Source organism: Rhodococcus sp. SG20037 (assembly GCF_031763325.1).
In the GTDB taxonomy this organism is placed as follows: domain Bacteria; phylum Actinomycetota; class Actinomycetes; order Mycobacteriales; family Mycobacteriaceae; genus Rhodococcus_F; species Rhodococcus_F qingshengii.
Genome location: NZ_CP134497.1, coordinates 2054406 through 2971684 on the forward strand (window position 1 = coordinate 2054406; position 917279 = coordinate 2971684).

Genomic DNA, 917279 nt, shown 5'->3' on the forward strand with positions numbered 1-917279 from the left:
TGTGCGTCCAAGTAATCGAAGAATGGAACTCGAATGTGCTCGTCGGACAAGCCTTTTCGGCTGACAGTCAGTACCTCGGCTTGCACGTCGTACGTGATGAACTCGGCCAGCGGCCCCGACGAATCGCCGAGAATCGAAAAGCGCGCACTCGGCTCTGCGGTTGCCGCGCGGTCCAGCCAGAACGCGTTCGGGCCGTCGGCGAACAGTGCTGCATAGGCCGCCGACGGGTCCACTGCAAAATCGAGAGTCACGTCGTCGACGTCGTAGTTGATCGCCGGCCGCAGGTCGGGTGTTTGCGGAACAGGTTCGGGTCGGATCACCGAATCCAGAGTGCGTCCGACGGACAGATCGCGGAAGTTCGCGAGCAAATCTATGCCGAACTCGGTGCTGATGGACTCCGGATGGAACTGAACTCCCCACATCGGCTTGGTCCGGTGCCGGACACCCATGAGCAGACCGTCGGACGTCCACGCGGTACGAACGAAGGCGTTCGGCAGATTCTCGACGGTCAACGAGTGGTAGCGAACAGCTCGGAACGGCGACGGAAGTCCGGCAAAGATGCCCGAGCCGTCGTGATCGATCAGCGAAATTCGGCCGTGCATCGGTACGGGCGCAACCACCACGTCCGCGCCGAACAACTCGCACAGGCCCTGGTGGCCGAGACAGACACCGAGAAGTGGGAGAGGCGCTTCTTCGATGAAACGGCGGCTGATTCCGAAATCACGGTCGCGATCCGGCCGGCCGGGACCTGGGGAGATGACCACGTTGTCGTATGACGCGAGATCGAGGGAATCCCAATCCGCGTCGTTGCGGACCACGGTCGGCACAACCCCGTTGACCTCGGTCAACAGGGTGAACAGGTTGTAGGTGAACGAGTCGTAATTGTCCACCAGAAGGGTGCGGGAACTCATGTCGATGATCCTGATCTCGGTCCGACGGATTCCCGAACAGTGTCCTCCTCCTCAACAGGTGCGTTGATCACCAGGTCTTCGAGTCGACAGGTCTCGGCAATCATCAGCTCGTACAGGGCGTTGAAGAAGTCTGGGGAGAGGTCGTGTCTACGAGCGAATTCACGCGCCCGCTCCTGCACGAGGCGGACGCGGCCGGGTTGCATCATCGGAACCTCGCGGGAGCGCTTCCACTCGCCGATGCGCAGGCAGAGTTCCAGCCGCTGCCGCACCGTCTCGAGAAGTAGAGCGTCGATGGCGTCGAGGTCGCGCCGGAAGCTGTTCAATCCCTCGGCCTCGTCCGGATACGACGAGGTCTGCGTGCCTGCTTCGGAACTCGTTGTGGTCAAGAACTCTTCCACGAGGCCTCCCGGTGCTCGGCGTGACGCGAGGTCGACAATGTGGTGCCCGGAACGCAACCCACCTCCGGACACCGGCACCCCGACCGACCATCGCCGTTCGGGGAGGTGTTCCACGATCGTCATTCGCCGAAACCTGCGGTGGTGCCTAATTCTGCGAAACCTGTTTGGCGGGCGAATCAGGTTGCGATGCAGGCGGGTTCGTGAGTGCCTACTTGGGGGAGACCCAGGTGGTGATTTCGGCGTGGACTACTTCCTTGCCGCCCCGGTCGAAGATCGAGATGGGAACGAGAAGTTCCGTGCCACTCTCGATCGCCGCGAAGTCCGGCAAAGTCTCGAGTCGGGCGACCGCCCGCAGGCCGGTCTCGGCCTTGGCGAGGTAGTCGACCTTCATCGACTTGGGGATCCAGCGGTGCGAGTTCGGAACCGTCGCTTCGCTCAGCATGCCCATCGCGACCTCCGCGAGGTTGCAGGCAGCGATCGCGTGAAAAGTGCCGAGATGGTTGTGGACGCCCCACCATTTGGGGGAGCGGACCTCGCAGAGCCCTGGTTCCAACTTGGTCACCCGGGGGAGAACAGAGGCGAAATAGGGCACGCGAATGGACATCGCCGCCGAGAAAACTGCATGTCCGAGGGCGTTGTCCGGCAATTTCTGCCATCCGCGATAGGTAGGGCTGGAGGTAGTCATAGGCGTATCTTACTTCTGAGTAAGGTTGTTGTCGCGCAGCTCACTCGGAAAAGGCAGTTTGGGGGAGTTGAGGATTTGGGCCAGGTACGGCATACTGGTCGGGTTGCCTTGTCCGGGACGCGGTCGATTGCGGCCGTGATCGGGTAAGGGTAAGACGTCACAGACGATAGATCGCAGATCCCGTCAGGGTAATCGGGTCAACGACTGTGACCATGCAAGACGAGAAGTAATGCAGGACGGAAGCAGTACCTACTTTGTGTTCGACATCGAACACGTCCGGTACGCATCACGCGCCAGATAATCGAAAGATTGTCCGGCGCAGGATGAGTGAGAAGGCGACACGCCCGACCGCGTGTACCGGAGAACAATGACAAACGAACAGCGGCAGCAGATCCTGATCTCGATCCGAATCTCGGTACTCCCGAGAACTTGGACTTGGTCCCGATCGCTTCAGTGTTCGTCGTGTCATCGTCCAGGCAAGGACTGTGCAGACGAGGTAGCTCGAGCCTGACCAGGCGGGCTACGAAACGCGGCAAGAAAAGGACACTAAGCGTGGCGGGACAAAAGATCCGCATCAGGCTCAAGGCCTACGACCACGAGGCGATCGACGCGTCAGCGCGCAAGATCGTCGAGACGGTAACCCGTACGGGTGCCCGCGTCGTTGGACCTGTGCCGTTGCCGACCGAGAAGAACGTATATTGCGTCATCCGCTCGCCGCACAAGTACAAGGACTCGCGCGAGCACTTCGAGATGCGTACTCACAAGCGGCTGATCGACATTCTCGACCCGACGCCGAAGACGGTTGACGCGCTCATGCGCATCGACCTTCCGGCCAGTGTCGACGTGAACATTCAGTGACGGCGGAGACAAAAACAATGACTGATACCAAGATCAAGGGAATCCTGGGCACCAAGCTCGGCATGACCCAGGTCTTCGACGAGAACAACCGGGTTGTCCCGGTCACCGTCGTGAAGGCTGGGCCGAACGTCGTAACCCAGATCCGTACCGAAGAGCGTGACGGCTACAGCGCCGTTCAGCTCGCGTTCGGCGCCATCGACCCGCGCAAGGTGAACAAGCCGACTTCCGGTCAGTTCACCAAGGCTGGTGTGACCCCGCGTCGCCACGTAGTGGAGCTCCGCGTTGCGGACACCTCCGACTACGAGGTCGGCCAGGAGCTCACCGCCGAGGTCTTCGAGGACGGCGCATACGTCGACGTCACCGGAACCAGCAAGGGCAAGGGCTTCGCCGGAACCATGAAGCGTCACGGCTTCAAGGGACAGGGCGCGTCGCACGGTACCCAGGCTGTTCACCGCCGCCCGGGCTCCATCGGTGGCTGTGCAACTCCCGGCCGCGTGTTCAAGGGCATGCGCATGTCCGGACGCATGGGTAGCGACCGCATCACGACGCAGAACCTCTCGGTCCACAAGGTGGATGCAGAGAACGGCCTGCTGCTGATCAAGGGTGCGATCCCCGGCCGCAAGGGCGGCCTCGTGATCGTCAAGAGTGCAGTGAAGGGTGGTGCACGGGCATGACCAGCACCGAGACCAAGTTGACCCTGGACGTCAAGGTCGCCGGCGGCAAGACCAACGGCACCGTCGATCTCCCCGCTGAGATCTTCGACGCTCCGGCCAACATCGCGCTTCTCCATCAGGTTGTCGTCGCGCAGCTCGCAGCTGCTCGTCAGGGAACCCACTCCACCAAGACCCGCGGCGACGTCCGCGGCGGTGGCAAGAAGCCGTACCGCCAGAAGGGCACCGGCCGCGCACGCCAGGGCTCGACTCGCGCACCGCAGTTCGTCGGCGGCGGAACCGTTCACGGCCCGCAGCCGCGTGACTACAGCCAGCGCACCCCCAAGAAGATGAAGGCAGCCGCTCTTCGCGGAGCCCTCTCTGACCGCGCACGCAACGAGCGCATCCACGTCATCACCGAACTGGTTGCAGGGCAGACGCCTTCGACCAAGGGCGCAATCGCGTTCCTCGGCGAGATTTCGGATCGCAAGAAGCTGCTGCTCGTCGTGGGTCGCCAGGATGTAGCCGCTTGGAAGAGCGTGCAGAACCTGGAAGGCGTGCATCCCATTGCACCCGACCAGCTCAACACCTACGACGTGCTCAATGCAGACGATGTCGTGTTCAGCGTCGAGGCACTCAACGCGTTCATCCACGGGCCCGCAGAGAGCGCTCAGAACAAGGAGGACGCCAAGTGAGCACCATCGCTGACCCCCGCGACATCCTGCTCGCTCCGGTCATCTCCGAGAAGTCCTACGGACTGATCGAGGAAGGCACCTACACCTTCCTGGTGCACCCGGACTCGAACAAGACGCAGATCAAGATTGCCGTCGAGAAGGTCTTCGGCGTCAAGGTGACCAGCGTCAACACCGCCAACCGTCAGGGCAAGCGTAAGCGGACCCGATTCGGTTACGGCAAGCGCAAGGACACCAAGCGCGCGCTCGTGACCCTGTCCGCTGACAGCAAGCCCATCGAGATCTTCGGAGGACCGGTCGCGTAAGCGCCGGGACTTGACGAGACATAGAGGACGAGAAGACTCATGGCAATCCGTAAGTACAAGCCGACAACACCGGGCCGTCGTGGCTCGAGCGTCTCGGACTTCGCCGAGATCACTCGGTCGACCCCCGAGAAGTCGCTGGTTCGCCCGCTGCACGGTCGCGGTGGACGTAACGCACACGGTCGTATCACCACCCGTCACAAGGGTGGCGGACACAAGCGTGCATACCGACTGATCGATTTCCGTCGCAACGACAAGGACGGCATCCCGGCAAAGGTCGCTCACATCGAGTACGACCCCAACCGCACAGCAAACATCGCACTCCTGCATTACGCAGACGGTGAGAAGCGCTACATCATCGCCCCCAAGGGCCTGGTGCAGGGTTCACCGGTCGAGTCCGGTGCAGGCGCCGACATCAAGCCGGGCAACAACCTGCCGCTGCGCAACATCCCGACTGGTACCACCATCCACGGTGTGGAACTGCGTCCCGGCGGCGGAGCCAAGATGGCTCGTTCCGCAGGCGCCAGTATCCAGCTCCTCGGTAAGGAAGGCAGCTACGCCACGCTGCGTATGCCTTCCGGTGAAATCCGTCGCGTCGACGTGCGCTGCCGCGCATCCGTCGGCGAGGTCGGCAACGCCGAGCAGTCGAACATCAACTGGGGCAAGGCCGGCCGTATGCGTTGGAAGGGCAAGCGCCCGACCGTTCGTGGTGTCGTGATGAACCCGGTCGACCACCCGCACGGTGGCGGCGAGGGCAAGACCTCAGGTGGACGCCACCCGGTCAGCCCGTGGGGTAAGCCTGAAGGCCGTACCCGCAAGAACAAGGCAAGCGACAAGATGATCGTCCGTCGCCGCCGCACCGGCAAGAACAAGCGCTAGGAGGGAGTGAAGGATGCCACGCAGCCTTAAGAAGGGCCCGTTCGTCGATGACCACCTCCTCGCGAAGGTGGATGTACAGAACGAAAAGGGAACCAAGCAGGTCATCAAGACCTGGTCCCGTCGTTCGACAATCATCCCGGACTTCATCGGCCACACGTTTGCAGTTCACGACGGCCGCAAGCACGTCCCCGTGTTCGTTTCCGACTCCATGGTCGGACACAAGCTCGGAGAGTTTGCACCGACCCGCACGTTCAAGGGTCACATCAAGGATGATCGGAAGGCGAAGAGGCGATGAGCAACACCGAAACCGCCAACCCGACTGCCAAGGCTGTAGCGAAGCACGTTCGCGTTACGCCGATGAAGGCACGTCGAGTTGTGGACCTGGTCCGCGGGCGCTCGGTTGAAGACGCCCTGAACATCCTGAAGTTCGCGCCGCAGGCAGCGAGCGAGCCGGTCGCCAAGGTGATCGCCTCCGCAGCAGCCAACGCCGAGAACAACCTCGACCTCGACCCCAGCACGCTTGTCGTTGCTACGGCGTTCGTGGACGAGGGCGCGACCCTCAAGCGGTTCCAGCCGCGTGCACAGGGACGTGCGTTCCGTATTCGCAAGCGCACCAGTCACATCACCGTGATCGTGGAGAGCCTGCCGAAGACCGGAACATCGACCCGTAATCGCCGGAAGGGAAGTGCTCAGTAGTGGGCCAGAAAATCAACCCGCACGGCTTCCGTCTCGGCATCACCACCGACTGGAAGTCTCGCTGGTACGCAGACAAGCAGTACGCGGAGTACGTCAAGGAAGACGTCGCGATCCGTAAGCTCCTCGCCACCGGCATGGAGCGCGCAGGAATCGCGAAGGTCGAAATCGAGCGCACCCGTGACCGTGTTCGCGTGGACATCCACACTGCACGTCCGGGCATCGTCATCGGCCGCCGCGGCGCCGAAGCCGATCGCATCCGCTCCGAGCTCGAGAAGCTGACCGGCAAGCAGGTTCAGCTGAACATCCTCGAGGTCAAGAACGCAGAAGCTGAAGCACAGCTCGTCGCACAGGGTGTGGCCGAGCAGCTCTCGAACCGCGTTGCCTTCCGTCGTGCAATGCGCAAGGCCATCCAGTCGGCCATGCGTCAGCCCAACGTCAAGGGAATCCGCGTTCAGTGCTCCGGTCGTCTCGGCGGCGCCGAGATGTCCCGGTCGGAGTTCTACCGCGAAGGCCGTGTGCCGCTGCACACGCTTCGTGCGGACATCGACTACGGCCTCTACGAGGCCAAGACCACCTTCGGTCGCATCGGCGTCAAGGTCTGGATCTACAAGGGCGACATCGTCGGTGGCAAGCGTGAGCTCGCCGCCAACACGGCCGCACCGGCCGGGGATCGCCCGCGTCGTGAGCGTCCGAGCCGTCCGCGTCGTTCCGGTGCCACCGGTACCACTGCGACCAGCACCGAGGCCGGCCGCGCAGCGACCGCAACCGCCGATGCTCCCGCAACTGAACAGAATCAGGAGGGCTGACGCATGTTGATCCCACGGCGGGTCAAGCACCGCAAGCAGCACCACCCGAGCCGTTCGGGTGCCGCCAAGGGCGGTACCCAGGTGACCTTCGGTGACTACGGCATCCAGGCTCTCGAGCCTGCCTACATCACCAACCGGCAGATCGAGTCCGCTCGTATCGCCATGACTCGGCACATCAAGCGTGGCGGCAAGATCTGGATCAACATCTTCCCGGATCGCCCCCTCACGAAGAAGCCGGCCGAAACCCGAATGGGTTCCGGTAAGGGTTCGCCCGAGTGGTGGATTGCCAACGTCAAGCCCGGACGCGTTCTGTTCGAGATGACATACCCCAACGAGGAGATTGCTCGTGAGGCCCTGCGCCGCGCGATGCACAAGCTCCCGTGCAAGTGCCGGATCGTGACCAGAGAGGAGCAGTTCTGATGGCTACTGGAACCCCAGCAGCAGAGCTCCGCGAGCTCAGTGAAGACGAGCTGGTCACCCGGCTCCGTGAGTCGAAGGAAGAGCTTTTCAACCTTCGTTTCCAGATGGCTACCGGCCAGATGGACAACAACCGACGACTGCGCACCGTTCGTCACGAGATCGCGCGCATCTACACCGTCCTGCGTGAGCGTGAGCTCGGACTCGCTGTGGGTCCGGATGCAGGTGACGCGGCATGAGTGAGGAAAAAGCAGTGAGCACAGAAGAGCGCGCGAGCCGTAAGGTCCGTGTCGGATACGTCGTGTCCGACAAGATGGAAAAGACGATCGTGGTCGAGCTCGAAGACCGCGTCAAGCACAAGCTCTACGGCAAGATCATCCGCCGTACGACCAAGGTGAAGGCGCACGACGAGAACGGCGTTGCCGGCGTCGGCGACCGCGTTCAGCTGATGGAAACCCGTCCGCTGTCCGCGACTAAGCACTGGCGTCTGGTCGAGGTCCTCGAAAAGGCCAAGTAAGCCTGATCGAATCCTCGAGCTGATCGAGTATCACCGAATGGCCCGCTTCCCCTTGGGGGAGTGGGCCATTCGGCTTTCCGGGGGCTTTCGGGGCTTTCCGGGCGAAGGGTTCGAGTTGCGTCGAGTACGGCTGATTTGGTATTCGGTGAACCCTTCCCTACAATAGAACGGTTGCCTGTGGCAGAGGTGTGTCTTCACGTGCGCAGCTCGAACGGTGCTTGCAGTGATCGTCTCCCGACGTCAGTCGGTGGGACTGCAGCTCAGACACGACGCAGGTGGCAACAATGACCGCGCGCACCGGGTCGGTAATCCGTTGCGCACGAAATTCCAGGTCTAGGGAGATCAAGTGATTCAGCAGGAGTCGCGAGTTCGCGTCGCTGATAACACGGGTGCCAAGGAAATCCTTTGCATCCGCGTTCTCGGCGGTTCGTCACGTCGCTACGCCGGGATCGGTGACGTCATCGTCGCCACCGTCAAGGACGCAATCCCCGGTGGAAACATCAAGAAGGGTGAGGTCGTCAAGGCCGTCATCGTTCGCACGACCAAGGAGCGCCGTCGTCCGGACGGTTCCTACATCAAGTTCGACGAGAACGCTGCAGTGCTCATCAAGGCTGACAGTGATCCCCGTGGAACCCGCATCTTCGGACCCGTCGGCCGTGAGCTGCGCGAGAAGAAGTTCATGAAGATCGTTTCGCTTGCCCCGGAGGTGCTGTGATGAAGGTGCACAAGGGTGACACCGTTCTGGTCATCGCCGGCAAGGACAAGGGCGCGAAGGGCAAGGTCATTCAGGCCTACCCCGCGACCGACAAGGTCCTCGTCGAAGGCGTGAACCGAATCAAGAAGCACACCGCGGTTTCCGCGAACGAGCGCGGAGCATCCTCCGGCGGCATCGTCACGCAGGAAGCCCCGATCCACGTTTCCAACGTTGCAGTCGTCGACTCGGACGGAAACCCCACCCGCGTGGGCTACCGCACCGACGAAGAGTCCGGCAAGCGCGTTCGGATTTCCCGGAAGAACGGGAAGGACATCTGACATGACCTCCACCGAAAACAAGGTCCAGCCGCGCCTCAAGGCACGCTACCGCGCTGAGATCAAGGACGCGCTCAACAGCGAGTTCGACTACTCGAACGTCATGCAGATCCCCGGCGTCGTCAAGGTTGTCGTCAACATGGGCGTCGGCGACGCCGCCCGTGACGCCAAGCTGATCAACGGCGCTGTCCATGACCTGTCGCTGATCACGGGCCAGAAGCCCGAGATCCGCAAGGCACGTAAGTCCATCGCGCAGTTCAAGCTCCGCGAAGGTATGCCCATCGGTGCACGCGTCACCCTCCGTGGTGACCGCATGTGGGAGTTCCTGGACCGCCTCGTGTCTGTCGCTCTGCCCCGTATCCGCGACTTCCGTGGTCTCTCGGGCAACCAGTTCGACGGCAACGGCAACTACACGTTCGGCCTCAACGAGCAGTCGATGTTCCACGAGATCGACGTGGACAAGATCGATCGCCCCCGCGGCATGGACATCACCGTCGTGACCACCGCAACCAACAACGAAGAAGGCCGTGCACTGCTCAAGCACCTCGGCTTCCCGTTCAAGGAGAACTGAGCGCATGGCTAAGAAGGCATTGGTCAACAAGGCCAACAAGAAGCCCAAGTTCGCGGTTCGCGCCTACACCCGCTGCCAGCGGTGCGGTCGCCCGCACTCGGTGTTCCGCAAGTTCGGCTTGTGCCGTATCTGCGTTCGCGAGATGGCTCACGCCGGCGAGCTTCCCGGAGTTCGCAAGAGCTCTTGGTGATCTGAGGCCCTCGGGCTTCGTCATACCACGCATGTGAATGGGCGTGGGTTCCTTTGGAACCCACGCCCATTCGTGGTTTCCATCAAGATGTGTGTCGAGTCGATCCTGAAAAGAACTGTCCCGCTGCGACTCTGGTTGAAAGCGATCATCGTTCGTCGGTGTCGTTCTTCGGTGCCGAACGAGCAGTTCAGATTTCGGGGTGCGTCGATACCGTCTCGATCAGCGACCTTCGGGTGGCGGTGGGGGAGGCGACATGGGATCCCGGTGGACACCCGCGCCAAAGTTCCCTACACTAGAGCGGTTGCCGTGGCTGACGCATGCGTTCAGCTCGGTGCGGTAACTTACGCCGTCTGACACAAGTCGGACGGCCCAGCCGAATTGCTGGAGGCCCACGATCGGATTCGTCCGGTGTTGCATGGGAACCACAGCGAGAAAGGTGTCGAGGTCGACCTATGACCATGACTGACCCCATCGCAGACTTCTTGACGCGTCTGCGCAACGCCAACACGGCGTACCACGATGAGGTGAAGCTTCCCCACTCGAAGATCAAGGCGAACATCGCCGAGATCCTCAAGCGCGAGGGCTACATCTCCGATTTCCGTACCGAAGACGCAGAGGTCGGCAAGACCCTCATCGTCGATCTGAAGTACGGTCCCAGCCGCGAGCGTAGCCTCGCCGGCGTGCGTCGCGTTTCCAAGCCCGGTCTCCGGGTTTACGCGAAGTCCACCAACCTGCCCAAGGTCCTCGGAGGCCTCGGCGTGGCCATCATCTCCACGTCGTCCGGTCTGCTCACCGATCGCCAGGCGGCCAATCAAGGAGTAGGCGGGGAAGTCCTCGCCTACGTCTGGTAAGGGAGGCCACCACAATGTCGCGTATTGGAAAGATTCCGGTCACCGTCCCCGCGGGCGTTGACGTCACGATCAGCGGCCAGGATGTCACCGTCAAGGGTCCCAAGGGCACCCTCGCGCTGACCATCTCCGAGCCCATCGCAATCGAAAAGGCAGAGGACGGCTCGCTGAGCGTCACGCGCCCCGACGACGAGCGTCGTAGCCGCGCGCTGCACGGTCTGTCGCGGACCCTGGTTGCGAACATCATCACCGGTGTCACCGAGGGTTACACGAAGAAGATGGAGATCCACGGTGTTGGTTACCGTGTGGCACTGAAGGGCAAGGACCTCGAGTTCGCGCTCGGCTTCAGCCACCCGGTGCCGATCGAGGCTCCTGAAGGCATCACCTTCGTCGTCGAGTCGCCCACCCGGTTCTCGGTGTCCGGCATCGACAAGCAGAAGGTCGGGCAGATCTCGGCCAACATCCGTCGTCTCCGTCGTCCGGACCCGTACAAGGGTAAGGGCGTGCGTTACGAGGGTGAGCAGATCCGCCGCAAGGTCGGAAAGACGGGTAAGTGATATGAGCCAGACTGCAAACCAGAAAGCCAAGCGGATTCCGCTGGGCAAGGATGCGTCCACCAAGCGTCGTCTCTCGAAGACGCGTCGTCACTTCCGTCTCCGCAAGAAGGTCTCCGGCACGCCCGAGCGTCCCCGCTTGGTCGTCAACCGGTCCTCGCGCCACATCCACGTCCAGCTCGTGGACGACCTGGCCGGCCACACCCTGGCCTCCGCGTCGACCATCGAAGCAGACGTGCGCGTGGCAGAAGGCGACAAGAAGGCTGCGAGCGCGAAGGTCGGTCAGCTGATCGCCGAGCGCGCCAAGGCTGCCGGCGTGGAAGCAGTTGTCTTCGACCACGGCGGACACGGCTACCACGGTCGCATCGCGGCCCTGGCAGACGCGGCTCGCGAAGGCGGGTTGAAGTTCTGATGACCAACATTTTCAACGGAAGGACAGCCTGATGCCGGGACGTCAAAGGCGTGACGGCGGAAGCGGACCCGCCGGACAGAATGGCCCCAACAGCGGTGACAACAGCAACGCTCGTGGGGACAACCGTGGTGGCGGCCGTGACCGTCGCGACGGTGGCCGTGGCGGAAACGCTGCGGAGAAGTCACAGTTCATCGAGCGCGTTGTCACGATCAACCGCGTTTCCAAGGTCGTCAAGGGTGGTCGTCGCTTCAGCTTCACCGCTCTGGTGATCGTCGGAGACGGCAACGGACTGGTCGGCGTCGGCTACGGAAAGGCCAAGGAAGTTCCCGCGGCCATCCAGAAGGGTGTCGAGGAGGCTCGCAAGAGCTTCTTCCGCGTCCCGATGATCGCCAACACCATCACTCACCCCGTTCAGGGTGAGGCTGCTGCCGGCATCGTCATGCTTCGCCCGGCAAGCCCCGGTACCGGTGTTATCGCCGGTGGCGCTGTGCGCGCCGTGCTGGAGTGCGCTGGTATCGCGGACATCCTGTCGAAGTCGCTCGGTAGCGACAACGCCATCAACGTCGTGCATGCGACCGTTGCTGCGCTCAAGGGTCTGCAGCGTCCCGAGGAAGTTGCGGCTCGCCGCGGCCTCACCCTCGAAGAGGTTGCACCCGCCGGCATGCTTCGCGCTCGCGCACAGGCTGCTGGGAGTGTGAAGTAATGGCAGATCTCAAGGTCACTCAGATCAAGAGCATCATCGGGACCAAGCAGAACCAGAAGGATTCTCTGCGCACGCTGGGTCTCAAGGGCATCCGTCAGACCGTTGTTCGTGAGGACAACGCACAGAACCGCGGTCTGATCAACGTGGTGCGCCACCTCGTAACAGTTGAGGAGGTCTAACCATGACCATCAAACTGCACCACCTGCGCCCCGCTCCGGGATCCAAGTCCAACAAGATTCGTGTTGGACGCGGTGAGGGCGGCAAGCGTGGTAAGACCGCAGGTCGCGGTACCAAGGGCACCAAGGCACGTAACACCGTGCGCGTGGGCTTCGAGGGTGGACAGATGCCGCTTCACATGCGTCTGCCCAAGCTCAAGGGCTTCACGAACCCGTTCCGCGTCGAGTACCAGGTCGTCAATGTCGGCGACATCGCCCGTCTGTTCCCCGAAGGTGGAGCAATCACGGTCGAGGATCTCGTCGCCAAGGGCGCAGTCCGCAAGAACCAGCTCGTCAAGGTTCTGGGCGACGGCGAACTGACAGTTGCCGTTCAGGTGACCGTCGACAAGTTCACCGGCTCCGCCAAGGAAAAGATTGCTGCTGCCGGTGGTTCCGCCACCGAGCTGTGAGTGATCACGCGTAGCTAGTCCGATGGCCGCAGCGCAGCGTTTGCTGCGGTGCGGCCATCGGCGTCTACGAGGTCGTGTCACAGGTACGAGGTCGTGTCACAGATTGGTCGTGCATGCTCGGACGGGCCAGTATTCTGGTCACCGAGTGGCAAATGTATCTTCGGCTTACCCGGTTTTCGTGGTCTGCCCGCCTAGTTCCCAAATGCTCACTGTTAGAGTTCAAAAGTTCGACAGGTCAAAACGATCTGTCTCCCTACCGTCGTGCCAGGAGGATCTTTGCTTTCCGCCTTCGTCTCGGCCCTCAGGACCCCAGACCTGAGGCGGAAGATCCTCTTCACCCTCGGCTTGGTGGCTCTGTATCGGGTCGGCGCTCTCATCCCGTCCCCAGGTGTCGACTACGGCCGTGTGCGTCAGTGCATCGATATCGCCAACTCCGGTGACTCAGCAGGTATCTACTCGCTGATCAACCTGTTCTCCGGCGGCGCTCTGCTGCAGATGTCGATCTTTGCGATCGGCATCATGCCGTACATCACGGCGAGCATCATCGTGCAGCTCCTGACCGTGGTGATTCCGAAGTTCGAGGAACTTCGGAAAGAAGGCCAGTCCGGCCAGGCCAAGATGACGCAGTACACGCGTTACCTGTCCATTGCTCTGGCAATCCTGCAGTCGACCGGCATCGTCGCTCTTGCGGCACGCGGACAGTTGCTCCAGGGCTGTGACGACATCATCGCCGACAAGTCGATCTTCGGACTTGTCATCATCGTGCTGGTCATGACTGCCGGTGCTGCCATGGTCATGTGGTTCGGCGAGGTCATCACCGAACGTGGCGTCGGCAACGGTATGTCCCTCCTCATCTTCGCCGGTATCGCATCGCGTATCCCGAGCGAGGGCAAGGCAATCCTCGACAGCCGTGGTCCGCTGGTCTTCGCCTTCGTCTGCCTCGCAGCGCTGCTGATCATCGCCGGTGTCGTCTTCGTCGAGCAGGGTCAGCGTCGTATCCCGGTGCAGTACGCGAAGCGGATGGTCGGACGCAAGATGTACGGCGGATCCTCGACGTACCTGCCTCTGAAGGTGAACCAGGCCGGCGTCATCCCGGTGATCTTCGCGTCTTCACTGCTGTACCTCCCGAACTTGATTGCACAGCTGACTTCGGCCAGTACAGCGGTCGACCCCAGTTGGTGGCAGCGCCTCATCAACACCTACCTGGTGAATCCGGCCAACCCGGTGTACATCGCGATCTACTTCGGCCTGATCGTCTTCTTCACGTACTTCTACGTCGCCATCACCTTCAATCCCGAAGAGCGCGCCGACGAGATGAAGAAGTTCGGCGGCTTCATCCCCGGTATCCGACCCGGTCAGCCGACCGCGGACTACCTCAACTACGTGCTGAGTCGCATCACCCTTCCGGGTGCGATTTACCTCGGCACCATTGCTGTTCTGCCCAACCTGTTCCTCGACATCGGGAATGGCGGCGGCGCGCAGAACCTGCCGTTCGGTGGCACCGCGGTGCTGATCATGGTCAGCGTCGGCCTGGACACCGTGAAGCAGATCGAGAGTCAGCTAATGCAGCGTAACTATGAAGGGTTCCTCAAGTGAGACTTGTCCTCCTTGGTCCTCCCGGTGCCGGCAAGGGCACCCAGGCCGCTATCTTGTCCGAGAAGTTCGGCGTTCCCCATATCTCCACGGGTGATCTCTTCCGCGCGAACATCGGTCAGGCCACCGCTCTCGGTGTGGAAGCAAAGAAGTACATCGACGCCGGCGAACTCGTACCGAGCTCGATCACCAACGACATGGTGAAGGCTCGCGTCGCAGAACCGGACGCAGCAAACGGTTTCCTTCTCGACGGATTTCCGCGCTCGGTCGAACAGGCTCAGGCACTCGAGGGAATCTTGAAGGATCTCGACACCAAGCTCGACGGTGTCCTCTCCTTCGTCGTCGACGAGGACATCGTGGTCGAGCGTATGCTCGCCCGCGGTCGTGCAGACGACACCGAGGACGTCATTCGCAACCGACTCCGGGTCTACCGCGACGAGACGTCACCGCTGTTCGATTACTACAAGGACAGCATCGTCTCCGTCGACGCGATCGGCGAGGTCGAAGAGGTCAACGCTCGCGCACTGGCAGCGTTGGGTAAGTAATGGTCTTCGGGCGCAAACGCAAGGTTGTTCCGTTCCGCTCCGCGGGCGAACTCGACGCGATGGCTGCTGCCGGGGCGATCGTGGGTTCGGCTCTGGTGGCGGTTCGCGCTGCGGCGAAGCCCGGTGTCAGCACTTTGGAATTGAACGCGGTCGCTGAATCCGTCATTCGTGACGCCGGCGCCGTGCCCTCGTTCCTCGGGTACCACGGCTTCACCGGCTCGATCTGCTCTTCGGTCAACGATCGCGTCGTTCACGGAATCCCTTCAGCTCAGGACATCCTGGCTGAAGGCGACCTGGTTTCCATCGACTGTGGCGCGATCCTCGACGGATGGCACGGTGACTCCGCTTGGACGTTCGGTGTCGGTGAGATCAGCGTCGCCGATCAGGAGCTCAGCGAAGCCACTCGGCTTTCTATGGAAGCCGGGATCGCGGCAATGATCGCCGGCAACCGTCTGACGGATGTTTCGCACGCGATCGAGGTCGGTACTCATGCCGCCGAGAAGTTGCACGGTCGTTCCTACGGCATCGTCGACGGATACGGCGGACACGGAATCGGCCGGGAAATGCACATGGATCCGTTCCTCGCCAATGAAGGTGCCCCGGGTAAGGGTCCTGAACTGGTTGTCGGATCGTGCCTGGCGATTGAGCCGATGCTCACGCTCGGCACCACCGACACGGTGATTCTCGACGACGACTGGACCGTTGTGACGACCGACGGGTCCCGTGCGGCGCACTGGGAACACACTGTCGCAGTGACCGAAGACGGTCCGCGGATTCTGACACTCCGGCCGGAGTAGTCGACACAGTCGCTGACAAGTGTTGGCAGCGAGCATGATTCACGTTCGAGAAGTCCCAGCCTCATTTCGAGGCTGGGACTTTTTCGATGGGGGAGCGGTGTGCGTCGTCACCCTGACCGGAGGCGCATTTGGCCTGGTCGTTTACATCGCGTAACATGGCTAGGCGGTGCGCTATGCGCGTCGATAGTTCGTGTGCCTACGCCCGGATCGCTCCGGGATAGGCCTTTCGAACTGCCGACGATCTTTCCATTGCGTGCCAATGTAACGGAAGCCGATGCACGAAGCATGCCAAACCAAACGGATCGCGGAGGATATGGCTAAGAAAGACGGGGCCATCGAGGTCGAAGGACGAGTAGTCGAGCCGCTGCCCAATGCGATGTTCCGCATTGAGCTCGAGAATGGCCACAAGGTCCTCGCCCACATCAGCGGAAAGATGCGTCAGCACTACATTCGCATCCTCCCGGAAGATCGCGTTGTCGTAGAGCTCTCGCCCTACGATTTGTCGCGCGGACGCATCGTTTACCGCTACAAGTAACGAACTTCCCGGACCTGACCTGGGTCAGGGAGAAGTATGTCTGCCGCGGTTCATCGCGGCGGGCTGCGACAAAACAGGAGATCAGAAGACGTGAAGGTTCAGCCGAGCGTCAAGAAGATCTGCGAGAAGTGCAAAGTGATTCGCCGTAACGGTCGAGTCATGGTGATCTGCGAGAACCTGCGTCACAAGCAGCGTCAGGGCTAGATCTAGCTTTTCGAAGATCTGCTTGGCAACAAGCAAAGAAGACCTCCCAGTACCAGCCATTGTTGACGAGACCCCACGCGATCGTTCACCGATCGCCAAGGTCGGACAATGGTTCACCCCCGGCACGGAGGCCGGGGCCCCACTGAGTTAGTTGATGAGATCATCTGCGCCTTCGGGCGTCGGTACTCGGCAAGAGGCACAGGGGAAGGGCTGGGAGCAGACCTCCGCACACCGATAAGGAAATGCCAACATGGCACGTCTCTCTGGTGTTGATCTTCCTCGCGAAAAGCGCATGGAGATCGCACTGACATACATCTACGGCATCGGCCGTACCCGCTCCAAGGAAATCCTTGACGCCACCGGCGTCAGCCCGGATCTCCGGAGCAAGGACCTCTCGGACGAGGACCTGGCAAAGCTCCGCGAGTACATCGAGGAGTCGCTCAAGGTCGAGGGTGACCTTCGCCGCGAGGTTCAGGCCGACATCCGTCGCAAGATCGAGATCGGCTGCTACCAGGGCCTGCGCCACCGTCGTGGTCTGCCCGTGCGTGGTCAGCGCACCAAGACCAACGCCCGTACCCGTAAGGGTCCGAAGCGCACCATTGCCGGCAAGAAGAAGGCGAAGTAATGCCCCCGAAGTCACGTAGCACCGGTCCGAAGAAGACCCAGAAGACGCGTCGCAGGGATAAGAAGAACATCCCGCACGGCGCCGCTCACATCAAGAGCACCTTCAACAACACCATCGTGTCCATCACGGACCCCGCCGGAAATGTCATTTCCTGGGCGTCTTCGGGACACGTCGGCTTCAAGGGTTCGCGTAAGTCGACTCCCTTCGCCGCTCAGCTTGCTGCTGAGAGCGCTGCCCGTAAGGCGCAGGAGCACGGTGTCAAGAAGGTTGACGTCTTCGTCAAGGGACCGGGATCCGGTCGCGAGACCGCAATCCGTTCCCTCCAGGCCGCTGGCCTCGAGGTCGGCACCATTTCCGATGTAACCCCCCAGCCGCACAACGGCTGCCGTCCGCCCAAGCGGCGTCGGGTATAGCGGGAAGGATAGGTAGAAGAAAATGGCACGTTATACCGGACCCATCACCCGCAAGTCGCGTCGTCTGCGCGTCGACCTCGTTGGAGGCGACCAGGCATTCGAGCGTCGCCCGTACCCGCCCGGACAGCACGGCCGCGCGCGTATCAAGGAGAGCGAGTACCTGCTCCAGCTGCAGGAGAAGCAGAAGGCTCGCTTCACCTACGGCGTCATGGAGAAGCAGTTCCGCCTGTACTACAAGGAGGCGAACAACCGCCCCGGCAAGACCGGCGAGAACCTGCTTCGCATCCTCGAGTCGCGTCTCGACAACGTCGTGTACCGCGCAGGCCTCGCTCGCACGCGCCGTCAGGCACGTCAGCTGGTCACGCACGGTCACCTTCTCGTGAACAACAAGAAGGTCGACATCCCGAGCTACCGCGTCTCGCAGTACGACATCATCGATGTCAAGGAGAAGTCGCTCTCCACGCTTCCGTTCCAGGTTGCGCGTGAGACCGTCGGCGATCGCCCGGTTCCCGGGTGGCTGCAGGTTGTCGGCTCGCGTCTGCGGATCCTGGTTCACCAGCTTCCCGAGCGCGCGCAGATCGACATCGCTCTGCAGGAACAGCTCATCGTCGAGTACTACTCGAAGTAAGGCGCTTCGCACCCCGTGAGTGGTTGAGGAGTCTCCGGACTCCTCAACCACTCACAGGGCCGCAGGCCCTTTCCCATCGTGGGCGTCAAATAGTGGACGTCCGTACAGGAGGAAATACCAATGCTCATTTCTCAGCGACCCACGCTGACCGAAGAGGTCATCGCTGATAACCGCTCGAAGTTCGTCATCGAGCCCCTGGAGCCAGGTTTCGGGTACACGCTCGGCAATTCGCTGCGCCGCACGCTGCTCTCGTCGATCCCCGGCGCTGCTGTCACCAGCATCCGTATCGACGGCGTTCTCCACGAGTTCACCACCGTCCCGGGCGTGAAGGAAGATGTCACCGACATCATCCTGAACCTCAAGGGCCTCGTCGTGAACTCCGAAGAGGACGAGCCGGTCACCATGTACGTCCGCAAGCAGGGCCCCGGCGCTGTTACTGCAGGCGACATCGTGCCCCCGGCAGGCGTCACCGTGAACAACCCTGATCTGCACATCGCCACCCTGAACGACAAGGGAAAGCTGGAGATCGAGCTCGTAGTCGAGCGCGGTCGCGGCTATGTCCCCGCCGTTCAGAACAAGGCGTCCGGCGCAGAGATCGGCCGTATCCCGGTCGACTCGATCTACTCGCCGGTGCTCAAGGTCACCTACAAGGTGGAGGCCACTCGCGTCGAACAGCGCACCGACTTCGATCGGCTCGTTCTCGACGTGGAAACGAAGAACTCCATCACCGCACGGGACGCGCTCGCTTCGGCGGGCAAGACCCTGGTTGAGCTCTTCGGCCTGGCCCGTGAGCTGAACGTCGAAGCAGAAGGAATCGAGATCGGACCCTCGCCTGCCGAGGCCGATCACATCGCTTCCTTCGGACTCCCCATCGAGGATCTGGACCTCACGGTCCGCTCCTACAACTGCCTCAAGCGCGAAGGTGTTCACACCGTCGGTGAGCTTGTCGGCCGTACCGAGTCCGATCTGCTCGACATCCGCAACTTCGGACAGAAGTCCATCGACGAGGTCAAGGTCAAGCTGCATTCGCTCGGCCTGTCCCTCAAGGACAGCCCCGCATCCTTCGATCCCACCACCGTTGCCGGCTACGACGCCGCCACCGGAACGTGGAGTGACACTGATGCCGGTTCCTTCGGCGATGCCGAAGGTACCGAGGACTACGCCGAGACCGAACAGCTGTAGCAGCTCAGGTCCTTTACTAGGAGATCATCATGCCCAAGCCCAAGAAGGGTGCCCGCTTCGGCGGGTCGGCTTCCCACCAGAAGGCGATTTTCGCCAATCTGGCTACCGCGCTCTTCGAGCACGGTCGCATCACCACCACCGAGTCCAAGGCCAAGGCATTGCGCCCCTACGCCGAGAAGCTCGTCACGCACGCAAAGGCCGGCACGCTGGCTCACCGTCGTGAGGTGCTGAAGGTCATCCGCAACAAGGATGTCGTTCACACCCTGTTCGCCGAGATCGGCCCGTTCTACGCGGACCGTAACGGTGGATACACCCGCATCATCAAGACGATCCCCCGCAAGGGTGATAACGCTCCGATGGCAATCATCGAGCTCGTCAAGGAAAAGACCGTCACCTCCGAGGCTGACCGCGCTCGTCGCGTCAAGTCCTCGCAGGAAGCTCCCGCCGCAGAGAACGTCGTCGAGGCCGTAGAGGCCGACGCGACCGACGCTGAGGTCGAAAACGCTGACGCAGTCGTCGAGGCCATCGAGAACGAGACCGCAACTGCGGCCGACGCTCCCGAGGCCGAAGAGGCCAAGAAGGACTAGTCTCCCTTGGTTTCGGCACACGCTGAATCGAACGAGCCCGCCGCCCCCATCGGGGACGGCGGGCTCGCTCGATTGCGGCTCGACATCTCCTACGACGGCACCGACTTCTCGGGTTGGGCCCGCCAGACCGATCTGCGCACCGTGTGCGGTGAGATCGAAGACAAGTTGGGAACGGTGCTTCGACGCCCGGTTCAGTTGACCGTTGCCGGTCGAACCGACGCCGGTGTCCACGCCACCGGTCAGGTAGCGCACGTCGACGTTCCGGGAGAGTTGCTCCCGGACGATCCGTCGCGACTCGTGCGCAGACTTGCACGATTTCTGCCCAAGGACGTTCGGGTCAAACAGATATCGGTGGTTCCGGGTGACTTCGATGCGCGCTTCTCCGCGATGCGACGCTATTACGAGTACCGGGTGACCAACGCGGCGTTCGGAGTGGAACCACTACGCGCACGCGACACCGTCTCGTATCCCAAACCACTCGATCTCGGAGCGATGCAGGAAGCGTCGAATCGGCTGCTGGGTCTGCACAACTTCGCGGCATTCTGCAAGCGTCGAGAAGGCGCTACGACGGTGCGGGAGCTGCAGCGTTTCGACTGGACCCAAGAGGGCACGGTGTTCACGGCGTACGTGAATGCCGATGCGTTCTGCTGGTCGATGGTTCGCAGTCTTGTCGGCGCAGTCCTCTCCGTCGGTGAGGGACGGCGCACCGCCGACTGGGTGGCAGGGTTGCTCGACGAAACGTCGCGATCCAGTTCCATCCTCGTTGCTCCGGCGCACGGACTTTCGTTGGTCCGCGTGGACTACCCCGACTACTCGGAACTGGCTGCCCGCAACGCGATTACCCGTGAGACCCGCGAGATTCCGTCTTCGGGTGGATGCTGCGGCGACTGAACATCACCATGCAAAATGCCCTCCCACTCTGTGTGGGAGGGCATTCGTATCCGGGGGGCTATCCCGCCAGTTGGCGCGCGATGACCAATCGCTGAATCTGGTTGGTGCCCTCGAAGATCTGCGTGATCTTGGCCTCGCGCATGTAGCGCTCGACGGGGAAGTCCTGGGTGTATCCGTACCCGCCGAATACCTGAACGGCGTCGGTGGTGACCTTCATTGCCGCGTCGGTGGCCACCAGCTTGGCGACGCTCGCGTTGCGTGAATACGGAACTCCGGCGTCGCGGCGGCGGGCTGCATCGAGGTAGGTGGCTCGCGCGGAGTCGACTGCGGCAGCCATGTCCGCGAGCACGAAACCGAGTCCCTGGTGATCGATGATCCGCTTGCCGAATGCCTTGCGCTCCTTCGCGTAAGCGACCGCGTCGTCGAGCGCGCCTTGAGCGATTCCGACGGCAACGGCGGCGATTCCGAGTCGGCCGGAGTCGAGAGCGCTGAAGGCGATCGGCAGCCCCTGGCCGCGCTGACCGATCAATCGCTCCTCAGGAATGAAGGCGTCGTCGTAATTCGCGGAGGCAGTGGGGACCGCGCGTAGCCCCATCTTCTCTTCGGGTTTTCCGAAGCTGAGGCCTTCGGTGTCCTTGTCCACCAGGAGGCAGGAGACGCCGCGTGAACCGTCGTCACTGGTGCGTGCGAAGAGATTGTAGAAGTCCGCCTTGCCGCCGTTGGTGATCCAGGCTTTCGAGCCGTTGACGCGGTAGCCGCCGTCGGTGGGCGTCGCCTTGCACGACAACGCGGCGGCGTCGGATCCGGCCTGCGCTTCGGAAAGGCTGTACGCGCCGATGGTGTTGCCGCCCAGCATGTCCGGTAGCCAGCGGTTTTTCTGTTCGTCGGTGCCGAAGGTGAACAGCGGGAAGCACGACAGGCTGTGCACGCTCACCGCCACTGCAACCGCTGCCCAGCGTGAGGCGATCTCTTCGAGCACTTGGAGGTACACCTCATACGGCTGATCGCCGCCGCCGAACTCCTCGGGATACGGAAGGCTCAGCAGACCCGCCTGTCCGAGTGCGGGGAACACTCCGTCTGGATACTTCTCGGCCTTCTCGTATTCGTTGACCTTGGGCGCGAGTACCTTGTCCGCGACATCACGCGTCAGTTCGATGAGATCGCGAGCTTCTTGGCTGGGCATCAGGCGTTCGACGGGCACGGTCGGCTCCTAGCTAGGTAATAGTACTGAGAACGATACTGCAGTACTGTTGTAGGTATGGCAAGGCTGGTTCACAAGACGACTGCGCGCAGGGTAGAGTTGTTCGATCAATTGGTCGAACTGTTCTTGAGCGAGGGTTTCGCCCACCTCACGCTCGACGAGATCTCAGCTCGTCTGCACTGCTCCAAGAGCACCTTGTACACCGTGGCGGCCGGCAAAGAGGATCTGGTGCGGGCGGTGACAGTGCACTTCTTCCGGGCGGCGACCGATGCAGTGGAGAGTGCAGTCGCCGCCGAAACGGCCCCGACTCGTCGAGTCGCGGTGTATCTCGAAGCAGTGGGTGATCGGCTGTCCGCGGCGTCCAGTCAGTTCATGGAAGACCTGGCCGAATCGGTGTCGGCGAGCCAGGTCTACGAGAAGAACACGTCGATCGCTGCTGATCGTGTGCGATCGCTCATCGTCGAGGGGGTCGATTCGGGCGCATTCCGGCAGGTACACGCATCATTTGTCGCCGATGCCGCTGCGGCGACGATGGTTCGGATCCAGCAACGCGCGGTCTACCGGGCAACTGGTCTGGACGATGCCAGCGCTTATCGGGAACTGGCAGCACTCATCACGGACGGGATCACTGCGTGATCAGTCGCTAGCATCGACGTTCATGGCACCTTTGAACGTCGAAGTCATCGTAGGTTCGGTCCGCGAGGGGCGAATGGGACGAGCAGTGGCGGACTGGTTTGTCGAGCGCGCAACCGCGAACCCGTCGTGGAACGTATCGGTGATCGACCTCAGAGAGCTGTCGTTGCCCCAGGATTTCTCGGATTCACCTGCCACGGAGGTTTTCCGCCGGCGAATCGGGCGCGCCGACGCTGTTGTCGCCGTGACCTCCGAATACAACCACGGGTATCCGGCTGCTCTCAAGACCGCATTCGATTCGGTGAAACACGAGTGGCGTGCCAAGCCGATCGGATTCGTGTCCTACGGCGGGATTTCAGGTGGTGTTCGGGCCGTCGAGCAACTGAGGCAAGTGGTGGCGGAGTTGCACATGGTCTCGGTGCGTCAAAGCGTGACCATCCACCGGGTGCGTAAGCAATTCGGACACGAGCCGTACGGCGTCGATTCGATTGCGATCGATGCAAGCGAGAAGATGATTCGTGAATTGGATTGGTGGGGAAGCGGATTGCGGATGCAACGTGCAAGTGATCCCTATCCCGGCTGATCTTGGACATACGTGATCACGCCATCTGGTGAGCGTCGCCGGCTCGTGGACGGCCGATGAACGATGTCTCGGAAGCGATGGTCACCAGAGTCAGGTCGACGCGTGTACGGCCGGTTTCGACCGTGATCTTGTCACCGAGTGCGAATGGCTGGACTATCGAGATTTCAGGGTCGATCCGAGGCCATTGGCGTGGATGTCCGTACACATAGATTGCGGTCACGCCGGCACGCGGAGATAACCCCTCGACGCCGTCGAATACGACAGTGTTGAAGGCGCCCTCAGGCCCACCGCCCTGCCCGGACACGCGGAGTCGGTCAGGCACTCCCATCGAGTCGGTGAGCGCGGTCCACGCTTGAGGTCGATCGGTGTGGACGAGTACCAGTGCGCCGGTCGCGATGGCTCGAAAGATCAACTGCTGAGCCAGATAGAGTTCGCCGGCGACAAGAACGGTGTTGACGCCCGGCCCCGAAATTCTGGCCGCGACACCGTGCCCGTTTCCGTCCGAGCCGATGAGTTGGCCGCACCCGGCAAGGGGTAGAGCGAGTGAGTCGAGTGTGCCCCCGTCCATGCGAACGCCCGGCGTGATGCCGTCCAGCGCGGCCAATGCGGTTGGCAAGTTGGTCAGCAATCCGTCGCGCTGGCGCCCACGTAGCGAGACCAAACCGGCCAGCGGTGCGTTCTCAGGTGGATTGCGCGTGGTGAAGCGACATGTCGCACTGACCTTCGCCTCTCCGCGTTGTCCGGTGGGTCGTAACCGAACTGTCACGGACGTCCCGACCGTTGCCACTGCCCACACTCGGGTCAGGGTCGCAGTGGTGATGAAACGGGGTTCGATCCCAAATCCGACGTTGGACACGCCAGGCAAGGGGGTACTTCGCCACGTTTCGGTGACCTCGTGGCCGGCCACTCCTCTTGTCACCTGGGCAGTGGACGACGCGATCTCCGGTGCGGTCAGGATCCGCGCCTTGCACCCCGCTGAATCGAGCACCCGGATGACACGATTGGCGGCAACAGCTATCGCGCGGCCGGCGCCCTGTTCGCCCCCGCCCCGGCGTTCGACTGCTGCACCACCCTCCAGCGCGTCGAAACGTAGTGCAAGCCAAACACTTCTGGTGGCGGTGGCTGGTAGTGGTCCGATGAGACGTTCGTAGACTTCGGTGGCAGGCGTTCCCGACGCGGCGCGGTATCCGTGACTGACGATGTCGATGCCGGTGAGTGAGATGTCGTGCTGATAGAGACAATTGGCGAGGGCTGCCGTGGGCAGAAGGTGGGAAGCGTCGAACGAATGTCGGCCGATCCTGGTCAGGTAGTCGCGTGGGGGAGCGATCTCGACGACAGCGACGAGCGAAGATCCGTCCACTCGGAGCCCGATGGACTGCTCGGAGGGAGTGTGAAAACTGACGATCGTGCTGCGGTCGACGTCCTTGCGGTGCAGATAGCGAAAGTACCTGACAATCCAGGACATTACCGACCAACCGCCCACATGAAGCAGCATTGATCCGGCAACCACACAACCGATTGCCAGCGCCCAGAACCAATCGAGCCCACTGGCCATCGCGATTCCGCCCGCACCGATTCCGAAAATCTGTGCCGGCACGAACTCGCGCGTCGAAATCCTGTGTGACGACGGCCAATGCTTCAACCGCGATCGGTCCACGGTTCCTCCCCGATACCTGACCTGCGAACTACCCGAAAATTTCCGCCCCAGCGGAACTGTACTGTGTCTTCGCAAGGGGATGTAAGGCACGGGGGGAATGATGGCTGCGACACCTACCACGCGCTGGCAGGTCAACGGGTACCGATTCTTGGTCAGGCGGATGGAACATGCGCTGGTCAGACGAGACGTGCGGATGCTTCACGATCCGATGCGATCACAGTCGCGCGCGTTCACCGTCGGAATAGTCCTCGCTGCACTGGGATTGGCGGGTTGCGCTGTACTCGCTCTGTTTCGGCCACAGGACAGAATCGGCGATGCAGAGATCGTCGTTGCAAAGGAATCGGGCGCGATGTTCGTCGCCATGGAGGGTACGTTTCGCCCTGTGCTGAACTTGGCCTCCGCACGACTGATTCTGGGTTCGCCAGGAAAACCGGCAGTAGTCAAGGCATCCGAGGTCGAGGCGAAACCCCGGGGCGCGCTCGTCGGCATTCCCGGCGCACCGTCCGCGCTGCCGGAATCGGCCGACCCTACCAACGCCGCGTGGACGGTGTGCGATTCCGTCGGATCGGACGGGAGAAAATCGTTGACGACTTCGGTCCTGGTCGGCTCGTCCAATGTCGGCGAAAACTCGACATATCTGACGAATGACCGTGCATTCCTGGTGAAGTCGGGTTCCGATCACTTTCTCGTGTACGACGGGAAGCGAGCGGAAATCGATGTGGACGATCCGGCGATCATGCGGGCTTTGGGCCTGGAAGGAGCACAGGCGCGACCGATCAGTATCGGATTCCTCAATTCGATTCCCGAAGTTCCGCGCATCGAGGCTCCGCGAATCCGCCAACTGGGATCGGCGCCCCGGTTTCCTCTGCAGAACAAGACTGTCGGCTCCGTCGTCCAGGTTTCGGTGGGTGCGGACCCGCAGTACTACGTGGTACTCGAGAACGGGATCCAGAAGATCGGTGCGGCGCTCGCCCAACTGATCTACTTCTCGGATTCGCAGGGCGCCACCGGGATCGCGAGCGTCACCCCTGATGCCATCAGTCGTATTCCCTCGGTGAGTGAGCTGGCCGTCGACTTGTTGCCGCGGGTGGTTCCGGAGATCGTCGATGATCACGGCGCACCTGTCGGCTGTCTGGAATGGGCTCCCTCACCTGCAGTCGAGGGCGCCGAAAGTAGTTCTGCAACGCTGAAACTTGTCGCTGGATTGCGGGTTCCGATCCCGGAGGGTGGCAAGTTGGTGTCCTTGGCGCAGGCGGACGGATCGGGTGACAATCTCGACAACGTCCATGTCGAACAGGGATTCGGCGGATTTGTTCAAGCGACCGGAATCGAGACGAACAGCACCAGGCACGACGGAGTGTTCTACGTAGCCGATACCGGTGTGAAGTACGGTGTACCGGACGAAATCTCCGCTCGCGCGCTCGGATTGACGCGAACGCCTGATCGCGCGCCTTGGCAGATGCTCGACCTACTTGCATCAGGTCCCGCGCTCGAGAAGAGCAATGCACTGATAGCTCACGACGGAATCGCCCCCGATACAGCGCCGGCCGCTCCGGTGAACTGAACACTGCTGACGGTTCAGGGATCGATGTTCTGGCGTTCGGGAAGATGCCGACGAATTACTCGACGAAGAGGCATCGATGCCAACAGCGTCAGTAGGGCGAGGGTGCCGACCGTTCCGGCTCCGACGAGTGCCGTGTCGCGAGATCGGTTGTCGGGGGTCGGCGGCGTGGGTAGGGGATCGATCGACACCGACTGATGGTTGACCTTGACGCGTTCTCCTGGGGCCAATTCGCCCGTCACTGCCGCAAGTGGATCGATGACGCCGTGACCGACGTAGGGATTCCAACCCTGCGCCGGAGCGTGGGCGGTGGCTTCGATACGTTGCATGACCTGAAGCGCAGTCAGTTCCGGGTGAACCGACCGGACCAGTGCGGCGGTCGCCGCGACAAAGGGCGCAGCGAAACTGGTCCCGTTGAACGACTGTACGGCGCCGTCGGAGCCGTACACCCCGTTGGTCAGACCGGGCGACGTCGGGTGAAGTGAGGTGATTCCGGTGCCGGGCGCCGCCACGTCGACCCACGGACCGCCGAGGCTGAAGGAACTGGCGGCGCCATTGGGGTCTACCGACCCGACCGTGAGGACATAGTCGTCGTACCAAGCCGGACTGGCAATCGTCGCAACCGAGTTCCATGGATCGGCTAGGGGATCGACGGGATCCGGCGGCGGATTCTGGTTCTTGCAACCTCCGGATCCGACGTTACCTGCAGCTGCGACGACTACGACGTTCTTCGCGATCGTGGCGTATTCGATTGCAGCGCCGAGTCGTTGGTCGTTGATCCCGTCCCCGGCAGGCTTGCAGGCGACTTCGGAGATGTTGATGACGCTTGCACCCATGTCCGCAGCGTGACGGACGGCCGATGCCATGGTGTCGACGTTTCCGTACCCGGATGAGTTCTCGGCTACAGCAGGGTCTTCGCGTTGGCCGGCCACCGAGAAGGCGGCACTGGACTGCCTGATCGAAATTATCTGTGCGTCCGGCGCAGCTCCGGAGAATCCGGAACCCTCGACTTGCTGGGCGGCGATGAGACCGGCCACGACAGTTCCGTGTGCGTCACAATCGTCGGTGCCGTCGGAGGTACCGACGTAATCACCGCCGCCGTCGAGCGACGGCAGCCGGGGATGTCTGCTGACACCGGTGTCGATGACAGCAATTCGCTGTCCTGCCCCTCTGGTGATCGGCCACACAGAATCGAATCCCAGATCTCGTTGAGAACGTGGAATGTCCGCACTGTCACCACCTGCCACGGCTGGGACGCACAGGGTTCGTTGTTCGGTGGGTTGTGGAGGTGCGGGCGGACCGTCCTCCGGCAGCATTGCAGGATCGATGGGGGAGGGAACCGCGCTCGATGCGCCACCTGCCCCGGCGAGAACGCTGAAGGCGACGATCACGAGACTGGCGCAGATGTTTGTTGCACGTCGAATCACCATCGATCAGCGATCGCTCAGAGGCTACGCATGAGCGCGAAGAGGCCACTGACCCAGCAGATCAGCGGAACGATTGCTGCAATCGCAGCGAGGTCCAACAGCTCGGCAGCGCGTCGCATAACGGGGCTGAATGTGTTCTGGGGGGCGAGGATTCCCAGAATCAGTGCCAGGAGGAGAACGGTCATCGTGATGGCGAAGACGACCAATGCATGGTCGCGATGGGTCCATGCCATGTCGCCCAGGAGAACGAGAATCACCGAGATGCCTGCCGCGATGAGTGGCACAGCCTGCTGTGCGCCCGCGTAGGTGCGCCCGCGAAACATCAGCACGACGGCCGTCGCGAATGCGAGAGCAAGATTCGGCCAGACGATCCCCTGACCAGGCCAGGACCACGCGAGTGCGACGGCAGCGACGAGCGCGACCACTGACGTGGCCACGATCAGCCCGGTCAGATAGCTACGCGCCCGCCCTGCCCTTTCCGCCAACTCGGTCAGCCCGGGTAGTTCGGGTTCGGGCAGTCCGTCGCGGTCGTCGTCGAGGGGATTACTCGGCGTCGGAACAGGGGGAAGCGGTAGTCGCGCGAACAACATCGACAGTCGAGCGGTGAACGTGAGAACCATCAATGCGGCGGCAATCACCGCGCCGCTGACGGTCGCGGTGCGCGCCTCGGGAAGCGTGGTAGTGACGGCAAAGGTACCCACCGCCGCGAGAAGGACGACGAGAAGTGCGGTGAAGACAGCTAATCCGGCGCCGCACAAGCGGAAGCAGATCAGAGTTACCGCAGCGGCAAATGCTGAACCGAGAAGCAGATGAGCCGAAAGAACAGTGCCGGGCACGCAGAGTGCGCCGGAGACGAACGCCAGTGGCACCGAAGCGCATCCGAGCGTGACGGAACTTGCAGAGTCTCCGTACACCCGCGCCGCCACGACGGCGGCGACGGTGAGCACCAAAGACGTCACTCCGCCGCAGACGGCGCCGATCAGTCCCGTGTCGCCGAGGACCAGGGCGAGGGCCGCGACGAGCGCAGCGACGAGGGCGGCGGTCGAGCCGACAATGCGCGCGGTGACCGGAGTCCAGCGTCGGTAGACGTCCGCATCCGTGGCCGCGACGGTGTACATGATGTCGTCGAAGAGTGGAGGCGGGGCAGCGGTGTCCGAGGCCTCGAGTACGAGCAATTCTCCATCGCGGATTCCGTGCTCGTGCAGCGACAGCGTCGGTGCCAGCGGTGCCCTGCCGACTTTCGACAGAGTCCAGTCGACGGGCTCGAATTGTTCGGTGGTGTGGTCGAACTCGTTGAAATTGCTGTGGTTGACAATTGTGTCCACAATGCCCGGAATGACCACGGTGAGTGGAACACGAAGCGGCACCGCAAGATCCACCTGCGAATGGGCTGAAAGTACCGTCAACCTGCACAGTTCGGCAGAATGACTCGCGCCTCGTCCGTTTCCGGTGTTCGCAGCGCTGGTTGTAGTGGTGCTGGTCAAGATCTGTCCCCTCCCATGACGCGATTCCCCCTTCGCGTCACCCCAGTTCACCCGAACAATACGACATGAACTGCGCGCCTGTATCGGAGACAGCGCCGACAACAGGTGGCACCGACCCGAGTGTCGGTGTTGTGATCTACTCTCTTGCAATTGCGCGAGTACGCCTTGGGGGGCCGGCGGTAGTCGGACGAGGCGCCTGGCGGCAACAGCTGCAGCACCGATGGGGGTGGGTGAATTGAGCACTGTCAGATTTGCGCGTCGAGCACGACGTGAATCGCCGCGCACACCGGGCGGCGAGGTGACGCTTCAGGCCCCACCGGAGATACCTCGCGTCACGCCGGGAAACCTACTGACCAAACTACTTCCGGTGATCATGGTGGTTGCCATGATCGGCATGGTGGCGCTGATGTTCTCTTCCGGCATGGCGCGCAATCCGATGTCCCTGCTGTTTCCGGTCATGATGATGGTGTCGATGCTCGGAATGCTCGCCGGGGGCGGTCGTAGCGGTGGAGCAAGAGCGTCCGAAGCGAACGAGGACCGCAAGGACTACCTCCGGTACCTGGATCAGATGCGTAGTGATGTTGCTGCGACGTCTGGTGCGCAGCGTGCTGCTCTCGAGTGGAGCAATCCCGAGCCGGCGCTGCTCTGGACACTGGCCGGGACTGTGCGGATGTGGGAGCGTCAGATCACCGACTCGGACTACTGCCACGTTCGGGTAGGTCTGGGTACACAGCGATTGGCCACCAGACTCGTGTCTCCGGAGACCGGGCCGGTCGAGGATCTCGAACCCGTCGCTGCTGTCTCACTTCGGCGATTCGTCCGTGCACATTCGGTTGTGCAGGACCTGCCGACCGCCGTCTCGCTTCGCGGATTTGCTGCGATGTCCATCGAGGGGCAGAGAGATTCCGCTCGTGCGCTTGTCCGCTCGATGTTGATGCAGCTGTGCACATTCCACGGTCCGGACACGCTCCAAGTTGCGGTGGTGTGCGGTCCCGATACCGAATCCGAGTGGGAGTGGGTCAAGTGGCTCCCACACGTGCAACACCCGCAGTCTCAGGACGGCACCGGCACTGCACGCATGGTGTTCGGTTCGTATTTCGAATTCGAAAGTTCCCTCGGGGAACCGCTTTCGATGCGTGCTCGATTCGCTCGCAACACTCCAGCCAGTGCGGGCGTTCCGCATCTCGTGCTGGTCGTGGACGGTGGCTTACTCGAAGGTGACACCGGCCTGTTGTCCGAATCCGGGCTCGACTCGGTGACAGTCCTCGACCTGTGCGGGTTCTGCCCGCGGCTCGTGGCGACGCGTGGGTTGCGACTGGTCGTCGGTAGCGATCAGATCGGCGCGGTGAGCAGCGCAGGAGTTGAGAACTTTGCGAGGCCCGACGCTGCGACGACGAGCCTGGCGCAGGCGTTCGGGCGTCGCATCGCACCGTTCCGTGCGGCATCGCAGAATGCCGTCGACGCAGCTGACGACGACCGATCCCTTCGGACGTGGAGCCAGATGTTGGGGATAGGAAACGTTGCGAGGTTCAATCCTGAGCATGGCTGGCTTCCACGTCAGGGGCGCGACCGACTCCGCGTGCCGATCGGTGTCGGACAAGACGGAAACCCCGTCGAACTGGATCTGAAGGAGTCGGCCGAGAACGGTATGGGTCCGCACGGGCTGTGTATCGGAGCCACCGGTTCTGGCAAGTCGGAGTTCCTGCGAACCTTGGTGCTCGGCCTGATCGCGACCCACTCTCCCGACGCACTGAACCTCGTCCTGATCGACTTCAAAGGTGGTGCAACCTTTCTCGGCCTCGAGGAGGCGCCGCACGTTGCTGCGATCATCACCAACCTTGCCGAGGAATTGGCGATGGTCGATCGTATGAAGGACGCGCTCGCCGGCGAAATGAATCGTCGACAAGAACTGTTGCGTGCGGCAGGAAACTTCGCAAACGTGTCCGATTACGAGAAGGCGAGGCTGGCCGGCGCTGCACTAGATCCCTTGCCGGCACTCTTCGTGGTTGTCGACGAGTTTTCCGAACTGCTCAGTCAGCAGCCGGAATTTGCCGAATTGTTCGTGGCCATCGGGCGATTGGGCAGGTCACTTCACATTCACCTGCTGCTGGCCAGTCAGCGACTCGACGAAGGAAAGCTTCGGGGTCTCGACAGCCATCTTTCGTATCGCGTCGGGTTGAAAACGTTCTCGGCGAACGAGTCTCGTTCCGTCCTCGGCGTTCCCGATGCTTATCACCTTCCGGGTACACCCGGTGCGGGATACCTGAAGTCCGATTCTGCTGAGATCGTTCGCTTCCAAGGTGCTTACGTGTCAGGCCCGTACGAGGGCGAGCGGATCGTGCCCACTCGATTCTCGGTCGATTCCCCCGTCGAACTGGCGCCGCTGCCGTTTACCGCGAAGCCCGTGATCGGACCAGAGGCCGTTGTCGTTCCCGTCGAGCCCGACGTCGTCGACATGGGTGAAATCGGTGACGATGCACGTACTCTCATGGGAGTCCTCGTAGACCGCATGCGCGGTCACGGTCCACGTGCGCATGAAGTGTGGCTCCCGCCGCTCGAGTCATCTCCGACGCTTGACCAGTTGTTGCCGCGGTGGGCGACCGGTGATCAACCTCGCGGAAATCTGAGCGCACCCTTCGGCATAGTCGACAGGCCGTTCGATCAGCGCCGCGATCTACTCGTCGCCGATCTCAACGGATCGACTGGCAACCTCGCGATTGTCGGCGGCCCGCAGTCGGGAAAGTCGACGGCGTTGCGCACGTTGATCTTGTCTCTGAGCATGACGCACACGCCGGAACAGATTCAGTTCTACTGCCTCGACTTCGGCGGTGGAACGCTCCTCGGATTGAAAGATCTGCCGCACGTCGGATCGGTGGCAAACCGCTTGGATTCCGACCGCGTCCGGCGCACAGTTGCCGAGGTACTCGGTGTGGTCGCCAAACGGGAGCGACTGTTTCGTGACCTCGGCATCGAATCGATGGCCGATTTCCGTAGATTGCGAACAGTTGATCCCGCCGGGGAAGGTGAGGCTGCGGGACTCCGAGAGGATCCGTACGGTGACGTCTTCCTCGTCGTCGACGGTTGGCCAAGCGTTCGTTCGGATTTCGAATCACTCGAGCCCCAGATCAACATGCTCGCCGGTCAAGGTTTGTCCTTCGGTGTACACGTGATCGTCACGACGTCGAGGTGGGCCGAGATCCGGCCGGCACTCAAGGATCAACTGGGTACTCGCATCGAACTTCGTTTGGGTGATCCGGGAGATTCGGATGCGGGTCGCCGGAAAGCCGGCCTGGTGCCGGAAGGTCGACCGGGTCGTGGCATCACTCGCGACGGACTCCACCTTCTCACCGGACTACCTCGAATCGACGGCCTACCGGGTAGTGAGAACTCGAGTACGGCTGTGGTGGCGACGGTCGAACGTATTGCAGCCATGTCGAATTCGCGTCCGGCACCCACCGTGCGGATGCTCCCGGATTCCTACTCGGCCGCAGAACTTCTCGAAGCTGTCGGGACCCGGTGGCCCTCACCGAGTGCGGCCGACGGTCGGTGCCTCACCGTGCCGATCGGGCTCGGTGAGACCGACCTCGCCCCGGTGTACATGGACTTCCGGGAACACCCGCACCTGTTGATATTCGGCGACACTGCGTGTGGGAAGACATCTCTCTTGCGTGGAATAGCCGAAGGGATCATCGCGTCGAACACACCGGCCCAGGCCAAGCTGATCATCGGTGACTATAGGCATTCCCTGCTGGGCGTGGTCGAAGGGAATCACCTCGGGGGGTACTCGGCGTCGTCGACGACCTTCGGTGAGTTGATGGTCGACTTGGCTCGGATCGTCGCTGCCAGAATGCCGAACGCCGAAACAACGCAGCAGCAATTGCGGGAACGGTCGTGGTGGAGTGGGCCGGAGATTTACGTACTGATCGACGACTACGACCTTGTGGCCACACCGAGTGGAAATCCGGTGGCGCCGTTGCTCGAGTACATTCCGCACTCCAAGGACATCGGTTTGCACCTGGTTATTGCCCGTCGTTCCGGTGGTGCGGCCAGAGCACTGTACGAGCCGGTCATTGCGAGAATTCGCGACATGGCGCCGGCCGGATTGATCATGAGCGGAAGCCGTGACGAGGGAAATCTCGTCGGCACTGTCCGCGCGTCGGCGATGCCGGCAGGCCGTGGGGTCTACGTTTCCCGCTCGCAAACCCAACTTGTCCAAGTTCCGTGGATACCACCGCTGTGACCGCTCCGTCCGCAGTGTCGGTCTCGTTACATTGGGGTGCATCGAATATCTGGGTCGTGTCGGGTCAACGCGAATTCTGTTGCAGTGCAGACCTCCGACGCGAACCGGCGTCGGGCCCCGGTGCGGCCGGCGAGAATGCGATCGATTACATCGACGACGATTATGTCGACGTGGATGGTCGGGTTGTCCCGACAGTCTTGGAGGTGGCCAGGCTGATCTCCAGTGCGATGGACGGGTGCGGAATCGTCGACGCAGACATTCTTCATCTCAGTCATCCCTCGGATTGGGGTGCCCCACGCAGGCGGCGATTGCTCGATGCCGCACGTCGAGTGGCGCACGACGTCGTACTCGTTCCGACGTCGATCGCGGCGGCGAGGTCGGCTCATACGGCTTGGCGATCGCGGTGTGTCGTCCTCGAACTGCGAGGCGGAACGGTGGTCGCTTCTGTTGTCGCTGAGGTCGACGGTGAACTCCGAATCGACGGAACACAAAGTTCGGAGATCGCAGACGTTGCGGGGTTGTTTTCCGCAATCGGGGATCTATCGGTTCGGGACGCTGTGGTGTTGGTCGGGCCGAGCTCTCATGCTGTTGCGGCTTCGCTCGAACGGGGGTCGACGAATGTTCACGGCCACGCGAGCATCCGAATTCTGGACGAGAGCCGGGTGGCTGCGTCTCTGGTGGATCCTCAGACGCTCGTTCGCCAGACAACCGCGCGGGACAGTTCGGGACGAATCGTCGACAATTCGGCTTTTGGCGCCGGGTGGGTAGGCGATACGGATGGCGCGAAGTCGATTCCTTCCTTGGACTCGAATGCCTCTTCGCCGCGTCGCGTCGGCGGGCGGCGCGGAGGCCGTCGATGGTTCGCGGCGGCGCTTGCGGTGGTCGCCGTCGCCGGTGCGGTCGCAGGAACGGTCGTGGTGTCCACTCGCGATCGAAACGATTCTCGGTTGACGAGGTCGGTCGCAGCCACGGCGGAAGACGAAGTAGAGATCGTGGAGGCGTCGAAAGAGCAGGAAACGCCTGCACCGAAGACTTCGATCTCGTCGATCGAGTCCGGGGCCACGCCGGAACTTACTCGTGTGGACGTGGGAAGCGTTGCGGCAGAAGTGCCTTCCGATTGGAAGCTTCTGTCGCGAGGGACCTCGAGCGGGCGTACCGATTTGGTACCCGGTTCGGGTGCGGATCGCAAGATCGTGGTCATCGAGAAACGTCTTGCGGAAGGTGTGGGATTCGATTCCGTCGAAGCTGTTTTGCGTCAGCAGTTTTCGACGTTCGAGGACCCATTGCGGTTCGCAGAGTTTGCTGTGCTCGACGATGCCGCAGGAAAACGGGCAGTGGTGTACGTCGAGTTTCCGGACGATTTCTCCGAGGTGCGTTGGCACGTGTACGTCGACAACGGACGGCAAGTGAGTATCGGCTGCCAGTATCTGATCGGTGAGTGGGGCAGTCTCGAAGCGGACTGCCTGCGGATGTGGCAGTCGGTCGAATTCACACCGTGACCGGATCGGTCGGTTCTGAAAATATTCTTCGGTCGGGCCGGAACCGTTGGTACGGAGGTCGCGTCAAAGTATGTGTAGCGCACATCAGGGAGTTCCGCTCGACCCCGGTGCACATCCGACGGACCAAGCCCGTTGTGTGTGATCGCCGATACCGAACGGTACTCACCGAATCCAGGGGGACGACATGGGCTTTACCGCAACTACCGCTGAATTGATCGATTCGGCGGGGACCATCGACGGACATCTCGGTGACATCAGGGGGCTGGTCAACGCTGTTCGGTCGGAGGCCGACGCTTCGCACAATTCGTGGAACGGTGCGGCGCAGGTCGAATACGCAGGAATCATGGAGCGATACAACAGCGCGGCCCTGAAGTTGGACACAGCTCTGACCGACATCTGCGAGCAGATCAAACAGGCCGCGGGAACCTTCGACTCGACCGAAGACGACAACGTCAGCTCGCTTCGCGGCGCGACGGTGAACATGTCCTGACCGCCAGCTCTTCATCGTCCGATCAAGCAATCCTCAGCCAGTAGTTCTCGCAAGTTAGTTCTCACAATTTCTCTCCAGTCACACCGAACCGGGAGCAGTTATGTCCGACAGGATCAAGTACGACTTCGGCGGCCTCGCAATGCTGTCCGATCAGATGAAACAGCAGGCCAAAGCGATCAACGACAAACAGGGCGACATCAAGGTTGTCGTGGACAAGCTGCAAGCAGGCTGGGAAGGGGCAGGTTCCGAAGCGTGGAACGACGCACAGCGTCGCTGGGCCCAGGCTTCCGAAGAACTGAACATGGTTCTCGCGCAGATCGCCGGAGCGACGGCGAGCGGCTCGGAGAAGATGCAGGAAGCTGATCGGATCGCGGCAAACGGGTTCGGTCGCTGACAGCATCCCATGCCGTGATGACACCCCGCCTGCCCCGGTACCGTCAGGTTGCCGGGGCAGGCGCATGTCGATCGCTCGCATCGCTGTGCTGGACGATGATGCTGTTGGCAAGAATGGCTGCGCTTTGACCTGGCAGCGGGTAGACCGGTATCGTCTATCGGTGGCGTGCCGTAGGGCTCCGGCAGAAATGCGTGGAGACCGGCGGTTCTCGGGTCTCAACTGGCCGCCGAGGATCGTTTACGCGATACGCACATGGTCAGCAGTGGAATGAATTAAGACGAGGAAGATCTGTGTCTACGTACACCCCGAAGGCCGGAGATGTGACCCACACGTGGCACGTCATCGACGCCACTGACGTGGTGCTCGGCCGTCTTGCCGTTCAGGCAGCGAACTTGCTGCGTGGCAAGCACAAGCCCACCTACGCGCCGCACATCGACGGTGGTGACTTCGTTGTCATCATCAACGCAGAGAAGGTTGCCATCAGCGGCAACAAGCTGCAGGGCAAGAACGTTTACCACCACTCCGGATTCCCGGGTGGCCTGAAGTCCCGCACTGTCGGTGAGGTCCTCGACAGGACTCCCGATCGTCTCGTCGAGAAGGCCATCGTCGGCATGCTCCCCAAGACGAAGCTCGGCCGCGCAATGAGCAGCAAGCTCAAGGTTTACGCGGGCCCGAATCACCCCCACACCGCGCAGCAGCCGGTGCCGTTCGAGATCAAGCAGGTCGCACAGTGACATCGCCGGAAGAGCAGAACGTGTCCGAAGAGAACATCGAAGCAGTGGAAGAGCTTGTCTCTGACGCAGTCGAGGTCGTCGAAGAGGTTGCTGCAGCTACGCTCGCACCGATCGTCCTCGATCGCCCGGTCCAGACCGTCGGTCGCCGCAAGGAGGCTGTCGTTCGCGTCCGGATGGCTCCCGGTACCGGTCAGTTCAAGCTCAACGGTCGTACGTTGGAGGACTACTTCCCCAACAAGGTTCACCAGCAGCTGATCAAGGCTCCGCTGGTGCTCGTCGAGCGTCCCGAGTCTTTCGACATCATTGCACTGCTGCACGGTGGCGGCCCGTCCGGTCAGGCAGGCGCACTGCGTCTGGCTATCGCGCGCGCACTCATCGAGGTAACCCCTGATGATCGTCCGGCCCTCAAGCGTGCAGGCTTCCTGACGCGTGACGCCCGCGCGGTCGAGCGTAAGAAGTACGGCCTGAAGAAGGCCCGTAAGGCATCGCAGTACTCCAAGCGCTGATGCTTTGCCGAGGTTGACCCGGCGGGTCTGCTTCGGCACCTGTTCACCACAAGAGCGGGCGTCCATCGTTACCGGACGCTCGCTCTTGTGTTTCTCGGAGAAATTCCCTTCTCGAGTTCCCTTCTCGAGGTTCACAGGATTCAGGAGTCGTTCTATGGGTCGGTTGTTCGGTACTGACGGTGTTCGTGGACTTGCCAATTCGGATCTGACTGCAGATCTTGCATTGAGATTGGCAGTTGCCGCGGCGAGCGTACTGACAGCCGACACCTCGGACGCACGTCCGACCGCCGTGATCGGCCGCGATCCTCGCGCCAGCGGTGAGATGCTTCAAGCCGCGGTGACCGCAGGATTGAGTTCCGCGGGTGTCGACGTGCTCGACGTGGGTATTCTTCCGACTCCGGCAGTTGCATACTTGACGGCAAAGCTCGACGCCAGTCTCGGTGTCATGATCTCTGCATCGCATAATCCCATGCCGGACAACGGAATCAAGATTTTCGCAGCCGGTGGACACAAGCTGGATGATGCTGTCGAGGTGGCGATCGAGGATGCACTCGAGGGCACTGCACCGCCCGTCCTACCGACAGGTGCCGGGATCGGCCGCGTCCGTACGGTCGACGACGCCGCTCAGCTGTACCTTGCGCATCTGGCGAGCGCGGCGAGCGAGCCACTCGCTGGACTCACCGTTGTGGTCGACTGCGCCAACGGCGCTGCTTCCGCGCTCGCACCGGTTGCCTACGCGGCAGCGGGCGCTCGCGTCATCGCGATCAGCGCCGATCCCGACGGCCTCAACATCAACGACGGCTGCGGATCGACGCACCTGGAGAATCTTCAGAAAGCCGTAGTCGATCACGGGGCGGACCTAGGCCTCGCGCACGACGGCGACGCCGACCGCTGCCTGGCCGTCGACGAGACCGGAGCGGTGGTCGACGGTGACGCGATCATGGCAGTTCTGGCGATCGCGATGAACGACGCCGGTGAGTTGGTCGAGAACACTCTCGTCGCGACTGTCATGAGCAATCTCGGTTTGCACATCGCGATGCGCGAGGCCGGTATCAACATCGTGACTGCTGCCGTAGGCGACCGCTACGTCTTGGAGGAACTGCGCGCGGGCGGATACAGCCTCGGTGGCGAGCAGTCAGGCCATGTCGTGTTGCCGGCGTTCGGCACCACGGGCGATGGGATTCTCACCGGCCTCCGGCTGCTCGGACGCATGGCTCGCACGGGTAAGTCGGCATCCGCGCTGGCCGCAACGATGACAACCCTCCCGCAAGTTCTGATCAACGTGAAGGTTGGGGACAAGGCGACAGTCGCAGCATCGCCGTCGGTACTCGCAGCAGTCGCGGACGCAGAGCGCGTCCTCGGTGACGGTGGTCGCGTGCTCCTGCGCCCGTCCGGGACAGAGCAACTGGTCCGCGTCATGGTCGAGGCCACCGAACTTCCGCTCGCGCAGAAGCTGGCCGACGAGTTGGCCGAGATCGTCGGTTCGGTTTAGCCCCTCATTACGCGTTCGCGTTTTGAGGGAACGTAATTGCGCCCTGCTGCGTCCAAGGAGTCAAAGGCCGCTCGACGTTCGAGTGGTTCCGTTGAAACTTGGGAGCGCTCGTGGATGTCGACCGCGCTGGAACAGATGAATTGGCACGCCATGCGGTGTCGGTGGCCCAGGCTCTGCGCGATTCTGCCGAGCCGATCAGGCGTTTGCGATTCAGCGGTGCCGTTTCGGGCCGTGATTACGCCGAGCATGGAGCCGCGTTGGCGTCGGCATTGGCGGTCCTGAATTCTCGCTTGACTGGCCGTGCGGATCTTCTCGATGCGTTGGCGCGTCGGCTTTCCTCTTCGGCTGAGGTGATCGCTGAGGTGGACGGTCAGGGTGCGCAGCGATTGCGAGACTCCAGCGGGTCGGTCTCATGATACCGACGAGCGGTACCGCACAGGCAGTACCAAAAGGCTCCTTGTGCGTCGAAGATATTCTTGCACTGCGTGATTCACGCGTGCATCCCGACGAAATCCTGGATGCTGGTGCGAGGGGATTGCAGTTCTTCGATCGATTTCACAACCTGGCCTCTCGGTTGGGCTTCGAAGAACGGATGCTTACGTCCTACGAGGATGCGTATCGCGCAGAGGCTGGTATCGATTTCGAGACACTAATGCGAGATGCGTCGGACATGGCCGCAGCGGTGGACGGTTCGGTCGCCGAGATCGCGATGCTGACGCACCTGGCGGAGAATCTTCCTGCAGTGTGGAATGTTTCCGGCGTGGGTGCGGTCGTAGATCAGGCCTTCGCGGCGCGGCGTGAAGCTCGGTCCGATGCGGATTCGGCGCCACTGTTGATCACGCTGGCCGACGAATTCGCGCGGACGGTTCGAACGGCTTTGGCAGACAAGGCTTTCAAGGTGGCCGGCCTCGACCGGGCGACGATCGGCGGTCTGGGTGCGGGGGAGATCGACCAGCTGACTCACGTCGCTTCCGCCGGTCGTGGTGCGGCGCCATGGCTGGACACGGTTTTTCGTTCGGCGTATCTGGATACTCGCGACGAATTCGACAGGGCGTGTGCGGAGTGCGCGAGTGCGGTTGGTCATGCTTTTGACGCCGCGACCCAGTGGGTGACAGACGCGTTCACGTCAACCTTTCCGATCGCCGAGCCGAGTGCATCCGGTGTCGCCGCCGCTCCTGTCTCTTTCTCGATCGGCGGCAACACTTGGGGTTTCTCGATTGCGTCCGACGGTCGTGGGGTGAGTCTGGATGTTGCAGGTGCTGACGGGAACTCTGTGTCGGCCACCCTGGAGTTGAGCGAAAATGGTTGGCCGAGAATAGTGCTCGATGCCGATCCGGAGATGTCGCTGCACGAGGCGCGCCCGCAAGAAGCGTCCCAGCCTGCGACACTCCAGCCCGAAACTCCCGACCCTGAGATTCGCGAGCACGAGGTGCCGGTTGAATCCAACGCCGAGTTCTCGCCCGCGCCGGACCCGGAGCCGCCTTCCACAGTCCCCGACGAGTCGATCGTGGCTCCCGACGGAGAGACGGGCGCTGAGTTGGCCGGAGCTGGTCCGCTGTGAAGTCCGTTCACGCGCCGTTCGAAGCGATCCGTCGAACCCTCGATTCTCAACTCGACGACTTCCGTGAGCGCAGAGTGGCCGCAGCGAGCGCGGAATCGCACCAGGAGCCGCCGTCCGAAACGACATCCGCCGAGAATGACACGGATGGGCCGGTCAGGTCCGGCCCGTATCTGCGATCCGCGTCAGAGCCGACGCCGACGCCGCCGTGCTCGCCGCCGGAGTCGGTGGCGAGTACGGACTCCTACTTACGCAACAGCTGGCTGGCCCGCGCGTCGGAGTGAGGTTCGACCGGCAGCAACGGCGCCGTGTGCGGAATCTCGACGTCAGGATCAGCAAAATCCTTGTACTTCTTGTCGCCGGTCAGATGGAACAACAGGAAGCCCGTGAGCAGGCACCGTGTGGCGGCCTGTGTCTTGCGCTCGGATCCACCGAGGCCCAGGGCGCCGAGGAGTCGGCGGCCTTCGATCAGTCCGGCGTCTTGGGCGTCGTTCACGGTACGTGCGATGACAGGACCGCCCCACTCCACGCTCAGCGGCCGGGCATTGCTGGTCAAGGAATCGACGTCGTCTTCGCCGGCGAGGATCAATCCGGGCGCTGTGATCTTCGACGCGTAGTTCTCCGCCTTGGGTGCTGTCGGGGCCGGGAACAGTGCGGCTACCGCACCGACATCCCCGCGCTGCGCTGCGGCCAGTACCGCAGCGCCCGCGCCCATGCCGTGACCGGCAAAGGCGACCCGATCGGGTTGGACGCTGATCTGTCCGGGGCCGAGTCGCACGCCGACGCAGATGTCGAGCGTCGCTCGAAGATCTGCAGCCAATCCGAGATGTGACGGGACCGGACCGCGTTCGCTGTCGGGCGCCGCTGCGACAATTCCCCAGGAAGCGAGGTGCTGGAGTGTCTGCTCGTACTTGTGGGACCCGACCATCCACCCGTGCGCGAAGGCAACGGCGGGGAGATTGAAACCGGTTTCCGGCGTGTACACGACACCCGGCTGTCCGGCCAGGGCGAGGTTGCCGCGGAGAACTCGGTGCGGGCCGCGCTTGGACAGCTCACGGGTCAGTGTCTTCAGTTTCGGTGCCACGGTTGAAGACGTTATCCGATGAGCCGCCTCGTGTATGCGGAGCGGACGCCGCAACCAGGTGCGGGAACCGCAAAATGCGCCCACCGCCGATGTCCAAGTACCCTGAGTCACCATGTGCGGAATCGTGGGATACGTCGGCCACCGCCCAGCTCTGGGCGTTGTGGTGGAGGCTTTGCGACGAATGGAGTATCGCGGGTACGACTCGTCGGGAATCGCGATTCTCGACGGAACCGGTGGGGTCGAGATCGAGCGTAAGGCCGGTAAGTTGGCCAACCTCGAGGCGGAGCTCGGCGAGTACGGTGCGGATCACTTCGTCGGTACGTCCGGTATGGGCCATACCCGTTGGGCGACGCATGGGCGTCCGACGGACCGCAATGCGCACCCGCATCGTGATGCCTCGGGCAAGCTGGCTGTCGTTCACAACGGAATCATCGAGAATTTTGCCCCGCTGCGTGCGGAGCTCGAGGCTGCAGGCGTCGAACTGCAGAGCGACACGGATTCCGAGGTCGCGGTTCACCTCGTCGCCCGGGCGTACGCCCAGGGGCCGACGGCAGGTGATTTCATCGAGAGTGCGCTGTCGGTGGTTCGTCGGTTGGAAGGTGCGTTCACGCTCGTCTTCACGCACGCTGATCATGCGGACACGATTGTCGCCGCGCGCCGCTCGACACCGCTCGTAGTCGGTGTCGGTGAGGGCGAGATGTTCCTCGGCTCCGACGTCGCTGCATTCATCGAGCACACACGCGATGCGGTTGAACTCGGACAGGATCAGGCAGTGGTGATCACTGCCGACAGCTACCGGATCTCCGACTTCGCGGGTAACGAGGCAGAAGGACGCCCGTTCCGCATCGACTGGGATCTCGCGGCCGCCGAAAAGGGTGGTCACGATTACTTCATGCTCAAGGAGATCGAAGAGCAGCCGACCGCTGTCGCCGACACGCTCCTCGGCCACTTCGAGAACGGGAAGATCGTCCTCGACGAGCAGCGGTTGTCCGATCAGGAACTGCGCGACGTCGACAAGGTGTTCGTTGTCGCTTGCGGTAGCGCTTACCACTCCGGTCTGTTGGCGAAGTACGCGATCGAGCATTGGACGCGTCTACCTGTCGAGGTCGAACTCGCCAGCGAATTCCGTTACCGCGACCCGGTTCTCGATCGCTCGACGCTTGTTGTCGCAATCTCGCAGTCGGGGGAAACGGCCGATACGCTCGAGGCTGTCAAGCACGCCAAGGACCAGAAGGCACGCGTCCTGGCGATCTGCAACACCAACGGTGCACAGATCCCGCGTGAAGCCGACGCAGTCCTCTACACCCGGGCAGGACCGGAAATCGCGGTCGCGTCCACCAAGGCGTTCCTGGCGCAGGTGACCGCGAACTACCTCGTCGGTTTGGCTTTGGCGCAGGCTCGCGGAACCAAGTATCCGGACGAGGTCGCCCGCGAGTACGCCGACCTCGAAGCGATGCCCGCATTGGTCAGCAAGGTACTCGAGACGGCAGAACCGGTGCGCGCGTTGGCGCGCCAGTTCGCGCACGCGTCGACCGTGCTGTTCCTGGGGCGTCACGTCGGCTACCCGGTGGCGCTCGAGGGTGCGCTCAAGCTCAAGGAGCTCGCGTACATGCACGCCGAGGGCTTTGCCGCCGGTGAGCTCAAGCACGGCCCGATCGCCTTGATCGAGGAGGACCTTCCGGTCATCATCGTCATGCCGTCGCCGCAGGGCCGCGCTGTCCTGCACTCGAAGTTGGTGTCCAACATTCAGGAGATCAAGGCGCGCGGGGCGACGACTATCGTCATCGCTGAGGAAGGCGACACCGTCGCCGCGGCGCACGCGGATCACCTGATCGAGATTCCGGCGTCACCGACTCTGCTGCAGCCGTTGCTGTCCACGGTTCCGTTGCAGATCTTTGCGGCCGAGGTTGCCGCGGCGCGTGGCTACGACGTCGACAAGCCGCGTAACCTGGCGAAATCGGTTACGGTCGAGTAGCTTTCGCTAGAAAATCGGGCCCCGCAGTCGCAAGACTGTGGGGCCCGAGCGCGTTACGGCGTCTCGACGACGACGGTTCCGCGCATCTCGGGATGCGGTGTGCAGGTGTAGTCGTAGGTTCCGGGTTCGGTGAACGTGTAGGTGTAGGTTCCCGATTTCTTGAGCGGACTGCGGAGTTTGCCCTTGGCGTCCCCGAGGCCGTTGACGTCGTGGGCCATTCCGTTGTCGTCGAACACCCACGTGACCGTCTCGCCGACATTCACGGTGATGGACGCGGGGGAGTACGCCATCCCGGAGATGGTCACCACGGGTCCGCTGGCCGTCGTTTCCGGAGCCGGTGGTGTGGAGTCGGTGCCGGAACTGCACCCGACCAGACCGAGAGCGAGCACGAGACCCGCGATTGCCGGGCGAAGACGTGATTTCATGGTTTCGAGGGTAGCGACGGCAACTGAAGGGTTCCGACATGCGTGGGTACTACACAGCCGATCAGGTGCGAGCAGCTGAGGCGCCGCTGCTCGACAAGCTGCCCGACGGGGTGCTGATGCGTCGAGCGGCGTACGGTCTTGCGCGAGTAGTCGCGGACGAATTGCGTTCCCGTACAGGGTCGGTCGCGCATCGGTCGGTGACGCTTCTGGTCGGTACGGGCGACAACGGCGGTGATGCCCTGTGGGCCGGTGCGTTGCTCCGCAAACGAGGTGTGAGCGTGCGGGCCGTGTTGCTCGATCCGGCGCGCGCTCATCGGGCGGGCCTCGATGCTCTCTTGACGGCCGGCGGCCGAGTCGCCGCCGAAGTCGGGTCGCCGGATCTGGTGATCGACGGCATCGTCGGGATTTCCGGGCACGGCGGTCTACGGCCTGACGCGGCCGATCTCGTCGGCCAGGTGGATGCACCGATCGTGGCGGTCGATCTTCCGAGCGGCGTCGACGCGAACACCGGCGCAGTGGACGGCCCGTCGGTGACCGCTGATGTGACGGTCACATTCGGTGCGCTCAAGCCGGTACACGTACTCGCGGCTCCGCTGTGTGGTCGTGTCGAACTCGTGGACATCGGATTGAGCGTCGGCGAACCCGAATTCGGTTCGCTCGATCCGGCGGAGGTCGGTGCGCTGTGGCCGGTGCCCGGTCCGGAGGACGACAAGTATTCGCAGGGTGTGGTGGGCATCGTTGCGGGAAGTGAGCAGTATCCCGGCGCGGGCGTGCTCTGTACCGGTGCCGCGGTGACCGCGACCGCCGGCCTGGTCCGCTACGCCGGGCACGGCGCCACCGAGGTGCTCGCCCGGTTCCCGGAGGTGATTGCGAGTGAGACCTTCCAAGCCGCCGGGCGAGTTCAGGCGTGGGTGGTCGGCCCCGGTATGGGTACCGACGACGACGCCGCGCGACTTCTGGCGTCGGTGCTGGCTACTGATGTACCCGTTGTTGTCGATGCGGACGGACTTACCCTCCTCGCTCAGCGTCCCGAACTTGTCGCAGCCCGGACCGCGCCGACACTGTTGACGCCCCACGCCGGCGAGTTCGCTCGATTCACAACTCTTGGCGACGACAGGATCGCGGCCACGCGTGCTCTTGCCGCACGCCTCGGAGTCACGGTCCTGTTGAAGGGCCATACGACGGTGATCTCGGATCCCGGCGGTGAGGTGCTGGTCAACGACGCCGGCGGCTCCTGGGCATCGACGGCAGGCTCGGGTGACATCCTCTCCGGTGTGATCGGTGCGTTGCTGGCGTCGGGTCTTAGCCCTCTCGAAGCCGGGGCCGTCGGGGCGCGGGCTCACGCGTTGGCTGCGAACATCGCCGCTGCCGGCGGTCAGAGGGATGTCGCCGGAGCACCGATTTCGGCTTCACCCCTGCTGGGAGGTCTGCGGGAATCGGTGCGTGTGCTTCGCTCTTTTGCCCTCGATTGAGGGTGTTCAAACCCGAACACGTGTCCGATTCTGCGTGGGTGGCAGGATTGTCGCCATGACGCTTGCCCAGGGAAGAGCACCGAAGGAGCCTGCGGAGGGGAAGGCGAGCCGACTCGACGACGCAGTAGGGCCGCAGACGGAGGCAGTCGTCGATCTGGACGCGATCGCGCACAACGTGCGTGTTCTGCGTGAATTTGCCGGGGATGCAGCGTTGATGGCGGTCATCAAGGCGGACGGATACAACCACGGCGCAGTTGCGGTGGCGCGGACGGCGCTCTCGGCGGGAGCCCGGGAACTCGGCGTCACCACCATCGCGGAGGCACTGGTCCTTCGCGAGGCAGGCATCACCGCTCCCGTCCTTGCCTGGCTGCACGGCGTCGACGCCGATTTCGGCTCGGCGATCCGATCTGACGTCGAGATCGGCGTGTCCTCCCCGCGACACCTGGCCGCTGTCGTCGGCGCGGCACGGGTTCTGGGACAACAGGCGACGGTGACGCTCAAGGTGGACACCGGTCTCAATCGCAACGGCGTCTCGAGAACCGAGTGGCCGCAGATGCTCGACGACCTCGCCACTGCGCGGGACGAGGGCACGATCAGGCTGCGCGGAGTGTTCTCTCACCTCGCGCACTCGGACGAACCGCATCACGACGTCATCGACATGCAGAAGCAGCGTTTGATCGACGCGGTTGCCGACGTCCGCGCTCGCGGATTCGACCCCGAAGTCGTTCATCTTTCCAACTCCGCTGCTATAGTCACCCGTCCTGACCTGCGGTTTGACATGGTTCGGCCGGGAATCGCGATATATGGATTGTCTCCGGTGCCCGAACTCGGAGATTTCGGTTTACGACCGGCGATGACGCTGCGAGCGAAGGTGATTCTGGTGAAGAAGGTAGCCGCCGGAGAGGGCGTCTCCTACGGGCATCAGTGGGTCGCACCGTACGACACCACTCTTGCGCTGCTTCCCGTCGGCTACGCCGACGGTTTGTCTCGCTCACTGAGTGGCAAGTTCGAAGTGCAGTTGGGCGGTAAGCGTCGCCAGGCTGTCGGGCGAATCTGCATGGACCAGGTATTGGTGGACCTGGGTCCGGACGGTGACGGAGTTCGCGAAGGCGACACCGCGATCTTCTTCGGCAACGGCGATCACGGCGAACCCAACGCGCAGGCCTGGGCCGACGTACTCGACACCATTCACTACGAGGTCGTGACCGGGATACGTGGACGCACTGTGCGTACGTACATCGGGGGAGAGACGTCATGAAGACTGCAGGAAAGATGAGCATTCTCGGTGGCCTGCTCAGCGCCGTGGCGCTCGGCTCGATGGCCGGTGTGAACGCATTCAAGAGCGCGACGCGTCCGGGCCGGGAAATCTACGCGGACGAGGACTTCGACCTCATGACGCGCGACCGCAAGAGCACGGTGCGCACCGAGGACGGTGTCGAGCTGGCAGTTCGCGAAGTGGGACCGGACGACGCTCCGCTGACGGTCGTTTTCGTGCACGGATACTGCCTGAGTGCGCTGTCCTGGCATTTCCAGCGCCGCCAGCTCGAAGAGCGATGGGGCAACAAGGTTCGCATGGTGTTCTACGACCAGCGCGGACACGGAGACTCGGGCATGCCGCGTTCGAAGAGTTGTACGGTTTCTCAGCTCGGCCGCGACCTCGCGACCGTCGTCGAGGCCAAGGTACCCAAGGGACCGATAGTTCTGGTCGGTCACTCGATGGGCGGCATGACGGTACTCGCGCTCGCCGGTCAGCGACCCGAATGGTTCGAGGGCCGAGTCATCGGCGTGGGGCTGGTCGCGACGACGGCGGCAGGCCTGGCCGAAACCGGCCTGACCCGCAATCTGCAGAATCCGATCATCGACGGATTCCGGTTGGCAGTGCGCACCTCACCAGGAGTGGTTCAGCATGCCCGGGGCGCTGCGCGAGTATTGATCACGCCGATCCTGCGTGCGGCCTCGTACGGCACCGATGTCAGCCCACGGCTGCATGAACTCTCGGACGGCATGCTCGACCGGACCTCGGTTGTGACCATCGTCAATTTCCTGCGGACGTTGGAACTGCACGACGAGTCCGCTTCTCTCGAGGTCCTCGCACACACACCGGCAGTCGTGATCTGCGGCGATCAAGACATGATGATTCCGTTCATCAGCTCCAAGCGTCTCGCTGCCGATCTCCCCGAGTCCGAACTCGTGCGAGTTCACGGGGCCGGCCATCTGGTGCAGCTCGAGTTCCCGGCGATCGTGACGGACGCAATCGACAAGTTGGTGCAGCGAGCGCAGGTAGAAGAGCGGTCCGATGTCGGCTGAGAACTCCACGGGACTTCCCGTGTCCGGACAGATCACGTTGGAAACGGCCGAGGATACCGAGGCTTTCGGCCGACGCTTGGCGGCGGGACTTGTTGCCGGCGACCTGGTGGTGCTGGACGGTCCACTCGGGGCAGGCAAGACCGCGTTGACGCGCGGAATCGGCGCCGGGCTCGGGGTGCAGGGCCGGGTGACGTCCCCGACGTTCGTCATCGCTCGTGAGCATCGTCCGGGCACCCGCCCTGGCGGCGGAGTTCCCGTCGGCATGATCCACGTCGACGCATACCGGCTGGGAGACAGCGGACCGCATGCGCTCGACGAACTCGATGCCCTCGACCTCGACACCGACCTCACCGATGCAGTGGTGGTGGTCGAATGGGGTGGTGACGTCGTGGAAAGGCTCGTCGAACGGCACCTGCGAGTGCAGCTTCATCGGGAACCCGAATCGGATGTGCGGACTGCGAGTTGGTCCTGGACGTCGTGAAAGGGAGTTTGGTGTCACAGACGTCGGAAACGGCGTTTCGTGTCACAGACGTCGTGACCCTCCCGGGCCGGAAGTAGTTCTTCACGTGCGGGTACCCTGAGAAATCGTGCTTGTTCTCGCAATTGACACCTCCACTCCGGCAGTCACTGCCGGAGTCGTCTCCCTGTCGGCTTCGTCACCGGACCCAGTGTCACCGGACGCAGAGTCACCGGACACAGTGGAGACGCTTGCCGTGCGTGTCACGGTCAATCCTCGTGCGCACGCCGAGGTCTTGACCCCTCACGTCCTCGAATGCCTCGCCGAGGCAGGGCTCACACCGGCCGACTTGAACGCCGTCGTCGTGGGTGTCGGGCCAGGGCCGTACACCGGACTGCGTGTCGGCATGGCGACGGGCGCTGCCTTCGGTGACGCACTCGGTGTTCCCGTGTACGGCGTGTGCAGCCTCGATGCGATCGCGGCTGCGGTACCGACCACACCGAGCCTGCTCGTCGTGACTGACGCGAGGCGTCGCGAGATCTACTGGGCGCGCTATGACGGCGGAGTGCGCGTCGAAGGACCGGCTGTGAATTCCGCCGGCGACGTCGATCCTTCGCCTTCGACGCTGATTGCCGGATCCGCTTCGCACGTGGACTTCTTCGATCTACCCGTCGACCCGGCGGAGACACCTTCACCGGCCGGGTTGGTGACAGTCGCTGCTCGCGAGATCCTGGCCGGCTCGGTTCCGGCCCCGCTGGAGCCGCTGTACCTCCGACGCCCGGACGCGAAGACCCTTGCAGAACGTGGCAAGTGAGACAGAGCAGATGAAGTACAGCATCGAGCCGATGAACGTCGATGACGCCGAACGGTGCGCGGAGTTGGAGCGCGCGTTGTTCGCAGGCGACGGACCCTGGAGCGCACAAGCGTTCGTCTCGGAACTTGCAGGCGCACATAATCATTACTTCGTTGCCCGGGAGCCTGACGGTCACGTCCTCGGCTACGCCGGAGTCGCATTGTTGGGGGCGTCGCCGAACATGGAGGCCGAGGTTCACACCATCGGTACAGATCCCTCGGCTCAGCGACTCGGAATCGGCGGCGCGTTGCTCGATGCGCTTCTGACTCTGGCGGATTCACGGCAGTGCCCGGTGTTCCTGGAAGTGCGCACCGACAACGAACCTGCCATCGCGCTGTACCGGCGCGAAGGATTCGAGATCGTCGGAACACGAAAGAAGTACTACCAGCCCAGTGGGGCAGATGCGTACACGATGAGACGGCCTGCCGTGCTCGGTGTCCGCGAAATTGAGGAGCAGCAAGCATGATCGTCATGGGTGTCGAAAGTTCTTGCGACGAAACAGGTGTCGGTATCGTCCGCTGGAACGGTGACGGAACCTGCGAGCTGTTGGCCGACGAGGTGGCATCGAGCGTGGATCAGCACGCCAGGTACGGGGGAGTGGTTCCCGAAGTGGCCTCGCGGGCTCACCTCGAGGCGATCGTGCCGACGATGCGCCGTGCCCTTGCTGCCGCCGGTATCGAGAAGCCCGACGCGCTGGCCGTCACCATCGGACCCGGACTGGCCGGCGCGCTGCTGGTCGGTGTAGCCGCAGCGAAAGCCTATGCGGCAGCATGGAACATCCCGTTCTATGCGGTCAATCATCTCGGCGGTCACGTCTCGGTGGACACTCTCGAGCACGGTCCGTTGCCCTCGTGCGTCGCATTGTTGGTCTCCGGCGGTCACACACACCTGCTTCACGTCGAAGATCTGGGCAAGCCCATTGTCGAACTGGGCACGACTGTCGACGACGCCGCCGGCGAGGCCTTCGACAAGGTGGCCAGACTGCTCGGACTCGGCTTTCCCGGTGGACCGGCACTCGATGCTGCTGCGCAAGAGGGAGATCCGAACGCAATCGCCTTCCCTCGCGGCATGACGGGGCCGCGCGATTCGCGGCACGACTTCTCGTTCTCGGGACTCAAGACGTCCGTCGCGCGCTATGTCGAATCGAAAGAGCGCGCAGGCGAGACCTTTTCGATCCCGGACATCGCTGCCTCGTTCCAGGAAGCGGTTGCAGACGTCCTGACGATGAAGGCAGTGCGTGCAGCCAAGGACGTCGGGGTCGACACGTTGGTTCTCGGCGGCGGCGCCACGGCCAATTCGCGCATCCGCTCACTCGCCGAGCAGCGCTGCGCCGAAGCGGGCATCACGTTGCGCATTCCGAAACCTCGACTGTGCACGGACAACGGCGTGATGATCGCATCGTTGGCCGCTCACCTGATCGGAAACGGCGCAGGCCCTTCGGAATTGAGTGTTGCGACGGACCCGGGGCTGTCGGTCTCCGTCAGCCAGCTGATGCACTGAAAATCGGCCGACTGAGAATCAGCCGACCGGGGCCGGTTCCCGATCCGGTGTGGTCGCGGGACCGTTTTCGGGCATCGAGGTATTCGGTTCACCGGGCTTCGTCGTCGGATCACCACCACCAGGGGTAGTGATTTCGGTTTCGGTGGAACCGGATCCAGGAGTCTCCGGCGTCGTCGGGTTCTCGCCGCCGCTCTCACCCGGGCCGAGACCGCCGCCGGGGTTTGCCTCGGTCGGATCGACCGGGGGCGTCGCCTCGGTGTCCGGCATCGTCGGCCACCACGCCGGTGGATCGGGCAGCGTGATTCCGGGAATGGTCGGCCAATTCGGAGTGGTCGTTGTCGTGGTCGGCGGCGTGGTTGTCGTCGAGGTGTCCGGGATCGGCGCAGGCGGAAGTGTGTACTGATGCGTTGTGTACGAGTGCGTGTCGTAAGGCTGCGAGTCGAACGGGGTGGTGGGATACCCGTACCGAGGATACGTGCTGCCGGCTACCGAAGGCAGAGGATCATGAGACGGAATGATCGTCGATCCGGTGCTCGGTGTCGCTTCGGGGCTCACCGTCGTCGTGGTCGACCCGGTTCCGACGGGCGAGACCGCGGTGTCGTCGGTCGGCACCAATTCCTTTGCGCCGTAACCGAGTACCAGTCCGCCGACCACGAGCGCACCGATCAACGCTCCCGATACCTTGGCGGTGGATCCGGAGCGCTGGTCACTTCCGGAGCCCAGCAGCGGGAAACGAATTGCGGTGATCGAATCTGCAAGGAGTGCAGCACCTTTGGTTGCCGCAGTCTCGGGCTCGACGATCTCGACCATGGGGACGTCGACGGCAGCGGCGACGGCGGACCGCACGGCCGGAATGTGTGCGCCACCGCCGATGAGTACAACGGCACCGACGGGCCGCGGTGAGCCCTTCACGACTTCACGGATGAAGGTGACGGCGCGCTCTATATCCGGGGCGATGATGGCCTCGAACTCGTCGCGCGTGATCGCCATCGCGTCGATCGGAAGGTCGATGGTCACCTTGGTGGACGTGGACAGTTGCTCTTTGGCGACATGGCACCGGGCCGCAAGAAGTTCCGCGTCGGTGTACCGGCGCAAGTGCCCTGGCGCCTTCTCCGTCACGAAGTCGACCAATGCCCGGTCGATTCCGGCCCCTGCGAGGGCGTCGATACGGTCGGAGTGCAGAACTTCACCGGTGTGGTCGACGACGGACACCGTCAGACCTTGATCACCGACGTCCACCTGAGCTGTCGTGTCGTACTGCTCGGTTTTCCCTGTCTCGGCGAGATACGCGTGTACGGCGGCAGGCTCGGGGATTGCACGGACCTGCTTCGGCGAGCGCGAAAGAGATGACCTGATGCTCGCGAGTTGATCGTCCGTGCGATAGCTGACACCGATCGAGCGCGGCGCTTCAGATCCGTCCGTTACCTGCGTCGTCATCAGCTTGATGGATGCTCTGACAAGGTCACCGACGTTGGAATTGGCCTGATCCGCCGAGACGAAGCGAGTCTCGGCAGGCACGGCGCCTGGCGCGTTTGTGCTGGTATCGGTGTCGACGAGTGCTGAATAGACACCGGAAGATCCAGTGGAAATTCCCAGTGAACAACTCATCGCACACCTCCTCACAGTCAATACCGGTCAATGTTCAATCGACCGCCGTTATATGAACGTTACAGAAGGTTCGTGAGGATTGCTCAGTGCTTTTCGTCTCCGTGACGTCCTTTTCGGACCGAAAGGGTGGTTTTACCTGCGAAATTGTCGATCATTGATTCATGCGGAAAAAAGGCGATTCTCCCCACATCGACCGGGAACGACGACGCGCGCTGATCCGTGGTGCAGTGCTTCGACCCACGCTGACGGTGATCGCCTTCGGATGCGCGTATTTCTTTCTGCCGTGGATCGATGTACATACCGCCAGTGCAATCTTCCTCTTGATCGGTGGAGGCGCCGCGGTACTTGCCGTGACCACCTGGCAGGTGTGGCGAATTCTGCGTTCCGATGTGCCATCTCTGCAGGCGGTCGAAGCTGTGGCGGTGGTGATGCCGACGTACTTGTTGTTGGTGTCCATCACCTATTTTTCGGTCGAGCATGCAAGCCCTGGCAGTTTCACCGAACCGCTGTCGCGTATGGCGGCGCTGTACTTTTCGTTGTCCGTCTTCTCGACAGTCGGATTCGGTGACATCGCCGCGCAGACGGACCTTGCCCGGGGGCTCGTGAGCCTTCAGATCGTCTGCAATCTGGTGTTGATCGGATTCGGCGTTCGATTCGTCGTTGCCGCAGTGTCGTGGGCGAAAGCGCACCGCTCGCCTTCGAGCGGACCTGAAATCACCTAGGACACTGCGGCAATCGGAGTCATCGTCCGGTGTGGACCAACAATTCGACGTTCTGGTCGACGCCGGTACCCGTCAGCTTCGGGTCGCGGTGGATGTCGTTGAACGACAGTTCGCGGTACAGCGAGGCGAGCCCGGCTGCCGACTTGTCGCTGTAGTCGACGGAGTTGGGACTCTCCGCCTCGAAGAGCGTCGCAAGCAACGACACCGTTCCGTCATGGTTGTCCGCGATCTCGATGATGCGTCCGAGTTGCGGGTAGTCGATGTGCGAGGCGGTGTTGATCTCCCAGAAGCCCTGCTCGGGGGTCGCGCCGGGCCACGGGGTGATCTTGTTCTCGTGGGTGTGTCCGTTGACCCAGGCAAGTACGTTCGGGAAACGATGCAGCAAGTCGAGAAGCTGTGAACCGCGCAGGCGTGGCTCGAGGACGTTCTCGGGGTCGGGAATGAGATTGTCCATCGTGTCGCTCGTGTGGTGACTGAACAGCACGAAATACGTGTCACCTCGCGACTCGGTGACGCGAGAGCCCGCGGCGTCGTAGTAGGTGCTGCTGCCGGCGCGCAGGGTGTTCTCGATCCACTGGAACTGAGCGGCGCCCAGCGAACCGTCGACGAGGCCCGCGCGGTTGGTGGAGTCCATGCTGATGCCGACGACGCCCGGTGCGATCTCGAACGAGTAGTAACCGATACCGGTGTCGCCGGCGTCGGGGGCGAAACCGTGTCCGACGGGTCCGGGACCGGTGTGCGCGGGATCAAGATGTGCGGCGATGAACTGTCGCGGTGTGAACGGCGCGCGCGACGGGTCGGGGGTGACCTGGCGCGGCGGCGTCGTGAAGGCGGACAGGATTCCGGGTATCGCACTGGGATCGAACTTGGTGGCGACGTCGATCTGCTTGGCCTGCTCCGGTGAACCAGGCACCTCGAACTTGAGAGATCCCGTGTACATCGCTTCGAGCGGCGGGATGCCGCTGGGCGCCGTGCCGGACACCGAATCGTCGTGGTTGCCGAACACGCAGTACCAAGGGGTGTTCAGGCCGGGGCTCGACACGGGCGTGAAAGCGGCACCGAAGAAATCGGGGATCTCCGGGAATCCGGCCTTCTTGTACATGTCGAGCATCGGTGACTCGGGGTTCCAGTAGAGATCGGCACCCGAGTTCTGTACACCCTCGTAGCGGTCCTTGGCACCGGTGTTGGCGACGACGGTTCCGCCGTTGAGTGAGGTGAGGAACCAGTCGAGTTCGGCGAATTCCTTGTTGTCCGTGTTGTCGCCGGTGGTGACGACGGCATCGAAGGGTCGCGACGTGTGCGGGCCACTGCCGATCGAATTGACCCGGCGGACAAGTGAAATCAGCCCGTGCGCCGTCAGGGTCTCCTGGGGGCGGAACGCCGAGCCGGTGATCTGGTGGACGTACTCGAATCGCATGGGGGACTGGGCGTCGACGATGTGGACGTCGGTCAACTGCACGAGTGAGGCGAGCGCGGTGCGTCGGTCCTCGCGTCCCGACTTCGGCTCGGCCAACTCGCTGCGCACGATGTTCGCCCAACCGGGTCCGGCGGTGAGCTTGGTGTAGCCGCTGCTGCTGACGGGGGTGGACACGGACTCGAGAGTGGTGCCAGGACCTGACGTCGGAATGGTCGACGCGCCTGCATATTGCAGGCCCCACGGCTTGCCAAGGCTGACCGCGCCGACGGCGCCGAGTCCGGCGAAGGTCAGAAAACTACGGCGATTGATGTTCGTCACGAAGTGAACAATAGGTGAACGTGGTGGACGGCTGTCCTGTTTCGCTCTGGACGAAGAGAAAAATGCGCCCAGTCCTTGAGGGTTGGCACTCTCACGTATAGAGTGCCAATTGGCGCTGATCGAGTTCCGGCACCCGCGACGACGGGACTGCAGTGACGCGCCGTAAACGGCATACCCAAACAGCTGTCCGAGGATCGCCTCGGACGCACATACCCCAAAGTGGAGGGCTCATCGTGGCGAGCGTCAACATCAAGCCGCTCGAGGACAAGATCCTCGTCCAGGCCAACGAGGCTGAAACGACGACGGCTTCCGGCCTGGTCATTCCTGACACAGCCAAGGAAAAGCCCCAGGAGGGCACCGTCGTTGCAGTCGGCGAAGGCCGCGTCAACGAGCAGGGCAACCGCATCCCGGTCGACGTCAAGGAGGGTGACACGGTCATCTACTCCAAGTACGGCGGAACCGAGATCAAGTACGCCGGCCAGGAATACCTGATCCTGTCGGCACGCGACGTGCTGGCTGTCGTCTCCAAGTAAGACACACGTGATCCGCCCCGGAGTCCACCCAGGATCCCGGGGCGGAATGCGTTCACGCCCCGAAGATTCAGGAGCTGACAGAACAGATGTCCAAGCAAATTGCGTTCAACGAGACCGCACGCCGCGCTCTCGAAGCCGGAGTCGACAAGCTTGCCGACGCCGTCAAGGTGACCTTGGGCCCGCGTGGACGCCACGTCGTGCTCGCCAAGGCATTCGGCGGCCCCACCGTCACCAACGACGGTGTGAGCATCGCCCGTGAGATCGAGCTCGAAGATCCCTTCGAGAACCTCGGCGCACAGCTCGTCAAGAGCGTCGCCACCAAGACCAACGATGTTGCCGGCGACGGCACCACCACCGCGACCGTTCTGGCCCAGGCCATCGTCCGCGGCGGACTCAAGAACATCGCAGCGGGCGCGAACCCGATGGCTCTCGGCGTCGGCATCAACGCCGCAGCTGACAAGGTCGTCGAGGAACTGCTCGCCGCAGCCACCCCCGTCGAGGGCGAGAAGTCGATCGCTCAGGTCGCCACCGTCTCCTCGCGTGACGAAGAGATCGGCAAGCTCGTCGGCGAGGCACTCACCCGTGTCGGAACCGACGGCGTCGTGACGGTCGAGGAATCCTCCACCGTTGCAACCGAACTCGTTGTCACCGAAGGTGTTCAGTTCGACAAGGGCTACCTCTCGCCCTACTTCGTCACCGACATCGATGCGCAGAAGGCCGTCTACGAAGACGCGCTGATCCTGCTCTTCCGCGAGAAGATCAGCTCACTTCCCGACTTCCTTCCGCTGCTCGAGAAGGTTGCCGAATCCGGCAAGCCGCTCTTGATCATCGCCGAGGACGTCGAGGGTGAAGTTCTCTCCACCCTCGTGGTCAACTCCATCCGCAAGACCATCAAGGCCGTCGCCGTCAAGGCGCCGTTCTTCGGTGATCGTCGCAAGGCATTCCTCGACGACCTCGCAGTCGTCACGGCAGGCACCGTCATCAACACCGACGTCGGCCTCTCGCTCAAGGAAGCCGGCCTCGAGCTGCTCGGCAGCGCTCGCCGCGTTGTCGTCACCAAGGACGAGACGGTCATCGTCGACGGTGCAGGCACCGCTGACGACATCGCGACCCGCGTTGCGCAGCTGCGTCGCGAGATCGAGAACACCGATTCGGATTGGGACCGCGAGAAGCTCGAAGAGCGTCTGGCGAAGCTGTCCGGCGGCGTGGCCGTCATCAAGGTCGGCGCAGCCACCGAAACCGATCTGAAGGAACGCAAGTTCCGCGTCGAGGATGCGGTCAACGCAGCCAAGGCAGCAGTTTCCGAGGGCATCGTCCCCGGTGGCGGATCGGCTCTCGTTCAAGCCGGTACGGCTCTGATCGGGAACCTCGGCTTGACGGGTGACGAGGCCACCGGCGTTGCCGTGGTCCGCGAAGCCCTCAACGCCCCGTTGTTCTGGATCTCCAGCAACGCAGGCATCGACGGTTCCGTCGTTGTCAGCAAGGTCGCCGAGATGACCAAGGGCGAAGGCTTCAACGCTGCCACCCTCACCTACGGCAACCTGCTTGCCGACGGCGTCGTCGACCCGGTCAAGGTCACTCGCTCGGCAGTGGTCAACGCCGCTTCCGTCGCGCGCATGATCCTCACGACCGAGAGCGCCGTCGTCGAGAAGCCGACCGAGGAAGTTGCCGACACCGGACACGGTCACAGCCACTGACTCGCTGCTCGTAGTTTCGACAAAGAAGAGATCCCCCACCGGATTCCGGTGGGGGATCTTTTTTCGTCTGGCGATCAGATGAGCGGGATCGTTGCGAACGGCTCGCTCGTCGGCTGCTGCGATCCGCCGGGCGGTTCGACAGTGAACGCCAACTTCGTATTCGGACCGATGCCGTCGAGCACCACCTGAGTAGTGGGTTTGACGTCACCCGGAGCCATCGTCCCCATCGGGATCATCGTGGTGTCGTCGGTGTCGCCCGGCACCAGCCACATCTGGTAGACGGTATCCGGACTCGGGGGAGTCACATCGTTCATCACGAGGACTGCGGCGTCTTCGGAGGGCGAGAACAGCGTCGTGGCACTACCGCCGCCCGGGATGTCACGCGTCGTGGCATGAACGTCGGGTGCTGCCATGATTTCGGACGCGGCGTTCTGCGGCGGCGTGTTGTCGGACAGCGTGCGTCCGATTCCGATGCCGCCGACCAGGATTGCGACTGCGGCGGCCGCCGCAAGAGCCATGGTCCACGGGCGTCGACGGTTACGACGCTCGGCCAGCGAAACCGGGGCGTTGGGAGCCGCGGTCTGTTCTGCGATCGAGGCGAGGACGCTGCTGCGCAGCGACGGCGGGGGCTCGACGGCGTCGACGACGGTCATCGCGGCCATGGTTTCGGCGGTGAGCCGGACCTGGGCGTCGAATTCGGCGTGGGTCGCGGAGTCCGAAGCGGCAAGTCGTTTGTCGACCTCACGGCGCTCGTCGAGGTCCAACGCATCGATCGCGTAGGCGTACGCGTAGTCGATCAGCTCTTCGTCCATCTCACATCACCCCCAAACATCCACGTAGGCGCAGTAGTCCGTCGCGAATTCGCGACTTGATCGTGGGAATCGCCACGCCGAGATCTTCGGCCACCTCGCGGTACGTTCGGCCGCCGTAATAGGCGAGAGTCACCGATTGGCGCTGAGTGTCCGTCAGCGTTTCGAGACAGTCGGTGACAGCACGATGCTCGTCTCTTCGTGTCACTTCGTCGCTGACGACGTCGAATTCGGGAGTGGCATTGGTGGTGTCGTAGAGAGCCTGTCGATCCGAACTCGACTGTTCGGAGCGCACGCGATCCACTGCGCGCCGGTGTGCAAGTGTCAGGAGCCAGGAAAGCGCGGACCCCTTGGCCGGGTCGAAGCTGTCGGCTGATTTCCAGGCCTGGAGGTAGACCTCTTGGACCGCTTCCTCGGAGAAACCTGGATCACGGAGTACACGAAGAACCATGCCGTACACACGGGAGCTGGTTCGGTCGTAGAACTCGGCGAAGGCGCTCTGGTCGCCACCGGCGACGTTCGCGAGGATCACTGCCAGCTCGCGTGATTCCGCGATTCGCGCGGTGCGGGCCGCAGAATTGTCCGTCGGGCATGCGTCGGCCGCATCCGACGCATGGTCTGGCTCGCTCACGAAGAGTTGTCTCGCTTCATCGCGTACAACCGTAGCGTGCATGTCCGGTTCTTTTCTCTTGGCCCGCCGTTGGCCGCTGTGCGCCTTTATTAACCGCGGGGGGTTGATAAAGGCGCACAGCAGGTGGGGACTACTGCGGCATCAGCACCGAATCGATGAGGTAGACGGTGGCGTTTGCGGTCTTGACTCCACCGCAGACGACAGTTGCGTCGTTGACCTTGATGTTGTCACCGGATCCGGTGACGGTGACCGTTCCGCCCTCGGCGGTGGGGTGAGTTCCGTCGATCGCGTCAGGGGCGATCTGGCCGGGAACCACGTGGTAGGTGAGGATCTTGGTCAGCGTGGCGCTGTCCGTCTTGAGGCTGTCGATCGTGGCGGGGTCGATCTTGGCGAATGCCGAGTCGATCGGTGCGAAGACGGTGAACTCGCCGCCGTTGAGGGTGTCGACCAGGTTGACGTCCGGGTTGAGCTGGCCGGAGACTGCCGCGGTCAAGGTGGTGAGCAACGGATTGTTGGATGCCGCTGTGGCAACCGGATCCTGGGCCATTCCGCTGACCGATCCGGCGCCGCTCGGCACTGCAGCTGCGTAGTCGGCACAACCTGCACCGACCAGATCAGAAGCGGGCTCTGCCATCGCGCTGCTGGGAGACATGCTCGATCCCATGGCAGAAGACGTCATGGCGGCGCTGGACGTGTCGGTCGACGAATCGTTGTCGTCCGAGGAGCAACCGACCACGCCGAAGACGGCGAAAGAGGCTGCTGCGGTGACTGCCAGAACTCGAGTAGAGGTGTTCATGGGTCTGCCTTCCTGAAGGGATGTGCTGAGGTGCACTGTCAGAAGGCATTCGGAGGCGGGCGTCGGTCGGATGGGTCGTGTCGGAAATTCTTTTCGACAGTGTCCCGTCCACACGCATTTTCGACAGTGTCCCGTCCACACGCATTTTCGACGGTGTCCCGTCCACACGCAAAAGCCCCCGAAAACTCTCGGGGGCCTAGTGCGCTCTACCTACGTGTATCAGGAAGCTATGCGGGTGGTGCGACGGTGGCGCGCGTGTAGTTCACGTTCGGTTTCCGACATTCCTCCCCAGATGCCGTACGGCTCGGCGACGGTCAGCGCGTGGCTGCGGCACTGCATCAGGACCGGGCACTGACGGCACATCTCTTTTGCGCGGGTTTCGCGCTGGGCACGTGCTCTACCGCGTTCGCCATCGGGATGGAAGAACATGGAGGAGTCGACTCCGCGGCACAGACCGTGCATCTGCCAGTCCCAGATGTCTGCGTTGGGGCCTGGAAGGTGATTCGGTGCAGGCATGTTGACTCCTTACTGCAAGCTCGCGTTGATCAACGAGCGGACCAAGTTGCCCGGAGGTTATCCGGGCCTTCTGAATCGTTCACGCTTGCTAACCGTAAGGGTGCTGAGTAAATCGCGTCAATAGGCTCGTTCAGTGGCGATCGGCATATATCGAAATGCGAGAGTTAACGAAGTATATATTTACATTTCGGGCCCCTCGTGCGTTGTTCTGCGCCGATGTCGAAATTGGGTCGATCGAGGTGGCGGCCGGCAAGCCTGGCTGCTCGAGATGCGAAACCCACAGATCAGGGATATGTTCGAGGCTGATCGCCCGGCGAAATCACTCGGTCATTCGGCTCGGTTTGCGTCATTTGTCCGATATTGCGTGGGCGGGGTTGCACTCCATTTCGGGACTTAGTGCCCAAGTTTCAACTAGGACATCCGTCCAATAAGTAATGCGCAGTTAACGTCACGGATATATGCCCGTTAAATATCATTACGAGTACATTTGGCAAATCTCAGTTGAATATCTGATTAACTCCGACAAACTTGCCTTTTCGTGTTTCGTGCGACTTTTGGCATCGTTGGTGTGACGCCGGTCGTGCGAATGTCTGCTCGTGCTGCTGCGATGATCAACCTGTGTCGACACCTGCGCGCCCTCAATCACCTGTGCCCAACGAAACAACTGCACTTCCAGGGCCCCTCGAGTCTGCCGCGTTCGGTGCGGATCCGGATCTCGACCGCCTCCCGGCGCCTTGCTCTACCCGAGATTGGTGGACAACGGCAGTAGTGCTGGGTGGTCAGGGCCACTACGCAAGAGCGCGGGCTGCATTGGATGTCCTCGATCGGCTCACGGCCGGGTTCTCGACGCACTCGGATCGAGTTCTTGCCTCTCTGTCTGCCAGCACGAGGGCGTCGTTTCTTCGCCAGAGCGGACGCCATGCACTCGCGTCCACGTGGGACGGGCGCGCACTGGCGATCGTCGGCGGCCTGCCAGGTGATCCAGAGGCTGCCTGTGACGCTCTGACCGGTCTGGCCGCAGACGCCCTCGGCTGTGGCAGGCTCCCGCTCGGCTGGCGCCTGCTGGCGCAATGTCGGGCGCGTCTGGATGCCGAGGGCGGGCTGTGGCGGCAGGAAATTCGGATCGAATGGGTCTCCGCAGAATTGGCGTTGGCGGGAGGCGACTTCGCTCGTGCCCGCAGACACGCAGAACGCGCCGTCGAATTGTCAGCGGAATCGGAGTCTGTGCGGCACCGCGTGAAGTCGGATCTGCTGCGTAGCGCCGCGCTGACCGGAACCGACGCGAGCGCAGCCGTGAAGATGGCAGCAGATGTGTTCGCGCGGTGCCGGCAATACGGCCTGCTGCCCCTGGCCTGGGCGTCGTCTCTGTTGATCGAAGGTGTCAGCGGTGAGAGAACCTCACCGAGTGCCCGGGAGATCGGCGATCTGATTGCGATGCGTGGTGGATCACTCCTACCTTTGTCGTAACCACGCCACCGAAGTCTCCGGAGAACATTCCAGAAGGAGCTGTATCGATATCGCGACTGCTGGGCAGGTATGCGGAGACCAGTCGGTCCGGATGGTTACTCTTAGAGGGTTCCGCTGAGAGCGGGAGCACACCCGCTCGGGAGGTGCCACTGTAACGCCAGGATTTTCGCTGACGATGACAAATACGAGCGATGAGTTGGACACCGCGGTCGCCGCTGCTGCGCAGGGCGACCGTACAGCTCTAGCTTTGGTTCTGGAGAACATCCGACCGATGGTGGTGCGCTACTGCCGCGGTCGAGTGGGTGCGGCCGAGAGAGGACACCTGTCCGCTGACGACGTCGCACAGGAAGTCTGTCTGGCCGTGATGACCGCGCTGCCGCGTTATCAGGACCAGGGACGCCCGTTCATGGCCTTTGTGTACGGAATTGCCGCGCACAAGGTTGCGGACGCACATCGAAGCTCCGCCCGTAACAAGTCGGAGCCCGTTTCCGAAGTACCGGATGTAATAGCACTGGATGATGGTCCCGAACAGCGAGCTCTCGATTCGGAGTCCAGCAGACAGATGCACGAACTTCTCGGCACACTTCCGGAGAAGCATCGAGAAATCTTGATACTTCGCCTGGTGGTCGGGATGTCGGCCGAGGAAACGGCCGTCGCCGTCGGTAGTACCGCCGGAGCTGTACGAGTCGCTCAGCACAGAGCGATCGCGAAACTGAAAAAAGAAGTGACGAAAGCAGGTGAGAGCTTTGGCTAGAGACGAGGGGCATGACGCTTCGAATCTCGGTGATCTCGCCGACGACGGTACGCCAGTGGATTTGGCTGCGGTTCGGCGTGACGATGCGCTGATCGAATCCATTTCGAATGGTGGGCCGGTAGCAACCGATAGCACCGAACAGTACGAACTTGCGTTGATCCTCTCGCAATGGCGTGACGATGTCGTTGCGACTCCGATGCCCGAGGGTCCGTTATTGGACGATGTCATCGCTGCAATCACAGCGACGCCGTCCGGCTTCTCCGATCGTCAGCGTTCACGTTCCCGTTCTCGATTGCGTGTGGTTCGTCCGATCGCCGCCGCTGCAGCTGTTGCAGCAGTGGTCTTCGGTGGCGCGACGGCGATGGCGTACGACGCCCAGCCCGGCGATGCCCTGTGGGGCGTCAAGCAGGTCGTTTTCGCCGACGAGGCCAACTCGACAGTTGCGAAGATCGACACGACTTCCGAGCTGGAAAAGGCCGAGCGGCTGTTGGCTGCCGGAGACATTCCTGCGGCAAAGATGGTGCTGGACAACGCAGCTCACCGTGCCGATGCGGTCAAGGACTCGCAGGACAAGACCGACCTCGTCGAGCGTTGGGGCAAGTTGATGACGCAGGTCCAGGAGACCACGTCACCCGCAGTGCCGCCGTCGACGACCGACCAACAGTCCTCGATTGCCACGTCTCCCACGGCGATTCCGGGGATCTCCGTCAATCCGGCGAACCCTCAGCTGCCTGGGGGTGTGACCACGACGACAACGCCCAATCCTGGAATCATGCAGGCGCCTGGTCCAAGCGCGGCGTCGTCGACACCGTCATCGTCGCCCACGGCAACGACCACGACAACAACGACGACAACCACGACAACGACGCCTCTGGCGCCGGCCTCGTCTCCGTCGGGTGATTCTTCTTCACCCCCGCCCTGATCGCACCGTTCCGATCTGAATTCAAACGAAAGTGGCCGACAAGCAATTGCTTGTCGGCCACTTTCGTATGAGCTTGGGTGAGGTTTCGCTCAGCTGTCGAAACCGTCGCCGTGCATCGCCTCGTTCATCGACGCGTCGGCGTATCCACGGCAGTAGTCCCACGTGACATATGCCTCAGGCATCGGGTCGTAGGCAGGCTCGTGGGGGCGGACGGTTCCGTCCACGAGCAGCTGCAGCAGGTTTGCGCGCAGCATGTCCCAGTCGTGGTAGTGATCCTGTTGGCAGTCCTCGCAGCAGACTACGAGACCGCGGATACCGCGGTGAGCGAGGAGTGCCTCGTAAACAGCGAGGTCAGCGAGATCCTCCTCGACCGCTTGGCGTTCGTGGGGGTCGAGTGGTTGGCCCGGCTCGATGGCATCGAGAGCCGCGGAGGGGTCAGCTGGGTCGCCGGCGAAGGGATCTGGCGGCAGACCGGGGGGCAGTTGATCACGCACAGCACCACGGTACGCAGGTCAGGGGGGTCAGCGCCACTTGTTACGCGTACCCGCAGCGTGGGTGGGATGGTTCGGACCTTTGAGTGAGCCGATACCATGGTGTGCAACGCCGGGAAAAGGTGCCAGGAATTTCTTTCCGTGCAGGCGCCTTCTATCCGATATCCAGCTTTCGTAATCCGTTTCGAGGCGGCTGCTACAGCGGTCGCCCTGGGCGAATCTAGGTCCATGGAGGGTCCTGACCGCATGAGTAGTTCTGCAGGACATGTACACACCGGAGGAGACGACCCCAACAAGGTCGCGATGCTGGGACTGACATACGACGACGTGCTGCTGTTGCCTGCTGCGTCCGACGTCATCCCGAGCCAGGTCGACACGTCCAGTCAACTGACCCGCGACATCCGTCTGCGGATTCCGTTGGTCAGTTCTGCGATGGACACCGTCACCGAGTCGCGCATGGCAATTGCGATGGCACGCGCCGGCGGCATGGGTGTTCTGCACCGCAACTCGTCGGTTGAGGTCCAGGCAGGACAGGTCGAGACGGTCAAGCGTTCCGAGGCCGGCATGGTGACCGATCCCGTCACATGTAAGCCGACCGACACGATGGGTGAGGTCGATGCGAAGTGCGCTCGTTTCCGCATCTCGGGTCTGCCTGTCACCGACGACGCCGGCCAGCTGGTTGGCATCGTCACCAACCGGGACATGCGTTTCGAGGTCGACCAGAACCGCCCGGTCGCGGAGATCATGACCAAGATGCCCCTGATCACCGCTCAGGAAGGCGTCACCGCTGACGTGGCACTGGGTCTTCTTCGTCGGCACAAGATCGAGAAGCTGCCGATCGTCGACGGCAACGGCAAGCTCACCGGTCTGATCACGGTCAAGGACTTCGTCAAGACCGAGCAGCATCCCGACGCCACCAAGGACCGTGACGGTCGACTGCTCGTCGGCGCTGCAGTCGGTGCCGGCGATGACGCCTTCCAGCGCGCGATGGCGCTCACCGATGCCGGTGTGGACGTACTCGTGGTGGACAGTGCGCACGGGCATTCGTCCAATGTTCTCGACATGATCGCCAAGCTCAAGCGTGAACTGGGCGAGCGGGTTCAGATCATCGGTGGCAACGTCGCTACGCGCGCGGGTGCTCTGGCACTGGTCGAAGCCGGCGTCGATGCCGTGAAGGTCGGAGTCGGCCCTGGTTCCATCTGCACCACCCGCGTCATCGCCGGTGTCGGTGCCCCTCAGGTCACGGCCATCCTGGAAGCGGTTGCCGCGTGCAAGCCTCTCGGTGTGCCCGTCATCGCCGACGGTGGACTCCAGTTCTCCGGAGACATCGCGAAGGCTCTTGCCGCAGGTGCGTCGACGGCCATGCTGGGTTCACTCCTGGCCGGTACCGCTGAATCGCCCGGCGAACTGATTCTGGTCGGTGGCAAGCAGTTCAAGAGCTACCGCGGAATGGGTTCGCTCGGCGCGATGCAGTCGCGTGGCGAGGCCAAGTCGTACTCCAAGGATCGGTACTTCCAGGACGACGTGCTGTCCGAGGACAAGTTGGTTCCGGAAGGCATCGAAGGACGTGTTCCGTTCCGTGGCCCGCTCTCGCAGGTGACGCACCAGCTCACCGGTGGTCTGCGCGCTGCCATGGGATACACGGGGTCGGCGACGATCGAGCACCTGCAGAACGCTCAGTTCGTCCAGATCACGGCGGCCGGTTTGAAGGAAAGCCATCCGCACGACATCACGATGACTGTCGAAGCACCCAACTACACCGCTCGTTAGCAACCAGTACACGAGAAAGGGGCGCGCGTGCGCGACCTCGTTGAGATCGGCATGGGTCGAACGGCCCGACGTACCTACGAGTTGGACGATGTGAACATCGTTCCCTCCCGGCGAACTCGTTCGTCGAAGGAGGTGTCGACTGCTTGGCAGCTCGACGCTTACAGGTTCGACATTCCTGTCCTCGCACATCCCACCGACGCGTTGGTCTCGCCGACTTTCGCGATCGAGTTGGGTAAGCGCGGCGGCCTCGGTGTCATCAACGGTGAAGGCCTGTGGGGCCGTCACCCCGATGTCGAGGAGAAGCTCCGGCGTCTCGTCGAGATCGCCGAGAAGGACGGTGGCGTCGACGCGGCCATCCGCTACCTGCAGGAGCTGCATGCGGCTCCGCTGCAGGCCGGTCTTCTGGCAGCTGCGGTGGCGCAGGTCCGTGATTCGGGGGTCACCACTGCCGTTCGCGTCAGCCCGCAGAATGCGCGCGCACTGACGCCGGAGCTGATCAAGGCGGGCATCGACCTCCTGGTCGTCCACGGCACGATCATCTCGGCCGAGCACGTCGTGCACACCGAGCAGGAACCGCTCAACCTCAAGACGTTCATCTCGGAACTCGACGTTCCGGTTGTCGCGGGTGGGGTCAGTGACCACCGCACCGCGCTGCACCTGATGCGTACCGGCGCTGCCGGTGTCATCGTCGGGTACGGGTCTACCGAGGGCGCAACCACCACCGGTGAGGTCCTGGGCATCGGCGTTCCGATGGCCACGGCCATTGCCGATGCTGCAGCAGCCAGGCGCGACTACCTCGACGAGACGGGTGGACGCTACGTCCACGTCATCGCCGACGGTGACATCGCAACTTCGGGTGATCTGGCGAAGGCCATCGCCTGCGGTGCCGACGCTGCCGTTCTGGGCACGCCGCTGGCCGTGTCCGCCGAGGCGCCGGGTGGTGGCTGGTACTGGCCGTCCGCTGCGGCTCATCCTTCGGTTCCGCGTGGAGCACTTCTTCCGGTTTCCTATGGTGAGCGTCCGAGTCTGGACCAGGTTCTGAGCGGCCCTTCGGACGATCCGTACGGTTCGCTGAACTTCGTCGGTGGTCTCCGTCGGTCGATGGCGAAGGCCGGATACTCCGATCTCAAGGAGTTCCAGAAGGTCGGGCTGACAGTCCGCGCGTAGTTTGTACCTTTCTGTGGCCCCGGTTCTTCGTGAACCGGGGCCACAGTTCGTTGTGCAGGACTTTCTTCCGTTCCTGATACTTGCGGTTACGCTTATGGGGCCCCTTGTGGTGGTAGTCACAAGGGATAGGTGCATACTGGCGGGTAACTACGGTTCACGGTGGAGGTGTCCTGATGGGCAAGCAACGGGCAACGGACTACGACGTACTGATCGTCGGATCCGGGTTCGGCGGAAGCGTGAGCGCGCTTCGTCTCGTGGAGAAGGGCTACAAGGTCGGCGTCATCGAAGCCGGCCGACGGTATGCCGACGAAGATTTCGCGAAGACCAGTTGGGATCTCAAGAAGTTCCTCTGGGCTCCGAAGCTGGGGTGCTTCGGCATTCAGCGCGTGCACCTGTTGCGCGACTGCCTCATTCTCGCGGGCGCAGGCGTCGGCGGCGGGTCGTTGAACTACGCCAACACGCTGTACCAGCCGCCGGAGCCGTTCTTCCAGGACAAGCAGTGGGCGCACATCACCGACTGGCGAAGCGAGCTCACCCCGTACTACGAGCAGGCTCAGAAGATGCTCGGCGTCGTGCAGAATCCGCACATGACGCCCGCTGACGAGATCATGAAGTCCGTCGCCGACGACATGGGCGTCGGCGACACGTTCATCCAGACCCCTGTCGGCGTCTACTTCGGTGAGCCGGGCAAGAAAGCGAAGGACCCGTACTTCGGCGGCGTCGGACCCGAGCGCACCGGTTGCATCGAGTGTGGCGAGTGCATGACGGGCTGCCGTCACGGAGCGAAGAACACGCTCCTCAAGAACTATCTGGGCCTTGCCGAGACAGCCGGCGCCGAGATCATTCCGATGACCACCGTGTCCGGGCTTCGTGAGGCTCGCGACGGTTCGTGGGACGTGTTCACCGAGCGAACCGGTGCATTCGGACGAAAGAACCGCCGCACCTACACGGCTGCGAACGTCATTCTCGCGGCCGGAACGTGGGGCACTCAGCATCTGCTCTTCGACATGAAGGACACCGGAGCGCTGCCCAAGCTCTCCGACAAGCTCGGCGAGCTGACTCGAACGAACTCCGAATCCATTGTCGGCGCAGGCAAGTACAAGGTCGATCCCGCACTCGACCTGACCCGCGGAGTGGCGATCACCTCGTCGTTCCACCCGAGCAGCGACACCCACATCGAGCCGGTCCGCTACGGCAAGGGATCGAACGCGATGGGCCTGTTGCAGACCTTGATGACGGACGGCGGCGGCAAGACGCCCCGATGGATCAAGTTCCTCGGTGTGGTTGCGAAGAATCCGTACCAGATGTTGCGCATGTTGACGGTCAAGGACTGGAGTGAGCGCACGATCATCGCGTTGGTCATGCAGAACCTCGACAACTCCATCACCACGTACACGAAGAAGGGCCTGTTCGGTCGACGCAAGGTCACCAGCAAGCAGGGCCACGGTCAGCCGAACCCGACGTGGATCCCGGAGGGCAACGAGGCGACGCGTCGAGTTGCCGAGAAGATCGACGGCGTCGCGGGCGGCACGTGGGGCGAGATCTTCAACGTTCCACTGACGGCGCACTTCCTCGGCGGTTGCGCTATCGCGTCGGATTCCGATCACGGCGTCATCGATCCGTACCACCGCGTGTACGGCTACCCGACGCTCAGCGTCGTCGACGGCGCAGCGGTCTCGGCCAACCTCGGTGTGAATCCATCGCTGACCATTGCCGCTCAGGCCGAGCGCTCGGCCTCGCTGTGGCCGAACAAGGGGGAGACCGACCTGCGTCCCGCCCAGGGCAGCGGCTACGAGCGTTTGGCTCCGATTGCACCCAAGTCGCCTGTGGTGCCGGCGTCGGCTCCGGCCGCGCTGGTCCTGCCGATCGTGAAGATCACCGGCGGCAAGACAGCTACCGCTGTTCCGGCGGAGCCGGCAGCCGGATAGTTCGCCGCGAACGAAGATGGGGCGTGTCGTCGAGGATTCGACGACACGCCCCATCTCTGTTTCAGAGTGTCAGCCTCCTAGCGACCCGAACAGAGTGCCGAGGTCGAGGCTGCCGGTCCCGCCTCCGGTCCCGCCTCCGGGCCCGCCGTCCGTATCGCCGGGGACGGTCAGGGTCTGCGGCGCGGATGCGGAGGCCGTGTAGCCCGAAGCGCCCACGAATTCGGCGGTGACACTGTAGGTCCCGGAGTTGTAGAACGTCGCCGGTACCGTTGCGACACCGTTGACCACGTCGACCGGTCCACCGATGAGGGTGTCACCGACCTTGAACTGGACCTTGCCCGTGGCGCCGGACGGATCGACCGTTGCCTTGAGCGTCACCGGGGTGTTCTTCTGAACAGTTCCGACGGCGTCGAGAATCGTGGTCGTCTCGACGTCAGCCGGAGCCGGCGTCGTCACACTGACCGGGAATGCCGGGGCAGCGGACGGCGCGAATCCTGGTGAGCCCGTGAACTTCGCGACAACCTTGTGCGTTCCGGTCGAGGTGAAGGTGTACGGAGCGACGGCAACTCCGTCGGTTCCGACCGGAGCACTGACCGTTTCGGTGCCGTCGACGATGAAATCGACGGTGCCGCCGGTACCCTGCGGATCGACCTTGGCAGTCAGGTTGACGTCCTGTCCGACCTTCGCGGTCGACGGCGACACCGTGGCGGTAGTGGTCACGGCGTCCGGCGGTGCATCGGTCGTGACGGTCACGATCTTGGCCGACGCCGACGTCGACGCCAGGAACCCAGGGGCTCCGCTGTAGCTCGCGGTGATGGAGTGCGGTCCGTCCTCGGTGAAGGTCGGGGAGATGCTGGCCGACCCTCCGGTTACCGGCACGGCGTCCTCGAGTGGGTTGTCGCCGTCGAAGAACTGGACGGTTCCACCGTTTGCGCCGCCGCTCACGTTGGCTGACAGGGTGACGGGAGTTCCGTTCTTGGCGTTGGCCGGTCCGACGACTGTGGTGGTGGTTGCCTTGTCCGCCTCGATGATCCGCGTCGTGGCGAGGGGGCCTGCGCCGCTGTTGAGCGGACCGTTCTCGGCGTCACGCGGGGTGCATCGCGTGGGTGCCCAGGCGGTGATGACCAGGGTGGCCTTGGGGAGGAACGTGAGGAAGTTGCGATCGTTGTTCCACGCTCCCGCGCTGCCGCCGGTGCGTACCTTCATCGCGACGTCCCCTGAATCGCCGGCCTTGAGAACTGCCTTGACCTGGGGGAGCTGGAACTGCGTGTAGCCGTCGGCATTGTTGGAACCATCGACGTTCTTGCCGGTCGCCTTGACGACGATGCCGCCCTCGGAGTTGATGCTCGAGCTGGGGCTGTTTCCGATGACCTGGTTGTTTCCGGAGAGGCGCAGAATCGTTCCGTTGGGATCGACGTTGCCGTTCTCGTTGACGCGCAGGATGTTCGGCGCTACACCGCTGAGCCCCGCCGAAGTGCCGGGGACGATGGTGGCTTCCACCAGGGTGGCGTTCGCAGGAACGTCGACGTCGACCTTGATGCGGGAGACGTTCTGGACGGTCGCCCCCGAAGCGGAGCCGGGAAAGGCGATGGGGCCGGGTTGGATGGTGACCTCGAAGGTTTCACCGGCGCCGATGGATTCCGGTGCGTCGACGATGACCGAGCCGGACTGTGACTGCGTGGTCGGACCGGCGACAGCGGACGGGGTTGCCAGGCAACTCGTGCCGAAGGTTGTTGTCACGGGGGCCGCTGATGCGGGGATTCCCGCGAGGATGACGACACTGGCGAGTGCCGTGGCGGCGATCGGCGCCGCGATGCGACGTCTGGAGTACACGAACATGGATTCTCCTGAGCTGGGTACGGGAGTGGTGTCCAAAGCTGATGTGGGGGACTAGCTTCCGAAGAGCGGGATGAGGCCGCTGAGCGAACCGGTGTCCACGCTTCCGGTGCCGCCGCCGTCGGTCGGTGCGGTGCCGACCTGCACGACCGTCGGGCCGGAGACGGAGTTCTTCCAACCGGCGTCGCCGACGAAGTTGGCAGTGAGGCCGAACGTTCCCTCGTCGTCGAAGGTGTGCGTGAGTGTCGCGACGCCGTTGACGACGGCAACGGGTGCGCCGATGGGCGTCGTGCCGGACTTGAACTGGATCATTCCGTTTGCTGTTCCGGGTGCGACGGTGGCCTTGAGCTGCAATGCCTTTCCGACCTGAGCCGAGCCGCTGACGGTCAGAGACGTCGTGGTGTCGGCGCGGGCGGGTTCGGGATCGGTGACGTTCACAGTGAACGACGTGGACGTGGAGCCGATGAATCCGGTTCCGCCGGAGAACTCTGCCGTCACGGCTGCAGTGCCCGCTGATGCGAAGGTGTGCGGGAGGATCGCGACGCCGTCACCCGTGCCGACCGGTGCGGTACCGACCTCGGCGCCGTCGACCTTGAACGTCACGGTTCCGCTGCTCGGGATGGGGGAGACGGTGGCCGAGAGGTTGGTCGGTTCACCGACAACAGCGGTGAGTGGTTCGACAACTGTGGTCGTGGTTCCCCAGTCGGGATCGCTGACGTCGAGTTGGGTTGCGGTGGAGACGGAATCGCCGTAACCGGCCTCGCCGGTGAACACTGCGGTGAAGCTGTGGGTGCCCGAAGCGTCGTAGCTGCGGGTCAGGGAAGCCGTCCCGTTGACTACAGCCACCGGTGCGCCGAGGTTGGTCTCGCCGTCTTTGAACTGCACCGTGCCCACGGCGTTTGCCGGTGTGACGACAGCGCTCACGGTGATGCTGTCACCTACCAGCGCGGCGTTCGGGGCCGAGATCGTGGTGGTGGTGTCCGCGGAGACGTCGACGGTCTGGACTCCGGAGGTCGAGCTGTGGAATCCCGGACCGGCGTTGTACGCGGCGGTGATGTCGTGGGCGCCGACGCTGTCGAAAGTGTGGGAGAGGGTGGCGCTACCGACCGAAACCGGGACCGGTGAGCCGATGTCGTTGCCGCCGTCCTTGAACTGGACGGTGCCGCTCGCGTCGGACGGCGCAACTGTCGCGGTCAGGTCGACCGGCGTGCCGACCTTCGCCGTTGCCGGTGCAACCAGTGTGGTTCCGGTGGCGACAGACGGGTCGACTACCTGGACGTTGACGTTGATCGGGTTGAGGCCCTGCTGTGTGCTGAAGGCGTTGACGTCGAAGAGCATGCCGCTGTCGTACGTCCCGAATGCTGTGCCGACGGGGACCGTGTAGGTCGCTTCCAGTGTGACGGGTTGGTTCTTCTTGACGACGAATCCACCGACCAGGAAGGTGCAGCCGCTCGAGCACTTCGCGGAGACTCCGCCGTCTGATTCGTTGCTGATCGTGGCCCGGTTGGTCACACCCAGGTAGGTGGCCTTGGCGCTGCCCGGCACGAGGACGAATCCTGCGGGCGGGATGTCACGGATCTTTGCGATCGACCGTTCGATGCCGCTTTCGTTGTGCTTGATCTCGGTCTTGTACGTGACGGTGTCGCCTGGGTGAACTGCCGCGTTCCCGATGACACTCTTCGTGAAGATCAGGTTGTCGGTCGTGCCGGTGAAAGTGGTCGGCGGGGCTTCGTCAGCAGTGGCCGGCGTGCCGAGGACTAGAAGTCCGGCGGCAGCCGTCACAGCTGCGACAGGTATGGCGAGTCGTCGTATGAATCGACGCACAGGTCCTCCTCGAGGTGAGCGCCGTTCGGCGGCGCCGGCCGTTTGCGATCGTGATCCTGATCACTTGACGGGCGAGATTACCTTTACTGGACGTTTGGTTCAGGCGAATCGGTCAAACGTCCAGAAAATTCATCCTTCGTCCATTTCGGGCTCTGGCCTGCAATGATGCTGCCGAATTGATTGCCGAAGCTAAGGTGCGGGTGATTGGGGCGCCGTTGACCTGGACAGTGGTCTAGATCCGCGTGAGGTCGCCGCGCAGTTCTGAGGGGCGGCCTTTGTAGTGACGTACCTCGCGCTCGCTCGGCCGAGTAGCGGGCTGAGTCCATGCATGCGCAGAAGCGCTGGCTGCGGCGATTAGACTGCACCTGTGGCAGATATCGAGCAGCAGAGACCAGTTCTTGTCGTCGACTTCGGGGCGCAGTACGCGCAGTTGATCGCACGGCGAGTTCGCGAAGCCAAGGTCTACTCGGAGGTGATTCCGCACACCACGACCGTCGAGGAGATCGTGGCCAAGAACCCCTTGGCTGTTGTGCTCTCGGGTGGGCCCTCGAGTGTCTACGCAGACGGTGCTCCCAAGCTTGATCCCGCACTGTTCGATCACGACATTCCGGTTTTCGGAATCTGCTACGGATTCCAGGCAATGGCAGGCGCCCTGGGCGGCACCGTCGCCGAGACCGGTACCCGCGAATACGGCCGTACCGACATCGCGGTATCCGGCGGATTGCTCCACGACGGTCTTCCCTCGACGCAGCCGGTATGGATGAGCCACGGTGACGCCGTCACCGAAGCGCCTTCCGGCTTCGAGGTGACCGCGACGAGCGACGGTGCTCCCGTCGCGGCGTTCGAGGACCGCGCCCGCAAGCTCGCCGGTGTGCAGTACCACCCTGAGGTTCTGCATTCCCCGCACGGTCAGCAGGTCCTGAGCCGCTTCCTGCACGAGATTGCCGGTATTCCGGCAGCGTGGACGGCGTCGAACATCGCCGATGCGCTGATCGAGCAGGTTCGCGAGCAGGTCGGAGACGGACACGCCATCTGCGGTCTGTCCGGTGGCGTCGACTCCGCTGTCGCTGCGGCTTTGGTTCAGCGCGCAATCGGCGACCGATTGACATGCGTCTTCGTCGATCACGGTTTGATGCGAGCCGGTGAGCGCACGCAGGTCGAGCAGGATTTTGTCGCGGCAACCGGCGCTCGTCTGATCACCGTGGATGCCGCGGACACCTTCATCGGTGAGCTGGCAGGCGTCACCGATCCCGAGACCAAGCGCAAGATCATCGGCCGCGAGTTCATCCGCAGCTTCGAAGGCGCAGTCAGTGATGTTCTGGGCGAGAACGCATCTCATGGTGCGACCGTCGACTTCCTCGTCCAGGGCACGCTCTACCCGGACGTCGTGGAGTCGGGCGGCGGCACGGGAACTGCAAACATCAAGAGCCACCACAATGTCGGCGGGCTGCCGGAAGACCTGCAGTTCAAGTTGGTTGAACCGTTGCGTCTGCTGTTCAAGGACGAGGTCCGTGCAGTGGGCCGCGAACTCGGCCTGCCCGAAGAGATCGTCGGACGCCAGCCGTTCCCCGGTCCCGGACTCGGTATCCGCATCATCGGTGAGGTCACCCGCGATCGCCTCGAGATCCTGCGTCAGGCAGATTCCATTGCGCGCGAAGAGCTTACGTCTGCAGGCTTGGACGGAACCATCTGGCAGTGCCCGGTCGTTCTCCTCGCCGACGTCCGAAGCGTGGGCGTGCAGGGTGACGGCCGGACGTACGGTCATCCGATCGTGCTGCGTCCGGTCTCGAGTGAAGACGCGATGACCGCGGACTGGACGCGTCTGCCGTACGAGACCCTCGAGCGCATCTCGACTCGAATCACCAACGAGGTTGTGGACGTGAACCGCGTAGTCCTCGACGTGACGAGCAAGCCGCCGGGAACTATCGAGTGGGAGTAAAAACAACTGTGCGCCTTTATTAACCCCCCGCGGTTAATAAAGGCGCACAGCAGTTTTACTTCCGGTTGCGCCGATTCGGCAGAATCACCAGCAGTAGTCCTGCCACGACGGCGGCACCGACGAACAGCCAACGGAATTGAATGTTCGCTGCCGGCGCCAGAGAGAACGGCCCGACCAACGCCCACATGCTGACCAGTAGTGCGGCCAGTCCGGCGATCAGCAGAAGTGCCGAGGGGCGCTTGGATTCTCGGGTCTCGTCGTGCTCTGTGGTCTCGTCGTAGTCGCTCATGATTGCGTCACCTTCAGACTGCCGAACGTGGCTTTGGCGTTGATGGTCAGTGTGGGCGAATCCGGTGTCGCCTCGCGGCCCGGGTGTATTCCGCCGTCGAGGCAACCGGATCCGTCACCCATGACGACGGTGCAGCTGTTCTTGACGTTGACGGTTGGTGGCACCATGACGACGAACTCACCGAACGACGCCGCGACGTCGATGGTCTTGTCCTCGGTGAACTTGACCCCGTTGAGGTCGAGAGTGAAGCTTCCGAAGGCTCCCGAGTACGACGGCTCCAACTCGGAAGCGGTTGCCGGAGTCCATCTTTGCTCACCCGAGGCGTCGAAATCGATCGGGTAGACCAACGAGGCGAGAAGCACGAAACCCACGAGCGGTCCGGTGACGACCAGCAGGCCGTACCCCTTGCGGAAGAATGCCCCGAGGATCAGGCCGAGCGCGATGACGGCGAGTCCGACAGCACCGACTCGGCCGGGAGTGAACCACTCGTTGCCGGTTGCCGCGCCCGCTGCCCCGGTGACGGCGGCGACGATGATCGCGAGTCCGAGCACTGTCAGCGTCCATCGCGAGCGACGCTTACGTGGTGGCAAAGGCAGCAGCGGCGTGGCTTTGACTGCCGGGTCCGGGAGATCCCAGGCGAACGGAGCGACGCCGAGCGGATCCCAGGAGGGCGGTGTGATGGCGGCCTCGCCGATCACCTCGGTCGGATTGGCGGCGGCTGAAGCGCTCGGGTCCTTCGACAGGTTGATCGTCGGATGATCGGCCTGAGATTGCGGTGACTGTTCGGCCGGCCGTTCCTCGGGCACGTAGCTGTCGGGGAGTTTTGTGTACGGCGTGTACACGGGCGGCTGATTGGGTGCGAAGTATCCGGGAGTGAACGGCCCGGGCGTGAATCCCGTGCCTGGATACGCGGTACCCGCGCCGACGTACGGTGACGTGCTCTGTGGCAGTGCAGGCGGGACCGGCGCTCGTTGGTAGAGCAGCCACAGGCCTCCGACCATCAGAATCAGCCCGATCAGACCGGAACCACCCAGGCCGACGCCGACAGGCCCGACGGTCGTAGCCGCGATGGCGAGAGCCACCAACAAGACGATGGTCTTGGTACTGGAATCGGAGCTGTGTCCGCGGCCCATCAACGACTGTGCGTGGGACGATCCGTCACCGGCGCGGGCGAGCACCAACCACCCGGCGAGGTAGAGAAGGATGCCTGAACCGCCGAAAATAGTGGAGGCCACAAACGCGACACGTACCAGAATGGGGTCGATGCCGTACCGGTATCCGATTCCGGCGCATACCCCGGCCACGTGACCTTGTGCCGGCAGACGCACGGGGCGGGTCCGCCACAGATCCTGGATCTGTTCTTGGAAAGTCGGATTGTTCATGAATCAATCCTGGCTTCCGGGGCGGCCTCCGCGCATCAGGGCCAACCCTGATCTTTGTGACGATCGGGGCCAGGGGCGCCGCCCTGATTCAGGGTTGGACCCTGATGTGACTGCGAGTGGTTCGTGCCAGTATCGACTATGTGCAATATCTGTCAGATCCGCCGTTCGTGAGCGGTCCCGCTCCCGGGTTCAAGGGAGGCCCGCCCGTCAACGGGGTACCGGTGCATGCCGTACCCATGAAGAAGGGTGTGCCCATTCCGGGCGGTGTTCCATTGCGAAAGCTGGAGCGGCGCTCCGGCGGTCGCATCGTCGCCGGTGTTGCAGGCGGTATCGCCGATCATCTCGGGATCGACGTTCTGAAGGTTCGAGTCGCCTTCGCGATTCTGGCGGCGATGGCCGGATCCGGCATCGTGATTTACGGCGCCCTCTGGATCTTCACCTCCGCCGGCACGGACACCCAGAAGCCGTCCGCGGCCGAGCGGCAGCGGGCGTACGGCTTGATCGCACTCGGATTGGGCGGCGCAGCCGCGTTGTCCTGGCTGTTCAGCGGCACGGCGGGTTCGGTGCTCGCACCGTTCTTCGTCGTCGCGATCGGTGCCGCTTTGGTGTGGCGCGAGTTCGACTCCGACGGTCCCCGGACCGTCATCGGCTTGCCGCAGCGGCCTACCGTTCTCACGTGGGCGCGGGTGGTCGGGGGAGCGACCTTGATCATCTTGGGTCTCGGCGTCGTCGTCCTCGCTCAGGTCGACCTCGAAGCACTGCGCTCGTCCCTGCTGGCCGTGGTTGTGACGCTGATCGGTGTCGGTTTGTTGACGGTGCCGCTGTGGCTGCGGATGTGGCGGGCTCTCGGCGCCGAGCGTGCGGCCCGAATTCGCAACGACGAACGTGAAGAGATCGCCTCGCATCTGCACGACTCCGTACTTCAGACGTTGGCGCTGATTCAGAAGCAGTCCGACAATCCGCAAGAGGTGGCGCGCCTGGCCCGTGGTCAGGAACGTGAGCTGCGCAAGTGGTTGTTCAGCGGCGGGGATATCGACCACACGAGCCTGACGGAAGGTCTGAAGATCATCGCCGGTGAAGTGGAGGACCAGCATGGCGTCACGGTCCGCCCCGTCACGGTCGGCGACGTACAACTCGAAGGCGAAGGCGTCGAGAACGGTCTGCCCAAGGAAGCGTTCACCGCGCTCCTCGGTGCGACGCGTGAAGCTCTCGTGAACTCGGCAAAGCACTCGGGGGAGAAGGAAATCAATCTTTTCGCCGAGGTCGAGGGCGACCAGGTCAGTGTGTTCGTTCGTGATCGCGGAGTCGGATTCGACGTCAATGCGGTGCCGGAGGACCGTCAGGGTTTGGCCAAGTCGATTCGTGGTCGCATCGAGCGACGGGGTGGCCGCGTCGTGGTTCGATCCGACATCGGAAAGGGCACCGAGATCCGCGTGCACATGCCGCTCGGTGACTCTGCTCTAAAGTGGGACCAGACTGCTGACCGTGTCGACAACCCCGAGGAACAGCCCCAGTGACTTCGCTTGCGCCGCCCCCGTACCGCGTATTTCTTGTCGACGATCATGCAGTGTTCCGCTCCGGGGTGAGGGCGGAACTCTCGCGCGAGGCAGACATGGACGTAGTCGGTGAAGCCGGTGGCGTCGCTGAGGCGATCGCGGGTATCAACTCGACGAAACCGCATGTCGTTCTGCTCGATGTCCACATGCCTGACGGTGGTGGAGTGGCAGTTCTGCGCGGAATCGATTCCGGCCCGGTGTGCTTGGCGCTCAGCGTTTCCGATGCGGCCGAGGATGTGATCGCGGTGATCCGCGGCGGCGCGCGCGGGTACGTGACCAAGACGATCTCGGGATCCGAACTGGCCGAGGGTGTACGACGCGTTGCCGGTGGTGACGCAGTGTTCGGGCCTCGCCTGGCAGGCTTCGTACTGGACTCCTTCACCGGGCGTTCCAATGCACCCGAACCGCAACTCGATCCGGAACTCGACTCGCTGACTCCGCGAGAACTCGAAGTGCTCAGATTGCTGGCACGTGGGTACACCTACCGTGAAATCGCCGAGGACCTGGTGATTTCCGTGAAGACGGTCGAGACTCACGCATCGAACGTCCTGCGAAAGACTCAGCAGTCCAATCGCAATGCGTTGACGCGTTGGGCACATCGTCGCCAGATCGACTGAATTCCCGCGCGCTCTTTCGCGATTGCGTGTGAAGGCGCACCATGGACCGATGACGGAACCACTGGCGCTCGCGTCGAAGCGTGGGCGTTGGGTTGTCGCCGCCACCGTTCTCGGCTCGAGCATGGCTCTCCTCGACGGCACCGTCGTCAACATTGCTCTTCCTCACATCGGTGAAGAACTGGGTTCCGGTGTCGCCGGACTGCAGTGGACGCTCAGCGGTTACACCTTGGCCTTGGCGTCGCTGATTCTGCTCGGGGGAGCGCTCGGTGATCGTTGGGGTCGGCGACGGGTATTCGTGTGGGGGACGGTCTGGTTCGCGGTCGCGTCGTTGCTCTGCGGAATTGCACCGGACATCACGTTTCTGGTGATTGCACGAATCCTGCAGGGTGTGGGAGCTGCGCTCTTGACGCCTGGCAGCCTTGCCATCATCTCCGCGTCACTTCGTGAGGAGGACCGCGGCGCGGCCATCGGATTGTGGTCGGGTTTAGGTGGTGTTGCCGGCGCCATCGGACCGCTTTTCGGTGGTTGGCTGGTGGAAGTGGCGGGATGGCGATCGGTATTCCTTCTCAATATCCCGCTGGCGATCGTCGTGGTGTGGGCAGCGGTGCGCCATGTACCGGAGAGCCGCGACCCGCATCCGCCCGAGCACCTGGACGTGGTCGGATCTGCCTGCGCAGTAGTCGGTCTCGGCGCACTGACGTACGGGCTGATCGAGGTCAACCCGATAGTCGGGCTGATCGGAGTGATCGTGCTCTGCCTGTTCGTTGTGGTGGAACGACGCTCACCGAGTGCCCTTGTGCCGCCGTCCCTGTTCCGCTCGCGGATGTTCGTCGCGGCCAATCTGGTGACCCTTGCGGTCTATGCGGCGCTGGGCGGTGTGTTCTTCCTGCTCGTGCTGCAACTGCAATTGGTTGCCGGGTACTCGCCGGTGGCTGCCGGCGTCGCAACGGTACCGATCACCTTGGCATTGCTGCTGTTGTCTTCGCGCGCGGGCAGTTACGCGCAGACGCACGGACCGCGGTTGCCGATGACGGTCGGGCCCGCCGTTGCCGCGGTGGGGTTGGTGTTGATGACGCGGATCGGCCCGGATGCGTCGTACCTGACCGTCGTGCTGCCGGGAGTTCTGGTGTTCGGGCTCGGCCTGGCGGTGATGGTCGCGCCGTTGACCGCCGCGGTGCTTGGTTCGGTACCGGTGGAGCAGTCCGGAATCGCATCCGGTGTGAACAATGCCGTTGCTCGCACGAGCCAACTTCTTGCCGTCGCGGCCTTGCCTGCCCTCGTGGGTATCGACGCCGAAAGTCTGGTCGATCCGACGAGTTTCTCCGACGGGTTCCGGTACGCGATGTACATCTGTGTGGCACTGCTGTTGGTCGGTGCAGCGATCGCCGCGACGCTGATCCGAACTCCGACAGTAGAGCCTGTTCAGGAAGCGGATTCGGTTGCCTGCAAGCCGCATTGTGATCTGACGGGACCCGCAGTGCAACCGAATCCGATGAGGGACTAGACGCTGATGTCGCGATCGCGGCTGGGCACCAAGGGAATTGCTGCGGCGGGAAATGCCGCGACTATCGCGAAGGCGAGCGGGTAGCCGACCGCGCCGATCAGCGCACCGACCACCGGGCCCACTGCTGACGCGGCAATGAACTGCCCGGTGTTCTGTGCGCCCAATGCTTTTCCTTGCCATTTCGGCCCGGCAGCTTCGGCCACGGAAGTGAATGCCAAACCGTTGTCGGCGACGCTGATAGTGGTTGCCAGCAGCAGGATCAAGGCGGGAACGCCCCAAGGCGCTGCGCCGGCTGCCGCCATTGCCAACATGACCGCAGACGCGGAGACGGCAACCAACCGCAGCGGGCCTACTCTGCTTCCGGCGCGATCACTCCAGATGCCGACAACGATGCGTCCGAGTGCACCCACGAACTGGGAGATCCCGATCAGGAGCCCAGCGGGCGCAGCGTCCCATCCTTGCTCGCTGATCAGCCAGACCAGACCGAATGTCGAGAGGGTGAACTGCGGAAACACCAGCAGTGCCGAGACGACGTGAATGCGCCACAGGAACCAGTTCGAGCGATAAGGATTTACCGTTTCGACCGGGATGTCTGTGGGCCGCGCCGCCGGCCGCGGGGGATTGATCAATGCGACGGCGCAGATCAGGGCGAGAACGCCGTTGAGAGCTACCGACAGTCCGACAGCCGAACCGATTCCTACGTTCGCAGCGAGAGTCGGGATGGTCAGCGACGCGATGGTCACGCCCAGGGGCTGTGACATCTGCCGGATTCCCATCGCGAGGCCGCGCCGATCCTTGGGAAACCAGCCGACCACAACACGTCCACTGGCAGCGTTGGTGCTCGCCGCAGCCATTCCGCCCAGCAGAAATGCGATCCCGAGGAGGGTGTAGTTGTCGGTGGTGGTCGCGGCCAGCGCGGCGATCGCCGTCAGGCCGAGCCCGATTGAGATGACCCATTTCTCGCCGAATCTGTCAGCCATCGCTCCCCACGCCACCAGCGTGAGAACCATGCCGAAAGTGGGTGCAGCGGCCAGAGTTCCGGCCTGCGTCAACGAGAGGCCGTGCTCGGAATGCAGCAGCGGGATCAAAAAGGCGGGGGTGCTGACGAAGACGGTGCCTGCGGCCTGGGCTGCGACGCCGATTCCGAGCATCGTCCACGCCTTCGGGGAGACGGCCGTCTTTTCCAGCCGCGACGCCTGCGTCATGGTGCCCTCCGATCTCTACGCTGTTCGACGATGCCGACGCTACTCCCGTGGTTTCACATGTTGAAACCAGAATCCCATTATTTGGTCAAACGCGGACGGTTCAGGGTGCGAAGTGCCCACCCCTTTTCGAGCGAACGGTACGACGATCGCCTTGGGTGCGCCGAAAGGTACGTTCGCTCGGGAAGGGGTCAGCGACGGGGCAGGCGAACCGTGAAGACCGTGCGACCATCCACCTGGTCGACGCCGATGGTGCCGCCGTGCAGGTGCACGTTCTCGACAGCGAGCGAGAGTCCGAGTCCGCTGCCCTCGCTGCGTCCGCGCGCGGTGTCGACCTTGTAGAACCGCCGAAAGATCGCCTGCCGGTCTTCGGGTGAGATGCCGGGGCCGTGGTCGACGACGGTGATGACGGAGAAACCGGATTCGACGCTCAACTCGACGCGAACCGGGGGCGCTCCGTGGCGCAGTGCATTGCCGACGAGGTTGGCGACGACAATGTCGATCCGACGCGAATCGACTCTGGCGCTGACACTTTCGGGTGCGCGCAGTTCGACGGTGTCTGTCCATCCGCGGCTCTCGAGTGTGCGCTCGGTCAATTCGACGAGGTCGACGTCGTCGAGGACGAGGTGCGCTTGCTGAGAGTCGTGGCGAGACATTTCGATGAGGTCTTCGACAAGTCGAGTGAGCTTGCCGATCTCACTGCTCACGATGCGCGCGGCAGCGGCGGCGTCGGGCGGAAGATTGGGGATCTCTTCACGGAGGATCTCACTGACCGGCACCAGTGCTGCGAGCGGCGTCCGGAGCTCGTGGGAGACGTCTGCGACAAACCTTCTCGACTGCTCTTCCGATTCTTCCAGACCTCGGATGACCGCTTCGTTGCGAGCGACCATGTTGTTGAACGTTGTTGTGACCTGGGCGAGTTCGGCTACTCCGTCTTCGGGGAGTCGGACGCTGAGGTCGCCGTCGGCAGCGCGGGCGGCCGCCTTGTCCAGGCGTTTGAGCGGACGGACAAGCGTCGACGCGATCCACAGCCCGAGTAGTCCGCTCACCAACACACCGGCGGCGAGGGTGAGGCCGACAGCTCGAAGCAGGTCGTCGAACTTGTCCTGCACTCCTACCAGCGGCCGGATGGTGACGGCTTTGACCAATGTCTCGTTGTCGTAGCTGTCGTCCGTGCTCATGTCCACGACATTGACGGACATTCCCAACATGATGCGCTGGGAGTCGAGCCTCTCGAAACGGATCAGCTTCGGACTGTCCAAACCTTCGTCGAAGCTGGGCGGAATGGTCGCCGCATCCACGGATCCTTGACGGATGACTTCGCCGTCGACGATCAGCGTCATGTCGGACTGGAAGATCTGTTGGAGGTTGGCAGGCGTCAACTCGTCTACCGGTGTTCCGTTGACGTATTGCAGTTCGTCGCGAAATTGTGCGGTCGCGACATCCTGAGCGTTGGAATAGATCCACGACCGTGCCATGAACGAGACGACACCCGCGGTTGCCCCGGCGATGATCACGACGATTGCGATGAACACGAGCACGAGCCTGGTTCGCAGACCGTCGACCTGAAGCCAGGTCGGTTTCATCGGGCTGGGCTGGTGTTGAAGCGATACCCGAACCCGCGCACCGTTTCGATGACGGTCGGTGCGGCCGGGTCGTCCTCGATCTTTCCGCGCAGCCGCTGCACTGCTGCATCGACGATTCTGGAATCACCCAGATACTCCTGGTCCCAGGCTGCGGACAACAACTGTCGGCGGCTCAGGACCTGTCCGGGGTTCTCGGTCAGCGCCAGGATCAGTCGGAGTTCGGTCGGGGTGAGGGTCAGCAGCATCCCGGCCTTGCGGACCTGCAGCGACGACCGATCCAATTCCAGGTCGCCGAACGTCTCTGCACCCGGCGTCGCATCCGGGCGCGTCGTTGCGGGTGCCGAGCGCCGCACGACGGCTTTGATACGAGCGTCGAGGACGCGCGGACTGGCCGGTTTGACGACGTAGTCGTCGGCACCGGCTTCCAGGCCGGCGACGGTGTCGATGTCGTCGGATCGAGCGGTCAGAATGATGATCGGGATCGAACTTCGGGTGCGGATACGTCGGCAGATCTCGTAACCGTCGGCACCCGGCAGCCCGAGGTCGAGTAGGACGAGGTCCGTGGCACCCAGGGCGTCGTCGAAATCACCGTTACCGTCGGGGCGATGGCTGACGTCGTGCCCGAGTCGGTTCAGTCCCAACGTGATTGCCTCGGCCACTGCTGGATCGTCTTCTATGAAAAGAATGCTCACCATGAGCTCACCTTGGACTCGCCATGATCAGGGGCCTTCTGCGGTCGGAGAAATCTCGGTCAGCCAAGGGTACAGGGGTCACACTCGCGAGAGTCGCTCGTTGCCTGAGTCTGCCAGCACCGCATGCCGGGCGACGCTGGTGTTCAACGGAAATGCCGACACAGCGAGGGTGTAGCAGCCGACGAGCAGTAGTGCACCGATCACGTCGCTCGGGCGGTGCCATTGCAGCACGACTACCGAGATCGCGGTTCCGATGGTGATCAGCGCACCGTTGACCGCAACGACCGCCCGCCACCTCGAGGGCGTGACGATCACGATCGCGCAGACCAGAGCAGCTATGGCCGTCAAAGTGCCGCTGGGGAAGGAATTGTGCATCACCAGACCGTTCAGGTCCGGTCGATTCAGCGATTGTTTGAGAACCCAGGCTGTCGTGATGGGGCCGAGGGTCACGACGACGACGCGTAAAGCTAGCGCAATCGGGTTGTTGCGCAATGTGATCATGAGCGCCACGAGCACTCCTCCCACTATCAGTATCGGGGTGACGAGGCCGATGAACTCGGCGGAGAACACGCTGAGGCGTTCGGAGGTGGCCGCGCCCACCATGAGTTGTTGATCGACGATCTGACCACCGGTCGTGTTGACCGCCAATTCGAATTCGACGACTCCGAGGATCAAGAGTGCCAGTGCGGCAATCAGTCTCGCTGGTTTGACTCGTGTCATGATCAGCCTTCCGCTCTCTCGTCCGAGGGGTTGCTCAGTTGTGGCGGGCATTCCCCGCCAGGAGTGGTTGCCAATTCGAAATGCCACATCTCGTTGGCGTAGGTCTGGCAGAGGCCGTAATCGCTGCCGTGCTGAATGAGCCAGTCGTCGGCGTCGGTCGGTCCGATGTCGACGGCCTGTCCACTGACATGCTTGGACAGGCTCGGCGAGTGCACCCACTTGGACGCTTCGTCCACGCTGCCGTACTTGACGACGGCTTCGTCGAACAGTCGCTGTTGGTATGCCGCGGACCGCCAACCCGACGTGACGTGCATGTCCACGCCGGATGCCTGTGCGTCGGCCGCTGCCGACTGGAGCGCCGCGAGCAGTGCGGAATCGAGACGGGCAAGCGCGGGCACATGAGTGTCCTGCAAGCTGATGCCGTCCTCGATCTCGCCGCCTGAGGGTCCTGAATCAGGCTGAGTGGCAAGGTAGTTACCGCTCTTCGGTTGTGCTTCTTCTGTGTACGAGCAGGAGCTGAGCGCGACCGCACCGAGCACGACTGCACCGAGTGCGACGAAGCGGATGATTCCGCGGTGGCTGGGCATACAACAGAGACTTCTCGGTCAGTGTCACCGGCAGGTGGTCACCGTTCGTCGACGGTGTCACGGTCTGCAACAGCTCTGTAACAGGACGGAACGGGGCTGGTGAGCGCGCGCTACGCGGGGCGCGGGATCGACGCGAAAGTCGACAGCTCGAACCACGAAGGCAGGCTACGACGCAACGCAGTAGGCCCAGAAATGGTGACGTCACCAGACCGTATGGCGTCCGACCAGGTCAGGTTACCTCGCCAGATCTCGGTCATCTGTCGCAAGCCCGCAGAGACCGACACTGCAACGTCGAAACCCGGATCGATATCGCACATGTCCACCTCACCGGAATTGATGACGAGCCACCAGTTCCGCGAATGTCCACGTACTCCGGAGAATGCGAAGTGCACCACGGTCTTGCCTTCAGGCACCACGGAATGATCCACGCGGCGATGCATGTCCCACAGCAGCAGCTTCGGATCCAGATCTTCGTCGCCCAGTTCACCGATCCACCTGGTACCCCAGATGCCGAGAGCTTCGACCACAGGGCGCAGTTCGCGGCCGGCGTCGGTCAGACGATAGCTGACGACACAGTCGGTTTCTTCTCGCTCCACGATGCCGGCGACCGCGAGTTGGTGAAGCCGGGTCGAGAGCAGAGTCGGTGACATTCGCGGGAGCCCGCGGCGGAGATCGTTGAAATGTTCGCTTCCCATGATCAGTTCGCGGAGGAGAAGCAGTGTCCACCGCTCGTCGAGTAGCTCCATCGCCTTGGCGACGGGGCAGAACTGGTGGTACGAGGACCCCATCTCTCGATCGTAGGCCTCCGGGGTGCTCCGGTACAGATTTCGTACTGGAGAGGAGCGAACCGTCGTCGTAGCGTCGGAGTAACGGCATGAACGCTGTCGGGCTCCGAGTACGAAAATTATTGAAGGAGAACGGTAATGAGTGAATCAACGGGGACTCTCGGGTTGGACCGGGAGCTGAAGGCCAAGCACCGGGCAATGTGGGGGCTCGGTAACTATCCGGCGGTGGCGACGCAGGTCATCGCGGAACTCGGACCTGTATTGGTGCGTGAATGCGGCGTGCAGAAAGGAGATCGGGTGCTCGACGTCGCGGCGGGGTCCGGCAACGCCGCCATTCCGGCGGCTGCGCTGGGTGCGCAGGTGATCGCCACCGACCTGGCTCCCGAACTGTTCGTGGCAGGACGGGAGGCCGCGGCACTCGCGGGTGTCGAACTCGATTGGCAGGAGGCCGACGCCGAGGCTCTTCCGTTCGGCGACAACGAGTTCGACGTAGTGCTCTCGTGCGTCGGTGTGATGTTTGCCCCGCATCATCGGCGCGCCGCGGACGAACTTTTGCGAGTATGCCGACCCGGCGGAAAGATCGGAGTGCTGAGTTGGACTCCGACGGGGTTCATCGGCGAGATGTTCAAAACGATGAAGCCGTATGCACCGCCCCCGCCTCCTGGTTCGCAGCCGGCGCCTTTGTGGGGCGACGAGAACCATGTTCGTGATCTGCTCGGCGATGTTGCCGCAAGGAAAGACGTACTTCGTGTGGACACATTCAGCGGGCCGGAAGATTTCCGCGATTTCTTCAAGAAGAATTACGGCCCGACCATCGCGGTGTACCGGAACATCGCCGGCGATCCTGACCGCACGCAGGCGCTCGATCGCGATCTGCTCGAGTTGGCAAAGAAGTACGGCAGCGGAAGCGAGCCGTTCGTGATGGAGTGGGAGTACCTGCTTCTCACCGCGACACCCGATGAGGGCGGTGCATGATGACGACGGTCGAGTTCGCGCCACTGAAATCGGCGATCACGGGTTCTGTGTTCAGCCCCCGAGATCCGGAGTACGACGACGCCAGGTCGATCTGGAACGGGCAGATCGATCATCGTCCGGCGGTGATCGCCAGGTGCCGGTCGGCGTCGGATGTGTCTGTGGCACTTGCATTTGCCAGAGCCCATTCGTTGGAGGTTTCGGTCAGAGGCGGTGGGCATTCCTACCGAGGTACATCGGTGTGTGAAGGCGGTGTGATGATCGATCTCAGTGCGATCAGCGTAGTCAGTGTCGCCCCGTCCGCGAAGCGAGCCAGGGTCGGTGGTGGTGCGACGATTGCCGACCTCGACGCCGCGACGCAGGAACACGGATTGGCAGTGACCGGTGGAGTGATCAGTGATACCGGCGTCGGTGGCCTGACCCTCGGCGGCGGCATGGGGTGGTTGACGCGCACGCTCGGACTGGCGATCGACAATCTGGTGTCGGCAGAGGTGGTGCTCGCCGACGGTTCGATCGTGCGGGCCTCCGAGAACGATCACGGCGACTTGTTCTGGGCGCTGCGCGGCGGCGGCGGAAACTTCGGAGTGGTCACCGAGTTCGAGTACCGTCTGAGCGAGATCGGTCCGGAAGTGCATCTGGGACTGTTCTTCTGGGGGATGGAGGACGGACCCGCAGCGCTTCGTCTGTGCCGCGAAGTGGTGCCTGCCCTGCCGAGAAATGCCGGAGCGATGGTTGCCGTCGGTTTGTCCGCGCCTCCGGCACCGTTTGTTCCGGATCAGTTTCACCTGCTGCCCGGATACGCGTTGCTGGTAGCCGGTTTCGGATCGGAAGAGGAACACTCGAACGCGATTGCGCCGATTCGAGAGGGCGTGCCGACGCTGTTCGAGTTCGTCACCCCGCTCCCGTACATCGGTTTACAGTCGATGCTCGACGAATCGGAACCATGGGGTGCATACGCCTATGAGAAGGCCTTGGACCTGGTGGATTTCTCCGACGACGTGATCGATGTTCTGACCGAGCAAGCGGGCAAGAAATCGTCGCCGATGTCCTTCATGCCGATCTTTCCGCTGCAGGGAGCTTTCACCTCCGTCGGCGAGGAGGACACTGCGTTCGGTGGTTCTCGCACACCACATTACGTGTGCAACATGACGGCTACGGCCACCGATGCCGGGACACTGGAATTGGATCGATCGTGGGTGCGTGAGACCTGGGAAGCCTTGCGTCCGTTCTCGTCCAATCAAGGCGGGTACGTCAACTTCATGACCGATGTCGACGAGGACCGAGTGCGAGCGTCCTACGGTGCGGCGAAGTACGCGCGATTGTCCGCCGTCAAGGCGAAGTACGACCCGGACAACGTGTTTCACCTCAACGCAAACATTCTGCCCGCGTAGAGCGTCCGGTCAGGCCGTGAACACCAGGATGACGACGATCAGTGCGGCCAAGATGATGACGGCAACCATGCCTGTCATGGCGAGGGGAGCCCAGGCCACTACCTTGTCGCGGGTGCTGGCATCGGCGGGGCCGGTCGGTATCCGCGGCGGCCAGGAGAACATGTCCATGGGGCTGGGGACGTTCCGCAGTGGCGTGTTCTGTTGCACTGCAGGCAGTCCGGTGATCGTGGAGCCGGTCAGGCGATTGCGGCGGTGTGGGTCGGCGAGTTGTGTGGTGCGGTGAGCCCACGCCGGCACGGCGCCTTCGGACGAGTAGACGGGAGCGTCGATCAACTGCTCGATCGTGCCACCGCCCGTCGCGGCTGCAGCGAGCGCGTCGCGTGCCTGAGCCATCGTCGGCCGACGGGTGGGGTCCGGCTCGAGGAGCTGAAGGAGAACGTCGGTGAGCGGTCCGGACTTGGTGGGTCGGTAGATCTCGGCCTTGGCGACACGATGCAGTAGAGCGATGGCGTCCGAGTCGATGCCGAAGGGCGGTTGACCCTCGATCACCGTGTAGAGCGTCGACCCGAGTGAGAAGACGTCACTGGCCTCGGTGGGATCGTCGCCGCGGGCAACTTCGGGTGCAAAGTACGCGGGAGTGCCGGTGATGACCTCGTCCTGGGTGTCGGATACGTCGCTCTTTGCGCGGGCGATGCCGAAGTCACTGATCTTGACGGTGCCGAGAGACTTGCCTCGGTCGGCGATCAGGATGTTGCCGGGCTTGATGTCGCGGTGGACGATGCCGGCGGCGTGCGCCTCGGTGAGTGCCGCAGCGATCTGCGCGCCGATCTGCGCGACCTCCAGCGGTGGCAACGTGTCGGCCAGGTTCATCGCCTGGGCGAGGCTGCGGGCGGGGAAGTACTCCATGACCAACCACGGTTCACCGGACTCGATCGCGACGTCGTACATGGCGATGGAGTGGGGGTGGGTGAGCTTTGCGGCGTTCCTGCCTTCGCGCAATGTACGTTCACGGACCTCTTCGGCCGTTTCGGTGTCGAGGCCTTCCGTGCTTGTGACCTGTTTCACCGCGACGTCACGGCTGAGGAGGGTGTCGCGGGCCAGCCAGACGGCGCCCATGCCTCCGTCGCCGATCTTGGAGCGGAGTCGGTACCGCCCCGCCAGCAGGTATTCGGGCCCGATGCCCCTCCCGGTCTGCTCCTGAGCTGTCACATCTCAAGGTTAATGGATTGATGCCACTGTGACGCTCGAGGCTCCTGTGAACTGGGTTTTTTGCTCTGCTTGACGTGTCGGGGGTGACACGGTTTACTGAAAACAGTTCGAAAATATGTTCGAAATTGCTGTTCGTTGGATGCATGTCAGACCCGACTTCCCCGCGGTTTGCCGGCTGGTTATGGATTGCTGCCGAGTGAGTTTTTCCGGTGTTCCGGAGGATGGGGATGACCGAGGTGACCGAGTTGGTGGAGCTGTCGGCAGATGCGGCGGGGTTGTCCCGTCAGGATCGGCTGGCACAGCTCCGCCGACAGATCGCGTCCATTCCCTCTCGCGGCGATACGTCGTTTTCGGGACCGAGTGTTTCCGTGGCTGGTGTTTCCGGGACAAGTGCAGCAGCCTTCGAGAGTGTTGCCGACCGGGACATACCGGTCGTGGACCGCGCGCACAAGGCTGGTGTTCTCCCAGTGCCGGAAGGTATCGGGGCATTGCTACCGCAGGGCGGTTTGGTGCGCGGAACCGTGGTGTCCGTCGAGGGCGCTGCTTCCTTGCTCTTGGGATTGGTCGCGTCCGTGACGGCGTCCGGGGGGCATGTGGCAGTCATCGGGCAACCTCGACTGGGATTGCTGGCGGCGTACGAGATGGGTGCGCAACTGGAACGTCTGGCGCTCATTCCGGCGCCTGGGCCGGATCCGGTCGAGATCGCTGCTGTGCTGCTCGACGGTATGGATCTGGTGATTCTGGGATTGGCGGGTGCGTCGGTATCCCCGTCGCGTGCGCGAGCGGTGGTGGCGCGCGCCCGGAGCAAGGGCTCGACTCTTGTTGTCACCGAAGGTCACTGGGACGGGGCCGAAGTTCGGTTGGACGCTCGGGTTCATGGTTACGGTGGGTTCGGTCAGGGCCGTGAGTTGGGGCGTGGTCGGCTCAGTTCCCTGAGCCTCGCGGTTCGTGCTCGGGGGCGCTCGTTCCAGCCCCGGACCACGCGTCTGGACATCTGTAGTGCAGCCGGGCGGGTCGAGTGGGTACCTTCCCGGCCGGTCGAGGCCGTGTCGGAGCAGGTGGTGTCGGAGCAGGTGGTGTCGTCGCGGGTGGTGTCGTCGCGGGTGGTGTCACTGTGAGCAGAGTTCTGGCGTTGTGGTGCCCGGACTGGCCGGCGGTGGCAGCGGCAGCGCTTGCCGATCTTCCTGCCACGCATCCTGTCGCAGTCACCTCGGGTAATCGGGTGATCGCATGTTCGGCGACGGCCCGCGCGGAGGGAGTGCGACGAGGCCTGCGCCGACGCGAGTCGCAGGCCCGCTGCCCGGAACTGTATGTGGCGATGGCAGATCCGGAACGCGACGCCAGATTGTTCGAGCCGGTCGCCGCGGCCATCGATGCGGTGGCACCGGGCGTCGAGGTACTTCGTCCTGGTTTGTTGGTGCTCAGTGCGCGAGGTGTCAGTCGGTACTTCGGTTCGGAGGAAGCCGCGGCGGAACGATTGGTGGATCAGGCATCTGCTGCGGGCGTCGAGAGTCAGGTGGGTGTGGCGGATCAACTGTCCACAGCGGTCATTGCCGCGCGCCGGGCAGCGCTGGTGCCGCCGGGGGAGGGGGCACGGTTTCTGGCGCCGCTACCCATGCCGGAGTTGGCGGCCGAGCCCAGTCTGTCTGCGCCGCATCGCGGGGAGTTGGTGGATCTGCTGCGCAGGCTCGGGATCAGAACCATCGGTGCTTTCGCGGATTTACCGGCAGTGGACGTCGCTTCGCGTTTCGGGGCCGATGCGGTGCTCGCGCATCGTGCGGCGCGCGGTGAACCCGAGCGGCCACCGTCGGCGCGGACGCTTCCGCCGGATCTGGAAGTGGAGCAGCATTACGATCCGTCGATCGAGCGGGTGGATGCCGCAGCGTTTGCCGGGCGCGCCTTGGCGAGTCTCCTGCACGACAAATTGTCGGCTGCCGCAGTGGCGTGTACCCGCCTGTCGATTTCGGCCAGCACGGGCAACGGTGAAAATCTTTCTCGGACTTGGCGTTGCGCCGAACCTCTGACACCGGAGGGAACGGCCGATCGAGTGCGATGGCAACTGGACGGCTGGCTCACCGGGCGCAGTGGGACCCGGCCGACCGCAGGCATAGCGGTGTTGCGTCTGGAACCGGTGGAGGTGGTCAGTGCCGGCGCTTTGCAGTTGGGGCTGTGGGGCGGTGTCGGCGACGAGGAGGAGCGGGCCAGGCGAGCATTGGTGCGCGTGCAAGGTCTTCTGGGCGGCGAATCGGTTCAGGTCGGTGTCCTGAGCGGTGGTCGAGGGCCCTCGGAGCGAATTACCCTGTTGCCCTTGGGTGACGAGCGGGTAGCTGCTCATGATCCGACAGCCCCGTGGCCTGGTCGTCTGCCGCAGCCGTCTCCGGGGTCGATCTTCGTCGACAATCCCAAGGTATGGCTGGAGGATGTGGCCGGCAACGCCGTGTACGTCACTGAGCGCGGTGTCTTCAGCTCGCAGCCGGGAAGGCTGAAGTGGGGGAGCAAGGAATGGGCAGTGCAGGGATGGGCCGGGCCCTGGCCGGTGGACGAGCGATGGTGGGACGCAGCCTCGGCGCGCACGGCCGCGCGGGCTCAGGTGCTGTTGGAGGAATCGCGGGCGTTGCTGATGATCTGTGAAGGCGGTGGATGGTCGGTGGAGGGTGTGTACGAATGAGCTCGTAGGTACAGCCAGCTGTACCGGACATGGTCGAGTCGACTGTACGAACAGTAGGGGCGCTGGCGCCATCGCACTGACGCCATCGGGCGCCTAGCGTTGATGACATTCAAAAACTCACTGTTGCAATGATTCTCGTCGTTGCAGCTCTTCGCGAGGAGTGTCATGAAAACGGCGGGTCGAGCTGACGTTTCCGGAACCGATCGACTTCACTACGAGCCGATGGAGCTACGCGACGCACAACTTCTGGCGTACGACGAGACCGGCGAAGGCCGGATCGTGGAGGTGTTCGGCGATGTCGCCACAGCCGAGCACATCATGATCTTCGTGCCGGGCAACGACAACGGACTGGGAAACTACTTCGACGAGAACCGTCCGACAGGACCACGCGCGAGCGGATGGACACTGGGAAGGATGCTCCGAACGCTCGGGCCGAACGACCGCGTCGCGGTGATCGTGTGGGTCGGTTATCGGACGCCGTGGGGATTTCTCGAGTCGTTCTCCCGGACACTTGCAGAACTTGGTGCGATAGATCTGGCGCGGTTGACTCGTATCCTGCCGCGATCGGCGCATGTGACGCTCGTCGGACACAGCTACGGGGCCGTGGTGTGCGGACTCGCTCTCCCGTCGGCGCGAGTGGACGATTGCGTGGTGCTGGGTAGTCCGGGGATGGGGACCAGTTCGCGCGAAGACCTGTGCTTTGCCGGAAATCTCTGGGCTGCGCTTGGTCCGTCGGACTGGATCCGCTACTTCCCACGCGTGAAGATCGGCCGCATCGGGCACGGCCCGTCTCCAGTTCGGGCGCAGCACGGAGCCATTGTTTTCTGTACCGGTGCCGTTCGAGGGCATTGCGGCTACTTCGCCGATGCAAGCGAGTCGCTGCGAAACATCGCGAGGATCGGACTCGGTCGCTACGACGAGGTCACGCGACCAGGGGAGTTGCAGCCTCGGCTGACCGCGTCAGCAATCCGTGAGGACGGGTCTATCCTGGGAACTCGTGAGTGTCGCTAACGTACGAAGTGCCGGCGGGGTCCAGATCAGCTACCGCGATTCCGGCTCGCATCCCAGTGTGGCCGATCTGCCTCCGGTAGTCCTCGTGCACGGGATGGGCGGCGACAGCGGTACCTGGGACAAGTTCGCGCGGACCTTGCGATCACGCAACCGGCGAGTTGTCTCGGTCGACCTTCGCGGCCACGGCCGGAGCGCTCGTGCGTCGTCGTATCTGTTCGAGGAGTTCGCGGACGACGTCATGGACGTGTGTGATCATCTCGAACTCGAGCAGGTGGACCTGGTCGGCCACTCGCTCGGCGGGCACGCGGCGTCGTTGATCGCGCAGAAACGTCCCACTGCGGTGCGGAAGTTGGTCATCGAGGAAGCGCCGTTACCACTACGTGCGGGTGACCCGGAACAGGTGTTCGCGAGGAAATTGCCGAGTGTCCCAGAACTGTGGCACGCCACAACAAGTTTGGTGCGGCATCCGCGAGCCGCGTTGACGTTCGATCGCTCGATGACGCGGTCCGCGCTCGAGCAGTTCCGCCGACCGGATCCGCAGTGGTGGGATCGGTTGCCGCTCATCGAGGCTGACATGTTGTTCCTGCGTGGAGGTCTGGGCGGGATGGTGGATCCTGTTCGCCTCGACGCTGTTGCAGCCACCGTCGCACGCTGCGAATTGGTCTCTTTCCGTACCGGCCACAGTGTCCACCGCGACGGTCATCGCCAATTCGAATCCGTTGTGTTGCCGTTCATTTCCTGAAAGCGCAATACTCGATCGGTGATGCCACGAACCCATCCGAAACGTGTGTGGCACCGAATGTACTTCCATGCATACCAACGGCAACGACTGGTCCGCACACGAATACGTCGACGCGGTAGCACGGTCCGTTCACGGTGAGACCGTCCGATGGCCGCAGGGGCCGAGCATGGATGCGGTGATCGTCCTTCCCGTTCATGCCAGGCACCATCCGGGGAAGAACGCAGTTCTGCTCTGGAATCACGACTTCGGTTGGTCGTGGGGTGTCGAGGAGGCTGATGTGCGAAGGACGATTTCGATAGTCGACACCCTCGGTATCGGCCGGACACCGGATCCGCTGCGCTGTGCGGATCGGGTTATCGAACTGATCAGCGCACGGGCAGTTTGCTCGCGCATGTGTAGCGAAGAGTGATTCGGTCAACTCTGGGGCGACAACGCCTCCGAGAGGACGACGCCCGTGAACCCAGAGAACGTTCCAGCCCCGCATTGTCATTCATTGCCGCGCCGGACGTTCCTCGGTGGCGTCGGTGCCCTTGTCCTCGCGGGAGTGGCAGACGTCGCGGCCGGCGCGGTGAGCGCGGTGCCGGTACAAGCAGCACCCGCCGATCGGTTTCCGCAGAAACCCAACATCGTTGTCATCATCACCGATCAGGAACGCCGGCCGATGTACTGGCCCCAAGGCTGGGCTGAACAGAATCTGCCCAACCGCAAGAGGATTGCCGATCACGGGCTGAGTTTCGACCAGGCAGTGTGCAACACCGCGATGTGCTCGCCCAGTCGCAGTACGTTCTTCACCGGCCTCTACCCCGCGCAGCACGGGGTCACCAGAACGCTCACCGAAGGTGGCACTGTCTCACCCACCGAGCCACAGTTGCAGGTCTCCGAACAGAACATGGCAAAGCTGCTGGCGTCGGCCGGCTACAACGTCCAGTACCGGGGGAAATGGCATCTGAGCAAAGGCGTCGAGGGTGGTGATCCGACAAGCGAGGACGTGGCAGGATTCGGCTTCGAGGGGTGGATTCCGCCGGACGCGGGCCAGGACACCAATCCGGATCATTTCGGTGGCGGGTGCGCAGACCATGATCGCCGTGTCGCCGAGGAAGCTGTCGAGTTTCTCTCCGGACCCGCAGTCGCATCCGGACAGCCTTGGGCGCTGATCGTCTCGTTCGTGAACCCGCACGATGTCCTCGCGTACCCCCAGACGTGGAACGCGATGAACGGCACGTGCGACAACTACGGATCGGACGCGCCAGGCGCCTTCGAGCAGGGTATCGACTTGCCGCCCACCTTCGACGAGATCCTGGCGCTCAATCACAAACCGACAGCCCAGGTTCAGTCGGAACTGCTGTTGGCAGCCGGGCTCGGGCCGCTGCTCGGACCCGATCAGGCGCGTAACTACATCAACTTCTACGCCTATATGCACAAGGTGGTCGACGAACACATCGGCAGCGTGCTCGACGCGATCGAAGCCACTCCACAGATGCTCGACGACACGGTGATCGTTCGGATGTCCGATCACGGGGAGATGGGGATGAGCCACGGAGGTTTGCGGCAGAAAGTGTTCAACGCCTACGAGGAAACACTGCGCGTTCCACTGGTCATCAGCAACCCCTTGCTGTTTCCCGAACCCGTTCGCACCGACGCCCTGGCGTCGTTGATCGACGTGATGCCCACTCTCGCCACGCTCGCCCAAGCGCCTGCGCGTCAATCGTGGAACTTCCTGGGTACCGATCTGACACCGGTCATCGTCGACGCTGCCGCTTATCCGCAAAGTCCCAGCACGCAGGTTCAGGACACGATTCTGTTCACCTACGACGATCAGAACTGTGCGACGCCCGACGGTCAGAACATCGTCACGCAGCCCAACCACATTCGGTGCATACGCGAGAGCCGCTGGAAGTACACGATGTACTTCGATCCTGCGGGAGTTGCTGCGCCGCAATACGAACTGTACGACTTACAAGCCGACCCCTTGGAACTGAACAATCTCGCCAATCCGCTCAACATCGGCTCGTATCGGCCGGATCTGGCAGCTCAGATGAACGCCAAGCTCTTCGCAGTGATGGAGACCAAGGGGGTTTCCCTGAAGGAATAGATCGAATTTCGTCAAAACTGATTCACGTTTCAGTTCTGCGGGCATGCTGGTGGGGCATCTGTCTTCGGTTCGGGAAGAAGGAATGTCATGACTGTCACCTCGCCGGGGCGAGAAGGTTTCAGTTCTCTTCGGTCGGGAGGGTTGAACTGGGATTCGTTCCCACTCCGATTGTTCACCAAGGGAAATGCCAAATTCTGGAACCCAACCGACCTCGATTTTTCGCAGGATGCCCGTGACTGGCAGGAGCTGACCAGCGAACAACAGCGCAGCGCCACCTTCCTGTGTGCACAGTTCATCGCCGGTGAAGAAGCCGTCACCGAAGACATTCAACCGTTCATGAAAGCAATGTCGACCGAGGGACGATTCGGCGACGAGATGTACTTGACGCAGTTCTGTTTCGAGGAAGCCAAGCACACCCAGGTGTTTCGGCTGTGGATGGACGAAGTGGGATTGACCAGTGACCTGCATTCCTACGTCGCTGACAATCCGTACTACCGGCAACTGTTCTACGAGGAGCTGCCGTCGTCGCTACGCATTCTCGAGACAGACCCCAGCCCGGTCAACCAGGTGCGTGCCAGCGTCACGTACAACCACGTCATCGAGGGCAGTCTGGCGCTGACGGGTTACTACGCCTGGCAGAAAGTTTGTGCGACGCGCGGAATCCTCCCTGGCATGCAGCAATTGGTGCGAAAGATCGGTGACGACGAACGACGGCACATGGCTTGGGGAACATTCACCTGCCGAAGACACGTCGCCGCCGACGATCACAACTGGGACGTCGTCCAGCAGCGGATGGGTGAACTCATGCCCATGGCCCTCGGAATGATCAACTGGGTCAACGATCAATTCGAGGTGCAGCCGTTCGGTTTGGACAATCAGGAGTTCCTCGAGTATGCCGCAGACCGTGCGCAGCGCCGACTTTCGGCGATCGAGTCTGCACGTGGGCGGGATGTCGCCGAGATCGACCTCGACTATTCGCCGGAGACCCTCGAGGAAAAGTTCGGGGCAGAAGATGCCGCTGCGATGAGTGAGGCGGCCAAATGACTGCGAATTCTATTGGGGCCAAGCCGAGTTCTGGATGACCTCGACAAAATCGATGTGCCGAAATCCCGGCACAAAATGTTCGAGTACGTCAGCGTTCACCGTCCCGAACGTGCTTTCGGGACGGTGCTTGAAGCCGTCGGTGAAGGCCTTCAAGATCTGATTCTTGAAATCCGGACGGGGGTGGGCCGCGGTGACGGCGTCGATGTCGGCCTGGTCGAGTTCGCTGTATCCGATTCCGAGTACATCGGTCTCCACACCCGCTGTCACCAAGGCGATTTCGGGCTCCAGCCGCGAGGGGACCTCGGGCGTCGTATGTAGAGCGATGCCTTCCCACACTTTGCGGATGTCGGTTTGGTCGACTTCGTAGCCGGTGAGGAATCGCCGCGCTTCGTCCGCGCTGTCCAATTCGAATCGCGCCGTACTGTCCCGGAATTTCTCGGTGAGCCCCAGGTCGTGAAACATGGCGCCGACGTAGAGCAATTCGGGGTCGGCGTGCAGTCCCAAACGCGCGCCTTGCAGCGATCCGAAGAGGAAGACGCGTCGCGAGTGGTGAAACAGTAACTCGGACGCCGTATCTCGGACGAGTTCGGTGGCGTCGGCAGCCATCTTCGAATCGGGGATTTTCACACCGGCAATGATCGTGTTCATCGGTACCTGCTCTGCTCGTCGCTGCTGCGAATTTCTCGGTCTGTCCCAGTGTCGGTCGAGCACGCACGCGGGCGCACCCTGATCTCGGCCATACTGTCCACAGATCAGGACGAAGGGGAGCGATCGTGACCGCAGTGCATCGAGTTGCCGTCCTGGTGTTCGACGGCGTCAAACTGCTCGACGTCGCAGGTCCGAGTGAGGTGTTCGCAGAGGCCAATCGCGGCGGAGCGAACTACGAGTTGGTGATCTGCTCGGTAGGTGGACACGATGTCGACTCGTCGACCGGCATGCGCATTCCGGTCGACTGTGACGTCGCAGATTCCGGTTCCTTCGACACGTTGCTGGTCATGGGTGGCGACGTGTTCCCGTCGATGCCGGTGAGTCCGGAATTGCGTGAGGCAGCGAGCGATCTGGCGAGACGTTCGGGTCGGGTTGCCTCGATCTGTACCGGGACATTCATCCTGGCGGCGAGTGGACTGCTCGATGGACGCCGCGCAACGACGCATTGGCAACACACGGCAACGCTGGCGCGCGCCTATCCGCAGATCACGGTAGTTCCCGACGCCATTTTCATCCAGGACGGCACGGTGTTCTCGTCTGCGGGTGTGACCGCCGGGATCGACCTCGCGCTCGCATTGCTCGAGCGAGATCATGGTGCAGAAATGGCCCGACGTGTCGCACAGCTTCTGGTGGTATTTCTCCAACGTCCAGGTGGGCAGTCACAGTTCTCGCCGTCGTTGAGCGGGCCGCGGCCCCGGGTGCCCGCGCTTCGCGCAGTGGTCGAGGCGGTGGCCGCCGATCCGGCGGGGGAGTACTCGGTCGACGAACTGGCTGCCCTGGCGCACCTGAGCCCACGGCATCTGACGAGGCTCTTTCGGGAAGAACTCGGTACGACGCCGGCCAAATACGTCGAGTTGATCCGTTTCGACTCCGCGAAAGCGCTCCTCGATGCCGGCCACTCGGTGACCGAAGCCGCGCAATTGGCGGGATTCGGCAGTTCGGAATCCCTACGACGAGCATTTTCGACGCATCTCGGAATCTCGCCGCAGGTGTACCGCCGTCGTTTTCAAGCTTTCGGCTGAGACTGACTTTCGTGCTTGCCTTGCGGCGGGCTCATGCCCTGCTTGTCGAGCCAGGCAAGGCTGTAGTCCGCGATCTCACGCCAGCCGTGGTCGATGGTCAGCGAGTGACCTCGATCGCCGAAGACCTTGTATTCGTTGATCGTCGGGGCCTTGGCGTACTTCTTGAACGAGCTGTCCGAACTGGCCTTCGGGACTGTGCGATCCTTGCCGCCGCCGATCATCAGGAGTGGCCCGCGGCGGGCGTTGAAATCTACTGCAGCGGGGCTGTGGGGCGCGAAGTTGGCGAGTGCTGCCTCGAACAACGGCCGACCAGGGGCGGGAATCGCATACTGCTCGAACAATGCGTCGGACTCGTCCTTGGACACGGCACTGGCGAAGGACTTGTGGAACGACTCTCTGTTGTGTGAGTACGCCTTCCGGTAGTTCCCGGGGTTGGACAGGACCGGGAAAACACTGCCCAGTTGAACGAGGGGAAGTTTCAACACCCCTTTGGGCTGAGCCGGGTCGATGGCAATTGCCGCGGTCGCCAACTTCTGGCCCAGCAGTTTCTGCGCGATCAAACCTCCGAACGAATGCCCCACCACGATCGGTGGCTCGTCGAGATCGGCTATCACCTTGGCGTAGTGATCCGTCACGTCCTCGATGCCGTGTCCCGCGATGTCTTCCGGGTGTTCACGCGTCTCACCCACGGTCGACGCGTCCCCTGGCCACCCCGGCGCCATCGTGGGGTATCCCTGCGCGTTGAAAACCTGCGCCCAGGGGTCCCAGGTGGTCGGGTGCATCCAGAGTCCGTGGATGAACAGAACAGTCGGGTTGGACTTGGGCGACATGCGCGCTCCCCGCTATCGGACCGATGATCGATACGGGATGCCCGCTTTTTACAACCTCATTCACATTTTCGGCGAGCTCTTCCGTCGGGCCGTTCCGTTCTGTTGTGCGAAGATGGCACGATCGTGGCATGGCACCAACTGGATCTGCGAAGGCGATGGCACTGTGGACCACCGCTTTTGTTGTCTCACAAGCGAATATTGCTCGCCTACTCGGGCCGGTGGCTCCCAAAGTATTGGAAGTGCAGACGGCGTTCTCCGCTCGCCGGTACGTCGAGATCTTGGACTCCATGGACGACGAGGCCACGGCACGTTTTCGTAGTCACTACTACCCCGACTTCGTACATCCCGCGATCTACGCGATGGCTTTGCGGTCAGCGGGCACGAGGCTCGGGGAGCGGGTTCCCCTTTCCCCGGCAACTCGGCGCGCCCTTGCCGTAGTGCCCGTACTGTCGGCGGCCGGCGACTACGTCGAGAACGTGGTCGGACTCCATTTCCTCGATCATCGCGACAGGATCACCGACTCGAGGGTTCGCGCCGCTTCGACCGTCAGTATTGCCAAATGGGTGCTCGCACTCGGAACTCTCGGATATTTGTCGCAGGGTTTTGTCAGGGTATGGGTATCGCGAAAATGAGGAGCACTGATGGCAGTCGAACTCGGCACCGAATACTTCGCTGACGGAGCAGAGTTCCGTCGATGGCTGTCCGAGAACCACGAGGTGGTCCCCGGCCTTTGGCTGAAAATGGCCAAGAAGACCTCGTCGCACAGTTCGATCGACTACGACCAAGCGTTGGACGTTGCCCTGTGCTTCGGCTGGATCGACAGCCTCGCAAGGCGAATCGACGACGATTTCTTCGTACAGAAGTTTTCGCGACGCACCGCGCGGAGTCCGTGGTCCAAACGCAACGTCGAGATAGTCGCCCGCCTCGACGCTGCGGGACTTCTCGAGCCTTCCGGCATCGCCGAGATCGAGAAGGCCAAGGCCGACGGTCGATGGGATCGCGCGTACGAGGGATCAGCCAAGGCCGAGGTCCCCAAAGACTTTCTCGATGCGCTCGCGGAAAACCCGAAGGCTCGTGAGTTCTACGCGACGCTCAATTCCACCAACCGATTCACCATCGCGTACCGACTGCAGGAGGCAAAGCGTCCGGAGACGCGAGCCAGGCGGATCGAGAAGTTCGTGAACCAGCTTGCGGAGGGCAAGAAGTTCTACTGAGCTGCCGCGTCACTGGGCCACAGGGACTTGCGAATCGACACCCAGCGAGGCTGACACAATGGGCCTCGTGATCGAAGCCGAAACCTGTTCCGCGCTGTCTGCTGTCGATGAACCGCTGGCAGGCAGCGCTGCCGTCGTGCAGGGCTGGGTATGCCTCGAATTCAATGCCGCGTGGGGTCGTGACGTGTTGGACGGTACGGCCTTGGGGGAGGACCTTGCCGCCGAGCTGAGCCGCCGAGCCGATGCAGCGAACGTGCGAATCATGTTCGTTCGGCGACCCGGGCGTACCGATCCGATGACTGATGGACACACCGTCCTGCTTGCGCGCTCCGATCCGAGCGACTCATGGTGTGAAAGGTTGCACATCGATTCGCCGATGGAATTACTCGACGTCGATTTCTTCTTGTTGGATGGGCCGCCACCAGGACTGGGCGAGCAAGTGACCGAGCCAGTCGTATTGGTTTGCGCACACGGCAAGCGCGACCAGTGCTGCGCTGTATTCGGCAGGCCGATCGCCGCAGCGCTGATGTCGTCCTTCGGACCCCAGGTGTGGGAGTGTTCGCATACCGGCGGGCACCGATTCGCGCCGTCGATGATCCTGTTGCCGAGCGGCAATACGTACGGCCGTCTGTCGGCAAGTGAGAGTGTCACGGCCGTGGAGGTGGCTTCCCGAGATCAGGTCCATTTGCCAGGCCTGCGTGGACGGAGTTGTTGGTCTCCTGCGGGGCAGGCTTCGGAAATTGCTGTGCGACAGCAAATAACCTGCGGAATCGACGACTTGGCTGTCATCGAGCAGGCGAGTGACGGGACATGCGTCGTCGCACATGTGGACGGCCGGCGATGGGCGGTGGAGACGGCACTCTCCGAACTCGCGCCACGTCCACCGAGTTGCGGCGCGGCGCCCAAGCCGGTCAGGCCAGTTGTGGTCACGTCGATTCGAGACCTGTGATTTCATCGTCGGTTTTCTACGATCAGTCTCGATGAACTCGGGTGTGGGTCATCGCTACTGCAACAGGAGCGCAATGACTGCGGGCGGTAATTGACGTTGTCCGAGGAGGTTTACGCGTTGGCATCCGTCGAGTTCGACTGCCATCCGCGTGCCGCCCGATCCGTCGGGACGAAGTACGTCGATCGAAGCGATGTGATGGGCGACGAGATCGCATGGGCCTGCAGGTGGCGCGGTGGATGCAACCTCCATCAGATCAGTACTCTGCTGGCGTGACAAGCGGATTCGGGACTCGGGCAGCGGCGGTTCGGTGGAATAGCGGCACACCCGTAGTCTGCCGACGTCGGAAATCGGTGTAGCCAAAGCTGTTTCCGTCAGTGGGCGCGCGTGAATGTCTTCGTGTTCTGCCATGCGACTCATGTCAGCTTCAGTGGTCGTCGCGAACGGTTGTCCGATCGACTCCGCGCAGGTTCCGGCGTCATCGGAGGAGATGCCGTCGACCGGATGCTGCGCGCGGCTGATCTCATGTAGTTGGCTCAGGGCTGCGTGTGGTTTCTCTTGCAGTCCACAGGGCGCGGTCGGCCAGGTAGGGCGTATGGCTGCTCCTGCTTCGTCTACCAGCCACAAACCGGCTGGCGGGACGAGACGGTACGCGCAGTCGGCCCGGACGTTGGCAGGAAATCGACGAGACTGTTCGCGGAATGCATCGTCCACCGCGTGGATGTCCCCCTCGAGGCGTACGGAGTCGATGGTCAACCCACCGTCGGACGTTTCTCCGCGTTCGCATCGAACAACGGCAACGGGGCTGAAATCAGGAGGCGGGTAACCACTTCCCTCGGGGCGAAGTGCGATGCTGCTGTCGCGTGCCTCGGGGGCTACGAGCGCGGCGGTGATATCAGGGGCGAGGCAGTCTGCCCGATCGACCGCCGTCGCGACCGGTGGAGTGAAAGATTCATAGTCTCGAACGCCGGTCCAAACCAACGCAACGGCGACGACACTGACGACGACGATAAAGACCCCAGCTGTGAATCGTCCACTCATACATCGACACTATGTGCTTTTGCGATGGATTGAGGCGAAGTCTCGACCATTGCGGGTGCGACGTAGCATCGCTGCTATGACTGTCGATTTGGTTGCGCCTGACGAGGCCTTGTGGGTGTCCTGGTTGGAGTCGCGTGACGAGTGGGGTGGACCGCAGGCGGATCAGCCCGGTTCGGCGTTGGGAGTTGCGCAACGTCTGGATCTCGACCTTGCGTCACGCGATGGATTCGGGCAGTGGGTTCAGGAGTTGTTGGCGCAGCCCGAGGCGTTGCCGGGGCCCGACATTGTCCCGGCAACCAACTGGTGGATCGTTCGAGACGGCAGGTATCTCGGTGCTATCCAGTTGCGACACAGCTTGAATGAGTTCTTGGCTGATCTTGGTGGTCATATCGGCTACGGGATTCGGCCGTCGGAACGGCGGAAAGGGATAGCGTCGGCTGCTCTGCGGGAAGTGCTCACGTATGCCGGCGACCCGGTGGGGCTCAGTGGCGTCCTGATTACGTGCGACGAGACCAACGCGGGTTCGCGTAGGGCAATCGAAGCGTGCGGGGGACTTCTCGATAGCGTGCGCCCAGCTGATCAGTTGTCGCGCAACCTCGGCCATTCGGGAGACACGCTTCGCTACTGGGCGGCCACGGGCCGGTCAAGCGCCAGTTGACCGTTTTTGACCGTCAACGGGAAGTCGCGGTCGCAGGGTAGGCGACACGGGACGCGATGCTTTCGCTGAGGTCGTGGATTTCTGCGGCGAGGACGTCTCGGCTCTTCGTGTCCGACTCGTGAACGAAGGTTGTCGATCCCAGTGTGGCACCGCAATATTCGATGATTCCGCGTTCGATCTGTGTCTGGAAGGCCTCGTACACGCCGTGTCGGTCGAAACTCTCGGCGTCGTCACCTGCGACTGGAATCAGGTGGACGGTGAGTCGGTCCAGTTTCTTGACGAATTCGCTTCCCGGGGTGAATTCGTACGCCCATCCGCTGACGAAGACTCGATCGATCCAACCTTTGAGTAGTGCGGGCATCGACCACCAGTACATCGGAAACACGAGAATCAGATCGTCTGCACGATCGATTCGGTCCTGCTCGGCTACAACGTCGGCCGGGGGAGTCCCTTTGCCGCGGAACAGGTTCACATCGGCTTCGGCAAATCGGGGATCGAAATTCTCGGCATGTAGGTCCGCGAAGTCGACGTCGCCGCCCAGGTCGCGGATCGCGTCGGCGGTAGAACGGGCGACATGCTGGGTAAGTGACTGGGGATCGGGGTGGGAGACTACGACGAGTGTGGTCATGAGCGTCCTTCGGTAGATGGTGCGCTTATGTACTAAGAGTAGGTTACTATTGGTATATAGCGCAAGGAGGTGTCCGATGGCACGTACGAGACTGTCGCGAGCCGGCAGGTACGAACAACTCGTGGAGGTGTCGTGGGCATTGGTGCGAGAGGAGGGTGCGGACGCGCTGACCCTTGGTCGGTTGGCTGAACGTGCCGGCGTTGCAAAGCCAGTTGTATACAGCCATTTCGCCTCTCGCGCCGCGTTGTTGGCAGCGCTCTTCAAGGAATTCGACGATCGTCAGACGGTGATGCTCGAGGAGTATCTCGATGCCGCGGATGAGTCTCTGAACGGACGCGCGAATGCCATCGCCGACTCCTACGTCGGATGTTCGCTGGCGCAGGGGCGTGAACTGACGGGTGTGCTTGCAGCGCTGGAGGGTTCGCCCGAGCTGGAGCGGGTCAAGCGTGAATCGGAACACGCCTATTCCGAACGATGTCGGGAGGTGCTGACTCCCTTTGGTGCGGGCGGAGGACTTGCGCAACCTTCGATGACCGCAATATTCGGTGCTGCAGAGGCACTCTCGCATGCGGCGGTTGCGGGAGCGCTCTCGCCCGACGATGCTCGAAGCGAACTTGCCGCACTGATAGTCGCGGTGGTCGGCCGGACCTGAGGTCACCGGTTATCTTGGTGCCCATCCAATTCGACGCGCTCACGCATGGATTCGGATATCGCTGTCAGAGTTCTGACGAACGCGTCGATCGCGGGAGCAAGTGGAGGTTTGCCGTAGGTTGCGACGGAGACAGTGCGTCGCTCGCCGGGAATGCGGTGTGCGCGGATACTCGGGTTCTGATGTGCCTGGAGGGCGAGGGCCGGAAGGGTGCTTACCCCGCTTCCGGAGGCGACCAGGGCTTGGACGGCGACGTAGTCGTCGGTCTCGAACTCGATCCGCGGAATGAATCCAGCTCGATTGCAAGCGGTGAGGAGGTGGGCTCGGCAGCTCGGGCAACCGGCAATCCAGGTCTCACCGGCGTAGTCCGTGATCTCGTTGGCGGCATCTGCATTCCGCGTAGATGTGATCAGGTACAACGGATCTTCCAGCAAAGTCGTCTGCGCGACCTGCTTGAGCCCGACTTCAGGGGTGTCCTCGTGCGCGAAGACAACAGCTACGTCGACATCGTTGTTACGAAGCAGTGCAAGTGCTTTGGGTGGTTCTGCATCAACGAGGCTGATGGACACATCGGGGTACTGGGACGTGAACGCTGCCATCGCCTGCGGAATCAAACTCGCCAGGGCTGACGGGAATGCGGCCAGTCGTACCCGCCCGGCCCTCAGTCCTGCGTACGTCTGGACTTCGGCTACCGCTGCGTCGACGTGGCCGAGGATCTCGGTGGCTCGCCGAACCAGCACTGCGCCGGCGTCCGTCAGGCGGAGTCCACGACCCGCTCGCTGGAACAGTGGAACCCCGACTTCTGATTCGAGCTGTCGAAGGTGGTGACTGATGGAGGGCTGCGCGTAACCGAGAGAATCGGCGGCGGCTGTCACCGATCCTTCCTGTGCAACAGCTACCAGGACCCTCAGCCGAATTAGATCGAGCATGCCAAAATCATAGAAGATTTCGATGCTTTGGACGAAAACACGTATTGGATCTATGAATCGGTGTTTGGCAGGGTGAATCACATGGCACCGGCATCTGATCTCACGGCATCAAACCAGCTACATCCACCCGTATGGGCAGACATCGAGCGTGCCAGTCAGGTCGTCCGACGGCATCTACCGGTCACGGCCCTGATATCGCACCCGACCTTGGGTGCGGGCTCGTGCAGCCAATTGTTCGTCAAACACGAGAACGTGCACCCCACGGGTGCGTTCAAGGTTCGCGGCGGACTGAACCTGGTGGCAGGACTGGATGAGGCGACGCGGGCGCGGGGGATTGTCGGCTACTCGACCGGAAACCATGCTCAGTCCTTGGCGTATGCCGCAGCGGGTGCGGGCGTGCGGTGTGTGATCGTCATGCCGGTTGGGGCGAATCCAGTCAAGGCTCACGCTGTCCGCATGCTCGGAGCCGAGCTCATCGAGCACGGTGTGAACTTCGACGAAGCACGTGCTCACGCCGATTTCATCAGCGAACGTGACGGCCTGCGTCTCGTGAGCGCCGCCAATGAGCCGGCAATCCTCGCCGGTGTTGCAACGGCCTACGTCGAACTCCTCGAACAACAACCTGATCTGGACGCGGTGGTGGTCCCAGTCGGTGGCGGCAGCGGTGCGGCGGCGGCGTGTCTCGTCGCCAGTGCGCTTGCACCGCACCTCGAGGTGTTCGCAGTGCAGTCTGAGGCCGCACGAGCCGCACATGACTCGTGGAGTTCCGGCACGTGCGTCGAGCGCCCGAACACCACCCGTGTCGAGGGGCTTGCGACCGGTGCCGGGTTCGCACTGACACAACGTGTTTTGCGTGAACGGCTAGGAGGCTTCCTGCTCGTCACGGATGACGACATCACCCTCGCGCAGCGGGCGTTGCTCTACGACGCTCACACTTTGAGCGAAGGTGCTGGTGCGGCCGCACTTGCTGCGGTCTATTCGCATCCGAACACCTTCGCTGGCAAGCGCGTTGCTGTTGTCTGCACGGGCGCCAATGCCTCCGAGAATGAGATCCGCAGGGTCGTCGGCTGACCGATGGCATGATCGGAACCATGGGCCAGTTTGGTAGGGCGGCACCAATTTTGCATCGCGTATGTGTGTCTGGAACAAGATTTCGCTTCCACGATTCAGCAAAGTGAACAGGGTCGCATCTCGCGACAGCAAGGCCACCGTGGAGGAGACGTGATGCTGCCGACAATCGTCGTTCGGGACGGGACTGTGCTCGATGGTAGAGGGAGCCCGCCCAGGAAAGCGGATGTTGCGATCTCCGGTGACACGATCGTGGAAGTCGGAACGATCGGTGCTGTGCCGGGGGCGATCGACATCGATGCTCGCGGTTGCATGGTGGCTCCCGGTTTTGTGAATGTGCTCAGCCATAGTTACCTCACGCTGCAGCAAGACCCACGAGGATTGTCGGACTTGTATCAGGGGGTCACAACCCAGGTCTTCGGTGAAGGCGTGTCTCTCGGACCGGTCACGGGTTCGATGACTCCGGCGATGCTCGGATTGGGCGCGATTCCAACTGGGGTGCAATCACATTGGCCGAGGTTGCATGATTTTCTCGAATCCTTGGAGACGAACGGCGTCGGTTTCAACGTGGCGAGCTTCGTCGGCGCGGCGAATCTGCGCATGGTGGTTGCGGGTGTGGACAATCGCCTGTTGAGTGAACAAGAGCTGGCCGAAGCGTGTGCCCTGCTCGACGAGGAGCTTGAAAATGGAGCTCTCGGAGTGGGTTCGGCTCTGATCTATCCACCCGGAAGCTATGCGGATTCCGGCGAGTTGCGAGCATTTTCGCAGGTGCTCGCCAGACACGATGCCGTCCATATCTGCCATCTCCGAAGCGAAGGGCAGAGGTTTCTCGAAAGCATCGAGGAACTGGTCGATATCGCTCGAACGACAGGAGCGCGCGGGGAGATCTACCACCTCAAGGTTGCTGGTAAGTCGCACTGGCACAAAATGTCCGAGGCCTTGCAATTGGTTGAGTCGGCTCGCGAGGACGGTGTGTGAATCACCGCGGACGTATATCCGTACGAGGCGGGGAACACGCTGCTCAGTGCCGCGTTGCCACCGGAGTTTCGGTGTCGTGACACGACGGCCGGGCGCACGCACCTGAACTCGACCGGTGTCCGAGAGCAGATCCGCGAGAGGATCCATCGTGAGGACGAGGACTGGGAGAATCTCTACGCTGCGTCCGGAGGCGCCGATGGGGTGACGATCTTGTCCGAGGTACCGGCACTCGGGATCCGAGCGGGGGAAGCTCTGGGATCTATTGCTCGGAGGATGGGGCATCACGACCCGGTAGACACCATACTGGCTGTTCTCGACGCTCTCCCCACAGCCGAGGCTGCCTATTTCATTGCGTCGGAGGACAACACGCGAACTGCCTTCGAGCGTCCCTGGGTTTCGGTTGGTTCCGATGCCGATGCTCAAAGCACGGAGACCCTTTTCGCGGGGCAACCCGTCCACCCCCGTTCATTCGGAACTTTCGCCCGTATTCTGAGCCGCTACACCCGCGGCATTGGCGGGCAATCAGTCGAGGAATGCGTTCGCCGAATGACCAGCCTTCCTGCTGAAAACTTCGGTTTGGCGAAGCGGGGCTACATTGCGCCAGGGGGATACGCCGATCTGGCGATCTTTGACCCCTCGCAGGTAGAGGATCTCGCGACATACGACAACCCAAGAGTGTATGCGACCGGAATGCGGCACGTTGTGGTCAATGGGCAACCGGCACTGTCGGACGGGGTGCCGACGGGGATGCTTGCAGGGCGCGCACTTCGGCGCTCGCGCAACGGGTTCGATGCAGTGAGGTGACGAGCTGGCACCGGGGTCAGCTCCGGATCGGCGAAGCGGCCACTGCCGGGAACGACCCTTCAGCGGCCACTTCGCCGGACCACGTGAGAGCCCTCAGAATTTCGCCGGGGTTTGCGGAACGATCATGGCCACCAAAGCCGCCGCAGCCGTCGCGCCGACCAGGACTCCGAACGCGGCCATGTACGAGAACTGGTCCACCATCCATCCCATCACGAGGGGGGTGATGAAACCGGCGAGCTGTCCACAACCGTTGATCAAACCCATTCCGGAACCGAGGAATTCGGCAGGCAATGCCCGCAACGGGAGGGCGAAGATCGACATCGAGCACAGTCCGCTGACGCCCATCGCGAGGGTTTGATAGAACGTGAACATCGCGACGGTATCGGTGGTAGTCATCAAGAACAGCAGAATGGCGGAGGTGGCCATGCACGGAACGAGCAGAATGCGCGCGCTGTCGTGAAAGTACTTGTCCACCAGACGTCCACCGACGACGATGGCCAATGCCGTGACGATGAACGGGATCGCCGCGAAGATTCCCGTATCGATCAGCGAGAGCCCCTTTTCGTTGAGGAGGTAGCTCGGCACCCAGGTCAACAGCCCATATCCGGCCATGTTGGCCAGGCAGAACAGAAGTGCGAACTTCCAGACCGAAACGGACTTGAATACCGCGGCGCGTGAGTGTTCACTGGCGAGCGGTTGCAGTGCGGCCTCCGGATCTTCCGTGATCTCTGTGTCCAACGGCGCCGGGAGCACCAACCAGACGACTGTGCCGATCACGGCGCCGACTATGGCCACCAGCCAAAATGCGTCCCGCCAACCGACGGCCATGAGAACTGGGGCGATGATCAATGGTGCGATGCCGGGGCCCAGGTTGTTTGCACCGATCATGAAGCCCATGGCCGTGGCGCGAGTTTTCGGACGGGTTCGCTCAGCCAGAGCTTTGAACGACGCTGCTGGGAAGAGACCCTGGCTGAGACCGAACATCGCACGCATGACCATCAGCGAGACGAGTCCCCAGGCGAATCCTGTCAGTGCGGTGAACACCGACCACAGGATCAACGCAACGATCAACAGTGGCCGGGGTCCGAATCGGTCGGCCAGCATGCCGCCGGGGACCTGCCCGAGCATGTAAAAGATGGCGAAGATCGACACGACTCCGCCCAATTGCGTATTACTGAGGGAGAATTCGTCTCCGATCATCGGCAGTGCAAGCCCGATCATCACGCGATCTATCATGTCGATCATCCAGATCGTACTGAGCAGCCCAACAGTCATAGTCGTTGTTCGACGAATTGACTTGTTGTCCAATATGTTTTGTATCGACTTGCCGCCGCTATGCGAGGGTTCCTCAACTGTGGCGCGTTCCGACTTCATCATGCCTCCTGAATTGCGTTGTGCCGCATGGACTGATGAAGTGTGGCAGCGGACACGTAGGCCGCATTGGTCCGTTCGGCCAATAACCGACCGAATGTTTCGTCGGGCGGTACAGCGTCACTCGGGTGAGATTCCGGGTGACGCTGTCACCAGAGCTTTAACTGCACAAAGCTCTGTCCACGGTGTCTACGACGTGTTGCGTGGCGGACGCAGTCGTGGGAAGAGCAGTCACCGCAAGGTTTACGGCGCGCCCGTTGTCGGTGATGCCGCCGCGGGTCTCGTAACCGACTATGTCGCCGCCATGGCCCCAGTAGACCCCGCCGCACGAGAGAGTCCTGCTGGTGAGGCCGAGGCCGTACTCGAGTCCGGTGGGCCCGCCGACGTGGACGGTGGTACGCATCTGGTCGAGTTCGGCTGCGGGGAGCAGTCGTCCGTCGAGTAGCGCGTAGAGGAACTGGTTGAGGTCCGAGGTGGTGGAGATCAGCTGCCCTGCGGCCCATCCCCACGACGGGTCCATCTCTGTGACGTCACTCAGTGGGCTGTCTGGTGCGGTGCGGTGGTATCCCTTGGGATGGGGACCCCGGATGGTCATGTCTCCCGGGGGTGGGAAGTAGGTGTCGCGCAGGCCGATCGGCGCGAAGATACGTCGATTCATCTCCTCGGCGAGGGGGCGGCCGGTAACCTTCTGTACGAGTAGGCCGGCCAGAATGTAGTTGGTGTTGCTGTACCCCCAACTCGTTCCGGGCGGTGCGTCGGCGGGGTGTTGGAACGCGACGTCGAGCAAATCGTGGGGGTCGGCGTAGCGGTATCTGATCTCTTCGTCATTGACGTGTATTCCGTAATCGGGGAGTCCGCTGGTGTGTTGGAGGAGTTGGCGGATGGTGATGTTGTGGCCGTCGATCCCGTCTCCGCGGACGAGTCCGGGTAGGTAGGTCTCGATGGGGGTGTCGAGTTCGATCTTTCCTTCGGCGACCAGTTGCAGGACCACTACTGCGGTGAAGGTTTTGGTGTTGCTGCCGATTCGTATCTGGCCGTTGGGGGGTACCTCTGATCCGGTGGTCAGGTCACCGACTCCTGCGGTGTAGTTGTGGGAGTTGCCGTTTCGGTCTTGGATGCTTGCGAGGGCGGCGGGTAGTCCGTCCTCGCTCACCAGCGCGTCGAGGGAGCGTTGAACCGCGTCGGACTCGGTGGAGGAAGAACCGACGGTATCGGGACTGAGGGCGGATGACGGCGAGCAGGACGCCAGCGTCATGGCACCGAGGGCCGCCGCGGCAACGACCGAAAAGGTCCGGTGCCGTTTGCGGTCCTGCCGGCGATCTGAGGAAGGGAAGCCCTTTCGAATATTGTTACGCATCAGTAGAACTCCTGAGGATTGGTAGGGTTCGGGACATCGTTCGCTCGGGAAGAATTGTTGTTCGATGTTGCGTGCGAAGTCGTGCACGAACATGTTTCCTTCACTTCTCGCACATCGCTGCGTCGACAACTCGCTGTGCTGCTACGAAGGCGTCCTCGCTCATCGGGATGTGATTGAGCGTGAGAGTCACAGCGCGTCCTGTGGTATCGACTCCGCCCGAGGTGCCGAAGCCGGGAATTCCGCCGCCGTGACCCCAGATCTCCTTCCCGCAGGAGCTGTTCACGCGTACTAGTCCGAGTCCGTAGCTGTCCTGCGGGCTCCTGTCGAACGGCACGGTGTGTTTCATCTCGGCGAGCCTGTCATTCGAGACGAGATCGCCGCGTAGCAAAGCCGTGAAGAAAGTGTTGAGGTCGGCGCCCGTTGCGACCATCGCACCTGCGGTGTCGGCCCACGACACGTCGCCATCGGTGACATCGACCTGAATGCCGTCAATCGGGTGATAGCCCTGTGCATGAGAACCGCGGATCTGTGTCTCGCGGGAGGCGGGAAAATAGGTGTCCATCAGTCCGAGCGGATCGATTATGCGGGTGGTGATCTCCTGCGCGGCAGGGCGTCCTGTGACCTTCTCGATGAGCATCCCGAGCAGAATGTAGTTCGTGTTCGAATAGACAGCCTTGTCTTTGGCTGCCGGGCCGGGTGGAAGAGACATTGCGATATCGACCAGTTCAGTGGGGGAGAAGTGCTCCGATGGTTGTGCGCTTGTCCCCACCAGCAGCTGGCCGGGCTTGATGTCTTCCGGCCGTGCTCCGCCGGCGGCGAGGTAGTCCGTCAGTCCACTGGTGTGCTGCAAGAGATCTCGAATGGTGACTCGGTTGCCGTCGTTCCCGTTGCCTACGATCGTTCCGGGCAGGTAATGCTCGATGCTCATATCGAGGTCGAGCAGTCCGTCGTCGACGAGTTGCATGACGACGGTCGAGACGAAGGCCTTTGTGTTGCTGCCGATTCGGACCCGCGCATCATCGGGGATGGGCTCGCCGGTGGCGGTGTTTCCCATTCCTGCACGAATGATGCGAGTGCCCCGCGACGGGTCGGAGATCACGAGTTGTGCGCCGGGGATCCCCTGCTCGATGGCGCCGTCGAGCGCCTGTTGCACGGCAGCGTCGCTTTGCCGAGTGGAATCAGTGGAGTCAGTGGTGTCACCACATCCGCTCACGCCCAATATGAGGGCTGCAGCGGTGACTGCCGGAAGCACGGTGAGCAGGGGGCGACGTCGAAGGGTGGTCATTGGTTGTGGTCTCCTGTTCGTCGAATCTCGTGGTGAGTTCCACATGCAGAGAACAGTATTGACGTGCATACGCGTCCTCCATGGTGCGAAGTGCAGTCTCTCGGTGGTGCGTGCCGGAGCGTACGGGGTGTAACTGGCTGCACCTCGGAGTCCCGCGTCTCGCGGCCGATACTGTCGGTTTGACGAGCTATTTCGGAGTAAGCGCCCTTTGGTGATTGACAGGAGGCCTCAGCGACAAAGGGCGATATCCACCGCGTGTTCGAGTTTTCTCCGGGTGGCGTCGTCGACTACTTGCATGCTGACCGCGATGTTCGCTTCGCGTCCGTCGTCGGTAGCGCCCCCGCGTGTCTCGTATCCAGGGAAACTGCCGCCGTGGCTCCAGGACAGGCCGCCACACGGTAGCGGACGGCTGACCAATCCAAGTCCGTAGCGGGCATCGGGTCCGAAGGTTTCCTCCGCGGGGACGGTTGTGCGCATCTGGTCGAGTTGGGCTGCGGGGAGCAGTCGTCCGTCGAGGAGTGCGTGGAGAAACTGGTTGAGGTCCGAGGTGGTGGAGATCAATTGCCCTGCGGCCCATCCCCACGAGGGGTCTATCTCTGTGATGTCGACGGGAGGCGCGTCCGATGACTCCCGGTAGTAGCCGCGGGGGTGAAGTTCCGAGATCTTCTCGTCGTATGGTTCAGGAAAGTATGTGTGCTGCAGATCGATCGGCGCGAAGATTCGCCGGTTCATCTCCTCGGCGAGGGGTTTTTCAGTGATCTTCTGTACGAGTAGGCCGGCGAGGACGTAGTTGGTGTTGCTGTACTTCCAACTCGTTCCGGGGGCGAAGTCGGCAGGATGTTCGAGCGCGATGTCGAGAAGTTCGCGTGGGTCGTAATATCGGACTTCGTCTTCCAGGTAGTTGCTGTAGTTGGGGAGTCCGCTGGTGTGTTGGAGGAGTTGGCGGATGGTGATGTTGTGGCCGTCGATCCCGTCTCCGCGGACGAGTCCGGGTAGGTAGGTCTCGATGGGGGTGTCGAGTTCGATCTTTCCTTCGGCGACCAGTTGCAGGACCACTACTGCGGTGAAGGTTTTGGTGTTGCTGCCGATCCGTATCTGGCCGTTGTGCGGTACCTCTGATCCGGTGGTCAGGTCATCGACTCCTGCGGTGTAGTTGTGGGAGTTGCCGTTTCGGTCTTGGATGCTTGCGAGGGCGGCGGGTAGTCCGTCCTCGCTCACCAGTGCGTCGAGTGAGTGTTGAACCGCATCGTGCCGCGCAGCGACGGTATCGGCGGACGACGAGCACGCACCGAGGGTGACCACGCTGAGAGTCATTGCGACGGAACAGAGGGCGCGGTGCCGTTTCCGGCTTTGTCTTTGGGGTGAGGGAGGTTGGCCCTGTCGACTGTGGCGGCGCATCAGTAGAACTCCTTGGAGAGATTGATCGGTCTGGACACGATCCTGTCTGCTGGAGGATTGGTCGCGCATCGCTCCGACGCGGGAAAACCATCTCCCTCGATCGGGGGAGGCCATCGCCGAGCGGCCCAGTCATACTTGTCGAATCATGATCACCGGACTACGACCGCTGATGCGGGGCTCTACATACTCAGCTGTACTTTTCGCCTTTTGTGGTGTGTTGGCAAGCCTGCCACTTCTGGTGGTTGCGATGTTGCCTGCTCTCGCGTGGCAATCCGCACCCGAGTTCGTCCGGGTGCTTTCGGTCCTGCTCATATGGGTGACTTTGGTAGGAGCACTCGGCCTGGTGCATCCTGTGCGACGCGCGCTCATCGTTTCTGCCCGCCGACTGCTGCAGGTGTCGCTGCCGAGTCCAGCGCTCGGACACCGTACTCCTAACCTCTCGGACATTGATCGCTGGCGGGCCCCGCTCTGGATTGTCCTGCATGTCATGGTGGGTTGGCTGGCGGCGCTCGCGACCAGCGTCCTTTTCATCATGGGGATTTCGCTCCCGGGGAACTGGCTCGGCGGCACGGCGCGAATCAGTCTGTTCGATACGTCGGTTGACGTGACGGGTGGATGGACCTGGGTCGTGGCGGCCGGCTGCCTCCTGCTTGCGGTAGGAATTTGTGTCCTGGTGGCAACACTGCTGAGATGGCTGGCGCCACGACTGTTGGGGCCGTCCACGGCTGAACGGCTCGCGCTGGCGGAAGAACGTGAACTGCAACTGGCCGAACGTAATCGGGTCGCTCACGAGTTGCACGACTCGATCGGACACACGCTCACCGCCGCCACGATCCAGGCGGCGGTGGCCGGCGAGGTGCTTGCCTCCGATCCTGCCGCAGCGAGGGCCGCCATGCGTAGCATCGAGGAGTCGACACGGGCAGCGCTCGAGGACCTGGACTACGTACTGGGTGTACTTCGCGAGGAGAGGCCTGGGGCTGTACCTTCTCGGACGCTGTCGGACTTGCCTGCGTTAATTGATCGGTTGCGGCATGCGGGGGCGGTTGTGGAGGTGAACCTGTCGGGTGACCTTTCACAGATCCAGGGGACACTCTCTCGCGCGGCGTACCGGATCCTGCAAGAGGGGACGACCAATGCTCTGCGGCACGGGGACAGCGGGCCGATCGAAATCACGGTGGCAGTCGGCTCGGAGAGCGTCGAGCTCAGAGTGGTCAACAGCATCGGGGCAGTGACCGGGGGAAAGGCAGACGTAGTTCGAAGATCAGGGCGCGGCCTGGCAGGTTTGGCCGAGCGCGTGCGACTCTTGAACGGTGAGTTCAAGGCTGGACCGGACGGAGCCCAGGGCTGGCGATTGAGTGTTCAGTTGCCGGTCCGGGTGGCACGATGACCGAAGCCAATTGGAGTGAGGACGCCGCCAAACCTGCAAGCATGCCAGTCACCCTGCTGATTGCGGATGACGACGACGTTACCCGCAGCGGCCTGCGTATGCTGCTCGCAGCTCAGCCCGGGATTGTGGTCGTCGGCGAGGCTTCCGACGGTATCGAAGCAGTGGAGCTTTCGCGGCAACTTCGTCCGGATGTGGTGCTGATGGACGTGCGGATGCCGCTGCGCAACGGAATAGAGGCAACTCGGCACCTCCAGGCCGAGTGCACCGAACCGCCGAAAGTCTTGGTAATCACCACTTTCGAAAACGATGGCTACGTCACGGCCGCACTCAGTGCGGGCGCGAGTGGCTTCGTGCTGAAGCGGCTCCCAGTCCCGCAGATCGCAGCGGCAGTACGTGTGGTGGCGGCGGGCGAAGTGATCCTGTTCCCTGCCGCGCTACGCCGGATGGTTACGCCCCGCCCGTTGGTCTCCGCTGAGGCGTTCCCGAATGCAGCGCTGACAGCAAAGGAGGAAGAGGTATTGCGGTTGATGGCCACCGGGCTGTGCAACTCGGATATTGCTCAGGTTCTGGTTGTGAGCCTGGAGACAGTGAAAACGCATGTCGGGAACGTGCTGGCAAAGCTCGGTGCTCAGAATCGGACGCACGCTGTCGTCATCGCCTACGAGTCTGGTTTGGTGGTCCCGGGGTCAGGCACCGATACGGAACCCTGTGCAACTGGCGGTTGATTGATTTTGTCAGCGTGACCCGGTGAGGATTCGCCGACTGAACCTACAGATCCGTTCCTCTTGCCGAAACGCTCCGAGACGAAGTCACACCACCGGTCACCAGTGCGTACCGGGCACGAGTCGGGCGGCACGACGGCCGAGTTTGCGGATGCGCGAGCGCGAGTGGTGCTGTCGCGTCGGTGTTGCCGGAGCGTCTGCCGGAGTTTCCTTGTCTACCTGACCCTTTGCCGCCGGAGAATCGGGGAAGGCCTGGTACATCTGGTTGAGAATTCGGTCCTTGGTGTGCGGTGCGAACAGGGTTCCCAGATCACCCAGGGTTCCCAGTGGTACGTCGATGCGTTTGGGGCGGTCGATCAGCGCGCGGATCACCATTGCCGCAGCCTTTTCCGGGCTGGTGATCGGGCCGTTGTTGTATTCGCCGGTCGGAGCGATCATCGGTGTTTCGACCAGCGGCATGTGGATGGTCGTGAAAGTGATTCCGTCCGCCAGGGTTTCAGAGGCGGCTACGTCCGAGAAACCGTCGAGGGCGGCCTTGCTCGCCACGTAGGCCGAGAATCTAGGCGTTGCCGCCTGGACTCCCGCGCTGCTGATGTTCACGATGTGGCCGAAGCGGCGAGAACGCATGGTCGGTAACAAGGCGAGCACCAATCGGACAGCGCCGAAGTAGTTCACGGCCATCGTTCGTTCGTAGTCGTGGAAACGATCAGTGGAGTGGTAAATGCCGCGCCGGATGGATCGGCCGGCGTTGTTTACCAACATATCTACGTGATCGTGTTCTGTCAGAATGCTTTTGATCGTGTGCTGGACCGATTCGTCGTCCGTGATGTCGCAGGGATAACCGAATGCCTTGCCCCCGGCTGATCGAATCTCCTGTACTGCGGCATCGAGTTCGTCGGTGCGGCGTGCGATCAGGAGAACGGTGGCGCCCTTCTGAGCGGCGGCAATGGCCGATGCCTTGCCGATTCCGGAAGAGCCTCCGGTGATCAGAACGATCCGACCCACGAGTGGTCCTTCGGGACTGTTACGTCGTGCGCGATTGGGATCGAGGTTTGCGCGCCAGTACTTCCACAACACAGTGGAGTACGACCCGAACTCGGGGACCGCCAGTCCTGATCCGGCCAGGGCGGCAACGGTTCTCGCGGAGGTGAATGTCGGCGCCATCGTCATGTTGTCGAGTAATGCTGCAGGCATGCCGATGCGATCGAGGAAGACCTTCCGCGCCGATTCTGCCGAATCCATCGGCAATGGCGAGACAAAGGGTTTGGCGATCACGCCCGGCAGGCTGAGTGCGGGCCGGGGCGCTCCGGCGGCCTTGGCGAGTCCGGCATAGATTTCGCGTACCGGTTGAGGTTTCGGATTCACGAGATGGAATGCTTCGCCGTCGTGGCCGGGCGCGTGCATCAATTCGACGAGGGCGGCGGCTACGTAATCGACGGGCACCACATTGGTTGCACCGAGGTTGGGGATCGGGACGGGGAGTGCTGCAGGTAGTTTCGCGAGTAGCGCCAGTCCTGGAAACAAGTAGTACGGACCGTCGATCTTGTCCATCTCCCCGGTGACGGAGTTGCCGACCACGGCAGACGGTCGATAAACACGCCAGGTGAGGCCTTCTCGTTCTCGAACGAGCTTCTCGGCCTCGAACTTGGTTCGGTGGTACGGAGTGGGAAAGCCTTGACCGCAATCGAAATCGGTTTCGCTGAAGGTTCCCGGGTAGTCGCCCGCAACTGCGACTGATGACACGTGATGAAGGGTGGCTCCCAGCTGTGCGGCAAGGTCGGCCACGGAGCGTGTGCCCTCGACATTCGTCGAAGCCTGCTCGTCTCCGGCGGTGATGTCGTAGATCGCGCCGAGGTGAAGGACGTGGTCGGCAGGCGGGGGAGAGTCGATGCCCAGCCCCGGCTCGGTCAGATCTCCAATGAGTGGATGCACGCGATCGCCGCCGGGAATTGCCGACACCTGTTCTTCGAGTTTGGCTACAGAACCGGCTCTGACCAGCACATGGATCTGAGCAGTTTGATCACGCTCGAGCAGGAGTGGCAGTGCAGCTCGTCCGAGGAATCCGGTACCGCCAGTGACGATGTAAGTGGCCATAGTCGGTAACTTACTCCAAAGTAAGATCAGCGGCTAGAGGGAAACGAACATCAGTGCGTCATGACACCGTCCTCGGCGTCGAAGTCGATGCCCGCGGAGATGATTCCGGAGAACAAGAACGCGACGGCAAGCGCAAGAGCGGGGATTGCAAGGATCCATTCGAAAATTGTCATGCTCCAAGTCTGACGAAATCAGCTTCGGAGAACATCGCCCTGCGGAGCGATTTAGACGATCGGGCAGTCATCCTCGAGGACGACTGCCCGATCAGGGAAATCCACTAGGTCTGTTGCTGAAGAGTTTCGGGCGCAGTGGGGTGCGCGCTCGTCCTTGCGTCGCGTGACGTGATTTCGGATGAGATGTGGGCGGCCGTTGTTCCGAGGGTGTGAAGGCCATGCGCCGTCCGCCAGTAGACCGGCGCACCATCGTCGAGGCGATGGCGTGGACAGGCCGGCAAACCCTAGGCCGGTTCAGCGCCCGACAAGTCCTCGACCGCATACGGAGTCGTTCCTTCGAACAGAACACCGATCCCGAAAGGATCGGCCATCTCGAGCTTTGACTCAGCGAACCGCAGCAGCCAGGTTCCGTCAGCCCAGATCACCGCCTCAGGTTCGCCGAACAGTGACTCCGTGGCGTCCAACTCCACGAGTTCGGAGTGGCGGAGGCCGAACTGTGGCCCACGCAGCTGTTGACGCAGGTAATCGGCGGCGACTTCGGCAAACTCACCGAACCGGGCCATCACGGTCGCAGCGAGCTCACACACCGCAGACTCCGGCACGGTGGCCGGCTCGATAACCAGACTCACCGGCCTGGAGTCACCGACCCCCTGGACATCGATGCTCGATGTCCAGCACGCCAACGAATCGTCCGAGTCGACACGCGAAAACACTGCTGAGCCGACCACAACACTCTCAGGTAAGTCATCCACGACCCCTAGTCAAACACGGCTCTCCGCAGGATCCCAGGGACTCTTCAGCGACATGATCCAGTCGCGATCAGTGGCCGATGCCGACCTTCGCGTGAACCTTTTTCATCCACACAGGAGCCCACCAGTTCGCTTCGCCCATCAACTTCACGAGCGAGGGCACGAGCAACATGCGGATGATGGTCGCGTCGACGATCAGCGCGACGATCATGCCGACGCCCAGGAACTTCATCACTGACAGCCCTGACATTGCGAAGGCCCCCGTCACCACTATCAGGAGTAAGGCGGCAGCCGTCACGATGCGGCCGGTGCGCTCGGTTCCGAACTTGACCGCTTCCTCTGTCGTCGCTCCCGCGTTCTTGGCCTCGACCATCCGTGACATCAGGAAAACCTCGTAGTCCGTGGACAATCCGAACACCACCGCCAGGATGAGCACGACAAACGTCGCCTCCAGCGGAGTTTGACTGACCCCGAGGAGTTCGACGCCGTGTCCGTCCTGGAAGACGAAGGTGAGGACACCGAAGGTGGTCGCGAGACTCAGGGCTGCCATCAGCACCGCCTTGATCGGCAGCACCACCGAACCGAACGCGAGGAACAACAGGATCAGGGTGGATCCGACCATGATGAGGATCATCACCGGTAGCCAGTGCAGGACGGCGTTGTTGCCGTCGTCGACCATGGCTTGACCGCCGCCGACAAGCAGCACCGTTCCGTCGGGAGCGGAGATTGCACGCAGATCTGTCACTGCGGCGCTCTGTGATTGGGGTGTAGAGCCCTCGCTGTAGAGAGCCTGAACCGCGACGAGTTGATTGGTGCTCGCGACGACGGTCGCCTGACCGATGCCCTCGACTTGACCGGCGGACTCGGCGATCGCTGCACCTTCGGCCGGGGTGAGAGTGTTCCCGTCCTCGGCCTGAAGGATCATCGTTGCGCCGCTTCCGGTTTGCGGGAAGTCGTTGACCAACGTGTCCATTGCGACGCGAGCGGGGTCGTTGTCCGGTAGTGCGGTGTACGAGAGCTCTCCCAGCCGGGCGCCGAGCAGCGGCGAGGCCATCACGAGCAGCACAGCCACGATTGTCACCGAGACTGCGACCGGACGCTTCATCACCCACGTGACGACGCGGCCCCAGAACTTGCGCGAGCGCTCCTCGCCGCGTTGCGCCGCATCCTTGCGCCATGTCAGGGCGTTGATGCGATGCCCCAGAATGGCAAGTAGCGCAGGCACAGCGGTCAGCGACAGGACGGCCGCGCTCAATACCGCAGCGATCGCGCCGAAGCCCAGAGACCGGATGACGGCCTGGGGGAAAACGAGCATGCCGCTGAACGCACAGATCAGCAGTAGACCCGAGAACATGACGGTGCGACCCGCCGTCAGAACTGTCCGCTGAGCAGCCGCTCCCGGGTTCGAGCCCGAATTCAGTTCTTCACGGAACCGACCGACCACGAACAGTCCGTAGTCGATGGCCAGTCCCAACCCGAGAAGAGAAGCGACGTTGATCGAGAACGAGGACACATCGGTGATCAGCGTGAGGATTCGCAGAACCGCCAAAGCACTCAGGACACTGAGTACACCCACGAACACGGGCACGGCAGCAGCGACGATGCCGCCGAAGATGAAGACCAACAGCACCAGAGTGATCGGAATGGCGATGGCTTCGGCGACCACCAGGTCCTTCTCGAGCTTGGTGTTGAATGCGACGCCGACGACGGTGTTACCCGCGAATTGTGCCTCGGCACCTTCGACTTCGAGCTTCGGCAGGAGATCGGCGAAAGTGGCGGGCGTGACGCCCGAGTCCGGTGCCAACGTGATCGCAACGGCCGCCATGGATCCGTCGTTCGAGAGCAGGCTGGCCTTCGCTGCGGCGTCTGTTCCCCAATACGATTTCACCGAAGCGGTCGGCACTTCGGTTTTGAACTGGTCGACGGCGGCTGTCACTGCCGGCCCGATGTCGTCCAGAGTCTTGCCGTCCGTGGGCGAGTAGATCGCGATGATGTCCGGGGTCTGCGGTCCGAGATTGTCTTCGATGATGTCGGCGACCTTCGCGGAGTCGCTGCCCGGATCGATGAAGCCGCCCTGGCTGAGCTTGCCGAACACTCCGAGTCCCCACACCCCACTGATGAGAACTATCAGAACCGCGAGGCTCAGTACCCACCATTTCCGGGCGACGACGGTTTGGGCCCAGCGTGTCATGTATCAACTCCGGTGTGTGGGGGCGTCTGGCCAGATCGACTGTAGTGGGCGTTTGGTCTTGAATCGGAAACGTCATGCATACTGCTCGAAGCACTTGCAAGCCACGCGTGTGGGGGAAGCCGGTCCGAATCCGGCGCTGACCCGCAACGGTAGGTCGATTCTCGGTAGTCACCGAGTGTCGGCAAGCCCGATTACCCGCCGCGCGGTGTGCGACATCCATTCGTCGTGGTCTACGAAAAGGAAGTCCAGCAGGAGCTCTGGCCGAGGATCAGCGTGCGGGCGGAGTTGTCTGTCGGATTCTCATTCGTGGCTCAGAGCCCTTACGAGGTCCCCGTGTCACTTCAGTTCTCCCCGTCCCGCGCCGCCGCTGTTCTCATCGCGGTCGCCTTGGTTTCGGCAGGTTGTTCCAAAGGCGAAGCGGCTGGTGGTTCTTCAACCACCGAATCCTTTACGCAGCCGGTTTCCATCACGAACTGCGATCGAGAAGTAACATTCGATTCGCCACCCCAGCGGATCATCACCATGAACGATCACGTCACCGAAGTACTCATCGAGATGGGCGTCGGTGACCGGATCGTCGGGATGGGATACGGCGACAGCACACCCACCCCCGAGACCGCCGAGCAGTTCGCGAAGATCACCAACCTCGCCAAGGAATACCCGACCACCGAGCAGATTCTCGATCTCGATCCCGATTTTGTCGTCGGAGGTATGAGCAGCGCCTTTCAAGAGAAGGAAGGCCGTTCGCGGGACCTGTTCGCCGAACGCGGAATCAACACGTTCCTGTTCTCCGAGTACTGCGGCCAGGGATTCCCCGACATCTCGATGCTGGAAAACGACTACGAGCAGTTGGGGAGAATCCTCGGCGTCGAAGGTGAAGCAGCCGAGGTCACCGATCAGGTAACGCAAGGGCTCGATGCGGTGAAGGCGGCAGTCGGAGATGCACCGCCGGTGCCGACATTCTTCTATGACGGCGGCAAGGACGTTCCGACGACGATCGGTTGCGCGGCATCACTTTCGCAGTCAAGTCCGGTGAAATATTGGGCTTGGTCGGGCCGAACGGCAGTGGCAAGACGACGGCGCTGCGCTGCTGCTACAACGCTTTGACGCCGACAGGTGGCGCAGTTCTGATCGATCAAGTCGACTCGACGACGCTCTCGCGTAAGGACATCGCCCGAACTGTCTCGGCAAGTGTTCAGGAACCTACTGTCTCGGCAGGACTTTCGGTTCGTGAATCGATCGCGCTCGGACGAACTCCGCACCGCAGCTGGTTGGACCGAAGCACGGAGCGCGATACCGCCATCGTGGACCGGTGCATCGAGCAGGTCGGTTTGGTCGAGCTTGCCGGACGAGACGTATCGACCCTGTCGGGTGGTGAGCGGCAACGTGTCTCGATAGCTCGCGCATTGGCTCAGGAGCCCAAGGTTCTGTTGTTGGACGAGCCGACCAATCATCTCGATCTTCGTCACCAGTTGATCGTAATGGAACTGCTTACCGAACTTGCGTCGGCGGGGCTCGCAGTTGTGGTCACGATGCACGATCTACGGTTGGCGGTCGAGTACTGCGACAACCTTGCCGTGCTCACCGAAGGTGAACTCCGCGCGTGTGGGTCTACGGTCGAGGTGTTGGACGAGCCGTTGTTGGCCGAGGTTTTCGGCATCAGGGCGCGAGTCGAACGCGGAGTACGTCCGCGGATGGAGATATTGGGGCTGGCATGACGGAATCGGTGGCCGGGATCTACGCCCGTATGGCAGTAGCTGTGCCGTTCTTCGACAACCTGAGCGCGTATCCGGATACGGTGCCCGCGGTGTTGATGACCGACCCCCAGTGGTTGGCAGCACGTGTCGCCGATACGGCAGAGCGATGGGGGAGTGCGGACAGTCGAGTGAACGGCACGTTGTGGTGGTACTCGGCCAGCTCGACGCTGACCGGCATTCCGATCGGAACCGGGATGGTCACCGGGTTCGCGGCCGATCCATCGTTGGACGGTGGGCGGATCTTCTTGCGTGACAACGGCTATCTGGGCGGTTTTGCTGCCGGATCGGTCATTCCGATCTCGCGGAGTGTGGCGGAGTTGGGCCACGCGATGTTCCGCTCGCTCAATCCCGTGATCGAGGTACTCGCCGAGGTGTCCGGCGTTCGGCAGCAGGCGCTGTGGGCGATCACAACGGACTCCATCGCCAATCGCAGCCTCGATGCCGCCGGTAATGCGCGGGAGCGCGGAAGTGCATTTGCGGCCGGTCTGATCGAAGTTCTCCGCGGTGAGAACCCGGGCATTCCCGTCCCGCGTTTCGTGGACGTGGATCGCAGAGAATCTGCTGTGCGCGTAAGTAATCCATTGACGCCGGTGGCGTTCGGGCGACGCAGATTCACGCAGCGGGCGTCGTGCTGCCTGATCTACGAGGTACCCGGTGAAGGCAAATGCACCAGTTGCCCGAAGCGCGCACCCGAAGATCGGGTGCGCGCCTTGGCCGCTCTGGTGTGACTGTGGGTGGGCGGATTCAGGTGTTATCGGATCAGTGAGCTGCGACCTTGGAACGGTCGAGTCCCAGCGCGTCGGTCATCGTGAAGAACAGGTCGGTCTGGTCCGTGAGACCGCTGACGTTGGCCGCATGCGGGCCGAAAGCTGCTACGCGCAACTGAGTTCCGGTGTGTCCTTCGGACTCGACGGCCGGATCCTCGGACGTTCCGTAGCTGATCGTCATCTCCGAGCCGTCCTTGGTGGTCAGCTTGCGGGTCAGGCCGGGGTAGACGATTTCCTGGGCGCGCTCGACCGGGATGTTCTGGTCCTTGGCGATGGTGGCGATGTCGTCGGCGCTGACATTGGTGACGATCTGGCTGGTGTGAGCGTGGTCGGCTGTGACGATGACCAGGGTTTCTCCGTCGGTCTTCGCGAATTCGAGTGCCTTCTGCACAGCTTCGTCGAGGTCGACGGTTTCACCGATCTGACCGCATGCGTTGGCTGCGTGATCCTGCTTGTCGATCGAGGCACCTTCGACCTGGAGGAAGAATCCGTTGTCGTTGACCTTCAGTAGGTCGATGGCCTTCTGAGTCATGTCCGCGAGCTTGGGCACGTCGGAGGTTCGCTTGGGGTTGTCGACGCAGGTTTCGGCGGGTTGCAGGTAACCGTCACGGGTGGCGACTGAGCCTTCCCAGCGGACGGGCATGTTGCCGTCGGCGAACAAGCCGAGCACGGGTGCATCCTGATCGGCCTTGCCGACCTCGTTCATCTCGGCGGCGTTCTTCACCAGCTGGTAGCCACGGGCGGCGGCCTGCTCATTGAGTGTCTTGCCCTGCCAGTCACCGGCTTTCGCAGTCTCGGCGAAGGACTTGGCGCCGCCGGCAAAGGTGACGTCGGCGCGGGTGTCGAGGAGCTGTTCGCTGATCGATCCCTTGCCGCCGTTCTCGAGGGCGTTCTCCGGGCAGGACTTGGACGTCGCCTCCGGTCCGTAGCACTTGCGGCCACTGACGTGCGCGACCTGCACTGCGGGGGTGGCGTCCTGCACCTCGGCGGTGGAGACGTTGCCGGTGGCCTTGCCGTTCGCCTTGGCGATCTCGAGGACGGTCGACTGGGCCTGCCCCTTGATGTCGACCGAAATCGCGCCGTTGTAGGTCTTGGTGCCGGTGGACCATGCCGATCCGCTGGCTGCGGAGTCGGTGACGTAGTCGGGCTTGCCGTCCTTGGTCAGTGCGTAGTGCGTGTACTGGCCGGTGATCGGCAGGGCGTCGAGGCCGGGGAAGCTGCCCGCAGCGCCTTCGGCGTAGTTGCGTGCGGCGGTGATCTCCGAGTCGCCCATGCCGTCCCCGATCAGGAGGATGACGTTCTTCGCGCCGGAGGCATTGACGGCGTCGCGCACTGCGGCCGACTGATCACCGTCGATGCGACGAGCGCCACCGTTCGAGGACAGTTCGCCGGTCGCGGCGCGATCGACGGTCGCGCCGTTCGAGCCGGTGGCCTCGTCGGCGCTGCTGCTGCAGCCGGCAGCGGCCAGAACGGCGACGGCGCCGGCGACGGCCGTCAACCTACGTGTGTTGCGCGAGAACGACATACGAGTAGTACTCCTGGAAACAGTATGGATGGAGATTATGAACGCCGCTAATGATCTGGGGCGAAAGTGAACGGAGTGCAGACATGCGTACATCTGAATGTGACGAGACGGTGAGGGTTGAGATTCGCTCTGTTGACTGTGGGTGAGTGACCTGTCAGACTGAATCTGCATCGAACATCAGTTCGATGCATGTGGTGCGTCTTCCCTTTCGGCATCCTCGAGCAGTCGGTCGTCCCTGACGGCCGACTCGATCAGGTGCGAGGTCAGTGTGGGTTGGGGAAATGGGCCGCCGACGTGGTCCGAGATGGAACGGGTGCTTTCCGGACGACCCGGCCGTGTGGAACATGAGGATTTGTTTCCGGGCGATGGAAGCGACAGCCCCGCCTGGTCAAGAAAGCGCGGCGAGTACCACGCGGGCGAGCTCACCCGTGGTGCCGGTGTAATTCCTTACGCAGAACTGCACGCTCACTCGGCCTTCAGTTTCCTCGACGGTGCATCACCGCCGGAAGAGCTGGTCGAGGAAGCAGTGCGTCTCGGGCTCGAAGCTATCGCCGTCACCGATCACGACGGCTTCTACGGCGTGGTGAGGTTTGCGGAAGCCGCACGTGAATGGGGAATGCGCACCGTGTTCGGGGCCGAGTTGTCTCTGGATTCGGTACCCAGAACCGGCACGGCAGATCCCGGTGGAACGCACCTCCTGGTACTTGCCCGTGGGCAGGAAGGGTATCGCCGGCTCTCGCGGGAGATCGCTGCCGCGCATCTGGCGGGCGGCGAGAAGGGCAAACTGCAGTACGACTACGACGTATTGACCGAAGCGGCCGGTGGCCACTGGCAGATCCTGACCGGGTGCCGGAAAGGTCATGTGCGGCAAGCCTTGACGTCGGGTGGTCGCGAAGCAGCGGCGGATGCCTTGGGGGATCTGGTCGAGCGTTTCGGGGCGGAGCGAGTGTCGGTGGAACTCACTCATCATGGGTTGGCGGAGGACGACGAGCGCAATGCCGTTCTGGCCGAATTGGCGAGAGAGCATGGACTACGTACGGTGGCGACCACCGCCGCGCACTTCGCCGCTCCTCCGCGTCGACGCCTCGCCATGGCAATGGCGGCTGTGCGGTCGCGTCAAAGCTTGGACGAGGCAGCAGGATGGTTGGCCCCTACCGGCGGAGCGCACCTGCGGTCCGGCGCGGAGATGGCGGCACTGTTCTCGCTCTATCCCGAGGCTGTCAGTGGTGCCGCCGATCTTGGTCGTGAGTGCGCTTTCGATCTCAAGCTCATCGCGCCCAAATTGCCACCGTTCGACGTGCCAGCCGGGCATACCGAGGCGTCGTGGTTGCGTGAGCTCACCATGGTGGGGGCGCTGGAACGCTACGGACCGCCGGAAGGTGCACCGAAGGCATACGAACAGCTCGAACATGAACTTGCCATCATCGAGGGATTGAACTTTCCCGGATATTTCCTGGTGGTGCATGACATCGTGTCGTTCTGCAAGAACAACGACATCCTCTGTCAGGGAAGAGGTTCCGCTGCGAACTCGGCGGTGTGTTACGCGATCGGCATCACCAATGTCGATCCGGTTCGCAACAAACTGCTGTTCGAGAGGTTTCTTGCGCCTGAACGTGACGGCCCGCCGGACATCGACGTTGACATCGAGTCCGACCGCCGGGAAGAGGCGATCCAGCACGTGTACGCGAAGTACGGGCGTACGTATGCCGCGCAGGTAGCCAATGTCATCACCTATCGAGGAAAGTCGTCGGTGCGGGACATGGCTCGGGCGCTGGGCTTTTCGCAGGGCCAGCAAGATGCGTGGAGTAAGCAGGTCGGCCGGTGGGGTGGTATCGACAAGAATGCCGATACCGATATTCCGCGTCCGGTACTCGAACTGGCGGCGCAGATCGAAGGCTATCCGCGGCACCTCGGTATCCACTCCGGCGGCATGGTCATCTGCGATCGTCCCATCGCCGACGTCTGCCCGGTGGAGTGGGCGCGGATGGCCAATCGCAGTGTCCTGCAATGGGACAAGGACGATTGCGCTGCCGCTGGGCTGGTCAAATTCGATCTGCTCGGCCTCGGCATGCTCTCCGCTTTGCACTACATGATGGATCTGGTGGCCGAACACAAAGGCATCACGGTCGATCTGGCGCAACTCGATCTGTCGGAAACAGCGGTGTACGAGATGCTGCAGCGGGCAGATTCGGTGGGGGTGTTCCAAGTGGAATCACGTGCGCAGATGGCGACACTGCCGCGTCTGAAGCCTCGAAACTTCTACGACCTGGTAGTCGAGGTCGCGCTCATCCGTCCGGGGCCGATTCAAGGCGGATCAGTGCATCCGTACATTCGTCGGCGCAACAAACTCGAACCTGTGTCCTACGACCATCCGTCGCTCGAGAAGGCACTCGAACGCACGTTGGGGGTTCCGCTGTTCCAGGAACAGTTGATGCAGATGGCCGTCGACGTTGCGGGCTTCACGCCGTCCGAGGCCGATCAATTGCGTCGGGCAATGGGATCGAAACGCTCCACCGAGAAGATGGAACAACTGCGCGCGAGGTTCTATCAGGGCATGCGAGACCTACACGGCATCGGTGACGAGGTTGCCGACCGGATCTACGAAAAGCTGTATGCATTCGCTAATTTCGGTTTCCCGGAAAGCCATTCACAGAGTTTTGCCGCGCTGGTCTTCTACTCCTCGTGGTTCAAACTTCATCATCCCGCTGCGTTCTGCGCCGGACTTCTGCGCGCGCAGCCCATGGGTTTCTACTCGCCGCAGTCCTTGGTTGCCGATGCGCGCCGGCACGGAGTGCAGGTACACGGTGCAGACATCAATGTCAGCCTCGCGCATGCCACCGTCGAGGCAGGTGGATTCGAGGTTCGGCTGGGGCTGGGGGAAGTGCGCAACATCGGCGATGCACTCGCCGAGAAAATTGTCGAACAGCGCGACCTCGGTGGACCGTTCACGTCGTTTCTCGATCTGACCGGGCGGGTGGAACTGACTACCGCACAAGCTGAATCGCTGGCGACCGCCGGTGCGCTAGCCAGCTTCGGTATCTCGCGTAGAGAAGCGCTGTGGGCAGCGGGCGCTGCGGCGGGGGAGCGCCCCGACCGCTTGCCCGGTATCGGTGCGTCGGTCACAGCTCCCACCTTGCCCGGCATGAGCGACGTCGAATTGGCGGCGGCGGATGTCTGGGCGACAGGAGTATCTCCCGACACGTACCCGACACAATTCCTCCGCCCACAGCTCGACGCGCTCGGCGTGGTGCCGGCGTCGAGACTTCTCGACATCCCGGACGGTGACCGTGTGCTGGTGGGGGGAGCAGTCACACACCGGCAGCGTCCGGCCACAGCTGCGGGCGTCACGTTCATCAACCTCGAGGACGAAACCGGCATGGTCAACGTCGTGTGTTCGGTGGGGTTGTGGGCAAAGTACCGAAAATTGGCAAATACGGCGCCGGCGTTGCTTATTCGAGGGAAGGTGCAGAATGCAGAAGGCGCTGTCACCGTCGTGGCAGACCGGATGCAGCTGATGGATCTGCGAGTCACGGCCAAATCGCGAGACTTCCGTTAACGCCTGATTCTGGCCACCGTGTTAGTGCCGAGAGACAGTTTTGTGCCGAGAGGACAAATGTGGAGCTCAACTCTGACCTCCGAGCATATGGTGCGGGTCACATTTGCTCCCTAGGGTTGTCGCTTGAGCGCGATCGATTCACCACACGCAGCCGCGGTCAGTTGCCTTGCGCGTGAATATCGTCGCCTTCCAAACGCGCTGAACCAAAAGCACTTCGAGTCGAAGAGGAACTTCATGAGCACAGCGATTCTCGTCGCACACGTACACCCCGCCGATCCGTCTTCGGAGGATGCGTTCAACCGCTGGTACGACGACGTGCATATTCCGCAGGTCGTCGAACGAGTGCCCGGAGTTGTCTCCGCCTCCAGATTCTTCCTGGCGGATGTGCAGTTGCTGCCCGAGGATGCATTGCCCGCGCGCCGCTACCTGAGCATCTATCAACTCGACACGGAAGATCTCGCGGGCACCGCGCAGGCGTTGGGAAGTGCTTTGGGCGACGGAACTCTCGACATGTCCGAGGCCATCGCGACCACCGGCGACACCGGACCCGAATTGCTTTTCTACGTCCCGACCGAGAATTGAAGGGGAACGCTGACATGTCCGATCTTCTCGCGAACAAAGTTGCAATTGTCACCGGCGCAGGTGCCGGAATCGGCGCCGCCATTGCCCGGGCGTTCGGGGCGGAGGGCGCGAGGGTCGTGGTCTCCGACATCAACGGTGGCGCAGCACAGGCAGTGGCGGACTCGATCGACGGAGCTATCGCTGTCACAACTGATGTCACCGACGAACAGCAGGTCAAGGATCTCGTCGCCAGAGCGGTCGAAGAGTTCGGCGGACTGAACGTCGTAGTACCCAACGCCGGTATCGCCACCACGACCCCGCTGATCGAGACCTCGTTCGAGGACTGGCGGAAAGTGATGTCGGTCAACCTCGATGGAGTGTTCTTGACAGTGCGTCATTCGCTGCCCGCTCTCGTCGCATCCGGTGGCGGTTCGATCGTGAACATCTCGTCGATCTCGTCGACCACCGGCTCGCCTTTGATCGGCAGCTATGCCGCAGCCAAAGCAGCAGTTCGCAATCTCACCGAAACCCTGTCAGCCGAACTTCGCTTCCACGGAATCCGCGCGAATGCATTGCTGCCCGGATTCATCGATACCGACCTGGTCAAGAGTCACCAGCAGGATTTCGAGAATGCCCTCGGCCTCGAGTCCGGGGGATTCGACGACTTGATGGTCACGAAGCAGACGCGCTATGGCCGGACCGAGGAAGTTGCCGCCGCCGCAGTGTTCTTTGCGAGCGACCAGTCGTCGTGGTGCAACGGCAGCAGCCTGGTTCTCGACGGAGGGTTCACCGCTTCTCTCCTCTGAGCAGCAGAACCCTTTCCGAACGTCACCCGATCACCATTCGTGCGAGGATCCACACCATGACCAACCGCGCCGTGTACGTACTCCCGCCTGGAGGATTGAACAACCTCGAATCGAGGACGATCGAGACCCCGGGCCCGGGTGCGGGTGAGGTGACGATCGCGATCCACGCGAATTCGCTCAACCACCATGACTACCTCGTGGCGACCGGAGAGATAGCAACCGACGGTCCGCGGATCCTGTTGTCCGATGCTGCCGGGGAGGTCGTTGCGGTCGGAGACGGCGTAACGCAGTTCAGCGTCGGAGATCGCGTGATGAGCACCTATTTGCCGCATTGGCGGAGCGGCACACCGGATTTCGACGGATTCGGAAATTCGCCGGGTGACGGTGTCGACGGGTTCGCCCGCGACACCGTCACCGTGCCGGTATCTGCTGTGACAGTGATGCCGCGAAACTACACCTACGAGGAAGCCGCTACCTTGCCCACCGCAGGTTTGTCAGCGTGGCGCGCACTATTTGCCGGAGTCCCGATCATCCCAGGGTCGTCGGTGTTGATCCCTGGGACCAGCACGGTGGCGCTGTTTGCCGTCCAGCTGGCCAAAGCTGTTGGAGCTCAGGTGATCGCAACGTCGTCGGCCCCCGACAAGATGGCACGATTGGTCGAGCTCGGTGCCGATCACGTGGTCAACTACCGTGAGCGCCCGGACTGGGGTTCGGAAGCGATGCGGCTCAGCGGCGGGATCGACCTCGTCCTCGACGTCGGCGGGCCGTCCACCCTCGGCCAATCTCTGGCGGCAGTCCGACCAGGCGGGCGAATCTGCGCGCTTGGCATCATGAACGGCCCCTCGTCGTCGATCGACCTGACTTCGCTACTGACCAAACAGGTCACCATCGAAGGTGTTCTGGTGGGCAGTCGTGCACATCAGGAGGAGATGGTCGCTGGGCTGGAGAGCCTGGCGCTTCGTCCCGTCATAGATTCTTCCTTCAGCCTCGACCGCCTCGCTGACGCTTTCGAGCAGCAGAAATCCGTGCAGGCCTACGGCAAGATCGTCATCACAAACCCTTGATCGCTTGCCGGTCCCAACGGGGATCGGTGAGGATTTCCGCCGAGTCGCCGACAAATGCACGTGCGGCAGTCTGGTCGCCGCTCAGGGTGAATCTCAGCCACGCGGTGAGGTAGCCCCGGAATCCTTCGCCATCTGCGGCCCAATTGTGGCCGACGCCAAGCAGTCTGCCGCGGACCGCCGGTCCGGCGGTTTTGTCGAAGTACTCAGCTTGCGGATCGGCGGTGGAGACCGGGTCGTCGGCGCCGGTCATGAAGAACGTCGGTCCGGTCAACTGGGCCACGTCGATCACGTCGACAGGTCGCGAGGCCCACCACGGGTCAGGCAAATCGAGTACCGCCGTGGCGGTGATCAGATTCGCGGACTGGGTTGCCGCGTTGATCGCGCCACCGGCGCCCTGGGAGTGTCCGACCGAGGCAATGTTGTCGGTGTCGATCCGCTGGTGAAAAATGCTCTCAGCGTTGGTGTTCTGATCGACGACGTACTGGGCAGCCCCCAAGATCTCCGTCCCGTCGCCGGTGACGCTGCTGTCGGCCACCACAACGACAAAACCCCAAGAAGCGAGATGCTGCAGGAGCGCTTCGTACTCTTCGTAAGTCGCATAGCTGCCGTTGCCGAAGGTGACGACGGGATGCCGATTGCCATCAGACGACAAGCCGGCTGGGTAGAACAGTTGGTACCCGGGAACTGAATCGGCAGCCACTTCATGCGCACCCTTGGCTGCATACAGATCGCTGATCGATTCCGACGCGATGGATTCGGTGGTCGCGACTTCGGGAGTTGTCGGAACCCCCGCGGTGGCATGAGTGACGGCACCGGAGAGTGCCAGCAGACACGATGCAGTCACGACGGCGAACGAGTACGTGGTTCGAGAAGGCATGGGCACAAGTATGTCTTGTACGGTCGCGGTCGGTCAGGCCGAGACGGGTGTGTGCCGATCTTCGCCGATTCGATCTCGAATGAGGAAGACGGCGATCACCCCGAAGACGACCAAGAGGACCGTCAGTAGAGAGGTGATGGCGGCGGCGCCGCTCACTTCCGTGGTCACCGAAGTGTCCAGCCCGCCGGTCGAGAGAATTGTGGTGGGGTCGGTGAGGCCGTGTAACACGATTGCGGCCCAGATCGTGCCCGTCACACGCATTGTCAGGTACATGCACATACCGAAACCGAAGGTGTAGACCACGGTGACCAGAACGGTTGACGCCTTCATCCCGGCGATGAGGTTGACGGTGTGCATGAGTGCAAACACCAGTGAAGACACGACGGCGACAAAGCGTTCCCGGTGGCCGGCGTCGCGCAACATCTTCACTGCCAGGCCACGGGTGGCCAATTCCTCGGTCAGGCCGACGCACGCACCGAGCACCAGCAGGGCGATTACCTCGCCGGTGGTCCAGGCGCTCCAATCGGTTCCCGCCAGATGCGCAACAATGGCGGCGACCACGATGATCGGACCGATCCACATCCAACCCCGCCCACGAATGGGTTGTGGGCCGAAGACGCCGCGCAGCCAGCCGACCTTTGTCGTGAAAACCAGCAGGGCGATCCCGCCGATCGCGATGGGCAATGCGACGCCGAGGAGGATGCTGGAGGCGCTTGCCACGACATTGTCCGTGTCGATCTGGTCTGCAAAAACCCTGGAGGTAACCTGCCCGACAGCAAGATAGAACGCCAGGTAGACGACGATCAGCAGGAGCACTTTCCATACGGTGGGGCGACTCCAAAAACTGGACTTTTCGGGAACCGTATTGGTCATTGTCAGATCGTAAAGGGAGCTGCACGAAAACGCGCGGGTACCGTCTATTCGGACAGCAGCGAACACGAAGGCAGGCGCAGAAGAAATGTTGGAAGTCGATTTGAATGCACTGGACACGGCTTTGGCAGCGGGTGAGCCGTTGATCGACGTCCGTGAGGCCGACGAGTTCGCTCAGGTCCGAGTTCCCGGTGCGACGCTCATTCCGCTCAGCGAATTCGTCTCTCGCGTGGGTGAAATTCCGGACGCGGAAACGGTGTACATCATCTGCGCCGTCGGTGGTCGGAGCTTGCAAGCCGCTGAGTATCTGCAGGCTCGCGGCATCAATGCCGTTTCGGTGGCCGGTGGAACGATGGCGTGGTACCAGTCGGGGCGCCAGGTCGAGACCGGCGAATAGTGCGTAACTGTTGGGGCAGCTCCCGTTTACGGAGCTGCCCCAACACGTCACTTCCGCCAGAACAGGTGGTGCGTCACGCCGCTCGGGCTCGGCACAACGTCGAGGTTGAAGCGGTCGAGTAACTCGTCAGGTGTCTCCCACAGTCGTAGACCGGATCCGAATTCGATCGGGGAGACAGCGATGTGCATCGTGTCGACCAGATCGGCGTCGAGGAATTCACGGATAGTGCTGACTCCGCCGCCGAGTCGAACGTCCTTGCCCTGCGCTGCCTCACGTGCCTGCGCGAGGGCCGTCGCGGGGTCGGCGTCGACGAAGTGGAATGTCGTGTCCGATAGCGTGAACGACGGCCGCACGTGGTGGGTCAAGACAAAAACCGGGGTGTGGAACGGTGGCTCGTCGCCCCACCAGCCCTGCCACTCGAGATTCTCCCAAGGGCCGCGGTAGGGTGAGAATTTGTTGCGGCCCATGATTTCGGCGCCGATGTTGTTGGAGAAGTCCCGCGTGAAATAGTCGTCGAGGCCTCGGCTGCCGCCGGGATCGGTGCGATTGGGCCAGCTGGCCGTAGCTCCTGCCCACGCAAACATTTCACCGTGGTCCAGGCCGAACGGGCTCTCGAAGCTCTGGTCCGGACCGCAGGCTATTCCGTCACTGGAAACGCCGAAATTCTGCACTCGCAATAACTGACTCACCGTGTACTCCTGCTCTCGACAATGGTCTACGTGAGTACAGACCGTACGGCGAGCCAAAACTCATCGGTGCGAATTCATGCAGCCGCCGGTAGAACTCCACTGCGGATCGACCGGACGGTCCTGACCGCGACGGTTGCCCAGATGGGGATCAGTACGGTCAGCAGGGCAAGTGCGATTCCCAGGATCAGGGTGGAACCGGTGGCGACTCCGAAGGCATTCGCTCCGACGGCACATGCTCCGATGGGGAAGGTGAAGCTCCACCAGCCGAGCGAGAAGTCCAAGCCGCGGCGCAGTGCGTGGATGGTGACGACGGTGACGGTGACAAACGCGATCACGCCGATGATTCCGACGACGGTTCCGTAGGCGATCCCGAATTCGTGCAGGGTGTCGGCATGCTCGGGGCTGAGTGCATGCCGTGAGGCGGCGGCCAACAGGTTGGATGCCGCGATCGACTGTCCGATCACGCCCAACGGAATCCACAGTGAGGGAATGGCATTGAACGGGATCACGTCGACGCCGGCCGAACGGTTGCGTGCGAACTGCCTGGCGACGGCTACCAGAATGCCGATGGCGGCGGTCAGCGCCAGAGCGAACAGGATGTAGCAGAAAACCAGTACCGCGATGCGTGGAGCGCCTTCGGGCATGTGGGTGCTGACCGCTGCGCCGGTGGTGGCCGAGACCATCGGAGGTACGACGGGCATGAGCCAGAACGGCATTGCCGTCGCCATCCCGGCATCTCGAACGAGTCGAATCATCATCACGACGTAGGTGACCAGGCCGAGTGCCGTGCCGAGTGTCCACAGTGTCAGCGACACGGTGATCGCCACGTCGTGGCCGAGGAAGTCCGGGCCGGTGATGCCGGTTGCGGATCCCACGGTCAGCAGTGCCATTGCGACGGCGCCGTAGAAGGGGAACATCGCGGGGCTGTGCAGGTAGGCGAGGGCCTGACATCGATGTTGTGACCAATGGGTGGCAAATGCTCCGATCAAGGCGCACAGTACGAGAACCGCCAGAACCCAGAAGATCTCGGAGACCAGTTTCAAGCCCTCGATCTCCGGTTCGAGCGAAGCGGCGGCCACCGACACGATTCCCGTTCCCATCGCTGCCGCGAACCAGTTCGGAGTGATGTGGGCGAAGGTGGAACTCGTTGTGGTGGTCATGTATTTCACTGTCGTCTCATCCGGTCCGTACCGGTAGACCGGTTGTTCTTGAATGCCCACAAACTCGCCTTGTGGGTCTAATCTTGGGACTATGTCGTTGTCTCCTCGGGTGCCGGAACTCAGTGCCCTCGACGTCCTCCTTTCCGTAGGGCGTCTGGGCAGCATGGGTGCTGCCGGCCGGGAGCACGGACTCAGTCAGCAGGCGGTCAGCGCCCGGGTGCGTTCGGTCGAACGCCAACTCGGAATCAAGGTGTTCGATCGAGCGGCGACCGGTGTTCGTCCCACCGCCGAGGGCGGTCTGATTCTCGAGTGGGCAAGTCACATCCTCGTCAGTGCCGAGGAAATGGCATCGGGAGTTGCCGCACTTCGCGGTGAACGTGATGCTGCCGTCACGGTTGCCGCCAGCATGACCATCGCCGAGTATCTGGTTCCCGGATGGACGGTCGCGATGCGGCACAAGTTCCCCAACGTCGTGGCGTCGGTGAGCTTGCACAATTCCTCGGACGTCTCTGCTCAAGTTCAGGCCGGCCAGGCCGATATCGGATTTGTCGAAGGGCCGGATGTGCCGTCGGCGCTCGCGTCGTGCGAAGTAGCGCGTGATCACCTCGTCGTGGTTGTGCCGCCGGGACACGACTGGGCGAATGGTGTGCCCGTTCCGGTCGAGGAACTCGCACGCACACCGCTGATTCAGCGAGAATCAGGGTCCGGTACGCGCCTGACGCTCGAGAATGCTGTTCCCGATTGTGTGCCGCCGCTGCTCGAGCTCACCTCGTGTACCGCTGTCAAGGCTGCGGTGGTGGCAGGCAACGCCCCGGCTGTTCTGTCGTCGCTGGCAGTTGCCGCCGACCTGACGGACGGCCGACTGGTCGCGGTCAACGTCGACGGCTTGCGGATGCCGCGTCGACTCCAAGCCGTCTGGGATCCCGATCGCGGATTGCGCGGTGCGGCAAGAGATTTCCTCGATATAGCGCTCGGATCCAACACCGCTGTTCATTCACGCTGACGGCTACGGCCGCTATCGGACGGTGTCGATCCCCGCGAGGATGAGCTCGATGCCTGCCAGAAACTGTTCTCGGTCGTCGTGGTCGCGCAACTGCGCCGTCACCTGATTGAGGAACGGGTACTTCGCAGAGTCGAGTTCTTCCCATCGCGTGGCGACGCCCGCGAGGAAAGCGGACCGATCTGTCTCACGGGGGAGCAGACGGGCGCCCGCGGCGTACTGTCCGGCGAGACCGAGCACGTAGTTCAGGAGCGCGGACGCGCAGTCGAACTGTGCCGATTCGGGAACGCCGAGCGCCTGGAGTTGCTCGCCGAGACTTTCGAAGATCTGCATCACCGCTGATTGCCACGGTTCACGTGAGAGTTGGGTGCCGACCCAGGGGTGGGCGTCGATCGCGTCGAACACGCCGAGGGTGATGGTCCGGATCGCCTCCCGTGGGGCTGCGCCTTCGGTTGCACCGGTTGTCACGCGGGCGATGACGTCGTCGGTCGCCGCGGCGAGCAGTTCGCTCTTGTTGGCAACGTGCCAGTAAATCGCCCCGCTACCTGTTGCCAGGCGTGCGGAGAGCGCGCGAAATGTCAGCGCGGCTTCGCCCTCGTCGTCGAGGATCTCGATCGCAGCCTCGACGATTCGCTCCTTCGAGAGCGCATCCGTACGTCGTTCGGTCCGCTGATTCCTGGTCGCCATGCGAACCATCTTGACATATCTGGAACGCCGTTCCAAGATGTCATTGGAACGACGTTCCAATCGAAGCCTGAAAGGAAACAACATGAGCAACTCGATAACGATCATCGGGGCGGGCCTCGGCGGTCTGACCCTCGCGCGTGTCCTCCACGTTCATGGAATTCCGTCGAAGATCTACGAGGCGGAACTGTCGGCAGAAGCTCGCACGCAGGGCGGCCAACTCGACATCCACGAACACAACGGTCAGGCCGCGCTCGACGCTGCCGGCCTCACCGACGAGTTCCGCGCGATCATCCACGCGGGCGGCGCCGCGTCGCGCGTACTCGATCAACACGCCGCCGTGCTCCTCGACGAACCCGACGACGGCACGGGAGCACGTCCCGAGGTGCTGCGCGGCCACCTCCGTCGAATCCTGATTGATTCCCTTCCGGACTACACGATCGAATGGGGACGCAAAGTCGACACTGTGCGCTCGCTCGGAGATGATCGCCACGAGTTGACCTTCGTCGACGGTTCGACAGTGACCACCGACCTTCTCGTCGGTGCAGACGGTGCCTGGTCGAAGATCCGGCCGCTGCTCTCCGATGCGAAGCCGGAATACGTCGGCACCACGTTCGTCGAGACCTACCTCTACGACGTCGACGAGAAGCATTCGGCTGTAGCCGAAGCCGTCGGGGACGGGGCGATGTACGCGCCCGCACCAGGAAAAGCGATCGCCGCGCATCGAGAGGCGGGAGACATCGTGCACACCTACGTTCAGCTGAACCGTCCGGCGGAGTGGTTTGCCGGTATCGATTTCACCGACGCCGCCGCTGCGACAGCGCGGGTCGCGGCCGAGTTCGACGGTTGGGCAACGGAACTCACGGCGCTGATCACCGATGGCGAAACCGCTCCGATTCCGCGCGCGATCCATGCACTTCCCGACGAGCACCGATGGGATCGAGTGCCTGGGGTGACGCTCCTCGGTGACGCGGCGCACCTGATGGCCCCGTCCGGTGAGGGTGCGAACTTGGCCATGTTCGACGGCGCCGAACTGGGAAAGGCGATCGCCGCGCACCCCGACGACATCGAAGGGGCACTCGCCGAGTACGAAGAAGCGATGTTCGTGCGCAGCGCATCCGAGGCCGCGGACTCGCACGTGATCCTTGATCTCTGCCTCGGTGAAGGCGCACCGTATTCACTGGTCGATTTCTTCACCGGCGCTGCTTCCATATCCGGATAATGGGCGAATGCCTGTTGATTCCACTCCTTGGTCTGCCGCGATTGCGCACGTGAGCGGTCTCTCGAAGGGCGGCCCGTTGGATCGAAATCACCGGGTGACGTTGCACTTTCATCCGGACCTCCCGTCTGAACGTGGTCTGACACTGGCCTCGATCGCACGTCAAGGCACCTATGTGACCCAGTTCGAGTCTCGAACGAGCAACGGCGGACTGACGGCGCATCACGGCGGCGATCGTTGGCGTTGGGAGAGTCGGATATTCGGCGGAGCTTACGACGAGCGAGAGCCCTCGGAACGGCCGAAGTACGGATCGTTGAACTATCGCTCCGATCCCTACGGGGCATCCCCTCGGTTCGGCTCGTCCTACTTCCGGCTTGCCGAGCACACGCTCGACCGCACCACTTTCTGCTTTCCCGACAGCGTCTTCGAGCCTGATCATTTCGGAACGGCCGAAGCGATGAGCTTGGTCGGCGCCGCACGGGCTGCCGAGCTCGACGATCCGCTCGACCACTACATCGAGGCGCACGTTCACGGCGTCGTCGACATCGGGACGGACGTCGAGGCGCTCGTTCTGGATCCGAGTTACCGGGGCACACGGATCGAAGAGATCGCCCACTCGCTCACGTGCCCGGTGCTGTGGCACGAGGGATACGCGGTCGATGTCGACGAGATAGCCGAACATCCCGAATACCGGGGAGCGGCCGTGATCGACCTTGCCCGAGAAATTGCGCACGGCAGGCGGCTGACGCCTGCCGTCCTGGGGCTCGCACGGGGTGCATCCTTCGATCCGCAGGACGTCAAGAAGGTTTGGCACTACATCGCTCGATTCGGCGGCAGAGCGTAGAACTGGGCATTCGCGTACAGCTGCACGTCGACGACCGCTGGTCCCGGGACCGCACATCGGTCCGAAGGTCGCGGTGAGGAAAGAGTGATTGATACGCAACATCGGGCATGAACTCCCGAAACAACTGCATCCGAAGATAGAAGTCGACCTTGATCCTCGGTCGAAGGGATGCATGAATCGATGGGCGCTCAACTCACCACCACCAGTGTCGACACACTCTGCGCATACTGCGGGGTGGGCTGTGGTCTTGTCCTCGACATCATCACCGATCCCGAGACGGGGCGTCGGAAGGCTGCGAAGTCTTCCGGTCTGAAGACACATCCCACCAACTTCGGGCGTCTGTGCACCAAAGGCACCACGACCGCAGACATGCTCGCCGGCCCGGGGCGCATGGAATCTGCATATCGCCGTCCGCGCCGAGGTGATGCGATCGAAGCGGCGGACATGGCCGCAGTCATCACTGACACCGCCCAGCGCCTGCGGGCAATAATCGACGAGCACGGTCCCGACGCGTTTGCGTTGTACGTGTCCGGGCAGATGTCACTCGAAGCTCAGTACCTGTCGAACAAACTGGCCAAGGGCTTCATCGGGACCAATCAGATCGAATCGAATTCCCGTTTGTGCATGGCAAGTGCCGGCACCGGATACAAGCAATCGCTCGGGGCCGACGGACCGCCCGGTTCCTATCAGGACTTCGAACATGCCGACGTGTTCTTCGTGACCGGCGCGAACATGGCGGACTGCCATCCGATCCTCTTCCTCCGAATGCAGGAGCGGGTCAAGGCAGGCGCGAAGCTGATCGTCGTCGATCCTCGACGCACCGCCACCGCCGACAAGGCGAACTTGTTCCTGCAGATCGCTCCCGGCACCGATCTCGCGCTACTCAACGGACTACTCCACCTGCTCGTCGTAAACGGCCACACAGATCCGGACTTCATCGCCGACTTCACCGAAGGCTGGGAGGTCATGCCCAGTTTCCTCGCGGAGTACACGCCTGCGAAGGTCAGCGAGATCACCGGTATCTCCGAAGCCGACATCCACACGGCAGCGCAGTGGATCGGTGAGGCCGTCAACTGGATGAGCTGTTGGACAATGGGTTTGAACCAGAGCACCCACGGCACGTGGAACACCAACGCCATCTGCAACCTTCACCTTGCGACCGGTGCGATCTGCAAGCCCGGCAGCGGTCCGTTCTCGTTGACCGGTCAGCCGAACGCCATGGGTGGGCGTGAAATGGGCTACATGGGGCCAGGTTTGCCAGGTCAGCGCGCCGTGATGGTCGACGCCGATCGCGACTTCGTCGAGGACCGATGGGGGATCCCGCAGGGCTCGCTGCGCACCGACATCGGCGGTGGCACCATCGACATGTTCTCCCGAATGGCGGCGGGCGACATCAAAGCGTGCTGGATCATCTGCACCAATCCCGTTGCGACGGTAGCCAACCGCAAGACCGTCATCGACGGCTTGGAGAAGGCCGACCTCGTCATCACCCAGGATGCTTTCCTGGGCACCGAGACCAACGAATACGCCGATGTTCTGCTGCCTGCTTCGCTGTGGACAGAGTCCGACGGAGTGATGATCAATTCCGAACGCAACCTGACGCTCTTTCAGCAGGCACTGGATCCGGTTGGGCAGGCGCTGCCTGATTGGCAGATCATCGCCCGGATCGCCTGCGAGATGGGGTACGCCGAAGCGTTCACCTACACCTGTGCCGAAGAGGTGTTCGAAGAGATCAAGCAGTTCTGGAATCCGAAGACCGGCTACGACTTACGCGGCGTCACCTACGAGCGCCTCCGCAAGACATCGATTCAGTGGCCATGCCCGCCAGACAGTGATCAGGACCGTCATCCCATCCGATACGTCAATGACGGTGTCAGTCAAAGGCTCCTGATCCGCGAGGACGGCAGCACTCCGCGGCTCGCATTTCCCACCGCCACTGGCCGTGCGATGTTCTTCGCACGGCCGCACATGCTTCCCGCCGAAATGCCCGACGACGACTACCCCTTCCTGCTCAACACCGGTCGTCTCGCGCACCAGTGGCACACCATGACCAAGACCGGCAAGGTGGCCAAGTTGAACAAGCTCAACCCAGGTCCCTTCGTCGAGATCCATCCCGACGACGCCGCCAGGCTCGGTATCGTCGACCAGGATGCGATCGAGGTTGCCTCACGCCGCGGTCGCGCTGTGCTTCCGGCTGTTGTCACCGACCGAGTGCGTCCGGGGAACTGCTTTGCCCCATTTCACTGGAACGACGCCTTCGGTGAATATCTGTCCATCAACGCCGTCACCAACGACGCCATCGACCCTGCCTCGCAGCAACCGGAGTTCAAAGCCTGCGCTGTCACTATGACGAAGGTCGCCGTGAACACACCTGAAACAGTGCTCGCCGAGGCGGCGCTGGTGGCTCCCGCGCCAGCTGATCGGGCGTTGTCGCGAACCGATGTCCTCGCGGATGTCCTCGGTCAAACAGGAACACCTGCAGTGGTATTCGATGCGCTCCAGCAGAGCTACCTGGCCGGCCTTCTCGCTGCGTTGCGTGCGGACGCCGATCGCACTGCCGGGGTACCTACCTTGCCGTCGACGGCACCCTTCGATGCCGAAAAGCGGATGTGGGTCGACGGTGTTCTGGCCGGCCTGTACTCGCGGATCTCACTTCCTGACACCGACGGGCCTGCGTTGTCATCGAGTCCGAGTATTGGATCCGAGCGCGCGCCGATCGTGGTGCTCTGGGCATCGCAGACCGGAAACGCGGAAGAATTCGCTGCTGAGTGCGCCACTCGTCTCGGGGGAATCGGCTTGCCCGTCGTGATGCACGCGATGGACGAATTCCCGGCCGCCGACCTGGCAGCTACCAGAGAGGTCCTGCTGATCACCAGTACCTCCGGTGACGGCGAATCCCCGGACAACGGCAGCGGTTTCTGGGATGCGTTGTCTGCTGACACGGCGCCCCGCATGTCCGAGACACGTTATGCAGTCATCGCTTTCGGCGACTCGAACTATGCCGACTTCTGTGGACACGGACGAAAGCTCGACGCCCGCCTTGCCGAACTGGGAGCCAGTCGTATCGTCGATCGCGCCGACTGCGAGCCCGATTTCGAGGACACCGCTGCTGGATGGCTGGAGGCGGTCACGGCTGAGCTTCGGAGCTCGGTGGCCGGCGAGACGACCGACGTCCTCGTTGCAAAGAAGAATTCTGGGACAACCTTTGCAGCCGCGCCGATTTCACCGGCGATGTCGCCGCCGCTGCGATACAACAAGAAGGCGCCGCTGACCACAGCCTTGACGCGCAATGTCGTGCTCAACCGTCCGGGTTCTTCCAAAGACGTGCGGCAGTTGGGCTTTCACCTTCCAGGTGACACGGTCAGTTACGAAGCCGGCGACGCTCTCGGAGTCTGGCCCCGAAACAGCTCTCCGTTTGTCGACGAGTGGCTCACCCTTACCGGCCTCGACGGTGACGAGACCGTCGAACTGGGGCAGTACGGGGAAATGACGCTGCGTACCGCGCTCACCGAGCGCCTGGAGATCACTCGAATCTCGACCGACATGATTCGATTCGTGCATCAACGAACCCGCGATTCGGACCTGGCCGAGTTGTTGAAGCCGGAGAATGTCTCCACGTTCAAAGACTGGTCGTGGGGACGACAGTCCGTCGACATTCTCGCGCAGTCGCAAGTTCGTGCCTCGACAGACGAATGGCTCTCGCTGCTCAAACCGATTCAGCCGCGGCTGTATTCGATATCTTCCAGTCCGAAGGAGAACCCACGCGAAGTGCAGTTGACGGTGTCCGCGGTGCGATACAACGTTGCGGGTGTCCCACGGCGTGGAGTGTGCTCGACTTACCTCGCCGACCACGCTCACGATGACGACATCGGTATCTACGTGCAGAAGTCGACCCACTTCCGGCCACCTTCCGATCCCGAGACCCCGATGATCATGGTCGGTCCGGGGACCGGCATTGCACCGTTCCGTGCCTTCCTGCATGAGCGGCGGGCATTGGGGCACACGGGCCCGAACTGGCTGTTCTTCGGAGAACAGCACGCCGCGACCGACTTCTACTACCGCGAAGAAATCGAAGAATTGCGGAAGGACGGATTCCTCACCGAACTCGACCTCGCGTTTTCCCGGGATCAAGCCGACAAGGTCTACGTGCAGGACCGGATGCGTGAGCGGGGTGCACTGCTGTGGGAGTGGTTGCAGAAGGGAGCGCACTTCTACGTCTGCGGCGATGCCAACCGGATGGCCAAGGACGTCGACAGTGCCCTCAACGGGGTGGTCGCTCAGCACGGAAAACTGGCACCTCGCAGTGCCGAGGCGTACGTGAAGGCTCTTTCGGCGGAGAAGCGCTATGTCCGGGACGTCTACTGACGTCGATCAGACAGCGCCCTTGAACCCGTGCTGACGCCAGGCCTCGTACGTCACGAGGGCGGCAGCGTTGGACAGGTTGAGGGACCGGCGTCCGGGCAGCATCGGGATACGCAGGCGCTCGGTGACGTGTTCGTCCGCCAATACTTCTTCGGACAGTCCGGTGGGTTCGGGCCCGAACAGCAGGACGTCGCCGGGTTGGTAGGCGATATCGGCATACGACGTGGTCGCGTGCGCGGTGAAGGCGAATACGCGAGCGGGGGTGACGGCTTCCCAGGCAGCGGTCAGGTTTTCGTGGACCGTGACAGTCGCCAGGTCGTGGTAGTCCAAGCCTGCGCGCTTGAGCTTCGGCTCCGACAAGTCGAACCCGAGAGGGCCGACCAGGTGGAGTTCGCAACCGGTGCCCGCGACCATGCGGATCGCGTTTCCGGTGTTGGGTGGGATGCGGGGCTCGTGGAACATCACTCGGAACACTCGAGGAACTGTACCGGGCGACGTATCGGTGCCCACGTCCGTGAGAAGACCCGGTCGGGAAGTGTGGGCGAATTGGTAACAAACCGGCCAGTCCGTGCGAATCTATTTCCGGCACTCTTCGCAGAACGGACATTTTGATGAACCCTCCCGCCGGTTGGAACCCCGACCCCTTCGACCCCACGATCGACCGTTACTGGGACGGTCAGCAGTGGACCGCGCAGACACGGCCCAAGGGCGTCGACGCACCCACTCAGGCTTTCGGCACTCCCACGCAGGTCTTCGGCGCACCCGGATCGGCGGTGCCGGACACTAGCGCCGAGGAAGGCAAGACGCGGCGTAAGTGGCCGTGGATCGCCGGGGCGGCAGTCGTGGGGCTGGTTGCCATCGCCGCGGCGACGGGAGCGGGCAAGTCGGAAGAATCGACGACGCCTGCTGCGACCTCTTCGACGACAGCTGCAGCGACGACAACCAAAAGCACGGTCCCGTCGACGACGAAGACCACGACTTCGTCCCTCTTGCCGACGACGACAACCACCGTGGCAATAGTGCCGCTGGTTCCGCAGGTCCCGGAGACCACGACTACGCCGTATGTTCCGCCCGCTCCGGCGTACACACCGCCGAAGACAACGGAACCGGCGTACGTTCCGCCGCCGGCCAAGGTGCCTGACGCGGGGGTGTATTACGCCAACTGTGCAGCCGTGCGAGCGGCCGGTGCTGCCCCGATCTACCGCGGCGATCCCGGCTATTCGTCCAAGCTTGATCGTGACGGTGACGGCGTGGCCTGCGAGACCTAGGCGATCGAACCGGTGTCGGTGCGGCGGGGCAGTATGGACGGCATGCTCCCCGAAGAATCCGACGATGTCGTCGGCGAAGACTATTCAGACGCGCGGCTGGCCGGGCAGAAGTGGCGTCAGCGCACTTTCACCAACTGCAATTTCCGAGACGCCGACCTCACCGGACTCACGACGGAGTCGGTGGTGTTCACGGATTGCGATTTCACCGGCACCGATCTGGGGGAGTCCGTGCACACGGGAACTGCGTTCCGCTCGTGCAATTTTGCCCGGACCAGCCTGTGGCACAGCACGTTCCGAAACTGCAGTCTGCTCGGGTCGACGTTCGACGGTTGCCGCATCCGGCCGTTGACGCTCGACGAAGTCGACTTCTCGTTGACCTCACTCGGCGGGGCGGACCTGAGAAAGATCGACTTCACCTCGTGCCGCTTCCGTGAAGCGAACCTGGTTCGGGCCGACATGCGGGGCGCGGTGCTGGCGTCCGCGGATCTGTCCGGTGCTCGCACGGGTGGACTCAAACTCGAAGGTGCAGACCTGCGCGGTGCGCGGATCGATCCGAGCCTGTGGACGTCCGCGTCGGTCGGAAACGCGCAGATCGAGTTGATGCAGGCGGTGGCGTACGCGTCGGCGCACGGTCTTGTCGTCGACGTGAAGTAGCAGCGCCTAGCTCTCCAAGCGCTCCTCGAGGCGCACCGTCACCAGCTCGCCGGTCTCCTTGCCGATGGCTTTGCGAAGATCGGCTTTGACCGGCAGCTTGTGGTTACCGTCTCCCAACGCCATGAACGAACTCTGGAACGGATGTCCGTCGATCGTCCCGCGTACCTTGACCAGGCCGCGGGTGCCGAAGAACTCGGCGGACTCCGGCCAGATCACATAAGTCCACCCGCCCTTGGCGTCGCTCTTCTGCAGGGTGGCCGTGAATTCCTTGTCCAGCAACATGATGTCGGTCCTTTCGAACTCGTCCCAGTCGATCAGCGGATGAATTCCCGTGCGAGCAGATCCATCAGCAGTCCGTCCTTCCACACACCATGGCGATCTCGCGAATACTCGCGCATCACCCCGACGTCTTTGAACCCCACCGATCGGTAGCACGCGATGGCGACGGAGTTGTCGACCTCCGGGTCGATGACCAGACGGTGGAATGCGAGGTCGTCGATCAGGTGGGCACACAGCACGCGAATCGATTCGCGACCGAACCCTCGGCCGTGGAAGTCGGGATCGAGGAACAAGTCGAGCCCGGCGTGGCGGAAGTCGGGGTTGTCCTCCGCCTCATACCACTGGATGAAGCCGATCAGGTGGTCGCCGTGGAAGATGCTGTAGCGCGTGGTGCCAGCCTCCGGCGCTGCAGGCCAGTCGTCGTCGGGATTTTGCCACCAGTGCACGACGTCCGGGTGCAGGTGAATTGCTCGCAGACGGGCGTGATGATCGGGCGCGACGGGGGAGAGGAGCACCCTCGGGCCGCGTAGTTCCGGAGCCGTTGTCACTCATCGACCCTAACCTGGAACAATGGTCGCCGTGACTGCAACGATCCTCGACGGCAAAGCTACCCGCGACGAAATCTTCGAAGACCTGAAGGTGCGGGTGAGCGCTCTGAAGGCAGAGGGCATCACACCCGGCTTGGGCACCATCCTGGTGGGCGACGACCCCGGATCCGCGGCTTACGTGCGCGGCAAGCACAACGACTGCGCCAAGGTCGGTATCAATTCTTTGCGACGCGACCTGCCTGCTGACATCACGCAGGAGCAGCTCAACGCGACGATCGACGAGCTCAATGCCAATCCCGAGTGCACCGGCTACATCGTGCAGTTGCCGCTTCCCAAGCACCTTGACGAGAACGCAGCCCTCGAGCGCATCGACCCCGGCAAGGACGCCGACGGCTTGCACCCGGTCAACCTCGGTCGACTGGTGTTGGGCAAGGAAGCCCCGCTGCCGTGCACCCCGCGTGGAATCCTGCATCTCCTGCGCCGCTACGAGGTCCCTATTGCAGGCGCACACGTGGTGGTAGTCGGACGAGGCGTCACAGTCGGTCGCCCGATCGGATTGCTGCTGACGCGTCGTAGCGAGAACGCGACGGTCACGCTCTGCCACACCGGTACCCGCGATCTCGCGGCCGAGGTTCGCCGCGCCGACATCATCGTCGCTGCCGCAGGCGTTCCCGGCCTCATCACCGCAGACATGGTCAAGCCCGGGGCAGCGGTCCTCGACGTCGGCGTCAGTCGCACCGACGACGGCCTGCGCGGCGACGTCGCAGCCGACGTCAGCGAGGTCGCCGGCTTCGTCTCACCCAACCCCGGTGGTGTCGGACCGCTGACCCGCGCGTTCCTGATCACCAACGTGGTCGAACGCGCCGAGCGGGTTCTGGCCGAGGCCTGAGTCCGATGTCCTCACTGGTCGGCCTCGCGAAGAAGAATCTGCCCATGCTCGCGGTCCTCGCCGTGATCGCGGCAGCGGTTGTTCTCGTGCTGGCCGACCGGTGGCGCCGCGGCGCCCTCGTCTTCGGTGTTGCCGTCATCATCGGAGCTGCCGCTCGGTGGTTCGTTCCCGAGAACCGTGTGGGGTTGCTCGCGGTGCGTGGAAGGGTCTTCGACACTGCGGCGATGGGCGTTATGGGTGTGCTGATCGCGACGCTCGCCCTGACCATCGATCCGCTCGGTACCGACTGAGAAGATCAGTCCCCGTAGAACGAGCGAATATCGATATCACTCAAAGGGATCCACTCCGGTGAATGTGCGGATGTCGACTTCTTTCCAGCCTTGACCGGTGCACTCCGTAACGTCACCGCAAGTGCAGGTTCCTCGTCGATTCGCCCGGCGAGGGCGTAGATCGCGGCGAGATGGTGAACGCACGGCGAGCGTCTACCTGAGCAGTCGCAGCTGGCAGTGCACTCCGAAAGATCAACGGCTACTGCGATATTTCGAGCCTGCAGTTCGGTGACGATGCTGTCCGGCAGTTCGCCGGTGGAGACGGATCTGTTCGCCTTTCCAGCCGAACGGAGAAGGCTCTTCACTGCAGCGATCTCGGATTTGGTCCAGAGCGGGACACCAATCGTCACTGACGAAGTTTTTGCCTTGGTGCTCACCTCGGCGACGACGGTCCCCGACGAGACGGCGGTGAACTCCACGGAACCGTTGCGTGCCAGGGCGCGAGCCGTCGGCAGGGACGGGTTCGGACCGGACGCCGCGGTCCGCTCCACCGTGCGCAGCCACGCTCGACCCCAAGCGGTGACGCCGAATTCGTTGGCCATCAGATGATCACCGCGCCGTCGAGTTCGAGAAGTTCACGCAGTTCGGTGTCGGGGAGATCGGCCAGCGCGGCCTCGACGTTCCCGGAGACAGCATCGGCCACAGCTCGTTTGGACTCGTGCATCGCTGCTATGTGATCCTCCACGGTACCGCCCGTCACCAAGGTATGGACGTTGACGGTGCGTTTCTGGCCGATGCGGTGTGCCCGGTCGGTTGCTTGATCCTCGACGGCTGGGTTCCACCACCGGTCGTAGTGCACGACATGACTTGCGCGCGTGAGGTTGAGGCCGAAGCCGGCGGCGCGCAAGCTCAGAATCAGAACCGGTGGTGAATCCGTCTCGTTCTGGAACGCGTCGACCATCGCGTCTCGTTTGTCGGTGTTCAGGCCGCCGTGGAGGAAAGGCACGGCACCGATACCCAGTTCGGCTCCCAGGTGTCGCGAGAGCATCTCGCCCATCGTCCGGTACTGCGTGAATATCAGCGCGCGATCGCCGTCGTCGACGATCTCGGCGATCATTTCCGTTGCGCGGTCGAGCTTTCCGGATCTTCCGTAGAGGTCGTCCGTATCGCCGGTGACCTGCGCCGGGTGATTGCATACCTGCTTGAGGGTGGTCAGAAGGGCAAGAATGTTGCCGCGCCGGGCAATTCCCGTGCCCAATCCGGAGTCGAACGCATCGGCAACTGCCGACCGGTAGATGCGCGCCTGTTCCGACGTCAGAGTGCACGAGACCGTGGAGAACTGTTTGGGCGGAAGATCCTTGGCCACTGTGTCTTTGGTTCTGCGCAGAATGAAAGGATCGATCACCGCGGCAAGTCTGGTCGCCGCGGTGGCCGATCGACCGGATTCGATCGGGACGGCAAAGCGTTGACGAAACCGTGCGCGAGTTCCGAGGACGTCGGGATTTGCGACGCGAAAGAGTGACCACAATTCTTCGAGGCGGTTCTCCACCGGCGTGCCGGTCATCGCTACCTTGACGTCCGCCGACAACTGCATTGCTGCTTTCGCGGCGAGGGAAGCGGGGTTCTTGATCTGTTGCGCCTCGTCGAAGACCACTGAACTCCAATGGACCGGGGCCAATTGGTCTGCGTCGGAACGCAAGACGCTGTAGCTGGTCAGAACCGTAGTGCCGGCGGGGATACGAGTGGGAAGTGCACGGGCGGCCCCGTGATGAACGTGCAGTGGCAGATGCGGAGCGAATCGCTCGATCTCGCGGCGCCAGTTTCCGATGACCGAGGTGGGACACACAACCAGATGCGGACCGTCGCCGGCGCGGATCGCGATCATCGAAACCGCTTGCAGTGTCTTACCCAAACCCATCTCGTCGGCCAAGATCCCACCACCCGAACCCGACAGAGCCGTCAGCCAGGCAACTCCCTGCATTTGATACGGGCGCAGAGTCGCCTGAATCTTTGCTCGGCGAAGGCTGTCCACGGCTGTACGCGCATCCGTGAACAACCGCACCGTGGACTCGGCGCTTCGGATCTTCGTGTCGTCGCGCTCGATCGCGGCATGCGCTGCGGTCGGAATGTCATGTGCGCCGGTGTCGATGACGCGCTTCCATGCGAGCAGCGACGATCCGAGGTCGCCGCGACCAGCATCGAGGTTGTGGAAGGCGTCGATCGCGGTGGTGAGGTCGAGCAGTTGCGCTTCGACGTCGGTTGCTGTGATCGACTCGTCGACCGGGATCGCAAGCCTGCACACGCCCGGCGACCCGGTCGGCATCCCCAGTGCCGACAGCCGCGCTGCCGGGTCTGCGTCACCCCAGAACGCGAAGGACATGTGCTCGGGAATGTACGTAGCCTGCAGGCGCGTCGAGCATGGCTGATTCACGTTCGCCGATGCTAGCCGCGCCGGCTCACGTTCGCCAATGAGAATGTCGGGAAAACCCGCAGATCAGCTGTGGTTTTCCCGACATTGACGAATCCTGAAAACGTGGCTCTGTGCCGAATTAGCGAGCCGTACGTGCGAACTCCATCGTTCGGCGAAGCAGTCCGGCGACGGCGTCCGCCTCCGTCAGGAAGCCGTCGTGTCCGTCCTTGGACTTGAGAATCTCGAGGCCGCTGCACGTGGAAATTCCGTCGGCGATCTCCTCCTGCAAGCGAAGGGGATACAGCCGATCCGAGTCGACGCCGCCCACCACGACCGGTGCCGTGATCGATGCCAACGCCGCCGCAACACCGCCGCGTCCACGACCGATGTCGTGCCGGTTCATGGCCTCGGTCAGGAGGACGTACGTGCTCGGGTCGAAGCGGTCGACCAGCTTGTCTGCCTGATGTTCCAGGTAACTCTGTACGGCGTATCGTCCACCGTTCCAAGGATTTTCGTCGTTCTGAGCGGAGTTCTCGAAGCGTGCGTCCAGTTCGGACTCGGTGCGGTACGTCAGGTGCGCGATGCGACGGGCGATGCCGAGTCCGGTGCGAGGTGCCCGCCCCGTTCCGTGGTAGTCACCGCCCTGCCAATCCGGATCGGAGACGATGGCAGCGATCTGCGTCGTCTGGGTGCCGATCTGATCTGCAGTGGCCCGTGAACCGGTTGCGAGAACCAACGCGGAGCGAATGCTGTCCGGGTAGGTAACTGCCCATTCGAGGGTGCGCATGCCCCCCATGGATCCGCCGACTACCGAGGCCAACTGGTCGATCCCGAGGAGATCGACGAGCTTCTTCTCCGCCGCGATCTGATCCCGGATGGAGATCTCCGGGAACCTGCTGCCCCACGGCTTGCCGTCGTCGGCCGGCGAACTGGGACCGGTCGTGCCGCGACAACCACCGAGGACATTGGTTGCGATGACGCACCATTCGCCGGTGTCGATCGGTTCGCCGGGGCCGACCATCCCGTTCCACCAGCCGGGCGAGGGCTGATTCGCGGAGATCGGTCCGGTGACGTGTGAGTCTCCGGTCAGTGCGTGCTCGACGAGTACGACGTTGTCGCGGTTCGGGGAAAGCTCACCCCACCGCTGAACGGCGAGCGAAACCGATGGGAGTGCCGCGCCGCTCTCGAGTTCCAAGGCGCCGATGTCGACGAACCCCACCTGGCCGTCGGGTGGGGGCAGGAGGTCGATCCTGGGCTCCAATTCGTTCACGGTCACGAGTTTGCCACCGCTGCCAGGCCGACGGAGAGATCGGCGAGGATGTCGTCGATTCCTTCGATGCCGACCGCGAGGCGGACGAGCCCGGGCGTGACGCCCGAAGCGAGCTGCTCTTCGGGGGTGAGCTGCGAGTGCGTCGTCGACGCGGGGTGGATGACGAGTGAGCGAACGTCACCGATGTTGGCGACGTGGCTGTGCAGCGTCAGGGCGTTGACGAACGTCTTGCCCGCATCGATACCGCCGGGCAGCTCGAAGGTGACGATTGCGCCGGTTCCCTTGGGCGTCAGCTGCTTTCCACGTTCGAACCATGGCGAGGAGGGAAGTCCCGCGTAGGAAACGGAGGCGACCTCGACGTGACCGTCGAGGAATTCGGCGACCTTCTGTGCATTGGATACGTGGCGCTCGATGCGCAGGCTCAAGGTTTCGATACCCTGCGCGATGAGGAACGCGTTGAACGGCGCCACGGCGGAACCGAGATCGCGCAGCAGTTGGACGCGGGCCTTGAGTGCGAACGCCGGCGCGCCGAGGTCCGCGAAGGTGACGCCGTGGTAGCTGGGATCAGGCGTCGTGAAGTTCGTGTGGCGACCCTGCGTCCAGTCGAAAGTGCCACCGTCGACGATGACGCCGGCGATCGCGGTGCCGTGTCCACCAAGGTATTTGGTGGCGGAGTGAACGACGATGTCGGCGCCGTGTTCGAGTGGGCGAAGCAGGTACGGCGTCGCGACTGTGTTGTCCACGATCAACGGAAGACCGTTCTCGTGGGCCAGTGACGAGATACCGGGTAGGTCGAGGATGTGGTTCTTCGGATTGGCGATCGTTTCGCCGTAGAACGCCTTCGTATTCGGGCGAATGGCTTCGCGCCACTGCTCGAGATTGTCGGGATCCTCGACGAACGTGACTTCGATACCCAGCTTGCGAAGGGTGTAGTGCAGGAGGTTGTACGTGCCGCCGTACAGGTACGGGCTGGAGACGATGTGGTCGCCGGCCTCGGCGATGTTGAGGATCGCGATGGTCTCGGCGGCCTGACCCGAGGAGAGGAGGAGTGCGGCGACTCCGCCTTCGAGGGCAGCGATGCGCTGCTCGACGGCGTCCTGTGTGGGATTCATGATCCGCGTGTAGATGTTGCCCGGCTCGGCGAGGCCGAACAGTGCAGCAGCGTGATCGGTGCTGTCGAAGACGTAGCTGGTGGTCTGGTAGATCGGCAGAGCGCGCGCATTTGTGGCGGTGTCCGCTGTTTGTCCGGCGTGCACCTGCTTGGTCTCGAACGACCAGTTCGCGGTCGGATCCGAAGTTGCTGCGGCGTCGGCTGTGTTGTCGGTCATGATTTGTTCACTCCAGTGGTCTGACGGATAGATGTCGGACGGGGGCGAATGATCGCCGCCCCGTGCTGGGGTCTATCTACAAGTGCGACACATACTGAAATACCTCCGTGGGGCTCGGCCCGGTCTGGGGTCCGTCCCTGTCGGACCCGCGCTTGTCACCCGAATTGCGGTGGAACTGCGCGAGCAGATCCACGTCGGGAAACCTGGTCATCACCCGGGGCACCCCACCGCGGTTGGAGGGTTGCCGTCCAGCGAGCCGGGGCTTGACGCTGGCACTCATGACCAAGTCGGATTCTACCGGGAAGTGAGCGCAGTCCTGACACGGGGCGAAATGTGAGCCGCAACCGCACGCGAGGCAGAGCGACGCAGCCCACTAGCAGGCAAAAGTTACTCGCGAGTAGAGACCGATGAGTGGACCTGCCGGTTGCGGCCTCACGGGTTAGCAGTACGCTTGTCTTGTTTGGGACTCATCTCCCGAGATCAGTCCACACCGTCTAGGTTTGATAATCGAACCGTTCGCGGACCCACTCACAAAGTGTGACCGCAACCGTGTAACCAGGGAAACTTCCTAGGAGGACGCGAAGCACCCATGTCCAAAATCAAGGTTGAGGGCACCGTCGTCGAACTCGACGGCGATGAGATGACGCGCATTATCTGGCAGTTCATCAAAGACAAGTTGATCCATCCGTATCTCGATGTGAACCTCGAGTACTACGACCTCGGTATCGAGTACCGCGACGAGACCGACGACCAGGTCACCATCGACGCAGCGCACGCGATCCAGAAGCACGGCGTCGGCGTCAAATGCGCCACGATCACGCCGGACGAGGCACGTGTCGAGGAATTCGGTCTCAAGAAGATGTGGCGTTCCCCGAACGGAACGATCCGCAACATTCTCGGCGGCACGATCTTCCGCGCACCGATCATCATCTCCAACGTTCCGCGACTCGTTCCGGGCTGGACCAAGCCGATCATCATCGGCCGTCACGCATTCGGCGACCAGTACCGCGCCACAGACTTCAAGGTCCCCGGCCCCGGCAAGGTGATGATCACCTACACGCCTGAGGACGGCAGCGCACCGATCGAGCACGAACTGGTCAACTTCCCCGAAGAGGGCGGCGTCGTCCAGGGGCAGTACAACTTCACCACGTCCATCCGTGACTTCGCTCGCGCGTCGCTCACCTACGGACTGCAGCAGAACTACCCGGTGTACCTGTCCACCAAGAACACCATTCTCAAGGCGTACGACGGTGCCTTCAAGGACATCTTCCAGCACGTCTACGAGACCGAGTTCAAGGCTGAGTTCGATGCTGCAGGTCTGACCTACGAGCACCGCCTCATCGACGACATGGTCGCTTCCGCACTCAAGTGGGAGGGCGGATACGTCTGGGCATGCAAGAACTACGACGGCGACGTCCAGTCCGACACCGTGGCCCAGGGCTTCGGCTCGCTCGGCCTCATGACGTCGGTTCTGCTGACACCGGACGGAAAGACCTGTGAGGCAGAGGCTGCTCACGGCACCGTGACGCGTCACTACCGTCAGCACCAGCAGGGCAAGCCCACCTCGACCAACCCGATCGCGTCCATCTTCGCGTGGACCCGCGGGCTCGAGCATCGTGGCAAGCTCGACAGCACCCCTGAGGTCATCGGCTTCGCGCAGGCGCTCGAAGACGTTGTCATCAAGACCGTCGAAAGCGGCCAGATGACCAAGGACCTCTCGATGCTGGTCGGCGGCGATCAGGGCTACCTGACCACCGAGGAGTTCCTCGGCGCGCTCGACGTGAACCTGCAGAAGGCCATGGCCGCGAAGTAGATTCACCGCTTCACCTGTCAAATGGGACGTCTGGGAAACCGGGCGTCCCATTTGTGTTCGCGGTCTCACGTGAGTGAACTCACCCGCTCTCACTTGGAAGTTCAACCAGGTGTGAGACCACAATTGATCAGTGACTTCGTCTACCCTCTCCCGTTCTGACACCTCGACACCCGGGGTTCGTTCCGCCAGAGGTCCGGCGATGCTCGCTCTCGCTCTCGGTGGTTTCGGTATCGGCACAACCGAGTTCGTCGCCATGGGGTTGCTCCCGGAAATGGCATCCGGACTCGGCGTCTCGGAACCCGTCGCGGGTCACGTGATCTCCGCATACGCGCTCGGAGTTGTCGTCGGCGCTCCGCTGATCGCTGCACTCACCGCACGAGTACCGCGCCGCACCCTGTTGATCGCACTCATGGTCGCGTTCACCGTCGGCAATGCCGCCTCGGTTTTCGCGCCCTCGTACACGACGCTGATGATGGCCCGCTTCGTCGCCGGATTGCCGCACGGCGCGTATTTCGGAGTCGCCGCACTGGTCGCAGCTCACCTGGCCGAACCGGGAAAACGCGCGAAGGCCGTCGCCATGGTGATGATGGGTCTTTCCGTGGCCAACGTGATCGGGGTACCGGTCGCGGCCTGGATCGGCCAGGCACTCGGCTGGCGCAGCGCCTTCGCCTTGGTTGCGGTGATCGGAGTGGCAACGGTTGCTTCGCTTTTCGTCTGGATTCCGCGGTTGGACGGCATGCCGGTGACGAATCCGATCACCGAACTCGGGGCACTGGGCCGCGTTCAGGTGTGGATGACCCTGATCGTGGGCATGGTCGGATTCGGCGGGATGTTTGCCGTCTACACCTACATCAGTACGACTCTCACCGACGTGTCCGGGCTTGGCGCTTCGTTCATTCCCCTCGCACTCATGCTGTACGGACTGGGCATGGTGGCCGGCAACTTCGTCGGTGGATACCTCGCGGATCGCGCACTGATGAAGGGCTTGTTCCTGTCGATGGGATCCCTCGTTGTGATCCTCGCGGTCTTCGTTATCGCCGTGCGCAATCCGTACACGGCGCTCGTCTTCGTCTTCCTCATCGGGCTCGCCGGGTCGTCGATGGTGCCTGGCCTCCAGACACGGTTGATGGATGTCGCCGAGGATGCTCAGACCTTGGCCGCGTCTCTCAATCACGCCGCACTCAACATCGCCAACGCCTTCGGAGCGTGGATCGGCGGCGTCGTCATCGCAGCCGGTTACGGGTACACCGCGCCGGCAGCGGTGGGGTCGTTGCTGGCCGTCGCGGGTCTCGTCGTGCTGGCGGTGGCGGTGATTCTGCAGCGTAGGGCCGCGCGCTGACCTGGGCGCCCATCCGCGTCGGTGGAATCGGCTACGGTGCTTGCCGTGCCACAAACTGCTGACTCCCACATTCTTGCGCCCCACACCATCACGTCCGTGAACGTCAACGGCGTTCGAGCAGCTGCCCGTAAGGGCATGCTCGCCTGGCTGGAGAAGACGTCGGCGGATTTCATCTGCCTTCAGGAAACGCGTGCGTCGGACGACCAGCTTCGCGAGACCCTCGAGCCGGCACTCGGCAACGGATGGTTCCTGGTCTCCGCCGAGCCGTCCGCGAAGGGACGCAACGGAGTCGCGGTGCTCTCACGCACGGAACCTGACGCGGTGCGGATCGGTCACGGGGACGACGAGTTTCTCGACGCCGGTCGATACATCGAAGCCGACTTCGCGGATCTGACCGTCGCGAGCCTGTACCTGCCCTCCGGTGAGGCGCTCACGCCGAAGCAAGAGGAGAAGGAGCGGTTCATGGCATCCTTCGCAGTTCACCTCGCCTCCACCGCTGCAGCGGCCGAGGCTGCCGATCGTCACGTGGTGGTCAGCGGCGATTGGAACATCGCGCACACCGAACTCGACCTCAAGAACTGGAAGACCAACAAGAAGTCTTCGGGATTCCTCCCCGAGGAGCGCGCCTGGATGGATCTGCTGTTCGCCGAAGATTCCGCGTGGGTGGACGTCTTCCGCACCCTCCATCCGGGTGTCGACGGCCCGTACTCGTGGTGGTCGTACCGCGGAAAGGCATTCGACAACGATTCGGGTTGGCGTATCGATTACCAGGTTGCCACTCGCGGATACGCCGAGCGGGCCAAGGTCGCGCTCGTGGAACGCGCTGAGTCCTACGACCTCCGTTGGTCGGATCATGCGCCTGTCACCGTCTCGTACCGATAGAGACGCGTATGTCTGAAGGTCTGAAAATGCCGAGCGCAAAGACGCGCAACGCCATCATCACCGTCGTGGTGGCGGTGGTTGCGCTCGTACTGGCGGTCACCCTTTCTTCGCGTGACTCCGACAGTTCGGCGTCGTCGGTGACGAAGTCCTCGAGTGCCCAGTCCTCGACTGTTCAAGCCAAGCCGGGTGCTACCACCAAGGCTGCGCCGTCGAGTTCCGTGCCCTCGAGCTCCGCTGTCAAGACAACGCAGCAGACGAACAGCGATGTGCCGGCGCGGGTTCTCGCCACGCTGGTGGAGATCGACGCCGGGCGGTGGCCGGATTCCGCCAATGCGCCGGGCACCAAGGGCGGCATCACCTTCCGCAACAGCGAAGGCCGTCTGCCCGCTGTCGGTGCCGGTGGCGGACGTGTCGTCTATCAGGAATGGGACGTCAACGCGAAGAAGAACGGCCAAGGACGCGACGCCGAGCGAATCGTCACCGGCAACGACGGTTCGGCGTGGTACACCCTCGATCACTACGACACGTTTGTGAGGATTCGCTGATGTCCGATTCGTCTACGGTCAGCGTGGCGCAGTGGCTGGATCCGTCTTCGGATGTGGTTTCGGTGGCGCTGCAGAGCGACCCGGCCGTTGCAGATGATCTTGCACGTCAACTCCGTGCCGAGAATTTTATCGTTCGGGTGGTTCGCGGAGAGAACATGCGGACAACGGCGCAGGTCTTCGACGAGTTTGCGGCAGCCTTCCAGTTTCCGTCCCACTTCGGGCGAAACAAAGACGCTTTCGACGATGTCATGCGCGATCTCGACGACGTCCTCGGACTCGGCGCCGGATATGTAGTTGTGGTCCGAGGTGCGGGTTCTCTACTGTCCGAGCAACAGGATCAGTTGGAGTGGTTCCGCGAAACGATGGACTTCTACGCCGAAGAATGGGAACCCGTCGTTTTCCGGACCGTCTACCAGTTCGGTGCGGAGGACCTCACCGCCCACGGTGAAGACCTCGTCGAACTCGACTACCCGGGCACCACGCCACTGCACTGATTTCCACTCGTGAAAAGATCGGAACCATGTCGACCCCTGCAGAACAGAAGCCCACCGCAAAGCCTCGCGTGCTTTCCGGAATCCAGCCGACGTCGGATTCTTTCCACCTCGGCAACTACCTGGGTGCGCTGCAGCAGTGGGTTCCGTTGCAGGACGATTTCGACGCTTTCTACTTCATTCCGGATCTTCACGCCATCACGGTGACGCAGGACCCGAAGGAATTGCGTCGTCGCACCAAGGTTGCGGTGGCTCAGCTCCTTGCGGTGGGGATCGATCCGGATCGGGCGACGCTGTTCGTACAGAGTCAGGTTCCCGAGCACGCACAGTTGGCGTGGGTCCTGAACTGCATCACCGGTTTCGGTGAAGCCAGCCGTATGACGCAGTTCAAGGACAAGTCCGCCAAGCAAGGCAGCGACAACGCCAGTGTCGGCTTGTTCACGTATCCGGTTCTGATGGCCGCGGACATCCTTCTGTACCGCCCGCAGCGAGTTCCGGTGGGTGAGGATCAGCGTCAGCACCTCGAACTCGCACGCGATCTGGCCGGACGGTTCAACACCCGCTACGGCAAGGCGTTCGTCGTTCCCGAGCCGCAGATCATCAAGGGCACGGCAAAGATCTACGACCTGCAGGATCCGACCGCGAAGATGAGCAAGTCCGCTGCCAGTGCGGCCGGACTGATCAATCTGCTCGACGATCCGAAGGTGTCGGCGAAGAAGATCAAGTCGGCCGTCACCGACAACGAGCGCGAGATTCGTTTCGACCCGCAGGCCAAGCCGGGCGTCAGCAACCTGCTCACCATTCAGTCGGCTCTCTCGGGAGTACCGATCGAGACTCTGGTGGCCGGTTACGAGGGCAAGGGGTACGGCGACCTCAAGACCGATACCGCTGACGTGCTGACCGAGTTCGTCACCCCACTCAAGGCGAAGGTCGACGGTTACCTCGCCGACGAGGCAGAGCTGGATCGCATCATCGCGGCCGGAGCGCACCGCGCCCGTGAGGTGTCTTCACGCACTCTCGCCGCTGTCTATGACAAGGTCGGATTCCTGGCACCGAAGGGCTGACTTACGCGAGTTCGGACTCACGACGCCTGACCGAACATGAGGGGGACGGCAATGGCTGACACGGACGACGACGCACCGAGCTTTCTCGAGAAGCAACGGGCAGCGCGACCCTGGCTCGATCATCTGGTTCGCGCGGCCGGACGGTTTCAAGAGCAAAAAGGCGACTATTACGCTGCTGGTATCACGTACTTCAGCGTTCTCGCGTTGATTCCGATCATGATGGTCGCGTTTGCAGTGGCCGGTTTCGTATTGGCCGGGCATCCCGAGTACCTGGAGTCGATTCAGGAGCAGATCACCAAGAGCATTCCGGGCAGCTTGGGTGACACCATCAACACGCTGATCGATTCGGCCATCGACTCGCGCGCGAGCGTGGGAATCTTCGGCCTCCTGGGTGCTGCGTACGCGGGTCTCGGTTGGATGGCAAATGTTCGCGACGCGCTGACGGCGATGTGGGAGAGCAAGCGCGAGCCCAAGGGGTTCGTACGTACCAAACTTGGTGACGCAGGGGCCCTCGTCGGTCTGGCTCTCGCCATGGTCGTCTCACTGGGAATGTCGGCGCTGAGCAGTGGGCCGGTTGCGACTCAGATCGTGAAATGGCTCAACCTCGAGAACATCACCGGTGTCGGCGTGGGGCTCAGAGTTGTTTCACTGTTGCTCTCACTCCTGGCGACGTGGGCGGTGTTCCTGTGGGTGATCGCCCGGCTGCCGCGCGAGCCTGTCACGCTGCGTAGCGCTGCGCAGGCAGCGGTTATCGCCGCGATTGTGTTCGAGATCTTCAAGCAGGTGGGTGCGATCTACCTCGCTGCCGTCACCAACGGACCAGCGGGCGTGGCATTCGGTCCGATCATCGGTTTGCTCGTGTTCGTGTTCACGGCGTCACGGATGCTGCTGTTCTGCACGGCGTGGGCGGCGACGACCAAGGAAAGTATGGCCCTGGCGTTCGTTCCGCCGCCGGATCCCGCAGTGATCTCGCCGCGAATCGTTGTCAGTGACGGTGCTTCACCGTCTCGCGTGGCTGCGCTGATCGCCACGGGTGCGGTTGCCGGCCTGGGTCTTTCGGGCTTCATGCGTCGTCGGCCGCGCTAGCGCCTCCGACGGTTGAGGGCAACGGCTCCCGCCACCAGCGCGATCACCACTACTCCGCCGACCGCACCGATGAGTATGCGGTCAGTGGTGTCGGATTCGGCGTCGGTAGCGGTGGGTGCAGCCGAGATCGAGCCTGGTGCAGCGGCAGACGGTGTGCGAGTGACCTCGGGCGAGGCATCGTCGGTGGATCGGTCCGTCAACGAGCCGACGGTTGTGCTCGCGGGGAGTGCATATCCGTAGTCGAGTAGACGGGCAGCTTGTTCCCACGGACGGATCGGCTTGGCTTCGCCGCCCATCAATGTCACCAGTAGTTTCCGGCCGTTACGCTCCGCGCCACCCACATACGTGTGGCGGGCGTCGTCGGTGAAGCCGGTCTTGCCGCCCAATGCGCCGTCGTAGTTGTAGAGCAGCTGATTGTCGTTGGCGAGAGTGAATCCGGGGCGGTCCTGATCGTCGGGAATCGTCGGATCCTTGGGGAAGCCGGGAAATTCGACGGTCTCGGTATGGATCAGACCGGCAAACGTCGGATTCTGCAGGGCGGTATGGAAAATCACGGCCAGGTCGTACGGCGAGCTGCTCATCCCCGGGCCGTCGAGTCCGGATGGAGTTGCCGTGCGAGTGTCGAGGGCGTCGAGTTCGGCCGCGAGCGCGTTCATTTTCGACACGGCTGCAGCGTCACCGCCGAGTTGGCGGGCGAGAGCATGCGCGGCATCGTTTCCCGACGCCATGACCAGACCCTGCATCAGTTGCCGGTTGGTGTACTTGCCGCCCTTTCCGATGCCGACAGCGCTACCTTCAGCGTCCGCGTCTTCGGCCGTTGCGGTGATTTCGGTGTCGAGATCGAGTTCGTCGAGCGCGACGAGAGCCAACAGCATCTTGATGGTGCTGGCCGGGCGGTAGCGACCGTGCGGATCTTTGGCGGCGAGGACCTCGCCGGTTTCGGCGTCCGCGAGTACCCATCCGGATGCCGCGATATCCGCCGGGAGCGGGGGAGCGCCGTCAGGGAGCACAACACCGCACTCGCCGAGCTTGTCTCCACCGACGGGGCTTTCCGGAATCGGGACAGCAGTCGGGGCTGTGGATCCGGGCGCGGGTGCTTCGGAGAGATCGATCGCCGGTGCCGGGCTACTCGTGAACGGGCAGCTGTCGGTGTTGGGTGTTGTGAACGGCGCTTCGGTGGTGGTGGTGGGCGGCGGCGGGGCCGGTTGGGCGCCGGCCACTCCCGAGGTCCCGACGACACCGGTAAACGCAATGCTCCCTGAGAGCACTGTTCCGGCAACTGCCACTGCACACTTTCGACGCCACATCATCGATATACGAGGGTATGCGAACGTGAGGGAACGTCCGAATCGCCACGCAAGCAGAGGGATCGAAAACAGGCGATTCGGTTTGTACATCGGTCATAGTGGACGATCGCCGCCGATGAGTTCCACCACCACGCAGAGTCTGTAACAGTGGGGTAGTCGGCTACTCGAATGGCGCACACGCACTGACGACAGGGGATCGGTATGGGCAAGATCGTGGTGACAGAATTCGTGTCCTTGGACATGGTGATGGAAGCTCCCGGTGGCGAACCGGGTTATGCGCACACTGGATGGGTCTTTCCGTACCAGGAGGGCGATCAGATGAAGTTCAAACTCGACGAAACCCTCGCCGCGGACGTCCTTCTGCTCGGGCGGCGGACCTACGAGAGCTTCGCCGGTGCCTGGCCCGAGCGCGAGGACGACCAAGGCTTTGCGGACAAGATGAACGAGATGCCCAAGTACGTCGTCACGAGTTCGACCGAACCGCTCGAATGGAACAACTCGACGGCGCTCGACGGTCCCATCGAGGAATCTGTCCCGAAGCTCAAGGAGCAGATCGACGGCGAGATCCTGGTCGCGGGAAGTCGGACGCTCGTCCACGCGTTGTTGCTGGCCGGTCTGGTCGACGAGCTTCGTCTGATGGTCTTCCCGGTCATTCTCGGGTCCGGCGGGAGAGTGTTCCCCGAATCGGCCGACAAGATCGTCCTCGAGTTGAAGGACGATCGTCGGTACGAATCCGGAGTTCAAGTACTGACGTACCACCCCACGGTCACGTAGACCTCTCGAAAACATCTGTGGCCGAGACTCTTCGAGAGTCTCGGCCACAGATGTCTTGCCGGCTAACTGTTCTCGGGGAAGCCGAGGTTGATTCCGCCGTGGCTGGGGTCGAGCCAGCGACTGGTGACGGCTTTACCTCGCGTGAAGAAATGAACACCTTCTGTCCCGTGAGCGTGGGTGTCACCGAAGAGGCTGTTCTTCCAGCCGCCGAAGCTGTAGTAGGCCATGGGAACCGGGATGGGGACGTTGATGCCGATCATTCCGACCTCCACCTCGTTCTGGAAGCGTCGGGCAGCGCCGCCGTCGTTGGTGAAGATGGCGGTGCCGTTTCCGTACGGGTTGTTGTTGATCAGTTCGAGGGCTTGGTCGTAGGTATCGACACGCACGACGGACAGGACAGGTCCGAAGATTTCGTCGGTGTAGATCGACATGTCGGTGGTGACGTGGTCGATGAGGGTGGGCCCGAGCCAGAAGCCGTCCGGTCCACCATCGGCCTGAACTGTGCGTCCGTCGACCACGATCGTGGCACCGTCCTTCTCGCCGGCATCGACATAGGACGCGACCTTGTCGCGATGGGCCTTGGTGACGAGCGGACCCATGTCGGAGTTCTTGGTGCCGTCACCGGTGACGAGGGGAGTGGTGCGTTCGACGATCTTGGCAACCAGTTCGTCGGCGATGTCGCCGACTGCGACCAGGGCGGAGATCGCCATGCATCGTTCGCCCGCGGAGCCGAATCCCGCGTTGACCATTGCGTCGGCGGCGAGGTCGAGGTCGGCGTCCGGCAGAACGATGGCGTGGTTCTTGGCGCCGCCGAGTGCTTGCACGCGTTTGCCGTTGGCGGTGCCGGTGGCATAGACGTACTGGGCGATGGGGGTGGATCCGACAAACGAAATCGCTTTGACTGCTTTGTTTTCCAGAAGTTCGTCGACGGCGAGCTTGTCACCTTGGAGGACGTTGAAGACGCCGGGGGGCAGACCGGCTTCGGCCCAGAGTTCGGCGAGCCAGATCGCCGCGGTGGGGTCCTTCTCCGAGGGCTTGAGAATCACGGTGTTCCCGGCGGCGATGGCGACCGGGAAGAACCACATGGGGACCATCGCGGGAAAGTTGAAGGGCGAGATGATGCCGACGGGGCCGAGGGGTTGGCGGATGGAGTAGACGTCGACCTTGGTCGATGCATTCTCGGTGTATCCGCCCTTGAGGAGATGCGGTATTCCGCAAGCGAATTCGACAACTTCCTGCCCGCGGCTGATTTCGCCGAGGGCGTCGGAGAGAACCTTGCCGTGCTCGGCTGTGATGATCTCGGCGAGTTCACCTTTGCGAGCATTGAGGAGTTCGCGGAAGCTGAACAGTACCTGTGTGCGCCGGGCCAGTGAGGTGTCACGCCAGGCGGGGAAGGCCGCCGCAGCCGCGTCGATGACAGCGCGGGCGTCCTCGAGGTTCGCCAGGGCCAGTCGGCCGGTGATCTGTCCGGTGGCGGGGTTGGTGACGGGGGCGGTGTCCTCGGACGTTCCGGCGAACGGCTTGCCGTCCAACCAGTGCGCGATGACACGAGTATCAGTGCTGGTCATGGTATTTCCTAGTGGTCTGGTGACTCAGGAGTTCGGGGAGGTGTACTTGGCGACGTAGTCGTTCATCGTCTCGCGCTGGTACCGGGAAACCTCGTGCGCGTTTTCGTTCTCGGCGAAGACGCTCGACACCATCACGGTGTTCTCACGTTCGTAGAAGCCGAGTTTGCCGAGACCGCCGAAGAATTCGTCCCAGTTGACGTCTCCGTCACCGATTTTGAGATGCTGATGCACTCGAACGGCATTGCCTGGCGGGTTGGTGATGTAGCGCAGTCCGTGGGAACGGTGATGATCCATGGTGTCCGCCACGTGAACGAGTCGGACCATGTCGCCGGCGGCCTCCATGATGGCGGGAAGGTCCCCACCCATGTGGAATTGGTGGCACGCCACGATCACCATGCCGAGGTTCTTGGAGTTCACACCACGGATCGTGCGGATCGCGGCTAGTCCGTCTTCGACAAAATCGTCCGGGTGGGGGTCGATCAGGACGTCGATTCCCTCGCGTTCGATGATCGGAACCAGTTCCTCCATCGAACGATAGAACGCACGCTCGGACTCTTCGGCCTTTTCGGGGCGGCCGGAGAATTCGGTGTTCATGACGTTGACACCGAGATCGACCGTGATCTGGATGGCCCGCTTCCAGTAGCGCACGGCTGCTTCGCGAGCGTCCTCGTCCGGGCCGGACCACCGAAGGACCGGGAGCACCGACGCGATGCCGACTCCCGCACTCGCGCAGGCCTTCCGGAACTCGGTGACGAGCGCGTCGTCGGCTTTCGGGTGATTGAAGAACGGGATCATGTCGACGTGCGGTGTGAGCTGCAGGTACTCGTACCCGAGATCGGCAACAACTCGGGGTAGCTCGAGTAGTGAGTAATCGTGATGGAAAGGTGTGGGGTCGAGTGCGACCTTCATCGCTAAGCTCCGGCCACAGAGTCGCGCGCAACCATGTCCACGGCGACGCGCTGACCCGTCTCCAGAGACTTCACACCGGCGGCGCAGACAGCGGCCGCGGCGTACCCGTCCCAAGCACCTGGTCCGTCGATGTAGTTGCCGGTGCCGGCGCCCGTCTTCACTGCCTTGATCCACCGGGCGAACTCGGTGTCGTAGGCCTGCCCGAAGCGTTCGCGGAATCCTGGGGTGATCTGCCCACCCCAGTTGCCGGGCTTGGTCTTTCGGATCAGTCCCACGTCGAGTCCGATCATCGCGCTTCCGAGTTCGCCGACAACTTCGGTGCGCACCTCGTAGGCAACTCCGGTGGTGACAAACACCTCGGCGTCGACGTGTCTACCGGACTCGGTCTCGAATATCGCGATCTGTGGGTCTTGAATGCCCTCGGGAGCAAACGAATTCGCGGCCGGTCGGATGATCTGCACCGAGGTGATCTCTTCGTCGAGCAGGAATCGTGTCACGTCGACCTCATGGACGAGTGAGTCCTTGACGATCATCGCGCTGTCGAAGCCGTTCGGAACCGCAGGATTGCGGTGCGCGCAGTGCACAACGAGAGGGCGACCGAGATCGCCGCTGTCGATCAAATCCTTGAGCTGGGTGTATTCGTGGTCGAACCGGCGCATGAAACCAACCTGGATCAGTCTTTTTCCCAGCGCTGCTTCGGCTTTGACGATCGTGAGCGAACTGTCCGCGTCGGTGGTCAGCGGCTTTTCGCAGAGAACAGGCTTGCCCGCTTCGAGGCAGGCAAGAACCTGCTTCTCATGGGTCGGGCCCGGGGTTGCGAGAACAACGGCGTCGACGTCCTCGGCTGCGATGGCATCGAACGGATCGACGACGACGCGCGCCCCTGGCGTCAGTGCTGCGATTTCCTCGGCGCGGGCGAGAGAGTAGTCGTTGACGACGGTGACGCGGGCACCGCCGATTTTGTTGGTGATGCGGTCGACGTGATCGGCCCCCATGATGCCGACGCCGAGCACTGCGATCCGGAGATCCTGGTTGTCAGACATGCGGTGGTACTCCTCGATTGTGTTGCTCAGTTGAAACGGACGGCGGGGACGCCACAGGTGGACAGGTATTTCTGAGTGCGCGCTGCGATGGGCAGCGGTGTGTCGGGATGGCAGGGATACATGTCCTGCTCGACGATCGCGAACACGTCGATGCCGAGCTTCTCGATGGCCTCCAGAAGCGGCGGCATGTCGGGGATTCCGCGCGGCGGTTCGATCATGGCACCGAGTTTGACGGCCTCACCGAACGGCAGGTCCTCCGCCTCAACCTTGGCGACTATCGCCGGATCCACCTGTTTGAGGTGTAGGTACCCGATGCGCTCCGGATGTTTGTTGATAATTGCGAGATTGTCGCCGCCGCAGTAGCTGATGTGGCCGGTGTCGAGACACAGATTCACGAAACGCTCGTCGGTCCCTTCGAGGAACTTGTAGACGTTGTCTTCGATGTCGACGTGACTGTCGGCATGAGGATGGTACTGCGCCATGACGCCGTACTCCTCGAGCATTGCCTTCCCGAGAGCGTTCATGCCGTCGGTTTTCTTACGCCACTGCTCGGGCGTCAGATTGCGGTCTTCGAGTACCGCTCCGGTGGAAGGGTCGCGCCACATCTCAGGGATGACCACCACGTGCTTGCCGCCGACGGCTGCGGTCAACTTGGCGACGTCCTTGATCTGATTCCAGACGGCATCCCAGGAATCGTCCTGGTGCAGGTGTTCGAAAACGGTACCGGCCGAAAGCTTCAGGCCGCGGGCGCCGAGTTCGTCCGTCAACTTGGCTGGATCGGTCGGAAGGTATCCGAACGGGCCGAGTTCGATCCATTCGTATCCCGACGCGGATACCTCGTCGAGGAATCGTGTGTAAGGGGTCTGCTGTGGATCGTCCGGAAACCACACGCCCCAGGAGTCGGGGGCTGATCCGACGCGAATCGCGCTCATGTCTAGATTCCTTTCGCGGGCAAGCTTTATGGGGTGTGGTTGTGCGGAATTTTCATTCGGATGGACGGAGGTACGGTCGCTGGATCTTCTTCCAGGACTCGTAAGTTGTCCGTGCTTTCTTGGTGGACTCCAGTTCGGAGGTGGCCGATACCGGTACATCCCACCAGGATTCGCTGTCCGGGGCGCCGATCAGCGGATCGGTTTCGACGTGGATGACGGTGCTGGTGTCGCTTGCTTTGGCAACCTTGATCGCGTCGGCGAACTCTGCAGCGGTGTTGGCGCGGATGACGTCGACACCGAGGCTGGCGGCGTTCGCGGCCAGATCGACCGGGAGAACCCCTCCGTCGAGACGTCCGTCATTCGAGCGGTAGCGGTACTGCGTGCCGAAGCGCTGGGAACCCAGCGACTCGGACAGTGAACCGATGGAGGCAAATCCGTGATTCTGCACCAGGACGACGATGACCTTGAGGCGTTCCTGTACGGCGGTGACCAATTCGGTGGCCATCATCAGATAGGAACCGTCGCCGACCATCACGAACACGTCGCGATCGGGGCACGCCATGCGGACGCCTAGACCGCCGGCAACTTCGTATCCCATGCACGAGTACCCGTATTCGACGTGATACCCCTTGGAATCACGGGTTCGCCACAGCTTGTGGAGGTCACCCGGCATGGACCCGGCAGCGCACACCACGACGTCACGTGGATCGGACAGCGTGTTGACCAGGCCGATCACCTGATTCTGATTCAGTGACCCGTCGGCAGCGGGTTCGGCCGGGTTGTAGACCGATTCGACGACAGCATCCCAATCGCGAGCGAGTTCACCGATCCTGGACGCGTACTCGTCGTCCACCCGGTAGTCGCTCAGTGCGAGCGCCAGGGCGTCGAGAGCCTCACGCGCATCGGCCACCACACTGACACCGCCCTGCTTCACGGAATCCAGTGAAGCGACGTTGATGTTGACGAAGCGAACGTCTGGATTGGTGAAGGCGGTGCGGGATGCGCTCGTGAAATCGCTGTACCGCGTGCCGATTCCGATGACGACGTCCGACTCGGTGGCCAGTGCGTTTGCAGCAGTGGTGCCGGTGGACCCCACCGCCCCGACGGATTGTGGATGGTCGTAGACCAATGAACCCTTGCCGGCCTGGCTCTGCCCCACGGGGATTCCGGTCTGCGCGCAGAACGCTGCCAGAGAGTCGGTGGCCTGGCTGTAGATCACTCCGCCGCCGGCGACGATCAGTGGCTTGCGAGCCGAGCGGATGATCGCGGCGGCGCGTTCGATCACCGATCGTTCGGGGAGCGGGCGAGCCACGTGCCACACCCGTTCGACGAAGAAGGACTCGGGCCAGTCGAAGGCCTCGGCCTGCACGTCCTGCGGGATGGCGATGGTGACTGCGCCGGTTTCGACGGGATCAGTGAGAACGCGCATCCCGGCGAGCAGAGCGCTCGGCAACTGCTCCGGGCGCCATACCCGATCGAAGTATCGTGAGACCGGCTTGAAAGCGTCGTTGACCGTGACGTCGCCGCTCGACGGGAGTTCGAGTTCCTGCAAGACGGGGGCACTGGCGCGGGTCGCGAAAGTGTCTGCGGGAAGGAGTAATACAGGTAGACGGTTGATGGTGGCCAGTGCCGCGCCGGTGATCATATTGGTGGCACCGGGGCCGACGCTGGACGAGACTGCCCAAGTCTGCAGGCGGTCCTTCATGCGGGCGTGCGCGACAGCCGAGTGCACCATCGCCTGTTCATTGCGGCCGAGCACGTAGGGGAGTGTCGGCTCACGGCCGGCGTCGAGATCCTGGATCTCGGCCTGCAAGAGTGCCTGCCCCAGTCCGGCGACGTTGCCGTGCCCGAAGATTCCGAAGCAGCCGGCGAACAGCTTGGTGCGCTGGCCGTCGCGTTCGGTGTACTGGTTGGCGAGGAAGCGGACGACAGCTTGAGAAACGGTGAGGTATACGGTCGGCTCGTCGCGAGGTGGACGATTGCCGGTTGCGTTGTTGGTGGGTGCCACAGCTTTCACTTCCGTCAGTTTGTGGGACTGCAACGGCAGTCGAGGGTCGATGTCCTGGTGATCCCAGCTTCCACGTAGCCAGGTGTGTTGCGGATCGTCACAGATGTTCCACGCCCGGATCTCGCCCGAACCTGCCATGACATTGAGGTAGTACATGTGGTGGCCCGGCGCTGCGATGGACGGGCCGTGATAGCCGTGCGGCACGAGGACGACGTCGCCCGAGCGGACTTCCTCGAGCACCTCGATAGGTCTCTCGGCGGTTCCGTACACGCGGTGGTAGCCGAAACCTTCGGTCCCGGTGGGGCTTCTGTCGATCTCGAAGTAGTAGATCTCTTCCAGGGCCGATTCGACGTCGCTGTTCTCGTCGTGTTTGTGGCTGGGGTACGACGACCAGTTTCCACCGGGCGTGATGACTTCACACGCGATGATGGAGTCTGCCTCGAAGGTGTCGGCGGTGGCGAAGTTGTGAACCTGCCGGCTGCAATTTCCGGCACCGCGGAGTTCGACGGCAACTCCGGACGCGGGACCGTAGCGATGGGAGAGCTTTGCGCCGGCGCGTGCTCCGCACAGTGCAAAGCGGCCTCCGCCGGTGCTGCTGACCGAGTAGTCGGCGTCGCGTCCTACGTACGCGAAATCGCTGGGACCGTCGAAAACCGATGCGCGGCCGGTCAGGGGAATCTCCGTCCCCTCGGCAACAACGACGGCCGAACCCGCCAGTGGAACGACGATGATCTCGTTCTCGCCGGACTGCAGGTGGACGTTCGCACCCGGGGCGAGTTCGAGTGTCCACAAGCTGGATTCGGTCCACCCGGCGGACTCCGGCGTGACGACTGTCGTGAAATCACCGTCGGCGGACGATCCGGCGGGGACGTAGTACTTGCTGAACATCTTGCTCCTGCCAGGTCGGTTCTAGTGGACGAGCTTGACTGCGGTGTCGACGGCCGCGGTCACGTCGCCGTCGGGTGGGTATAGCAGCGCGCGTCCGACGATCAGTCCGCGCACGGACGGCAGCTGAAGTGCAGCGTCCCACTTTGCGTACGTTTCTTCCGGCGCGATCTGCGGATCTCCCCCCAGGAGGAGCGTCGGGAGGGTGGTCGCATCCATGACGCGTTCCATCTCGTCGACGACCGGCAGTTTCATCCACGTGTACGCCGAGGTGGAGCCGAGACCTTGGGAGATGTGGATGGATTTGATGACGGCGTCAGGGCTGAGATCGTTGACGACCTTGCCGTTCACGCGGCTGGAGAGAAACGGCTCGAGCATCGCGATCAGTCCGGCCGCGGCCAGTTCGTCCACGGCTTCGGCACATGCCGTCATGGTGGGCAGTGTGCCCGCGTCGTCGAGTGCGATGCGTAGCAGCATCTTTCCGCCGTTCATTCCGAACTTCGCGGTGCCCGCCGCGGTGTATCCCGTCATGCGGTCGTCGAGTTCGAAGCTCGCGCCTGCCAGGCCGCCGCGGTTCATCGACGAGAAGACGACCTTGTCGTCGAGGGCGCCGAGGAGGAGCAGATCGTCGAGAATGTCCGCGGTGCCGAGAACGCCGTCGACTCCGGGATTGTCGAGCGCAGTGCGTAATCTGTCGAGCAGATCTGTACGACTGTTCATCGCTGTCGGCTTGCCACCGACAGACAGTGCCCCACGGGCCGGGTGATCGGCAGCGACGATCATCAGTCGACCATTGCCTCGAACAGTGGCGCGAGGAGTTCGCGCTGCCCAGGCCTTTTCGATGATCTGCGGATCGCTCGCACGCAGTTCCGTCACTTCGGCGTAGGTGGTGGCGAGGGGGCGGGCGGCGAGCTTGTCAGACATTGACTGCCTCCGTGGCTGTGGCTTCGGCGAGATCGTGGACTTCTTCGGCGGTCGGCATCGCAGTGGAGCATTCGAGCCGAGATGCGACTATCGCGCCGGCCGCGTTGGCGTACCGCAGTACCTTCTCCAGCGGCCACCCGGCCAACAGTCCGTGGCACAGTGATCCGCCGAAGCTGTCGCCTGCTCCCAGCCCGTTGACCACGTCGACGGCGTTGGGCGGCACGGTGATCGACTGCTTTCGCGTTTTGCCGAGTACGCCCTTCGGGCCCTGCTTCACGATGGCCAGTTCGACGCCGAGGTCGAGAAGCGCGTCGGCGGCCTTGTTCGGATTGGTCTCACCGACCGCGATCTCGCACTCTTCGCGGTTTCCGACGGCTACTGTCACGTGCGCCAGAGCGCGCTGCACCTGATTGGTTGCTTCTTGGGGCGTCGACCAGAACATCGGGCGGTAGTCCAGATCGAGGACCGTCAGCGGGCGTCGTTCGCGGGCTTCCCAGGCAGCGAAGTGTGCACTGCGACTCGGTTCTTCGGACAGCCCTGTCACAGTCGACCAGTAGAGGGACGATGCTCGAACGGCGTCGAGGTCGATGTCTTGCGGGGTGATCCGAAGATCAGGCGCATGCGGCTTGCGGTAGAAGTACAGCGGAAAGTCGTCAGGAGGGAAGATCTCGCAGAACGTCACCGGTGTCGGGTACTCGGAATTGGTGACGACAAACCTGTTGTCGACGCCCAGACGTGCCAACTCGCGTGTGACGAACTTCCCGAAAGGATCGCTGCCTACGCCGGAGATCAGTGCTGCTCGCCGGCCGAGGCGCGCGGCCGCCACCGAGACATTGGCTGCGCTGCCGCCGAGGAACTTGCCGAACGTCTCGACGTCCTCGAGTCCGACACCGGTCTGAAGTGGGTAGATGTCCACCCCCGATCGGCCGATGGCAAGCACGTCGAAGGGTGCGTCAGGGATGTGTGACCCGCTCTGGTGAGTGTTGATGCTTGTCAAAACTGACTCCCGAGAGTTCGTGGTGGGTTGCCCACGCAGGGCACCGATGTATGACTGAAACTGTGCGCCGCGACACAGCGATTGTCAATAGTTTGTCTGGACATTATGACTTGCGGTCAAGTGAATGTTAGTGTTCGCATACACTGCCGAGAGAAGTAGCGTCGATACGGCGCCTTCCCAAGACAGATCGGAGTTGGCCGTGGTCGCAGCACTCGCCGTCGAGTTGGACCGCTCGAGCCCGGTGCCGCTGTATTTTCAGCTGGCACAGGCAATCGAGGGCGCTATTCTCGGTGGCGAACTTGCCCCAGGTGATCGCTTCGAGAATGAACTGGCGTTGGCCAAACGGCTCAATCTCTCACGTCCGACCACTCGACGCGCGATCCAGGAGCTGGTGGACAAGGGACTACTTGTTCGTAAGCGGGGAGTCGGAACTCAGGTGGTGCAAAGTCCGGTGCACCGCCCGGTCGAGCTCACCAGCCTGTTCGACGACCTTGCGAGGGCCGGCCAGGCGCCGACGACCAAGCTGCTCGAGTTCACGGTGGGAGTTCCCGCCGAGGACGTTGCCGCGGAACTCAACCTCGAACCTGACGCCGAAGTGGCCACCATCAGGCGTCTGCGAAGCACCAACGGCGAACCGCTTGCCGTGATGACCAACTACATTCCGGTGGACATCGCACCCGATCCCGAGGAGTTGGAGACACAGGGGCTGTACCAAACCTTGCGAACTCGCGGCGTTCACATCCGTGTGGCGCGGCAGCGAATCGGCGCTCGGGCGGCGACTCGCGAAGAAGCAGGATTGCTCGACGAGAAAGTGGGTGCTGCCCTCTTGACCATGAGCCGCACTGCATTTGACGATTCAGGTAGCGCCGTCGAGTACGGCAGCCACTGCTACCGAGCGTCGCGTTACTACTTCGACACCACCGTGGTCGACCGCTAGATCTCGATCCCGGTGACACGAGTACCCGCCTGACCGAGTCAGTGGGGGTGATTTGTGATCCCAGCATTTCTGCGATCCTTCGATCATTTGACCCGAACGGAGCCTCATGACAGGCATTTCAGTAGCAGTTGCCGGATTCGGATGGATGGGCCGCGTCCACACGCAGGCGTATCTGCGTCTGCGGCAACACTATCCCCAGCTTCCCGTGATCCGCATGGCCGCCGTCGCCGACGAGGTGCCTGGCCGAGGGGAGGAAGCAGCGGACCAATTCGGTTTCGAAGCTTTCACCCAGGATTGGCGCGATATCGCAGCCGATCCGGCCATCGACGCGGTGAGCATCACGGCCCCGAACTTCTTGCACCGTGAAATCGGCGTCGCAATGGCAGAAGCCGGCAAACACATCTGGATCGAGAAGCCCGTCGGCTTGTCCACGGAAGACGCCAAAGCTGTTGCCGCAGCAGTCTCGAAGGCCGGTGTGCAGTCGACCGTCGGCTTCAACTACCGAAACGCGCCGGCTGTGGCCCTGGCAAAAAGCCTGATCGACTCAGGGGAGTTGGGCACGATCACGCACTCGCGTTTTCGTTTCCTCAGCGACTATGCGGCCCACCCTGAAGGTGCTTTGAGTTGGCGATACGAGCGTGAACGCGGCGGCGCCGGCGTCCTGGGCGACTTGGCCTCGCACGGCATCGATCTGATTCGTCATCTTCTCGGTGACGTCGACGCTCTCGTTGCGGATACTGCGATCTTCATCCCGGAGCGTGCGCGTCCGTCCGCCGCTACCAGTGGACATGCGCGGGCCAGCGGTGGGGAGATGGGGGCTGTCGAGAACGAAGACTTCGTCAGCGCACTGCTGCGCCTCGGCTCGGGTGGCCGGTGCACCCTCGAAGCATGCCGCGTCGCCGTGGGAGAGCAGAACAATTACGGATTCGAGGTTCACGGCACGAAGGGTGCCGTGTTCTGGGACTACCGCCGGATGGGTGAACTGGGCACCAGCCTCGGCTCGAAGTATCAGGACCAATCCGTCACGACGGTTCTGGTCGGCCCCGAGTCCGGTGAGTTCGGCCGCTTCCAGCCTGGCGCGGCCAACGCGATGGGCTACGACGACCTGAAAGTGATCGAGGCTCGCAATTTCATCGCCTCGATCGTGGACGGAGCGCCGCAGGGCGCGACCATCGCTGATGCAGTCGCGTCCGCACAGGCCCTGGACGCGATGGTCGCCTCGGTGACCTCCGGCAGCTGGATTTCTCTCGGCTGATCCACAGCTCCTCCGAAAGGCTCTGGTGCAGTGACATTTCCCCGCGGACTGGCGCTGCTCGTGGCAGCAGCGCTGTTCATGGAGATGCTGGACGCGACGATTCTCGCAACGGCACTGCCGTCGATCGCCCAATCTTTCGGAGTTGATGCCGTCGACGTCAATGTCGCCGTTTCTTCGTACCTCCTGGTGTTGGCCGTCCTGATCCCGGCGAGCGGATGGATGGCCGACAGGTTCGGAACGCGACGTGTCTTCATCTCTGCCATAGCTGTTTTCGCGGTGGCATCGGTGGGATGTGCACTGAGCACCTCCCTCCCGATGCTGGTGGGAATGCGTGCTTTACAAGGGGTAGGCGGCGCCATGATGGTGCCGGTAGGGCGGCTCGCAGTATTGCGGGTGACGTCGAAGGCGGAACTCGTACGGGCTATCGCCTACTTGACGTGGCCGGCGCTCACAGCGCCGGTTCTTGCGCCCGCTGTGGGTGGAGCCATCGTGTCGATCGCTTCGTGGCGCTGGATCTTTCTGATCAACGTTCCGATCGGGATCGTCGGGTTTCTGCTGGCATTGCGCATGGTGCCCGACATTCGGGAGGCGCAGAAACGGAGCCTCGACTGGCTGGGATTGGTGGTGATCGGAGCAGGCGTCGCAGTGCTTGTCGTGGCGCTCGACAGCGTGCACAGTGCCGGAACCGACTGGCTACGAGTGGGCCTCGGGATCGTTGCGGCTCTGATCTTGTTGAGCTTGGCCGTCATTCACCTCGTCCGGTCGGATCATCCGCTCATCGCGCTCGGCGTCCTCCGACTTCGATCGTTTCGGCTCGTCGCGTCGAGCGGCTCGCTGTACCGGCTCGTGATCATGGGCGTGCCGTTTGTGCTGCCGTTGTTGTTCCAAGTGGGATTCGAAATGTCGGCGTTCAAGGCCGGTCTGCTGGTGATGGCTCTGTTCGCGGGGAATATCGCGATCAAACCGCTCACCACTCCGCTCATGCGCAGGTTCGGGATCAGACTAGTTCTGGTGGGAAACGGAGTTCTGTCGGTGGTGTGCTTCGGTGCGCTGGTACTGATCTCGTCGACGACACCGGACGTCGTAATCGCTGTCGCACTGTTTGTCAGTGGCGCGTTGCGATCCATCGGGTTCACCGCGTACAACAGCTTGGCGTTCGCCGACGTCGACTCGGGTGAGCTGACCGATGCCAATACTCTGCATGCAACGCTGCAAGAGTTGGCGTCCGGTCTGGGTATTGCACTGTCCGCTTTGGTGATCACGCTCTGTACACCGTTGGCGGAGTCGGAGGATCTGAGCGGCGGAGTGCCGTTTTCTCTGACGCTGGGTGTTCTCGGGGCCATGCTGGTGCCGACGGTGATCGAGAGTTGGCGGCTCCCACGCGATACGGGTGCTGTGGTGTTGGTGCGCTGATGAAGCGTCTTCCGCCACCTTCATCATAACGCGGGACCCGGGGCTTGCGGCAAGGCCCCGGTGATGGTGCACACTCGTCTGCTGCGAGCAAGCAAAAGCCTTGCCCGAAGGAGGGGATCGCATGAGTGACGTCATCATTGTCGGTGCTGGACCAACTGGATTGATGCTGGCAGGTGAGCTCCGGCTGCAGGGCGTCGATGTCGTCGTCGTGGACAAGGACGAGGAGCCGACTCAGTTCGTCCGTGCCCTCGGCATCCATGTGCGCAGCATCGAAATCATGGAGCAGCGCGGGTTGCTGGACAAGTTCCTCGCGCACGGCCGCAAGTATCCGCTCGGTGGATTCTTCGCGGGGATCAGCAAACCGGCACCGGCGCACCTCGATACTGCGCACGGGTACGTACTGGGCATTCCTCAGCCCGAGATCGACAGGATTCTTGCCGAACATGCCACCGAAGTCGGTGCGGACATTCAGCGAGGGAAGCGCGTCGTCGCGATCCGTCAAGATACCGATAGCGTCACAGCGGAATTATCCGACGGCACAACACTTCACGCGCGTTATCTCGTGGGCTGCGACGGCGGCCGCAGCACTGTTCGGAAGCTGATCGACGTCGGGTTTCCCGGCGAGCCGTCTAGCGCCGACACGTTGATCGGCGAAATGGACGTGACCATGCCGGCTGATGAACTGGCCGCCGTTGTCGCCGAAATCCGGGAAACGCACAAACGATTCGGAGTCGGTCCCGCCGGTAACGGCGCTTTTCGTGTCGTGGTCCCTGCGGCCGAAGTTGCCGACGGTCGCGCAACACCGACCACCCTCGACGACATCAAACAACAGCTACTGGCCATTGCGGGTACCGACTTCGGTGTGCACTCGCCGCGGTGGCTCTCGCGCTTCGGTGACGCCACCCGTCTGGCGGAGCACTACCGGCGCGACCGGGTGTTCCTCGCCGGCGATGCCGCACACATCCACCCACCGATGGGCGGTCAAGGCCTCAATCTCGGTGTGCAAGATGCCTTCAACCTCGGCTGGAAGCTCGCCGCAGGGATTAACGGTTGGGCGCCGGAGAGCCTGCTCGACACGTACGAATCGGAACGGCGTCCGGTGGCTGCCGACGTCCTCGACAACACGCGCGCGCAGGCGGAGCTGATCTCCACCGCAGCCGGTCCACAAGCTGTGCGACGCTTGATCTCCGAGTTGATGGAATTCGAAGACGTCAAGCGTTATCTGACCGAGAAGATCACTGCGATCTCGATTCGCTACGACTTCGGCGAAGGTGACGACCTACTCGGTCGGCGGCTGCGGAACATCGCGTTGACGCGCGGCAACCTGTACGACCTGATGCGATCCGGCCGCGGACTTCTTCTCGACCAGGGTGGCCAACTGTCCGTCGATGGTTGGAGCGATCGCGCCGACCACATCGTTGACACAAGCACTGAATTGGACGCTCCGGCTGTCCTGCTTCGGCCGGACGGTCATGTGGCATGGGTCGGGGATTCGCAGGCGGAGTTGGATACTCAGCTGTCCACGTGGTTCGGCCGGCCGGCGACGGGCCCCGTGTGACTCTTCGGATTCGGCAACCGAGCACCGTGGCGACTCGGACGCACTACCGTTGACGACTATGAGGCGAAGGTCAGCACAGGTTGCGGCTGCGGCAGCGGGCTCTGTGGGAGCGCTGATGCTGACAAGCTGCACGACCAATGTCGATGTGCCGAAAACCTTTGCCGCCACGATAACGGTGACCGGTCAGGCAGAGCAGGCCGAGACGGTCTCTGGAGAGTGCGTGATTGACATGATTCGTGTTGCTCCGAACGACCAGATTCAGATTTTCGGGGGCAGCGGCGCTGCATCCACAAGGTCGGCACTCGAGGTCGAGGCAATCGATCAACTTCCCGACGGAATGAGCACCTGCTCCTACACCGCACATTTTGATGCCGTCCCCGCAAACCAGAGAAACTATGAGGTGAGCTTGGGCCACTTCTCTCCGGAGTCCTTCAGCTCAGATGAGTTGGAGAACGGTGTCACCTATCAACTTCGCCGGCCCTGACTGAACCAGTTCTCCCTCGCGTTGTATCCGGTCCGACTTTCACTGAGCTCGCTTGGTGGTCCCGTCGCCTCCGCGCTGTCGAGCCTTACCGGGGTTGATGTGGAGCCGAACACCCTCGTAGGCGACTGTGTACGGCACATCGTCGTCGTTGTCCGGGTCGCCGGAGTCCGCAGGATCCGGAAGTTCCGCGATCTGTTCGATGACAGTCTGTGCTCGCGCCGCACCGGGATCGAACATCTCCTGAAACGGCCCGACGAACGACCCCCCAAGCCCGCGGCGCCTTGCCCGAACAGCCGCCCACCCGAACACCGCCAACGGGCCGGTCATGGCGAACAGCACTAACAAGTCCCACCCCATGCCACGAGCATACCGACTGACCGGCATTGGGCGGTCCGAGTCTCGTCAGCGCTGTCGTCCCTCAGGCCATTCGTCTCTCGGACTGTGCCTTCAGCAACTCGGCCAGATGGTCAGGCGAGATCCGCTCGCGAACCGCCTCCATCACTAGTTCGGCCTGCGTCTGAGGCGCGAGGCCGTCGATCGGTTGGTCTCGGTCCAGATTGGTCGGGAAGGCGTAGCCCTCAGCGGAAGCGGCGACGGCACAGCGAACGGACTCGTCGGAACCTGCTTCGCTGAGGGCGAGCAGTGCCGGATAGATCGCGTTGACGAGCGCGTCCCGGTCAATGGTTCCGAGGGCGCGACCGAAGGCTGACGACACCTGAAGAAGATTTGCCATGCGCAGGACGTCGGCGGATTTGTTGTGGCCGGCGGCGTGGAACAGTGCAGGGTTGAAGAAGACGGCATCTCCCTTCTCCAAAGGTAATTGGACGTAATTGGCCTCGAAGAACTCCTTGAACTCGGGACGCTCGAACGCGAGGTATCCGGATTCGAATTGTTGGGAGTACGGCAGATATTTCGTCGGGCCCGTCTCGGCCGGCATGTCCACATGGGCGACTGCACCTTGCAAGGTGAGGGCGGGGGTCAAGCGATGAACGTGCGCTCGGAACTTCGCAGCGACGTCGCTCGACATGAAACCGAGGTGGTAGTCGCGATGTGGATTCTGTGCGGCGCCACCGGGATTGACGACGTTGACGTCCGACGTCACCTGATACATGGGGCCGAGCCAGGCTTCCGAAGCCAAAGCGACAATGCTGTTTGCGTAGTAGTCGACGTAAGCCTTGGGATCTTCGAGCGCCAACTTCAGTTGTGCTCCCCAGATCCGGTCATTGGCTCCGGGTTTGGCGAAGTGATCTCCGGACACCGCGCCGGCTTCGTGTTGGCGCGCAATGAGTTCACGGAAGACCGCACTGGCGCGATCCAATACCTCCGCGTCGAACGCGCCTTGGAAGACCGTGATGCCTGGACCGGTGAGTAACGCGCGGGCGATCTCGTCCTGAATCTCCGCCCGGATTTCAGGATTCGACAATTTGTCGACCAGAGCATCCGAGCGGTAGAGAAGAACGCCGTCGGCCACCGAATGGGCGTACGGGTAATCGACGGGGTCTGTCTCGTGTGCGACCAGAGCGGCGAAGTCTTCGATGTTGCAATCTTCTCGGTGCAATCTACCCGCGAACGGCACGGTGTGGTCGGTCAGTGCTGGAGTCATTCGGGGGCCTTCCTGCGGAGTTCACGATGTGCTGTGACTCAAAGACTGCCAAGGAAAAGCCATCGAAACTACCCCTGAAATCCATCAAAAAGACCTCAGGAAGCGCTCCCCTTGGACTCGACCGGTGACGGAAGATCTGCGCGCTACGACGGGATCACGTTCCTGGGTGAGAGTTAGAGAGTGAAGGCGTTCCGGAAAGCAGTGAGTGCGGTGTCACTGTCTCCGGATGCCCAGCCCTCCAATCCGATCGTGCCGGTGTAACCCTGCTCGGCGAGAACGCGTGCGATGGCTGGGTAGTTGATCTCGCCGGTTCCGGGTTCGCATCGGCCGGGTACGTCGGCCACCTGAATCTCGCCGATGTTGTCACCGCAACGCCGCACGAGTTCGATGAGGTTTCCTTCGCCGATCTGTGCGTGGTAGAGGTCGAGCATCATCTTGAGGTTGGGGTGTGAGACGGATTCCACCAGTGCCAGAGTGTCTTTGGCGCGGGCCATCGGTACGCCAGGGTGATCGACGATCGTATTGAGATTCTCGAGGCAGAAGACGACTCCGGCGTCTTCACCCAGTCGCGCGATCTTCTCGAGAGCGCGTTGGGCCGTCAGCCACATCGCTCCCGTAGTTCGATACTGCGGGCGCGCGGCCTGTCCGTCGATCAGCTCGCCGGTATGGAAGTTCAGCCGAGGAACGCCGAGTTTCGCTGCCGGCGTGAGGCATAGCGCCGCTGTACGTACGAGTTCGGCGCTGCCCGCTTCATCGAACAAATCGCCGTGAAGATAGCCGGTCATCGAGGAGAACCGAGCCCCGGTGGCGACCAGAGCATCGAGGTCCTTGTCTTGCCAACTCCAGATCTCGGCTGCGAACCCCGCCTCCGAGATCCGCCGAATGCGTTCGACGACAGGGAGTTCGGTGAACGTCATCTCGGCAGAGACCGCCAAATCGAAGGGGCTCACTGCGGCACCGACAGCAGCGATACGGGCAGTCCGGTTTCCACGGATTCTTTTGCAGCCAGTGCGATTTCCAGGGCGTTGCGAGCATCGAGACCGTCGACCGACGGCGCGCTGCCGGAGAGGATGCAGTCTGCGAAGTGCGCCAGCTGGGCAACATAGGCGTCGTGAAACAGTTCGATGTTCACCCGAGGTGTGTCGGCCAGAACGCCCGGTGAGCTGTAATGACGCATCGCGGTCCGCGTGACCTCGCCTGCACTCACCATTCCACCGGAACCGAAAACCTCGCCGCGAACGTCGTAACCGTAGGTGGCCTGGAAGTTGGCCTCGGCCGACGCGAGGGCGCCGTTGTCGAACCGCAACTGAACCATCGACGTATCGAGGTACCCCTGCTCCTTGTACTGCGGATGGACGAGAGCATCGGCCTGCGCGAACACCTCGACGACGCGTGCCCCCGGGTTGAGCCAGAGCAGGGCGTCGAAGTCGTGAATCAGTGTCTCGTTGAAGATCGTCCACGGCTTGACTCGAGAGGCGACGTCGGCGGTGATTCCCGGATCGCGAGTCAGAGAGCGAAGTAGCTGCGGTGTCCCGATCCCACCGGAGGTGATCACGTCGTGTGCCGCGGCGAAGTCGGCGGCGAAGCGCCGGTTGAAACCGACCTGCAGCGCAACATTGTTCGCGGCGCATGCGCCGATTGCGCGATCGGCGTCCTCGAGTGTCAAAGCCATCGGCTTTTCGCAGAAGACATGCTTGCCGGCCTCCGCTGCTGCTACCACGAGATCGGTGTGAGTTGATGCGGGCGTACTGATGAGCACCGCTTCGACGGTCGGATCGGCAATCAGCTCAAGGGCGTCGGTGTACGCGCGGGCGTCGGGACTGACACGTTCGATCAACGACGCCGCAGCGCCGGGCGCAGGATCGGCGACGGCGACGAGACGGGTGCCGGGGATACGCAGCGCGACGGACTCGCCGTGGAAACGGCCGATCCATCCAGCGCCGATCAGACCGACTGCAACAGAGGCAGACATGGGGGCTCCGTTCGGAGTGAGGATGAGGAACTAGATCGTTCTAGTCGTGTCAGTAAAGCGCTGGTTGCCTCGTGCGTCAACGTTTCGGCGTGTATTCGCTGGAACGATCTAGTCTGTGGAGGTGAACAGTCGACGCCCCACCTTGCAAGACGTAGCAGACCTGGCCGGTGTGTCACGCGCACTGGTGTCCATAGTCATTCGCGATGTCCCGGGTGCCAGCGATGCGACGCGGGTACGGGTCAAGGCGGCCGCGGACGAACTCGGCTATCGACCCGACAACGCGGCGCGACTGCTGCGCCAGCATCGCAGCCGCCTGATCGGTGTCAGTTATGTTGCCGCGCAAACCTTTCACGCGGAACTGCTCGACGAGATCTACGACGCAGCCGAACGCTTGCGCTACGACGTCGTTCTCAGTGCCGTCTCGGACCGCAGGCCTGGCTCGCGCGCCGTGCGCACCCTGCTCGACGACCGATGCGAGGCGATCTTGCTGTTGGGTTCGCAGGCGCCGGAATCGGAGATCGTCGACCTGGCGGCCAAGGTTCCCGTCGTCGTGCTCGCCCGGAAGATGCCCTCAGCACATGTGGACGTTGTCCGCACGGACGACGAGGCGGGCGCCGTGATGGCCGTGAATCATCTCGTCGGACTCGGGCACCGCTCGATTGTCCATGTCGACGGCGGACGCGGTCCGGGCGCCCAGGAGAGGCGTCAGGGCTACCGGAAGGCCATGCGGGCGGCCGGACTGGAATCGCGGATACTTCCCGGCGGCCTCACGGAGGAGTTCGGCGCGGACGCCGCGCGGTCGATGGTCGAACAAGGGATTCCCGGTGCGGTCTTCGCTTTCAACGATCGTTGCGCGCTAGGAGTCCTGGACGTCTTCTTGCGTGCGGGAGTCTCGGTGCCCGGCGACGTCTCCGTGATCGGATTCGACAACAGTGCATTGGCAGGTTTGGCGCACATCGATCTGACCAGTGTCGGGCAGGACACGGCGTTTCTGGGTGGCGCCGCGGTGGAGCGAATCTCCGAACGTCTCGACGCCGGAAGTGGACTCTTGGGCAGGGACATAGTCGCGCAACCACAACTTGTAGTTCGAGGTTCAACTGGACTCGTAGGGCGTTGACCTGGCGTTTCGACCTAAACTAGGTTGTCCGGTCTTTGATAAGCAGTCCTAATGTCAGAACAAACTATTGACATTCGACTGTGACGGGTATTACATCTTTCACATACAACCGAGCACCATCCGTTCGCGGGCCGTTGGTTGATGTCGAGAGGGAGTTCACATGTCGTTTCTCACGGGACGCAAGAGCGTTGCCGTACTGGCCGGAGCCTCAGTCGTGGTCTTGGGTCTGGCCGCCTGTTCCAGCACCGGCGGTAAGCCGGATTCTTCCGGATCCGGAATGGGCGCGGGTACGGCGGACACGCCCCGCGCCACCATTGCGATGATCACCCACGAAGTTCCCGGTGACACGTTCTGGGATCTGGTGCGCAAGGGCGCCGAAACCGCAGCGGCCAAGGACAACATCGAACTTCGGTACTCCGCCGATCCCGAGGCACCGAACCAGGCCAACTTGGTTCAGAGTGCGATCGACAGCAAGGTCGACGGGATCGCCGTCACGCTCGCGAAGCCCGACGCCATGGTTGCAGCGGTCCAAAGTGCCACCGCCGCGGGCATTCCGGTGGTCGCCCTCAACTCGGGCCTCGAAACCTGGAAGGACATGGGCGTCAAGGAGTACTTCGGTCAGGACGAGTCGATTGCCGGTGAAGCTGCCGGCGAGCGACTCAACACCGAAGGTGCCACCAAGGTGCTGTGCGTGATTCAGGAGCAGGGCAACGTGAGCCTCGAATCACGGTGCGCCGGTGTGAAGAAGTCGTTCAAGGGAACGACGGAGATTCTCAACGTCAACGGCAAGGACATGCCGTCGGTGGAGTCGACCATCACCGCGAAACTTCAACAGGACCCGGCAATCGATCGAGTTCTCGCGCTCGGTGCGCCGTTCGCATTGACGTCCGTGACGTCGGTCGGCAATGCGGGCAGCAAGGCTAAGGTCGTCACCTTCGACACCAACGCGGCGCTCGTCGACGCCATCAAATCCGGTGACGTGCAGTGGGCAGTGGACCAGCAACCCTTCCTGCAGGGCTACCTCGCCATCGATTCGCTGTGGCTTTACCTCAACAACGGCAACGTGATCGGTGGTGGCTTGCCCACCCTGACCGGACCCGCGTTCATCGACAACACCAACATCGACTCGGTCGCCGAGTACGCCAAGAACGGAACTCGCTGATCCGGGCGCACGGAGGGCTGAGAGTCCGCCCTCCGTGCGCCTGTCCAGCACGGAAGGGAAATCATGTCCACTCAGGCAGATCTCGACCTTGCCGCCCATAAAGTCGTGACCGATGAACGGGTGAAGGAGCAAAAGCGCATTCAGCGTCTGCTGCTCCGCCCGGAGATGGGTTCACTTGTCGGCGCCATCGCCATCTTCATCTTCTTCTGTATCGTCGCGGCACCGTTCCGTACGCCGGAAGCGCTTGCGACAGTGCTCTACTCCAGCTCCACGATCGGCATCATGGCTTGCGCGGTCGCCCTGCTCATGATCGGCGGCGAGTTCGACCTCTCCGCCGGCGTCGCAGTCACCACGTCCTCGCTCGCCGCGTCGATGATCGCCTACAACCTGCACCTCAACCTGTGGGTGGGCGCGATTCTGGCGCTGGTCGTCTCGCTCGCCGTCGGATTCTTCAACGGCTACCTCGTCATGAAGACGAAGATTCCCAGCTTTCTCATCACCTTGAGTTCTTTCCTGATGTTGACCGGTATCAACCTGGCCGTCACCAAGCTCGTGAGTGGTCAGGTGGCCACACCCAGCGTCTCCGACATGGCTGGATTCGATTCCGCCAAAAAGGTATTCGCGTCGTCGTTCTCGGTCTTCGGGGTGTCCGTCAAGATCACGGTCGTGTGGTGGCTGCTGTTCACCGCGATTGCAACATTTGTTTTGTTCAAGACCAAGATCGGCAACTGGATCTTCGCGGTCGGCGGCAATCAGGACAGTGCCCGCGCGATCGGTGTGCCGGTGACCGCAGTCAAGATCGGCTTGTTCATGACCGTCGGCTTTGCTGCCTGGTTCGTGGGCATGCATCTGCTGTTCTCGTTCAACACCGTTCAGTCCGGTCAGGGTGTCGGTAACGAGTTCCTGTACATCATCGCCGCAGTCATCGGCGGTTGCCTGCTCACCGGTGGTTACGGAACCGCGATCGGCGCTGCGATCGGTGCATTCATCTTCGGTATGACCAACCAGGGCATCGTCTACGCAGGCTGGAACCCGGACTGGTTCAAGTTCTTCCTCGGCGCCATGCTGCTCTTCGCGGTCATCGCCAACAACGCATTCCGCAACTACGCTGCGAAAAGGTGACACATGAGTACCACAGCTGAAGTTCCCGCTCTCTCGAACTCGGGCGGCAACGTGCCACTGATCGAGCTCAAGGACGTCGGTAAGCAATACGGAAACATCATCGCGCTCAAGGGAATCAACCTGCGCGTCGGTGCGGGTGAAGTAACAGGCGTGCTCGGTGACAACGGCGCAGGCAAGTCCACGCTGATCAAGATCATCGCCGGTCTGCACCAGCAGAGCGAAGGTGAACTACTCGTCGACGGTGAACCGACAACGTTCCACTCGCCGAAAGAAGCTCTCGGCAAAGGCATCGCGACGGTCTATCAGGACCTCGCCGTCGTTGCGTTGATGCCGGTGTGGCGCAACTTCTTCCTCGGGCAGGAACTGCGCAAGGGCGGTCTGATCAAGTCGCTCGACGCCAACGCCATGCGCGCGACGACTCTTTCGGAACTGTCGAAGATGGGCATCGAACTACCTGACGTCGACGCACCGATCGGTAGTCTCTCGGGCGGTCAGCGTCAGTGTGTTGCCATCGCCCGCGCCATCTTCTTCGGCGCGCGCGTGCTGATTCTCGACGAGCCGACAGCAGCGCTCGGCGTCAAGCAGTCGGGAATGGTGTTGCGCTACATCACCGCTGCCAAGGAACAGGGATTCGGCGTCATCTTCATCACGCACAATCCGCACCACGCGTACATGGTCGGCGATCACTTCGTGCTCCTCAACCGAGGCAGGCAGAAGCTCGACGCCAAGTACGACGACATCTCACTCGAAGAACTGACCAAGGAGATGGCGGGCGGTGACGAGCTCGAGACGCTGACCCACGAGCTTCGCCGCTAGATCAAAACCTCGCGACTACAGCCTCGGTTCGAATCGAACCGAGGCTGTAGTCGTTTCGTCAGAGGATGGTCGTCGGCCGAACCTCGAGGCCGGAATGCATGTACGCCTCGTCGATCATCGTCATGTTGGCTACCGCGTCGCCCGGCCCGATCGGCAGCGCCGAGACCCCGGACAGATGATCGGCGAACGCTTCGAGTTGATAGGTGTACGACGACTTCGTGCCCAGATGCTCGACGCTCGTGCGCCCACCGGCCGTGACGGAGACACGGTCGTCGATGTCTGGCTGCAGGAAGTTGTGTACCAGGACGTCTCCTTCAGTGCCGAATACTCGGAAGGTGAAGTGATACCGCTCGTCCAACATCGTGGTCACCACGGATGCCGTGGCGCCGCTGGGGTATTCGAGTTCGATGTCGAACCACGAATCAACCCTCGGAGCATATTCCTCGTGGCGGGTCCCGGTCACCACTGGCGCACCACCACAGACGTCACTCAGCGTCCGGGAAGCATGTAACCCGTAGCAGCCCAGGTCCATCAGTGACCCGCCTGCCAAGGCGAGCTCCCACCGCGGGTCGTTCTCGGATGGTGTGGGCATCCGCAGTACGGTTTCCACCCGAGTGACCGCGCCGACGGCGCCGCTTCGAACCAGATCCAGCAGGCGCCGGTTCACCGGATGAAAGAGGTAGTGGAACCCCTCGAGCAGCGTCACGCCGCTCACGCGTGCTGCCTCGGCTACAGCACGCGCTTCCACCGCGTTGCTCGAAAACGGTTTCTCCGTCAGCACGTGCTTGCCGGCCTGAACGGCGGCGAGATTCCACGGTCCGTGCAGGCTGTTGGGTAGCGCGTTGTAGACGACGTCCACCTCCGGATCCGAGATCAGCTCGGCGTACGAACCGACCACCCGTTCGATCCCATGCTGGGCCGCATAGGCTCTGGCCCGCTCGGGGTCGCGTGCGGCAACGGCCACCAGGCGGTGCCCGGTGGCCGTTGCAGGTTTGATCATCGCGTTCTCGGCGATGCGTGAGGCTCCCAGAATGCCTATCCGCAGCGGGGTAGGTGTCACAGAACCGACCGCAGATACTCGACGCTCGCTCGCACATCGCGCACCGGTCCCTCGTCCGACGGCGCTTCGGCCAGAATGGTGTCCTGCTCGAGCACGTACCACCCGTCGAAACCGTGGCGCTGCAATATGGCTGTGACACCGGCGATGTCGACGTCGCCGCCACCGAGTGGACGGTACATTCCCGCCTTCACGCCGTCGGTGTAGGTGAGCTCACCTCTGCGAACGCGTGATGCGAGGGCATCGTCGACGTCCTTGAGATGCACGTGGGTGATGCGCTCGGGAGCTTGACGCGCCAGGTCGACCGGATCGGTGCCGCCGATCAACAGGTGGCCGGTGTCCAGGCACAGGGGGATGGCCGAGCCGTCGAGCACTCGCAGGACCTCGTCGCGCTGCTCGATCATCGTTCCGACGTGAGGGTGGACAACTGCCCTGATTCCGCGCTCGGCCGCGGCGTCGGTGAGGCGATCGAGATTGTGCAGCAGGGTTTTCCAACTCTGCTCGTCCAGTTCCGGGCGTGAATCGTAGCCGTCGGAACCCGTCGCGGCGGCCAGGACCAAAACTTCGGCACCCGAGGCGACGAAACCATCGAGGATGGGGGAGATGCCGGGAACCGGATCATGATCGCGATCATGCAGCAGTACCGGTGCGAACCCGCCGACTGCGCTCAGATCGTGATCCGCGAGCACCTTGGCCATTTCGGCGGGTGCAGTCGGCAGAAAGCCCTCCGGTCCGATTTCCGTTGCCGCCAGACCGACTTCGCGCATTTCCCGGAGGACTTGCGCAGGGTCGAGCTGGTAGCCCCAGCCCGGGACTTCGCACACGCCCCAGGAGATCGGTGCGCCGGCGATGCGAGGAGTGCTCATGTGTGTGCCTCATTCTTGTCGTGAAGGAACAGATCTTTGACTTCGGTGATCGTGACGGGCCGACCCTCGCGCAGAGAGTGCGTTGCAGCTTCGGAGATCCAGGCCGACTCGACCGCATCTGCGGGCGTGCACGGTGATTCCCGACGCCCGGCGACAACGCCGAGGAATGCTTCGAGTTCCGCACGGTAGGCGGACGTGAAGCGGTCCATGAAGAACGTGTACGGCTCCTTCGAGGGGAACGATGTTTCGGGGTCGAGAGAGCGGAGTGGCAAGCGGTCGTCCAGCCCGGCAACGACGGAGTCCGCCGAGCCGAGTACCTCGAGTCGGCAGTCGTAGCCGCGGCCGTTGTAGCGGGTATTCGACACGACCGCGATGGTTCCGCCTTCGAAAGTGAGAACCGTTGCGGCGGTGTCGACGTCACCGGCATCGGCGATCCCGCGATCACCCTGATTCGAGCCGGTGGCAAAAACCGTGGTGACTTCGCGGCCGCTGATCCACCGGACGATGTCGAAGTCGTGGATCGAGCAGTCGCGGAAGATGCCGCCGGAGTGTTCGATGTACGAGATCGGCGGGGGAGCGGGGTCGAGGGTGGTCGATCGGAGAGTGTGGATCCAACCGAGTTCTCCAGATCGAACCGCGTCGTACGCCGCCACAAATGACGGGTCGAATCGGCGCTGAAATCCGATCTGGACTGGTACCGACGTCTGTTCGGCAGTCGCGAGTACACGAACGGAGGATTCGATGGAGTCGGCTACCGGCTTTTCGCAGAACGTCGGGATGTCTAGGCGGACAGCGGCTTCGATCAATTCGGCATGTGAACTCGACGACGCGGCGATCAGAACGCCGTCGATGCCCGACGCGAGAAGAGCCGCCGGGTCAGTAGCGGACTGCACATCGAGTTCGGTTGCCACGTCCGAGGTTCGACGTGCGTCGACATCGGTGACAACCAGTGCGTCGACGCCGTTTAGCGTCAGTAGATTTCGGGCGTGGTAGCTGCCGATTCGTCCGAGGCCGACGACTCCGATACGAGCGCCCATCAGTCCAGCCCTCCGAAGACGTTCTGGTCCCAGTCGATGATCGAACCCGTCACGACTCCGCTGCGATCGGAGAGCAGGAAGACGACGAAGTCGGCGATTTCGTCGACCTGTCCGAGCTTGCCCATGGGGAGGGTGCTGCCCGCGCGTTCCTGCCAGTCGTCACCAGCGTCGTGAAAAGCTCTCTGCGTGAGGTCTTCACCCTCGGTCTGTGTCCACCCGATGTCGAGACCGTTGATCCGGATACGATCCCAGCGATGCGCATGGGCCGCGTTGCGGGTCAGCCCCGCCAGCCCGGCCTTCGCTGCCACGTACGGCGCGAGATACGGCTGCCCGCCGAGTTCGGACGTGGAGATGATGTTGACGATGGACCCGGGGACCGCACGCTCGCGCATGTCTTTGACTGCTGCCTGCATCGTGAAGAACGGACCGCGAAGGTTCACCGCGATGTGCTGGTCGAAGAGTTCTTCGGTGGTGTCGAGCAGCGTTCCGCGTGAAGTGAGCCCGGCGGAATTGACCAGAGCATCCACGCGGCCGAAGTGAGAGATCGTCTCGGCCACGCTGTCGAGCGCGGAATCCGTTTGTGCCACATCGGCTTCGATGAAGTGAGTTCCCGGAAGTTCTGCCTCGAGAGTCTTTCCGACGTCAGGGCGTCGGCCGGTGAAAGCCACCTGCGCGCCCTCACGGACAGCGGCACGTACGACGCCGGCGCCGACGCCTTGCGAGCCACCACTGACCAGTACGACAGTGTCGGCCAGGAGTGCGGGCCTGATTACGCCCGGCGGAGAAGTCATGGGTTTAGTCTGGCTGTGACGAAGACCTCGAGCAACAGCAAAAAACCATCAAATATCCATCATCGTGAGGTAGTTGTGGCGCATCGATTCAAAGTACGGGAGATCGCTCAGCAGTCGGGCCTGAGTGAGGCCACCGTCGACCGGGTGCTCAACGACCGTCCTGGAGTTCGCGACGGCACACGATCGGAGGTTCGCCAGGCGATCACGGACCTGGAACGTCAACGCTCGCAACTGAAACTAGTCGGTCGCACGTTCATCGTCGACGTCGTGTTGCAAACTCCTGCAAGGTTTTCCGACGCCGTCCGTGACGCGCTCGAGGCCGAACTGCCCACCCTTGCACCCGCTGTAGTTCGTTCCAGGTTTCACTTTCGTGAGACCGGTTCGGTAGAAGCGATGACGTCGACGCTCGACAAGATTCGCCGGCGTGGCTCCCACGGAGTCATCGTCAAGGCTCCCGACACTCCGGAAGTCGTGGCGGCGATCGACCGGTTGGTGGCGGCAAGGATTCCGGTCGTCACGTTGGTGACCGACGTTGCCGGCAGCAGGCGAGCCGCCTACATCGGCATCGACAACCGAGCCGCTGGAGCCACCGCCGCGTACTTGATAGATCAGTGGCTGGGGGATCGGGAAGGCAACGTGCTGGTCAGCATGAGCAGTGGGTTCTTCCGCGGGGAGGAAGAACGGGAGATGGGATTTCGCTCCGCTATGCGCGTCTCGGCTCCGCATCGCCGTTTGATCGACATTCCGAACAGTGACGGTCTGGATCAGACGAGTAGGAAATTGGTGCGAGCGGCACTCGAATCCGATCCGCAGATCCGTGCCGTGTATTCGATCGGTGGTGGCAACCTGGCCACTGTCGACGCGTTCGAAGAACTGAACCGGGAGTGCAGTGTCTTCATCGCTCACGATCTCGACGGTGACAATCGAAAGTTGCTGGGGGAGAGGCGAATATCAGCGGTGCTCCACCACGATCTGCGGGCGGATGTTCGCACTGCCTGTCAGGTGGTCATGAAAGAACACGGCGCCATGGGCGCTCACTTCGGCGCTACGACGTCACCGGTTCAAGTCGTGACACCGCTCAACATGCCCCCGACATAGCTGTGCGCGGTCAAGGAGTCCGGAGACTCCCTAACCGCGCACAGGGCCGAAGGCCTGACTATCGAGCGAAGAGCAGTGCTCGCTTGACTTCCTGAATTGCCTTTGTCACCTGGATGCCGCGGGGGCATGCGTCGGTGCAGTTGAACGTGGTGCGGCAACGCCACACGCCGTCCTTGTCGTTCAGGATGTCGAGACGCTCGGAAGCGGCCTCGTCACGGCTGTCGAAGATGAACCGGTGTGCGTTGACGATGGCTGCGGGACCGAAGTAGCTGCCGTCGCTCCAGTACACGGGGCACGACGTGGTGCAGCATGCGCAGAGGATGCACTTCGTCGTGTCGTCGAAACGAGCACGGTCGTGCTGGCTCTGGATGCGCTCACGAGTGGGCTCGTTGCCACTGGTGATGAGGAACGGCTTCACGGCGCGGAATGCGTCGAAGAAGGGTTCCATGTCGACAACCAGGTCCTTCTCGACGGGCAGGCCCTTGATGGGCTCGACCGTGATGGTGACCGGCTTGCCGTCCTTGGGCAGCATGTCCTTCATCAGCAGCTTGCAGGCCAGACGGTTCACACCGTTGATCCGCATGGCGTCCGATCCACAGACACCGTGTGCGCAACTGCGACGGAACGTGAGGGTGCCGTCGAGGTAACCCTTTACGTACAGCAGCAGGTTGAGCAGACGGTCGGTGGGCAGTGCCGGGACCTGGAAACTGTCCCAGTGCTGGCCCTCGCCCGATTCGGGGTTCATCCGCGCGATCTTGAGAGTGACCATGACGGCCCCCTCGGGAACAGCGGGGAGTTTGGGTGCATCTACAGCAGGCGCAGACATCAGTACTTACGCTCCATCGGCTCGTAGCGGGTCTGGATCACCGGCTTGTAGTCCAGACGGATGTCGGAGAGCAGGCCGTCACCCTCCTTGTACGCCATCGTGTGCTTCATGTACTCGGCGTCGTTGCGATCCGGGAAGTCCTCGCGAGCGTGGCCGCCGCGCGATTCCTTGCGGTTGAGGGCGCCGACGACGGTGACCTCTGCCATTTCGAGGAGGAAGCCCAGCTCGATGGCCTCGAGCAGGTCGCTGTTGTAGCGCTTGCCCTTGTCTTGGACCGTGATGTGGTTGTAGCGCTCCTTGAGAGCACGCACATCCTTGAGAGCCTGGGTGAGGCGCTCTTCGGTGCGGAAGACGGAGGCGTTGTTGTCCATCGACTGCTGCAGCTCGGTGCGGATGTCCGCAACGCGCTCGTGGCCGTGATCGGACAGGATGACGCCGACCCAGTCTTCGACCATCGCGGCCGGGGTTTCCGGCATGTCGACGAACTCGGTGGAGTTCGCGTACTCGGCGGCAGCGATGCCGGCGCGACGGCCGAACACGTTGATGTCGAGGAGCGAGTTGGTACCGAGACGGTTTGCACCGTGTACGGAGACACAGGCGCATTCGCCGGCCGCGTACAGACCCTTGACGATCTCGTCGTTGTTGCGCAGCACCTCACCGTTGATCTTGGTGGGGATACCGCCCATGACGTAGTGGCACGTCGGGTAGACGGGCACGGGCTCCTTGACGGGGTCCACGCCGAGGTAGGTGCGCGAGAACTCCATGATGTCGGGGAGCTTCTCGTCGAGAACTTCCTCGGGGATGTGCGTCACGTCGATGTAGACGTAGTCCTTGTTCGGGCCGGCGCCGCGGCCTTCGAGAACCTCGAGGACCATCGAACGAGCCACGATGTCACGCGGAGCGAGGTCCTTGATGGTGGGTGCGTAACGCTCCATGAAGCGTTCACCGTCGGCATTACGGAGAATGCCACCTTCACCGCGGACGGCTTCCGAGATCAGGATGCCGAGACCGGCGAGTCCTGTCGGGTGGAACTGGTGGAACTCCATGTCCTCGAGGGGCAGGCCCTTGCGGAAGATGATGCCCATGCCGTCACCGGTGAGGGTGTGCGCGTTGGACGTCGTCTTGTACATGCGTCCCGAGCCGCCGGTCGCGAAGACGATCGACTTGGCGTGGAAGATGTGCAGCTCGCCGGTCGAGAGCTCGTAGCAGATGACACCGGTGGCAACCGGGCCGTCCTCGGTCTCGGTGATGGCGATGTCGAGCGCGTAGAACTCGTTGAAGAACTCGACGTCGTGCTTGACGCAGTTCTGGTAGAGCGTCTGCAGGATCATGTGACCGGTGCGGTCGGCGGCGTAACACGCACGGCGGACGGGTGCCTTGCCGTGGTCGCGTGTGTGGCCACCGAATCGACGCTGGTCGATCTTGCCTTCGGGCGTGCGGTTGAACGGCAGACCCATCTTCTCGAGGTCGAGCACCGCATCGATGGCCTCCTTGGCCATGATCTCGACGGCGTCCTGGTCGGCGAGGTAGTCGCCGCCCTTGACGGTGTCGAAGGTGTGCCACTCCCAGTTGTCTTCCTCCACGTTCGCCAGTGCGGCACACATGCCGCCCTGGGCCGCGCCGGTGTGGCTGCGGGTGGGGTAGAGCTTGGTCAGTACGGCCGTGCGGGCACGGGGGCCAGCTTCGATTGCCGCACGCATGCCTGCGCCACCGGCGCCGACGATGACCACGTCATAACGATGTTCCTGCATGAAGTCTGTGCTCCCCTAGCTCGCCGAGATATTGGGGTCGAAGGTGAAGATGACGTACGTGCCCAGGCCCATGATCAGGATCATCGAGAGAACGAGGATCGTGGTCAGCCAGAAGCGCGTGGAGTCCTTGCGGGAGTAGTCCGCGATGACCGTGCGCAGACCGTTACCGCCGTGCAGCTGTGCCAGCCACAACATCGTCAGATCCCAGAACTGCCAGAATGGGCTGGACCAGCGACCTGCGACGAACGCGAAGTTCAAACGGTGAACGCCACCGTCGAGCATCAGCATGATGAACATGTGGCCCAGGACCAGAACGATCAGGGCGACGCCGGAGAAGCGCATGAAGAGCCATGCGTACAACTCGAAGTTGTTCCGAGCCTTCGCGCGCGGGGACCGCGGGTTGTCCAGGCTTGCGGGACGGTCGTATGAGGTGCCCAGGCTCTTGGCTTCGGGTCCGTGAGTAGTCGCCATGTCAGTGCTCCGCAAACATGTTGATGAGGATGCGTCCGGCGCCTGGGATCATCACCAGGAACCAGATCGTCAGAATGGTCCAGAGCATGACGCGCTGGTACTTCGGGCCCTTCGACCAGAAGTCCACCAACATCACGCGCACGCCGTTGAGGGCGTGGTAGAGGACTACGCCGACGAGGCCGATCTCCATGAGGCCGACGAGGGGGTTCTTGTACGTGTCGATGACGGCGTCGTACGTATCGGGATTGACCCGAACGAGTGCCGTATCGAGAACGTGTACGAATAGGAAGAAGAAAGTAGCGACGCCTGTGATCCGGTGTAGAACCCAGGACCACATTCCGGGGTCGCCCCGGTAAAGCGACCTCGTGCGCTCCTTCTGAGGAGCGGCTTCAGTCGTAGTACTCATCGAGTGCTGTGCCTCCAACGTCATTGGTGGACGCGTCGAGCCTGCAGAGAGCTTCGATGTACCTCAGCCCGGGCTCGACGGGATCCTGAACCGACTTGACTCAGACTCTAAACCTATGTGAAACCGGGAACTAATCAGATGCGGGATTCGTACGCGTACCAAACTCTTTGTAAGGTTTGCCTTTCCAATCTCGCCGAGACGGTTTCGGCGTGGTTTCTGCATCCATTCAGTCGGCGTGATTGGATAACGAACCATGGGTGACATCGACTGGAAGTTGTTGCGGCACAACGCGCAAGTGGTCATGCGGCAGGCTTATGCACCGTACTCGGGCTATGCAGTGGGTGCAGCTGCCCTGGTAGACGATGGTCGGATCGTCTCAGGATGCAATGTGGAAAATGTCTCATACGGTTTGAGCCTGTGTGCCGAATGTGGACTCGTCGGTAACTTGGCCGCCACCGGGGGCGGGCGGCTGATTGCCTTCACGTGCTGCGACGCGAAGGGCTCGATTCTGATGCCATGCGGCAGGTGCAGACAGCTTCTTCTCGAGCACGGCGGGGGTGAGATGCTTGTCGACACGAGCAGTGGGTTCAAGCCGCTGAGCGAGCTGTTGCCTGATGCTTTCGGGCCGGAACAAGCAGAGGGGCTCCGCCATGTTTGACGCAGTTTCCATCATCGGCGCCAAGCGTGACGGCCGCGAGCTGTCGGGAACCGAGATCGACTGGATAGTTCAGGCGTTCACACAGGGGATCGTCGGTGACGAGCAGATGTCGGCGCTCGCGATGGCGATCTACTTCCGCGGAATGTCGCGAGCAGAGACCGGTCGATGGACCGAGGCGATGATCGAATCCGGCGGGAGGATGGACTTTTCGGACTTGCCGCTGCCCACCGTCGACAAGCATTCGACCGGTGGAGTGGGGGACAAGATCACCCTTCCGCTTGCACCCCTCGTCGCTGCCTGTGGTCTTGCAGTCCCGCAGTTGTCGGGCCGCGGACTCGGCCACACCGGTGGAACTCTCGACAAGCTCGAGGCCATTCCAGGTTGGCGAGCCGAGCTCACGGCGACGGAGATGGTCGACATTCTCTCGGACCCGAAAATCGGCGCGGTGATCTGCGCTGCCGGAGCGAATCTGGCCCCCGCGGACAAGAAGCTCTACGCGCTGCGCGACGTGACCGGAACGGTGGAATCCATTCCGCTGATCGCAAGTTCGATCATGAGCAAGAAGATTGCCGAGGGAACCGGCGCCCTGGTGCTCGACGTCAAGGTCGGTTCCGGAGCGTTCATGAAGGACCTCGGCGACGCGCGAGAGTTGGCACGCACGATGGTCGAGCTTGGCAACGACGCCGGCGTGCGTACAAGCGCTCTCATCACCGGGATGGACACCCCGCTCGGATTGACGGCGGGCAACGCCCTCGAGGTACGTGAATCCGTCGAGGTGCTGGCAGGCGGCGGGCCGTCGGACGTCGTCGAGCTGACCCTGGTCCTGGCTCGGGAGATGCTGTCAGCGGCTGGGATCGACGGTATCGACCCCGCCGACAAACTGGCCGACGGCACGGCAATGGACCGGTGGCGCGCGATGATCGCCGCCCAAGGTGGGGACCCACACGCGACGCTGCCGGTGGCCCGGCACAGCGACGTCGTCACCGCGGACCGAGACGGCGTACTGACCCGACTCGACGCCATGGCGGTGGGCATCGCGGCCTGGAAACTGGGAGCCGGACGCGAACGGCAGGGCGAAGCCGTTCAGGCCGGTGCCGGCATCGAGATGCATGCAAAGCCTGGCGACGTGGTCCGTGCCGGGCAGAAGCTGATGACACTGCACACCGACACTCCCGAGAGATTTGATGCAGCGCGACGAAGCCTCGGCGGTGGATGGTCGATCGGGACCGATTCCGACACCGTTTCGCGACCGTTGCTCATCGAGCGAATTGTGGGTGATTCGCGTTAGCGTTGGCGAATGAACGCACCGGAGTTGACCACGATCCGCAGCGCACCCAAAGTTCTTCTCCACGATCATCTCGACGGAGGACTCCGACCCGAGACCGTTCTCGAACTGGCCGAGCAATGTGGCTACGACGAGCTGCCGGCGAATACGGCATCCGAACTGGCGCAATGGTTCCGAACTGCCGCTGACAGTGGATCGCTCGAGCTCTACCTCGAAACGTTCGCGCACACAGTCGCCGTGATGCAGACCCCCGAAGGGCTTGCTCGGGTGGCACGTGAGTGTGCCGAGGATCTGGCCGACGACAACGTCGTCTATGCCGAGGTCCGTTTTGCGCCCGAGCAGCACCTGGAACAAGGCCTGAGTTTGGACGAGGTCGTCGAGCACGTTCTCGAAGGTTTCCGGGCCGGCGAATCCGCTGCCAGGGTCGCGGGACGGGAGATCCGCATCGGCTGTCTTCTCACGGCGATGAGGCATGCCGCGCGGTCGCGGGAGATCGCCGAACTCGCGGTGCGATTCCGGGACCGCGGGGTTGTCGGGTTCGACATCGCCGGTGCCGAGGCCGGTAACCCACCGAGCCGGCACCTCGATGCTTTCGAGTACATGCGTGATGCGAACGCTCACTTCACGATTCACGCGGGTGAGGCTTTCGGGTTGCCGTCGATCCACGAAGCCATCGCCTTCTGCGGAGCGGATCGGTTGGGCCACGGCGTGCGGATCGTGGACGACATCGACGTAGGAGTGCAAGGTGGGGCAGAGTTGGGTCGGCTCGCGAACTACGTCCGTGACATGCGCATTCCCCTGGAACTGTGCCCGAGTTCGAACGTGCAGACGGGAGCCGTAGCCGCCCTGGCGGACCATCCGTTCGGACTCTTGGCGGACTTGCGCTTCCGAGTGACCGTCAACACCGACAACAGGCTGATGAGCGACACCACCATGAGCCGGGAAATGGCCGCGTTGGTCGAGACCTTCGGTTACGGATGGACCGATCTCGAACGCTTCACTATCAACGCGATGAAGTCGGCCTTCATCCCGTTCGACGAGCGCCTCGCGCTGATCGACGACGTCATCAAGCCGGGCTACGCCGTGCTCATCGGCTAGATGACGTGCGCCCGACTACTCAGATCGAAGCCGGGCCTCGAACTCGCGCTCGAGTTCGCGCCAGGCCTCGGATTCCTTGGTGAACGGCGCACTCGGAGCCATCCGCGACGGATCGGGGTTGAGGAGGTACGAGACGTACCAACCCAGCTCGTTCGACGCGGACAGAGCCTCCTCGGTGGAGTCGTCGTCGGCGAAATCTGCTGCATCGGTGAACAATTCGACGGCGAGTTCCAGCTGCTCGGCATCTACGACGTCCGGGCCCTGGGCGAGGTCGTCGGCGATACCGGGCAGAACGTAGACGTTCTCGTCCGTGACCTCGATTTCGAGTGAACCGTCGACGGCCGCATTCTGAATTTCGCCGTACGTACTGACCTGCGAGAGATCGTGTTCGTGGTTGTCGGCGAGGTAGCGAGCGAGTGCGCGCTCGCTACGGAAGACGGTGATCAGTCCGTCCTTGCCGAGGAAGATCGCCTGATCTCCCATGTAGCAGCGCAGAGTGTAGAACGTCTCGGCCGAGGTGATGATGCGGATCGGGTCGACACCGACCTCACCCCAGAAGGTCTCGACTTCGTCTTCGTCCTCTTCGAGGTCGTCTTCGTCGAATTCCTCGTCCTCGCCCTCCTCGGCGACATCGTCGGCGTCGACGGTGTTCTCGGCGGCAGCGAGCAGTTCAGCTTCGGCGACCGCCACAGCAGCTGCATCGACCTTCGGGGAGGTGACCACCTTGTCGATGGCGTCGAGAACGGCGTCCCAGTCCTTGACGATCGCAGCGCCGACCTGGTCCCACAGCTCCAGGCCTTCGCGGCCTTCGAAGGTGCCGGCGCCGGTGGCAAGCGCGCCGAGTACCGGATGGCCGCTGAAGAAGCGGATGACCGCGTCGAGTTCGCACACCTCACCGATGTTGCGAGCCATGTTCAGGGTGTCTTCGAGTTCCGAGACCACCAGTGCCTCAGGGTCACCTGCGGCCAGTTCCGGCACGCCGACGAAGTCGAACGTGAAGTTCTCTTCCGGTTCCAACTCGGCTGCCGACAGTCCGGAGACGACGGCCCACGCCGGATGCTCGACCAGGTCGTTGTCGGAGTCCGTTCGGATGAAGGCCGCGAGTTCCGCGACGGAGGAGAACCCGTAGAGGTCTTCCTCATGGCCGAGAAACGCTTCCCACTCGTCGTCGCCCTCGCGCCAGCGAGGTGCCCACAAAGTGACGAGGTCTCCGTCGGTGAGTCCGATTTCGATAGGGACGATGTCTCCAGCCATGGGCGGAAGCCTATCCACCGCAGCGCGAAAGGCATAGCGGGGGTTCGTCACGTTTGTTTCAGGGCTACTCGGAGCTCACTGACCAGTCGCTCGCGTTCGTCGTTGGACTGTTGAACTGCCTGGTGAATCGTGGCCACCGTCAATGCGGCCACCGTCTGAGAATTCATCGCGGTGATTGCGTCGGTGATCCGTAGGTCGACCAGAGCGCCCAGCCCGTCGACAGTCGCCGTGACTATCCCACCCTCGCTCGAGACGACTACCCGCAGAGCGCCGACCCCGTCGACGGCGTCCTGCAAGAGTCCCGTCCGGTGTTTCGCCAGCTCCATGATTCGATCAATCTCGCTCATATCGAACGCATCCAGCTCGACGGAAGGTTCTGGCCCTCGGCGGCGTCGACATCGGCCAGTTCGTCTCGGGTCGGGAGACCGAGCCGATCGAGGATCGCTGCCGGGACTCCGGTCTCCTCGAGCTCCACACGATGGCGGGCGCCGGCTTCGATTGCTGCATGTGAGCACAGCGTGAGTATCTGCTGCGCCAACCGCTGCCCGCCGTACCGCAGTTCGTCCTGGCTGATCCTCAGGTCCACGGGCACGGCGTGCTCCGTGGCGCGGACCGCGATGGTTCCGTTGCGGTTGACGGCTACGGCTGTGATGATCGGCGGTGATTCGCGCTTGTTCTCGGGCATGATTCCCTGTCATTCCGTCGGACGGTAGAAGCCGTGAAAGCCCATGCCGCTGTTCGTGGTTCGGATGGCGCTGATTTCGACAGGATCGCCGGCTTCGACCATCTGACCGTTGCCGATCACCATGGCGACGTGTCCGTCCCAGACCGCGAGGTCGCCCGGCATCAGATTGTTCTGATCGACCTGGTTCCCGATTCCCTGTTCCTGAGCCAACCTCGGAATATCGACTCCGGCCTGGCCGTACGCCCATTGCGTCAGACCACTGCAGTCCAGACCGACTCCGGGTGTCGTGCCTCCCCAGGCGTACGGGACACCCTGTTGAGTGAGCGCGTTGCGTACGGCAGCAGCGGCCTCGGCGTTCGGTGCGGTGGCAATCGAGCCGTCGGGAAGTTCGACCTCAACGCCACCGACGGAACCGGAACCACTTGCGGAACCGGAACCACCGACGGAACCGGAACCACCCGCCGACTCGGAGACCCCAGGTGCGGGATTGGGTATCGGGACGGACGGGACGAGTGCGGACATCTTGTCGGTCGACCCGGCCAGCTCACCGCGTACCCGCTCGATAACCGATACCGCGCGTCCGAGGTGCTCCAACGCGGCCGACAACAACATCAATTCGCCCGTCGGTGTCATCAGCGTCGGCCCGGCCTTGATCGCGAGTGTCAGAAACGACTGGAGAATCTCACCGAGTTCGGTCATTCCCGCGTACACGGACGTTGTCGCTTCGTCCACGACGCCGGCGATGTCGTTTCCGCGATCGGCGAGGTTTCGCGTCGACGTCTGCGTCTGCTCGGTTTTGGTCACCGCAGCAGTGAGAGCAGTCGACGAACTCTGAGAGGACGCCAGTTCGCTCAGTGCCGCGCTTCCCAGTTGGTAGGCGATCTCGAGGGCGTCCGTGGCGATTCGGATGCCGACGTCGGGTCCACTTGCGCTGGGGACACCAGTCCCGACAGTGTCGACCAGGTCGATGATCGGTCGTGCGAGTGCGTCGACGTCGATCATGAGCGTGCGGCTTCAGCGAGAGTCCTTCGTACCGATTCCTCGGAGTCGAGATAGACGGCGTGAGCGTCGCGGGTGGCTGACTGGACGCTGGAGATCACAGCGGACAGTCGATCGATGTCGTCGATGTGCGCTTGCTGTGCTCGGCTCGCGACATCGACGAAGTCGCCGCCGATCAGCCCCAGCACAGTGGACAGAGCCAAGTGATCGCCACCCGCCGCGTCCTGTCGAGCTTGCGCGACGTTGTCGGCAACAGTGCCCAACCGCGTGGCGAACTCCGCGATGCTTTCAGTGTCCAGATCCAGATTTGTCAACTCGTCTTCCCCCCGTTGCGCTTACTCCCTCTTGGACGCCGCGCGGGGTGCTCCGGTTCCCGAGGAACTATTCTGATGGTCATGCAAACGCACGTAGTCGACCATCCGCTCGCGGCGGCCCTCTTGACGACAATGCGTGATGCACGCAGTGAGAACGCGACTTTTCGTTCCGCACTTCGCAGGCTCACGCACATGCTGGTCTACGAGGCCATGCGTGACGCGGAGGTCGAGGAATTTCCGGTCGACACCCCGGTAGCAGCGACGACGGGCATCCGGCTCGCGAAGCCGCCGTTGTTGGTACCGGTGCTGCGGGCCGGTCTGGGCATGGTCGAACAGGCGAGTGCGCTGATTCCGTCGGCCGGCGTCGGCTTTGTCGGAATGGCACGTGACGAAGAGACTCATCAGCCGGTTCCGTACCTCGAATCCCTGCCGGCGGATCTGTCCGGGATCCCGGTGTTCGTGCTCGATCCGATGCTCGCCACCGGCGGTTCGATGGTGCACACCATCGACTTGCTGGTTGCGCGTGGCGCGACGGATGTCACGGCAGTGTGCGTCGTGGCCGCTCCGGCCGGCGTCGACGCGCTGGCAGCGTCCGGCCACCCGGTTCGTCTGGTCATCGCGAGCATCGACGACGGACTCGACGAGAACGCTTTCATCGTCCCCGGTCTCGGTGACGCCGGCGATCGGCAGTTCGGACCCCGCTAGAGCGAAAGGGCGAAGGTTCGGAGTTCGGCCAGCCGGGCCTTCGCCTGCTCTACTGCGTTCGCGAGGTCGGCGCGGTTCGCCACCGGGACGACAACTTCGAGATAGCACTTGAGCTTGGGCTCGGTTCCGGACGGTCGAACAACCACGCGGATCGACGGCCCGTCGAATATCACTGCGTCGGTGCGCATACCACCGCGAACCAGGGACAAGTCCTCGGTCGTGACCGGCTCGCCCGCGAGTTGGCTTGGCGGATCGGCGCGTAGCCGTTTCATCATTTCCGCGATGTCACTCGAGTCCTCGACGCGGCGGGATACTTGGTCCCCGCAATGCAGTCCGAATTCGACGGCATAGTCGCCTAGAACGTCCAACAGGGTTCTGTTGCTGCCCGCGAGGGTGGCAGCCAAGTCAGCCACCAGAACGGCAGCTGAGATTCCGTCCTTGTCCCGCACCACATCCGGATCGACGCAGTGCCCGATCGCTTCCTCGTAGGCGTAGACGAGTCCGTCGCCGGCGCGCGTGAGCCACTTGAATCCGGTGAGTGTCTGCGCAAACCTGGCTCCGCGGGCTTTCGCCAACTTCGAGAGCAGGGTCGAGGAGACTATCGTCGTCGCCACCAACGAATCTTCGGGCGCCGTGCTCAGTACGTGGTCGGCCAGGAGCACCCCGGTTTCGTCGCCGCGCAACATGCGCCACTGATCACCGTCGCGAACTCCGACGGCGCAGCGGTCGGCATCCGGGTCGAGTGCGATCGCCAGATCCGCGTCGACACTTCGGGCAAGGGCGAGCAGGCGGTCTGCGGCGCCGGGCTCTTCGGGATTGGGGAACTCGACGGTCGGAAACGTGGGGTCGGGATCGAACTGCTCCGCCACGACGTGCAGGTCCTCGAATCCTGCTGCTCGCAGAGCCGCGGTCGCAGTCTCACCCCCGACGCCGTGCATTGCCGTGAGCGCAATCCGGATCGAGCGGGCGTCGCCGTGCGGGAGGGTCGCGATGCGGGCGATGTACTGCTCGACCAGAGAATCGTCGGCCGGAATCACCGATGCTCGCGCGACGTCGGCGGCACTACCGATGCGAGCGATCTCGCTCTCGATTTCACGATCGGCGGGGGAGACGAGTTGCGCTCCGCCCGAGAGATACACCTTGTAACCGTTGTCGGCGGCAGGATTGTGGGAGGCGGTGATCTGGATACCTGCCGCTGCCCCGAGCCTGCGCACCGCGAACGCCACCAGCGGTGTCGGCAGTGGGCGGGGGAGCAGGGTCACTTCGAACCCGGCGGCTGCCATGACCTCGGCGGCGGCCAGAGCAAATGCCTCTGAACCGAGCCGGGCGTCGCGGCCGACCACAACGCGGGACCCGCCCTGGCAGCGAGCTGTCAGCCAGGCCGCCAGACCGGCCGTGGTCCGGATGACGACCGCGAGGTTCATTCCGTTGGGTCCGCCGCGCACCGGCCCGCGAAGCCCAGCAGTGCCGAACGTCAGTGGTGCGGAAAAGCGTTCGGTCAGTTCATGTTCCGAAAGGGCTGCTAATTCTGCGCGGGTAACCGGGTCCGGATCGGCGTCGATCCACTCTGTGACGTTCAGTGGTGTCACAGCTGCTCGACCAGTTGACGCAGCAGCACTCCCATCCGGGCCGCCGAGGCTTTGCCTGCCGCCAGCACCTCCTGATGGTCCAGTGGGGCGCCCGTGATTCCGGCGGCCAGATTGGTGACCATGGAGATGCCGAGAACGCGGGCGCCGAGCGCGCGGGCCGCGATGGTCTCGTGAACCGTCGACATGCCGACCAGATCGGCGCCGAGTGTACGAAGCATTCGAATCTCGGCCGGAGTCTCGTAATGCGGACCGGGAAGCCCGGCGTAAACACCCTCGGCAAGGTCCGGGTCGATCGAGCGAGCCAGCGCCCGCAGTTCCGGCGAGTAGGCGTCGACCAGGTCGACGAACTCTGCGCCGACGAGGGGAGAGCGGGCCGTCAGGTTCAGGTGGTCACTGATCAGCACTGGTTGTCCCACTGCGTAGTCCTCGCGGATACCGCCGGCCGCATTGGTGAGGATGACGGTGTCGGCGCCGGCAGCAATGGCTGTCCGGACCGGGTGGACGACGGTACCGAGATCGTGGCCCTCGTATGCGTGCGCGCGCCCGAGCAGCAGCAGGACTTCGGTGTTTCCGACGCGCACCGAACGAATGGTGCCCGCATGGCCGAGGGCGGACGGTGGGGCGAAGCCAGGAAGATCCGCCATCGAGACTTCGGCTGTCACGTCCGCACCGGCGTCGCCGAACACGTCTGCGGCATCGGTCCACCCCGACCCGAGCACGATGGCGACTGACGGTGACGAAGAGCCAGTCATGGCGGACAGAGCAGCGGCGGCGGCCTCGGCGATCGTTCCCATGTGAGCAACCCTACTGAGGAGTCGGGTCGGTTCGCCGGGTGAGTTGGCGGGCGTTACTCTCCCATCCATGCCTTATCTCGAACGCGACGGCGACGTATTCATCCTGTACCTCGGCAACGAGGGCGAAACGGACAACGAGAACCGCTTCGGCCCCGAGTGGATCGACGCTGTTCACAGCAAGTTGGACGAGGTCGAAGCGCACGAGGGTCCCGCAGCCCTGGTGACCACCGCGACGGGCAAGTTCTACACGAACGGCCTGGACACGACGTGGATCTTCGGCAATCTCGACGGTCTCCCCGGCTACCTGGACAAGGTCCACACCATCTACAGCCGTTTGCTGACCTTCCCGATGGCCACGGTCGCGGCCGTGCAGGGGCACGCGTTCGGCGCCGGCGCCATGCTCGCGTCCTCGCACGATTTCCAGATCATGCGCGCGGACCGCGGCTTCTACTGCCTGCCCGAGGTGGGACTGAACATGCCGTTCACTGTCGGGATGTCTGCACTGCTGAACAGTCGTCTGCCCAAGCAGACGGCAGTCGATGCCATGACGACGGGGCGTCGCTTCGGCGGCGCCGACGCACTCGCTGCCGGCATCGTGCAGGAAACGGTCGACGGCGACGGAGTACTCGCCGCTGCTGTGGCCAAGGCGTCGGCACTGACGTCGACTCACGGCAAGAACTTGGCGGGAATCAAGGCAGGCATCCACCGCGATGCTCTTGCAGACCTCGCTCAGGTGACTGACAAGAGCAACTTCTCCTTCGGGTGAGACAATGATCGCGTGAACCAGAATGTCGACTGCGCAGTCAGGTCCGTAGAGGCCGATCTGATCGCGCTGTCGCATTCGATTCACAGCGACCCGGAACTCGCCTTCGAGGAGTTCCGCAGCGCTGCCAAAGTGTCGGACCTGCTGGCGCAGCACGGTTTCGCGGTCACTCGCGGGATCGTCGATCTGCCGACAGCTTTCGATGCCACCTACGGCAGCGGAGAGTTGGTCATCGCGATCTGCGCCGAGTACGACGCGCTGCCCGAGATCGGTCATGCCTGTGGGCACAACATCATTGCCGCCGCCGCGGTCGGGGCCGGCATCGCGTTGGCTACCGTGGCCGACGAACTGGGGATCACCGTCCGAGTGATCGGTACTCCCGCGGAGGAAACCGGTGGCGGCAAAGTTCTGATGCTCGAGCGTGGTGCATTCGACGGCGTCGGCGCGGCCATGATGGTTCATCCAGGGCCGATCGACATCATCGGTGCGACCTCGCTGGCCTTGGCGGACATCGCCGTGAGTTATCACGGTCGCGAGGCGCATGCGTCTGCTGCGCCGGAGTTCGGTCGTAACGCCGCCGACGCAGCGACGCTCGCTCAGGTGGCGGTCGGACTGTTGCGTCAGCACCTGCAGCCAGGTCAACAGATTCACGGAATCGTCAGTGACGGCGGCACGGCTCCCAACATCGTTCCGGCTCGGTCCGAATTGCTCTACTACCTGCGTGCCGAAACGGCCGCGTCGTTGGCCAATCTGTCCGAGCGTGCCGAGGCCTGCTTCGCCTCGGGTGCACTCGGCACCGGGTGCACCCACGAAATCCGCACGGTATCGCCTACTTACACCGAGCTGACCCCCGATCCGTGGCTGGCGGCGGCGTACCGTGAACAGATCGTCGATCTCGGGCGGGTGCCACTGGCAGCGGAATGGGAGCGCTCCCGTCCACTGGGTAGTACGGATATGGGTAATGTGACCAATGTGATTCCGGGAATTCACCCGGTCGTAGGCTTGGATTCATCGGGGGCAGTGACACATCAGCCGGAGTTCGCGGCTGCGTGTATCACCACCTCCGCAGATCGAGCGGTAGTCGACGGTGCAATTGCGTTGGCCCGCACTGCTGTCCGGGTAGCGTCCGATCCAGAACAACGCGCCCGTCTGTTGGAAGGGGTAGATCGCCGGTGAACGCGGCAATCGACACGTGGATTCACGCGCACACCGACGACCTCGTCGCGTGGCGTCGACACATCCATGCCAACCCGGAGTTGGCTCGCCGCGAATACGCGACCACCGAATTCGTCGCCACCCGCCTCACTGCCGCTGGATTGTCGCCGAAGATCCTTCCCGGTGGCACCGGTCTCACGTGCGATATCGGACCGGAGGGTCCACGAATCGCACTGCGCGCCGACATGGACGCTTTGCCGATGCAGGAAGCGACCGGGGCGACGTACTCGTCCACGGTCCCCGGTGTGTCCCATGCATGCGGGCACGACGCCCACACCACCATCTTGCTCGGCGCCGGACTGGCTCTGGCCACGCTGCCCGAACTTCCCGTCGGGGTTCGGCTGATATTCCAGCCCGCCGAGGAAGTCATGCCTGGCGGAGCACTCGACGTCATCGCCGCGGGCGCGCTCGACGGTGTGTCCAGAATCTTTGCTCTGCACTGCGATCCGCGACTCGAGGCAGGCCAGGTCGGAATGCGCCTGGGCGCGATCACCTCTGCTGCCGACACGATCGAGGTCGTCCTCGACTCTCCGGGTGGGCACACGTCGCGGCCGCATTTGACCACGGATCTGATCTACGCGCTCGGCACCGTCGTGACCGGGCTGCCGGGAATGCTCAGCCGTCGTATCGATCCGCGTACCGGAACCGTCATGGTGTGGGGCGCGGTCAGCGCAGGTCAGGCGCCCAACGCGATTCCGCAGACCGGCATGATGACGGGCACGGTACGTACCGGCGATCACGACACCTGGGAGTTGCTCGAACCGCTCGTGGAAGAAATCGTCCACGGACTGCTCGCACCCACCGGAGTTCGCTACCAACTCAACTATCGTCGCGGAGTGCCTCCGGTCGTCAACGACGAGGTGTCCACTCGGATGTTCGAGGACGCCATCGCGACCGTCGGACAAGATGCTTTGGCGGACACCCCGCAATCCGGTGGTGGCGAAGACTTTTCGTGGTACCTCGAAACCGTGCCGGGTGCCATGGCGCGGCTCGGCGTGTGGTCGGGTGAGGGCGATCAGCTCGACATCCACCAACCCACTTTCGATCTCGACGAGCGAGCACTCGGCGTCGGTGTGAAGGTTCTGACGAGCCTGGTTCTGGGATAGTTCCGGTTCCCGTCGGGGGTACCGTTTTTCGTGTCGTTCGAGTGAAGGTACGGGCATGTCCATAGGTGTGGGAGTGCGAATCGGCACATTGGTGTCGACGGCTGTCGTTGCGTCGAACGATCCGGGTTCGGCCGATCCGGTGGTATTGGTTCGGGACACGATCCTCAATCAACGCAAGGACGGAACGACGGTGCTCGGTGGCACCGAGCAACTGGGTGCCGGCCGTGAGTTCGCCGAGAGCTGGTCGGGCTTTGTCGGTCGCGTCGGGGACCCGAGTGGCGTCGCGGGAACTGCCGATACTCGTTACCGCGCCGAGGATTTGGTGGCGACCTCGATTCGCTGTCTGTTGCAGGAATGCGAGCCGCTGCCCGATCGTGGTGGTCGAAGCGGGGGAGCGCCCGACATCGTCGCGACCTACCCGTCACGCTGGGACTCGTCGACAGCGGCCCTCATGCAGGATTCGCTGGTCTACGCGGGCCTCGAACGGGTCACACTCGTCTCGGATGCCGAGGCCGTGTCGGCGTGGTTCGAGTCGGAAATCGCGGCACTCGCCGGCACGCTCATCGGCATCTATCACGTGGACGACACCGGGGCAGCGGTCACCCTCGTGCGTTCTGGTGTCGCGGCCGGCCGTGCATTCGGCTTTGCCGGCGACGGGAGTTCGCCGAGTTCACGCCTCGCGACGGCTCTGGGTGCGTTCGGTTGGATGCCGGAGAACCTGGACGCCGTAGTCGTCACCGGTGACGGCGAACCGGCGACAGACAAAGCGGCCATGATGTCCATAGCGGCCGGGATTGCCGAAAAGCTCGGTGTCAGATGTGAACTCGGTCCCGGACCTGAGCAGTCGGCTGCGCTGGGAGCCGCAATTCTGGCTGCCGGATTCACCTCGACGTCGCACACTATCGTGCCGATCGGATTGCCGCCTTCACACGACGTGACCGAGGTGTTCGACACCCTGGGACGCGAGAAGGTGGCGGCAGAAACCGCTGCCGGGGTGGCGACCGCCGAGCCGGAAACTGCAGTTGTCGCAGGCGAATCGGAGTCGCGCGGTTCCAAGCGTGTGCTCATCGGCGTGACGGTTGTGGTGGTGCTCGCAGCACTGGCAGTGCTCGCGTATTTCCTGCTGCTTTGAGCAGGACAGCTATCTAATCGGTAACACCGTTACCCGGACCGACATTGCGGCTGTTTCTCGTCCGCAACTCTCGTACGTACTCGGCCGGCGCTCCGGCAATCTCGGCAGCGTCGGCCATCACACCGATGTAGCGGGCCGACGGCAGCCCGCCTTCGTACGCATCCATGACGTAGAGCCACGCAAGTACCGCGTCGCCGGCGGTGTCGACCCGCACGCGGATCTTGCGGTGCAGACCCAGTTCGGCACCTTCCCAGCGGTCCAGACTCACTTCGTCCTCTTCCGGGACGTCGTAGAGCACCACGAAAACACTGGAATCGGGATCTTCGACCACGGTGGCGAGAGCACCCTCCCAGCCGAGGTCCTCGCCGCTGAAGGTCAGGCGCCAGCCTCGCAGCCACCCTGTCCCGGACATGGGGGAGTGTGGGCAGCGCAACAACATCTGCTCGGGATGCATGTTGGAACCGTAGGCGGCATAAATCGACACGGGCGCAAGCCTAAACCGTGGTCCGAGGGTGTGGCGAAGCGGACCACCGGACGCAAGTAATCTGGTACAAGCACTGCGCGACACGTGGTGCTCGAATAGCGTGACACTGGTCGACGGGAGACCCCTGCCGGCCACGCGAGGACTTGGAGGACACATGACCCGGATCGTGATCATCGGTGGCGGACCCGCCGGCTACGAGGCGGCACTGGTAGCCGCGCAGCACGGGGCCACGGTCACCCTGGTCGATTCGGACGGCGTCGGCGGTGCGTGTGTGCTGTTCGACTGTGTCCCGTCGAAGACGTTCATCGCGTCCACCGGGATCCGCACCGACATGCGTCGTGCATCCGACCTCGGCATCACTCTGGATCCGGAGCAGGCTTCGGTGTCACTGCCGAAGATCCACTCCCGAGTCAAGAGTCTCGCGTTGTCCCAGTCCTCGGACATTCGCGCACGGTTGCAGACGGTAGGCGTCGAGGTTCTCTCCGGCACCGCCGAACTGACCGATCCACTCCTCGGCATGGCAGCACACCAGGTTCGCGCGACGCTCGGAAGCGGCGAGCAGAAGACCATCGACGCAGACGTCGTGTTGATCGCCACCGGCGCCAGCCCCCGCATCATCCCGGGAGCCGAGCCCGACGGTGAGCGAATCATGACGTGGCGCCAGCTCTACGACTTGGACGAGCTTCCCGAGCACCTGGTCGTGGTCGGTTCCGGTGTCACCGGTGCCGAGTTCGTCTCCGCGTACACCGAGATGGGCGTCAAGGTCACGCTCGTGTCCAGTCGCGACCGTGTTCTGCCCGGCGAGGATGCCGATGCGGCGCTCGTGCTCGAGGACGCCCTCGCCGAGCGCGGTGTCACCCTCGTCAAGCACGCCCGCGCGGACGCCGTCGAGCGCACCGAGAAGGGCATCGTCGTCAAGCTCTCCGACGGCCGCACGGTCGAAGGAAGCCACGCTCTGATGACCGTCGGTTCCGTCCCCAACACCAACGGTCTCGGCCTGGAGCGGGTCGGCATCGAGTTGGACAAGGGTGGATACCTGCGTGTCGACCGGGTCTCGCGCACCACGGTTTCCGGTATCTACGCTGCCGGTGACTGCACCGGACTGCTCCCGCTCGCGTCGGTGGCTGCGATGCAGGGACGTATCGCGATGTACCACGCACTGGGTGAAGGCGTCAGCCCGATCAAGTTGAAGACCGTCGCGTCGGCCGTCTTCACACGCCCCGAAATTGCAACGGTGGGTGTTTCGCAGGCAGCGATCGACAACGGAGAGGTGCCTGCGCGCACCGTCATGTTGCCGCTCAACACCAACCCGCGCGCCAAGATGTCCGGTTTGCGTCGCGGATTCGTGAAGATTTTCTGCCGCCCGGCTACCGGCGTGGTCATCGGCGGTGTTGTGGTCGCACCCACTGCTTCGGAATTGATCCTGCCGATCGCGATCGCCGTACAGAACAACCTGACGGTCAACGACCTGGCGCAGACGTTCTCGGTGTACCCGTCGCTGACCGGATCGATCACCGAGGCTGCTCGTCAGCTCATGCGTCACGACGACCTGGACTGACAACCGACCAGACTCTTCTTACAATGTGGGAACTCTGTTTCATATACTGAAGTATTGGTGGGATAGTCGAGATACCGACCGAATCAAGGGTCGGTATCTCGGCGCTCTCCCGCCCCGTTGACCCAGGACGGCTCAGGGTGTTTTTCCTCTGACCTTCATTCTGCGTGCCTGGGAGCTTCATATGACACACGCCGCGCTGTCCGCTCGCATGGACGGACTCCGTAGTTCTGCAATTCGCGATCTGCTCACCCTGACTGCCCGGCCCGACGTCATCAGCTTGGCCGGCGGACTGCCCGATCCCGATTTCATTCCGCGGGAGCGAATCTCGAAGGCAGCCCACGACGCACTCGGTGACCCCTCGTCCGTCCAGTACGGCGAGACCTCCGGCCTGCGGCGCCTCCGTGAGGTGATCGCCGAGCGCGAATCATCCAAGATCGGGCGGACACTCGACGTGTCCGAAGTCGTGATCACCCACGGTTCTCAGCAAGGTTTGAGCTTGCTCGCGCAGGTCCTCCTCGACGCCGGTGACGTCGTGGTCGTGGAGGAACCGGCATATACCGGTGCGCTGCAGGTCTTTCGAACGGCGCAGGCCCGTCTCGTTCCCGTCCAGCTCGACGAGGACGGAATGGACACCGACGCGCTCGAAGCGAAACTCGACGCCGGTCTTCGGCCCAAAGTTGTTCACACCGTGAGCAATTTCCACAACCCGCGCGGCGCGGTGCTTTCGGCGCAGCGGCGAGCGCACTTGGCGGCACTGGCGGACCGATACGGGTTCTGGGTTCTCGAGGACGACCCGTACGGCGAACTGTACTTCGGCGAGAAACCGCCCGCACCGCTGGCGGCGTTGTCGGACAGGGTGATTCGGCTGTCCAGTGCTTCCAAAGTGTTGGCACCGGCGCTGCGCGTCGGCTGGCTGCACGGCGACCGAAAGGTCTGCGAGGCGGTCGAACTGATCAAGCAAGGCGCTGACCTGTGCGGGTCTTCGCTCACACAGCAGATCGCCGCAGACCTCTTCTCCGACGTCGAATGGTTCGACGCGCATCTCGACGTGCTTCGAGCGGGGTACGGCGCGAGGGCGAAGGCGTTGGTCACGGCCGCCGAGACGGAATTGAGTGGGCGTGCACGCTTTTCCGAGGTCCGCGGCGGGATGTTCTGTTGGATGGATTTCCTCGACGACGTCGACACCACCGAACTCCTGGGTGCCGCGCTCGCGCATGGCGTGGCATTTGTCCCAGGTTCGGCCTTCGCGGTCGAAGCGGACCTTGGTCGAAGCGCTCGACTGTGTTTCGCGACGTATCCCGAAGCCGTGCTGGTCGACGCCGTCGGCAGGCTCCGGGACAGTGTCACCGCAGGTACAGCCTGACTTTGTCGATTGTGTTGCGGAGCAGATCGATCTCCGTACCGGACGGCGGGGTGGTGACGGTGACGTGGTCGGCGACGGCCAGATCCCATCCCGTCGCCTCTCGCACCTGATCGACCGAGATGCCTTCGTGGACACTGGTCAGCTCCAACTCGCCGCCGGGGCCCTGGTGTGTCAGGACACCGAGGTTGGTGAACACCTTTGTCACCCCTGCACCTGCCGGCATGATGCCCTTTCCGCTGGCGTGGGCGCGGGCGGGGCTGGGTGAGGTGCAGAAGTCGAGCGCGGCCGGAAAGGAACTGAGGTCGTGGCGACGCATCACGACGAAGATCTCGGCGGCGTTCGCGATGATCTCGACGGCCCCGCCTGCGCCGGGCAGTCTGACCGTCGGGTTCTTCCAGTCACCGATGAAACTTGTGTTCAGGCTTCCCGTTCGATCGATTTGAGCGGCCCCGAGAAATCCGACGTCGACGTTGCCACCTTGCAGGACATAACCGAAGAGCGCGGCCATACTGAGCACGGATTCGGCACCGGAGACCACGACGGAGTCGGCGATACCTTCGGCCATGGCCGACGGATGCGCGCCGCACACTCCGGATTCGTAGATCAGTTCTACGTCCGGATTCGACGTGTGGCGCGCGAGATCGACTGCGAGCGTGGGGAGCCCGACTCCGGCGAAAACACGGCGCTTACCCGCCAACTCGCGTGCCGCGACGGCGACGATCGTTTCGGTGGAGGTGGTGTTACCGCTGACAATCGTGGTGGTCACAGTCTGCTCCCGTAGTCGACAGGTGTGGAGAGTTTTGATTCGACCTCGAGATCCGACCAGTAGTCAGCTCCGAGCTTGGCGAGATATTCGTCGTGATCGCCGAGTGTGTACACCCATTCGTCGAGCCAATTTCTCAGCAACGAAGGGTCTTTGGAAATCTCGGTCCAGCGTCGGTAGAAGCCGCAATCGCGGTCGTAGTATCCCTGTGCGTACGACGGGTGCGCGCCGCGCGGGCAGACGACAACCGCGTCGACGGCATGCGAGGGAATCAGAGTTCGGCTCGGATCTGACCTGATGACCTCGTCGTCGACCAGCTCTTCCACAACGACGATCGCCTTCTTCGCGGCGTAAACGGCTTCTTGCTGCACCCCGGCGATGCCCCAGATCTGTGCGTTCCCGGACGTGTCCGCTCGCTGTGCGCCGATGATCGTCACATCCGGATTCAACGGCGGCACAACGTAGACGCTCCCGCCGCCGTACGGATCCTCGACGAGTCTCAGTTGTGGGTTGAGTGCGGGTAGATCACTACCGGCGTACGACCGCAGCGGGAAGAAGGGAAGCCTGGCCGCTCCCGCCTGATACCGGCACACCATGCCGTAATGACTGTATTCCTCGACTTCGAGGGGGAGCGGGTCCTGGTTCTCGATGCGTCTGCGTAACTCGTACAGAGAACCTGCGGAGCCGCTGGCGAAGAACGAGGCAACCAGCTTTCGGACGCAGCCGGCGGCGACGAGTTGATCGGAAACGATGTCCGGCGTCATCCGGCAGAGCGTGAGGTCCTTTCTGCCCTGCCGGATGATCTCGTGTGCCGCGGCAAAAGGAATGAGATGCGAAAATCCCTCCAGCGCAACGGTCATCCCGTCTTCGACGTATCGGCCGACGGCCTCTTTCATCGAGAGGGTCTTGTCCACGTGTGTACCTCTTCTTGTTCTTTCGCGCACTCGGTCGGTTTCGGAACTTGACATGTTCGGCCGGTGTGGCGCAACAATGTCGGGTGGAAATTCATCAGATCAACGCATTTCTCGCGGTGGCTGAGGAGCTACATTTCGGCCGTGCGGCGCAGCGGCTTCGGATTGCGCAACCGCCGCTGAGTCGAACGATCAGGCAATTCGAGAAACAGCTCGGTTCGCCGTTGTTCGATCGGAGCACTCGAACTGTGCGGCTCACTGCTGCCGGTGAAGCGCTGCTGCTTCCGGCGCGCGAGATTCTGGACGCGTGCCGGATGGCCGAGATCGCGGTGTCTGCGGCAGGCAAGGGAACGACAGGTCGCGTTCGCCTGGGTTTCGCGGGGACTTCTTCGCATCTGCTCGTCGGGCGGTGGGCGAAATTGGTGAGAAAGACCAATCCCGGTATCGAATTCGTGCTCGACAGTTCTGCTTTCGCGAACGAGGCGTTGTTGATGCTGCTCGATCGACGACTCGACATCGGGATGGTGCGGTGGACCGTACCGCCGCTCGGGATCACGTCGAGATTGATCGCCGAGGAGAACTTTCTGGTGGCCATGTCCAAAGACCACCCGTTGGCGTCGAGGGACTCGGTTCGGTTGATCGAATTGGAGTCCGAGAATTGGGTGACGCTTCCGGCGGAGCCAGGTTCGATTCTGCGGGAGTCTCTGCTCACTGCCTCGAAGAACGCAGGGTTCCTGGCTCGCATCGTGCAGACGGCACCGGATTCGATGTCGTTGATCGCGCTGGTGTCCGCGGAAATCGGATGCTCGTTGACCATTTCCTCGGTGGCCCAGAGCATCGTGAATCCTGATGTTGTCTTTGTTCCGGTCATGGACCCACCTCCTCCTCTTCAACTGCGTATCGCCTGGCGAGAGGGAGACGACAGACCTGCTCTTCTCGAAGTGTTGAAATTGTCCGAGCAGGCGCTGCCGTCCCTGGCCTAGACGGTTGCCCGACCGGTAGGAATCTCACCCGCTTCGGACTTCGGCGAGTTCGCAATATCGACAAGAGTGTTTTCGAGTTCGAGTTCGAGTTCGTCGTAGTCCGCTTGTTCGGCCGTCGAGAGTTCGCCCGCGTTGTAGCCGGTACGTCGGAGCAGGAGCAGGGTGCAGATCAGCGAGACAAGGGCGTACAGCCCGGATACGATCGCGACCCCGACGATATTGCCTGACGTGTTGAGCATCCACTGCGCCAGTACGGGAGTTCCGCCGCCGACGACAAGGGAACACAATTGGTACGCCGTCGACAGACCGGTGTAACGGATGTTGGCGGGGAAGGCCCGAGCGAGAACGCCGGCGATGGCGCCGTAGAACATCGAGTGCGGGATCGTGGCCAGACACATCGCGACGACTGCGATGGTGAAGTTCCCGGTTCGGATCGCGAAGAACATGGCGGGCATGAGGACGAACTCCGGTATCACCATCAGGCACATGGCTTTTCGCATGTCGATCTTGGAGACCAGGACGGCACCGAAAGGTTGGACGATGAACTGCACGACGAGCGCGATCGCGATGGCGGCCAGGAAGGTTCCTCGATCGTATCCGAGTTCTTTTGTAGCCCAGGACAATGCGAAGGTGTTCTTGAAATAGGTGACCTGGGCGAGGGGGAGTGCGCCGGCGCCGAGGAGAACCAGTACCCAGTGCTTGCGCAAGACTTCGGCGAGCGGAAGCTTGACGACCTTCTTGCGTGCGAGAACGGCCTTCATCTCGTCCGACTCTTCGAGTTTGAGGCGAATGATCATCCCGAGAATGACCAGCACCGCCGAGATGATGAACGGGATGCGCCATCCGTACAGGAGGAACGACGGCGTCGGCATCGAGGACAGAAGGAAGAACGCGATGGTGGCCAACAGATTTCCGGCGGGTGAGCCCTGTTGGGCGAACGCGGAGTAGAGGATGCTCTTGCCCTTCGGGGCATTTTCGCTGGCAATGAGCACTGCGCCGCCCCACTCGCCACCGACCGCGACTCCTTGGATGACGCGAAGGGTGACCAGACCGATCGGCGCCCAGATCCCGACCTGTGCGTAGGTGGGGAGGAGTCCGATGCCGACCGTGGCGACACCCATCATCATCAAGGTGATGACGAGAGTGTTCTTGCGTCCGATCCGGTCGCCGAGGTGTCCGAAGATGATCCCGCCGATCGGCCTGGCGAGGAAGCCTGCCCAGAGCGTGATGAAGGCGAGGAGAGTTCCGACTCCGTTCGGGAGAGTGTCGGAGAAGAAGATGTCGCCGAATACCAGGGCGGCGGCAGTGCCGTAGATGTAGAAGTCGTACCACTCGATAGTGGTTCCGATGAACGAAGCGATACCGGCTCTTCGCGCCTTGGCGTTGATCTCCTCGGAACTGCGAGTGGGTGAACTCATGCGTGGCGACCTTTCTCTGCAACATTCGCGGCGCCGAAACGTGGCGTGCCTGAATGAGATTCGCAGAGTGGTGTAGGTCACGTCCAATACCAACTTGGTCGCCTATTGATACCTCAGGAGTATCAATAGGCGACCATGATCAGCTCTTCCGGTATGGAAGGATCGGGGTGATTACTCGGACCAGTTGTACGTCCGCTCGACGGCCTTGTTCCACTCCGCGTACAGCCGTGACCTTTCGGACTCGTCCATCGCCGGTTCCCACGTCTTGCCGACGGCCCAGTTGTTGCGGATGTCTTCGGTATCGGCCCAATAACCGATGGCGAGGCCCGCTGCGTATGCAGCACCGAGAGCTGTCGTTTCGTTGACCACCGGACGGATGACGGGAACTCCGAGGATGTCCGACTGGAACTGCATCAGGGTTTCGTTGACCACCATGCCGCCGTCGACCTTCAGTGCGGACAGTTCGACTCCCGAATCCGCTCGCATGGCGTCGATGACCTCGCGGGTCTGGTATGCCGTCGCCTCGAGCGCTGCGCGGGCCAGGTGTCCCTTGTTGACGAAGCGCGTCAGGCCGACGATGACACCCCGGGCATCCGGTCGCCACCGAGGTGCGAACAGCCCGGAGAACGCGGGCACGAAGTAGGCGCCGCCGTTGTCATCGACACTTGCGGCGAGCGGCTCGATGTCCTTGGCGTTCTGAATGATTCCGAGATTGTCTCGAAGCCACTGGACCAAGGAACCCGTCACGGCGACGGAACCTTCGAGTGCGTACACGGCAGGGGCTTCGCCGAGTTTGTAGCAGACGGTCGTCAGTAGTCCGTGCTTGCTGTGCACCGGCTTCGTGCCCGTATTGAGAAGCATGAAATTGCCGGTGCCGTAGGTGTTCTTGGCTTCACCCTCGGAGAGGCAGGCCTGGCCGAATGTGGCTGCCTGCTGGTCACCGAGGATTCCGGCGACCGGCACACCGGCGAGATTGCCGCGTGGACGTCCTGTGCCGTAGACCTCTGAGGAACTACGGATTTCCGGGAGCATCGACATCGGGATTCCGAAATCCGCACAGATCGATTCGTCCCACTGGAGGGTCTCGAGATCCATCAGCATCGTGCGTGACGCATTGGTGACATCTGTCACGTGGACGCCCTCGGTCAGGTTCCACACGATCCACGTGTCGACAGTGCCGAAGCACAATTCGCCGGCCTCCGCTTTTGCTTTCGCACCGTCGACGTTGTCGAGAATCCAGCGGATCTTCGGCCCGGCGAAGTAGGTCGAGAGTGGTAGTCCGGTCTTGTCTCGATACTTGTCCGGACCCTCGTCGCCGCCCAGTTCGACACACAGTTGATCCGTGCGCGTGTCCTGCCACACGATCGCGTTGTAGATCGGCTTACCCGTCGAACGTTCCCAAACGACGGTCGTCTCACGCTGATTCGTGATTCCGACGGCAGCGATGTCGGCCCGCGTGAGATCGACCTTCGCGAGAGCGCCGGCCACCACCTCCCGAGTGTTGATCCACAGCGCCACCGGATCGTGCTCGACCCAACCTGCTCGCGGGAAAATCTGCTCGTGTTCTTTCTGCGCAACGCTCACCACGGCGCCGTCGTGATCGAAGATCATGCAGCGGCTCGACGTCGTGCCTTGGTCGATGGCGGCGATGTATTGATTCACTGTGCTCCTAGGTTCGGGCGTGTTCGCAGTAATCCGTGCGCTGTCGCAGTATGTGGATCAAGCTACTAGCCTGTAAACGGATTCGTCGTCGACTTACAGGAGACCGGGTTGAGTAAGCAGCAAGGTGCGCAGTTTCTCGGCCCGCAGCAGCGCGAAGCTGCTTGGGAACAACTTCAGACCGAGCAATTCGACGTCGTCGTGGTGGGCGGTGGTGTCGTCGGTGTCGGAGCGGCCCTCGATGCGGCCACCCGCGGGCTGAAGGTTGCGTTGGTCGAGGCCCGTGACTACGCATCCGGTACGTCCAGTCGCTCGTCGAAGATGTTCCACGGCGGTCTCCGCTATCTCGAGCAACTCGAATTCGGCCTCGTTCGTGAAGCATTGCGTGAGCGCGAGCTCTCGCTGACCACGCTCGCTCCGCACCTGGTCAAGCCGCTGAAGTTCCTGTTCCCTCTGGCTCACCGCGTGTGGGAGCGCCCGTACATGGCCGCGGGAATCTTCCTCTACGACCGAATGGGCGGCGCCAAGTCGGTCCCCTCCCAGAAGCACTTGACGCGGGCGGGCGCACTGCGCATGTCGCCGAGCCTCAAGCGCAGTTCACTGACCGGTGGCATCCAGTACTACGACACCGTCGTCGACGACGCTCGGCACACCATGACCGTTGCACGGACCGCCGCCCACTACGGCGCGGTCGTCCGAACGTCGACGCAGGTCGTGGGATTTCTGCGTGAAGCGGACCGGGTCTCGGGAGTTCGTGTTCGCGACTGCGAAGACGGCCGTACCGCGGAGGTCAAGGGTCACGTCGTCATCAATGCAACCGGTGTCTGGACGGACGAAATCCAGGCCCTCTCACGTCAGCGCGGACGGTTCCGGGTGCGAGCGTCGAAGGGCGTACACATCGTCGTCCCGCGCGATCGCATCGTCAGTGAAGCCGCCATCATCCTGCGTACCGAGAAATCGGTGCTGTTCGTCATTCCGTGGGGCAGTCACTGGATCATCGGCACCACGGACACCGACTGGAACTTGGATCTCGCTCACCCAGCGGCAACCAAAGCAGATATCGACTACATCCTCGGCCACGTGAACTCCGTTCTGGTCACGCCGCTGACGCACGCCGACATCGACGGTGTCTACGCAGGCCTGCGTCCGCTGCTTGCCGGTGAGAGCGACGAGACGTCGAAGCTCTCGCGCGAGCACGCCGTTGCCCGTGTGGCTCCAGGCCTGGTCGCCATCGCCGGTGGAAAGTACACGACGTATCGGGTCATGGCGGAAGACGCCGTCGACGTCGCAGCAGAAGACATTCCGGCGCGAGTGGCATCGTCGATCACGGAGAAGGTGCCGCTCGTCGGCGCCGACGGATACTTCGCGTTGATCAATCAGACTGTGCAACTGGGCGAGCAGTACGGCTTGCATCCGTATCGCGTCAAGCACTTGCTCGACCGCTACGGTTCACTCATCACGGAGGTCCTCGAACTCGGCCGACAGACGCCGGAGTTGTTGCAGCCCATCACAGATGCCCCCGATTACCTTCAGGTCGAGGCTGTGTACGCCGCCGCGGCCGAGGGTGCATTGCACCTCGACGACATCCTGGCTCGCCGCATGCGCATCGCAATCGAGTACCCGCATCGTGGTGTCAACTGTGCGCAACAGGTTGCCGGATTGGTTGCCCCGATTCTCGGTTGGGATGCCGCCACCGTCGAGCGCGAGGTCGACACGTACCGAGCGCGCGTCGAAGCGGAGATCGAGTCGCAGACCCAGCCGGACGACGAGTCGGCCGACGCCTTGCGCGCCGCAGCGCCGGAGTCTCGGGCCGAGATCCTCGAACCCGTCGTCGTGGTGCCGGATCGGGTCTGAGTCGCCCGTCGTTTGTTCTCGGTCTGTCGCGGGTAGGCGGATGTCGAATCACCACCCGTGTCAGCACAGACCGGTCGAGCGTCGCCCAGGAGGATCCCAATGTTCGGTAGTCGGTCGAGATCTGCTGAGGAACACATAGCCACTGCTTATCTGGTCACTCACCTGTGCGGAGCGATGGTAGGGCTGCAACTCTCGCGGTCACTCTCGGACTCGTACGGCGCGTGGGCCGACGGTGAGCTGGACTCGTTGCCGGGTGAGCTCGAGTACGAGATCGAGCAGCTGCTGCAACTGATCGAGGACACCCAGGGCATATCTCTGCCGCGGTACTCCAAGATCGACGCGACGGTCAATCGGATCAGGCGCCTCGTCCATGTCGACGCCATCTGGCGCAACCGTCTCGTGAAGCTGGCAACTCTCGAGATCATGCGGACCGCTCTGTGTGGCAAGAGTGCGATGTGGGAGGTCCTGAGAGACATTCCGGCCGGGGAGACGGAGGAGCAGTACCGCGAGCTCAACGACCTGGTGTCCAAGCAGATCACCACCGTCACGGCTCTGCATCACCGCGCGGCCACGGAAGCTTTTCAGGGGACGGACGGGCGGGAATCGGCGAGCGGCGGCGACCCCATCCGCTCGAGTAAGTAAGGTTTGTACCGTTCGGTGAAGAATTCGATGAACGGTAGACCCCGAGGTGTATGGAGATGGCTGAGCGCGACCAAGCACTGACAGAACCCACGGCAGTGTTCGCGGCGTTGGCGGAGATCCTCTACTCCGCCGCAGACAGCGCCGAGGTGTACTCCGCGATCTGTTCGGCGGCTGTCGAGTTGATTCCCGGTTGCGATCACGCAAGCCTGATGCTGCGACGGGGAAACACCAACGTCACGGTAGCGGCAAGCGACGAGATCGCCGAGCATGCAGACGATCTCGAACGTGCGACTGGCGAGGGGCCGTGCATCGACGCCCTCGACACGGAGGCGCCGCAGCTCGAGTCAGATCTTCGCACTCCGAATCAGTGGCCCGAGTTCGCTCGGAAAGTAGTGGCAGAGACACCCATTCGTGGCTCGATGGGGTTCCGACTGATGGTCGATCGTCAGAAGTTCGGTGCCCTCAACCTCTTCTCCGACACTCCGGGAGCATTCACGGAAACTGTTGCCGACCACGCGATCATGTTGGCATCGTTTGCATCCGTGGCCGTCACCGCGCTGAACCGAGGAGAGGATGCCGACTCGCTGCGGCGAGGTCTGGCGAGCAGTCGCGAAATCGGTCAGGCCGTCGGTCTGCTGATGGCATTGCATCGGGTGTCCGACGACGAGGCCTTCGACATTCTGGTGCGAACCTCGCAGAACATGAACGTCAAGATCGCCGAGTTGGCGCGCAAGGTCATCGTCCAGCATCGTTCGACTCTGGACTGAGCGCTTCGTTCGCCCCGGGAGAGCCGAGGAGTTGAGATCGCTTGCGATCCACCGTCTCTCGAAGTGCCGTCACCACCGCTGCGACTTCCGGTCGGCGCAAGGATTCAGAACGAGCCACCAACCAGTACGAAAGTCTGACTTCGATGTGAGCCGGCAGCACGCGAATCAGATCGTCGTGCTGCTCGGCCATGAAGCAGGGGAGCAGGCCGATGCCGGCACCCGCGCGCGTTGCCTCGATGTGGACGAACACGTTGGTGGACGTGACGGCCTCGCGCATGGAAACCGTGAGCTTGCGGGCCAGATCGAGTTCGTCGACCTGCAGCATCGAGTCGATGAAATACACGAGCGAGTGTTCGGCCAGCTCTTCGGCACTTTCGGGCACTGCATTCTGACGTAGATACTCTCGGGAGGCGTACAAACCCAGCGCGTAGTCGGCCAGATGGACGGCCTCGGCGCGGTGAACTTGAGGTTTGCCGACAACAACCTCGATGTCGAGCCCCGAGCGTATCTGCGACGCCTTTCTGGTCGCGACGACTATCTCCACGCTCACGCGAGGATGGCGTCTGCGAACCGCTGCGCCGGCGGGGGCCGCGATGTATGCGCTGAAGCCGTCGGTGGCCGAGACCCGCACGACGCCGTCGAGTTGCTGCTGACCGGTGGAGTCGAGTGCCAGTTCGTTCACCGCGGCCTCGATGCGCTCGGCCGCGCTGAGGGCTTGTCTGCCCAGGTCGGTCAACTCCCAGCCGCCGGACGAGCGGACCAGTACACGGCCGCCGAGGCTCTTCTCGAGCGAGGCGATGCGGCGCGAAATGGTGGTGTGGTTGAGGCCCAGGTCGTCGGCGGCGGTGTTGAAGCGGCCGGTGCGACCGACCGCGAGAAGCACCAGTAGGTCGTCCGGGCTCAGTCCGAGTGTCATATCTGCATTTTTGCACCTGTATGGTGCGAGATTTGTCATTGTCGTGCCAAGAATCTGCACCGATACTCATCGAGTCACAAAAAATGTGCGAGCGGTCACATTCCTGATCGTGAAGAGCAGGCGAATCGCGAACTGAAGACGAGGGAGTCCACGATGAGCGTCGACAACATGCCGAAACCCGAGAGCCAAGCCCCACCATCGGGGCTGAAGAAGGTGGTCGGCGCCTCGATGGCGGGCACCGTGGTCGAGTGGTACGAGTTCTTTCTGTACGGCACGGCGGCCACTCTGGTCTTCAGCAAAGTCTTCTTTCCTGGCGGCGGCAACGAGCTGGATGCGATCATCGCGGCTTTCATCACCTACGCCGTCGGATTCGCCGCCCGGCCACTCGGCGGAATCGTCTTCGGATATTTCGGAGACAAGTTCGGCCGGAAGCAGTTGTTGCAGTTCAGTTTGCTGCTGGTCGGCGCCGCAACGTTCTTGATGGGCTGCCTACCGACCTACGGTCAGATCGGCTACTGGGCGCCGGCACTGCTGGTCACGCTGCGCTTCATCCAAGGATTTGCTGTCGGCGGCGAATGGGGAGGGGCGGTACTCCTTGTCGCCGAGCACAGCCCGAATCGATCTCGCGGGTTCTGGTCGTCCTGGCCTCAGGCCGGCGTACCGATGGGCAACCTGGTGGCCACTGTCGTGCTGTTGATCCTGACGTCGACGCTCTCGGACGAATCCTTCATGAGTTGGGGCTGGCGCGTTGCCTTCTGGCTCTCCGCGGTGATCGTTCTGGTCGGGTACTACGTTCGGACCAAGGTCACCGACGCTCCCATTTTCATTGCGGCGCAGAAGGAAGCAGAACTGGTCAAGGCAACCTCGTACAGCGTTTTCGAGGTGGTCAAGCGTTACCCGCGCGGAGTGTTGACCGCGATGGGCCTGCGTTTCGCCGAAAACGTCATGTACTACCTCGTGGTGACATTCTCGATCACCTACCTCAAGGTCGTCGTTCATGCGGACACGGCGCACATCCTCTGGTGGATGCTGATGGCACATGCCGTGCACTTCGCAGTGATTCCGTTGGTGGGCAAACTGTCCGACACGATCGGTCGACGCCCGGTGTACATGATCGGCGCCGTCACCGCTGGAACATGGGGATTCTTCGCCTTTCCGATGATGAACAGCGGGCACAATGCAATCATCTTGTCGGCAATCATCATCGGGCTTGTGTTCCACGCGTTCATGTACGCCGGCCAACCCGCGATCATGGCCGAGATGTTCCCGACCCGGATGCGCTATTCGGGTGTCTCCCTGGGATATCAGGTCACGTCGATCGTGGCAGGTTCACTGGCTCCGATCATCGCGACCGGACTGCTGAGCAAGTTCGACTCCTCGGTCCCCATCGCGATCTATCTCCTGCTGGCATCCCTGGTCACTATTGTCGCAGTCGTTTTCGCGCGGGAGACCAAGGGAATCTCGCTCGAGTCCGTCGATGCTGCCGACGCACGAGTGCTCGCCGACGAGCGGGCCGGTGTTTCCGCATGACGCTCTCCGGCAAAACGGCACTGGTCACCGGTGGTGCCAGCGGTATCGGCGAGGCGTGTGCTCGACTCCTTGCCGCCCGCGGCGCCCACGTCACCGTCGCTGATCTCGACGACGTCGCCGCGAAGGCGCTGGCCGACGAGATCGACGGCACTGCGTGGGCCGTCGATCTCCTCGACACCGACCAACTCGTGGATCTGGCACTCGAGACGGACATACTTGTCAACAACGCCGGCATTCAACGGGTCAGTTCCATCGAGGATTTCGACGTCGAGGACTTCCGGAAGATTCAACGCCTCATGGTCGAAGCGCCGTTCCTCCTGGTCAGAGCGGCCCTGCCGTACATGTACCGCAAAGGATTCGGGCGCATCGTGAACATTTCCTCGGTCCACGGGCTCCGCGCTTCGGCATTCAAGAGTGCGTACGTCACGGCAAAGCACGGACTCGAAGGGCTGTCGAAAGTTGTTGCGCTCGAAGGTGCCCCACACGGTGTCACCAGTAACTGCGTCAATCCGGGCTACGTCCTGACACCACTCGTGCGATCCCAGATCTCCGACCAGGCAAAGGTTCACGGAATCAGTGAATCCGAGGTTGTCGAGAAGGTGATGCTCACCGAGAGCGCGATCAAACGGATGGTCGAGCCCGCAGAAGTGGCATCGCTGGTGGGGTGGCTGGCATCGACCGAGGCGTCGATGGTGACGGGGGCTTCGTACACCATCGACGGCGGGTGGAGCGCCAGCTAGATCACTGGGGCTGCTGTGTTGTTCAAGCTGCCGGGTTCAGGCTTCGGGAATCTCGATTCCGAACTTCTCGCGGGTGATGACCTCGGGTTCGGGACCGCCGCGAACTCCGGTGTCGAGTGCGTCGATTGCGGAGAGTTCTTCGGCGGTGAGTTCGAAGTCGAACACGTCGAAGTTCTCCGCGATCCGCGAGGGAGTCACCGACTTGGGGATCACCTGGCGGCCCTGCTGGAGGTGCCAGCGCAGCATCACCTGTGCAGGCGACTTGCCGTGAGCGGTCGCGATGGCGCCGATGGTGGCGTCCTCGAGGGTCGAGCCGTGGGAGCCGTCGCGGTAGAACGTGATTCCGCCGATCGGTGACCATGCCTGAGACAGAATCCCGTGATCGGCGTCGGCCTCGAGCAAAGTCGACTGCCTGAAGTACGGATGAACCTCGATCTGGTTGACCGCCGGCACCACGGACGTTGCGTCCAGGAGTCGGGTGAGGTGATCCGGCATGAAGTTACTGACTCCGATGGCGCGGACCTTGCCGTCGGCCAGAAGCGTTTCCAACGCCCTGTACGCGTCGATCGTGCGCTCGAACTCGCTCGGCAACGCCTGATGGAGGATCAGGAGGTCGAGTTGTTCGACACCGAGTTTGCCTGCGCTCTTGTCGAAGGCATGCAGAGTCTCGTCGTATCCGTAGTCGGTGATCCAGACCTTCGTCTCGACGAAGATGTCCGCGCGATCGAGTCCGGATCGCCGGATCGCCTCACCGACTCCCTTCTCGTTGCCGTAGGCCGCGGCAGTGTCGATATGGCGATAACCCGTCGACAGCGCGGACTCGACGGCGGCGAGTGTTTCGTCCGGCGGCGTCTGGTACACGCCGAAACCGAGCGCGGGGATGTCGACGCCGTTGTTCAGTTTCAGACTCGGGATGCTCATGTCGTCCACGGTAGCGGCGGCCGGGGGTTCGGCGGGAGTGACTGCTCAGCCGGGTAACGGCAGTACCTCCCTCGACCGGCAGTACTTCAGCTCGGTTGGCAGGTGCCGCCGATGGGTAAAGCCTGCGCTCGTTCGCCTACCCAGCGGCCGATGTCGCTGAGCATCGCAGTACCGTCGGCGAAAGTGCCCGAGTCCGGCTTGGCTGCGATGGCGACAGCGAGTTGTCCGGTGCCGCTGCTGATGATCCCGAATTGGCGGACCAGATAGCCGCCGTCGTCGTCCGGCCCCCACCCACCTTTGAATCGAGCGGCTGGGATCACTCCCAGGCCCCACTGTTGGTCGGGGCTGATGCTGCCCATGAGCCCGAAGACTTCGGTGGCGTCGCTCCGGCATGGCAGGGTGGCGGCGAATTGCGCTTGGACGGCAAGTGGCCATTGTGTTTGACCGAACGAGCTGAATTCTGGTCTTAGCGTGCGTGATTCCACGGTGGTGGACATATCGCCGGAGGCCACGAGGACTGACTCGACCTTCGCTGCGGCAGTGGTCGGATCGCCGAGGCCTCGCCACAGTTCTTCGGCTGATTCGTTGTCGGAGGTGGTGATCGCCTGCTTGACCGTTGTGAGTTCTGTGTTGTCGGGTTCGTGGAGGGCTGCGATGGACAGTGGGACTTTGATGGTGGACCAGGCGACTCCGTTCTGCCACTCGCCGGCAACGAGTGACTGACCTCCGCCGACGGGCACGAGTGCGATACCCACGGCGCCGCCGAGGGTGTTGCCCAGGGCCTCGAATCCGGCGAGCGGGCCGACACCGTTGCCCGGGGCGGCAGGAGTCTCTGTCGGCTCCGGTGGAACGACGACGATTTCGGTGATCGTCTCGACCTTCTCCGACGACTCGTCTCGCGTCGGAATCGTGCAGCCCGCGAGGGCTGCTGCAGAAGCAGTGGCGAGTGCAACCGCCAGGAGTCGTCGGCGCGTCCCGCTACGAGCCTCGACGCACTGCTCAATAGACATAGACCACCGCGTTGTTTCCGCCGGTACACGTGACGACTTTGTTGCCGGCGCAGTTCATCGAGTACCGAGTTCCCGTGACCGGACTGACCGCGCTGATGGAGACCGGGCCGCCGCGTCGACCCTGGCTCACGTACTGGTAGCGCACTTCTTCGGCGAACTCACAGGACGTCACGCTGGTGCCGACGGCGGACGTCGTGAATTCGTTGTTCGAGAACACCGATCCACAACGCGCTGCGCTGCCAGGGACCGACTCGTTGGGCGCGGGTGTGACGACGCCGTTCTGCGGCGCGGCCGCAGGTGAGGTGATCACCACGGTTTCCGTGCGTGCGGTGTTCTCGTCGGAATTGTCGTTCAAGACGAGAGGGAGAACCCATACGTAGACCACGACGGCGACGAGTGCGACTGTGACAACTCCCAGTAGGACCCACAGCCATGCATACGATTTCGGCGGGCGGGGAGGCATCGGCGAATATCCAGTGCCTTGACCGTATGGGGGCCGGGGCGGGGTGTAAGCAGGCTGATGTCCCGAGTACGGAGCCTGACCGGGTGTGATGCCCGGCGGCGGAGGAGGGGGCGGAGGGAGAGGTGTCGTGTGGTTGGGGTCGTTGTTCCAGGGATACGGCGACTGTGGTGTTGTCATTGCGGGCTGCTCCTCTGCCTACTTGATAGAAGTGGGCCGAGTTAGTCGTCGATCACCGCACATCGAAATTGCCGATTGTTAGGTTTCTGCGAATTGCCCGTCTTAGTTATATACGACCGGTCTGACTTCTTTTGCACTTGTGGCTCGTCAATGAGTGAGCACTATCTTCAACCCGACTATGAGGGTGGCGACGGCAGCGAGGCCGAAGGCTGCCAGATGTGTGTTCGTACTGACTTTCTCGCCGTGCAGTCGGCTGATCACGTAACTGGTGGAACCGATCCGCAGGATCAAGACGATTTCCGCGATCAACTGCGCCGTCCGTGGTTCCAGGAAGTTGAACCACGCCGTCGCGAGAATGACGACAGGAACAACCGCAGAGGTGAGGATCGGGACGGAATCGCGAAGCGAGTCGATTCTCTCCGCGGTCGTCAGTCGGCGATCGTTGCGAATGCTCTCGCCGACGCCCTCGGCAAATGTGTGGGCGATGTATGTCGACAATGCCGTGCCGACCACAATCGCGGCGCCGAGCGATTCCTGAGATTTCGTCACCGGTATGAGTGCGGCGAGGACAAGAATGTTGCCGTAGATGTACGCGGTGGTCCTCGCGGCCACACGTTCTTGTCCCAGCGGCGCACCGTGAGACGTGATCGGACGGTTCAGCAGGGTTCGCAGGTCCCACTCCATGTTCAGAGCATGGCAGATCAGACCCTGGGGCTGTAGTGCATCGGGTTATCTCGCTGCTCGAGCGGGGGCAGGTTGCGCGCCGGTGTGTGGACCAGTGGTGCATTGGCGGGGATTCGGCCGTCAGCTCGATCCCATCCCGCGCGAGCACGTGGCTGATACCGGTATCGCCACGGCACCAGACGGAAGACGGCGTTGACGGTGCGGCCGACAGCGTTGTGAATTTTCTGATCGCGACTGGTCCACGAGTAGCCGAGTAGGTCTCGAACCGGTTGGTCGTACATTCCGACCGTCAGCCACACGAATCCGCGGGCGAGGGGGATTCGGGCGAGCCTCCACAACGGATCGGGTAGCCACGTCATGTACGGGGGCTTGCCGAGTCCCGACAGGTCGAGGACGTCGCGGGTCGCCTTGTTGTCTTCGAGTACGTTGCGGCACATGTGGTCCCAGTACTCCTGAAATGCTTCCCAGGTCTCGGGAACAGGGCGCATGCTCATCTCGTACAGGCGGTACCACTGAATGTGCTCGGTGAAGAGCTGACGTTTCTGGGCCTCGGTCAAGCCACCGGAGAAGTTCTCGGCAGTGACGATGGTGCCCATGAAGAATGTTGCGTGCGCCCAGTAGAAAGTGTCGGGATCAAGTGCGTGATACCGACGCCCCAACTTGTCGACGCCCTTGATTCGTGTGTGATAGCCGCGGACTTCTTCGGCTGTCTGCTGCGCGCGATCGCCGTCGAAGACCACGCCTGCAATGGGATACAGCGAGCGGTACAGTCGTTCCCACCGCTCGTCGAAGAATTGCGAATGCTCCTCGACTCCGGCGCCGAGGCCGGGGTGCATGTTCTGCATCGAACCGGCCCAGACGCCTTGCAGCATCCCGCGCCAGTCGCCGAAATACTTCCACGTCAGGGAATCCGGACCGAGGGGAACCGGGGTGCTGCTGTCGTCAAGTTGACTACGCATGTTGTCAGATTAGGATCGACAACAGCGGTAGTCAAGGATCGGATACCGGGTGCATTGAAGATCAAGTGTCGGCGAAGTGGGGAAGTTGTGAGCATCGAAGAACGCAGGGCCACTCGAAAGGCGACGTTGTTCGACGTCGGAGTGACACTGCTCGGTGCGGTCGACGGTCCGGCCGTCAACGTGCGTGCGGTCTGCAAGGCTGCCGGTCTGACCGAGCGGTACTTCTACGAAAGCTTCACCGATCGCGATCAGTACGTTGTCGCGGTCCACACGTTTGTCGCCGAGCGCGCGCAGTCGGCGCTTGCGTCGGCAGTGGAGTCGGAGACGACATCCGAGGCCGTCGCCACCGCTGCGGTCGACGCTTTCGTCAAGCTCATGGTCGACGATCCGGCGATGGGGAGAGTGCTCCTGATCGCCCCGCTCTCGGAACCCGTCCTGAGCGGCCGCGGTATCGAATCGATGCCGGCGTTCGTCGACCTGGTGTACGACCAGTTGTCCGAGATCGCTGATCCCGTGGACAAGCAACTGGTGGCAGTCGGACTGGTCGGGGCGTTGTTCACACTGTTCATCGGTTATCTGGACGGCACGATCGTCGTGGACCGTGATCGATTTGTCCGCCACTGCGTCAGGCTGCTGATCAACGCTAACCAGGCGTGAAGGGCTGGCAGGCCGGGCAGAAGAAGATATTTCGCTCGGTGAGCTGATCCGGTCCGAGGATGTCTTCTCTGATGCGAGTTCCGCAACGGCGGCATGGTTTTCCGCGTCTGCCGTACACCCATGTCTGCCTACCGGGGCGGGTGTCGCCGGTGGTGACCCGGATGCGACGCGACTTGTTGACGTTGATGGTGCGAAAAGACAGATCCACTATCGCGTCGAGATTCCCCGCGAGATGTGTCGGCGTTTTCGGGTGAATACCTCGTAGGAAGCAGATCTCGTTTCGGTACACGTTGCCCAGTCCGGCCATCACCCGCTGATCCAGGAGCGCGATTCCGATCGGTACGGAGTCGGCGGCCCGAAGATTTCGGGCGGCCACGGAACTGTCCCAATCGGTCCCGAGCAGATCCGGTCCGAGATGTCCGACGGCCTCCTGTTCCTGCCCGAGTTCGAGGATCTCGGTGATTCCCAGTGAAAAGCCAACTGCTACAGAGTCTTCGGTGGCCAAGATGATGCGCGCTTGATGGGCGGGTCGGCGCCAGCGCTCGCCGGGGCGATAAATCTGCCACTGACCTTCCATCTTCAGATGCGTGTGAATGGACGCTTCGCCCACTCGGATCAGGAGATGTTTTCCGCGGCTGGCGACGGAATCCACGCGGTGGCCCGAGAGATCAACCGTGGCGTAACGAGGAACGCGGACGTCGCAGGTGGTGAGTACCTTCTCGGCCAGGGCAGCGCGCAGTTCATTGGCGGCCCGCCACACGGTATCGCCCTCAGGCATGGTCGCCGCACCCACACTTCAGGATCTCAACTTCCACGATCTCAATCATCATGACCCCAATCCTCATGACCGCAACCGGAATCCGCGAGGGGTGGCCGCGAAGCCGGCTTCGACCAGGACCGGAGCAAAATCGTTGCCGTGGATGGTCTCTCCGTCGACCTTCTCCACTACCAACTTGTCGATGGCGCGAGAAGTCACCTTCTGAGCAAGTGACAGTGCTGCCAGGCGCAACGTTCCGCCGTCGTCGGTGAATGTCAGGATCGTGCGACCGCCGCGCTCTACGAACAGAACCAACTCACCCTCCACCAGAACTACCAGTGCGCCGGCTTTTCGTCCGGGTCGGTGTCCTGGTGACTCTTCGCCCCCCGACGCCGGCCACGGCAGCGCCGCGCCGTACGGGTTTGCCGGGTCGCACGCCGCGAGAGTGACTGCAGCCGAGGAGGTGTGGCGCCCCTCGATGGAATCACCGAACGTCCGCAAGCGGTCCACCACGGGAGGCGTCGAGAATTGAGCGCCGCCCAGGGTGTCCACGAAGTATCCGCGTCGAGCGCGCCCGTTGTCCTCGAACGTGCTCAGTACCTTGTAGATCAACGCGAAACCGCCCGGCACGTTCTCGCTCATCACCGAACCGCGGGTGACGACGCCGTATCGTTCGAGCAGCAGATCAGCCGTGGCGTGCGCCCGGATAGTGGGGTCAGGTTCGATACCTGGCAGCTGGAACCACCGACCGGAGGCGGTTGCCGGTCCCGTGCGCGCGGGCGTGGAAGCGCGGGCCATTCCGCGGTACGGACGGGCCCGCGGAACACGGCGAGGCGATCGGTGACTGGTTGTTGTTCTGGTGGTGTCGGAGAGAAGTGCGCGCAGCGGTGCAACGGTGTCGTTACCGATGTGTCCGAGCCACACCAACTCCCACAGTGCCGTCGTCACCGCACTGTCGACCGTGTCCGCAGCCGACTCCGTAGTTCGCAACGCGTCGACCAACTGGCGGAAGAAGTAGGCACCGCCGCCGGACAGCAGGTCGAGGATGCGCTTCTGCAATTCCGAGACGTCGGTGTCGGCGGGTGAATTGAGCGTGATCGGTGCCAGATCGGCGGGGTGCAGCACTACCCACCCGTCTTTGCCCGAGATAGCTCCCGATCCGGACCACAGGACTTCACCCGTCGACGTGAGTTCGTCCAACATCGCGGGAGAGTAGTCGGCAACTCGGCTCGGCAGGATCAACGATTCGAGAGCGGACGCCGGAATCGGAACGCCGGCAAGTTGATCGACCACCGTTGCAACACCGTCGATTCCTCGCAGCGTGCCGCCCACGTGCTGCCAACTGGGAAGGAATCGTCCGAGCGTCGCGGTGCTGACCGGCTCGACCTCCTGCCGTGCCGCGGCGAGCGAGCGACGCCGCAAGCGACGCAGGACCTCGGCGTCGCACCATTCGCTCCCGGTTGCAGACGGGCGGAATTCACCTTCCAGCACCCGCTTTTCGAGCGCGAGCCGACCGAGAACGTCACGCGCGACTGATACTCCGAGACCGAAGCGTGCAGCCGCGTCGGCGAGAGTGAAGGGACCGTGGGTGCGGGCGTACCGGCTCAGGAGGTCGTCGAGTGGTTGATCGACCGGCTCGATGAACGCGGCCGGAACGCCGATGGGTAGGGGAACGCCGAGTCCATCGCGAAGCCGCGCTGCATCTTCGACGACGGTCCACCAGCTCTCGCCCGCATACGAGACGTGGAGGGCGCGTTTGTCCGTAACCAACTTCTCGAGCCATGAGACCGGGTCCTCGAGACAGCGTTCGGTGACTTCTTCGGTGGTCAGCGGGCCGAGCATGCGGAGGAGGTCGGCAACACCCTCGAGGTCCTTGGCCTTTCGGTCAGGGACGAGCCGTTGCAGTTCACGTTCGGCCTGCTCGATCACTCCGGCGTCGAGGAGCTCGCGTAGTTCGACGCGGCCGAGGAGTTCGGCCAACAGCGTGGAGTCCAAGGACAAAGCGGCGGCGCGTCGCTCGGCGAGGGGGCTGTCGCCCTCGTACATGAACGCACCCACGTAGTTGAACAGGAGCGCACTGGCGAACGGAGACGGAGAGGCCGTCTCCACCTCGACGATTCGAATCTGCCTTTTCTCGATCTTGCCGAACAATTCCTTCAGTGCAGGCAGGTCGTAAACGTCCTGCAAGCACTCGCGTACGGTCTCGAGCAGGATCGGGAAGGTCGGGAACTTGCGGGCGACGTCCAGCAGTTGCGCCGACCGCTGACGCTGCTGCCACAGTGGTGCACGTTTTCCGGGATTGCGGCGGGGGAGAAGCAGTGCGCGGGCGGCACATTCGCGGAATCGGGAAGCGAAGAGCGCGGAGCCGCCCACCTCCTGGGTGACCAGATCTTCGATGTCCTCGACGTCGAAGGTGAACAGTTCGGCGCCGGGAGGTTCGTTCTCGGTGTCGGGGAGTCGGATGATGATGCCGTCGTCGGAGGCCGTCGGGCTGGAATCGACGCCGTATCGTTCCTGCAGGCGCGCCCCGATGGCGAGGGCCCACGGTGCGTGAACCCGTTGGCCGTACGGGGAATGCAGCACCAGACGCCAGTCACCGAGTTCGTCGCGGAAGCGTTCGACCACCAGGGTTCGATCCGACGGCACCTGCCCGGTGGCATTCTTCTGCTCACCGACGAGTTGGATCAGGTTGGTAGTCGCGTTGTGATCGAGCCCGCCCACGCGGCAACGCTCGACGACGTCGGCTTCGTTACCCAGCGCGGTCTCTCGAACGAATTGTCCCAACGCCTGTCCGAGTTCGGCGGGGCGACCGAGTCCGTCGCCGTGCCAGAAGGGCAAACGACCCGGCATGCCGTAGGCGGGGCTGACCAGAACCCGATCGAAGGTGATCTCCTCGATCCGCCAACTGGTGGCGCCGAGCGCAAAGACGTCGCCGACCCGGGATTCGTAGACCATTTCCTCGTCGAGTTCGCCGACGCGGGACGCTTTCTCGCCAACCATGTAGACGGTGAAGAGGCCGCGGTCGGGGATTGCGCCGCCGGAAGTGACGGCCAAACGCTGCGAACCCGGGCGGCCCGTGAGCGTGTTGGACTCACGATCCCAGACAAGGCGAGGACGTAACTCGGCGAACTCGTCCGAGGGGTACCGCCCCGCCAGCAAGTCCAGAGTCGATTCGTACGCCGAACGGGGAAGCGTTGCAAAGGAACCGCTTCGGCGCACCGTCTCGAACCAGTCGTCGACGTCGATCGGTTCGAGAGCGGTGGCCGCAACAGTTTGCTGAGCGAGGATGTCGAGGGGATTGGCCGGAACGGCCATCGCTTCGATCTTGCCTTCGACCATGCGCTCGACGGTCACCGCGCAATGAATCAGGTCGGTGCGATGCTTGGGGAAGACGACGCCTCGCGATATCTCGCCGACCTGGTGGCCGGCGCGACCGACACGTTGCAGGCCGCTGGCAACAGAAGGCGGTGCCTCCACCTGGATGACCAAGTCGACGGCGCCCATGTCGATTCCGAGTTCGAGACTGCTGGTGGCGACGACGCATCGCAATCGACCCGATTTGAGGTCGTCTTCGATGAGGGCTCGCTGGTCTTTGCTGACCGATCCGTGGTGGGCGCGAGCAAGGAGGGGTTCTGCGCCGTAGTTGACCTCGGTGGGAGCCCCGATCTGCGCGGGCGGGCGAGATGTTTTCTCGACGGCCAGACCGATGCGTTCTGCATGAATCTCGTTGAGCCTGGCTGTCAATCGTTCGGCGAGGCGGCGAGAGTTGGCGAACACGATGGACGATCGGTGGTCGAGAACGAGGTCGACGATCTGTTCCTCGACGTGGGGCCAGATCGAACCGGCTTGCGGGGTGGGAGATTCGGAACCGTCGTCCGGCGTCGCGATCCCCAGTTCGGTCATGTCCTCGACGGGAACACGGACCGTGAGGTCGAATGTCTTGGCGGCAGGCGGTGCCACGATTCGGATCGGTGCCGAACCGGCGAGGAACCGCCCGATCTCCTCGTGCGGACGGACAGTGGCCGACAATCCGATGCGTTGCGCCGGACGCTCGAGCAAGCCGTCCAGGCGTTCCAGTGAGAGCGCAAGGTGCGAGCCACGCTTGGTACCCGCCACCGCGTGAACCTCGTCGACGATCACGGTGTCGACACCGACCAGTGTTTCCCGGGCAGCGGAGGTGAGCATCAGGAACAACGACTCAGGCGTGGTGATCAGGATGTCCGGAGGACGTTTGATCAACGAGCGTCGATCGGCCTGGGACGTATCGCCGGAACGGACACCGACGGTGATCTCGGGCGGGGTGAGGCCTAGACGCTTCGCCGTCTGCGTGATGCCGACCAGCGGCGCGCGAAGGTTCCGCTCGACGTCCACACCCAGCGCTTTGAGCGGCGAAATGTAGAGGACTTTGGTGGCGCGTTCGCCTTCGTCCTTGGCGGCGAGTTGATCGAGCGCCCACAGGAACGCCGACAATGTCTTGCCGGAGCCGGTGGGTGCGACGACAAGAGTGTGAGAGCCACTCGCGATGGATTCCCAGGCACCGAGCTGCGCAGCAGTCGGCGCGCTGAAAGCCCCGCCGAACCACTCGCGTGTGGCGGGCGAGAACCTACCGAGGACGTTGGTCACGACCACCATATTGCCCCTTCCCACCGACAGCGTGTTCGTGCCTGCAGCCGAAGCGCAGAGCATACTATTTGCCCTGTTATAGCGATTCTCTTGTTATCGAGAAGGCGAGTGCCTGATGGAAGCAGTCAAGATTGTCCTCGAGCTGGCGGTAGTGCTCGGGGCGATTGTCATGGGTACCAGATCGAGCGGTGTCGCTCTCGGTCTGTGGGGCGGCGCAGGTGTTGCCGTCCTCGTGTTCGTCTTCGGAGAGGACGTCGGCAGTCCGCCGGTCGACGCTCTCCTCATCGTCCTGTCCGTCGTCCTCGCGTCGTCGATGATGCAGGCGGCCGGTGGTATCGACTGGATGGTCACCATCGCGGCCAAGTTGATCGAATCTCGCCCGAAACAGATCACGCTGATCGCGCCGTTGGTGTCATTCCTGTTCTCGGTCGGTGCCGGCACGTCCAACATCCTCTACCCACTGCTCCCCGTCATCTACGACGTCTCGTACAAGAACGGTGTGCGGCCGTCACGACCGCTGTCGCTGTCAGTTGTCTCGACCGGTGTGGCGCTGGCGTGTAGTCCGGTGTCCGCGGCAATGGCGGCAATGGTCACGCTGACCGACGTGCCGCCTTACGATTTCGAACTCATCGACATCATCAAGATCACCTTCCCGGCTGCTGTTGTCGGCATCGTCCTTTCCTCCATCGCGGTCAACCGACTCGGCAAAGATCTCGACGACGACCCGGAGATACAGGCGAAGATGAAGTCGGGCGAATTGGCCGGACCTGGTGCAGCCTCCAAGACCGAACTCGTCTCGACGAAGACCGGACGAAACGCGGCACTGATCTTCCTCGCCGGCGTCCTGGCTATCGTGATCTTCGGCCTGTTCAAGGGGATTCGTCCCGAAGCTGCCGACGGTACTCCGATGGGGATGACACCGATCATCGAAATGCTGATGTTCGTCGTGGGTACGTTGATCCTGCTGGTGTGCCGCCCGAATGTCGCCGACGTGCCGTCGTCGACGGTGTTCCGTGCCGGTATGGTCTCGGCCATCGCGCTGTTCGGTCTGGCATGGCTGACGGACACGTTCATCAGCGCCCATTCCGAGCTGATCACGAGCACCGTCGGCGACTGGGTCAACGCCGCGCCGTGGATCTTCGCGCTCGGTGTCTTCCTGGTCTGTGTACTGACGACCAGTCAGTCGACCGCTACGAGGACCATCGTGCCGATCGGTCTCGCTGCCGGGATTGCACCCGGTCTGGTGAGCGGAATGTGGGCCGGAGCGTTTGCCGGCGTCTATCTGTTGCCGACAAACGGTTCGCAGATCGCGGCTGCGAACTTCGACCTCTCGGGCAGCACGAAGCTCGGTTCCAAGCTCGTCGACCACTCGTTCTTCCTGCCGACCATCATCTTGGCCGTCACGACGATTGCGGCCGGCGCGTTGTTCGGAGTGGTGCTCGGTTGAGTATTGCGGCTGAGTCAGCCCTGAGTGACAGCGCTGAGTCAGCTGTTGCGGTAGTGGTCCCAGCTCGCCTTGCACGCGTGGGCGAGCTGGTCCACCCGTTCGGCGTCGGGTGTAGGCCAGTCGACGCCGGGTTCCATGATGTAGGCGGCCAGTTCGTCTCCCAGTAGGAATTCTCGTTTGAATTCGGCCTGAACCGCGCTCAACGTGATCCCGGCTTCGGCGGCGCGGGCGCTCAATTCGGCGAATCTGGCTCCGGCTCGAATGATTTCGAAACTGCCGAGGTACGGCTGATTGAGAGCGACGGCATCCGGATCGTCGACCTGAAATCCCTTGCGATGTGAGACCGCCAGTGTGCGAATGAGCTCCGGATCCATCGTCACGGGATTGTCGCCGCGTCGATTACCGTCGTGATCGCCACGATTGGAGAGTGAGACGACGTCGGGGAGCCGATCTGCTTCCGGCCGTTCGACATTGACGGCGCCGTCCTGCCGGGTGGTGTGGTTCATCGTGTCGTGGAACGACAAGGTCGTGAACGATCGACCGAGTTCGAAGCTCTTCGCCACCATGGCTTCGATCAGTGCGTCGCGAGTTCTCTCGTAGACGCCCAAACCGTGTTCAGCTGTCTCGGTGAAGGTCTCGGCGAGGTCCTTCCAACCCGCGTCGTCGGTCGGCTCGAGCAGCAGGGGGTAGAACGAGAAGGTGACAGGGCGAACTGCGTCGACGCCGGTGAGGTCCGCTTTGTTGCCGGCACCGGCCTCGTGGACGCGGGCGAATGCTTCGCGCAGTGACGCTTCCAGGTTTTCGGGCTTCGCACGGTTGGGATCGCGAATCATGCGAGGGTGCGGATTCTCCACGTACACGATGCGCGAATCGATTTCGGCCCAACGGCGCACGATGGGACTGGTGGACATGTCGGTGAAGTCGAACTGCAGCCGCTGTGTGAACTCGGGTGCGAGAAAACGTGAGAGTTCTGCTGGAATCGCGGAACCCGAGTGTGGGCAACTGACAAGAAGGTCGGCGTCGGCGATGGCGTCGTCGAGACTGCGGGAGTCGCGATCGGCATAGAACGTCAGGTCCTCCGGCGTGAACACGGTTCCGGCCGGGATGAGTACTGGTTCTCCACTGGTCATGAGCCCCAGCGTAATCGAGTACAACCGTGCGTACTCAGTATCCGCTGAGTCGTTCCACGAGAGCTGTTTTGATCTCCGGGCGACCAGCCGCGACAAGAGTGAAGGTGGCTTCACGCATGAGCCGCTCGGGGGTGTTGCTGCCGACCAGAGCGCGGCTTCCGGTCGCAGTCACGAGTGCGGCCGACGCGCGTATCGCAAGTTCCGACGCTCGGGCGCGGGCGGCCGACATGTCGCCGCCGTCGCGCAGTGCTGCATCGAGATCGGCGCGCGCCCGGGTGGCTTGTTCCTCGAACGCGTCGGTGTCGACTCCCAGATCCGCAAGTTCGGTGACAGCGCGGCGGGTGATGCCCATGGCCATCGCGCCGTTGAGCCACAAGCCGGGGAGCTGGGTGCTCTGGAATTGTTCGTCGCTGACGACAGCACAGACGTCGGTATCGGGAATTTCGAAAGCGTCGAACACGATTCGGACGGTGTTGCTCCCGCGCGCCGCGATCAGTGGAAGCTCCTCGATCGTCAGACCCGGAGCCTCGCCCACCGGTACGACGGAATGAACGATGGAATTGTCGAACTCGTCGCGCGCCGACACCAAGAGAACATCGACGATGCCCCAACCGGTGACGAAGGGGGCGATCCCGTCGAGGACGTAGCCGTCGTTCACCCGCTTCGCCCACAGGAGCGGTGGGCGGGGGATGGCGCCGGCATAGGCAACCCCACCGCGAATCGTGCCGGAAACCAGACCGTCCCAGTATTGTTCGCGCAGAGGTGCATTGGGACTCGCCGCCAGGGCTCCGACGACGCCGTGATGCTGCATCCAGGTGAACGTCGTCGCGAGGCAACCGCCGCACAAGGTTTCGAGGACCTCGACCAGTTCTTCGCTGCTGGGGCCACCCTCACCGAGGGCGGCGATGCCGTAGAAGCCGTCGGCGGCGAGCGCGTCGAAATGGCTGCTGGGGATTTCTCCGTCGGCGTCGACGCTGTCGGCGACGGGAAACAGAACGGTATCGGCGATTTCGCGCGCAAGTTCCGGCCACATGGTCACGCTGTCAGGGTAAGCCGTGAGCCGGGGGTTGTGGTGTGGAACTACAGCCGCGCATCTAGAACGAGGGCGGCGAACTCACGATGAGGAACCTCGCGACCGCATCGGTGCGATTGAACCACCGGTGCGGGATGGTCGAGGTGTAGAGGAGGGTGTCGCCTACGTGAAGAACGTGATGCTCGTCCAGTCCCACCTCGACCTCGACAGATCCTTCGAGAACATGAATGAACTCTTCGCCGGCGTGCTCGGTGTGCTCACCTGCCTCGGAATGAGGTGCTGCCGTGATCTCGTTGGGTTCCATGGTCCGTGAGCCGGTGGAGCAGAATCGAATCACCGAATCGTGTGCCAGTTCGAAGGTTCGCCCCTCGCCGGCGCGGACGAGGCTGGACGGAGTTCGCTCACCCTGTGCCAAGAGTGCGTGCGCCGTGGTGCCGAGCGATTGCGCGAGGCGATGAAGGTTCATGACACTGGGTACTGCGTGGCCGTTTTCGGTCTGGCTCAGGAAGGGCTGGGACAAGCCCGACTTCACGGCAACCTCGCGCAACGTCAGTCCGGCTTCTTTTCGCGCCGTCCGCACGGCAGCCCCGATTGCGGTCGCTATCGCCTTCTGGTCGTCGTCCATGTGCCGAAGATAGCAGTGCTCTGGTGAAAGTTTTGATTACACAGACGAAACAAATTCGACCACGGTAAGAAATTATCGACGTGCTGAATAGTCCCGTACACGAAACACTTCCAGCTTCGGACGGAGATCGGCGCATGGCCATCCATCCTGTCGACCAGCGGCTCCCATTTGCCCGCCAGTCTGCTTTTGCTCTTCAGCACGTCCTCATCATGTACACCGGCTGCATCACGGTTCCGCTGGTTTTCGGTGCCGCCGTAGGGCTGGACCGCAGCACAGTCGCGATGCTGATCAGCGCGGACTTGCTCGTTGCAGGCATCATCACGATCATTCAGAGCCTGGGCGTCGGGAAGGTCGCCGGTGTCCGGCTGCCGATCGTCTGCGGGGCGACCTTCGCCGGGCTGACGCCGATGATTCTGATCGCCAAGGAGTACGGCCTGCAGGCGGTGTACGGGTCCATGCTGGTCGGTGGCGTAGTCGGCATTGCGTTGGCCGTGCCGTTCGCCAAGATCGTCCGATACTTCCCACCCCTGGTTACCGGCGTCGTCCTCACAGTGATCGGCATCTCGTTGATCGGTGTCGCAGGAGGACTGATCGTCGGAAACGACCCCACCTCCCCGTCGTTCGCCGACCCGAAGAATCTGGCGCTGGCTGCCGCAGTCGTTGTGGTCGCGGTGGCCTTCATCTGCCTCGGCCGCGGGATGTGGACGCAGCTCGGTGTACTGATGGCGCTGGTGATCGGCACCGTGATCGCCATCCCGATGGGCCTGATCGATCTGAGTGGCGTCGGCGGCTCGGCCTGGGTGGGCTTCCCGATGCCGTTCCACTTCGGCGCTCCGGAGTTTCCCGTCACCGCCGTGGTGGCGATGAGTATCGTCATGGCAGTCGTCTTCGCAGAGTCGACGGCGAGCATGCTGGCGGTCAGCGAGATCACCGGAAAGCCTTTGAAGAAAGCAGATCTCGCACGAGGGCTGGTGGCCGACGGGATGTCGGGAGTTCTGGGCGGAATCTTCAATGCCTTTGTCGACACCGTTTTCTCGCAGAATGTCGGCGCCGTTGCCACGACCCGGGTGTACAGCCGGTACGTGACCGCTACCAGCGGTGCCATTCTGATCGTCCTCGGCCTCATCCCGCGAATGGGTGAAGTGGTTGCAGCCCTGCCTGATCCGGTGGTCGGCGGTGTCGGAATCATCTTGTTCTCCACTGTCGCCGTGGTCGGAATCAACACGCTGCGCAAGGTCGATCTCAGCGACCCGATCAACACCACGATCGCCGCTGTATCGGTGGGGATCGGTATTCTTCCGGAATTTGCGGAGGGGATGTTCGAGCGATTCCCCTCCTCGGCTCAGATCCTCCTCGGTAGCGGCATCACCTTGGCTGCGGCCTCGGCCTTTTCGCTCAATCTGCTGTTCAATCACACCCGACTCGGTGAACTCGCGAGGCGATCGCGAGAGAGCCTCCATGCCACTGCAAAATCTGAACCCGCCACCAGCTCTGCAGGAGACGCCAGTGTCACAGTCCCAGTCTGATCCCTTCGAAGTGCCCGTCGTCGACATCTCGCCTTACGTGCTCGGTGGTGCCGACCAGGACAAGGCGCGAGTGGCTGCCGAAGTCGACCATGCTTGTCGGACTGTAGGTTTCATGCAGATTCGGGGCCACGGTGTTCCGGCCGCTGTTTCTTCCGGCCTCGCCGAAGCGATGGACGACTTCTTCGGGCTGCCGATGGAGACGAAGTCGGGCTACCGAATCGAGGGCGCGAATCGTGGGTACAGCCCGCCCAAGAGTGAGTCGCTGAGCCTGAGCCTCGGCGTCGAATCCGCGACCAGAATGAACGACTTTTTCGAGGCCTTCAACGTCGGAACCGAAGCCCGATCATTCACCGAACTCGAACTGTCGGAGGACGATTACGGAATCAACCTGTGGCCCGCAGTGTCTGGTTTCACGGAGCGGGTGGAGAATTACTACGCCCATGGCGAGCGGGTGGCACGCACACTGACCACCATTTTCGAAGACGCGCTCGGGCTGACCCCAGGATTCTTCGAGTCGATCACCGACCACTCCATCGACGTACTGCGGATGAACAACTACGCGTTACCCGAAGGGACGGTGACGTTGGACGGTGAGTTGAAGGGGATGGGCGAACATACCGATTTCGGGCTGGTCACCGTGCTGTGGGCGGATCAGGTCGAAGGTTTGCAAGTGCTCGGGACCGACCGACGCTGGCACGATGTCTGGCCGCACGACGGCGCGCTACTGGTCAACCTCGGGGATCTCACCGCGCGACTGACCAACGACAGGTGGATGTCCACGCCGCACCGAGTTGCGCCTCCGGTGGTGAACGGCACCATCAAGCGCCGGCGATCGGCGGCCTTCTTCCATGACGGAAACGTCGACGCGGTGATTGCGACCTTGCCGAGTTTTCAGGACGACTCCGGCTTGGAGTACGAACCCATTACCGTTCGCGATCACATCAAGGCCAAATTGGCCGGGTCGAGGCAGGGGAAGTCCAACGCCGCCGCAGGTCGTGAGGCGGCTCGGGTACTTTCGGCTGCAGAGCTCGAGGTCAAGCAGTGAGTGCACGGAACATCGTCCTGATCCACGGAGCATGGGCCGGCGGTTGGGTCTGGGATCGTGTGTGTGGCCCACTGAAATCGGCCGGCTTCAATCCTGTTGTGGTGGAGCTTCCCGGCTCGGGAAGTTGGAACTCAGACGACGTGATCGATCTCGATGTCGTTGCCGAACATGTTGTGGCAGTTGTCGAGTCCTTGGACGGGCAGTGCGCCCTCGTCGGTCACTCCGGCGGTGGCATCGTGGCCTCACAGGTGGCTGAGTTGCTGCCTTCGCGGGTAACGGGTCTTGTGTACGTCGCAGGGATGATGCTTCCATCGCAGACGGACTTCGGGATGCTCTGCATCGAACTCGGTCTGGAAAGTCCGGTCGGGATCTCACGTTGGTTGGTCCCCGCCGACGACGGGGATGCGACGGTGGTACCGCCCGAAGCCGGTGCCGCTGTGTTCTTCCACGAAGCGCCGGTGGCTGATGCGATCTTCGCCGCGCGCATGCTCGTTCCACAACTGGAGTCAGCCCGCCTGATGGCACCGGTCTGGACGGAAGAGCGATTCGGAACCGTGCCGAGGTTGTATGTCGAATGCACGCTGGATCGAACCGTGCCAATCGAGGCTCAACGCGCCATGCAGAGACTTGTCCCCGGTGCCCAGGTGGTCAGCCTGGGCACCGACCATGCACCGCAGTTGTCGGCGCTCCCGGAGTTGATCGACGCGATCACCGATTTCGCCCGGCAGGTGTTCAGCCGAACTCGACCCCTTGAGCCAGCGGAAGCTGGTCCGAGTAATTGACGGTATTGGTGGCTCGGCGCATGTATGCCTTCCACGAATCCGAACCCGACTCGCGTCCGCCGCCAGTCTCCTTCTCCCCGCCGAATGCGCCGCCGATCTCCGCACCGGACGTTCCGATGTTCACGTTCGCGATGCCGCAATCGGAGCCGTCGGCGGCGAGGAAGCGCTCTGCTTCTCGCTGATCGAGTGTGAAGATCGAGGACGAAAGTCCTTGAGGCACGCCGTTGTGCAGCGCAATGGCGTCGTCGAAGTCGGTGTAGGTCAAGACGTAGAGGATGGGTGCAAAAGTCTCCGCCCGCACCACCTCGGTCTGTGCGGGCATACGAACGAGGGCAGGTGTCACGTAGAACCCGGAATCGCCGACGCGGTCCCCGCCACACACCACAGTTCCGCCGTCCGCGCGTGCGGCCGAGAGCGATTTCTGCATCGTCTCGAACGCGGCTTCGTTGATCAGCGGCCCGACCAGAACACCGGAATCGAAGGGACTGCCGACCTCGAGCTGTGCGTACGCGGCCGCAACGCGCTCGACGACGTGATCGGCGATCGACTCGTGCACGATGAGCCGACGAAGTGAGGTGCACCGCTGCCCCGCAGTTCCGGCGGCGGAGAACACGATTCCGCGTACGGCAAGCTCGAGATCTGCCGACGGTGTGACGACTGCGGCGTTGTTGCCACCCAACTCGAGGAGGCTTCGCCCGAAGCGTTCGGCGACCCGCGGAGCCACCGCGCGGCCCATTCGCACGGAACCGGTGGCGCTGACCAAGGCCACCAGTGGGTTGACCACCAAGGCCTCACCGACATCGCGTCCGCCGATGATCAACTGGTGCACGTCGATCGGTGCATCACAGTCGGCGAGGGCGCGTCGGAGGAGGGCGTCACATGCCAGCGCAGTCAGCGGCGTGGTCTCCGAAGGCTTCCAGACGACGGCGTCACCGCACACGAGAGCGATGGCGGTATTCCACGACCACACCGCGACGGGAAAGTTGAACGCGGAGATGACCCCGACAACGCCGAGAGGGTGCCACGTTTCCGTCAACCGGTGTCCGGGACGCTCGGACGGCATGGTGCGTCCGTAGAGCTGCCGGGAGAGACCGACGGCGAACTCGCAGATGTCGATCATCTCCTGTACCTCGCCGAGAGCCTCCGAGGTGACCTTGCCTGCTTCGAGGGTCACGATCTCCGCGAGGTCCTCCTTGTGCTCGGTCAGTAGGCTGCCCAGCCGGCGCACGACCGCGCCGCGCGCCGGAGCGGGGACGGTGCGCCAGGTGAGGAACGCGCGATGCGCCGCGTCGACGGCGTCGTCGACCTCTCGGCCGGAGTGCTGCCGAACGGTACGCAGTTGCGTACCGGTGATGGGGGTTCGTGCGCTCAGGTCGCCGGCGGGCCACTCGACACCGCACGCGGCAAGGGCGCTTTCGGCGCGATCGGCGAGGCTCGAAGAATCAGGCAGGTTCACTGGGGAGTCCTCTGTTGTTGTGGGCGGGAGGCAGCACGGCACGTGACGCCTCTTGTTGTGCGCGGTACAGCTCGAACGGATCTTCGATGGTGCGGTCGATGGCGCCCTCCAATCGATCCTGCCCGTATTCGGCGCCGGGCGCATCGGAAACGAATCCGGTCACGGAATCGAGATTGGATGCGAAGATCCCGGCCGCGGAGGCAGGTAGGAAGTCCTCGTAGACGATCGGGTCGCGGACGACAACAGTTCCTTCGTTTCGGTACGTGAAGTACGCCAACCCCGCGGCATCGAGTTCGCTTTCGGAGTGCGGAAATTCGCTGTCCCAATCGGCGTCCTCGGGCGTGGCGATCAGTCGGTCGTAGATCGCTCGCCCGCTGCGGGTCAACGCGATTCCGCGTGCCTCCACCTCGCCGAATCTGACGCGGACGGGCTCAGTGGTGACCGATCCGTCGTGCTGACGGAAGAGTCTGTCTTCGGCCAATGCACGAAACGACGTCTGCCGCAGAAGTAGCGGTGGTCCGCTCCATCTCGGCGGGCCTTGGATGCGGTCGATCATGGTGATACCGCGCTCGGTCATGCGGCGGTACAACTCGTCGATGTCGAGCACTCGCGGGGTGAGGTGATTGACGTGGGTCGAGCCCTGCCCCGCAATGTCTGCAGCGACAGGCGAGATTGCGGCGAGTTCGCGGTACCAGCCCGCGTCGATGGGATCGGTGCCGAGCCGAAACGCCGAGGTCGCTGCATCGACGAACTGTGTCGCCTCGGGCTCCGTCAGGCCGCCCTCGCGACTCGATTGACGTGCCCACTGCAGAAGTTCGGGAGAGAACAGGGTCCGGCGACGCAGAAACCCGGTGATCCGACGCTCGAGGTCGGTGTCGAAGAACCTGGAATCGGAACTGGTCAGCACCGAGGTGAAAACGCGGAACGGGTTCCGGGCGAGTTCGGCGGGATCGGTGGGGCGAAATGCCGTCGAGACAACGGGAATGGGGGAGTCGGTGAGCCGGAGGTCGTAATAGCCGACCGGAAACATACCGAATCCGCCGAAGACGGTGGCTACGTCACGTAGTTCGTCGAGAGTCCCCAGTCTGATGGCGCCGTGACGCTCGGCGCTGACTCTCGCCAGGCTGCCCAGGCGCTCCGCAGAATCCGGATGTTCGGCGGCAAAATCACGGTTCACCTGCATCGTTACATCTACCAAGGTGTTGTAAGCGGGGACCTCGTCGCCATACATCTTGGCGAGGGCCGCTGCGAACCGTGCACGTAGCTCCCAGGTTTCAACCATACGAATGTCCGATTGCGTTAGCCTGCGCAGGTGCGAGAAACAGAAACCAGTGACGTTGCCGGTGTTCCGGTCGACGAAACCGATCGACTTTTGATGCGTGAATTGGTCTTGGACGGCCGTGCCACTCTCGCGAGTCTTGCTGAGAAGGCTGGACTCTCGATCTCCGCAGTCCAATCGCGAGTGCGTCGTTTGGAATCTCGCAAGGTGATCCGTGGGTACTCCGCGAAGATCGATCCGGAGGCACTCGGTCACAATCTGTCCGCATTTGTCGCCATCACTCCTCTCGATCCCTCGCAGCCCGACGATGCGCCTGCCCGCTTGCGTCATCTGCCGGCGGTCGTCTCGTGTCACTCGGTAGCCGGGAGCGAAAGCTACGTCCTCCTGGTCCGGGTGGCGTCACCTCGGGCGTTGGAGCGATTGCTGCAGGAGATCCGTACGGCAGCCAACGTCAACACACGAAGCACCATCATCCTACAAACTTTTTACGACGAATGACGCTTGTTCAATAACTTTTACGGTCCTCTATCGACACTCCCGGAAAATTGACATAGCCTTCGCGTATGAGTACTGCGATGCGAGACTTCGGTGACAGTGCGCTCTTTCCGGTCTACGACGTGTTGAAGGCCAGCATCCTCGTCGACGGATTCGATCTGATTCTCGACGTCGAAGGGTCGCGGGGTTCCTATCTCCGTGACCTGCGAGACGGAACCGAGTATCTGGACATGTTCGGTTTCTTCGGCTCTTCGGCCCTGGGTATGAATCACCCTGCGATCGCAGGCGACGAGGAGTTTCAACAGGAGTTGGCTGTCGTGGCCTCCAACAAGCCGAGTAACTCCGACATCTACACCGAACCCATGGCGCGCTTCGTTGCGGCTTTCGCTCGGGTACTGGGGGATTCGGCACTCCCACACTTGTTCTTCGTCGACGGCGGAGCCCTGGCGGTGGAAAATGCACTCAAGGTTGCCTTCGACTGGAAGAGTCGGTGGAACGAAAGCCGCGGGTTGTCAGCAGATCTGGGGACAAAGGTCCTGCACCTGACCGAGGCTTTTCACGGCCGCAGTGGCTACACGATGTCGCTCACCAACACCGAACCGGGCAAGGTCGCGCGATTCCCCAAGTTCGACTGGCCACGTATCGACTCGCCGTACCTGGCAGACGGCCGCGATGTCGAAGCTGCGGAGAGGCAAGCTCTCGATCAAGCGCGCCGAGCTTTTGCCGACAACCCCGACGACATTGCCTGTTTCATCGCCGAGCCGATCCAGGGCGAGGGCGGCGACCATCACCTCAGGCCGGAATTTCTGCAGGCGATGCAGGAGTTGTGCCACGAAAACGACGCCCTCTTCATTCTCGACGAAGTACAGACCGGTTGCGGAATCACCGGAACTGCCTGGGCCTACCAACAATTGGGTCTGAGTCCGGATGTGGTGGCGTTCGGCAAGAAAACGCAGGTGTGCGGAATCATGGCCGGCGGGCGCGTGGATGAAGTGCATGACAACGTGTTTCACGTCAGTTCTCGGATCAATTCGACGTGGGGTGGCAACCTCACCGACATGGTTCGTGCCCGGCGGATACTCGAAGTCGTCGAGCAGGACCGACTGATCGACCGCGTGCGATTCACGGGTGCGCATCTCCTTGCCCGGTTGACCGAAGTCTGCGGGCGGTACGCGGCGGCAACCGAGCCGCGAGGTCGTGGCCTCATGTGCGCGATCACTCTGGAAGACAGTGACCTTCGCGATCGCGTCGTACAGCGACTGCGTGAAGACGAGCACGTGATGATACTGCCCACCGGGAAGAGGGGAATCAGATTCCGGCCCGCGCTGACGGTGACCACCAGTGAGCTGGACGACGCGGTCGACGCGGTCGAGCGCGTGCTCGCACGCGAGACCTAGGGCCTCTGTAGCTGTTCCCACACTCGATCCGGTGTCATCGGTGTGGAGTACATACGCACTCCACACGCGTTGGCAATCGCGTTTGCCAACGCCGGTGCTACAGGATTGAAGGGGGCCTCACTCATCGATTTCGCGCCGAAAGGCCCGAGCTTGTCGTACGTGTCGGCAAACAGTACTTCGGTGATCGGCAGATCCCCGATCTGGGGAACGTGATAATTGCGCAACTGCGGATTGATCACCCGACCTTCTTCGATGACGATCTCCTCCGACAGCGCAGCGCCGAGCGCTTGTCCCACACCGCCTTCCACCTGCCCTCGCAGTTGTGCCGGGTTCATGACGGTGCCGGCATCGGCGGCCTGAACCGACTGCAGGATCTTCACCCGGCCGGTGTTCGTGTCGACGGCAACGCGAAAACCGTGAACGTTGAACGAGACCGAGCGCGGTGTACCGTCGTGGCGACCGTCAGCGGCGAGCGGGCCACCTTCGAGTAGCGTCGCGAAATCGAGGCAACCGTGGGATGTTTCGACACCGTCCGGCGAAAGGTCGTCGATCTGCGCGCCGCGACCGCTCGATCGCACCGCACGGGTCAGTATCCGCTCGCGAAGGCGCTCGCAGGCGATCAGGAGCGCCTTTCCGGCGACCACCGTTCCCGTCGACCCGAACGCTCCGGTGTCGTATCCGCCGGCATCGGTGTCGGATTGAACAATCGTGATGCGATCGACTGTCGTCCGCAATTCGGTGGCCGCGATCTGTTGGTGAATCGTAGTGGTTCCGTTGCCGAACTCAGCGGTGCCGATGTTCACGACGTACCGACCGTCGGCCTCGAGCGCGACGGTGGTGTCGGAGAAGTGACCACGCGGCGGGATCGTCGCGATCATGGCAATTGCCATGCCCCGACCGATCCGCCAACGCGACCCAGTCGGTGCAGCCTCTCCGCGTCCGCTTGACAGTGCACTGTCGACGAGGTCGATGCACTGGTCCAGCCCGTAGCTGCCGAACTCGAGATCACCGTCCTCGACGTGCCAGTCGACAAAATCGTCTCCGGGAACGACGACGTTGCGCCGCCGAAACTCGAAGGGGTCCATGCCGAGACGATCCGCGAGCTGATCCATGGCCGACTCGACGGCGAAGATGATCTGACCGAGCCCGTAACCACGAAAGGCCCCGGAGGGAACATTGTTCGTGTAGACCGCTTCGGCGTCGACGCGTTTGGTCGCAGCGCGATAGACCGCCATGGATTCGGCGCACCCATGGAACATGACTCCGATCGAATGGTTCCCGTACGCCCCCGCGTCGGAAAGCACGTCGATAGCGAGCGCAGTGAGAGTTCCGTCGGCGTCGGCTCCCGCACGCACCGATACTCGCATCGGATGCCGTGACGGTGCGATGGTGAACTGATCGCTTCGGCTGAACTCGTAGGCTACGGGCTTGCCGGTCTTCAAGACGGCCAGTGCGACCAGATCCTCGGTGAGTAATTCCTGCTTCCCGCCGAAACCCCCGCCTACCCGTTTTGCGAACACCCGGATTCGGCTGCGATCGAGATCGAAGATGTGGGCCAATTCGTCCCGAACCAGAAACGGCACCTGTGTGCTGCTTCTGATGACGAGACGGCCCTCCTCGTCGAGCCACCCCACTGCGCCGTGAGTTTCCAAGGCCACGTGCTGGACTCGCGCAGTTTTCCACGTACCTTCGACGACTGCAGTCGCATCCGCGAGCGCACGGTCCAGATCGCCGACGCCATCGTGAAGCGCGGCAACCACGTTGCGGGGGGCCTCGGCGATCCGCGAGCTCTCGTCCTTGTCGCCGTGCAGGAGTGGAGCGCCGGGGGAACGCGCCAGATCTGGTTCGAATACCGCGTCGCGTACCTCATAGTCGACTTCGATCAGCGAGAGTGCACGTTCCGCCTGCGTCGGGGTTTCGGCGATGACCGCGGCTACGCGCTGGCCGCGGAAACGGAGGGTGCTGTCGAACACGCGCGTGTCGTCCGGATCGTCGTTGCGGTCCTCGTGCCGGGCGGTCGAGAACAGCACGTCCGGACTGTCATGAAAAGTGAGGACCGCGGTGACGCCCGGCGCCGCTTCGGCAGCTGCCGTGTCTATCCGGCTTATGTGTGCGTGTGCGTGCGGACTGCCGAGTACTGCGACGTGAAGCAGGTCGACCGGCTTCTCACCCGGGGAGAAGTCCATGGTGTACTGCTCGGTTCCCGTGACGATGCGCGCGGACGCCGGGGCTGCGATCGAACGCCCTTGTGCCCCGCCTATTTTGGCAGTCTCCGTATTGGATGTACCGGCGAGAGCGTCACGAATGGACCGATAACCGGTGCAGCGGCACAGGTTACCTTTCATCGAGCACGCGAGATCGGATTTTTGCTCGACCGACAACGCTGATGCGGTGACTACCATTCCCGCTGTACAGAAACCGCATTGGAATCCGCCCGCGTCCACGAATGCCTGTTGAATGGGGTGAAGTTTCTCCGGTGTTCCGAGACCGGAGGCGGTGACGACGTCGCGGCCGTCGATGCGATGGGCGGGAAATATGCACGAATGGGTGGGGTGTCCGTCGACCAGCACCGAGCAGGCGCCGCAGTCTCCGGCATCGCACCCCTTCTTGACGGAGTTCGCTCCGTGCTCGCGGAGGAAAGTTCGCAGGCACTGTCCTGGGCGGGGCTGGTCGTCGCGCGGAACTCCGTCCACCGAGTACTTCATTCCAGTTCACCTCGGATTTCTTCGGCAAGAAGCTCGGTCATCGCCTTCCGCCACGGCGCAGTTCCATGGACATCGGTGAAGTAGGCGTCTTCCGGAATCCTGCTGCGCAACGCATCCGCAAGTGCTGTGGCGTCGGGGAGTTCGTCGAATTTCAGAGCGTACGGACGGCGGGTCGCGGCGGTGATCGCCAGCGTGAAACCGTCGGCGCCGCAGCGTCCGGCCACGGCTACGGCCGATCGCCCGAGTGACGTCTGAGCCAGCTTTCGCATCGCGGTACGTGCAGTCAATGCATGCACGGGAATCCGGACACTGCGGATGATCTCACCGGACCTGAGTACGTTTCGAGAATCGTCGATGACGAAATCGACTACGGGGAACGAGTATTCGGTACCGTCCGGACGCCAGATCGTCAGTTCGGCGTCGAGAGCGGTGCACAGAGTCGTCATCGCTCCGGCCGGGAAGGAGAGCGCGATGTTGCCGCCGACTGTCGCGTATCGCAACACCTTCCACGATGCGAGCAGTGCGTCAGCGCAGTGTTGGAACAGCGCTGCGGCGCGCCAGGATGCGGGAAGTTCGGCGCGGCACAGTTCCTCGATGGTGCAGGTGGCCGCGATCTCGAGACCGAGATCGCCGACCGCCACAGCTTCCCAGTCGAAGCCCGCAAGGTCGACAAGGGTGGTCAGGTGCGGCTGCGGTTCCGAGTACAGCCAGGTGCCGCCACCGATGAACCCGATGCCGGGTGACGCACAGGGGAGTTCGGCGCGGGTCCGCGGCACCAGAACTTCGTCGACGCTGTGCAGGTCCATCGCGACCTCAAGCCTTTCCGAGTAGGTCGCGGTGTGCGCGTGCGACATCCGAGGCCACGACGTCCTCGTCGACGGTGGTGACTCGTCCGTCGGCAACTACGATTCGCCCGTTGACGAGCAGTAACTTCAGCGGGGGAGTCGAGCCGAGTACGAGCGCCGCCACTGGATCGGTGATGCCGGTATGCGCGACGGTGTCGAGTTTCCACACCGCCAGGTCGGCAAGTTTTCCGACCTCGATCGATCCGATCTCGCTCTCTCGGCCCAGAACTCGTGCGCCGCCGATGGTTCCCAATTCCAAGGCTTTTCGCACCGTCATCGTCTGCGGTCCGCCCTTGGAGCGGGCAAACAGAAGTGCATGACGAGACTCCTCGATCAGGCTGCAAGCTTCATTGCTCGCCGCGCCGTCCACGCCGAGCCCCACGGTGACCCCGCCGTTCACCAGATCGGCGGCACGGGCGATACCGGCTCCCAGGCGTGCATTGGAGGTCGGGCAGTGCGCCGCCGCAGTTCCGGTTCGCGCCATCGTCTCGATACCGGCGTCGTCGAGATGGACTGCGTGGGCGTACCAGACGTCCGGGCCCACCCAGCCGACTCGTTCCATGTATTCGACCGGCGTGCAACCGAAATGCTCGCGGCAGAAGCTCTCCTCGTCCAGTGTCTCGGCCAGATGCGTGTGCATACGCACGCCGTTTTCGCGGGCCAGCGTCGCGGACTCGCGGAGCAATGCCTCCGTCACCGAGAAGGGTGAGCAGGGAGCTACCGCGATCTGCAGCATCGATCCGGGATTCGGGTCGTGCCAACGGTCGATCACCGACTGCGTGCCGGTCAGGATGTCATCGAGTTTTTCAACGACGTGATCCGGTGGCAGGCCGCCGGAACTCTGGCCGAGATCCATCGACCCACGGCACGGGTGGAATCGAAGGCCGACCTGCGCAGCCGCGGTGATCTCGGCCTCGAAAACGTCCTCGGCGTCGCGGGGAACGACGTAGTGGTGGTCGGTGGTGGTCGTACATCCGGTTTTCGCCAACCACGTGAGGCCGCCGGTGGCCGCCACGTGGACGGCGTCGGCGTCGATACCCGCCCAGACGGGGTACAGGGTGGTCAGCCACTCGAAAAGCGTCGAGTCCGCGGCCAGGCCTCGGGTGATCCATTGGTAGAGATGATGATGTGTGTTGACCAGACCCGGCGTGATCAGGCAACCACTCCCGTCGATCACTTGCGCACCCGGGTATTCGGGTAGCGTTCCGGCGCCGACGTCGACGATCTTGTTGCCCGAGATCACCACATAGCCGTCGGAGTACTCGGAGCGGTCGCCGTCCATCGTGACCACATGAGCGCCCGCCACGACGAGTGTTGCCCCGAGAGCTGATTCGGTCACGACAACCAACCGGCGTAGGTGGTCCACGACGGTCCCGCGTCTGGTGCGTCGGATCGGCTGACCGCAGCTTGGATCAGGCCGTACGGACGATCCGCAGCGTGGAACACCTCGTTGTCGTTCTCCACTCCGAAGCGGCCGAGTGCATATTCGAAATGATGCTTGTTGGGTGAGGACAGTCGAACCTCCGCGATGATCGGGAATTCCTCGAGGATTGCCTTGCCGATGTGGAAGAGCGTCTGCTGCAGGGCAAGTGAATGTACCTGTGCGAACTGCTTGACGATCTGTGCCTTGATGCCCGCGTAGACCGATTCCCAGTCGACGTCGGTGGTGACGAATCGCCACTGGGCGACCAACGTCGTCGCCATGACGCGGTCGTCGGTCGGCTCGAGAACGGTGTACGGATCTTCGAGAAAACCCGAGAACTCACTACCGGTCGATTTGAGGATCACCAGGTCCTTCAGGCCGCCGATCACCCATGTCCCGGTATCGGCGATGGTGATCGACGCCGTCCGAACTTCCTGACCCTTCCGAATCCAGGTGTAGTCGTGCTCGCTGCCGTCGATAATCGCACGCTCCCAGGCGTATTCCTCGATCTCGATCCGCGCGCCACTGACCGGTTCGATGTCGTCGACGAAATGACGGGCGAGTTCGAGTCCGTACGTCTCGATCGAGATCAGACCCTTTTCCTTGGCGTAGGAGTAGGCCGTTTGTTTCTGCGTGTCGGTCGGCAGAACCTTCGATTGATCACCGGTGAGGTACGCGTCGGCGAAATCTCCACGCAGGCAGGTGGAGACGTTGATGTCGTGAATTTCGTGACGGGGGGTGTCTCGATAGATTCGGACTACTCGATTTTCCGCTTTGCCGTACTGGTGACCCGATAGTTCGATCGATCCGCTCAACCGTTCGGTGTTCGTACTGCCGGTTGTGATGTTGCCGGTCGTGATGTTTTCGGTAGTCACGTGTTCAGCTCCCGCGATAGGTGGAATAAGCAAAGGGAGACAGCAACAGTGGGACGTGATAGCCCCGTGCCGTGTCGTCCACCCGGAAGGTCACTGTCACTTCCGGGTAGAAGTTTTCTTGTCCGTTGGTCTCGAAATACGTTCCGGTGTCGAAAGTCAGGGTGTAGTGACCGGCGGTCAGGCCACCGGGAGCAAGTTCGGGGATGCGGCCGTCGGAGTCGGTCTCCGCAGTGGTGACGGAGGCGCCGTCTCGATCACGAAGTTCGACGCGAATCCCCGCCGCGGGGTTGCCCGTCGTCGCGTCGAGAACGTGCGTGCTGAGGGTCTTGCTCATGCTGTGCCTCCGGCGAGTGCATCGATCAGACGGGCGAGTCTGATCCGATTGATGGCGGCCAATTCGGTTCGAAGCAAGGAACGCTCGGTCGCCGGGTCGTTTCGGAGACGACCTCGAAGGATGTCGAGGAGCTCCGTTCCAGATTTCCCCGACGCGCAGACCAGGTAAACATGGCCGAATGTCTCTTCGTACTCGGCGTTCTTCCGTCGAAGTTCCGCGAGTACGTCTTCTGTCGCCGACGAGACTCCCGACTGTTCACGGGTAGAGGCCGCGCTCTCGCTTCGCTCACCGATTCGTGGGTGGCCGGAGAGAGCGTCGTCGATCTCGGACTCGGGAAGCTCGGCCAGCACCGCATCTGCTTTGTCGAACAGAGCTTCCAGATCGGCGAACGGGCGAGACGAGGCGATTTCCTGTGCCCACACGGCGGAACGGCAACACTCGAGCAGCGCCGCGACTGCCTGGTGGTCACCGAGCGCATCGAAGGCTCCGAGACCACTGGAATTCGTTGTAGGCATGTCCACAGGATTACTTGAGCATGTTACGGATCTGTAGCGCAGCAATTACGGGAGATGATGTGTCTCGATCTTATTTCTCCGGCTGCTCTTCCCCGATCACGGTTTCTCGGCGACCGATACATTCTCAGGTATGACCGATACTCCGAAGCTGTCTTCCGTCGTACCGTCCCTGGCGAACCTCCGAGACATCGGTGGCCCCGAATCGAGCTTCGGTGGCACCGTCCGCACCGGGAGCGTGTTTCGTTCCACCGATCTGGCATCGCTCAGTGCGGACGGCGCACAGACCCTCGCCGATCTGGGCATCGTCACGATCTACGATCTGCGCACCGAATCCGAACGCGAGACGGCACCGGATCTGACGCCGGACGGTATCCGAGAAATCGGCCTGGACGTATTGGCGGACAAGCAGTATCGCGCCATTCCGGCTCAGATGCAGCAGATGATCGCCGACCCGGCGTTTGCTGCCGAAGCGTTGGGCAGCGGCCAGGCGCTCGAGTACTTTCAGGGAAGTTACCGCGATTTCGTGACCTTGCCGAGTGCGGTCGCGTCGTACCGGCAACTGTTCGTCGACTTGGCGCAGCCGCCCAGCTCGCCGGCACTCATTCACTGCACCACGGGCAAGGATCGCACGGGTTGGGCAGCGGCCGCGTTACTGCTGTTCCTGGGTGCCTCCGAGGACGCGGTCTTCGCGGACTACCTCGAAACCAACAAGATTTTGTTGCCGATGTTCGCGCCGCTCCTCGAGCGATTCGAGGCCAAGGGGATCGACCCGACCCTGCTCGAGGGTGTCCTCGGTGTCAGGCGCGAGTACCTGGAGGCGTCGATGGCAGAGCTCGCGCAGGTACACGGATCCATCGAGGCCTACTTCACCGACGGCTTGAAGATCGACGCGTCGACCCAGGACCAATTGCGGAGCAACCTGCTCAGCTGATCAGGACCTGCTCGGCTCGTCTCGGCGGGAAGTTCGTCGCCTCGTCACGAGGCTGACGATACCGATCCCGATGGCGATGCCGAGCAGGTCGGCGCTGCCGTCCCAGATCGAACCGGAACGCGAAATGGGCAGCGCTGCTTGAAGAACCTCGGACGTCGCAGCAAAAATCACGAGCCACACCGCGGTGAGCCACGCAGGGATCCGGGCGTGCAACGAGGTGATCGCCAATACCGCGAACATCAATGTGTGAGTGATCTTGTCGGTGTTCTCCGGGCTCGACGGGACGGTGGAACCCGGGGAGAAGAGCATGATCAGGGCAATGACCACGGCGATCGCCAACGGCCAGTATCGGTTGTTCTTCAATTCGTCTGCCCCTCGACGACGACGAGTCCGAGTGCACCTTCGGCGAACCTGGTGACGGCGTCGGCGGCCGTCGTGAGCGCCTCGGTGTGCCCGTCGCGGGCCCAGCCGGTGAGCAGGGCGGTGGAGTCGAGAGGCGTCAGAACGACCTCGGCGAGAAGCTCACCGGTGTTGGGTTGGCACACTGCCCAGGAGTAGACGCTGTTTTCGTGCCACTGAGCGCTTCGCTGACTCACGTAATCGGGGTCGGTGATACCACCATCGGCAAGGGCGGGGCGGTCGTCCACACGCTCGTCTGCGCGCAGTGCGCGTAGATACCAGCCGCCTGCGTTGATCTCGATCGGCTCCATCAGTCGGAGTCCCGCTCGCGGCGGCGCTTGGCTTTGCGTTCCCGGTCGGTACCGAACAGCAGCGCACCGGCCAGGGGAATCGCGAGGAACCACAACCAGGTACCGGTGACGAAGAACAGGATCACCGCGAGAATCGGGACGACGGCCATGACGCGACCGGACCAGTCGGGGTTGAAGCCTCGCTCCGCCGGTGCGTCGGGAGGCGTCACCATCGACAGGGGAGCGGTACCGGGGGCTTGGTAGTTGCCCGGAAGATCGGCGAACACCGGAACGAGTTCACTGCGAGTTGTTGCGGCACTGACGATTCCGCTTCTCTCGTCGAACTCGGTGACGGTGAGGCGGCCTGCGGCGAAGTGCTCGCTCAGGAGATCGAGTGCCTGCTCGCGTTCTGCAGTGCCGATGCGAATGTCGGGGACGTCAGCCATCGTCACAGCCTACTCAAACGACTGTGCGCCTTTCCGGTAGTGGGGACTACCGGAAAGGCGCACGGGGCCGGAGGCCCTACTTCAGTTCTGCGAGAACCGTTCCCTGCGTGATTGCTGCACCCGGCTCGACGGACAGTCCGGTGACGACACCGGCCTTGTGCGCGTTGACGGGGTTTTCCATCTTCATGGCTTCGAGAACGGCGATCAGATCGCCTTCTGCGACTTCCTGGCCTTCGGTCACTGCAACCTTGACGACGGTGCCCTGCATCGGAGCCGTGACAGCGTCACCCGATGCTGCACCTCCGCCGGCGCCGCCGCGCTTGCGCGCCTTCGGCTTCTTGCGGATCGCACCGGAGGCAGCGCCGCCGCCGTTGCCGAGCGAGAACTGGCCCGGGAGGGAAACCTCGACGCGACGTCCACCGACCTCGACGACGACGTTCTGACGCGGCAGAGCCTCGTCCTCGTCGTCTACGGGAGCAGCGGCGCCTGCGTACGGCTCGATGGGGTTGACCCAGTCGGTTTCGATCCACTTGGTGTAGATGTCGAACTTCTCGCCGTCACCGATGAACGCCGGGTTCTCGACGATGTGGCGGTGGAACGGGAGAACGGTCGCGAGGCCGTCGATCTCGAACTCGGCCAGAGCGCGCGATGCCCGCTGGAGGGCTTCTTCGCGGGTGGCGCCGGTGACGATGAGCTTGGCGAGCATGGAGTCGAACTGTCCGCCGATGACGTCGCCGGCAACGACGCCGGAATCGACGCGAACGCCGGGGCCCGTGGGCTCACGGTAGACGGAGACCGGGCCGGGGGCAGGCATGAAGCCGCGGCCGGCGTCTTCGCCGTTGATGCGGAACTCGAAGGAGTGTCCACGCGGGGTGGGATCTTCCTTGATGGAGAGTTCTTCGCCGTTGGCGATGAGGAACTGCTGACGCACGAGGTCGATGCCCGCGGTCTCTTCCGTGACGGGGTGCTCGACCTGCAGGCGGGTGTTGACCTCGAGGAAGGAGATGGTGTCGCCCTGAACCAGGTACTCGACCGTTCCGGCGCCGTAGTAGCCGGCTTCCTTGCAGATGGCCTTGGCGGATGCGTGGATGCGTGCGCGCTGGTCGTCCGTCAGGAAGGGAGCGGGAGCCTCTTCGACGAGCTTCTGGAAGCGACGCTGCAGCGAGCAGTCGCGGGTACCGGCGACGACGACGTTGCCGTGCTGGTCGGCGATGACCTGAGCCTCGACGTGGCGGGCCTTGTCCAGGTACTGCTCGACGAAGCACTCACCGCGACCGAAGGCTGCGATGGCCTCACGGGTGGCCGACTCGAACAGCTCGGGGATTTCCTCGATGGTCTGGGCGACCTTCATGCCGCGTCCACCGCCACCGAAGGCAGCCTTGATCGCAACCGGGACGCCGTATTCCTTGGCGAATGCGACGACCTCGTCGGCGCCCTTGACGGGATCCTTGGTGCCTGCTGCCATCGGCGCCTTCGCGCGTTCTGCGATATGGCGTGCCGTGACCTTGTCGCCGAGGTCGCGGATGGACTGCGGTGACGGACCGATCCAGATGAGGTTCGCGTCGATGACGGCCTGGGCGAAGTCGGCGTTCTCGGAGAGGAAACCGTAGCCGGGGTGGATGGCGTCGGCGCCGGACTTCTTGGCTGCGTCGAGGATCTTGTCGAACACGAGGTAGGACTCGGCGGACGTCTGTCCACCGAGGGCAAATGCCTCGTCTGCGAGCTTCACGAACTGCGCGTCTGCATCGGGCTCGGCGTAAACGGCAACGCTGCCGTAGCCGGCATCCTTGGCCGCCCGGATGACCCGTACCGCGATTTCACCGCGGTTCGCGACAAGCACCTTCGTAATGTGCGCGCTGGCATGACTGGGCACTGAGCCTCCTGTGGTTCGCATAGTCTGTCTCCGCGGTGTATTCCTCTGGGATTTCACCATCGGGGGATTGGCATCACTTCGGAGTGTATGCATCGCTTCGGCGCTGGTTGTAACCGGATCGCTAAAGCCCACTCCGGCTTAGGAAACGGTTTCGAAAACTACCGATGAGTAGCTGTCGGAGGTGGCGGCGTCCGGTTCGGTGACGATTTCTTCGATGGTCCGGCGCAGTGCGGCCACGTAGGCGTGAACCGCGGCGTTCGCCGTCTCGTTGCCCGGGTACCTGACCGCGAGGTTGAGTCCCTGGGGTGTGCGGTTGATCCAGATGTAGACGTCGTGCGTATAGGCCTTGCTTCGAAGTGCTCTGGCGTTCCATTCGGGCCACTGTGCGGCTTCGGGCACGAAGCGAACGTCCATGTAGGACACGACGAATCGCGGTCGGATCGGGGTTTCGAGGTGCTCACCGATCCGATCGAACGGGACAGCTGCGGCAGGCTTGACCGAAGCGATGGATTCGGCGGCGCGTGTCGCGAGGTCGCCGAACGAACAGTCCGATCCAACGGCGAACTCGACCGGGCACAGTCCGACGAACCAGCCGAGCGCGCCCGCCCACTCCTGAGCGCTGCGGGTGTGAACCGGCGTCACGACCTCGAATCGATCGGATCCCGCGACTTCGCGACCTACAGCGGCAAGTCCGCCGAGAAGTCCGGCGAAGTACCCCACGCCGGTGGCTGCACACGACGAACTGAAGGCCTTGGACTGGTCGGCGTCGAGCAGCCAGGTCGACAGGCCGTTCTGAGAATCGGTTCCACGGTCACCGATCGGTAGCGGGAACTGGGGTAGACCGTCCGTGCCGAGAGCCTTTCGCCAGATCTCGACCGCAGCCTTCTCGGCTTCCATGTCGGCCATCTGCTCGCGTTCGACGGCACCGAAATCGACGTAGCTGCCCACCGGAAACAGATTTGCAGCACTACCGGTCGAGGCCTCGCGGTACAGAGCTGCGATCTCGTGAGCGACCAGCACGATCGAGAACCCGTCGATGATCGAGTGGTCCGCCGCGAAGAACACGGTGAACGGACCGTCGCCACCGCGGGGCGTCAACGTCGCGAAGACGTACGACGGCCAACTGTGCGGGGACGCGTAATCGTCGAACAGGCGGTGAAGGTGGTCGAAGTTGTCCTGGCTGGACGCGTCGTAGCCGTGGCTGACGACCCCGATGTCGATTCCGCCGAGCGGGACCGTGTGCCGGGTGATCTCGCCGCTCGAGGGCTCGAGGACGGTATGCGAGCGCAGAACTTCGTGACGGTCGATCCACCGGCCGAGAGCGACTCGGAACGCATCGACGTCGAGCGGGCCGGAAATCTCGAAAGCTGTTCCCAGCCAAGACTTGTCGCCTGCGCCTGCAGCGGAACGGTTGAGATGTGCCTCGTGAATGTAGGAGACGGGCCGCGGATCCGGAACCCAGGGCCCGGTTGCGCACGGCAACCATTCGACGAGTGCGCCGGCCGGAATCGCATAGTCGGCCAGTTCGGTGAACTCCATGTTTTCAGCCCCGCAAGTGCCGCTTGATGCGCGCGAGCATGGCCGACATTCCGCGCAGACGGAGCGGGCTCACGGCTTCTGCGAGACCGAGCGCCGAATAGAAGTCGTCGGGTACACCGAGGATCTCGTCGGCGCTGTGGCCGTCGAGCCCCTGCGCGAGGATCGATGCGAAACCACGCGTCGTGGGAGCCTCGGGGGGAGCGCTGAAGTACAGACGGACGTTGTCGCGATCCGAATCGTCGACCGAGAGGAAGAGCGGCGACTGACATTCGGGGACCGGCTCCATCGCGCTCTGCTCGAGCTCCGCCGGCAACGGCGGCAGCTCTCGGCTGAACTCGAGAAGAAGGGTGAGCTTGTCCGAGGCGCCGACGGCCGCGAAGTCGTCGACGATCTCGGCCAGAGCCGAAGGAAGAGCGCTCATGACGCCGATACAGAGGACGGAACGGCGCCGGGCTCTTCGCCCTGGACGATCGGGACGCGCACGGCATTGCCCCACTCGGTCCATGAACCGTCGTAGTTACGAACGTTCGGGTAGCCGAGAAGATGAGTCAACACGAACCAGGTGTGACTGGAACGCTCACCGATGCGGCAGTACGCGACGATGTTGTCGTCGGCCGACAGGTCGCCGTAGATCTCGCCGAGTTCGGTACGGGTGCGGAAGCGGCTGTCCGGTGCCGCTGCCTTCGCCCACGGGATGCTGAGCGCGCTGGGAATGTGTCCACCACGCAACGCACCCTCTTCGGGGTAGTCGGGCATGTGGGTGCGCTCGCCGGTGTACTCCTGCGGAGATCGCACGTCGATGAGCGGCCCGTCGCCCAAGTGCGCGAGAACGTCGTCCTTGAATGCGCGAATGGGAGCGTCGTTGCGCTCGACGACCGGGTAATCCGTTGACGTGATGTCGGGAACGTCGAAAGCGGTGTCGCGGTTCTCGGCGATCCACGCATCGCGGCCACCGTCGAGAAGACGGACGTCCTCGTGGCCGAAAAGAGTGAAGACCCACAGTGCGTAGGCCGCCCACCAGTTGCTCTTGTCGCCGTAGATGACCACGGTGTCGTCGCGGCCGATGCCCTTGCGGTTCATCAACTCTGCGAACTTCGCACCGTCGATGTAGTCGCGGGTGACCGGATCGTTGAGGTCGAGATGCCAGTCGATCTTCACGGCTCCGGGGATGTGGCCGACGTCGTACAACAACACGTCTTCGTCGGATTCGACAACCTTGAGGCCCGGCGCACCGAGATTCGCCGAGAGCCATTCCGTCGAGACCAACCGGTCGGGATGCGCGAACTCGGCAAACGCGGTTGAGGGATCGGGGGCAACGGGCACGGGCGTACTCCTGAAGAAGAATCGTTCGGTTCGAACACGGACTTGATCGATTCTATGCGCTGTGCGCAAGGTGAGACGCCCGGAAGCAGGTTCTGCCTGCTCGTGCCCGTTGCCGACCCTAAATCCTCGGTGTTCCTGCTCCGACGCTCGAATCTCTCAATTGTTCGGTGACACTTCCGATCGGCGTCACGCCCCGGGCGCAGACTTCTCTCAGAATCCGGTCGAGTTCGGTGAGGAAATTCACCATGGTTTCGTTTGCCGTCTCGGTATCGGGAAAGCGTGAACGCAGCGAGAGACCACGGTTCGTTCGCGAAATCCAGAACTGGGCATCGTCGGCGACCGTCACATTGCTGATGTGATGGGCGTTGAGGAGATCATGATCGTCTGTGCCGGGTAGTTTGCGGTAATCGATGTACGACACCATGAAGACGTCGGTGCGCGTGCGTCGAATCTTGTCGCCCAAAGCATCTCGAACCTGGGCCATGGTGACGCCCTCGAGCGTCAACGCAACTCGGAACGACGCGTGCGTATGTGCAAGGGATGCACCGAAATCCGCGTCGGGAGTGATCTGGACCGTGATCGGCGCGCTGGTGGTGAGCCAGCCGATCGCGTCGGCCCACCGCGGATCTTTGCGAATGTGAAGCGGAAATTGCAGCGGAAGCGTCGACTGGCCGGTGTACGAGTGGACGGAAAGTCCCATCGCAGTGAGGATTCCGGTGAACACGCTACCGCCGGCGGATAGGCAGATCTCGTCGAACGTCGCAGTCAATTCCTCGTCGAGCAGCACGCGCACATCGGCGCCCTGCGGCGCGGGCTTTCCGCCCTCGACGCCGAGATCCAAGGGGAAACTCGGTGATGTGCCACCGCAGATCTCGTAGAACCTTGCCCACTCTCGGATTCGAGGGTCGTTGTCGACGGGAAGCAGAGCGTCTGCCTCCAGTTCGCAGTACCGCACGAAACTTCCCGGGTCACCCAGTCGGCTCATCACTGCGTCGACGGCCTCGTGGTCGGTCAGGTCGGGTAGGGCGATCAGTCCCTCGTAGATCTGTCGCAGTTCCCCGAGAGCGATGACCAACGAGTAGCCGTCGACGAGTGTGTGATCGAACGCGCTCAGGACCGTGTAGTGCTCTTCGCGTTCGACCGTGGCAAACGTGTATGCAGGGAAGGTCAGTGGATCGCATACCGTCGTGAATCGCTTCTTGAGATGCGCTCGGAGGTCTTCGGTCGAATCGAATTTCAGAGGTTCCGAAGTCTCGATGTGTGTGCCGTCGGGATCGAGTCCCATTCGGGTGGTGGTGAACTCGCCCACCTCGAATCCTGTGTGCAGAGTGTCATGGCGACTGATGAACAGGCGCAGCGCGAGATCGAGTGCAGGCCGATTCAGTTCTCCGGGAAGGTCGAATGCGGCTGCCATCCACACACTCCGGCCCATGCCGTGTGTTCGCGCAGTCTCGAGGTGAAAATGCTGGTTGTACGACGGTGGTACTTCCGACTCGGTGACGGCGCCGTCCGCGGGCTGGAGCGACCATTCGGTGACGATTCCGGGCTCGAGTCCGTATCGATCGATCGAGGTGACATGCATCAGGCCACTCCCTCTGGTGCCACGAACGAGTAGTCGCCTTGAGCTGCAACAGTTTTGATGATCTTCGAGACATGCTCGGCGAAGCGGGTGGCCGATTCGTGGGCAATGGGGGTGTCGGGGTGAGACACGGCGATCCAGGTTCCGGTGTGCATCCGGTTGATCCACATCGACGCGATCTGAGTCTCTTTGCCGCCGACGATTCCCGTTGCCTTCGTCTCGGCGTAACTGTATGGATCCGGCATGCGTCGGCCGTCGATGTACGAGACGATCGGCGGCGGGGTGAGCGTCTTCGACAGTCCGCCGGGTGCGGAATCCGACTCGGCCAAGCTCGACAGAACCAGATCGATGACCTGCTGCACAGAGACATCGAGGAGTGCCTTGCCGTCGTGGTACCCCTGCTGCCCGAGCTTTGCCAACTCGGTGAAGCGTCGCTTGTCGTCGACGTCGATGCCGACCGGGATCAGGTTGATGTACCAGCCCTGCGCAAACGAGTCGGCCTCGGTTCGTGTGCTGACCGGCGAGAGGGCGATGTACTTGTCGCGTCCGGCGAGTTCGAATTCCGCAATCGCGAGCGCGGTGAACATTCCGCCGATGAAGTTGGCGCCGTTGGCTTTACAAACCGCACCGAACTTCTCGCACTCGATGTCGTCGGCCAGGTCGAAGCGTGAACCGATAGCCGGTTTGGGCGCGTCTTCGGCCCCGAGCGGGAGCGGAAATCCGGGGAACGAGCCGCCGCTGCGCATGAGGTAACCGAGCCACTGGTGCACTTCGGGTGACTGCATCGTCAGTTCGGTTGTTCGCTCGCGTTCGACGCGACCGAACTGTGCGTAACTTCCGGCCGGCCCGAGCTCGGGATGCGATCCGGTCGTTTCCGCGGCGTAGAGCTGACGCAATTCTGCGTACATCAGCACCATCGAGTTCATGTCCGAATGGGCGTGGTCGACTGCATGGAACAGGGTGAAGCTCGGATCGGCTTCGAGGTCGGCATGGTGGTGCTCGACGGCACCGAACACGAAGGCCGGCCACTGCAGCGCGCTGGTTTCGGTGGCGAACTTGGTCGCGACGAGCGCGCGGATCGCCTCGGATTCGGAGACGTCGTCGCCGACGCGGTACTCGAGTTCGATGCTTTCGACCGGCACCACGTGTCGACGGACCTCGAACGAGGTGTCCGCAGCGTCGGTGGTTGCTTCGTCGAACGAGAACCAGCTGTGCAGCGTGTCGTGGCGACGGATGTAGCGCTGAAGTGCTCGCGTCATGGCGTCGCGGTCCAGTGTTCCTGCGAAATCGAAGGCGATACCGATCCACGGAGACTGCGGATCGCCCTTCTCCGCGGTGACGCGGGCGCGTCGCAGGTGGCGATCCTGCATCGTGGTCGGGGGTAGTTCTCGGTCGATCTCGGCTTCGGCGGCTCGTTGAGCGGAAGCATGCGTGACGCCCCATTCGATTACCCGCCCAGGAAGCGGGTGCCAATGGGTGATCAAGTTCAGATCCATCGAGTAGAACTCCTGCGTGTGTCGTCGAGAAGCCTGCTCTGAAAATGGGCAGACGACGAACTATCCCATCTGGGGGACTGAATTGTCCGAAATACTACAATCTAAACAAGAACAGGTTCTAGAAGCGTTGTGTTCGATTAGGATCATTCGGTGCTTCCGGACCCTTTAGGTGACGCTGTCGGCGCCGACCACAAGGGCGGGCGGCGAGCTGGTTCTCTGACGCCCTGGCTCGGGTTGGCGACGAGTCTGGCGGCGGCATTCATGCAATTGCTCGACGCGACCATCGTCAACGTCGCGCTTCCGAGTATCGCCGTCGATCTTCAAGCAGGCGTATCGGCGCAGTTGCTCATGGTCAGCGTGTACATCCTGGCTTTCGCGTGTTCGTTGATCACTGCAGCGCGGCTGGGGGACCTGTTCGGCCGTAGAGTTGTTTTTCTGACCGCCTTGTCCGTATTCGTGGTTGCCTCGTTGCTGTGCGGGCTCGCGCAGAGCGCGACGATGTTGATCGTCTTCCGGGGTCTGCAAGGATTGGCGGCCGGTTCGATGTCCGCCCAGACGTTCGCCATCATCTCGGGTCTGTTTCCGAAGGCCAGGCATCCGCGAGTCTTCGGGATCTACGGTGCGACCATCGGGCTCGCAACGGTCAGCGGGCCTCTGATCGGTGGGCTGCTGATCGAGTGGAATCTGTTCGACTGGGGCTGGCGCCTGATCTTCTTCGTCAACATCCCGATCGGCATCGCCGCCTTGATTCTCGGATATTTCCATCTCGTCGATGCTCGCGCTGAGCATGTGCGCTCACTGGACCTCATCGGCGCCGCACTGTCATCACTGGCGCTGTTCCTGCTGATCCTTCCCCTGGCCGAGGGAAGGGCGCGCGGATGGCCCACAGGTCTTGTCGTAATGCTCGCGATGTCGGCGCCGGTGGCAGTGGCGTTTGTGCTCTACGAATCGCGTTTGGCGAAACGAGGCGGCGATCCGGTCCTTCGTCTCGAGCTTTTCCGCGACCGAGCCTTCACAATCGGCGCGGTTCTTGCGTTCGTTTTCTTCGGAACCCTGACTTCCTTGATCTTCACCATCAGTCTCACCCTTCAGTTCGGCTTCGGGTTCTCCGCATTGCGAGCGGGCGTCATGACGCTGCCGTGGGCCGTCGGAATGGGCGTGGCGGCGGTTCTCTCATCGGCGGTGTACCGGATGCTCGGAAACCGTGTTCTGATCCTGGGGATGGTCGTCTTTGCCGGCTCGCTGATCGCGCTGTCGATCATCCTCGAACGCGAAGGAACCGATCCACGCTGGCTCGCGCTCGCCGGTCCGCTGCTTCTCGGTGGCGCAGGTCTCGGACTGTTCGTGGCACCACTGCAAACCGCGATCCTTGCGACGGTCGAACCCGCGCACGCGGGTTCGGTGTCGGGACTGCTTCCTACCGTTCAGCAGGTTGGCAGCTCCATCGGACTGGCCTTGATCGGAGTGGTGTTCTTTTCGCTCGTCGCGGGGCAAGCTCCGCAAGCAGTGCAGGGAGAGCGGCCCGAGTACGTTGCGAACCTTGAAGCTGCCGGCGTTGGTCCCGGTCTGATCGACTTCGCCGAAAAGGCCTTTGTCGATTGCGCAACAAGCCAATTGGCATCCGGAACACCGATGGAGGTGGCGCCGGAATGTCGCCGGGACGGCTCCGCCGGTGCTGGGGGTCAATCCGTTCAGGTGGCAGTTGATGCCGCGTACGCATCGACTCGCGCGGCGGCCGGCGAAGCATTTCTCCAAGCGCAGCGCCGTGTGCTCGCGATCATCGCAGCAATTGCGCTCGGTATCGGATTGGCGTCGACTGCTCTGCCGCGGGTCAATTCGCCGGTCTGAAAATTGCCCTTGACTCGAACGGGTGTTCGAGTACCCTGTATGCAGGGGATCGGGGGATTCAATGAGTGTCTTGTTGTCGGATGTGGTGTCTGGTTCTGCGGTGGGGTTACGTGGACGTCTGTGGCAGTTGTCTGCTGCTGAGTTACGTGCGGCTGCGGTGTCGGCGAGCGCGGAGATTCTTCGTCTCGAGGCTGTGCGGGTGGCAGTGGTCGACGAACTCTCGATGCGCCCGGATGATCAGGTGATCGCCAGTCGCGGGGTGGGTGCGTGGTTGGCGGCTAACACGATGTTGCAGGTTCGGGACGGGAAGAAGATCGCCGCGTTGGGTGCGGCTTTGCGGCCGTTTCCGGCGGTGGCGGCTCGGTTCGATGGCGGGGATTGCTCCTTCGATCATGCCGTGTTGATCGTGGCGTTCTGTGAATCACCACCGAAGGGGATGCCGGAGGAGGCGCTCCCGAAGTGCATCGATTTGTTGCTCGCTGCTGCGTCGGGTGTGGAGGCGACGACGACGAAGGTGCGGAACGTGATCGCGACCTTGGAGCGGTTGTTCGAGTCGGATGAGATTCCGCCTGCCGAGGATGTCGATCTCAATGAGTTGCGGATCGCGTCGACGCTCAATGGTCGGGTGGTGGTGCGTGGTGATTTCGATGCCCTCACCGGGGAAATGTTGTTGTCGGCGTTGTCGAATCTGACGATGCCGACCCCGGCACCGGACGGGACTCCCGATGCCCGGTCGGCGGCGAAGCGGACTGCGGATGGGTTCACCGAACTGATCCGGCGTTATCTCGATTGCGCCAAGACTGGTACCGATGGTGGTCAGCGTCCGCATGTGAATGTTCACATCAATGCTCGTGATTTGGCTGAGCATCGGGATTGTGCCGCACAGTCTTCGGATTCGGGTGATGACGGCTCACTGGAGCTGTCCGATCTTGATGTCGGGCACATGCCCTGGCTGGGACCGCTGTCGGTGTCGCAGACCAGGCTTCTCGGGTGTGATTGTTTCCTGTCGACCGTTCTGCTCGACGATCACGGCGCGCCGCTCGATGCGAAACCAGGGAAGAGGTTGGTGACCGCCGAACAGCGAGTGGCGTTGATTGCCCGAGACAGAGGCTGTGCGTTCCCGGGTTGCACATGTGTACCGGCGTGGACCGATGCGCACCATATCCGGCACTGGGCCAACGGCGGCCCGACGGTGATGAACAATCTGGTCCTGCTGTGCCGTTCGCACCACCGGTTGATGCACCGGAAATCAGGGTTCGTCGGGAAGTGGGCGATTCGGATCGGTGTCGACAACAAACCCTGGTTCATTCCGCCGCCCTCGATCGACCCCGGACAGCAACCGAGGCCGGCGAACACCACCTTCAAAACCTGAAGGGTCAAACCTTTTCGGTGACAACAAAAACGACCAGCTTCGCATCGGCATGGACCCGATGCGGGGCTGGTCAGTGGTGCTTGGAGAAAACGTGCTTGGAGAAAACGCGTCAGAAGATGCTCTGCGTGCGCCAGAGATCCGAGACGGAAACCCCGACACGCTCGAGAAGTGTTCGTACCAAAGGTAATCCGATACCGATGACACTCGAGGGATCACCCTCGATCCTCTCCACGAACCAGCCGCCGAGACTGTCGAGCGTGAATGCTCCGGCGACTTGGAGCGGCTCGCCCGTTGCCAGGTATGCCTCGAGATCCTCGGTGGACGGTTGCGCGAAATGAACCACTGTTGCGCTGTGATCCGAGGCCATGCGGACGATGCGGCCGTCGGCGACGCGTAGGACACAGTGCCCGGTCAAGAGAGTGGCGCTGCGTCCGGCCATTGCGGCCCATCTCTTTCGGGCGATATCGACGCTGCCCGGCTTGCCTTGAAGTTGCCCGTCGATCAGGAGCATCGAATCGCACCCGACAACGACTACGTCGGTGAGATTGTCGGCGGCGAGGCCGGGGACGATTTCGGCGGCCTTGGCCTCCGCCAGCACCGTCACGACTTTTTCGGGGGCGGCGTCGGGTCCGAGGTTGTCGGCGATCTTGTCCTCGTCGACGCCGGAGACACGCACAAGCGGCGAAACCCCGGCCGCCCGCAGAACTGCGAGGCGAGCCGGGGACGCTGAAGCTAGAACCAGTTGAGTCACGTCAGCAGAGTGATCGTCAGCTGCGACGGATCGCGGGGTTCAGGTACGCGTACGGCGAGAACGGCGCACGCGTGCGGTGGAACTGAGTCGGATCGCCCCAGGTCTCCGCGGGAACGTTCGACTCGGGAGCTTGACCGCTGCCGGCAGCCGCAGCAAGCACGCTGACCAGTGCCGCGATCTCGACGTCCGTGGGCGAACCCTTGACGATCTTGATGACCGACGCGTCGGAGGTCGACGTCTCGGTCAGCTCCGTGAGCGAAGCATCCGTCGCGGTTCCCTCGACGACCGCACCGTTGGTCGGTGCGGTCTCCGCCAGTGCGACATCTTCGCTGAGAATGTCCTCGGTGGTTGCGGTCATAGGGGAATGTTCCCATGCTTCTTGGGCGGAAGGGAAACGGCCTTGCGCTCTAGCAGTCGCAATGCGGAAACGATTTGTCCGCGGGTGTGCGACGGAGGAATGACAGCGTCGACGTATCCGCGCTCAGCGGCGACGTACGGGTTGACGAGTGTGTCCTCGTACTCGTTCTGCAGCTTGAGGCGCAGTGCATCGACGTCTTCGCCGTTCTTCGCGGCTTCGAGAAGCTGCTTGCGGTAGACGAATCCGACAGCTCCGGATGCACCCATGACGGCGATCTGAGCGGTCGGCCATGCCAGGTTCACATCGGCGCCCATGTGCTTGGAGCCCATGACGTCGTACGCTCCGCCGTAAGCCTTGCGGGTGATGACCGTGATCTTGCCGACCGTTGCCTCGCCGTACGCGTAGAGGAGCTTCGCGCCGCGACGGATGATGCCGTTGTATTCCTGCTCGGTTCCGGGGAGGAAACCGGGAACGTCGACGAGGGTGATGATCGGGACGTTGAACGCGTCGCAGGTACGCACGAAGCGAGCGGCCTTCTCCGAGGCGTCGATGTCGAGGCAGCCCGCGAACTGGGTGGGCTGGTTGGCGACGATGCCGACCGAGCGTCCGTCGACGCGACCGAAACCGACGATGATGTTCATCGCGCGCTCGGCCTGGACCTCGAGGAACTCGTCGTCGTCGAGGATGCGACGGATGACCTCGTGCATGTCGTACGGCTGGTTGGCCGAGTCCGGGATGAGGGTGTCGAGTTCGATGTCCTCGGCGGTCAGGCTGTCTTCGATCGAACCGACGATGGGGTCGGTGATCTCGCCGCGGGGAGCCGCTGCCTGGTTGTTGGACGGCAGGTAGCTGAGCAGGTCCTTGACGTAGTCGAGTGCGTCCTGCTCGCCGGAAGCGACGTAGTGGGCGACGCCGGACTTGACCATGTGGGTGCGAGCACCGCCGAGGTCTTCCATCGTGACGTCTTCACCGGTGACCGTCTTGATGACGTCGGGGCCGGTGACGAACATCTGGGAGGTCTCGTCGACCATCACGACGAAGTCGGTCAGTGCGGGGGAGTACACGTGGCCGCCGGCGGCGGGTCCCATGATCAGTGAGATCTGGGGGATGACACCCGAGGCCTGGACGTTGCGGTGGAAGATCTCGCCGTAGAGGCCGAGCGAGACGACGCCTTCCTGAATGCGCGCGCCTGCACCTTCGTTGATGCCGACGAGGGGCCGTCCGGTGCGGATCGCGAGGTCCATGACCTTGACGATCTTCTCACCGTAGATTTCGCCGAGCGATCCGCCGAAAACGGTGGCGTCCTGTGAGAAGACACAGACGTCGCGGCCGTCGATGGTGCCGTAACCGGTGACGACGCCGTCGCCGACCGGGCGGTTGTCAGCGAGACCGAAGTTCACACTTCGGTGCCGTGCCAGTGCGTCGAGTTCGACGAATGAGCCCTCGTCGAGGAGGGCGGTGATGCGCTCGCGGGCGGTCAGCTTGCCTTTGGCGTGCACCTTGTCGATGGCGGCTTCGCCGCTCGGTGCCTGCGCCTGGGCTTGGCGATTCCGCAGGTCCGCGAGCTTTCCCGCGGTCGTGTGGATATCGGGTGCGGCCGCCGCCTCCGGCGCGTTCGGCTCTTGGACAGTGGTCATGGACGTGAGCTTAACGAGAGTGCGTGGGGGGCTTCGAAGGCAGGTCCGATTGTCGCTGTCTTGCAGGCTCAAGCTACTGACCAGTACATTCTCGCCGTCGTCATAGGCTGGGGCTATGTGGACCGACTTGAACCGACCGCCCCTCGACGGCAATGCCCTACGACGCGCACTCGTGCGCAGTGACAACGACGACGCGCGCGTTTTCTGGAACCGCCTCGACGTTGTCGAGGAGACCGGTTCGACGAACGCGGATCTCCTTGCGCGAGCGGCAGATCCGGATGCCGACCGTCACGTTCTGATCGCCGAATATCAGGCGAGTGCCCGTGGCCGTCATTCGCGCACGTGGGTGAGTCCGCCGCAAGCGCAGATCTCGATGTCGGTTCTGCTGTCGATGCCCGGAATGAATCTCGCGGACATGGGTTGGCTCCCGCTACTGTCGGGAATCGCGGTCGTCGACGCGCTGCGCAACGTGGCCGAAGTGCCCGCAGAACTCAAGTGGCCGAACGACGTTCTCATCGGTGACAAGAAGGTCGCCGGCATTCTGGCCGAGGTGGCGAGGACGGCGCCCGATCCCGCGGTGGTGGTGGGGATCGGGCTGAACGTGAGCCTCGGCGTCGAGGAGCTGCCCGTCCCGACCGCTACGTCACTGCTGATCGAAGAAGCATCGACTGTCGACCGCGACACTCTCGTTCGCGCAATCGCCCGTGAATTGGCGACGCAATTCCGTGCTTGGGAATCGTCGAAATGGGATACATCTGTGTTGGCTGCCGAATACCGGCAGCGCTGCGGGACGCTGGGCAAACGAGTCCGCGCGGTTTTGCCGGGCGACAAGGAGGTGTTCGGTATCGCGACCGACGTCGACACTTCCGGACGCGTCGTCATCGAAATCGAGGGAACAAATGGGGAGACCTTTGCGGTCGCAGCGGGTGATATCACGCACCTTCGCGCCGCCCCGGTCACCGAATCGTGAACGTTGCCGGATTTTCTGGCACCAAAGTGCTAATTTTTGGCCCGGACCGATTTTGAACCAACCGTCCGTCCTTCATTTCACTCAACTGCGGGATTTACCGAGCTGCCTAGGGGCGTCATGACCACACCGATCGTTGTTCCGACCGAAGCCGAGACGGCCGAGAGCGCTCGCCGCGTACTCACCGGCGTGACGGTGCTGCTCGGTGTCCTCACATTGGGCCTGGGTATCGCCGTACTCGCGTGGCCGGATGCGACCCTGTTCGTGGTCGCGGTTGTCATTGCGATCCAGCTGTTCGGATTCGGAATCGTCCAGATCATCCGTTCGTTCGCGGACGTGACGGCTTCGGGTGGAACTCGCACGCTCGTCGCGATCTCCGGCGCGTTGGCAGTGCTCCTCGGATTCCTGGTTCTCCGTAGCCCTTTGCAGACGGTGGTTCTGATCGCGTTGGTGATCGGTGCCTGGTGGGTATTCCGTGGCGTTCTCGATCTGGTCGACGCGGCGTCCGGGCACACCGTCGATCGCGGTCTGTCGATCGTGCTCGGAGTCATCAGCATCGTCGCGGGTGCAATCGTCCTTCTGCAGCCCGAACTCTCGCTCGACGTCTTCCGCATCGTGGTCGGCGTGTGGATGGTGCTGTACGGCATCATCATCGTCGTGACCCCGTTGGTGCTGCGAAAGCTCGCGCAGCCCTGAGCGTTGCCCTGAAGGCGGGTGTGCCTGAAAGTCGGTGCGGGGTGGCAGACTTCCCGTCATGGGATATCCCGAAGACGCCCTCGCTCAGGACGAGGAACTGATACTGCATCGCCATCCTCATTGGAAGATGTTGGTGCTTCCGGCGCTGACGTTCGTACTTGCGACGGCCGTCGCCGGGTTCTTGCTGGGCCTCGCACAGACGAGATTGGACGGCACGGCTCGCACCGTGTCGTCCATTGCCGTCGGAATCATCTGGCTCGGTGTCGTGGCCTGGCGGTCGGTTGCGCCCTTCACGGTTTGGAAGTTCACGCATTTCATCGTCACCGATCGGCGAGTGCTCATCCGCCACGGAGTGCTCACGCACACGGGTATCGACATTCCCATGGGGCGGATCAGCAATGTTCAGTTCCGTCACGGCCTGATCGATCGAATGCTCAAGACCGGAACTCTGGTCATCGCATCTGCCAGTGACGATCCGCTCGAGTTCGACGACATTCCTGACGTCGAGCACGTTCACGCCCTGCTGTATCACCAGGTTTTCGATTCCATGCAGCAGCCACCATCGCAGGCACCGCAGTGGCCGTCAGGTGAAAACGACGACCCGAACGATCGAAATGGCTGGTAATCAACGTGCAAAGGCGTGTTGTCCGTAGTCTGTTCGTGTGACTGCCGTATTGCTAGCCGAAGACGACGAGGCCATTGCTGCACCCCTTTCCCGCGCCTTGGGGCGTGAAGGGTATTCGGTGACGGTCGAACCGACCGGACCCGCTGCGTTGCAGCAGGCGCTCGAAGGTGATTTCGACCTGTTGATTCTCGATCTCGGCCTTCCGGGCATGGACGGCCTCGAGGTCTGCCGACAGATTCGTGCGCATCGCACCTCGCTCGCCGTGCTGATGTTGACCGCCAGGACCGACGAAGTCGACTTCGTGGTCGGGTTGGACGCGGGCGCCGACGACTACGTCAGCAAGCCGTTTCGTCTCGCCGAGTTGATGGCACGTGTGCGAGCACTCCTGCGTCGCCACGGTGGCCGCGAGGACACGATCGTCGAGGTCGGTGGCATCAGGCTCGAGCCCGCGGCACGACGCGTACTCGTCAACGGCTCCGAAATCGCCTTGGCCAACAAGGAATACGAGCTTCTGCGGGTCCTCCTCGAGCACGCCGGGGAAGTGGTCTCGCGCGATACGATCCTTCGTGAGGTGTGGGGCGACGTCGAGCTTCGTGGATCGAAGACGCTCGACATGCACATGTCGTGGCTGCGCCGCAAGATCGGCGACGAGGGCCCCGCCGTGGAACGCAGGATTGCCACCGTCCGCGGTGTCGGTTTCCGAATCAACACCGACTAACTTCTCGAGAATCAGGAACTGCCGGCATGCGGCGTCGCATATTGCAGTCGATTCTCGCTGTCGTGATCATGACGGCGTTGCTGCTGGGGGTTCCGCTGATCTACACGGCGTGGCTCTGGGTGGAGGACGTGACGCGAAGTGATCTCCGGGTGCGCCTCGACCGGATGGCCGCTGAGGTCATCGCGCAAGAGGGGACGAACGGACTCGTCGAAGGTGCGTTGAACACCGATTCGCTCAAGGTTCTCACCCCGAACGACGGGCGCCTCGTCGTCGTGTATCCGACCGTCGTCGACGGCGCCGCACGCGTCGACGTCGGTGAGGCGACGGTCAAGAACGCACTCGTCGAATCGCTCGCGATGGGAACGTCCGGCTCGTTGCGTCTCGAGGTGCCGTCGGAGAACCTGCGCACCCAGCAGAAGCAGGCGGTGATGGCTGTCGGCGTGCTCGTGCTTCTGTCCATCACGGCAGGCACCGTGGTTGCTGTGGTCACTGCGCGTCGGCTGGCCGATCCGCTGCAGGATGTGGCCGACCGGGCGGCGCGCCTCGCCGAAGGCGACTTCCGGCCGGATCCTCGTCGGCACGACATCCCCGAACTCGACCGCGTGTCCGACGTCCTCGATGCGGCAACCGTGGAGATTTCGGTGCGGCTGCAACGAGAGCGCGCGCTGGTTGCGGACGTCTCGCATCAACTGCGCAGTCGACTGACTGCAGTGCGGCTGCGCCTGGACGAGTTGTCCGTTCACGAAGATCCTGACGTCGTGAACGAGGCCGAGGAAGCCATGGCGCAAGTGGACAGGCTCACCGACGGCATCGACGACCTGATTCGCTCGTCGCGCACCAGTGGGTCATCGGCGAGTCTGGTGTCGGTAGTCGGCGAGCTGGAACAGGTGACTCGCGACTGGCAGGCTCAGTTCGACGGAGAGGGACGCAGGCTGCGCCTACGCGGCGATCGCACGGTGATGGCTGCGACCACAGGTTCGCGTCTGCGTGAAGCTGTTTCCGTTCTGGTCGACAATTCGTTCGAACACGGTGAAGGCACGTGCACGGTGTCTGTGCGATTGATCGACGGTACGGGTCGCAGTTCGTCTCGCCGTGACTCGATGGTGTGCGTCGAGGTCACCGACGAAGGCTCCGGTGTGGAGAACGATCTGGCGCCGCACATCTTCGACAGAGGATTTTCGGGGGCGGGGTCCACCGGCGTCGGGTTGGCGCTCGCACGTGCACTGATCGAAGCCGACGGGGGCCGCCTGGAACTGCAGAGGCGTAAGCCTGCCTTGTTCGCCGTCTTCCTGCCGGTGGCCAACACGGCGCCGACCGCGGACGTCGTTCCGCACCGCGAACCGCGCTGACCGAAAGGCCGCGCAGACGGAAAACTCAGGAGTGCCCGAGCTCCTCTTCGGCGTCAGGAATTACCGGCTCAGGCGCTGTGGTTCCGGATAACGCCGTGGTTTCGGGCAACCCTGTGGTGTCGGACAGTTCGAGCGGTTCCGGATTCTCGTCGGGAAACACGAACTTGCGGAAGGCCCAGAATCGGAACGCCATCTGCAGCAGGTTGCCGATGACATATGCACTGATGAAGTCGGCGATGTTCTCCGTCGCCAGGCTGACTTCGGGTGCGCGCAGGTTGAAGACGTAACTGGAGATGTACAGCGGGATGAAGCTGATGACGACACCGATGGCGCTGATGATGAAGAACAGCGCAGCTTCGTGCGCTGGTTCACGGCCACCACGGTTCTTGAACGACCACTCGCGGTTGAGAATGTACGACGCGATCACCGCGACGACGCCGGCGATGATCTTGGCCGTGATCGGCTTGGATTCGAGGATCGACAGCTTGAGTGTGTAGAAGATGCCCGAGTCGATGAGGAAGGTCGTTCCGCCGACGATCGCGAATTTGATCAGCTCGCTGTGACGCAGAGCGATGTCACGAAACGGTTGGGGTATGCGGGCAATGACCCCGTCGACAAATGGCACAACAGACGAGTTTACGAAACGAAACCGCGTTACCACCAATTTGCCGCGGATTCATCAGCAGAATCACAGATTGGGAACGCTGAATGAACGGGCGAACGCGGCACATGACAACATAGAGAGCCGTGACCGGCAACAACGATCCCGCGCAGATCCCCGCCCGCCCGACCACCCCTCGACCGGCAAAAGCATCCATGCCCGTCGTCACCATGATCGGTGGCGGACAGTTGGCCAGGATGACTCACCAGGCGGCGGTGGCCCTGGGCCAGACGCTCCGAGTGCTCTCCGGGACTTCGGACGAGCCGGCAGCTCAGGTCAGCCCCGACGTCGTGCTCGGCAGCCACACCGACCTCGACGCTCTTCGACGCGCAGCGGTCGGTTCCAACGCGTTGACGTTCGACCACGAGCACGTGCCCACGGAGCATCTCGAGGTTCTTGTCGCCGAAGGCGTGAACGTTCAGCCGCCGCCGCAGGCTCTGATCTTCGCTCAGGACAAACTGCTGATGCGTCGCAAACTTGCTGAACTGGGCGCGCCCGTACCTGCGTACGCCGAAGTGACGTGGGCAGAAGACGTCGTGCGTTTCGGTGCGCAACACGGTTGGCCGCTTGTCATCAAGGCAACTCGCGGAGGCTACGACGGCCGCGGAGTCTGGATCACCGACGATCAGGACGAAGCAGAGGCCATCGTCACCGAGCAGCTGGACAAGGGTGTTCCGCTGATCGTCGAGGAAATGGTCTCGATGCGTCGGGAACTGTCCGCCATGGTCGCGCGGTCGCCGTTCGGCCAGGGCGCTACGTGGCCGGTCGTAGAGACCGTTCAGCGCAACGGCCAGTGCGCCGTCGTGATCGCACCTGCTCCCGCCCTTTCGAGCGCCGTTGCCGAGGAAGCCGAACAATTGGCGTTGCGCATCGCGTCCGAGCTCGGTGTTGTCGGCTCGATGGCCGTCGAACTCTTCGAGACGACTGACGGCACTCTCGTGGTCAACGAGCTGGCCATGCGCCCGCACAACTCCGGTCACTGGACGATGGACGGCGCACGCACCTCTCAGTTCGAACAGCATCTGCGTGCAGTTCTCGACTACCCGCTCGGCGAGACCTCGCCGATCGCACCGGTCACGGTGATGGCAAACGTTCTCGGTGCACCGGAAGCGCCCGAGATGACGATGGACGAGCGTGTCCATCACCTGTTCGCTCGGATGCCCGACGCGAAGATCCACCTGTACGGCAAGGGTGAGCGCAAGGATCGCAAGATCGGTCACGTCAACATCGTGGGCGGCGCCGGATCCATCGACGATCCGAATTACGTTGCCGCAGTTCGGGAACGCGCCGAGCGCGCAGCACATTGGCTTTCGTACGCAGTTTGGACCGACGGATGGGATGTACACGGTGAGTGAGAGCGCGCAGGTCGGCCTGATCATGGGCAGCGATTCGGATTGGCCGACCATGGAAGCTGCAGCCGAAGCTTTGGCCGAGTTCGGTATCCGCTTCGAGGTCGGTGTCGTCTCGGCGCACCGCACGCCTCAGCGGATGCTCGACTACGCCAAGGAAGCTTCCGGCCGCGGAATCAAGGTCATCATCGCCGGTGCCGGTGGCGCCGCGCATCTTCCGGGCATGGTTGCCTCGGCCACGCCGTTGCCCGTCATCGGTGTTCCGGTGCCGCTCAAGTACCTCGACGGTATGGATTCGCTGCTTTCGATCGTCCAGATGCCGGCCGGCGTCCCGGTGGCGACAGTGTCGATCGGCGGCGCTCGCAACGCCGGTCTGCTGGCTGCTCGGATTCTCGGTGCTTCGGATCCCGCACTGCAGCAGCGGATGGTGGCGTTCCAGGAGAGCCTCGAGTCGATGGTGCTCGATAAGGACAAGGCGCTCCGCGAAAAACTGCTGGGCTGATCTTCTCGTGTGTGCACGACGCGGGCTGCCGCTGATCCGAGCGAGTCGGGGCAGCGCGCAGTCCGCGTTCGTCACCCGCGTCGCCCTGCTGTACGCCAGGATTCTCGGCGCGGACATCCGCTTCGACGACGAGTTCGGAATCTTTGTCGCCTCCGGACTGCGCTGCGGGTTCGCCAGAGGCGGAACAACTCTCGGTGGTGTATATCTCACGCGGCGGAACACGACTCGATCCGTCCTTCGTCACGAGGCCGTTCATGCAGACCAATGGGCCAGGTACGGAATCATATTCGGGTTGTTGTACCTGCGTGAGGAACTGCGTCATCGCGGGCCGCGCAACCGCTTCGAAATCGAGGCCGGTCTCGAAGACGGCGGTTACCGCACCTGAGTGAAAGCTCGTCAGTAAAAGCTACTCTTGGCGGCATGGCTCGTTTTCCGACTAGTGAACGCTTCGTCCGCTGGAGCGCGGAACATGCTCGCGGTGTGGACATCTGCATTGCGACGGTTGCCGCACTGTTCAGCGTTGTCGTTGCGGTCGAGGCGAGTCCGCTGGCGGTGTTCATCTCGCTGGGTATGACCGTTCCGTTGGCGTGGCGACGCTCGCGCCCCGAACTCTCCGGCATGGTGATCGCAGGGTTCGCAGTTCTACACGTGATCTTCATCGGCAACACACTGCTCGCATCGGCCGTTGTCGTCCCCATCTCGCTGTACGCGCTGGCCGCCTATGGTGCTCGGTGGAGTTCACTCACCGGGCTGGTGCTCGCGTTGCTCGGCTCGATTGCCGGGACTGTTCGATACTTCGGCTACGACGGAATCCCGGTGTCCTCGCAGGTCATGCAGTCCGTGGCCGTCATGATCTTCATGCTCGCGGTCTGGGCGTTCGGTGATTTGCGTCGAGTTCGTACCAAACAATTGGAAGGTCTGACCGAGCGCGCACGGTTGCTCGAACTCGAGCGTGCGCAGGAAGCGGAAATCGCGACGATCAGCGAACGCTCGAGGATTGCGCGCGAGATGCACGACATCGTCGCGCATTCGTTGACCGTTGTCATCGCTCAGGCCGACGGTGGACGCTACAGCGCGGCCAAGGATCCTCAGGCTGCAATTCAGGCACTCGAAACAATTGCCTCCACCGGCCGCCAAGCGTTGACCGACATGCGATCGCTGCTGTCCGTCCTGCGTGAGGACACGCCCCGTGATTTCTCGGTGATCCCGGGCGCCGGCGACATCGACAGTCTCTTCCACGAGTTACGCAGCAGCGGACTCGACGTCGCCGTCAGCGTGACCGGGGAACCACGCGAACTCTCTGCGGGTGCGGGGTTGACGGCGTATCGCATCGTGCAGGAATCGCTGACGAACGTTCTCAAACATGCGGGGCCTGGAGCACAGGCGAGCGTCGAGATGACATGGGCTGAAACCGAACTCGTTCTCGGTATCACCGACGACGGACGAGGCGGCAGCGCCGCGCTGGTCGAATCGTCACCAGGCGGACAGGGACTGATCGGAATGGCCGAGCGAGCCAAGCTGCACGGAGGCAAAGTGACCGCCGGACCGAAATCAGGCGGCGGATACAGCGTCCGGGCCGTCTTGCCGTACGAACGAACGTCTGGGTAGGTCTTGAAACGTCCGAAGGTCTTAAGGTGAGTGGCATGGACGAACACGTGGCTCCGATCGCAGTGGCACTGATCGACGATCAGCAGCTGGTCCGCGCAGGTTTTCGAATGGTCATCGACTCACAGCCGGATCTGTCGGTGGTTGTCGAGGCTTCGGACGGTCAGCAGGCGTTGACCGAGTTGGCCGCCCGTCATGTCGACGTCGTTCTGATGGATGTCCAGATGCCGAAGATGGACGGCATCGAGGCGACTCGTCGGCTCCTGGCCGACCCCGATGCGCCGAAGGTCGTGGTGCTCACCACCTTCGACAACGACGAGTACGTGATGTCGGCTATCCGGGCGGGCGCCAGTGGTTTCCTGCTCAAGGACGTGCCACCGGAGCAGTTGCTCGACGCCATCCGCACCGTGCACCGCGGGGACGCGGTGATCGAAGCCCGGGCCACTCGGCGACTGCTTCAGCACGTCGGGCCACTCCTGGAAGGCTCGGCGCCCGAAGCGCAGTTGCCCGAAGAGTTGACGCCGCGCGAGGTCGAGGTGCTCGAAGCCATGGCGTACGGGCTGTCGAATTCGGAGATCGCTGCAAAATTCCACGTCTCCGAGACGACAGTGAAAACCCATGTCGGACGGGTTCTTTCGAAGACTCATTCTCGTGATCGTGTACAGGCAGTCGTCTTCGCCTTCCAGATCGGACTTGTCCGGCGCGCAGATCTCCTCGGCACCGAGGGCTGACACGCCGCCCTGTCCAGTCCTACCCCGGGATGACACCGGGCTCTCCAAGATCGCCCCGCACTCCGACGCGGAGACCACTTGCGCTGCAATAACGTCGATTCCGTCATAGCGAGAAGCTTTACGGAGGGCAAAAAATGCATGCGCACACCACGACGGAACCAGCCGCAGTGCCGGCGATCACTGCCCGCGGTGTCACCAAGGTGTACGGCACCGGTGAGACCACGGTTCACGCGCTCGGCGGAGTCGACGTGGACTTCGGTCGCGAGCGGTTCACCGCGATCATGGGCCCGTCCGGCTCCGGAAAGTCGACGCTCATGCACTGCCTGGCCGGACTCGACACGGTCTCGGGTGGGCAGGTTTTCCTGGGCGACACCGAAGTCACGAAACTCGGCGACACGGAGCTCACCGAACTGCGACGCGAGCGAATCGGATTCGTCTTCCAAGCGTTCAACCTGCTACCGGTGCTCACTGCTCGGGAGAACATGCTGCTGCCGATGAAGCTGGCAGGTAGTGAACCCTCGCCCGAGTGGATGGACGAGGTGATCGGAAAGCTGGGCCTGTCGCAGCGCCTCGGCCACCTGCCGCACGAGTTGTCCGGCGGTCAGCAGCAACGTGTAGCTGTCGCCCGTGCATTACTGCCCCAGCCCGACGTGATCTTTGCCGACGAGCCTACCGGCAACCTGGATTCCCGTTCCGGGACAGAGGTTCTGGGACTCTTGCGCACCAGTGTCCGGGAGACCGGTCAGACGGTCGTGATGGTGACACACGATCCGGTGGCGGCGTCGTACGCGGATCGAGTCGTGTTGATCGCGGACGGGCGTATAGCCGGAGAGATCGACCATCCCACCGTCGACTCGGTGATCGGTGCCATGCGAGCTCTCGGTGCCGACGACCTGGCCGATGTTCCTGCAGTTTCGGGTGCATTGCGATGAGAGGTCTGGCTTTTGCGCAGGCGCGGGCACACGCCGGGCGCTATGTGGCGTCGATACTCGCGGTGGTGATCGCCGTCGGATACATCGTCGCGACGTTGACTTTGAGCTCGACGGTCGACGCGAGTGTGAGCAAATCACTTGCGACGCAATACGAAACCACAGATGTCGTCGCGTCCGGTCCAGGCGTGACGGAAGCTCTGCTGAGCGCGGTGCCGGGCGTCTCGGCGGTGGCCGACGACGTGTCGACGTATGTTCGTGTCGACTCCGAGGCAAAGGACGCGTCCTACGGGGATGCGCTCTCGATTGCCGACAATCCCGAATTGCGTTGGGAGAAGGTGTCGGAGGGATCGATTCCGGCCGGTCTGGGGCAGGTGTTGGTGAGCGCGGACTCCGGGATACCGATCGGTGCCCGAATCACAGTCACGGCACGGGATTCGACGGTCGGTGCCGCTGCACCCACCGCGGAGGTAGTCGGACTGGTCGACCTCTCCGGTTCGGCGCAACGACTAGGCGGGATCAAGATATTCACCACCGCCGAGCAGGTGAGCGCGTGGGCCGGTGACAGTGCCGAACGTGAGTTCCGTGTCGCCGGTGACGGTTCACGCTCTCAGCAAGAACTCGTGGATTCGATCTCGAGCGCGTTGCCCGCGGACTCCACCGTGCTGACCGGCGACGAAGCCACAGACAACGCCGCAGCCGAATACATGGGCGGCACCAAGATCCTCAGCACGGTGTTGCTCGCCTTCGGCGCCATCGCCGTTGTTGTTGCCGCGCTGGTGATCGCCAATACATTTGCCGTGCTGCTCGCGGCGCGCACTCAGGAACTTGCGTTGCTGCGATGCGTCGGCGCCACGGCCAAACAGGTTCGCCGGAGCATTCGCAGTGAAGCCGCGGCGGTCGGCGTGATCGCCTCGGTGATCGGCGTCGGAGTCGGTGTCGGACTCGCCTGGGCGATCGGTCGGGTAGCAACGGCCGCCGATGTGCCGGTTCCTCTTTCGTCACTGAGCGTCACCCCGGTGACCGTGCTCGTCGGTCTTGCCGTCGGCATCGTGATGACGATGCTCGCTGCATCTGCGCCCGGGCGGGCGGCAACGAGGCTCTCCCCGCTGGCAGCACTGCAGCCGATGGAGTCCAAGCCCGAGAGCGTTCAGGTATCGCTGGTGCGGCGGGTTCTCGGCGTCGTGATCCTGCTCGCGGGCATCGCGATGACCGTCCTGGGAGTGACGAATCAGCAGGTGCCGGCCGCAACCGCCGGTGGACTGTTCTCGTTCCTGGGGATCGCGGCACTGTCCGGTCGAATCGTGCCTGCACTGATCAATGCGGCCGGCGGAGTGTTGGCGAGACTGATCGGTCCGGTGGGAAGCCTGGCAGCAGGCAACGCCGGTCGGAACCCACGCCGCACCTCGGCGACAGCCACCGCATTGTTGATCGGTGTGGCCTTGACGAGCACGCTCGTCGTGGGAATCGCGACGGTCAAGGAAGCCGCACCCGCGGCGATGGACAGTCAATTCCCCGTCGACGTCATGGTGAGCAGTTCAGGTTCGGCACCGCTTCCCGCAGGGTTGGGCACAGACATCGCCGCGGTCAACGGTGTCGGCGCGGTGAGCGGTCTGGACAAGGCCGAACTGACGATCGACGGGCGCGGTTCGTTGGCCGGATTCGGCGTCGACGCTGCGCGGGTGAAAGATGTTCTGCGTACCGAGATCTCGGTACCCGCGGCCGGTCAGTTGGTGCTCTCGCCCGCTGACCTGACCGAATACAAGCTTTCGGCGGGCGATACGGCGACGGTGCGTGGGGATCGCGGCGTCGTGAACGTCAGCGTGGTCGAGGGCGTGAAAGGTCAACCAGCACTACTGGATCGAGGCGATCTCGGTGCAGCGGCCACCGCGCCGACCACCGATTCGTACTGGGTAAGGCTGGGGACGGATACTGACGAACAGGCTTTGGCCGCCACCGACCGCATCACGGAACTGGCACGCCAGGAAGCGCCGGGCAGCGATGTTCAGGGCATGACCGAGATGCGTTCAGCTCTCGATTCGATCCTCGACACCATGCTCATGGTGGTTGCCGGATTGCTGTCGGTAGCGGTGTTGATTGCTTTGATCGGCGTCGGAAACACCATGGCACTGTCCGTTCTCGAACGGCGCCGCGAATCCGGACTGCTTCGCGCACTCGGACTGACCAAGAAGGGAATTCGAGCCATGTTGATCTGGGAAGCGCTGCTCGTGGCAGGAGTCGCATCGGTGATCGGAGTGCTGTTCGGGATGGTGTTCGGTGTAGCCGGTACCGCATCGGTATTCGGGATCGAGGACGTCGCCCTCAGCGCAGTGCCGTGGGTGCAGTTGGTAGCCATCGTGTTGATCGGCGGAATCTGCGGTGTGATCGCGTCACTGCTCCCCGCTAGGCGGGCGGGGCTGGTGTCACCGGTGACAGCTCTCGCGAGCTAGCGTTCAGAACTGTTTCGTGACCTTCTCGGTGCCCACTCGGCGCGCGGTAGCTTCCGCGTCCGGGTGGGCCACCTGCACGAGTGAGGCGCCCGCGGCGAGAACTGCCAGAAGCCCGTCGATCAATTCGTCTGCCGTGTCCCACGTGCGACTGGAGAGGACACGATCCGTCGACACCAATTCGACGTTCTTCGCCGATGCCCGTGCCGCGTCGATCGTGTCCGCTACGGACCGGCCTTCGAGCGCCGAACCGGCTCCGGCGCTACGGAACTGGTCGCCGTGCACACGGATGGAGGTTGCGTAGTCGGCGACGCCGAGCGGAAGATCGCTCAAACCTTTGCCGAACGCGTCGAGGGAGAGTGCGGCTACCTCCGGTACGTCCGCAACATCGTCCAGTCGGTCGGCAGTGACAAAAGCCAGTTCGGCGTCGGCGTCGGGGGAGAGGACCACCTCACCGCCTGCCCACCACACACCCAGCAAGACGGCGACGCTCTGCCAGTGCGCGGGAAGCAGCACGGCAACTTTGCCGCCGGGCTCGAGAGCGTACTCGTCGCGGACCATATTCGCTGTCTTTGCCGCCCAGTTGGCCAGAGTGCTCGCAGACAATTCGATGCGCTCGCCGGTGGCGTCGTCGTAGTAGGTCACGCGAGGGCCGGCCGGGTCGGCAGCCAGGATCGGTCCTAGGAGGGCGTCGGTCAGGTTGTCTACAGGCGAAGGCACCTAATCAGCTTACGCAGCGGTTCAGTTGACGCAGCGCGGGCCGTTGGAGGCCGCGTCGATCGGCGGGCCGGGAGGGGCGGGAGTGGGGCTGGTCTCGGTGGTGCTCGACGATTCAGTCGTGCTTGTCGCTCCTTCGGACGGGGATACCGCATCCGCGGACTGCGGGCCGCTGTAGTCCTCGGCAATGACAACCCGAACCTTGCCCGAGGACAATGACGAATCCGCCTTGACCGTCAGACCGCCGAGTGCCTCGGCCACCGCGAGTGCTGCGTCGTCGTCCGCGGACTTTGCGAACACCGTCGATTCGGTGACGTCGGAGCCGGTGTTGTTGCCGACCTGACCCTGCTTGTACCCGAGGGCACTCAACGCTTCGGAAATCCCGCTGGCCAACCCTGGGATGTCACTGGCGTTTGCGACGTCGACCGTGATCGAGGACGCATTCACCGTGGTCGGTGCTTCGGAGGTCTCCTCCGAGTCCTCGCTGTCGGCGCCGACCAATCCCGCGATGTACTTCTTGACGGCCTTGGGATCGACCTTGACGATGGACTCGCCGTAGTCGGTCATGCCGTTGATGTCGAGAACGGGAATTGTCTCGAATTGCACCTTGCCGCCGGCCAGATTCTGCAACTGCTTGGCGAACTCGATGATGTCCCAGTCGTCGTCGATCACGACGGAACGCTGGACAGCCGAGGTCAGCTGACTGAGCTTGCCGGGGTCACTGAGGGTTTTTGCGCTGAGCACCTTGCTGACGAGAGAAGCCATGAACACCTGCTGTCGCACGATCCGGTCCAGGTCGCCGCGAGGAAGATCGTGTCGTTGTCGCACGAAGCTCAGCGCGTCGGCGCCGTCGAGTGTCTGTTTCCCGGCCGCGAAATTGGCTCCGGACATCGGTTCGTCGACCGGCGCGTTGAGGCACACGTCGACTCCGCCCACTGCGTTGGTCAGCAGGACGAATCCGAGTAGTCCGACTTCGGCGTAGTGATCGACGGTGATGCCGGTCAGATTCGCCACCGCTCCGATGAGCGCGGTCCGGCCGGCTTCCGTCGACTTCTTGTCTGCGTCGCTGTCGGACGACCCGTTGTTGACCAACTTCAGCCGCTCGGTTTCCTTGGTGGCACCGAACGCGGCGTTGATCTTCGACATACCGATACCCGGGACGTTGACGTACGCGTCGCGGGGAATCGAGATCGCGGTCGCGGAACTCCCGTCGTTGGGGACGCGGATCAAGATGATGGTGTCGGTATTGGACGCAACTTCCTCACCTGCGCGCAACGAGTCGAGCTCGCTTTGTGAGAGCGGGTTGCCGTGCGCGTCCGTTCGACTGTCCGTTCCCACCATCAGAATGTCGATGGCGCCGTCCTTGCCGCCACCGAGGCCGAGTCCGCTGGCAGTGGCAAGGCTGTTTCTCAACGAGTCCACACCCCGCCACGCGAACCCGGTGACCAGCAGTACGAGCACGGACAGCACCGCGACCGCTATGCGAGCCGGGCTCGTCTTGGTCCGAATCGGCGCAGGTCGTGGACGCGCGCGGCGCTGCGGTTGCTGGTGGGACACCCCTTCAGGTTACTGGTCCGATGCTCGGCCGCGGGTACCTCGACGCGGCGTGCCAGACTCAACCGTGTGACGAATATCCTGCTCACCGGCGCCCGAGGGCAGCTCGGAACACGTATCGATGCTCTCGCAACGTCGGCGGGTCACACTGTGACGGCCGTCGGTTCCCGCGAGCTCGACATCACCGACAGCCGCGCGGTCGACGACTTCGTCTCGCCTGATTCGGTGCTGATCAACTGCGCTGCGTACACGGCCGTCGATGCTGCCGAGACCGACCAGGAGGCGGCGAGGGCGGTCAACGAGATCGGACCGCGGAATCTCGCGCAAGCCTGTGCGCGGGCGGGTTCGCGGTTGATCCACGTTTCGACGGACTACGTCTTTCCGGGCGATGCAAGCTCGCCATACGACGTCGATGCACCGACCGGTCCCGCGACGGTCTACGGCCGAACCAAACTGGACGGCGAGATCGCTGTTCGAGAGTCGGGGGCTGACGCGGCCGTTGTCCGCACCGCGTGGGTGTATTCCGGTGTCGGCACGGATTTTGTCGCCACGATGAGAAGGCTCGAAGCCGAACGCGAATTCGTGAACGTCGTGGACGACCAGATCGGGTCACCCACGTACAGCGTCGATCTGGCCGGCGGCATCGTCGAACTCGCGCTGCTGGACTTCACGGGTGCGTCGACATTCCACGTGACGAACGGCGGGCAAGCAAGTTGGTACGAGTTGGCGCGAGCTGTTTTCGAGGAGATCGGAGCAGACCCTGCTCGGGTGCGCCCGTGCAGTAGTGCGGAGTTCGTACGCCCTGCCCCGCGCCCGGCATATTCGGTCTTGTCCGAGCGCGCGTGGGTTACCGCGGGAATGACGCCGCTGCGTCCGTGGCGAGAGGCTCTGCACGCCGCTCTGGCGTGAGCATTGTTCGGGACAGTGGCCGCGGACGGCTAGGCTGACCGGCGTGAGTCCCAAGCTGGCCGTGGTAACGGTGACCTACTCGCCAGGCGAGCATCTCGAGAATTTCTTGAGCACGCTCGCTGTGGCGACGACAGAAAAACCCCAGGTCATCATGGCCGACAATGGGTCGACCGATGGTGCCCCCGAGGCCGCCGATGCCAAGTACGAGCATGTCCGTCTGCTTCGAACCGGCGGAAACATCGGGTACGGGGGAGCGATAAATCGGGCTGTAGCGGAGATCGATTCGTCGATCGAATTCGTCGTGATTTCCAACCCGGACGTCCAATGGGCACCCGGTTCACTCGACGAATTGGTGGCTGCGGCAAATCGGTGGCCAAGGGCCGGTGCACTGGGGCCGAAGGTCCTCGAACCGGACGGCAGTGTCTATCCGTCGGCGCGAACGGTGCCCGACATCACCTCGGGCGTCGGGCACGCGTTGCTCGGTACCGTATGGCCGAAGAACCCGTGGACTGCTCGTTACCGTCAGGAGAACGAGGCCGTCACCGAGCGTGCAGTGGGGTGGCTTTCCGGGTCGTGCCTGCTGGTGCGACGCGACGCCTTCGACACCATCTCAGGTTTCGACTCTCGTTACTTCATGTACATGGAGGACGTGGACTTCGGTGACCGCCTCGGAAAAGCCGGGTGGCTCAACGTATTCGTCCCCTCGGCCGTCGTCACCCATGCCAAAGGCCATGCGGCAGGACGTCATCCGGAACTGATGTTGCCTGCCCATCATCGCAGTGCGTACCAGTTCCAGGCTGATCGCCATCCGCACTGGTGGCAGGCTCCGCTACGACTTGCCTTGCGCGGTGGCCTCGCGGTGCGATCCAAGATCGCCGTAGCTTCTGCAGTTCGCGAGCGCGCTCGCACCGACAACTCGACCGACAACCCATCAGTTTCGAACCACGGGGGAAAATGATGTCCGATCCGAATCCGACCGACGCCGTAATCCTGGTAGGCGGCAAGGGCACTCGGCTGCGTCCGCTGACGCTGTCGGCACCCAAGCCGATGCTTCCGACCGCCGGCCTGCCGTTCCTGACGCACCTGCTCGCCCGCATCGAGGCAGCCGGAATCAAGCACGTCGTGCTCGGAACGTCCTTCAAGGCAGAGGTATTCGAGGACTACTTCGGCGACGGCTCCAAGATGGGCCTCGAGATCGACTACGTCTTCGAGACCGAACCGCTGGGCACCGGTGGCGGAATCCGCAACGTGCTGCCGAAGTTGCGCGGTGACAACGTCATGGTGTTCAACGGCGACGTGCTCGGTGGCACCGATCTGAACGGCATTCTCGAGACCCACGAGAAGACGGACGCCGACGTGACCCTGCATCTGGTTCGTGTGGGAGACCCGCGAGCATTCGGTTGTGTTCCGACCGACGAGGACGGACGAGTCTCGGCATTCCTGGAGAAGACCCAGGATCCGCCGACGGATCAGATCAACGCCGGCTGCTACGTCTTCAAGCGCGAGATCATCGAACAGATCCCCGAAGGACGACCGGTATCGGTCGAGCGCGAGGTGTTCCCGAATCTCCTGGCCGAGGGCAAGCGGGTGTTCGGCCACGTCGACTCGTCGTACTGGCGTGACATGGGAACCCCCGAGGACTTCGTTCGCGGTTCCGCCGACCTGGTGCGAGGTATCGCACCTTCGCCGGCTCTCGAAGGTCCGCGCGGCGAGTCGCTGGTTCACCCCGGAGCCGGAATCGCGCCGGGCGCTGTCCTGATCGGCGGCACGGTTGTCGGTCGAGGCGCAGAAGTTGGTGCAGGCGCTCGCCTCGACGGTGCAATTCTCTTCGACGGCGCCGTTGTGGAAGCCGGGGCGGTGGTCGAACGATCGATCCTCGGATTCGGCGTCCGTATCGGACCCCGAGCGCTGGTCCGCGACGCTGTCATCGGAGACGGCGCGGACATCGGTGCGCGGTGTGAATTGTTGCGCGGCGCACGCGTGTGGCCGGGGGTGACGCTGCCGGACGGTGGCGTGCGCTTCAGCACAGATGTGTGATCGTTAGCTGACCTACTGGAATACTGGCGGGTATGACTTCTCTTCCGAGCCGTTACGTTGCCCTCGGTGACTCGTTCACCGAGGGCGTCGGCGACGCCGACGAACGATTCCCCAATGGTCTGCGCGGGTGGGCAGACCGAGTGGCCGAGCAGCTGGCGGTGAACAATCCCGACTTCCGCTACGCCAACCTGGCGATTCGTGGTCGCCTACTCGGACCGATCATCGACGAGCAGTTGGAACCCGCTCTGGCGTTGAAGCCCGATCTGGTGACCATCTACGCCGGCGGAAACGACATGATGCGTCCGAAGCTCGACATCGATGCGATGGTCGCCCGCTACGATTCGGCAATCGGTCAGCTCACTGCATCCGGCGCTCGGGTTCTGATGTTCACCGCGTACGACACCGGATGGTCCGCCTTCTTCGGCAAGCTCCGCGGACGTCTGGCGATCTACAACGAGCTTGTTCGCGAGGTGGCCGACCGCCACGACGCGACCCTCGTCGACTTCTGGCGATTCTCCGAATATCAGGACCTTCGGATGTGGGACTGGGATCGCCTCCACATGTCGCCCTCCGGGCACGAGAACATGGCGACGCGTGTGCTCGACGTGCTCGGCGTCGAACACGGATTGACCCCACCCGATCTCGGGCCTGCGCCGGTCCTCACGAAAGCCGAAACTCGTCGCGAGGATCGTCAATGGGCGCGAGAGTTCTTGGTGCCGTGGGTAGCTCGGCGCGTGAAGGGAACATCGTCGGGCGACGGAGTGAGCGCCAAGCAGCCCCAGCTTTCTCCGATTCAGTCCTGATTCTTGCGCTGACGGGCGAGCGCGACCAGGTGGTCGATGGTCTCGCGTTCCGCTGTAGGTGGGAGCGCGTCCACCGGCCACCATCTGAGGTCGGTGGACTCTGCGCTGCGGACGATATGTGAATTGTCCGGCGCCACAACAAGAAACCGTAGATCGAGATGGCGAGTCGGTACTCCGAGTGAGCACGTGATCGGATGCGTGTGGGCGGAGAGTAGGTCCGCGTCTATCCGAACGTCGTGAATTCCGGACTCCTCGCGAGCTTCCCGCAATGCCGCATCTACCACCGTCTCGTCGTCGGGCTCGCAGTGGCCGCCGAGCTGAATCCACCTGCCCACCTTGGGATGCAGGGTCAGCAAGACGTGGCAGCCACTCTCGTCGAGAACGAGAGACGACGCGGTGATGTGTCCCGGTGCGTGGCGACGAAGGCAGCCGTCCGGAGCCGAATCGAGGAACGCGAGCATCGTGTGCCGCAATGATTCGTCCGCTTCGGAGGACGTCTCCCAGCCCTCCAGGACGCCCTTGGCGGAGGCGTGCAGCGATTCGGCTGACATGGACCTACAGCTCCACCAACGCGTCCCCGGGGGCGGAGACAGAGCGCGGAGTCAGTGGTTCGAGGGGGTGCCCGATTGCGATGGCACCGAGTGGCTGCCAATCCGCCGGGAGATCGAGTTGTTCGCGTACGAGATCGGCGGCGAAGATCGTCGATCCGATCCAGCAGCTTCCCACGCCGCGCGTAGCCAACGAGACCAGCAGTCCCTGCACTGCCGCGCCGGCGGCGACCGTGAACATCGTCGACTCCGCCGCGGTTCGTCCGGCATCCGGATAACTGTGTGCGCCATCGGGCACGCAGAAGGGAATGACGACCTCGGGGGCGTCGAACAGGATGTTTCCGCGGGCAACCCGGGCCTCGACGGATTCGTCACTGCGACCGTCGGCGCGAAGATCGGCGGCCCACTTCTCGCGCATCTGCTCGAGAAGAGCCGTGCGGACCGACTCCGTGCGTAGCCACACGAATCGAACCGGTCTCGTGTGGTGCGGTGCGGGAGCGGTGAGTGCCTCGGCGATCGAGCTGCGAATGATCTCCGCGTCGACGGGATCACTTGCGAACTGTCGAACCGATCGACGCAACAGCAGCGCCTGGCCACGGCCCATCGCCGTAGCTTCCTCGGTGCCCAGCCAGAACAGATCGTCCGGGCCGCGGCGAATCAGATCCTGGCCACTCGAACCGTCGTCCTCGAACCGAAGCCCACGAACGACGGCGACGGGAACGCCGCCCAGCTTGCCCTTGACCAAGTCGCCCGCAGCGGCGATTTCGTCCGCGATCGCGATCTCGGTGACGATCAGATCGTTGCCCTGACTGTCCTGTGCTCCGAGGTAGCCGTGCAGGACCGGAATGCCGGAGGAACCGATTGCGGCGTCGGTCTGCCCGTTGCGCCACGCACGACCCATCGTGTCGGTGACGACGACGGCGACGGACTTGCCCGTGCTCTCGAGAATTCGGGCGCGCAGACCCGCAGCGCTCGCATCCGGATCCACGGGGAGTAGCGCCAATTCGGCACCGTCGACGTTGGAGCCGTCGATGCCCGATGCGGCCTGCACGATTCCGAGTTTGTTCTCGGTGATCAGAGTGCGGCCCTTGCGTGCCACGACGCGGACGGCTTCCTGATCCACCAGGAGGCGTCGTGCCGCGTCGCGCTCTTCCGGATCGGTCGGTGAGGAAACGACGCGACCCTCGACTTTGGAGAACACCTTGCTCGTGACGACAACGACGTCGCCGCTTTCGAGCCACGGCGTCGCGTCGACGACAGCTGTGGCCAAGTCGTCTCCGGGCCGGAACTCGGGAAGCCCGAGCACGGGAATGACTTCGATTGCGGCGCCGGGGGAGTGATCACCGGGAGAGTGATTTCTGTCGCGGCTTGCTTCGGTTCCGGGCTCGGTCACAGTTCGACTCCGGCGATCTCGAAAGCCGTGCGAACCATTTTGGCGGTCTCTTCGGGGGACGTCATCAAAAGTGGGATGCTTCGCACGTCCACCCCGTCGATGTCGGCCGTGTCACCTTCGTCGACGAGCCAGCCGTCGAGAATACCGTTGATCGAACGAGCTCCGTAGTGGCGACCGATCGCCTCCGAAGTCGTCTCGACCCCGATCACCTCGAGGCACTCGTCAGCCATGCCGCGCAACGGTTTTCCGCCGATGACGGGGGAGAGGCCGACAACCTTGGCCGCGGTTGTTCGCAGGGCACCGCGAATGCCGGGCACCGCGAGGATCGCGCCGACGCTCACGACGGGATTGGACGGTGCGATCAGCACGATGTCGGCACCGTCGATCGCCTCGACTACCCCTGGCGCAGGCTTGGCCTGCTCGGCGCCGACGTGAGCGAAGCTGTGCGTTTCCACCTGTGCCCGATGGCGTACCCACCACTCCTGGAAATGAATCGCCTTCTGCTCACCGTCTTCCGGATCGGTGATCACGACGTGTGTTTCGCTGCGGTCGTCGCTCACGGGAAGCAGTGCGACACCGGGATTCCAGCGATTGCACAACGCTTCGGTGATCGCGGACAACGGATATCCCGTGCGGAGCATCTGGCTGCGAATCAAATGCGTTGCGATATCGCGATCTCCGAGGCCGAACCAGTCCGGCTTCGCGCCGTACGCGGCGAGTTCTTCTTTCGCATTCCAGGTTTCGCCGGCGTGCCCCCACCCGCGTTCGGTGTCGATGCCGCCGCCGAGTGTGTACATACAAGTGTCCAGATCGGGGCAGATGCGCAGACCGTGCATCCACACGTCGTCCCCGACGTTGACGACGGCCGTGATGCGATGTGGGCCTTCGTATTTCTCGAGGGATTCACCACCGGCGATTCCGAGCGCGTTTTGAACACCTTGAAGGAAACGGGCCCCGCCGACGCCGCCAACCAATACAGTCACGTTCACGACAACAGAGCCTAGGCGGTCGGCGCGTCGTCGTGTCTGGCGGGCAGAAGGTCCCGTCAATTGAGGGCCGGAATACTAATGGATTCATCTCGTTTAGCTTGACCGCGACACGCTGGACGTGTGTAATCTCAAATGTGTCATTCCAACCGCTACTTGTGAGTTCACTTGCAGCGGGGCCGGTTTCGAACACAGTTTCGAACGGTCGACGGGGTGGGGTTGAAGATGGAGTGAAAATTCTGCGCTATTACAGGTGAGGAGGCGGAACGATGCCCAATGAAAATGTCGAGATCAGTTCTCTCGCAATGACAGTAAGCGACGAACCGCAGACCGATTCCCGAGCAGGCGCAGCAGAAGGTGCCTGCAGCAGTGAGTTCGACGGTATGAGTACTCGGCCAGTGCTGAGTCTCGTCACCGGCTTCGAAGAATTGTTCGACACCATCGAGGATCAGTGGCAGGAGCGTGCTCTCTGCGCGCAGACCGATCCCGAAGCGTTCTTTCCTGAAAAGGGAGGATCGACGAGGGAAGCAAAACGGATCTGCCTCGGTTGTGAAGTTCGTGACGAGTGCCTCGAGTACGCGCTCGCGAACGACGAACGGTTCGGAATCTGGGGAGGGTTGTCCGAGCGCGAGCGTCGGCGACTCAAGCGGGGGATCATCTGATCTGCTGCTGAATCGGTTCTGTCAGCGTCGGGGCTGACGGGCGGTCTTCGAAAGTCTGACCTGCAACGGGGAATTGCAGGTCAAGCAACGACTGTTTTGTTCTTCGTGTGGATTTACTTCTTCGTGTGACATCAGTTTTTTCGTCTGACAGTGCGTCAGTCCTCGTCGGGCAGTATCAGTCCTCGTCGGGCAGCGTGGGGTCGATGACCTGTGGGTCGACGCCCAGATACGTCCCGACTTGATGGACCAACACGTCGTGCACCAGATCCGTGAGTTCTTCCGGATCCTTCGCTCGCTGCTCCAATGGGCGGCGAAACAGCACAATTCTTGCGCGAGTCGTATTTCCGTGACGGTCGATTCCGGCCGGAATCAGTCGTGACAGTGGAACCGGGCCGTCTGCGATGACCTCCGGCGGCCATGTGACGGACTCCGGATCGTGCGCGTGAATCTTCGGAACTTCGTCCACTGCGATGTCGAGTTTCGTCAGCCGGTCGTGCCATGCGAGGTCGACGGGAGAGAAGGCGTCGAGCACCAGGAGATCGAACTTCTCCGCGCGGGTACGCCTGGCGGGCACCTCCGGGGGAAGTAGCGGTCCGCGCAGGCCACGGCCGTGTCGCTCGATGGAACGAGTAGTGACCGAGCGTCGGCGGCGGGCTTGTGGCATGGCGCCAGATTACGACAGGAGAAACTGCTCGGTGTGTCCGAGTAGGTTCCGGACGTGGGGAGGGCTAGGCTCCGTACCTGTGAGATCTCTGCGTCGCTGCTGCCGCCCCGGGTGCAAGAACCCCGCCGTCGCGACGCTTACGTATGTCTACTCGGACTCCACTGCGGTTGTCGGGCCGCTGGCAACCGTCGCCGAGCCCCATTCATGGGATTTGTGTGACACTCACGGCTCTCGAATCACCGCCCCCAAGGGGTGGGAACTCGTCCGCCACGAAGGCGGATTCGCGTCGAGTACTCCCGACGAAGACGATCTGACCGCTTTGGCCGAAGCTGTACGTGAGGCCGGTCTCGGAGATCGCAGCAAGTCCAACGTCGATGCAGATGAGGACATACGTCCCGCAGCTCCGAGTACTGCCCGTACAGGGCGTCGTGGACACCTACGCGTTCTGCCCGACCCGTCCAACTGACGCGAGATTCGTCGCCGTAGACGCTAGGCTCGACCGAGTACTTCCACACCCGAGTACTGCGAATCTCCGGACGCCATGCGCCCGGACGTTCCCGTCTGTGAGGGTGCATGCACAAGGAGAGTTTTCAGTGGGGCGAACAGCCGAGTCGGTTGCTGCAATCATCAAGGCGTACGACGTACGCGGTGTGGTCGGTGAGCAGATCGACGAAGATTTTGTCCGCGACGTCGGTGCGTCGTTCGCCCGCCTGGTCCGCGACGAGGCCGGCGCCGCCACGACGGTTGTGATCGGCTACGACATGCGCGCATCGTCGCCCACACTGTCTTCGGCTTTCGGTGACGGCGTGCTTGCTCAAGGGCTCGACGTCGTCTACATCGGCTTGGCGTCGACCGACGAGCTCTACTTTGCATCCGGTTTGCTGAACTGCCCGGGCGCGATGTTCACGGCGAGCCACAATCCCGCCAAGTACAACGGCATCAAGATGTGTCGGGCCGGCGCCAAGCCGGTCGGTCAGGACACCGGCCTCGCAGTCATCTCCGCCGAGGTCGTCTCGGGTGTTCCCGCGTACGACGGACCGGCAGGCACCGCCAGCACCAAGGACGTCCTCGAGGAATACGCGAGCTACCTCCGCGGATTGGTCGACCTGGCTGCGTTGCGCCCGCTGAAGGTCGCAGTCGATGCAGGCAACGGTATGGGCGGCCATACCGCGCCGGCCGTATTCGGGCCGATGCCCCTCGACGTCCTGCCGCTCTACTTCGAGCTCGACGGCACGTTCCCCAACCACGAAGCCAATCCGCTCGATCCGGCCAACCTCGTCGACCTGCAGGCCTACGTGCGCGAAACCGGAGCGGACATCGGCTTGGCGTTCGACGGTGACGCGGACCGTTGCTTCGTCGTAGACGAGAAGGGCGACCCGGTCTCGCCGTCCGCGGTGACGGCACTTGTCGCCAAGCGCGAACTCGCGAAGGAACCGGGCGCGTCGATCATCCACAACCTGATCACGTCACGGGCAGTGCCCGAACTGGTCGAAGAACTCGGCGGCGTCGCTATTCGTACCCGAGTCGGCCACTCGTTCATCAAGCAGGAGATGGCCGAGACCGGTGCGGTGTTCGGCGGCGAGCACTCCGCTCACTACTACTTCCGCGACTTCTGGGGCGCCGACTCCGGCATGCTCGCGGCGCTGCACGTACTCGCCGCACTGGGCGAGCAGGATCGTCCGCTCTCCGAGTTGATGGCGGAGTACACCCGCTACGCGGCCTCGGGCGAGATCAACTCCACCGTGGCTGACGCGGCAGATCGTACGGCCGCTGTACTGGCGGCATTTGCCGACCGCACCGAGTCGGTGGATCGCCTCGACGGTGTCACGGTCAGCCTCGAGGGAAATGCCTGGTTCAACTTGCGCGCGTCCAACACCGAACCACTGCTGCGACTCAACGTCGAAGCACCCACGTCCGCCGATGTCGACGCATTGGTGAACGAAATTCTGGCGATCGTCCGGGCTTGAATCCGAGTCTGATCGGTTTGTCGGTGAGCCGAAGCCCTGGGATAGTTGGGGGACTATCTCAGGAACGACGGCCTCGGGAACGAGGGCTTTGCCACCACGGACCGCGTGGAGCTGGAATGCTGGATGGTGCGGGAACTGCTAACGGAGAAGGGGGTGCGGTGAGATGACAGCGCCGATGCCGCTTCTCGACCTCGACGACAGCGAGGGTTTGTCAGCTGCCGATTCGGAAGGGCTACTGCGGTCTGTAGCCATGGGCGGCGCACAGATTCGGGCCACCGCGTCGGCCGTCGGTGAGGGTGTGATCTCCCGATTGGCCGGTCTGCGTCCGCGCAGCGTCGTACTCATCGCCGGCGCGGGTGGCGCCCGGCACGGAGCCAGGATCGCGCTTGCTCTCGTCGGAGATTCGGTCGGTTGCCCGCTCCTCGTTCTCGACCGGACGCCGTCGTGGGCCGGGCCATTGGACGTGATCGTCGTCGCCGGTGACGATGCCGGTGATCCACGCCTCGTCGAATCCGTTGACAGTGCCGTACGCCGCGGCGCCGAGGTTGTTGTCGCCGTTCCCGACGAGGGGCCCATGCGAGCCGTGGCGGCCGGGCGCACCATGCCCTTGCCACCGCGGCTCTACGCCTCGCCCCGGCACACTATGACGCGGTTCCTCGCCGTCTTCCTCGCGGTTGCCGCCGAAATCGAGGGCAAGGGATCGATCGAGGACCGTTCGGCGGTGCTCGGTCGAATCGCCGACGCAGTTGATGCGGAGGCGCTGCGGGACGGACCTGCCAACGAGGTATTCCACAACCCGGCCAAGTCGTTGGCCACCAGGATGAGCGGCCGGCGAGTCGTTCTGTGTGGAAGTGGTTCCGTGACAACAGCACTCGCAGAGTTCTCGAGCGTTGCGTTGATGAGCTCCGGCCTGAACGCCGCTGCCGCCGAGATCTCCGAGGTGATTCGTTCGGCGCGGGCACTGTTCGCGCCGGACGCAGCTTCACGTGATTCGGTGTTCCACGACCCCTTCTTTCACGATCCGCAACTCGACGGCGCGCTGCCGACCCCGCCGGCGCGGGCGTTCGTCTTCGCGACCGAATCCACGCGCGGGGAGGCGAGGCGCCGGATGGACGCACTGGCTGACGCCGACCTGGTGGTTGCGGCAGACGAAGACCAGACCAACGTGGTCATATCGGAGATGGAGCAGGTATTCGTGTTGGCGTCTCGAATAGACATGGCCGCGGCGTACGTGCAGTTGACGGGCGGTGCGAAGTAAGTGCGTGAACTCGAAGGTGCACTTCGTTCTTACGCGTGGGGCTCGCGAACGGCAATTGCCGAACTACGCGGTCTTTCGACTCCGTCGAATCATCCCGAAGCGGAATTGTGGTTGGGCGCGCACCCGGGTGACCCGGCGCGCGTGATCACCGAATCCGGAAGCGAGTCGTTGCTCGAGGTCCTGCACCGCGAACCCGAACGCGAACTCGGCCGTGAGAACCTCGAGGCATTCGGTGAGCGACTCCCATTCCTGCTCAAGCTGCTTGCGGCGGAAGAACCGCTGTCGCTTCAAGCGCACCCCAGCGCCGTTCAAGCCGACGAGGGTTTTCGTCGTGAGAACGCACTCGGCGTTCCCATGGAATCGCCGATTCGCAACTACAAGGACGGCAGCCACAAGCCCGAACTCGTTGTCGCGCTCAGCAGATTCGAAGCGCTTGCCGGATTCCGCGAGCCGACGCGGACTGTCAAACTGCTGCGCGCTCTGGCCGTCGACGAGTTGGAGCCGTACATCGGTCTGCTCGAAGGCCAACCCGATTCCGACGGACTGCGGGCGTTGTTCACGACATGGATCACGCTGCCGTCCACGGTGCTCGGGACCTTGCTCCCTGCCGTACTTGCCGGGTGCATCACCTACGTCGCGCACCACGACGCCGAATTCGTGACCGAGATCCGCACCGCGCTGGAATTGAGCGAGGCGTACCCCGGCGACGCCGGTGTTCTGGCGGCACTGCTGCTCAACCGCGTCACCCTCGAGCCCGGCCAAGGACTGTTTCTCGCTGCCGGCAATCTCCACGCGTATCTCCATGGACTCGCGGTCGAGATCATGGCCAACTCCGACAACGTTCTGCGTGGTGGGCTGACACCGAAGCACGTCGACGTGCCCGAATTGCTGAGGGTTCTGGACTTTGTCGGGGCCGATATCGAAGTGCTCGATCCGGCCCCGTCATCTGGATCAGGTCAGTCAGGATCAGGTAGATACGAGTACGTCACGCCGGCGCCCGAATTTCGTTTGACGCGTCTGGAGTTCGACGCGAATTCCACGGACATCGTCGTCGACGCTTCAGGCCCGCGGATTCTGATCTGCACCGACGGCGCGGTCACTGCGACGTGCGGCACTGACACTCTCTACCTCGATCGAGGCCGAGCGGCGTGGATCGCTGCCGACGAGCCTGCGATACACCTGAGCACACGGACCCCGACTGCGCAGGTTTTCAGTGCCGTAGTCGGAAACTAGGAGACATTGTGTCGGCTCATGGTGGCAAGAAGGCAATTCTGGCGGCCCTCGGAGCCAATGCCGGAATCGCCGTAGCCAAGTTCGCCGGATTCTTGATCACCGGATCGTCGTCGATGCTCGCCGAATCGGTGCACTCGGTGGCCGACACGTCCAATCAGGGTTTGCTGCTCCTGGGGCAGAAGAAGGCAGAACGTGACGCGGATCAACTGCACCCGTTCGGCTACGGGCGCAACCGATATTTCTATTCGTTCGTCGTTGCACTGGTGCTCTTCACCCTCGGTTCGCTGTTCGCGATCTACGAAGGCATTCACAAGATTCAGCATCCGGAAGAACTCAATTCGGCTTTCGTGGCAATCGCGATCCTGTTCATCGCGATCTGCCTGGAGGGCTACAGCTTCCGGACCGCAGCGAAGGAATCACGACCGCTCAAGGGAAATGCGTCGTGGTGGAACTTCATCCGAACCTCTCGTAGCCCGGAACTCCCGGTTGTGCTGCTCGAGGACACCGGCGCATTGATCGGTCTCGTCCTTGCACTCGGCGGCGTCGGCCTCACGATGGTGACCGGAAATCCGGTCTTCGACGGCATCGGAACTCTGTGCATCGGTGTCCTGCTCGGCATCATCGCGATCATTCTGATCATCGAAATGCAGTCGCTGCTGATCGGTGAGGGCGCAACGGCGGTGGAGACCGAACTGATCCTCAACGCCCTGGTCGACGGAACTCGTATCGAACGCGTCATTCATTGCAAGACGCAGTACCTCGGTCCCGAGGAGATCCTTGTTGCTGCCAAGGTTGCGGTGCCGATCGGATCGACGATCTCGGACGTGGCGACGGCGATCGACGAGGCCGAGTCTCGCGTGCGCGCTGCAGTGCCTGCGGCGCGGGTGATCTACCTCGAGCCGGACCTGGATCGTCTCAGCGCAGGAGATCGCCCTGAAACAGATCTACAGGCTCCCGACAAACCCTGAACAAAGCTGCGCCTGCGGGCTTAGGCTGATGCCATCTCTCTACTTGCCCATGGTGGGACCTGCTGGTCCCCAGCAAGGAGGCGGCAATGGCTGTCAAGGACGAGCAGGCCGGATCTGGACGGTCGAAGCTGTTTCGAACCAAATCGATCGAGCAGTCCATCAAGGACACCGACGAGCCGGAAACCAAACTCCGGAAAGAACTGAACTCGTGGGATCTCACGGTGTTCGGTGTCGCAGTCGTCATCGGTGCGGGCATCTTCACACTCACGGCTCGGACGGCGGGAAATGTCGCCGGGCCGTCGGTCTCGCTCGCGTTCGTCATTGCCGCCATCGCCTGCGGACTGGCAGCGCTGTGTTACGCCGAATTCGCGTCGACGGTCCCGGTTGCCGGTAGCGCGTACACGTTCTCGTACGCGACATTCGGCGAATTCGTCGCCTGGATCATCGGCTGGGATCTCATCCTCGAATTCGCCTTGGCGTCTTCGGTGGTCGCCAAGGGCTGGTCGCTGTACCTCGGCGAAGTGATGGGCTCACGCAGCCCGATCGTCGAATTGGGGCCGATCTCATTCGACTGGGGTGCGGTGCTGGTGATCGCTGTCATCACGATCCTGCTCGCGACCGGCACAAAACTCTCGTCGAGGGTGTCGCTGGTGATCACGGCGATCAAGGTCGCGGTGGTGTTGCTGGTGATCGTCGTCGGCCTCTTCTACATCGACACCGACAACTACTCGCCGTACATTCCGCCGTCGGAGCCGGGCTCGACGGGAGAGGGCATCCACCAGTCGTTGTTCTCGTACGTGACCGGGGCCGGTGGCAGCACGTTCGGGTGGTACGGATTGCTCGCGGCAGCCAGTCTGGTGTTCTTCGCGTTCATCGGCTTCGACGTCGTCGCCACGACGGCGGAGGAGGCGAAGGAGCCGCAGAAGGCGCTGCCACGCGGCATCCTGGGTTCTCTCCTGATCGTCACGGTTCTGTACGTGGCGGTGACACTGGTGCTGACGGGGATGGTGAAATACACCGAGCTCGAGGGCGATACCTCCAACCTGGCAACGGCATTCGCTTTCCACGACATCACGTGGGCGAAAAACGTCATCTCGTTCGGCGCTTTGGCCGGTCTCACGACAGTGGTGATGGTGCTGATGCTCGGGCAGACCAGGGTGCTCTTCGCGATGGCACGCGACGGTCTGATGCCACGACGCCTGGCACCGACCGGCAAGCACGGAACCCCTGTGCGGATCACGATCTTGGTCGGCGTCGTGGTCGCGGTGCTCGCCGGCGTTTTTCCGATCGGCACCCTCGAGGAAATGGTCAACATCGGCACACTGTTCGCTTTTGTTCTCGTCTCGATCGGGGTTCTCGTGCTCCGTCGGACGCGTCCCGACCTACCTCGCGGATTCAGGGTGCCGCTGGTCCCGCTGGTCCCGATTCTGGCCGTCCTCGCGTGTCTGTGGCTGATGTTCAACCTGTCGGTGGAGACCTGGATGAGGTTCGTGGTCTGGATGGCCCTCGGCGTTGTCATCTATTTTGCCTACAGCAGACAGCATTCGATGATCGGGAAGCGTGAACGCGGCGAAATCGAGTAGATGTACAAAGTTTATGATTTGTCTATCACTTGTACAAAATCAGTAGTACTGTCTACTTCATAGTGAACTGACTCACAGTTTTCGGGTCGGTCCGAATCGAGGAGGTAGACCGTGTCGACGCACGTGGACTCGCAATCCGGCCAGACGCTCCCGCCCGAGCAGTGGCGTGACAAGAAGAGATACCTCTGGCTGCTCGGCCTCGTGCCGCCGACGGCGGTCTTCATCGCCGTCGGATTGGTCGCGTTGTTCAACAGTCTCGGATGGAATGCGGTCTCGCCGGTGTGGTGGTGGATCGGGCCGCTTCTCGTCTACATCCTGCTCCCGATCCTCGACGTCTTCTTCGGCCCGGACGGCGAGAATCCGCCGGACGAAGTGATGGAGCGCCTCGAGAACGACAAGTACTACCGGTATTGCACCTACATCTACATACCGTTCCAGTTGGTCAGCCTGGTCCTGGCCTGCTACCTCTGGTCGGCGACCGATCTGTCCTGGCTCGGAATCGACGGGGGACTTGGGCTGATCTCCAAGATCGGTCTGGCGATCAGTATCGGTTGTGTCGCAGGAATCGGGATCAACACCGCACACGAGCTCGGTCACAAGAAGGACGATCTCGAACGCTGGTTGTCGAAGATCACTCTGGCGCAGTCGTTTTACGGCCACTTCTACATCGAGCACAATCGTGGACACCACGTGCGCGTCGCCACGCCCGAGGATCCGGCGTCGTCTCGCTTCGGTGAGAGCTTCTGGACCTTCCTGCCGCGCAGTGTGTGGGGATCTTTGCGCTCGTCGTGGTCCCTGGAAAAGGCCAGACTCGATCGACTGGGTAAGAAGCCGTGGACAATTCGCAACGACGTCCTGCATTCGTGGTTGATGTCCGTCGTACTGTTCGGTGTCCTCGTCGCCGTCTTCGGCCTCTCGGTACTGCCGTTCCTGGTGCTGCAGGCCGTGTTCGGATTCTGTCTGCTCGAAACCGTCAACTACCTCGAACATTACGGACTGAAGCGTCGTCGTCTGGACAGCGGGCGGTACGAGCGTGCAGCACCGGAGCACAGTTGGAACAGTGATCACATCTGCACCAACATCTTCCTGTATCACCTCCAGCGTCACAGCGATCATCACGCGAACCCGACGCGTCGTTATCAGACGCTTCGAAGCATGGACGGTGCGCCCAACCTGCCCAGTGGGTACGCGAGCATGATCATCCTCGCCTACGTTCCACCGCTGTGGCGAAAAGTGATGGATCCCAAAGTCCTTGCGCACTACGGCGGCGACATCACCCGCGTCAACGTTCAGCCGTCCAAGCGTGATCGCATCCTTGCTCGGTACGGAGCAGCGTGATGAGCAGCTATCGATGCCCGGTCTGTGAATACGTCTACGACGAATCGAAGGGTGCACCACGAGAAGGGTTTCCGGCGGGCACGCCGTGGGATGCCGTGCCGGACGACTGGTGCTGTCCGGACTGCGGCGTGAGGGAAAAGCTGGACTTCGAGCCGATGCCGGCAAATGCGGGGAGTGAATCATGAACGACTACAAGCTGTATCAGTGCGCGCAATGCGGCTTCGAGTACGACGAGGCAGTCGGCTGGCCGGAGGACGGTATCGAACCGGGCACTCGCTGGGACGACATTCCCGAAGACTGGAGTTGCCCGGACTGCGGGGCGGCGAAGAGCGACTTCTTCATGGTTGAGGTCGAACGACGGTGAGATGCGTCGGCGACGAACGGACCTAGGTGCGGCGGTAGTGTCGTCACCATGACTTCGACGCCCACTCGTCTGCCGCAGAAAGAAGCGTCGCGCCTGCTGCTGCGTACGTCGGTGCTCGATTCGATGCGTGAGTTGTTGACCGAGCGCGACTGGTCCGAAGTGACGCTGACGGTTCTGGCCAAGCATGCCGGTGTGAGTCGTCAGACGCTCTACAACGAGTTCGGCTCGAGGCAAGGGCTTGCCGAGGCGTACGCGCTTCGCCTTGCTGACGGCTTCGTCGACGCGGTGGACGAGGCCATGGTGGCGAACGACGGACGTGCAGTCGAGGCGTTGACGGCGGGTTTCGGATCGTTTTTCGCCTCCAGTGCAACCGACCCGTTGGTGATCTCTCTGCTCACCGGTGAGGCCAAGCCGGACCTGCTTCGCCTGATCACCACCGACAGTGCGGTCATCATCGAGCGCGCGTCGTCGCGGCTTGCGGAGAGTTTCCAGCGAGGGTGGATTCAGGCGTCACCCGCCGACGCCGGAATTCTGGCCAGGGCGATTGCGCGTCTCGGGCTGAGCTACATTTCGATGCCGCCGGAGTCCGAGGCTTCGGTGGCGGAGGATCTGGGCATACTGCTCGGGCCGTTCATCGACGTGGCGCGCGAGGGCCGCGCAGTAGAGGGGCGGGCGGGAGAGGGCGTCTAACCGATAGCCTGGTACACCGATAGGCTTGTGCAGAGTATGCACGTCAACCAGGAGAGGCAGATGACGACCTCAGTTTCAACAACGCCCGTGGCCGAGAGCCGTAACGGCATCGACTTCAAAGTTGCAGATCTTTCGCTCGCGGAGTTCGGTCGCAAGGAAATCCGTCTGGCAGAGCACGAGATGCCCGGCCTCATGGCGCTTCGTCGCGAATACGCAGAGGTGTTGCCGCTCAAGGGCGCTCGCGTTTCCGGCTCGCTGCACATGACCATTCAGACCGCGGTGCTGATCGAGACGCTGACCGCGCTCGGCGCCGAGGTCCGCTGGGCTTCATGCAACATCTTCTCCACGCAGGATCACGCTGCCGCCGCCATCGTCGTCGGTCCGCACGGCACCCCGGAAGAGCCCAAGGGCGTTCCGGTTTTCGCCTGGAAGGGTGAAACCCTCGAAGAGTACTGGTGGGCAGCCGAGCAGATGCTGACCTGGCCGGGTGAGCCTGCCAACATGATTCTCGACGATGGCGGCGACGCCACCATGCTGGTGCTCAAGGGCGCACAGTTCGAGAAGGCCGGCGTCGTCCCGCCGACGGACGACGACCAGGATTCCGACGAGTACAAGGTCTTCCTTGCACTTCTGCGTCAGTCCCTCGAGTCCGACAAGGGCAAGTGGACGGCAATCGCCGAGTCCGTCCAGGGCGTCACCGAGGAGACCACCACGGGCGTTCTGCGCCTGTACCAGGTTGCCGCTGCCGGTGAACTCACGTTCCCCGCTATCAACGTCAACGACTCGGTCACCAAGAGCAAGTTCGACAACAAGTACGGCACGCGCCACTCGCTGCTCGACGGCATCAACCGCGGCACCGACGTTCTGATCGGCGGCAAGGCTGCGCTGGTCTGCGGTTACGGAGACGTCGGCAAGGGTTGTGCCGAGGCACTTCGCGGCCAGGGCGCTCGCGTCGCGGTCACCGAGGTCGACCCCATCAACGCCCTGCAGGCGCTCATGGACGGCTTCGAGGTCAAGACAGTCGAGCAGGCCATCGGCTGGGCCGACATCGTGATCACGTCCACCGGTAACAAGGACATCATCACGTTCGAGCACATGAAGGCCATGAAGCATCAGGCCATCCTGGGCAACATCGGTCACTTCGACAACGAGATCGACATGGCCGGCCTCGAGAAGTCCGGCGACGTCACGCGGATCAACATCAAGCCGCAGGTCGACGAGTTCACGTTCGCCGACGGCCACTCGATCATCGTGCTGTCCGAAGGCCGCCTGCTCAACCTCGGCAACGCGACGGGCCACCCGTCGTTCGTGATGAGCAACAGCTTCTCCAACCAGGTCATCGCGCAGATCGAACTGTGGACGAAGCCGGACGAGTACGACAACGAGGTCTACCGCCTCCCGAAGCACCTCGACGAGAAGGTCGCCAAGATCCACGTCGAGGCACTCGGTGGCACGCTGACCAAGCTCACGAAGGATCAGGCAGAGTACATCGGCGTCGACGTCGAAGGCCCGTACAAGCCCGAGCACTACCGCTACTGACCCGGTGATTCGTCGCTGAGGATGTAGCGTCCGCCGTCCCCCGGTCTGCGCAAGCAGGCCGGGGGATAGGCTTGTCCGCCGTGGGAACACTGGTGGCATTGGAAGGCCTCGACGGCGCTGGAAAGCGAACGTTGATCGGCAAAGTGGAGAGCGAACTCCGCCGCGGCGGCACGTCGATCGCGACTCTGGATTTTCCGCGGTACGGGAAGTCGATCCACGCAGATCTTGCTGCCGAGGCACTCAAAGGATCGCACGGAGACCTGGCTGAATCCGTGAACGCGATGGCAGTCCTGTTCGCCCTGGACCGCGCGGGTGCGGCGGATCGGATCTCGGACCTGTTGTCCGCCAACGACATTGTTCTCCTCGACCGCTACGTGGCGTCCAACGCCGCCTACAACGCGGCGCGCGCGCATCAGGGCGTGGACGGCGAGATGGTCGCCTGGGTCCGTGAATTGGAGTTGGGTCGACTCGCTCTTCCCGCTCCCGATCTGCAGTTGTACCTCGACGTGCCGGTAGCTCTGGCCGAGCAGCGTGCCCGCTCGCGTGAGGCCGAGGACGCGTCGCGTCAGCTCGACGCCTACGAGCGCGACGGCGGCCTGCAGGCCAGAACCGGTGAGCTTTACAAGCAGTTGGCAGCGACGGACTGGGTCTCGCCCTGGTGGATCGTGGGGCCGGAGACGGACCCGGGCGAACTGGCGCGCAGGCTCGCGGATTTCGCGTGATCGGTCACCCTTGCGGCCGGGATTCGAACTTTCCGGCACAGTAGAGGGAAAGACGCGGCACGCCGCACGGCCTCGTAACGGTCTGATTCATCGCTCCGAGATGCAACGATAGGGATATGAAACCAAGGATTCTGGTTGTCGACGACGACACGGCACTCGCCGAGATGCTCACGATCGTGCTGCGTGGTGAGGGTTTCGATCCCTACGTGGTAGGCGACGGAACCCTGGCGCTCGCGGCAGTGCGTGAGACCCGGCCCGACCTCGTCCTGCTCGATCTCATGCTTCCCGGAATGAACGGGATCGACGTATGCCGAGTTCTGCGTGCGGATTCCGGCGTGCCCATCGTGATGTTGACGGCCAAGACCGACACCGTCGACGTCGTACTCGGCCTCGAATCCGGCGCGGACGACTACATCATGAAGCCGTTCAAGCCGAAGGAGCTGGTGGCGCGGGTGCGTGCTCGCCTGCGCCGTACGGAAGAGGAGCCGGCCGAACTGCTGAGCATCGCCGACATCGTGATCGACGTTCCGGCACACAAGGTCAGCCGCGGCAGCGAGCAGATCTCGCTCACACCACTCGAATTCGACCTGCTGGTCGCATTGGCGCGCAAGCCGCGCCAGGTGTTCACCCGTGAAGTCCTCCTCGAGCAGGTGTGGGGATACCGCCACGCCGCCGACACCCGCCTAGTGAACGTGCACGTTCAGCGTTTGCGCGCCAAGGTCGAAACTGATCCCGAGAATCCCGAAGTGGTTTTGACGGTCAGGGGGGTCGGCTACAAGGCCGGACCGCCGTGAGCGGAGTTTCCAGGTGGCGTCGTCGTCTCAACCGACGGCTGACGCCATTTCTGCGGTGGTGTCACTCGATGAGCAACACCCTCGCGCACACGTGGCGACGCTCGCTCCAATTGCGAGTGGTCGTCTCGACTTTGACGTTGTCCTTGATCGTCATCGTCATTCTCGGTGTCGTGCTGACCAGCCAGATCACCGATCGGCTGTTGGAAACGAAGATCACCGCGGCGACCGAGGAAATGGACCGAGCCCGCGGCATCGTCGAAGACCAACTGGCGGGCGTCGACGATTCGACGGCGCTCAACGTTCAATTGGAAAGCGCTGCATCCGGACTGACGAGCCGTCGAAACCAGACCTCGGGCCAGGCCTCCGGGTCGGCCGGCACCTTCGACCCGGTGCTCATCGTGCCAGGGGACGGGCCGCGCCAGCCGACGAGTTCGGGACCGGTCGATCAGATCCCCGACAACCTTCGCGAGTTCGTCAAACGCGGCCAGATCAGTTACCAATTCGCGACGGTGTCCAACCCGAACGGTTACTCCGGACCGGCGCTGATCATCGGTAGCCCCACCGCGTCGTCGATATCGGGACTCGAGCTGTATCTGATCTTCCCGCTCGCCAGCGAAGACCGAAGTCTGTCGCTTGTTCGAAGCACCCTGCTGATCGGTGGAGCCGTGTTGCTGGTGCTCTTGGCGGCGATTTCGCTGTTGGTTGCCAGACAGGTCGTGCTTCCCATCCGATCGGCCTCGCGAATCGCGGTGCGTTTCGCAGACGGCCGACTCAAGGAACGAATGCCGGTCCGCGGCGAGGACGACATGGCGCGCCTGGCCATGTCCTTCAACGAGATGGCCGAGAGTCTGTCCAAACAGATCACCCAGCTGGAGGAGTTCGGCAGCCTCCAGAAACGCTTCACCTCCGATGTCAGCCATGAACTCCGCACACCTCTGACCACGGTCCGGATGGCCGCCGACCTGATCTACGACGGCAGCGAGAACCTCGACCCGATGCTGCGTCGGTCGTCGGAACTGCTTGTCGCCGAACTGGACAGGTTCGAGGGGCTTCTGGCGGACCTCCTCGAGATCTCCCGTCACGACGCCGGTGTCGCGGAACTTGCGTCCGAACAACTCGACGTCCGTATGTGTGCGCGAGCGGCCGTTTCCACGGTTCGCCATCTCGCCCGCGAATCCGGCACCGAACTGATCGTGGACATGCCCGACGAGCCGGTCATGGCAGATGTCGATCCGCGCCGCGTCGAACGCATCCTGCGAAATCTCCTTGCCAACGCCATCGACCACGGTGAGGGGAAGCCGATTCTGCTTCGCCTTCGCGCCGACGACAATGCCCTCGCCTTCATCGTCCGCGACAGTGGCGTCGGGTTGCGTCCGGGCGAGGAGAAGTTGGTCTTCAACCGGTTCTGGCGATCGGACCCGTCCCGTGTGCGCCGCAGTGGTGGCACCGGACTCGGCCTCGCAATCAGTGTCGAGGACGCGAATCTGCACGACGGCAAGCTCGAGGCCTGGGGCGAACCGGGAGTCGGAGCCTGCTTCCGGCTGACGCTCTCGCGCACCCGTGGCAAGAAAGTCGTGTCGAGCCCACTGCCTCTCAAGCCGACGACCACAAAGTTCGTCCGCACGCCGAGCGAAGCCGACATCGTCGCCGATACCGTCGGCGAGGTCACGTCGTCCCTGCCGACTCCGCGCGAATCGGACTCGCGGAACGAGTCCAACGGTGGGGATCGATCATGATCGGAACCCGCCGCCGTCTGGCACTTCTCGCAACAACGCTCAGCGTGCTGTTGCTGACCGGCGCGTGCGCGAGTTTGCCGGAATCCTCTTCGCCGCAGGCAATCGGAACTCTGGCAACCGCTGTGCCCGGAACCTCCGTCGAATCACCGGCCTCGGGGCGAGAGCCGGACCTGCTGGTACGTGACTTCGTCAAGGCGAGTACCGATCCGTCCAACCGGCACGCCGCAGCCCGTCAGTACCTGACCAAGGACGCTTCGGCGCGTTGGGACGACGCGGCAAGTGCTGTCATCGTCGACAAGGTCGATGTGCTCTCGGTTTCTCGAACCAGCACCGAAGCCGTCTACACGATTCGTGTGAACAAGGTCGGTCGCCTCGACCCGGGAGGACTGTACGTTCCCGAAGAGGGCAGCTTCGAAGCGAGGATGACCCTGGCGTTGACCGACGGCGAATGGCGGATCAGTGATCTGCCTCCCGGCGTGATCATGGAGCGTCCGCAGTTCCTCGGCGCTTACCAGCGGAAGTCGTTGTTTTTCCTCGACCCCACCAGCCAGACGGTCGTCCCCGATCTTCGCTGGATCTCCGGCGGGCAGGACCAGGTGGCGGCTCAGCTGATCGGTCTGATGATCGACGGACCGAAGGCAGCGCTGGCGCCGGCTGTGCGAAACGAACTGGGCAATGGCGTGTCGGTGATCGGTCCGATCACCAAGGCCGACGGTAAGCCGGGACAGGTCGGAGTCGGTCTCGGTGGTGTGCGCATCAACTTCCGCCTTGACAACCCGATGGATGCTGCTACTCGCGGTTTGTTTGCAGCACAGGTCATTTGGACGCTCGCCAACGCCGATGTGGCAGGGCCGTACGTTCTGGAGATCGACGGCGAACCGCTGGACGCGGCTCATGCCGACGGCTGGACCACCGCCGACGTCGCATCCACGAACCCACTGGCCACCACGAGTGCAACCGTCGGACTGCATGCACTGCGCAACGGTTCACTGGTGAGTGTCACCGAGCAAGAGGCGACTCCGGTGCCCGGTTTCGCGGGCAATGCGGGCAACCTCACGGCGGCTGCTCTCTCACGGGACGGCAAGTTGGTGGCAGCCGTCGCGGACACCGCTCGGCCGGATCCCGGCACAAGATTCGACTTGTCGCTCGGGACATACGGCGAAGGGTCCGTTCCGGTACTCGAAGGCAGCGCCATCACCAGACCTTCGTGGGAGTTGGACAACAACGCGGTCTGGACGGCTGTGAACGGCAATACCGTCGTTCGGGTCGTCCGTGAACCAGGCACCGGCCGGGTGTCGGTCACCAACGTCGACGTCGGGGCCCTGACGTCGGTCGGTTCCACGATCTCGGAACTGCGTCTGTCGCGGGACGGCGTGCGAGCGGCGATGATCATCGACGGCAAGGTCTACCTGGCTGTGGTCGTGCGCACCGCCAGCGGGGTCTACGCCCTGACGAGTCCACGCGCAGTGGCCTCCGGCTTGGGCAGTACCGCGCTCTCACTCGACTGGAGCAACAGCGACACCATCGTGATCGCGCGCAGTGGAGCCGACATACCGGTTGTCCAGGTCGCGATCGACGGCTCACGGATGGACGCGCTGCCGAGTGGAAACCTGACCGCTCCCGTCACCTCCGTGGATGCATCGCCGACCACCGAGTACGTCGCCGACGCGCGTGCGGTGTTCCAACTGAACAACAACGACCCCGCCGGGGATCGCCGCTGGCGTGAGGTGACCGTGCTGACCGGACAGAAGGCGATTCCGGTTCTGCCTGGCTGACGCCTCTGCGCTCTGGTGAATGTCTGCGCTCTGATGCATGTCGGTGCTCAGGTTCATGATTAGGCCATGGGGGACAAGAAATTCGGTGCCGGTCTGCTCGACCTGCTGTTGCCACGCGAGTGTGGTGGGTGTGGCCGCTCGGGGACTCTGTGGTGCGGTGAGTGCGCGGAACTGCTGCGCGATCATCCGCTTCAACTGAGTCCGCGCGTGGATCCGGGCGTGCCCGTCTGGGCACTCGGCCGCTACGACGGCCCCAGGCGACGCAGTGTGATCGAGATGAAGGAACGGGGTCGTCGGGACCTCGCGATGCCTCTGGGGATCGCTGTGGCCGACGCGTTGGCCACTCTGGAACGGTGGGGCGAGCTCGGCAGCGGGGGGCGTCCGCCGATCGTGCTGGTGCCGGCTCCCACGCGCGCCCGAGCGGCGCGATCTCGCGGGGGTGATCCGGTTCGCCGGATAGCCGAAAGTATGCGCGGAAAGCGGGAAATTGGTTCTGTCGCGGGTCGTCCGGTACGTGTCTGTCCGATTCTCCGGATGACGCGAGGTGTACGTGACTCGGTGGGACTGTCCGCGGCCGACCGGGTGACCAACGTGAACGGTCATGTGTCTCTCGACACCACTGCGATCTCTTCGATTGCCGGGGACAGTGACATCGTCCTGCTCGACGACGTCCTCACCACGGGAGCGACTGCGGCAGAGTCGGTTCGGGCCCTCTCGCTCAGCGGGATTCGTACAACTCTCGTGCTTGTCCTTGCAGGGGCTTAGATGAATTTCGTTGGAACAGTGGCACTCGCGCGCGTTACGTACTAGCGTCGGCGGCACACCCGAAAATACTGGTAGGAGGTGGTACTTCGATACTGGTGCCGGGCGGATCCCCTCTCGGTACTTGCAGAATTTGCCGCCGCCCACCGTGGGGCGGGGCCGTAATTGGGAGGTACGAGTGACGACCCCTTCGCAAGCCTCGTTTTTCATCGAGGACGCCACCATCGAGCGTTCCGAGAATGCCGCAGCTCCGAGATCCGACGTCGTAGTCAAGGGACGAAATGTCGAGATCCCCGATCACTTCCGAATCTACGTTTCGGAAAAGCTGGCGCGACTCGAACACTTCGACCCCTCCATATTCCACTTCGACGTGGAACTGCAACATGAACGCAACCGACGACAGGCCAAGAGTTGCCAGCGCGTCGAGATCACCGCTCGAGGTAAAGGCCCGGTGGCCCGAGCCGAAGCGTCCGCAGACAGCTTCTACGCCGCCTTCGAATCGGTGATCGACAAGCTCGAGAGTCGCCTCCGTCGAACCAAGGACCGCAAGAAGGTCCATTACGGCGACAAGCGACCGGTGTCCGTCGCGGAGGCAACCGCCTCCCTCGTCGACGCAGACTCACTCGGAGTCACACCGGACATTTCGCTGAACGGTCAAGAGCCGGACGAGTACGACGGCCCGGGACGCGTGGTCCGCACGAAGGATCACCCGGCCGAGCCGATGACCATCGACGACGCTCTCTACGAGATGGAACTGGTCGGACACGACTTCTTTCTCTTCCATGACAAGGAGTCGGACAAGCCGTCCGTCGTCTACCGTCGTCACGCTTTCGACTACGGATTGATCCGCCTGACATGACCCAATCGGTGGTGGGTTTGCTCGCTCGCCGCCGGTAGCGCCTACCATGGAATCCGGCCGGAGTTTTCGGACCCCGGCCGGATTTTCAGTGTGTGACCCCCTGTCGCCGAAGATTGAGGACGAAGAAGACTGTGCCGTCGCTGTCGCTATCGAAGCTGCTCCGTGTTGGTGAAGGTCGCATGGTCAAGCGGCTCAAGCACATCGCCGAGCATGTGGAATCTCTGTCGCCCGATGTCGAAGGCCTGACAGACGAGCAACTCAAAGCCAAGACCACCGAGTTCCGTGAGCGCTATGCCGCCGGGGAAACTCTCGACGAGTTGCTGCCCGAGGCTTTCTCCGTGGCCCGTGAGACGTCGTGGCGCGTGATCAATCAGAAGCACTTCCACGTGCAGATCATGGGTGGCGCGGCCCTGCACTTCGGCAACGTCGCCGAGATGAAGACCGGTGAGGGCAAGACTCTGACGTCGGTTCTTCCGGCTTATCTCAACGCGATCGCGGGTGACGGCGTCCACGTGGTCACCACCAACGACTACCTTGCCAAGCGCGACTCCGAGTGGATGGGCCGCGTTCACCGCGCCCTCGGCCTCGAGACCAGTGTGATTCTCTCGGGCATGACGCCGGCCGAGCGCCGCGTCGCCTACGCAGCCGACATCACGTACGGCACCAACAACGAGTTCGGCTTCGACTACCTGCGCGACAACATGACGCACTCGCTGGACGACCTGGTCCAGCGTGGCCATGCGTTTGCCATCGTGGACGAGGTCGACTCGATCCTCATCGACGAAGCCCGAACCCCGCTCATCATCTCGGGCCCGGCCGACGGCTCCAGCAAGTGGTACAGCGAGTTCGCGCGCATCGCGCCGCTGCTGAAGAAGGACGTTCACTACGAGGTCGACATCCGCAAGCGCACCATCGGTGTGCACGAGGCGGGCGTCGAACTGGTCGAGGACCAGCTCGGTATCGACAACCTGTACGAAGCCGCGAATTCGCCGCTGGTGAGCTACTTGAACAACGCGATCAAGGCCAAGGAGCTCTACACCAAGGACAAGGACTACATCGTCCGCGACGGTGAGGTCATCATCGTCGACGAGTTCACCGGCCGCGTGCTGGTCGGCCGCCGCTACAACGAGGGCATGCACCAGGCGATCGAGGCCAAGGAGAAGGTGGAGATCAAGGCGGAGAACCAGACCCTTGCCACCATCACCCTGCAGAACTACTTCCGTCTGTACGACAAGTTGTCGGGCATGACGGGTACCGCCGAGACGGAAGCTGCCGAGCTTCACCAGACTTACACGCTCGGTGTGATCCCGATCCCGACCAACCGTCCGATGGTCCGAGTCGACAACGGCGACCTCATCTACAAGACCGAGGAAGCCAAGTTCGACGCGGTGGTCGACGACGTCGTCGAGCGCCACGAGAACGGCCAGCCCGTCCTGATCGGTACCACCAGCGTCGAGCGCTCGGAGTACTTGTCCAAGCAGTTCACCAAGCGCGGCGTTGCCCACAACGTCCTCAACGCCAAGTTCCACGAGAAGGAAGCGACCATCATCGCCGAGGCCGGTCGCTCCGGCGCGGTCACCGTCGCGACCAACATGGCCGGCCGCGGTACCGACGTCGTGCTCGGTGGTAACCCGGACATCATCGCGGACATCGCGCTGCGCAAGAAGGGCCTCGACCCGGTCACGACGCCGGACGAGTACGAGGCAGCCTGGGACGCAGTCCTGGACGAGGTCAAGGCTGAGGTCAAGGCAGACGCCGAGAAGGTCCGCGATGCCGGCGGCCTGTACGTCCTGGGCACCGAGCGTCACGAATCGCGCCGAATCGACAATCAGTTGCGTGGTCGTTCCGGACGTCAGGGTGATCCCGGCGAATCGCGGTTCTACCTTTCGCTCGGTGACGAGCTCATGCGCCGCTTCAACGGTTCGGCACTCGAGTCGATCATGACGCGCCTGAACCTGCCCGACGACGTCCCGATCGAAGCCAAAATGGTCTCGAAGGCCATCAAGAGCGCTCAGACCCAGGTGGAGCAGCAGAACTTCGAAATTCGCAAGAATGTCCTCAAGTACGACGAGGTCATGAACCAGCAGCGAACGGTCATCTACAAGGAGCGCCGCCAGATCCTCGAGGGTGAGGACATGGAAGGCCAGGTCGAGCAGATGATCACTGACGTGGTCACCGCCTACGTCGACGGTGCCACCGCTGAGGGATACGTCGAGGACTGGGATCTCGAGCAGCTGTGGACGGCGCTGAAGACGCTGTACCCGGTCGGCATCGATCACAAGACGTTGGCAGGGGAGGACGGCGCAGGCATCAACAGTGACCTGAGCCGTGACGACCTGCGAACCGCTTTGCTCGAAGACGCCCACGCGGCGTACAAGAAGCGCGAAGCCGAGATCGATGCGATCGCCGGCGAAAACGGTATGCGTGAACTCGAGCGTCGTGTCTTCCTCTCGGTCCTGGACCGTAAGTGGCGTGAGCATCTCTACGAGATGGATTACCTCAAGGAGGGAATCGGTCTGCGTGCGATGGCCCAGCGCGATCCGCTGGTCGAGTACCAGCGCGAGGGTTACGACATGTTCATCGGCATGCTCGACGGATTGAAGGAAGAGTCCGTCGGATTCCTCTTCAACCTGCAGGTCGAGGCAGCTCCGGCGCAGCCCGCAAGTGGAATTTCCGTCACCGCGGGCTCTGCCGCCGCGGCGTCCGCCACGGCGCCCAAGCCGCTCCCCACGCAGGAGGCTGCGGCCAGGACAGCCGGAACTGCCGCCCCGACGGCGTTGCGCGCCAAGGGACTTGACGACGAAGGTCCGTCGCGTCTGACGTACACCGGCCCGGACGAGGACGGCAAGGCAAAGGCAACACGTGACTCGGCTGCCGACACCGGCGACGGTGCCGCCTCTCGTCGCGAACGTCGTGAAGCCGCACGGACGCAGTCGAAGAGCAATCGAGCTCCGAAGTCCAAGCGCAAGCGCTGAGGTATTAGCGCAGTCAGTACTCGGCAGGCTGGACGGTCACACCACGTGTAGTGCGGTGACCGTCCAGCCTGTTTCGTCTGTGTGGTCGATCCGGCCTGCGACGGCAAAAGTCTGCGTGCCTCGTGTGTACGTCGCACAGACTTCGGCGGTACTCTCCGACACTGCTTGAACGTGGGTGCGGTGAACGGCCGCGCCGCCCAGCTTCCGGGCCGAGAAATCCGAAGTGTAAAGTCTCGCAACAACTTCCAGGACGGACGGCGTCAACACGCCCTTGAGTTGCCGTGGATTTCGTCGTCGGTCGACGGTTTCGAGAACCAGACGTAGTGATCGGTTCCAGAAGATGTCGGCACCTACCAGCCGCGGTTCCGGAGCGTGAGTGAACCCGGTACTGGGCGACGTTCCGTTGTGTGGCGTCTTTCGCTGGCGACGCAGCATCCGGTCTGTTCGGCACTGCGTTCGGTCTGGCCGGCACTGTGGCCGCGACAGCACGACGGTATGCGGGTGAGGCTCGAATTGCGGCGCCGGCTCGAGAACGATCTTGCAGTCCTGCTCCATGACATCCCCCCCGGATGATCCTGCGTCCGAGACAGCTGTCTCGGACTTCGCTCCCCCGAGCGATGGTGAGAAGCATGACACGAATCGCTCGAGATGTCGCCGTGATCACCATCGCGACTTAGGGTGATGGCGTGCGGGGACTTCTGTTGGATGTCGGTGGCGTGCTGTTCGGTCCGGGATCGGATCTCGACGGCTTGAGCGCGGTCGTGCGCGCGGTGAAGGCCCGCGGAATAGTGACGGGAATCGTCAGCAACGATCCCGGCGGCGCCAGTGCTCAGTGGTTGCGGGATCTCGGCGACGGGGTCTTGGTCGACGACGTGATCGTGTCCGGTGATGTCGAGATGGCAAAGCCCGACGCCGAGATCTATCTGTTGGCAGCGAGTCGTTTGGGCGTCGAGCCGGAGGATTTCGTTTTCGTGGATGATCTCGAAATCAACGTCCGGGCGGCTGTGGCCGTCGGGATGGTCGGGGTCCATCACGTCGGCTCGGAATCGACCATCGAGGAGTTGTCGATTCTGTTCGATCTCGGCGAAGGAGGGGACACGAAGCCATGGTGAACAGACTGACGACTCAGGATGCCGCTTTCTACTTCCTCGAAGCCGGGACGACGCCGATGCATGTCGGCTCGTTGGGGATCTTCAGGCAACTGCGAAACGGGATCGATCACGAGGAGTTGCTTCGACTTGTCGAAGAGCGGCTCGGATCGGTTCCGCGGTACCGACAGAGAGTTCGCGAGGTGGCGTTCGGTCTGGCCCGCCCGGTATGGGTGGACGACTCGGATTTCGACATCACTTATCACGTACGCCGATCTGCTCTGCCCAAACCAGGTTCCGACGAACAGCTGATGGATCTGATCGCGCGGCTGACGTCGAGACCACTCGACAGCACGAGGCCGTTGTGGGAGATGTACCTGGTCGAGGGGCTGACCAGAAACAGATTTGCCATCTTCACGAAGTCTCATTCGTCGTTGGTGGACGGCGAGGCGGCTCCAGAGATCAGTCAGGTGATCTTCGATCCGGAGAAGAATCGAGCGCCAGGCCCCGAAGAATTGTGGATGCCCGCCAGGCCGCCGAGCGATACCAGCTTGTTGGTCAGTGCACTGGCGGATCTCGTGACGAGCCCGGGGGAGGGGATCGCACGGGCGCGTGCAGCGTTCAACGACGTGACCACATCCGTCACCGAGGCTGTGAGTGCACTCGGGAAACTCGCGGAAGTGGTTCGAACGGCGACGCAGGTAGCCCCGTCGAGCCCGCTCAACGCCACCATTTCGCGCAATCGACGCCTTGCGGTGGCCAAGACGTCTCTGGAGGACTATCGACGTATTCGCGCGCGGTACGGGTGCGAGATCAACGACGTGATTCTGACCGTCATCGCAGGTGCGATGCGGAACTGGTTGCTCTCGCGCGGTGAACCGGTGACCGAGGCGACCATCGTGCGAGCGATGGTGCCCATGTCGGTCTACACCGACGGCCCGGAGAGTCCTGACGTCGACGATCCGCAAGCGCCCGGACATGTTTCCTCGTTCCTCATCGACCTGCCTGTCGGTGAACCCAACGCGGTGGTTCGGCTCTCGCACGTGGCCCATGCGACGGAGGCATTCGCGCGTCAGGGTCGGCGGGTCACCGCGCAGACGATGGTGCGAATGTCCGGGTTTGCGCCGGCGACGCTGCATGCGATGAGCTCCCGCGCGGCCAGTAGTCTGTCGCAGCGAATGTTCAACTTGATGATCACCAATGCGCCAGGGCCGCAATTTCCGCTTTACCTCGGTGGTGCTCGGATGCTCGAGATGTATCCCGTGTCGCCACTGCTCAAGAATCAGACACTCAGCATCGCCCTGACGTCGTACGACGGAAATGTCTACTACGGTTTGAATGCCGACCGTGACGCGATGTCGGACGTCGACGTCGTTCGTTCGCTGATCTTCGAGTCACTCGAGGAATTGACGGATGCGAGTCGGTGACGAACGAGCATGAAGGTGGTCTCATGAGGGTGTACGTACCGGCGACGGTCGAGATTTTGCAGCAGTTGGTCGCAGATCAGGAGTTCGACCCTATGAGCCGGACGGCTTTTGCGGTCACCCCGACTCTGCGTGAGTCGTACGCGGCGGGGGACGACGACGAGTTGGCCGAGGTCGCCATGGGTGAGGCTGCGCGTGCGTCGCTGCGACTGATCGCCGGAACCGAGGGTGACGTCACCTTCCGGCGTGCTGTCGTTGCCGCCGACGTCGACGATGCCGATGTGAAGTTACGGCCCGATCTCGACGATTCGGTAGTCCGATTGGCGGGTCCTGTCACGATGGCTCAGGTTGCATCTGTGCATGTCGACCTCGAACAGGCAGAATCGGACATCGAGCGCGCTGCTGGCATAGTCGACGCGGCGGATCTCGGTGACGCCGATGCCGAGTTCACGCTCGGTGACGCGGAGGACCACGAGTTGGCGTGGTACGCCGCGCAGGAGTTGCCGTTCTTGCTCGACCTGCTGTGAATGTGCTTACCGTGAAGTAACCTACGGTACCGTAACCTGATAACCTACGGTACCGTAGGCAGTGGGTTCGGAAGGTGAGAGGTGGAGGTCTGATGGGTCTGAAGGACTGGATCGAGGCACCGGCAGCGTCGGTAGTTCCGGCAGCGCGGTCGAAGCTCAATCTGCTTCGCGGTGCGGCGGCTCGGCTGACCACACCATTGCTTCCCGACGACTATCTTCACCTCGCGAATCCGTTGTGGTCCGCGCGCGAGCTGCGTGGTCAGATCGTCGAAGTCCGGCCCGAGACCACGGACTCGGCGACCATCGTCATCAAGCCGGGTTGGGGATTCGACTTCAACTACCAGCCGGGGCAGTACATCGGCATCGGTCTGCATATCGACGGCCGCTGGCATTGGCGGTCGTACTCACTTACCTCGCCTCCCAACTGGGAGAACAAGCGCATTTCCATCGCGGTCAAGGCCATGCCCGAGGGCTTTCTCTCGAGCCACCTCGTCAGCGGGGCCGTGCCGTCGGGAACCATCGTTCGACTGGCCACGCCTTCGGGCAACTTCGCGTTGCCGGATCCGCCACCGGAGAAGATCCTGTTCATCACCGCCGGCAGTGGCATCACTCCGGTCATGGGCATGTTGCGGACGATGAACCGGCGCGGTCAATTGCCCGACGTCATGCACATCCACTCGGCTCCGACGGAATCCGACGTGATGTTCGCCGACGAACTCACAGCACTGCACGCCGAGCACGAGGACTTCGTGAGCCACGTTCAACTCACGCGCCGTGACGGAAAGTTCAAACTCAGTTCTCTCGACACGGTCTGCCCCGACTGGCGCGAGCGCCACACCTGGGCGTGCGGGCCCCTCCCGTTGCTCGACGAGCTCGAAGACGTCTGGAAGGCGGAAGGCATCGAGGATCGACTCCACATGGAGCGGTTCGCCGTATCGCGCATCGACGCTTCGGCCGACGGTGGCACGGTCACGTTCGAGAAGTCGGGTAAGACGATCACCGTCGACGGTGCGACAACGCTTCTGGAGGCAGGCGAGCAGTCCGGTGCCTTGATGCCGTTCGGTTGCCGCATGGGCATCTGCCAGACATGTGTCGTACCTCTCGTTGCCGGCCACGCGATCGATCTACGCTCGGGGAAACAGCACGCGGAGGGCGAGCGCATCCAGACGTGCATCTCCGCCGCCGCCGGCGACTGTACGCTGGACGCATAGCTTCTAGGCACACGGAGGACCACGGTGGCCATCACCGATATCAAAGAGTTTTCGCACCTCACCGAGGCCGATGTCGAAGCTCTCGGACGTGAACTCGATCAGATTCGACTCGACATCGAAGACTCTCGTGGGATCCGGGACGCCCGCTACATTCGTCGCGTCATTCGCGTCCAGCGGGCGTTGGAGCTCGGCGGGCGTATCGCACTGTTCGGCAGTCGGTACCGACCGGCATGGTTGGTCGGCACGACCCTGCTGAGCCTGTCGAAGATCATCGAGAACATGGAGCTCGGGCATAACGTCATGCACGGGCAATGGGACTGGATGAACGATCCCGAGATTCACTCCGTCTCGTGGGAGTGGGATCAAACCGGTCCTTCCGAGCATTGGAAGCGCGCCCACAACTACCAGCACCACACGTACACCAACGTCGTCGGTATGGACGAGGATCTCGGTTTCGGGATTCTGCGTATGACTCGTGACGAGCCGTGGAAGCCGATCAACCTCTTCCAGCCGATCGCCAACGTGATCTTGGCGGCCACGTTCGAGTGGGGCATCGCGCTGCACGACCTCACGGCGGCAGCCGAGTTGGAGGGCGCGGAAAAGGGGCAGCTGAACTCGCAGGCGAACAAAGACTTCGCGCGCAAGATCTTTCGTCAGGTGGGCAAGGACTTCATCTTGTTCCCGGCGCTGACGGGGCCGGCGTGGAAGTCGACCATGTCGGCCAATGCGACCGCGAACCTCGTGCGCAACCTGTGGGCGTACGTCGTCATCTTCTGTGGCCACTTCCCGGACGGTGCCGAGAAGTTCACGGTTGCCGAATTCGAGCAGGAGACTCGTCACGAGTGGTACCTGCGCCAGATGCTCGGTAGCGCGAACTTCAATTCCGGCAAGCTCATGGGACTCATGAGCGGCAATCTGAGCTACCAGATCGAGCATCACGTGTTTCCCGATCTGCCGAGCAACCGCTATCCCGAAATCGCTGTGAAGATGCGTGCATTGTGCGAGAAGTTCGATCTCCCGTACACCACCGGTTCGCTCTTCAAGCAGTATCTTCTGGCTCTGCGCACCATCCACAAGTTGGCTTTGCCGGACAAGTGGCTGACCGCAACCTCGGACAATGCTCCGGAAACGTCTTCGGAACTGCGGTTCCGCGACTCGGGATTCCGGGACGCAGCCATGGCGATGGTCGAGGACCTTCGTACCGATCCGATCACCGGTAAGCGTCTCGGTTTGTTGACCGCACTCAAGTCACAGGCCCGTTCCCGCATGCCGAAGCGTCGGAAGTGATATAGGTTACATCGGGAAAAACCTAACCTACGGTGCCGTAAGTTACGCTACAGTAGGTGCAGTTGATCTGAACGATTCGAATCGATGATCGTTCTGCACTTACTACTTTGCGCCTAACTCACTGCTAGGAGGCTTTCCATGGCGATTGCAGATGTCAAGGAATACGCACATCTCACGGACGCCGACATCGAAGCGCTCGGCCGCGAACTCGACGCGATTCGTCGCGACATCGAGGAGTCGCGCGGCGAGAAAGATGCGCGATACGTGCGCAACGTCATTCGTCTGCAGCGTTCGCTCGAAATCGGCGGCCGCGCAGTGCTTTTCGCCAGCCGTCGTCGTCCGGCGTGGCTCGCCGGAGTTGGCCTGCTGACGCTCTCGAAGATCATCGAGAACATGGAACTCGGGCACAACGTGATGCACGGGCAGTGGGACTGGATGAACGACCCGGAGATTCACTCCACCTCGTGGGAGTGGGACGTCACCGGCCCGTCTGCGCATTGGAAGCAGACCCACAACTACCTGCATCACAAGTACACCAACGTCCTCGGAATGGACGACGACGTCGGATACGGACTCCTCCGCGTCACCCGCGATCAGCGCTGGAAGCCCTTCAACGCCGGCAACCTGGTCTACAACACGCTGCTCGCGCTGTTCTTCGAGTACGGCATCGCCGCTCAGCACCTCGAGCTCGGCAAGGTGGCCAAGGGCCGCGCCGACAAGGAAGAGACGCAGCGCAAGCTCCGTGAGGTCGGCGAGAAGATCGGCAAGCAGGTCCTGCGCGACTACGTCATCTACCCGGCCATCACCGGCCCGGCGTGGAAGAGCACTTTGTCGGCCAACTTCACCGCCAACACTCTGCGGAACGTGTGGACCAACGCGGTCATCTTCTGCGGCCACTTCCCGGACGGTGCCGAGAAGTTCACCAAGGAAGACATCGACAAGGAAACGCAGGCTCAGTGGTACCTGCGTCAGATGCTCGGCAGCGCCAACATCGAGGGCAGCGCGCTCATGGACTTCATGACGGGCAACCTGAGCTACCAGATCGAGCACCACCTGTTCCCCGATCTGCCCAGCAACCGCTACAAGGACATCGCGGTCACGGTGCGTCAGCTCGCGGACAAGTACGACTTGCCGTACACGACGGGCCCGCTTGCCGTGCAGTACGCCAAGTCCTGGCGCACCATCGCCAAGCTGTCGCTGCCCAACAAGTACCTCAAGGACACCGTCGACAATGCGCCCGAGACGGCGTCGGAGCGGATGTTCGACGGCGAACTGACCTCGACTGTCGATCCCGTGACCGGGCGTCGCAGTGGCCTCAAGAGCGCCATCGCACGTAAGCGCAAGAGCGGAAAGCTGCGCAGCCTCCTCGGCCTGCGCTGATCGTCGACTGCGCTGACCGTGGACAGCAAGCGGTCCGACACCATTCGATGGTGTCGGGCCGCTTTGCTGTTCTCGCCCGGAACGTCGCTCGGGGGCGCTCAGTACTGATCGTTGGACTTGATCGCTTCCAGCAGTTGTCGCACAGCGACGACGCGTCGAGCTGATTTGCCCTCCAGTAGGTCGAGCTTGCATTCGGGATCTGCCGGCGGTCCGAGGTGCGTGCATCCGCGCGGGCAATCCTCGATCGCCGCAGCGAGATCCGAGAACGCCGCCACCACGTTCTCGGGCGAGATGTGCGCCAGACCGAACGAACGGATGCCCGGGGTGTCGATCACCCAGCCGCCACCGGCGAGCGGGAGTGCCACCGATTGCGTCGACGTGTGCCGGCCCTTGCCGACGCCGGATACGATGCCGACCGCTCGATTGGCATCGGGGACAAGGCGATTGACCAATGTCGACTTTCCGACGCCGGAATGTCCGATCAGGGCGGTCAACTTGTGCTCGAGGATCTGCGTCAGTTCGTCCAGGGGATCGTCGCGACCGGCGACGACCACTTGGATGTCGAGGTCGGCGAACGTGCTCGCGAATTCCTCCGGCGGTTCGAGGTCGCTCTTGGTCAGGCAGACGATCGGCGTCAGGCCACCCACGTAGGCGGCGACCAGTGCGCGCTCGACGAAGCCGGTGCGCGGTGGGGGATCGGCGAGTGCCACGACGATGAGAAGCTGCTCCGCGTTCGCGACGACGATGCGTTCGAAGGGATCGGTGTCGTCGGCGGTCCGTCGCAGAACCGTCGAACGCTCGGAGACCCGGACAATGCGCGCCAGGGTGTCGGTTTTGCCCGACAGATCGCCGACTATGTCCACCTGATCGCCGACGACGATGGGGGTTCGGCCAAGTTCGCGGGCGCGCATCGTGACGATCAGCCGGTCGGGATCGCCGCCGAGGACGCAACCCCAACGGCCACGATCCTTCGACACCACCATCCCCGATTCGGCCGAGAGATGTTCGGGCCGAGTCTTCGTACGGGGGCGGGATCCGCGCCCGGGGCGTACCCGGACGTCGGACTCGTCGTACTGCCGCGGACTCAGAAGCTTGCCTTCGGTGTCGCCGGCGAACTCTCGAGCATGTCGATCCACATGTTCTCGAAGCCCGGCAGTGTCTTGGCTGTGGTTCCGACATCGTCGACCTCGACACCGTCGACGACCAGGCCGATGATGGCGCCGGCTGTTGCCATGCGGTGGTCGGCATACGAGAGCCATTGTCCGCCATGGAGTTCCGCGGGAACGATCGTCAGGCCGTCATCGGTTTCGGTGACGGAGCCGCCGAGTTTGTTGATCTCGTCGGCGAGGGCGGCGAGACGGTCTGTCTCGTGCCCGCGCAGGTGCGCGATTCCTCGTAGATGCGAGGTGCCCTCGGCGAGAGCGGCCAGGGCCGCCACGGTGGGGGTCAGCTCTCCCACGTCGTGGAGGTCGATGTCGATGCCGCGCAGTTTCTCCGGGCCGCGGACAGTCAGGACACCATCGGCGAGAGTGACGTCGGCCCCCATCGAGGCGAGGATCCCGCGGATCGCGTCGCCGGGTTGCGTCGTCGACGACGGCCACATCGGGACGCTGACGGTTCCGCCGGTCACTGCGGCAGCGGCCAGGAACGGTGTGGCGTTGGAGAGATCGGGTTCGATCGCCCAGTCCACGGCGCGCACCGGCCCCGGTGCCACACGCCAGGTGTCCGCGTCACCGCCCGTGGCTGGCGTCGTCACGGAAACTCCGGCCTCGCGGAGCATCTCGACGGTCATGTCGATGTGTGGCATGGACGGGACGGGCTTGCCGTCGTGGTGAACGGTGACACCCTCTTCGAACGCAGCAGCCGAGAGCAGGAGACCGGAGACGAACTGCGACGAACCGGATGCATCGATGGTGACCGTCCCGCCGCGTAGGGATCCGGTTCCGGTGACGGTGAACGGGAGTGCGTCACCCTCGATCCGAGCGCCGAGACCGCGCAGTGCTTCCAAGATGGTGCCGAGCGGTCGTGTGCGTGCTTGCTCGTCGCCGTCGAAGTGGACGATGCCGTCGGCCATCGCGGCGAGTGGCGGCAGGAAGCGCATCACGGTGCCGGCCAGGCCGCAGTCGACCTCGCCGCCGCGCAGGGGTCCAGGGGTGATGCGAAGCGTGGTCGCATCACCGGCTTCCGCGACGCCGATGCCGAGGTCACGCAGAGCTGCGATCATCAGGTCGGCGTCACGGCTGCGGAGTGCACCGGTGATCGTGGACGGGCCATCCGCAAGTGCGGCCAGAATCAGAGCTCGATTGGTGATGGACTTGGATCCGGGCAGCGTCACCACTGCATCGACGGGTGCTTGGGCCCTCGGGGCGCTCCACAGACTCAGACTCACATGGTCCATCTTCTCTCATCGGTGGGGGAATGGTCGAAACCGTGCCACCCTGGGTGTCATGTGCGGAAGGTATGCGACCACAGCGGACCCGGCCACCCTGGCGGTGGAACTCGATGCGCTCGACGAGACCGACCACTCGGCGCCCGTCGAAGCCGATTACAACGTGGCCCCCACGACCGAGGTGTTGACCGTCGTCGAACGCCACGATCGGGAGAACCCCGACAGCGATCCGACCAAGAGGATTCGGCGGATGCGGTGGGGATTGGTGCCGTCGTGGACCAAGGAACTGGGCAAAGGTCCGGTCCTGTTCAACGCCCGCGCCGACTCGCTGGCGGAGAAGCCGGCATTTCGGACCGCCTTCAAGTTCAAGCGTTGCCTGGTCCCCATGGACGGGTGGTACGAGTGGCAGACCGAGGCCACCGGCGGGAAAAAGGCAGCGAAGATTCCTTACTACATGCACCCCGACGACGGATCACGGCTGTTCATGGCGGGCGTGTGGTCTGCCTGGCGGGACCCGAGGGTCGAGAACGCGAGCCCCGTCCTGAGCTGCTCGATCGTCACGGTCGACTCTCTCGGTCACCTCGAGCAGGTTCACGACCGCATGCCCCTCGCCCTGCCTCGTGACCGCTGGGAGGCGTGGCTCGATCCCGACAACACCGTCGATTCGGCTCTGCTCGAGCCGGTACCGGACCTCTTCGAGCGGATCGACGTCGATCGAGTCCGGCCGCTGGTCAACAGTGTCAAGAACAACGGGCACGAGTTGATCGAGCCGGACGTCGACCGTGCCGGCGAGCAGATCAGCCTGCTCTAGCAGTCAGCCGAGAGCCCAGGTGACGGTCACTTCGAACGAGACCTGCTGGGTTCCCGGGGCGAGAACCATGTCGGACATCGAGGCGTCGGGAGCGCGCATGGTCTGACCGCCACTCGTGTCGTGTGCCTCGGTGATGGTCACGACGTTTTCGAGCGACGTCCCGGACAGATCCGCGTACTGCTCGGCACGGTTCTTCGCGTCCTCGAAGGCACGGGTGCGAGCGTCGGCCAGAAGCTGAGAGTCGTCGTCGATGGCGAAGGCGACGTTACCGAGCCGTGCCGCGTTTCCGCCCGCCGCGATGCCGGCGTCCAGGACAGAAGAGGCCTTGTCGAGATCGCGGACGACGATTCGTACCGAGTTGGTCGCCCGGTAGCCGGTCACGTTGCCGCCGACGAACGGTCCGCCGCTGGCGTCGTACTGCGGCTGGACGGACAGATCGCTTGTCTGCACGTCCTCGGGGGCAACCCCGGCGGCGACTATCGCGTCGATCATCTGACGGGCCTTGTCATTCGCCTCCGAGACCGCTCCCGATACATCCGGGGCAACCACCTCGATGCCGATGTCGGCATTGAGGATGTCCGGCGCCCCGCGGACCTGCCCTGATCCGACTACCGTGACTTCCTTGGCGGCATTGTCCGAACTCCCGCAGGCCGTCAGCGAGACGGTGAGGGCTGCCGCTGCAGCGGTCAGTGCAAGAGTTTTCAGGTGTGGTCGCATGGTGAGACCGTAGCGACCGGATACTCAGCCCGCCGTGATTTGCGCCGTGACCGCGCCACTGAGCTGCGTGAGGTCCGTCGGAGCCAGCTCGATTTCGAGCCCGCGTCGGCCGGCGCTGCAGAGAATGCGGTCCCAGTCGAGCGCCGACGCATCGATCACTGTCGGCAGTTTCTTGCGCTGGCCGAGCGGTGAGATACCGCCGAAGACGTAGCCGCTCGAGCGCTCGGCTTCGGCGCGATCGGCCATGACGGCTTTGCTCGCACCGAGGGCAGCGGCTGCAGCTTTGAGCGAGAGCTTGTCCGGGACCGGCAGGACCGCGACGGCGAGCTTGCCGGTGTCGAGTTTGACGACCAAGGTCTTGAAGATCTGGGCGGCCTCGACGCCTGTCGACTCTGCCAGTGCAGTGACCGCCTCGTCGCCGAAAGATTCGGCGCGAGGATCGTGGTCGTAGCTGTGGACGCGGTGCGGTGTCTTCGACTTGTCGAGAAGTACGGTCGCAGGGGTCGCTGTTCCGGCCATGTGGAACACCCTATGTGGATCGCCGACAGGTGCATTCGACCAGGCCGGGAACAGAGTCGCTGACTCCCGTGTTGGTACCAGTTGATGAAACTTGTCCCGAGAAGCGAAGGAGCGACCGTGCTGGCTGTGTGTGAGCCACCACCGGCCCGTGGGTCGGATCTTCAGTTGGCGGTAACCTTGATCCCTACGGCTAGTGAAGGGATCAGAGTGCTGGAACACGACCGGCCCAAGGACGAACCGTCAGGGGTAGCTGAACCTATCGACGGCGCAGTGTCCGAAACGCCCGAAACTGCGGATGAGTTGATTGCCCGGTTCGAGCGCGACGCGCTCCCGCTGCTCGACCAGTTGTACGGCGCTGCCCTGCGCATGACGCGGAATCCGGCTGATGCCGAGGATCTCGTGCAGGAGACGTACGTCAAGGCGTACACCGCTTTCCGTTCGTTCCGTGCCGGTACCAACCTGAAAGCCTGGCTGTACCGGATTCTCACGAACACCTACATCAACTCGTACCGCAAGAAGCAGCGCCAACCCGCGCAGTATCCGACGGACGAGATCACCGACTGGCAGTTGGCCGCCACCGCCGAGCACACTTCGACGGGGCTGCGATCGGCCGAGGTGGAGGCGCTCGACGCGTTGCCTGACGACGACATCAAGGCGGCGCTGCAGTCGCTTCCCGAGGAATTCCGTATGGCCGTGTACTACGCCGATGTCGAAGGATTCCCGTACAAGGAGATCGCGGAGATCATGGGCACACCCATCGGAACGGTGATGTCGCGACTGCACCGTGGTCGCAAGCAATTGCGTGGTCTTTTGGCCGATGTCGCAAAAGACCGTGGATTCAATCGGGACGGCGCGGTCGACACAGCCACAGTCGCAGCCACCGAGACGGAAGGTGTCACACGATGAGTGAGCAGGACGAATTCGAAAGGCTCGACTGCTCGGCAGTCATCGCCGACGTCTGGTTGATGCTCGACGGTGAATGCGACGATTCAAGTCGTGCTCGCCTGCAGCGTCATATCGACGATTGTGGATCGTGCCTCGAGGCCTACGGGATCGAAGAGAAGGTCAAGAGCCTGATCAACCGTAAGTGCGGCGGAGACCATGCGCCGGAAAGCCTGCGTCAGAGGCTCACCGTCGAGTTGCGTCGGACCATCGTCATAACGACTACCGAAACCGACAGCTAGCCCGTCAGCGAAGATCTGAGCGGCAGCAGTCGGAAGGCAGTAACGCCGAGGGGCGGGGAAGCAATGCTTCCCCGCCCCTCGGACGTTTTGTTGCGCTACATGTCAGGCGTTTGGACGCTTGCCATGGTTAGCGGCGTTGCCCTTACGGCTGCGCTTCTTACGACCACGCTTACCCATGATTGGTCTCCCTTCTGTTTCTTTCGCGTCATTGTTTCACGCCGATGCCGGTGTGGTTCCATTGGCAGGTCGATCGAGTGATCCGTCGACGTATTTTCGTGGTCAGAGTGCAGTTCCGACAGAAGTGAGGTTCACGATGGCAGAAGACGTGCGCGCCGAGATGGTTTCGACGGTCTACCAGGTCGTCGTGAGCGAGGGAGACGTCGTTGCGGACGGCGACACCCTGGTCATCCTCGAATCCATGAAGATGGAGATTCCCGTCCTGGCCGAGGTTCCGGGAACGGTGACGACGGTGGGCGTCAAGGTCGGCGACGTGATTCAGCAAGGCGATCTGATCGCCGTGATCTCCTAAGCCGGACGATGTCCACTCTCAGCGACCTCCTCGCCGAACACACCGACCTTCCCGGTGCGGCGGTCGACCATCTCCAGCGCGTCGTGGGGGAGTGGCAACTGCTCGCCGACCTCTCCTTTGCCGACGTTCTCTTGTGGGTGGGCACCGAATCGGAGAAGAACCGATCCGAGGGGACGGTCATCTGCGTAGCGCATTGCCGGCCGACAACGGCATCGACGGCTTTTCCGGAGGACGCGGTCGGAACGGTCGTTTCCGAGTCCGAGCACCCGCAGGTTCTTCGCGCTCTCGTGGAGGGCCGCGTCGTGCGCGGGGAAGACGAGACGTGGCGTGAAGGAATGCCGCCGCGTCGGGAAGCCGTTCCGGTGCGTCTGGACGGGCGTGTCATCGCTGTTCTGAGCCGCGACACCAACCTGTCGCACCAGCGAGCGCAGAGTCCGCTCGAACTCGCGTATCTCGATTGCGCCGAAGACCTGTGTCAGATGATCAGCGACGGAACCTTCCCGATCCGAGAATCGCGCTCCGACACGAACTCGAGCCCACGTGCGGGCGACGGCTTCATCCGTCTCGATACCGAAGGCACAGTCGTCTATGCCAGCCCGAATGCGCTCTCGGCCTATCACCGGATGGGTCTGAGTTCGGATCTGGTGGGCCAAGACCTCGCAGCGCTGACCCGTTCGTTGGTCACCGACCCGTTCGAGTCTCAGGAAGCTGCGGGATACATCCGAGATACGTTGGCGGACAAGCCCGGTCGCCGTATGGAGATCGAGGCGCGCGGGGCGACCGTTCTGCTGCGGGCCCTGGTTCTCAAGCCTGGCGGCCGGCATGTCGGTGCTGCGGTCGTCGTCCGCGACGTCACCGAGGTCAAGCGTCGTGATCGCGCTCTCCTGAGCAAGGACGCAACCATCCGCGAGATTCACCATCGAGTGAAGAACAATCTGCAAACCGTCGCGGCGCTTCTGCGTCTACAGGCCAGGCGAACCGGCAACGACGAAGCGCGACAAGCGTTGACAGAGTCGGTGAGGCGCGTGACGTCCATCGCCCTCGTTCACGACACCTTGTCGATGTCGGTGGACGAAGAGGTGGATCTCGACGAGGTGATCGACCGGTTGGTTCCCATGCTCTCCGATGTCGCGGGAGTAGGTGTGCCGGTGACGATTCGGCGTGAGGGCAGTTTCGGAGTGTTCTCCGCCGAGCGCGCCACCCCGCTGGTCATGGTGCTGACGGAGTTGGTGCAGAACGCGATCGAGCACGCTTTCGATCCGGGTGTGACCGGCACGGTCACACTCAGTGCCGAGCGTTCTGCACGCTGGTTGGACGTGATCATCCACGACAACGGGCGCGGCCTGCCGGAGAACTTCGACCTCGAGAAATCCGATCGCCTCGGACTCCAGATCGTGCGGACTTTGCTGGGCGCCGAACTCGGTGGCTCGCTCGGACTGCACCCGGGAAGCGGAGGCGGTACCGACGCGGTTCTGCGTGTGCCGCTCGGTAGACGTTCTGCGCGTTACTGATTCGAGCCGCGTTAGCGATTCGAGCAGACAAAAAGCCCGGCACCATGTGGTGCCGGGCTGTCGTCTTCGACTGTGCAGAGGGGCTGTTCTCCGCCGCGAGTCGAACGTCTCGGTTCTACCTAGACGGAAGTGCGTGCACGGGTACGTGCGTTACGACGCTTGAGTGCGCGACGCTCGTCTTCGCTCATTCCGCCCCAGACGCCTGCATCCTGGCCGGACTCGAGAGCCCACGACAGGCACTCGGCGGTGACGGGGCAGCGGTTGCAGACAACCTTGGCATCAGCGATCTGAGCGAGGGCCGGTCCGCTGTTTCCCACAGGGAAGAACAGTTCGGGATCCTCGTCGCGACAGATTGCGTTGTGGCGCCAGTCCATCTTTTTTCGCTCCTTAATTGGGTGTGTATTCACACCATTTGGTACCAATGAGTTTGTGTGTGCGTCATCAATGTTTCCGCACTGTTACTTGTGAATGCTTTCACGAACTCGCGGTATGTCAATAGGTTTGAACGGGTTCGTGGGCCAACTCACTAATTTGTGACACACCTGACGGCCACCTGGGCGTCACCGGCATTTTACCCGATTTCGACCTTTTGGCACCAGAGTTTTTGCAGGTCAAACGTGTTGCCTGACTCACGTCGTAATCGGTGCGAACACTTCCAGTGCATCCGGGACCGAGGTGAATTCGACCTTTTCACGAAGTCCGATGTAGTCGCCGTCCATCTGGAGTCCGATCGGTCGCGACGATTCGATGGTGATTGTCGGGACGTCGTCGGTGCGTAAGAGGACCTTCGATTTCGGCTCCGCGCCGCGTGCGAGTAGTTGCCGCACAACCCGCAGGGACGGCAGAACTTTGGTGCTCGTCATGGCGAAGATGCCGAGTCCACTGTCGAAGGTCGTTCCCGGATTGGTGTGGACGGGACGCTCTTCCAGATATGTCCACGGGCTCGAGTTCGAGACGAATGCGTAGTGGACTCCGGAGACGGGATCCTGATCGGGAAGGTGGACGGTCAGCGCTGGTTCGGCTCGCTTGGCACGGAAGAACGCCGCGATCGCGGTTCGGACATACCGGGCGGGTGTGGCGGCGTCACCGTTCTTACGGCTGGCGTCGACGGCCTCGCACACATCGGCGTCGAGGCCCATTCCGGCGTTGAACGTGAACCAACGGTTGTCGCAGTGTGCGAGCCCGATTCGGCGCCTGGTCCGTTCGGAGAGGAGGTCGACGAGTTGGTTCGTGGCGTCGATCGGGTCGGCGGCAATACCGAGTGAGCGCGCGAAAACGTTTGCCGAGCCTCCCGGGACGACAGCGATCGTCGGGATCGGACCGACCGGAACCGATTTCATCGACGCGGGATGCGGTGACCCGAGCAGTCCGTTGACCACTTCGTTGACCGTTCCGTCGCCACCGTGGACGATCACCGAGCCGAAGCCGTCTTCGTGGGCTTCGCGCGCCAGTTCGGCAGCATGACCCCGATGTGTGGTGTGCGCCACAGTAAGTCGCACCCGACTCTCGAGGGCGTGTGCCAACAGGTCACGACCGGCAGCGGTGGTGGAGGTGGCATTGGGGTTGACGATCAGCAGTGCGCGCACGGGGCATGAGCCTATCCGGTGTCGTGTTCTAGGCTGGCCTCGTGCCGAATACCGCCAGTCCGAACGCCCTGCCCAAGACAGTCACATGGGCGGGTGCCCTCGTGACGCTTCAAGGGCTGGTTGCCGCCGGGTTCGCGATCGTCGCAGTGATTCGCGGTGCAACCGGCCACGATCAGAGCGTCACCAACGGATACGGATTTGCCGCCTGGGTCGCGATCCTCGGCGGCGCGGTGTTGGCTGCCGGTATCGCTTTGCTGACGGGCCGCCGGTGGGGCCGGGCAATCGCCGTCGTCGCGCAGTTGCTGCTCCTGCCGGTCGCCTGGTCGCTCCTGACCGATTCGCATCAGGTGCCGCTCGGCATCGTTCTGGGTGTCGTCGTTCTCGGCGCTCTGGGCTGCCTGTTCTCGGCTCCGACGTCTCGATGGATGGCAGCGGAGTACGGAGCGTACGCAGACGAGGTGTCGCCGGAAGTGGGACGCCCGGACGAGACCGAAGAGCCGCGGGACAAGTAGGACGGAACGCCTACCCTGCTTCGGTCCTACTCAGCTTCGGCGGCGAGAGCTCCGAGGTGGGTGCCGGTCAGGCGATACGTGGTCCACTCCGTCTTCGCGTCGGCACCGAGTGACTCGTAGAACTTGATCGAGGGGGTGTTCCAGTTGAGCACCGACCAGGACAGCCGGGTGTAGTCGTTGTCGGTGCACTCCTTGGCGAGTGCGGCCAGAAGAGCCTTCCCGTGGCCTGATCCGCGCTGACTGGGCTTGACGTACAGGTCTTCGAGGTAGATGCCGTGAGCGCCGTCCCACGTCGAGAAATTGCGAAACCACAACGCCATGCCGACGACGTCGTCGGCCGAATTCACAGCGACGTGCGCGAAGGCCGTCGCGGCCGGCCCGAACAACGCCTCGCCGATCTGTTCCGCCTTCACGGTGCACTCGTCGAGGGCCTTCTGGTAGTCGGCCAACTCGTAGATCATGTCGGTGATCGGCTGGACGTCTGCGGGCGTGGCGCGTCGGATCATAGGGAGAATCTTAGGCCTCAAGCCTCGACGAGCGGCGGCACGTTGTGATGGACGAGGTGGGTGGCGCCGTGCTCGTAACCGAGAACCGAGTATGCGCCGGGGGACAAGGCGAAACGCTTTCCTTCCGTCACCGGGAGCTCGAGCCAGCGGGCGATGAGTGCGCGTGAGAAGTGGCCGTGCCCGATCAGGATCACGTCGCGTTCGGGTAGTTGCGAACGCACCATCGACAGCACCATGTCGGTCCGGGCGTGGATCTGATCGGCCTGCTCGCCGCCGGGGCACGGGTGGGTCCAGACGGTCCAATCGGGCACCGTTGCGCGGATCTCGGGCGTCGTGAGGCCTTCGTAATCGCCGTAGTCCCATTCGGACAGTGCATCCCAGGTTCGCTCTTCCGGCAGGCCGGCGAGATCACCCGTCAACTGTGCGCGCAGCCGCGGACTCGTCAGAATCATGGGGTTCCGGAGGTCGAGGGTTCGCAAGCGATTTCCGGTCGCGGTTGCCTGCATCTCGCCGAGCGGAGTCAGCGGAACCTCGGTCCGGCCCGTGTGTTTCCCGGTGCGTGCCCACTCGGTTTCACCGTGTCGCATGAGTACGACGCGAGCACCGAGGGGGATCGACGAGGGGGCGGACTGGGACGTCATGTCGACCATCATTGCAGGCTGCCTCGCGTGTGTAGCTCGCCTCCTGGCGCGAAGTGCGCAAGGATCTACGTGTGACGACGGTTCTCGCAGTGGCGAATCAAAAGGGCGGCGTGGCTAAAACCACCACCGTCGCTTCTCTCGGTGCGGCTTTGTCCGCGCTCGGACAACGAGTTCTGGTGGTGGATCTCGACCCGCAGGGCTGCCTGACGTTCTCGCTCGGACACAACCCGGATCGCCTCGAGCGTTCGGTCAACGAGGTCCTGGCGGGTGATCTCGACGCGGTCGACGCCGTGCTGAAGACGGACGACGGTATGGATCTCCTGCCGGCCACGATCGATCTCGCGGGCGCCGAAGCGCTGCTCCTGATGCGACCCGGTCGAGAGTTCGCGCTCAAGCGGGCGCTGTCTCCGCTCCTGGGCTCTTACGACGTCATCATCATCGACTGCCCACCGTCGTTGGGTGTGCTCACACTCAACGGATTGACTGCGGCGCAGTCGGTTCTGGTTCCACTGCAATGCGAAACCCTCGCACACCGCGGCGTCGGACAGCTGCTGCGTACGGTTCGTGAAGTCCAAGCCATCACCAACCCGGATCTTGTTCTGCTCGGCGCACTTCCGACTCTGTACGACGCTCGAACCACGCACAGTCGCGACGTGCTCGCCGATGTCAGCGACCGCTACTCCCTGGCCGTTCTGGCGCCTCCGATCCCACGCACCGTCAAGTTCGCCGAGGCGTCCGCGTCGGGCGCGACGGTCCTCGCCGGACGAAAGAACAAGGGTGCGGATGCCTATCGTGAACTCGCGGACAATCTCGTAAAGCATTGGGCTGGAAACGAAGTCGTGACTTTCGCGCCGGAGCTGGCGATCTGAGGAAGGTGAGCTTCTAGCGCAGCGCGAACAAGGTATCGCCGCGCTGTTCCAGAATCGTCTCGCCCGCACTGGCGAGCACGATCGGTGTCGCCGTCTCACCGCGGTCGACTGCGATCATGCGCTGCACCGCTCCGTCCGACGGACTGACGGCTGCAATGCCGCCCGGAACGGGGATGAGCATCTGACCGGCAACCATGCTTCCGGGTCCGGACGTTCCGTTGACGATCCACGTCGGAGCCAGATCGCTCAGGCGCAGGTTGACGGTCTGCGAGCCGGTCCACCACGTGATCGAAGCCTTGTCGGCCCGGGTGCGGGCGCCTTCGGTCACCGTTCCCTCGATCGGATAGTCGACGATCGGATTGCCGGATCCGTCGAAAATGGTGATGCGAGAAACGGTTCCGTTGGCGGCAGGGAGGTAGACGGCCGTCTTTTCGCCGGCCACGGCAAGCAGGCGGGCGCCCTCGGAGTCGAGGAGAATCGCGGATCCGTACTCTTCGGGTTCCTGGGCGTCCTTGGGTGCGGGATTCATCACCGTCAACCTGTTGGAGGCTTCACCGGGGCAGCGCTCGAGTACCGAGACTCGGTTGGCGCTCGACGCAGCGTCGAGCAGCGTGCATCCGGTGCGGGGTTGCTTGTTGGGGTTGACCTTCGCGTCGACCCGGCCGTACTCGAGGGTTCGGACGAGGTCCGAGCGCCACAGCTCCATTCGCTCACTGCCGCGCGAAATCAGGTAGGTGCCGTCCGCTGAAAGGCTGACCGCGGAATCGGCGTCGCTGTTGCGCTGGTCCTTTCGGGCGCCGGTGTCGGCGACCAGCGACGTGACCTGAGAGCAACCGCGATCGTCCTGATAGACGCTGACGACGCGATCCCACGAACCGATCGCGCCGCACAGCGGAATGTTGCGCGCGTATCGCCACACTTCTTCGCCCGTTGCCGGATCGCGGCCGATCACCTCGGAGCCGTCGGCGGTGACGACGGCATTTCCGACGGTGATCGGTGCCGTCGAGTCGGCACTGGGAGATTCCCACGTCTGCTTCAGGATGTCGGGTAACAACACCGACGTCGACAGAGGTGGGAGTGGAGATTCAGCGGTGACCGAGGTGGTTCCGCGCGCATCACTGCGCAACCACACAACGGTCACCGCCACGATTACGGCCAGCGCGATTGCCAGCGCACCGATCACATCTGAGCGAGTACGCCTTTCGGGAGCCAGCACATCGGCAGCTTACTCTGCGGCGCCTGCCGTCGCGGAAGCCGCGGGGCGACGACGCCGACGGCGACGCGGCTTGGCCGCTCCGTCTTCGTCCGAGTTCTCGGCAGCGGTTGCCGCGGGTGCCGAAGGGGGAGCTGTGGTGGCGCCGGCGGTGGTGGACGTCGCGGCGTCGGTCGAAGCGCCGGCGCGGGTGCGGCGACGGGTCCGGTTGCGGCGGGGAGCGGCCTTCTCTTCGTTGCCGTCCGAGTCGGTCGACTTCGGCGCGTCTGCTTTGTCCGTTGCTGCTTTGTCCGTTGCTGCCTTCTCAGGGGCGGCCTTGGCCTTGCGAACAGTGCCCTTGGCATCGGCCGGAATGGACAACTCTTCGTAGAGGTGCGGCGAGCTGGAGTAGGTCTCGACCGGGTCGGGGATTCCGAGGCTCAGTGCCTTGTCGATGAGCTGCCAGCGAGGGATGTCGTCCCAGTCGACCAGCGTGACGGCGATGCCGGTGCGTCCGGCGCGGCCGGTACGACCGATGCGGTGGACGTAGGTCTTCTCGTCCTCGGGGCACTGGTAGTTGATGACGTGGGTGACGTCGTCGATGTCGATACCGCGGGCAGCGACGTCGGTGGCGACCAGAACGTCGACCTTGCCGTTACGGAAGCCCTTCAGCGCCTTTTCACGGGCGATCTGGCCGAGGTCACCGTGGACGGCACCGACGGAGAAGCCGCGCTCGGCGAGATCGTCGGCCACCTTCTGGGCTGTGCGCTTGGTGCGGGTGAAGATCATCGTCGCGCCGCGGCCTTCGGCCTGCAGGACGCGGGCGACCATCTCGGCTTTGTCGAGCGCGTGTGCACGGTAGATGTGCTGGCTGGTGCGATCGTGCACCGCGGAGGATTCGGCCTCTTCGGCGCGGATGTGCGTCGGCTGCGTCAGGAAGGTGCGAGCCAGGGTGATGATCGGGCCGGGCATCGTCGCGGAGAAGAGCATCGTCTGACGCTTGTCGGGGACCATGCCCATGAGGCGTTCGATGTCGGGGAGGAATCCCAGGTCGAGCATTTCGTCGGCCTCGTCGAGGACGAGAACGCCCACCTTGCCCAGGATCAGGTGCGACTGGTTGGCGAGGTCGAGCAGGCGACCCGGGGTGCCGACGACAACGTCGACGCCCTTCTGGAGTGCCGAGATCTGCGCCTCGTACGGACGGCCGCCGTAGATGGGCAGAACCTGGAGACCGCGGTCGCCGACCCGGAGGTACTTGCTGGCGTTCTCGAGGTCGCGGGCAACCTGGATGCACAGCTCGCGGGTGGGAACGATGATCAGAGCGCGGGGCGTGCCGTCGAGAACAGCTGTGCCGTTCTCGGCGGTGACGATGCGATGCAGGAGCGGGACGCCGAAACCGAAGGTCTTGCCCATTCCGGTGCGGGCCTGACCGATGAGGTCGTCACCGGCGAGAGCCAACGGAAGGGTGAGTTCCTGGATGGCGAAGGTGCGCTCGATGCCGATCTCGTTCAGTGCGCGGACGATTTCGTCGCGGACACCGAGTTCGGCGAAGCTCGGGGGTACATGGGTGTCGTCGAGCTGGACGGAAACGGTGTTCTCGGTTGCTTCGTCTTCGTGGTCGACAGTGATCTTGCTCAGGGGACTAGCCTTTCCTCGTGGCGGTACGCACGCACAAGGTAAGGGGCCAGGCCGTAAGTCGGCCGATGTCGATGCCCTCTTTTTCTTCGGTCATGCCTACGCCTCAGCACTGAATTCCACTCGGACGAATTCGAACCGTCCGGAGATCTCGGCGAAGCGGGCGACAACCGTCGATGCAGGTGCGCGCACATTATCGGTGGGGTTCGTGTGAATACAGCCGTCCCGGCTAACCAATTGGCCCGGGGGAACTGGCGAACTCCCAAGACCATTGTAGCTGCACGTTGTCCGTCCCTCGCGGTGACATGTCGAAGATCACCGAATCGGACATGCGGTCCTTGCCGGTCGCGTCGGCCGTCGAAGCACTACAGTTCGTAGTCATGGGCGCACACGATCTTGATGCTTCGACGGACGCTGGAACCGGAGGCCGAGTCGCTTCCGATCACCCTGGCGTGATCGATTTGTTTGCCGTTCTCGCGTATGGCGAGATTTCGGCGTTCTACCGCTTGGCGGAGGACGCACAAATGGCACCGGACCTGCGAGGCAAGGTGGCGTTCGCCAGCATGGCCGCCGCCGAGATGGACCACTTCGAGACTCTGGAAACGGCGTTGACGGAACGTGGCCACGAGATCTTCGCCGTCATGGACCCGTTCGTTCGAGCTCTCGACAACTACCACGCGTCGACGACACCGTCGACGTGGCTGGAATCGCTCGTGAAGGCGTACGTCGGCGACGGAATCGCTGCCGACTTCTATCGCGAGATCGGGCACTCCCTCCCGGCGGATGTCGCGGAAATCGTCGAGGACGTGCTGTCCCAGACGGGCCACTCGGAGTTCGTGGTGCTCGAGGTGAAGGCAGCAGTGGAGGCCAGTACTCGCGCCAAGGACCGGTTGATGCTGTGGGGACGCCGTCTTCTGGGCGAAGCAATCACGCAGGCACAGTTCGTGCTGGCGCAGCGTGAAGATCTCACCGATCTGGTGATCTCCGCCTCCGGCGACCTCAACGGAGTTGTCGCGTTGTTCGACGGCATGCAGGCGAAGCATGCTGAGCGGATGGCGATTCTCGGACTCGTCTAGGTGCCTGTTCGCTCTGGGCACAGCGTGCAGAGGAGCGTGGGCGGTCGTTGCTGCATTAGCCTTGCGTCGACAACGGATGTAATTCACGAACAGTTCGGAGGTTGACCGTGGAGGTCAAGATCGGTGTAATCGACAGCCCGCGTGAGCTCATCGTCAACAGCGAACAGACCCCTGACGAGGTCGAGACACTGGTCGCGGCTGTCCTCGGTGGCCGCGAGCCGGTTCTGGCTCTCGTCGACGACAAGGGCCGCAAGTTCCTGGTGCAGGCTTCTCGTGTGGCGTACGTGGAGATCGGTCCGTCCGATATCCGCAAGGTCGGATTCGCGCCTACCGTCTGACGCGTAGCTGTAACAGCAGAATGGGCGGGCAGTCGTGAGACTGCCCGCCCATTCTCGTTCGGGTTCCGGTTACTTCGTTTCGGCTTGCAGCGGCACGTGTGAGAGACCGCCCCACGCGAGGGTCACGGTGATTTCCACGGCTTCTTCCTTCGGGATCGGCCGCGCGGCCTCGAGCCAGTACCGCGCAGTGAACTGGCTGGCACCGACAAGACCGACCGCAAGGATGCGCGCGCGGTACGGATCGAGTCCGGAATCCTGACTCACCAGGTCGAACACGGCGTCGACGCAGGCTTCGGTGGCTTGTTCGACGCGTGTCTGGACCTGAGGTTCGCCCATGATGTCGGACTCGAACACCAGGCGGAAGCCCTGGGAGTCGTTGTCGACGAAGTCGAAGAACGCCTGGACCGCGGCGCGGACACGCTGTTTGTTGTCCGTCGTCGATCGCAGGGCCTGGCGTACACCCGAGATGAGGCTGTCGACGTAACTCTGCAGGACTGCGACGTACAGTTCGAGTTTGCCTGGGAAATGTTGGTACAGAACTGGCTTGCTGACACCGGCACATTCGGCGATCTCGTCCATGCCGGCCGAGTGGTACCCGTTCGCAACGAATACCTCACTTGCAGCTGCGAGGAGCTGGAGGCGGCGCGCATCGCGCGGGAGGCGGGTGCTGCGACGTGTTCCGGCAGGCTTGCCAGCCGTTGTACCGCGATCGGAGTCAGTCCGATCCGCGAGTTCTGTCATGTCGCTTCCAATCTGAGCAAAAGTAATTCGGTCGGCGCGCGGATCCGCGAGTCGCGTGTGCGTACCCGCCAGTATCCTCCGTCACACCGGTCGTAGCCGAATGAACGATACCGTGTGTCGCCCGGGCGAGTCGCGCGTGCCTCGGTGAGCGAGACCAGCGGTCTTTCTCGTTACAGGAAGGGCTGCCATGACACGCCAGGACCAGCAAGTTTCGGTCAGCCCGGGCGAGCGACTTGCCGTGTGTGAGATTCTGGACGACGTGACTGACCCAGGGGGACCGCGCATGCGTGGACGAACTACGCAGAACCCTGAACGTGAGGAACGTCGAATGCGTAGCGGAACTGGAGCGCCTCGCGACGAACGTCGGCCGGAGGTGCCGGATGATCGTGCCTACGGCGAACGCGACTATCGCGGCATTTCCTCCCATCAGCCTTTGCGCGCCCAATGGGATCCGACCAAACGAGAAGTGGGCCGAACCCCGCGTAATCCGCGACCGGACCGGGCAGCGCGAAAGCAGAGCAAGCTCGGGCGCTTCGTCTCGACCTACGGTTGGCGGGCCTACGCGATTCCGGTTCTCGTGGTGCTCACCATTCTTGTGATCGTCGATGCGGTGCGGCCGGACGCCACAGACTCCGCGAGCAAGACGTCGGCCACCGCCGACCTCGCGCACAGCACCGACGGAACCGATGTCATCGGTGCCCCACCGGCCGGAGACGGAACTTTTGCCTCGTCGATACCGTCCGGTGCCCTTCCCGACGGTGGTCCGTTCACCGTCGCGGGGGGTGGAACGTGGCACGTCGTACCAGGTACGACGGGCAAGGTCGGACAGGGAACCGAACGCGAGTTCACGTACACGGTCGAGATCGAGGACGGCGTCGACACGACCGGCTTCGGCGGAGACGAATCGTACGGACGCATGGTCGACCAGACACTGGCCAATCCGAAGAGTTGGACCAACGATCCCAAGGTCGCGTTCCGGCGCGTCGACGCCGGCGAGCCGGACTTCCGGATCTCCTTGACCTCACAGATGACGATCCGCGAAGGCTGTGGATACGAAATCGAACTCGAAGGATCCTGCTACAACCCGAGCATGGACCGAGTCCTGCTCAACGAACCGCGATGGGTGCGAGGCGCCATTTCGTTCCAGGGCGACATCGGCTCGTATCGGCAGTATCAGATCAATCACGAGGTCGGCCATGCCATCGGATACGCCGCTCATCAGCCGTGCGAGACCGAAGGCGGACTCGCACCGATCATGATGCAGCAGACCTTCGGAACCGCGAACAACGACATCGCTAGGCTTGATCCCGAGGGCGTCGTTCCGATGAACGGACTCACGTGCCGCTTCAATCCGTGGCCGTACCCCCGAGCGTGACCGGATCGAGAATCCCTGATCTCGTCTTGAACTAGGAGTGTTTCGCGGTGTCTGCAACACCCGTCGTATTGCCACCACTGGTGGAGCCGGCAGCCGAGTTGAGCCGGGAGGAAGTTGCCCGATACAGCCGGCACCTGATCATCCCGAACATAGGCATGACCGGTCAGAAGCGGCTCAAGAATGCACGAGTCCTGTTCATCGGCGCCGGTGGATTGGGTTCACCGGCACTGCTCTACCTCGCGGCCGCAGGAGTGGGCACCATCGGGATCGTCGAGTTCGACGAGGTCGACATGTCGAACCTGCAGCGTCAGGTGATTCACGGACGCTCCGACGTCGGACGCCCGAAGGCGCTCAGCGCGAAGGAGTCGATTCTCGAAATCAACGAGCACGTCGACGTCCGGTTGCACGAGTTCCGCCTGGACAACTCCAACGCGGTCGAACTGTTCTCCGAGTACGACCTGATCCTGGACGGTACGGACAACTTCGCGACGCGGTACCTCGTCAACGATGCTGCCGTCATCGCGGGAAAGCCGTACGTGTGGGGCTCGATCTACCGCTTCGAAGGGCAGGTCTCGGTCTTCTGGGAAGACGCCCCGGACGGCGCGGGACTGAACTATCGCGATCTTTACCCGGAGGCGCCGCCGCCAGGCATGGTCCCCTCGTGCGCCGAGGGTGGTGTGCTCGGAGTCCTGCCCGCGACCGTCGGTTCGATCATGGCGACCGAGGCGGTCAAGCTCATCACGGGGATCGGCGAACCGCTTCTCGGACGCCTGATGATCTACGACGCACTTGCGATGACGTTCCGGACGATCCGCCTTCAGCGTGATCCGACCCGCGTGCCGGTCACCGCCTTGATCGACTACGACGCGTTCTGCGGTGTCGTGTCCGAAGAGGCGAGTGCCGCTGCTGTCGGTTCGACGATCACGGCGCCCGAACTGGAGGCCATGATCGGCGAGGGACGGTCGATCGAGCTGGTCGACGTACGAGAACCGGTTGAATGGGACATCATGCATCTGCCGGGGGCCGTGCTGATCCCGAAGGACCGCATCCTGTCCGGTGAAGCTCTGGCGACGTTGCCGCAGAACAAGCAGATAGTGCTGTACTGCAAAACCGGCATTCGTTCCGCCGAGGCATTGGCATTTCTCAAGAACGCCGGTTTCTCCGACGCGGTCCACGTTCAAGGCGGCGCGATCGCCTGGGCGAACCAGGTGGATGCGAGTCTGCCGGTCTACTAGGCGCGCCTCGCGGGAGGCGGCGCCGCGCACCGGTAGCGTTGGGGTGTGAGCACAGGCCAACCTCCCCAGCACGTGTGCTCCACCTTCGGCCTCCGTGAAGTCGATCCCATCCCACTCGGTGCGGATTGGGACGGCGGGTGGCTGTGTGGAGACGTCGTCCTTTCAGCAGTCGCGGATCATGCCCGCGCAGCGTGGTCGGCGAAGGTGCGAGAGAACCTCGAAGTCGACGGCGTTCGGCTGGCTCGACCGGTGCGTTCGACCGACGGTCGTTACGTCGTCTCGGGCTGGCGTGCCGACACCTTCATCGTCGGATCGCCGGAACCACGTCACGACGAAGTGGTCTCGATGTCCTGCCGACTGCATGCGGCGACGGCCTCGCTCGAGCGCCCGCGCTTCCTTGCGCAACCGCCCGTGCCGCCGTGGGCCGAGGTCGACGTATTCGTCGCCGCTGATCGCGCGGCCTGGGAAACGGTTCCGCTGAGGATCGCGAAGGGCGTCGAGCAACTCGAGACGCCCACTCCTGACGGTCGCAAGAGTCTGGAACTGATCGCCGGGCTCGCTACTTTGCGTAAGCCGGTGCAGAGCCCGGACCAGCTCGTGCACGGCGATCTGTTCGGGACAGTGCTGTTCTCGGGCAGTATGGCGCCCGGAATCACCGACATCACGCCGTATTGGCGGCCGGCTGCGTGGGCCGCCGCCGTCGCTGTGGTCGACGCGATCTCGTGGGGCGGTGCCGACGAGGCACTGGTCGGCCGGTGGGAAGATCTCCCCGAGTGGCCGCAGATGCTTCTACGTGCGGTGATGTTCCGCTTGGCGGTTCATGTTCTGCATCCTCGCTCGACGGCGGACGCGTTCCCGGGGTTGGCCCGTACGTCCGACATCGTGCGCTTGCTGCTCTAGATCGGGGCGCCGGTACCGAAGTCCGAGACCAGGCCCTCGAACAACTCGCGTGCGGCGTTCGAGGCGGCCACGGTGTTCCCGTCGACGACAGCGTTGACGAGGTTCGCGTGCTGCGAGTGGAATCCCTCGCCGGTCGCGTCGATGTGTTGTTGGATCGTGGTCTCGATGACCGGGAGCAGGGAGTCGTAGAACTCCAGGTAGACCTCGTTGTGGCTGGCCGCGACGATTGCTCGGTGCAGGGCGACGTCCGCGGTGGTGGCGGCGTCGACGTCCTGACCCTCCCATGACGCGGTGCGAAGCTCGAGTAGCCGCGTCAGTTCGGCGATGTCGTCTTCGGTTCGCCGTGCGGCGGCCAGGGTGGCCGCGGTGATGTCGAGTGCGCGCCGTAGTTCGAGTACATCCCGCTGGTGGGCGCCGGCAAAGTAGTTGCCCAGAGTGCCACCGAGGTCGGAGACGGCAACGACGTAGGTGCCAGATCCTTGACGACGTTCCAGCATTCCGGCGTGAACGAGCGCCTGGACCGCCTCGCGCACGGTATTGCGACCGGTGCCGGTCAACTCCGACAGTTCCGGTTCGGTGGGGATTTTGGAACCGATCGGCCAGGTTCCGCTCCGGATCTCGTTGCGGAGTTGTTCGGTGACCTGCGAGATGAGACTTGCGCGTCGAACGGGTTGCACGTGGTTGTTTCCTCGGGTCCGGGTAAGTGGTGTGAATGTGACGTTAGATTACCGCGCTTGTGCGAGTTCGTCCGGTCATCCTATGATTTACCGGTGACTGCTCAACTGGAGAGAACCGAAACCCGCTCGTTGGTACAAGGCCGTGTGCTCGTCTTCGCAGCGATTGCGATGTCTGCGCTCGTACTTCGACTTGCGGTGACCTCGTTCTCGCCCTTGGCGGCCGAGATTCGCGACGAGATCGGCTTCTCCGCCTCGATCGTCGGTGTCTTCGGCATGGTTCCGACCGCAATGTTCGCCATCTTCGGTCTCATCACTCCCGCCATCGCGAAACGTATCGGGCTCGAGCGAACGGCCCTCGTTGCGATGCTCATGGCCGGCGTCGGAATGCTGTTGCGCGCCATGATGTCTCAGACATGGTCGTTGCTGGCCCTCTCGGCTCTGGCACTGGCAGGCATGGGAATCGGCAATGTCGTGATCCCACCGTTGGTCAAGCGGTACTTCTCGGATCGCCTCGCCACCATGAGTTCGGTCTACATCGTGGCCGTGCAGATCGGCACCATCGTTCCGGCGTTCGTCGCAGTCCCGGTTGCCGACGCCTTCGGGTGGCGGTTCTCGATCGGCTGGTGGTCCGCCTTCGGCTTCGCCGCAGCAGTGCCGTGGTTGATCACCCTCGCTCGCTCGCGCAAGGCTCGCGCGAACGAAGCCGGGTCCGTCGAGAATGCATCGGATTCGGTTGCGGCAGTGGCAGAACAGCCACGCGGTCAGGTCTGGCGTTCTCCCGTGGCCTGGGGGATGGCCGGCATGTTCGGCATGACCTCACTGATCACGTATTCGATGTTCACGTGGATTCCCTCGATCCTTCGTGACGCCGGAGCCAGTGACGCCTTCGGCGGAACGATGGTCGGAATGTTCTCGGTGATCGGGCTCGTCGCAGCTTTCGGTGCACCGACGCTGTGCGCCCGCATGGCCAATCCCTTCCCTGTCGTGATCGCGTGTGCCGTCTGCTACCTGGTCGGCATGGGCGGGTTGTACTTTGCCCCGATGGCGGCGCCGGTCGTGTGGGTTGTCGTCCTGGGCCTCGGTCCGAGCACGTTCCCGATGTCGCTCACGCTGATCAACCTGCGTACTCGTTCGCACATCGGTTCCTCGGCACTGTCCGGCTTCACCCAGGGCATCGGCTACTCCGTTGCCTGCCTCGGTCCGCTCCTGTTCGGCGTTTTCCACGACGTGTCCGGTGGATACGCTGCGCCGTTCGGCCTGCTCGTCGTCGCTGTGATCGTGGTGCTCCTGGGCGCCTACCAGGCATGCAAGCCTCGGATGCTCGAGGATTCCTGGCACGCACCTGCGAAAAACTAGCTCACACCCGGTCTTGTTACCGGGTGAGGATCAATTGACTTCGCGGTCATCGCACGCAGCACCGGCGCAATAACCATTTTCTACCTTTGGGTCTCCAACATATTCAGGAGGCCCTGGTGAGTCATTACATCGAGCATTGGGATGCAGAGGACGTCGACGCCTGGGAATCCGGCGGCAAGGACATCGCGAAGCGGAACCTGATCTGGTCAGTGGTAGCCGAACACGTCGGCTTCTCGATCTGGTCGATCTGGTCCGTGATGGTGTTGTTCATGCCGACGGATATCTACGGCATCGACGCGGCCGGAAAGTTCTTCCTCGTCGCAGTGCCCACACTTGTCGGGTCGGTCCTCCGCATTCCCTACACGGTTGCCACCGCACGGTTCGGCGGTCGTAACTGGACCGTCATGAGTGCGCTGTTCCTCTTCGTGCCAACACTTCTCACGCTCTACCTGATGATGAACCCGGGTGCGTCGTACACCACGTTCATGTTGGTAGCGGCCACTGCAGGTATCGGCGGCGGCAACTTCGCGTCGTCGATGACCAACATCAATGCCTTCTACCCGCAACGCCTCAAGGGGTGGGCGCTCGGTCTCAATGCCGGCGGCGGCAACATCGGTGTGCCGATGATTCAGCTGATCGGTCTGCTGGTGATCGCCACCGTCGGTAACCGCGCTCCGTGGATCGTCTGCGCCGTCTATCTCGTGTTCATTGCGGCCGCCGCCGTCGGTGCCGCGCTGTTCATGGACAACCTGGGCAACCAGAAGTCGGACCTGCGCTCGATGGCCAAGGCACTCAAGTTCTCCGAGTCGTGGGTGATCAGCTTCCTGTACATCGGTACGTTCGGTTCCTTCATCGGATTCAGCTTCGCCTTCGGTCAGGTTCTGCAGATCAACTTCCTCGCCGGCGGTGCCACTCCGGCCGCGGCCGCGCTGCATGCAGCACAGATCGCCTTCATCGGCCCTCTCCTCGGTTCGATCGCTCGCCCCCTCGGCGGCAAACTGGCCGACCGGATCGGCGGCGGCAAGATCACGATGTGGACGTTTGTCGCCATGGCATTCGCGGCATCGATACTCGTGACGGCCGGAACGATGGACGACAACACCGCCGGCGTCGCCAGCGCCGGAATCATGGTGACATTCGTTCTCGGATTCATCGCTCTGTTCCTGCTCTCCGGCATCGGAAACGGATCCGTTTACAAGATGATCCCGGCGATCTTCGAGGCGAAGGCTCAGAGCTTCGACCACATGGATCGAAGCGAGAAGGCGACGTGGTCGCGCAGTATCTCCGGCGCTCTCATCGGATTTGCCGGTGCGGTAGGCGGTTTGGGCGGCGTCGGCATCAACCTGGTGCTGCGCGCGTCGTACAGCAGCCCCGCGAAGTCGGCGACCATGGCCTTCTGGGTGTTCCTGGCCTTCTACATCGCCTGCATCGCAGTCACCTGGTTCGTCTTCCTGCGCAAGCCGTCGACGCTGACCACAGACGTCGACGAGGCGAAGGTCGCAGTCACGGCGTGAGCGGTCCGCAGAATCTCAGAACTATCTCGTACCTCAGGAAGTAGGCGTCATGAGCAAGTCGGTTGTTGTCATCGGACACGGAATGGTCGGACACCGATTCGTCGAGGCACTGCGTTCGCGCGACGAAGCGAACAACTGGTCGGTGACCGTACTCTGCGACGAGCAGTACGCAGCGTACGACCGAGTCGGGCTGTCCTCGTACGTCGGAGCGTGGGACCCCAAGGAACTGGCACTGGCCGGCAACGATTACGTCGGCGACAGCCTGGTCGACCTCCGTGTGGGGGAGGGCGCGCTCGCGATCGACAAAGATGCTCGCACGGTCACGACGACAACCGGCGAGACGATCTCCTACGACGCTCTGGTGATGGCGACCGGTTCGTATCCGTTCGTGCCTCCCGTACCGGGGCACGACGGCGACGGATGTTTTGTCTACCGCACCCTCGACGACCTCGACGGTATCCGGGCCGCCGCCGAGAAGGCTGGTCCTGGCGCTGTCGGCGTCGTGGTGGGCGGAGGTTTGCTTGGACTCGAGGCCGCAAATGCTCTCTCGCTCATGGGGATGACGGCACACGTCGTCGAGCACAATGCGCGATTGATGCCGATGCAGGTCGACGAGGGTGGCGGCGCACTGCTCGCTCGCCTCGTCACCGAACTCGGGCTCACTGTCCACACCGGTGTCGGGACGGCGGGAATTTCGCAGGCCGACAACGGAATCGTGGTCGAACTCTCCGACGGCTCCACCATCGATGCCGCGCTGCTCGTCTTCTCCGCCGGAGTACGTCCGCGTGATCAGCTGGCCCGCGACGCCGGGATCGCAGTGGGGGAGCGCGGTGGCATTCTGACCGACCTCGGCTGCGTGACTTCGGACGAGAACGTCTACGCAGTCGGCGAATGTGCTGCGGTGGAAGGCCGTTGCTACGGTCTGGTCGCTCCCGGTTACACGACGGCCGAGATCGTGGCCGATCGTCTGCTCGGCGGCGCTGCGGATTTCCCGGGCGCGGACATGTCCACCAAGCTCAAGCTCATGGGCGTCGACGTCGCCAGTTTCGGTGACGCGATGGCGACCTCACCGGGCGCCCTCGAAGTCGTCCTCAGCGACGCGTCCAAGGGGACGTACGCAAAGCTCGTGGTCTCCGACGACGCGAAGATCCTGCTCGGCGGCATTCTTGTCGGTGACGCATCGGCCTACGCGTCGCTGCGCCCGCTGGTCGGTCGCGAACTACCCGGTGACCCGGCGACATTGATCTCGCCTGCGGGGGAGAAGCCGGGTGCAGGCTCGCTGCCCGACGACGCCGAGGTGTGCTCGTGCAACGCCGTGACGAAGGGAGCCATCTGCGGTGCAATCGCAGCCGGCGCATGCGACATCGCTTCGGTGAAGGCGTGCACCAGCGCCGGAACCACCTGTGGCGGTTGCCTTCCCACCGTGAAGCAGCTGCTGGCCGATTCCGGCGTCGTGATGTCGAAGGCACTGTGCGAACATTTCGCGCAGTCGCGGGCCGAGTTGTTCCAGATCGTCCAGTCGACGCAGACCAGAACTTTCTCGGCGCTGATCGCCAAGTACGGCAAGGGCGCCGGTTGCGACATCTGCAAGCCCGTAGTCGCTTCGATTCTGGCCTCGACGGACTCCGATCACATCCTGCACCGCCAGCAGGCGTCGTTGCAGGACACCAACGATCACTTCCTCGCAAACATCCAGAAGAACGGTACGTACTCCGTGGTACCTCGGATGCCGGGCGGCGAGGTCACGGGTGAGCAGCTCATCGTCATCGGAGAAGTGGCGCGAGACTTCGGCTTGTACACGAAGGTGACCGGCGGTCAGCGCATCGACTTGTTCGGTGCCCGCGTCGAACAGTTGCCCGCGATCTGGAAGCGCCTCGTCGACGCCGGGATGGAATCGGGTCAGGCGTACGGCAAGTCCCTCCGGACGGTCAAGAGTTGCGTCGGTTCGAGTTGGTGCCGCTACGGTGTCCAGGATTCGGTGGGTATGGCCGTCGACCTCGAGAATCGCTACCGCGGTCTGCGTTCGCCGCACAAGATCAAGTTCGGCGTCTCGGGTTGCGCCCGTGAATGTGCCGAAGCGCGAGGCAAGGACGTCGGCGTCATCGCGACGGAGAACGGTTGGAATCTGTATGTGGGCGGTAACGGCGGACAGTCGCCCAAACACGCTCAGTTGCTTGCCGGAGGCCTCGACGACGCGACCTTGGTCAAGTACATCGACCGCTACCTCATGTTCTACATCCGTACTGCCGATCGCCTCCAGCGCACGGCGCCGTGGGTCGAATCACTCGAAGGCGGACTCGATCACCTCAAGGCCGTGATTTGTGAAGACAGCCTGGGTATCGGCGAGGAACTCGAGGCACTGATGGCCAAGCACGTCGAGGGTTACCAGGACGAATGGGCCGGTGTGCTGGGTGATCCGGAGAAATTGTCGAGGTTCGTCTCGTTCGTCAACGCACCGGAAGAAGCCGACCCGACGGTTGTGTTCGACGAGACCGGAGTGCGCAAGGTTCCGGTCCTGATGGGCATGCCGAGCATCCCCACGCGCCGGTAATAGTCGCGTAACCCGTGGGAAACACGGGATCCGTAGAAACGTAGACAAGAACCCGCGCGACGTTGTCGCCGGATCGACAGGAGGACTTCGATGAGTGTCATCGATGCGCAGATCGCCAAGCTGGATTCGGATCGACTCGAATGGACGTCGGCCTGCCCGCTGAGCCATCTGATCCCTGGACGCGGAGTTGCCGTGCTTCTTCGCGGCGGCGAGCAGGTGGCACTGTTCCTACTCGAGGACGGCACACTCCGGGCTGTCAGCAACTTCGATCCGTACGGCCGCGCCGCGGTGATGTCTCGCGGACTCGTCGGCGACCGGGACGGTGAACCGATCGTGGTCTCGCCACTGCTCAAGCAGGCGTTCTCGCTGGTCGACGGCCGGGCGCTGGACGACTCGTCGGTTGCGCTGCCGGTGTACGGCGTTCGCGTGTGGGCTGGAGTCGTTCAGGTACACAGCTTGCAGATGCAGGGTGTTCGCTCGACTGTCGCCGATGCAGTCTCGTGAGTGACGACATGCCGTTGGCTGGATTCACGGTAGGTATCACTGCTTCGCGCCGCGCCGAGGAGTTCGCGACCTTGCTGACTCGTCGGGGAGCGGATGTCGTTCACGCTCCGGCGATTCGAATCATTCCGTTGGCCGACGACCGTGAGCTCGAAAGGGTGACACAGCAGATCATCTCGGATCCTCCCGAGGTGGTTGTCGCCACCACCGGGATCGGATTCCGGGGTTGGCTGGAAGCAGCCGACGGATGGGGCGAAGCGGAAAATCTCGGATCCGCGTTGGGCTCGGCTCGTCTGCTCGCGCGCGGACCGAAGGCCAAGGGAGCAATCCGCGCGGCCGACCTTCGTGAGGAATGGTCACCGGCATCCGAGTCTTCCGCCGAGGTGCTCGAACATCTTCTGGCAGAAGGTGTCTCGGGAAAGCGGATCGCTGTACAACTGCATGGTGCGACCACCGAGTGGGAGCCGATTCCCGACTTCTGTCAGGTGTTGCGCGAGGCCGGCGCCGAGGTCATCGCGGTGCCCGTCTATCGATGGGAACCGCCGGAGGATCCGACGCTGCTCGACCGGATGATCGACGCCATAGCGTCAGCCGGAATCGACGCCGTCAGTTTCACCAGTGCACCGGCCGTAGCCTCGATGTTGATGCGAGCCGACAAGACCGGGGATCTCGGAGACATTCTCGACGCGATGCGGGGTCCGGTGGCGGCCATGTGCGTCGGCCCGGTCACCTCCGCGCCGCTCGAAGCGTTGAATGTACCGACCACGGCCCCGGCGCGGGCACGTCTGGGCGCGCTCGCGCGACACATCGTCGACGAACTCCCGCAGCGAGCCAACAAGATTCAAGCCGGCGAACACGAAATCAGCATTCGCGGCGGTTGCGTAGTCGTGGACGGTGAAGTGAAGCAATTGCCGCCGGCTGCGATGTCGTTGATCCGCACTCTCGGTGCGAGTCCCGGTCGAGTCGTCTCCCGCGACGAACTTCTGGCTTCTCTTCCCGGCGGCGGCGGCGACACCCACGCCGTCGAGACCGCCGTCGCCCGATTGCGCGCGTGCCTCGGTGCGCCCAAAGCCGTTCAGACGGTGGTCAAGCGGGGCTATCGACTTGCCCTCGACCCCGGCGACTACGTACAGAATCCCGGTGACTATGCAACGCGATGACGATGTACTCGTACTGGTAGCTCACGGCACGCGTAGTGCACGTGGCGTGGAAATGGTTGCCGCGCTTGCCGACGCCGTCGGCACGCGCGTCGGACGCACGCGCGTTGCCTTTGTCGATGTGCTCGGTCCGTCACCTTCGGAAGTCCTCCGGGACACTCCGGGGCGAGCGATTCTCGTACCGGCCTTCTTGGCGTCCGGCTACCACGTTCACACCGATGTTCGACGCGAAGTGGCGATCAGTGAGCACTCGGCTGTGAGTGTGACGCCGGCACTCGGACCCGATCCGGCGCTTGCACGCGTGTTGCTTCGGCGCTTGACCGAAGCGGGGTGGAATCCGGGTGACGCGACAGTGCTTGCTGCCGCCGGGTCGTCCGATGCGCGGGCGCTGCGAGACGTCGAGCGTGCTGCGCTGATGCTTGCCGAAGCGGCGGGGACTCGTGTCGACATCGGGTACATCGCGACCGGGGAGCCGAAGGTAGCCGATGTTGTTGCAGCAGCACGCGTTCGCGGCGCGAAGCGAGTTTTTGTCGCCTCGTACCTCCTCGCGCACGGGCTGTTCCACGAAAGGTTGCACGCTGCAGGAGCCGATGGTGTGACCGAACCGCTCGGCGTCGATCCGGGAGTGGTGGACCTTGTCGTGAATCGGTATGAGAGTGCGCGAAGGGAACTAGTATCGCTGCATGACGTCTCACTCCGTAACGCCGACGTATGCCGACCTGGTCGCAGCAGTTCGTGAATCCGACGTCAAGGCACAGGCTCTCATCGGTGCACTGACCGAAGCGCAGGCGCGGGAGCCCTCCGGGCTCCCCGGGTGGAGTCGGGGACACGTCGTGACGCACATGTCGCGCAACGCCGACGCGCTGGGCAGATTTGTTGCTGGCGTGCAGGGCGGCGAATCGGGGGAGATGTATCCAGGGGGGCCGGATGCGCGCAATGCTGCAATCGAAGAGGGCGCAGATCGCCCGGCTGAATTGTTGGCCCTCGACTACCGCTTCTCGGGAACGAGGCTGGTCGACGCGTTGTGCGAGATCCCGACAGATCGACTGGACACACCGGTGCCGTGGCGCAAACCTGTGACGGCATTCGATCTACCGATCCTGCGCTGGAACGAGATCGAGATTCACCTGATGGACCTCGACATCGGTTACACCTGCCACGACTGGCCTGCCGAGTTCGTGGAATTCACTCTCGCCAGTCAGTTGGGCGCACTGGAGACGGCGGTCCCGGGTGTACGAGTGCCGTCACTGTCCGACGCGGAGACCTTGGCCTGGTTGGTTGGGAGGCCGACGAGGGTGGGGCTGCCGACTCTCCCTGCCTGGCCGTTCTGAGATGCAGCCGTTCTGAGATGCAGCCGTTCTGAGAGTTAGAACAGGGTGGGGGCGCTCACGTCGTTGCGTGCTTGGGCCAACCGCGCACTCCACCTTTTCACCAACCACATCTCGACGATCTCGGGTTGGGTGCCGGCGGCATAGGCCCAGCTGTCGAGAAGTTCGCAGTACCGGCGGTAGCGACGCGTCGTGAAGCCGGTGACGGAAGGATCCTCGAGCCAGCCCTCGTGGATGAGCGTCGAGACTCCGTACTGGTCGATCATCTGAGCGCGTCGGCCTTCGGCCTGTACGCCCACTGCCCACATGAAAGCGGCCATCAGCGATACCCCGACACCGGGGGTGAGTGGCCACCCGGACCAGGTGTCGCGCCGGACGACGGGCATCGACTTGTTTTTCGAGCAGTGATCGAGAATGGCTGTGATCTGGGTCAGCGGATCCTCGTCCTCGCGGTGATGGGGATTGAAGACGTTGGGGAACCGCCGTGTGAACCGTCGGCTCTCGTGCGAGCCCTGCCAGGCCGCGCAGAGAAACAGTAGTCCGAGGCCGTCGTGCTGGGCGACAACGAGATCGCTCGACGGGCGAAGGTCGTTGCGTTGAACGATGGCTCGGCCTTCGGTGATCACTTTGCCGTCGAGATCACGCCCGCGCAGGCTGATGGTGTGGCCGGCGTCCTTCAGGTGGGCGTTCCACCAATCCAGGTCGACGGTGGCTTCGTCGTCGAGGACGTGCAGTGGAAAGGTGCGGGAGCGGCACCACTCGACCAATGCGTCCGGCGGTTCGAATCCTTCGTCGACACGATTCATGGCGCGATGATCCCACGAGTCGCCGACAGTAATTCGTGCGACGCGCAGTCCACCGGGATGGAACCGGACACTCGCGGTACGCTCCGCTCATGAAATTCGCGTCCTCGCAGGTGCGGTCGGCGCTGTGGACGGTAGCCATCGCTTTGGCGGCCACGAGTCTGAGCGGATGTATCGGTGCCGTCGATCGGATGGATTTCGACAATCAGATGCGCGAACGTGGCGGTGGGATGACGTCGGAGTTGGTGCGAGGCGGGTTCGACAGCCTCGCACATAGATACGGCGTCGACGCGGTATCGGTGACCAGCATCGACATCAGCCCGATCGAGACGCTCGGAGTCACCGTTCGAGACCCCGGGAAGCCGACCCAGCTCGACAGATTCTCTTTCGACGGAGTCATTCTCGGCGAGCCGAGCCCCGTGCAAGTCAGTGTCACCGACGATCTCGATGCACGATCGTTCACGCTGGATCAAGTGCCGGCATTGACGAACCTCGAGAAGTTGGTCGACGACGCGCTGGAGAACAGCGGTGTCGACGACGGCGAAGTCACCGGGATCTCGGTCAGTCGCACCGAGGCGATTCGCGCATCCGTGATGGTGGAATCTCCACGCTCGCGGGCGCTGGTGGTCTTCGAGCCTGACGGAACTCCCTTCCTGGTGCACCCGCTGTGAGCCGCCGTATCGCTCCGTCGCTGATCTCCGTAGCGGTGATCGTGGTCGTGGGAATCTTTGCTGCACTACTGTCTTCGGTGATCTGGCCAGGACAGGTCGCTCATTTGGCGCCGATTTTCTGTGAAGCTCCCACATCGAGCGCGATGGTCGTCTCGGATACCTTTTCCGACGGCGACGGTACGTCCACCAATTTCACGCTGTATTGCGTCGGACCGCGCGGTCAGACCGTTGATGCCGGGTGGCTGCTGCCGTTCTTGGTGCTGTGGGGCGTGTATTCGCTGGTGCTTGCGACAGTGGTCGGCGTGGTCGGGGTCAACCGGCGTAGGCGCCCAAACGACTGACCCGATCAGCGTGGGAGGACAACCACTTCGGCGACGGCATCGTCTTCCGCGTGTGGCGGAACGAGTGCAAACGCGGAGCGCCCGATCAACCCCGCCAGGTGTGCGGTACGTACAGACGGTTCGGCGCGCCAGCGACCGTCGGCGGATTGTGTGACCGGCAGTAGGCGTACCGCATCGGAAGTCACCGCAGCGGCGTTCTCGATGATGCCGAGCAGTCGCGGTGGTGTGTCGCTTCCCGTCAAGGCGGCCACGACGGTGGGCAGCATCGTCAACAGGGTGGTCACTGCGGCGTACGGGTTGCCGGGGAGGCCGAGAACCACCCGACCACTGGGCAGGACAGCCGTTATCTGAGATCCGCCCGGGCGCGAGGCGACTCGCCCGACAATCGTGCGAGCGCCGAGTCGATCGAGCGCACTGCGCATTTCGTCGGCAGCGCCGCCGCCCGTCGCACCAATGACAACAAGCAGGTCCTGTTCAGTCGCATCCGCCAGTACACGCTCGAAACTGTCGGCAGTGTCTCGCAGGTGCGAATTCGCCACGCACCGTACGCCGTTGCTTTCCAATAGGTAGGGGAGAATCCTACCGACGGAGTCGCGGGTCTGACCTTCACGCAGTGGACCGGTCCGCCGGATCTCGTCGCCGGTGACTGTCACGCGTGCCCGTACCGGACCACGGACGAGGGCGTCGAACACTTCACCGCTGGCAGCTGCGGAGACCACCGCCGGAGTCACCGCGGTACCAGTCGGGGCGATCGTGAATCCGGTGGTCCAATCTTCCCCTCGTGGTCGAGCGTCGTTGCGGTGCGGCGCATCCGGCAGTCTCCGTACCATCCGAGATGGCTCGTCGACGGACAGATACTCGTCACGAATCACCGAGGTGGCGCCGAGGGGCAGGTGTGCTCCCGTGGCAATGCGAATCGCTTCGCCTTCACCGAGTTCGAGTTGCCCGTCGGCGCCCGCGATACGGATCTCGGTGCGGATTCGCCAGGGACCCTCGCCGGAGACGGCGTACCCGTCCATCGCCGAGACATCGGATCGAGGAAGATCACCCAGGGCGACGAGAGGCTGCGCGAGCGTTGCTCCGAGACTGTCGGCGAGGGCGGCCCGATGTGGTGACAATGCTGTCAGCGAGTTCCTGACGGCGGCGCGGGCTTGCTCGATCGTCAGGCGCGGATGGTTTCGCGCGCGGTCGATGTCCGCCGGTGTGTCGCAGTCAGTGGTGCCAGTGACACGCAGCGTCGAGAACGGTTCGGTGACAATCGCTTTCATAGGTTGATTCTCCAACCCCGAACTCTCCCGCAATGTGGACAGGCGTTGCCGGAGCTCGCGAAATGTCCACGCGGAGAGCAGGAATTGGGTTCGGTTGTTCTCGTCCACGGCACACGTCACCGGACTGTCCGTCGACGTGGCAGCTATCAAAGCGTCGACTGATACGGCCTCGATGTGCGGCAGATCGGACGCCAGGACCACCACCACGGCGTCGTCGGGTAACAGGGTCGCAGACAATCCGGCCCAGATCGCCTCGACAGGGCCGGCTCCGGCCGGAGTTTCCTGAGTTTGAGTGATGCCAGGATCAAGTTCAGGGCGATGTGGACCGACCACGACGACGGCGTCCAGATGCGCCGTCGCTGAAAGCGCGATGTCGAGGAGCCTGCGGCCGTGAACGAGCAGGCCGGGTTTGTCGACACCACCCATTCGGGTCCCGCGACCACCCGCCAGAATGAGGGCGGCGGTCGGCGGCGTGACGGTCATACCTCCATGCTGCCCCATCGCCCGCGTCACGACGACCGGTGACACGTGAATCAGAAGTGATACCGAGCTTTCTTCAGGTCGATCCGACCGTCCTTGATCGGCACGCCTTCGAGTTCGAGCTTGGCGATCTGACGATGAGCCAGGTGCGCCGACGGTTTGCCGGAGGCGCCGAGAACCCGATGCCACGGCAGGTCGGCAGAGTCCGTTCGCATGATCCAACCGACCGTGCGAGCACTGGAAAGTCCTGCAGCATCAGCGATATCGCCGTACGTCGCCACGAAACCGGCCGGAATCGACGCGATGAGGCGCCGTACCTCTTCGATCTGCTCTTCGGTGGTGGCTGCCATGTCGGTTCCTTCAGAGCATGCTGCGAACGAGGGCGGCGACTTCGTCGGCCCGCACGTGCGGGACCATGTGGTCACAGTCGAATTCGACACCGGTCAGATTTTCACCGAGGTGCTCGGTGAGCGCTGCCCGGAACTCGTCGGTGACGTACGGCGGTTGGACCTTCATCGCCTGAACCAGCACGGTGGGCATCGACGACGGAGGCAGCACGATCGGACGAGCGAGTTCGCCCCACCCGGTCACGATCGCGGGCGTGGACAGGCGCCAGTTGACGCGTCCATTGCCCAGTTCGATCAGGTGTTCAGCCATCTCGACGTCGAGGTCCTGGGTGGGAACCTCACCCCACGAGCCGTGAATCTTCTCGGAGTAGGCCTCTGCCGCATCGGTGTAATCCGGTGAGCCGATTGTGAGTTCGGCCACTTCCTGCATGAAAGTCGGATCCAACCCGATCGCCGGGTCGAGCAGGACGAGCCCACGAATGCGTTCCGGTGCGGTGGCCGCGAGGTGCAGCGCCAGCATTCCGCCGAAAGAATGCGCGACGATCACCACCGGTCCGGTGGCATGTTCGTCGAGCGTCTCCAGCAGGCTCGCCACGTGGGATTCGATGTTCCACGGAGGAGCCCAGGTGGAACGCCCGTGACCGCGTAGATCCGGCGAGATCCAGCGCGCTTCGGGCAGTTGGTTCTCGGCCATCGACTGCCAACGTCGGCCGTGACCGGTCAGACCGTGCAGCGAAAGGATCTCCGGTGCCCCGACGGGTCCGTAGAGATACGTATGGAGTGCAGACACGAGGTCAATCATGCCGGAAGCAGGCGATGTGTGAGTTGTCGGTGCGCTCTGGTGGAATGCCTGGGTGAGTGAGACGGCAACACGCAGCAAGGTCACCATCCCGCGGGCGCGGTTGGTGCACCGAACTGCGCCGTCTCCGATACCCCGAACATGGGACGGAGGGACGGCCCGGCTGTTCGCGCCGCCGTCCGAGGATCCTTTCCAACTCGCGTTCGGCCCTGTTTCATTCGGCTCGGGGGCCGCCTGGAGTCCCTGGCAGGTACTCGGCAGCCCCGGAACGGGCAAGACGTCCCTTCTCGTGGATCTGGCAGTGCAGAAGATCTCCGGTGGCGAAGATCCTGAATCGGTCCTGGTGCTCACCCAGTCGCGCCGGGCAGCGACGCAGGTCCGCGAGCAGATCACGGCCGGGTTGCTCGGGTACGAACAAGAACGCGGACCGCAGGCAACTCGTGAGCCGTTGGTCCGCACCGTTCACTCGTACGCCTTTGCCGTACTCCGGCTTCAAGCCGCAGCGCACGGCAACGCGCCGCCACGCCTGATCACCGGCGCCGAGCAGGACTCGGTGCTCCGAGAGATGTTGCGCGGCGACATCGAAGACGGTGCGCTCCGGTGGCCGGAGCGCCTGCGACCCGCATTGGGTTTGAACGGCTTTGCCGTCGAACTTCGAGATCTGATGCTGCGAGCGAACGAACGCGGACTCGGTCCCGAAGATCTGGTCAAGCTCGGCAAGAAGCGTGGCCGTCCGGAGTGGGTGGCGGCCGGGCGGTTCGCCGAGGCCTACGAGCAAGGCGTGCTGCTACGCGGCAGTGTCGGTGTCGAGGCTCCGGAGGCGACGGCGCCGGCACTCGACGCGGCCGAGTTGATCGGTGCGGCATTGACCGCGTTCGCCACCGATCCCGAATTGCTTCGCTCCGAGCGCGCTCGGATCCGGCACCTACTCGTCGACGACGCACAACATCTGGATCCGCAGGCGGCGCAGCTGGTTCGGCTGATCGGAACCGCAACTGCGGGCACGGTCATCGCCGGTGATCCCGATCAGTCGGTCTTCGGGTTCCGCGGTGCGGATTCGGCGTTCCTACTCGGACTCGCCGAGCGCGGAGACGAGCGCCAGATCGTCCTGCCCACCACGTTTCGCAACAACGCCGACGTCGCGTCGATCGCGGCCAAGATCGCTGCGCGGCTGCCCGGCAACCTTGCTCATCGCATCGCGGTTCCATCCGATCTCGCCGATGAGGACCCGGGGCGGGCGTCGGTGCGGGTTCTCGGTACGACGGCCAAAGAAGCGGCAGTCGTCGCAGATACCTTGCGCCGGGCGCATCTGCTGGACGGGATTGCGTGGTCCGACATGGCCGTCATCGTTCGGTCGGTCCCGCGCACTCTCGCCCCTCTCCGGCGAGCGCTGCTCGCGGCCGGGGTACCCGTCACGACCGCTGCCACCGAATTGCCGCTGGCCAGGCAACACGGAGTGTCCGGCCTGCTGCTGGTCCTTCGGGCGCTCGGCGGCGATCAGTTCACCGGCGACGACGCGCTTGCCCTGATGGCCGGTCCCATCGGCGGCGCCGAGCCGGTCACCCTGCGCCGGTTGCGTCGTGGCCTGCGCCGGGTCGAGTTGGCATCGGGAAGTGATCGGGACTCCTCGGAGTTGTTGCGGCTCATTCTGATCGACGAGGATCGTGCGCAGTCCAAGCGCCTCATGGGCAAGTTGACAGACGTCGAAGCTGCGGCACTCAATCGCGTGCTGTCGGTCCTTCGCAAGGCCCGAGTGCCTCTCGAGCGAGGTCTCGGGGTCGAAGAAGTTCTGTGGGCAGCATGGCAGGCGACGGGGCTGGAACGACGCTGGGCGGCTGCGTCGGCGCGCGGCGGACCTATCGGCTCACAGGCCGATCGAGACCTCGACGCAGTCGTCGCACTTTTCGACGCGGCCGCCAACTACGTCGACCGGTTGCCGCGTTCGCAACTCGCCGGTTTCGTCGACTACTTGACCAGCCAGGAGATACCGACCGACTCGCGGAGCCGGTCGGTCATCACTCCCGACGCCGTCACCGTGGTCAGCGCTCACGCCGCGGCGGGTCGCGAATGGGCGGTCGTGGCGGTGGCGGGTGTGCAGGAGGGGCTCTGGCCGAGTTTGCGGGCACGCGGATCGCTACTGCGTACCGAAGCGCTGATCGACCTGGTCAACGGAGTCTCCGACGGCAGTGACTCGGCTGCCGAACGACTCTCGCGAACCGCACCGCTTCTGGCCGAAGAACGCAGGTTGTTCCTGGTTGCCTGTAGCCGTGCTCGTCGCCGTCTGCTGATCACCGCAGTCGAATCGGCTTCGGGGGACACCGACTTGGTGCCTTCGCGGTTCGTGGACGAATTGATCCGTGGTGACGCGTACTCGGACGATCCGTCCTCCGATCTCGACGTCGTTGCACCCGAGACCGGGGATACCCGGGTTCTGTCGCTGCCTGCACTGGTCGCACAGCTTCGCAGCGTCGTGTGTGATCCCGACATCGCGCATTTCGACCCCGAGAAGCATTCCCGGGCCGCTCGCCAGTTGGCACGTCTGGCTGCTGCCGGGGTACGGGGCGCGCACCCGGATCAGTGGTACGGCACAGCCGAGCCGAGTACCGCTGCTCCCATGTGGCAGCCCGAGGACGGACCGGTTTCACTATCGCCGTCCACCATCGAGCTTCTCGAAACATGCCCTCTCCGATGGGTGTTCGAGCGTCATGGCGGCAGCGACGGAGACAACACTCATGCGATCGCCGGTACGCTGGTCCATACCTTGGTGCAGGCATTGGCCGGCCGGATTCCACCGGATCAGGTCGAGAAGGCACTCGAAAATGCCTGGGAATCCATCGATCTGGGATCGCAGTGGTACTCGCGCCGCGAACTCAATCGAACTCGGGAGATGCTGGCGACGTTCAACGCCTGGATGAACGCAACTCGCGGTGAACTGACCGAAGTCGGCGTCGAGGTCGCGGTCGAGGGGGTCCTCGAACCACGTGAGGAGGGAGCGCCTGCGGTCAAGCTTCGTGGCCGGATCGACCGGCTCGAGCGCGACACCGAAGGCCGTCCGGTGGTTGTCGACGTCAAGACTGCGCGAAACCCTGTCAGCAACGAGGCCGCGCAATCTCACGCGCAGTTGGCGGCGTACCAGGTCGCAGCGGCCGAAGGTGCGATTGCCGGCGAACCGGCCACACAACCCGGCGGTGCACGCCTGGTATTCGTGGCCAAGTCCAACAAGAAAGACGGTGCGGCGCAGCGAGTTCAGCCGCCGCTGACGGCCGAAGCCGTCGAGATGTGGCGAGACGTCATCCACAACGCAGCGGCAGCGACCCAAGGGCCGCAGTATCTGGCCAGGGTCAACGACGGATGTAGACATTGCCCGGTGCGCTCGAGTTGCCCGGCACACGACGAGGGACGACAGGTGAGTAACTAAGTGGCTGCCGCGACGCAGAAGGCACGCCGACCGAAGATCGATCCTGTCGACCTGGCGGTCGCGCTCGGTCAACACCCGCCGACGCCGGAACAGGCGGCAGTCATCGCCGCACCGCTCGGTCCGACATTGGTCGTCGCCGGTGCCGGTGCCGGTAAGACCGAGACGATGGCTGCTCGCGTCGTGTGGCTGGTGGCCAACGGCTTCGTCGATCCCGAGGCCGTTCTCGGATTGACCTTCACGCGCAAAGCGGCACAACAGCTCACGTCGCGAATCCGCAAGCGCTTGGCGCGACTGGCGGGTTCGGACGTTCTGCGGGCACTCGACCCGACCGGCGGAGTGCGTTCCCGGATTCTGGCCGGGGAACCCGAAGTCAGTACCTACCATGCTTACGCGGGACGGTTGCTGTCCGAGCATGGACTGCTGTTGCCGATCGAACCCTCGGCGACGCTGTTGTCCGAGACCGAACTGTGGCAGGTTGCGCACCGCGTCGTGAGCGGCTGGGACAGTGATCTGGACACCGACAAGAATCCGGGGTCCATCACCGAAACCGTTCTGGCCCTTGCCGGTCAGTTGGCGGAGCACCTGGTCGACCCCGAGCAGTTGCTCGAGGCTCACACCGAGTTGGACAAGCTGATTCACACTCTGCCCGCCGGTCCGAAACAGCGGGGTGGGCCGAGCAAAGAGCTGTTGAATTACCTTGATGTGCAACACAAACGCATCGAGCTACTGCCCCTCGTTGCCCGGCTGGGTGAGACGCTGCGGCGTGAAGGCGCATTGGATTTCGGCAGCCAGATGTCGCTGTCGGCCCGTGTCGCCTCCGAACATCCCGAGGTCGGGCAAACCGAGCGTGAGCGCTTTCGGGTAGTTCTTCTCGACGAGTACCAGGACACCGGTCACGCTCAGCGAGTGTTGTTGTCCTCGTTGTTCGGCGGGGGAGCCGACGGCCGGTTGGCGCTGACAGCCGTCGGCGATCCGATGCAGTCGATCTACGGTTGGCGAGGCGCGTCGGCGGCCAACCTGCCACGGTTTGCAACCGACTTCCCGCTTGCCAACGGAAAGCCGGCTCCGACGCTCGAACTGCTCACCAGTTGGCGTAACCCGCCGGAGGCTCTCGAACTGGCAAACCTGTCGTCGGCACCGTTGCGCCGACGCGGTGTGGCCGTCAGCACACTTCGTGCGCGGCCGGGAGCCGTCGCCGGAGACGTTCGACTGGCGCTGCTCGGAGACGTCGAACAGGAACGTCAGTGGGTTGCGGAGAAGATCGCCGAAGAATACGAGGCGGCACGTGCCGAAGACCGCCCGACGCCCACGGCAGCGGTGTTGATCCGCCGCAACGCCGATGCTGCCCCGCTGGCCGAGGCTTTGCGGTCCAAAGGTCTGCCAGTCGAAGTGGTCGGACTCGGTGGGCTCCTGCACACACCCGAGGTGGCGGACGTGATCGCCATGCTCCGAGTGGTCGCCGATCCGCTGGCGGGCAGCGCCGCCGTTCGGCTGCTCACCGGAGCGAGATGGCAGATCGGCGCGAAGGACCTCGCCGCACTCTCGCAACGCTCCCGCGAACTTGCCATCTCCGCCGGATACGGAACAGCGGGTGCGGTCACCGACGCCGAGGCGCTCACCTCGGCAGTTCAGGACGCGCTGCCGGGGGAGAACGCCGAGCAAGCAGGATTGGTCGATTCGATCTCCGATCCAGGACCGGCAGAACGTTATTCAGCTCTCGGGTACACACGCATCAACGCGATAGCGGCAGAGTTGGCGTCGTTGCGCGAACGTATCGGCCAGCCGCTCACCGAACTGGTGGCGGAGGTCGAGCGGGTGCTCGGTATCGGAATCGAGGCAGGCGCGCGAACCCGAGTCGGTGTCGTCGGGACCGCGGGCCGCGAGCATCTCGACGCATTTGCCGACGTCGTCGCCAATTACGCGACGCGTCCAACAGCCAATCTGCCCGGGATGCTCGCATTCTTCGCGGCCGCCGAACAGATCGAAAAGGGCCTCACTCCGGGCGAAGTGGAGGTGGCGCCGGATCGCGTGCAGATCTTGACCGTGCACTCGGCGAAGGGGCTCGAATGGGAAGTAGTGGCGATCCCGCATGTCAGCGACGGGGTGTTCCCCTCGTCCACCGCGTCCGGATCGTGGCTCGGGGCGCTCGCCGAACTGCCACCGTCGTTGCGTGGTGACCGGGCCGTCGACGCGGATTCGGCCGACGGAGTTCCGGTGCTCGACCTCGAGGAGCTGTACAACCGCAAGGACCTCGAGAACGCGATCACGGCGCACAAGAAGGCCTTGTCCAACCGTCGACTGGACGAGGACCGGCGACTGTTCTACGTCGCGCTGACCAGAACCGAACGGGCGCTGTTCATCTCGGCGCATCACTGGGCGGAATCCGGTTCGGAACCGAAGGGGCCTTCGGAGTTCCTGGACGAGCTGCATCAGATGGTCACGGCCGAAAACGATGCCGGTGAAGAAGACTCACGCGGTGCGATCGGCGTCGTGGAGGAATGGGCGCCTGCACCGGAACCCGACACCGAGAACCCGTTGGCCTCCACACCCCGTACTGCGCAGTGGCCGCCCGACCCGCTGGGTGCGCGTCGCGGCGCGGTCGAGGCCGGAGCCGCGAGCGTCCTGTCCGCACTTGCATCGCTGCCGCAAGACAGCGAAGAGACGGAAGAACCGGAGGACGATCCGGAGAACTGGGCCTCGGACGTCGACGTTCTACTGGCCGAGCGCGAAGCCCGGGCAAACGCGCGTGCCGAAGTGATTCTCCCGGCGCAGCTTTCGGTGACTCAGCTCGTCGACCTCAAGGCAGATCCGGATGAACTCGCGGCACGGCTGCGTAGACCACTGCCGTACCCACCTAACCCGCTCGCGCGGCGCGGCACGGCTTTTCACGCCTGGATCGAGCGAAGGTTCGGTGCGACCCGACTGTTGGATCTCGACGAACTACCCGGCGCCGCGGATACCGGCGCGGGTCCCGAGACCGATCTGGTGAAACTTCAGGATGCGTTCCTGCGGTCCCCGTGGGCCAATCGCAGCCCGATCGAAGTGGAAGTTCCTTTCGAAACATCCATTGCCGGAACGGTTTTACGCGGTCGGATCGACGCTGTGTTCGCCGATCCCGACGGCGGATGGACGGTGATCGACTGGAAGACCGGTGCCGAACCGTCGGCCGCCAACGAGGACGCTGTTGTGATGCAGTTGGCCGCGTATCGGGTGGCCTGGGCCGAATTGATGTCGGCCAGAGCCCGTTCGGCGGGGCGCAACGAACAGTTTCCGGCCGACAAGGTGCGGGCGGCGTTTCACTACGTTCGATCGGGTCGCACCATCGCACCCGAGAACCTGCCGGACGGTGAGGCTCTCGCTCGCCTCATCCGAACGGCAGGCGCGCAAGATTAGCTTGCGTTTCGACGAGCCTTGAGTGCTTCGGTCACCAGCGGAACCTGCAGGGGAAGACGTGCGATCGAACCGATCTTCTGCGGTGTGGACGTCTTCGGGCTTCGGCACCAGTCGATCGCCATCTGGATGTTGGCGGGGAACACGGCGACAAAGAGCGCGGCGGCAAGGCCCGCGCCGAGCTTGCGGGTCTTCGGCACGGCCAAGGCAGCGCCGATCGCCAGTTCCGCGACGCCGGACACCTGGGTGTAGGTGCGGGCCTGTCCGGGAAGCTGGCGGGGAACGGTGCTGTCGAAGAAGGAAGGCGCCACGAAATGCATGGTGCCGGCGCCGAGAAGGAGGGCCGACAAACGAAGAGCGGCCGCTTGGCTGGGAGTGGACGTCGAACCGGTGAAAGGCATTTGCCCAGCCTGCCTCACGGTGGACCTTCTTGCCACTACCGGCGCCACGACCCGCGCGCTATTCGGCGCCCGAGTTCCGAAGTCGATCTTCGAGGGTTACGCTGCCTGCCGATGTCCGTGTAGGTATTTCGTAAGTTCGAGTGAGAGAGTCGATGTATGGCCGGTAAGCTCCGGGCGCGTTTGACCAGGTCGGAAGCATTGACCGATCAGCCTGACTTCGCCCTTGTCGGGGTGCTGCGCATTCCCCAGCTACAGACAAGTCCGGCGCGGGCCATCTACAAGCGAGTTCTCATCGCGTTGGGTGCTCTCGGCGCCGCCGTGTTGATCGTGTACATCGATCGCGCGGGATACCGGGACGCACAGGACAACGAGCTGTCGCTGCTCGACTGCATTTACTATGCGACGGTTTCGCTCTCGACCACCGGTTACGGCGATATCACTCCGTTCACGCCGTCGGCGCGCCTGGTCAACGTCCTGTTGATCACGCCACTTCGGATCTTCTTCTTGATCGTGTTGGTCGGAACCACACTTTCAGCTCTGACCGAGAGTTCGCGTCAGGCGTTCAAAATTCAGCGTTGGAGGCAGCACGTGCGTAATCACACCGTCGTCGTCGGATACGGGACCAAGGGGCGGACGGCAATCGAAGCAATGCTCGGTGACGGTGTACCGGCGTCGGAGATCGTGGTCGTGGACACCGATCAGACCGTCCTCGATTCGGCGGCGAGCAAAGGCCTGGTGACGGTATTCGGTTCGGCGACGAAATCGGACGTACTTCGGTTGGCAGGTGCGCAGAATGCGTCGTCGATCATCGTGGCAACCAACCGTGACGACACCGCAGTGCTCGTGACGCTGACAGCCCGCGAAATCGCGCCGAAAGCCAAGATCGCCGCAGCCATCCGTGAAGCCGACAACGCGCATCTTCTGCGTCAGTCCGGCGCAGACTCCGTCGTCGTGTCCTCGGAGACGGCGGGTCGACTCCTCGGCATCGCGACCACGACGCCGACCGTCGTGGAGATGATCGAAGACCTGCTGACTCCGGAGGCCGGATTCGCGATTGCCGAGCGTGCCGTCGAGCGTGACGAGGTCGGTGGCTCTCCGCGTCATCTCTCCGACATCGTGCTCGGGGTCGTTCGTGACGGCCGTCTGGTTCGCGTCGGTTCGCCCGAGGTGGACGCCGTCGAGGAGAACGATCGACTGCTCTACATTCGCCGCGTCACGAACTGAGTGTTACCGAGCTTCGTGCGCGCAGTAATGTCGTGAGCGTGAACGACTTCCAGCTGACCGAAACACCTCTGCTCTCACGCTCGAGCGTCGGCCGCGCCGAGGAATTGCGGTCTGACGCCGCTGCACTGACGACGGGTTGGGCGGACGCACTGCTCCTCCGTGTGAATTCACGGGGTCAGGTCAAGGTGTCGCCGGAAGGTCAATTGGTCTTCGCCGAGGCAACCGAGTTGGGGCCCGAACCGGTGCGCGGCGCGGTGTTCCTGGGAATTCGGGAGAATCGCCACGTCTGGGCGGTGCGGGTGTCGCTGCTGGCGGGCACTTTGTCTGAATTGCGGATGCTCGGCGGAACACTCGACGACGCGGACGCCGGTTTGTTGACCGGTGCGGTCGCGATTCTCAACTGGCACGACAGTGCCGGATTCAGCGCTATCGACGGCGCACCGAGTGAACCCACGATGTCCGGCTGGTCACGCATTTCCACGTCCACCGGCCACGAGGAGTTTCCCCGAACGGATCCGGCGGTCATCTGCCTGGTGCACGACGGCGGCGATCGAGTTCTACTCGCGCGTCAGCCGACCTGGCCGCAGCGCCGTTTCTCGATTCTCGCGGGATTCGTCGAGGCCGGGGAGTCACTCGAAACGTGTGTTGTCCGCGAGATCAAGGAAGAAGTCGGCATCGACGTGCACAGCGTTCGATACCTCGGGAGCCAGCCCTGGCCGTTCCCTCGCTCGGTGATGTTGGGCTTCGCCGCAATCGGCGACCCCGCCGCTCCGCTGCTGTTCGCGGACGGCGAGATCGCCGAGGGCACCTGGTTCACGAAAGACGAGGTGCGCGCCGCTCTCGAACTCGGCGACTGGGGTTCGGAAGCGGACGCGCCACTGCTGCTGCCCGGGTCGATCTCCATCGCTCGCGGAATGCTCGAGAGCTGGGTCAAGTAGCAGCCGGAGAAGGTCTACAGACCCAGAGCCTGCTTGACCTGGTTGAGCGACGGGTTGGTCGCAACGCTGCCGTCGCCGTACTTCACGGTCGGAACGACGTGATTGCCACCGTTGACGCTGCCGACGAAATCGGCTGCTGCCGGATCGTTCTCGATGTCGATCTCGGTGTACTCGATCCCCGACGCGTTGAGCTGCGTCTTGAGGCGACGGCAGTAGCCGCACCACGTGGTCGAGTAGATGGTCAGGGCAGGCGCATTTTCGGTAGAAGTCACGGCGGATATAACACCACGACCGAGAGCGTTGTTCCGTATCGGCCCGTGTTCTCTTGCCCACATACCGTCGGGCGCGGCGAATGGAGTGTCGGAACGTCCTGCCATGATGGTCCCCATGCCTGCGGACACCGGACTGGATCCAGAACAATCGGCCGCCGTGCTCGCGCCACGCGGCCCGGTATGTGTCCTCGCGGGCGCTGGAACAGGCAAAACCCGCACCATCACGCGCCGGATCGCTCATCTGGTTGCCGACGGTCACGTGTCGGCCGGTCAGGTGCTTGCCGTGACGTTCACCGCTCGTGCGGCCGGGGAAATGCGTGGACGTCTCCGTGAGCTGGGCGTCGGCGGGAGTGGGCCGCAGGTGCAGGCTCGAACTTTTCACGCTGCTGCTCTCCGTCAACTGAAGTACTTCTGGCCGCAGGTTGTCGGCGACACGCCGTGGCGTCTGCTGGACCGAAAGTTCGCGGTTGTCAGCAGTGCCGCAGCCCGGGTGGGATTGTCCACCAGCACGGAAAGCGTCCGCGACCTCGCCAGTGAAATCGAGTGGTCGAAGGCGTCGCTGATCGCGCCGGAGGATTACCCACGCGCGATCGCCAAGATTCGCCGTGAGGCACCGGTCGATGCCACCAAGGTGGCCCAGGTGTATGCCGCATACGAAGAGCTGAAAGCACGCGGCCAGGACGGCATGCTGCTTGATTTCGACGATCTCCTACTGCACACGGCGGCAGCTCTCGAAGAGCATTCGACAGTCGCCGACGAGTTCCGCGAGCGGTATCGCTGCTTCGTCGTGGACGAGTATCAGGACGTCACCCCACTGCAGCAGCGTGTGCTCGACGCCTGGCTGGGCGACCGAGACGATCTGACCGTGGTGGGCGATGCGAATCAGACCATCTACTCCTTCACCGGAGCCACCCCCAACTATCTGTTGGACTTCTCCCGGAAATTCCCCGAAGCGACCGTCGTTCGGCTCGAACGGGATTACCGCTCCACCCCTGAGGTCGTGTCGTTGGCGAACCGCGTGATCGGTGCCGCGCGCGGGCGGATCGCAGGGACGCGTCTGCAGCTGATCGGGCAGCGCGCTCCGGGGCCTGAGCCGGAGTTCATGGAGTTCGACGACGAGCCGGCCGAAGCACTCGGCGTTGCGCGGGCGATCAAACGGCTGATCGCGGCAGGCACCCCTGCGGCCGAGATCGCTGTTCTGTACCGGATCAATGCTCAGTCGGAGGCGCACGAGCAGGCCCTGACGAAGCTGGGCATCCCGTTCCAGGTGCGCGGTGGAGAGGGCTTCTTCACTCGCACCGAGGTACGTCAGGCGGTGGCAGCGCTGCGTCAGGCAGCTGGACGCGACGACCTCCCCGAAGGTGCAGACAACGGCGAAGCGCTGGTCTCACTCGTCCGCGCTGTGCTCGCGCCGCTCGGCCTGACCAACGAAGAGCCTTCGGGTACTCAGGCACGCGAGCGCTGGGCGTCGCTCTCGGCTCTCGTGGCGCTCACCGAAGAACAACTTGTCCACGAACCTGAACTGACGCTCACCGGGCTTCTACAGGAGCTCACGGCCCGAGCCGAGGCGCGGCACCCACCGACCGTGCAAGGTGTGACGCTGGCCTCCCTCCACGCGGCCAAGGGGCTCGAATGGGATGCGGTGTTCCTGGTCGGCCTCAACGACGGCACCCTGCCTATCCAACACGTTCTCGGCGACGCCAATTCGGGCGCCGACGACGTCGCGGTGGAGGAGGAGCGTCGGCTTCTCTACGTGGGGGTTACTCGCGCCCGCGAGCATCTGCAGCTGTCGTGGGCATTGGCCCGCAATGAGGGTGGACGCAAGTCCCGTCGCCGGTCGAGATTTCTCAACGGACTAATCCCGGAGGACTCGCCGGCCTCGCGCGTCGCCGCGCCGTCGTCGGGAAACAAGAAGCGTCCGCGCTGCCGCGTCTGCGGCAAACCGTTGATCGGGACGTCGGCGACCATGCTCGGGCGCTGCGAAAAATGCCCGTCCAATGTCGACCTGGAATTGCTCGAGCACCTCAAGGCCTGGCGTCTGGACAAGTCCCGAGAACTCAAAGTTCCGGCCTATGTCGTCTTCAGTGACAACACACTGATGGCTATTGCCGAACAACGACCACAAGATAATCGTGGACTGGTTTCGATCCCTGGAATCGGGCCGAAGAAACTCGACAACTTCGGGGAAGACGTACTAGCTGTCATTCGCGGTGAACTGCGAGCGGCAACACTCGATATCTGACAACACATCCGAATCGACAACGGTGAGTTACATAACCGCAGGTCAAAAATAGGTTGTGCAGATTCGGCAGATTCTCTACTCTGGTTTTCAGTGTTACGGGGCAACCTGTGCGCAGAAACTATCCGGACCGACACGAAATGGAGGTGGCAAAAAAATGACGAACTTGATCTCTTACGAAGCGTGCGCAAGCGCAAAGTTCGCTGTTGCCGCCCCCATGCTGCCGCGTGCAGCGGGATGGGCGCAGCATGCGCTCCGCCTGCGCCCTCAAGCAGCAGCAAAGAAAGCAGCTGTCGAGTCCGTGTTCTTAAGCCATCGAGGTATTTCTCGGTAGGACACATCCGTTCACTTACGGCCACGGACCCGCAGCCCCTGCGGACCGTGGCCTTTGTGTTGGATAGCCCTCTTCATCTGGTTTCCGACTCGGCTCAGGTTCGCACCCATCGAACCCATATCGTGCGACACAGTTTCGCATCCGAGCACTAGGAGACCGAGTTGTCTGCCCAGACAATCCGCGTGGAATCCGAAAACTCCACCACTGCAGTAACTTCCACCGACGTCACTTCGGCTGCAGTCACGTTCATCGAGGTCGCGTCCACCCGCCGCGACCTGCCGTGCCGGGCATCCAACCCCGATCTCTGGTTCGCCGAAGCTCCGGCCGAACTCGAGCAGGCGAAGGCACTGTGCGCGCAGTGCCCCATCCGTTCCCGTTGTCTCAGTGCGGCTCTCGACCGCGCCGAGCCGTGGGGGGTGTGGGGCGGCGAGATCCTCGATCAGGGGGCCGTCATAGCGCGCAAGAGACCGAGAGGGCGCCCACGCAAGCAACTTGTGTGCGCGTGAGAGCCCTATTCGGCGGAGCCGGTGTCTTATTCGGCGGAGCCGGTGTCATCCAGAACCGGCTCCGCGAACCCTGGCAACCAACGAGTCAGGATTTCCATGTACGGGGCATATGCGTCCAACTGGGCGCATATGCCGACCGAACCGAGAAGAACACGGAAGATCATCAAATACTCGGCCGGAAGGTTGAGTGCACGGGCCGTTCGGAACTGCGCACTGTTGAAGTCAGTGGCGGTTCCGGCGGCCTTTTGCAGCCATGCCCGAGTGAAGTGAAATGACTCGGTCTGGATCGGGTCGGTGAAGGGTCGCAGGTAATCCGCGATCTCCTTGTCGGTCACCGTGCGTCCGGGGATCACGAAACCGTTGGCGCGCAACAACTCCGTCAACTCGTCGAATTGTTCCTCGACAGCCAAGCGCACCATCGTGCCGAGAACCCGTGGCAGTCCGTTCGGGAACGGCGCAGCAGCACCGAAGTCGATGACGCCGAGTCGGCCGTCCTCGAGAAGCATGAAATTGCCGGGGTGCGGGTCACAGTGGAGCAATCCGACACGGGCCGGAGACGCGAAGTGGAATTCGGCGAGTAGTGCACCGGCCGCATTGCGCTGCTCCGGCGTTCCACTCTCGATGATTCTGGTCAACGGGGTTGCCGTCATCCATTCGGTCACGATCACTTTCGGCGCGCTCGCCACGACGTGCGGGATCACGAATTGGGGATCTCCGTCGAACTCTTTGGCAAAAGCTCGCTGATTGTTCGCCTCGATCCGATAGTCGAGTTCTTCCTCCGTGCGCGCGGTGAACTCCTCGATCACGGGCCGTACGTCGACACCGGGCATGACCGAACCGAAGAGACCGGCAAATCTGCCCAGGGTCTTGAGATCGGCGCGTAGAGCTTCGTCGGCGCCGGGGTACTGAACTTTCACGGCTACGTCGCGGCCGTCCGCCCAGACGGCTCGGTGAACCTGCCCGATGCTTGCCGACGCGGTCGGTTCGTCGTCGAACGACTGGAATCGGTCGCGCCACTTGGTTCCGAGTTGCTGGTCGAGCATCTTGTGGACTTGCTTGGTCGGCAGCGGCGGGGCGGCGGCCTGGAGCTTGTTCAGCGACTCGCGGTACGGCTCGGCGAATTCCTCCGGAATTGCCGCCTCCATGACGCTGAGCGCTTGGCCCAGCTTCATCGCGCCGCCCTTGAGTTCGCCCAGCACCGCGAACAGTTGCTCGGCCGCCTTCGCGCTCAACTGCGCGTCGATCTCGCCTTTGTCGCCGCCGGCGAGCTTGCGTCCGAAGCCCATGGCGGCGCGACCGGCCATCCCCAGGGGGATGCTCGCGAGTTTGGCAGTACGGGCAGAACTCTTGCGTGGGATCTCGGACACCACACCATCATGTCTGACTGGGGCGTCCTTTGCCCGAAACAGGTGCCAGGTATTGGCAACTGCAGGATATTTGCCGAGGCCAGCGCCTGGTTGTGATCCGATACGGACGGAGCGCGATCTCGAGCGTCGACGACAGACTGGCCGCATGCGTCGCCGCTGTCTCCGATAATGCGGAGTCGATCTCGGCCAGGGCCAGCGCGACACTTGCATGGATCATCGCCGATTCCGCGTGGCCTGCGCTGCCGAGTAGCTGCGCGGACAGATGAAGCCAATGAGGGTCGAGTTCGGATCGGAGGATGTCTGCGCACCGCAGGCAACTCGACTGACCAGGCAGGACAAGAGGACCGACCACACCGTTGCCGTCGCGGATGCGGACGGAAAGGTGGGGGAGTCCGCAGCGAACGAGATCGCTGACCAGACGAGGATCAGTCACGACGTCGTCGGCCAGGACCACCAGTTGTTCGTTCCACGTGCGCACGACGTCGGTGTTGCGATACCCGCGCGAGCGACGCGTGCTGACCCCGCCGGTGACGAGTGCGCGCTCGATGGCATCAGAGAGCGGACCGACACCGTGAATCCGGACCGTCGCGGTGCTTCTGCGGGCAGTGTGGACGAAACCGGAATCGGCGAGTTGCTCGAGCAACTCCTCCGTCACCGACGTGGGAATCCCGCGCCTCGACGCTTCCCAGAGGATGTTTGCGCGGGATCTCGAGCCGTCCATTTTGCGCAGGATCGACTTCACCGCGCGATCGTCGACCCCGACAGGCAGAGTCAGCAGGACGGCACGTCCGGGGGTCCATCCCAGCTGCAGTCGACCGTCCGGGCGCGACAGAACAGCGATCCGCGGGTCCCATCGGGGTCCCGCGGATCGCTGTGAAGTGCTGTCTTGTCTGGCGTCGTCTTGCGTGTGACTGGTCATCATTCGATGCTGGCACGACGGGCCCTCGGCGAGTCCACGTCAGCGGCAGTTATCCACAGGCCGTCATCGCGGCTGATCTGCGAAAATGTGTCGAGAAGAGATTACTTCTCTTCGTCGTCCTCGCGGGTCTTGTCCATCGCTTCCTCGGCCGCACGCTCTTTTGCCTCGACGGCTTCGAGCTGGGCTATCGGGTCGTCGAAATTACCGGCTTCGCCGGCGCCGAGGACACGGGCGACAAATCCGTCCGGTGCGTCGAGATCGCTCGAATCGGGCATCAGGTCGGGATGCGACCAGACGCCGTCGCGAACGTCCATACCGGCTTCCGCAGTGAGCTTCTGCCACAACCCGGCCGCTTCGCGGACCTTGCGAGGACGAAGTTCTAGTCCGACCAGCGTCGCAAAGGTCTGTTCGGCGGGGCCGCCGGTAGCGCGGCGACGCCGCAACGTCTCACTCATCGCGGCAACACCAGGCAGTCGCTCGCCGAGTGCGGCGGTGACGACCGTCTCCACCCAACCCTCGACCAGCGCAAGCAGAGTCTCGAGACGTTCGAGAGCGGCTTTCTGCTCCGGTGTGTTCTGCGGCTCGAACGTGCCCTGCTGCATCAGCGCTTCGAGCTTGCTCGGATCGGTGAGAGCGGATGGATCGAGGTCTTTGGCGAATTCTTCCATCGCCGAGAAGTCCATGGTGATTCCGCGGGCGTATTCCTCCACTGTCGAGAGAACACGCTGGCGCAGCCACGGAACGTGACTGTAAAGGCGCTGATGAGCGGCTTCCCGCGCGGCGAGGAAAACCAGAACTTCCTGATGCGGCTGTTCGAGACCCTCACTGAAAGCCTGAACCGCAGCCGGGAGAAGGGCCGCGGTGCCTTCGGGGCCGAGGGGCAGGCCGATGTCAGTGGAGGAGAGCACCTCGGTGGACAGTTGGCCGAGTGCCTGGCCCAATTGCGAGCCGAACGCGAGTCCGCCCATCTGGCCGAGCATGCCCAGCATCGGGCCAGCCATCTGCTGTGCTTCGGCCGGAAGCCCCTGGACCCACATGCCCGCTACCTTCTCGGCCACCGGATCACAGAGTCGCTTCCACGTGTCGATCGTGTTGTCGAGCCAGTCGTTCGGAGTCCACGCAAGAGTGCGGCTCGCTCCGGCAGGGAGCGTTGTCGCGGCGTCCAGCCACATCTCGGCCAGGTGCGCGGCGTCGGCGATCGCCTTGACGTTGCCCTCGGTGATCGGTGTGACCGATCCGATCTGTTGGCGTGCCAGCTTCTTGGCGATGTCGTAGTTGACCGGGCCGGACGTACCGCCCTGGCCCATCGACGAGCCCATTCCGCTCAGCATCTGCCCGAACTGGGTGAGCATCTGGCCGAGCTGAGCCGGATCGAATCCCTCACCGCCCGCGCCGAACCCGAACGGCATGTCACCACCCCCGAACGGATTGCCACCCGCCGCGTTCTTGTCGCGATCGGGATCGTCGTCGGAGTTGGAGAAGCCGAACGGCATATTGCTCATACCTCAACGGTACAAGGCTCGAGCGGTCGGAGTCGCCCTCCGAGTCACGCTGACGGCGAACACGCACGGCGCTCAGGCGGTGCGATCGGTGCTCCGGAGCCTTCGCGCTTTACTCTGGATCAGGTGAATCGACGGATAGTGACGCTTTTGGCCGCACTCGCACCCATCGTCGTGTTGGGAGTCGTCGGAACAATGGTCACTGTTCCTTATGTCGCACTCGGTCCTGGCCCCACCTTCAACACGCTCGGCGACGTCGACGGTAAGCCCGTCGTGGACATCCAGGGGACCGAGGTCGATCCCACCGACGGCAACCTCAACATGACAACGGTGTCGGTTCGCGACGGCCTCAACATCTTCGAAGCGTTCGGACTGTGGGCGAGTGGCAGCAACGGACTCGTCCCTCGCTCGGAGATCTATCCACCCGAGAAGTCGAAGGAAGAGATTCAGCAGGCCAACACCGCCGACTTCCAGCAGTCCGAGGACAGTGCCGAGTTGGCGGCACTGCACTTTCTCGGCAAGCCGGTGTCACTGACTGTTTCGAAGGTGACCCCGGACGGTCCCGCTGCGGGTGCCCTGCAAGAAGGCGACGTCCTGGTCAAGATCGGCGACACTCCGGTAACCACCATCACCGGCGTTCAGGACACGGTAGGTGCGATCGCGCCCGGCACCGCGATCGACGTCACCGTCCTACGTGAGGGTGTGGAGACCGTGGTGCCGGTCACCGTCGGGGCGCGGCCCAACAAGCCCGAATCGGGTTACCTCGGCGTCACACCCAACGAGGTCCCGGACGTTCCCTTCACCGTGCAGTTCAATCTCGCCGACATCGGCGGTCCTTCTGCCGGACTGATGTTCACACTGGCCTTGGTCGACAAGCTGACTCCGGGGGAGCTCAACGGTGGAAAGTTCGTGGCCGGAACGGGCACCATCGACTCCGACGGCGAGGTCGGTCCGATCGGCGGCATCAGGTACAAGTTGATCGCCGCGTCCGAAGCCGGTGCTGAGACCTTCCTCGTGCCGGCCCAGAACTGTGACGAGGCGAAACAGAATGCGCCGGACGGGCTTCGACTCGTCAAGGTCGACAACCTGCCCGGCGCAGTGGACTCACTCGAGAGCCTCAACACGGGTGGCGACGCACCCCGCTGCTGAAAGCTGCCTGGCCGCCGACGACTCTGTCAGTCTTCTTCGACCTCGTCGAGCGTCGCGTACAGGGCGTGCACGAGGTGAGGTGCAAGACCGTCGTAGGTGAGCAGTTCCAAGTCACCGTACGGATCCGCATCCTCGTCGGGACGCATCTGTAGGAGCGACAGCGAGGGACCGTCACGGAGCACGCCGACGAACAGTCGAGCCTCGCGTCGATCGGGATGCGCGTTGGCCGTCAGCCGCGCGACCTCGTCCGCCGCGTGCTGATCGGTCAACACCGGCGCCGTGGCGTGGTCGAGATCCGATTCCGCCTCGGGCGGCAGGACGACGATCTCCTGCACCAGGATGCAACCCTGCACGGACTCGGGCCAATGCGTCGTCGCCAGGAACTCGTCGAGTGCCCGTGAACCGCCGATGATGTCCTCGGGAAGCGATTCCTGTTCGATCGGTGTGTATTCGGCGCCCTCGGCGAGTTGGTCGAGCAGTCCGGGTTCGGCCGCGGCGAGCATTTCGGTGGGTACCAACGCGTACAGCTTCGGCGGCTGATCCCAGCCTTCGGCGTCGATGTGGTCGACAACTTCATGAACGCACCGGGCGAGGGCACTCGGTGATCTGCTCATATTCTCTTCACTCACACGTTCATCCTCCCACCTTCTGTCCGGCTCCCCGCTCTCCGTGTTGTCAACCCGTGACCGTTGTTACGTAGAGTGGTCGGAAACGGCCAAGTCCACTCGGGCGTGGCCGCAGTGATCGATGCAATCGGTTGCGACGCCACGGCGTCGCCAAATCTTGGAGCGTGGCACGTGGGCATGCGGCCCCCCGCAGGTTTACCCTCTCTGTCCAGACGCAGTCGAATCTTGTTGGTGGTGGCTGTCGTAGTGGCGGCCTTGCTGCTCGTGGGGCCGCGACTGATCGGCATGTACACGGACTGGTTGTGGTTCGGCGAAGTCGGCTTCCGCGGTGTCTTCACCAAGGTTCTGCTGACGCGATTCGTGCTCTTCGTGGTCGTCGGAATTGTCGTCGGCGCCATCGTGTGGCTCGCGATGCTTCTCGCGTACCGCGCACGCCCGGTGTTCGTCCCGGTCTCCGGGCCCAATGATCCGATCGCGCGCTACCGCACCACCGTCATGTCGCGTCTTCGTCTGTTCGGCGTGATCATTCCGGTAGCGATCGGCATCCTGTCCGGTCTCATCGCGCAGGCCAACTGGGTCACTATCCAGTTGTTCCTCAACGGCCAGGCATTCGGTATCACCGATCCTCAGTTCAACTTGGACGTCGGCTTCTACACGTTCGATCTGCCGTTCTACCGTTTCGTTCTGAACTGGTTGTTCGTCTCGATCCTGCTGGCTTTCGTGGCAAACCTGGTCACCCACTACGTTTTCGGTGGAATCAAGTTGGCCGGGCGCAATGGGACGTTCACCACGGCCGCTCGTATTCAGCTGGCTGTCATCGCCGGCACCTTTGTGCTTCTCAAGGCGGTGGCGTACTGGTTTGATCGGTACTCGTTGATGTCGAGTAGTCGTAAGGAACCGACGTTCACCGGCCCGGGCTTCACCGACATCAATGCGGTTCTGCCTGCGAAGCTCATTCTGTTGTCCATTGCGGTCATCTGCGCCTTGGCGTTCTTCGCCTCGATCTTCACGCGGGATCTTCGGATACCGGCCATGGCAGTCGCTCTACTGGTTCTTTCGTCGGTCCTCGTCGGTGCCGTCTACCCGATGATCGTCGAGCAGTTCTCCGTCAAGCCCAATGCGGCGCAGAAGGAGAGCACGTACATCGAACGAAACATCGAAGCGACCCGTCAGGCGTACGGGATCACGGAAGAAAACGTCGACTACGTCGACTATCCGGGAATTGGCACCAAGCAGCCCCAGGACGTTCCGGCAGACCGGACCACGATCGCGAACACACGCCTGTTGGATCCGACCATTCTGTCGCCGACATTCACCGCTCAGCGTCAGCTCAAGAACTTCTACGGGTTCCCGCAGACGCTCAACGTCGACCGTTACGAACAAGACGGCCAGTTGCGTGACTTCGTTGTCGCCGCGCGTGAGCTGTCGCCGAACAACCTTTCCGGCAACCAGACGGACTGGATCAACAAGCACACGGTCTACACGCACGGCAACGGTTTCGTCGCCGCCCAGGCCAACGAAGTCACGGCCGTGCAGGGCGACAGTCAGAACAACACCGGTGGCTACCCGATCTACTCGGTGAGCGACCTGACGACCACGCCCGAGAACGAGAATCTCAAGGTGGACAATCCGCGTTCGTACTACGGCGAGGTGATCAGTCAGTCGGACGCCGATTACTCGATCGTCGGTTCCGTCGACGGTGAGGGACCGCGGGAGTACGACACCGACACCTCGAAGTACACCTACACAGGTTCGGGTGGCGTTTCGATCGGCAACTGGTTCAACCGTCTTGCATTCGCGGCGAAGTACACCGAGCGCAACATCCTGTTCTCGAGTGCAATCGGCTCGAACTCGAAGATCATCTTCAAGCGTGATCCGAAGGAAAGGGTCGAGGAGGTCGCGCCTTGGCTGACGACCGACGGCGCTGCTTACCCCGCAGTGGTCGACGGCAAGATGCAGTGGATCATCGACGGCTACACCACGGCCCAGGATTACCCGTACGCGCAGCGCAGTTCGCTCGACGGGTTGGTCGAGGACAGTATCGACCAGACGACGGGGCGCCTCATTCCGCGCCAGGAGTTCTCGTACATCCGTAACTCAGTGAAGGCCACGGTCGATGCCTACGACGGCACTGTCACGCTGTACCAGGTCGACGAGCAGGATCCGGTTCTGAAGGCGTGGATGGGGGTCTTCCCGAACACGGTGAAGCCGAAGAGCGAAATCTCGGACGACTTGCAGGCACACTTCCGCTACCCGGAAGACATGTTCAAGGTTCAGCGAGAGATGCTGGCGAAGTACCACGTCGACGATCCGAGTGAGTTCTTCACCAACAACGCGTTCTGGTCGGTTCCGAGCGATCCGACGATCGACACGTCGGCCAACCAGCCGCCGTACTACGTGCTGGTGGGCGACAAGGACACCGCGAAGGCGGATTTCCGTCTGACCAGTCCGATGGTCGGGTTCAGTCGTGAGTTGCTGTCGGCCTACATCTCGGTGGCGAACGACAAGGAGAACTACGGCAAGTTCACGGTGCTGCAGTTGCCGACCGATACGCAGACTCAGGGTCCACAGCAGGCTCAGTCTGCGATGACGTCGGATTCGCGTGTTGCTTCGGAAGTGTCACTGCTCAAGCAGTCGAACAAGATTCAGTACGGAAACTTGCTGACTCTGCCGATTGCCGAGGGCGGAATCCTCTATGTCGAGCCTTTGTACTCGCAGCGAAACTCGCAGAACGCGTTCCCTCAGTTGGCGCGTGTATTGGTGAGCTTCAGCGACACCAACGGCATTCGGATCGGTTATGCACCGACCGTCTCCGAGGCGATCAGTCAGATTTGGCCGGGCGCAGGTTCGGCAGCGACGGTCACCCAGCCGGCACCCGATCCGGATACCGGAGCGCAACCGGAAACGCCGACAACTCCGACGGCACCGGCCCCGCCGGCTTCTTCGGATGACGTCACGAAGGCGCTGGCCGAGGTCAATTCGGCAATGGCGGCATTGAAGTCGGCGCAACAGAGCGGTGACTTCACCAGCTACGGTGCTGCGCTCGACCGCCTGCAGAAGGCTGTTGACGCGTACCAGGCGCTGCCGAGGTAAGCGGCGTCAGTTCATGAATAGCAGAAGGCCCACCATCCGATCGGATGGTGGGCCTTCTTGTGTGCTCAGGTGAAGCTGTACGAGCTGAATCAGCGCAGTGCTGCAACGATCGGTGCGTTGGCATCGGAGAGCTGCTGGAACTGTGCGGCGAAGCCGTACTGGCCGGCGAGGTCACGAGCGGTGTCGTAAGCCTGCTGTGCGGCGGGCTTGAGCTCGGCCGGGATCTCGATGGCGGGAGCAACTGCGGGTGCCTCGGCGACGGGAGCCGGCGCTGCGGCGGGAGCTTCTTCGACTGCAGGCTCGCTCGCGACGGTCAGACGCTGGCCGCAGACGGGCCATGCGCCGGGGCCCTGGCTCTGCAGGGTGTTCTCGGCGACGCGGATCTGCTCTTCCTTGGAAGCGTTGGCGGGCGAGCCGGTGCCACCGTTGGCGGTCCAGGTGCTCTGCGAGAACTGCAGGCCGCCGTAGTAGCCGTTTCCGGTGTTGATGTTCCAGTCGCCACCGCTCTCGCACTGTGCGACGCCGTCCCAGTTGTGGGTGGCTGCGGAAGCGGTGCCGGTGCTCATGGTGAGGGGCACTGCGACAAGTGCGCCGGCTACTGCCAATGTGCCGAATGCACGCTTGCTGATGCTGGTGTACGTCATGTCGGGGTAAATCCTCTCCGCGCTTGCTGACATCGGCGGGCCTGCGGGTCGGCGATGATGCTGACTTTCCCGGGCGCTTGTCTCTCCGTGTCTCTGCCCCTCGAAGGTTTCGGGGGTTCCGATCCCGCGGGGCAGAGTGGAGCAGCGGCGGGTCGGCGTTCGCCCGGTTGATTCGGGCCGGGACCGACCGTACGGGAGCGTCGAACGAGGGTCGATTCGCAATTTTCCGGACTGTCTGGTCTGCTCTCGACCCAAAATTTTAGCGTTTGTGCTGGTAGAGCCTTTCCGATGCCGTTTCGACGTACGTTCGTTACATGCTTGTTATGTGTTGATGCTCACGGGCATTTTGTGAACCCAGTCACCCGATTCTTCGACTTTCAGGCGTGTATTTCGCTCCAGCGCAGGCGATTTGCGTTCCGTTCACCTGCTCGTGTAACTTTGTCCATGCATCGCGGGGTGGAGCAGCTCGGTAGCTCGCTGGGCTCATAACCCAGAGGTCGCAGGTTCAAATCCTGTCCCCGCTACTAGAAAAGGACCGCCGCACTGGAATCCAGTGCGGCGGTCCTTTTTTGTGCGCAGCCGTCGTAGGGTGGCGACGTGCGACTCTCGAAGATTCTCTTGGCGATGGCGGTGACTACTTCGCTGGTGACCACCGCTCTGGCGTTCTCGGCAGGAAGCGCTGCCGCCGGTGGGCGGATCACCGATGCGAAGCGCGTGGTCTTCATCGTTCCGGGGCAGCAGCTCTACAACTCGGGAGAAACGCACCAGGCGACCTACCGCGCCCTCGACAAGGCACTGAGCGCTGCGGGCTACGAGACACACTTCGTCGACGCACCCGGCAAGATGATTGCGGCCGACGCCGAGCTGATTGCCGATTCGATTCGCTCCTACGCTGCCGGCGCTGACTCCGTCGGGGTGATCGCGCACAGTGCGGGTGGACTGAGCTCCCGGTACTACGCGAAGTTCCTCGGTGGCTCCGAAGTAGTGGATTCATTCGTCGCCATCGGTGCGCCGCAGTACGGTAGCCCCGGTGGCTGCGTACAAGGCCCTGCCGACGGCTACGACACCTGCATGTTCTCCGAAGTTCTCACCAAGCTCAATGTCGGTGAGGACACTCCTGGATCTGCCTACTATTCGGTGGTGCAGAGTTCGGGCGAGTGGGCGGACGGTCGGTTGGACGGGGGCCAGTGCCGGGTGTACGTCGATGGCGTTCCCGGGGCCGGAACGGGAGGAGACCATCTCACCGAGCTCGAGCATCCAGAGGTCATCTCGGGAGCGATCAGCGCTTTGGAGCGAGACTGTGTCGGTACGTTCGTGGACGAGAACGACGGCGACATCACCTGGCCTGACACGCTGTTTCCGTCATTTCGGTAAAGCTTCAGGTCCGGGTTGTTCGGACGAGTAGCCCGGCTACGTGTGCGCTCGCGGCAGTCCTCGCCCCCAAGGCGTCACCCGATTCGATGGCCGCGACTATACGTGCGTGCTCGGTGACAGCGATCCGCCGATTGAGCTCGAGGCTCCACATGTCCGAACGGTAGAGATGTGACTGTCCGTCCAGACGATGCAGGGCTTCGCTGAGCGGGTGATTGCATGCAGTCTCACGAATCAAGGTGTGGAACTCGAGGTCGAGCTTCGAATCCCGACGCTGATCCGGCGGGCTCTCGAGAAGTTCGCGTTGCACCTGCACCATCTTGTTCAGCTGTGACACGGTTTCGTGCGTGGCATTGGCCGTCGCGTTGAACGCCGCGAGACCGTCGAGTACCTCACGCACCTCGAAGACCGCGCGCAGAGACTCCGCGTCCAGCGAATCGACTTTTGCACCCGCATTCCGTGTGTGGACGGCGATGCCCTCGTAGATCAACTGCTGCACGGCCTCGCGGACCGGCGTTCGACTGACATTGAGCTTGCTCGCCAGCGCGGGAACACTCAGTGGTGTCCCCGGCGCCAGCTCGCCCGAAAAGATCAGTTCGCGAAGCGTCTCGTGCACGGACTCGGTGAGTAAAGCTCGTTCGGTGGTGGTCATCCTGTCCTCACTTCGATCCTGCACGATGTCGACGGTACCCGGGAGCGCTATCCAGCGGCGCGCACCCGGTCAGCGCTGCGACTGTCGACCTCGGGCGCCGTCGCGCCTTTCAGTCCGGCCACTTTGGCCGCGATGTTCTCAGCGATCGTGATCGGCGGGTATCCCACTTCGCCCGGTGTGAGAGTCCCTGGCAGTGCTTCGATGACGGCGTCGTAGTTCCCGTCGAAAAAGAATGCGGCAGAGCGACGTCGGATGATCTGACCATCGACGATAGGTGGGTCGACTCGGTGCACTGTCGAGCGCCATCGGTCGTTCGTCCAGCGTGCCATCGCGTCGCCGAGGTTGATCAAGAGTGCGCCGTCGGCAGGTTGGACGTCGTGCCATATGCCGTCGGCACTCAGAACTTGAAGGCCCGGAACTTGATCTGCCCACAGGATGGTCAAGATTCCGAAGTCGGTGTGAGCGCCCATTCCCGTCATGTCGCCGGAGATGCGGATCTCGCCCTCGGGCAGTGCGTAGTTGTTCATCTTCATCGCGTCGATCGAATGGTCGAGCATCGAATCGAAGTACCCGGGCTGCAATCCGAGAGCGTCGGTAAAGGCGCACATCAGGATTCGTGCCAAGCCCTGGGAATGACGGAAATACTCTTCGATTGCCGGTCGGAATCCGGGCGCGGCCACGGGCCAGGTGTTGGCGGCGTAGCTGGACTCGGGTAGGTCGACGCCCGGATAGTCGCTCACCTCTGTGCCCACGACTATTGCTTCGTAGAAATCGTTCATCTGGTTCGCAGCGGCGACGCCCAGGCTCATGCTGAGTGATTCCGATTTCGGTGGTGAGTAGCCGCGGTTCTCGGACGAGGGACGGCGATAGTTGTTCTTCACCGTCAGTGGGAGAGCAAAGAACTCGTCGAGAGCGTCGGCCAGTCCTTCGGTCGCCGATCGTGGAATGCTGTGTCCGACAATCTGTATGAATCCGACCTCCCGGCACGCGCGATCGAGTTGAGCTGCCACTTCCGCACAGGCAGTGCTGTTGGTGGCGTTTGCAACCGCTGCCTCGCCGCGGAGGTACGGGCTGATATCGATCGTAGGGATTTCGAAGACAGGAGTTTCGTGGGTCATTTAAAGTCCTTGCGGCCGGACGTGTGCCACTTACCGACGAGCACACGTGAGAGGAATCCAAAGGCAGAGAAGACGAGGACACCGAACACCGACGCGATCACGATCGCGGCGATCAGATCCTCGGACTGAAGGCGGCTTCGGTAGACGTCGAGCAGGGTCCCGATACCGGGTTGTCCTTTGGCGAAGAACATGTCGCCGATGATGGCACCGACGACAACAAGGCCGGAGGCGGTGCGGATGCCGGTGAGAATGGCCGGCATTGCCGCTCGCAGTTCGAGTTTCACAAGTCGATCCCAACGCGAGGCGCGGCCGAGGGTGAAGAGTTCGTGCAGTCCGCGATCGACCGATTGCAATCCGAAGTGTGTGTTGGTGATGATCGGGAAGGCTGCGATGAGAACGCACACCAGGGTGCGCGCGGTCATGCCGTAGCCGAACCAGAGCCCGATGAGGGGGACGATGGCAAGGATGGGAATGACCTGCAGCACAACGGCATAGGGATAGACGATCCGCTCGATCCACTTGGCCTGGCTCATCAGCACGCCGGTTCCGACGCCGACTGCCACCGCGACCACGAAGCCGACCAGTGCTACCTGTGCCGTCACTGCGAGGGCTTCGAGCATGGGAGAGAGGTGTTTCCAGTCGAGTAGCGACTTTGTCAGTACTTGACTCGGCGGCGGAAGGAGAAATCGACGTTCCGGGGAGAGAACGAGGTAGCTGACGATCGACCACGCTGCGACCGCGCCGGCAAGTGAGAGCAGCGGATAGAGCAGGAAGGTGCCGAGCGCTCTCATTCGCGAGGGCCGTCCGGGCTGTGACTGTGCTCGCGCGGCGGTCGCAGAATCAGCGCGAACGGCGGAATTGCGTGCGGTGGTGCCCTGTTGCACTGCAAGGACTTCGGTCATCGTGAGCTCCCATGGAGACTCGCCGAGATCTCGGCGACGTGTTCGGTGTATCGGGCGTCGTAGCGCAGTTCCGGGCTACGCGGGTACGGGAAATCGATGTCCACGACCGAATGGATTCGTCCGGGCCGGGCGGTCATGACGACCACCTTGTTTGCGAGGTACACGGCCTCGGATACCGAGTGCGTGATGAACATCGAGGTGAACCCCTTGTCGGTGTAGAGCCTTTGCAGCTCTACCTGCATCTCCAGTCGTGTCATCTCGTCGAGAGCACCGAAAGGTTCGTCGAGCAGCATCACAGCAGGTGCGAGGGTGAGCGCTCGCGCCAACGAGACACGCATCTTCATTCCGCCCGACAACGCGTTGGGCAGTTGTTTCGCAAAGTCCGCCAGGCCCACTGCGCGAATTGCTCCGTCGGCGCGCAACTTTCGGGCTGCTTTGTCGCCGCCACCGAGTTCGGCGGACAATTCGACGTTGGCCTGCACGGTTCGCCAGGGGAGGAGAGTCGGCTCCTGGAAGATGAAGCCAACTGATTCGGTGTCGAGGGCAACCGCGCCGCTGGTCGGTCGCTCGAGGCCGGCCGCCATGCGCAACAAAGTCGACTTGCCGCAGCCGGAGGGTCCGACCACGGCGACGAAGTCTCCTCGCTCCACGTTCAGATCGATGCCGTCCAGCGCGACAGTGCCGGTATCGAACTTCTTGACGACATCGGAAAAGACCATCTGCATCGGTGCGGTGAGCTTGCGAGCGTCGGCATCCTGCATCGTGTTCGCGAGTTCCATCTGAGCCTCCGGTTCAATAATGCATGCAAAAGTTCTTCAAGATGTACGAATCATCTTGAATTGTATGTATGTCGCCTAGATTGCTGAATGTAAATGTGAGGTGACATTGCAGGTGAAGCGAGAATCCTGGCGCGCGTTACCTGATGGAAACAACTAGTCGATTGCATGTAATCCATGTGCTGCAGAGTGTGCACATCGGATCATCCTTCCTGGTTCGCCCACATCCCAATTGTTTTCACGAAGGAGACGCTGTGTATTCAAATCGCAAGGTGCATTCCAATCGCAGAAGTGTGGGAGCGGCCGGCGCGGCACTGGCCATGTGTGCAGCCATCGGATTGACTGCGTGCAGCTCCAGTGAGGCTGAGACGGCCAAGGCTGAATCTCTCGAACCAGCTGCCGAGGCTCAGAACCTAGCGGGTCTCTGTCCGGAAAACGTTGTGGTTCAACTCCAATGGCAGCCGCAGTCGGATATGGGAGCGCTCTTCGAGATGCTTGGTCCCGGCTATTCGGTCGACACCGACGACAAGTCCGTCAGCGGGACTCTTGTCGCCGGAGGGAAGGACACCGGAGTCGACTTGACCTTGCGGGCCGGGGGACCGGCAATCGGGTTCCAATCCGTCAGCTCCCAGATGTACGTCGACGATTCGATCACTCTCGGCTTGGTGCACGGCGATCAGGTGATCGCGGCAGCGGCAAGTCAGCCCGTTGTGGCCGTCACGCCATTGCTCAAGTACAGCCCGGCAATCCTCATGTGGGACAAAGAGTCTCATCCGGAATGGGCGAGTGTTGCCGATATCGGCAAGTCCGACGCGAGTGTCGTCGTTTCCAAGGAGCAACTGTTTCCGCAGTGGCTCGTGGCGAAAGGCCTACTGAAGCAGTCTCAGCTCGACACGAGCTACGACGGAGCTCCCTCGCGATTTGTCGGTGACCCGACCATCGCTCAGCAAGGATTCGCGAATTCGGAACCGTACACGTACGAGAAGGAGACGCCGGCGTGGGACAAGCCGGTTTCCTATGACCTGCTGAAAGATTCGGGTTTCGACATCTACGCGTCCAATGTTTCCGTTCGTGCCGACAAGGTCGAGACACTCTCCCCGTGTTTGAGCAAGCTGGTTCCGATCATTCAGCAGGCCACCGCGGACTACATCACTGCGCCGGATACGGCGAATGCTGCCATTGTCGACGTCGTCTCGCAGGACGTGTCGTTCTCTCCCTACACCGAGGGTGAAGCAGCGTTCAGTGCCCAACTCTTGAAAGAGAAGGGCCTGATCGCGAACGAGGCGGACGGATCCGTCGGCACGTTCGACATGACGCGAGTCGCTCACACCGTCGAAGAACTGAAGCCCATCCTGAACGCCGGGGGTGCGGCGATACCGCAGTCATTGACTGCAGAAGAGATCTACACCGACAAGTTCACCGATCGGTCCATCGGAATCCGCTGAAGGAGCTGACAGCAAATGACGTACGACATGACAGAACTCAACCGCGAGACCCGCATGGGTGGCCTGGGCACGGAGACCACCGACCGCGAGGTCCGAAGAATCGATCTCTCGGATTTCGAGAACCGGCGCAGCGAGATCGCCGAGGAGTTGTGGTCGGCAGCGACCGACATCGGATTCTTCCAAATCGTCAATCACGGGATCGATCTGGAGCAGGTCCGCGAGGCTTTCGCGGCGGCCGAGCGATTCTTTGCACTGCCCACCGAGGTCAAAGCGCAGTATCCGCTCAAGAAGGGTTTCAACTCCGGCTGGGAGAGCATGACGCAGGTGCGTCCGTCCATCGGAACACCTGATCAGAAAGAGTCCTACCAGGTGACCCGCCCGCATATGGGTGATCTGTGGCCCACTGCAGACGAATTGGGCGGATTCCGCGAAACGATCCTGGACTTCGAAGCCAAGTGCTGGGGCATTGCGATGGACCTGTTGTCGTGCTTCGCCGAGAAGCTGGGATTCGAACGAGACTTCTTCACCAGGGCACATGACCCGTCGGTGGACACCTACCAGAGCACACTGCGACTACTCCACTACTTCCCCCTTGCCGCCGACGCAGATGTCGAAGGGATGTGGCGTGCCGGAGCACACACCGATTTCGATTGCCTGACATTGCTTTTCCAGCGTGACGGTCAGGGCGGTTTGCAACTGTGCCCGGGCAAGGAGATGGACACCCAGGAATGGACGTCGGTGGTGCCGGCTGAGGAAGCGATCACCTGCAACATCGGCGACATGCTGATGAGATGGAGTGATGACGTCCTGCCGTCGAATTTTCATCGGGTCAAGAGTCCCGGAGTCACCGACTATCGGGGAGCCCGCTACAGCCTCGCGTTCTTCGCTCAGGCGAACCGCGACGTGACCATCGAGGGGCCGGCGGGCAAGTACCCGCCGATCACTGCCGAGGACTACATCGACCAGCGAGTACGCGCGAACTTCGCGCGTTGATCCGTATCCGTTCCGTCACACACTTTCAGGAGAACTGGCGATGACTACCGCGCCCAAGAACATGACCGACGCGATCATCCGGGACGTGACGTTGTACAGCGGCGGGCAATGGCTGACCGGCCACGACGTCGTCGTCTCGAATGGGGTGGTCGAATCGATCGAGAAGTCGACCGGCACCGCCACACCTGGAAGTGTGGACGGATCGGGGGCGTATCTGATCCCTGGCTTCGTCAACACCCATACGCACCTTCAGCAGTCACTGATGCGTGGGATCGCCGAAGGGACACCGCTTCTCGAATGGCTACTCGCGGTCGCAGAAGAGTCGGTTCAGATCACGCCGGAGCGCGCATACACGGCCACTGTCGCAGCCTCGCTGGAGGCATTGCGCAGCGGTACGACCACCCTGGTCGAACACATGTGGCCGCACCCGTCCAGCGAGGTTCACGACGCTGTGATCCGGGCGTTGCACGACACCGGGATTCGTGCCGTACTGGGACGCGGAACCGCAGACCGGGCGGACAAGACGAGGAAGTGGGGCTTCGATCCGCGGCTCATGCAACCACTCGGAGAAGTTCTCGCACATACGGATCAGATGATGCGCGACGTCGCAGGTTCCCGCGTCGACGTGGCAGTCGCGGTACCGAACCCACGTTCGCTGACCCCGGATGGGATGTCGGAAGTGCGTGAGTTCGCGCAGGCTCGCGACCTGACGGTCTCGATTCACCTGCTCGAGACGCAGACCGACAACACGATGTGTACCGAACACGCGGGCATGAACGCGGTCGACTACCTGGATTCCCATGGGTTCTTGTGGGACCGGGTGCTGGCGGTCCACTGCGTCGAACTCGACGACCGTGGTCAGAAGGTGCTGGCGGAGCGCGGCGTCGGAGTGTCGTACAACCCCGTCAGCAACATGCGGCTCGGTAGCGGAATCGCGCCCGTCCCGAGTTTCCTCGACGCGGGGATCGCGGTGGGGTTGGGTGTGGACGGCGCAGCCAGCAACGATACTCAGGACATGCTCGAGACGCTGCGCACCGGCGCCTATGTGCAGCGAGCCGCGCGCGGCCGTGCCGACCTGCTCGGCTTCGAAGCCATGATCGACATCGCATCCGGCGGTGCAAACGCAGCACTCGGTCTGCCGGCCAGGTCCGGCGGGATCTCCGTGGGCGATCCCGCCGACCTCACCATGATTCGGTTCGAACGCGACTTCGGTTGCCTCCCGGTGCGAGATCCGGGTGCGTCCATTCTCACGACGGGCAGTCGTCAGATAGTGGACACGGTGTTGGTTGCGGGCGAGGTCGTACTCCGCGACGGGCACTCCACTCGCGTCGACGAGGCGGAATTGATCCGCACGCTCAGCGCTTTGTGACTGTGCTCAGTCTTCGCTGATCTCCATCTCGATCAGGACGCGGCGCAACAGCTTTCCGGTGGCGTTGCGGGGAAGTTCGTCGATGAAGACGATCTCGCGGGGAACCTTGTAGCGCGCGAGATTCGACCGGACGTGATCCTTCAGCTCGTCGGAGTTCTGGTCGGCGCCGTGGGCGACGACGACAAAAGCTCGCAGGCGGTGCCCGAAGTCGGCGTCCTCGACTCCGATGACTGCCGCTTCCAAGACGTCCTCTCGATCGGCGAGCAGGTTCTCGACTTCGAGCGGGTAGACGTTCTCGCCACCGGAGACGATCATGTCGTCGTCGCGGCCGTCGACGAAGAGGAGGCCGTTGGCGTCGAAGTGTCCGACGTCGCCGGTCGAGAGAAGTCCGTCGATACGTTCCTTGTCGCGCCCGTCGGTGTATCCCTCGAAGCTCAGCCCGCTGGCGACGAAGATCCTGCCGATCGTGTGTGGGGTGGTGATCTTCTTGTTGTTCTCGTCGAACAGTTCGACGTGACAGGTCACCGGAGCGCGGCCCGCGGTTCCCGGCGCAATGGTCAGATCCTCGGGAGTCGCGACCGTGGCCACTGCGACCTCGGTGGATCCGTACAGGTTGTAGAGGACGTACCCGAACGAGGCCGTGACTCGCTTGCACAGGTCGGGCGAGAGTGACGAACCTGCCGAGAAGATGATCTTCAGGTTCGACGTGTCGTACTTGGACAGCACGTCGGGACCGAGGTCGATGATGCGAGTGAGCATCGTCGGGACCACGACCAGACTGTCGCACTTGTACTGGGCGACAAGCTTGATCGTGTTCTCCGGATCGAACTTTCGATGCATGACGACGGTCTGGCCGAGCGCCAACGCGAGAGCGAACTGCGAGACACCGGTTCCGTGGAAGGCGGGGGCCGCCATCATCATTGTCTGTCCGCGGCGCAACGGCACGCGGTCGAGGAACTGCGCCGACGCGAGAGGGGAGGTGTGGCCACGCGGCGCACCCTTGGGAGTTCCTGTGGTGCCGCTGGTGAGGAGGACGAAGCCACCGTTCTTCTCGGGTGCCGGCACCGACGACGTGGTGCGTCCGGCGATGGCCTCGTCGAGAGTGGCTGCCGTGGAACCGTCAGCGGCCGTGCCCTCTGGCCAGGAACGATAGACGACGACGTCGTCCGGCAAGGCATCGGCGATGTCCGCGAACTCGTCGTCGTAGACGAAGGCGACCACCTTCTCCCGCGCGGCGACGTCCACGAGTTGGGGCCGAGCGAAGCCCGTGTTCATGAGAACGAGCTTCGTTCCGTTCTTTGCTGCCGCCAGCATGGTCAGGACCAAGCCTCGATGGTTACGGCACATCGCACCCATGACGGAGTCGGAGGTGATGCCGTCGGCCTGCCACGCCCGGACCAACGCGTTGCTCTGACGCTCGAGCTCGGCATAGGTGATGGGTCCGCGCTCGTCGATGATCGCCACCGCGTCGTAGCCGTTCTCGGCGTGTGCATGGACCGGCCCGGCAAAGGGTCCGTACTTGTCCACGGCTGCAATGGATTTGAGTCCGCGATCGAGGCGAGGGAACGGGACGAGTCCGGCTCGGAACATGACCCCCGCCGCGCCGATGGTGTCAGTGACCTTGGTGACCAATCCGGGCATACGTGAACCTCTTCCGAGCGTCGTTGTAGGACTGATTACACACTAATGCGCAATCAGGTTTCGGTGGTGAAGTTTCACGATGGCGACCGAGCACTCCGCCCCGCCACCTCGAAAGGTGGCGGGGCGGAGTGTTTCGGGATCTGGTCCGTGCGACCGTCACTTCAGTTCGGCGGACGACTTTCCGAGCAGGCGGCGTGCGACGATCAGCTGCTGGATCTGCTGGGTGCCCTCGAAGATGTCGAGAATCTTCGAGTCGCGGCCCCACTTCTCGAGCAACGGGCGCTGCGAGTAGCCGTAAGTGCCGGCCAACTCGACTGCCTTGAGCGTCACGTCGGTGCCGGTGCGGCCGGCCTTCGCCTTGGACATGGACGCTTCGAGCGAGTTCGGCTTCTTGTTGTCCGCCATCCATGCCGCGCGCAGAGACAGCAGGTACGCGGCCTCCCAGTCGGCTTCCAAACGGATGAACTCGGCTGCAGCTGCATGCTGGTTGTAGACCGGTGTGTCGTAGGAGATCTCGACACCGGCTTCGGTCAGGATGCCACGCAGTTCTTCGAGAGCTGCGCGTCCGACGCCGACGGCCATGGCTGCAACGAGGGGCCGGGTGTTGTCGAACGTCTGCATGACGCCGGCAAAGCCCTGCTCCACGTTGACCTCCGGGCTGCCGAGGATGTTGTCCGCGGGAATGCGGCAATCCTGGAGCAGGAGTACTGCGGTGTCGGAGGCCTTGATGCCCAGCTTGTGCTCGAGGCGAGCAACGCTCAGGCCCGGTGCGTCACGCGGAACGACGAACGACTTGATGGCCGCTCGGCCCTTCGATTTGTCAACCGACGCCCACACGACGATGTGCGTCGAACGCTCACCGGCGGTGACGAAGATCTTCTCGCCGTTGAGAACCCACTCGTCGCCGTCGAGAACGGCGGTGGTGGTCACGGCGGCGGAGTCGGAACCGAAGCTCGGTTCGGTGATGGCCATCGAGGCCCACACCTTGCCGAAACGTTCGAGCTGTTCGTCGGTTGACACTGCGGCGATCGCGGCGTTGCCGAGCCCCTGGTAGGGGATCGAGAGCATGAGTCCGACGTCGCCCCAAGACGTTTCGAGCGAGTTGAGGAGCGCAGACATGTTGCCGCCGTTGGCGTTGCCACCCTTGGCGCTCGCGTCTGACCGTCCGCCGCTGGCACCGCCGATGTCTCCACCGGAATCCGAGAGGCCTTCGACCATGGCAGCCATGGTGTCGAGCTCGACGGGGTACTCGTGCTCGGCAAGATCGTACTTACGTGAAATGGGTCGGAAGATCTGCGCCGCGACCTGATGTGCCTGGTTCGCTGATGCTTTGAGCTTCTTGGGAAGTTCGAGGTTGATCATCGTGGTTCTCCTGGAAGTTCAGCGGCGTCAGATGAGGACGATGCCCTCGGCAACGCCGATGGCACGGAGGTCGCGGTACCAGCGCTCGACCGGGTGTTCCTTGGTGAACCCGTGTCCACCGAGGAGTTGCACACCGTCGAGGCCGATCTGCATGCCCTTCTCGGAAGCCAGCTTCCGGGCCAGAGCGGATTCGCGAGCAAAGGACAAGCCCTGCTCGGCGCGTGAAGCGCCCCGAAGCGTGACCAGACGCAGTCCGTCGAGTTCGATGCCGATGTTGGCGACCATGAAGGCAACCGCCTGGCGGTGGCTGATCGGCTCGCCGAACGCTTCGCGCTCGTTGACGTACGGAATCACGTAGTCGAGAACTGCCTGGCTGGTGCCGACGGCCATGGACGCCCAACCGAGGCGAGCCAGGCGAATCGCGTCGGCGTATTCGGCCTTACGCTGCTCGGCGTCACCGTCGCCGAGCAGTGCGGACTCCGACACAGCGACGTCGGTGAGGATCAGGCGACCCAGACCGGCGGCGCGCAGACCCATGCTGGGATCTGCTTCGACGACGAGTCCCTTGGTGTCGGATTCGACGATGAAGAAGGACGGCTTGCCGTCGAGTTCTGCGGCGATGACGAAGAGTTCGGACGTAGCGGCGGCGGGCACCAAGCTCTTGACGCCGTTGAGCTTGTAGCCGCTGGGGGAGCGCACTGCCTTGGTCTGCAGGGCAAACGGATCGAACAGTGCGCGTGGTTCGTTGACCACCACTGCTGCGCCGGGGACCTGCTCGCCGGTGAAGGCCGGAAGGTAGGTCTTCTGCTGCGCGTCGGTGCCCCACTGCGTCAGTGCGACTGCAACGCCGCTGGGTGCGAGGATCGGAAGTGCAAGCCCCATGTCTCCGTGCGCAAGTGCCTCGGCAACAAGAGAATTGGTGACTGCGCCGCGATCGGCAGCTGCTCCGTCGAGTTCTTCGGGAACATTGATCAGCGTGATGCCGAGCTCGGCTGCGCGCTTGGAGAGATCGGCGGGTGCCTGCGCTGCGCCGTCGGCGTCGTGCGCTGCGGGACGCAGGATCTCGGCCGCGAACTCGCGCACGGTCTCGACGATCATCTTCTGGTCGTCGTCGGGGGTCAGATCGAAGTAGTCGGCGTTCTTGCTCGGGTTGTCGGGCAGGCGCTTGGGTGCGCCGTTGCCCGAGACCTTCTGGAATCCTCGAGTGGCGGCACCCAGGGTTTTGAAGCCCGTCTTGGTGCCCTCGTAGGTCACGCGATCGATGGTCTGACGCAGATTGAACTTCTCGGCCAGTTCCGAACCGGTGATCTTGGTAAGCACACGCATGGCTGCGCCCATGGCGTCGCGTTTGATCGGGTTCAGGCCGACGGCGGACGTGTCGCGGGGCGCACCCTTGGCGCCGCCGCGCTGCGCGCCCGATTCGCTGCGCTGAGCGCTCTTGTCGGGGGCAACACTGTCTTGCTTGGTCATGATCACCAGCTGTTTCTCGGTGTTGGGGCGTTGGACGATCCTTATCTTACTCATCAGTAAGGTCTGTTGTCGAGAAACCGCGAAATGATGCGCGTCATAGGCTCGAGGGGTGAACCGGACAGAGGTGCCAGATCGGATACAGCGGTACGTGCGCTACACGCCGTTGGTGGTGGTCCCGTGCCTGCTGATCGCCAGCACGTATCCGGGGGAGTATCGAGTTCCCCTCACCTACTGGATTCTGTCGATGCTGTCGGCGCTCGCCTTCGCCGTCGGCCGTCGATGGCCGGTCTTCGCGTCCCTGGTCATCTCGGCGCTCGCCGTTCCGATGTTCGTCGCCGACGCCTGGGGGCTGTCCGAGCTTGTTCCGTATCTCGGGGCGGTCGCCGTCGTCGACGTCACGATGCGGGCCGAGCGTAGAGAAATGGTTGCCGTATCGGCAGCAGGATGGTGCGGTTCGGTGCTCGCGGGTATCTGGTTCGAATCTCACGAAGCGTTCTGGTCTGTCACGACGGCTGTGAAAGTGCTTGCGTACGTGGGGTTGCCACTGCTGCTCGGGCTGTATCTACGCTCGCAGCGTGAATTGGCCGCGAACAATCTTGCGCAGACCCGCGCTGCGGAGCGCAGTGCGCTCGCCCGCGAACTGCACGACCTGGTTGCGCACCACATGGCATCGATCGTCCTGAGAATCGGCGTGGCTCAACATGTCTTGGCGCCCCAGGACGAGGCCGTGCGTGAGGTCCTCGCGGATGTGCGTGGGACTGCGTCCGATGCGCTGGCCGATATCCGTCGCCTCCTGGTCGCACTTCGTGATCCTTCGCTCGGTGAGGTCGCTCTGGTCGAGCCGGATGCCGTCGAGGCGGAAATCGAGGCGGCGATAGATCGTGTGCGTGCGGCGGGTTTCGAGGTGCAGGCAGTCTTCGATGCCCAGGAGAATGTCGAGTCAGGCGCAGCCGATCTCGACGCGATCGGGAGGCTGACGTTGTTGCGGGTGATTCAGGAATCACTGACCAACGTCATGAAGCACGGCGACAAGAAGGGGCTGGTATCGGTCTCGGTCGGTCGCGAAGACAACCGGGTGCATGTCAGGGTTGTCAACGACGTCGAGGGGTCGTCTCGGAGTGCAGGTCATGGCCTGGTGGGAATGCAGGAGCGTGCGGAGTTGGTCGGCGGCGAGATGACCGCCGGCACCAACAGTGACGGGAAATGGGAAGTGCACGTGAGTATTCCACTCGTTGTCTCGGGCGGTGTCTCGTGATCAGCGTGCTGATCGTCGACGACCAGCGACTTGTGCGCGCCGGTTTGCGGATGCTGTGCGCGGCAGCCGAGGACATGACCGTGGCCGGTGAGGCGTCGAACGGCGTCGAGGCGCTAGCGCTCGCTGCAGAATTGGATCCCGACGTGATTCTGATGGACTTGAGAATGCCCGGGCTGGACGGGATCGGCGCCACCCAGCAGATCGTCAAGGCCGGTCGTCGAGCGCGCATCCTCGTGCTGACCACCTTCGACGACGACGATCATCTGTATCCCGCACTCGCCGCGGGGGCTTCGGGATTCTTCGTCAAGGACACCGAACCCGCCGAGTTGCTCGGTGCCATTCGGCGGATCGCCGAGGGTGAGATGGTGTTCACTCCGGAACTTCTCCGCCGCGTTGTGGATCGAGCGGTGATCGGTGGTATCGCAGACACTGCTGTGACGGACAAGGTTCCGTTGACCGATCGCGAATCGCAGGTCCTCGCGCTGGTGGCAGAAGGGAAGAGCAATCAGGAGATCGCGGACACGCTGCATCTGGGTGTGACCACGGTGAAGACACACGTGGCGAACCTGATGTCGAAGACCGGTTGCGACAATCGGGTTCGCCTCGCTGTGTACCACTTGCAGAACTTTCAGTGACCGGAGTGCGAACCAGACGAAGGCATCGGCATGTCCATCGGCATGTCCATCTGCATCGGAGCCGCCTTCTGTCCCGGTTCGAGGACGAGGAATTGGCCCATCATCCCTTGGTCCTCGTGCATCAGCAGGTGGCAGTGGAACATGTACGGGAAGGTGGGATCGGTGTACTCGGACCACTGCAGTGCGACGCGAACCCTGCTGCCCGGCGGTGTGTAGACGGTGTCCTTGAGTCCGCGCAAGTGCGGCGGGGGAGTGCGACCGTCGACGTCGAGGATCTGGAACTGTACGTCGTGGACATGGAAATTGTGTGGCCAGTTGTCCTTGTTGGTGATCGTCCACACCTCGGTCGCGCCGACCTCGGCCTCGAAGTCGATGCGGTTCATGTCCATTCGTTGCCCGTTGATCATGTACCACTGCAGATCGAAGGTTCGGGAAACGCTTGCCTTCGACGGATCCAGACTCGGCAGTACGGCCAACTGCGCCGGGAGAGTCGACCGTGACGCGCGGCTGGCAACGCCCCGCAGTTCGAGGATGTCGAAGCGGTCGTTCATGCCGAAGTTCTCGGCGTCGGAGGAACTCACGCCACCGCCGTCCTCGATCGGGAACGACACCAGTGTGGTCGTCGCACCGGGGTCGACGCGAACCACGATCTCGGCTCGTTCGCCGGGGCTGAGCTGAATCCGCTTGATCGCAATAGGTGATTCGAGCAGTCCGCCGTCGGTGGCAATCAGATCGAAGGTGCGGTCGTCGGGGAACCCCAGGTTGTAGAGACGGCCGGAAGAGCCGTTCAGAATGCGTAACCGGACGACCCCGGTGGTGACGTCGAGGTAGGCGTCGGAGATGCCGTTGGTGACTATCGTGTCGCCGAGCAGGCCTATGTCGGTCGGATCCGATTCGTCGAAGCTGCCGTCGGCGAGGAATCGACGATCCTGGATGATCAGCGGAACATCGTCGACACCATAGGTTTTGGGGATGTCCAACGCCCGCGTGTCGGCGTCGTCGATCAGGAACAGTCCGGCGAGACCGCGCTGCACGTGCCGTTCGGTGGATCCGTGCGGGTGTGGGTGATACCAGAGCGTCGACGCCGACTGGCCGATCGTCCACGCCGGTTCCCAGCGTCCGCCGGCTTCGATGGTCTGGTGCGGGCCGCCGTCGTATCGGGCGGGCAGATGCATGCCGTGCCAATGGACGGTCGTGGGCTCTGCCAGTGTGTTGTCGATCGTGAATGCGACAGATTCTCCGCGTTCGGCGCGGACGGTCGGCCCCAGAATGGATCCGTTGAAACCCCAAGTGTCGGTGAGTTTTCCCGCGACGATCTCGGTGGTCCCGGCACCGGCACGAAGTGTGAAGTGGCGAACACCGGCGTCGTCGACGGTGGATTCGGCAAGCGGTGGAATCGGTAGCGGACGCGAAGTTCCGGCCACCGCCAACGTGGCGCTCTTCGCTGCCGGGTCGGCGCCGCAGCCCACCGCGAGCCCGAGGGGCGCTGCGGCCAGACCGAACAGAATCGTGCGCCTGGAAATCCGGTTCATCGTTCTCCTGGAAGTAGTGCGTGATCAACTACTTCCAGTCAACGGGCCGAGATGTCGTGCCGAATCCTGCCGACGGGCCTGTCGGAACTCCTCCCTCGGACCCTTGCGGCGGGTGGGATGTTCTGGTACTCGGGTGTTACCGCAGGCGGGCCAGAACGTCTTCGTGCAGCAGTCCGTTGGTGGCGACCGCGCTGCCGCCGTGCGGACCTGCGCCGCCGTCCAGATCGGTGAACGCGCCGCCGGCCTCACGGACCAATACGTCGAGCGCTGCCAGATCCCACAGGGAAACCTCGGGTTCGGCAGCAATGTCGACGGCGCCTTCGGCCACGAGGCAGTAGGAGAAGAAGTCCCCGTAACCGCGCACGCGCCAGACGTGGTCGGTGAGTTCGACGAACTGATCGCGAATTCCGCGGTCCTTCCACCCCGAGAGGCTCGAGAAGCTCAGGCTCGCTGACTCGCTGCGATCGACGGCAGACACCTGGATCGCCCGCGCGTCACCGTCTCCGAATGACGTATGTGCACCCAAACCTGTTGCAGCCCACCATCGCCGATTCAGTGCAGGTGCGCTCACGACGCCGATGACCGGGACGCCGTCCTCGAGCAAGCTGATCAGCGTGGCCCACACCGGTACGTTGCGGACGAAGTTCTTGGTCCCGTCGATGGGGTCGACCACCCACTGTCTGCCCTCGAAGACTGCGTCGCCGCCGAATTCTTCGCCGAGTACGGAATCCGCAGGACGATGCTCACCGAGCGTCGCGCGCACTGCTCGCTCGACAGCCAGATCGGCGTCGGAGACGGGGGTGAGGTCCGGCTTGTCGTCCACTCGAAGGTCGAGGGCGCCGAAGCGGGCGCGAGTGATCGCGTCAGCCTCGTCGGCGATACGGAGGGCGAGTGCGAGGTCGGATGCGCGATCGGTCACGGGTACACAACCTACCGGCTCAATCGGGGAGGACCTCGTTCAGCTTTCCGGTTGCGACGTCGAAGACGAATCCGCGTAGGGAGGTCGTCGCGGTGACGAACGGACTGTTCTCGATGCGCTTCAACGACTGACGGACGTCCTCGTCGATGTCGGGAAACGATTCGGCAGCCCAATTTGGTTTGATGCCGATCTCGTCCTGGATGGATCGCTTGAAGTCGTCGTCGGTGAACGTCAGCATTCCGCAGTCGGTGTGGTGGATGAGGATGATCTCGGTAGTTCCCAGCAGACGCTGGCTGATGGCCAGGGATCGGATCTCGTCGTCGGTGACGACTCCACCCGCATTGCGGATGACGTGCGATTCACCTTCCTTGATTCCGAGCACCCGATAGACGTCGATGCGGGCGTCCATGCAGGCGAGTACGGCGACGTGTTTGCTGGGTGGGAGGGGGAGCGGTCCGGTGAACTGCTCGGCGTAGGCGGCGTTGTTCTGCAGGTATTCGTCGGTGACAGTCATCGTTCCAGTAGGTTCCCTCGGAGCGAGGTTGGCAAGGCTTCCAGTCCCGGTGATCCCAATACGTGACGGGCGGCAGGGCCGAGGTCGGCACCCGGTAGCCTTGAGAACCGTGCATCCCGACGTAATTGCAGACCTGAACGCCCTCGACACCACCCTTCGCACCTGCGAATCGGTTGTGGACGTCGAGGAGCTGCGCCGACGCATCGACGAGCTCGAGCACCAGGCAGCCGACCCGGGTCTGTGGAACGACCAGGAACACGCCCAGCAGGTCACGAGCCAGCTCTCCCACGCGCAGGCCGAGCTGCGCCGGATCGTGGCACTACGCGAGCGACTCGACGAGATGCCGATCCTCTACGAACTGGCAGAAGACGAAGGCCCCGACGCGGTGGCCGACGCCGACGCCGAGCGCGCGAGCCTGCGAGACGACATCGCGGCGATGGAAGTCAAGACCATGCTCTCGGGCGAGTACGACGAGCGCGACGCGCTCATCAACATCCGCTCCGGTGCCGGCGGTATCGACGCTGCAGACTGGGCCGAGATGCTCATGCGTATGTACATCCGCTGGGCGGAGAAGCACGACTACGGCGTCGAGGTCTACGACACGTCGTACGCCGAAGAAGCCGGACTCAAGAGCGCGACGTTCGCGATCAAAGGCCCGTACACGTACGGCACGTTGTCCGTCGAGATGGGCACCCACCGGCTCGTTCGCATCAGCCCCTTCGACAACCAGGGGCGCCGTCAGACGTCGTTCGCCGAGGTCGAGGTACTGCCGGTCGTCGAGACGACCGACCACATCGAGATCAACGAGAACGACATCCGCGTCGACGTCTACCGCTCGTCCGGTCCCGGCGGCCAGTCGGTCAACACGACGGACTCCGCCGTTCGACTCACGCACATCCCGACGGGAATCGTCGTCACCTGTCAGAACGAGAAGTCGCAGCTCCAGAACAAGGTGTCGGCGATGCGCGTCCTGCAGGCAAAACTGCTCGCGGTCAAGCGTCAGGAAGAGCGCGCCGAGATGGATGCGCTCAAGGGCGACAGCGGCAGCTCGTGGGGCAACCAGATGCGCTCCTATGTTCTGCATCCGTACCAGATGGTCAAGGACCTGCGTACCGAGTACGAGGTCAACAACCCGTCGGCAGTGCTCGACGGCGACATCGACGGGTTCCTCGAGGCCGGCATCCGCTGGCGCATGAGCGAGAACCAGTCCGCATAGCGTTCGGATACCGAAAGGCACGATGACTTTACTTCGACCTGGGCAGAACCTGCTCGATTGGCTTCAAACCACCGGTTTGTCCGTCCTCATGACCGTGCTCGGGGCGATGATTCTCGCCCGGTTGGTCAGTTGGGGAGGCAACAAGGTCACCGACCAGATCGACTCCAACTATCAGTTGGGCGATGCGCTGGTTCGTTCCGAGGCGACCAAGCATCGTCACTCGGTCGCGCAGGTCATCACCTGGGTGGTCATCACGTTCATCTACGTGATCGCGACGCTGAAGGTTCTCGACCAACTGAACCTGCCGATCGGAAGTCTCGTCGCGCCGGCGACCGTTCTCGGTGCGGCGCTCGGTTTCGGTGCACAGCGCGTCGTGCAGGACATTCTTGCCGGTTTCTTCATCATCACCGAACGTCAGTACGGCTTCGGTGACACCGTGCGACTTGCGATCACCGGCTCCTCCGACGACGCCGAGGGTGTCATCGAGGACGTGACCCTGCGCGTGACGCGGATGCGAAACTCCGACGGCGAGGTCATCACCGTTCCCAACGGCCAGATCGTGAAAGCGACCAACCTGTCCAAGGATTGGGCACGCGCCGTCATCGACGTTCCGGTTCCGGCGACCGCCGATCTCACCCGGGTCAACGAGGTGCTTCGCCAGGTCGGAGTCGACGCGATGGCCGACCGCGGACTCAAGAAACTGCTGCTCGACGAGCCCACGGTCATGGGCGTCGAAAGCCTGGAGGTCGATCAGGTCAACGTGCGGATGGTCGCGCGCACACTCCCCGGCAAACAGTTCCAGGTCGGACGCGCTCTTCGCGTCCGCGTCGCCGCAGCACTGCGACGTCAGGGGATCACGGTGTCACCGGATCTACACACCGTACGGACCGAGGAGGCGAGCGAATGACCGATCAGGAACCGCGCCGCGGACTCGACCGACTGTTTCACCTGGACTGGCTCCCGTCCCGGATTTTCGGCGGCCGGATGCGAACCTCTACCTTCATTCTCATCGTGGCGTGGATATTGACGTATCTGTTGCATACGTATCTCAATCCTGAGGACCCGACCGCAGTGACACCACCGCCCAGCGTGGACACGTCGCAGACCGAGCCTTACGTCGCGCCCTCGGTCAAACCGTCGACGACGACCCCCGTGCCGTCCTCGACCGAGCCGACGACTACGTCCGAGACCCAGTCTCCGGAATCGAGCACGGGCAGCTCAGGTTCTCCGACGCCGACTTCGGGTCCCGCGCCTGCGCCGGGCAACGCCGAACAGTCCGCGACGACGGTGCCGACCACTCCGGCGACGACGACCGTTCCCCAACCTGGCGCGGCGATGCAGGCACCGACGTCTGTGCCGCAGTCACCCGCGACCACCGGTACCGGATAAGGACGAGGGTGCTCGCGCGTGGCGCCAAGGTCACCGTTAGATAACGGCTAGACTGGCTAGTTGTGATCAGCATGAAGAATGTGTCGAAGTCCTACAAGGCCTCCACCAGGCCGGCGCTCGACAAGGTCAGTGTGGAGGTGGAGAAGGGGGAGTTCGTCTTCCTCATCGGCCCCTCCGGCTCCGGCAAGTCGACGTTCATGCGGTTGCTGCTCAAGATGGAGTCGCCTACGTCCGGCGACATCGAGGTCGCGGATTTCCACGTCAACAAGTTGGCGGCCCGCCGCGTGCCGAAGCTTCGCCAGAGCATGGGCTGTGTGTTCCAGGACTTCCGCTTGCTTCAGCAGAAGACGGTCTCCGAGAACGTGGCCTTTGCGTTGGAAGTCATCGGCAAGCCCCGCAACGTCATCGCGCGCACTGTGCCCGAGGTTCTCGACATGGTCGGTCTGGCCGGCAAAGCCGATCGACTGCCCACCGAACTTTCCGGCGGTGAGCAGCAGCGCGTCGCCATCGCCCGCGCATTCGTGAACCGCCCTCTCGTGCTGCTCGCCGACGAGCCCACCGGCAACCTGGACCCCGAAACGAGCCAGGACATCATGCTGCTGCTCGAGCGGATCAACCGCACCGGCACCACCGTCGTGATGGCGACCCACGATCACCACATCGTCGACTCCATGCGTCGACGCGTCATCGAACTCGATCTCGGCAAGGTGACCAGAGACGAAGCGCGGGGTGTGTACGGCGTCGGCAGGTAGCGCCGACTACGACCACACGTCCCGTACGCCCACCGGTTGTCGTGAAACAACCGGCCTCTCGAAAAGGAATCGGATTCCCCGATGCGCGCCAGCTTTATTTTCAGCGAAGTCCTGACCGGCCTACGCCGCAACATCACGATGACCATCGCCATGATCTTGACGACGGCGATCTCCCTCGGACTCTTCGGCGGTGGTCTGCTGGTCGTGCAGATGGCAGGCAAGACCCAGCAGATCTTCCTCGAACGAGTCGAGGTGCAGATCTTCCTGACCGACGACATCTCTTCGGCCGATCCCGGTTGCGAGCAGGAGATCTGCAGTTCGTTGCGCAAGGAACTCGAGCAGACTCCGTCCGTCGTCGCGGTTCAGTACCTCAACCGCGAAGACGCCGTGAAGGACGCCACCGAGCGCGTGTTCAAGGACCAGCCCGAACTGGCAGCCCTGGTGAGCCCGGACAGCTTCCCGGCGTCGTTCAAGGTCAAGCTCAGTGACCCGGAGCGGTTCGGCGTCATCAACGACACCTTCGGTTCGAGGCCCGGCGTCGAGAGTGTGCTCAATCAGCGCGAGTTGGTGGACCGACTGTTCAGCGTGCTCGGTGGAGTGCGCAACGCAGCGTTCGCGATCGCGATCGTCCAGGCGATAGCGGCCATCCTGCTCATCGCCAACATGGTCCAGATCGCCGCGTTCACGCGTCGTACCGAGGTCAACATCATGCGGTTGGTCGGCGCGACGCGTTGGTACACCCAGCTTCCGTTCCTCCTCGAAGCCGTCGTGGCGGCCTTGATCGGTGCGGTGCTCGCCATTGCTGGACTGTTCACGGCGAAGAACGTCTTCATCGACGGGGTCCTGTCCGACGTCTACGAAGCGAACATCGTGGCGCGGATATCCAACAGTGACGTGCTGTTCGTCTCGCCGATCCTCGTACTTGCCGGTGTCGGAATGGCCGCGGTGACGGCGTACGTGACGCTGCGTCTGTACGTCCGCGAATAATCGGTTTGCACGAGCTTCTATGCTGGAACAGCAAGAACCATTCGACGGCAAGACAGCGGACTGAGAGGCCCGGACAGTGAAGGAAAAGGGCCGCAAGGTCATTGCGACCAATCGCAAAGCACGCCACAACTACACGATCATCGACACCTACGAGGCCGGCATCGCTCTCGTCGGGACCGAGGTCAAGAGTCTGCGTGAAGGCAAGGCGTCGCTCGTCGACGCGTTCGCCACGGTGGACAACGGCGAAGTGTGGTTGCGCTCGTTGCACATTCCGGAGTACACGCAAGGCACGTGGAACAACCATTCGCCACGGCGTACCCGAAAGCTCCTGCTGCACAAGCGTGAGATCGAGCACCTCGTCGGTAAGACCCGCGAGGGAAACCAGACGCTGGTCCCGCTGTCGATGTACTTCAACGACGGCAAGGTCAAGGTCGAACTCGCACTGGCAAAGGGTAAGCAGGACTACGACAAGCGCCAGGACATGGCCAAGCGCACCGCCGAGCGCGAGGTGACCCGCGAGCTCGGTCGTCGTATCAAGGGCATGCGCTGACCTCCATCCTGCTTGCCCTCGTGGCGGCAGTTGCCTACGGAGTCAGCGACTTCGTCGGGGGAGTTGCGTCACGACGAGTTGCCGCACTGCGTGTGGTGATCGTCTCGTATCCGCTCTCGCTCGTCATCGTTCTGATCGCAGCACCTTTCGTATCCGGGACGCTGACGCTGAACGGTTTGATCTGGGGCGCGATCGCGGGCGTCACGAGTGGTCTGGCGGTCTGGTGGTTCTATCTCGCGCTGGCAACCGGCCCCATGTCGGTGGTCTCGCCGCTGACAGCTGTTCTGGTGGCGGGCATTCCGGTGCTCGTCGGCTTCGCTTTCGGTGAGCGGCCGGGGTTGATCGCGTACCTGGGTATTGCCGTCGCGCTGGTCGCCGTCGTCCTGGTCAGCCGCGAGTCGCCTGACGACACCGCGGGTGAGGTTGCCGGCGGAATCACCCTCCGCTTCACCAGACAAGTGGCTCTTCTGACCGTCGGAAGCGGTGGCGCATTTGCGCTCTCGTTCATCGCACTTCACCAGATCGGCGAGGGCAGCGGGCTGTGGGCGTTGGCCGTATCTCGAGGCGCCGCGACCGTCGTGGTGTGGTTGGTCGCGCTGGCGGCCGGTCACTTCGTTCTCCCACGAGGCGAGCCACTCAAGCTCGCGGTGTACGTCAGCGTCCTCGACGTCGTCGCGAACGGGACGATGATCTACGCCTTCCAAGGCGGAATGCTCTCACTGGTCAGCGTGATCGGTTCGCTGTATCCGGCTGCGACGGTTCTGCTCGCCATGGTGATGCTGGGCGAGCGGGTAAGCCGCGTGCAACAAGCGGGAATGCTGTTGGCGCTGGCGGCAGTCGGCATGATTGCCGTCGCGGGCGCCTAGATTTTTTCGAGTTCCAGCGTTTTCAGTCCTAGCGTTTCAGCCGCGTCTGTCGGCCGGCGCTGCGCGTAGGTGAACCCGCTCGCCTTGTTTTCCGAAGAGGCTGATCGCCTCGGCCGGCCGGCCGTCGGCAGCACTGATGCGGTGCGGGATGTGCGTGTCGAACTCGGCGGCCTCGCCCGCGCCCATGATGAAATCCCGATCGCCGAGTTGGAGTCGGATGCGCCCGGACAGAACGTAGACCCACTCGTAGCCCTCGTGGGATCCCGGTTCGCGATCGTCGTCGGTGGGCGAGATGATCATCTTGTAGGCCTGCAGATTGCCGGGTTGACTGGTCAGCGGAATGACCGTCATACATCCGACCGTTCGAGGTTCTTCTCGAACGCGGGGGTCCTTGATCTTGCTGTTCACCAGGTCGTCCAACGGGACGCCGTGTGCCTTGGCAATCGGCAGCAGCAACTCCAAGTTGGCTCGGCGAGTACCGGATTCGAGTCTCGACAGTGTGCTGACGCTGATGTCGGTGGTCTCCGACAAATCGGCCAGGGTCATGTCGGACTGTTGGCGCAACGCACGTAGGCGAGGGCCGATGCCGGCTAGTACGGCTTCGAACGATGTTTCGGTCATGCACTCATTTTGCCAAAGTGGCAACAGTGTTTGTCAAGACTGCGTTCTCTTGTCATTCTGGATTCATGACGCAGAACTCATTCGACGTAGCAGTAATCGGAGCCGGTGCGGCAGGCCTCAACGCCGCACTCATTCTCGGTCAGACACGCAGGTCCGTGATCGTCTTCGACAACGGATCGCCACGGAACGCGGCCGCCGACCACATGAACGGATTCCTCTCCCGTGACGGCATGAACCCGGCAGAATTGTTGACCATCGGCCGAGGTGAGGTCCGCAAATTCGGCGGCGAGTTCCATGACGGCACCGTTGTCTCCGTGACACGGGACGGCGAGAAATTCTCGGTAGAACTGGCTGGCGGCAGCAAGATTCAGGTGCGCAAGGTGCTTGTTTCGACGGGTCTGACGGACCGCCTACCGGTAGAACTCGAAGTCTTCGGCGAGCGTTGGGGCCGCGATGTGTTGCACTGCCCGTACTGCCACGGGTACGGCGTGCGTGATCAGCCGCTCGGCGTGATCGCCAAGAGCGCGGAATTTGCGATGCACCAGGCGCTCATGGTTCGCCAGTGGTCCGATGACGTGGTTCTCTTCCTTCGTCGCATCACCGAACTGAGTTCCGAAGATCGGGAAAAGCTTGCGGCTCGCGGTATTTCGATCGTCGAGGGTGAGGTTGCCGGTCCCGTCGTCGAGGATGATCGGTTGGTGGGCGTGCGGTTGGCCGACGGCAGTGTGGTCGCGCGTTCGGCGGTCTTCGTCGGTGGCGCCCTCACGATGGACCCCAACGATGCGATCTTGCGCGCATTCGGTGCGCAGCGCGCCGAGACGATGATGGGCGATTTCGTCACAGTCGACATGATGGGGGCCACAAGCGTGCCCGGCGTGTTCGCCGCGGGCAATGTCGTGGACCCGGGTGCCCAGGTCATCATGGCCGCAGCCGCCGGGGCGAAGGCCGGAGCGGGGATCAACATGATGTTGACCAACGACGACCTCGGGGTTGCACTCGCGCTTCGCAGTTGAATTGTGCGTAGCGTGGGGTGATGGACGCAGTGAGAGTGTTGATCACGGGTGCGACCGGATACATCGGCGGACGTCTTGCCCCTCGCCTGGTCGAAGAGGGTCATCGAGTTCGAGTGGTGGTGCGCAGCCCGGAGAAACTACGCGATGTTCCCTGGCACGATTCCGTGGAGATCAAGCGCGGGGATCTGACCGACAGTGCCACCCTCTCAGGTGTTTTCGATGATATCGACGTGGTCTACTACCTCGTTCACGCCATGGGTGGGGGAGGGTCGTTCTCGGATATCGACAAGCGAAGCGCGGAGAACGTCGCCGCCGCTGCCCGCGATGCGGGGGTGCGACGGATCGTCTACCTGGGCGGGCTTCATCCCTCCGACCGAGAGTTGTCGACTCACTTGCAGTCCCGGCTCGAAGTCGGTCGGATCCTGCTCGACTCCGAGGTTCCGACGGTTGTGTTCCAAGCTGGAGTGGTGATCGGATCGGGTTCGGCGTCCTTCGAAATGGTGCGCCACTTGACCAATCGGCTTCCGGTGATGACCACACCCAAGTGGGTGCACAACAACATTCAGCCGATCGCGGTGCGTGACGTACTCCACTATTTGATTGCAGCCGCGGCGACGACGCCGGAGGTCAACCGCGCCTTCGACATCGGTGGGCCGGATGTCATGCAGTACGGCGAAATGATGAACACCTACGCCGACGTCGCTGGATTGGTACGCCGACGCATCCTCGTCCTGCCCGTCCTCACCCCGCGTCTGGCAGGTCACTGGGTGGGATTGGTCACGCCGATCCCACGAGGTTTGGCGATGCCCCTGATCGAATCCCTGCAGAACGACGCGGTGATGCACAATCACGACATCGACGGCTTCATCCCGCCTCCCGCCGAGGGCCTCACGCCGTATCGAGAAGCGGTGCGACTGGCACTTCGAAAGATCGACACCGGTGAGGTGGAGACGGCGTGGTCCGGTGCAACGATCGCGGGCGCTCCATCCGATCCTCTTCCATCCGACCCGGATTGGGCCGGCGAAGCGGTCTACGTCGATCATCGCGAACGTGACTGCGCGGCGGATCCGAAAACCCTCTGGTCGGTGGTCGAGTCGATCGGCGGCGAGAACGGTTGGTATTCATTCCCTTTGGCGTGGGCCATTCGGGGGTGGATGGACCGCGCGGTCGGTGGTGTCGGACTGCGCCGGGGCAGGCGGGATCCACGCCGGCTCAACACGGGCGAAGCCCTGGACTTTTGGAGGGTCGAAGAAATCGATCGAGGCAAGTTGCTCCGATTGCGCGCCGAGATGAAGGTCCCGGGCGGAGCATGGTTGGAGTTGCGAGTATCAGAAGGCCCAGCCGGTGCCGACGGACGGCCGGTGGGTTCCCACCTCGATCAACGCGCGGTCTTCTTCCCTCGCGGGCTCGCGGGTCGGGCGTACTGGTATTCGATCCTGCCTTTCCACGGAGTCGTCTTCCAGGGGATGATCACCAACATCACCGGTGCCGCCGAGCGTGAGATGGCTGCGGTGCAGGAAACGGGTGCAGTGCAGGAAGCGGGTGCAGTGCAGGAAACGGCTGGGCCGAAGGACACGGAAAGTGCCGCCGATTAATTGGTATGACTTCCGAACTTCGGCGCGTTATAGTGAATAGCCCCACGAAAGACGCGGGGCACACACGGGGCTGAACGGTTTCGACTGCGTGTGTTGAGTTAGGGGAAGCGTGTCGGTGCAGGCAAGAGACCACCGTAAGCGTCGCTGCAAACCTATAAGCGCCGATTCCAATCAGCGCGACTACGCTCTCGCTGCCTAAGTAGCGAAGCGTGTCTGTCAGCCCGGGGTTGCCCTCGACCCGGTTCCTGGCATCAGCTAGAGGGCTTTACTGTTCGGCTCGGTCACGGAGTCGGATGGGACATCAAACAGTGACTGGGATCGTCATCCTGGCTTGTTCGCGAGACTGGGAGATCCAAGTAGAGACTTAGCGAACTGCACACGGAGAAGCCCTAGCGATTCAACGTAGGACCCGGGTTCAATTCCCGGCAGCTCCACAACAGGTCGGGCCGGAGAGCACACGCTCTCCGGCCCGACCTTTTTGCTGCCTTTTTGCTGCTGTCTTGCTGCGGCACTCTGCTGTGTGGCCCGGGCCTTCTTGCGATCAGGAGCCGAAGAATCCCAGGTCGACCGAGCCGACGAAGCCGGGAGCTTCCTTGGCCAGCGGCTTGCCGTCCAGATCGGCAGGCAATGCAACGCCCAGGCTCTTGAGGATTGTCGGGGTGATGTCGGCGATCGTGTACGAGTCTGTGTTCTTACCGGCCGCGTATCCCGCGCCGCGTGCTATGACGAATGTCGTTGCTTCAGCGGGTGTCTGACCGCCGTGCCCACCGGCGGGCTTGTGCCCGTGATCCGCAGTGACCAGTACAGTCCACTTCTCGCCGGTCTTTGCTGCGCGCTGATCGACGGCATCGACAATCTTGCCCACCTGAGCATCGACCGAGGCGATGGACTCTTCGTACGCAGCGCCGTTGGTGCCGCCGCTATGTCCCGCGCCGTCCACCTGATCGAGTTGGGTGAAGATCAGGTCAGGTCCCTTGTCTGTGATGTCGCGGGCGACGGCGTCTGCCGTCGCAGCGTCGGTGGCCGCTCCGGAACCTGCATCGGCCGTGGTGACGACAACGTCGGCTTTCGGTGTCCCACTGGAGGCGATGTTGTCGATGCCGCCCCAGGTGGAGATCGATTCGGTGAGGAGGGAGGGCTTTGCTGTTTCCAGCCGGGTGAAGACGCTCGGGTAGAGGTCGAAGCGGGCGCCCGCGTACGTGTTGTCCTTGACTCCGTGCTTGGTATCCCAGACTCCGGTCAGGATGGTCGACCACGACGGTCCGGAGATGGTGGTGTGGCCGAGGATGGAAGATTCTCCGCTGGTTCCTTCGGCGATCAGCTTCTGGAGGCGGGGAGCGTCGGCGGTCTTGATGTGGCTGAGCATGGTGCCGTCGAGGCCGATGACAACTGTCTTCTCGGCGGCCGACGGATTGAGGTCGGATGATCCGGGAATTGCTGCAGCGGTTGCAGTTCCGGCTGCTACCGCGCCGGCGAGGAGGAGTGTGATGGCGGCTGAGGTGCGTGCGATTTTCTTGGTCACGCTAAGCATCTTGCGATAGGACTAGACCAATTGCACTACCTGGATGTGAGGGTTGTCCTGTTGTTCACGGCAGATTCAGATTGGACTAGACCAATGTTTCCTCAGGCGGCCCAACCGTCGAGGATGACGCTGACCGCGTGATCGAGGTGAAGGGGCTCGCCGTCCCATCTTGGGATGATCGCGTCGTCGGGTATGTCTCCGCGCAGTAGGCCATCAGCGAATCCCTCGGTCGGTGGTGCTGGGTCGATGACGTCACCATTGGCGTAAAGGAACTCGAACTTCTGCTCGCCGAGAGCAGTGATCGTGAACTGGCCGTCATGCAGCGCGCGGTGGCAGGTGCCGCACAGCATGATCAGATTGTCCAAGTCCGTATTTCCGCCGCGTCCCCAGAATTTCACGTGATGTGCGTGTAAGAAGCGAGTCCGCCCGCAACCCGGTGTGCGGCAACATTCGTCGCGGTAATTCAATGCCAGCATTTGTTTGGCGCTGACGACGCGGGTCCTTCGGCCCAGATTCAAAACGCATCCCTCCTTTGTCGTTCCCAGGCGAAGTTTCGCGTTGCAGAGCACTTCCTCGGCGGCACTTTGGGGGAGCGCGGGTCCACTCGGTACACGGACGGTGTTCGCTTCGTGGAAGAACACAACTTCGTTCGCGGCGGCCTTGGACGTGCGGTCTGTGACTGCGGCGGTGGCGAGCTCTGCCATCGCGACGAGTCCTGGTCCAATATTTCCGGCCGGGTTCTTTGTAGCCTTCTCGTCGACAGGGCGGATGGCAGCGGTTCGGGTGCGTTCACGTTCCGCCACCGCCAACGCTGCGAGGATTCGGGCGCCGTCCTGTGCGGGCAGGCGTCCTTTGATGACAAACTCGCCCGTATCCGAGTCCCAATGCCAGCGGACCTGAAGATGTTCGGGCGCTTTGCTTTTGCCGGATTCATTGTCGGTTGCTTTACGCAGACCTGCGGCGAGACGATCGATCTGGGCTGCGGGCGCCTCGCATCCGAACCGAACCATCTGCTTTTCGTTTGACGGCGTGGTGACCCGGGTGAGTGCGCGAACCTTCGAGTAGGACAGCCGGCCTTGCTCGAAGGCCTTCCGCATCTCGGGCAAAGGTCGGAGCGCTTTGGCGACGCGAACATATTCCCTGCCGGTGTGCAGGCTCATTCCACATTTCCACGACAGCCAGTGGGCGCATGAATGCAGTCCAGGGCCGGACCAGCCGCGGTCTTCGTCGAACTTCGACAGGAGGGTGAGGAATCGAGCCGTGGCCGCGGCGATCTGGCCGGCGAGAGCGCAGATTTCGGAGCCGAGTTGCTCTACGTCGCTTCGGGTGGAACCCTGCGTTTCTTCATTGATCAGTGCTGCGGTATCGGTCAGTTCTGCGTTCATCGTTGCCCCCGGCGCGTGTCCGACATTGTTTCGAATGTAGGTTCGATAATAGATGCCAGTACCGACACACATCCGTGGATGAGGACGGAAAGCGTCCCCGCGGGGACGTCTAACCGCTGCCGATCGAGTACTCGGCGTAGGTACCGACATCCTCGAAGCCGACGTTTCGATAGAGCTGTGCGCCGTCGCTGGACGCCTGAAGTACAGCGGTTCGGGCACCTCGCTCGCGGGCGATGTCGAGTGCGGCAAGGGTGACCGCCGAGCCGAATCCGCGTCGGCGCGCCGTTTCGAGTGTGACGACCCCATACAGTCCGGCGACGTCGGCGGCAAAATGGACCTCGGCTCCGGCGACAGGCTGGGAGTTCGCGTATCCCACGACAAACGAACTCCGCGAGCGCTCATCGAGGATGTCATCGGCGGTGTCTTCGAAGAAACGTATTACTGCGGTTGAGGGCGGCGACCAATTGGCGGCCATCACGGCGGCGTAGTCGGCGAGCTGCGAACGAGTCGTCACTCGCTGAACGCACAGTTCTGAGACAGGCGTTGGGCGTGGGACGACGTCCAAGTCTGCCGTCATCGCTCTTTCTTCCTCGGAGCGCACGCAGCCGAGGGCTGACAAGCGAGCGCCGAGGTCAGAGGGCTTGTCGCGCGGACCTGTCCACCAGGAGAACGGACGACCGGTTGCTCGAAGCCACGCGAGTACGTCGAGTAGTCGTCGGTCTTCTTCCGGGCCTTCAGCAGCAGGTACAGCGAAGCGCGCACCAGCGATGATGTTGAAAGTGTCGTCGGTGAGGCCGCTGTCTGCGACGACAACATCTGCAGAGACCGTGACCGATCCCGTCGGCAAGTGTTCATGCAGGTGGCAGGCATGGGATACCAAGTTGGCGTCCATGGCGTCGAGGACATCGCCGACGAGTGCTTCACGATTCACAAAAGAAATTCTACGAACCCCATCCAAATGGTTTTCGGCTCCGAATGCCGTGTATGACGCCCAACCGACGGCAACAGCAGGACGGTGACCAGCACCTGGTGGTGCTAGTGCTGCCTGGAGGAAAGGTATCGAGCCATCGCCCGGCTCGCGCCTGGCATCTGTCCAACCTTCGGATGTGCCCGTTCACCGCTCAGCTTCGCCTCTCCGGTGTCAAGGCGGTGCAGGCTCGCTATCGAGTTCGAGGTTGGAACGGTGCCGAGCGCAGTCCGGTCGCCGACGCCCGCGCCGCACTCGACGCGATAACGAAACGTAATTCACAAGCTCAGGTGATCCTGCTGGGGCACTCGATGGGCGGACGGGTCGCCGCCGAACTATGTGGCGATCCGGCGGTGGTCGGTGTGGTCGCGCTGGCGCCGTGGTGGCCCGATGGAACGTCGGTGAATCTGCATTCGGACACACCGCTGGTTGTGCTCCACGGCACGGCCGACTCGTGGACCGACCCGGCAGCGTCTCGCCGGAAGGTCGACGAACTGCAGAAGTCGGGTAAGAGCGCTGAATGGATCGGCATCGACGGCGCAGGCCACTTCATGCTCCGTCGGGCGGCGACTTGGCATCGCCTCGTCGCGGATGCAATCGCAGGAATGAGTCGCGGGGTAGCCGCAACAAAGATGGGAGAACGACGATGAGTTCCGACAAGCGCAAGGTGGCCGTCGTCGGTAGTGGTGTCGCAGGTCTGACAGCGGCGTGGGTGCTCAGTAAGGACAGTGACGTCACCCTCTACGAAGCGGATTCACGGCTCGGCGGGCACGCGGACACCCATTCGGTCACCGACCCGGAAGGGCGAAGCCTCGCCATCGACACGGGGTTCATCGTCCACAACGATCGCACCTATCCGACATTGTTGCGATTGTTCGCAGAACTCGATGTGCCTACGCAGGAATCCGATATGAGCATGTCGGTCAGGTGTGGGGGTTGCGGACTCGAGTACTCGGGAGGCCAAGGGTTGCGCGGCGTTCTCCCGACGCCGGGGCTCCTTGTCAACGGCAGCTTTCTGTCGATGTTGATGGAGGTCAAGCGCTTCCATCGCCGTGCCCGAGCCCTGCTCGACAACACGGATCCGTCGGCACCCGACCAGACACTGGGGGTGTTTCTGCGCAGCGGCCGGTTCTCCGACTACTTCACCGCTCACTTCATGACTCCGCTCGTGTCGGCAGTCTGGTCGTGTGATCCCGGCTCGGCGCTGAAATATCCCGCGCGGTACCTGTTCTCGTTCCTCGATCACCACGGAATGCTGAGCGTCACTGGATCGCCGACCTGGCGAACAGTCACCGGTGGATCGGGCGAATACGTTCGTCTCGTCGCCAAAAGTATCGGGGATATCCGCCTCAACACGCCGGTGCGCGCAATCCACCGGTTCGATGATCGCGTCGACATTCGTGACGGCGACGACCAGATCCAGACCTTCGACGCAGCCGTGGTCGCAACGCATCCGCAGCAAGCGCTGAAGATTTTGGCGGATCCGACGCCTGTCGAATCCCAGGTCCTCGGCGCAATGCCGTACTCCGTCAACCACACCCAGCTTCACACCGACGAGAATGTGCTGCCCGGCAACACCAATGCGCGCGCGTCGTGGAACTACTACATCCCTGAATGCAACGCGAAGCCGGATCACGTTCTGGTCAGCTACGACATGACGAGGTTGCAGCGGCTGCCGGAGACCGGCCGGCGCTACCTGGTGACGTTGGGGGGAGACGAAATGGTGGCCCCGGACTCGGTGATCGATCAGATGACCTACGAGCATCCGCAGTACACACCCACCTCCGTCGCCGCTCAAGCGCGGCTTCCCGAGTTGGACTCGGACGTGCTCGCGTTTGCCGGTGCGTACCACGGATGGGGCTTCCACGAGGACGGTGCACTCTCTGGCCTGCGCGCCGCCGAACGCGTCGGAGGTCGGTGGCCGTGACTACTCCCATCACGCCGTCCATCGTTCATACGAGCATCCGGCACGTACGAACGGAGCCGTTGCACAACGAGTTCGAGTACCGAAGCTACAGTTGGCTCGTCGACGTCGACGATTTGCCCGAGCTTCCGAAGGCTTTGCGGCCCTTGGCGAAGTTCGACGCCGGGGATCACCTCGGCGACCCCACTCGATCGATTCGTGCCAACGTCGAGACTTTTCTGGCAACCAACGGATTGGAGTTCGCCGGCGGTCGCATCCTCATGCTTGCGAACGCGCGTGTGTTCGGCCATGTGTTCAACCCGCTGAGTGTGTTCTGGTGTCTGAACGACGACGGCAGTCAGCGGTGCGTCGTTGCCGAGGTTCACAACACCTACGGCGAGCGGCACTGCTACCTGCTCGAAACCGACGAACGTGGCGGGGTTCGCACGTCCAAAGAGTTCTACGTGTCTCCATTCAACGATCTGGACGGCGAGTACCGGATGCGACTTCCGCTACCCGACACCGCGCTCGCGCTCTCGATAGTTCTGGCCCGTGACGGCAAGGCGCCCTTCGTGGCCACGGTGTCCGGTCGTTGTGTGCCGGCGACGACGCGCGAGATCGTGCGCAGTGCGCTCGCCATCCCGCTGGCTCCGCTCCGAGTCGCCGCGCAGATCAGATTTCAAGGAATCCGGCTGTGGGCCAGGCGCTTACCCATCGTTCCCCGACCGCAACATCACCCGCAGGAGGCAGTGCAATGACCACAACCACTCTCGGCACCGAACCTTCCGCTCACACGATCGAAACCGAGCGGTGGCCGGGCGTCGCCACCGTGCCGAGCGGGCTCAAAGTGCGGGTTGCATCACCGGTTGCCCGCGCCCTGTTCCACAAGGCGGTCGCACGTTTGCCGCTGCGTGTCCAGATGCCCAACGGTGAGTTCTCCGGTGGCGGTAGCCCCGATTCGCCGTTGATGGTCATTCACCGCCCAGACGACTTCGCTGCTCGTGTGGGGGACAGTGGTTTGATCGGATTCGGCGAGTCTTACATGGCGGGCGATTGGGAAGCATCCGACCTCACTGCGGTCCTGGAAGTCTTCGCCTCCCGCGTGGCGACGCTCATTCCCGACTTCCTGCAGCGGCTACGAGGCCTCTACATTCCGAAGCAGCCTCGCAGTGAACGGAATTCGACGCAGAACACGCGCTCGAACATCTCCCGGCACTACGACCTCTCGAACGAGATGTTCGAACTGTTCCTCGACGACACCATGACGTATTCCAGTGCACTCTTCGAGGATCTGTCGGTAGGGGCGACCCCATCGTGGGACGTGCTCGCAGCGGCGCAGCATCGGAAGATCGATCGACTGCTGGATGGCGCAGGTGTCGGACCCGGTTCGCGAGTGCTCGAAATCGGCACAGGCTGGGGAGAATTGGCGATCCGAGCTGCCCAACGGGGAGCGACGGTGCGCTCGGTGACACTTTCGGTCGAACAGCAGGAATTGGCAGCGAAGCGGATAAGCGCTGCGGGACTGGCAGATCGCGTTCAGGTCGACCTTCTCGACTATCGGCAGGTACAGGGGGAGTACGACGCCGTTGTGTCGGTCGAGATGATCGAGGCCGTCGGCCACCAGTACTGGGGAAGCTACTTCCAGACGATCGACGCCCTGCTGGCGCCGGGTGGGCGCGCGGCGATCCAAGCCATCACGATGCCGCACGATCGAATGCTCGCGACCCGCAACACCTACACCTGGGTGCACAAGTACATCTTCCCCGGCGGATTTCTCCCGTCGGTGCGGGCGATCGAGGACGTCACCGAGCGCATGACAACCCTGCGGGTGCGTGAGCGGATGTCGATGGGCGATCACTACGCGCAGACGTTGCGACTGTGGGACGAGCGATTCAGCGCTCGCACCGACGAGGCGTCCGCGCTCGGGTTCGACGCAGTGTTCGCGCGCATGTGGCATTTCTATCTCTGCTACTCCGAGGCGGGGTTTCGGTCGGGGTATCTCGACGTCCAGCAAATTGTTCTCGATCGGAGGAACCAGCGATGACTGCCACAATGGATCGAACGACACAAGGTACCGGCGTTGCGGGTCGTCTCTCGGACATCCTCAGTCCACTTGTCGGCGGCGAACTTCCGGTGCGGTTGACTGCATGGGACGGCAGCACGGCAGGTCCGGAAGATGCTCCGAAAGTGACGCTCTACAGCCCGAACGTTTTGCGACGCTTGCTCTGGAATCCCGGCGAGTTGGGGGCTGCGCAGGCATATGTTCTCGGTGAACTCGACGTCGAGGGCGATCTAGGCGATGCACTCACACACGTGTGGAAGGTGTCTGCCGAGCGGGGGCTCGGGTCGATTACCCCGACACCCTCGCTTGTCCTGGCCGTGGTCAAGGCTGCGCGATCCTTCGGTGCTTTCGGGAGACCTTTGGCTCCGCCGGCGTCGCAGGCTCAGGTGAAGGGGCGCCTGCACAGCCTCGCCCGCGACCGCGAGGCGATCGGGCACCACTACGATTTGTCGAACGATTTCTACCAATTGATCCTCGATGAGAACATGGCGTACTCCTCGGGCTATTGGACTTCCGATGCACCGGACTACACGCTCGAAGACTCACAGACAGACAAGCTGGACCTGGTGTGCCGCAAGGTCGGTCTCGATCGAGCGCGAGGCTTGCGGTTTCTCGATGTCGGCTGTGGTTGGGGCTCGTTGAGCCTGCATGCAGCGCGGGAGTACGGTGCCAGGGTTGTCGGAATCACGATCTCGGCGGAGCAGAAGGCTTTTGTCGACGCGAAGGTCCGCGCGCTCGGTTTGGAAGACTGGGTCGAGATTCGCCTCCAAGATTATCGAGAGATTCCAGACGGTCCCTTCGATGCGGTCGCTTCCATCGAGATGGGTGAGCATGTCGGTGAGGACAACTATCCGACCTACGTGAAAGCGCTCCACGACAATGTTATTGCCGGTGGCCGTGTGCTGATTCAGCAGATGTCCCGCACTGGCCCGCACCCCGGGGGAGGTCCGTTCATCGAGTCGTTCATCGCGCCGGACATGTACATGCGGCCCGTCGGTCGCACTGTTGCGATGATCGAGGAAGGTGGACTCGAAGTGCGGGACGTCCACGCCCTGCGTGAGCACTACGTGCGGACCGTCGACGCGTGGATCGAGACCTTCGAATCGAACTGGGATCGCGTCGTGGAACTCGTAGGTGTCGAAGTCGCTCGGGTGTGGCGTCTCTACCTCGTCGGCGGAGGAATGGCATTTCGGGACGGCAGGATGGGCGTCGATCAGATTCTGTCGGTCCGGCCGCACGGTGATGGTCGATCGGGTATGGAACCGGTACGGCCGCAGTGGGTGTCGCGGCGATGAACGGATTCGACTGGGGCGCGTTCGGAGTGGTCACACTCACGAGTCTGCTGGCGATCGCCGTCGGAATGGCGGTGACAGCCACGATCGGTGTACGGATCGGGCGCCACAACGTTGTCGACGTGTCGTGGGGCGCCGGCTTCGTTCTGATCGCGCTCGTGTCCGCGATAGTGGGAACCGGCGACCTCTGGCGCCGGTTGCTGATGCTTGCGCTCGTGGCGATCTGGGGTCTGCGGTTGGCGACGCACATGGCGATTCGATCGCGTGGCAAAGGTGAAGACCCGCGGTACGAAGAAATGCTCGGACGAGCGACGGGTAATCGAACGCTGTATGCGATCCGCAAGATCTATCTCACGCAGGGGATTTCGTTGTGGTTCGTCTCCCTGCCGATCCAGGTCGCAGCAGTGTCGAACGGCAGCTTCGGACTTCTTGTCGTACTCGGAATCGCGCTGTGGATTGTCGGCGTCACGTTCGAGACGGTCGGCGACCGACAGATGGAGGAGTTCAAATCCGATCCGGGCAGCCGTGGCCACATCATGGATCAAGGTTTGTGGGCATGGACGCGGCATCCCAACTATTTCGGCGACGCGTGTGTCTGGTGGGGGATCTTCCTCGTCTCGGCGTCCGTGTGGCCGGGGGTGTTGACCGTCCTCTCACCGATCGCCATGACGTACTTCCTGGTCTTCGCCACCGGAGCGCGGTTGCTCGAGCGACACATGGAACAGCGTCCGGGCTATCGCGAGTATCAGCAGCGGACAAGTTACTTCATTCCTCGCCCGCCGAAAGCCCGCTCCGGGACGTAGGCTCTTTCGGGTGAGGCCAGAGCATGGGTGATCTGAAACTGCCGGCTGCGGTATGCGCGGTTGCCGTCGGCGGAGGGTTGGGCGCGCTCAGCCGCTACGGTCTGGGGGAGCTCTTTCCCCACATCTGGACGACGCTGGTCATCAACGTCGTCGGCTCGTTCGTTCTCGGTGTTCTCGCGGCCCTGCTCGTGCACAACAAGGTTGGGTACCTCTTTCTCGGCACAGGCTTCTGCGGCGGCTTCACCACCTTCTCGTCCTTCGCGGTTCACGCCGTGACGGAGAGTCCGTGGCGATCGATTCTCTATGTTCTCGGGACGTTGATTCCCGCGATCCTCGCTGCAGCACTGGGCAAAGGGCTCGGTGAACGCTGGATCCGCGCGCGGGACGGAGCGTCGGCATGACAGTTCTCCTGGTGGCGCTCGGCGGCGGCGCTGGTGCGAGTGGCCGGTACCTGTTGGCGCGGTATGTGCCCGCGTACAAGGGATTTCCGGCTGCGACGTTCGCCGCGAACGTGATCGGCTGCTTCCTCCTTGGATTGTTCACCGGGGCAGCTCTTTCCACCGAGATGGCCGCACTTCTGGCGACCGGCTTCTGCGGCGGCTTGTCCACCTATTCGACCTTCGCGACCGAGAACGTCGGGATGATCGAGAGGCGCCAGACGGCGCTTTCTCTGATCTACATCGTCCTCAGTCTGATCGTGGGACTGTCCGCTGCGTGGTTGGGAATCCAGATCACGGATTGACGGATCCGGCGCCGAGCGTGCACGCCACGCGGCCAGGGTAGACAATTGTCCACAGTCGCGTCGACACAGTGGTCGACCACCGGGCCGAGGGGGATTCGTGGCGCACGAACGAGCAGGACAAGTGGCTCTGCCAGAGGATCTGATCAATGTTCCTCATCTGGTCACCGCGTATTACACGCGCACTCCGGATCCTGAGAACCCGATGCAGCAGGTACTTTTCGGCACTTCAGGACATCGCGGTTCCAGTCTCGACTCGGCGTTCAACGAAGCTCATATCCTGGCGACAACCCAGGCGATCGTCGAGTACCGCGCTTCGCAGGGAATCGACGGCCCGCTGTTCATCGGCCGGGACACACATGCGCTCTCGGAGCCGGCCTGGCTGTCGGCCTTGGAGGTCCTGGTCGCCAACGACGTCGTCGTCCTCGTCGATTCACGCGACGCCTACACTCCCACCCCGGCTGTCAGTCACGCGATCTTGCGATACAACTCGACGGGTCCGGAGGCCAAAGCCGACGGCATCGTCGTGACACCGTCACACAATCCGCCTCGTGACGGTGGCTTCAAATACAACCCGCCGCACGGCGGGCCCGCGGACACGGATGCGACGTCGGTTATCGCCGATCGAGCGAACGAGCTACTGCGCAAGGGGCTTTCCGGGGTACGGCGTGTGACGGCGGCACAAGCGCTGGACCGCGTCGAACGCTACGACTTCCTCCGCTACTACGTCGAAGACCTCCCCAGTGTCCTCAACCTCGACGCGATCCGCGATGCCGGAATCACGATCGGTGCAGACCCCCTCGGCGGGGCAAGCGTCGACTACTGGGGCGCGATTGCCGAAACTCACCGACTCGACCTCGAAGTGGTGAATCCTCTCGTCGATCCGACCTGGCGGTTCATGACGCTCGATACGGACGGCAAGATCCGCATGGACTGCTCGTCGCCCGACGCGATGGCGTCGCTGATCGGGATTCGGGATCGCTACGACATCGCGACCGGAAACGATGCGGACTCCGACCGCCACGGCATCGTCACTCCCGACGGCGGTTTGATGAACCCGAATCACTATCTGGCCGTTGCCATCGAGTACCTGTTCGCGAACCGGCCAGGTTGGGGCGCAGATACCAAGGTCGGCAAGACCCTCGTGAGTTCCTCGATGATCGACCGTGTCGTGAGCAGCCTGGGCCGCGAATTGCTCGAGGTTCCGGTCGGGTTCAAGTGGTTCGTTCCCGGATTGCTCGACGGGTCTGTGGGATTCGGCGGCGAGGAAAGCGCCGGCGCGTCCTTCCTCCGACACGACGGTTCCGTCTGGACGACGGACAAGGACGGCATCATCCTTGCGTTGCTCGCGTCGGAAATCACCGCGGTGACGGGAAAGTCTCCGTCAGCGCACTACGCCGCGTTGGCCGAGAAGTTCGGGAGCCCGGCGTACGCACGTATCGATGCGCCCGCGACACGCGCACAGAAGGCAGTCTTGGCAAAACTGTCTCCCGACCAGGTGAGTGCAACCGAGCTGGCGAGTGAACCGATCACCGCGACACTGACTGCCGCGCCCGGAAACGGCGCGGCGATCGGTGGTCTCAAGGTGACGACGGAGAACGCGTGGTTTGCAGCGAGGCCGTCCGGCACGGAGGACGTGTACAAGATCTATGCCGAGTCGATGAAGGGCGCCGATCATCTGGCTCAGGTTCAGGCAGCGGCCAAGGACTTGGTGTCCAGCGTCTTGAAGGCGAACTAGCCCGCGGACCGCTCATGTCGCCCGGCTAGAATTCCGGGCGACATGAAAACTCGTGCAGCCAAGCTGCCACAGGAAATTTGGGTACTGGTCGCCGCCAGCTTCGTCATCGCCCTCGGATTCGGGTTGGTCGCCCCGGCACTACCTCAGTTCGCGCGCAGCTTCGACGTATCGGTCACCGCCGCCACGATCGTGATCTCGTCTTTCGCTTTCATGCGATTGGTGTTCGCGCCGATGAGCGGCACTTTGGTACAGAAACTCGGTGAGCGGCCGGTCTACATCGTCGGCCTTCTCATCGTCGCGGTCTCGACCGGTGCGTGCGCTTTCGCGGGGGAGTACTGGCAACTTCTGCTGTTCCGGTCGTTGGGTGGCATCGGGTCGACCATGTTCACCGTGTCGGCTCTCGGGCTGATCATTCGCATGTCACCGCCGGACAGTCGCGGCCGCGTGTCGGGTCTGTACGCGACAAGCTTTCTCATGGGATCGATCGGCGGCCCGCTGGTCGGCGGTGCGCTGTTGCAGTTCGGTCTGCGGATGCCGTTCATCATCTACGCAATTGCGTTGGTGATCGCCGCGCTCGTTGTCTTCGTGAGCCTGCGTGGATCTCATTTGGCGTCACCGGACAAGGCTGTCGATGTGAAGTCGATGACTCTCACAGAAGGCCTCCAGTCTCCGGTGTACCGGGCAGCGCTCGGATCGAACCTCGCCTTCGGTGGCGTGATCTTCGGAGTTCGCGTTGCCATGGTTCCCCTGTTCGTTGTCGAGTTCCTCGGCCGAGACCCCTCGATTGCGGCCTACGCCCTGACGATCTTCGCCGTCGGCAATGCGTTGGTGTTGATCGTGTCCGGACGACTCTCCGACCGCTTCGGACGCAAGCCCTTTGTCGTGAGCGGCCTGCTCATCTGTGGTGTGGGCACCATCGCGATGGGATTCACGGACAACCTCGTGGTGTTCTTTGTCATTGCTGCAGTGACGGGCGTCGGTTCAGGGCTCATGAGCCCGGCTCAGCAAGCAGCGGTTGCCGATGTGGTCGGGTCGACGGCTCGCGGCGGACCCGTCCTGGCGGTATTCCAGATGATGTCCGACATCGGTGGGGTAGTGGCGCCGATTTGTGCCGGGCTGATCGCCGAGTATGTGTCGTACTCTGCGGCCTTCGCGGTGATGGGAGCCGTCGTTGTCGTGTCGGCGACGGGGTGGTTGTTCGTCCCGTCGCGAACGAAGTCTGTCGAATCCGTTGTAGAAGATCTGACTGATGTGACGGTGCTAACGGATACTCCTGCGCGGACAAACCTGGACTGACCGGGCATTCTGTACTCTCGATCGGGTGGCAATTCGCATCGTGAGTCTTGTGGCCCGATTGGGTTTGGCGGCCGTTTGGCTGATTTCCGGGGGACTCAAGTTCTTTGATCCCGTTCAGACGAAGATCGCGGTGCGCGCCTATCAACTATTGCCCGAGTCACTGGTGGGTCCGGTGGCGACGGCTCTTCCCCTGGTCGAAATAGTCCTGGGCCTGCTGATCCTCGTCGGGTTGGCGGTGCGAGCATCCGCTGCAGTCTCGGTGGTCATCCTCACGGTTCTCATTGCGGTGATCATTTCGGTGTGGGCCAGGGGATTGTCCATCGACTGCGGATGTTTCGGCGGCGGAGGTGCAGCCGACGTCGGCGCTTGGGACTATTCGAAGGAGATTCTCCGCGACCTGGGCTTCTTGGCACTTGCCGTCTGGCTGCTCGTGTTCCCGCGTTCGCCACTCGCATTGGGGCCCGGATCACGCGCGGCGTTCTCAGTGGATACTCAGTCTTCAGTGGCAAGGTAAGCAATCGGTAAATCGTTTCGACGCACGAAGGACTGCATCAGCGTGAGCACCAAGAGCAGCAAGAACAAATACTCGCCGGAACCGGTCTCGAGCCGCTCCACCTACATCATCGGTGGCCTCGCGGTGCTCGTGATCGCGGCCCTCGTCATCGGCGGTGTCTTGTGGACGAACAGCAAGAACAAGCCCCAGAACGACGGCTACGGCTCCGTGCAGAGTTCCGAAGTTGCCGTCACGGTGCAGGACAACGGAGTGGTGCTGCTCGGCAAGCCCTCTGCCGCGACAACCATTGATCTCTTCGAGGATCCGCTGTGCCCGGCCTGTGCTGCTCTCGAACACCTCAGTGGCCAGGCTCTCGCGGCCGCCGTCGACAACGGTGACGTCGCCGTGCGGTACCACATGCTGAACTTCCTCAACCGGGCCTCGGGCAGCGGTGACTACTCCACACGGGCCGGCGCCGCTCTGCTCTGCGTCGCTCAGGGTGGTGACGCGATTGCGTACTCCGCATTCCACAACAAGCTTTTCGCGACCGACACGCAGCCGGCCGAGGGCGGCAGCAGCGACCACACCAACGACGACCTCGCCCAGATCGCTCGTGATGCGGGCGCATCCGAGGACGTGGCAACCTGCATCTCTTCCGGTACCAACGTCGAAGCCGCCGCGGCCAATGCCGCAGCCGCCAGCCAGGCGCTCAAGGATGTCGGGTCGAACGGGACGCCCACGGTAGTGGCGAACGGCAAGATCGTTGACACGGGCAGCAGCGACTGGGTTTCCAAGCTCTCCTCCTGAGCTGAAGCGGCCGCTCCGACGAGGAGCGGCCGCTTCGCTCTGACCAGGCGATTTGTTGCCCAGGAGTCAAGTGGTGTAACTTTCTTCCAGCAAGCGGAAAGCAGAACAGCCGCTGCGAGTTCGACTGTTAGAGCGAACTGAATACGGGGCTATGGCGCAGCTGGTAGCGCACCACACTGGCAGTGTGGGGGTCAGGGGTTCGAGTCCCCTTAGCTCCACCCAAGACAAATGCTCTGCACCAAACGGTGCAGAGCATTTGTTGTTTTCGAGCCAGTGTTGTGTTGTCGACCCTGTGTTTTTCGAGTCTCAATTGCATGCAGCACAGTTCTGCCTAGATGTGTCGACCGCCATAACGCCAGGGCGTCAATGTTCAATAACGTCCGCGATGAGGCCTGATCATCCCGTGCATTCTCAGCATGGGGACCGTTGGCGGAACGGAGAACCACGAGTGCACACGTGGTGATAATCGGGGCAGGATATGCGGGCGTCATGGCAGCGAAGCGACTGCTGAGAACTCGGTCGGACATCACGGTGACCGTCGTGAATCCGCGCCCACACTTCGTGCAACGAATCAGGCTCCATCAGATGATCGCGGGCGGCTACGACTCGACGGTCTCGTTCGACAGGGCGCTACCGCGTGCGGCACACCAAGTCTTCGGAGAGGTGACGACGATCGAGGCGGGGCTCGGCAGGCTTACCCTCGACGACGGCAGTGTGCTCGACTACGACTATCTGGTCTACGCAGTCGGAAGTGGGCAGTTACCCAGCACTATCGGCGGGGCGGCGGAGCACGGGTTCAGCGTCTCCGAATTCGAGGACGCGGTTCGCCTCGAATCCAGAATGGCGACACTCGACGGGAAGGCTACGGTCTGCGTTGTCGGCGGCGGTCTCACCGGAATCGAGACTGCCGCAGAATTGGCTGAGCAGCGAAGCAGCCGAATCACTTTGGTGACCGGAGGAATCGTGGCCCCGGATCTGTCAGAGCGTGCGCGATCTGCAATTCTCAGAACATTGACCGATCTTGGGGTCGACATCGTCACCGAATCGCGGGTTACACGGATTGACGGTTCGTCCTGCGAGCTTGCGGGAGGCGCACGGGTGGAGGCAGATTGCACGATTCTCGCGACAGAATTCGGGGTCCCCGAGCTGGCGCGCCGAAGTGGCCTTCCCGTCGACGGTCTCGGTCGTCTGAAGGTCGACGACCGACTCGAATGCTCGTCCCACCCCAAAATCGTCGGTGCGGGTGATGCTGTCGCAGTCGGTGATCTTTCACTGAGGATGAGTTGTCAGGCTGCGATTCCCTTGGGAGTCCATGCGGCCGAGACGATCCTGCATCGACTCGAAGGTTCCGCGCCGCGCCCGGTGGCTCCGAAGTTCGCAGGCCGGTGCATCAGTCTCGGGAGGCGGCGAGGTGTGTTCCAGCGGACCACTCGTGTCGACGACGCAACGGGCATGTTCATCGCAGGCAGGGCGGGTGCGTTCGTCAAGGAACGAGTGTGTTCATCGACGACCGACTGGGCACTCACTCCGCGCCGCTCTTTCTTCTACAGCTGGACATGAGCAGCGCTGGTCACGCTCGATCACAGACTCGATCGATGATCGCCGCAGTCTTGCGGACGTACGGTTGGCGGACGACGTCTTCGTGGCACGCGTCGACGTCGTCGAAATCCAGTGAGCCTGTGGCAATGAGTGACCAGATCTCGCGTCCACGGTTGTTGGTGGCTCCACGGATCACGGTGACGGGCGCGGCGCATGCTCGTATCCGATGCTTCCGGAGCGCCTGGCCTCCGATGTAGAGGAACACGGTCCACTGGGTGGCCGGCGGGTACTGCAGAATGCCGGCGAACAGCGTGCGGATCCACATGGCCGCGACGGTGCGTCTGGTCGGCTTCCAGCGGGCATTGGTGGATGGTTGTGGTGCAAGGTCGACGATCGACGGATCCAAAGTGATGCCCGCTCGACCAGCCAGTCGTGCGGCAGCCTCGGTGGAGATTCTGGTGTCGAGAACGGTGACGTGTTCGACAGTGTCACCTGACTCGGACAGCTGTGTCGCCATTTCCAGCGCCACGTAGCCGCCGTACGAGTATCCGGCGAGGAGGTATGGCCCGGTGGGCTGAATCTTCTTGATTTCGAAAATGAAACGGCGGGCGCTTGCTTTCACCGACCGGTCGGGTAGTCCGCGAGATTCGAAGCCGTGTGGCTGAAGTGCGTAAACCGGCCGATCGGTGTGAAGCGCTTTCGACAAGGTGGACAGCGTCGTCGATGGGCACCCCGCTCCGTTCATGATGAACAGCGGTCGCCCGGAGCCTTCGAGCTTCAGTGGCACCATCGTGTTGCGACAGACGCGATCATCGGGATCGATTCTGCGCCGATCCACCAGCGCTGCAAGGTCTTTGACGGTACTGGCGGCCGCGAACTCCGCCGCCGTGATCCGGATCCGGAACATGTCGTGAATCTTTGCCACCACTTCGGTTGAAGCAAGCGAATCGCCGCCGAGTTCGAAGAAGTCGTCCTCACGGTCGATGGAGTCGATACCGAGAATCGACTCCCAGATCGAGGACAACCACAATTCGGCGGGCCCGGCGAGAGTCGGTGGAGTGGACCGCACCTCGACGGAGGGCAGCGCGGTTCGATCGACCTTTCCTCTTTCGTTGCGGGGCAACGCCGGCATCAGAACAAAATGTCGGGGGAGCATCCAGGCCGGCAGATATGTCGCCAATTCGCGCCGCATCTCGGCGCCCGACCGTGCCATCACGGCTTTGGTCAGGACCACGTAGGCGACGATCTCCGGTCGATCGTTCTCGAGGACGACGGCCACGAAAACATCGGCGACGCCGGGAATTCGACGAATATGCGCCTCGACTTCCATCGGTTCCACCAGGTAGCCCCGAATCTTGACGGCGTCGTCGACGCGTCCCCGAAGTTGCAGTTCTCCGCGTTCGTCGATGCGGCCCCGGTCACCGGTCCGGTAGATGCTCACTCCGTCGCCCAGGCGCGTGAATCGTGTTGCAGTTCGATCCGGGTCGCCGTGGTATCCGTCGGCAAGATCACTGGAGACAACCTGAATCTCTCCGATCTCTCCGTCGGGGAGAGGCACGCCGTTCACATCGACGATCTGTACGTCCTTGCCGTCGCGAGCACGTCCGGCCGGCACCACTCCGACGGGTAGTTCGGAATGTGGTGGGAACGCGTTGTACGCGACGACACCGGTCTCGGTGGTGGCCAGCCAGTTGACGTACGTGACGCGAGCGAAGCCGTGACTGCGATGGCGCGCGTAGTCCTCGCCGTGAACTGCTTCCCCGTACGTTACGACGACGCGTAGGGAACCGATCGAATCATCATTTGCTGCATCGCAATCGAGATCCGACCACGCCCGCAGAAAGGACGGCGCACAGTGCGTGGTCGTGATCGAATTCTCGATCAGCCAGTCGTCGATTCCCGAGACGCCGTCGATACGTGGATCCCAGCAGAAGACCGTGACTCCGTTCATCAGGCCCATGATCAGGGCCGTGATTCCGGCTCCGAAACTGACGGGCAACAGGTTCCCGATGTGATCATCGGGTCGCAGGTCGATTGCTGCGGCAAGTTCGTCGGCCTTGTTCAGGCACATGGAGTGGCTCAACACGACTCCCTTGGGTGCCCCGCTGGTGCCTGACGTGAACGCGATCATGGCAGGGTCGGAACTCGATGGTTCCAACGCGCTGTCGAATCTGAAGCCCGTCGCAGCAGACTCGTCGAGTATCGACTGCAGCGCGACGGCGCCCGAGGTGCTCATGATGTGCGCTCGGCGGGCCTCGGGGAGTTGTGGGTCGATCATGACCAAGGGCCGACCGGAAATCAGAGTGGCGAGGATGGCGGGCACCGACTCGGCCGTTGGTTCGAGATCGACCGCAACCGGGCGTGCCCCGTGTGACCCACGTAGGCGAAGTTCGCGGACCAATGCGTCGGTCCGGAGTTCGAGTTCGGCGAAAGTGATCCGGTCGCGCGGAGTCACGACGGCAACGGCGTCGTGCTGCATAGAGGTGACGCGGCGCCACCTCGACTCGATCGTCTCGTCGATGACTGCATAGCGAGTGCGTTCTAGACCTAAGTCGACAACCTTCATCACAGTAGCTCCGTCCGACTTTCAGCTATCTTTTAGCAAAGACTACATAAGGTTTGTGAAGTAGGTCCATAACAAACCAAAAGTAGTTTTACATACGGTCCCATCCTCCAGTCCGTCAGCTCCGAATGTCTTGAGGAACCAATGCCGATCGAGCGTTGTACAGACGAGGAGCAGTGACATGAAGTGGTCGGGGCGAAGTGCGATTGCGATTGCGGGAGTGTGCGCCGCAGCGACGATGTTTTCGGGAACCGCGCAGGCGAGCCCACTCTGGGAACCCTTGCAGCCGGTGGCGAACCTGGACGTCGCGCGCTACGTAGGGGAATGGAACCAGGTGGCGGCGATTCCTCAGCCCTTCAACCTCGCGTGCGCGAAGGACACCCGGGCGAGTTACGGGATTGTCGATTCCACGAACGTGAGCGTGAAGAACACGTGTACGACGTGGACCGGTCAAGCCAACGAGATCGTCGGGAATGCCCGAGTTACCGATCCAGCAACGGGTGCCCAGTTGCATGTGAGCTTCCCCGAGGTGCCCTCACAGGAAAGCTTGGACGGCCCACCCAACTACATCGTCACCTACATTGCCGACGACTATTCGTGGGCACTGGTGGGCGATCCGCTCAGGCTTTCCGGGTTCGTGCTCTCACGGTCGGCGGTCATCGACGCGGCAGGCTGGAGTGAGATCCGCCGGGTCGCCGAATCCCGTGGATACAACGCATGCACGATCCTGACGTCACCGACCACCGAGGGCACGTCGGACATCCGTCCGCTCTGCACGGTGTGAGTCTGCTGTCAGCGTGAACCTTCCGGAGCCACACTCCACTACGATCACTGATCGGTACGTGTGGTTTCGGAAGGTTGTGTGGTGGCGAAGAAGCAGATTCCCGTAATAGTCGTCGCAGGCTTTCTCGGTTCGGGCAAGACGACGCTGCTCAACCATCTTCTGCGTAACAACGACGGTGTACGCATCGGCGTGATCGTCAACGACTTCGGCTCCGTCAACATCGACTCGATGATGGTCGCCGGTCAGGTCGATTCGATGGTCTCTCTCAGCAACGGCTGTTTGTGCTGCGCTGTCGACGTCTCGGACATGGACGAGATGCTGAACAAGTTGGCGCACCGGCAGTCCGGGATCGACGTGATCGTCATCGAGGCCAGCGGGCTTGCCGAGCCGCGGAACATGATTCGACTCGTCCTCGGAAGTGAGAACCCGTCTGTCGTCTACGGCGGCCTGGTGGTCCTGGTCGACGGAGCCAATTTCTCCACCGTTCGCCGCGAACATCCCGAGCTCGATCAACATGTCCGCCTGGCAGACCTGGTGGTAGTCAACAAGATCGACAGCGTTCCGGTCGCCGAACGCGAGCGATTCACGACCGAAATTCGTAAGTTGAATCCGCGAGCGCCGATGGTGGAAACCTCGCACTCGCGGATAGACCCCGCTCTGTTGTTCGATACCGGCGAGGTGACCCCTCCGGCTCCGGGCGATCAACTGAGCCTCGACGAGCTCCTGCGCGACGGGCACGACGACGATCACGAGGACGGCTCGTGTCACCACGATCACCTGCACCACCGCTACGAATCGGTTGATTTCGCATCGGAGACGCCTCTCGATGCCAGGGCTCTGACGCACTTTCTCGAGAATCAGCCGTCGGGTGTTTACCGCATCAAGGGCTTCGTGAACTTCGAGATTCCGGGCTACACAGGAAAATTCGAGATCCAATCGGTGGGTGATCATGTCCGGATCACGCCGCTGCGATGGAAGTCGGGCGAACCTCGAACCACGCAACTGGTCGTGATCGGTACCGGGATGGATTCGGGGGCGGTCGGCAGCGCGCTCCGCGCCTGCGTGCGCGAAGAAACGGTCGAACCGCACCCCGACGCCATGCTGGGATTGCACCGCTATACCGTCGGGGCGTGAGTGAATCAGCTGTATCCGTGTACGAAGCGATTCGGCGACGGCGAGACGTTCGCGCCGAGTTCTCGGGAGAGATCGTCCCCGACGAAACTCTGATGCGCATTCTCGACGCCGCCCATCGCGCGCCGAGCGTGGGAAACACGCAACCGTGGGATTTTGTCGTCGTTCGTAATCCGGAGACGCTCGACACCTTTGCGGCACACGTCGCCGATGCCCGGGTGAAATTCGCGCAGTCCTTGCCCGAGGATCGCCGCTCGACGTTCGACCCCATCAAGATCGAGGGAATCGCCGAGAGTGGTACCGGCATCGTCGTCACTTACGACCCGTCGCGCGGTGGCCCGAACATCCTCGGCCGTCATACCGTCGACGACACCGGGCTGTTCTCGGCGGTACTGGCAATTCAGAATTTGTGGCTCGCCGCGGTAGCCGAGGAGATCGGCATCGGCTGGGTTTCGTTCTACGACGAGAAGTACCTCACCGAACTCATGGGCATTCCGTCACCCGTTCGCCCCATTGCGTGGCTGTGCGTCGGGAAGGTGACCGAGTTTCAACAGGTTCCGGATCTCGAACGCTTCGGATGGCGACAGCGCCGGCCATTGGCCGACGCTGTCCACTACGAAACCTATTGAGTTGTACCGGGGGCCTAGCGTGCGGGACGGCCACCGGTGGAGCCTGCGGTGCGAGCGCCGCCGCCGGTGCGGGGACGGCGAGCGCCACCACCGGCATGTTCCTGACGGGCAGCTCCGCCGGTGCGAGCACCGCGTGACTGACCGCCCTGTCCGGAGCGAGCCTGACCCGAACGTGCTGCGCCGCCGCGTCCACCCTGGCCGGCGGGACGCTGTCCGCGTCCACCGTTGGGCTGGGCAGGAGCCTTCGGAGCCGGCGTGACGTGCGGTGCGATGTCGCCGACCAACTTGACGACGTGCTCGGAGTTGGCAGTCGAACGGACCGGGGTCACCTTGATGGCTGCCTTGCGCATGAGGATCGCAAGATCCTTACGCTGCTCGGGCAGAACCACGGTGACCACGTCGCCGGCGCTGCCTGCGCGAGCGGTGCGACCACTGCGGTGCAGGTAAGCCTTGTGCTCGGCCGGCGGATCGACGTGGACGACCAACTCGACGTCGTCGACGTGGACGCCACGCGCTGCGACGTCGGTGGCGACGAGGACGCGCGCTTCACCGGCGGAGAATGCCGCCAGGTTACGGTCGCGAGCAGCCTGCGAGAGGTTGCCGTGAAGGTCAACGGACGGGATGCCCGACTCGGTGAGCTGGCGAGCCAACTTGCGAGCCTGGTGCTTGGTGCGCATGAACAGGATGCGACGACCGGTACCGGAAGCGAGCTTCTCGACCAGAGCCTTCTTGGCTTCGACGCCGTCGACGTCGAACACGTGGTGCGTCATTGCGGCGACGGGGGAGTTGGCCTCGTCGACCGAATGCATGACCTCGTTCTTGAGGAAACGCTTGACGAGCTTGTCGACGCCGTTGTCCAGCGTTGCCGAGAACAGTAGACGCTGCCCGTCCTGCGGGGTGGACGAGAGGATGCGGGTGACGACGGGCAGGAAGCCGAGGTCGGCCATGTGGTCGGCCTCGTCGAGCACGGTGATCTCGACGGCGTCGAGACTGACGAACTTCTGCTTCATGAGGTCTTCGAGGCGACCGGGGCAGGCGACGACGATGTCGACTCCGGCCTTGAGAGCCTGAACCTGGCGGTGCTGCGAGACACCACCGAAGATCGTGGTCACGCGCAAGTCGTATGCGGCGGCCAACGGTTCGAGGGTTGCGGTGATCTGGGTGGCGAGCTCACGCGTCGGTGCGAGCACCAGGCCGAGCGGTCGACCCGGACGACGCTTTCCTCCGGACAGTTCGCCGGCGAGGCGGGAGACCATGGGGATGGAGAACGCGAGGGTCTTGCCGCTTCCGGTCTTTCCGCGGCCCAGTACGTCGCGCCCCGAGAGAGTGTCGGGGAGGGTGTCGATCTGGATCGGGAACGGAGAAGTGATTCCGCCGTCTTCGAGAGCTTTCACCAGCGGTGCGCGCACACCGAGGGCTGCGAAGGTGGTAGCGGGCGTAGAGATGTCAGACAAGTGTGTTCAGAGCCTTTCGGGCACGTGTTCGTGCCCGGATGCCGACACGGGAATTAACCGGTCGAACAATCAAGCACAGTGGTGGCGGCGCTGCCGGTCGGCAGGCTTCTTCGCCGTAAGAAGAGCGGGTGCATTGAGCACTCAGCAAGAAAATTTGCGTTCTACGACGCTGGATGCCCGATTTCAGGCACCTAGTGATCGCAACTCTACCTTCCCGGAGCGTTCGACCTACAACCCGACCCATTCGGAGACGCCGTTCGCGAAGTGTTGCCGCTTCCAGATCGGTACCTCGTGCTTGATGCGCTCCACCAGTTCGGCGCACGCGGCAAACGCCTCCGCTCGATGCGGCGCAGCGACGGCGGCGACCAGTGCGAGGTCGCCGATCTCGAGGTGACCGACGCGATGGATCGCGGCAACCGGCAGGCCGGTCGAGGCCGCAACCTCTTGGCAGCACGTCTGGAGGAAGCGTTCGGCATCCGGATGCGCTTGGTACTCCAACGCCGAAACCGCTTGACCTCCATCGTGATTGCGCACCGTTCCCGTGAACACCACAACAGCGCCGTTCTTCGGACCGGCAACGGCGGCGTCGACGGTGTCTGCGTGAATCGGTTGCTCGGAGATCCGAGCCAATAGCTCACTCATCGTGCGCTCCTCCGCCTGCGACCTGCGCGAGCAGGTGATCGATGATGGGTCCGAGGACGGCGAGACCGTCCTTCACTCCACCGGGAGAACCCGGAAGATTGACGACGACCGTCGTACCTGTGAGACCTGCCACACCACGGCTCAGCGACGCGTGTGGTGTCTTCTCGAGGCCCTTGGTCCGGATCGCTTCTGCGACGCCGGGCAACTCACGGGTCAAGACTGCCCGGGTAGCTTCCGGGGTGGCATCCGTGGGGGAAGCCCCGGTGCCGCCGGTACTGATGACGAGTGACGGGGAGCCCTCCTTGGCGTCAGCGATGCCCGCCGCGATGTCTGCGTCGGCGTACACAAGCGGTCCACGTACCTCGAAGTCCCGTTCACGTAGCCAGGTCGCGATCGTGGGTCCGGTGGTGTCGGGTCTGGTGCCGTTCGCACCGCCGGTGGAAGCCACGAGGACGGTCGCGGACCGTGCCGAGGTGAAGGTGTGCGCCGGAGCTGTCTGTGCGTTCTGAGTGTCGCGGGTCCAATGTCCGCGCTTACCACCGTCTTTGGTGAGCAGACGAACACCGTTCATGGTAGCTCCGGGGTCCACCGCTTTGACCATGTCGTGCAAGGTCAGGCCGGCTACCGCGACGGCGGTGAGTGCTTCCATCTCGACGCCGGTCTGTCCGCGAGTCTTCGCCGTCGCCTCGACGGTGATCGATGTTTCGGTGAACCCGAATTCCACCTTGACCGACGAGAGCGCGAGTTGATGACACAGCGGGATCAGTTCGGAGGTCTTCTTCGCACCGGCGATTCCGGCGATGCGCGCGGTGGTGAGGACATCAGCCTTGGGCATGCCGTCGGCGCGGACGAGGCGAACTACCTCGGCGGTCGTGACGAGTTCGCCGGCAGCGACGGCGATACGCGTCGTCTCGGCCTTGGCGCTGACGTCGACCATGCGCGCTCGGCCCTCGCTGTCGACGTGTGTCAATTCGGTCATCAGTGTCCTTTGAATCAGATCGAGTGAATCAGATCGAGGAAGTCGAGAGCGGGACGACGTCGACGAGATCGCCCGCGCCGAGCTCGGTCACGGCGGCGGGGATGTCGATCAGGACGTCGGCCCACGCCATGGCTGCAACAAGGTGCGATCCGGGTCCGGCAACGAGTTCGATTCCGTCCGCAGTTCTGCGTGCCCGCAGGAACTGCCGCTTGCCGTCCACCGAACGCAGCGGTGCAGTCAACGGGAGTCGCTCGCGTGGGATCTCGGGCAGGCCCGCGGCCCGGCGCAGTTCGCCCCGTGCGAAGACCTCGAAGGAGACCATCGTGCTCACCGGGTTGCCCGGGAAGCTCAGTACCGGCACTTCGTTCACCACTGCAGTGCCTTGCGGACCGCCCGGCTGCATTGCGACGTGGCCGAAGTGTGCTCCCAGAGGCGTGAGAGTTTCCTTCACCACCTCGAAGTCGCCCATGGACACTCCGCCGGAGGTGAACACCAGATCAGCGACCGAGGTTGCGTACGAGAGCAATTCGCGGAACTCGGCGGGGTCGTCGCTGCTTCGGGCGACGGATACGACATCGGCGCCGTTGGCTTCGGCCAATGTTGCCAAAGCTGGACCGTTGGAATCGTAGATCTCACCGGGTTCGAGAGTTGTTCCGGCACTTTTCAGTTCGGCGCCCGTCGTAATTATCGCGACCCGTGGCTTCGTGTAGGTGTCGAGCGAGGCCAGGCCCACAGCACTCAGCGCGGCGATATGGCGAGGTTCCAAGTGCGTTCCGGCCGTGACCAGTAGCATTCCGGCGGTGATGTCGCTGCCACGTTCGCGTACGAATTCGCCTACCGACCTGCCCCGTTCGATCGTGACGACGTGCTCGGTGACACCCGTTGTGTCCTCGACCGGAACAACGGCGTCGGCACCCTCGGGGAGCGGAGCACCGGTCATGATGCGAAATGCCGATCCTGGAAGGTGTTTCGGTGGTTTTCCGCTTCCAGCGGCGATCACGCCTCGAACCGTCAGTGTGGTCGGAACCGAGGCCACAGAAGCAGCATCGACGGCATACCCGTCCATCTGCGAGTTGCGGAAGAGTGGCAGGTCTACCGGCGATGCGATATCCGAGCAAGTTATGCGCCCCAACGCTTCTGCCGTCGGAACTGCCGTCGGAGAGAGGGTGTGCAGGCCGGTGAGCAATCCGGAGATGTGCGACGCGTGTTCCTCGACCGAACGCGCGCTCATGACAGTAACCTCGACAACCTCGACATGTTTTGATCCTAGGCGGTGTGGTCCGTCCGACACACGGAGTACGGCTTTCGGTCATACTGGAGCAATACGGAAGTTGGTGAAGTGATGACAGTGGTCTCGATGGGAATTCCCACCGTGCGGTTCGACGCTGCCTCCCTCGCCGGTCGTCCCGAGACGGATCTCCTGGTCGACAGGTTCGGGCGTGTTGCCAGAGATCTGCGAGTCTCGATCACCGAGAAGTGTTCACTTCGTTGCACGTATTGCATGCCGGAGGAAGGCTTGCCGGCCATCGCTGCGGAAGATCTTCTGAGTGCCGACGAGATCATTCGAGTAGTCGGAATCGGCGTCGAACGAGTCGGTATTCGCGAGGTGAGATTCACCGGCGGCGAACCGCTGATGCGTAGTGACCTCGAAAAGATCATCGGGGGGTGCGCCGCGCGCGTGCCAGGAATTCCACTTTCCATGACTACCAACGCCGTTGGGCTCGAACATCGTGCCGCAAAGCTGGCTGCAGCTGGTTTGACTCGCGTGAATGTTTCCCTGGATTCGGTTGATCGCGCCCATTTCGCTGAATTGACGCGTCGAGACAGGTTGCCGTCCGTTCTCGCGGGAATTCGAGCGGCAGCTGCGGCCGGGCTCGCGCCACTGAAGATCAATGCGGTGCTGATGCGTGAAACGCTCCACGGCGCGGCGGATCTTTTGCAGTGGTGCCTCGAAGCCGGCGTCGAATTGCGCTTTATCGAGCAAATGCCTCTGGACGCAGACCATGCATGGGCACGCGAGAACATGGTGACCGCGGCTGAATTATTGTCCGTTTTGGGAAGCCGTTTCGAATTGGAAGCAATCGGCCGTGAAGATCCGTCGGCTCCTGCCGAAGAATGGCGTGTCGACGGGACCACGATGACGGTAGGGATCATCGCTTCCGTGACCCGCTCGTTCTGCAGTGAATGCGATCGGACGCGAATGACCGCAGAGGGAACAATTCGGTCATGTCTGTTCAGTGACCGTGAAGTTGATCTGCGTGCCGCGCTCAGGGCCGGAGCAAGTGACGACGAACTAGCGGATTTGTGGCGCGGTGCGATGTGGAACAAGTGGGCTGGGCACGGCATCGACGCCGCGGACTTCGTTCCGCCGGAAAGAAGTATGGGAGCGATTGGTGGCTGATCCGCATTCGATCTCGGTTCGTTACTTTGCTGCTGCAGCGGATGTATCCGGTTGCCGTAGCGAGGTAGTCGCCATCTCGCCTGACAACACACTTGCCGAGTTGGTGGCGGTGCTGGTCGGGCGATACGGACCGGAGATGGAGCGAATGCTGTCGGTCTCGGCTTTCCTCGTCGGTGACGAGTTGACCCGCGACGTCTCTCGAGCCTCCGGTAGCGCTGTCGATATTCTTCCGCCTTTCGCTGGAGGCTAGTCCGAGAATTGCCGGCGTAGCTATTTGTGGGCTGCCGACGTATTATCCTTTTTCGGTTTGCCGGTCCAAATATTCATATCTTGATCACTCCAGCTCAAGTGGCATCTATCTCCGTTTTCTCCATTGTTGGTCAATTGCCCAGCATTGGTCGTTTTGTTTAGTTTCTCCTACTTTTGGGGGAGCGAATGCACTTCGAATTGCCAAGGTGAATTGTCATCTGTTTGGATGACAAAAGAAATACCTTCGCTGTTGGTAATTGTCGACATGTGTTAATTTTGGCGCAATTCCACTCGGGATATGTGAAAGGTATTTCAATGTCGATTAATTCCACGCGCCGTGTCGGAGTCGTCGTAGCACTCCTCGGGGCAGCTGCACTCACCGCTCCGGCAATTGCTACTGCGCTTCCGTCCACCGGTTCTCTCGGCTCTTCTGCGCCGGAAGCCTCGTGCTCGACCCTGTCCACCGAAGCGACGCCGAACGGTTGGGGCATCCCGTTCACCGACGAGAAGGATCAGACCGCGTCGTACTCGGCCGACAACGTTCTCGACAAGGACGGTTCACTGAAGCTGGCCGTCGACGGTACCGGCGATCGTTCGGTTTCCTACCATTCGGCCGGCGGTATCAAGTTGTCCGACGCAGTCGGCAAGGCGATCGGCTTTGCCGAGCGCGCCGCCACGCCGACTGCGGCGTTCCAGCTCCGCCTCACCGGAACGACCGGCGGAAAGTTCGAGAACGGATTCACCACCCTGGTGTGGGTCCCGGGACCCGACGCCACGCCGACGGCTGACGGCGGCGTTCACGCGGATCTCCAGAAGGGCGTGTGGTGGAGCACTCAAAACATCGACGGCGCCAAGGACCGCGTGTCAGTGCCTTTGGCTGACATCGTCGCCGCGAACCCGAACGCGGTAGTCGACCACTACGGCGTCAGTGTGGGCACCGGTTCCGCCGCCACGTCGACGCTGGTCGATGCAGTGCAGTTCAACGGATGCACCACCAACTTCGCGAAGAAGGATCCGGCTTCGGGAACGGGTTCGCTGGGCGACGTCTTCGGCAGCCTGTTCGGTAGCTAGTCGCTGGTAAGAGCTCTGGTAGGAGTTACTTCCACCAGTCATCGAGGGGTGTGACCGGCACCGTGCGCTTGTGACGAGTGTTGGTGAACATCTTCTCGAGCTTCTCGGCTACCTCGGAGGAAACGTCCTTTCCTTCGAGGTAGTCGTCTATCTGTGAGTACGTGACGCCGAGGGCAACTTCGTCGGGTAGCGCGGGTCGGTCGTCCTCGAGGTCGGCGGTCGGCACCTTGCGCCACGTGCTCTCGGGTGCGCCCAATTCCTGCAGCAATGCAGCGCCCTGGCGTTTGCTCAAGCCGGTGAGCGGCGTGATGTCGACACCGCCGTCACCGAATTTCGTGAAGAAGCCGGTAATCGCTTCTGCGGCGTGGTCGGTACCGATCACGAGGTAGCCGAGCTGACCGGCAATCGCATACTGGATGACCATTCGTTCGCGCGCCTTGATGTTGCCGCGGACGAAGTCGCGTAGTTCGCCGTTTCCCAGCGCCTCGGAGGCCTCACGGGCCGTCGCGTCGGCGCCAGGCTTGACGTTGACCGTGAGAGAGCGGTCCGGCTTGATGAAGCCGAGCGCGATCTGAGCGTCGGATTCGTCGGCCTGAGCGCCATAGGGGAGTCGAACGGCGACGAACTCGGCCTCGTGGCCTTCTTCACGAAGTTCCGTGACCGCGCGTTGGGCGAGGGCTCCGGCGAGCGTGCTGTCCTGACCGCCGCTGATTCCCAGAACGAACCCTTTGGCGGGGGTCGAGCGCACGTAGTCCTTCAGGAACTGGACTCGCGCGCGAACCTCCGCTGCGGCGTCGATTGTCGGCTTTGTGCCGAGTTCTTCGATGATGCTTTCACGCAGTGTGGCCATGAATGGACTCTAGCGATGTGAGCAGGCGCGTGCAGTGCCACCGTATCCGGGGCGGTACGGTCGCGCACATGAGTGCGAACAACGTTCTGGTGGTCAGTGCGACGAAGTCGGAAGCGGCATACGTGCCGCAAGGATACGAACTGCTGATCACGGGGATTGGAAAGGTCAGTGCTGCAACAGCAGTCGCCTCTGCTCTCGCGCGGTACGAGCGGGATGATCTGCCGCTGGTCGTCAACATCGGGACAGCCGGTGCGCTGCACGCGCACCACGGCGGCCTCTATGTTCCCGGCGTCGTCATCAATCACGACATCAGCAGCACCGCGATCCGAGCGCTGGGGCACGACGTCGCGGACCGTTTGGTGCTCGCCGGCGGTGACGACTCGGTGTTGGCGACCGGCGACGCATTCATCGCCGACGCTGCAACCCGGGACGCCCTTGCGCAGCGAGCCGATCTGGTCGACATGGAGGGGTTTGCCATCGCATTCGCCGCGCAGGCTGCGGGTGCTACCTGCCGACTCGTCAAACACGTCAGCGATCACGCGGACGACTCGGCCTTGGACTGGCCCGCGATGATCGATGCCAGCGCCCGCGAGTTGGGGCGCTGGCTGCTCGACAACGTCTGATCGAGCCTGCAGCGTCTGGTCAAGCCTGCGCAGTCAGTATCAATCCGGTGTCGTCGGGCTTGCGCAGGGTCAGCGTGTCGGCGTCGACGGTGTAGCTCACTTCGCCGTCGAGCACCGCCAGGATCTGGCGCTCGATGTCCATGTTCTCCTCGGGGCAAGCCATACGCGTGGTTGCCATCGGCGTGAACGTGACTGTGGTGTCGGACGTCTGGGCGCTTCCGGTCATGCGATTGCATCCGGTGCTCCCGCTGACCGAACCGTCTGCGGCAATCGTCAGTTCGGGAGCTGACGTCTCCAGAGCCAGGCTCGTACTGATCGCATCGGGACTGATGAGGGACGTGACAGTCCACGTCGTGCCCTGCAGCGGTCGATCCGGCGTGACGATTTTCTTGTCCTGCAGGGTGACTGTGGCGTCCTTCGATGTCAGGACGAGGGTGTCGCCGTCGAGGCTCCACGCCGGCGCAGCGGTCAGCAATGTTGTTGTCCAGGAGTCGGACTCGGCGATGCCGGGAGGGCAGCCCATCATGGTCGACGCCATGGTGCCGGTGGTCAGCGTGCCGTCGTTGAACTCGACCGAACCGTTTGCCGTGTTGCATCCGGCGCTCGCGGACACTCGACCGGCCTGACTGAAGTCGAGAGTCAGCGGGCCGCCGCCGGGAATTTGTGTTCCATCCACGGAGGTCGAGATGAACACACGACCGGAGGGATCCGTCTTGTCTTCGGGGGAGTCGGACGAAGCGGAGCAACCACTTACCGCGGCGATGGTCAGGAGGCCGATGACGGCTGCAGCGATGCGCATGGGCTCACATTAAGTGGTGGGACGGATCTGGGGAGTCAACATCGAGTAACGCGCCGGGCAAGGTCTTCCCAGCCGGCCGCCAGGCGCTCGGTGGTCATCCCGAGATCGCGCACCTGATGAAGGACGAGCGACGCTTCGAGCGGTGCCAACAGTGCTGAAGCGAGCAGATCGAGGTCGCCCTCGACGCCGGCTCCTCGAAGAAGCCCGATGACGTGAGCGATGCCGAGAGCCCGGGCCGGACCGCCGAAGCGGTATTCAGGAGCGTTTTCCGCCGCTCGGAGGACTTCGCCCTGTACTTCCACCATGGCAATCCGGGCTCGTCCGAACGCGATGAGGCGCTCGATCGGCGGCGCGCCCGGACCCAACGGTGGGGGGCCGAACATGAATGCCTGCTGCAGTTCTCGCTCGGTGTGATCGAGCAGTGCCTGCATCAGTCCCGATCGATTGCCGAAGCGCCGAAAAACTGTGCCCTTGCCCACACCGGCTCGGCACGCGACAGCGTCCATCGTCACCGCGTCGACACCTCGCTCGGCAACGAGGAGGGCTGCGGCGTCGAGCAGAAGTACGCGGTTACGTGCTGCGTCACCGCGCTCGACCGGCGCGGCGCCGATCTGGGGGAGGGGGATTGCGCTCACGGGATCAGGTTACAGGGCCGGGGAATGTAAGTGGACCGCGGTCCGTTTAGTTGATATAACTTTCAACCGGAGCCACCAACCGCACCACTCTCGAAGGAAACTCGCTATGTCACAGACCAATGTTCTCGTTCTCGTCGGCAGCCTGCGCGCCGGATCCGTCAACCGCCAGCTTGCCGAGACGGCTGTGTCCGCCGCACCCGAGGGCGCCACGCTGACGGTCTTCGAAGGCCTCGCCGACGTCCCCTTCTACAACGAAGACATCGACGTCGAGGGTGCTTCCATCCCCGCTGTCGACGCACTGCGCTCCGCTGCGAGCGACGCGGACGCGTTCCTGCTCGTCACCCCCGAGTACAACGGCACCATTCCCGCAGTTCTGAAGAACGCCATCGACTGGATCTCGCGTCCGTACGGTGTCGGTGCAGTCAAGGACAAGGCTGTCGCAGTCATCAGCGCTTCGCCCAGCGGCAACGGCGCCAAGTGGGCACACGAAGACACCACCAAGGCGGTCCGTATCGCCGGCGGCAAGGTCGTCGAGGACACTGCACTGAGCATCGGTGGAACCGGCGCACTGTTCGGTGAGCTGCACCCGCGTGAGAACGCAGAGGTGCTCGCTCAGGTCTCCAAGGTCGTCTCCGACCTCGTCGACGCCGGCAAGCAGCTCGTCAACGCGTAATTCGTTTCACGAATGAGGGCCATGCCGGAAGGTGTGGTCCTCAATTGTATGCGCGCTAGAGCCCTTCGCGTTCCATCGCGTCGTCGACCGCGTCGCGAACCGACTCGAAATCCTTGCCGGCCATCATCGCTTCGCCCATCGCAGCATCGATACGGTCGGCGACGGCGGCGTACCGACGCTCCCAGTTCTCCTTGTCCTCCCGCCAGTAACCCATCACGTGCATGCGGGTTGCCGGGATTTCCCATGTTCGACGCAGGTGAGTGCGGATGCGTCTGGCGGCCGCGGCCTCGACTGCACACCAGATGTAGCCCTCGCCGGGGGGCAGGGCAGCGCCGGCCAATTCGGCGAGCAGCGAGTCCGATTCCTCGATCCATCGGTAGTGAGCGTCGGCGCGCGTCGTGAACGTCTGCTGTTCACTCGGCGCGGGTACCTGCGCGATGACGTGGATCGGTAGACCGTCGGGTGCTTCTTCGAGAATTCGCCCGATCGCGGGCAGAGCGGCGTGATCGGCGACCATCAGCAGCCAGTCGCAACCTGCCGGCGGCGTGAACCACCCGCTCGCCGTCGAGAGGTGAACGGTCTCGCCCGGTTGCGCAGTCGCGGCCCAGAGTGCCGCGCCGCCGTGGCCGTGGAGAACGAAGTCGATCTCCAGTTCGTTCTTCGACGGCTGCCAGCGCCGGACGGTGTAACTACGGGCGTGAGGGGGATCGAGGGGGAATCTGACGAGCACCCGTTCGTCGGGGCTCCCGCTCGTCTCGAAGTCGCTCAGGCCCTCCCCACCGAAGGTGATTCTGCGCATCAACGGTGTCACCTGCTGTGTTCTCGTCACGGTTGCCTCGTGGCGTGGAGCCTCGTCCTTCGGGGGTGTTTCCACGACGCTCATGGTAGGTCCGTGGCGCGGCTCCGAGAGGCTGGCGAGCACAAAAAGAAACTGTGACGCACGACACGCCGACGCGCCGGGAAATGAAGGCGCTGAACTGGGGCGACCTGGGAATTCCAACGATGTGACTCACAACATCTCGCGTTATGTGTTTCTGTCGGCCACTAGGTGTAGTGTCTTGAGCACTGAGAGACCACAACGCGGAACGCCTCGAGCGAGACTCCGGCAATCGGTCGTATCGGTGCTGAACATCACTACATCGGCCTTTGTTGGCTAAGCGAAAGAGGGACTCTCATGAGCATCACCGTCTACACCAAGCCCGCTTGCGTTCAGTGCAATGCCACCTACCGCGCCCTGGACAAGGCCGGTCTCGAATACAACGTCATCGACATCACCGAGGATGCCGAAGCCCGCGACTACGTCATGGCTCTCGGGTACCTCCAGGCACCCATCGTGGTTGCCGGTGAAGATCACTGGTCGGGCTTCCGTCCCGATCGCATCAAGACCCTGACCGTCGCTGCTTGAAGCGCCGCAGTGTCGGCGGTGGACACCTCCGCCGACACATCTGAGTAGTTCCGGGCACCGTACAAGAAAATGGTGACAACCGATGACTTCGCTGGTCTATTTTTCCAGCGTGTCGGAGAACACCCACCGATTCGTTCAACGTCTCGGCCTGCCTGCGACACGTATACCTATCCATGACCGTGACGGCTCATTTCGTGTAGACGAGCCCTATGTGCTGATTCTGCCCACCTATGGTGGCGGGGTCACCGTGACAGGGCGCGACACCAGTTATGTACCGAAGCCGGTCATTCGTTTTTTGAACAATCCACACAACAGGTCGTTGATCAGAGCAGTGATCGCGGCGGGAAACACCAATTTCGGTGAGTCCTTTTGCTATGCAGGAAACATCATTTCCCAGAAATGCCACGTTCCTTTTCTGTACCGGTTCGAACTCATGGGCACTGCCGAGGACGTCGACCGGGTACGAGAAGGCTTGGGGGAGTTCTGGAATCATCTCGAAACAGAGAAGGAGCACGGGCAGTGGCGCCAACCATCACTGACACGATCGCGGCAGGAAGCGTAGAGCGTGATGCGCGCGGCGGCGATTCCACCAACGGTCTCGACTACCACGCACTCAACGCCATGCTCAACCTGTACGGCGCCAACGGTGAGATCCAGTTCGAGATGGATGTCGCTGCAGCCCGTCAGTACTTCTTGCAGCACGTCAACCAGAACACCGTGTTCTTCCACAACCTCGACGAGAAGCTGGACTACCTCGTCGAGGAAAACTATTACGAGCCCGAGGTTCTCGATCAGTACTCACGTACTTTCGTGAAGTTCCTGATCGATCACGCGTACGCCAAGAAGTTCCGCTTCCCGACGTTCCTGGGTGCATTCAAGTACTACACCTCCTACACGCTCAAGACCTTCGACGGTAAGCGCTACCTAGAGCGTTTCGAAGATCGTGTCTGCATGGTTGCGCTCACCCTGGCCGCAGGCAACGAAGACCTGGCCGTCGAACTCGTCGACGAGATCATCGCCGGACGCTTCCAGCCCGCCACCCCGACGTTCCTGAACTCGGGCAAGAAGCAGCGCGGTGAGCCCGTGTCCTGCTTCCTGCTTCGTATCGAAGACAACATGGAGTCCATCGGTCGCTCCATCAACTCGGCACTGCAGCTGTCCAAGCGCGGTGGCGGAGTTGCCTTGCTGCTCACCAACGTTCGTGAGCACGGCGCCCCGATCAAGAAGATCGAGAACCAGAGTTCGGGTGTCATCCCGATCATGAAGCTTCTCGAGGACTCGTTCTCCTACGCCAACCAGTTGGGTGCGCGTCAGGGCGCCGGTGCTGTGTACCTGCATGCGCACCACCCCGACATCTACCGGTTCCTCGACACCAAGCGTGAGAACGCCGACGAGAAGATCCGTATCAAGACGCTCTCACTCGGCGTCGTGATCCCGGACATCACGTTCGAACTGGCGAAGAAGAACGAGGACATGTACCTGTTCTCGCCGTACGACGTCGAGCGCATCTACGGAGTTCCGTTCTCCGACATCAACGTCTCCGAGAAGTACTACGAGATGGTCGACGACAAGCGAATTCGCAAGTCCAAGATCAAAGCTCGCGAGTTCTTCCAGACCGTCGCCGAATTGCAGTTCGAATCGGGCTACCCCTACATCATGTTCGAGGACACGGTGAACCGGGCAAACCCGATCGAGGGCAAGATCACGCACTCGAACCTGTGCTCGGAGATCCTGCAGGTTTCGACGCCTTCACTGTTCAACGACGACCTGTCCTACTCGAAGGTCGGCAAGGACATCTCCTGCAACCTGGGTTCGCTGAACATCGCGAAGACCATGGACTCGCCCGACTTCGCCAAGACCATCGAAGTGTCGATCCGCGGATTGACGGCAGTGTCCGACCAGACGCACATCTACTCGGTGCCGTCGATCGAGCAGGGCAACAACGACTCTCACGCCATCGGCCTCGGTCAGATGAACCTGCACGGATACCTCGCTCGTGAGCGGATCTTCTACGGCAGCGAAGAAGGCATCGACTTCACGAACATCTACTTCTACACCGTGCTCTTCCACGCACTGCGTGCGTCGAACAAGATCGCCATCGAGCGCGGCTCGTACTTCAAGGGTTTCCCGGAGTCGAAGTACGCCTCGGGTGAATTCTTCGACAAGTACACCGATCAGGCTTGGGAGCCGGCAACCGACAAGGTTCGCGGACTCTTCGCCGATGCGAAGCTGCACATCCCCACTCAGGACGACTGGCGTGAGCTGAAGGCTTCGGTTCAGAAGCACGGTATCTACAACCAGAACCTTCAGGCCGTCCCGCCGACCGGCTCGATCTCGTACATCAACTACTCCACCAGCTCCATCCACCCGGTGGCGTCGAAGATCGAGATCCGCAAGGAAGGCAAGATCGGCCGCGTCTACTACCCGGCGCCCTACCTGACCAACGACAACCTGGAGTACTACCAGGATGCCTACGAAATCGGGTACGAGAAGATCGTCGACACCTATGCTGCCGCAACGCAACACGTCGACCAGGGCCTGTCGCTGACGCTGTTCTTCAAGGACACCGCAACCACTCGCGACATCAACAAGGCGCAGATCTACGCGTGGCGTAAGGGCATCAAGACGCTGTACTACATCCGTCTGCGTCAGATGGCACTCGAAGGCACCGAGGTCGAGGGCTGCGTTTCCTGCATGCTGTAAAGGGCTCCGCCCCCGTGCGCCTTTTCGGTAGTGGTTACTACCAAAAAGGCGCACAGGGGTATCAGGCCGGCGGGCGGCCGGGACCGTGCATCTTGCCGGCATTCTTCGGCATTCGACCGTGCTCGGTGAGTGCGCGCCGAAGGAGAAACTCGATCTGGGCGTTGGTACTTCGGAGATCGTCGGCGGCCCAGCGGGCGAGGGCGTCGTGTACCGCTGGGTCCAACCGAAGAAGGATCTTCTTACGCTCGGATCGCGGAGCTGGATCCGTGGCCATGTGGCCTTTCCTTTACTGGTAGAGCGAACCGGTGTTCAGCACCGGTTGTGCGTCGCGGTCGCCGCACAGCACGACCAGAAGGTTACTGATCATCGTGGCCTTGCGTTCCTCGTCGAGTTCGACGACGTGCTTCTCCTCGAGCTGCTTGAGTGCCATGTCGACCATGGACACCGCGCCTTCGACGATTTGCTTGCGGGCGGCTATCACAGCACCCGCTTGCTGGCGCCGAAGCATCGCGCTGGCGATCTCCGGTGCATACGAGAGCCTGTTGATGCGTGTCTCGATAACTTCGACACCCGCCGCACGCACGCGGGCGTGAACCTCCTCCGACAAGGTGGTGGTGATGATATCGGCGTTCTCGCGCAACGAGACTCGGCCTTCGGCGTCGTACGGGTAGCTACCGGCGATATGGCGGACGGCCGCCTCGGTCTGTACGGAGACGAACTCCTCGTAATCGTCCACCTGGAACGAGGCGAGCGCTGTGTCGGCCACCTGCCAGACGACCACCGCCGAGATCTCGATGGGATTGCCGTCGGCGTCGTTCACTTTCGCCTGACCGGTCTCATGGTTTCGGATGCGCGTCGAGATCGATCGACGGACCGTCAGCGGATTTGTCCATCGCAGTCCCGGCGTGCGCAGGGTGCCGCTGTACGAGCTTCCGAGAAGTTGCAGAACTCGGGCTTGATTCGGTTGCACCAAGGTCAGGCCCATCAGGAGGGGGAGTGACGCGATGAACAGCACCACTCCGACCGGAATCAGGGCGAAGAGTCCCAGAACTCCGCCAACGACGGACAGCGCGATTCCGGCCAGGAAGAGAAGGACGCCGCCGAGGAGCATCCAGCTGCCGGACAGGTCCCAGCCTGGGCGTTCGGCGATCGTTGTGGTGGCGACACCGGTCGGTTTCTCGGCCACGGTGGGTGTGCTGGTCATGCGAGACTCGCTTTCCATCGGTAAGTGATATTTAATTGATATCACATTTTTTGTACTCGTGGAGGGGTGCGTGCGACACATGTTGTTGTGTTGGCATCGCGGACCCGACACAACGGGTAGTGTTCAGGCAAGCCAACATTCGGCAGTATCTCTCTCGCTAGGTAGGAATTATGGTCAAGCTGGTCAGTCGCGTTTCCGCCATCAACTGGAATCGCGTCCAGGACGAGAAGGACGCCGAGGTATGGGATCGCCTCGTCAGCAACTTCTGGCTGCCCGAAAAGGTGCCGGTCTCCAACGACATCCCGTCCTGGGGAACGCTGACCGCGCAGGAGCAGCAGCTCACCATGCGCGTCTTCACGGGCCTGACGCTGCTCGACACCATCCAGGGAACGGTCGGCGCCGTCAGCCTCATCCCGGACGCGATCACTCCCCACGAAGAAGCGGTGTACACCAACATTGCCTTCATGGAATCGGTGCACGCGAAGAGTTACAGCTCGATCTTCTCGACGCTGTGCTCCACCCCCGACATCGACGACGCGTTCCGCTGGTCGGAGGAGAACCCCAACCTGCAGCGCAAGGCGCAGATCGTTCTCGACTACTACAACGGCGAGTCGCCGCTCAAGCGTAAGGTCGCATCGACGCTCCTCGAGAGCTTCCTCTTCTACTCCGGCTTCTACCTGCCGATGTACTGGTCCTCGCGAGCCAAGCTCACCAACACCGCAGACCTCATCCGCCTCATCATCCGCGACGAGGCCGTGCACGGGTACTACATCGGCTACAAGTACCAGAAGGGCCTCGAACAGCTCACCGAGGCCGAGCGTGAAGAGCTCAAGAACTACACGTTCGAGTTGCTCTTCGAGCTCTACGAGAACGAGGTCGACTACACCCAGGACCTCTACGACGGCGTCGGTCTGACCGAGGATGTCAAGAAGTTCCTGCGCTACAACGCCAACAAGGCGCTCAACAATCTCGGCTACGAAGGCCTCTTCCCGAAGGACGAGACGGACGTCAATCCGGCTATCCTGTCGGCACTTTCACCGAATGCGGACGAGAATCACGACTTCTTCTCCGGCTCGGGTAGCTCCTACGTCATCGGCAAGGCAGTCAACACCGAAGACGACGACTGGGATTTCTAGAGCGACCCTGCACCCAACGAAGCCCGACTCCTGCACACGCGGGAATCGGGCTTCGGTCGTCGATGGGGGAGTGGGTCAGCGCTGAAACCACGCTTCCGGCTTGTCCAGCAATGCTTTTGCGAGGCGCAGACGCGAGGTTTCCGTCATGTCCGAAGGCAATCCGCTCGGCGCGAACCACGCGACCTCGAGGTTTTCGTCGTCCGCCACGTGTGCATCTCCGCCGGTCCACCTGGCCAGGAAGCAGACGTCGAGGTACTGAGTCACGTCACCATTGGGGTACGTAATGGGTTCTGTGACATCGACACTCGTGATCCGAATCAATTCGGCGTCGACGCCGGTTTCTTCCTTCGCCTCCCGCACCGCCGCCGCCGACGGTTCCTCTCCGGGCTCGAGAACGCCGGACACGACGGCCCACTGACCGTTGTCGGCGCGGCGGGTGAGCAGGACCCGACCGTCGTCGTCGCGGATCACGACGCTCACTCCGGACAGCCAGAGCGGCGCATGACCGACCTTCTCGCGCAGTGCAACAATGAATTCGGGGATCGGCATGATCAGAACCCGAACTTCACAGCTGGGGCGAACCGCTTCGAATGTCGGAGTTGTGGTTCGTTCCAGTCAGCTCGCATATCCGTTCAAGGTTCCCTTCAAGTCCGCCAATACGGCACGGGCAGCAGTCATCCCGTTTCCGTTCCAGATGTCGTCTTCCGCTACGAACACACGTCGGTCGGTGGCAGCGGCGAGGTCCTGCCACTGGTCGCTCTTCATGACCTCGGTGCCGTAGCTACGACCGTTCGGCCCGTCGAAGAGGACGTAGATCAAGTCCCCTTCGGCGGCGCTGAGATCGTCGGCCGGAATCGGTGCCGTGGTCGCATCGGTCAATCGCTGCGCCGGTGGGCGCCGGACGCCGACGTCGCTGAGGATCTGTCCGGCGAAGGATGCAGGGCCCTCGATCTGCAGGTCCTTCGAACCGAACCGAACCACTGATGCCTGCGTCTGCGATGCATTCAATGCGTCGCCGAGCTGCACGACGTCCTGCTGGTAGCGGTCCAGCTCCGTCGCAGCCGCGGACGAACGGCCAAGTGCCTGGCCGGCGAGGGCGAACTGCGCTTTCCAGTACACGGGATCCGAGCCGGCGAACACGGTGGGGGCAATGGCGTCGAGTTGCCCGTACAAGCCGTCGGACGCCGGACTGGACCCGAGGATCAAGTCCGGCGCGGCGGCCTTCACGGCGTTGACGTCAGGTGCGCTCACGGGGCCGACACTCGGAATCTCCGAGATGCCGAAACCCAGGTACGACGGTTGAGGTGAGTCGACACCGGTCGCGGCGCCCACTACCCGCTCCCACAGGCCGAGGGCGCACACGGCGTCCATCGAGACGCTGTCGAGGACCACGATCCGTTGGGGATCGGAAGGAACCTCGGTTTCACCCGCAGTGTGTACGACTCGACGCTTCACCCCGGGGCCCGCTCCCGGGTCGGCTTGCGTCGGCGTCGGGCACGCGGTGGCGGTGTCGCGTTCGATGCCCATCACGCCGGCACCGGCGATCGACGTAGTGGTCCGGACGATGGTGCTCGCGGGATCGTCCGACGAGTCGGACGAGCAACCACCGAGGACGAGCATCGTGGCGGCGATCCCCAGGATCGAGACACGACGAACGGACGTGCGGGCGGTCGTGCGTGAGAGAACAGACGTGCGTGAGAGAACAGACAAGTCGACGGCTTCCTGTGTGAGCGGGCGCCGTTCAGGTTAGCTGTTCGACTCAGCTGTTCTGCTTGTCCACCTCGAACGTGTCCGAGAGGTCGTCGAGGATCATGTGCGCGCCCTGGATGCTGACCGGCGACATCCACCGTGAATCGTCCACGTCGACCTTGCGTCCTCGAAGCGTCTGCCACAGCGGGCTCTCGAGGAACGGCTTCGCAGCTTCGGCGCTCTTGCCCTCGGCGTCCTGCCAGGTGCTGATGAAGATGACGTCCGCGTCGGCTTCGTTGATCAGCTCGGGGCTGATCTTCATCATGATGTTGCCGGCATCGGCGGGGTCAGGTCCCTGGTTGTCCGGGCGCTTCAATCCGGCGTCCTGAAGAACGATGCCGCTGAACGAGGTGGTGCGGTAGAGACGTGCGGTCGGTTCACCGGCGAACCGGACTACCGAGATGACCGGGTTGTTCGCCTTCTCGTTGATTTCCTTGCCGACGGCAGCCGCGCGTGTTTCGTATTCGGTGATCTTCGCCTCGGCCAGCGATTCCTTGCCCAGCGCTTCACCGACTACGCGGATGTTGTCCTTCCACGTCGGACCGGTCGTCTGGGTGAAGACGGTGGGCGCGATTGCGGAGAGCTGCTCGTAGTTCTTCCCGTCGCGGACCTCGGCGGAGATGATGAGGTCCGGCTGCAGTGCGGCGATCTTCTCGAGGCTTGCACTGCTGACCGTGCCGACCGAGACGGCGTCCGCGGCGAATTCCTCCCGCGAGGATCCGAGGTAGTCGGGCAGACCGGGCTCGCGGTAGTCGACGTAGCCGACGAGCGGGGATTCGAGGAGAAGGACGGCGTCGGTGAAGCTGTTGTCGAGCGCGACGATCCGCTGGGGTGCTGCCGGGATTTCGGTGCTTCCACGGAAGTGTTCGATCGCGCGGGGGAATGCGCCCGACTCGGTCGAGGTGGTGGTTGCAGCGGGCTCGTCGTTACTCGAGCAGGCTGGAACGACCAAGGCGATCGAGGCTGCGACGGCTACCAGCGCGGCGCGGCGGGGAAAGAATTTCACTGAATACTCCTGAGGTGAGTTAGGCGAGGGTGACCTTACCAGTGGAGGAGATGGCCGAAAACGGACACCGGCCGAATTCTTCGACGGGTACGACACGCCGATTCGGAAGTGGGTTCGGACTCCCGAGGGAACATAAACCGCAGGTCGTTCGTTTGGTGCCCCCAAAAACGGATGCTCGAGTACGACGCAGAGTAGGACCGGGTCGCGGTGCCTCGGAGTCACGGTCTACGATTCGATGAGCGCAAGCCAGAAGCCGTTGTCCGCAGCCCGGGCGACGGACCCTGCGGGCGCAACCAAGGGCTCTTTGACGGAGTCTGCGGAGCGACCAAAGGCACATTCAGGAGGATCAGTGACTGCCGTAGCGCCCCAGCCAGTCCCCACGATAGCGCCGGCCAGGCCTTACCCGCCGCGGCAGGGACCCAAGGGCTCATTCATTTTCAAGATGATCACGACCACCGATCCCAAGGTGCTCGGAATCATGTACTTGGCGACTTCCATCGCCTTCTTCCTCATCGGTGGCCTCATGGCACTGATGATGCGTGCCGAACTTGCTGTACCCGGCATGCAGTTCCTTTCCAACGAACAGTTCAACCAGCTGTTCACCATGCACGGCACGATCATGCTGCTGCTGTACGCGACCCCGATCGTCTTCGGCTTCGCGAACTACATTCTTCCGCTCCAGATCGGTGCACCCGACGTCGCGTTCCCGCGCCTGAACGCGTTCAGCTACTGGCTGTACCTGTTCGGTGCGATCATCACGACGGCCGGATTCGTCACGCCCGGTGGCGCAGCAGACTTCGGTTGGACGGCATACACGCCGCTGACCAGCGCGCTGCACAGCCCCGGCGTCGGCGCCGACCTGTGGGTCCTGGGTCTGGCCGTCGCCGGCCTCGGCACCATCCTCGGTGGCGTCAACATGGTCACCACCGTGATCTGCCTGCGCGCACCCGGTATGACCATGTTCCGCATGCCGATCTTCACCTGGAACATCTTCATCACCAGCATCCTGATCCTGCTGGCGTTCCCGCTGCTGACCGCTGCATTCATGGGCTTGTTCGTCGACCGCCATCTCGGTGGGCACATCTTCGACCCGGCAACGGGCGGTGTGCTCCTGTGGCAGCACCTGTTCTGGTTCTTCGGTCACCCCGAGGTGTACATCATCGCGCTGCCGTTCTTCGGCATCGTCTCGGAGATCTTCCCGGTCTTCAGCCGTAAGCCGATCTTCGGCTACAGCGGCCTGGTGTACGCAACATTGGCCATCGCCGCTCTGTCGATCGCAGTGTGGGCCCACCACATGTACGCAACCGGCGCTGTTCTCCTGCCGTACTTCTCGTTCATGACGTTCCTGATCGCCGTGCCGACAGGTGTGAAGATCTTCAACTGGATCGGCACGATGTGGAAGGGGCAGTTGACCTTCGAATCGCCGATGCTGTTCTCGATCGGCTTCCTGATCACCTTCCTCTTCGGTGGTCTGTCGGGTGTCATCCTCGCGAGCCCGCCGCTCGACTTCCACGTCACGGACAGCTACTTCGTCGTCGCCCACTTCCACTACGTGGTCTTCGGCACGGTCGTGTTCGCCACGTACGCCGGTATCTACTTCTGGTTCCCGAAGATGACCGGTCGCATGATGGACGAGCGCCTCGGCAAGTGGCACTTCTGGACCACGTTCGTCGGTTTCCACGGCACGTTCCTCGTTCAGCACTGGCTCGGCGCCGAAGGTATGCCGCGTCGTTACGCCGACTACCTGCCCTCGGACGGGTTCACGGTTCTGAACTCGGTGTCCACGATCTTCGCCTTCGTACTCGGTGCCTCGACGCTTCCGTTCATCTGGAACGTCTTCAAGAGCTACCGCTACGGCGAAGTTGTCACCGTCGACGATCCGTGGGGTTACGGAAACTCGCTGGAGTGGGCAACCACCTGCCCGCCGCCGCGTCACAACTTCACCGAGTTGCCGCGCATCCGTAGCGAGCGTCCGGCGTTCGAGCTGCACTACCCGCACATGGTGGAGCGGATGCGCGCGGAAGCGCACGTCGGCCCCGGCCACGGCGGGAAGAACGCCAGCACCGTGCTCGAAGATGCTCGTCACGAGCCGCTCACGGTCGGGGACGAAGGCGACCCCGGAACCGACAGCCGCTCCTGAGCGAAGTAACACACTGAAGTAATCAGCGAAGGCCCCGCCCGAGTAACGGGTGGGGCCTTTCGCTTGGCACAATAGTGACGATCAAGACGCGAACGAAGAAACGATCGGAGTTTTCGGTGGGTGCCTCTGACACCACTGTTCTGGTGACTGTGACCGGGCCGGACCGCCCTGGCGTCACCTCGGTACTGTTCGCGGCGCTGTCGCGGCACGATGTGCGTCTACTCGACGTGGAGCAGGTGGTGATTCGAGGTCGACTGACACTCGGTGTCATGGTTGCCTGCCCGAACGATCCCGAAGCGCTTCAGGAAGAACTCGAACAGGCGATGGCGACGGTCGGAATGAACGTCGACATCGAAATCGGTGCCGATCCCGGACGGCCCGCGGTGTCCACCCACGCGGTCGTTGTTCTCGGTAGCCCGGTCAATGCTCGCGCAATGCGATCGGTGGCACGCGAACTCGCGAAGCAGGGCGCAAACATCGATTCCATCCGTGGTGTCGCCGACTATCCGGTCACCGGCCTCGAACTCAGCGTCAGCGCGGCCGATACGGCGGACGGCGACGCGAAGCTGCGCACCGGACTCGCCGAGGTCGCCGCTCTCGAAAACGTCGACATCGCGGTCGAGCGCGCAGGTCTCGCTCGCCGGGCCAAGCGTCTGATCGTGTTCGACGTGGACTCGACGCTCGTCCAGGGCGAGGTCATCGAGATGCTCGCCGCGAAGGCCGGCGTCGAGGACGAGGTCCGCGCCGTCACCGAAGCTGCGATGCGCGGCGAGATCGACTTCACCGAATCACTGCACCAGCGTGTGGCGACACTCGCCGGTCTCGACGCCTCCGTCATCGACGAGGTGGCAGAGAGCATCGAACTGACGCCGGGTGCGCGAACCACGATTCGCACCTTGCGCCGTCTCGGATTCCACTGCGGCGTGGTGTCGGGTGGCTTCCGTCAGGTCATCGAAGGCCTCGCACACGAACTCGAACTGGACTTCGTGCACGCCAACACCCTCGAAATCGTCGACGGCAAGCTGACCGGACGTGTGATCGGTGAAATCGTCGACCGCGCCGCGAAGGCCGTTGCGCTGCGCAAGTTCGCCGATCAGGTCGGTGTGCCGATGGAACAGACCGTCGCCGTCGGTGACGGTGCCAACGACATCGACATGCTCAACGCCGCGGGCCTGGGCGTGGCGTTCAACGCCAAGCCTGCGTTGCGGGAGGTCGCGGACGCTGCTTTGTCGCATCCCTTCCTCGATGCTGTGCTGTTCATTCTCGGTGTGACCCGCGACGAGGTCGAGGCTGCGGACGCCGTCGACGGTGGCGTGCGACGCGTACCGATTCCATGAGTTCCGATCCAGCATTCAGTTCCGATCCAGCTGTGATGTCCGGCCCCGATTCGCGCTGGCGCGAGCGCCACGCGGTGCTGGCTGCTGGGTACGGAGGGCGAGACGATCCCGCGGATCCGGCACTGGTGTTGGCGATGCCGATCGTTCTGCACATTCCGAAGGCAGACCCGCCCAAGCGCACCGCACTGCTCGAGGCTGCGGCAACGGCGGCTGTGGCTCTGTGTCTGGACGAACGCGTCGGGTTCACCGAAGACGGGGAACCCGGCCCCTGGCACGAGGACTATTCGGCGTGGGTGGGTGCCCGGATTCGGAAGGTGTCTCGTCGAGCGCGAGGAGCACAGTGGCTCGCCGCGCAGGAGGTGCCGGGAATCACCGTCGATGTGGATGGCGCGCAGGCGCGGGCTCTGGTTCCCGGGCCGGTCGGAGAACTGGACCCGCGAATCAAGAAGTTGCAGATCGGTGGGACCGATCTCGAGCACGACGAGCCTGGCCCGCCGGAGCCTGGTCTTCCGGTGCTGTGGATCGACTCGGCGCTCGAGATGACGGTTGGCAAGGCGTCGGCACAGGTCGGGCATGCCTCGATGTTGTTGGCGGCGGCCATGTCCGAGAAACAGTGCTGGGCCTGGGCGCAGAACGACTTTCGCTGCTCGGTGCGCGACGCGAGCCCGGAACAGTGGGCCGAAGCAGTAGTTCGGCTGAAGAAGTCGGAGGCCGTCGCGGTTCGTGACGCTGGTTTCACGGAAGTGGCACCAGGCTCCATGACAGTCATCGCGGTTCCGTAGAGACATAACCGACCAGTCCAGTATCGGCAACTTGGCTATGGATGAACAGTCCAGTGGCCTTCAAGATGGTCGAGTGTTGATACGGAGATTCGCCTCGCTGTTCGTCGGTCTGTGGTTGTACGGCTTCTCGATGGCCATGATGATCACGGCCGGTCTTGGTTTGGATCCTTGGGACGTGTTTCATCAGGGTGTGGCCGAGCATGTTTCGCTCAGTTTCGGCGTGATCACTGCGATTACCGGTGCGGTGGTACTGCTGCTCTGGATTCCGATCCGCCAGCGGCCAGGATTCGGAACGGTCGCCAATGTCGTTGTAATTGCCATCTCGGTGGATACCTCACTGGCCTTCTTGCCCGTCTTTGATTCCATGCCAGTTCGAGCCGTGATCATGGTCGCGGGAATCCTCCTCAACGGACTGGCCAGCGTTCTCTACATCGGCGCGGGCATGGGGCCGGGCCCCCGCGACGGGTTGATGACAGGACTGGTGGCGCGCACCGGCTTGTCGGTCAGGCTCGTGCGTACCAGCATCGAAATCGCGGTCCTCGCTACCGGATGGCTCCTCGGTGGAACGGTTGGCATCGGAACCGTGTTGTACGCCTTCGGGATCGGACCGACCATTCAATTCCTGATCAAGGTGCTGCCGGATTCCATGACAGCAGCGGTGACCGGAGGACGTGTCACGGAACGTAAGGCCAAGACCGTGGGGCCGGTCAATGAGATCTCCGTGCCGACGGGAACTTCGGCCGTGGAAGCGGGTTCGCCGGTCGGTGACGTCGAATCGAACGATGCAGTCAATGTGCCGTCGAACCATTCCGGAGTGCCGACGGTGACCTGAACCGGTCCACCGGAATGCAGGATCAGGAGCCAACTGTCGTCACCGAGCGGGCGCCCGGTCCGAGTGTGAGACCGAACGTCGGCTCCGTCGATCCAGGCCTGCAGCGTTCGGTGACTCTCGTCGTACCATGCGGTGTCGTCGAACTCGACGCCGGCAGCGTCGAACCAGACGAGGTCCGGGTGCTCCAGTCTTCTTCTGCCTTCGAAGAATTCGGGCTGACGCAACGCCGGTGCCGCTCGGCGTAATCCGAACGCTCGGGAGACGAACTGCACCAACGACTGATCGGCCGCCGTCCAGTCCAGGGCCCACGAATCGGCTGGGGAGGCAAGTGTGGGAACACAATACGCGTTGTTGTTTCCGCCGAGACTGTGGCCGAACTCGTCTCCGGCGGTGAGCATCGGTGTGCCTGTCGACAGCACGAGCGTGGCCAGTAGCGCCCGGACATGACGTGCCCTGGCGTCCTGAATCTCGGGATCGGTGCTCGGGCCTTCGATTCCGTGGTTGAACGAATCGTTGTGATCGGCGCCGTCACGATTGTCTTCACCGTTGGCTTCGTTGTGCTTGTGGTTGTACGCGACCAGATCGGCGGCGGTGAACCCGTCGTGCGCTGTGACGAAGTTGATCGACGCCCAGGGGCGACGGCCGCTGCCGGCAAAGATGTCCTCGGAACCGGCGAGGCGCGACGCGACCTTCCGGACGCTGGATCCGCCGTTCCAGAACTGGCGAATGGTGCTGCGGTACTTGTCGTTCCATTCCGACCACTGGAGTCCGAAGTTTCCGACCTGGTAACCGTCTGCAGTGGCATCCCACGGTTCGGCGATGAGCTTGCACCGAGTCAGTACCGGATCGGAGGAGATGGCGGACAGGATGGACGCCCGCTGGTCGAAGCCTCCGCCGCGCGGCCTACCCAACGCGCTCGCAAGATCGAATCGGAAGCCGTCGACACCCATTTCGGTGGCCCAGTAACGGAGGCTGTCGGTGATCATGCGGACGGCGATGGGGGAGCAGGCGTCGACCGTGTTGCCGCACCCGGTCAGGTCGATGTCGCGGCCGTCGCCGTCGAGAAGGTAATAGCCGGGGCCGTCCAAACCTCGCCAGCTGACACTGATTCCGTCGACACTCTGCTCGCAGGTGTGGTTGTAGACGACGTCGAGGACGACCTCGATGCCTGCCGCGTGTAATGCGTCGACCATGATCCGGAACTCGGTGACTTCGCCGCCCGGAGTTGCCGCGTATCCGGGATGCGGGGCGAAGTACGACGCCGTCGAGTATCCCCAGTGGTTGCGCATCCCTCGCTCGCGGACGCTCTGTTCGGTCAGAAATGCCTGTACGGGAAGCAGTTCCACGGCAGTGACGCCGAGTGAGACGAGGTGATCGATCACGGCCGGTGCCGTCAGGCCGAGGTACGTTCCGCGGTGGGCGGCGGGTACTCCTGGATGACTGGCGGTGTACGCGCCCACATGCAGTTCGTAGATGACGCTTTCCTCCCACGGCGTCTCGAGGCGGGCTCCGGCGGGCGCGAGGCCGGGAGTCACCACGGACAGCGGCACGTGGCCGAGCGAGTCGACCGTCGACGGGTCGCCGAAGGGATCGTCGGCGTACGACAGGAGGGCACGGTGATCACCGAGATCCCCCTCGATGCGGCGCGCCCACGGATCGAGGAGCAGCTTGTGTGGATTAAGTCTCAGCCCGGCGCGCGGATTCCACGGGCCGGACGCCCGAATTCCGTAACGCTGCCCCGCACCGATCCCGGAGATGATTCCGTGCCAGATTCCGTACGTGTGTTGCCGAAGTTCGACGCGATCTTCGTTTCCGTCCTGGTCGATCAGGCAGATCTGGACGCTCGACGCAGCTGGGGCGTGGACCGCGAACTGGGTTCCGGAGTCCACGATGTGGGCGCCGAGTGGGAACGGAGACCCGGGCGTCGGGGTGTGAGTTTCGATGAGAGGCGACACGCAAGATGATCCTGCCGTGAACGGCCGGAGAATGTGCGGGAAGATGTTCGGGTGCCGCTACCTGATCCAGATCTGCTCATCGATTTCGACAACGTACTCATCCGTCGGGGAGGGTCCACTCTCGTGGGGCCCGTCACCTGGAAAGTGGAGCTGGACGAGCGATGGGTGGTGCTCGGACCCAACGGTGCCGGCAAGACCTCGCTGCTGCGCATCGCGGCCGGTGAGACTTTCCCGACCAGTGGTTCTGCCCACCTCCTTGGCGAAGTTCTCGGCAAGGTCGACGTCAACGAGTTGCGCCCGCGAATCGGTTTGTCCTCGTCGTCGTTGGCGAACCGCGTGCCCGGCGACGAGAAGGTCAGCGACCTCGTCGTGTCGGCGGGCTACGCCGTTCTCGGTCGGTGGCGCGAGGAGTACGAATCCATGGACACCTCGCGCGCTGTGGAGATGCTCGAAAGCCTCGGCGCCGAGCACCTGGCGGATCGGACGTACGGGACGCTTTCCGAAGGCGAGCGCAAGCGCGTCCTCATCGCGCGAGCCTTGATGACCGATCCCGAACTTCTTCTCCTGGACGAGCCCGCCGCCGGGCTCGATCTCGGTGGACGTGAGGAACTTGTGGCTAGACTCGCCGAACTGGCTGCCGATCCGGACGCCCCGGCTACCGTTCTGATCACCCATCACGTCGAGGAAATCCCGCCGGGATTCACCCACGCACTCCTTCTCAAGGAAGGGGAGGTCGTCTCTCAGGGCCTTCTGGACGACGTCATCACCGCCGAAAATCTGAGCGCGGCATTCAGCCAGTCCATCAGCCTCGACAAGGCGGACGGCCGATACTTCGCGCGCCGCGCGAGACCGTCCGGAGCTCATCGCGCGTGAGCTTCAGTGGGACCTGAAATGCGTCCCAGATCACAGATCGCGTAGGTTCGCGAAGCATGGCTAACGAGAATACAAACGCTGTCCCCGAGCCCAAGGATGCGTCGACCGTCATCTTGGTGCGCGATGCCGAATCCGGGATCGAGATCTTCCTGCTTCAACGAGTACAAGGGATGGCGTTTGCCGGGGGCATGACGGTATTCCCCGGCGGCGGCGTCGACAAGTCCGATGCGACGGCCGAGGTCGAGTGGGCCGGGCCGTCGGTCGAGTGGTGGGCCGAGCGGTTCAGCACGGATGTTGCTCGGGCGAAGGCTCTCGTCTTGGCTGCGGTGCGGGAAACTTTCGAGGAGTGCGGTGTCCTGCTGGCCGGCCCCACGGCTGACACGGTCGTCGCGGACACGGCCGGCTATGCACAGGACCGAGTAGCTCTCGAAAAGCACGAGCTGTCGTTCAGCGATTTCCTGAAGAAGGAGAACCTGGTCCTGCGAACGGATCTGCTGCGGCCGTGGGCGAACTGGATCACGCCGGTGGGCGAGACCCGCCGCTACGACACGCGCTTCTTCGTCGCAGCGTCACCGACCGGACAGATCGCGGACGGCGTCACCTCCGAGGCCGCCGAGGTTCGTTGGCAGAGCCCGCAGGACGCGCTGGCGCATTGGCGGGAGGGTGGCAGCATCCTGTTGCCGCCGACGTGGAGTCAGCTGACCGAATTGGCCAAGTTCAGTTCGGTGGCGGAGATACTCGCAGCCGAGCCGGAGATTCCCGTCATCCTGCCTACGTTGATCACCGACGAGGAAACGCTGCGCGTCGAGTTCCCGAACCAGGACGGTTACTACGTCGCCGGGCCGCATCCGTGGTCGGTCAAGGCGGCAAAGTAACCTCTCGACCATGGCTGAATTTGTGACTCTCGAGGTTTCCGAAGGCATCGGCACCATCCGTCTGGCGCGTCCGCCCATGAACGCTCTGAACCGTCAGGTTCAGGACGAGTTGGCTGCTGCCGCACACGCTGCGACCGTCGACAAGGCAGTCAAGGCCGTCATCGTCTACGGCGGCGAGAAAGTCTTCGCAGCAGGTGCCGACGTCAAGGAAATGGCCGAGATGGACTACGGCCAGATCCGTGACGCGATCGGCGGCATGCAGGCCGGACTCGGCGCCGTGGCGTCCATCCCGAAGCCGACCGTTGCCGCGATCACCGGATACGCACTCGGCGGTGGACTCGAAGTTGCACTCTCGGCCGATCGCCGGATCGTCGGAGACAATGCCAAGCTCGGAGTTCCGGAGATTCTGCTCGGAATCATTCCCGGTGGCGGCGGAACGCAGCGCCTGGCTCGCCTGATCGGTCCGGCCAAGGCCAAGGATCTGGTCTTCACCGGCCGTTTCGTCGGGGCTGACGAGGCGTTGGCCATCGGTTTGGTCGACGAGGTCGTCGCTCCCGACGACGTGTACACCGCGGCCCGGACATGGGCCTCGCAGTTCGTCGGGGGAGCGTCACGTGCGTTGGCTGCTGCCAAGGCGGCCATCGACGAGGGTCTGAACACCGACCTGGAATCCGGGCTCAAGATCGAGCAGCATCTGTTCGCCGGATTGTTCGCGACCAAGGATCAGGCGATCGGCATGGAGTCGTTCATCGCCAACGGTCCGGGCAAGGCCGAGTTCACGGGCGAGTAGGCTCCCCTAAACTAGAACTTGTTCATCTCTTACCAGCGAGTAGGATAGCCGCCATGACAGCCAGCCCGAATGACGACGCAACCGTCACGCCGCCCGCCGCTACCGACACCTCGGTAGTCGACCCCGCGCCGCGGCCGCACGCCACGGCCGAAGAGGTCGAGGCCGCTCGTAAGGACACCAAGCTCGCCCAGGTGCTCTACCACGACTGGGAAGCCGAAACCTACGACGACAAGTGGTCCATCTCGTACGACGAGCGCTGCATCGACTACGCACGTGGTCGTTTCGACGCCGTCGCGGGCGATCAGCCGCTCCCGTACGAGCGCGCGCTCGAACTCGGTTGTGGCACCGGATTCTTCCTCCTGAACCTGATGCAGGGTGGAGTCGCCAAGACCGGTTCGGTCACCGACCTCTCGCCCGGCATGGTCAAGGTCGCACTGCGCAATGCCGAAAGCCTCGGCCTTCCGGTCGACGGCCGTGTTGCCGATGCCGAGACCATTCCGTACGAGGACAACACCTTCGACCTGGTGGTCGGCCACGCCGTGCTGCACCACATTCCGGACGTCGAGAAGTCGCTGCGTGAGGTCCTTCGTGTCCTCAAGCCCGGCGGACGTTTCGTCTTCGCCGGTGAGCCCACCACTGTCGGCAACTTCTACGCTCGCTGGCTCGGCCGCGCGACGTGGGAAGCAACCACGCGCGTGACCAAGCTGCCGTTCCTCGCAGACTGGCGTCGCCCGCAAGAGGAACTCGACGAGTCTTCTCGTGCAGCAGCTCTCGAGGCTGTCGTCGACATCCACACGTTCGACCCCACCGACCTCGAGAACATGGCGAAGTCTGCGGGCGCCGATCAGGTCCACGCTGCCACCGAGGAATTCGCCGCGGCGCTTCTCGGCTGGCCTGTCCGTACTTTCGAAGCGGCTGTTCCGCCGGAGAAGCTCGGTTGGGGCTGGGGGCGTTTCGCTTTCGGTGGTTGGAAGACACTCAGCTGGGTCGACGAGAAGGTGCTCCGCCACGTCGTTCCTCGCGGATTCTTCTACAACGTCATGATCACCGGCGTGAAGCCCGGCAACTGAATTGGGTTATGACTTCACCCTCGGCGACGTCGACTATCTCGGAAGTGATTCCGGCGTAGCTGCCTTGGCCGAGGTGGATCAGCTCGAACTGTCCACGCGTACGCGTCTGGCCGACATCGGCCGGGCGCGTACGCGTTTCGGTGATCACATGCCTGCGCTCGTGGACACCGTCCTGCTTCGACGAAAGGCCGCTACGAAACTGCCCGGCAGTGATCAGTGGTTGTTCACGGACGACGCGATGCAGCAGGCCACTCCCGGTGTTGTGGCGGCGCACCGCGCGCAGCGTCTGATCGGGCGCGACGTCCACGACGTGACGTGCTCCATCGGCGCCGAACTGCATGCCTTGACCGGAGTTGCGCATCGCGTGATCGGCAGCGACATCGATTCCGTTCGCCTGGCGATGGCACAGCGCAATGTGCCGAGCGCAGCGTTGCTGCGGGCCGACGCGCTCCGCCCGACGACACGCGACACCGTCGTACTGGCAGACCCCGCACGGCGATCGGGCGGTCGCCGCACTCACGATCCGGCAGCGTTGATGCCACCTCTACCGGACCTCATAGAGGCGTACTCCGGCCGTGATCTCGCGGTGAAGTGTGCTCCCGGACTCGATTTCGACAATCTGGGCTGGGACGGGGAAGTCGAGGTCGTCTCGCTCGACGGCGGCGTCAAGGAAGCCTGCCTGTGGTCGACGGGGCTGGCCGAGTCCGGCGTCACGCGTCGAGCTTCGGTGCTTCGCTCCGACGGGAGCGGGTGGGCGATCACCGACGCCGAGGACGACGTGATTCCGGAGCAAGCGCCGGGGGAGTGGATCATCGACCCGGACGGAGCGGTAGTGCGCGCGGGCCTCGTGCGCCACTACGCGGCCAGACACGGCCTCTGGCAGCTCGATCCACGCATCGCTTATCTGACCGGTGACAGCGTCCCTGAGGGAGTTCGCGGATTCCGGATCCTCGAGCAGATCAAGTACTCCGAGAAACTGCTCAAACAGACACTGTCCAAGCGGGACTGCGGTGTGGCCGAAATCCTGGTGCGAGGAGTCGACGTGGACCCGGCAGTGCTGCGTCCACGGCTCAAGCTCAAGGGCTCGCTTGCGCTGAGCGTCGTGATCGTACGGATCGGGCGATCGGCGTCGGCCTTCATCTGTGAGGCATCCCGCTAGCTCACTTGAAGACGAACAGCTCACCGATTGCGCTGGGCGTCAACACTTCGCCCTTGGGTCCGATCGAGGTGCCGACGGTGAAGCCGACCGCGCCAGGCAACGTGTCCTGATCCACCGTCTCACCGGTTTCGGTGTCGAAGGTGATCAGGCTCAGTCCGTTCTCACCCTCGCGTACGACGGTGTATCCGGTGTTGCCGGCGGTCTGCGCCGGAACACCCAGCTGCAGAAGGTCCTTACGCTCCCAGACCAGTTCGGCATGATCTCCCTCGTCGCGCACGGCAAGGAGATGCCCCTTGTCGCCGCCGGCGGGAATGATCAAACCGTCGTCGGACGTCGAGGCACTACCGGCCGAGTTGAAGCCGATGTCGTAACTCCACCTGGTGTCACCGGTTTCGGCGTTCACTGCCCAGAGAGATCCGTTGTTGTCGGTGGCGTAGACGGTCTTGCCGTCCTTCGACAGGTCCGGGCTCGACGCCGTTCCACCGGGAAGCGCGTCGGTGGACCACTCGCGGGTGATGGACGGATTGTCGCCGCCCGTGTACTTCATGGCCACCAGACCGGCTGCCTGAGAACTGGGTCCGTAGAAGGTGAAGTAGAACTTGCCGGTGCCCAGGTCCACTGCCGGGGTATTGGCCACCGGGCAGCCGGACGTGCCGAGGAAGCACTCGTTCAAACCCTTGTTGTCGGGAATGAGTTCTGCATTCGCGCCCTGGTCGATCGTCGGCGGCGGGATCAGGTCGAACGACGGAACCACTTTTGCGCCGGTCTGCGGGTCGAGCACGTTGATCTGACCCAATTGGGTGATGAACAACAGGTTTCCGTCGCCGGTGAACTGTGACGAGAGAGGAGTGCCCACAACGAGCGTGCGCCAACGCAATTGACCAGTCTCGGTGAAGGACATCATCGCGCCGCTCTCACCGACGTAGACATTGGTGGCAGTGTCGACGATGGGCGTCGAGGCGACTACTCCGTCGTTGAGTCGAGCGCACCACTTCTTGCGACCCGAATCCATCTGGAACGAGAAGAGATTGCAGCCGTTCTCGGTGCGGGCGGTGACGAAGCTCTGGCCGTTCGCGGCCACCGAGGCGTACGCGGCAACCGGACCGCCGAGAGGGCGTGACCATGCGAACTCGACATCGCGTGATCCGGTGACCGGGCTCGTGTCGCTGTTGCGGGCGTCGGCATGCATGGCCGGCCAACCCGCCGACGCGTACCGGTCCACCTGTCCGTCGTCGCTGCCGCAACCGGCGATCAGGGCCGCAGCGATCGCCGTCGACACCATCACGGACGACCGTAGGACCCGCCGCATCACAATCTCCCTGCCTTCACTTGATCAAGAGCCCTCGGTAACTGCACAAGCCCGGACCAGAGACTATCCCGACCGGGGCAACGTGACGGGGCACACCCCGAGGGTCGGTGAGTCGGCCCCACGTAGGCTGAACACTCATGACGAGCATGTGGGGCGCACCGTTGCGCACTCGATGGCGGGGATCACGCCGAGGCGACAGCGATCAGGCCAAGTTCTTGACGGTCGATTCCCTCAAATGGGTTCTGGCGAACAAGGCGTACACACCCTGGTATCTGGTGCGGTACTACCGTCTGGCCAAGTTCAAGATGGCCAACCCGCACGTGATCCTGCGCGGCATGGTGTTCCTCGGCAAGAACGTCGAAATCCATTCCACCCCCGACCTGTCCCGCCTCGAGATCGGGCGCTGGGTGCACATCGGTGACGGCAACGCGATCCGCTGCCACGAAGGCTCGCTGCGCATCGGCGACAAGGTCGTCTTCGGCAAGGACAACGTCGTCAACACGTACCTCGACATCGAAATCGGTGCGTCGACGCTCGTAGCCGACTGGTGCTACATCTGCGACTTCGACCACCGCATGGACGACATCAACACACCGATCAAGGACCAGGGCATCGTCAAGGGCCCCGTCCGTATCGGCCCGGACACGTGGGTGGCAGCGAAGGTCACCGTGCTGCGAAATACTCGCGTCGGACGTGGTTGTGTCCTCGGGGCGCACGCCGTCGTCAAAGGCGACATCCCGGACTACAGCATCGCGGTCGGCTCGCCCGCGAAGGCGGTCAAGAACCGCAAGTCCGATTGGGAAGCCGGCGCTGCCGATCGTGCAAAGTACATCGCGGCGCTCGAGGACATCGCACGCAAGAAGGCTGCTGCGGACGCTGCCGACGCGTCGTCGACGTCGTAGCTCACTTTTTGGCAGAACCAGCGATTACTTTCGGCGCCGCAACCGGTCTGTATCGGTATCGGCGCCGAAAGTCTGCGCCGGTGAAAGGAGTGCCGACATGAGCGAACAGACACCCGAATGGGTCGTGGCGCAGCGCCGCGAACTGGTGGGATTTCTCGAAGGCCTGAGCACGGAGCAGTGGAACGCGCCGACCCTGTGCGAGGGGTGGCGGGTCCGCGAAGTGATCGCGCACATCACCATGCCCTACCGATACTCGGCGCCGCGATTCGTCGTGGAAATGGTCAAGTCACGCGGAAACTTCAACAGGATGTCGAACCGGCGAGCGCTCGCCGATGCGTCGGAAGTCGGTGAGCGACAACTGCTTGCCTCGCTTCGCGACAACGTTGCACACCCGTGGAAGCCACCAGGCGGCGGCTTCGAGGGTGCGCTCTCGCACGACGTGATCCACGGTCAGGACATTCGCGTGGCACTCGGCGACGATTACGTGGTGCCCGAAGACCGGCTCACTCGTGTGCTCAGCGGACTCTCGCCCAAAACCCTGAAGTATTTCGGAACTGACCTCGACGGCGCTCGGCTGCGCGCCGACGACCGAGACTGGACGTACGGTGCCGGCGCCGAGGTTCACGGGGCGGCGCAGGATCTCCTGCTCGTGCTGTGCGGCCGGATGCTGCCACCAGGCCATCTGCTCGGGGATGCGAGTTCTCGTTTCACCGCGCCACTCCCGACCCCCTGAGATCAGCACAAAGCGAGCTCAGCGACCGGGCAGCGGACGCTCGGGGATCTGCGGACGGGCCAACGGCTGTCGCACCCGACGCTTCGCGCCCGCGTAGACGTGAGCGGTCTCCTCGGCGACCTGATGCCAGTCGAAGTCCGATGTCAGGCGTGCGCGGGCGGCCACTGCCCGTTCCTGTGCCCCGGCGGGATCGTCGAGTACCTCGCGGACAGCCGAGGTGAGCCCGGCGATGTCGCCCGGTTGGAAGGACATCCCCGTCACCCCGTCGACGACGGCTTCGCCCAGTCCGCCTGCGGTGGACGTGATCAGCGGAGTGCCGGCCGCCGCCGCTTCGAGGGCGATGATCCCGAACGGCTCGTAGCGCGACGGCAGGACGATGGCGTCCGCTCCGTGCAGCCAGCTGAGCAGTTCCGTGTGATCGAGGTTGCCGAGAAAGTCCACCGCCCGCGCGACGCGATGCGTGCGTGCCTGTTGGTAGAGCCAGGTGAACTGGGTGCCTTCGCCCGCGATCGCGAGGGTCGTGCCGGGGTGGCTACGACGGATTCGGGGGAGTGCTGCGATGGCGTCCTGCACGCCCTTCTCGTATTCCAGGCGGCCGACGAAGAGGAGTTTCGGTGGTCCGGATCGCGGTCCACGTTCGCGAAAGTTCCACGTGGTCACGTCGATTCCGTTGCGGATGACGGTGATCGGCGGCAGCGTCGGGCCGTAGAGCTCGGTCACTTCTTCCTGCATGGACGCCGAACAAGTTATGAGAGAGTCGGATTCGTTTGCCAGCCACCACTCGACGGAGTGGACCTGGCGGTTGATGCGTCCGGAGATCCAGCCGCTGTGGCGACCCGCCTCGGTGGCGTGAAGTGTGGAAACCAGTGGGACGTCATAGAATTCGGCCAGGGCGATCGCCGGATGTGCGACCAGCCAGTCGTGCGCGTGCACGACGTCGGGCTGCCAGCCCTCGCCCACTCCTGGCTTGTGCAGCGCCATCCCGGCACGGACCATCGCGTGACCCATCGCGAGGGTCCACGCGAGCATGTCCTCGCCGAAGACGAAGTGCGCGGGGTCCTCGGCCACTGCGACGACAAGGACGCCCTCGGAAATGTGCGTGATCGTCGGGTGCGTCGACGCATCCGTTCCGGAGGGGCGACGCGAGAGAACAACGACCTCGTGGCCTGCAGCCGCCAACTCGGTGGCGAGATGGTGGACGTGTCGGCCGAGGCCGCCGACGACGACCGGTGGGTACTCCCACGAGACGATGAGAATTTTCACGACGGACTCAGTTCTGTGTCAGGTAGACGGCGAGCATCCAGTCCCGGGAACAACCCGTCGGCGCGATTCCAGCCTTCGGCGAGTCGCTCGGCGACGGCATCGCGGCCGGAAACGAGCGCTTCGGAGATTTCCCTGGTCGCGTGGGCGTGCTTGTGTGCGCGTTCGCGGGCGTACCCCGCGGCCGAATCCTTGCTCACCATGAATGCCCAATCGCTCGAAACTGTCATCAGTGTCTCGCGAAGTACCTGATCGTTGACCCGGTTTCGCAGTTCCGGTCGTCCGGGTGCGTTGTCGCGTCCGCGAGACTTGTCCACGGTGCCGAGCGCGGTCTCCACCACTTCGGAGTTCAGTTGCACCAGGTCGGACACCTGATCGCCAGCCCAGACACGCCAGTCCTTACCCGATCCCCAGGACGAATCCTCGAGTTGAACGGGTTCGCCGACGTATCCCGATGCCTTGGCGTCGGCGAGGGTGCCGACGCGAATTCCGGCCTCGGGAAGCGCGCGCAGGAGTTTTTCGAGCCACTGCGGACCTTCGTGCCACCAGTGCCCGAACAGTTCGGTGTCGAAAGCTGCGACCACGAGGGCGTCGCGGCCGATGCGGGTGGATTCACTGCGCAGACGCGCCCGAACGGTTTCGACGAAGTCGGCAACATGCTTGTCGACGGCGGCCGCAGCGAGTTCGGGGTCGTACGGCAACTTGTCGGCGGAGTCGACGGTCCGTCCGGTGACTCGCGACGGCTTGAGACCCGTCTCGTGGTCGTAGGTGTGGAAGTCGCGGTAGGCGGCGTGACCCGGATATCCGGACTTGGGGGACCAGACCCGGTAGCTGACCTGCAGGTCGCGGCCGAATGCAACCACGTCGGATTCTCGAACCGGGCGGCCGAGGGACGTGTCGCCGCGCAAGGCGGGGCCGTCGACCATGAAGTGGGTGACGCCCGCTTCGGCGTACCCGCGCTCCATGCCCGGGGTGTACCCGCACTCAGGTCCCCAGATCCCGGTCGGAGTGTGATTCCACCGGGCATGCGCGTCGGCGAGACCTTCGCGGAGGGAGAACGCCCGCAAGCGAGGATCGAGCAGCGGTTGGAACGGGTGGGCCAGCGGCCCGCCGAGAAGCTCGAAGGCCTCGCGATCGATGAGGTCGCGGAACACCGGTGAGGCGCCGTGCTGCCAGTGAGTCTCGAAATCTGCGAGAGCGGCAGCTGACGCCCGGTGTTCGCGCGCGCCGAGTTCGCGGTGCGCCGCGTCCGGCATGCCGGCAGCCTCGTGGGCGCGGATTTGCCAGTTGCCGAGCCAGTGATGCATCCCGGCGAGGCAGTGGGGATCGTCCAACTGGGCCGCGAGTACGGGCGTGATTCCCAGCGTCAGCAGGTGCGATCGGCCCTCGTCGGCCAGGCGTCGTAGCGCGGCGGCGAGCGGAATGTACGACGCAGCCCAGGACTGGTAGATCCATTCCTCGCCGACGGGCCATCTGCCGTGGTTGGCGAGCCACGGCAGATGGGAGTGCAGAACCAGGGCGAACATCCCCGGTTCGGTGACGGGTGTTGCGTTACTCACTCGCCGGTTTCCTTCACGGCAATAGCGACGAGGTCGAGGCTGTCGTCGATGTCGGGTTCGCTGATGCTGAAGTCGTCGACGGTGATGCCCTCGACGTCGCGGGTGAGATCTTCCGGCCAGGGCTCGCCGGCCAACGCGCGGTCGATCTGCGCATTGATGAACGATCCGCCGTGCTTGGCGTCGAGTTCCTTCAGGCGCGAACCGTGGTGGACGCCGGTCATCAACTGAACGCGGAATCCGGCGTCTTCGAGCAATTCGGTCATTTCGGAGGCGTTGAGCTCACGAGTGTGGAAAGGGTTGAGCGGCGTGTCGCGGCCGGGGGAGAAGGTGATCCGGTTGGGGGTGCTGATGAGAAGTTCACCGCCGGGAGCGAGAACTCGGAAGCATTCGCACAGGAACTGACCCTGATCCCACAGGTGCTCGATCACCTGGAAATTGACGACAACGTCAACCGAGTTGTCCGCCAGTGGAAGCTCGGCGAGGTTGCCGTGGAGCATCTCGACGCGGGGGTAGCGGGCACGGACGTGCTCGACCGCGGAGATGTCGTAGTCGAGGCCGGTAACCTTTGTTGCGACGTCCGCAATCATGTTGGCGCCGTAGCCTTCTCCGGAACCGGCCTCGAGGACTCGGCGGTCCGTGCAGCGCTCCAGAAGTGCGCGGTACACCACTTCGTGGCGTCGGAACCAGTAGTTCTCCTCGGGGATTCCTGGCACGGTTCGTTCGCCCGTCAAGGGCAGGGGTGCGTCCTCGTGGTTGCTGACACTCGTTTCACTCACCCGTGCGAGATTAGTGCCATCCGAGTAGAACGTGTTCGCCGTGGTCCAGATCACTGCTGTCAATTCCTGTTCGTGCCGTTATGGTGGACGAGGTTCCACGTTAAGTTACCCACCGGTAACTTAACGTGGGGTAATCTAACGCACAGCCGACGTGAACCGAGAAATTCGCCCGTAGGGAGACCTGTCGGACTCTCTTTTCGGACGCTCGGACTGCGCGAGCACCACAGACGATTTATCAGGTGAATTACACACAGGAGGTCGACGAAGACCCATGACGAATATCGTTGTTTTGATCAAGCAGGTCCCCGACACATGGTCCGAGCGCAAGCTGACCGACGGCGACTACACGCTTGACCGTGAAGCCGCCGACGCAGTCCTCGACGAGATCAACGAGCGCTCCGTCGAAGAAGCACTCCTCATCAAGGAAGCTCAGGGCGGTGAGGTTACGGTGCTGTCCGCAGGTCCCGACCGCGCCACCGACGCTATCCGCAAGGCTCTCTCGATGGGCGCCGACAAGGCCGTCCACATCAACGACCCGGCACTGCACGGCTCCGACGCGATCCAGACCGCATGGACGCTCGCTGCTGCTCTCGGACAGATCACCTTCGAGAACGACGAGCCTGCCGACCTGATCATCGCCGGCAACGAGGCCACCGACGGCCGCGTCGGCGCTGTTCCGGCCATCATCGCCGAGTACCTGGGCATCCCGCAGCTCACGCAGCTGCGCAAGGTCGTCGTCGCCGACGGCAAGATCACCGGTGAGCGCGAGACCGACGAGGGCGTCTTCGGCCTCGAGGCTTCGCTGCCCGCGATCGTCTCGGTCACCGAGAAGATCAACGAGCCGCGCTTCCCGTCCTTCAAGGGCATCATGGCCGCGAAGAAGAAGGAAGTTCTCGTCTACACGCTGGCCGACCTCGGAGTCGACCCGGAGACCGTCGGAGTTGCCAACGCCGGCACCACCGTGACGTCCTCCACCCCCAAGCCCCCCCGTACCGCTGGTGAGCGCATCGTCGACGAGGGAGACGGTGGCACCAAGATTGCCGCGTACCTCGTCAGCAACAAGGTCATCTGATCGCGCCCTTCTAGACATCCAGCAGAAGAACTCAGGGAGAGTTAAGTCATGGCAGAAGTACTTGTGCTCGTAGAGCACGCAGAGGGTGCGCTGAAGAAGGTCAGCACCGAACTCATCACCGCTGCACGCGCACTCGGTGAGCCGTCGGCAGTTGTCGCCGGCCCCGCGGGCACCGCAGCAAAGCTCGCCGACGCTCTGGCAGCAGCCGGCGCCGAGAAGATCTACGTCGCCGAGTCCGACGACATCGACGGCTACCTGGTCACCCCCAAGGTCGACGTTCTCGCCGCTCTGGTCGAGTCCACCAGCCCGGCAGCAGTCATCACCGCAGCCGGCACCGAGGGCAAAGAGGTTGCCGGTCGTCTGGCCGCACGTCTGGGCTCCGGATTGCTGACCGACGTCATCGAGATCAAGGCTGACGGCACCGGCGTCCACTCCATCTTCGGTGGCGCGTTCACCGTCGAGGCCAAGGCCAACGGCGACGTTCCGGTCTACTCGGTTCGTCCGGGCGCAGTCGAGGCTGCTCCGCAGGCCGGCGCAGGCGAGCAGATCACCGTCGAGGTTCCGGCCCAGGACGAGAGTGCCGTCAAGGTCACCTCGCGTGAGCCCATTGTCGGCGGCGACCGCCCGGAGCTCACCGAGGCGTCGGTTGTCGTCTCCGGTGGACGTGGTGTCGGCAGCGCGGACAAGTTCTCCGTCGTCGAAGAGCTGGCCGACTCCCTCGGCGCTGCAGTCGGTGCTTCGCGTGCCGCTGTGGACTCGGGTTACTACCCCGGACAGTTCCAGGTCGGTCAGACCGGTAAGACGGTCTCGCCGCAGCTGTACATCGCGCTCGGCATTTCCGGTGCCATCCAGCACCGTGCCGGCATGCAGACGTCCAAGACCATCGTCGCGGTCAACAAGGACGAAGAGGCACCCATCTTCGAGATCGCCGACTTCGGCATCGTGGGCGACCTGTTCAACGTCGCACCGCAGCTCACCGAAGCTGTGAAGTCCCACAAGGGCTGAAAAGCACAAACTGCTGTGCGCCTTTATCAACCCCCCGCGGTTGATAAAGGCGCACAGTGCTTTATTCACCCGGCCTGCATCGGCATGTCACTTCGTCGATACCGAGACGCCGTTCGCGCTCGATAAACCTTGCGCATGACAATTACGTCAGTCCTTCGCTCCGCGAGTGACAATCTCGGCCGTGAGGTCGCCCAGCCGAGATATTCCCTGATCGTCTCCTCCGACCGCGAGCATCGTGTCGCAGCGCAGCGCCTTCGATACCGAGTGTTCGCCTCCGAGCCAGGCTTCTCCCTCCCCGCTTCGGCCGGGGTGTTCGAACTCGACGCCGACGCCTTCGACGAATTCTGTGATCATCTTCTCGTTCGCGACAACATCACCGAGGAGTACGTCGGCTGCTACCGAATGCTGCCGCCGGATTCCGCTGCGGCGGCCGGTGGGTATTACACCGCAACGGAATTCGACATCTCCGCGCTCGATCCGGTGGCGAACAGGATCGTCGAAATGGGTCGCGCGTGCGTCGATCCCGCTCACCGCACCGGATCCGTCCTGAGCCTGATGTGGTCGGGCATCCTGCACTATCTCGAATTGACCGGATACGAGTGGGTGATGGGCTGCGTCTCCGTGCCCGTCTTGCCGAGCCCCGATTCAATTGCCGGCGCCGATGTCCGCGGCGTCCGTGACTTCGTGATGAACAAGCACGCCAGTCCGGGGTCGCGGCGGGTGATCCCACGAAACCCGGTGGTCCTCGGGGGTCTGACGCTCGACGAGATCGCCGCACCGGAACGCGTGACGATGCCGCCGTTGCTCCGTGGTTACTTGCGGATGGGCGCGATGATCTGCGGGGAGCCCGCCCACGATCCCGAGTTCGGCGTGGCCGATTTTGTTGCACTGCAAGGCCTTCACTCCGCCAACAAGCGCTACCTCGAACGGCTGCGATCGGCGGCCGCCGCACACGAGTCGGGGATCGGCTGATGACCGCGGCGGTGCCGTACTGGGTGCCGACGAGCCCCTGCGGCGACGGGTGCCTACCCGCGGACGCACCCGGTGTGTCGAGTATCACCGTGATGGCCCGCGGGGTCATGGTCGGTGCCGCACTGGTGACTGCGCCTGTGCTTTCGGCCGGCTGGCTCCTCCCGCGCACCTGGCGTACTGAGATGCAACGCGGATACTCGCGCGCGTTGCTTCGTTGTCTGGGGATGAAGCTGACGGTCGACGATCAGCGGTTGGGGCGCGCGGAACCTGACGGGGTCATGGTTGTCGCCGGTCACGTGTCCTGGACCGACGTCCTCGTCACGAGCGCCGTTGCTCCGGCCAACTTCGTCGCCCGCGCCGACCTGCTCGACTGGGCAGTGCTCGGCGGTCTCGCGCGCCGGATGCGCGTCGTCCCCATCGACCGCGCTCGCCTGCGTGAACTCCCCGGAACCGTCGACGTCGTTCGCGAACGCCTGCAGCGAGGTGTCCGGGTGATGGTGTTTCCCGAGGGGACGACCTGGTGCGGGCGGGCGTACGGCGGTTTTCGTCCGGCGATGTTCCAAGCAGCCGTCGACGCCGAATGCCCGGTTCAGCCGATGGCGATCCGCTACGAGAACGCCGACGGTTCCCTGTGCACCGGACCCTGCTTTGTCGGCACCGAAACGATCGGTCAGTCCATCCGTCGGATCCTGCGTCAGAAGAACGTCGAGGTGAAGGTCAGGCTGGCTCCGCTCGAGGAGGCAGGGGAGTGTCGAGCCGATCTCGCGCAGCGATGCGAGAGAGCCGTACGCGGCGTCGACATCATCGATCTGGCAGCTCACGACATCTTCGACCCCGCACCGGAACTCGTGACACAAGCCGTGGGACAAATCGATCCTTCCCCGGCGATGAGCGCTTAGCCTGCTGAGCGAGGCTGGTCGAACTCTCGTGCTGGGCTATCCTTGTCAAGCCATGACTCTGCCTGCACACAGTGCCCACGCCGGATTTCCGGTGTACCTCGATCATGCCGCCACGACTCCGATGTCGGCAGCCGCTATCGAGGCGATGACCGATACCTTCAAAACCGTGGGCAACGCGTCCTCGCTGCACGGCTCCGGCCGTGCGGCCCGGCGCCGCGTCGAGGAATCGCGCGAATCGATCGCCGCCAGCTTGGGTGCGCGGCCGTCGGAGGTCATCTTCACCTCCGGAGGCACCGAGAGCGACAATCTCGCGGTCAAGGGCATCTACTGGGCTCGCCGTGACGCAGACCCGCGACGCACTCGCATCCTGGCCAGCTCCGTCGAGCATCATGCTGTGCTCGACGCCGTCGAGTGGCTCGAGCAGCACGAGGGCGCGCGCGTGACGTGGTTGCCGGTCGACGAGAACGGTGTCGTCGATCCGCAGACCTTGCGTGACGAGCTTTCCGTCCACGCCGACGAGGTAGCACTCGTGACGGTGATGTGGGCCAACAACGAGGTCGGCTCGATCATGCCGATCGTGGAGTTGGCGGAGATTTCGGCTGAGTTCGAGATTCCGATGCACAGCGACGCGGTTCAGGCAGTTGCACAATTGCCGGTCGATTTCGCGGCGAGCAAATTGTCCGCGCTGAGCATCGCGGCGCACAAGTTCGGTGGTCCGCACGGCGTCGGCGCACTGCTGCTCGGACGCCAGGTTCCGTGTGTGCCGCTCCTTCACGGCGGCGGACACGAACGTGATCTGCGTTCGGGCACTCCGGATACTGCGGGCGTTGTCGGGATGGCTGCGGCGCTGCGCGCAAACGTCGAGAACTTCGATTCCAGCACAAGGGAATTGGCGCAGTTGCGTGACCGTTTGATCGACGGAGTCCTGGAGATTCTTCCCGAGTCGGTGCTCAACGGCCCGACCGGATCCGATCGGCTTCCCGGTAACGCGCACTTCACCTTCCCCGGCTGCGAGGGCGATTCGTTGCTGATGCTGCTCGACGCCGCCGGTATCGAATGTTCCACCGGTTCGGCCTGCACCGCCGGTGTGGCCAGAGCCAGCCATGTCTTGATCGCGATGGGCGTCGAATCGCCCGTCGCGCGTGGCTCACTGAGATTTTCGCTCGGACATACGTCGAGTGTCACCGATGTGGACGCGCTCATCGCTGCGCTTCCACAAGTAGTAGAGCGCGCTCGGGCCGCCGGTCTTGCCGGTGCCGGTTCGCGTGGAGGGGATCGCTGATGCGAGTACTCGCAGCCATGAGCGGAGGTGTCGACTCCGCTGTCGCCGCCGCCCGCGCTGTCGCCGCCGGACACGACGTCGTCGGCGTTCATCTTGCTTTGTCCACGGCGCCGGGCGCATTGCGGACGGGTTCGCGTGGATGCTGCTCGAAGGAAGATGCCGGCGACGCCAGGCGCGCCGCCGACGTTCTCGGAATACCCTTCTACGTCTGGGATTTCGCCGATCGCTTCAAGGAAGACGTGATCGACGACTTCGTGGCGTCGTACGCAGCGGGTGAGACCCCCAATCCGTGCCTGCGCTGCAACGAGAAGATCAAGTTCACCGCACTCGCCGACCGTGCAGTCGCTCTCGGCTTCGACGCCGTGGCGACCGGTCACTACGCGCGCCTCGAAGACGGCGTCCTGCGCCGGGCGGTCGACGCTGACAAGGACCAGTCGTATGTCCTCGGTGTGCTGACGGCTGAGCAGCTTTCGCGAGCGATGTTCCCGATCGGTGACACACCGAAAGAACAGATCCGCGAGGAAGCCGCCGAGCGCGGTCTGGCTGTGGCGAACAAGCCTGACAGTCACGACATCTGCTTCATCCCGACCGGCGACACACGAGCATTCCTGGGTGCGCGCATCGGCGTTCGTCCGGGAAGCGTCGTCGACGCCGATTCGGGTGAAGTCCTCGCTGCACACGACGGCGTACACGGCTTCACGATCGGACAGCGCAAGGGTCTCGGCGTCGAAGGTCCGGCGGGTGACGGCCGTCCGCGGTACGTGACCGCGATCGAGCCCGAAACCGGAACGGTCCGAGTGGGTTCGGCCAAGAATCTCGAGGTCTGGGCCATCTCGGCGCAGCGTGCGATCTGGACCTCGGGCCAGGCGCCGGAGGGCCCCGTCGAATGCATGGTGCAGGTTCGTGCGCACGGTGGACTGGCGCAGGCCGTTGCGGAGGCCGTCGACGACGGTACTTCAAGCGGCGGTATCTCGATCTCGTTGCGCGAACCACTGACCGGCGTCGCAAAGGGACAGGCCGTCGTGTTGTATCGCCCCGACCGCGAACTGGGTGACCAGGTCCTCGGCAGTGGCACCATCTCGGGTACCGAATCCGAGCCGAACACACTGTGACGCAGCAGGTTTCCATCGGTGGTCTCGTCACCGGAATCGGATCCTGGCCGGGCACGGATGCCCGCGAAAGTGCCGCAACCATCCTCGGCGAGCTGGGTGGTTTCCCGCATCTGGTGGAGTTGCCGAGCCGCGGACTCGGCGCTGACATGGTCGGCCGGGCGGGGGCAATTCTGGTCGATATCAACCTCGACGCCTCGACCCGTGCCTATCGAGTCGTGCCTCGGAGGGGCAATGTCGCGAAGCGAGCCGAGGACTTTCTGAATCAGGATCTCGACGCGCTCGAGGAAGCCTGGGAGTCGGCGCGCTTGGTCGGCGAAGACCACGTCGTCAAGCTCCAAGTCGCCGGCCCGCTGACACTCGGCGCCGAGATCGAAGTCGCAAACGGTTCGCGAGTTCTCGTCGACCGCGGTGCGCTCCGCGACGTCGCAGAATCACTCGGTGAGGGTCTCGCGCGTCATGCGGCCGAGGTCACTCGCCGCACCGGCGCCGCAGTGGTGATTCAGTTGGACGAGCCGCAGATCGCGGCAGTTCTGGCCGGTTCGCTGCCTGGGCGCACCAAGATGGAGAGCGTTCCGGCACTGCCGGAACCCGAGGCACTCGCCGTACTCGACTCGACGATCAGCGGTTGCGGACTGCCCACAATCGTCCACAGTTGCGGCACAGACATGCCGTGGGATCTACTGAGGCGAAGCCAGGCGTTCGGCGTGAGCTTCGACATGTCGCTCATCGGCTCACGCGATCTCGACGGTATCGGCCAGTTGTTCGACGCCGGCAAGGAATTGGCGCTCGGTCTGGTTCCGTCCGTGGAGCCGGAAAAACCGGTGACGTGGAAAGAGTGTGCGATGCCCGCCGTCACACTGGTAGATCGTCTCGGCTTCTCTCGTGAACTCCTGCAGACCCAGGTCGCGGTCACTCCGCGTTGCGGTCTTTCGGGTGCGAACCTCGACTGGGCTCGTGCCGCCCTTCGGCTGTGTACAGACGTCGGCAAGGCATTGGTGGACGATCCGTCGGCGTTCTAGTGTGTGCGTTCAGATGTGGAGTCGTGTGGTGTGTCGGTGTGAACCGATAATCTTCTAGCTGTGACTGAAACCGCGGATGCAATGCAGCCAGCGCCCAACGAGGCGCGCGAGCAGTGGACGGAGCTGGCCGAAGAGGTACGCCAGCATCAGTTCCGCTACTACGTTCGTGATGCGCCCGTCATTTCGGACGGTGCATTCGACACATTGCTCGGGCAGCTCAATGCTCTCGAAGAGCAGTACCCGGATCTGCGAACTCCCGACTCTCCGACGCAACTCGTCGGTGGCGGATTCGCGACGGACTTCACGTCCGTCGACCACCTCGAGCGGATGCTCAGCCTCGACAACGTCTTCGACGAGTCGGAGCTCCGAGCATGGATCGCCAAGGTAGAGCAGGAAACCGGGCCGGAACTGCACTATCTCTGTGAAGTGAAAATCGATGGTGTCGCCCTCAATCTCGTCTACGAGAACGGCAAACTCGTTCGTGCCGCAACCCGCGGTGACGGTCGTACGGGCGAGCTGGTCACGCTCAACGCTCTGACGATCAACGACATCCCGGAGCGCCTTACCGCCACGGACGAGTACCCGATTCCGAGCCTGCTCGAGGTGCGTGGCGAGGTGTTCTTCCGCCTCGAGGACTTCGCAGCACTCAATGCCTCCCTGGTGGAGGAGGGGAAGGCGCCGTTCGCCAATCCGCGCAACTCCGCGGCGGGCTCCCTGCGTCAGAAGAATCCTGCCGTCACCGCGCGTCGCCGCCTCGGAATGATCTGCCACGGGTTCGGGCGCATGGAAGGTTTCGAGCCGGCCTCGCAGTACGACGCCTACGTGGCCCTCGCCGCCTGGGGTCTGCCGGTGTCCACGCACACCTCACGGGTGGTCGGCGCCGACGCCGTGGTCGAGAAGATGAAGTACTGGGGAGAGCACCGCCACGACGTCGAGCACGAGATCGACGGATTGGTGGTCAAGGTAGACGAGATGTCGTTACATCGACGTCTGGGCACCACGTCGCGCGCACCACGGTGGGCTATCGCGTACAAGTACCCGCCGGAAGAGGTCACGACCAAGCTCCTCGACATCCGGGTCAGTGTCGGACGTACGGGTCGTGTGACGCCGTTCGCGTACATGGAACCCGTCACGGTGGCGGGTTCCACTGTGTCCTTGGCCACGCTGCACAACGGCTCGGAGGTCAAGCGCAAGGGTGTGCTGATCGGCGACACCGTGGTGTTGCGCAAGGCCGGAGACGTCATCCCCGAGGTTCTCGGTCCCGTGGCAGACGTTCGTGACGGTACCGAGCGCGAGTTCGTCATGCCGACGCATTGTCCCGAGTGCGGCACGTTGTTGGCACCCGCGAAAGAGGGCGACGTCGACGTGCGATGCCCCAATCAGCAGTACTGCCCGGCGCAGTTGCGCGAGCGCGTGTTCCACGTCTCGGGGCGCGGTGCATTCGACATCGAGGTGCTCGGTTACGAGGCCGCGACCGGGCTGTTGGAGGCGAAGGTCATCGGCGACGAGGGCGATCTTTTCTCACTCGACGCCGAGAAACTGATCGAAGTTCCGATCTTCCGCACCAATGCGGGATCCCTGTCCGCCAACGGAAAACGCTTGCTGGCCAACCTGGATTCGGCCAAGGACAAGCCGCTGTGGAGAGTGCTTGTGGCACTGTCGATTCGGCACGTCGGCCCCACTGCCGCGAGGGCGTTGGCCGGCGAATTCGGCTCGCTGCAACGCATTCGGGAAGCCTCGGTCGACGAGTTGGCTGCAGTCGACGGCGTCGGATCGACTATCGCCGCCGCCGTCGTGGAGTGGTTCTCCGTCGACTGGCACCAGCAGATCGTCGACAAGTGGGCGTCGGCCGGAGTACGCATGGAGGACGAACGCGACGATTCGATTCCGCGCAATCTCGAGGGCCTCTCGATCGTCGTCACCGGTTCGCTCGAGACCTACTCACGTGATCAGGCGAAGGAAGCGATTCTGGTGCGCGGCGGCAAGGCGGCAGGGTCGGTCTCGAAGAAGACTGCGTTTGTCGTCGTCGGTGAAGCACCCGGTTCCAAGCACGACAAGGCGGTCGAATTGGGTGTGCCGGTGCTCGACGAAGACGGCTTTCGGCGGTTGCTCGAAGATGGCCCGGATGCGGTCGCTCCCACCGATTTGGACGAACCAGAGTGACTTTGTCCGATTTCTGAGATTGGTGTGCTGGGTGCGATAGTGACGCCATGATCGAGATTCGTGAAGTTCTACCGGCTGAGTTCGAGACCGTCGGGGAGCTGACTGTGCAGTCGTACGTGGGTGGCGGATTTGTCGCCGGCGGATCGCCGTACGCGGAGCGCCTGCGAGACACCGCAACTCGGGTGGAGCAGGGCCGGGTGCTGGTTGCGGTTCTCGGTGACGAAGTCGTGGGCTCGTTGACGATCGCAGAACCCGGCACGCCCTTCGCGGATGTTGCGCAGAAGGGCGAACTCGAGTTCCGCATGCTCGCAGTCTCGCCGCAAGCTCGGGGATCGGGCGCCGGAACCGCATTGGTTCGCGCAGTGATCGCCGAAGCCTACGACCGCGGCGATCACTCGGTGGTCATCTCGACGCAGCCCGAGATGGTCGATGCCCGTCGTATCTACGACCGCAACGGTTTCGTCCCCGATCCCGAGCGGGCGTGGGAGCCGATTCGCGGTATGGAACTGACCGTCATGGTGCGCGGCCTGGCCTGATCAGCCAGCCTGGTCAACCCAGTACCGTCGCCACGATTCCTGCGAGGTAGCCGAGGCGGGCTATCTCCGAAGGGCGGAATTCGGGCCCACCGGGACGACCGAGCATGAGGACTCGATTGCCGGAGCCGAGAGGTGCGGCAGCGAGGCTGGTGTTCATGTCGCGCCATACGTCCGGAACCCAGTCGGCCTCGCCGTCGAGGGCGGTGGGCTTGTCCAGTGGCATCCACGGAATGTCGGTGGCGTGGGTTTCCGGCGCGCCGGCGCTACCGACGACGCGGTACGCACCGTGCTTGCCGATGTCCGCGACGACGCACCAGCCGACTCGCAGTACACGCGGCGCGCCGTCGACGAGGACCTGTAGTCGATCGTTTCGGGCCGTCGCAACGGAATCTATGAGTTCGAGCTCACGGTGAGTGTCGAGAATCCCGGCGTAGGGGCGGATCGAATCGACCAGCACGTCCGGTAGATGCTCGGCAGCGGTGATCAAGGTGTCGGGCAGCGCGCCCGGTTCGACGTCGACCACGAGGTCGTCGATGGCAAAACCGTCACCTCGTTCCACGACGTCGAGGGAGAGGATGTCTGCGCCCACGGATCCGAGAGCTACGGCGAGCGCGCCGAGGCTGCCTGGTCGATCGGGCAGTTGGACGCGAAGCAGGTACGACACGTGCGTGCCTTTCGCTGATCGGTTCTCGCCCGGATCACGTCGACCCGGGCCTGACTCATCTTTGCACCTGCCCAACCTGCGATGGTGGGCGCCGCGGCGGCGTCACGCCGGATGCACATGCTTGTCACACGAGCGAAACACACCGCGGGCATCCGGCGTGGCGATCGACACAGTGAGCGTGCTCGTCGTTCGATACAGCAGGCGTGCTTACAGGTCTGTCGCGGCGAGCAACTAGGCTGGACCGGCAATGTTCACGTCCTCTTCCGAAAGGGGCCCCGCGGTGCCTGCCATCTCCCGTGACGAGGTCGCGCACCTCGCGCGGCTGTCCAGACTCGCCCTGTCCGATGCCGAACTCGACGAGTTCGCCGGTCAGTTGGATTCGATTCTCAACCACGTCAAGGTGGTCACCGAGGTTGCGGCCGACGACGTCCCGCCCATGGCGAATCCCAATGCCGTCACCAACGTGACGCGCCCCGACGTGATCGTGCCCGGGTTGACCCCCGAGCAGGCATTGTCCGGAGCACCCGCAGTCGAACAGGATCGCTTTGCGGTTCCGCAGATCCTTGGAGAGGGCGAATGACCGATCTGACCACGCTGGACGCCGCTGAGCTGGCCGGCAAGATCCACTCGCGTGAGGTGTCCTCGGTAGAGGTCACGCAGGCGCATCTCGACCGCATCGCGGCCGTCGACACCGAGTACCACGCCTTCCTGCACGTTGCAGGCGAACAGGCTCTCGAAGCCGCCGCAGCAGTGGACAACTCGCTCGCGGGCGGAAACGAACCCGCTTCGGCACTCGCCGGCGTTCCGATCGCGCTGAAGGACATCTTCACCACGACGGACATGCCGACCACCTGTGCGTCGAAAATTCTCGAAGGCTGGGTCGCGCCGTACGACGCGACTCTGACCTCCAAGCTGCGCGCTGCCGGCATCCCGATCCTCGGCAAGACGAACCTCGACGAGTTCGCGATGGGCTCTTCGACCGAGAACTCGGCCTTCGGCCCGACGCGTAACCCGTGGGACGTCACCCGCATCCCCGGTGGCTCGGGCGGCGGTAGTGCAGCGGCGCTCGCGTCCCGTCAGGCCCCGCTGGCCATCGGCACTGACACCGGCGGTTCGATCCGTCAGCCCGCTGCGGTCACCGCAACGGTCGGCACCAAGCCGACGTACGGAACTGTCTCACGCTTCGGACTCGTCGCGTGCGCCTCCTCGCTCGATCAGGGCGGTCCCTGTGGCCGCACCGTGCTCGACACCGCTCTGCTGCACGAGGTCATCGCCGGGCACGATCCGCGTGACTCCACGTCCATCGACGCCCCCGTGCGTCCGGTGGTCGCTGCGGCACGTGAAGGTGCAGCCGGCGACCTGCGCGGCGTCAAAGTCGGTGTGGTCAAGGAACTTCACTCCGACAGCTACCAGCCAGGCGTCATCGCTTCCTTCGATGCTGCCGTCGAGCAGCTCAAGGCACTCGGTGCCGAGGTTGTCGAGGTCTCGTGCCCGAGCTTCGAGCACGCGCTCGCGTCGTACTATCTGGTGCTGCCCAGTGAGGTCTCGTCCAACCTGGCCCGCTTCGACGCGATGCGCTACGGACTGCGTGTCGACGACGGCAACATGAGTGCCGACCAGGTCATGGCGGCAACCCGCGCCGCCGGTTTCGGTCCGGAGGTCAAGCGCCGCATCATGATCGGTACCTACGCACTGTCCTCGGGCTACTACGACGCCTACTACGGTTCGGCGCTCAAGGTTCGTACCCTCATCGCACGCGATTTCGACAGGGCCTACGAGAAGGTGGATGTACTGGTCTCGCCGACCAGCCCGTTCACGCCGTGGAAGTTGGGGGAGAAGGTCGGCGATCCGTTGGCCATGTACCTCTCCGACCTGTGCACGCTGCCGACCAACCTGGCCGGACACTGCGCGATGTCGGTGCCCTCGGGCCTGTCCGCGGACGACAGCCTGCCGGTGGGCTTGCAGATCATGGCGCCCGCCATGGCTGACGAGCGCCTCTACCGTGTCGGTGCGGCCTACGAAGCTGCACGCGGCCCGATCGCGACTGCAGTCTGACCTGTTTGCTGTGCGCCTTTATCAACCCCCCGCGGTTAATAAAGGCGCACAGCAGTTTCAGGAGCAAGTCCTCAGGGCCGTCCCCTGATCGGTTCCGTAGCGATGGCCGTGACCGGCGGGGACACCGAGCGAACCGAGCATGTCGACGGTGGTCTGCAAGAACGTGACACCCGGGATCCACTGCGGGATCGGTGCATCTTGCACGGCACGGCTCAGATCCGGTTTCTGTGTCGCGAGGGCAGGCGACCACCACACCACCGGGTCAGACGTGTTCGCTAGGACGGTTGCGCCGTCCGTCCGTGTCGCGCCGGCCGGGGGACCTGCCCACAACACGTCGCACGGGACGATGGGACTGCCCTCGGACAGTGCGGCGCTGCCGCCGACGGCGCCGAGGCTCTGTCCGTAGAGGAACAGGTCCGGTCGATCCTCGGCGGGCATAGCGGCAATGTGGCTGCCGACGGCGGTGAACAGAGCGGTTGCCGATTCTTCGGCGTCGTCGCGGCTGAACAGGAATGTCGCCCAACTGGGTGCGTCGGAGTATTGCTGCCCGACTATTGCGACGTCGCCGCCGAACCGTTGCTCGATACCGTCGACTGCATGCGTGTCGATCCACCCCGATCCGGTCGGAACGGCCACTACGACGCTGTTGCGGGCAAAGCCGCCGACGCGATCGAGTTCGCTCACCGCGAGAGCGGCACGTGATGCAGTGTCGGGTGCCGAATCCAAACCGGCGTAGACACGCACCGAGTCTTCGCCTGCTGCGACGAATTTGCGTCCCTCCGCCCCCATCGACGTCCACGAGATGAGAGATTCGGGGCTGCCTGACACAGAGGCCGAAAGTGGCTGTGTCAGAGCAGTGTCGATGTACGCGTTGGACTTGTCGAACGAATCGGCGAGGCCGTTCCACACGACGGGACCGACTACCAACTGCACCCCGAGAACACCCATGACCAGTGCGCCGACGCTCCGCGCGAAACCCATCCACCGCAGCGCCTTCGAAATTCCGATCCCGATGCCCCAGAGACCAAGTGCGGTCAGTGCTGCAATGCAACCCGCCTCCGCCCAGTGGAGAAGTCCGGCAGACGGTGCGCCCATCGCCGCTCGCAACGAGTTCTGCCAACCGGCGGCGGCGAACATCGCAACTGCGGTGCCGGCAGTCGACAACCCGAACGCGGTGATGCGCCAATGACGTTCGTCGAATCGGGCCTTGACCCGGTCGGGGACGAGCCGACGGGCTACCGCGGAGAACGCCCACATCGCCAGTAGTCCGGCCGCGACGAGCAGACCGCTGAACACCCCTTGTAGTACGGCTGATCGCGGCAGGAGTCCGGGAGCCAGCGAGATGGCGGACATCGCTGCCACGGCGACGCTCGTGGACACGCGGGGGAGTGCGAGCGCCCCGACTCGGGCGAGGACGGGGGTCCGTGACGCATCCAGAACGCTCATGCTGCAATCGCTTTCGGGGAGTAGGAGAACTCGTTCGACGGGTCGAGGCGCCGCGATCGCATCAGGGTGAAGCCGAAGGCGGAGACTGCCAGAACACCGGCCGTGCCGTAACCGAATCCCGATTCCGCGACCGGCGTCAGATAGCTTTGGCGCCAGGAGTTTCCGTTCACAGCCGTGACGGCTACATCGGCCATCGCGAAGCAATACCCTCGTGAGAGAAAGGACGTGCGGTCTTCACACGCGGCATGCATTCGCTGGTCGAGCTGACCGTCGAGGACCTGACGTGCCCACGGCCCCAGTTCCGTTCCGTGCGAATGCGCGTAGCGGAGTAGGTCGTAGCCGAGATCGTGCGCTTTGCAGGCCGAGTCGAATTCGTCGGGAAGTGGGACCGGCGACGAGCAGTCGCCGTGGGGATTGGCGAGGTATCCGTCGACGACGGCGGGGGTGTAACCGGCGAATGCCGCAAAGTCCGCCGGGATGGTGGTCGCAGCGTCAGCGGCATCCGCAGTAGTCACGGTGGCGATCGCCCTGGATGCGTTCGAATTCTCGGTGCGCGGCGACTGGGCTCCGCTCGCTCCGGCGGTGACCGTGATCGCTGCCGTTGCAGCCAGCGCCAGGGCCGCCCAGGTGCCGGCGCTTCGAGAGATGTCTTTCACCCGTGTGATCCGCATGCCGTTCACGCTATGAACGGACAATCCTGGCGGTCATCGCTCTGTGGAGGGGTTCTCCGACGCGCATTCGGGTGAGAATTCCCTCCCCTGTGATACCTCGGAGGTAGGGGGATCTCACTCTGCAGTATGAGGACTTTCGGGGTTCGCCTTCATAGGCTTGACGAGTGATCAAGGTCCGTAGGAAGAACAAGGGTGCACCGGATGTGCCCGCGCCGACATACGCCACCGCCGGGTCGATGCTGTCCGGCCTCGACGGGGCGGTCGTTTATTCGGAGAAAGTGCGTCGGGCAACCAGTTTCGTGGCCCGCGGTCAGTTCTGGAACATCGTCATCGTAGCGATCACCCTGATCCTCTATTCGATTGCCTGGCCGACACTGCAACTGACGCATCATGTTTCGCCGCCGATCATGCCCTTCGTCGCCGCGTTGGCTGCATTTCCGTTCGTCCTGATCCGGATCAACGCTCCGTTGGGGTGGGCGGTGTCGGCGGTCTCGGCGTTGATCATCCCGTTGGTGTTCGACAACACTCCCGGTTACGACTACCCGTGGCAGGTCGTCCACATCATCGTGCTGATGTCGTTGCTGGCCGCAGTGAGTCTGCGGGCGCCCATTCAGGTTGTCGGTGTCGCCTGGATCGCCACGGTGCTGCTCTTTCTCGGCAACGCCCCGGGAAGCGACGGCGCCGGTTGGGCTGTCGGGCTGAGTGCCCTGGTCGTCTTCTGCCTGTTGATCCGCTGGTTGGTCCTCTCGCGCCGCCAGTTGGCCAAGCAGGAGGAAGTCAGCGAACTCGAACGCACTCGACGCACGATCCTCGAGGAGAAGGCGCGGATCGCGCGCGACTTGCACGACATCGTGGCCCACCACATGTCGATGGTGGTCGTGCAAGCTCAGAGTGCGCCGTACAGACTCGATGCAGTCACTCCGGAGATCCGAACCGAATTCGAATCGATAAGTGAGACAGGGCGAGCAGCGCTCAACGAGATTCGTGGTCTCCTCGGAGTACTGCGCAGCGACGGGGACCACATGGTGACAGCTCCGCAACCGGGCGTCGACCAGTTGGACGAACTGTTGCTCGGCAGTACCCGTGCCGGTTTGCCGGTGTCGTGGCGAGTCGACGGTGATCGAGCGTCGGTCTCGGAATCCACGGGCCTTGCGCTCTACCGGATCATTCAGGAGTCGATCACCAACGCGGCCAGGCATTCGCCAGGCGGACCCATCGATGTCGCCGTGGCCTTCGGTCCGCAATCGGTGAGCGCGCTCGTGAACAACGGACCTTCGCCATTGGGTGGCAATCAGCACTCGGCGTCGGAAACCACTGGTGGCAACGGAATCCGCGGAATGCGCGAGCGGGCTTCGGCGGTGGGCGGCATGCTGCTGGCAAACCGGCGACAGGACGGAGGGTTCGAGGTCCGGGCCGAGTTGCCGTCGATGCCCGCCTAGGCTGTCCGAGTGCCCATCACAGTATTCATCGCAGACGACCAGGCGATGGTTCGACAAGGGTTCGGAGCCCTACTCTCCGCCCAGCCCGACATCAGCGTGATCGGCGATGCGCCGGACGGCAAGATCGCCGTCGCCGAGGTCGCGCGATTGCGTCCGGATGTGGTCTTGATGGATGTTCGCATGCCCGAGATGAACGGACTCGACGCTGCCCGCCAGATTCTGTCCGCCGGATGGGAACCGCCGGTGCGAGTCCTCATGCTCACCACTTTCGACATCGACGACTACGTCTACGAGGCCCTGAGCGTCGGAGCGAGCGGGTTCATGCTCAAGGACGCACCGGCTGAGGAGCTGATTCGGGCGGTACGCGTCGTTGCCGAAGGGCAGGCTTTGCTGGCGCCGACGGTGACTCGGCGTCTGATTGCCGATGTGACCAGCCGGCGGGCGGCCCCGCGCGCACGGCCCGCAGCGCTGGACGCCCTGACCCCGCGTGAGCGCGAGGTCCTCGAACTGATCGCCCGCGGATTGTCCAACGTCGAGATCGCCGAGCGGCTGTTCGTCGCCGAGCAGACCGTCAAGACCCATGTCGGGAAGGTGCTGTCGAAGCTCGATCTGCGCGATCGCGCCCAGGCAGTCGTGCTGGCGTACGAAAGCGGGCTCGTCACGCCGGGTTAGGGGTCCCGTGCGGCGCGGCGTTGCGGCTCGGCAACGCCGCTATCCTGCGGCAATACCGTGACTGGGGGAAGATGGACACCAAGATCCACAATCCGGTCACGAGAGGTGCTGCACTATGCGAATCGGAATCCTCACGGGCGGCGGCGACTGCCCGGGCTTGAACGCGGTCATCCGCGCCGTCGTACGTACGTCGGCCGGTCGTTACGGCAGTACCGTGGTCGGATTCCGGGACGGCTGGCGAGGATTGCTCGAGGACCGCAAGGTCCCGCTCGACTCCGATGACCGCATCAACCGCATCCTCACCCGCGGTGGCACGATCCTCGGCACCGCTCGCGTGAACCCCGACAAACTCCGTGCGGGCCTCGATCAGATCAAGCAGACTCTCGACGACAACGGGATCGACGTCCTGATCCCGATCGGCGGCGAAGGCACTCTCACCGCGGCCAGTTGGCTTTCCGAGAGCGGCGTACCCGTGATCGGTGTGCCCAAGACGATCGACAACGACATCGATTGCACTGACGTGACTTTCGGTTTCGACACCGCCTTGGCTGTCGCCACCGACGCCATCGACAGGCTCCATACCACGGCCGAATCGCACCAGCGCGTCATGCTCGTCGAGGTCATGGGCCGGCATGCGGGCTGGATCGCGCTGCAGGCCGGACTGGCGTCGGGGGCACACCTGACTCTGGTTCCGGAACAGCCGTTCGACGTCGACGAGGTGTGCGCGATGGTCAAGAAGCGCTTCCAGCGTGGCGACTCCCACTTCATCTGCGTCGTGGCTGAAGGTGCGATGCCCGATCCCGCGTCGATGACCCTGCGCGAAGGTGGCATAGACGAGTTCGGCCACAAGATCTTCACCGGTGTCGCGCAGCAGCTCGGAAACGAGATCGAGCGCCGGATCGGCAAGGAAGTTCGCACCACCGTCCTCGGGCACATTCAGCGCGGTGGCACCCCGACGCCGCACGACCGCATCCTCGCCACTCGCTTCGGCGTTCATGCCACCGACGCAGCTCACCGCGGAGATTTCGGTCAGATGGTCGCGTTGCACGGAACGTCCATCGACCTCGTTCCGCTCGCCGAGGCGACCCGCAAACTCAAGACGGTGCCCAAGGAGCGCTACGAGGAGGCAGCCGCATTCTTCGGCTGAGCCGCAGACGCATAAACTGATCACCATGACTGCTGTCGATGCGCCCGACATCCTCGATTACGACGAAGTACTGACCAAGTACGAGCCTGTGATGGGTATGGAGGTGCACGTAGAACTCGGCACCGCGACCAAGATGTTCTGCCCGTGCCCCACCGAGTTCGGTGCCGAACCCAATACCCAGGTGTGCCCGGTCTGTCTGGGCATGCCCGGTTCGTTGCCGGTGGTGAACGCAGCCGCTGTCGAGTCCGCGATCCGGATCGGCCTTGCGCTCAACTGCTCTATCACGCCGTGGGGCCGATTCGCTCGCAAGAACTACTTCTACCCGGATCAGCCGAAGAACTACCAGATCTCCCAGTACGACGAGCCGATCGCAACCGAGGGTTACCTCGACGTGATCCTCGACGACGGCACGACGTGGCGCGTCGAGATCGAGCGCGCCCACATGGAGGAGGACACCGGTAAGTCCCTCCACGTGGGTGGCGCTACCGGTCGTATCCACGGTGCCAGCCATTCGCTGCTCGACTACAACCGTGCGGGCGTTCCGTTGGTGGAGATCGTCACCAAGACCATCCACGGTGCCGGTGAGCGCGCCCCCGAGGTTGCTCGCGCGTACGTCACGGCGCTTCGTGATCTGCTGAAGTCCCTCGACGTCTCCGACGTCCGCATGGATCAGGGATCGATGCGCTGCGACGCCAACATCTCCCTCATGCCGATCGGTTCCACCGAACTGGGGACCCGCACCGAGACCAAGAACGTCAACTCCCTCAAGAGCGTCGAGGTCGCAGTTCGCTACGAAATGCGCCGTCAGGCAGCAGTTCTCGACGCCGGCGGTGAGGTCATCCAGGAGACCCGCCATTTCCAGGAAGGCGACGGCACCACCGCAGCGGGACGCCGGAAGGAAACGGCCGAGGACTACCGCTACTTCCCGGAACCGGATCTCGAGCCCGTCGCTCCGAGCGCCGAGTGGGTCGAAGAACTGCGCGGTACCTTGCCGGAGCTTCCCTGGATTCGCCGTGCGCGGATCCAGAAGGACTGGGGAATCTCCGACGAGGTCATGCGCGACCTCGTCAACGCCGGTGCCATCGATCTGGTGATCGCGACCACCGAGGCCGGTGCTTCGCCCGAGGCAGCGCGCTCCTGGTGGCTGTCCTACCTGTCACAGCAGGCGAACACCCGTGGCGTCGAACTCGGCGCTCTGCCGATCACCCCGGCGCAGGTTGCCCAGGTCGTAGCTCTCATCGACAGCGGCAAGCTCAACAACAAAGTGGCTCGCCAGGTCGTCGATCACGTCCTCGACGGCGAGGGTGACCCGGAGCAGGTTGTCGCGGCCCACCCGGAGTTGGTCGTCGAACGTGACGAAACCAAGCTCAAGGCAGCCGTCGACGAAGCGCTCGCAGCGAACCCCGACATCGCGGACAAGATTCGCAGTGGCAAGGTGCAGGCCGCCGGAAAGATCGTCGGCGACGTCATGAAGGCCACTCGTGGACAGGCAGACGCGGCTCGTGTGAAGGAACTTGTCATCGAGGCGTGCAGCTAGCGCACACTGAATTTCTGACACTGATGCCCGGCCGAATCGAATTCGCCCGGGCATCAGTGTTTTTCGCTGTCGTTTTGCCGCTGTCGGTCTACAGACCAGGGACCACAACCGCGCGGCCGCTGAGCGTTCCGGCGGCCAGTCGTCGATACGCTTCGGCGCCGTTGTCGAGACTGAAGGTCTCCACCGCGATGTCGAAGATGCCGGCGTGCGCCAGGTCGATCAATTCGATCAGCTCGTTGCGGGCACCCCAGTACGGAACTGTCACAGAAGCCTCGTAAGGACTTTGGAAGAACCCGACTTTGGCATGGGCCTGCCCGTCGCCGATCCCGACGATCGTGACGTCCGATCCGACGCCGGCGACAGCCATCGCGGTGTCGATGGTGGGCTGATAGCCGACGAAGTCGAGAACCAGTGCGGCGCCCTGACTTCCGGTGATCCTGCGGACGTTCTCGGCCGCGTCCTTGTCGGACAGAACCACTTCGTGAGCGCCTACCTTGGTTGCCAGTTCGAGCTTGTCCGCGCTCACGTCGAGTGCGATGACGGTTGCTGCCGAGAGGTGGCGGAGGAGTTGGATGGCGACATGGCCGAGACCGCCGGTACCGATGACGACGGCGTACGAGCCACCGCGAAGTTTCGGCAGTGAACGCTTGATCGCGTGATACGGAGTCAGACCGGCGTCGGTCAGCGGCACCGTCTTGACCGGATCGAGGTCGCCGATCGGGACGAGGTGGCGAGGTGAATCGACGATCATGAATTCGGCCAACGCGCCGGGTGCACCGAGACCAGGAGGATTGATGCCGAGTTCTTTTGCTCGAGAACAGTAGTTTTCGAGTCCTTGCGAGCAGTGCCAACAGCTGCCACAGCCCCAGGGTCCGTAGACGACGACATTGGTTCCGATGTCGAGCCCTTCGACGCCCTCGCCGACGGCGGCGACCCGGCCGGCGCCCTCGTGGCCGAGCGTGAGAGGAAGGCCGTAGGTGTACTGCTCCTCGGGCAGGCTCATGATGAAGTCGTCCGAGTGGCAGACGCCGGCAGCGGTGACTTCCAGGAGCACTTCACCTGGACCGGGCTCGGGTTTGGGAATCTCCGTGAGTTCGGGTTCTGCGCCGATTCTCGTGTACTGGATTGCCTTCATACCGACTCCTTTGTCGTGGTTGGGCCAACCGGTCCTGGCGAATGCGTGGTGTTTAGCCCCGCTAACAAAAGAGTACGCATCTGTGCATGTTCGGTCACGGGATCCGTGACCGAACAGACATGGCGGCTCAGTCGATCCCGCCGCTGCCACTCGGCATCGGGATCTTGACCACCTTGTCGTCGTTCGGACCCGGCTCGCCCGCGGTTTTGTTTATCGTGCTCGCCCACATCAAACCGTCGGATCCGAGTGCCAAACCGCCCAGCTGGCCGTACGTGTCTTTCGCCACTGCCGACGGCGCGGTCGTGACGGCACCTGTTCCTGGATCTGCGGCCAGCGCCGAGATCGCTTTGCCGGCCCCCAGCGCGACAGCTACCACTCCCTGCGCCGCGATGCACCCGCCGACTCCGGGTCGGTCGGGCCACGTCCACGCGGGGGATGTCACCGTGCCGTCGGCGCCGACGCGTTGGAGGCGATCCTCGAGAGTGGTTCGGTCCGTGACCCACGTCGCGATTCCCGGATCGACGCACACGCCGCCGCCGTTTCCGATTCCGGACAGAACAACTTCCGGGCGAGGCGGCGCAGCGTTGGGTGTCAGCGATCGGACCCGCAAGAGTTTCCCCGCCAACGAGGCGGGATCCTGAGCAACCGCGGGGTTTCCGGTATCGCCTGTCAGAACCATGAGCTGGTCCGGGGCCGCGAACTCCAGTGACCCGCCGTTGCCGCTCGCGCCGCGCGGGATTCCACCGAGTACTTCCTTGGCGGTGTCACCCGGAGCGATGCGGACCACCCGGTTGTCCGTTCCGGTGGTGACGTAGGCATAGATCAGGTTGTCTTCGACAAACGTGGGGGAGAGTGCGATGTCGAGAAGGCCGCCGTCACCGCTGCCGTCGACGTCGATCTTGGCTACCTCGACCGGTGTCGTGTTGGGAGCTACCTGCATGATCCGGCCGGTCCGCCGTTCGGCGACCAGTCCGGAGTTCCCGTCCGGGAGTGTGACGAGCCCACCCGTGGTGTCGAGACAGGTTGCGATCACGGCGGTGTCGGCATCCTGACACGGTCCGAGGGGGCCGGTCCGCGGCGCCGGCGGCGTGGTCGACGGCGGCGGGTTCTCCGGCTGCACTTCCGCGCTGGCCTGGTTGGTCGGTTCGGGTGTGAACGGCGAGGCAGTCGATTCGTCGAAGTCGGCGCAACCTGCGAGCAACGATGTCCCGAGCACCAGCGCCAGTGCGCCCAGCGCTGCATGCCTACCCGTAGTCATGCCCAAGACGTTACGTAATGCACGGCAGATGCCGCCACGCCGGACCAAGGTTCCCCGTCGAGTTCGTGAATCGGTCATAGGCTCACCTACGTGACTGACGAGCGAAAAGATCCCAGCGAGTTGTCGGATGCGGACAAGCCGACGGGCAATGTGTCCAGTCCGTATGATTCGCCCACCGAACAATTTCCGACGGTGAGCGCCAAGAATCCGTTGCCGCGGACCGACGACGATCTCGATTTCGGTTCCACGAACGCCAACTCCCTGACCGAACAGATACCGACATACCGAGCACCTGGCGCGGATCAGCCGACCGTGGCTCTCGAGCGTGAGACGGCGTACGACGCTCCGATCGCCGCCGTTCCCACCGCCGAAGCCGTGGCAGGTACAACTGAGTCTCCGCGGGGCCGAGGCACTCTCGACCTCGGGTTGCTTGCACTGCGATTGGCCGTCGGTGGAACTGCGTTGGTGCACGGTCTGCAGAAATTGACCGGTATCTGGAACGGGCCGGGGCTGAACGGGTTCGAGTCGATGCTGGCGGACGCCGGGTTCCAGCAGGCGAAGTGGATGGCGATACTCGGCGCCGTCGGTGAAGTCGCAGGTGGCGCCCTCCTGATCCTCGGGTTGCTGACTCCCGTTGCGGCAGCGTCGGTTCTGGCGGTGATGATCAATGCGTGGGCGCTGCGTCAGGCGAGCGCACCCGGCCTGGAGTACTTCGCCCCGGCCGGGACCGAGTACGAGATGCTGCTCGGAATCTGTGCGGGCGTCATCATTTTGACGGGACCAGGTCGTATTGCGCTCGACGGTCGTCGTGGCTGGGCAACTCGTCCGTTTATCGGATCGCTCGTGGTTTTGATCCTCGGTATCGCTGCCGGCGTCTGCACCTGGATCTTCCTGAACGGTGCCAATCCGCTCATCTGAAACTCGCGCCGTCGAACCAACGAACCGCCGCTCTCCGAATCGGAGAGCGGCGGTTCGTTTGTGAAGGATCAGTCCTTGACGAGTACCGGGTCGGCGTTCGCGGACGGGATGGCCGTTCCGTCCTTGAGCTTGCGACCGAGGACCGACTTGCGGTGACCGTAGGCGAAGTACACGAGCACACCGATGGCCATCCAGACGAGGAACCGGATCCAGGTCTCGACCGAGAGGTTGAGCATCAGCCAACCGCAGGCGAGCACGGCGACGATCGGAACGAACGGCACCAGCGGGACGCGGAATCCGCGCGGCAGGTCGGGGCGGGTGCGGCGAAGGACGATGACACCGACACAAACCAGGACGAAGGCGAACAGCGTTCCGATGTTGACCATCTCTTCGAGCGTGCCCATGGGGAAGAACGCTGCCAGGACGGCAACGATGCCACCGACGATCAACGTGATGCGCATCGGGATGCCCTTGGCGTTGGTCTTGGCCAGGCTGCGCGGCATGAGGCCGTCACGGGACATGGCGAAGAGGACGCGGGTCTGGCCGAGCATCATGACCATGACAACTGTCGTGAGGCCGGCCAGGCCACCGAAGTTGATGGCGGTTTGTGCCCAACCAATGCCGTTGGCCTCGAATGCGGTTGCGAGGGTGGCGCTGGAATCGCCGACCAACGGACTGCCGTCCTTGAGTTCGGTGTACTTGACCATGCCGGTCAGTACGAGCGTGACGGCAACGTAGAGAACCGTGACGATGGCGAGCGAGCCGAAGATTCCTCGCGGCAACGACTTCTGCGGGTTCTTGGTTTCCTCGGCGGTGGTGGCGACGACGTCGAAACCGATGAAGGCAAAGAACACGAGGCTGGCTGCGGCGAGCAATCCGTAAGCGCCGTAGCTACTTCCGCCTGCGCCGGTCAGCCAGGAGAACAGGGTCTGATGGATTCCGCTTGCAGAACTCTCGGTTCCTTCGGACGGCGGGATGAAGGGGGAGTAGTTCTCCTTCTTGATGTAGAACGCGCCCACGACGATGACGAGCAGGACTACTGCGATCTTGATCGCGGTGATGATCGCGGAGACTCGCGAGGAAACCTTGGTGCCGATCGCGAGGATCAGCGTGATCGCGCCGATGATGAGCAGAGCGCCCCAGTCGAAGCTGATCGAACCGATGTGGGCGGTGGTGCTTCCGCTGGCCCCGATGACGTTGCCGAGGTACAGCGACCAGCCCTTGCCGACGACGGCGGAGGCGAGAGCGAACTCGAGAATGAGGTCCCAGCCGATGATCCAGGCGGCGAACTCCCCGAACGTGGCGTAGGAGAACGTGTATGCGCTGCCTGCGACGGGGACGGTGGAGGCGAACTCCGCGTAACACAGCGCGGCGAGGCCACAGGCGATGGCAGCGAGAACGAATGCCAGTGAAATGGAGGGTCCTGCGACATTGCCTGCGGTTCGAGCAGTCAGCGTGAAGATGCCTGCGCCGATGACGACGGCGACTCCGAATACCGTGAGGTCCTTCGCGGTCAGTTCCTTCTTGAGCTTTGTCTCAGGCTCGTCGGTGTCCGCGATCGATTGCTCGACGGATTTGGTGCGCCATATGCCGACTCCGGGCATGTATTGCTCCTTGGTTGTTTCCCGTCGACCTTGTGGGTGACGGGCGGTGGCTGACTGTCGTCGTTGTGATGTGCGTCTCAGCGACCTGATGAGGGAACCACTGGTGAGCGCCGTGTGCAAGTCGGCTCGCTCGAACTGACCGAAATGATCACCTGACTGAAAGTCATCCCCCCTCATGTATCTGAATTGATCAGCTGGTGTCTGAAACCCTACGTCCAAGTGAATTCGCTCACGAGCCGGACGCGCGATTCGGTCTGAAATGTCTGATAGCTCATATCGTCCCGTTGGTGCTCCGCGTGTCGCCCGACTATTCGGTACCTGTCGGTCGGTCTTGCTGTCGATGAGTTGCACTGTCGCTGTGCCGGCACGTCCCATTTCACCCGTATCGGGGCGACAGGCGAGAGGACCACCGCGTACCTGGATCCGGTCGAGCGTCCATCACGCGTCGTGGCAGAGTGTGTCGGCGACGGGATGATCGGATTGGGTTGTGGTTCAAGCTCATACAACACCGGAGGAAGTATGGCGTGTTCGGACGCAGTCGGTCCCGCGTTCTTCTCCGAGGTGAAATGAACCCGACTCTGTCGACCCTCTGTCGTGGCCCGTTGGCGAGCATTCTCGTGGAGCTGAGTTGGTTGCCGCACGTGCGGCTGCCCGAAAACCTTGTGTGACTGTCACATCGGCTACGGGCGTCTCGAGCCGCACGAGCGCTGACAGAAAAAATCCCCGGCCGAAAAAGTGGCCGGGGATTTTTTCGATTCGTGGCAGAACTTACGGAACGTAGCGAACCGCGCCCTTGTCGGCGGACGTCGCCAGAGCGGCGTAGGCGCGCAGTGCTGTCGTCACGGTGCGCTGACGATCGACCGGCTGCCACGGGCGCTCCGAGGCCTCCATCTTCGCGCGTCGCTCGGTGAGGACGTCGTCGTCGACCAGGATCTCGAGCGTGCGCGAGGCGACGTCGATGCGAACCTGATCGCCGTTCTGGACGAGACCGATGATTCCGCCTGCGGCAGCCTCGGGGGAGATGTGACCGATGGACAGCCCGGAAGTTCCGCCCGAGAAACGACCGTCGGTGATCAGCGCGCATTCCTTACCGAGGCCTGCGCCCTTGAGGAAGGCAGTGGGGTGCAGCATTTCCTGCATGCCGGGGCCACCCTTGGGGCCTTCGTAGCGCACGACGAGAACGTCGCCGGCCTTGATCTTCTTCTGCAAGATGACCGAGACGGCTTCTTCTTGGGATTCGACGACGAGCGCCGGGCCCTGGAAGGAGAACAGTTCCTCGTCGATGCCGGCCGTTTTGAGTATTGCGCCGTCGAGTGCGATGTTGCCACGCAGGACAACCAAGCCGCCTTCGACGGTGTAGGCGTTCTCGACGTCGCGGATACAGCCGCCGGCCGCATCGGTGTCGAGGGCAGACCAACGGTTGTCCGTGGAGAACGGTTCGATGGTGCGCACGCCGCCGGGAGCCGCGTGGAAGAGTTCGATTGCCTCGTCGGTTGCCTTGCCGGAGCGGATGTCCCAGTCGTCGAGCCACTGGTCGAAGCTCTTGGTGTGCACGGTGGACACGTCGGTTTCGAGGAGTCCGCCGCGGCGAAGCTCACCGAGCAGGGCGGGGATTCCGCCGGCGCGGTGGACGTCTTCCATGTGGTAGTCCGAGTTGGGAGAGACCTTGGACAGGCACGGAACCTTTCGGCTGATCGCGTCGATGGTGTCGAGGTCGAAGTCGACCTCGCCTTCCTGCGCCGCAGCCAGCGTGTGCAGGACGGTGTTGGTGGAACCGCCCATGGCGACGTCGAGAGCCATCGCGTTGCGGAACGCTGCCGGGGTCGCGATGTTGCGTGGCAGCACCGACTCGTCGCCGTCGCGGTAGTACTTGAGGGCAGCCTCGACCACGGTGGTGCCCGCACGAGAGAAGAGTGCGTGACGAGCCTTGTGAGTTGCCAGCGTGGAGCCGTTGCCCGGCAATGCGAGGCCGAGGGCCTCCGTCAGGCAGTTCATGGAATTGGCGGTGAACATTCCGGAGCAGGACCCGCATGTCGGGCACGCGCTGCGCTCGACCTCGTCGAGGCCCTCGTCGGACACGGCATCGTTGGCAGAGGCGGAGATCGCGGTGATGAGGTCGGTGGGGGCTTGGGCCACGCCGCCGACGACCACTGCCTTACCGGCCTCCATCGGACCACCGGAGACGAAGACGGTCGGGATGTTCAGGCGCATCGCAGCGTTGAGCATGCCGGGAGTGATCTTGTCGCAGTTGGAGATACACACCAGTGCGTCGGCTGTGTGGGCGTTTGCCATGTACTCGACCGAGTCGGCGATGATCTCGCGGCTCGGGAGCGAGTAGAGCATTCCGCCGTGGCCCATTGCGATGCCGTCGTCGACTGCGATGGTGTGGAACTCACGAGCGACGCCGCCGGCCGCACTGATGGCCTCGGCAACGATCTCGCCCACGTTCTTGAGATGCACGTGGCCGGGTACGAACTGGGTGTACGAGTTCGCTACGGCGACGATCGGCTTTCCGAAGTCGGAATCCGTCATTCCTGTGGCGCGCCACAGGGATCGGGCTCCGGCAGCATTACGTCCGATGGTGGTGGTGCGTGACCTCAACGGGGGCATGGGCGTGTTCCTTATGTGATCGTTGCTGGTCCACTCAAATAGAAGCGAGGGCCTTTCAACGCTACTCGCGTGTTACGGGCGCTTCTCTTCGGGCTGGTCCTGTGTGTTCTCGGCGACCTCGGATTCTGCGTCTGCTTCTGCAGCTGCTTCTTCCTCTTCGGCTTCCTTGGCGGCGAAGGCTTCTGCGGCGGATGCGTAGGGATCGGTGATGCGGCCGCCGCTGGCGATCGCGATCTCGGGAAGCCTGACGAAGCTGACCGCAGGCAGGGTCACCTCGGTTCCGTCGGTGAGTTCCGCGCGCGCCCAACTCCGCTTCGGGAAGCGGAAACCCTTGACGTCGTCCCAGGCGAGGGTGCGCTTGGAGAACGTCGAGCGGACCTCGAGGCCGTCAGGGCTGACGGTGGTGCGCAGTCGCGCGACGAGATAGACGGCGATGATCGGAAGGATCAGCAACCAGCTGAAGGCGACGGGCCACCCGAAGATCGGGAAGCTGACCGCGAACAGAAGGAACGCGCACGCCATGTAAGCGAGCTGCGAAATGCGGATGACGTGCCGAAGTGGTTTCGGCGTGTGGGATGATTGAGCCGGTGGCACGGGCTGCTGCGAAGTTGACACCTCTACATCTTCGCATTGCAGCCGATGTATCTCAGATTCTGGGACGGTCGACTCACCAAGTTTGCCGTTCGCGACTAGCGCCTCTACTGTCGAGTGCGTGAAACAGAATGAGTTGCTCGTAATCGGCCGGCGCGTCGTCGCCTGAGTCGATTTTTCAACTCACCAGATAACGACGCGCCACCCTCGCTCAGCAGATGCTGACGGGGGTTTTTTGTTGCCCGGAGCCAGAATCAGAGGATTTCCCAGTGAGCGCACCAACAGCACGGCCTCAACCCACGCCGCGCAAGTCAGGGACACCGAGCCCGACAACCGCGGCTGCCGCAACCCAGACGGCCAACCGTCGCCAGCTCCCGCCTGAGCGGGTAACCGGCGCGCAGTCTGTGGTTCGAGCCCTCGAAGAGCTCGAGGTCGACACGGTATTCGGCATTCCCGGCGGTGCCGTGCTCCCGGTTTACGACCCACTCTTCGATTCGGTCAAGGTCCGCCACGTGCTCGTGCGCCACGAGCAGGGTGCAGGCCACGCTGCCACCGGTTACGCCCAGGCGACCGGCAAGGTCGGCGTCTGCATGGCCACCTCGGGTCCCGGTGCGACCAACCTGGTCACGCCGCTGGCCGACGCGCAGATGGACTCCGTTCCGATCGTGGCGATCACCGGACAGGTGGCGCGCTCGCTGATCGGTACCGACGGCTTCCAGGAAGCCGACATCTCAGGCATCACGATGCCGGTCACCAAGCACAACTTCCTGATCACCGACGCGATCGACATCCCGCGCATCATGGCCGAGGCCTTCTACCTCGCGGCCAGCGGTCGCCCCGGCGCCGTCCTGGTCGATATCCCCAAGGACATCCTTCAGTCGCAGACCACGTTCTCGTGGCCGCCGGAGATGCGTCTGCCGGGCTACCGCCCGGTGACCAAGCCGCACGGCAAGCAGGTTCGTGAAGCTGCACGTCTGATCGCCGACGCCAAGTCGCCGGTTCTGTACGTCGGTGGCGGCGTCATCAAGTCCGACTCCTCGCCGGAGCTGCTCGAATTGGCCGAGCTGACCGGTATCCCCGTCGTCACCACGCTGATGGCCCGCGGAGCGTTCCCGGACAGTCACGACCTCAACTGCGGTATGCCGGGAATGCACGGCACCGTTGCCGCAGTCGCCGCTCTGCAGCGTAGCGATCTACTGATCACCCTCGGTGCGCGTTTCGACGACCGCGTCACCGGTCAGTTGAATTCCTTCGCGCCCGACGCCAAGGTCATCCATGCCGACATCGACCCGGCCGAGATCGGCAAGAACCGCTACGCGGACGTCCCGATCGTGGGCGACTGCAAAGAGGTCATCACCGAACTCATCGAGGCGATCCGTGCCGACATGGCCACGGGCACCACGTTCGACCTCACCGAGTGGTGGGCGTACCTGAACGACATCCGTCGTACGTACCCGCTGAGCTACGACCGTCCCACCGACGGTCAGCTGAGCCCGGAGTACGTGATCCAGACCGTCGGCAAGCTCGCCGGACCGGATGCCATCTACTGCGCCGGCGTCGGTCAGCACCAGATGTGGGCCGCGCAGTTCGTCGGCTACGAGAAGCCGCGCACGTGGCTCAACTCGGGCGGGCTCGGCACCATGGGGTACGCGGTTCCCGCAGCCATGGGCGCCAAGATGGGTATGCCCGACACCGAGGTGTGGGCGATCGACGGCGACGGCTGCTTCCAGATGACCAATCAGGAACTCGCAACCTGCGCACTCGAAGGTATTCCGATCAAGGTTGCACTCATCAACAACGGCAACCTCGGCATGGTGCGCCAGTGGCAGACACTCTTCTATGAAGAGCGCTACTCCAACACCAACCTCGGAACGCACGGCGCCATCCGCATCCCGGACTTCGTGAAGCTCGCAGAAGCATTGGGCTGCCACGGAATTCGTGTCGAGCGTGAAGAAGATGTCGAAGCTGCGATCCGTGAGGCGCAGTCCATCAACGACAAGCCTGTCGTGATCGACTTCATCGTCACCGCCGACGCACAGGTGTGGCCGATGGTCGCTGCCGGAACGAGCAACGACGAAATCATGGCGGCCCGGGGCATCCGGCCGCTGTTCGACGACGACGAGGCAGTTGCCGAGCCCGCCGTCATCCACGAAGCCATGTCACGCGAGCAAGCCGGACCCGCCGCGGGCACAGGGGAGGATCAGAAGTGAGCACCAGTCACACCCTCAGTGTTCTCGTCGAGGACAAGCCAGGCGTGCTGGCTCGCGTCTCCGCACTTTTCTCCCGCCGCGGATTCAACATCGAATCCCTTGCGGTGGGCGGAACCGAGATCCCCGAGATCTCACGTATGACCATCGTCGTCACGGTCGACGAGTTCCCTCTCGAGCAGGTGACGAAGCAGCTCAACAAGCTGATCAACGTCATCAAGATCGTCGAGCAGGACGGTGAAGCATCCGTCGCTCGCGAGCTCGTGCTCATCAAGGTGCGCGCTGATGCAAGCGTGCGCACGCAGGTCATCGAAACGGTGAACCTGTTCCGCGCCAAGGTGATCGACGTCTCTCCGGAGTCCGTCACCATCGAGGCGACCGGTACTCGGTCCAAGCTGGATGCACTGCTGCGGATGCTTGATCCGTACGGTATCCGGGAGATCGTTCAGTCCGGGGTCGTGGCAGTCGGTCGAGGGCCGAAGTCGATCACGGCCACCCGCTAGTACTTTTAGACACGTAAAAATCCAAGGAGAGGTTGAGAACTGTGGCAGTCGAGATGTTCTACGACGACGATGCCGATCTGTCGATCATTCAGGGCCGCAAGGTTGCTGTGATCGGCTACGGAAGCCAGGGCCACGCCCATTCGCTGAGCCTGCGTGACTCGGGTGTCGATGTGCGCATCGGCCTCAAGGAAGGCTCGAAGTCGCGTGAGAAGGCTGAAGAGCAGGGGCTGACGGTCGGTACGCCGGCAGAGGTTTCCGAGTGGGCCGACGTCATCATGGTGCTCGCACCTGACACCGCTCAGGCGAGCATTTTCACCAATGACATCGAGCCGAACCTCAAGGACGGCGACGCGCTGTTCTTCGGTCACGGCCTGAACATTCACTTCGACCTGATCAAGGCTCCGGAGTTCGTCACCGTCGGCATGGTCGCCCCCAAGGGCCCCGGCCACCTGGTGCGTCGTCAGTTCGTCGACGGCAAGGGCGTTCCCGCGCTCATCGCCATCGACCAGGATCCCAAGGGTGAAGGCCAGGCTCTCGCTCTGTCCTACGCCAAGGGCATCGGCGGAACCCGCGCAGGCGTCATCAAGACCACGTTCAAGGAAGAGACCGAGACGGACCTCTTCGGCGAGCAGGCCGTGCTCTGCGGCGGCACCGAGGAACTGGTCAAGACCGGTTTCGAGGTCATGGTCGAGGCCGGCTACGCACCCGAGATGGCGTACTTCGAGGTTCTGCACGAGCTCAAGCTCATCGTCGACCTCATGTACGAGGGTGGCATCGCCCGCATGAACTACTCGGTGTCCGACACCGCTGAGTTCGGTGGATACCTCTCCGGCCCGCGCGTCATCGACGCCGACACCAAGGAGCGCATGAAGGCGATCCTGGCCGACATCCAGTCCGGCGAGTTCACCCGTCGTCTGGTTGCCAACGTCGAGAACGGCAACACCGAGCTCGAGGGCCTGCGCAAGGCCAACGCCGAGCACCCCATCGAGGTCACCGGCAAGAAGCTGCGGGACCTGATGAGCTGGGTCGATCGTCCGATCACCGAAACCGCGTAATTCGCAGTTTCACGCAAGCTGACTCGCTGGCCCCATACCGCAAGGAGGTATGGGGCCAGCGTCTATTTTTGGGTAGCAGTCCGCGTGAAAATCCCTTCTGCTCCATTCGTCATGTCGTCAAATTCTTTGGCGCATTCTCCTATATTGTCCTCTCCAGATAGTGAATTCTTCTTGAACCAGGATGGATATGACGGGCGACTGGAAATTTGAAGTTCCGACTACGGGAAGCAAGGTACTCCCTCCCGACGCGCGATATATGGAGGCGTTGAGCAGCCAGGGTTACGGCTTCGATGTTGCGATCGCCGATTTAGTCGATAATTCGATCGACGCGGGCGCGAAGGATGTTGTCATACACTTCGTTCGCGAAGGTGACCGTTTGGTGAGCTTGCTGGTTATCGACGACGGTGACGGCATGACAGAAGAGCAGCTGGACGTCGCAATGACCGTTGGTGGGCGCCGTGACTATCAGGACCAAGCGCTCGGCATGTTTGGAACGGGATTGAAATCAGCGTCGCTCAGTCATGCGTCGTCCGTGACTGTCGTCAGCAAGACTCGAACTACGCGGCCAGTTGGACGACGATGGATGATGTCGCGTGCGGTTACCGGTTTCGAGTGCGACATCGTGGAGCACGACTACGCCCAGAGTTTGATCGACCGCTACAACGGGTGTCCGATTGTCTGGAATGGGACTGTGATCCGCTGGGACGGTGTCAAGAACTTTCCCAGCGCCGGCGGCGGTGGTCAAACGGATCGGTATCTTCACCGTACGATCAACAAACTTGCCCTCCACCTCGGGCTCTATTTCCATCGATTCCTCGCAAACAACGCATTTAACATCACGATTGCTGTCGAGGATGTGGTCACGGGGACGGAGTATATGAATTTTGGGGTGGTTGCCCTTGATCCATTCGGATATCCAGTTTCTGGTAATCCCGACTATCCGCGCTCGTTCACCGCGCAAGTTCCCTCCGTTGGCGAGGTTGAGTTCGAAGCCCATATTTGGGTACCGAAATCAACTCGCGACGAGTACAAAGCTGTAGGCTCTGTGATGGAACGGCAGGGTTTCTATTTTTATCGTCACAACAGACTCGTGCAGGGTGGCGGTTGGAATAACTTCCGTCAACCGGATCAGCACCTTGCGCTCGCGCGAGTCGTGATCGACTTGCCAGCGGGTTCAGGCGATGCATTCCGACTGAGTGTGAAAAAAGAGGGCGTCGAGATGTCTCCGGAAGTGGTCGCAGCGCTCGAAACCGCCACAAGCGCTGATGGATCGGTGTTTACGCAGTACGTAGCTGATGCAGAAATGGTGTACCGCGAAGCGCGTAAGCGCTCTGGACAGACGAGAAAACCCGTAATAGGTCCAGGCAAGGGCATAGATGTCAGCGTGCGGGAGACAATCGAAGAAGAGTTACCGTTGCTCGTCGGTGAGGAGCCGATTTCAGTTCGATGGCAGTCGCTTGAGAACAGTGTCTTCTTTGAGATCGACCGAGAAAACCGTGCCATCCAGCTGAACCAGTTCTACCGGGCAGCACTCTTAGGTGGTCGTCGTGGCACGCTGAATGACGCCCCGCTTGTGAAGTCACTCATGTATCTCATGCTCCATCAGTTGTTCGAGAAGGAATACAGCGGACCTCGAGAGAAGGACAATCTCCAATTGTGGCAGGCGGTGTTGGTCTCGGCGGCGCGCGCTGAGTTGGACCGAATGACCGAGAATGACTGAGGGTGAGGGTCTTGGGACTCTGGAATGGTCGACCGTAGAGCACTACCTCGCAGAGCGACTCGCAGCGACCTACCGCCTCTCAGGGGCTTCCAGGCATCCAATCGTGACATATGAGATCAATGATGACGGGCAGGAGATTGCTCTGTGCGTTGAGCTCGAAGGTTCTCAGAAGGCTCCGAGTACGCGCCTTTCAGCGATCCATATTGATCGCATTATGCATCGTGGTCTCAGTATGGCTCGGATTCGTACGACGCGTTCTGAACTGACGCGCGATTTTCACGACCTGGCGTTGTCGATCTCGAATCGTATTGTGGCGAAAGGGTATTCGCTCGATCGAGCATTTAGCGAGACGGTCCGGTCGTGGAGCGCGCTGTTGGACGCAGAGCATGCCGCGAGTGCGAAACTTCGGATCGGACTGCATGGAGAAATCGCGGTTTTGACGTCCCTTGGCGAGCGTTTCGGGTGGCGTTTGGCCGTTGAATCATGGACCGGTCCGAAGAGCGAGGAGCACGACTTTGTTTTGCCTGACTTCGACCTCGAGGTCAAAACCACAACGTCGGAGCGACGTGTTCACACTATCCACGGAATAGGGCAACTCGATCAGTCTCCAGGTCGTCCGCTGTCGCTGATCTCGATACGAATGACGCGGGGTGGCGTCGCGGGTCGGTCGCTTGCACAATCGATCGACGCTGTTCAAAAGGCACTGGCATCCGAGGGTGTCGAGGTGCAGGCCAAATTTGCACGTGCCCTGAGTGAAAGTGGTTGGACGGACAGCTCATTTGCGGACGAGCGCTGGATCTTGAGAGACAAACCTTTGATACTTGACTCAGAAGATGTTCCGCGCGTCCATTCTGCGGGGTTTCCTGATACATTTCGGGACCGAGTCCTCGCATTGCGTTACGACATCGACGTGACCGGTATCGAGCAACAGACCGGTCCACCTGTCGATCTGAACGACCTGCACTTACCCTGACTGACGAGGACTTGTAAATGAGCAATATCGATCAGCTTCGAATTGATCTACACACTGCGGCACTGGCCGATATGGATGCCAGTCGACCGAAGAAGCTCTTGCGCGCCTTGGCGTACCAAGCGGAGGACCTTTCCCCTGATGCTGAGAATCTTGTATCTGAAGAGGACTTTTGTATAACGCTGAAGTCAGCGCAGTCGGTTGATCCAATTATCGAGATATGGCGTCGACAGCTGACTCGATGGGACTTCATAAACAAGCCAATCTGGTCGCAGTCCGAGTCTCGCACTGATGCTCGGCGCAGGGAAATCTATGACTACTTGGACTTGGGTGAGGACACCCGGACCTTGCTGGATCAGTTGATTCCGATCGCAACGATCGACCGGCCTGTGGTAGTAAGCGAGGAGTTTGAGCCGTGGTATTTGCCGGATACCGTGCATAGTAAGGGGTGGTACTGGTCTGCATACCGGAAACTCCTGCTCGACAAAGGTTGGCCCGACGAGGCGGTCGCCAGCCTTGATGAGGCTTCGAATCAAGTCGTGGAGCGATTGGCGAATCCGATCAATGCTGAGGCCTACCAGTCCAAGGGCTTGGTCGTTGGCTATGTTCAGTCAGGGAAAACTGCCAACTTTACTGGTGTCATATCGAAATCGGTCGATGCGGGCTACAGGTTGGTTATTGTCCTGGGCGGAACACTGAATGTGTTGCGCAGGCAAACTCAGCGCCGACTTGACATGGAATTAGTTGGCAGAGAGAACATCTTGCGTGGAACTAATGAATATGAGTCCGACTATGCCGATGATCCGGCTTGGAGCCAAGATAAGTTCCTAAAGTTTGGCGAGAGGCCTTCCGTGCTCGGAGCGTTCGATATCATTCGAATGACGACACGAGAAAAAGACTATGAGGCGCTGCTCCAGGGTATCGAAGCGCTGGAGGTCGAGAAGAAGGACCGCTCACTGCCCCTGTATGACCCTAGGAACCTTCACTCGTCTTCGGCTCGGTTGATGGTCGTTAAAAAGAACAAAGATGTCTTGACGAAGCTCGTCAAGGATCTCAAGCGGCTTACTACTCCTTTGGCGGAAATTCCGGTGCTGATCATCGACGACGAGTCGGATGAAGCGTCGGTGAATACTTCGGATCTGGCGAAGCCGAATGCCGAACGCACCGCCATCAACGTAAAAATCGGTGAGTTGCTCAAAATGTTGCCTCGGGCGCAGTATGTGGGTTACACGGCAACACCGTTTGCAAACGTATTTATTGATCCCAGCGACGCGGAGGATATTTTTCCCAAGGATTTCATCCTGTCGCTACCTCGACCTATTGGCTATATGGGTGCGCGGGATTTTCACGACTTGGATTCAGCGTTGTCTCCGCAAGAGCGTACAATTTTCAATTCGAACGAGAAAGCTCATGTAAGGGACATAGTCACTGTCGATGGTGAAGATGACGATTCCTTGCAAAAAGCGATGGATATGTTTGTGTTGTCGGCCGCCGTTAAACTCTATCGAGAGGCAGAAGGCGGTATGGGTGATGGATACTTCCCGCATCACACTATGCTTATTCATGAGTCAAGGCTTACTAACGATCATCGTGAGTTGTTAGGGCGGGTATCCAAGCTCTGGTGGAACTCTGGTTATACGAGTAGCGATGGACATGCCAGGCTTCGTGAACTGTTCGACACTGATGTGGCTCCCGTATCCGCCGTTCGATCAGGAGTGCACGCGGTCCCTGGTTCGTATGACCAATTGGTGAAGCATATCGGCCCCGCAGCCTTCCGTATCGGTGGCGATCTTAAACCGATCATAGTCGTCAATGGCGACAAGGACCTCGATACCGGCGATGCGGACTTTGACAAGCGCTCGATCTGGAAAATTTTGATTGGGGGGCAGAAGTTATCGCGTGGGTTTACTGTCGAAGGCCTAACGGTCACATACTTCCGCCGTAATGCTACCTCGGCATCTGCATTAATGCAGATGGGGCGTTGGTTCGGGTTCCGTGAAGGATACCGAGATCTTGTTCGCCTCTATGTGGGACGTGAGGAGACAGTAGGTAAAAGAAGTGTTGATTTATATGAATCCTTTGAGGCGATTTGTCTCGACGAAGAGAACTTTCGATCGGAGTTGGCGCGGTACTCTCAATTAAAGGATGGCCGAGCACTGATCACGCCCGCGCAGGTGCCACCGCTTGTCTCGCAGCACCTTCCCGCATTGAAGCCGACCAGTCCAAACAAGATGTACAACGCACAGTTGGTCGAGATGGCGACTCCAGGAGAGTGGAAGGAGTTCACCGCATATCCTAAAAAGATAACCGATCTACGCACCAATACCGCAATATGGACCCCGATTCTAGAGTCGTTGTCTCCCTTGTCGTCTGAGATTGAGATAGTGTCGCCTCGTGTTGGATCGGTTGAATCTGCGGTTGCACTCGGATTTACTGCACTGGCTGGTAGGGTTGATCGCACACAATTGTTCGAACTTCTAGAGAATTTGCGCTGGTGTGCCCCTTCTCAGTTCTTTCCGCACCTTGCATACCTGCGCGTGATTACAGATCGCGAGCTAGTGGACGACTGGCTCGTATTGGCGCCACAGCACAATACTGCACGTTTGGACCCGGGTGAAGGCCAAGTCGCGAATTGGGGAACTAGTCGTTCGTATTCCTATTTCTCGCGTGATCGCCGGCGTGAACCCCTGTTCGGCGCAATTAGTGACCCGAAGCATCGTCCTGGCCCGATCAAAATCGCACAGAACCGTTTGCTCCGTGTGCCTGGTGACGAGCACCCTCGCACGTCAACTCGAACTGGCGTGGTAGTTCTCTATCCAATAGTGGAGAGGGTCAACAGGCCGGAACGTGGGCCGATCAGCAATGTTGATCCGGGCAAGATCGTCATGGCATTCTCGGTCGTTGCCCCAGTTGCAGTTGACGGCTATCCGCCCATTGTCTTCACAACACACGACTCGTCGAAGAGCGCACCCATCATCGACGTTGTTTCGGGCTGAGTTCGGAGTGGTCCCTCGCCGTGCCGGAGTGTGGCACGGCGCGGTGAGTGGCTATGTCGGCGATTCATATGGTGTCGCTGGGGACCGTTAGTATCTGCTCACATGTCACCGAGTGCAGTTCCATCGCCTTTCGAAACGGCACAGATGGTGGATCTGTTCGCAGGTCCTGGCGGGTTGGATGTCGCTGCGCGTTGGTTAGGTGTCCCGGTAGTCGGGATCGAATGGGATCCAAACGCGTGCGAAACGCGTGCAAAGGCTGGCCTACTCACTCAGCCTGGCGATGTTCGCGATTTTGGTCCGGAGTTATTTCCTGCCGCTAAGTATCTCGCAGGTGGGCCACCATGCCAGACCTTCACGGTTGCAGGTTCGGGAGCAGGTCGGAAAGCTCTCGATCGTGTAGTCGCGTTCATCAAGCGCATGGCCTCAGACGAGGACATATCCGCAGACGTCCGCGAGTTGGACGATGAGAGAACTGGTTTGGTTCTGGAGCCACTGCGGTGGGCTCTGGAGGCAAATGAGCTTGGTCGACCCTACGAGGTGATCATTCTCGAGCAAGTGCCAGCAGTATTGCCTGTGTGGGAGGCGATGGCCGAGGCGCTGGAGGGGTACGGGTACACGTCGAAATGTGAGGTTTTGCATACCGAGGAGTTCGGCGTTCCCCAGACCAGACGGCGTGCGGTTCTCGTGGCGCGCAAGGGCGGCGAGCCAAAGCTTCCTGAATCGACGCATCGTCGATACAAACGAGGTACTACGCGCAGCGAAGGAACGCCGGGTTTGTTGGAATGGCAGACGATGGGCGATGCACTTGGGGAGCGTGGGCAGTTCGTAGTGATATCCAACTATGGCAGTGGGGGCGTTTCGTCTGCACGTGGGCGGCGCACCTCCGAACAACCAGCGTTCACGGTTACCGGGAAAGTCTCACGGAATCGAGTCACAACATCGCAAGGCGTCGAAACGCGCCGGTTCAGCCATTCGGAGGCAGGTCGGTTGCAGACATTCCCGCCTGATTACCCGTGGTCCGGCCGAGACATTGCTCAGCAGATTGGGAATGCGATACCACCCCGGTTGGCTGCCCACGTACTCGCCTCAGCGTTGTTCGACGGCAAGCTCGAGGACGAATCACTGACGGCCGCAACTGATAGTTCCTGGAAAGCGCGCAGTGAGACGACACCCACTCTGGTCCCGATTCCGCTGTAGCCGTTTGCGATTCGACGTACGGCCGGCCGGGGAATCGCAGTTTCGGTTGTTGGCCTGTCCGTGAAAGAGTTGTCGATACGAGGATGGACCGAGCAAAAGCCATAGCCCACATCCTGTCGAGAATTTGCCCGCGAAAGTGTCCACTATGTGGTATTGCCTACCGCGTTGTGGATTCCAAGTGAGCGCGCACTAAACTATCGGTGGTTAAACCACCTTCACACCCACCTAATCAGGGAGTTTGCACGTGAGCCAGCCTGGCCGTCCCGTTGTTCTGATCGCCGACAAGCTCGCGCCGTCCACAGTCGAGGCGCTCGGTGACGGTGTGGAGGTGCGTTGGGTCGACGGACCCGACCGCCCGGCGCTGCTCGCCGCGGTACCCGAGGCCGACGCGATTCTCGTCCGTTCCGCCACTACCGTCGACGCCGAGGTTCTGGCTGCCGGCACCAAGCTGAAGATCATCGGCCGCGCCGGTGTCGGCCTGGACAACGTCGAGATCCCCGCAGCCACCGAGCGCGGCGTGATGGTCGTCAACGCACCGACCTCCAACATTCACTCCGCTGCCGAGCACGCTGTCGCGCTCCTCATGTCGACCGCTCGCCAGATTCCCGCAGCAGACAAGACTCTGCGTGAGAACACCTGGAAGCGAAGCAAGTTCAACGGTGTCGAGATCCTCGGCAAGACTGTCGGCGTTGTCGGACTCGGCCGCATCGGCCAGCTCTTCGCGCAGCGTCTCGCTGCGTTCGAGACCACGATCATCGCGTACGACCCCTACCTGCCCGCAGCGCGCGCAGCGCAGCTCGGCATCGAACTGGTCACCATCGACGAGCTCGTCGAGCGCGCCGACTTCATCTCCGTGCACCTGCCCAAGACCAAGGAAACGGCCGGCCTGATCAACGCCGAGCGCCTCGCCAAGGCCAAGGACGGCGTCATCATCGTCAACGCCGCTCGCGGTGGTCTGATCGACGAAGATGCGCTCTACGACGCACTCGTCTCCGGCAAGGTCCGAGGCGCCGGTCTCGACGTGTTCAGCACCGAGCCGTGCACCGATTCCAAGCTTTTCGAGCTCGACAACGTCGTTGTCACCCCGCACCTCGGAGCATCGACGTCCGAGGCTCAGGACCGCGCAGGTATCGACGTGGCCAAGAGTGTTCTCCTCGCTCTGGCAGGCGAATTCGTTCCCGAGGCTGTCAACGTCTCCGGCGGCCCCGTGGGCGAAGAAGTTGCTCCGTGGCTCGAGCTCGTCCGCAAGCTCGGTCTCCTCGCTGCGACGTTGTCGCCCGAAGCTGTGCAGACCGTGCAGGTTGTCGCCACCGGCGAGCTGTCTGCCGAAACCGTCGACATCCTCGGCCTGGCTGCACTGCGCGGCGTGTTCTCCGCCAGCAGCGATGAGGCTGTCACGTTCGTCAACGCTCCGGCACTGGCCGAGCAGCGCGGCGTGACCGTGTCGGTCGAGAAGCACTCCGAGGCTCTTGCTCACCGCAGCGCGGTCGAGGTGCGTGCAGTTGCCGCCGACGGCACGGTCACGTCGGTCACGGGCGCACTCACCGGTCTGCAGCAGGTCGAGAAGATCGTCAACATCAACGGACGCAGCTTCGACCTGCGCGCCGAGGGCCACAACATCGTCGTTCACTACAGCGATCGCCCGGGCGTTCTCGGTGTCCTCGGCACCGTCCTCGGAAACGCGGGCGTCGACATCCTCGCAGCAGCACTGAGCCAGGATGCCGAAGGCGAAGGCGCAACTGTCATCTTGCGCGTCGATCGCGTCGTCGGTGACGCCGAGGTCGAGGCAATCGTCTCGCAGCTCGACGCTCGCGTCGCCCAGGTCGACCTTTCCTGATTGTTTTTGCTGTGCGCCTTTATCAACCGCCCGCGGTTGATAAAGGCGCACAGTTCTACTGAGATGAGGACTCCATGAAGCTTGCGGTCATTCCGGGTGACGGAATCGGCGTCGAGGTCACTGCCGAGGCGCTCAAGGTGCTCGGCAAGTTGGTTCCGGATCTGGAAACCACCGAATACGATCTCGGTGCCCGTCGCTACAACGCCACCGGCGAGTTGCTCCCGGCGGACGAGCTGGACCAGATTCGTCAGCACGACGCAATTCTGTTGGGCGCCATCGGTGATCCGCGGATCGTCGCACCCGGCATCCTCGAGCGTGGTCTGCTGCTGAACATGCGCTTCCAGCTCGATCATCACGTGAATCTTCGCCCCGCACAGCTGTATCCGGGTGCGCTGTCGCCGTTGGCGGCCCAGCCGGAGATCGACTTCGTCGTGGTTCGTGAAGGCACCGAGGGTCCGTACACCGGAAACGGTGGAGCGATCCGCGTCGGCACCGATCACGAGATCGCAACCGAGGTGTCGATCAATACCTGGTTCGGTGCCGAGCGCGTGGTGCGTTACGCATTTGCCTTGGCGCAGACCCGGTCCAAGCACCTCACCTTGATTCACAAGACCAACGTGCTCTCCAACGCGGGCGCAATCTGGACGCGTGCAATCGAGACCGTCGGTGCCGAGTTCCCGGACGTCGAAACCGCGTACTGCCACATCGACGCGGCCACGATCTACATGGTCACCGACCCGTCGCGCTTCGACGTGATCGTCACGGACAACCTCTTCGGTGACATCATCACCGACCTCGCCGGCGCCGTAACCGGTGGCATCGGTTTGGCCGCAAGCGGAAACATCGATGCCTCGGGTACCAACCCGTCGATGTTCGAGCCCGTTCACGGCAGTGCTCCGGACATCGCCGGCAAGGGAATCGCTGATCCCACCGCCGCGATCCTCTCGGCCGCACTGCTTCTTCGCCATCTCGGACGCGAGGACGACGCCGCTCGGGTCGAGGCTGTGGTCGCTGCCGACCTGGCTACCCGCGGCGAAGGTCCCATCTCCACAACGGAGATCGGCGACCGGATCACTGCAGCGCTGTAAGGATTTCTTCACGAGACTGACGCGCGTGAGCCTTTCGGCTTGCGCGCGTCAGTCGTTTCCGGCACCCCGATAGACTGGCCGGCATGCGTCTTGGTCGAATTGCCAGTCCCGATGGTGTTGCGTTCGTCAGTATCGAAGGTGAAGAGGATGCCCTCGTCGCCAAGGAAATTGCGGAGCACCCGTTCGGGAACCCCACATTTACCGGCCGAAGTTGGCCGCTCGCCGATGTTCGTCTGCTGGCTCCGATTCTCGCCAGCAAGGTGATCTGCATCGGCAAGAATTATGCAGATCACATCGCGGAGATGGGCGGAGAGGCTCCCGCGGACCCCGTGATCTTCCTCAAGCCAAACACGTCCATAGTTGGCCCGGGTGCCCCGATCGTCTTGCCTCCCACCTCGAACGAGGTGCACTTCGAGGGTGAACTCGCGGTCGTCATCGGTCAACCGTGCAAGGACGTTCCGGCGGCGAAGGCGTTGAGCGTGGTCCTCGGTTACACGATCGCCAACGACGTGTCGGCGCGAGATCATCAGCGTCACGACGGGCAGTGGACGCGAGCGAAGGGCCACGACACTTTCTGCCCACTCGGCCCCTGGATCGAAACCAGTCTGGATGCGTCCGACGTCGATATCAAGACCGAGGTGAACGGCCAGGTCAAGCAGGACAGCAGCACGGCTTTTCTCCTCCACGACATTCCGAAGATCATCGAGTGGATCTCGGCGGTGATGACTCTCTTGCCTGGCGACGTCATCCTCACCGGCACCCCCGCCGGAGTAGGCCCGATCGTCGACGGCGATTCCGTGTCGGTCACGGTCTCGGGGATCGGCACGCTCACGAACCCGGTGACCGCCAAGAGCTGATCTGACCCGGTTCGTTCAGTCACGCGACTACGGAGGCCCCATCCAACCGGATGGGGCCTCCGTCGTGGTGTGAGGTCGAGAGGTGTCTGTCGCAGAAAAGTTGCAAGATGGTAACTATCGCCAGTGGATTGATCGGGATTGCCAACCGACTCGAAGAAATCAGGCTCCGGGACTGACCTGCGGGTTTCATGACCCAGGCGAAGCTTCGCCTCTGATCCTCCTGGCGTTATGTCGGATTTGGCCAGGTTGGGAGAGTTCGCCATACGGTTTGCTGTCGCGGCCCGTAACAGACCAAATTCCCTGAAATGTAACGCTGAGCAGTAGGGTGACCGATAACTGGATAGAAGCCGATGGGGCAATCGAGTGGATTGCGCAGAAACGTGGTGATACATGACGACCTTCGCGGAAGCCTCCCGGACAGCGGCAGGGCAAGCGCGGAACGGGCAGCGGCCGGTGTGGCGAGACAAGAAGCGCTACCTGTGGCCACTGGGTTTGCTGGTTCCTCTCAGCCCGTTCGCTGCGTGGTTCCTGGTCGACAAATTCAGTCTCGGGCTCTTCTGGGCCATCGGGGCGTGGCTGATCGTCATCGTCATTCCCCTGATCGATCTCCTGGCGGGCGAGGACGGTAACAGCCCACCGGACGAAGCGATCCCTGAATTGCAAGAGGATCGTTTCTACCGCTGGTGCACGTACTTGTTCCTGCCCCTCCAATACGTCGGGCTGGTGTTCGTCGCGTGGTGTTGGGTGAACGCGCCGATGGCGGCGGGGGAGAAGTTCGCGCTCGCGATGACTGCCGGCGTGGTTGCCGGTGTGGGGATCAACGCGGCGCATGAATTGGGGCACAAGAGTGAGAAGCTCGAGAAGTGGCTCGCGAAAGTAGCGCTCGCGCAGTCCTTCTACGGCCATTTCTACGTCGAACACAACCATGGTCATCACGTCCGCGTCGCGACGCCGGAGGATCCGGCCAGCTCGCGGTACAAGGAAAACTTCTGGTTCTTCTTGCCTCGCAGCGTCATCGGCGGCCTGCGCTCGGGATGGCGGATCGAAAGCGCTCGTCTGAGGCGTCAGGGGAGACGGACGTGGAGTTACCGCAACAACATCCTGAACGCGTGGGCGATGAGTGTGGTTCTGTTCGGCAGTCTGATCGCCGCGTTCGGCTGGGAAATTGCGCCGTGGCTCGCCGTTCAGGCAATTGCAGGCTTCACGTTCCTCGAGACCGCCAACTATCTCGAGCACTACGGCTTGCTACGTGCGAAGCGGCCTGACGGCTCGTACGTCCGGTGCTCGCCCGAGGACAGCTGGAACAGCGACCACGTCGTCAGCAATCTGTTCCTCTATCAACTTCAGCGTCACAGCGACCATCACGCGAATCCGCGTCTGCGGTACCAGAGCCTGCGAAGTGCGGCCGAAGCGCCGCAACTTCCAGCGGGTTACGCAGTCATGATCGTCTGCGCGTGGGTGCCGCCGCTGTGGCGAAAGGTCATGGACAAGCGACTGCTGGCCTACTACGACGGCGACATGACACGCATCAACGTCCTGCCGGGTAAGTGATCGGCCGGATGGAGGAAGGGCTGCCGGACTAACCTGTAGTACGACCATCCATCATCGCCGAGCCAAGTGAGCCATGACCAACAGCGAAGTACGCGTCCGTTTCTGTCCGTCACCCACCGGAACCCCGCACGTGGGTTTGGTGCGCACCGCCTTGTTCAACTGGGCATTCGCACGACACCACGGCGGCACATTCGTGTTCCGTATCGAAGACACCGATGCGCAGCGCGACAGTGAAGAGTCCTACCAGGCCATCCTCGACGCCCTCCGCTGGTTGGGGCTCAATTGGGACGAAGGCCCGGAGGTCGGTGGGCCGCACGCACCGTATCGCCAGTCCGAGCGTCGCGACCTGCATCTCGACGTTGTTGCCAAGTTGCTGGCCGCGGGCGAGGCCTACGAGTCCTACTCGACGAACGAGGAGGTCGAAGCGCGACACAAGGCGGCCGGACGCGATCCGAAGCTCGGATACGACAACTTCGATCGCGAGCTCAGCGACGAGCAGCGCGCTGCCTACATCGCCGAGGGGCGCAAGCCCGTCGTCCGCCTCCGGATGCCCGATCATGATCTGACCTGGAACGACCTGGTGCGGGGCGAGACCACGTTCAAGGCAGGCACCGTTCCGGACTTCGCGCTGACTCGCGGCAACGGCATTCCGCTGTACACCTTGGTCAACCCGGTCGACGACGCGTTGATGAAGATCACCCATGTACTGCGCGGCGAAGATCTGCTGTCCTCGACTCCGCGTCAGCTCGCGTTGTACGAGGCATTGATTCGTATCGGTGTCGCCGATTTCACACCGTCGTTCGGGCACTTGCCTTTCGTGATGGGTCAGGGCAACAAGAAGCTTTCCAAGCGCGATCCCGAGTCCAACCTCTTCATCCACCGCGATCGGGGCTTCATTCCCGAGGGATTGCTGAACTACCTGGCTCTGCTCGGGTGGAGCATCGCCGACGATCACGATGTCTTCTCGCTCGACGAGATGGTTGCGGCCTTCGACGTCTCCAAGGTCAACTCCAATCCTGCCCGCTTCGACCAGAAGAAGGCCGACGCGATCAATGCCGAGCACATTCGCCTGCTCGAGCCGGCCGACTTCGCCGGTCGTCTGAAGTCGTTCCTGGTGGAGCACGGACATATCGGCGCCGATGTCGACGAAGCGACGTTCACTGTTGCGGCGGACCTCGTGCAGACGCGCATCGTCGTCCTGTCCGACGCGTGGGATCTGCTGAAATTCCTGTTCGTCGACGAGGCGTCGTTTGCTCTCGATCCGGCCGCGGCGGCAAAGAACCTGAAGGAAGATGCCGGTCCGGTTCTGGACGCGTCTCTTGCGGCGCTCGATGCCATCTCAGAGTGGTCGGCGGCCAGTATCGAGGAAGCACTCAAGAAGGCCCTCATCGAGGATCTGGAGCTCAAACCGCGTAAGGCCTTCGCTCCGGTTCGGGTCGCGATCACGGGCTCTCACATCAGCCCTCCGCTGTACGAGTCGATGGAATTGCTCGGTCGTGAGGTCTCGCTCGCTCGGTTGCGCGCCGGTAGGGCAGCGGTAACCGCCTAGATCGGACGGTCTTCCGGCCGAAAATGAAGCAAAAACCTCCTGTGACCATACGATTTGGTATTTGGGGCAGGGGTACTGGTAATCTTCTTTTCGGCCGGAGACGAGCCGCCGAGCACAACAGCGAAGCGGATCGGGCAAGGCTGGTGAGCAAGACCTTGGGGTATGGTGTAATTGGCAACACAGCGGTTTCTGGTACCGCCATTCTAGGTTCGAGTCCTGGTACCCCAGCGGAAATCCGGTCGATTTTGTGGCCGGACTCAGACAAGCTAAGCTTGCTGAGCATCCAAGAGCAAGACTGAAATACCACGTTTAAAAGCGTGTCCTGGCCCCGTCGTCTAGCGGCCTAGGACGCCGCCCTCTCAAGGCGGTAGCGCGGGTTCGAATCCCGTCGGGGCTACAAAGGGAAGACCCTCCGATCATTGATCGGAGGGTCTTTTCGTGTGTGCGGAAAATGTCTCCGGCGATGCGAAAAACGATCACCCCCAGTCGAATTCGACTGGGGGTGATCGTCATCTCACTCTGTTGTCTGCGATCGGTTATCCGCTCTTACGGCGGAACTCTCGCTTGTGATCGGCGGGGCCATGCGTGTTGTGGACCTTGGACTGTCCGTCGCGATGGTCGGTCGATTTGGCGTTCTGATGATTCTTCCGTTCGAGGGCCTCACGGAACTTTCGTTTGGTTTCCTCCGATTGGGATTCGGGTTCGGACGGGGTGTTGCTGTCGAGATCGCTCATATGCTCACTCCTTGTTGTTGGGCCTGTTGGTGAAACTACGCCGGCCCGAATTCGATTGCTCGTGATTTTTCCGCTCACGAATCTCAGGGCTGCGGCGGCGGTGCGGTAGAGCCGGAAAGAGGCATCGCAGGCATCCCGAGCTTGCGGTGATCCCACGAACGAGTTCGATCGGGAACGAACCGTACCGCGACGCGCTTGTGGAGCATCGCGTCGACGGCCGGGCGGAGATCGTCGGTGTACGGGCCCGTGTATCGCTCCCAGACGCTGATTCCCACAGCGAAGAGGGCTTCCGGATCTTCGACGATGACCCCGGTACCCTCCATCGAGACTCCTCGGAGCGTGTCGTACGTCTGACCGTCTTCGATCAGGACGGACATTCGGGCGTCCCGGCGAAGGTTGACGGCCTTCTGCGACTTGGCTTTGGTCTCGAACCAGATTTCGCCGTCGACTATCGCGAACCACATCGCGATCAGGTGAGGCATTCCGTCGGCGCTCAACGTCGCCATCGTTGCCGTACGGCTCTTTTCGACGAAGCTCGAGATTTCGGCCTCGGTCATCGTGATCTGACTACGCTGTTTTCCTGCCATGGTCGCGTCGTACTCCTACGTGCTCGAGGATCTGAAGGCCTTACTGTGTCACGAATTACAGACGCTTGTGGAGCGCTTCGGCAGCTGCGAGAAGGTCCGCCGCCCAGCGGGCTCCCGGTCGTCTACCCATCCGATCGATGGGGCCGGAGACCGAAATCGCGGCAATGACAGCGCCTGCCGAGTCTCGGACGGGAGCCGCGACGCTGGCGACACCGGGCTCACGTTCGGCCGCGCTCTGTGCCCAGCCGCGCCGGCGAACCTCGAGCAGCACTCGTTCGCCGAAGGACGCATCGGCGAGGACGGTCCGTTGGGTTTGTGGATCTGCCCATGCGAGAAGGACCTTGGCACCGGATCCGGCGTTCATCGGCAGTCGGGCTCCGACGAGCACCGTGTCACGCAGGCCGGTCGGTGGTTCCATCGACGCGACGCAGATGCGTTGTGTGCCTTCGCGACGGTACAGCTGGACGCTTTCGCCGGTGATTTCGCGAAGGCGGGGGAGGATGAGTCCGGCCGCAGCAATGAGTGGATCATTAGCGGTGGCAGCGAGTTCGGCGAGTCCGGGCCCTGGGCACCACTGACCGTCCGAGTCGCGAGTGAGGAGTCGATGGACTTCGAGACCGACGGCGAGTCTATGGGCGGTCGCGCGCGGCAAACCGGTTCGTGCACAGAGTTCGGTGAGGCTGCACGGTTCCTCAGCTACTGCATGAAGCACGCCCATTGCTTTGTCCAGGACGCCGATGCCGCTATGCTGTCTCATAGGTCGATACCAGTTTCTCGCATAGTGGGATGCTACCGCATTTCCTGTAGGGATAGCGCATTTCCTCGGGACAGTCTGCATCTGCTGTGAAGGCTGGGGACCTACTTCACGCGCGGCGGGCCAGCCCGTAGTCCGCCGACGCGAGGCTACGTACAGAGGTGGAAGACATGGCACAGAAAGCACGCACTCTCGCCGAGAAGGTGTGGGACGACCACGTTGTCGTGAAAGGGGAGGGGCAGGATCCCGACCTCATCTACATCGATCTCCACCTCGTTCACGAAGTGACGAGCCCCCAGGCATTCGACGGACTTCGCCTGGCGGGACGCCAGTTGCGCCGTCCCGACCTGACGATCGCCACCGAGGACCACAACGTTCCGACGATCGACATCGACAAGCCGATCGCAGATCCTGTGTCCAAGACTCAGGTCGACACCTTGCGCCGAAATTGCGAGGAGTTCGGAGTTCGCTTGCACCGCATGGGCGATCTCGACCAAGGCATCGTGCATGTGGTCGGACCGCAGCTCGGCCTGACGCAGCCCGGAACCACCGTGGTGTGCGGCGACAGTCATACGTCGACGCACGGCGCATTCGGTGCGCTCGCAATGGGAATCGGCACCAGCGAGGTCGAGCATGTGATGGCAACGCAGACATTGTCGTTGCGCCCCTTCAAGACCATGGCGATCACGGTCGACGGCGAGCTGCCTCCCGGCGTCACGAGCAAGGACTTGATCCTCGCAGTCATCGCCAAGATCGGCACCGGCGGCGGCCAGGGCTACGTACTGGAGTACCGCGGCGAGGCCATTCGCAAACTGTCGATGGAAGCTCGTATGACCATCTGCAACATGTCGATCGAGGCCGGAGCCCGCGCGGGCATGATCGCACCGGACGAGACCACTTACGAGTTCATCAAGGGCCGTCCGCATGCACCGTCCGGCGCAGAGTGGGACGAAGCCGTCGCCGCGTGGGAGTTGCTCAAGACCGACGAGGGCGCGGAATTCGACAACGAGGTTCACATCGACGCAAGCGCATTGACGCCTTTCGTCACGTGGGGAACCAATCCGGGACAGGGTGCGCCGCTCGGCGACCGTGTGCCTGATCCCGAACTGATCGTCGACGAGAGCGAGCGTCAGGCAGCCGAGAAGGCGCTCACCTACATGGGTCTCGACGCCGGTATGCCGCTTCGGGATGTTTCTGTCGACACCGTGTTCGTCGGTTCGTGCACCAACGGACGCATCGAAGACCTGCGCGCAGTGGCGGAGGTGCTCGAGGGTCGCCATGTGGCAGAGGGCGTTCGGATGCTCATCGTTCCCGGCTCGATGCGGGTGCGGGCTCAAGCCGAAAGCGAAGGTCTCGGTGAAATCTTCACAGCGGCAGGGGCTGAATGGCGCCAGGCCGGTTGCTCGATGTGCTTGGGAATGAACCCTGACCAGCTTGCTCCCGGCGAGCGTTCGGCATCGACGTCCAACCGGAATTTCGAAGGCCGACAGGGTAAAGGCGGCCGGACTCATCTGGTTTCCCCGCTCGTCGCGGCTGCCACGGCGGTCCGCGGAACGCTCTCGGCACCGGCCGATCTGGTCTGACCCACTTACCATCTCGAGGAGAATTTCGATGGAATCCTTTACCACGCACAAGGGTATCGGCGTCCCGCTGCGACGCTCGAATGTCGATACCGACCAGATCATCCCTGCCGTGTACCTGAAACGGGTGACGCGCACCGGATTCGAGGACGGGCTGTTTGCAGGGTGGCGTACCGACCCCAACTTCATTCTGAATCTGGCTCCGTACGACAAGGGAAGCGTCCTCGTGGCCGGTCCCGATTTCGGCACGGGCTCTTCGCGTGAGCATGCCGTGTGGGCTCTCTCCGACTTCGGATTTCGGGTCGTCATTGCTTCCCGGTTTGCCGACATCTTCCGCGGAAACGCCGGAAAAGCCGGTCTCGTAGCGGCACAGGTCGAGCAGAGCGACGTCGAATTGCTCTGGAAGTTGCTCGAAGAGCAGCCCGGACTGGAATTGACAGTAGATCTCGAGAATCGGACCGTCAGCGCCGGAACTACGGTGGTGCCGTTCAATATTGACGACTACACACGGTGGCGTCTGCTGGAGGGTCTCGACGACATCGGACTGACATTGCGGCAGGTAGACGCGATTTCCGAGTTCGAAAAGTCAAGGCCTTCATGGAAACCGACTACCCTTCCAGCCCGAATTTCGCAGGGCTGAACCGAAATCCGCAACTCCGCGCGGGAAGAGAAATAGGTCACCATTTCGCAGTCACGTTGAATGAGAATTGGCGTGGCACATAGACTCTTGCCGTTATCAGGTTTACCGTGGTTCTCAGTCGGTCCGACGGTGGACCACAATTAGCGGAGGAATTTCAATGAACAAGGCAGAGCTCATCGATGTTCTGACTGAAAAGCTGGGTTCGGACAGGCGCACAGCGACCGACGCAGTGGAGCACGTCGTGGACACCATCGTCCGCGCCGTCCACCGTGGCGAGAGCGTGACCATCACCGGCTTCGGAGTCTTCGAGCAGCGTCGTCGTGCAGCACGTGTTGCACGCAACCCGCGTACGGGCGAGACCGTCAAGGTCAAGCCGACGTCGGTTCCGGCTTTCCGTCCGGGTGCGCAGTTCAAGGCTGTTATCGCTGGTGGACAGAAGCTTCCGGCCACCGGCCCGGCAGTCAAGCGTGGCGTAGCAGCACCGGCCACCAAGGCTGCAGCCAAGAAGGCTGCTGCCAAGAAGACCGCAGCCAAGAAGGCTCCGGCCAAGAAGGCTCCGGCCAAGACCGCAGCCAAGAAGACGGTTGCCGCGAAGGCTCCGGCCAAGAAGGCTCCGGCCAAGACCGCAGCCAAGAAGACGGTTGCCACCAAGGCTCCTGCCAAGAAGGCTCCGGCCAAGACCGCAGCCAAGAAGACGGTTGCCACCAAGGCTCCCGCCAAGAAGGCTCCGGCCAAGACCGCAGCCAAGGCTCCGGCCAAGAAGGCTCCGGCCAAGAAGGCTCCCGCCAAGACCGCAGCCAAGAAGGCTCCGGCCAAGAAGGCTCCGGCCAAGCGCGCAAAGTAGTCGCGTTCGGGTGAAAAACCCGATGCCGTAAGACAAAGAGGTGCAGCCGCGGATCAGATCCGCGGCTGCACCTCTTTTTGCTGTCTGGGAGAAGTGTGAATTCTCCTGTGTTTCAGTGCTTTGCAAAACTACCGAATCGAGCTGAGTGTCGGTTGGTCCAAATCCCTCAGGAGTTGGCGACTTTGGGGAGCGGGCTGTCGAGGTGATCCGCGGCTACCAGACGGCCGTCGAGGAACGAGAGCACCCAAGTGCTCGCCTTACGGTTGCGCGCCGAGGGCAGTGTTACACCGGCCGTATCAGCCCACCAGCGCATCAAATCGGGGATGACGCCTCCTTGGCTGCAGATTACGGGAGTGCCCTCCAGCGCGGCGATCTGCAGCGCACGCGCCCTGGCGGCGTCGGGATCGGCCTCGTAACCTTCTTCGGTCAGAAGAGGTTCCGTCGAAATCTCTACACCCAATGCCTCCGCCAATGGCATCACAGTGTCGATGCAGCGCGTACGGTCAGCCGCGAAAACCGAATCGGCTCCGAAGATTTTCAGCTGTTCGACCAAGGCGGCGGATTGCTCTTTGCCCTTGGCATCGAGTGGACGCACATTGTCGTCGCCCTTGTATCGCTTACGGCTCCCAGCTTTTGCGTGGCGGACGAGTAATACCGTTTTCGTGTCAGGCCGAAGGGAAACGAAGCGGCGAAGAATCATTCGATCCATCGGGTAGGAAAGATGATCGGCGACCTCGGTGACCGGAAGCCAATAGAGAACATCCACTTCGCTATTCGGCCCGAAATCTCCGTCCACTGCTTCGGCCGACCAGTATTCGACCCGTTTGAGTTTGCGATGTCCCGGGATCGGGTACGTCACGCCACCGAGGTGCCTTCCGAAACGTCCGGTGATCGAGGTCTCTTCGCGGACCTCCCGAACTGCTGCGGTCAAGAAGGTCTCGCCGGGATCGAGCTTTCCTTTGGGGAATGACCAGTCGTCGTACTTCGGTCGATGTACGACGGCGATCTCGATGGCGGAAGGATCCTGAGGAGCCTTCCGCCACAGAACCGCGCCTGCGGCAAAGATGTTGGCTTTGACCGGCTTGTCGCTCATTGTGTGATCCGAGCCCGTCAAGACCCGCTGGCGGTGCGGCTGCGCATCAACGACTGTTGATGCTCACGTACGTCCTCACCGCGTTCGGGGGCAGCGACCCAACTCCCGTCCGGATGCAGTACCCAGCAGCGAGTTCGGGGATCGAGCGCGGAGTCGAAGATGTCACCGAGTTGCTTCGACAGTTTCGGGTCCTTGACCTGCACCATGACCTCGACGCGGCGATCGAGGTTGCGGTGCATCATGTCTGCGCTGCCGATCCAGAATTCGTCGGCCGAGCGGAAGTGGAACATTCGCGAGTGTTCGAGGAAGCGTCCGAGAATGGAACGTACTTCGATGTTTTCGCTGAGGCCGGGAACGCCCGGCTTGAGCGCGCAGATTCCGCGAACCACGATCTCGACGGGGATACCGGCCTTGGACGCGCGGTACAACGCGTCGATGACCTGCTCGTCGACCAATGCGTTGGCCTTCAAGCGGATACCGGCATCGCGGCCTGCGAGCTTGTGCGCGATCTCGTTGTCGATCCGCTCGATGATCCCGCGGCGAACCCCGTACGGCGCTACGAGAAGGTTGCGGTAGCTCGTCTTTCGGGAGTATCCGGTCAGCGAGTTGAAGAGGTCGGTGAGGTCTGCACCGATCTCCGGTGCTGCGGTGAGCAATCCGACGTCCTCGTACATGCGCGCGGTCTTCGGATTGTAGTTGCCCGTGCCGATGTGGCAGTAACGACGAATGGTCGAGCCCTCTCGCCTGACGACGAGGCACGTCTTGCAGTGAGTCTTGAGACCGACGAGACCGTAGACGACGTGAACGCCGGCCTGCTCGAGTTTGCGAGCCCACTTGATGTTGGCCTGCTCGTCGAAGCGGGCCTTGATCTCCACCAGCGCGACAACCTGCTTGCCCGCTTCGGCGGCGTCGATCAGTGCATTGACGATGGGGGAGTCGCCGGAAGTGCGGTACAGGGTCTGCTTGATCGCGAGCACCTGCGGGTCGGCGGCGGCCTGTTCGATGAAGCGTTGAACGCTTGTGGAAAACGAGTCGTATGGGTGGTGGACGAGCACGTCGCCTTCGCGCAGGGTCGAGAACACGCTCTTCGGAGTCTCGCGTTCACCGAACGCCGGATGCGTCGCCGGGACGAACGGAGCGTCTTTGAGAGCGGGGCGGTCGACGGCGTAAACCTGCCAGAGGCAGGACAAGTCGAGGAGACCGGAAACCTCGATCACGTCGGCCGGATCGACGTCGAGTTCACGCAGAAGCAGTTCGAGCATGTGCTCGGTCATGTCGTCGGCAACTTCGAGGCGAACGGGTGAACCGAAACGACGACGCGCCAATTCACGTTCGAGTGCCTGCAGCAGATCCTCGTCCCGATCTTCTTCGACCTCGAAATCGGCGTTGCGTGTGATTCGGAAAGCGTGATGTTCGACGATTTCCATTCCGGGGAACAGCACGTCCAGATGAGCCGAAATCAGTTCTTCCATCGGGAGGAAAGAATCGATGGTGGACGAAGATGTCGTGCTCTTGACTCGCACGAACCGGCCGACGTTGTCGGGAACCTTGACGCGAGCGAAGTGTTCGCCGCGGGTGACGGAGTCCTTCACCGTCACGGCGAGGTTGAGGCTCAGTCCGCTGATGTAGGGGAACGGGTGAGCGTGATCGACTGCCAACGGCGTCAGTACCGGGAAGACCTGCTCGTGGAAATGCGCCGAGAGCCGGCCGTGATCGTCGGCACTGAGGTCGGCCCATCGAACGATTGAAATGCCTTCTGCCGCCAGGGCAGGGCGGACCGAGTCGAGAAACACGTGCGCGTGCTTGTCGGCGAGTTCCTGGGTGCGACGCGCGATGAGCGCCAATTGTTCGCGTGGGGAGAGGCCGTCGGCGGACCTGACCGACAGTCCCGTCTCGTCGCGGCGCTTGAGTCCGGCGACCCGGACCATGAAAAATTCGTCGAGATTGGAAGCGAAGATGGCGAGGAACTTTGCGCGTTCGAGCAACGGCAGTGACTCGTCGGCGGCCAATGCGAGAACACGGGCATTGAAATCGAGCCAGCTGAGTTCGCGGTTGAGGTAACGATCCTCGGGAAGTCCGACGAGCAATTCGGGTAGCTCTGCCTTGGTAGCTGCAGGGGGAGCGCCCGGGATGTTGGTGGCGACCGCGACGGCCTGAGATCGCGGCGAGGTGGCCGCGCCGTTCTCGTGGCGGCCGGAGCTGTGGTCTCCGTCCGACTGGTCTTCGGAAATACGGTTTTCGAGTGCTTCGCCATTGCTCACTCGTCGATCATCCCCCACAATCGCGCGGTCCGACAATCGATGAAAGAAAATTCATCGACTGTTCGACGGCGTGGCCTTGAGTCTGGTCAACGAAGCCGATGTCGCGGGGCCTACTCCCAGTGCTCGCACAGTGCCGAGATCGGCATGGGTGTCGACGTCGGTGCGCAGTCCCGGCCATTGGCCGTTGAGTGGACGAGCACCTGAATTGGCATGTCCAAGTGCGGATTCCGGCCCGAACCGAGGGTCGAGCGCGCTTTCGCCGCACGCAAACAATGCGGAAGTGCCGGTGCCGTGGTGATCGACGACGACTGAACGTCCGCCGCTTCGGGCCGCGGCCACGGCCTCCGTCAGTTCGCTCGGTTGCATGGCGGGCAAGTCGGCTTGCAGCACAACGAGGTCGACCACTCCGCGCTTGGCTCGGATATCGGCGGCCGCTGCACTCAACGCCGCGTTGAGGGTTTCCTCCGTGCGCGGTGTTGCGCCGTTGGTTCGGGCGCCGTCGGGAGCTGGATCGGCGTAGACCGTCACGCCGACGGAATATGCAAGGGCGGCAACGGTGGGGTCTGGGGTGACCACTGTGACGCTGTCGATGGCCGAGACGGCTGCAACTGTGGCGAGGGTGTCGTGAAGCATGGCCAACACGAGGTCTGCACGCGCGTCCGAGTCGAGTTCGCCCGCGAGGCGGGACTTGGCCGATCTCAAGGACTTGACGGCCACTATCGCATGCATGGGGCGTTCGATCTCCGTGCGCGCATGCGGTGTCTCCACGGCGTGTGGGTACGGGGGTTCCGCGCTGTCCATCCCTCGATCTTGCCAGTCATCACGCTCGGTGTCCGCGGCTGCCCACCGCAGTGCACCACAGGCGATACTCTGTGCAGACGATTTTTCTGGCGGCGACCCGCTTCGCCGGGTAGACGGGGTGAGCGTGTGAGTAAGGCAGCTGTATTGGGCGCAGGTTCGTGGGGAACGGCGTTGGCGAAGGTGATGGCCGAGGCCGGAACCGACGTGACGATGTGGGCCAGGCGTGAAGAGGTCGCGAAGCGCATCGACACCACGCACGAGAACAGCGACTATCTGCCAGGCATTGCTTTGCCTTCGTCGATTCGCGCGACCCACCACCACGAGGAGGCGATGGCAGGTGCTGACTTCATCGTGCTGGCGGTTCCCTCGCAGTCGCTACGAGCAAACCTGGAGCAGTGGAAAGGCTCGATCGGACCCGATGCGACTCTGCTGAGTCTGGCCAAGGGAATCGAGACCGGGACGCTCATGCGCATGAGCCAGGTCATCGTGTCGGTGACCGGCGTGGAACCGGGGCGCGTCGCGGTGCTCTCGGGCCCGAACCTTGCACACGAGATCGCCGGCGGGCAGCCCGCGGCGACGGTGATCGCCTGTTCGGATTCCTCGCGTGCCCTCGCTCTCCAGGATGCTTGTGCTACCGGCTATTTCAGGCCGTACACCAACTCCGACGTCATCGGATGCGAGATCGGTGGTGCGTGTAAGAACGTGATCGCGCTGGCCTGCGGCATGGCCGCCGGCAGTGGATTCGGCGACAACACGGTTGCCAGCATCATCACCCGTGGGCTCGCCGAGACGATTCGTCTCGGCGTTGCGCTCGGCGCCAAGGCGTCGACTCTTGCAGGCTTGGCGGGCGTCGGTGACCTGGTAGCGACCTGCACGTCCGAGTTGTCGCGAAACCGGACGTTCGGAGAGCGGCTCGGACGAGGCGGGTCGATGGAGTCGGCACAGAAGGCAACCAACGGTCAGGTCGCCGAGGGCGTGAAGTCGTGCACGTCGGTACGCGCACTCGCTGCCGGATACGACGTGGAGATGCCGTTGACCGACGCGGTCCACCGGGTGTGCCACGAAGGCATGGCCGTCAGCGATGCGATCGGTCAGTTGCTCGGACGCCGGACGAAGCCGGAATGAGTGAAATCGGTGTGGGTCGCTTCGAGGATTACGGGGATTCGACGCGCAGCGTGAGCGCCGTCGCGCGCGAACACGCCGCGGGTCAGCCCATGCAACTGGGCCCGATATTCGCTGCGCCGTACCAACTTTCGGCGGACGAAGGTTCCGAGTCCGATACCTATGCACGTGCATCGAACCCGGGTTGGCGCGGACTCGAATCCGCGCTCGCGGCGCTCGAGAGAGCGGACCACGCCCTCGTCATGGGATCGGGGATGTCCGCGATCACCGCTACCTTGCGCAGCGTCCTCGTCGCGGGGGATACCGTCGTCGTGCCCTCGGACGGGTATTACCAAGTGCGGTTGTACGCGAACGAGCGCCTCGCGCCGTTGGGAATCACCGTTCGCGAGGTTTCGACTCTGCAGATGGGCGACGCGAGCTTCGTAGATCTGCTCGACGCGTCACCGGGCCGCGTGGTCGTCGTCGCCGAGACGCCGTCCAACCCGGTGCTGGACGTGGTCGACCTTCGCGTGCTCGCCGACGTGTGCCACCGTTCGGGTGCGCTGCTGATCGTCGACAACACGACCGCGACACCGCTGGGTCAGCGCCCGCTCGAATTGGGTGCCGACGTCGTGGTGGCCAGCGGTACCAAGGCTCTCAGCGGGCACAGTGACCTCCTGATGGGTTACGTCGCCACCTCCGATACGGCGGTGAGTCGGCAAATCGAGCGTGAGCGACTTCTCTCGGGAACGGTGCTCGGCCCCTTCGAGACGTGGCTTGCGCACCGGAGTCTCGGCACGGCAGGCCTGCGATTCGGGCGTCAGTGCGACAACGCGCTGGCGCTTGCCGAGATGTTGGTGGATCACAAAGCAGTCCGGTCCGTTCGTTACCCCGGCCTTCGCGGTGACCCGTCCTATGCAACGGCATCCGGTCAGATGAATCGATTCGGTGGATTGGTGAGCGTCGAGTTGGATTCGGCTCAGGCATTCCACTCGTTCGTCGAAGCGAGCGCTCTCGTCACGGCTGCTACCAGCTTCGGCGGGATCCACACGACGGCGGATCGCCGTGCGCGCTGGGGCGATCCGGTCAGTGCGGGGTTTGTCCGAATCGCTTGTGGCATCGAGGACACCGCCGATCTCCTGGCCGACATTGAGCGCGCACTCGACGCGTAAACGGGCCGGGTCGACGAAATCGGTCCGGCCCGATCGCGTGCCGCAGTCGATTCGGCGGTACGGTTTGACGCGTGAACAGCAGTCGTACCCGCGTGGCCGTGATCTTCGGTGGCCGGAGCAATGAGCATTCAGTGTCCTGTGTTTCCGCCGGAAGCGTCCTGAGCAACCTCGACCCCGATCGGTACGACGTCGTACCGATCGGCATCACCGTCGACGGTTCCTGGGTGCTCGGTTCGAGCGACCCCAGTTCCCTCGCGATCAGCGGGCGCGCGCTGCCGTCGGTCGACAAAGACGGAACGTCGGTGGTCCTCAGCGCGGACCCCACCCGCGAGGGCGAGGTCATCTCCTTCGACGGCTCCGACGCCGGTGCTGTGCTCGCGTCGGTCGACGTCGTGTTCCCCGTTCTTCATGGGGCTTACGGCGAAGACGGCACGATCCAGGGTCTGCTCGAACTTGCCGGGGTTCCGTACGTCGGACCCGGAGTTCTGGCCAGCGCCGCCGGCATGGACAAAGAGTTCACGAAGAAGCTTCTTGCTGCTGAAGGACTTCCCGTCGGAGTGCAGGTCGTGCTTCGACCGGGAACCGCAACGCTGACCGAAGAGCAGAAGGCGGAATTGGGCCTTCCGGTTTTCGTCAAGCCCGCTCGTGGAGGCTCGTCCATCGGCATCACTCGGGTGAGCAATTGGGACGGTCTGGACGGGGCGATCGCTCATGCACGCCTGCATGATCCCAAGGTGATCGTCGAAGGCGCGATCATCGGCCGCGAGGTGGAATGCGGTGTCCTCGAATTCCCGAACGGCGACGTCAAGGCGAGTGTGGTCGCCGAGATCCGGATGCCGGATTCCGACGCCGATTCGGACGCGTTCTACGACTTCGACACCAAGTACCTCGACGACGTGTGTGAATTCGACATCCCCGCGAAACTCGACGAGTCGGTGAGCGACCAGATTCGAGAGCTTGCTGTCCGCGCGTTCAAGGCACTCGATTGCCAGGGACTCTCGCGGGTCGATTTCTTCGTCACGGCTGACGGCCCGGTGATCAACGAGATCAACACGATGCCCGGGTTCACTTCCATCTCGATGTACCCGAAGATGTGGAACGCCACCGGAATCGATTACCGCACTTTGATTTCGACTCTGGTCGACACCGCCGTCGCTCGCGGCACCGGCCTTCGCTGATCAGGGAACCGCGACCGGCGCCGGGTCGAGAGGCTTCTGTTCGAGAGTCGCCGTGATGGTGTCGGAGATTTCCTGAATCGGCGTCGGACCGGTCCCGTCGGGGATCGTGATACCGACGTATTCACCGCGGTCTACGGCAAACCAAGTGCTCGCCGCCAAACCGATGTCGGTTCCCGAGACCTGGAACCACTGGACTCCGTTCACGACCTGTAGTGCTGCAGCCTGGTCGAACTCGGACGGACGGTCGAGTCCGCAGCGCAAGACGATCGGCTCTCCTTCGCTGCGCTGCCACGCTGCCGCACCGGCCGGAGCAGGTTCTACCAATTCGGCTTTCGTGAAGTCGTCGATCTTGTCGGGGAGCGCGCCGAGAAGGGAAACGCAGGCCGGCGACTCCGCTGCCGGTGCCGGTACGGGTCCCAATGCAACCGGCGAGAGTTCAGGGTTGTTTCCCGCGACGACGGCCGCGATCACTACTCCGACGATCAGGGCTACCGGGAGTGCGATGGCGGTGGCGATCAGCGCCGGACTGCGGCGCTCTGACGGATCGTCGTCGCCGTCGGGGTCGATGTCGGCGTTGTCTGCGGTGGAGGTGTTTTCTGCCATGCTCAGTTCTTCGCTCGGGTCCTGGTCCAGTCGATCAGCGGTCTTGTCACTTCTGAGAGCATGTCGGTGAATCGGTAGGATTGCCGACACACGCGTGAGCTTGCAGAAGCATTCACGACCACAGCTAGAAGGTACCGCAGGCCGCTTACGAGCGAATTGCGTCGGCATTGGAGAGACTCATCGCATCATCGGAGTTCACTGCATCATCAGAGTTCACTGCGTCATCGGAGTTCGGGTCGGAGCCCACTGTCGAGCAGGTGGGGGAGTTCGACGTGATCGCGCGATCTCTTCTCGGCCGAATCCAACCGGTCACCACTGAATTGGGGCCGGGTGACGATGCCGCCATCGTGACTTCCGGAGACGGCCGTGTGGTTGTCTCGTCCGACATGTTGGTCGAAGGTCGACATTTCCGAATGGATTGGTCTTCACCACGCGACATCGGCCGGAAGGCAGTGGCACAGAACGCTGCTGATGTGGTCTCGATGGGAGCGCGGCCGACGGCCTTCACGGTGTCTCTGGGGTGCCCGCCTTCGACACCCGTCGACGTGGTCGACGCAATCTCCGCGGGAATCTGGGACGCGGCAACCGATCTGGGTGCCGGTGTGGTCGGCGGTGACCTGGTCCAGTCACCGGTGATCGTGGTGTCGGTGACCGTGCTCGGCGATCTCGGTGGCCGTGCGGCAGTTCTGCGTTCGGGAGCAAAGATCGGTGACAAGATCGCGGTCGCCGGGTTGTTCGGTTGCTCGGCAGCAGGGTTGGCACTACTGCTCGACGAAGCCGTACTGCTCGACAAGCCCGCAAACTTTCCAGATTTGCTTGCCTCCCATCGCGTTCCGAATCCTCCGTATCAATCGGCATGGGACGCCGTAGAATCAGCACATTCCATGACGGACGTGTCCGACGGATTGATCGCGGATCTTCGACATCTCGCAGAGGCCTCGCACGCGCGGTTCGACATCTTCTCGGCTGCGGTTCCGACCTCACCCGATGTCGCATCGGCGGCCGAGGCGCTCGACGTCGATCCGCTGGACTGGATCCTCTCCGGTGGTGAAGATCACGGATTCGCAGCAACTTTCGGGCCTGAGGTCGAGATTCCGTCGGGTTGGATCGTGATCGGTGAGGTTGCCGCCGGTTCGGGCGTGAGCGTCGACGGTTCGCTTCGCGAGAGCGGCGGGGGCTGGCACAGCTTTTCGACCACCGGTACCACCGCGGTATAGGTTGCTTTCATGGCTGTATACGCACTTGGAGACAGAGTTCCGGACATTCATCCGGACGCATACGTCCACCCGGACGCGGTGGTGATCGGCGCCGTGACTCTCGCAGCGGGTACCTCGATCTGGCCGCAAGCGGTATTGCGTGGTGACTACGGAACCATTTCGGTGGGAATCGGATCGAACATCCAGGACGGAACCGTCATCCATTGCACCGCCGTCGATGCGACTGTCATCGGTTCCGGTTGCGTCGTGGGCCACAACGCGCACATCGAGGGATCGACCATCGAGGACCATTGCCTGATCGCGTCGGGGTCAGTTGTTCTCAACGGAACGGTGATCGAGACGGGGTCGATCGTCGCCGCGGGTGCGGTGGTGGCCAACAAGATGCAGGTTCCCCCGCGCAGCATGGCACTCGGTGTGCCCGCCAAGGTCCGTGCGGGATACGAAGTTCCGCTCGGCCACCTCGACGGAAACGTCAAGATGTACGCAGCCAATGCGGCGTACTACCGCGACGCGTTGCGCAGGCTCGACTGATGGCGCCGCTTGCAGAGATCGTCGATCCAGGGTGGGCGCGGGCACTCGAACCGGTCTCGGAGCAGATCTCCGCGATGGGTAAGTTCTTGCGCGAAGAGATCGCTGCGGGACGGGAGTACCTACCGGCGGGGGAGAACGTCTTGCGTGCGTTCACGAACCCTTTCGAGGACGTTCGAGTGCTCATCGTCGGTCAGGACCCTTATCCGACGCCCGGTCACGCTGTCGGGTTGAGCTTTTCGGTTGCACCGGACGTGCGGCCGGTTCCGCGAAGTCTCGGCAACATCTACAAGGAGTATCACCAGGATCTCGGGTTGCCGATACCGCCGAACGGCGATCTGACGCCGTGGTCGAAACAAGGTGTGCTGCTTCTCAATCGCGTTCTCACCGTGCAGCCGGGTCAAGCCGCTTCTCATCGTAAGAAGGGCTGGGAGCCGGTGACCGAGCAGGCTATCCGCGCTCTGGTCGCGCGGTCGTCGCCGATGGTGGCGATCTTGTGGGGTCGTGACGCGGCCACTCTCGCGCCGATGCTCGGCGACACACCGATCATCGAATCCGCGCACCCGTCACCGCTTTCGGCCTCGCGTGGCTTCTTCGGTTCGCGCCCCTTCAGTCGTGCGAACGAACTCTTGACCGGACTCGGAGCCGATCCGGTCGACTGGAATCTGGGCTGATCGAACGGTGTCTGCACGAACCGGCCTGCCGAACGTCGAGTCGCGACGTTCGGCACGGCAGTTCGACTAGGCCTGCTTTGCGGAAGTGAAATCGGGGCGACGCTTGTCGACGAACGCGTCGACACCCTCGCGCCCGATCGGGCTGTTCGCCGCGAGGGCGATGGACGCGGCTTCGGCGTCGAGTTGCTCGGCGAGCGAGTTCGTCCGCGACGAACGCAGCAGTGCTTTGATTCCCGAGTACGACGTACTCGGTCCGTTGGCCAGAGCGCGGGCGAGGCGAGCTGCCTCTTCCTGGACCTCGTCGTCGCCGACGAGTCGGGTGAGGATCCCCAGGCGGACGGCTTCGTCGCCACCGATCACCGAATCGTTGAGAAGAATCTCGCGAGCGCGTGCCACGCCGACGATGCGGGGGAGTGTCCACGACATTCCGCCGTCCGGGGTGAAACCGATGGAGGGGTACGCGGGGCGAAGCTTGGTGCCGGTGCCGCCGATTGCGACGTCGGCGAGGCAGACCAGGCTCATTCCGGCGCCGGCAGCCCATCCGTGGACCCCGGCCACCACTGGAGCGGTCGCGGCGTCGAGCGCGCGAACGAACACGTGAAAGACTCGGGCAACCTCGGCGACGTACTCGCCGCGGTCAGGGGCTGCGGCGAACGCACGGACGTTGCCGCCGGCACAGAAGTTTGCGCCTTCGCCGACCAGAAGGATGCTCCCGATGTCGTTTCCGACTGTCTCGAGCGCCTGCGCGCCCTGAACCAGTCCTTCGTCGTCGAGGGAGGTGCCGTTGGCGGCGGTGGAAATGGTGATGCGGAGTACGCCCTCGTCGAGGGTCACTTTGCTCAGGTCATCGATGGAAGTCACTCAACGCACATTACGGGTGTCCGACAGCCATACGAAACACGGGGACACATAGATACAGCCACATAGATACAGCTCTGCCCCCGTCACCGAAGTGACGGGGGCAGAGCCTGCAATAGTTTGTGCTCGGGCAATCAGCCCCGAGCGACCTTGCCTGCCTTCAGGCAGGAGGTGCACACGTTGACCTTACGGGTGTTACCCGGGGCAACCTCGGTACGAACAGACTGAATGTTCGGGTTCCAGCGACGATTGGTACGCCGGTGCGAGTGCGAGACCGACTTACCGAAGCCGGGCCCCTTGGCGCATACGTCGCAGACGGCAGCCATAGTCGCGAACTCCTTGTTAGAAATGAATATTGAAGTGGTTACCCTACACGGTAGGGCAGCCAGAATTACAATCCGAATATACTCGACTTCGAACCGATCCTTGACCGCTCACTGTGCAGCCGAACGTGAAAACAGTCAATCAGCAACAAACAAAGTGCAGCATTATTTCGTGTAGCCCGTTCGAGGCAACCGTGTAAGAGTAACCGCTTCCGGCCCGAATGGCCAAACCGCCCGGTAATGACGGTTGCGCAGAAGCGTCGGACTACCCTCGACTGCACCGATCACCGATCTCTTTTTCATCGTCAGTCTTTCCATCGTCGAGGGGAACCGTCAGTGGGGGAAGTGCAACGCGTCGCCGAAGAAGCGGAATCCGTCGCGGACGGACATCTGCTGCGGCGCTGGGCCCGCCGGGCGGTCGACAGCCTCCAGAAACGTCGCGGTGAGATCAACAACCTCAACGTCTTTCCCATCCCTGATTCGGATACCGGCACCAATCTGCTGTTCACGATGCGGGCTGCACTCGATTCCGCCGAGACGATCGAGGACGACGTCCGCAGTGCGGGCCGCGTCGCCAACGCTCTGGCTCGGGGCGCCGTGTCCGGTGCTCGCGGTAATTCCGGAGTGATCCTCTCCCAGGTGATCCGGGGCATCGCCGAGAGCGTTCAAGGTGAGCACATCGACGGCCGTAGCTTCGCGAACTCGCTGACCACGGCGACGACGCTGGCCTCTCGGGCTGTCTCCGATCTGGTGGAAGGCACCATCGTCACGGTATTGCGCGCATCGGGAGAAGCAGCGCAGGAGTGCGTCGACACCAGGACACCGAGCGGCGAGGATCTTGCATCCGTGGTTGCCGCCGCTGCCGACGCCGCTGCGGTCGCACTGAACAAGACGCCAGAGCAACTGGACGTTCTCGCGTCCGCCGGGGTGGTCGATGCCGGGGGATTCGGTCTGGTTCTGATCCTCGACGCCTTTGTCGAGGTGCTGACCGGGAAGCCGCAGGTTCGCGAAGATCTGGGGACGCCGGACCCGAGGTCGAGCGCAGTTGTCGACGTCAGCGCATTCGATCACGATTGGGCTCACAAGAGCCCGATCGAATGTGGTGATCACTCGGAACAGGATTTCGAGGTCATGTACCTCGTCGACGACTCCGACGACGATCGCATGACGGCGCTGCGCACGCGGCTGTCCGTCCTCGGAGATTCGACGGTCATCGTCAGCGACGGTTTCGGCGGCTGGTCGGTGCACGTGCATTGCTGCGATGCCGGTGCAGCCGTGGAAGCCGGCCTCGAGGCCGGGAAGGTGCACGGTATTCGCATCAGCAGTTTTCTCGTCGACGAACGCGACCAGTTGGTGGCACGGGCGGAGAGGCGATTCCCCGGGGCCGGCGCGCGCGGCGTACTGGCCGTCGTTGCCGGTGACAGCGCGGCGGCGTTGTTCGAGAGTGAGGGTGCGACGGTTCTTCGGTGCGACGATGCGCCGGTGACGCGCGCACAACTGCTCGGCCGCATTCGTCAGATGGAACGCAGCGAAGTTCTGGTGCTTCCGAACGGAGCTTTGACCGCTCAGGAACTCGTCGCAGTCAGTGCCGCTGCACGCGATCCGCTTCACCAGGTTCTGCTGCTGTCGACGTCGTCGATGGTCCAGGGCTTGGCAGCACTTGCCGTTCACGACCCTCAGCGCAACGTCGCCGACGACGGCTTCACGATGTCCGAGGCGGCGGCCGCCACGCGCTGGGGATCGTTGCGGATCGCGGTCGAGCGTTCGCTGACCTACGTCGGGACATGTGATCCGGGTGACGCGATCGGTCTGATGGGGCACGAGGTGGTGCTCATCGGTCCCGACGTCGCGGAGTCGAGTGCGCGACTGGTCGACCTCGCGCTCGGATCCGGTGGCGAACTCGTGACCCTACTCATGGGCGCCGACGCGCCGGACGACCTGGCCGGGCAGCTCGAGGCGCACGTCGTCGCGCACCACCCGGGCGTCGACGTGCTCGTCTATCAGGGTGATCAGCCGGGTGACCTGTTCCAGTTGGGCGTGGAGTGATCGAACCGGGTCTGTCGGTGACTGCTGATATACGAACACATGTGCTTACCGCGACACTGTGCTGGAGGAACTGATGGCGACGCTCGCCGACCCACTCGATCGGCTGCTGGGAAAGAAGACCGCGGACGCGCTCGACGAGGCATTCGAGATCCGCACCGTCGAGGACCTGCTGCGTCACTACCCACACCGGTACGCGTCGGCAGGCAAGGAACTTGCCGAGAAGGAGCCGCCCGAGGGTGAGCACATCACCATCATCGCGCGTGTGGCGTCGGCCGCCGTCGTGAAGATGAAGAACCGTCCGGGGCAGATGTTGCGAGTATCGCTGGCGACTGATTCGCAGACCGTGGACGTCACGTTCTTCAACCCGCAGAAGGTGCGGCACGTCATCAAGCCCGGCGTTCGGGCGATGTTCTCCGGGACGGTGAAGTACTTCCGCGGCAAGTGGTCTCTCACTCATCCGAGCTACCTGATTCTCCCGGAACCTCGTGTCGGCGAAGAGGATTCGGTAGTTCCGCTTGCATCCATCAAGGGAGCCGGTGACCTTGCGGGCCTGGCTCGCGCAAATCAGGATCCCGGCGCCGAACTCGATCTGTCCGTCTTCGACCGCGCATTGATCCCGCTGTACCCGGCGACCCGCGAGGTCGAGAGCTGGACCATCATGCGGTGCGTGCGGCAAGTGCTCGACCAACTCGATCCGATCGAGGAGCCATTGCCCGCCGAGACTCGGGCCGAGCACGGATTCATCGGTTTGGACGAGGCGCTGCGCACCGTTCACCTGCCAGATACCAAGGAAGACATCGAACGAGCACAGGATCGTCTGCGTTTCGACGAGGCGCTGTCTCTGCAGTTGGTCCTCGCGATGCGTCGTCACGACAATTCCGAGCGTGTGGCTCCGGCCTGCGCTCCGGTCGCCGGCGGGATCGCGGACCAGTTCGAGGAGATGCTCCCGTTCACTCTGACGGAGGGACAGCAAGCAGTTGCGGAGGAGATCTCCACCGACCTTGCCCGCCCACACCCGATGAGCCGCCTTCTTCAGGGCGAGGTCGGGTCAGGCAAGACGATCGTGGCTCTGCGCGCGATGCTGCAGGTCGTCGATGCGGGTTATCAGTGCGCGTTGCTCGCACCCACCGAGGTCCTGGCAAATCAGCACGCGCGATCACTGCGCAAGATGATGGGCTCGCTGGCTGCAGGTGGTGAACTCGGTTCTGCCGAACATTCCACCCGTATTGCCCTTCTTACCGGCTCGCTGCCAGTCGCTGCGAAGCGCGCAGCTCTGCTCGAAGCCGTGACCGGCGACGCCGGGATCGTCATCGGTACCCATGCGCTCATTCAGGACAACGTCGAGTTCTTCAACCTCGGCATGGTTGTCGTCGACGAGCAACACCGCTTCGGCGTCGAGCAACGTGATCAGTTGCGATCACGTGCCCGTGAAGGACTGAGTCCGCATCTGCTGGTGATGACGGCAACGCCGATTCCGCGAACCATCGCCATGACCGTGCTCGGCGACCTCGAGGTCTCGACCCTGCGAGAGCTTCCACGTGGGCGAACCCCGATCAAGAGCAGTGTCGTGCCCGCGAAGCAGAAGCCGCAGTGGGTCGATCGCGCATGGGAACGAATCCGTGAGGACGTCGCCGACGGCCGTCAGGCGTATGTCGTGTGCTCGCGGATCGGTGACGGCGAGCAGGGTGCAGGCGAAGATCAGTTCACCGAGGAGAAGCAGCCCGAGACCAAGTCGGCGGTCGACGTCTTCGAAGAGCTGTCGAGTGGTCCGCTGGCCGATCTGCGAGTCGGGTTGCTGCACGGTCGACTGCCTTCCGACGAAAAGGACGTGGTGATGAGCGCGTTCAACGTCGGTGACATCGACGTCCTCGTCTGTACGACCGTTGTCGAAGTCGGTGTCGACGTTCCGAACGCGACGGTGATGGTGATCGTCGACGCCGAGCGGTTCGGCGTCAGTCAGCTCCATCAGTTGCGTGGCCGCGTCGGTCGAGGGAAACACCAGGGACTGTGCATCCTCGTCACCGGAAGCAATCCCGGGGGGCCGGCGTACGAGCGGCTCTCGGCGGTGGCAGCGACCAACGACGGGTTCGAACTGGCTCAACTCGACCTCGCGACCAGACGTGAAGGAGACATCCTCGGTGCGGCGCAGTCGGGCACAACCTCGAATCTGCGGCTGCTTTCCCTCATGGCCCATGGAGACATCCTCGAGTCCGCCAGGGAGTTCGCTCAGGGAATCGTCGACTCCGATCCGTCGCTCGACGGTCATCCCGCCCTCGCTTCCATGGTGACCGCTGCCCTGGACTCCGACCGGATCGAGTACCTCGAGAAGTCGTGAAGGGTATGACGACAAGCTGAAATCGAATAGCACGAGGACCGCCGGGTTGGTTTCTCGATTCAGTCCGAAATATGAGACTCCGCATGTAGACGCAAGATGAAATCGGGGTAGTTTTCTCGAATGTTCTCCAAAGTGCTCGTCGCGAACCGCGGCGAAATTGCGATCCGTGCCTTCCGCGCCGCCTACGAACTAGGTGCCGGAACCGTCGCGGTGTTCCCGTACGAGGATCGGAATTCGATCCACCGTCTCAAGGCAGACGAGAGCTACCAGATCGGGGAGAAGGGTCACCCCGTTCGCGCGTATCTCTCGGTCGAGGAAATCGTCGCCGCCGCCAAGAGCGCCGGAGCCGACGCCATCTACCCCGGTTACGGTTTCCTCTCCGAGAACCCGGACTTGTCGGCGGCGTGTGCCGAGGCAGGCATCAAGTTCGTCGGCCCGTCCGCCGAGATCCTCGAGTTGACCGGAAACAAGGCTCGGGCCATCGCAGCGGCAAAGGCCGCCGGTCTCCCGGTGCTCGCGTCTTCGGAGCCGTCAGCGGACATCGACGAGTTGCTCGCAGCCGCCGAGGACATGACCTTCCCGCTCTTCGTCAAGGCTGTCGCAGGCGGCGGTGGGCGCGGAATGCGCCGTGTTGCGGAGCGCTCACAGCTCAAGGAATCGATCGAAGCCGCAGCGCGCGAAGCGGAATCGGCCTTCGGCGATTCGACGGTCTTCCTCGAGCAGGCCGTCATCGACCCCCGGCACATCGAAGTGCAGATCCTCGCCGACGAGCAGGGCAACGTCATCCACCTCTTCGAGCGTGACTGCTCGCTGCAACGTCGCCACCAGAAGGTGATCGAGCTCGCTCCGGCGCCCAATCTCTCGGAAGAGTTGCGCGCCAAGATCTGTGCCGACGCCGTCGCGTTCGCGAAGGAGATCGGATACACGTGCGCGGGCACCGTCGAGTTCCTTCTCGACAAGCGCGGCAACCACGTCTTCATCGAGATGAACCCGCGAATTCAGGTCGAGCACACCGTCACCGAAGAAGTGACGGACGTGGACCTGGTCCAGTCGCAGCTCAAGATCGCGTCCGGTTCGACGCTTGCAGAACTTGGTCTGTCACAGGAGACGATCAAGCTTCGCGGCGCGGCGCTGCAGTGCCGCATCACGACCGAGGATCCGGCAAACGGATTCCGCCCGGACACCGGCCGTATCACCGCGTACCGCACCCCGGGCGGAGCCGGTATCCGCTTGGACGGTGGCGCCACACTCGGCGCCGAGGTCGGAGCGTACTTCGATTCCATGCTGGTCAAACTCACTTGTCGCGGTCGCGACCTCGAAGCTGCTGTGGCGCGAGCTCGCCGCGCGGTCACCGAGTTCCGCATTCGTGGTGTCTCGACCAACATTCCGTTCCTGCAGGCGGTTCTCGACGACCCGGACTTCCGGGCGGGACGCGTGACAACCTCCTTCATCGAGGAACGTCCTCAGCTGCTGACTCTGCGTTCTTCGGCAGACCGCGGCACGAAGATCCTGACCTACCTCGCGGATGTGACTGTCAACAAGCCGCACGGGGAGCGGCCCTCGGCGGTGTACCCGCAGGACAAGCTGCCCAAGATCGATCTTTCGACGCCTCCTCCTGCCGGTAGCCGTCAGCGCCTGCTCGAACTCGGACCCGAAGGTTTCGCGAAGGCACTGCGTGAGCAGAAGGCAGTCGGCGTCACCGACACCACCTTCCGTGACGCGCACCAGTCGTTGTTGGCCACGCGAGTTCGAACCAGCGGACTGCTCGGAGTAGCGGGGCACGTTGCGCGGTTGACGCCGGAACTGCTCTCGATCGAAGCCTGGGGTGGCGCGACCTACGATGTGGGACTTCGCTTCCTGCACGAGGATCCGTGGTACCGGCTTGCCGCACTGCGCGAGGCGATTCCCAATATCTGCCTCCAGATGCTTCTTCGCGGTCGAAACACGGTGGGCTACACGCCGTATCCCGAAAAGGTCACGCGCGCATTCGTTCAGGAAGCCACCGACACCGGCATCGACATCTTCCGAATCTTCGACGCGCTCAACAACGTCGACCAGATGCGCCCTGCCATCGACGCGGTGCGTGAGACCGGAACAGCTCTCGCCGAGGTGGCGTTGAGCTACACCGGCGATCTGTCGGATCCGAACGAAACGCTGTACACGCTCGACTACTACCTGAAGTTGGCAGAAGAGATCGTCGATGCGGGCGCTCACGTGCTCGCGATCAAGGACATGGCGGGCCTGCTGCGCGCTCCGGCGGCCACCAAGCTCGTGACGGCGCTACGCAGCAACTTCGATCTTCCGGTTCACGTCCACACGCATGACACCCCCGGTGGACAGTTGGCCACGTATTTCGCCGCGTGGCAGGCGGGCGCCGACGCAGTCGACGGTGCTTCGGCGGCACTGGCCGGAACCACCAGTCAGCCTGCGCTCTCGGCCATCGTTGCCGCCGCTGCGCACTCCGAGTTCGACACCGGGCTGAACCTGCAGAACGTGTGCGACCTCGAACCGTACTGGGAGGCGCTGCGAAAGGTGTACGCGCCGTTCGAATCCGGACTGCCGGCGCCGACGGGACGTGTGTACACGCACGAGATTCCGGGCGGCCAGCTCTCCAATCTCCGGACCCAGGCCGTTGCTCTCGGTCTCGGCGACCGGTTCGAAGAGGTCGAAGCCAAGTACGCCGACGCGGACCGCATGCTCGGGCATCTCGTGAAGGTGACGCCGTCGTCGAAGGTCGTCGGCGACCTCGCCCTCCACCTTGTCGGCGCCGGCGTGCCTTCGGAGGAGTTTGCCGCAGATCCGGCGAAGTTCGACATTCCCGACTCCGTGGTGGGCTTCCTGCGCGGTGAACTCGGTACGCCTCCCGGTGGTTGGCCGGAACCGTTCCGCAGCAAGGCACTCGAAGGACGTGGCCAGGCCAAGCCCGAAGCGACGTTGTCCGCTGAGGACGAGGTGCTGCTCGAGGGCTCGTCGAAGGACCGTCAGGCGACGCTGAATCGTCTGCTGTTCCCCGGCCCGACAAAGGAATTCCTCGAACACCGCGAGAAGTACGGTGACACGTCGCGGCTTTCGGCGAACCAGTTCTTCTACGGTTTGCGGCGCGGCGACGAACACCGCGTCGAGTTGGCTCCCGGCGTTGAGCTGATCATCGGTCTCGAAGCGATCTCCGAGCCCGACGAGCGCGGCTACCGCACTGTCATGTGCATCCTGAACGGTCAATTGCGCCCGGTCTCGATCCGCGATCGCTCCATTGCCAGTGACGTACCGGTGGCGGAGAAGGCCGACAAGAACAACCCGGGCCACGTGGCTGCACCGTTCGCGGGCGTCGTGACGCTCGCGGTGAAGGAAGGCCAGAAGATCGAGGCCGGCGACACCGTGGCCACGATCGAAGCAATGAAGATGGAAGCGGCGATCACCTCGCCGCGCGCCGGCGTCGTCTCTCGGATCGCGATCAGCGCCGTCCAACAGGTCGAGGGCGGAGACCTGCTGGTAGTCGTCTCGACGGGGGAGAGCGCCGCAGAGTGACACGCATCATCTCGGGACTCGCGGGCGGTCGACGCCTGCGAGTCCCGCCGAGCGGCACCCGTCCGACGTCGGATCGGGTTCGTGAGGCGCTGTTCAGTGCTCTCGAAGCGCGCATCGATCTCGAAGGGTGCGCGGTTCTCGACCTCTTTGCGGGTTCGGGTGCTCTCGGCCTCGAGGCGCTCTCGCGGGGAGCCGAGCACGTTGTTCTCGTGGAATCGGATGCCAAGGCTGCTGCCGTCATCAAGGCGAACATCGGCACTGTCGCGTTGCCTGGGGCGACGGTTCGCGCAGCTCCGGTTGCGGCCGTGGTCTCGGGTCCGAGCGCGCGTGAATACGACATCGTGATCGCGGACCCACCGTATGCGGTGACCGACGAGGCCGTCGTGTCCATGCTCACCGATCTGCAGGCCAACAAATGGGTGGGGGAGGGCACGATCGTGGTACTCGAACGATCGTCGCGCTCGCCGGAGACCGTGTGGCCTCAGGGCTACGAGCCGATCAAGGTCAAGAACTACGGTGAAGCCCGCATCGAGCTGGCCACCTGCTACGGTCTGGACTCATGACTGGCGCCGTCTGCCCCGGATCCTTCGACCCTGTGACCAACGGTCACCTCGACGTAATCGGAAGAGTTGCTGCGCAATTCGACGAGGTCGTGGTCACCGTGCTGATCAACAAGAGCAAGCGTGGCATGTTCACGATCGACGAGCGGATCGAGATGCTCGAAGACGCGACGAGTCACCTGCCCAACGTTCGCGTCACGTCGTGGCACGGATTGTTGGTCGACTACGCGAAACAAGAAGGCCTCAGCGCGATCGTCAAGGGTCTGCGCGGCGCGAACGACTTCGATTACGAGCTGCAGATGGCTCAGATGAATCAGAAGCTCACGGGCGTCGACACACTGTTCGTCGCCACGAATCCGACGTACAGCTACCTGTCGAGTTCTCTGGTGAAGGAAGTCGCGACTTTCGGCGGCGACGTCTCCGACATGTTGCCGGCCAAAGTGCATTCTCGGCTACTCGCACGTATCGCCGAGCGAGCAGCCGAAAACAGCTGATCCCCGACACACCGACCACGACGACACCCCGTTGGCCGTTCTTCCGGCAAACTTGGACAGGAACGGGCACAGGTCCGAGTGGACCGGTGACGATGTGGGCCGATTTCGGCCGGTAGAGATTGGGGTTGCTTGTGTACCGCGTATTCGAGGCACTGGACGAACTGGTCGCAATTGTCGAAGAGGCGCGCGGTGTTCCCATGACCGCAGGGTGTGTTGTGCCTCGCGGTGACGTACTCGAGCTACTCGACGACGTCCGGGACGCAATTCCGAGCGAGCTGGACGACGCTCAGGACGTCCTCGATCATCGCGACAAATTGGTCGGTGACGCGCGAGCAAACGCCGAGAAGACGGTCAGCAGCGCCAATGCCGAGGCAACCTCGACTGTGGAGAACGCACGCGACGACGCCGACCGGATTCTGTCCGATGCCAAGGCTCAGGCCGATCGCATGGTTGCCGAAGCGCGTGCGCACGCCGATCAGTTGGTCGAGGACGCCGAAGCAGAAGCGGAACGGACCGTCACCGACGGCCGTCGTGAGTACGAGGCCGTCACCGGACGGGCGCGTGCCGAGGCCGATCGGATGATCGAGTCCGGCCAGGCCTCGTACGAACATTCGGTGGCGGAGGGAACGGCGGAGCAGGCTCGTCTGGTGTCGCAGACCGAGGTTGTCCAGTCCGCTCACGCGGAATCCGCGCGAGTGATCGACGCCGCTCATGCCGAGTCCGACAGGATGCGTTCGGAGTGTGACCTGTACGTGGACACCAAGTTGGCCGAGTTCGAAGAGTTCCTCACCGGAACGGTTCGATCGGTCGGGCGTGGTCGTCAACAGCTTCGAACGGGTTCGGGGGTTCCCGACTACCAGGACGACGATCGTCGTTCCGAGCGGCGCCGATAGAGCAGACAAGTCAGTCGAGGGTGGGTCGTCCGATATGGGGCGGCCCACTTTTTCGTGGATCGAATTGGGATTTGCCTTGTAGCTGCCGTATTGTGGAGTGGTTGCCCATACCAGTTTCAACAGTTAGGTGAGTTCTCTTTGTCAACGCATCGTCGTAGTTCGTCGCATCAGTCAAGTGATGCGGGATTTTTGCTGGACACGGTCAAGCTCGGTCGTCGTCCAGGGTCGATGCGTACCGTCGAGAGAACAATTCAGTCCCCGAACCGTATCGGTCTCGATCTGATCGCGATCGAAGCGGGCGCGGACATAGATCTCGATCTTCGTCTCGAAGCAGTGTCCGAAGGCGTTCTCGTCACCGGAAACGTGCACGCACCCACCAAGGGTGAATGCTCGCGGTGCCTTGAACCTTTCACCGACACCGTGGACATCTATCTCACGGAGTTGTTCGCTTACCCGGACAGCACCACCGAGGAGACGACGGAAGAGGGAGAGGTCTACGCGGTCGAAGACGACGAAATCGACCTCGAACCGGTCATCGTCGATGCAGTCGGGCTGGCGCTTCCGCTCCAGCCTCTGTGCAGTGACGATTGCCTGGGATTGTGCTCAGAATGTGGCATTCGCCTGGCGATTGCGGAATCTGGGCATGGGCATGACATACTTGATCCTCGCTGGGCTGGTCTCGCGGCCAAATTTGGCGTGGAATCAAACACCAGCGAAAATCTTGTGATCACCGAAGCCGAGGAGAAGTAGAAGTGGCTGTCCCCAAGCGCAAAATGTCGCGATCCAACACGCGGTCGCGTCGTAGCCAGTGGAAGACCACTGTGCCCACCCTCGTTACCTGCCCCAACCGTGGCTGTGGCGAGCAGACCCTTCCCCACATCGCATGCCCGTCATGCGGTACTTACAAGGGCCGCCAGGTAACCGCTGCTGTCTAGTTCTCCCCGGAGAAAGACTATGACGAGCGAAAATACAGTTTCAGCCGCCGGCGGCGAGGGCAATCACGACAAGCTCCTCGCCGCTGTCGGCGTAGATATAGAGCCCGGTCTTCTGACCCTGGCTCTCACGCACCGCTCGTACGCGTACGAGAACGGCGGACTGCCCACGAATGAGCGCCTCGAGTTCCTCGGGGATTCCGTTCTCGGCGTCACGGTGACCGAAAATCTCTACCTGTCCCACCCGGACAAATCCGAAGGTGATCTGGCGAAGATCCGTGCCAGCGTGGTCAACATGCATGCACTCGCCGAGGTTGCCAGGACTCTGGGTGAAGGTGGACTCGGAGCACACCTGCTGCTGGGTAAGGGCGAGGAAATGACGGGCGGCCGTGACAAGCCGTCCATTCTCGCCGACGGTATGGAGTCGATTCTCGGCGCCATCCACCTGCAGCACGGCATCGAGACTGCGCGACGCGTCGTCCTCGATCTGTTCGACGATCTACTCACTCGCGCACCGCTTCTGGGCGCGGGTCTGGATTGGAAGACGAGTCTGCAGGAACTGACCGCAGAACACGGTGCCGGAGTTCCCGTTTACGAGATCACCGCCACAGGACCCGATCACGACAAGGAATTCACGGCCACCGTTCTCATCAGTGGCAAACCCTTGGGTGTCGGTGTCGGTCGTTCCAAGAAGGAAGCCGAGCAGAAGGCAGCAAGTTCGGCATGGAAGACGATGTCGGAGAATGCCGCTGCTACCGCAGTCGCTGCTGACGACACGCCTGATCTTGCCGGCTGAGTTCACTCTTGCCTGAGCTTCCCGAAGTCGAAGTCGTTCGCCGCGGCCTACAGTCTCATGCTGTAGGTGCGGCGATCGAGGCCGTCGAGGTACTCCATCCCCGCGCGATCAGGCGCCACATTCTCGGTTCCGAGGACTTGATCGGCCAACTCACCGGGCAGACCATCGCTTCGGCAGAGCGTCGCGGCAAGTACCTGTGGCTGGTTCTCGAGCCTGCCGGTGTCGGACTGGTGGTTCATCTCGGGATGAGCGGACAGATGCTGGTCCAACCCCCGACAGTCGACTGGGAAAAGCACCTACGCATTCGGTTGGCCCTCGATTCCGGGGCCGATCTTCGATTCGTCGATCAGCGGACCTTCGGTGGCTGGTCGATTTCACCCCTCGTCGAGGTCGACGGAACGATGCTGCCCGAGTCGGTGGCGCACATCGCCCGCGATCCCATGGATGCGGCGTTCGATCTCGAATCCGTCGTGAAAGTCCTGCGGGGCAAGCACACCGAGATCAAGCGCGCGATTCTCGACCAGACGGTGGTCTCCGGAATCGGAAACATCTACGCCGACGAATCATTGTGGCGCGCCAAGATTCACGGCAACCGAATCGCCGAAACGCTTACCAGGCCCAAACTTCGAGAACTGTTGACCGCGGCACACTCGGTGATGGGTGAAGCGCTCGATCAGGGCGGTACGTCCTTCGACGCGCTTTACGTGAACGTCAACGGGGAATCGGGCTACTTCGACCGGTCGCTGTCGGCGTACGGGCAGGAAAACCTCCCGTGCCCGCGATGCGGCGCGCCGATCAAGCGTGAGAAGTTCATGAATCGATCGTCGTTCAGTTGCCCGCGGTGCCAGCCGACCCCGAGGGCACGGCGAATCGCCTAGGTCTCCCGCCCCTTCGGTTCGGCGGAGTGGCAAGATTGCGTCATGGCTGAACAGACTCCCGACACCACTGCAACCGCCCCGGCTCACACGGAGCTTTGGGTCGAACGAACCGGAACCCGCCTCTACACCGGCAAGAGTTCGCGCGGCGCAGAGGTTCTCATCGGCTCCGAATCGGTGCCAGGAGTCTTCACGCCCGGCGAACTCCTCAAAATTGCACTGGCCGCATGCACGGGGATGAGCTCCGACTTCCCGATCTCGCGCCGGCTCGGTGACAACTACGACGCGACGGTCCGAGTGTCCGGAGCCGCCGATCGTGAAAACGAAGTCTACCCGCAGCTCGACGAGGTCCTCGAGCTCGATCTCAGCGAGTTGGATGCCGAGGCACAGCAGCGCCTCATCACTCTCGTCGAGCGTTCCGTGGACAAGGTATGCACGGTCGGGCGCACGCTCAAGGCCGGAACCAAGGTCACTCTGTCGTTCGACACGGAAGCCTGATGTTCCGCGCCGGCAGCGTTGTCGCTGCGATCGCACTGGGTTCCGTTGTGGCGCTGAGTGCTCCAGCGCAGGCCTCGGTCCCGGCCGACGGCTCGGCCGGTAGTTGCGGCACATGGACGTCGAGCGTCGTGACGACTGGTGCCGGAATGCTCGAGAACCTCGAATTCGACGGCAACGGATCGATGGTGTTGTCGCAGTCGGCTCTGATCGGGCCGGGTGCACTGCTGAAAGTGGCGCCGGACGGAACACGGACAACTTTGGTCGGTGACGTCACCGGACCTGGCGGTCTGGTCGCGCGTGAGGGATCCGTGTACTTCACCACGGGCAACTCGACTGTCTCGGGACTGTTCGGAATCGCCGACGGCAGCCTCCGCAAGGTCGACGTCGCAGACGGGTCGGTGACAACGATCGCCGACGGTCTGGTGATGCCGAACGGGCTTGTGCAGCTGGACGATAACCGTTTCCTCACTGCCCGCACACTCGCCAGGCCGGGGCTCACGGTCGTCAACAGTGACGGAAGCAGTTCGATCGTTCGTGAAGACCTCGGCACCGTCGACGGCCTCGCACGCTCCGGTTCGACGATCTACGTGAGCACGACCTTCGACATGGTCACCGCCGTCCACATCCTCGACGCAGACGATCTGGGCGGGCCGGTGCGAACGATCACGCTCCCCGGGTTCGGTCCGGCAAACATGGCGGACGATCTGACCGTCGGACCGGACGGCGCGTTGTACGTCGCATTCAATGCCGGCGGCAAAGTTGTTCGCGTCGATCCGGATTCGGGATCTTCGTGTGAGATCGCCTCGGGTCTGCCGTTCACATCTGCGGTCAAGTTCGGCGCCGGACCGGGCTGGGATCCCAACGCGCTCTACACCACCGGATTCCTGGGTGACGTTCACCGTCTCGAACGTGTGGCGGGCTGAGCGTCATGGCTGAAGCAGCGCCTGTGCGGTTGACGGCGTGGGTTCACGGATACGTTCAAGGCGTCGGGTTCCGGTGGTGGACCAGGGCCCGCGCTCTCGAACTCGGATTGATCGGATATGCGTCCAATCAGCGTGACGGTCGAGTGCTCGTCGTGGCGGAAGGCCAACGCACGCAGCTCGAGCGATTGGTGGAGCTGCTGCGCTCCGGCACTACCCCGGGCACGGTGGATCTCGTGGTCGACAGCTGGGACACCGCCAGGGGCGACCTGACAGGGTTCGTCGAACGCTGACCTGTTTGGCGGTAAAGTTTCCCCCCATGCACCTCAAGAGTCTGACACTCAAGGGATTCAAATCCTTTGCGTCGGCAACGACTCTTCGGTTCGAGCCGGGAATTACCTGTGTGGTCGGCCCGAACGGCTCGGGTAAATCCAACGTCGTCGATGCGTTGACCTGGGTGATGGGCGAGCAGGGCGCCAAGGCCCTGCGCGGCGGCAAGATGGAAGATGTCATCTTTGCCGGCACCTCCGGCCGCGCGCCGCTGGGCCGCGCCGAGGTGACCTTGACCATCGACAACGCCGACGGGGCGCTCCCGATCGAGTACTCCGAGGTGTCGATCACGCGCCGGATGTTCCGCGACGGCGCGGGGGAGTACGAGATCAACGGCTCGTCCTGCCGTCTGATGGACGTCCAGGAACTGCTCAGCGACTCCGGCATCGGCCGCGAAATGCATGTCATCGTCGGGCAGGGACGGCTCGCCGCGATCCTCGAATCCCGTCCCGAAGATCGACGCGCCTTCATCGAAGAAGCCGCGGGAGTCCTCAAACATCGCCGCCGCAAGGAAAAAGCGGTGCGCAAACTCGATTCCATGCAGGCCAATCTTGCTCGCCTCAGTGACCTCACCGCGGAACTGCGTCGGCAACTCAAACCGCTGGGACGCCAAGCCGAGGTTGCTCGGCGAGCACAGACGGTCCAGGCTGACCTGCGTGATGCAAAGATGCGTCTGGCTGCTGACGATCTGGTGACCCGTCGAAACCAATTGAACGACCAGGCGCAGGACGAGAAAGCGGCCCGTGAACAGCACAACCAGGTGGCGGCTGCGCTCGACGAGGCCAACCTCGAACTCGGGCGCCAGGAGCAAGCTCTCGCTCGTCTGACTCCGGGATCGGAAGCCGCTGCGCAGAGTTGGTTCCAGCTTTCCGCGCTTGCCGAACGCGTCAACGCCACCGTGCGCATCGCCCGCGAGCGTGCGCGTCATCTCGACTCCGAACCTGTCGGCAACCGCGGCCAGGACCCGGACGAGATGGAGGCGCGCGCCGAACGTCTTGCTGCCGAGGAGGCCGAACTCCTCGAAGGCGTCGAAATCGCGCGAGCGGCGTCGGAAGCTGCTCGGGACCAGCTCGCAGCCACCGAAGATGCTGCAGCAGAAGCGGAACGGGCGCACATGGCGGAAGTTCGTGCCGTCGCCGACCGCCGTGAAGGTCTTGCTCGACTCTCCGGTCAGGTCGACACTCTGCGTACCCGCGTCGAATCCGTCGACGCGGAAGTGTCTCGGCTGACCGACGCGATCGACGAGGCTCGTCTGCGTGGCGATGCCGCACAGGCCGAGTTCGACACGGTGCAAGAAAGCATCGGGGACCTCGACGCCGGTGAAGTCGGCCTCGATACCAATCACGAACGCGCCATCGAGGCTCTCGAGATGATCGACGCGCGCGTCGAAGAGCTTCGTGAGGAAGAAAAAACGAGCGGGCAACGCATCGCTTCGCTCCGGGCGCGCATCGAGGCACTGTCGATGGGTTTGCAGCGCAAGGACGGTGGCGGCTGGCTGCTCGAACACCGCGGCGACGACGGCATCACCTCGCTGGTCGGATTGATTCACGTCGAACCCGGCTACGAGGCCGCGATCGCTGCCGCGATGGGGCCGGCAGCAGACGCCGTCGTGGCGCAGTCGCTGGACTCTGCTCGCTCGGCTGTCACAGCACTGGCCGATCAGGACGGTGGACGTGCATCACTGATCGTGAGCGGTGAACCGGCGATCAAGCGCGAGGCCGAGATCGCGCCGGGTAGTCGTCCGGCCGTCGACGTCATCGACTGCCCTGACGAGTTGCGTGCCGGATTGACCGCCATCCTCGATGGCGTCGTCCTGGTCGAGACTCTCGATGACGCGATTCGAGTTGTTGCTGACCACAAGGGAATTCGCGCAGTGACGCGTTCTGGCGATCTGCACGGTTCGGGGTGGATGATCGGTGGCTCGGATCGGCAACCGAGCACGCTCGAGGTGCAGGCGGCGATCGACGCGTCAGCAGCGGAACTGGCGGCAACGGAGAGCCGATCCGAGGAACTCGACGCTGCGCTGTCCGGCGCTCTGGCCGAACAGGCCGCTCGACGCGAGACCGCGGAGCAAACTTTGGCAGCGCTCAACGAGTCGGACGCCGCCATGTCCGCCATCTACGAGCAGTTGGGCAGATTGGGGCAGGCAGCACGAGTCGCCCACGCGGAATCCGAGCGGTTGACCGCCCAGCGAGTGCGTGCCGAGGAGGGCCGCGGTGAGTCGCTGACAAAGCTCGCGGATCTGGAGGAACGTCTGCGCGTCGCCGAAACCGACGGCAGTGCACCGGGACACGGTGCGGAATCGACCGCTGCCGATCGCGAAATGGCCGCAGCAGCGCTCGCCGAAGTGCGCATCGTCGAAATGGATGCTCGCCTTGCCGTGCGCACCGCCGAAGAGCGTGCGGAATCCGTACGCGGAAAGGCCGATTCGCTTCGGCGTGCGGCCGCCGCGGAACGAGAAGCGCGGATTCGCGCCGAGCGGGCTCTGCGCGCCAGAGCGCACGCTGCGGAAGTTGCAGCTGCCGTCGCCGAGTCGGGACAGCGCGTGGCGGCCGAACTCGAGACCGTCGTCGCCGCGGCTCTTGCTCACCGCGACGAGTTGGCTCGGGCCCGCACCGAGTGCACGGCCAAGCTGGATCAGGTCCGCGAGATAGTCCGAGCACTGACCGGACAACTCGCTTCGCTCACCGACGCCGTCCACCGCGACGAGGTAGCGAAGGCACAGGCAGCGCTGCGCATCGAACAACTCGAGGAGTCGATCCTCGATCAGTACGGTATCGGCCTCGACGATCTGATCGCCGAGTACGGGCCCGAGGTCGAACTGCCGCCGACCGCTCTCGAAGTCGAGGAGTACGAGCAGGCCAAGGAGCGTGGGGAGCAGGTCACCGCGCCCGCTCCGCTTCCGTACGACCGCGCGACTCAGGAACGGCGCGCCAAGCGGGCCGAGAAGGACCTCGCCACCCTCGGCAAGGTCAATCCGCTGGCGCTCGAAGAATTCGCAGCTCTCGAGGAGCGGTACACCTTCCTCTCCACTCAGCTCGAGGACGTCAAGACCGCACGCAAGGACCTTCTTGCTGTGGTCGCAGACGTCGACGCACGAATACTGCAGGTGTTCACCGAGGCCTATGCCGACGTCGAGCGTGAGTTCGTGGGAGTGTTCGAGAAATTGTTCCCCGGGGGAGAAGGGCGGCTGGTCCTTACCGATCCCTCGGACATGCTCACCACCGGCATCGAAGTCGAGGCGCGTCCGCCCGGTAAGAAGGTCAAGCGGTTGTCGTTGCTGTCGGGCGGCGAGAAGTCGTTGACCGCGGTGGCCATGCTGGTCGCGATCTTCCGGGCACGCCCGTCCCCGTTCTACGTGATGGACGAAGTCGAGGCGGCGTTGGACGACACCAACCTGCGGCGGCTGATCGGACTCTTCGAACAATTGCGGGAGAAGTCGCAGTTGATCGTGATCACTCACCAGAAACCGACGATGGAAATCGCCGATGCGTTGTACGGCGTCAGCATGCGCGGCGACGGCATCACCACCGTGATTTCGCAGCGACTTCGCGGTCAAGACATGGCCTCGACGTAAGCCCTGCTCACTTTCCGGGTCGGAGCCTGAAACAATGGGCCGGTGACTACCCAGGCTTGGATCATCATCGCGGCTGTAGCGGCCGTACTACTCGTCGTTCTCGTTGCCGGATTCCTGCGCTACCGCAAGGGGCAGGTATCGCTGAAGGCACCCGAGACGAAGCCGGAGCTCGGCGCCCCCGAGAAGGACAAGTCAGGCGGCTACAGGGCCGGCGGCGGGTTCAACTTCAGTCAAGGCTCGACGGCAACGGCGCCACCTCCGGTGGTTCCGACACCTCCGGTCGCCGAGAAGCCGCCCGTCGTCGAAGAACCTGTCGTCGAAAAACCGATCGTCGAAGAACCGGTTGCAGAGAAGCCGGCCGTCGTCGAGGAGCCGGTTGTCGAAGAACCCGCTGTCGTCGAGGAACCGGTTGTCGAAGAGCAGGTAGTAGAAGAGGCGCCGGTAGCAGAACCGGTCGTCGAAGAACCTGTTGCCGTTCCCGAGCCCGTTGTCGTACCCGAGCCCGTCGTCGTTCCCGCGCCAGTCGAGCCTGCACCGCGCGTGCTGGACGAGATCGACCCGACCGAGGGTCGGCTGGACCGATTGCGCGGGCGCCTTTCCCGCTCGCAGTCAGCAGTCGGCAAGAGCTTGCTGGGTCTGCTCGGTGGCGGCGATCTGGACGAGGATTCGTGGGAAGAAGTCGAGGACACCCTCCTCATCGCAGACCTCGGCTCCGCGACCACGGAAAAAGTCGTCACGAAGCTTCGTGAGCAGATGGCGGCCCGCAGCGTCCGGACCGAGGCTGCCGCCCGCGCCCTTCTGCGCGAGGTGTTGATCGCCGAACTGCGTCCCGAACTGGACCGCTCCATCCGCGCATTGCCGCACGATGATCACCCGGCTGTTCTGCTCGTCGTCGGCGTCAACGGGACCGGCAAGACAACGACCACCGGCAAGCTGGCTCGCGTGCTCGTCGCCGACGGTCGTCGCGTAGTGCTCGGTGCCGCGGACACGTTCCGCGCCGCCGCCGCCGATCAGCTCCAGACGTGGGCCGAGCGTGTCGGCGCTGAAGTTGTTCGTGGCAAGGAGGGTGGCGATCCCGCTGCGATTGCCTTCGACGCCGTCTCACGGGGCATCGCGGACGGCGTCGACGTGGTCCTGATCGACACCGCCGGCCGTCTGCACACCAAGACCGGTCTGATGGACGAGCTCGGCAAGGTCAAGCGGGTTATCGAGAAGAAGGCCTCGGTCGACGACGTTCTGCTGGTTCTCGATGCGACGGTCGGCCAGAACGGACTGGCGCAGGCTCGAGTGTTCGCGGAGGTCGTGGACATCACCGGCGTCGTACTGACCAAGCTGGACGGAACCGCCAAGGGCGGAATCGTCTTCCAGGTTCAGCATGAACTGGGTGTGCCGGTGAAGTTGGTCGGTCTCGGTGAAGGTGCCGACGACCTGGCGCCCTTCGAGCCGGGTGCGTTCGTCGACGCCCTCCTGGGCTGACGCCCCCGTGCGCCTTTTTGGTAGCGCGAACTACCAAAAAGGCGCACAGGGTCGGTAGAACTCCCTGGCGAAACCTGTTTGCAACAAAGTTGGGCAATTGGTTCACGTCTGCGAAACGCGACAGCGCCATGGACGAAACACCAGCCCAGCACTCTTCTCCTTAACGACGTGCTGCCCGGCACGTGCGACTAGGAGGTAGTAAGTGAGTACCGACGATTTGTTGGCGAACTCCGGTAACGCCGCATGGATGCTGATGGCTGCATCTCTGGTCTTGCTGATGACACCCGGCCTCGCTTTCTTCTACGGCGGGATGTCTCGGTCCAAGTCCGTCCTGAACATGATGATGATGTCCTTCGGGGCCATGGCCGTCATCGGCGTCATCTACGTTCTGTGGGGATGGTCGATGTCCTACGGCACCGAGAACATCGGGGGCATTTTTGCCAACCCGTTCGAGTTCTTCGGCCTCAAGAACAGCATCACCGATGCTGACGGCAACTTCATCGCCGGCGCCTGGGGCTACCCCAACGTCATCGACATCGCGTTCCAGGTGACGTTCGCGATCATCACCACCGCCCTCATCAGTGGTGCCCTGGCCGAGCGGGTCAAGTTCGGCACCTGGCTCCTGTTCTCGGGTATCTGGGTCACCGTCGTCTACTTCCCGCTCGCACACATGGTGTGGGGCGGCGGACTCCTCTCGGGCTCCGAGGACGGCATCGCGGCAAAGCTCTTCGGCACCACGGTCAACGACGACGGAGTCACCGTCGCCAACGTCGCTCCGATCGACTTCGCCGGTGGCACAGTCGTTCACATCAACGCGGGTATGGCCGGTCTGGTCCTCGCACTCATCGTCGGCAAGCGTCTCGGCTTCGGCAAGACCGCCTTCCGTCCGCACAACCTGCCCTTCGTGATGCTCGGCGCCGCACTCCTCTGGTTCGGTTGGTTCGGCTTCAACGCCGGCTCGGCATTCGCCGCCGACGGTAACGCCGGTCTCGCCTGGGTCAACACGACCACCGCGACGTGTGCCGCAGTCCTGGCCTGGCTCGCTACCGAGCGTATTCGTGACGGCCACGCCACCAGCCTCGGCGCAGCTTCCGGTGCGGTCGCCGGTCTGGTCGCCATCACCCCTGCTGCCGGTGCGCTCAACCCGGTCGGTTCCATCTTCCTCGGCGCAGTAGCCGGCATCCTGTCCGCTCTCGCAGTCGGCCTGAAGTTCCGCTTCGGCTTCGACGACTCGCTCGACGTCGTCGGTGTTCACCTTGTCTCCGGCCTGTGGGGCACGATCGGTATCGGATTCTTCGGCACCGCAACCGGCCTCTTCTACGGCGGCGACTACAAGCAACTGGTGGTTCAGATCGTGATCGCACTCGCAGCACTCGTCTTCACCGGCGTTCTGACGACGATCATCGGCTTCGCACTCAAGCCCCTGGGCTGGCGAATCTCGGCCGAGGACGAGGCACGCGGCATCGATGAGACCGAACACGCAGAGACCGCATACGACCTCGCGTGATCAGCACGTGATTAAAGTGAATTCAGGCACTTCAGAGTTTGGAAAGGGATGAGCACATGAAGCTGATCACAGCAATCGTCAAGCCGTTCACGCTCGAGGACGTCAAGACCGGACTCGAGCAGGCCGGAGTGCTGGGTATGACAGTCAGCGAAGTTCAGGGCTACGGCCGACAGAAGGGCCACACCGAGGTGTACCGAGGCGCGGAGTACTCCGTGGACTTCGTACCCAAGGTCCGGGTCGAGGTCGTCGTCGACGACGCGGCCGTTGACAAGGTGGTCGAGGTGATCGTCGAGGCCGCTCGAACCGGCAAGATCGGTGACGGCAAGGTGTGGGTCTCGCCAGTCGAGTCGGTCATCCGGGTTCGCACCGGGGAACGCGGTGGCGATGCACTCTGACCCGAAAGGGTCCGAGAACTTCGGCCCTGGTTCCGTCGCGAAAGCGACGGGGCCAGGGCCGGTCTCGTCAGGGGGATCCGACGAAGCTGCGGACCTGGCCCGCGCACGCAAGGCCCTACTCACCGGAGGCGTCAAGAACAGGAGGCTCGACGCCCCCGCGCTGCGACATGCACTGGTCGATCTGCACGAATTCTGGTTGACCACCAAGGGGACCGAACTGGGCATCAAACCGGATTGTGGGTTTGCCATCGTCGCCGTGGGTGGTCTCGGCCGACGCGAACTGCTGCCGTATTCCGATCTCGATCTGATTCTGCTGCACGACGACATGGACCCGGCGGTCGTGGCCCAGGTCGCGGACAGCCTGTGGTACCCGCTGTGGGACGCGCACATCAAACTCGACCACAGCGTGCGGACGCTTCCGCAGGCGCTTCAGGTTGCGGCCACCGACATGACGGCAGCACTCGGAATGCTCGAAGCACGCCACATTGCCGGCGACGTGGAGCTGAGCAACCTGTTGATCAGTGGTGTCCGACGACAGTGGCGCATGGACATCCGCAGCCGATTCGACGAATTGATCACCCAGACCCGTACGAGGTGGGAGCGCAGCGGCGAGATCGCCCATCGCGCCGAACCGGATCTCAAGAGCGGTCGTGGCGGGCTGCGAGACGTCCAACTGCTCAACGCCCTGTCCATCGCGCAATTGACCGACGGGATGCCGGGGCTGGGACCCAACTCGCCCGGCGGCGGTCTGGCACTTGCGCACAGGCGGTTGCTCGACGTGCGCACCGAACTTCACCGCGTTGCCGGTCGCGCCCGCGACCAACTGCGAGCACAGGACGCCGACGAGATCGGTGCGGCGCTACGGATCGGTGATCGCTTCGATCTGGCGCGACTTCTCAGCGAATCGGCGCGCACCATCAGCTATTCGGTCGACGTCGGTATCCGTACCGCCGGAAACTCCTTGCCCCGGCGTGGTTTGTCGCGGCTGCGTCGCGCGCCGGTGCGACGGCCACTGGACGAGGGCGTCGTCGAGCATGCCGGCGAAGTAGTTCTGGCGCGCGATGCGAGACCGAAGAAGGATCCCGGTCTGGTGATGCGGGTCGCGGCAGCGGCGGCCACCAACGGCATGCCGATCTCCGCGTCGACGCTCAATCGCCTGGCCGACAATGCCCCCGAATTGCGTGAGCCGTGGCCGAAAAATGCAGTCAACGATCTCTTGGTCGTGCTGGGTTCGGGATCGCGTGCGGTTCCGGTGATCGAGGCGATGGACCGGACCGGGCTCTGGGGTCGACTCCTGCCGGAGTGGGGGACCATTCGCGATCTTCCGCCGCGCGACGCCGTCCACACGTGGACGGTGGATCGGCACCTGGTCGAAACCGCCGCGTATGCAAGCGGATTCACCACTCGCGTCGCTCGGCCGGATCTGCTCATGCTCGGTGCGTTGATCCACGACATCGGGAAGGGGCGAGGGGGAGACCACAGCGTCGTCGGTGCCGAATTGGCCACCGCGATCGGAAATCGCTTGGGACTCTGGCCTTCCGACGTCGCGACGTTGACGGCGATGGTGCGCTACCACTTGCTGTTGCCGGAAACCGCCACCCGTCGCGACCTCGACGATCCGGCAACGGTGCAGCGAGTGGTCGACGCACTCGAGGGAGACGGGACCCTTCTCGATCTCCTGCATTCGTTGGCGGAAGCGGATTCGCTGGCCACCGGGCCTGGTGTCTGGGGCGACTGGAAGTCGTCGTTGATCGGCGAGCTGGTGCGTCGTTGTCGTTTGCTGATGGCAGGGGAGGAGCTCCCGCAACCCGATCCACTCGCTCCCGAGCAATTGGCCATCGCCGAGGAGGGCGGGGTTCACGTCTCGCTCGTTCCGGCCGAGAATGCGCACACCTACGTCGTGACCGTCATCGCGCCCGACGCTCCCGGGCTGCTGTCTCGGGCTGCCGGAGTTCTGGCGCTGCAGTCCTTGCGGGTGCATTCCGCATCGCTGGGGTCGCATGCAGGTTCGGCGGTCAACTCGTTTGTCGTGACGCCGAGGTTCGGCACACCCCCGCAGGCGGTGCTGCTCCGGCAGGAATTGATCCGGGCTTCGGCCGGTGAACTGAATTTGCTCGAACTTCTCGACGCGAAGGACGAGGAGGCACGGGCAGAGCAGTGGGACGACCCGATCCAGACCAACAAGGATTCTGCGGTTCCAGTGCTCTATGCGCAGGCGCCACCGCGGGTCATCTGGTTCGACGCGCCCGGTGACGGTCAGGCGATCCTCGAATTGCGTACCGAGGACCGCGTCGGCCTGCTCTGCCGACTGGCCGCAGCACTCGAACACAGTGGAGCCGACATCCGGTGGGCGAAGGTCGCCACCTTGGGTTCCTCGGTGGTCGACGCGTTCTGCCTCGACTTCGGTGAGGCCGATACCCGCGCGGCGCGAGAGCGCGTCGAGGAGGCGGTGCTGGCGGTGGTTCCGGTGCCACAACCCAAGAAGAAAGAGGATTGACGGACCGGTTTCGGCAGTTACGCCCGCATCGGCTGGGATCGGTGCGGGCGTAGCGGCTAGGCTGGTGCCCGAGAATATCCACGGCTAACTCGCACGACCTTCAGGAGCGCACTCGGTGTTCGAATCCCTTTCCGACAGATTGACCGGATCTCTCAAGGATCTGCGTGGCAAGGGTCGTCTGTCCGGCGCCGACATCGACGCTACGGCCCGCGAGATCCGCCTTGCCCTGCTCGAGGCCGACGTCGCGCTTCCCGTAGTGCGCAGCTTCATCGCCAAGATCAAGGAACGCGCCAAGGGCGCCGAGGTCTCGGGTGCACTGAACCCGGCTCAGCAGGTCGTCAAGATCGTCAACGAAGAACTGGTCGAGGTTCTCGGCGGCGAAACTCGTCGACTGCAGTTCGCCAAGACGCCGCCGACGGTCATCATGTTGGCCGGTCTGCAGGGTTCCGGTAAGACCACGCTGGCCGGAAAGTTGGCCAAGTGGCTCAAGGATCAGGGGCACACGCCCCTCCTCGTCGCCTGTGACCTTCAGCGTCCCGGCGCCGTCACTCAGCTTCAGATCGTCGGTGAGCGTGCAGGCGCCGCAGTCTTCGCGCCGCACCCCGGCACCTCCATCGGCGGCGGCGAGAACGCACTGGGCGTTTCCGCAGCCGACCCCGTCGAGGTCGCCCGCGCCGGCGTCGAAGAAGCACGCAACAAGCATTACGACGTCGTGATCGTCGACACCGCCGGTCGCCTCGGTATCGACTCGGAGCTGATGGCGCAGGCCGCCGGTATCCGTGACGCCGTCAACCCGGACGAGACCATCTTCGTCCTCGACGCCATGATCGGTCAGGACGCGGTCAGCACGGCCGACGCTTTCCGTGAGGGAGTCGGCATCACCGGTGTCGTCCTCACCAAGCTCGACGGCGACGCCCGCGGTGGTGCCGCGCTGAGCGTCCGCGAGGTCACCGGCCAGCCGATCCTCTTCGCGTCCACCGGCGAGAAGCTCGAAGACTTCGACGTCTTCCATCCCGATCGCATGGCCAGCCGGATCCTCGGCATGGGCGACGTCCTGAGCCTCATCGAGCAGGCCGAGCAGGTGTTCGACGCCGATCAGGCCGAAGCGACCGCAGCGAAGATCGGTTCCGGTCAGCTCACCCTCGAAGACTTCCTCGATCAGATGATGGCCGTCCGCAAGATGGGCCCGATCGGCAACCTCCTCGGTATGTTGCCGGGTGCAGGCGGCATGAAGGACGCGCTTGCCAACGTCGACGAGAAGCAACTCGATCGCATTCAGGCCATCATCCGCGGTATGACGCCGGCCGAGCGCGACGATCCGAAGATCATCAACGCCTCACGCAGACTGCGCATCGCGAACGGTTCGGGCGTCAAGGTTTCCGACGTCAACCAGTTGGTGGACCGTTTCTTCGAAGCCCGCAAGATGATGGCTGCCATGGCCGGCCGTATGGGTATGCCCGGCGCGCGTAAGCAGGTTCGCAGCAAGAAGGGCAAGAAGGGCAAGAAGGGCGGCAAGGGCCCGACGCAGCCCAAGATGCGCGGAGGATTCCCCGGCATGGGCGGATTCCCGGGTATGCCCGGCGGAATGCCGGCCGGTATGCCCGACCTGTCGAACATGCCCAAGGGTCTCGATCAGTTGCCGCCCGGACTGGAAGGCATCGATCTCTCCCAGCTCAAGCTGCCCAAGAAGTAGTCGGTGGCTGCGCTTCATCTGCGGGGTATCGGTCTGCCCGATGCCGAGCCTATCGAATTGTGGATCGTCGACGGGCTGATTTCCTTCGAGCCGGTGTCCGGTGCGGAGACGATCGTCGAATCGGGTTGGATCACACCGGGTCTCGTGGATGCGCACTGTCACGTCGGTATCCGCTACGGCGGTGGCGGGGGCGAAACCGTCGACGGCTTGCTGGGGCAGGCGAAGACCGAACGTGACGCGGGCGTGCTGTTGCTCCGCGACGCCGGATCGCCGGTCGACACCAGGTTCATCGACGAGCGCCTCGATCTGCCGCGGATCATTCGCGCAGGCCAGCACATCGCAGCACCGAAGCGGTACATCCCGGGCCTGCCGGTCGACCTGGACGACGAATCTCAGTTGCCGGCCGAGGTGGTGCGTCAGGCACGCGCCGGTGACGGTTGGGTCAAGCTCGTCGGGGACTGGATCGATCGTTCCATCGGTGACCTCGCCCCGTTGTGGAGCGACGAGATTCTGGTCGAGGCCATCGCTGCCGCCCATGCCGAAGGCGCAAGGGTCACCGCTCACGTCTTTGCCGAGGATGCTCTGCCCGGCCTGATCAACGCCGGCATCGACTGCATCGAGCACGGCACCGGATTGACGGACGCGACCATCGAGTTGATGGTCGCTCACGGCACGGCCTTGGTTCCGACGCTGATCAACATCGCAACTTTCCCCGAGATCGCGGACTCTGCCACGCGGTATCCGATCTACGCGGCGCACATGCGGGATCTGCACGCTCGTCGACATCGGACGATCGGTGCCGCTCACGAGGCCGGGATTCCGATCTATGCCGGAACGGATGCCGGCGGATCGATCAGGCACGGGCGGATCGCCGACGAGATCGCCGAACTCGAAGTTGCCGGTTTGACGGCGCATCAGGCGCTGGGCGCAGCCTGCTGGGACGCGCGGAGTTGGCTGGGTGCGCAGGGGATCGAAGAAGGAGCGCCCGCCGACCTGGTGGTTTATTCCGAAGATCCGCGCGGAAACCCCGATGTGCTCGCGAAGCCGATGCGTGTGATCCTCCGCGGAACCCCCGTGAGTGGTTAGGGAGTCCCCGCACTCTCGAAGCGCGCACAGGGTGGTTTCCGAACGAGCCCACCCATCTGGCACAATGGACCATTGTTCGTCGCAACCGGTTACGTACCGCTGCGACGGTCACAGGATAGAGGCAAAACCGGGCTCACAAATCGTGTGGGTCGCTGAATTGCACGTGACATGCGCAGCACTGTTGTGCGCGCTGAAGGAGAACTGCAGCTGTGGCTGTCAAAATCAAGCTCACCCGCCTCGGCAAGATCCGCAACGCTCAGTACCGCGTTGTCATCGCCGACTCGCGCACCCGTCGTGACGGCCGTGCGATCGAGACCATCGGCAAGTACCACCCCAAGGAAGAGCCCTCGCTGATCGACATCGATTCCGAGCGTGCTCAGTACTGGCTGTCCGTGGGCGCACAGCCCACCGAGCCCGTCGAGGCACTCCTCAAGATCACCGGTGACTGGCAGAAGTTCAAGGGCCTGCCGGGCACCGAAGGCACCCTGCGCGTCAAGGAAGCCAAGCCCACCAAGCTCGAGCTCTTCCAGGCTGCGCTCGCGCAGGCCGAGAACGAGCCGGTTGCAGAAGCAATCACCCCCAAGAAGAAGAAGGCTGCAAAGGCTGACGAGGCCAAGGCAGAAGACACCGCGGCTGACGCCGAGGCTCCCGCTGCAGACGCCGAGGCTGCTGACAAGTGAGTGCCGTCGTCGCTGATGCGGTAGAGCATCTCGTGCGTGGCATCGTCGCCAATCCCGACGATGTGCGCGTCGAGCTGATCACCGGACGTCGGGGACGGACCGTCGAGGTGCACGTGCACCCAGACGATCTCGGCAAGGTCATCGGTCGGGGTGGTCGCACTGCGACCGCTCTGCGGACCTTGGTCTCCGGCATCGGTGGCCGCGGTATCCGTGTTGATGTCGTCGACACCGATCAGTAGACGGCAGTAAACAGGTGGAACTCGTAGTCGGTCGTGTCGCGAAGTCGCATGGCATCAAAGGTGAATTGGTAGTCGAGGTTCGTACAGACGAGCCCGAAGATCGTTTTGCCGTAGGTTCCGTGCTGCGTGGGCGCAAGCCGCGCGAGTCCACACTGAAGTCGTACACAGTGGAAGCCGCCCGGGATCATTCCGGGCGGCTTCTGCTGCGCCTCGAAGGCGTCAGTGACCGTGGCGACGCAGATGCGTTGCGCGGCACACTGTTTGTCATCGACAGCTCCGAACTCGAGCCTTCGGATGATCCGGACGAGTTCTACGATCACGAACTCGAAGGACTGAAGGTCGTCCTCACGGACGGCACCGAGATCGGTTCGGTCATCGAGGTATTGCATTCCGCCGCAGGCGAATTGCTCTCTATTCGCCGCGCCGGTGAGACGTCCGGTGAATTGCTGATCCCGTTTGTCGCAGCCATCGTCACCTCGGTGTCGATCGCCGACGGTGTCGTGGTGATCGAGCCTCCCGAGGGACTGCTCGACCCGGACTTCGGCGACAAGTCGAACAGCGACAATTCGAACTCAGACAACGACTGATCGTTTGTCATGCGTCTCGATGTAGTCACCATCTTTCCCGAGTATCTCGAACCGCTTCGTGCTGCCTTGCTGGGCAAGGCAATCGAACGTGGCTTGATCTCGGTCGACGTCCACGATCTTCGGTCGTGGACCCATGACGTGCACAAAGCCGTCGACGATTCCCCGTATGGCGGCGGACCCGGCATGGTCATGAAACCCACCGTATGGGGCCCGGCACTGGACGACGTGATCGGGCGCTCCGATTCTTCCGGCCCCGATGATGCCGAGACCATTCTGGTGGTGCCCACTCCCGCCGGCGTTCCGTTCACCCAGGAGACCGCGCACCGCTGGTCCAACGCCAAGCACCTCGTCTTCGCCTGCGGCCGATACGAAGGTATCGATCAACGGGTTTTCGACGACGCCGCCAAGCGGGTCAGAGTCGAAGAAGTCAGCATCGGCGATTACGTCCTGATCGGCGGCGAAGCAGCCGTGCTGGTGATGGTCGAGGCTGTCGTGCGACTGATGCCCGGCGTTCTCGGCAATCAGCTTTCACACCAAGAGGATTCGTTTTCCGACGGCCTTCTCGAAGGGCCTAGCTACACTCGCCCGGCTGTGTGGCGCGACCTCGAAGTTCCGCCGGTGCTTCTCTCCGGTGATCACGCGAAGATCAAAGCGTGGCGCCATGAGCAGTCGCTGCAGCGCACGGCCGAGCGTCGACCGGATCTACTTCCTTAGGTATTTCGCTTCAACCAGGTGATGCTTGCGCCGTCGTCGAGCGATTCGGTTGCAGTCGGTGTGAACAGTGTCGGCTCGAAGTTACCTCTGATCATCGGTATGCCTGCGCCGGCGACTACCGGATACCTCTTGATGATCAACTCGTCGATCTCTGGTAGTAGTTCGCCGGCGAGAGTTCCGCCGCCGCACAGCCAGATATATTGTCCTTCTTCCTCTTTGAGAGATCTGACTACCCCAAGCGGATCGGCGCGAACGATGGTGACGGGGGGATCCTCGGCGTCAGGGATGGTTGTGGAGACGACGAACTGACGCAGGTGCGCGAAGGGGCTTTTCACTCCGGCGGCCAGCCCGGGCTCGTAGGAGCCGCGGCCCATGACGACCGTGTCGAAGGTCTTGTTGGGAGCGTCCTCGATTCCGAGAGCGGGCCGCACATGCGTTGGCACGGTTTCAGGATATCGATCGCATATCCAGGCCGTGATCTGTTCGGAGACCGGGAGGAAATCGAATTCGCCACCAGGCCCCGCGATGTATCCGTCGAGGGAAGCTCCCACGTAGTACACAAGCTTTCGCATATAACGCTCCGTTCGTAGTACTATGTTTGTAGTGGTTTAACTTAGGGTCGTGTCAGGAGTGATGTCAAGTGCGAAAGAACCCGGAACGCCGGCTTGCCCTGATCGACGCGGCAATCGAGGTGTTGGCCCGAGAGGGTGCTCGAGGCTTGACGTTTCGAGCCGTCGACGCCCAGGCAGCAGTGCCGAACGGGACAGCGTCGAACTACTTCTCCAATCGCGACGAGCTGCTCACTCAAGCGGGTGGCCGGATCTACGAGCGACTGATTCCGGAGGACCTCGAAGGGATGATCGATCCCGTCAACGGCACCGATCGTGAGCGCCTGGTGACGCTCATGCTCGACGTGGTCGAGCGCGTCACCTCGTTCGGAACGGGTTTCCTCGCACTCATGGAGTTGCGACTGGAGGCGACGCGTCGACCGGACCTGCGAGCGGTGCTGACCGTCCGCATCCGAGAAGACTTCGATCTGAACGTAGCCAATCATCTGGCGTCGGGCGTGCCGGGTGATGCGATGACCGTTCGCCTGCTCTATTTGTCGCTGAACTGGCTCGCACTGGATCGACTCACATTGCCGGACCTGTTCGGAGAGGAAGATATTCGGACGATCGTCGAGGCGGCGGTGGATCGAGCGTTACCCCGCGAATCGTAGAAGGTCAGTGTCGTTCGGCAGGTTTGCGGCGGAACGAGAAGTATCGATGACCGAAGAAGCTCACACCGGCGACGATCAGCATGACAACCGCCTGGGCGGGAAGCGGCGGGGCATGCAGAATCGACACCGCGATTGTTCCGAGTATCAGATTCAGCACCAGGCCACCGGAATTGACGACGATGAACGCTCCCAGGTCGCGTGCCACATGTCCGCGGACGCGGAAAACGAGAGTCCGATGCAGAACGAAAGCGATGAGGACGCTGATGGAGTACGCGCCGATCACAGCCACTTGATACAGATCCTTGTTGTCGAGGATCAGTGTCCAGATCACGAAGAGCACGTATCCGATCGCCGTATTAGCCACTCCGACAATGGCAAATGCGATGGGTTGATGCTTGACCACCCGAAGCAGTGGGCCGGGATTCTCGGGTGATGCGATGTCTTCGGTCATGAAGACTCGGTTTTCACGGTGTTGATCCCGTCCTTGCGTCGGGTCCGCAGGTACATCCACTCGAGCACGCCGAGTCCGAGGACTCCGGCGACCATCGAAGCGCCGCCGACCTTCCATCCCGGGGGACGCCACGTCAGGACAAGCTCTGCGTCCTTCGTCCCGGCGGGAATGTCCACGGTGACAAAGGACTTCGCGACGACGTCGATCGGGACAGGCTGACCGTCGATGCTTGCCCGATATCCGGGCCAGCCGAGCCGTGCGAACACAACCTTGCCGCCGGTCTCCGAACTGACACGAAGGGTGCTCGACATGTTCGATTCCGCGATCGACGTAGCCTCGACGCCGTGGGCGTCGGCGATGCGTCCGTTGCGTGTCGAGACGGGGCCGTCGACGCGTTCGAGTACCGAGATGTAGTTCTCGTGTCCGGGGTAGTCGACCCATTTCCATCCGTCGGGAGCCGGGTTCTTGCGTGCATCGGGGTAGAGAGCGTTCTGAAGTACGACGCGGTCCACGTTCATCAGGTCGACGATGGTGCGGCCGGTGGTGGGTTCGACGGTGAATGCGCGCCGAAAGGCGTCGGGGCAGACGCTCATGTCCCAGCGCATGCAGAGCAGATCACCGAAGTAGAAGTGCCCGTTGGGGGTGTAGCCGCTGGTGTAGGTCAGTTCGAGGTCTTTGGGGTAGTTGCCGAAAGCCAGGGAACCGTACGCTCCGTCGAGGGTTTTGTCCCCGGGTGCGATGAGTGCACGGTCGCCCAGTTGCAGTGTCGTGCCTTCGAAGTCGGGGAAGGCCTCTTTCATCTCCGAGCGGGATTCGGGCAGGTTCCAGCTCATCGGGGTTGGTTGCGCGGCCCGAACCTGGGCGTAGGCGATGGGGGAGACCGCGACGATCGCTACGAGGCATGCGAAAGCAGTGCCCTTGGTACGGCCGAGCCAGACCATCGCGGCGCCGAGTGCGGCAACGAGCAGGGCCGAGATCACATGCCATTTCGCGAGCCCGGGAGCTGCCGAGGCTGACCGAATCAGAAGCAGGCCCACGAGGATTCCCGCTGCAACGCAGCGCCCGCGCAACTTGTCGGTCGTGGCGTAACGCCCGAGCAGGATGCACACCAGAAGCAGGAGTCCGATGGCCACCATCGGAAGTACGCGCGCGGGCCACCGCAGTGGGCCGATCGTGCTCGGCCCGGCAGTCCACATGAGGACGGCGACCGTGAAGATCCCGACGGCGGTCAATTCGCGTGCCGCGGCGCGTGCCTTGCCCCAGTCGATGAATGCCAGGGCGGGTATGAGGAACCAGGCGATGTAGACCATGGGCATGGTCTGGATGTATCCCCACCACGAGGTGAACGCGGGCATCGTGCTCGGCAGGCTCGCGTTCAGCGATTCCGACCACGGGACGGCGAGGAATGCATCGTTCTTGACTTCGGATGCACCGCGCCAGGTGACGTCCGCGGTGAGCAGGCTCGGCAGATACGTCGCGAGACCGGCCAGAGCGGCACACGCGGACACCGCCAGAAGCCGCAGTGACGGCAGCCAACGCCGCTGATAGACAACTTCGCCGATTGCGACCGCGCCGATCATCAAGCCGGATTCGACTGCGGGGAAAACATATTGGACCGACATCGCGAGATACAAGAACACGAAGGTCGGGATCGGACCGCTCTTACCTCGGGCGTAGCGGATTGCCGACGCCCACGCCTGAACCATCCAGGCAGTGCCGGTGAAGGCAGTCATCCAACTGGCCGAGTCGAAGAACAGCAGGAAACCGGTGAACGGAATCGAGACGCCGGCGACGGCAGCCCACGTGGGCTTCGAGCCGTACTCGAGGCAGATCCGATAGACGCCGAGTGCAAGGATGATCGCGAAGATCAACTTCACGATCGTCGCGTACAACGCCAGGTTGTCGAAGGACGGTGCGATCAGGTCGATCAGGAGTTGCGGTGGATTGAGAAGGCCTGCTTCCTCGATCGCGTAGTTGCCCGCCATCCAGTTCTCGGGGACGAGCACCGGGAGGTGTCCTTCTCGCAGACTGCGGCCGAGCATGACCCACAGCGGCGCGTATTGGGACTCGGTGTCGTCGGTGTAGAAGTGACGAGCATTCGCGAGCACCACGGCCAGATAACCGGCGATGACACCGATCGCCGTGACGGCGCCCCACTTGTACACGTCTGCCCGGGCGAGAGTGCGAGTTTCCACCACGAGTTCCAGACCTTAACAGGGCAGGTGGGGCGTGCGGAGACGCGAGCGCGTCACGCGCCGCCGGCATCCGAAGTCAAGACATCTCTGCGTGTTAAAGTTCGCGACGGTGTGGGCCCGATCGTGCCTGTCTCTCGGCGCCAGTCGAGCCCCCTGAAGGGAGTGGAAGCGAGTGCACTCGATTTCCGTCGTAGTGCCCGTTTATCAGGGCGAAAAGACGATCACGGCGCTCGTCGAGGAGTTGGACGGCCTGGGCACACCGAGTGCGACGCCCGGTGGTGCGCAGTTCTCCGTCGACGAGATCGTGCTGGTTCACGACAACGGCCCGGATCGCTCCGACGTCGTGTTACTCGAATTGGAGCGCCGTTTCGAGCAGGTGCGTGTCGTGTGGCTCAGCCGCAACTACGGCCAGGACGCGGCGACCATCGCCGGCATGGCCGCTGCAACTGGACAGTGGATCGTGACGATGGACGAGGACGGCCAGCACGACCCGGTGCACATCGGGGCTTTCCTCGACACCGTGCTGACGGAGCGATCCGATCTCGTGTATTCCAAACCCACGAACACACGCCCGCACGGATTCTTGCGGAACCTGACCTCGCGCGGCGCAAAGATCGTCTTGGCGACGGTATTCGCGTTCCCTGATTCGACGAGATTCGAAAGTTATCGCCTGATCCGCGGTGACATCGGCCGACAGTTGGCCGGCGTCGCGGCCAACGGCGTGTATCTGGACGTTGCGCTGACGTGGGTTGTCGGTAACACGGCCACGGCGCCGGTGACACTTCGAGCCGAAGGCCGCGAAGAATCCGGGTACAACTACCGCCGTTTGTTCTCGTTGTTCTGGAAGATGGTGTTGTGTAGCGGAACACGCGGTCTGCGGCTGGTCAGCCTGCTCGGAGTCACCCTGGCGTCGGCCGGCGTGATCATGGCCGCGGTGATCTTCATCGGGGCCATGACCGGCGACAACAATGATCCCGAAGGATGGGCGTCGATCATCATGGCGCTGTTGGTCTGTTCGGGTGCGATCCTGTTCTCGCTCGGACTCATTGCCGAATATCTCGGTGTGGCACTGCACGTCCTTGTCGGAAAGCCGCTGTATCTGACTGTCGACTCCCCGCGGCCCGGAACCTCGATCGATCGGCGTAGTCGTGAGCACTGATCGCATCATCTTCTCCCGCCCCTATCGGGCATCGAACGAATTGTCGAATCTGGCAACGGTTCTGGAGTCCGACCACATTCACGGTGACGGACGTTTCACCAAGTCCGCGACTGCAGCGCTCAAGGCGATCACCGGATCCACGCATGCTCTGCTGACCACCTCGTGCACGCATGCACTCGAATTGGGTGCGCTGCTGCTCGAATTGGGCCCGGGCGACGAGGTAATAGTTCCGAGCTTCGCGTTCAGTTCGGCGGCGACCGCCGTCGCGTTGCGCGGGGCCACTGTTGTTTTCGTCGACATCGATCCGAGTACCGGCAACATCGACCCGGCGTGCGTCGCGGCGGCGATCACCGAACGCACCAAAGCTGTACTGGTCATGCATTACGGCGGAGTCGCCGCGGACATGGAACCTCTCCTCGACCTCGCGGAACTCCACGGCGTTGCGTTGATCGAAGACAACGCTCACGGACTCGGCGGAAAGTGGCGCGGGCGCTCGCTCGGCACCATCGGAACAATCGGAACGCAGAGTTTTCACGACACCAAGAACGTTCACTGCGGTGAGGGCGGCGCGCTGTTGCTCTCCGACGATCAGTTGATGACTCGCGCCGAAATCATCCGTGAGAAGGGGACCGACCGTGCGCGTTTCCTGCGCGGGCAGGTCGACAAGTATTCGTGGCAGGACATCGGGTCGAGTTATCTGCCCAGTGAACTCAATGCCGCCGTCCTCGACGCACAACTCTCCGAGTTCGACGCGATTCAGGCGGCCAGGCATCGCGTCTGGGATGCCTACAGCGTGAGTCTGGGCGAGTGGGCGGCCGCGAACGGTGTCGTGCCCATGGCGGTGCCCGATGATCGCGAGCACACTGCGCACCTGTTCTATCTCAAGATGCCGACCGAAGAGAGCCGTGACGGCTTGATTCGGCACCTTGCCGGTGACGGAATCGTGGCGCCGTTCCACTACGTTCCGCTCGATACGAGTGCGGCCGGTGTGCGCTACGGACGAACACCGCAGCCGTGCGTGCGTAGTGCCGAGTTCTCCGCGTCGATCCTTCGACTGCCGCTGTGGCCCATGCTCACGTTCGAGCAACAGGACCGTGTCATCGGTTCGGTGCTCGAGTACAAGCAGGCTTGAGGACGAACACGACCGCGTTGGATCGAATCAGGGCCCGGAAGCTTCGGGCATCGCCGAATCCGCGGTCGTGGATGCCGCTGCCCAGTCGTCGATGCTTCCGCTCGGGAAGAGAATCTGCGTGACGCCGGTGACCGTGTCGCGTGCGTGCAATGCACTTTCGTCGTCGACGGCATCGGTGAACGAGGTGTCGGGATAGAAGCTGTCCTCATCCGTGTACTGGACGTCTTCTCGCGAACCGATCGCGATGATGTATCGGTTGTCGTCACCGACGATGCCGGTGGACAGATGGATCCACTTGTCCTCGACACAGCACATCCAGCCCTGTTTGACTCCTATGACGGGCTCGCCGAACAAGGCCTCGGGCAGGCCGAATCTCTGGTCGTAACCGTCGGTTCCTTCGGGAGTGGATTGCCGCAGGTACTCGACGAACTGCTCGACCCGTTCAGGTCCGAGTTGATCGGAGTCGTCGAGGACACCGCTGTAGAAGGTGACCAGGTCACGTGTCGTGGTCTCGGTGTTCCACCACATTCCGTCCCAGGGCGGCGTCGTCGCGGTCAGTGCGTAACGCTCGGCGACGCGGGTGATCACCTCTTGGCCGCCGACCTCGTCCCACAGGAGGTTGGCTGCGGTGTCGTCGGAGGATTCGAGCATCGCCGCCATGAGGGTGCGATCGTCGTCCGTGATGGGTCGCTCACCGCGCGCATCCTGATGAAGTAGATCCTCGGCGATGAAAAGTTTTGCCACCGAGGCTGTTTCGATCTGCTGGTCACCGGCGACGTCGAGGTACTTGTCCGAGGAGCGGTCGAGGATGGCGATGGAGACGTCCGCACCACGCCCGAGCGCAGCCACCTGAGCCTGTCCCAGACGGCCGTCGAGGGTCTCGGCTACCGGAACATTGGTGTCGGGAAAGGCGGGGGTCTGCATCGGATCATCCGGGTTCTGTCCACCGCTGCACGAAGCCGCAAAAGTAACTGCGGCCACCATTGCGGCAATCCGGACGTACCGCGTACTCATTTGTTTCCCCCGGTAGCCCTGACACGGCACTGTTGCCGATCTTCTTGTCTCAGGATAGCGGTAGGGTCGGATCTCGTGATTCTCAAGACCGTGAACCAGCGCATTGCCGAGGAACTCGACGTCCGCGAAGGCCAGGTTGCAGCAGCAGTCGACCTTCTCGACGGCGGAGCCACGGTGCCCTTCATCGCCCGGTACCGCAAGGAAGTCACCGGCACGCTCGACGACGCCCAGCTGCGACTCCTGGACGAGCGGCTGCGGTATCTCCGCGAGCTCGACGACCGTCGTGACGCCGTGCTCACGGAGATCGACTCTCAGGGCAAACTCGACGATCAACTGCGCGGTCAGATCATGCTGGCCGAGACGAAAGCGCGGCTGGAGGACATCTACCTCCCCTTCAAGCCGAAGCGGCGCACCAAGGCGCAGATCGCCCGCGAGGCCGGCCACGAGCCCGTCGCCGATGCTCTCATCGGAGATCCCACCACCGATCCCGCGAAGTATTCGGACGAGCAGCTCGACGGTGCCCGGTCGATCCTCGTCGAGCGCTTCGCCGAGGACGCCGATCTGGTCGGTGAATTGCGTGAGCTGATGTGGAATCGCGGCCAGGTCGTCTCCTCGGTCCGCAAGGGCAAGGAAACCGATGGCTCGAAGTTTGCTGACTACTTCGAGTTCTCGGAACCGTTCTCCAAATTGCCCTCGCACCGCATCCTCGCCGTCCTGCGCGGCGAGAAGGAAGAAGTGCTGTCGCTCAACATGGCGGCAGACACCGAAGAACTCGCGTCGGGGGAGCGCACGGTCTACGAAGGCCGCATCGCGTCGCGGTTCGAGATCGCCGACCGTGGTCGGGCCGCCGACGGGTGGCTTCTCGACACCGTCAAGTGGGCGTGGAAGACGAAGTTCGCCGTCACGCTCGGTATCGACACTCGGATGCGTCTGCGGCAGTCGGCCGAAAAGGACGCCGTCGACGTCTTCGCCACCAACCTCAAGGATCTACTCCTCGCAGCTCCCGCCGGCGCCCGACCCACCATGGGACTCGACCCCGGATTCCGCACCGGAACGAAGGTTGCCGTCGTCGACGGAACCGGCAAAGTTGTTGCCTACGAGACGATTTACCCGCACCAGCCGCAGAACAAGTGGGACGCGGCTCTCGCGACGCTTGCCGGACTGGTCGCCGAACACGGCGTCGAACTGATCGCCATCGGCAACGGCACGGCCTCACGCGAGACCGACACGCTCGCTACCGAACTGATCAAGAAGACCGGCGCGCCCAACCTGACCAAGATCGTCGTCTCCGAGGCAGGCGCATCGGTGTACTCGGCTTCGGCCTACGCGTCGCAGGAACTTCCCGACCTCGACGTCTCGATTCGCGGTGCGGTGTCCATTGCGCGTCGCTTGCAGGATCCGTTGGCGGAGTTGGTCAAGATCGATCCCAAGTCCATCGGCGTCGGTCAGTACCAGCACGACATCACCGAATCGCTGCTCTCGCGTTCCCTCGACGCCGTCGTCGAGGATGCCGTCAACTCGGTCGGCGTCGACGTCAACACCGCGTCCGTGCCGCTGCTTGCTCGGGTGTCCGGAATTGCAGGATCCCTTGCAGAGAGCATCGTCGCGCATCGGGACCAGAACGGTCCGTTCAAATCCCGCAAGGGTCTCAAGGATGTCTCCCGCCTGGGACCCAAGGCATTCGAGCAGTGCGCAGGCTTCCTGCGGATCACCGACGGCGACGACCCTCTCGACGCGTCGAGCGTCCACCCGGAGGCATATCCGGTGGTTCGCAAGATCGTCGCGAGTGCAGGCGGGGACGTGCGCACCGTGATCGGAAACTCGCAGGCACTTCGATCGGTCAAGGCGTCCGACTACGTCGACGAGCGATTCGGTCTACCGACCGTCACCGACATCATCTCCGAGTTGGAGAAGCCGGGACGAGATCCGCGACCCGAATTCAAGACCGCAACCTTTGCCGCAGGTATCGAGAAGGTCGCGCATCTCAAGCCCGGCATGACCCTCGAAGGCGTGGTCACCAACGTCGCAGCCTTCGGTGCCTTCGTCGACATCGGAGTTCATCAGGACGGTCTGGTTCACGTCTCGGCGATGTCACACAACTTCGTCAAGGACCCACGCGAGGTCGTCAAGTCAGGTGACGTCGTCAAGGTGAAGGTCCTCGAAGTGGACGAGGCACGCCAACGCATCGGGCTGACGCTTCGTCTCGACGACGAGGTGGGAGCGCCCCGCAAGTCCGAAGGCCAGCGAGGTGGGCAACCCCAGCGGCAGGGCCAGCCGCAGGGCCAGCGTCAAGGGCAGGGGCAGCAACGAGGAAATGGCGGACGCCAGGGCGGACGCGAGCAGCGACCGGACAACCGCGCGCCTGCTGCCGGGTCGATGGCCGACGCTCTGCGCAAGGCGGGCTTCGGCAAGTAAATCCGTCCGCCGGGTTTTCGTAGTCCGTATCGTCACAATCGAGTCGGTTGGCGGTATGAATCCGATCAGGGTCGGATCATGAATTCGGTGAAGGGAGGACAGTGATGCGGGAGTGGCTCGAGCGCGAGATCATCGCCCATGGCCGATTGCCGTTGCTGTTCTTCCTGCTCGGGTTCCTGTCCGCCTTCCTTTTCATCCGCCTCAGCGTCCGGATGATTCGCGCGCAAGTGAAATGGTGGCCGGGCAACATCGCGCCCGGAGGCCAGCATGTGCATCACGTCGTGTTCGGTGTGATCGCCATGATGATCTCCGGTGGTGCGTTGATCGCGGTCTACGTCGATGGTTCGCAGACCACCGGTGCCGTCCTGGCGGCGATCTTCGGTATGGGTGCTGCGTTGGTGCTCGACGAGTTCGCACTGATCTTCTATCTGAAGGATGTGTACTGGTCCGAACAAGGTCGGACCTCGGTGGATGCGGTCTTCGTCGCGATCGCCGTGACCGGCCTGGTGCTGCTGGGTTTCCGCCCGCTCGAACTTCTCGACGTCGCCGGATTCCGTGAAGAACGCGATCCGTGGATCAAGTTGGTCTTCGTTTTCGTCGCGTTGATCAACTTCGCCTTGGCAGCCATCGTGATTCTCAAGGGGAAGATCTGGACGGGGCTCGTCGGTCTGTTCGTTTTCCCGTTGCTGGTAATCGGAGCGGTCCGCCTGAGCCGGCCGGGTGCACCGTGGGCTCGCTGGCGGTACACGCGCAAGCCGAAACGGATGAACCGCGCGCTCGAACGTGAACGGAAATGGCGTCGGCCCGTCATCCGGGCCAAGATCTACGTTCAGGATCTGATTGCCGGATCGCCGAGCGTCGAACATGCGATGACCGCGGCCGAGCAGGAACTGGACCACACCATCCACGCAGCTCCGCCGCCACCGATTTCCCCGCTGGTATCCGCGTCTGGCACAATGGACGGGTTGCCTGGACCAGGCAGCAGCACTTGATCTGGGCACGAACCAGACGAGCGCCGTTTCGGGAGACCGAAACGCGTGCCGCTCGGTTCCTCTGCTCCTGCGAAATACAAGGATGACATATGAACACCCTGGACTTCCTGGACAAAAAGTCGCTCCGCGACGACATCCCCGAGTTCCGTCCCGGCGACACGCTCAACGTGAACGTCAAGGTTATCGAAGGCTCCAAGGAGCGCGTGCAGGTCTTCAAGGGCGTCGTTATTCGTCGCCAGGGCGGCGGCGTTCGCGAGACCTTCACCGTCCGTAAGGTCTCCTTCGGCGTCGGCGTCGAGCGCACCTTCCCGGTTCACAGCCCCACGCTGGCCTCCATCGAGGTTCTGACCCGCGGTGACGTCCGTCGCGCCAAGCTCTACTACCTCCGTGAGCTTCGTGGCAAGAAGGCGAAGATCAAGGAAAAGCGCTGATCTTTCCGATGAGCCCGGCACCGCGTACGCGCGGTGTCGGGCTAATCTGGTTTCTGTGGCAGATTCTTCGAAGGAGCAGGCATTGTCGTCCGGACCCGAGAATCACGAGGGATCAAGCGGTTCCGCGGAACCGACCTCACATCGGCCGCAGAAGAAACAGCGATCGTTTCTGCGAGAACTCCCTGTTCTGATCGGCGTAGCGCTGGTACTCAGCATCGTCCTTCAGGCATTTGTCTTCAGAGTTTTTCTCATCCCATCCGAGTCGATGGAACCGACACTGCACGGCTGTGCGGGATGTACCGGTGACCGCATCGTGGTGGAGAAGATCGGATACCGCTTCGGCGATCCGGAACCCGGCGACGTCGTCGTCTTCAAGGGACCCGATTCGTGGAACACGAAATATGTGTCCAATCGGTCCGACAACGTTGTCGTCCGCGGCATTCAAGAGGTCGGTTCGTGGGTCGGCCTCGTTCCGCCGGACGAGAACGACTTGGTCAAGCGAGTGATCGCTACCGGCGGCCAGACCGTCGAATGCTGTGACGATCAGGGCCGAGTCCTGGTCGACGGCAAGCCGCTCGACGAGCCGTACATCAAGATGGATTTCCCGTTCACCCCGGGAACACAGACGTGTGACACCGAACTGAAGTCGGGCCGCTGCTTCGGGCCGATCACCGTTCCCGAGGGCCACGTGTGGGTCATGGGTGACAACCGCAGCAATTCCGCCGACTCGCGCTACCACGTCGACGACGAGTTCCAGGGAACCGTCCCGATCGACAACATCATCGGTCAAGCGCGATTCATCGTCCTTCCCCCGTCGCGAATGGGCGGCATCGATGCGCCTGATATTCAGGGCAACTGAGTTGTCGGACCGCACACATGGATTCGCGTAGTTCCGAGTAGGCAGAGACAGTGAGTAGTTGGCCCCCTCGCGTTGTCATTCGCAGATCGGCAGGTCTGCGGACGATGGAGTCTGCGTTGGCGCGAACCGGACTCGGTCCGGTGGCCGGCGTCGACGAGGCCGGGCGCGGAGCGTGCGCTGGTCCACTTGTCATTGCAGCGTGTGTCCTGGCGCCGAAACCGCAAGCAGCCCTCGCGCGGCTCGACGATTCGAAGAAGCTGACCGAACGTGCGCGCGAGGAGCTTTTCCCGGCGATCAAGCGCTTGGCGTTGGCGTGGAGTGTCATCTCTGTTCCCGCTGCGGAAGTCGATCAGATCGGCATCCACGTCGCCAACATCGAGGGGATGCGTCGAGCAGTCGCGGGCCTCGATCTCGAACCGGGCTACGTTCTCACCGACGGGTTCCGGGTTCCGGGTCTGACGGCTCCGTCGCTACCCGTCATCGGCGGTGACGGCGCCGCTGCATGCATCGCCGCGGCGAGCGTTCTCGCGAAGGTGACCCGAGATCGTGTGATGACCGAGATGGACGACACTCATCCGGGATACGGCTTCGCGATTCACAAGGGATACAGCACGCCACTGCACATGGACGCTCTCGACGCGCTGGGGCCGTGCCCCGAGCACCGCATGACCTATGCCAACGTGGTGGCTGCGGGAGTCCGGTTGGAACAACGCGCGGGCCGTACGGGATGATGGACGTTCAGACGAACTGGGAGGACTGGCTAAACCGATGAGTGCCGAGGATCTCGAGAAGTACGAAACCGAGATGGAGCTGTCGCTCTACCGTGAATACCGGGACATCGTCGGACAGTTCTCCTACGTCGTGGAGACCGAACGACGTTTCTACCTGGCCAACACGGTCGAGTTGCTGCCCCACAATTCAGACGGGGAGATCTACTTCGAGCTGCGGATGTCCGACGCCTGGGTGTGGGACATGTACCGCCCGGCGCGATTCGTGAAATACGTACGCGTCGTGACCTTCAAGGACGTCAACATCGAAGAGCTGGACAAGCCGGATCTGCGCCTTCCTGACTGATCTGCGCTTGCCAAACTGATCTCGACAACGAAGTGCCCCGCCGATATCGGCGGGGCACTTCGTATTTCGCGGAGTTGTGCGGGGTCAGTTGCCCTTGACGTTCACAATCTGACGCAGTGTGTGTCGAATCTCGACCAAGTCCTTCGCGTCGTCCATCACGACGTCGATGTCCTTGTACGCACCCGGGATCTCGTCGAGGAACGCCGCGGAACGCTTGTATTCGATGCCGACCATTGCCTTGTCGAGATCTTCGATGGTGAAGGTCTTGCGTGCCTGGTTACGTCCGTACACCCGACCCGCGCCGTGGGGGCTGGACTTGAACGACGGTACGTTTCCCTTTCCGACGACGACGTAACTCGCCGTCCCCATCGAACCGGGGATGAGCCCGGGCGTGCCCTCGTCGGCCTTGATCGCACCCTTACGGCTCAGCCACACACCCCTGCCCATGTGGAACTCCTTCTGGGTGAAGTTGTGGTGGCAGTTGATCCGCTCGACTTCGTCGATGATCGCGGGCTTGCCGTCTCCCATGAAATGCGCGAAGTCCTTCACGACGCGGTCCATCATCTCTTCGCGGTTGAGCAGAGCGAAGTGCTGAGCCCAGTTGAGATCGGTGATGTACGAGTCGAATTCGGGCGTCTTCTCGACCAGGTAGGCAAGATCCGGATCGGGAAGGTTGATGTACCACCGCTCGCACAAGTCCTTGGCGATCTTGATGTGATGCTGCGCGAGCTTGTTTCCGATACCGCGGCTTCCCGAGTGCAGGAACAGCCAGACGCCGTCGCTCTCGTCGAGCGTCACCTCGATGAAGTGGTTACCAGAGCCCAGCGTTCCGAGCTGAAACCTCCAGTCGTTCTTGAACTTGTCGTAGAAGGACAGACGATCGCCCGCCATCGCCTCGAGTTCTGCGATGCGGATTTTCGCCGTGTCGCTCAGCGTCTTGTTGTAGACACCTGCCGAGAGCGGGACGGAGCGTTCGATGCTGTGGCGAAGTACGGTCAGGTCGCGGCCTTGAAGGTCGCGTGCGCTGAACTGGGTTTTGACCGCGATCATTCCGCAGCCGATATCGACTCCGACGGCGGCGGGTATGATTGCGCCTTCCGTCGGAATGACCGAACCCACCGTCGCTCCCGCACCGAGGTGCGCATCCGGCATAAGCGCCAGATGTGGACGGACAAAAGGCATCTGGGACGTACGCAGCGCTTGCTCGCGAGTGTTCTCGTCGAGTATCGATGCCCAGTTCCACAGCCTCTTGGTGATCTTCTCCATCAGATTTCTCCCACATAGTTCACAGCCGAACCGATCGGTCCGGTGTGTCGTGCAGGAATGACCATGCGCTCGGTCAGTGGTTGTGTGCAACCCCTTTTCAGGTTCGCAGGCCGTCTGCGAGTTCGTAGATTCGTCCGACATACTTCTCCTGGAAGGCTTTTCGGGCAGCATCTGCTTGTTGCCGTGCGCCCATCTGGGAGTAGAGGTACTCGAGATGAACCAAACTCTCGCCGATGTCGACGCGTCGCTGGTCGAGAACCGTCAGCTCGTCGACCAGTCGAGCCAGATCTAACGCGGTGTCCGGTACCTCGTCCATGGTGATCCTCGATGTCCGTGAGTGCTTCCTGGGTTTGAGGCTAGCATCATTCGAACATATTTTCGATACCTGGAATGGTTGGTTACTTCGACAATGTGGCGGTCAGTTGGTCGATGGCATACGGAATGCTCAGGACCGTGTTGCCGGACATCGCCGCGCCGACTGGGGGATCTGCGGTGTACCGCACGGCTATCGCATTTCCGCTCTTCACGGCGGGTAGGCGCTGGTAGGGCGTGTTGCCGGCGAGGGCCTTCTCTCCCTCTGGATCGGCCATTACGATCAAACGATCAACGGGTTCGAGGATGTCGTATCGCTCGTTCGGCAGCCAGTCGCCGAACTGGTCGCCGACGAATGCGTCGACCGTCGCAGGGAGGGTGAACCCGAGTGACGAGAGGAAAATGCCGCGTGGGTCGTGCGACGAGAACACGTATCCCTCGGGAGTGTCGAGGTTGACGATCGTTGCGGTTTGCCCGGCGAACTCCGGGTGTGCAGCGCGGGCGGCGGCAAACGCGTTTTCGGTATCCGTGATCAGTTGCTGAGCTTGTGGTCCTTTGCCGAGGGCGCGCCCGGCGGTGAGCGTCATGTCGGTCCACGGCGTTGTGTACGCGTCGTAGTCCTTGCTCTGCGCGACAGTCGGCGCAATCGAGGTCAGCTTCTTGTAGGTTTCCGTGTCTATGTCGGCGTACAGCGCGAGGATCAGATCTGGTGCGAGGGAGGCGATTTGCTCGAAGTTGAAGTCTCCGCCGCTGTTGATGTAGGTCGGAGTCTTTCCTTTCCAGTAGTCCTTCGTCCGCGGCCAGCTTTCATCCATGCCGGAGCCCCACCATTCGGCCATTCCGACGGGTTCAACCCCCAGGGCAAGCAGTGGTTCGTGATCGGTGTATCCGAGTGTGACGACGCGCTGTGGTGCGGCGTCGATTGTCGTCGAACCCAGTGCGTGCTCAATCGTCACGGGGAATGCGTCGTTGGTCTGGAGCGCTGATGCGGTGTCGACGCCTTGCGCGGTTCCGCAGGCGGTCGAGAACCCGATGATCGCGGCCGTAGTGAGTAGGGCGGCGAGGATTCGGGTGCTACGTGAGGGCACGTGCATGCTCCTTCGGGGTGGTGGGCGAATGATCTGAGTTCCGCATGAAGTAATGAACTGGTAGCGTCGGCAATAAAGTGAGGCTAACCTTTGCGGAATCGTCGGTCCATCCTTCCGGATGGACTCGGATACGCCCAGAAAGACGCGAAATGTCCACTATCGAGTACTCGACTCGCCCAAAGTCATTGCTAGCGCTGCCCGATAGTCGCGGACGGACATTCAAAGATTTTCAGGTTTACGCCAACGTAGTCGAGGGCGTGACCGCGTACGGGGCTCACCGCCACCCGGAGCATCAGATCGCCTGGATGAGTGAAGGGACGATGCAGATCGCCGCCGGGGGCAATGTGTGGCACCTGCACAGCGAGCACTTGGTCTGGTTGCCGGGCACCGTTCTCCACGACATGACGCTTCTGTCGGCGGGATGCATGATCGCGGCCTATGCGCGTCCGGATCTACGCCCTGGCGGGCCCAGGTGGACTCAGCCACTGGTTCTCGAAGTCGATGCTTTGTCCGCTCAATTGCTGCGCCATCTCGCAGATCGGACCATCGACGATGCTCGGCGGTTGATGAGTCAGGAGTTGCTCTACGACATTCTTGCTGCCGCGCCCGAACGGCACGACGTCCTCGCGGTTCCTCGTAATGCTGCGGCGAGTTCGGTTTCTGCCCGCATCCTTGCCGATCCGGCAGACGCACGGACGCTGGGGGAGTGGGCGGGCGAACTCGGGGTCAGTTCCAAGACTTTGATGCGTGCCTTTGTCGCCGATACCGGGATTACCTTCGGACAGTGGAGGACTCGAGCACGCATGTACGCATCACTCGAGATGCTCGCGCGGGGTGAGGGTGTCAATGACGTTGCCCCGCAAGTGGGTTACCGGACCAGTAGTGGGTTCATCGCCGCATTTCGGGAAACCTTCGGTACGACGCCCGCCCGGTACGGCGGAAAGCTGACGCGGTGATTTGCTGATGATTTCTTGAACTCGGTTGACGGCAAAGCTTTGTTCGGCAACGTAGAAATGGGCCGAGTTGCCAGCATGTGCTGGTGGCTCGGCCCATTTACTAATCTGAACTGAGTCAGCTCATGTTGCCGAGCACATTGCCCAGGACGCCGCTGATGACATTGGTCATCGACCCCTGCGGGTCGGTCAGGGAGCCGAATACCTGGCCCGATCCGGAGTTGAGCGAGCCGAAGCCCATGTCTTCGAGGCTTCCGGCGCCGGCCTCGACGGGGTTCGGCTGCCGGATGGTGACACACACGCCCATCGGATTGATGTCCCAGTCGCCCGCCGCCAGCACAATGTTGGTGCCGGCGCCGCTGTCGAGCTGAGAGCCGACAACTGCGTTATCGGGAACCTTGTAGGTGGTCTCCAATGCGATGATGCCGCCACCAGCAGTGGTCCATCCGCCGCCCTTTGCCACCACGGAGTTGTTGCCGACGACGACGGTCTTGGTGACGTCGTCCCACTTCTGGTCGCCGATAAGCCATTTGACGTTCAGGCGAGCCTTGACCAGCTGGAATCCTGCCGGGTGGAAATCGCGGATCTGATTGACGAGTGCTCCCGAACCGGAAACCTTTGTCAGGTAGGTGACCGTCTGTCCCGGGGCGACCTTGCCGTCGCCGACAACCTCCTTGCTGACGGTGTACGGCGTCCCGAGGGAACCGGCCCAACTGTCGGTGACCGACTGGTTGAGCGCGCATGCCGGTGCTGCTTGCGCCACCGAGGCTCCAAGTCCAACAGTGACGCCGGCGGCGATGAGAACGAGGGATGTAGTGGTTGCTACTGCGTGGCGAAGTGAGCGGCGGGCCATGTAGAACTCCATTCAGCGGGGTGCGTGACGGTTTGAGCAAAACTGTAACTAGTTCTACTGGACTTTCGTCCAAGATGTGGCTGATTTCAGAAAATTGTCAGGTTTCGGGTCGCCGTTGGTGTGTCGCGCTGCCGAATTCCACAGGTTCCGAGTTGTGAACAGGTTGTTTTCGGATGGCTTGGTTTTGTGGTGGTGGGTCGAGGGTGGTGGTTGGGACGCGCTTCGTATGGGGCGGGCGCGCGGTCGTGTGAGTGGTGGGGGCTGCGATGGCGAGGAATATGGCGTTGGGGGCTCGGGGCGAGGATGTGGCTGTCGAGTTCCTGATCGATGCGGGTTTGGAGATTGTCGAACGCAATTGGCGTTGTCGGTACGGCGAGTTGGATGTGATTGCGACGTCCGGTGATCGAATTGTGTTCGTGGAGGTGAAGACTCGGTCGGGTGTCGGGTACGGGAGTCCGGCGGAGTCGGTGACGTTCGCGAAGCAGCGTCGGATTCGGGTGTTGGCGATGCAGTGGCTCACTGATTCGGGTCGGTCGTGGTCGAGGGTGCGTTTTGATGTGGTGGCTGTGTTGATCGGTCGCGACGGTGTGCCTTCGGTCGAGCATTTTGTGGATGCGTTCTGATGGCGTTGGGGCGGGCGCATTCTGTTGCGGTCAGTGGTGTGGACGGGCAGATCGTGGAGATCGAGGCGGATATCGGGCGCGGGTTGCCTGCGGTGCATTTGGTGGGGCTGCCTGATACGGCGTTGCACGAGTCGCGTGATCGGATTCGGGCCGCGGTGACCAATTCTGGTGAGGAGTGGCCGGACAGCAAGGTGATTTTGGCGTTGTCGCCGGCGACGTTGCCGAAGGTGGGCAGTGTTTACGATTTGGCGTTGTCGTTGTCGGTTCTCGATGCGGCGAAGAAGTTGCCGCGGAAGTTGTTGCGGGAGACTGTGTTTTTGGGGGAGTTGGCGCTCGACGGTCGTTTGCGGACGGTGCGTGGTGTGTTGCCTGCGGTGCTTGCGGCGAAGCGAGCGGGGTGGGGGACTGTGGTGGTTCCGGCTCGGGCGTTGGCTGAGGCGGGCTTGGTGAAGGGGATCGAGGTGCTGGGCGCTGACGATCTGTCCGCGGTGATCGGGTGGTTGCGTGGGGAGTTGGCGCTGGTTGTTCCTGATGTTTTCGAGCGTGCTGGTGTGGTGGCGGTGCGGGATTTGAGTGAGGTTGTCGGGCAGACGGATGCTCGGTGGGCGATCGAGGTTGCTGCGGCGGGTGCGCATCATTTGATGTTGACGGGTCCGCCGGGGATCGGGAAAACGATGTTGGCGCAGAGGCTTCCGGGGATTCTTCCGCCGTTGACGGAGGGGGAGTCGTTGGAGGTGACGGCGATTCATTCGGTGGCGGGGGTGTTGCCGGAGGATCGGCCGTTGATCGATATGCCGCCTTTCATTGCGCCGCATCACAGTTCGTCGGTCAGTTCGCTGGTGGGTGGTGGTAGTGGGATGGCTCGTCCTGGTGCGGTCAGCCGCGCCCATCGCGGCGTGCTGTTTCTCGACGAATGTGCCGAGATCGGGGTGAAGGTGCTCGAAGCGTTACGCACGCCACTCGAAGACGGGGAAGTGCGAATCGCCCGGCGGGACGGAGTTGCGCGGTACCCGGCGCGGTTCCAGCTGATCCTGGCCGCCAATCCCTGCCCATGCGCGCCGCCGCGAGACGCGGACTGCGTCTGCGCACCCGCGGCGCGTCGCCGTTACCTGGGGAAATTGTCCGGCCCGCTCTTGGACCGAGTCGACATCAGGGTCCGGATGCAGGCCGTTGCAACCGGCGCGCTGATCGACGAAGTGGGAGAAAGCACCAGCGATGTTCGTGCGCGCGTGGCGGCGGCTCGAGACACTGCGGCCCAGCGGTGGAGTGAGTACGGGTGGCGGACCAACGCGGAGGTACCAGGGCCGGCGTTGAGACAGAAGTTCAGACTCTCGCGTGCAGCGCTGGCGCCGGTGGAACGGGCGCTGCGTAAAGGTGTCATCACTGCTCGTGGGGCGGACCGAGCGTTGCGGGTTGCCTGGAGTGTCGCCGATCTGGCAGGTGAGGCGATGCCCGGACCAGACCAAGTTGTCACCGCACTCGACTTCCGAGACAGGGGATTCCAATGACTACACACGATCCACGACTACTCGCTTGGGCATATCTGTCCCGCGTCGTGCAGGGCCCAAGCGCGTATATGTCCATGTTGATCGACGAGCTCGGGGTCGAAGAAACTGCGAGGGCGGTCCGCAACGGCGATCTGCCACCCGCGATCGAGGAGAAGACACGAGCCCGCGCTCACATCGACACAGCCCAACGAGACCTCGACCTGATGGAGGCGATGGGTGGCAGGCTCGTAACACCGAACTGCGCCGATTGGCCGGCGTGGCGAATGCTTTCCTTCGACGGACTCGATCCCTCCGGGGGTGAGACGGCGCCATTTGTGTTGTGGGTGTTGGGGTCCGGGGATTTGGTTGATCTGACCGAGAGATCGGTTGGAATTGTGGGCACGCGGGCATCTACTGCGTACGGCGAACACGTGACGGCAGAGATTGCCGGTGACCTCGCTGTCGACGGATGGACCGTGATTTCCGGGGCGGCCTTCGGTATCGACGGGGCCGCGCACCGCGCTGCATTGGGCGTAGGTGGAAACACACTGGCTGTCTTGGCCTGTGGCGTGGATCGAGCGTATCCGTCAGGGCATGCGCGACTACTCAAACAGATAGCGAGTTCGGGTGCAGTGATAAGTGAATATCCGCCGGGCACAACACCTGCAAAGTTCCGGTTTCTGGCAAGGAATCGACTGGTAGCTGCGTTGTCGGACGGAGTAGTGGTGGTCGAGGCGGGTTGGCGCAGTGGTGCACGCAATACCGCCAATTGGGCTCGGAAGTTAGGCCGTCCCGTGATGGCGGTGCCCGGACCGGTTACCTCGGCATCGTCGACCGGATGCCACCGGATGATCCGAGAAGGTGAAGCGCAACTCGTGTCCAATGCCGTGGATGTAGTCGAAGCGTCAGGCCCATTTGGTGTCGGGGATTCCGCGGAGGATGCGGCCGCGACGCGTGACATCGACGCATTGCGAGGCAATTCTCGATTGGTATACGAAGCATTGCCGGGAACGGGGTCTCGCAGTACGCGTGAGTTGTCCGAGGAATCGGGATTGCTCATAGCTCAGGTTCGTGCCACTCTTCCTCTGCTCGAACTGGAGGGATTTGCAAGTTCTGATTCCAGTGGTTGGTTTCGGACGCGGTAGTACGTGAACTACTTCTGCGCCCGTCAGACCATGCGTGGCGATGCTCACTAATCGTTTGCGAAGACCGTGAATCGTCAATACCCGCAGCGCATCGGAAATGGCACGTCAGGGCTATTTTTCACGAATTTGCTCGACTGTGTGCAATGTAATTCTCGATGCGTTTCGCCGACCCGACCTGCAAGTTCGACGGGTCTCAGGAAAGCCTCAGGTCAATGTGCATGGAAGTCCGATTAGTCTGGATCACGATGACGGCGGGCATTGATTGACACCCGGCATCCGAGGGATGAATGGGCAGAATTTTCAGGGTCGTGTTCGGTCGAGGCAATGCCGCTAACCCGCTGCTAATTCGGACCATTGAGTCTGTTCGGAAACGGTGAAGGCTTTCGAACTTCTTTTGTTCATCAACGCTCTATCTGTGTATTGTGAAGGAGAATTGAATCGATCATTGAAAGAGGAGTGCAATGGCTGAGAAGCTGATTCGGCAACTCATCGACGACCTTGATGGTAAGCCGATTGACGATGGATTCGGTGATCGAATTGAGTTCTCTTACCAGGGAACGGATTACGTGATCGATCTGCGCGCCACCAATGCAGAGAAGTTCGACGCTGCGGTAAAGCCGTTCGTGGAGGCTGCTGCGAAGGTGAGCGGGAAGCGCGGCAAGAAGGCTCAGGCTGCATCTCCGCAGGCCACATCAGGTTCCGGACGCTCCAAGGAAACGCTCCAGGCCATCCGTGACTGGGCAGGTAAGAACGGTTACGAAGTTGCTCCGCGTGGGCGTATCAAAGCGGAAATCATCGACGCTTTCGACGCTGCACACTAGATCGAATTAAATACACCTCTGGCTCTCGGCGAACTCGCCGGGAGCCAGAGGTGTATTTTACTGTTGCTTTGCCGAGTTCTCGGACAGCTTTGTCCGACAGGTCGTCCGTGTGAAGCTGATCAGATAATTCGTCTAAACAGCACCGAATTTACCCAGCAGATTGGTCGGTTTCTTTCGCTCTGCACAAAGGTCGACAGAGCGCTATGTGGAGTCGCCGGCGAGGTATTTCGCCCTCGTGCTGCAATTGTCGTGTACATTAGTTAGGTAACACTAACTTTCGGAAGGATCTTTCTGTGGCCAAGCCGACAACTGCATTGACGGTTCTGCGGACCGAACAATTGACCCCCCATATGGTACGAGTGTTTCTCGGGGGACCAGGCTTCGAGTCGTTCACTCCCAGCGAATACAGCGATTCCTATGTAAAGATCGAATTCGGCACTCCTGATCAGCCGACACTGCGCACCTACACGATTCGTTCGTACGATCTTGATGCCAAAGAGATTGCAATCGATTTTGTCGTCCACGGCGACATGGGTGTCGCAGGTCCTTGGGCCGCGTCAGTTCAGCCGGGCGCTGAGATTACTCTGCGGGGACCCGGTGGCGCGTTTTTGCCGTCACCAACCGCTGATTGGTATCTCTTCGTCGGAGACGAGACCGCAATACCCGCTATTTCCGCGTCGATAGCGCGATTGGCGCCGAATGCGGTCGGCTACGCCGTCGTCGAGGTCGGGGGACCGGAAGACGAAATCGCGCTCGATGCCCCAGAAGGTATTGCCGTGACCTGGCTGCATCGCGGGGCATCGTCCGACGCGGTCGGCGAAGAATTGGCGGGCGACAACGCTCCGGTTGTCGCCGCGGTCAAGGCGCTCGAGTGGTTGCCGGGCGAACCGCACGTGTTCATTCACGGTGAAGCGCAAGCCGTCATGCACAACCTCCGGCCGTACATTCGCAAGGAACGAAATGTCCCGGCGTCGGCCGCTTCTATTTCCGGCTATTGGCGTCGTGGTCGCACCGAAGAGGGCTTCCGGGTCTGGAAGTCCGAACTCGCTGCGGCCGAAAACTAACTCGCGGCGGCCGTGCCGCGAGTCAGCAACACGAGCGCAACGGCCGCAAGAACTCCGAAGGTGGGAATTGCGATTGCCATCGGAACTGCCGTGTCTTCTCCCGCAATTCCCACCAACGGCGAAACCAGCGCCGCCAAGCCGAACTGGCCCGCTCCCATCAGCGCTGAACCGGTCCCGGCCGCGTTGGTGACCTCTCCTTGGGCGAGAGCGGTCGCATTGCCCATGATGAACCCGATGCTCGAAATTGCCACCAACAGTGGGACCAAGATCAACCAGGTATTCGTGGAACTGAAAACCACGCTGGTGCAGAACAATACGGCGCCGCCCATGAGGAGTAGGCACACGCCGAAACGCAGCAGCGTGCGTGCTCCGACGCGACCGAGCAGGCGAGTGGTGATCATCGCTGCCGTGACCATTCCGGTGGCGTTCACTGCGAACACGATCGAGAATTGTGACGGACTCAGTCCGAGAACGTTCTGAACGACGAACGGTGACGCGGAGATGTACGCGAACAAGGCGCCGAATCCGAAGACGAATGCGAGCGCATATCCGAGGTAGTGCCGATTGCGGACCACGTATCGCAGATTCGAGATCAGGGCCTTCAATCCGCCGCCGTGGCGTCGCTCGGGCGGAAGTGTCTCGGGAACGAGCAAAACGACACCAGCCACCATCACGGCGCCCGCGACAGCCAGGACCCAGAAGATTCCGCGCCATCCGACGGGGCCGAGAAGTGCGCCGCCGATCAGTGGCGCGACGACGGGAGCGATACCGCCGATGATCATCATGATGCTGAAGAGCTTCGCTGCGTCGTCGCCGCGCGCTCGGTCGGCAATACAAGCGCGGGCAAGAACGATGGCGGCGCCTCCACTCAAGCCCTGGACGAGTCGTGCACCGATGAGAAACTCGATGTTCGGCGCCACCGCGCATGCCGCGCCGCTCAGTGCCGTGATGATTGTCGCGGCCAGCAGTATTCGTCGCCTGCCAAGTCCGTCGGAGATCGGACCGATGATCAGCTGGCCGATTCCGAGGCCTGCCATGAAGGTGGTCAGCGTGAGCTGAACGCTGGCCGCAGTAGTGTCGAGTGCATCCGCCATCAACGGTAGGCCGGGCAGGTACATGTCGATGGACAGTGGAGCGATTGCGGAAATCAGTGCCAGTACGCACAACATCTTCAGAGGAATTGCTCGATTCACCGATCAACCCTATCGGCGAGGGAGCTTGCAGTTTCAATCGCGGCGAGCGAGCGTGTGTTCATGACTGACGCATTGCCGGCGAGCTTGAGCGTTCACCTCGATGCGTATGCCGAGCACCTCCGACTGAGCCGAGGCCGGTCGGAACACACGATCCGCGCCTACGTCGGTGACGCGCGGGCATTGCTGACCCATTTCTCCGCGGGTTCGGAGAATGCAGATCTCGACCGCCTCGACCTAAGTGTCATGCGTTCGTGGTTGGCCGCCCAGAATGCCGTAGGAACAGCCCGTACGACGGTAGCTCGACGGGCTTCTTCGGCGCGTGGGTTCACTGCGTGGCTCGCGCAGACCGGACGCATTTCCGTCGACCCGGGCACACGTCTGGCGGCTCCACCAGCTCGCCGGACGCTGCCGACGGTGCTGCGTCAGAGCCAGGCCCTCGACGCAATGGATGCGGCGGAAAGCGGTGCGCAGCAACAAGAGCCGCTCGCTCTGCGAGACCGACTCATCGTGGAATTGTTGTACTCCACCGGAATTCGCGTCGGCGAGTTGTGTGGACTGGACGTCGAGTCGGTCGATGCCGATCGACGATTGCTTCGTGTTCTCGGCAAGGGGAACAAGGAGCGGTCGGTGCCATACGGCCTGCCCGCAGAATCGGCACTGAACGGCTGGCTGGAGCACGGACGACCCGCGCTGTGTTCGGATCGGTCCGGGCGAGCGTTGCTCCTCGGAGTTCGAGGCGGCCGGCTCGATCAGCGTCAGGCGCGTTCGGTGGTCCACGAAACCATGGCTGCAATTCCAGGGGCTCCCGACATGGGTCCGCACGGGCTTCGGCACTCGGCTGCGACACATTTGCTGGAGGGTGGTGCGGACCTTCGTGTGGTCCAAGAACTCCTCGGTCATGCGAGTTTGGCGACCACTCAGCTGTACACGCACGTGTCGGTCGAACGGCTTCGATCCGTCCACGATCAGGCCCATCCGCGCGCCTGATTTGTGGAGCGACGCGAGTTCTCGGCTGGTATTTGGTAGCGTCGCAGCTCAGAAGAGTGAACAATCGGCAAAGTTCGATCGTCGTATCGAGACACTCGATTACATGCGATATCCGGGGGATTCGTGAACCGCCAAGATGTGAAGCACCTGCCGAACAGCGGCCAACCAGCCTGGCTGTCCGAATCGCCGCAACCGGCTCCCGAGCCGGCGCCGACGCCGGAGCCTGTGGCGCGACTGCAAGAGGTCTGGTCCACGCCACCGCCACCGTCGAGCCAACAGCAGGTGACAAACCAGGATCTGGTTGCCGAAGCTTTACTGAAACGCCCGAAACGGACGCCGCGTGGCGGCTGGCGTAGGGGATTGCATCGTGCGACCGGAGGTGTGGTCAATCTGGGGGATTCGACCAACGAACAGCGCAACCGTGCACTGGCCGCCCGAATCGAGCAGCCGATCCGCAACGACTACCGAGTCGCTCTGCTCTCGCTCAAAGGCGGCGTGGGCAAGACGACGGTCACGGTCGGACTCGGTGCGACGTTTGCTTCGCTGCGTGGTGACTGCGTCGTGGCGGTTGACGCCAATCCCGATTTCGGGACTTTGGCACAACGTGTTCCGCTGCAGACCAATTCGACAGTGCGCGATCTGATTGCTGCTAGACCGGACATAAAGAGCTATTCGGACGTTCGAGTGCACACATCCCAGTCGTCGAGTCGTCTCGAGGTGCTGGCGAGTGAGCAGGATCCGGCGATTTCGGAGGCATTCAGCGAGGCCGACTATCGCCAGGTCATCGACATCTTGCAGGTCTACTACAACATCATCCTCACTGATTGCGGTACCGGGATCATGCACTCGGCGATGAACGGCGTTCTCGATCTTGCCAATTCGTTGGTTCTGGTCAGTTCGCCGGCAATCGACGGAGCGCGCAGTGCGGCGGCAACGCTCGATTGGCTTCAGTTGCACGGATACGGCCATCTGGTCGAGCGGACCGTCGTCGTCATCAGCGCCGCCCGACCAGGGTCGAGCGTCATCGACATGGACGCGTTGGTGGACTATTTCATGCGTCGATGCCGCGCCGTCGAGGTCATTCCTTTCGACGAGCATCTCGCGGAGGGGTCGGTGATGGACCTCGAATTGATGCGACCGGCCACCAGACGAGCGTTCATGGAACTGGCAGCGATGGTGGCCGACGACTTCGCGGACGCTGTGGGTCGGCACGCCGTCTCCGAGTGGCACTGATTCTGCGACCGATTTCTGCGACCGATCAGCCTCCTTTCAATGGCTTGAGCCTGAGCGGTTGCAACCGAACCAGTCCGAGTGGATCGAGATACTCGCGTCCTCTGCGCAAGCCCCAGTGCAAACATGCTTCGACAGCGCACCCTTCGTGCCCGGTTTCGAGGGTTCCGATCACTGACCTGGCTGCGACGCGTTCACCTGTGCGAACGACTGCGGTGACGGGTTCGTAGGTCGTGCGTAGGCCGCCGGAATGATCGATCGACACCGTCGGCTTTCCGGCGACCACTCCCGCGAACACCACGATGCCGTCGCCGGCCGCGAGTACGGATTGGCCGGCGCTGCCGCCGAGATCGACCCCGCGATGACCCGGCAGCCAGTTCTCGGCCGGTTTGTCGAAAGCGCGTTCCACGTGCGGCCGAGGAGCGAGCGGCCAGTCGAATCGCGTGTCTGCTGACGCCGTGCCTACGGCGACACAGCAGGAGATCACGGCAAATACCACGCCTCGTCGAGCTCCGCGCAAGATCGTCATTCCTTGATCTTGCGTGGAGTAGCGCACGCTTCAATGCAGATCAGACGGGTAATCCACAAGGTAGCCGCCGATCCACAACCGCCGGTTCGGTCTGTTGCTACCGGGGTGGTTATGGCATCGGGGGACGAGGACGTACACTTGTCGAGCGGTCTGTGCTCGCACAGTCCGACTTCGCGCGCCCGCGCACGTTTTCCGGCCTCGGCTGGTCCTGGTTCTCACGAAACAGGTCCGACGGCCGTGCGGGTGCCAGGGCAGGGATCACCCGATCGCCTGCATCAACCGGATTGAAAGTTTGAGGTACACAGCCATGGCTGTCGTAACCATGAAGCAGATGCTCGATAGTGGAACCCACTTCGGACATCAGACCCGTCGCTGGAACCCGAAGATGAAGCGATTCATCTTGACCGACCGCAACGGCATCTACATCATCGACCTCCAGCAGACGCTGACGTACATCGACAAGGCGTACGAGTTCGTCAAGGAGACCGTTGCCCACGGCGGCACCGTTCTCTTCGTCGGTACCAAGAAGCAGGCGCAGGAGTCCATCGCTTCCGAAGCGACTCGCGTCGGAATGCCCTACGTCAACCAGCGTTGGCTCGGCGGCATGCTCACCAACTTCACCACCGTTCACAAGCGTCTGCTTCGCCTCAAGGAGCTCGAGGCAATGGAGCAGACCGGTGGATTCGAAGGTCGCACCAAGAAGGAAATCCTCATGCTCACGCGTGAGATGACCAAGCTGGATCGCACCCTCGGTGGTATCCGCGACATGGCCAAGGTTCCTTCCGCGGTGTGGATCGTCGACACCAACAAGGAGCACCTGGCAGTTGCCGAGGCTCGCAAGCTGAACATCCCGGTCATCGCGATCCTGGACACCAACTGCGACCCCGACCTCGTCGACTACCCGATCCCGGGCAACGACGACGCCATCCGTTCCGCAGCACTGCTGACCAAGGTTGTCGCTTCCGCGGTTGCCGAAGGTGTGCAGGCACGTGCAGGACTGAGCGCCGACAAGGACGCGAAGCCCGAAGCCGGCGCAGGCGAGCCCCTCGCCGAGTGGGAGCAGGAACTGCTCTCGCAGGCAGCTCCGGCCGCAGAGGCTGAGGCAGCTCCGGCTGCAGAGGCTGAGGCAGCCCCCGCCGCAGAGGCACCGGCCACCGAGGCCTGATTCGTTGAAACCGGCCCTGACCAAGAGTTCTTTTGGTCAGGGCCGTTTCACCGTTAGGCCCGAGCACCACCGTCAGGCCGTGCTTCACCGTTAGTCCTAGGTCCGAAACAGACACATGAGGAGGCTCGCTAATCATGGCGAACTACACCGCCGCTGACGTCAAGCGGCTCCGTGAGCTCACCGGCTCCGGAATGATGGCATGTAAGAACGCACTCGCAGATGCAGACGGCGATTTCGACAAGGCCGTCGAGCAGCTGCGCATCAAGGGCGCGAAGGATGTCGGAAAGCGCGCAGAGCGCACCACTGCTGAGGGTCTCGTCGTCGCCAAGGACGGCGTCATGATCGAGATCAACTGCGAGACCGACTTCGTCGCCAAGAACGACGAGTTCATCAAGCTGGCCGACGAGATCGTGACCGTCGCTGCTGCTGGTAAGCCTGCTGACCTCGACGCTCTCAAGGCGCTCGAGCTCGACGGCAAGACCATCGACACCGTCATTGCGGAGCAGTCCGCGAAGATCGGTGAGAAGCTCGAACTGAGCCGCGTCGCTTCCTTCGACGGCCCCGTTGCCGTTTACCTGCACAAGCGCAGCTCCGACTTGCCGCCCGCTGTCGGCGTTCTCGTCGAGTACACCGGTGAAGGCGATGCTGCTGCTGAGGCCGCTCGCGGCGCTGCAATGCAGGTCGCAGCACTCAAGGCGAAGTACGTCACGCGTGACGAGGTTCCCGAGGAGATCGTCGCTTCCGAGCGTCACATCGCCGAAGAGACCGCCCGCGCAGAAGGCAAGCCCGAGCAGGCACTGCCGAAGATCATCGAAGGCCGCGTCAACGGTTACTTCAAGGACGTCGTTCTGACCGAGCAGTCTTCGGTCACGGACTCCAAGAAGACCGTCAAGGCGATCCTCGACGAGGCAGGCGTGACCATCAAGCGCTTCGTGCGTTTCGAGGTCGGCGCCTCCGCTTAATTCGGAGCCCGCACACATGGACCCCGCCTGAAGAGCATTTGCTCTACCGGCGGGGTCTACGTGTACCTGGGGCCTCCGATGAGGCAGGATGAGAGTGCCTCGGGACGAGTCCCGGGGGCTTTCCTATGCCGCGGTGTCCGATTCGGCGGCAGAAGAAGAATGAAGGACCTACAAGGTCTTGTATCGAACTGAGGAGAACAATGTCCGAACCAGCCAACGAACGTCCAGGATTCAAGCGGGTCCTGCTCAAACTCGGCGGCGAAATGTTCGGAGGCGGCAAAGTCGGTCTCGATCCCGACGTGGTCACCAAGGTGGCTGAGCAGATCGCAGAGGTCGTTCGATCGGGCGTACAGGTTGCAGTGGTCATCGGCGGCGGAAACTTCTTCCGCGGAGCGGAACTGCAGCAGCGTGGCCTCGATCGCGCGCGCTCCGACTACATGGGCATGCTAGGCACCGTCATGAACTGCCTCGCTCTGCAGGATTTCCTGGAGAAGGCGGGCGTCGATTCTCGCGTGCAGACGGCCATCACCATGGGCCAGGTCGCCGAGCCGTACCTCCCCCTTCGCGCACGCAGGCACCTCGAGAAGGGGCGCGTAGTCATCTTCGGTGCCGGGATGGGTATGCCCTACTTCTCGACTGACACCACTGCTGCGCAGCGCGCGCTGGAGATCGGTGCCGAGGTAGTGCTGATGGCCAAGGCTGTCGACGGCGTCTACTCGGCCGACCCGCGTCTCGATCCGGACGCGACGATGTACGAACAGATCACGCACCGTGAGGTCATCGAACGTGAGCTCAAGGTCGCGGACGCGACGGCATTCAGCCTGTGCATGGACAACTCGATGCCGATGATGGTGTTCAACCTCCTCACCGAAGGAAACATCGCTCGCGCGGTGTCCGGTGAGAAGATCGGCACCCTGATCAAGTCGTGAGTGACACCCAAAAAATGATGCAGAACAACATGGAGGAACAGCCGTGATCGATGAAGCGCTCTTCGAGGCAGAAGAGAAGATGGAAAAGGCTGTCACGGTAGCCAAGGACGATCTCGGCTCGGTTCGCACCGGACGCGCGAACCCCGGTATGTTCTCGCGCATCGTGATCGACTACTACGGTTCGATCACGCCGATCACGCAGCTCGCGAGCATCAACGTCCCCGAGGCCCGCATGGTCATCGTCAAGCCGTACGAGGCTTCGCAGCTCAACGCGATCGAGACGGCGATCCGCAACTCGGATCTCGGGGTGAACCCGTCCAACGACGGCAGCATCATCCGCATTTCGGTTCCGCAGCTCACGGAAGAGCGTCGACGTGAACTGGTGAAGCAGGCCAAGTCCAAGGGCGAGGATTCCAAGGTCACGCTGCGCAACATCCGCCGCAAGGCGATGGACGAACTCGGCCGGATCCAGAAGGACGGTGAAGCCGGCGAGGACGAGGTCGGTCGCGCAGAGAAAGAACTCGACAAGACCACGGCGAAGTACGTGCACACGGTCGAGGAACTCGTCAAGCACAAGGAAGCAGAGTTGATGGAGGTATAGCCTCCTCATTTGCAGTGTTTGTCGTCGGGAGTAGATCAGGGAGTTTGGGTGCACGCACAAGAGGGAACCGCCGGTGGTCCCGTCACGGACGGGCCTACGGGCGGCGCTGAGGGCGCGCAACCGCCGAAGTCGAAGGCGGGCAGGAACCTACCTGCCGCCATCGGCGTCGGAGCTGGCCTCGGCGCCTTGGTCATCGGCACTTTGATCTTCCTGCCCCCCGGATGGATCGCCGTCGTTGCGATCGCGATGTTCATCGCGACGTGGGAGGTCACCACGCGGCTTCGTGAAGCCGACATCGAGGTGCCGCGAATTCCGCTTCTCGTCGGCGGGCAAGCCACGATCTGGCTCGGCTGGCCGTGGGGACCGGTCGGGGTGCTCAGCGGATTCACCGCAACCGTCCTGGTGTGCATGGTGTGGCGGTTGTTCGACCACGGGCTCAAAGCGACCCCGAAGAACTTCCTGCGAGACACCTCCATCACGGTGTTCGTTCTGGCGTGGATCCCGCTGTTGGCGTCATTCGGTGCGTTGATGGTGCTCGAAGACGACGGCCCCGGTCGCGTCTTCGTCTTGATGATCGGTGTCGTGTGCTCCGACATCGGCGGCTACGCGGCTGGAGTGCTGTTCGGGAAGCATCCGATGGTGCCCGCTGTGAGCCCGAAGAAGTCCTGGGAGGGATTCGTCGGCTCCCTCATTTTCTGCGTCATCGGCAGTTTGCTTTCGGTGACGTTGATCCTCGACGCGAATTCGATGATCGGCGTCCTGCTCGGTGTCGTCCTGGTGGTAGTCGCGACGGTCGGCGACCTGATCGAATCGCAGATCAAGCGTGAACTCGGCATCAAGGACATGGGAACCTTGCTTCCCGGCCACGGCGGAATTATGGACCGCCTGGATTCACTCCTGCCGTCGGCATTTGTCACCTGGCTGATTCTGTACGCACTCGTCTGATTTCTCGTGCGTGATTTCTTCTCAGGCCGTTCCAAGCCGATCCCCAGTCCGAACATCTGGCATTGGCCGGACGTGTACGAAATCGAGAACCGCGCGCAGGACGTCGACGGTTCCCTCTGGGCGGCGATGCGAGCCCGGGTCGACTGGACTGGACGCGATGTCGTCGATGTCGGCTGTGGGGCGGGGTTCCATCTACCGGAGTTCGCTCGTACTGCCCGTCGTGTTGTCGGAGTGGAGCCGCACGCACCGCTGGTGAAGGCCGCGCGGGAACGAACCCGCGATTCGGCGTCGATCGACGTAGTCCAGGGTTCAGCAGAGTCCACGGGTCTGGTGGATGCTTCAGTCGATCTCGTCCATGCCCGTACGGCGTACTTCTTCGGAAAAGGCTGCGGCCCGGGAATTCGTGAAGCAATGCGCATCCTGAGGCCCGGGGGAGCCCTGCTGATCGTGGATCTCGATGTGAGCGCCGGCCCGTACGGGGAGTGGATGAGGGCGGATCTGCCCAAATACGATCCCGCGGCGGTCGAAGCGTTCTTCGAGGCTCAAGGATTCTCGCTCACGCGCGTCGACACCCGGTGGGAGTTCGAGAATCGAGACGATATGCGGCGGGTGCTCGGAATCGAATTCACCGAGAAGACTGCCGAGCGTGCGTTCTCGCAAGTAACAGGGCTTGCCTTCTCGGTGCGATACCGGATCCATGTTCGATCCAAACCACGATCGCTCGAACTTGCGTGAGGGCGGGCCCAAAAGACGAACGTCAGGCGCTCCGACTTGAGCGCCTGACGTTTTCTGCACCGATTCAGTAGTAAAAAAATCAGTGATCGGTGGGGATGTGGAACAGGGTGGCCAGCTTGTGAATCTTCTTGGCCTTGGCAAGCTTGGGCAGGTCGCTGCCGTCGCGCACGCGTGAGCCGTCTTCGCCGAGATCGTCGATGACATTCTGAGCCCAGATCGCGTCGGCCACGGAGGGACTCAGTCCCGCGTTGACGGGGGCAGTCTGCGCGGTGGTCATGCAGAGTTTGCCGGCCATGCCGAGTGACAAGGTGATCGCACAGTCTCGGGCGAGCAGATCCAGATCGGGGCCGAGCGTGGGACCGTCGATCGGCGGAGCGATGCGTGCCGCGCGGCTGGCGATGGTGAGCCGCGAACGCGGGTACGACATCGACGTGGGGGAGTCGTCCATCCCAGTGTCGCGCCGGAAGTCGCCGCTGCCGAATGCGAGACGGAAGATGCCGTCAGTGCGTGCGATCTCGGGCGCAGCCTCGAGTCCCACCGCGGATTCGACGAGAGCAAGAATCTTGGTGCCGTCGGGAAGTCGCTCGGCCGTGGCGTCGGCCTGCTGACCGCTTTCGGTCTTTGCGAGCATGACACCCTCGAGTCCGGGGAGGCCCGCGAGTACGGCCAGATCCTCTTCCCAGAACGGTGTCGTGGCGTCGTTGATCCGAACCCAGGCGTTATTGTGTTCGCTCAGGAATGCGGCGACATCGCGGCGGGCAGCTGGTTTGTTGGGTGCGGTGACGGCATCCTCGAGGTCGAGAATGACGGCGTCGGCCGCACTCGCGAGTGCGGCGTCGAAGGTGTCCGGTTTGGACGCGGGGACGAGGAGCCAGGATCTTGCCTGCTGCGGGGCAATTCGCGAGGTCACAGGTCTCTCCATGTGAGTAGTCACATCAGGGCCTTTCCGGTGATTTCCACGACATCAATGATGCCTGCTGGCCCATCGATCGACCCAATTGCGTAACTAGATTTCAGTCACATCTGCCGCTTCGCTGCGCGCCGGATCTGAATGATGCGAACGCCACCTGCCAACGCCATGATCAACGCGCCCGCGATGGCGGAAAGCAGGATCGTGATTCCGAGCGGAAAGTCGATCTGCCAGGCGAGGATCTTGACGGAGACGCTCTCGAGGTTCTGCAGGATGAACACCAGCAGTAAGATCAGCACAATTGCGCCTATGACCAGGCCAACCCAGGTCGTCGCAGCCCTGGTTCGGTCGGTGACCGACGTTCCGGTCGGCACCGGTTCAGGCGTCGGTGTCGGTTCCGGATCGTGTTTTTCCACTGCCTTGTTCTCGTCCACCTTCGGAAGTTCCGGATCGGGGCCGAAACCGTCGGCTGGGCCGTACACGGGGGAATTCGACGGATCCTCTGGTGTGGTTGACATGACATGATCATCACTCAACCTGCGCGAAGTTGCACGGGTAATCCGGCCACAATCGGGTGGCAGTGGGGTAGCACCCCAAAACAATGGGACAATGGTGTAACTATGGCTGCCTCTCTTCCCCTCGTTTTCACTGCACCCAAGCGCGGAATGCCTCCACGGCACCTCGCCGATCTCGATTCCGCCGAGCGCAAAGAAGCGGTGAAAGAGCTCGGCCTTCCGGCTTTCCGGGCCGATCAGCTGGCGCGTCAGTACTACGCGCGGCTGGAAGCCGATCCGGAGAAGATGACCGATCTCCCCGCATCGGTGCGCGAGAAGGTTGGGGAGTCGCTGTTCCCGACCTTGTTGACCCCGATCAAGCACCTCGCGTGCGATTCGGGCGACACTCGCAAGACCCTGTGGAAGGCACATGACGGAACGCTGCTCGAAAGCGTCTTGATGCGCTATCCCGACCGGGCAACACTTTGCATCTCGAGTCAGGCAGGCTGCGGAATGGCCTGCCCGTTCTGTGCGACGGGTCAGGGCGGCCTCGACCGCAACCTCTCGACCGCCGAGATCGTCGATCAGGTTCGCGAGGCAGCGGCTGCCATGCGCGACGGTGAAGTTGCCGGCGGCCCCGGACGCCTCTCGAACGTCGTGTTCATGGGTATGGGCGAGCCTTTGGCGAACTACAAGCGCGTGGTGGCAGCGGTACGACGGATCACCTCGCCTGCACCCGACGGCCTCGGCCTGTCTCAGCGGTCCGTCACGGTCTCGACCGTCGGCCTCGCTCCCGCTATCCGCAAGCTCGCTGACGAAGGCCTGAGCGTCACGCTGGCGGTATCGCTGCACACACCGGACGACGAACTGCGCGACACTCTTGTCCCGGTCAACAATCGCTGGTCAGTGTCGGAGGTACTTCAGGCTGCCCGGTACTACGCAGACAAGACCGGTCGTCGTGTGTCAATCGAATACGCGATGATCAAGAACGTCAACGATCAGCCGTGGCGTGCGGACATGCTGGGCAAGAAGCTGAAGAAAGCACTCGGCGGGTTGGTGCACGTCAACCTGATTCCGCTCAACCCGACTCCGGGCAGCGAGTGGGACGCGAGCCCCAAGGACGTCGAGCGTGAGTTCGTGCGTCGGGTCATCGCCCAGGGCGTCTCGTGCACGGTGCGCGATACGCGCGGTCAGGAAATCGCCGCAGCCTGTGGCCAGCTGGCAGCCGAGAACTGAAGCGTTCCAGGCCTGAAACACGTAAAGAGAAGGCCTCCACGAACTTTCGTTCGTGGAGGCCTTCTCTTTGTCAGGTTTCTAGCGCGGGCGGCGACGGATGACGATGTCGCGGACCAGAATGAAGATCATCAATCCGGCGGTGCCGATGAGCCACAGATCCTCGACCTTGCCGTGATGGTTTCCGATCATCATCAGAAGCAGGAATATTGCGAAGAACCATCCGAGGAAACGGAAAAACTTGAGTCCTTCACCACTCCACCCCCATGCGGCAGAGGGAACCTCGGCCTCATCGACGTGCGAGACCACGACGGGGGCGCTGGACTTGACGTCCAACTGGGTATCGGCCACGGTCGATCCTCCTGCTCATTCGGTTGCACTACTGCCCAATATGGTGACATACGACTGCCTGTCGTACGTAGTTGGGCGTCGATAAGGTTGTTCTCAGGTGTTATCAGGAACAATGGGCGAGTGCAGGAAACCACACGTACCCGCGTCCTCCTCCTCGGCAGTACCGGTTCGATCGGTACCCAAGCGCTGGAGGTCATCGCTGCCAACCCCGACCGTTTCGAAGTAGTCGGTCTTGCAGCGGGCGGCAACAACGTCGAGTTGTTGGCCGAACAGATTCGTGCAACCGGCGTCACGGACGTCGCCGTCGCCGATCCTGCAGCGGCATCGGCGCTGGAATCGGTAACCGCCCGTTCGGGACCGAGCGCCGTGACGGAACTGGTTCGGGACAGCGGTGCCGATGTTGTCCTCAATGCGCTCGTCGGTTCTTTGGGACTCGAACCGACACTGGCGGCTTTGAACTCAGGAGCGCGCCTGGCGCTGGCGAACAAGGAATCGCTTGTCGCCGGCGGAGCGCTGGTGACGAAAGCCGCCGCCCCCGGTCAGATCGTGCCGGTCGACTCGGAGCATTCGGCGCTTGCCCAGTGCCTACGTGGTGGAACAGGCGACGAGGTGGCCCGGTTGGTTCTCACCGCTTCGGGTGGGCCGTTCCGTGGCTGGAGCGCCGAGGATCTCGAAAGTGTGAATCCAGCTCAGGCAAAAGCGCACCCCACCTGGTCGATGGGGCCCATGAACACCCTCAATTCGGCAACTCTGGTCAACAAGGGCCTCGAGCTGATCGAGACGAACCTGCTGTTCGGGATCGACTACGACCGCATCGACGTCACCGTGCACCCGCAGTCGATCGTGCATTCCATGGTCACCTTCTTCGACGGGTCGACGCTGGCGCAGGCAAGCCCGCCGGACATGAAGCTCCCGATCGCTCTCGCTCTAGGCTGGCCGGACCGCATCGAAGGTGCGGCGTCGGCATGCGACTTCACCACCGCCTCCACCTGGGAATTCGAGCCGCTCGATTCGTCGGTGTTCCCAGCCGTCGATCTGGCGCGAAGCGCAGGAAAATCCGGAGGTTGCTTCACCGCGATCTACAACGCGGCCAACGAAGTGGCGGCTCAGGCATTCCTCGACGGTGTCATTTCCTTCCCGGCGATCGTCCGCACGGTGGCTGCTGTTCTCGACGATGCAGGTCAATGGTCCGCAGAACCGGTTACCGTGGACGACGTTCTGGCCGCAGACGGCTGGGCACGCACACGAGCGCGTCAGCTCGTGAAGCAGGAGGGCTAGAGCTTTCATGGTTTTTGCACTGGGCGTAGTGCTGTTTGCCCTCGGCATCGGCGTGTCCATCGCCCTGCACGAAGCCGGTCACATGTGGACGGCCAAGGCTTTGGGAATGAAGGTTCGCCGCTACTACATCGGCTTCGGACCGAAGATCTTCTCGTTCCGTCGAGGTGAGACCGAGTACGGCCTCAAGGCGCTGCCGCTGGGCGGATTCTGCGACATCGCGGGCATGACGGCCCTCGACGAGATGACGCCTGAAGAAGAGCCGCACGCGATGTACAAGAAGGCGGCGTGGAAGCGCGTCGTCGTCATGTCCGGCGGTATCGCGATGAACTTCATTCTCGGGTTCCTCCTGATCTACGCATTGCTTCTCGGCTGGGGCCGAACTGAGCCCGCTCAGCCAGTGGTCCAAGAGGTCACGTGTGTGGCCCCCGATCAGCTGGGCCAGGACGGCAACTTCGAGCTGACAGAGTGCTCGGGTGGGGGCCCCGCGGGAGATGCGGGCCTGCAATCGGGAGATCGGATCACCGCAGTCGACGGAAAGTCGACGAGCACCTTCCCTGAGGTGGCAGCAGCTATTCGAGGTGTGGATGGTCCGATCGTGTTGTCGGTTGATCGCGACGGAGAGGCCTTGTCGATCACGGTCGTGCCCGAACGAGTCCAGCGATATGTGAACTCGGCCAGTGGCGTTCCCGTGAAGCAGGAAGTATCCGCTGTCGGAATCGGTGGACCGGGCTCGGCGCTGGTCGAGTACAACGCTCTCACGGCTGTTCCGGCAGCCTTCGACTACACCGGCCAGATCATGGTCGACTCGGTGAAGGCGTTGGCTGACATTCCGTCGAAGGTGGGGGCTCTGTGGGAGTCGATCACGGGCGGCGAACGCGCCCAGGACACACCGATCAGCGTGGTCGGTGCCAGCGTGATCGGTGGCGAGGCCGCAGATCGAGCCGAGTGGCCGATGTTCGTCGGACTGCTCGCATCGATCAACTTCTTCCTCGGTGTTTTCAACATCCTGCCGCTGTTGCCGCTCGACGGCGGTCACATCGCGGTGGTCTTCTACGAGAAGATCCGTGATTGGTTCCGCGCCCGCCGAGGCTTGATTCCCGGCGGCCCGGTCGACTACACGCGACTCCTTCCGATTACTTACGTATTCATCGTGATCGGTGGCGCGTTCATGTTGCTGACACTCACGGCTGACATCGTCAATCCGATCAAGATCTTCTGACCGTGTGAGAAGGGTGACGGTTGCCGCGCGGTAGTGCGGCGATCGCCCGGCTAAACTTGCAGTGAAGCTATGAAAGAAGGCACAGACGTGACCATCCCTATCGGACTGGGAATGCCCTCGGCACCCGCAGCGATTCTTGCTCCTCGACGCAAGACACGGCAGCTGCAGGTCGGCACGGTAGGTGTGGGCAGCGATTTCCCCATCTCGGTGCAGTCCATGTGCACCACGAAGACGCACGACGTCAATGCAACGCTGCAGCAGATCGCGGAACTGACCGCGTCCGGTTGCGACATCGTCCGTGTCGCCTGCCCGCGTCAGGAAGACGCGGACGCGTTGTCGATCATTGCGAAGAAGAGCCAGATCCCGGTTATCGCCGACATCCACTTCCAGCCGCGCTACATCTTCGCGGCAATCGATGCGGGATGCGCTGCGGTGCGCGTCAATCCGGGCAACATCAAGGAATTCGACGGCCGTGTCAAAGAGGTGGCCAAGGCTGCCGGTGACGCAGGCATTCCGATCCGTATCGGTGTCAACGCGGGATCGCTCGATCCTCGGTTGATGGAGAAATACGGCAAGGCGACGCCCGAAGCGTTGGTCGAGTCCGCGCTGTGGGAGGCCGGGTTGTTCGAAGAGCACGGCTTCGGTGACATCAAGATCTCCGTCAAGCACAACGATCCGGTGATCATGGTCGAGGCTTACCGCCAACTCGCCGCCAAATGCGATTACCCGTTGCACCTCGGCGTCACGGAGGCAGGGCCGGCGTTTCAGGGCACGATCAAGTCCGCGGTCGCCTTCGGTGCGCTGCTCGCGGAGGGTATCGGCGACACGATCCGGGTTTCGCTCTCGGCCCCGCCGGCCGAGGAAATCAAGGTCGGTAACCAGATTCTGCAGTCTCTGAACCTGCGTCCCCGCAAGCTCGAGATCGTCTCATGCCCCTCGTGTGGCCGTGCACAGGTCGATGTCTACACACTTGCCGACGAGGTCTCGGCCGGCCTCGAAGGCATGGAGATCCCGCTGCGCGTGGCAGTCATGGGTTGCGTCGTGAACGGACCGGGCGAAGCGCGTGAGGCCGACCTCGGTGTGGCGTCCGGCAACGGCAAGGGCCAGATCTTCGTCAAGGGCAAGGTCATCAAGACGGTGCCCGAGGCGCAGATCGTCGAGACGTTGATCGAAGAGGCGATGAAAATTGCCGAAAGCATGGAGGGTGACGCCTCGGAGGGTGCGCCGGTCGTCACCGTGAGTTGAGTGATTGCCGGATGAATCTTCCCCGTCGGTGTCAGGTTCGTGGCAATCTGAGTGCATCATGATCGGGTAGTGATATTCGTGGACGCGCAGTCGAGTCGAGGGGGTTGACGGATGCTCAAACTCCTCGGAGCCAAGCAGGTCGGAAGTCGAGATCTCGAAGACGTCCGACGGGTACTCGACGCCGATCCGGTGGCGGCCTGCATGATTGCCGCGCGCGTCGAAGAATGCGGCGTCGACCCACGAATGATTCACGGCGAGCTGTGGAGTCGAGGCGGGCCGTTGTCCTCACTGTGCTTTGCCGGGGCGAACCTGGTTCCGCTTCGAGGCGATCCGGATGACATTCGGGCATTCGCCGACCGTGCCTGTCGGATTCCGCGCATGTGCTCGTCGGTGGTCGGCCGCGCCGAATTGGCGTTGCCGCTGTGGGAGATGCTCGAGCTCGACTGGGGAACTGCGCGGGAGGTTCGCCCCGAACAGCCGTTGCTCGCGGTTTCCGAGCCGCTGGCGTGCCCGTCGGATCCACTGGTCCGGCAGGTTCGCTCGGACGAACTCGAGATCTATCTGCCTGCCGCGATCGCGATGTTCATCGAAGAGGTCGGAGTCGACCCGCGTGCCAACGACGGTGGGCGCGGATACCGGCACCGTGTCGCCAGCCTGATCGCCGCTGGTCGAGCGTGGGCGCACATCGAGGACGGCCAGGTCGTTTTCAAGGCGGAGGTCGGTTCGATGTCTGCTCGCTGTGGCCAGATCCAGGGTGTGTGGGTCAACCCGGAATTTCGTGGGCAGGGCTTCGGCGTGACCGGTACAGCGGCTGTAGCGGAGTCGATCATGGCGACCGGTCGCATTGCGAGCCTGTACGTCAACAGCTTCAATACGATTGCGCGGTCGACCTATTCGCGGGTGGGGTTCCGACAGGTCGCGACCTTCTCGACGGTGCTGCTCGACTGACCGTACAAGCTGCGTGCAATGGTCGCGCCTACGCTGGGTGGAGCATTTGTCGCCCTACTATGGGGCTCGATGAACACTCGGCATTTCTCTCGTAGTCGCTCGGCCCAACTGTTGGCCTCCTGCACCGTGATTTTCTTGGCGGTGGGGATCAGTTCGTGTACTCCGAAACCCGCCGGCCCCGAGCCCGTCGCGCAGCAGTTCCTGAGTGCGTTCGGTGACAGGGATATCGACGAGGCAGCAAAACTGACGGACCGGCCTGACTCCGCGGGTCCTGTATTGAGTGACACCTGGGATGCGCTCCAGGCCGAGTCGATGACTGCCGAGACCACGTCGGTGAAGATGAACGGTGACACAGCGACGGTCGGCTACACCTACGAGTGGCACCTTCCGAAAGACCGCGTGTGGACGTACGACGGCGAGCTGCAGATGGGACGCAAGGACGGCGACTGGTCCGTCCGGTGGAGTTCGACGGACGTTCACCCGCGCCTCGGTGACAAGCAGACGATGTCGTTGCGGGCAACCGCGGCGCCGCGAGCGCGGGTCAACGAGCATTCGGGCACGGATGTCCTGGTGCCGGGAATTGTCTACCGAGTGAAGTTCGATCGCTCCAAGAGCAACGACATCATCGGTTCCGCAAACAATCTCGCAAGTGTTCTCGGTCGGTTCGATTCTTCGCTGACGGGTCAATCGATCGCCGAATCCTCGACGGCCGTCAAGGGCGACTATCTGGTGACCCGCCTGCGCAGTGACGACTACGACCAGGTATCGGCGCAACTGGGAGCCATCTCGGGAGTATCTGTCTCGGACGAATCGGATCTCGTCTCGACGGACCCGGAGTTCGCGCCGGACCTTCTCGGGCAGATCAAGAAGACGATCATCGACGAGGTCGACGGCAAAGCCGGCTGGAGTGTCGTCACGGTCAACCAGAACGGCGTCGACACCGATGTGCTGACCGAGACTGCGCCGCAACCTGTTCCGTCGTTCAGTATCAGTTTGGACCGCAACATTCAGATCGCTGCTCAGCGTGCCGTGAACGTGAACAAGGATCAGGCGATGATGGTGGTCATCGAACCGTCGAGTGGGGCGATCCTGGCTGTCGCACAGAACAAGGCAGCAGACCGCGACGGACCGGTCGCGACGATGGGTCAGTACCCGCCCGGTTCGACGTTCAAGATCATCACGGCAGGCGCCGCAATTTCGACCGGTCAGGCGACCCCCGACACGATGGTGCCATGTCCTGGCCGGATCGAGATCGGTGAGCGCAGCGTCCCCAACTACAACGAGTTCTCACTCGGCACGGTGCCGATGGCAACGGCCTTCGCGCGTTCGTGCAACACGTCCTTCGCCAAGCTGGCCAGCGAGATGCAACCAGACACGTTGACCACTGCCGCAGCGCAGTTCGGCATCGGCCAGGACTACAACGTGGTGGGATTGCCGATCGATTCCGGTTCGGTGCCGCCGGCGTCGGACCTGGTGCAGCGGACCGAAGACGGGTTCGGTCAGGGAAAGGTCGTGGTCAGTCCGTTCGGAATGGCGATGGCAGCGGCGACGGTCGCGAACGGTTCGACTCCGGTGCCGCAACTGATTTCAGGGCGCGAAACCACCATCGACGGTGAGCGCCCGGCGATCTCGCCCGCCATGGTCGACGGCCTGCGCGGAATGATGCGACTCGTGGTCACCAGCGGTACTGCAGAACGCGTCGAAGATCAGGGTGAGGTGTACGGCAAGACCGGGGAAGCCGAGGTCGAAGGGGGATCGCACGCGTGGTTCGTCGGCTATCGCGGGAACCTGGCCTTCGCGACTCTGGTTGTGCGGGGCGGAAGTTCGGACAACGCCGTCGCAGTCACCCGCGACATGCTCACCGCCCTGCCTGAAGGCTACTGACCCGTCAGGGGAGCAGTCCCAACCTCCGGGCGGTCACCACGGCTTCGTGGCGTGAGCTCGCGTCCAGCTTTCCCATCGCGCTTCGCAGATAGCTCTTGACTGTTTCAGGGCGAAGGGAAAGCCGTTGGCCGGCTTCGATGTTGGTGCAGCCGAGTGCGACCTGAGAGAGAACATCCACTTCACGCGGTGTGAGCGTGACGTCGGATTCGGCGTCGGCGGTGGGACGCAGCAGGTTGGCCAAACGCTGGGAGAGTCCGCGGAGTTTGGTCTGCAAGTCGGTGTCGGTGACGGTCTGGGCGACACTGCGTAGTTCGGCGTGGACTCCGCGGATCTCTTCCGAAGACATACCGTCGGCGGTAGTCGCGGCGGCGGCCTGCAGTAGTTGCAGGCGACGATCGACTTCGTCGCGGATGGCGAACTCCATCCCGAGACGCCGGGATGCGCCGACCATGACGTCTGCTGTGCGGTCACCCAACGGAGCGGAATCGCGGATCGCGGCGTAGAGCACAGCGCGCGATTTTCCCGAAACCATGACCGGAACGGCGATGATCGAATGCAGGCCCTCGCTGAGAACAGGACGGTCGAAGTGATGAGTGATGGACTGCGAATTGCCGTAATCGTTGACGGTGATCGGTGAACCCTGGGCTACGACGCGTCCGCCCATGCCCGAGCGCGGCGGGATGGCCAAGCCCTTGAGGTTGTTGGTGCGGGTGCCGACGAATTCGCTCAGGTGCAGGGTTCCGTCCTGGACCTCGCCTCCGAACAGCACGGGAACAACGCCCTGAGCTGCGATTGTTCGGAGTTCACCTCGCATTGCGTCCCCGTCGCGGGGGCGCAGAAGTGACGAAGCATGTCGGTTCACGCAGGTACCCCTTTCTGGGGGTAGTGAAGTTCTCTTGTGAGCTAGATCATAGGGGGTGAACAGTACGTATGACGAGCCGCCAACGTAACCGGTCGGGCCAACCATACGACGATCGATAAGGAGCAAGTTGATGAGCACCGATCCCACCGCACGGGTGCGCGAGCTGCTGGACCAGTACGACACCCCGCATGCCAGCGCCGCAGAATTGCTCTGCGATCGGCATCCCGCGGATGGCGTTGCATTCACCGTCGTCGAGGCAGACCTTAGCTCGGTGGACCTCACTTACGGTCATCTACGTGAGCAGTCGGCGCGTTTCGCGGCAGCTCTGGCCGACCTCGGAGTCGAGCCGGGTGACAACGTCGCGACCTTGATGGGTAAGTCTGCGGACCTGGTGGTCGCGCTCCTCGGAATCTGGCGCCGCGGAGCAGTCCACGTGCCCTTGTTCACGGCGTTCGCTTCGCCGGCCATCGCTTTCCGCTTGACGGCCAGCGGCGCGAAGGTGGTCATTTCCGACGCCAATCAGCTCGAGAAGCTCGCGCCGGGAGAGGACATCCCCGCCGACGCAGCATGGCAGGTCATCGTCGCGGGCGGCGCGGCCGGTGACGAGTTGGACTTCGACGCACTTGTCGCAGCTCAGGATGCCGAAGACCCGAAGGGCGCTGCTCAGGCAGTCGGCGGCAACGCACCGATGGTGCAGTTGTTCACCAGTGGCACCACGGGAACACCCAAGGGCGTGCCGGTTCCGGTGCGCGCGCTCGCCTCGTTCCACGCATACCAGGAGTTCGGCCTCGACGTCCGAGAGGACGACGTGTTCTGGAACGCCGCAGACCCGGGCTGGGCGTACGGGCTGTACTACGCGTTGCTCGGCCCGCTTGCCGCCGGCACGCGAAGCTTGCTGCTGCACGCCGGATTCTCCGCGCCGCTGACGTGGCAGATCATCGAGAAGTTCGGTGTCACCAATTTTGCCGCCGCTCCGACTGTCTACCGCAGTCTGCGTGCCGACAAGGCTCCCGTTCCGGAAGGCATCTCGCTGCGCCGCGCTTCCTCGGCCGGTGAGCCCTTGACTCCGGATGTTGTTGCGTGGTCGAAGAACTCGTTGGGCGTCGAGGTCCGTGATCACTACGGCCAGACCGAGCACGGCATGTTCATCGTCAACGCCTGGGCCGACGGACTTCGCGACGATGTCCGTCCCGGATCCATGGGTCGTCCGTTGCCGGGTTGGTCTGCCGCTGTGCTGGAAGACAATTCGGATGACATTGCACCGGCCCGCACTCAGGGCCGCGTGGCGATCGATACTCACAACAGCCCGTTGATGTGGTTCACCGGGTACGTCGATGCGCCGGAGAAGACGAAGCAGCGATTCAGCGAAGACGGCCGCTGGTACATCACCGGTGATGCGGGAATGACGGACGAGGACGGATTCTTCTTCTTCTCCTCGCGCGACGACGACGTCATCATCATGGCGGGCTACCGCATCGGTCCCTTCGACGTCGAGAGCGTGCTGGTCATGCACGAGCACGTCATCGAGGCCGCCGTGGTGGGCATGCCCGACGAGTTGCGTGGTGAGGTTCTCGAGGCGTTCGTCGTTCTTCGCGAAGGCGTCGACGGTGACGACGAACTCGAGAAGGAACTGCAAACCCTGGTGAAGAAGAAGTTTGCAGCGCACGCATACCCGCGCACAGTGCACTTTGTTCCGAACCTGCCCAAGACCCCGTGTGGCAAGGTTCAGCGGTACATCTTGAGGAAGGGATAAACCCCTGCTGTGTGCCTTTATTAACCCCCGGCGGTTAATAAAGGCGCACAGCAAGGTCAGCGCCGACGAATTCTGCCGACCACCATGAGGGCGACCAGGGTGACTGCGAGCAGCAGTGTCGTATTTGCTGCGGCAAGAAATACCTGGCCACGGTCGGTGAGTCCGAAGATGCTGACCGGCAAGGTCTTCCATGTCGCCGGGTAGACCATGACCGTTGCGCCCAGCTCACCCATCGACAGTGCGATGGAAAGCCCGGCGGCCGCACCCAACGCTGGGAGCAGCAGCGGTAGCGTTACCCGTGTCAGCACCCGCACCGGGCCGGCGCCGAGTGATTCGGCAGCTTGACGGTAGGCGGGATCGAGCCGTTCGAGCGCGGCCGATACGGAACTGAAGGCAAAGGCAAGCACCAAAACCGTGTGAGCGAGAATCACGATCCACTTGGTGCCGCCGAGCAGTAGCGGGCGCTCGTTGAAAGTGATGAGCAGACTCAAGCCGATCGCGACCGACGGAACCGCAATCGGTAAATGGAATACGGCATCGGTGATGCGCCGCAGCCACATCGGTGCCTCACGCGAGGCCAGCGCGGCCCACGTTCCGACGATCAATGCCAATGCCCCCGCGATGAATGCAGTCTGCAAACTGACGATCAGGCTGGCGAAGTTCTCGTCGGACAGCGCCGTGGAGAAGTTCTTGCCGCCGAGATTCGACGGGAGTGGACCGGTCCACGATCCGGCCAAGGCAGCCGCGACGACGGTGGCGATGGGCGCGACGAAAACCACCGCGACGACCAGGGTGAAGAACCCGAGTACGAGGGCCCTAGAGCTTCGTGTCCACAGCAGCACGGCTGCCTCCCATCAATCTGTTGAAGGTGAATCGGTAGAGGCAGTACAGGCCGAGTGAGAGTGCGACCTGGACCGTCGCGATCACTGCCGCGCCGGGCAAGTCGAAGGTGACAATGCCGCGGGTGTAGATGAGGACCGGAAGAGTTACGACGTCTTTAGCCCCGGTGAAGAGCACGATGCCGAATTCATTCAGCGTCATCAGAAGTACGAGCGATCCACCGGCCAGGAGGGCCGGCCACGCTTCCGGCATCACCACCTGCCGCAGAACTCGGACGGGTGACGCACCGAGACTGGCTGCCACGTCGAGTTGTTCACGCGGAATCTGGGTGAACGCTGCCAATAGCGGACGCACGACAAAGGGTGTGAAGAAAGTGATTTCGGCCGCGATCACACCGAACGGAGTGTTGAGGAAATTCAGTGGGCCGCTCGCATCGCCGGTGATGCGGACGATCAAGGCGTTGACGGCGCCGGCTGTCCCGTACAGGAACGTGAACGCCAGCGTGATCAGGAAAGACGGCAGGGCGAGCACCGTGTCGATCAATCGCCCCACCACCTTGGATCCGGCGAACGGAACGAAGGCAAGCACCAAGGCGAGGAAGGTTCCCAGGATCAGGCAACCCAGGGTCGACGCCACGGCGATTTGGATGGTCCGCCAGAGCGCGGTTCTGAACAGTTCCGAACCGAGCACGGACGACCACGTGGACAACCCGGTGCCATCTGCGGTGCTCAGAGATTCCGTGAGGACACGCGCAGTGGGATAGACAGCAAACACGAGGACAAGAAGCAGTGGTGGCAGCGTCCAGCCGATCCGGCGCCACGGGATCGGGTCTTTGTGCTGGGGCACAGCGGTTTCGGGGCGCTCCAAGGTTGTCGTCATGGGTGGCGATCCGCCGGAACCAGGACACTGCCGTCCGTGGGCAGGACGACGCCCACTTCGGTGCCGACCGGGCGATCGTCGTGCCCTGGAACATCCGCGTCGACGCGGACATCGTCGAGACCACGGACAGCCAGCGTCAGACGCGTCGTGGAACCGCGCCAGACGCTCGAGACGATGCGCGCCGGGAATGATCCTCGTGTGCCGACGCCGCTTACGCCTACCGCATGTGGACGAACACACAGGTAGGCGTCCATGTCGGACTCCCATTCGATGTGCCCGATCTCGGGCTGCGGGGCGTGAGCAGTGAACGGCGTGCCACCGATCGAGACCAGCGCGGAGGTGCCGATGACGCGTGTGACGGTGCAGGGCAGCAGGTTGGCACCCCCGAGGAACGCCGCGGTGAAGCTGGACGGCGGACGTTTCCACAAGGCCTCAGCGGTGTCGATGTCCGCGAGTCTGGCGTTGCGCATCACTGCGATTCGGTCTGCGAGCGCCAGGGCTTCACTCTGATCGTGCGTCACATAGAGCATGGCTGTGTCAGGTAGTGCTGCGCGCAGTCTCGCCAGTTCGCCGAGCATGCTCTCGCGAAGTTGAGCATCCAGGGCGGCCAACGGTTCGTCGAGGAGGAGTACTCCAGGGCGAATTGCCAACGCTCGGGCAATGGCGATTCGCTGCTGTTGACCCGCCGGAAAGTTCACGGGGAAGCCGCTTTCCGTACGCCGACATCCCGACCATGTCCAGGGCTTCGGCCACGCGAGTGCCGATCTCCGACCGCGGCACGCGATGGGCTCGGAGTCCGAAGGCTACGTTTTCGGATACTCGCATGTGCGGGAAGAGAGCGTACGACTGAACGACGACGCCGATACCGCGTTGTGCGGGAGGCAGATTGGTGATGTCTCGGGTGCCGAGCTTGACGGAACCGGACGTGGGGCGGACAAATCCCGCGAGGGCCTTCAGAGCGGTCGACTTGCCGGATCCACTGGGCCCCAGCAGTGCCACAGTTTCACCCGGCGCCACTCGTAGATTGAAATCGACGAGTGCATGGGTTGCGGTCTTCCCGCGGCCGTAGGCGACGTTGACGCGATCGAAGGTGATGGCCGGAGCAGAATGTTCGATCGCTCCGTGAACACCGACGGTCTCGGGGAGCGTCCGCCCCAGTCTGGTTCTTGCCATGATCAGCTCCCGGTGGCTTTCTGGTAAGCGGCGATGTCGGCGTCGAGCGAGCTGAGGACGTCGTTCCAGTTCGGGGTCCACACGTTGACGCCCTGCAGAACTCCGGAAGGCGTGTTCTTGTCGGTGGATTCACCGGCAGCGCTTCGGACGTCCTCGCGGACCGATACGCCGAGTGCATCGGTGGCGACGGTCTTCTGGGATTCTTCGGAGAGCAGGAACTCCATCAACTTCTTAGCTTGTTCGCTGCTCGGTGCGCTCTTGGCGGGGCCCATTACGTAGGGCAGTGCAATGGTGGTGCGAGTGCCGTCGGCTCCAGCGGGGAAGAAGATGTCGAACTTCGATCCGTCGTCGGCGATGGAGGCGAGGTTCATCTGGACGTCACCGTTGGCGACCAGCAGCTCTCCGTTACTGACCTTGGGCTGGAGCTTTCCGGTGGAAGACGAGGGTCCGACGTTGTTGGCCTGGAGCTTTCCGAGGTAGTCGAGTGCTCCTTCCTTACCCATCAGGTGCTGGAGCAGCAAGAGCACCGCGGTGCCGTCGCCGGCCTGGCCGGGCGTGGAGTACTGCAACTTGCCCTTGAACTGGTCAGTGAGCAGATCGTCCCAAGATTGTGGGGCGGGTGATGCAGTCGGATTGGCGATGAACGAGAGGTAATTCTCGACGACGGGTACGTACTTGCCGGCGTCGTCCTTCTCGTCGGTAGGAACGGCGGAGGTGTCGATTCCGCTGGGCTCGAGCAGACCTTGGGCGTCGGCCTTCTGGATGAACGGGGGCAGCGTGATGATCACGTCTGCCTGTGGGTTGGACTGCTCCTTTTCGACGCGGGAGACGACCTCGCCGGATCCGGCTTCCACGAGGTTGACGGCGATACCGGTCTGCGCGGTGAAGGCGTCGAATCTTCCCTTGTACCAACCGGACAGGCCGTCGGCGCTGTATACGGTGACGGTCTCGGTGTCTGATCCGGCAGCAGTGCCGGTGCCACCGCAGGCAGTGGTGAACGAAAGGACGGACACGGCGAGAGCGGCCGCAGCGATGCTCGGGCGTAGACGCATGACGATTCCTTTTTCGGAGGTGAGATCAGGAGTGGGTGAGGAGTTCGGCGAACTCCGTCACGGACGGGACGATGTGGGTGGCTCCGGCGTCGCGAAGCTGTTGCTCGTCGTGTGCGCCGGTCAGAGTTCCGGCGACGATGGATGCGCCGGAACGAATGCCGCTGAGCACGTCGTTGGACGTGTCGCCGAGTACGGCGATCTGGTGGACGTCGTCGATCGAAAGTTTGAGCAGGGCAGTCAGAATCAGGTCCGGGTACGGTCGACCGCGACCGGCTTCGGCGGGGGAGAGGGTGAGATCGGCGAGGGTTTCCCAGCCGAGCGCGACGAGGAGTTTGTCCTGCGTCGATCGGCTGAACCCGGTGGTCAAGGCAACTTTGATGCCGGCCTCGCGCAAAGTGGTGATGGCTTTCTCGGCGCGGGGGATCGGCTCGGCCAGGCCCTGGTCGATGAGGGAGTCGTACGTGGTTTCGAAGGCGGCGTTCGCGGCCTGGGCGCGGTCTTCGTCACCGAAAATCGCCCGGAACACGACGATCTTCGACTGGCCCATCGTGTCGAGGACGTACTGGCGAGCGGCGTCGGCTTCCGGGCCTTCGGCGGGCAGTCCGCCGGCTTCAGCGGCGGCTGCGAAGGCGCGAAGAACCAGTCCGTCGTCGGCGACGGTGGTGCCGGCCATGTCGAGAACGGCAAGGGTGATCGGAGACATGAGAAGTCTTTCTTGTCGGAAGGATTCAGAGACCGAGCTGGTCGGCGGTTTGTTCCGCCAGTGCCGGGCCGAGCGTCATACCGCGGCCACCGGGGCCGGCAACCACCCAGACGTTGTCGGCGGCTTGTGCGCGGTGAACAAGTTGTGAGGGGTCGATGCACTGGCTGTAGACGCCCGCCCAACGCTTGACGATTGGCGGAAGATCGCGTCCCAGAAGTGTTTCCACGACTCCGGACAGATGGCGATAGGGCGCCTCGTCGACATCGAAGTCGAAGGGTTCCTTGTATTCGTGGGTGTCGCCGATGGTCAGCCCGCCGTGCAAGCGCTGCACGCACAGGAGTTGCATGCGGTGCTCCTCGGCAGTCGGTTCCTGCGGCTGTACTGTACGGAGGTGATCGAGGGCAGATCCGGCGAAACCCGGGTAGTAGCGGAAGCTGTCACCGTCAGCGATTGCGGTGGTGAGCTTTTCGCCGAGTGGGGCGCTCTGCATCATCTGCAGGCGCACACGGCGCAATGGGAGATCGCCGGCGAGATCGCGAGCAAATCCGCCGAGTGTTGCTCCGGGGCAGACGATCACGAGATCGGCGTCGAAGCTGCGACCGTGGTCGTCGCGGATGTGTGCGCCGGAGGTGGTCGTCGTGATCTCGCGGGCTTCCGTTCCGGCGTGGAAGGTGTAACGGCCGGAGGATTCGAGGTAAGAACGGATGGCGGGGAGCGCTTGCCGTGACTCGACAGCGGCGTCCAGCGTGCAGTGCAGTCCGCCGAGAAACTTGCCCCGGAGCGCGGGGTTGACGACGCGAACGGCGTCGGGATCCAGAAGCGCGAACCCTCGGTTGTCGGCGTCCGGCCGAGAGAACGCTTCCTGCGCGACCGCGACCTCCTCCTCGGTGCGCATGAGGGTGATGGAGCCGGCTGGGCGGTATCCGACGCCGGGGACACGGGCGGCAAGGTCTGCCCACAGTTCGCGCGAGCGCAGCGCAGCTTCGAGTTCGTGCGGGGCTCGCCCGGATACCCAGACGAGGCCGAAGTTCCGTACCGTGGCACCGCGGGCTTCGGGCTCACGTTCGAGATGGATGACGTCGTGTCCCCGACGGATTGCCTCGTCGGCGTGCGCCGTTCCGAGGATCCCTCCGCCCACAATCAAAATTCGCATGTAGAAATAGTGACGTTTGGTCTAGACCAATAGGGGGAATCGAGACGAACTCCAGGTTAACAATTGGTATAGACCGAATTCTTGTACGCTTGCGCCATGAATCAGCAGACGTCCACCGGGCCGGGGACCTCGAGCGTCGTGATCGAACCGGAGTTGAAGTACTACCGGGTGCGCACCGAGATCGAGACCATTCTCAGTGGGCTCGAGGAGGGCGACGCAGTCCCGTCCGAGCGGGAATTGGCGGCGCGGTTCACAGTCGCTCGCGAGACGGTCCGTCAAGCGCTTCGTGATCTTCTTGTCGAAGGGCGAATCGAGCGGCGGGGGCGGGGCACTGTCGTCGCGAGTCCGAAGTTGGTTCAGCCGCTATCGATTCGTTCCTATACCGAAGGTGCTCTGAGCGCTGGGCGAGTACCCAGTCGTAAGGTTGTGACCTTCGAACGAATGTCGGCCGACGACGGTCTCGCCACGGAATTGGGTATCGAACCAGGTGACAGCGTCGTTCATCTCGAGCGTGTTCTCTTCGCCGACGGAGAGAAGATCGGACTCGAATCAACGTTCCTGCCGGACAGCAGGTTCGGTGAGATGCTCGACGCTTTCGATGCGACGACGTCGCTGTACGCGGCTATCCGTTCCATCGGCGTGGTCTTCGCCTCCGCAACCGAACGGATCGAGACGGTGCTCGCTTCACCGCGGGAGGCAACCCTCGTCGAGTCCACCACCTCGATGCCGATGCTTCTATTGCACCGGACGTCTGTCGACCCGGACGGTGTGCCGATCGAGCGCGTTCGTTCGCTCTACCGCGGCGACCGTATTGCCTTCTTGACGACTCTTCGCGAGTAGGAGGGGCGTCGAGGGGGTCTGCTGTTACCGGGAACGATAGGCACTCCCAGGCCCGTGGAATCTGTTCTGTACTGGACTCCATCAAACGGGAGGACAGTGAACATGGGTGACAAGAAGGTCTGGTTCGTAACCGGCGCAGGCCGGGGGATGGGAGTCGATATTGCTCAGGCGGCTCTTGCCGCCGGGCACGCGGTGGTGGCAACGGGGCGTGATGCGGACCGTGTTTCTGCAGCGATCGGTGCGCATGACGACCTGTTGGTGATTGCCTTGGACATCACCGACGAACAAGCCGCATATGCTGCGGTGGACACGGCAGTTGCACGATTTGGTGGAATCGATGTACTGGTGAACAACGCCGGAAACTTCTACGCCGGGTTCTTCGAGGTTGTCAGTCCGGCGCAACTTCGCGCTCAGATGGAGACCAACTTTTTCGGGCCGATCAATGTGACACGGGCGGTGTTGCCGGTGATGCGTAGGCAACGGAGTGGACGTGTCGTGACTGTCAGCTCGCTTGCGGGCCTGGTTGGTCAGGAGTTTTGCGCAGCCTACGCGGCGTCGAAGTTTGCGCTGGAGGGTTGGATGGAATCATTGCAATTCGATGTCGAACCGTACGGAATCGGGACGATGATCGTGGAGCCGGGATTCTTCCGGACCGAACTGCTTGTCGAGGGTGCGTCGTCGGTCTGGCCGGAATTGTCGATAGACGATTACGACGCTCGGACCGGCGAGACCGTCGAAGCGTGGAAGAGTATGAACGGTGCCCAGGGCGGGGATCCGGTGAAACTTGCCGCGGCACTTGTGGCACTTCTCGATTCGCCGCTACCCCCACGTCGTTGGGTCGCCGGTGCCGATGCAGTGTCCGTGGTTGAGCAGAAAGCCCACCAACTACTCGATCAAGTTGAAGCCCATCGCGGTTTGTCCTCGTCGCTTGCCCACGTGGACGTGACGACCTGATCCGAGTTTGTCAGGTCACGGGAGTGAGGTGAACATGTCCACGAGCCCCTGGGGTGCGTTCTCGCCGAAGCACATGTCCAGTCCATCAGCGGACTGTTGTGCCGCAGCGGCGCTGCGTGGGAAGAGTCGCTCTTCGTAGACAGCTAGCCCTTCCTCCGTGCTGCTGTGCGACGCGATCGCCTGGCCGAGTTCCGCGCCGTCGAGCATTGCCAGGTTCGCACCCTCTCCGGCAAACGGCGACATAACGTGTGCCGCGTCCCCGAGCAGAGTGACCCCGGGAGTACGGCTCCAACTGTGGCCGATGGGAAGGGCATGGATGGGGCGAGGGGTCAGCGAGCTGTCGGCTTCGACGATCAGTGAACGCAGTGACTCGTCCCAGTCCGAGAAGTGTTCCAGCAGAACATTCTTCGCGATGTGATCGTCGGAGAAGTCGACACTCGCTGCCCAGCTCTCGGGAACTCGCAGGGCGGCATAGATGTGCAGACTGTTGTCGGTCTCACGGTGGGCAAGGAAGCCCTTGTCGGCACTGAGTGCGAACATCATTCCGCCGCCGACGGTTTCAGTGGCATCCACGTGCTGGTTGTCGGCGTCGTGAAGGTCGAACTCCATGAAAGATATTCCGGTGTACGCAGGAGTGTCGTTTGAAACCAATGGACGGATTTTCGACCACGCACCGTCGGCGCCGACCAGGAGATCGGTGGTGAAGTGGGTTCCATCCGCGAGGTGAACTTCGTGTCGACCATCCGGCAACGGATGAGCACTGCGGACCTTGGCTCCCCAGTGGATTGTTTCCTTCGGAATTGAGCTGAGCAGTAGGTCACGGAGCTGGCCGCGGTCGATTTCCGGGCGGTCGCCGTCTCCGGTGTCCTGCTCGCTCAGGTGCACGACGGCATTTCGATCGAGGACGCGTGTCTCTTCCCCGCCTTGATGAACGAGGGCGCGGAACTCCTCATAGAGGCCGGCGGCACGAAGCGCGATCTGACCCGAGTCTTCGTGGATGTCGAGCATCCCGCCTTGAGTTCTGGCTGTCGGTCCGGATTCGAGATCGAATACCGCCGAATCGATTCCGCGGGGATGGAGGACTCGGGCGAGGGTGAGGCCACCGAGGCCGGCGCCGATGATTGCGATGGGGTAGTGGTTCATGGTGGGTTCCTAAGAAGTGAGTGGGGTGTTCTCGATGCCCGTGATGAGCGTGCGGAATCCCCAGGAGAGGCGCGCCGAGGGTTCACCGGCAAGTAGAGCTGTTGCATGCCTTGCGACGAGTGGGTGCGTCTGCGGGTTTGCGTTCTGGATTGCGTCGGTCAACGCGTTCCATCGGGCATCCGCGTCGGCGGAATTGTTCGGCGCCGAGTGTTCGGCAGCAGTGGACGTCGCGTACTGCAGTAGCAAGTCCACGCCCCACGCGGCTTGGCCTGGAGGGACTTCGCCTTCGTCGAGCAATGCCAGCAGGCGCTCGAGCAGGCGTACGTAGTGAACTCCGCTGGGTCGGGAAACGAGTGCCGACTGGGCGAGGCCGGGATGATCGAACAGCACGGCCGTGTACGAGGTCAACACCCGTTCAAGGCGAGCTTGCCAAGTGCCGGAGGAATTTTCGGCGAGGTCCACGACTCCGAGGAGTTCGTCGAGAACCGCGGCGTGCAATTCGGCGGTATTGCGCACGTACACGTACATCGATGCCGGCCCGGTGTCGAGTTCGAGGGCGAGTCGACGCATCGTCACTTTCTGCAAGCCCTCCGACCGCAAGATTTCCACCGCGGTACTGACGATGCCCTCGCGTGTCAGAGCGGGTTTGGCCGGACGATTGCGACGGCTCGACGGACTTGTTGGCTGAGTGGGCATGATTTCACGGTACACGAACATGTTCGTAACGAACATGTTCGTTGGATCACGCACTGAACGTCGACCGCTGTGCGGAGCCATATCGGGAGCGGTGGGTTACATGCCTGAACCGCCGGAGAGCATTTCGATCGTCAGTAGGATGCCACCCACAATCCCCACGAGCGGGCTGTCGCTGTCGAGAAGCCAGTCGTTCAACGATCCCATGAGTGCCTCTTTCGGGTTTCGATCTGTCGACGGTCGAGCCTATCGACAGATCGAAACCCGTGATGTCACTTTCGTCCGAATTGTGGATCGGACCCGAGGTGATCAGCCGTAGACGTTGCCCGGGCTGATCAACTTGGTGATCGGCACCATCAAAGCACTGGTCAGGTCGGTCTCTCCGTCGATGTCGGTGTTGATGAAGACGACCAGGGTTGTGTCCTTCTCGGGCAAGTAGACCGAGACTGTCTTGTAGCCGGGCAGGCTTCCGTTGTGACCGATCCAGCCGCCGCTGTTGAACAAACCGAGTCCGTAGCCGGAGCTGTCGTCCCCTTCGCTCAAGCTCACGGTTTGCAGGCGCTGCTTCTGAGTGGCGTCGGTCAGGAGATCGCCTTTGGCCAGCGCCGGAACCCAGATGCGCATGTCGTCCAACGACGAGATCATTGCACCCGCGGCGCCGCCCCACGACGGATTCCAGTCCGTCGCCGCGGTCACGGATTCGTCGAGCGTTTGGTTGGTGTACCCCTGAGCGTGTGGTGTCGGGAACGCGTTGGTGGTGGGAAAGCTGGTGTGCTCCATTCCGAGTGGTGTCGTGATCTTGGTGTCGATGACGTCCGACAGTGTTGAGCCGGAGACCTTTTCGATCACCATGCCCAGCAGAACAGTGTTGGTGTTCGAGTAGTCGACGGTGGTCCCTGGTCGAAGTTGGAGTGGGAGGTCCTTGATGTATCCGACGAGTTCCTCCGGTGTGAAAGTTCGGCGGGGATCCGAAAGATATTCCATCACAAACTGTTCGGACGTCGTGTAGTCCACGAGGCCGCTGCGCATTCCTGCCAGGTGACGCAAGCTGATCGCATCACCTTCCATGACGCCGTCGACGTACTTGGAGATCGGATCATCGAGACCGATCTTTCCCTCGTCGACCAATTGCAGCAGGGCGGTCACGGTAAATGTTTTGGTGACGCTGCCGATCCGGTGGTAGAAGTCGGTTTCCATCGGCGCTTTGGTTGCCGTATCCGAGACTCCTGCAACCTTGACGTAGTTGCCGTCGGGCCCCCAAATGCCCACCATCGCACCGGGAATCCCGGTCGAATTCACCGCTGCGTCGACGATCGAATCGAGCTGGTCGGTGATGGTCGAGTCCATGATCTTGTCGGATGTGTCTGTGGATTTGTCCGTGCTGCAGCTGATTACAGCTCCGACAACCATGGCGCTGCACAGGCCGACAAGCAGGATGCGTCTTGCTCCGGTTTTCATGAGTCGAACTCTGCCCGTCCGAGGGCACTCACACATCGACCCCGGGTACGGCAGACGCAGTCCCCAGGTACCTCCTCAACCGGTACCGGGGGACTACGGAACCCTGGCCTGAACCCTTGGCTTGGGTCAGATTCCGCCGTCGAAGAACGCCGCCAGCGCGGGTGCCGGGTCTGCCGCGGTGCCCATATTTGCTACGCCGACAACGATCAATCCCAGCGTGAACAGTGCAGTGAGAAGACCGATCGACCCCGACACGAATCTCGTCCGTCGCTCGGATCGCGCCGTTCTCGCGAAGCGTGCCCACACGACCACAGTCACGGTCAGTGATATTGCTGCCGCGATCAGCGCGATCACCGCCATGGCCAAGTGATACCGCGCGAAGTCGCTGATCATCAGTTCGAGGACAGGGCTTTGCTGGTTTCCGGTGCCCGTCGACTGAGCGAGCTGTTGGCGGACCTGCCCGACAGTGTCGCCAAGTGCCCCATCCGCCTGGGCCACGGGCAACATCGAGATCAGCGAAGAGAAGGGTGCAACGACACCTTGGATATTTGCCATCACGAGTACCGAGGAAAACATCGCGAGGAGCGTGACCAGCCCTCCCGCCGAGGCGAATGCGAGTTTCTTTCCAGCCGTCAGAGGGCCGGCGTTCACGAACGACGCCTTGAGCATCCGGCCGAGTGCGAGCAGAACCGTCAGCAGGATTACCGCGATCACGGCCTTGGCCACGTGGTACCGCAGCCAGTAGTCGACAGCGGACTCCAAGCTCGGCGAGAAGGCTTGGACACCGGAACTCCAGTATTCGACGAACGCGGCGCGGACCGTCTCGACGAGTTCTCCCTGGTCTGCGTACCCATCACCCGGCCTACTCGTCAGCATGCCCGGGGCGAGAACGAAGGCAGCGGAGAAACCGGCGACCAGCGCGATCAACGCGGCGATCTTGCGACCTGAGGACTGCGTCGAGCGCGACGGCCCCGCAGTGTTGTGCCGTGAAGAATTGTGAAGTGGGATTCCTCCAGCGTGATGAGCGATCATCTGGTCACCGTCCACAAAGTCATGTCACCGAGTGTAGAAATCGGTACACCGGACTTCATCGTTCGAGAGGATGATATTTCCGGCGACGGCGTCCGCCCGCCCTCGCCGCTGCCGTCGACATCCTCCTCAGCACTCGACGACATTGACGGCGAGCCCGCCTTCACTGGTTTCCTTGTAACGCACGGACATGTCGATTCCGGTTTGGCGCATGGTTTCGATGACGATATCGAGGCTCACCACATGCGTCCCGTCACCGAGGTATGCGAGCTGAGCTGCGGTGACTGCAGTCGAGGCGGCTACGGCATTTCGTTCGATGCATGGGATTTGGACCAGGCCACCAACCGGATCGCAGGTCAGCCCCAGATGGTGTTCCATGGCAATCTCAGCTGCATTCTCGATTTGTCGTGGCGATCCGCCCATGACAGCGCACAAGCCGGCTGCCGCCATCGCGCAGGCAGCTCCGACCTCGCCTTGGCACCCCGCCTCCGCGCCCGAGATCGAGGCATTCGCCTTGATGATCGATCCGATTGCGGCAGCGGTGAGGAGAAAGGTTCGAACGTCGTGAACACCGGCGCCCGCCGCACGTATGTGGTGGTATAGCACTGCCGGCACGATGCCTGCGGCACCGTTCGTCGGAGCCGTTACCACGCGGCCACCTGCTGCATTTTCTTCGTTGACCGCCAGGGCGTAGACGGTCAGCCACTCGCGTGAGGAGGGTGCGCAGTTACGTTGTTCCAGTTGAATGTTCGCAGACCGTGCTCGTCGGCGAACTCCGAGACGCCCGGGCAATACACCTTCGGTCTGGGTGCCGCGTTCGATGCATGCGCGCATCGCGGACCAGATCGCGTCGATGCCGGTGAATGCCCGATCCTGGCCGTGCATCGCGATTTCGTCCGACAGTGCCAACTCGGCGATAGTTCCGGAGCCGCATTCCGCCAGTAGCTCTTTCGCGGTTCGATAGCGTGAGTTGATCGAATGCGCGCTTGCTTGCGTCTCCGTTCCGGCGCGCAGTACGAATCCGCCACCGATCGACAGATATGTACTCGTACAGACGATTTCGCGACCGCTGAAGGCGGTCAGTGTCATCGAGTTGGGGTGCCCGTGACGGCGAACGAGCGGCTCGAACACCATGTCCTCGTGAGTGAACACAACGTGCCCGAGTGAGCCGCCGACGAGCTTCACCGATCCGCCGTCCGAGAGCTCGGCCCAGCGCCCGTGAACGTCGTTCGGCTCGCACGTTTCAGGATCCAACCCACGAAGTCCCGCGATCACCGCGTCGGGAGTGCAGTGCCCTATTCCGGTGGCGGCGAGAGAGCCGTGCAGATTGCAGCGAATTCGGTCGACCGACGCGGTCAAGCCGGCGTCGGAGAGCTCGCCGACAAAAGTGCGGGCGGCTCGCATCGGACCGACCGTGTGTGAACTGGAGGGCCCGATGCCGATGGAGAAGAATTCGAGCGCGGAAACATAGACGCCGGTGGTGCTCATTCGGCGCTCGTGACGGTAGTCGCTCCTGACTCGCGCTGGGCCGCAATCGTCAGGAGGTTGGAGCGCGAGTCCCCGGTGGCGGCTCGGATCACAGTGCGTGCCATTGCAATTGCTCCGTGCAGAACAGCTTCGTCGCCCGCTGCGGAGCGGGCATCAGCGGCAAACTCGATCGTGTGAGGAACTCCGGTAACGCCGCGTAACGCGATCATCGGGTGGATCGAGGGAACCACCTTCGACACATTGCCCATGTCTGTCGAGCCGCCGGTCAGGGGAGTTCGGGCGGCCGCGGTGCGGCCCAGGCTCGCGATCTCCTCGTCCCAGATCGTCGCCAGCACGCGATGTTGAACAAGCTCCTCGTAGCGCGGTTCGGCGCGTTCGGTCGACCAGGAGCAGTCGCTGGCCACAGCTGCGCCCTCGAAGCAGGAGAGCATACGACGCTTGGCGTCCAACAGCACGTCGAGTTCTGCGGCCCGAACTTCCGCTCGCACCAACGTCGAGGCCGGAATGATGTTTGTTGCTTCGCCGCCGTGCTCGACATAGGCGTTGAGCCTGACGTCGGACGGAAGTTGTTGACGGAGAAGTCCGATGGCGACCAAGGCGATCGTGGCGGCGTCGCCTGCGTTGATGCCCTTGTGTGGCGCAGCGGCCGCGTGTGCGGCTCTTCCGGTGTAGGTCACGTCGAACCGGTCGACTGCCTGCGTTCCGGTGACGGTGCAGCTGACGTCTTCACCTGCAGCGCCGTGGACCATGATCGACATCGCCGCCCCCTCCCATGCGCCACGTTCGAGCAGCAAGACTTTCCCGCCGCCATGTTCTTCGGCCGGCGTACCGAGAAGGACGACGGTCAGACCGTGTTCCTCCGCGACCTCTCCGAGCGCGATCGCTGCTCCCAGTCCGGCAGCGGCGATGACATTGTGTCCACACGCATGACCGATGTCGGGAAGGGCGTCGTACTCGGCGCAGACGACGACGCGGAAGGGGCCGGAGCCCCGCACCGCTTCGAATGCCGTCTCGAGGCCGTAGGCGGCGCGAGTAACCGTGAAGCCGGCTTCCTGTGCGGCGTCCGCCAAGAGGGCGGATGCCCGATGCTCTTCGAATGCCAGCTCTGGGTGAGCATGGATCGTGTGGCTGACATCGATGAGGCGTGATGCCCACTTCTCGATCGTGCTCGAAACCGAGTCTGTGCGGGTGCGGGTGTCAGCGATGGACATGGGTATTGGTTCCTTTCAACATCTTTGGTTCTCAGCGTTTTCGGGTGCAGTTCTAGTGCCAGAGGCCCAGCGCGAACTCCGCGACGACCACGGAAAGTAGGTAAGAGGCGAGGATCGCGACGATTCCGACGGGCACGATCTTCCAGCCGATCGTCTTGAGCAAGGGAAGGTCCTTGCCGAGGCTGAGACCTGCGACAGTCAAGGTGAGGGTGCAGATCGAGAGAAAGTCGACAGTCCCGACGGTGCTCGAGACGAAATCACCGATGGGGGACCACGGTGTTGTCGCCAAGGCGCCGATGGTGATGATTGCGATCATCGCCGCGATCTTGCCGCGGGTCAGGCGGGCCACGCCGACGCCCAGGAGCAACAATCCGGTGAGGATCAAGTAACCGACGATGATCGATCGAGATACGCCACCCGCTGCGATCGAGGAGACGATGACCCCACCGACGAACAGAATCGGAACGATCGTGGTCAGCGGCACGGTGACGCTCGGCGCAACCGCTCGTGGGGCAGTGTCGGCTTTCCGTTCGCTGGTCGTCTTCGAGCGCTTGGTGAGGGCGCCGTAGATTCGATCAGCAAGGGGGAGTGCGACATACATGCCGACATACACGCCGAGGAGGCCGGTGATGATGTTGGATGTGGCCGCCACGGCGAGTACCTGGTCGGCCATCTCGGGGTGCGCCGAAACGACGCTGGCGGCAGCGGCAGCCATCATCGAGCCGGATCCGACGCCGGCACCCATCGCCAATGCGAGGGGGTCGAAGATGTTGAAGGATGTAGCCAGTGACGCAATCAGGCTGATCAGCACGGCACCGAACAGAGTGCCGAAAACGTACATCGACAGGACTCCACGGTACTGGTCGGAATCGGGGCCGTAGCGTTCGCTGACCATCGCGAAGGAGCCCTCGCGGTCGATGGAGAAGGTTGCTCCGACGGTGGCCGGCCCCATCCGAAGGAGTACCGCCAGCGGGAGTGCGAGAGCGATAGTGCCGAACAAGTGCCCCAATTCCTGCAGTAGCAGTGCGGGGCCCGCCTCGAACAACAATTGGATGTTCGGGCCGATGGTGAAAGACAACCTTGCACAAAGCAAGAGAACAGCCAGGCCCATGATTGCCGAGGCTGCAGCCTGAAGGTCGAGGCCGAGTGGTTTCCACTTCTGGCTCGAGACGACACCGCCGGCAATCAGTCCCCACACCATGGGCAGGATCGTGATGGCGGCAGCGCCGACGGGAATCACTGCGGGGCCGATCAGTTGCGCGCCTGCCGCAAGCGCGAGGAGCAGAATCGCCACGATCCACAGCCGTGGCGACCTCAAGGCGAAAATGATCTTTTGCGTCGGGGTTTGATCGCTGACCGGAGAATCGTCATGCGAGACAGGGAATGCTTCGGTCATGTCGGTGTCTTTCTCGAGGGGGCGAACGAACGCAAGAAGTAAGCGTTCTCGAGGCTCAGGATTTGGTGGACTATTGATGTGATGAAGTTAGGATCGACGCGTTTCGATCCTGTTTCGGTGCAGCATTCTTTTGAAAGTGAGGTCCTCGGTGCAGGATCAGATGCTCAAGGACGACGATCTTCGGCTGTTGAACGCACTGCAGATCAGGCCGCGAGCGTCGTGGTCCGAGCTTTCACGCGCGATCGGTTCCGACCCGGTCACCCTGACCAGGCGTTGGGAGCGTCTGCACTCGCAAGGAATAGCGTGGATCGCTGCGTACCGTGGTGGACCCATCGTGTCGGCGACCGCACTTCTCGAGATCGAATGCGCACCGGCACAGACCATGAGCGTTGCCGAACAGATCGCGCACGATCCCGAAGTTCTCACAGTCGATCTCACAACCGGCAATCGGGATCTGCTCGTCACGCTCACCTGCACTGACCTCGATCAATTGTCCAGGTACGTGTTGGAGCGAACACAATCCCTGCCGATGATCACCGCGATGCGAACTCAGATCGTGTCCTCGGCGAACTCCGACGCGAGGAACTGGCGTCTACGTGCTCTCGATGCGGAAGAAATTGCCGCGCTCGAGTCGGCCCCGGCGGGAAAGATTCGTGGTGTACGCGCCGGCGAAGAGGAACAGTCGCAGCTGTTCGACATTCTTTCTCGCGAACCACGTGTCACCGTCTCGGCACTCGCTGCGGCCCTCGGAGTCACGCCGGCTCGCGCTGGGGCGCTCCTTTCTCACGAGCTGTCGACGGGGCGACTGGTCGTCCGCACGGAGATTGCTCGGCCCTACTCCGGCTGGCCGGTCTACGCCTGGTACTTCTTACGTCTCGACGGGCGAAAGGAGGCAATTGCTCAGCGTCTTTCGCACCTGCGTGAGGCGAGGCTTGTTGCTTCTACGATCGGCAGCTACGACATCGCATTGGCGGTGTGGCTGCGCTCGATCGACGACGTGCAGCGTCTGGAAGGTTATCTCGCCGAACAGTTTCCGGGCGTATCCGTGGTGGACCGGTCGATCGTCCTGCGTACGCCGCATCACCTGCATCGGACGATCGATGTGTCGGGTCGAAGCATGCCGAAGCACGGGTGATCCGCAACGCGTTCGCTCGGGTCGGGTGCTCTCCGACTAGTTGGGGATCGCCACGTCGACGATCAAGCCGAAGTGATCGGAACCTTCGATCTCGATCCGCTCGAGTGACTTCGCCTGTCCGCCCCGCAGAAGTACATGGTCGATGCCGACGATCGCGGGAAATTTCTTGTCCGCCGGATAGGTGCGCACGATGCCTACTCCCAATTGGTCTGCAGCATCGGAGTAGCCGACATCGAGGAGGTCACGGAATTGCTTGTGCGTGAATGTGGTGTTGAAGTCGCCACTGACGATGACGGTTTCCTCGGCGGCAGCAGCGTCGAGCGCGTTTCGCAAAGTGCTCAGCTCGGCAGTCCACACGTCGGGCGGGGTCACGTACGCCGGTCCGGGGTGAACCGCCAGAAGGGTGAACGGGGTCGAGAAGCCCACTTCGGCAACAAGATTGGTCGGTCCGAATCCGTTCAATTCCCGAGTTTCCGTCAGCGGATAACGGCTGTAAATACCGGCGCCACCCCCGCCGGCCTCGTCCGGTACCAAGTAGTGATGCGGCAGCAGTTGCTCGAGTCCTTGATCTCTGAGAGAGCCTTCGAGTGATGTGGTCAGTTCCTGAACCGTCAGGACGTCGATTGCCTTCTCGCGCACCGTCGCAGTCAAACTGGCGGGATCTGCCTGCCCGAAGAGAAGGTTTGCTTGCATTACGCGCAGAGTCGGCCCGTCGATTTCGGAACTGTTTGCCACATACAGTGGACTGATCACCGACGCGCCCACCGCAATCAGTACCACCGAGATCGCCAGCAGGATCCAGCGGCGAAAGACCAGGCATATCAGGGACGCTGCGAGTGTGACCGCAAGCAGTATCGGGACGAAGGAGGCCACGGCGATCAACGGGTTGATCGGCTTGGTGGAGTACAACGCGATCAGCGAGACAACGCCGACGGCGATACCGCCCACGCCGGCGACCTGAGCGATACGGCGTGCCGGAACATTGTCCGTCGTGAATCCCATACCAAACGGTACCCAATGCAGCCACGGCTCCCGACTGCCTGGCGTTTGTCAGTCGTCGGTTCGGGTGCGGAATGCGTTCACGGCGGCTTCGACGGTCGGGTAGAAGTGCGTCGAATCGAATCGATCCCCGACTCCGAATCGGATGAGTCGATCCTTGATCGGACCTTTCATCTCTGCGAATGCCAACCGAATTCCTTTGCCTTCGAGGAATGTATCCAGATCGACGAGTTCGTCGACTGCCGTTGTATCGAGTCCGGTGATCGGTTCGGCGGCTATAACCACCCAGTCGACCGGATCTGGCGCCTTGGCGACGACGGAGCGAACGTACTCGTCGAAGATCTCGCCGTTCGCGAAAAACAGTGGCGCGTCAAACCTCACCAACACCAGGCCGGGGATGCGATGCCCATCTGGATGGCGTTCGATGTCGTGGAATCCGGCGGGTTCGCCCGTCTCGACGAGTTCGGTTCGATGTGGCTGCCATACCTGCGCGATGACCGCTGCGAAGGACAGTCCGATCGCTACAAGGATGCCTTGTAGCACACCGACCAGGGCGACGCCCAGAAACGCCGCGACGGCGAGGCCGAATTCCACGGTGCTCATGCGCCACATGCGGACCATGCCGCCCACGTCGATCAGTGCACACGCGGCGACGATGACGACGGCGGCCAGTGTTGCATCGGGCAGATATGCCGTGAGTCCGGGAGCGACGAGGACGAACACCAGGACCGCGAGCGCCCCGACGACGCCGGCCAATTGTGTGTGCGCCCCACTCTGTTCGGCTACCGGAGTTCGTGACCCGCTCGCCGAGATCGGAAACCCGCCGAACAGCCCGCCGGCCACGTTCGCGACACCGATCGCCTTCATTTCGGTACTGCCGTTCACGACCTCGCCGTGGCGGGCGGCGAAGGTGCGCGAGAGAACGCCGGTGTCGGCGAAGGCAATCAATGCGATACCGGCGGCGGGCCCGATCAGATGGCCGACGTCCTGCCAGGTGACTCCACCGACGGAAGGGAGGGGGAGTCCTTCCGGTAGTGCGCCGACCATGCCGATGTCATCGGTGAGACCGGCGGCAGCGGACAAGACTATGGCCGCGACAACGGCCACCAGAACGCCGGGAACAACAGGTACCCAGAGCCGGAAGGCGACTATGACGACTAGCGAACCGACACCGATGGCGGCAGCGAGGGGGTCGACGTCGCCACCCACCAGGGCCTTTGAGATCCCGCCGATTTCACCGAGTAGACCGGACGCGTCGACGGAGAATCCGAGCAGCTTGGGAATCTGACCAACTACGACGACGAGTGCAATGGCGTTGAGGTAGCCGAGGCGGATCGGTTTCGAGAGGAGTTCGGTCACGAAGCCGAGACGAAGGAATCCGCCGATCACGAGGATGAGTCCGACAAGAATGGCGAGAACACCGGCTAGTGCAAGCGCATTCTCCGAATCGCCGACCACTGCCAGCGGTATGACCGCGGCGGCAATCAGCGGCGCCAGTGACGAATCAGGTCCGAGTACAAGGATTTTCGAGGGCCCGACTACCGCGTAGGCGAGCAAAGGCACGATGGTGGCGTACAGCCCGGCGTACGCAGGCAACCCGGCGGCCTCGGCGTAGCCCATGCCTGCCGGGATGAGCAGGGCAGTCAAGACGAGTCCGGCAGTGACGTCTGTTCGCAACCACTCGCGGCGATACCCACGGGCAGTCGCGACGCCCGGTAGCCGACCTAGACTCTCCGCCCACATCATCGTTTGATTGTCCTCCCTCAGTGGAGCGAACGGGCGCGCTCGGGGGCAACCGCGGTGGTCGCAGGGAGGGGCGCAGGTGCCTGTGCGAGGCGGCGGCGTCGAATTGCCTTGTCCAACTCGACGACAACCGGGATGATCAGCGACCAACCCAGGCAGGCGAGCCACTGGGCGCCGGTCAGTGAGGTTGTCATGAGGAGGTCCTGGAGGACGCCCGCCTCGACGGCGAATACGGTCACGACCGTGGGGATCGTCAAGATCTTGATGGCACCGAGAACCGGTGGAACCACGCCGGACTCGGGATCACGCCGCATGGTAAGCCCCGCGAGAATCGAACCGAGAGAGAGCACTACGAATGCTGTGGTCATGGGAACATTCGCATCGGAAGTACTCATTTCACCGGGTGCGAGAAGCATCGCCGCGAGTGTCACGGCAAATTGCAGGACACCGTACGCGAGCCACTGAGCGACTGCGCTTCGATGTGCGATCGGCATCTTGGGATCGCGCGGAGGCTTGTTCATCAGATCCGGTGGCGGCGGGTCGAGCATGATCACGGCGACGGGGAACAGTGTGATGAAGAAGTGCTGGAACAGCACCATCAGTGGCGTCAGTGCCACACCCTCGTTGATGTTGAAGATGCTCGCAGCGAGGAAGAGGAGAACCAAGGAGAAGAGTTTCGACATCTGGTAGCGGATGTACGAGACGATTTTTCCGTAGATGTTGCGGCCCAAAGTGATCGCGGTGATGAGGGTGCCGAAGTTGTCGTCGGTGAGCACCATCTTGCCCGCCTGTTTGGTCACCTCACTGCCCGAGCCCATGGCGACGCCGATGTCTGCCTTCTTCAACGCGGCGGCGTCGTTGACCGCGTCTCCGGTCATCGCGACGACGGCGCCACCGCTCTGCATGACATCGACCAAGCGAAGTTTGTCCTGCGGAGTGACGCGGCCGAACACGTGCAGGTTCGGCAACGCGGTCGACAGTTCTTCATCGGTCATCGCTTGCAACTCGCCTCCGCCCACCGAGCCCGGGCCGAGTCCGAGTTCGGCACCGATCGCTGCGGCGGTGATGGCATGGTCGCCGGTGATCATGCGGACCTCGATGCCGGCCCGGTGTGCGGTTCGCACCGAATCGACCGCCTCCGGACGCAGCGGGTCGATGATGCCTGCCATACCGACAAACGTCAGGTCCTCGACAAAGGACATGGGGTCGGCCACGACAGCGTCTTCCCGTCCGTCGAGGCGTCTGACCGCGAATGCCAGCACCCGAAGACCCTTTTCGGACATGGACTGATTTGCTGCCGTGAGTTCGTCTCGGACTTCCTCGATCGGGACCTGCCGACGGCCGGGGAGAAAGGCCGAAGAACACCGAGCGAGGACGACATCGGGTCCGCCCTTGACCAATCCGACGAACTGACTTACGCCGTCGACTTCGAGATGGTGGTACGTGGCCATGAACTTGTACGCGGAATCGAACGGAACCGTCGCCACCCGCGGGTAGGTCCGTCTGGTGAGTGGGGCGTCGGCACCGATCTTTGCCGCGAGCACCACGAGCGCGGCCTCGGTCGGGTCGCCGACAACTTCCCCGGAATCGGAAACCGTTGCATCGCTGTCGAGACACAGTCCGTATGCGAGAAGGGTGAAGTCGGGCGGCGCCTCGCCGGCAACCTGCGTTATCCTTCCCGCTTTGGCATAGCCTTCGCCCTCGACCGTGTACCAACGGCCGTGGACGTACAGCGATCGGACGGTCATCTGGTTCATGGTCAGCGTGCCGGTCTTGTCCGAGTTGATTGCACTGGTCGCGCCGAGTGTTTCGACGTCGGTCAGGTTCTTCACGACGGCCTTGGCGTCGGCCAGTTGACGGGCACCGTAGGCCAGCATCGCCTGGACGAATGTTGGCAGGCCGGTCGGAATCGCGGACACTCCCATTGCGATACCAAGGAGCAGAAGCGTAGTCAGGTCCTGCCCACGAAGGAGCCCGATGACGACGATGACGATCACTGCCGTCCACGCGATGATTCCGAGAAGTTTGGTGAGAGAGTCCAATTCACGTTGAAGTGGCGACTTGCCAGGGGCGACCGCCGACAACATCGACGCGATCCGGCCTATCTGCGTCTGCATCCCGGTCTCGGTGACCACCATGGTCGCCGTGCCGCGGGTGACCGAGGTGTTCTGGAAGACCAGATTGCTGCGGTCTCCGAGCGGAATATCCTCGTTGTTCAGCGTATTCGGGTCCTTCGGTATCGGCGCGCTTTCCCCGGTCAATGCGGCTTCCTGCGTCTCCAGGGTGGTGGTGGCGAGCAACCGTCCGTCGGCAGCGATGATGTCTCCTGCCTCGACTTGGACGATGTCACCCGGCACCAGTTCGGTAGCGTCGAGTTGAATCAGGTTCCCGTCACGAATGACCCGTGCTTGGGGCGTCTGCATCTTGGCGAGGGCGTCGACGCTGGCCCGTGCCTTCAACTCCTGTCGAGTTCCGAGGACGATGTTGAGCACGACGAGCACCGCCACCACGATTGCTGTCGGCACTTCACCGATGGCGATGCTGACCGCGGCCACGGCGACGAGCATCAAGTTCATCGGATCTTTCAGCTGCAACAGCGCGATCGACCACGTCGACGGCGGTGGCGTCGAGGTGATTTCGTTCGACCCGTAGCGTCGTCGCCGTTGGTCGGCCTCATCCGACTGCAGTCCGCGCTCCGGGTCCGACTGCAGTACGGACACGACTGATTCGCCACTCTGCGCATGCCACGGCGTGGGGCTCATGACCGCACATCCTTTCCTTGGCGATCGTCAATACCGGGTCGGAATCCAGTGCAGCGGTTGTTTGGGCGTCTGGTAGCCGTGAGCCTTCTGCCGTTTCGGCAGGGTGATGTCCGTGGATTGCACGGGGTCGTAGGGGATCTGACTCAGAATGTGGCTGATGATGTTGAGTCGTCCGCGTTTCTTGTCATTGTTGTTTGCGACATACCATGGCGCCCAGCCGGTGTCGGTGAAGCGAAACATCTCGTCGCGGGCACGCGAGTAGTCGTACCAATGACTGAACGACTTCAGATCGAGATTCGACAGCTTCCAGATCTTTCGAGGGTCGTCGATCCGGCTCTGCAGACGTAAGAGCTGCTGTTCTTCGCTGACCTCGAGCCAGTACTTGAGCAGAATGACTCCCGATTCGACGATCGCGCGTTCGACGGTCGGAATGAGCTGGAGAAATTGATGTGCTTGTTCTTCGGTGCAAAAGCCCATTACTCGTTCTACACCGGCACGGTTGTACCAACTTCGGTCGAAGATGACGATCTCACCGCCAGCCGGAAGATGCGGGACGTAGCGCTGGACATACATCTGCGAATGCTCTCGCTCGGTCGGGGCGGGTAACGCAACGACCCGGAACACTCGCGGACTCACTCGCTCGGTGATGGCTTTGATGACACCGCCCTTCCCCGCGGTATCTCGACCTTCGAATACGATGCAGACCTTGGCTCCAGACGATTTGACCCACTCCTGCAAAGCCACGAGTTCGCCGTGCAACGGCTTGAGTTTGCGGCGGTACACCTTGTTCTTCATCGGCTTTTCTGCCACGGGCGGCGCGTCGTCGGTAAGGGTTGACGGGGTGCCGTCGTGAAGAATCCGAGCGTTCTTTCCCACTTCCACTCCCTGGCATCATGAGCGCAACGCGAGCGCGCGGGGAACCGTCCGCCCTTATGTGTATGCCCCATATTCGGTGAACCTATTCTCTTCGCAATCGAGACCCGAATCGTGTTGTTTTCGAACCCTTTCCGAGTCTTGACGTGCTCGGCTGGACGGACGACCATTAATGGATGACTGGCGACGAAGAGTTGCTCCACGTCGAGCGGGTGATCACTCGCCTCATTTCCCGCTATCCCGCCGTTCCTCCACCGGAGATCGAAAACAGAGTGCGAACAATTCACCAGCGTTTTGCGGGATGTCGGATCCGCGACTTCGTGCCTCTTCTGGTCGAAAAAGCGGCCAGACAAGAGATCTCGGATCGGAGAATCGTGATTCCGATAATGGATGAGCGGTCGGCGAGTCTGAACTCTCTCGAGCTGTAGCCGGAACGGGGATCGTCGGCGCATACTGAAATGACCTTGGACCAGGGAGTTCTGGCCGAATGCAGGAGCTCAGGCGCGGAACGTCAGCCTCCCGAACTCCTGATGTGTAAAACCGAGTACAGGGAGCGTTGACATGGAAGGCTTCTGGGAATTCTTCTGGTTCATCTTCGTCTGCTTTGCCTTTGTGGCGTACTTGAGCGTGTTGTTCTCGATCATCACCGACTTGTTCCGTGATCACGAGACTTCGGGCTGGGCCAAGGCGTTGTGGATGATATTCCTCTTCGTCATTCCATTCCTGTCCGCGATGATCTACGTGGTCGTCAAGAATGACGGAATGACGAGGCGGTCGATGGAAGCCGCTCAAGAGCACATACACGCGCAGAGTGATTACATTCGAAAGGTCGCCGGGAAATCGCCGACTCAGCAGATCGCCGACGCCAGAGAGCTTCTCGACTCAGGCGCGATCAACGAAGAGGAATTCCAGGCCATCAAGGCAAAGGCGCTGGCGTAGTTTTCGTATCTTCTGCCCCGGGCCTGGCGTCGTCGGTTCCGCCGTCGCCAGGCCCGGCGTCCTGCGCGGCGGCGCGTGCGGGACGAACCAATACTTCCAGTGCGACGAGAGCAACGAGCGCAATGACGACGATCCAACCAACGACCAATCCGGTGGGGTAGCGCCAGAAGAGCAGCAACAGGGCGGCGATGCCGATGATGGCACAGCGCAGTGGGACACGAAGCTGATTGGCCCACCGCTCCACCTGATTCGGCGTTCGGCCGCTTGCAGAATGCCGGACGAAGTCCAACGCCTGCCCGTAGCCTCGACGAACGGCGATCGCCGACGACGACCCACCGATCAGGTAGGCGCCGAGCCCCACCACCACACCGAGGACCGCAACCGCGCGAAGGCTCGTCCGAAGCGGAACCAGAACTGTGTCGATGACAGCGGTGGCGGCGTCTGGCGAGAGGATATCGGTAGGGACACTGTCGAGGTAGATTGCGCGCCCGATCAGAATTCCGATCGCAAGAACAAGCATTCCCAACGCAATCGACAGTCCGACCAGGGACAGCGTACGAAGCCTGCGACCGGTTGGCGCAACGGCGACAGCGGCTGCTGCGCAAGCAATTCCCAACCACGGCAGCACCGCCGAGACCTTGTCGAGTGCCGAGACGGCTCGCTGCGCCTTCACCAGCTCGGGGGACTGGAAGAGAACAAACTCCTTGTCCACGGACGGGATTTTGTCTGCGAAAGCGAAGCCGCGGTCGGTCAGCGCCGTTTTCACCCGGTCGATGATCGTGCTCAGTGAAATGCTGACCGTTCCGCTCTGGTCGACCTCGACCGAGTCGGGTCCGTAGTTTCCGGTCATGACGGCGACGAGGGAGTTGTGCGCCGCTCGGTTCGCCTGAATCCAAAGGTCTTCGAACTGCTGCGTCCGAACGAGCGAGGCCACTGTGTCGTGGACGAAACTCTTCGCCTGGCCGGCGATCACCGGTGCCAAACCCACCAACGCCTGGTCCACGCGAGGCGCGTTGGCTTCGAGATTCGACACATCCGTCAATGCCGTGAGTGCCTCGGTGGTGAGCCCTTCGACGTCGACGCGATCGAAGATCTCGTCCGTGACTTGATTCGTGATCTCCGCTTGCACGGCTGGATTCTCACCCAGTGGCGCTACCGTGCTGACGTAGCGGTCCGTGTCGAGGATCTGACTACGTACGAAGCGGGTGGTTACCGACAAGACTGCGAGCAGTGCGACCAGCACCAGCAGGATTGTCACCGCGGTCCACCGCAGCCCATGTCGAGGTGGTCGGGAGACTTTCTCGACGGTCGTTTCGCGGGCGCTGGGAGTCTGCTCGCGAAGTGTTGCTACCTCTTCGCGCAACCGGGCTAGTTCGGCACGTTCGTCCTCCTGGAGTGGTCCGTCGCTCGTGCCGTTTGCCATGATGGTCCTCCCGGGACGGAAACTACTGGCGCACAGTTGAAATGCTGAACTGCGAAGATTATTCGGCGGGTGACCTCAGATGACCTCGGGATTCCAGGTCGCGACGGCCCAGATGACGAATACGTCGAGTGCGATGATGATGATCGACCACCACGGCGAGTGGGGTAGCCACAGGAAATTCGCGAGGATCGACAGAGAACAGGTGACTATCGCGCCTACCCGTGCCCACGTCGCGCCGGTGAAGAGCATGATTCCGACAGCGGTGACGAGCACGCCGAGTACGAGGTGAATCCATCCCCAGGAGGTGAGGTCGAATTGGTACGCGTATTCAGGGCCGACGACCGTCACGTCGTCCTCCGATATCGCCGAGATGCCTTGGAGGATTTCGAGCACGCCGACTGTGATGAGGAGAACGGCTCCGCCCAGCGCGCTTCCTTTTGCCACACCCTGCTTTACCAGTGAATCCTCGGACATGACCGCCCCTAGATTTCAAGCGCGAAATAGCCTGGCATATTTCCCTGTCCCGACCTTTTACGGTGGTGAAGTAGCCCGTCGGAGGGCAAATCAAACATTGAGCGCTGCACAGCATTGCGATATTCATTCGCCTACGAATTCGAAAGAACCTACCGTGACGGCATGGATATGGCGGACGTAGGTGTGGCGATGAGGCCTGCACCGGGTGTGATCCGGACGGACCGACTGGTGCTCCGTACCTACCGCCCAGGCGATCACCGGGATCTTCTCACCTTCTACGGGCGCAGCGACGTATGCCGATATTTGCTCAACGAACCCTGGAGTCTCGCGGAGGCTCGGGAGGCCGTGCAGACCAGAATGTCTCGCCGCGACCTGGCATCGGGCGCGGTGGCACTTGTTGTCGAGTACGGGGGCCGGGTTGTCGGAAGCGTGAGTGCTTGGCGAGTCGAAGAATCTGATTGCACAGCCGAAGTCGAGCACACCGCCGAACTCGGGTGGGCATTTTCGCCCGAGTTCGGCGGCCGAGGATTCGCGACGGAAGCAGTGACCGCTCTGATCGACCTCGCGTTCGCGACACCCCGATTGCGCCGCGTGGTCGCGCGAATGGATTCGAGAAACGAATCCTCGGCGCGACTCGCGCAGCGGATCGGTATGAGGCGAGAGGGACATTTTCGGCAGAACGCGTGGATCAAGAACGAGTGGACCGACACCGTAGTTTTCGCGACACTTCGCGGTGAGTGGCCTTCAGTTGCTTGATCAGACCGAGCGGGCTGCTATTTTGCGACCAGTTCGGTCAACTGTGGCACGAGTTCGTCGGTCGCCCACGGAACACTCAGAAGGCTGACGTACATTGTCGCTGCAGTCAGGCGATTGTCGGTGATCCACAGGTCCTTGCCGTTGGCGATGACCGGCCACCGCGAGAACAGAGTGTTGGCCAATGTGCTGTCGACTTCCGACTGATCGCTTGCCCAACCGAGATACACGTCGGTGTTGATCGTGTCGAGCTTTTCCATACTGATGCCGAAAAGGAACGAGTCGCCGGCGAAGTTCTTGGCGCCGTTCACCACGTCGGGAGCGACTGTGAGCCCGAGGTTTTCGACAAACTTGACGCGCGGATCGTCCGGACCGTAGATGGCGGTTTCGGTTTCTCCTTCACGGATGTAGGAACCGAAGGCGAAAGTGACTCCGTTGAATTCGGGATGACTCGCCTTCGATTCCTGGACCGATTCCTCAACCGACTTGATCAGCGCCGCGGTTTGAGCGGGACGCCCGAGTGCCTTGCCGACATCGGTGGCGAGGTTTTGCCACGAGCTGGGCTGATACGGCTTGGTGTCGTACGGGAGGGTCGGGGCGATCGAGCTCAGGCGCTGGTAATCCTGCTCGGAGAAGCCCGAGTACGGGGCAAGAATCAGATCAGGCGCGGCATTGAGAATCTGCTCGAACAGTAGCTCGCCGCTGTCGGAGTAGTACGGCGCAGGCGTGGGCAGCGTCTGGCCCGACTTTTCGAGTTCGGCGCGGGTCCACGGCAGGAACCCGTCGGCGTCGCCGGCCCAAGAGTCCTTCTGCATCGCGATCGGAGTGACACCCAGGGCGATGACCGTGTCTGCCGCTGCGGAATCGAGGGTGAGGATCCGTGTCGGCTCCTTGTCGATGGTGGTCCCGCCGAAAGCGTGCTTGATCGTCACGGGATAGGCGCCGTCCTCGACGGCGGATGCCGATGAATTGTTTTCCTGGGCGTCCGATGACGACTGTGTGCAGGCGGTCAGAGGCAGTGCCGCCGCCAGCATGAGCGCAACAACGATTCGTCGCCTCCGCTGGGGACGAATTCTCTGACGGGCAGATCTGAACACGCGAAACTCCTCGGGATTGATCAGGGAAGTGCTTGCACGACTCAGCGCAGTACGCGCATGAGAGCAGGCTTACCTAAGTGAATGTAGGGCGCGTGCGTGTAGCGAAGGGGCCAGCCGATGTCGACAACAGGTCAGGCTCGAGTCAGTTGACAGCGGCGAGCGCATTGCCGGGGGTGTAGCCGACCGTCTTGCGAAAAGCGGCGATGAAGGAACTCGACGTCCCGTAACCGACACGGCGGCTGACGGCGTTCACACTCATTCCGGTCCCGAGCATGCCGAGGGCCGTGCTCATACGAACCAGAGTGCGCCACTGCGCAAAGCTCAAGGCGAGTTCCGCGGCAAAAATCCGGGTGACCGTACGTCGGCTGAGATTGAGAACGTGAGCCCACTGATCGAGTGATCGATCGTCGGCGGGATCCGACAGCACTTTGTCGACGAGCATCCGTAGCCGCGGATCTCGGGGGATCGGTACGTCGAAGTGAGGTGCCGATGCCGGGGTGAGGAGATCGACACAAACCTGCTGAGCCCGAAGGCGTTGTTCTGCAGGCATTCCGGTGTGGGCGAGGTGTATCAGCAGTGCCCGGGCTGCCTCACTCAGTGTCACGATGCACGGTTCGTTCCAGGCGGGGGTCCACAGCTCGGGGGTGAAGAGCGTGGCGCGGAATGCGACGTGGGGATTTGCCTGACCTTCGTGGAGGACCCCGCGGGGGATCCACAGGCCGACGCCGGGCGTGACGGTCCAGAGTTGATTGTCGATGATCATGTTGACGACACCGCGGTCGGACCAGATCAGTTCGTGCTCGATGTGAGCGTGCTCTGGCCACCGGGTGATGTGGTCGGTCTCGACGATGTACGTCGTGAGTTGGAACGGCGCCGGGACAGCGCGCGCCATCGGAGTGTGGCGGTCGGATTCCCGTAAGTGGGAATCGTCGTCCAGCTGTGGACCGTCGGCGATTTCACGAAGGGCAGGGATCAGCACCGTGGACTACCTCCAGAGCAAAGTTAGGTAAACCTTACACTGATGTGTGCAGCGATCAGTGACTCGCACCGAGTTCGATGAGAAGCACGCCTGCCGCGATGAGGCCGATCCCGACCATCATGAGCCTGGTCAGCGGTTCGCGAAAGAGAATGCGGGATGCGATTGCCGTCAACGCCACTCCACATGCGGTCCAGATTCCGTAGGCGACGCCGATGGTGAGGCCCGCGTCGAGCGCGAGGGTCAGGAAGGCGAACGCGGCGAGATACCCCACGGTGACAACCGCGAGCCATCGTTTGTCGCTGCCGTCCTGCGACGCCATCCGTAGTGACAACGTCGCGGTGACCTCGGAAATAATTGCAGCGATCAGAAATACGAAGGTCATGCTGGGTCCGCCGGCCCGCTGTCGGCGGCAGCCTGGGAGCCGAGTTCGACGCACAGCACTCCGCCGATGACCAGTGCAATCCCGACGCCCATGGTGGCCGTCAGAGGATCTCCGAAAAGGGCCGTTGCGAATACTGCGGTCAGGACAACTCCGGTTGCGCCCCAGATTCCGTATGCAACACCGAGTCCCATGCCCTCCCGCAGGACGAACGACAAGGCGGTGAATGCTGCGAGATATCCGCCGACGACCACGATGTACCAAGCCGGGTGATCGAGGGCGGCGCGCAACGACAGCGTCGCAGACACCTCGGTGAGGATCGCGGTGATCAACAACAGCCATTTCTTCACGGTTGGGATTCTGTCAGGCTCCACCGATTCCGGTCGCGCACTACGGTTGAGACATGACGTGCGTACTGCTCGGTGGAATCCGCAAAGGTGACATCCGCCACGACGCGTCGGGTGGCGATGTGGCCGCAACTCCGATCCTCGACTGGGGCCACGACGACGTGGCCCGCCTCTACGAGGACATTGCAGAAGGTGCGATCCAGTCGGCGCAGGAGTTCCTGGTGTCGGCGCATCGCAGCGTCGTTGCAAATATTCGGCCGGTGTACGGCCTCGACGACCGGCAACCCGTCTCGGTGACATTGAGTCGAGAGCGCGGATCCTGCAGTCAGAGACTGGCTATCGTCGAAGCGTTGGCTCGCCGCCGAGGTATCGCCACCCGAGTACGCGGTCTCGTACTACGCGGGGAATTCTGGTACCCGAGATTTCGGCGTCTACATGCGGTGATTCCGAAGTCAGTGCTGCTGGCGTGGCCGGAATTTCTGGTCGACGGACGCTGGCAGGACATCTCCGAGATCGTTTCACCTGCGGTGGTCTCAGCGCTCGAACCGTTCACGAATACCGGCGAGGAGACACTGTTCGACGCGATCGGACGCGCTCCGATCAGTTGGGGCAAGTCTGTTTCGTGTGATTGCTTGGACTTCTCCGAATTCGTCGACCGCGATCTGGGCACCTTCGAATCTCGCGACGTGCTCTTCGAGGAATTCGGACAGACGATGTCGACCCCCGTCAGAATTCTCGTCGACCCGGTTTTCCGGAACTGGAGTGCATCCGGCTGACGCGCGACGCGAGGTCTAGGCTGTTCTGCATGTCTGTGCGTACCCCATTGGTCCCTGGAACCGTCTCTCCCGTCCTCGCTGTGCCCTCGAAGATCGAGCGGCCCGAGTACGCGTGGAAGCCGACCGCCAAAGAGGGCAACGAGCCCTGGGTTCAGACGCCGGAAACGATCGAGGCGATGCGCATCGCCAGCAAGATCGCTGCAGGCGCGCTGCAGGAAGCCGGCAAGGCTGTCGCTCCCGGTGTCACGACCGACGAACTCGACCGCATCGCACACGAGTTCATGCTCGACCACGGTGCATACCCGTCGACGTTGGGCTACAAGAGCTTTCCCAAGTCGTGCTGCACGTCTCTCAATGAGGTGATCTGCCACGGAATCCCCGACTCGACTGTGATCCAGGACGGCGACATCGTCAATATCGACGTCACCGCGTACATCAACGGGGTACACGGCGACACCAATGCGACATTCCTCGCCGGTGACGTGTCCGAAGAGAACCGCTTGCTCGTCGAGCGCACACACGAGGCGACGATGCGGGCCATCAAAGCCGTCAAGCCCGGCCGCGCGCTCAACGTGATCGGACGTGTCATCGAGTCCTACGCCCATCGGTTCGGGTACGGCGTCGTCCGGGACTTCACCGGACACGGAATCGGCGAGACCTTCCACAACGGCCTCGTGATCCTGCACTACGACGAGCCCGCGGTCGAGACGATCATCGAACCGGGCATGGTCTTCACGATCGAACCGATGATCAACCTCGGTGGTATCGACTACGAGATCTGGGAGGACGGCTGGACCGTCGTCACCAAGGACCGTAAGTGGACGGCGCAGTTCGAGCACACCTTGGTGGTCACCGAGACCGGTGCAGAGATTCTCACCCTGCCTTGAGTTCGGAGATGCGCGGCGCTCTGCTGGTAGCCGGCACAACGTCCGACGCAGGCAAGAGCGTTCTGGTGGCCGGATTGTGTCGCATGTTGGCGCGTCGAGGCGTCCGAGTGGCGCCGTTCAAGGCGCAGAACATGTCGAACAACTCCGTGGTCACGCTGGACGGCGGAGAGATCGGCCGTGCGCAGGCACTTCAGGCGCGGGCATGCGGTCTGGAGCCGAGTGTTCGATTCAATCCCGTGCTGCTCAAGCCTGGAAGTGACCGCACTTCGCAACTGGTCGTTCGGGGCAAGGCGATGACCACAGTGGGTGCTCGCGACTATATGCAGCATCGGCAGTGGCTTCGCGCCGTCGTGGCCGAAGATCTCGAATCGCTTCGATCCGAGTTCGACGTCGTGATCTGTGAAGGCGCCGGTTCACCGGCCGAAATCAACTTGCGCGCAACGGATCTTGCCAACATGGGATTGGCTGAGGCTGCGCGGATTCCGGTCGTCGTCGTCGGTGACATCGATCGCGGCGGCGTCCTGGCCCATCTGTTCGGGACCGTTGCTGTGCTCTCGCCGAGCGACCAGGCATTGATCGCGGGATTTGTGATCAACAAATTCCGCGGTGACGTTGCACTGTTGGAACCCGGACTGGAACAACTGCGCAGCCTCACCGGTCGACCCACTCTCGGAGTGATCCCGTTTGCCGACGATCTTTGGCTCGACGCCGAGGATTCGCTTGGCGTCACCGGCAATGCCCCGGTAGGGCGCCCGGGCCCACCCGTCGGTTCGGCCTGGCTCACCGTTGCTGCGGTTCGGCTCCCGCGCATCTCCAACTCCACGGACGTCGAGGCACTGGCATGTGAACCGGGCGTGGCAGTTTCGTGGGTGACCGATCCGTCGCGGATTCGCGACGCGGACCTCGTGGTGATCCCCGGTAGTAAGTCCACCGTGAGTGACCTCGAGTGGTTGCGAAGTACCGGCCTGGCCGACGAGATCGTCGCGCGAGCAGGTCGCGGGCAAGCAGTCCTGGGAATCTGCGGCGGTTACCAGATGCTGGGTAATTCCATCGTCGACGACGTCGAATCAGGATCAGGGACCACCGCGGGACTGGGTCTGCTGGACCTCGATGTCGAGTTCGCTCCGGACAAGGTGCTGGCGCAGATGACCGGTACGGCAGACGGTATCTCGGTGTCCGGGTACGAGATTCATCACGGACGCGTCGTGCGCAACGGGGACCTCCCATTGCTGGCGGACTCGAGCGGTATGCCGGAAGGCAGTGTGCGAGGGCCTGTTCGAGGGACACACTGGCACGGTCTCCTGGAAAGTGACGACTTTCGGCGCAGCCTGCTGCGTGAGCTCGCGGTTCCCGGTTTTGTTGCTGCACCCGACACCGCGGTTGCCGCGGTGCGAGAACAACAACTCGACCTTCTCGCTGATCTCGTCGAGCAGCACCTCGATCAGGATCTACTCGAGAAACTGATCAACGGTGGGGCGCCTATCGGGCTTCCCGTCATTGCCTCCGCACTCGAAGCCTGAGAGCGCTCCCGCGGGCGTCGACGTGGACGCGGTAGAATAGCCAGGCCTCACTCCCGCGACGGCTCCCTAGTAGGAGTGTGCGCGGTGACAGATCAATTCGACGGCTTGCTGACCGACTTCAGTGACGAGGTGCTGGTCGACTCGGCAATGCTCGGCGATCACGCGGCCTTCGACCTCATCGTCCGCCGATACGGCCCGCACTTGTATCGATTTGCCCGTCGACTGCTCGCGAGCGAGAGTGACGTCGACGACATCGTCCAGGAAACCTGCGTCGCTGCGTGGCGCCAACTTCCGGGGTTTCAGCGGCGCTCGAGCACCAAGACCTGGTTGTTCGCGATCTGTTCTCGCAAGATCTCGGATTTCTATCGAAAAGTCGGCTCCTGCGCCGCCGATCTGGACGAACTCCGGGAAGAAGCTGATCCCCGTTTGCGTGATCCGAGCGAAGAAGTCTGCGGCACAGCATTTCTCGACGCTCTTGAAGCCGAACTCGATCGTCTACCGCTGCGTCAGCGCGCCGCCTGGGTCTTGCGGGAAGTGGAGGGCATGACGTATCCACAGATCGCAGTTGTCCTGGAACTAAGTCCGGACGCGGTTCGTGGCCAACACACTCGGGCGAGGCGGAATCTGGGTCTCGCGCTCGACCGATGGCGATGACGACTCGGCGGTTTGCCGGGTTCTGTCACCGAACTCACTCTCCTGACGGCCCGGGTAGCTGGAAGAATGCTTCGTCGTGGATACCGCTTTCGACCCCAGAGGCTTCGACCCGAGAACCGAGGATTCGGTGCCGTCGGTAATGCCGGACGATGCGACGGCAACGGGTGCTGACGTCGCCGTCGAGGCTGCGGAAACTCGGCTGACTGCAAGCGCGGTCCGGGAGTTGCTGGCAGCGCTCGGAGGAAGTATCGGCGACGAGGACGAACTCGTGGTTTTGCTCCAGCGCGCCGTCGAAATCGCGAACGACGCCATCGACGGCGCCGACAGCATCGGCGTCACCATCGATCTTGCCGGGCAGACCTACACCGCCGTTCACACCGATTCGCGGACCCTGCGCGTCGACATCGAGCAATACGACGCCGGCGACGGACCATGTCTGCATGCGGCTCGAACCGGTGAAACCGTAGTCGTTGATTCCGAGACCAGCGCAGAACGCTGGCCGCGGTTCGCGGCGGCCGCGAAGGACGAAGGGATCAAGTCCTTTCTCGCGGCGCCGCTCTTCACGCCGGATCAGCGACTCGGTTCGTTCAACCTGTACGGACGTGCCCCAGCGGCCTTCGACAGCGTCGACGCGGAAGTCATGGAGATTCTCACGACCACAGTCTCACGCGCGATCGGAGACTTCTCCCGTTTCAAATCTGCCAAGGCCGTAGCTGACGCCCTGCAACGCGCGCTCGAGACTCGGGCGCCGATCGAACAGGCCAAAGGCATGCTGATGGCCATCCATCGGATCGACGCCGACACCGCATTTCACATGCTGCGCAGGCAGTCTCAGACCACGAACACCAAGTTGCGTGACGTGGCAGCCGAGATCGTCGAGACGTATTCCGCGCCGCCTACCGCGGTCTAGTTCGACGGAGACCGACGTACGGCCTCGAGCGCGACGACCACGCTCGCGGCGACAACCACGTGCATCAGCGCGAGCGTGACCGTGCTGGCGGCGTCGAAGTCCGCGGCGATCGTCAGGGCGATGGTGCCGAGCGCAAACACTGCACCCACGACCTGAGCGATGCGGATGATCGGCTCCCACTTCAGTGAGATCAACATTGCGAGCGACAAACCGACCAGCAACGGCACTACCGTAAGTGTGATGACCCCGCCGGGAGCTACGCTCGCCACCTTTCCCTGATCTGTCATCTCGAACGATCCGCCCGATGCCAGGCCGATCAACCACAGGATCAGGTTGGCGACGAGGGCCATGACCGTGGCGCCGAGTACGGCACGCGGCTTGGTGAGGTGGAGGTTGTGTGCGGTTGAAGCGATTGCAGACATGATGTTCTCCCGGCTCGATGCGATGCTCTTGTGACGTCGCTCTGGTGAATAGACCCGCCGGCCGGGAGAAACTCATCGCTGGTGGTTACCGGGGGTCGTCTGTCGGCACGGCGGTGCCGGTGACCGCGATACCGCCGTCGACCGGGATCTCGACCGCGAGAACGCTGGGTCGCCCGACGTGTCGGCCCTGGTGGATGGTGATCCGCCGCGGAGTGGCCGCGGGTTCGAGTTTGCGCAGGTAACCGCCGGTCGACGCCGCTGCGGACCCGGTCGCGGGATCCTCGACGATGTTTCCCACCGGAAACAGATTTCGAGCTTCGAAGGTGTTGTCGTCGAGGGGATGCAGGATCGTCACCGTGCCCGCCCACCCCTGCGCGTCCATCAGAGTTCGCATTGCGGATGGATCGAAGGTGAACTCGTCGAAGGCTGCCTGATCACGAAGTACGACAATCGGGTGCGTGTTGCCGGCGTACGAGAGCATTGCGGGATACCGCGCGTCGAGCGCAGACGAATCGACGCCGATGAGCCCGAGCAGCGCTGTCAGCACGGCGTGATCGATCGGCGAGACCGACGGTTCGACGCTGGTGAAGGTCGCGGTGGACCTTCCGTCCTCGTCGGTCGCCGTGTCGATGGATACCGGTCCGATCGGTGTTTCGAATGTGAAGGTTCCCTCACCGTCTCGCTCGGTGAGAGCGATGGCCGTCGCAATAGTGGCATGACCGCAGAACGGTACTTCGGCGATAGGGGAGAAGTACCGGATCCGGCTGTGGCGCGGGTTGCCTCCGAGCACCGGTTCGATGAGGAACGCCGTCTCGGCATACCCGACTTCGGCTGCAACAGATTGTAATTCGGAGTCGTCGAGTCCACGCGCGTCGAGCACTACGCCGGCCGGATTACCGCCGGCCGGATCCGAACTGAACGCAGTCAGCCGGAGGATGTCGCGAGAAGTTGCCATGTCGACCATCTTTGTCCGCTGTCGTCCATCGAGGGAAGAGTGATCGCGCGATTGCGGTCCGCGATCTTCGAACTGGACTGCCTCCGGAACAAACCGGCCGCACGGCGTCGTTGGTGCAGACATGAGCAATGACACAGACACCGACGACGCGTTGTTCGCACTCGTGGCCGAGGGAAAACAAGGTGTGCTGGCAACCGTCAAGCGTGACGGCCGCCCACAGTTGTCCAACATCATTTACCGCTGGGATGACGAGTCGAAGACGGCTTCCGTGTCCATCACAGCCGATCGCGCCAAGAGTAAAAATGCGATCCGTGATCCGCGGGTTTCCCTCCACGTCAGCGCGCCCGACTTCTGGAGCTACGCCGTGATCGAAGGACTTGCTGTGGTGACACCCGCAGCGGCCGATCCTCACGACGAAGTGTCGGACGCCCTGGTCGAGCTGTACCGGGACATCAGCGGCCAGGAGCATCCCGATTGGGAGGAGTACCGCGAAGCGATGGTGGCAGAGCGTCGACAGATCCTCACGGTGCGCGCTGATCACGTCTACGGAATGACGAGGCTCCCCAAACCGTCCGGTACCTAGAGCCGCGCCCCACTGGAGTTCGGCCCACCCCCACTTTCGAGCGAACGGTACGTCCGTCGCCTCAGATGCGCCGAAAGCCACTTTCGCTCCGAGTGGAGGCGGTACAGAGCGAACAATTCGGGCGCGTAGCGGCGCGTGAATGTATGAGTGGTCATACTTCTGTCGACTCCAGGGTCCTCCACGGTGTGGATCGCGTACCGTTTCCAGACATGGAATTGACTCGAGTAGCGGTGGGCAGCGGTTCGTGCACCGTTCGGATCGACGGGCCGGTCAGCAAGCATGCGGTACTCCTGCTTCCCGGCAAGGGCGACCCCGTCGACTTGTACGACGATGTGTGTGAGCGACTGCATCATTCGGATCTGCGGACCGTCGCGGTGGAATCGATCGAGAATCTCGACGAGACCTCGGCAGTGGTACTTCTGGACGAGTTGAACATCGCCTGGGTGAATCTCGTCGGTCACCGGGAGGGCGCCGATCTCGCGTGGCTGTTGGCTGCACGTCAGTTCGGCCGCTTCGCGAGTTTGATCGCCGTGGACCGTGGACATCCGTCGGCCAGCGATATTGCCGGCGTACCGCCGGTCGAGGTTCCGACCACCGTAGTCGTGGGCAGTGGAGGTCGGGCCATCGCCGACGCCAGCGGTCGTTTCGTGTACTCCGACTTCCGCGTGACGGAACTTCCGGGTGTCGACGACGTCGTCAAGTCGGCACCGGCCGAACTCGCAACCGAGATCGTGCTGCGTACCAGCCCCTGGTGAAACTCTGACCGACGAAAAGGCGGGCATTCCCATTGCGAGGAGTGCCCGCCTTTTCGGCGTCATTGGGGCTGCGGGGCTCAGATGTCGAGGCCGAGCAGCGCGTTCTCGACCACTTCGGCCAAGGCCGGGTGGATCCAGTACTGGCCGCGCGCCATGTCCTGCGCTGACAAACCGAAGCTCATCGCCTGAATGAGCGGCTGGATGACGGTCGGAGCCTGAGTGCCCATGACGTGGGCACCGAGGATGCGTCCGGTGCCGCGCTCGGCGATCACCTTGCAGATGCCCTCCTGATCCTCCATCGCCCAGCCGTACGCGACGTCGCCGTAAGCCTGCACCTTGACCGTGATGTCGAGTCCGGCGTCGTGAGCCTGCTTCTCCGTCATTCCGACGTCGGCGATCTGCGGGTCGGTGAACACGGCTGCCGGCACGAAGCGGTGATCGGTGCTGCGAAGCTCGGACGTGTCCTTCCACGCGTCCTGGAGCAGGTTGTGCTGAACAACGCGCGCTTCATGGTTGGCGACGTGCTTGAGCTGGTACGGCGACGAGACGTCACCGAGTGCGAATACGCCCTCGGCGGTGGTGCGTTGGTATTCGTCGACCACGATCGAGCCCTTGTCGTCGAGTTCGACGCCGGCCTTGTCGAGACCGAGTAGATCGCCGTTGGGCTGACGACCGACCGCGACGAGGAGAACGTCACCGGAAACGACTGTGCCGTTTGCCAGTTCGACGGCGATGTTGTCGCCGTCGCCGCGTACCGACGTGAGGGGGGAGCCCAGATGGACGTCCCACTTCTGTTCGGCCAACTCGGTGAAGCGCTCGGAGATCTCGTCGTCGAGGTGCCGCAGCAGTCGCTGGCTGCGACCGATGATCGACACGCGAGAACCCAACGCGGAGAACACGTGTGCGAACTCGGTGGCGATGAATCCGGAGCCGACGATCACGAGGTGCTCGGGAAGTTCGGGCAGTCGCATGATGTCTTCGTTGGTGTAGTACTTCACACCACTCGACGCGATCTCGTCCGGGATGATCGGACGCGAACCGGCTGCGATGACCACCTGGTCAGCGGTGATCGTCTCGCCGGTTCCGGTGTCGATCGTCTTGTCGCCGGTGAACGTGGCGTGGCCGCGGTAGACGGTGGTGTTGGGACTGTCTTCGCTGCGGTAACGCTCACCACCTGCAGAAATGGGATCGATGCGGCCGAAGACGCGCTTGACGATGTCGGACCAACGAACGCCGTCGAGCGTGGCGTCGACGCCGTACTTCTCGGCAGTGGTGACGGTTCGTGCCACCTCGGCGGCGTAGACGAACATCTTGGTCGGGATACACCCGACATTGAGGCACGTTCCGCCGAAGGTGCCCTCTTCGAGGATTGCGATCTTCTTGCCGTCGAACCGCTCGTCGGGCAGCGAGTTTCCGGATCCGCTGCCGATGATTGCAAGGTCGTAGTGCGTCACTGCGCGATCTCCTGTGTGTTGCTTGCTGTGCTTGCCGAACTTTCTGCGGCCGGGGTGAGGTGGCCGTCGAGCCACTCCAACCACAGGTCGAGTTCGGAAAAGGCTGTGGCCAAGGGCTTCTCGGTCGAAAGGAACACGTCGTGACGGGCGCCGTCGATCGGGACGATGGTGGTGCGATCGCCGAGGCAACCGGCCCAACGTGCGATCTGCTTGACGTCGAGCACGGAATCGGCGAGGTCGACGCTCGGGTTGTACGCCTTCGCGAACTGCGACTTCTTCGAGCGCAGAATCAGCGCGGGCACTCCGATGTCTAGGCCGCGGTGAAGTTTTGCGTGACCCGCTCGGACGGCCCGCATCCAGCCGAAGGTAACGGGGCAGCCGGCCAGTGGCTTCCAGTCGAGGTTGTAATCCCAGACGCCGTTGGCCGAAACATGAAGACTGGAACCGTAAGTCGGTAGCCCAGTTCCCGGGATCACCGTCTTCGCCGATACCCGTCCGAGCGCATCGATCGCCGTAGTACCGACGTTGCGCACCACTGAGGGACCCTGAAGGTCGAACCAGGGGCTGTTGAGTACCAGCCCGCAGATTCCGGCGCCGTCGCTGCCACCGGGCTTGCGCTGCAAACGGTTCAGCCAGAGCGGAACGATCAGACCGCCGGTGGAGTGCGCCATGAGCAGCACCTCGCTGCCCTCGGTCTCGCTGCGGACGATGCGCAGCGCTTCGTTCAGTTCGGCGTCGTAGAGCGCAAGGTCGGAGACGTAATGAGCTGTGTGCCCCGGTTTGAGGGAGCGGCCGCACTTACGCAGGTCGAGTGCGAAGAAGGCGTAACCCTGCTCGGCAAAGTGCTCGGCGAGGTGCTTCTGGAAGAAGTAATCGGTGAAGCCGTGCACGTACAAAACGGCACGGTGTGTCTTCACCGCCTCCTTCTGCGGTTGGTAGCGGACCAGTGTTGCGTCCACCTCGCCTTCGCCGTCCGGATCCGTTCCGAGCGGGATCGTCAGCTGCTGATATCCGTCACCGAGGACGTCTGGAACCCAAGTAGTCACAAATCACAATCTAATCGTCGTTTCGAGTGCGCGTTGTAGAGCACAATTGGGGGTGGTGAACCGCGCGTGTACGCACGGGTAACCTATTCGGCGTAACACAGCAGGCGGATGCGCGCACGGCTAATGACAAGGAAGTCGATTCTCCAGTGTCGAATCAGAACGCGGTAGAGACGAAGACGGATGTAGTGCTCGTGGGCGCAGGCATCATGAGCGCCACGCTGGGTGCATTGCTGCGCCAGCTGCAGCCCGATTGGTCGATCTCGACCTTCGAGCGGCTCGATGCCGTCGCAGCCGAGAGCAGCGACCCCTGGAACAACGCGGGAACCGGTCACTCAGCCCTGTGTGAGCTCAATTACACACCTGAGAACTCGGACGGCACGGTCGACATCAAGAAGGCCGTCAACGTCAACGAGCAGTTCCAGGTGTCACGCCAGTTCTGGGCACACGCGGTAGAGCAGGGCGTCCTGACACAGCCCAAGGAATTCATCAACCCCATCGCGCACGTGAGCTTCGTTCACGGTGAGGCCAACGCCAAGTACCTCCGTGCTCGTTACGACGCACTTGCCGGCCACACGCTCTTCCGCGGTATGGAGTACATCGACGATCCGGCCGAGTTCAGCAAGCGTTTGCCGCTCATGGCCAAGGGACGCGACTTCTCCGATCCCATCGCCCTGAACTGGAGCCAGGACGGCACCGACGTCGATTTCGGAGCGCTCACCAAGCAGCTCATCGGCTACATCGGCAAGACCGGCGGCAAGATGTACTTCGGCCACGAGGTCACCAACCTGACCCAGAACTCGGACAAGTCCTGGACCGTCAAGGTCACCAACCGTCGCACCGGTGAAAAGCGCACCGTTCGCTCGCGTTTCGTATTCGTCGGCGCGGGTGGCGGCGCCCTGCACCTGCTGCAGAAGTCCGGCATCAAGGAAGCCAAGGGCTTCGGTGGCTTCCCGGTCAGCGGTGCCTTCCTGCGATGCACCAACCCCGAACTCATCGACCAGCACAGCGCCAAGGTCTACGGCAAGGCTGCCGTCGGCGCCCCGCCGATGTCGGTGCCTCACCTGGACACCCGTGTCATCGGCAACAAGCCGGGTCTGCTGTTCGGTCCCTACGCTGGTTGGTCGCCGAAGTTCCTCAAGCAGGGTCGCGTCACCGACCTGCCCGGCTCGGTCAAGCCGAACAACATCCTCTCGATGCTCGGTGTCGGTGTCAGCGAGCTCGGCCTCGTCAAGTACCTGGTCAGCGAGCTTGCCAAGAACGAAGCCGGTCGCATCTGGGATCTGCGTGAGTTCGCGCCCAAGGCGCAGGCCCAGGACTGGGAACTCATCACCGCGGGCCAGCGCGTCCAGGTGATCCGCCGTGCCAAGGGCAAGGGTGGTGTCCTCGAATTCGGTACCGCTGTGGTCGCCGCTGAGGACGGTTCCATCGCCGGTCTGCTCGGTGCTTCGCCCGGTGCGTCCACGGCCGTCCCGGCGATGCTGGACGTACTCGAGCGCTGCTTCCCGACCGAGTTCCAGGGTTGGAAGGGCAAGCTCCGCGAGATGGTTCCGTCCATCGGCGTCAAGCTCACCGACAACGAAGGCCTGTTCAACCAGGTCTGGGATTGGTCCTCGAAGGTTCTCGAGCTCGATTCCGCCGGTGCTTCCGAATCGGCTCCGGTCGCGGATACCGCCGCGACTGTGTGATAGTCCAACCCATGACGGCAACAGCAGCTTTGAAGCGTTCGTGGGCACTCGATCTCGACAACAAGACGTTCTACGAGTTGTTGAAGCTTCGAGTGGAGGTCTTTGTCGTCGAGCAGGCTTGCCCGTATCCCGAGTTGGACGGGCGGGACCTGCTGACGGAAACACGCCACTTCTGGCTCGAGCAGGACGGCCAGGTGGTGTGCACGCTCCGGCTGCTCGAAGAGCACGACGACGGAAACAAGAGCTTCCGAATCGGACGCCTCTGCACGTCGCGTCAGGCTCGCGGCCAGGGCCACACGACACGCCTCCTGCAGGCCGCACTGGCCGAGGTCGGCGAAGCGCCGTGTCGGATCAACGCCCAGACCTACTTGGTCGAGATGTACGCCAAGCACGGATTCAAGGCTGACGGCGAAGAGTTCATCGAAGACGGCATCCCGCACACCCCGATGCGTCGTGGTGGGGGAGAGCCTTTCGTGGCCGTCAGCTAGTTTGTCGGAGAATTGACCCTGGTCGGCTCGTGGGAAAGCGAGCCGACTAGGGTTTTTTCGATACCGAATGTTCGCGGGGAAGTCCTGTTCGATCCAGGCGCGGTCCCGCCACTGTGAAAGATCTCTCCTCTACCGATAAACCGGGAGATCTCAGCCAGGTTGCCGCGACATTCGAGTGCAGCCAAATTCTCGGCGAGGAAACCGAGAGGTGGAGGGATATCGACGTGCGAAGTGAAGAAGATCGACCAGTGGCGGGCTTCCCGTTCAGTGCTGTGGTCGGCCAGGATCAATTGCGATTGGCGCTGATCCTGTGTGCGGTGCATCCAGGGATCGGCGGGGTCCTGGTCCGCGGTGAGAAGGGAACTGCCAAGTCGACGGTCGTGCGCGCGCTGACTGCGCTGCTGCCCGCGGTCGACGACGCCGGAACGAGACGACCGGCCCGCTTGGTCGAACTGCCCGTGGGCGCCACCGAAGACCGGGTGATCGGTTCGATCGACTTGGAGAAGGTTCTGCGTGACGGTGAGCGCGCATTCCAACCTGGACTGCTCGCCGCTGCTCACCAGGGTGTTCTGTACGTCGACGAGGTGAATCTGCTTCACGACCACCTGGTCGACGTGCTTCTCGACGCCGCGGCGATGGGCCGGGTTCACATCGAGCGTGACGGCATCTCCCATTCGCATCCGGCCAAGTTCGTACTCGTCGGCACGATGAATCCCGAAGAGGGAGAACTGCGTCCGCAACTTCTGGACCGTTTCGGTCTGGCTGTCGACGTCGCCGCTTCCCGCGACGTCGACATTCGCATGGAAGTGGTGCGTCGCCGACTCGACTACGAGCGTGACCCCGAGGCATTTGTCGCTCGGTACGTATCCGCCGATGAGGAGTTGGCGTCCGAAATCCTCACGGCGCGTGAGAAATTGGACTCGGTCGAGCTGAGCAACCGCGAACTGCGTCGTATCGCCTCGCTGTGTGCGTCGTTCGACGTCGACGGTATGCGCGCGGACTTGGTGCTGGCGCGCACCGCGACGGCCCACGCTGCCTGGCGTGGCGACAGTGAAGTCACTGCGGAGGACGTACGAGTAGCGGCGGAACTGACGCTGCCGCATCGCCGCCGCCGCGATCCGTTCGACGAGCCCGGCTTGGATCAGCAGCAGTTGGACGATGCGCTCGAGCAGGCCGATCAGGATGCTCAGTCGCAGGTAGAGGACGACGCGCGCGACGGAGAGCCCGAACCTCCCGAGAATCCCGAAGACCGTGGCCCGGAAGATGGCGGCTCCGATGACGGCGGTCCCGGAGACGAAGGGCCGGACGACGACGGGCCTGATGACGACGGCCCGGACGACCCAGACGGACCTGGTGGGGGAGTACGCGCCACCGATCGTCCCTCGGCGCCACCGGCCGGCGAATTCAAGGCCAAGCTCCTCGAAGTTCCGGGAGTCGGTGAAGGTGCACCGGGACGACGCTCGCGGTCCATGTCGTCCCGTGGACGAGTTGTGCGGTCCACGCGGGAGCGTGGGCACGGATTGCATCTGACGAGCACGGTCTTTGCCGCAGCCGAGTCTCAAGTTGCCCGTGGTCGCACTGCTGGACGGTTGCGGCTGGCACCGGCTGACCTCCGCGGCGCGATACGTGAAGGGCGAGAAGGCAATCTGATCGTCTTCGTTGTCGACGCGTCGGGGTCGATGGCAGCACGCGACCGCCTCTCCGCGGTCACCGGTGCGGTTGTCTCGTTGCTCCGCGACGCCTATCAGCGCCGCGACAAGGTCGCCGTCATCACTGTCCGTGGTCGTGAAGCGGAGCTCGTACTGCCGCCGACATCTTCGGTGGACATCGCTGTCCGTCGCTTGCAGTCGATGCGTACCGGCGGCAAATCCCCACTCGCAGAGGGATTCCTGCGTGCTCGCGAAGTGGTTCTGCGTGAACGACTTCGTGACCCGCAGCGTCGCGCCCTCGCCGTCACACTCACCGACGGCCGGGCTACCGGCGGCAAGGACGCGCTGCACCGCGCCCGCGTCGCCGCGCATCTTCTCGCCGACGCGTCCGTCGCGTCCATCGTCGTCGACTGCGAGACCGGCCTCGTGCGTCTGGGGCTGGCGGCCGAGTTGGCGCGAGAACTACGTGGCGGATACGTCCGCCTCGCCGAATTGTCAGCGCAGCAGGTCGCGGGTGTCGTCCGCGCCGCAGCCTAGATCCCAGCTCAGGAGTTCACGATGCCCAAGGGTGTTCCCGAGACAGTTCCCGACGACGGTCTGACCACGCGTCAGCGTCGTAACGCGCCGGTACTTGCCGTGCACACCGGCCCGGGAAAGGGTAAGTCCACCGCCGCTTTCGGCATGGCGCTGCGTGCCTGGAATCAGGGGTTCGACATCGGCGTGTTCCAGTTCGTGAAGAGTGCCAAGTGGAAGGTCGGAGAGGAAGCCGCGTTCCGCGCGCTCGGAAACCTGCACGACGAAACCGGCGTCGGTGGGCCGGTGCAGTGGCACAAGATGGGCGAAGGTTGGTCATGGACACGCAAGGCCGGTAGCGAGGAAGATCATGCTGCTGCCGCTGCGGAGGGTTGGCAGGAGATCGCGAGAAGGCTTGCGAGCGAGGAACATCGATTCTATGTCCTCGACGAGTTCACCTATCCGCTCAAGTGGGGCTGGGTCGACGTCGACGAGGTCGTGCAGACACTGCGCGATCGTCCGGGCAACCAGCACGTTGTCATCACGGGACGCGACGCCCCGCAGGCGTTGATCGATGCCGCCGACCTCGTGACCGAGATGACCAAGATCAAGCACCCGATGGATGCCGGCCGAAAGGGCCAACGGGGCATCGAATGGTAAGTCCTTCCACTCCGGCCGTGGTGATCGCCGCTCCTGCCTCGGGTAGCGGAAAGACCACGGTGGCAACGGGATTGATCGGCGCGCTGCGACGGTCCGGTAGCAGCGTTGCACCCTTCAAGGTGGGGCCGGACTACATCGACCCGGGTTATCACGGACTCGCGGCAGGGCGGCCCGGACGCAACCTCGACACTGTTCTGGTGGGCCCGGATCGCATCGGACCGCTCTACCGGCATGGAACCGCTGGTTGCGACATCGCCGTGGTCGAAGGCGTCATGGGTCTGTTCGACGGGAAGATCGACGAGGCAAACTCGCAGCCGTCGGCGGAGGGATCGACGGCGCAGGTCGCGTCGATCCTCGGTTCGCCGGTAGTGCTCGTGATCGACGCCCGTGGGCACAGTCAGAGTCTGGCCGCCGTACTCCACGGCTTCGCGACCTACGACGCAGGTGTGCGCATCGGCGGCGTCATTCTCAATCGCGTCGGGAGCGCTCGTCACGAGCAGGTGTTGCGTCATGCGTGCGACAAGGTCGGCGTCGCAGTGCTCGGGGGTGTGCCACGGTTGACGGAACTCGAAGTTCCCTCCCGGCATCTCGGCCTGATTCCGGCGGCCGAGCACGGCGCCGCCGCTGTGGCCGCAGTGGACGCGATGTCCGACTTGATTGCCTCGCACGTCGATCTGGGTGCTGTTCGCGCACTCGCCGCCTCGAACGTGAGTGCAGCTGTATGGGATCCGGTTGCCGAGGTCGGCGCACACGCAGAGTCTCGGCCTGTGGTTGCCATGGCGGGTGGCCCGGCCTTCACCTTCGGCTACGCCGAGCACCGGGAGCTGTTGACTGCTGCCGGCGCGGACGTGCAGGTGTTCGACCCGTTGCGGGACGAGCTTCCTGCGGGAACTGCCGCTCTGGTCCTTCCCGGTGGCTTCCCGGAAGAACACGCGGTAGACCTTGCGGCCAATACCGTACTGCTGCAGCAGGTTCGCGATCTGGCGGACGGCGGTGCACCGATCCATGCAGAGTGTGCCGGTCTGCTCTACCTCGCTCGCAGCTTGGACGGTCACAGCATGGCCGGTGTGGTCGGAGTGGATGCGACGTTCGGGAAACGCCTGACCCTCGGGTATCGCGAAGCAGTCGCAATCAGCGACTCCAGCCTCTTCGACGCAGGCTCCCGCGTCACCGGTCACGAGTTCCACCGAACGTCTCTCGTCTCGGCAGACGCGGACGGTTGCGGAAGTGCGTGGGGGTGGCGGCCCTGGGACGGCGGCAGTGTCCACGAAGGGTTTGTTCGCGGTGGCGTCCACGCGTCGTATCTGCACACTCATCCGGTGGGGCAGCCCGAATCGATCGCGAAGTTCGTCGATGCCGCACGGGGATGACCTCTGTATCGGCGTGGGATTCACGACGAGTGTCACCGCGAAGGACATCGTCGCTGCGGTGAAGGCTGTGCCCGCGGCGCAAGGGAAGATCGTGGTACTCGCCACTGTGGCGGCAAAAGCTGAGTCTTCGGCTCTTCTGACAGCGGCCCATGAACTGAACGTCCCGATTGTGAGTTTCGCCCCGGACGTACTTGCGCGAGTTCAAGTTCCGTCACCATCGCCTCGCGTCGAGAACGCCGTCGGAACGGCAAGCGTCGCGGAAGCGGCTGCGATCCTTGCGTCCGGGGGCGGCCGACTTGTGCTGGCCAAGACTGCCAGGGATGGAGTGACCGTGGCCGCGGCCCGTAAAGTTCCCTCCAGCTTGACCAATTCTGACAACGAAACGGAGTGCGAGTGAGCGAGTCCACCGCAGACGAGACCAACTACCTGGTCGGCCTCAACCTGACCGATCGACGCGTGGTCGTGTTCGGTGGCGGCACTGTGGCTCAGCGCCGACTCGGACTGCTGGTCGCCTCTGGTGCCCGCGTTCACGTCATCAGTCGCGCGTTCACTCCAGCCGTCGAAGGTATGGCCACTGCCGGTCAGATCACGGTCGAAGAGCGCCCGTACGCCGACGGCGACCTCGAAGGTGCGTGGTACGCCATCGCCTCGACCGACGAGCCGGAAACCAATGCGGCGATCGTCGCCGAAGCGGAGCGTCGCCACATCTTCTGCGTGCGCGCCGACAACGCGAAGCACGGCACCGCCGTCACTCCCGCCAGCGCCGAGTACGACGGTATGAGCATCGGAATTCTGGCGGGCGGCGATCACCGTCGTTCGGCAGCAGTCCGCACCGCCGTCGTCGAAGGTCTTCAGTCGGGCGTGCTCGCCGATACGGCCGAGCCTGCCGCTGCGGGTGTTGCTCTCGTCGGTGGTGGCCCCGGTGATCCCGATCTGATCACCGTGCGCGGACGCCGTTTGCTCGCCCGCGCCGACGTCGTCGTGGCCGACCGATTGGCTCCGCCGGAGTTGCTCGCCGAACTGGGTCCGGACGTAGAGGTGATCGACGCCGCGAAGATCCCGTACGGCCGTGCCATGGCTCAGGAGGCCATCAACGCCGCGCTGATTGACAACGCGAAGGCAGGCAAGTTCGTGGTCCGCCTCAAGGGCGGGGACCCGTACGTCTTCGGACGGGGATACGAAGAACTCGAAGCGTGTGCCGCTGCCGGCGTTCCGGTGACCGTAGTGCCCGGAATCACGAGCGCGATCTCGGTCCCGTCGGCCGCAGGCATCCCGGTCACCCACCGCGGCGTCACCCACGAGTTCGTCGTCGTCAGTGGGCACGTGGCTCCGGATCATCCGGATTCGCTGGTCGACTGGTCGGCGCTGGCCAAGTTGCGCGGCACGATCGTGCTGCTCATGGCGGTCGAGCGCATCGATCAGTTCGCGAAGGCACTCGTCGACGGTGGACGCCCGGCAACCACGCCGGTCACCGTCATCCAAGAGGGTACGCTGCGCACCCAGCGTGAACTTCGGGCCGATCTGGCGACCGTTGCTCAGCGCGTCAAGGACGAGGAGATCAAGCCTCCGGCGATCATCGTGATCGGGCCGGTCGCGGGCTTTTCCGTCGACGCTGGGTAACGTGAAGTCTTGTGTCTGATTCCCCAACATCTGAAACCGCTTCGGCGAATGCCCCGGTAGCGACTCGAGTCATCGGGCTCGCCATCATCGTCCTGAGTGGTTTGCAGATGATGGTGGTGCTCGACGGCACCGTCGCGAACCTCGCGCTGGCGCCATTGCAGGCAGACCTCGGGCTGAGCGACAGTGGTCGCAACTGGGTGTTGACCTCGTACGCGCTTGCGTTCGGTGGGCTCATGCTCCTCGGTGGTCGCCTCGGTGACGCGTACGGGCGCAAGAAGATGTTCATCGCGGGAGTCTCGCTGTTCACGGTGGCGTCGTTGCTCTGTGGTCTCGCCCTGAACGAGGGCATGTTGATCGCAGCGCGGGCGCTTCAAGGTGTCGGCGCAGCCGTGGCGTCGCCCACTGCCTTCGCCCTTGTTGCCACGACTTTCGCCGCGGGTCCGGCTCGTAATCAGGCCATCGCGATTTTTGCCGCCATGACGGGCGTCGGATCGATCGCCGGTCTGATCATCGGCGGCGCATTGACCGAGGTGTCGTGGCGTCTGATCTTCCTCATCAACGTCCCGATCGGCATCGCGCTCGTCGGCATGGCGTTCCGCGCCCTTCGCGAGACGAATCAGACGCGTCTGGCTTTGGATGTCCCGGGCGCGATCCTCGCGACCCTCGGTTGTACCGGTGTTGTTTTTGCTCTCACCGAAGGCCCGGAAATGGGATGGGGGAGCATCGCCGTCATCGGTGCATTGGCGGCCGGATTGGTCGCCCTCGCCGCCTTCCTCTTTGTCGAGCGAACTGCGGACAACCCGCTCTTGCCCTTCTCGTTGTTCGCCGATCGCAACCGTGTCGCGACGTTCCTCGCCATCTTCTTCGTCGGTGGCGCGATGTTCAGCATGACGGCCTTCGTCGCACTGTTCGTGCAGGACATCATGCAGTATTCGCCGTTGCGTGCCGGTATCGCGTTCATTCCGTTCGCGTTCGGATTGGGCGCCGCCGCGTCGGTTGCTTCCAAGCTCGCCGTGAAGGTTCAACCCCGCTGGCTGGTCCTCACCGGCGTCGTGATCATGATCGTCGGACTCCTCTACGGCTCTACTCTCGATTCCGACTCCACCTACCTGGCCAACTTGTTCGTGCCCGTGATCGGGATCGGATTCGGTATCGGCCTCGCGATGGTGCCCTTGCCACTGTGCGCGATCGCCGGTGTCCCGGAGACCGAGATCGGCCCGCTGACCGCAATCTCCCAAGTTGCCCAGACGCTCGGTGGACCATTGGCGCTGTCGGTGATCGGTGCAATGGCGACGTCCAAGACGCTCTCGCTCGGCGGCACTTCGGGCAAGGCAGCGGACATGAATCCGGCGCAATTGATCGCACTCGGAGAGGGGTACACCTTCGCACTTGTGGGCTGCGCGGTCTGCGCCGTGTTCGCCGGTATCGCGGCGCTGTGCATCAGGTTCACACCTTCTCAGGTAGCCCAGGCTCAGGCTGCGGAGAAGGCAGCTCAGGGAATCGCCTGATCAGTCCTGTTTTTCCGCTTCGCTAGCCGATACGATCGTTGCAGGACGTGCCGAGAGTCTCGACGGATCGGGGTGCCGTGATGCGGATCGCGGACATATTGCGAAACAAGGGCAACAGCATCGTCACGATCGACGCCCACACGACGGTCAACGGGCTGCTGTGCGATCTTGCCCGCCACAACATCGGAGCCATGGTGGTGGTCGACGACGACGCGGTGGTCGGCATCATCTCCGAACGCGATGTCGTTCGACGCCTGCACGAGCGTGGCCCGGACCTTCTCGGGATCCAGGTTTCCGAGGTCATGACCGCTCTGATGTACACGTGTGTTCCGGCAGACGCAGTGGACAGCATTGCCGCGATCATGACCGAGCGTCGAATCCGGCATCTGCCGGTGATCGAGGACGGCAACCTCCTCGGCATCGTCAGTATCGGCGACGTGGTGAAGAGCCGCATCGACGAGCTCAAGAGCGAACGCGATCAGCTCGAGTCGTACATCGATCAGGGCTGATCGATAGGTTGTCGCACGGTGACTACTCTCGTGTGATGGCCGCATTCCAGGAATCCACAGCAGACACGGTCACCATCGTGGCCTGCCTCGAGAGCACGTTCGCCGACGAACTCGGCGCTCTGACGGTGCCGTGGCAAGGTGCTGCCGCCCCTGACCCGCAGTTGCTCGTGGTGAACGAGCAGCTGGCTGCGTCGTTGAGATTGGACGTAGCAGCGCTGCGAAGTGTGGACGGGATCGGCGTCCTGTCCGGCTCGACGGTGCCGGTCGGGGCCACGCCGGTGGCGATGGCGTATGCGGGTCATCAGTTCGGTGGGTACGCACCGATTCTCGGGGATGGTCGGGCGTTGTTGCTCGGAGAACTCGTCAGCAGTGACGGGCAGCGAGTGGACTTGCATCTGAAAGGCTCCGGGCGCACACCGTTCTCTCGGGGCGGCGACGGGTACGCGGTTGTCGGGCCGATGCTGCGTGAATATCTGGTCAGTGAGGCGATGAATGCCCTCGGTGTCCCCACTACGCGCGCGCTGTCTGTCGTGGCGACGGGACGGGACGTTCGCCGCAACGGCGCAGAACCCGGTGCCGTGCTTGCACGGATCGCGTCGAGTCACCTACGCGTTGGGACCTTCGAGTTCGCGGCCCGGCAGGGCGAGGTCTTGCAGCCGCTCACCGACTACGCGATCGCCCGGCACTACCCGGAGCTGACCGAACTTCCGTCAACGGGTACACACAATCGCTATCTGAGGTTCCTCGAGGCGGTCGTCGAGGCGCAGGCGTCACTGGTGGCGAGGTGGATGCTCATCGGTTTCGTGCACGGGGTCATGAACACCGACAACACGACAATTTCGGGAGAGACCATCGATTACGGTCCGTGCGCCTTCCTCGACGCATTCGATCCGGCGGCAGTGTTCAGCTCGATCGACCACGGGGGCCGCTATGCGTTCGGCAATCAGCCCGCTGTACTGAAGTGGAATCTGGCGCGCTTGGCAGAAACACTGTTGCCGCTGATCGATTCCGCACCCGACAATGCGATTTCCGCGGCGTCGGCAGTTCTCGAGACCTTCGACGAGCGCTACGAGGGACACTATGCGGCCGGTTTCGCGGAAAAGCTCGGTCTGGCCCAGCCGTTTGTCGATCGGGCGCTCGTCGACGATCTGCTGACGTTGTTGGCGGAACACGGTGCTGATTGGACGGGCAGTTTCCGCGCACTCGCCGACGAATTGCGTGGAAATTCGGCGCCCCTCGACGACCTCGTGCCACGGGACCACATCGCGTCTTGGTTGCAGCGGTGGCACAGGGCCCTGACGGAGCAGGGGCGTGGGGCCGCGGAGACCGCGAGCGCGATGGATCGCGTCAACCCGCTGTACCTTCCGCGTAATCATCACCTCGATGCTGCCCTGCGCGCCGCGACCGACGGCGACCTCGTTCCCTTCGAGAAGCTGCTCGAGGTTGTCACGCATCCATTCGACCGACGCGACGAGTGGACCGACTACACCGAGGCGGCTCCGCAGTCTTTCAGCGAAACATTCCAAACCTTCTGTGGCACTTGACAGACGAAGCCATCAATCCGTCAGGATGATCAGTTCACGCTCCGACGCGATTTCCACCCGCAGGCCGGCCTTCGACGCCACCCGCGCGACACCCTTGATATCGGTCGGTTCGGCGCGCGAGACCACCAGCGCACGGGCGAGCAGACCCTTGTGGTGCTTGTTGAAGTGACTGACCACCGTCCGGGTGCCGTCCGGCTTCTCGGTGAGGACCGTTGCGATCAGTGCGTCTGGAACCGGTCCGAGGTCTTGGTAGGTGCCGGATCGTAGATCGATGACAAGGCCGTCGGCTTCGGCGGCCAGGGCCTTCGGCAGCTCCGGCTTCCACAGCGAGCGCAGCGTCCCCATCCCCGGCAGCTTGGACCCGCCAGAGAGGCGGTAGGCGGGGATCAGATCTCCTGCGCGGACAGCACCGAACAGAGCGGAACCAATGGCGATCCGATCGAGCGCCTTCGCCTTCTGGGCGCGGGTGAACGACTTTGCGTCGAGGGCGTCGAAGAGCACGCCGGTGTAGCGCTGTAGTGCGGGCCGCGTCGCGGACACCCACAGCTTGGCATTGCGCTCCACTTCGTCTGCTTGCGTCGGGCCGAGCCCGAGCGCTTCGCACGACGCCTCGACGTCAGCGGCCAGATCGACCAGCGTCTGAACCAGCAATTCGCGCGTTTCGGTCAACTGGGGCATCGACAGTTCGGCCAGATCGAGGGGCGCATCCTTGCCGCCGTCGGACTTGGTTTCTGAGGGAGGCAGCAGTACAAGCACGCTGTAACCGTACCGAGGCCCGCTCGGCCGACTGCGGCGACTATCCTTACACCTCGTGATTACCCGTCTGTCCCACCTGTTCCTGCGTACCCTGCGTGACGATCCCTCGGACGCCGAAGTTGCCAGCCACAAACTGCTGGTTCGTGCCGGCTACGTGCGTCGTATCGCTCCAGGCGTCTACTCGTGGTTGCCGCTGGGATTGCGGGTGCTGCGCGAGGTAGAGCGTGTCGTCCGTGAAGAAATGAATGCAATTGGCGGACAGGAAATCCTGCTGCCTGCGCTGCTCCCGCGCGATCCCTACGAAGCGTCGAACCGCTGGACCGAGTACGGCCCCAACCTGTTCCGCCTCAAGGACCGCAAGGGCAACGACTACATGCTCGGCCCGACCCACGAGGAGCTCTTTGCTCTGACGGTCAAGGGTGAGTACAACTCCTACAAGGACTTCCCGGTCACCCTGTACCAGGTGCAGACCAAGTACCGCGACGAAGAGCGTCCGCGTGCCGGCATTCTGCGTGGCCGCGAGTTCCTCATGAAGGATTCCTACTCCTTCGACCTGACCGACGAAGGCCTGACGGAGTCGTACCAGGCGCATCGCGGTGCCTACGAGAAGATCTTCACGCGTCTGGGCGTCAAGTACGTCATCGTCTCGGCGACCTCCGGTGCGATGGGCGGCAGCGCGTCCGAGGAGTTCCTTGCCGAGAGCGAGATCGGCGAAGACACCTACGTGCGCTGCCTCGAATCCGGCTACGCCGCCAACGTCGAGGCCGTCAAGACTGTTGTTCCCGACTCGATTCCGTTTGACGGGCTGCCCGAAGCCAAGGTGTACGACACCGCGAACACACCCACCATCGACACCCTGGTGGACTGGGCGAACGGCGCTGATCTCGGCCGTACCGTGACCGCCGCCGACACTCTCAAGAACATCATGGTCAAGACCCGCCTGCCCGGCGGCGAATGGGAACTTCTCGGCATCGGCATCCCCGGCGACCGTGAGGTCGACGAAAAGCGCCTCGAGGCTTCGCTGGAGCCGGCCGAGTTCGTGATGATCACCGAGACCGACTTCAAGAACAACCCGTTCCTGGCCAAGGGTTATATCGGCCCGAAGGCGCTGCAGGCCAACGGAGTTCGCTACCTTGTCGACCCGCGCGTCGTCGACGGCACCAGCTGGATCACCGGCGCCGACGAAGACGGCAAGCACGTGGTCGGCCTCGTTGCCGGTCGCGACTTCACCCCTGACGGAACCATCGAAGCCGCCGAGGTTCGTGACGGCGACGCCTCTCCCGATGGAGCCGGCACGCTGGTCTCGGCTCGCGGTATCGAGATCGGGCACGTCTTCCAACTCGGCCGCAAGTACACCGACGTCTTCACCGTCGACGTCCTCGCCGAGAACGGCAAGCCCGTCCGCCCGACCATGGGTTCGTACGGCGTCGGCGTCTCGCGTCTGGTGGCCGTCATTGCCGAGCAGCACCATGACGAGAAGGGTCTGCGTTGGCCCGCTGAGGTCTCACCGGCCGACGTTTACCTCGTCATTGCGAACAAGGACGAGACCGCTCGCGAAGGCGCCGAAGGCCTCGCCGCGCAGCTCGACCGCGCGGGACTCGAAGTGATCCTCGACGACCGCAAGGCATCGCCGGGCGTGAAGTTCAAGGACTCCGAGCTGATCGGTGTTCCGCTGATCGTTGTCGTCGGCCGTGGTTGGGCCGACGGCAAGGTCGAGATTCGCGACCGCTTCACCGGCGAGAGCCGTGAGATCGACGCCAATTCAGCGATCGAGGAGATCATCGCCGCAGTTCGCGGCTGATTCGAATAGCTGTCCGGGCTGCCGCAGTCACCTTCCGAGGTGTCTGCGGCGGCCCTTCTTTTCTGCCACAATCGTGGCTATGGAACGCGAACCGGATTGGGCAGAAGTCGACGGCTATCTCGTTTCCACGTTGGTAGGTGAAGATCCGGTTCTCGACGCGGCACTCGCCGCCAATTCCGAGGCAGGTCTCCCGCCCATCGACGTGGCGCCGAACCAGGGCAAGCTCCTCAACCTTCTGGCGCGAATGTGCTTGGCGCGCAATGTTCTCGAGATCGGAACGCTCGGCGGATACAGCACGATCTGGCTCGCTCGCGCGGTCGGTCCCTCGGGCCAGGTCATCACGCTGGAATTCGATCCCACCCATGCGGATGTCGCTCGGGCGAATATCGAGCGTGCCGAACTGGCTGACCGTGTCGACATCCGCGTCGGCGCTGCGCTCGACAGTCTCCCGTTGATCGCGAAAGAAGAGTTGGGACCTTTCGACTTGGTCTTCATCGACGCCGACAAGGAGAACAACACCGAGTACGTGCGGTGGGCGTTGGCCCTTTCGCATCCCGGAACCGTCATCATCGTGGACAACGTGGTGCGTGGGGGACATGTGTCCAACCCGGATATCGACGACGAGCGCGTCAAAGCGAGTCGAGCGGTGTTGGAGATGATCGCGGCCGAGCCGAAACTCGACGGCACCGCCATTCAAACCGTGGGTTCGAAGGGATGGGACGGGTTTGCCGTTGCAGTAGTGAACGAGTGAGCGCAGACTCGAAGCGGTGAGGATGCTGGGGGCAGCAAAGGCGGCATGGCGATGGGTGCGCAGTGCTCCCGGTACCTACGTCTGGTTGCTGGCCCTGCTGTTCACCACGCTCTTCCTTCGGCATCTGCCCGACAATGTCGAGGAGCGTTTTCTCGGCAAGCGCTCGACCAATCTGCATCACCTGGCCGAAGACCCGCTGCGAGTCCTGTTCTCGAGTGCCTTCTGGCTCGAAGGTGGCGGTTGGTTGGGATACCTGGTTCTCTTCACCATCTTTCATGCAACGGCTGAGCGTTGGCTCGGGACGTGGCGGTGGCTGTGTGTTGTCGTCATCGCCCACGTCGGAGCCACGTACATCAGCGAAGGTGTTCTGTACGAAGGTATTCGGCACGGATACGTGGCGGAGTCGGCGGTCAACACTCTCGACGTGGGTGTGAGCTACGGTCTGGCCGGCATCATGGGGATTCTGGTGTACCGCATCGTCGATCCGTGGCGATACGTCTATCTCGCGGGGCTGTTGCTCTTCTACGGTGTACCTCTGATTTTCGCCACCAATTTCACCGCCATCGGCCACATGTCTGCGTTGTTGCTCGGGTTGGCGTGCTACCCGATCACGCGTGCTCGGGCGGGCACGTGGAATCCGATGGACCTGTGGCATTCGCGAAGAATCGCAGGTCTTCCATGAATCGCACCGCGGAAAGTTACCCGCTGGTAGTTTAGCGTCATCGACGAAAGGTAATGACGTGTCTGGCACCGATGGATTGCTCTTCAACCCCCATACTTACGACCCCGCTCAGTTCGATCCGGAGACCCGCCGTTTGCTGCGAGCCACCATCGAATGGTTCGAGAGCCGCGGTAAGAAGCAACTGCTTCAGGACGACCTCGACGCCGTGTGGGTCTCCGACTTTCTCGAATTCGTCGGCAAGGAGAAGTTGTTCGCGACGTTCCAGACTCCGGCGGCATTCGCCGACGGTGACGAGAACCGTCGTTGGGACGGTGCCCGCAACGCGGCCTTGAGTGAGATCTTCGGTTTTTACGGACTCGCTTACTGGTACGCCTGGCAGGTCACGATCCTCGGACTCGGACCGATCTGGATGAGTGACAACGACGCTGCGAAGAAGCGTGCAGCGCAGGAACTTGCCGACGGTGGTGTCATGGCGTTCGGGCTGTCCGAGCGCGACCACGGCGCCGACGTGTACTCCACCGACATGCTCCTCACTCCCACCGACGGCGACGTCGCCTTCCGCGCGAGCGGCGAGAAGTACTACATCGGAAACGGCAACGTAGCCGGAATGGTGTCTGTGTTCGGGCGTCGTACCGACGTCGAGGGCCCCGAAGGCTACGTGTTCTTTGTCGCCGACAGTGCACATCCGAACTATCAGCTCGTGGACAACGTCCTGCGCGGGCAGATGTATGTCAGCAATTTCCGCCTCGACGATTACCCGGTGCGCGAGGAAGACATTCTGCACACCGGCGTCGCCGCATTCGAGGCCGCGCTCAACACGGTCAACGTCGGAAAGTTCAACCTCTGCACCGGCTCCATCGGCATCACCGAGCATGCGTTCTTCGAGGCAATCACTCACGCGCAGAATCGAATTCTGTACGGCAATCCCGTCACGGATTTTGCCCACGTTCGCGCCGCCTTCGTCGACGCGTACTCACGTCTGATCGCGATGAAGCAGTTCAGTGCGCGGGCGGTCGACTACTTCCGCAGCGCCAGCCTCGAGGACCGTCGCTACCTGCTGTTCAATCCCATGACCAAGGCCAAGGTCACCTCCGAAGGTGAGAAGGTGGTCGGGTTGCTGCACGATGTGATCGCAGCCAAGGGATACGAGAAGTCAACGTACTTCCGCGAGGCAGCGCAGATGATCGGCACGCTGCCCAAGCTCGAGGGCACCGTCCACGTCAACGTCGGCCTGATTCTCAAGTTCTTGCCGAACTATCTGTTCAACTCGGCGCAGTTCCCGGAGATCGTCACGCGCGACGACGCCGCCGACGACGAGTTCTTCTGGAACCAGGGGCCTACCCGCGGCGCTGCGAAGATTCAGTTCCACGAGTGGAAGCCCGTCTACGAGAAGCACTCTTCGATTCCGAACGTCGCCCGTTTTTACGAGCAGGCGATCGCGCTCACCGAATTGCTCACTGCTGCAGCGCCGGACGCGCAGCAGCAGAAGGATCTCGATTTCATGCTCAACGTCGGGCACCTGTTCTCTCTCGTCGTCTACGGTCATCTGATTCTCGAACAGGCCGAGATCAGCGGGCTCGACGCCGACGTTGTCGATCAGATCTTCGACTTCCAGATTCGTGACTTCTCGGGATACGCGATCGCGCTGCACGGAAAGCCGTCGTCGACACCCGAGCAGCAGAAGTGGGCCCTGGCCGCGGTGCGGAAGCCTGTTGTCGACAGTGAACGCTTCGACCGGGTGTGGCAGCAGGTCAAGGCGTACGACGGTGCATACGAGATGCGCGCATGACCGCGCCGGTGACGCGCGAGCAGTTGATGGCCGTCGTGGAGGGATCCCCGAAAGCCGTCGGCGCGCATGACCGCTCGACCTGGGTGGCCCTGTTTGCCGGCGACGGACAGGTCAACGACCCTGTAGGTTCACGTCCGCACAACGGTCAGGCGGCGATCGAGAGTTTCTACGACACGTTCATCGCCCCCAATTCGATCACCTTCCATGTCGAGCGCGACATCGTGTGCGGCCGGACGGTGTGGCGCGATCTGAGCCTCGCTACCGAGATGTCGACCGGAGTCGTTCTCGACGTTCCGATGCACTTGCGCTACGACTTGGTGGGGGAGCCCGATTCCTTGCGGATCGGAACCCTCTACGCGCATTGGGAATTGGCGACGATGTTGAGCCAGCTCGCGACTGCTGGTGTGGCGGGGGTGAAGGCGGCCGCGAAGTTGACGCCGCAGTTGCTCTCGAACCAGGGGATCGGCGGGGCGCTCGGGTTCTCGCGCGGCATCTTCGGCGTCGGAGACAAAGGCAAGAAGGCAGCGTCGCGGTTCCTCGATGCGGCCGCTGTCGGCCGAACGCCGCCGGCACCCGTCGAGCTTCCGGCGGGGACGCAGTTGTCCAACGCTGATGTCAACGCTCTGCTCACCGGCGTGACGAAGAGCAAGATGCTGGTTGCCGGTCGCACCGTGACGGCGAGCGTCATCGTGTGCGGGGAACCGGCCATCGCATTGTTCGGCTTCGAGGCGAGCGGTCATCGACTCAATCGGGTGCGTTTCTTCACCGAGAGCTGACATAGAGCCCTCCACATGCAGGTCAGGCTCGGCGCGCCACTCCGGCGCGCCGAGCCTTCGCTTTTCTGAGAATTGTCAGATCGCCCCGAGATCCGCAGACAGCCAGTGCTGCGGATTCATGTAGATCGCTACCTGTTCGCCCAACTGCGATCGCGCGAATTCGAGATACCCGTCGACCTTGTCCGGAGCCAGGTAACGCCGCGAGACTTCGACCAGCATCTCGTCGGTGCCCGGAACGATCTTGTCGACGGATCCGCTGACGCTGACGTAACGGATTGTCGGATCGAGCCTTTCGGCCATCAACGAGAAATGCCCGGCCGACTCGATGAGTCGTGCCTTTCGCGAATCCTTGCCCGTGAGGATCCATGGTTTGCCACCGGGTGAGTACAGGTACCAGATCGGGACGGTCAACGGACCGCGCTCGGTGCCGTCCGCCACGGACAGCGCCCCGATGTGGGGTTCGGCCAGGAACTGTTCACGCTCATTTTCGGAGAGTGCCATTCCTCGAGATTACCGCGACGTTTGACATGGCGTTGTGACTCCGTAGACAATCGATGTGCTCATTATGAACAGGCGTTCGCAATGCGAACACGTTTCGATCCGAACTACTGGATCCCAACCGGTCGCGAACGCCCACAAGCAGTGAATGTCGAGGATCCGATGACCGCACATACGCAGTCGAGTTCAATCACCGGTTCGCCTGGGGCGCGTGCCGCAATGTGGGTAGCACCGTTGTGTTGGATCGCTGTGCTTCTGGACGGATTCGACCTGGTCGTACTCGGCGCGGTCATTCCTTCGCTTCTCGACTACGACGCGTGGGGTTTGAGTACCGGCACGATTACGATGATCTCGACCTTCGGGCTCATCGGCATGACCATCGGCGCCCTCGTCATCGGCACTCTCACCGACGTCATCGGTCGACGCCGCGCGCTGCTGTACGCCGTTGCCGCATTCTCGATTCTGACTCTGTTGTGCGCAATTGCGCCCAATCCGTTCATCTTCGGGCTGCTGCGCTTCCTTGCCGGTGTGGGGCTGGGTGGCGCCCTACCGACGGCATTGGCTCTGGTCAACGAATTCTCGAAGAAACAAGGCGGTGGATCTGCGTCGACCATGCTGATGACCGGCTACCACGTCGGCGCCGTTGCCACCGCAGCGCTGGCGCTCGTCGTGATCGAACCTTTCGGTTGGCGAGCGATGTTCGTTGTGGGCGCACTTCCTGCCGTCGCCCTGATTCCACTCATGTTGCGGTATCTGCCGGAATCCCCGTCGTACCTTCTCGCTCACGGAAAGCGTGCCGAAGCCGAGGAAATCGCTGCCCGTTACGGAGTCGAACTCGAGATTGCGCCCACGTCCGAAGTTGAGTGCGCCGAAGCCGCCAATCCCGTTCGCGCACTGTTCTCTTCGAAGTTCTTGCGCAACAGCATCGCCATCTGGATCACCAGTTTCATGGGCTTGCTGCTCGTCTACGGATTGAACACATGGCTTCCGACGATCATGCGTGAGGCCGGTTACAACCTCGGGGCGTCGTTGACGTTCCTTCTGATCCTCAATGCCGGCGCCGTCGTCGGGCTGTTGATCGCCGGGGGCGTCGCGAACAAGATCGGCCCGCGGACTGCAGCCATCGTGTGGTTCGCCGGAGCTGCACTGTTCCTGGCGCTTCTGAGTGTGAAGGTGTCGTTCGGAATCTACGTGATGGTCTTCCTCGCCGGATGCTTCGTATTCAGCGCGCAGGTACTGGTCTACGCCTTCACGAGCGCCAATCACCCACCTCAGATTCGCGCGACCGCGCTCGGATGGTCGGCAGGTGTCGGCCGGGTCGGTGCGATCTGTGGCCCGATCCTGGGCGGAGTCCTCCTGGGTGCGGGTTACGCCGTGCCGTGGGGCTTCTACGCTTTCGCGCTCGTCGGACTGCTCGGAGCAATTTCTATCTCCTGCACACGGGTGCGCACCTGAAATACCAGTTTCGCTGGTTGGCGTGCTACTGCTATCGTAAAACATGAGTATGAAGAGTAGCGCTATCGTCGCGCCGCAGGAACCGCTACCGATGCCATCGTCTCGATCCGGTTTGTGGTGGGGCTTGCTCGGTGTGCTGGCGTTCTCGTTCACCGTTCCGCTCACGAGGGTCGCCGTCGCGGATCTCGACCCCCTGTTCGTCGGTGCGGGCCGCGCCGTCGTTGCCGGGGCCCTTGCGATTGTGATGCTGTCGGTTACTCGCGCGACGCTTCCGACGCTTCGGCAGTGGTTGCGCATCGCACTCGTGACTGTTGGTGCGGTACTGGGGTTTTCACTGTTCACCACGTTTGCGTTGCAGACATCGCCGGCGAGTCACGCGGCAGTCGTGATCGGGCTACTTCCCGCTGCGACCGCGGTATTTGCGGTCGTCCGAGGAAAAGAGCGTCCCAGTAAGGGATTCTGGTGGGCAAGCGCCGCCGGCGCGGTATCGGTCGTAGGGTTCGTGGCGATTGCAAACGGCGGACTCGGCTCGTTTCATCTCGCTGATCTTCTTCTGTTCGCCGCGGTTGTGTGTGCAGCGCTGGCATATTCGGAAGGTGCGTTGCTGGCCCGCGAGATCGGGTCGTGGCAGACGATTGCCTGGGCATTGATTCTCGGACTGCCGGTCACGATTGCGTTGACGGTGGCGTCCATGGCCCAGGCTCCGGTCTCTGCCGATGTGAATTCGTGGCTTTCGTTTGCCTACCTGGGATGCGTGAGTATGTTTCTCGGGTTCTTTCCTTGGTACCGGGGTCTGGCGATCGGTCCCATTTCCACTGTGAGCCAAACACAGTTGGTTCAACCGGTGCTCAGCATTGCCTGGTCGGCGCTGATACTCGGTGAGACGTTGTCACCCTCGATCGTGGCCGGCGGTGTCGTCGTCATCGGGTGTGCCTGGCTTGCCCTGAAGGCGCGAGTGGCAGCGCCGCGTGCTGTGCCGGCACGCGACGCGACCACTGCTACTGATGAATCAGAAAAGCGGGCCGCCACCGAAGGCACTGCGGTGTGACGCCGGTTGTTTCCCGTTGGCGTCGGTGATTCCGTACTCGACGGCCGTCTCGGCGGTGATCAGTGTGTGACCGCTGCGCGCGTTCACTTCTGGATCGTTGGCCAATGCAGTGATGACTTGGCCGACGAATTCCGGGGTTTCGGCCTCGGCCAGTGAGAAGCCTTCGAAGCTCTCGATCCCACTCGCCTCCATCCGCTCGTTGCGGATCAACCCGAGCCAGAAGGAAAGTGCGGTGACGCCGGTCCCCTTCAATTCGACAGCCATGTCCGCGGCCATCTTGTCCAAACCTGCCTTCGACATCCCGTACAGGACAGAGTGCAGGTACCCGCGGGTCCCGAACGACGAGATGTTGCCGATCACTCCACTGCCCCGGGGAACCATCAACTTCGCCGCTTCCACCGAAGCAACGTAGTGGGCGCGCAGTCCGATTCCGATCAGCGAATCCCAATCGTCGATCGGCCTCTTCCAGAACGGATCGGCGAAGCCTGCATAACCCGCCGGGTTTGCCCAGACGTTGTTGACCAAAAGATCGAGGCGGCCTGACCGCTCTTCGGCGATGCGGGCAAACAGGTTGACGATCTGCTGATCGTCGCCGTGATCGCACTGCACGGCAATGCCGTGACCACCGCGCTCGGTGATCTCGGCTGCGGTGCGATCGAGTGGGCCGTCGGCGCCGACGGTTCCTCGTGCCGTCACGTACACCGTCCATCCGTCGCTTCCCAGCGCGAGGGCAATGCCCTTGCCGACGCTCCGGCTGGCACCGGTTACGAGCGCAACTTTTCCGTTCGTCGTCATCGCGGCCCACCCAACGAACCCTCGACGATGTCAGCGTCCGGGGACAGGGGAGTGGTGATCGACCACGTCTCCGTGAAATGGCATTGACTCATTTTCCACGTACCGTCCTCGATCACGTACTTGTCGTCGTATTCGCCGGTCATCAACTTCTCGGTGCGCCCGACGGTGTCGATCTGGCGGAACTGCAGAGCCCATCGCCCCACCGCCGACGTCTCCGAGGTCAGTGTGATGTCGGGATGCAATCCGTGATGCATGTCGAGGACCGCGTACCGGCCGTCGACCTTGCGAAGAGCGATCTTCTCGAAGATGTCCGCCATCGGCCCCGCGTCGTCGAAGGCGCCGAGGCGGCCGTAGTCGATCGACGCTCCGGAACGGATGAAGCTGTTGCGGAACCCAACTGGATCCTTGGCATCACATGCTCGCCAGTAGCCGTGCTTGAGCTTCTTGATTTCCTCGATCTGTTCGAGCGCGTCGAGGCGTTGTGCGAGATCCAACGTCGGTCCTTTTCGTCTGGGTTTCCCGGAGACATGTCGGATCGACTGTAGGGTGTCCTCAGTCACATGTGTGTAGTTTTTCCCAGTGACCGGTCAGGAATCGGTGTCGGTTTCGCTCGAGGATTCGTCGCCGGTTAGCGTGATCGCAGTCGAGTCGCTGAAGACGCTGCCCCAGAGCTCGCCGAGGGCTGGATCTTCTTCGGCGTGTTCGGGCGCCATCATTGCGAGCAGATTGTTGATCAGCATCCCGTTCGCGATGAACAAACGCGCTTGCTCGGGTGTGCAACCGGTGCGCTCGCGCAGCAAGGTGTAGATGCCGGACATGGCGTTCCGGGAGACGGCGGCGACATCATCGGTGCTGGTGGCGAAGCCGTGCAACATGACAAGCAGTAGATCTCGGTCGAGAACCAGCTCGCCGTAGGCGGATCCGAGTTCGGCCCAGAACTGCGGATTGCTCGGATCGATCGTGACCGTATCCAATTTGTCGTTGAAGGTGCGGACGATTTCGTCGAGCGCGCGCGTGAACACTGCGTGGAACAAATCTGCCTTGGTTCCGAACATACGCACGACGTAGGGCTGCGAGACACCGGCTTCCTTGGCGACGGCGTCCGTACTGGTCCCCGAGTATCCACCCTTTGCGAAAGCTCGCGTTGCCGCGGCAAGGACCAACGCGCGACGTTCCGGTGCGCTCATCCTGCGGGTACGTGGTTCAGCTGCACCGATCGACATGTTGACACGTTATCACCGGATAGCTTAGTTTCGACTTAAGTAATCATCCGATGCCTTAAGGCACCTTCACTCGAGGAATCACGATGACCGTTTTGACGAAGTCCGGATCGGACGCCGCATCCGGGTCGGAAAGCAGTGGAGGACGTAAGGTTCCGATCGCGATAGCGATGGTTGCTGCCTCTCTGCCCATGTTCATGGCCACCCTCGACAACCTCGTGATGACGAGCGCGCTGCCGGTGATCGAGAAGGAGCTGAATGCGTCCGTCGGGCAACTTCAGTGGTTCATGAATGCGTACACGCTCTGCTTTGCGACGCTGATGCTTTCGGCGACGACGCTCGGCGATCGGTGGGGGCGCCGCAAGATGTTCGTATTCGGGATCGGGCAGTTCACGGCGGCGTCGATTGCTTCGGCGTTGTCGACGACACCAAGCCTGCTCATCGCGGCCCGAGCCTTTCAGGGCGCCGGCGCTGCCGCGATCATGCCGCTCTCACTCACTCTCCTCGTGGCAGCGGTACCGGAAGCCAAGCGTGCCATGGCAATCGGCGTGTGGGGTGGCGTCTCCGGCCTGGGGATCGCGATGGGTCCGGTGGTCGGTGGGGCGGTAGTCGACGGGTTCTCGTGGCAGGGCATTTTCTGGATCAACGTGCCGGTTGCGATCGTCGCTGTTCCTCTCGCGATGTATGCGTTGCGTGAATCGACCGGTCGCACACAACCTCTCGACCTTCCCGGTGTCGCACTCGCCGGACTCGGTGTGTTCCTGGCGGTGTGGGGGATCGTTCACGGCAACGACGACGGCTGGGGATCGCTTGGAGTAGTTGCGTCGTTGGTCGGTTCCGCAGTCGCGTTGGCACTGTTCCTGCTTCGCGAGATGAAGACCTCGCATCCGGTCATGCCCCTACGTCTGTTCCGCTCACGCAGCTTCTCGATGGCGAACGTCATCGGCTTGACCTTCTCGATCGGAATCTTCGGGGCGGTGTTCCTGCTCTCGCAGTACCTCCAGATCGTGATGGGCTACAGCCCGTTCCAAGCAGGCCTGCGGACGCTTCCGTGGACGGCAGCGCCGATGATCTTCGCGCCTCTCGCCGGTTTTCTGGCGCCGAAGGTCGGGCTCCGTTCGCTTCTGCTGACCGGTCTGTTGCTCCAGGCCGGAGCATTGTTCTGGTTGGCAGCGTTGATCGGTCCCGACGTGACGTACGAGTCGCTGGTTCCGGCTCTACTGATGGCGGGAATCGGCATGGGCTTGACCTTCGCGCCGAGCTCGACGGCGGTACTCGTCGACATGGACGAGCCTGATCACGGAACGGCCAGTTCGACCAACTCGACGCTTCGTGAGATCGGTGTTGCACTGGGAATCGCGGTTCTCACTGCAGTCTTCCTTGCCGCCGGCGGTGCCCTCACGCCACTCGGGTACGGAGATGCGCTGACACCTGCACTGCGCGTCGGCGGTTGCTTCGTGTTGGTGGCCGTGGTCGCGGCGTGGTTCGTGCCCTCGCATCGCAAGGCCTGAGCACTGCTGTGCGCCTTTATTAACCGCCGGGGGTTAATAAAGGCGCACAGCAGTTACGAAGTCGGGTCCCCCGGGAACGCTGAGGTGGCCGGAGCGGTTCCCAGCGCGGACCGCCATCCGGCGCCGCGGATAGCCGCATCGGTCAGGCCGTCGATTCCGAACGTGCGGAGTTGGTCGGTATCGACCTGTTCGACGAATGCCCGGTAGGTCACGGCGGTGTCGGATTCGATCTGTGCTGCCAGCTGTGCCGCGGAAACGGCGTCCGTCACCGGAAACGGGATCTCGTACGCTGCCGCGGCTGTCGGCGGGGTCACGCCCGCGTCGGTCGACAGGGCAACCAGCGCATCACGTCGTGCGCGGTGCGCTGCTGTGTGCGTGGCAACCTCGTTGACACGGGCAGGATTCGAAAACGCGGCAACCACTCCGTAAGCGAAGATCGCGGCATTCTCTGATTCGATTGCGGTCAGCAAGGCAGAACTCTCGGATCGACGGGTGTGCGAAATGATCACGGAAGCAACACCGCTACCTGAGTCGAGCACGACGCGCTGATCGAACCGAGCAGGCCCGCGCGATAGCCGGACATCGTCCGAGCGAGATCCGCGGCACTGCGCGCCGAATCGGCCAGCGAGGTACTCAAGGTTTCGACGCCCGTAGGAGCGTTTGCGACCGAGGTCGACGGGGGCGCTGTGGTCGTAGCGGCGCCGCTGCCCGCTGCTCGCGCAATCTCGGCGTCGAGTTCGATTGCATGCGCTGTGCGTTCGGCGCTGATCGTGGTCAGTGATGCCGACTTGTCCGGCGCGAGTGCGATGGCGGCGGTTGCGGCTGCCGCGTCGGAGCGGGCTCGATCGGCCTGGGCCGTCAGCTGGTCGACTTCTGCAGCCGCCTCCGCTGTGCCGTTGTCGGTGCAGGCGGACAACGGGAAGGCAGCAGCGCCCAACGCTGCTGTTCCCGTCATCTTGAGCGCACTCCGCCGGGAGAGTGGGGTAGTAGTCATGGGCGTCAGCACCAGTCCATCGTGCCAGGTGGTCGGCCGATCGTTCGAATCCGCGGCACGTGTTCAAGTGTGACGTGCGTCGGGCACTCTGGTCACGGAGACGCGCAATGAGCGGTACTCTTGGATGCTTGCAGCATGTGGCACCTGGTGTCTTTTCATGCTCGCAGCCGCCCACGTCGACAGTCGACACAAGTCGGACAATCGACGACAACTGAAATGAGGAGTTCGCGAGATGCCGGTGCCATCCAGGGAGAGGGTGATCGAGCTGATCTCCGAACTCGTGCACGCCCAGGGTTATGACGTCGAAGACGTTGTCGTGACCAGTGCGGGCAAGCACAGCGCGGTGCGCATCATGGTCGACAGCGATGCCGGGATCGAGCTCGATGCCGCCGCGGAGATCAGCAGACTCGTTTCGGAACTTTTCGACACCCTCGAGGAAATCGGTGAAACGCCGTACACCCTCGAGGTGACCTCCCCGGGAATCGATCGCCCACTGACGCTCGATCGTCACTGGCGTCGGGCTCGCGGACGTAAAGCGCGAATCGATCTGGCCGGCGAGACCGTGGTGGGCCGTATCGGAACGTTGAACGACGATTCCGTGGCAGTTGTCATCGGTGGCCGTGGCGGACTGACCGTGCGCGAGATTGCACTAGGCGACGTTCAAAAGGCTGTAGTTCAGGTGGAGTTCTCGAAGCCCAGTGAGGCGGAGTTGGAACTCGCGGGCGGCATCCCGGAGGGGCGCGCAGTTCCTTCGGATGCGGTTGACCTCACCGAGGACTCGGGCGTGGACAGTGTCGAAGACGACGAAGCAGAATTAGAAGACGTAGAAAACGAAGAAGGGTTCGACAAGTGAATATCGACATTGCAGCGTTGCGAGCGATCGAAGCCGAAAAAGGTGTCTCGATCGAAACTGTGATCGCCACGATCCAGACCGCGCTGCTGACGGCGTACCGCCACACCGAGGGGCACAAGCAGAACGCTCGGATCGATGTCAACATCAAGACCGGTTCGGTGCGAGTGATGGCGCACGACACCGATGCCGACGGCAACATGATCGGTGAGGAGTGGGATGACACTCCCGAGGGATTCGGACGCATCGCGGCGACCACCGCACGCCAGGTCATCCTGCAGCGTCTGCGCGACGCCGAGCACGAGCGCAGTTTCGGTGAGTTCTCCACCCATGAGGGTGAAATCGTCGGCGGTGTCATTCAGCGTGACACGCGTGCGAATTCCCGCGGAATGGTCGTCGTCCGAATCGGCAGCGAATCCAATGGCGCCGAAGGATTGTTGCCGCCTGCAGAACAGGTTCCCGGCGAGAACTACGAGCACGGTGAGCGCATCAAGTGCTACGTCGTCGGAGTTGCTCGCGGAGCCCGCGGCCCACAGATCACCCTCTCGCGGACCCACCCGAACCTGGTTCGTAAGTTGTTCGCACTCGAGGTTCCAGAGATCGCGGACGGCAGCGTCGAGATCATCAACGTCGCGCGCGAAGCGGGACATCGTTCCAAGATCGCCGTTGCCTCACGTGTGCAGGGGCTCAACGCAAAGGGTGCATGCATCGGCCCGATGGGTCAGCGCGTCCGCAACGTCATGAGCGAACTCGCGGGGGAGAAGATCGACATCATCGACTTCGACGAAGATCCCGCGACGTTTGTGGGCAACGCACTTTCCCCGTCGAAAGTGGTCTCCGTCACTGTCGTCGATCCCGAGGCTCGTGCGGCCCGTGTCATCGTGCCCGATTTCCAGCTTTCGCTGGCCATCGGAAAAGAGGGTCAAAATGCCCGCCTGGCTGCGCGGTTGACGGGTTGGCGTATCGACATTCGTAGCGATGCGGCACCCGTTGGCGACGCGTCCGACCGGCCCGCCACGTCCAACGGATAACGGTGGAATGCAGTGATCGAGACGGTTCGGCGGTAGAGTGGACAATGGTTCGACGTGAGTCCTCGGATTCTGCGCGCGTGAAACCCGGTTCGCCGGTCAGAACGTGTGTGGGATGCAGGGAACAAGGGTCGGCTGTCGATCTGTTGAGGGTCGTGGTTGGTGAGCAGGGGCCGGAGGGTTCCCCGCTCGTCCCCGACGTATCGCGAAGACTCCCCGGTCGAGGTGCATGGCTGCACCTGGATCCGAGTTGTCTGAGCCTGGCAGAGCGGCGCCGAGCATTCAGCAGAGCACTGCGAGTGTCCGGAAATCTGGACACGTCCGCTGTCGACCAGCTGGTCGACGCAGTTCACACAAAAGCAGTACCTCTCGAGAAGAACAGGCACAAGCACTCATGAGCACACCGTGAAGCACCAACGATGAACGTCCATCGGCGATAACCCGAGGTCGTGCGGGACCCACATCTGTGGGATGCCTCCTGCTCGACCTCATCAGTGAGGAGAGCAGTGGCAGGCAAGGCCCGCGTGCACGAGTTGGCTAAAGAACTCGGTGTCACCAGCAAGGAACTACTCGCAACGCTCAAGGAGCAAGGCGAGTTCGTGAAGTCTGCGTCATCCACAGTGGAGGCGCCCGTCGCCCGTCGTCTGCGGGAGTCATTCCCGTCGGCAGGCGGAGCAGAAACCAAGTCCGAGACCGGCGCAGCCGCTCCGGCGGCTCGCCCCGCGGCAAAGCCCGGCGCACCGTCGCCGTCGGCTGCAAAGCCTGGCGCACCGCGTCCCGGCCCCAAGCCGGCCGCACCCGCACCGGCTGCTCCCGCAGCGCCGGCCCCGGCAGCCCCCGCGGCTCCCGCAGCCGCTGCTCCGGCAGCACCGTCAGCGCCGTCAGCGCCGGTCCCCACCCCGACGTTCAACGCTCCGAAACCAGCACAGCCGGCACGTCCGGCTCCGGCTGCTCCCGCAGCGTCGGCACCGGCAGCCCCCGCGGCTCCGGCCGCACCGTCCACCGGCGCGAAGCCCGGCGGACCGCGTCCGGGACCGAAGGCACCTCGCGTCGGTAACAACCCGTACTCCTCGGCACCCGCCGAGCGTCCGGCACCTCGTCCGGCTCCCGGCGCACCGCGTCCGGGCGCAGGTCAGGGCGGTTCTCGTCCGGCTCCGGGTCAGGGCGGTCCCCGTCCGGCTCCCGGTCAGGGTGGACCTCGTCCGGCTCCGGGTCAGGGCGGTCCCCGTCCGGCTCCCGGCCAGGGTGGACCCCGTCCGCCTGCAGGTCAGGGCGGACCCCGTCCCAGCCCCGGCTCCATGCCTCCTCGCCCGAACCCGGGTGCAATGCCTGCTCGTTCCGCTCGTCCCGCGCCCGGTGGCGGCGGACGTCCGGGTCGTCCCGGTGGCGCTCCCGGTGGTCGTCCGGGTGGCGGCGGCGGTGGATACCGCGGTGGCGGCGCTCCCGGCGCCGGTGCCGGTGCAGGTGCTCCCGGTGGAGCAGCTCCGGCCGGTGGATTCCGCGGTCGTCCCGGCGGCGGTGGCCGTCCCGGTCAGCGCGGCGCAGCGGCAGGTGCATTCGGTCGTCCCGGCGGAGCAGTTCGCCGTGGACGTAAGTCGAAGCGGGCGAAGCGCGCCGAGTACGAAAGCATGCAGGCTCCCGCAGTCGGCGGCGTCAGGCTGCCACGCGGCAACGGCGAGACCATCCGTCTCGCTCGCGGCGCATCTCTGTCGGACTTCGCGGACAAGATCGACGCGAACCCCGCAGCACTCGTGCAGGCGTTGTTCAACCTCGGTGAGATGGTCACGGCAACTCAGTCGGTCAACGACGAGACGCTGGAGCTGCTCGGCGGCGAAATGAACTACGTCGTGCAGGTCGTCAGCCCGGAGGACGAGGATCGCGAGCTGCTCGACAGCTTCGACCTCACCTACGGCGAGGACGCCGGCGGAGAAGAGGACCTCGAGTCCCGTCCGCCTGTGGTCACCGTCATGGGCCACGTCGACCACGGTAAGACCCGTCTGCTCGACGTGATCCGTAAGGCGAATGTCCGTGAGGGCGAAGCCGGCGGCATCACGCAGCACATCGGTGCCTACCAGGTGCTGACCGAGCTCGAGGGCAACGAGCGTCTCGTGACGTTCATCGACACCCCCGGTCACGAGGCCTTCACGGCCATGCGTGCTCGTGGTGCCAAGGCCACCGACCTCGCGATCCTTGTTGTCGCAGCCGACGACGGCGTCATGCCGCAGACGGTGGAAGCGATCAACCACGCCCAGGCGGCCGACGTGCCGATCGTGGTCGCGGTGAACAAGATCGACAAGGAAGGCGCGAACCCGGACAAGATCCGGCAGCAGCTCACCGAGTACGGACTGGTGGCCGAGGAATACGGCGGAGACACCATGTTCGTCGACATCTCGGCGAAGCAGGGTCTCAACATCGACGCACTGCTCGAAGCAGTGCTGTTGACGGCCGACGCTTCCCTGGATCTGCGCGCCAACCCGGACATGGACGCGCAGGGTGTTGCCATCGAGGCGCACCTCGACCGTGGCCGCGGCCCCGTCGCTACCGTGCTCATTCAGCGCGGAACGCTGCGGGTCGGCGACTCGATCGTTGCCGGCGATGCTTACGGCCGCGTCCGCCGCATGGTGGACGAGCACGGTCAGGACGTCCACGAGGCACTGCCTTCACGTCCGGTCCAGGTCATCGGCTTCACGTCGGTCCCCGGTGCAGGCGACAACCTGCTCGTGGTCGACGAGGACCGTATCGCTCGTCAGATCGCGGACCGTCGCAACGCACGTAAGCGCAACGCGCTTGCAGCGAAGAGTCGTAAGCGCATCAGCCTCGACGATCTCGATGCAGCTCTGAAGGAACATTCACAGCTGAACTTGATCCTCAAGGGTGACAACTCGGGAACCGTGGAGGCCCTCGAAGAGGCTCTCCTCGGAATTCCGATCGACGACGAGGTGCAGTTGCGCGTCATCGACCGCGGTGTCGGTGGCATCACGGAGACCAACGTCAACCTGGCTGCTGCGTCCAACGCGATCATCATCGGCTTCAACGTCCGCGCCGAAGGCAAGGCAACGGAGCTGGCGAACCGCGAGGGCGTCGATATTCGCTACTACTCGGTGATCTACCAGGCCATCGACGAGGTCGAAAAGGCACTCAAGGGTCTGCTCAAGCCGGTGTACGAAGAGGTCGAGCTGGGCAAGGCAGAGATCCGCGCCATGTTCCGTTCGTCCAAGATCGGCAACATTGCCGGTTGCTTGGTCACGTCGGGCAGCATCCGTCGCAACGCCAAGGCACGTCTCATCCGCGACAGCAAGGTCATCGCCGAGACGGTCACCATCTCCTCGCTCAAGCGGGAGAAGGAAGACGCTACCGAGGTTCGCGAAGGCTACGAATGTGGTTTGACCGTCACCTATTCCGATATCAAGATCGGTGACGTTCTCGAGTGCTACGAGCTTCGCGAGAAGCCGCGCGACTGATTATGTCGACACGGGCGTTGGGGCGGACGCACGTGAGTACTAGCTGACATGGACTCTCTCGGACTTGAACATACAAGTCCGAGAGAGTCCATTCGGCTCTGTATAGGGGGAAAATGTTTGTAGGGGCACTGGAGTTCGACATCCTTTTCGGCGATGTCCACTCACTCAAGGAAAAGCGTTCGATGCTGTCGCCGATCCTGACGGAACTCCGTCGATTCGGTGTGAGTGCAGCGGAGGCGGGGGAGCAGGGACGCCTGCGTCGTGCGCTCGTGGGAGTCGGTGTGGTCAGTTCGTCCGTCGATCACCTGCACGACGTTCTCGATCATTGTGAGCGGGCGGTCGCCGAGCGTCCGGAGATTCAGTTGCTGGCTGTGCGAAGGCGAATTTTCGGCCCGGAAGACTGAGCGTCACCGATCTGTGTCGCTTAGCCACTCTTCCAGACGCCGTAACGAATCGAGTTCGTCGGCAAGGGATTCGGTGGCTTCGGGTCCAACTGTGGCGGTGTTTGTGCTCACGCTCGACACATGCGACAACTGTGGAGATCGACGACGGCCCTGGCGGCGGTGGCTCGTGGTCGAAGACCTCTACCGATGGTGATTTGGTTGCCGGGTAGCCGATGGACGAGACTGTTGTCGGTAATAATTCTTGTTAACCAGAACTTTGATCGATCGAGTCACCTCGATTCGAGTGGCCAGGTAGAGGAGACTGACAGTCATGGTAGATCCAGCCCGGGCACGCAAGTTGGCAAAGCGTATCGGAACCATCGTCGCGACGGCGATCGATCACGAGATCAAGGATCCGCGACTCGCATTCGTGACCATCACGGACACCAAGGTCACCAACGATCTGCACGACGCGACGGTGTACTACACAGTCATGGGCGAGAAGGTCGATTCCGCACCCGATGTGGAAGCCGCCGCCGCAGGTCTCGAGAAGGCCAAGGGTGTTCTGCGCTCGAAGGTCGGTGCCGGAACCGGAGTTCGCTTCACACCGACTCTGACGTTTGTCGCCGATACCGTTCCAGACACCGCGCGTCATATGGAAGAACTGCTGGCCCGTGCCAAGGCCGCCGACGACGAGGTCGCCAAGGCGCGTGAGAATGCACAACCGGCCGGAGATGCAGATCCGTACAAGGAGCCGCGAGTGGCTTCGGACGAAGACGAGGCGTCGCCAGATGTTCGTGAAGCCGACTGACGCGCACCGAGAATGACGATCACCGCACTTTCGGACGTCGACCCCTGCGAGGCGAAGTTCGCTCAGGTGGCCGAGGTTCTCGAATTGGCACACACGGTGACAATTCTCTGCCATGTGCAGCCGGATGCGGACACTATCGGCAGCGGACTTGCGCTCGGTCTCGTTCTCGAGCGTCGGGGCATTTCGGTGCAGGTCGCGTTCAGTCGGCCGTCGGCGCTGCCCGAGTCGATGTGTGATTTCCCTGGTGTTCACTTGCTCGTGGCGCCCGCCGATGTTCGGGAAAGTGTCGATGTTCTGGTGACCGTGGATGTCGGCAGCGAGGGCCGCCTCGGTGAGTTGGCGAGTCGACTCGCCGGCGCGAATCGCACGATCGTCCTTGATCACCATCGCTCCAATTCCGAATTCGGAAGCATCAACGTCGTCGACGAAACCGCGGCTTCGACGACGGCGCTCATCGCACGATTCTTCGATGCGTGGGGAGTCGCGATCGATCGCGATATCGCGCACTGTCTCTATGCCGGACTGGTCACCGACACCGGCTCCTTCCGGTGGGGAGGTCCGCTTCCGCACGTGCTCGCGGCGCGTTTGCTGGCGACCGGCATCGACGGCGACGCGATTGCGCGAAAGCTGCTCGACACCCATCCGTTCGGGTGGTTGCCGATGCTGGCTTCGGTACTCGGGTCCGCGGTGCTGGTCCCGGAAGCCGCGGACGGCCGTGGGCTGGTGTACGCGGTCATCCGACGCAGTGACATCGGCGATCTTCGCTCCGAGGAGATCGAGAGCGTCGTCGATATCGTGCGAACCACATCGGAAGCCGAAGTTGCCGCAGTACTCAAGGAGTCGGTTTCCGGAAGCTGGTCGATCTCGTTGCGTGCAAAGTCGGCGATCGACGTGTCGGCGGTCGCTGAAAGTCTTGGTGGCGGCGGACATCGGCTGTCGGCCGGATACACGTCGACCAGTTCCAGCGACGAGATTGTTGCCGCGCTCGTCGCGGCACTCGGCTGAATCCGCGGCATTGAGCGAATCTGACGCCACCTCGGCGGGATCTTCGGCAGCTGAATTCGACGTCACTGGGCGACGAATCTTTTCCCTGGCGTTTCCGGCACTCGGGGTGCTGGCAGCCGAACCCCTCTATCTGTTGTTCGACATCGCCGTGGTCGGCCGACTCGGGGCGCTTCCGCTGGCCGGATTGGCAGTCGGTGGTCTGATCCTGTCGTTGGTGAGTACGCAGCTGACCTTCTTGTCGTACGGCACCACGGCGCGGGCCGCACGGCTTCACGGGGCGGGCCGCGAGCGCGACGCGGTGGGTGAGGGTGTTCAGGCGACCTGGCTGGCGGCCGCGATCGGCTTGGCCTTGGTCGTGATCGTGCAGGTGATCGCCGGCCCGCTGACTTCGGCGGTGGCCGGGACTCCCGACATCGCCGCGGCTGCGGAAAGTTGGCTCCGGATAGCGGTGTTGGGTGTTCCACTCATCCTGGTGGCCCTGGCCGGCAACGGCTGGATGCGCGGGGTTCAGAACACGGTGCGACCGCTGCGGTTCGTCCTTGTCGGCCTGGGTATTTCGGCGGTGTTGTGTCCGATTCTGGTGCATGGCTTGCTCGGTGCTCCGCGTCTGGAACTCGAAGGATCAGCTGTTGCGAATCTGGTGGGCCAGAGTATTTCGGGTGTGCTGTTCGCCTGGGCGCTCTTTCGTGAACCGGTTTCGGCTCGACCACATTTTGCGATCATGCGGGCGCAGATGCTGATGGGCCGTGACCTGATTCTGCGCAGCCTCGCATTCCAAGCGTGTTTCGTTTCCGCGGCTGCAGTGGCGTCGAGGTTCGGTGCGGCTGTAGTCGGTGCGCACCAAGTCGTCCTCCAACTGTGGAACCTGGTTTCGCTCCTTCTCGATTCCTTGGCGATCGCAGCTCAGACGCTGATCGGAGCGGCGCTCGGCGGTGGATTCGCAGCCGCGGCGAAAAAGATGACCTGGCGGATCACCGCATGGTCGACGGTATTTGCCGTGGTGCTCGCGATCTTCTTCGCCGCCGGCCACTCCGTGGTCCCCGGACTCTTCACGTCCGACGCCGAGGTGCTCGGTCAGATGTCGATCGCATGGTGGTTCTTCGTCGCGATCATGCCGGTGGCGGGAATCGTCTTCGCACTCGACGGTGTTCTACTCGGCGCCGGGGACGTGGTGTTTCTGCGCAACGCGACCATGCTGTGCGCAGTTCTCGGGTTTCTGCCCGCGATCTGGCTCTCTCTCGCCTACGACTGGGGGCTCGCCGGAATTTGGGCAGGGCTTACCGTGTTCGTAGTACTTCGGATGGTCGCGGTGTCGTGGCGAGCGTTTTCCGGCAAGTGGGCAGTGACAGGTCCGGCGACGGCGAAGCGCGGAAGTTCAACTGAGGAAGCAGAGGGATCGTGGCAGCAAAGCTGATGGCGGTGAGCGACATTCATGTCGGTCACAACGGCAACAAGCCGATGACGGAGGAACTGTTCCCGGATTCGCCTGACGACTGGCTCATTCTCGCCGGAGATGTTTCCGAGAAAACTGACGACATTCGGTGGGCGTTGAAGCTCCTTCGCAGCCGATTCGCAAAGGTCATCTGGATTCCGGGCAATCACGAACTGTGGACGACCGCCAAGGATCCGGTTCAGATTCACGGAGCGCCGCGCTACGAGTACCTGGTCAACATGTGCCGCGAACTCGACGTCATCACACCCGAGGACCCGTTCCCGGTGTGGGAGGGAGACGAGGGACCGGTCACGGTCGTCCCGATGTTTCTTCTCTACGACTACTCCTTCCTGCCGGAAGGTGCGCGAGACAAGGAACACGGGCTCGAGATCGCGCGTGACAAGAACGTCGTCGCCACCGACGAGTTCCTACTCTCACCGCAGCCGTATGCGACGCGCGACGCATGGTGCCGGGCGAGGATCGAGTACACCCAGGCGCGGTTGGATGCGCTTCCCGAAGGCACAAGAACCGTTCTCGTGAACCATTTCCCGATGGTCCGGCAGCCGACGGACGTGCTCATGTATCCGGAGTTCGCACTGTGGTGCGGAACCACCGCTACCGCCGACTGGCACGTGAAGTACAACGCGGTGTGCTCGGTGTACGGGCACCTGCACATCCCTCGAACCACGTACTACGACGGCGTCCGCTTCGAGGAAGTCTCACTCGGATACCCGCGCGAGTGGCGTCGGCGTGGACTGCCGGAGAAGTTGTTGCGTCAGATTCTTCCCGTTCCGGAGTACCCGCCGGGAACGCTCAACAAGTGGGGTGGCCACTTCAAGGTCACGCCGGAGCAGGAAGCCGAAGTCGAGCGCATGCGCGCCGGACGCTGAGAGGTATCGCTACGTGATCGAACAGATTCTTCCCGGTGGAGTTGCGACGGCCGAGGCCTTCGTCGATCCGCCCGGTCTGGTTCCGCACCCCAGTGAGGAAGCGTTGATCGGCCGCGCGGTCGAGAAGCGTCGTCGTGAGTTCGTGACCACCCGGCACCTTGCGCGTCAGGCGATGGGCAAGCTCGGCGTTCCGTCTGCCGCTGTCATGCGCGGTGAGCGTGGTGCGCCGCTCTGGCCGCAGGGAGTGGTCGGGAGCCTCGCCCATTGCGACGGCTACCGCGGCGCTGTCCTGGCGTACTCCATGCAGGTCCGCTCACTCGGTATCGACGCCGAACCGCACGGCCCGCTGCCGGACGGGGTATTGCCCGCGGTCAGCATCGAGGCGGAACGAACGTGGTTGGACACTCAGGAAACCGGCGGTCCGGTGCACTGGGATCGAGTGCTCTTCTGCGCGAAGGAAGCCACGTACAAGGCGTGGTTTCCACTCACCGGGCGCTGGTTGGGTTTCGAGGACGCCCACATCACGTTCGAGGCGGAGTCGGAAACGTCCGGCACTTTCAACTCGCGTCTGCTGGTCCCCGGTGAGGCGACGTCCGGTCCGCCGCTCACCTCTTTCGACGGCAGGTGGTTGGTGTCGGACGGACTCATCCTGACGGCAATTTCGGTGCAGTGAGCGCGACTGGCAGAATCGGCACACGTGTCAGCTCGTGAAAAGCCTTCCTCCGGTCTTGTCGGCGCCGGAATTCTGATTGTCGACAAAGAGGCGGGTATCACCAGCCACGACGTGGTCGCTCGGTGCCGCAAGTTGTTGAACACCCGGAAGGTGGGACACGCCGGGACGCTGGATCCCATGGCGACCGGTGTTCTCGTTCTCGGCGTCGAGCGTGCGACCAAGTTGCTCGGACTCCTGGCGCTGACAACCAAGGCGTACTCGGCGACCATTCGCCTCGGGGCAGCGACGGACACGGACGATGCCGAGGGGGAGGTCCTGACCTCCGCAGACGCTTCGCAGGTGACGGACGCGGAGATCGCGGCGATCGTGGCCACGTTGACCGGGGACATCAAGCAGATCCCGGCAAGCGTGAGCGCTATCAAGGTGGACGGTCAGCGCGCACATGCTCTGGTGCGTGCGGGAGAAACCGTCGAGCTGGCGCCGCGTCCGGTAACGGTGTCGACTTTCGAGGTTCTGGCTCGGCGAGATGTCCCGGGTGGCTTCGTCGATCTGGACGTCGACGTGGAGTGCTCGTCCGGTACGTACATCCGCTCGCTTGCCCGCGACCTCGGTCGTGAATTGGGCGTCGGCGGTCATTTGACGGCACTGCGCCGCACCCGCGTCGGGCCGTTCACTCTCGAACATGCGCGCACGCTCGAAGATCTCGCGGATCAGCCGGGTGTGAGCCTCGACATCGATCAGGCCGCGCAGACGGCTTTTCCGCATCGGCAGATCACGGCGGAGGAAGCCGAGGCGATCAGCCAGGGGCGCTGGCTCGAGCCGATCGGGATGAAGGGGATCTGTGCGGCGATCGATCCCACCGGTCACACGATTGCGCTTCTGCAGGAGAAGGGTCGACGCGCCAGTTCGGTGATGGTCGTGCGACCGGCGACGCTTCGCGGGTGATCGTCCGCGAGCGTGTCGACGGCGACCTCGACGGTTGCGTCGATGCGCTGGCACAGGTCCACGAGTGCGACGGATATCCGAACACGTGGCCGGAACACCCGCGCCGCTGGCTCAGTTCGCCCACGGTGGTGAAGGCGTGGGTCGGTGAGAGTGACGGTCGTGTTGTCGGTCATGTGGCCGTCGACAGCGAGGTCGCAGGTGCGCCCACAACCGCGGGATCGATAGCCGTGTCGCGATTGTTCGTTCATCCTGGCTCACGTGGAAACGGCCTCAGCGATGCGCTACTCGATGCCGTGACGGATTTCGCAGCCGAGAGTCGGTTGGAACTGGTGCTCGCCGTCGTCGACGACGCTCTGCCGGCGATCGCACTGTACGAGCGTCGAGGGTGGGTGTACGTCGACGAGAGGCTCGCCGACTGGACCCGGACCGACGGCGTCCGGCCCGTGGAACGCCGATACCGACTGCCGCTTTGACTACCTCGGCTAGACGAGCCAAATTGCTTGAGCGACTGGACTTCCCAAGTCGATGGTGTTGGGGCTGTCGCCGAGTCGAACGGACACTGTCCCGGCGAAATCGCGGCGCTCCTCGACGGTGATCTCGACATCGAGACTGACGCCGACGGAATCGAAGTACCGGAGCATTTCGGGATCGGAATCGGAGATCCGGGCAACGCGGCCCCGCTCACCGTTGGCGAAGTCGCTGAGCTGGCGGGCCGGGGGAGTCGGCACCGAACCGTCGGTGGCGGGAATGGGATCACCGTGCGGGTCACGTTCGGGGAAGCCCAGTTTGGCGTCCATCCGCGAGATCATCAGATCGGAAACGGCGTGTTCGAGGACTTCGGCCTCGTCGTGGACTTCGTCCCAGCCGTATCCGAGTTCCTGAACCAGATAGGTCTCGATCAACCGGTGGCGCCGGACCATGGAGACGGCGGCGGCGCGGCCGCTGTCGGTCAGGGCGATGGATCCGTAGCGGGCGTGATCGACCAGGCCCTGGTCCGAGAGTTTGCGGATCGCCTCGGACACCGTCGAGGCCGAGACGCTCATTTTCTCGGACAGGAGCTTGGTGGAAACCCGCTCGTGGGACCACTCCTGGATAGTCCAGATGACCTTGAGGTAGTCCTGGGCCACCGACGAGAGTGCGAGCGTGTCGATTGCCGCGTCGTGCGCCGAAGTGCTGTCGCCATCCGACGTCGATGATGCTTCCGAGGTTCCGGTCTTGTGAGCTGCCACAACGCTTAGCTTAGGCTACGAAATCCGGAACTTCCGTACGTGAGCGGCAGCACAGCGGTGATTCGCTGGGCGGGTCCGAACGTGACCCGCCGCCGGTGGACCCGTAGGCTGCCAATCGTGCTGAGATGGCGTGGTCTCGACGAAGTTCCGGCCGATTGGGGTCGTTGTGTGCTCACTATCGGTGTGTTCGACGGTGTGCATCGTGGGCATGCCCAATTGATAGCGAGAGCGGTTACCGCTGCCCGCAAACGTGGTGTTCCGAGCGTGTTGATGACGTTCGACCCGCATCCCATGGAGGTTGTGCGGCCGGGTAGTCATCCAGCCCAGTTGACGACGCTGCAACGGCGTGCGGAATTGGCTCAGGATCTGGGCATCGACGTGTTCTGCGTGATGCCGTTCACCGCTGATTTCATGAAGCTGACGCCGGAGCGCTACGTCCACGAGATTCTCGTCGAACGTCTACATGTCGCCGAGGTCGTGGTGGGGGACAACTTCACCTTCGGCAAGAAGGCGCTCGGCAATGTCGATCTTCTTCGTGAAATGGGCGCTCGCTTCGGCTTTGCCGTCGACGGCGTCCAGCTGCTCGCCGAGCATGCGGTGACGTTCTCGTCGACCTACATCCGCTCGTGCGTCGACGCAGGCGACATGGAAGCGGCTACCGAAGCTCTGGGCCGTCCACATCGTGTCGAAGGTGTGGTCGTCCACGGTGACAAGCGTGGACGCGAGTTGGGGTTCCCGACGGCCAACGTTGCACCGCCGATGTTTTCGGCGATTCCGGCCGACGGCGTGTACGCGGCGTGGTTCACGGTGCTCGGTGCCGGCGAGGAACTCGGAACCGTCGTTCCCGGTCGCCGATACCAAGCCGCGGTGTCTGTGGGTACCAATCCGACCTTCTCCGGCCGGACCCGAACCGTCGAGGCATACGTTCTCGACACCGAAGCTGACCTGTACGGACAACACGTCGCGGTCGACCTGGTTTCGCGGATTCGCGGTATGGAGAAGTTCGACTCGATCGAGTCGCTCATCACGGCAATGAACCGAGATGTCGAACGCGCACGCCGGATTCTGAGTGAGGATGCAGAACGCAGCGTCGGTTGAGTTCCTCCTGTGTCAGTGGCGGCCGCCACATTCGCTCCAGGTGGGCGAGAGCGCCTCACTGTTGCTGGTAGGATCTTCTCTCGGTGCGTGCTGCGGTTTGCGGTGGCCGCGCCCGATCTAGTTCCTTTCACGCAAACGTCATCACAGGAGTGAATCAAGTGGCATTGACCACGGAAGAAAAGAAGGCCGTTCTCGGCGAGTACGGCTTGCACGAGACCGACACGGGATCGCCTGAAGCTCAGGTGGCAATGCTCACCAAGCGCATCACCGATCTCACCGAGCACCTCAAGACCCACAAGCATGACCACCACTCGCGTCGTGGACTGCTCTTGATGGTCGGTCGCCGTCGTCGTCTGCTGAAGTACGTGGCAAAGACCGACGTCGCTCGCTACCGCACGCTCATCGAGCGTCTCGGCCTGCGTCGCTAGATTTTTCTCACGACGCTGATCGAAAGCAACACGGCATGCTTCGGTTTGCCGAACACTCCGTCAGCCGGCGAAGCCACGCATATACTTGGCTTCGCTGGCTTTCGGCGTTAGCTGCCGCAAGGCAGTTTCCGCTGTCGGCGCTATGCACAGTTGTCCAGGCGCAGTTGTTTATGCGCAGTTGTGCAGTGCGCAGCCAGCACACCGTATGCACCAGAGAACGTGGTGTCGGTTGTCGGTAGTGGTTCTCCGGACCGGGCAAGTGCCCGAAAGCTCCGGCGGACTTCGATCGACGGCCGCCCGAACGTCGTGACGTCCCGAAGCAGAAATCGCTCGCATCGCAAGGAGCGTCTGCAATTCAAGAGGGGGACGTCCCTCGGTGCGCAGTTTCCACCAGGAGGGTGGAAACGCCCGCGCGGGTACGGCGAAGACGAGAGGGAAGTGAAGAGAAAAGAATGACAGAGAATTCCGTAGTAGAGGTCGACGAAGGCGTGTTCGAATCCACCGCCGTGATCGACAACGGGTCCTTCGGTACCCGCACCATCCGTTTCGAGACCGGACGCCTTGCTCAGCAGGCCGCCGGCGCCGTCGTTGCTTACCTGGACGACGAGACCATGCTGCTGTCCGCCACGAGCGCCAGCAAGCACCCCAAGGAGCACTTCGACTTCTTCCCCCTGACGGTGGACGTCGAAGAGCGTATGTACGCAGCGGGCCGCATCCCCGGTTCGTTCTTCCGTCGTGAGGGACGCCCCTCCACCGACGCGATCCTGACTTGCCGCCTCATCGACCGGCCGCTGCGCCCGTCCTTCGTCGACGGTCTCCGTAACGAGATCCAGGTCGTCGTCACGGTCATGAGCCTCAACCCGCAGGATCTGTACGACGTCGTGGCCATCAACGCTGCTTCCGCGTCGACGCAGATCGCGGGCCTGCCGTTCTCCGGACCCGTCGGTGGCGTGCGCGTTGCACTCATCGTCTCGGACGAGAACAAGACCGGCCAGTGGGTTGCATTCCCGACGGTCGATCAGCTCGAGAACGCCGTCTTCGACATGGTCGTCGCCGGCCGCGTCGTTTCCGGTAGCGGTGACAACGCCGACGTCGCGATCATGATGGTCGAGGCCGAGGCCACCGACAACGTCATCGCGAAGATCGCCGACGGCGCTCAGGCACCGACCGAGGCCATTGTCGCCGAGGGCCTCGAGGCCGCCAAGCCGTTCATCGCACGCCTGTGCGCTGCACAGGCAGCACTTGCATCCAAGGCTGCAAAGCCCACGGGTGACTACCCGGTCTTCCCGGCGTACCAGGACGACGTTTTTGCTGCCGTCGAGGCTGCTGCGTCCGAAAAGCTCAATGCCGCACTGACAATCGCCGGCAAGCAGGAACGCGACGACAAGACCGACGAGGTCAAGGTCGAGGTTCTCGAGCAGGTTGCACCCAACTTCGAAGGCCGCGAGAAGGAACTGGGAGCAGCGTTCCGCTCGCTCACCAAGAAGCTGGTTCGCCAGCGCATCCTGCGCGATCAGTTCCGCATCGACGGCCGCGGCGTCACGGACATCCGTTCGCTGTCCGCCGAGGTTGCGATCATCCCGCGCGCACACGGCTCCGCACTGTTCGAGCGTGGCGAGACCCAGATCCTGGGTGTGACCACTCTCGACATGGTGAAGATGGCTCAGCAGGTCGACTCGCTCGGTCCCGAGACCACCAAGCGCTACATGCATCATTACAACTTCCCGCCGTACTCCACCGGTGAGACGGGCCGCGTCGGTTCGCCGAAGCGTCGCGAAATCGGTCACGGTGCACTCGCCGAGCGCGCTCTCATGCCGGTTCTGCCCAGCGTCGAAGAGTTCCCTTACGCGATTCGCCAGGTCTCCGAGGCTCTGAGCTCCAACGGTTCCACCTCGATGGGCTCGGTGTGCGCGTCCACGCTCGCACTGCTCAACGCCGGTGTGCCGCTTCGCGCTCCGGTTGCCGGTATCGCCATGGGTCTGGTTTCCGACCAGGTCGACGGCGAAACCCGCTACGTCGCGCTGACCGACATCCTCGGCGCCGAAGACGCCTTCGGCGACATGGACTTCAAGGTCGCAGGTACCAAGGACTTCGTCACGGCCCTGCAGCTGGACACGAAGCTCGACGGCATCCCGTCGCAGGTCCTTGCCGGTGCACTCTCGCAGGCCAAGGACGCACGGACCACGATCCTCGAGGTCATGGCGGAAGCCATCGACACTCCGGACGAGATGAGCCCGTTCGCTCCCCGCGTGACGGCCATCAAGGTCCCCGTCGACAAGATCGGTGAGGTCATCGGCCCCAAGGGCAAGATGATCAACTCCATCACCGAGCAGACCGGTGCCAACATCTCCATCGAAGACGACGGCACCGTGTTCGTCGGCGCCACCGATGGACCGTCTGCACAGGCCGCGATCGACATGATCAACGCCATTGCCAACCCGCAGCTCCCCAAGGTCGGCGAGCGGTTCCTGGGTACGGTCGTCAAGACCACCGCCTTCGGTGCCTTCGTTTCGCTCCTGCCGGGACGCGACGGACTGGTGCACATCTCGAAGCTGGGCAGCGGTAAGCGCATTGCCAAGGTCGAAGACGTGGTCAACGTCGGATCCAAGATCCGCGTCGAGATCGCCGACATCGATGCTCGCGGCAAGATCTCGCTGATCCCGGTCGAAGAGGGCAACGACGAGGCTGCCGCTCCGGCCGCCGACGAGGCTGCTTCCGAGTAGATCTCACTTCGTACTCTGATGCGGCCCCGCGCGGATTTCCGTGCGGGGCCGCATCTGTACTGTCTGTAGACACAGAGCCTGTAGATACCTGATTGACCACTTGCACCGAGGACTGCTGAACCTTTTCATGGCAAAGACCACTCCCAACACCACGCGCAGCCGCAGCGCTGTGCTGAAATCGCCGATCGATGCGACTCCCGAATCCGGAGTACAGCGCACGGTCCTTCCCGGCGGCCTGCGCGTCGTCACCGAGTTCATTCCCGGTGTGCGTTCCGCCTCCGTCGGTGTGTGGGTCGGAGTCGGCTCGCGCGACGAGCAGCCGAGTGTGGCCGGTGCCGCGCATTTTCTCGAGCACCTGCTGTTCAAGTCGACGCCGTCACGGACGGCGTTGGACATCGCGCAGGTCATGGATGGTGTGGGCGGCGAACTCAATGCATTCACGTCGAAGGAACACACCTGTTTCTACGCGCACGTGATCGACGACGACCTTCCGATGGCGGTTGACCTTGTCGCCGACGTCGTGCTGCGAGGGCGTTGCAGAACCGCGGACGTCGATGTCGAGCGGCAAGTAGTGCTCGAAGAGATCGCGATGCGTGACGACGATCCGGAAGACTTGCTCGGCGATGCGTTCCTGACCGCGTTGTTCGGCGATCATCCTGTCGGCCGTCCGATCATAGGTAGCGTCGAATCGATCGAGTCGATGTCGCGCAATCAGTTGCATTCCTTCCATGTTCGGCGTTACACACCGCAGCGGATGGTGCTGGCCGTAGCGGGAAACGTCGACCACAAGCAGGTTGTGACGCTCGCTCGCCGTGCATTTGCCGGACATCTCGAGCGCGGGGTCAAGCCGGCGCCGCGGCGCGAAGGCACTCTGCGTTTGCGAACGATGCCTGAACTGAGCTTGACCCACCGCGACAGCGAGCAGGTCCACCTTGCGCTCGGGGTACGCGCGTTCGGCCGGCACGAGGGCCATCGCTGGGCGCTGTCGGTGCTCAACGCCGCAGTGGGCGGTGGGCTGAGTTCTCGTCTGTTCCAAGAGATTCGGGAGAAGCGCGGGCTGGCGTACTCCGTCTATTCCGGCGTCGACACCTTCGCGGACACCGGAGCGTTCTCCGTGTATGCAGGTTGCCAGCCGGAGAACCTCGGGGAGGTTGCCACGGTTATCCGCGAGGTACTCGCGAACGTGGCGACGGACGGAATCACCGATGCCGAGATCGCCCGCGCCAAGGGATCGCTGCGCGGCGGATTGGTTCTGGCACTGGAAGATTCAGGCTCACGCATGAACCGTATCGGTCGCAGCGAACTGAACTACGGCAACCATCGCAGTGTTGCGCAGACGCTCGCGACCATCGACGCAGTCACCTCCGAAGAGGTGCTCGAGGTGGCGCAGGTGCTCTTGACGAGGCCGTTTGCAGCCGCCGTCGTGGGTCCGTACAAGCGGGTTCGTGACCTCCCCGCGTCGGTACGCGGGATCGTGGGCAAGTAGTTCGAACTATCGAAATCGGGGTGTGCAGTTGAAGATCCGTGGTGCAGTGCTCGAAGAGATCGGCCGGAAGCGTCCCTTCGCAGAGTCGACTCCGATTTCGATTTCGGAACTCGACCTCGAATCCCCGGGCCCGGGTGAGATCCTGGTCAAGATCGAAGCTGCCGGGCTTTGTCACTCCGACCTCTCCGTGGTCGACGGGAATCGGGTACGACCCGTGCCGATGTTGTTGGGCCATGAGGCGGCAGGTCGAATCATCGAACTCGGCGACGGAGTTGATTCGTTGTCGGTGGGCACCCGCGTCGTGATGACTTTTCTTCCGCGGTGCGGTGAATGTGCGGGATGCGCTACTGACGGCCGGATGCCTTGCACGGTGGGTAGCGCCGCTAACAACGACGGCAGTTTGCTCGGTGGCGCGCATCGACTGCGGCGCTCCGGCGAGAACGTCAAACATCATCTCGGTGTTTCGGGTTTCGCGACGCATGCTGTGGTCAACGCCAAGTCGGTTGTTCCCGTCGACGACGACATCCCGGCCGAAATTGCAGCCGTACTCGGTTGTGCGGTGTTGACCGGTGGGGGAGCGCTCCTCAACGCGGCGAAGCCTCGCCCGGCAGACACCGTGATGGTGGTCGGCTTGGGTGGCGTCGGGATGGCCGCAATCCTGACGGCGAGGGCACTCGGGGTCGAGAACGTCATCGGTGTAGACGCACTGGAATCCAAGCTGGCTCAGGCGCTGGAACTGGGCGCGACCGAGGTCTTCACACCGTCTGGCCTGTCCGAGAGTGGCGTTCGCGCAGACATCGTCGTCGAGGCCGCGGGAAATGCTCGGGCCTTCGAGACAGCGGTGGCTGCGACGGCAGCGGGTGGCACGACCGTCACGGTCGGGTTGCCGGCGCCTGACGCGCGCTCGTCGATCTCACCTCTCGGACTGGTCGCCGAAGCGCGGACCATTATCGGCAGCTACCTGGGATCTGCGGTCCCGTCCCGCGACATCCCGATCTACGCGCAGTTGTGGCGCGACGGGAAGCTGCCGGTCGAGAAGCTCATTTCCTCGCGAATCGAATTGGCCGACATCAATTCGGGTATGGACGAACTCGCCGACGGAAAAGCAATCCGACAGGTCATTATCTTCGACGCGGAGTAGGTGCACGTCGGTGTTATGCAGCGGAAATGAGGCGTTTGCGTCCCCGATTCCCTCCCGAGTCGCCACGGAAAATCGTTACCCGTTGTAACGCTCCTCTCGTACTGGACGACTACTCGAATGACGTTGCGTGACGCCCCGGGGGTCGGTCGTACGTTTTCCAAAAGCTGATTGGGGAGAAGATATGCCGGTTCGTGGGTTCTTTTCGCGACATCGAATACTGGCGGGTGCAGTAGCGCCCGCAGCGCTCGGCGTGGCCGCACTGGTCGCGGTCGCAGTTGCCGTGGATTCTCCGCAATCGCAGACGATCGAGACCGAATTGACCGCGTCTGTCACCGAGTGTCACGACACGGTCGGGATCGGTGTCGCCGGTCGCGGTGACACGCCGGTCGAGGGTACGACGAAGATGCTCGTCGGTGCGGATGGAAAGACACTCCTCCCGGCGGCGCTCACAGACGACTACAGCAGCCACTGGGTGGACCCGGTACTCAAGGCGCCCGCCGGGTCGGTCAAGGACGGCTCGTACGTCTCGGTCTACATTGCGTATCCCGCCAACATGGACAGTTACGAAGAAGCCGTGACGACGGGCGCGGAAAACACCCGAGCGGTCATGAAGGCGATCAGTGCCGCATGCCCGAACACGAAGTTCTCGATTGTCGGCTACAGCGAGGGCGCTGACGTAGTGCGCCGCGTGGCGATGGACATCGGCTCGGAGTCGAGCACCTCCGGCATCAATCCGGACAACGTCGTCGGTGTGGTGATCTTCGCCGACGCCGGTCGACTCGCGGGCGAGGGCCCGTTCCCCGGCGCGAAAAACCCCTACACGAACCCTGACGGTTTCAACGAGCAATATCAGGACGGTAAGAACACCGCTTCCGGATCTGGTGCACTTCCAGGTACCAGTGGGGACTTCGGGGCCCTGAAAGGCAAGATTGCGTCGTTCTGCTCTGACGGCGACCTCACCTGCGCAGCCCCCGAGAACATTTCACTCCTGATCCTGGCGGCAAACGTCGGTCGGCAGCTCAACGTCGACCAGTTGCAAGCGCAGAATCTGACGCCCGCCACCGGCATGGATATCGCGGTCGTGATGGGACGCGTGATGTTCGACGCGTTCAACGACATCTCGAGCAATCCCACCTGGATGCAGAGCGACGAAACCTTCCTCGATGTCTTGCTGAAGGTGTCCGACCCGGCGTACAAGCCGAGCGAGGCCACCACCAAGCCAGTCGCAAAGGACTCGGTTTCCACGGAGGAAGTGTCGCCGTTGGCGTACCTGCCGCAGAAACTGTTCAAGGAAATCGTCGGCCTCATCGCCACGAACCAGAACACGATCCCCGTCGTCATGAACGATCCGTACGGCCTCACTTTGGGCCCGGACGTCGGTCACCACTTCGACTACTGGCGTGATTCGGATGCTGCAAACGGCAAGCCCCTGACGTCAGCGGAGTATGCAGCGGCGTGGCTGACTTATCTGGCCAAACAGGCGCAAGACGGCAAGCCGGTCGATTCGTCGGCGAAGCCGACCGCAGAAGAGATGGCGGATGCCATCGATGCCTTGGCTGCTTCGCCTTCGGTTACCGACTCGGCCAAGCCCACCACAACCACGGGCGCAGCTGCACAACCCGCACCCGCAGGTTCGGGATCTGCAGCACCGGCACCCGCGGTGCCGACGACGTCATCGGTTGCGCCGGCCGCGACGCCGAGTGTGACGTCGACCGTGGCGCCGTCGACTTTGGTCCAGTCGAGTGCACCGCCCGCCGCGACCACGGCGACGACAACATCGACGACAACGACGACACAAGCTGCAGCCGGCTAGAGGTTTCCGTTCGTCAAAAACGCTGTCACAGGCTGCGATCCGCAATAGTTGCGGATCGCAGCCTGTTTTCGTGTACGGGTTACGCACAGAGACCGTTGGTGCTTATCGTGGAAGGGAGGTTTCCGGATCACGAATCGTGGGTTTCACCGTGCACGAGCTGTCCATTGCGCAGAGTGTGGTCGAAGCCGTGTGTGAGCGTGCCGGCGAGCGACGAGTATCGAGCGTGCGGCTTGAAGTAGGGCAACTCTGCGCGGTGGTTCCACACTCTCTGCTGTTCTGCTTCGACGTCGTCACCGCGGGTACTCACGCCGAAGGTGCCAGCTTGCACATCGATGAGATTGCAACCAGCGCGCGATGCAAAAGCTGCGGCGTGATGTTCTCGCCGCCCGACATGTTCTTGCTGTGTGAATGCGGCAGTGCTGATGTCGAGGTGCTTGCCGGCCGAGAGTTACGGATCCTGTCGATGGAAGTGAGCTGAGCATGTGCGCGACGTGTGGGTGCGGGGACACCACAGGACCTCGGGTGTCGGTAGTCGCAGACGGAGAACACGAGCAGGAACACGACGATCATGGGCACGGTCATGGGCACGGTCATGAGCACGGCCACCCCGACCACACCGTGATTCTCGAGCAGCAGGTGCTCGCCAAGAACGACGGCATTGCGGTTCACAATCGTCAGTGGATGCGGAGCCGCCGAATCACGGCGCTCAACATCATGAGTTCCCCCGGCGCGGGGAAGACGACATTGCTGGCGCGAACCATCCGGGAGCTCGGATGTCAGCGACCGATAGCCGTGATCGAAGGTGACCAGGAAACCCGGCTCGACGCCGAGCGGATCCGAGAGACCGGCGCGTCGGTGGTGCAGGTGAATACCGGGGCCGGATGTCACCTCGATGCCGCGATGATCGACCGCGCACTGCGCGCCTTGGATCCCGCTGAAGAATCGCTGCTTCTGATCGAAAACGTCGGAAACCTGGTGTGCCCCGCGCTCTTCGACCTCGGCGAGGAAGGCAAGGTTGTCCTAATTTCGACGCCGGAGGGGGCAGACAAACCGAAAAAGTACCCACACATCTTCGCTGTCGCGGACCTCGTGGTGATCAACAAGATCGACTTGCTCCCGTACGTCGAGTTCGACGTCGATGCCTGCGTCGAGCAGGCGAGAATACTCAATCCTGCTGTGCGCGTTGTTGTTTTGTCTGCCACGACAGGTGAGGGCATGGACGAGTGGTACGAGTGGATCGGTAGTCGTTCGGCGATTTCTCCGGTGGCCGTTGACAACTGATCTGCTCGGGTAGTTAATGAAATGAGTGGGTGCCACGCAAGTGGGCCGAGGTTCGACTCCGGTGGCGTCAGCGTTTCGGTGCCGCGGCAATTCGAGGCCACAGAGTCTTGAGGCCATAGCGTGTCAGGCCAGTCGCGGCGCTGAGAGTCAAGGCGCAAGTGCACCCGTGAAAGCGGCTGACATGGACACACAAAAATCGACTGCTGGCACCACGGCGGACCCTGCCTCCGAAAGCGCAGCTACCCCCGCAAGCGCAGCGGCCAAAGCGGAAGAAACTCTGATCCACGTGCTGTGGATCAATGCCGGTCTCAGTTGCGACGGAGATTCGGTGGCGCTCACTGCAGCCACGCAACCCAGTATCGAGGAGATCGCGCTTGGCGCCTTGCCCGGCCTGCCGCAGGTAGCGGTTCATTGGCCGCTCATCGACTTCGAATGCGGACCGCAGGGTGGCGCTGACGATTTCCTGGAGTGGTTTTGGAAAGCCGACCGCGGAGAACTGGAACCCTTTGTTCTTGTCGTCGAAGGATCGATACCGAACGAGAAACTTCACGACGAGGGGTATTGGTGCGGCTTCGGGAACAATCGCGAAACCGGCCAACCGGTCACCACGAGCGAATGGCTCGACAAGCTGGCACCGAAAGCCACTGCGGTAGTTGCGGTCGGTACGTGCGCGACCTACGGCGGCATACATGCGATGGCCGGCAATCCGACCGGTGCGATGGGCGTGCCGGACTATCTCGGGTGGACCTGGAAATCGAAGGCGGGCATCCCGATCGTCTGCGTTCCCGGGTGTCCCATTCAGCCGGACAACCTCTCCGAGACCCTGACCTACCTTCTGTACATGGCCACTGATCAGGCGCCGATGATTCCCTTGGACGAATCCCTGCGCCCGCAGTGGCTTTTCGGTGCCACCGTACACGAGGGCTGTGACCGTGGTGGGTACTACGAGCAGGGTGAGTTCGCGACGGAGTACGGGTCACCGAAGTGCATCGTCAAACTCGGATGTTGGGGACCGGTCGTGAAATGCAATGTCCCCAAACGTGGTTGGATCAACGGAGTCGGCGGGTGTCCCAACGTCGGCGGGATCTGTATCGGGTGCACGATGCCGGGGTTCCCCGACAAGTTCATGCCGTTCATGGATGAACCACCTGGCGGCAAACTCTCCACCAATGCGGTGGGAATGTACGGGTCCGTGATCCACAGTCTCCGCCGGATCACCGGAAACACGTTGGACAAGGAACCGCACTGGCGCGAGCGCGGGTCGAAATTACTCACCGGTGCGACGCGTACGTGGTGACCGACCGGATACATTCAAATCAGTTCGTGAGCAACGTCTCTGGGAGGCACTGCAATGACGGCCATCGTTCCCGAACCCACCTCGACTGCGGACCGCGACGGTCTTGTCGAGATGGCGTGGGACCCCATCACCCGAATCGTCGGCAGTCTGGGCATCTACACCAAGATCGACTTCGCCAATCGCGAAGTGGTGGAGTGCCACAGCACGTCGTCGATCTTTCGCGGGTATTCCCTGTTCATGAAGGGGAAGGACCCGCGCGACGCGCATTTCATCACCAGTCGTATCTGCGGCATCTGCGGTGACAATCACGCCACATGCTCGTGCTACGCACAGAACATGGCGTACGGCGTCAAGCCGCCGCATCTGGGCGAGTGGATCGTCAATCTCGGCGAGGCCGCCGAGTACATGTTCGACCACAACATCTTTCAAGAGAATCTTGTCGCCGTCGACTACTGCGAGAAGATGGTCTCCGAGACGAATCCCGGTGTGCTGGCGCAGGCAGAGAACACGCGCTGCCCGCACGAGGAGCAGCACGGGTATCGCACGATCGCGGACATCATGCGGACTCTCAATCCGTTCACGGGTGAGTTCTATCGCGAAGCGTTGCAAGTCTCGCGTTCGACTCGCGAAATGTTCTGCTTGATGGAGGGCAGGCACGTTCACCCGTCGACGCTCTATCCCGGCGGCGTCGGCACCGTCGCGACGATCGAACTGATGACGGACTACATGTCGCGGCTGATGCGGTACGTCGAATTCATGAAGAAGGTCGTGCCGATGCACGACGACCTGTTCGACTTCTTCTACCAGGCGATGCCTGGTTACGAAAAGGTTGGCCTGCGGCGGACCCTGCTGGGTTGTTGGGGATCGTTCCAAGACCCCGAGTACTGCAATTTCTCCTACAAGGACATGACCGACTGGGGCCGGAAGATGTTTGTCACTCCCGGTGTGGTTGTCGACGGAAAGTTGGTCACCACGGATCTGGTGGACATCAACCTCGGTATCCGGATCATGCTGGGCTCCTCGTATTACGAGGACTGGAGTGATCAGGAGATGTTCGTCAAAACCGATCCGCTGGGTAACCCGGTCGATCGCAGGCACCCGTGGAATCAGCACACCAACCCTCACCCGCAGAAGCGGAACCTCGAGGACAAGTACAGCTGGGTCATGTCACCGCGATGGTTCGACGGAAAAGACAACCTTGCTCTGGATACGGGCGGGGGAGCATTGGCTCGTCTGTGGAGCACCGCTCTGGCCGGCCTGGTCGACATCGGATACCTGGAGTCGACCGGACACAGTGTGAAGATCAATCTTCCGAAAACAGCACTGAAGGGTCCTGTCTCGCTCGAGTGGAAGATTCCCGAACATGGCAGCAATACCCTCGAAAGAAACCGCGCGCGAACGTATTTCCAGGCATACGCAGCCGCGGCTGCCCTTCATTTCGCCGAGAAGGCGCTTGTCGAGATCCGGGCCGGCCGGACCAAGACGTGGGAGTCGTTCGAGGTCCCGGACGAGGGTATCGGTTGCGGATTCACCGAAGCCGTCCGCGGAGTTCTCTCACACCACATGGTGATTCGTGACGGAAAAATCGCGAACTATCACCCGTACCCACCGACACCGTGGAATGCGAGCCCGCGCGACAGCTACGGAACCCCCGGCCCGTACGAGGATGCCGTGCAGGGTCAGCCGATCTTCGAGGAGAACGATCGAGACCACTTCAAGGGCATCGACATCATGCGGACCGTGCGTAGTTTCGATCCCTGCCTGCCGTGTGGTGTTCACATGTATCTCGGCGGTGGCAAGACCCTGGAGAAGTTGCACTCTCCGACGCAGTCCGTGACCGGGGAGTGATCGATGGAGCAATCGGCCGACTACTGGCGCGGAGCAGGTGAGCGCATCGAGACGTTGTTGCAGGCCAACGCCGGCGCAGGCCCGGTGGCGAGAGATCGCGCCGAGCAACTGGTGCGTGAGGTCGTGCAGTTGTACGGCGCAGCACTCGAACGCACCGTCGCTCTGGCAGATCCGGCCACGATGGATGCGATGGTTCGCGACGATCTGGTGTCCAGCCTGCTACTGGTGCACGGACTTCACCCGCACGACGTGGAGACCCGCGTCCGCACTGCGCTCGACAGCGTGCGTCCGTACCTCGGTTCGCACGGAGGCGACGTCGAACTGATCGAGGTGGCGGACGGCGTAGTGCGACTACGGCTTCTCGGAAGCTGTAACAGTTGCCCTTCGTCCTCGGTGACCCTCGAAACCGCGGTCCAGGACGCGGTGCAGGCGGCGGCACCCGAGACCACCGGAATCGACGTCGAAACACCGGATTCGCATGAGCTGAAGTCGGGTGTGATTTCGGTCGAGTCCCTGTTCTCGCACGTTCACGCCGACGGGGGAGGTACGCACTGGGTGGAGGTCCCCGAATTCGCCGAAGTCGAGGTGGGAGAGGTCGCGGGCTTCCGCGTGTCGGGCACCGATCTGTTGGTCTGCCGCTCCGGTGACGATCTGTACGCGTATCGCGACCGTTGCCCGGTGTGTGAGCACTCGATGGCGGGGGCTGTGCTCGAACGCATGATGGGCCGTCCTGCCCGAGACGCCGCTGTCCTCACCTGTCCGACGTGCTCTGCCCACTTCAGTGTGTACGGGGCGGGAGCGCGGGTGGGCACCGGCTCCGAGCACCTGGCGCCTGTGCCGGTGCTGATTCGCGACGGAGTGCTCTCGGTCGCGCTTGCTGACGATTCTGTGATACCGGTGACCTAGCCGTGAACGCAGCCCGGTCATGAAAGTCACTGTGGGAGAGGTGCTCACACGAATTGCCTCGTCGCGTGTCGTTCCGACCGGACCGAGGTGTGAGATGTGTGCGGCGGGCATAGGCGACGAACACCAGCACGTCGTGGACGTACAGGTCCGGAGCCTGATGTGCGTGTGCCGACCGTGCTATCTACTCTTTGCACCGGTCGACGCGGACCTTCGATACAAAGCGGTTCCCGATCGGTACCTCGAGTTTCCGGACTTCGACCTCGGCCCTGGCCGGTGGGAGTCTCTGGAAATCCCCGTCGGCCTGGCATTCTTCTTCCGCAACTCACTCCTCGACAAGTACATAGTCTTCTATCCGGGACCGGCCGGAGCTACCGAATCCGAGTTGCCCATCGACTCGTTCGAGACTGTGCTCGAGGAGAATCCGGGGCTCGCGCAGATGCGGGCCGACGTCGAGGCGTTGATCGTGTCGGTGCCCACGTCAGGACAATCGCCGAGATGCTTCGTTGTTCCCATCGACGCCTGTTACGAACTGGTGGGACGATTGCGCACCGTGTGGCGCGGATTCGACGGTGGCCAGGATGCCGCACGCGCAGTGGACGAGTTCTTCGGGCGCGTCGAGGCGCGAAGCAGGTCGGCATGACTGTTCTCGACTTCTCGATCGACAACATGGAGGTGGAACCGTACGCGGTTACGCCGAATCTGACGGTGAGATTGAGAATGTCGGAATCCACCGGCACGACCGTCCGTGCGGTGGCTCTGCGCGCGCAGGTACGAATCGAACCACACCGCCGACCGTACTCCGACGCCGAAGGCGAAGGTCTGCGCGATCTCTTCGGTCCGCGGGAGCGTTGGTCGAGTACGCTGCGCACCTTCCTGTGGATGGAATGTTCCACTGTCGTTCAAGGATTCACCGGAACAACGGTCGCGGCCTTGCCCATGGCGTGTACGTACGACTTCTCGGTGACGGCGTCGAAGTACATGCACGCACTCGGAGACGGAACGATTCCGATCGTGGTTCTACTGAGCGGCACGGTATTCACCGACGGACCGCGTGGGTTCTCCGTGCAGCAGATCCCGTGGGACAGATCTGCTGCCTACGAATTGCCGGTCGACGTGTGGAAACAGCTGATGGCTGCGCATTATCCGGCGTCTGGTTGGGTACGCCTCGACCATGAGACGATTGCCGATCTCGTGCGGTTCAAGGCAGCGCACGGCCTCACGGACCTCGATTCAGCCGTGCGGCAGTTGCTGACGGCGAGCCAGGTGCCGCGATGACTCGAACGGGGATGGATCACGACGTTCGGGCCGTGGCCGACGCCGTCCTGTACGAGGGATATCTTCTCTATCCCTACCGGGCCGGCTCGGCGAAGAATCAATCCCGTTGGCAGTTCGGGGTTCTCGGACCGCCCGGCGCCGCCGAGGTCGGAGTCGGCGAGGAACCGTCGATGTCCGCGCAATGTCTGCTCGGCGAATTCGAGCGGAACGGCGTCGAGGTTTCTGCGACTGTGAGATTTCTGCACCACCAGTCGCGGACGGTTGAACGACTCGGCGCCGGCGGGGCGTGGATCCCGGTCGATCGGTTGGTAGTCGGCGAGCGGGAGTCGATCTCGTGGGACGAAGCCACCGAGTCCGAGATCGTGTTGGGTCCGTGGGGTCTGGACGAACTCGAGGCCGGCGTCGAAGAAACCTTCTGTGCGGCCGGAGTTGTCGAAGGAGAGACTTTGTCGGACTCTCGGGGCAGGGTGGTCGGACGGATCGTTCGGACACGGCTTCCGGTGAATGGCCTCTTGGCAGTGAGCGCCTCCGCCGGGGACGGACGCACGGTGATTTCCGTGACGATCATGAACGCCACGAGCGTCGACGCACGGGACAAGGGCACGGCCACCGCGCAATCGATGCTGGGGACTCACGTCATTGTGAACTGCACAGGCTCGAGGTTCCTGTCGTTGTTCGAAGAAGCAGATCACTCGGAGCAGTTGCGGCAAAATCGCTGTTATCCGGTGCTTGCGGGGACCGAGGACCCCACTCACCCTGGCACATCTCCCACCGTTCTGGTGTCACCGATCATCCTGTACGACTTTCCCGAGATTGCGCCGCAGAGCGAGGGATCTCTCTTCGACTCGACCGAGATCGACGAAATTCTCACCCTGAGAATCCTTGCCATGACCGACGAGGAAAAGGCGCGGGCGCGAGCTACCGACTCCAGAGCTGCCGACATCATCGACCGATGTGAGCGATTGACGGACGACGATCTAGCCGGCCTGCACGGTGTGCTGCGAAATCCGCACGCCGGTTCTGATCTGATACCCGAGGTGCCTGACGGTGTGGACTGGTGGACCCCGGAAGCCGACACCAGTGTCCAACCACGCACCGACGCAGTTCTGATCAACGGCGTCCGTGTCTCTGGTGGAAGTACAGTTCGGCTCCACCCCTCACGCCGCGCTGATGCTCAGGACCTGTTCTTCGACGGCCGGATCGCCCACGTCGCCACCATTCATGAAGACGTGGACGGCGACATTCATGTTGGGGTGACACTGTTGGACGATCCGGCCGCCGATCTGCACAACTGGTACGGCCGCTACCTGTACTTCGCGCCGGACGAGATAGAGCCGATGCCGCGCGACAGCGCGTGACGTACTCACAGCTATCGAACTTCACAGCTATCGAGAGGAGAACTCGCCATGAGGAGCATGGGATTGCTGTCGACGGCACTTCTCGGCGCCACCGCGATCGCAGCCGCGATCGTCCTGGTGGTGTCGATGCCGGACATCCAGCGCTATCTGCGAATGCGAAAGATGTAAAGCGCTGTGCGCGTGCTGATTGCAGGTGTCGGAAACATATTTCTCGAAGACGACGGATTCGGCCCCGAAGTTGTTCGGGCGCTGCAGCATGAGAATCTCCCATCGGGAGCTCACCTGGTCGACTACGGGATTCGGGGCGTGCATCTGGCGTACGACTTGTTGGAGTCGTGGGACGCCCTGGTCCTGATCGATGCCTTACCGGCGACCGGAGTCCCGGGCAAGCTCGCGATCATCGAAGTGGACCCCGAAAGTGAAGGCCCGCAAGGAGGTTTCGACGCGCACTCGATGCATCCGAGTTCGGTGTTTGCCAGCCTGCAGGCCCTCGGCGGAACACTCCCGCGGACGTTCGTGGTGGGGGCACATGCGAAATCGATCGGCGACGGAATCGGATTGAGTGCGGAGATGCGTGATTCGGTAGGGCAAGCCGCTTCGGCGGTGCTGGCACTCGTCCGGTCCATCGACGTGGACTGTGATGCCACCACACTGGGGCCGGAGGTGTGAGTCATGTGTCTGGGGATTCCGGGACGGGTACGCGAACTACTGGACGGATACGGAGGTCAACTCGCTCTCGTCGACGTGGAGGGGGCACCACGCAAGGTCAACATCGGAATGCTCGACGAAGGCACCGTCACGGCAGGTGACTGGGTGGTGATCCACATGGGCTTTGCAGTCGAGAAGGTCGACGAGCAGGGAGCTCGCCATGCTCGGGCCGGCCTCGAACTGATGGGCCGTGGTGGCCACGACGGTGAGGTAGTCGACTCCGATACTGGTAACGGCGAGGTCGGGACATGAAGATCGCCTGCCGTGTCATCGTTCGTGGCGTAGTCCAGGGGGTGGGCTTCCGGCCGTTCGTCCATGCGACCGCCACCGAACTGGGACTGTCGGGTTCGGTGGGAAATTCTGCTCTCGGTGTCGTGATCGACGTCGAAGGCGACGGAGAGACAATCGATGCATTTGTCGCTCGGGTGCGAAACCGCCCCCCACCGCTGGCACGGGTGGAGTCGGTGGAGCGCGAGGACTCGCGGCCGGTTGGTCGTGAGGGGTTTCGCATAGTCGAGACGGATGCGGGGTCGGTCGGGCGAACCTTGGCGCCGGCGGATGTCGGGATCTGCGACGACTGCCTCCGGGAACTGACTGATCCGAGCGATCGGCGATATCGTCATCCATTCATCACCTGCACCAACTGCGGTCCGCGATTCACGATCATCGAATCGCTGCCCTACGACCGGGCCGCTACGACGATGAAGCGATTCCCGTTGTGCGCGAACTGTGCGGCGGAGTACGTGGATCCCGCCGACCGCCGGTTTCATGCGCAACCGATTGCCTGCCCGCAGTGCGGTCCAACGCTATCGTTCGTGGAAGGGGACGCGCCCGCCGTGACCGGTGAGGGTGCACTGCTACGAGCCCGATCCCTACTGCGAGACGGGAAGATTCTTGCTGTCAAGGGAATCGGAGGATTTCACCTGGCTTGTGATGCCCGCGACGACCGCGCGGTTCACGAGTTGCGTGAACGCAAGCATCGAGCAAGCAAGCCGTTGGCGGTGATGGTGCGCGATGTGCCAGAAGCCAGAGAGTTGGGTGTGGTCGGTGATGCCGAGGCTGATGCCATGTCCTCGCGCGAGCGCCCGATTGTGCTGGTTGCCAAAGCGTCTGGATACGCGCTTTCCCCCTTGATTGCCCCCGGCATTCCGGATATCGGAATCATGCTGGCCTACAACCCGATTCAGCATCTTCTTCTGGGTTTGGCCGGAGAAGAGGCGGGCCCAGCGGTGTTGGTCATGACATCGGCGAACATCGGCGGTGAGCCGATTCTGTACTCCGACAACGATCTCGAACGATTGGGTGACCTGGCCGACGGGGTATTGACCCACAACCGTCCGATCTTGATGCCGTGTGACGACTCGGTGATGCGAATAGTCGGCAGTGGAAGACAGTTGCTTCGTCGCTCGCGCGGATATGCTCCGCTGCCCGTCACCGCGCCGTTCGACGTACCGCCTACCTTGGCGGTCGGGGCCGACCTGAAGAACACCTTCTGTCTTGCCGAGGACGGATATGTGTGGCCGAGTCAGCACATCGGAGACATGGGCGACCTCGCTGTCATCGACAGTTTTGCTGCGTCGGAGAGTCACTTCGAATCGATCACGGGGGTGGTGCCGCACCAGATCGCCTGTGACGAGCATCCTCGGTATCGCTCGTCCTCGTGGGCTCGCAGTCGTAGTGGTGACCGACCGGTGCGCATCGTCGGGCATCACCACGCACATGTGGCTTCCGTGATGGGGGAGAACGGCCGGGACGGGAGCGAACCAGTTCTCGGAATAGCGTTCGACGGCACCGGCTACGGGGCGGACGGCGCAGTGTGGGGAGGGGAACTACTGCTGGCGACGTACAAGGGTTATCGCCGTCTCGCGCATCTGGGATACGTACTGCTGCCCGGTGGCGATGCCGGAGTGGAACGGCCGTACCGAATGGCGCTCGCCCACCTGTGGCATGCCGGGTTGGACTGGGAATCCGACCTCGCGCCCGTGGCAGCCTGTCCGCCCCGAGAGCAGTCGGTCCTACTTCACCAGATGGAAACCGGTTTCGGGTGCGTGGACACCTCGAGCATGGGGCGGTTGTTCGACGCAGTCTCCTCGCTGACCGGGGTCCGTCAGAGGGTCGACTACGAAGCGCAGGCTGCCATCGAGTTGGAGGGGGTGTCGAGGGGAGTCGACAGCGCCGGTTCGCGGTACACCTTCGATTGGACGCAGTCGGACGACGATTCGTGGACAGCAGATCCGCGGTCGGTCATTCGGGCTGTTGTCCGCGATCTCCGGGAGAAGTTGCCCGCTGAAGTGATCGGCGCCCGTTTCCACGAATCCGTAGCGCACCTGGTGCTCGAGTGGGCAATTCGTGGCCGGGAACTGGCGGGAGTGGACGAGGTAGTACTCACCGGAGGTGTCTTTCAGAACCCTCTACTGCTCGTTCGGGCGTGTGCTCTGCTCTCAGACGCTGGATTCACGCCGTTGACAGGACTGGAGTTGCCGCCGAACGACGGCGGTCTCGCCTACGGCCAAGTGCTGGTGGGGAGTTCGTCATGAGGTCAGGAGTTGTGTCATGTGCCTAGCCGTACCGGGACGTATCGAGTCCCTGGAGGAACGCGACGGAACGACGATGTCGGTGGTGAACTTCGGTGGCGTCCGAAAAGAAGTGTGCCTCGAGTACATTCCGGGCGCCCAAGTCGGCGAGTACGTCGTGGTGCACGTCGGATTTGCCATCCAGCGACTCGACGAGGAATCCGCTCGCAGCACGCTGGCGGAATTCGAGCACCTCGGCGTACTGGAAGAGGAATTCGGTGACGGGTTCGAAAGGGCTGCCCGGGCCGCGGGGATCGAACCGAAGGAGACGGAATCATGAAATATCTGGACGAGTTCTCCGATCCGGAACTGGCCGGCAAACTGCTGGATCAGATCCGTGCGCTGGCCACACGGCGATGGGCGATCATGGAAGTGTGTGGTGGTCAGACACATTCGATCATCAGACACGGCATCGATCAATTACTTCCCCAACAGATCGAGATGATCCACGGACCCGGATGCCCGGTCTGTGTCACCCCGCTCGAGATCATCGACAAAGCTCTCGAAATCGCGGCAAGACCCGATGTCATTTTCTGCTCCTTCGGGGACATGTTGCGAGTTCCGGGGAGTTCGTCGGATCTGTTCCGCATCAAGAGCGCCGGCGGTGACGTGCGGGTGGTGTACTCACCGTTGGATGCACTGACTATTGCCAAGGAGAATCCGGGCCGGCAAGTGGTGTTCTTCGGGATCGGATTCGAGACCACCGCGCCGGCCAACGCCATGACCGTCTATCAGGCCAATCGCCTGGGTATCGAGAACTTCTCGCTACTCGTCTCGCACGTTCTGGTCCCGCCGGCGATGGCCGCGATCATGGATTCGCCAGAGTGCCGCGTGCAGGCATTTCTGGCGGCCGGGCATGTGTGCAGTGTGATGGGAACGTCGGAGTACCCGGCGCTGGCCGAGAAGTACAAGGTCCCGATCGTCGTCACCGGATTCGAGCCGCTGGATCTGCTGGAGGGCATCCGAAAGACGGTGCTGCAGTTGGAATCGGGTCGATACGAGGTCGAAAATGCCTACGCCCGTGCCGTCACCGCGCAGGGCAACACCGCAGCGAAAGCGATGCTCGAGGATGTGTTCGCCGTGTCGGACCGGACGTGGCGCGGCATCGGATCGATCCCGGACAGCGGTTGGCAACTGGCACCGAAGTATGCGTATTTTGATGCCGAAGAGCGTTTTTCGGTGACCGATATCCACACTGACGAGTCGAGCGTCTGCCGTTCCGGAGAAGTGTTGCAAGGTTTGATCAAGCCACACGAGTGCAGTGCCTTCGGGAAGGAATGCACTCCGCGGAATCCGCTCGGTGCCACGATGGTGTCGTCCGAGGGGGCGTGCGCCGCGTACTACCTGTACCGGCGCCTGGAACTTCAGGAGGCGGGTCATGCCGGCTGAGGAGACCGCTGTCGTGGACTTGTCGGCGTGGGTCTGCCCACTGCCGCTGCGTGATTCGCCGAACATCGTCATGGGGCACGGTGGTGGAGGAGCGATGTCCGCCGAGCTCATCGAGCACCTGTTCCTGCCCTCGTTCGGAAGCGCTGCCGAAGCAGAACTCGGTGACTCGGCCGTATTCGACGTCGGCGGGGTGCGGCTCGCGTTCTCGACCGACTCGTATGTCGTCAAACCCATGGTGTTTCCCGGCGGAACTATCGGCGATCTCGCTGTCAACGGAACGGTGAACGACCTGGCGATGACTGGAGCGCAGCCATTGGTGATGTCGACGGCATTCATCCTGGAAGAAGGGACGGCACTGACCGACATCGCGGGAATCGCGAAGGCGCTCGGTGAGGCCGCGCACGTTGCCGGCGTTCGGCTGGTGACAGGTGATACCAAGGTCGTCGATGCCGGTCACGGCGACGGAGTCTTCATCAACACCGCAGGAATCGGGATTGTCGCAGACGGGGTGGACATCAGCCCCACTCGCGCACAAGTGGGTGACGTCGTGATCGTCAGCGGCGACATCGGCGTTCACGGCGTGGCCGTGATGAGTTGTCGCGAAGGTCTCGAATTCGGGACCGAAGTGCGCAGTGATTGTGCGGCCCTGAACGGCGTGGTGGCCGACATGATTGCCACCGGCGTCGACATCCACGTCCTGCGCGACCCTACGCGGGGCGGAGTCGCCGCGACCCTCAACGAGATCGCTCAGGCGTCGAACATCGGGGTTGCGCTGGTGGAGCGAGATCTGCCGATTCCCGCTGACGTGCGCGACGCCTGTGGGCTACTCGGCTTGGATCCGTTGTACGTCGCAAACGAGGGCAAGTTGATCGCTTTCGTTCCACGCAAAGATGCCGCCCTGGTTCTGGAAGCGATGCACGGCAATCCACTGAGTGTGGGAGCCGCCGTGATCGGGGAGTGCGTGGCCGAACATCGCACAATGGTGGTGGCGCGTACGGCATTGGGAGGCAATCGGGTAGTGGATCTGCCGGCAGGTGAACAACTCCCGCGGATCTGCTGATGACTGCCGTCGGTATGAACGGGCCGGCATTGTTTGCCCGCTACGCGTATCCGCCGAACGAGTTGGGTTACTGCGGACCCGACGATCCTTCAGTGCTGCTTCGTCTGGCCAGCGGCAACTCGGGCAGCGGCGACCGTGATCACGCTCGTCAATTCGACGGTGCGTGGCCGTATCTCGAGGCATTGGCTGTAGGAGCGGGCATCGACGACCCCCTGGATTCGCGAGTGATCGAAGCCTATTGGGTGGGAGGTGATCTCCTCGACTCTCTCGATTCGGGGAAGTTGTTACAGCACTTGAGGGGGGCATTCGGTGAACGCGAGAACACCGGGTTCCTCCCCGTCCTCGGGGGTCGGGACCGCGCGCTCGCGCACCACAGTTTTCACGTATTTCTGGTGTATCCGTGGGTCAAGCTTCTTCGGAAGCGCGGTGCGGTCCCACTGTCCGTCCTCCAGAACTGCCGGATCAGATGGGGAGTGGTCGAGGACGTCGGCGAGGAGCATGCATTGGTGGTTTCGTCCCCGCTCGAGTTCGACGGTGAGCAACTCGCACGCGGCCGACCGGCAACGCAGAGAGTGCGGTGGAGGGTCGAGGGCAACGCGCTTGCGGCGATGCCCGTCCCCGGCGCTGTGGTGACGATGCACTGGGATTGGGTGTGCGACAGGATAACGGCAGAGCAATCACGTGCATTGGATGCCGCGGAAGACTCGGGATTGCGGATCGCGAACCGAATGCTGTCGACCGATATGTGATCGTCAGTTCCCCTCCAGGACGGAGGCTACGGTGAATTGGGGTAGCGCGGTAACGGACAGCGCACTGTGGTTGGCAGAGGCATATGCGATCACGGTAGCGGTTCTCGTCGTCACCGCGCTGCTGCTTGCTCGGTATACCGTCTGGGGCAACCAGTTTCGGCGAATGGCTTGGCCCTACTTCGATCCCCGGCGCACCGTCATTCCGCTGTCGATTCTCGCGTTACTGCTGCTGCTCACGATATTCGGTGTCCGCGTGACGGTGTTGTTCTCGTACTGGTACAAGGATTTCTACGACGCCATTCAGAACCTCGACGAAACCGCTTTCTGGCACTACCTGCGAGTGTTCGCGATATTGGCCGCAGTCCACGTCGCTAGCTCACTCGTCGTCTACCTGGTGGGCCAAACACTCGATATCAATTGGCGCAGTTGGCTCAATGACACATTGACCGACGATTGGCTCGACGGCCGCGCCTACTATTGCGGAAACTTCCTGGAGAACCCGGTCGACAATCCGGACCAACGTATTCAGGCAGACATCACCGCATTCGCGACGTCGTCCCGCACGTTGTCCATGGGCGCCGTCGCCGCAATGGTCTCGATCGTCAGCTTCACCAAGATCCTGTGGGATCTGTCCGGGCCGTTGACTGTTTTCGGTGCCGAGATTCCGCGAGCGATGATCTTTCTCGTCTACATCTACGTGTTGGTGACCACGGCACTCGCATTCTGGATCGGCCGGCCTTTGATCATGCTGAACTTCTTGAACGAGAAACTCGGCGCCAGCTTCCGGTACGCGTTGGTTCGACTACGGGAGTACGGCGAAAGCATCGCCTTCTATCGCGGAGAGAACGTCGAACGACGCACGCTCGGACTACGTTTTGCTGCAGTGATCCGCAATATGTGGGCGATCGTCTTCCGGACGCTCAAGTTCAGTGGCTTCAATCTGGCAGTGGATCAGACAGCGGTGGTGTTTCCGTTTCTGGTCCAGGGATCTCGATTGTTCAGCGGGCAGATCACTTTCGGCGACGTGATGCAAACTGCTCAAGCATTCGGCCAGGTGCACAATTCGTTGTCGTTCTTTCGAGAGTCTTATGCCGATTTTGCAAGTTTCCGGGCCACACTGATCCGTTTGACCGGGCTCGCCGATGCCAATCGACGTGCCCGCACACTTCCCGTGCTCGACGCGTTCTCCGCTGGCAGTCATTTGGTTGTTCGGGGACTCGACGTGCGCACGCCGGTTGGTGAGGCGTTGATCTCCGAACTCGACATGTCACTGGGGCCCGGCGATGCACTGCTGGTGAAGGGTCCGTCGGGTAGCGGCAAAACCACGCTGCTCCGCAGCATCGCGCAGTTGTGGCCGTACACAAACGGTTCCGTGACCACCCCGGTCGGAGACGTCCTGTTCCTCTCACAACGGCCATACCTACCATTGGGTTCTCTGCGCGCGGGTTTGGCATATCCGGACCAGTTGCCCTCAGGTCAGCCGAACACCGGGCGCTCGAACTTCGACGACCGCAGGCTCCACGACGCGCTCGCCGAGGTGCATCTCGCACATTTGATCGGTCGGCTCGACGAGCCGGCTGATTGGACTCGAATTCTGTCGCCGGGCGAACAACAACGGTTGGCGTTCGCCCGAGTCCTCCTGATCCGACCGCGAACCGCATTTCTCGACGAGGCGACATCCGGAATCGACGAAGGCCTCGAGTACACGCTCTACGACATCCTTCGCCGTGAACTGCCCGACAGCATCATTGTCAGCGTCGGGCATCGCAGCACTCTCGACGTTTTTCACAATCGACAACTCGAACTGCGCGGTGCGGGACACTGGACTCTCGCTGATCACGAAGGCTGAGAAAACTTTCGACGGTCGGATTCTTGCGACAGGATTCGGCCGGGTTACCCGCCGCGCCGCGATCGATCGAAGACACCGACCGTCACGAGGTCGAAGGGTTGCGGAAGTCGTTTGTGCGCTGGAGCACCCAGGCCGCAATCCTGGTGCGCGAGCCGTACCCCAGTTTGTTCAGTATGTGATCGACGTGGCCGTCGACAGTGCGCTGAGAAATGACCAGCTTGTCCGCGATTGCTCGGTTTGTCAGGCCCAGTGCGACGAGTTCGGCCACCTGCTGCTCCCGCGGAGTCAGCACTTCGTCAGCCGCCGATTTCGGTGATCCACCGGGCGGTTGCTCTCTCAGCGCGCGGGCCGCTGCGTCGTCGAGAGTCAGAGCTCGTCCATGATCGAATGCTGTTTGAAACACCCTGTCTCCGATCCGGTTACGAGCCTCGGTCACGCTGTTTTCGTGGTACGGGACCATGCTCCTGAAGGTGTCCATCGGGCTGCCCGTGGCGGTGAACAGCGTGTCGGCAGCTCCCATCAGTGTGGCTGCCAGCTTTGCGTCCCGGTCGACAAGCGTCCACGCGATTTCCTCGAGGCACCATGCACATCCGAACTGGTTACCCAGCCCTCGAAGCAATCGGAGAGAATCTTCGAGTAGCTCGATACCGCGAGCGTGGTTGCCATGACGCCACAGGGCGGATCCGTAGTCCGACATCGTCATCGACCGCCACAAGATTTCGCCGCGCGATTCGGTGAGGGCCAACTCCTCCTCGTAAATCCTTGCAGCCCGGTCGGTTTCGCCGAGTGCGTCGACGACGAAGGCGAACCAGTAGAGCGCGGGTACCAGACGGGCGATGTCGTCGTTTGCCCGGAATGCTGCGACAGCCTGCTCCAGGTACTCGGCGCCGCGCACGAGATCGCCGTCGGCGACCGCGACGAATCCGAGCGTGTACCGCGCCAGTATGCGTCCGTCGTCGTTCCGCTGCATCTCGGCCTGTCGCCGAGCCTCTTCGGCAATGCTTGTCGCCGAAGCGATATCTCGTTGGAGGGCTGCCAGCAGTGCGCCTGTCGCGGCGGCCTCGACTACCGCGTCACCGAGAGTGCCCTCGGTCAGTTCGGGCACCTCGGCCAGGGCGCGACCCAACCAGTAGCGACCTTCGTTGAATCGACCACGTGCAAGCCAGTAATCATGCAGAGCACTTGCGGTACGCAATGTGGCTTCGACCGAGTCGGGTTCGGTCAGACCGAATTCCAACGCGGTGCGCACGTTGGGTAAGTCGCGGTCGATCCGCGTCATCCAGTCGATTTGGTGCGGCCCCGTCCAGTCGACTCCGGCGCGGAAGACGAGTTGCCTGAACCACTCACTGTGCCTGCGCTGCAGCGAGACCCACTCGTCGACTGACACCAGTTCACGCCCGTAGTCGCGAAGAGTCTCGAGTAGGCGGTAGCGGACGTACGAGCCGTTTTGTTCACGGATGAGGATCGACTTGTCGACAAGGGACATCACGAGATCGCCCAAGTCGTCGTTCTGTGCTTCGTCGGCGAGAATTCCTTCGACGGACCCGAGATCGAAGCTACCCGCAAATACGCTCGAGTTCGCCCACAACGACTTCTCCGGCGGCGTACACAGATCGAAGCTCCAGTCGATACTCTGTGCAAGCGTTTGTTGACGCGCTGGAGCGTTCCGGCTGCCCCGCGTCAGCAGTTGGAAGCGGTCGTCGAGTTTTTGCAGGATCTGATCGACCGACATCGCCCTCAGTCGGGCAGCCGCCAACTCGATCGGCAGCGGTAGTCCTTCCAACCGGCGGACGATCTTCTCCACAGCCGCGCTGTTCTCGCTGGTGATGCGGAAGTCCGTCACGGAGGAACGTGCCCGCTGCTCGAACAGCATCATCGCATCACCATCGCGGGTGTCGGTTGGCGACGGCGCCTCGTTGGGAAATCGCAGAGGCGGCACCCGTAATACCATCTCGCCGGGAATGTCGAGCGGTTCTCGGCTGGTCGCCAGAAGTGCCAATCGGGCACAGCACCGGAGGAGTTCGGCGGCGGTGTCGGCCACCCAGCCGATGAGGTGTTCGCAATTGTCCAGAACAAGCAGGACACGTTCGTCGACGAGACGGCCGATCAGTACCGATCGCGGTGACCGCGTAGATCGGTCTTGTACTCCGAGTGCGGCAAGAATCGTCTGATCGAGAAGTGCCGGCTCCCGCAGTTCGCTGAAGTCGACGAACCAGACGCCCCCGGGGAACGCACGGGAGGAATCATCGGCGGCACGGAGCGCCAAGCGGGTTTTGCCGACCCCACCCAGGCCCGTAAGGGTCACGAGCCGGTAGTCCGACAGCAGGCGTCGGACTTCTTTGGCCTCGGACCGGCGACCGACGAAACTGCTCAGTTCGATCGGTAGGTTTCCTCGTTTTGCCGCCATGAGAATCGCGCCGAATTTGTACGTGCTGAGTGGATTGACCCCACACAGTGTACGCGGAATCGCGTGTGTGAAATCTGTCAACGCACCACCGGTGTTCGCCCGTGATTGCCGTTGGGTCGAAGCCTTTCGGTGCATGACGCGGAATAGCGAACACTTTCCACCGACGTAGTTCGCGCCTCATTCGAAAGGGATGAGAGGCGCATTTCATCTTTCTGGCGCACTTACGATTCGGGCATGAAACGTGTGTGGGAAGGTGTGCGGCGCTACGGCAAGACACTGCACTCGGTCGGGTTGTCGTTCGGTCTGGTGTTTTTCGTCCTCTCGATGAGCCCGTCCCTCTTACCGCGCGCGTGGTACCTGCAGGGCGTGGCAACCGGTATTTCCGTCGCCACCGGGTACGGCATCGGTGTGAGCGTGGCGTGGATGATCCGCAAATGCGGAGTCGAACCGAGATGGTCGGACCGGACCAAGCGGATCGGTTGGGCCGTACTCGCCGTACTGGCAGTGATATTGGTGCCTCTTTTTCTGATCTTGGGTTCGTGGTGGCAGCAGATCGTCCGTGATCTGGTCGAGGCGCCTCGCGTGAACCGGGCGAACTATCTTCTGGTGCTGCTGATTTCGCTGGTGGTGTGGTTGATCTTGTTGGAGGTGGGTCGCGGTCTGCGGCATCTCACCAGAGGACTCGCTGCCGTTGCTCTGCGGTTTGTTCCCAAGGAAGCAGCGAAAGTCGCGAGCTTGGTCGTCGTCTTCGCGTTGGCGATCTTCGTCGTCAACGGTGCCCTCTACAACGGGCTCATCGCTTTTGCGAACTGGAGTTTCTCCGGCGCGGACAACGACACGCCCGATGGTATCGACCAGCCTCTGATCGCCGAACGCAGTGGTTCACCCATGTCTGCCGAGGCATGGGATTCGCTGGGCAAGGAGGGTCGCACCTTCATGGGTAGCGGGCCGTCTGCGGTGCAGATTTCCGCGCTGACCGGGCTGGACGCGAAGCAACCCATCCGCGTGTACGCCGGCCGTGAGTCGTCGGATTCCGTCGACGGTGTCGCGCAGCGGGTCGTCAACGAACTCGAGCGCACCGGCGGCTTCGACCGTGCCGTCCTGGCAGTAGTGACCACCACCGGCCGCGGCTGGGTGAACGACGACGTGGCGTCCGCTTTCGAATACGTCCAGGGCGGCGACACCGCCATCGCGGCGATGCAGTACTCGTTCCTTCCCAGCCCTTTGGCATTCATCGCCGATCGCGAAACCCCGATGGCCGCAGGCCGGGCGCTGTTCAACTCTGTCTATGCGAAGTGGATCGATCTGCCGCTCGACAAGCGCCCCAAGCTTGTCGTTTTCGGCGAGAGCCTCGGATCGTACGGGGGACAGGCCGCGTTCGCGGGAGCACAGGACATGGCGACGCGGGTGGATGGGGCGTTGTGGTCGGGGACTCCGAACTTCACCGCTCAATGGCAGGAGATCACCAGCAGTCGTGACTCCGGCTCACGGGAAGCCGTGCCGGTGATCGACGACGGGCAGTCGATTCGTTTCGCTGCCTATCCGGAGGATCTCGAACTGGATGCGCCGTGGAACGACTCACGCGTCGTGTACTGGCAGCACGCCAGCGACCCAATTGTCTGGTGGTCTTTCGACCTGCTTCTGAACAAGCCGGACTGGCTTGCCGAGCCTCTCGGCCGTGATGTCGATCCGGGAATGACGTGGATACCGTTCGTGACATTCTGGCAGGTGACACTCGACATGGTCTTCTCGGCGGACGTTCCGCCAGGTCACGGGCACAACTACGGTGCCGAGGCGGCGGACATGTGGGCGCGGATCCTGCACCCCGACAACTGGTCTCAGTCGGACACCGACGCGATTCGCGGCGCTCTGACGAACGACTTTCAACCCACCAAGTAGTAGTGCGGAGTGCGGACCTCGTGACGGTCTCTCGTCGTTGGACCGGGAGTACTCGCTCTAGATCGTTCTATCACTGTTTGTCAGCTATCTAACAAGGAGCGCGATGCATTCATCAAGAACACTCGTAGCTGCGGTGGCGCTGAGCGCGATCACTGTATTTGCCGGGGCTGGGTCCGCGGTCGCCGCGCCGGCGGTCGGATCTGTCGATTTCGGTTCGTCGAGCGGATCCGGATCAGGAACCGGTTCGGCTAGCGGATCCGAATCTGGTTCTGTCGATTTCGGATCCGGCGGACCGGACGTCGAGCATCCGGTGTCGACCTGCTTCTGGTCCGTGCCGATCAATCCCGAGCGCGCGGACCCACAGCTCAACTACGCCTTTCCTGACACTGCGGCGATTTACTGGGCTGCGCAGTTCACAATCCCCGAGAACGCCGAGTTGGTTATCCGAGGGCAGTATGCGCATGCTCGCTATCAGTCGTTGAACTCGTACAACGCGGCAACCGCGATGCCGACCGCCGTCCTCAATGACATTTCGACTGCTCCGGACGCAGGCTCGCGCAATACCTATCTTCCCGGTGCCGATCGAGCGAACGAAGGTGCCAGGTCGTACACGGCTTCCGTCCTCAACGAGGCCTCACCTGCTGAGCCGAAACCCAACACCTTGTATGCCGGTGTGCCAGGTCAGGACCGGATAAGCCTGCTTTATCGCATCTACCTGCCGGACACTGGGCGTGATCTCACCGGCGGCGTAGGACTGCCTGAGCCAGAGCTGCACCTTCCCGGTGGTCAAGTGCTGCGGGGGCAGGATCTGTGTTCAGCGGTCGGTGCGGACAACGGAATCTTGAAGCCGGCTTCGCTGCCGTTAGACACGTACAAGGCATTGCGTGACCAACCGGGCAAGCCTGCGACATTCCCTTCCGAGCAGGCACCAGTCTGGCGGGCGTACTACAGCGCCGAGTTCACGCTCGGCTGTACCTATCTCGGCAAATGCGATGGCACACCCCAGCGGGTGGGCGGGCAGTACTCCAACATCGACAACAGCTACGTCACAGCCGAAGTCAACCGTGGGTTCGGCGAAGTTCTAGTACTTCGGGGAGAGTTGCCGAGGACTCCGAAGACTACAGGCGGCGCAAAGAATCTCGACAGCGCAGTCGACATGCGGTTCTGGTCGATGTGCAGCAATGAATCGCTGGCAACGACGAAGGTAGCGACGTGTCTGTTCGACGAGCAGATGGCCACTGATGCGGATGGTCGCTACACGATTGTCGCGTCGCTCCCTGAAGACCGACCCGCAAACGCTACGAAGGAATGTGGGGTGTCATGGCTTTCGCTCTCGCCGGCCGGTGACGGCGCAGGGCATCCCGACGATTCCCTCTTGATCATGCGGAACATGCTGCCGGCCAAGGACTTCAGCCACGCTGCACACGATACCAAGACGCCCGGCGACGAGAAGGCCGTGATGGGAGAGTATTTGCCGGACGGGCAATATACGTCCAAGCTCGCGTTCGAGGGCAGTGGCTGCGCGAAGTAACCCGTCTTTACGCGTGAGGTCACTACTCGAGATTGTGTCTGGTGATCCTCCTCGATGATGTCGGCTGCGCTCTGCTGCGAGCGCAGCCGACACACCGTTAGCCAAGTCTTTTCGCGATCTTCGGTGGGGAATCGAGGCCTGCGGTTCAGGCACTCATCCCTTTCGAATGAGGCATCAACTACGCAGGCGCTCGCAGTGTCAGCATTGTCGCGCAGCGGTATCAGCTGTGCTCTGTTGTCCGCCGTGGCGGACAGGGGCGCCTTTTCTCGCCTACCGCCTATCCTGCTTGCTGCAATCAGAAATGAGTTTTGACATGGGTTCCGTTGTCGGAGAACTTCTCCCATTGGCCGTCGGTGTCGCCGTGTCGCCGGTGGCCGTCATCGCCACTATCTTGATGTTGCTCTCCAAGCGAGCGGGTAGCACCAGCGCCGGGTTCGCGGTGGGCTGGTTACTCGGAATCTTCATCGCTACAGTTCTTTTCGTCATCTTGTCCAGTGCCGTCAGCACGTCAGACGACGGACCGTCCGCCACGGTTTCGTGGATCAAACTAGCTCTCGGTGTCCTCCTGTTGGCCGTCGGGGTCAAGCAGTGGCGGGGGCGCAGCGGCGAGCACGAAACACCGAAGTGGATGCAAGCCGTCGACGAGATGACCGCGGTCAAGGGATTGGGCCTTGGATTCGCGCTCGCCGCGATCAACCCGAAGAACCTGCTCATGTGCATCGCGGCCGGAGTGTCGATCGGCTCGGCGTCGTTGGCGACCAGCGGAGCGATCACCTCGATTCTCGTATTCACGGTCATCGCCAGTTCAACTGTCGCGATCCCGGTCATCGGATACCTGGTGGCTGCTGATCGCCTGCGAAAGCCATTGGCCTATCTCAAAGTCTGGCTCGAGGACAACAACACCACGGTGATGAGTGTGTTGATCTTGGTCGTCGGAGTTGTTCTGATCGGCAAGGGAATTGGCGGAATCTTCTGATACCCGCTCTTTCGCGTGGTGTGAACGCGCGATTCCCGGATGATCGTTCGATCAGGCGCGCTTGACCGCGTAGTCGCCGTCGGCGTGACCGATCAGTTGCCATCCGCCCTCGATCGGGGACAGTCGGACGTCGGAGAGATTCGTGGTCTCGAGCTGTGGCCGGTCGGTGCCGGGGTACCAGGCCTCGACCCGTCCGGTGCCGCTCCCGTCAAACCCGTCACGCGATACCTCCGTCAGCGAGCCGGGCGCTGCCCGCGGATACGCTCGCGAGAGTGGCGCGGCGAATCCCTCTACGAGCCCGAGTGATTCACCGGACGGGCAGTCGATGCGATTCAGATTTCCCTGCGGCTGGTGGGTATTGCCGTCGCGAACCGGGTGGGGGTCACCGCACGCTTGTGTCCACGACCACCACGCGCCGCCCATCCGGTACCTGTCGGTGGCATCGACGAAGCGGTCGACGTCTGCTCTCTGCTCGTCGGCGTCGCCGAACCAACCCCATTCACCTGTCCACAACGGTGCGTCGTACCAGGCGGCAGCGAGGTCGGCGATCTTGAATCCGTCTTCGATTCCGGGAAATTCGCTACTGACCGTTATCGATTCGCTGTAGAGATGGGGCGAGAAGACCACCAGGGGATCGGTCAGGTAATGGCGTGGAGGCAGCGCGTCGAGGCCGAAAGCCGACCAGATCGCGCTGGGCTCGAAGAACACGAGGTGTGGAAATCCTCCTGCTTCGGCCTGTCTGATGGCGTCGGTGGCCCGCTTGTAGAACTGCCCGATCTGATCAGCTGCCGTGAATGGATCGCGCAGGCCGGGGTTCGGTTCGTTCAACAGGTCGTATCCGGCTACAGCTGGTTCGTCTTTGAACTCGGCAGCCAACCGCGCCCACGTCGCGACGAGGCGACTCTGGATTCCTTGCTCGTCGTCGTAGAACGCCTGGAAGGCATGGGCGATCGCGGGTGCGGCTTCCCTGAGTCCACCGATGTTGCAGGTTGTCCATCCGCCGGTCAGGGTTGCCCACTCGGGTGCGCCGTCCCAGCCGACTCCCGGCCGCATGAATGACGGGCACGACTGGTCGCTCGGAGTGCCGACGTACGGGCCCCATGCATCCTGATGCATGTCGAGAACGGTGTAGATGCCGTGGTCTTTTGCATCCTCGACCGCTACTCGAACGCGGTCGACGTACGCAGTGTCGAATGCACCGCGGGTCGGTTCCAGGAGGGACCACGCGACGTTGAGCCGGACGACGTTGAAGCCCAGCGCTGCCATCTGCGCGAAGTCCGTTCTTCCCAGCGGCGTAACGGTGGGTAGACCGGTGCCGTTGGTTGCGTAGTCATTGAGACCGTTGGCGTTCGCGCCGCGGAGCAACACCGTTCGTCCGTCGACGTCCTTGATCGTTCGATCTGCGACGGTCAGTTGGGGGAGAGTCCAGCCCGGATCCGGTGGTGCAGCGTTCGCCGCCGGAGTTGCAATCTGGAGGACCAGGATTGCGAGGGTGGCAAGCAACAGCGCACGCATCCATCGACCTTTCTAGACAAACGTCCAATTCCGAGTCGAGGCTAGCGTGAGAAGACCTCCTTCCGGCGCGGTTTGCTCATACCTGTCACGGCCCCGCGTTGCCGAGAACACGTCGGACACGTGCTCCTGCTGGAGGTGTCATCATTGTCGACAAGTCTCGACCCGAGGGAGCCCTGGTGAAGCTTGCATTGACTGATCTGATCGAACAAATGCCTCGTGACGATTTGGCGAGTACGCGAGCGTTCTATGCGTCGCGGCCTGCCGGTGTCGGTCCGAGTTCCCTGCAGGAACTGCTTGTGGTGCGAGCATCCAGGGTGGTTGATCCCACGGCGAGCCGGGCTGTTGAACACACACTCGACATCGAGGGCCGATCCGTTTCGGTACGCGTAGTCACTCCGAAAGACGGCGATGTCAACGGGGTCTATCTGTATCTTCCGGGTGGGGGTTTCTACATGAGTTCAGCGGCCAGCGCTGACGCCCGAAGCATGAGACTTGCCGACGAGGTCGGGGTGGTAGTGGTTACCGTCGATTACCGGCTTGCACCGGAATTCCCTTGGCCGGCAGCGCCGGACGATTGTGAGGCAGTCGCCTTGTGGCTGCTTGAGGTCGCTGCCGAACGGTTCGGGACGACCAGGCTCGCCATCGGTGGCATGTCGGCGGGAGCAACCTTGGTGACGACGACGTTGCTGCGCCTTCGTGATCGAGGTCTGGCCAAGGCATTTTCGGGTGCGGTGCTGGAAGCGGGCACGTACGACGTCAGTGCCCAGACTCCCGCGGGCCGCACCATCAGCGACGAATACTTCATCGAAGCCTACGTCGGCCATGTCGATGATCGCACTCTTCCGGATATTTCTCCGACATTCGGCGACCTCAGCGGCCTGCCGCCGACCCTCGTTGTCGTTGGATCAGAAGACGTGGTCCTGGCAGAGAACCTTGCCATGGTGGCGCGACTGTCGGCGGCCGGAAACGACGTCGACTTGCGTCTCTATCCTGATGTCCCGCATGGATTTACAAACCATCCAACGCCTGTTGCCCGGCGTGCTGCGCTAGATATGGGTGCTTGGCTTCGGAATCGACTCGACTCCGACCCCGCGTGACAAGCACGGGCGCGGTTCAGTGTGCCGAGGAAAAGCGGACTGTGTTCGGTGTCAGATCTTGGCGAGCGTTTTACGATGAAACAATTCGAGGCTCACCATGGATTTCATCAGGCCGTCGAGGGTTCGCGCATCCCATCCAGTCAGATGCTGCCAGCGGTCGAGTCGATAGGTGACAGAGTTCGCATGTAGGTGGATGTCACGGGCGGCGGCGCTGACAGAGAACCCGCTTCGCGCGAAGGCGCGGACGGCGTCCATCAGATGTGAGTGCTCTTCGGCCACAGATGCCCCGGCCTGTAGAAGCGGCAGCAGCTCGTCCTGGTGGGTGGCAAGAGTGGCGATGAGCCATTCGTCGGCAAAACTGACCGTCGTGCCCGGCGCTGTCGCCAACTGCAATGTGCGCTCGGCGTCGGTGATGCTTTGAGCTGCGCCGACGAGCCCGACCCGGGGCATCCCGATACCTAGTGACGTTCGTGGATGATCTCGCATGATTGCGTGGATGACTTCGGTTGGTTCGCCCTGACACATCACGATTACTCGGGAGCCATGTCGACTGCAATGCGCGACAACATGCACGGAATCCAGGGTTCGTTGCAGGTGTTCCACTTGTGCTTCTGACCATTCGTCCTCGACGGCCGACAGTGCTTGGAACGATTTCTGTGTATCGAATCCGAGGGTTTGTGCCAGCTCTCGGGCGTTGCTCAGTTCCATATCCGTTGCACTGTGCAGTGTTTCGAAGAATCGGTATCGAACGCCGGCGCGGATGGCCTGCTCGCTGCGCGTTGCCTCGGAGTGTCCGACTGCGACTGCGCTCGTCGCGGCGTGAACGAGGTCCCAAAGTTTGCCGCCTGCTTGCAGCAGCTCGTGTGTTGGTTTCGTGGACCGCTGGACCATCGTGTCCCAGAGCTCACGAGATGCAATGTGATAGGTCTCGATGACATCGGAGAGGGGGAGCCCTTGCATCGCGCGACGGCGCCCGAGTTCGCGGTTTCGGTCGGTGTCTTCTGTGGTGATCGTTTCGTTCTCGGCGACGGCACACAGCATTGCGGACAACTGTTTGCGGATGTAGTTGCCTTGCTCGGCCACTGGTACCGCGGAGTAGGCCGGGAGTTCGCTGCGAATCTGTTGTACCGCGCGCTCGGTGAGCGCTTCGAGCTCGTCGGAAACCTCGCGACACAACCGTCGGATCGTGTCTTCTTCGACGTCGGTTACGTCCACGGGGTTACTCCTTTGTGCGTGCTTGGTCTTGCGTCCCGTGAATTTCACGAACGAGCGTCGTGGATTCCGGGGTTCACCCATGGTCCCGCCATAGTGACGGGAGGCACACTCAACGCTAGACCGGACGACGATTCGACGGCAAAACGCCCCTCGCCTCATCTGCTCCGGATCGATCAACGGCTAAGGAGCCACAATCATGTCCAACGAGGCGAAGAGTGCCTTGCTCGCAATCGGAGTTCCGTTCGTCGGGGTGCTGGGCGGGATAGTTGCGCTCTCCGGATCCGAACTGACTGTTCTCGGATTTCCCATTTTGTTCGCGTGGCTTTTCCTGTGGATGCCGCTGACCTCGTTGTGTCTCCACATGGCATGGAAGTTCTTTGACCGCAAGGACTTCGAGGAAGCGGAACGAAACGAACTGGCTCAGGCCAAGACCGAGATCGGGGATCCGACATGATCGCTGCAACATTTACGCTCGTGCTACTCCTCGCGCTCGGCGCCGGAGTGCTTTCACGCCGTGGAAGCAAAAAAGAGATCTCCGACTACCTCGTGGGCGGGCGGTCTTTCGGTCCCGTGCTGGTTTTCATCCTGGGAGCAGGTGAGGCCTACAGCATCGGCACGCTCATTGGATTTCCCGGGGGTGTGTACGCCCACGGGGCAAGCTACGGCGTCTGGTTCATCGGATACATCTTGCTTGCCTACCCGATCGGATACTTCTTTGCGCCCTATCTCTGGCGGGCAGGCAAGCGGTATAACGCGATGACGCTGCCCGATGTGGCAGGGCGGCACTTTCGGTCGCGCGGGTTGGAACTGACAATCGCGATTGCCTCGGTAGTCTTCCTCATTCCCTGGGGGCAGTTGCAGCTTGCCGGCCTCCAGGTCGCACTGAGCGGACTTGGCATCACCATCAACCCGACGGTGGCGGTTTTCGTCGGCGCTGCGCTTGCTCTGCTCTTCCTCCTGCTTTCGGGTGTGCGTGCACCGGCGTTCGTGTCTTACGTCAAGGACGCAGCTCTGCTGTTGGGAGCGATCCTGATCGGACTGGCCGCCACGGCCAAATCGGGCGGTATCACGAAGCTCTTTGCCGATGCGGCATCCCATGGGGCCGGGCAGGCCTCGCAATCCACCGTCACCGGTTCGTCGCTGACCTTCGTTCTCACCACAATTGTGTTCCAGTCACTCGGTTTTTTCGTTTTCCCCTTCATCGTGCAAGCGGTGCTATCGGCGAAGTCCGAGGCAACCCTCAAGCGAGTCGCCCGATTCAACCCGCTGTACATGCTCATGTATCCCTTCCTCGTCGCTGCTGCCTTCGGCGCAATTTCATTGCTGCCCAACAAGCTCGAGGGCGCAGAGTCCAATGAGGTCCTCCTGCAACTGTCCCGCCTCGTGCTCCCGGACTGGCTGACCGGAGTGGTGGCGGGTGGTGCGGCACTGTGCGCGATCGTTGTTCTGTGTGGCTCGGCGCTGGGAATCGGCTCGATCGTCTCGCGAAACATCGTTCCTGGAATACCCGAATCACGTCAGAGAGTGTGGGTGCGCGGGGTCATAGTCGCCTACCTCGGCCTCTCGCTGATCCTCACCCTCGCCGCACCCCAATTGCTGCTGACGCTGGTGAATACCGCGTATTACGGGGTGACCCAGGCCGTGGTGGTGTTCGCGACGATGATCTTCGGATGGAAGCTGCGACCGGCAGCGCTCGCGATGGGCGTGGTGCTCGGCGACGTGCTGGTGCTCTGGCTGTACCTCGACACACACGGCACGGTATCGATGTGGTTGGCGGACAAAGGCATGAACATCGGTGCCGCAGCCCTTGTTCTGAACGTGTTGTTCGTGTCCGCCACCCGGGTGATGTGGCCTCCTGTCGAAGCGGTTTCGGGCCTCCGTGCAGAAAATCGATCGGCACCAGTGCCTTGCCCCGCAGTCCCGACCGCGAAGGCGGATATCCGATGACTCGGACACTACTCACCGCAGATGCAATCCTCACCCAAGACGCAGCGTCACCCCAGGTTGAGGCGCTCGTCCTCGATGGAGGCCTGGTTGTCGCCACCGGAAGTCGAAAGGACATGGGGGAGTACGCCGGACCGGAAACTCGTCGGCTCGATCTCGCCGGCGCTACTGTGATCCCGGGGCTGATCGAGTCGCACATTCACCCGACCTACTCCGGCTTGACTGACGGATGGGCCGATTGCCGGACGCCACCGTGCGCCTCGATCACGGATATCCAAGGGGCTCTGCGGAACTCCACTCCCACTCACGGCTGGATACGTGGATGGGGGTACGACGACACACAACTTCGAGAAGGTCGCCATCTCACACGCGATGACCTCGACGCAGTCTGCACCGACCGCCCGATCATCGTTCTGCATATCTCGGGGCACTTTGCGGTGGCAAACACTGTTGCGCTTGCAACTGCAGGCATCGACGAATCGACGGTGGATCCCGGGGACTCGCAGTTTCCGCGTGGGGCGGACGGGAGGCTCACAGGGATGGCCTGGGAAATCGACGCCGTGGCACGGTTGAGTGGCGCGATACCAGACCTGACACAGGCAGAGGTGCAGACCGCGTTGCTGCGTAGCTTGACACTGGCGCGTTCGCGAGGAATCACGACCGTCCACGATCTAGGGGTCGGCCTGTCGGCGGGCATGCAGGAGTTGGCCGCCTATCGTGCCCTGGACACCATGGGCGAGATGCCCGTGCACACGGTTGGCTTCCTTCGGGGTGATCTCGCGATCGCAGAACTGGAGGAAAGGAACATCGCTTTCACGGCTGCACCGGCCCCAGGGTCACGCTTCCGCCTGGCCGGCGCCAAATTCTGGGCGGATGGGTCCATTCAAGGATTGTCTGCAGCCTTGCGAACTCCGTATACCTGCAGCCCGAACCATCACGGTGATCTGCTCTATCCGCAGGAGCAACTCGACGACATGGTTCTCCAGGTGCACCGCGAGGGAGGTCAGGTCGCGGTGCACGCCAACGGCGATGCGGCTGTAGCCGCCGCCATCGCGGCGCTGCGCAGTGCGCACCGCAGTGACGGACGTCGAGCGCGGCACCGTATCGAGCACTGCCAGGTGAGTGGGCCTGCGGATCTCGAGGCGATACGTGATGCCGAGATCGGGGTGAGCTTTTTCGTCAACCATGTTTTTCATTGGGGCGATCGTCACCGTGACCGTTTCCTCGGTCCTGAGAGAGCCGGCAACCTGGACCCGCTGGCGTGCGCCGATGACATCGGCTTGAAATTCGGGCTGCACTCGGATTGCCCGATAACGCCGATGGATCCCCTCCAGACGATTAGGACTGCTGTGAATCGGCTGACCATGGGCGGTGCCGTGCTTGGCGCCCACCAACGGATCGGAGTGCAGCGTGCAGTGCAGGCCATGACTGTGGACAGTGCGTACTTGGTCCATGACGAAGGACGGGTGGGGATCTTGGCGCCGGGTCGTCGTGCGGACCTTGTCGCGCTCGACGGCACTCTTGCTGCTCTCGCAGACGCTTCGTCCGACATTCCTCAGCCTGCACTGGTCATGGTCGACGGCCGGTAGCGCATGAGATTGATTTCGTCCCAACGGATACCAGCTCGAGGTGGAGATTCGTGCAGTTGCTCGACAGTGAAGTTGTTCGGCGCTGTGCAGTTACGGCTGCCGCCGCGGCCGCGGTCTGTCGTTCGATCGGGCCCGGCGTGGTCGATGGCGACGCAGTGACGGGCAAGAGTTTCTTCCTGCAGGATGGCGGCTGGCCGGGCACCTGAACACATGTCCGGTTTCTGGAGCAAAGTCGGGACGAGGAGCGTGCCACCCTTGTAATCTCGCACGGGAGTTTGCGGGGCGCGGGGTATCCCGCACAGCGAATGAGAGGATGAAGGTGACAACTGTCTACACGCGCCGCCGAGGGGCGCGCCCTTTCGGAATCGCCCTCGCTGCGCTGGTCGCTATGGGTGCGGCCCTGACAGGCCCCACACTCGCCTCCGCTTCGAGCGGCGACCTGCAATTGGGTTCGAGTCAGTTCGGATCGTCCGGGGAGCAACCGCCGCTGCCGGAGATCCCACCGCCGTCCGCGGCCGAGATCAGGCTCGACGAGGCGCGGAACTTCCGCGATATCGGCGGGTATCGGACTACCGACGGCAGGACCGTCCGGACAGGCCTGGTGTTCCGTTCCAACAAGCTCAGCTCGCTCAATGAGACTGATCTGGCAAAACTCACCGCCGCGAACCTGACCCTCGACGTCGACCTGCGCAACGCCTCCGAACGTGCGGAGGATCCCGATCGGATCCCCGCCGGGGTCACCTACCAGGTCGCCGACGTCGTCAGTATCGAACACGGCATCGCGTTCCACGAGTTCGTTCCCCTGACCCTCGGTCGCGCGTTGATCGACGGCGCAGTCAAGGGAACCTCGAACATCGGCCAGAGCATCGGCTACCCGTTCATGGTCAACTACCGTGGTTCCGATGTCGCCTTCCGTGACCTGCTGACTGCGATCGCGAACAACTCCGACGGCGCAACCGTCTACCACTGCAGTGCAGGGAAGGACCGCACCGGTTGGGGTACCGCGATCCTGCTGACCATTCTGGGTGTCCCGCGTGAGTTCATCAGTGCCGATTTCATGGCGTCGAACACGTACCTGGGCCGGGACGACGCGGTGGACCTGTCGTGGCTCGATGCGGCGTATGCACAGGTGGACCGGCTCTACGGCGGTATGGATACTTACGTACGGGAGGGCCTCGGCGTCGACCAGGGCACTGTCGACTCTCTGCGCGCCAAGCTTCTCCTCTAAGCGGAGCTCCACGCCCGGCTTCTTGCCTACTCGGACCTTCTTCTGTCCCAGTGCGACCTGTGGTTGCGGGAGCGCGCGATTGTGTGGCGCCGCTCCTGGGGTGGGCCCGAGGTTTCTTGGCCGTGTGCGATCACCAAGTGGCGCAAGAACTTGGCGCGCAAGAATCACGACTGGTCATGGACTCGACGCTGGCCAATTGGTCAGCATCGAATCGAGAGCCTCGAGGATTCTTGCCCAGCTTTCGGCGCTGTCCGGTGCACTGTGGCTGAACGATCCACCCAGCTCGAGGCTGGCGTACCCATGAAAAACGCTGCCGAGCAACCGAACTGCGTGGGTCTGATCGAGATCGGTGAGGTTGTACCCGCGCAGAATCGATCGCATCATCTGCGAGTGTCTGAAACCCGCGCTCGCGGCCGCGGCCTCCGGGGTGAGGCGCATCTGTGACGCGGCGTACCGACCAGGGTGTGACCTCGCGTAGTTGCGGTACACGTTCGCGAAGGCGGTCAAGGCGTCGCGGCCGGACCGACCGGCCACGGCGTCGGCAGCCTGGTCGGCCATCTCTTCCAAGGCAAGCAGCGCGATTCTGGTTTTGAGGTCGTTCGAACTTTTCACGTGCGAGTACAGGCTTGCGACCTTGACGTCGAACGCTCTGGCGACCGCCGATACGGTCACCTGCTCGAAGCCCACCTCGTCGGCCAATTCGGCGCCCGCCACGGCGAGGCGTTCGGGTGTCAGTCCTGCGCGAGGCATGTCCGTTGGTCCTGTTCGTCGAGAAGTGAAACCGCTTGCCTAAATAGTATAGGCAAATTACTGTGTGCTGTAGTTAAAACCTTCGCAACTTATCTACAGGTGAATGAGATGAACAGCCAGAGCAGCTGGATTACTACCGTAATTTCCGAGGACATCGTGCGCGGAGCCCTCGAGCTCGAGCGGACCGAACGCGGTGTGCTGACACACCGTCTGCCTGCCAGAGCTCGCACGCAATTCGCTGACGGGCAGATGGCAATGGCGCAATCACAACCGTCCGGAGTGCGGCTGGTGTTCCGAACCAGCGCTACGGCCATCGAACTCGACACTCTGCCCACGAAAATGATCTACATCGGTGCTCCGCCGAGGCCGCAAGGGGTGTACGACCTGATCGTCGACGGCGAACCAACCGGGCACGCAATCGCTGAGGGTGGCAACACGGTGACGATCGACATGGCGACCGGTACCGCTCAGAGACAATCCGGACCCGTCAGCACCATCCGCTTCGCGGACTTGCCCGCGCGATCCAAGACCGTCGAGATCTGGTTGCCGCACAACGAAACCACCGAACTTGTCGCATTGCGAACCGACGCCCCGCTCGAACTCGCAGTCGGCACGAAGCGTGATGTGTGGCTCCATCACGGAAGCTCGATCAGTCAAGGCTCCGGCGCTGAAAGTCCCTCCCGCACTTGGCCTGCTCTCGCAGCCTCCCTCGGCGGCGTGGATCTGATCAACCTCGGGTTCAGCGGCAGCGCTCTGCTGGACCAGTACGTCGCCCGCGCTATGCGAGACACTCCTGCCGACCTCATCAGCATCAAGATGGGCATCAATCTGGTCAACTCCGACGTGATGCGCCTGCGGGCCTTCACGTCGGCAATGCACGGCTTCCTCGACACGGTCCGCGACGGTCATCCAGTGGCTCCACTGCTGGTCGTCTCGCCTGTCTATTGCCCGATTCACGAAGACACGCCTGGACCTGGTGCATTCGATTTCGACGCGCTTGCCAGAGGCGAAATGCGATTCGTTGCTACCGGCGATCCCGCCGAGCGCGCAGCCGGAAAGCTGACGCTGCGCTCTATTCGGGAAGAGTTGGCGCGCATCGTAACCCAGCGATCGGCGGATGATCCCAATCTGCATTACGTCGACGGGTGCGATCTCTATGGTGCGGCCGAGAACGAAGAGTTGCCGCTTCCCGATCAGCTCCATCCGGACGCTGCGACGCACCGTCTCATCGGCGAACGCTTTGCCCAACGGGTATTCGCAGACGACGGCGCATTCGCACGCACGGTGTGATCGCGCAATCTGGTTCGATCGGATTTCACACGATTTGACCCTGACGTAGCGTGAGGGCTCACGATGGCTTCATGACCGATACTTACCCGGCATTCGACATCAGCCCCGTCCCTGTCCCCGCTACAGACGCCGTGCCTCCGGAACAGTTCCGAGGTCTCTACGGAATGCCCATGTTCGTGTCGGTTCCGACATCGGATCTGGCCGAATCTGCCGACTTCTGGATCCGTGGGCTCGGTTTCTTCGACCTCTTTTCGGTACCGGATCGACTGACGCACCTGCGACGCTGGGCATTTCAAGACGTTCTGCTCGTGCCCGGCGAATGTGCAGATTCACCACCGTCCGTCAGTGTGAGCTTTGCGTGTGTGCTGAGTCAGATGGACCAGATAGCACAGGCGTGTGAGGAATTGCGGCCCGGATGCACCAGCGGTCCACATCTGAAGCCGTGGAATTCACTGGAGTTGGAGATTGTGACACCGGAGAACGCGCGCGTGATCATGACGGCCGCTCGTCCGTACGACCCGAACAGTGCCGAGGCCGAGCATCTGCGAGGCATGGGAATTGACGGACCCGACGACTGAACCGAGGTCTGACGCTGTGGCCTCCCGAACCGCGTCTGTCAGACTGGATCACGTGACGGACCAACTCTTCGGAGACGAGGCAGACAGTGCTCTCACTGTCGGTGCTGCCGCATCACGACTAGGCATAACCGTACGTACCCTCCATCATTGGGACGCAATCGGTTTGGTGCGTCCGTCCGGGCGCAGTGACGGGGGCTACCGGCTGTACACCGACGCGGACCTCGGTCGCATCGGCCGGGTGCTTGTCTACCGTGACGTGGGTTTGTCGCTCGACGAGATCGGGATATTGCTCGATGCGCCCGCAGCCCACGTGGACGAGACGCTGCGTGGGCAGCGCGCCGAGTTGCGGCAACGGATAGCCGACTTGGAGGAACTGGGCGAGTCCTTGGATCGCATCATCGATGCCAGGAAGTCGGGTGTGCTGTTGCCGGCACACGAGCAGGTCTCGATCTTCGGCCGACACTGGCAGCCGTCATGGGGACCTGAGGCGCACGAGCGTTGGGGTGACAGTGCGCAGTGGGCGCAGCACGCGGAACGGTCGGTGGGTAGGACCGCTGAGGATTGGCAGAAGATCGCCGACTGCGTCGAGACGCTCAACGAAGATCTGGCGCTGGCCTGCCGATCCGGTGTCGAACCGGGAAGCGGCGAGGCGAATTTGCTGGCAGAACGGCACCGAGCGTCGATCGGGGTTTACTTCGACTGCACACATTCGATGCAGGTGTGTCTGGGACGGATGTACGTGGCCGATCCGGGATTCACCGCGTTCTACGAGCAGGTCGAGACCGGTCTGACAGTGTGGCTCCGCGCTGTCATCGATGCGAATGCTCGGGCCAACGGGGTTGCCCCCGAATCGGCGACGTGGGTGTGAGTGAGCTGGTGGTCGCTCGTCAGTCCAAAGACGCACACGCAGTGCACCACGGTCGGCCGTCGACTCCGTGGGCACGATGGGACACTGCGATGCGCGCGGCCAAAATGCAGCTTTCGTTGTCGTGATAGACGTCGAGATCCGAAGGAACCGTCGAGTGGAACGCCGGGACCTTCATGTCTACCTCCGTTGTGGCTCGCCAGGGAGTTGGCTCGTTGCGGCAATCCTCCCACCACAGAGATCATCTCGCCTGTCGGCAGAAGCAGGGCCGTTGCTCGGCCAAATTGCCAGGGGTCGACACGTGCGGTCCCGTCCGCGCGATTGTGCAGCCCCGCAGCGACTTACAGGTGTGGTTACTTGATCGCCCTGCCTTCCGAACAGATGCGCACTGCGCGCGGGGTGTGATCTTCGACGGCGCTCACCGCAGAGAATCCCGCAGGGATAGGCTGGACGGATGCGTGGAGAGTACAAGGTTCCTGGTGGAAAACTGGTCGCGGTCGACGTCGAGGTGGCGGACGGTCGGCTGTCCGAAGTCGCAGTCTCGGGGGACTTCTTCCTCGAGCCCGACAGCGCGCTCGACGACATCAACGCGGCGTTGCGCGGAATGCCCGCCGACTCGGATGCAGAACAGTTGGCGCATGCCATCTCCACTGCGCTCGACGAGTCCGTCTCGATGATCGGCTTCACGCCGCAGTCGGTCGGCATCGCGATCCGGCGCGCACTCGGCCACGCCACGAGCTGGGCGGATCACACCTTCGACCTCATCCCGCCGGTGGTTCTCGATCCCGCGATGCACGTCGCGCTGGACGAGGTCATCGCGCGTGAGGTCGCATCGGGTGAGCGTCCGCCGACATTGCGTTTCTGGGACTGGGACTCGCCCTTGGTCGTGATCGGATCGTTCCAGTCCGTGCGTAACGAGGTCGACTCCGAGGCGGCTGCGCGGTACGGCATCGGGGTGGTGCGCCGAATCTCCGGTGGCGGCGCGATGTTCATGGAACCGGGCAACTGCATCACGTACTCGTTGGCAGTACCGGCGTCATTGGTCGAGGGTTTGAGTTTCGAGCAGTCCTACGCGTTTCTCGATCAGTGGGTCATGGGAGCGCTTGCCGAGGTCGGTATCAACGCTCGGTATGTGCCGCTCAACGATATCGCCTCGGACAAGGGCAAGATCGCCGGCGCCGCTCAGAAGCGATTCGCGTCCGGCACTGTGCTCCATCACGTGACCATGGCCTACGACATCGACGCTGAGAAGATGACGCAGGTGTTGCGAATCGGACGAGAGAAGATGTCGGACAAGGGAACCAAGAGTGCGGCCAAGCGCGTCGATCCGCTGCGTTCGCAGACCGGAATGACGCGTGCAGCAATCCTGGAGTCGTTTGCGCAGCACTTTCGAGGTCAATATGACACCCACGACAGCGATTACACGGACTCGGAGTTGGAGCAGGCGCGCAAGCTGGTGGACACGAAGTTCAGAACCGAAGAGTGGACTCACCGCGTCCCGTGAAACCGAGAAACCGGGACGAGACCCGAGCGGTCTCGTCCCGGTCGCCTAGGTAGCCGGAGTCGCTGAGTTTGCCCCGAGGAGCTCGGCGTCGGCCGTCCCGGAGTTCCGCTTCGGAATGGTGAAAGTTGCGCTCACGCACAGGATTGCGATGACGAAGCACGCCACTGTGTACCAGAGGTTCCCGATGGGATCTCCAGCGCTGGTGGAACCGTCGACCGCGTCGAAGAAGTCGGGAAGCGCACTCGCCCACAGGACGGCCATGACAACCAGGTACACCACGCTGTAGATCTGCACGAACCTGTTGGTGTGTGCAGGAGTGTTCGATTCTGCCGAGCGCAGGTGCGTCCATTGGCGGACGAGAACCACGATCGCGACCACTGTGAGGACTGCAAGTTCAGCGGCGTAGAGGAACCCGCGGACAGTGTCGCTTCCCATACCGAAGACCGTCGCCGGGAGCGGGAGAATGAACGTACCCAGCGAGGCCAGCAGGCCGATCACGATGGTGCGCCATACCAATTGAAGTCCGGAGAAGTGCTTGCCGGCATCGACGTGCCGTCCGACGAAGTACTGGACGCAGAATGCCAACGACATCGGCCACAGCGCGGCGAAGACGACCACGCTGGGAAGTGGAACCGCGTCGAACATGGGTTGGTTGATCGGGTTCGACGTCGACCACTCCCACCACCGCAACTGGGGCCCCAGGTGGTCGAAGATTTCGTAGAACGCATGGTGGACGAAGCCGACGCAGACAGCGCCCAGTAGTGGACCGTATTTGCGGAAAACGCCGAGCATTCTGACTATTTCGAAGGCCAACGTCGCCATCAGTGGATAGATGGCAACGATGTACAGCGGCAGTCGACCCCACATGAAGTCGACGGTGAACACGTTGTGCGCGAACATCGTGTCCACTTGTTCTTCGATGCCGAACGCCGCCGGGAAGTACAGCGGAGGCTCGATGATGAACAGGTAGGCGGTGGCGCCGAACCAGAGAACCAGATTGGTGGGGTCGCCGTTGCGGCGCAACCGCACGATCGCCAGGACCAGTGCGAGCACCGAGCCGACGATGATGGTCCATTCGAGGACGGGCAGGGTCCAGTTCTCCAGCGCCGCCGGGTTACGGAACTCGACGAGTCCACCTGCTTCCTGACAGGAGAAACCGAGTTCTGTTGCGAGCTGGGAAAACGTGGGGGAGCAGTGTTCTGCCATCAGTTGGCCCCTGACGTGATCGACTCGGCTTGTGCCTGAGATTCGGCGGTGTACCAGCGTGTGCAGTCGTAGCCGTCGTCGTAACGCTTGAACCACTGGTCGGCGAGTGCGGGGAGTTTCTCGTGGTCCGGGTTGTGATTGGGCATCTGGCTGCGGAAGACACCGCCGAGTGCAACGAGTTGTTCTCCGAGTTGAAGGTGATCGAAGGCGCGAGGCATCGTGCCCTTGGTCAGATACGGAGCGAACGACGTCAGAATCTTCTGCTTGGTGCGGTGGGTGGCGAACATCGACAGTGAGTCGACTTGCCGCTCGGAGAGCGGAACGTGCTGGTTGAAGCCTGCGCAGGCGATACGAATCACCTTCATCACGTGCGCGAAGATCGACGGTGCCATCCGCATCCGGTAAAGCTCGCTTCCGACAACGGAATTGAAGATGATCAGAGCCGAGCTGCGATGCTCGACCTCCTCGACGAAGTGCCAGATGAACAGCGACGCGACGCGGTCGTCTCCCGGGCGGAACAAGGTCGCCTCGTTGTCGAGCATCAGCTTGAACACCGGAGTGAAGGTCGCCTCCAGGTCCGCGGTGTATGCAAGCCGGTAGTTCAGCGAGGTCGCCTCGGTCAGTAGATCGAATTCACCGATCACAGCGTCGAGCGTGTTCTGTAGTCCGGGGTAGCGCCTGATCAGAGCCTTCACATGCTGGCGGTGCGCGGTCGAGTGATGGCCTTCCTGACGCATGAACGCCACGGCTTCCTCGGCCACTTCAGGATCGCTGATCCGCGACTTGGTCTGCATGATCATCTTCACGATCATCTTCTCGAAACCGATGGCCAGGAACGAGACCGCGTTGGACATGCTCGACCAGGCCGGATTCTCCGGGTTCCACAGGAAGGGAACGTCCTGATCCTCGAATCCGAAGTCCATTTTTCGGGGTTGAAGGTTGGTCACTTGTCGAACCTCGTCTTTCGGAGGGGCTGGTCAGGTGGCCGCTCTGGCACTCGAAGCCACGTGTGGCGGTAATCATACATATTGGTGTGCAGTTGTATGTTCACTTTCGGCGAGGGGAGTGAATTCGAGGGGCGCAGATGCAAAACCTGCCTGTGTTAGCCTGTGGCTCTTGGACTTCGAGCGCAAAGACATGGTTCGAGCCTCGTTCGAGCGAGGAAGTGGGCAGTGGCACGAAGGCGTGGGTGGGGCGGCAATCCACCGGACAGTGACGAAGATGCGTCTCGTCGCATTGTCGAGGCCGCGGTCGAGTTGATCGGACGGACGAGTTCGGAAATCAGCATCGGCGACGTCGCCGAGTCACTGGGCGTGATCCGGCAGACCGTGTATCGATACTTCCCCAGCGCTGACGCTCTGATGCGGGCAGCTGCAATCGCGTCGGTCGACGGCTACCTCGATCGGCTCACCACACACGTGAGCGGCATCGAAGATCCCGTCGAGGCGATGACCGAGGGTGTCGTCTACACCCTGACCCAGGTCCACCGAACGCCGCATCTCGGCATTCTGCTCACCAGCACGAATTCGAGTCTTCATCCCGAAGGTCTGACCTCTCAGGAGGCGCAGGCCTTCGGAATGGCGATGATCACCCGCTTCGACGTGGACTGGGTGCGTTTCGGATACGACGACGCATCACTTCAGGAACTGGTCGAATACGTCCTGCGGACGATGCAGTCGTTTTTCCTCGCGCCCGGCGACCCGAAGCGGAGCGACGAGGAACTGCGGCGATACCTACGGCGCTGGATGGGTTCTGCGATCATCGCCCAGGGAAATTCTGTCAGCGGTGACCCGATCAGCGCAGAACCAGAGTCAAAACAACCGCGCTGACGCACGCGGCGATGACGACGATCAGCGCGAACAGGTCGGCGAGCTGAGGGCGCTTGGGGTACGCCGCGATCAAACCGGTGCCCCCGCGAGCGGAGATCGCTTCACCCATCTCGGCAGAGCGCCGAATTGCCACCGACATGGTCGTGGTGATCAGATCGACTATCGAATTGTCGGCAGCGCTGTTCACCACAGCTTTCGGGCGTAGTCGTCGCGCCGCCACCAGGGTGAGCATCTCGTCGATCAAGAGCGGAAGTGAACGAATGCAGAGGGCCGTCGCGATCGCCCACTCGTCGACCGGGATCTTGAGGAATCGCAGCGGTCTACCGAGCGTTGCCAGTGCCGGCGCCACATCGCTCATCGACGTGGTCCATGCCAACATCAGTGAGACGCAGAGCAATACAAGACCGAACGTCACAGCTTGCAGGTAGATGAAGACTGCGTCGAGGCCGATCGGAAGATTGATCAACGCGCCGAGCAGGATCAGCGCCCACAACCACCACGGAGGTCGCGGAACTGCAGTCGGGGGGATGCGTCCGATCACCGCGGTCAGCAACAACAATCCGAGTACGACGCCGATCGCCGGCCAGGACGGAGCGGTCACGACCACGATGCTGACGAGAACGACGGCAACGATCTTCGTTCCGGCCCACAATCGGTGGATCGGCGATGAAGTCGGGACTTCGCGCAGAAGTGTTGTCACGTCGTCGATCCTTCCAAGGCGCTGCTGGCGGCAGGGTCGAGGATGCGACCCTCCGACAGTCGAATTGTTCTGCTGCACACGGCGTCCATGCCGTCGACATCGTGGGAGATGACGACTACTGCGGTTCCGTTCCGACGAATCCACCTGAGTACGTTCAGGATTTCGTGTCGACCGGGTGGATCGAGACCGGCCAACGGTTCGTCGAGGATGAGTACCCGCGGTTGGCGCACGAGGAGACCGGCCAGGACGACGCGTCGCATCTGTCCGCCGCTCAACTCGTCGATGCTGCGGCCGGCGATGTGACGGTCGAGTCCGACGGCGTCGAGCGCCCACGAGACTTGCACCGATCCGATCTCCGGACCTCCGGCGGCCTCGATGTCTTCGGCGACGGTTCGGCGTTGCAGCTGCAGTCGCGAATGCTGGAACGTGAGACCGACGGTGCCGAGTTGGCGTGAGACGGGTTTGCCGTCGAAGACTGCGGTTCCCTTGCTCGGTGCGATCAAGCCCGCCATGATCCAGGCCAGAGTCGATTTACCGGAACCGTTGCCGCCCAGAACCAGCAGCCCGTCGCCGTCGCCGATTGTGAGATTGACGTCCGACAAGGCGCGCCGCGACCACGGAGTCCGGTCGTTGTACGTGTGGGTGACATCGGTGAGTTGGAGGACAGCTCGAGTGCTGACCGGCCACGGCGCAGACGGAGGACCCCCGAACGTCGACGTCATCCAACCTGGTTGGTGATCGATCTGCCGTCCGCGTTGTAGTTGAATCACCCGATCTGCGTTGCGGGTGTCGGCGTGGTGATGGGTGACCAGTACCACGGCCATCGGGTGGCGTCGCGGAAGTTCGGCAAGGAGCGAGACCAATTCCTCCCGGCCGGCCTGATCGACCATCGCGGTGGCTTCGTCCGCGATCAGCAGAGCGGGGCGCCGCGCCAGCGCGGCTGCAACAGCCAGACGTTGCATCTCGCCACCGGACAGCCCGGAGGTCTCACGCATACCCATGCCCGCGAGTCCCACCTCGGCCAGCAGTGCATCGACGTCGGGATGCGACTCGGGGGGGAGCCCCCAGACGACGTCGTCCGCGACGCGGGTTCCGAGGATCTGGCTTTCGGGTCGTTGGAGGACGACGGCGGTTCCGCCGTGTCGGCCGAGACCGGCGGACCCGGGTCTCGTCAGCGTCCCGACAGTCGGCGCGCGACCGGCGAGCAACCGGGTGAGTGTGGACTTGCCCGAGCCGTTGTGGCCGACGACGGTGACGAACTCTCCTCGTCGCACGGTGAAGTTGACGTCGACGAGGGCCGGTGTCGTTGCACCCGGATAGGTGAAGCCCACGTGATCGAAAGTGACCGGCAGCGGATCGATCGGACGGTCGTCGGGTGCTGTCTGGAGCGGGTCGGCCGAAGGGAGTGCAGCCAATCGGTCGAGGACGGCGCCGAGGACGAAATAGGAGACGACGGTACTGAGGACGATTCCGGAGATGATGGACACGCCGATCCACAACCACCAGTAGTCGATGATCGAGCCGATGCTGTTCTCGATCCATTCGGCTGCGCCGACCAGTGTGGGGGCACGCTTCAAGATCTCGGCCACGCCCAACGCGGTGTTCTCGAGCGAGGTCAACAACAAGGTGCGCAGCGGAGCGAGAACAAGCAACAGGACTATGGAGAACAACGCCAGCGCGGGCCCGATGACCAATGACGACAGCAATGCGGAGACGAAGCCGAGACCGCGCCGCTTGACCGTACCGATGATTCCGCCGAGGAGAGCGCTCAATGCGACCGCCGCCGCAGATCCCGAACCCGCCGCGACAAAGGCGACTGCCGTGGCCGAGATACCGGCCGTCGTCACGGCGCGGACTCGGAAGCGCTGGGCAACAATTCCCATCGGAACGGCGGCCACGAGGTTGAGGGCGCTGGCCATGGGGATGACCGTGGCAATGACGGACAACGCGACCGTGAATCCGGCCATGACGGCACCCGTTGCCAACTCGAGTGGTCGAAGGTTGCCGGTTTCGCGGACTTGCGGACGGTTGCTCACTACGTCCAGTGTGCCAGTGGTGACATAACTCCCGCCCGACTGATGGTGAGCGCATCGGGGTGATTGCGTAGGCTTCACCTCAAACAATGCATCGGACGGAGCGTGGAAGACGTGAGTGCAGCACCCATCAGGGTCGGGGTTCTGGGAGCCAAGGGCAAGGTCGGTCGAGCGATCTGCGAGGCAGTGGAAGCTGCTCCCGATCTGGAACTCGTCGCTCAGGTCGACACCGGTGATCGCATCGAGACGTTTGTCGACACCCGCACTCAGGTAGTGGTCGATTTCACGCACCCCGACGTCGTCATGGGAAATCTGGAATTCCTCGTGGCCAACGGAATTCACGCAGTGATCGGCACCACCGGTTTCGACGAGTCCAGGCTTGCGACTGTGCAGTCCTGGCTCGACGCCCAGCCGGCAACGGGTGTTCTGATCGCCCCGAACTTCGCCATCGGTGCTGTGCTGTTGATGCGCTTCTCGGCTGCCGCGGCGCGCTTCTTCGATTCCGTCGAGGTCATCGAACTCCATCACCCCAACAAGGCAGATGCTCCCTCGGGCACCGCATACCGAACGGCCGCGATGATCGCCGAGGCTCGCGCGGAAGCAGGCGTGGGACGCAGTCCTGACGCCACCACGACCGAGCTCGAGGGTGCGCGCGGAGCGGACGTCGACGGCGTCCGGGTTCACTCCGTGCGGATGGCCGGACTGGTCGCGCATCAGGAAGTGATTCTCGGAACTCAGGGCGAGACGCTGACCATTCGCCACGACTCGATCGACCGGAATTCGTTCGCGCCGGGCGTTCTGCTCGGTGTCCGCCAGATCGGCTCGCGTCCGGGTCTGACGGTCGGTATCGATTCCTTTCTCGATCTATGAACAAGACCACCCGCACCGTCGCACTGATCGTCGCGATTTGCATTGCGCTCGCGGTGTACTTCGTGCTGCTCGGCCAGCGCGGAATCCAGCTCATCCAGGACGGTGGCGGCGCCGCGATCGGTCTCGGGATCGGCGTGCTGATCCTGCCGTTCCTGGGGCTGTGGCTCGTCATCGCCACGCTCCGTGCCGGCTTCACGCACCAGCGCCTCGCGCAGCAGATTCACGACGAGGGCCTCGCTGTCGATGCGTCTGCGCTTCCGAAATTGCCTTCGGGCCGGATCGAGCGAGCGGCTGCCGACGAGTTGTTCGCCCAGATCAAGGTCGACTGGGAAGCAGACCCGGACAACTGGAAGCAGAACTTCCGACTTGCTCGCGCCTACGACTATGCCGGTGACCGAAGCCGGGCTCGGGAAACCATGCGACGGGCAGTCGAACTGGAACGCCGTTCACGAGGCAAGTAGGTGTCTACGCCGCGGAGCGGGGCCTGCTGAGACGCTACCGCTCCGGAACGGTTGTGGGAGATGACGGATCCGGAGTGGTGGGGTCGAATGGCGGCGGGTTGTTCGGGTCGAAGCTCGTCACCGGCACCGAACAGGTCGCGCCCACTTCGGGATACGTGTTCGGGTTGACGCGCAGAGCCGAGACGAACTGATCGATGCGCGCGTCCGCGGCGTTGTCGAGCTTGAGCTGACGGCCCCACGACTGCAGCGAGATCGGCGAATCCAGGGTCGGATACGGCGACATCAACGTGTAGCTCATGCCCTCGACTCGCTGTGCCAAGCGAGCCTGATCCTCGCTCGAGACGAGGTCGGGGTTGTACGTGATCCACACGGCCCCGTGCTCGAGAGAATGGACCGCATTCTCGGTCCGAATCGCTTGTGGATAAACAACTCCGGTGCAGTTTGCCCAGACCGAGTCATGACGGCCGCCGAAGGGCGGTGAATATGTGTACGCCACGCGTTCGTTCGGGCGTACGTGTTGGGCTGCTGGGTAGTCGACCGTGACAACTCCGTCGATGGCTTCGGACGGATCCGGGTTGTCGATGCTCGGAACAAACGCATCCGGGCGCGGTGATCCTTCGAGGGAATTCGCACACGAAGCCAGTGCGAGAACTGCCGAGACCACCACTGTCGCTCGAAGTTGTTTGTTCACTCGGCCATGATAGCGGCGCCTGTCCGCTTTCCCGGGGACGCGAATCGACTACGACCCGAGAGAGCCGCTCGCTCCGTCCGACAGTGCGATGTCGCTGGCGCCGCGAAGAATTCGGATTGGTGGTAATGGCCCTCGGTATGCCTCGGAGCCACTGATCAGATCACCGGCAGCGTCGAACGCGATCGCCTCACCTTGTGGCTCGTCGGGAAGGGAGACGCGAATCGGGTTGGTGTTCAACGCTTTCACGATATCGCCGTCGGGAGCTGCGTACAGGTAAGCGTCGGTATACGTGCGGAGCGCTACCACCGTGCCGTCCTTGCTCACGGCGCCGCCGGTGACAGCCATCGTGCCGGCGTGGGGGACGGGCCCACCGGGTGTGAGGGTGGGAGTAAATCTGAGCTGACCTACTTTGGCCAACATGGTCGGCGAGCCCGTACTCAGATCCTGAACCTGCTGTCGCTCAGCGGTTGTGTAGACCACGCTTGCACCCAGGTAGTCCTTGGTGACGATGACGGGAACTCCGTCGCTCTGGATCAGTAGTGTTTCGGCGTCATGCGCGCCGTCCGGATAGGCCAGGGGGTAGGAGGTCGCCGCACCTGAAGCCGGATCGAGTTCGATCAGCCCGACCGACGTTCGTACCGCGTTGTTGTCGCCGATGTCTGCCAGCCACAGGTGGCCGTCGGGAGTCGACGACAGATCCTCGACGTCGACACGAGGGGTGCCCACGCTGATCCAGCGCTGCACGTGGCAGTTCGAATCGAGTTCGGCGACCCGATCGTCGGAGCCGCTGTCGCCGATTGCGTACATCCCGGCCGCGGTGACGGTGAGTCCGGACAGCTCGGAAAGGCCTGCATCGGTGGGTGTGCACAGTACGTCGAAGACGCGGGCCTGTTGCGCCGCCGCAGGAACGGTGTGAACGCCGACAATCGCGGCGGCGAGAACAACCGATCCGGCAGCCCAAGCAACTGAGTGGGCGAGCGGTCGATTCCAGATCACTATGCAGTCCTCCGGGCCGAAGAATCGGGACTTAGTACCCAGAGAATACTGGACGTCCGTCTCACTTTGACCGAAACTGCAAGAAATCGCATCTGCCGAGACGCCGTGATGCGTCAGTGATTCACCGAGTGAATCCGCGTGCAGGAGGGGATACTCGACTCACCGGAGATCGGCGGCGACGAGCAGGAAGTGACGAAGCGATGGCGAAGAGTGAGTCCGACAAGCAAGGCGCAGATTCCCCGTCTCGGTTGATCGACAAGCGAATCGAGGAACTCGGAGACTGGCGGGGCGAGATGCTCGCCCGGATACGAACTCTGATCAAAGAAGTGGATCCGGATGTGGTGGAGGAATGGAAGTGGCGAGGTGTTCCCGTGTGGTACCACGCCGGAATGATCTGTACCGGTGAGACTTACAAGAGCGCAGTGAAGGTGACCTTTGCCAAAGGCGCATCACTCGACGACGCTTCAGGACTCTTCAACTCCAGCCTCGAGGGCAATACGCGACGGGCGATCGATTTCCACGAGGGCCAAGCCGTCGACGAAAAGGCGTTCAAGGCACTCGTTCACGCCGCGATTGCCCTGAACACCTCGAAGAAGTGACGCCCTGTCAGAGATGATGTTCAGCGAGGTCGAACGCACTGAGTAGCGTGCGGAATTTTGTACTGGTCTCTCTCAATTCGATTTCCGGGTCGGAAGTAGCGACGATGCCGCCGCCGGCGTAGGCCCGCGCCGAGAGGCCGTCTGCTGCGATCTCGGCGCAACGAATAGCTACCATCCACTCGCCGTCTCCAGTCCGGTCGCACCAGCCCACGGCACCGGCATAGAACCCACGATCGGCTTCGGTTGCGGTGATGTGCTCGCGTGCGGCGACCGTCGGTGTGCCGCAGACAGCGGGAGTCGGATGCAGCGCCATTGCTAGTTCGAGCGAGGTCAGGCTCGGGTCGATCAGGACACCTTCGATCTTGGTCCCGAGATGCCACAGTTGCGGTGTCCGAAGGATTTCCGGTGCGCTGGGTGCATTGAAGGACGTGCACAGTGGTCCGAGTATCGCGCTGATGGAGTCGACGACAAACGCGTGTTCGGCCAGATCTTTGGTCGACGCGCGGAGTTGCTCGGCATTCGCCTCGTCCTGATCCGAATTCGGATGGCGTGCAATCGAGCCCGCCAGCGGGTGGCAGGTGACGACGCCGCCTCGCCTTTCGATCAGAACCTCGGGCGTCGAACCGACCAGCGATCGCCCGCGGTACTTTCCTCCGGCGGGGGACAGGTCGACGCAGAAACCGTTGTGCGCGTGATCGAGTGCAATCAGTTTCTCGGCCAGAGCGGCGGGGAAGATCGTGGACTCGGCCTCGATGGTCAGGGAGCGTGCGAGGACAACTTTGTCGAGTTCGCCTGCTCGAAGTCGCTCGATGGCTCCGCGGACCCTGTCGGTGTGGATCTGCGGGCTGGGTTCGAATCCGGCTACCCGCGAAGTGGGTAGTGACGGGATGTTCGAGTGATATAGATCACCGCGGACTCGTGTGAAACTCAGTGGCGCGGTGAGGGCGGACGGCGTCTCCGGGGAGAACGGCAGGGCGCCGACGACCGAGTCGATGCGCCCGGTCTTGAGGGCTTCGGCAGCGTCGAAGGCCGAGTCGAATTCTTCGACTACTCCCGAAGTGCGGATCGACGTTTGCCTACGTGAGAGCAGGAAAACGGAGTCCGTTTCATCGTCAGTCCGGTTGTTGCGCAACGGGAATTCGGAGACTTCGGCGAGTGCTGACATGGACACCCTTCCAGTTCGACAGATTGCTTGTTATGTTGAGGCTAGCCTTAGTTTGGGTGAATTTGTGTTGCGAGCGCCCGGGTTGTGTACTTCCGTACCGTTATGGTTAGGCTGGCCTAAAGTCAAGGCGTGCGGACGGGGTCGACACGAGGGTTGGGTTGGCTCGATCTGAGCGCGTCGACCACTACTCGAGGAGACCGATGAGCAACACCGTGGACCGTGACCAGATCGTGCGCGACGTCGCCGAGGTTCTGTCGATGAGGGCAGAACAACTCGGCGACGACGCGGACCTGGGTGACGAAGGCCTTGACTCGGTTCGCTTGATGACGCTCGTCGAACGGTGGCGGGGAGCGGGCGCGGATGCCGACTTCGCGGAGTTGGCAGAAGAGCCCACGATCAATGCCTGGGTTCAGGTCCTGTGCCCGCAGTGAGCGAGCGCCGAATCGCCGTGGTCACCGGTGCTGCGGCGGGGATCGGCGCCGCAGTGGCCCGTACGCTTGCGCGCGACGGGTATTCGCTGGCGTTGCTCGATCGCGACGACGTCGAATTGAAGCGGGTAACTGCGGAATTGGCAGAAACAATCGTCGAAGGCGCCGATATCGAGAGTCACGTCGTGGACGTGACCGATCGGCAGGCAGTCGACGCTGCAGTGGCCTCGACGATGGACACGTTCGGCCGGATCGACGCGCTCGCGCACGTCGCCGGAATTCTCGACACCGGATCGGTGCTGGACTCCGATCCAGACCAGTGGCGGAAGATATTCGGCGTCAACGTCTTCGGTTTGCTCAACGTGCTGCAAAGTGTGGGACTGGAAATGCGTCGTCAGCGGACCGGATCGATCGTGGTGGTCTCGTCCAACGCAGCCGGTGTGCCACGTATCGGGATGGGTGCTTACGGTTCGTCCAAAGCTGCTGCGACGATGTTGGTTCGAACCGCTGGGCTGGAGTTGGCCGCCGACGGGATTCGTGTCAACGTGGTCGCTCCGGGATCCACCGACACCGCAATGCAGCGTTCGTTGTGGTCGGACCCCTCCGACGATTCGGGTGCCGACGCGGTCATCGAAGGCAATCTGGCGAGCTATCGCCTGGGCATTCCGCTCGGAAAACTGGCCACCGCAGACGATATCGCCGACTCGGTGCACTTCCTGCTGTCCGACCGGGCGGCCCACATCACCATGCAGGCGCTGTACGTCGACGGTGGAGCGACGCTCAAAGCGTGAGACGTATTTGCTGACAGTACTTTCGAACAGGAGTCACTTGCATGACCTCGAGGATCGCTCGCGAGCCCTTGGCACCCGTCGCACAGTATCCACCCGATTTGGTGACGCATTATCGGGAACGAGGCTATTGGACTGACGAGACGCTGGCCGGATTCGTCACGGCCGCGGCCGCACGGCATCCCGACAACGAAGCGGTGGTCGGCAGCGATGCCTCTGGCACACAGACACGGCTGACATATTCCGACCTCGATCGTCGCAGCTCGGCCGTGGCCGGAGGCCTGTTCGGCTTGGGTGTTCGCGCCGGTGACCGGGTGCTTCTGCAGCTGCCGAACATCGTGGAATACGTCGAAGCATTGTTCGGTGTGTTGAAGCTCGGCGCCCTGCCGGTATTCGGGTTGCCGGCGCATCGCCGAACCGAAATCGGATACTTCTGCCAGTTCGCTGATGTCGCTGCCTATATCGTCGCCGACCGTCATGGCGGGTTCGACTACCGCGCGCTGGCGCGTGAGGTGAACGAAGGCCTCGAGACTCCGCCTGTTGTGATCGTGGCCGGTGACCCCGAAGAGTTTGTCGGTTTCGATTCGCTGCGCGGATACGAGGTTCCCGTTCTTGCCGACGTCGATCCGTTGTCGGTCGCCTTTCTTCAGCTTTCCGGTGGCACGACCGGTGTTCCGAAGCTGATTCCGCGAACGCACGCCGACTACCTCTACTCGGTGCGAGCGTCCAACCCGATCTGTGGCGTCGACGACTCGACGCGCATGTTGGTGGTTCTTCCTGCAGCGCATAATTTTCCGATGAGTTCGCCGGGCATCCTGGGCGTTCTCCACGCGGGCGGCTCCGTGGTTCTGGCGCCGGACACCATGCCCTCCACAGCTTTCGGTCTGATCGAATCAGAGCGAGTCACGCACGCTTCCTTGGTTCCACCGATCGCGTTGGCCTGGATGGCCGCCCCCAGTAAGGCAGATCACGATCTGTCGAGCTTGCGGGTTCTCGGCGTCGGCGGAGCGAAGTTCAGCGCCGAAGCCGCTGCACGCGTACCCACGGAGTTGGGCTGCACCCTCCAGCAGGTGTTCGGGATGGCCGAGGGGCTGGTCAACTACACCCGCCTCGACGACACGCAAGAATTGATCGTCAGCACTCAGGGCCGGCCCATTTCACCCGACGACGAGGTTCGTGTGGTCGACGACGAAGGCGCGCTCGTCGCGCCCGGAACCACGGGGCACTTACTGACTCGGGGTCCGTACACGATCCGCGGCTATTACCGGGCGGATGCGCACAATGCCGAGGTCTTCGACGCCGAAGGTTTCTATCGCACCGGCGATCTGGTCAGCGTCACCGATTCAGGACATCTGATAGTCGAGGGGCGCGCAAAAGACCAGATCAACCGCGGCGGTGAGAAGGTTGCGGCCGAGGAGATCGAGAACCACCTGCTCTCGCATCCGGCTGTCCACGATGCGGCCGTCGTCGCCGTTCCCGACGAGTACCTGGGCGAACGAACCTGTGCTGTTCTGGTGATTTCCGGAGATGCCCCGACCGTCGGCGAGATCAAGCGATACATACGAGGCCGAGGCGTTGCGGCGTACAAGGTTCCGGATCGAGTGGAGTTCGTGACCGAGTTCCCCGTCACCGGCGTCGGAAAGACCAGCAAGGCGGCCTTGCGCCGTGTTCTCAGCGAATCGATTGCCGCACAGACTCTGTCGAGTTGATCGGTTCCCACCCCCACATTTTCGAGGAGATTCATCATGGCGCTACCCACAGCAGTGCGATACGAGATGCCCACCGAGTTTCCGCAAAATCGGGTCGACTGGACTCTCGATCCTTCCCGAGCGGTGTTGCTTCTGCACGACATGCAGGAATATTTCGTGAACGCGTACGACCGAAGCGTCGACCCGCTCCAAACCGTGGTTCCGAACATCGACCGGCTTCGTTCGTCGGCGCGAGCTGCCGGAATCCCGATCGTCTACACCGCGCAACCCGGTGATCAGGATCCCGAGGAGCGTGCGTTGCTGTCGGATTTCTGGGGACCGGGTCTGAAGGCAGATCCCGCTCACACCGACGTGATCGCCGAGTTGGCTCCGCATTCGGACGACGTGATGCTCACAAAATGGCGCTACAGCGCCTTCATCAAGACGGATCTGCGTGAGCGGCTGCGCGAGAGTGGGCGTGACCAGCTGATCATCACCGGAATCTATGCCCACATCGGTTGCCTGACTACCGCTTTGGACGGGTTCATGCAAGACGTGCAGATCTTCTTCGTGGGCGACGCGGTAGCCGACTTCTCCCTGGACGAGCATGTCGGTGCGCTCGAGTACGCGGCCGGGCGCTGCGCCTCGGTCACCCGAACCGACGACCTGGTCAAGGCGATGAGCGCGGAAACCGTTTCGGCGTAGGCGTGAACGGCGACGGGTGCGCCACCCGTCGCCGTATTGTCAGATGTGTGAAGACTCTGTTGGTGGTTCACCACTCGCCCTCGCCGACAACCCACGAATTGTTGGATGCAGTCCTGGCCGGGGCTCGCGATCCCGAGATCGAGGGCGTCGAGGTGAAGGTGATGCCGGCGTTGGCGGCGACGGTGCCCGACGTCCTCGCTGCTGACGGCTATCTTTTCGGAACCACCGCCAATTTCGGTTACATGTCGGGCGCGCTGAAATACTTCTTCGACACCACGTACTACCAATGCCTCGGCGCGGTTTCGGATCGACCGTACGGCCTGTGGGTTCACGGTAACAACGACACTGCCGGTGCAGTGTCCTCGGTGCGCAAACTCGCCACCGGGCTCGGATTGGTCGCGGTGGCGGATCCGCTCGAAGTGACTGTGAGCGTGGACAAATCTGTCCGCGATGGTTGTTATGAACTGGGCGGAACCGTCGCGGCAACGCTGATGGACTAGCCTTCACTTTCTCGTTTCGATTCACGAAAGAGACTGTCCCGCAAGCGGTTGTAGAAGCGCGTGTCCTCTGATTGACGCGTCGGGAGCCGTCGGTTCTCGGGTCACCGGCGAGGCGGATTCCCCGATTCATTGACATTTAGTTTAGGCTACCCAAAACGACGTTAGGTCACCCTTGGGTGACGTGTGTCCACAGACGAGGGGATCAGTGTGAGCGTTCTTCCAGGTTCGAACTCCGGAGCGGCGAGCGAAGCTACGTTTGCTCTCACAGGAGCTCAACTCGGGATTTGGAACGCACAGAGGCTTGATCCCGAATCTCGGAGCTACCTCGTCGGTGAGGTGCTCGAAATCTCGGGCGACGAACCGATCGACACCGAACTGCTGACAGCCGCCATCACGGCGACGATCGGTGAAGCCGAAACCATGCGGCTGCGGATGATCGAGACGGCGGACGGCCCGCGTCAGTACATCTCCGACGAGCCGGTTGGCATCATCCCGATCACCGACGTCCGTGACGAGCGCGATCCCGTAGCCGTGGCGCACGCACTGGTCGACGCCGAGCGCAGCCGGGCGTCCGAGTACTGCCGCCTGATGGTGGAGCGTCCGCTGTACACCTACTCGCTGATCAGGCTCTCCGATCGCGAGATCTGGTGCATTCAGCTCTATCACCACCTGATCGTCGACGGATACAGCGCAGCAATGATTTCGCGCCGAGTCGCCGCGCACTACACGGCCGCGAAGAAGGGAACCGAGGTCGCGCCAACGCGATTCGGTTCTATGACAGATCTGGTCAGCGAGGACGAGGCGTACCGGGCTGGCGAGCAGTTCGCGGAAGATCGTGACTACTGGCGTGATGTCCTGACGCCGTTGCCCGCGTTGGACGGACGCGGCCAGCAGGTCACCGGTCCGGCGGAACGAACGATCCAGGTTCGCGAGGTCATTACCGCCGACGCCCTCAGCTGCCTCAAAGAGGTGGCAGACGCGACGGGAACAACGTGGGCCGAGGCACTGATCGCCTGCTACGGCGCGTTTCTCCACCGACTGCTCGGCGAGACGGATGTTGTCATCGCGATGCCACTCATGGCGCGCGTAGGCCGCACGGCACTCAAGACGCCGGCCATGGCAGTCAACGTTCTGCCTCTCCGGTTGACGATTCGCAGCCACGATCGACTCGGTGACCTGAGCAAGCAGGTGGCCGCCACGATGAAAAGCCTGCGCGCACACCAGCGCTACCGCGGTGAGAATCTTGCTCGGGACCTGGGCGTCGCCGGCACCGGCGCACTGCTTCACGGGATCGGAATCAATCTCAAGGCTTTCGACTTCGCCCTCGATTTCGCCGGCGCTGTGGGTGTACTGCGTAACGTCGCCGGGGGACCGCCGGAGGACCTGGGTTTGACGGTGACGCCCATTGCGGACGGCGAAGTTCTACTCGGATTCGAAGTGGACGCGCGTACCAATACTCGGGAATCGGTTCAGCGTCGCCTCGCCGGTTTCGTCAGCATCGTCAACGCGATGGTCGGGGAGGGAGATCCTGCCGTCGGTCAGGTGGAGATGATGCCTGCGGCCGAAGCCGCGCGGATTCTCGCCGGCCGCGAAACTGCACCGCTGCCCGGCTCGGTCGAACTCGTTCCCGACGTGTTCGACCGCATCGTCGTCGAGCACGCGGATGACACAGTCCTCGTGTGCGGTGACGAAACAGTGACAGGCGAAGAACTCGGTGGCCGCGTCCACAAGCTCGCCCGGTTGCTTCGGGCCCGCGATGTCGGCCCGGACGACATTGTCGGACTTGCGCTTCCGCGTACTTCCGAGATGGTGGTGGCTCTGCTCGCGACATTGAACGCGGGCGCAGCGTACGTGGCCCTGGATCCGCAGCACCCGGCCGAGCGGTTGCGAGATCTGATCGACGATGCGCAGCCGAAGGTCGTGATCACCACTTCCACTCTGGCCGAGCAACTCGTCGGAGGTTTTCGGCCCGACCCCCTCGTCATCGATTCCGACGCAGTCCGCGAAGAACTCCGTGCTAATTCCGAGCTTCCACTCGAACTCGGTGAACTGGCGACAGCACGGCATGGTGATCACCTGGCGTATGTCATCTACACCTCGGGATCGACAGGCAAGCCCAAGGGTGTGCTGGTCAGAGGCGGTGGATTGGCGCACCTGCTTCACCACCATCGCGCCACCATCTACCGGGACACCGCCGAGCGCGTCGGGAACCGCCAACTGCACACCGCGCACACAGCGTCGTTCGCCTTCGATGCGTCTCTCGATCAACTGTTGTGGCTGCTGTGTGGTCATCGTGTGCACGTATACGACGAGGAACTGCAGAAGGACGCGGTTGCTCTGGTCGCGGCGTTCGAGCGAGATCGCGTCGACGTGGTCGACACGACGCCGTCGATGGCGGCAGCGATGGTGGACAACGGGTTGCTGCGTACGCATCGGTTGCAGCTCCTCGTCGTGGGTGGCGAGGCGGCACCGCCCGCACTGTGGGACGCGATCATCGAATCCGGTGTTCCGGCTCGAAACCTGTACGGCCCCACCGAAACGACGGTCGACGCGATCGCGACCACGGTCGAAGGTGCCGGACCGCGTATCGGGTACCCCCTCGCGGGTACCCGTGCGTACCTGCTCGACAGCGCGCTCGAGCCGGTCGCCGACGGTGAACGAGGTGAGCTCTACCTGGCCGGACCGCAATTGGCCAGGGGCTACCTCGGCCGCGCCGGCGCGACCTCCGAGCGTTTTGTCGCAGATCCTTTCGGGGCTCCGGGAGATCTGATGTACCGCGCCGGGGACGTGGCGCGGTGGGTGCCGGGGCGGGGCTACGACTTCATCGGTCGCAGCGACAAGCAGGTGAAGATTCGCGGACATCGAGTCGAGTTGAGCGAGGTCGAGGCTGTTCTCGGATCGGTACCCGGAATCGGCGCCGCTGCCGCGCTGATCCGTACGGATGGGGGACGGCCCAGCCTCGTCGGCTACGTTGTAGCCGCCGCCGGCGCGACGCTTCCGCCGCAGGAAGAATTGCGCCGTGACCTCGCCGGTCGCGTACCGGATCATCTCGTTCCCGCCGCAATCGTCGTTCTGGACGAACTGCCCGTCACGGTGAACGGAAAGCTCGATCGTGCGGCACTACCTGCCCCGGCTGCCGAATCGGAAGGTCGCGCTGCATCCACACCACACGAGGAAATCCTCTGTGACGTGGTGGCCGAGGTGCTCGGCCGCGAACGCGTCGGCGTGGACGAGGATTTCTTCGGCCTCGGTGGTGACAGCATCACGGCAATCAGTGTCAGCAGTCGACTGCGGGTGCGTGGTCTGATCGTTGCTCCCAAAGAACTACTGGCACAGCGAGATCTGGGAACCATCGCCGCTGCGGCGCGTGAGATTGCCGATGACGCCGACGCCGTAGCCTCGGTTGCGGACGTGGCGACCGGCACCGTGATCGCCCCGCCGATCGTTCGAGCACTGATCGACAAGAATCCGACAGACGAGGCAATCGCGGGCTACGCGCAATGGACCGCAGTGCGCATCGACGACAGCCTTTCACTGGGTGACCTGCAGTCCGGCGTGCAGACGATCCTCGATCACCATGACGCTCTACGCCTGCTCCTGCGCCGTGACAACGACAGCGGCACTGCCGAATTGATCGTCCGGGACGCCGGTGCAGTGCGCAGCGAGGGACTCGTTCGCGAGGTGTCCGACACCTCCGAGCCGTCCCGGATCAGAGAGCTCGCGGAGGCGTCGGCGGCGAGTCTCGACCCACGCGCCGGTGAACTCCTGCGAGTCGTACTGGTCAATACCGAGGCCGGTCGACCCGACCAATTGATCGTCGTGGCTCACCATCTGATCGTCGACGGTGTGTCCTGGCGAATTCTGCTTCCAGACCTCCACGAAGCTACCGATGCAGCGCGCGAGCGTAGGTCGGCCCGGTTGGCTGCAGGCGGAAGTTCGTGGCGTCGATACGCAGGGTTGCTCGCGGAATTCGGGGCCTCTGGCAGCAGGGCGTCAGAGCTCGAGTACTGGAAGTCCGCGTCGGTACAGGCGGACGACGAGCCGATCGGCAGTCGTCGTCTCGACCCGAAGATCGACGTGACCGCAACCGCCTCTCGCACGACAACCATTGCGCCCCCGGCCGTCACCGACGCGCTGTTGACCACGCTTCCGGCGGCGTATCGAGCCAAGGCCGACGAAGTGCTTCTCTCGGGTTTGATGCTTGCCTTGCGCTCATGGCAGCACGGCCGCGGCCTCATCGGGCTGCCCGCGCAGACAGTTACCGTCGAAGGTCATGGCCGCGACGCGCTCACCAGCGACACCGACTTCGCCGGAACCATCGGGTGGTTCACCAGTGAGTTCCCCGTCCGGGTTCCCACCGATGCACTGCTCACCGCAGACGATCTTGCCGACGCACTGAGCGGCGGAGCAGCTGCGGGGCATCTCCTTCGTGCGGTGAAGGAGGCAAAACGCGCCGTACCCGGAGGCGGAGTCGGCTATGGAGTTCTGCGGCATCTGGATCCCGACACCGCACCTGACCTTTCCGCGTGCGCTACACCCGAACTGCTGCTCAACTATCTGGGCCGCTTCCCGTCCTTGCCCGGAACCGGATGGCGATTGCCGGAGCAGGATCCATTCGCGGTCATCGAGCCGGCGACGAAGGTTATGTCGGAAGTGCTGGCGCTCAACGCATTTGTCCGAGAGGACGACTCGACGACGCTGGCAGTCGAATGGACTGCGGCGGGTTCAGTGCTCGACGGCGCGACGATCGTCGAGCTGCAAGAGCATTGGGAACGTGCGCTCGCTGCCCTGACCGCGCATGCCGCGCTCTTCGAGGGTGGTTTGACGCCTTCCGATTGCTCGGCGACGATCTTCGGCCAGGGCGCGGTGGTCGATCAGGCAGGGATCAACGAACTCGAAGCCGTCCACGGACCGCTTGCCGACGTCCTTCCGCTCTCGCCGCTACAAGAAGGTCTCCTGTTCCATGCGGTCCGTGACGGAGTCGCAGACGTCTACACGCTCACTGCACGCTTCGACCTCTCCGGGCCACTGGACGAGGCGAAGTTGGCCGACGCGTTCGAGACCGTGATCGACAGGCACCCGAACCTTCGCGCAGCTTTTCACTACGAGCAGTTCGAACGGCCCGTTCAGATCATTCCGCGCGGCGCAAAAGTCGAGTGGCGTTCGGTCGATCTGACCTCCGTTCCAGCTGACACTGCATTCCGCTCTGCAGATCAGCTCGAGGACGAGGCCGCCAAGCATGTCTTCGACGTCAGTACACCGCCTCTGCTGCGTGCACTACTGGTTCGGCTGCCCGGCGGGGTGCACCGTTTGGTCCTCAACGCGCACCACCTGCTCACCGACGGTTGGTCGACTCCGATCGTCCTGCGCGAGCTGATGAACGTCTACCACGACGGCGACAGCCGCCTCCCTGCGCCGACGCCGTATCGCGACTACTTGGCATGGATCGCCGGCCGTGATCAGGACTCTGCCCGCGCAGCGTGGAGCGAGCGTTTGCGTGGGCTCACCGCGCCGACTCTCGTTGCCGATGCCGGAGCGCCGCGAAGTGTGCCCGTCGCGCTCGAGGTTCCTCTCGCGACATCGGACGCCGAAGCGCTGATCGAACTCGGCCGTGCGCGAGCGCTGACGGTCAACACCCTGGTTCAGGGTGCGTGGGCAGCAGCGCTCGCCGAAGCGACAGGACAGTGGGACGTCGTGTTCGGGGCCACGGTGTCCGGCCGACCTGCCGAACTCTCGGGGGTGGAGGGAATGGTCGGGTTGTTCAGCAACACGATTCCGGCCCGCCTCGACATCGTCGCGGACCGGCCTTTGCTCGATCAGTTCGTCGATCTCCAGAACGCCCAATTCGACATCGTGGACGTCGAACACACCAGTTTGGCCGAGATCGAACGCATCGCCGGAATCGGGCAACTGTTCGACACGCTCCTGGTGTTCGAGAACTTCCCGAACTCCGGTGCAGGACAGCCTGCATCGCACACACTGCGGGTCGAGGGATTCACCAACCGCGGAGTCACGCACTATCCGATGACGTTGATGGCGCCGCCGAGCACCGGTCTGGATCTGGTTCTGTACCACGATCCGGCAGTTGTCTCCGACGCCACGGCGGAGCGAATGGTCACACGGCTCGCGGAGATCCTGCGTGGGTTGCTGACCGAGCCGACAGCTCCCGCATCCGCGGTGCTCACGGTAGTCCGACAGGCAGCGTCCGTTGCCGATGCGGTGTCTGCCGCGAAAAATGTCGCTGTCACGAAAAAGGTGGCCGCGTCCGAACCTGCGATCGATGTCGATCCCGCGGTCGTTGATGCAGTGTGCGCCTGTGTCGCAACGGTGTTGGAGATTCCCGACGTCGATCCGGGCGACAATTTCTTCACTCTCGGCGGTCACTCGCTCACTGCGATGCGGTTGGTGGGAAGCCTGCGCAAGCTGGGAATTCGCGTCGTCGTCTCGGATGTCTTCGACACCCCGACCCCCCTCGGTCTTGCCGTGGCCGCACGCGTCGATCGGACGAAGTTCTCGCCGGATTCGGTCGTTGGCGTCGATCGACCCGTCGTGACCGTGGCGACGTTCCGCGCCCCGGCGGTGGCGGGAAATCCTGATCACGAGCGGTACTGGGTTCGCACGCTCGCGGACCTGCCCCTCGAAACGGACCTTCCGTATGACCGCCCGCGCGGCGAAGAGTACCGCCCGCACACCTACCTCCGTCAGCTACGCGATGCCCGGTTCGGTGACGAACCAGGATTCGACGCGGTGCTGTTGGCCGCCGTGGCGGCGACGCTGAACAGCTTCGGCGGTGGTCGGGACCTTGCGGTCGGACTGGTCTCGGAAGGGACTGACACCCTGATTCGGGTCGACCTGTCCGGTCGGCCGAGAATTGCCGATGTCGTTCGGCGAGTCGAAAACGCTGTCTCCGAGGCACTTGCGCATTCCGATGTCAGCCTCGACCGAATCGCCGATCTACTCGGGCGTCCGACGAGCAGCCTGTTCGCTGCCCGTGTCGGTCACTCGCCCGGAAAGAGCGTCGACCTCGAATTCGTCCGAACCGCAACAGAACTTCGATTGACGGTTGATGCCGGGCTGTTCGACGCCGCGACTGCGGACGCATTGCTCGACGGTGTGATCGCGGTCCTCGGTCACGAAATCAGCACTGTCGTCGCGGATCTGCGACTGGCGGAAAACAAGCCGGATCGCGACCCGGGCCGACGCGCGACGCCGCCGTCGGGGATCTCGCAGTTGTTCGCTCGACACGTCAGCCGCCACCCCGACGACATCGCGGTGATCTCCGGCGAGGTCGGAATTACCTACGGGGAACTGTCGGCGCGCGTCGACGAGCTGGCCCGCGAACTTCTCGCGGTCGGCGCCGGACCCGAGAAGGTAGTCGCCGTCGCGCTGGATCGAAATGCGGATCTGGTGGCCGGACTGCTCGCGGTACTGCGCATCGGCGCTGCGTACCTGCCACTCGACGTCGATTACCCGACTGAGCGGCTCGAGTTCATGATCGAGGACGCGGCTCCGGTGTGTGTCCTGACCAGTATCGACAGCGCCGGGCAACTTCCGTTGACGGTCGCCACGTGTGTCTTCGTGGACGGTGAGTTCACCAACTCGGGTGTCGTGCTTCCTCCGCCGCCCGCGGCGGGTGATCACCTCGCCTACATGATCCACACCTCCGGTTCGACGGGTCGCCCCAAGGGCGTGATGGTCTCGACGGGCAACCTCGCAGCCTTCGCGGACACGGTACTCGAGGATTGCTGGATCAGGCCGGGCGATCGCATCGTCGCGGTGACAACGGTGTCGTTCGACATCGCGGCACTGGAGTTGCTGTGCCCGCTCGCGGCGGGCGCGACTGTCGTGATCGCAGACCGCAGGACGGTTCGCGATCCGGATGCGTTGTCGGCGTTGATCATCGCAAGCGATGCGACAGTGATGCAGGCAACGCCGGCGCTGTGGCGAGTGGTCACCGAACACGAGAACGCAGTCGGACTCGCCATGGTGCGAGCCCTGGTGGGAGGGGAAGCCCTCCCGCAGGATCTGGCCGACGATCTGGTGGCCAACGCTGCTTCGGTCCGGAATGTCTATGGACCCACCGAGGCCACGGTGTGGGCGACATCTTCGGTCATCACGACCGGCGACCGAGTCACGATCGGTCAGCCCTGGACCGATGTGCACGTGCGAATCCTCGACGACGACCTGCGTGAGGTTCCGGAAGGCGTTGCGGGCGAGCTGTATCTGGGCGGTGCGCAGGTGGTCCGCGGATACCTGAACCGCCCCGATCTGACCGTCGCTCGGTTCGTCGCCGATCCTTCTCTGCCGGGGGCACGCCTCTACCGCACCGGCGATCTGGTCCGACGCCGGCGAGGGGTTTTGCACTTCCTTCGTCGTGCGGACGATCAGGTGAAGGTTCGCGGTTTCCGCATCGAGCTCGGCGAAGTCGAAGGCGCGCTCGGATCGGTGGCAGGTGTGTTCCGCGCGGCAGCCACCGTTCGCGTCGATGCGGCGGGTACCGGAAGTTTGCACGGGTATGTGGTTCCCGAAGGTGCAACCACGCTCGATTCGGTACTGGTGCGCAAGGAGATTGCGCGGCTCCTACCCGAACACATGGTGCCGCAGACCATCACGGTGCTCGAGGCACTACCACTCACCCTCAACGGGAAGGTGGACCGGAAGGCATTGCCCGACACCGCGCCGGATCGCGTGCAGAGTCCGCTCGTGGCCGTCGATGCGGATCGTCGGGCACGGCTCGAGTCGCTGAGCCCGGGCTGGCAGGACGTGCTGCCACTCGGTCCCTTGCAGGAAGGCATGTACTTCCAGTCGGTTCTCGACGGCGCCGGCGGCACGGATGTCTATCACATGCAGCCGCGATTCGAGTTCTCCGCCGATGCCGCCGTCGACGTTCGCTCACTCCGCGCAGCAGGGGATGCGCTCTTGCGACGCTATCCGAACTTGCGGGCCGGCTTCACACACGCCGGGTTCGACGCTCCGGTGCAGTTCGTGCCCAGGGAAGCCGAAATGCCTTTCCGTGAGATCGATCTGAGCGCAGTCGCACCCGAGGACTTGGATATCGAGGTCCGCGCCGTCGACGAGGCCGAATTCGGCAGGCTGTTCGACTTGAGTGCGCCGCCACTCATTCGAATGGTGCTGGTCTGGTTGCCAGGTGGGGGAGCGCACCTCGTCTTCACTCAGCACCACCTGCTGACCGACGGTTGGTCGCAGACCTTGATGTACGCGGAGTTGTTTGCGCTCTACGAGTTTGCTCGCACACACGGCACGGACCCGGTTGGACTCGACGGCGCGCTCGACAAGCCTGCGGACTTCCGTGATCACCTGCGATGGATCGCCGAAGCGGATCGCACGGACGCCATCTCGTCCTGGAAGGACTACCTCGCGGATCTCGAGCAACCCACACTCGTGGGTGGTACGGGATCAGGCGGGCGCGCTCCGTTGCCGGTGTTCACCCGGGTTCAGCTCGAACAGAGCATCACCGAGCACGTACGCGAGCTGGCCAGACGTAGCGGAGTGACGCTGTCCACCGTGGTTTCTGCGGCGTGGGGCCTGGCATTGCGCGCCGTGACGGGCCGTGACGACGTGGTCTTCGGATCGACGGTTTCGGGACGTTCACCCGAGGTCGAGGGCGCCGACCGAATGGTGGGCTTGGCGCTCAACACCATTCCCGTGCGTGTCCGGGTCCGGCCAGGCGAGGAGATCTCGGCGTTGCTCGGACGCCTGTTCCGTGAACAAGGTTCGCTGCTGGGGCATCACCATCTCGGGCTCGGCGACGTGCAGCGAAGTGCAGGGTTCGCCACGCTCTTCGACACGCTCTACGTTTTCCGCAACACCCCTCGCGACGAACAGGCACGTCGAGACACGTTCGGTCGCAGTGGAATCGTCGGGTTCGATGCGGTGGACGGCACGCACTATGCGCTCACGCTCGACGTGGATCCGGGTGTCGGGGACGCGGCGATGGCGCTCACACTCGAAAACCGTCCTGACCTGATTCCGCACGACGTGGCTCAGGACATCCTGTCCCGCACCATCACGATTCTCGAAGTGATGGCGAATTCCGATACCGCCACGGTGGCGGACACGGCGGTTCCGCTTTCGCGCACCCCCGCGGAATTCGCTTCGGATTACGTCGTGATGCCACGGCCGGACCAGGCCGGCGGTAGCGTGGACGCACTACTGCGCGAAAGGGCAGCGGCAACTCCGGACGAGACGGCGCTGGTCTTCGGAGACGTCACACTGAGCGCAGCCGAGATGAACTCTCGGGTGGACAGACTGGCACGGATACTCGCTTCGGCGCTGGGGCAGTCGGTACCAGGCGGGGGACCGACCCGTGTTGTCGCGCTCGCGCTTCCGCGTACTGCCGATCACGTCGTCGCGATCTTCGCCGTCATGAGAACCGGAGCGGCCTACCTTCCCTTGGATCTGGCTCACCCACCGGCACGCCTGCGCGAACTCATCCTCGACAGCGATGCGGCGCTGGTAGTCACCACGACTCGGACGCGTGACCTCGTTGTTCCCGATGGACAGGCATGTCTGGTACTCGACGACCCGGACGTGGCCGGGGTACTCGACGGGCAGTCTTCGGCACCAGTTGTCGACGAGGCCGCGGTCTGCGGGCCGACCTCACCGGACCAGCCTGCCTACGTCATCTACACCTCGGGCAGTACCGGAAGACCCAAGGGCGTCGTGGTGGGTCACCGCGGGTTGACGACGATGTATCACAATCACAAGGCCGAGATATTCACTCCGACCGAAAACAGTGTGGGTGGCCGACGTCTGCGCATCGCGCATACGGTCTCGTTCTCGTTCGACATGTCGTGGGAGGAACTGTTCTGGTTGCTCGCGGGGCACGAAGTTCACGTGATCGACGAGCAGGCGCGACTGGACCCCGCGTCTCTGGTGAAGCATTACCGCGAAGTCGGTATCGACGTCGTGAATGTAACCCCCTCGTATGCACGGGAACTGATGGCCGCCGGTCTCCTCGACGGTGAGCGGACGCCGGTGTTGGTGATGCTCGGCGGAGAAGCTGTACCTGCCGAGTTGTGGTCGCGATTGCGCGATCAGGACGGTGTCGACGGGTACGACCTTTACGGGCCGACGGAGTTCACGATCAACGCGATGGGATCCCCGGTTCAGGGGAGCGAGACACCCTGCTTGGGTCGTCCGATTCTGAACGCGTCTGCGCGGGTACTCGATTCGGGTCTGCGGGAGGTACCGATCGGAGCGGCGGGCGAGCTGTACATGTCCGGAGACGGAACGGCGATGGGTTACCTTCACCGGACCGCGTTGACCTCCGCTGTGTTCGTTGCTGATCCCTACTCCGTCGGCAAGCGCATGTACCGCACGGGCGATGTCGTACTGCGTCGTCGCGACGGTGAACTCGAATACCTGGGTCGCGCGGACCATCAGGTCAAGATCCGAGGCATTCGGATCGAATTGGGTGAAGTGGAATCCGCGTTGGCGTCGTTGCCGGGAGTGTTGCGAGCGGCAGCGTCCGTCCGTAGCGAAGGCGGTGCGCCGCCGAGACTGGTCGGCTACGTCATCGAAGAACCCGGTGCCGATTCAACCGATCTGCGAGCTGCGTTGCGGGAACGCGTACCGGCACACCTGGTTCCGTCGGACATCGTCGTCGTGGATTCGATTCCGCTGACGCCCAACGGAAAACTGGACCGCGGTGCGTTGCCGGCACCCCCCGCCCGAGTAGCGGCCCGAGCACCGCGAACCGAGATGGAAAGGCAACTGTGCCAGGTCTTTGCGCGGGTACTCGGCGTCGAGGCAGTCGATCCCGAAGAGAGTTTCTTCGATCTCGGCGGCGACTCGCTTCGAGCAATGCGACTGGTGGGGGAGATGGAGCACGACCTGTCGGTGAGCGTCGGTGTGGCAACGCTGATGGCCCGTCCGACAGTCGCCGAGCTCGCAGCACACCTTGACGAGTCGGCGTCCGAAATCGATCTGAGTCGTGATCGCCTCCTGACACTGCGAGCCGAAGGCAGCGGAGAACCACTGTTCTGCGTGCATCCGGCCGGTGGATTCGCTTGGCCCTTTGCGCCTTTGACCGGTGTTCTCGAGGCCGACCGTCCACTGTTCGGCCTGCAACTGCCCACAGTTGCCGGGGAGCCACTCGAACCGACGAACGTGGACCAACTGGCAGCGATGTACGTCGACACGATTCGCGGCGTGCAACCGAGCGGGCCGTACCACCTGCTCGGCTACTCGTTCGGTGGCAACGTCGTTGCCGCGATGGCGGCTCAGCTGGTCGATATCGGCGAGACGGTGGAGTTCGCCGGTCTGATCGATACTCATCCACTGGGAGATCGTGACGATCGCGGTCGCGACGATGCCGACGACCGAGATCTGGCCGCCGCCCTGCCACCCGAGATCCTCACTCAGGCACCGGGACTGGTCGACGCTGTTCGGGCGGGTTTTGATGCCACTCGTTTGCTCGTGGCCAGCTCGACCGACACAACCTACGACGGACCGGTTACTCTGATCACCGCCGACGCCGAGGCGTCCGGACAGCTGCTGGCTGATCGCTGGCGCGGAGTCCGCGGGGACCAGGACATGGCAGTACACCATCTGCCGTACGACCACGCCGGATTGGTGACCCCAGCCGGGTGGGCGGCGATTGCCCCGCTGCTCGACAGCTATTTGTCGAAACGCACGGCCACATAGTTCGAAAACCACACAGTTGAAACACAATGGGAGCTCAATGATGAAGTCCACACCGCCCCTCGCGATACGGAGTTGGCGACGTTTCGTCGCCATCGCAGGGTTGCTGATCGTCGCACTCGTGGCGATGATCGGTTGCAGTAGCGATTCGAACGACGAACCGACCAAGGCTGCAGAGCCCACGACCCGCGTGATCGAGACCGAGAAGGGCTCGGTCACCGTGCCCGCGTCGGCGGAGCGCATCGTGGTTCTGAGCGGCGGTCTCGCCGGATACCTGTACGCCCTGGACGCACCGGTGGTTGCCACCGATACCCGCGTCCTCGGTGTCACGAACCTCGACGGTGGATTCCCGCCGGCTTGGGCGGACGCCGCAAAGGCGCAGGGCACCAAGGAATTGCCGGCCGGCGAGCAGCTCAACATCGAAGCCGTCGCGGCGGCTGAGCCCGACCTGATCATCGGCGGTGGCCAGGGAATCACCTCTGTTCAGTCCGAGGAACTCTACGATCAGCTCACTGCTATCGCACCCACCGTCTTGGTCCCCAAGACGGTCGCCGCGTGGGACAAGCAGCTCGAAATCGTCGCCGACGCGGCGGGCCGTTCCGACCAGGTTCCGGCACTGATGAGCGCATACGAGGACAAGGTCAAAGAGGTCAAGGGCAAGATCAAGGTTCCCGAGGGAAACGTCGTCTACTTCCTCTCGGTCTCGAGCAACAAGCCGTACCTCGTTCCGCCGACGGCCGCGCTGCCCGCGATGCTCGCCGAGCTCGGTTTCAAGGCCGACGACGTCATGGCCAAGGCCGGCAACCCGCAGCTCTTCGGCTCGGGTGACTCGTTCGAGGTCAGCCCGGAACTGCTCTCGCAGGTCGCCGATGCTCCTGTCGCCTTTGTGATTCCGGTGTCCGGTCGCCCGATGGCCGAACTTGCCACCGATCCGCTTTACTCGCAGTTGCCGTCCTTCAAGGCAGGCACGACGTTCGAGCTCCCCGCCAGCAGCTACCGTCCTGACTACGACGGCGCAATGGCTACCCTCGACCTGATCGGCCAGACCTTCGCATGACTCGATTCGGTGGGCTGGTGATCGATATTTCACCCTTGCGGACCAGCCGTCCCTTCAGGTACGCCTTTTCCGCGCGATTGATCTCGCTGCTCGGGATCGGACTGCTCGTCGTAGCCGTCCCCGCGCAGACGTACCAGCTCACCGGCTCGACCTTGCAGGTTGCCGGAGTGTCCACGGCGATGGCCATCGCCATGTTCTTCGGCAGCCTGTTCGGCGGCGTGCTCGCTGACCGTTACGATCGGCGACGCACCATCCAGTTGGCCCGCAGTGCTGCGGGTCTCGGCTTTGTCATTCTCGGGTGCAATGCGCTCTTGCCACACCCGTCGATGTGGGTCATCTACGTCGCGGCAGCTGTCGACGGCTTGGCCGGCGGTGTCAGCAGCTCGGCCTTGATGGCTTTGATGCCGACGTTGTTGCCGCGCAACAAGATGGCTGCGGCCGGCGCTTTGGTAGCGCTGACCACCGACATCGGGACGATGATCTCGCCGGCAATCGCCGGCGTGATCATCGCCTCCGGCGGCATTCCCGCGACATACTTTGTTGCTGCGGTGGCCACCGCAGCAACTGTCACGTTGTTCCAAGCCATCGGCCCTTCCCCGGCACCGGGCACGAATCACGAAAGCCCGATGCGCGCGCTGGTGACCGGCGTGAAATTCGCCGGCACGCACACAGTCATTCGCGGCATCCTGATCAGCGGTCTGTTGGTCATGTTCGTCAGCGGGCCGATGGTGTTGCTGCCTGCCTTCGTCGACCAGGTTCTCGGCGGCGGACCCACCATGCTCGGTCTGCTCTACGGCGCCCCCGCTGTCGGCGCTGTGGTCGGTTCCCTCACCAGCGGTTGGACCGGACGAGTCCACCGCAACGGCGCCGCGATGTTGATCTCTGTTGCGCTGATGCCTCTCGGCCTGGTGGTACTGGGTGCGTCGGGAGCAGCGATTGTCGCGTTCCTGGGCCTGGCCGGATTCGGCCTCGGCCGCGCACTCAACGACATTCTGAGATTTGCAGTCCTTCAACAGAACACGCCGGACGAATTGCGCGGACGCGTGTCCAGTCTGTGGATGGTGCAAGCCGTCACGGGTACGGCGATCGGTTCGATGGCAGCCGGGTTCCTCGGGCAGTGGCTCGAGCCTGGCCCCGCGCTACTGGTCTTGGGGCTCGCCGGTGTGACACTGGGCCTGGTGCTCCTGGCAGCATTGGGTTCGGTGCGCCGGGTAACTTCGGAGATCAACGAAGTCGATCTCTCCGAAAACACTGTGCCGGTGGGGAATGCTCCGCCGGAAAAGGAAGGTAGTTCATGAACCGAGGAGACCACCTCGCGACCATCGCCGAAGTTCTGGCGGGAACCACCGGCGCAAAAGTGCCGTACCCCATCGGCATTCGCGAACTCGAAGTTGTTCGCAGCGAAATGGTCGGGACCGGACTGTTGCGTCTGACCTTGGGTGGACCGGAGTTGGCGGGCTTCGAATCGCACGCTCCCGACGAGCATGTTCGCCTGGTCTACCCGGATGCAGACGGAACTTTACGTCTACCCGAACGCGACGGATTCAGCCTGAAGTGGCCTCGTCCATTGCCGATCTCGCGTGAGTACACCGTCCGTCGATACGACGCCGAGGCGGGGGAGCTGGACCTCGATTTCGCGCTCCACGATGGTGGGTACGCCTCTGATTGGGCTCAGGCGGCCACCGTCGGCACTCGGGTGCACGTGGCAGGTCCGCCCGGTGGCGTCGTGGTTCCGTGGACGTACGACCGCTACCTGCTGGCCGGTGACATCACCGCCCTTCCTGCCATTGCTCGTTGGCTCGAGATGATGCCCGCTGCTGCCGCCGGGTGGGTGTTCGTCGAGATCACCGACCCTTCACAGGAAATCGAACTCACTGTTCCGGAAGGCGTCGAGGTGCGATGGCTGCACCGCGGTGACGTCCCAGCCGGTCACTCGGATCTGCTCGAGCAGGCAGTACGGACGGTCACCGTGCCCGAGGGCGAGCGTGTCTACGCCTGGATCTCCGGTGAGGCCACCAGTCTCAAGCCGATTCGCAGATTCGTGCGCGACGAACTCGGCCTGAGTTCGGGCGACCACCTGATCACGGGCTACTGGAAGCGCGGAGTCGCAGACTTCGACGAGGACGACGACGACCACTGAACATCGGTTGATGCCGGTTTCGGCATCGTCACCGCGACAACGAGTCCGACAATCGCAACGATTGCCGCCACTCCGAAAGCTGTGGCGAATGCCGAGTGCTGGGGAAGGCCGCCGGATGAAGTCGCGCTCGCGATGATCCCGGCGGCAATTTGGGTTCCCACAGCAGAACCCAGCGATCTGGCGATCGTGACTATTGCCGTCGTGACACCTACGCGGTCTGCCGGTGCGCTGTCGGCGGAGATGACGAACACTGCCGTCGACGCGGCGGCAACGCCGGTACCCGCAAGGATCAGCACCACAACGATCTGCCACATCGTTGTTGCAAAGACCCCGACGGCGCCGCTCAGGCCGAGGAAGGCAACTCCCGCTACCGCAATGGCTTTCGTGCCGACCCGTTGTGCGAGCCTTCCGGAAATCACCGACGCGATCACCGCTGCGCCGTAACCGATGCACAGCAGGATTCCGATGGCACTTGTCGATGCACCGCGGCCGAATCCGCTCTCTGCCGGCACGGCGAGTTGTTGCGGAAGTAGATAGACAACAGCGCCGTAGGTGAACCCGAAAACCACGCCGACGACCACGGCGCTCCACATCGAACGATGCCGCATCATCGTCAGGTCGACCATCGGCTCGGTTGTCCGGCTCTGATACCTGGCCCAGATCGTGAACACGGCAGCGGAAGCGAGAACCAGCAGCATCGACGTCGGTGCGCCCCACCCGTTGCTCGACGCGCTCGCAAGCCACGCCGTCAGCGTCAATAATCCGAGAGCCAATCCAGCAGCTCCTGGCCAATCGAGTCGGCCGCCGACGTTCGACATGTGATCTCGTGGTGTGCTCACGGCAAAAGCAATTGCGCCGAGCAAAACGAACGCGGTCGGAACTGCATACATCGCGGTGCGTGAGACATTTTCCGCCACCGGTCCCGCCAGCACGACTCCCAGAGCGCCGCCGGCCACTACGACAGCCCCGAGCAAACCCGTGGCCGTCTTCAGTCGGTCCGAGGACAAAGTGCGTCGTAGGACCACGAAGCTCACGGGAAGCAACCCGAGCCCGAATCCCTGGAGAAATTGGCCGAGGACGAACAGCGGGAAGATCGTTGCGAGAGCGGACACGCTGCCGCCCAGGACAACGATTGTCGTGATCGCGAGCAAGGTGGGGCGGGCGCCGTACACGTCGGCTATTCGCCCGGCCATCGGCGTGACGAGGACAGTGCTCAACGTCAGAGCGACGGATGCGAGCGCTCCGACGTCGGCCGTCACTCCGAAGTCTCTCTGTATCAGGGGGAGTGCGGGGACGATGATGCTTTCGAGCGCGGCCACGGCAGCGATCAGCAGGGTCAGGCTTGCGATAGTTGCTACCGGTCGCGGCTGATTGCCGGAGACGCTCTCTGTGGTCATCGTGCTCTCTTTCGATCGGGGAGTGAGGAGCTTATGGACGCGACGAAACGCCGCCCCTCCAAGAGCTCGGAAGGGTTGTGGCACTGGATATATCGGGCTGTGAAGTAGACCGTCTCTTTATTTCGTTACGCGTACCGTTATTGTGGAGAAATGTAATCGGATTCAGCGCACAAAGCAAGAGTCGGATGGGGTGGAAATGGTGCCATGTATCGCCAGATCGCAACGGGCAGACTTTTGCTGCTACCGTCGGTCGGTGTCAGGCGATGTGACGATGGGGCTCATTTCTCGATGAGCATGACGCTGGTCACCAAAATGCTTCTCCGAGCAGGGAGTTCATCTGCCGGACACATCCAAGGTCCCCGTTTGAATGCCGGGTTTGTTAGCTTTCTGCCTGTGACGCGACGTCACGGAAAGTTCACGAATCACGGAGGATCATCATGGGTTCTATTTCAACGATCATCGGAATCTTCGAGCTCTACAAGCTTCTCGAGCCGCTGCTGAGCTCGCTGAGCTGATTCAGGTGTGATTTCGCTGTTGAGCCGGGGCGCCGAGGGACTCGGCTCGACAGCGGATCTCGAGGATCCGGCGCGATCAGGACCCGTGGAACGGATGTCGGCACCGGCAGAATTCCATCGCTCCGGTGTAGTGGTCCATCACCAGGATTTCTGCACACCGAGCGGGCTGCGGTGCGAACCTGAGGCAGCGCTCGATCCACCCGCGCTCCAGCGAAGGGGCGGTGTGCGCGCAGTTCCCGCATCGGCCGGGACGTTCGGCGACACGTACGGAACCGTAGTGCTCCGGGGGCATGCCAAACATCTTGGTGGTGCGATGTTTCCAGGGCAATGGTTCGGCTCGAGCGGAAGCTATGTCACGAAAGCCCGGCGGCGATATGCGAGGACCGAACCCGTTGAGCTGCGCTACCTGGATCCCTGATAATCCGATTGCCCAGACTGAGTTTTTTGGTGCAAGTTGCGGCTACTGCGCTGACGCCCAGAAATTCTCGGACTATCTGGGCAACGATCATGCGGTGGTAACCGCGAACAGAATCCGATCCGGCTCGCGTTGCATACGGGTGATCGCGACGCGGCCCCCGATCCAAGCACCAAGTGCACCAATCGCAACAGCGACAGGGATGGCGAAATAATTCACCGGGTTCGGTAGCAGCGCCCCGAGTAGAACGCCGGGCGCCGTTGTCGCGGCGAAGATGACGATGGCGAGGATGATCAGTCCGAAGGACGAGCCATTGAAGGATCCGCGGGTGTTGAGGGAGAACGTCTTCTTCATCTCCGGGACCGGGTAGGGGGCTTTGGCGGATATCGCTACTGCCAGTCCTGCACCGACTCCCATCATCGAAATGCCGACGGCGAGCGGCACGGCCAGTCGGTCGGTCCCGAGGTCCCCGAAGATCCGTACAGCAGCTGTTGCGACGACCACGAAGGGTGTCATCACGATCGCCCACGCGATTTGTCGGCCCCGGACGTCAGCGGCAGCGGCTTCGGGGATCATCACCAGATGCCAGATCGATGCGCCGTCGAATCCGTACAGATTCGATCCGGCTGCCATTGCCAGGTAGATCAGGAACCAGGCACCCCATGCGGCGGAGAAGGGGATCGATGACGAGATCAGCGGTCCGAAGCCGGAGACCAAGGTCATGATGGCAACGGAGAGCAGTTGTGTTCGTCGGCGCATGTCTCCGTGCCAGAGCGAAAGCCCGCGAGAGATGACGGTGCCCAGTCGGGATGCGCGCCAACCGGTTCGAATGTCGCGGCCCTGGTTCTTCAATTGCACGGAAGTGGCGCCCGCTGATTCTGCGACCTTCCCGTTGAAGTAGCGAACGACCAGGCGTTGCCATGACCACAGCAGTGCGAGATCGACCAGCACCAGGGCGAGGACTGCTCCGGCGGCGAGGAGCCAGGCGCCTCCTGCTGCTGCGTCGACACTGGTGATTCCCCACGCGAACGGGATCGAATGCGCGACCGTGAGCGGCCACGTGACGTCGCCGTCCACGACCGTGCCGAGGCGACTCTGCAGCGGAAATTGCAGCAGATACAGTCCGCCGAAGAACGTGCCGAATGCCAACAGTCCCAGTTCGCGGCTGCGACGACTCCGCAGGAGCTGCGACATCGCCAGCATCGCGACCCGTGAGGTGCCGACAATGAGCAGGACCGTTGCGGGCCAAGCGATAATGGCCAATGGCAGTGCGGCAGGGTGGTGTGTAGCGGCATAAATTGGAATCGCTGCTGCAGCCAACGCGGTAATCGGCACGGTCATACCGACCAGCGACGTCGAGAACAGTGCTCTGGCGAGTCGGACGGGTTCCAGGGGGAGTAGTTGGAAATGTCTGGGGTGAAGATTGTCATCTGACAGACCAGACATGATCGGCATCAAGATCCACATCACGCCGATAGCCGAAAGTGCGAGACTGGTTGTGCCGCTGACGAGATCGGGGGAAACACCGTTCTTTCCCGAAGCTCGTAGGCACAGTAGCGCTGCCCCCAGAACCCCGAACAACGCTGCAATGACCTTGATTACAGCTCTTCCACCGGTGAACTGACGTTTGTAGAGGGTCATGCGCATGCGGAGAACAGTGCGCCACACAGAGACCGACGGGTTCCAGTGTGTCGGTGAAAAGCTGGTGGTGGTCATGCGCGCATCCATGACAGTCCGTCGGGACTGGGACTGCGGCTACCGACAAGGCGAACGAATGCCTCGTCGAGAGTGTTGCCTGCGCGCACCTCGTCGACCGTTCCTGAAGCCACGACGCGACCGTCTGCGATGACTCCGATGTGAGTACACAGTTGTTCGACAAGGGCCATCACGTGACTGGAAAGAATGACCGAGCCACCTGAGTGGACGAACGAGAGCAGAATGCTCCGAATTCCGGCCGAAGAAATGGGGTCGACAGCTTCGAACGGCTCATCCAGTACCAGTAAGCGAGGGCCGTGCAACAAGGCCGAGGCCAACCCGATTTTCTTCGTCATGCCCGCTGAATAATCGGCGATGACCGTTCCACCTGCATCGGCGAGATCGAGCGCGGCCAACAGTTCGTCGCGTCGTGACGCGATGACGTCCTCTGGCATACCGCGCAGTCGCCCGAAATAGGTGAGTAGTTCATGACCGGTGAACTGGGCGGGTAGCGCCAAACCGTCGGGTAGGACGCCGAGCAGACTCTTCGCTGCCACAGGGTCGTTCCACACGTCGTAGCCGTACACCAGGCTGCGACCGTAGTGCGGGCGAAGCAATCCGACAGCCATCGACAATGTGGTCGTTTTTCCCGCACCATTCGGGCCAACCAGTCCGAACAACGAACCTGAGGGCACCGCAAGAGAAAGGTCGTTCACAGCAACTTTCGCGCCGAACGCCATGCAGAGGTGTTCCACTTGCAAAGCCATCGGTCCGGGAGGTAACTGTCCTGTCTCGGGGAGAGGGTGCATCGATCGAGGGTAACTGTCCGGAGCCATGTGCGCGGAGACGGAGCGGAGCGATGCAGGCTGCGTGCACCGAATGTCATTCCTAGGTGGGGGTTGCGACATGAGTCGCTGGTTCGCAAGGGGAGCGGATGGCAGGAGTCGAACCTGCGTGGACGGTTTTGCAGACCGCTGCCTTGCCGCTCGGCCACACCCGCATTGATCCAATTATGTTCGTAGTGAACAACAGTCGCCACCATTGTGATCAGGGTGAGTTGATCGCCGTGTGACGGATCGCAGGGAGTGCGGGGGAAGTGCCGGGTCAGGCGCGGGAGAACACCGCGACCAGGAATTCGGAATCCTCCTTGAACGGGCGAAGATCCCACGTGGAGAGCAGCAGATCAGCCTCGAGGCCACTCGCGGTCGCGTCGGCGAGAAACTCGGGGAACTCGTAGCCACGGCCGGCACCGAAGCCGATGACCACTCGGCCGCTCGGAGCGAGATGACGAGCAAATCCTGAAAATACTGCTTGCCTGGTGGACGGAGCGAGAAACGCCACCACGTTGCCTGCCGACACGATGACGTCGAAATCTGCCTCGACACCGCGGGCCGGCAGATCGAGTTCGGCGAGATCGCCGACAAGCCACGTCGGTCCGGGGTGGTCTTCTTCTGCGGCAGCGATGAGAACCGGGTCGACATCGACTCCGACAACCACATGCCCGACGTCGTGCAGATAACCGCCGAGTCGGCCGGGCCCGCACCCTGCATCGAGAACCCGGCCACCGCGTCCGAGCATCGCGTCGATCAAACGTGCTTCCCCGACAATGTCCTTGCCGTCCGCTCTCATGGAACGGAAACGCTCGACATATCGTGTGGAATGCGTCGAGTCGGCTGCAGTGATCTCTTCCCACTGGCTGGGGATGCGCTCGTTCGGGGCGTGTGCAGTCATCTTTCGAGGGTACCGACAGCTCACCGGGTGCCGACGACCGTCCCGTCTGCGGCATATCCGACGAGGGTTGGACGAGGGGACGTGAGCGACAGGGGAATCCATCCGTAGAAGCGGTCTTCGGCAAGAATTGTCGGATAGATATGGCCGTCTGCGGTGTGAAGTTCGGCTCGGACAGCACCTCCCGCCCCTGCGTCGTAGGTCGCCTCGTGCGGACCGGCCTCGTACCCGGCGCCGCCCCCGAATGAATCCGCGCCGTACAAGTCAATTGATCTGCAGCCGTGTCCGAGGCCGATGAATTTCGACGGACCAACCTTGTCGATGTCGGCTGACGCCTCGAAAACCGGGGCGACGCACCTCCAGCCATTGGCGCCGTGGGCGACAAAGACGCTGAACAAGGTTCCGTCAGGTCCGGGAATGGACCCGACCCGCTCGGCGGTGGACGGATCTATTCCGCCGTTGGTTCCCGGCATCGTCTGCCAACCCGAGTACATGTCGGTGAACGCTTTCGGCATCATCCCCGTGGCAGCGGCGCAGCCCACCACCACTGCTGCGCAGATCGCCGCGACGAGAACGATGGCACCGACGCGACGGCGTGGAGCCTTGGTTGCCCCAATGTTGTTTTCGGTAGCCATGATTCGGGTGCGTACGGCATCTTGGACGTTCTCGGGCCAGAGTTCGGCGGAAACCGTATCGCTCGGCCGCAGCTTCTCGAGCGTGGTCAGCAGATCTTTGGTCATGGGGTACTCCCGTGTTCGGCGGCAGCGCAAGGTCGGGCGGTGTTCATCGGGATTACGGTGACGGATTCTGAAGGCAACCCGGCGCGCAATCGACGCCGAGCGCGAAAGAGACGAACATGCATGGCCGGAACCGAACACCCAGCGACCCGCGCGGCTTCGGTGGCGGTCAACCCGTCCCAGGCAGTCAGGAGCAGGGCTTCACGTTCGGTGACGGTGAGTGTTGCCAGTGCTTCGAGCAGTTCCGTGCGTTCGGTGACAGTGACGTCGGCGCCCGGCGTCGATGCCGCAATCTGCTCGATGCGTCCCATCTTCTCGGTGAGCGCGTCAAGGCGCCGAACGCTGCGACGGTTATTGTTCACGGTGTTTCGAGCCACCACCAACAGCCATGGCAGTGCCGGCTCGGGCACTTCGTCCAAGCGTCGCCAGGCAACGAGGAACGTCTCGGAGACAACCTCCTGCGCGCTGTGATGATCAACGTGGCGACAGGTATACGCGAACACCCGACCGGCGTAGGCGTCCCACAGGGCGGTGAACCGGTCTTCGCCGCTCGGCGGCGGTTGTTCCTCGGATTTCGGGGTCATATGAAGAGATGTCCGGCTGGTTGCTGATCCTTACAGCCGCTGAGCTAATGGACGGTTTGGCGTCTTACTCCGGCCGAGAACTCCCACTGTCAGAAGCAACAGAGCGAGGATGTACAGCGTCATGATCCAGATGCCCGCAGCGGCGGGCTGCCACTTGTTCGCCTGGCCGAGCAGGATGAGGGCGTCAGAGGTGAGGAACAGCGCGCCGCCGATACCGGTGATCGAGTTGTACGTCAGTGCGGTTGATGCGGTTCCCACCAGGATTGCGGCGTACACGGGGACGGCAATTCGAAGTTCAGGTTCGAGACCGGTCCAGGTGTACGACACTAGAGCGATCCCAGCGACGGTGTAAGCGCACAGAAACCATGGCCGCCTTCGTATCTCCCGAAGCGCGCCGTGTGAGAGAAAGAATCGGATGAAGCAGAGGTGACCGATCGCGAAGGCTGCCATCCCGATGACAAACGTGGAGTCCCAGATCAGGAACAAATCTCCGAAAGCACAGGCAATCAGCGCAGCAGCAACAATTCGAGGTCCGCGTCGGGCGACAACCCAGGCAGCCAGAATCGGCGCGAGCATGACCTTGGTGATCCCGTCCCAGGGCGCAGCATCAGCGGCATTGAGGATCAGATGGACAATCGCTACCGCTGAAAACCCGACAAACCATGGCGACCGGATGGTGCTCGGCAGTCCGGCGTCGCAATCAGATTCACGCATCGGCTCAGTGTAGGAAGTCCGCTGCACGCTCGGCGAGGTCGAGCGCCGGCTGGGGGAGTATGCCGAGGATGAGCGTGACACCGGCGCCGAGGCCGATCACACTGCTGGTCAGTGCACTCGGTACCACGACGGTCGGAGCGTCTGCGGCCGATTCGGTGAAGAACATCAACACGATCACTCGCACGTAGAAGTACGCGGCGATCGCGCTGCACAGGACACCGACGATCACGAGAGGTGCGGCCCCGCCCTCGGCTGCCGCGCTGAACACCGCGAACTTTCCGATGAACCCACTGGTCAACGGGATCCCGGCGAAAGCCAACAGGAACAGTGCAAACACAACTCCGACCAGCGGTGAGCGCCGGCCCAATCCGGCCCAGCGCGAGAGCGTCGCGACCTCACCGTCTGCGTCCCGAACCAGACTCACGACGGCGAACGCGCCCACGGTGCTGAATCCGTAGGCCAGAAGGTAGAACATCGCCGAGGCCAGGCCGGCATCCGAATCCGCAACCACAGCGGTCAGAATGAATCCGGTGTGCGCGATGGCCGAATACGCGAGCATCCGCTTCATATCGGTTTGCGTCACAGCGACGATCGATCCGACAACCATCGTGAGAATCGCGACCGCCCACATCAGTGGACGCCAGTTCACGTACTCGTTCGGCAGAGCCACATAGAAGACACGAAGGATGGCACCGAATGCGGCGATCTTGGTCGCAGTAGCCATGAAACTGGTGATCGGCGTCGGCGCCCCTTGATAGACGTCGGGAATCCACGAATGGAACGGCACGGCACCGACTTTGAACAGTAATCCCACGGCCACGAGTGCTGTCCCGAGCCACAGGAAGGCGTCGGTACCCGACCCGCTGCGTGCTGCGTCGGCGATACCGGAGAGCGTGACCGTCCCGGCATAGCCGTACAGCAACGCGATTCCGAAAACGAAGAACGCCGACGAAAATGCCCCGAGCAGAAAGTACTTGAGCGCAGCTTCCTGGGAGAGCATGCGACGTCGGCGTGCCAGACCACACAGGAGATACAGAGGTAGTGAGAACACCTCGAGCGCAACGAACATCGTCAGCAGATCGTTGGACGCGGGAAAAAGGAGCATGCCGCCGACAGCGAAGAGGGTGAGCGGAAAGACCTCGGTCTGGGCGATACCGACCTTGACCGCTTCTTGTTCCGCAACACTTCCGGGGACGCTCGACGCTTGAGGGGTGAAACCGCCGAGCGCGTCGTGTTGCGCGATCACCTCGGCGGTGTTGCCCGAGCCTCGCTCGGCGATCAGCAGTACTGCGGGGATCGACACGAGAAGGATCGTGGCCTGTAGGAAAAGGGTCGGACCGTCGACCGCTACAGAACCCATCATCGCCGTCGACCGCGTGCCGGCGAGTAGAAGCACTGCCACGAACGCGGCCGCCAAACCTGCGACACCGAGGACGAGTTGCACGGGGTATCGAATGCGCCGGGGTGCAAACGCCTCGATGAGTACGCCCACAACCGCAACACCGAACACGATCAACATTGGCGAGAGCAAGCTGTATTCGACACTGGGTGACGCCGTGCCGGCTGAGCCGAGGATGGTCACGTCGTTGAAGGAACTCATTTGTGGGCACCTCCTTCGTGGTCGGCGACGAGCGGGGTCGGAGCCTCGTCGACGACCGTATGGCTCACTGCAGGAGTGATGACGTCCAAGGCAGGCTTGGGGTAGATGCCGAGAAGCAACAGGAGTGCGATCAGAGGGGCGACCACCACAAGTTCGCGTCGAGCGAGGTCGCGGATCGTTCCCTGCCCTTCCTTCACAGGTCCGCCCATCATGCGCTGGTAGAGCCAGAGTATGTAGATCGCGGACAGGACAAGCGCGGCAGTCGCCGCGATAGCGGCCACGTGGTATCGCGAATACGTCCCGATCAGCACCAGGAACTCACTGACGAACGGCGCGAGACCCGGCAGCGACAGCGTTGCCAACCCCGCAACGAGGAATGTGCCGGCAAGTACGGGTGCAACTTTCTGGACGCCGCCGTACGCCGCGATCGATCGAGTACCTCGCTGCGAGACGAGGAATCCCGCAATCAAGAACAGAGCCGCAGTGGAGACTCCGTGATTGACCATGTACAGCGCGGAACCCGCCTGGCTCTGGCTGGTCATCGCGAAGATTCCGAGAATGATGAAGCCGAAGTGCGAAATCGACGTGTAGGCGATCAGTCTCATGACGTCTGTTTGCGCGATCGCCAGTGTTGCGCCGTAGACGATCCCGATAACGGCGAGCGTGATGATCCACGGTGCAAAGGTCGACGACGACTCCGGGAACAGTTGCAGGCAGTAGCGAATCATCGCGAACGTGCCCACCTTGTCCACGACCGCCATCATCAACACTGCTGTCGACGGAGTCGATTCCACCGCGGAGTCCGGCAACCAACTGTGCAGCGGCCAGAGCGGTGCTTTCACCGCGAACGCGAACATGAATCCGAGGAACAAGGCGTTGAGCACCCCGGGTCCCACACCGAGTTCACCGCTGTTTGCCGCTGAGGCGATCGCCCGGAAGTCGAAAGTGCCGCTGGCGAAGGGACTCTCGTCGCGCGTGGTGACCACATACAGGCCGATGACCGCAACGAGCATGACCAGGCCGCCGAGGAGATTGTAGAGCAGAAACTTCACGGCTGCGCGAGATCTGCCCACTCCGCCGAACCCGCCGATGAGGAAATACATCGGTATCAGCATGGCCTCGAAGAAAATGTAGAACAAGAGAATGTCCAAGGCGCTGAACGAAATCATCACCATGGACTCGACAACAAGGATCAGCGCGAAATAGGTGTGCGGCATTCTCTTGGGTGATGCCGGGTCTGCCGGGACGTCATTCCAGCCCGCGATCAGGAGTAACGGCACCAGCACGGCGGTGAGAAGAACCAGAACGAGTGCGATCCCGTCGAGTCCGAGTGTGTAGCTGGTACCGAAAGCCGGTATCCAGCTGTGGCTTTCGACAAATTGAAATTGTTCGCCGCCGCGGTCGAACGCAACTCCGAGAACGGCGGCGACCACCAGGACTGCCACGGACACAGCCAATGCGAGAGACTTCGCAAATTGGTACGACCGTGCCGGCAGAGCGAGGACTACACCCGCTCCGATGAGCGGAAGCAACCAGAGCACCGTCAGCGCAGGGAAGCCGGTATTGGTCACAGAGTCGCTCACCGCCGCTTCGATCACCACAGTGTCACCGCCATCATTGTCGCGACCACGAGTGTTGCTCCGACAAACATCACCAGCGCGTACGAGCGAACAAACCCGGTCTGTAGCTTCCGCGTGAGCGCGGACAGCCCGGTGACGACCACCGCAAAGCTGCCCACGACGCCGCCTATTCCCTTGGTGTCGAACACTTCCAACGACTTGGTGAGTTGTTGTCCAGGCTTCATGAACACCGTCTCGTTGAAGGCGTCACCGTACAGATCGCGGCGAGCCGCACCGGTCAACGGTGAAACCGGAGTCGGTGCCACAAGTGGAATCTCCCGGGTGGCGTACTCGCGATACGCAATCGCGACGCCGGCGGCAACTGCGAGCAGCGCCAGCGCGGTGATCGACCATGCGGGTATCGGCGGTTCGACGTGATGTGAGCCGACAACCGGTTCGAGCCAGTTCTGCAAGCTGGACCCGATGGTCAGGAGCATCCCGGCGCCGACGGACCCCACCGCCAGGATGATCATCGGAGACGTCATCACTGCCGGAGATTCGTGAGGTTTCTGGTTCTCCCAGCGGGCCTTCCCGAAGAAGGTCATCAGCATCACGCGGCTCATGTAGAAGGCAGTGAGGGCCGCACCCAACAGGGTGACGATGCCCAGCACAACACCCTTGACGCCACCCTCGCCGATCGCAACCTCGATGATCTTGTCCTTGGAGAAGAACCCGGCAAACGGCGGAACACCGATGATGGCAAGGTATCCGAGCCCGAACGTGACAAAAGTCAGTGGCATGAACGCTCGAAGTCCGCCGTAGCGCCGCATGTCGGTTTCGTCGTTCATCGCGTGCATCACCGAACCCGCGCCGAGGAACAGGCCCGCCTTGAAGAATCCGTGGGTGATCAGATGAAGGATTGCGAAGGCGTATCCAGCTGGTCCGAGGCCCGCCGCCAGGACCATGTATCCGATCTGACTCATGGTCGACGCGGCGAGCGCTTTCTTGATGTCGTCCTTCGCGCAGCCGATGATCGCACCGAACAGCAGCGTCACGGCACCGACGATGACAACCACGAGTTGAGCGTCGGGTGCGAGATCGAAGATCGGATTGGCGCGCACGATCAGATAGACGCCGGCCGTGACCATCGTGGCCGCGTGAATCAGAGCCGAGACGGGGGTGGGGCCCTCCATCGCGTCGCCGAGCCACGACTGCAGTGGCACCTGCGCGGACTTCGCGCATGCAGCGAGGAGGAGCATCAGGCCGATCGCCGTCAGGACACCTTCGCTTGCACCAGACGCGTCGGCGAAGACGCTGCTGAACGAGAGCGAGCCGAACGTGCTGAACATCAACATCATCGCGATCATCAATCCGATGTCGCCCACCCGATTGACGACAAAAGCCTTCTTGGCAGCGGTCGCCGCCGACGGCTTGTGCTGCCAGAAACCGATCAGCAGGTACGACGCCAAACCGACGCCTTCCCAGCCGACGTAGAGCCCGAGGAAGTTGTCGGCGAGCACGAGGAGCAGCATCGCAGCGAGGAAGAGATTGAGGTAGGCGAAGAACTTACGACGCTCGGGGTCGTGCGCCATGTAGCCGACCGAGTAGATGTGGATCAGCGAACCTACACCGGTGATGAGCAGGACGAAACACATCGACAGTTGATCAAGCTGCAGTCCGAACTCGACCTGAAGACTGTCGACCGGGACCCAACTGAACAGGTGCTCGGTGACGGTGCGGTCGGCGGTGTCGCGGCCGAGCATGGCGATGAAAAACACCACTGCGACGACAAACGACGCGAGTGCCATGACGCAGGCGAACAGGTGGCCCCACGCGTTCGTGCGACGACCCGCCAGCAACAGGACAGCGGCGCCGCACAGGGGCAGGGCGGGGAGCAACCAGATGGCGGACGTGATTCCTCCTGACATGTCAGTACTTCAGCAGGTCTGCGTCGTCGACGGATACAGAACGCCGAGATCGGAAGATGATCATGATGATTGCCAAGCCGACGACTACTTCGGCCGCAGCTACCACCATCGTGAAGAAGGCGAAGATCTGGCCGTCCAGATTGCCGTGCATGCGCGCGAAGGTCACGAATGCCAGGTTCGCGGCGTTGAGCATCAATTCGATACACATGAACACCACGATGGCGTTGCGTCGCAGGAGGACTCCCGCAGCCCCGATGGTGAACAACAGGACCGACAGATACAGGTAATTCTCGGGATTCATCGCGCAGACTCCTCACCGGTACTCGGATCCGGGGAACGCGGAGTGAGTGCGCTGCTGACGGAGAGCGTCGAGAACGTTCCGTCGGGCAACAGTGCCGGCATGTCCACTGCGTTGTGACGTGCGTACACGCCGGGACTGGGGAGGGGAGTGGCCGAGCCCTTGTCGGGATTACTCTCATCGCTGCCCAGGTACGCGAATCGTTGCTGCGAGAGTTCGCGTTGGCTGAGTGTGGCTCCGATCTTCTCCCGATGCGCGAGCATCATTGCGCCAAGTGTCGCCGTGATCAGCAGTGCGCCGGTCAGTTCGAAGGCCCAGACGTAGCGGATGAAGATGAGATCGGCGAGAGCGTCGATGTTGCCCTGGTCGAGTCCGGTGAATCCGGTGAAGCCCGAGATCGACGCATTTCCGAGTCCGCCGATGAGGAGCAGTCCGAATCCGACACCGATCACGATCGCGCTGACGCGTTGTCCCCGTAGCGTTTCGACCAAGGAGTCCGAAGAATCCACGCCGACCAGCATCAGGACGAACAGGAACAACATCATCACTGCGCCGGTATAGACGACGACCTGGACGACACCCAGGAACAGTGCGCCCTGCACGATGTAGAAGACGGCCAGGATGATCATCGTCATTGCAAGGAAGAGCGCAGAGTAGACGGCCTTGGGGGCGGCGACCACGCCCAAAGCGCTGATCACCGCAAGGGTTCCGAGGATCCAGAACTGCACCGCCTCGCCGGTGGAGGTCGATGTCATCGTTCCCTCCGCCAGGATCGTGGTCGTGACCGACGCGATCATTTCTCGGTCTCCGGGTTCGGCTCTTGCTCGGGTGCTGGCTGTTCGGGAGCTGCTGTGATGTCGCCGCGGTAGTAGTCGTCCTGAGTTGTGCCGGGACGCAGCGCGTGTGGTGGCGCTGCCATGTCGGGTTTCAGGGGCGCAAGAAGGCGGTCCTTCTCGTAGATCAATCCGGCTCGGTTGTCGTCGGTCATCTCGTACTCGTTGGTCATGGTGAGAGCCCGAGTGGGGCAAGCCTCGACGCAGAGGCCACAGCCGATGCACCGCAGGTAGTTGATCTGATACACCCGCCCGTAACGCTCGCCGGGGGAGAACCGTTCTTCTTCGGTGTTGTCAGCACCCTCGACATAGATCGCGTCGGCGGGGCAGGCCCAGGCACACAGTTCGCAACCGATGCACTTCTCGAGTCCGTCCGCATACCGGTTGAGTTGATGGCGACCGTGGTATCCGGGCGCGGTGGGGCGCTTCTCCTCCGGATAGAACTCGGTCTCGGGCTTCTTGAACATTGTCGAGAGCGTCACTCCGAAACCCGCGATAGGTCCGAGGAAATCAGGCATGGGAGTCCTCCGATGTGTCGGAAACATCTGTCCGCCGCGGCGGTGGCACCTTCTGACCCGGTAGTTTTCGGGTCGGCAGCGTTTGACCAGGTAGGGGTGGAACCGGGAAGCCGCCCGACATCGCATCGAAAGGCCGGGTCCCCGAATCGGGCACCAACGCGGCGGTTCGGCGTCGGCTGCGGTAAGTCCCGGCCAACACGATCAGGAGCGCAGCTCCGAGAACCAGTGCGACGCAAAGAAGTACGACCCAGGTGTTGTAACCCTCGTTGCGGAACGCACGAACGGTCGCGATCACCATCACCCACACCAAGGCAGCGGGGATGAGAATCTTCCATCCGAGATTCATGAACTGGTCGTAGCGCAATCGAGGAAGCGTGCTGCGCAACCAGATGAAGACGAAGAGGAAGCCCCACACCTTGGCGACAAACCACAGCACCGGCCACCAACCGGAATTGGCGCCGTCCCACAGGTTGAACGGGAACGGTGCGTGCCACCCGCCCAGGAACAGTGTCGTGGCCAGAGCGGACACCGTCACCATGTTCACGTACTCGGCCAGCATGAACATCGCGAACTTGAGTGAGGAGTACTCGGTGTGGAACCCACCCACCAGTTCACCCTCGGCCTCGGGAAGGTCGAAGGGAGCCCTGTTGGTTTCGCCGACCATGGCTGTCACGTAGATCAGGAAGGACGGCAGGAGGAGAAAGACGTACCAGGCACCTTGTTGGGCACTGACGATTCCGGACGTGGACATCGTTCCGGCGTAGAGGAAGACGGCGGCGAAGGACAGCCCCATTGCTACCTCGTAGGAGATGACCTGCGCGGTCGATCGAAGTGCGCCCAATAGTGGATACGTCGATCCGGACGACCAGCCGGCAAGCACGATCCCGTACACACCGATTGAAGTCACGGCGAGGATGTAGAGAACTCCGACCGGAAGATCGGTCAGTTGCAGGGGTGAAAGGGTTCCGAAGATCGACACCTGCGGACCGAACGGGATGACGGCAAAGGCCATGAACGCGGGCACGACTGCGATGACGGGCGCGAGGAGATAAATCGGTTTGTCGGCGCCGGTCGGTGTGATGCCCTCCTTGAGGGCGAGCTTGATTCCGTCAGCGAGACTCTGGAGCATTCCACGGGGGCCGACGCGGTTCGGTCCGACACGCATCTGCATGCGTGCCATGACCTTTCGTTCCGCGTAAATTGCCACCAGCGGTGTGAGTACGAGGAACACGAAAATGGCGAGAGCCTTGCCGATCACCAACCACCACGGGTCGTGCCCGAACGCCGACAGGTCGACCGGAGCTGACACGGTCCCGTACTCGTGGGTGGTCATTGCGCTCCCGCCTTCGCAATCTTCACCACGGAACCCGCGGTAACGCAGAGCGTTTCGTAGATCGTGCTACCCGGTGAATTGAGCGGGAGCCAGACTGTTCGAGGCGGGAGTTCGGTGATCTCCAACGGTAATGTGATGGAACCGGATTCAGTCGACACCGCAACGTGATCGCCGTTGTCGGCGCCGATCTCGGCAGCGGTCTCGGCAGACAAACGTACGAGTGGGAGCCGTGCCGTACCCGCCAGGTTGGGCTCGCCGTCTTGCAATCGGCCGTTGTCGAGCAGCATTCGCCAACTCGACAACACTGCCTCGCCCAGTGCCGGTGTGGGCATGGTGCCTGACGGGACCTGAGGCGAGGTGGGGCGCGATCCGGACCAATCGCCGAGGCGGTGTATCTCCGAGCGTGCGGAATCTGCGTCGGGTAGGCCCAGATCGATGCCCATCTCGGCTGCGATCGCGTGGAGAACGCGCTGATCCGGCATCACTCCTGTCGTTCTCAACGCAGTGTCGAACACGCGCTCGCGGCCTTCCCAATCGAGGAAGGTTCCGGGCTTCTCGGCGACCGGTGCCACCGGGAAGACGACGTCGGCGAGTTCGGTGACTCCGCTGTGACGGATCTCCAAACTCACCACGAAACCTGCTGCTTCGATCGCGGCCCTTGCCTTCGCCGGGTTCGGGAGATCACTCAATTCGACGCCGCCGACAAGAAGGGCAGCAGTCGTCTGCCCCGGATCCAGCAGACTCGCGGCGTCGCGCCCGTCGGATGCCGGGATGGAGGCCCCCCACACTGATTCCACCTCCCGACGTGCTGCCGGGTCCGCAACGGGGCGTCCGCCGGGAAGCAATCCCGGTAGTGCGCCGGCCTCGACGGCGCCGCGATCACCAGCGCGGCGTGGGACCCAAGCCAAACAAGCTCCTGTCACTTCGGCGAGACGTACCGCCGCGGCGAAGCCGCCCGCCACCTCACTGAGTCGTTCGCCCAACAGGATCACTGCACCGGGCTGCCGGAGGAGCTGGCCCTCCTCACTGCTGGGGTGAGACAACGAATCCATCAGAGCTGCTTCACTTCCGGGTACGGTCCGAAGCAAAGAGCCGCCCATCTTCTGCAGGCCGCGCGTAGCGAATGGCGCGCTGGAGAGCACCGTCGTCTTGCCGAAACGTGCGGCCTTGCGTAGCCGCAGGAAGATGATCGGTGACTCCTCCTCGGGCTCGAGAGCTACCAGCAATGCGGCCGGGGCCGACTCGAGGTCCTGGTACGTCACCGACTCTTCGAGTGTGCGGCCGGCGACGTGTGCTGAGAGGAAACCTGCCTCTTCGGCAGAATGAGCACGGATTCGGAAGTCGATGTTGTTGGTAGCGAGAGCAACTCGCGCGAACTTGCCGTAGGCGTAGGCGTCCTCCAAGGTAGAGCGTCCGCCGACGAGTACGCCTGCGTCACCGCGGGCCTGCGCGAAGGATCGCGCAACGAGGTCGAGTGCCATGGGCCACGACGCCGGAATCAATTCGCCGTCAGCGTTGCGGATCAGGGGAGTGGTGATCCGATCACCTTGGGTCGTGTACGTGAATGCGAAACGGCCCTTGTCGCAGTTCCATTCCTCGTTGACTTCGGGGTCGTCCCCGGCGAGACGGCGGAGAACCTTTCCGCGACGGTGGTCCGTGCGCTGAGCACATCCGTCGGCGCAGTGTTCACACACGCTGGGGCTGGACACCAGATCGAACGGTCGCGCCCGGAATCGGTATGCCGTACTGGTAAGCGCGCCGACCGGGCACACCTGGATGGTGTTGCCCGAGAAGTAGGACTCGAAGGGCTCGTTGGCGTAGATCCCGACCTGTTGAAGCGCGCCGCGCTCGAGGAGATCGATGAACGGGTCGCCGGCGATCTGGCCCGAAAACCGTGTGCATCTGGCGCAGAGGACGCAACGCTCGCGGTCGAGCAGGATTTCGGACGAGAGTGGGATGGGCTTGGGGTAGGTCCTTTTCTCCTCACCGAACCGGGATTCGGTGCGACCGGTCGACATCGCCTGGTTTTGAAGCGGACACTCGCCGCCCTTGTCGCACACGGGGCAGTCCAGAGGGTGGTTGATGAGCAGGAGTTCCATCACCCCGCGCTGCGCCTTCTCCGCCACCGGTGACGTGAGCTGTGTGGTGACGACCATTCCGTCCGCAACCGGTGTCGTGCAGGACGCCACCGGCTTGCGTTGACCTTCGACCTCCACGATGCACTGTCGGCACGCCCCGACCGGGTCCAGAAGAGGATGATCGCAGAACCGCGGAATCTGTGTGCCGATCATCTCTGCAGCGCGAATGATCAACGTGCCCTTGGGTACCTGGAGTTCCCGGCCGTCGATGGTGAGGGCGACTAGATCAGTGGGCGGTGCCGTGTCGGTCTTGGTGGCGTCGTTCTTGGTAGCGTCGGCTGCAGTCATGAGACGAACGCTCCTGTCGCGAGAACGGATCGGCGAGGATCGAACGGGCATCCGTTGCTGTCGAAATGCGCTACGTATTCCTCGCGGAAGTACTTCAGGGAGGACATGATCGGGCTGGTCGCTCCGTCGCCCAACGCGCAGAAGGATTTTCCGAGGATGGTGTCCGAGATGTCGAGAAGTTTGGTGAGATCAGCTTCAGTACCTGTTCCGCCTTCGAGCCGACGCAGGATCTGCACCAGCCAGTACGTGCCTTCGCGGCACGGCGTGCATTTACCGCAAGATTCGTGGGCATAGAACTCGGTCCACCGCAGCACCGCACGCACGATGCAGGTTGTGTCGTCGAATATCTGCAGTGCTTTGGTGCCGAGCATCGATCCCGCCGCGCCGACGCCCTCGTAGTCGAGTGGGACATCGAGATGTTCGTCGGTGAAGATCGGAGTCGAGGATCCGCCGGGAGTCCAGAACTTGAGGGTGTTCCCGGTGCGAACGCCGCCCGCGTAGTCGAGAAGTTCTCGCAACGTGATGCCGAGCGGCGCCTCGTACTGGCCGGGAGTGGTGACATGACCAGAGAGCGAGTACAACGTGAACCCCGGCGACTTCTCGCTTCCCATCGACCGGAACCACTCCGGGCCGCCCAGGACGATCGACGGCACACTCGCGATGGACTCGACGTTGTTGACGACGGTCGGGCAGGCGTAGAGGCCGGCGACGGCGGGGAATGGCGGCCGCAGTCGAGGCTGACCGCGTCGTCCCTCCAACGAATCGAGGAGGGCTGTCTCCTCACCACAGATGTACGCGCCTGCTCCGGCGTGCACGACGAGATCCAAGTCGAATCCCGAACCGAGGATGTTGCGGCCCAGGTATCCGGCCGCGTAGGCCTCGGCCACGGCGGTCTGCAGACGTCGCAGGACCGGGACCACCTCGCCCCGGACGTAGATGAACGCTTTGGCCGCTCGAATTGCATACGCCGCGATGATGACTCCCTCGACCAACGTGTGTGGGGTCGCCATCATCAACGGCATGTCCTTGCATGTGCCCGGTTCGGACTCATCGGCATTGACGACGAGATAGTGAGGCTTGCCGTCTCCTGGCTTGTCTTCGGTGCTCTGTGGGATGAAACTCCACTTGAGGCCCGTCGGGAAACCGGCGCCACCGCGCCCACGAAGGCCCGCGTCCTTGACCGTTTCGATCACGGCGTCGGGGGACATGGCTAGCGCTTTGCCTAGGGCTTGGTAGCCGTCGTGACGAAGGTAGCTGTCGAGAGTCCACGAGTTCGGTTGATCCCAGTAGCGACTCAGGACGGGGGCGAGTGTCATGTCACTTCCCTTCGTCGGGAGCGTCGGCTGCTGAGGCCGAGCCGGGTGGGTTGTCGTCGTGAGATCGGCTGATACGCAGTCCGGCAAGAGTTGCCCCGCCGATTGTTTGTGCTTCGGCTGCTTCGATTCGCGTATCCGGGAAACCGGCCAAGGTGCGTGCGGTCTGTCGGAACGAACACAGTGTGGCACCGCGACTGGGTGTCACGCGCTCTCCGGCGCGGAGCGCATCGACGAGTGAGCGCGCCGATTCCGGAGTCTGGTTGTCGAAGAACTCCCAGTTGATCATCATGACGGGGGCGTAGTCGCACGCCGCATTGCACTCGATGTGTTCGAGGGTGATCTTGCCGTCGGACGTCGAGATGGAGTGTCCGCCTTCGTCTCTGGAGCCTGCTGACCCGAGATGCTCTTCGAGTGCTGCGAGGATGTCGTCTCCGCCCATGATCGCGCACAGCGTGTTGGTGCAGACTCCGACCAGATACTCACCCGTCGGACCACGGCGATACATCGAGTAGAAGGTGGAAACGGCGGCAACCTCGGCGCCGGTCAAACCCAGCTTGGCACTGCAGAAATCGATCCCGGCCGGGGTGATGTACCCGTCCTCGGACTGCACGAGATGAAGGAGCGGCAGGAGGGCTGATCGACTGGTGGTCGCCGCGGCGTCAGGCTCACGGTAACGAGCGATGACGGTTTCGGCATCGGCGTCGAGTCGGGCGAGTACGTCAGGCGGATAACTCGATCGTGCGCCAGGGCGTACCAGTTGCGTGGGCTCGTCCGAGCGCGGCCCGAGTTCGATGAACACCCGTGACGAGCCGTTCGGGCCGGTCATCGGTCCACTCCGCCCATGACGGGATCGATACTGGCAACCGAGGCGATCACGTCGGACACCATGCCTCCCTCGCACATCGCCGCTACCGCTTGAAGGTTGGTGAATGACGGATCCCGGAAATGGACGCGGTACGGCCGGGTTCCCCCGTCGCTGACCATGTGCACACCCAACTCGCCACGCGGGGACTCGACGGCGACGTACACCTGGCCGGGCGGCACGCGGATTCCTTCGGTGACCAGTTTGAAATGGTGAATCAGACCCTCCATGGACGACTCCATGATCTTGGCGATGTGCTTCTGCGAATTGCCGAGGCCATCCGGTCCGACAGCGAGATCGGCAGGCCAGGCGATCTTCTTGTCGTCCACCATGACCGGCCCCGGTTGCAGTTTGTCGAGGCACTGCTCGACGATCTTGAGGGACTCCTTCATCTCCTCGACACGGATGACGTACCTTCCGTAGCAATCGGATCCGTCGTGCGTCACGACGTCGAACTCGTAGTTCTCGTAGCCGCAGTAGGGCTGCGCTCGACGCTGATCGTGGGGGAGACCCGTGGCGCGTAGGACCGGCCCCGTCACGCCGAGCGCCATGCAGCCGGTGAGATCGAGATATCCGATTCCCTGGGTGCGGGCTTTCCAGATGGAGTTGTCGCTGAGCATCAGTTCGACGTCACGCAACCGTTTCGGTAGGACCTTCAACAGTTCTCGTACCTTCGCGACCGACCCGTCGGGTAGATCCTGAGCGAGACCACCAGGCCTGATGTAGGCGTGATTCATCCGCAGTCCGGTGATCGTCTCGAACACGTCCAGAATCAATTCGCGTTCGCGGAATCCGAACAGCATCGCCGTCACGGCGCCCAGTTCCATTCCACCGGTTGCCAGGGCGACAAGGTGCGACGAGATTCGATTGAGCTCCATCATCATCACGCGAATGACGGTGGCTCGCTCGGGAATGTCGTCGGTGATGCCGAGAAGTTTTTCGACTCCGAGGCAGTACGCGGTTTCGTTGAAGAACGGTGACAGGTAGTCCATTCGAGTAACGAAAGTGACGCCCTGCGTCCAGTTCCGGTATTCGAGATTCTTTTCGATTCCGGTGTGCAGGTAGCCGATTCCACACCGAGCTTCCACGACTGTCTCACCCTCGATTTCGAGAATGAGGCGCAAGACGCCGTGAGTGGACGGATGCTGCGGGCCCATGTTGACCACGATCCGTTCGGCCTCGCCGGTTCGCTGGCGAGCGGCCGCGGTGACGATGTCGTCCCAGTCCTGACCCGATGCTGTGACGACGGTTTCCGTCGTGGCACCGGAGTTGCTTCCTGTCGTCTCGTTCATCAGTTGTACGACCTACGCTCGTCGGGTGGAGGAGTCTGGGCGCCCTTGTACTCGACCGGGATACCGCCGAGCGGATAGTCCTTGCGCTGTGGGTGGCCCTTCCAGTCGTCGGGCATCTCGATACGGGTCAGGGCCGGGTGACCGTCGAAGACGATCCCGAAGAAGTCGTAGGTCTCACGCTCGTGCCAATCGTTGGTGGGGTATATCCCGACGATGGACGGAATATGTGGATCGGAGTCCGGCACGGACACTTCCAGTCTGATCCGGCGGTTGTGCGTGATCGAAGCAAATGGATATACGGCGTGGAGCTCGCGACCGGTGTCCTGCGGATAGTGGACTCCATCGACACCCAGGCAAAGTTCGAAGCGCAGTTCCGATTCGTCGCGCAGTCTGCGCGCGACCTGCGGGAGGTGAGACCGTTCGACATGCAGCGTCATCTCGTCTCGAAAGATCACTACCCGCTCGATTGCATCGGTGAAAGTGCTGCCCCCGCTGCGCAATGCGGCATCCAAGGAGTCCGCAACTTCGTCGAAGTATCCACCGAACGGTCGAGAGGCCTTGTCCTCTACTGAGATCGGCGGGGCGAGCCGGCTGTAGCCCGAGGTGTCACCACTGCCGCGGACCCCGAACATCCCCCTCGATCCGTTGTTGCCCGCGGTCATCGCAGAAGCCCCTTCATGTCGATGGTGGGGGTGGATGCCAGTGCGGCGCGCTCGGCTGCCGCGCGTGCCTCTTCGCGGTTCACGCCGAGGGGCATCTCCTGGATCTTTCGGTGCAGTTCGATGATCGCGTTCAGGAGCATCTCCGGCCGCGGCGGACAGCCGGGCAAGTAGATGTCGACCGGCACGATGTGGTCGACGCCCTGTACCACTGCGTAGTTGTTGAACATTCCGCCGGACGACGCACACACACCCATGGCCAGAACCCATTTCGGCTCGGCCATCTGGTCGTAGACCTGACGAAGTACCGGCCCCATCTTTTGACTGACCCGCCCGGCCACGATCAGAAGGTCTGCCTGTCGCGGCGACGCGCGGAATGCCTCCATGCCGAACCGCGCCAGGTCGAAGCGACCTGACGTGGTTGCCATCATCTCGATCGCGCAGCACGCGAGCCCGAAGGTGGCAGGCCACAGTGATCCTTTGCGGGCATACCCTGCCAGGCCCTCGACAGTGGTCAGTAGAAATCCGCTGGGGAGCTTTTCTTCGAGACCCATATCCGACTCTTTTCAGTCGTAACAGCTGCGGTGTGACCGGTTTTGTCTGACGTATGTGTGCTGTACCTGTGTCCGCTGGCCTAGTCCCAACCGAGACCGCCTCGTCGCCATTCGTATGCGTATGCCACCGAGACGTTGACTATGAAAAGGCCCATCGCCGCGAGGCCGAACAGGCCGAGCGAATCGAAATGCACCGCCCACGGGTAGAGGAAAACGATCTCGATGTCGAAGATGATGAACAGCATTGCCGTCAGATAGAACTTGACGGGAAACCGCCCGCCACCGGCGGTACGGGGTGCCGGTTCGATTCCGCATTCGTAGGCTTCGAGTTTCGCCCTGTTGTACCGCTTCGGGCCGACCACGGACGCGAGAACAACCGACACCACAGCGAAGGCCATCGCGATGACCCCGAGGACGAGAATGGGGATGTAAGCGTTCATGTCACCCGAACTCCTCTCCGCTGTGCGGATGTCCGCCCAGCCCGAAGGTGCCGTTCGATTTCGATACTGCCAGCAATTCGATACTTATGTGACCTGCGACACCCACACTAGGGGAGGCCTCCGACATTGGGTTCGTTTTCGGGGTGCCGAGTTTCGCTCTCGAAAGTCCGAAGTAGTCGGCGCCGCAACGAATCACCGCTGCAACGGGTGCTCACCGGCTCAGTTGTCGACGCAGAAGCGCGATGACGGTGGAAGCAAGTTCGATCGGATCTATCGGCTGCGGCACTGAGGCTTCCGCTCTCGACCACGACGCCAGCCACGCATCGTCGGGTCGACCGGTCAGTACGAGGATCGGTGGACAGTCGGCGATCTCGTCCTTGAGTTGTTTCGCGACGCCCATGCCGCCCGCCGGACTCGCCTCGCCGTCGAGAATGGCGAGGTCGATTCCGCCGGCATCGAGCTTGGCTACGACGATCGGTGCCGTCGCGACCTCGATGTAGTCGATGGTGGGCATCGACGGATGTGGGCGCTCTCCGAGAGCGAGCCGAACTTGCTCGCGCGTGTGTGCGTCGTCGCTGTAGACGAGGATGCGCACGGGTGCCATGGAGTTGGGCTCTGCGGTCTCGGCGGACACGCGGCCGACGTTACTCCGGGCGGTCTCTGGCTACCGGCGAATCTTCAACATCGGCAGGGACTTCCGCGAAAACACAGCTCGGCTTCACAGCAAACGGCCCTTACCCGGCGATGAACGCCGAAGTAAGGGCCGCCTGAATTGCGTGTGCGCTCAGAAGTTTTCGACGAACTTCGTCAGGCCCTTGCTCGCTGTTTCCAGCGCCGTCTTCTGTGCCTTCTTCACCAGGAAGCCCGGCAGCGGGATCTTGGGATCGATGGTCAGTTCGAAGGTGACTTTGGTTCCACCGTCGGTGGGAGTCAAGACGTACGAGCCGTCCTGCTGGTTCTGCTGACCGCTCTCCACGAGGGTCCAGGTCACCTTCTCGTCGCCCTCGAAGGTGTAGTCGACTACCTGCTCGTCGTTGATTCCCAGAATGGACACGGCCATGCGAACGCGATGGGGGCGACCGTCGTCGTGGGTGCTCTCGATGGTGATCTTCTTGTGTGCAGACGACCACTCCGGCAGCCGATCGACGGCTGCTACGGCCTTCATCACCGTTTCCGGATCAGCCTTGATCTCGAATTCCTTGACGCCCGAAACGGCCATGAACGTGCTCCTTCTCGCCTTGCGGCAACGGTTCGTGATTACTGCAGTTGCGCAATTAGATCATTCGGTGATCGGGTTGGCGTCGAGCTAGTCCATGCCGTTCTTGCGCATCTGGTCCCGCAATGCGCCCTGGACGGCTTGTGAAACCCACGAGTTGAGGGAGACTCCGTTCTGATTGGCGGCCTCCTCGGCGCGGGCTTTGATCTGCTCCATCATCCTCAACGTCACCCGGCTGATATCTCCGCTGACGTCGTCGAACGAGTAGGTTGAGTCCTTCTTCTCGTCGTCTGCCTTCTCGTTTGCACCCTCGCCGCCGGTCGAGTTCGGCGGGCGAACGACGTCGACCAGTAATTCGCTTCCGTCGAGATTCACCTTGACCTCTCGGTCGCCCAGCTTCGCCCCGATCTCCTTGGCCAGTTCCGTCGCCGCGGCCAACAAGACCAGGCGGACCGAGGGTTCGATGGCGGCGGACAACGACGCCGCAATCCGGCGCGTGTGATCGTCGCCGAGTTCGGCTGCAGTGGCGAGGTCGTTCTGCAGCTTTGCGGTGTACTCCGAAATGTCCATGACACCACAGTGGCGTCAAAAGTGACGTCAGTCAAGGATGTGATGACGTCACTCGGTATCGAGGGCGGTCGACCGCTATAGAGTTGCCCAGCACCTGAGGCGAACGGCGCCCGGGTTTCGTGCTGGTCGTTTCGTGCTTGTCGAGGAGTGGGTTGTGCCGAACACGGTGTCACTGAAAGTGCAGTTGGTGGCGAAGTCCGAGTTCTTCCCGCCCGAGGACATTCCGTGGGAGACGGACGCGGATGGTGGCGAAGCGCTGGTCGAGTTCTCCGGTCGAGCCTGCTACCAGAGTTGGTCCAAGCCGAATCCGCGAACCGCAACCAACGCCGGCTATCTGAGGCATCTGCTCGAGGTCGGACACGTTTCGGTGCTCGAGCATGCGACAGTGAGCTTCTACATCACCGGTATCTCGCGCTCGTGCACTCACGAATTGATTCGTCACCGGCACTTCTCGTACTCGCAACTCTCGCAGCGATTCGTCCGTGAGAACGATGCAAACGTCGTCGTGCCTCCTGCCGTCGAAGGTGATCCCGAGCTCGAAGCACTGTTTCTGAATGCCACCGATGAAAGCCGTCGCGCTTACGGGGAACTGCTGACTGCCCTCGAAGGGAAACTGCAATCGGTGCCAGGTGCCCCGATGCGGGGCAAGCAAGCCAGGCAGGCTGCGCGCTCGGTGCTGCCCAACGCCACCGAGACGCGCTTGGTCGTGACCGGGAACTATCGGGCCTGGCGGCACTTCGTCGAGATGCGTGCCACCGAACATGCGGATGTCGAGATCCGGCGAGTCGCGGTCGAGTGCCTGCGTCAGCTTCGTGATGTCGCGCCAAATGTGTTCGGGGACTACGAGATTCTTCGCGGAAGCGACGGATCGGAAATTGCCGTCAGCGCATTTGCGGCCGAGTCGTGACTCGTGTGCAGAAGTAAGAGCTGAACCGGGTAACCTTCTGACCATGACCTACGGTGATTCCGCTTCTCTTGTCGAGCGTCCGTTCGGCACCATTTCCGTTGCGATGGTGACCCCGTTCACTGCCGACGGGAAGTTGGACGTCGACGCGGGAGTGCGCCTCGCAGCCCATCTCGTCGACAACGGCTGTGACGGCCTCGTTCTTGCCGGTACCACCGGTGAATCTCCCACCACCACCGAGTCCGAGAAGCTCGACCTGCTCCGCGCAGTGATCGACGCCGTCGGTAACCGCGCGAAGATCGTTGCAGGCGCCGGCAGCAACGACACCGCTCACAGCGTCGAACTCGCACGTGACGCGGCTCGCGCCGGAGCGCACGGTCTGCTCGTCGTCACCCCGTATTACTCACGTCCGCCCCAGGCCGGACTGTTTGCACACTTCACCGCCGTCGCCAACGCGACCGACCTGCCCGTCATGTTGTACGACATTCCGCCCCGCTCCGTCGTTCCCATCGAGACCGAGACGATCCGCCGACTCGCCGAGCACCCGCGAATCAAGGCCGTCAAGGACGCCAAGGGCGACCTCAACGCCGGCGCAGAGTTGATCGGCACCACCGAGCTTCAGTTCTTCTCCGGCGACGACCCGCTGAATCTGCCGTGGCTCGCTGTCGGCGCCACCGGCTTCGTCAGCGTCATCGGCCATCTTGTTCCGGGTCGTCTCCGTGACCTTCACACCGCGTTCGTGTCCGGCGACATCGCCCGCGCACGCGAGATAAACCTCAGTTTGATCCCTGTGATTCGTTCCGTTGCCCGCCTCGGCGGTGTCAGCGCTTCGAAGGCGGGTCTGCGACTCATCGGAATCGATGTCGGAGAACCACGCCTTCCGCAGGTTGCACCCACTAAAGAGCAGATCGACGGTCTTGCCGCCGATCTGCATGCGGCAGGAGTTTTGTAAATGACCCGTCCCCCCCGACGTCGTAGTGCCAGTCGTCAAGCCGGTCCGCCTTCGCCTCCGGCTCCCGAAACGGCCGCAAAGGCCGCACCGGTAGAGGCACCAGCTGCGCCGGCGGCAGAAGCGGCCCCCGCCGCAGCCGCCCCGCCCAAGAAGGCCGCAGCAACCAAATCTGCAGCAACCAAGTCCGCTGCCACCAAATCTGCTGCACCCAAGAAGTCGACCGAAGACAGGTCGCCGCGCAAATCTTCCGGCGGTAACCGACCGGCAGCATCGAAGTCGGGCAACGGGCGCGGAAACAAGCGCCCCGAGAACCGTCCGGCCGTCGATCCCACGGGTCGCCTCGGAACACCCCCGAAGGCGCCGGCATCGGGTCTGCGCATCGTCGCGCTGGGCGGCATCGGCGAAATCGGTCGCAACATGACGGTGTTCGAGCACCGTGGCAAGTTGCTGATCGTCGACTGCGGTGTGCTGTTCCCCGAGGACCAGCAGCCTGGCGTCGACCTGATCCTCCCGGACTTCCGCTACATCGAAGACCGTATGGACGACGTCGAAGCCGTCATCTTGACTCACGGACACGAGGACCACATCGGTGCTCTGCCGTTCTTGCTGCGTCTGCGCGCGGACATTCCGGTCATCGGCGCAAAGTTCACTCTCGCTCTCGTTGCCGCCAAGTGCCGCGAGCATCGCCTGCGTCCGAACCTGGTCGAGGTCGTCGAGGGAAACACCACCACCCATGGCCCGTTCGACTGCGAGTACTTCGCGGTCAACCACTCGATTCCCGACGCTCTCGCGATCGCGATTCGCACCGACGCCGGCGTCGTACTGCACACCGGTGACATCAAGCTCGATCAGCTGCCTCTCGACGGCCGCCTGACCGACCTCGCCGGATTCTCCCGCCTGGGCGACGAGGGCGTCGACCTGTTCCTCGTCGACTCGACGAACGCCGAAGTTCCGGGATTCGTCACGCCCGAGCGCGAAATCGGGGGAGTGCTCGACAACGTCATCGGCAAGGCGAAGCAGCGTGTCATCGTGGCATCGTTCGCCAGCCATGTGCATCGCATCCAGCAGGTCGTCGACGTAGCCGCTCGGTACAACCGCCGCATCGTCTTCGTCGGCCGCTCGATGGTCCGCAACATGCAGATCGCCCAGGATCTGGGCTACCTGACGGTGCCCGACGGCCTCGTCGTAGACATCGACACCGCCGCCACCCTTCCCGACGATCGCCTGGTGCTCATTTCGACGGGTTCGCAGGGTGAGCCGTTGGCAGCGCTCTCGCGGATGGCGCGCGGCGAACACCGTCAGATCAACATCCGCGCCAACGACCTTGTCGTTCTCGCGTCTTCGCTGATCCCGGGCAACGAGAACTCCGTTTTCGCCGTGGTCAACGGTTTGGCCAAGCGCGGTGCCACCGTCGTGACCCAGCAGAGCGCCAAGGTTCACGTCTCGGGCCACGCGTCCGCCGGTGAGTTGCTCTACCTGTACAACGCGGTTCGGCCCACCAATGCCATGCCCGTCCACGGTGAATGGCGGCACCTGCGTGCCAACGCCGCGCTGGCAAAGGCAACCGGCGTGCCGGAAGAGCGCATCGTATTGGCCGAGGACGGCGTCGTGGTCGACATGGTGGACGGTCTCGCCGAGATCGTCGGACGCGTACCGGTCGGACACGTCTACGTCGACGGTCTGTCCGTCGGCGACGTCGGTGAGCCGACGCTGTCCGATCGCCTCGTGCTCGGTGAGGGCGGCTTCATCGCGATCACCATCGTCATCAACGAGTCGACGGGCCGTGCGGTCAGCACCCCCGAGGTGTCCGGTCGCGGCTTCTCCGACGATCCGACAGCGCTCAAGGCTGCCGCGGATCTCGTGGAATCGGACCTGGCCCGGTTGGCGAGCGAAGGCGTCATCGACGCTCATCGCATCGCGCAGTCGGTGCGCCGCGTCGTCGGACGCTGGGTCGCGGACAAGTACCGCCGCCGTCCGATGATCATTCCGACGGTCATCGCGGTTCCGTAGATTCGGCACAGCAGGTCGCTTCCGCTCGAACCCGGTCCGGTTCGAGTACTTTGGCGAAGGTGACCTTCGCTCATGACGAACGACTCGCCCTGGTGGACAGCATGGTCGAATTCGGCCCCGATGCTCCGACACTGTGTGGGGAGTGGACCAATCGTGACCTGGCAGCACATCTGATAGTCCGGGAGCGGCGTCTCGACGCCGCTCCCGGAATCATGTTGAGCCCTCTTGCCGGTCACACCGAGAGCGTGCGTAAGGCCGCAGCGGCGCGTCCGTGGGAGGAGATCCTCGACGACGTTCGGAGTGGGCCGCCTCGGTGGTCGCCGATGTACTGGCTCGACGCGCAGGTGAATACCACGGAAATGTTCGTCCACCACGAAGATGTACGACGCGCACATCTGAACTGGGCGCCGCGTCCGTTGTCGGAGGGTCGGCAGGCTCAGCTGTGGAAGTACGCCCGGCAGATCGGCAAGATGGGTTACCGCAAAGCCGCTGTCGAGGTCATTGTCGAACTTCCGTCCGGCGAGAGTGCGGTCGTCCACAAATCCGGCTCTCGCAGTGTTGTCCTGCAGGGTGAACCCGCCGAGTTGCTGCTGCACGCTTTCGGTCGCAACGAGGTGAAGATCGAAGCCAAAGGTGAACTGGCCGACGTTCAATCCGTGATGGCGCTCGATCGCAGTTTCTGATGGCCCCCTTCTGCCGGAGCCGAGCTCGACAGACGGGTTGTGAAGATCACGTTTCGCACTCGCCACCAGTGTTGCTGGTGTTGCGGATGGTCCAGATGGGGTCGCACAGACTAGCCTGAACTCCATGGCAGGTAAGTCGAGCGCCCGGGGATCCAGTACAAGCACGTCTACGTCCAGGGCATCGACCAGGTCGTCAGCCTCTACTCCGAGCGCGCGCGCAACCGCAAAACCTCGTGCCTCGCGCACCACGCGAACTGTATCGACTCCTCGAAATGTCACGACTTCGGCCAGGGCTGGTGGGCGCCCCGCGTCGGGCAAAGGCTCCAAGCCGGCGCCCAAGAAGGCGTCCGGTACGTCGTCGGCCGCGCGCCGCCCGGTATCGAAAACCTCTCAGCGGGCCAGCCCGTTGGCCGCTGTGGGCAAGGGAATCGGAGCCGGGTGGTCCCTGGCTGCCCGCGGCGTCGGCGCCACCACACGCACCGTCAGTAAGGTCGGTGAGATCGAAGCCGGCCACCGCCGCGACGGAATAGCGCTCGGCCTGATCGCATTCAGCGTCGTCATCGCCGGTGGCGTCTGGTTCAAGGCCGGTGGTCCGATCGGCGGCGGCATCGACACCCTCGTGCGGGCGATCTTCGGCGCGGCCTCGGCCGTGCTCCCCATCGTCGGCGTCGGCCTCGCGATCCTGTTGATGCGCACCGAACCGAAACCTGAGATCCGGCCCCGACTGATCATGGGATCCTTGCTGGTCGGTCTGCCGGCGCTCGGCCTCTGGCACATCATCTCGGGTTCACCGACAGACGCCACCGGTCGCTCCAACGGCGCAGGGTTTGTCGGATACGTCGTGGGCGGCCCGCTCACCAACGGGCTCACCGTCTGGCTGTCTGCGCCGCTGCTCGTCATCGCCGCCGGATTCGGAATCCTCCTTCTGACCGGAACGACTCTGCGTGAGGTGCCGAGCAAGTTCCAGTCCTTCTTCGGCGCCTCGTATCGCTCGGATGAATACGGCGACTACGGATCCGAATTCGACGAGGATGGTGAGCACCACTACGGCGAATCTGCTTACGATCCTTCACTGTTCGACGCCGACGGCTACCCGGTCGACACCTACGCCGAGCCGCCGCTCAAGCCCGCCAAGCGGACCAGCCGACGCGCACCGATCGACAACTACCCGACGGACGAGTTCGAATCCGGAGACAAGAAGACCGAAGTCCTCGGTCTGTGGAACGCCGACGACACCGCAGTACCCGACGAGCCCGTCGCGGCTGCGGCAGCGCCCGTCGTGGAGACGCCGGCACCGCGCCCCAAGGTGCCTGCGCGTTCGGTCCCCATCGCCAAGCCCGTGCCGAAACCCGAACCGGAGCCGGAGGAGAAGGAACACTTCGTCACCGATCGGGTCACCGACGGCGACTACAACCTCCCGCCGACGACGTTGCTGATCGAGGGAGACCCGCCCAAGCTCCGCAGTTCTGCGAACGACGCGATGATCGAGGCGATCAGCGAAGTCCTCGAACAGTTCAAGATCGATGCCGCTGTTACCGGTTTCACCCGCGGACCGACGGTGACGCGCTACGAGGTCGAACTCGGCCCAGGCGTGAAGGTCGAGAAGATCACCGCGCTCGCCCGCAACATCGCGTACGCCGTGGCAACCGACAACGTCCGCCTCCTGGCCCCCATTCCGGGTAAGTCCGCGGTGGGTATCGAGGTACCGAACTCCGACCGCGAAATGGTCCGCCTCGCCGACGTTTTGAACGCGCCGAGCACTCGACGCGATCACCATCCGCTGGTGATCGGTCTGGGTAAGGACATCGAAGGTGACTTCGTCAGTGCGAACCTCGCGAAGATGCCCCACCTTCTGGTGGCAGGTTCGACCGGCTCGGGTAAGTCGAGCTTCGTGAACTCGATGCTCGTCTCGTTGCTCACCCGAGCAACGCCGGAAGAAGTACGGATGATCCTCATCGACCCCAAGATGGTCGAGCTCACGCCGTACGAAGGTATCCCGCACCTGATCACGCCGATCATCACTCAGCCGAAGAAGGCAGCGGCAGCGCTGGCCTGGTTGGTCGAGGAGATGGAACAGCGCTACCAGGACATGCAGGCCAACCGGGTGCGTCATATCGACGACTTCAACTCCAAGGTCAAGTCCGGCGAAATCACCGCCCCGCTGGGCAGCGAGCGCGTCTACCGTCCGTACCCCTACATCCTGGCGATCGTGGACGAGCTGGCAGACCTCATGATGACCGCGCCGCGCGACGTCGAAGAGGCAATCGTCCGCATCACGCAGAAAGCCCGTGCTGCCGGTATCCACCTGGTGCTGGCAACGCAGCGCCCGTCCGTCGACGTCGTCACCGGCCTGATCAAGACCAACGTGCCTTCGCGTCTGGCGTTCGCGACGTCTTCACTGACGGACTCGCGAGTCATCCTCGATCAGCCCGGCGCCGAGAAGCTCATCGGTATGGGTGACGGCCTCTTCCTGCCCATGGGCGCGGGTAAGCCGACCCGTATGCAGGGCGCGTTCATCACCGACGAGGAAATCTCGGCGGTTGTCGACTTCGCGAAAAACCAGGCCGAGCCCGAGTACACCGAAGGTGTCACCGCACAGAAGGCCGGGGAGAAGAAAGACGTCGACCCCGACATCGGCGACGACATGGATGTCCTCCTACAGGCCGTGGAATTGGTCATCACGAGTCAATTCGGTTCGACGTCGATGTTGCAGCGCAAGCTACGAGTCGGGTTCGCCAAGGCCGGCAGACTGATGGACCTCATGGAAAACCGCGGCGTCGTCGGACCCAGCGAGGGCTCGAAGGCACGCGAGGTGCTCATGAAGCCCGAGGAGCTCGACGGTCTGCTGTGGTCGATACGCGGCGGCGACCCGGATGAGGCACCTGCAGACGAGTAGGGACACCTCGGCGGAGAAGCCGTCGACAGACGACCGGAGGAACCCGTGCATGTGACGCCGTTGGCTTGGGGAATCACGATCGTGGTGATCCTCGGCCTGTTCGTCTTCGACTTCTTCGCCCACGTCCGCACGCCACATGCGCCCACGTTCCGGGAGTCCGCATTCTGGTCGACGGTCTACATCTCGATTGCCATCGTCTTCGGCCTCGTCGTGATGTGGATCTGGGGCACCACGTACGGCGGTGAGTACTTCGCCGGCTACGTCACGGAAAAGGCGCTCTCGGTAGACAATCTGTTCGTCTTCGTGATCATCATGTCGACGTTCGCCGTCCCGCGAGAGTTCCAGCAGAAAGTCCTGCTGATAGGCATCGTCCTCGCATTGGTGATGCGCGGAGTCTTCATCGGAGTCGGCGCCGCCGCCATCAATGCGTACAGCTGGGTGTTCTACCTCTTCGGTGCGTTCCTGATCTACACCGCGTACACCCTGATCCGCGATCACGGGCATGAGAAGGAAGCCGAGGAGAAGCGCGACAGTCGCATCATCTCACTCGTGAAGCGGGTGCTGCCGACAACCGAGGAATACGACGGGGACAAACTGATCACCCGGATCGACGGCAAGCGCGTCGTGACACCGTTGTTGTTGGCGCTCATCGCAATCGGGTTTGCCGACGTGCTCTTCGCACTCGATTCGATTCCGGCGATCTACGGTCTGACCCAGGAACCGTATCTGGTGTTCACCGCCAACGCCTTCGCGCTGATGGGTCTACGGCAGCTGTACTTCCTGATCGGTGGGTTGCTCGAACGACTGGTCTATCTCTCGTACGGGCTCTCGATAATCCTGGCGTTCATCGGTGTGAAATTGGTACTTCACGCGTTGCACGAGAACACCCTCTCGTTCGTCAACGGAGGTGAACACGTCTCCGTCCCGGAAATCTCCACGGCACTCTCACTCGGAGTGATTATCGGAGTATTGGCGGTGACGACGGTCGCGAGCCTGTTGAAGACTCGCGACCGGGCGGGGGAGTAAGCCGGGGCCGGGGCTCTCAGGCGCTGAACTGACCCAACACCGGAACCCACTCGGTGATCCGGACCTTCTCGATCAAATCGGCGATCGCGAACGGATCGTGGGTGAAGAGGAGGGAAACGGTGTCGGCGTCTGCGGCGTCGACGATGATCAGCGCGCCGTTTCCATCTGCAAACGGGCCGGATGACAAGACGATCGAGCGGGAAACCAGATCCGCGAGCCACGCGCGGTGATCGCTACGGACTTCGTCGCGCTGAGCGTTCTTCTCGGGCGCGTAGGTGTATTCGACGAGGAACAACGACATCGTGAACCGCTTTCGGGGCTGGTAATCGAGATGGTGGTGTGTGAAGAGTCTGAACGGTTCAGAGAGTCAGGAGCATGCGAGTATTGCCGAGTGTGTTGGGTTTCACATAGCTCAGATCGAGGAACTCGGCGACGCCGGCGTCGTAGGACCGACACATTTCCGCATAGACCTCGGCGGTGACGGGGGTGCCGTCGATCTCTGCGAATCCGTGACGGTGGAAGAACTCGGTCTCGAACGTCAAAACGAACAACCGTTCCAACTCCAATTCCTTGGCGACCTCGATGAGTTTGTCGACGACGTGGAAACCTGCGCCCTGGCCTTTGGCAGTCGGATCGACTGCGACGGTGCGGATCTCACCCAGGTCCGCCCACAGCACATGCAGTGCGCCGCAAGCGATTACCTGGCCGCCTCGCTCGGCGACCCAGAACTCCTGGACTGCCTCGTACAGCGTCACGAGATTCTTCTCGAGGAGGATCTTGCCGGCGTAGATGTCGATCAGACGCTTGATTTCGGGGATGTCCGACGTTCGCGCGCGACGCACGATCAACTGGCTCTCGGTATAGGTCGGCGCGGTCGAAGTCATGTGGTGCACATTAGTCAATGGCCCTACCGATATTCTAAGTCGCGTGCCTGTCCGCCCCACGCAATTCCCGCGCCGCTCGGCTTTGTCCCGGGTTCGGCTCACCGCCTGCGCGGTGATCCGATGAGTACCCCGCGCGATCAGACCGACGCCCATCGCGCCGCCGTCGGCCCGTCCGACGGCACACCTGTCGCGGACAACCCGGTTCCGTTGCTGAACATCGCGAACATTCTCACGATGGTCCGAATGGTTCTCGTTCCGGTTTTTCTCGTTGTTCTGTTCGTCGACGGCGGACACTCGACGTGGTGGCGTCTCGGGGCAATGGGCGTGTTCATCGTCGCCGCGATCACAGATCGGATCGACGGCCAATTGGCTCGGAAGTACGGTCTGGTCACCGATTTCGGGAAACTCATGGACCCGATCGCGGACAAGGCACTGATCGGAGCCGCGCTGATCGGTCTTTCGGTTCTCGGTGACCTGTCGTGGTGGGTGACCGGAATAATCATCGCCCGAGAACTCGGAATCACGCTGTTGCGGTTCGCGGTACTGCGGCACGCGGTCATCCCGGCGGGCAAGGGCGGCAAGCTCAAGACCCTCGTGCAGGCCGTCGCGATCGGGTTCTACCTGTGCCCGCTGCCGAGCAGTTGGGACATCGTCAGCGGATTGCTGATGGCTGCTGCCGTCGTGCTGACGGTGGCGACGGGAATCGAATACATCGTGCAGGCGATCAGGCTTCGCGCCGGAGTTCGCGCAGTCGAGTCATGACGGACCCGCTGCTCGCACTCGGAGTGGTCGAACTCGTCGACGCCCTTGGCGCCGCGAGGCAGACTGTCGCCGCCGCCGAATCTCTGACGGCTGGCTTGTTCACGGCTGCGGTCGCGTCCGTGCCGGGGTCGAGCGCGGTGCTGCGTGGGGGCCTGGTCGTGTACGCGACCGATCTGAAAGCGACGCTGGCGGGCGTGGATCCCGAGCGTCTGGCAACGGACGGCCCCGTGTCCGAGAGCACCGCCGTGGCTTTGGCGCTCGGCGCCCGGACGAGGTGCGGCGCCGACTGGGGTATCGGACTGACCGGAGTCGCCGGTCCGAGTGAGCAGGACGGACACCCGGTCGGAACGGTGTTTCTCGGTATCGCCGGCCCGGACGGAACCGAATGCGTACCGCTCGCGCTCGGCGGCGAACGGTGGGAGATTCGGACAACCGCAGTCGCAACTGCCGTGTCGCGGTTACGTGATCGTGTCGCAGAGCGTGCGGCACGATAGGCTCGGGAACCAATCGGATGTGTTCGGACGTTGACGATTGTGAAGACGTACGACCATGCACGATGAGGTCACGGATGAAGGAGGAGCGAGATGGCGCTGCTATTGCGTGAGGCAATCGGTGACAGTCTCCGGCGTACGCGCGTTTCGCAGAGCCGCACGCTACGTGAGGTGTCGAACAGCGCGCGTGTGAGCTTGGGCTATCTGTCCGAAGTGGAACGTGGGCGTAAGGAAGCATCGAGCGAATTGTTGGCGGCGATCTGTGATGCGCTCGCAGTCCCACTGTCCGACGTGCTGGTCGACGTGAGCGAGACCCTGGCCACGAAGAAGAGCGCTCCGGTAGCTGGTCGGCAGGTTGCCGAACCTGCCGTGTCTGCTTCCGGCTCTGTCTCGGCTTCTGGTTCGCCGACTATCGCACGCGACACCCGCGTCGTGATTCCGGCACCGAACGCTCGAAGGTTGGCGGCGGCGTAGCCACTACCGGCCGTAACCGATAGATTTTGTACGTAACCGCCGGTTTCCAGCAGGTGGGGTCAGAGCAGATAGGGCGCAGCCCTTGTTTCGGTGCGCGACGGTCGCGCTCCGGGTCGCGTTCGGCGCGGCGCATCAGATGGAGGCAGGATCAAACCAATGGCTAATCCTTTCGTCAAGGGCTGGAAGTACCTGATGGCGCTCTTCAATTCGAAGATCGATGAGAAGGCAGATCCAAAGGTTCAGATTCAGCAGGCGATCGAGGACGCACAGCGCCAGCATCAGGCGTTGTCCCAGCAGGCTGCGTCGGTGATCGGTAATCAGCGTCAACTCGAGATGAAGCTCAGCCGTCAACTCGACGAGGTCGAAAAGCTCAACGCCAACGCGCGCCAGGCCGTCAACCTCGCCGATCAGGCCGCTGCTGCCGACGACAACGACAAGGCGATCCAGTACACCAACGCTGCCGAAGCTTTTGCGGCCCAGTTGGTGACGGCCGAGCAGGGCGTCGAAGATCTGAAGGCACTGCACGACCAGTCCTTGCAGGCCGCCGCTCAGGCCAAGAAGGCTGTCGAGCAGAACGCGATGACTCTGCAGGCAAAGGTTGCCGAGCGCACCAAGCTGCTCAGCCAGCTGGAGCAGGCCAAGATGCAGGAGCGCGTGAGCGAGTCCCTTCGGTCCATGGACAGCACGCTGTCGGCTCCCGGCAACACACCCAGCCTCGATGCTGTGCGCGACAAGATCGAGCGGCGTTACGCCGACGCACTCGGCTCTGCCGAGCTCGCCCAGAACTCCGTTCAAGGCCGCATGATGGAGGTCCAGCAGGCCTCGGTCCAGATGGCAGGGCACAGTCGCCTCGAGCAGATTCGTGCTTCCATGAAGGGCGAGGCACTGCCTTCCGGCGGCGCAGCAGCCACTCCTGCGACTCCGTCCGTCGAGAAGCAGCCCCCGGCTGCCGGTCAGACCGGGCAGTAGCCGAATCCTCGATGTCGGCAGTGATGCTCTGATGTTTTCTTCACGAGACGGTCGATCTGGGCGCGAGCCCCGGTCGGCCGTTCCCGTTTCCGTATCCGGCGCCTTCGGAGCGTTGGGACGCACCGCGGACACATTGCGCGAGGTCGGACTGTCTGCGGCGGATGCCGCTCGGCGGTGGCAAGACCCGCGCGCCAAATTCGAGCGCAAACGTGCCCGTGCACGTCGACGCGCTCAGCGTTGGGGTTTCATGTCCGGCGGATCAGTGGTCGGCACGGCCGGCCTTGCTGTTGCGTCGGCCCCCGAGTGGTCGGTGGTCGTGGCAGGCGGGGGAGCGGCACTGTTCGCGGTTCCCGCCGTCATCGCGGTCGGCCGCTACCGTTCGATGAGTTCCGGCCCACCGCCGTCGGCGCCGATTCGCCGGCGCTTGCCACCGTCGTCGTCTCGCGCGTTCATCCCGATGTCTCGCCTCATCGGCGCCGAGACTTCGTTGTTCGAGATCTTGAGTGTGCTCAGGCGCGCCGACACCATCGACCCCGGTGAGTTGGACGAAATCACTGTTACCGCCGATTCGGCATTGAGAGCGATGTTCGCGGTGTCTTCGGATGTCGTCGCGATGGAACGCGCCGTGGCCGCTACACCCAAGGTGACCGAACCTCTTGATCCCACCATCGACGGCGCAGTTCGTGAGTTGCAGTCGGGGTTGGATCAGTACGAGGATCTGGTGACCTCCGCAGCTGCATTGACAGCGCCTCACAGCCCTTCGGCTCTGGTGGGATTCAACCGAGAACTCTCGGCGCTGCACGCGGCCGCCGAGCGACTCTCGGCGCTTGCCGACGCCATCGGTGAGGTGGACGACATCACCCGCAAGTACAACTGATCGGTCCTCGCGCCTGATCGATGCACCCTGTTCGAAATCTCAGTCGTCGGCGCCGCGGGCCGCCAACGCTTCACCCATTGCGTCCGCGGTCATCAGGGTGCCGACGATGACCGGAACTGCGAAGGATCGCAGCGAGAATCCGAGCCCTCGCGCCTTGCGTGCCTCGGACACCTGTGTGATGACCTCGAACATCAGCGGGATGCACCGGATCGTCATTGCGAGGAGCAAAGCGATCCGTTCGGGATTGACGCCGAAGCGTCGCAAGGGTGTCAGGAACCGGGTGATCGCGTCGAGCATCTCGGAGATCCGTGTGGTCAGACCCATGATCGCCGCGAAGGCGATCGAAATGATCAGAACCCCGCACACGACGGCCGCTCGCTGCCATCCCGCGACTACCAGCTGGAACGCCCCGATGAAGAGCAACATCCACAGCGCCGGACGCAGCTGCCGGATCGCCGTCATCGGAGGAATGCGCGCAACCGCGTACAGGGCCACAACGACGATCGTGGGAGCTGCCAGTTGCCACGGCTCACGAACGAAGATCGAGACGGCGAGGATGGCCACGACCAAGGCGAAGAGCTTGATTCCCGTCGGCATCCGGTGCAGGAGTGAGCGGCCCGGACGGTAGACGCCGAGAGTGGTCACGAGACCAACGACCGGTAGTGATCGATGGAGTCGGCGGGGGAGCCGTCAGCGACGACGCGGCCTTGGTCGACGACCAACACCCGTTCGAAGGACTCGAGGAGATCGAGTTGGTGGGTCACGACGATCAGTTGCTGATCGAGTGACTCGAATACCGAGCTGATCAGCCGAGAGTTGCGAAGGTCGAGGAGCGTGGTGGGTTCGTCGGCGACGAGTACGTTCGGTTCCGTCACCATGATGGCCGCGAGCGCGAGGAGCTGTTTCTGCCCGCCCGAAAGCTGGTGGGTGGGATGGTCGGCGTGCCCGGCGAGGCCGTAGCGTTCGAGCACCGAGGCCACCTTTGCGGCGCGCTCGGCTTTGCCCAATCCGCTACGGCGGAGCGAGAATTCGATGTCCTCGGCAACCGTCGGCATCACGATCTGGTGGTTGGGATCGGTGAAGACGAATCCGACCTGCTTGCGTACGTCGCGGCCCTTCTTCGCCGTGTCCAAGCCGTTGACGTGGACGTGTCCTTCCGTCGGAACGACCAGTCCGTTGATCATGCGAGCGAGGGTCGACTTGCCGCTTCCGTTCGCACCCACGATCCCGATTCGCTGCTCGCTCAGTCGCAGATCTATCTGCTGCAGGACCGTTCGTTCACCGAAGCTGTGTCCGACGTTCTCGAAGACGATCTCACTCATCGGAGATTAATTCGCCACCACGGTCTTGTTCGACGAGATCACCGAGTCGCGCAGTAGTGCCGGGTATGCCCGGTGAACCTGGGACGCGACCAACGCGGTGACGACTGCTTTTGCGGCGTCGAGCGGGATGAAGGCGGCGTTGGCCGACCAGGCGGCAACGAAGCTCATGTGTCCGCGGACCATCATTCCTACGATGCCGAACGCGTAGAGAACGACGACGCCGCCGAGGAGGTTGATGCCGATGCCCGCGATGATCCGGTACTTGGGCAGCATCTTGGCGGTCAGCCATCCGATGACAAACGCCGTCGGGATCCAACCGATGAGGAATCCGGCTGTCGGGCTCGAGAGAGACACGAGTGCGGTGCGACCGCCGGCAAGGACCGGTAGACCGACCAATCCCAGAGCAATGACCGTCAGGACGGCGAGAACACCCTTGCGCGGTCCGAGTAGAGCGCCGGCCATCATGACGCCCATGGACTGAAGGGTGATCGGCACGCCGGAAATGCCGATGTTGATCGACCCGGGGAGGCCCAGCGCGATGATGAGTGCGGCGAAGACGGCTACATGCGCGAGATCGCGAGCGGGGAAACGGGTCGTAGACACTGCGGACGTGCTCCTTCGGCATACGGGATCGAACTTCGCGAGTTTACGCCAGGACCAAGCTCCCATGGGTTGGACACCTGACCTGCGTGAGGGCCGGTCTCGGGGTGAACCCTGATCTTTACCTGAACTTGCCGCTGAGCTGCTGCTTTGTCACGCCAGACCTGTCAGGCTGGTTCTACGGACGACGCAGCACCTGTCCGATTCGACTGATTATTCAACGGCACGTTGGAGGTAAGCATGTTTTGGAAGATCGTTTTGGCCGTCGTACTGGTGTGGGTCGCACTCGCGGTGGTCGGTGCGCTGATCAAGGGGCTTTTCTGGGTTCTGGTGGTCGGCGCTGTCGGCTTCGGAATCTACTTCCTGGTGAAGGCGATGTCGGGAAGTGACGACAATTCGCCCGCTTCGCGGTTCTGACGGGCAAGATCTGCCCTATGGAAAACTTCCCCGAGGACTGGCAGCGCGCGATTGTCATCGTGGCGCATCCCGATGACATCGAATACGGCGCAGCCGCAGCAGTGGCGCAGTGGACCGATCGCGGCAAAGACGTGCGATATGTCCTGGCCACGCGCGGCGAGGCCGGAATCGCCGGTCTGTCGCCCGAGGAGTCCGGCCCGATCCGCGAGGAAGAAGAGCGTCGCTCGGCCGCGATCGTCGGTGTCGGTGACGTGGAGTTCCTCGGCCTGCCCGACGGTCGTCTCGTGGAAGGCTTGGAGTTGCGCTCGACTCTCGCCGCAGCAATTCGCCGCCACCGTCCGGAATTGGTGGTGACGATGAACTTCTCCCACACCTGGGGCCCCGGCTATCTGAACAGCGCAGATCACCGTGCACTCGGGATCAGCGTTCTCGACGCAACTGCCGACGCAGCGAACGAATGGATCTTTCCCTCATTGACAGCGCAGGGACTGGCGCCGTGGTCCGGTGTTCGGTGGGTTGCGGTCAATACGATGACTCCCACACACTGCGTCGACGTGACGTCGACGGTCGATCGCGCCGTGGATTCGCTCGCGGAACATGCGCGATATCTGGCGGCGCTGAGTTCCACGCCGATCCGGGAACAGGCGCGCGCACAGATCGACATGGTCAGCGGACCGAAGCCTGGTTTCGACGCCGAGCGAGCAGTTGGTTTCGAGTTGTACTATTTCTGATGATCTCTGAGCGAGAGAAATCGCAAGTCCCGACGGGATTACCGGTGACTTGTCCGGTATTGTGTTACACACGATGGTAATCCGTAACGCAGATGACTCAATTGCCCCTCGCAAGGCAGATGGTCAGCGCATCCCCAGCCGCGAGATCGACGACGTGATTCTCGACGCAGCAAGGTCGTGTGTCCTCGATTTCGGAATGCAGCGAACCACACTTGCCGAGATCTCGCGTCGGGCCGGCGTGAGCCGACCGACGGTCTACCGGCGATGGCCGGACACGCGAGCTGTCGTCGCGGACCTGCTCACCCGGGAGATCCGATCGGTGCTGCCCGAGGTGACCTTCAACGGGTCTGCCGGCACGTTGCTCGTGGAGGCGATCGGTGACGTCGTCGGCCAGATTCGCGACCATCCGCTCTTCGTGAAAATTCGGCAAGCCGATCAAGAATTGCTGACGACCTACATCGTGGACCGGCTCGGCGCGAGCCAGAAGTCGATTCTCGAGCTGATCACATCCGTTGTCGCGGCCGGCCAACAGGATGGTTCGATTCGCGAGGGAAGCGTCAACGAGATCGCGGCGATGGTTCTATTGATGGCTCAGTCCGTCGTCATTTCTGCCCCGACTCTCGAGCCGGAGCTTTCCTCCGATGCGTCGGTCGAGCAACTTCGATATGCGGTCGCTGCTTATCTGGCACCCGTCAAGAATTCGGGAGAATAGCTGTGAGCCCCCTAGATTCAGCAGGCAGCGATTCAGCGCTCAACGCACAACGGCGTACTCGTGAACTCGAGCAGTTGGCGAACGGCGATTCGGTCGACGTCCTGGTGATCGGCGGCGGAATCACCGGTGTCGGTGTCGCTCTCGACGCCGTGACTCGTGGACTCAGTGTTGCGCTGGTCGAAAAGCACGACCTCGCGTTCGGCACCAGCCGCTGGAGTTCGAAACTGGCACACGGCGGCCTTCGGTACCTGGCTTCCGGCAATGTCGGTATAGCGCGTGAAAGTGCGGTCGAGCGCGGCATTCTCATGACGCGCACCGCGCCGCACCTCGTTCGCGCCATGCCTCAACTCGTACCGCTGTTGCCCGAAACGTCGTTCTTCGGGAAGGCCCTGGTGCGTACCGGTTTCCTGGCCGGTGACGCTCTGCGCATGTCGGCGCGAACCCCGGCTTCGGTGCTGCCCAGATCACGGACGGTCAGCGCTGCGCGGGCGCGCGAATTGGCTCCCGCGGTCAAGCGGGAAAACCTACGAGGCGCCTTGACCGCGTTCGACGGGCAGCTCATCGACGACGCCCGCCTCGTCGTCGGTATCGCCAGAACCGCAGCGTCGCACGGCGCGCGAATCCTGACGCGCGTCGGTGCTTACGACGTATCCGGAACGTCGGCCACCTTGCGCGACGAGTTGACCGGATCCGAGTTCTTGATGCGTGCCCGCGTCGTGGTCAATGCGACCGGTGTCTGGGCTGATCAGGTCGACTCCAGCATCACCCTGCGCCCCAGCCGAGGGACGCACCTGGTGCTCGATGCAGCGCGATTGGGGAACCCCACGGCAGCACTGACCGTGCCGATTCCCGGCGAGACCAACCGTTTCGTCTTCGCCCTGCCCGCCCAGCTCGGCCGGATCTACCTCGGGTTGACCGACGAAGCAGCGCCGGGGCCGGTGCCAGACGTGCCGTCGGCGTCCGAGGACGAGATCGACTTCCTGCTCGACACCGTGAACACGGCGTTGGAAGTTCCGCTGACCCGTGGGGACGTCTTGGGGACCTTCGCGGGTCTGCGTCCGCTGCTGGACACCGGTGAAGGCTCGACGGCCGACCTCTCGCGCAATCACGCTGTAGTCCGTTCGGACTCGGGCTTGGTCACGGTGGTAGGCGGAAAACTCACGACGTACCGCAAGATGGCCGAAGACGCCGTCGACGCTGCGGTCGAGGTCGGGTCGCTGAGCGCCGGGGCATGTCGGACACGCGCGTTGCCGCTGGTAGGCGCTGCATCACCGGCGGAATTGAAGAAGATCAAGGCACCCGCGTCATTGGTGGCGCGATACGGCACCGAGGCCGAGGTCGTTGCCGCGGCGAGCGGCGATCGTCTCCGGTCGGTTGCGGACTTGGAGATCTGCGGTGCCGAGTTCGATTTCGCGGTGTCGCATGAAGGCGCCCTCGACGTCGACGACGTCCTCGATCGCAGGACGAGAATCGGATTGGTGGCTTCGGATCGCGAACGCGCACTGGGTGCGGCGGAACAGGCCTTTCACTCGGTGTGACACTCTGATCCGGTGCGTGTAGCCGTTGTTGCCGGGCCGGACCCGGGTCATGCTTTTCCCGCAATAGCGTTGTCGCTGGCGTTGATCCAGGCCGGCGACGAACCGATCCTGTACACGGGGACCCGGTGGGTCGAGGCAGCGCGAGCAGCCGGCGTGGAAGCCGAGCCGCTCAAGGGCTTGGCCCCGCGGCCGGGAGACGACGATCTTGATGCAGGTGCTCGGATTCATTCGCGCGCCGCCTATATTTCCACCGAACTGCTTCCCGACCTGAAGTCCGTCTCCCCGGATCTCGTCGTTTCCGACATCCTCACTGCCGGAGGCGGATTGGCCGCCGAAAGACTTGGCATCCCCTGGGTGGAACTCTCGCCTCACCCGCTGTACTCACCTTCACGGGGGTTGCCGCCGATCGGCAGTGGGCTCGCTCCCGGCGTCGGAATTCGTGGTCGACTCCGCGATACCCTGATGCGCGCAGCGACGGGACGTTCGATCAAGCAAGGGTTGGCCCAGCGATCCCAGGCCCGTGTCGGTGTCGGACTGCCCGCTCTGGATCCCGGTCCGCAAGCGCGGCTGATCGCAACACTTCCGGCACTCGAAGTGCCTCGCCCCGACTGGCCGGAGCGCGCTCACGTCGTCGGACCGCTTCTGTGGGAGCCGACCGAGGTGATTCTTGATCCACCGCCAGGTGACGAACCGCTGGTTATGGTGGCGCCCTCCACGGCGCACACCGGCGCAGTGGGAATGTTCGAGGGCACGGTCGAAGGACTCGGCGGAGCCGGTGTGCGGCTGATTGCGTCGATGCTCGACGGGGCTGAAGGTGAGCATCCTGATTGGGTTCGTGCAGGTCTCGGACGCCAGGACGCGATGCTGCGTGACGCGTCGGTGTTGGTATGTGGCGGCGGGCACGGCATGTTGGCGAAGGCCCTGCTGGCCGGCGTGCCGACGGTCGTCGTTCCCGGGGGCGGGGACCAGTGGGAGTTGGCCAATCGCGCTGCGCGGGCAGGGACGTCGGTGATCGTGCGGCCCGCAGATGCTCAGTCGATTCGCGATGCCGTACTGCAGGTGCTCTCCGACAAACGATTCGCGGAAGCTGCGAGAGCGGCTGCCGCGACTGCGTCGCAGGTCACCGATCCGGTGGCGGTGTGCCGACAGGTGGTCAACGGTGGTGTGACGGCGTGAGCACGTTGCGCCTGAATGCAGGTGCACCGCTCTGTGGACTACGGTGGCGGCTGTGCGGTTGACCGAATTTCATGAAATGGTGCGCGAAGAGTTCGGGCAGGTACGAGGCGACTCGATGCTGATCGACCATGTACTCCAGAGTCTCGACGGAATGACTGCTGCGGAGGCCGTCGAAGCAGGTTGGGAGCCTCGCGAAGTGTGGCGTGCGCTCTGTGTGGAGTTCGACGTACCGCCCGCCCGCCGCTGATTCTTCGGCGTGTCGAACGCCTCCCATCTTCTGTTCGAACACGTGTTCGTCTATGCTGAACCTGTTCGGTGGTGACGCTCCTTTGGTAACTGCGAACTTTCGATGTTCTACAAACGCGGTGACCTACAAACGCGGTGATCGACAAGCGCTAAAGCAAGATCGAAAAGTCTGTCGGTGGCCGGATCTACTCTGATCGCAACACACCAACAGGGTCGGCTCAGGCAGGCGCTGAAGAGACGGAGTCTGCTTAGGCAGGCACTGAAGACTGAAACAAGGATGGGGATCACGATGGCACCACAGGCACCTGATCGGGACAAGGCACTCGACCTCGCGTTGGCGCAGATCGACAAGAACTTCGGCAAGGGTTCGGTGATGCGCCTGGGTGAGGGTGTCCGCCAGCCCATCGCCGTCATTCCCACCGGTTCCATCGCGCTCGACGTCGCGCTGGGTATCGGCGGACTGCCGCGTGGCCGCGTCATCGAGATCTACGGCCCGGAGTCCTCGGGTAAGACCACCGTGGCACTGCACGCAGTTGCCAATGCTCAGGCCAACGGCGGCATCGCGGCGTTCATCGACGCGGAGCACGCACTCGATCCCGACTATGCAGCCAAGCTGGGCGTCGATACCGATGCACTCCTGGTCTCGCAGCCCGATACGGGTGAGCAGGCCCTCGAAATCACCGACATGCTGATCCGTTCAGGCGCCCTCGACATCGTCGTGATCGACTCCGTGGCCGCTCTTGTTCCTCGCGCCGAGATCGAAGGCGAGATGGGTGACAGCCACGTCGGTTTGCAGGCTCGACTGATGAGCCAGGCGCTGCGCAAGATCACCGGTGCCATGAACAACTCGGGCACCACCGTCATCTTCATCAACCAGCTTCGCGAGAAGATCGGTGTGATGTTCGGTTCTCCCGAAACCACCACCGGTGGTAAGGCACTGAAGTTCTACGCTTCGGTCCGCCTCGACATCCGTCGTATCGAAACTCTCAAGGACGGTACCGACGCAGTGGGTAACCGCACTCGCGTCAAGGTCGTCAAGAACAAGGTCGCGCCGCCGTTCAAGCAGGCCGAGTTCGACATTCTCTACGGCCAGGGCATCAGCAAGGAAGGCTCGCTCATCGACATGGGTGTCGAGCACGGGTTCATCCGCAAGTCCGGCTCCTGGTACACCTACGAAGGTGACCAGTTGGGTCAGGGCAAGGAAAATGCTCGTAAGTTCTTGCTGGAGAACACCGATATCCGTGACGAGATCGAGAAGAAGATCAAGGAAAAGCTCGGTATCGGTGCTGACGTCACTGCAACCGACGAAGCTCCCGCCGACTTCTGAGTTCAGTCATGAGCTTCGACGACGGTGACAACGGCGAGAATGCTCGTGAAGAGTACGGCGCTCCTCGGCGTCGATCCCGTCAACGATCCGAGAAGCCGTCGCAACGCGCAGAAGGTGGGACGGAGGCGCAGGCCAAAGATGCTTGCCTACGCCTCCTGACCGACCGGGCGCGCAGTCGTTCCGAGCTGGAAACAAAGCTGAGCGGGCGCGGCTTCGAGCCCGAGATCATTGCCAAGGTCCTCGATCGACTCCAAGAAATCGGGTTGATCGACGACGCAGACTTCGCGAACCAGTGGGTTCATTCGCGGCACACGTACTCGGGCAAGGGAAAGCGTGCGCTTGCAGTCGAGTTGCGGCTCAAAGGAATCGACCAGGACACCGCTTCCGAAGCGTTGTCACAGATCGATCCGGAAGATGAACGCGAGCGAGCAGCGGAGCTGGTTCGGCGGAAGCTGAAGAACAAGCCCGTCGATGATCGTGACAAGGTCACGCGTCGACTGGTCTCGATGCTGGCACGCAAGGGATATTCAGCTGGGATGTCGTACGAGGTGGTCAAAGCCGAGATGGCGGCGGTCACCGACTCGTAGCGAAGTGCAGCATTCAGAACAACAGGGCGGGGGTACCACCGAAATTCGGTGGTACCCCCGCCCTGTTGTGTATTCGCGCTAACGCGGCCGGATTCGACTCACGGCTCCATCTGATTCACGGCTTGGTCAGGTCCATACCCGGAACCGAAACGGCTGGGTCGGCGGACGGAGCCGCGATGGGGCCCTTGCCCTTTCGCTTTCCGGAACGCAGGCGCTTCTCCACCTTGGTTGCCAGGAAGGTCAGAGCCGAGTTGAGAGCTATCATAATCGCGGCGACCACGATGAGCGCCGGCAGGAAGTTTCCGTAGAAGGTGCCGAGCTGTTGGGCCTGACGCACCAGCTCGACATACCCGATCAGGTAACCGAGGGCGGAGTCCTTCAACGCCACGACCATCTGTGAAATCAGTGCCGGGAGCATGGCGGTAACCGCCTGGGGGAGCAGGATCGTCACCATGATCTGCGTCTTGCGCATGCCTAGTGCCTTGGCGGCCTCACTTTGCCCTCGTGGGAGTGAGTTGATTCCGGCACGGACGATCTCGGCGATCACAGAACCGTTGTACAGAGTCAGACCCACGACGACTGCCGCGAGTGCGAGGTACTTGGACTTGAAGACCTCGTATTCGGCGAACACCTGATACGAGAAGATCATCAGAATCAGAACCGGTACTGCTCGGAACAATTCGACGATGACGCCGCAAATCTTCCGAATGATGTTGTGCTCGGAGAGTCGGCCGATACCCAGGGCAGAACCGAGGATGAGCGCGAAGACGATGGACATCGCAGCCGCGATCAGCGTTCCCCGGATGCCGGGTATCAGATACGTTGTCCACGACGTGGATTCGAGGAACGGATCCCACTTCGCTGCTGTCAGCTGGCCCTTTTCGTCGAGTGCGCGGTAGATGACGTAACCGATTGCGACCATGAGTGCAGCGACGACAAGGGATGCGAATCGGTAGAGATTTCGCGCTCTGGGGCCTGGCGCGTCGTAGAGGACTGTTGCGCGGTTGCTCATCGTGAAACCTCGAATCGCTTGCTCAGCTTGCCGAAGATCAAGCCCATGGGAAGTGTCAGGATCACGAAACCGACAGCAAAGATTCCACCGACGACGAAGATCGCCGCTTCGTTTTCGATCATCTTCTTCATCAGCGCTGACGCTTCGGATACGCCGATCACCGCGGCGATGGTCGAGTTCTTGGTCAGTGCGATCAGCACGCTACCCAGCGGTGCTGTGACCGCGCGAAATGCCTGAGGCAGGACGATCAGCCGAAGATTTTGTGCAAACGACAGACCGAGTGATCGGCCCGCTTCGGCCTGGCCGACCGGAACGGTATTGATTCCCGATCGAAGTGACTCACACACGAACGCGGCGGTGTAGACACTGAGGCCGAGGACGGCGAGTCGGAAGTTGTTGTCCACCAGAAATGTCGGCGAATCCGACTTGGCGAGGTTGACTCCGAGCGTCTGCGAAAGACCGAACAGACAGAACAACAGAATCAGTGTGAGGGGGGTATTGCGGAACACGGTCACGTACGCGGCGCCCAGGAATCGGGCGACCGGGACCGGTGACACGCGCATCGCCGCGATCAGCACACCGATGATGACAGCGCCGATCGCGGAGAAAAATGTCAGCTGGATCGTGGTCCAGAAGGCTTCCAGAAGCTGGTCGCCGTACTTGCTCAGAAGGTTCACTTGCCGTCTCCCCAGATCACGGGATCTCCGTTGGTGGCGTCACGCGCTGCGGCTCCCGAAGTGGGAGCCGCAGCGAGATTGACGGTGAAAAAAGCAGGTCAGTAACGATCAACGGTGGGCGGCGCCGGGATGGGGTAGCCCGAAGCGCCAACGGTGTTGTTGAAGGCTTCTTCCCATGCGCCGGTGGAGATCATCTTCTCGATGGCGTCGTTGATCTTGCCGCGGGTCTCGGAATCGTCCTTGGCCAGGCCGACGCCGTAGTTTTCCGTTGTGAACGGTTCTCCGACGACCTTCAACTGGCCGGGGTACTGTGCGGCAAAACCAGCGAGGATGATGTCATCGGTGGTGACTGCGTCGACAGCGCCGTTGCGCAGTGCTTCGACACAAGCAGAGTAGGTGTCGAACTCCTGAAGTTGGACGTCAGGTACGGAGTCCTTGACCTTCTGAGCCGGAGTGGAGCCAGTCACCGAGCAGAGCTTCTTGCCGCCGCTGAGAGAATCGCGACCTGTGATGTCGGTGTTGTCGGAGCGAACGAGCAGCGATTGGCCGGCGATGAAGTACGGACCGGCAAAGCCGACCTTTTCCTTGCGTGCGTCGGTGATCGAGTAGGTGGCCACAATGTAGTCGACCTCGCCGTTCTGGATCAGGGTCTCGCGTTGGGCTGACGGTGATTCCTTGAAGGTGATTCCTTCGGGCTTCACGCCGAGTTCGTTCGCGATGTACCGGGCTACCTCGACGTCGAAGCCGGAGAACGTCCCGTCCGGATTGCGCTGACCGAGGCCGGGCTGATCGAACTTGATACCGACGGTGAGCGTTCCGTCGGCAGCACTCTGCGATGCGCTCTTTTCTTCTCCTCCACCACAAGCCGTGGCAGCGAACGCGATAGCCATGATTCCGATTCCGAAACGGACGGAGCGATTGATCTTCATGAAGATCCTCTCAGTTGTCGACATGCAAACGGTGCAGTCGAGATGAACGGTGCAGCCGAGGTGAACGGTGCAGTCGAGCAAGTTGTCTTGTGGACGAGGACAGGACTGTCGGAGGGGACTGTGATCAGTGAGTGAGGATCTTGCCGAGGAAGTCCTTGGCCCGATCCGACTTGGGATGGGTGAAGAACTCTTCGGGCGTGGTGTCTTCGACGACCTGGCCGTCAGCCATGAACAGCACACGATCGCCGGCTTTGCGGGCGAATCCCATCTCGTGCGTGACCACGAGCATGGTCATGCCTTCCTTGGCGAGGGAAGTCATGACGTCGAGGACCTCGTTGACCATCTCGGGGTCGAGAGCGGAGGTGGGCTCGTCGAACAACATCACCTTCGGCTGCATCGCAAGAGCGCGAGCAATCGCGACACGCTGTTGCTGACCGCCGGAAAGCTGCGCCGGGTACTTGTCGGCCTGATTGGCGATACCGACGCGCTCGAGCAATGCCTGCGCCGTCTTCTTGGCTTCGTCCTTCTTCGCCTTGCGAACCTTCATCGGTGCGAGCATGACGTTCTCGAGGATCGTCTTGTGCGCGAACAGGTTGAAGGACTGAAAGACCATCCCGACGTCGGCACGAAGTGCGGCAAGTGCTTTGCCCTCCTCGGGGAGCGTCTTGCCGTCGACGGCAATGGTGCCCGAGTCGATGGGTTCCAGGCGATTGATGGTGCGGCACAGAGTCGACTTACCGGAGCCCGACGGACCGAGGACGATCACCACTTGGCCCTTGGGTACCTCGAGATTGACCTCTTGCAGGACGTGAAGTTCCCCGAAGTGTTTGTTCACCGAGGTCATCGAAATCATGGATGTGGAATCGCCGGAGGTGGTCGGCGTCGTCGCATCGTCGGCTTGGGTCATAAACGAGAACCTTAGGCGTAGTTTGCGTCGACGCCCGTGATTTCGCCATGGTTCTTGCCATATGTAATGGAAATTTTACTGTGACGACGTTTATGTCGCGTTTCGGCTGTTTATCAGGGCGTTATTACACGTCGTAGTGGACGTGAGCTAGGCTGAAGCGTGTCACTGATCGACGAAATGTCCCCTGCACTTCCGGAGCCGACTGCAGTTCCGGAGCCGACGGCGAAGTCTGTTCGCACCTACGAGGTGCGGACGTACGGCTGTCAGATGAACGTCCACGATTCCGAGCGACTGTCCGGTCTGCTCGAGGACGCCGGGTATTCGAAGGCGGAGACCGGCACCGATCCTGATCTTGTCGTCTTCAACACGTGTGCTGTCCGCGAGAACGCGGACAACAAGTTGTACGGCAACCTCAGCCAGCTCGCCCCGAACAAGGAGGCGAACCCCGACATGCAGATCGCGGTCGGCGGGTGCCTGGCGCAGAAGGATCGTGACACCGTCGTCAAGAAGGCGCCGTTCGTCGATGTCGTCTTCGGCACTCACAACATCGGCTCGCTTCCCGCGCTGCTCGACCGTGCGCGTCACAATCAGCGCGCCGAGGTCGAAATCCTCGACGCACTCGAGGCGTTTCCGTCGACACTGCCAGCCAAGCGCGAATCTGCTTATGCAGGTTGGGTTTCCATCTCGGTGGGCTGCAACAACACGTGCACGTTCTGCATCGTTCCGGCCCTGCGTGGCAAGGAAGTAGATCGACGTCCCGGCGACATCCTGGCCGAGGTGCAGGCACTCGTCGACGAGGGTGTCTCGGAAGTGACCCTGCTGGGACAGAACGTCAACGCCTACGGCGTGTCGTTCGCCGATCCGGAGCAACCGCGCGATCGCGGAGCCTTCGCCTCCCTCTTGAAGGCATGTGGACACATCGACGGCCTCGAACGGGTCAGGTTCACATCGCCGCACCCGGCAGAGTTCACCGATGACGTCATCGAAGCTATGGCAACCACTCCCAACGTCTGCCCGCAACTGCACATGCCGTTGCAGTCCGGTTCGGACAAGGTTCTCAAGGCGATGAAGCGCTCGTACCGCAAGTCGAAGTACCTCGGGATCATCGAGAAGGTGCGCGCCGCAATGCCGCACGCCGCCATCACCACGGACATCATCGTCGGGTTCCCGGGGGAGACGGAAGAGGATTTCGAGGAGACGCTGGACGTCGTGCGCAAGGCGCGATTCTCCAACGCCTACACCTTCCAGTACTCCAAGCGCCCGGGCACGCCGGCGGCGGAGATGGCCGATCAACTCCCCAAAGAGGTTGTCCAGGAACGCTACATGCGATTGCTCGCCGTTCAGGAAGAAGTGAACATCGAGGAAAATCGCAAGCTCGTCGGCACCGAGGTCGAACTCTTGGTGGCAGCGGGGGAGGGGCGGAAGAACGCGGCGACTCACCGTCTCAGTGGTCGCGCGCGAGACGGCCGCCTGGTGCATTTCCGCCCCGAGGGAAACCTCGACGGCACAATCCGACCCGGTGACGTGGTGACGGTCGTCGTCACCCACGGAGCCCCTCATCACCTCGTGGCAGATGACGGAGTGCTCACGCACCGTCGGACCCGCGCCGGTGATTCGTTCGAAAAGGGCATCACACCCAAGACCCCGCCCATCGGCGTAGGTCTCGGACTACCGAAGATCGGTGCCCCGGCCCCACAACCCGTTCAGATGGGATGCAACGCATGACCTCGCAACACGAGAACACGACACCACAGCCGGGCGACGACGCCTTCGAGGGCTACCGCAAGGACCTCGACGACGCGGAACGCAAGGTCGCGGGAGAAATTGATCCGGGTGCGCGCGCCATGGTTGTCGCGGTTGCGGTGCTCGTGCTGGTCGGCACCCTTGCACTGCCCCATGCGGGAGTGGCGAACGGCTGGGATGTGCTCGCGTACAACCAGGACGCGGAAAGTGAACGGATTGCACTGTTCTCACGCTTGTTCGTGTGGTTCGTCGTCATCTTCGGCATCGGATTCTCGATGCTCGCGCTGGTCACGCGGCGTTGGAGTCTGGCCTGGGTCGCACTCGCCGGCAGTGCCGTGGCGAGCGCTCTCGGCATGATGGCCGTCTGGTCGCGTCAGACCATTCCCGCCGGTTTCAATGTGGCAGGACCGTCGATCGGGCTGATCATCGGATGGTTTGCCGTCGTGTTCTTGACGTTCCATTGGCTCAAGGTGGTCTGGACACGAACCAACATTCAGCTCGCCGCCGAGGAGCAACGCCGGATCGCTGCGGCCGAAGCCGAGAAGCATCAGGAATGGAACGTCGGCTGACACAGCAGGCCGTCCGTCCAAAGCACAAGACAACGCCGGCTGACTCCTTTCGGAGTGAGCCGGCGTTTTTGTTGTCTTTACAGCTCGTCGTCGATTACTCGTTGACGGCGCTTTCGGCAGCTTCGGCCCACTCACGCCACTGCTTGGCCTGAGCGAGAGCCTTCTCGGCGTCCTTCGTCTTGCCGGCAGCCTGAGCCTTGGCGGCCTGCTCCTCGAACTGGCTCACCCGCTCCTTGAACTGCGCGACCCGGGCAAGTGCTTCCGGATCGGTGCGACGCCACTCGGCGTCGACCGCGTCGCGCACCTTGGTTTCGATGGCCCGGAGCTTCGCTTCGAGTTCCTGCATTCGGTCGCGCGGCACCTTGCCGATCGCGTCCCACTTCTCCTGCAGGTCGCGAAGCGCTGCGCGGGCGTTCTCGAGTCCGTGCGCCGGATCGATGTTCGCATTGGCAGCGAGCAGCTCCTCTTTTGCAACCGCGTTCTGCTCGAATTCGGCATCGCGCTCGGATGCAGCAGCGTTGCGCGCGGCGAAGAACACATCCTGAGCGCCCTTGAAGCGCTTCCACAGGTTGTCGTCGGCCTCGCGCGGTGCGCGGCCGGCAGCCTTCCACTCGCTGAGTAGATCGCGGAATTCCCCGGCGGTCTGTCCCCATTCAGTGGAGGTCGACAGCTTCTCGGCGCGCTCGACCAGTTCTTCCTTCGTCGAACGGGCGCTCGCACGATCCCGGTCGAGTTCGGCGAAGTGGGCTCCACGTCGCCGGTTGAAGGACTCACGAGCCTTCGAGTAACGCTTCCACAGTGCGTCGTCGACCTTGCGGTCGATTCCGCGAATCGTCTTCCACTCGTCGAGAATCTCGCGCAGTCGATCACCCGCGGTCTTCCACTGGGTCGACTCCGAGCCGATCTGCTCGGCCTCGACTGCGAGGGCCTCCTTGCGGGCGGTGCTTGCCGCGCGCGACTGTTCCTTCTCTTCCTTCGCGTGCGCTGCGGCCTCGTCGGAACCGGCAACGATCACGTCGAGTCGGCGAGCCAAAGCGTCGAGGTCACCGATCACTGCAGCGGTCGAGAGGGATTCGGACAGAGCGATGGCGGCAGCCTTGGTCTTCTTGGCGTCTCCGGCGCCCGACGTCAGTCGCGCCTCGAGTAGCGAGACCTCGGTCGCGAGGTCGTCGTAGCGACGACCGAAATGGGCGAGGCCCTCGGTGGCGTCGCCGGCCTGCCACGAACCGATCTGACGTTCACCGTCAGCGGTCTTCACCCAGGCGGTTCCGTCTTCCTCGACGCGTCCGAACTTGCTCGGGTCGCTGGCCGGTGCGGCGGTGACGGCATGCGAGGCTGCTGGTCCGGGGCGAGGTGCTCCGGGGCGGGGCGCACCGGGGCGTGGTCCACCAGGTTTGGGAGCGCCGGGTTTGGGTGCTGCCGGGCTCGGGCTGGCCGAACTGCTGTCGGCGCCGGTGGTGGGTTCACTGTTCTCGGTCATCGGTCCTCGTCTCTGCCGCGCGTCACGGCTGCCTGATCGCATTCCTGGTTCCATTGAACCCGGTACTCACGTTCTCCGACTATTGAATCAGGTAAGAGGGTGTGAGGTCGCCACCTCGGGGTCGACTAGCGTGGCAACTGTGTTGACTTCCGCTGTTCTCGTCCCCTCGGCGCCGTTACTCGTGCCGGAATTGTCCGGTGATTCGGCCGAGTCCGCTCAGGTGCGTGCTGCAGCGACAACCGCCGTGCGCCGGCTCGCTCACGAGGCGGTGCACTGGGTGGGCGTCGGTGTCGGCCCCGAGAATGCAGAACCCGAGAAAGCAGCAGGCGAACTCTGGCGATCGGGCGTCGGACGTGGGCAGATCGGTACGTTCGCTGGATTCGGCGCCGATGTCCGGACGTCACTGGACGCGGATGCGGCAGGCGAACCGGTGCCATCTCTCGAACTGTGCGCCCTTGTTGCCGGCTGGTTGCGTGGCCGAACAGACGTGGAGATAACCGTCGACATGCACGTCGTCAGTGCAAAGGCGTCGGCGAATGAATGTCGTGAATTCGGGCAGCAGCTGCGCAAGCAACTCGACAGCGACAACCGACCGCAAGGGCTTCTGATCGTTGCTGACGGTGCGTCCACGCTGACGGCAAAGGCGCCAGGAAGCTTCGACGAGCGCGCCGCGGGTGTGCAGTCGGCCATCGACGACGCCCTGACGGCCGGGGACCCGGAGGCGCTGCTTGCTCTCGATCCGCGGCTCTGCCGCAGTGTCGGAGCCCAGGGGCGCGCGGCGTGGCAGGTCCTGGCCGGTGTCTTTACGGGCTCGTCTCGGTCGGCCCATCCTCGCGCGACGGTCGACTACAGCGATGCGCCGTTCGGCGTCGGTTACCACGTCGGGACGTGGCGGCCGTGAACGTCCCTGAAGAACTTCGCCCGATCGCAGTTGTCGGTCCGACAGCGTCGGGAAAGTCCGATCTCGCGTTGGCACTGGCCGAGGAATTCGGCGGTGAAATCATCAACATCGACGCGATGCAGCTCTATCGCGGCATGGATATCGGGACCGCCAAACTGACGCCGGCCGAGCGTCGCGGGATTCCGCATCACCTGCTCGACGTTCTCGACGTGAAGGAGACCGCCACCGTCGCGCGTTATCAAAGCGACGCGATCGCGATCGCCGAGAATCTGATCGTGGCGGGCAAGGTTCCGGTGATCGTCGGCGGATCCATGATGTACGTCCAGTCTCTACTCGACGAATGGTCCTTTCCGGCAACGGATCCCGAAGTTCGTGCGAAGTGGGAGGCAGTGCTGGCCGACGGTGGGGTCGGTGCGGTGCATACGGCGCTTGTTGCTGCTGATCCGGTAGCAGCGGCGTCGATACTGCCGACGGACGGTCGGCGGATGGTTCGGGCGCTCGAGGTCGTCGAGCTGACAGGTCTGCCGTTCGCGGCCTCGGCGCCGCAGATCGGTGACCCTCGATGGGGAACCCGCATTCTCGGCGTGGATCGGGATACGGAAGAACTCGACGCCCGGATTCGGTTGCGAACAGAGCTGATGTTTTCAGACGGACTTGTCGACGAAGTTGCCGTGCTCGTCGAGCAAGGATTGCGTGATGGCGTCACCGCGCCGCGAGCCATCGGCTACGCACAGGTGCTCGCACATTTCGACCGTGAATACGATCTGGCCGAAGCACTCGAACGGACGTTCATCGGGACACGGCGCTATGTTCGCCGACAACGATCATGGTTCCGTCGTGACGCACGCGTGCACTGGCTCGACGGTGCCGATCCGGAGCTGCCCAACTCCGCCTTCGCGGCGCTCGCAGATCGCGGTCTGTAACACGATCGAGCGGATCAGCTATCTTACAGTTAGCTATTTCGCGATCGATCGGTTTCGCGAGCGATGAACTGGAGGTCAACGAGCATGGCGCAGACCGCGGCGCACGCGCATCCGAAACGTCGACGCGCGGGTCGGCTACCGCTGGTTCTTCTGCTCGTCACATTTCTCACGGTCGGCGGGATACTGATCTACTTTGCGGTGAGTGCGGCCGGGAAGCCCATCAGCGCACCTGTTCCCGAAGCGCCCTTCGATGTGGGAGCCCCAACCGATCCAGGGGCGAGTTGGGCGCCTGCGCCAACGGATCTGCCGCCGAACACGCTCGCGATTCCCGATCTGGATGTGCGAGCCGACATCGTGACCAGTGGGTTCGGCGCCAACCGCGGAATGATCCTTCCGCATCCTGACAAGGTTTCGCATTTCACCAACGGCGTGCAGTTCGGATCTTCGGAGGGTACCAATCTTGTTGCCGGCCACGTCGACGACGGTGACCGCACGCACGGCGCCTTGTGGGCGCTGCACCAGATGAAGCCTGGAACACCGATCTATGTCAGTGACGACACCGGAACGATGTTCACCTATCACGCAGCGAGCCTGAAGTTGTACGAAAAGGTGGCTTTGCCTGCGGAGTTCTTCTCCGAATCCGGTGCGCCCAGGCTTGTCCTGGTGACCTGCGGCGGCGCAACCGTGCCCGACCCCTCGTTGCCGTCTGGATTCACGTACGAACAGAACGTCGTGGTCACCGCGTCACCTGCGTAAGTCGCTCGGTAGGTCCGGATAGGATGGCGACCATGGATTTCAGTAAGGGCCACGGCACGCAGAACGACTTCGTTGTTCTCCCTGACCTCGACGTTCGGATCGATCTCGAGCCGGCGCGAGTTTCAGCGGTGTGTGATCGTCAGCGTGGCCTCGGCGCCGACGGCATCCTTCGTGTCGCCCGGGCAGGCGCACTTGCGGACGCGGGCGTGCTCGGTGCGCTGCCCGACGGCGTCGCTGCCGAAGACTGGTTCATGGACTACCGCAACAGCGACGGCTCCATCGCCGAGATGTGCGGAAACGGCGTTCGGGTATTCGCCCACTATCTCAAGGCCTCGGGCTTGGAGAGCAAGGACGAGTTCGTGGTCGGCAGCCGCGCCGGAGCGCGTCCGGTCGTGGTGCACGGCTACGACGCCACACATGGTGACGTGACTGTGGCGATGGGCCCGATCAAGGACCTCGGCACCAGTTCGGCAACAATCGACGGCCGCGTCTTCGCCGGCGTCGGCATCGACGTCGGTAATCCGCATTTGGCGTGTGTCGACGAGCACGTGACGGCAGAAGTTTTGAGTGCGCTCGATTTGAGTGTTTCTCCGGGCTTCGATCCCGGGTTCTTCCCGCACGGGGTCAACATCGAGATCGTGACGCCGATCCACGACGGTGGGGTCCACATGCGCGTACACGAGCGTGGTGTGGGCGAGACTCGTTCCTGCGGAACCGGAACGGTCGCAGCGGCGGCCGCGGCGCTGAGGTACGACGGCCGCGATGAAGGCTCGGTACTGGTGCGCGTGCTCGGTGGCGAGGTGCAGGTCACCGTCGAAGGCGGCAAAGGGTCGTTGCGGGGGCCCTCGGTTCTGGTGGCGAACGGGACGATCAGCGATGCCTGGTGGCAATCGCTCGTGTGATATCGCCCGCGGGAAATACGCCTGCAGGAAATACGGATGCACCGTGGCCAGGTTTCGTGGGACCATGGATCTTGTATGACGAACACACATGAAAACGAAGAGTCCACCGCTCACGAGCAGTCCGAGTACGCGCAAGCCGAATACACGGCAGCGTCCGCATCGGGCAACCCGTCGACCGGTGAGATGCAACTCGCAGATCGCGGCGCCCTGCGCCGCGTGGCCGGTCTGTCGACCGAGCTCGAGGACGTCACCGAAGTCGAGTACCGCCAGCTTCGACTCGAAAGAGTTGTCCTGGTCGGCGTCTGGACGCAGGGAACTGCCGAGCAGGCCGAGGCGAGCATGACCGAGTTGGCCGCACTTGCCGAGACGGCCGGCTCCGAGGTCCTCGAAGGACTGGTTCAGCGCCGCGACAAACCTGACGCTGCCACCTACATCGGTTCCGGCAAGGCGCAGGAACTGCGCGAAGTAGTCCTGGCGACCGGCGCCGACACCGTCGTCTGCGACGGTGAGCTGACGCCGGCGCAGCTCACGGCGCTGGAGAAGATCGTCAAGGTCAAGGTCATCGACCGGACAGCTCTCATTCTCGACATCTTTGCTCAGCACGCCACTTCGCGTGAGGGTAAGGCGCAGGTCGCTTTTGCTCAGATGGAGTACATGCTCCCGCGTCTGCGTGGTTGGGGCGAGTCGATGTCGCGCCAGGCCGGTGGCCGTGCCGGCAGTAACGGCGGTGTGGGCCTGCGTGGTCCCGGTGAGACGAAAATCGAGACGGACCGCCGCCGTATTCGTGAGCGCATGGCAAAACTACGCCGCGAGATCAAGGGCATGAAGGCCGCTCGCGACACCAAGCGCACACGTCGATTGCAGAGCGACATCCCGTCGATCGCCATCGTCGGATACACCAACGCGGGCAAATCGAGTCTGCTCAATTCGCTCACCGGATCGGGTGTGCTCGTGGAGAACGCGTTGTTCGCCACCTTGGACCCGACCACTCGCCGCGCAGCACTCGACGACGGCCGCGAGTACGTTCTCACCGACACGGTCGGCTTCGTGCGACACCTGCCGACTCAGTTGGTCGAGGCATTCCGCTCGACTCTCGAGGAAGTGACCGACGCAGATCTGCTGCTGCACGTCGTCGACGGTTCGGATCCGTTGCCGACAGAACAGATCAAGGCTGTGCGGGAAGTCGTCACCGATGTTCTGCGCGAGACGGATTCGAAGGCTCCGCCGGAGTTGATCGTGGTCAACAAGATCGACGCGGCAGATCCGGTTACGTTGACGCAACTACGTGGTCTGTTGCCTGGTGCCGTGTTCGTCTCGGCGCGTACGGGTGAGGGAATCGCCGAACTAAGAGCACATCTCAGCGAGGTGCTGGTTCGGCCGGAGGTCGAGGTCGACGTGCTGGTGCCGTACACGCGCGGTGACTTGATGGCTCGAATCCACTCGGACGGAACGATTTTGGAATCGACTCACGAAGAGGCGGGAACGCGGGTGCACGCACGCGTGCCACAGATGTTGGCCTCGGCATTGGTCGAGTACGCACCTAGTGCGTAGTTTCGGGGCCGTGGTCGCGGTGATTGCTGCGACTACGGCAGCCGCACTGCTTCCCGGAGCGCTCGCACAGGCGTCGTCGTTCGAACCGAGCGAGTTCGCCCCACTCTGTACGCCTACCGATCCTGCGCTCCAGGAGTTGTCGGGGATGGTCGTCGTCGACGATCGGATCTACGCGATGGGTGACGGCGGCAGTGACGACTTCGTATTCGAAATGGACCTGAACTGTGTTGTCCAGAAACAGATTCCGGTCCCGATAGATCCTTACGACGTCGAAGATCTTGCGGTGAGTGGGCGAACGCTCGTTCTGTCGGACACCGGTGACAACCTCCGGACCCGCGAAACAGTGGCGTTCATCACGATGGACCTCGATTCCGGTGACGGTACGTTGCACCGCCTCACGTACCCGGACGGTGCGCACGACACCGAGTCGGTACTGCTAGATCCCGACGGCCACGTTTTTGTCGTGACCAAGGAATTGTTCGGCGAGAGCAGTGTCTACACACCGGTCGGGGATCAGAAACTGAGTGACTTGGCGCAGCCCGGCCCGACGCCGCTCGAGCGCGTCGGAGCCGTGTCCCTCGGACCGGAGAAGCCCGTGTCGGTGATGTTCACCGGGGGAGCGGTGTCGTCGGACGGTTCGGCGATCGCACTTCGGAGTTACTCCGACCTGTACCTGTACGAAGTCGTGGACGGCGGAATCGGCGCGACGCTCACCGGTACCGAACCGCTGCGGATCCCGCTCCCGAAGGAGCCTCAGGGTGAGGCGGTGGCATTCAACGATGCGGGCGATGTTCTGATCGGTTCTGAATCTGCCGGCGGAGCGTTGCCGCCGGTGTACGTGATGCGAGCGCTCGTGGACGCGACAGAAGCGACGGCTGACTCGTCTGACGGTTCGGTCGGTGTCGGGGTCGATCCGTGGACATTCGTGTGGGCCGGGTTGGTCGCGGCAGGATGTGCGATCGGGGGCGCGGCGTTCGTGAGATTTCGACGACGCCGCTGATTCCCAAATAATTCCACGAATTCGCAGACCGACGGTAGATGTGGATACTGGAACGAATGCACGGGCATCAACTCCTGACGCGGCTCTCGCGTATGTCACTCGAGCACGGACACATCACCGCAGCGCTGCTCGTGGGTTCCGTCATCGTCGGCGTCGGCACGTTGCTTCTGCTTCGGTGGTTGCCGCGTCGGGCCGCGTTGGTCGCGCTAGGTCTGTCAGTGCTCGGATCAGCCACCGGTGCGACGTTCGTGTGGCTCAGCTTTCGGCCGCTGCCCGCGCAGCTACCGGCGTCGAATTTTGTCTGGATAGCGCTGGCGATGTTCGGAGTCATCGGCGCCGCACTCGTTCTCCTTCGGCGCCCAGGGCTTGCGCGTGGCCTTTCGGTGACGGCATTCGCCGGGCTGGCCGCGATCGTCGCAGTGGGTCAGGTCAACGCGCAGACCGGCACCTATCCCACACTCGGCTCACTGGTCGGGCACTGGCCGGTGGGCTCGGTCGAGAACGTTGCCTTCGATTCGCTCCCCGGGGCCGAACCTTGGGTTCAACGGGGACTGCCCACCGAAACTCATTGGCAGGTTCCGGTGCGGATGCCGAGCAACGGTGTCGTGACGGAAGCGGCGATTCCAGGAAACGTTTCGGGATTCGACGCGAGGCCTGCGACGCTGTATCTCCCGCCGGCCTATCTTGCCGATCCGCGTGCCGAGTTGCCCGTACTGGTGTTGGTGGCGGGTGAGCCCGGCAGCCCCAGCGACTGGCTGGACAGTGGCCGGCTCGCGACCACCGTCGACGCCTATGCGTCGAGGCATTCCGGGCTTGCTCCCGTCGTGGTGGTGCCCGACGCGTTGGGGGACTACGACGCCAACCCCGGCTGCATGGATTCTGCGCTCGGCAACGTCGCGACGTATCTGGACCAGGACGTCCCGAACTGGATCGAATCGAACCTTCAAGTGAATCCGGACGCTGCGCAATGGGCTATCGGTGGGTTCTCCTACGGCGGGACATGCGCGATCGAGATGGCCGTGAACTTCCCGGACCGATACCCGTCGTTCCTGGACTTCTCCGGCCAGGACGAACCGTCGACCGGTGATCACGAGGACACCGTGGCGGCCATGTTCGACGGTGACGAAAGCGCGTTCGACGCGGTCAACGCCCGAGACCTGATGGCGCAGAATCGGTATCCGCAGTTGTCGGGTGTATTTGTCGCGGGTGAGGACGACGACATCTACCGCCCTCAGCAGGAGATCATGTTCGAGGCTGCACGCGCCGCCGACATGAACGTGGACTACTACACCCTTCCCGGCGGGCACTCGGGTGATGTGTGGGGCACTGCTCTGGAACTCGAAATGGACTGGCTGGGCCGGACACTCGCACTGACTCCGTGAGAGTGTCCGGCCCGCTAGACAGCACCGACTGACATCGGGTCAGGCGTCGAGATCAGCGGCTACCAGCTCGGCGACCTTGGCGAGTGCGTCGGCGTCGTCGGACTCGATGGTTACTTCGGTGTCCTTGGCGGCTCCGAGCGTCATGATCATCAGTGCCGAACCTGCATCCACGGGTTCGCCGTCGGCGACTGCGAGGGTGACCGTGGCGCCGGAGGCTCCGACTGCTTCGGCGATGAGAGCGGCGGGGCGGGCGTGGAGGCCGACTGCGGAACCGACGGCAACTGTCTTGCTGGGCATGGGATCTCCTCGTTGTAGAACTGTCGTTGCGGACGTTATGGGGTGTTCGGGCAGATCTGGTGACTCAGGTGGTGACTGCAGTGTTGCCTGCTGTCGATCATGCCGCAGCGGGCACGATTTCGGGGTCGAGTTCGGCATCGGACGGCCCCTTGCGGAAGAACTCCTTGGCTCCGACGACGGCGAGCGCAGCTACCACGGTTCCCGCGGCGAGCGAGACCAGGAACCAGCCGATTCCGCCGACTGCGAAGAAGACGAAGATCCCGCCGTGCGGGGCGCTGAGAGTGACGTCGAAAGCCATGATCAGCGCGCCGGTGACCGCGCCGCCCGCCATCATCGAGGGGATCACGCGAAGCGGGTCGGCAGCGGCGAACGGAATCGCGCCCTCGGAGATGAATGCCGAACCCAGCAACCAGGCAGCCTTTCCGTTCTCCCGTTCGGCTTCGCTGAAGAGCTTGGGACGCAGCACCGTCGAGGCAAGTGCCATGGCAAGCGGCGGAACCATACCGGCAGCCATGACAGCCGCCATGATGCGCAAAGTGGCCGGGTCGTTGACGTTGAGTCCGGCGACGGCGAAGGCGTAAGCCGCCTTGTTGACCGGTCCACCGAGGTCGAAGCACATCATCAGGCCGAGAATTATGCCGAGGAAGATGGCCGAGCTGCCGGACAGTCCGTTGAGCCAGTCGGTGAGACCGGAGGTGATCGCGGCGAGCGGACGCCCGAGGACGATGAACATCAGTGCTCCGACGACCAGCGTCGCGAACAGCGGGATGATCACCACCGGCATCAGGCCCCGCAGCCACTGCGGGACGGCGATCCGGCCGATGTAGAGCGCGACGACACCGGCGATGAGACCACCGACCAAGCCGCCGATGAAACCGGCACCGACGAACACGGCGACCGCGCCGGCTGTGAAGCCGGGAGCGATGCCAGGCCGGTCGGCGATGGCGAAGGCGATGTAGCCGGCCAACGCGGGCACCAGGAAGCTGAATGCCAACGAACCGATCTGGAACAGCACTGCGCCGAGATAGGTGGCCAGACCACCGTCGGGAAGGTTGGTGATCGAGTTGTTGAGAACGATGTCCTTGGCCGGACCGGAGATCTCGTATCCGCCGAGCAGGAAGCCGAGTGCGATCAGCAGGCCGCCGGCCGCGACGAACGGGATCATGTAGCTGACACCGGTCAGGAGGACCTGACGGAGGTGGGTGCCGAACCCTACGGAACCGGCATCGGAATCCGCGGCCGCGGCGGCGGTGCCGTCCACGGTGGCGGCGGCGGGATTCTCGGAGGCGCGCAACGCTTCTGCAAGCATCTTGTCCGGCTCGTTGATCGCCCGCTTCACGCCGGAAGCGACAACGGGTTTGCCGGCGAATCGTTCGCGGCCCTTCACTCCGACGTCGGTGGCGAAGATGACCGCGGCGGCTCCGGCGATGACGGAAGGGTCAAGCGGGGTGCTTCCGCTCGAGCCCTGCGTTTCGACGTGAACCTTGACCCCGGCGCGTTCACCCGCGGCGACGAGCGAGTCCGCCGCCATGTAGGTGTGAGCGATTCCGGTCGGGCACGCGGTGACCGCGACGATGTGACGCTCCGCGGGCGCTGGTGCCGGGGTCTCCTCGGTAGCGTGTTTCCCGGTGGAAACGGGTGCCGGGGGTGTCGCTGCCGCAGCCTTTGCTGCAGGATCCTTCGGTGCGGGGTTGAGTACCTCGTCGACCAGTCTCACGATCTCGTCCGGCGTCGACGCTTCACGAAGTGACGTGACGAACGCGGGCCTGACGAGTGCTCGGGCCAAGGAGGAGAGCAGCTTCATGTGCTCGGCCCCGGCGCCTTCGGGTGCCGCGATCAGGAAGACCAGATCGGCGGGGCCGTCGGGTGCACCGAAGTCGACCTTCGGATCGAGTCGAGCAAACCCCAGGGACGCGGACGAGACAGCCTCGGCGCGGCAGTGGGGAATTGCGATTCCGCCGGGCAGTCCGGTCGCGGACTGCGCTTCGCGAGCGAGTGCGGCATCGACCAGTCCCGCGGCGTCGCTCGCCCGTCCTGCTGCAGTCAATCGCGCTGCGAGAGAACGAATGACATCTTCCTTGGTCGAACCCAGGTCGGTGTCGAGTGAGATCAGTTCGGGACTGATGATCTCCGGGCCGGAACTGCCGGCTGCGGTGGTATCGGACATGTCAGGTTCCTTAGGGCGTCAGGCGAGTTCGGTGGGGACGGGGATGGGAGAGGCGGCATCTGCTGCAGATACCGAAACCGCTGCCAGATCGATCTGTTCGGGTGTGGGAAGGGTTGTGCCGGGAAGGGAGGCAGCGGCGCTTCCGTAGGCGACCGCGTGACGTAGCCGCTCGGATTCCGAGCCGCCGCCCGCTTCGGCGAGGATGTAGCCGGCCAGCGACGAATCGCCTGCGCCGACGGTACTGACTGCGACAATCGGGGGAGCGGTGGCGATCCACGCGCCGTCGGCCGTCACGAGGACGGCACCGGCTGCGCCGAGCGTGGCGAGCACGCTGCCGACGCCGCGATCGACCAATCGCTGCGCCGCCGTGATTGCAGGCCCGGGATCACCGTTCTCGGCAGCACGTTCGAGGACGTGGCCGTCGACGCCGGTCAGTTGCGCGAGTTCCTCGCCGTTGGGTTTGAGCAGATCAGGTGCCGAGCCGGGGAAGCCTTCGGCGAGTGCCGTCAGTGGGGCGTCCGAGGTGTCGACCGCCACCTTGCACGGGTGATCGCGCAGCGCGGCGACCAGTTCGCCGTACCACCCCAGCGGAACGCCGGGAGGCAGTGAGCCGGACAGCGCGAACCACAGTGCGGTATCGGCGCGGGCGATCAACTCCTGTGCCAGGGCGTCGAGCGTCGAACCGGACAGCGTTGCGCCCGGTTCGTTGATCTTCGTCGTGGTCCCGTCCGGTTCCGCGATGGTGATGTTGGTGCGAGCCGGACCCGTTGTGGCGACGCCGATGTGGGGAATCCCACCGGTTGCGAGCGCCGAGAGCAGAGGGTCACCACCGTTTCCCGGCAGCACCGCGAGCACGTCGAGGTCGGCTGCGGCGAGAACACGCGCCACGTTGACCCCCTTGCCGCCGGGGTCGCTGCGAGTGGAGTGGGCGCGTAGGACGGAGCCTCGTTCGAGCCGTTGCTCGAGTTGTACGGTCCGATCGATACTCGGGTTGGCTGTCAGTGTGACGATCATGCGATCACCACCTCGATTCCGTGGTCGTGGAACTCGGATGTGTCTGTGGGACTGATCTCTTCGTCGGTGATGAGGACGTCGATGCTGTCGAGTGGTGCGAAGCTGATCAAGTGCTCGCGGCCGACTTTGCTGGAATCGGCCACCACGACAACGTGATTGGCGGCCTTGACCATCGCTCGTTTGACGGCGGCCTCTTCGCTGTCCGGGGTGGAGAGTCCGTGCCCGACGCTGATCGCGTTGGTTCCGACGAAGGCGACGTCGACCCGCAACGTGCTCAGCAGGCGTAGAGCGTCCTCGCCGACCGCGGCTTGCGTCACCCCGCGTACTCGTCCGCCGAGCAGGATCAGGGAAATCGAGTTCATCGATGCCAGTCGTGCGCCGATCGGCACGGAATTGGTCACGGCCGTGAAGTCGTTCTCGGTCGGTAGTTCGGGGATCATGCGGCCCGTGGTCGTGCCCGCGTCGAAGATGACGCTGCCGCCGGTAGGAGGGAGATAGGTGACCGCGCAGCGGGCGATCCGGTCCTTCTGTTGCGCGCGGGTCTGATCGCGTTCCGCCATGCCCGGTTCGGTCACGTGGAGGGATCCGGTCGGAACGGCGCCGCCGTGTACACGCCTGATCTGTCCGATCCGCTCGAGGAAGGCCAGATCGCGACGCACGGTCTCGGTGGTCACACCGAAGGTCTCCGACAGCGCCGCCACGGACATGCGTCCGCGCTGCGACACCATGGTGCCGATCGCTTGTTGGCGTTCTTCCGCGTACACGTGCTCTCCGATTCCGAAATGTGATCCGACGGTGCGTTGTGGATCACAGTGAATGTTGCTTTATGTTGTTTTACGCCCGAGTGTGTTGACATGTCAAGACTTGGGAGTAATCTTCGTCACAACGAAGGTGAGGGCTTTACGCGCTCGAGGTGATCCGGTGTGACACCGGGCCCATCGCTCAAGGAGGACAGATGACCGAACAGCTCAACCGAATCACCGTGCACGGCACCCCCGTGGTGCCCGGAATTGCCTACGGCCCGGCTATCTGGCCGTCCAGCCGACCAGAACTCGTCACCGAAGCACCGGCCCTCGACGAGGCCGATCGAGAGTCCGCTGCAGACGCCTTCGTCGCAGCAGCGAAGGCTGTCGAGAACCGCCTTCTCGGACGGGCTGCCGAAGCCACAGGCGCGGCCGCAGAGGTCTTGCAGGCCAATGCGGCGATGGCAGCTGATCGTGGCTGGATCGGGGCGGCCAAGAAGTCGATCACCGGCGGAGTGCCCCCGGTGCAGGCTGCGATCGCGGCGACGGAGCAGTTCGTGGTGCTGTTCACCAAGGTCGGCGGTGTGATGGCCGAGCGCGTCACCGACCTCGAGGACATCCGCGACCGCGTGATCGCCGAACTCTCCGGATTGCCCGAACCCGGAGTTCCGATGCCCAAGACGCCGTCGGTGCTGTGCGCGGACGATCTGGCTCCTGCGGACACCGCGGGCCTCGATGCAACCAAGATCATCGGACTCGTGACCATCTTCGGCGGCCCGACCAGCCACACGGCAATCATCGCGAGGCAGTTGGGCATCCCGTGCATCGTGGCCGCGAAGGAATTGGAATCCATCGCGGCCGGAACACCGATTCTGATCGACGGAACCACCGGCGACGTGATCGCGGAGCCCGATCCCGAGCAGGCGCGCGAACTGGTCGAACAATCCCGGATCGATCGCGAACGCGTCAGTACGTGGACCGGACCAGGCCGGACGTCGGACGGTCGGCCGGTAGACGTTCTCGCCAATGTTCAAGACGGCGCGGGCGCTCGCGCCGCGGCGTTGACCGCAGCGGGAGGCATCGGGCTCTTCCGGACCGAACTCTGCTTCCTCGGCCGTGAGACCGAACCGACCGTAGACGAGCAGGCGGCGATCTACGCCGAAGTTCTCGAGGCCTTCGCAGGAAAGAAGGTCATCATTCGCACGTTGGACGCGGGTTCGGACAAGCCGCTCAAATTCGCCAACCATCAAGAGGAAGCGAATCCGGCACTCGGCGTTCGTGGGGTCCGAATCGCCTGGCAGGACATGGGAATTCTCGACCGCCAGCTCGACGCGATCGCGGCAGCCGCGGCGTCGACCAACTCGTCCCCGTGGGTCATGGCACCGATGATCGCCACCCCGGCCGAGGCGAAACATTTTGCCGATGCGGTGCGGGCACGCGATCTCGTTCCCGGAGTCATGGTGGAGATCCCGGCGGCGGCGCTGCTGGCCGACCAGATTCTCGAACACGTCGAATTCCTCTCGATCGGTACCAACGACCTCGCTCAGTACACGATGGCCGCTGATCGTATGTCCTCCGAACTCGCCGACCTGACCGATCCATGGCAGCCCGCGGTGCTCGCCCTTGTCGCACGTACGGCCCAGGCCGGTCAGGCGGCAGGCAAGCGTGTCGGCGTCTGCGGTGAGGCGGCCGCCGATCCACTGTTGGCCTGCGTACTTGCCGGTCTCGGCGTTTCCTCGCTGTCGTGCGCTGCGGCATCGGTAGCGGGTGTGGGAGCAAAGGTCGGGTCAGTCACCATGGCGCAATGTGAGGCGGCTGCGGCGGCGGTGCTGGCAACCGGTGATCCGGTGGCAGCGCGCAAAGCGGCGGCCGACGCAATCAGCTGAACTGGTTTCGTTGGTCTCGGTCGGAGACCGAGCGCCTGACCTCTAGTATTTCGACCTGTGATCGAACGAGAAACAATGACCGGGGCCGGCGGAATCGGCTGGACTGTCCACGGAGACGGCAAGCGGATCGCCGACGGAGCCGTCGTGGCGCCGGACGAACGACTGAGTTGGCCGCGCACCATCGGAATCGGGATGCAACACGTCATCGCGATGTTCGGAGCGACACTGCTCGTTCCGACCATCACCGGCTTCCCCGTCACGACGACGCTGTTGTTCTCGGGTATCGGCACCGCGCTGTTCCTGCTCATCACCCGGGGCCGGATCCCGAGCTATCTCGGTTCGTCCTTCGCGTTCATCGCCCCGCTGACAGCGTCGGCAGGATCGGGCCCGGCCGCGCAGCTCGGTGCCGTCATGGCCGTCGGCATCGTGTTGATGTTGATCGGCGTCGCCGTACGTCTGATCGGCAGCCGGGTCATCGACGCCGTCATGCCGCCGGTAGTGACAGGCGCCGTCGTCGCGCTGATCGGTCTCAACCTCGCTCCGACGGCGGTCGGTTCCTTCGAATCGCAGCCGCTGATCGCCACGGTCACGCTCGTTTCGATCCTGCTGGTCACGGTCGTCGGTCCCGGGCTGCTCGGCCGGTTGGGCATTCTGGTCGGCGTAGTGATCGGCTGGGTCTTCGCCGCGGTCATCGGTGGTCTCGACAGTGAACGAGTGTCCGCTCTGCGCGAAGCCGACTGGTTCGGGCTGCCGAGTCTGCACGGACCGTCGTTCGACTGGTCGGTGATCGTGCTCGCGCTGCCCGTGGTGATCGTTCTGGTCGCCGAAAACGTCGGACACGTCAAGGCGGTGTCCGCCATGACGGGAAAGTCCCTCGATGACCTGGCCGGCAATGCGCTGTTTGCAGACGGTCTCGCCACGACCTTGGCGGGCGCCGGCGGCGGATCCGGAACCACCACGTATGCCGAGAACATCGGGGTCATGGCAGCGACGCGTGTGTACTCGACCGCGGCGTACTGGGTAGCGGCCGCCACCGCCGTGATCCTGGCATTTTCGCCCAAATTCGGTGCACTGGTCTTCACGGTTCCGAACGGCGTCATCGGCGGTGCGACGATGGTTCTCTACGGACTCATCGGCATTCTCGGTGTGCGCATCTGGATGGAAGCGAAGGTGGACTTCACCGATCCGGTCAACCTGACCGTCGCCGCTGCCGCACTGGTTGCCGGCATCGGGAACCTGACGCTGACCATTGGTTCGGTCGAGCTGGGCGGCATCGCTTGGGGGTCGATCGGCATCCTGGTCGCCTACCCGATCATGCGATACCTCGCCAAATTCCGTACTTCGAGTAACAGATAACCGCTACAGTCACGAATCGTGATCGTTCGGGTCATCGACGGGTATCGCAACAGGTTCTACCGTCGGAGGCAGTGACGTGGGCCCGCGAACTTCGGCGTGCCCAGTCTCAGCGAAAACATCCCGACCGGGTACATCGTCCCCACCGGGTACATCACTGAAGTGCCGTATATCGAATTGCAAGGAGTCGGCGTGGAGCGCACCCTGTTCGAACCGGAACATGAACTCTTCCGGGAGTCGTACCAGAAGTTCTTGGCACAGCACGTGGCACCGAACCACGAGAAGTGGGAAGAGCAGAACATCGTCGATCGTGACGTCTGGGTCGAGGCCGGAAAGCAGGGATTCCTGGGAACCGCGGTACCTGAGGAATTCGGCGGCGGCGGTGTCAAGGATTTCCGCTACAACGCGATCATCACCGAGGAAACCACCAAGGGTGGCTTCAGTGGTATCGGCTTCACGCTGCACAACGACGTGGTGGCGCCGTACCTCCTGGAGTTGACCAACGAGGAGCAGAAGCAGCGTTGGCTACCCGGATTCGCGTCGGGTGAGCTGATCTCGGCGATCGCGATGACCGAACCGGGTACCGGTAGCGACCTGCAGGGCATCAAGACGAAAGCAGTTCGCGACGGGGACCACTGGGTACTCAACGGTTCGAAGACCTTCATCACCAACGGAATCAACGCCGACATCATCATCGTTGTCGCGTGCACCGACCCGGACAAGGGTGCTCAGGGCTTCAGCCTCCTCGTGGTCGAGCGGGACATGCCCGGCTTCGAGCGAGGACGCAATCTCGACAAGATCGGCATGAAGGCTCAGGACACCGCCGAACTCAGCTTCACCGACGTACGCGTTCCCGCTGCCAACCTGCTGGGCGAAGAGGGAATGGGCTTCTTCTACTTGATGAAGAACCTTCCCCAGGAACGACTCTCGATCGCCGTCGTTGCTGCCGCCGCAATGGAATCGGTTCTCGAGAGCACGATCCAGTACTGCCGTGACCGCAAGGCATTCGGCAAGTCGATCGGCAGCTTCCAGAACACCCGATTCGTACTGGCCGAATTGGCAACGGAGACCACGGCAGTGCGCATCCTGGTGGACAAGTTCATCGAGCAGCTCAATGCCGAGAAGCTGACCGTGCAGGAAGCTGCGATGGCAAAGTGGTGGACCACCGAAGCTCAGGTCAAGCTCATCGACCGCTGCCTCCAGCTGCACGGAGGCTACGGCTACATGAAGGAATACCCGGTTGCCAAGGCGTACATGGACTCTCGTGTGCAGACCATCTACGGTGGCACAACCGAGATCATGAAGGAGATCATCGGACGCTCGCTGAACCTCTGATTCGGGTGATGGACCGCTGATCGTCACGAAAAAGACTCTGGGCCCCGGCTGATGCCGGGGCCCAGAGTCTTTAGGTCGTGGGATGCGAGCGAATTCAGATCTTCCGCATGACCGTGACAACCTTGCCCAAGATGACGGCGTTGTTGCCGGGAATCGGCTCGAAGAGGTCGTTGTGCGGCATCAACCACACCTCCTTCTTCGTACGCTTGAACGTCTTCACGGTGGCTTCGCCGTCGATCATTGCGGCCACGATGTCACCGTTCTCGGCGACGTTCTGCTGACGGACGACAACCCAGTCGCCATCGCAGATCGCCGCATCGATCATCGACTCACCGACAACCTTGAGCATGAAGAGCGAACCTTGGCCGACGAGCTCGCGGGGGAGTGGAAACACATCCTCCACAGCTTCCTCGGCGAGGATCGGTCCGCCGGCAGCGATGCGGCCCAGGATGGGGACGAACGCCGGCTCTGGCAGCGGGTCGGCACTGTTGTACTCGCCGGAATGCTTCGACACCGACGCGATGGCGGTATCGGCCGCAACCTCGTCGAGACCCCGAACATCGACTGCACGAGGGCGATTGGGATCGCGTCGAAGGAAGCCCTTGCGCTCCAACGTTCGCAGTTGATGCGCGACCGACGACGTGGAGGTAAGCCCCACCGCATCCCCGATTTCGCGAATGCTCGGCGGATACCCGCGCTCCGTCACCGAATCGCGGATCACTTCGAGAACGCGCCGCTGACGCTCGGTGAGCGTCTCGCTCGACGGAGACGGAACTGCAGAAGCTCCTGCCTCCGCGGCTGTGCTGGAGCGATCGTCCTTCATGGCCTGTTGCCTCCGTGTCTGAAGAAGTCGTGTCTGAAGAAGTCGTGTCTGAACAAGTCGTGTTTGAAAACTGCCTGCAAAAGTGCCTGGTGCAAGTCGCGCAGAAACCTGTCGGTGCCTCCTGCCAACATTCGAGCTGTCGACAAACACGGAGGCTTTCGCAATTCCCGCTGTGTGGTCTGACACGAATCTAGCCGGATTTGCTCGCGGTTTCAAACATCTGTTCGATTCGTGTCGCTCCAAGTAGAGACATTGTCGGCCAGGCGTGGTAGAAATTCGAACATGCGTTCCATCGAACGCATGATCGAACACATCGATCGGTGTCGACCAGCGGAGGTCACGATGGGTAACGCAGCACTGAAAAGCAACAGGGTTTTCGACGACGCGATTGGTTTCGACGCGTTTGGTTTCGACGGTACGTCGGCACTGAAGTACCACCCCTCGTTCTATGGGCCCGATGCAGACGCTGTGTCCTTCGAACGGCGCGGAGCGCCCGAAATGCATGGCGTGGCCAGGGATGTCGACAACGAACCGCAGGCGGCCGTCGTTCGCCGGGTTCCGGCGGTGGGCGCGGTTTCAGGTTCGCGTTCATTGCGCGAATCTCCTCGCCGGTGGGACAGCGAGCACGATTCGTCACGCCCGTACGGAGGAAGTTTCGCGCACCGAAACAGGGTCGGTGTGTCACGGGTCGAACATGAAGTGGCCGCCGAGGATGTCAGTTGGAAGACGGTTTTCCTGGGCGCCGTATTCACCGCATTCGCAGTGTTGGCGTTGGTGGGGATCGGCGCTTTGTCGAGTGGTGACGTAGCTGCGACAAACGGCGCGACCGAAGTGGTTCGCGTTGCCGCGGGTGAATCCCTCAGTGATATTGCTGCCAAGGTTGCACCTGGCCAGGCTGACGGTTCGGTGATCGAGCAGATCATGGATCTCAATGCGATGTCGAGTTCCGGACTGTCAGTGGGACAAACGCTGATCGTGCCGGCCTCGGGGCGCTGACCTACCCCGTACCAGGCGGGGGCGTACCGAGCGTGAGAGCAGTCCGTCCACAGCGAGTAAGCTGTCCACTTGACAGTCCCACCACCTCGGGTGGTCGCGTTGAGTACGTGGATCTGCTCTGTAAATCGTCGGAGGATTTGCAGTCGGTAGCGAATCTGAGTTGCGGCCATTTCGGCGACAACGAAGGAACCCCGATGCATTGCCCGTTCTGCCGGCACCCTGATTCCCGAGTGGTCGATTCGCGCGAGGCCGACGAGGGCCAGGCGATCAGGCGGCGCCGTTCGTGCCCCGAGTGTGGCCGCCGATTCACCACGGTCGAGACGGCAGTTCTCTCGGTCGTGAAGCGCAGCGGCGTCACGGAGCCTTTCAGCCGAGAAAAGGTTGTCAAAGGTGTGCGTCGCGCATGCCAGGGCCGCCAAGTGGACAACGATTCGCTGAATTTGCTCGCCCAGCAGGTCGAAGATGCCGTTCGAGCTTCGGGTTCTGCCGAAATTCCCAGTAACGAGGTAGGGCTCGCGATCCTCGATCCGCTTCGAAATCTCGACGAAGTCGCCTACCTGCGATTCGCATCGGTGTACAAGTCCTTCAGCTCGGCTGCGGATTTCGAACGTGAGATCACCGACATGCGCGAGCATGCAGAGACCCGTGCCGCCGAGAAGGCTCCCGGCGCCGAGACCGTTTCCGTCGACTGAGGCCTTCGCCTCAGATAACGCTGAGAGCACAGAGCGGTCTTAGGTAACGCTGAGAACACAAAGCGAACAATCGAACAAATCGGGCACGTTATTCGCTTAGTGTCTACCAGGTACGTTCGTCCGCATCTCGGATCTTCACGGAGGCGTTATGAACTTAGTTGCAGTTCTCGGAGTCGTGAACAGCCTGGTAACCCTCGGGTTCGCCAACACCGTTGCCACCTTTGGCGGTTTCCTCACCAACGTCAACATTCAGACAATCTACTGATCGCGCAATTCTCGCCGAACATCAACGCTTGATCGCTTCGATAGCTTTCAGGACTCGCTTTTCGGAAATCGGTGTGGGTGTACCGAGGGACTGCGCAAACAGGCTCACGCGCAGTTCCTCGATCATCCAACTGATCGCGTCGACATCTCGAGCAGTGCGACGCTCTTCGGGAAGCGAACTCAACAACCGGTCGTACGCTGCGTACACCCGGTCGAGGACATCCATAGCCTGCTGATCTCGTTGTGCACTTGCGGGCAGAGCTTCGAGACGGAATTTTGCTGCGGCAAGATACCGCGGTAAATCGCGTAGGCGGGCCGATCCCAGTTCGGCGACAAATCCCGGAAACAGCAGTGAGGTCAACTGTTCTCGGACGTCGTCGGCTGCCTCGCCGCGCGAGCGGTCCAGCACGACGCTCAGTTGGTGTGCTTGTTCGAGGATCGGAACAATCATGCGCAGGATCGCGGAAACGCGTCCGGCCAGTTCGGAGCGTGCGATCTTCACCAGGGCATCGAACGCTTCAGGCGTGCGTACCGGTCCACCGTGAGCCGCAATCACTTCGTTGGCAGCTGCCACCCGGCAATCTTCGACGAGGGCCTCCAAGCCGCCGTCCGGATTCTGGCCGAGAGCCAGACGCTGAGTGTTCGACAAGCCGGCGGTCACTGCCTTGAGTTGGGTGGGAACGGCCGCGAGGAGAAGCGCCCGCGTACCTTCCCTCATCGCCTGCGCCTGCGCGGCCGGCGTACTCAGGACACGAACGGCAACTCCGCCGTTCTCCGGCACCAGAGCTGGGTAGCCGGTCACCTGCTGTCCGCCGATGGAGCGAGTGATGGTCTGTTCCAATGCGCCCAGCGTTTCGGATGTCCAGACGGTTGCCGCTGCCCGTTCGGTTCCGGTTGCCGCCTTGGCCACTTCCTTCTGCACGCGCGGGGCGAGCGTGCGTCGTAGCTGCGCCAGATCCTTACCCTTCGCGAGCACCTTGCCCGATTCGTCCTCGACGACAAATGTCATCCGAAGATGGTCGGGCAGCGCGGCGGGATCGAAGTCCTTGGCGTCGATCTGGATCCCGCCCAAGTGCGAGAGTTCGCGGGCCATCGCGGTCATCAACGGCTCGGATCGAGGTTTGACTGCTGCCAATGCTGCGGCGGCATAATCCGGAGCCGGAACGACAGCGCGTCGAATGTTCTTGGGCAACGTCTTGATCAGAGCGGTAACGAGATCGACGCGCATACCGGGGACCAACCAGTCGAAGCCGACCGGCTGAAGTTGCGCGAGCAGGCCGACCGGGATGTGCGCGCTGACGCCGTCGTCGTCCTTTCCCGGCTCGAATTGGTAAGTGAGTGGAAACTGCATGTCGCCTTGGCGCCAGGCGTCCGGGTACTCGCCGCCCAGTACTGCAGCTGCGTCGGAGTTGACCACCGTTTCCGGTGTGAAAGTCAGCAGACTCGGATTCTTGCGCCGCTCGGTCTTCCACCACTGGTCGAAATGCTTGGCGGATACGGCTTCCTGGCCGATACGTTCGTCGTAGAACTCGTAGAGAGTTTCGTCGTCGACGAGGATGTCGCGTCGGCGCGCGCGGTTCTCGAGTTCTTCGACGTTGTCGAGGAGTGCACGGTTTTCGTGGAAGAACTTGTGGTTCGTCTGCCATTCGCCCTGCACGAGCGCATGGCGGATGAAGAGATCGCGAGAGGCCTCGGGATCGATTCGTGAGTACGTCACTGCGCGGCCGGTTACCAGAGGAACTCCGTAGAGAGTGACCCGCTCGTATGCCATCGCCGAGCCGCGCTTGGAGGACCAGTGCGGTTCGGAATAGGTCCGTTTCACCAGGTGCGGGGCGAGCTTTTCAGCCCACTCGGGTTCGATACGCGCGGACATGCGCGCCCACAGCCTCGACGTTTCCACGAGTTCGGCGGCCATGACCCAGCGTGGTGGCTTCTTGAACAGTCCCGATCCGGGGAAGATCGCGAAGTGGCTGCCTCTGGCGCCGAGGTAGTCCCGCTTCTCGCCCTCGCGTAGCCCGATATGCGAGAGCAACCCGGCAAGGAGCGACTGATGGATCGCGTTCTCGCTTGCCGGTGTCTCTCCCACTGTCCAGCCGAGACCGCGGGTGATCTGCCGGAGTTGCCCGTGCAGATCCTGCCATTCGCGGATGCGGAGCCAGTGCAGGAACTCGTTCCGGCACATCTTGCGAAACTGGTTGGAGGACAGATCGTTACGTTGTTCGCGTAAGTAGTCCCACAGTTTCAGGTAGGCCAGGAAGTCGGAGTTCTCGACGTTGAAGCGGGCGTGCTTTTCGTCGGCGGCTTGCTGGAACTCGGCGGGCCGCTCGCGAACGTCCTGGATGGACAACGCCGCGACGATGACAAGGGTTTCGTGAAGGCAACCGTTGTTCTTGGCTTCCACCAGCATCCGTGCCATCCGCGGATCCACCGGAATCTGGGCCAGCTCGCGGCCGACCGGCGTCAGTTCGGGGTGGCTGGCCTCGGAACCTCGCGCGATGGCGCCGAGTTCCTCGAGGAGTCCGATTCCGTCCTTCACGGCGCGCTGGTCCGGCGGTTCGACGAAGGGGAATGCCGCGATGTCGCCCAGGCCGAGGGCCGTCATCTGCAAGATCACGGATGCGAGGTTGGTTCGCAGGATCTCCGGTTCGGTGAATGCCGGCCGTGACTCGAAGTCCTCCTCGGAATACAGGCGGATGCAGATTCCTTCGGCGACGCGGCCGCAACGCCCGGAACGCTGACGAGCTGACGCCTGCGAAATGGGCTCGATCGGCAACCGCTGAACCTTGGTGCGCACCGAATATCGCGAAATGCGCGCGGTTCCCGGATCGACGACGTACCGAATGCCGGGAACGGTCAGCGAGGTCTCGGCCACGTTGGTGGCAAGGACGACGCGTCGGCCGGTGTGCGGCGAGAACACTTTGTGTTGCTCGGCGGCAGACAGCCGCGCGTACAGCGGGACGATTTCGGTGTTGCGAAGACGCCGATCGCGTAAAGCATCTGCGGTGTCGCGAATCTCGCGTTCGCCGGAGAGGAAGACCAAGATGTCGCCTTCGCCCTCCGCGCTCAGCTCGTCGACCGCCTCGCAGACCGCGTCGACGGGATCGCGGTCGAAGGTGATGTCGCCGGATTCGACGGTCAGTGGCCGGTAACGCATTTCGACAGGGAATGTTCGCCCGGATACCTCGACGATCGGCGCGGGCTTACCGTCGACAGCGAAGTGCTTGGCGAAGCGCTCGGGATCGATGGTCGCCGACGTGATGATGACCTTGAGATCGGGTCGGCGGGGGAGCAGCTGAGCCAGGTAACCGAGGATGAAGTCGATGTTGAGACTGCGTTCGTGCGCTTCGTCGATGATCAGCGTGTCGTAGCGTCGGAGCATACGGTCGCGCTGAATTTCGGCGAGGAGAATGCCGTCGGTCATGAGCTTGACGTAGGTGCGGTCCGAGACCTGGTCGGTGAACCGCACGGTGTATCCGACGGCGTCGCCGAGTTCGGTGTCGAGTTCTTCGGCGATACGTTCGGCAACGGTGCGTGCTGCCAACCGGCGCGGCTGTGTGTGTCCGATCAAACCGCGGACGCCACGTCCGAGTTCGAGACAGATCTTCGGGATCTGGGTTGTCTTACCCGAGCCAGTCTCGCCGGCGACGATGACAACCTGATTCTCCGAGATCGCGGTCGCGATGTCGTCCTTGCGCTGACTGACGGGCAGAGCTTCCGGATACGAGACTGCGGGAACATTGGCGGAGCGTGCGGCCAACCGCGTGCGCGCCGTTTCGATTTCCTCGGCCAGCGCCACCAAAGCGTCTGGTGTGCGGGCACGGTCGAGTTTGCGACGGAGTCGACTCTCGTCGCGGAGTGAGACCTGCGCCAGCGCGCTCTTCAGGTCACTCCGCTTGGGGGAGAGCGGGGCCGGTGGTGTTGTAGACATGCTGATGACAGCCTATCGAACGCGTTCACAACTACCGCTCGCAGATCGTGCTGATGTGCAAATATCGACCAGTGACGACAAATACCGCAAATGAGTCATCGGTGCCTGTCTTGTCGACGCCGATCGCCGTGCGAGCCCTGAGACTGTTGTTTGCTGTGTTCGGACTTGCCGCTTTGCTGTGGATCCCGATCCGTGACGCGGCTGAGCTGTCTCTGTCGAACTATCTGAGCTACTTCACCATCGAGAGCAACATTCTTGCGGTGATCGTGTTGCTGGTCGGTGCAATTCGAGATCCACAATCGCAGGCGTGGCAGTCGATCCGAGGGGCGGTGACGCTGTACATGGTGATCACCGGGATCATCTACGCCGTGCTCCTGGCCGATATCGACGTCAATTTGAACGATGCCTGGATCAACTCGGCACTGCATCGGATTCTTCCCCTGGTCATGCTTCTCGACTGGGTGTTCTTCGCTTCGAGGCACAGGATCTCCGAAGCCCGCTCACTGCAGTGGCTGCTGTTTCCGGTGATCTACGCGGTGTACACGTTGATTCGAGGGCCGATCGTCGACTGGTATCCGTATCCGTTCATGGATCCTCGCCACCAGGGCTATCTGGCCCTGTTCATCGGATTCGTCGTACTGGGCATCGCGATGGCCCTGATGGCGTTGGCGGTCAATGCCGTCGGACGGCTGGGAGCCGGGTTACGCGGACGGAACGCTGCGAAGTCCTAGGGGATTGCCGGAGGCGAGCACCTGCTCGAGGCGGTCCACGTTCGGGTGCTTACCGGGGTTCGCCCGGGCGTCCTCGGTGTGCTCGGCGAAGATCGTCAATCCTGCCGAGGCGGCTTCGGGTGTCAGCGCGCCGTAGACCTGAGCGAGATGGTTGTACACCTTGACCGAGCCGGACTTTCCGGGCTTGTTCTCCACGGTGTCGATGACGTTTCCGTCGGCGTCGAGTACCTCGATGGCGGCCAGATGATCGATGGCGGGCAGTGCTGCAAGATTGTCGGCAAAAGTCATGGTCGACAGATTACGGGTGCGCCCGTGAAAGCCGGTGCCGGGCGAGCGCCGTCGTGCGCGGATTCCTGGTGTCGATATAGTCGCAGCACATCGTTTGCACACCAGCATCGTTTGTATTCGAAGGGGACAATGATGGCTTCGGCATTGTGGCACGGGTTCGCGGACATGGGCGCTGTGGAGAAGAACGGCGCGTTTGTCGTCTCACGCGGTGAGGGCGCGTACATCTGGGACCGCGAGGGCACTCGGTATCTGGATGCGACGGCGGGCCTGTGGTTCACCAATGTCGGGCACGGGCGCACCGAGATCGCGGACGCGGTAGCGGCTCAGTTGTCGAAGATCGCTCATTTCTCCAACTTCGGTGATTTCGTTCCCGAAACCACGCAGGTGTTGGCCGAGCGGTTGGCGGCCATCGCGCCGGTTGCCGGGAGCAAGATCTTCTTCACCTCGGGTGGTTCGGATTCGGTGGACACTGCGGCGAAGCTGGCTCGCCGGTACTGGCACGAGGTGGGGCAGCCGGAGAAGACGATCATCGTCGGACGCCAGAAGGCGTATCACGGAATGCACGTTGCCGGAACGGCTCTGGCGGGTATTCCGGTGAACCGTGAGGGGTACGGCGAGCTGATGGCGGATGCGGCGACCGTCGGCTGGGATGATGCGAAGAGCCTGCTCGAGTTGATCGAGAAGATCGGTGCGAACAAGATCGCTGCGTTCTTCGCGGAGCCGATCATCGGTGCGGGTGGGGTGTATCTTCCGCCGGAGGGGTATCTGGCCGAGGTGCGTGACATCTGCCGTGAGCACGACATTCTGTTTGTCGTCGACGAGGTCGTGACCGGTTTCGGCCGGATCGGTGGTGAGTGGTTCGCGTCCACCCGTTTCGATTTGCAGCCCGACATGATGACCACGGCAAAGGGTTTGACGTCGGGTTACGTTCCGATGGGTGCGGTGTTCATCGCGCCGCGGGTGGCGGAGCCGTTCTATGCGGGTTCGTGGTGGCGCCATGGGTACACCTACGGCGGGCATGCCGGTGCTGCTGCGGCGGCGATGGCGAACCTCGACATTCTCGAGCGTGAGAATCTGCTCGCGGAGTCGAAGCGTTTGGAGGCGTCGTTGCATACGCATCTGCAGCCGTTGGCGGAGCATCCGCGGGTGGCGGAGGTTCGTAGTGGGCTCGGTGCGGTTGCTGCGGTGCAGTTGGCTGATCCGGCGGAGGCGTTGCCGTTCGTGAAGACGCTTCGTGAGCACGGTATTTCGGGTCGCGCCGCGGGTCAGGGTGCGATGCAGATTTCGCCGACGTTCGTCATGACCGATGATCAGGTCGCGGAGATGGCAGCAGGGATCCTCGCAGCCCTCGGCTGAAGTCAGCTGCGGCGCCGAAAGAGTTTCTCGATTCGGCGCCGCACAGCGTTGGGTGCAGGTTCGAGTTCCAGAACCTCTTGTTCCGACTGCTTGGCGTAGGCCTGGGTGTACCGCTCGTGCAGTACCGAGCGAATTTCGTCCGGAGAGTAGGCCCGACGCTGGCGTTCGTCGCGCGCAACGAGAACCCCGGTGGCGGCAACGCCCATTGCACCGGCGAGGCCGACCAGTTTCCAGACGTGCGAGGCGCGCAGAGGAGTACGGAGTTTCATCCCTCTACGCTAGAGGCATGGACCGACGATTGCTTTCGCAGGTGAGTCTCGACGAGGCCGCTGCGGCGACCCGCACGGGCGACATCTGGATCTTCCGCGGAGAGTCGACGGCGGACCGGGCCATTCAGACACTGACCAACAGCCCCGTCAACCACGTCGGAATGTCGGTCGTGATCGACGACCTCCCGCCGCTGATGTGGCATGCGGAACTCGGTCACTCGCTGCAGGACATGTGGACCGGACGCTTCCAGCGTGGTGTCCAACTGCACGATCTGCGATCGGCCGTTCAGGTCTGGGGCGCCAAGTACGGGCAGCGTGGATGGTTGCGCCAGCTCGACCACGAAGTCACCCGGGAGCAGGAAGACGCTCTGCTCGAGACGATCGCGCGGCTGGACGGTACGCCTTTCCCGTCGACGGCCAAGCTTGCTTCGCGCTGGTTCGGCGGCCGAATCCCGAAGCTGCGCAAGAAGTCCGACGTATCGGCAGTAGCCGTCGAGAGCGCCTACTGCGCCGAAGTGGTTGCCAAGACCTATGAAGCGATGGGTCTGCTCGTCGGTAATCGTCGTGTCAACTGGTTCGACCCGGGCAAGTTCTGGAGTGGAGATCAGTTGCCCCTCGCGCCGGGAGTTGCGCTCGGTGACGAGATCTCGGTATCACTGAGTGCACGTGACCTCGAGGCCGGACGCAATCCCGCCGGGTACTCACAAGGTTCGTGACGGCTCGGCGACGACGCGGCCGCCGACTTCGAGCCAACCTTCCGGAGAGAAGGTCGTGTGAAGGACCGATCCGCGTCCCTGGGTGATGAGCAGTGATTTCCTCAATCGGTCCGTGATGCGCAGCGCTGCAGATCCGGTTGCCTCGTCCTCGGCGATTCCCATCACCGGTGCGAACATGCGTGCGCGGATGGCAGCTTCGAGCTTGTCCTGCCACGCCCACAGATACGAATGATCCGCCTCGTAGTCGGACGGATCTGCGTCGATGACGTCGTCGACCGTGTCCATCGGATAGATCGCGAATTCCGGTGCCCATTCGGCACGCGCGCGTACCCACGTCAAAGCGCCGGATTGGCGGACGTCGACACTGCCGGCAGGAACGTCGAGGGCGCTCACGCGACGGCCTTGTTCGCCCAACCACCACGTGGCACCGACGGTCGGGTGTCCGGCGAAGGGGAGTTCTGCTGCCGGAGTGAAGATCTGGACCCGCGCACGCGAGGCGCCGTCATCCGGAACGTCGATGAAGATGGTCTCGCTGTAGTCGAGTTCCTTTGCGACGGCTTGTCGATCCGATTCTGCAACCGTGGACGCGTCGACGATTCCCAGCGGATTCCCGTGCTTGCCGTTCTCGTCCGTGAAGACCCGGACCACACTCACCTCGATACCCATCGGTCCACCCTAGCGCGCGAAAAGCCCTCCCCACCTTCACGGTGGGGAGGGCTCGTCGAACTGCACTCAGGTCCGAGTGATCAGACCTGTGCGGCAGAGAGGATCTCGTTGGCTTCGACAGCCTGTGCGACGCCCGCGACGATGGAACCGGCGCGGATCGCTTCGAAGATGACCTCGCGGTCGACACCTTCCTGGCGGAGGGTGTTCTCGTGAGCTTCGAGGCAGTGGTTGCAGCCGTTGATCGCGGACACTGCAAGCGACCACAATTCGAAGTCGGCCTTGTCGACGCCCGGGTTGCCGATGATGTTCATCCGCAGGCCGGCACGAAGGTCGTCGTACTTACCGTCGAGGTAGCCCTTGGTGCGGTAGAAGACGTTGTTCATGCCCATGATCGACGCTGCGCCGAGAGCGGCGTTGTATGCCTCTGCCGACAGGTTGTCGGCAGCCTCGGAAGCAATCTCCTTGAGCGTGGACGCAGACTTGGTGGCTGCGGCCGTTGCGAGGAGCGTTCCCCACAACTGCTGCTCGTTCAGGACCGTCGTGCGCGCAATGGAACTCAGGTTGAGCTTGAGGTCCTTCGCGTACTCGGGAAGCGAGTTCTTGAGGTTCTCGACGCTCATACTCAGACGCTCGCAGTCAGGAGCTCGCCGGCGTTGATGGTCGGGTCGCCCTTCTTCCAGTTGCATGCGCACAGCTCGTCGCTCTGGAGAGCGTCGAGGACGCGGAGAACCTCGTCGACGTTACGGCCGACGGAACCGGCTGTGACGGAGACGAACTGGATCTCGTTGTTGGGGTCGACGATGAACGTCGCGCGGTCTGCAACGCCGTCGGCGTTGAGGACGCCGGTGGCCTCGGCAAGCTCGCGCTTGAGGTCCGAGAGCATCGGGAAGGGGAGGGTCTTGAGCTCTTCGTGCTGTGCACGCCACTGGAAGTGCACGAACTCGTTGTCGACGGAAGCGCCGAGAACCTGAGCGTCACGGTCTGCGAACTCTTCGTTGAGCTTGCCGAATGCAGCAATCTCGGTGGGGCACACGAAGGTGAAGTCCTTGGGCCAGAAGAAGACGATGCGCCACTTGCCTGCGTAGTCGTCACTGGTGACGGTGGTGAAGTAGTCATCGGGCTGCTGGGCATCGACCTTGGACAGGTCGCCGCCGATGACAGCCGTGAGGTTGTAAGCGGGGAACTGGTCGCCGATTGTGAGCAGAGCCATGTGTCTCATTCTCCTACGTGTCTCGTGAACAGGAATTTCTTGCGCACACGATCCGGCTGTTCGGACTGTGACGGCCGAACGTGCTGGATCGAGAGGGTTTGTCACCGTCAGCGGGTCGGACGGTTTCGACTGGAGTGTCGAGGTTGTGACCGGCGCTTTTTGGTATGAGTCCATTCTGCATCAAACCGTTCAAAAGGTAAAGGTGATGGGTGGCACTACACTGATAGGCATGTCTGATCAGACTTATCAACCTTCCTTGTCACAGCTGCGTGCCTTCGTGTCGGTCGCCGAGTATCGGCATTTCGGTACTGCCGCAGCGCGTTCCGGTGTGAGCCAACCCACACTGTCGCAGGCGCTGGCAGCTCTAGAGGCGGGGCTGGGAGTCAGACTGATCGAACGCAGTACCCGGCGTGTGCTCGTGACCGCGGACGGACAGCGCTTGCTCGGTCAGGCCAAGCAGATTCTCGAAGCTGCCGACGGTTTCGTCGCGAGCGCGGCCGGCTCCGGCGACTCTCTGACCGGACCGCTACGCATCGGGTTGATCCCGACCGTTGCGCCCTACATTCTTCCGGGGTTGTTGCCGGAGCTGCGCGAGAAGTTGCCGTCGTTGGCGCCGCAAATAGTCGAGGATCAAACGGCGCGCCTACTCGATGCACTGCGATCGGGAGCGCTCGACGTCGCGGTGTTGGCGCTTCCTGCCGGAACACCTGGCCTGGTGGAAGTTCCTGTGTACGAAGAGGATTTTGTGATGGTCGTGCCGAACGATCATTCCTTGGCCGGACGTGTCGATCTCACGGCGGACGTGCTCGACGCGCTGCCGTTGCTCTTGCTCGACGACGGCCACTGCCTGCGTGACCAGACGTTGGATCTGTGCCGTTCGGTAGACGCCCATCCGCTTGCCGGCGACACGCGGGCTACCTCTCTCGCGACAGTCGTGCAATGTGTGGCCGGGGGACTCGGGGTGACTTTGGTCCCGGAATCGGCTGTTGCAGTGGAGGTTCGACGCGGGGACTTGTCGACGGCGCGTTTCGCTTCGCCAGCTCCAGGTCGCACGATCGGCGTCGTGTTCCGCTCGTCGAGTGGCCGAGCAGAAGGATTCCGTCAGCTGGCCGAGCTGGTCCGTTCGGTCAGCCCGACGGTTCCTCGATGACGTAACTCGTTCGACGTCGACGTGAAAGCTAGTCGAGAGAGCCTTCTTTCACGGCAATGACCGCTCCGGGATTGAGAATTCCCAGCGGGTCGAGCGCATCCTTGACCTTGCGATTGAGGGCCATGACGTCTTCACCCAACTGTGACGGCAGCCAGTCGCGCTTGAGTCGACCCACCCCGTGTTCGCCGGTGATCGTGCCGCCGAGCGCGATGGCGAGATCCATCACCCGTCCGAATGCGATCTGTGCGCGTTCGGACATGTCCGGGTCTGCGGGGTCGAAGACGATGAGCGGGTGGGTGTTTCCGTCTCCGGCGTGCGCCACCGTGCAGATCAGGACGTCGAGGTCGTCTGCGATGGCTTCGACCCCGGTTACCAGCTGGGGGAGTGCGCGCATGGGAACGCCCACGTCTTCGAGAAGCAGACTTCCCATCGCGAGCACGGCCGGGAACACCGCTCGCCGTGCCGCCGCAAAAGCGTCACCTTCGGCCTGGTCATCGGTGGCGAATACTTCGGTGGCTCCGTTGTTTTCGCACGCCTGAACAATCGTCTCGATTTCCAGCACGCCTGCCGCGCCGGGTGCGTCGGACTGCGCGAGCAGTAGTGCGTGAGCCTTGCGGTTCAGACCCATGCGTACCGAATCCTCGACAGCATTGATACTGGCGTGATCCATGAACTCGAGCATCGCCGGACGCATGTTGCTGGTGATCGTCAAGACCGCGTCGGCAGCTTCTTGTACCGAGTCGAACGACGCGACGACGGTTGATGCGGGCGGCTGCGCGGGAATCAAACGCAACGTGATTTCCGTGATGATGCCGAGAGTGCCCTCGCTGCCCACGAACAGTTTGGTGAGTGAGAGTCCGGCGACGTCCTTGAGAAGGGGACCTCCGAGGCTGACAGCTGTACCGTCCGCCAGCACGACCCGGAGTCCGAGAACGTAGTCGGTGGTAACTCCGTACTTGACGCAGCAGAGTCCGCCGGCGTTGGTGGCTGCATTGCCGCCGATGGAACAGATCTCGAAGGACGACGGGTCAGGTGGGTACCAGAGTCCGTGCTCTGCGGCGGCTTTCTTGACCTCCGCATTCATCAAGCCGGGCTGAGTAACCGCCACACGGGCGACCGGGTCGATCGTGATCTGTCGCATTTGCTCGGTGCTGACCACGATGCAACCGTCGACGGCGCTGGATCCACCGGAAAGGCCCGAGCCGGCACCTCTGGGAACCACCGGAACGCGGTGGGCGGTTGCCCATCGCATCACGGTTTGGATGTCTTCGGTGCACGTAGCGCGAACCACGGCAGCGGGGTGGCCGGCGGTCGGATCGGCGGCCCAGTCCTGGCGGTAGCCCGCGGTCACATCCGGATCCAGCAGGACGGCTCCCTCGGGGAGTGCCGCTACCAATTCGTCGAGGGCTGAAGAACTCGCGGGAGTCATACTCTCATCATGCTCGACGGAGTTCGACGATGCGCCAATTCGCGAGACCACAGCCCGAGTCTGTCGCGCCTGATCAGTTCAGCGTTGTCCGGCAGCGATCCTCCGAGTTGCCAGTTGAAGCCCTAGCGGCCCTTCTGCTTTCCGGAGAACCGGCCACCCGAACTCTTGGTCCCACCGGACTTCCCGCTGCCTGATTTGCCGCCCGCCTTGGCCTTACCGGAACCGGCGTTGCGTCCGGATATGTTCTTCGCGGTGCCGGCGCCCTTAGCTTTCTGCCCGTTCTTGGCAGCTTCTGCGCGACGCTCGCGGGCCGCGATCTTGGCCTTGACGGAGCCCTTGATCTTCTCGGCCGGCTCGCCGTTCCGTCCGCGGGAACTCTGTGCCGTTCGGCCCCGCACGATGCCGATCAGTTCCTCGACCAGATCTGTGGTCTTGGACTCCATCCATGCCAAAGCCACAGGAGCCTCGGGCGCACCGTCCACCGGACGGAAGGTCAGGTCCTTGCGATGGTGGAACCGCGCCAGCGAATGGGGAACCACGACAACTCCGACGCCGGCGGCCACCAACTCGATGGCGTCGGCGATGGTCGCGGGTCGCTCGGCGGCGGTCTTTCCGGGACGGGTCGGCCAGTCGAGTCTGTCGTCGAGAGGATCGAGCACTATCTCGTCGGCCAGATCGTCGACGGAAATCTGATCGACAGTAGTGAATACGTGATCTTTCGGTACCACCACCACCGGGGTTTCCGCGTACAGCGAGATGGCGCTGATGCCGGTCCGGTCGATCGGCAGTCGAACCAACCCTGCATCTGCTTCACCGGCGCGAAGTGCAGCTTCGAGTTCGAGAACCGGGAACTGAACAAGTTCCAGACGCACCTCGGGGAGCCGCTCGTGCCACACCCGGACCCACTTGGTGGGCGTCACCCCCGGGGCGTACGCGAGTCGAAAAATTGCCTGACTATCCGCGTCTGTCACCAGGCAAGGCTACCGCCTTGGTAAAAGCACCCGTATCGGCTGGTTACTCTTGTTGCATGACGTCGAACAAAACTCCCCAGACGATGAAGCCGACGACGGCTGCCAAGAAGCTGGGTGTGTACCTGGAAGCAACACCTGCGCAGTTCCAGGAAGACGACGTGACTCGTGACGAGCTGACCGCTCTGCAGACCGATCCGCCGGAGTGGCTGCTGGAGCTGCGACGCACCGGACCGCACCCTCGCCCGGTCATCGCCGCCAAGCTGGGCGTATCGATCGCCGGGCTGGCCCGCGGCGGCGTCGAAGAAGCACTCACCACGGATCAGATCGCCGCACTCCTCGAAGAGAAGCCCGAATGGCTCGAAAAGGAACGCGCTGTTCAGGCCGAGGTGCGGGCCGAGAACGTTCGCATCAAGGAAAAGCGCGCTGCTCGCCGCAACCAGCCGCGGAAGGCTCGAAGGGGCTGACGCCCCCTGTGCGCCTTTTTGGTAGCGATGACTACCAAAAAGGCGCACAGGCGCTAGCCTTCTACGACGCTCAGCTCGTCGAACACGATTTCACCCGCGGCATCCGATTCCGGGATGTCGACGACGGCAAGCAGTGCCCATCCGTGATCGCCCTCCGGATCCTCGAGCACCTGCCGCACCCGCCAGAACTCACCCTCTTCGGTGACCTGGAAGAGCGCCGGCCCGCGCGCCGATGGCCCGGTTCCGATTGTTGCGTACTCCTCGAAGTACGGGAGTAGTTGCTCTTCCCACTCGGCGGCGTCGATACCGTCCTCGAGGTTTTCCAGCTCGTTCCACTGCCGACGCGACGCGAGGTCGATGCGTCGGAACATCGCATTGCGCACCATGACGCGGAATGCGCGCGGGTTCGCCGAGATGGGACGGGGAATGTCGGCGCCGAACGCAACCTCTTCCGTGTCTGCCTCGGCTCCGGGGTCGGTGAGTGACTCCCATTCGTCGAGCAGGCTCGAGTCGACCTGACGGATCAGCTCACCCAACCACTCGATGATGTCTTCGAGTTCCTCGGTGCGCGCTTCCGTCGGGACGGTCTGTCGCAGCGCGCGGTAGGCGTCGGCGAGGTAGCGCAGGACGAGGCCCTCGGACCGGGTGAGTCCGTAATGGCTGATCAACTCGGCAAACGTCATGGCGCGTTCGATCATGTCGCGCACCACGGACTTGGGGGAGAGGGCGAACTCGGTGATCCACGGGTGGCCACCCCGGTACATTTCGAAAGCCGGGAACAGCAAGTCCGACAACGGTTTCGGCCACGTAACCTCTTCGAGGAGTTCCATGCGCTCCTCGTACTCGATGCCGTCGGCCTTCATCTGTGCCACCGCTTCGCCACGAGCGAAGTGCTGCTGCGCCATCAGAACCTGACGCGGATCGTCGAGCGTCGACTCGATGATCGAGACGACATCGAGTGCGTAACTGTCGGATTCGACGTCGAGAAGTTCGAATGCCGCCAAGGCGAACGGTGAGAGTGGCTGGTTCAAGGCGAAGTCGCGTTGCAGGTCCATCGTCAACCGAGCCATGCGGCCGTACTCGTCGGGTTCGTCGAGGCGTTCCACGATGCCGGCGCTGAGCAATCCGCGATACAGCGAGATCGCTTTGAGGATGTGCTTGCGCTGCGCCGGACGCGATTCGTGGTTGTCCTCCAACAGGTGCCGCATCGCGTCGAAGCAGTTACCCGGGCGGGCAATGACATTGAGCAGCATCGAGTTGCTGACCGAGAATCGCGACACCAACGGCTCGGGCGAGGCGGCGACCAAGCGATCGAACGTCGCTTCGCTCCAGGACACAAACCCCTCGGGAGCCTTCTTGCGTTGAATCTTCTTGATCTTCTTCGGATCGTCGCCGGCCTTGGCGACTGCCCGCAGATTCTCTACTTCGTGTTCCGGTGCCTGGACGACGACGGTGCCCATCGTGTCGTAGCCTGCACGACCCGCGCGGCCGGCGATCTGATGGAACTCGCGGGCTTTCAGATGCCGAGTGCGGACGCCGTCGTACTTGGCCAGACCCGTGAGCAGCACCGTGCGGATCGGGACGTTGATGCCGACGCCGAGGGTGTCGGTACCGCAGATCACCTTGAGAAGCCCGTCCTGTGCGAGAACTTCGATGAGCCGTCGGTACTTGGGCAGCATGCCCGCATGGTGAACGCCGATGCCGTGCCGGACCAGGCGGGAGAGTGTTTTTCCGAACCCGGTGGTGAAGCGGAAACCACCCAGCGCCTCGGCGATCGCTTCCTTCTCTTCTTTGGAACAGAAGTTGACGCTCGTCAATGCCTGGGCGCGTTCGAGCGCGGCGGCCTGCGTGAAATGCACGATGTAGACGGGGGACTGGTTGGTGGTCACCAGATCTTCGATGGTTTCGCCGACCGGCGTGGTCGCGTAGGAGAACATCAAAGGCACGGGGCGTTCTGTGCCGGAGACGACGGTGGTGGGTTTCCCGGTACGCCGCGTCAGATCTTCGGAGAAGAAGTCGACCTCACCGAGAGTTGCCGACATCAACAGGAACTGGGCGTGCGGCAACTCGATAAGCGGAACCTGCCACGCCCAACCTCGATCGGGTTCGGAGTAGAAGTGGAACTCGTCCATCACGACCTGGCCGATATCGGAGTTCGGGCCCTCGCGCAGTGCAAGATTCGCGACGATTTCGGCCGTCGCACAAATGATCGGCGCCGACGAGTTCACGGCGGCGTCGCCAGTCATCATGCCGACGTTCTCGGCACCGAAGACCTCACACAGCGCAAAGAACTTCTCGCTCACCAAGGCCTTGATCGGCGCTGTGTAGTACGTGCGCTTGCCGAGCGACATCGCATAGAAATGCGCGCCGATCGCCACCATCGATTTGCCTGACCCGGTCGGCGTCGCAAGGATCACGTTTGCACCCGAGACCAACTCCATGACGGCCTCTTCTTGGGCCGGGTAGAGCGTCAAACCTCGATCGATGGTCCACGAAGAGAAGGCGTCGAAAACGGAATCAGGATCCGCGTTGTCGGGGAGAAGTTCCGTCAGCAGCACTCGTACAGGCTAGCCGCAACCGTAGATCAGGTTGCGCTTCGCTCGTCCGAGCCCATGGCGTCGAGCACCGCCATGCGGGTGGACGACGTTCCGGTGATGGTGTTCTCGCCGACCCCGGAGATCAGCATGTGGCGCCAGCGAGCCTCGTCGAAGACGAGTGGTGCGGTGCTGGAAAGAAAATCTTCGACGATCTGCAGGAAACGCATCGGATCGTCGCGGAACGGGAAGTGGCCCGAGCCGCGGAAGACTTCGAGGCGTGAGTTCGGCATCGCCGCGTGCGCGAGATGAGCGTGGGAGACGGGAATGACGGAGTCGTCGTCGCCCCAGATCAGTTGAACCGGCAGATTCTCGGTCAGATAACAGCGGTCGAGCATCGTGACCACCTGTCCGCGCCAGTCCACGACGGCCCGCAGCGTACGAAGGTAGGCCTCGTAGGCAGTGGGGTCGGGGAGATCAGCGAGCACGCGAATCAGGTCCGGTGTGTCATGCAACATGGTGCCGGGACGCAGATTTGAACCGTGAACTACTCCGGCAAGGTTCCCGGCCATCCGGACGAGCGGCATCGCACCAGGTATCCGGAGCAGCTTTACCACCTCGTTGACCACCGGAACGGACATGAGGCGCAGCAGCGGATGGACGTCCTTGGTGACGCCACCGGCCGAGACCAGCACGAGGCGATCCACCATGTGTGGGAATTGGTAGGAGAACTGCATCGCTACGCCGCCGCCGAGCGAGTGCCCGATGACGGTGACGTGCTCGATGCCGAGCGTCGACAGAAGATCCCGCATGCCGTTGGCGTACGCGGCTACCGAGTAATCCGCGCGTGGCTTGTCGGAACGGCCGTGACCCAACAGGTCAGGTGCGATGACCGTGTACTTCTTGGCGAGGTGGGGAATGATCTCGGTCCACGTCGACGAGTTGTCGCCGATTCCGTGCAGGAGCAGTACTGCCGGACCCTCGCCGGCTATCCGAAATGCGCGTCGGTAGCCGTGAATCGTCCGGAACATCATCCGCGGTTCCTCGTCGGGGACCGGTCGGAGCTGACGGTTCCGTGGTCTGCTCATGTCGCCTCCTGGCTCGGCGTGTGACCACGTTGACTGTCTGCTCCAGTTGTTGAGCCGTCAACGAAAATCACACAGAGTTTGAGGCTATCCGACGGATGTGTCCTGAACAACAGCCCAGGTAACGGAGGGGTTGCGGAATGCGCACAATGTCGAATTATGCGCCCCGCCCGTCACATTTTCGTCAGTTGTCGCCTCGATCGAGGTCTCCAGCTGAGCCGAAGTCGTCATTTCCTGCCTGTTCGGCCAGGAACTTTTCGAACTCTGCGCCGATCTCGTCACCGCTGGGAAGGTCGGCCTCGCCGGCCAGAAGGGACGACTGTTGTTCCTGAGCGGCGACAAAAGTGTCGTATTGACGCTCCAAAGCGTGGACTACAGTCTGAACTTCTTCGTTCCCGGCTATGTGCTCGTTAACCTGTTCCCGAACGCGCGCCGCGGCCTCACCCAGTGCAACCAACGGCAACTCCAGATCCGAAACCTCGGAAACGTTTTCGAGCAAAGTTTCTGCGGCGCCCGGGTAGTCCGTTTGCGCGAGGTAGTGGGGGACATGCACCGAAAAGCCCATCGCCTCGTGCCCGTGCTGAGACATACGAAGCTCGAGCAGTGATGATGCGCTGCCGGGAACCTGCAGTTCACCTGACCAACGCTGATGGTCCTGGATCAGGTCCTTGTTGGTCGAATGTGCTGTCACACCCAGCGGTCGGGTGTGCGGGATTGCCATCGGAATGGCGTTGAGCCCGATGGTTCGACGCACTCCCAACTGTTCGGACAACAGTCGAACGGCTGTGGTGAACCGCTCCCACTTGAGGTCCGGTTCCATCCCTGCGAGCAGCAGGAACGGCGTGCCGGCCGTATCGCGCAGTGCGTACAGATTGAGCGCCGGAGCGTCGTAATCGGAGAAATGATCGGCCTTGAACGTCATCGTCGGTCGACGCGAGCGGTAGTCGATCAGCTCGTCGACAGCAAACGACGCGACAAGCTCGGTCTCGAGGCTTTCGCGCAGATGCGTCGTCGCCAACTTCACGGCGTGACCGGCGTCGGAGTAACCCTCGAGTCCGTGAATCAGGATCGGTCCCTGGCCGTCGGCAGCCGCCAACTGGGGCGCCGGAAATTCCAGCTCGTACATCCTCGACTGTTCGTCCATCGCAGTCCCCTTCGCTCTTCGGTCTTGATCTCAAGTGTCCACTATCGGCGCACGCGCGACAGCATCGGAGTCAGGTGCCCGACAGCACTGGATCAGACGTTCATCGGTAAGAACACCGAGTCGGTGACCGATCATTCCCGATCCGATGAGACGGGCGTTCGCCGAGAGCGAAGCCGAGCGGTATCTTTCGACACTTGGCCTGGGCGTTCGCTAGATGTCGGGTGCGCGGCTTCGGACATGGCAGAGTGGAACACAAGGTCGGCACGGCCGATTTGTCCGAAATGGGTTGGTCGATTGTCGGGATCGGTCGAGTGCGGAGGCTTACATGCGGGTGTGTCCACGATCGTCCAGGCGAGTGGCCGCATGCTCACTTGCTGCGGTGGCCGCCGTTGCACTACTCGCGGGTTGCTCCGGGTCTGTCCAAGGAGCACCCGTTCCGGACTCCGCGCCGGCGACTGCCGGTGCGACCGACAGCGGCACGGCGGCGCCGAGTACGACGGCTGCACCCAAATCCTCGACGCCGAAATCCACCTCTCCGAAAACGGCGGCACCGCTGTCCGAACTGCTGCTGACTCCCGAGGAATTCCCCGAGCCCTTCGGCGCTGTTGTGCTGCCCCCGCAAGCTGTTCCGATGGCAGCGCCGGATCTAGTCGGCGTCCCGCGCGGTGCTACCGTCGATCCGTCCGAATGTGAGCCACCGGAACAGGATTACGGTCCGAACGGGACCGTGATGGCGGTCGGGACCGACAACGCGACGAGGGCAACGATTTCGGTCGAACTCACGAAGGTCGATGCACCACTGGACGAGTTGGAAGCGCAAACTCGGCAGTGCCCGTCCATGACTGTCACTGCGAACGGCGTCACTACGACAGTGACGACGGAAATTCTTCCGCCGTCGCCGATCGATGCCGACAAGACGATGTCACTTCGCCGCACTGTCGTGTCCCCCAAGGCCACAGCCGGTGATCAGACGATGTTGACCTTGATCGCGCAGGTCGGCGACGTACGGGTGGCGACAACACTGATGACGTTCGGTTCTGCGACGCCCTCGACGGCACCGCTGGATCAAGCGTTCACCGCAGCCGTACAGAAGGTCGAAGCAGGCAAGTGATTTCGCAGCACACAGGTCCGACAAGTAGCGGAACTGCTCGGTGCGGCGCGGTACTTGCTCCCCAACAAATGCGGTAATCCACAGACGACTTGGACGCAGCTGTTTTCCCTGGTCGAGCAGACGGCCGGGTCAGGGTGATCAGCGACGGTGTGTGCATGACGACATCACCTCTTCCGGGAGAATTCGAATTCTCCGACGACGACCTTGCCGCCCTTCTCGGATGCGTCGAACGCGTCTCCGATCCAGGCGAATTGATCGCGGCAATACCCGCACTCCTGGGCTTCCATCCGTCCAACTCTGTGGTTGCGCTGTCTCTGATGGGCGCCTCCGCCTCGACGCTCGGACCAGTGATGCGGCACGACTACTTTCCCAGTGTCAGGGGAAAGCCCGCGAGGCAGATGAGCGCGGCGCTGCGCCAGTTCGCCGCCGTCTGTGACGGGGAAGGCGCGCGTGCGGTCGTTCTCGTGGTGATCACCGATTGCTCGGCAGCTGAAACTCTGATCGATGAAACCATCGAGCTGGCCGAGGTATTCGAAGACATGCTCGGCGGAACCTGCGTCGAGCTGGCCGACGTATTGTGCACGGCCGCAATAGAATCTGGCCAGCCGTGGACGAGCGTCATGCGTTCGATTCACCGCGGCACCCTGCCAGACCCGGCATCTTCGTCGGTTGCAGCAGCACAGGTGTTGGGCGGGAGGGTCATTCGCCGTTCGCGTGAGGAACTGGTCCGGTGGGTACACGGCGCCGCTCGCAATCACGACACGATTGCCCGACTGATCGCGAGCCGACGAGAGTCGAGCGCGCACAGTGGGGGACCGAGCGGTGAAACCGCAGTTCAGTGCCGGATCGATCTGGTGTTGGAACACGTCCGCCGTGTCGAGGCAGGCGCTCACCGCCCTGACCCGCAGGAATGCGCCGATCTGGTGGTCGCATTGACGGACGTACGCGTGCGCGACGTGGTGCTGGGATTGGCGATCACGTCCGTTGCGGCACATGCTGAGCAATTGTGGCTCCTGCTTACCCATGAAGTCCCGTTGCCCGAACGAGCTTGGCCGGCAACACTTCTCGGCTTCTTTGCATACGTGCGTGGCGACGGACCTCTGGCAGGTGTTGCGCTGTCGGCCGCGCTGTCGGCCGATTCGGAACACACCTTGGCGGGATTGCTGGATCTATCGCTGCAATCCGGTATGCGCCCCGACGGAATCCGTGACCTCGCGGCCGTCGGATTGTCCATCGGGGAATCGCTCGGAATCACCGGCTTGCCGCCGGCACTGCCGAGTGGAAGCTAGCGAGCAGCGTGTGAGCGGTCGCCCAGATCCTGGAGGAACTGCCATGCGTCGGCGACGATGACGTCGAGATCGGTACGCGTGGGCGTCCAACCCAGCTCGGCAATCGCCTTGTCGCTCGATGCGATCAGTACTGCCGGATCACCCAGCCGTCGTGACGCGTCCTCGACGTTGATCGGCAGGCCGGTGACCCGCGCACAGGCGGCGATCACCTCGCGCACGCTGAAGCCGGCACCGCTTCCGAGGTTGTAGATGCGGTGCTCGCCGGGAACCGAGGATTCGAGCGCCAGTAGATGTGCTTCGGCGAGGTCCAGCACGTGGATGTAGTCGCGTACCGCGGTTCCGTCCGGCGTGGGCCAGTCGGTTCCGAAGACCGAGATCTTGTCCCGCTGCTCGAGTGCGACCTGAAGGACGAGCGGAATCAGGTGGGTTTCGATCACCCGGTTCTCACCGGCGGACTTGTACGCGCCCGCGACGTTGAAGTAGCGCAAGCTCGTCGCACCGAGGCCGTGGGCGATCGAGTACGAGGTGATCGCATGATCGATCGCGAGCTTGGTCGCGCCGTACGGATTGGTGGGGCGGGTCGGAGCGGTCTCCACGATCGGGGACTGCTCCGGTTCGCCGTACGTTGCGGCGGTGGACGAGAACACGAGGCGCGGAGTACCGGAGACACGGATCGCCTCGAGCAACTCGATGGTCGTGACGACGTTTCCGCGCCAGTACTTTTCGGGGTGCAGCACCGATTCGCCGACCAGCGACTGCGCCGCGAAGTGAAGCACACCGTCGAAAACCGGTGAACCCGCACTGCCGAGGACGTCGGCAGCAAGCGCTCCCACGTCTCCTTCGATGAACTCGGCACCGGCAGGCACCGCGTCGGCATTTCCGGTGGAGAGGTCGTCGATGACGACAACCTCGTGTCCACGCTCGAGCAACACAGTGCTGCACACACTGCCGACGTAACCGGCGCCGCCGGTGACCAGGAGTTTCATCTACTTCCTCAGACCTGCTTGACCTGAACGGCGTGAGCCATTTCCTCGGACAGGTCGAACCCGCTGTGACCCGGCACGATGATCGTCACCGAGCCCGGACGGGTTTCGACCGTCACCCTGGCGTCGGGAACGACGCCGGCGTCACGCAGCTGCGCGATCACCTCGGGATCGGACTGCACGTGCTCGGCCAGTCGCCGAACGACCACAGCTGTCTGTGCGCCGTGCGGAATATCGGTCAGGCGCACCAATGTTTCGGTGGTGGCAACCGGGCCGTCGAGTCCCAACTGGTCCAAGCCCGGAATCGGGTTGCCGTAGGGCGACGTCGTGGGGTTGTTCAGAACGACGACGAGCCGACGCTCGACCTCCTCGCTCATCACGTGCTCCCAACGGCATGCCTCGGCATGTACGTCTTCCCATTTGAGACCGATGACGTCCACCAGCAGGCGCTCTGCCAACCGGTGCTTACGCATGACAGAGATCGCGAGATCGCGACCCTTGTCGGTGAGTTCCAGATGTCGATCGCCGGCGACCATCAGCAAGCCGTCACGCTCCATACGCGCAACAGTCTGGCTGACGGTGGGTCCGCTCTGTTCGAGCCGTTCGGCGATCCGCGCCCGGAGTGGGACTACGCCCTCTTCTTCCAAGTCGTAGATCGTCCGGAGATACATCTCCGTGGTGTCGACTAGATCCTTCACACTCAACCCCTTCGTCAGTTGATCATTCTACCGTTCAGTTCGTGGTTCCGGTGCCGCCTCCACCGCGGCGAGTCCAGCGCGTGTCCGAATTGGATTCGTGTCACTCGATCTCGGTCTCCGAAGCGGGCCACGAGTGTGGTGTGCAGCACGAAACGAGAAGGAAGTAGCGTGATCCCATGACCGCGTCGATCAGATCTGACGGGGACCCCGCGGCGTCTCGAGCGAATCGAGTCGTGGTGTGGAGTCCGGAGTACCTGAGCTATCGGTGGAGCGCCGATCACCCGATGAATCCCACTCGCCTCGATCTCACGATGGCACTCTCGCGAAGCCTCGGACTTCTCGAGGGCATCGAATTTCTCGAACCGAGTGCCGCGTCCGATGCCGACCTCCTCAGAATCCACACACCGGCATATCTTGCAGCGGTCAAAGACGCGGGTAACTCTGCGAACAACGGTGTGAGCGGCCAGGATGTTCCCCACGGGCTCGGTACCGAGGACAACCCGGTCTTCCCGCACATGCACGAAGCCAGTGCGATCCTCGCCGGCGGCTCGCTGGCCGCAGCGCAGGAAATCGCTTCGGGACGTACGAGGCGCGCGGTCAGCATCGGCGGCGGCATGCACCACGCGATGGCGGATTGGGCCTCTGGATTCTGCGTCTACAACGATGCGGCGGTTGCGATTTCGTGGCTGCTCGACAACGGCTACGACCGCATCGCCTACATCGACGTCGACGCTCACCACGGCGACGGAGTGCAACATGCGTTCCTCGGGGACCCGCGGGTGCTCACGGTCTCGCTGCATCAGCACCCGGCAACCTTGTGGCCGAACACCGGATGGTCGAGCGAAGTCGGCGACGGGGCCGCCGAAGGTACGGCGGTGAACATCCCGGTGCTGCCCGGAACCGTCGACGCGTTGTGGCTGCGTGCATTTCACGCCGTCGTCCCGGGAGCCATTGCAGCCTTCCGCCCGCAGATCATCATCAGCCAGTGCGGAGTCGACTCGCACCGCGAGGACCCGCTCGCGGATCTCGCCCTCACCGTCGACGGTCAGCGCGCCGCGTTTTTGGCGATGCGTGACCTCGCCGACCGATACTCCGAGGGGCGGTGGCTGGCAGTCGGAGGCGGGGGATACGGACTGGTGCGCGTCGTGCCGAGGGCATGGACTCACTTGATCGCTGCAGCGCTCGATCGCGAGATCGACGTCGACACCGCCGTCCCGGAAGACTGGAAGGAATCGACGAAGCTGCGAGCGCCGAGCGTCGACCTCCCGCCGACCATGGGGGACGGCGGCGATGTCGCCTACACGCCGTGGGACGGCCCGGGTGGTACGCCGGAGACAGGTGTCGCCTCGGTGGACCGTGCACTCACCCGTATCGACTCGGCGATCATCGCGACACGTCGCGCTTCGTTCCCGCTACTCGGACTCGACCCGGAGGATCCCCGTGACTGAACAGTCCGATACCGAAGCTGCAGGCGGCGAGGCGAGCGGCCAGGCGCCGAAGACCGACCCCGCTCACACCTATCCCCATTCCTGGGTAGTCGATGTTCTCGCCTCCGACGGCGGAGCGGTGGCGTTGCGACCCATCGTTCCCGAAGACGCGGACAAGCTCGTCGAATTCCACGGCAAACTCTCCGAGCGCACCCGGTATCTGCGCTACTTCGGCCCGTACCCCACGATGTCGGCGCGCGACGTCAAGAACTTCACGACGGTCGACCACCACAACCGCGTGGCGTTCGTGATGATGCTCGGCGACGAGATCATCGCGGTGGGTCGATACGAGCGACTGCTCGACGTCGGTGACGGAAAGTCTGCCGAGGTCGCCTTCGTCGTCGCCGACGCACACCAGGGGCGCGGCCTCGGCCCGATCCTGCTCGAGTACCTGGCAGCGGCAGCGGCCGAGAACGGTCTGACGATGTTCGTCGCCGAGGTCCTCTCCGAGAACCGCAACATGGTGACGGTGTTCCGTGAGGCGGGGTATCAGGTGAGCCGCTCTTTCGACGGTGGCGTGCTGAGACTCGAATTCGCGATCGACCCGACGGAAGCGCTTGTTTCAGTACGTAATTCGCGTGAGCGGGCAGCTGAGGCCCGCAGCATGGGAAACGTGCTCAGCCCGCGATCGGTGGCGGTGATCGGCGCATCAGCGGACCCGGCCAAAGTGGGTAACGCGGTGTTGACCAACCTGCTGCGCGGCGGATTCACCGGACCGGTCTATCCCGTCAACGCGGAGCATCGTTCGGTACACGGCGTTCGGGCATACCCGACGGTTCGTGACATCCCCGACGACGTCGATCTCGCCGTCGTGGCTGTACCTGCAGAATCGATCAATTCGGTACTCGACGACTGCCTCGACAAGGGCGTCAAAGCGCTGGTGGTCGTCTCGTCGGGCTTCAGTGAGAGTGGTCCGGACGGGCGCTCGTCCGAACGCAAACTGGTCCATGCAGCGCGCGCTCACGGTATGCGCCTCATCGGCCCGAATGCGCTGGGTGTCGCGAACAACGACCCGGCGATTTCGTTGAATGCGACGCTCGCGCCGGTCTTGCCGGTGGCAGGCAACGTCGGCTTCTTCTGTCAGTCCGGCGCGCTCGGTATCGCCATTCTCGACGAAGCCGCTCGCAGCCGAATCGGATTGTCCGCCTTCGTTTCCGCCGGTAACCGTGCGGACGTCTCGGGTAACGACCTTCTGCAGTACTGGGATTCCGACCAGTCCACCGAAGTGGTCCTTCTCTATCTGGAGAGCTTCGGCAACCCACGGAAGTTCTCTCGCATCGCGCGTCGAGTTGCGCGGAAGAAGCCGATCGTCGCGGTGAAGAGCGGTCGGCACGCGGTTCCGCCGGTGCTCGCCGCCACCGGAGTCGAGATCGACGATTCGATCGTCCGCGCCCTCTTCGAACAGGCGGGCGTCATTCAGGTCGGGTCCATTTCACAATTGTTCGACTGCGCCTTGCTCTTCGGATACCAACCGTTGCCCGCCGGCCCCCGGCTTGCGGTCATCGGCAACTCGACCGCGCTCGGTGTCCTCGCTGCGGACGCGGCCCGCAGTGAAGGTCTGCAGGTCAGCGACCCGGTCGACCTCGGCGCTCAGGCGAGTCCGGAACTGTTCGCCACTGCCGTGCGCGACGCTTTGGCGTCGTTCGACGTCGATGCCGTCATTGCCGTCTTCGTTCCTCCGGTCGCCATTCCGGTCGAGCCGTTCGCGAAAGCACTCAAGGACGCCGTCGCAGGCTCGGACAAGCCGATTCTCACCACGTTCCTCGCAGCTGAGGGTGTGCCGGACGTCCTGGCGGTTCGTGACGAAGTCGGTAACCCGACCCGCGGTTCGGTGCCGTCCTACCCGGGGCCGGAGCGTGCCGCCCTGGCGTTGGCGAGGGCTTGGCGATATGCGGAGTGGCGCAGCAAGCCTGCGTCGAAGGTGGTTCGACCCGTGGGTATCGACTCCGAGCGAGCCCAGAAGATGGTGGCAGATTGGCTTGAAAACTCTCCTGGCCGTTGGCTTTCAGATGTGGAAGCGGCGGCGCTGCTCGAGTGTTACGGGGTCGCCGTCGTCGAATTCCGTTCGGTCCTGAGCGAAGACGAAGCAGTAGAGGCAGCGGATGCTGTCGGCTACCCGGTCGCGGTCAAGGCAACCGGCGAAATGTGGCGACACCGACCGGATCTGGGCGGTGTCAGGCTGGATCTGAGTGGACCGGAATCGGTGCGCCTCGCTTACCGAGATCTTGCGGCAGCGTCGGGTGAACCGCTGCTGCACGTGCAGAAAATGGCAACCAAGGGCATCGGATGTGTGGTTGGTGTCCAAGACGACCCGTCGTTCGGTTCGCTGATCTCGTTCGGGCTTGCCGGTGTGATCTCCGATCTCCTCGGTGACCGTGCCTATCGCGTACTGCCTCTCACCGAGGACGCTGCTACGGAATTGATCGACGCGCCCAAGGCCGCGCCGCTTCTCTCCGGATACCGCAACGCCGTTCCGGTCAACAAGGGTGCGTTGGTTGATCTGGTCCAGCGCATCTCGGCGCTGGCCGACGACATTCCCGAAGTCCGCGAACTGGCCTGTGAGCCGGTACTCGCTTCGGCTACCGGCGCGGAGATCACCGATTCACGTGTCCGAATCGGACCTGAGCCGAGCGCAATCGACCTGGGGCCCAGGCGGCTGCGGTAGACACAGCGAACAACACCGGCCACCGCACATTCCCGAGGGGGAGGGAAGTAGCGGTGGCCGGTGCTTTGTGCGGTGCGTCAGCGCGAGTGGTGTGGCGCGCTGACGCACGTGCTGTGTTGTTTGATCAGCTCGCGTAGGACCGCAGTTTCTCGGCGCGATCGCCGACGCGGAGCTTGCCCATGACCTCACGCTCGATCTGACGAACCCGCTCACGCGAGAGGCCGAAGAGCTTGCCGATCTGATCGAGGGTGCGGGGCTGGCCGTCGTCGAGACCGTAGCGAAGTCGGATGACCTGCTGCTCCCGCTCGTCGAGCGTCCCGAGCACGCTGCGCACATCGCTGTGCAGCAGACCGGCGATGACGGCGTTCTCGGCCGAGGTCGCCTCGGAATCTTCGATGAAATCGCCCAAGGGCGCTTCTTCGTCGTTGCCCACAGGCATGTCCAGGCTTACCGGGTCGCGGCTGTGGTCGAGCAGGTCGGCAATCTTGTGCGCCGGGATGCCCGACTCTTCGGCCAACTCGTCGTCCGTGGCTTCTCGCCCGAGCTGCTGGTGCAGTTCGCGCTTGATGCGGGCGAGCTTGTTGACCTGCTCCACGAGGTGGACTGGGAGCCGGATGGTGCGGCTCTGATCAGCCATTCCGCGGGTGATCGCCTGACGGATCCACCAGGTGGCGTACGTCGAGAACTTGAAGCCCTTGGCGTAGTCGAACTTCTCCATCGCACGGATGAGTCCGAGGTTGCCTTCTTGAATCAGATCGAGGAGCGGCATTCCGCGGCCGGTGTAGCGCTTGGCCAGCGACACGACGAGTCGCAGGTTCGCTTCCAGGAGGTGGCTACGTGCCGACTGTCCCTCGCGAACGATCGTTGCGAGATCCCTCTTCTTGGCGACTGTCAGGCGCTTTCCCGTGGCAAGGACGTGGCTGGCGTACAGCCCCGCTTCGATTCGCTTCGCCAGTTCGACCTCGTCTGCTGCTGTCAGCAGTGCAGTACGACCGATCCCGTTCAGGTAGACGCGGACCAGGTCTGCGGCCGGGCTCTGGGCGTCCAGATCTGCGGCGCTCGGACGAATGCGAGTAGTGGTGCTGGGGCTTGTCATGACTTGCCTCCCTATCGGCGGTCTCTCACACAGTTCAACGTGTGAGAGTTCCGGGAAAGTTCCCGTGCCGATTTCCGCTAAATCGCCTTGACCTGCAGTTATTTCCCAGTCGTCCTGAGAAGTTGCTGAGAACACAAAAATCTGCAACTCACCGGGAACTCAGTTCGTGACGGGAAGCACCAACCCGTGTCGAACCAGCGAGACCATCATTGTGACGACGGCCTCACGTAGCTGGTTCGGGTCTTCGCCGTTCGCCGCGGCAAGAAGTTCGATCAATTCGTCGACCACCAGTCCATCCGCTCGGAGTCCGGCCAACAGCGCAGCACCGAGCTCGTCGATCTCGTGCTGCCAGTGCGGTCCGTTGCCGCGGTGCACACGCGTGACCACTTGTTGCCATCCCTCGTCACCGGGGAGGTAGACGCGTTCGAGAGCCGTGTCCGGATCGAGGACGAAGCGTTCCTCGAGGACGTCGTGTTCACGCAACCAGGCAAGACGGTCGAAGTAAGCGAGCGCCTCGGCCCCGAGCGGGTCCGAGAAGCCGTGCATGAGGTCCTCGGCCATCAGGTCGGTGGGGGAGTCGGTGCGGCGAAGAAACACGAAACCGAAGCCGACGCCCTCGACATCGGCTTCTTCGAGGTGATCCAGCCAGGCGTTTGCTCTCGATGCCGTTTCCGGATCTCGAGGATCCTGCCCGCCGTCCTTGAGCCACGTGCCGACGTACAGAGCCGGATCCGCGACATCGCGCTGGACCACCCAGGCATCGACGCCGTGGGCCGGCAGCCACGACGCGATCCGCGACCGCCAGTCCTGCCCTTCGACGTGCACCCAGGACGCCAGCAGAGCTGCCGTGCCGCCGGGGTTCAGGTAGTCGATCGATTGCGAGATCATCAATTCGCTCGCACCGTCGAGATCGAGGCCGGAATCGCGGTACGTGTGATGGACGCGTGCCTCGCCGACGACAAACGGCGGATTGGCGACCACCTGGTCGAAGGTTCGACCCTCGACGGGTTCGAACCAGGACCCTTGAAGGAGTTCGACGTCCAGTCCGTTGAGGGCCATGGTTGCTGCTGTGAGGTCGACAGCGCGTTGATTGATGTCGGTTGCGGTGACCGAATCGGCGTACGTGTTCGCGTGCAGGGCTTGGATGCCGCATCCCGTACCGAGGTCGAGCACGCTGCCGACCCTCGCGGTGGGCGTGGCCTGCAGCAAGGACAGTGACGCATGCCCGACGCCCAGCACATGATCGGCCGTGGCCTTCTTGGGACGGATTCCGCCGTCGAGATCCGAGATCACCCAACGATCGCCGTCGCCGACGTCGATGGGGCGAAGATCCACCGCGGCCCGCACGAGCGGATTCTCACTGTCGAAGTTCTCACCTTCGAGCAGACCGGTGTCGACGCACTGCGCGATTGTCAGCGGAGCCAGCGCCGCGGCGACGTCGCCCGCCGGGCAGTCATCGGCGAGAAGGAACAGTCTGATGAGAACGCCCAGGTCCCCGAGTTCTCGGGTGGCGCGGCGCACGGGCACCGGCTCACTTCGACCGAGAGCAGCGTGAACTTCGGGACCTAGCGCCTCGAGCATGGTTCCGGTGTCGAATCGATTGCGAAGCAGAGCCTCACGCAGCGCAGGGGTGATGGACAGGAGCGTTTCGCTTCTCACCCTGTCATTCTCGCAGGCGGAACTTGTCAGCCTTCGATGGTGTGGTGCGTCGCGGATTCGATCTCGCCTGCGGTCTTCTTTCGTCCGTCGTATCGACTCGGTTCGTCCTTGGTGCGCGGTGGTCGGTCGTTGGCGATCAGGACGGCGATCCAGGGAAGCGGAATGGATGCACCGATGATGAGCATCGAGATCCAGGCGTTGGCCCAGATGCCGTACGCGATCGCCGCGAGGATCAACGCCGGGAACCGGAAGGACATGATGATCATGTACTTGCGCACTCGGGCTTTGTGCTGTTCTTCGACGGACTGCTGCGCTTCGGTGATCAGTACGGGATTGTCGGGAGTCCCGGCCTCGTCGGACCTGCCGAACGCGCCATTTCGTGCCATGACTCCACTGTTCCACTCTCGGCCGACAATTGCACACGACCCGTGGGTCGCACCGCTGTGACGGAGACGGCATTATTGGAGGGGTGAGCACTCAAACCAAGGAACGTCCCGACGTCTCCACCGACGAAACGACCGACGACGACACCCCGAAGTTCTTCCACTACGTGAAGAAGAACAAGATCGCCGAGAGCGCCGTCATGGGAACCCATGTCGTCGCGCTGTGCGGTGAGGTGTTTCCCGTGACGAAGTCCGCCAAGCCGGGATCTCCGGTGTGCCCGGACTGCAAGAAGATTTACGAAGGACTCCGTAAGGGCGACTGACCTCGGGTCAGGCGAGCGGGAGTACTTCCGGAGCTCGGCGGATCGACAGCCTCGACGCAGTCGGCCGCCGGGCTCTTCGCGTCTGCGTGCGGTTCATCGCAGGGATCTTGGTCGACGCACGAGTTCTGGCGCGACTCCGATTGTCTGCTCTCGGTTTGTCTGCTGCGGGGCCGCCCGTACGAGGGGACCGTGGCCGGGTCCGCTTTGTCGCCCGAGATGCGGATCGGGCTGGTGGCCAGGTGCCAGGTCAGGTTGGTGACCGGACCGGTCTTTTCGTCGGTGTTCTGAGCCGCAAGCCACTCTCGCATCTGCTCCATCCGAGTGGCACGAGCCGGCCAGAACTCCTGAACCGTCGCGTTGAACTCGGCGCCGAGCACGACGGCAAAACCGAGGAAGAACGTGAAGAGCAGAAACGCGATCGGCGTTGCCAGTGCGCCGTACGTGTAGCCGGTGCTGGTGACGAATCCCAGGTACCAGCGCAATCCGGTGCTGGCGGCCATGAAGAACACACCGGCGACCAGGGCGCCCGCGAGCAGCCGATGCCACGGCAGCGACTTCGGCAGAGCGACCTTGTAGAGCGTCGTGAGGCCGATGATCACCAGCAGACCGACAGCGGGGTAGTAGAACGTGTCGACCAGATTCGATCCGACCACGTACCAGGAGGCCGGCAGTGCTCGCCCGACGAGCGTCGGCCCCAGAGCTACCAGCGGCAGGATGAACACCGCCATCACCAGGAACATCACGTAGAGCAGCAGGGCGAAGATGCGCTGCCAGATGGGATTGCGGGCATCCTGCTGCCCGTGTGCTTCCACGATCGAGTCGACGAACGTACTGATCGCCGATGATCCCGCCCACAGGGACAGCAGGAAGCCCACGGAGATGATCTCCGGGCGTCCGCGCTGAAGGACGTCCGTCACCGTCGGGCGGATGATCTGGTCGACGACGCTTTCGCTGAAGATCGTTCCGCTGAACGTGACGATCTTGGATTCGATGATCTCGACGGTGTTGGGTCCGAACCACCCACCGATGTAGCCGATCATTCCCAGAAGGCCGAGCAGCAGGGGAGCAAGCGACAGCGTTTGCCAGAACGCGGCCGTAGCCGCCTTTCCGAAGATGGAATCGTCCCAGGCCTTGCTCAGGGTTCGACCGATCAACTGCCCGGTGCGGCGTAGCGGATGCCATCTGCGGTGGTGCAGATCACTTCCGCTCGACTTCTCGCCTCGCGCTTCACTCATGATGTCTCCAGCATCCCTGACGACACACCCGGTTGCCCAACCATGGCGCCGACGTGTCGCACATTTCTGAGACAATTCGCGTGCAGGTCGGCAGGATGCGAGAGAAGCGAAACCTCGCCGGCCGGAGTGAGAACGGCCATGAGTACGCGCTTCGAGTGCGGCTTTCGTCGGTGGCGGCGGCTAGGCTCGTCGCCGGACATTGATGAAAATTCGAGGAGCGCGAGACAACAGTGCGATTCCAGTGGAGGCGCGGCCTATGACGTCTGAGACCGTGGCAGCCGAGTTCGGCAATTCGCCCGAACCCGCCGGAGCTCAATCCGCGGGAACCCAACCTGGCGCCCCTACCGGTTCCCTTCGTGCATGGCAGCGCCGTGCACTGACCAAGTACCTTTCCAGCAGTCCGCGTGACTTTCTGGCGGTCGCAACGCCGGGAGCAGGTAAGACCACCTTCGCTCTGCGGGTAGCTTCGGAATTGCTCCGTGACCGGACGGTCGACCAGATAACCGTCGTGGCGCCGACCGAGCACCTCAAACACCAGTGGGCGGAGTCCGCACAGCGCTCCGGCCTCGCATTGGACTCGCGGTTCTCCAACTCGACCGGCCAGACCTCGAGTGACTATCACGGCGTCGTGCTGACCTACGCCCAGGTTGCCTCGCACCCGTCGAAGCATCGTGTGCGCACCGAGGGCCGCAAGACGCTGGTCATCCTCGACGAGATCCACCACGGCGGCGACGCCAAGAGCTGGGGCGACGCCATTCGTGAGGCTTTCGGCGACGCGACCAGACGTCTCGCACTGACCGGAACCCCGTTCCGCAGTGACGACAGTGCCATTCCTTTTGTCGAGTACGAGCCGGACAAGGAAGGTCTGCTCCGCTCGAAAGCCGATCACTCCTACGGATATTCGGATGCCCTCAAGGACGGTGTGGTTCGCCCCGTCGTGTTTCTCGCCTACTCGGGCGAGGCACGGTGGCGAAACAACGCCGGCGAGGAATTCACCGCTCGACTCGGCGAGCCGCTGAGCGCCGAGCAGACGACTCGGGCATGGCGTACGGCCTTGGACCCTGCCGGCGACTGGATTCCTGCCGTGCTGCAAGCAGCAGACACCCGTTTGGCGCAGCTGCGCAGTACCGGTATGCCCGATGCCGGCGGACTCGTCATCGCGACGGACCAGACAGTGGCCCGCGAGTACGCGAAGGCCCTGACAGCGATCACCGGCGAACAGCCGGCCGTCGTGCTGTCCGACGACCCCACCGCGTCCAAGCGAATCGCCGAATTCGGTGCGAGCGACCAGAAATGGATGGTCGCGGTCCGCATGGTGTCCGAGGGTGTCGACGTTCCCCGTCTGGCGGTCGGTGTGTACGCGACCAGCGCGTCGACTCCGCTGTACTTCGCTCAGGCGATCGGGCGCTTCGTACGTTCGCGTCGTAAGGGCGAAACTGCCAGCGTCTTCCTGCCGTCGGTGCCGGTGCTTCTCGACCTTGCCGCACAGCTCGAGGCCCAGCGTGATCACGTACTCGGCAAGCCGCATCGTGAGAAGGACGGCCTCGAAGACGACCTGCTCGCCGATGCGAACAAGCAGAAGGACGAGCTGGGCGAGGAGGAGAAGGCGTTCACGTCCCTGGGCGCCGATGCCGAACTCGACCAGGTGATCTACGACGGATCATCCTTCGGTACCGCGACATTCGCCGGAAGTGACGAGGAAGCCGACTACCTCGGTCTGCCAGGCCTACTCGACGCCGATCAGATGCGGGCATTGCTGCGTCAACGCCAGCAGACGCAGGTCGAGGCCAACTCGGCCAAGGCCGCCGCACCGCAACCCACGGCGGCAGTGGTATCCGATCGAGCGGCCACGGCAGATCAGCTCGGTGCGCTCCGCAAGGAGCTGAACGGGTTGGTGGCGATGAACGTCCACCGCACCGGTAAGCCGCACGGCATCATTCACGCGGAACTGCGCCGGGTGTGCGGCGGTCCGCCGACGGCCATCGCTACTGTCGATCAGCTGACCGAACGCATCGCGATTCTCCGCAGCTGGTAGCAGCCGATACCGGTCCCGCACGCTTCGCGTGCTTGCGACCCCGGAACGGCAGAACGGGCGATCACAGTGACTGTGATCGCCCGTTCTGGCGTTCATGGCGCGCCTCGTGAAGAGGCCACCCCCGGCTGACAGGTCAGATTGCGGGTTCGCTTTCGGAGACGACGGCATTCATCTCGCGAAGTCGATCCGCGTGTTCGGTTGCGTGGTGTCCGCAGAAGAGAAGCTCGCCGCCGGTGGGAAGCACGGCGCGTACGCGTGCTCCGGCACCGCACCGGTCGCACCGGTCGGCAGCGGTCAACTGTGGGCTGGTCAGTGTTCCGGGCATGACTCCTCCGTACTGGCTTTGCGGCATTCGGGCCGCGTGCCTGGGGCCTGGTCCGCCGCGTCGGAATGGCGCGGTAGATCCACTCTTACAGACGTTTGGGGTTTACGGGTTGTTCCCGAAGGCGTTTCTTAGTGTTGTGTCTCACTGGAAATGCGCTGGGCAGGCATTCTCGGGTGAAGATTGTTCGCTGACAGCTGATTCGGATCGCCGACCTCAGCCCGATATTCTGGGCGGATGAACCCGGGACGCGAACCACTTGTCGACGAGAGCGTCGAGTTGCTCCACATGTGCACGCGCGAGGAGTGGGCGCGGGCACAACAGCTCGGTGAACGTATCCCCGACGGATTCGAGGCGGAGGGATTTGTCCACATGTCGACTCCGGCGCAAGTTCATCTCCCGGCCAATCGGATCTTTGCCGGCCGTGACGACATAGTCCTTCTGGCTATCGATCCGGCCTTGCTCGGCGGTCAGGTCAAGTACGAACCGGGTGTCCCCTCGGACCCGGAATCGATGCGATTCCCGCATCTGTACGCCCCGATTCCCGTCGCAGCCGTCACCGCTGTCGTCGAGTATTTTCCGGGCGAGAACGGCGTGTTTTCGCCGGTTCGGTAGGTCGCCGGTTGGCCGGTCGTGAACTGTGCCCTGCGGATTACGGCCCTCCCGCGATGCAGGTCACCGATCGGCGCTACCGTTGGTATATGAACGTAGAAGTCACCCCACTACCGGGGATCGGGACGCGCAAGGATTTTGTTCTGTCTTCCGGTCGTCGCGTGGGTGTCGTCACCCATCGGGACGGTCATACCGACCTCATCGTTTCCAAGGCAGACGACCCTGACGCGTGTGCTGCCTCGCTGCCTCTGACCACCGAGGAAGCGGCAGCGCTCAGCAATCTCCTGGGTGCCCCCCAGCTCGTTGCTCAGCTCGAGGAAGAGCACCGTGATCTTCCGGGCATTCGAACCAAACAGCTCTACATCAAGGACGGTTCTCGCTACGACGGACAGACCCTCGGGGACACCGGCATGCGCACGCGTACCGGAGTCTCCATCGTCGCCGTCATGCGGGCAGGACAGGTGAGCCCGTCTCCGAACCCCGACTTCACGTTCACCGGGGGAGACCTTCTCGTGGCAGTCGGAACGCCGGACGGTTTGGCTGCAGCGGCAAAAATCTTGGCCAACGGCTGACTGGCGCGTGGACACAACCACCCTCGCACTGATCGAACTCGGCGCGGTCTTCTTCGCGCTCGGACTGCTCGGACGGCTCGCTGCTCGCGTCGGCATGTCGCCGATCCCGTTCTACCTGATCGGCGGCCTGTGCTTCGGACAGGGCGGTTTCATCCAGCTCGGCGACATCGGCGAGTTCTCCCATCTGGCAAGTGAGATCGGGATCGTCCTGCTCTTGCTGCTGTTGGGGCTCGAATACACTGCGGCCGAGCTCGTCACCGGTCTCAAACGCTCGCGGGTAGCCGGCATCGTCGACATCGTCCTCAACGCCACCCCTGGCGCGGTTGTCGGCTTGATGCTCGGCTGGGGCGTCGTGGGGGCGACGGTCATGGCCGGCGTCACCTACATCTCGTCTTCGGGAATCATCGCCAAGGTGCTCAGCGACCTGGGGCGCCTCGGTAACCGCGAGACACCGGTCGTGCTTTCGATTCTGGTGTTCGAAGACCTGGCGATGGCGCTGTACCTGCCGATTCTGACCGCGATGCTCGCGGGCGTGAGCTTCATGGGCGGGCTCGAAGCGGTCGGGATCTCGTTGTTGGTCATCACCGTGGTTCTTGTCGTGGCCCTCCGATACGGACGGTACGTCTCCGCCCTCCTCGACAGTCCCGACAGTGAGACGCTCCTGCTCAAGCTGCTCGGTGCCGCACTGTTGGTCGCCGGCATCAGTTCGGCGATGCAGGTGTCGGCGGCTGTGGGCGCATTCCTCCTCGGAATCGCGATCTCGGGGTCGACGGCGCACAATGCCAGTCGCGTGCTCGAGCCCCTTCGAGATCTGTTCGCCGCAATGTTCTTCGTGGTCTTCGGTCTCAACACCGATCCCAGTTCCATTCCGCCAGTCCTCGGATGGGCCGCGATCCTGGCAGTGGTCACGGCGATCACGAAGCTGGTAACCGGCGCTTGGGCGGCCAGACGTCAGGGTGTCGCGCGAATGGGTCAGGCGCGCGCCGGTGCCGCTCTGATCGCCCGCGGTGAGTTCTCCATCATCATCGCAGGCCTCGCGGTGTCCGCAGGCGCCGTCGACGCCGAACTTGCCGCATTGGCAACTGCTTACGTGCTCCTGATGGCGGTCATCGGCCCGGTGGCGGCAAGAGTTATCGAACCGGTCGCCTCGTTGTACATCAAGGTTCGTACGAAGTCCTGATTGCGGTCCTATTCTGTCCGGATGTCGAACAGAATCGCCCGTCCCGCCGCGACCGCTCTGTGTGCGCTGATCATCTCGTGTGCACCGGTCCCGGCGCTCGCCGGTGGAATTCCCGCTCTCGACCACGCCGGACCCACAGCTGCGCAGGTTGCCACGGATCGATCGCTACACCTCGAGGGTGCGTCGAACGCGCGTGACATCGGTGGCTACGTCGCCGCGGACGGGCAGACCGTTCGGTGGGGGAAGGTATTTCGCTCGAATGCCCTCGACAAGCTGACACCGTCGGATCTCGCGTCGTTGAGCGAACGCGGAGTGGAATCGGTCGACGACTTCCGTACGGTCGTCGAACGAACGCTCTCGCAGGATCGCCTTCCGAACGGGGCGCGAAGCAACTGGTTCGACGTCATCGGAACCAACCCCGCCAACCTCCCGGCGCTGGTGGACATGCCGACGATGTACGCGTTGATGGTGACCGATCCGGGGGCGAGCCGCGCATTCCACGACGCGCTGGTGAACGTCGCGAACACCGACGGTGCAGTCCTCTACCACTGCTCGGCGGGCAAGGACCGTACCGGTTGGATGACCGCAGTTCTCCTGACCGTCCTCGGCGTGAGTCGCACCGACGTGAACGCCGATTACATGCTCAGCAATCAGTACCTCACCGGACCCAGCACGGGGAGCGCGTTCATCGACGGCGTCGAACAGTCTTGGCTGGACACGTCTTTCGCCACGGTGGATCGGGTGTACGGCAACTTCGACAACTACGTCCGGGACGGCCTTCAGTTGAGCGAGGACGATGTCGCACAACTCCGGGACACACTCTTGGTCTGAGGCGGCAAACGCACAAGAGCCGCTCTCCGGCGATCCGGAGAGCGGCTCTTGTGTGCATAGCTGGTGTGACTAGTCGAGGTAGTCGCGCAGAACCTGCGAACGCGACGGGTGGCGCAGCTTCGACATCGTCTTCGATTCGATCTGGCGGATACGCTCACGCGTGACGCCGTAGACCTGTCCGATTTCGTCTAAAGTCCTCGGCTGACCGTCGGTGAGACCGAAGCGGAGGCGAACCACGCCGGCTTCGCGCTCGGACAGCGTCTCGAGTACCGACTGCAGCTGATCCTGCAGCAAGGTGAACGAGACGGCATCGACTGCGACAACAGCTTCGGAGTCCTCGATGAAGTCACCGAGCTGGCTGTCGCCCTCGTCGCCGATGGTCTGGTCGAGAGAGATCGGCTCACGCGCGTACTGCTGGATTTCCAGCACCTTCTCCGGCGTGATGTCCATTTCCTTGGCGAGCTCTTCCGGCGTGGGCTCACGGCCCAGGTCCTGGAGCAGCTCACGCTGGATACGGCCGAGCTTGTTGATGACCTCGACCATGTGCACCGGGATACGGATGGTGCGAGCCTGGTCGGCCATTGCGCGGGTGATGGCCTGACGGATCCACCACGTGGCGTAGGTCGAGAACTTGTAACCCTTGGTGTAGTCGAACTTCTCGACTGCACGGATCAGACCGAGGTTGCCTTCCTGGATGAGGTCCAGGAACGCCATGCCGCGGCCCGTGTAGCGCTTGGCCAGCGAGACGACCAGGCGGAGGTTGGCCTCGAGGAGGTGGTTCTTGGCGCGGTTGCCGTCGCGGCAGATCCAGCTCATGTCGCGTCGCTGAGCCGCAGGCAACTTCTCGCCCTTGTCAGCGAGGTCCTGCATGATCTGCACGGCGTAGAGGCCGGCCTCGATGCGCTTGGCCAGTTCGACTTCCTCTTCGGCGTTGAGGAGTGCGACCTTGCCGATCTGCTTGAGGTAGGCGCGAACCGAGTCGGCGGACGCCGTCAGTTCGGCATCCTTGCGTGCCTGACGGAGAGCCTCGGACTCTTCCTCGTCCCAGACGAAGTCGCCGGAAGCCTTGTCCTTCTCGGACGGCTCTGCAGCGGTCTCTTCGTCTTCGCCGACTGCTACGACCTCGACGACATCGGACTCGACCTCGGCAAGGTCGCCGTCCGTGATGTCGATGTCTTCCAACTCGACATCGCCGTCTTCGGCGTCAGGATCGCCGGCCTTCTTGGGGCTGGCCTTCTTAGCTGCTGCCTTCTTGGCCGGAGCTTTCTTGGCCGGAGCCTTCTTTGCTGCTGCCTTCTTGGCGGGGGCCTTTTTCGCCGGAGCCTTCTTGGCTGCCGGAGCGGTGACGGTGGCCGCCTCCACGGCTGGAGATTGTGGCTCTGACTCTGATGGAGAATCAGCAGTCTGACGTGTATCGGTGGCTGCCACGTACGCCCTTTCGTGACGGTGTCGTGCGGCGTCACGCCAGAGTGGTGATCCGGCGGAGAGGTCAATGGTTGTTGGCCGGCGCGCAGCCGGACTTCACCATTGTAACGACTCTCAGGAAACTCTTACGTCACGGCGGGCCGTAACAGGTAGATTTTCCGCTTTTCACGTGCGGGTATTCTCATCCGGCGACGGAGGCCGGCCTGGTCAGTCCGACCGATGCGAGCGCAGCTCCGGCAATTCCGGCGGTGTTGAGAAGGGTGGCGGGGACGACCTTGGTGCGGTTGGTCAGATGCGGAATCCACTTCTCGTGCTTGCGGCTGATACCGCCTCCGGCGATGAAGAGATCTGGCCAGAGCAGGTTCTCGAAGGTGGTCAGAACTCGCGAGACCTCGACGGCCCACTCCTTGTAGCTCCAGTCCTTCTTCTCCTTCACCGACGACGCCGCCCGGTGCTCGGCTTCCTTGCCGTCGACCTCGAGGTGACCGAACTCGGTGTTGGGCAACAGAACTCCGTTGTGCAGCACGGCAGATCCGATTCCGGTGCCGAAGGTCAACAAGATCACGACGCCGGAGGTGTCTTTGCCCGCTCCGAACGAGTCCTCGGCGATTCCGGCAGCGTCGGCGTCGTTGAGGACGGTGACCTCGCGCCCGCCCAGCGCCTTGCCGAACAGAGCGGCCGCGTCGGTGTCGATCCAGGACTTGTCGATGTTCGCGGCGCTTCGCGCGACGCCGCCGGTCACGACAGCGGGCAAGGTGATGCCGACCGGACCGGTCCACTTGGCCTGCTCGACGATCTCGGCGACAGTGCCCGCGATCGCATCGGGTGTGGACGGCTGCGGGGTCAGGATCTTGATGCGGTCACCGATCATTTCCCCGGTGCTCAGGTCGATCGTGCCGCCCTTGACGCCGCTGCCGCCGACGTCGATCCCGAAACCTGTGGTTGTCATCGTCCTGCGCTCCTGAGTGTCGAATTCGAGGTCACGATCTACCGTTGCAAACACTAACCCGAACAAGGACCCGGGCGCGTCCTCTCGAACCGCCCACCTCGAGACGTTCGAGTGGTGCCCCTCGGTAGAGATGTGTTGCGATGGTCCGGTGCGCCCTTCAGAAAGAACGATGCCCGACTTTTCCGCCGATTCTCTGGACCCCGCACAGTTGCGGGAAGTAGCCGTAGCCGTCGCCGAACGCGCAGCCGAACACGTCCGCTTGCGTCGGCCCGAGGTATTCGGCCTGGTGGGTTCCGGTGCCGCCGAGGGTGGTTCGGTTGCGGCGAAGAGCACGCCCACCGATCCCGTCACGGTGGTCGATACCGAAACCGAACAGGTGATTCGCGACCTTCTGGCGCAATGGCGGCCTGCAGATTCGATCCTGGGTGAGGAAGGTGGCGGAGACACCGACGATTCCGCGGGAGTTCGATGGGTTGTCGATCCCATCGACGGCACGGTGAATTTTCTCTACGGAATCCCCGCGTTCGCCATCTCGGTGGCCGTACAGATCGACGGGGTCTCGGTAGCCGGGGCTGTCGTCGACGTGTCGTTGGAAACCACGTACGCCGCGCATCGGGGCGGCGGTGCAACCATGACCACGGCCGACGGCGTCGTCAGCGACCTGCAAGCCAATGAGGTGACCGAGCTGTCAATGGCGCTGTTGGCCACCGGCTTCGGTTACGGAGCGGATCGCCGGAAGGTGCAGGGCACGTTGATCGGGCAGATCCTGCCGCAGGTCCGCGACATCCGACGCATCGGTTCGGCTGCGTTGGATCTGTGCATGGTTGCCACCGGCCGGGTCGACGCTCACTTCGAACACGGACTGAGTCCGTGGGACTGGGCAGCCGGCTCCTTGATCGCTTCCGAAGCGGGCGCCGTCATCAACGTCCCGGCGCCCAATTCCACGTCGGCCGACGGCGATGTCGTTTACGCAGTCGCTCCGGCGATCGCCGAGCAGTTCGCGCACATGCTCAGTTCGATCGGCGCAGATCAGCCGATTCCGAGCTGAGGCCTGTCAGCATCGCGCCGTGCGCGCTGCTTTGAGCAGTGCGATGTCCATCGGAGCGACTTCGGCGTTTGCGGGCTGCTCGGCCAGAGCATGCAGGATCGCGGTGGCGTCGGTGTTGGGGGTCAGGGCGCCTTTGTTGTACGTGCCGAGAGCCAGGTCGACGGTGTCGTCGCCGCGGCCGTCCTGGACCAGTTCGGCGCAGGGGGCGACCAGCCAGACGGAACTGGCGGCGGCGAGGCCGTTCGCTCCGAATCGGATCTGACCCTGGCACTCCATGTTCTGGTCGACGTAGACGGGGTCGTTTCCGACCTGGACGTCCGGCGCGCTGGAGAAGCCGAACTCGCTCAGTTGCGCTGCCACCTGGGCCGCCTGACCGTGTTCACCGTTGGCGTTGAACACACGAACCTTGGTGGCGGCGAGGGGAGCGGGATCCACGTCGAGCAGCTTCGAGCGGTCGACGACGGTTCCCAGCGGTAGTGGCGCCGCTGCCGAAGGATCGGACGAAGGTTGCGGCAGGTTGCAGGCGACGGTGTCACTGACTTCCGCCTCGGCGCTCAGGATGCGGACCCACAAGACACTGCCGATCAATGCGAGTACCGCGAACACGGCGATCACCGGCCACGCGCGCCGACGGCGGAACGGACGTCCCTGGTCATCGGTAGAGCTGCCTTCGGTGATCAGAGAAACCACGGTATCCCTCGACTTTCTTGACGAAACTTCTACTTCGCCATCGGGCCGAGCGGCGCCGGCATGACGTTCGGTGCCTACCTTAGAGGGCCTGTGTGACGAGACAGCCGAAGCGAGGCTCGACGCGTCGAGTCCTTGTCGATTGCGAAACGGCAGTTGGCCGATTACCGGCCTGTTTCTACCCGGATTCGGCCCGAAAACATCGTAGAAAGGTCACAGCTTGCTCTTGCCTTGGTGACAATTCGCAGTCATTTTTCGGAAATTTCCGATTCGGTTACTACTTTCGTGCTCACGTCGGCTACTGTCTGGCGGCCCAGGTCGTTCAACTGGGCATCGGCCGGACGCCGAAACGACAACCAAATGAGGCGCAGATCACGTTCTCGGAAGGAACTTCCGGGCACTAATTCCAGTCCTGCAGCGTTATGCAGCGACAGGGAATGATCTGGATGCCACGGCGGTTTCCATGCGCATCAAGGATCTACCGGATTCTCGGCGCACACGGGACCGGGATACACGAAGAGGATGGGGTAGACGAGATGGCAACTGACTACGACGCACCGAGGCGTACAGAGTCCGACGAGGTTTCGGAGGACTCGCTCGAGGAGCTGAAGGCGCGACGCAACGAAGCGCAGTCAGCCGTCGTCGACATCGACGAGACGGACACCGCGGAGTCCTTCGAGCTGCCGGGTGCCGACCTTTCCGGCGAGGAACTCTCGGTTCGAGTTGTTCCGAAGCAGGCAGACGAGTTCACGTGTTCGAGCTGCTTCCTGGTTCATCACCGCAGCCGCCTGGCCAGTGATGCCAACGGACAGCTCGTATGCATGGACTGCGCTGCCTGATCTCCCTTCCCGGTGGTCGACCCGTCAGCGCGAGGGTCGACCAAGGGTCGGGAAGTACTGCTTTGCTGTGACCGCGCTGGTCAGAGATCCAGCGCAGCCAGCAGATCAGCGGGACGACGTGTGCTCACCAACCAGTACGGCGTGGGATCCTCCGGGTCGTCGAGCACGATCAACACCATTGTCTTGACCCATGGGCGATGCTGGACGAACGCCGACGGATCGAGTTGGCGCCCCATCGCAGCACTCTTCGCGGAAGCCGGCACTGCTGCCGCCCGTGAAATCAATTCCACCGGCAGGTGGGCTCTACCCACGTGCAGTTCCTTCACCCCTGCTGTCTCCACCACCTCGACGCGCATCCGGCTGAGCCAGAATGCCGCCCAGATCGGGATCGGGAGTAGTACGACGTACGCCAGGTACGAGAGAAGCCCCGGGCGGCCCATGTGGACCTCGGCCGCGAGGAGTCCGGCTACGGCCAACCCGGCGATCCACCACCAGATCGGCACCCACAGGCGCTCGGAGTACAGCGTCGTGGACGGGGGCGTTGTGGTGGCGACGTCAGGTCGAGATGTTTCGGGCACCTGTCAAGGATAGTCCGTCGCTACGAGTAGTCTTGGCCCACGTGAGCGACCATCTCTCCATCGCCTTGAAGCGACTGGATCCAGACCTGCCCGTTCCACAGCGTGCGCATCCCGGAGATGCGGGTGTGGATCTGTGCTCCACCAGCGACGTCACCATCGAACCCGGACACCGAACACTGGTCGGAACGGGGATCGCGATCGCTTTGCCGGTGGGCACCGTCGGGTTGATCCATCCGCGTTCCGGACTCGCCGCCAAATCGGGACTGTCGATCGTGAATGCGCCCGGAACCGTGGACGCGGGATACCGGGGCGAACTCAAGGTCTGCTTGATCAATCTCGATCCGGCCACAGCCATCGACATCCGCCGCGGTGACCGAATCGCTCAGCTCGTGGTTCAACGAGTCGAACTTCCGGTTTTCGAGGAAGTCGAATCGCTGGACGACACGACCAGAGGAACCGGAGGCTACGGTTCCAGCGGCGGGCACGCGATACTCGATACCGATGCGCCTGGCGCGGTAGTCGGAGAGGGAGTCTGAATCATGTTCGGACGCAAGAAGAAGACAGATGTCGACGAGGAAACCACCAGCTTCTTCGGTGACGAGAACGACGAGTCGGTGGAGATCGACGAGGTCGAAGACGATCTCGAAGTCACCGGCGACGAGTTCGGTGACGAATCGGAAGGCCCTTACGACATCTCGGAGATCGATTCCGACGATCCGACGGCAGGCCGTGACGGTCAGCGTCTTGATCTCGGTTCCGTTCTGGTGCCGATGCCGACCGGCGGGCAGTTGCAGGTCGAGATGGCGCCCAACGGTTCGCCGCAGGCCGTGCACCTGGTCACCGAGCACGGCCGCATCACGGTTGCTGCCTACGCCGCCCCGAAATCGCCCGGTCAGTGGCGTGAGGTCGTTGCCGAGCTCGCGCAGTCGCTTCGCGACGACAATTCCGCGGTGAGCGTCGAGAACGGCCCGTGGGGCCGTGAACTGGCTGCTGTGACGGCCAACATGGACCTGCGGTTCATCGGCGTCGACGGTCCCCGGTGGATGGTGCGCTGCGTGGTCGCGGGTCCGAGTGGATCCACCGCCGCGAACGCCCCTCTGGTGGCAATCGCACGGGACATCTTGCGTGACACCGTCGTCAACCGAGGATCAGAGCCGCATCCGGTGCGGACACCGCTGCCCGTGGTGCTCCCGCAGGTGCTCGCCGAGCAGTTGGCGGCCGCACACGAGCAGCAGTTGGCGGCAGCGCAGCAGCAACAGGTCGCCGCCCAGCAGCAACAGCAGTCAGCACCGCCCGCTCCGCCGGCACCTCCAGCACGGCCGACCCCGCCGCCTCGTAGCGGCGAATCCGGTTCTGCCATGCAGCAATTGGGTCAGTAACAGGATTTTCTTCAGGCGCTCGCGGTGGTATCGGATTCGATCGCCGCGAGCGCTTTGATGCAGGTGGACCCGAGAACCGCGGGGTCGCGCCCGATCATGTCGAGCGTCGTCGTGGCGACTGCGCCGCGGGGGAGTGAAGCCGCCCAGGCCTGCGCCACTGACGCGGGATGAACCGGATCGTCCATCGCCGACGCAATGCCGACCGGAACGCCTACCGCCCGTAGCGCGCTCTCGCCGAGTGAGTGGTACGACGCCGCCTCGTCGAGCGCAGCCGGGAGATCGGGCCACTGAGAGCGCCAGGAGCGCTCGAGTTCGGCTCCGAGCCACGCCGGACTCGACGCGAGCATCGCAGCGATCACCGACTCCAAGCCTTCGGAGCGCAGTTGCCCGGCGGTGAACCGCGCGCTCGCTGCTGCGGGGGCGTCGTCGGCCGAGCCCGTCCAGGCCGGAAGCGCTGCCAACACACTCACGGTTCGATCGGGATTGTCGGCGGCCCACTGGAGTGCAACGGCCGCTCCGATCGAGACCCCTCCGACGATGATTCGGCCGTGCGTGTCCGCGGCTCTGTCCATCGCGTCCAGATAGCCGTCCACGACACGCCGAGGGTCCGGTTCAATTGCGACGATGCGCACACCCAGAGCCTCCAGCGGCGCCCGGAATGCGCGGTCCGCGAAGTGGGCGTCAGAGCCTGTACCTGGGAGAACGACGGCAACGGTCGCCAATTCCGAGTTCTGCATCTCTTGATCTTGCCCGGTGCCCCCGAGACGCGGACTGACCGGTGTGGTTACACGCTCGTAATGGGTCTACAGTGGCGATCACACAGCCCTTCACGTGACGCGAAACCCTTGCGTCACACATGTTCGCAGGAGCGCGCAATGGCACCCGCCGCCGCAGGATATTTTCGTCGATTGACCCAGCGTCTGACCGAGGACGTCGACCAGTTGGACGCCCAGGAGATGGCCGAGTCCAACAAGGCTTCCGGAGGTCAGAAGGCATGCGATTGTCGTCGCGGTGAAGAAGTCACGATGGTGGGCCGACTCCGCAGCGTCGACGCGTGTCCCAAGTCGGGAAATGCCAGTATCGAGGCCGAGTTCTTCGATGGCACCGAGGTGATCAATCTCGTCTGGATCGGGCGTCGCCGGATCCCGGGAATCGAGACCGGTAAGACCCTGCTGATCCGCGGTCGTGTGGGCGAGCGTGACGGTCGCAAGGCGATCTTCAACCCTTACTACGAACTGCGCGGCGAATAGGCGCGTTTCCCGCATTTACCGTGCAACTCGGTGACTGTGGCACCCTCGACAGGTGACTGAAACACAACAGCGATCGGTAATCGACCAACTCGGCGGGCTGAGTGGTCTGATCTATTCGTCTTTGCCGATTCTGATTTTTGTCCCGGTCAACAGCATCTGGAATCTCACCGCGGCAATCTGGGCCGCATTGGGCGTCGCTGTCGCTATCGCGGCCTGGCGCCTCTTCCGCAAGGATTCCCTCCAACCCGCTATTTCCGGTTTTCTCGGAGTCGGAGTTTCCGCATTCATCGCCTACCGCACCGGCGACGCCAAAGGATATTTCCTCTTCGGTATCTACACGAGCCTCGCCTACGGTGCGGTCTTCCTGATTTCGATCCTCGTACGCTGGCCCCTCGTCGGAATCATCTGGGGCTATCTCAACGGGCACGGCAATCTCTGGCGCAAGCACAGCTCCGCCGTCCGGCTCTACGACGTCGCGACGGCAGCGTGGGCGTTGGTCTTCGGTGCGCGGTATCTCGTTCAGTCACAGCTCTACGACACCGACCACACCGGATGGCTCGCAGTCGCGCGTATCGGCATGGGTTGGCCGTTGACCGGTTTGGTGCTGCTCGTGACGGTCTGGGCTGTGCGTAAGGCCGATCGCATCGTCGAGCCTGAACCGGTTGTGGAGCCCGAAAGCAGCGAGCCCACCGCCACGGACGCAGGGGCCGAAGAGGTGGGCTCGGTGAATCTGACGAAGCCGCGCGAAGACCGCGATCTCAGCTGATCAGGTCCTGGTACTCGGGGTGCTTGTCGAGGAACTTCACGACGTACGGGCACACCGGATGAACCTTGAGGCCGCGTGCTCGTAGGTCGTCCAGAGCCTGGCGGACGAGAACCCCGGCCAATCCGAAACCTTCGAAGGCGGGGTAGATCTCGGTGTGGTTGAACGAGACGACGTCACCGGAGGTGGTGTAGTCCTCGATCCCGGCGAGGTCGCCGTCGGCATGGATCTCGTACCGGCTCTGGGCCGGATTGTCGGTGACTACGGTGTTTTCGGGCGCTTGTGCCATGTGATTCCCTTTCGTCGTCAGTGTGTTCGTCGGTCAATTCTCCAGGCGGAGTGCAACGCGCAACTGATCCTCGGCGTCGACGGCCGCAACGAAGAGCAGTTCGTCCCCGCCTTCGATGGGATCGTCCATCTGCGGGACGATCACGCGTCCGCCACGCAGGATGGTGACCAGTGCGCAGTCTCGCGGAAGTTCGAGTTTCTTGACGGCTTTTCCGGCAAGAGGTGTGTTGTCGGGCAACGTGATCTCGACGAGGTTGGCCTGTCCCTGCCGCAGTGTCATCAGTTTGACCAGGTCACCGACCGAGACGGCCTCTTCGACGAGCGAAGCGAGCATCCGCGGTGTCGAGACGGCGACGTCCACGCCCCAGGACTCGTCGAAGAGCCACTCGTTGCGGGGATCGTTGACGCGGGCGACAACTCGGCGAACACCGAACTCGGTTTTCGCGAGCAGACTGAGGACCAGGTTTGCCTTGTCGTCTCCGGTCGCGGCAATCACGACCTCGTACGACTCCATCGACGCGTCCTCGAGTCTGCTGAGTTCGCAGGCGTCCGCGTGCACCCACTTCGCCTCGGGCACCGACTCCGGTTCGATGTGATCGAGTTTGCGTTCGATCAGCATGACGTCATGTGAGCTTCGAATCAGCTCTCGCGCAATGGAACGGCCTACGGCGCCGGCTCCGGCGATGGCGACCTTCATCGAGAACTTCCAATCACGTTGTAGTGCAACACAGTCGCAGTCTTGTTGTGGGGGGCGGCGTACGGATCAGTCATCTGCGGCCTCCCTCAGTCGTCGCTCGGCGGCGGGTTGCCGGCCAGTGCGACAGCTTCGGCGACGGTTCCCGACACGGCGGCGATGTAGACCTGATCGTCGGCCTGGATGACAGTCTTGCGGTCGGGGAGAATGCCGGTCCCGAAGCGGATGATGAAGGCGACTCTCGAACTGGTCGCGCCCTCGAGGAGCGCGATCGGCTTGCCCGCCCAATCCTCGTGCAGGGCAAGTTCGGTGATGGCGACAGTGCCCGAAGGATCGCGCCACTTCGCAGTCTGACTTTCCTTGGTCAACGTGTGCAGGAAACGATCCGTCGACCACGGCACGGTGGCGACCGTGGGAATGCCGAGTCGCTCGTAAACAGCGGCACGCTTGGCGTCGTAAATACGTGCGACGACGCGTTCGACGCCGAAAGTCTCGCGTGCGACTCGCGCTGCGATGATGTTGGAATTGTCTCCCGAGGACACCGCGGCAAAGGCGTCGGCCCGCTCGATTCCCGCCCGGACCAGCACGTCACGGTCGAACCCCATTCCCAGAACCTTGGTTCCCGGGAAGTCGAGATCGAGACGCAGAAACGCACTCTGATCGCGGTCGATGACGGCGACCTCATGTCCGATCCTGGTCAGAGACGCGGCGAGGGAAGAACCCACTCGACCGCACCCCATGATGACGACATACACGCCCTACTCCGTTCATGGACCCTCATGGCGCGATTGCACGCCGAATCGAACGGTACAGCCACTCACGGGAAGAGCAAGTACAACGGTCGCCCGCGTGCCGGTTGTCACGACAAAAGGTGAAGTTGGGGCTCTGATGACTCCGAATCGGGCGAGACGGCTTACGCTTTGCACGTGTCTAAGCTCTCGACCGCTACCAAGCGGCTCCTGCTCGGTCGGCCGTTCCGAAGCGACAAACTCGGGCACACGCTGCTACCCAAGCGAATTGCACTACCGGTCTTCGCGTCCGACGCGATGTCGTCCGTCGCGTATGCCCCCGAAGAAATCTTCCTGGTTCTCTCCGTCGCGGGTATTTCCGCGTATGCGTACACCCCCTGGATCGGATTGTCCGTCGCCATCGTCATGGCTGTGGTGGTGGCGAGCTACCGCCAGAACGTCCACGCATACCCCTCCGGTGGCGGCGACTACGAGGTCGCGACGGTCAACCTCGGCCCGACCGCCGGTCTGACCGTCGGTAGTGCGCTGATGGTCGACTACGTGCTGACGGTCGCCGTGTCGATCTCGTCGGCGGCGTCGAACATCGGCTCGGCGCTACCGTTCGTCGCGCAGCACAAGGTGTTGTTCGCAGTTGCGGCGATCGTGTTGCTGACCGCGGTCAACCTTCGCGGTATCCGTGAATCGGGGACCGCGTTCGCAATTCCGACCTACGCATTCATCGTCGGCATGTTCCTGATGCTCGGGTGGGGATTCTTCCGGATCTACGTCCTCGGCGAGGATGTGCACGCGGAATCGTCGTCGTTCACGCTCAACGCCGAGGATTCGCATCTGTACGGAATTGCCTTCGCGTTCCTGATCGCCCGCGCATTCTCCTCGGGCTGTGCCGCACTGACCGGCGTCGAGGCCATCAGCAACGGCGTACCGGCGTTCCAGAAGCCGAAGTCGCGCAACGCTGCCACGACCTTGCTGCTGCTCGGGTCGATCGCCATCGTCCTGCTGATGGGCATCATCATCCTGGCTCAGAAGATCGGCATCGTCTACGCACACAATCCGCAGGAACAGCTGGTCGGAGCGCCGGAGGGCTACCATCAGAAGACCTTGATCGCGCAGATCGCCGAAGCCGTGTTCAGTGGTTTCCCGATCGGTTTCTTCTTCATGGCGATCGTCACGGCACTGATCCTGGTTCTGGCCGCGAACACCGCGTTCAACGGATTTCCGGTACTCGGATCGATCCTGGCGCAGGATCGGTACCTACCGCGTCAGCTGCACACGCGCGGCGACCGACTGGCATTCAGCAACGGAATCCTCTTCCTCTCCGGTGCTGCCATCGCATTCGTCGTGGTGTTCGGCGCCGAGGTCACCAAGCTCATCCAGTTGTACATCGTCGGCGTCTTCGTCTCGTTCGTGCTCAGCCAGACGGGCATGATCAAGCACTGGACTCGGCATCTGAAGTCCGAGACCGACAAGGCGCAACGGGCCCGTATGCAGCGCTCGCGAGTGATCAATTCGATCGGTCTGGCAATGACCGCCACCGTCTTGATCATCGTTCTGATCACCAAGTTCGCTGCCGGCGCATGGATCGCCATCGTCGCGATGGTCGCGATCTTCATCGTGATGAAGATGATCCGCAAGCACTACGACAGCGTCGCAGCCGAGCTCGAGGAGCAGGAGTGGGACGGCGTACTGCCCAGCCGCACGCACTCGATCGTGCTCGTCTCGAAGTTGCACATGCCGACGATGCGAGCTCTCGCCTACGCGCGAGCCACGCGACCGGACACCCTCGAAGCCATCACGGTCAACGTCGACGAGCCGGACACCCGTGCACTCGTGCGTGAGTGGGAGAAGAGCGACGTGACGGTTCCGCTCAAGGTGATCGAGTCGCCGTACCGCGAAATCACCAAGCCGGTTCTCGATTACGTCAAGCGTGTACGACGCGATGCTCCGCGTGACGTCGTCACCGTCTTCATTCCCGAGTACGTCGTCGGACACTGGTGGGAGCAGATCCTGCACAATCAGAGCGCGCTTCGTCTGAAGAGTCGTCTGCTTTTCCAGCCCGGCGTGATGGTGACCAGCGTTCCGTGGCAGCTGAGTTCGTCGGCAAAGGCGAAGCCGCTCGACATCGAGAAGACCGCAGGTGCCACGCGTCGCGGTTACGACACCGGCGAGAAATGATCACCGGCGAAAAATGATCGGCAACATCGAAATGGCAGGCGTAGTTCGTTGAGTGAGAATTGGACCGGACAGACCTTCGAGGTCGATCTGGGCAACCCCGGTCACGGCGGGTTCGTCGTCGCCCGGCACGAGGGGCGGGTCGTGTTCGTCCGTCACGGTTTGCCGGGGGAGCGTGCGCTGGTCCGGGTGACCGAGGACAAGGGCGGATCGTTTTGCCGCGCCGACGCGATCACCGTTCTCGACGCTTCTCCGCATCGGATCGATCCGACATGCCCGATCTCCGGCCCGGGCGGGGCGGGCTGCTGCGACTACTCGCATGCGGATCTGAGCGTCCAACGTGAGATGAAGACCTCGGTCGTGCGGGAGCAGCTTCTGCGACTGGCTCGTGTCGAATCGGACGTCGAGGTAGAGGAACTGCCCGGAACCGGAGGCGGAACGGGTTGGCGCACGCGAGTCCGGTTGGCGGTGGACGGGCACGGTGTCGCCGGATACCACGCGTACCGCAGCAACCGGATCGTCACAGACCTGCGGTGCACCCAGATCGATCAGAGCGCGTACGACGGTCTCGGCGGTGCGCAGTGGGCGCCAGGTAGCGAGCTGCAGGTCGTTCTCGACGCTGCGGGCGAGCGGCACGTCGTGGAAATCGCGGCACCCGCGGTGTCCAAGACGGGACGGCGGACGCCCGGGCGACGCGGCGCGATGGCACGCCGAGCGGCAAGCGGCGGCCCGCGAAAGACCCGAGTTGCCATCGGATCGGACACAGTGATCGAGCGCGTCGGCAATCGAGAATGGGCGCTGGCCGCGACCGGTTTCTGGCAGGCCCATCGCGGCGCTGCGGCCGCGTACTCACAGGTGGTCGGGGAGTGGGCCGGAGCCGCTACCGCGGACACGGCCTGGGATCTCTACGGCGGTGTCGGCGTGTTCGCAGCTGCGCTCGCCGAGCTTGTCGGTCCGTCCGGCGTGGTGGAGTCCGTCGAATCTTCGGCGCGTGCAGTCGCGGACGGGCAGGCAGCGCTGTCCGATCTCGGTCAGGTGCGCTTCCACAGCGCCCGCGTCGAGAACATCATCGCGGATCTGGAGCGTTCGCCTGCTGTCGTCGTGCTCGACCCGCCACGTGCGGGGGCCGGCCGTCCGGTCGTGGAAGCTCTCGCCGCAACGGGCGTTGAGCGGATAATCCATATCGGGTGCGACCCGGCGTCGTTCGGTCGCGATATCGGCCTCTACCTGGAGCAGGGCTTCAGAATCGGTGGCCTCCGGGCGTTCGACGCGTTCCCCCAGACTCACCACATGGAGTGCATCGCGCTCCTCGAACGCTGAGACGTCCCGAAATCTTTCCCTGAAACGGTGTGACGCTTCTCGCGTTCACAACAGTTGCTTGCATTACGCAACTAATCGTATAGTTTCGTTCTGCAAGTAGTTTTCCGTTTTCAAGTCACGGCTCGTTCGGGCCACTCGAATTCAGGGGTAGGCAATGTCGGTACAGCCGGAGACGGCCCAAGCGCTCGTCGACACGATCTTCATGTTCGGCAGATCGCTGCGAGCCGCGGTCACCACCGGTGCAGACAGCCTGCTGCCGCCTGCGCTGGTCAGTGTGTTGTTCATGCTGGCAGCGCGTGGGGAGTGCCGACAGAACGAATTGGCCGTCGATCTGTGTGTCAGTCAGTCGTCGCTCAGCCGACAAATGTCGGATCTGGTCGACGCTGGGTATGTCGAGAGAAATCCCGATCCGGCTGACAAGCGGGCGTTCCGCATCCGAGTATCGGAAGAGGGACACGACGTTTTACGGAGAACCACGCAGCGGCGTGCGGCGCGTTTGCGCAACATGCTCGAAGACTGGAGCCAGGAAGAGGCCATGGCCGCAGTGACATCGCTGCAACGTCTCAACGAGACGTTCGGCGCATCGAATCGGCAGGCCTCACCGGCAGTTCCGCACACGGGCGTAGAAAGTATTGGGAGATAAGGCACATGGCAGCAACAGTAGGAGAAACCCGGGCAAGTACCGGAGGTGACGGATCGGCTCGCGAAGCGGGCGCGATGACTCACCGCGAAATTCTCGAAGCACTCACCGGACTCATCGCAGCGCTGTTCACCGCGCTGCTCAGCAGCACCATCGTTTCCACAGCGCTTCCCACGATCATCGGTGAACTGCACGGAACTCAGACGCAGTACGCCTGGATCATCACGACAGCGTTGCTCGCCACCGCGGCGTCGACGCCGATCTGGGGCAAGCTTGCCGACCTCTACAACAAGAAGGTCCTGGTCCAGACCGCGATCGTCATCTTTGTGATCGGCTCGGTCATCGCCGGCGCGGCGCACAACGTTCCGTTGCTGCTCGGTGCGCGTGTCATCCAGGGCATCGGTATGGGCGGTCTGACCGCTCTCGTCGTAGCCATCATCGGCACGATCATCCCGCCGCGAGATCGCGGTCGCTACTCCGGATACATGGGTGCGGCCATGGCCGTCTCGATGTCCGGTGGACCGATCCTCGGCGGCGTCCTCGTGGACACTGCCGGCTGGCGCTGGTGCTTCTACGTGTGCGTTCCGTTGGCAGTCATCGCACTGTTCCTGCTTCAGCGCACACTGCACGTCGAGACCGTGAAGAAGGACAACGTCTCCATCGACTGGATGGGCGCCACCTTGCTCACCGCCGGTGTCAGCGTCCTACTGATCTGGGTGTCGTTTGCCGGTCAGGACGACTACTACGCCTGGTTCTCGAAGGAGTCGGCCTTCTTCGTCATCGGTGGTCTGGCCCTGCTCGGCCTGACGATGTTCGTCGAATCCAAGGTCAAGGATCCGATCCTGCCGATCAAGATCATCACCGAGCGCACAACGGCTCTCGCGATCATCGCCTCGATCGCAGTTGGTGTCGGCCTCTTCGGCGCGACGACGTTCCTGACGCAGTACTTCCAGACCGCACGCGGATTCGATCCCACCGAAGCCGGATTGCTCACCATTCCGATGGTCGCAGGCATGCTCGTCGCCTCGGTCGGCTCGGGCCAGCTGATCACCAAGTTCGGTCAGTGGAAGCCCTTCATCGTCGCCGGCGCAGTTCTGCTGCTGGTCGGTTTCGGGCTGCTGTCGACGATCGACCACGCAACCAGCCTCTGGACCATCGGAATCTTCATCGCCATCGTGGGTCTCGGTACCGGCATGCTGATGCAGAACATCGTTCTCGCCGTGCAGAACACGGTCAGCGTCGAGAACATCGGCGCGGCCAGCAGTATCGTGGCGTTCTTCCGCACCTTCGGCGGCGCGATCGGCGTGTCGGTGCTCGGTTCGATTCTTGCGACCCGCGTCAAGACACTGACAGTCGATTCGGTCTCCACCTTGCCGCCCGAGCAGCAGGCAGTAGCTGGAAAGAGCCTCCAGGACGGCCTCGACCTGAGCAATATGCCTGACTTCGTCTCGCAGATCGTTCGGTTCGCCTACGGCGACGCAACAGGACGGATCTTCCTGGTCGCAGCCGTCGTCGCCGTGGTCACGCTCGTGTCGGTCATCTTCATCCCGAACCGTCCGTTGCGCACCACCATCGACATGGCAACCCCCGACGCCGAGCAGAAGTACGAAGAAGAGCGCGAAGAGAAGAACGAAGAGAAGAACCTCACTCGCTGATCCGCATGCCCGGCTGGTCTACTGCCGGCAGCGTCTTCTGAACTACTGTTGTCACGCCATAGCCCATCGAACGCGGACCGAGATCGATTCTTCGATCTCTCCGCGTTCGACGGCTATCGGGGCCGAATCCGCTTTCATGGCCGCGACACGTCCGCGCATCGGCACTATCTGGTCGAAGTCCTCGAGCACCTCGAGGACTTCGACCAGATCTTTGTCTGCCAGGTCTGCGAACTGTCTGGCCTTCGATTCGGCTGCCGTCCAGGCCAATTCGCGTGCTTTTGTCGCCAGATCGCTGCGGTCGTCGAGATCGAACTCCAGTCCGTCGAGCCGAATCGCGTCGCCACCCACCGATACACATGCCGCGATGACGGCAGCGGGGGAGTTCGCCGCTTCCGGCTCCAGCTCTCGCAGTACGACTCGGAAAGTTGTCGATGCCGTGAATCCTGTTGTCTCCTGGCGGCCTCCGTCGCTCCACTGAGTCTGCGGATGGACGCTCAGCCCGGCGGTGGTGAGGTCCGCTCCGCGCACACCGCGCGCGTGCAGGGTCTCGGTCAGCGCAGTGGACAGACGCGCGACGGCGTCGAATGCGTCGGAAACGGCCGTCTGTGTCACCGATACTCCGATCGTCAATCGCACGATGTCGGGAACAGCTGTTGCAGTGGCGGTTCCGGTCACCGTGACAGTGGACGGTTCCGAGGTGAAGGCGGTGGTGGGCACGTGTGGTTCCTATCCGATTCGTCCGGCGGATATGACACTCCGCAACATCAGGTCCAATTGCTCGTAGGCGCCCGCCGCCAGTCGTTCGAGAAGCGCAAGTTTCAACTCGGGTGCCTGTGCGGTCAGTTCTGCATATCGTTCCGGAGTCAGGACAGCGACGGTGACCGTGGAATCGGCGCGGATGTCATTGAGAAATGGAGTGTCGAGAAACATCGTCATCTCGCCGAACGTCATTCCGGCCGAGAGCGTCGTGATGCGGTGCTCGACCCCATGAGCATCGGTGAACATGGTGCTGACCTGGCCGCTGAGAATCAGATAGAACCCCGAGGCCGCTTCGCCTCGGCGGGCGATCTTCTCGCCGCGGGCATAGGTTCGCGTCTCCAACTCTGCGGAGAATCCCTCGATCTGCGCCGCAGACAGAGCATCGAGAACTGGGTGGTTCTCGATCGAGATCGTCGACGCCTGCCGATCGGCCTCACAATGCACCGCAAGCAGCGTGTCTTCGCACCACTGCATGGCGGAATCGAGATCCGCAAAAACCCGACCACTTCTTCTGGCGGGGTCGATGCTCGAACTTCGTTGTCCCAGCAGTCCTTGCGGATCGACGACGGCCACCGCACAAGCCTGCTCGGCCAGTTGAACCTGCAGTGCAGTGATCATGCGCACCGCGACGTCGCTGGCGTCGTCGACGCGGCGGACGTCGATGACGACAACTTCGAGGCCCTCGTCCACCGAGCCGATTTCGCGGACCGCCGATTCGGCACCGGTGAAGAGGAGATCGCCGTGCAGTTCGTAGACCCGGCTGCGCTTGCCGACGTCGTCGAGCACGGCTTGTTCGGTCGGGGTGCGTCGTACTCGCGACGGTGCTTCGATGACGCTGTATCTGGCCCGGATCGACGAGCGTGACGCCCGCGTCACGTGGAGGAAGTGCAGTTCGAGTTCCTTCGACAGCGCGCGGGCAGACGCAACTCCGCGAACACTGTTGCCGTGAACGTCGAGCCTGGGGGAGTACACGGCGATGCCGATCTGGCCCGGCAGAACCGCCAGCACTCCGCCGCCGACGCCGCTCTTGGCCGGCAATCCGACCTCCACCAGCCACTTGCCGGCGCCGTCGTACATCCCGCAGGTTGCCATGACACTGAGGACCTGTTCGACGCCTGCGGGTGCCAGCGCACGCTCGTGGGTGAGCGGATTGATGCCGTTGTTCGCCATCGTCGCAGCCATCAGACTCAGATCACGGCAGGTCACGTCGATCGAACACTGACGGAAGTACAGGTCGACGGCCTCGTCGGGATTGCCGGTGATGACGTCGAAGGATCGCAGCATGTGGCCGATCGCACGGTTGCGGTGACCGGTGCGGGCCTCGGAGGTGTAGACGGCTTCGTTGAAGGTCAGCTCGCGGCCTGCGTATCGCGAGTACGCCGAGCGGATGCGCTCGAAGCGGGCCTCGGGATTCGGTCCGGCAACCAGTGATGCAGCGGTGATCGCCCCGGCATTGATCATGGGGTTTCGTGGCCGTTCGGTGAGCGGGTCGAGGCTGATTTCGTTGAACGGCTCGCCGGATGGTTCGACGTCGATTTTCGCGGCAACCGCCTCGCTTCCTCGATCGGCGAGAGCCAAGGCGTAGGTGAAGGGCTTCGAGATCGACTGAATGGTGAACGGGATTCGCGAGTCACCGATCTCGTAGACGTAACCGTCTACGGTGGCGATGCAGATTCCGAACGAATCGGGGGCGACCGCCGCGAGTTCGGGGATGTAGTCGGCCAACTCGCCTTCGTCGAGTGATCGGACTTCGTCGAACACTCGCGTTATCAGGTCGTCGACCACAGTTCCCATACGTCGACCTTAAGCTGACATGGCGGTCGTTTTGTGGAAGAAGAGTTGCCGAGTCGATCGCGACGGATCCCATTTGTCTGTGATTGCGATCACGAGCGATCCGCGGGATTTCGCTGTTACGCGAAGTCACACCGGAATCGGGCCGAGTCCGCGTGTCGGTTCGCCGGAACGCTCCGTAGACTGGCAGCACTGTCGCGAAGACAGCCGCGGCGCGCACCGGTGCAGCTGTGAAGCACGGAGGGAGCGATCTCGTTGGGTGTTCTTGCCCGCATTCAGGGTCCTGACGATCTACGTCAGTTGAGCCACGCCGAGATGACGGAGTTGGCCGACGAGATTCGTGAGTTCCTCGTGCTGAAGGTCGCTGCGACCGGTGGTCACCTCGGGCCCAACTTGGGCGTCGTGGAGTTGACCCTCGCACTGCACCGAATTTTCGACTCGCCGCAGGACGCGATCATCTTCGACACGGGCCATCAGGCCTATGTACACAAGATCCTCACCGGTCGTCAGGATCAGTTCGACACTCTGCGTAAGCAGGGTGGACTGTCCGGGTATCCGTGCCGCGCCGAGAGCGAACACGACTGGGTCGAGTCCTCTCACGCTTCCGCCGCGTTGTCCTATGCCGACGGCCTCGCGAAGGCCTTCGCGCTGACGGGTCAGAATCGCCACGTAGTTGCCGTCGTCGGTGACGGCGCGCTGACCGGCGGAATGTGTTGGGAAGCTCTCAACAACATCGCGGCAGGCAAGGACCGTTCGGTGGTGATCGTCGTCAACGACAACGGTCGCTCGTACGCACCGACCATCGGCGGACTCGCCGACCATCTCTCGGCACTGCGCACTGCGCCGAGTTACGAGCGCGCCCTCGACAGTGGCCGACGCATGGTCAAGAGACTGCCCTGGGTGGGGCGCACCGCGTACTCCGTCCTGCACGGAATGAAGGCGGGTCTCAAAGACGCGGTCAGCCCTCAGGTCATGTTCACCGATCTGGGTATCAAGTATCTCGGACCGGTGGACGGACACGACGAAGCCGCCATGGAATCGGCATTGCGCCGGGCAAAGGCCTACGGCGGACCGGTCATCGTCCATGCCGTCACGCGTAAGGGCAACGGTTACGCACACGCCGAGAACGACGTGGCCGACCAGATGCATGCCACCGGCGTCATCGATCCCGTCACCGGTCGCGGCACCAAGTCGTCCTCGCCGGACTGGACGTCGGTCTTCTCGGCCGCATTGATCGAGCAGGCTTCACGTCGTGAGGACATCGTCGCCATCACCGCTGCGATGGCCGGGCCCACCGGCCTTGCGGCCTTCGGTGAAAAGTTCCCCGATCGGATCTTCGACGTCGGTATCGCCGAGCAGCATGCGATGACCTCGGCCGCCGGTCTTGCACTGGGCGGACTTCACCCCGTCGTAGCTATCTACTCGACCTTCCTCAATCGGGCTTTCGACCAGTTGTTGATGGACGTCGCACTGCTCAAACAACCGGTGACAGTCGTGCTCGACCGCGCCGGGGTCACCGGAGTCGACGGCGCCAGCCACAACGGCGTCTGGGATCTTTCGCTGCTCGGAATCATCCCGGGGATTCGCGTCGCGGCACCGCGTGATGCAGACACACTGCGGGAAGAACTGGACGAGGCGCTTCTCGTCGACGACGGCCCAACGGTCGTACGGTTCCCGAAGGGCGCTGTACCCGAAGCGATTCCGGCAGTGAAGCGACTCGACGGAATGGTCGACGTCCTCAAGGCCAGCGAGAGTGAGCGCGGCGACGTGCTCCTCGTCGCGGTGGGCCCGTTTGCATCCTTGGCGCTCGAGATTGCCGAGCGGCTCGACAAGCAGGGCATCTCGGTTGCCGTCGTCGATCCGCGATGGGTTCTGCCGGTCGCGGATTCGCTGGTGAAGATGGCGGACAAGTACGCCCTTGTGGTCACCATCGAAGACGGCGGTCTGCACGGCGGCATCGGTTCGACGGTCTCGGCCGCGATGCGTGCCGCCGGAGTGCACACGTCGTGCCGCGACATGGGCGTTCCCCAGCAGTTCCTCGATCACGCCAGCCGCGAAGCCATCCACAAGGAACTCGGACTCACGGCTCAGGACCTCTCTCGCAAGATCACCGGCTGGGTGGCGGGGATGGGCAGCGTCGGCGTCCACGTCCAGGAAGACGCGTCCTCGGCTTCGGCTCAGGGCGAAGTCGCGCAAGGCTGACGGCTCGTCTCACGATAATCTCGAAAAGCGGTGGCCCTCGGACCAATCCGAGGGCCACCGCTTTTCGGTGTGAAACCGTGAGATCTCGCTACTGGACGGATTCGAGTGTGCTGCCTCGCGTTTCCTTCACGAATCGCAGGACGACGAACAGCGACAACACTGCCATGACGGCGTAGCCGGCGTAGGTGTACGACAGATTCCAATCGGCCAGTGCCGGGAACGTCCAGGACACCAGGAAGTTCGCGACCCAGTTGGTGGCGGTCGCAATTCCGACTGCTGCAGCACGCACGCGGTTGGGGAACATTTCGGAGATCAACACCCAGACGACCGGGCCCCAGGACAGAGCGAAGAAGAACACGAATGCGTTCGCCCCGATAAGAGCGATAGTGGCATTGGCTCCGGTCAGCGTGGCCACAGATTCGCCGATCTCGTTCTTGGTCACTGTTGCCGAATGGAAACAGAACGCTGCGGTGCCCAGTGAGATGGCCATACCGGCGGAACCGACCAGCAACAACGGCTTTCGACCGACCCGGTCGATGACGGCGATGGCGACGAACGTACCGACGATGTTGACCAAGGCGCTCACGACGCTGATCAGCAGGGACCGGTCGGCGCCGAATCCGACCGCCTGCCAGAGGGTGCTCGAGTAGTAGAAGATCACGTTGATACCGACCAACTGCTGCAATGCGGCGAGTGCAATACCGACCCACACCAGATGGGAGACCCCGAGCCGCTTCGAGAAGAGTTGGCGGACTGTGGTCTTGGCTTGCTTCTCCGTCAGAGATTCGCGGATCTCGTTCATGCGTTCGGTGACGGCGTCGTGATCTCCACCTTCGAGATCGGAGATGATCTTGCGAGCACGATCGTCCTTGCCCTGCGCCACGAGGAACCGTGGAGATTCGGGAATCGTGGTTGTCATGATCAGGTACAGGACTGCGGGAACCGCCTCGAGCATCAGCATCCACTGCCAGGCTTCGAGGCCTGCGATCTGATTGCGATCACCACCGGCCGCGGCCTGGAGGGCGTAATTGACCAACTGCGACACGGCGATTCCGAGAACGATCGCCAGTTGGTACATCGAGCCGAGACGTCCGCGAATCGCGGCGGGGGAGATCTCCGCGATATAGGCCGGGGCGATGACTGACGCGAAACCGACTGCCAGGCCGCCGACCACGCGCCAGAACGTGAGGTCGTAGACGCTGAACGGAATTGCGGAGCCTACGGCGCCGATGATGAACAACACCGCGGCTATCTGCATGACGCGGATGCGGCCGAGTCGGTCGGCGAGTGTGCCTGCGATCCAGGCGCCGAGTGCTGCGCCGAGCAGAGTCAGTGAGACCGTGAGCCCGGTGCCCGAGGCGCCGATGTCGTACTTGTCTCGGATCGCACCGACCGCCCCGTTGATGACGGCGGTGTCGTATCCGAACAGAAAACCGCCGAGCGCGGCGGCGCCGGCGAAGAGCACTGCATGTCCGACGTCGGCGCGAGTAGCGCCTGATCCTCCGCCGGAGGCGGTTCCGCTGAATGCCATTCCTGCCCCCTCAAAGGCCCTACGGTCGACACCCCGATGCGCCGATCCATCCGCGAGCACTCTGCACGCTACGCCCACCGGGGCAGATTTGGCGGGGACTCACGCGCCGTTACCCAGCTGAGTCCATTCCCGCAGCGAATCAGCTTGACACAGTGATGTCGTATTGATTGCAGTTAGTATGCAAACAATATGGTAAGTGCAGGTGAGGGCGCTTTACTCGCCCGAGAGATGCTCGGCTTTTGCTGCGATGTCTTCGAGATCCTTCGCCATGAATTTCCGGGTCACCCGCCTCTCCGGCGAGCCGTTCGATACGGATCACGCCGGAGAGGGTTGTCGGGAAAATCTCGTTTCTAGGCGGAGGCGCGCTTTGCGGCTTCGCTCAACGTCGGTGTGATCTGGCCGAGGACCCACGGCGTGCTGAGGACGTTGACGTTGCTCAGTCCGCCGATGACGCGGGTGTCGCTGAGGAAGGCGGTAGATCCGCGCTTGACCGCGCCGAGTCCACCGACTGCGGGTATGCCGGACGGATCACCGGAGCCGTCGGTGAAGCCGACAATCACATCGGCGTCGATGTCGGCGATGTTCTCGTAGGAGATCGTCTTGAAGAACGATCCACCTGCATTGTCCGCGGCGAGCTTCTCGACGCCCGGTGCGTTGACGAACCCGAGTTCGGTCAGCACCTGGACCCGCGGATCAGTGGGCAGATAGACGTTGATGTTGCTCGAATCGGTGTCGAAGTTGACCACTGCCAATGTCTTTCCGGCGAACTCCGGGTGGGCTGTGGCGGTATCGGCGAGAGTCGCGTCGAGGCCGTCGACGAGCTGGTCGGCCTCTTCGCTCTTGCCGACTGCCTTGCCGACGATGCGGGTCTGGTCCTGCCAGGATGTCTGCCAGGCCGCGCCGGGGTAGGCGGCCGTCGGTGCGATCTTGCTCAGTTGGTTGTAGACGGATTCCTCGAAGCCCTCGTACGGCGCGAGGATGGCGTCGGGGGTCAACGACGCGATGGACTCGATCGGCGGTTCTCCGCTGGCCGGCATGTCGAAGAGCGTTGTCTTGTCCGCGTCGAAGTAGTCCTGCGCCCAGGGCATGACGCCGTTGTCGTCCGCGCCGTAGGTGTACTTGGGCTGTCCGACCGGAGTCAGATCGAGTGCGTACAGGATGTCCTGCGCGTTCCATCCGAGGGTGACGAGGCGCTCGGGCTTCGAGTCGATGGTCGTGGTGCCGAAGGTGTTCTCGATGCTGACGGGGAATCCGTCCGTACCTTGGGATGGCGTGGATGTGCCTGAATCCGAGGAGCACGAGACAAGTGCGGTGACCGCGATTGCAGCCGCACCGAGGGCAGTGAAGCCCCGAACAGAAGTTTTCATGAAGGGCAGCCTAACCTACTGAATTTCGGCAGCCAAACGAAACCGATTGTGCCGTTTATGCAGGTGGGAGTCGGATCTGGACCGCGTTTCTCAGTGCACCGTTTCGGTGGGCAATACTTTCCTCGTGCGATCACAGCAGAAGATTCTCGGTGCCGCCCTCGGACTGATCGAAGGTGGCGGATTCGAGGCTGTGAACATTGCCGCAGTTGCCACCGCGGCCGGTGTCTCGCGCCAGACGGTGTACTCGATTTTCGGCACACGTGAAGAGGTCGTCTCCCAGGCGATGGGCGGTCTCGCTGTCGAGGTTCTCGGGGAGATCACGGCACAGGTGGAGTCGGTCGACACGGCGTGTGAATACGTCGTCGAATTCATCGTTGCCGCGCGAACTGCCGTGCGTGCTCACCCGGTGCTCGCGACTCTGCTCCTCGCTGAGCGGGGAAACCCTGTCTTCGATCTCGAAATGATGAGTCGAGCAATACCTTTCGCTGGTCAGATGCTCACCCCTATGGTCGAACGTGGCCTCGCCACCGAGGCGGAGTTGGATGAGATAGTGGAAATTGCCGTGCGACTGGGGCTTTCGGTTGTTGCATTCGACAGTGACCTCGTACATTCCGACGACTCCTTGCGGGCCTTTCTCTCGAGGTGGCTCGGGCCCGCAATCCGGTCGACCTCGTAGTTCCTTGCCTGCTCCGCCAAAACCTTGACACTCGAGCGTCAGAGTGTCTAGTTTTGGCGTGCCCGGAATTCTCTGGCGACATTCTTCGAGGGAGCACCAGTCATGTCCGGAGTGAAACGTAGATCATTCTTGGCCGGTACGGCCGCCGTGGGAGTCGCGATGATGGCGCCACGCACGGCCAGGGCTGCAACAGGGATTCCGCTGACACGTGAAGTGCACCGTGCCGTGGTTATCGGATCGGGGTTCGGCGGCGGGGTGACGGCACTTCGCCTGGCCGAGGCGGGGGTTCCGGTCACTTTGCTGGAGAGAGGGATTCGGTGGCAGACCGGGCCGAATGCCGAAACTTTTCCGCACCCAGCCAGTCCGGACAAGCGCATCCTCTGGCATCAGTCCAACCCGACTCTGTTCGGCAGGCCGGCGATCTTCGAGCCATACGCGGGTTTGTTGGAGACGGTGACCGGTGAGAACATGACCGCGATCTGCGCAGCCGGTGTGGGCGGCGGATCGCTTGTGTACCAAGGGATGACGCTGCAACCGGAAGAAGTGGTCTTCAACACGCACTTTCCGGAGGAGCTCGATTACGCACGAATGGACCGCGTCCATTACCCGCGGGTGGCGCGGATGCTGCAAGTGGAAACTGCACCAGACGAACTGATTTCCAGCCCGAACTACGAGGCGGCACGTGTATTCGCGCGTAACGCAACGCGTTCCGGTCTACCCGTGTCGAAGATTCCGATGCCGATCGACTGGAACTTCGCGTTGGCCGAACTGAGGGGTGAGATGAAGCCGTCTTACACCAACGGTGACGGCGCGCTCGGTGTCAACAACGGTGGCAAGCATTCGGTGGATGTCACCTACATTGCGGCTGCGGAAGCGACCGGATTGGTGAATGTGGAGACTCTGCACCAGGTCACCGATGTCGAGCGGGCTGCCGACGGACGGTGGCGCGTGTACGTGGACCGGACCGACATTTCCGGCAAGATTCTCGAGAACAAGATCTTGACGACGGATGCGCTCGTCATGGCTGCCGGCAGCATGAACACCACCAAACTCCTGGTCCGCGCCGCGGCGACGGGGCGGATCACGGATCTGCCGGACGAGCTCGGCGCAGGGTGGGGGACCAATGCCGATCGGATCTACATCTGGTCGGATCTCGCCGAGAACTTCGGTGCGACGCAGGGCGGGCCGGTCGTCTACGGCAGCCGGAACTGGGACGACCCGCATAACGCGTTCACCGTCATTCAGGCGTCGTTCCCGCCCGTTGCGTTCGACGCTCACAGCACGGTGATGGTCGGATTCGGTGTGAGCCGCGACCGAGGTCGGTTCGTGTACGACTCGGCGCGGGGTGAGGCGGTGCTCCGTTGGCCGAAGGACGGGGATTCGGCGATCCAGCAAGGCCACATCGGACCTGCGGCCCAGCAGATCGCGGCAGGAGGACTGCTCACCGACACGAACGCGATACTGCCGTCCACGTGGCATCCCCTCGGCGGTGCCTGCATGAACTCGGTGTGCGATCTCGATGGGCGGATTCTGGGCCAGCGGGGGTTGTACGTGCTCGACGGCGCTCTGCTGCCGGGAAACTCCGCTGCGTGCAATCCGTCGATGACCATCGCCGCCGTCGCGGAGCGTGCGCTCGAGAACATCGTGAAAGACGATGTGGGAACACTCTTCTGAGCCTGCAGAACGTCACGGACGGCGTACCCGAGGGCACGCCGTCCGTGACGGGTCGATCGACTGACTCAGACGCTGGCAACACCGGGCGCGAGGAAGCGCTTGCCGTTGACGGCCTCGGAGGTACCGGTCCGGTCCAGGTACGGCGTGATGCCGCCGTTCCAGAATCCGAATCCGCCGCCGAGCAGCAGGCAGAGGTCGATGTCCTCGGCTGCCGCTACGACGCCCTCGTCGAGCATGATCTGAATTTCCTCGGCAAATGCACGACGTGTGCGCTCGAGGACCTCTTCCGAAGTTGACACCTTGTCACCCTGCGGCCACAGTGCGGCGACCTCGGGGTCGACGGCCTGACCGTTCTCGCCCCAGGTCCACACGCCGGGCTTGCGGGCCTCGACGAGTGCTTCGAGTCCGGGTGAGCTCTTGAACCGGTCCGGGTACGACTCCTGCAGGGTCTCACCGGTGTGCAGTGCCACTGCGGGTCCGACGAGGGCCAGCAAGGTGAACGGCGACATGGGCATGCCGAGTTCGGCGATGGCATTGTCTGCGACGTCGAAGGGGGTGCCTTCGTCGACGGCGGACATGACCTCACCCAAGGTGCGGGTGACGAGGCGGTTGAAGACGAAGCCGGCTTTGTCGCCGCAGAGGACGGCGGACTTCTTCAGCGACTTCGCGGTGGCGAAAGCCGTTGCGAGAGTGGCATCATCGGTCTTGCTGCCCTTGATGATCTCGAGGAGGGGGAGAACGGCCACCGGGTTGAAGAAGTGGAAGCCGACCACACGCTCGGGATGTTCGAGGCCGGACGCCATCTCCGTGATGGAGAGCGAAGAGGTGTTGGTGGCGAGGATGGTTTCGGGAGCGATGAACTGCTCGAGTTCCGCGAAGACCTTCTTCTTGACGTCCATGTTCTCGAAGACGGCTTCGATGACGAAGTCGGTCTTGGCGAACGCGGCCTTGTCGAGGGAACCGGAGACGAGCGCCTTGAGGCGGTTCGCAGCGTCGGGGGATAGGCGCCCCTTGCCCTGGAGCTTCTCGATTTCGGTGTGGACGTAGCCGACACCCTTGTCGATGCGTTCCTGGTCGATGTCGGTCAGGATGACCGGCACCTTGAGCTGGCGGACGAAGAGCAGCGCGAGCTGGCTGGCCATGAGGCCGGCGCCGACGATGCCGACGCCGCTGACCTTACGAGCGAGCGAGCGGTCGGGTGCTCCGGCGGGACGCTTGGCGCGCTTGTTCACCAGATCGAAGGCGTACAGACCTGCGCGGAGTTCGTCCGTCAGGAGGAGGTCGGCAAGAGCCTCGTCCTCGGCCGCGAAGCCCTTGTCGAGCGAGGCGGCATCGGTGATGTCGGTGCTGCGAGCCAGTTCGAGTAACTCGACGGCCTTGACGGCGCCGGGAGCGTTGCCCTTGGTCTTGCCGTCGACGATCGCCTTCGCACGAGCGATCGCGTCGTCCCAGCCCTGGCCACGATCGATCTCGGGGCGAGCGGGGGTCACTGTGCCGGCGAGGACCTGCGACGCCCAGGCGAGGGACTGCTCGATGAAGTCGGCGGAATCGAGAACGACGTCGACGACGCCGAGTTCGAGTGCCTTCTTGGGGGAGAGCACCTTGTTCTGGTTCAGCGAGTTCTCGATCACCACGGTGACGGCGTTCGACGGGCCGACGAGGTTGGGGAGCAACTGGGTTCCGCCCCAACCGGGGACCAGACCGAGGAATGCTTCCGGAAGACCCAGTGCGCCCGCATTGGCGGCAACCGTGCGGTAGTGGCTGTGCAGTCCGACCTCGAGGCCGCCGCCCAGAGCGACACCGTTGATGAAGGCGAACGTGGGAACGGACGACTCACGCAGGCGTCGGAACACCTTGTGACCCAAGCGGCCCAGCTCGAGTCCCTGCTCACGAGAGGTGATCGCGGGAACACCCTTGAGATCCGCGCCGGCGGCGAAGATGAACGGCTTGCCGGTGACGGCGATGGCAACCGGGTTGGCGGCAAAGGCTTCGTCGAGGGCGGCGTCGAATGCTGCGAGTCCGCCGGGACCGAAGGACGACGGCTTGGTGTGGTCGAAGCCGTTGTCGAGGGTGATCAGTGCAAACGGGCCCTCGATGCCGGGGACCGAGATGATCTTCGTGTAGGCGTTCGTCACGACCTCGTCGGCGAATGCTGTTGCAATATCAGACATTTAGTTAACTCCTGCCTGGTAGTCAGCGTGGTTCGGGTTCTCCCAGATGACGGTGCCGCCCATGCCGAGGCCGATGCACATGGTGGTCAAGCCGTAGCGCACGTCGGGACGCGTCGCGAACTGGCGGGAGAGCTGCGTCATCAGGCGAACGCCCGAGGAAGCGAGGGGGTGGCCACACGCGATGGCGCCGCCCCACTGGTTGACGCGCGGGTCGTCGTCGGCGATTCCGTAGTGCTCGAGGAACGCGAGGACCTGAACGGCGAACGCCTCGTTGATCTCGAAGAGTCCGATGTCCTCGATCTTCAGGCCGGTGCGTGCCAGCAGCTTCTCGGTGGCGGGAACCGGGCCGATGCCCATGACGGCGGGGTCGACGCCCTGGTAGGCGAAGCCCACCATGCGCATGCCGACCGGCAGGCCGAGCTCGGCTGCGGTGTCCTCACCGGCGAGCAGTGCTGCGGTGGCACCATCGTTGAGTCCGGCTGCGTTACCGGCGGTGATGCGTCCGGCCGGGCGGAACGGCGTCTTGAGCTTCGCGAGATCTTCGACGGTGGTTCCGGGGCGCGGCGGCTCGTCTTCGGTGGCCAGACCCCAGCCCGCGGAACTGCGGGTGGCGACGGGGACCAGGGTGTCGGCGATGAAGCCGGCCTTCTTGGCAGCGTCGTACTTGTTCTGGCTGTTGACGGCGTAGGCGTCCGTGCGGTCCTTGGTGATGGTCGGGAACCGGTCGTGCAGGTTCTCGGCGGTGTTACCCATCACGAGGGCGCTCGGGTCGACCAGGCGGTCGGCGAGGAAACGCGGGTTGGGGTCTGCGCCCTCACCCATCGGGTGGTGACCCATGTGCTCGACGCCACCGGCGATCACGACGTCGTACTGGCCGAAGCCGATGCCCGACGCGGTCGTGGTGACGGCGGTCATCGCGCCGGCACACATGCGGTCGATGGCGAATCCTGGAACGGTTTCGGGGAGACCGGCGAGGATCGCAGCGGTGCGGCCGATGGTCAGGCCCTGGTCGCCGGTCTGCGTGGTGGCTGCGACGGCAACTTCGTCGATCCGTGCGGGATCGAGCTGCGGGTTACGGCGAAGCAGCTCACGAATCGCCTTGACGACGAGATCGTCTGCGCGCGTGTCGGCGTACATGCCTTTCGGGCCGGCCTTGCCGAACGGGGTGCGAATGCCGTCGACGAAGACGACGTTGCGTTGGTTGTTTGTGGATGGAGCCACGCGAATTCCTCCTGATGGAGCTGCCCACCGCACCGAAGGGCGGTGAGACGTTGGTTCGGCGATCACGGCCAGGCGTCCGGCCTCGTATCGAGCGTACTACTGCCCATTACTGACCGGTAACTTAACGTGCCGAATTGCTCCAACCTCACACCGGGGTCAGGTCAGGATTCCGGCTCTTCCACTTCGGGCTTGGCCGGGACCACGGAGTTCAGTGCCTCGGCGAGGACGGGAACGGTCAAAGTGCGTTGCCAGCCACGTGCGCCACCGGAAGTGAGCTTGGTCTCGATCGCACTCTCGACTTCGGCGATGTCCGAGTCGGGTTCCAGTTTCCAGTCCCAGCACAGGCGCCTGACCAGGTCGGGTTGGAGCAGATTCTCCACGGGCACCGAAACCTCTTTGCTCAGGTCCGACAGTGCTGCGCGCGCCGCGGTCAACCGATCAGCCGCCGCTGGATCCTGGCGGGCCCAGCGACCGGCAGCGGGCGGCCCGACGATGGGCGGGGTTTTCGGCGGAAGCTCGCTGTCGGGGAGCTTGCGCGCGGCTTCCAGTGCATCCATCCAGATACGCGAATAACGGCGTTGACGTGGTCCGCCGAAGACGGGAAGCGAGCGGAGCGTGTCCAACGACCGAGGATCTTTGAGAGCGGCATCGATGATCGCGGAGTCAGGAAGAACCCGACTCGGGGACACGTCGCGCTTGCGTGCGAGATCCTCGCGCGCCTGCCACAGCGCCCGTACTGCCGCCAACTGACGGGTGGTCTTGAGTGAGGTGATGTGCGACGTACGACGCCAGCGGTCCGGTTTGGGCTTGGGCGGGCCGGCCAGACGGATGTACTCGAACTCTTCCTTCGCCCACTCGAGCTTGCCTTGGGATTCGAGTTCGGCTTCCATTGCGTCGCGCAGTTCGAGAAGCACTTCGACGTCGAGGGCGGCGTAGTTCAACCAGGCGTCCGGCAGCGGACGTGTCGACCAGTCCGCAGCCCCGTGACCCTTGCGAAGTTCCACTCGCAGGGTTCGTTCCACGATCGCGGCGAGTCCGACTCGCTCGAACCCGGCCAGTCGTCCGGCCAGTTCGGTGTCGAACAGCTCGGCCGGCGTCAGGCCCAGTTCGGCGAGGCCGGGGAGATCCTGATCGGCAGAGTGCAGCACCCATTGCAACGGGTTGATCACCTCGGCCAACGGCTGCAGGTCTTGCGCTGTCGGAATCGGGTCGAGAAGGAACGATCCTGCTCCTTCGCGTCGAAGCTGGATCAGGTACGCCCGTGCCGAATAGCGGAATCCGGATGCGCGCTCGGCGTCCACGGCGAGCGGGCCGTGGCCGGAGGCCAGCGCGGCCGCGGCGTCGGCGACACCGGCGGCAGTGGTGATGACGTCCGGAACTCCGTCACGCGGAACGAGCAGCGGAACTACGTCGGAGGTGGGCTCGGTTGCATCATCGGTGACTTCGGACATGGTCACTGACTCTACGTCGCAGTCGGGGCCGGGGTTGTCACCTCAGCGTCGAACAGTTCGTCGAGTGCGGCTCCGAAACCTTGCGCGAGCTGGTCCAATTCGGGTGCCAGATCGGAGCAACTGACGATGCCGACGTCGAGTTTTCCGTCGAGAGACATCACCGTCACGTTGAGACCTGCTCCGTGAAAGATCGGGCCGAGCGGGAACATTCCCTTGATCTGGGCACCGAGGAAGTAGAGCGGGACCGGCGGTCCAGGCACATTCGACACGACCAGGTTGGACACGACGGGGTGACGCTCGGCGAGTTTGAGCGACGAGTACACGCGCATGGCGGCGCCGAACACCGCCGGCGAAGCGAACTGCGACCAGTCCTGGAGCATGTTCGCGCCCAGAGCCTCGTTGTGATTCTTCGAGGTGGCGTTGTAATCGCTGATTGCGTGCAGGCGTTCGACCGGATCGGCGATCTGGGTGCCGAGTTGCGTGAACATGCCCGAGATCTGGTTCGTGCCCGGACGATCGGATTTGCCGTGGACCGACACCGGCACCATGGCGACGAGGGAATCCTCCGGCAGCTCGTCCCGGTCCTCCAGATACTTACGCAGTGCCCCGGCGCAGAGCGCGAGAACCACGTCGTTGACCTTGACCCCGTGACGGTCCTTGACGGCTTTGACCTTCGCGAGATCGAGTTGGCTGAACGCGACGTTGCGGTGACCGGTGATCGCGCCGTTGAACGAGGTCCGCGGCGCGGTGAACGGAGCAGGCATCGCTTCACCCTTTCGTGCACGCGTCACCCACTTCGGGAGCATGGCGATTCCGCCGGGGACCAGACGGGCAATTCTTGCGGGTCGGGCGATGACGGCCATGAGTCCGCCGATGGCGATGTCCAGCGTTCCCGCGTCGCCCGCACCCTGTGCGGTGGGATCCACGAGCGCCGGGGAATCCGGTTCGAGACTGCACAGCTGAGCCAGGATGTTCGCGCCGGTGACACCGTCGGCAGCGCTGTGATGGATCTTCGACATGACGGCGATCTGTCCGTCGGCAAGTCCCTCGATCACCCACATCTCCCACAGCGGTCGGGAACGATCCAGCGGTTGGCTCGCGATGTGTCCGGCGAGCTCTGCCAGTTCCGCGTGTGTGCCGGGAGCAGGTACCGCGGTCCGATGGCAGTGCCGCTCGATGTCGAAATCGTGATCGTCGACCCACACGGGGTAGTCGAGATTGAGACGGGAATCTTTGAGTTTGCGCCGGAAGGTCGGCATGGTGGCCATTCGCGAGTCCAACTCGCGAAGCAGCTTCCGGTAGTCGTAGCCGCCCGGGATGGTCGTGGGGTCGAGCAGGACAAGTCCACAAACGTGCAATAGCTGGGTCGGTGTTTCCAAGTAGAGGAAGGTCGCGTCGAGTCCGCTGAGACGTTGCATGACTCATTCTAGAACGGGTTCTAGTATTTTTCCGGGGGAATGCTCAAACGAGTGACAGAGTCAGTCGTTCTGCCGCGACAGCGTAGTTATCCCGGCAGGCGGAAGCCCCGCCGCGTACGCGAGAACCTCGCAGAAAGCCTCGACGTGGTGAGCCAATTCGGACGAAGTTGCAGTCCAGGACGCTCGCAACTCCAGTTGATGGGCTCGCGGAGGCCCGGCGATGTCGCCGTACCGCACGGAAGTTGTAGCTGTGACCGTACCGCCCAGGGCCACAAAAGGTTCCGGTCCGGCCTCCAAAGCGTCCACCAGCCAACTCCAGGCTACTTCGGGAAGTAGTGGATCCGCGGCGACGGCTTCGTCGAGATCGGCCTGGATATACGCCACCAACCGCATGGTGCCGTTCCACGCCTCGTCGCCGTCCGGATCGAACAACAGGATCAGGCGGCCGAAAGCGTCACCTTCGGACTGCTCGGCCACGACGTCGGAGTCCGGGTGGAGAACCTCGGCCCCCACCGCGTGGCTGTACGGAGCGAGACGCTGCGGCGGGCGGATGGGGCCGACCTCTATCTCGGGCCGAACCCGCGCAGCGGTCATCGCCTCCACGGCGGCACGGAACTCGGCCGGGTCGGCTGTCGATCCGGATGTCGTCACAGGTCAGGACGTTAGTCGGGGATGCGGGCGGGGAGGTGGAGGCGCGCCGACCGAGTGTGGCTCGGGTGTGTGGCCGCTCACGAACCGCTCGGGTGTCCGATCCCGAGTGTGGGACGTGGCAGCATTGAGTCGATCGAAGACACACGTTGGCGGAGAGCGCGAGGACTGATGAGCGGGTTGGACAACATGAATTCAGGCATTACCGGGTCGGCGGAGTACAGCGCTCGGCGAGTCTTGCCCGACGCACCGTTGCTTGCCGCGGCGACCGGACGCACTCCGAGTCGACGGCCGGTGTGGTTCATGCGTCAGGCCGGGCGTTCGTTGCCGGAGTACCGCGAGATCCGCGCCGGGATCGGCATGTTGGAATCTTGTTTCGATCCGGCGCTGGTCTGTGAGATCACGATGCAGCCGGTGCGCCGTCACGACGTGGACGCGGCAATCCTGTTCTCGGACATCGTCGTTCCACTCAAAGCCGCGGGAATCGATCTCGACATCGTTGCCGGCGTCGGACCGGTGGTCGCCAATCCGATTCGCTCCATCGCCGACGTTGCAGCACTTCCGCGACTGGTCCCCGAAGAGGTAGGCGCAATCGCGCAGGCCGTTCGGCTTCTCACTACCGAGTTGGGCTCCACGCCGCTGATCGGCTTTGCCGGAGCGCCGTTCACTCTGGCGTCGTATCTGGTCGAGGGTGGTCCGAGCCGGAACCACGAGAAGACCAAAGCGCTCATGCACTCCGATCCGAAGACCTGGCACGCGTTGCTCGGAAGTTTGGCCGACACGACGATCTGCTTCCTGCAGGCGCAGCTCAAGGCGGGCGTCGACGCGGTCCAGCTGTTCGACTCGTGGGCCGGCGCGCTCTCGCTGGCCGATTACCGGGAATTTGTTCTCCCGCATTCCGAGCGAGTGTTCGCCGAGGTTGCCGCTGCCGGCGTCCCGCGTATCCACTTCGGTGTCGGCACCGGTGAACTTCTCGGCGCGATGGGGGAGGCAGGCGCCGACGTCGTGGGTGTCGACTGGCGGATTCCGCTCGACGTCGCGGCTGGTCGTGTCGGTCCGGGTAAGGCGCTGCAGGGCAATCTCGATCCCGCCGTACTGTTCGCGGGCCCCGAGGTGATCGATCGTGAGGTGCGCCGGATCGCCGCCGAAGGGGACCGCGCGATCGAGGCCGGTGCCATCGGCCACATCTTCAACCTCGGCCACGGAGTTCTTCCCGACACCGATCCCACGGCGATCACCTCGGCGGTGGAGCTGGTGCACTCGCTGTGACAACGACTCGGCCGTCGGTCGCGGTGATCGGAGGCGGAATCTCCGGTCTGGTTGCCGCGTACCGGCTTCGGCGCAGTCTGGGCTCCGAAGCGGACATCACGATCGTCGACGACTCACCGCGGCTGGGCGGGAAGCTGCGAACGATTGATCTGGGCGGTGGCCCGATCGACATCGGTGCCGAGGCTTTCATCGCCCGTCGGCCGGAAGTTCCTGCGCTTCTCGCCGAGCTGGGACTGACCGATCAGATCGTCTACCCCGCGGGCCTGAGTCCGTTGATCTGGTCTCAGGGCTCACTGAATCGGTTGCCGACCGGAACCCTGATGGGAATCCCGGCTTCGGCGGAGTCGGTTCGAGATCTTGTCGACGAGCAGACCCTGGCGCGCATAGCGGCCGAGGCCGGCGTCCCGCTGGAGTGGACCCGCGGTTCCGATTGCAGTGTTGCCGAACTGGTTTCGCAGCGATTCGGTGATCAGGTGGTCAGCCGATCGGTGGATCCGCTTCTCGGTGGGGTGTACTCGGGGCTGGCGGAGACCATCGGCGTGCGTGCAGCTTTGCCGACACTCGCTGCGGCCCTCGATGCGGGCTCTCGGAGCCTCACGGATGCAGTCGCAGCCGCATTGCCGACGCCTGCACCGGGGCCGGTGTTCGGAGCGCTCAGAGACGGGTACGGCATCCTGCTCGATGCGCTGCAGCAGGCCGCCGACGCGACCTTCGTCCGTGGCGAGGCTTCTGGGTTGCGCAGCGACGGGGCTGGTTGGAACGTCGATCCGCTCGGAAGCGTCGACGCGGTGATTCTGGCCGTCCCGGCGCCGCGCGCGGCGGCGCTGTTGGCCGGAGTCGATGCGGATGTTGCGAGTACCGTCGCTCGGATCGAACTGGCGTCGTCCGCGGTGGTGGCGCTCCAGTTGTCCGGGCAGGTCGAACTTCCGCAGAATTCAGGGATCCTGGTAGCCACCGACGCCGACCTGACCGCCAAGGCGTTCACGCTGTCGAGCCGAAAGTGGACACACCTCGCTGATCGCGGTGAGCACCTCGTTCGGGTGTCGTTCGGTCGATTCGGTGCATCGGAGATCGTCGACCGGCCGGATGGTGAGTTGATCGACTTCGCGCGCGCCGATCTCGAGACCGTGACCGGAATCACCGAGGAGCCAGGCGCGACCTTCGTACAGCGGTGGCACGGAGGTCTTCCCCAATACGCCCCAGGTCACACGGAAATCGTGGCTGAAATCGAGTCCGGGATGACGCAGTTCGACGGCCTCGCCCTGGCCGGGTCGTGGCTGCACGGCGTCGGGGTTCCGGCGTGTGTCGCAGTCGGCACGACGGCGGCTACACGGATATTCGAGCGAGTGGCACGATAGACCCATGGCACGCCTTGATTTCGACAAACTGAACTCTGAAATCCGTTACCTCATGTTCTCCGTGTTCCAGGTGGAACCCGGTGTGCTGGGCGATGATCGGGAAGCTGCGGTCAAGGACGCCCGCTTGTTCTTCGAGGGTCTCGAAGACAAGGGCGTCGTGGTTCGCGGGATCTACGACGTCGCCGGCCTGCGCGCCGACGCGGACTTCATGATCTGGACCCACGCGGCCACCATCGAGGAACTGCAGGCCGCGTACGCGGATTTCCGTCGCACCACCGTCCTCGGACAGGCCAGTGCTCCCATCTGGAGCAACTCGGCGGTGCACCGCCCCGCGGAGTTCAACAAGAGCCACGTGCCCTCGTTCATCGCGGGTGAGGATCCGGGCGACTACATCTGCGTCTACCCGTTCGTCCGCTCGTACGAGTGGTACCTGCTCCCCGACGAGGAGCGTCGCAAGATGCTCGCCGATCACGGTATGGCTGCTCGTTCGTACAAGGACGTTCGCGCCAACACGGTCCCGGCCTTCGCCCTGGGGGACTACGAGTGGATTCTCGCGTTCGAAGCACCCGAGCTCATTCGTATCGTCGATCTGATGCGCGATCTACGTGCCACCGAAGCTCGCTTGCACGTTCGCGAAGAGGTGCCGTTCTTCACCGGCCCGCGCGTGGACATCGAGAAGCTGGTCCTTTCCCTTCCCTGATCTGCTTCGAAAGTAGTTTCTGTGACAACTGCACCGAACCGGCGTCGTCAACACATGTCCCATTGGGGAATGTTCACCGCCGAATCGGTCGCCGGCGAGGTGACCGCCGTGCATCCGTACGAGGGTGATGCGAATCCTTCGCCGATGCTCGGGAACCTCGCCGGTTCGGTGCGCAGTCGGGCTCGTGTTTCGGGCCCGGCGGTGCGTCGGGGTTGGCTCGAGAACGGGCCGGGTCCCAGCGACCGACGTGGAGCCGACGAATTCGTCTCGGTCTCCTGGGACGAACTGACCGAACTCCTCTCGCGTGAACTGCGTCGCGTGGTCGACGCGCACGGAAACAACGCGATCTTCGGCGGCTCGTACGGCTGGGCCAGCGCCGGCCGATTCCATCACGCGCAGAGCCAAGTTCACCGATTTCTGAATCAGCTGGGTGGATACACCAAGTCAGTTCACAGCTACTCGCTCGGTGCCACCGGCGTCATCATGCCGCGTGTGGTCGGAACGCACTGGAAGTTGTTCGCGCGCTCCACGTCGTGGGACGTCATCGCGAAGCACTCCGATCTCCTCGTCTCGTTCGGAGGAGTGCCGATCAAGAACACCGGAGTCAATGCCGGTGGTACGAGCGATCATCCGACGCGCGGGGCGCTCGACGCGTTTCGTGCCCGCGGCGGAAAGATCGTCTCCTTCAGTCCGTTGCGTGACGACGTCGAGGGTGACTGCGAGTGGATCGCACCCGTTCCGGGAACCGACGTTGCAATCATGCTTGCCCTGGCGTTTGTCCTGGCGTCGGAGGACCTGCACGATCGCGATTTCCTGGGCCGTTTCTGCGTCGGTTACGAACGCTTCGAGGACTACCTGCTCGGACGTTCCGACGGTGTACCGAAGGATCCGCGGTGGGCGCAGAAGATCTCCGGTGTGTCGGCGGAGTTCATCACCGACCTGGCTCGGAGAATGGCGTCTGGCCGGACGCTGGTGACCGTCACGTGGTCGTTGCAACGCATCAAACACGGTGAACAGGCACCGTGGATGGGCGTGACACTCGCAGCGATGCTCGGCCAATTCGGGCTTCCGGGTGGAGGTTTCGGGCACGGCTACGGTTCGATGAACGAGCCGGGTCTGGCTCCGGTGCCGTATCCCTTGCCGACCTTCTCGCAAGGTGTGAATCCGGTGTCGGATTTCATTCCGGTAGCCGCGATTTCCGACCTGCTGCTTTCGCCCGGGGAGGAGTTCGATTACGACGGCCGGCGCTTGACCTATCCCGACATCCGGTTGGTCTATTGGGCCGGTGGCAATCCGTTTCACCACCATCAGGATCTCCCGAGGCTGCGACGGGCATTTGCGCGTCCGGACACGATCGTCGTTCACGATCCGTACTGGACGCCGATGGCCCGCAACGCCGACATCGTTGTCCCGTCGACCACCTCGCTCGAACGAAATGACCTGAGCTGCACTCGAAACGACCCGCTTCTGGTCGCGATGCAGCAGGTCGTTCCACCTTTCGAGAACTCGCGTGACGACTACGACACGTTTGCCGCTCTCGCTTCTGCGCTCGGATTCGGGGAACAGTTCACCGAGGGGCGATCCTCACAGGAGTGGATCGAGCATCTCTACGGTCAATGGCGGCCGTTCGTCGATGCAGACGGCGGCAACACACCGACGTTCGAGGACTTCTGGGCAGAAGGGCACTACCGGATGCGAACCGAAGACAACCTCGTGCTCTTCGGTGACTTCCGTGAGAATCCCGAGAAATATCCGCTCTCGACTCCGAGTGGGAAGATCGAGATCTTCTCCGAGACCATCGAGTCCTTCGGCTACGACGACTGCGCCGGCCATCCGCGCTGGTACGAGCCCGACGAGTGGCTGGGTGGACCGCGAGCCTCGCAATTCCCGCTTCACTTGATCGCCAATCAGCCCAAGACGCGTCTGCACAGCCAACTCGATCACGGCGCTGCGAGCCAGGCGTCGAAGATTCAGGGACGCGAGCCGATTCGTATGCACCCCGATGCAGCGGCCGCGCGCGGCGTCTCGGCAGGAGACGTGGTGCGGGTGTTCAACGATCGCGGAGCGTGCCTTGCTGGTGTGATCGTCGACTCGGACTTGCGGAGCGACGTCGTCCAACTTTCCACCGGTGCCTGGTACGACCCGCTCGATCCTGCCGATCCCGACTCTCTGTGCGTGCACGGCAATCCCAACGTTCTGACACCGGACATCGGTACGTCGTCACTCTCGCACGGGTGCACCGGCCAGCACGTTCTGGTGCAGATCGAGAAATTCGACGGGGCCCTGCCGCCGGTCAAGGCGTTCGATCCGCCCGTGCTTCGTTCACGCTGACGGAACCGATCGGCCACCTCTCGCGTCGAACCTCGTGAACGCCTGAATCAGGTGTCACGATCTATCGAAGGTGGGGGCCATCGTGAGTGCAGCGGATGTTGGTTCGATGCGGGGGCAAGTCGAAGTACTTCGGGCCCAGATCGATTCGATGCAGCACGTTCTGTTGGAGCGGACTCGATCGCTGGTGGACTTGCAGGAGAGGATCGCTCGAGCGACGGCGAGCGCGCGTTCGAGTGACGGCAGCGTGGAAATCGTCGTCGACGCCTCGGGGGCGGTGGTGGGAGTCGATCTCTCGGGGAGTTCTTACGCCAAGCATTCGCCGGCAGCGTTGGGGAATCTGATCCTGGCTACGGCCGCGTCTGCGGCAGAAGACATACGCCGACAGGTTGCCGAGATGACGAAGCCGCTCACGGAGGCGGCCGGAATCGACTTGCCGGACCTGGTTCCGGGCGTGCTCGGATTGCGCGAGATTCTCGAACCTCGTCCGAGCTCCACACCGGCTTCCTGCGACGAGAACTGGGACCGCACCGTTCTGAGGAGCTCCGGCAATGTCTGAACTGGGCGTGAATGTGGCCGCGATGAAAAGTGCTGCACCAGCCTTCGCGGTGGTCGCTGCCGATCTCGACGAGGCGCGGAGCGCTCTCGACGCAGTGGTCGCCGCCGAAGAGGGTTGCTGGGGCACTGACCAGTTCGGATCCGCATTCTCAGGCGCATATGTTCCCGGTGCTGAGTCAGCAGTCGGTGGGATGACGCTGGTCGCGGGCGCGCTGCGCGAATTGACCGCCACGCTGATCGAGATCACCGATCGTTTCGAATCGATCGACACCTCGCTTGCCGACGACATGGCGGGTGGGCTCTGATGGGACTCGAGATTCCCGGCTGGTTACAGGCGGTTGCGTCGGTCGCGGTGGGCAGTGACTGGCCGCAAGGAGACGAAACGGCACTGTGGAGGTTGGGTGATGCCTGGTCAGGCGCGGCTGATCGGATCGAGGCTTCGGCCGCTGCCGGTGGTTACGGATTGCAGGCAGTACTGGCATCGATCGACGGTCGAGCCGGCGACTCGTTGTCTCGGTATTGGTCCGAGGCCGGGGGAGTTGCGGAGGTCTTCGAGCGGTTGTCCTCTGCCGCGGCCGAACTGGGTCAGTCATGCACCGATACCGGCACGGACATCGAGTACACCAAACTGTCGATCCTCGCGGCGCTGGGCGCACTGGCGCTCGAGATTGCCGCCATGGTGGCGGCTGCTGTCCCGACACTGGGTGTCAGTACCGCCGGGGTCGTGGCGGCTGAGGTCGCAACAACACTCACGGTCCGAATGTTGTTGCAGCAATTGTTGATACGAGTGATCGAGGCTGCGGCAGTGGAAGCTGCCGCTGCCGTCTTCTCCGGCCTCGCCATTCAACTCGGGCAGATGACGATGGATCATCGCCAGTCGATCGACGGTGGCAAGGTCGTGACCGAGGGGCGCGACGGTTTCATCAAGGGACTTGCGAACGGAGGGTTGAAGACGACGCCGGATCGTGTCGGCCCTGACCCGAACCCGCTTCCGACCGGTTCGAGGTTGCAGGAGATCGCGCGAGGTGCCTTCGACGACGCGGTCTCGGGAGCGTCCGCTGCGATCGTGACGAAGGAGGTCACGGGCGGCGACGCCGCGTTGACGGACATCACTTCCGGCGCGATCGGTGGCGGGATCGGTTCCGTCAAAGACGGACTTGTCGCTCGAAACGAGGACCTGAATGCGGCTGGTCTGAGCCCGACTGCGCTGAACTGGGACTTCTGAGTGGAAAGTCTCGAATCGTGGGCTACCAGTGACACGGGGTAGCCCACGACCTGGCTACTGAGCGGGCTTGAGAACCAGCGAGATCGAGTTGATGCAGTACCGCTGATCGGTCGGCGTCGGGTATCCCTCGCCCTCGAAGACGTGACCGAGGTGGCTGTGGCACTTCTTGCAGATGACCTCGACCCGGCGCATTCCGAGTGAGCTGTCTTCTTTCAGGATCACGGCATCCGAATCCGCCGGATCGAAGAAGGACGGCCACCCGCAGTGCGATTCGAACTTCTCGGTGCTGCGGAACAGTTCGGCTCCGCAGGCCCGGCAGGAGTAGACACCTTCCGTGGTGGTGTCGGTGTACTCGCCGACGAAGGGGCGTTCGGTGCCGGCTTGGCGCAGGACGGCGAACTCCTCCGGCGTCAGTTTTTCGCGCCACTCGCTCTCGGTGTACGTGACCTCAGGTGTGCTGTCGATGCCATCGTGTGAAGAACTCATGCCTCCACGCTAATGCTTTGTCGCCGTTTCGGCTTCGTGGGCAGGTGAGACGGTATCGAGTGGGGGATCGAGGAGGTACGCGGGATCGATTCCCCGATCCAAGCGGCCCTCTCGACGCGCGACCAGATACCGGTATCCGAGGACACAGAAGATCACGATCAGCAGAAGGCTCCAGCCGAGGGTGCTCTTGGTGTATTCGGCCGCCCGGCCGAAGGTCGGCCAGCGGTTCGACCACCAGCTGTCGAACGTCATGAAGCCGTAGACGGCGAGCCAGGCCGGCCAGTTCCGCATGACCGAGTTCTTGAGCACCACGGACATCAGGAGCGGGAGCAGCATCATCGAGTAGTACATCTGGCCGAGCGAGGGCAGCAGGAACGACGCGGTCATGATCACACCGGTCGCGGTGGTGAGGAAGAAAAGTTCGTCGTTGCGGTAGTAGCGGTACAGAAGCCACAGCGAGACGACGACCATGGCGACCAACACGACGCGCAAGAGCAGGATCAACCATTCGGGCAGACCGAAGTAAGCGCCGTTTCCGACAATCGAACTGTTGAAGTAGTCACGAGATTCGAGCAGGTACGGCACGGTGCGGCGGACGAAGTCCATCGGATCCGACGCCAGCGGCCATGCCACGACCGTGAGAATGAACGGGATACCCAGGGCGGTGACGAACACCTTCCACTGACCGCGAACGAGTGGCAGCAGGAGCAGCGGCGCGAGAGTGGGTTTCACTGCGATGGTGAGACCGATCGCGGCGCCGGCCCACAGATCCTTCTTGCGCATCAGCAACAGGAGGAAGGCAACTTCGCCGAGCAGGACGAGGCCGTTGATGTTGGTGAACACCAACGTGTTGGTGACCGTCTCCGACATGAACGCGCCGAGCACCAGAATCGGCGCCGCGATGGAACTGATCGTCAGGTCGAACAAGCGCAACAGCAGGTAGAGAGCCACGAGAATGGCGACGGCATTGACACCGATGAACAGCCACCGTGAGCGCTCGGGATCGAGGATCGCCAGGGGTGCCATCAACAAGGAACCCGATGGTGGGTACAGGTAATGGGGGTCTACGGAGTTGAAATCTGCGGTGTAGACGTCGCGCCCGTTCCAGAACGCCAGCGCGGCGTTGTAGACCGGTCGGAAGTCATCGGTGATGGCGCCGTTGACTGCTGTGACGATGACACGATTGAGCACTGTCATCACGGCGATCGGCCACAAAACGAAGTTGACGACTTGTTGGGTTGTCCGCCCGGTACGCGGCTCGAGCTGTCGAAGGAACACTTCGGCACGGTACACCGGAGCAGGGTGTGATCGGGGGATGCACCCCTTTTCGGTCGTGGTGGACGAGCGCCCGAGTCAGGCCGGGCACACGCTTCCGTTACTGGGCAGGGAGGCGTCGCTGAGGTAGAGGCGCATCGCCTGTTGAGCGCAGGTGGATTGTGCCGCGGGGTGACCCGCACCTTGCCAGTCCAGAGTTGCGAAGCGCGATCCTGCATTGGTCACGACGCCGGTGACGGTCGAGAGTCCGGAGTTCCCGACGGCCGGGTCACCCTGACCGCTCAGCACGAGGACTGGGGGCTTCAACTGATTCGGCAGGGGGGAGTTGGCGGTCGACGGCCAGCTGGCGCACGCCAGCAACCCGAGCGCGGCTTCTCGCCCGAACACCGGATAGTTGGTGCCCCAGGTGTCCGCAAGCACGCGCGCACGCCCGATGCCCGGCCATTGCATGCCGTCGGTGCACCGTCCGATGAACTGGCCGTCGCCGTCCACCTCGTTCTCCGCCCGGGCGGCGCGCTCTCGAATCGGCGAAGCGTTGCCGGTACCGAGCGCGGACAGAGCGTCGGACAGTGAGCGGGTCTCCTGCTCACGGTTGGTTCCGGCAGTCCACAGGCTGGCCGAAATCGCGTTCGACACCGCAGCGGCGGACAGCGGCTGGAATTCATCGGCTCGAGCGCGCTCCATCAAGTCCGTGACCGATTTCTTCGGATCAGGTCCGAGCGAGCACCCCAGCGCCACACATCGCTGAGCGAACGCGGTCAACGCGTCTTCTTCGCCCTGCACGCGACTCTCTGCCTCGGTGGCAGCGTCGGTGGCCACCGGAGCGGGAGAATCGAGGATCAACCTCGCGAGGTTGTTCGGGTGGGCCGCCGCATAGCTCAGCGCGATGTCCGAGCCGGACCCTGCCGACCACAGAGCGATGGTCTCGACGCCCCACCGTGTACGTAGAGCGTCGATGTCCTCGGCTGCGGAGTCGGCGCCGAACTTCAGTTCTTGAGGGTCGAGGTAGTCGGTGCAGGCAATGGTGGCGTCGTGACCGAGGGCCGCGACCGCATCGGCGGCGTCGCCGGTGGAATCCGCGTCGAACTGGCCCAGATCGTGAAGGCCGCGCCGAATCTCCGGCGTCATGCAGTCGATTGCGGTGGACCTGTCGATTCCGCGGCGATCGAGGGCAACCACGGGATGTTCGGCGAGAACCGTGTTCAAGCCGGATGCGGCGAGCATGGCCAGAGAGTTTCCCGACGAACGATCGGTGCCCGATGTGAACACGATCGGATACGCGCCGGCAGGCGTCGACGAGGTCCGAGCGCGGGTCAAGCCGGCAGTGAAGTTGCCGTCGATGGCGCCGGTCACGTCGATGGGGGCATTGAATTCCGCGCATTCGAGAATGACGCCAGCGCTCGACGCCGCGAGAGCCTGGTCGGCGAGTGACGTGCCGGTGCAGTCTCGCCACGGTATGTCATCGGTCGGGACGCCAGGGTCAACCGGCGGCGCATCGGGCGACGGTCCCTCGCTCTGGGCAGGGCTGCCGTCGGTGCGGCCTTCGACCGCGACGGCGGGCCGAAGCGACGGACCGGCGCCGCACGCACAACACGTCGCGAGGACGACGGCCATCAAAGCAACTCTGCGCATGCCGACCAGAGTGCCAGGTTCACCGACGTGGCTGCTGACGAACCCATCGAGTGAGGATCGTGCCGTCCGTATCACCGAGAATGTGCGCGGGACGCATGGCTGTGGGCATTGCGTTGGGGGAGAGTGAGATTCGGCCGACTTTGCTCCCCACCAGTTGAGGTGACGTGGTGATGCAGAGTTCGTCGACGGCATTGTCCTCGATCAACTGCCCGAAAAGTGACGGTCCGCCCTCGCACAGCACGCGACGGAGCTTGCGAGCCGACAAGGCCCTGTCGATGTCGCCGCTGGTGACGTTCGGTGAGTCCGTCACCTCCACCTGCGCTCCGGCAGATCTCAGCGCCGAAATTGCCGCGGAGTCCGCGTCGCGACCGACAACAAGGATCGGTGGAACTTCGGTATCGCGAAGGAGTCGGCTTTCGGGGTCGATCGACGCGTGCGCCGAGACGACGAGGATCGGTGGGACCGGAGCGAGGCCGCTCGCCTTTCGTCGCGCCCGGGCTTCGTCCGAGACCTGCACACCCCCGTAGTTCTCGGCTCGCGCTGTGCCTGCGCCGACCACGACGACGTCACAAAGTTCGCGCATGATCCCGAATACCGACTTGTCTGCCGGTGTGCCCAGTCCACCGCTCACTCCGTCGACGGCGACGCACCCGTCGATGCTGGAAACGAAGTTCACGCGCATCCAGGGTTGCGAGAGGTTCTCCGGATAGGCGTACAAGCCGCGGAGTTCGTCGTCGTGGCCTGGTGTGAAGTAGGTCGCAATATCCATACGGTGCACATGAGAGATCACATCACGTAGATACCCTTGACGGATGCATGAACGTCTTGTCGATCGCAGCCCGGTGGTACCCGCCGATCAACTGGTAGCTCAAATGGTGCCTCCCGCAATGTTCGACGAGGTGAGTTTTGCGTCCTACATTCCTGATCCGAAGGAACCGAGCCAGGCAGCTGCTGTCGCCAAGGCCGAGGAATTCTCCAAGCGCGTCACCAAGATCCGTAGTGGTGGACGCCGCGGACTGTTCGGCAAGAAGACCCAGGCGACCGGCGCCGGCCTGTACCTCGACGGCGGGTTCGGTGTCGGTAAGACTCACTTGCTGGCGTCGATCTTCCACAGCGTTCCGTCGCCGAAGGCTTTCGGAACCTTCGTCGAGCTGACACACGTCGTCGGCGCTCTCGGCTTCAACAAGGCGGTCGAAGCGCTCGCCGACCACAGCGTTCTCTGCATCGACGAGTTCGAGCTCGACGATCCGGGCGACACCATGCTCGTATCCCGCCTCCTCTCGGAGCTTTCCGCGCGCGGCGTGTCCATCGTCGCGACGTCGAACACGCTTCCCGGCCAGCTCGGTGAGGGTCGCTTCGCGGCTCAGGACTTCCTGCGTGAGATCAAGAAGCTCGGCTCGATCTTCGAGACGATTCGCGTCGACGGCCCCGACTACCGTCACCGCGATCTCCCGCCCGCACCCGAGCCCATCTCCTCGGAGGAGTTGGTTTCTCGGGCCGACGCCATCGACGGCGCCACGCTCGACAACTTCGACGAGCTGTGCAAGCACCTCAGCACCCTGCACCCGTCTCGGTACAACAAGCTGGTCGAGGGTGTGAAGGCCGTGTTCATCGACGGTGTCCACCCGGCAACGGATCAGTCCGTTGCACTGCGCATCGTGGTTCTCGCCGACCGCCTGTACGACGCGAGCATCCCGGTCACCGTTTCCGGCGCACGCCTCGACGAGATCTTCACTCCCGAGATGCTCGCCGGTGGGTACAAGAAGAAGTACTTGCGCGCGACCTCGCGCCTGCTCGCACTTTCTCGTTTCGAGGTCGCGGCCGGCTAGTCTGCACGCCTGTCAGCTGACGGGGCGCTCCATCACGAAATCGTGGTGGAGTTGTGCGCCCACGAGGAAAGTCTTCGTGCCGACCTGTGTGAAACCGTGCTTTGCGTAGAACTTCTGGGCGCGCAGGTTCTCCTGATTGACGCCCAGCCAGATCCCGGCACTTCCGCTGCGTCGTGCGTGGTCGACAACCGCGTCCATCAAGGATGCTGCCGCGCCGGTTCCGTGGTTACCCGGAAGCACGTACAACTTGCTGAGTTCTGTTGTCGGGCGAAGTGTCACAGCAGCTTTGACGTCCGGGTCGGCGGGCTCGTCGTCGACAAGCATCGCGTAGCCGACGATCGAACCGTCGCGAATGACCTTGAGAACGGTTCGCGTCGGATCGGTCAGGTACTCGGAGAACTTGTCGACGGAGAGAACGTTGTCGATGAAGGCACTGATGTCGTCGTCGGATGCGTCCGGCGGACACGCCAGTGGAAATGTCACCGCTGCCACGTCGGCGATTGCTTCGGAATCCCAGATCCCGGCCCGGTCAACGGTGATCGTCACGTCAGTTTCTGCCTCTCGCGCACACAATTCGGTCGATCAAGTACACCACTTTCCTCGGGCGCAATGCTCAAGCGGCGTTCTCGGCGACCGGAGTTGTGGCTCGTTTCGGTGCGAACGCGGGAGCAAGAACTGTCAAGATCGCGCAGAACGCCAGCGGAATCAGGAACCCGATTCGAAGGTCACTGAAGGCGGCGACCGCGCCGACGATGCCGCCGCCGACTACTGTGCCGACGTAGTTGAAGAGGTTGATGCGTGCGATCACCGCATCGACCTGATCCGGGGGAGCCATCCTGCCGGCAGCGCTGAAGCAGATCGGAGCGATCACCGGTACCCCGAGCCCGACGATGAGGAACCCGGCGATGGCAACGGCGGGAGATTGCGCGAGGACGACAACTGTCATGCCGACTACGCCGATGAGAGAGCCGATCCGCACGACGGTGGTCTCACCGAATTTCCCGACCCAGTAGTCCCCGGTCAGTCGTGCGACAAGTGCCGCGATCTGATACGCCGCCACGGAAAGGGCAGCGGTCCCGGCGTCGGCGAGCAGTTCGTCCTTGACGTACAGAGTCGACCAGTTTCCGACGCTGAAGTCGACCGCGTAGAACAATGCCATCGCGACGCCGAGGAGGACGAAGGCGCGGGTGGGTACCGCGAATTTCGCGGTGCTCGTGATGTTTGCCTCGGCAACCGGAGACTCGGACCGATCGAGCAGTTGCGGGCCGAAGGCCAGAAGCATCAGTCCGACAACAACTCCCGCGATCACCTGCGTGACGCGGATCGAAATGTCGAGGCCTGCGGTAGCAGAGATGAACAGGGCACCGACAATCGCTCCGACGCTCCAGGAAGCATGTAACGAGGAGAGGATGAAGCGGCCCTTGGCGTGTTGGATCGAGACTGCCTGCATGTTGGCGGCCGCGTCGACCATGCCGAGTCCGATGCCGTAGATCGCCAGGAAGACGAAGAACATCGCTGCGTTGGGCGCAATTCCGGTTGCCCCGCCGAAGACTGCGATGACGGCGAGCCCAGTTCGCAGGGTCATCTTGCTCGACGTTCTCACGGCCAGCATCTCGGCGAGCACGCTGCCGAGCCCGGCGATGACGGACACGGTGACAACCGCAACCACAACCAGTGTCTCGCTCAGCTCGAACAAGTCCTTGTACTGCGGCAGCTGCGTCAGAATGGCGGCGAGCAGAAATCCTTGAAGTCCGAAGGCCACCGAAGTCGCGATCCGAGCCCTCGTCAGGGTGCGGGTGTTATCCGTCATCAAGCAGGGCCTTTGTCTCGTTCGTTCGGTTAGGCCGAACGGTACTGGATCTTGATACTGGTCGAGTGTCCAACAAAGCTGCGTGTTTTGCACGGTTCTTTGATTAACTGACCGACATGACTCGGCAGCCGACACCAGAATTTCCGACTTCCTTCGTCTGGGGAACCGCCACTGCGGCCTATCAAATCGAAGGAGCTGTGGCCGAAGACGGTCGCGGACCGTCGATCTGGGACGAGTTCTGTGACCGTCCCGGTGTTGTCGTCGGGGGCGACACCGGGACGGTCGCTGCCGATCATTATCACCGCTGGGAGTCGGACATCGAGCTGATGAATCAGCTCGGGCTCGACGCTTATCGGCTGTCTCTGTCGTGGTCGCGCATTCTGCCCACCGGATCGGGGGCAGTGAATGCGAAGGGGCTCGACTTCTACGACCGCCTGATCGACCGACTGTGTTCGGCGGGAATTACTGCCGCTGTCACGCTCTTTCACTGGGATCTGCCCCTTGCCTTGCAGGAGCAGGGCGGCTGGATGAACCGCGACACCTCGTATCGGCTGGGGGAGTATGCGCAGGTCGTCGGCGAGCGGCTGTCGGATCGGGTCGGAATGTGGATGCCGCTCAACGAACCAGTTGTGCACACGCTTTACGGGCATGCCCTCGGAGTTCACGCCCCCGGACTGGCCTTGGGGTTCGAGGCTTTCCAAGCCGCACATCACCAGCTGCTCGGGCATGGCCTCGCTGTCGAAGCGCTTCGGGCAACCGGATGCACGAACATCGGAATCGCCTCGAACCATGCTCCGGTGCGTGCCGCTTCGGATTCGCCGGAAGACGTGATGGCTGCCGACATCTACGACCACGTCGTCAATTGGATGTTCGCCGACCCGGTTCTGGTCGGGAAGTACCCGGCCGACGAATTCGCTCAGCTGCTCAGCGGTCCTGTCGACGAGGACTTGAAAATCATCGGGGCGCCGCTCGACTGGTACGGGATCAACTACTACGAGCCGACGATGATTGCTGCTCCGGTGGAAGGCCAGGGGACCGAAGGTGTGCTCGAAGTCGACCTGCCTCCGGGCCTGCCCTTTGCCCCTGTAGCGATTACCGGTTATCCCACAACCGATTTCGGTTGGCCGATCGTTCCCGAGGGGCTGGGCGAGATCTTGCGGACGTTCCACGCCCGCTTCGGTGACGCACTGCCGCCGATCTACATCACCGAAAGCGGATGTTCATTCCACGACGCCCCGGATGCCGCAGGCGTCGTCGACGACGAAGCACGAATCGACTACCACGATGCGCACCTTCGCGCCCTCCGATCGGCAATGGACGACGGTGTCGACGTCCGCGGTTATTTTGTGTGGTCACTTCTCGACAACTTCGAATGGGCTGCGGGATACAAGGAGCGTTTCGGCCTGGTGCACGTCGATTTCGACACCCAGAAGCGCACACCGAAGACCTCGTTCGAGTGGTATCGCGCCCTGATCGCCGAGCACAAAGCGGCTCAGGTCTGACCTGTGCGGCGGCGGTCTGGGTTGCATTCTCGAACCGGGCCGCCTAGCCTCGTCTCTCATGAAGCGAATTCTCGTAGTAAGCCGCCGTAGCGGGGTCTGAATCGGACCGACCCCTCGCTGCGGGTCGTCTTGCTACCAGTTGGTCCTCCACTTCATTCCAGGAAGACCACGATCATGACTTACAATTTCGCTTTCGCTTCTGATTCGTCTTCTGCTGCTGATCCCTTTGCGGCGCGTCACGGCAAATCTCTGCCCGCCGGCTTGCGTGCCGAATGCTCAGCGATGTCGTGGACCGAGTTCGAGTCCACGTATGCGGCTATGAGCGGCCCGATCCGTCTGGGTGCGTGGTCCTCCGAGAAGATTGCGCCGGGTCGTTGGACCTTCGAAGCGACTCTCGGTCTGGGGGAGCGTATCCAGAAAGCGTCCGCCACCTCGACCGGCGCGATCTCAGCCATGACGTCGATGCTGCACGACGCGGGAATCTCGCTCGAGATCCTGTCTTTCCATCAGCACCAGATCGGCCACCGCACTGCGACGTTCATCTTCACCGAGTGCGACGGCCGTCGGGGCTGGGCGATGGGTATTGCGGAGTCGTCGACGGAGTCCTCGCTGCGCGCGATGACTTCGGCAGCGAACCGCTTCTCTCACTGAGCAGTTACAACAATCTGATCAGCTACATCAACCGCAGTACTGACGTGGATGCCCGAGGGGGCTTGCGTCAGTACTGCGGCCCGTGTGTTCGGCGCTCGAACGCAAAAAGCCGGAACCCTGAGGTTCCGGCTTCTTGCATTCTCAAATGGTGCGCGATACTGGGATTGAACCAGTGACCTCTTCCGTGTCAGGGAAGCGCTCTCCCGCTGAGCTAATCGCGCGGGTTCTGGAGAAAAATGGAGCGGACGACGGGATTCGAACCCGCGACCCCAACCTTGGCAAGGTTGTGCGCTACCAGCTGCGCCACGTCCGCATGAGCAATGAACTCCGTTACCGGAACTCAGTACTTTTCTAACTTATCAGACCTGCAAGCAGGTCTTGACCATCAGGCCCTAGGGCCTGACGTGGTGCGCGATACTGGGATTGAACCAGTGACCTCTTCCGTGTCAGGGAAGCGCTCTCCCGCTGAGCTAATCGCGCGAGGTGGAGACGGGAATCGAACCCGTGTGCACGGCTTTGCAGGCCGTTGCCTCACCACTCGGCCACTCCACCGTAAAAGGTTGAGTCACACCTCTCGAGCGGACGACGGGATTCGAACCCGCGACCCCAACCTTGGCAAGGTTGTGCGCTACCAGCTGCGCCACGTCCGCATCGCACCGTGTTGCTTGGGGAGCTGCTCGCTCTCCTCGGTGCGTTGGAAACATTAGCCGACCGTGTCGGATACACACAAATCACCAGCTCAGTGGCGTGTTCGGAGTCGAATCGGCCCGTTGCGCGCGTTGCAACTGTCCGTCTTGGCGATGAATACGGTCTGAAATCAGCTCGAATTCGTAGATTTCGGGGTCGCCTGGAGCAAAACGAATGCCAACCTGGTGATTCGTATTCATCGCGCAGCCGTGTTAATGTTCCAACTCGTTCGAGCGCATGCGTTCGGATGACTTACGGTCCCGTGGCTCAGTGGGAGAGCGTCCGCTTCACACGCGGAAGGTCGCTGGTTCGATCCCAGCCGGGACCACAACAAGAAACCGCCTGGTAGCAGGCGGTTTTTTGCGTTTGTAGCCGACATTCTTTTCGGACCCGTGGGCCCTGCGTGGGCCCTGCCAATTTGTGGGCCTCTTCGGACACGGCTGGTTCTGCGACGGCTTGGCCTAGTAGCGGCACACTTTGACGCAGCTCTGGTATCTTCTGTGTCATACGGCCCCCGTTGACAGGCGAAAGCCTTTCGAGAGCAGTGATCGGACGGTTTCATCGCCGCCCGTAGCGAAAAGGGAACTCGGGGATAACAGCAGGCCGCTCATATGACGCCAGCCGCAGAAAGTCACCTGCCGTGCGGAACAACCAGTAAATCTGGAGTTCCGTCGTGTCTTCTCGATCCACCCTTCCTGAACTTCGCGCCTTCTCGGTGCCCGAGGTTGCCGAACGTCTGCAAATCAGCCAACGCGCCGTCTGGCGCTTGCTTGCCGATGGTCAGCTGAAAACCCTCTTCGCCCGTAAGCCGGGCGTACCGGTGCGCATTCCGGCAGAAAGCCTGCGTGCACTGCTGGCAAATGGCCACCGTGACGGCATTGGTGGCGATGCCTGATGCCGCACAGACAAAACCCCGCCAGCAGCGCTGACGGGGGCTTGAAGAAGACTGGGGAGTCTTCGGACAACGAAATGCCACGGCCGTCGCTTACGGCCGTCGCTTACGGCCGTCTCTGTCAGTCCATCGTGGACACGGGTCGTATCGACCGGATCGTCCTACCCGTGACGGCCGTCACGCTGAACCTCGTAGAGCTCGGAGAGGTCGTGGCCACCCGCGACAAGCTAATGGTCCCTATCTGGACGGCCTGGCAGCCGAGATTGGCTGTGCGCTTCTTCCGAGCAAGGGGGCCGTGGGTAAAACACATGGAGAGAGTCCTGCTAGCGCGCTAAGGACGCGGAGAAGGCTTCCTTATGGCCGCCGTGATTGTGTGCCTGGACCGGGACGGGCAATGGTGTCGGCAAGCCGTATGGCCCGCCTGCGGATCCTTGGGATGCTCGATGACGCCATCCGTGAGCGCGCAGTGGACATCATCGAACGTCTGCACTGGGTGGTGGGCGCCGCAGAGCATGTTTGAGACGCTGAGCGGCATTCTGCGGGGCCTTAATGCAGCCCCGCCCAGACTTGCTCATGATCGATTCGTTCGTCAAGGCAATCGCGCGATGGGATAGCGAGAAGGATGCCCTCGGATGCCAACCGTTGCTCGGCCTCGTAGAGGGGGCTGCGGATCCGCTGCTCGGTGGTGGTGATCAACCACGAAGGTCAAGAGAGCACGAGCTGGCCGCGTGGTGCGGCGGTGAAGGTAGGCTCCCCGACGCGGTCGTGATGCTGCATCCGTGAGGACGCAGACGCCGATGTGGTCGCGTCGCCTTGGTTGTGGCTGCCAAGGACTGACACGTCGCGCTCCGGCATCTCGCCGCCTCCGGTGACCTCATGGCCTCGGGGGAGTCGCCTCCGCGGTATTGCGAGGGTGGTGGTGCAGTTTCACACCAACCCAGCGAGGTCGTTCTGAGCAATGCCGCCGGTACCCGACTCTGCGATGCAGCGCTCGACTTCAGCCCGCCGCTGCGAGTTCGGGTCGGTACCGGTGGTGCGAGCGGTCGAGATGGCCGTCTCGGCAGCTTCTTTCGCGGCCTTCGCTGTCAGCAGATCGACCGAGTACGGCTCACCGCGCCGCACTCGGATCACCCGACACCGACGCCTACTTGGGTCGCGGGACTTGTCTGGCCGACTCGGTGCGGACGAGGTTACGTGGGTGGTGAAAACGCATTCTGCGGTGGATTTGCCCCTGGTTTGCGGGCCGCAGTCAGCTCAGTACGTGGCCGTGGTCCATGCGCGGATGGCGCACCTGGCGCTTATCGGGCTGCGGCGCGGAAATCTGGCCGGGATGCGTTGGAAAGCAATTGAATTGGGCGTCGGACGCATTCCGGTGGCTGAGCTGAGCCGGGATCGCGCCACGGGCAGAAACATCGATCAGAGAACTGCAAGACCTCGTACTGGAACGGCCGCGCGCTAGCGCCGCGGACTCTGGACGACTGGTGGAAGGAGGCGCTGCGCTACGCGGTCGTGGACCATCGCAGGCTCCATGTCGCTCGGCGCACCGCGGCTGATCGCGGCGGGAGACGCCGTCTGCGGTCGCCGCGTGGCTTGGCCATACAGACGGTGTGCGGACTTACGCCCACACCAACACGTCGGGAGTGGACGCGCTGGCGGAGCTACCAGGGCAGTTGGGGATCCGGTGCTATACGCTCCGTAGCCAGCAGGTCGACTTCCATATCGATCTGTGCGGGATCTGTTGTCGCGAAGGTTGGTGTGAGATTACGCAAGGCGCTGAGCGTGGACCTGATGTGACGGGCAATTGTCGTGTTGTTAGCCGTTTGTTAGCGTGACGGCATTTTCGTAGATCACGAACATCTTTTTCTTCTTGTCATTTTTTGAGAGATTCCTCGAGGAGAATGAGACAGCGCTCTTTGTTGGTTTCCGTAAGTAGGGTGCCGATTCGCCCGGAAACGGCCCGATTGACGAGCCTCCGCCTGTATCGATCTGTGACCTTAATCACGTCGCACATCCGTCGTGAAAGTCACTTAGTTACTTGAGTTAGTTATTGGGCAATGGTCTATGCCGGGGTCAGTGGGTTGTTTCGAGAATTTGGGTGATTCTCCGCCGCGAAACTCTCTCGCCGAACCCTCCTTGAACTGCAAAAAATGGGCGATTGCGGGTTCCGGTCAAGCTGTGCGAGCGTTGGTGCAGCTTGACCAGAAGGAGAGTCTTATGGGTATGGCCAGCAAGGGGGCGCGCACTGTAGTGACGGCACGCGTCCCGAACGAGATCTACGAAATTCTTGAATACCGCCGCCGAGTCGCCGGTGTCCGCTCAGTCAGCCAATTCATTTCTGATGTCCTCGCGATCTACGTCGGCCGCGCGGATCTGATTCGGGAGCTTGAGCCCGATCTGCTGCCAGGCTCGGCATAAATAAATCGGCATAAATCAAATTGCCAAATCCGCCGTGGCACTGCCCAGCTGAGAAATAGAAAACCCCCGGTGCTGGCCGGGGGTTCATCAATGCCGTGAGAGTTGAGTTAGGCGCTCGTTTCTCAGCGGTGCTGCTATATCCCCGAAGGGACTGTCTTGTCCGACAGATCTCAGGGTACATCGTGCCCTGATGAAGATTCAACGGCCAATATTTCGCTAATCTCAGCGGTGCAGCACGCACCCGTATGCGCGCAACGTCCGTACTGCGGTAGCAGTCCCACGCGGCGCCGGTACGGCACAGTTCGCGCGCCCCGCACTATCCGCGGGCACGTACGTGGGCATCAGTGTCGATCGCTCACGCCGATGCTCGTCAACGCCCTCGGTGGGTCGAAGCAAGCGTGCCGGCGGTATTGCCAAATGCGGCTAGACCTTGGCGACGGCGCGTACGCCGGCATCCCCGTCTGGCGGGGCGCTCAGCATTGGGTGGAAATCGTTGTCCGCGAGACCTATACGGCCGAATACAAGAGCATTCGCCCCGAACTGGTCGAGACGACAGGCGGCGGAATCAGCCTCAAATCTCTCCTTGCTGTCGCCACGGTCATGGCGTCCGTCGCAGAGTTCGACACCGGCCGCGAGTCACGACTGTCTCTCGACAAGACCATCGAACGCACCGGCAAGGGTGAACGAACCGTGCAGCGAGCGCGCCAGGCACTCAAGCTGCTTCGAGTAGCCACCGAGGTCTTTCGTGGCCGACTGCGCAGGAAGAAGGGTGAACGGCAGGGTTCGTATCGGGTTGGCGACAAGGGCCGAGGGTGGGCGTCGGTCTGGGCATTGCATCCCCGCAAGCCTGTGGATAAGACCCGCGTCTACGAGGGCGGATCTCTAAAGATGGCACCCCATCCCCGTAGGGGTCATCTTTTGTCTCTTCCCTCTCGTAGAGAGGTACTTAAGACAAAACGATCTGTGGATAAACGAGCCGCTTCGCGGCGCCTCGACAACGAGGTGGACCCGAAGAAGGCCGAAGCCCTCCGGAAAGGTTTGTTGCTGGCTGCCAAGTGGCTCGGTAACCCACGAACTCCGACCTGGGCCGGCGACACACGCCCCGAGGTTGGGGACCGGCATTGGTCGAATCAGCCGCTCACGGTTGGACTGCCGCCGATCTGAACGAGACGATCGACAGCTGGGCCAAAGCTCACAGGATCGCACCCAACCCGAAGCGTCCGATTGCCTTCATGCGTTGGCTCATGAAGCGTCAAGACCTGACCTTTGCGCCGCACATCCTCGCAAAAATAGCCGCTGACCAAGATGAAGCTGTGCGCGACCGTCAGGCCGTCCAGCTCGACGCTGCGCGGGCACGATACGCGGACGCGGCCGCGGAAGACTCCCCCGGCCGCCAAGCAGCACGTCTCGTCGTTCGCAGAGTCACCGACGCCGCCCGCCGCCGAAAGACAGAGGCAGTGGCGCGAGACAATGACACCCAGCCTGTGTGGATCACCCACCTCCCCGCCACCGCATCACCGGGGGTGTCCGGTGTCTGATCCCCGCAGGACATTGGAGAGGGCGGCGGGGTCGCCCGCGCGGGCGAGAATCCGTCCGCACGTCGTCGCGGTGAGCGGTTGGCAGATGTCCGCGAGTTGGCGAAGTTCGCCGTAGTTGTCGCCTATTTCAGGACTTTGGATAGAGCTGAACATGTCGGCAGCCGCGGTAAGCAGTTGCCGCCGAGCTTCTTCCGCTTCCTGTCCGAATACCAACCATGCTCGTGAGGCCGCATCGAGCTGGTATCGCCGTTCAGGCACGGAACGCCGACCGTGGCGGTCGGTTGGTTGGCGACTTCGAACAGATTCGCACTACCGGTGTCGGCTCCCGGTGGTCGGGGTCAAGCACAATAAGGCGGCTGCGGTCGACATCTCGCTGACCGGTGGCGGTCAGCTCAAGGGCATCAGCGCCGCCGGTAACGGCGCCCGGAAGGAGCCGAAGTACGTTGCCTTGCAGGTTGTCATCGACAATATGAACGACCTCTTCGGGGCTGAAGCGTTCACAGAGTCCCAGGTCCGCGAGTTCGTGCAGGGGTTGGTGCAGCGGCTACTCGTGTACCCAGAATTGGTCAACCAGACCAAGGTGAACTCGAAGAAGCAGTTCATGGAGTCGCAGGACTTTCAAGCGGCGGTCACTGAGGCGGTCGACAATCAGGAGGCCCACAACACCATGGCCGACTACTTCTTCAGCGACGGCCGCCCTGCCATCAGTGCTGTCATCATCGCTCTTGCGGACGCCTTCTACGAGGAAGCGATCGACCAGAAGGGTCTGAGCCCCGGGCCGATTCGGGGTACTCGACCAGCCCACGGGAGGGGGCTCAGAAACGGTTTCGGTACGGCTTCAGTACTTCACGGTGATCGAGGAGTGTCTGGTCGAACTTGTCGGCCCCATCCAGGTAGTCAGCCCACGCCCAGCATCGACTTCGCTCTGTTGTCTTCCGAAACTCTGTCTCAGCAAGGGGAATCGGTTCGTCACCCCAGGACCAACCACCCTCACCGACGTACTCCCCAGGCTTACCCAGTGAATGGTTGGTTCAAAATTGGCAAGAGTGCCGGGACCGCACCCAGAATTGGAGCCGGAACTGCTCGGGACTGACCGGACTTCTTGTGTGAAGTCAGTTGTCGAGTATTTCGCGGCACTGTTCCGGGGCGTTGCCTTGCCGTAGGCAATCCGACCACAGGACCTGGGGGTGATTCGGCGGATTCGTTACTGTCGGCGTGCTTGTCGTGGTCCGAGGAGTGCCAGCTGTTGGCGGTGCATCGGTCATTCCGGCTTCGGCCCGAGGATCAGGGAAGGTCATTCCGCGTGAGTTGGTGCACGTGGTTCCGTCGCAGGATCCTCCGTTGGCGGTGATTTCGCTGACCCGGTTGATCGCTGCGGGGCCGGCGCATTCGTCCGTCCAACCGTATGTTCCGTCCGTGAACGCGGTGTTCGGACCGGGCGAAGTGCAGTAGTCGATGTGCTTGGTCACCACCGGCGTTGGCGTGTCGATGAATGTTGCCTCCGCTGTGGGCGGTTCGACGATGGTTTCCGTCGTGATCTCCGCAATCGTGGCACTGGAAACCGGTGCGAGTGTCCCTGACGAGCTCGGTGCTGTGGCGGTCACAGTTGTTCCCTCATATGAGGCAGGTTCGGTAGACGAGCCCTGGTCGCTGCACGCACTGAGCGCGAGAAGGAGGATCGGCGCTGCTAGCCAGGACTTTTTCATTTTCATTGCGATCGCTTCATTCTGTGGACGGGTCGGCGTGTGGTGGCAGAGATAGGACGGGTGTCAACTAGACATTTCTGCGTACGCCTGGCGCCGCAGCTGTCGAAGTTGCCTCCCATCGGCCAGTTGCCAGTCCCTCCAACCGTGCCGTTGCCGGCCCATGATGTCCGTCAACGGCGCCGAGGGCGGCCCGTAGCGTTTCCCGTCGACTTCGAGGGCCCCGTCCCGCGTGATCGTTGCGACGTAGGTGAGCCCGCGGCCGCCGTCGTGATACGTCAGTTGGTCGCCGACCTGTAGATGGCCGAAGAGCATGAGCTGCAAGATGTCATCGTCGTAAGCGATCGGGGCGGAAGGCGGCATGATTCGATCGGGTTGGTGTGTGAGCATTGAGGATTCGGATGTCGAATCGTTGTCGTCGTACGAGTTCGGATGCTGTTCGGCAGGTTGTACGGCTGCGGTGGCTGCATCCGCGACATGATGTTCCGTTGTGGGTGTCGGTATCTCGACTTTGTCTGCTTGTTGGTTTCCCGAACCCACGCGGTTTCCGATCCCGCGGCCCAATCGCCCGAGCCCGGATCCGACTCCTGAGACGCCGGCACCGATCGCTTTGCCAGCCGCGCCGGCGACAGCGCTGCCTGCGGACGTTGCCCGACTTCCGACTTCCGCCAGGGCGTCGACGACGCTGGGACTCTCGTGTTCGGTCCAGCCCATGACCTGACTGCCGCGTGCCTGCGCGAAGTTGTCGAGGTCGTCTTTGAGGGTGACGATGTCGTGTTTGAGGTTGTGGGCGGCGCCCCACCGGAACCCGTCGAGTCGGTGCATTTTTGCGAAGTTCGAGAGTTCCGACCGCGCGTGCAGCAACAGTTCGCCGTCGCGTTCGAAATGCTCTGCCAATAGTGTGCGTGCGTCGTCGAGCACCATGTGCAGATGTTGCGGTTCGGTGGCCTGCACGCGGGCGATCCGGAGTCGTTGCCACAGATAGAGCGATTGCTCACTGACCACCAACAGGTGCAGGGTTTCGCCGAGCCGGTTTTCTTCGATTGCGCGGCGGAGGTAGTCGGCGCGGTCCTGGATCGGGCGAGTGGCATCGAACCCGGCCAAGGTGCGTTTGACGTGTTCTCGGAGTCGTTCGATCGTCACACTCAGCGTGGGGCGGAGACCGGCTACAGATTCCCAGTCAGCGGTCGGGAGTGCTCCATGTTCGTCGAGTGCGGTGACGAGCCGATCCAGGGTTGCGAAGTGCCCGACCACGTCACCGACACGGGAAGCTTGGGCGAGGACGAGGACTTGTTCGACCTTGCCCTCGACGCGGGCGATCGATTCGTTCACCGACGCGATGGCCGCCGAGAGTGCGACCTGCACCGCGATGAGTTGGAAGGACAGTGCTTGGGTGGGGCCGAGGGACACTTTCTGCCATTGCAGTTGGTGACGGAACTTCCCTGCTTGGTCGACGACGGTCATTCGGAAGAAGCCGTTGTCACCCGGCAACGCTTTGTACGTGTTCAACGCCTGGACGCTGTTGGGGGACAACCGCACGAACTGACCGGCCTGGGCGGCAATAGATTTCGCTCCGACGGCAGCGGTGGCGACATTGGCCATCGAGGTTTTGCTGACTCCGGACACGGTGAGCGCTTCGCCGGCGAGGTCGGTCAGGCGGGCGAGGTATCCGGCTACGACCTCCGGGTCCCCGGCAACGAGGATGCCTTCTGGTTCGACAGATACGGCGAGTTCGCTGCCAGGGCCGGTGCCCTCGAACAGGTCCATTGCAGCAGTGCCTGGTCGAGTGGGCTCTGACGGTGAACTGTTCGACGAGGGTGTCTCGTTCATCGATGTCCGCTTTCTGCTGGTGTGGGGGTTTCCGGTGGAAAGCATCCTGGCGATGTCGGTGATGGCGGCGTCGAATCGTTCCCGTCCGCCGGGCGAGTTCAAGCCCCGATCGGAGCAGTGCGGAATGTTTCCCGGTACGACGTACAGGTTTCGTTCGATGCCGGCGCGTTCCCAGCCGTCCCGTGCGGCGACACCCAACAACAGCACTATCTCCAGATTCGGGCACAACGTGACGAACTCTCGGGTCCACTGAGCCGCGCGGGCACGATCGGCCGGGGTCGAACCACCGTTCTTGACCCCCGAGACAGGGAACGGGACGACATTCCAATGCACCACGTCCGACCACGAAATACCGGCGCGGGCATACGCTTCGCGGCAGTTGCGTGCGGTGCGGTCGTTGTTGTCGAGACTGAGCAGACCCGATCCGGTACCGGCCTCAGCCTTCGTGGAGGGGTTGTCCAGCAGAACAAGGACTCGCGCATCGATTCCGCCGAGGTCCGGATCCACGTACGGCACGTGTCCGTGGGGGAGTCCGACGGAGTCGGCGATCCGGTCCGCGAGCGAATTCAACGCCGCCACATGAGTGTCGCGAATACGATTCTTCTTCTCGGTAACTACCGTGGGGTCGGCGTTGCGTCCGTTACTCATGATGGTGAGTATTCATGGTCGTCGTACTCCTCGAAACGGGTGCCCAGCGGATAACCCTTCCACCGGCCGGAGTTTATGAACATGCTGTGGCGATCGCGCCGATGACAATCACCAAGAAGACAACAAAACCGATGAATTCCATGACTCCTTCAGCGGGTGAACTCTTTTTCGCGGCACTCATCTGTACCTCGCTCCTGTCGTTTTCCACGCGAAGCTCGGACAAGATCAACGCAGATGCGACTCGTAGTCTCATCGCCCAGTTTCGGTAGCGAGTGGCACAGCCCGCCGACATGTTCCGTTGGCGGAGAATCGCTGAACTCACGCTGAACTCAGAAGGTCAGGCGTCTAGTTGATCGCTCCGAAGCTTTTGCTCAGCTCTGTTGGTTCACAGGTCGGCCGGATTCGAATCGCCAGATCGCATGATCGAGGTGGGTGACGTTGTGGCCGGATTTTTCGGCGACCGCTTTCACGAGCATCGCGGCATCGGTTGCGCTCACATTCTCCGGGGCCGCTCCGATCGCGTCGGCGACGTAGCGGATGACCATGCGATCAGCTTTCACACCGGGGGTACCGGCGAGCATCAGGAAGTAGTTCCAGGTGATCCCGGAACGCTGGCCAGGTATCCTCGCCCAGGCTTTCTTCGCGCTCTCGAGTTCGTTGGCGTCGGCTGCGCGGAGGTCGTCGGTGCTGTCGATTCCCAGCTCACGCAGCCGCCTGGCAGCCTCATGAATGGCCGCAGCCTTGAGGGGAGCACCTTTGGTCGTCGAGGTCGGTTTGCGGTTGTTCGTCATCGCCGCCCACTCCTGCGGGCCGCCGAGTTCGTCGAAAGTATTCAACAGGGCTCCGGCGTTGTCGGTGTCGGCATCACCGCCCTGCGCCTGCCGGAAGTCGATGTAATGC

General features: G+C 62.9%; 871 protein-coding genes, 11 tRNA genes, 1 other RNA gene, 5 pseudogenes and 2 riboswitches (2 of these 890 cut by a window edge). Of the genes and pseudogenes, 536 read left to right on the top strand and 352 right to left on the bottom strand.

Going from position 1 to position 917279, the window contains the following annotated elements; translation table 11 throughout:
* The 3 genes from pabB to RHP72_RS09425 all read right to left on the bottom strand — a co-directional run.
* Positions 1–911: the 5' end (the start) of an aminodeoxychorismate synthase component I gene (gene pabB, locus RHP72_RS09415; protein ID WP_065455190.1), read on the bottom strand. Its footprint begins 1174 nt before the window's first position; the window shows 911 of its 2085 coding nt (coding positions 1–911); the start codon lies at positions 909–911; the stop codon falls past the left edge of the window.
* Positions 908–1432 (bottom strand): chorismate mutase family protein, encoded by a 525-nt coding sequence (locus RHP72_RS09420; protein ID WP_065455189.1) that lies wholly within the window; start codon positions 1430–1432, stop codon positions 908–910. The genes pabB and RHP72_RS09420 overlap by 4 nt, the downstream gene beginning before the upstream one ends.
* Positions 1433–1517: 85 nt before the next feature.
* The gene (locus RHP72_RS09425) at positions 1518–1994 is read right to left on the bottom strand and encodes a hotdog fold domain-containing protein (RefSeq protein WP_003940943.1); all 477 of its coding nucleotides are present in this window, start codon (positions 1992–1994) and stop codon (positions 1518–1520) included.
* A gap of 552 nt (positions 1995–2546) precedes the next feature.
* On the opposite strand from RHP72_RS09425, the gene rpsJ reads away from it, so the two are divergent.
* The 32 genes from rpsJ (at position 2547) to truA (ending at position 20743) form a co-directional block, all read left to right on the top strand.
* Complete coding sequence (rpsJ, locus tag RHP72_RS09430) at positions 2547–2852, top strand: 30S ribosomal protein S10 (RefSeq protein ID WP_003938093.1); 306 nt, start codon at positions 2547–2549, stop codon at positions 2850–2852.
* 17 nt (positions 2853–2869) lie between these two features.
* Positions 2870–3526 carry a 50S ribosomal protein L3 gene (gene rplC, locus RHP72_RS09435; RefSeq protein WP_003940826.1) on the top strand — a complete coding sequence of 219 codons (657 nt, stop codon included), beginning with the start codon at positions 2870–2872 and terminating at the stop codon, positions 3524–3526.
* Positions 3523–4197: a 50S ribosomal protein L4 gene (gene rplD, locus RHP72_RS09440; RefSeq protein WP_003940723.1), complete on the top strand. Its 675-nt coding sequence runs from the start codon at positions 3523–3525 to the stop codon at positions 4195–4197. The genes rplC and rplD overlap by 4 nt, the downstream gene beginning before the upstream one ends.
* Positions 4194–4499 (top strand): 50S ribosomal protein L23, encoded by a 306-nt coding sequence (gene rplW / locus RHP72_RS09445; RefSeq protein ID WP_003940990.1) that lies wholly within the window; start codon positions 4194–4196, stop codon positions 4497–4499. The genes rplD and rplW overlap by 4 nt, the downstream gene beginning before the upstream one ends.
* A 39-nt stretch (positions 4500–4538) precedes the next feature.
* Positions 4539–5375: a 50S ribosomal protein L2 gene (gene rplB, locus RHP72_RS09450; protein WP_003940895.1), complete on the top strand. Its 837-nt coding sequence runs from the start codon at positions 4539–4541 to the stop codon at positions 5373–5375.
* A 13-nt stretch (positions 5376–5388) separates the two neighbouring features.
* Entirely contained in the window at positions 5389–5670 is a 282-nt protein-coding gene (gene rpsS / locus RHP72_RS09455) for a 30S ribosomal protein S19 (protein WP_003940820.1), read from the top strand.
* Complete coding sequence (gene rplV / locus RHP72_RS09460; RefSeq protein WP_003940717.1) at positions 5667–6071, top strand: 50S ribosomal protein L22; 405 nt, start codon at positions 5667–5669, stop codon at positions 6069–6071. Before rpsS ends, rplV begins: the two co-directional genes overlap by 4 nt.
* Positions 6071–6877 (top strand): 30S ribosomal protein S3, encoded by an 807-nt coding sequence (gene rpsC, locus RHP72_RS09465; RefSeq protein WP_003941003.1) that lies wholly within the window; start codon positions 6071–6073, stop codon positions 6875–6877. Before rplV ends, rpsC begins: the two co-directional genes overlap by 1 nt.
* A gap of 3 nt (positions 6878–6880) precedes the next feature.
* Entirely contained in the window at positions 6881–7297 is a 417-nt protein-coding gene (gene rplP, locus RHP72_RS09470) for a 50S ribosomal protein L16 (RefSeq protein WP_003940899.1), read from the top strand.
* The gene (rpmC, locus tag RHP72_RS09475; protein WP_003940734.1) at positions 7297–7533 is read left to right on the top strand and encodes a 50S ribosomal protein L29; all 237 of its coding nucleotides are present in this window, start codon (positions 7297–7299) and stop codon (positions 7531–7533) included. The genes rplP and rpmC overlap by 1 nt, the downstream gene beginning before the upstream one ends.
* Positions 7530–7811: a 30S ribosomal protein S17 gene (gene rpsQ / locus RHP72_RS09480; RefSeq protein ID WP_003941020.1), complete on the top strand. Its 282-nt coding sequence runs from the start codon at positions 7530–7532 to the stop codon at positions 7809–7811. Before rpmC ends, rpsQ begins: the two co-directional genes overlap by 4 nt.
* 346 nt (positions 7812–8157) lie before the next feature.
* Entirely contained in the window at positions 8158–8526 is a 369-nt protein-coding gene (gene rplN, locus RHP72_RS09485) for a 50S ribosomal protein L14 (RefSeq protein WP_003940951.1), read from the top strand.
* The gene (rplX, locus tag RHP72_RS09490; RefSeq protein WP_003941019.1) at positions 8526–8843 is read left to right on the top strand and encodes a 50S ribosomal protein L24; all 318 of its coding nucleotides are present in this window, start codon (positions 8526–8528) and stop codon (positions 8841–8843) included. The genes rplN and rplX overlap by 1 nt, the downstream gene beginning before the upstream one ends.
* Position 8844: 1 nt before the next feature.
* A complete protein-coding gene (gene rplE, locus RHP72_RS09495; RefSeq protein ID WP_003940924.1) occupies positions 8845–9411 on the top strand; it encodes a 50S ribosomal protein L5 in 567 nt (188 codons plus the stop codon).
* Positions 9412–9415: 4 nt separating this feature from the next.
* Entirely contained in the window at positions 9416–9601 is a 186-nt protein-coding gene (locus RHP72_RS09500) for a type Z 30S ribosomal protein S14 (RefSeq protein ID WP_003940698.1), read from the top strand.
* Positions 9602–10053: 452 nt separating this feature from the next.
* Positions 10054–10452, top strand: coding sequence for a 30S ribosomal protein S8 (rpsH, locus tag RHP72_RS09505; RefSeq protein WP_003940873.1), 399 nt, complete (start codon positions 10054–10056; stop codon positions 10450–10452).
* A 14-nt stretch (positions 10453–10466) separates the two neighbouring features.
* Positions 10467–11006: a 50S ribosomal protein L6 gene (gene rplF, locus RHP72_RS09510; protein ID WP_003940970.1), complete on the top strand. Its 540-nt coding sequence runs from the start codon at positions 10467–10469 to the stop codon at positions 11004–11006.
* A gap of 1 nt (position 11007) precedes the next feature.
* Positions 11008–11415, top strand: coding sequence for a 50S ribosomal protein L18 (gene rplR / locus RHP72_RS09515; RefSeq protein WP_003940996.1), 408 nt, complete (start codon positions 11008–11010; stop codon positions 11413–11415).
* 31 nt (positions 11416–11446) lie between these two features.
* Entirely contained in the window at positions 11447–12118 is a 672-nt protein-coding gene (rpsE, locus tag RHP72_RS09520; protein WP_003940718.1) for a 30S ribosomal protein S5, read from the top strand.
* Complete coding sequence (gene rpmD / locus RHP72_RS09525) at positions 12118–12297, top strand: 50S ribosomal protein L30 (protein WP_003940751.1); 180 nt, start codon at positions 12118–12120, stop codon at positions 12295–12297. Before rpsE ends, rpmD begins: the two co-directional genes overlap by 1 nt.
* Before the next feature lie 2 nt (positions 12298–12299).
* On the top strand, positions 12300–12743 hold the full coding sequence (gene rplO, locus RHP72_RS09530; RefSeq protein WP_003940829.1) for a 50S ribosomal protein L15: 444 nt from the start codon (positions 12300–12302) through the stop codon (positions 12741–12743).
* A gap of 276 nt (positions 12744–13019) precedes the next feature.
* A complete protein-coding gene (secY, locus tag RHP72_RS09535) occupies positions 13020–14339 on the top strand; it encodes a preprotein translocase subunit SecY (RefSeq protein ID WP_003940773.1) in 1320 nt (439 codons plus the stop codon).
* Positions 14336–14881 (top strand): adenylate kinase, encoded by a 546-nt coding sequence (locus tag RHP72_RS09540; RefSeq protein WP_003940868.1) that lies wholly within the window; start codon positions 14336–14338, stop codon positions 14879–14881. The genes secY and RHP72_RS09540 overlap by 4 nt, the downstream gene beginning before the upstream one ends.
* Positions 14881–15678 (top strand): type I methionyl aminopeptidase, encoded by a 798-nt coding sequence (gene map / locus RHP72_RS09545; RefSeq protein ID WP_003940806.1) that lies wholly within the window; start codon positions 14881–14883, stop codon positions 15676–15678. The genes RHP72_RS09540 and map (RHP72_RS09545) overlap by 1 nt, the downstream gene beginning before the upstream one ends.
* 313 nt (positions 15679–15991) lie before the next feature.
* On the top strand, positions 15992–16213 hold the full coding sequence (gene infA / locus RHP72_RS09550) for a translation initiation factor IF-1 (RefSeq protein ID WP_003418601.1): 222 nt from the start codon (positions 15992–15994) through the stop codon (positions 16211–16213).
* A 90-nt stretch (positions 16214–16303) separates the two neighbouring features.
* Positions 16304–16417 (top strand): 50S ribosomal protein L36, encoded by a 114-nt coding sequence (rpmJ, locus tag RHP72_RS09555; RefSeq protein WP_003938068.1) that lies wholly within the window; start codon positions 16304–16306, stop codon positions 16415–16417.
* A 250-nt stretch (positions 16418–16667) separates the two neighbouring features.
* Complete coding sequence (gene rpsM, locus RHP72_RS09560) at positions 16668–17042, top strand: 30S ribosomal protein S13 (RefSeq protein WP_003940834.1); 375 nt, start codon at positions 16668–16670, stop codon at positions 17040–17042.
* A complete protein-coding gene (gene rpsK / locus RHP72_RS09565) occupies positions 17042–17455 on the top strand; it encodes a 30S ribosomal protein S11 (protein ID WP_003940683.1) in 414 nt (137 codons plus the stop codon). The genes rpsM and rpsK overlap by 1 nt, the downstream gene beginning before the upstream one ends.
* A gap of 22 nt (positions 17456–17477) precedes the next feature.
* Entirely contained in the window at positions 17478–18083 is a 606-nt protein-coding gene (rpsD, locus tag RHP72_RS09570; protein ID WP_003940769.1) for a 30S ribosomal protein S4, read from the top strand.
* 120 nt (positions 18084–18203) lie between these two features.
* Positions 18204–19265 (top strand): DNA-directed RNA polymerase subunit alpha, encoded by a 1062-nt coding sequence (locus tag RHP72_RS09575; RefSeq protein WP_003941016.1) that lies wholly within the window; start codon positions 18204–18206, stop codon positions 19263–19265.
* Between the two features lie 29 nt (positions 19266–19294).
* Positions 19295–19852 carry a 50S ribosomal protein L17 gene (rplQ, locus tag RHP72_RS09580; RefSeq protein WP_054188117.1) on the top strand — a complete coding sequence of 186 codons (558 nt, stop codon included), beginning with the start codon at positions 19295–19297 and terminating at the stop codon, positions 19850–19852.
* Positions 19853–19858: 6 nt separating this feature from the next.
* The gene (gene truA, locus RHP72_RS09585) at positions 19859–20743 is read left to right on the top strand and encodes a tRNA pseudouridine(38-40) synthase TruA (RefSeq protein WP_054188118.1); all 885 of its coding nucleotides are present in this window, start codon (positions 19859–19861) and stop codon (positions 20741–20743) included.
* Positions 20744–20801: 58 nt separating this feature from the next.
* On the opposite strand, the gene RHP72_RS09590 is transcribed toward truA, so the two are convergent.
* Positions 20802–21944 (bottom strand): acyl-CoA dehydrogenase family protein, encoded by a 1143-nt coding sequence (locus RHP72_RS09590; protein ID WP_007728582.1) that lies wholly within the window; start codon positions 21942–21944, stop codon positions 20802–20804.
* Between the two features lie 57 nt (positions 21945–22001).
* Between RHP72_RS09590 and RHP72_RS09595 the strand changes: the two genes are divergently transcribed.
* Together RHP72_RS09595 and RHP72_RS09600 are read left to right on the top strand one after the other, a co-directional pair.
* Positions 22002–22580, top strand: coding sequence for a TetR/AcrR family transcriptional regulator (locus RHP72_RS09595; RefSeq protein ID WP_311094603.1), 579 nt, complete (start codon positions 22002–22004; stop codon positions 22578–22580).
* Positions 22581–22602: 22 nt separating this feature from the next.
* Positions 22603–23160 carry an NADPH-dependent FMN reductase gene (locus RHP72_RS09600; protein WP_003940967.1) on the top strand — a complete coding sequence of 186 codons (558 nt, stop codon included), beginning with the start codon at positions 22603–22605 and terminating at the stop codon, positions 23158–23160.
* Between the two features lie 16 nt (positions 23161–23176).
* On the opposite strand, the gene eccE is transcribed toward RHP72_RS09600, so the two are convergent.
* Complete coding sequence (gene eccE, locus RHP72_RS09605; protein WP_073513610.1) at positions 23177–24817, bottom strand: type VII secretion protein EccE; 1641 nt, start codon at positions 24815–24817, stop codon at positions 23177–23179.
* Positions 24818–24914: 97 nt separating this feature from the next.
* On the opposite strand from eccE, the gene eccB reads away from it, so the two are divergent.
* The gene (eccB, locus tag RHP72_RS09610; RefSeq protein ID WP_161120801.1) at positions 24915–26381 is read left to right on the top strand and encodes a type VII secretion protein EccB; all 1467 of its coding nucleotides are present in this window, start codon (positions 24915–24917) and stop codon (positions 26379–26381) included.
* Between the two features lie 14 nt (positions 26382–26395).
* On the opposite strand, the gene mycP is transcribed toward eccB, so the two are convergent.
* Entirely contained in the window at positions 26396–27808 is a 1413-nt protein-coding gene (gene mycP, locus RHP72_RS09615) for a type VII secretion-associated serine protease mycosin (RefSeq protein WP_161120802.1), read from the bottom strand.
* Between the two features lie 14 nt (positions 27809–27822).
* Entirely contained in the window at positions 27823–29289 is a 1467-nt protein-coding gene (gene eccD / locus RHP72_RS09620; RefSeq protein WP_161120803.1) for a type VII secretion integral membrane protein EccD, read from the bottom strand.
* A 235-nt stretch (positions 29290–29524) separates the two neighbouring features.
* On the opposite strand from eccD, the gene eccCa reads away from it, so the two are divergent.
* The 10 genes from eccCa to RHP72_RS09670 all read left to right on the top strand — a co-directional run bounded on the left by eccCa (position 29525) and on the right by RHP72_RS09670 (position 40486).
* Positions 29525–33529 (top strand): type VII secretion protein EccCa, encoded by a 4005-nt coding sequence (gene eccCa / locus RHP72_RS09625; protein WP_311094604.1) that lies wholly within the window; start codon positions 29525–29527, stop codon positions 33527–33529.
* A 56-nt stretch (positions 33530–33585) separates the two neighbouring features.
* On the top strand, positions 33586–35028 hold the full coding sequence (locus RHP72_RS09630) for a type VII secretion-associated protein (protein WP_311094605.1): 1443 nt from the start codon (positions 33586–33588) through the stop codon (positions 35026–35028).
* Between the two features lie 184 nt (positions 35029–35212).
* A complete protein-coding gene (locus tag RHP72_RS09635) occupies positions 35213–35518 on the top strand; it encodes a WXG100 family type VII secretion target (RefSeq protein ID WP_003940986.1) in 306 nt (101 codons plus the stop codon).
* A 100-nt stretch (positions 35519–35618) separates the two neighbouring features.
* Positions 35619–35912 carry a WXG100 family type VII secretion target gene (locus RHP72_RS09640; RefSeq protein ID WP_003940975.1) on the top strand — a complete coding sequence of 98 codons (294 nt, stop codon included), beginning with the start codon at positions 35619–35621 and terminating at the stop codon, positions 35910–35912.
* Positions 35913–36202: 290 nt separating this feature from the next.
* Positions 36203–36646 carry a 50S ribosomal protein L13 gene (gene rplM / locus RHP72_RS09645; protein WP_003940842.1) on the top strand — a complete coding sequence of 148 codons (444 nt, stop codon included), beginning with the start codon at positions 36203–36205 and terminating at the stop codon, positions 36644–36646.
* Complete coding sequence (gene rpsI / locus RHP72_RS09650) at positions 36643–37152, top strand: 30S ribosomal protein S9 (protein WP_007728596.1); 510 nt, start codon at positions 36643–36645, stop codon at positions 37150–37152. Before rplM ends, rpsI begins: the two co-directional genes overlap by 4 nt.
* A 154-nt stretch (positions 37153–37306) precedes the next feature.
* A complete protein-coding gene (gene glmM, locus RHP72_RS09655) occupies positions 37307–38644 on the top strand; it encodes a phosphoglucosamine mutase (RefSeq protein ID WP_050655854.1) in 1338 nt (445 codons plus the stop codon).
* 110 nt (positions 38645–38754) lie between these two features.
* Positions 38755–39060, top strand: coding sequence for a hypothetical protein (locus tag RHP72_RS09660; protein WP_003941002.1), 306 nt, complete (start codon positions 38755–38757; stop codon positions 39058–39060).
* A gap of 80 nt (positions 39061–39140) precedes the next feature.
* Positions 39141–40205 (top strand): hypothetical protein, encoded by a 1065-nt coding sequence (locus RHP72_RS09665; RefSeq protein ID WP_241199132.1) that lies wholly within the window; start codon positions 39141–39143, stop codon positions 40203–40205.
* Positions 40202–40486, top strand: coding sequence for a hypothetical protein (locus tag RHP72_RS09670; RefSeq protein WP_003940907.1), 285 nt, complete (start codon positions 40202–40204; stop codon positions 40484–40486). Before RHP72_RS09665 ends, RHP72_RS09670 begins: the two co-directional genes overlap by 4 nt.
* Here RHP72_RS09670 and RHP72_RS09675 read toward each other — a convergent pair.
* A complete protein-coding gene (locus RHP72_RS09675) occupies positions 40447–41286 on the bottom strand; it encodes a chlorophyllase/cutinase-like alpha/beta fold protein (protein ID WP_003941000.1) in 840 nt (279 codons plus the stop codon). The genes RHP72_RS09670 and RHP72_RS09675 overlap by 40 nt on opposite strands.
* A gap of 112 nt (positions 41287–41398) precedes the next feature.
* Between RHP72_RS09675 and glmS the strand changes: the two genes are divergently transcribed.
* Positions 41399–43261 carry a glutamine--fructose-6-phosphate transaminase (isomerizing) gene (glmS, locus tag RHP72_RS09680; RefSeq protein WP_003940837.1) on the top strand — a complete coding sequence of 621 codons (1863 nt, stop codon included), beginning with the start codon at positions 41399–41401 and terminating at the stop codon, positions 43259–43261.
* 53 nt (positions 43262–43314) lie between these two features.
* Here glmS and RHP72_RS09685 read toward each other — a convergent pair whose 3' ends face one another.
* Positions 43315–43686: a plastocyanin/azurin family copper-binding protein gene (locus tag RHP72_RS09685; protein ID WP_003940908.1), complete on the bottom strand. Its 372-nt coding sequence runs from the start codon at positions 43684–43686 to the stop codon at positions 43315–43317.
* A 38-nt stretch (positions 43687–43724) separates the two neighbouring features.
* On the opposite strand from RHP72_RS09685, the gene RHP72_RS09690 reads away from it, so the two are divergent.
* From RHP72_RS09690 to tsaD, 7 genes are all read left to right on the top strand, one after another.
* Positions 43725–45158: an NAD(P)H-hydrate dehydratase gene (locus RHP72_RS09690; protein ID WP_161120806.1), complete on the top strand. Its 1434-nt coding sequence runs from the start codon at positions 43725–43727 to the stop codon at positions 45156–45158.
* A 55-nt stretch (positions 45159–45213) separates the two neighbouring features.
* Positions 45214–46416, top strand: coding sequence for an alanine racemase (gene alr, locus RHP72_RS09695; protein WP_311094606.1), 1203 nt, complete (start codon positions 45214–45216; stop codon positions 46414–46416).
* Positions 46413–47465, top strand: coding sequence for an alpha/beta fold hydrolase (locus RHP72_RS09700; protein ID WP_116056969.1), 1053 nt, complete (start codon positions 46413–46415; stop codon positions 47463–47465). Before alr ends, RHP72_RS09700 begins: the two co-directional genes overlap by 4 nt.
* On the top strand, positions 47455–47946 hold the full coding sequence (tsaE, locus tag RHP72_RS09705; protein ID WP_003940673.1) for a tRNA (adenosine(37)-N6)-threonylcarbamoyltransferase complex ATPase subunit type 1 TsaE: 492 nt from the start codon (positions 47455–47457) through the stop codon (positions 47944–47946). The genes RHP72_RS09700 and tsaE overlap by 11 nt, the downstream gene beginning before the upstream one ends.
* 106 nt (positions 47947–48052) lie before the next feature.
* A complete protein-coding gene (gene tsaB, locus RHP72_RS09710) occupies positions 48053–48736 on the top strand; it encodes a tRNA (adenosine(37)-N6)-threonylcarbamoyltransferase complex dimerization subunit type 1 TsaB (protein ID WP_065455183.1) in 684 nt (227 codons plus the stop codon).
* Between the two features lie 10 nt (positions 48737–48746).
* On the top strand, positions 48747–49241 hold the full coding sequence (gene rimI, locus RHP72_RS09715) for a ribosomal protein S18-alanine N-acetyltransferase (protein WP_003940971.1): 495 nt from the start codon (positions 48747–48749) through the stop codon (positions 49239–49241).
* On the top strand, positions 49238–50275 hold the full coding sequence (tsaD, locus tag RHP72_RS09720) for a tRNA (adenosine(37)-N6)-threonylcarbamoyltransferase complex transferase subunit TsaD (RefSeq protein ID WP_054827677.1): 1038 nt from the start codon (positions 49238–49240) through the stop codon (positions 50273–50275). Before rimI ends, tsaD begins: the two co-directional genes overlap by 4 nt.
* Before the next feature lie 18 nt (positions 50276–50293).
* On the opposite strand, the gene RHP72_RS09725 is transcribed toward tsaD, so the two are convergent.
* On the bottom strand, positions 50294–51883 hold the full coding sequence (locus RHP72_RS09725) for an Hsp70 family protein (protein WP_311094607.1): 1590 nt from the start codon (positions 51881–51883) through the stop codon (positions 50294–50296).
* Between the two features lie 161 nt (positions 51884–52044).
* Between RHP72_RS09725 and RHP72_RS09730 the strand changes: the two genes are divergently transcribed.
* Entirely contained in the window at positions 52045–52605 is a 561-nt protein-coding gene (locus tag RHP72_RS09730) for a potassium channel family protein (protein WP_007728612.1), read from the top strand.
* A 19-nt stretch (positions 52606–52624) separates the two neighbouring features.
* On the opposite strand, the gene RHP72_RS09735 is transcribed toward RHP72_RS09730, so the two are convergent.
* A complete protein-coding gene (locus RHP72_RS09735) occupies positions 52625–54340 on the bottom strand; it encodes a TIGR03767 family metallophosphoesterase (RefSeq protein WP_311094608.1) in 1716 nt (571 codons plus the stop codon).
* A gap of 233 nt (positions 54341–54573) precedes the next feature.
* Here RHP72_RS09735 and groES point away from each other — a divergent pair, with 233 nt between their 5' ends.
* Together groES and groL are read left to right on the top strand one after the other, a co-directional pair.
* Positions 54574–54873: a co-chaperone GroES gene (groES, locus tag RHP72_RS09740; RefSeq protein WP_003940763.1), complete on the top strand. Its 300-nt coding sequence runs from the start codon at positions 54574–54576 to the stop codon at positions 54871–54873.
* A gap of 86 nt (positions 54874–54959) precedes the next feature.
* Positions 54960–56570: a chaperonin GroEL gene (gene groL / locus RHP72_RS09745; protein ID WP_003940715.1), complete on the top strand. Its 1611-nt coding sequence runs from the start codon at positions 54960–54962 to the stop codon at positions 56568–56570.
* Positions 56571–56644: 74 nt separating this feature from the next.
* On the opposite strand, the gene RHP72_RS09750 is transcribed toward groL, so the two are convergent.
* The 4 genes from RHP72_RS09750 to RHP72_RS09765 form a co-directional block, all read right to left on the bottom strand.
* On the bottom strand, positions 56645–57382 hold the full coding sequence (locus RHP72_RS09750; protein WP_007728614.1) for an anti-sigma factor domain-containing protein: 738 nt from the start codon (positions 57380–57382) through the stop codon (positions 56645–56647).
* 1 nt (position 57383) lies between these two features.
* Positions 57384–58052, bottom strand: coding sequence for a sigma-70 family RNA polymerase sigma factor (locus RHP72_RS09755; protein WP_007728615.1), 669 nt, complete (start codon positions 58050–58052; stop codon positions 57384–57386).
* A gap of 88 nt (positions 58053–58140) precedes the next feature.
* Complete coding sequence (locus RHP72_RS09760) at positions 58141–58806, bottom strand: fasciclin domain-containing protein (protein WP_007728616.1); 666 nt, start codon at positions 58804–58806, stop codon at positions 58141–58143.
* Between the two features lie 219 nt (positions 58807–59025).
* Positions 59026–59322 (bottom strand): WhiB family transcriptional regulator, encoded by a 297-nt coding sequence (locus RHP72_RS09765; protein ID WP_003940939.1) that lies wholly within the window; start codon positions 59320–59322, stop codon positions 59026–59028.
* Between the two features lie 768 nt (positions 59323–60090).
* On the opposite strand from RHP72_RS09765, the gene RHP72_RS09770 reads away from it, so the two are divergent.
* The 3 genes from RHP72_RS09770 (at position 60091) to RHP72_RS09780 (ending at position 62465) form a co-directional block, all read left to right on the top strand.
* Positions 60091–60789 carry a hypothetical protein gene (locus RHP72_RS09770; RefSeq protein ID WP_003940892.1) on the top strand — a complete coding sequence of 233 codons (699 nt, stop codon included), beginning with the start codon at positions 60091–60093 and terminating at the stop codon, positions 60787–60789.
* A gap of 175 nt (positions 60790–60964) precedes the next feature.
* Complete coding sequence (locus tag RHP72_RS09775) at positions 60965–61543, top strand: sigma-70 family RNA polymerase sigma factor (RefSeq protein WP_003940953.1); 579 nt, start codon at positions 60965–60967, stop codon at positions 61541–61543.
* Positions 61527–62465 (top strand): anti-sigma-D factor RsdA, encoded by a 939-nt coding sequence (locus RHP72_RS09780; protein ID WP_228402069.1) that lies wholly within the window; start codon positions 61527–61529, stop codon positions 62463–62465. The genes RHP72_RS09775 and RHP72_RS09780 overlap by 17 nt, the downstream gene beginning before the upstream one ends.
* An 89-nt stretch (positions 62466–62554) precedes the next feature.
* On the opposite strand, the gene RHP72_RS09785 is transcribed toward RHP72_RS09780, so the two are convergent.
* On the bottom strand, positions 62555–62959 hold the full coding sequence (locus RHP72_RS09785; RefSeq protein WP_003940777.1) for a DUF5319 domain-containing protein: 405 nt from the start codon (positions 62957–62959) through the stop codon (positions 62555–62557).
* A 243-nt stretch (positions 62960–63202) separates the two neighbouring features.
* On the opposite strand from RHP72_RS09785, the gene guaB reads away from it, so the two are divergent.
* The 3 genes from guaB (at position 63203) to RHP72_RS09800 (ending at position 67821) form a co-directional block, all read left to right on the top strand.
* Entirely contained in the window at positions 63203–64726 is a 1524-nt protein-coding gene (gene guaB, locus RHP72_RS09790) for an IMP dehydrogenase (protein ID WP_003940903.1), read from the top strand.
* 27 nt (positions 64727–64753) lie between these two features.
* Entirely contained in the window at positions 64754–65893 is a 1140-nt protein-coding gene (locus RHP72_RS09795; RefSeq protein ID WP_003940976.1) for a GuaB3 family IMP dehydrogenase-related protein, read from the top strand.
* A 173-nt stretch (positions 65894–66066) separates the two neighbouring features.
* Positions 66067–67821, top strand: coding sequence for a GMC oxidoreductase (locus RHP72_RS09800; protein WP_003940689.1), 1755 nt, complete (start codon positions 66067–66069; stop codon positions 67819–67821).
* 69 nt (positions 67822–67890) lie between these two features.
* Here the strand turns inward: RHP72_RS09800 and RHP72_RS09805 are convergent, their stop codons facing one another.
* Both RHP72_RS09805 and RHP72_RS09810 read right to left on the bottom strand, forming a co-directional pair.
* Positions 67891–69660 (bottom strand): Ig-like domain-containing protein, encoded by a 1770-nt coding sequence (locus RHP72_RS09805; RefSeq protein WP_311094609.1) that lies wholly within the window; start codon positions 69658–69660, stop codon positions 67891–67893.
* Positions 69661–69711: 51 nt separating this feature from the next.
* A complete protein-coding gene (locus RHP72_RS09810) occupies positions 69712–71481 on the bottom strand; it encodes an Ig-like domain-containing protein (RefSeq protein WP_311094610.1) in 1770 nt (589 codons plus the stop codon).
* A 367-nt stretch (positions 71482–71848) separates the two neighbouring features.
* On the opposite strand from RHP72_RS09810, the gene guaA reads away from it, so the two are divergent.
* A complete protein-coding gene (gene guaA, locus RHP72_RS09815; RefSeq protein ID WP_311094611.1) occupies positions 71849–73420 on the top strand; it encodes a glutamine-hydrolyzing GMP synthase in 1572 nt (523 codons plus the stop codon).
* A gap of 55 nt (positions 73421–73475) precedes the next feature.
* Here guaA and RHP72_RS09820 read toward each other — a convergent pair whose 3' ends face one another.
* Both RHP72_RS09820 and RHP72_RS09825 read right to left on the bottom strand, forming a co-directional pair.
* Positions 73476–73709 (bottom strand): hypothetical protein, encoded by a 234-nt coding sequence (locus tag RHP72_RS09820; protein WP_311094612.1) that lies wholly within the window; start codon positions 73707–73709, stop codon positions 73476–73478.
* The gene (locus tag RHP72_RS09825) at positions 73706–75091 is read right to left on the bottom strand and encodes a PspC domain-containing protein (protein WP_311094613.1); all 1386 of its coding nucleotides are present in this window, start codon (positions 75089–75091) and stop codon (positions 73706–73708) included. The genes RHP72_RS09820 and RHP72_RS09825 overlap by 4 nt, the downstream gene beginning before the upstream one ends.
* A gap of 236 nt (positions 75092–75327) precedes the next feature.
* Between RHP72_RS09825 and RHP72_RS09830 the strand changes: the two genes are divergently transcribed.
* The 3 genes from RHP72_RS09830 to RHP72_RS09840 are packed head-to-tail and all read left to right on the top strand — an operon-like array spanning position 75328 to position 78768.
* Positions 75328–76608, top strand: a complete 1281-nt coding sequence (locus tag RHP72_RS09830) for an ATP-binding protein (RefSeq protein ID WP_037125680.1) — start codon at positions 75328–75330, stop codon at positions 76606–76608.
* Positions 76605–77264, top strand: a complete 660-nt coding sequence (locus tag RHP72_RS09835) for a response regulator transcription factor (RefSeq protein ID WP_003940972.1) — start codon at positions 76605–76607, stop codon at positions 77262–77264. The genes RHP72_RS09830 and RHP72_RS09835 overlap by 4 nt, the downstream gene beginning before the upstream one ends.
* A gap of 49 nt (positions 77265–77313) precedes the next feature.
* A complete protein-coding gene (locus tag RHP72_RS09840; RefSeq protein WP_064073926.1) occupies positions 77314–78768 on the top strand; it encodes an MFS transporter in 1455 nt (484 codons plus the stop codon).
* Here RHP72_RS09840 and RHP72_RS09845 read toward each other — a convergent pair.
* From RHP72_RS09845 to RHP72_RS09870, 6 genes are all read right to left on the bottom strand, one after another.
* A complete protein-coding gene (locus tag RHP72_RS09845) occupies positions 78765–79973 on the bottom strand; it encodes an MFS transporter (RefSeq protein ID WP_030535124.1) in 1209 nt (402 codons plus the stop codon). The genes RHP72_RS09840 and RHP72_RS09845 overlap by 4 nt on opposite strands.
* Before the next feature lie 188 nt (positions 79974–80161).
* On the bottom strand, positions 80162–81556 hold the full coding sequence (locus RHP72_RS09850; RefSeq protein WP_083057659.1) for a cell wall metabolism sensor histidine kinase WalK: 1395 nt from the start codon (positions 81554–81556) through the stop codon (positions 80162–80164).
* Complete coding sequence (locus tag RHP72_RS09855; RefSeq protein WP_058039028.1) at positions 81553–82251, bottom strand: response regulator transcription factor; 699 nt, start codon at positions 82249–82251, stop codon at positions 81553–81555. Before RHP72_RS09855 ends, RHP72_RS09850 begins: the two co-directional genes overlap by 4 nt.
* Positions 82252–82326: 75 nt before the next feature.
* A complete protein-coding gene (locus RHP72_RS09860; RefSeq protein WP_007727498.1) occupies positions 82327–82968 on the bottom strand; it encodes a phosphatase PAP2 family protein in 642 nt (213 codons plus the stop codon).
* A gap of 2 nt (positions 82969–82970) precedes the next feature.
* Positions 82971–83555: a M15 family metallopeptidase gene (locus tag RHP72_RS09865; protein ID WP_003940687.1), complete on the bottom strand. Its 585-nt coding sequence runs from the start codon at positions 83553–83555 to the stop codon at positions 82971–82973.
* A 110-nt stretch (positions 83556–83665) separates the two neighbouring features.
* A complete protein-coding gene (locus RHP72_RS09870) occupies positions 83666–84343 on the bottom strand; it encodes a helix-turn-helix domain-containing protein (protein ID WP_003940889.1) in 678 nt (225 codons plus the stop codon).
* A 135-nt stretch (positions 84344–84478) separates the two neighbouring features.
* Between RHP72_RS09870 and RHP72_RS09875 the strand changes: the two genes are divergently transcribed.
* A complete protein-coding gene (locus RHP72_RS09875; protein ID WP_047270192.1) occupies positions 84479–85315 on the top strand; it encodes a class I SAM-dependent methyltransferase in 837 nt (278 codons plus the stop codon).
* Positions 85312–86703 carry an FAD-binding oxidoreductase gene (locus RHP72_RS09880; protein WP_311094614.1) on the top strand — a complete coding sequence of 464 codons (1392 nt, stop codon included), beginning with the start codon at positions 85312–85314 and terminating at the stop codon, positions 86701–86703. The genes RHP72_RS09875 and RHP72_RS09880 overlap by 4 nt, the downstream gene beginning before the upstream one ends.
* 9 nt (positions 86704–86712) lie before the next feature.
* Here RHP72_RS09880 and RHP72_RS09885 read toward each other — a convergent pair whose 3' ends face one another.
* Complete coding sequence (locus RHP72_RS09885) at positions 86713–87912, bottom strand: serine/threonine-protein kinase (protein WP_003940952.1); 1200 nt, start codon at positions 87910–87912, stop codon at positions 86713–86715.
* A 227-nt stretch (positions 87913–88139) separates the two neighbouring features.
* On the opposite strand from RHP72_RS09885, the gene RHP72_RS09890 reads away from it, so the two are divergent.
* From RHP72_RS09890 to RHP72_RS09920, 7 genes are all read left to right on the top strand, one after another.
* The gene (locus tag RHP72_RS09890; RefSeq protein WP_083057665.1) at positions 88140–89030 is read left to right on the top strand and encodes a hypothetical protein; all 891 of its coding nucleotides are present in this window, start codon (positions 88140–88142) and stop codon (positions 89028–89030) included.
* Positions 89027–90580 carry a DNA polymerase Y family protein gene (locus RHP72_RS09895; RefSeq protein WP_047270190.1) on the top strand — a complete coding sequence of 518 codons (1554 nt, stop codon included), beginning with the start codon at positions 89027–89029 and terminating at the stop codon, positions 90578–90580. Before RHP72_RS09890 ends, RHP72_RS09895 begins: the two co-directional genes overlap by 4 nt.
* A gap of 165 nt (positions 90581–90745) precedes the next feature.
* Positions 90746–91591, top strand: coding sequence for an alpha/beta hydrolase (locus tag RHP72_RS09900; protein WP_030535117.1), 846 nt, complete (start codon positions 90746–90748; stop codon positions 91589–91591).
* Positions 91578–92333, top strand: coding sequence for an alpha/beta fold hydrolase (locus RHP72_RS09905; RefSeq protein ID WP_030535116.1), 756 nt, complete (start codon positions 91578–91580; stop codon positions 92331–92333). Before RHP72_RS09900 ends, RHP72_RS09905 begins: the two co-directional genes overlap by 14 nt.
* A gap of 67 nt (positions 92334–92400) precedes the next feature.
* On the top strand, positions 92401–92742 hold the full coding sequence (locus RHP72_RS09910; protein WP_007727485.1) for a DUF6292 family protein: 342 nt from the start codon (positions 92401–92403) through the stop codon (positions 92740–92742).
* Between the two features lie 45 nt (positions 92743–92787).
* Positions 92788–94425: a sulfatase-like hydrolase/transferase gene (locus RHP72_RS09915; RefSeq protein ID WP_058226414.1), complete on the top strand. Its 1638-nt coding sequence runs from the start codon at positions 92788–92790 to the stop codon at positions 94423–94425.
* Positions 94426–94512: 87 nt separating this feature from the next.
* Positions 94513–95469: a R2-like ligand-binding oxidase gene (locus RHP72_RS09920; RefSeq protein WP_003940790.1), complete on the top strand. Its 957-nt coding sequence runs from the start codon at positions 94513–94515 to the stop codon at positions 95467–95469.
* Between the two features lie 9 nt (positions 95470–95478).
* On the opposite strand, the gene RHP72_RS09925 is transcribed toward RHP72_RS09920, so the two are convergent.
* Entirely contained in the window at positions 95479–96117 is a 639-nt protein-coding gene (locus RHP72_RS09925; protein WP_210378273.1) for an HD domain-containing protein, read from the bottom strand.
* Between the two features lie 125 nt (positions 96118–96242).
* Here RHP72_RS09925 and RHP72_RS09930 point away from each other — a divergent pair, with 125 nt between their 5' ends.
* Complete coding sequence (locus RHP72_RS09930; RefSeq protein WP_007727480.1) at positions 96243–97199, top strand: GlxA family transcriptional regulator; 957 nt, start codon at positions 96243–96245, stop codon at positions 97197–97199.
* Here the strand turns inward: RHP72_RS09930 and RHP72_RS09935 are convergent.
* Positions 97184–98029 carry an alpha/beta hydrolase gene (locus tag RHP72_RS09935; RefSeq protein ID WP_042923446.1) on the bottom strand — a complete coding sequence of 282 codons (846 nt, stop codon included), beginning with the start codon at positions 98027–98029 and terminating at the stop codon, positions 97184–97186. The two genes, RHP72_RS09930 and RHP72_RS09935, sit on opposite strands and share 16 nt — an antisense overlap.
* Positions 98030–98157: 128 nt before the next feature.
* On the opposite strand from RHP72_RS09935, the gene RHP72_RS09940 reads away from it, so the two are divergent.
* The 3 genes from RHP72_RS09940 to RHP72_RS09950 are packed head-to-tail and all read left to right on the top strand — an operon-like array spanning position 98158 to position 100192.
* Entirely contained in the window at positions 98158–98661 is a 504-nt protein-coding gene (locus tag RHP72_RS09940) for a hypothetical protein (RefSeq protein ID WP_042449832.1), read from the top strand.
* Positions 98662–98670: 9 nt separating this feature from the next.
* On the top strand, positions 98671–99243 hold the full coding sequence (locus tag RHP72_RS09945; RefSeq protein WP_007727476.1) for a YdeI family protein: 573 nt from the start codon (positions 98671–98673) through the stop codon (positions 99241–99243).
* Positions 99244–99301: 58 nt separating this feature from the next.
* Positions 99302–100192, top strand: coding sequence for a sucrase ferredoxin (locus RHP72_RS09950; protein WP_311094616.1), 891 nt, complete (start codon positions 99302–99304; stop codon positions 100190–100192).
* Positions 100193–100246: 54 nt separating this feature from the next.
* On the opposite strand, the gene RHP72_RS09955 is transcribed toward RHP72_RS09950, so the two are convergent.
* Positions 100247–101230: a hypothetical protein gene (locus RHP72_RS09955; RefSeq protein WP_311094617.1), complete on the bottom strand. Its 984-nt coding sequence runs from the start codon at positions 101228–101230 to the stop codon at positions 100247–100249.
* 76 nt (positions 101231–101306) lie between these two features.
* Between RHP72_RS09955 and RHP72_RS09960 the strand changes: the two genes are divergently transcribed.
* Positions 101307–101888 carry a GNAT family N-acetyltransferase gene (locus tag RHP72_RS09960; RefSeq protein ID WP_073512445.1) on the top strand — a complete coding sequence of 194 codons (582 nt, stop codon included), beginning with the start codon at positions 101307–101309 and terminating at the stop codon, positions 101886–101888.
* Positions 101889–101901: 13 nt separating this feature from the next.
* Here RHP72_RS09960 and RHP72_RS09965 read toward each other — a convergent pair whose 3' ends face one another.
* Positions 101902–102516, bottom strand: coding sequence for an NAD(P)H-dependent oxidoreductase (locus RHP72_RS09965; protein ID WP_311094618.1), 615 nt, complete (start codon positions 102514–102516; stop codon positions 101902–101904).
* 76 nt (positions 102517–102592) lie between these two features.
* Between RHP72_RS09965 and RHP72_RS09970 the strand changes: the two genes are divergently transcribed.
* Entirely contained in the window at positions 102593–103168 is a 576-nt protein-coding gene (locus RHP72_RS09970) for a TetR/AcrR family transcriptional regulator (RefSeq protein WP_042449699.1), read from the top strand.
* Positions 103169–103170: 2 nt separating this feature from the next.
* Here RHP72_RS09970 and RHP72_RS09975 read toward each other — a convergent pair whose 3' ends face one another.
* Positions 103171–104094: a LysR family transcriptional regulator gene (locus RHP72_RS09975; protein ID WP_054782056.1), complete on the bottom strand. Its 924-nt coding sequence runs from the start codon at positions 104092–104094 to the stop codon at positions 103171–103173.
* An 81-nt stretch (positions 104095–104175) separates the two neighbouring features.
* Here RHP72_RS09975 and RHP72_RS09980 point away from each other — a divergent pair, with 81 nt between their 5' ends.
* The 3 genes from RHP72_RS09980 (at position 104176) to RHP72_RS09990 (ending at position 106944) form a co-directional block, all read left to right on the top strand.
* Positions 104176–105165, top strand: coding sequence for a threonine/serine dehydratase (locus RHP72_RS09980; RefSeq protein ID WP_075835211.1), 990 nt, complete (start codon positions 104176–104178; stop codon positions 105163–105165).
* A 153-nt stretch (positions 105166–105318) separates the two neighbouring features.
* Positions 105319–106140 carry a hypothetical protein gene (locus tag RHP72_RS09985; protein ID WP_311094620.1) on the top strand — a complete coding sequence of 274 codons (822 nt, stop codon included), beginning with the start codon at positions 105319–105321 and terminating at the stop codon, positions 106138–106140.
* 201 nt (positions 106141–106341) lie between these two features.
* Complete coding sequence (locus RHP72_RS09990; protein WP_311094621.1) at positions 106342–106944, top strand: amidohydrolase family protein; 603 nt, start codon at positions 106342–106344, stop codon at positions 106942–106944.
* 93 nt (positions 106945–107037) lie between these two features.
* Here the strand turns inward: RHP72_RS09990 and RHP72_RS09995 are convergent, their stop codons facing one another.
* From RHP72_RS09995 to RHP72_RS10010, 4 genes are all read right to left on the bottom strand, one after another.
* The gene (locus RHP72_RS09995) at positions 107038–108180 is read right to left on the bottom strand and encodes an MFS transporter (RefSeq protein ID WP_230691667.1); all 1143 of its coding nucleotides are present in this window, start codon (positions 108178–108180) and stop codon (positions 107038–107040) included.
* 295 nt (positions 108181–108475) lie between these two features.
* Positions 108476–109672 carry a serine hydrolase gene (locus RHP72_RS10000; protein ID WP_250887573.1) on the bottom strand — a complete coding sequence of 399 codons (1197 nt, stop codon included), beginning with the start codon at positions 109670–109672 and terminating at the stop codon, positions 108476–108478.
* Positions 109673–109772: 100 nt separating this feature from the next.
* Positions 109773–110957, bottom strand: a complete 1185-nt coding sequence (locus RHP72_RS10005; protein ID WP_311094623.1) for a serine hydrolase domain-containing protein — start codon at positions 110955–110957, stop codon at positions 109773–109775.
* 228 nt (positions 110958–111185) lie between these two features.
* The gene (locus tag RHP72_RS10010) at positions 111186–112271 is read right to left on the bottom strand and encodes a serine hydrolase domain-containing protein (RefSeq protein WP_311094625.1); all 1086 of its coding nucleotides are present in this window, start codon (positions 112269–112271) and stop codon (positions 111186–111188) included.
* A gap of 298 nt (positions 112272–112569) precedes the next feature.
* Between RHP72_RS10010 and RHP72_RS10015 the strand changes: the two genes are divergently transcribed.
* A complete protein-coding gene (locus RHP72_RS10015) occupies positions 112570–113742 on the top strand; it encodes a sensor histidine kinase (RefSeq protein ID WP_244993285.1) in 1173 nt (390 codons plus the stop codon).
* Positions 113739–114467 (top strand): response regulator transcription factor, encoded by a 729-nt coding sequence (locus tag RHP72_RS10020; RefSeq protein ID WP_007727444.1) that lies wholly within the window; start codon positions 113739–113741, stop codon positions 114465–114467. The genes RHP72_RS10015 and RHP72_RS10020 overlap by 4 nt, the downstream gene beginning before the upstream one ends.
* A gap of 96 nt (positions 114468–114563) precedes the next feature.
* On the opposite strand, the gene RHP72_RS10025 is transcribed toward RHP72_RS10020, so the two are convergent.
* The 4 genes from RHP72_RS10025 to RHP72_RS10040 all read right to left on the bottom strand — a co-directional run bounded on the left by RHP72_RS10025 (position 114564) and on the right by RHP72_RS10040 (position 119671).
* Positions 114564–116558: an SDR family oxidoreductase gene (locus RHP72_RS10025; RefSeq protein ID WP_311094627.1), complete on the bottom strand. Its 1995-nt coding sequence runs from the start codon at positions 116556–116558 to the stop codon at positions 114564–114566.
* 50 nt (positions 116559–116608) lie between these two features.
* Positions 116609–116731 carry a hypothetical protein gene (locus tag RHP72_RS10030; RefSeq protein WP_003940840.1) on the bottom strand — a complete coding sequence of 41 codons (123 nt, stop codon included), beginning with the start codon at positions 116729–116731 and terminating at the stop codon, positions 116609–116611.
* Positions 116732–117015: 284 nt separating this feature from the next.
* Positions 117016–117483, bottom strand: a complete 468-nt coding sequence (locus RHP72_RS10035) for a hypothetical protein (RefSeq protein ID WP_277376827.1) — start codon at positions 117481–117483, stop codon at positions 117016–117018.
* Between the two features lie 67 nt (positions 117484–117550).
* A complete protein-coding gene (locus RHP72_RS10040; protein WP_311094628.1) occupies positions 117551–119671 on the bottom strand; it encodes an MMPL family transporter in 2121 nt (706 codons plus the stop codon).
* Between the two features lie 71 nt (positions 119672–119742).
* Positions 119743–119889, top strand: a riboswitch (cobalamin riboswitch).
* Positions 119890–120004: 115 nt separating this feature from the next.
* Between RHP72_RS10040 and RHP72_RS10045 the strand changes: the two are divergent.
* The 3 genes and pseudogenes from RHP72_RS10045 to RHP72_RS10055 all read left to right on the top strand — a co-directional run.
* A pseudogene (locus RHP72_RS10045) lies at positions 120005–120673 on the top strand (ABC transporter substrate-binding protein); the annotation flags it as partial.
* A complete protein-coding gene (locus RHP72_RS10050) occupies positions 120673–121389 on the top strand; it encodes an ABC transporter ATP-binding protein (RefSeq protein ID WP_202426923.1) in 717 nt (238 codons plus the stop codon). The pseudogene RHP72_RS10045 and the gene RHP72_RS10050, both read left to right, overlap by 1 nt.
* Positions 121386–122156: a (2Fe-2S)-binding protein gene (locus RHP72_RS10055; protein ID WP_003940787.1), complete on the top strand. Its 771-nt coding sequence runs from the start codon at positions 121386–121388 to the stop codon at positions 122154–122156. Before RHP72_RS10050 ends, RHP72_RS10055 begins: the two co-directional genes overlap by 4 nt.
* A 31-nt stretch (positions 122157–122187) precedes the next feature.
* On the opposite strand, the gene phoA is transcribed toward RHP72_RS10055, so the two are convergent.
* On the bottom strand, positions 122188–123720 hold the full coding sequence (gene phoA, locus RHP72_RS10060; RefSeq protein ID WP_003940796.1) for an alkaline phosphatase: 1533 nt from the start codon (positions 123718–123720) through the stop codon (positions 122188–122190).
* 268 nt (positions 123721–123988) lie between these two features.
* Between phoA and RHP72_RS10065 the strand changes: the two genes are divergently transcribed.
* From RHP72_RS10065 to RHP72_RS10080, 4 genes are all read left to right on the top strand, one after another.
* Positions 123989–127276, top strand: coding sequence for an error-prone DNA polymerase (locus RHP72_RS10065; RefSeq protein WP_007727426.1), 3288 nt, complete (start codon positions 123989–123991; stop codon positions 127274–127276).
* Positions 127277–127510: 234 nt separating this feature from the next.
* Positions 127511–127858, top strand: coding sequence for a hypothetical protein (locus RHP72_RS10070; protein ID WP_007727425.1), 348 nt, complete (start codon positions 127511–127513; stop codon positions 127856–127858).
* A 14-nt stretch (positions 127859–127872) separates the two neighbouring features.
* The gene (locus RHP72_RS10075; RefSeq protein ID WP_003940866.1) at positions 127873–128643 is read left to right on the top strand and encodes a glucose 1-dehydrogenase; all 771 of its coding nucleotides are present in this window, start codon (positions 127873–127875) and stop codon (positions 128641–128643) included.
* A 56-nt stretch (positions 128644–128699) separates the two neighbouring features.
* Positions 128700–129707 (top strand): NAD(P)-dependent alcohol dehydrogenase, encoded by a 1008-nt coding sequence (locus RHP72_RS10080; RefSeq protein WP_311094631.1) that lies wholly within the window; start codon positions 128700–128702, stop codon positions 129705–129707.
* Here the strand turns inward: RHP72_RS10080 and RHP72_RS10085 are convergent.
* Complete coding sequence (locus tag RHP72_RS10085) at positions 129694–130584, bottom strand: dienelactone hydrolase family protein (RefSeq protein WP_007727417.1); 891 nt, start codon at positions 130582–130584, stop codon at positions 129694–129696. The two genes, RHP72_RS10080 and RHP72_RS10085, sit on opposite strands and share 14 nt — an antisense overlap.
* Positions 130585–130617: 33 nt before the next feature.
* Positions 130618–131457, bottom strand: a complete 840-nt coding sequence (locus RHP72_RS10090) for a CPBP family intramembrane glutamic endopeptidase (RefSeq protein WP_311094632.1) — start codon at positions 131455–131457, stop codon at positions 130618–130620.
* A gap of 85 nt (positions 131458–131542) precedes the next feature.
* Between RHP72_RS10090 and RHP72_RS10095 the strand changes: the two genes are divergently transcribed.
* Positions 131543–131851 carry a rhodanese-like domain-containing protein gene (locus RHP72_RS10095; RefSeq protein ID WP_003940684.1) on the top strand — a complete coding sequence of 103 codons (309 nt, stop codon included), beginning with the start codon at positions 131543–131545 and terminating at the stop codon, positions 131849–131851.
* Positions 131852–131898: 47 nt separating this feature from the next.
* Here RHP72_RS10095 and RHP72_RS10100 read toward each other — a convergent pair whose 3' ends face one another.
* Both RHP72_RS10100 and RHP72_RS10105 read right to left on the bottom strand, forming a co-directional pair.
* Positions 131899–132540: a dihydrofolate reductase family protein gene (locus tag RHP72_RS10100; RefSeq protein ID WP_003940771.1), complete on the bottom strand. Its 642-nt coding sequence runs from the start codon at positions 132538–132540 to the stop codon at positions 131899–131901.
* Positions 132541–132614: 74 nt separating this feature from the next.
* Positions 132615–133700: a TDT family transporter gene (locus tag RHP72_RS10105; protein ID WP_042449826.1), complete on the bottom strand. Its 1086-nt coding sequence runs from the start codon at positions 133698–133700 to the stop codon at positions 132615–132617.
* Positions 133701–133791: 91 nt separating this feature from the next.
* Here RHP72_RS10105 and RHP72_RS10110 point away from each other — a divergent pair, with 91 nt between their 5' ends.
* A complete protein-coding gene (locus RHP72_RS10110) occupies positions 133792–134703 on the top strand; it encodes a LysR family transcriptional regulator (protein ID WP_030535095.1) in 912 nt (303 codons plus the stop codon).
* Positions 134704–134715: 12 nt separating this feature from the next.
* Here the strand turns inward: RHP72_RS10110 and RHP72_RS10115 are convergent, their stop codons facing one another.
* A complete protein-coding gene (locus RHP72_RS10115; protein ID WP_007727412.1) occupies positions 134716–135396 on the bottom strand; it encodes a TetR/AcrR family transcriptional regulator in 681 nt (226 codons plus the stop codon).
* A gap of 73 nt (positions 135397–135469) precedes the next feature.
* Here RHP72_RS10115 and RHP72_RS10120 point away from each other — a divergent pair, with 73 nt between their 5' ends.
* The 3 genes from RHP72_RS10120 (at position 135470) to RHP72_RS10130 (ending at position 141812) form a co-directional block, all read left to right on the top strand.
* Positions 135470–136606, top strand: a complete 1137-nt coding sequence (locus RHP72_RS10120; RefSeq protein ID WP_311094633.1) for an NAD(P)/FAD-dependent oxidoreductase — start codon at positions 135470–135472, stop codon at positions 136604–136606.
* Positions 136607–136613: 7 nt separating this feature from the next.
* Positions 136614–137447 (top strand): DUF3626 domain-containing protein, encoded by an 834-nt coding sequence (locus tag RHP72_RS10125; RefSeq protein ID WP_075832783.1) that lies wholly within the window; start codon positions 136614–136616, stop codon positions 137445–137447.
* Between the two features lie 180 nt (positions 137448–137627).
* Positions 137628–141812 carry a bifunctional nitrate reductase/sulfite reductase flavoprotein subunit alpha gene (locus tag RHP72_RS10130; protein ID WP_311094634.1) on the top strand — a complete coding sequence of 1395 codons (4185 nt, stop codon included), beginning with the start codon at positions 137628–137630 and terminating at the stop codon, positions 141810–141812.
* 6 nt (positions 141813–141818) lie between these two features.
* Here RHP72_RS10130 and RHP72_RS10135 read toward each other — a convergent pair whose 3' ends face one another.
* On the bottom strand, positions 141819–142283 hold the full coding sequence (locus tag RHP72_RS10135) for a tRNA (cytidine(34)-2'-O)-methyltransferase (protein WP_007727408.1): 465 nt from the start codon (positions 142281–142283) through the stop codon (positions 141819–141821).
* Positions 142284–142420: 137 nt separating this feature from the next.
* On the opposite strand from RHP72_RS10135, the gene RHP72_RS10140 reads away from it, so the two are divergent.
* The gene (locus RHP72_RS10140; RefSeq protein WP_311094635.1) at positions 142421–143077 is read left to right on the top strand and encodes an excalibur calcium-binding domain-containing protein; all 657 of its coding nucleotides are present in this window, start codon (positions 142421–142423) and stop codon (positions 143075–143077) included.
* A 33-nt stretch (positions 143078–143110) separates the two neighbouring features.
* Positions 143111–143731, top strand: a complete 621-nt coding sequence (locus tag RHP72_RS10145; RefSeq protein ID WP_311094850.1) for a pentapeptide repeat-containing protein — start codon at positions 143111–143113, stop codon at positions 143729–143731.
* Between the two features lie 6 nt (positions 143732–143737).
* Here RHP72_RS10145 and RHP72_RS10150 read toward each other — a convergent pair whose 3' ends face one another.
* Positions 143738–144013 carry a DUF1905 domain-containing protein gene (locus tag RHP72_RS10150; RefSeq protein ID WP_007727403.1) on the bottom strand — a complete coding sequence of 92 codons (276 nt, stop codon included), beginning with the start codon at positions 144011–144013 and terminating at the stop codon, positions 143738–143740.
* A 32-nt stretch (positions 144014–144045) separates the two neighbouring features.
* Complete coding sequence (locus tag RHP72_RS10155; protein WP_063836256.1) at positions 144046–144558, bottom strand: GNAT family N-acetyltransferase; 513 nt, start codon at positions 144556–144558, stop codon at positions 144046–144048.
* Positions 144559–144589: 31 nt separating this feature from the next.
* On the opposite strand from RHP72_RS10155, the gene RHP72_RS10160 reads away from it, so the two are divergent.
* Entirely contained in the window at positions 144590–145447 is an 858-nt protein-coding gene (locus tag RHP72_RS10160; protein ID WP_311094636.1) for a bifunctional methylenetetrahydrofolate dehydrogenase/methenyltetrahydrofolate cyclohydrolase, read from the top strand.
* A 5-nt stretch (positions 145448–145452) separates the two neighbouring features.
* A complete protein-coding gene (locus RHP72_RS10165; protein ID WP_003940740.1) occupies positions 145453–145737 on the top strand; it encodes a DUF3017 domain-containing protein in 285 nt (94 codons plus the stop codon).
* A 5-nt stretch (positions 145738–145742) separates the two neighbouring features.
* Here the strand turns inward: RHP72_RS10165 and RHP72_RS10170 are convergent, their stop codons facing one another.
* The 4 genes from RHP72_RS10170 to RHP72_RS10185 all read right to left on the bottom strand — a co-directional run bounded on the left by RHP72_RS10170 (position 145743) and on the right by RHP72_RS10185 (position 150724).
* Positions 145743–146318, bottom strand: a complete 576-nt coding sequence (locus RHP72_RS10170) for a hypothetical protein (protein WP_311094637.1) — start codon at positions 146316–146318, stop codon at positions 145743–145745.
* Positions 146318–148147, bottom strand: coding sequence for a DEAD/DEAH box helicase (locus tag RHP72_RS10175; protein ID WP_311094638.1), 1830 nt, complete (start codon positions 148145–148147; stop codon positions 146318–146320). Before RHP72_RS10175 ends, RHP72_RS10170 begins: the two co-directional genes overlap by 1 nt.
* Positions 148148–148265: 118 nt before the next feature.
* Positions 148266–149402, bottom strand: coding sequence for a homoserine O-acetyltransferase (locus RHP72_RS10180; RefSeq protein WP_311094639.1), 1137 nt, complete (start codon positions 149400–149402; stop codon positions 148266–148268).
* On the bottom strand, positions 149399–150724 hold the full coding sequence (locus RHP72_RS10185) for a bifunctional o-acetylhomoserine/o-acetylserine sulfhydrylase (protein WP_073512454.1): 1326 nt from the start codon (positions 150722–150724) through the stop codon (positions 149399–149401). Before RHP72_RS10185 ends, RHP72_RS10180 begins: the two co-directional genes overlap by 4 nt.
* 143 nt (positions 150725–150867) lie before the next feature.
* Positions 150868–151008, bottom strand: a riboswitch (SAM riboswitch).
* A gap of 305 nt (positions 151009–151313) precedes the next feature.
* Between RHP72_RS10185 and RHP72_RS10190 the strand changes: the two genes are divergently transcribed.
* The 7 genes from RHP72_RS10190 (at position 151314) to yhjD (ending at position 157944) form a co-directional block, all read left to right on the top strand.
* A complete protein-coding gene (locus RHP72_RS10190; RefSeq protein WP_003940772.1) occupies positions 151314–152537 on the top strand; it encodes an NADP-dependent isocitrate dehydrogenase in 1224 nt (407 codons plus the stop codon).
* A gap of 130 nt (positions 152538–152667) precedes the next feature.
* The gene (locus RHP72_RS10195; protein ID WP_372509930.1) at positions 152668–153876 is read left to right on the top strand and encodes an MFS transporter; all 1209 of its coding nucleotides are present in this window, start codon (positions 152668–152670) and stop codon (positions 153874–153876) included.
* Between the two features lie 36 nt (positions 153877–153912).
* Positions 153913–154758, top strand: coding sequence for an exodeoxyribonuclease III (locus RHP72_RS10200; RefSeq protein WP_275231539.1), 846 nt, complete (start codon positions 153913–153915; stop codon positions 154756–154758).
* Positions 154759–154784: 26 nt separating this feature from the next.
* A complete protein-coding gene (locus RHP72_RS10205; RefSeq protein ID WP_058226543.1) occupies positions 154785–155303 on the top strand; it encodes a ribonuclease domain-containing protein in 519 nt (172 codons plus the stop codon).
* Positions 155303–155797, top strand: a complete 495-nt coding sequence (locus RHP72_RS10210; protein WP_047271784.1) for a barstar family protein — start codon at positions 155303–155305, stop codon at positions 155795–155797. The genes RHP72_RS10205 and RHP72_RS10210 overlap by 1 nt, the downstream gene beginning before the upstream one ends.
* Positions 155798–155823: 26 nt before the next feature.
* On the top strand, positions 155824–156858 hold the full coding sequence (gene trpS / locus RHP72_RS10215; protein WP_003941025.1) for a tryptophan--tRNA ligase: 1035 nt from the start codon (positions 155824–155826) through the stop codon (positions 156856–156858).
* A gap of 51 nt (positions 156859–156909) precedes the next feature.
* Positions 156910–157944 carry an inner membrane protein YhjD gene (gene yhjD / locus RHP72_RS10220; protein WP_007727380.1) on the top strand — a complete coding sequence of 345 codons (1035 nt, stop codon included), beginning with the start codon at positions 156910–156912 and terminating at the stop codon, positions 157942–157944.
* Here the strand turns inward: yhjD and RHP72_RS10225 are convergent.
* Entirely contained in the window at positions 157941–159254 is a 1314-nt protein-coding gene (locus tag RHP72_RS10225) for a D-alanyl-D-alanine carboxypeptidase family protein (protein WP_311094641.1), read from the bottom strand. The two genes, yhjD and RHP72_RS10225, sit on opposite strands and share 4 nt — an antisense overlap.
* Before the next feature lie 198 nt (positions 159255–159452).
* Here RHP72_RS10225 and RHP72_RS10230 point away from each other — a divergent pair, with 198 nt between their 5' ends.
* Positions 159453–160025: a dihydrofolate reductase family protein gene (locus RHP72_RS10230; RefSeq protein WP_003940686.1), complete on the top strand. Its 573-nt coding sequence runs from the start codon at positions 159453–159455 to the stop codon at positions 160023–160025.
* Between the two features lie 62 nt (positions 160026–160087).
* Here RHP72_RS10230 and RHP72_RS10235 read toward each other — a convergent pair whose 3' ends face one another.
* The 8 genes and pseudogenes from RHP72_RS10235 to iolC all read right to left on the bottom strand — a co-directional run bounded on the left by RHP72_RS10235 (position 160088) and on the right by iolC (position 169291).
* Positions 160088–161593, bottom strand: coding sequence for a CoA-acylating methylmalonate-semialdehyde dehydrogenase (locus tag RHP72_RS10235; protein ID WP_050654861.1), 1506 nt, complete (start codon positions 161591–161593; stop codon positions 160088–160090).
* A 24-nt stretch (positions 161594–161617) separates the two neighbouring features.
* The gene (locus RHP72_RS10240) at positions 161618–162502 is read right to left on the bottom strand and encodes a sugar phosphate isomerase/epimerase family protein (RefSeq protein ID WP_217018652.1); all 885 of its coding nucleotides are present in this window, start codon (positions 162500–162502) and stop codon (positions 161618–161620) included.
* 2 nt (positions 162503–162504) lie between these two features.
* Positions 162505–163545, bottom strand: a complete 1041-nt coding sequence (locus RHP72_RS10245) for a Gfo/Idh/MocA family oxidoreductase (RefSeq protein WP_311094642.1) — start codon at positions 163543–163545, stop codon at positions 162505–162507.
* Between the two features lie 26 nt (positions 163546–163571).
* Complete coding sequence (locus tag RHP72_RS10250; protein WP_007727370.1) at positions 163572–164477, bottom strand: sugar phosphate isomerase/epimerase; 906 nt, start codon at positions 164475–164477, stop codon at positions 163572–163574.
* Between the two features lie 52 nt (positions 164478–164529).
* Positions 164530–166485: a 3D-(3,5/4)-trihydroxycyclohexane-1,2-dione acylhydrolase (decyclizing) gene (gene iolD / locus RHP72_RS10255; protein WP_311094851.1), complete on the bottom strand. Its 1956-nt coding sequence runs from the start codon at positions 166483–166485 to the stop codon at positions 164530–164532.
* A gap of 24 nt (positions 166486–166509) precedes the next feature.
* Positions 166510–167373: pseudogene (gene iolB, locus RHP72_RS10260) on the bottom strand (5-deoxy-glucuronate isomerase); the annotation flags it as partial.
* Positions 167374–167394: 21 nt separating this feature from the next.
* Complete coding sequence (locus RHP72_RS10265) at positions 167395–168294, bottom strand: hypothetical protein (RefSeq protein ID WP_021332504.1); 900 nt, start codon at positions 168292–168294, stop codon at positions 167395–167397.
* Positions 168287–169291: a 5-dehydro-2-deoxygluconokinase gene (iolC, locus tag RHP72_RS10270; RefSeq protein ID WP_230359698.1), complete on the bottom strand. Its 1005-nt coding sequence runs from the start codon at positions 169289–169291 to the stop codon at positions 168287–168289. Before iolC ends, RHP72_RS10265 begins: the two co-directional genes overlap by 8 nt.
* 199 nt (positions 169292–169490) lie before the next feature.
* Between iolC and RHP72_RS10275 the strand changes: the two genes are divergently transcribed.
* From RHP72_RS10275 to RHP72_RS10295, 5 genes are all read left to right on the top strand, one after another.
* A complete protein-coding gene (locus RHP72_RS10275; RefSeq protein WP_003941006.1) occupies positions 169491–170228 on the top strand; it encodes a GntR family transcriptional regulator in 738 nt (245 codons plus the stop codon).
* A 106-nt stretch (positions 170229–170334) separates the two neighbouring features.
* Positions 170335–171483, top strand: a complete 1149-nt coding sequence (locus tag RHP72_RS10280) for a Gfo/Idh/MocA family oxidoreductase (protein WP_311094643.1) — start codon at positions 170335–170337, stop codon at positions 171481–171483.
* A gap of 30 nt (positions 171484–171513) precedes the next feature.
* Positions 171514–172896 carry an MFS transporter gene (locus RHP72_RS10285; protein ID WP_311094644.1) on the top strand — a complete coding sequence of 461 codons (1383 nt, stop codon included), beginning with the start codon at positions 171514–171516 and terminating at the stop codon, positions 172894–172896.
* 121 nt (positions 172897–173017) lie between these two features.
* The gene (gene iri, locus RHP72_RS10290; RefSeq protein WP_311094645.1) at positions 173018–174454 is read left to right on the top strand and encodes a rifampin monooxygenase Iri; all 1437 of its coding nucleotides are present in this window, start codon (positions 173018–173020) and stop codon (positions 174452–174454) included.
* A gap of 103 nt (positions 174455–174557) precedes the next feature.
* The gene (locus tag RHP72_RS10295; RefSeq protein ID WP_230359700.1) at positions 174558–174938 is read left to right on the top strand and encodes a hypothetical protein; all 381 of its coding nucleotides are present in this window, start codon (positions 174558–174560) and stop codon (positions 174936–174938) included.
* Between the two features lie 39 nt (positions 174939–174977).
* Here the strand turns inward: RHP72_RS10295 and RHP72_RS10300 are convergent, their stop codons facing one another.
* The 4 genes from RHP72_RS10300 to RHP72_RS10315 form a co-directional block, all read right to left on the bottom strand.
* Positions 174978–175295, bottom strand: coding sequence for a hypothetical protein (locus RHP72_RS10300; protein WP_311094646.1), 318 nt, complete (start codon positions 175293–175295; stop codon positions 174978–174980).
* 61 nt (positions 175296–175356) lie between these two features.
* Positions 175357–176541, bottom strand: a complete 1185-nt coding sequence (locus tag RHP72_RS10305) for a phytanoyl-CoA dioxygenase family protein (protein WP_311094647.1) — start codon at positions 176539–176541, stop codon at positions 175357–175359.
* Positions 176542–176714: 173 nt separating this feature from the next.
* Positions 176715–177491, bottom strand: a complete 777-nt coding sequence (locus RHP72_RS10310; protein ID WP_080726629.1) for a TIM barrel protein — start codon at positions 177489–177491, stop codon at positions 176715–176717.
* Positions 177488–178513, bottom strand: coding sequence for a Gfo/Idh/MocA family oxidoreductase (locus RHP72_RS10315; protein ID WP_234551620.1), 1026 nt, complete (start codon positions 178511–178513; stop codon positions 177488–177490). Before RHP72_RS10315 ends, RHP72_RS10310 begins: the two co-directional genes overlap by 4 nt.
* A 115-nt stretch (positions 178514–178628) precedes the next feature.
* Here RHP72_RS10315 and RHP72_RS10320 point away from each other — a divergent pair, with 115 nt between their 5' ends.
* The 4 genes from RHP72_RS10320 (at position 178629) to RHP72_RS10335 (ending at position 182730) form a co-directional block, all read left to right on the top strand.
* Positions 178629–179630 carry a LacI family DNA-binding transcriptional regulator gene (locus RHP72_RS10320; RefSeq protein ID WP_065455153.1) on the top strand — a complete coding sequence of 334 codons (1002 nt, stop codon included), beginning with the start codon at positions 178629–178631 and terminating at the stop codon, positions 179628–179630.
* A gap of 160 nt (positions 179631–179790) precedes the next feature.
* Entirely contained in the window at positions 179791–180792 is a 1002-nt protein-coding gene (locus RHP72_RS10325) for a substrate-binding domain-containing protein (RefSeq protein ID WP_007727338.1), read from the top strand.
* Positions 180793–180855: 63 nt separating this feature from the next.
* Positions 180856–181914: an ABC transporter permease gene (locus tag RHP72_RS10330; RefSeq protein ID WP_003940759.1), complete on the top strand. Its 1059-nt coding sequence runs from the start codon at positions 180856–180858 to the stop codon at positions 181912–181914.
* Positions 181915–181917: 3 nt separating this feature from the next.
* Positions 181918–182730, top strand: coding sequence for an ATP-binding cassette domain-containing protein (locus RHP72_RS10335; RefSeq protein ID WP_007727336.1), 813 nt, complete (start codon positions 181918–181920; stop codon positions 182728–182730).
* A gap of 58 nt (positions 182731–182788) precedes the next feature.
* Here RHP72_RS10335 and RHP72_RS10340 read toward each other — a convergent pair whose 3' ends face one another.
* The 4 genes from RHP72_RS10340 to RHP72_RS10355 are packed head-to-tail and all read right to left on the bottom strand — an operon-like array spanning position 182789 to position 186481.
* On the bottom strand, positions 182789–183790 hold the full coding sequence (locus RHP72_RS10340) for a Gfo/Idh/MocA family oxidoreductase (RefSeq protein ID WP_311094648.1): 1002 nt from the start codon (positions 183788–183790) through the stop codon (positions 182789–182791).
* Positions 183787–184653 (bottom strand): TIM barrel protein, encoded by an 867-nt coding sequence (locus RHP72_RS10345; protein WP_007727332.1) that lies wholly within the window; start codon positions 184651–184653, stop codon positions 183787–183789. Before RHP72_RS10345 ends, RHP72_RS10340 begins: the two co-directional genes overlap by 4 nt.
* Entirely contained in the window at positions 184650–185690 is a 1041-nt protein-coding gene (locus RHP72_RS10350) for a Gfo/Idh/MocA family oxidoreductase (protein WP_256520550.1), read from the bottom strand. The genes RHP72_RS10345 and RHP72_RS10350 overlap by 4 nt, the downstream gene beginning before the upstream one ends.
* Positions 185690–186481, bottom strand: a complete 792-nt coding sequence (locus tag RHP72_RS10355) for an SDR family oxidoreductase (RefSeq protein ID WP_058039060.1) — start codon at positions 186479–186481, stop codon at positions 185690–185692. Before RHP72_RS10355 ends, RHP72_RS10350 begins: the two co-directional genes overlap by 1 nt.
* A 75-nt stretch (positions 186482–186556) precedes the next feature.
* Here RHP72_RS10355 and RHP72_RS10360 point away from each other — a divergent pair, with 75 nt between their 5' ends.
* On the top strand, positions 186557–187579 hold the full coding sequence (locus RHP72_RS10360) for a LacI family DNA-binding transcriptional regulator (RefSeq protein ID WP_311094649.1): 1023 nt from the start codon (positions 186557–186559) through the stop codon (positions 187577–187579).
* A 58-nt stretch (positions 187580–187637) separates the two neighbouring features.
* Here RHP72_RS10360 and RHP72_RS10365 read toward each other — a convergent pair whose 3' ends face one another.
* Genes RHP72_RS10365 through sdhC form a run of 4 tightly spaced genes read right to left on the bottom strand, consistent with a single transcriptional unit; the run spans position 187638 to position 191033 of the window.
* Positions 187638–188405, bottom strand: coding sequence for a succinate dehydrogenase iron-sulfur subunit (locus RHP72_RS10365; protein ID WP_003940925.1), 768 nt, complete (start codon positions 188403–188405; stop codon positions 187638–187640).
* Positions 188405–190156 carry a succinate dehydrogenase flavoprotein subunit gene (gene sdhA / locus RHP72_RS10370; RefSeq protein WP_003941011.1) on the bottom strand — a complete coding sequence of 584 codons (1752 nt, stop codon included), beginning with the start codon at positions 190154–190156 and terminating at the stop codon, positions 188405–188407. Before sdhA ends, RHP72_RS10365 begins: the two co-directional genes overlap by 1 nt.
* 15 nt (positions 190157–190171) lie before the next feature.
* Entirely contained in the window at positions 190172–190627 is a 456-nt protein-coding gene (locus RHP72_RS10375; RefSeq protein WP_003940699.1) for a succinate dehydrogenase hydrophobic membrane anchor subunit, read from the bottom strand.
* Position 190628: 1 nt separating this feature from the next.
* Complete coding sequence (gene sdhC / locus RHP72_RS10380) at positions 190629–191033, bottom strand: succinate dehydrogenase, cytochrome b556 subunit (RefSeq protein WP_020969155.1); 405 nt, start codon at positions 191031–191033, stop codon at positions 190629–190631.
* 253 nt (positions 191034–191286) lie between these two features.
* Between sdhC and RHP72_RS10385 the strand changes: the two genes are divergently transcribed.
* From RHP72_RS10385 to RHP72_RS10395, 3 genes are read left to right on the top strand one after another with little or no spacing between them, the layout of a single operon-like run.
* Positions 191287–191691 (top strand): cytidine deaminase, encoded by a 405-nt coding sequence (locus RHP72_RS10385; RefSeq protein ID WP_042449639.1) that lies wholly within the window; start codon positions 191287–191289, stop codon positions 191689–191691.
* A complete protein-coding gene (locus tag RHP72_RS10390) occupies positions 191684–192979 on the top strand; it encodes a thymidine phosphorylase (RefSeq protein WP_003940738.1) in 1296 nt (431 codons plus the stop codon). The genes RHP72_RS10385 and RHP72_RS10390 overlap by 8 nt, the downstream gene beginning before the upstream one ends.
* 9 nt (positions 192980–192988) lie before the next feature.
* The gene (locus RHP72_RS10395) at positions 192989–194074 is read left to right on the top strand and encodes an adenosine deaminase (protein ID WP_050654872.1); all 1086 of its coding nucleotides are present in this window, start codon (positions 192989–192991) and stop codon (positions 194072–194074) included.
* Positions 194075–194089: 15 nt separating this feature from the next.
* Here the strand turns inward: RHP72_RS10395 and RHP72_RS10400 are convergent, their stop codons facing one another.
* The 5 genes from RHP72_RS10400 to RHP72_RS10420 are packed head-to-tail and all read right to left on the bottom strand — an operon-like array spanning position 194090 to position 197326.
* Complete coding sequence (locus tag RHP72_RS10400; RefSeq protein ID WP_003940713.1) at positions 194090–195328, bottom strand: hypothetical protein; 1239 nt, start codon at positions 195326–195328, stop codon at positions 194090–194092.
* A gap of 47 nt (positions 195329–195375) precedes the next feature.
* Complete coding sequence (locus RHP72_RS10405; protein WP_007727324.1) at positions 195376–195675, bottom strand: YbaB/EbfC family nucleoid-associated protein; 300 nt, start codon at positions 195673–195675, stop codon at positions 195376–195378.
* Positions 195672–196013: a hypothetical protein gene (locus RHP72_RS10410; RefSeq protein WP_050654874.1), complete on the bottom strand. Its 342-nt coding sequence runs from the start codon at positions 196011–196013 to the stop codon at positions 195672–195674. The genes RHP72_RS10405 and RHP72_RS10410 overlap by 4 nt, the downstream gene beginning before the upstream one ends.
* Positions 196014–196022: 9 nt before the next feature.
* Positions 196023–197015 carry a C40 family peptidase gene (locus tag RHP72_RS10415; protein ID WP_311094650.1) on the bottom strand — a complete coding sequence of 331 codons (993 nt, stop codon included), beginning with the start codon at positions 197013–197015 and terminating at the stop codon, positions 196023–196025.
* Complete coding sequence (locus RHP72_RS10420) at positions 197012–197326, bottom strand: type VII secretion target (protein ID WP_007727320.1); 315 nt, start codon at positions 197324–197326, stop codon at positions 197012–197014. Before RHP72_RS10420 ends, RHP72_RS10415 begins: the two co-directional genes overlap by 4 nt.
* A gap of 81 nt (positions 197327–197407) precedes the next feature.
* Here RHP72_RS10420 and upp point away from each other — a divergent pair, with 81 nt between their 5' ends.
* Positions 197408–198031 (top strand): uracil phosphoribosyltransferase, encoded by a 624-nt coding sequence (gene upp, locus RHP72_RS10425; protein WP_007727319.1) that lies wholly within the window; start codon positions 197408–197410, stop codon positions 198029–198031.
* Here upp and RHP72_RS10430 read toward each other — a convergent pair.
* Together RHP72_RS10430 and RHP72_RS10435 are read right to left on the bottom strand one after the other, a co-directional pair.
* Positions 198028–199620, bottom strand: coding sequence for a phospho-sugar mutase (locus tag RHP72_RS10430; RefSeq protein WP_311094651.1), 1593 nt, complete (start codon positions 199618–199620; stop codon positions 198028–198030). The two genes, upp and RHP72_RS10430, sit on opposite strands and share 4 nt — an antisense overlap.
* Positions 199617–200414 carry a purine-nucleoside phosphorylase gene (locus RHP72_RS10435; RefSeq protein WP_007727315.1) on the bottom strand — a complete coding sequence of 266 codons (798 nt, stop codon included), beginning with the start codon at positions 200412–200414 and terminating at the stop codon, positions 199617–199619. The genes RHP72_RS10430 and RHP72_RS10435 overlap by 4 nt, the downstream gene beginning before the upstream one ends.
* Before the next feature lie 67 nt (positions 200415–200481).
* On the opposite strand from RHP72_RS10435, the gene RHP72_RS10440 reads away from it, so the two are divergent.
* The 4 genes from RHP72_RS10440 to RHP72_RS10455 are packed head-to-tail and all read left to right on the top strand — an operon-like array spanning position 200482 to position 204630.
* The gene (locus RHP72_RS10440) at positions 200482–201180 is read left to right on the top strand and encodes an enoyl-CoA hydratase-related protein (RefSeq protein WP_003940710.1); all 699 of its coding nucleotides are present in this window, start codon (positions 200482–200484) and stop codon (positions 201178–201180) included.
* A 12-nt stretch (positions 201181–201192) separates the two neighbouring features.
* A complete protein-coding gene (locus RHP72_RS10445) occupies positions 201193–202353 on the top strand; it encodes a M20 family metallopeptidase (protein ID WP_311094652.1) in 1161 nt (386 codons plus the stop codon).
* A complete protein-coding gene (locus tag RHP72_RS10450; RefSeq protein WP_003940741.1) occupies positions 202350–203498 on the top strand; it encodes a M20 family metallopeptidase in 1149 nt (382 codons plus the stop codon). The genes RHP72_RS10445 and RHP72_RS10450 overlap by 4 nt, the downstream gene beginning before the upstream one ends.
* Before the next feature lie 55 nt (positions 203499–203553).
* Positions 203554–204630, top strand: coding sequence for a hypothetical protein (locus tag RHP72_RS10455; protein WP_030535059.1), 1077 nt, complete (start codon positions 203554–203556; stop codon positions 204628–204630).
* A 13-nt stretch (positions 204631–204643) separates the two neighbouring features.
* Here the strand turns inward: RHP72_RS10455 and RHP72_RS10460 are convergent, their stop codons facing one another.
* Positions 204644–205114: a gamma-glutamylcyclotransferase gene (locus RHP72_RS10460; protein WP_003940753.1), complete on the bottom strand. Its 471-nt coding sequence runs from the start codon at positions 205112–205114 to the stop codon at positions 204644–204646.
* Positions 205115–205268: 154 nt separating this feature from the next.
* On the opposite strand from RHP72_RS10460, the gene RHP72_RS10465 reads away from it, so the two are divergent.
* Both RHP72_RS10465 and RHP72_RS10470 read left to right on the top strand, forming a co-directional pair.
* Entirely contained in the window at positions 205269–206672 is a 1404-nt protein-coding gene (locus tag RHP72_RS10465; protein WP_003940987.1) for an NAD(P)H-quinone dehydrogenase, read from the top strand.
* A 181-nt stretch (positions 206673–206853) separates the two neighbouring features.
* Complete coding sequence (locus RHP72_RS10470) at positions 206854–208035, top strand: PLP-dependent aminotransferase family protein (RefSeq protein ID WP_064688924.1); 1182 nt, start codon at positions 206854–206856, stop codon at positions 208033–208035.
* Here the strand turns inward: RHP72_RS10470 and RHP72_RS10475 are convergent.
* Together RHP72_RS10475 and RHP72_RS10480 are read right to left on the bottom strand one after the other, a co-directional pair.
* Entirely contained in the window at positions 208016–208801 is a 786-nt protein-coding gene (locus RHP72_RS10475; protein WP_003940707.1) for a 3-oxoadipate--succinyl-CoA transferase subunit B, read from the bottom strand. The genes RHP72_RS10470 and RHP72_RS10475 overlap by 20 nt on opposite strands.
* Positions 208798–209712, bottom strand: a complete 915-nt coding sequence (locus RHP72_RS10480; RefSeq protein ID WP_007727305.1) for a CoA transferase subunit A — start codon at positions 209710–209712, stop codon at positions 208798–208800. The genes RHP72_RS10475 and RHP72_RS10480 overlap by 4 nt, the downstream gene beginning before the upstream one ends.
* Positions 209713–209795: 83 nt before the next feature.
* Between RHP72_RS10480 and RHP72_RS10485 the strand changes: the two genes are divergently transcribed.
* Positions 209796–210692 (top strand): LysR substrate-binding domain-containing protein, encoded by an 897-nt coding sequence (locus RHP72_RS10485; RefSeq protein ID WP_030535055.1) that lies wholly within the window; start codon positions 209796–209798, stop codon positions 210690–210692.
* Here the strand turns inward: RHP72_RS10485 and RHP72_RS10490 are convergent.
* On the bottom strand, positions 210689–212110 hold the full coding sequence (locus RHP72_RS10490) for an MFS transporter (RefSeq protein ID WP_075832817.1): 1422 nt from the start codon (positions 212108–212110) through the stop codon (positions 210689–210691). The two genes, RHP72_RS10485 and RHP72_RS10490, sit on opposite strands and share 4 nt — an antisense overlap.
* A gap of 171 nt (positions 212111–212281) precedes the next feature.
* Complete coding sequence (gene glpK / locus RHP72_RS10495) at positions 212282–213772, bottom strand: glycerol kinase GlpK (RefSeq protein WP_007727296.1); 1491 nt, start codon at positions 213770–213772, stop codon at positions 212282–212284.
* A 108-nt stretch (positions 213773–213880) separates the two neighbouring features.
* On the opposite strand from glpK, the gene RHP72_RS10500 reads away from it, so the two are divergent.
* The 3 genes from RHP72_RS10500 to RHP72_RS10510 all read left to right on the top strand — a co-directional run bounded on the left by RHP72_RS10500 (position 213881) and on the right by RHP72_RS10510 (position 217032).
* Complete coding sequence (locus RHP72_RS10500; protein ID WP_003940825.1) at positions 213881–215623, top strand: glycerol-3-phosphate dehydrogenase/oxidase; 1743 nt, start codon at positions 213881–213883, stop codon at positions 215621–215623.
* A gap of 99 nt (positions 215624–215722) precedes the next feature.
* A complete protein-coding gene (locus RHP72_RS10505) occupies positions 215723–216265 on the top strand; it encodes a hypothetical protein (protein ID WP_003940921.1) in 543 nt (180 codons plus the stop codon).
* 50 nt (positions 216266–216315) lie between these two features.
* On the top strand, positions 216316–217032 hold the full coding sequence (locus tag RHP72_RS10510; RefSeq protein WP_003940742.1) for a GAF and ANTAR domain-containing protein: 717 nt from the start codon (positions 216316–216318) through the stop codon (positions 217030–217032).
* On the opposite strand, the gene RHP72_RS10515 is transcribed toward RHP72_RS10510, so the two are convergent.
* Positions 217001–217948 carry a LysR family transcriptional regulator gene (locus RHP72_RS10515; RefSeq protein WP_042922131.1) on the bottom strand — a complete coding sequence of 316 codons (948 nt, stop codon included), beginning with the start codon at positions 217946–217948 and terminating at the stop codon, positions 217001–217003. The two genes, RHP72_RS10510 and RHP72_RS10515, sit on opposite strands and share 32 nt — an antisense overlap.
* A gap of 153 nt (positions 217949–218101) precedes the next feature.
* Between RHP72_RS10515 and RHP72_RS10520 the strand changes: the two genes are divergently transcribed.
* Together RHP72_RS10520 and RHP72_RS10525 are read left to right on the top strand one after the other, a co-directional pair.
* Positions 218102–219478 carry an MFS transporter gene (locus RHP72_RS10520; protein ID WP_311094653.1) on the top strand — a complete coding sequence of 459 codons (1377 nt, stop codon included), beginning with the start codon at positions 218102–218104 and terminating at the stop codon, positions 219476–219478.
* Positions 219475–220218 (top strand): 3-hydroxybutyrate dehydrogenase, encoded by a 744-nt coding sequence (locus RHP72_RS10525; RefSeq protein ID WP_311094654.1) that lies wholly within the window; start codon positions 219475–219477, stop codon positions 220216–220218. Before RHP72_RS10520 ends, RHP72_RS10525 begins: the two co-directional genes overlap by 4 nt.
* A 36-nt stretch (positions 220219–220254) precedes the next feature.
* Here the strand turns inward: RHP72_RS10525 and RHP72_RS10530 are convergent, their stop codons facing one another.
* The 5 genes from RHP72_RS10530 to RHP72_RS10550 all read right to left on the bottom strand — a co-directional run bounded on the left by RHP72_RS10530 (position 220255) and on the right by RHP72_RS10550 (position 224432).
* Positions 220255–221139, bottom strand: a complete 885-nt coding sequence (locus RHP72_RS10530; protein ID WP_064689003.1) for an aldo/keto reductase — start codon at positions 221137–221139, stop codon at positions 220255–220257.
* Between the two features lie 86 nt (positions 221140–221225).
* Positions 221226–222149: a hypothetical protein gene (locus RHP72_RS10535; protein WP_030535049.1), complete on the bottom strand. Its 924-nt coding sequence runs from the start codon at positions 222147–222149 to the stop codon at positions 221226–221228.
* Positions 222139–222612, bottom strand: coding sequence for a hypothetical protein (locus tag RHP72_RS10540; protein ID WP_054781860.1), 474 nt, complete (start codon positions 222610–222612; stop codon positions 222139–222141). The genes RHP72_RS10535 and RHP72_RS10540 overlap by 11 nt, the downstream gene beginning before the upstream one ends.
* Positions 222613–222936: 324 nt before the next feature.
* Entirely contained in the window at positions 222937–223473 is a 537-nt protein-coding gene (locus RHP72_RS10545) for a hypothetical protein (RefSeq protein WP_003940745.1), read from the bottom strand.
* A 17-nt stretch (positions 223474–223490) separates the two neighbouring features.
* Positions 223491–224432 (bottom strand): oxygenase MpaB family protein, encoded by a 942-nt coding sequence (locus RHP72_RS10550; RefSeq protein WP_217018669.1) that lies wholly within the window; start codon positions 224430–224432, stop codon positions 223491–223493.
* An 87-nt stretch (positions 224433–224519) separates the two neighbouring features.
* Between RHP72_RS10550 and RHP72_RS10555 the strand changes: the two genes are divergently transcribed.
* Positions 224520–225089 carry a TetR/AcrR family transcriptional regulator gene (locus RHP72_RS10555; RefSeq protein WP_007727263.1) on the top strand — a complete coding sequence of 190 codons (570 nt, stop codon included), beginning with the start codon at positions 224520–224522 and terminating at the stop codon, positions 225087–225089.
* Here the strand turns inward: RHP72_RS10555 and RHP72_RS10560 are convergent.
* Both RHP72_RS10560 and RHP72_RS10565 read right to left on the bottom strand, forming a co-directional pair.
* Positions 225076–225867 (bottom strand): DNA-formamidopyrimidine glycosylase family protein, encoded by a 792-nt coding sequence (locus tag RHP72_RS10560; protein ID WP_064688929.1) that lies wholly within the window; start codon positions 225865–225867, stop codon positions 225076–225078. The genes RHP72_RS10555 and RHP72_RS10560 overlap by 14 nt on opposite strands.
* 63 nt (positions 225868–225930) lie before the next feature.
* Positions 225931–230478 carry an ATP-dependent helicase gene (locus RHP72_RS10565; RefSeq protein ID WP_042449813.1) on the bottom strand — a complete coding sequence of 1516 codons (4548 nt, stop codon included), beginning with the start codon at positions 230476–230478 and terminating at the stop codon, positions 225931–225933.
* 106 nt (positions 230479–230584) lie between these two features.
* On the opposite strand from RHP72_RS10565, the gene RHP72_RS10570 reads away from it, so the two are divergent.
* Complete coding sequence (locus RHP72_RS10570; protein WP_003940851.1) at positions 230585–231916, top strand: anaerobic C4-dicarboxylate transporter family protein; 1332 nt, start codon at positions 230585–230587, stop codon at positions 231914–231916.
* Positions 231917–231954: 38 nt separating this feature from the next.
* On the opposite strand, the gene RHP72_RS10575 is transcribed toward RHP72_RS10570, so the two are convergent.
* From RHP72_RS10575 to RHP72_RS10585, 3 genes are read right to left on the bottom strand one after another with little or no spacing between them, the layout of a single operon-like run.
* Entirely contained in the window at positions 231955–233046 is a 1092-nt protein-coding gene (locus RHP72_RS10575; protein WP_166502036.1) for an N-formylglutamate amidohydrolase, read from the bottom strand.
* A 34-nt stretch (positions 233047–233080) separates the two neighbouring features.
* Positions 233081–234085, bottom strand: a complete 1005-nt coding sequence (locus RHP72_RS10580) for an acyl-CoA dehydrogenase family protein (RefSeq protein WP_081377504.1) — start codon at positions 234083–234085, stop codon at positions 233081–233083.
* A 55-nt stretch (positions 234086–234140) separates the two neighbouring features.
* A complete protein-coding gene (locus tag RHP72_RS10585; protein ID WP_007727247.1) occupies positions 234141–234704 on the bottom strand; it encodes a helix-turn-helix domain-containing protein in 564 nt (187 codons plus the stop codon).
* A 134-nt stretch (positions 234705–234838) separates the two neighbouring features.
* Here RHP72_RS10585 and RHP72_RS10590 point away from each other — a divergent pair, with 134 nt between their 5' ends.
* From RHP72_RS10590 to RHP72_RS10600, 3 genes are read left to right on the top strand one after another with little or no spacing between them, the layout of a single operon-like run.
* Positions 234839–236230 carry a uracil-xanthine permease family protein gene (locus RHP72_RS10590; protein ID WP_007727244.1) on the top strand — a complete coding sequence of 464 codons (1392 nt, stop codon included), beginning with the start codon at positions 234839–234841 and terminating at the stop codon, positions 236228–236230.
* Entirely contained in the window at positions 236211–237275 is a 1065-nt protein-coding gene (locus tag RHP72_RS10595) for a 2-oxoglutarate and iron-dependent oxygenase domain-containing protein (protein ID WP_311094655.1), read from the top strand. The genes RHP72_RS10590 and RHP72_RS10595 overlap by 20 nt, the downstream gene beginning before the upstream one ends.
* Positions 237272–238057 carry an alpha/beta fold hydrolase gene (locus RHP72_RS10600; protein WP_030535042.1) on the top strand — a complete coding sequence of 262 codons (786 nt, stop codon included), beginning with the start codon at positions 237272–237274 and terminating at the stop codon, positions 238055–238057. Before RHP72_RS10595 ends, RHP72_RS10600 begins: the two co-directional genes overlap by 4 nt.
* Here RHP72_RS10600 and RHP72_RS10605 read toward each other — a convergent pair.
* Positions 238008–239513: an aldehyde dehydrogenase family protein gene (locus tag RHP72_RS10605; protein WP_260646254.1), complete on the bottom strand. Its 1506-nt coding sequence runs from the start codon at positions 239511–239513 to the stop codon at positions 238008–238010. The genes RHP72_RS10600 and RHP72_RS10605 overlap by 50 nt on opposite strands.
* A complete protein-coding gene (locus RHP72_RS10610) occupies positions 239500–240795 on the bottom strand; it encodes a VOC family protein (RefSeq protein ID WP_064074932.1) in 1296 nt (431 codons plus the stop codon). The genes RHP72_RS10605 and RHP72_RS10610 overlap by 14 nt, the downstream gene beginning before the upstream one ends.
* 30 nt (positions 240796–240825) lie before the next feature.
* Here RHP72_RS10610 and RHP72_RS10615 point away from each other — a divergent pair, with 30 nt between their 5' ends.
* Positions 240826–241290, top strand: coding sequence for an Lrp/AsnC family transcriptional regulator (locus RHP72_RS10615; RefSeq protein ID WP_003940830.1), 465 nt, complete (start codon positions 240826–240828; stop codon positions 241288–241290).
* Between the two features lie 65 nt (positions 241291–241355).
* A complete protein-coding gene (gene lat, locus RHP72_RS10620; RefSeq protein WP_047271731.1) occupies positions 241356–242684 on the top strand; it encodes an L-lysine 6-transaminase in 1329 nt (442 codons plus the stop codon).
* Here the strand turns inward: lat and RHP72_RS10625 are convergent.
* The 6 genes from RHP72_RS10625 to uraD all read right to left on the bottom strand — a co-directional run bounded on the left by RHP72_RS10625 (position 242681) and on the right by uraD (position 249381).
* Positions 242681–245389, bottom strand: a complete 2709-nt coding sequence (locus RHP72_RS10625; RefSeq protein WP_311094658.1) for a molybdopterin cofactor-binding domain-containing protein — start codon at positions 245387–245389, stop codon at positions 242681–242683. The genes lat and RHP72_RS10625 overlap by 4 nt on opposite strands.
* A complete protein-coding gene (locus RHP72_RS10630; protein ID WP_003941021.1) occupies positions 245386–246195 on the bottom strand; it encodes an FAD binding domain-containing protein in 810 nt (269 codons plus the stop codon). The genes RHP72_RS10625 and RHP72_RS10630 overlap by 4 nt, the downstream gene beginning before the upstream one ends.
* Positions 246196–246202: 7 nt before the next feature.
* Positions 246203–247516, bottom strand: a complete 1314-nt coding sequence (locus RHP72_RS10635) for an 8-oxoguanine deaminase (protein WP_311094852.1) — start codon at positions 247514–247516, stop codon at positions 246203–246205.
* 53 nt (positions 247517–247569) lie between these two features.
* Positions 247570–248472: a factor-independent urate hydroxylase gene (gene pucL, locus RHP72_RS10640; RefSeq protein ID WP_311094853.1), complete on the bottom strand. Its 903-nt coding sequence runs from the start codon at positions 248470–248472 to the stop codon at positions 247570–247572.
* Between the two features lie 64 nt (positions 248473–248536).
* Positions 248537–248866, bottom strand: coding sequence for a hydroxyisourate hydrolase (uraH, locus tag RHP72_RS10645; RefSeq protein ID WP_007727227.1), 330 nt, complete (start codon positions 248864–248866; stop codon positions 248537–248539).
* Complete coding sequence (gene uraD, locus RHP72_RS10650; RefSeq protein ID WP_311094660.1) at positions 248863–249381, bottom strand: 2-oxo-4-hydroxy-4-carboxy-5-ureidoimidazoline decarboxylase; 519 nt, start codon at positions 249379–249381, stop codon at positions 248863–248865. Before uraD ends, uraH begins: the two co-directional genes overlap by 4 nt.
* Before the next feature lie 130 nt (positions 249382–249511).
* On the opposite strand from uraD, the gene RHP72_RS10655 reads away from it, so the two are divergent.
* The gene (locus RHP72_RS10655) at positions 249512–250312 is read left to right on the top strand and encodes a tyrosine-protein phosphatase (protein WP_007727222.1); all 801 of its coding nucleotides are present in this window, start codon (positions 249512–249514) and stop codon (positions 250310–250312) included.
* Here RHP72_RS10655 and RHP72_RS10660 read toward each other — a convergent pair whose 3' ends face one another.
* The 9 genes from RHP72_RS10660 to RHP72_RS10700 form a co-directional block, all read right to left on the bottom strand.
* Positions 250313–250675 (bottom strand): VanZ family protein, encoded by a 363-nt coding sequence (locus tag RHP72_RS10660; RefSeq protein WP_030535032.1) that lies wholly within the window; start codon positions 250673–250675, stop codon positions 250313–250315.
* Positions 250672–251022, bottom strand: coding sequence for a hypothetical protein (locus RHP72_RS10665; RefSeq protein ID WP_003940792.1), 351 nt, complete (start codon positions 251020–251022; stop codon positions 250672–250674). Before RHP72_RS10665 ends, RHP72_RS10660 begins: the two co-directional genes overlap by 4 nt.
* Positions 251022–251447, bottom strand: coding sequence for a DUF1707 domain-containing protein (locus RHP72_RS10670; RefSeq protein ID WP_003940708.1), 426 nt, complete (start codon positions 251445–251447; stop codon positions 251022–251024). The genes RHP72_RS10665 and RHP72_RS10670 overlap by 1 nt, the downstream gene beginning before the upstream one ends.
* 76 nt (positions 251448–251523) lie before the next feature.
* Entirely contained in the window at positions 251524–253320 is a 1797-nt protein-coding gene (locus tag RHP72_RS10675; RefSeq protein WP_083057791.1) for an acetyl/propionyl/methylcrotonyl-CoA carboxylase subunit alpha, read from the bottom strand.
* 138 nt (positions 253321–253458) lie between these two features.
* Positions 253459–254859, bottom strand: coding sequence for a condensation domain-containing protein (locus RHP72_RS10680; RefSeq protein ID WP_311094664.1), 1401 nt, complete (start codon positions 254857–254859; stop codon positions 253459–253461).
* 4 nt (positions 254860–254863) lie between these two features.
* Positions 254864–255280 carry a SufE family protein gene (locus RHP72_RS10685; protein ID WP_003940804.1) on the bottom strand — a complete coding sequence of 139 codons (417 nt, stop codon included), beginning with the start codon at positions 255278–255280 and terminating at the stop codon, positions 254864–254866.
* Positions 255277–256182, bottom strand: a complete 906-nt coding sequence (locus RHP72_RS10690) for a sulfurtransferase (RefSeq protein WP_003940962.1) — start codon at positions 256180–256182, stop codon at positions 255277–255279. The genes RHP72_RS10685 and RHP72_RS10690 overlap by 4 nt, the downstream gene beginning before the upstream one ends.
* A 118-nt stretch (positions 256183–256300) precedes the next feature.
* Positions 256301–257764: a condensation domain-containing protein gene (locus RHP72_RS10695; protein ID WP_030535028.1), complete on the bottom strand. Its 1464-nt coding sequence runs from the start codon at positions 257762–257764 to the stop codon at positions 256301–256303.
* Positions 257764–259257 (bottom strand): condensation domain-containing protein, encoded by a 1494-nt coding sequence (locus RHP72_RS10700; protein WP_042449584.1) that lies wholly within the window; start codon positions 259255–259257, stop codon positions 257764–257766. Before RHP72_RS10700 ends, RHP72_RS10695 begins: the two co-directional genes overlap by 1 nt.
* Before the next feature lie 150 nt (positions 259258–259407).
* On the opposite strand from RHP72_RS10700, the gene RHP72_RS10705 reads away from it, so the two are divergent.
* Both RHP72_RS10705 and RHP72_RS10710 read left to right on the top strand, forming a co-directional pair.
* Positions 259408–261105: an MFS transporter gene (locus RHP72_RS10705; RefSeq protein WP_311094665.1), complete on the top strand. Its 1698-nt coding sequence runs from the start codon at positions 259408–259410 to the stop codon at positions 261103–261105.
* Between the two features lie 61 nt (positions 261106–261166).
* Positions 261167–262477, top strand: coding sequence for an HNH endonuclease signature motif containing protein (locus tag RHP72_RS10710; protein ID WP_070162711.1), 1311 nt, complete (start codon positions 261167–261169; stop codon positions 262475–262477).
* A 109-nt stretch (positions 262478–262586) separates the two neighbouring features.
* Here RHP72_RS10710 and RHP72_RS10715 read toward each other — a convergent pair whose 3' ends face one another.
* Genes RHP72_RS10715 through RHP72_RS10725 form a run of 3 tightly spaced genes read right to left on the bottom strand, consistent with a single transcriptional unit; the run spans position 262587 to position 265223 of the window.
* Complete coding sequence (locus RHP72_RS10715; protein WP_007731146.1) at positions 262587–263228, bottom strand: nucleoside triphosphate pyrophosphatase; 642 nt, start codon at positions 263226–263228, stop codon at positions 262587–262589.
* 16 nt (positions 263229–263244) lie between these two features.
* On the bottom strand, positions 263245–263586 hold the full coding sequence (locus tag RHP72_RS10720; protein WP_007731147.1) for an acyl-CoA carboxylase subunit epsilon: 342 nt from the start codon (positions 263584–263586) through the stop codon (positions 263245–263247).
* Positions 263583–265223 carry an acyl-CoA carboxylase subunit beta gene (locus RHP72_RS10725; RefSeq protein ID WP_003940853.1) on the bottom strand — a complete coding sequence of 547 codons (1641 nt, stop codon included), beginning with the start codon at positions 265221–265223 and terminating at the stop codon, positions 263583–263585. The genes RHP72_RS10720 and RHP72_RS10725 overlap by 4 nt, the downstream gene beginning before the upstream one ends.
* 115 nt (positions 265224–265338) lie before the next feature.
* On the opposite strand from RHP72_RS10725, the gene RHP72_RS10730 reads away from it, so the two are divergent.
* From RHP72_RS10730 to RHP72_RS10750, 5 genes are all read left to right on the top strand, one after another.
* Entirely contained in the window at positions 265339–266193 is an 855-nt protein-coding gene (locus RHP72_RS10730; RefSeq protein WP_311094666.1) for a biotin--[acetyl-CoA-carboxylase] ligase, read from the top strand.
* A 117-nt stretch (positions 266194–266310) separates the two neighbouring features.
* Positions 266311–266886 carry an HdeD family acid-resistance protein gene (locus RHP72_RS10735; protein WP_007731150.1) on the top strand — a complete coding sequence of 192 codons (576 nt, stop codon included), beginning with the start codon at positions 266311–266313 and terminating at the stop codon, positions 266884–266886.
* A 58-nt stretch (positions 266887–266944) separates the two neighbouring features.
* Positions 266945–267511, top strand: coding sequence for a PH domain-containing protein (locus RHP72_RS10740; RefSeq protein ID WP_003941034.1), 567 nt, complete (start codon positions 266945–266947; stop codon positions 267509–267511).
* 37 nt (positions 267512–267548) lie between these two features.
* On the top strand, positions 267549–268229 hold the full coding sequence (locus RHP72_RS10745; RefSeq protein WP_003940916.1) for a response regulator transcription factor: 681 nt from the start codon (positions 267549–267551) through the stop codon (positions 268227–268229).
* Between the two features lie 26 nt (positions 268230–268255).
* The gene (locus RHP72_RS10750) at positions 268256–269578 is read left to right on the top strand and encodes a HAMP domain-containing sensor histidine kinase (RefSeq protein ID WP_007731154.1); all 1323 of its coding nucleotides are present in this window, start codon (positions 268256–268258) and stop codon (positions 269576–269578) included.
* 25 nt (positions 269579–269603) lie between these two features.
* On the opposite strand, the gene RHP72_RS10755 is transcribed toward RHP72_RS10750, so the two are convergent.
* Positions 269604–270203 (bottom strand): GtrA family protein, encoded by a 600-nt coding sequence (locus tag RHP72_RS10755; protein WP_047271714.1) that lies wholly within the window; start codon positions 270201–270203, stop codon positions 269604–269606.
* 191 nt (positions 270204–270394) lie between these two features.
* Between RHP72_RS10755 and RHP72_RS10760 the strand changes: the two genes are divergently transcribed.
* From RHP72_RS10760 to RHP72_RS10790, 7 genes are all read left to right on the top strand, one after another.
* The gene (locus tag RHP72_RS10760; protein ID WP_249786034.1) at positions 270395–271594 is read left to right on the top strand and encodes a 5-(carboxyamino)imidazole ribonucleotide synthase; all 1200 of its coding nucleotides are present in this window, start codon (positions 270395–270397) and stop codon (positions 271592–271594) included.
* On the top strand, positions 271578–272090 hold the full coding sequence (purE, locus tag RHP72_RS10765) for a 5-(carboxyamino)imidazole ribonucleotide mutase (protein ID WP_039973205.1): 513 nt from the start codon (positions 271578–271580) through the stop codon (positions 272088–272090). The genes RHP72_RS10760 and purE overlap by 17 nt, the downstream gene beginning before the upstream one ends.
* Positions 272091–272097: 7 nt before the next feature.
* Positions 272098–272475: a hypothetical protein gene (locus RHP72_RS10770; protein ID WP_058039082.1), complete on the top strand. Its 378-nt coding sequence runs from the start codon at positions 272098–272100 to the stop codon at positions 272473–272475.
* Positions 272476–272510: 35 nt separating this feature from the next.
* Complete coding sequence (locus tag RHP72_RS10775) at positions 272511–273698, top strand: sensor histidine kinase (protein WP_311094669.1); 1188 nt, start codon at positions 272511–272513, stop codon at positions 273696–273698.
* A 35-nt stretch (positions 273699–273733) separates the two neighbouring features.
* Positions 273734–274426: a response regulator transcription factor gene (locus tag RHP72_RS10780; RefSeq protein WP_003940960.1), complete on the top strand. Its 693-nt coding sequence runs from the start codon at positions 273734–273736 to the stop codon at positions 274424–274426.
* A gap of 134 nt (positions 274427–274560) precedes the next feature.
* Complete coding sequence (locus RHP72_RS10785) at positions 274561–275358, top strand: ABC transporter ATP-binding protein (RefSeq protein ID WP_003940882.1); 798 nt, start codon at positions 274561–274563, stop codon at positions 275356–275358.
* A complete protein-coding gene (locus RHP72_RS10790; RefSeq protein ID WP_311094671.1) occupies positions 275355–277805 on the top strand; it encodes an ABC transporter permease in 2451 nt (816 codons plus the stop codon). Before RHP72_RS10785 ends, RHP72_RS10790 begins: the two co-directional genes overlap by 4 nt.
* 3 nt (positions 277806–277808) lie before the next feature.
* Here the strand turns inward: RHP72_RS10790 and RHP72_RS10795 are convergent, their stop codons facing one another.
* Both RHP72_RS10795 and RHP72_RS10800 read right to left on the bottom strand, forming a co-directional pair.
* Entirely contained in the window at positions 277809–278522 is a 714-nt protein-coding gene (locus tag RHP72_RS10795; protein WP_311094673.1) for a TIGR03089 family protein, read from the bottom strand.
* A 21-nt stretch (positions 278523–278543) separates the two neighbouring features.
* Entirely contained in the window at positions 278544–280028 is a 1485-nt protein-coding gene (locus RHP72_RS10800; RefSeq protein WP_311094854.1) for an LCP family protein, read from the bottom strand.
* Between the two features lie 114 nt (positions 280029–280142).
* Between RHP72_RS10800 and rfbD the strand changes: the two genes are divergently transcribed.
* Genes rfbD through RHP72_RS10820 form a run of 4 tightly spaced genes read left to right on the top strand, consistent with a single transcriptional unit; the run spans position 280143 to position 283822 of the window.
* Positions 280143–280982 carry a dTDP-4-dehydrorhamnose reductase gene (rfbD, locus tag RHP72_RS10805; RefSeq protein ID WP_054802243.1) on the top strand — a complete coding sequence of 280 codons (840 nt, stop codon included), beginning with the start codon at positions 280143–280145 and terminating at the stop codon, positions 280980–280982.
* 43 nt (positions 280983–281025) lie between these two features.
* Complete coding sequence (locus RHP72_RS10810) at positions 281026–281940, top strand: glycosyltransferase family 2 protein (RefSeq protein ID WP_003940999.1); 915 nt, start codon at positions 281026–281028, stop codon at positions 281938–281940.
* The gene (locus tag RHP72_RS10815) at positions 281937–283019 is read left to right on the top strand and encodes a sugar phosphate nucleotidyltransferase (protein ID WP_037125580.1); all 1083 of its coding nucleotides are present in this window, start codon (positions 281937–281939) and stop codon (positions 283017–283019) included. Before RHP72_RS10810 ends, RHP72_RS10815 begins: the two co-directional genes overlap by 4 nt.
* Before the next feature lie 32 nt (positions 283020–283051).
* A complete protein-coding gene (locus tag RHP72_RS10820; RefSeq protein ID WP_003940765.1) occupies positions 283052–283822 on the top strand; it encodes an SGNH/GDSL hydrolase family protein in 771 nt (256 codons plus the stop codon).
* Here RHP72_RS10820 and RHP72_RS10825 read toward each other — a convergent pair.
* From RHP72_RS10825 to cofD, 3 genes are read right to left on the bottom strand one after another with little or no spacing between them, the layout of a single operon-like run.
* On the bottom strand, positions 283813–284373 hold the full coding sequence (locus RHP72_RS10825; protein WP_003940680.1) for an NUDIX hydrolase: 561 nt from the start codon (positions 284371–284373) through the stop codon (positions 283813–283815). The genes RHP72_RS10820 and RHP72_RS10825 overlap by 10 nt on opposite strands.
* 4 nt (positions 284374–284377) lie before the next feature.
* Positions 284378–285763: a coenzyme F420-0:L-glutamate ligase gene (locus RHP72_RS10830; protein ID WP_042450117.1), complete on the bottom strand. Its 1386-nt coding sequence runs from the start codon at positions 285761–285763 to the stop codon at positions 284378–284380.
* The gene (gene cofD, locus RHP72_RS10835; protein WP_003940958.1) at positions 285760–286752 is read right to left on the bottom strand and encodes a 2-phospho-L-lactate transferase; all 993 of its coding nucleotides are present in this window, start codon (positions 286750–286752) and stop codon (positions 285760–285762) included. The genes RHP72_RS10830 and cofD overlap by 4 nt, the downstream gene beginning before the upstream one ends.
* Positions 286753–287132: 380 nt before the next feature.
* Here cofD and RHP72_RS10840 point away from each other — a divergent pair, with 380 nt between their 5' ends.
* The gene (locus RHP72_RS10840; protein ID WP_020907098.1) at positions 287133–287411 is read left to right on the top strand and encodes a WhiB family transcriptional regulator; all 279 of its coding nucleotides are present in this window, start codon (positions 287133–287135) and stop codon (positions 287409–287411) included.
* A 175-nt stretch (positions 287412–287586) separates the two neighbouring features.
* Here the strand turns inward: RHP72_RS10840 and RHP72_RS10845 are convergent, their stop codons facing one another.
* Entirely contained in the window at positions 287587–288075 is a 489-nt protein-coding gene (locus RHP72_RS10845) for a metallopeptidase family protein (protein ID WP_003940797.1), read from the bottom strand.
* 79 nt (positions 288076–288154) lie between these two features.
* On the opposite strand from RHP72_RS10845, the gene RHP72_RS10850 reads away from it, so the two are divergent.
* From RHP72_RS10850 to secA, 18 genes are all read left to right on the top strand, one after another.
* Entirely contained in the window at positions 288155–288541 is a 387-nt protein-coding gene (locus RHP72_RS10850) for a DUF3499 domain-containing protein (protein WP_007731177.1), read from the top strand.
* A 127-nt stretch (positions 288542–288668) separates the two neighbouring features.
* A complete protein-coding gene (locus RHP72_RS10855; RefSeq protein ID WP_003941022.1) occupies positions 288669–290042 on the top strand; it encodes a phosphomannomutase/phosphoglucomutase in 1374 nt (457 codons plus the stop codon).
* A gap of 163 nt (positions 290043–290205) precedes the next feature.
* Positions 290206–291300, top strand: a complete 1095-nt coding sequence (locus RHP72_RS10860; RefSeq protein WP_058039087.1) for a hypothetical protein — start codon at positions 290206–290208, stop codon at positions 291298–291300.
* The gene (gene manA / locus RHP72_RS10865; RefSeq protein WP_064688946.1) at positions 291301–292533 is read left to right on the top strand and encodes a mannose-6-phosphate isomerase, class I; all 1233 of its coding nucleotides are present in this window, start codon (positions 291301–291303) and stop codon (positions 292531–292533) included.
* A gap of 8 nt (positions 292534–292541) precedes the next feature.
* Positions 292542–293501, top strand: a complete 960-nt coding sequence (locus RHP72_RS10870; RefSeq protein WP_283551788.1) for a cation diffusion facilitator family transporter — start codon at positions 292542–292544, stop codon at positions 293499–293501.
* A gap of 86 nt (positions 293502–293587) precedes the next feature.
* Entirely contained in the window at positions 293588–295084 is a 1497-nt protein-coding gene (locus tag RHP72_RS10875) for an amino acid permease (protein ID WP_007731185.1), read from the top strand.
* A 111-nt stretch (positions 295085–295195) separates the two neighbouring features.
* Complete coding sequence (locus tag RHP72_RS10880; protein ID WP_054781789.1) at positions 295196–296422, top strand: alkane 1-monooxygenase; 1227 nt, start codon at positions 295196–295198, stop codon at positions 296420–296422.
* Positions 296422–296607 carry a rubredoxin gene (locus tag RHP72_RS10885; protein WP_311094674.1) on the top strand — a complete coding sequence of 62 codons (186 nt, stop codon included), beginning with the start codon at positions 296422–296424 and terminating at the stop codon, positions 296605–296607. Before RHP72_RS10880 ends, RHP72_RS10885 begins: the two co-directional genes overlap by 1 nt.
* Entirely contained in the window at positions 296604–296786 is a 183-nt protein-coding gene (locus RHP72_RS10890; RefSeq protein WP_003940894.1) for a rubredoxin, read from the top strand. Before RHP72_RS10885 ends, RHP72_RS10890 begins: the two co-directional genes overlap by 4 nt.
* Before the next feature lie 48 nt (positions 296787–296834).
* Positions 296835–297476, top strand: a complete 642-nt coding sequence (locus tag RHP72_RS10895) for a TetR family transcriptional regulator (protein ID WP_003941024.1) — start codon at positions 296835–296837, stop codon at positions 297474–297476.
* A 60-nt stretch (positions 297477–297536) separates the two neighbouring features.
* On the top strand, positions 297537–299015 hold the full coding sequence (ahcY, locus tag RHP72_RS10900; protein WP_003940766.1) for an adenosylhomocysteinase: 1479 nt from the start codon (positions 297537–297539) through the stop codon (positions 299013–299015).
* Between the two features lie 80 nt (positions 299016–299095).
* The gene (locus RHP72_RS10905) at positions 299096–299737 is read left to right on the top strand and encodes a dTMP kinase (protein WP_007731190.1); all 642 of its coding nucleotides are present in this window, start codon (positions 299096–299098) and stop codon (positions 299735–299737) included.
* Between the two features lie 116 nt (positions 299738–299853).
* Complete coding sequence (gene mtrA, locus RHP72_RS10910) at positions 299854–300531, top strand: MtrAB system response regulator MtrA (RefSeq protein ID WP_003941013.1); 678 nt, start codon at positions 299854–299856, stop codon at positions 300529–300531.
* Entirely contained in the window at positions 300528–302267 is a 1740-nt protein-coding gene (gene mtrB / locus RHP72_RS10915) for an MtrAB system histidine kinase MtrB (RefSeq protein ID WP_019747781.1), read from the top strand. Before mtrA ends, mtrB begins: the two co-directional genes overlap by 4 nt.
* Positions 302264–304042, top strand: coding sequence for an MtrAB system accessory lipoprotein LpqB (gene lpqB, locus RHP72_RS10920; protein WP_003940768.1), 1779 nt, complete (start codon positions 302264–302266; stop codon positions 304040–304042). Before mtrB ends, lpqB begins: the two co-directional genes overlap by 4 nt.
* 66 nt (positions 304043–304108) lie before the next feature.
* Positions 304109–304807 carry a ComF family protein gene (locus tag RHP72_RS10925; RefSeq protein ID WP_037129148.1) on the top strand — a complete coding sequence of 233 codons (699 nt, stop codon included), beginning with the start codon at positions 304109–304111 and terminating at the stop codon, positions 304805–304807.
* A 175-nt stretch (positions 304808–304982) separates the two neighbouring features.
* Positions 304983–305663, top strand: a complete 681-nt coding sequence (hpf, locus tag RHP72_RS10930) for a ribosome hibernation-promoting factor, HPF/YfiA family (RefSeq protein ID WP_003940893.1) — start codon at positions 304983–304985, stop codon at positions 305661–305663.
* A 131-nt stretch (positions 305664–305794) separates the two neighbouring features.
* The gene (secA, locus tag RHP72_RS10935; protein WP_050654900.1) at positions 305795–308638 is read left to right on the top strand and encodes a preprotein translocase subunit SecA; all 2844 of its coding nucleotides are present in this window, start codon (positions 305795–305797) and stop codon (positions 308636–308638) included.
* Positions 308639–308674: 36 nt separating this feature from the next.
* Here the strand turns inward: secA and RHP72_RS10940 are convergent, their stop codons facing one another.
* Positions 308675–309193, bottom strand: a complete 519-nt coding sequence (locus RHP72_RS10940) for an Rv3235 family protein (protein WP_311094676.1) — start codon at positions 309191–309193, stop codon at positions 308675–308677.
* A 131-nt stretch (positions 309194–309324) separates the two neighbouring features.
* On the opposite strand from RHP72_RS10940, the gene RHP72_RS10945 reads away from it, so the two are divergent.
* From RHP72_RS10945 to RHP72_RS10970, 6 genes are all read left to right on the top strand, one after another.
* A complete protein-coding gene (locus RHP72_RS10945; RefSeq protein WP_311094677.1) occupies positions 309325–309750 on the top strand; it encodes an HAD-IA family hydrolase in 426 nt (141 codons plus the stop codon).
* Positions 309744–311153 (top strand): wax ester/triacylglycerol synthase family O-acyltransferase, encoded by a 1410-nt coding sequence (locus tag RHP72_RS10950; RefSeq protein ID WP_007731194.1) that lies wholly within the window; start codon positions 309744–309746, stop codon positions 311151–311153. The genes RHP72_RS10945 and RHP72_RS10950 overlap by 7 nt, the downstream gene beginning before the upstream one ends.
* A gap of 23 nt (positions 311154–311176) precedes the next feature.
* Positions 311177–311677: a DUF6912 family protein gene (locus tag RHP72_RS10955; RefSeq protein WP_030535010.1), complete on the top strand. Its 501-nt coding sequence runs from the start codon at positions 311177–311179 to the stop codon at positions 311675–311677.
* Between the two features lie 92 nt (positions 311678–311769).
* A complete protein-coding gene (locus RHP72_RS10960) occupies positions 311770–312888 on the top strand; it encodes a ferredoxin reductase (protein WP_003940928.1) in 1119 nt (372 codons plus the stop codon).
* Positions 312889–312912: 24 nt separating this feature from the next.
* The gene (locus tag RHP72_RS10965) at positions 312913–314175 is read left to right on the top strand and encodes an acyl-CoA desaturase (protein WP_003940901.1); all 1263 of its coding nucleotides are present in this window, start codon (positions 312913–312915) and stop codon (positions 314173–314175) included.
* A 138-nt stretch (positions 314176–314313) separates the two neighbouring features.
* Entirely contained in the window at positions 314314–315555 is a 1242-nt protein-coding gene (locus RHP72_RS10970; RefSeq protein WP_003940700.1) for a fatty acid desaturase, read from the top strand.
* 98 nt (positions 315556–315653) lie between these two features.
* Here the strand turns inward: RHP72_RS10970 and rsgA are convergent, their stop codons facing one another.
* Both rsgA and aroA read right to left on the bottom strand, forming a co-directional pair.
* The gene (gene rsgA, locus RHP72_RS10975; protein ID WP_007731200.1) at positions 315654–316691 is read right to left on the bottom strand and encodes a ribosome small subunit-dependent GTPase A; all 1038 of its coding nucleotides are present in this window, start codon (positions 316689–316691) and stop codon (positions 315654–315656) included.
* A complete protein-coding gene (aroA, locus tag RHP72_RS10980; RefSeq protein ID WP_311094678.1) occupies positions 316640–317953 on the bottom strand; it encodes a 3-phosphoshikimate 1-carboxyvinyltransferase in 1314 nt (437 codons plus the stop codon). Before aroA ends, rsgA begins: the two co-directional genes overlap by 52 nt.
* A gap of 49 nt (positions 317954–318002) precedes the next feature.
* Here aroA and RHP72_RS10985 point away from each other — a divergent pair, with 49 nt between their 5' ends.
* Entirely contained in the window at positions 318003–318755 is a 753-nt protein-coding gene (locus RHP72_RS10985) for an SOS response-associated peptidase (protein WP_020969226.1), read from the top strand.
* A gap of 3 nt (positions 318756–318758) precedes the next feature.
* Here the strand turns inward: RHP72_RS10985 and RHP72_RS10990 are convergent, their stop codons facing one another.
* Positions 318759–319472, bottom strand: a complete 714-nt coding sequence (locus tag RHP72_RS10990; protein ID WP_021332569.1) for an SIMPL domain-containing protein — start codon at positions 319470–319472, stop codon at positions 318759–318761.
* A gap of 24 nt (positions 319473–319496) precedes the next feature.
* Positions 319497–319991 (bottom strand): Cys-tRNA(Pro) deacylase, encoded by a 495-nt coding sequence (ybaK, locus tag RHP72_RS10995; RefSeq protein ID WP_047271686.1) that lies wholly within the window; start codon positions 319989–319991, stop codon positions 319497–319499.
* Positions 319992–320198: 207 nt separating this feature from the next.
* Between ybaK and RHP72_RS11000 the strand changes: the two genes are divergently transcribed.
* Together RHP72_RS11000 and rsrA are read left to right on the top strand one after the other, a co-directional pair.
* Positions 320199–320897, top strand: coding sequence for a sigma-70 family RNA polymerase sigma factor (locus tag RHP72_RS11000; RefSeq protein ID WP_042922166.1), 699 nt, complete (start codon positions 320199–320201; stop codon positions 320895–320897).
* A complete protein-coding gene (gene rsrA, locus RHP72_RS11005; RefSeq protein ID WP_003940722.1) occupies positions 320894–321175 on the top strand; it encodes a mycothiol system anti-sigma-R factor in 282 nt (93 codons plus the stop codon). Before RHP72_RS11000 ends, rsrA begins: the two co-directional genes overlap by 4 nt.
* 102 nt (positions 321176–321277) lie before the next feature.
* On the opposite strand, the gene RHP72_RS29410 is transcribed toward rsrA, so the two are convergent.
* Entirely contained in the window at positions 321278–321352 is a 75-nt protein-coding gene (locus RHP72_RS29410) for a 50S ribosomal protein bL37 (RefSeq protein WP_022597109.1), read from the bottom strand.
* A 136-nt stretch (positions 321353–321488) separates the two neighbouring features.
* On the opposite strand from RHP72_RS29410, the gene RHP72_RS11010 reads away from it, so the two are divergent.
* Together RHP72_RS11010 and RHP72_RS11015 are read left to right on the top strand one after the other, a co-directional pair.
* Entirely contained in the window at positions 321489–321704 is a 216-nt protein-coding gene (locus RHP72_RS11010) for a biotin/lipoyl-binding carrier protein (protein ID WP_007731208.1), read from the top strand.
* Between the two features lie 8 nt (positions 321705–321712).
* Positions 321713–323215 (top strand): sensor histidine kinase, encoded by a 1503-nt coding sequence (locus RHP72_RS11015; RefSeq protein ID WP_003940890.1) that lies wholly within the window; start codon positions 321713–321715, stop codon positions 323213–323215.
* A gap of 119 nt (positions 323216–323334) precedes the next feature.
* Here RHP72_RS11015 and RHP72_RS11020 read toward each other — a convergent pair whose 3' ends face one another.
* Entirely contained in the window at positions 323335–323589 is a 255-nt protein-coding gene (locus RHP72_RS11020) for a WhiB family transcriptional regulator (RefSeq protein WP_003940950.1), read from the bottom strand.
* Positions 323590–323844: 255 nt separating this feature from the next.
* A complete protein-coding gene (locus RHP72_RS11025) occupies positions 323845–324801 on the bottom strand; it encodes a diacylglycerol kinase family protein (protein WP_007731209.1) in 957 nt (318 codons plus the stop codon).
* Positions 324802–324842: 41 nt separating this feature from the next.
* Here RHP72_RS11025 and RHP72_RS11030 point away from each other — a divergent pair, with 41 nt between their 5' ends.
* Positions 324843–325313, top strand: a complete 471-nt coding sequence (locus RHP72_RS11030) for a hypothetical protein (protein ID WP_311094679.1) — start codon at positions 324843–324845, stop codon at positions 325311–325313.
* A gap of 26 nt (positions 325314–325339) precedes the next feature.
* Here the strand turns inward: RHP72_RS11030 and RHP72_RS11035 are convergent, their stop codons facing one another.
* Both RHP72_RS11035 and RHP72_RS11040 read right to left on the bottom strand, forming a co-directional pair.
* A complete protein-coding gene (locus RHP72_RS11035; RefSeq protein WP_003940724.1) occupies positions 325340–325819 on the bottom strand; it encodes a GNAT family N-acetyltransferase in 480 nt (159 codons plus the stop codon).
* A 17-nt stretch (positions 325820–325836) separates the two neighbouring features.
* Positions 325837–326460, bottom strand: coding sequence for an acid phosphatase (locus RHP72_RS11040; protein ID WP_080552758.1), 624 nt, complete (start codon positions 326458–326460; stop codon positions 325837–325839).
* A 71-nt stretch (positions 326461–326531) separates the two neighbouring features.
* Here RHP72_RS11040 and RHP72_RS11045 point away from each other — a divergent pair, with 71 nt between their 5' ends.
* Positions 326532–327329 carry a ParA family protein gene (locus RHP72_RS11045; protein WP_030535000.1) on the top strand — a complete coding sequence of 266 codons (798 nt, stop codon included), beginning with the start codon at positions 326532–326534 and terminating at the stop codon, positions 327327–327329.
* Positions 327330–327342: 13 nt separating this feature from the next.
* Here the strand turns inward: RHP72_RS11045 and RHP72_RS11050 are convergent, their stop codons facing one another.
* Complete coding sequence (locus RHP72_RS11050; RefSeq protein ID WP_311094680.1) at positions 327343–328545, bottom strand: hypothetical protein; 1203 nt, start codon at positions 328543–328545, stop codon at positions 327343–327345.
* 9 nt (positions 328546–328554) lie between these two features.
* Positions 328555–330159: a DEAD/DEAH box helicase gene (locus RHP72_RS11055; RefSeq protein ID WP_030534998.1), complete on the bottom strand. Its 1605-nt coding sequence runs from the start codon at positions 330157–330159 to the stop codon at positions 328555–328557.
* A gap of 377 nt (positions 330160–330536) precedes the next feature.
* Here RHP72_RS11055 and RHP72_RS11060 point away from each other — a divergent pair, with 377 nt between their 5' ends.
* Together RHP72_RS11060 and RHP72_RS11065 are read left to right on the top strand one after the other, a co-directional pair.
* On the top strand, positions 330537–331232 hold the full coding sequence (locus RHP72_RS11060; RefSeq protein WP_029255047.1) for a ferritin-like fold-containing protein: 696 nt from the start codon (positions 330537–330539) through the stop codon (positions 331230–331232).
* 107 nt (positions 331233–331339) lie between these two features.
* Entirely contained in the window at positions 331340–331570 is a 231-nt protein-coding gene (locus RHP72_RS11065; RefSeq protein WP_003942312.1) for a DUF3107 domain-containing protein, read from the top strand.
* A gap of 69 nt (positions 331571–331639) precedes the next feature.
* Here the strand turns inward: RHP72_RS11065 and RHP72_RS11070 are convergent, their stop codons facing one another.
* Positions 331640–332311: a TetR/AcrR family transcriptional regulator gene (locus RHP72_RS11070; RefSeq protein ID WP_003942309.1), complete on the bottom strand. Its 672-nt coding sequence runs from the start codon at positions 332309–332311 to the stop codon at positions 331640–331642.
* Between the two features lie 328 nt (positions 332312–332639).
* Here RHP72_RS11070 and RHP72_RS11075 point away from each other — a divergent pair, with 328 nt between their 5' ends.
* The 3 genes from RHP72_RS11075 to RHP72_RS11085 are packed head-to-tail and all read left to right on the top strand — an operon-like array spanning position 332640 to position 335821.
* Positions 332640–333686, top strand: a complete 1047-nt coding sequence (locus tag RHP72_RS11075; RefSeq protein ID WP_007731223.1) for a DUF3152 domain-containing protein — start codon at positions 332640–332642, stop codon at positions 333684–333686.
* Between the two features lie 47 nt (positions 333687–333733).
* Positions 333734–334921, top strand: a complete 1188-nt coding sequence (moeZ, locus tag RHP72_RS11080; protein WP_311094681.1) for an adenylyltransferase/sulfurtransferase MoeZ — start codon at positions 333734–333736, stop codon at positions 334919–334921.
* Positions 334922–334966: 45 nt separating this feature from the next.
* The gene (locus RHP72_RS11085; RefSeq protein ID WP_007731227.1) at positions 334967–335821 is read left to right on the top strand and encodes a TIGR02569 family protein; all 855 of its coding nucleotides are present in this window, start codon (positions 334967–334969) and stop codon (positions 335819–335821) included.
* On the opposite strand, the gene RHP72_RS11090 is transcribed toward RHP72_RS11085, so the two are convergent.
* Positions 335818–336498: a FadR/GntR family transcriptional regulator gene (locus RHP72_RS11090; RefSeq protein ID WP_003942319.1), complete on the bottom strand. Its 681-nt coding sequence runs from the start codon at positions 336496–336498 to the stop codon at positions 335818–335820. The two genes, RHP72_RS11085 and RHP72_RS11090, sit on opposite strands and share 4 nt — an antisense overlap.
* Before the next feature lie 93 nt (positions 336499–336591).
* On the opposite strand from RHP72_RS11090, the gene RHP72_RS11095 reads away from it, so the two are divergent.
* From RHP72_RS11095 to RHP72_RS11125, 7 genes are all read left to right on the top strand, one after another.
* Complete coding sequence (locus RHP72_RS11095; protein WP_065455522.1) at positions 336592–337854, top strand: MFS transporter; 1263 nt, start codon at positions 336592–336594, stop codon at positions 337852–337854.
* Positions 337855–337967: 113 nt separating this feature from the next.
* The gene (locus tag RHP72_RS11100) at positions 337968–339368 is read left to right on the top strand and encodes a nitrate/nitrite transporter (RefSeq protein ID WP_085989607.1); all 1401 of its coding nucleotides are present in this window, start codon (positions 337968–337970) and stop codon (positions 339366–339368) included.
* Positions 339369–339417: 49 nt separating this feature from the next.
* Positions 339418–341919, top strand: a complete 2502-nt coding sequence (nirB, locus tag RHP72_RS11105) for a nitrite reductase large subunit NirB (RefSeq protein WP_003942314.1) — start codon at positions 339418–339420, stop codon at positions 341917–341919.
* A 90-nt stretch (positions 341920–342009) separates the two neighbouring features.
* Positions 342010–342423 (top strand): nitrite reductase small subunit NirD, encoded by a 414-nt coding sequence (gene nirD / locus RHP72_RS11110; RefSeq protein ID WP_003942316.1) that lies wholly within the window; start codon positions 342010–342012, stop codon positions 342421–342423.
* Entirely contained in the window at positions 342420–343580 is a 1161-nt protein-coding gene (locus RHP72_RS11115; protein ID WP_003942336.1) for a uroporphyrinogen-III synthase, read from the top strand. Before nirD ends, RHP72_RS11115 begins: the two co-directional genes overlap by 4 nt.
* A complete protein-coding gene (locus RHP72_RS11120; RefSeq protein ID WP_037130090.1) occupies positions 343567–344316 on the top strand; it encodes a sirohydrochlorin chelatase in 750 nt (249 codons plus the stop codon). Before RHP72_RS11115 ends, RHP72_RS11120 begins: the two co-directional genes overlap by 14 nt.
* Positions 344261–344908, top strand: coding sequence for a maleylpyruvate isomerase family mycothiol-dependent enzyme (locus tag RHP72_RS11125; protein WP_218681203.1), 648 nt, complete (start codon positions 344261–344263; stop codon positions 344906–344908). Before RHP72_RS11120 ends, RHP72_RS11125 begins: the two co-directional genes overlap by 56 nt.
* A gap of 35 nt (positions 344909–344943) precedes the next feature.
* On the opposite strand, the gene RHP72_RS11130 is transcribed toward RHP72_RS11125, so the two are convergent.
* Positions 344944–345711 (bottom strand): hypothetical protein, encoded by a 768-nt coding sequence (locus RHP72_RS11130; RefSeq protein WP_208689660.1) that lies wholly within the window; start codon positions 345709–345711, stop codon positions 344944–344946.
* 89 nt (positions 345712–345800) lie between these two features.
* Here RHP72_RS11130 and RHP72_RS11135 point away from each other — a divergent pair, with 89 nt between their 5' ends.
* Together RHP72_RS11135 and RHP72_RS11140 are read left to right on the top strand one after the other, a co-directional pair.
* The gene (locus RHP72_RS11135) at positions 345801–346379 is read left to right on the top strand and encodes a hypothetical protein (protein ID WP_042922177.1); all 579 of its coding nucleotides are present in this window, start codon (positions 345801–345803) and stop codon (positions 346377–346379) included.
* Complete coding sequence (locus RHP72_RS11140; protein WP_311094682.1) at positions 346376–346720, top strand: hypothetical protein; 345 nt, start codon at positions 346376–346378, stop codon at positions 346718–346720. Before RHP72_RS11135 ends, RHP72_RS11140 begins: the two co-directional genes overlap by 4 nt.
* Positions 346721–346725: 5 nt before the next feature.
* Here RHP72_RS11140 and RHP72_RS11145 read toward each other — a convergent pair whose 3' ends face one another.
* The 3 genes from RHP72_RS11145 to RHP72_RS11155 are packed head-to-tail and all read right to left on the bottom strand — an operon-like array spanning position 346726 to position 349617.
* Positions 346726–348471 (bottom strand): NTP transferase domain-containing protein, encoded by a 1746-nt coding sequence (locus RHP72_RS11145; RefSeq protein ID WP_311094684.1) that lies wholly within the window; start codon positions 348469–348471, stop codon positions 346726–346728.
* Between the two features lie 50 nt (positions 348472–348521).
* Positions 348522–348818: an MGMT family protein gene (locus RHP72_RS11150; RefSeq protein ID WP_003942322.1), complete on the bottom strand. Its 297-nt coding sequence runs from the start codon at positions 348816–348818 to the stop codon at positions 348522–348524.
* A gap of 10 nt (positions 348819–348828) precedes the next feature.
* The gene (locus RHP72_RS11155) at positions 348829–349617 is read right to left on the bottom strand and encodes an alpha/beta hydrolase (protein ID WP_007731246.1); all 789 of its coding nucleotides are present in this window, start codon (positions 349615–349617) and stop codon (positions 348829–348831) included.
* Positions 349618–349669: 52 nt separating this feature from the next.
* Here RHP72_RS11155 and RHP72_RS11160 point away from each other — a divergent pair, with 52 nt between their 5' ends.
* Positions 349670–353032 carry an ATP-dependent DNA helicase gene (locus RHP72_RS11160; RefSeq protein WP_311094686.1) on the top strand — a complete coding sequence of 1121 codons (3363 nt, stop codon included), beginning with the start codon at positions 349670–349672 and terminating at the stop codon, positions 353030–353032.
* Positions 353033–356425, top strand: a complete 3393-nt coding sequence (locus RHP72_RS11165; RefSeq protein ID WP_047271670.1) for an ATP-dependent DNA helicase — start codon at positions 353033–353035, stop codon at positions 356423–356425.
* Here RHP72_RS11165 and RHP72_RS11170 read toward each other — a convergent pair.
* On the bottom strand, positions 356422–356823 hold the full coding sequence (locus tag RHP72_RS11170; protein WP_003942341.1) for a hypothetical protein: 402 nt from the start codon (positions 356821–356823) through the stop codon (positions 356422–356424). The two genes, RHP72_RS11165 and RHP72_RS11170, sit on opposite strands and share 4 nt — an antisense overlap.
* Before the next feature lie 156 nt (positions 356824–356979).
* On the opposite strand from RHP72_RS11170, the gene RHP72_RS11175 reads away from it, so the two are divergent.
* Entirely contained in the window at positions 356980–358047 is a 1068-nt protein-coding gene (locus RHP72_RS11175; protein ID WP_003942296.1) for a TrkA family potassium uptake protein, read from the top strand.
* A gap of 38 nt (positions 358048–358085) precedes the next feature.
* Positions 358086–358985: an NAD(+) diphosphatase gene (gene nudC, locus RHP72_RS11180; RefSeq protein WP_007731249.1), complete on the top strand. Its 900-nt coding sequence runs from the start codon at positions 358086–358088 to the stop codon at positions 358983–358985.
* A gap of 14 nt (positions 358986–358999) precedes the next feature.
* Here the strand turns inward: nudC and RHP72_RS11185 are convergent, their stop codons facing one another.
* Positions 359000–359257 (bottom strand): mycoredoxin, encoded by a 258-nt coding sequence (locus tag RHP72_RS11185; RefSeq protein WP_003942350.1) that lies wholly within the window; start codon positions 359255–359257, stop codon positions 359000–359002.
* A 103-nt stretch (positions 359258–359360) separates the two neighbouring features.
* Here RHP72_RS11185 and RHP72_RS11190 point away from each other — a divergent pair, with 103 nt between their 5' ends.
* Both RHP72_RS11190 and RHP72_RS11195 read left to right on the top strand, forming a co-directional pair.
* On the top strand, positions 359361–361499 hold the full coding sequence (locus tag RHP72_RS11190; RefSeq protein ID WP_003942300.1) for an ATP-dependent DNA helicase UvrD2: 2139 nt from the start codon (positions 359361–359363) through the stop codon (positions 361497–361499).
* A gap of 513 nt (positions 361500–362012) precedes the next feature.
* A complete protein-coding gene (locus RHP72_RS11195; protein WP_003942321.1) occupies positions 362013–362336 on the top strand; it encodes a WhiB family transcriptional regulator in 324 nt (107 codons plus the stop codon).
* Between the two features lie 26 nt (positions 362337–362362).
* Here RHP72_RS11195 and RHP72_RS11200 read toward each other — a convergent pair whose 3' ends face one another.
* The 3 genes from RHP72_RS11200 to RHP72_RS11210 form a co-directional block, all read right to left on the bottom strand.
* Entirely contained in the window at positions 362363–363706 is a 1344-nt protein-coding gene (locus RHP72_RS11200) for an AarF/UbiB family protein (RefSeq protein WP_311094687.1), read from the bottom strand.
* A 4-nt stretch (positions 363707–363710) separates the two neighbouring features.
* Positions 363711–364625: a hypothetical protein gene (locus RHP72_RS11205; protein WP_311094688.1), complete on the bottom strand. Its 915-nt coding sequence runs from the start codon at positions 364623–364625 to the stop codon at positions 363711–363713.
* A 98-nt stretch (positions 364626–364723) separates the two neighbouring features.
* Positions 364724–366124, bottom strand: coding sequence for a zinc-dependent metalloprotease (locus tag RHP72_RS11210; protein ID WP_311094689.1), 1401 nt, complete (start codon positions 366122–366124; stop codon positions 364724–364726).
* 123 nt (positions 366125–366247) lie between these two features.
* Between RHP72_RS11210 and RHP72_RS11215 the strand changes: the two genes are divergently transcribed.
* Complete coding sequence (locus RHP72_RS11215) at positions 366248–367270, top strand: PDZ domain-containing protein (RefSeq protein ID WP_058226487.1); 1023 nt, start codon at positions 366248–366250, stop codon at positions 367268–367270.
* 26 nt (positions 367271–367296) lie between these two features.
* Here RHP72_RS11215 and RHP72_RS11220 read toward each other — a convergent pair whose 3' ends face one another.
* Positions 367297–367899 carry a PPA1309 family protein gene (locus RHP72_RS11220; RefSeq protein WP_019747831.1) on the bottom strand — a complete coding sequence of 201 codons (603 nt, stop codon included), beginning with the start codon at positions 367897–367899 and terminating at the stop codon, positions 367297–367299.
* 174 nt (positions 367900–368073) lie between these two features.
* Here RHP72_RS11220 and RHP72_RS11225 point away from each other — a divergent pair, with 174 nt between their 5' ends.
* The gene (locus RHP72_RS11225) at positions 368074–370989 is read left to right on the top strand and encodes a UPF0182 family protein (RefSeq protein WP_311094855.1); all 2916 of its coding nucleotides are present in this window, start codon (positions 368074–368076) and stop codon (positions 370987–370989) included.
* Positions 370990–371078: 89 nt separating this feature from the next.
* Here RHP72_RS11225 and RHP72_RS11230 read toward each other — a convergent pair whose 3' ends face one another.
* Positions 371079–371633 (bottom strand): transglycosylase family protein, encoded by a 555-nt coding sequence (locus RHP72_RS11230; RefSeq protein ID WP_003942299.1) that lies wholly within the window; start codon positions 371631–371633, stop codon positions 371079–371081.
* 450 nt (positions 371634–372083) lie between these two features.
* On the opposite strand from RHP72_RS11230, the gene RHP72_RS11235 reads away from it, so the two are divergent.
* Together RHP72_RS11235 and RHP72_RS11240 are read left to right on the top strand one after the other, a co-directional pair.
* Positions 372084–372157 (top strand) — tRNA-Met (locus RHP72_RS11235).
* 73 nt (positions 372158–372230) lie between these two features.
* On the top strand, positions 372231–373007 hold the full coding sequence (locus RHP72_RS11240) for a lipase (protein WP_311094690.1): 777 nt from the start codon (positions 372231–372233) through the stop codon (positions 373005–373007).
* A gap of 4 nt (positions 373008–373011) precedes the next feature.
* Here the strand turns inward: RHP72_RS11240 and RHP72_RS11245 are convergent, their stop codons facing one another.
* From RHP72_RS11245 to RHP72_RS11260, 4 genes are read right to left on the bottom strand one after another with little or no spacing between them, the layout of a single operon-like run.
* Positions 373012–373656 (bottom strand): GntR family transcriptional regulator, encoded by a 645-nt coding sequence (locus RHP72_RS11245; RefSeq protein WP_007731273.1) that lies wholly within the window; start codon positions 373654–373656, stop codon positions 373012–373014.
* A 47-nt stretch (positions 373657–373703) separates the two neighbouring features.
* Positions 373704–374774, bottom strand: coding sequence for a 2-oxoglutarate and iron-dependent oxygenase domain-containing protein (locus RHP72_RS11250; protein WP_311094691.1), 1071 nt, complete (start codon positions 374772–374774; stop codon positions 373704–373706).
* Entirely contained in the window at positions 374771–375676 is a 906-nt protein-coding gene (locus RHP72_RS11255) for an ABC transporter permease (protein WP_311094692.1), read from the bottom strand. The genes RHP72_RS11250 and RHP72_RS11255 overlap by 4 nt, the downstream gene beginning before the upstream one ends.
* Positions 375673–376455 carry an ABC transporter ATP-binding protein gene (locus RHP72_RS11260; protein WP_311094693.1) on the bottom strand — a complete coding sequence of 261 codons (783 nt, stop codon included), beginning with the start codon at positions 376453–376455 and terminating at the stop codon, positions 375673–375675. The genes RHP72_RS11255 and RHP72_RS11260 overlap by 4 nt, the downstream gene beginning before the upstream one ends.
* Positions 376456–376706: 251 nt before the next feature.
* On the opposite strand from RHP72_RS11260, the gene RHP72_RS11265 reads away from it, so the two are divergent.
* The 3 genes from RHP72_RS11265 to RHP72_RS11275 are packed head-to-tail and all read left to right on the top strand — an operon-like array spanning position 376707 to position 380259.
* Positions 376707–377897, top strand: coding sequence for a hypothetical protein (locus RHP72_RS11265; RefSeq protein WP_007731279.1), 1191 nt, complete (start codon positions 376707–376709; stop codon positions 377895–377897).
* A 15-nt stretch (positions 377898–377912) separates the two neighbouring features.
* A complete protein-coding gene (locus RHP72_RS11270) occupies positions 377913–378890 on the top strand; it encodes a 2-oxoglutarate and iron-dependent oxygenase domain-containing protein (protein ID WP_311094694.1) in 978 nt (325 codons plus the stop codon).
* A 40-nt stretch (positions 378891–378930) separates the two neighbouring features.
* Positions 378931–380259, top strand: a complete 1329-nt coding sequence (locus RHP72_RS11275; RefSeq protein WP_311094695.1) for an amidohydrolase family protein — start codon at positions 378931–378933, stop codon at positions 380257–380259.
* A gap of 6 nt (positions 380260–380265) precedes the next feature.
* On the opposite strand, the gene RHP72_RS11280 is transcribed toward RHP72_RS11275, so the two are convergent.
* The 3 genes from RHP72_RS11280 to RHP72_RS11290 form a co-directional block, all read right to left on the bottom strand.
* Positions 380266–381900 carry an acyl-CoA synthetase gene (locus RHP72_RS11280; protein WP_003942348.1) on the bottom strand — a complete coding sequence of 545 codons (1635 nt, stop codon included), beginning with the start codon at positions 381898–381900 and terminating at the stop codon, positions 380266–380268.
* Positions 381901–382056: 156 nt separating this feature from the next.
* Complete coding sequence (locus RHP72_RS11285; protein ID WP_003942363.1) at positions 382057–383262, bottom strand: acyl-CoA dehydrogenase family protein; 1206 nt, start codon at positions 383260–383262, stop codon at positions 382057–382059.
* Positions 383263–383289: 27 nt separating this feature from the next.
* Positions 383290–384738: an acyl-CoA dehydrogenase family protein gene (locus tag RHP72_RS11290; RefSeq protein ID WP_003942317.1), complete on the bottom strand. Its 1449-nt coding sequence runs from the start codon at positions 384736–384738 to the stop codon at positions 383290–383292.
* Between the two features lie 103 nt (positions 384739–384841).
* Here RHP72_RS11290 and RHP72_RS11295 point away from each other — a divergent pair, with 103 nt between their 5' ends.
* Positions 384842–385987: a histidine kinase gene (locus RHP72_RS11295; protein ID WP_311094696.1), complete on the top strand. Its 1146-nt coding sequence runs from the start codon at positions 384842–384844 to the stop codon at positions 385985–385987.
* Positions 385984–386622, top strand: coding sequence for a response regulator transcription factor (locus RHP72_RS11300; protein ID WP_311094697.1), 639 nt, complete (start codon positions 385984–385986; stop codon positions 386620–386622). Before RHP72_RS11295 ends, RHP72_RS11300 begins: the two co-directional genes overlap by 4 nt.
* On the opposite strand, the gene RHP72_RS11305 is transcribed toward RHP72_RS11300, so the two are convergent.
* The 3 genes from RHP72_RS11305 to RHP72_RS11315 form a co-directional block, all read right to left on the bottom strand.
* The gene (locus tag RHP72_RS11305) at positions 386616–388154 is read right to left on the bottom strand and encodes a multicopper oxidase domain-containing protein (protein ID WP_311094698.1); all 1539 of its coding nucleotides are present in this window, start codon (positions 388152–388154) and stop codon (positions 386616–386618) included. The genes RHP72_RS11300 and RHP72_RS11305 overlap by 7 nt on opposite strands.
* A gap of 136 nt (positions 388155–388290) precedes the next feature.
* The gene (gene hisN, locus RHP72_RS11310; protein ID WP_064112620.1) at positions 388291–389073 is read right to left on the bottom strand and encodes a histidinol-phosphatase; all 783 of its coding nucleotides are present in this window, start codon (positions 389071–389073) and stop codon (positions 388291–388293) included.
* Positions 389074–389092: 19 nt separating this feature from the next.
* Positions 389093–389587 (bottom strand): carbonic anhydrase, encoded by a 495-nt coding sequence (locus RHP72_RS11315; protein ID WP_007731285.1) that lies wholly within the window; start codon positions 389585–389587, stop codon positions 389093–389095.
* A gap of 109 nt (positions 389588–389696) precedes the next feature.
* On the opposite strand from RHP72_RS11315, the gene prfB reads away from it, so the two are divergent.
* The 7 genes from prfB (at position 389697) to RHP72_RS11350 (ending at position 395347) form a co-directional block, all read left to right on the top strand.
* Positions 389697–390803, top strand: a complete 1107-nt coding sequence (prfB, locus tag RHP72_RS11320; protein ID WP_003942364.1) for a peptide chain release factor 2 — start codon at positions 389697–389699, stop codon at positions 390801–390803.
* A gap of 22 nt (positions 390804–390825) precedes the next feature.
* A complete protein-coding gene (locus RHP72_RS11325; RefSeq protein ID WP_003942304.1) occupies positions 390826–391710 on the top strand; it encodes a mechanosensitive ion channel family protein in 885 nt (294 codons plus the stop codon).
* Complete coding sequence (locus RHP72_RS11330; RefSeq protein ID WP_007731286.1) at positions 391707–392192, top strand: hypothetical protein; 486 nt, start codon at positions 391707–391709, stop codon at positions 392190–392192. The genes RHP72_RS11325 and RHP72_RS11330 overlap by 4 nt, the downstream gene beginning before the upstream one ends.
* A 71-nt stretch (positions 392193–392263) precedes the next feature.
* Entirely contained in the window at positions 392264–392944 is a 681-nt protein-coding gene (gene ftsE / locus RHP72_RS11335; protein ID WP_020969258.1) for a cell division ATP-binding protein FtsE, read from the top strand.
* Between the two features lie 81 nt (positions 392945–393025).
* Positions 393026–393931, top strand: coding sequence for a permease-like cell division protein FtsX (ftsX, locus tag RHP72_RS11340; RefSeq protein ID WP_003942367.1), 906 nt, complete (start codon positions 393026–393028; stop codon positions 393929–393931).
* Between the two features lie 76 nt (positions 393932–394007).
* Positions 394008–394481 carry an SsrA-binding protein SmpB gene (gene smpB, locus RHP72_RS11345; RefSeq protein WP_003942330.1) on the top strand — a complete coding sequence of 158 codons (474 nt, stop codon included), beginning with the start codon at positions 394008–394010 and terminating at the stop codon, positions 394479–394481.
* 8 nt (positions 394482–394489) lie between these two features.
* Positions 394490–395347 carry a DMT family transporter gene (locus tag RHP72_RS11350; RefSeq protein WP_075832889.1) on the top strand — a complete coding sequence of 286 codons (858 nt, stop codon included), beginning with the start codon at positions 394490–394492 and terminating at the stop codon, positions 395345–395347.
* Between the two features lie 36 nt (positions 395348–395383).
* On the opposite strand, the gene RHP72_RS11355 is transcribed toward RHP72_RS11350, so the two are convergent.
* Positions 395384–395968, bottom strand: coding sequence for a helix-turn-helix domain-containing protein (locus tag RHP72_RS11355; RefSeq protein ID WP_007731290.1), 585 nt, complete (start codon positions 395966–395968; stop codon positions 395384–395386).
* Positions 395969–396033: 65 nt separating this feature from the next.
* On the opposite strand from RHP72_RS11355, the gene RHP72_RS11360 reads away from it, so the two are divergent.
* The 3 genes from RHP72_RS11360 (at position 396034) to ssrA (ending at position 399013) form a co-directional block, all read left to right on the top strand.
* Positions 396034–396981, top strand: coding sequence for an NAD(P)/FAD-dependent oxidoreductase (locus RHP72_RS11360; protein WP_311094699.1), 948 nt, complete (start codon positions 396034–396036; stop codon positions 396979–396981).
* Between the two features lie 20 nt (positions 396982–397001).
* Positions 397002–398576: an SDR family oxidoreductase gene (locus RHP72_RS11365; protein ID WP_161120862.1), complete on the top strand. Its 1575-nt coding sequence runs from the start codon at positions 397002–397004 to the stop codon at positions 398574–398576.
* Positions 398577–398642: 66 nt separating this feature from the next.
* Positions 398643–399013, top strand: a transfer-messenger RNA (tmRNA) gene (ssrA, locus tag RHP72_RS11370).
* Between the two features lie 104 nt (positions 399014–399117).
* Here ssrA and RHP72_RS11375 read toward each other — a convergent pair.
* The 3 genes from RHP72_RS11375 to RHP72_RS11385 all read right to left on the bottom strand — a co-directional run bounded on the left by RHP72_RS11375 (position 399118) and on the right by RHP72_RS11385 (position 402414).
* Positions 399118–400098: an alkaline phosphatase family protein gene (locus RHP72_RS11375; protein WP_003942284.1), complete on the bottom strand. Its 981-nt coding sequence runs from the start codon at positions 400096–400098 to the stop codon at positions 399118–399120.
* A 101-nt stretch (positions 400099–400199) separates the two neighbouring features.
* Positions 400200–401483 (bottom strand): DUF222 domain-containing protein, encoded by a 1284-nt coding sequence (locus tag RHP72_RS11380; RefSeq protein ID WP_311094700.1) that lies wholly within the window; start codon positions 401481–401483, stop codon positions 400200–400202.
* 109 nt (positions 401484–401592) lie between these two features.
* On the bottom strand, positions 401593–402414 hold the full coding sequence (locus RHP72_RS11385) for a GNAT family N-acetyltransferase (RefSeq protein WP_080961234.1): 822 nt from the start codon (positions 402412–402414) through the stop codon (positions 401593–401595).
* Positions 402415–402467: 53 nt separating this feature from the next.
* Here RHP72_RS11385 and RHP72_RS11390 point away from each other — a divergent pair, with 53 nt between their 5' ends.
* The 14 genes from RHP72_RS11390 to RHP72_RS11455 all read left to right on the top strand — a co-directional run bounded on the left by RHP72_RS11390 (position 402468) and on the right by RHP72_RS11455 (position 415143).
* Complete coding sequence (locus RHP72_RS11390) at positions 402468–403100, top strand: alpha/beta fold hydrolase (RefSeq protein ID WP_007731295.1); 633 nt, start codon at positions 402468–402470, stop codon at positions 403098–403100.
* Positions 403097–404377, top strand: coding sequence for an NAD(P)/FAD-dependent oxidoreductase (locus RHP72_RS11395; protein ID WP_065455540.1), 1281 nt, complete (start codon positions 403097–403099; stop codon positions 404375–404377). Before RHP72_RS11390 ends, RHP72_RS11395 begins: the two co-directional genes overlap by 4 nt.
* Positions 404368–405111: a DUF1365 domain-containing protein gene (locus RHP72_RS11400; RefSeq protein WP_030534973.1), complete on the top strand. Its 744-nt coding sequence runs from the start codon at positions 404368–404370 to the stop codon at positions 405109–405111. The genes RHP72_RS11395 and RHP72_RS11400 overlap by 10 nt, the downstream gene beginning before the upstream one ends.
* The gene (locus RHP72_RS11405) at positions 405108–406397 is read left to right on the top strand and encodes a cyclopropane-fatty-acyl-phospholipid synthase family protein (RefSeq protein ID WP_003942339.1); all 1290 of its coding nucleotides are present in this window, start codon (positions 405108–405110) and stop codon (positions 406395–406397) included. The genes RHP72_RS11400 and RHP72_RS11405 overlap by 4 nt, the downstream gene beginning before the upstream one ends.
* A complete protein-coding gene (locus RHP72_RS11410) occupies positions 406394–407710 on the top strand; it encodes a cyclopropane-fatty-acyl-phospholipid synthase family protein (protein WP_054187609.1) in 1317 nt (438 codons plus the stop codon). Before RHP72_RS11405 ends, RHP72_RS11410 begins: the two co-directional genes overlap by 4 nt.
* Positions 407707–408510, top strand: a complete 804-nt coding sequence (locus RHP72_RS11415; protein WP_037130102.1) for a DUF1295 domain-containing protein — start codon at positions 407707–407709, stop codon at positions 408508–408510. Before RHP72_RS11410 ends, RHP72_RS11415 begins: the two co-directional genes overlap by 4 nt.
* Before the next feature lie 23 nt (positions 408511–408533).
* Positions 408534–408911 carry a CrcB family protein gene (locus RHP72_RS11420; RefSeq protein WP_007731302.1) on the top strand — a complete coding sequence of 126 codons (378 nt, stop codon included), beginning with the start codon at positions 408534–408536 and terminating at the stop codon, positions 408909–408911.
* The gene (gene crcB, locus RHP72_RS11425) at positions 408908–409252 is read left to right on the top strand and encodes a fluoride efflux transporter CrcB (RefSeq protein WP_003942344.1); all 345 of its coding nucleotides are present in this window, start codon (positions 408908–408910) and stop codon (positions 409250–409252) included. The genes RHP72_RS11420 and crcB overlap by 4 nt, the downstream gene beginning before the upstream one ends.
* 97 nt (positions 409253–409349) lie before the next feature.
* Positions 409350–410987, top strand: a complete 1638-nt coding sequence (pgm, locus tag RHP72_RS11430) for a phosphoglucomutase (alpha-D-glucose-1,6-bisphosphate-dependent) (protein ID WP_161120866.1) — start codon at positions 409350–409352, stop codon at positions 410985–410987.
* Positions 410988–411029: 42 nt separating this feature from the next.
* The gene (locus RHP72_RS11435; protein ID WP_065352244.1) at positions 411030–412283 is read left to right on the top strand and encodes an MFS transporter; all 1254 of its coding nucleotides are present in this window, start codon (positions 411030–411032) and stop codon (positions 412281–412283) included.
* Positions 412284–412308: 25 nt separating this feature from the next.
* Positions 412309–412797, top strand: coding sequence for a MauE/DoxX family redox-associated membrane protein (locus RHP72_RS11440; protein WP_003942318.1), 489 nt, complete (start codon positions 412309–412311; stop codon positions 412795–412797).
* Between the two features lie 42 nt (positions 412798–412839).
* The gene (locus tag RHP72_RS11445; protein ID WP_007731305.1) at positions 412840–413583 is read left to right on the top strand and encodes a DsbA family protein; all 744 of its coding nucleotides are present in this window, start codon (positions 412840–412842) and stop codon (positions 413581–413583) included.
* A 145-nt stretch (positions 413584–413728) separates the two neighbouring features.
* A tRNA-Ala gene (locus tag RHP72_RS11450) sits at positions 413729–413801 on the top strand.
* A 241-nt stretch (positions 413802–414042) separates the two neighbouring features.
* Positions 414043–415143, top strand: a complete 1101-nt coding sequence (locus RHP72_RS11455; RefSeq protein WP_311094701.1) for an FAD-dependent oxidoreductase — start codon at positions 414043–414045, stop codon at positions 415141–415143.
* Between the two features lie 10 nt (positions 415144–415153).
* Here the strand turns inward: RHP72_RS11455 and RHP72_RS11460 are convergent, their stop codons facing one another.
* Complete coding sequence (locus RHP72_RS11460; protein WP_311094702.1) at positions 415154–417688, bottom strand: alpha/beta fold hydrolase; 2535 nt, start codon at positions 417686–417688, stop codon at positions 415154–415156.
* Between the two features lie 178 nt (positions 417689–417866).
* On the opposite strand from RHP72_RS11460, the gene RHP72_RS11465 reads away from it, so the two are divergent.
* The 3 genes from RHP72_RS11465 (at position 417867) to bluB (ending at position 420229) form a co-directional block, all read left to right on the top strand.
* Positions 417867–418469, top strand: a complete 603-nt coding sequence (locus RHP72_RS11465; RefSeq protein WP_311094703.1) for a lipocalin family protein — start codon at positions 417867–417869, stop codon at positions 418467–418469.
* Positions 418470–418550: 81 nt separating this feature from the next.
* Positions 418551–419603, top strand: coding sequence for a GTP-binding protein (locus RHP72_RS11470; RefSeq protein WP_030534965.1), 1053 nt, complete (start codon positions 418551–418553; stop codon positions 419601–419603).
* Complete coding sequence (bluB, locus tag RHP72_RS11475; RefSeq protein WP_007731309.1) at positions 419600–420229, top strand: 5,6-dimethylbenzimidazole synthase; 630 nt, start codon at positions 419600–419602, stop codon at positions 420227–420229. Before RHP72_RS11470 ends, bluB begins: the two co-directional genes overlap by 4 nt.
* A 14-nt stretch (positions 420230–420243) precedes the next feature.
* Here the strand turns inward: bluB and RHP72_RS11480 are convergent, their stop codons facing one another.
* The 4 genes from RHP72_RS11480 to glp all read right to left on the bottom strand — a co-directional run bounded on the left by RHP72_RS11480 (position 420244) and on the right by glp (position 424535).
* Positions 420244–421683, bottom strand: a complete 1440-nt coding sequence (locus RHP72_RS11480; protein ID WP_042450056.1) for a DEAD/DEAH box helicase — start codon at positions 421681–421683, stop codon at positions 420244–420246.
* Positions 421684–421911: 228 nt separating this feature from the next.
* Positions 421912–422325 carry a molybdenum cofactor biosynthesis protein MoaE gene (locus tag RHP72_RS11485; protein WP_007731311.1) on the bottom strand — a complete coding sequence of 138 codons (414 nt, stop codon included), beginning with the start codon at positions 422323–422325 and terminating at the stop codon, positions 421912–421914.
* Positions 422318–423304 carry a bifunctional molybdenum cofactor biosynthesis protein MoaC/MoaB gene (moaCB, locus tag RHP72_RS11490; protein ID WP_165638280.1) on the bottom strand — a complete coding sequence of 329 codons (987 nt, stop codon included), beginning with the start codon at positions 423302–423304 and terminating at the stop codon, positions 422318–422320. Before moaCB ends, RHP72_RS11485 begins: the two co-directional genes overlap by 8 nt.
* A gap of 28 nt (positions 423305–423332) precedes the next feature.
* A complete protein-coding gene (glp, locus tag RHP72_RS11495; protein ID WP_003944714.1) occupies positions 423333–424535 on the bottom strand; it encodes a gephyrin-like molybdotransferase Glp in 1203 nt (400 codons plus the stop codon).
* Positions 424536–424646: 111 nt separating this feature from the next.
* Between glp and moaA the strand changes: the two genes are divergently transcribed.
* The 3 genes from moaA to RHP72_RS11510 all read left to right on the top strand — a co-directional run bounded on the left by moaA (position 424647) and on the right by RHP72_RS11510 (position 427025).
* Positions 424647–425705, top strand: a complete 1059-nt coding sequence (gene moaA, locus RHP72_RS11500) for a GTP 3',8-cyclase MoaA (protein ID WP_047271625.1) — start codon at positions 424647–424649, stop codon at positions 425703–425705.
* Entirely contained in the window at positions 425698–425955 is a 258-nt protein-coding gene (locus RHP72_RS11505) for a MoaD/ThiS family protein (RefSeq protein ID WP_311094704.1), read from the top strand. Before moaA ends, RHP72_RS11505 begins: the two co-directional genes overlap by 8 nt.
* 314 nt (positions 425956–426269) lie before the next feature.
* Positions 426270–427025, top strand: coding sequence for a hypothetical protein (locus tag RHP72_RS11510; RefSeq protein ID WP_003944763.1), 756 nt, complete (start codon positions 426270–426272; stop codon positions 427023–427025).
* Between the two features lie 25 nt (positions 427026–427050).
* On the opposite strand, the gene nadE is transcribed toward RHP72_RS11510, so the two are convergent.
* Positions 427051–427875 (bottom strand): ammonia-dependent NAD(+) synthetase, encoded by an 825-nt coding sequence (gene nadE, locus RHP72_RS11515; RefSeq protein WP_003944695.1) that lies wholly within the window; start codon positions 427873–427875, stop codon positions 427051–427053.
* 68 nt (positions 427876–427943) lie between these two features.
* On the opposite strand from nadE, the gene RHP72_RS11520 reads away from it, so the two are divergent.
* Positions 427944–428498 (top strand): nucleosidase, encoded by a 555-nt coding sequence (locus RHP72_RS11520; protein ID WP_003944766.1) that lies wholly within the window; start codon positions 427944–427946, stop codon positions 428496–428498.
* 19 nt (positions 428499–428517) lie between these two features.
* On the opposite strand, the gene RHP72_RS11525 is transcribed toward RHP72_RS11520, so the two are convergent.
* Both RHP72_RS11525 and RHP72_RS11530 read right to left on the bottom strand, forming a co-directional pair.
* On the bottom strand, positions 428518–429297 hold the full coding sequence (locus RHP72_RS11525) for an META domain-containing protein (protein ID WP_007736061.1): 780 nt from the start codon (positions 429295–429297) through the stop codon (positions 428518–428520).
* A 35-nt stretch (positions 429298–429332) separates the two neighbouring features.
* A complete protein-coding gene (locus RHP72_RS11530) occupies positions 429333–429932 on the bottom strand; it encodes a TetR/AcrR family transcriptional regulator (RefSeq protein WP_003944690.1) in 600 nt (199 codons plus the stop codon).
* 106 nt (positions 429933–430038) lie between these two features.
* Between RHP72_RS11530 and RHP72_RS11535 the strand changes: the two genes are divergently transcribed.
* Positions 430039–430605 (top strand): NAD(P)H-dependent oxidoreductase, encoded by a 567-nt coding sequence (locus RHP72_RS11535; RefSeq protein ID WP_030534957.1) that lies wholly within the window; start codon positions 430039–430041, stop codon positions 430603–430605.
* Between the two features lie 55 nt (positions 430606–430660).
* On the opposite strand, the gene RHP72_RS11540 is transcribed toward RHP72_RS11535, so the two are convergent.
* Positions 430661–431488 carry a siderophore-interacting protein gene (locus RHP72_RS11540; RefSeq protein ID WP_007736059.1) on the bottom strand — a complete coding sequence of 276 codons (828 nt, stop codon included), beginning with the start codon at positions 431486–431488 and terminating at the stop codon, positions 430661–430663.
* Between the two features lie 291 nt (positions 431489–431779).
* Here RHP72_RS11540 and nrdH point away from each other — a divergent pair, with 291 nt between their 5' ends.
* From nrdH to nrdE, 3 genes are all read left to right on the top strand, one after another.
* Entirely contained in the window at positions 431780–432010 is a 231-nt protein-coding gene (gene nrdH / locus RHP72_RS11545) for a glutaredoxin-like protein NrdH (RefSeq protein WP_003944717.1), read from the top strand.
* Between the two features lie 82 nt (positions 432011–432092).
* Entirely contained in the window at positions 432093–432572 is a 480-nt protein-coding gene (gene nrdI, locus RHP72_RS11550) for a class Ib ribonucleoside-diphosphate reductase assembly flavoprotein NrdI (RefSeq protein ID WP_003944767.1), read from the top strand.
* On the top strand, positions 432530–434713 hold the full coding sequence (gene nrdE / locus RHP72_RS11555; RefSeq protein ID WP_003944756.1) for a class 1b ribonucleoside-diphosphate reductase subunit alpha: 2184 nt from the start codon (positions 432530–432532) through the stop codon (positions 434711–434713). Before nrdI ends, nrdE begins: the two co-directional genes overlap by 43 nt.
* 61 nt (positions 434714–434774) lie before the next feature.
* On the opposite strand, the gene RHP72_RS11560 is transcribed toward nrdE, so the two are convergent.
* Entirely contained in the window at positions 434775–434987 is a 213-nt protein-coding gene (locus RHP72_RS11560) for a hypothetical protein (RefSeq protein ID WP_003944723.1), read from the bottom strand.
* Positions 434988–434999: 12 nt separating this feature from the next.
* Complete coding sequence (locus RHP72_RS11565; RefSeq protein WP_003944699.1) at positions 435000–435917, bottom strand: SPFH domain-containing protein; 918 nt, start codon at positions 435915–435917, stop codon at positions 435000–435002.
* 170 nt (positions 435918–436087) lie between these two features.
* Here RHP72_RS11565 and nrdF point away from each other — a divergent pair, with 170 nt between their 5' ends.
* Positions 436088–437053 carry a class 1b ribonucleoside-diphosphate reductase subunit beta gene (nrdF, locus tag RHP72_RS11570; RefSeq protein ID WP_003944744.1) on the top strand — a complete coding sequence of 322 codons (966 nt, stop codon included), beginning with the start codon at positions 436088–436090 and terminating at the stop codon, positions 437051–437053.
* A 75-nt stretch (positions 437054–437128) separates the two neighbouring features.
* Here the strand turns inward: nrdF and RHP72_RS11575 are convergent, their stop codons facing one another.
* From RHP72_RS11575 to RHP72_RS11585, 3 genes are all read right to left on the bottom strand, one after another.
* Positions 437129–437602 (bottom strand): NUDIX domain-containing protein, encoded by a 474-nt coding sequence (locus RHP72_RS11575; RefSeq protein ID WP_083059848.1) that lies wholly within the window; start codon positions 437600–437602, stop codon positions 437129–437131.
* 66 nt (positions 437603–437668) lie between these two features.
* Positions 437669–438763, bottom strand: a complete 1095-nt coding sequence (locus RHP72_RS11580; RefSeq protein ID WP_047271244.1) for an iron-siderophore ABC transporter substrate-binding protein — start codon at positions 438761–438763, stop codon at positions 437669–437671.
* Positions 438764–438812: 49 nt separating this feature from the next.
* Positions 438813–439808: an ABC transporter substrate-binding protein gene (locus tag RHP72_RS11585; protein WP_217018718.1), complete on the bottom strand. Its 996-nt coding sequence runs from the start codon at positions 439806–439808 to the stop codon at positions 438813–438815.
* 349 nt (positions 439809–440157) lie between these two features.
* On the opposite strand from RHP72_RS11585, the gene ctaD reads away from it, so the two are divergent.
* From ctaD to RHP72_RS11605, 4 genes are all read left to right on the top strand, one after another.
* The gene (gene ctaD, locus RHP72_RS11590) at positions 440158–441948 is read left to right on the top strand and encodes a cytochrome c oxidase subunit I (protein WP_020907234.1); all 1791 of its coding nucleotides are present in this window, start codon (positions 440158–440160) and stop codon (positions 441946–441948) included.
* 116 nt (positions 441949–442064) lie between these two features.
* Positions 442065–443285, top strand: coding sequence for a phosphoserine phosphatase SerB (gene serB, locus RHP72_RS11595; protein WP_003944761.1), 1221 nt, complete (start codon positions 442065–442067; stop codon positions 443283–443285).
* Positions 443282–444067, top strand: a complete 786-nt coding sequence (locus RHP72_RS11600) for a peptidyl-tRNA hydrolase (protein WP_063836273.1) — start codon at positions 443282–443284, stop codon at positions 444065–444067. The genes serB and RHP72_RS11600 overlap by 4 nt, the downstream gene beginning before the upstream one ends.
* 37 nt (positions 444068–444104) lie before the next feature.
* Positions 444105–444899 carry a YitT family protein gene (locus RHP72_RS11605; protein ID WP_257899094.1) on the top strand — a complete coding sequence of 265 codons (795 nt, stop codon included), beginning with the start codon at positions 444105–444107 and terminating at the stop codon, positions 444897–444899.
* Here RHP72_RS11605 and glgX read toward each other — a convergent pair.
* Positions 444812–446854 (bottom strand): annotated as a pseudogene (gene glgX / locus RHP72_RS11610) (glycogen debranching protein GlgX); the annotation flags it as partial. The gene RHP72_RS11605 and the pseudogene glgX sit on opposite strands and share 88 nt — an antisense overlap.
* Positions 446855–446905: 51 nt before the next feature.
* On the opposite strand from glgX, the gene RHP72_RS11615 reads away from it, so the two are divergent.
* From RHP72_RS11615 to RHP72_RS11635, 5 genes are read left to right on the top strand one after another with little or no spacing between them, the layout of a single operon-like run.
* The gene (locus RHP72_RS11615) at positions 446906–447727 is read left to right on the top strand and encodes an ABC transporter ATP-binding protein (protein WP_003944728.1); all 822 of its coding nucleotides are present in this window, start codon (positions 446906–446908) and stop codon (positions 447725–447727) included.
* A gap of 56 nt (positions 447728–447783) precedes the next feature.
* On the top strand, positions 447784–448602 hold the full coding sequence (locus RHP72_RS11620) for an NUDIX domain-containing protein (RefSeq protein ID WP_029255094.1): 819 nt from the start codon (positions 447784–447786) through the stop codon (positions 448600–448602).
* Between the two features lie 10 nt (positions 448603–448612).
* A complete protein-coding gene (locus RHP72_RS11625; protein WP_003944701.1) occupies positions 448613–449392 on the top strand; it encodes an enoyl-CoA hydratase/isomerase family protein in 780 nt (259 codons plus the stop codon).
* Positions 449393–449445: 53 nt separating this feature from the next.
* The gene (locus RHP72_RS11630; protein WP_003944733.1) at positions 449446–450462 is read left to right on the top strand and encodes a class I SAM-dependent methyltransferase; all 1017 of its coding nucleotides are present in this window, start codon (positions 449446–449448) and stop codon (positions 450460–450462) included.
* A gap of 1 nt (position 450463) precedes the next feature.
* On the top strand, positions 450464–451621 hold the full coding sequence (locus RHP72_RS11635; protein WP_060938654.1) for a THUMP-like domain-containing protein: 1158 nt from the start codon (positions 450464–450466) through the stop codon (positions 451619–451621).
* A 1-nt stretch (position 451622) separates the two neighbouring features.
* Here the strand turns inward: RHP72_RS11635 and RHP72_RS11640 are convergent, their stop codons facing one another.
* Positions 451623–452930 (bottom strand): PQQ-binding-like beta-propeller repeat protein, encoded by a 1308-nt coding sequence (locus tag RHP72_RS11640; protein WP_311094705.1) that lies wholly within the window; start codon positions 452928–452930, stop codon positions 451623–451625.
* 137 nt (positions 452931–453067) lie between these two features.
* On the opposite strand from RHP72_RS11640, the gene RHP72_RS11645 reads away from it, so the two are divergent.
* On the top strand, positions 453068–453832 hold the full coding sequence (locus RHP72_RS11645; RefSeq protein WP_003944741.1) for an acyltransferase: 765 nt from the start codon (positions 453068–453070) through the stop codon (positions 453830–453832).
* 97 nt (positions 453833–453929) lie between these two features.
* Positions 453930–454565 (top strand): maleylpyruvate isomerase family mycothiol-dependent enzyme, encoded by a 636-nt coding sequence (locus RHP72_RS11650; RefSeq protein WP_064112652.1) that lies wholly within the window; start codon positions 453930–453932, stop codon positions 454563–454565.
* A gap of 18 nt (positions 454566–454583) precedes the next feature.
* Here RHP72_RS11650 and RHP72_RS11655 read toward each other — a convergent pair whose 3' ends face one another.
* Genes RHP72_RS11655 through RHP72_RS11665 form a run of 3 tightly spaced genes read right to left on the bottom strand, consistent with a single transcriptional unit; the run spans position 454584 to position 458160 of the window.
* Positions 454584–455828: a glycosyltransferase family 4 protein gene (locus RHP72_RS11655; RefSeq protein WP_003944732.1), complete on the bottom strand. Its 1245-nt coding sequence runs from the start codon at positions 455826–455828 to the stop codon at positions 454584–454586.
* Positions 455825–457351, bottom strand: coding sequence for a glycoside hydrolase family 57 protein (locus tag RHP72_RS11660; protein WP_116058165.1), 1527 nt, complete (start codon positions 457349–457351; stop codon positions 455825–455827). The genes RHP72_RS11655 and RHP72_RS11660 overlap by 4 nt, the downstream gene beginning before the upstream one ends.
* A 29-nt stretch (positions 457352–457380) precedes the next feature.
* Entirely contained in the window at positions 457381–458160 is a 780-nt protein-coding gene (locus RHP72_RS11665; protein WP_064112654.1) for a bifunctional 2-polyprenyl-6-hydroxyphenol methylase/3-demethylubiquinol 3-O-methyltransferase UbiG, read from the bottom strand.
* Between the two features lie 271 nt (positions 458161–458431).
* Here RHP72_RS11665 and RHP72_RS11670 point away from each other — a divergent pair, with 271 nt between their 5' ends.
* The 9 genes from RHP72_RS11670 to RHP72_RS11710 all read left to right on the top strand — a co-directional run bounded on the left by RHP72_RS11670 (position 458432) and on the right by RHP72_RS11710 (position 468220).
* Positions 458432–459232 carry an electron transfer flavoprotein subunit beta/FixA family protein gene (locus RHP72_RS11670; RefSeq protein WP_003944754.1) on the top strand — a complete coding sequence of 267 codons (801 nt, stop codon included), beginning with the start codon at positions 458432–458434 and terminating at the stop codon, positions 459230–459232.
* Between the two features lie 48 nt (positions 459233–459280).
* Positions 459281–460237, top strand: a complete 957-nt coding sequence (locus RHP72_RS11675) for an electron transfer flavoprotein subunit alpha/FixB family protein (RefSeq protein ID WP_003944698.1) — start codon at positions 459281–459283, stop codon at positions 460235–460237.
* Between the two features lie 135 nt (positions 460238–460372).
* Positions 460373–461209 (top strand): GNAT family N-acetyltransferase, encoded by an 837-nt coding sequence (locus RHP72_RS11680; protein ID WP_003944707.1) that lies wholly within the window; start codon positions 460373–460375, stop codon positions 461207–461209.
* On the top strand, positions 461209–462108 hold the full coding sequence (locus tag RHP72_RS11685; RefSeq protein WP_311094706.1) for a lysophospholipid acyltransferase family protein: 900 nt from the start codon (positions 461209–461211) through the stop codon (positions 462106–462108). The genes RHP72_RS11680 and RHP72_RS11685 overlap by 1 nt, the downstream gene beginning before the upstream one ends.
* Positions 462109–462160: 52 nt before the next feature.
* Positions 462161–463390, top strand: coding sequence for a cysteine desulfurase family protein (locus tag RHP72_RS11690; protein WP_019747909.1), 1230 nt, complete (start codon positions 462161–462163; stop codon positions 463388–463390).
* Positions 463390–464502, top strand: a complete 1113-nt coding sequence (mnmA, locus tag RHP72_RS11695) for a tRNA 2-thiouridine(34) synthase MnmA (RefSeq protein ID WP_065455554.1) — start codon at positions 463390–463392, stop codon at positions 464500–464502. The genes RHP72_RS11690 and mnmA overlap by 1 nt, the downstream gene beginning before the upstream one ends.
* Positions 464499–465521, top strand: coding sequence for a methionine synthase (locus tag RHP72_RS11700; protein WP_054828364.1), 1023 nt, complete (start codon positions 464499–464501; stop codon positions 465519–465521). Before mnmA ends, RHP72_RS11700 begins: the two co-directional genes overlap by 4 nt.
* Before the next feature lie 81 nt (positions 465522–465602).
* Complete coding sequence (gene ligA, locus RHP72_RS11705; RefSeq protein ID WP_007729389.1) at positions 465603–467684, top strand: NAD-dependent DNA ligase LigA; 2082 nt, start codon at positions 465603–465605, stop codon at positions 467682–467684.
* Positions 467685–467731: 47 nt separating this feature from the next.
* Entirely contained in the window at positions 467732–468220 is a 489-nt protein-coding gene (locus RHP72_RS11710) for a GNAT family N-acetyltransferase (RefSeq protein ID WP_003944764.1), read from the top strand.
* Positions 468221–468233: 13 nt separating this feature from the next.
* On the opposite strand, the gene RHP72_RS11715 is transcribed toward RHP72_RS11710, so the two are convergent.
* Positions 468234–468884: an amino acid-binding protein gene (locus tag RHP72_RS11715; protein WP_003944719.1), complete on the bottom strand. Its 651-nt coding sequence runs from the start codon at positions 468882–468884 to the stop codon at positions 468234–468236.
* 280 nt (positions 468885–469164) lie between these two features.
* On the opposite strand from RHP72_RS11715, the gene gatC reads away from it, so the two are divergent.
* Together gatC and gatA are read left to right on the top strand one after the other, a co-directional pair.
* On the top strand, positions 469165–469464 hold the full coding sequence (gene gatC / locus RHP72_RS11720) for an Asp-tRNA(Asn)/Glu-tRNA(Gln) amidotransferase subunit GatC (RefSeq protein WP_003944747.1): 300 nt from the start codon (positions 469165–469167) through the stop codon (positions 469462–469464).
* Positions 469461–470939 (top strand): Asp-tRNA(Asn)/Glu-tRNA(Gln) amidotransferase subunit GatA, encoded by a 1479-nt coding sequence (gatA, locus tag RHP72_RS11725; RefSeq protein WP_311094707.1) that lies wholly within the window; start codon positions 469461–469463, stop codon positions 470937–470939. The genes gatC and gatA overlap by 4 nt, the downstream gene beginning before the upstream one ends.
* A gap of 57 nt (positions 470940–470996) precedes the next feature.
* On the opposite strand, the gene RHP72_RS11730 is transcribed toward gatA, so the two are convergent.
* Entirely contained in the window at positions 470997–472385 is a 1389-nt protein-coding gene (locus RHP72_RS11730; protein WP_311094708.1) for an alpha/beta-hydrolase family protein, read from the bottom strand.
* Positions 472382–473056: a membrane protein gene (locus tag RHP72_RS11735; RefSeq protein ID WP_039973090.1), complete on the bottom strand. Its 675-nt coding sequence runs from the start codon at positions 473054–473056 to the stop codon at positions 472382–472384. Before RHP72_RS11735 ends, RHP72_RS11730 begins: the two co-directional genes overlap by 4 nt.
* Positions 473057–473220: 164 nt before the next feature.
* Between RHP72_RS11735 and RHP72_RS11740 the strand changes: the two genes are divergently transcribed.
* The 4 genes from RHP72_RS11740 to gatB all read left to right on the top strand — a co-directional run bounded on the left by RHP72_RS11740 (position 473221) and on the right by gatB (position 477851).
* Positions 473221–474495 carry a histidine kinase gene (locus RHP72_RS11740; RefSeq protein WP_311094709.1) on the top strand — a complete coding sequence of 425 codons (1275 nt, stop codon included), beginning with the start codon at positions 473221–473223 and terminating at the stop codon, positions 474493–474495.
* 9 nt (positions 474496–474504) lie between these two features.
* The gene (locus RHP72_RS11745; protein ID WP_007729374.1) at positions 474505–475167 is read left to right on the top strand and encodes a response regulator transcription factor; all 663 of its coding nucleotides are present in this window, start codon (positions 474505–474507) and stop codon (positions 475165–475167) included.
* Positions 475168–475282: 115 nt separating this feature from the next.
* The gene (locus RHP72_RS11750) at positions 475283–476314 is read left to right on the top strand and encodes an ATP-dependent 6-phosphofructokinase (RefSeq protein WP_019747919.1); all 1032 of its coding nucleotides are present in this window, start codon (positions 475283–475285) and stop codon (positions 476312–476314) included.
* Between the two features lie 25 nt (positions 476315–476339).
* Positions 476340–477851 (top strand): Asp-tRNA(Asn)/Glu-tRNA(Gln) amidotransferase subunit GatB, encoded by a 1512-nt coding sequence (gene gatB / locus RHP72_RS11755; protein ID WP_007729370.1) that lies wholly within the window; start codon positions 476340–476342, stop codon positions 477849–477851.
* Positions 477852–477939: 88 nt separating this feature from the next.
* Here the strand turns inward: gatB and RHP72_RS11760 are convergent, their stop codons facing one another.
* Both RHP72_RS11760 and RHP72_RS11765 read right to left on the bottom strand, forming a co-directional pair.
* On the bottom strand, positions 477940–478986 hold the full coding sequence (locus RHP72_RS11760; protein ID WP_042447438.1) for an NAD(P)-dependent alcohol dehydrogenase: 1047 nt from the start codon (positions 478984–478986) through the stop codon (positions 477940–477942).
* Between the two features lie 127 nt (positions 478987–479113).
* Complete coding sequence (locus tag RHP72_RS11765) at positions 479114–480244, bottom strand: sorbosone dehydrogenase family protein (RefSeq protein WP_003944688.1); 1131 nt, start codon at positions 480242–480244, stop codon at positions 479114–479116.
* A 90-nt stretch (positions 480245–480334) separates the two neighbouring features.
* Between RHP72_RS11765 and RHP72_RS11770 the strand changes: the two genes are divergently transcribed.
* Positions 480335–481162: a DoxX family protein gene (locus RHP72_RS11770; protein ID WP_003944742.1), complete on the top strand. Its 828-nt coding sequence runs from the start codon at positions 480335–480337 to the stop codon at positions 481160–481162.
* 68 nt (positions 481163–481230) lie between these two features.
* On the opposite strand, the gene RHP72_RS11775 is transcribed toward RHP72_RS11770, so the two are convergent.
* From RHP72_RS11775 to RHP72_RS11785, 3 genes are all read right to left on the bottom strand, one after another.
* Positions 481231–482766 (bottom strand): amino acid permease, encoded by a 1536-nt coding sequence (locus tag RHP72_RS11775; protein ID WP_003944693.1) that lies wholly within the window; start codon positions 482764–482766, stop codon positions 481231–481233.
* A gap of 768 nt (positions 482767–483534) precedes the next feature.
* Positions 483535–485376, bottom strand: coding sequence for a dihydroxy-acid dehydratase (gene ilvD, locus RHP72_RS11780; RefSeq protein WP_003944755.1), 1842 nt, complete (start codon positions 485374–485376; stop codon positions 483535–483537).
* A gap of 72 nt (positions 485377–485448) precedes the next feature.
* Positions 485449–485970 (bottom strand): PH domain-containing protein, encoded by a 522-nt coding sequence (locus tag RHP72_RS11785; protein WP_083057532.1) that lies wholly within the window; start codon positions 485968–485970, stop codon positions 485449–485451.
* Positions 485971–486236: 266 nt separating this feature from the next.
* On the opposite strand from RHP72_RS11785, the gene RHP72_RS11790 reads away from it, so the two are divergent.
* The 14 genes from RHP72_RS11790 (at position 486237) to RHP72_RS11855 (ending at position 503894) form a co-directional block, all read left to right on the top strand.
* Complete coding sequence (locus RHP72_RS11790) at positions 486237–488177, top strand: acetolactate synthase large subunit (RefSeq protein WP_030535411.1); 1941 nt, start codon at positions 486237–486239, stop codon at positions 488175–488177.
* Positions 488174–488677 (top strand): acetolactate synthase small subunit, encoded by a 504-nt coding sequence (gene ilvN, locus RHP72_RS11795; RefSeq protein ID WP_003944718.1) that lies wholly within the window; start codon positions 488174–488176, stop codon positions 488675–488677. The genes RHP72_RS11790 and ilvN overlap by 4 nt, the downstream gene beginning before the upstream one ends.
* A 53-nt stretch (positions 488678–488730) precedes the next feature.
* Entirely contained in the window at positions 488731–489732 is a 1002-nt protein-coding gene (gene ilvC, locus RHP72_RS11800) for a ketol-acid reductoisomerase (protein ID WP_030535412.1), read from the top strand.
* 187 nt (positions 489733–489919) lie between these two features.
* The gene (locus RHP72_RS11805; protein ID WP_042450905.1) at positions 489920–491452 is read left to right on the top strand and encodes an ATP-binding protein; all 1533 of its coding nucleotides are present in this window, start codon (positions 489920–489922) and stop codon (positions 491450–491452) included.
* On the top strand, positions 491445–492425 hold the full coding sequence (locus RHP72_RS11810; RefSeq protein ID WP_311094710.1) for a PD-(D/E)XK motif protein: 981 nt from the start codon (positions 491445–491447) through the stop codon (positions 492423–492425). The genes RHP72_RS11805 and RHP72_RS11810 overlap by 8 nt, the downstream gene beginning before the upstream one ends.
* Positions 492426–492442: 17 nt before the next feature.
* Positions 492443–495418, top strand: a complete 2976-nt coding sequence (locus tag RHP72_RS11815) for a Z1 domain-containing protein (RefSeq protein WP_311094711.1) — start codon at positions 492443–492445, stop codon at positions 495416–495418.
* 144 nt (positions 495419–495562) lie between these two features.
* Positions 495563–496615, top strand: coding sequence for a DNA cytosine methyltransferase (locus RHP72_RS11820; protein ID WP_308112905.1), 1053 nt, complete (start codon positions 495563–495565; stop codon positions 496613–496615).
* Between the two features lie 244 nt (positions 496616–496859).
* Positions 496860–498452, top strand: a complete 1593-nt coding sequence (serA, locus tag RHP72_RS11825; RefSeq protein ID WP_003944758.1) for a phosphoglycerate dehydrogenase — start codon at positions 496860–496862, stop codon at positions 498450–498452.
* A gap of 74 nt (positions 498453–498526) precedes the next feature.
* Positions 498527–499540: a 3-isopropylmalate dehydrogenase gene (locus tag RHP72_RS11830; protein WP_003944691.1), complete on the top strand. Its 1014-nt coding sequence runs from the start codon at positions 498527–498529 to the stop codon at positions 499538–499540.
* Between the two features lie 83 nt (positions 499541–499623).
* The gene (locus RHP72_RS11835) at positions 499624–500397 is read left to right on the top strand and encodes a fumarylacetoacetate hydrolase family protein (protein ID WP_003944722.1); all 774 of its coding nucleotides are present in this window, start codon (positions 499624–499626) and stop codon (positions 500395–500397) included.
* Positions 500398–500787: 390 nt separating this feature from the next.
* Positions 500788–501948, top strand: coding sequence for an alkane 1-monooxygenase (locus RHP72_RS11840; RefSeq protein WP_030535413.1), 1161 nt, complete (start codon positions 500788–500790; stop codon positions 501946–501948).
* Positions 501949–502021: 73 nt separating this feature from the next.
* Complete coding sequence (gltX, locus tag RHP72_RS11845) at positions 502022–503497, top strand: glutamate--tRNA ligase (protein WP_003944712.1); 1476 nt, start codon at positions 502022–502024, stop codon at positions 503495–503497.
* Positions 503498–503653: 156 nt separating this feature from the next.
* Positions 503654–503725: transfer RNA gene (locus tag RHP72_RS11850), tRNA-Gln, on the top strand.
* Positions 503726–503821: 96 nt separating this feature from the next.
* Positions 503822–503894: transfer RNA gene (locus RHP72_RS11855), tRNA-Glu, on the top strand.
* 139 nt (positions 503895–504033) lie between these two features.
* Here the strand turns inward: RHP72_RS11855 and RHP72_RS11860 are convergent.
* From RHP72_RS11860 to RHP72_RS11870, 3 genes are all read right to left on the bottom strand, one after another.
* Positions 504034–504231 carry a DUF5302 domain-containing protein gene (locus tag RHP72_RS11860; RefSeq protein WP_007729345.1) on the bottom strand — a complete coding sequence of 66 codons (198 nt, stop codon included), beginning with the start codon at positions 504229–504231 and terminating at the stop codon, positions 504034–504036.
* A gap of 83 nt (positions 504232–504314) precedes the next feature.
* Entirely contained in the window at positions 504315–504818 is a 504-nt protein-coding gene (locus RHP72_RS11865) for a pyridoxamine 5'-phosphate oxidase family protein (protein ID WP_003944740.1), read from the bottom strand.
* Between the two features lie 55 nt (positions 504819–504873).
* Positions 504874–505575 carry an IclR family transcriptional regulator gene (locus RHP72_RS11870; RefSeq protein ID WP_007729342.1) on the bottom strand — a complete coding sequence of 234 codons (702 nt, stop codon included), beginning with the start codon at positions 505573–505575 and terminating at the stop codon, positions 504874–504876.
* Positions 505576–505733: 158 nt separating this feature from the next.
* On the opposite strand from RHP72_RS11870, the gene leuC reads away from it, so the two are divergent.
* The 3 genes from leuC (at position 505734) to RHP72_RS11885 (ending at position 508636) form a co-directional block, all read left to right on the top strand.
* Positions 505734–507155, top strand: a complete 1422-nt coding sequence (gene leuC / locus RHP72_RS11875; RefSeq protein WP_003944727.1) for a 3-isopropylmalate dehydratase large subunit — start codon at positions 505734–505736, stop codon at positions 507153–507155.
* 28 nt (positions 507156–507183) lie between these two features.
* Complete coding sequence (gene leuD, locus RHP72_RS11880) at positions 507184–507792, top strand: 3-isopropylmalate dehydratase small subunit (RefSeq protein ID WP_003944724.1); 609 nt, start codon at positions 507184–507186, stop codon at positions 507790–507792.
* A gap of 157 nt (positions 507793–507949) precedes the next feature.
* Entirely contained in the window at positions 507950–508636 is a 687-nt protein-coding gene (locus tag RHP72_RS11885) for an HU family DNA-binding protein (protein ID WP_047271271.1), read from the top strand.
* 166 nt (positions 508637–508802) lie between these two features.
* On the opposite strand, the gene RHP72_RS11890 is transcribed toward RHP72_RS11885, so the two are convergent.
* From RHP72_RS11890 to cofC, 3 genes are read right to left on the bottom strand one after another with little or no spacing between them, the layout of a single operon-like run.
* Complete coding sequence (locus tag RHP72_RS11890; protein WP_007729338.1) at positions 508803–509729, bottom strand: bifunctional NUDIX hydrolase/histidine phosphatase family protein; 927 nt, start codon at positions 509727–509729, stop codon at positions 508803–508805.
* Between the two features lie 17 nt (positions 509730–509746).
* Positions 509747–511990: an RNA degradosome polyphosphate kinase gene (locus RHP72_RS11895; RefSeq protein WP_003942685.1), complete on the bottom strand. Its 2244-nt coding sequence runs from the start codon at positions 511988–511990 to the stop codon at positions 509747–509749.
* Between the two features lie 51 nt (positions 511991–512041).
* A complete protein-coding gene (gene cofC, locus RHP72_RS11900; protein ID WP_080552786.1) occupies positions 512042–512791 on the bottom strand; it encodes a 2-phospho-L-lactate guanylyltransferase in 750 nt (249 codons plus the stop codon).
* Between the two features lie 126 nt (positions 512792–512917).
* Between cofC and RHP72_RS11905 the strand changes: the two genes are divergently transcribed.
* The 3 genes from RHP72_RS11905 to RHP72_RS11915 all read left to right on the top strand — a co-directional run bounded on the left by RHP72_RS11905 (position 512918) and on the right by RHP72_RS11915 (position 516242).
* Entirely contained in the window at positions 512918–513916 is a 999-nt protein-coding gene (locus tag RHP72_RS11905) for an NAD(P)H-dependent glycerol-3-phosphate dehydrogenase (RefSeq protein WP_030535420.1), read from the top strand.
* Positions 513913–515064 (top strand): cystathionine gamma-lyase, encoded by a 1152-nt coding sequence (locus tag RHP72_RS11910; RefSeq protein WP_042925741.1) that lies wholly within the window; start codon positions 513913–513915, stop codon positions 515062–515064. Before RHP72_RS11905 ends, RHP72_RS11910 begins: the two co-directional genes overlap by 4 nt.
* A gap of 71 nt (positions 515065–515135) precedes the next feature.
* Positions 515136–516242 (top strand): D-alanine--D-alanine ligase family protein, encoded by a 1107-nt coding sequence (locus RHP72_RS11915; RefSeq protein WP_042450837.1) that lies wholly within the window; start codon positions 515136–515138, stop codon positions 516240–516242.
* Here the strand turns inward: RHP72_RS11915 and RHP72_RS11920 are convergent, their stop codons facing one another.
* Positions 516243–516935: a DUF3515 domain-containing protein gene (locus tag RHP72_RS11920; RefSeq protein ID WP_081377619.1), complete on the bottom strand. Its 693-nt coding sequence runs from the start codon at positions 516933–516935 to the stop codon at positions 516243–516245.
* A 77-nt stretch (positions 516936–517012) separates the two neighbouring features.
* Between RHP72_RS11920 and RHP72_RS11925 the strand changes: the two genes are divergently transcribed.
* The 3 genes from RHP72_RS11925 to RHP72_RS11935 are packed head-to-tail and all read left to right on the top strand — an operon-like array spanning position 517013 to position 519264.
* Positions 517013–518062 (top strand): thiamine-phosphate kinase, encoded by a 1050-nt coding sequence (locus RHP72_RS11925; RefSeq protein WP_197523604.1) that lies wholly within the window; start codon positions 517013–517015, stop codon positions 518060–518062.
* Between the two features lie 9 nt (positions 518063–518071).
* Positions 518072–518593 (top strand): gamma carbonic anhydrase family protein, encoded by a 522-nt coding sequence (locus RHP72_RS11930; protein WP_311094712.1) that lies wholly within the window; start codon positions 518072–518074, stop codon positions 518591–518593.
* Positions 518593–519264: a uracil-DNA glycosylase gene (locus tag RHP72_RS11935; RefSeq protein ID WP_007729326.1), complete on the top strand. Its 672-nt coding sequence runs from the start codon at positions 518593–518595 to the stop codon at positions 519262–519264. Before RHP72_RS11930 ends, RHP72_RS11935 begins: the two co-directional genes overlap by 1 nt.
* A gap of 66 nt (positions 519265–519330) precedes the next feature.
* Here the strand turns inward: RHP72_RS11935 and RHP72_RS11940 are convergent, their stop codons facing one another.
* Together RHP72_RS11940 and rpmB are read right to left on the bottom strand one after the other, a co-directional pair.
* Entirely contained in the window at positions 519331–520125 is a 795-nt protein-coding gene (locus RHP72_RS11940; protein WP_019747947.1) for an enoyl-CoA hydratase-related protein, read from the bottom strand.
* A 131-nt stretch (positions 520126–520256) separates the two neighbouring features.
* Complete coding sequence (rpmB, locus tag RHP72_RS11945; RefSeq protein WP_003942669.1) at positions 520257–520448, bottom strand: 50S ribosomal protein L28; 192 nt, start codon at positions 520446–520448, stop codon at positions 520257–520259.
* 333 nt (positions 520449–520781) lie between these two features.
* Between rpmB and RHP72_RS11950 the strand changes: the two genes are divergently transcribed.
* The 24 genes from RHP72_RS11950 (at position 520782) to trmD (ending at position 549100) form a co-directional block, all read left to right on the top strand.
* On the top strand, positions 520782–522491 hold the full coding sequence (locus RHP72_RS11950) for a DAK2 domain-containing protein (RefSeq protein ID WP_050656645.1): 1710 nt from the start codon (positions 520782–520784) through the stop codon (positions 522489–522491).
* A 73-nt stretch (positions 522492–522564) separates the two neighbouring features.
* The gene (gene recG, locus RHP72_RS11955; protein WP_003942757.1) at positions 522565–524826 is read left to right on the top strand and encodes an ATP-dependent DNA helicase RecG; all 2262 of its coding nucleotides are present in this window, start codon (positions 522565–522567) and stop codon (positions 524824–524826) included.
* Between the two features lie 120 nt (positions 524827–524946).
* Positions 524947–528351 (top strand): pyruvate carboxylase, encoded by a 3405-nt coding sequence (locus RHP72_RS11960; protein ID WP_003942675.1) that lies wholly within the window; start codon positions 524947–524949, stop codon positions 528349–528351.
* Entirely contained in the window at positions 528348–528914 is a 567-nt protein-coding gene (gene rsmD, locus RHP72_RS11965) for a 16S rRNA (guanine(966)-N(2))-methyltransferase RsmD (protein WP_064444394.1), read from the top strand. Before RHP72_RS11960 ends, rsmD begins: the two co-directional genes overlap by 4 nt.
* Complete coding sequence (gene coaD / locus RHP72_RS11970; protein WP_003942776.1) at positions 528911–529405, top strand: pantetheine-phosphate adenylyltransferase; 495 nt, start codon at positions 528911–528913, stop codon at positions 529403–529405. The genes rsmD and coaD overlap by 4 nt, the downstream gene beginning before the upstream one ends.
* 131 nt (positions 529406–529536) lie before the next feature.
* Positions 529537–530298 (top strand): DivIVA domain-containing protein, encoded by a 762-nt coding sequence (locus tag RHP72_RS11975; RefSeq protein ID WP_003942696.1) that lies wholly within the window; start codon positions 529537–529539, stop codon positions 530296–530298.
* A gap of 189 nt (positions 530299–530487) precedes the next feature.
* Positions 530488–531048, top strand: coding sequence for a DUF177 domain-containing protein (locus tag RHP72_RS11980; RefSeq protein ID WP_007729319.1), 561 nt, complete (start codon positions 530488–530490; stop codon positions 531046–531048).
* Positions 531049–531050: 2 nt separating this feature from the next.
* Positions 531051–531233 (top strand): 50S ribosomal protein L32, encoded by a 183-nt coding sequence (gene rpmF / locus RHP72_RS11985; RefSeq protein WP_007729318.1) that lies wholly within the window; start codon positions 531051–531053, stop codon positions 531231–531233.
* 19 nt (positions 531234–531252) lie between these two features.
* Positions 531253–532026, top strand: a complete 774-nt coding sequence (gene rnc / locus RHP72_RS11990) for a ribonuclease III (protein WP_003942759.1) — start codon at positions 531253–531255, stop codon at positions 532024–532026.
* 8 nt (positions 532027–532034) lie between these two features.
* On the top strand, positions 532035–532904 hold the full coding sequence (gene mutM, locus RHP72_RS11995) for a bifunctional DNA-formamidopyrimidine glycosylase/DNA-(apurinic or apyrimidinic site) lyase (protein WP_003942752.1): 870 nt from the start codon (positions 532035–532037) through the stop codon (positions 532902–532904).
* A gap of 42 nt (positions 532905–532946) precedes the next feature.
* Positions 532947–533399 carry an OsmC family protein gene (locus RHP72_RS12000; RefSeq protein ID WP_003942740.1) on the top strand — a complete coding sequence of 151 codons (453 nt, stop codon included), beginning with the start codon at positions 532947–532949 and terminating at the stop codon, positions 533397–533399.
* On the top strand, positions 533399–534322 hold the full coding sequence (locus RHP72_RS12005) for an SMP-30/gluconolactonase/LRE family protein (protein ID WP_311094713.1): 924 nt from the start codon (positions 533399–533401) through the stop codon (positions 534320–534322). The genes RHP72_RS12000 and RHP72_RS12005 overlap by 1 nt, the downstream gene beginning before the upstream one ends.
* Positions 534323–534327: 5 nt before the next feature.
* Positions 534328–534612, top strand: a complete 285-nt coding sequence (locus tag RHP72_RS12010; RefSeq protein WP_007729313.1) for an acylphosphatase — start codon at positions 534328–534330, stop codon at positions 534610–534612.
* 26 nt (positions 534613–534638) lie between these two features.
* Positions 534639–538226: a chromosome segregation protein SMC gene (gene smc, locus RHP72_RS12015; RefSeq protein ID WP_311094714.1), complete on the top strand. Its 3588-nt coding sequence runs from the start codon at positions 534639–534641 to the stop codon at positions 538224–538226.
* Positions 538227–538268: 42 nt separating this feature from the next.
* Positions 538269–539702 (top strand): signal recognition particle-docking protein FtsY, encoded by a 1434-nt coding sequence (gene ftsY / locus RHP72_RS12020; protein ID WP_165638294.1) that lies wholly within the window; start codon positions 538269–538271, stop codon positions 539700–539702.
* A 247-nt stretch (positions 539703–539949) separates the two neighbouring features.
* Positions 539950–541209, top strand: a complete 1260-nt coding sequence (locus tag RHP72_RS12025; protein ID WP_042450902.1) for an ammonium transporter — start codon at positions 539950–539952, stop codon at positions 541207–541209.
* Between the two features lie 56 nt (positions 541210–541265).
* Positions 541266–541604 carry a P-II family nitrogen regulator gene (locus RHP72_RS12030; RefSeq protein ID WP_003942772.1) on the top strand — a complete coding sequence of 113 codons (339 nt, stop codon included), beginning with the start codon at positions 541266–541268 and terminating at the stop codon, positions 541602–541604.
* Positions 541594–544101 (top strand): [protein-PII] uridylyltransferase, encoded by a 2508-nt coding sequence (locus RHP72_RS12035; protein WP_003942689.1) that lies wholly within the window; start codon positions 541594–541596, stop codon positions 544099–544101. Before RHP72_RS12030 ends, RHP72_RS12035 begins: the two co-directional genes overlap by 11 nt.
* Before the next feature lie 115 nt (positions 544102–544216).
* Positions 544217–545794, top strand: coding sequence for a signal recognition particle protein (ffh, locus tag RHP72_RS12040; protein WP_003942713.1), 1578 nt, complete (start codon positions 544217–544219; stop codon positions 545792–545794).
* 3 nt (positions 545795–545797) lie between these two features.
* Entirely contained in the window at positions 545798–546880 is a 1083-nt protein-coding gene (locus tag RHP72_RS12045) for an amidohydrolase family protein (RefSeq protein WP_050656640.1), read from the top strand.
* A 209-nt stretch (positions 546881–547089) separates the two neighbouring features.
* Entirely contained in the window at positions 547090–547560 is a 471-nt protein-coding gene (gene rpsP, locus RHP72_RS12050; RefSeq protein WP_003942818.1) for a 30S ribosomal protein S16, read from the top strand.
* A complete protein-coding gene (locus RHP72_RS12055; protein WP_003939023.1) occupies positions 547557–547799 on the top strand; it encodes an RNA-binding protein in 243 nt (80 codons plus the stop codon). Before rpsP ends, RHP72_RS12055 begins: the two co-directional genes overlap by 4 nt.
* Before the next feature lie 14 nt (positions 547800–547813).
* On the top strand, positions 547814–548386 hold the full coding sequence (rimM, locus tag RHP72_RS12060) for a ribosome maturation factor RimM (RefSeq protein ID WP_042450816.1): 573 nt from the start codon (positions 547814–547816) through the stop codon (positions 548384–548386).
* Positions 548387–548395: 9 nt separating this feature from the next.
* Positions 548396–549100 (top strand): tRNA (guanosine(37)-N1)-methyltransferase TrmD, encoded by a 705-nt coding sequence (trmD, locus tag RHP72_RS12065; RefSeq protein ID WP_003942745.1) that lies wholly within the window; start codon positions 548396–548398, stop codon positions 549098–549100.
* On the opposite strand, the gene RHP72_RS12070 is transcribed toward trmD, so the two are convergent.
* The gene (locus tag RHP72_RS12070; protein ID WP_063316583.1) at positions 549097–549672 is read right to left on the bottom strand and encodes a dihydrofolate reductase family protein; all 576 of its coding nucleotides are present in this window, start codon (positions 549670–549672) and stop codon (positions 549097–549099) included. The two genes, trmD and RHP72_RS12070, sit on opposite strands and share 4 nt — an antisense overlap.
* Positions 549673–549740: 68 nt before the next feature.
* Between RHP72_RS12070 and RHP72_RS12075 the strand changes: the two genes are divergently transcribed.
* Positions 549741–550319: a TetR family transcriptional regulator gene (locus tag RHP72_RS12075; protein ID WP_311094715.1), complete on the top strand. Its 579-nt coding sequence runs from the start codon at positions 549741–549743 to the stop codon at positions 550317–550319.
* Between the two features lie 4 nt (positions 550320–550323).
* Here RHP72_RS12075 and RHP72_RS12080 read toward each other — a convergent pair whose 3' ends face one another.
* Together RHP72_RS12080 and RHP72_RS12085 are read right to left on the bottom strand one after the other, a co-directional pair.
* A complete protein-coding gene (locus RHP72_RS12080) occupies positions 550324–550770 on the bottom strand; it encodes a GtrA family protein (protein ID WP_030535434.1) in 447 nt (148 codons plus the stop codon).
* Positions 550767–552965 (bottom strand): hypothetical protein, encoded by a 2199-nt coding sequence (locus RHP72_RS12085; RefSeq protein ID WP_070162269.1) that lies wholly within the window; start codon positions 552963–552965, stop codon positions 550767–550769. The genes RHP72_RS12080 and RHP72_RS12085 overlap by 4 nt, the downstream gene beginning before the upstream one ends.
* Positions 552966–553137: 172 nt before the next feature.
* Here RHP72_RS12085 and RHP72_RS12090 point away from each other — a divergent pair, with 172 nt between their 5' ends.
* Together RHP72_RS12090 and rffA are read left to right on the top strand one after the other, a co-directional pair.
* Positions 553138–554124: a glycosyltransferase gene (locus RHP72_RS12090; RefSeq protein ID WP_311094716.1), complete on the top strand. Its 987-nt coding sequence runs from the start codon at positions 553138–553140 to the stop codon at positions 554122–554124.
* Entirely contained in the window at positions 554114–555256 is a 1143-nt protein-coding gene (rffA, locus tag RHP72_RS12095) for a dTDP-4-amino-4,6-dideoxygalactose transaminase (RefSeq protein ID WP_003942806.1), read from the top strand. The genes RHP72_RS12090 and rffA overlap by 11 nt, the downstream gene beginning before the upstream one ends.
* A gap of 27 nt (positions 555257–555283) precedes the next feature.
* Here the strand turns inward: rffA and RHP72_RS12100 are convergent, their stop codons facing one another.
* Positions 555284–556270 carry a serine hydrolase gene (locus tag RHP72_RS12100; protein ID WP_007729299.1) on the bottom strand — a complete coding sequence of 329 codons (987 nt, stop codon included), beginning with the start codon at positions 556268–556270 and terminating at the stop codon, positions 555284–555286.
* Between the two features lie 75 nt (positions 556271–556345).
* Between RHP72_RS12100 and RHP72_RS12105 the strand changes: the two genes are divergently transcribed.
* The 6 genes from RHP72_RS12105 to RHP72_RS12130 all read left to right on the top strand — a co-directional run bounded on the left by RHP72_RS12105 (position 556346) and on the right by RHP72_RS12130 (position 562041).
* Complete coding sequence (locus RHP72_RS12105; RefSeq protein ID WP_311094717.1) at positions 556346–558685, top strand: Tex family protein; 2340 nt, start codon at positions 556346–556348, stop codon at positions 558683–558685.
* A gap of 104 nt (positions 558686–558789) precedes the next feature.
* Positions 558790–559677 carry a hypothetical protein gene (locus RHP72_RS12110; protein WP_003942742.1) on the top strand — a complete coding sequence of 296 codons (888 nt, stop codon included), beginning with the start codon at positions 558790–558792 and terminating at the stop codon, positions 559675–559677.
* An 89-nt stretch (positions 559678–559766) separates the two neighbouring features.
* Positions 559767–560108 (top strand): 50S ribosomal protein L19, encoded by a 342-nt coding sequence (gene rplS / locus RHP72_RS12115; RefSeq protein WP_003942791.1) that lies wholly within the window; start codon positions 559767–559769, stop codon positions 560106–560108.
* 55 nt (positions 560109–560163) lie between these two features.
* The gene (lepB, locus tag RHP72_RS12120; RefSeq protein WP_003942787.1) at positions 560164–560967 is read left to right on the top strand and encodes a signal peptidase I; all 804 of its coding nucleotides are present in this window, start codon (positions 560164–560166) and stop codon (positions 560965–560967) included.
* A 50-nt stretch (positions 560968–561017) separates the two neighbouring features.
* Positions 561018–561698 carry a ribonuclease HII gene (locus RHP72_RS12125; RefSeq protein WP_076948478.1) on the top strand — a complete coding sequence of 227 codons (681 nt, stop codon included), beginning with the start codon at positions 561018–561020 and terminating at the stop codon, positions 561696–561698.
* Positions 561699–561735: 37 nt separating this feature from the next.
* Entirely contained in the window at positions 561736–562041 is a 306-nt protein-coding gene (locus RHP72_RS12130) for a DUF2469 domain-containing protein (protein WP_003942715.1), read from the top strand.
* Positions 562042–562125: 84 nt separating this feature from the next.
* Here RHP72_RS12130 and RHP72_RS12135 read toward each other — a convergent pair whose 3' ends face one another.
* From RHP72_RS12135 to RHP72_RS12145, 3 genes are all read right to left on the bottom strand, one after another.
* Positions 562126–563307 (bottom strand): RtcB family protein, encoded by a 1182-nt coding sequence (locus RHP72_RS12135; protein ID WP_311094718.1) that lies wholly within the window; start codon positions 563305–563307, stop codon positions 562126–562128.
* A 97-nt stretch (positions 563308–563404) separates the two neighbouring features.
* Positions 563405–563623 carry a hypothetical protein gene (locus tag RHP72_RS12140; protein WP_003942716.1) on the bottom strand — a complete coding sequence of 73 codons (219 nt, stop codon included), beginning with the start codon at positions 563621–563623 and terminating at the stop codon, positions 563405–563407.
* Between the two features lie 82 nt (positions 563624–563705).
* The gene (locus RHP72_RS12145) at positions 563706–564713 is read right to left on the bottom strand and encodes an iron-siderophore ABC transporter substrate-binding protein (RefSeq protein WP_311094719.1); all 1008 of its coding nucleotides are present in this window, start codon (positions 564711–564713) and stop codon (positions 563706–563708) included.
* 251 nt (positions 564714–564964) lie between these two features.
* On the opposite strand from RHP72_RS12145, the gene RHP72_RS12150 reads away from it, so the two are divergent.
* Positions 564965–565663: an AraC family transcriptional regulator gene (locus RHP72_RS12150; protein ID WP_287977138.1), complete on the top strand. Its 699-nt coding sequence runs from the start codon at positions 564965–564967 to the stop codon at positions 565661–565663.
* A gap of 115 nt (positions 565664–565778) precedes the next feature.
* Here RHP72_RS12150 and RHP72_RS12155 read toward each other — a convergent pair whose 3' ends face one another.
* Positions 565779–566513 carry a hypothetical protein gene (locus tag RHP72_RS12155; protein ID WP_030535439.1) on the bottom strand — a complete coding sequence of 245 codons (735 nt, stop codon included), beginning with the start codon at positions 566511–566513 and terminating at the stop codon, positions 565779–565781.
* A 266-nt stretch (positions 566514–566779) separates the two neighbouring features.
* Here RHP72_RS12155 and RHP72_RS12160 point away from each other — a divergent pair, with 266 nt between their 5' ends.
* The 5 genes from RHP72_RS12160 to RHP72_RS12180 all read left to right on the top strand — a co-directional run bounded on the left by RHP72_RS12160 (position 566780) and on the right by RHP72_RS12180 (position 571653).
* Entirely contained in the window at positions 566780–567136 is a 357-nt protein-coding gene (locus tag RHP72_RS12160) for a YraN family protein (protein WP_063316738.1), read from the top strand.
* Entirely contained in the window at positions 567136–568644 is a 1509-nt protein-coding gene (locus RHP72_RS12165; protein WP_311094720.1) for a YifB family Mg chelatase-like AAA ATPase, read from the top strand. The genes RHP72_RS12160 and RHP72_RS12165 overlap by 1 nt, the downstream gene beginning before the upstream one ends.
* The gene (gene dprA, locus RHP72_RS12170) at positions 568641–569768 is read left to right on the top strand and encodes a DNA-processing protein DprA (protein WP_165638302.1); all 1128 of its coding nucleotides are present in this window, start codon (positions 568641–568643) and stop codon (positions 569766–569768) included. The genes RHP72_RS12165 and dprA overlap by 4 nt, the downstream gene beginning before the upstream one ends.
* A gap of 461 nt (positions 569769–570229) precedes the next feature.
* Positions 570230–570589, top strand: coding sequence for an Lsr2 family protein (locus RHP72_RS12175; protein ID WP_003942721.1), 360 nt, complete (start codon positions 570230–570232; stop codon positions 570587–570589).
* A 293-nt stretch (positions 570590–570882) separates the two neighbouring features.
* Positions 570883–571653, top strand: a complete 771-nt coding sequence (locus RHP72_RS12180) for a siderophore-interacting protein (protein ID WP_030535667.1) — start codon at positions 570883–570885, stop codon at positions 571651–571653.
* Here the strand turns inward: RHP72_RS12180 and RHP72_RS12185 are convergent.
* A complete protein-coding gene (locus RHP72_RS12185; protein ID WP_165638371.1) occupies positions 571650–572822 on the bottom strand; it encodes a multidrug effflux MFS transporter in 1173 nt (390 codons plus the stop codon). The genes RHP72_RS12180 and RHP72_RS12185 overlap by 4 nt on opposite strands.
* 84 nt (positions 572823–572906) lie before the next feature.
* On the opposite strand from RHP72_RS12185, the gene RHP72_RS12190 reads away from it, so the two are divergent.
* Both RHP72_RS12190 and RHP72_RS12195 read left to right on the top strand, forming a co-directional pair.
* On the top strand, positions 572907–573833 hold the full coding sequence (locus tag RHP72_RS12190; protein ID WP_003942767.1) for a tyrosine recombinase XerC: 927 nt from the start codon (positions 572907–572909) through the stop codon (positions 573831–573833).
* Positions 573834–573956: 123 nt separating this feature from the next.
* Complete coding sequence (locus RHP72_RS12195; RefSeq protein ID WP_003942711.1) at positions 573957–575066, top strand: MinD/ParA family protein; 1110 nt, start codon at positions 573957–573959, stop codon at positions 575064–575066.
* A gap of 25 nt (positions 575067–575091) precedes the next feature.
* On the opposite strand, the gene RHP72_RS12200 is transcribed toward RHP72_RS12195, so the two are convergent.
* Positions 575092–575592 (bottom strand): M23 family metallopeptidase, encoded by a 501-nt coding sequence (locus tag RHP72_RS12200; RefSeq protein ID WP_311094721.1) that lies wholly within the window; start codon positions 575590–575592, stop codon positions 575092–575094.
* A 307-nt stretch (positions 575593–575899) separates the two neighbouring features.
* On the opposite strand from RHP72_RS12200, the gene rpsB reads away from it, so the two are divergent.
* The 6 genes from rpsB to RHP72_RS12230 all read left to right on the top strand — a co-directional run bounded on the left by rpsB (position 575900) and on the right by RHP72_RS12230 (position 580929).
* A complete protein-coding gene (gene rpsB / locus RHP72_RS12205) occupies positions 575900–576757 on the top strand; it encodes a 30S ribosomal protein S2 (protein ID WP_003942709.1) in 858 nt (285 codons plus the stop codon).
* Between the two features lie 134 nt (positions 576758–576891).
* Positions 576892–577719: a translation elongation factor Ts gene (gene tsf, locus RHP72_RS12210; RefSeq protein WP_007734877.1), complete on the top strand. Its 828-nt coding sequence runs from the start codon at positions 576892–576894 to the stop codon at positions 577717–577719.
* 200 nt (positions 577720–577919) lie between these two features.
* Positions 577920–578648: a UMP kinase gene (gene pyrH, locus RHP72_RS12215; protein WP_003942722.1), complete on the top strand. Its 729-nt coding sequence runs from the start codon at positions 577920–577922 to the stop codon at positions 578646–578648.
* 43 nt (positions 578649–578691) lie between these two features.
* Positions 578692–579249 carry a ribosome recycling factor gene (gene frr, locus RHP72_RS12220; protein ID WP_003942777.1) on the top strand — a complete coding sequence of 186 codons (558 nt, stop codon included), beginning with the start codon at positions 578692–578694 and terminating at the stop codon, positions 579247–579249.
* A gap of 48 nt (positions 579250–579297) precedes the next feature.
* The gene (locus tag RHP72_RS12225; RefSeq protein WP_003942673.1) at positions 579298–580194 is read left to right on the top strand and encodes a phosphatidate cytidylyltransferase; all 897 of its coding nucleotides are present in this window, start codon (positions 579298–579300) and stop codon (positions 580192–580194) included.
* A 6-nt stretch (positions 580195–580200) separates the two neighbouring features.
* Positions 580201–580929 (top strand): class I SAM-dependent methyltransferase, encoded by a 729-nt coding sequence (locus tag RHP72_RS12230; protein ID WP_030535661.1) that lies wholly within the window; start codon positions 580201–580203, stop codon positions 580927–580929.
* Between the two features lie 79 nt (positions 580930–581008).
* Here RHP72_RS12230 and RHP72_RS12235 read toward each other — a convergent pair whose 3' ends face one another.
* Together RHP72_RS12235 and RHP72_RS12240 are read right to left on the bottom strand one after the other, a co-directional pair.
* Positions 581009–581851: a CoA ester lyase gene (locus RHP72_RS12235; protein WP_311094722.1), complete on the bottom strand. Its 843-nt coding sequence runs from the start codon at positions 581849–581851 to the stop codon at positions 581009–581011.
* Positions 581852–581946: 95 nt separating this feature from the next.
* Positions 581947–582357, bottom strand: a complete 411-nt coding sequence (locus tag RHP72_RS12240; RefSeq protein ID WP_073512295.1) for a lipopolysaccharide assembly LapA domain-containing protein — start codon at positions 582355–582357, stop codon at positions 581947–581949.
* A 102-nt stretch (positions 582358–582459) separates the two neighbouring features.
* On the opposite strand from RHP72_RS12240, the gene rlmN reads away from it, so the two are divergent.
* Positions 582460–583569: a 23S rRNA (adenine(2503)-C(2))-methyltransferase RlmN gene (gene rlmN / locus RHP72_RS12245; RefSeq protein WP_003942816.1), complete on the top strand. Its 1110-nt coding sequence runs from the start codon at positions 582460–582462 to the stop codon at positions 583567–583569.
* Positions 583570–583647: 78 nt separating this feature from the next.
* Here rlmN and RHP72_RS12250 read toward each other — a convergent pair whose 3' ends face one another.
* Positions 583648–583917 (bottom strand): DUF2631 domain-containing protein, encoded by a 270-nt coding sequence (locus RHP72_RS12250; protein ID WP_003942762.1) that lies wholly within the window; start codon positions 583915–583917, stop codon positions 583648–583650.
* 120 nt (positions 583918–584037) lie between these two features.
* On the opposite strand from RHP72_RS12250, the gene dxr reads away from it, so the two are divergent.
* From dxr to RHP72_RS12275, 5 genes are all read left to right on the top strand, one after another.
* On the top strand, positions 584038–585195 hold the full coding sequence (dxr, locus tag RHP72_RS12255; RefSeq protein WP_054187754.1) for a 1-deoxy-D-xylulose-5-phosphate reductoisomerase: 1158 nt from the start codon (positions 584038–584040) through the stop codon (positions 585193–585195).
* A gap of 7 nt (positions 585196–585202) precedes the next feature.
* The gene (locus tag RHP72_RS12260) at positions 585203–586414 is read left to right on the top strand and encodes an RIP metalloprotease (RefSeq protein ID WP_030535658.1); all 1212 of its coding nucleotides are present in this window, start codon (positions 585203–585205) and stop codon (positions 586412–586414) included.
* Positions 586415–586501: 87 nt separating this feature from the next.
* Positions 586502–587659 carry a flavodoxin-dependent (E)-4-hydroxy-3-methylbut-2-enyl-diphosphate synthase gene (ispG, locus tag RHP72_RS12265; RefSeq protein WP_007734888.1) on the top strand — a complete coding sequence of 386 codons (1158 nt, stop codon included), beginning with the start codon at positions 586502–586504 and terminating at the stop codon, positions 587657–587659.
* A 111-nt stretch (positions 587660–587770) separates the two neighbouring features.
* Positions 587771–588607: a GNAT family N-acetyltransferase gene (locus RHP72_RS12270; RefSeq protein WP_003942692.1), complete on the top strand. Its 837-nt coding sequence runs from the start codon at positions 587771–587773 to the stop codon at positions 588605–588607.
* Positions 588608–588676: 69 nt separating this feature from the next.
* Positions 588677–590491, top strand: a complete 1815-nt coding sequence (locus RHP72_RS12275) for a penicillin-binding transpeptidase domain-containing protein (RefSeq protein ID WP_042450801.1) — start codon at positions 588677–588679, stop codon at positions 590489–590491.
* A 4-nt stretch (positions 590492–590495) separates the two neighbouring features.
* On the opposite strand, the gene RHP72_RS12280 is transcribed toward RHP72_RS12275, so the two are convergent.
* Positions 590496–591305 (bottom strand): LuxR C-terminal-related transcriptional regulator, encoded by an 810-nt coding sequence (locus tag RHP72_RS12280; protein ID WP_042450799.1) that lies wholly within the window; start codon positions 591303–591305, stop codon positions 590496–590498.
* Between the two features lie 178 nt (positions 591306–591483).
* Between RHP72_RS12280 and RHP72_RS12285 the strand changes: the two genes are divergently transcribed.
* A complete protein-coding gene (locus RHP72_RS12285) occupies positions 591484–593106 on the top strand; it encodes an AMP-binding protein (RefSeq protein ID WP_311094723.1) in 1623 nt (540 codons plus the stop codon).
* A 56-nt stretch (positions 593107–593162) separates the two neighbouring features.
* Here the strand turns inward: RHP72_RS12285 and RHP72_RS12290 are convergent, their stop codons facing one another.
* The 6 genes and pseudogenes from RHP72_RS12290 to RHP72_RS12320 form a co-directional block, all read right to left on the bottom strand.
* The gene (locus tag RHP72_RS12290) at positions 593163–593948 is read right to left on the bottom strand and encodes an ABC transporter permease subunit (RefSeq protein ID WP_311094724.1); all 786 of its coding nucleotides are present in this window, start codon (positions 593946–593948) and stop codon (positions 593163–593165) included.
* Positions 593923–594825 carry a 2-aminoethylphosphonate ABC transporter permease subunit gene (locus tag RHP72_RS12295; RefSeq protein WP_054825507.1) on the bottom strand — a complete coding sequence of 301 codons (903 nt, stop codon included), beginning with the start codon at positions 594823–594825 and terminating at the stop codon, positions 593923–593925. Before RHP72_RS12295 ends, RHP72_RS12290 begins: the two co-directional genes overlap by 26 nt.
* Positions 594822–595998 (bottom strand): annotated as a pseudogene (locus tag RHP72_RS29415) (ABC transporter ATP-binding protein). Before RHP72_RS29415 ends, RHP72_RS12295 begins: the two are co-directional and overlap by 4 nt.
* Positions 595999–596000: 2 nt before the next feature.
* A complete protein-coding gene (locus RHP72_RS12310) occupies positions 596001–597050 on the bottom strand; it encodes a 2-aminoethylphosphonate ABC transporter substrate-binding protein (protein ID WP_311094727.1) in 1050 nt (349 codons plus the stop codon).
* 25 nt (positions 597051–597075) lie between these two features.
* Positions 597076–597753 carry a phosphonatase-like hydrolase gene (locus tag RHP72_RS12315; RefSeq protein ID WP_050656492.1) on the bottom strand — a complete coding sequence of 226 codons (678 nt, stop codon included), beginning with the start codon at positions 597751–597753 and terminating at the stop codon, positions 597076–597078.
* 25 nt (positions 597754–597778) lie between these two features.
* Complete coding sequence (locus RHP72_RS12320) at positions 597779–598906, bottom strand: TIGR03364 family FAD-dependent oxidoreductase (protein ID WP_277377005.1); 1128 nt, start codon at positions 598904–598906, stop codon at positions 597779–597781.
* A gap of 96 nt (positions 598907–599002) precedes the next feature.
* Between RHP72_RS12320 and RHP72_RS12325 the strand changes: the two genes are divergently transcribed.
* Both RHP72_RS12325 and RHP72_RS12330 read left to right on the top strand, forming a co-directional pair.
* Positions 599003–599746 carry a GntR family transcriptional regulator gene (locus RHP72_RS12325; RefSeq protein WP_007734901.1) on the top strand — a complete coding sequence of 248 codons (744 nt, stop codon included), beginning with the start codon at positions 599003–599005 and terminating at the stop codon, positions 599744–599746.
* Between the two features lie 102 nt (positions 599747–599848).
* Entirely contained in the window at positions 599849–600700 is an 852-nt protein-coding gene (locus tag RHP72_RS12330; RefSeq protein WP_311094728.1) for an SDR family oxidoreductase, read from the top strand.
* A gap of 15 nt (positions 600701–600715) precedes the next feature.
* Here the strand turns inward: RHP72_RS12330 and RHP72_RS12335 are convergent, their stop codons facing one another.
* From RHP72_RS12335 to RHP72_RS12365, 7 genes are all read right to left on the bottom strand, one after another.
* Entirely contained in the window at positions 600716–601843 is a 1128-nt protein-coding gene (locus RHP72_RS12335) for an NAD(P)/FAD-dependent oxidoreductase (protein ID WP_311094729.1), read from the bottom strand.
* Positions 601844–601852: 9 nt separating this feature from the next.
* Positions 601853–602539: a TetR/AcrR family transcriptional regulator C-terminal domain-containing protein gene (locus RHP72_RS12340; RefSeq protein WP_311094730.1), complete on the bottom strand. Its 687-nt coding sequence runs from the start codon at positions 602537–602539 to the stop codon at positions 601853–601855.
* Positions 602540–602845: 306 nt separating this feature from the next.
* Entirely contained in the window at positions 602846–603994 is a 1149-nt protein-coding gene (locus tag RHP72_RS12345) for a serine hydrolase (RefSeq protein WP_050656488.1), read from the bottom strand.
* Positions 603995–604120: 126 nt separating this feature from the next.
* The gene (locus tag RHP72_RS12350) at positions 604121–605026 is read right to left on the bottom strand and encodes a hypothetical protein (RefSeq protein WP_218960095.1); all 906 of its coding nucleotides are present in this window, start codon (positions 605024–605026) and stop codon (positions 604121–604123) included.
* Positions 605027–605152: 126 nt separating this feature from the next.
* Positions 605153–606511, bottom strand: a complete 1359-nt coding sequence (locus RHP72_RS12355) for an L-serine ammonia-lyase (protein ID WP_311094731.1) — start codon at positions 606509–606511, stop codon at positions 605153–605155.
* Positions 606508–607722, bottom strand: coding sequence for an amidohydrolase (locus tag RHP72_RS12360; RefSeq protein ID WP_047271326.1), 1215 nt, complete (start codon positions 607720–607722; stop codon positions 606508–606510). The genes RHP72_RS12355 and RHP72_RS12360 overlap by 4 nt, the downstream gene beginning before the upstream one ends.
* 52 nt (positions 607723–607774) lie before the next feature.
* Positions 607775–609118, bottom strand: coding sequence for a DUF3100 domain-containing protein (locus RHP72_RS12365; protein WP_081557737.1), 1344 nt, complete (start codon positions 609116–609118; stop codon positions 607775–607777).
* 136 nt (positions 609119–609254) lie between these two features.
* Here RHP72_RS12365 and RHP72_RS12370 point away from each other — a divergent pair, with 136 nt between their 5' ends.
* Entirely contained in the window at positions 609255–610253 is a 999-nt protein-coding gene (locus RHP72_RS12370) for an Lrp/AsnC family transcriptional regulator (protein ID WP_228402203.1), read from the top strand.
* A gap of 36 nt (positions 610254–610289) precedes the next feature.
* On the opposite strand, the gene RHP72_RS12375 is transcribed toward RHP72_RS12370, so the two are convergent.
* The 4 genes from RHP72_RS12375 to ppk2 are packed head-to-tail and all read right to left on the bottom strand — an operon-like array spanning position 610290 to position 616615.
* Positions 610290–611255: an endonuclease/exonuclease/phosphatase family protein gene (locus RHP72_RS12375; protein WP_214514385.1), complete on the bottom strand. Its 966-nt coding sequence runs from the start codon at positions 611253–611255 to the stop codon at positions 610290–610292.
* 48 nt (positions 611256–611303) lie between these two features.
* A complete protein-coding gene (locus tag RHP72_RS12380; protein WP_311094732.1) occupies positions 611304–612998 on the bottom strand; it encodes a SulP family inorganic anion transporter in 1695 nt (564 codons plus the stop codon).
* A 17-nt stretch (positions 612999–613015) separates the two neighbouring features.
* Positions 613016–615757, bottom strand: a complete 2742-nt coding sequence (locus tag RHP72_RS12385) for a cation-translocating P-type ATPase (protein WP_054187745.1) — start codon at positions 615755–615757, stop codon at positions 613016–613018.
* A gap of 27 nt (positions 615758–615784) precedes the next feature.
* Positions 615785–616615 carry a polyphosphate kinase 2 gene (gene ppk2, locus RHP72_RS12390; protein WP_311094856.1) on the bottom strand — a complete coding sequence of 277 codons (831 nt, stop codon included), beginning with the start codon at positions 616613–616615 and terminating at the stop codon, positions 615785–615787.
* Between the two features lie 191 nt (positions 616616–616806).
* On the opposite strand from ppk2, the gene RHP72_RS12395 reads away from it, so the two are divergent.
* Both RHP72_RS12395 and RHP72_RS12400 read left to right on the top strand, forming a co-directional pair.
* On the top strand, positions 616807–617058 hold the full coding sequence (locus tag RHP72_RS12395) for a three-helix bundle dimerization domain-containing protein (protein WP_007734945.1): 252 nt from the start codon (positions 616807–616809) through the stop codon (positions 617056–617058).
* A gap of 133 nt (positions 617059–617191) precedes the next feature.
* Entirely contained in the window at positions 617192–617569 is a 378-nt protein-coding gene (locus tag RHP72_RS12400) for an SHOCT domain-containing protein (protein ID WP_007734948.1), read from the top strand.
* On the opposite strand, the gene RHP72_RS12405 is transcribed toward RHP72_RS12400, so the two are convergent.
* Both RHP72_RS12405 and RHP72_RS12410 read right to left on the bottom strand, forming a co-directional pair.
* Complete coding sequence (locus RHP72_RS12405; protein WP_070161885.1) at positions 617547–618992, bottom strand: hypothetical protein; 1446 nt, start codon at positions 618990–618992, stop codon at positions 617547–617549. The two genes, RHP72_RS12400 and RHP72_RS12405, sit on opposite strands and share 23 nt — an antisense overlap.
* 75 nt (positions 618993–619067) lie before the next feature.
* Complete coding sequence (locus RHP72_RS12410) at positions 619068–619466, bottom strand: hypothetical protein (protein WP_311094733.1); 399 nt, start codon at positions 619464–619466, stop codon at positions 619068–619070.
* 162 nt (positions 619467–619628) lie between these two features.
* Here RHP72_RS12410 and RHP72_RS12415 point away from each other — a divergent pair, with 162 nt between their 5' ends.
* Positions 619629–620222 (top strand): GNAT family N-acetyltransferase, encoded by a 594-nt coding sequence (locus RHP72_RS12415; RefSeq protein ID WP_050656477.1) that lies wholly within the window; start codon positions 619629–619631, stop codon positions 620220–620222.
* A 17-nt stretch (positions 620223–620239) separates the two neighbouring features.
* Here the strand turns inward: RHP72_RS12415 and RHP72_RS12420 are convergent, their stop codons facing one another.
* From RHP72_RS12420 to RHP72_RS12435, 4 genes are all read right to left on the bottom strand, one after another.
* Positions 620240–621316, bottom strand: a complete 1077-nt coding sequence (locus RHP72_RS12420) for an ABC transporter substrate-binding protein (RefSeq protein ID WP_232508949.1) — start codon at positions 621314–621316, stop codon at positions 620240–620242.
* A 142-nt stretch (positions 621317–621458) separates the two neighbouring features.
* Positions 621459–622295, bottom strand: coding sequence for an AraC family transcriptional regulator (locus RHP72_RS12425; protein ID WP_058038643.1), 837 nt, complete (start codon positions 622293–622295; stop codon positions 621459–621461).
* A gap of 55 nt (positions 622296–622350) precedes the next feature.
* Positions 622351–622677, bottom strand: coding sequence for a multidrug efflux SMR transporter (locus tag RHP72_RS12430; protein WP_003942819.1), 327 nt, complete (start codon positions 622675–622677; stop codon positions 622351–622353).
* Positions 622674–623024, bottom strand: a complete 351-nt coding sequence (locus RHP72_RS12435) for a multidrug efflux SMR transporter (RefSeq protein WP_003942817.1) — start codon at positions 623022–623024, stop codon at positions 622674–622676. Before RHP72_RS12435 ends, RHP72_RS12430 begins: the two co-directional genes overlap by 4 nt.
* 53 nt (positions 623025–623077) lie before the next feature.
* Here RHP72_RS12435 and RHP72_RS12440 point away from each other — a divergent pair, with 53 nt between their 5' ends.
* From RHP72_RS12440 to RHP72_RS12460, 5 genes are all read left to right on the top strand, one after another.
* Positions 623078–623797, top strand: a complete 720-nt coding sequence (locus tag RHP72_RS12440) for a transglutaminase domain-containing protein (protein WP_003942747.1) — start codon at positions 623078–623080, stop codon at positions 623795–623797.
* 29 nt (positions 623798–623826) lie between these two features.
* Positions 623827–624684, top strand: a complete 858-nt coding sequence (gene map, locus RHP72_RS12445) for a type I methionyl aminopeptidase (protein WP_007734970.1) — start codon at positions 623827–623829, stop codon at positions 624682–624684.
* A gap of 8 nt (positions 624685–624692) precedes the next feature.
* Positions 624693–626204, top strand: coding sequence for a cobyric acid synthase (locus tag RHP72_RS12450; protein ID WP_064688757.1), 1512 nt, complete (start codon positions 624693–624695; stop codon positions 626202–626204).
* Between the two features lie 84 nt (positions 626205–626288).
* Entirely contained in the window at positions 626289–626858 is a 570-nt protein-coding gene (locus RHP72_RS12455) for an RNA polymerase sigma factor (RefSeq protein WP_311094734.1), read from the top strand.
* A 76-nt stretch (positions 626859–626934) separates the two neighbouring features.
* The gene (locus tag RHP72_RS12460; protein ID WP_311094735.1) at positions 626935–627768 is read left to right on the top strand and encodes a GAF and ANTAR domain-containing protein; all 834 of its coding nucleotides are present in this window, start codon (positions 626935–626937) and stop codon (positions 627766–627768) included.
* Here the strand turns inward: RHP72_RS12460 and RHP72_RS12465 are convergent.
* Together RHP72_RS12465 and RHP72_RS12470 are read right to left on the bottom strand one after the other, a co-directional pair.
* A complete protein-coding gene (locus RHP72_RS12465) occupies positions 627765–628190 on the bottom strand; it encodes a DUF6069 family protein (protein WP_007734977.1) in 426 nt (141 codons plus the stop codon). The two genes, RHP72_RS12460 and RHP72_RS12465, sit on opposite strands and share 4 nt — an antisense overlap.
* A gap of 85 nt (positions 628191–628275) precedes the next feature.
* Positions 628276–629145, bottom strand: a complete 870-nt coding sequence (locus RHP72_RS12470) for a PhzF family phenazine biosynthesis protein (protein WP_250887560.1) — start codon at positions 629143–629145, stop codon at positions 628276–628278.
* A gap of 121 nt (positions 629146–629266) precedes the next feature.
* Between RHP72_RS12470 and RHP72_RS12475 the strand changes: the two genes are divergently transcribed.
* Together RHP72_RS12475 and RHP72_RS12480 are read left to right on the top strand one after the other, a co-directional pair.
* The gene (locus RHP72_RS12475; protein WP_073512279.1) at positions 629267–629728 is read left to right on the top strand and encodes a PPOX class F420-dependent oxidoreductase; all 462 of its coding nucleotides are present in this window, start codon (positions 629267–629269) and stop codon (positions 629726–629728) included.
* A 209-nt stretch (positions 629729–629937) separates the two neighbouring features.
* Positions 629938–630483, top strand: coding sequence for an alpha/beta fold hydrolase (locus RHP72_RS12480; protein WP_003942671.1), 546 nt, complete (start codon positions 629938–629940; stop codon positions 630481–630483).
* Positions 630484–630560: 77 nt separating this feature from the next.
* On the opposite strand, the gene mtr is transcribed toward RHP72_RS12480, so the two are convergent.
* Together mtr and RHP72_RS12490 are read right to left on the bottom strand one after the other, a co-directional pair.
* On the bottom strand, positions 630561–631937 hold the full coding sequence (mtr, locus tag RHP72_RS12485) for a mycothione reductase (RefSeq protein WP_311094736.1): 1377 nt from the start codon (positions 631935–631937) through the stop codon (positions 630561–630563).
* Positions 631934–632983 carry an alpha/beta hydrolase gene (locus tag RHP72_RS12490; RefSeq protein WP_003942674.1) on the bottom strand — a complete coding sequence of 350 codons (1050 nt, stop codon included), beginning with the start codon at positions 632981–632983 and terminating at the stop codon, positions 631934–631936. The genes mtr and RHP72_RS12490 overlap by 4 nt, the downstream gene beginning before the upstream one ends.
* 146 nt (positions 632984–633129) lie before the next feature.
* Between RHP72_RS12490 and mqo the strand changes: the two genes are divergently transcribed.
* From mqo to RHP72_RS12540, 10 genes are all read left to right on the top strand, one after another.
* Entirely contained in the window at positions 633130–634668 is a 1539-nt protein-coding gene (gene mqo / locus RHP72_RS12495) for a malate dehydrogenase (quinone) (protein ID WP_003942820.1), read from the top strand.
* An 11-nt stretch (positions 634669–634679) separates the two neighbouring features.
* Positions 634680–635156, top strand: a complete 477-nt coding sequence (locus RHP72_RS12500) for a GNAT family N-acetyltransferase (RefSeq protein ID WP_003942808.1) — start codon at positions 634680–634682, stop codon at positions 635154–635156.
* A gap of 224 nt (positions 635157–635380) precedes the next feature.
* Positions 635381–637342: a magnesium chelatase subunit D family protein gene (locus RHP72_RS12505; protein WP_311094737.1), complete on the top strand. Its 1962-nt coding sequence runs from the start codon at positions 635381–635383 to the stop codon at positions 637340–637342.
* 21 nt (positions 637343–637363) lie between these two features.
* Positions 637364–637978: a cob(I)yrinic acid a,c-diamide adenosyltransferase gene (gene cobO, locus RHP72_RS12510; RefSeq protein WP_003942784.1), complete on the top strand. Its 615-nt coding sequence runs from the start codon at positions 637364–637366 to the stop codon at positions 637976–637978.
* Positions 637972–639348 carry a cobyrinate a,c-diamide synthase gene (locus RHP72_RS12515; RefSeq protein WP_311094738.1) on the top strand — a complete coding sequence of 459 codons (1377 nt, stop codon included), beginning with the start codon at positions 637972–637974 and terminating at the stop codon, positions 639346–639348. The genes cobO and RHP72_RS12515 overlap by 7 nt, the downstream gene beginning before the upstream one ends.
* A gap of 13 nt (positions 639349–639361) precedes the next feature.
* Positions 639362–639745 carry a cobalamin biosynthesis protein gene (locus tag RHP72_RS12520; RefSeq protein WP_003942729.1) on the top strand — a complete coding sequence of 128 codons (384 nt, stop codon included), beginning with the start codon at positions 639362–639364 and terminating at the stop codon, positions 639743–639745.
* Positions 639742–640968 carry a uroporphyrinogen-III C-methyltransferase gene (cobA, locus tag RHP72_RS12525; protein WP_007735001.1) on the top strand — a complete coding sequence of 409 codons (1227 nt, stop codon included), beginning with the start codon at positions 639742–639744 and terminating at the stop codon, positions 640966–640968. The genes RHP72_RS12520 and cobA overlap by 4 nt, the downstream gene beginning before the upstream one ends.
* An 11-nt stretch (positions 640969–640979) precedes the next feature.
* Complete coding sequence (locus RHP72_RS12530; protein WP_050656470.1) at positions 640980–642476, top strand: MFS transporter; 1497 nt, start codon at positions 640980–640982, stop codon at positions 642474–642476.
* Between the two features lie 80 nt (positions 642477–642556).
* The gene (locus RHP72_RS12535) at positions 642557–642985 is read left to right on the top strand and encodes a CBS domain-containing protein (protein WP_007735005.1); all 429 of its coding nucleotides are present in this window, start codon (positions 642557–642559) and stop codon (positions 642983–642985) included.
* 35 nt (positions 642986–643020) lie between these two features.
* On the top strand, positions 643021–644529 hold the full coding sequence (locus RHP72_RS12540; RefSeq protein ID WP_214514379.1) for a YdiU family protein: 1509 nt from the start codon (positions 643021–643023) through the stop codon (positions 644527–644529).
* A 12-nt stretch (positions 644530–644541) separates the two neighbouring features.
* Here RHP72_RS12540 and yaaA read toward each other — a convergent pair whose 3' ends face one another.
* Positions 644542–645285 carry a peroxide stress protein YaaA gene (gene yaaA, locus RHP72_RS12545; RefSeq protein ID WP_007735009.1) on the bottom strand — a complete coding sequence of 248 codons (744 nt, stop codon included), beginning with the start codon at positions 645283–645285 and terminating at the stop codon, positions 644542–644544.
* 55 nt (positions 645286–645340) lie between these two features.
* Here yaaA and RHP72_RS12550 point away from each other — a divergent pair, with 55 nt between their 5' ends.
* The 5 genes from RHP72_RS12550 to RHP72_RS12570 all read left to right on the top strand — a co-directional run bounded on the left by RHP72_RS12550 (position 645341) and on the right by RHP72_RS12570 (position 651084).
* Positions 645341–647086 carry a proline--tRNA ligase gene (locus RHP72_RS12550; RefSeq protein WP_042450750.1) on the top strand — a complete coding sequence of 582 codons (1746 nt, stop codon included), beginning with the start codon at positions 645341–645343 and terminating at the stop codon, positions 647084–647086.
* A gap of 79 nt (positions 647087–647165) precedes the next feature.
* Entirely contained in the window at positions 647166–647837 is a 672-nt protein-coding gene (locus RHP72_RS12555) for an O-methyltransferase (RefSeq protein ID WP_042450748.1), read from the top strand.
* Between the two features lie 22 nt (positions 647838–647859).
* The gene (locus RHP72_RS12560; RefSeq protein ID WP_021343988.1) at positions 647860–648519 is read left to right on the top strand and encodes a rhomboid-like protein; all 660 of its coding nucleotides are present in this window, start codon (positions 647860–647862) and stop codon (positions 648517–648519) included.
* Between the two features lie 58 nt (positions 648520–648577).
* Entirely contained in the window at positions 648578–650308 is a 1731-nt protein-coding gene (locus RHP72_RS12565; RefSeq protein ID WP_007735018.1) for an acyl-CoA dehydrogenase family protein, read from the top strand.
* The gene (locus tag RHP72_RS12570; protein ID WP_214514378.1) at positions 650305–651084 is read left to right on the top strand and encodes a nuclear transport factor 2 family protein; all 780 of its coding nucleotides are present in this window, start codon (positions 650305–650307) and stop codon (positions 651082–651084) included. Before RHP72_RS12565 ends, RHP72_RS12570 begins: the two co-directional genes overlap by 4 nt.
* A 75-nt stretch (positions 651085–651159) precedes the next feature.
* Here RHP72_RS12570 and RHP72_RS12575 read toward each other — a convergent pair whose 3' ends face one another.
* A complete protein-coding gene (locus tag RHP72_RS12575; RefSeq protein ID WP_003942732.1) occupies positions 651160–651585 on the bottom strand; it encodes a pyridoxamine 5'-phosphate oxidase family protein in 426 nt (141 codons plus the stop codon).
* 159 nt (positions 651586–651744) lie between these two features.
* Between RHP72_RS12575 and RHP72_RS12580 the strand changes: the two genes are divergently transcribed.
* A complete protein-coding gene (locus RHP72_RS12580; protein WP_374223445.1) occupies positions 651745–653037 on the top strand; it encodes an MFS transporter in 1293 nt (430 codons plus the stop codon).
* A 91-nt stretch (positions 653038–653128) separates the two neighbouring features.
* Positions 653129–654085 (top strand): DMT family transporter, encoded by a 957-nt coding sequence (locus RHP72_RS12585; RefSeq protein WP_007735024.1) that lies wholly within the window; start codon positions 653129–653131, stop codon positions 654083–654085.
* On the opposite strand, the gene RHP72_RS12590 is transcribed toward RHP72_RS12585, so the two are convergent.
* The 3 genes from RHP72_RS12590 to RHP72_RS12600 form a co-directional block, all read right to left on the bottom strand.
* Positions 654047–654880 (bottom strand): SDR family NAD(P)-dependent oxidoreductase, encoded by an 834-nt coding sequence (locus RHP72_RS12590; RefSeq protein ID WP_214514377.1) that lies wholly within the window; start codon positions 654878–654880, stop codon positions 654047–654049. The genes RHP72_RS12585 and RHP72_RS12590 overlap by 39 nt on opposite strands.
* A complete protein-coding gene (locus tag RHP72_RS12595; RefSeq protein WP_311094739.1) occupies positions 654877–655374 on the bottom strand; it encodes a nuclear transport factor 2 family protein in 498 nt (165 codons plus the stop codon). Before RHP72_RS12595 ends, RHP72_RS12590 begins: the two co-directional genes overlap by 4 nt.
* 93 nt (positions 655375–655467) lie before the next feature.
* Positions 655468–656103 (bottom strand): TetR/AcrR family transcriptional regulator, encoded by a 636-nt coding sequence (locus RHP72_RS12600; RefSeq protein ID WP_003942694.1) that lies wholly within the window; start codon positions 656101–656103, stop codon positions 655468–655470.
* An 83-nt stretch (positions 656104–656186) separates the two neighbouring features.
* On the opposite strand from RHP72_RS12600, the gene RHP72_RS12605 reads away from it, so the two are divergent.
* Positions 656187–657611 (top strand): MFS transporter, encoded by a 1425-nt coding sequence (locus tag RHP72_RS12605; protein ID WP_311094740.1) that lies wholly within the window; start codon positions 656187–656189, stop codon positions 657609–657611.
* A 53-nt stretch (positions 657612–657664) separates the two neighbouring features.
* Here the strand turns inward: RHP72_RS12605 and RHP72_RS12610 are convergent, their stop codons facing one another.
* Together RHP72_RS12610 and RHP72_RS12615 are read right to left on the bottom strand one after the other, a co-directional pair.
* Positions 657665–658120 carry a ferritin-like domain-containing protein gene (locus RHP72_RS12610; RefSeq protein WP_064444487.1) on the bottom strand — a complete coding sequence of 152 codons (456 nt, stop codon included), beginning with the start codon at positions 658118–658120 and terminating at the stop codon, positions 657665–657667.
* Entirely contained in the window at positions 658117–658566 is a 450-nt protein-coding gene (locus RHP72_RS12615) for a hypothetical protein (RefSeq protein WP_311094857.1), read from the bottom strand. Before RHP72_RS12615 ends, RHP72_RS12610 begins: the two co-directional genes overlap by 4 nt.
* Before the next feature lie 271 nt (positions 658567–658837).
* Here RHP72_RS12615 and rimP point away from each other — a divergent pair, with 271 nt between their 5' ends.
* The 12 genes from rimP to RHP72_RS12675 all read left to right on the top strand — a co-directional run bounded on the left by rimP (position 658838) and on the right by RHP72_RS12675 (position 670556).
* The gene (rimP, locus tag RHP72_RS12620) at positions 658838–659458 is read left to right on the top strand and encodes a ribosome maturation factor RimP (RefSeq protein WP_003942795.1); all 621 of its coding nucleotides are present in this window, start codon (positions 658838–658840) and stop codon (positions 659456–659458) included.
* Positions 659455–660486, top strand: coding sequence for a transcription termination factor NusA (nusA, locus tag RHP72_RS12625; protein WP_003942738.1), 1032 nt, complete (start codon positions 659455–659457; stop codon positions 660484–660486). Before rimP ends, nusA begins: the two co-directional genes overlap by 4 nt.
* 44 nt (positions 660487–660530) lie before the next feature.
* Positions 660531–660881, top strand: a complete 351-nt coding sequence (locus RHP72_RS12630) for a YlxR family protein (RefSeq protein WP_019748063.1) — start codon at positions 660531–660533, stop codon at positions 660879–660881.
* Positions 660882–660989: 108 nt separating this feature from the next.
* On the top strand, positions 660990–663944 hold the full coding sequence (infB, locus tag RHP72_RS12635; protein ID WP_058038656.1) for a translation initiation factor IF-2: 2955 nt from the start codon (positions 660990–660992) through the stop codon (positions 663942–663944).
* 113 nt (positions 663945–664057) lie between these two features.
* On the top strand, positions 664058–664348 hold the full coding sequence (locus tag RHP72_RS12640) for a DUF503 domain-containing protein (RefSeq protein ID WP_003942205.1): 291 nt from the start codon (positions 664058–664060) through the stop codon (positions 664346–664348).
* 310 nt (positions 664349–664658) lie between these two features.
* Positions 664659–665138 (top strand): 30S ribosome-binding factor RbfA, encoded by a 480-nt coding sequence (gene rbfA / locus RHP72_RS12645; RefSeq protein WP_003942248.1) that lies wholly within the window; start codon positions 664659–664661, stop codon positions 665136–665138.
* Positions 665139–665150: 12 nt separating this feature from the next.
* A complete protein-coding gene (locus tag RHP72_RS12650; protein WP_311094741.1) occupies positions 665151–666143 on the top strand; it encodes a bifunctional oligoribonuclease/PAP phosphatase NrnA in 993 nt (330 codons plus the stop codon).
* Between the two features lie 10 nt (positions 666144–666153).
* The gene (locus RHP72_RS12655; protein WP_397517611.1) at positions 666154–667557 is read left to right on the top strand and encodes an MATE family efflux transporter; all 1404 of its coding nucleotides are present in this window, start codon (positions 666154–666156) and stop codon (positions 667555–667557) included.
* Complete coding sequence (locus RHP72_RS12660) at positions 667542–668465, top strand: metallophosphoesterase (RefSeq protein WP_058226293.1); 924 nt, start codon at positions 667542–667544, stop codon at positions 668463–668465. Before RHP72_RS12655 ends, RHP72_RS12660 begins: the two co-directional genes overlap by 16 nt.
* Positions 668466–668478: 13 nt before the next feature.
* A complete protein-coding gene (locus RHP72_RS12665; protein WP_003942126.1) occupies positions 668479–669138 on the top strand; it encodes a 4'-phosphopantetheinyl transferase in 660 nt (219 codons plus the stop codon).
* A 24-nt stretch (positions 669139–669162) separates the two neighbouring features.
* Complete coding sequence (truB, locus tag RHP72_RS12670; protein ID WP_020907442.1) at positions 669163–670083, top strand: tRNA pseudouridine(55) synthase TruB; 921 nt, start codon at positions 669163–669165, stop codon at positions 670081–670083.
* Entirely contained in the window at positions 670080–670556 is a 477-nt protein-coding gene (locus tag RHP72_RS12675; protein ID WP_311094742.1) for a GNAT family N-acetyltransferase, read from the top strand. Before truB ends, RHP72_RS12675 begins: the two co-directional genes overlap by 4 nt.
* 9 nt (positions 670557–670565) lie before the next feature.
* Here the strand turns inward: RHP72_RS12675 and RHP72_RS12680 are convergent, their stop codons facing one another.
* Positions 670566–671312 carry a metal-dependent transcriptional regulator gene (locus RHP72_RS12680; protein WP_030535607.1) on the bottom strand — a complete coding sequence of 249 codons (747 nt, stop codon included), beginning with the start codon at positions 671310–671312 and terminating at the stop codon, positions 670566–670568.
* A 117-nt stretch (positions 671313–671429) separates the two neighbouring features.
* Between RHP72_RS12680 and RHP72_RS12685 the strand changes: the two genes are divergently transcribed.
* The 23 genes from RHP72_RS12685 (at position 671430) to RHP72_RS12790 (ending at position 696294) form a co-directional block, all read left to right on the top strand.
* Positions 671430–672410 (top strand): bifunctional riboflavin kinase/FAD synthetase, encoded by a 981-nt coding sequence (locus RHP72_RS12685; RefSeq protein ID WP_003942148.1) that lies wholly within the window; start codon positions 671430–671432, stop codon positions 672408–672410.
* A gap of 158 nt (positions 672411–672568) precedes the next feature.
* Positions 672569–672838: a 30S ribosomal protein S15 gene (rpsO, locus tag RHP72_RS12690; protein ID WP_007735061.1), complete on the top strand. Its 270-nt coding sequence runs from the start codon at positions 672569–672571 to the stop codon at positions 672836–672838.
* Between the two features lie 452 nt (positions 672839–673290).
* Positions 673291–675561, top strand: coding sequence for a polyribonucleotide nucleotidyltransferase (locus tag RHP72_RS12695; RefSeq protein WP_003942275.1), 2271 nt, complete (start codon positions 673291–673293; stop codon positions 675559–675561).
* A gap of 127 nt (positions 675562–675688) precedes the next feature.
* Positions 675689–677047 carry a pitrilysin family protein gene (locus RHP72_RS12700; protein ID WP_003942169.1) on the top strand — a complete coding sequence of 453 codons (1359 nt, stop codon included), beginning with the start codon at positions 675689–675691 and terminating at the stop codon, positions 677045–677047.
* Between the two features lie 28 nt (positions 677048–677075).
* Entirely contained in the window at positions 677076–678188 is a 1113-nt protein-coding gene (locus tag RHP72_RS12705; RefSeq protein ID WP_007735068.1) for an alcohol dehydrogenase catalytic domain-containing protein, read from the top strand.
* Positions 678189–678369: 181 nt separating this feature from the next.
* Complete coding sequence (locus tag RHP72_RS12710; protein WP_161121014.1) at positions 678370–680001, top strand: cutinase family protein; 1632 nt, start codon at positions 678370–678372, stop codon at positions 679999–680001.
* Between the two features lie 148 nt (positions 680002–680149).
* On the top strand, positions 680150–680479 hold the full coding sequence (gene hypA / locus RHP72_RS12715) for a hydrogenase maturation nickel metallochaperone HypA (protein WP_073512368.1): 330 nt from the start codon (positions 680150–680152) through the stop codon (positions 680477–680479).
* 2 nt (positions 680480–680481) lie between these two features.
* Positions 680482–681282, top strand: coding sequence for a hydrogenase nickel incorporation protein HypB (gene hypB, locus RHP72_RS12720; protein ID WP_058226291.1), 801 nt, complete (start codon positions 680482–680484; stop codon positions 681280–681282).
* Positions 681283–681463: 181 nt separating this feature from the next.
* Positions 681464–682579, top strand: coding sequence for a hydrogenase expression protein HypE (locus RHP72_RS12725; protein WP_311094743.1), 1116 nt, complete (start codon positions 681464–681466; stop codon positions 682577–682579).
* Positions 682580–682633: 54 nt separating this feature from the next.
* Positions 682634–684427 (top strand): nickel-dependent hydrogenase large subunit, encoded by a 1794-nt coding sequence (locus tag RHP72_RS12730; protein ID WP_007735075.1) that lies wholly within the window; start codon positions 682634–682636, stop codon positions 684425–684427.
* A gap of 3 nt (positions 684428–684430) precedes the next feature.
* On the top strand, positions 684431–685333 hold the full coding sequence (locus tag RHP72_RS12735) for a NifU family protein (protein WP_003942277.1): 903 nt from the start codon (positions 684431–684433) through the stop codon (positions 685331–685333).
* A gap of 19 nt (positions 685334–685352) precedes the next feature.
* Entirely contained in the window at positions 685353–685973 is a 621-nt protein-coding gene (locus RHP72_RS12740; RefSeq protein WP_042922570.1) for a DUF5947 family protein, read from the top strand.
* Positions 685970–686608, top strand: a complete 639-nt coding sequence (locus tag RHP72_RS12745; RefSeq protein ID WP_007735081.1) for a DUF6084 family protein — start codon at positions 685970–685972, stop codon at positions 686606–686608. The genes RHP72_RS12740 and RHP72_RS12745 overlap by 4 nt, the downstream gene beginning before the upstream one ends.
* A complete protein-coding gene (locus RHP72_RS12750; RefSeq protein WP_064444499.1) occupies positions 686605–687966 on the top strand; it encodes a hypothetical protein in 1362 nt (453 codons plus the stop codon). Before RHP72_RS12745 ends, RHP72_RS12750 begins: the two co-directional genes overlap by 4 nt.
* Positions 687967–688014: 48 nt before the next feature.
* The gene (locus RHP72_RS29420; RefSeq protein WP_003942178.1) at positions 688015–688134 is read left to right on the top strand and encodes a DUF6893 family small protein; all 120 of its coding nucleotides are present in this window, start codon (positions 688015–688017) and stop codon (positions 688132–688134) included.
* A gap of 6 nt (positions 688135–688140) precedes the next feature.
* The gene (locus RHP72_RS12755) at positions 688141–688635 is read left to right on the top strand and encodes a hydrogenase maturation protease (RefSeq protein WP_007735085.1); all 495 of its coding nucleotides are present in this window, start codon (positions 688141–688143) and stop codon (positions 688633–688635) included.
* Positions 688636–688638: 3 nt separating this feature from the next.
* Positions 688639–688926 (top strand): HypC/HybG/HupF family hydrogenase formation chaperone, encoded by a 288-nt coding sequence (locus RHP72_RS12760; RefSeq protein ID WP_007735086.1) that lies wholly within the window; start codon positions 688639–688641, stop codon positions 688924–688926.
* Positions 688923–691211 (top strand): carbamoyltransferase HypF, encoded by a 2289-nt coding sequence (hypF, locus tag RHP72_RS12765; RefSeq protein ID WP_050655148.1) that lies wholly within the window; start codon positions 688923–688925, stop codon positions 691209–691211. Before RHP72_RS12760 ends, hypF begins: the two co-directional genes overlap by 4 nt.
* 16 nt (positions 691212–691227) lie before the next feature.
* Complete coding sequence (locus RHP72_RS12770) at positions 691228–691527, top strand: HypC/HybG/HupF family hydrogenase formation chaperone (RefSeq protein ID WP_003942168.1); 300 nt, start codon at positions 691228–691230, stop codon at positions 691525–691527.
* Positions 691524–692636 carry a hydrogenase formation protein HypD gene (gene hypD / locus RHP72_RS12775; RefSeq protein ID WP_007735088.1) on the top strand — a complete coding sequence of 371 codons (1113 nt, stop codon included), beginning with the start codon at positions 691524–691526 and terminating at the stop codon, positions 692634–692636. The genes RHP72_RS12770 and hypD overlap by 4 nt, the downstream gene beginning before the upstream one ends.
* Positions 692626–693696 carry a hydrogenase expression/formation protein HypE gene (gene hypE, locus RHP72_RS12780; RefSeq protein ID WP_311094744.1) on the top strand — a complete coding sequence of 357 codons (1071 nt, stop codon included), beginning with the start codon at positions 692626–692628 and terminating at the stop codon, positions 693694–693696. The genes hypD and hypE overlap by 11 nt, the downstream gene beginning before the upstream one ends.
* The gene (locus RHP72_RS12785) at positions 693696–694445 is read left to right on the top strand and encodes a DUF6390 family protein (RefSeq protein ID WP_054825611.1); all 750 of its coding nucleotides are present in this window, start codon (positions 693696–693698) and stop codon (positions 694443–694445) included. Before hypE ends, RHP72_RS12785 begins: the two co-directional genes overlap by 1 nt.
* 31 nt (positions 694446–694476) lie before the next feature.
* The gene (locus RHP72_RS12790) at positions 694477–696294 is read left to right on the top strand and encodes an ABC transporter ATP-binding protein/permease (protein WP_311094745.1); all 1818 of its coding nucleotides are present in this window, start codon (positions 694477–694479) and stop codon (positions 696292–696294) included.
* An 82-nt stretch (positions 696295–696376) separates the two neighbouring features.
* Here RHP72_RS12790 and RHP72_RS12795 read toward each other — a convergent pair whose 3' ends face one another.
* Positions 696377–698782 carry a LuxR C-terminal-related transcriptional regulator gene (locus tag RHP72_RS12795; RefSeq protein WP_311094746.1) on the bottom strand — a complete coding sequence of 802 codons (2406 nt, stop codon included), beginning with the start codon at positions 698780–698782 and terminating at the stop codon, positions 696377–696379.
* Between the two features lie 153 nt (positions 698783–698935).
* Between RHP72_RS12795 and RHP72_RS12800 the strand changes: the two genes are divergently transcribed.
* The 3 genes from RHP72_RS12800 (at position 698936) to RHP72_RS12810 (ending at position 703107) form a co-directional block, all read left to right on the top strand.
* Positions 698936–700600 carry an alpha/beta-hydrolase family protein gene (locus tag RHP72_RS12800; protein WP_063316543.1) on the top strand — a complete coding sequence of 555 codons (1665 nt, stop codon included), beginning with the start codon at positions 698936–698938 and terminating at the stop codon, positions 700598–700600.
* A 103-nt stretch (positions 700601–700703) separates the two neighbouring features.
* The gene (locus RHP72_RS12805) at positions 700704–702131 is read left to right on the top strand and encodes a hypothetical protein (RefSeq protein WP_063316542.1); all 1428 of its coding nucleotides are present in this window, start codon (positions 700704–700706) and stop codon (positions 702129–702131) included.
* A gap of 313 nt (positions 702132–702444) precedes the next feature.
* Positions 702445–703107, top strand: a complete 663-nt coding sequence (locus RHP72_RS12810) for a GAP family protein (RefSeq protein WP_058038672.1) — start codon at positions 702445–702447, stop codon at positions 703105–703107.
* Between the two features lie 51 nt (positions 703108–703158).
* Here the strand turns inward: RHP72_RS12810 and RHP72_RS12815 are convergent, their stop codons facing one another.
* A complete protein-coding gene (locus RHP72_RS12815; protein ID WP_065455650.1) occupies positions 703159–704622 on the bottom strand; it encodes a glycoside hydrolase family 5 protein in 1464 nt (487 codons plus the stop codon).
* A gap of 176 nt (positions 704623–704798) precedes the next feature.
* Between RHP72_RS12815 and RHP72_RS12820 the strand changes: the two genes are divergently transcribed.
* Positions 704799–705719: an alpha/beta hydrolase gene (locus tag RHP72_RS12820; RefSeq protein ID WP_030535590.1), complete on the top strand. Its 921-nt coding sequence runs from the start codon at positions 704799–704801 to the stop codon at positions 705717–705719.
* A gap of 51 nt (positions 705720–705770) precedes the next feature.
* Here RHP72_RS12820 and RHP72_RS12825 read toward each other — a convergent pair whose 3' ends face one another.
* A complete protein-coding gene (locus tag RHP72_RS12825) occupies positions 705771–706934 on the bottom strand; it encodes a CdaR family transcriptional regulator (protein WP_063316732.1) in 1164 nt (387 codons plus the stop codon).
* Between the two features lie 196 nt (positions 706935–707130).
* On the opposite strand from RHP72_RS12825, the gene RHP72_RS12830 reads away from it, so the two are divergent.
* The 5 genes from RHP72_RS12830 (at position 707131) to RHP72_RS12850 (ending at position 711695) form a co-directional block, all read left to right on the top strand.
* Positions 707131–707388: a DUF3311 domain-containing protein gene (locus tag RHP72_RS12830; RefSeq protein WP_003942271.1), complete on the top strand. Its 258-nt coding sequence runs from the start codon at positions 707131–707133 to the stop codon at positions 707386–707388.
* Positions 707385–708881: a sodium:solute symporter gene (locus RHP72_RS12835; protein ID WP_003942149.1), complete on the top strand. Its 1497-nt coding sequence runs from the start codon at positions 707385–707387 to the stop codon at positions 708879–708881. The genes RHP72_RS12830 and RHP72_RS12835 overlap by 4 nt, the downstream gene beginning before the upstream one ends.
* Positions 708878–710467 (top strand): amidohydrolase, encoded by a 1590-nt coding sequence (locus tag RHP72_RS12840; RefSeq protein ID WP_063316540.1) that lies wholly within the window; start codon positions 708878–708880, stop codon positions 710465–710467. Before RHP72_RS12835 ends, RHP72_RS12840 begins: the two co-directional genes overlap by 4 nt.
* 50 nt (positions 710468–710517) lie before the next feature.
* The gene (locus RHP72_RS12845) at positions 710518–710673 is read left to right on the top strand and encodes a hypothetical protein (RefSeq protein ID WP_155419219.1); all 156 of its coding nucleotides are present in this window, start codon (positions 710518–710520) and stop codon (positions 710671–710673) included.
* 107 nt (positions 710674–710780) lie between these two features.
* A complete protein-coding gene (locus RHP72_RS12850; protein WP_007735104.1) occupies positions 710781–711695 on the top strand; it encodes a tyrosine-protein phosphatase in 915 nt (304 codons plus the stop codon).
* 174 nt (positions 711696–711869) lie between these two features.
* Here RHP72_RS12850 and RHP72_RS12855 read toward each other — a convergent pair whose 3' ends face one another.
* Positions 711870–712445 (bottom strand): TetR/AcrR family transcriptional regulator, encoded by a 576-nt coding sequence (locus RHP72_RS12855; RefSeq protein ID WP_030535586.1) that lies wholly within the window; start codon positions 712443–712445, stop codon positions 711870–711872.
* A gap of 108 nt (positions 712446–712553) precedes the next feature.
* Between RHP72_RS12855 and RHP72_RS12860 the strand changes: the two genes are divergently transcribed.
* The 3 genes from RHP72_RS12860 (at position 712554) to RHP72_RS12870 (ending at position 715181) form a co-directional block, all read left to right on the top strand.
* Positions 712554–713735 (top strand): GDSL-type esterase/lipase family protein, encoded by a 1182-nt coding sequence (locus tag RHP72_RS12860; protein ID WP_030535585.1) that lies wholly within the window; start codon positions 712554–712556, stop codon positions 713733–713735.
* A gap of 71 nt (positions 713736–713806) precedes the next feature.
* The gene (locus RHP72_RS12865) at positions 713807–714313 is read left to right on the top strand and encodes a glyoxalase/bleomycin resistance/dioxygenase family protein (RefSeq protein ID WP_030535584.1); all 507 of its coding nucleotides are present in this window, start codon (positions 713807–713809) and stop codon (positions 714311–714313) included.
* A 52-nt stretch (positions 714314–714365) separates the two neighbouring features.
* Positions 714366–715181: a MerR family transcriptional regulator gene (locus RHP72_RS12870; protein WP_064688888.1), complete on the top strand. Its 816-nt coding sequence runs from the start codon at positions 714366–714368 to the stop codon at positions 715179–715181.
* Between the two features lie 19 nt (positions 715182–715200).
* Here the strand turns inward: RHP72_RS12870 and RHP72_RS12875 are convergent, their stop codons facing one another.
* Positions 715201–715356 carry a hypothetical protein gene (locus RHP72_RS12875; protein ID WP_165638325.1) on the bottom strand — a complete coding sequence of 52 codons (156 nt, stop codon included), beginning with the start codon at positions 715354–715356 and terminating at the stop codon, positions 715201–715203.
* 276 nt (positions 715357–715632) lie between these two features.
* Between RHP72_RS12875 and RHP72_RS12880 the strand changes: the two genes are divergently transcribed.
* A complete protein-coding gene (locus RHP72_RS12880; RefSeq protein WP_003942269.1) occupies positions 715633–716682 on the top strand; it encodes a biotin/lipoate A/B protein ligase family protein in 1050 nt (349 codons plus the stop codon).
* 45 nt (positions 716683–716727) lie between these two features.
* Here RHP72_RS12880 and RHP72_RS12885 read toward each other — a convergent pair whose 3' ends face one another.
* Both RHP72_RS12885 and RHP72_RS12890 read right to left on the bottom strand, forming a co-directional pair.
* Entirely contained in the window at positions 716728–717888 is a 1161-nt protein-coding gene (locus RHP72_RS12885; RefSeq protein WP_030535582.1) for a hypothetical protein, read from the bottom strand.
* Positions 717888–718835 carry a metal-dependent hydrolase gene (locus RHP72_RS12890; protein ID WP_030535581.1) on the bottom strand — a complete coding sequence of 316 codons (948 nt, stop codon included), beginning with the start codon at positions 718833–718835 and terminating at the stop codon, positions 717888–717890. Before RHP72_RS12890 ends, RHP72_RS12885 begins: the two co-directional genes overlap by 1 nt.
* A 225-nt stretch (positions 718836–719060) precedes the next feature.
* Here RHP72_RS12890 and RHP72_RS12895 point away from each other — a divergent pair, with 225 nt between their 5' ends.
* The gene (locus RHP72_RS12895) at positions 719061–719717 is read left to right on the top strand and encodes a TetR/AcrR family transcriptional regulator (protein ID WP_007735111.1); all 657 of its coding nucleotides are present in this window, start codon (positions 719061–719063) and stop codon (positions 719715–719717) included.
* On the opposite strand, the gene RHP72_RS12900 is transcribed toward RHP72_RS12895, so the two are convergent.
* The gene (locus tag RHP72_RS12900; RefSeq protein WP_042450697.1) at positions 719683–720417 is read right to left on the bottom strand and encodes an energy-coupling factor transporter transmembrane protein EcfT; all 735 of its coding nucleotides are present in this window, start codon (positions 720415–720417) and stop codon (positions 719683–719685) included. The genes RHP72_RS12895 and RHP72_RS12900 overlap by 35 nt on opposite strands.
* Positions 720414–722453, bottom strand: a complete 2040-nt coding sequence (locus RHP72_RS12905; RefSeq protein ID WP_030535578.1) for an ATP-binding cassette domain-containing protein — start codon at positions 722451–722453, stop codon at positions 720414–720416. Before RHP72_RS12905 ends, RHP72_RS12900 begins: the two co-directional genes overlap by 4 nt.
* A 111-nt stretch (positions 722454–722564) precedes the next feature.
* Here RHP72_RS12905 and dapB point away from each other — a divergent pair, with 111 nt between their 5' ends.
* Complete coding sequence (dapB, locus tag RHP72_RS12910; protein ID WP_007735114.1) at positions 722565–723320, top strand: 4-hydroxy-tetrahydrodipicolinate reductase; 756 nt, start codon at positions 722565–722567, stop codon at positions 723318–723320.
* On the top strand, positions 723317–723781 hold the full coding sequence (locus RHP72_RS12915; RefSeq protein WP_003942246.1) for a hypothetical protein: 465 nt from the start codon (positions 723317–723319) through the stop codon (positions 723779–723781). The genes dapB and RHP72_RS12915 overlap by 4 nt, the downstream gene beginning before the upstream one ends.
* Positions 723782–723815: 34 nt before the next feature.
* Here RHP72_RS12915 and RHP72_RS12920 read toward each other — a convergent pair whose 3' ends face one another.
* On the bottom strand, positions 723816–724472 hold the full coding sequence (locus tag RHP72_RS12920; RefSeq protein ID WP_003942235.1) for a DUF3105 domain-containing protein: 657 nt from the start codon (positions 724470–724472) through the stop codon (positions 723816–723818).
* 48 nt (positions 724473–724520) lie between these two features.
* Entirely contained in the window at positions 724521–725468 is a 948-nt protein-coding gene (locus RHP72_RS12925; protein WP_311094747.1) for a hypothetical protein, read from the bottom strand.
* 200 nt (positions 725469–725668) lie between these two features.
* Here RHP72_RS12925 and RHP72_RS12930 point away from each other — a divergent pair, with 200 nt between their 5' ends.
* Positions 725669–726067 carry a DUF1801 domain-containing protein gene (locus RHP72_RS12930; protein WP_007735116.1) on the top strand — a complete coding sequence of 133 codons (399 nt, stop codon included), beginning with the start codon at positions 725669–725671 and terminating at the stop codon, positions 726065–726067.
* Between the two features lie 7 nt (positions 726068–726074).
* Here RHP72_RS12930 and RHP72_RS12935 read toward each other — a convergent pair whose 3' ends face one another.
* Positions 726075–727232, bottom strand: coding sequence for an isochorismate synthase MenF (locus RHP72_RS12935; protein WP_020969440.1), 1158 nt, complete (start codon positions 727230–727232; stop codon positions 726075–726077).
* Between the two features lie 200 nt (positions 727233–727432).
* Between RHP72_RS12935 and RHP72_RS12940 the strand changes: the two genes are divergently transcribed.
* The 9 genes from RHP72_RS12940 to RHP72_RS12980 all read left to right on the top strand — a co-directional run bounded on the left by RHP72_RS12940 (position 727433) and on the right by RHP72_RS12980 (position 747204).
* Positions 727433–727663: a phosphopantetheine-binding protein gene (locus RHP72_RS12940; protein ID WP_003942230.1), complete on the top strand. Its 231-nt coding sequence runs from the start codon at positions 727433–727435 to the stop codon at positions 727661–727663.
* Entirely contained in the window at positions 727651–728451 is an 801-nt protein-coding gene (locus tag RHP72_RS12945; RefSeq protein WP_211920299.1) for a 2,3-dihydro-2,3-dihydroxybenzoate dehydrogenase, read from the top strand. Before RHP72_RS12940 ends, RHP72_RS12945 begins: the two co-directional genes overlap by 13 nt.
* Before the next feature lie 41 nt (positions 728452–728492).
* Entirely contained in the window at positions 728493–730157 is a 1665-nt protein-coding gene (locus RHP72_RS12950; protein ID WP_311094748.1) for a (2,3-dihydroxybenzoyl)adenylate synthase, read from the top strand.
* Positions 730158–730193: 36 nt separating this feature from the next.
* Positions 730194–730841 (top strand): isochorismatase family protein, encoded by a 648-nt coding sequence (locus RHP72_RS12955; RefSeq protein WP_003942132.1) that lies wholly within the window; start codon positions 730194–730196, stop codon positions 730839–730841.
* Between the two features lie 47 nt (positions 730842–730888).
* Positions 730889–731341, top strand: a complete 453-nt coding sequence (locus tag RHP72_RS12960; RefSeq protein ID WP_003942217.1) for a flavodoxin family protein — start codon at positions 730889–730891, stop codon at positions 731339–731341.
* 207 nt (positions 731342–731548) lie between these two features.
* The gene (locus tag RHP72_RS12965; protein WP_311094749.1) at positions 731549–744010 is read left to right on the top strand and encodes a non-ribosomal peptide synthetase; all 12462 of its coding nucleotides are present in this window, start codon (positions 731549–731551) and stop codon (positions 744008–744010) included.
* Positions 744011–744050: 40 nt separating this feature from the next.
* Positions 744051–745064, top strand: a complete 1014-nt coding sequence (locus tag RHP72_RS12970; protein WP_003942170.1) for a Fe2+-enterobactin ABC transporter substrate-binding protein — start codon at positions 744051–744053, stop codon at positions 745062–745064.
* 17 nt (positions 745065–745081) lie between these two features.
* Positions 745082–746362, top strand: coding sequence for an enterobactin transporter EntS (gene entS, locus RHP72_RS12975; RefSeq protein WP_311094750.1), 1281 nt, complete (start codon positions 745082–745084; stop codon positions 746360–746362).
* The gene (locus tag RHP72_RS12980; protein ID WP_020907492.1) at positions 746359–747204 is read left to right on the top strand and encodes a siderophore-interacting protein; all 846 of its coding nucleotides are present in this window, start codon (positions 746359–746361) and stop codon (positions 747202–747204) included. The genes entS and RHP72_RS12980 overlap by 4 nt, the downstream gene beginning before the upstream one ends.
* Here the strand turns inward: RHP72_RS12980 and RHP72_RS12985 are convergent.
* On the bottom strand, positions 747153–748601 hold the full coding sequence (locus RHP72_RS12985) for an MFS transporter (RefSeq protein WP_311094751.1): 1449 nt from the start codon (positions 748599–748601) through the stop codon (positions 747153–747155). The two genes, RHP72_RS12980 and RHP72_RS12985, sit on opposite strands and share 52 nt — an antisense overlap.
* 522 nt (positions 748602–749123) lie before the next feature.
* Here RHP72_RS12985 and RHP72_RS12990 point away from each other — a divergent pair.
* On the top strand, positions 749124–749534 hold the full coding sequence (locus RHP72_RS12990; protein ID WP_311094752.1) for a hypothetical protein: 411 nt from the start codon (positions 749124–749126) through the stop codon (positions 749532–749534).
* Between the two features lie 87 nt (positions 749535–749621).
* On the opposite strand, the gene RHP72_RS12995 is transcribed toward RHP72_RS12990, so the two are convergent.
* The 24 genes from RHP72_RS12995 to RHP72_RS13110 all read right to left on the bottom strand — a co-directional run bounded on the left by RHP72_RS12995 (position 749622) and on the right by RHP72_RS13110 (position 772393).
* On the bottom strand, positions 749622–751247 hold the full coding sequence (locus RHP72_RS12995; protein WP_311094753.1) for an ABC transporter permease: 1626 nt from the start codon (positions 751245–751247) through the stop codon (positions 749622–749624).
* Positions 751244–752035, bottom strand: a complete 792-nt coding sequence (locus RHP72_RS13000) for an ABC transporter ATP-binding protein (RefSeq protein WP_051649609.1) — start codon at positions 752033–752035, stop codon at positions 751244–751246. Before RHP72_RS13000 ends, RHP72_RS12995 begins: the two co-directional genes overlap by 4 nt.
* Positions 752036–752155: 120 nt before the next feature.
* Positions 752156–752226 (bottom strand) — tRNA-Cys (locus RHP72_RS13005).
* A gap of 104 nt (positions 752227–752330) precedes the next feature.
* The gene (locus tag RHP72_RS13010) at positions 752331–752957 is read right to left on the bottom strand and encodes a trans-aconitate 2-methyltransferase (RefSeq protein WP_042922606.1); all 627 of its coding nucleotides are present in this window, start codon (positions 752955–752957) and stop codon (positions 752331–752333) included.
* A gap of 20 nt (positions 752958–752977) precedes the next feature.
* Complete coding sequence (locus RHP72_RS13015; protein WP_042922610.1) at positions 752978–753694, bottom strand: hypothetical protein; 717 nt, start codon at positions 753692–753694, stop codon at positions 752978–752980.
* Positions 753691–754275, bottom strand: a complete 585-nt coding sequence (locus RHP72_RS13020; protein ID WP_063316531.1) for an RNA polymerase sigma factor — start codon at positions 754273–754275, stop codon at positions 753691–753693. Before RHP72_RS13020 ends, RHP72_RS13015 begins: the two co-directional genes overlap by 4 nt.
* A 30-nt stretch (positions 754276–754305) precedes the next feature.
* Entirely contained in the window at positions 754306–754989 is a 684-nt protein-coding gene (locus RHP72_RS13025) for a lysoplasmalogenase (protein ID WP_065455660.1), read from the bottom strand.
* Between the two features lie 4 nt (positions 754990–754993).
* Positions 754994–756589 carry an NADH-quinone oxidoreductase subunit NuoN gene (gene nuoN, locus RHP72_RS13030; RefSeq protein ID WP_063316530.1) on the bottom strand — a complete coding sequence of 532 codons (1596 nt, stop codon included), beginning with the start codon at positions 756587–756589 and terminating at the stop codon, positions 754994–754996.
* Positions 756586–758190, bottom strand: a complete 1605-nt coding sequence (locus RHP72_RS13035; protein ID WP_311094754.1) for an NADH-quinone oxidoreductase subunit M — start codon at positions 758188–758190, stop codon at positions 756586–756588. The genes nuoN and RHP72_RS13035 overlap by 4 nt, the downstream gene beginning before the upstream one ends.
* Entirely contained in the window at positions 758184–760076 is a 1893-nt protein-coding gene (gene nuoL, locus RHP72_RS13040; RefSeq protein WP_081557778.1) for an NADH-quinone oxidoreductase subunit L, read from the bottom strand. The genes RHP72_RS13035 and nuoL overlap by 7 nt, the downstream gene beginning before the upstream one ends.
* Position 760077: 1 nt before the next feature.
* Positions 760078–760377: an NADH-quinone oxidoreductase subunit NuoK gene (gene nuoK, locus RHP72_RS13045; RefSeq protein ID WP_003942238.1), complete on the bottom strand. Its 300-nt coding sequence runs from the start codon at positions 760375–760377 to the stop codon at positions 760078–760080.
* Complete coding sequence (locus RHP72_RS13050; protein ID WP_030535566.1) at positions 760374–761171, bottom strand: NADH-quinone oxidoreductase subunit J; 798 nt, start codon at positions 761169–761171, stop codon at positions 760374–760376. Before RHP72_RS13050 ends, nuoK begins: the two co-directional genes overlap by 4 nt.
* Complete coding sequence (gene nuoI, locus RHP72_RS13055) at positions 761168–761725, bottom strand: NADH-quinone oxidoreductase subunit NuoI (RefSeq protein ID WP_007735146.1); 558 nt, start codon at positions 761723–761725, stop codon at positions 761168–761170. The genes RHP72_RS13050 and nuoI overlap by 4 nt, the downstream gene beginning before the upstream one ends.
* Entirely contained in the window at positions 761718–763058 is a 1341-nt protein-coding gene (gene nuoH, locus RHP72_RS13060; protein ID WP_007735147.1) for an NADH-quinone oxidoreductase subunit NuoH, read from the bottom strand. The genes nuoI and nuoH overlap by 8 nt, the downstream gene beginning before the upstream one ends.
* Positions 763055–765484 carry an NADH-quinone oxidoreductase subunit G gene (locus tag RHP72_RS13065; protein WP_311094755.1) on the bottom strand — a complete coding sequence of 810 codons (2430 nt, stop codon included), beginning with the start codon at positions 765482–765484 and terminating at the stop codon, positions 763055–763057. The genes nuoH and RHP72_RS13065 overlap by 4 nt, the downstream gene beginning before the upstream one ends.
* The gene (gene nuoF / locus RHP72_RS13070) at positions 765481–766800 is read right to left on the bottom strand and encodes an NADH-quinone oxidoreductase subunit NuoF (protein ID WP_311094756.1); all 1320 of its coding nucleotides are present in this window, start codon (positions 766798–766800) and stop codon (positions 765481–765483) included. The genes RHP72_RS13065 and nuoF overlap by 4 nt, the downstream gene beginning before the upstream one ends.
* Position 766801: 1 nt before the next feature.
* On the bottom strand, positions 766802–767626 hold the full coding sequence (nuoE, locus tag RHP72_RS13075; RefSeq protein WP_311094757.1) for an NADH-quinone oxidoreductase subunit NuoE: 825 nt from the start codon (positions 767624–767626) through the stop codon (positions 766802–766804).
* Entirely contained in the window at positions 767623–768954 is a 1332-nt protein-coding gene (gene nuoD, locus RHP72_RS13080) for an NADH dehydrogenase (quinone) subunit D (RefSeq protein WP_007735150.1), read from the bottom strand. Before nuoD ends, nuoE begins: the two co-directional genes overlap by 4 nt.
* Positions 768954–769616 (bottom strand): NADH-quinone oxidoreductase subunit C, encoded by a 663-nt coding sequence (locus tag RHP72_RS13085; RefSeq protein ID WP_007735151.1) that lies wholly within the window; start codon positions 769614–769616, stop codon positions 768954–768956. The genes nuoD and RHP72_RS13085 overlap by 1 nt, the downstream gene beginning before the upstream one ends.
* Positions 769613–770167: an NADH-quinone oxidoreductase subunit B family protein gene (locus RHP72_RS13090; RefSeq protein ID WP_003942234.1), complete on the bottom strand. Its 555-nt coding sequence runs from the start codon at positions 770165–770167 to the stop codon at positions 769613–769615. Before RHP72_RS13090 ends, RHP72_RS13085 begins: the two co-directional genes overlap by 4 nt.
* An 80-nt stretch (positions 770168–770247) precedes the next feature.
* On the bottom strand, positions 770248–770607 hold the full coding sequence (locus tag RHP72_RS13095; RefSeq protein WP_003942165.1) for an NADH-quinone oxidoreductase subunit A: 360 nt from the start codon (positions 770605–770607) through the stop codon (positions 770248–770250).
* 211 nt (positions 770608–770818) lie between these two features.
* The gene (locus tag RHP72_RS13100) at positions 770819–771211 is read right to left on the bottom strand and encodes a response regulator transcription factor (protein WP_042450864.1); all 393 of its coding nucleotides are present in this window, start codon (positions 771209–771211) and stop codon (positions 770819–770821) included.
* Positions 771212–771391: 180 nt separating this feature from the next.
* Positions 771392–771826 (bottom strand): SRPBCC family protein, encoded by a 435-nt coding sequence (locus RHP72_RS13105; RefSeq protein WP_003942203.1) that lies wholly within the window; start codon positions 771824–771826, stop codon positions 771392–771394.
* Positions 771827–771913: 87 nt separating this feature from the next.
* A complete protein-coding gene (locus RHP72_RS13110) occupies positions 771914–772393 on the bottom strand; it encodes a toxin-antitoxin system HicB family antitoxin (protein WP_003942206.1) in 480 nt (159 codons plus the stop codon).
* A gap of 154 nt (positions 772394–772547) precedes the next feature.
* Here RHP72_RS13110 and thyX point away from each other — a divergent pair, with 154 nt between their 5' ends.
* The 6 genes from thyX to RHP72_RS13140 all read left to right on the top strand — a co-directional run bounded on the left by thyX (position 772548) and on the right by RHP72_RS13140 (position 780864).
* Complete coding sequence (gene thyX / locus RHP72_RS13115) at positions 772548–773300, top strand: FAD-dependent thymidylate synthase (protein ID WP_003942250.1); 753 nt, start codon at positions 772548–772550, stop codon at positions 773298–773300.
* Between the two features lie 43 nt (positions 773301–773343).
* On the top strand, positions 773344–774249 hold the full coding sequence (gene dapA / locus RHP72_RS13120) for a 4-hydroxy-tetrahydrodipicolinate synthase (protein WP_003942142.1): 906 nt from the start codon (positions 773344–773346) through the stop codon (positions 774247–774249).
* Entirely contained in the window at positions 774250–776259 is a 2010-nt protein-coding gene (locus tag RHP72_RS13125) for a ribonuclease J (RefSeq protein ID WP_003942231.1), read from the top strand.
* Between the two features lie 59 nt (positions 776260–776318).
* The gene (locus RHP72_RS13130) at positions 776319–776942 is read left to right on the top strand and encodes a TIGR03085 family metal-binding protein (protein WP_311094758.1); all 624 of its coding nucleotides are present in this window, start codon (positions 776319–776321) and stop codon (positions 776940–776942) included.
* Between the two features lie 124 nt (positions 776943–777066).
* On the top strand, positions 777067–779838 hold the full coding sequence (locus RHP72_RS13135) for a DNA translocase FtsK (RefSeq protein ID WP_030535561.1): 2772 nt from the start codon (positions 777067–777069) through the stop codon (positions 779836–779838).
* A 45-nt stretch (positions 779839–779883) separates the two neighbouring features.
* Entirely contained in the window at positions 779884–780864 is a 981-nt protein-coding gene (locus tag RHP72_RS13140) for a TerC family protein (RefSeq protein WP_050655789.1), read from the top strand.
* A 16-nt stretch (positions 780865–780880) separates the two neighbouring features.
* Here RHP72_RS13140 and RHP72_RS13145 read toward each other — a convergent pair whose 3' ends face one another.
* Together RHP72_RS13145 and RHP72_RS13150 are read right to left on the bottom strand one after the other, a co-directional pair.
* The gene (locus RHP72_RS13145) at positions 780881–781165 is read right to left on the bottom strand and encodes a YciI family protein (RefSeq protein WP_003942124.1); all 285 of its coding nucleotides are present in this window, start codon (positions 781163–781165) and stop codon (positions 780881–780883) included.
* Positions 781166–781223: 58 nt separating this feature from the next.
* Positions 781224–781748, bottom strand: coding sequence for an amino-acid N-acetyltransferase (locus tag RHP72_RS13150; RefSeq protein WP_007735157.1), 525 nt, complete (start codon positions 781746–781748; stop codon positions 781224–781226).
* Between the two features lie 120 nt (positions 781749–781868).
* On the opposite strand from RHP72_RS13150, the gene pgsA reads away from it, so the two are divergent.
* The 5 genes from pgsA to RHP72_RS13175 all read left to right on the top strand — a co-directional run bounded on the left by pgsA (position 781869) and on the right by RHP72_RS13175 (position 785321).
* Positions 781869–782510 carry a CDP-diacylglycerol--glycerol-3-phosphate 3-phosphatidyltransferase gene (gene pgsA, locus RHP72_RS13155; RefSeq protein ID WP_020969465.1) on the top strand — a complete coding sequence of 214 codons (642 nt, stop codon included), beginning with the start codon at positions 781869–781871 and terminating at the stop codon, positions 782508–782510.
* Positions 782507–783004 carry a CinA family protein gene (locus tag RHP72_RS13160; RefSeq protein WP_003942100.1) on the top strand — a complete coding sequence of 166 codons (498 nt, stop codon included), beginning with the start codon at positions 782507–782509 and terminating at the stop codon, positions 783002–783004. Before pgsA ends, RHP72_RS13160 begins: the two co-directional genes overlap by 4 nt.
* Before the next feature lie 90 nt (positions 783005–783094).
* On the top strand, positions 783095–783475 hold the full coding sequence (locus RHP72_RS13165; protein WP_003942191.1) for a helix-turn-helix domain-containing protein: 381 nt from the start codon (positions 783095–783097) through the stop codon (positions 783473–783475).
* Positions 783476–783631: 156 nt separating this feature from the next.
* A complete protein-coding gene (gene pspA, locus RHP72_RS13170; protein ID WP_311094759.1) occupies positions 783632–784444 on the top strand; it encodes a phage shock protein PspA in 813 nt (270 codons plus the stop codon).
* Between the two features lie 31 nt (positions 784445–784475).
* Positions 784476–785321, top strand: coding sequence for a phage shock envelope stress response protein PspM (locus RHP72_RS13175; RefSeq protein ID WP_020907518.1), 846 nt, complete (start codon positions 784476–784478; stop codon positions 785319–785321).
* A 39-nt stretch (positions 785322–785360) separates the two neighbouring features.
* On the opposite strand, the gene RHP72_RS13180 is transcribed toward RHP72_RS13175, so the two are convergent.
* From RHP72_RS13180 to RHP72_RS13190, 3 genes are read right to left on the bottom strand one after another with little or no spacing between them, the layout of a single operon-like run.
* Complete coding sequence (locus RHP72_RS13180; RefSeq protein ID WP_007735160.1) at positions 785361–785966, bottom strand: energy-coupling factor transporter transmembrane protein EcfT; 606 nt, start codon at positions 785964–785966, stop codon at positions 785361–785363.
* The gene (locus tag RHP72_RS13185; protein WP_007735161.1) at positions 785963–786643 is read right to left on the bottom strand and encodes an energy-coupling factor ABC transporter ATP-binding protein; all 681 of its coding nucleotides are present in this window, start codon (positions 786641–786643) and stop codon (positions 785963–785965) included. Before RHP72_RS13185 ends, RHP72_RS13180 begins: the two co-directional genes overlap by 4 nt.
* A 6-nt stretch (positions 786644–786649) precedes the next feature.
* Positions 786650–787246, bottom strand: a complete 597-nt coding sequence (locus tag RHP72_RS13190; RefSeq protein WP_007735162.1) for a biotin transporter BioY — start codon at positions 787244–787246, stop codon at positions 786650–786652.
* Between the two features lie 237 nt (positions 787247–787483).
* On the opposite strand from RHP72_RS13190, the gene RHP72_RS13195 reads away from it, so the two are divergent.
* The 8 genes from RHP72_RS13195 (at position 787484) to recX (ending at position 793977) form a co-directional block, all read left to right on the top strand.
* Positions 787484–787660, top strand: a complete 177-nt coding sequence (locus RHP72_RS13195) for a hypothetical protein (RefSeq protein ID WP_003942133.1) — start codon at positions 787484–787486, stop codon at positions 787658–787660.
* A 17-nt stretch (positions 787661–787677) separates the two neighbouring features.
* The gene (locus tag RHP72_RS13200; RefSeq protein WP_311094760.1) at positions 787678–788391 is read left to right on the top strand and encodes a PIG-L deacetylase family protein; all 714 of its coding nucleotides are present in this window, start codon (positions 787678–787680) and stop codon (positions 788389–788391) included.
* A 73-nt stretch (positions 788392–788464) separates the two neighbouring features.
* Positions 788465–789103, top strand: a complete 639-nt coding sequence (locus tag RHP72_RS13205; RefSeq protein ID WP_003942216.1) for a TetR/AcrR family transcriptional regulator — start codon at positions 788465–788467, stop codon at positions 789101–789103.
* A gap of 2 nt (positions 789104–789105) precedes the next feature.
* On the top strand, positions 789106–790641 hold the full coding sequence (locus RHP72_RS13210; RefSeq protein ID WP_030535558.1) for a glycerol-3-phosphate dehydrogenase/oxidase: 1536 nt from the start codon (positions 789106–789108) through the stop codon (positions 790639–790641).
* A gap of 12 nt (positions 790642–790653) precedes the next feature.
* A complete protein-coding gene (locus RHP72_RS13215) occupies positions 790654–791817 on the top strand; it encodes a glycosyltransferase (protein WP_042450679.1) in 1164 nt (387 codons plus the stop codon).
* A gap of 52 nt (positions 791818–791869) precedes the next feature.
* Complete coding sequence (locus RHP72_RS13220; protein WP_003942185.1) at positions 791870–792064, top strand: DUF3046 domain-containing protein; 195 nt, start codon at positions 791870–791872, stop codon at positions 792062–792064.
* Between the two features lie 288 nt (positions 792065–792352).
* Positions 792353–793390, top strand: a complete 1038-nt coding sequence (gene recA, locus RHP72_RS13225; protein WP_007735170.1) for a recombinase RecA — start codon at positions 792353–792355, stop codon at positions 793388–793390.
* 8 nt (positions 793391–793398) lie between these two features.
* Positions 793399–793977 carry a recombination regulator RecX gene (gene recX / locus RHP72_RS13230; RefSeq protein ID WP_054825713.1) on the top strand — a complete coding sequence of 193 codons (579 nt, stop codon included), beginning with the start codon at positions 793399–793401 and terminating at the stop codon, positions 793975–793977.
* A 115-nt stretch (positions 793978–794092) separates the two neighbouring features.
* On the opposite strand, the gene RHP72_RS13235 is transcribed toward recX, so the two are convergent.
* The 4 genes from RHP72_RS13235 to gluA form a co-directional block, all read right to left on the bottom strand.
* Positions 794093–794989, bottom strand: coding sequence for an amino acid ABC transporter permease (locus RHP72_RS13235; protein ID WP_007735172.1), 897 nt, complete (start codon positions 794987–794989; stop codon positions 794093–794095).
* Positions 794986–795666: an amino acid ABC transporter permease gene (locus tag RHP72_RS13240; protein ID WP_003942105.1), complete on the bottom strand. Its 681-nt coding sequence runs from the start codon at positions 795664–795666 to the stop codon at positions 794986–794988. The genes RHP72_RS13235 and RHP72_RS13240 overlap by 4 nt, the downstream gene beginning before the upstream one ends.
* A gap of 98 nt (positions 795667–795764) precedes the next feature.
* A complete protein-coding gene (locus RHP72_RS13245; RefSeq protein WP_003942146.1) occupies positions 795765–796595 on the bottom strand; it encodes a glutamate ABC transporter substrate-binding protein in 831 nt (276 codons plus the stop codon).
* Between the two features lie 124 nt (positions 796596–796719).
* Positions 796720–797448 carry a glutamate ABC transporter ATP-binding protein GluA gene (gluA, locus tag RHP72_RS13250; protein ID WP_007735175.1) on the bottom strand — a complete coding sequence of 243 codons (729 nt, stop codon included), beginning with the start codon at positions 797446–797448 and terminating at the stop codon, positions 796720–796722.
* 231 nt (positions 797449–797679) lie between these two features.
* Here gluA and miaB point away from each other — a divergent pair, with 231 nt between their 5' ends.
* Both miaB and RHP72_RS13260 read left to right on the top strand, forming a co-directional pair.
* Positions 797680–799227, top strand: a complete 1548-nt coding sequence (gene miaB, locus RHP72_RS13255) for a tRNA (N6-isopentenyl adenosine(37)-C2)-methylthiotransferase MiaB (RefSeq protein ID WP_063316727.1) — start codon at positions 797680–797682, stop codon at positions 799225–799227.
* Entirely contained in the window at positions 799224–799814 is a 591-nt protein-coding gene (locus RHP72_RS13260; protein ID WP_063316728.1) for a hypothetical protein, read from the top strand. Before miaB ends, RHP72_RS13260 begins: the two co-directional genes overlap by 4 nt.
* Positions 799815–799908: 94 nt before the next feature.
* Here RHP72_RS13260 and RHP72_RS13265 read toward each other — a convergent pair whose 3' ends face one another.
* Positions 799909–801294: a DUF349 domain-containing protein gene (locus RHP72_RS13265; RefSeq protein ID WP_003942193.1), complete on the bottom strand. Its 1386-nt coding sequence runs from the start codon at positions 801292–801294 to the stop codon at positions 799909–799911.
* A gap of 139 nt (positions 801295–801433) precedes the next feature.
* Between RHP72_RS13265 and RHP72_RS13270 the strand changes: the two genes are divergently transcribed.
* From RHP72_RS13270 to RHP72_RS13300, 7 genes are all read left to right on the top strand, one after another.
* Entirely contained in the window at positions 801434–802195 is a 762-nt protein-coding gene (locus RHP72_RS13270) for a class III extradiol dioxygenase subunit B-like domain-containing protein (protein ID WP_311094761.1), read from the top strand.
* Entirely contained in the window at positions 802183–803118 is a 936-nt protein-coding gene (miaA, locus tag RHP72_RS13275) for a tRNA (adenosine(37)-N6)-dimethylallyltransferase MiaA (RefSeq protein ID WP_311094762.1), read from the top strand. The genes RHP72_RS13270 and miaA overlap by 13 nt, the downstream gene beginning before the upstream one ends.
* An 84-nt stretch (positions 803119–803202) precedes the next feature.
* Positions 803203–803874 (top strand): class F sortase, encoded by a 672-nt coding sequence (locus RHP72_RS13280; RefSeq protein WP_083057319.1) that lies wholly within the window; start codon positions 803203–803205, stop codon positions 803872–803874.
* A gap of 32 nt (positions 803875–803906) precedes the next feature.
* Positions 803907–804776, top strand: a complete 870-nt coding sequence (gene dapF / locus RHP72_RS13285; RefSeq protein WP_125050991.1) for a diaminopimelate epimerase — start codon at positions 803907–803909, stop codon at positions 804774–804776.
* Between the two features lie 75 nt (positions 804777–804851).
* Positions 804852–806327 (top strand): GTPase HflX, encoded by a 1476-nt coding sequence (hflX, locus tag RHP72_RS13290; protein WP_003942213.1) that lies wholly within the window; start codon positions 804852–804854, stop codon positions 806325–806327.
* Between the two features lie 10 nt (positions 806328–806337).
* Positions 806338–807327, top strand: coding sequence for a hypothetical protein (locus RHP72_RS13295; protein WP_311094763.1), 990 nt, complete (start codon positions 806338–806340; stop codon positions 807325–807327).
* Positions 807328–807383: 56 nt separating this feature from the next.
* Positions 807384–808709, top strand: a complete 1326-nt coding sequence (locus tag RHP72_RS13300) for an esterase family protein (RefSeq protein WP_007735188.1) — start codon at positions 807384–807386, stop codon at positions 808707–808709.
* Positions 808710–808748: 39 nt separating this feature from the next.
* Here RHP72_RS13300 and RHP72_RS13305 read toward each other — a convergent pair whose 3' ends face one another.
* The 4 genes from RHP72_RS13305 to RHP72_RS13320 all read right to left on the bottom strand — a co-directional run bounded on the left by RHP72_RS13305 (position 808749) and on the right by RHP72_RS13320 (position 812951).
* Positions 808749–809006 carry an HPr family phosphocarrier protein gene (locus tag RHP72_RS13305; RefSeq protein ID WP_003942144.1) on the bottom strand — a complete coding sequence of 86 codons (258 nt, stop codon included), beginning with the start codon at positions 809004–809006 and terminating at the stop codon, positions 808749–808751.
* Positions 809007–809103: 97 nt separating this feature from the next.
* Positions 809104–811173, bottom strand: coding sequence for a fructose-specific PTS transporter subunit EIIC (locus tag RHP72_RS13310; protein ID WP_050655799.1), 2070 nt, complete (start codon positions 811171–811173; stop codon positions 809104–809106).
* Between the two features lie 18 nt (positions 811174–811191).
* A complete protein-coding gene (locus tag RHP72_RS13315) occupies positions 811192–812187 on the bottom strand; it encodes a 1-phosphofructokinase family hexose kinase (RefSeq protein ID WP_042450660.1) in 996 nt (331 codons plus the stop codon).
* Positions 812184–812951, bottom strand: a complete 768-nt coding sequence (locus RHP72_RS13320; protein ID WP_003942134.1) for a DeoR/GlpR family DNA-binding transcription regulator — start codon at positions 812949–812951, stop codon at positions 812184–812186. Before RHP72_RS13320 ends, RHP72_RS13315 begins: the two co-directional genes overlap by 4 nt.
* 191 nt (positions 812952–813142) lie before the next feature.
* On the opposite strand from RHP72_RS13320, the gene RHP72_RS13325 reads away from it, so the two are divergent.
* From RHP72_RS13325 to RHP72_RS13335, 3 genes are all read left to right on the top strand, one after another.
* Positions 813143–814816, top strand: coding sequence for a putative PEP-binding protein (locus RHP72_RS13325; RefSeq protein WP_311094764.1), 1674 nt, complete (start codon positions 813143–813145; stop codon positions 814814–814816).
* 75 nt (positions 814817–814891) lie between these two features.
* Positions 814892–816172: a uracil-xanthine permease family protein gene (locus RHP72_RS13330; RefSeq protein WP_020907537.1), complete on the top strand. Its 1281-nt coding sequence runs from the start codon at positions 814892–814894 to the stop codon at positions 816170–816172.
* 189 nt (positions 816173–816361) lie between these two features.
* Complete coding sequence (locus tag RHP72_RS13335; protein ID WP_007735194.1) at positions 816362–817504, top strand: acyl-CoA dehydrogenase family protein; 1143 nt, start codon at positions 816362–816364, stop codon at positions 817502–817504.
* Between the two features lie 94 nt (positions 817505–817598).
* On the opposite strand, the gene lexA is transcribed toward RHP72_RS13335, so the two are convergent.
* On the bottom strand, positions 817599–818327 hold the full coding sequence (gene lexA, locus RHP72_RS13340) for a transcriptional repressor LexA (RefSeq protein ID WP_007735195.1): 729 nt from the start codon (positions 818325–818327) through the stop codon (positions 817599–817601).
* Positions 818328–818609: 282 nt separating this feature from the next.
* Between lexA and RHP72_RS13345 the strand changes: the two genes are divergently transcribed.
* Together RHP72_RS13345 and nrdR are read left to right on the top strand one after the other, a co-directional pair.
* Positions 818610–819323: a LysM peptidoglycan-binding domain-containing protein gene (locus RHP72_RS13345; RefSeq protein ID WP_311094765.1), complete on the top strand. Its 714-nt coding sequence runs from the start codon at positions 818610–818612 to the stop codon at positions 819321–819323.
* Between the two features lie 194 nt (positions 819324–819517).
* On the top strand, positions 819518–820015 hold the full coding sequence (gene nrdR / locus RHP72_RS13350; RefSeq protein ID WP_030535543.1) for a transcriptional regulator NrdR: 498 nt from the start codon (positions 819518–819520) through the stop codon (positions 820013–820015).
* 286 nt (positions 820016–820301) lie between these two features.
* Here the strand turns inward: nrdR and hrpA are convergent, their stop codons facing one another.
* Positions 820302–824207 carry an ATP-dependent RNA helicase HrpA gene (gene hrpA, locus RHP72_RS13355; RefSeq protein WP_050655801.1) on the bottom strand — a complete coding sequence of 1302 codons (3906 nt, stop codon included), beginning with the start codon at positions 824205–824207 and terminating at the stop codon, positions 820302–820304.
* Between the two features lie 101 nt (positions 824208–824308).
* Here hrpA and RHP72_RS13360 point away from each other — a divergent pair, with 101 nt between their 5' ends.
* On the top strand, positions 824309–824938 hold the full coding sequence (locus tag RHP72_RS13360; RefSeq protein WP_003942129.1) for a Pr6Pr family membrane protein: 630 nt from the start codon (positions 824309–824311) through the stop codon (positions 824936–824938).
* On the opposite strand, the gene RHP72_RS13365 is transcribed toward RHP72_RS13360, so the two are convergent.
* Positions 824909–825226 carry a DUF2322 family protein gene (locus tag RHP72_RS13365; protein ID WP_003942194.1) on the bottom strand — a complete coding sequence of 106 codons (318 nt, stop codon included), beginning with the start codon at positions 825224–825226 and terminating at the stop codon, positions 824909–824911. The two genes, RHP72_RS13360 and RHP72_RS13365, sit on opposite strands and share 30 nt — an antisense overlap.
* Positions 825227–825358: 132 nt before the next feature.
* Here RHP72_RS13365 and RHP72_RS13370 point away from each other — a divergent pair, with 132 nt between their 5' ends.
* On the top strand, positions 825359–826582 hold the full coding sequence (locus RHP72_RS13370) for an aspartate aminotransferase family protein (protein WP_058039339.1): 1224 nt from the start codon (positions 825359–825361) through the stop codon (positions 826580–826582).
* A 2-nt stretch (positions 826583–826584) separates the two neighbouring features.
* On the opposite strand, the gene RHP72_RS13375 is transcribed toward RHP72_RS13370, so the two are convergent.
* Positions 826585–826851: a hypothetical protein gene (locus tag RHP72_RS13375; RefSeq protein WP_063316512.1), complete on the bottom strand. Its 267-nt coding sequence runs from the start codon at positions 826849–826851 to the stop codon at positions 826585–826587.
* A gap of 17 nt (positions 826852–826868) precedes the next feature.
* On the opposite strand from RHP72_RS13375, the gene RHP72_RS13380 reads away from it, so the two are divergent.
* Positions 826869–827567, top strand: a complete 699-nt coding sequence (locus RHP72_RS13380) for a hypothetical protein (RefSeq protein WP_003942163.1) — start codon at positions 826869–826871, stop codon at positions 827565–827567.
* Here RHP72_RS13380 and RHP72_RS13385 read toward each other — a convergent pair.
* From RHP72_RS13385 to RHP72_RS13395, 3 genes are all read right to left on the bottom strand, one after another.
* Positions 827553–828233, bottom strand: coding sequence for a PhzF family phenazine biosynthesis protein (locus RHP72_RS13385; RefSeq protein ID WP_003942237.1), 681 nt, complete (start codon positions 828231–828233; stop codon positions 827553–827555). The genes RHP72_RS13380 and RHP72_RS13385 overlap by 15 nt on opposite strands.
* A gap of 80 nt (positions 828234–828313) precedes the next feature.
* Positions 828314–828853, bottom strand: coding sequence for a carboxymuconolactone decarboxylase family protein (locus tag RHP72_RS13390; protein ID WP_003942122.1), 540 nt, complete (start codon positions 828851–828853; stop codon positions 828314–828316).
* Between the two features lie 2 nt (positions 828854–828855).
* Positions 828856–829443 carry a peroxiredoxin gene (locus tag RHP72_RS13395; RefSeq protein ID WP_003942119.1) on the bottom strand — a complete coding sequence of 196 codons (588 nt, stop codon included), beginning with the start codon at positions 829441–829443 and terminating at the stop codon, positions 828856–828858.
* Positions 829444–829672: 229 nt separating this feature from the next.
* On the opposite strand from RHP72_RS13395, the gene RHP72_RS13400 reads away from it, so the two are divergent.
* Positions 829673–830593 (top strand): hydrogen peroxide-inducible genes activator, encoded by a 921-nt coding sequence (locus tag RHP72_RS13400; RefSeq protein WP_030536897.1) that lies wholly within the window; start codon positions 829673–829675, stop codon positions 830591–830593.
* A gap of 28 nt (positions 830594–830621) precedes the next feature.
* On the opposite strand, the gene RHP72_RS13405 is transcribed toward RHP72_RS13400, so the two are convergent.
* Together RHP72_RS13405 and RHP72_RS13410 are read right to left on the bottom strand one after the other, a co-directional pair.
* Complete coding sequence (locus RHP72_RS13405) at positions 830622–832022, bottom strand: FAD-linked oxidase C-terminal domain-containing protein (RefSeq protein WP_311094766.1); 1401 nt, start codon at positions 832020–832022, stop codon at positions 830622–830624.
* A 122-nt stretch (positions 832023–832144) separates the two neighbouring features.
* Complete coding sequence (locus RHP72_RS13410; protein WP_003942255.1) at positions 832145–832993, bottom strand: LysR substrate-binding domain-containing protein; 849 nt, start codon at positions 832991–832993, stop codon at positions 832145–832147.
* Positions 832994–833049: 56 nt separating this feature from the next.
* On the opposite strand from RHP72_RS13410, the gene RHP72_RS13415 reads away from it, so the two are divergent.
* Entirely contained in the window at positions 833050–833457 is a 408-nt protein-coding gene (locus tag RHP72_RS13415) for a DUF5997 family protein (protein ID WP_311094767.1), read from the top strand.
* A gap of 53 nt (positions 833458–833510) precedes the next feature.
* Here the strand turns inward: RHP72_RS13415 and RHP72_RS13420 are convergent, their stop codons facing one another.
* The 3 genes from RHP72_RS13420 to RHP72_RS13430 all read right to left on the bottom strand — a co-directional run bounded on the left by RHP72_RS13420 (position 833511) and on the right by RHP72_RS13430 (position 838220).
* Positions 833511–836015, bottom strand: coding sequence for an RNA helicase (locus RHP72_RS13420; RefSeq protein WP_208689573.1), 2505 nt, complete (start codon positions 836013–836015; stop codon positions 833511–833513).
* 26 nt (positions 836016–836041) lie between these two features.
* Positions 836042–837079 carry an alpha/beta fold hydrolase gene (locus RHP72_RS13425; protein WP_007732813.1) on the bottom strand — a complete coding sequence of 346 codons (1038 nt, stop codon included), beginning with the start codon at positions 837077–837079 and terminating at the stop codon, positions 836042–836044.
* Between the two features lie 181 nt (positions 837080–837260).
* Positions 837261–838220 (bottom strand): proteasome assembly chaperone family protein, encoded by a 960-nt coding sequence (locus tag RHP72_RS13430; protein WP_003942198.1) that lies wholly within the window; start codon positions 838218–838220, stop codon positions 837261–837263.
* Positions 838221–838575: 355 nt separating this feature from the next.
* Here RHP72_RS13430 and RHP72_RS13435 point away from each other — a divergent pair, with 355 nt between their 5' ends.
* Positions 838576–839331 carry a sensor domain-containing protein gene (locus RHP72_RS13435; protein WP_311094768.1) on the top strand — a complete coding sequence of 252 codons (756 nt, stop codon included), beginning with the start codon at positions 838576–838578 and terminating at the stop codon, positions 839329–839331.
* Positions 839332–839486: 155 nt separating this feature from the next.
* Positions 839487–840620, top strand: coding sequence for a DUF4192 domain-containing protein (locus RHP72_RS13440; protein ID WP_311094769.1), 1134 nt, complete (start codon positions 839487–839489; stop codon positions 840618–840620).
* Here RHP72_RS13440 and galE read toward each other — a convergent pair.
* Complete coding sequence (galE, locus tag RHP72_RS13445) at positions 840617–841606, bottom strand: UDP-glucose 4-epimerase GalE (RefSeq protein WP_003942257.1); 990 nt, start codon at positions 841604–841606, stop codon at positions 840617–840619. The genes RHP72_RS13440 and galE overlap by 4 nt on opposite strands.
* Before the next feature lie 8 nt (positions 841607–841614).
* Positions 841615–842301, bottom strand: a complete 687-nt coding sequence (locus RHP72_RS13450) for a metal-dependent transcriptional regulator (protein ID WP_003942150.1) — start codon at positions 842299–842301, stop codon at positions 841615–841617.
* Between the two features lie 176 nt (positions 842302–842477).
* Here RHP72_RS13450 and RHP72_RS13455 point away from each other — a divergent pair, with 176 nt between their 5' ends.
* Together RHP72_RS13455 and RHP72_RS13460 are read left to right on the top strand one after the other, a co-directional pair.
* Positions 842478–843749 carry an acetoin utilization protein AcuC gene (locus tag RHP72_RS13455; protein ID WP_003942159.1) on the top strand — a complete coding sequence of 424 codons (1272 nt, stop codon included), beginning with the start codon at positions 842478–842480 and terminating at the stop codon, positions 843747–843749.
* Positions 843742–846453 (top strand): bifunctional GNAT family N-acetyltransferase/acetate--CoA ligase family protein, encoded by a 2712-nt coding sequence (locus RHP72_RS13460; RefSeq protein ID WP_030536893.1) that lies wholly within the window; start codon positions 843742–843744, stop codon positions 846451–846453. Before RHP72_RS13455 ends, RHP72_RS13460 begins: the two co-directional genes overlap by 8 nt.
* 124 nt (positions 846454–846577) lie before the next feature.
* Here RHP72_RS13460 and RHP72_RS13465 read toward each other — a convergent pair whose 3' ends face one another.
* The 3 genes from RHP72_RS13465 to RHP72_RS13475 form a co-directional block, all read right to left on the bottom strand.
* On the bottom strand, positions 846578–847549 hold the full coding sequence (locus RHP72_RS13465; RefSeq protein ID WP_003942639.1) for a sigma-70 family RNA polymerase sigma factor: 972 nt from the start codon (positions 847547–847549) through the stop codon (positions 846578–846580).
* A gap of 159 nt (positions 847550–847708) precedes the next feature.
* On the bottom strand, positions 847709–849208 hold the full coding sequence (locus RHP72_RS13470) for a methyltransferase (protein ID WP_311094770.1): 1500 nt from the start codon (positions 849206–849208) through the stop codon (positions 847709–847711).
* Positions 849209–849234: 26 nt separating this feature from the next.
* On the bottom strand, positions 849235–849594 hold the full coding sequence (locus RHP72_RS13475; RefSeq protein ID WP_003942638.1) for a DUF3099 domain-containing protein: 360 nt from the start codon (positions 849592–849594) through the stop codon (positions 849235–849237).
* An 83-nt stretch (positions 849595–849677) separates the two neighbouring features.
* Between RHP72_RS13475 and RHP72_RS13480 the strand changes: the two genes are divergently transcribed.
* Positions 849678–849914, top strand: a complete 237-nt coding sequence (locus RHP72_RS13480) for a DUF3039 domain-containing protein (RefSeq protein ID WP_003942602.1) — start codon at positions 849678–849680, stop codon at positions 849912–849914.
* Here RHP72_RS13480 and RHP72_RS13485 read toward each other — a convergent pair.
* Positions 849887–851149 (bottom strand): YihY/virulence factor BrkB family protein, encoded by a 1263-nt coding sequence (locus tag RHP72_RS13485; protein ID WP_030536891.1) that lies wholly within the window; start codon positions 851147–851149, stop codon positions 849887–849889. The two genes, RHP72_RS13480 and RHP72_RS13485, sit on opposite strands and share 28 nt — an antisense overlap.
* A gap of 256 nt (positions 851150–851405) precedes the next feature.
* On the opposite strand from RHP72_RS13485, the gene RHP72_RS13490 reads away from it, so the two are divergent.
* A complete protein-coding gene (locus RHP72_RS13490; RefSeq protein WP_020907558.1) occupies positions 851406–853184 on the top strand; it encodes a DEAD/DEAH box helicase in 1779 nt (592 codons plus the stop codon).
* 133 nt (positions 853185–853317) lie between these two features.
* On the opposite strand, the gene RHP72_RS13495 is transcribed toward RHP72_RS13490, so the two are convergent.
* On the bottom strand, positions 853318–853509 hold the full coding sequence (locus RHP72_RS13495; protein WP_003942643.1) for a hypothetical protein: 192 nt from the start codon (positions 853507–853509) through the stop codon (positions 853318–853320).
* A 234-nt stretch (positions 853510–853743) separates the two neighbouring features.
* Between RHP72_RS13495 and RHP72_RS13500 the strand changes: the two genes are divergently transcribed.
* From RHP72_RS13500 to RHP72_RS13515, 4 genes are all read left to right on the top strand, one after another.
* A complete protein-coding gene (locus RHP72_RS13500; protein WP_007732832.1) occupies positions 853744–854121 on the top strand; it encodes a DUF952 domain-containing protein in 378 nt (125 codons plus the stop codon).
* Positions 854122–854207: 86 nt separating this feature from the next.
* Positions 854208–854690 carry a cation:proton antiporter regulatory subunit gene (locus RHP72_RS13505; protein ID WP_021344116.1) on the top strand — a complete coding sequence of 161 codons (483 nt, stop codon included), beginning with the start codon at positions 854208–854210 and terminating at the stop codon, positions 854688–854690.
* 7 nt (positions 854691–854697) lie between these two features.
* Positions 854698–855870, top strand: coding sequence for a cation:proton antiporter (locus RHP72_RS13510; protein ID WP_003942634.1), 1173 nt, complete (start codon positions 854698–854700; stop codon positions 855868–855870).
* Between the two features lie 21 nt (positions 855871–855891).
* Positions 855892–856701 (top strand): tyrosine-protein phosphatase, encoded by an 810-nt coding sequence (locus RHP72_RS13515; protein WP_047269342.1) that lies wholly within the window; start codon positions 855892–855894, stop codon positions 856699–856701.
* Positions 856702–856770: 69 nt separating this feature from the next.
* Here RHP72_RS13515 and RHP72_RS13520 read toward each other — a convergent pair whose 3' ends face one another.
* Positions 856771–858195 carry an RNA polymerase sigma factor gene (locus tag RHP72_RS13520; RefSeq protein WP_370333980.1) on the bottom strand — a complete coding sequence of 475 codons (1425 nt, stop codon included), beginning with the start codon at positions 858193–858195 and terminating at the stop codon, positions 856771–856773.
* A gap of 112 nt (positions 858196–858307) precedes the next feature.
* On the bottom strand, positions 858308–859075 hold the full coding sequence (ppgK, locus tag RHP72_RS13525) for a polyphosphate--glucose phosphotransferase (RefSeq protein ID WP_042449945.1): 768 nt from the start codon (positions 859073–859075) through the stop codon (positions 858308–858310).
* 169 nt (positions 859076–859244) lie between these two features.
* Here ppgK and RHP72_RS13530 point away from each other — a divergent pair, with 169 nt between their 5' ends.
* Positions 859245–860123 carry an inositol monophosphatase family protein gene (locus RHP72_RS13530; RefSeq protein WP_042920008.1) on the top strand — a complete coding sequence of 293 codons (879 nt, stop codon included), beginning with the start codon at positions 859245–859247 and terminating at the stop codon, positions 860121–860123.
* 6 nt (positions 860124–860129) lie between these two features.
* On the opposite strand, the gene cei is transcribed toward RHP72_RS13530, so the two are convergent.
* A complete protein-coding gene (cei, locus tag RHP72_RS13535) occupies positions 860130–860813 on the bottom strand; it encodes an envelope integrity protein Cei (protein ID WP_003942618.1) in 684 nt (227 codons plus the stop codon).
* 533 nt (positions 860814–861346) lie between these two features.
* Here cei and RHP72_RS13540 point away from each other — a divergent pair.
* On the top strand, positions 861347–861649 hold the full coding sequence (locus tag RHP72_RS13540) for a DUF4193 domain-containing protein (RefSeq protein ID WP_003942593.1): 303 nt from the start codon (positions 861347–861349) through the stop codon (positions 861647–861649).
* 80 nt (positions 861650–861729) lie between these two features.
* Here the strand turns inward: RHP72_RS13540 and RHP72_RS13545 are convergent, their stop codons facing one another.
* Complete coding sequence (locus tag RHP72_RS13545) at positions 861730–862227, bottom strand: DUF3093 domain-containing protein (RefSeq protein WP_003942596.1); 498 nt, start codon at positions 862225–862227, stop codon at positions 861730–861732.
* Positions 862228–862268: 41 nt separating this feature from the next.
* On the opposite strand from RHP72_RS13545, the gene dut reads away from it, so the two are divergent.
* Together dut and RHP72_RS13555 are read left to right on the top strand one after the other, a co-directional pair.
* A complete protein-coding gene (gene dut, locus RHP72_RS13550) occupies positions 862269–862763 on the top strand; it encodes a dUTP diphosphatase (RefSeq protein WP_003942635.1) in 495 nt (164 codons plus the stop codon).
* Positions 862764–862766: 3 nt separating this feature from the next.
* The gene (locus RHP72_RS13555; protein WP_003942585.1) at positions 862767–863606 is read left to right on the top strand and encodes a DUF3710 domain-containing protein; all 840 of its coding nucleotides are present in this window, start codon (positions 862767–862769) and stop codon (positions 863604–863606) included.
* 11 nt (positions 863607–863617) lie between these two features.
* Here the strand turns inward: RHP72_RS13555 and RHP72_RS13560 are convergent, their stop codons facing one another.
* Entirely contained in the window at positions 863618–864343 is a 726-nt protein-coding gene (locus RHP72_RS13560) for an alpha/beta fold hydrolase (RefSeq protein WP_007732844.1), read from the bottom strand.
* A 138-nt stretch (positions 864344–864481) separates the two neighbouring features.
* Between RHP72_RS13560 and RHP72_RS13565 the strand changes: the two genes are divergently transcribed.
* Positions 864482–864856, top strand: a complete 375-nt coding sequence (locus RHP72_RS13565; RefSeq protein WP_003942613.1) for an OB-fold nucleic acid binding domain-containing protein — start codon at positions 864482–864484, stop codon at positions 864854–864856.
* A 52-nt stretch (positions 864857–864908) separates the two neighbouring features.
* Entirely contained in the window at positions 864909–865622 is a 714-nt protein-coding gene (locus tag RHP72_RS13570) for a DUF3159 domain-containing protein (protein WP_311094771.1), read from the top strand.
* Here RHP72_RS13570 and RHP72_RS13575 read toward each other — a convergent pair.
* From RHP72_RS13575 to RHP72_RS13585, 3 genes are all read right to left on the bottom strand, one after another.
* On the bottom strand, positions 865615–865908 hold the full coding sequence (locus RHP72_RS13575; RefSeq protein WP_003942641.1) for a GNAT family N-acetyltransferase: 294 nt from the start codon (positions 865906–865908) through the stop codon (positions 865615–865617). The genes RHP72_RS13570 and RHP72_RS13575 overlap by 8 nt on opposite strands.
* A 33-nt stretch (positions 865909–865941) precedes the next feature.
* Complete coding sequence (locus tag RHP72_RS13580) at positions 865942–866604, bottom strand: TrkA family potassium uptake protein (RefSeq protein WP_003942632.1); 663 nt, start codon at positions 866602–866604, stop codon at positions 865942–865944.
* 86 nt (positions 866605–866690) lie between these two features.
* Positions 866691–867356: a TrkA family potassium uptake protein gene (locus tag RHP72_RS13585; protein WP_003942587.1), complete on the bottom strand. Its 666-nt coding sequence runs from the start codon at positions 867354–867356 to the stop codon at positions 866691–866693.
* Positions 867357–867527: 171 nt separating this feature from the next.
* Between RHP72_RS13585 and RHP72_RS13590 the strand changes: the two genes are divergently transcribed.
* The 4 genes from RHP72_RS13590 (at position 867528) to RHP72_RS13605 (ending at position 873134) form a co-directional block, all read left to right on the top strand.
* Positions 867528–869522, top strand: coding sequence for an APC family permease (locus RHP72_RS13590; RefSeq protein WP_007732857.1), 1995 nt, complete (start codon positions 867528–867530; stop codon positions 869520–869522).
* Between the two features lie 48 nt (positions 869523–869570).
* Positions 869571–870839: a TRAM domain-containing protein gene (locus RHP72_RS13595; RefSeq protein WP_311094772.1), complete on the top strand. Its 1269-nt coding sequence runs from the start codon at positions 869571–869573 to the stop codon at positions 870837–870839.
* A 154-nt stretch (positions 870840–870993) separates the two neighbouring features.
* Positions 870994–871482 (top strand): MarR family winged helix-turn-helix transcriptional regulator, encoded by a 489-nt coding sequence (locus RHP72_RS13600; protein ID WP_003942624.1) that lies wholly within the window; start codon positions 870994–870996, stop codon positions 871480–871482.
* A gap of 5 nt (positions 871483–871487) precedes the next feature.
* The gene (locus RHP72_RS13605; RefSeq protein ID WP_311094773.1) at positions 871488–873134 is read left to right on the top strand and encodes an MDR family MFS transporter; all 1647 of its coding nucleotides are present in this window, start codon (positions 871488–871490) and stop codon (positions 873132–873134) included.
* A 51-nt stretch (positions 873135–873185) separates the two neighbouring features.
* Here the strand turns inward: RHP72_RS13605 and RHP72_RS13610 are convergent, their stop codons facing one another.
* Positions 873186–873851, bottom strand: a complete 666-nt coding sequence (locus RHP72_RS13610) for an SIMPL domain-containing protein (protein WP_311094774.1) — start codon at positions 873849–873851, stop codon at positions 873186–873188.
* Between the two features lie 9 nt (positions 873852–873860).
* Positions 873861–875687 (bottom strand): glutaminase A, encoded by a 1827-nt coding sequence (glsA, locus tag RHP72_RS13615; protein WP_311094775.1) that lies wholly within the window; start codon positions 875685–875687, stop codon positions 873861–873863.
* Between the two features lie 252 nt (positions 875688–875939).
* Here glsA and dxs point away from each other — a divergent pair, with 252 nt between their 5' ends.
* Complete coding sequence (gene dxs, locus RHP72_RS13620; RefSeq protein WP_311094776.1) at positions 875940–877886, top strand: 1-deoxy-D-xylulose-5-phosphate synthase; 1947 nt, start codon at positions 875940–875942, stop codon at positions 877884–877886.
* An 88-nt stretch (positions 877887–877974) separates the two neighbouring features.
* Here the strand turns inward: dxs and RHP72_RS13625 are convergent, their stop codons facing one another.
* The gene (locus tag RHP72_RS13625) at positions 877975–879417 is read right to left on the bottom strand and encodes a sugar porter family MFS transporter (protein WP_007732869.1); all 1443 of its coding nucleotides are present in this window, start codon (positions 879415–879417) and stop codon (positions 877975–877977) included.
* Positions 879418–879767: 350 nt separating this feature from the next.
* Complete coding sequence (locus tag RHP72_RS13630) at positions 879768–880784, bottom strand: iron-siderophore ABC transporter substrate-binding protein (protein WP_311094777.1); 1017 nt, start codon at positions 880782–880784, stop codon at positions 879768–879770.
* Between the two features lie 124 nt (positions 880785–880908).
* Between RHP72_RS13630 and RHP72_RS13635 the strand changes: the two genes are divergently transcribed.
* Entirely contained in the window at positions 880909–881460 is a 552-nt protein-coding gene (locus RHP72_RS13635) for a TetR/AcrR family transcriptional regulator (RefSeq protein WP_042920005.1), read from the top strand.
* Between the two features lie 102 nt (positions 881461–881562).
* Positions 881563–883134: a GMC oxidoreductase gene (locus RHP72_RS13640; RefSeq protein ID WP_311094778.1), complete on the top strand. Its 1572-nt coding sequence runs from the start codon at positions 881563–881565 to the stop codon at positions 883132–883134.
* Between the two features lie 65 nt (positions 883135–883199).
* Here the strand turns inward: RHP72_RS13640 and RHP72_RS13645 are convergent, their stop codons facing one another.
* From RHP72_RS13645 to RHP72_RS13665, 5 genes are all read right to left on the bottom strand, one after another.
* The gene (locus tag RHP72_RS13645) at positions 883200–885305 is read right to left on the bottom strand and encodes a 3-hydroxyacyl-CoA dehydrogenase NAD-binding domain-containing protein (protein ID WP_007732875.1); all 2106 of its coding nucleotides are present in this window, start codon (positions 885303–885305) and stop codon (positions 883200–883202) included.
* Positions 885306–886526, bottom strand: a complete 1221-nt coding sequence (locus RHP72_RS13650; protein WP_003942598.1) for a thiolase family protein — start codon at positions 886524–886526, stop codon at positions 885306–885308.
* A gap of 161 nt (positions 886527–886687) precedes the next feature.
* On the bottom strand, positions 886688–887977 hold the full coding sequence (locus tag RHP72_RS13655; protein ID WP_311094779.1) for a ribonuclease D: 1290 nt from the start codon (positions 887975–887977) through the stop codon (positions 886688–886690).
* 11 nt (positions 887978–887988) lie between these two features.
* Positions 887989–889395 (bottom strand): wax ester/triacylglycerol synthase family O-acyltransferase, encoded by a 1407-nt coding sequence (locus tag RHP72_RS13660; protein ID WP_003942594.1) that lies wholly within the window; start codon positions 889393–889395, stop codon positions 887989–887991.
* Between the two features lie 60 nt (positions 889396–889455).
* Positions 889456–890046: a DUF3000 domain-containing protein gene (locus tag RHP72_RS13665; RefSeq protein WP_003942604.1), complete on the bottom strand. Its 591-nt coding sequence runs from the start codon at positions 890044–890046 to the stop codon at positions 889456–889458.
* Positions 890047–890214: 168 nt separating this feature from the next.
* On the opposite strand from RHP72_RS13665, the gene hemE reads away from it, so the two are divergent.
* From hemE to RHP72_RS13700, 7 genes are all read left to right on the top strand, one after another.
* Entirely contained in the window at positions 890215–891312 is a 1098-nt protein-coding gene (gene hemE, locus RHP72_RS13670; RefSeq protein ID WP_030536874.1) for a uroporphyrinogen decarboxylase, read from the top strand.
* The gene (locus RHP72_RS13675) at positions 891309–892670 is read left to right on the top strand and encodes a protoporphyrinogen oxidase (protein ID WP_311094780.1); all 1362 of its coding nucleotides are present in this window, start codon (positions 891309–891311) and stop codon (positions 892668–892670) included. The genes hemE and RHP72_RS13675 overlap by 4 nt, the downstream gene beginning before the upstream one ends.
* 4 nt (positions 892671–892674) lie before the next feature.
* Positions 892675–893370, top strand: coding sequence for a hydrogen peroxide-dependent heme synthase (hemQ, locus tag RHP72_RS13680; RefSeq protein WP_003942644.1), 696 nt, complete (start codon positions 892675–892677; stop codon positions 893368–893370).
* Positions 893371–893424: 54 nt separating this feature from the next.
* Positions 893425–895701 carry a molybdopterin guanine dinucleotide-containing S/N-oxide reductase gene (locus RHP72_RS13685; protein ID WP_064444546.1) on the top strand — a complete coding sequence of 759 codons (2277 nt, stop codon included), beginning with the start codon at positions 893425–893427 and terminating at the stop codon, positions 895699–895701.
* 82 nt (positions 895702–895783) lie between these two features.
* On the top strand, positions 895784–896257 hold the full coding sequence (locus tag RHP72_RS13690; protein WP_233405688.1) for a YbaB/EbfC family nucleoid-associated protein: 474 nt from the start codon (positions 895784–895786) through the stop codon (positions 896255–896257).
* Positions 896250–896561 carry a hypothetical protein gene (locus RHP72_RS13695; RefSeq protein ID WP_003942588.1) on the top strand — a complete coding sequence of 104 codons (312 nt, stop codon included), beginning with the start codon at positions 896250–896252 and terminating at the stop codon, positions 896559–896561. The genes RHP72_RS13690 and RHP72_RS13695 overlap by 8 nt, the downstream gene beginning before the upstream one ends.
* Positions 896561–897481, top strand: coding sequence for a hypothetical protein (locus tag RHP72_RS13700; RefSeq protein ID WP_007732900.1), 921 nt, complete (start codon positions 896561–896563; stop codon positions 897479–897481). The genes RHP72_RS13695 and RHP72_RS13700 overlap by 1 nt, the downstream gene beginning before the upstream one ends.
* A gap of 54 nt (positions 897482–897535) precedes the next feature.
* On the opposite strand, the gene msrB is transcribed toward RHP72_RS13700, so the two are convergent.
* From msrB to RHP72_RS13720, 4 genes are read right to left on the bottom strand one after another with little or no spacing between them, the layout of a single operon-like run.
* Complete coding sequence (msrB, locus tag RHP72_RS13705; RefSeq protein WP_003942631.1) at positions 897536–897967, bottom strand: peptide-methionine (R)-S-oxide reductase MsrB; 432 nt, start codon at positions 897965–897967, stop codon at positions 897536–897538.
* A gap of 9 nt (positions 897968–897976) precedes the next feature.
* Positions 897977–899260, bottom strand: coding sequence for a glycosyltransferase family 87 protein (locus tag RHP72_RS13710; RefSeq protein WP_065455691.1), 1284 nt, complete (start codon positions 899258–899260; stop codon positions 897977–897979).
* Between the two features lie 60 nt (positions 899261–899320).
* Positions 899321–900874: an alpha/beta fold hydrolase gene (locus tag RHP72_RS13715; RefSeq protein ID WP_311094781.1), complete on the bottom strand. Its 1554-nt coding sequence runs from the start codon at positions 900872–900874 to the stop codon at positions 899321–899323.
* Positions 900875–900893: 19 nt separating this feature from the next.
* A complete protein-coding gene (locus RHP72_RS13720) occupies positions 900894–901643 on the bottom strand; it encodes a pyrimidine reductase family protein (protein WP_166502245.1) in 750 nt (249 codons plus the stop codon).
* A 43-nt stretch (positions 901644–901686) separates the two neighbouring features.
* On the opposite strand from RHP72_RS13720, the gene zapE reads away from it, so the two are divergent.
* Positions 901687–902703, top strand: coding sequence for a cell division protein ZapE (gene zapE / locus RHP72_RS13725; protein ID WP_003942629.1), 1017 nt, complete (start codon positions 901687–901689; stop codon positions 902701–902703).
* 12 nt (positions 902704–902715) lie between these two features.
* On the opposite strand, the gene RHP72_RS13730 is transcribed toward zapE, so the two are convergent.
* Positions 902716–903249 carry an N-acetyltransferase gene (locus RHP72_RS13730; RefSeq protein ID WP_003942603.1) on the bottom strand — a complete coding sequence of 178 codons (534 nt, stop codon included), beginning with the start codon at positions 903247–903249 and terminating at the stop codon, positions 902716–902718.
* 67 nt (positions 903250–903316) lie between these two features.
* Positions 903317–904513, bottom strand: a complete 1197-nt coding sequence (locus RHP72_RS13735; protein WP_311094782.1) for an MFS transporter — start codon at positions 904511–904513, stop codon at positions 903317–903319.
* Positions 904514–904629: 116 nt separating this feature from the next.
* On the opposite strand from RHP72_RS13735, the gene RHP72_RS13740 reads away from it, so the two are divergent.
* Together RHP72_RS13740 and RHP72_RS13745 are read left to right on the top strand one after the other, a co-directional pair.
* On the top strand, positions 904630–906015 hold the full coding sequence (locus RHP72_RS13740; RefSeq protein ID WP_003942640.1) for a GH1 family beta-glucosidase: 1386 nt from the start codon (positions 904630–904632) through the stop codon (positions 906013–906015).
* Positions 906016–906189: 174 nt separating this feature from the next.
* Positions 906190–906666, top strand: coding sequence for an alpha-isopropylmalate synthase regulatory domain-containing protein (locus RHP72_RS13745; protein ID WP_311094783.1), 477 nt, complete (start codon positions 906190–906192; stop codon positions 906664–906666).
* Between the two features lie 146 nt (positions 906667–906812).
* Here the strand turns inward: RHP72_RS13745 and RHP72_RS13750 are convergent.
* From RHP72_RS13750 to RHP72_RS13770, 5 genes are all read right to left on the bottom strand, one after another.
* A tRNA-Val gene (locus tag RHP72_RS13750) sits at positions 906813–906887 on the bottom strand.
* Between the two features lie 16 nt (positions 906888–906903).
* A tRNA-Gly gene (locus RHP72_RS13755) sits at positions 906904–906979 on the bottom strand.
* 92 nt (positions 906980–907071) lie between these two features.
* Positions 907072–907146, bottom strand: a tRNA-Val gene (locus RHP72_RS13760).
* Position 907147: 1 nt separating this feature from the next.
* A tRNA-Cys gene (locus RHP72_RS13765) sits at positions 907148–907218 on the bottom strand.
* 25 nt (positions 907219–907243) lie between these two features.
* A tRNA-Gly gene (locus RHP72_RS13770) sits at positions 907244–907316 on the bottom strand.
* A gap of 293 nt (positions 907317–907609) precedes the next feature.
* Between RHP72_RS13770 and RHP72_RS13775 the strand changes: the two genes are divergently transcribed.
* The 4 genes from RHP72_RS13775 (at position 907610) to RHP72_RS13790 (ending at position 909028) form a co-directional block, all read left to right on the top strand.
* A tRNA-Val gene (locus tag RHP72_RS13775) sits at positions 907610–907681 on the top strand.
* A gap of 345 nt (positions 907682–908026) precedes the next feature.
* Positions 908027–908248, top strand: a complete 222-nt coding sequence (locus RHP72_RS13780) for a helix-turn-helix domain-containing protein (RefSeq protein WP_311094784.1) — start codon at positions 908027–908029, stop codon at positions 908246–908248.
* Between the two features lie 391 nt (positions 908249–908639).
* Positions 908640–908765: a hypothetical protein gene (locus tag RHP72_RS13785; RefSeq protein ID WP_261259403.1), complete on the top strand. Its 126-nt coding sequence runs from the start codon at positions 908640–908642 to the stop codon at positions 908763–908765.
* A 53-nt stretch (positions 908766–908818) separates the two neighbouring features.
* Positions 908819–909028 carry a hypothetical protein gene (locus RHP72_RS13790; protein ID WP_311094785.1) on the top strand — a complete coding sequence of 70 codons (210 nt, stop codon included), beginning with the start codon at positions 908819–908821 and terminating at the stop codon, positions 909026–909028.
* A gap of 144 nt (positions 909029–909172) precedes the next feature.
* Here RHP72_RS13790 and RHP72_RS13795 read toward each other — a convergent pair whose 3' ends face one another.
* Positions 909173–909367: a hypothetical protein gene (locus RHP72_RS13795; RefSeq protein WP_311094786.1), complete on the bottom strand. Its 195-nt coding sequence runs from the start codon at positions 909365–909367 to the stop codon at positions 909173–909175.
* Between the two features lie 1092 nt (positions 909368–910459).
* On the opposite strand from RHP72_RS13795, the gene RHP72_RS13800 reads away from it, so the two are divergent.
* From RHP72_RS13800 to RHP72_RS13810, 3 genes are all read left to right on the top strand, one after another.
* Positions 910460–910660 carry a hypothetical protein gene (locus RHP72_RS13800; RefSeq protein WP_311094787.1) on the top strand — a complete coding sequence of 67 codons (201 nt, stop codon included), beginning with the start codon at positions 910460–910462 and terminating at the stop codon, positions 910658–910660.
* A 417-nt stretch (positions 910661–911077) separates the two neighbouring features.
* On the top strand, positions 911078–911824 hold the full coding sequence (locus RHP72_RS13805) for a hypothetical protein (protein WP_311094788.1): 747 nt from the start codon (positions 911078–911080) through the stop codon (positions 911822–911824).
* Positions 911782–912198: a hypothetical protein gene (locus tag RHP72_RS13810; protein WP_311094789.1), complete on the top strand. Its 417-nt coding sequence runs from the start codon at positions 911782–911784 to the stop codon at positions 912196–912198. Before RHP72_RS13805 ends, RHP72_RS13810 begins: the two co-directional genes overlap by 43 nt.
* Here RHP72_RS13810 and RHP72_RS13815 read toward each other — a convergent pair.
* A complete protein-coding gene (locus tag RHP72_RS13815; RefSeq protein WP_311094790.1) occupies positions 912175–912456 on the bottom strand; it encodes a hypothetical protein in 282 nt (93 codons plus the stop codon). The two genes, RHP72_RS13810 and RHP72_RS13815, sit on opposite strands and share 24 nt — an antisense overlap.
* Before the next feature lie 70 nt (positions 912457–912526).
* Here RHP72_RS13815 and RHP72_RS13820 point away from each other — a divergent pair, with 70 nt between their 5' ends.
* Positions 912527–913291: a hypothetical protein gene (locus RHP72_RS13820; RefSeq protein WP_311094791.1), complete on the top strand. Its 765-nt coding sequence runs from the start codon at positions 912527–912529 to the stop codon at positions 913289–913291.
* A gap of 19 nt (positions 913292–913310) precedes the next feature.
* Here the strand turns inward: RHP72_RS13820 and RHP72_RS13825 are convergent, their stop codons facing one another.
* The 3 genes and pseudogenes from RHP72_RS13825 to RHP72_RS29425 form a co-directional block, all read right to left on the bottom strand.
* Complete coding sequence (locus tag RHP72_RS13825; protein ID WP_311094792.1) at positions 913311–913802, bottom strand: hypothetical protein; 492 nt, start codon at positions 913800–913802, stop codon at positions 913311–913313.
* Positions 913803–913967: 165 nt separating this feature from the next.
* Positions 913968–915776, bottom strand: a complete 1809-nt coding sequence (locus RHP72_RS13830; RefSeq protein WP_397517614.1) for a hypothetical protein — start codon at positions 915774–915776, stop codon at positions 913968–913970.
* Positions 915771–916379, bottom strand: a pseudogene (locus RHP72_RS29425) (uracil-DNA glycosylase); the annotation flags it as partial. The pseudogene RHP72_RS29425 and the gene RHP72_RS13830, both read right to left, overlap by 6 nt.
* A 14-nt stretch (positions 916380–916393) precedes the next feature.
* On the opposite strand from RHP72_RS29425, the gene RHP72_RS13835 reads away from it, so the two are divergent.
* The gene (locus RHP72_RS13835) at positions 916394–916648 is read left to right on the top strand and encodes a hypothetical protein (protein WP_311094794.1); all 255 of its coding nucleotides are present in this window, start codon (positions 916394–916396) and stop codon (positions 916646–916648) included.
* A 102-nt stretch (positions 916649–916750) separates the two neighbouring features.
* On the opposite strand, the gene RHP72_RS13840 is transcribed toward RHP72_RS13835, so the two are convergent.
* Positions 916751–917279 carry the 3' portion of a heme peroxidase gene (locus RHP72_RS13840; protein WP_311094795.1) on the bottom strand. 176 nt of this gene lie beyond the right edge of the window, so only the last 529 of its 705 coding nucleotides appear in the window; the start codon falls outside the window, past its right edge; it ends in the stop codon at positions 916751–916753.

Bases quoted from the DNA above. Each gene is read 5' to 3' on its own strand.
- RHP72_RS09420 (WP_065455189.1), bottom strand. From the start codon at position 1,432: ATGACGATCGTGGAACACCTCCCCGAACGGCGATGGTCGGTCGGGGTG.
- RHP72_RS09425 (WP_003940943.1), bottom strand. From the start codon at position 1,994: ATGACTACCTCCAGCCCTACCTATCGCGGATGGCAGAAATTGCCGGAC.
- rplC (WP_003940826.1), top strand. From the start codon at position 2,870: ATGACTGATACCAAGATCAAGGGAATCCTGGGCACCAAGCTCGGCATG.
- rplD (WP_003940723.1), top strand. From the start codon at position 3,523: ATGACCAGCACCGAGACCAAGTTGACCCTGGACGTCAAGGTCGCCGGC.
- rplB (WP_003940895.1), top strand. From the start codon at position 4,539: ATGGCAATCCGTAAGTACAAGCCGACAACACCGGGCCGTCGTGGCTCG.
- rpsS (WP_003940820.1), top strand. From the start codon at position 5,389: ATGCCACGCAGCCTTAAGAAGGGCCCGTTCGTCGATGACCACCTCCTC.
- rplV (WP_003940717.1), top strand. From the start codon at position 5,667: ATGAGCAACACCGAAACCGCCAACCCGACTGCCAAGGCTGTAGCGAAG.
- rplP (WP_003940899.1), top strand. From the start codon at position 6,881: ATGTTGATCCCACGGCGGGTCAAGCACCGCAAGCAGCACCACCCGAGC.
- rpmC (WP_003940734.1), top strand. From the start codon at position 7,297: ATGGCTACTGGAACCCCAGCAGCAGAGCTCCGCGAGCTCAGTGAAGAC.
- rpsQ (WP_003941020.1), top strand. From the start codon at position 7,530: ATGAGTGAGGAAAAAGCAGTGAGCACAGAAGAGCGCGCGAGCCGTAAG.
- rplX (WP_003941019.1), top strand. From the start codon at position 8,526: ATGAAGGTGCACAAGGGTGACACCGTTCTGGTCATCGCCGGCAAGGAC.
- rplE (WP_003940924.1), top strand. From the start codon at position 8,845: ATGACCTCCACCGAAAACAAGGTCCAGCCGCGCCTCAAGGCACGCTAC.
- RHP72_RS09500 (WP_003940698.1), top strand. From the start codon at position 9,416: ATGGCTAAGAAGGCATTGGTCAACAAGGCCAACAAGAAGCCCAAGTTC.
- rpsH (WP_003940873.1), top strand. From the start codon at position 10,054: ATGACCATGACTGACCCCATCGCAGACTTCTTGACGCGTCTGCGCAAC.
- rplF (WP_003940970.1), top strand. From the start codon at position 10,467: ATGTCGCGTATTGGAAAGATTCCGGTCACCGTCCCCGCGGGCGTTGAC.
- rplR (WP_003940996.1), top strand. From the start codon at position 11,008: ATGAGCCAGACTGCAAACCAGAAAGCCAAGCGGATTCCGCTGGGCAAG.
- rpsE (WP_003940718.1), top strand. From the start codon at position 11,447: ATGCCGGGACGTCAAAGGCGTGACGGCGGAAGCGGACCCGCCGGACAG.
- rpmD (WP_003940751.1), top strand. From the start codon at position 12,118: ATGGCAGATCTCAAGGTCACTCAGATCAAGAGCATCATCGGGACCAAG.
- rplO (WP_003940829.1), top strand. From the start codon at position 12,300: ATGACCATCAAACTGCACCACCTGCGCCCCGCTCCGGGATCCAAGTCC.
- map (WP_003940806.1), top strand. From the start codon at position 14,881: ATGGTCTTCGGGCGCAAACGCAAGGTTGTTCCGTTCCGCTCCGCGGGC.
- infA (WP_003418601.1), top strand. From the start codon at position 15,992: ATGGCTAAGAAAGACGGGGCCATCGAGGTCGAAGGACGAGTAGTCGAG.
- rpsM (WP_003940834.1), top strand. From the start codon at position 16,668: ATGGCACGTCTCTCTGGTGTTGATCTTCCTCGCGAAAAGCGCATGGAG.
- rpsK (WP_003940683.1), top strand. From the start codon at position 17,042: ATGCCCCCGAAGTCACGTAGCACCGGTCCGAAGAAGACCCAGAAGACG.
- rpsD (WP_003940769.1), top strand. From the start codon at position 17,478: ATGGCACGTTATACCGGACCCATCACCCGCAAGTCGCGTCGTCTGCGC.
- RHP72_RS09575 (WP_003941016.1), top strand. From the start codon at position 18,204: ATGCTCATTTCTCAGCGACCCACGCTGACCGAAGAGGTCATCGCTGAT.
- rplQ (WP_054188117.1), top strand. From the start codon at position 19,295: ATGCCCAAGCCCAAGAAGGGTGCCCGCTTCGGCGGGTCGGCTTCCCAC.
- RHP72_RS09595 (WP_311094603.1), top strand. From the start codon at position 22,002: ATGGCAAGGCTGGTTCACAAGACGACTGCGCGCAGGGTAGAGTTGTTC.
- RHP72_RS09600 (WP_003940967.1), top strand. From the start codon at position 22,603: ATGGCACCTTTGAACGTCGAAGTCATCGTAGGTTCGGTCCGCGAGGGG.
- eccB (WP_161120801.1), top strand. From the start codon at position 24,915: ATGATGGCTGCGACACCTACCACGCGCTGGCAGGTCAACGGGTACCGA.
- mycP (WP_161120802.1), bottom strand. From the start codon at position 27,808: ATGGTGATTCGACGTGCAACAAACATCTGCGCCAGTCTCGTGATCGTC.
- RHP72_RS09635 (WP_003940986.1), top strand. From the start codon at position 35,213: ATGGGCTTTACCGCAACTACCGCTGAATTGATCGATTCGGCGGGGACC.
- RHP72_RS09640 (WP_003940975.1), top strand. From the start codon at position 35,619: ATGTCCGACAGGATCAAGTACGACTTCGGCGGCCTCGCAATGCTGTCC.
- glmM (WP_050655854.1), top strand. From the start codon at position 37,307: ATGGGTCGGTTGTTCGGTACTGACGGTGTTCGTGGACTTGCCAATTCG.
- glmS (WP_003940837.1), top strand. From the start codon at position 41,399: ATGTGCGGAATCGTGGGATACGTCGGCCACCGCCCAGCTCTGGGCGTT.
- RHP72_RS09685 (WP_003940908.1), bottom strand. From the start codon at position 43,686: ATGAAATCACGTCTTCGCCCGGCAATCGCGGGTCTCGTGCTCGCTCTC.
- RHP72_RS09690 (WP_161120806.1), top strand. From the start codon at position 43,725: ATGCGTGGGTACTACACAGCCGATCAGGTGCGAGCAGCTGAGGCGCCG.
- alr (WP_311094606.1), top strand. From the start codon at position 45,214: ATGACGCTTGCCCAGGGAAGAGCACCGAAGGAGCCTGCGGAGGGGAAG.
- RHP72_RS09700 (WP_116056969.1), top strand. From the start codon at position 46,413: ATGAAGACTGCAGGAAAGATGAGCATTCTCGGTGGCCTGCTCAGCGCC.
- tsaE (WP_003940673.1), top strand. From the start codon at position 47,455: ATGTCGGCTGAGAACTCCACGGGACTTCCCGTGTCCGGACAGATCACG.
- rimI (WP_003940971.1), top strand. From the start codon at position 48,747: ATGAAGTACAGCATCGAGCCGATGAACGTCGATGACGCCGAACGGTGC.
- tsaD (WP_054827677.1), top strand. From the start codon at position 49,238: ATGATCGTCATGGGTGTCGAAAGTTCTTGCGACGAAACAGGTGTCGGT.
- RHP72_RS09725 (WP_311094607.1), bottom strand. From the start codon at position 51,883: ATGAGTTGTTCACTGGGAATTTCCACTGGATCTTCCGGTGTCTATTCA.
- RHP72_RS09730 (WP_007728612.1), top strand. From the start codon at position 52,045: ATGCGGAAAAAAGGCGATTCTCCCCACATCGACCGGGAACGACGACGC.
- groL (WP_003940715.1), top strand. From the start codon at position 54,960: ATGTCCAAGCAAATTGCGTTCAACGAGACCGCACGCCGCGCTCTCGAA.
- RHP72_RS09750 (WP_007728614.1), bottom strand. From the start codon at position 57,382: ATGGACGAAGAGCTGATCGACTACGCGTACGCCTACGCGATCGATGCG.
- RHP72_RS09755 (WP_007728615.1), bottom strand. From the start codon at position 58,052: ATGCACGCTACGGTTGTACGCGATGAAGCGAGACAACTCTTCGTGAGC.
- RHP72_RS09760 (WP_007728616.1), bottom strand. From the start codon at position 58,806: ATGAACACCTCTACTCGAGTTCTGGCAGTCACCGCAGCAGCCTCTTTC.
- RHP72_RS09765 (WP_003940939.1), bottom strand. From the start codon at position 59,322: ATGCCTGCACCGAATCACCTTCCAGGCCCCAACGCAGACATCTGGGAC.
- RHP72_RS09775 (WP_003940953.1), top strand. From the start codon at position 60,965: ATGACAAATACGAGCGATGAGTTGGACACCGCGGTCGCCGCTGCTGCG.
- guaB (WP_003940903.1), top strand. From the start codon at position 63,203: ATGAGTAGTTCTGCAGGACATGTACACACCGGAGGAGACGACCCCAAC.
- RHP72_RS09800 (WP_003940689.1), top strand. From the start codon at position 66,067: ATGGGCAAGCAACGGGCAACGGACTACGACGTACTGATCGTCGGATCC.
- RHP72_RS09805 (WP_311094609.1), bottom strand. From the start codon at position 69,660: ATGTTCGTGTACTCCAGACGTCGCATCGCGGCGCCGATCGCCGCCACG.
- RHP72_RS09820 (WP_311094612.1), bottom strand. From the start codon at position 73,709: ATGAGCGACTACGACGAGACCACAGAGCACGACGAGACCCGAGAATCC.
- RHP72_RS09825 (WP_311094613.1), bottom strand. From the start codon at position 75,091: ATGAACAATCCGACTTTCCAAGAACAGATCCAGGATCTGTGGCGGACC.
- RHP72_RS09830 (WP_037125680.1), top strand. From the start codon at position 75,328: ATGAAGAAGGGTGTGCCCATTCCGGGCGGTGTTCCATTGCGAAAGCTG.
- RHP72_RS09840 (WP_064073926.1), top strand. From the start codon at position 77,314: ATGACGGAACCACTGGCGCTCGCGTCGAAGCGTGGGCGTTGGGTTGTC.
- RHP72_RS09845 (WP_030535124.1), bottom strand. From the start codon at position 79,973: ATGACGCAGGCGTCGCGGCTGGAAAAGACGGCCGTCTCCCCGAAGGCG.
- RHP72_RS09850 (WP_083057659.1), bottom strand. From the start codon at position 81,556: ATGAAACCGACCTGGCTTCAGGTCGACGGTCTGCGAACCAGGCTCGTG.
- RHP72_RS09855 (WP_058039028.1), bottom strand. From the start codon at position 82,251: ATGGTGAGCATTCTTTTCATAGAAGACGATCCAGCAGTGGCCGAGGCA.
- RHP72_RS09860 (WP_007727498.1), bottom strand. From the start codon at position 82,968: ATGACACGAGTCAAACCAGCGAGACTGATTGCCGCACTGGCACTCTTG.
- RHP72_RS09865 (WP_003940687.1), bottom strand. From the start codon at position 83,555: ATGCCCAGCCACCGCGGAATCATCCGCTTCGTCGCACTCGGTGCAGTC.
- RHP72_RS09870 (WP_003940889.1), bottom strand. From the start codon at position 84,343: ATGGGGTCCTCGTACCACCAGTTCTGCCCCGTCGCCAAGGCGATGGAG.
- RHP72_RS09875 (WP_047270192.1), top strand. From the start codon at position 84,479: ATGAGTGAATCAACGGGGACTCTCGGGTTGGACCGGGAGCTGAAGGCC.
- RHP72_RS09880 (WP_311094614.1), top strand. From the start codon at position 85,312: ATGATGACGACGGTCGAGTTCGCGCCACTGAAATCGGCGATCACGGGT.
- RHP72_RS09890 (WP_083057665.1), top strand. From the start codon at position 88,140: ATGACCGAGGTGACCGAGTTGGTGGAGCTGTCGGCAGATGCGGCGGGG.
- RHP72_RS09900 (WP_030535117.1), top strand. From the start codon at position 90,746: ATGAAAACGGCGGGTCGAGCTGACGTTTCCGGAACCGATCGACTTCAC.
- RHP72_RS09910 (WP_007727485.1), top strand. From the start codon at position 92,401: ATGCATACCAACGGCAACGACTGGTCCGCACACGAATACGTCGACGCG.
- RHP72_RS09920 (WP_003940790.1), top strand. From the start codon at position 94,513: ATGACTGTCACCTCGCCGGGGCGAGAAGGTTTCAGTTCTCTTCGGTCG.
- RHP72_RS09925 (WP_210378273.1), bottom strand. From the start codon at position 96,117: ATGAACACGATCATTGCCGGTGTGAAAATCCCCGATTCGAAGATGGCT.
- RHP72_RS09935 (WP_042923446.1), bottom strand. From the start codon at position 98,029: ATGTCGCCCAAGTCCAACCCGACTGTTCTGTTCATCCACGGACTCTGG.
- RHP72_RS09940 (WP_042449832.1), top strand. From the start codon at position 98,158: ATGGCACCAACTGGATCTGCGAAGGCGATGGCACTGTGGACCACCGCT.
- RHP72_RS09945 (WP_007727476.1), top strand. From the start codon at position 98,671: ATGGCAGTCGAACTCGGCACCGAATACTTCGCTGACGGAGCAGAGTTC.
- RHP72_RS09950 (WP_311094616.1), top strand. From the start codon at position 99,302: ATGGGCCTCGTGATCGAAGCCGAAACCTGTTCCGCGCTGTCTGCTGTC.
- RHP72_RS09955 (WP_311094617.1), bottom strand. From the start codon at position 101,230: ATGAGTGGACGATTCACAGCTGGGGTCTTTATCGTCGTCGTCAGTGTC.
- RHP72_RS09960 (WP_073512445.1), top strand. From the start codon at position 101,307: ATGACTGTCGATTTGGTTGCGCCTGACGAGGCCTTGTGGGTGTCCTGG.
- RHP72_RS09965 (WP_311094618.1), bottom strand. From the start codon at position 102,516: ATGACCACACTCGTCGTAGTCTCCCACCCCGATCCCCAGTCACTTACC.
- RHP72_RS09970 (WP_042449699.1), top strand. From the start codon at position 102,593: ATGGCACGTACGAGACTGTCGCGAGCCGGCAGGTACGAACAACTCGTG.
- RHP72_RS09975 (WP_054782056.1), bottom strand. From the start codon at position 104,094: ATGCTCGATCTAATTCGGCTGAGGGTCCTGGTAGCTGTTGCACAGGAA.
- RHP72_RS09980 (WP_075835211.1), top strand. From the start codon at position 104,176: ATGGCACCGGCATCTGATCTCACGGCATCAAACCAGCTACATCCACCC.
- RHP72_RS09985 (WP_311094620.1), top strand. From the start codon at position 105,319: ATGCTGCCGACAATCGTCGTTCGGGACGGGACTGTGCTCGATGGTAGA.
- RHP72_RS09995 (WP_230691667.1), bottom strand. From the start codon at position 108,180: ATGATAGATCGCGTGATGATCGGGCTTGCACTGCCGATGATCGGAGAC.
- RHP72_RS10000 (WP_250887573.1), bottom strand. From the start codon at position 109,672: ATGCGTAACAATATTCGAAAGGGCTTCCCTTCCTCAGATCGCCGGCAG.
- RHP72_RS10005 (WP_311094623.1), bottom strand. From the start codon at position 110,957: ATGACCACCCTTCGACGTCGCCCCCTGCTCACCGTGCTTCCGGCAGTC.
- RHP72_RS10010 (WP_311094625.1), bottom strand. From the start codon at position 112,271: ATGACTCTCAGCGTGGTCACCCTCGGTGCGTGCTCGTCGTCCGCCGAT.
- RHP72_RS10020 (WP_007727444.1), top strand. From the start codon at position 113,739: ATGACCGAAGCCAATTGGAGTGAGGACGCCGCCAAACCTGCAAGCATG.
- RHP72_RS10025 (WP_311094627.1), bottom strand. From the start codon at position 116,558: ATGGCCACTTACATCGTCACTGGCGGTACCGGATTCCTCGGACGAGCT.
- RHP72_RS10030 (WP_003940840.1), bottom strand. From the start codon at position 116,731: ATGACAATTTTCGAATGGATCCTTGCAATCCCCGCTCTTGCGCTTGCC.
- RHP72_RS10040 (WP_311094628.1), bottom strand. From the start codon at position 119,671: ATGACACGCTGGGCCCAAACCGTCGTCGCCCGGAAATGGTGGGTACTG.
- RHP72_RS10055 (WP_003940787.1), top strand. From the start codon at position 121,386: ATGACGGAATCGGTGGCCGGGATCTACGCCCGTATGGCAGTAGCTGTG.
- phoA (WP_003940796.1), bottom strand. From the start codon at position 123,720: ATGTCGTTCTCGCGCAACACACGTAGGTTGACGGCCGTCGCCGGCGCC.
- RHP72_RS10070 (WP_007727425.1), top strand. From the start codon at position 127,511: ATGAGCACAGCGATTCTCGTCGCACACGTACACCCCGCCGATCCGTCT.
- RHP72_RS10075 (WP_003940866.1), top strand. From the start codon at position 127,873: ATGTCCGATCTTCTCGCGAACAAAGTTGCAATTGTCACCGGCGCAGGT.
- RHP72_RS10080 (WP_311094631.1), top strand. From the start codon at position 128,700: ATGACCAACCGCGCCGTGTACGTACTCCCGCCTGGAGGATTGAACAAC.
- RHP72_RS10085 (WP_007727417.1), bottom strand. From the start codon at position 130,584: ATGCCTTCTCGAACCACGTACTCGTTCGCCGTCGTGACTGCATCGTGT.
- RHP72_RS10090 (WP_311094632.1), bottom strand. From the start codon at position 131,457: ATGACCAATACGGTTCCCGAAAAGTCCAGTTTTTGGAGTCGCCCCACC.
- RHP72_RS10095 (WP_003940684.1), top strand. From the start codon at position 131,543: ATGTTGGAAGTCGATTTGAATGCACTGGACACGGCTTTGGCAGCGGGT.
- RHP72_RS10105 (WP_042449826.1), bottom strand. From the start codon at position 133,700: ATGACCACCACAACGAGTTCCACCTTCGCCCACATCACTCCGAACTGG.
- RHP72_RS10110 (WP_030535095.1), top strand. From the start codon at position 133,792: ATGTCGTTGTCTCCTCGGGTGCCGGAACTCAGTGCCCTCGACGTCCTC.
- RHP72_RS10115 (WP_007727412.1), bottom strand. From the start codon at position 135,396: ATGGTTCGCATGGCGACCAGGAATCAGCGGACCGAACGACGTACGGAT.
- RHP72_RS10120 (WP_311094633.1), top strand. From the start codon at position 135,470: ATGAGCAACTCGATAACGATCATCGGGGCGGGCCTCGGCGGTCTGACC.
- RHP72_RS10125 (WP_075832783.1), top strand. From the start codon at position 136,614: ATGCCTGTTGATTCCACTCCTTGGTCTGCCGCGATTGCGCACGTGAGC.
- RHP72_RS10130 (WP_311094634.1), top strand. From the start codon at position 137,628: ATGGGCGCTCAACTCACCACCACCAGTGTCGACACACTCTGCGCATAC.
- RHP72_RS10140 (WP_311094635.1), top strand. From the start codon at position 142,421: ATGAACCCTCCCGCCGGTTGGAACCCCGACCCCTTCGACCCCACGATC.
- RHP72_RS10145 (WP_311094850.1), top strand. From the start codon at position 143,111: ATGGACGGCATGCTCCCCGAAGAATCCGACGATGTCGTCGGCGAAGAC.
- RHP72_RS10150 (WP_007727403.1), bottom strand. From the start codon at position 144,013: ATGTTGCTGGACAAGGAATTCACGGCCACCCTGCAGAAGAGCGACGCC.
- RHP72_RS10165 (WP_003940740.1), top strand. From the start codon at position 145,453: ATGTCCTCACTGGTCGGCCTCGCGAAGAAGAATCTGCCCATGCTCGCG.
- RHP72_RS10170 (WP_311094637.1), bottom strand. From the start codon at position 146,318: ATGGCCAACGAATTCGGCGTCACCGCTTGGGGTCGAGCGTGGCTGCGC.
- RHP72_RS10185 (WP_073512454.1), bottom strand. From the start codon at position 150,724: ATGACCGACAACACAGCCGACGCCGCAGCAACTTCGGATCCGACCGCG.
- RHP72_RS10190 (WP_003940772.1), top strand. From the start codon at position 151,314: ATGTCCAAAATCAAGGTTGAGGGCACCGTCGTCGAACTCGACGGCGAT.
- RHP72_RS10205 (WP_058226543.1), top strand. From the start codon at position 154,785: ATGCCGAGCGCAAAGACGCGCAACGCCATCATCACCGTCGTGGTGGCG.
- RHP72_RS10210 (WP_047271784.1), top strand. From the start codon at position 155,303: ATGTCCGATTCGTCTACGGTCAGCGTGGCGCAGTGGCTGGATCCGTCT.
- trpS (WP_003941025.1), top strand. From the start codon at position 155,824: ATGTCGACCCCTGCAGAACAGAAGCCCACCGCAAAGCCTCGCGTGCTT.
- yhjD (WP_007727380.1), top strand. From the start codon at position 156,910: ATGGCTGACACGGACGACGACGCACCGAGCTTTCTCGAGAAGCAACGG.
- RHP72_RS10225 (WP_311094641.1), bottom strand. From the start codon at position 159,254: ATGATGTGGCGTCGAAAGTGTGCAGTGGCAGTTGCCGGAACAGTGCTC.
- RHP72_RS10230 (WP_003940686.1), top strand. From the start codon at position 159,453: ATGGGCAAGATCGTGGTGACAGAATTCGTGTCCTTGGACATGGTGATG.
- RHP72_RS10235 (WP_050654861.1), bottom strand. From the start codon at position 161,593: ATGACCAGCACTGATACTCGTGTCATCGCGCACTGGTTGGACGGCAAG.
- RHP72_RS10240 (WP_217018652.1), bottom strand. From the start codon at position 162,502: ATGAAGGTCGCACTCGACCCCACACCTTTCCATCACGATTACTCACTA.
- RHP72_RS10245 (WP_311094642.1), bottom strand. From the start codon at position 163,545: ATGTCTGACAACCAGGATCTCCGGATCGCAGTGCTCGGCGTCGGCATC.
- RHP72_RS10250 (WP_007727370.1), bottom strand. From the start codon at position 164,477: ATGAGCGCGATTCGCGTCGGATCAGCCCCCGACTCCTGGGGCGTGTGG.
- RHP72_RS10265 (WP_021332504.1), bottom strand. From the start codon at position 168,294: ATGTCTGACAAGCTCGCCGCCCGCCCCCTCGCCACCACCTACGCCGAA.
- RHP72_RS10280 (WP_311094643.1), top strand. From the start codon at position 170,335: ATGACAGGCATTTCAGTAGCAGTTGCCGGATTCGGATGGATGGGCCGC.
- iri (WP_311094645.1), top strand. From the start codon at position 173,018: ATGAGTGACGTCATCATTGTCGGTGCTGGACCAACTGGATTGATGCTG.
- RHP72_RS10300 (WP_311094646.1), bottom strand. From the start codon at position 175,295: ATGGGGTGGGACTTGTTAGTGCTGTTCGCCATGACCGGCCCGTTGGCG.
- RHP72_RS10305 (WP_311094647.1), bottom strand. From the start codon at position 176,541: ATGACTCCAGCACTGACCGACCACACCGTGCCGTTCGCGGGTAGATTG.
- RHP72_RS10315 (WP_234551620.1), bottom strand. From the start codon at position 178,513: ATGTCTGCCTCTGTTGCAGTCGGTCTGATCGGCGCTGGATGGATCGGC.
- RHP72_RS10325 (WP_007727338.1), top strand. From the start codon at position 179,791: ATGTCGTTTCTCACGGGACGCAAGAGCGTTGCCGTACTGGCCGGAGCC.
- RHP72_RS10330 (WP_003940759.1), top strand. From the start codon at position 180,856: ATGTCCACTCAGGCAGATCTCGACCTTGCCGCCCATAAAGTCGTGACC.
- RHP72_RS10335 (WP_007727336.1), top strand. From the start codon at position 181,918: ATGAGTACCACAGCTGAAGTTCCCGCTCTCTCGAACTCGGGCGGCAAC.
- RHP72_RS10345 (WP_007727332.1), bottom strand. From the start codon at position 184,653: ATGAGCACTCCTCGCATCGCCGGCGCACCGATCTCCTGGGGCGTGTGC.
- RHP72_RS10350 (WP_256520550.1), bottom strand. From the start codon at position 185,690: ATGGGCGCTCGTATCGGAGTCGTCGGCCTCGGACGAATCGGCAGCTAC.
- RHP72_RS10355 (WP_058039060.1), bottom strand. From the start codon at position 186,481: ATGACTTCTCCGCCGGGCGTAATCAGGCCCGCACTCCTGGCCGACACT.
- RHP72_RS10365 (WP_003940925.1), bottom strand. From the start codon at position 188,405: ATGTCTGCGCCTGCTGTAGATGCACCCAAACTCCCCGCTGTTCCCGAG.
- sdhA (WP_003941011.1), bottom strand. From the start codon at position 190,156: ATGCAGGAACATCGTTATGACGTGGTCATCGTCGGCGCCGGTGGCGCA.
- RHP72_RS10375 (WP_003940699.1), bottom strand. From the start codon at position 190,627: ATGGCGACTACTCACGGACCCGAAGCCAAGAGCCTGGGCACCTCATAC.
- sdhC (WP_020969155.1), bottom strand. From the start codon at position 191,033: ATGAGTACTACGACTGAAGCCGCTCCTCAGAAGGAGCGCACGAGGTCG.
- RHP72_RS10385 (WP_042449639.1), top strand. From the start codon at position 191,287: ATGGGTGACATCGACTGGAAGTTGTTGCGGCACAACGCGCAAGTGGTC.
- RHP72_RS10390 (WP_003940738.1), top strand. From the start codon at position 191,684: ATGTTTGACGCAGTTTCCATCATCGGCGCCAAGCGTGACGGCCGCGAG.
- RHP72_RS10395 (WP_050654872.1), top strand. From the start codon at position 192,989: ATGAACGCACCGGAGTTGACCACGATCCGCAGCGCACCCAAAGTTCTT.
- RHP72_RS10400 (WP_003940713.1), bottom strand. From the start codon at position 195,328: ATGGCTGGAGACATCGTCCCTATCGAAATCGGACTCACCGACGGAGAC.
- RHP72_RS10405 (WP_007727324.1), bottom strand. From the start codon at position 195,675: ATGAGCGAGATTGATCGAATCATGGAGCTGGCGAAACACCGGACGGGA.
- RHP72_RS10410 (WP_050654874.1), bottom strand. From the start codon at position 196,013: ATGCCCGAGAACAAGCGCGAATCACCGCCGATCATCACAGCCGTAGCC.
- RHP72_RS10415 (WP_311094650.1), bottom strand. From the start codon at position 197,015: ATGATCGACGTCGACGCACTCGCACGACCGATCATCGACCTGGTCGAC.
- upp (WP_007727319.1), top strand. From the start codon at position 197,408: ATGCAAACGCACGTAGTCGACCATCCGCTCGCGGCGGCCCTCTTGACG.
- RHP72_RS10435 (WP_007727315.1), bottom strand. From the start codon at position 200,414: ATGGGAACGATCGCCGAGGCCGCCGCCGCTGCTCTGTCCGCCATGACT.
- RHP72_RS10440 (WP_003940710.1), top strand. From the start codon at position 200,482: ATGCCTTATCTCGAACGCGACGGCGACGTATTCATCCTGTACCTCGGC.
- RHP72_RS10455 (WP_030535059.1), top strand. From the start codon at position 203,554: ATGTCCATAGGTGTGGGAGTGCGAATCGGCACATTGGTGTCGACGGCT.
- RHP72_RS10465 (WP_003940987.1), top strand. From the start codon at position 205,269: ATGACCCGGATCGTGATCATCGGTGGCGGACCCGCCGGCTACGAGGCG.
- RHP72_RS10470 (WP_064688924.1), top strand. From the start codon at position 206,854: ATGACACACGCCGCGCTGTCCGCTCGCATGGACGGACTCCGTAGTTCT.
- RHP72_RS10490 (WP_075832817.1), bottom strand. From the start codon at position 212,110: ATGAGTTCACCCACTCGCAGTTCCGAGGAGATCAACGCCAAGGCGCGA.
- RHP72_RS10505 (WP_003940921.1), top strand. From the start codon at position 215,723: ATGTTCGGTAGTCGGTCGAGATCTGCTGAGGAACACATAGCCACTGCT.
- RHP72_RS10510 (WP_003940742.1), top strand. From the start codon at position 216,316: ATGGAGATGGCTGAGCGCGACCAAGCACTGACAGAACCCACGGCAGTG.
- RHP72_RS10515 (WP_042922131.1), bottom strand. From the start codon at position 217,948: ATGACACTCGGACTGAGCCCGGACGACCTACTGGTGCTTCTCGCGGTC.
- RHP72_RS10520 (WP_311094653.1), top strand. From the start codon at position 218,102: ATGAGCGTCGACAACATGCCGAAACCCGAGAGCCAAGCCCCACCATCG.
- RHP72_RS10525 (WP_311094654.1), top strand. From the start codon at position 219,475: ATGACGCTCTCCGGCAAAACGGCACTGGTCACCGGTGGTGCCAGCGGT.
- RHP72_RS10530 (WP_064689003.1), bottom strand. From the start codon at position 221,139: ATGAGCATCCCGAGTCTGAAACTGAACAACGGCGTCGACATCCCCGCG.
- RHP72_RS10535 (WP_030535049.1), bottom strand. From the start codon at position 222,149: ATGTCTATTGAGCAGTGCGTCGAGGCTCGTAGCGGGACGCGCCGACGA.
- RHP72_RS10540 (WP_054781860.1), bottom strand. From the start codon at position 222,612: ATGCCTCCCCGCCCGCCGAAATCGTATGCATGGCTGTGGGTCCTACTG.
- RHP72_RS10545 (WP_003940745.1), bottom strand. From the start codon at position 223,473: ATGGAGTGGGACCTGCGAACCCTGCTGAACCGTCCGATCACGTCTCAC.
- RHP72_RS10550 (WP_217018669.1), bottom strand. From the start codon at position 224,432: ATGCGTAGTCAACTTGACGACAGCAGCACCCCGGTTCCCCTCGGTCCG.
- RHP72_RS10560 (WP_064688929.1), bottom strand. From the start codon at position 225,867: ATGCCTGAGGGCGATACCGTGTGGCGGGCCGCCAATGAACTGCGCGCT.
- RHP72_RS10565 (WP_042449813.1), bottom strand. From the start codon at position 230,478: ATGGTGGTCGTGACCAACGTCCTCGGTAGGTTCTCGCCCGCCACACGC.
- RHP72_RS10570 (WP_003940851.1), top strand. From the start codon at position 230,585: ATGGAAGCAGTCAAGATTGTCCTCGAGCTGGCGGTAGTGCTCGGGGCG.
- RHP72_RS10575 (WP_166502036.1), bottom strand. From the start codon at position 233,046: ATGACCAGTGGAGAACCAGTACTCATCCCGGCCGGAACCGTGTTCACG.
- RHP72_RS10585 (WP_007727247.1), bottom strand. From the start codon at position 234,704: ATGGACGACGACCAGAAGGCGATAGCGACCGCAATCGGGGCTGCCGTG.
- RHP72_RS10590 (WP_007727244.1), top strand. From the start codon at position 234,839: ATGGCCATCCATCCTGTCGACCAGCGGCTCCCATTTGCCCGCCAGTCT.
- RHP72_RS10610 (WP_064074932.1), bottom strand. From the start codon at position 240,795: ATGGTTGAAACCTGGGAGCTACGTGCACGGTTCGCAGCGGCCCTCGCC.
- lat (WP_047271731.1), top strand. From the start codon at position 241,356: ATGAGTACTGCGATGCGAGACTTCGGTGACAGTGCGCTCTTTCCGGTC.
- RHP72_RS10625 (WP_311094658.1), bottom strand. From the start codon at position 245,389: ATGAAGTACTCGGTGGACGGAGTTCCGCGCGACGACCAGCCCCGCCCA.
- RHP72_RS10630 (WP_003941021.1), bottom strand. From the start codon at position 246,195: ATGGACCTGCACAGCGTCGACGAAGTTCTGGTGCCGCGGACCCGCGCC.
- RHP72_RS10635 (WP_311094852.1), bottom strand. From the start codon at position 247,516: ATGGACGGCGACCGCTCCGAGTACTCCGACGGCTATGTGGTGATCTCG.
- uraH (WP_007727227.1), bottom strand. From the start codon at position 248,866: ATGAGCAAGACCCTCAGCACGCACGTTCTCGACGCGACGACGGGCAAC.
- uraD (WP_311094660.1), bottom strand. From the start codon at position 249,381: ATGCCTACAACGAATTCCAGTGGTCTCGGAGCCTTCGATGCGCTCGGT.
- RHP72_RS10655 (WP_007727222.1), top strand. From the start codon at position 249,512: ATGACCGATACTCCGAAGCTGTCTTCCGTCGTACCGTCCCTGGCGAAC.
- RHP72_RS10665 (WP_003940792.1), bottom strand. From the start codon at position 251,022: ATGGAGCCGATCGAGATCAACGCAGGCGGCTGGTATCTACGCGCACTG.
- RHP72_RS10670 (WP_003940708.1), bottom strand. From the start codon at position 251,447: ATGGCTGACGTCCCCGACATTCGCATCGGCACTGCAGAACGCGAGCAG.
- RHP72_RS10680 (WP_311094664.1), bottom strand. From the start codon at position 254,859: ATGGAGTTCACCGAACTGGCCGACTATGCGATTCCGGCCGGCGCACTC.
- RHP72_RS10685 (WP_003940804.1), bottom strand. From the start codon at position 255,280: ATGAGCGCTCTTCCTTCGGCTCTGGCCGAGATCGTCGACGACTTCGCG.
- RHP72_RS10695 (WP_030535028.1), bottom strand. From the start codon at position 257,764: ATGCATGTCACCTCGATCGATCGATACGGACTCGAGCCCGGAATCGTC.
- RHP72_RS10700 (WP_042449584.1), bottom strand. From the start codon at position 259,257: ATGGATCTGAACTTGATCACCCATTGGCACCCGCTTCCTGGGCGGGTA.
- RHP72_RS10710 (WP_070162711.1), top strand. From the start codon at position 261,167: ATGAGTGTCTTGTTGTCGGATGTGGTGTCTGGTTCTGCGGTGGGGTTA.
- RHP72_RS10720 (WP_007731147.1), bottom strand. From the start codon at position 263,586: ATGACCGCAACCACCGAGGACATTCTCAGCGAAGATGTCGCACTGGCG.
- RHP72_RS10725 (WP_003940853.1), bottom strand. From the start codon at position 265,223: ATGACCACTGTCCAAGAGCCGAACGCGCCGGAGGCGGCGGCCGCACCC.
- RHP72_RS10730 (WP_311094666.1), top strand. From the start codon at position 265,339: ATGTGGACCGACTTGAACCGACCGCCCCTCGACGGCAATGCCCTACGA.
- RHP72_RS10735 (WP_007731150.1), top strand. From the start codon at position 266,311: ATGACCACACCGATCGTTGTTCCGACCGAAGCCGAGACGGCCGAGAGC.
- RHP72_RS10740 (WP_003941034.1), top strand. From the start codon at position 266,945: ATGGGATATCCCGAAGACGCCCTCGCTCAGGACGAGGAACTGATACTG.
- RHP72_RS10750 (WP_007731154.1), top strand. From the start codon at position 268,256: ATGCGGCGTCGCATATTGCAGTCGATTCTCGCTGTCGTGATCATGACG.
- RHP72_RS10760 (WP_249786034.1), top strand. From the start codon at position 270,395: ATGCCCGTCGTCACCATGATCGGTGGCGGACAGTTGGCCAGGATGACT.
- purE (WP_039973205.1), top strand. From the start codon at position 271,578: ATGTACACGGTGAGTGAGAGCGCGCAGGTCGGCCTGATCATGGGCAGC.
- RHP72_RS10775 (WP_311094669.1), top strand. From the start codon at position 272,511: ATGGCTCGTTTTCCGACTAGTGAACGCTTCGTCCGCTGGAGCGCGGAA.
- RHP72_RS10780 (WP_003940960.1), top strand. From the start codon at position 273,734: ATGGACGAACACGTGGCTCCGATCGCAGTGGCACTGATCGACGATCAG.
- RHP72_RS10785 (WP_003940882.1), top strand. From the start codon at position 274,561: ATGCATGCGCACACCACGACGGAACCAGCCGCAGTGCCGGCGATCACT.
- RHP72_RS10790 (WP_311094671.1), top strand. From the start codon at position 275,355: ATGAGAGGTCTGGCTTTTGCGCAGGCGCGGGCACACGCCGGGCGCTAT.
- RHP72_RS10815 (WP_037125580.1), top strand. From the start codon at position 281,937: ATGATGTCCGATCCGAATCCGACCGACGCCGTAATCCTGGTAGGCGGC.
- RHP72_RS10820 (WP_003940765.1), top strand. From the start codon at position 283,052: ATGACTTCTCTTCCGAGCCGTTACGTTGCCCTCGGTGACTCGTTCACC.
- RHP72_RS10825 (WP_003940680.1), bottom strand. From the start codon at position 284,373: ATGTCAGCCGAATCGCTGCACGCCTCCGCCAAGGGCGTCCTGGAGGGC.
- RHP72_RS10840 (WP_020907098.1), top strand. From the start codon at position 287,133: ATGAGTACTCGGCCAGTGCTGAGTCTCGTCACCGGCTTCGAAGAATTG.
- RHP72_RS10845 (WP_003940797.1), bottom strand. From the start codon at position 288,075: ATGCCACAAGCCCGCCGCCGACGCTCGGTCACTACTCGTTCCATCGAG.
- RHP72_RS10860 (WP_058039087.1), top strand. From the start codon at position 290,206: ATGACAGCGCCGATGCCGCTTCTCGACCTCGACGACAGCGAGGGTTTG.
- RHP72_RS10875 (WP_007731185.1), top strand. From the start codon at position 293,588: ATGGCTGTCAAGGACGAGCAGGCCGGATCTGGACGGTCGAAGCTGTTT.
- RHP72_RS10885 (WP_311094674.1), top strand. From the start codon at position 296,422: ATGAGCAGCTATCGATGCCCGGTCTGTGAATACGTCTACGACGAATCG.
- RHP72_RS10890 (WP_003940894.1), top strand. From the start codon at position 296,604: ATGAACGACTACAAGCTGTATCAGTGCGCGCAATGCGGCTTCGAGTAC.
- RHP72_RS10895 (WP_003941024.1), top strand. From the start codon at position 296,835: ATGACTTCGACGCCCACTCGTCTGCCGCAGAAAGAAGCGTCGCGCCTG.
- ahcY (WP_003940766.1), top strand. From the start codon at position 297,537: ATGACGACCTCAGTTTCAACAACGCCCGTGGCCGAGAGCCGTAACGGC.
- mtrA (WP_003941013.1), top strand. From the start codon at position 299,854: ATGAAACCAAGGATTCTGGTTGTCGACGACGACACGGCACTCGCCGAG.
- lpqB (WP_003940768.1), top strand. From the start codon at position 302,264: ATGATCGGAACCCGCCGCCGTCTGGCACTTCTCGCAACAACGCTCAGC.
- RHP72_RS10925 (WP_037129148.1), top strand. From the start codon at position 304,109: ATGGGGGACAAGAAATTCGGTGCCGGTCTGCTCGACCTGCTGTTGCCA.
- RHP72_RS10940 (WP_311094676.1), bottom strand. From the start codon at position 309,193: ATGGAGCAGGACTGCAAGATCGTTCTCGAGCCGGCGCCGCAATTCGAG.
- RHP72_RS10950 (WP_007731194.1), top strand. From the start codon at position 309,744: ATGGTGAACAGACTGACGACTCAGGATGCCGCTTTCTACTTCCTCGAA.
- RHP72_RS10955 (WP_030535010.1), top strand. From the start codon at position 311,177: ATGAGGGTGTACGTACCGGCGACGGTCGAGATTTTGCAGCAGTTGGTC.
- RHP72_RS10960 (WP_003940928.1), top strand. From the start codon at position 311,770: ATGGGTCTGAAGGACTGGATCGAGGCACCGGCAGCGTCGGTAGTTCCG.
- RHP72_RS10970 (WP_003940700.1), top strand. From the start codon at position 314,314: ATGGCGATTGCAGATGTCAAGGAATACGCACATCTCACGGACGCCGAC.
- aroA (WP_311094678.1), bottom strand. From the start codon at position 317,953: ATGGACCATGTGAGTCTGAGTCTGTGGAGCGCCCCGAGGGCCCAAGCA.
- RHP72_RS10985 (WP_020969226.1), top strand. From the start codon at position 318,003: ATGTGCGGAAGGTATGCGACCACAGCGGACCCGGCCACCCTGGCGGTG.
- RHP72_RS10990 (WP_021332569.1), bottom strand. From the start codon at position 319,472: ATGCGACCACACCTGAAAACTCTTGCACTGACCGCTGCAGCGGCAGCC.
- ybaK (WP_047271686.1), bottom strand. From the start codon at position 319,991: ATGGCCGGAACAGCGACCCCTGCGACCGTACTTCTCGACAAGTCGAAG.
- rsrA (WP_003940722.1), top strand. From the start codon at position 320,894: ATGAGTGAGCAGGACGAATTCGAAAGGCTCGACTGCTCGGCAGTCATC.
- RHP72_RS11010 (WP_007731208.1), top strand. From the start codon at position 321,489: ATGGCAGAAGACGTGCGCGCCGAGATGGTTTCGACGGTCTACCAGGTC.
- RHP72_RS11015 (WP_003940890.1), top strand. From the start codon at position 321,713: ATGTCCACTCTCAGCGACCTCCTCGCCGAACACACCGACCTTCCCGGT.
- RHP72_RS11020 (WP_003940950.1), bottom strand. From the start codon at position 323,589: ATGGACTGGCGCCACAACGCAATCTGTCGCGACGAGGATCCCGAACTG.
- RHP72_RS11035 (WP_003940724.1), bottom strand. From the start codon at position 325,819: ATGATCCGACGCGCCACGCCCGCAGACGTCCAGCCGATCACCGACATG.
- RHP72_RS11040 (WP_080552758.1), bottom strand. From the start codon at position 326,460: ATGACGTCCCAGTCCGCCCCCTCGTCGATCCCCCTCGGTGCTCGCGTC.
- RHP72_RS11060 (WP_029255047.1), top strand. From the start codon at position 330,537: ATGGGCGCACACGATCTTGATGCTTCGACGGACGCTGGAACCGGAGGC.
- RHP72_RS11070 (WP_003942309.1), bottom strand. From the start codon at position 332,311: ATGACAGAACTCGCGGATCGGACTGACTCCGATCGCGGTACAACGGCT.
- RHP72_RS11075 (WP_007731223.1), top strand. From the start codon at position 332,640: ATGCGTAGCGGAACTGGAGCGCCTCGCGACGAACGTCGGCCGGAGGTG.
- nirB (WP_003942314.1), top strand. From the start codon at position 339,418: ATGAGCAAGTCGGTTGTTGTCATCGGACACGGAATGGTCGGACACCGA.
- nirD (WP_003942316.1), top strand. From the start codon at position 342,010: ATGAGTGTCATCGATGCGCAGATCGCCAAGCTGGATTCGGATCGACTC.
- RHP72_RS11120 (WP_037130090.1), top strand. From the start codon at position 343,567: ATGCAACGCGATGACGATGTACTCGTACTGGTAGCTCACGGCACGCGT.
- RHP72_RS11125 (WP_218681203.1), top strand. From the start codon at position 344,261: ATGACGTCTCACTCCGTAACGCCGACGTATGCCGACCTGGTCGCAGCA.
- RHP72_RS11130 (WP_208689660.1), bottom strand. From the start codon at position 345,711: ATGAATCGTGTCGACGAAGGATTCGAACCGCCGGACGCATTGGTCGAG.
- RHP72_RS11135 (WP_042922177.1), top strand. From the start codon at position 345,801: ATGAAATTCGCGTCCTCGCAGGTGCGGTCGGCGCTGTGGACGGTAGCC.
- RHP72_RS11145 (WP_311094684.1), bottom strand. From the start codon at position 348,471: ATGACCGTCACGCCGCCGACCGCCGCCCTCATTCTGGCGGGTGGTCGC.
- RHP72_RS11150 (WP_003942322.1), bottom strand. From the start codon at position 348,818: ATGGCAGCCACCACCGAAGAGCAGATCGAAGAGGTACGGCGCCTCATC.
- RHP72_RS11155 (WP_007731246.1), bottom strand. From the start codon at position 349,617: ATGATTGACCTCGTGTCTGCACTCCATACGTATCTCTACGGACCCGTC.
- RHP72_RS11170 (WP_003942341.1), bottom strand. From the start codon at position 356,823: ATGCCTTTCACCGGTTCGACGTCCACTCCCAGCCAAGCGGCCGCTCTT.
- RHP72_RS11175 (WP_003942296.1), top strand. From the start codon at position 356,980: ATGGCCGGTAAGCTCCGGGCGCGTTTGACCAGGTCGGAAGCATTGACC.
- RHP72_RS11190 (WP_003942300.1), top strand. From the start codon at position 359,361: ATGATGGTCCCCATGCCTGCGGACACCGGACTGGATCCAGAACAATCG.
- RHP72_RS11205 (WP_311094688.1), bottom strand. From the start codon at position 364,625: ATGATGACCAGTCACACGCAAGACGACGCCAGACAAGACAGCACTTCA.
- RHP72_RS11210 (WP_311094689.1), bottom strand. From the start codon at position 366,124: ATGAGCAATATGCCGTTCGGCTTCTCCAACTCCGACGACGATCCCGAT.
- RHP72_RS11225 (WP_311094855.1), top strand. From the start codon at position 368,074: ATGCGGCCCCCCGCAGGTTTACCCTCTCTGTCCAGACGCAGTCGAATC.
- RHP72_RS11230 (WP_003942299.1), bottom strand. From the start codon at position 371,633: ATGACGTACACCAGCATCAGCAAGCGTGCATTCGGCACATTGGCAGTA.
- RHP72_RS11245 (WP_007731273.1), bottom strand. From the start codon at position 373,656: ATGACCACCACCGAACGAGCTTTACTCACCGAGTCCGTGCACGAGACG.
- RHP72_RS11250 (WP_311094691.1), bottom strand. From the start codon at position 374,774: ATGACCCACGAAACTCCTGTCTTCGAAATCCCTACGATCGATATCAGC.
- RHP72_RS11255 (WP_311094692.1), bottom strand. From the start codon at position 375,676: ATGACCGAAGTCCTTGCAGTGCAACAGGGCACCACCGCACGCAATTCC.
- RHP72_RS11260 (WP_311094693.1), bottom strand. From the start codon at position 376,455: ATGGAACTCGCGAACACGATGCAGGATGCCGACGCTCGCAAGCTCACC.
- RHP72_RS11270 (WP_311094694.1), top strand. From the start codon at position 377,913: ATGACGTACGACATGACAGAACTCAACCGCGAGACCCGCATGGGTGGC.
- RHP72_RS11275 (WP_311094695.1), top strand. From the start codon at position 378,931: ATGACTACCGCGCCCAAGAACATGACCGACGCGATCATCCGGGACGTG.
- RHP72_RS11280 (WP_003942348.1), bottom strand. From the start codon at position 381,900: ATGCCCGGATTGGTCACCAAGGTCACTGACACCATCGGCGCGGCGGGG.
- RHP72_RS11285 (WP_003942363.1), bottom strand. From the start codon at position 383,262: ATGATCAACCTCGAACTTCCCAAGAAGCTCAAAGCATCAGCGAACCAG.
- RHP72_RS11305 (WP_311094698.1), bottom strand. From the start codon at position 388,154: ATGAACCGGATTTCCAGGCGCACGATTCTGTTCGGTCTGGCCGCAGCG.
- RHP72_RS11315 (WP_007731285.1), bottom strand. From the start codon at position 389,587: ATGACTGTCACCGACGAATACCTGCAGAACAACGCCGCCTACGCCGAG.
- RHP72_RS11325 (WP_003942304.1), top strand. From the start codon at position 390,826: ATGACTTTACTTCGACCTGGGCAGAACCTGCTCGATTGGCTTCAAACC.
- RHP72_RS11330 (WP_007731286.1), top strand. From the start codon at position 391,707: ATGACCGATCAGGAACCGCGCCGCGGACTCGACCGACTGTTTCACCTG.
- ftsE (WP_020969258.1), top strand. From the start codon at position 392,264: ATGAAGAATGTGTCGAAGTCCTACAAGGCCTCCACCAGGCCGGCGCTC.
- ftsX (WP_003942367.1), top strand. From the start codon at position 393,026: ATGCGCGCCAGCTTTATTTTCAGCGAAGTCCTGACCGGCCTACGCCGC.
- RHP72_RS11355 (WP_007731290.1), bottom strand. From the start codon at position 395,968: ATGACCGAAACATCGTTCGAAGCCGTACTAGCCGGCATCGGCCCTCGC.
- RHP72_RS11360 (WP_311094699.1), top strand. From the start codon at position 396,034: ATGACGCAGAACTCATTCGACGTAGCAGTAATCGGAGCCGGTGCGGCA.
- RHP72_RS11365 (WP_161120862.1), top strand. From the start codon at position 397,002: ATGGACGCAGTGAGAGTGTTGATCACGGGTGCGACCGGATACATCGGC.
- RHP72_RS11380 (WP_311094700.1), bottom strand. From the start codon at position 401,483: ATGAACGCAGAACTGACCGATACCGCAGCACTGATCAATGAAGAAACG.
- RHP72_RS11390 (WP_007731295.1), top strand. From the start codon at position 402,468: ATGACGCCCAACCGACGGCAACAGCAGGACGGTGACCAGCACCTGGTG.
- RHP72_RS11395 (WP_065455540.1), top strand. From the start codon at position 403,097: ATGAGTTCCGACAAGCGCAAGGTGGCCGTCGTCGGTAGTGGTGTCGCA.
- RHP72_RS11405 (WP_003942339.1), top strand. From the start codon at position 405,108: ATGACCACAACCACTCTCGGCACCGAACCTTCCGCTCACACGATCGAA.
- RHP72_RS11410 (WP_054187609.1), top strand. From the start codon at position 406,394: ATGACTGCCACAATGGATCGAACGACACAAGGTACCGGCGTTGCGGGT.
- RHP72_RS11415 (WP_037130102.1), top strand. From the start codon at position 407,707: ATGAACGGATTCGACTGGGGCGCGTTCGGAGTGGTCACACTCACGAGT.
- RHP72_RS11420 (WP_007731302.1), top strand. From the start codon at position 408,534: ATGGGTGATCTGAAACTGCCGGCTGCGGTATGCGCGGTTGCCGTCGGC.
- crcB (WP_003942344.1), top strand. From the start codon at position 408,908: ATGACAGTTCTCCTGGTGGCGCTCGGCGGCGGCGCTGGTGCGAGTGGC.
- RHP72_RS11435 (WP_065352244.1), top strand. From the start codon at position 411,030: ATGAAAACTCGTGCAGCCAAGCTGCCACAGGAAATTTGGGTACTGGTC.
- RHP72_RS11460 (WP_311094702.1), bottom strand. From the start codon at position 417,688: ATGAAGGTTGTCGACTTAGGTCTAGAACGCACTCGCTATGCAGTCATC.
- RHP72_RS11465 (WP_311094703.1), top strand. From the start codon at position 417,867: ATGAAGTGGTCGGGGCGAAGTGCGATTGCGATTGCGGGAGTGTGCGCC.
- RHP72_RS11485 (WP_007731311.1), bottom strand. From the start codon at position 422,325: ATGAGTGAGCTATTGGCTCGGATCTCCGAGCAACCGATTCACGCAGAC.
- moaCB (WP_165638280.1), bottom strand. From the start codon at position 423,304: ATGACCGAATTGACACACGTCGACAGCGAGGGCCGAGCGCGCATGGTC.
- glp (WP_003944714.1), bottom strand. From the start codon at position 424,535: ATGAGCGCGCGTTCGGTCGAGGAACACGCGTCGCACATCTCCGGATTG.
- moaA (WP_047271625.1), top strand. From the start codon at position 424,647: ATGACAGTGGTCTCGATGGGAATTCCCACCGTGCGGTTCGACGCTGCC.
- RHP72_RS11510 (WP_003944763.1), top strand. From the start codon at position 426,270: ATGTCGATTAATTCCACGCGCCGTGTCGGAGTCGTCGTAGCACTCCTC.
- nadE (WP_003944695.1), bottom strand. From the start codon at position 427,875: ATGGCCACACTGCGTGAAAGCATCATCGAAGAACTCGGCACAAAGCCG.
- RHP72_RS11520 (WP_003944766.1), top strand. From the start codon at position 427,944: ATGAGTGCGAACAACGTTCTGGTGGTCAGTGCGACGAAGTCGGAAGCG.
- RHP72_RS11525 (WP_007736061.1), bottom strand. From the start codon at position 429,297: ATGCGCATCGCTGCAGCCGTCATCGGCCTCCTGACCATCGCCGCGGTA.
- RHP72_RS11535 (WP_030534957.1), top strand. From the start codon at position 430,039: ATGTCACAGACCAATGTTCTCGTTCTCGTCGGCAGCCTGCGCGCCGGA.
- RHP72_RS11540 (WP_007736059.1), bottom strand. From the start codon at position 431,488: ATGAGCGTCGTGGAAACACCCCCGAAGGACGAGGCTCCACGCCACGAG.
- nrdH (WP_003944717.1), top strand. From the start codon at position 431,780: ATGAGCATCACCGTCTACACCAAGCCCGCTTGCGTTCAGTGCAATGCC.
- nrdI (WP_003944767.1), top strand. From the start codon at position 432,093: ATGACTTCGCTGGTCTATTTTTCCAGCGTGTCGGAGAACACCCACCGA.
- RHP72_RS11560 (WP_003944723.1), bottom strand. From the start codon at position 434,987: ATGGCCACGGATCCAGCTCCGCGATCCGAGCGTAAGAAGATCCTTCTT.
- RHP72_RS11565 (WP_003944699.1), bottom strand. From the start codon at position 435,917: ATGACCAGCACACCCACCGTGGCCGAGAAACCGACCGGTGTCGCCACC.
- nrdF (WP_003944744.1), top strand. From the start codon at position 436,088: ATGGTCAAGCTGGTCAGTCGCGTTTCCGCCATCAACTGGAATCGCGTC.
- RHP72_RS11575 (WP_083059848.1), bottom strand. From the start codon at position 437,602: ATGCCGATCCCCGAATTCATTGTTGCACTGCGCGAGAAGGTCGGTCAT.
- RHP72_RS11600 (WP_063836273.1), top strand. From the start codon at position 443,282: ATGAGTTCCGATCCAGCATTCAGTTCCGATCCAGCTGTGATGTCCGGC.
- RHP72_RS11605 (WP_257899094.1), top strand. From the start codon at position 444,105: ATGGATGAACAGTCCAGTGGCCTTCAAGATGGTCGAGTGTTGATACGG.
- RHP72_RS11620 (WP_029255094.1), top strand. From the start codon at position 447,784: ATGGCTAACGAGAATACAAACGCTGTCCCCGAGCCCAAGGATGCGTCG.
- RHP72_RS11625 (WP_003944701.1), top strand. From the start codon at position 448,613: ATGGCTGAATTTGTGACTCTCGAGGTTTCCGAAGGCATCGGCACCATC.
- RHP72_RS11630 (WP_003944733.1), top strand. From the start codon at position 449,446: ATGACAGCCAGCCCGAATGACGACGCAACCGTCACGCCGCCCGCCGCT.
- RHP72_RS11640 (WP_311094705.1), bottom strand. From the start codon at position 452,930: ATGCGGCGGGTCCTACGGTCGTCCGTGATGGTGTCGACGGCGATCGCT.
- RHP72_RS11645 (WP_003944741.1), top strand. From the start codon at position 453,068: ATGACGAGCATGTGGGGCGCACCGTTGCGCACTCGATGGCGGGGATCA.
- RHP72_RS11650 (WP_064112652.1), top strand. From the start codon at position 453,930: ATGAGCGAACAGACACCCGAATGGGTCGTGGCGCAGCGCCGCGAACTG.
- RHP72_RS11660 (WP_116058165.1), bottom strand. From the start codon at position 457,351: ATGTTCGCCCTGGTTCTGCACTCCCATCTGCCGTGGCTCGCCAACCAC.
- RHP72_RS11670 (WP_003944754.1), top strand. From the start codon at position 458,432: ATGACGAATATCGTTGTTTTGATCAAGCAGGTCCCCGACACATGGTCC.
- RHP72_RS11675 (WP_003944698.1), top strand. From the start codon at position 459,281: ATGGCAGAAGTACTTGTGCTCGTAGAGCACGCAGAGGGTGCGCTGAAG.
- RHP72_RS11680 (WP_003944707.1), top strand. From the start codon at position 460,373: ATGACAATTACGTCAGTCCTTCGCTCCGCGAGTGACAATCTCGGCCGT.
- RHP72_RS11685 (WP_311094706.1), top strand. From the start codon at position 461,209: ATGACCGCGGCGGTGCCGTACTGGGTGCCGACGAGCCCCTGCGGCGAC.
- RHP72_RS11690 (WP_019747909.1), top strand. From the start codon at position 462,161: ATGACTCTGCCTGCACACAGTGCCCACGCCGGATTTCCGGTGTACCTC.
- mnmA (WP_065455554.1), top strand. From the start codon at position 463,390: ATGCGAGTACTCGCAGCCATGAGCGGAGGTGTCGACTCCGCTGTCGCC.
- ligA (WP_007729389.1), top strand. From the start codon at position 465,603: ATGCAGCCAGCGCCCAACGAGGCGCGCGAGCAGTGGACGGAGCTGGCC.
- RHP72_RS11710 (WP_003944764.1), top strand. From the start codon at position 467,732: ATGATCGAGATTCGTGAAGTTCTACCGGCTGAGTTCGAGACCGTCGGG.
- gatA (WP_311094707.1), top strand. From the start codon at position 469,461: ATGACCGATCTGACCACGCTGGACGCCGCTGAGCTGGCCGGCAAGATC.
- RHP72_RS11730 (WP_311094708.1), bottom strand. From the start codon at position 472,385: ATGAGCGTTCTGGATGCGTCACGGACCCCCGTCCTCGCCCGAGTCGGG.
- RHP72_RS11735 (WP_039973090.1), bottom strand. From the start codon at position 473,056: ATGCGGATCACACGGGTGAAAGACATCTCTCGAAGCGCCGGCACCTGG.
- RHP72_RS11750 (WP_019747919.1), top strand. From the start codon at position 475,283: ATGCGAATCGGAATCCTCACGGGCGGCGGCGACTGCCCGGGCTTGAAC.
- gatB (WP_007729370.1), top strand. From the start codon at position 476,340: ATGACTGCTGTCGATGCGCCCGACATCCTCGATTACGACGAAGTACTG.
- RHP72_RS11760 (WP_042447438.1), bottom strand. From the start codon at position 478,986: ATGAAGGCAATCCAGTACACGAGAATCGGCGCAGAACCCGAACTCACG.
- RHP72_RS11765 (WP_003944688.1), bottom strand. From the start codon at position 480,244: ATGACTACGGGTAGGCATGCAGCGCTGGGCGCACTGGCGCTGGTGCTC.
- RHP72_RS11775 (WP_003944693.1), bottom strand. From the start codon at position 482,766: ATGCCCGGAGTCGGCATATGGCGCACCAAATCCGTCGAGCAATCGATC.
- ilvD (WP_003944755.1), bottom strand. From the start codon at position 485,376: ATGCCCCCGTTGAGGTCACGCACCACCACCATCGGACGTAATGCTGCC.
- ilvC (WP_030535412.1), top strand. From the start codon at position 488,731: ATGTTCTACGACGACGATGCCGATCTGTCGATCATTCAGGGCCGCAAG.
- RHP72_RS11805 (WP_042450905.1), top strand. From the start codon at position 489,920: ATGACGGGCGACTGGAAATTTGAAGTTCCGACTACGGGAAGCAAGGTA.
- RHP72_RS11810 (WP_311094710.1), top strand. From the start codon at position 491,445: ATGACTGAGGGTGAGGGTCTTGGGACTCTGGAATGGTCGACCGTAGAG.
- RHP72_RS11815 (WP_311094711.1), top strand. From the start codon at position 492,443: ATGAGCAATATCGATCAGCTTCGAATTGATCTACACACTGCGGCACTG.
- RHP72_RS11820 (WP_308112905.1), top strand. From the start codon at position 495,563: ATGGTGGATCTGTTCGCAGGTCCTGGCGGGTTGGATGTCGCTGCGCGT.
- RHP72_RS11830 (WP_003944691.1), top strand. From the start codon at position 498,527: ATGAAGCTTGCGGTCATTCCGGGTGACGGAATCGGCGTCGAGGTCACT.
- RHP72_RS11835 (WP_003944722.1), top strand. From the start codon at position 499,624: ATGCGTCTTGGTCGAATTGCCAGTCCCGATGGTGTTGCGTTCGTCAGT.
- RHP72_RS11840 (WP_030535413.1), top strand. From the start codon at position 500,788: ATGACGACCTTCGCGGAAGCCTCCCGGACAGCGGCAGGGCAAGCGCGG.
- gltX (WP_003944712.1), top strand. From the start codon at position 502,022: ATGACCAACAGCGAAGTACGCGTCCGTTTCTGTCCGTCACCCACCGGA.
- RHP72_RS11860 (WP_007729345.1), bottom strand. From the start codon at position 504,231: ATGAGCGATCTCGACAGCAACACCCCGTCCGAACCCGAATCCCAATCG.
- RHP72_RS11865 (WP_003944740.1), bottom strand. From the start codon at position 504,818: ATGGCAGGAAAACAGCGTAGTCAGATCACGATGACCGAGGCCGAAATC.
- RHP72_RS11870 (WP_007729342.1), bottom strand. From the start codon at position 505,575: ATGAGACAGCATAGCGGCATCGGCGTCCTGGACAAAGCAATGGGCGTG.
- leuD (WP_003944724.1), top strand. From the start codon at position 507,184: ATGGAATCCTTTACCACGCACAAGGGTATCGGCGTCCCGCTGCGACGC.
- RHP72_RS11885 (WP_047271271.1), top strand. From the start codon at position 507,950: ATGAACAAGGCAGAGCTCATCGATGTTCTGACTGAAAAGCTGGGTTCG.
- RHP72_RS11890 (WP_007729338.1), bottom strand. From the start codon at position 509,729: ATGAGCGACAAGCCGGTCAAAGCCAACATCTTTGCCGCAGGCGCGGTT.
- cofC (WP_080552786.1), bottom strand. From the start codon at position 512,791: ATGGACAGCGCGGAACCCCCGTACCCACACGCCGTGGAGACACCGCAT.
- RHP72_RS11910 (WP_042925741.1), top strand. From the start codon at position 513,913: ATGAGTGAAATCGGTGTGGGTCGCTTCGAGGATTACGGGGATTCGACG.
- RHP72_RS11930 (WP_311094712.1), top strand. From the start codon at position 518,072: ATGGCTGTATACGCACTTGGAGACAGAGTTCCGGACATTCATCCGGAC.
- RHP72_RS11935 (WP_007729326.1), top strand. From the start codon at position 518,593: ATGGCGCCGCTTGCAGAGATCGTCGATCCAGGGTGGGCGCGGGCACTC.
- rpmB (WP_003942669.1), bottom strand. From the start codon at position 520,448: ATGGCTGCCGTCTGCGACGTATGCGCCAAGGGGCCCGGCTTCGGTAAG.
- recG (WP_003942757.1), top strand. From the start codon at position 522,565: ATGGCGACGCTCGCCGACCCACTCGATCGGCTGCTGGGAAAGAAGACC.
- RHP72_RS11960 (WP_003942675.1), top strand. From the start codon at position 524,947: ATGTTCTCCAAAGTGCTCGTCGCGAACCGCGGCGAAATTGCGATCCGT.
- coaD (WP_003942776.1), top strand. From the start codon at position 528,911: ATGACTGGCGCCGTCTGCCCCGGATCCTTCGACCCTGTGACCAACGGT.
- rnc (WP_003942759.1), top strand. From the start codon at position 531,253: ATGACGAGCGAAAATACAGTTTCAGCCGCCGGCGGCGAGGGCAATCAC.
- RHP72_RS12000 (WP_003942740.1), top strand. From the start codon at position 532,947: ATGGCTGAACAGACTCCCGACACCACTGCAACCGCCCCGGCTCACACG.
- RHP72_RS12005 (WP_311094713.1), top strand. From the start codon at position 533,399: ATGTTCCGCGCCGGCAGCGTTGTCGCTGCGATCGCACTGGGTTCCGTT.
- RHP72_RS12010 (WP_007729313.1), top strand. From the start codon at position 534,328: ATGGCTGAAGCAGCGCCTGTGCGGTTGACGGCGTGGGTTCACGGATAC.
- smc (WP_311094714.1), top strand. From the start codon at position 534,639: ATGCACCTCAAGAGTCTGACACTCAAGGGATTCAAATCCTTTGCGTCG.
- RHP72_RS12025 (WP_042450902.1), top strand. From the start codon at position 539,950: ATGCTGATGGCTGCATCTCTGGTCTTGCTGATGACACCCGGCCTCGCT.
- RHP72_RS12030 (WP_003942772.1), top strand. From the start codon at position 541,266: ATGAAGCTGATCACAGCAATCGTCAAGCCGTTCACGCTCGAGGACGTC.
- RHP72_RS12035 (WP_003942689.1), top strand. From the start codon at position 541,594: ATGCACTCTGACCCGAAAGGGTCCGAGAACTTCGGCCCTGGTTCCGTC.
- trmD (WP_003942745.1), top strand. From the start codon at position 548,396: ATGCGTCTCGATGTAGTCACCATCTTTCCCGAGTATCTCGAACCGCTT.
- RHP72_RS12070 (WP_063316583.1), bottom strand. From the start codon at position 549,672: ATGCGAAAGCTTGTGTACTACGTGGGAGCTTCCCTCGACGGATACATC.
- RHP72_RS12080 (WP_030535434.1), bottom strand. From the start codon at position 550,770: ATGACCGAAGACATCGCATCACCCGAGAATCCCGGCCCACTGCTTCGG.
- RHP72_RS12100 (WP_007729299.1), bottom strand. From the start codon at position 556,270: ATGAGTACGCGGTACGTCCGGATTGCCGCAATGGTGGCCGCAGTTACT.
- RHP72_RS12110 (WP_003942742.1), top strand. From the start codon at position 558,790: ATGCGGGAGTGGCTCGAGCGCGAGATCATCGCCCATGGCCGATTGCCG.
- rplS (WP_003942791.1), top strand. From the start codon at position 559,767: ATGAACACCCTGGACTTCCTGGACAAAAAGTCGCTCCGCGACGACATC.
- RHP72_RS12130 (WP_003942715.1), top strand. From the start codon at position 561,736: ATGAGTGCCGAGGATCTCGAGAAGTACGAAACCGAGATGGAGCTGTCG.
- RHP72_RS12135 (WP_311094718.1), bottom strand. From the start codon at position 563,307: ATGGAGAAGATCACCAAGAGGCTGTGGAACTGGGCATCGATACTCGAC.
- RHP72_RS12140 (WP_003942716.1), bottom strand. From the start codon at position 563,623: ATGGACGAGGTACCGGACACCGCGTTAGATCTGGCTCGACTGGTCGAC.
- RHP72_RS12145 (WP_311094719.1), bottom strand. From the start codon at position 564,713: ATGCACGTGCCCTCACGTAGCACCCGAATCCTCGCCGCCCTACTCACT.
- RHP72_RS12155 (WP_030535439.1), bottom strand. From the start codon at position 566,513: ATGGCCCGCCGCTCACTTCGCCACGCAGTAGCAACCACTACATCCCTC.
- RHP72_RS12160 (WP_063316738.1), top strand. From the start codon at position 566,780: ATGGCGAGGAATATGGCGTTGGGGGCTCGGGGCGAGGATGTGGCTGTC.
- RHP72_RS12165 (WP_311094720.1), top strand. From the start codon at position 567,136: ATGGCGTTGGGGCGGGCGCATTCTGTTGCGGTCAGTGGTGTGGACGGG.
- dprA (WP_165638302.1), top strand. From the start codon at position 568,641: ATGACTACACACGATCCACGACTACTCGCTTGGGCATATCTGTCCCGC.
- RHP72_RS12175 (WP_003942721.1), top strand. From the start codon at position 570,230: ATGGCTGAGAAGCTGATTCGGCAACTCATCGACGACCTTGATGGTAAG.
- RHP72_RS12185 (WP_165638371.1), bottom strand. From the start codon at position 572,822: ATGTTGTGCGTACTGGCACTGATTTCCGCAATCGCTCCACTGTCCATC.
- RHP72_RS12190 (WP_003942767.1), top strand. From the start codon at position 572,907: ATGACTGACGCATTGCCGGCGAGCTTGAGCGTTCACCTCGATGCGTAT.
- RHP72_RS12200 (WP_311094721.1), bottom strand. From the start codon at position 575,592: ATGACGATCTTGCGCGGAGCTCGACGAGGCGTGGTATTTGCCGTGATC.
- rpsB (WP_003942709.1), top strand. From the start codon at position 575,900: ATGGCTGTCGTAACCATGAAGCAGATGCTCGATAGTGGAACCCACTTC.
- tsf (WP_007734877.1), top strand. From the start codon at position 576,892: ATGGCGAACTACACCGCCGCTGACGTCAAGCGGCTCCGTGAGCTCACC.
- pyrH (WP_003942722.1), top strand. From the start codon at position 577,920: ATGTCCGAACCAGCCAACGAACGTCCAGGATTCAAGCGGGTCCTGCTC.
- RHP72_RS12235 (WP_311094722.1), bottom strand. From the start codon at position 581,851: ATGGAGAGACCTGTGACCTCGCGAATTGCCCCGCAGCAGGCAAGATCC.
- RHP72_RS12240 (WP_073512295.1), bottom strand. From the start codon at position 582,357: ATGTCAACCACACCAGAGGATCCGTCGAATTCCCCCGTGTACGGCCCA.
- rlmN (WP_003942816.1), top strand. From the start codon at position 582,460: ATGGCTGCCTCTCTTCCCCTCGTTTTCACTGCACCCAAGCGCGGAATG.
- RHP72_RS12260 (WP_030535658.1), top strand. From the start codon at position 585,203: ATGGTTTTTGCACTGGGCGTAGTGCTGTTTGCCCTCGGCATCGGCGTG.
- RHP72_RS12270 (WP_003942692.1), top strand. From the start codon at position 587,771: ATGCTCAAACTCCTCGGAGCCAAGCAGGTCGGAAGTCGAGATCTCGAA.
- RHP72_RS12275 (WP_042450801.1), top strand. From the start codon at position 588,677: ATGAACACTCGGCATTTCTCTCGTAGTCGCTCGGCCCAACTGTTGGCC.
- RHP72_RS12280 (WP_042450799.1), bottom strand. From the start codon at position 591,305: ATGCGAGGTGAACTCCGAACAATCGCAGCTCAGGGCGTTGTTCCCGTG.
- RHP72_RS12285 (WP_311094723.1), top strand. From the start codon at position 591,484: ATGAGCACCGATCCCACCGCACGGGTGCGCGAGCTGCTGGACCAGTAC.
- RHP72_RS12295 (WP_054825507.1), bottom strand. From the start codon at position 594,825: ATGACGACAACCTTGGAGCGCCCCGAAACCGCTGTGCCCCAGCACAAA.
- RHP72_RS12310 (WP_311094727.1), bottom strand. From the start codon at position 597,050: ATGCGTCTACGCCCGAGCATCGCTGCGGCCGCTCTCGCCGTGTCCGTC.
- RHP72_RS12315 (WP_050656492.1), bottom strand. From the start codon at position 597,753: ATGTCTCCGATCACCCTTGCCGTTCTCGACATGGCCGGCACCACCGTC.
- RHP72_RS12320 (WP_277377005.1), bottom strand. From the start codon at position 598,906: ATGCGAATTTTGATTGTGGGCGGAGGGATCCTCGGAACGGCGCACGCC.
- RHP72_RS12325 (WP_007734901.1), top strand. From the start codon at position 599,003: ATGAATCAGCAGACGTCCACCGGGCCGGGGACCTCGAGCGTCGTGATC.
- RHP72_RS12330 (WP_311094728.1), top strand. From the start codon at position 599,849: ATGGGTGACAAGAAGGTCTGGTTCGTAACCGGCGCAGGCCGGGGGATG.
- RHP72_RS12335 (WP_311094729.1), bottom strand. From the start codon at position 601,843: ATGAACCACTACCCCATCGCAATCATCGGCGCCGGCCTCGGTGGCCTC.
- RHP72_RS12340 (WP_311094730.1), bottom strand. From the start codon at position 602,539: ATGCCCACTCAGCCAACAAGTCCGTCGAGCCGTCGCAATCGTCCGGCC.
- RHP72_RS12345 (WP_050656488.1), bottom strand. From the start codon at position 603,994: ATGAAAACCGGAGCAAGACGCATCCTGCTTGTCGGCCTGTGCAGCGCC.
- RHP72_RS12350 (WP_218960095.1), bottom strand. From the start codon at position 605,026: ATGATCGCTCATCACGCTGGAGGAATCCCACTTCACAATTCTTCACGG.
- RHP72_RS12355 (WP_311094731.1), bottom strand. From the start codon at position 606,511: ATGAGCACCACCGGCGTCTATGTTTCCGCGCTCGAATTCTTCTCCATC.
- RHP72_RS12360 (WP_047271326.1), bottom strand. From the start codon at position 607,722: ATGTCCATCGCTGACACCCGCACCCGCACAGACTCGGTTTCGAGCACG.
- RHP72_RS12365 (WP_081557737.1), bottom strand. From the start codon at position 609,118: ATGACCGAAGCATTCCCTGTCTCGCATGACGATTCTCCGGTCAGCGAT.
- RHP72_RS12375 (WP_214514385.1), bottom strand. From the start codon at position 611,255: ATGGGATTCACGACGGACAATGTTCCGGCACGCCGTATCGCTCAGGTC.
- RHP72_RS12380 (WP_311094732.1), bottom strand. From the start codon at position 612,998: ATGATGTGGGCGGAGAGTCTAGGTCGGCTACCGGGCGTCGCGACTGCC.
- RHP72_RS12385 (WP_054187745.1), bottom strand. From the start codon at position 615,757: ATGAGCCCCACGCCGTGGCATGCGCAGAGTGGCGAATCAGTCGTGTCC.
- RHP72_RS12395 (WP_007734945.1), top strand. From the start codon at position 616,807: ATGACTGGCGACGAAGAGTTGCTCCACGTCGAGCGGGTGATCACTCGC.
- RHP72_RS12400 (WP_007734948.1), top strand. From the start codon at position 617,192: ATGGAAGGCTTCTGGGAATTCTTCTGGTTCATCTTCGTCTGCTTTGCC.
- RHP72_RS12405 (WP_070161885.1), bottom strand. From the start codon at position 618,992: ATGGCAAACGGCACGAGCGACGGACCACTCCAGGAGGACGAACGTGCC.
- RHP72_RS12410 (WP_311094733.1), bottom strand. From the start codon at position 619,466: ATGTCCGAGGATTCACTGGTAAAGCAGGGTGTGGCAAAAGGAAGCGCG.
- RHP72_RS12415 (WP_050656477.1), top strand. From the start codon at position 619,629: ATGGATATGGCGGACGTAGGTGTGGCGATGAGGCCTGCACCGGGTGTG.
- RHP72_RS12430 (WP_003942819.1), bottom strand. From the start codon at position 622,677: ATGACCTTCGTATTTCTGATCGCTGCAATTATTTCCGAGGTCACCGCG.
- RHP72_RS12440 (WP_003942747.1), top strand. From the start codon at position 623,078: ATGACGTGCGTACTGCTCGGTGGAATCCGCAAAGGTGACATCCGCCAC.
- map (WP_007734970.1), top strand. From the start codon at position 623,827: ATGTCTGTGCGTACCCCATTGGTCCCTGGAACCGTCTCTCCCGTCCTC.
- RHP72_RS12450 (WP_064688757.1), top strand. From the start codon at position 624,693: ATGCGCGGCGCTCTGCTGGTAGCCGGCACAACGTCCGACGCAGGCAAG.
- RHP72_RS12465 (WP_007734977.1), bottom strand. From the start codon at position 628,190: ATGTCTGCAATCGCTTCAACCGCACACAACCTCCACCTCACCAAGCCG.
- RHP72_RS12470 (WP_250887560.1), bottom strand. From the start codon at position 629,145: ATGGCAACTTCTCGCGACATCCTCCGGCTGACTGCGTTCAGTTCGGAT.
- RHP72_RS12475 (WP_073512279.1), top strand. From the start codon at position 629,267: ATGAGCAATGACACAGACACCGACGACGCGTTGTTCGCACTCGTGGCC.
- RHP72_RS12480 (WP_003942671.1), top strand. From the start codon at position 629,938: ATGGAATTGACTCGAGTAGCGGTGGGCAGCGGTTCGTGCACCGTTCGG.
- RHP72_RS12500 (WP_003942808.1), top strand. From the start codon at position 634,680: ATGACGGCAACAGCAGCTTTGAAGCGTTCGTGGGCACTCGATCTCGAC.
- cobO (WP_003942784.1), top strand. From the start codon at position 637,364: ATGCCCAAGGGTGTTCCCGAGACAGTTCCCGACGACGGTCTGACCACG.
- RHP72_RS12515 (WP_311094738.1), top strand. From the start codon at position 637,972: ATGGTAAGTCCTTCCACTCCGGCCGTGGTGATCGCCGCTCCTGCCTCG.
- RHP72_RS12535 (WP_007735005.1), top strand. From the start codon at position 642,557: ATGCGGATCGCGGACATATTGCGAAACAAGGGCAACAGCATCGTCACG.
- RHP72_RS12540 (WP_214514379.1), top strand. From the start codon at position 643,021: ATGGCCGCATTCCAGGAATCCACAGCAGACACGGTCACCATCGTGGCC.
- RHP72_RS12555 (WP_042450748.1), top strand. From the start codon at position 647,166: ATGGAACGCGAACCGGATTGGGCAGAAGTCGACGGCTATCTCGTTTCC.
- RHP72_RS12560 (WP_021343988.1), top strand. From the start codon at position 647,860: ATGCTGGGGGCAGCAAAGGCGGCATGGCGATGGGTGCGCAGTGCTCCC.
- RHP72_RS12570 (WP_214514378.1), top strand. From the start codon at position 650,305: ATGACCGCGCCGGTGACGCGCGAGCAGTTGATGGCCGTCGTGGAGGGA.
- RHP72_RS12575 (WP_003942732.1), bottom strand. From the start codon at position 651,585: ATGGCACTCTCCGAAAATGAGCGTGAACAGTTCCTGGCCGAACCCCAC.
- RHP72_RS12580 (WP_374223445.1), top strand. From the start codon at position 651,745: ATGACCGCACATACGCAGTCGAGTTCAATCACCGGTTCGCCTGGGGCG.
- RHP72_RS12585 (WP_007735024.1), top strand. From the start codon at position 653,129: ATGCCATCGTCTCGATCCGGTTTGTGGTGGGGCTTGCTCGGTGTGCTG.
- RHP72_RS12590 (WP_214514377.1), bottom strand. From the start codon at position 654,880: ATGACGACGAACGGAAAAGTTGCGCTCGTAACCGGTGCCAGCCGGAGC.
- RHP72_RS12600 (WP_003942694.1), bottom strand. From the start codon at position 656,103: ATGTCGATCGGTGCAGCTGAACCACGTACCCGCAGGATGAGCGCACCG.
- RHP72_RS12605 (WP_311094740.1), top strand. From the start codon at position 656,187: ATGACCGTTTTGACGAAGTCCGGATCGGACGCCGCATCCGGGTCGGAA.
- RHP72_RS12615 (WP_311094857.1), bottom strand. From the start codon at position 658,566: ATGACGGGAACAGCAGCGTTGGGCGCTGCTGCCTTCCCGTTGTCCGCC.
- rimP (WP_003942795.1), top strand. From the start codon at position 658,838: ATGCCGGTGCCATCCAGGGAGAGGGTGATCGAGCTGATCTCCGAACTC.
- RHP72_RS12630 (WP_019748063.1), top strand. From the start codon at position 660,531: ATGGTTCGACGTGAGTCCTCGGATTCTGCGCGCGTGAAACCCGGTTCG.
- RHP72_RS12640 (WP_003942205.1), top strand. From the start codon at position 664,058: ATGTTTGTAGGGGCACTGGAGTTCGACATCCTTTTCGGCGATGTCCAC.
- rbfA (WP_003942248.1), top strand. From the start codon at position 664,659: ATGGTAGATCCAGCCCGGGCACGCAAGTTGGCAAAGCGTATCGGAACC.
- RHP72_RS12650 (WP_311094741.1), top strand. From the start codon at position 665,151: ATGACGATCACCGCACTTTCGGACGTCGACCCCTGCGAGGCGAAGTTC.
- RHP72_RS12695 (WP_003942275.1), top strand. From the start codon at position 673,291: ATGACAGAGAATTCCGTAGTAGAGGTCGACGAAGGCGTGTTCGAATCC.
- RHP72_RS12700 (WP_003942169.1), top strand. From the start codon at position 675,689: ATGGCAAAGACCACTCCCAACACCACGCGCAGCCGCAGCGCTGTGCTG.
- RHP72_RS12710 (WP_161121014.1), top strand. From the start codon at position 678,370: ATGCCGGTTCGTGGGTTCTTTTCGCGACATCGAATACTGGCGGGTGCA.
- hypB (WP_058226291.1), top strand. From the start codon at position 680,482: ATGTGCGCGACGTGTGGGTGCGGGGACACCACAGGACCTCGGGTGTCG.
- RHP72_RS12725 (WP_311094743.1), top strand. From the start codon at position 681,464: ATGGACACACAAAAATCGACTGCTGGCACCACGGCGGACCCTGCCTCC.
- RHP72_RS12730 (WP_007735075.1), top strand. From the start codon at position 682,634: ATGACGGCCATCGTTCCCGAACCCACCTCGACTGCGGACCGCGACGGT.
- RHP72_RS12735 (WP_003942277.1), top strand. From the start codon at position 684,431: ATGGAGCAATCGGCCGACTACTGGCGCGGAGCAGGTGAGCGCATCGAG.
- RHP72_RS12740 (WP_042922570.1), top strand. From the start codon at position 685,353: ATGAAAGTCACTGTGGGAGAGGTGCTCACACGAATTGCCTCGTCGCGT.
- RHP72_RS12745 (WP_007735081.1), top strand. From the start codon at position 685,970: ATGACTGTTCTCGACTTCTCGATCGACAACATGGAGGTGGAACCGTAC.
- RHP72_RS12750 (WP_064444499.1), top strand. From the start codon at position 686,605: ATGACTCGAACGGGGATGGATCACGACGTTCGGGCCGTGGCCGACGCC.
- RHP72_RS29420 (WP_003942178.1), top strand. From the start codon at position 688,015: ATGAGGAGCATGGGATTGCTGTCGACGGCACTTCTCGGCGCCACCGCG.
- RHP72_RS12760 (WP_007735086.1), top strand. From the start codon at position 688,639: ATGTGTCTGGGGATTCCGGGACGGGTACGCGAACTACTGGACGGATAC.
- hypF (WP_050655148.1), top strand. From the start codon at position 688,923: ATGAAGATCGCCTGCCGTGTCATCGTTCGTGGCGTAGTCCAGGGGGTG.
- RHP72_RS12770 (WP_003942168.1), top strand. From the start codon at position 691,228: ATGTGCCTAGCCGTACCGGGACGTATCGAGTCCCTGGAGGAACGCGAC.
- hypD (WP_007735088.1), top strand. From the start codon at position 691,524: ATGAAATATCTGGACGAGTTCTCCGATCCGGAACTGGCCGGCAAACTG.
- hypE (WP_311094744.1), top strand. From the start codon at position 692,626: ATGCCGGCTGAGGAGACCGCTGTCGTGGACTTGTCGGCGTGGGTCTGC.
- RHP72_RS12785 (WP_054825611.1), top strand. From the start codon at position 693,696: ATGACTGCCGTCGGTATGAACGGGCCGGCATTGTTTGCCCGCTACGCG.
- RHP72_RS12800 (WP_063316543.1), top strand. From the start codon at position 698,936: ATGAAACGTGTGTGGGAAGGTGTGCGGCGCTACGGCAAGACACTGCAC.
- RHP72_RS12805 (WP_063316542.1), top strand. From the start codon at position 700,704: ATGCATTCATCAAGAACACTCGTAGCTGCGGTGGCGCTGAGCGCGATC.
- RHP72_RS12810 (WP_058038672.1), top strand. From the start codon at position 702,445: ATGGGTTCCGTTGTCGGAGAACTTCTCCCATTGGCCGTCGGTGTCGCC.
- RHP72_RS12815 (WP_065455650.1), bottom strand. From the start codon at position 704,622: ATGCGTGCGCTGTTGCTTGCCACCCTCGCAATCCTGGTCCTCCAGATT.
- RHP72_RS12830 (WP_003942271.1), top strand. From the start codon at position 707,131: ATGTCCAACGAGGCGAAGAGTGCCTTGCTCGCAATCGGAGTTCCGTTC.
- RHP72_RS12835 (WP_003942149.1), top strand. From the start codon at position 707,385: ATGATCGCTGCAACATTTACGCTCGTGCTACTCCTCGCGCTCGGCGCC.
- RHP72_RS12840 (WP_063316540.1), top strand. From the start codon at position 708,878: ATGACTCGGACACTACTCACCGCAGATGCAATCCTCACCCAAGACGCA.
- RHP72_RS12850 (WP_007735104.1), top strand. From the start codon at position 710,781: ATGAAGGTGACAACTGTCTACACGCGCCGCCGAGGGGCGCGCCCTTTC.
- RHP72_RS12855 (WP_030535586.1), bottom strand. From the start codon at position 712,445: ATGCCTCGCGCAGGACTGACACCCGAACGCCTCGCCGTGGCGGGCGCC.
- RHP72_RS12860 (WP_030535585.1), top strand. From the start codon at position 712,554: ATGAACAGCCAGAGCAGCTGGATTACTACCGTAATTTCCGAGGACATC.
- RHP72_RS12865 (WP_030535584.1), top strand. From the start codon at position 713,807: ATGACCGATACTTACCCGGCATTCGACATCAGCCCCGTCCCTGTCCCC.
- RHP72_RS12875 (WP_165638325.1), bottom strand. From the start codon at position 715,356: ATGAAGGTCCCGGCGTTCCACTCGACGGTTCCTTCGGATCTCGACGTC.
- RHP72_RS12880 (WP_003942269.1), top strand. From the start codon at position 715,633: ATGCGTGGAGAGTACAAGGTTCCTGGTGGAAAACTGGTCGCGGTCGAC.
- RHP72_RS12885 (WP_030535582.1), bottom strand. From the start codon at position 717,888: ATGGCAGAACACTGCTCCCCCACGTTTTCCCAGCTCGCAACAGAACTC.
- RHP72_RS12915 (WP_003942246.1), top strand. From the start codon at position 723,317: ATGAACAAGACCACCCGCACCGTCGCACTGATCGTCGCGATTTGCATT.
- RHP72_RS12930 (WP_007735116.1), top strand. From the start codon at position 725,669: ATGGCGAAGAGTGAGTCCGACAAGCAAGGCGCAGATTCCCCGTCTCGG.
- RHP72_RS12935 (WP_020969440.1), bottom strand. From the start codon at position 727,232: ATGTCAGCACTCGCCGAAGTCTCCGAATTCCCGTTGCGCAACAACCGG.
- RHP72_RS12940 (WP_003942230.1), top strand. From the start codon at position 727,433: ATGAGCAACACCGTGGACCGTGACCAGATCGTGCGCGACGTCGCCGAG.
- RHP72_RS12950 (WP_311094748.1), top strand. From the start codon at position 728,493: ATGACCTCGAGGATCGCTCGCGAGCCCTTGGCACCCGTCGCACAGTAT.
- RHP72_RS12955 (WP_003942132.1), top strand. From the start codon at position 730,194: ATGGCGCTACCCACAGCAGTGCGATACGAGATGCCCACCGAGTTTCCG.
- RHP72_RS12970 (WP_003942170.1), top strand. From the start codon at position 744,051: ATGAAGTCCACACCGCCCCTCGCGATACGGAGTTGGCGACGTTTCGTC.
- RHP72_RS12980 (WP_020907492.1), top strand. From the start codon at position 746,359: ATGAACCGAGGAGACCACCTCGCGACCATCGCCGAAGTTCTGGCGGGA.
- RHP72_RS12985 (WP_311094751.1), bottom strand. From the start codon at position 748,601: ATGACCACAGAGAGCGTCTCCGGCAATCAGCCGCGACCGGTAGCAACT.
- RHP72_RS12995 (WP_311094753.1), bottom strand. From the start codon at position 751,247: ATGACCACCACCAGCTTTTCACCGACACACTGGAACCCGTCGGTCTCT.
- RHP72_RS13000 (WP_051649609.1), bottom strand. From the start codon at position 752,035: ATGCACCCTCTCCCCGAGACAGGACAGTTACCTCCCGGACCGATGGCT.
- RHP72_RS13010 (WP_042922606.1), bottom strand. From the start codon at position 752,957: ATGACTGCACACGCCCCGAACGAGCGCATCCCCAGCCAGTGGGAAGAG.
- RHP72_RS13015 (WP_042922610.1), bottom strand. From the start codon at position 753,694: ATGACCAAAGATCTGCTGACCACGCTCGAGAAGCTGCGGCCGAGCGAT.
- RHP72_RS13020 (WP_063316531.1), bottom strand. From the start codon at position 754,275: ATGACCCCGAAATCCGAGGAACAACCGCCGCCGAGCGGCGAAGACCGG.
- RHP72_RS13025 (WP_065455660.1), bottom strand. From the start codon at position 754,989: ATGCGTGAATCTGATTGCGACGCCGGACTGCCGAGCACCATCCGGTCG.
- nuoN (WP_063316530.1), bottom strand. From the start codon at position 756,589: ATGAGTTCCTTCAACGACGTGACCATCCTCGGCTCAGCCGGCACGGCG.
- nuoL (WP_081557778.1), bottom strand. From the start codon at position 760,076: ATGTCAGGAGGAATCACGTCCGCCATCTGGTTGCTCCCCGCCCTGCCC.
- nuoK (WP_003942238.1), bottom strand. From the start codon at position 760,377: ATGAATCCCGAGAATTACCTGTATCTGTCGGTCCTGTTGTTCACCATC.
- RHP72_RS13050 (WP_030535566.1), bottom strand. From the start codon at position 761,171: ATGATCGCGTCGGTCACGACCACGATCCTGGCGGAGGGAACGATGACA.
- nuoI (WP_007735146.1), bottom strand. From the start codon at position 761,725: ATGCCTGATTTCCTCGGACCTATCGCGGGTTTCGGAGTGACGCTCTCG.
- nuoH (WP_007735147.1), bottom strand. From the start codon at position 763,058: ATGACCACCCACGAGTACGGGACCGTGTCAGCTCCGGTCGACCTGTCG.
- RHP72_RS13065 (WP_311094755.1), bottom strand. From the start codon at position 765,484: ATGACTGCAGCCGACGCTACCAAGAACGACGCCACCAAGACCGACACG.
- nuoF (WP_311094756.1), bottom strand. From the start codon at position 766,800: ATGACACTCGCCCCCGTCCTGAGTCGCTACTGGGATCAACCGAACTCG.
- nuoE (WP_311094757.1), bottom strand. From the start codon at position 767,626: ATGACCGGCCCGAACGGCTCGTCACGGGTGTTCATCGAACTCGGGCCG.
- nuoD (WP_007735150.1), bottom strand. From the start codon at position 768,954: ATGAACGAGACGACAGGAAGCAACTCCGGTGCCACGACGGAAACCGTC.
- RHP72_RS13085 (WP_007735151.1), bottom strand. From the start codon at position 769,616: ATGACCGCGGGCAACAACGGATCGAGGGGGATGTTCGGGGTCCGCGGC.
- RHP72_RS13090 (WP_003942234.1), bottom strand. From the start codon at position 770,167: ATGGGTCTCGAAGAAAAGCTCCCCAGCGGATTTCTACTGACCACTGTC.
- RHP72_RS13095 (WP_003942165.1), bottom strand. From the start codon at position 770,607: ATGAACGCTTACATCCCCATTCTCGTCCTCGGGGTCATCGCGATGGCC.
- RHP72_RS13100 (WP_042450864.1), bottom strand. From the start codon at position 771,211: ATGGCACCCGTGCGCATCCTCGTCTACAGCGACGACGCACACACGCGC.
- RHP72_RS13105 (WP_003942203.1), bottom strand. From the start codon at position 771,826: ATGGCCGTTTCGGGCGTCAAGGAATTCGAGATCAAGGCTGATCCGGAA.
- RHP72_RS13110 (WP_003942206.1), bottom strand. From the start codon at position 772,393: ATGGACATTTCGGAGTACACCGCAAAGCTGCAGAACGACCTCGCCACT.
- dapA (WP_003942142.1), top strand. From the start codon at position 773,344: ATGACCTACGGTGATTCCGCTTCTCTTGTCGAGCGTCCGTTCGGCACC.
- RHP72_RS13125 (WP_003942231.1), top strand. From the start codon at position 774,250: ATGACCCGTCCCCCCCGACGTCGTAGTGCCAGTCGTCAAGCCGGTCCG.
- RHP72_RS13135 (WP_030535561.1), top strand. From the start codon at position 777,067: ATGGCAGGTAAGTCGAGCGCCCGGGGATCCAGTACAAGCACGTCTACG.
- RHP72_RS13145 (WP_003942124.1), bottom strand. From the start codon at position 781,165: ATGTCGTTGTTCCTCGTCGAATACACCTACGCGCCCGAGAAGAACGCT.
- RHP72_RS13150 (WP_007735157.1), bottom strand. From the start codon at position 781,748: ATGACTTCGACCGCGCCGACCTATACCGAGAGCCAGTTGATCGTGCGT.
- pgsA (WP_020969465.1), top strand. From the start codon at position 781,869: ATGAGTACCCCGCGCGATCAGACCGACGCCCATCGCGCCGCCGTCGGC.
- RHP72_RS13160 (WP_003942100.1), top strand. From the start codon at position 782,507: ATGACGGACCCGCTGCTCGCACTCGGAGTGGTCGAACTCGTCGACGCC.
- RHP72_RS13165 (WP_003942191.1), top strand. From the start codon at position 783,095: ATGGCGCTGCTATTGCGTGAGGCAATCGGTGACAGTCTCCGGCGTACG.
- pspA (WP_311094759.1), top strand. From the start codon at position 783,632: ATGGCTAATCCTTTCGTCAAGGGCTGGAAGTACCTGATGGCGCTCTTC.
- RHP72_RS13175 (WP_020907518.1), top strand. From the start codon at position 784,476: ATGTTTTCTTCACGAGACGGTCGATCTGGGCGCGAGCCCCGGTCGGCC.
- RHP72_RS13185 (WP_007735161.1), bottom strand. From the start codon at position 786,643: ATGAGTGAGATCGTCTTCGAGAACGTCGGACACAGCTTCGGTGAACGA.
- RHP72_RS13195 (WP_003942133.1), top strand. From the start codon at position 787,484: ATGTTTTGGAAGATCGTTTTGGCCGTCGTACTGGTGTGGGTCGCACTC.
- RHP72_RS13200 (WP_311094760.1), top strand. From the start codon at position 787,678: ATGGAAAACTTCCCCGAGGACTGGCAGCGCGCGATTGTCATCGTGGCG.
- RHP72_RS13205 (WP_003942216.1), top strand. From the start codon at position 788,465: ATGGTAATCCGTAACGCAGATGACTCAATTGCCCCTCGCAAGGCAGAT.
- recA (WP_007735170.1), top strand. From the start codon at position 792,353: ATGGCACCACAGGCACCTGATCGGGACAAGGCACTCGACCTCGCGTTG.
- recX (WP_054825713.1), top strand. From the start codon at position 793,399: ATGAGCTTCGACGACGGTGACAACGGCGAGAATGCTCGTGAAGAGTAC.
- RHP72_RS13235 (WP_007735172.1), bottom strand. From the start codon at position 794,989: ATGAGCAACCGCGCAACAGTCCTCTACGACGCGCCAGGCCCCAGAGCG.
- RHP72_RS13245 (WP_003942146.1), bottom strand. From the start codon at position 796,595: ATGAAGATCAATCGCTCCGTCCGTTTCGGAATCGGAATCATGGCTATC.
- gluA (WP_007735175.1), bottom strand. From the start codon at position 797,448: ATGATTTCGATGACCTCGGTGAACAAACACTTCGGGGAACTTCACGTC.
- miaB (WP_063316727.1), top strand. From the start codon at position 797,680: ATGTCCCCTGCACTTCCGGAGCCGACTGCAGTTCCGGAGCCGACGGCG.
- RHP72_RS13260 (WP_063316728.1), top strand. From the start codon at position 799,224: ATGACCTCGCAACACGAGAACACGACACCACAGCCGGGCGACGACGCC.
- RHP72_RS13265 (WP_003942193.1), bottom strand. From the start codon at position 801,294: ATGACCGAGAACAGTGAACCCACCACCGGCGCCGACAGCAGTTCGGCC.
- RHP72_RS13280 (WP_083057319.1), top strand. From the start codon at position 803,203: ATGGCGCAGACCGCGGCGCACGCGCATCCGAAACGTCGACGCGCGGGT.
- dapF (WP_125050991.1), top strand. From the start codon at position 803,907: ATGGATTTCAGTAAGGGCCACGGCACGCAGAACGACTTCGTTGTTCTC.
- hflX (WP_003942213.1), top strand. From the start codon at position 804,852: ATGACGAACACACATGAAAACGAAGAGTCCACCGCTCACGAGCAGTCC.
- RHP72_RS13300 (WP_007735188.1), top strand. From the start codon at position 807,384: ATGCACGGGCATCAACTCCTGACGCGGCTCTCGCGTATGTCACTCGAG.
- RHP72_RS13305 (WP_003942144.1), bottom strand. From the start codon at position 809,006: ATGCCCAGCAAGACAGTTGCCGTCGGTTCCGCAGTCGGCCTCCACGCC.
- RHP72_RS13310 (WP_050655799.1), bottom strand. From the start codon at position 811,173: ATGTCCGATACCACCGCAGCCGGCAGTTCCGGCCCGGAGATCATCAGT.
- RHP72_RS13315 (WP_042450660.1), bottom strand. From the start codon at position 812,187: ATGATCGTCACACTGACAGCCAACCCGAGTATCGATCGGACCGTACAA.
- RHP72_RS13325 (WP_311094764.1), top strand. From the start codon at position 813,143: ATGACCGAACAGCTCAACCGAATCACCGTGCACGGCACCCCCGTGGTG.
- RHP72_RS13330 (WP_020907537.1), top strand. From the start codon at position 814,892: ATGACCGGGGCCGGCGGAATCGGCTGGACTGTCCACGGAGACGGCAAG.
- lexA (WP_007735195.1), bottom strand. From the start codon at position 818,327: ATGAAGGACGATCGCTCCAGCACAGCCGCGGAGGCAGGAGCTTCTGCA.
- RHP72_RS13345 (WP_311094765.1), top strand. From the start codon at position 818,610: ATGCGTTCCATCGAACGCATGATCGAACACATCGATCGGTGTCGACCA.
- nrdR (WP_030535543.1), top strand. From the start codon at position 819,518: ATGCATTGCCCGTTCTGCCGGCACCCTGATTCCCGAGTGGTCGATTCG.
- hrpA (WP_050655801.1), bottom strand. From the start codon at position 824,207: ATGTCTACAACACCACCGGCCCCGCTCTCCCCCAAGCGGAGTGACCTG.
- RHP72_RS13365 (WP_003942194.1), bottom strand. From the start codon at position 825,226: ATGACTTTTGCCGACAATCTTGCAGCACTGCCCGCCATCGATCATCTG.
- RHP72_RS13370 (WP_058039339.1), top strand. From the start codon at position 825,359: ATGGCTTCGGCATTGTGGCACGGGTTCGCGGACATGGGCGCTGTGGAG.
- RHP72_RS13375 (WP_063316512.1), bottom strand. From the start codon at position 826,851: ATGAAACTCCGTACTCCTCTGCGCGCCTCGCACGTCTGGAAACTGGTC.
- RHP72_RS13380 (WP_003942163.1), top strand. From the start codon at position 826,869: ATGGACCGACGATTGCTTTCGCAGGTGAGTCTCGACGAGGCCGCTGCG.
- RHP72_RS13385 (WP_003942237.1), bottom strand. From the start codon at position 828,233: ATGGGTATCGAGGTGAGTGTGGTCCGGGTCTTCACGGACGAGAACGGC.
- RHP72_RS13390 (WP_003942122.1), bottom strand. From the start codon at position 828,853: ATGAGCGTCGAGAACCTCAAGAACTCGCTTCCCGAGTACGCGAAGGAC.
- RHP72_RS13395 (WP_003942119.1), bottom strand. From the start codon at position 829,443: ATGGCTCTGCTCACAATCGGCGACCAGTTCCCCGCTTACAACCTCACG.
- RHP72_RS13400 (WP_030536897.1), top strand. From the start codon at position 829,673: ATGTCTGATCAGACTTATCAACCTTCCTTGTCACAGCTGCGTGCCTTC.
- RHP72_RS13405 (WP_311094766.1), bottom strand. From the start codon at position 832,022: ATGACTCCCGCGAGTTCTTCAGCCCTCGACGAATTGGTAGCGGCACTC.
- RHP72_RS13415 (WP_311094767.1), top strand. From the start codon at position 833,050: ATGACGTCGAACAAAACTCCCCAGACGATGAAGCCGACGACGGCTGCC.
- RHP72_RS13425 (WP_007732813.1), bottom strand. From the start codon at position 837,079: ATGAGCAGACCACGGAACCGTCAGCTCCGACCGGTCCCCGACGAGGAA.
- RHP72_RS13430 (WP_003942198.1), bottom strand. From the start codon at position 838,220: ATGGACGAACAGTCGAGGATGTACGAGCTGGAATTTCCGGCGCCCCAG.
- RHP72_RS13440 (WP_311094769.1), top strand. From the start codon at position 839,487: ATGACGACATCACCTCTTCCGGGAGAATTCGAATTCTCCGACGACGAC.
- galE (WP_003942257.1), bottom strand. From the start codon at position 841,606: ATGAAACTCCTGGTCACCGGCGGCGCCGGTTACGTCGGCAGTGTGTGC.
- RHP72_RS13455 (WP_003942159.1), top strand. From the start codon at position 842,478: ATGACCGCGTCGATCAGATCTGACGGGGACCCCGCGGCGTCTCGAGCG.
- RHP72_RS13465 (WP_003942639.1), bottom strand. From the start codon at position 847,549: ATGACAAGCCCCAGCACCACTACTCGCATTCGTCCGAGCGCCGCAGAT.
- RHP72_RS13475 (WP_003942638.1), bottom strand. From the start codon at position 849,594: ATGGCACGAAATGGCGCGTTCGGCAGGTCCGACGAGGCCGGGACTCCC.
- RHP72_RS13485 (WP_030536891.1), bottom strand. From the start codon at position 851,149: ATGAGTGAAGCGCGAGGCGAGAAGTCGAGCGGAAGTGATCTGCACCAC.
- RHP72_RS13490 (WP_020907558.1), top strand. From the start codon at position 851,406: ATGACGTCTGAGACCGTGGCAGCCGAGTTCGGCAATTCGCCCGAACCC.
- RHP72_RS13495 (WP_003942643.1), bottom strand. From the start codon at position 853,509: ATGCCCGGAACACTGACCAGCCCACAGTTGACCGCTGCCGACCGGTGC.
- RHP72_RS13500 (WP_007732832.1), top strand. From the start codon at position 853,744: ATGAACCCGGGACGCGAACCACTTGTCGACGAGAGCGTCGAGTTGCTC.
- RHP72_RS13505 (WP_021344116.1), top strand. From the start codon at position 854,208: ATGAACGTAGAAGTCACCCCACTACCGGGGATCGGGACGCGCAAGGAT.
- RHP72_RS13515 (WP_047269342.1), top strand. From the start codon at position 855,892: ATGTCGAACAGAATCGCCCGTCCCGCCGCGACCGCTCTGTGTGCGCTG.
- ppgK (WP_042449945.1), bottom strand. From the start codon at position 859,075: ATGACAACCACAGGTTTCGGGATCGACGTCGGCGGCAGCGGCGTCAAG.
- RHP72_RS13530 (WP_042920008.1), top strand. From the start codon at position 859,245: ATGCCCGACTTTTCCGCCGATTCTCTGGACCCCGCACAGTTGCGGGAA.
- RHP72_RS13540 (WP_003942593.1), top strand. From the start codon at position 861,347: ATGGCAACTGACTACGACGCACCGAGGCGTACAGAGTCCGACGAGGTT.
- RHP72_RS13555 (WP_003942585.1), top strand. From the start codon at position 862,767: ATGTTCGGACGCAAGAAGAAGACAGATGTCGACGAGGAAACCACCAGC.
- RHP72_RS13560 (WP_007732844.1), bottom strand. From the start codon at position 864,343: ATGCAGAACTCGGAATTGGCGACCGTTGCCGTCGTTCTCCCAGGTACA.
- RHP72_RS13565 (WP_003942613.1), top strand. From the start codon at position 864,482: ATGGCACCCGCCGCCGCAGGATATTTTCGTCGATTGACCCAGCGTCTG.
- RHP72_RS13575 (WP_003942641.1), bottom strand. From the start codon at position 865,908: ATGGCACAAGCGCCCGAAAACACCGTAGTCACCGACAATCCGGCCCAG.
- RHP72_RS13580 (WP_003942632.1), bottom strand. From the start codon at position 866,604: ATGAAGGTCGCCATCGCCGGAGCCGGCGCCGTAGGCCGTTCCATTGCG.
- RHP72_RS13600 (WP_003942624.1), top strand. From the start codon at position 870,994: ATGTCGGTACAGCCGGAGACGGCCCAAGCGCTCGTCGACACGATCTTC.
- RHP72_RS13605 (WP_311094773.1), top strand. From the start codon at position 871,488: ATGGCAGCAACAGTAGGAGAAACCCGGGCAAGTACCGGAGGTGACGGA.
- glsA (WP_311094775.1), bottom strand. From the start codon at position 875,687: ATGGGAACTGTGGTCGACGACCTGATAACGCGAGTGTTCGACGAAGTC.
- RHP72_RS13625 (WP_007732869.1), bottom strand. From the start codon at position 879,417: ATGGCATTCAGCGGAACCGCCTCCGGCGGAGGATCAGGCGCTACTCGC.
- RHP72_RS13630 (WP_311094777.1), bottom strand. From the start codon at position 880,784: ATGAAAACTTCTGTTCGGGGCTTCACTGCCCTCGGTGCGGCTGCAATC.
- RHP72_RS13640 (WP_311094778.1), top strand. From the start codon at position 881,563: ATGTCCGGAGTGAAACGTAGATCATTCTTGGCCGGTACGGCCGCCGTG.
- RHP72_RS13645 (WP_007732875.1), bottom strand. From the start codon at position 885,305: ATGTCTGATATTGCAACAGCATTCGCCGACGAGGTCGTGACGAACGCC.
- RHP72_RS13655 (WP_311094779.1), bottom strand. From the start codon at position 887,977: ATGTCCGAAGTCACCGATGATGCAACCGAGCCCACCTCCGACGTAGTT.
- RHP72_RS13660 (WP_003942594.1), bottom strand. From the start codon at position 889,395: ATGCAACGTCTCAGCGGACTCGACGCGACCTTCCTCTACTTGGAAACA.
- hemE (WP_030536874.1), top strand. From the start codon at position 890,215: ATGAGCGGGTTGGACAACATGAATTCAGGCATTACCGGGTCGGCGGAG.
- hemQ (WP_003942644.1), top strand. From the start codon at position 892,675: ATGGCACGCCTTGATTTCGACAAACTGAACTCTGAAATCCGTTACCTC.
- RHP72_RS13685 (WP_064444546.1), top strand. From the start codon at position 893,425: ATGTCCCATTGGGGAATGTTCACCGCCGAATCGGTCGCCGGCGAGGTG.
- RHP72_RS13695 (WP_003942588.1), top strand. From the start codon at position 896,250: ATGTCTGAACTGGGCGTGAATGTGGCCGCGATGAAAAGTGCTGCACCA.
- RHP72_RS13700 (WP_007732900.1), top strand. From the start codon at position 896,561: ATGGGACTCGAGATTCCCGGCTGGTTACAGGCGGTTGCGTCGGTCGCG.
- msrB (WP_003942631.1), bottom strand. From the start codon at position 897,967: ATGAGTTCTTCACACGATGGCATCGACAGCACACCTGAGGTCACGTAC.
- RHP72_RS13715 (WP_311094781.1), bottom strand. From the start codon at position 900,874: ATGCGCAGAGTTGCTTTGATGGCCGTCGTCCTCGCGACGTGTTGTGCG.
- RHP72_RS13720 (WP_166502245.1), bottom strand. From the start codon at position 901,643: ATGGATATTGCGACCTACTTCACACCAGGCCACGACGACGAACTCCGC.
- zapE (WP_003942629.1), top strand. From the start codon at position 901,687: ATGCATGAACGTCTTGTCGATCGCAGCCCGGTGGTACCCGCCGATCAA.
- RHP72_RS13735 (WP_311094782.1), bottom strand. From the start codon at position 904,513: ATGACGGATAACACCCGCACCCTGACGAGGGCTCGGATCGCGACTTCG.
- RHP72_RS13740 (WP_003942640.1), top strand. From the start codon at position 904,630: ATGACTCGGCAGCCGACACCAGAATTTCCGACTTCCTTCGTCTGGGGA.
- RHP72_RS13745 (WP_311094783.1), top strand. From the start codon at position 906,190: ATGACTTACAATTTCGCTTTCGCTTCTGATTCGTCTTCTGCTGCTGAT.
- RHP72_RS13785 (WP_261259403.1), top strand. From the start codon at position 908,640: ATGGTGTCGGCAAGCCGTATGGCCCGCCTGCGGATCCTTGGGATGCTC.
- RHP72_RS13790 (WP_311094785.1), top strand. From the start codon at position 908,819: ATGATCGATTCGTTCGTCAAGGCAATCGCGCGATGGGATAGCGAGAAG.
- RHP72_RS13800 (WP_311094787.1), top strand. From the start codon at position 910,460: ATGGGTATGGCCAGCAAGGGGGCGCGCACTGTAGTGACGGCACGCGTC.
- RHP72_RS13805 (WP_311094788.1), top strand. From the start codon at position 911,078: ATGCGGCTAGACCTTGGCGACGGCGCGTACGCCGGCATCCCCGTCTGG.
- RHP72_RS13830 (WP_397517614.1), bottom strand. From the start codon at position 915,776: ATGCTTTCCACCGGAAACCCCCACACCAGCAGAAAGCGGACATCGATG.
- RHP72_RS13835 (WP_311094794.1), top strand. From the start codon at position 916,394: ATGGTCGTCGTACTCCTCGAAACGGGTGCCCAGCGGATAACCCTTCCA.